The organism is Roseivirga sp. BDSF3-8, assembly GCF_041449215.1.
GTDB lineage: Bacteria > Bacteroidota > Bacteroidia > Cytophagales > Cyclobacteriaceae > JBGNFV01.
The window spans coordinates 3,436,015-4,358,760 of the sequence record NZ_JBGNFV010000001.1 but is presented as its reverse complement, the minus strand read 5'-3'; the positions used below and the strand labels follow the sequence as shown (position 1 = coordinate 4,358,760).

The 922,746-nt window shown below is 47.4% G+C and carries 685 protein-coding genes, 4 tRNA genes, 2 other RNA genes, 2 pseudogenes and 1 riboswitch (2 of these 694 cut by a window edge); of the genes and pseudogenes, 340 read left to right on the top strand and 353 right to left on the bottom strand.

The window, feature by feature from the left end; genetic code table 11:
* Positions 1-35 carry the final stretch of a 3-hydroxyacyl-CoA dehydrogenase family protein gene (locus AB9P05_RS17990; RefSeq protein WP_371910227.1) on the top strand. The gene continues 856 nt to the left of window position 1, outside the view, so only the last 35 of its 891 coding nucleotides appear in the window; its start codon lies beyond the left edge, outside the window; it ends in the stop codon at positions 33-35.
* Between the two features lie 196 nt (positions 36-231).
* Here AB9P05_RS17990 and AB9P05_RS17985 read toward each other — a convergent pair whose 3' ends face one another.
* The 4 genes from AB9P05_RS17985 to AB9P05_RS17970 form a co-directional block, all read right to left on the bottom strand.
* Complete coding sequence (locus AB9P05_RS17985) at positions 232-1,455, bottom strand: NAD(P)/FAD-dependent oxidoreductase (RefSeq protein ID WP_371910226.1); 1,224 nt, start codon at positions 1,453-1,455, stop codon at positions 232-234.
* Positions 1,456-1,523: 68 nt separating this feature from the next.
* Positions 1,524-2,126 carry a tetratricopeptide repeat protein gene (locus AB9P05_RS17980; RefSeq protein WP_371910225.1) on the bottom strand — a complete coding sequence of 201 codons (603 nt, stop codon included), beginning with the start codon at positions 2,124-2,126 and terminating at the stop codon, positions 1,524-1,526.
* Positions 2,127-2,295: 169 nt separating this feature from the next.
* A complete protein-coding gene (locus AB9P05_RS17975; protein WP_371910224.1) occupies positions 2,296-3,114 on the bottom strand; it encodes a DUF3108 domain-containing protein in 819 nt (272 codons plus the stop codon).
* Positions 3,115-3,238: 124 nt separating this feature from the next.
* Positions 3,239-4,051, bottom strand: coding sequence for a 2,3,4,5-tetrahydropyridine-2,6-dicarboxylate N-succinyltransferase (locus AB9P05_RS17970; protein WP_371910223.1), 813 nt, complete (start codon positions 4,049-4,051; stop codon positions 3,239-3,241).
* Positions 4,052-4,095: 44 nt separating this feature from the next.
* Between AB9P05_RS17970 and AB9P05_RS17965 the strand changes: the two genes are divergently transcribed.
* The 13 genes from AB9P05_RS17965 (at position 4,096) to AB9P05_RS17905 (ending at position 14,611) form a co-directional block, all read left to right on the top strand.
* Positions 4,096-5,211: a glycosyltransferase gene (locus tag AB9P05_RS17965; protein WP_371910222.1), complete on the top strand. Its 1,116-nt coding sequence runs from the start codon at positions 4,096-4,098 to the stop codon at positions 5,209-5,211.
* A 389-nt stretch (positions 5,212-5,600) separates the two neighbouring features.
* Complete coding sequence (locus AB9P05_RS17960) at positions 5,601-6,257, top strand: metal-dependent transcriptional regulator (RefSeq protein ID WP_371910221.1); 657 nt, start codon at positions 5,601-5,603, stop codon at positions 6,255-6,257.
* A 6-nt stretch (positions 6,258-6,263) separates the two neighbouring features.
* A complete protein-coding gene (locus AB9P05_RS17955; protein ID WP_371910220.1) occupies positions 6,264-7,190 on the top strand; it encodes a metal ABC transporter solute-binding protein, Zn/Mn family in 927 nt (308 codons plus the stop codon).
* Positions 7,190-7,978: a metal ABC transporter ATP-binding protein gene (locus AB9P05_RS17950; protein WP_371910219.1), complete on the top strand. Its 789-nt coding sequence runs from the start codon at positions 7,190-7,192 to the stop codon at positions 7,976-7,978. Before AB9P05_RS17955 ends, AB9P05_RS17950 begins: the two co-directional genes overlap by 1 nt.
* A gap of 2 nt (positions 7,979-7,980) precedes the next feature.
* On the top strand, positions 7,981-9,270 hold the full coding sequence (locus AB9P05_RS17945; RefSeq protein WP_371910218.1) for an iron chelate uptake ABC transporter family permease subunit: 1,290 nt from the start codon (positions 7,981-7,983) through the stop codon (positions 9,268-9,270).
* On the top strand, positions 9,267-10,184 hold the full coding sequence (locus AB9P05_RS17940) for a metal ABC transporter permease (protein WP_371910217.1): 918 nt from the start codon (positions 9,267-9,269) through the stop codon (positions 10,182-10,184). Before AB9P05_RS17945 ends, AB9P05_RS17940 begins: the two co-directional genes overlap by 4 nt.
* Before the next feature lie 93 nt (positions 10,185-10,277).
* Complete coding sequence (locus tag AB9P05_RS17935; protein ID WP_371910216.1) at positions 10,278-10,772, top strand: thioredoxin family protein; 495 nt, start codon at positions 10,278-10,280, stop codon at positions 10,770-10,772.
* A 57-nt stretch (positions 10,773-10,829) separates the two neighbouring features.
* Positions 10,830-12,212, top strand: coding sequence for a tRNA uridine-5-carboxymethylaminomethyl(34) synthesis GTPase MnmE (gene mnmE, locus AB9P05_RS17930; protein ID WP_371910215.1), 1,383 nt, complete (start codon positions 10,830-10,832; stop codon positions 12,210-12,212).
* A 43-nt stretch (positions 12,213-12,255) separates the two neighbouring features.
* Entirely contained in the window at positions 12,256-12,801 is a 546-nt protein-coding gene (locus tag AB9P05_RS17925; RefSeq protein ID WP_371910214.1) for a hypothetical protein, read from the top strand.
* Complete coding sequence (locus AB9P05_RS17920) at positions 12,792-13,190, top strand: hypothetical protein (RefSeq protein ID WP_371910213.1); 399 nt, start codon at positions 12,792-12,794, stop codon at positions 13,188-13,190. The genes AB9P05_RS17925 and AB9P05_RS17920 overlap by 10 nt, the downstream gene beginning before the upstream one ends.
* A gap of 75 nt (positions 13,191-13,265) precedes the next feature.
* Positions 13,266-13,955 (top strand): helix-turn-helix transcriptional regulator, encoded by a 690-nt coding sequence (locus tag AB9P05_RS17915; RefSeq protein ID WP_371910212.1) that lies wholly within the window; start codon positions 13,266-13,268, stop codon positions 13,953-13,955.
* A 79-nt stretch (positions 13,956-14,034) separates the two neighbouring features.
* Positions 14,035-14,427, top strand: a complete 393-nt coding sequence (locus AB9P05_RS17910) for a RidA family protein (RefSeq protein ID WP_371910211.1) — start codon at positions 14,035-14,037, stop codon at positions 14,425-14,427.
* 49 nt (positions 14,428-14,476) lie between these two features.
* Positions 14,477-14,611: a hypothetical protein gene (locus AB9P05_RS17905; protein WP_371910210.1), complete on the top strand. Its 135-nt coding sequence runs from the start codon at positions 14,477-14,479 to the stop codon at positions 14,609-14,611.
* A gap of 5 nt (positions 14,612-14,616) precedes the next feature.
* Here AB9P05_RS17905 and AB9P05_RS17900 read toward each other — a convergent pair whose 3' ends face one another.
* From AB9P05_RS17900 to AB9P05_RS17885, 4 genes are all read right to left on the bottom strand, one after another.
* Complete coding sequence (locus tag AB9P05_RS17900; protein WP_371910209.1) at positions 14,617-15,186, bottom strand: YceI family protein; 570 nt, start codon at positions 15,184-15,186, stop codon at positions 14,617-14,619.
* A gap of 26 nt (positions 15,187-15,212) precedes the next feature.
* Complete coding sequence (locus AB9P05_RS17895) at positions 15,213-15,731, bottom strand: VOC family protein (RefSeq protein ID WP_371910208.1); 519 nt, start codon at positions 15,729-15,731, stop codon at positions 15,213-15,215.
* Between the two features lie 116 nt (positions 15,732-15,847).
* Positions 15,848-16,402, bottom strand: coding sequence for a YceI family protein (locus tag AB9P05_RS17890; RefSeq protein ID WP_371910207.1), 555 nt, complete (start codon positions 16,400-16,402; stop codon positions 15,848-15,850).
* A gap of 145 nt (positions 16,403-16,547) precedes the next feature.
* Positions 16,548-17,126 carry a Crp/Fnr family transcriptional regulator gene (locus AB9P05_RS17885; protein WP_371910206.1) on the bottom strand — a complete coding sequence of 193 codons (579 nt, stop codon included), beginning with the start codon at positions 17,124-17,126 and terminating at the stop codon, positions 16,548-16,550.
* Positions 17,127-17,220: 94 nt separating this feature from the next.
* Here AB9P05_RS17885 and AB9P05_RS17880 point away from each other — a divergent pair, with 94 nt between their 5' ends.
* Positions 17,221-17,448 (top strand): hypothetical protein, encoded by a 228-nt coding sequence (locus tag AB9P05_RS17880; RefSeq protein WP_371910205.1) that lies wholly within the window; start codon positions 17,221-17,223, stop codon positions 17,446-17,448.
* Here AB9P05_RS17880 and AB9P05_RS17875 read toward each other — a convergent pair.
* The 5 genes from AB9P05_RS17875 to AB9P05_RS17855 form a co-directional block, all read right to left on the bottom strand.
* Positions 17,424-17,675 (bottom strand): hypothetical protein, encoded by a 252-nt coding sequence (locus tag AB9P05_RS17875; RefSeq protein ID WP_371910204.1) that lies wholly within the window; start codon positions 17,673-17,675, stop codon positions 17,424-17,426. The genes AB9P05_RS17880 and AB9P05_RS17875 overlap by 25 nt on opposite strands.
* A 105-nt stretch (positions 17,676-17,780) precedes the next feature.
* Positions 17,781-18,632: a hypothetical protein gene (locus AB9P05_RS17870; RefSeq protein WP_371910203.1), complete on the bottom strand. Its 852-nt coding sequence runs from the start codon at positions 18,630-18,632 to the stop codon at positions 17,781-17,783.
* Positions 18,633-18,644: 12 nt separating this feature from the next.
* Positions 18,645-19,466, bottom strand: coding sequence for a glycoside hydrolase family 25 protein (locus AB9P05_RS17865; protein WP_371910202.1), 822 nt, complete (start codon positions 19,464-19,466; stop codon positions 18,645-18,647).
* Between the two features lie 6 nt (positions 19,467-19,472).
* On the bottom strand, positions 19,473-19,862 hold the full coding sequence (locus tag AB9P05_RS17860) for a hypothetical protein (RefSeq protein ID WP_371910201.1): 390 nt from the start codon (positions 19,860-19,862) through the stop codon (positions 19,473-19,475).
* Positions 19,846-20,049 (bottom strand): hypothetical protein, encoded by a 204-nt coding sequence (locus AB9P05_RS17855; RefSeq protein ID WP_371910200.1) that lies wholly within the window; start codon positions 20,047-20,049, stop codon positions 19,846-19,848. The genes AB9P05_RS17860 and AB9P05_RS17855 overlap by 17 nt, the downstream gene beginning before the upstream one ends.
* Before the next feature lie 324 nt (positions 20,050-20,373).
* Here AB9P05_RS17855 and AB9P05_RS17850 point away from each other — a divergent pair, with 324 nt between their 5' ends.
* Complete coding sequence (locus AB9P05_RS17850) at positions 20,374-20,973, top strand: hypothetical protein (protein WP_371910199.1); 600 nt, start codon at positions 20,374-20,376, stop codon at positions 20,971-20,973.
* A gap of 777 nt (positions 20,974-21,750) precedes the next feature.
* On the opposite strand, the gene AB9P05_RS17845 is transcribed toward AB9P05_RS17850, so the two are convergent.
* Both AB9P05_RS17845 and AB9P05_RS17840 read right to left on the bottom strand, forming a co-directional pair.
* A complete protein-coding gene (locus AB9P05_RS17845) occupies positions 21,751-22,698 on the bottom strand; it encodes an IS3 family transposase (RefSeq protein ID WP_371910198.1) in 948 nt (315 codons plus the stop codon).
* Entirely contained in the window at positions 22,695-23,003 is a 309-nt protein-coding gene (locus AB9P05_RS17840; protein WP_371909474.1) for a transposase, read from the bottom strand. The genes AB9P05_RS17845 and AB9P05_RS17840 overlap by 4 nt, the downstream gene beginning before the upstream one ends.
* 623 nt (positions 23,004-23,626) lie before the next feature.
* On the opposite strand from AB9P05_RS17840, the gene gwsG reads away from it, so the two are divergent.
* From gwsG to AB9P05_RS17805, 7 genes are all read left to right on the top strand, one after another.
* A complete protein-coding gene (gene gwsG, locus AB9P05_RS17835; protein WP_371910197.1) occupies positions 23,627-24,640 on the top strand; it encodes a grasp-with-spasm system ATP-grasp peptide maturase in 1,014 nt (337 codons plus the stop codon).
* Between the two features lie 223 nt (positions 24,641-24,863).
* Positions 24,864-25,886: a grasp-with-spasm system SPASM domain peptide maturase gene (gene gwsS, locus AB9P05_RS17830; protein WP_371910196.1), complete on the top strand. Its 1,023-nt coding sequence runs from the start codon at positions 24,864-24,866 to the stop codon at positions 25,884-25,886.
* An 87-nt stretch (positions 25,887-25,973) separates the two neighbouring features.
* On the top strand, positions 25,974-26,510 hold the full coding sequence (locus tag AB9P05_RS17825; protein WP_371910195.1) for a DUF6624 domain-containing protein: 537 nt from the start codon (positions 25,974-25,976) through the stop codon (positions 26,508-26,510).
* Between the two features lie 478 nt (positions 26,511-26,988).
* On the top strand, positions 26,989-27,573 hold the full coding sequence (locus tag AB9P05_RS17820) for a Crp/Fnr family transcriptional regulator (RefSeq protein ID WP_371910194.1): 585 nt from the start codon (positions 26,989-26,991) through the stop codon (positions 27,571-27,573).
* 52 nt (positions 27,574-27,625) lie between these two features.
* A complete protein-coding gene (locus AB9P05_RS17815) occupies positions 27,626-28,837 on the top strand; it encodes an MFS transporter (RefSeq protein ID WP_371910193.1) in 1,212 nt (403 codons plus the stop codon).
* Between the two features lie 178 nt (positions 28,838-29,015).
* A complete protein-coding gene (locus AB9P05_RS17810) occupies positions 29,016-30,146 on the top strand; it encodes an MBL fold metallo-hydrolase (protein WP_371910192.1) in 1,131 nt (376 codons plus the stop codon).
* Positions 30,147-30,711: 565 nt separating this feature from the next.
* Positions 30,712-31,224 carry a GNAT family N-acetyltransferase gene (locus AB9P05_RS17805; RefSeq protein ID WP_371910191.1) on the top strand — a complete coding sequence of 171 codons (513 nt, stop codon included), beginning with the start codon at positions 30,712-30,714 and terminating at the stop codon, positions 31,222-31,224.
* Positions 31,225-31,257: 33 nt separating this feature from the next.
* Here the strand turns inward: AB9P05_RS17805 and AB9P05_RS17800 are convergent, their stop codons facing one another.
* From AB9P05_RS17800 to AB9P05_RS17785, 4 genes are all read right to left on the bottom strand, one after another.
* The gene (locus AB9P05_RS17800; RefSeq protein ID WP_371910190.1) at positions 31,258-31,467 is read right to left on the bottom strand and encodes a hypothetical protein; all 210 of its coding nucleotides are present in this window, start codon (positions 31,465-31,467) and stop codon (positions 31,258-31,260) included.
* Positions 31,468-32,180: 713 nt separating this feature from the next.
* A complete protein-coding gene (locus tag AB9P05_RS17795) occupies positions 32,181-32,834 on the bottom strand; it encodes a DUF2461 domain-containing protein (RefSeq protein WP_371910189.1) in 654 nt (217 codons plus the stop codon).
* Positions 32,835-33,035: 201 nt separating this feature from the next.
* Positions 33,036-33,647, bottom strand: a complete 612-nt coding sequence (locus tag AB9P05_RS17790; protein WP_371910188.1) for a hypothetical protein — start codon at positions 33,645-33,647, stop codon at positions 33,036-33,038.
* Between the two features lie 7 nt (positions 33,648-33,654).
* Positions 33,655-35,289, bottom strand: coding sequence for a hypothetical protein (locus AB9P05_RS17785; protein WP_371910187.1), 1,635 nt, complete (start codon positions 35,287-35,289; stop codon positions 33,655-33,657).
* Between the two features lie 430 nt (positions 35,290-35,719).
* On the opposite strand from AB9P05_RS17785, the gene AB9P05_RS17780 reads away from it, so the two are divergent.
* Entirely contained in the window at positions 35,720-37,861 is a 2,142-nt protein-coding gene (locus AB9P05_RS17780) for a glycoside hydrolase family 97 protein (protein ID WP_371910186.1), read from the top strand.
* A gap of 131 nt (positions 37,862-37,992) precedes the next feature.
* On the opposite strand, the gene AB9P05_RS17775 is transcribed toward AB9P05_RS17780, so the two are convergent.
* Together AB9P05_RS17775 and AB9P05_RS17770 are read right to left on the bottom strand one after the other, a co-directional pair.
* On the bottom strand, positions 37,993-38,178 hold the full coding sequence (locus tag AB9P05_RS17775) for a hypothetical protein (RefSeq protein WP_371910185.1): 186 nt from the start codon (positions 38,176-38,178) through the stop codon (positions 37,993-37,995).
* Between the two features lie 7 nt (positions 38,179-38,185).
* Positions 38,186-39,298, bottom strand: a complete 1,113-nt coding sequence (locus AB9P05_RS17770; protein WP_371910184.1) for a fatty acid desaturase — start codon at positions 39,296-39,298, stop codon at positions 38,186-38,188.
* Between the two features lie 426 nt (positions 39,299-39,724).
* Between AB9P05_RS17770 and AB9P05_RS17765 the strand changes: the two genes are divergently transcribed.
* Positions 39,725-40,987: an FAD/NAD(P)-binding oxidoreductase gene (locus AB9P05_RS17765; protein ID WP_371910183.1), complete on the top strand. Its 1,263-nt coding sequence runs from the start codon at positions 39,725-39,727 to the stop codon at positions 40,985-40,987.
* Between the two features lie 614 nt (positions 40,988-41,601).
* A complete protein-coding gene (locus AB9P05_RS17760; protein ID WP_371910182.1) occupies positions 41,602-42,525 on the top strand; it encodes an RtcB family protein in 924 nt (307 codons plus the stop codon).
* A gap of 63 nt (positions 42,526-42,588) precedes the next feature.
* Here the strand turns inward: AB9P05_RS17760 and AB9P05_RS17755 are convergent, their stop codons facing one another.
* A complete protein-coding gene (locus tag AB9P05_RS17755; RefSeq protein WP_371910181.1) occupies positions 42,589-43,053 on the bottom strand; it encodes an ankyrin repeat domain-containing protein in 465 nt (154 codons plus the stop codon).
* Between the two features lie 467 nt (positions 43,054-43,520).
* On the opposite strand from AB9P05_RS17755, the gene AB9P05_RS17750 reads away from it, so the two are divergent.
* From AB9P05_RS17750 to AB9P05_RS17720, 7 genes are all read left to right on the top strand, one after another.
* Positions 43,521-44,480, top strand: coding sequence for a bestrophin family protein (locus AB9P05_RS17750; RefSeq protein ID WP_371910180.1), 960 nt, complete (start codon positions 43,521-43,523; stop codon positions 44,478-44,480).
* A 66-nt stretch (positions 44,481-44,546) separates the two neighbouring features.
* Positions 44,547-45,512, top strand: a complete 966-nt coding sequence (locus AB9P05_RS17745) for an aldo/keto reductase (protein ID WP_371910179.1) — start codon at positions 44,547-44,549, stop codon at positions 45,510-45,512.
* Positions 45,509-46,354, top strand: a complete 846-nt coding sequence (locus AB9P05_RS17740) for an MBL fold metallo-hydrolase (protein ID WP_371910178.1) — start codon at positions 45,509-45,511, stop codon at positions 46,352-46,354. The genes AB9P05_RS17745 and AB9P05_RS17740 overlap by 4 nt, the downstream gene beginning before the upstream one ends.
* A 1,751-nt stretch (positions 46,355-48,105) precedes the next feature.
* Positions 48,106-49,566 (top strand): carbohydrate-binding protein, encoded by a 1,461-nt coding sequence (locus AB9P05_RS17735; RefSeq protein WP_371910177.1) that lies wholly within the window; start codon positions 48,106-48,108, stop codon positions 49,564-49,566.
* Positions 49,567-49,648: 82 nt separating this feature from the next.
* The gene (locus AB9P05_RS17730) at positions 49,649-51,961 is read left to right on the top strand and encodes a beta-1,3-glucanase family protein (RefSeq protein WP_371910176.1); all 2,313 of its coding nucleotides are present in this window, start codon (positions 49,649-49,651) and stop codon (positions 51,959-51,961) included.
* 484 nt (positions 51,962-52,445) lie between these two features.
* On the top strand, positions 52,446-52,829 hold the full coding sequence (locus tag AB9P05_RS17725; protein ID WP_371910175.1) for a GxxExxY protein: 384 nt from the start codon (positions 52,446-52,448) through the stop codon (positions 52,827-52,829).
* Between the two features lie 234 nt (positions 52,830-53,063).
* The gene (locus AB9P05_RS17720; RefSeq protein WP_371910174.1) at positions 53,064-54,383 is read left to right on the top strand and encodes a sorbosone dehydrogenase family protein; all 1,320 of its coding nucleotides are present in this window, start codon (positions 53,064-53,066) and stop codon (positions 54,381-54,383) included.
* A 105-nt stretch (positions 54,384-54,488) separates the two neighbouring features.
* Here the strand turns inward: AB9P05_RS17720 and AB9P05_RS17715 are convergent, their stop codons facing one another.
* Together AB9P05_RS17715 and AB9P05_RS17710 are read right to left on the bottom strand one after the other, a co-directional pair.
* Positions 54,489-54,854 carry a DUF779 domain-containing protein gene (locus tag AB9P05_RS17715; protein ID WP_371910173.1) on the bottom strand — a complete coding sequence of 122 codons (366 nt, stop codon included), beginning with the start codon at positions 54,852-54,854 and terminating at the stop codon, positions 54,489-54,491.
* Positions 54,855-54,965: 111 nt separating this feature from the next.
* Positions 54,966-56,489 (bottom strand): aldehyde dehydrogenase family protein, encoded by a 1,524-nt coding sequence (locus tag AB9P05_RS17710; protein ID WP_371910172.1) that lies wholly within the window; start codon positions 56,487-56,489, stop codon positions 54,966-54,968.
* Between the two features lie 219 nt (positions 56,490-56,708).
* Here AB9P05_RS17710 and AB9P05_RS17705 point away from each other — a divergent pair, with 219 nt between their 5' ends.
* The 4 genes from AB9P05_RS17705 (at position 56,709) to AB9P05_RS17690 (ending at position 63,139) form a co-directional block, all read left to right on the top strand.
* Positions 56,709-57,620, top strand: a complete 912-nt coding sequence (locus AB9P05_RS17705; protein ID WP_371910171.1) for a helix-turn-helix domain-containing protein — start codon at positions 56,709-56,711, stop codon at positions 57,618-57,620.
* Between the two features lie 213 nt (positions 57,621-57,833).
* Positions 57,834-58,718 (top strand): bile acid:sodium symporter family protein, encoded by an 885-nt coding sequence (locus AB9P05_RS17700; protein WP_371910170.1) that lies wholly within the window; start codon positions 57,834-57,836, stop codon positions 58,716-58,718.
* A gap of 256 nt (positions 58,719-58,974) precedes the next feature.
* Positions 58,975-61,638: a pyruvate dehydrogenase (acetyl-transferring), homodimeric type gene (gene aceE, locus AB9P05_RS17695; RefSeq protein ID WP_371910169.1), complete on the top strand. Its 2,664-nt coding sequence runs from the start codon at positions 58,975-58,977 to the stop codon at positions 61,636-61,638.
* 40 nt (positions 61,639-61,678) lie between these two features.
* A complete protein-coding gene (locus AB9P05_RS17690) occupies positions 61,679-63,139 on the top strand; it encodes a 2-oxo acid dehydrogenase subunit E2 (protein WP_371910168.1) in 1,461 nt (486 codons plus the stop codon).
* A gap of 62 nt (positions 63,140-63,201) precedes the next feature.
* On the opposite strand, the gene AB9P05_RS17685 is transcribed toward AB9P05_RS17690, so the two are convergent.
* Entirely contained in the window at positions 63,202-63,417 is a 216-nt protein-coding gene (locus AB9P05_RS17685; RefSeq protein ID WP_371910167.1) for a pinensin family lanthipeptide, read from the bottom strand.
* A 147-nt stretch (positions 63,418-63,564) separates the two neighbouring features.
* On the bottom strand, positions 63,565-63,708 hold the full coding sequence (locus tag AB9P05_RS17680; protein WP_371910166.1) for a hypothetical protein: 144 nt from the start codon (positions 63,706-63,708) through the stop codon (positions 63,565-63,567).
* A gap of 84 nt (positions 63,709-63,792) precedes the next feature.
* Between AB9P05_RS17680 and AB9P05_RS17675 the strand changes: the two genes are divergently transcribed.
* Entirely contained in the window at positions 63,793-65,013 is a 1,221-nt protein-coding gene (locus AB9P05_RS17675) for a permease (protein ID WP_371910165.1), read from the top strand.
* 8 nt (positions 65,014-65,021) lie between these two features.
* Here the strand turns inward: AB9P05_RS17675 and AB9P05_RS17670 are convergent, their stop codons facing one another.
* Positions 65,022-65,456, bottom strand: a complete 435-nt coding sequence (locus AB9P05_RS17670) for a globin (protein WP_371910164.1) — start codon at positions 65,454-65,456, stop codon at positions 65,022-65,024.
* Between the two features lie 307 nt (positions 65,457-65,763).
* Between AB9P05_RS17670 and AB9P05_RS17665 the strand changes: the two genes are divergently transcribed.
* Positions 65,764-66,978 carry a CNNM domain-containing protein gene (locus AB9P05_RS17665; protein WP_371910163.1) on the top strand — a complete coding sequence of 405 codons (1,215 nt, stop codon included), beginning with the start codon at positions 65,764-65,766 and terminating at the stop codon, positions 66,976-66,978.
* A gap of 124 nt (positions 66,979-67,102) precedes the next feature.
* On the opposite strand, the gene AB9P05_RS17660 is transcribed toward AB9P05_RS17665, so the two are convergent.
* The 3 genes from AB9P05_RS17660 to AB9P05_RS17650 all read right to left on the bottom strand — a co-directional run bounded on the left by AB9P05_RS17660 (position 67,103) and on the right by AB9P05_RS17650 (position 68,959).
* A complete protein-coding gene (locus AB9P05_RS17660) occupies positions 67,103-67,297 on the bottom strand; it encodes a neutral zinc metallopeptidase (protein WP_371910162.1) in 195 nt (64 codons plus the stop codon).
* A 209-nt stretch (positions 67,298-67,506) separates the two neighbouring features.
* Positions 67,507-68,016 carry a hypothetical protein gene (locus AB9P05_RS17655; protein ID WP_371910161.1) on the bottom strand — a complete coding sequence of 170 codons (510 nt, stop codon included), beginning with the start codon at positions 68,014-68,016 and terminating at the stop codon, positions 67,507-67,509.
* Positions 68,017-68,497: 481 nt separating this feature from the next.
* A complete protein-coding gene (locus AB9P05_RS17650; RefSeq protein WP_371910160.1) occupies positions 68,498-68,959 on the bottom strand; it encodes a 3-oxoacyl-ACP synthase in 462 nt (153 codons plus the stop codon).
* A 156-nt stretch (positions 68,960-69,115) separates the two neighbouring features.
* Here AB9P05_RS17650 and AB9P05_RS17645 point away from each other — a divergent pair, with 156 nt between their 5' ends.
* The 6 genes from AB9P05_RS17645 to AB9P05_RS17620 all read left to right on the top strand — a co-directional run bounded on the left by AB9P05_RS17645 (position 69,116) and on the right by AB9P05_RS17620 (position 72,553).
* Positions 69,116-70,201: a Gmad2 immunoglobulin-like domain-containing protein gene (locus AB9P05_RS17645; RefSeq protein WP_371910159.1), complete on the top strand. Its 1,086-nt coding sequence runs from the start codon at positions 69,116-69,118 to the stop codon at positions 70,199-70,201.
* 257 nt (positions 70,202-70,458) lie between these two features.
* On the top strand, positions 70,459-70,644 hold the full coding sequence (locus AB9P05_RS17640) for a hypothetical protein (RefSeq protein ID WP_371910158.1): 186 nt from the start codon (positions 70,459-70,461) through the stop codon (positions 70,642-70,644).
* 118 nt (positions 70,645-70,762) lie between these two features.
* Positions 70,763-70,927: a pinensin family lanthipeptide gene (locus AB9P05_RS17635; protein WP_371910157.1), complete on the top strand. Its 165-nt coding sequence runs from the start codon at positions 70,763-70,765 to the stop codon at positions 70,925-70,927.
* 90 nt (positions 70,928-71,017) lie between these two features.
* Positions 71,018-71,182, top strand: a complete 165-nt coding sequence (locus tag AB9P05_RS17630; RefSeq protein ID WP_371910156.1) for a pinensin family lanthipeptide — start codon at positions 71,018-71,020, stop codon at positions 71,180-71,182.
* Positions 71,183-71,245: 63 nt separating this feature from the next.
* Positions 71,246-71,410, top strand: a complete 165-nt coding sequence (locus tag AB9P05_RS17625; RefSeq protein WP_371910155.1) for a pinensin family lanthipeptide — start codon at positions 71,246-71,248, stop codon at positions 71,408-71,410.
* A 627-nt stretch (positions 71,411-72,037) separates the two neighbouring features.
* Complete coding sequence (locus AB9P05_RS17620; protein ID WP_371910154.1) at positions 72,038-72,553, top strand: YdeI/OmpD-associated family protein; 516 nt, start codon at positions 72,038-72,040, stop codon at positions 72,551-72,553.
* Positions 72,554-72,646: 93 nt separating this feature from the next.
* On the opposite strand, the gene AB9P05_RS17615 is transcribed toward AB9P05_RS17620, so the two are convergent.
* The 3 genes from AB9P05_RS17615 to AB9P05_RS17605 form a co-directional block, all read right to left on the bottom strand.
* The gene (locus tag AB9P05_RS17615) at positions 72,647-75,103 is read right to left on the bottom strand and encodes a zinc-dependent metalloprotease (RefSeq protein WP_371910153.1); all 2,457 of its coding nucleotides are present in this window, start codon (positions 75,101-75,103) and stop codon (positions 72,647-72,649) included.
* Positions 75,104-75,182: 79 nt separating this feature from the next.
* Positions 75,183-76,217 (bottom strand): hypothetical protein, encoded by a 1,035-nt coding sequence (locus AB9P05_RS17610; protein WP_371910152.1) that lies wholly within the window; start codon positions 76,215-76,217, stop codon positions 75,183-75,185.
* Positions 76,218-76,223: 6 nt separating this feature from the next.
* On the bottom strand, positions 76,224-77,462 hold the full coding sequence (locus tag AB9P05_RS17605; RefSeq protein WP_371910151.1) for an MBOAT family protein: 1,239 nt from the start codon (positions 77,460-77,462) through the stop codon (positions 76,224-76,226).
* A gap of 633 nt (positions 77,463-78,095) precedes the next feature.
* On the opposite strand from AB9P05_RS17605, the gene AB9P05_RS17600 reads away from it, so the two are divergent.
* The 8 genes from AB9P05_RS17600 (at position 78,096) to AB9P05_RS17565 (ending at position 85,057) form a co-directional block, all read left to right on the top strand.
* The gene (locus tag AB9P05_RS17600) at positions 78,096-78,380 is read left to right on the top strand and encodes a GNAT family N-acetyltransferase (protein WP_371910150.1); all 285 of its coding nucleotides are present in this window, start codon (positions 78,096-78,098) and stop codon (positions 78,378-78,380) included.
* Positions 78,381-78,429: 49 nt separating this feature from the next.
* Positions 78,430-79,968: an ATP-binding protein gene (locus AB9P05_RS17595; RefSeq protein ID WP_371910149.1), complete on the top strand. Its 1,539-nt coding sequence runs from the start codon at positions 78,430-78,432 to the stop codon at positions 79,966-79,968.
* A gap of 55 nt (positions 79,969-80,023) precedes the next feature.
* The gene (locus AB9P05_RS17590; protein ID WP_371910148.1) at positions 80,024-80,392 is read left to right on the top strand and encodes a PRC-barrel domain-containing protein; all 369 of its coding nucleotides are present in this window, start codon (positions 80,024-80,026) and stop codon (positions 80,390-80,392) included.
* 270 nt (positions 80,393-80,662) lie between these two features.
* Positions 80,663-81,289, top strand: coding sequence for a hypothetical protein (locus tag AB9P05_RS17585; RefSeq protein WP_371910147.1), 627 nt, complete (start codon positions 80,663-80,665; stop codon positions 81,287-81,289).
* Positions 81,290-81,411: 122 nt separating this feature from the next.
* A complete protein-coding gene (locus tag AB9P05_RS17580; protein WP_371910146.1) occupies positions 81,412-82,515 on the top strand; it encodes an alkane 1-monooxygenase in 1,104 nt (367 codons plus the stop codon).
* A gap of 137 nt (positions 82,516-82,652) precedes the next feature.
* Positions 82,653-83,939, top strand: a complete 1,287-nt coding sequence (locus tag AB9P05_RS17575; protein WP_371910145.1) for a citrate synthase — start codon at positions 82,653-82,655, stop codon at positions 83,937-83,939.
* Between the two features lie 71 nt (positions 83,940-84,010).
* On the top strand, positions 84,011-84,271 hold the full coding sequence (locus AB9P05_RS17570) for an acyl-CoA-binding protein (RefSeq protein ID WP_371910144.1): 261 nt from the start codon (positions 84,011-84,013) through the stop codon (positions 84,269-84,271).
* A gap of 87 nt (positions 84,272-84,358) precedes the next feature.
* Positions 84,359-85,057 carry a 16S rRNA (uracil(1498)-N(3))-methyltransferase gene (locus AB9P05_RS17565; protein ID WP_371910143.1) on the top strand — a complete coding sequence of 233 codons (699 nt, stop codon included), beginning with the start codon at positions 84,359-84,361 and terminating at the stop codon, positions 85,055-85,057.
* On the opposite strand, the gene AB9P05_RS17560 is transcribed toward AB9P05_RS17565, so the two are convergent.
* A complete protein-coding gene (locus tag AB9P05_RS17560; RefSeq protein WP_371910142.1) occupies positions 85,047-85,550 on the bottom strand; it encodes a hypothetical protein in 504 nt (167 codons plus the stop codon). The two genes, AB9P05_RS17565 and AB9P05_RS17560, sit on opposite strands and share 11 nt — an antisense overlap.
* 517 nt (positions 85,551-86,067) lie before the next feature.
* Between AB9P05_RS17560 and AB9P05_RS17555 the strand changes: the two genes are divergently transcribed.
* Positions 86,068-87,300 carry a nucleoside recognition domain-containing protein gene (locus tag AB9P05_RS17555; protein WP_371910141.1) on the top strand — a complete coding sequence of 411 codons (1,233 nt, stop codon included), beginning with the start codon at positions 86,068-86,070 and terminating at the stop codon, positions 87,298-87,300.
* 10 nt (positions 87,301-87,310) lie between these two features.
* On the opposite strand, the gene AB9P05_RS17550 is transcribed toward AB9P05_RS17555, so the two are convergent.
* On the bottom strand, positions 87,311-89,296 hold the full coding sequence (locus tag AB9P05_RS17550; RefSeq protein ID WP_371910140.1) for a tetratricopeptide repeat protein: 1,986 nt from the start codon (positions 89,294-89,296) through the stop codon (positions 87,311-87,313).
* Complete coding sequence (locus tag AB9P05_RS17545) at positions 89,296-90,666, bottom strand: sensor histidine kinase (RefSeq protein ID WP_371910139.1); 1,371 nt, start codon at positions 90,664-90,666, stop codon at positions 89,296-89,298. The genes AB9P05_RS17550 and AB9P05_RS17545 overlap by 1 nt, the downstream gene beginning before the upstream one ends.
* 271 nt (positions 90,667-90,937) lie before the next feature.
* On the opposite strand from AB9P05_RS17545, the gene AB9P05_RS17540 reads away from it, so the two are divergent.
* Entirely contained in the window at positions 90,938-91,390 is a 453-nt protein-coding gene (locus AB9P05_RS17540; RefSeq protein ID WP_371910138.1) for a hypothetical protein, read from the top strand.
* 140 nt (positions 91,391-91,530) lie between these two features.
* Here the strand turns inward: AB9P05_RS17540 and AB9P05_RS17535 are convergent, their stop codons facing one another.
* The 3 genes from AB9P05_RS17535 to AB9P05_RS17525 all read right to left on the bottom strand — a co-directional run bounded on the left by AB9P05_RS17535 (position 91,531) and on the right by AB9P05_RS17525 (position 96,083).
* The gene (locus AB9P05_RS17535) at positions 91,531-93,786 is read right to left on the bottom strand and encodes a Tex family protein (protein ID WP_371910137.1); all 2,256 of its coding nucleotides are present in this window, start codon (positions 93,784-93,786) and stop codon (positions 91,531-91,533) included.
* 105 nt (positions 93,787-93,891) lie between these two features.
* Complete coding sequence (locus AB9P05_RS17530; protein WP_371910136.1) at positions 93,892-94,932, bottom strand: ArsO family NAD(P)H-dependent flavin-containing monooxygenase; 1,041 nt, start codon at positions 94,930-94,932, stop codon at positions 93,892-93,894.
* Positions 94,929-96,083: a glycerate kinase gene (locus tag AB9P05_RS17525; RefSeq protein ID WP_371910135.1), complete on the bottom strand. Its 1,155-nt coding sequence runs from the start codon at positions 96,081-96,083 to the stop codon at positions 94,929-94,931. Before AB9P05_RS17525 ends, AB9P05_RS17530 begins: the two co-directional genes overlap by 4 nt.
* A gap of 449 nt (positions 96,084-96,532) precedes the next feature.
* Between AB9P05_RS17525 and AB9P05_RS17520 the strand changes: the two genes are divergently transcribed.
* A complete protein-coding gene (locus AB9P05_RS17520) occupies positions 96,533-97,636 on the top strand; it encodes a hypothetical protein (RefSeq protein WP_371910134.1) in 1,104 nt (367 codons plus the stop codon).
* A 104-nt stretch (positions 97,637-97,740) separates the two neighbouring features.
* Here the strand turns inward: AB9P05_RS17520 and AB9P05_RS17515 are convergent, their stop codons facing one another.
* Positions 97,741-99,903 carry a glutamine synthetase III gene (locus tag AB9P05_RS17515; protein ID WP_371910133.1) on the bottom strand — a complete coding sequence of 721 codons (2,163 nt, stop codon included), beginning with the start codon at positions 99,901-99,903 and terminating at the stop codon, positions 97,741-97,743.
* A 241-nt stretch (positions 99,904-100,144) separates the two neighbouring features.
* Between AB9P05_RS17515 and mtaB the strand changes: the two genes are divergently transcribed.
* Positions 100,145-101,491 (top strand): tRNA (N(6)-L-threonylcarbamoyladenosine(37)-C(2))-methylthiotransferase MtaB, encoded by a 1,347-nt coding sequence (mtaB, locus tag AB9P05_RS17510; RefSeq protein ID WP_371910132.1) that lies wholly within the window; start codon positions 100,145-100,147, stop codon positions 101,489-101,491.
* Here mtaB and AB9P05_RS17505 read toward each other — a convergent pair.
* Complete coding sequence (locus tag AB9P05_RS17505) at positions 101,481-102,260, bottom strand: T9SS C-terminal target domain-containing protein (RefSeq protein WP_371910131.1); 780 nt, start codon at positions 102,258-102,260, stop codon at positions 101,481-101,483. The two genes, mtaB and AB9P05_RS17505, sit on opposite strands and share 11 nt — an antisense overlap.
* Positions 102,261-102,326: 66 nt before the next feature.
* On the bottom strand, positions 102,327-103,562 hold the full coding sequence (locus AB9P05_RS17500) for an ABC transporter permease (protein ID WP_371910130.1): 1,236 nt from the start codon (positions 103,560-103,562) through the stop codon (positions 102,327-102,329).
* 111 nt (positions 103,563-103,673) lie between these two features.
* On the opposite strand from AB9P05_RS17500, the gene AB9P05_RS17495 reads away from it, so the two are divergent.
* Positions 103,674-104,936 (top strand): asparagine synthetase B, encoded by a 1,263-nt coding sequence (locus AB9P05_RS17495; protein ID WP_371910129.1) that lies wholly within the window; start codon positions 103,674-103,676, stop codon positions 104,934-104,936.
* Positions 104,937-104,976: 40 nt separating this feature from the next.
* On the opposite strand, the gene AB9P05_RS17490 is transcribed toward AB9P05_RS17495, so the two are convergent.
* From AB9P05_RS17490 to lpxK, 3 genes are read right to left on the bottom strand one after another with little or no spacing between them, the layout of a single operon-like run.
* Positions 104,977-105,594, bottom strand: coding sequence for a tRNA-(ms[2]io[6]A)-hydroxylase (locus AB9P05_RS17490; RefSeq protein ID WP_371910128.1), 618 nt, complete (start codon positions 105,592-105,594; stop codon positions 104,977-104,979).
* Positions 105,591-107,555, bottom strand: coding sequence for a putative porin (locus AB9P05_RS17485; RefSeq protein WP_371910127.1), 1,965 nt, complete (start codon positions 107,553-107,555; stop codon positions 105,591-105,593). Before AB9P05_RS17485 ends, AB9P05_RS17490 begins: the two co-directional genes overlap by 4 nt.
* Positions 107,556-107,577: 22 nt before the next feature.
* Positions 107,578-108,642 carry a tetraacyldisaccharide 4'-kinase gene (gene lpxK, locus AB9P05_RS17480; RefSeq protein ID WP_371910126.1) on the bottom strand — a complete coding sequence of 355 codons (1,065 nt, stop codon included), beginning with the start codon at positions 108,640-108,642 and terminating at the stop codon, positions 107,578-107,580.
* Positions 108,643-108,698: 56 nt separating this feature from the next.
* On the opposite strand from lpxK, the gene AB9P05_RS17475 reads away from it, so the two are divergent.
* Genes AB9P05_RS17475 through AB9P05_RS17465 form a run of 3 tightly spaced genes read left to right on the top strand, consistent with a single transcriptional unit; the run spans position 108,699 to position 112,081 of the window.
* Entirely contained in the window at positions 108,699-109,796 is a 1,098-nt protein-coding gene (locus tag AB9P05_RS17475; RefSeq protein WP_371910125.1) for a Nif3-like dinuclear metal center hexameric protein, read from the top strand.
* A 9-nt stretch (positions 109,797-109,805) separates the two neighbouring features.
* Positions 109,806-110,588, top strand: coding sequence for a zinc ribbon domain-containing protein (locus AB9P05_RS17470; RefSeq protein ID WP_371910124.1), 783 nt, complete (start codon positions 109,806-109,808; stop codon positions 110,586-110,588).
* Positions 110,585-112,081 (top strand): tol-pal system YbgF family protein, encoded by a 1,497-nt coding sequence (locus tag AB9P05_RS17465; RefSeq protein ID WP_371910123.1) that lies wholly within the window; start codon positions 110,585-110,587, stop codon positions 112,079-112,081. Before AB9P05_RS17470 ends, AB9P05_RS17465 begins: the two co-directional genes overlap by 4 nt.
* Positions 112,082-112,112: 31 nt before the next feature.
* Here AB9P05_RS17465 and AB9P05_RS17460 read toward each other — a convergent pair whose 3' ends face one another.
* The gene (locus AB9P05_RS17460; protein ID WP_371910122.1) at positions 112,113-112,502 is read right to left on the bottom strand and encodes an ArsC/Spx/MgsR family protein; all 390 of its coding nucleotides are present in this window, start codon (positions 112,500-112,502) and stop codon (positions 112,113-112,115) included.
* Between the two features lie 52 nt (positions 112,503-112,554).
* On the bottom strand, positions 112,555-113,190 hold the full coding sequence (locus AB9P05_RS17455; protein ID WP_371910121.1) for a histidine phosphatase family protein: 636 nt from the start codon (positions 113,188-113,190) through the stop codon (positions 112,555-112,557).
* 52 nt (positions 113,191-113,242) lie between these two features.
* Between AB9P05_RS17455 and AB9P05_RS17450 the strand changes: the two genes are divergently transcribed.
* The 3 genes from AB9P05_RS17450 to menD are packed head-to-tail and all read left to right on the top strand — an operon-like array spanning position 113,243 to position 116,733.
* Positions 113,243-113,662 (top strand): hotdog fold thioesterase, encoded by a 420-nt coding sequence (locus AB9P05_RS17450; protein ID WP_371910120.1) that lies wholly within the window; start codon positions 113,243-113,245, stop codon positions 113,660-113,662.
* A 1-nt stretch (position 113,663) separates the two neighbouring features.
* On the top strand, positions 113,664-114,923 hold the full coding sequence (locus tag AB9P05_RS17445; RefSeq protein WP_371910119.1) for a chorismate-binding protein: 1,260 nt from the start codon (positions 113,664-113,666) through the stop codon (positions 114,921-114,923).
* A gap of 52 nt (positions 114,924-114,975) precedes the next feature.
* Complete coding sequence (gene menD / locus AB9P05_RS17440; protein ID WP_371910118.1) at positions 114,976-116,733, top strand: 2-succinyl-5-enolpyruvyl-6-hydroxy-3-cyclohexene-1-carboxylic-acid synthase; 1,758 nt, start codon at positions 114,976-114,978, stop codon at positions 116,731-116,733.
* 10 nt (positions 116,734-116,743) lie between these two features.
* Here menD and AB9P05_RS17435 read toward each other — a convergent pair whose 3' ends face one another.
* The 4 genes from AB9P05_RS17435 to AB9P05_RS17420 form a co-directional block, all read right to left on the bottom strand.
* Entirely contained in the window at positions 116,744-118,543 is a 1,800-nt protein-coding gene (locus AB9P05_RS17435; protein ID WP_371910117.1) for a hypothetical protein, read from the bottom strand.
* Between the two features lie 66 nt (positions 118,544-118,609).
* Positions 118,610-120,016, bottom strand: coding sequence for a carboxypeptidase-like regulatory domain-containing protein (locus tag AB9P05_RS17430; RefSeq protein ID WP_371910116.1), 1,407 nt, complete (start codon positions 120,014-120,016; stop codon positions 118,610-118,612).
* Positions 120,017-120,031: 15 nt separating this feature from the next.
* Positions 120,032-121,030 (bottom strand): FecR family protein, encoded by a 999-nt coding sequence (locus tag AB9P05_RS17425; protein ID WP_371910115.1) that lies wholly within the window; start codon positions 121,028-121,030, stop codon positions 120,032-120,034.
* A 67-nt stretch (positions 121,031-121,097) separates the two neighbouring features.
* On the bottom strand, positions 121,098-121,667 hold the full coding sequence (locus AB9P05_RS17420) for an RNA polymerase sigma-70 factor (RefSeq protein WP_371910114.1): 570 nt from the start codon (positions 121,665-121,667) through the stop codon (positions 121,098-121,100).
* Positions 121,668-121,832: 165 nt separating this feature from the next.
* On the opposite strand from AB9P05_RS17420, the gene AB9P05_RS17415 reads away from it, so the two are divergent.
* The 4 genes from AB9P05_RS17415 to AB9P05_RS17400 all read left to right on the top strand — a co-directional run bounded on the left by AB9P05_RS17415 (position 121,833) and on the right by AB9P05_RS17400 (position 125,015).
* The gene (locus tag AB9P05_RS17415) at positions 121,833-122,954 is read left to right on the top strand and encodes an AMP-binding protein (RefSeq protein WP_371910113.1); all 1,122 of its coding nucleotides are present in this window, start codon (positions 121,833-121,835) and stop codon (positions 122,952-122,954) included.
* Positions 122,951-123,397 (top strand): DUF2141 domain-containing protein, encoded by a 447-nt coding sequence (locus tag AB9P05_RS17410; RefSeq protein WP_371910112.1) that lies wholly within the window; start codon positions 122,951-122,953, stop codon positions 123,395-123,397. The genes AB9P05_RS17415 and AB9P05_RS17410 overlap by 4 nt, the downstream gene beginning before the upstream one ends.
* 54 nt (positions 123,398-123,451) lie before the next feature.
* The gene (locus AB9P05_RS17405; protein ID WP_371910111.1) at positions 123,452-124,249 is read left to right on the top strand and encodes a hypothetical protein; all 798 of its coding nucleotides are present in this window, start codon (positions 123,452-123,454) and stop codon (positions 124,247-124,249) included.
* A gap of 85 nt (positions 124,250-124,334) precedes the next feature.
* Positions 124,335-125,015, top strand: a complete 681-nt coding sequence (locus tag AB9P05_RS17400) for an OmpA family protein (RefSeq protein ID WP_371910110.1) — start codon at positions 124,335-124,337, stop codon at positions 125,013-125,015.
* 154 nt (positions 125,016-125,169) lie between these two features.
* Here AB9P05_RS17400 and AB9P05_RS17395 read toward each other — a convergent pair whose 3' ends face one another.
* Positions 125,170-125,976: an XRE family transcriptional regulator gene (locus tag AB9P05_RS17395; RefSeq protein ID WP_371910109.1), complete on the bottom strand. Its 807-nt coding sequence runs from the start codon at positions 125,974-125,976 to the stop codon at positions 125,170-125,172.
* A 67-nt stretch (positions 125,977-126,043) separates the two neighbouring features.
* Positions 126,044-126,346, bottom strand: coding sequence for a hypothetical protein (locus AB9P05_RS17390; RefSeq protein ID WP_371910108.1), 303 nt, complete (start codon positions 126,344-126,346; stop codon positions 126,044-126,046).
* 139 nt (positions 126,347-126,485) lie between these two features.
* On the opposite strand from AB9P05_RS17390, the gene dinB reads away from it, so the two are divergent.
* The gene (gene dinB, locus AB9P05_RS17385) at positions 126,486-127,694 is read left to right on the top strand and encodes a DNA polymerase IV (RefSeq protein WP_371910107.1); all 1,209 of its coding nucleotides are present in this window, start codon (positions 126,486-126,488) and stop codon (positions 127,692-127,694) included.
* A gap of 175 nt (positions 127,695-127,869) precedes the next feature.
* On the top strand, positions 127,870-128,697 hold the full coding sequence (locus AB9P05_RS17380; RefSeq protein WP_371910106.1) for an XRE family transcriptional regulator: 828 nt from the start codon (positions 127,870-127,872) through the stop codon (positions 128,695-128,697).
* A gap of 56 nt (positions 128,698-128,753) precedes the next feature.
* Here AB9P05_RS17380 and AB9P05_RS17375 read toward each other — a convergent pair whose 3' ends face one another.
* Positions 128,754-129,479 carry a thioesterase II family protein gene (locus tag AB9P05_RS17375; protein ID WP_371910105.1) on the bottom strand — a complete coding sequence of 242 codons (726 nt, stop codon included), beginning with the start codon at positions 129,477-129,479 and terminating at the stop codon, positions 128,754-128,756.
* Positions 129,480-129,653: 174 nt separating this feature from the next.
* On the opposite strand from AB9P05_RS17375, the gene AB9P05_RS17370 reads away from it, so the two are divergent.
* From AB9P05_RS17370 to AB9P05_RS17340, 7 genes are all read left to right on the top strand, one after another.
* Positions 129,654-129,839 carry a hypothetical protein gene (locus AB9P05_RS17370; protein WP_371910104.1) on the top strand — a complete coding sequence of 62 codons (186 nt, stop codon included), beginning with the start codon at positions 129,654-129,656 and terminating at the stop codon, positions 129,837-129,839.
* Between the two features lie 185 nt (positions 129,840-130,024).
* On the top strand, positions 130,025-132,997 hold the full coding sequence (locus AB9P05_RS17365; RefSeq protein ID WP_371910103.1) for a DNA polymerase III subunit alpha: 2,973 nt from the start codon (positions 130,025-130,027) through the stop codon (positions 132,995-132,997).
* A 365-nt stretch (positions 132,998-133,362) separates the two neighbouring features.
* Positions 133,363-135,210 carry a Dyp-type peroxidase gene (locus tag AB9P05_RS17360; RefSeq protein WP_371910102.1) on the top strand — a complete coding sequence of 616 codons (1,848 nt, stop codon included), beginning with the start codon at positions 133,363-133,365 and terminating at the stop codon, positions 135,208-135,210.
* On the top strand, positions 135,204-136,214 hold the full coding sequence (locus AB9P05_RS17355; protein ID WP_371910101.1) for a hypothetical protein: 1,011 nt from the start codon (positions 135,204-135,206) through the stop codon (positions 136,212-136,214). The genes AB9P05_RS17360 and AB9P05_RS17355 overlap by 7 nt, the downstream gene beginning before the upstream one ends.
* 69 nt (positions 136,215-136,283) lie before the next feature.
* On the top strand, positions 136,284-140,849 hold the full coding sequence (locus AB9P05_RS17350; protein WP_371910100.1) for an AAA family ATPase: 4,566 nt from the start codon (positions 136,284-136,286) through the stop codon (positions 140,847-140,849).
* Between the two features lies 1 nt (position 140,850).
* The gene (locus AB9P05_RS17345; protein ID WP_371910099.1) at positions 140,851-141,729 is read left to right on the top strand and encodes a response regulator; all 879 of its coding nucleotides are present in this window, start codon (positions 140,851-140,853) and stop codon (positions 141,727-141,729) included.
* A 557-nt stretch (positions 141,730-142,286) separates the two neighbouring features.
* Positions 142,287-142,877, top strand: a complete 591-nt coding sequence (locus AB9P05_RS17340) for a hypothetical protein (RefSeq protein ID WP_371910098.1) — start codon at positions 142,287-142,289, stop codon at positions 142,875-142,877.
* Between the two features lie 26 nt (positions 142,878-142,903).
* Here AB9P05_RS17340 and AB9P05_RS17335 read toward each other — a convergent pair whose 3' ends face one another.
* From AB9P05_RS17335 to AB9P05_RS17275, 13 genes are all read right to left on the bottom strand, one after another.
* Positions 142,904-143,299, bottom strand: a complete 396-nt coding sequence (locus tag AB9P05_RS17335) for a hypothetical protein (RefSeq protein ID WP_371910097.1) — start codon at positions 143,297-143,299, stop codon at positions 142,904-142,906.
* 173 nt (positions 143,300-143,472) lie between these two features.
* Positions 143,473-143,898 (bottom strand): hypothetical protein, encoded by a 426-nt coding sequence (locus AB9P05_RS17330; RefSeq protein WP_371910096.1) that lies wholly within the window; start codon positions 143,896-143,898, stop codon positions 143,473-143,475.
* Positions 143,898-147,842 carry a DUF4157 domain-containing protein gene (locus AB9P05_RS17325; protein ID WP_371910095.1) on the bottom strand — a complete coding sequence of 1,315 codons (3,945 nt, stop codon included), beginning with the start codon at positions 147,840-147,842 and terminating at the stop codon, positions 143,898-143,900. The genes AB9P05_RS17330 and AB9P05_RS17325 overlap by 1 nt, the downstream gene beginning before the upstream one ends.
* A 178-nt stretch (positions 147,843-148,020) precedes the next feature.
* The gene (locus AB9P05_RS17320; RefSeq protein WP_371910094.1) at positions 148,021-149,787 is read right to left on the bottom strand and encodes a DUF4157 domain-containing protein; all 1,767 of its coding nucleotides are present in this window, start codon (positions 149,785-149,787) and stop codon (positions 148,021-148,023) included.
* A gap of 164 nt (positions 149,788-149,951) precedes the next feature.
* Complete coding sequence (locus tag AB9P05_RS17315) at positions 149,952-152,711, bottom strand: DUF4157 domain-containing protein (RefSeq protein ID WP_371910093.1); 2,760 nt, start codon at positions 152,709-152,711, stop codon at positions 149,952-149,954.
* 402 nt (positions 152,712-153,113) lie between these two features.
* Complete coding sequence (locus AB9P05_RS17310) at positions 153,114-153,644, bottom strand: CIA30 family protein (protein WP_371910092.1); 531 nt, start codon at positions 153,642-153,644, stop codon at positions 153,114-153,116.
* A gap of 1,974 nt (positions 153,645-155,618) precedes the next feature.
* Positions 155,619-155,975 (bottom strand): hypothetical protein, encoded by a 357-nt coding sequence (locus tag AB9P05_RS17305; RefSeq protein ID WP_371910091.1) that lies wholly within the window; start codon positions 155,973-155,975, stop codon positions 155,619-155,621.
* A gap of 1,489 nt (positions 155,976-157,464) precedes the next feature.
* Complete coding sequence (locus AB9P05_RS17300) at positions 157,465-157,944, bottom strand: hypothetical protein (RefSeq protein WP_371910090.1); 480 nt, start codon at positions 157,942-157,944, stop codon at positions 157,465-157,467.
* A 1,684-nt stretch (positions 157,945-159,628) separates the two neighbouring features.
* Complete coding sequence (locus AB9P05_RS17295) at positions 159,629-162,733, bottom strand: type I restriction endonuclease subunit R (protein ID WP_371910089.1); 3,105 nt, start codon at positions 162,731-162,733, stop codon at positions 159,629-159,631.
* Between the two features lie 6 nt (positions 162,734-162,739).
* Positions 162,740-165,880: a sacsin N-terminal ATP-binding-like domain-containing protein gene (locus AB9P05_RS17290; RefSeq protein WP_371910088.1), complete on the bottom strand. Its 3,141-nt coding sequence runs from the start codon at positions 165,878-165,880 to the stop codon at positions 162,740-162,742.
* 18 nt (positions 165,881-165,898) lie between these two features.
* Positions 165,899-166,093, bottom strand: coding sequence for a DUF262 domain-containing protein (locus AB9P05_RS17285; RefSeq protein ID WP_371910087.1), 195 nt, complete (start codon positions 166,091-166,093; stop codon positions 165,899-165,901).
* A gap of 29 nt (positions 166,094-166,122) precedes the next feature.
* Positions 166,123-167,439, bottom strand: a complete 1,317-nt coding sequence (locus AB9P05_RS17280) for a restriction endonuclease subunit S (protein WP_371910086.1) — start codon at positions 167,437-167,439, stop codon at positions 166,123-166,125.
* Positions 167,440-168,157: 718 nt separating this feature from the next.
* Positions 168,158-170,491, bottom strand: coding sequence for an N-6 DNA methylase (locus tag AB9P05_RS17275; protein ID WP_371910085.1), 2,334 nt, complete (start codon positions 170,489-170,491; stop codon positions 168,158-168,160).
* 494 nt (positions 170,492-170,985) lie between these two features.
* Between AB9P05_RS17275 and AB9P05_RS17270 the strand changes: the two genes are divergently transcribed.
* From AB9P05_RS17270 to AB9P05_RS17230, 9 genes are all read left to right on the top strand, one after another.
* A complete protein-coding gene (locus AB9P05_RS17270; RefSeq protein ID WP_371910084.1) occupies positions 170,986-172,413 on the top strand; it encodes a hypothetical protein in 1,428 nt (475 codons plus the stop codon).
* Positions 172,414-172,734: 321 nt separating this feature from the next.
* Positions 172,735-173,373: a helix-turn-helix transcriptional regulator gene (locus tag AB9P05_RS17265; protein WP_371910083.1), complete on the top strand. Its 639-nt coding sequence runs from the start codon at positions 172,735-172,737 to the stop codon at positions 173,371-173,373.
* Positions 173,374-174,414: 1,041 nt separating this feature from the next.
* Entirely contained in the window at positions 174,415-177,816 is a 3,402-nt protein-coding gene (locus tag AB9P05_RS17260; protein ID WP_371910082.1) for an ATP-binding protein, read from the top strand.
* Between the two features lie 782 nt (positions 177,817-178,598).
* Positions 178,599-178,871: a helix-turn-helix domain-containing protein gene (locus AB9P05_RS17255; protein ID WP_371910081.1), complete on the top strand. Its 273-nt coding sequence runs from the start codon at positions 178,599-178,601 to the stop codon at positions 178,869-178,871.
* A 95-nt stretch (positions 178,872-178,966) separates the two neighbouring features.
* The gene (locus AB9P05_RS17250) at positions 178,967-179,383 is read left to right on the top strand and encodes a hypothetical protein (protein ID WP_371910080.1); all 417 of its coding nucleotides are present in this window, start codon (positions 178,967-178,969) and stop codon (positions 179,381-179,383) included.
* Positions 179,384-179,988: 605 nt separating this feature from the next.
* Positions 179,989-181,722, top strand: coding sequence for a hypothetical protein (locus AB9P05_RS17245; protein WP_371910079.1), 1,734 nt, complete (start codon positions 179,989-179,991; stop codon positions 181,720-181,722).
* A 44-nt stretch (positions 181,723-181,766) separates the two neighbouring features.
* The gene (locus AB9P05_RS17240; RefSeq protein ID WP_371910078.1) at positions 181,767-185,270 is read left to right on the top strand and encodes a hypothetical protein; all 3,504 of its coding nucleotides are present in this window, start codon (positions 181,767-181,769) and stop codon (positions 185,268-185,270) included.
* 556 nt (positions 185,271-185,826) lie between these two features.
* On the top strand, positions 185,827-187,644 hold the full coding sequence (locus tag AB9P05_RS17235; protein ID WP_371910077.1) for a FlgD immunoglobulin-like domain containing protein: 1,818 nt from the start codon (positions 185,827-185,829) through the stop codon (positions 187,642-187,644).
* A 356-nt stretch (positions 187,645-188,000) separates the two neighbouring features.
* Positions 188,001-188,411 carry a UPF0158 family protein gene (locus tag AB9P05_RS17230; RefSeq protein ID WP_371910076.1) on the top strand — a complete coding sequence of 137 codons (411 nt, stop codon included), beginning with the start codon at positions 188,001-188,003 and terminating at the stop codon, positions 188,409-188,411.
* 111 nt (positions 188,412-188,522) lie between these two features.
* On the opposite strand, the gene AB9P05_RS17225 is transcribed toward AB9P05_RS17230, so the two are convergent.
* Positions 188,523-188,678 (bottom strand): pinensin family lanthipeptide, encoded by a 156-nt coding sequence (locus AB9P05_RS17225; RefSeq protein ID WP_371910075.1) that lies wholly within the window; start codon positions 188,676-188,678, stop codon positions 188,523-188,525.
* A gap of 737 nt (positions 188,679-189,415) precedes the next feature.
* Here AB9P05_RS17225 and AB9P05_RS17220 point away from each other — a divergent pair.
* Positions 189,416-191,176 (top strand): family 43 glycosylhydrolase, encoded by a 1,761-nt coding sequence (locus tag AB9P05_RS17220; RefSeq protein ID WP_371910074.1) that lies wholly within the window; start codon positions 189,416-189,418, stop codon positions 191,174-191,176.
* Between the two features lie 515 nt (positions 191,177-191,691).
* Here AB9P05_RS17220 and AB9P05_RS17215 read toward each other — a convergent pair.
* The 4 genes from AB9P05_RS17215 to AB9P05_RS17200 all read right to left on the bottom strand — a co-directional run bounded on the left by AB9P05_RS17215 (position 191,692) and on the right by AB9P05_RS17200 (position 196,038).
* Positions 191,692-192,912 (bottom strand): lanthionine synthetase LanC family protein, encoded by a 1,221-nt coding sequence (locus AB9P05_RS17215; protein WP_371910073.1) that lies wholly within the window; start codon positions 192,910-192,912, stop codon positions 191,692-191,694.
* A 3-nt stretch (positions 192,913-192,915) separates the two neighbouring features.
* Positions 192,916-193,905: a T3SS effector HopA1 family protein gene (locus tag AB9P05_RS17210; RefSeq protein WP_371910072.1), complete on the bottom strand. Its 990-nt coding sequence runs from the start codon at positions 193,903-193,905 to the stop codon at positions 192,916-192,918.
* Positions 193,902-194,969 (bottom strand): aminoglycoside phosphotransferase family protein, encoded by a 1,068-nt coding sequence (locus AB9P05_RS17205; protein WP_371910071.1) that lies wholly within the window; start codon positions 194,967-194,969, stop codon positions 193,902-193,904. The genes AB9P05_RS17210 and AB9P05_RS17205 overlap by 4 nt, the downstream gene beginning before the upstream one ends.
* A 130-nt stretch (positions 194,970-195,099) precedes the next feature.
* On the bottom strand, positions 195,100-196,038 hold the full coding sequence (locus AB9P05_RS17200; RefSeq protein WP_371910070.1) for a hypothetical protein: 939 nt from the start codon (positions 196,036-196,038) through the stop codon (positions 195,100-195,102).
* 499 nt (positions 196,039-196,537) lie between these two features.
* On the opposite strand from AB9P05_RS17200, the gene AB9P05_RS17195 reads away from it, so the two are divergent.
* From AB9P05_RS17195 to AB9P05_RS17170, 6 genes are all read left to right on the top strand, one after another.
* The gene (locus tag AB9P05_RS17195; protein WP_371910069.1) at positions 196,538-199,573 is read left to right on the top strand and encodes a fibronectin type III domain-containing protein; all 3,036 of its coding nucleotides are present in this window, start codon (positions 196,538-196,540) and stop codon (positions 199,571-199,573) included.
* 150 nt (positions 199,574-199,723) lie between these two features.
* Positions 199,724-199,912: a pinensin family lanthipeptide gene (locus AB9P05_RS17190; protein WP_371910068.1), complete on the top strand. Its 189-nt coding sequence runs from the start codon at positions 199,724-199,726 to the stop codon at positions 199,910-199,912.
* A gap of 138 nt (positions 199,913-200,050) precedes the next feature.
* Positions 200,051-201,904 carry a histidine kinase dimerization/phosphoacceptor domain -containing protein gene (locus AB9P05_RS17185; RefSeq protein ID WP_371910067.1) on the top strand — a complete coding sequence of 618 codons (1,854 nt, stop codon included), beginning with the start codon at positions 200,051-200,053 and terminating at the stop codon, positions 201,902-201,904.
* Positions 201,901-202,605, top strand: coding sequence for a LytR/AlgR family response regulator transcription factor (locus tag AB9P05_RS17180; RefSeq protein ID WP_371910066.1), 705 nt, complete (start codon positions 201,901-201,903; stop codon positions 202,603-202,605). Before AB9P05_RS17185 ends, AB9P05_RS17180 begins: the two co-directional genes overlap by 4 nt.
* 254 nt (positions 202,606-202,859) lie before the next feature.
* Entirely contained in the window at positions 202,860-203,087 is a 228-nt protein-coding gene (locus tag AB9P05_RS17175; RefSeq protein ID WP_371910065.1) for a pinensin family lanthipeptide, read from the top strand.
* 57 nt (positions 203,088-203,144) lie between these two features.
* The gene (locus tag AB9P05_RS17170) at positions 203,145-203,378 is read left to right on the top strand and encodes a pinensin family lanthipeptide (protein WP_371910064.1); all 234 of its coding nucleotides are present in this window, start codon (positions 203,145-203,147) and stop codon (positions 203,376-203,378) included.
* A gap of 93 nt (positions 203,379-203,471) precedes the next feature.
* Here AB9P05_RS17170 and AB9P05_RS17165 read toward each other — a convergent pair whose 3' ends face one another.
* From AB9P05_RS17165 to AB9P05_RS17140, 6 genes are all read right to left on the bottom strand, one after another.
* Positions 203,472-204,650, bottom strand: a complete 1,179-nt coding sequence (locus AB9P05_RS17165; RefSeq protein ID WP_371910063.1) for a hypothetical protein — start codon at positions 204,648-204,650, stop codon at positions 203,472-203,474.
* Between the two features lie 159 nt (positions 204,651-204,809).
* Positions 204,810-206,474 carry a tetratricopeptide repeat protein gene (locus AB9P05_RS17160; protein ID WP_371910062.1) on the bottom strand — a complete coding sequence of 555 codons (1,665 nt, stop codon included), beginning with the start codon at positions 206,472-206,474 and terminating at the stop codon, positions 204,810-204,812.
* Positions 206,471-208,279, bottom strand: a complete 1,809-nt coding sequence (locus AB9P05_RS17155) for a hypothetical protein (RefSeq protein ID WP_371910061.1) — start codon at positions 208,277-208,279, stop codon at positions 206,471-206,473. The genes AB9P05_RS17160 and AB9P05_RS17155 overlap by 4 nt, the downstream gene beginning before the upstream one ends.
* Positions 208,280-208,650: 371 nt before the next feature.
* Positions 208,651-209,193 carry a YfiT family bacillithiol transferase gene (locus AB9P05_RS17150; RefSeq protein WP_371910060.1) on the bottom strand — a complete coding sequence of 181 codons (543 nt, stop codon included), beginning with the start codon at positions 209,191-209,193 and terminating at the stop codon, positions 208,651-208,653.
* An 80-nt stretch (positions 209,194-209,273) separates the two neighbouring features.
* Positions 209,274-210,347 carry a serine hydrolase domain-containing protein gene (locus AB9P05_RS17145; protein WP_371910059.1) on the bottom strand — a complete coding sequence of 358 codons (1,074 nt, stop codon included), beginning with the start codon at positions 210,345-210,347 and terminating at the stop codon, positions 209,274-209,276.
* Positions 210,348-210,412: 65 nt separating this feature from the next.
* Positions 210,413-211,213 carry a helix-turn-helix transcriptional regulator gene (locus AB9P05_RS17140; protein WP_371910058.1) on the bottom strand — a complete coding sequence of 267 codons (801 nt, stop codon included), beginning with the start codon at positions 211,211-211,213 and terminating at the stop codon, positions 210,413-210,415.
* A gap of 239 nt (positions 211,214-211,452) precedes the next feature.
* Here AB9P05_RS17140 and AB9P05_RS17135 point away from each other — a divergent pair, with 239 nt between their 5' ends.
* Positions 211,453-212,553: a M12 family metallopeptidase gene (locus AB9P05_RS17135; protein WP_371910057.1), complete on the top strand. Its 1,101-nt coding sequence runs from the start codon at positions 211,453-211,455 to the stop codon at positions 212,551-212,553.
* A 13-nt stretch (positions 212,554-212,566) separates the two neighbouring features.
* Here the strand turns inward: AB9P05_RS17135 and AB9P05_RS17130 are convergent, their stop codons facing one another.
* Complete coding sequence (locus tag AB9P05_RS17130) at positions 212,567-213,331, bottom strand: DUF1835 domain-containing protein (RefSeq protein ID WP_371910056.1); 765 nt, start codon at positions 213,329-213,331, stop codon at positions 212,567-212,569.
* A gap of 89 nt (positions 213,332-213,420) precedes the next feature.
* On the opposite strand from AB9P05_RS17130, the gene AB9P05_RS17125 reads away from it, so the two are divergent.
* A complete protein-coding gene (locus AB9P05_RS17125) occupies positions 213,421-213,639 on the top strand; it encodes a pinensin family lanthipeptide (RefSeq protein ID WP_371910055.1) in 219 nt (72 codons plus the stop codon).
* 188 nt (positions 213,640-213,827) lie between these two features.
* On the opposite strand, the gene AB9P05_RS17120 is transcribed toward AB9P05_RS17125, so the two are convergent.
* From AB9P05_RS17120 to AB9P05_RS17085, 8 genes are all read right to left on the bottom strand, one after another.
* Positions 213,828-214,166 (bottom strand): HipA domain-containing protein, encoded by a 339-nt coding sequence (locus AB9P05_RS17120; protein WP_371910054.1) that lies wholly within the window; start codon positions 214,164-214,166, stop codon positions 213,828-213,830.
* Positions 214,167-214,188: 22 nt separating this feature from the next.
* A complete protein-coding gene (locus AB9P05_RS17115) occupies positions 214,189-214,698 on the bottom strand; it encodes a HipA domain-containing protein (RefSeq protein WP_371910053.1) in 510 nt (169 codons plus the stop codon).
* Between the two features lie 71 nt (positions 214,699-214,769).
* The gene (locus AB9P05_RS17110) at positions 214,770-215,090 is read right to left on the bottom strand and encodes a HipA N-terminal domain-containing protein (protein ID WP_371910052.1); all 321 of its coding nucleotides are present in this window, start codon (positions 215,088-215,090) and stop codon (positions 214,770-214,772) included.
* Positions 215,077-215,301, bottom strand: coding sequence for a helix-turn-helix transcriptional regulator (locus tag AB9P05_RS17105; protein ID WP_371910051.1), 225 nt, complete (start codon positions 215,299-215,301; stop codon positions 215,077-215,079). Before AB9P05_RS17105 ends, AB9P05_RS17110 begins: the two co-directional genes overlap by 14 nt.
* A gap of 101 nt (positions 215,302-215,402) precedes the next feature.
* Positions 215,403-224,474, bottom strand: a complete 9,072-nt coding sequence (locus tag AB9P05_RS17100; RefSeq protein ID WP_371910050.1) for a neuraminidase-like domain-containing protein — start codon at positions 224,472-224,474, stop codon at positions 215,403-215,405.
* 41 nt (positions 224,475-224,515) lie between these two features.
* The gene (locus tag AB9P05_RS17095) at positions 224,516-232,243 is read right to left on the bottom strand and encodes a SpvB/TcaC N-terminal domain-containing protein (protein ID WP_371910049.1); all 7,728 of its coding nucleotides are present in this window, start codon (positions 232,241-232,243) and stop codon (positions 224,516-224,518) included.
* Between the two features lie 270 nt (positions 232,244-232,513).
* The gene (locus tag AB9P05_RS17090) at positions 232,514-233,824 is read right to left on the bottom strand and encodes an erythromycin esterase family protein (protein ID WP_371910048.1); all 1,311 of its coding nucleotides are present in this window, start codon (positions 233,822-233,824) and stop codon (positions 232,514-232,516) included.
* A 634-nt stretch (positions 233,825-234,458) separates the two neighbouring features.
* Positions 234,459-235,517 (bottom strand): class I SAM-dependent methyltransferase, encoded by a 1,059-nt coding sequence (locus AB9P05_RS17085; RefSeq protein ID WP_371910047.1) that lies wholly within the window; start codon positions 235,515-235,517, stop codon positions 234,459-234,461.
* Between the two features lie 217 nt (positions 235,518-235,734).
* Here AB9P05_RS17085 and AB9P05_RS17080 point away from each other — a divergent pair, with 217 nt between their 5' ends.
* Entirely contained in the window at positions 235,735-237,129 is a 1,395-nt protein-coding gene (locus AB9P05_RS17080) for an NAD-dependent succinate-semialdehyde dehydrogenase (protein WP_371910046.1), read from the top strand.
* Positions 237,130-237,146: 17 nt separating this feature from the next.
* Here the strand turns inward: AB9P05_RS17080 and AB9P05_RS17075 are convergent, their stop codons facing one another.
* Positions 237,147-237,593, bottom strand: a complete 447-nt coding sequence (locus tag AB9P05_RS17075; protein ID WP_371910045.1) for a hypothetical protein — start codon at positions 237,591-237,593, stop codon at positions 237,147-237,149.
* Positions 237,594-237,783: 190 nt separating this feature from the next.
* On the opposite strand from AB9P05_RS17075, the gene AB9P05_RS17070 reads away from it, so the two are divergent.
* Entirely contained in the window at positions 237,784-238,551 is a 768-nt protein-coding gene (locus AB9P05_RS17070; protein WP_371910044.1) for an MBL fold metallo-hydrolase, read from the top strand.
* On the opposite strand, the gene AB9P05_RS17065 is transcribed toward AB9P05_RS17070, so the two are convergent.
* Positions 238,548-239,414, bottom strand: coding sequence for a helix-turn-helix domain-containing protein (locus AB9P05_RS17065; protein WP_371910043.1), 867 nt, complete (start codon positions 239,412-239,414; stop codon positions 238,548-238,550). The two genes, AB9P05_RS17070 and AB9P05_RS17065, sit on opposite strands and share 4 nt — an antisense overlap.
* 849 nt (positions 239,415-240,263) lie before the next feature.
* Here AB9P05_RS17065 and AB9P05_RS17060 point away from each other — a divergent pair.
* From AB9P05_RS17060 to AB9P05_RS17045, 4 genes are all read left to right on the top strand, one after another.
* Positions 240,264-240,950 carry an HAD family hydrolase gene (locus tag AB9P05_RS17060; RefSeq protein ID WP_371910042.1) on the top strand — a complete coding sequence of 229 codons (687 nt, stop codon included), beginning with the start codon at positions 240,264-240,266 and terminating at the stop codon, positions 240,948-240,950.
* 17 nt (positions 240,951-240,967) lie between these two features.
* Complete coding sequence (locus AB9P05_RS17055; RefSeq protein ID WP_371910041.1) at positions 240,968-241,651, top strand: DUF4159 domain-containing protein; 684 nt, start codon at positions 240,968-240,970, stop codon at positions 241,649-241,651.
* Between the two features lie 76 nt (positions 241,652-241,727).
* Positions 241,728-242,477: an acyl-CoA desaturase gene (locus tag AB9P05_RS17050; protein ID WP_371910040.1), complete on the top strand. Its 750-nt coding sequence runs from the start codon at positions 241,728-241,730 to the stop codon at positions 242,475-242,477.
* A 141-nt stretch (positions 242,478-242,618) separates the two neighbouring features.
* The gene (locus AB9P05_RS17045; RefSeq protein ID WP_371910039.1) at positions 242,619-242,939 is read left to right on the top strand and encodes a hypothetical protein; all 321 of its coding nucleotides are present in this window, start codon (positions 242,619-242,621) and stop codon (positions 242,937-242,939) included.
* Positions 242,940-243,013: 74 nt separating this feature from the next.
* Here AB9P05_RS17045 and AB9P05_RS17040 read toward each other — a convergent pair whose 3' ends face one another.
* Both AB9P05_RS17040 and AB9P05_RS17035 read right to left on the bottom strand, forming a co-directional pair.
* Positions 243,014-245,095, bottom strand: coding sequence for a M48 family metallopeptidase (locus AB9P05_RS17040; RefSeq protein WP_371910038.1), 2,082 nt, complete (start codon positions 245,093-245,095; stop codon positions 243,014-243,016).
* Positions 245,096-245,200: 105 nt separating this feature from the next.
* Positions 245,201-245,737 carry a hypothetical protein gene (locus AB9P05_RS17035; RefSeq protein ID WP_371910037.1) on the bottom strand — a complete coding sequence of 179 codons (537 nt, stop codon included), beginning with the start codon at positions 245,735-245,737 and terminating at the stop codon, positions 245,201-245,203.
* A gap of 176 nt (positions 245,738-245,913) precedes the next feature.
* Between AB9P05_RS17035 and smc the strand changes: the two genes are divergently transcribed.
* Positions 245,914-249,465 carry a chromosome segregation protein SMC gene (smc, locus tag AB9P05_RS17030; RefSeq protein ID WP_371910036.1) on the top strand — a complete coding sequence of 1,184 codons (3,552 nt, stop codon included), beginning with the start codon at positions 245,914-245,916 and terminating at the stop codon, positions 249,463-249,465.
* 10 nt (positions 249,466-249,475) lie between these two features.
* Here smc and AB9P05_RS17025 read toward each other — a convergent pair whose 3' ends face one another.
* Positions 249,476-249,982: a hypothetical protein gene (locus tag AB9P05_RS17025; RefSeq protein ID WP_371910035.1), complete on the bottom strand. Its 507-nt coding sequence runs from the start codon at positions 249,980-249,982 to the stop codon at positions 249,476-249,478.
* A 254-nt stretch (positions 249,983-250,236) separates the two neighbouring features.
* Here AB9P05_RS17025 and AB9P05_RS17020 point away from each other — a divergent pair, with 254 nt between their 5' ends.
* The 5 genes from AB9P05_RS17020 to AB9P05_RS17000 all read left to right on the top strand — a co-directional run bounded on the left by AB9P05_RS17020 (position 250,237) and on the right by AB9P05_RS17000 (position 257,241).
* Positions 250,237-251,049 carry a M48 family metalloprotease gene (locus AB9P05_RS17020; RefSeq protein ID WP_371910034.1) on the top strand — a complete coding sequence of 271 codons (813 nt, stop codon included), beginning with the start codon at positions 250,237-250,239 and terminating at the stop codon, positions 251,047-251,049.
* A 149-nt stretch (positions 251,050-251,198) separates the two neighbouring features.
* Entirely contained in the window at positions 251,199-251,543 is a 345-nt protein-coding gene (gldC, locus tag AB9P05_RS17015) for a gliding motility protein GldC (protein ID WP_371910033.1), read from the top strand.
* Positions 251,544-251,771: 228 nt separating this feature from the next.
* Entirely contained in the window at positions 251,772-254,690 is a 2,919-nt protein-coding gene (locus AB9P05_RS17010; RefSeq protein ID WP_371910032.1) for a TonB-dependent receptor, read from the top strand.
* 8 nt (positions 254,691-254,698) lie between these two features.
* Complete coding sequence (locus AB9P05_RS17005; protein WP_371910031.1) at positions 254,699-256,177, top strand: hypothetical protein; 1,479 nt, start codon at positions 254,699-254,701, stop codon at positions 256,175-256,177.
* 221 nt (positions 256,178-256,398) lie between these two features.
* On the top strand, positions 256,399-257,241 hold the full coding sequence (locus tag AB9P05_RS17000; RefSeq protein WP_371910030.1) for a LamG domain-containing protein: 843 nt from the start codon (positions 256,399-256,401) through the stop codon (positions 257,239-257,241).
* An 84-nt stretch (positions 257,242-257,325) separates the two neighbouring features.
* Here the strand turns inward: AB9P05_RS17000 and AB9P05_RS16995 are convergent, their stop codons facing one another.
* From AB9P05_RS16995 to AB9P05_RS16980, 4 genes are all read right to left on the bottom strand, one after another.
* Positions 257,326-258,060, bottom strand: coding sequence for an SDR family NAD(P)-dependent oxidoreductase (locus tag AB9P05_RS16995; RefSeq protein WP_371910029.1), 735 nt, complete (start codon positions 258,058-258,060; stop codon positions 257,326-257,328).
* Positions 258,050-259,036: a ring-cleaving dioxygenase gene (locus tag AB9P05_RS16990; protein WP_371910028.1), complete on the bottom strand. Its 987-nt coding sequence runs from the start codon at positions 259,034-259,036 to the stop codon at positions 258,050-258,052. The genes AB9P05_RS16995 and AB9P05_RS16990 overlap by 11 nt, the downstream gene beginning before the upstream one ends.
* Before the next feature lie 17 nt (positions 259,037-259,053).
* Positions 259,054-259,686: an alpha/beta hydrolase gene (locus AB9P05_RS16985; protein WP_371910027.1), complete on the bottom strand. Its 633-nt coding sequence runs from the start codon at positions 259,684-259,686 to the stop codon at positions 259,054-259,056.
* 148 nt (positions 259,687-259,834) lie between these two features.
* Positions 259,835-260,722, bottom strand: a complete 888-nt coding sequence (locus tag AB9P05_RS16980; RefSeq protein ID WP_371910026.1) for a cation diffusion facilitator family transporter — start codon at positions 260,720-260,722, stop codon at positions 259,835-259,837.
* Between the two features lie 200 nt (positions 260,723-260,922).
* Between AB9P05_RS16980 and AB9P05_RS16975 the strand changes: the two genes are divergently transcribed.
* The 3 genes from AB9P05_RS16975 to AB9P05_RS16965 all read left to right on the top strand — a co-directional run bounded on the left by AB9P05_RS16975 (position 260,923) and on the right by AB9P05_RS16965 (position 264,436).
* The gene (locus AB9P05_RS16975; RefSeq protein ID WP_371910025.1) at positions 260,923-262,779 is read left to right on the top strand and encodes a glycoside hydrolase family 13 protein; all 1,857 of its coding nucleotides are present in this window, start codon (positions 260,923-260,925) and stop codon (positions 262,777-262,779) included.
* A gap of 106 nt (positions 262,780-262,885) precedes the next feature.
* Positions 262,886-263,677 carry a tetratricopeptide repeat protein gene (locus tag AB9P05_RS16970; RefSeq protein WP_371910024.1) on the top strand — a complete coding sequence of 264 codons (792 nt, stop codon included), beginning with the start codon at positions 262,886-262,888 and terminating at the stop codon, positions 263,675-263,677.
* 180 nt (positions 263,678-263,857) lie between these two features.
* Positions 263,858-264,436, top strand: a complete 579-nt coding sequence (locus AB9P05_RS16965; protein ID WP_371910023.1) for a hypothetical protein — start codon at positions 263,858-263,860, stop codon at positions 264,434-264,436.
* A gap of 79 nt (positions 264,437-264,515) precedes the next feature.
* Here AB9P05_RS16965 and AB9P05_RS16960 read toward each other — a convergent pair whose 3' ends face one another.
* The 3 genes from AB9P05_RS16960 to AB9P05_RS16950 all read right to left on the bottom strand — a co-directional run bounded on the left by AB9P05_RS16960 (position 264,516) and on the right by AB9P05_RS16950 (position 266,490).
* Positions 264,516-265,103, bottom strand: a complete 588-nt coding sequence (locus AB9P05_RS16960) for a porin family protein (protein WP_371910022.1) — start codon at positions 265,101-265,103, stop codon at positions 264,516-264,518.
* A gap of 404 nt (positions 265,104-265,507) precedes the next feature.
* On the bottom strand, positions 265,508-265,666 hold the full coding sequence (locus AB9P05_RS16955; protein ID WP_371910021.1) for a hypothetical protein: 159 nt from the start codon (positions 265,664-265,666) through the stop codon (positions 265,508-265,510).
* A gap of 17 nt (positions 265,667-265,683) precedes the next feature.
* A complete protein-coding gene (locus AB9P05_RS16950; protein WP_371910020.1) occupies positions 265,684-266,490 on the bottom strand; it encodes a M57 family metalloprotease in 807 nt (268 codons plus the stop codon).
* 184 nt (positions 266,491-266,674) lie between these two features.
* Between AB9P05_RS16950 and AB9P05_RS16945 the strand changes: the two genes are divergently transcribed.
* Positions 266,675-267,298 carry a hypothetical protein gene (locus tag AB9P05_RS16945; RefSeq protein WP_371910019.1) on the top strand — a complete coding sequence of 208 codons (624 nt, stop codon included), beginning with the start codon at positions 266,675-266,677 and terminating at the stop codon, positions 267,296-267,298.
* A 62-nt stretch (positions 267,299-267,360) separates the two neighbouring features.
* Here AB9P05_RS16945 and AB9P05_RS16940 read toward each other — a convergent pair whose 3' ends face one another.
* Both AB9P05_RS16940 and AB9P05_RS16935 read right to left on the bottom strand, forming a co-directional pair.
* Positions 267,361-269,730: a carboxypeptidase-like regulatory domain-containing protein gene (locus AB9P05_RS16940; protein WP_371910018.1), complete on the bottom strand. Its 2,370-nt coding sequence runs from the start codon at positions 269,728-269,730 to the stop codon at positions 267,361-267,363.
* 135 nt (positions 269,731-269,865) lie between these two features.
* Positions 269,866-270,705 carry an SDR family oxidoreductase gene (locus AB9P05_RS16935; protein ID WP_371910017.1) on the bottom strand — a complete coding sequence of 280 codons (840 nt, stop codon included), beginning with the start codon at positions 270,703-270,705 and terminating at the stop codon, positions 269,866-269,868.
* 167 nt (positions 270,706-270,872) lie between these two features.
* Here AB9P05_RS16935 and AB9P05_RS16930 point away from each other — a divergent pair, with 167 nt between their 5' ends.
* Positions 270,873-271,640 (top strand): energy transducer TonB, encoded by a 768-nt coding sequence (locus AB9P05_RS16930; protein ID WP_371910016.1) that lies wholly within the window; start codon positions 270,873-270,875, stop codon positions 271,638-271,640.
* A 48-nt stretch (positions 271,641-271,688) separates the two neighbouring features.
* Here AB9P05_RS16930 and AB9P05_RS16925 read toward each other — a convergent pair whose 3' ends face one another.
* The 5 genes from AB9P05_RS16925 to AB9P05_RS16905 all read right to left on the bottom strand — a co-directional run bounded on the left by AB9P05_RS16925 (position 271,689) and on the right by AB9P05_RS16905 (position 275,608).
* Positions 271,689-273,113, bottom strand: coding sequence for a serine hydrolase (locus tag AB9P05_RS16925; RefSeq protein ID WP_371910015.1), 1,425 nt, complete (start codon positions 273,111-273,113; stop codon positions 271,689-271,691).
* Positions 273,114-273,289: 176 nt separating this feature from the next.
* Positions 273,290-273,625: a hypothetical protein gene (locus tag AB9P05_RS16920; protein WP_371910014.1), complete on the bottom strand. Its 336-nt coding sequence runs from the start codon at positions 273,623-273,625 to the stop codon at positions 273,290-273,292.
* Positions 273,603-275,243, bottom strand: coding sequence for a serine hydrolase domain-containing protein (locus AB9P05_RS16915; RefSeq protein ID WP_371910013.1), 1,641 nt, complete (start codon positions 275,241-275,243; stop codon positions 273,603-273,605). The genes AB9P05_RS16920 and AB9P05_RS16915 overlap by 23 nt, the downstream gene beginning before the upstream one ends.
* A gap of 183 nt (positions 275,244-275,426) precedes the next feature.
* Positions 275,427-275,498: transfer RNA gene (locus tag AB9P05_RS16910), tRNA-Glu, on the bottom strand.
* Positions 275,499-275,536: 38 nt separating this feature from the next.
* A tRNA-Glu gene (locus AB9P05_RS16905) sits at positions 275,537-275,608 on the bottom strand.
* 248 nt (positions 275,609-275,856) lie between these two features.
* Here AB9P05_RS16905 and gap point away from each other — a divergent pair.
* Complete coding sequence (gene gap, locus AB9P05_RS16900) at positions 275,857-276,849, top strand: type I glyceraldehyde-3-phosphate dehydrogenase (protein WP_371910012.1); 993 nt, start codon at positions 275,857-275,859, stop codon at positions 276,847-276,849.
* Positions 276,850-276,923: 74 nt separating this feature from the next.
* Here gap and AB9P05_RS16895 read toward each other — a convergent pair whose 3' ends face one another.
* The 8 genes from AB9P05_RS16895 to AB9P05_RS16860 all read right to left on the bottom strand — a co-directional run bounded on the left by AB9P05_RS16895 (position 276,924) and on the right by AB9P05_RS16860 (position 286,139).
* Positions 276,924-278,366, bottom strand: a complete 1,443-nt coding sequence (locus tag AB9P05_RS16895; protein ID WP_371910011.1) for a hypothetical protein — start codon at positions 278,364-278,366, stop codon at positions 276,924-276,926.
* 25 nt (positions 278,367-278,391) lie between these two features.
* A complete protein-coding gene (gene pncA, locus AB9P05_RS16890) occupies positions 278,392-279,009 on the bottom strand; it encodes a bifunctional nicotinamidase/pyrazinamidase (RefSeq protein WP_371910010.1) in 618 nt (205 codons plus the stop codon).
* A 1-nt stretch (position 279,010) separates the two neighbouring features.
* Complete coding sequence (locus tag AB9P05_RS16885; RefSeq protein ID WP_371910009.1) at positions 279,011-280,486, bottom strand: nicotinate phosphoribosyltransferase; 1,476 nt, start codon at positions 280,484-280,486, stop codon at positions 279,011-279,013.
* A gap of 64 nt (positions 280,487-280,550) precedes the next feature.
* Positions 280,551-281,294, bottom strand: a complete 744-nt coding sequence (locus AB9P05_RS16880) for a YebC/PmpR family DNA-binding transcriptional regulator (RefSeq protein ID WP_371910008.1) — start codon at positions 281,292-281,294, stop codon at positions 280,551-280,553.
* Positions 281,295-281,380: 86 nt separating this feature from the next.
* Entirely contained in the window at positions 281,381-282,250 is an 870-nt protein-coding gene (locus AB9P05_RS16875) for a DMT family transporter (RefSeq protein WP_371910007.1), read from the bottom strand.
* A gap of 232 nt (positions 282,251-282,482) precedes the next feature.
* Entirely contained in the window at positions 282,483-282,668 is a 186-nt protein-coding gene (locus AB9P05_RS16870) for a CsbD family protein (protein WP_371910006.1), read from the bottom strand.
* 187 nt (positions 282,669-282,855) lie between these two features.
* Positions 282,856-284,736, bottom strand: a complete 1,881-nt coding sequence (locus AB9P05_RS16865; RefSeq protein WP_371910005.1) for an ATP-binding protein — start codon at positions 284,734-284,736, stop codon at positions 282,856-282,858.
* Between the two features lie 41 nt (positions 284,737-284,777).
* Complete coding sequence (locus tag AB9P05_RS16860) at positions 284,778-286,139, bottom strand: sigma-54-dependent transcriptional regulator (protein ID WP_371910004.1); 1,362 nt, start codon at positions 286,137-286,139, stop codon at positions 284,778-284,780.
* A 148-nt stretch (positions 286,140-286,287) separates the two neighbouring features.
* Here AB9P05_RS16860 and AB9P05_RS16855 point away from each other — a divergent pair, with 148 nt between their 5' ends.
* A complete protein-coding gene (locus tag AB9P05_RS16855; protein ID WP_371910003.1) occupies positions 286,288-286,734 on the top strand; it encodes a peroxiredoxin in 447 nt (148 codons plus the stop codon).
* Here the strand turns inward: AB9P05_RS16855 and AB9P05_RS16850 are convergent.
* Entirely contained in the window at positions 286,731-287,384 is a 654-nt protein-coding gene (locus AB9P05_RS16850) for an ABC transporter ATP-binding protein (RefSeq protein ID WP_371910002.1), read from the bottom strand. The genes AB9P05_RS16855 and AB9P05_RS16850 overlap by 4 nt on opposite strands.
* Before the next feature lie 158 nt (positions 287,385-287,542).
* On the opposite strand from AB9P05_RS16850, the gene sucC reads away from it, so the two are divergent.
* The gene (gene sucC / locus AB9P05_RS16845) at positions 287,543-288,754 is read left to right on the top strand and encodes an ADP-forming succinate--CoA ligase subunit beta (protein ID WP_371910001.1); all 1,212 of its coding nucleotides are present in this window, start codon (positions 287,543-287,545) and stop codon (positions 288,752-288,754) included.
* A gap of 61 nt (positions 288,755-288,815) precedes the next feature.
* Here the strand turns inward: sucC and AB9P05_RS16840 are convergent, their stop codons facing one another.
* On the bottom strand, positions 288,816-288,977 hold the full coding sequence (locus AB9P05_RS16840) for a hypothetical protein (RefSeq protein ID WP_371910000.1): 162 nt from the start codon (positions 288,975-288,977) through the stop codon (positions 288,816-288,818).
* A 497-nt stretch (positions 288,978-289,474) separates the two neighbouring features.
* Here AB9P05_RS16840 and AB9P05_RS16835 point away from each other — a divergent pair, with 497 nt between their 5' ends.
* From AB9P05_RS16835 to AB9P05_RS16825, 3 genes are all read left to right on the top strand, one after another.
* Entirely contained in the window at positions 289,475-289,663 is a 189-nt protein-coding gene (locus tag AB9P05_RS16835) for a hypothetical protein (protein WP_371909999.1), read from the top strand.
* Complete coding sequence (locus AB9P05_RS16830) at positions 289,660-291,129, top strand: tetratricopeptide repeat protein (protein ID WP_371909998.1); 1,470 nt, start codon at positions 289,660-289,662, stop codon at positions 291,127-291,129. Before AB9P05_RS16835 ends, AB9P05_RS16830 begins: the two co-directional genes overlap by 4 nt.
* Positions 291,130-291,249: 120 nt before the next feature.
* Complete coding sequence (locus AB9P05_RS16825) at positions 291,250-292,092, top strand: hypothetical protein (RefSeq protein WP_371909997.1); 843 nt, start codon at positions 291,250-291,252, stop codon at positions 292,090-292,092.
* Between the two features lie 50 nt (positions 292,093-292,142).
* Here the strand turns inward: AB9P05_RS16825 and AB9P05_RS16820 are convergent, their stop codons facing one another.
* A complete protein-coding gene (locus AB9P05_RS16820) occupies positions 292,143-292,577 on the bottom strand; it encodes an organic hydroperoxide resistance protein (RefSeq protein WP_371909996.1) in 435 nt (144 codons plus the stop codon).
* Positions 292,578-292,723: 146 nt separating this feature from the next.
* On the opposite strand from AB9P05_RS16820, the gene AB9P05_RS16815 reads away from it, so the two are divergent.
* The 13 genes from AB9P05_RS16815 to AB9P05_RS16755 all read left to right on the top strand — a co-directional run bounded on the left by AB9P05_RS16815 (position 292,724) and on the right by AB9P05_RS16755 (position 311,402).
* Complete coding sequence (locus AB9P05_RS16815) at positions 292,724-293,935, top strand: S-adenosylmethionine:tRNA ribosyltransferase-isomerase (protein WP_371909995.1); 1,212 nt, start codon at positions 292,724-292,726, stop codon at positions 293,933-293,935.
* A gap of 46 nt (positions 293,936-293,981) precedes the next feature.
* A complete protein-coding gene (locus tag AB9P05_RS16810; RefSeq protein WP_371909994.1) occupies positions 293,982-294,953 on the top strand; it encodes a mechanosensitive ion channel family protein in 972 nt (323 codons plus the stop codon).
* Positions 294,954-295,452: 499 nt separating this feature from the next.
* The gene (serA, locus tag AB9P05_RS16805; protein ID WP_371909993.1) at positions 295,453-297,345 is read left to right on the top strand and encodes a phosphoglycerate dehydrogenase; all 1,893 of its coding nucleotides are present in this window, start codon (positions 295,453-295,455) and stop codon (positions 297,343-297,345) included.
* Between the two features lie 67 nt (positions 297,346-297,412).
* Entirely contained in the window at positions 297,413-298,828 is a 1,416-nt protein-coding gene (locus AB9P05_RS16800; protein ID WP_371909992.1) for a Glu/Leu/Phe/Val dehydrogenase, read from the top strand.
* A 62-nt stretch (positions 298,829-298,890) separates the two neighbouring features.
* Positions 298,891-299,445, top strand: coding sequence for an SPOR domain-containing protein (locus AB9P05_RS16795; protein ID WP_371909991.1), 555 nt, complete (start codon positions 298,891-298,893; stop codon positions 299,443-299,445).
* Between the two features lie 458 nt (positions 299,446-299,903).
* Positions 299,904-301,091 (top strand): MFS transporter, encoded by a 1,188-nt coding sequence (locus tag AB9P05_RS16790; protein WP_371909990.1) that lies wholly within the window; start codon positions 299,904-299,906, stop codon positions 301,089-301,091.
* Positions 301,088-302,170, top strand: coding sequence for an aminotransferase class V-fold PLP-dependent enzyme (locus AB9P05_RS16785; protein ID WP_371909989.1), 1,083 nt, complete (start codon positions 301,088-301,090; stop codon positions 302,168-302,170). Before AB9P05_RS16790 ends, AB9P05_RS16785 begins: the two co-directional genes overlap by 4 nt.
* Before the next feature lie 246 nt (positions 302,171-302,416).
* Positions 302,417-303,331, top strand: coding sequence for a universal stress protein (locus AB9P05_RS16780; RefSeq protein ID WP_371909988.1), 915 nt, complete (start codon positions 302,417-302,419; stop codon positions 303,329-303,331).
* Between the two features lie 57 nt (positions 303,332-303,388).
* Complete coding sequence (locus tag AB9P05_RS16775; RefSeq protein ID WP_371909987.1) at positions 303,389-304,801, top strand: MBL fold metallo-hydrolase RNA specificity domain-containing protein; 1,413 nt, start codon at positions 303,389-303,391, stop codon at positions 304,799-304,801.
* Positions 304,802-305,084: 283 nt separating this feature from the next.
* Positions 305,085-305,492, top strand: coding sequence for a TIGR03792 family protein (locus AB9P05_RS16770; RefSeq protein WP_371909986.1), 408 nt, complete (start codon positions 305,085-305,087; stop codon positions 305,490-305,492).
* Between the two features lie 183 nt (positions 305,493-305,675).
* On the top strand, positions 305,676-306,803 hold the full coding sequence (locus AB9P05_RS16765) for an efflux RND transporter periplasmic adaptor subunit (RefSeq protein ID WP_371909985.1): 1,128 nt from the start codon (positions 305,676-305,678) through the stop codon (positions 306,801-306,803).
* Positions 306,804-306,807: 4 nt separating this feature from the next.
* Positions 306,808-310,035, top strand: coding sequence for an efflux RND transporter permease subunit (locus AB9P05_RS16760; RefSeq protein WP_371909984.1), 3,228 nt, complete (start codon positions 306,808-306,810; stop codon positions 310,033-310,035).
* Between the two features lie 11 nt (positions 310,036-310,046).
* The gene (locus AB9P05_RS16755) at positions 310,047-311,402 is read left to right on the top strand and encodes a TolC family protein (RefSeq protein ID WP_371909983.1); all 1,356 of its coding nucleotides are present in this window, start codon (positions 310,047-310,049) and stop codon (positions 311,400-311,402) included.
* An 87-nt stretch (positions 311,403-311,489) separates the two neighbouring features.
* Here the strand turns inward: AB9P05_RS16755 and AB9P05_RS16750 are convergent, their stop codons facing one another.
* The 7 genes from AB9P05_RS16750 to AB9P05_RS16720 all read right to left on the bottom strand — a co-directional run bounded on the left by AB9P05_RS16750 (position 311,490) and on the right by AB9P05_RS16720 (position 319,905).
* Complete coding sequence (locus tag AB9P05_RS16750) at positions 311,490-311,684, bottom strand: hypothetical protein (protein ID WP_371909982.1); 195 nt, start codon at positions 311,682-311,684, stop codon at positions 311,490-311,492.
* Positions 311,685-311,739: 55 nt separating this feature from the next.
* Positions 311,740-312,024 (bottom strand): hypothetical protein, encoded by a 285-nt coding sequence (locus AB9P05_RS16745; protein WP_371909981.1) that lies wholly within the window; start codon positions 312,022-312,024, stop codon positions 311,740-311,742.
* A gap of 178 nt (positions 312,025-312,202) precedes the next feature.
* A complete protein-coding gene (locus AB9P05_RS16740) occupies positions 312,203-312,415 on the bottom strand; it encodes a hypothetical protein (RefSeq protein ID WP_371909980.1) in 213 nt (70 codons plus the stop codon).
* A gap of 600 nt (positions 312,416-313,015) precedes the next feature.
* Entirely contained in the window at positions 313,016-314,377 is a 1,362-nt protein-coding gene (locus tag AB9P05_RS16735) for a TolC family protein (protein WP_371909979.1), read from the bottom strand.
* A complete protein-coding gene (locus AB9P05_RS16730) occupies positions 314,367-317,507 on the bottom strand; it encodes an efflux RND transporter permease subunit (RefSeq protein ID WP_371909978.1) in 3,141 nt (1,046 codons plus the stop codon). The genes AB9P05_RS16735 and AB9P05_RS16730 overlap by 11 nt, the downstream gene beginning before the upstream one ends.
* A 4-nt stretch (positions 317,508-317,511) precedes the next feature.
* A complete protein-coding gene (locus tag AB9P05_RS16725) occupies positions 317,512-318,669 on the bottom strand; it encodes an efflux RND transporter periplasmic adaptor subunit (RefSeq protein WP_371909977.1) in 1,158 nt (385 codons plus the stop codon).
* A gap of 141 nt (positions 318,670-318,810) precedes the next feature.
* The gene (locus AB9P05_RS16720; protein WP_371909976.1) at positions 318,811-319,905 is read right to left on the bottom strand and encodes a Gfo/Idh/MocA family protein; all 1,095 of its coding nucleotides are present in this window, start codon (positions 319,903-319,905) and stop codon (positions 318,811-318,813) included.
* 203 nt (positions 319,906-320,108) lie between these two features.
* On the opposite strand from AB9P05_RS16720, the gene AB9P05_RS16715 reads away from it, so the two are divergent.
* The 10 genes from AB9P05_RS16715 (at position 320,109) to AB9P05_RS16670 (ending at position 329,546) form a co-directional block, all read left to right on the top strand.
* On the top strand, positions 320,109-320,621 hold the full coding sequence (locus AB9P05_RS16715; RefSeq protein ID WP_371909975.1) for a sensor histidine kinase: 513 nt from the start codon (positions 320,109-320,111) through the stop codon (positions 320,619-320,621).
* Positions 320,622-320,671: 50 nt separating this feature from the next.
* Entirely contained in the window at positions 320,672-320,902 is a 231-nt protein-coding gene (locus AB9P05_RS16710; protein WP_371911364.1) for an ATP-binding protein, read from the top strand.
* A 392-nt stretch (positions 320,903-321,294) separates the two neighbouring features.
* Positions 321,295-321,843: a hypothetical protein gene (locus AB9P05_RS16705; RefSeq protein ID WP_371909974.1), complete on the top strand. Its 549-nt coding sequence runs from the start codon at positions 321,295-321,297 to the stop codon at positions 321,841-321,843.
* 150 nt (positions 321,844-321,993) lie between these two features.
* Positions 321,994-322,203 carry a hypothetical protein gene (locus AB9P05_RS16700; protein ID WP_371909973.1) on the top strand — a complete coding sequence of 70 codons (210 nt, stop codon included), beginning with the start codon at positions 321,994-321,996 and terminating at the stop codon, positions 322,201-322,203.
* Positions 322,204-322,725: 522 nt separating this feature from the next.
* Positions 322,726-323,151, top strand: coding sequence for a hypothetical protein (locus tag AB9P05_RS16695; RefSeq protein WP_371909972.1), 426 nt, complete (start codon positions 322,726-322,728; stop codon positions 323,149-323,151).
* Positions 323,152-323,277: 126 nt separating this feature from the next.
* Positions 323,278-325,650 (top strand): multicopper oxidase domain-containing protein, encoded by a 2,373-nt coding sequence (locus AB9P05_RS16690; protein WP_371909971.1) that lies wholly within the window; start codon positions 323,278-323,280, stop codon positions 325,648-325,650.
* 28 nt (positions 325,651-325,678) lie between these two features.
* Positions 325,679-326,227 carry a DUF3347 domain-containing protein gene (locus tag AB9P05_RS16685; RefSeq protein WP_371909970.1) on the top strand — a complete coding sequence of 183 codons (549 nt, stop codon included), beginning with the start codon at positions 325,679-325,681 and terminating at the stop codon, positions 326,225-326,227.
* Positions 326,228-326,235: 8 nt separating this feature from the next.
* Positions 326,236-326,691, top strand: coding sequence for a DUF305 domain-containing protein (locus AB9P05_RS16680; RefSeq protein ID WP_371909969.1), 456 nt, complete (start codon positions 326,236-326,238; stop codon positions 326,689-326,691).
* A 422-nt stretch (positions 326,692-327,113) separates the two neighbouring features.
* Complete coding sequence (locus tag AB9P05_RS16675) at positions 327,114-328,022, top strand: ion channel (RefSeq protein WP_371909968.1); 909 nt, start codon at positions 327,114-327,116, stop codon at positions 328,020-328,022.
* A gap of 1,356 nt (positions 328,023-329,378) precedes the next feature.
* Positions 329,379-329,546 carry a hypothetical protein gene (locus tag AB9P05_RS16670; RefSeq protein WP_371909967.1) on the top strand — a complete coding sequence of 56 codons (168 nt, stop codon included), beginning with the start codon at positions 329,379-329,381 and terminating at the stop codon, positions 329,544-329,546.
* Positions 329,547-329,962: 416 nt separating this feature from the next.
* On the opposite strand, the gene AB9P05_RS16665 is transcribed toward AB9P05_RS16670, so the two are convergent.
* On the bottom strand, positions 329,963-330,118 hold the full coding sequence (locus AB9P05_RS16665) for a hypothetical protein (protein ID WP_371909966.1): 156 nt from the start codon (positions 330,116-330,118) through the stop codon (positions 329,963-329,965).
* Between the two features lie 342 nt (positions 330,119-330,460).
* On the opposite strand from AB9P05_RS16665, the gene AB9P05_RS16660 reads away from it, so the two are divergent.
* Both AB9P05_RS16660 and AB9P05_RS16655 read left to right on the top strand, forming a co-directional pair.
* Positions 330,461-330,799 (top strand): PadR family transcriptional regulator, encoded by a 339-nt coding sequence (locus AB9P05_RS16660; RefSeq protein WP_371909965.1) that lies wholly within the window; start codon positions 330,461-330,463, stop codon positions 330,797-330,799.
* A gap of 11 nt (positions 330,800-330,810) precedes the next feature.
* Positions 330,811-333,477, top strand: a complete 2,667-nt coding sequence (locus AB9P05_RS16655; RefSeq protein ID WP_371909964.1) for an ABC transporter permease — start codon at positions 330,811-330,813, stop codon at positions 333,475-333,477.
* Here AB9P05_RS16655 and AB9P05_RS16650 read toward each other — a convergent pair whose 3' ends face one another.
* Positions 333,478-333,882, bottom strand: a complete 405-nt coding sequence (locus AB9P05_RS16650; protein ID WP_371909963.1) for a hypothetical protein — start codon at positions 333,880-333,882, stop codon at positions 333,478-333,480.
* Between the two features lie 130 nt (positions 333,883-334,012).
* Between AB9P05_RS16650 and AB9P05_RS16645 the strand changes: the two genes are divergently transcribed.
* The 3 genes from AB9P05_RS16645 (at position 334,013) to glgX (ending at position 337,943) form a co-directional block, all read left to right on the top strand.
* Positions 334,013-335,014 carry an MBL fold metallo-hydrolase gene (locus tag AB9P05_RS16645; protein WP_371909962.1) on the top strand — a complete coding sequence of 334 codons (1,002 nt, stop codon included), beginning with the start codon at positions 334,013-334,015 and terminating at the stop codon, positions 335,012-335,014.
* Positions 335,015-335,082: 68 nt separating this feature from the next.
* Complete coding sequence (locus AB9P05_RS16640; RefSeq protein WP_371909961.1) at positions 335,083-335,721, top strand: NADPH-dependent F420 reductase; 639 nt, start codon at positions 335,083-335,085, stop codon at positions 335,719-335,721.
* A gap of 53 nt (positions 335,722-335,774) precedes the next feature.
* Entirely contained in the window at positions 335,775-337,943 is a 2,169-nt protein-coding gene (gene glgX / locus AB9P05_RS16635) for a glycogen debranching protein GlgX (protein WP_371909960.1), read from the top strand.
* A gap of 51 nt (positions 337,944-337,994) precedes the next feature.
* Here the strand turns inward: glgX and AB9P05_RS16630 are convergent, their stop codons facing one another.
* The 7 genes from AB9P05_RS16630 to AB9P05_RS16600 form a co-directional block, all read right to left on the bottom strand.
* A complete protein-coding gene (locus AB9P05_RS16630; RefSeq protein ID WP_371909959.1) occupies positions 337,995-339,371 on the bottom strand; it encodes a radical SAM protein in 1,377 nt (458 codons plus the stop codon).
* A 58-nt stretch (positions 339,372-339,429) separates the two neighbouring features.
* Positions 339,430-339,600 carry a hypothetical protein gene (locus AB9P05_RS16625; protein ID WP_371909958.1) on the bottom strand — a complete coding sequence of 57 codons (171 nt, stop codon included), beginning with the start codon at positions 339,598-339,600 and terminating at the stop codon, positions 339,430-339,432.
* A 642-nt stretch (positions 339,601-340,242) separates the two neighbouring features.
* Positions 340,243-342,552 (bottom strand): hypothetical protein, encoded by a 2,310-nt coding sequence (locus AB9P05_RS16620; RefSeq protein WP_371909957.1) that lies wholly within the window; start codon positions 342,550-342,552, stop codon positions 340,243-340,245.
* Positions 342,553-342,643: 91 nt separating this feature from the next.
* Entirely contained in the window at positions 342,644-344,095 is a 1,452-nt protein-coding gene (locus AB9P05_RS16615; RefSeq protein WP_371909956.1) for a hypothetical protein, read from the bottom strand.
* A 127-nt stretch (positions 344,096-344,222) separates the two neighbouring features.
* The gene (locus tag AB9P05_RS16610) at positions 344,223-347,069 is read right to left on the bottom strand and encodes a hypothetical protein (protein ID WP_371909955.1); all 2,847 of its coding nucleotides are present in this window, start codon (positions 347,067-347,069) and stop codon (positions 344,223-344,225) included.
* 6 nt (positions 347,070-347,075) lie between these two features.
* Positions 347,076-347,936 carry a hypothetical protein gene (locus tag AB9P05_RS16605; RefSeq protein ID WP_371909954.1) on the bottom strand — a complete coding sequence of 287 codons (861 nt, stop codon included), beginning with the start codon at positions 347,934-347,936 and terminating at the stop codon, positions 347,076-347,078.
* Positions 347,937-348,052: 116 nt separating this feature from the next.
* On the bottom strand, positions 348,053-348,802 hold the full coding sequence (locus AB9P05_RS16600) for a response regulator transcription factor (RefSeq protein ID WP_371909953.1): 750 nt from the start codon (positions 348,800-348,802) through the stop codon (positions 348,053-348,055).
* An 82-nt stretch (positions 348,803-348,884) separates the two neighbouring features.
* Between AB9P05_RS16600 and AB9P05_RS16595 the strand changes: the two genes are divergently transcribed.
* Positions 348,885-350,777, top strand: coding sequence for a tetratricopeptide repeat protein (locus tag AB9P05_RS16595; protein ID WP_371909952.1), 1,893 nt, complete (start codon positions 348,885-348,887; stop codon positions 350,775-350,777).
* A 61-nt stretch (positions 350,778-350,838) separates the two neighbouring features.
* Here the strand turns inward: AB9P05_RS16595 and AB9P05_RS16590 are convergent, their stop codons facing one another.
* On the bottom strand, positions 350,839-351,459 hold the full coding sequence (locus AB9P05_RS16590) for a carboxypeptidase-like regulatory domain-containing protein (protein WP_371909951.1): 621 nt from the start codon (positions 351,457-351,459) through the stop codon (positions 350,839-350,841).
* 304 nt (positions 351,460-351,763) lie between these two features.
* Entirely contained in the window at positions 351,764-352,132 is a 369-nt protein-coding gene (locus AB9P05_RS16585; RefSeq protein ID WP_371909950.1) for a DUF2809 domain-containing protein, read from the bottom strand.
* A 253-nt stretch (positions 352,133-352,385) separates the two neighbouring features.
* Between AB9P05_RS16585 and AB9P05_RS16580 the strand changes: the two genes are divergently transcribed.
* Positions 352,386-352,718 carry an arsenosugar biosynthesis-associated peroxidase-like protein gene (locus AB9P05_RS16580; RefSeq protein WP_371909949.1) on the top strand — a complete coding sequence of 111 codons (333 nt, stop codon included), beginning with the start codon at positions 352,386-352,388 and terminating at the stop codon, positions 352,716-352,718.
* Positions 352,719-353,750 carry an arsenosugar biosynthesis radical SAM (seleno)protein ArsS gene (arsS, locus tag AB9P05_RS16575; protein ID WP_371909948.1) on the top strand — a complete coding sequence of 344 codons (1,032 nt, stop codon included), beginning with the start codon at positions 352,719-352,721 and terminating at the stop codon, positions 353,748-353,750.
* Positions 353,751-353,755: 5 nt separating this feature from the next.
* On the opposite strand, the gene AB9P05_RS16570 is transcribed toward arsS, so the two are convergent.
* Complete coding sequence (locus tag AB9P05_RS16570) at positions 353,756-354,328, bottom strand: hypothetical protein (protein ID WP_371909947.1); 573 nt, start codon at positions 354,326-354,328, stop codon at positions 353,756-353,758.
* A 460-nt stretch (positions 354,329-354,788) separates the two neighbouring features.
* Here AB9P05_RS16570 and AB9P05_RS16565 point away from each other — a divergent pair, with 460 nt between their 5' ends.
* The 3 genes from AB9P05_RS16565 to AB9P05_RS16555 all read left to right on the top strand — a co-directional run bounded on the left by AB9P05_RS16565 (position 354,789) and on the right by AB9P05_RS16555 (position 368,259).
* Positions 354,789-358,577 carry a glycosyl hydrolase gene (locus tag AB9P05_RS16565; RefSeq protein ID WP_371909946.1) on the top strand — a complete coding sequence of 1,263 codons (3,789 nt, stop codon included), beginning with the start codon at positions 354,789-354,791 and terminating at the stop codon, positions 358,575-358,577.
* Positions 358,578-358,644: 67 nt separating this feature from the next.
* A complete protein-coding gene (locus AB9P05_RS16560) occupies positions 358,645-363,666 on the top strand; it encodes a glycosyl hydrolase (protein WP_371909945.1) in 5,022 nt (1,673 codons plus the stop codon).
* A 198-nt stretch (positions 363,667-363,864) separates the two neighbouring features.
* Positions 363,865-368,259 (top strand): discoidin domain-containing protein, encoded by a 4,395-nt coding sequence (locus AB9P05_RS16555; RefSeq protein ID WP_371909944.1) that lies wholly within the window; start codon positions 363,865-363,867, stop codon positions 368,257-368,259.
* Positions 368,260-368,686: 427 nt separating this feature from the next.
* On the opposite strand, the gene AB9P05_RS16550 is transcribed toward AB9P05_RS16555, so the two are convergent.
* Both AB9P05_RS16550 and AB9P05_RS16545 read right to left on the bottom strand, forming a co-directional pair.
* On the bottom strand, positions 368,687-369,502 hold the full coding sequence (locus AB9P05_RS16550) for a hypothetical protein (protein ID WP_371909943.1): 816 nt from the start codon (positions 369,500-369,502) through the stop codon (positions 368,687-368,689).
* A gap of 532 nt (positions 369,503-370,034) precedes the next feature.
* On the bottom strand, positions 370,035-370,637 hold the full coding sequence (locus AB9P05_RS16545) for a hypothetical protein (RefSeq protein ID WP_371909942.1): 603 nt from the start codon (positions 370,635-370,637) through the stop codon (positions 370,035-370,037).
* 176 nt (positions 370,638-370,813) lie between these two features.
* Here AB9P05_RS16545 and map point away from each other — a divergent pair, with 176 nt between their 5' ends.
* Together map and AB9P05_RS16535 are read left to right on the top strand one after the other, a co-directional pair.
* On the top strand, positions 370,814-371,578 hold the full coding sequence (gene map / locus AB9P05_RS16540; protein ID WP_371909941.1) for a type I methionyl aminopeptidase: 765 nt from the start codon (positions 370,814-370,816) through the stop codon (positions 371,576-371,578).
* Positions 371,579-371,894: 316 nt separating this feature from the next.
* Complete coding sequence (locus tag AB9P05_RS16535) at positions 371,895-374,894, top strand: two-component regulator propeller domain-containing protein (protein ID WP_371909940.1); 3,000 nt, start codon at positions 371,895-371,897, stop codon at positions 374,892-374,894.
* A 104-nt stretch (positions 374,895-374,998) separates the two neighbouring features.
* Here the strand turns inward: AB9P05_RS16535 and AB9P05_RS16530 are convergent, their stop codons facing one another.
* Together AB9P05_RS16530 and AB9P05_RS16525 are read right to left on the bottom strand one after the other, a co-directional pair.
* A complete protein-coding gene (locus tag AB9P05_RS16530) occupies positions 374,999-375,274 on the bottom strand; it encodes a Txe/YoeB family addiction module toxin (protein WP_371909939.1) in 276 nt (91 codons plus the stop codon).
* Complete coding sequence (locus tag AB9P05_RS16525) at positions 375,274-375,537, bottom strand: type II toxin-antitoxin system Phd/YefM family antitoxin (protein WP_371909938.1); 264 nt, start codon at positions 375,535-375,537, stop codon at positions 375,274-375,276. The genes AB9P05_RS16530 and AB9P05_RS16525 overlap by 1 nt, the downstream gene beginning before the upstream one ends.
* A gap of 118 nt (positions 375,538-375,655) precedes the next feature.
* Between AB9P05_RS16525 and AB9P05_RS16520 the strand changes: the two genes are divergently transcribed.
* Positions 375,656-377,017, top strand: a complete 1,362-nt coding sequence (locus AB9P05_RS16520; protein ID WP_371909937.1) for a M28 family peptidase — start codon at positions 375,656-375,658, stop codon at positions 377,015-377,017.
* 336 nt (positions 377,018-377,353) lie between these two features.
* On the opposite strand, the gene AB9P05_RS16515 is transcribed toward AB9P05_RS16520, so the two are convergent.
* Positions 377,354-377,686: a winged helix-turn-helix transcriptional regulator gene (locus tag AB9P05_RS16515; protein ID WP_371909936.1), complete on the bottom strand. Its 333-nt coding sequence runs from the start codon at positions 377,684-377,686 to the stop codon at positions 377,354-377,356.
* Positions 377,687-377,826: 140 nt separating this feature from the next.
* Here AB9P05_RS16515 and AB9P05_RS16510 point away from each other — a divergent pair, with 140 nt between their 5' ends.
* Both AB9P05_RS16510 and AB9P05_RS16505 read left to right on the top strand, forming a co-directional pair.
* Positions 377,827-378,201, top strand: coding sequence for a BlaI/MecI/CopY family transcriptional regulator (locus tag AB9P05_RS16510; protein WP_371909935.1), 375 nt, complete (start codon positions 377,827-377,829; stop codon positions 378,199-378,201).
* Positions 378,191-380,017 (top strand): M56 family metallopeptidase, encoded by a 1,827-nt coding sequence (locus AB9P05_RS16505; RefSeq protein ID WP_371909934.1) that lies wholly within the window; start codon positions 378,191-378,193, stop codon positions 380,015-380,017. The genes AB9P05_RS16510 and AB9P05_RS16505 overlap by 11 nt, the downstream gene beginning before the upstream one ends.
* A gap of 150 nt (positions 380,018-380,167) precedes the next feature.
* Here the strand turns inward: AB9P05_RS16505 and AB9P05_RS16500 are convergent, their stop codons facing one another.
* The gene (locus AB9P05_RS16500; RefSeq protein ID WP_371909933.1) at positions 380,168-380,374 is read right to left on the bottom strand and encodes a hypothetical protein; all 207 of its coding nucleotides are present in this window, start codon (positions 380,372-380,374) and stop codon (positions 380,168-380,170) included.
* A gap of 130 nt (positions 380,375-380,504) precedes the next feature.
* On the bottom strand, positions 380,505-382,271 hold the full coding sequence (locus tag AB9P05_RS16495; RefSeq protein WP_371909932.1) for an alpha-glucosidase: 1,767 nt from the start codon (positions 382,269-382,271) through the stop codon (positions 380,505-380,507).
* Between the two features lie 196 nt (positions 382,272-382,467).
* Between AB9P05_RS16495 and AB9P05_RS16490 the strand changes: the two genes are divergently transcribed.
* The 5 genes from AB9P05_RS16490 (at position 382,468) to AB9P05_RS16470 (ending at position 388,663) form a co-directional block, all read left to right on the top strand.
* Positions 382,468-383,808 (top strand): ATP-binding protein, encoded by a 1,341-nt coding sequence (locus AB9P05_RS16490; protein ID WP_371909931.1) that lies wholly within the window; start codon positions 382,468-382,470, stop codon positions 383,806-383,808.
* A gap of 15 nt (positions 383,809-383,823) precedes the next feature.
* On the top strand, positions 383,824-387,210 hold the full coding sequence (locus AB9P05_RS16485; protein ID WP_371909930.1) for a hypothetical protein: 3,387 nt from the start codon (positions 383,824-383,826) through the stop codon (positions 387,208-387,210).
* A 23-nt stretch (positions 387,211-387,233) separates the two neighbouring features.
* On the top strand, positions 387,234-387,911 hold the full coding sequence (locus AB9P05_RS16480) for a hypothetical protein (protein ID WP_371909929.1): 678 nt from the start codon (positions 387,234-387,236) through the stop codon (positions 387,909-387,911).
* Positions 387,912-387,962: 51 nt separating this feature from the next.
* Complete coding sequence (locus AB9P05_RS16475; protein ID WP_371909928.1) at positions 387,963-388,340, top strand: hypothetical protein; 378 nt, start codon at positions 387,963-387,965, stop codon at positions 388,338-388,340.
* A 137-nt stretch (positions 388,341-388,477) separates the two neighbouring features.
* Positions 388,478-388,663, top strand: coding sequence for a hypothetical protein (locus AB9P05_RS16470; RefSeq protein ID WP_371909927.1), 186 nt, complete (start codon positions 388,478-388,480; stop codon positions 388,661-388,663).
* Positions 388,664-388,933: 270 nt separating this feature from the next.
* On the opposite strand, the gene AB9P05_RS16465 is transcribed toward AB9P05_RS16470, so the two are convergent.
* From AB9P05_RS16465 to AB9P05_RS16440, 6 genes are all read right to left on the bottom strand, one after another.
* A complete protein-coding gene (locus AB9P05_RS16465; protein WP_371909926.1) occupies positions 388,934-389,131 on the bottom strand; it encodes a hypothetical protein in 198 nt (65 codons plus the stop codon).
* A 24-nt stretch (positions 389,132-389,155) separates the two neighbouring features.
* Positions 389,156-389,536 (bottom strand): hypothetical protein, encoded by a 381-nt coding sequence (locus AB9P05_RS16460; RefSeq protein WP_371909925.1) that lies wholly within the window; start codon positions 389,534-389,536, stop codon positions 389,156-389,158.
* Entirely contained in the window at positions 389,509-390,345 is an 837-nt protein-coding gene (locus AB9P05_RS16455; protein WP_371909924.1) for a serine hydrolase domain-containing protein, read from the bottom strand. Before AB9P05_RS16455 ends, AB9P05_RS16460 begins: the two co-directional genes overlap by 28 nt.
* A 170-nt stretch (positions 390,346-390,515) precedes the next feature.
* Positions 390,516-390,713, bottom strand: coding sequence for a CHAP domain-containing protein (locus AB9P05_RS16450; RefSeq protein WP_371909923.1), 198 nt, complete (start codon positions 390,711-390,713; stop codon positions 390,516-390,518).
* Between the two features lie 10 nt (positions 390,714-390,723).
* Positions 390,724-390,903, bottom strand: a complete 180-nt coding sequence (locus AB9P05_RS16445; RefSeq protein WP_371909922.1) for a hypothetical protein — start codon at positions 390,901-390,903, stop codon at positions 390,724-390,726.
* A gap of 152 nt (positions 390,904-391,055) precedes the next feature.
* Positions 391,056-391,916 (bottom strand): alpha/beta hydrolase, encoded by an 861-nt coding sequence (locus AB9P05_RS16440; protein ID WP_371909921.1) that lies wholly within the window; start codon positions 391,914-391,916, stop codon positions 391,056-391,058.
* A 583-nt stretch (positions 391,917-392,499) separates the two neighbouring features.
* On the opposite strand from AB9P05_RS16440, the gene AB9P05_RS16435 reads away from it, so the two are divergent.
* From AB9P05_RS16435 to AB9P05_RS16425, 3 genes are all read left to right on the top strand, one after another.
* The gene (locus AB9P05_RS16435) at positions 392,500-395,490 is read left to right on the top strand and encodes a SusC/RagA family TonB-linked outer membrane protein (RefSeq protein ID WP_371909920.1); all 2,991 of its coding nucleotides are present in this window, start codon (positions 392,500-392,502) and stop codon (positions 395,488-395,490) included.
* A 1-nt stretch (position 395,491) separates the two neighbouring features.
* Positions 395,492-396,886: a RagB/SusD family nutrient uptake outer membrane protein gene (locus AB9P05_RS16430; RefSeq protein ID WP_371909919.1), complete on the top strand. Its 1,395-nt coding sequence runs from the start codon at positions 395,492-395,494 to the stop codon at positions 396,884-396,886.
* A 278-nt stretch (positions 396,887-397,164) separates the two neighbouring features.
* On the top strand, positions 397,165-398,076 hold the full coding sequence (locus tag AB9P05_RS16425) for a DUF4412 domain-containing protein (RefSeq protein WP_371909918.1): 912 nt from the start codon (positions 397,165-397,167) through the stop codon (positions 398,074-398,076).
* A 77-nt stretch (positions 398,077-398,153) separates the two neighbouring features.
* On the opposite strand, the gene AB9P05_RS16420 is transcribed toward AB9P05_RS16425, so the two are convergent.
* Together AB9P05_RS16420 and AB9P05_RS16415 are read right to left on the bottom strand one after the other, a co-directional pair.
* Positions 398,154-400,403 (bottom strand): heavy metal translocating P-type ATPase, encoded by a 2,250-nt coding sequence (locus AB9P05_RS16420; RefSeq protein ID WP_371909917.1) that lies wholly within the window; start codon positions 400,401-400,403, stop codon positions 398,154-398,156.
* 93 nt (positions 400,404-400,496) lie between these two features.
* Entirely contained in the window at positions 400,497-401,069 is a 573-nt protein-coding gene (locus AB9P05_RS16415; protein WP_371909916.1) for a helix-turn-helix domain-containing protein, read from the bottom strand.
* A 120-nt stretch (positions 401,070-401,189) separates the two neighbouring features.
* Between AB9P05_RS16415 and AB9P05_RS16410 the strand changes: the two genes are divergently transcribed.
* The 3 genes from AB9P05_RS16410 to AB9P05_RS16400 all read left to right on the top strand — a co-directional run bounded on the left by AB9P05_RS16410 (position 401,190) and on the right by AB9P05_RS16400 (position 404,388).
* Positions 401,190-401,351 (top strand): pinensin family lanthipeptide, encoded by a 162-nt coding sequence (locus AB9P05_RS16410; protein WP_371909915.1) that lies wholly within the window; start codon positions 401,190-401,192, stop codon positions 401,349-401,351.
* Between the two features lie 158 nt (positions 401,352-401,509).
* Positions 401,510-402,847, top strand: coding sequence for a sugar porter family MFS transporter (locus tag AB9P05_RS16405; protein ID WP_371909914.1), 1,338 nt, complete (start codon positions 401,510-401,512; stop codon positions 402,845-402,847).
* Entirely contained in the window at positions 402,844-404,388 is a 1,545-nt protein-coding gene (locus tag AB9P05_RS16400) for a glycoside hydrolase family 32 protein (protein ID WP_371909913.1), read from the top strand. The genes AB9P05_RS16405 and AB9P05_RS16400 overlap by 4 nt, the downstream gene beginning before the upstream one ends.
* An 18-nt stretch (positions 404,389-404,406) precedes the next feature.
* On the opposite strand, the gene AB9P05_RS16395 is transcribed toward AB9P05_RS16400, so the two are convergent.
* Positions 404,407-405,267 (bottom strand): substrate-binding domain-containing protein, encoded by an 861-nt coding sequence (locus tag AB9P05_RS16395; protein WP_371909912.1) that lies wholly within the window; start codon positions 405,265-405,267, stop codon positions 404,407-404,409.
* Between the two features lie 370 nt (positions 405,268-405,637).
* Here AB9P05_RS16395 and AB9P05_RS16390 point away from each other — a divergent pair, with 370 nt between their 5' ends.
* Genes AB9P05_RS16390 through AB9P05_RS16380 form a run of 3 tightly spaced genes read left to right on the top strand, consistent with a single transcriptional unit; the run spans position 405,638 to position 409,424 of the window.
* Positions 405,638-406,717, top strand: coding sequence for an FIST signal transduction protein (locus tag AB9P05_RS16390; RefSeq protein ID WP_371909911.1), 1,080 nt, complete (start codon positions 405,638-405,640; stop codon positions 406,715-406,717).
* Position 406,718: 1 nt separating this feature from the next.
* The gene (locus AB9P05_RS16385; protein WP_371909910.1) at positions 406,719-408,698 is read left to right on the top strand and encodes a PAS domain S-box protein; all 1,980 of its coding nucleotides are present in this window, start codon (positions 406,719-406,721) and stop codon (positions 408,696-408,698) included.
* Entirely contained in the window at positions 408,699-409,424 is a 726-nt protein-coding gene (locus AB9P05_RS16380; protein WP_371909909.1) for a LytR/AlgR family response regulator transcription factor, read from the top strand.
* Between the two features lie 301 nt (positions 409,425-409,725).
* On the opposite strand, the gene AB9P05_RS16375 is transcribed toward AB9P05_RS16380, so the two are convergent.
* Positions 409,726-412,164 (bottom strand): DUF4114 domain-containing protein, encoded by a 2,439-nt coding sequence (locus tag AB9P05_RS16375; RefSeq protein ID WP_371909908.1) that lies wholly within the window; start codon positions 412,162-412,164, stop codon positions 409,726-409,728.
* A gap of 37 nt (positions 412,165-412,201) precedes the next feature.
* On the bottom strand, positions 412,202-414,268 hold the full coding sequence (locus tag AB9P05_RS16370; protein WP_371909907.1) for a tetratricopeptide repeat protein: 2,067 nt from the start codon (positions 414,266-414,268) through the stop codon (positions 412,202-412,204).
* 233 nt (positions 414,269-414,501) lie between these two features.
* Between AB9P05_RS16370 and AB9P05_RS16365 the strand changes: the two genes are divergently transcribed.
* Together AB9P05_RS16365 and AB9P05_RS16360 are read left to right on the top strand one after the other, a co-directional pair.
* Positions 414,502-414,777, top strand: a complete 276-nt coding sequence (locus AB9P05_RS16365) for an STAS domain-containing protein (RefSeq protein WP_371909906.1) — start codon at positions 414,502-414,504, stop codon at positions 414,775-414,777.
* Positions 414,758-416,017: a hypothetical protein gene (locus AB9P05_RS16360; protein WP_371909905.1), complete on the top strand. Its 1,260-nt coding sequence runs from the start codon at positions 414,758-414,760 to the stop codon at positions 416,015-416,017. Before AB9P05_RS16365 ends, AB9P05_RS16360 begins: the two co-directional genes overlap by 20 nt.
* Positions 416,018-416,033: 16 nt before the next feature.
* Here AB9P05_RS16360 and AB9P05_RS16355 read toward each other — a convergent pair whose 3' ends face one another.
* The 6 genes from AB9P05_RS16355 to AB9P05_RS16330 form a co-directional block, all read right to left on the bottom strand.
* The gene (locus AB9P05_RS16355) at positions 416,034-416,957 is read right to left on the bottom strand and encodes a hypothetical protein (RefSeq protein WP_371909904.1); all 924 of its coding nucleotides are present in this window, start codon (positions 416,955-416,957) and stop codon (positions 416,034-416,036) included.
* A 764-nt stretch (positions 416,958-417,721) separates the two neighbouring features.
* Positions 417,722-419,809 (bottom strand): TonB-dependent receptor plug domain-containing protein, encoded by a 2,088-nt coding sequence (locus tag AB9P05_RS16350; RefSeq protein WP_371909903.1) that lies wholly within the window; start codon positions 419,807-419,809, stop codon positions 417,722-417,724.
* Positions 419,810-420,486: 677 nt separating this feature from the next.
* A complete protein-coding gene (locus AB9P05_RS16345; protein WP_371909902.1) occupies positions 420,487-421,662 on the bottom strand; it encodes a glycosyltransferase in 1,176 nt (391 codons plus the stop codon).
* Positions 421,652-423,211: a cellulase family glycosylhydrolase gene (locus tag AB9P05_RS16340; RefSeq protein ID WP_371909901.1), complete on the bottom strand. Its 1,560-nt coding sequence runs from the start codon at positions 423,209-423,211 to the stop codon at positions 421,652-421,654. The genes AB9P05_RS16345 and AB9P05_RS16340 overlap by 11 nt, the downstream gene beginning before the upstream one ends.
* Positions 423,201-424,403, bottom strand: coding sequence for a hypothetical protein (locus tag AB9P05_RS16335; RefSeq protein WP_371909900.1), 1,203 nt, complete (start codon positions 424,401-424,403; stop codon positions 423,201-423,203). Before AB9P05_RS16335 ends, AB9P05_RS16340 begins: the two co-directional genes overlap by 11 nt.
* On the bottom strand, positions 424,400-427,507 hold the full coding sequence (locus tag AB9P05_RS16330; protein ID WP_371909899.1) for a hypothetical protein: 3,108 nt from the start codon (positions 427,505-427,507) through the stop codon (positions 424,400-424,402). Before AB9P05_RS16330 ends, AB9P05_RS16335 begins: the two co-directional genes overlap by 4 nt.
* 203 nt (positions 427,508-427,710) lie before the next feature.
* Here AB9P05_RS16330 and AB9P05_RS16325 point away from each other — a divergent pair, with 203 nt between their 5' ends.
* From AB9P05_RS16325 to AB9P05_RS16305, 5 genes are all read left to right on the top strand, one after another.
* Positions 427,711-428,526: a glycosyltransferase gene (locus AB9P05_RS16325; RefSeq protein ID WP_371909898.1), complete on the top strand. Its 816-nt coding sequence runs from the start codon at positions 427,711-427,713 to the stop codon at positions 428,524-428,526.
* Positions 428,523-428,744 (top strand): hypothetical protein, encoded by a 222-nt coding sequence (locus AB9P05_RS16320; RefSeq protein ID WP_371909897.1) that lies wholly within the window; start codon positions 428,523-428,525, stop codon positions 428,742-428,744. The genes AB9P05_RS16325 and AB9P05_RS16320 overlap by 4 nt, the downstream gene beginning before the upstream one ends.
* 11 nt (positions 428,745-428,755) lie before the next feature.
* Positions 428,756-429,115: a hypothetical protein gene (locus AB9P05_RS16315; RefSeq protein WP_371909896.1), complete on the top strand. Its 360-nt coding sequence runs from the start codon at positions 428,756-428,758 to the stop codon at positions 429,113-429,115.
* A gap of 2,016 nt (positions 429,116-431,131) precedes the next feature.
* Positions 431,132-431,368 (top strand): hypothetical protein, encoded by a 237-nt coding sequence (locus tag AB9P05_RS16310; RefSeq protein ID WP_371909895.1) that lies wholly within the window; start codon positions 431,132-431,134, stop codon positions 431,366-431,368.
* Between the two features lie 79 nt (positions 431,369-431,447).
* Positions 431,448-431,705, top strand: coding sequence for a hypothetical protein (locus AB9P05_RS16305; RefSeq protein ID WP_371909894.1), 258 nt, complete (start codon positions 431,448-431,450; stop codon positions 431,703-431,705).
* A 344-nt stretch (positions 431,706-432,049) separates the two neighbouring features.
* Here the strand turns inward: AB9P05_RS16305 and AB9P05_RS16300 are convergent, their stop codons facing one another.
* On the bottom strand, positions 432,050-433,408 hold the full coding sequence (locus AB9P05_RS16300) for a KamA family radical SAM protein (RefSeq protein WP_371909893.1): 1,359 nt from the start codon (positions 433,406-433,408) through the stop codon (positions 432,050-432,052).
* Positions 433,409-434,498: 1,090 nt separating this feature from the next.
* Between AB9P05_RS16300 and AB9P05_RS16295 the strand changes: the two genes are divergently transcribed.
* The 15 genes from AB9P05_RS16295 to AB9P05_RS16225 all read left to right on the top strand — a co-directional run bounded on the left by AB9P05_RS16295 (position 434,499) and on the right by AB9P05_RS16225 (position 488,174).
* Positions 434,499-436,805: a TonB-dependent receptor domain-containing protein gene (locus tag AB9P05_RS16295; protein WP_371909892.1), complete on the top strand. Its 2,307-nt coding sequence runs from the start codon at positions 434,499-434,501 to the stop codon at positions 436,803-436,805.
* A gap of 57 nt (positions 436,806-436,862) precedes the next feature.
* A complete protein-coding gene (locus AB9P05_RS16290; protein WP_371909891.1) occupies positions 436,863-443,123 on the top strand; it encodes an amino acid adenylation domain-containing protein in 6,261 nt (2,086 codons plus the stop codon).
* Between the two features lie 7 nt (positions 443,124-443,130).
* Positions 443,131-445,473 (top strand): penicillin acylase family protein, encoded by a 2,343-nt coding sequence (locus AB9P05_RS16285; RefSeq protein WP_371909890.1) that lies wholly within the window; start codon positions 443,131-443,133, stop codon positions 445,471-445,473.
* Between the two features lie 2 nt (positions 445,474-445,475).
* Complete coding sequence (locus AB9P05_RS16280) at positions 445,476-445,832, top strand: hypothetical protein (protein ID WP_371909889.1); 357 nt, start codon at positions 445,476-445,478, stop codon at positions 445,830-445,832.
* A gap of 24 nt (positions 445,833-445,856) precedes the next feature.
* Positions 445,857-446,828, top strand: coding sequence for a TauD/TfdA family dioxygenase (locus AB9P05_RS16275; RefSeq protein ID WP_371909888.1), 972 nt, complete (start codon positions 445,857-445,859; stop codon positions 446,826-446,828).
* A gap of 45 nt (positions 446,829-446,873) precedes the next feature.
* Positions 446,874-458,027 carry an amino acid adenylation domain-containing protein gene (locus AB9P05_RS16270; protein ID WP_371909887.1) on the top strand — a complete coding sequence of 3,718 codons (11,154 nt, stop codon included), beginning with the start codon at positions 446,874-446,876 and terminating at the stop codon, positions 458,025-458,027.
* 44 nt (positions 458,028-458,071) lie between these two features.
* On the top strand, positions 458,072-461,362 hold the full coding sequence (locus AB9P05_RS16265) for a condensation domain-containing protein (protein ID WP_371909886.1): 3,291 nt from the start codon (positions 458,072-458,074) through the stop codon (positions 461,360-461,362).
* 27 nt (positions 461,363-461,389) lie between these two features.
* Positions 461,390-468,973: an amino acid adenylation domain-containing protein gene (locus AB9P05_RS16260; protein WP_371909885.1), complete on the top strand. Its 7,584-nt coding sequence runs from the start codon at positions 461,390-461,392 to the stop codon at positions 468,971-468,973.
* A gap of 38 nt (positions 468,974-469,011) precedes the next feature.
* Entirely contained in the window at positions 469,012-470,055 is a 1,044-nt protein-coding gene (locus AB9P05_RS16255) for a TauD/TfdA family dioxygenase (protein WP_371909884.1), read from the top strand.
* Positions 470,056-470,094: 39 nt separating this feature from the next.
* Positions 470,095-474,552 carry an amino acid adenylation domain-containing protein gene (locus AB9P05_RS16250; RefSeq protein WP_371909883.1) on the top strand — a complete coding sequence of 1,486 codons (4,458 nt, stop codon included), beginning with the start codon at positions 470,095-470,097 and terminating at the stop codon, positions 474,550-474,552.
* 54 nt (positions 474,553-474,606) lie between these two features.
* A complete protein-coding gene (asnB, locus tag AB9P05_RS16245; RefSeq protein WP_371909882.1) occupies positions 474,607-476,523 on the top strand; it encodes an asparagine synthase (glutamine-hydrolyzing) in 1,917 nt (638 codons plus the stop codon).
* A 306-nt stretch (positions 476,524-476,829) separates the two neighbouring features.
* Entirely contained in the window at positions 476,830-484,389 is a 7,560-nt protein-coding gene (locus AB9P05_RS16240; protein ID WP_371909881.1) for an amino acid adenylation domain-containing protein, read from the top strand.
* Between the two features lie 42 nt (positions 484,390-484,431).
* On the top strand, positions 484,432-486,081 hold the full coding sequence (locus AB9P05_RS16235; protein ID WP_371909880.1) for a cyclic peptide export ABC transporter: 1,650 nt from the start codon (positions 484,432-484,434) through the stop codon (positions 486,079-486,081).
* 61 nt (positions 486,082-486,142) lie between these two features.
* Positions 486,143-487,324, top strand: a complete 1,182-nt coding sequence (locus tag AB9P05_RS16230) for a serine hydrolase domain-containing protein (RefSeq protein ID WP_371909879.1) — start codon at positions 486,143-486,145, stop codon at positions 487,322-487,324.
* Between the two features lie 673 nt (positions 487,325-487,997).
* Positions 487,998-488,174, top strand: a complete 177-nt coding sequence (locus tag AB9P05_RS16225) for a hypothetical protein (RefSeq protein WP_371909878.1) — start codon at positions 487,998-488,000, stop codon at positions 488,172-488,174.
* A 508-nt stretch (positions 488,175-488,682) separates the two neighbouring features.
* On the opposite strand, the gene AB9P05_RS16220 is transcribed toward AB9P05_RS16225, so the two are convergent.
* Positions 488,683-489,813: a DUF3103 family protein gene (locus AB9P05_RS16220; RefSeq protein ID WP_371909877.1), complete on the bottom strand. Its 1,131-nt coding sequence runs from the start codon at positions 489,811-489,813 to the stop codon at positions 488,683-488,685.
* Positions 489,814-490,187: 374 nt separating this feature from the next.
* Here AB9P05_RS16220 and AB9P05_RS16215 point away from each other — a divergent pair, with 374 nt between their 5' ends.
* The 3 genes from AB9P05_RS16215 (at position 490,188) to AB9P05_RS16205 (ending at position 491,940) form a co-directional block, all read left to right on the top strand.
* Positions 490,188-491,141 (top strand): YihY/virulence factor BrkB family protein, encoded by a 954-nt coding sequence (locus AB9P05_RS16215; RefSeq protein WP_371909876.1) that lies wholly within the window; start codon positions 490,188-490,190, stop codon positions 491,139-491,141.
* A gap of 251 nt (positions 491,142-491,392) precedes the next feature.
* Positions 491,393-491,641 (top strand): type II toxin-antitoxin system ParD family antitoxin, encoded by a 249-nt coding sequence (locus AB9P05_RS16210; protein ID WP_371909875.1) that lies wholly within the window; start codon positions 491,393-491,395, stop codon positions 491,639-491,641.
* A complete protein-coding gene (locus AB9P05_RS16205; protein WP_371909874.1) occupies positions 491,641-491,940 on the top strand; it encodes a type II toxin-antitoxin system RelE/ParE family toxin in 300 nt (99 codons plus the stop codon). Before AB9P05_RS16210 ends, AB9P05_RS16205 begins: the two co-directional genes overlap by 1 nt.
* Positions 491,941-491,960: 20 nt before the next feature.
* On the opposite strand, the gene arfB is transcribed toward AB9P05_RS16205, so the two are convergent.
* Positions 491,961-492,374: an alternative ribosome rescue aminoacyl-tRNA hydrolase ArfB gene (gene arfB, locus AB9P05_RS16200; protein WP_371909873.1), complete on the bottom strand. Its 414-nt coding sequence runs from the start codon at positions 492,372-492,374 to the stop codon at positions 491,961-491,963.
* A gap of 160 nt (positions 492,375-492,534) precedes the next feature.
* Between arfB and AB9P05_RS16195 the strand changes: the two genes are divergently transcribed.
* The 4 genes from AB9P05_RS16195 (at position 492,535) to AB9P05_RS16180 (ending at position 495,008) form a co-directional block, all read left to right on the top strand.
* The gene (locus tag AB9P05_RS16195) at positions 492,535-492,819 is read left to right on the top strand and encodes a hypothetical protein (protein ID WP_371909872.1); all 285 of its coding nucleotides are present in this window, start codon (positions 492,535-492,537) and stop codon (positions 492,817-492,819) included.
* A 902-nt stretch (positions 492,820-493,721) separates the two neighbouring features.
* Positions 493,722-494,288 (top strand): helix-turn-helix domain-containing protein, encoded by a 567-nt coding sequence (locus AB9P05_RS16190; protein ID WP_371909871.1) that lies wholly within the window; start codon positions 493,722-493,724, stop codon positions 494,286-494,288.
* Positions 494,289-494,426: 138 nt separating this feature from the next.
* The gene (locus AB9P05_RS16185) at positions 494,427-494,651 is read left to right on the top strand and encodes a general stress protein CsbD (protein ID WP_371909870.1); all 225 of its coding nucleotides are present in this window, start codon (positions 494,427-494,429) and stop codon (positions 494,649-494,651) included.
* Positions 494,652-494,783: 132 nt separating this feature from the next.
* Positions 494,784-495,008: a hypothetical protein gene (locus tag AB9P05_RS16180; protein WP_371909869.1), complete on the top strand. Its 225-nt coding sequence runs from the start codon at positions 494,784-494,786 to the stop codon at positions 495,006-495,008.
* Positions 495,009-496,170: 1,162 nt separating this feature from the next.
* Here AB9P05_RS16180 and AB9P05_RS16175 read toward each other — a convergent pair.
* On the bottom strand, positions 496,171-496,926 hold the full coding sequence (locus AB9P05_RS16175) for a hypothetical protein (RefSeq protein ID WP_371909868.1): 756 nt from the start codon (positions 496,924-496,926) through the stop codon (positions 496,171-496,173).
* Positions 496,927-498,291: 1,365 nt separating this feature from the next.
* Positions 498,292-499,455, bottom strand: a complete 1,164-nt coding sequence (locus tag AB9P05_RS16170; RefSeq protein ID WP_371909867.1) for a BamA/TamA family outer membrane protein — start codon at positions 499,453-499,455, stop codon at positions 498,292-498,294.
* A gap of 327 nt (positions 499,456-499,782) precedes the next feature.
* Here AB9P05_RS16170 and AB9P05_RS16165 point away from each other — a divergent pair, with 327 nt between their 5' ends.
* Complete coding sequence (locus AB9P05_RS16165) at positions 499,783-500,535, top strand: metallophosphoesterase (protein WP_371909866.1); 753 nt, start codon at positions 499,783-499,785, stop codon at positions 500,533-500,535.
* Here the strand turns inward: AB9P05_RS16165 and AB9P05_RS16160 are convergent.
* Positions 500,503-500,811 carry a hypothetical protein gene (locus AB9P05_RS16160; RefSeq protein ID WP_371909865.1) on the bottom strand — a complete coding sequence of 103 codons (309 nt, stop codon included), beginning with the start codon at positions 500,809-500,811 and terminating at the stop codon, positions 500,503-500,505. The genes AB9P05_RS16165 and AB9P05_RS16160 overlap by 33 nt on opposite strands.
* A 1,009-nt stretch (positions 500,812-501,820) precedes the next feature.
* Between AB9P05_RS16160 and AB9P05_RS16155 the strand changes: the two genes are divergently transcribed.
* Both AB9P05_RS16155 and AB9P05_RS16150 read left to right on the top strand, forming a co-directional pair.
* Entirely contained in the window at positions 501,821-501,985 is a 165-nt protein-coding gene (locus AB9P05_RS16155) for a hypothetical protein (protein WP_371909864.1), read from the top strand.
* A 788-nt stretch (positions 501,986-502,773) separates the two neighbouring features.
* Complete coding sequence (locus AB9P05_RS16150) at positions 502,774-502,917, top strand: hypothetical protein (protein WP_371909863.1); 144 nt, start codon at positions 502,774-502,776, stop codon at positions 502,915-502,917.
* 115 nt (positions 502,918-503,032) lie between these two features.
* On the opposite strand, the gene AB9P05_RS16145 is transcribed toward AB9P05_RS16150, so the two are convergent.
* From AB9P05_RS16145 to AB9P05_RS16120, 6 genes are all read right to left on the bottom strand, one after another.
* Complete coding sequence (locus tag AB9P05_RS16145; protein WP_371909862.1) at positions 503,033-503,692, bottom strand: phosphoadenylyl-sulfate reductase; 660 nt, start codon at positions 503,690-503,692, stop codon at positions 503,033-503,035.
* Positions 503,689-504,300: a bifunctional precorrin-2 dehydrogenase/sirohydrochlorin ferrochelatase gene (locus AB9P05_RS16140; RefSeq protein ID WP_371909861.1), complete on the bottom strand. Its 612-nt coding sequence runs from the start codon at positions 504,298-504,300 to the stop codon at positions 503,689-503,691. The genes AB9P05_RS16145 and AB9P05_RS16140 overlap by 4 nt, the downstream gene beginning before the upstream one ends.
* Entirely contained in the window at positions 504,293-505,069 is a 777-nt protein-coding gene (gene cobA, locus AB9P05_RS16135; protein ID WP_371909860.1) for a uroporphyrinogen-III C-methyltransferase, read from the bottom strand. The genes AB9P05_RS16140 and cobA overlap by 8 nt, the downstream gene beginning before the upstream one ends.
* A 2-nt stretch (positions 505,070-505,071) precedes the next feature.
* The gene (locus AB9P05_RS16130) at positions 505,072-507,219 is read right to left on the bottom strand and encodes a nitrite reductase (protein ID WP_371909859.1); all 2,148 of its coding nucleotides are present in this window, start codon (positions 507,217-507,219) and stop codon (positions 505,072-505,074) included.
* 196 nt (positions 507,220-507,415) lie between these two features.
* Positions 507,416-508,621, bottom strand: a complete 1,206-nt coding sequence (locus tag AB9P05_RS16125) for a PLP-dependent aspartate aminotransferase family protein (RefSeq protein ID WP_371909858.1) — start codon at positions 508,619-508,621, stop codon at positions 507,416-507,418.
* Between the two features lie 232 nt (positions 508,622-508,853).
* Positions 508,854-508,953: riboswitch (SAM riboswitch) on the bottom strand.
* Between the two features lie 173 nt (positions 508,954-509,126).
* Entirely contained in the window at positions 509,127-510,089 is a 963-nt protein-coding gene (locus AB9P05_RS16120; RefSeq protein WP_371909857.1) for a DNA/RNA non-specific endonuclease, read from the bottom strand.
* 411 nt (positions 510,090-510,500) lie between these two features.
* Between AB9P05_RS16120 and AB9P05_RS16115 the strand changes: the two genes are divergently transcribed.
* Positions 510,501-511,247, top strand: a complete 747-nt coding sequence (locus AB9P05_RS16115) for an SDR family oxidoreductase (RefSeq protein ID WP_371909856.1) — start codon at positions 510,501-510,503, stop codon at positions 511,245-511,247.
* A gap of 27 nt (positions 511,248-511,274) precedes the next feature.
* Positions 511,275-511,868: a TetR/AcrR family transcriptional regulator gene (locus tag AB9P05_RS16110; RefSeq protein ID WP_371909855.1), complete on the top strand. Its 594-nt coding sequence runs from the start codon at positions 511,275-511,277 to the stop codon at positions 511,866-511,868.
* Here the strand turns inward: AB9P05_RS16110 and AB9P05_RS16105 are convergent.
* From AB9P05_RS16105 to AB9P05_RS16015, 19 genes are all read right to left on the bottom strand, one after another.
* Entirely contained in the window at positions 511,865-513,223 is a 1,359-nt protein-coding gene (locus tag AB9P05_RS16105) for an MFS transporter (RefSeq protein WP_371909854.1), read from the bottom strand. The two genes, AB9P05_RS16110 and AB9P05_RS16105, sit on opposite strands and share 4 nt — an antisense overlap.
* Before the next feature lie 54 nt (positions 513,224-513,277).
* Positions 513,278-514,180, bottom strand: a complete 903-nt coding sequence (locus AB9P05_RS16100; protein ID WP_371909853.1) for a DUF4097 family beta strand repeat-containing protein — start codon at positions 514,178-514,180, stop codon at positions 513,278-513,280.
* 40 nt (positions 514,181-514,220) lie between these two features.
* Entirely contained in the window at positions 514,221-515,411 is a 1,191-nt protein-coding gene (locus AB9P05_RS16095) for a glycosyltransferase (protein ID WP_371909852.1), read from the bottom strand.
* Positions 515,412-515,446: 35 nt separating this feature from the next.
* On the bottom strand, positions 515,447-516,403 hold the full coding sequence (locus AB9P05_RS16090; protein ID WP_371909851.1) for a cytochrome-c peroxidase: 957 nt from the start codon (positions 516,401-516,403) through the stop codon (positions 515,447-515,449).
* A 68-nt stretch (positions 516,404-516,471) separates the two neighbouring features.
* Positions 516,472-518,346, bottom strand: coding sequence for a glycosyl hydrolase family 28-related protein (locus tag AB9P05_RS16085; protein ID WP_371909850.1), 1,875 nt, complete (start codon positions 518,344-518,346; stop codon positions 516,472-516,474).
* A 59-nt stretch (positions 518,347-518,405) separates the two neighbouring features.
* A complete protein-coding gene (locus tag AB9P05_RS16080) occupies positions 518,406-531,800 on the bottom strand; it encodes an amino acid adenylation domain-containing protein (protein WP_371909849.1) in 13,395 nt (4,464 codons plus the stop codon).
* A 29-nt stretch (positions 531,801-531,829) separates the two neighbouring features.
* A complete protein-coding gene (locus AB9P05_RS16075) occupies positions 531,830-536,377 on the bottom strand; it encodes an amino acid adenylation domain-containing protein (RefSeq protein WP_371909848.1) in 4,548 nt (1,515 codons plus the stop codon).
* 33 nt (positions 536,378-536,410) lie between these two features.
* A complete protein-coding gene (locus tag AB9P05_RS16070; protein WP_371909847.1) occupies positions 536,411-539,029 on the bottom strand; it encodes an amino acid adenylation domain-containing protein in 2,619 nt (872 codons plus the stop codon).
* A 5-nt stretch (positions 539,030-539,034) separates the two neighbouring features.
* On the bottom strand, positions 539,035-543,525 hold the full coding sequence (locus AB9P05_RS16065; RefSeq protein ID WP_371909846.1) for an amino acid adenylation domain-containing protein: 4,491 nt from the start codon (positions 543,523-543,525) through the stop codon (positions 539,035-539,037).
* A gap of 27 nt (positions 543,526-543,552) precedes the next feature.
* Positions 543,553-552,612 (bottom strand): amino acid adenylation domain-containing protein, encoded by a 9,060-nt coding sequence (locus AB9P05_RS16060; RefSeq protein ID WP_371909845.1) that lies wholly within the window; start codon positions 552,610-552,612, stop codon positions 543,553-543,555.
* A gap of 13 nt (positions 552,613-552,625) precedes the next feature.
* Complete coding sequence (locus AB9P05_RS16055; RefSeq protein WP_371909844.1) at positions 552,626-554,362, bottom strand: carbamoyltransferase N-terminal domain-containing protein; 1,737 nt, start codon at positions 554,360-554,362, stop codon at positions 552,626-552,628.
* A gap of 45 nt (positions 554,363-554,407) precedes the next feature.
* A complete protein-coding gene (locus AB9P05_RS16050) occupies positions 554,408-561,478 on the bottom strand; it encodes an amino acid adenylation domain-containing protein (protein ID WP_371909843.1) in 7,071 nt (2,356 codons plus the stop codon).
* Between the two features lie 42 nt (positions 561,479-561,520).
* Positions 561,521-573,304, bottom strand: a complete 11,784-nt coding sequence (locus tag AB9P05_RS16045; protein ID WP_371909842.1) for an amino acid adenylation domain-containing protein — start codon at positions 573,302-573,304, stop codon at positions 561,521-561,523.
* A 102-nt stretch (positions 573,305-573,406) separates the two neighbouring features.
* Positions 573,407-575,830: an ABC transporter permease gene (locus tag AB9P05_RS16040; protein ID WP_371909841.1), complete on the bottom strand. Its 2,424-nt coding sequence runs from the start codon at positions 575,828-575,830 to the stop codon at positions 573,407-573,409.
* A 95-nt stretch (positions 575,831-575,925) separates the two neighbouring features.
* On the bottom strand, positions 575,926-576,864 hold the full coding sequence (locus tag AB9P05_RS16035; RefSeq protein WP_371909840.1) for a tryptophan 2,3-dioxygenase family protein: 939 nt from the start codon (positions 576,862-576,864) through the stop codon (positions 575,926-575,928).
* A 10-nt stretch (positions 576,865-576,874) separates the two neighbouring features.
* Complete coding sequence (locus AB9P05_RS16030; protein ID WP_371909839.1) at positions 576,875-577,384, bottom strand: hypothetical protein; 510 nt, start codon at positions 577,382-577,384, stop codon at positions 576,875-576,877.
* A gap of 1,545 nt (positions 577,385-578,929) precedes the next feature.
* Positions 578,930-580,030, bottom strand: a complete 1,101-nt coding sequence (locus AB9P05_RS16025) for an AI-2E family transporter (protein ID WP_371909838.1) — start codon at positions 580,028-580,030, stop codon at positions 578,930-578,932.
* A 50-nt stretch (positions 580,031-580,080) separates the two neighbouring features.
* Entirely contained in the window at positions 580,081-581,073 is a 993-nt protein-coding gene (locus AB9P05_RS16020) for a tetratricopeptide repeat protein (protein WP_371909837.1), read from the bottom strand.
* A 41-nt stretch (positions 581,074-581,114) separates the two neighbouring features.
* On the bottom strand, positions 581,115-583,778 hold the full coding sequence (locus AB9P05_RS16015) for a putative LPS assembly protein LptD (RefSeq protein ID WP_371909836.1): 2,664 nt from the start codon (positions 583,776-583,778) through the stop codon (positions 581,115-581,117).
* Positions 583,779-583,902: 124 nt separating this feature from the next.
* On the opposite strand from AB9P05_RS16015, the gene AB9P05_RS16010 reads away from it, so the two are divergent.
* The 7 genes from AB9P05_RS16010 (at position 583,903) to AB9P05_RS15980 (ending at position 590,888) form a co-directional block, all read left to right on the top strand.
* Positions 583,903-584,640: an N-acetylmuramoyl-L-alanine amidase gene (locus AB9P05_RS16010; protein ID WP_371911363.1), complete on the top strand. Its 738-nt coding sequence runs from the start codon at positions 583,903-583,905 to the stop codon at positions 584,638-584,640.
* Between the two features lie 10 nt (positions 584,641-584,650).
* Positions 584,651-585,589 (top strand): MlaD family protein, encoded by a 939-nt coding sequence (locus AB9P05_RS16005; protein ID WP_371909835.1) that lies wholly within the window; start codon positions 584,651-584,653, stop codon positions 585,587-585,589.
* A 123-nt stretch (positions 585,590-585,712) separates the two neighbouring features.
* Entirely contained in the window at positions 585,713-587,341 is a 1,629-nt protein-coding gene (locus AB9P05_RS16000) for an acyl-CoA carboxylase subunit beta (protein WP_371909834.1), read from the top strand.
* A gap of 18 nt (positions 587,342-587,359) precedes the next feature.
* Positions 587,360-588,205 (top strand): transglutaminase-like domain-containing protein, encoded by an 846-nt coding sequence (locus AB9P05_RS15995; protein ID WP_371909833.1) that lies wholly within the window; start codon positions 587,360-587,362, stop codon positions 588,203-588,205.
* A gap of 76 nt (positions 588,206-588,281) precedes the next feature.
* Complete coding sequence (locus AB9P05_RS15990; RefSeq protein WP_371909832.1) at positions 588,282-588,827, top strand: hypothetical protein; 546 nt, start codon at positions 588,282-588,284, stop codon at positions 588,825-588,827.
* The gene (locus AB9P05_RS15985) at positions 588,824-589,591 is read left to right on the top strand and encodes an LVIVD repeat-containing protein (RefSeq protein WP_371909831.1); all 768 of its coding nucleotides are present in this window, start codon (positions 588,824-588,826) and stop codon (positions 589,589-589,591) included. Before AB9P05_RS15990 ends, AB9P05_RS15985 begins: the two co-directional genes overlap by 4 nt.
* Before the next feature lie 121 nt (positions 589,592-589,712).
* Complete coding sequence (locus AB9P05_RS15980) at positions 589,713-590,888, top strand: App1 family protein (RefSeq protein WP_371909830.1); 1,176 nt, start codon at positions 589,713-589,715, stop codon at positions 590,886-590,888.
* Here the strand turns inward: AB9P05_RS15980 and AB9P05_RS15975 are convergent.
* From AB9P05_RS15975 to AB9P05_RS15965, 3 genes and pseudogenes are all read right to left on the bottom strand, one after another.
* On the bottom strand, positions 590,885-591,052 hold the full coding sequence (locus tag AB9P05_RS15975; RefSeq protein ID WP_371909829.1) for a hypothetical protein: 168 nt from the start codon (positions 591,050-591,052) through the stop codon (positions 590,885-590,887). The two genes, AB9P05_RS15980 and AB9P05_RS15975, sit on opposite strands and share 4 nt — an antisense overlap.
* Positions 591,053-591,076: 24 nt before the next feature.
* Positions 591,077-591,304 (bottom strand): annotated as a pseudogene (locus tag AB9P05_RS15970) (HD domain-containing protein); the annotation flags it as partial.
* 205 nt (positions 591,305-591,509) lie between these two features.
* A complete protein-coding gene (locus AB9P05_RS15965) occupies positions 591,510-592,082 on the bottom strand; it encodes a DUF4142 domain-containing protein (RefSeq protein ID WP_371909828.1) in 573 nt (190 codons plus the stop codon).
* A gap of 168 nt (positions 592,083-592,250) precedes the next feature.
* Here AB9P05_RS15965 and AB9P05_RS15960 point away from each other — a divergent pair, with 168 nt between their 5' ends.
* The 4 genes from AB9P05_RS15960 to ctlX all read left to right on the top strand — a co-directional run bounded on the left by AB9P05_RS15960 (position 592,251) and on the right by ctlX (position 595,185).
* Complete coding sequence (locus AB9P05_RS15960; RefSeq protein WP_371909827.1) at positions 592,251-593,015, top strand: PAS domain-containing protein; 765 nt, start codon at positions 592,251-592,253, stop codon at positions 593,013-593,015.
* A gap of 104 nt (positions 593,016-593,119) precedes the next feature.
* Entirely contained in the window at positions 593,120-593,548 is a 429-nt protein-coding gene (locus tag AB9P05_RS15955; RefSeq protein WP_371909826.1) for a hypothetical protein, read from the top strand.
* Between the two features lie 96 nt (positions 593,549-593,644).
* Positions 593,645-594,241 (top strand): bifunctional phosphoribosyl-AMP cyclohydrolase/phosphoribosyl-ATP diphosphatase HisIE, encoded by a 597-nt coding sequence (gene hisIE, locus AB9P05_RS15950; RefSeq protein ID WP_371909825.1) that lies wholly within the window; start codon positions 593,645-593,647, stop codon positions 594,239-594,241.
* Positions 594,238-595,185: a citrulline utilization hydrolase CtlX gene (gene ctlX, locus AB9P05_RS15945; protein ID WP_371909824.1), complete on the top strand. Its 948-nt coding sequence runs from the start codon at positions 594,238-594,240 to the stop codon at positions 595,183-595,185. The genes hisIE and ctlX overlap by 4 nt, the downstream gene beginning before the upstream one ends.
* Positions 595,186-595,304: 119 nt before the next feature.
* On the opposite strand, the gene AB9P05_RS15940 is transcribed toward ctlX, so the two are convergent.
* From AB9P05_RS15940 to AB9P05_RS15930, 3 genes are all read right to left on the bottom strand, one after another.
* A complete protein-coding gene (locus tag AB9P05_RS15940) occupies positions 595,305-596,828 on the bottom strand; it encodes an IS1182 family transposase (protein WP_371911333.1) in 1,524 nt (507 codons plus the stop codon).
* Positions 596,829-596,953: 125 nt separating this feature from the next.
* Entirely contained in the window at positions 596,954-597,226 is a 273-nt protein-coding gene (locus tag AB9P05_RS15935) for a hypothetical protein (RefSeq protein ID WP_371909823.1), read from the bottom strand.
* Between the two features lie 81 nt (positions 597,227-597,307).
* A complete protein-coding gene (locus AB9P05_RS15930; RefSeq protein ID WP_371909822.1) occupies positions 597,308-597,991 on the bottom strand; it encodes a nitroreductase family protein in 684 nt (227 codons plus the stop codon).
* Between the two features lie 227 nt (positions 597,992-598,218).
* On the opposite strand from AB9P05_RS15930, the gene AB9P05_RS15925 reads away from it, so the two are divergent.
* Positions 598,219-598,845 (top strand): TetR family transcriptional regulator C-terminal domain-containing protein, encoded by a 627-nt coding sequence (locus AB9P05_RS15925; protein WP_371909821.1) that lies wholly within the window; start codon positions 598,219-598,221, stop codon positions 598,843-598,845.
* A gap of 29 nt (positions 598,846-598,874) precedes the next feature.
* Positions 598,875-600,200 carry an ABC1 kinase family protein gene (locus tag AB9P05_RS15920; RefSeq protein WP_371909820.1) on the top strand — a complete coding sequence of 442 codons (1,326 nt, stop codon included), beginning with the start codon at positions 598,875-598,877 and terminating at the stop codon, positions 600,198-600,200.
* A 120-nt stretch (positions 600,201-600,320) separates the two neighbouring features.
* On the opposite strand, the gene lysS is transcribed toward AB9P05_RS15920, so the two are convergent.
* The gene (gene lysS, locus AB9P05_RS15915) at positions 600,321-602,057 is read right to left on the bottom strand and encodes a lysine--tRNA ligase (protein ID WP_371909819.1); all 1,737 of its coding nucleotides are present in this window, start codon (positions 602,055-602,057) and stop codon (positions 600,321-600,323) included.
* A 413-nt stretch (positions 602,058-602,470) separates the two neighbouring features.
* Between lysS and AB9P05_RS15910 the strand changes: the two genes are divergently transcribed.
* From AB9P05_RS15910 to AB9P05_RS15895, 4 genes are all read left to right on the top strand, one after another.
* A complete protein-coding gene (locus AB9P05_RS15910; protein WP_371909818.1) occupies positions 602,471-605,149 on the top strand; it encodes a PKD domain-containing protein in 2,679 nt (892 codons plus the stop codon).
* Between the two features lie 12 nt (positions 605,150-605,161).
* Complete coding sequence (locus AB9P05_RS15905) at positions 605,162-606,217, top strand: PorP/SprF family type IX secretion system membrane protein (protein WP_371909817.1); 1,056 nt, start codon at positions 605,162-605,164, stop codon at positions 606,215-606,217.
* A 3-nt stretch (positions 606,218-606,220) separates the two neighbouring features.
* Complete coding sequence (locus AB9P05_RS15900; protein WP_371909816.1) at positions 606,221-608,257, top strand: OmpA family protein; 2,037 nt, start codon at positions 606,221-606,223, stop codon at positions 608,255-608,257.
* A 130-nt stretch (positions 608,258-608,387) separates the two neighbouring features.
* Complete coding sequence (locus AB9P05_RS15895) at positions 608,388-608,762, top strand: DUF423 domain-containing protein (RefSeq protein WP_371909815.1); 375 nt, start codon at positions 608,388-608,390, stop codon at positions 608,760-608,762.
* Positions 608,763-608,815: 53 nt separating this feature from the next.
* Here AB9P05_RS15895 and rseP read toward each other — a convergent pair whose 3' ends face one another.
* Genes rseP through AB9P05_RS15880 form a run of 3 tightly spaced genes read right to left on the bottom strand, consistent with a single transcriptional unit; the run spans position 608,816 to position 612,805 of the window.
* Positions 608,816-610,120 (bottom strand): RIP metalloprotease RseP, encoded by a 1,305-nt coding sequence (gene rseP, locus AB9P05_RS15890; RefSeq protein ID WP_371909814.1) that lies wholly within the window; start codon positions 610,118-610,120, stop codon positions 608,816-608,818.
* Positions 610,121-611,290, bottom strand: a complete 1,170-nt coding sequence (locus tag AB9P05_RS15885; RefSeq protein WP_371909813.1) for a 1-deoxy-D-xylulose-5-phosphate reductoisomerase — start codon at positions 611,288-611,290, stop codon at positions 610,121-610,123.
* A 6-nt stretch (positions 611,291-611,296) separates the two neighbouring features.
* Positions 611,297-612,805, bottom strand: a complete 1,509-nt coding sequence (locus tag AB9P05_RS15880; RefSeq protein WP_371909812.1) for a GH3 auxin-responsive promoter family protein — start codon at positions 612,803-612,805, stop codon at positions 611,297-611,299.
* Positions 612,806-612,983: 178 nt separating this feature from the next.
* Here AB9P05_RS15880 and AB9P05_RS15875 point away from each other — a divergent pair, with 178 nt between their 5' ends.
* A complete protein-coding gene (locus tag AB9P05_RS15875; RefSeq protein WP_371909811.1) occupies positions 612,984-614,441 on the top strand; it encodes a S1C family serine protease in 1,458 nt (485 codons plus the stop codon).
* A gap of 278 nt (positions 614,442-614,719) precedes the next feature.
* Here the strand turns inward: AB9P05_RS15875 and dnaA are convergent, their stop codons facing one another.
* Positions 614,720-616,156 carry a chromosomal replication initiator protein DnaA gene (gene dnaA / locus AB9P05_RS15870; protein ID WP_371909810.1) on the bottom strand — a complete coding sequence of 479 codons (1,437 nt, stop codon included), beginning with the start codon at positions 616,154-616,156 and terminating at the stop codon, positions 614,720-614,722.
* Positions 616,157-616,720: 564 nt separating this feature from the next.
* On the opposite strand from dnaA, the gene AB9P05_RS15865 reads away from it, so the two are divergent.
* On the top strand, positions 616,721-618,586 hold the full coding sequence (locus tag AB9P05_RS15865) for a methylmalonyl-CoA mutase family protein (RefSeq protein WP_371909809.1): 1,866 nt from the start codon (positions 616,721-616,723) through the stop codon (positions 618,584-618,586).
* Positions 618,587-618,589: 3 nt separating this feature from the next.
* Complete coding sequence (scpA, locus tag AB9P05_RS15860) at positions 618,590-620,740, top strand: methylmalonyl-CoA mutase (RefSeq protein WP_371909808.1); 2,151 nt, start codon at positions 618,590-618,592, stop codon at positions 620,738-620,740.
* 67 nt (positions 620,741-620,807) lie between these two features.
* On the opposite strand, the gene AB9P05_RS15855 is transcribed toward scpA, so the two are convergent.
* From AB9P05_RS15855 to AB9P05_RS15845, 3 genes are all read right to left on the bottom strand, one after another.
* A complete protein-coding gene (locus AB9P05_RS15855) occupies positions 620,808-622,001 on the bottom strand; it encodes a tetratricopeptide repeat protein (RefSeq protein WP_371909807.1) in 1,194 nt (397 codons plus the stop codon).
* 87 nt (positions 622,002-622,088) lie between these two features.
* Positions 622,089-622,274, bottom strand: coding sequence for a hypothetical protein (locus AB9P05_RS15850; RefSeq protein WP_371909806.1), 186 nt, complete (start codon positions 622,272-622,274; stop codon positions 622,089-622,091).
* Between the two features lie 538 nt (positions 622,275-622,812).
* Entirely contained in the window at positions 622,813-623,313 is a 501-nt protein-coding gene (locus AB9P05_RS15845; protein ID WP_371909805.1) for a D-glycero-alpha-D-manno-heptose-1,7-bisphosphate 7-phosphatase, read from the bottom strand.
* Positions 623,314-623,473: 160 nt separating this feature from the next.
* On the opposite strand from AB9P05_RS15845, the gene AB9P05_RS15840 reads away from it, so the two are divergent.
* Both AB9P05_RS15840 and AB9P05_RS15835 read left to right on the top strand, forming a co-directional pair.
* A complete protein-coding gene (locus AB9P05_RS15840; protein ID WP_371909804.1) occupies positions 623,474-623,860 on the top strand; it encodes a YbjN domain-containing protein in 387 nt (128 codons plus the stop codon).
* Between the two features lie 12 nt (positions 623,861-623,872).
* Positions 623,873-624,580 carry a PspA/IM30 family protein gene (locus AB9P05_RS15835; RefSeq protein ID WP_371909803.1) on the top strand — a complete coding sequence of 236 codons (708 nt, stop codon included), beginning with the start codon at positions 623,873-623,875 and terminating at the stop codon, positions 624,578-624,580.
* Between the two features lie 54 nt (positions 624,581-624,634).
* On the opposite strand, the gene AB9P05_RS15830 is transcribed toward AB9P05_RS15835, so the two are convergent.
* The 4 genes from AB9P05_RS15830 to AB9P05_RS15815 are packed head-to-tail and all read right to left on the bottom strand — an operon-like array spanning position 624,635 to position 628,366.
* Positions 624,635-626,191: a polyamine aminopropyltransferase gene (locus AB9P05_RS15830; protein WP_371909802.1), complete on the bottom strand. Its 1,557-nt coding sequence runs from the start codon at positions 626,189-626,191 to the stop codon at positions 624,635-624,637.
* Positions 626,192-626,225: 34 nt separating this feature from the next.
* Positions 626,226-627,071, bottom strand: a complete 846-nt coding sequence (locus AB9P05_RS15825) for a DUF350 domain-containing protein (RefSeq protein ID WP_371909801.1) — start codon at positions 627,069-627,071, stop codon at positions 626,226-626,228.
* Positions 627,072-627,092: 21 nt separating this feature from the next.
* Positions 627,093-627,821: a hypothetical protein gene (locus tag AB9P05_RS15820; protein ID WP_371909800.1), complete on the bottom strand. Its 729-nt coding sequence runs from the start codon at positions 627,819-627,821 to the stop codon at positions 627,093-627,095.
* A 2-nt stretch (positions 627,822-627,823) separates the two neighbouring features.
* Positions 627,824-628,366 carry a DUF4178 domain-containing protein gene (locus tag AB9P05_RS15815; RefSeq protein WP_371909799.1) on the bottom strand — a complete coding sequence of 181 codons (543 nt, stop codon included), beginning with the start codon at positions 628,364-628,366 and terminating at the stop codon, positions 627,824-627,826.
* A gap of 215 nt (positions 628,367-628,581) precedes the next feature.
* On the opposite strand from AB9P05_RS15815, the gene AB9P05_RS15810 reads away from it, so the two are divergent.
* From AB9P05_RS15810 to AB9P05_RS15800, 3 genes are read left to right on the top strand one after another with little or no spacing between them, the layout of a single operon-like run.
* Positions 628,582-629,337 (top strand): polyprenol monophosphomannose synthase, encoded by a 756-nt coding sequence (locus AB9P05_RS15810; RefSeq protein ID WP_371909798.1) that lies wholly within the window; start codon positions 628,582-628,584, stop codon positions 629,335-629,337.
* 20 nt (positions 629,338-629,357) lie between these two features.
* Complete coding sequence (locus tag AB9P05_RS15805) at positions 629,358-630,047, top strand: hypothetical protein (RefSeq protein ID WP_371909797.1); 690 nt, start codon at positions 629,358-629,360, stop codon at positions 630,045-630,047.
* Complete coding sequence (locus AB9P05_RS15800; RefSeq protein WP_371909796.1) at positions 630,034-630,738, top strand: DUF6048 family protein; 705 nt, start codon at positions 630,034-630,036, stop codon at positions 630,736-630,738. Before AB9P05_RS15805 ends, AB9P05_RS15800 begins: the two co-directional genes overlap by 14 nt.
* A 65-nt stretch (positions 630,739-630,803) precedes the next feature.
* On the opposite strand, the gene pyk is transcribed toward AB9P05_RS15800, so the two are convergent.
* Together pyk and AB9P05_RS15790 are read right to left on the bottom strand one after the other, a co-directional pair.
* Positions 630,804-632,252, bottom strand: coding sequence for a pyruvate kinase (pyk, locus tag AB9P05_RS15795; RefSeq protein WP_371909795.1), 1,449 nt, complete (start codon positions 632,250-632,252; stop codon positions 630,804-630,806).
* 1 nt (position 632,253) lies between these two features.
* Positions 632,254-632,682 carry an IPExxxVDY family protein gene (locus AB9P05_RS15790; RefSeq protein WP_371909794.1) on the bottom strand — a complete coding sequence of 143 codons (429 nt, stop codon included), beginning with the start codon at positions 632,680-632,682 and terminating at the stop codon, positions 632,254-632,256.
* A 144-nt stretch (positions 632,683-632,826) separates the two neighbouring features.
* On the opposite strand from AB9P05_RS15790, the gene AB9P05_RS15785 reads away from it, so the two are divergent.
* The 7 genes from AB9P05_RS15785 (at position 632,827) to AB9P05_RS15755 (ending at position 642,035) form a co-directional block, all read left to right on the top strand.
* A complete protein-coding gene (locus tag AB9P05_RS15785) occupies positions 632,827-633,063 on the top strand; it encodes an acyl carrier protein (RefSeq protein ID WP_371909793.1) in 237 nt (78 codons plus the stop codon).
* Between the two features lie 30 nt (positions 633,064-633,093).
* Positions 633,094-634,341 (top strand): beta-ketoacyl-ACP synthase II, encoded by a 1,248-nt coding sequence (gene fabF / locus AB9P05_RS15780; protein WP_371909792.1) that lies wholly within the window; start codon positions 633,094-633,096, stop codon positions 634,339-634,341.
* Positions 634,342-634,346: 5 nt separating this feature from the next.
* Positions 634,347-635,087 carry a ribonuclease III gene (gene rnc, locus AB9P05_RS15775; RefSeq protein WP_371909791.1) on the top strand — a complete coding sequence of 247 codons (741 nt, stop codon included), beginning with the start codon at positions 634,347-634,349 and terminating at the stop codon, positions 635,085-635,087.
* A gap of 15 nt (positions 635,088-635,102) precedes the next feature.
* Entirely contained in the window at positions 635,103-636,980 is a 1,878-nt protein-coding gene (gene nadE, locus AB9P05_RS15770; protein WP_371909790.1) for an NAD(+) synthase, read from the top strand.
* Between the two features lie 63 nt (positions 636,981-637,043).
* On the top strand, positions 637,044-638,159 hold the full coding sequence (locus AB9P05_RS15765) for a prolipoprotein diacylglyceryl transferase (protein WP_371909789.1): 1,116 nt from the start codon (positions 637,044-637,046) through the stop codon (positions 638,157-638,159).
* 150 nt (positions 638,160-638,309) lie between these two features.
* Positions 638,310-639,764 carry a BamA/TamA family outer membrane protein gene (locus tag AB9P05_RS15760; protein WP_371909788.1) on the top strand — a complete coding sequence of 485 codons (1,455 nt, stop codon included), beginning with the start codon at positions 638,310-638,312 and terminating at the stop codon, positions 639,762-639,764.
* 81 nt (positions 639,765-639,845) lie between these two features.
* Positions 639,846-642,035, top strand: coding sequence for a S46 family peptidase (locus tag AB9P05_RS15755; RefSeq protein ID WP_371909787.1), 2,190 nt, complete (start codon positions 639,846-639,848; stop codon positions 642,033-642,035).
* A 261-nt stretch (positions 642,036-642,296) separates the two neighbouring features.
* Here AB9P05_RS15755 and AB9P05_RS15750 read toward each other — a convergent pair whose 3' ends face one another.
* The 5 genes from AB9P05_RS15750 to AB9P05_RS15730 form a co-directional block, all read right to left on the bottom strand.
* Positions 642,297-642,878 carry a hypothetical protein gene (locus tag AB9P05_RS15750; protein WP_371909786.1) on the bottom strand — a complete coding sequence of 194 codons (582 nt, stop codon included), beginning with the start codon at positions 642,876-642,878 and terminating at the stop codon, positions 642,297-642,299.
* Between the two features lie 1,085 nt (positions 642,879-643,963).
* Positions 643,964-644,767, bottom strand: a complete 804-nt coding sequence (locus tag AB9P05_RS15745) for a hypothetical protein (protein WP_371909785.1) — start codon at positions 644,765-644,767, stop codon at positions 643,964-643,966.
* A gap of 420 nt (positions 644,768-645,187) precedes the next feature.
* The gene (locus tag AB9P05_RS15740) at positions 645,188-645,931 is read right to left on the bottom strand and encodes a DUF6602 domain-containing protein (RefSeq protein WP_371909784.1); all 744 of its coding nucleotides are present in this window, start codon (positions 645,929-645,931) and stop codon (positions 645,188-645,190) included.
* A gap of 469 nt (positions 645,932-646,400) precedes the next feature.
* Positions 646,401-646,592, bottom strand: coding sequence for a hypothetical protein (locus AB9P05_RS15735; protein WP_371909783.1), 192 nt, complete (start codon positions 646,590-646,592; stop codon positions 646,401-646,403).
* A 282-nt stretch (positions 646,593-646,874) separates the two neighbouring features.
* On the bottom strand, positions 646,875-647,366 hold the full coding sequence (locus AB9P05_RS15730; RefSeq protein WP_371909782.1) for a hypothetical protein: 492 nt from the start codon (positions 647,364-647,366) through the stop codon (positions 646,875-646,877).
* 317 nt (positions 647,367-647,683) lie between these two features.
* Between AB9P05_RS15730 and AB9P05_RS15725 the strand changes: the two genes are divergently transcribed.
* The 8 genes from AB9P05_RS15725 to AB9P05_RS15690 all read left to right on the top strand — a co-directional run bounded on the left by AB9P05_RS15725 (position 647,684) and on the right by AB9P05_RS15690 (position 655,802).
* Complete coding sequence (locus AB9P05_RS15725; RefSeq protein WP_371909781.1) at positions 647,684-647,860, top strand: hypothetical protein; 177 nt, start codon at positions 647,684-647,686, stop codon at positions 647,858-647,860.
* An 18-nt stretch (positions 647,861-647,878) separates the two neighbouring features.
* The gene (locus AB9P05_RS15720; protein ID WP_371909780.1) at positions 647,879-648,055 is read left to right on the top strand and encodes a hypothetical protein; all 177 of its coding nucleotides are present in this window, start codon (positions 647,879-647,881) and stop codon (positions 648,053-648,055) included.
* 124 nt (positions 648,056-648,179) lie between these two features.
* Complete coding sequence (locus tag AB9P05_RS15715; protein WP_371909779.1) at positions 648,180-649,274, top strand: tetratricopeptide repeat protein; 1,095 nt, start codon at positions 648,180-648,182, stop codon at positions 649,272-649,274.
* Between the two features lie 214 nt (positions 649,275-649,488).
* Entirely contained in the window at positions 649,489-649,821 is a 333-nt protein-coding gene (locus AB9P05_RS15710; protein ID WP_371909778.1) for a transposase, read from the top strand.
* Between the two features lie 41 nt (positions 649,822-649,862).
* Positions 649,863-650,729: a transposase gene (locus tag AB9P05_RS15705; RefSeq protein WP_371909777.1), complete on the top strand. Its 867-nt coding sequence runs from the start codon at positions 649,863-649,865 to the stop codon at positions 650,727-650,729.
* A 629-nt stretch (positions 650,730-651,358) separates the two neighbouring features.
* Entirely contained in the window at positions 651,359-651,892 is a 534-nt protein-coding gene (locus AB9P05_RS15700; RefSeq protein WP_371909776.1) for a hypothetical protein, read from the top strand.
* A gap of 124 nt (positions 651,893-652,016) precedes the next feature.
* Complete coding sequence (locus AB9P05_RS15695; protein WP_371909775.1) at positions 652,017-655,157, top strand: T9SS type A sorting domain-containing protein; 3,141 nt, start codon at positions 652,017-652,019, stop codon at positions 655,155-655,157.
* Between the two features lie 117 nt (positions 655,158-655,274).
* The gene (locus AB9P05_RS15690; RefSeq protein WP_371909774.1) at positions 655,275-655,802 is read left to right on the top strand and encodes a hypothetical protein; all 528 of its coding nucleotides are present in this window, start codon (positions 655,275-655,277) and stop codon (positions 655,800-655,802) included.
* An 86-nt stretch (positions 655,803-655,888) separates the two neighbouring features.
* Here the strand turns inward: AB9P05_RS15690 and AB9P05_RS15685 are convergent, their stop codons facing one another.
* Positions 655,889-656,323 (bottom strand): helix-turn-helix domain-containing protein, encoded by a 435-nt coding sequence (locus AB9P05_RS15685; RefSeq protein ID WP_371909773.1) that lies wholly within the window; start codon positions 656,321-656,323, stop codon positions 655,889-655,891.
* Between the two features lie 281 nt (positions 656,324-656,604).
* Between AB9P05_RS15685 and AB9P05_RS15680 the strand changes: the two genes are divergently transcribed.
* The 3 genes from AB9P05_RS15680 (at position 656,605) to AB9P05_RS15670 (ending at position 658,836) form a co-directional block, all read left to right on the top strand.
* Positions 656,605-657,456 (top strand): hypothetical protein, encoded by an 852-nt coding sequence (locus tag AB9P05_RS15680; protein WP_371909772.1) that lies wholly within the window; start codon positions 656,605-656,607, stop codon positions 657,454-657,456.
* 322 nt (positions 657,457-657,778) lie between these two features.
* Positions 657,779-658,675 (top strand): hypothetical protein, encoded by an 897-nt coding sequence (locus tag AB9P05_RS15675; protein WP_371909771.1) that lies wholly within the window; start codon positions 657,779-657,781, stop codon positions 658,673-658,675.
* Complete coding sequence (locus AB9P05_RS15670) at positions 658,672-658,836, top strand: hypothetical protein (protein WP_371909770.1); 165 nt, start codon at positions 658,672-658,674, stop codon at positions 658,834-658,836. The genes AB9P05_RS15675 and AB9P05_RS15670 overlap by 4 nt, the downstream gene beginning before the upstream one ends.
* Before the next feature lie 466 nt (positions 658,837-659,302).
* On the opposite strand, the gene hutI is transcribed toward AB9P05_RS15670, so the two are convergent.
* Positions 659,303-660,538, bottom strand: a complete 1,236-nt coding sequence (gene hutI / locus AB9P05_RS15665; protein ID WP_371909769.1) for an imidazolonepropionase — start codon at positions 660,536-660,538, stop codon at positions 659,303-659,305.
* 112 nt (positions 660,539-660,650) lie between these two features.
* Between hutI and AB9P05_RS15660 the strand changes: the two genes are divergently transcribed.
* The gene (locus AB9P05_RS15660; protein WP_371909768.1) at positions 660,651-661,148 is read left to right on the top strand and encodes a gamma carbonic anhydrase family protein; all 498 of its coding nucleotides are present in this window, start codon (positions 660,651-660,653) and stop codon (positions 661,146-661,148) included.
* A gap of 78 nt (positions 661,149-661,226) precedes the next feature.
* On the opposite strand, the gene AB9P05_RS15655 is transcribed toward AB9P05_RS15660, so the two are convergent.
* Positions 661,227-662,240, bottom strand: coding sequence for a hypothetical protein (locus tag AB9P05_RS15655; RefSeq protein ID WP_371909767.1), 1,014 nt, complete (start codon positions 662,238-662,240; stop codon positions 661,227-661,229).
* 244 nt (positions 662,241-662,484) lie between these two features.
* Here AB9P05_RS15655 and AB9P05_RS15650 point away from each other — a divergent pair, with 244 nt between their 5' ends.
* Positions 662,485-663,618, top strand: coding sequence for a DUF3667 domain-containing protein (locus AB9P05_RS15650; protein WP_371909766.1), 1,134 nt, complete (start codon positions 662,485-662,487; stop codon positions 663,616-663,618).
* Here AB9P05_RS15650 and AB9P05_RS15645 read toward each other — a convergent pair.
* Both AB9P05_RS15645 and AB9P05_RS15640 read right to left on the bottom strand, forming a co-directional pair.
* Positions 663,612-665,303 carry a mechanosensitive ion channel family protein gene (locus AB9P05_RS15645; RefSeq protein ID WP_371909765.1) on the bottom strand — a complete coding sequence of 564 codons (1,692 nt, stop codon included), beginning with the start codon at positions 665,301-665,303 and terminating at the stop codon, positions 663,612-663,614. The two genes, AB9P05_RS15650 and AB9P05_RS15645, sit on opposite strands and share 7 nt — an antisense overlap.
* 70 nt (positions 665,304-665,373) lie before the next feature.
* Entirely contained in the window at positions 665,374-668,115 is a 2,742-nt protein-coding gene (locus AB9P05_RS15640; protein ID WP_371909764.1) for a hypothetical protein, read from the bottom strand.
* A 193-nt stretch (positions 668,116-668,308) separates the two neighbouring features.
* Between AB9P05_RS15640 and AB9P05_RS15635 the strand changes: the two genes are divergently transcribed.
* Positions 668,309-669,175 (top strand): lysophospholipase, encoded by an 867-nt coding sequence (locus tag AB9P05_RS15635; RefSeq protein ID WP_371909763.1) that lies wholly within the window; start codon positions 668,309-668,311, stop codon positions 669,173-669,175.
* Positions 669,176-669,217: 42 nt separating this feature from the next.
* Positions 669,218-670,060: a 5'-nucleotidase, lipoprotein e(P4) family gene (locus AB9P05_RS15630; protein ID WP_371909762.1), complete on the top strand. Its 843-nt coding sequence runs from the start codon at positions 669,218-669,220 to the stop codon at positions 670,058-670,060.
* Between the two features lie 81 nt (positions 670,061-670,141).
* Here the strand turns inward: AB9P05_RS15630 and AB9P05_RS15625 are convergent, their stop codons facing one another.
* Positions 670,142-670,303, bottom strand: coding sequence for a pinensin family lanthipeptide (locus AB9P05_RS15625; RefSeq protein ID WP_371909761.1), 162 nt, complete (start codon positions 670,301-670,303; stop codon positions 670,142-670,144).
* Positions 670,304-670,401: 98 nt separating this feature from the next.
* Here AB9P05_RS15625 and AB9P05_RS15620 point away from each other — a divergent pair, with 98 nt between their 5' ends.
* From AB9P05_RS15620 to AB9P05_RS15610, 3 genes are all read left to right on the top strand, one after another.
* Positions 670,402-671,712 carry a deoxyribodipyrimidine photo-lyase gene (locus tag AB9P05_RS15620; protein ID WP_371909760.1) on the top strand — a complete coding sequence of 437 codons (1,311 nt, stop codon included), beginning with the start codon at positions 670,402-670,404 and terminating at the stop codon, positions 671,710-671,712.
* A gap of 76 nt (positions 671,713-671,788) precedes the next feature.
* Positions 671,789-672,634: a DUF2279 domain-containing protein gene (locus tag AB9P05_RS15615; protein WP_371909759.1), complete on the top strand. Its 846-nt coding sequence runs from the start codon at positions 671,789-671,791 to the stop codon at positions 672,632-672,634.
* Between the two features lie 72 nt (positions 672,635-672,706).
* On the top strand, positions 672,707-673,660 hold the full coding sequence (locus AB9P05_RS15610; RefSeq protein WP_371909758.1) for a DUF2027 domain-containing protein: 954 nt from the start codon (positions 672,707-672,709) through the stop codon (positions 673,658-673,660).
* A gap of 8 nt (positions 673,661-673,668) precedes the next feature.
* Here the strand turns inward: AB9P05_RS15610 and AB9P05_RS15605 are convergent, their stop codons facing one another.
* Both AB9P05_RS15605 and AB9P05_RS15600 read right to left on the bottom strand, forming a co-directional pair.
* Entirely contained in the window at positions 673,669-674,694 is a 1,026-nt protein-coding gene (locus AB9P05_RS15605; protein ID WP_371909757.1) for a hypothetical protein, read from the bottom strand.
* Positions 674,695-674,801: 107 nt separating this feature from the next.
* On the bottom strand, positions 674,802-676,559 hold the full coding sequence (locus tag AB9P05_RS15600; RefSeq protein WP_371909756.1) for a WYL domain-containing protein: 1,758 nt from the start codon (positions 676,557-676,559) through the stop codon (positions 674,802-674,804).
* Positions 676,560-676,658: 99 nt separating this feature from the next.
* On the opposite strand from AB9P05_RS15600, the gene AB9P05_RS15595 reads away from it, so the two are divergent.
* The 4 genes and pseudogenes from AB9P05_RS15595 (at position 676,659) to AB9P05_RS15580 (ending at position 682,434) form a co-directional block, all read left to right on the top strand.
* On the top strand, positions 676,659-678,176 hold the full coding sequence (locus AB9P05_RS15595) for a TROVE domain-containing protein (protein WP_371909755.1): 1,518 nt from the start codon (positions 676,659-676,661) through the stop codon (positions 678,174-678,176).
* 327 nt (positions 678,177-678,503) lie between these two features.
* Positions 678,504-679,258 (top strand): annotated as a pseudogene (locus AB9P05_RS15590) (DNA polymerase beta superfamily protein).
* Positions 679,255-680,307 (top strand): DNA polymerase beta superfamily protein, encoded by a 1,053-nt coding sequence (locus tag AB9P05_RS15585; protein WP_371909754.1) that lies wholly within the window; start codon positions 679,255-679,257, stop codon positions 680,305-680,307. The pseudogene AB9P05_RS15590 and the gene AB9P05_RS15585 overlap by 4 nt, the downstream one beginning before the upstream one ends.
* 1,260 nt (positions 680,308-681,567) lie before the next feature.
* A complete protein-coding gene (locus AB9P05_RS15580; protein WP_371909753.1) occupies positions 681,568-682,434 on the top strand; it encodes a hypothetical protein in 867 nt (288 codons plus the stop codon).
* 207 nt (positions 682,435-682,641) lie between these two features.
* On the opposite strand, the gene AB9P05_RS15575 is transcribed toward AB9P05_RS15580, so the two are convergent.
* A complete protein-coding gene (locus AB9P05_RS15575; RefSeq protein ID WP_371909752.1) occupies positions 682,642-683,307 on the bottom strand; it encodes a helix-turn-helix transcriptional regulator in 666 nt (221 codons plus the stop codon).
* Positions 683,308-683,598: 291 nt separating this feature from the next.
* On the opposite strand from AB9P05_RS15575, the gene AB9P05_RS15570 reads away from it, so the two are divergent.
* Entirely contained in the window at positions 683,599-684,525 is a 927-nt protein-coding gene (locus AB9P05_RS15570; RefSeq protein ID WP_371909751.1) for a GyrI-like domain-containing protein, read from the top strand.
* Between the two features lie 75 nt (positions 684,526-684,600).
* Here AB9P05_RS15570 and AB9P05_RS15565 read toward each other — a convergent pair whose 3' ends face one another.
* Positions 684,601-685,050 (bottom strand): cold shock domain-containing protein, encoded by a 450-nt coding sequence (locus tag AB9P05_RS15565; RefSeq protein ID WP_371909750.1) that lies wholly within the window; start codon positions 685,048-685,050, stop codon positions 684,601-684,603.
* 986 nt (positions 685,051-686,036) lie between these two features.
* On the opposite strand from AB9P05_RS15565, the gene AB9P05_RS15560 reads away from it, so the two are divergent.
* From AB9P05_RS15560 to AB9P05_RS15545, 4 genes are all read left to right on the top strand, one after another.
* Positions 686,037-686,771 (top strand): sterol desaturase family protein, encoded by a 735-nt coding sequence (locus AB9P05_RS15560; RefSeq protein WP_371909749.1) that lies wholly within the window; start codon positions 686,037-686,039, stop codon positions 686,769-686,771.
* 2 nt (positions 686,772-686,773) lie between these two features.
* Complete coding sequence (locus AB9P05_RS15555) at positions 686,774-688,645, top strand: 3-oxoacyl-[acyl-carrier-protein] synthase III C-terminal domain-containing protein (protein ID WP_371909748.1); 1,872 nt, start codon at positions 686,774-686,776, stop codon at positions 688,643-688,645.
* Between the two features lie 5 nt (positions 688,646-688,650).
* Positions 688,651-689,541, top strand: coding sequence for a hypothetical protein (locus AB9P05_RS15550; protein WP_371909747.1), 891 nt, complete (start codon positions 688,651-688,653; stop codon positions 689,539-689,541).
* A gap of 550 nt (positions 689,542-690,091) precedes the next feature.
* On the top strand, positions 690,092-690,283 hold the full coding sequence (locus AB9P05_RS15545; protein WP_371909746.1) for a hypothetical protein: 192 nt from the start codon (positions 690,092-690,094) through the stop codon (positions 690,281-690,283).
* A gap of 329 nt (positions 690,284-690,612) precedes the next feature.
* On the opposite strand, the gene AB9P05_RS15540 is transcribed toward AB9P05_RS15545, so the two are convergent.
* From AB9P05_RS15540 to AB9P05_RS15525, 4 genes are all read right to left on the bottom strand, one after another.
* Positions 690,613-692,508 carry a T9SS type A sorting domain-containing protein gene (locus AB9P05_RS15540; protein ID WP_371909745.1) on the bottom strand — a complete coding sequence of 632 codons (1,896 nt, stop codon included), beginning with the start codon at positions 692,506-692,508 and terminating at the stop codon, positions 690,613-690,615.
* A 368-nt stretch (positions 692,509-692,876) separates the two neighbouring features.
* Positions 692,877-693,434 (bottom strand): hypothetical protein, encoded by a 558-nt coding sequence (locus AB9P05_RS15535; protein ID WP_371909744.1) that lies wholly within the window; start codon positions 693,432-693,434, stop codon positions 692,877-692,879.
* Between the two features lie 378 nt (positions 693,435-693,812).
* Complete coding sequence (locus tag AB9P05_RS15530; RefSeq protein ID WP_371909743.1) at positions 693,813-694,508, bottom strand: hypothetical protein; 696 nt, start codon at positions 694,506-694,508, stop codon at positions 693,813-693,815.
* 4 nt (positions 694,509-694,512) lie between these two features.
* Complete coding sequence (locus tag AB9P05_RS15525) at positions 694,513-700,176, bottom strand: fibronectin type III domain-containing protein (protein ID WP_371909742.1); 5,664 nt, start codon at positions 700,174-700,176, stop codon at positions 694,513-694,515.
* A gap of 960 nt (positions 700,177-701,136) precedes the next feature.
* On the opposite strand from AB9P05_RS15525, the gene AB9P05_RS15520 reads away from it, so the two are divergent.
* Positions 701,137-702,192, top strand: coding sequence for an IS110 family transposase (locus tag AB9P05_RS15520; protein ID WP_371907963.1), 1,056 nt, complete (start codon positions 701,137-701,139; stop codon positions 702,190-702,192).
* Positions 702,193-702,412: 220 nt separating this feature from the next.
* Here AB9P05_RS15520 and AB9P05_RS15515 read toward each other — a convergent pair whose 3' ends face one another.
* The 7 genes from AB9P05_RS15515 to AB9P05_RS15485 form a co-directional block, all read right to left on the bottom strand.
* On the bottom strand, positions 702,413-702,829 hold the full coding sequence (locus tag AB9P05_RS15515) for a hypothetical protein (protein WP_371909741.1): 417 nt from the start codon (positions 702,827-702,829) through the stop codon (positions 702,413-702,415).
* 1 nt (position 702,830) lies between these two features.
* Positions 702,831-703,166 (bottom strand): RNA polymerase sigma factor, encoded by a 336-nt coding sequence (locus tag AB9P05_RS15510; protein ID WP_371911362.1) that lies wholly within the window; start codon positions 703,164-703,166, stop codon positions 702,831-702,833.
* 768 nt (positions 703,167-703,934) lie between these two features.
* Positions 703,935-704,966, bottom strand: a complete 1,032-nt coding sequence (gene selD, locus AB9P05_RS15505; RefSeq protein ID WP_371909740.1) for a selenide, water dikinase SelD — start codon at positions 704,964-704,966, stop codon at positions 703,935-703,937.
* Entirely contained in the window at positions 704,963-706,000 is a 1,038-nt protein-coding gene (gene mnmH, locus AB9P05_RS15500; RefSeq protein WP_371909739.1) for a tRNA 2-selenouridine(34) synthase MnmH, read from the bottom strand. The genes selD and mnmH overlap by 4 nt, the downstream gene beginning before the upstream one ends.
* A gap of 35 nt (positions 706,001-706,035) precedes the next feature.
* Positions 706,036-706,938: a phosphatase PAP2 family protein gene (locus tag AB9P05_RS15495; protein WP_371909738.1), complete on the bottom strand. Its 903-nt coding sequence runs from the start codon at positions 706,936-706,938 to the stop codon at positions 706,036-706,038.
* Between the two features lie 62 nt (positions 706,939-707,000).
* The gene (locus AB9P05_RS15490) at positions 707,001-707,525 is read right to left on the bottom strand and encodes a GNAT family N-acetyltransferase (protein WP_371909737.1); all 525 of its coding nucleotides are present in this window, start codon (positions 707,523-707,525) and stop codon (positions 707,001-707,003) included.
* Positions 707,506-708,129, bottom strand: a complete 624-nt coding sequence (locus AB9P05_RS15485) for a chromophore lyase CpcT/CpeT (protein ID WP_371909736.1) — start codon at positions 708,127-708,129, stop codon at positions 707,506-707,508. Before AB9P05_RS15485 ends, AB9P05_RS15490 begins: the two co-directional genes overlap by 20 nt.
* A 222-nt stretch (positions 708,130-708,351) precedes the next feature.
* Here AB9P05_RS15485 and AB9P05_RS15480 point away from each other — a divergent pair, with 222 nt between their 5' ends.
* The gene (locus AB9P05_RS15480; protein ID WP_371909735.1) at positions 708,352-710,286 is read left to right on the top strand and encodes an alpha/beta fold hydrolase; all 1,935 of its coding nucleotides are present in this window, start codon (positions 708,352-708,354) and stop codon (positions 710,284-710,286) included.
* Positions 710,287-710,364: 78 nt separating this feature from the next.
* On the opposite strand, the gene AB9P05_RS15475 is transcribed toward AB9P05_RS15480, so the two are convergent.
* Positions 710,365-711,231 (bottom strand): DUF4349 domain-containing protein, encoded by an 867-nt coding sequence (locus AB9P05_RS15475; protein WP_371909734.1) that lies wholly within the window; start codon positions 711,229-711,231, stop codon positions 710,365-710,367.
* A gap of 193 nt (positions 711,232-711,424) precedes the next feature.
* Between AB9P05_RS15475 and AB9P05_RS15470 the strand changes: the two genes are divergently transcribed.
* The 4 genes from AB9P05_RS15470 to AB9P05_RS15455 all read left to right on the top strand — a co-directional run bounded on the left by AB9P05_RS15470 (position 711,425) and on the right by AB9P05_RS15455 (position 715,687).
* On the top strand, positions 711,425-711,877 hold the full coding sequence (locus tag AB9P05_RS15470) for a DUF2007 domain-containing protein (RefSeq protein ID WP_371909733.1): 453 nt from the start codon (positions 711,425-711,427) through the stop codon (positions 711,875-711,877).
* Between the two features lie 96 nt (positions 711,878-711,973).
* Positions 711,974-712,783 (top strand): N-formylglutamate amidohydrolase, encoded by an 810-nt coding sequence (locus tag AB9P05_RS15465; protein WP_371909732.1) that lies wholly within the window; start codon positions 711,974-711,976, stop codon positions 712,781-712,783.
* The gene (locus AB9P05_RS15460; RefSeq protein WP_371909731.1) at positions 712,768-714,645 is read left to right on the top strand and encodes a flavohemoglobin expression-modulating QEGLA motif protein; all 1,878 of its coding nucleotides are present in this window, start codon (positions 712,768-712,770) and stop codon (positions 714,643-714,645) included. The genes AB9P05_RS15465 and AB9P05_RS15460 overlap by 16 nt, the downstream gene beginning before the upstream one ends.
* 1 nt (position 714,646) lies before the next feature.
* Positions 714,647-715,687 carry a glutathione synthetase gene (locus AB9P05_RS15455; RefSeq protein WP_371909730.1) on the top strand — a complete coding sequence of 347 codons (1,041 nt, stop codon included), beginning with the start codon at positions 714,647-714,649 and terminating at the stop codon, positions 715,685-715,687.
* A gap of 14 nt (positions 715,688-715,701) precedes the next feature.
* On the opposite strand, the gene AB9P05_RS15450 is transcribed toward AB9P05_RS15455, so the two are convergent.
* The 7 genes from AB9P05_RS15450 to xerD form a co-directional block, all read right to left on the bottom strand.
* Entirely contained in the window at positions 715,702-716,724 is a 1,023-nt protein-coding gene (locus tag AB9P05_RS15450) for a patatin-like phospholipase family protein (RefSeq protein ID WP_371909729.1), read from the bottom strand.
* A 79-nt stretch (positions 716,725-716,803) separates the two neighbouring features.
* Positions 716,804-717,790, bottom strand: coding sequence for a patatin-like phospholipase family protein (locus AB9P05_RS15445; RefSeq protein ID WP_371909728.1), 987 nt, complete (start codon positions 717,788-717,790; stop codon positions 716,804-716,806).
* 218 nt (positions 717,791-718,008) lie between these two features.
* Positions 718,009-718,653 carry a response regulator gene (locus tag AB9P05_RS15440; protein ID WP_371909727.1) on the bottom strand — a complete coding sequence of 215 codons (645 nt, stop codon included), beginning with the start codon at positions 718,651-718,653 and terminating at the stop codon, positions 718,009-718,011.
* Positions 718,650-720,503, bottom strand: a complete 1,854-nt coding sequence (locus AB9P05_RS15435) for a tetratricopeptide repeat protein (protein WP_371909726.1) — start codon at positions 720,501-720,503, stop codon at positions 718,650-718,652. Before AB9P05_RS15435 ends, AB9P05_RS15440 begins: the two co-directional genes overlap by 4 nt.
* A 273-nt stretch (positions 720,504-720,776) precedes the next feature.
* Positions 720,777-721,163, bottom strand: a complete 387-nt coding sequence (locus AB9P05_RS15430) for a hypothetical protein (protein WP_371909725.1) — start codon at positions 721,161-721,163, stop codon at positions 720,777-720,779.
* A gap of 46 nt (positions 721,164-721,209) precedes the next feature.
* Entirely contained in the window at positions 721,210-722,166 is a 957-nt protein-coding gene (locus AB9P05_RS15425; protein WP_371909724.1) for a S8 family serine peptidase, read from the bottom strand.
* A gap of 208 nt (positions 722,167-722,374) precedes the next feature.
* Positions 722,375-723,289 (bottom strand): site-specific tyrosine recombinase XerD, encoded by a 915-nt coding sequence (gene xerD, locus AB9P05_RS15420; protein WP_371909723.1) that lies wholly within the window; start codon positions 723,287-723,289, stop codon positions 722,375-722,377.
* A 39-nt stretch (positions 723,290-723,328) separates the two neighbouring features.
* On the opposite strand from xerD, the gene aroQ reads away from it, so the two are divergent.
* The 4 genes from aroQ (at position 723,329) to rnhA (ending at position 725,925) form a co-directional block, all read left to right on the top strand.
* Complete coding sequence (gene aroQ / locus AB9P05_RS15415) at positions 723,329-723,754, top strand: type II 3-dehydroquinate dehydratase (RefSeq protein ID WP_371909722.1); 426 nt, start codon at positions 723,329-723,331, stop codon at positions 723,752-723,754.
* Between the two features lie 10 nt (positions 723,755-723,764).
* Entirely contained in the window at positions 723,765-724,829 is a 1,065-nt protein-coding gene (locus tag AB9P05_RS15410) for an aminotransferase class V-fold PLP-dependent enzyme (protein ID WP_371909721.1), read from the top strand.
* A 68-nt stretch (positions 724,830-724,897) separates the two neighbouring features.
* Entirely contained in the window at positions 724,898-725,467 is a 570-nt protein-coding gene (locus AB9P05_RS15405; RefSeq protein ID WP_371909720.1) for a MarC family protein, read from the top strand.
* The gene (gene rnhA, locus AB9P05_RS15400; RefSeq protein WP_371909719.1) at positions 725,467-725,925 is read left to right on the top strand and encodes a ribonuclease HI; all 459 of its coding nucleotides are present in this window, start codon (positions 725,467-725,469) and stop codon (positions 725,923-725,925) included. The genes AB9P05_RS15405 and rnhA overlap by 1 nt, the downstream gene beginning before the upstream one ends.
* A 94-nt stretch (positions 725,926-726,019) precedes the next feature.
* On the opposite strand, the gene AB9P05_RS15395 is transcribed toward rnhA, so the two are convergent.
* From AB9P05_RS15395 to AB9P05_RS15370, 6 genes are all read right to left on the bottom strand, one after another.
* Positions 726,020-726,694: an alpha/beta fold hydrolase gene (locus AB9P05_RS15395; protein ID WP_371909718.1), complete on the bottom strand. Its 675-nt coding sequence runs from the start codon at positions 726,692-726,694 to the stop codon at positions 726,020-726,022.
* On the bottom strand, positions 726,695-727,303 hold the full coding sequence (locus AB9P05_RS15390) for an HAD family hydrolase (RefSeq protein ID WP_371909717.1): 609 nt from the start codon (positions 727,301-727,303) through the stop codon (positions 726,695-726,697).
* Entirely contained in the window at positions 727,300-728,040 is a 741-nt protein-coding gene (locus AB9P05_RS15385; RefSeq protein ID WP_371909716.1) for an SDR family oxidoreductase, read from the bottom strand. Before AB9P05_RS15385 ends, AB9P05_RS15390 begins: the two co-directional genes overlap by 4 nt.
* Complete coding sequence (locus tag AB9P05_RS15380; protein WP_371909715.1) at positions 728,037-729,377, bottom strand: FAD-binding protein; 1,341 nt, start codon at positions 729,375-729,377, stop codon at positions 728,037-728,039. Before AB9P05_RS15380 ends, AB9P05_RS15385 begins: the two co-directional genes overlap by 4 nt.
* A gap of 1 nt (position 729,378) precedes the next feature.
* On the bottom strand, positions 729,379-730,302 hold the full coding sequence (locus tag AB9P05_RS15375; protein ID WP_371909714.1) for a decaprenyl-phosphate phosphoribosyltransferase: 924 nt from the start codon (positions 730,300-730,302) through the stop codon (positions 729,379-729,381).
* Between the two features lie 225 nt (positions 730,303-730,527).
* On the bottom strand, positions 730,528-732,711 hold the full coding sequence (locus tag AB9P05_RS15370; protein ID WP_371909713.1) for a hypothetical protein: 2,184 nt from the start codon (positions 732,709-732,711) through the stop codon (positions 730,528-730,530).
* Between the two features lie 512 nt (positions 732,712-733,223).
* On the opposite strand from AB9P05_RS15370, the gene AB9P05_RS15365 reads away from it, so the two are divergent.
* Both AB9P05_RS15365 and AB9P05_RS15360 read left to right on the top strand, forming a co-directional pair.
* On the top strand, positions 733,224-734,507 hold the full coding sequence (locus tag AB9P05_RS15365; RefSeq protein WP_371909712.1) for a hypothetical protein: 1,284 nt from the start codon (positions 733,224-733,226) through the stop codon (positions 734,505-734,507).
* Between the two features lie 30 nt (positions 734,508-734,537).
* Complete coding sequence (locus tag AB9P05_RS15360) at positions 734,538-736,214, top strand: hypothetical protein (protein ID WP_371909711.1); 1,677 nt, start codon at positions 734,538-734,540, stop codon at positions 736,212-736,214.
* A gap of 48 nt (positions 736,215-736,262) precedes the next feature.
* Here AB9P05_RS15360 and AB9P05_RS15355 read toward each other — a convergent pair whose 3' ends face one another.
* Complete coding sequence (locus AB9P05_RS15355; protein WP_371909710.1) at positions 736,263-736,775, bottom strand: hypothetical protein; 513 nt, start codon at positions 736,773-736,775, stop codon at positions 736,263-736,265.
* 784 nt (positions 736,776-737,559) lie between these two features.
* Here AB9P05_RS15355 and AB9P05_RS15350 point away from each other — a divergent pair.
* On the top strand, positions 737,560-738,201 hold the full coding sequence (locus AB9P05_RS15350) for a HEAT repeat domain-containing protein (protein WP_371909709.1): 642 nt from the start codon (positions 737,560-737,562) through the stop codon (positions 738,199-738,201).
* Between the two features lies 1 nt (position 738,202).
* Here AB9P05_RS15350 and AB9P05_RS15345 read toward each other — a convergent pair whose 3' ends face one another.
* Complete coding sequence (locus tag AB9P05_RS15345) at positions 738,203-739,066, bottom strand: SDR family oxidoreductase (RefSeq protein WP_371909708.1); 864 nt, start codon at positions 739,064-739,066, stop codon at positions 738,203-738,205.
* Positions 739,067-739,216: 150 nt separating this feature from the next.
* On the opposite strand from AB9P05_RS15345, the gene AB9P05_RS15340 reads away from it, so the two are divergent.
* Positions 739,217-740,320 carry an AI-2E family transporter gene (locus tag AB9P05_RS15340; RefSeq protein ID WP_371909707.1) on the top strand — a complete coding sequence of 368 codons (1,104 nt, stop codon included), beginning with the start codon at positions 739,217-739,219 and terminating at the stop codon, positions 740,318-740,320.
* A gap of 15 nt (positions 740,321-740,335) precedes the next feature.
* On the opposite strand, the gene AB9P05_RS15335 is transcribed toward AB9P05_RS15340, so the two are convergent.
* Genes AB9P05_RS15335 through AB9P05_RS15305 form a run of 7 tightly spaced genes read right to left on the bottom strand, consistent with a single transcriptional unit; the run spans position 740,336 to position 747,365 of the window.
* On the bottom strand, positions 740,336-741,433 hold the full coding sequence (locus AB9P05_RS15335; RefSeq protein WP_371909706.1) for an endonuclease/exonuclease/phosphatase family protein: 1,098 nt from the start codon (positions 741,431-741,433) through the stop codon (positions 740,336-740,338).
* The gene (locus AB9P05_RS15330) at positions 741,433-742,176 is read right to left on the bottom strand and encodes a TolC family protein (protein ID WP_371909705.1); all 744 of its coding nucleotides are present in this window, start codon (positions 742,174-742,176) and stop codon (positions 741,433-741,435) included. The genes AB9P05_RS15335 and AB9P05_RS15330 overlap by 1 nt, the downstream gene beginning before the upstream one ends.
* 29 nt (positions 742,177-742,205) lie before the next feature.
* Positions 742,206-743,684 carry an O-antigen ligase family protein gene (locus AB9P05_RS15325; RefSeq protein WP_371909704.1) on the bottom strand — a complete coding sequence of 493 codons (1,479 nt, stop codon included), beginning with the start codon at positions 743,682-743,684 and terminating at the stop codon, positions 742,206-742,208.
* Between the two features lie 19 nt (positions 743,685-743,703).
* Positions 743,704-743,847 (bottom strand): hypothetical protein, encoded by a 144-nt coding sequence (locus AB9P05_RS15320; RefSeq protein ID WP_371909703.1) that lies wholly within the window; start codon positions 743,845-743,847, stop codon positions 743,704-743,706.
* A gap of 19 nt (positions 743,848-743,866) precedes the next feature.
* Positions 743,867-745,132 carry a glycosyltransferase gene (locus tag AB9P05_RS15315; RefSeq protein ID WP_371909702.1) on the bottom strand — a complete coding sequence of 422 codons (1,266 nt, stop codon included), beginning with the start codon at positions 745,130-745,132 and terminating at the stop codon, positions 743,867-743,869.
* 12 nt (positions 745,133-745,144) lie between these two features.
* The gene (locus tag AB9P05_RS15310) at positions 745,145-746,503 is read right to left on the bottom strand and encodes a flippase (protein WP_371909701.1); all 1,359 of its coding nucleotides are present in this window, start codon (positions 746,501-746,503) and stop codon (positions 745,145-745,147) included.
* 34 nt (positions 746,504-746,537) lie between these two features.
* On the bottom strand, positions 746,538-747,365 hold the full coding sequence (locus tag AB9P05_RS15305; protein ID WP_371909700.1) for a hypothetical protein: 828 nt from the start codon (positions 747,363-747,365) through the stop codon (positions 746,538-746,540).
* A 329-nt stretch (positions 747,366-747,694) separates the two neighbouring features.
* Between AB9P05_RS15305 and AB9P05_RS15300 the strand changes: the two genes are divergently transcribed.
* Both AB9P05_RS15300 and AB9P05_RS15295 read left to right on the top strand, forming a co-directional pair.
* Positions 747,695-748,249 carry a hypothetical protein gene (locus AB9P05_RS15300; RefSeq protein ID WP_371909699.1) on the top strand — a complete coding sequence of 185 codons (555 nt, stop codon included), beginning with the start codon at positions 747,695-747,697 and terminating at the stop codon, positions 748,247-748,249.
* A gap of 128 nt (positions 748,250-748,377) precedes the next feature.
* Positions 748,378-749,901 carry an IS1182 family transposase gene (locus AB9P05_RS15295; RefSeq protein WP_371911333.1) on the top strand — a complete coding sequence of 508 codons (1,524 nt, stop codon included), beginning with the start codon at positions 748,378-748,380 and terminating at the stop codon, positions 749,899-749,901.
* Between the two features lie 130 nt (positions 749,902-750,031).
* Here the strand turns inward: AB9P05_RS15295 and AB9P05_RS15290 are convergent, their stop codons facing one another.
* Both AB9P05_RS15290 and AB9P05_RS15285 read right to left on the bottom strand, forming a co-directional pair.
* Positions 750,032-752,275: an exopolysaccharide transport family protein gene (locus tag AB9P05_RS15290; RefSeq protein WP_371909698.1), complete on the bottom strand. Its 2,244-nt coding sequence runs from the start codon at positions 752,273-752,275 to the stop codon at positions 750,032-750,034.
* 185 nt (positions 752,276-752,460) lie between these two features.
* Positions 752,461-753,744 (bottom strand): hypothetical protein, encoded by a 1,284-nt coding sequence (locus AB9P05_RS15285; protein ID WP_371909697.1) that lies wholly within the window; start codon positions 753,742-753,744, stop codon positions 752,461-752,463.
* Between the two features lie 243 nt (positions 753,745-753,987).
* Between AB9P05_RS15285 and AB9P05_RS15280 the strand changes: the two genes are divergently transcribed.
* On the top strand, positions 753,988-755,169 hold the full coding sequence (locus tag AB9P05_RS15280) for a glycosyltransferase family 2 protein (RefSeq protein WP_371909696.1): 1,182 nt from the start codon (positions 753,988-753,990) through the stop codon (positions 755,167-755,169).
* A gap of 56 nt (positions 755,170-755,225) precedes the next feature.
* Here AB9P05_RS15280 and tnpA (AB9P05_RS15275) read toward each other — a convergent pair whose 3' ends face one another.
* The 3 genes from tnpA (AB9P05_RS15275) to AB9P05_RS15265 form a co-directional block, all read right to left on the bottom strand.
* A complete protein-coding gene (tnpA, locus tag AB9P05_RS15275) occupies positions 755,226-755,672 on the bottom strand; it encodes an IS200/IS605 family transposase (protein ID WP_371906921.1) in 447 nt (148 codons plus the stop codon).
* Between the two features lie 274 nt (positions 755,673-755,946).
* A complete protein-coding gene (locus AB9P05_RS15270) occupies positions 755,947-756,408 on the bottom strand; it encodes a hypothetical protein (RefSeq protein ID WP_371909695.1) in 462 nt (153 codons plus the stop codon).
* 99 nt (positions 756,409-756,507) lie between these two features.
* Positions 756,508-756,948: an Hsp20/alpha crystallin family protein gene (locus AB9P05_RS15265; protein ID WP_371909694.1), complete on the bottom strand. Its 441-nt coding sequence runs from the start codon at positions 756,946-756,948 to the stop codon at positions 756,508-756,510.
* A gap of 226 nt (positions 756,949-757,174) precedes the next feature.
* Between AB9P05_RS15265 and AB9P05_RS15260 the strand changes: the two genes are divergently transcribed.
* From AB9P05_RS15260 to AB9P05_RS15250, 3 genes are all read left to right on the top strand, one after another.
* Positions 757,175-757,633 carry a hypothetical protein gene (locus AB9P05_RS15260; RefSeq protein ID WP_371909693.1) on the top strand — a complete coding sequence of 153 codons (459 nt, stop codon included), beginning with the start codon at positions 757,175-757,177 and terminating at the stop codon, positions 757,631-757,633.
* A gap of 28 nt (positions 757,634-757,661) precedes the next feature.
* The gene (locus AB9P05_RS15255; protein WP_371909692.1) at positions 757,662-758,066 is read left to right on the top strand and encodes a DUF4332 domain-containing protein; all 405 of its coding nucleotides are present in this window, start codon (positions 757,662-757,664) and stop codon (positions 758,064-758,066) included.
* A gap of 68 nt (positions 758,067-758,134) precedes the next feature.
* Entirely contained in the window at positions 758,135-759,691 is a 1,557-nt protein-coding gene (locus tag AB9P05_RS15250; protein ID WP_371909691.1) for a helicase HerA-like domain-containing protein, read from the top strand.
* Positions 759,692-759,737: 46 nt separating this feature from the next.
* Here AB9P05_RS15250 and AB9P05_RS15245 read toward each other — a convergent pair.
* Positions 759,738-759,808, bottom strand: a tRNA-Cys gene (locus AB9P05_RS15245).
* Positions 759,809-759,955: 147 nt separating this feature from the next.
* Positions 759,956-761,956 carry a 30S ribosomal protein S1 gene (gene rpsA, locus AB9P05_RS15240; protein ID WP_371909690.1) on the bottom strand — a complete coding sequence of 667 codons (2,001 nt, stop codon included), beginning with the start codon at positions 761,954-761,956 and terminating at the stop codon, positions 759,956-759,958.
* Between the two features lie 285 nt (positions 761,957-762,241).
* Between rpsA and AB9P05_RS15235 the strand changes: the two genes are divergently transcribed.
* The gene (locus AB9P05_RS15235) at positions 762,242-763,087 is read left to right on the top strand and encodes a hypothetical protein (RefSeq protein WP_371909689.1); all 846 of its coding nucleotides are present in this window, start codon (positions 762,242-762,244) and stop codon (positions 763,085-763,087) included.
* 127 nt (positions 763,088-763,214) lie between these two features.
* Here AB9P05_RS15235 and AB9P05_RS15230 read toward each other — a convergent pair whose 3' ends face one another.
* From AB9P05_RS15230 to AB9P05_RS15195, 8 genes are all read right to left on the bottom strand, one after another.
* Entirely contained in the window at positions 763,215-763,373 is a 159-nt protein-coding gene (locus AB9P05_RS15230) for a transposase (RefSeq protein ID WP_371911361.1), read from the bottom strand.
* A gap of 92 nt (positions 763,374-763,465) precedes the next feature.
* Positions 763,466-764,785 (bottom strand): TolC family protein, encoded by a 1,320-nt coding sequence (locus tag AB9P05_RS15225; RefSeq protein ID WP_371909688.1) that lies wholly within the window; start codon positions 764,783-764,785, stop codon positions 763,466-763,468.
* 11 nt (positions 764,786-764,796) lie between these two features.
* The gene (locus AB9P05_RS15220) at positions 764,797-765,486 is read right to left on the bottom strand and encodes an ABC transporter ATP-binding protein (RefSeq protein ID WP_371909687.1); all 690 of its coding nucleotides are present in this window, start codon (positions 765,484-765,486) and stop codon (positions 764,797-764,799) included.
* Between the two features lie 216 nt (positions 765,487-765,702).
* Positions 765,703-768,111, bottom strand: coding sequence for an ABC transporter permease (locus tag AB9P05_RS15215; RefSeq protein WP_371909686.1), 2,409 nt, complete (start codon positions 768,109-768,111; stop codon positions 765,703-765,705).
* Between the two features lie 17 nt (positions 768,112-768,128).
* A complete protein-coding gene (locus AB9P05_RS15210; protein ID WP_371909685.1) occupies positions 768,129-770,480 on the bottom strand; it encodes an ABC transporter permease in 2,352 nt (783 codons plus the stop codon).
* A gap of 22 nt (positions 770,481-770,502) precedes the next feature.
* Positions 770,503-771,228, bottom strand: coding sequence for a toast rack family protein (locus AB9P05_RS15205; protein ID WP_371909684.1), 726 nt, complete (start codon positions 771,226-771,228; stop codon positions 770,503-770,505).
* A 293-nt stretch (positions 771,229-771,521) separates the two neighbouring features.
* Positions 771,522-773,006, bottom strand: coding sequence for a tetratricopeptide repeat protein (locus AB9P05_RS15200; protein ID WP_371909683.1), 1,485 nt, complete (start codon positions 773,004-773,006; stop codon positions 771,522-771,524).
* 27 nt (positions 773,007-773,033) lie between these two features.
* Positions 773,034-773,225: a hypothetical protein gene (locus tag AB9P05_RS15195; protein WP_371909682.1), complete on the bottom strand. Its 192-nt coding sequence runs from the start codon at positions 773,223-773,225 to the stop codon at positions 773,034-773,036.
* An 849-nt stretch (positions 773,226-774,074) separates the two neighbouring features.
* Between AB9P05_RS15195 and AB9P05_RS15190 the strand changes: the two genes are divergently transcribed.
* From AB9P05_RS15190 to pbpC, 4 genes are all read left to right on the top strand, one after another.
* The gene (locus AB9P05_RS15190; protein ID WP_371909681.1) at positions 774,075-779,666 is read left to right on the top strand and encodes an alpha-2-macroglobulin; all 5,592 of its coding nucleotides are present in this window, start codon (positions 774,075-774,077) and stop codon (positions 779,664-779,666) included.
* A 96-nt stretch (positions 779,667-779,762) separates the two neighbouring features.
* A complete protein-coding gene (locus AB9P05_RS15185; protein WP_371909680.1) occupies positions 779,763-780,371 on the top strand; it encodes a hypothetical protein in 609 nt (202 codons plus the stop codon).
* A gap of 33 nt (positions 780,372-780,404) precedes the next feature.
* Positions 780,405-781,979, top strand: a complete 1,575-nt coding sequence (locus AB9P05_RS15180; RefSeq protein WP_371909679.1) for a flotillin family protein — start codon at positions 780,405-780,407, stop codon at positions 781,977-781,979.
* Between the two features lie 136 nt (positions 781,980-782,115).
* Positions 782,116-784,464, top strand: coding sequence for a penicillin-binding protein 1C (gene pbpC, locus AB9P05_RS15175; protein WP_371909678.1), 2,349 nt, complete (start codon positions 782,116-782,118; stop codon positions 784,462-784,464).
* 44 nt (positions 784,465-784,508) lie between these two features.
* Here the strand turns inward: pbpC and AB9P05_RS15170 are convergent, their stop codons facing one another.
* From AB9P05_RS15170 to AB9P05_RS15160, 3 genes are all read right to left on the bottom strand, one after another.
* A complete protein-coding gene (locus AB9P05_RS15170; RefSeq protein WP_371909677.1) occupies positions 784,509-784,673 on the bottom strand; it encodes a pinensin family lanthipeptide in 165 nt (54 codons plus the stop codon).
* 61 nt (positions 784,674-784,734) lie between these two features.
* Positions 784,735-785,181, bottom strand: a complete 447-nt coding sequence (tnpA, locus tag AB9P05_RS15165) for an IS200/IS605 family transposase (RefSeq protein WP_371906921.1) — start codon at positions 785,179-785,181, stop codon at positions 784,735-784,737.
* A 153-nt stretch (positions 785,182-785,334) separates the two neighbouring features.
* On the bottom strand, positions 785,335-786,423 hold the full coding sequence (locus AB9P05_RS15160; RefSeq protein WP_371909676.1) for a hypothetical protein: 1,089 nt from the start codon (positions 786,421-786,423) through the stop codon (positions 785,335-785,337).
* Positions 786,424-786,836: 413 nt separating this feature from the next.
* On the opposite strand from AB9P05_RS15160, the gene AB9P05_RS15155 reads away from it, so the two are divergent.
* The 3 genes from AB9P05_RS15155 (at position 786,837) to AB9P05_RS15145 (ending at position 789,706) form a co-directional block, all read left to right on the top strand.
* Positions 786,837-787,772, top strand: coding sequence for a polysaccharide deacetylase family protein (locus AB9P05_RS15155; protein ID WP_371909675.1), 936 nt, complete (start codon positions 786,837-786,839; stop codon positions 787,770-787,772).
* Between the two features lie 345 nt (positions 787,773-788,117).
* An RNA gene (rnpB, locus tag AB9P05_RS15150) (RNase P RNA component class A) lies at positions 788,118-788,514 on the top strand.
* 31 nt (positions 788,515-788,545) lie between these two features.
* Positions 788,546-789,706 carry a sigma-54-dependent transcriptional regulator gene (locus AB9P05_RS15145; protein ID WP_371909674.1) on the top strand — a complete coding sequence of 387 codons (1,161 nt, stop codon included), beginning with the start codon at positions 788,546-788,548 and terminating at the stop codon, positions 789,704-789,706.
* Between the two features lie 283 nt (positions 789,707-789,989).
* Here the strand turns inward: AB9P05_RS15145 and AB9P05_RS15140 are convergent, their stop codons facing one another.
* Positions 789,990-790,118, bottom strand: coding sequence for a hypothetical protein (locus AB9P05_RS15140; RefSeq protein ID WP_371909673.1), 129 nt, complete (start codon positions 790,116-790,118; stop codon positions 789,990-789,992).
* Between the two features lie 109 nt (positions 790,119-790,227).
* A complete protein-coding gene (locus AB9P05_RS15135) occupies positions 790,228-791,232 on the bottom strand; it encodes an acyl transferase (protein WP_371909672.1) in 1,005 nt (334 codons plus the stop codon).
* Positions 791,233-791,324: 92 nt separating this feature from the next.
* Between AB9P05_RS15135 and AB9P05_RS15130 the strand changes: the two genes are divergently transcribed.
* Positions 791,325-791,996, top strand: a complete 672-nt coding sequence (locus tag AB9P05_RS15130; RefSeq protein ID WP_371909671.1) for a hypothetical protein — start codon at positions 791,325-791,327, stop codon at positions 791,994-791,996.
* Here the strand turns inward: AB9P05_RS15130 and AB9P05_RS15125 are convergent.
* The 16 genes from AB9P05_RS15125 to AB9P05_RS15050 all read right to left on the bottom strand — a co-directional run bounded on the left by AB9P05_RS15125 (position 791,993) and on the right by AB9P05_RS15050 (position 807,082).
* Positions 791,993-792,601, bottom strand: coding sequence for a TlpA family protein disulfide reductase (locus AB9P05_RS15125; protein ID WP_371909670.1), 609 nt, complete (start codon positions 792,599-792,601; stop codon positions 791,993-791,995). The genes AB9P05_RS15130 and AB9P05_RS15125 overlap by 4 nt on opposite strands.
* Before the next feature lie 137 nt (positions 792,602-792,738).
* Positions 792,739-794,688: a GAF domain-containing protein gene (locus tag AB9P05_RS15120; RefSeq protein WP_371909669.1), complete on the bottom strand. Its 1,950-nt coding sequence runs from the start codon at positions 794,686-794,688 to the stop codon at positions 792,739-792,741.
* 286 nt (positions 794,689-794,974) lie between these two features.
* Complete coding sequence (gene hemL, locus AB9P05_RS15115; RefSeq protein ID WP_371909668.1) at positions 794,975-796,273, bottom strand: glutamate-1-semialdehyde 2,1-aminomutase; 1,299 nt, start codon at positions 796,271-796,273, stop codon at positions 794,975-794,977.
* Between the two features lie 3 nt (positions 796,274-796,276).
* Positions 796,277-797,980: an ABC transporter substrate-binding protein gene (locus AB9P05_RS15110; protein ID WP_371909667.1), complete on the bottom strand. Its 1,704-nt coding sequence runs from the start codon at positions 797,978-797,980 to the stop codon at positions 796,277-796,279.
* A gap of 1 nt (position 797,981) precedes the next feature.
* The gene (gene guaA / locus AB9P05_RS15105) at positions 797,982-799,511 is read right to left on the bottom strand and encodes a glutamine-hydrolyzing GMP synthase (RefSeq protein ID WP_371909666.1); all 1,530 of its coding nucleotides are present in this window, start codon (positions 799,509-799,511) and stop codon (positions 797,982-797,984) included.
* Between the two features lie 80 nt (positions 799,512-799,591).
* Positions 799,592-800,719, bottom strand: a complete 1,128-nt coding sequence (gene hisB, locus AB9P05_RS15100) for a bifunctional histidinol-phosphatase/imidazoleglycerol-phosphate dehydratase HisB (protein ID WP_371909665.1) — start codon at positions 800,717-800,719, stop codon at positions 799,592-799,594.
* Positions 800,709-801,758: a histidinol-phosphate transaminase gene (gene hisC / locus AB9P05_RS15095; protein WP_371909664.1), complete on the bottom strand. Its 1,050-nt coding sequence runs from the start codon at positions 801,756-801,758 to the stop codon at positions 800,709-800,711. Before hisC ends, hisB begins: the two co-directional genes overlap by 11 nt.
* Entirely contained in the window at positions 801,745-803,043 is a 1,299-nt protein-coding gene (gene hisD / locus AB9P05_RS15090) for a histidinol dehydrogenase (protein WP_371909663.1), read from the bottom strand. Before hisD ends, hisC begins: the two co-directional genes overlap by 14 nt.
* Positions 803,040-803,891, bottom strand: coding sequence for an ATP phosphoribosyltransferase (hisG, locus tag AB9P05_RS15085; protein WP_371909662.1), 852 nt, complete (start codon positions 803,889-803,891; stop codon positions 803,040-803,042). Before hisG ends, hisD begins: the two co-directional genes overlap by 4 nt.
* A gap of 252 nt (positions 803,892-804,143) precedes the next feature.
* Positions 804,144-804,428, bottom strand: coding sequence for a hypothetical protein (locus AB9P05_RS15080; protein WP_371909661.1), 285 nt, complete (start codon positions 804,426-804,428; stop codon positions 804,144-804,146).
* A gap of 204 nt (positions 804,429-804,632) precedes the next feature.
* Positions 804,633-805,346, bottom strand: coding sequence for a cell division ATP-binding protein FtsE (locus AB9P05_RS15075; RefSeq protein WP_371909660.1), 714 nt, complete (start codon positions 805,344-805,346; stop codon positions 804,633-804,635).
* A complete protein-coding gene (locus tag AB9P05_RS15070; protein WP_371909659.1) occupies positions 805,347-805,559 on the bottom strand; it encodes a fructose-6-phosphate aldolase in 213 nt (70 codons plus the stop codon).
* 11 nt (positions 805,560-805,570) lie between these two features.
* A complete protein-coding gene (fsa, locus tag AB9P05_RS15065; RefSeq protein WP_371909658.1) occupies positions 805,571-806,227 on the bottom strand; it encodes a fructose-6-phosphate aldolase in 657 nt (218 codons plus the stop codon).
* 83 nt (positions 806,228-806,310) lie between these two features.
* Positions 806,311-806,411, bottom strand: an RNA gene (gene ffs / locus AB9P05_RS15060) — signal recognition particle sRNA small type.
* Positions 806,412-806,495: 84 nt separating this feature from the next.
* A complete protein-coding gene (locus tag AB9P05_RS15055; RefSeq protein ID WP_371909657.1) occupies positions 806,496-806,741 on the bottom strand; it encodes a hypothetical protein in 246 nt (81 codons plus the stop codon).
* Between the two features lie 110 nt (positions 806,742-806,851).
* Positions 806,852-807,082, bottom strand: a complete 231-nt coding sequence (locus tag AB9P05_RS15050) for a hypothetical protein (RefSeq protein WP_371909656.1) — start codon at positions 807,080-807,082, stop codon at positions 806,852-806,854.
* A gap of 205 nt (positions 807,083-807,287) precedes the next feature.
* Here AB9P05_RS15050 and AB9P05_RS15045 point away from each other — a divergent pair, with 205 nt between their 5' ends.
* Complete coding sequence (locus AB9P05_RS15045) at positions 807,288-809,369, top strand: M13 family metallopeptidase (RefSeq protein ID WP_371909655.1); 2,082 nt, start codon at positions 807,288-807,290, stop codon at positions 809,367-809,369.
* Between the two features lie 150 nt (positions 809,370-809,519).
* The gene (locus AB9P05_RS15040; protein ID WP_371909654.1) at positions 809,520-809,639 is read left to right on the top strand and encodes a 30S ribosomal protein THX; all 120 of its coding nucleotides are present in this window, start codon (positions 809,520-809,522) and stop codon (positions 809,637-809,639) included.
* A gap of 78 nt (positions 809,640-809,717) precedes the next feature.
* On the opposite strand, the gene AB9P05_RS15035 is transcribed toward AB9P05_RS15040, so the two are convergent.
* From AB9P05_RS15035 to AB9P05_RS15020, 4 genes are all read right to left on the bottom strand, one after another.
* Positions 809,718-810,599, bottom strand: a complete 882-nt coding sequence (locus AB9P05_RS15035; RefSeq protein ID WP_371909653.1) for a hypothetical protein — start codon at positions 810,597-810,599, stop codon at positions 809,718-809,720.
* A gap of 684 nt (positions 810,600-811,283) precedes the next feature.
* The gene (locus AB9P05_RS15030) at positions 811,284-813,701 is read right to left on the bottom strand and encodes an ABC transporter permease (RefSeq protein ID WP_371909652.1); all 2,418 of its coding nucleotides are present in this window, start codon (positions 813,699-813,701) and stop codon (positions 811,284-811,286) included.
* Between the two features lie 125 nt (positions 813,702-813,826).
* Positions 813,827-814,525 carry an ABC transporter ATP-binding protein gene (locus tag AB9P05_RS15025; protein WP_371909651.1) on the bottom strand — a complete coding sequence of 233 codons (699 nt, stop codon included), beginning with the start codon at positions 814,523-814,525 and terminating at the stop codon, positions 813,827-813,829.
* A gap of 24 nt (positions 814,526-814,549) precedes the next feature.
* Positions 814,550-815,800 carry an efflux RND transporter periplasmic adaptor subunit gene (locus AB9P05_RS15020; protein WP_371909650.1) on the bottom strand — a complete coding sequence of 417 codons (1,251 nt, stop codon included), beginning with the start codon at positions 815,798-815,800 and terminating at the stop codon, positions 814,550-814,552.
* Between the two features lie 360 nt (positions 815,801-816,160).
* Between AB9P05_RS15020 and AB9P05_RS15015 the strand changes: the two genes are divergently transcribed.
* The 13 genes from AB9P05_RS15015 (at position 816,161) to AB9P05_RS14955 (ending at position 834,273) form a co-directional block, all read left to right on the top strand.
* Positions 816,161-817,573 carry a sigma-54-dependent transcriptional regulator gene (locus tag AB9P05_RS15015; protein ID WP_371909649.1) on the top strand — a complete coding sequence of 471 codons (1,413 nt, stop codon included), beginning with the start codon at positions 816,161-816,163 and terminating at the stop codon, positions 817,571-817,573.
* Positions 817,563-818,903, top strand: coding sequence for a PAS domain-containing sensor histidine kinase (locus AB9P05_RS15010; RefSeq protein ID WP_371909648.1), 1,341 nt, complete (start codon positions 817,563-817,565; stop codon positions 818,901-818,903). The genes AB9P05_RS15015 and AB9P05_RS15010 overlap by 11 nt, the downstream gene beginning before the upstream one ends.
* A 41-nt stretch (positions 818,904-818,944) precedes the next feature.
* Positions 818,945-819,652: a hypothetical protein gene (locus tag AB9P05_RS15005; RefSeq protein WP_371909647.1), complete on the top strand. Its 708-nt coding sequence runs from the start codon at positions 818,945-818,947 to the stop codon at positions 819,650-819,652.
* Positions 819,653-819,773: 121 nt separating this feature from the next.
* Positions 819,774-821,597: a glycoside hydrolase family 15 protein gene (locus AB9P05_RS15000; RefSeq protein WP_371909646.1), complete on the top strand. Its 1,824-nt coding sequence runs from the start codon at positions 819,774-819,776 to the stop codon at positions 821,595-821,597.
* A 1-nt stretch (position 821,598) separates the two neighbouring features.
* Entirely contained in the window at positions 821,599-822,405 is an 807-nt protein-coding gene (locus AB9P05_RS14995; protein WP_371909645.1) for an SDR family oxidoreductase, read from the top strand.
* Between the two features lie 96 nt (positions 822,406-822,501).
* Positions 822,502-822,939 carry a hypothetical protein gene (locus AB9P05_RS14990; RefSeq protein ID WP_371909644.1) on the top strand — a complete coding sequence of 146 codons (438 nt, stop codon included), beginning with the start codon at positions 822,502-822,504 and terminating at the stop codon, positions 822,937-822,939.
* 996 nt (positions 822,940-823,935) lie between these two features.
* Positions 823,936-824,742, top strand: coding sequence for a hypothetical protein (locus tag AB9P05_RS14985; RefSeq protein ID WP_371909643.1), 807 nt, complete (start codon positions 823,936-823,938; stop codon positions 824,740-824,742).
* A gap of 95 nt (positions 824,743-824,837) precedes the next feature.
* Positions 824,838-829,187, top strand: a complete 4,350-nt coding sequence (locus AB9P05_RS14980; RefSeq protein ID WP_371909642.1) for a fibronectin type III domain-containing protein — start codon at positions 824,838-824,840, stop codon at positions 829,185-829,187.
* Positions 829,174-829,809, top strand: coding sequence for a hypothetical protein (locus tag AB9P05_RS14975; RefSeq protein ID WP_371909641.1), 636 nt, complete (start codon positions 829,174-829,176; stop codon positions 829,807-829,809). The genes AB9P05_RS14980 and AB9P05_RS14975 overlap by 14 nt, the downstream gene beginning before the upstream one ends.
* A 220-nt stretch (positions 829,810-830,029) precedes the next feature.
* Positions 830,030-831,031, top strand: a complete 1,002-nt coding sequence (locus AB9P05_RS14970) for a hypothetical protein (RefSeq protein ID WP_371909640.1) — start codon at positions 830,030-830,032, stop codon at positions 831,029-831,031.
* A gap of 3 nt (positions 831,032-831,034) precedes the next feature.
* On the top strand, positions 831,035-831,472 hold the full coding sequence (locus AB9P05_RS14965) for a hypothetical protein (protein ID WP_371909639.1): 438 nt from the start codon (positions 831,035-831,037) through the stop codon (positions 831,470-831,472).
* A 192-nt stretch (positions 831,473-831,664) separates the two neighbouring features.
* The gene (locus AB9P05_RS14960) at positions 831,665-831,904 is read left to right on the top strand and encodes a hypothetical protein (protein WP_371909638.1); all 240 of its coding nucleotides are present in this window, start codon (positions 831,665-831,667) and stop codon (positions 831,902-831,904) included.
* A 656-nt stretch (positions 831,905-832,560) separates the two neighbouring features.
* Positions 832,561-834,273, top strand: coding sequence for a hypothetical protein (locus AB9P05_RS14955; protein ID WP_371909637.1), 1,713 nt, complete (start codon positions 832,561-832,563; stop codon positions 834,271-834,273).
* A gap of 113 nt (positions 834,274-834,386) precedes the next feature.
* Here AB9P05_RS14955 and AB9P05_RS14950 read toward each other — a convergent pair whose 3' ends face one another.
* Positions 834,387-839,285 (bottom strand): S8 family serine peptidase, encoded by a 4,899-nt coding sequence (locus AB9P05_RS14950; protein WP_371909636.1) that lies wholly within the window; start codon positions 839,283-839,285, stop codon positions 834,387-834,389.
* A gap of 360 nt (positions 839,286-839,645) precedes the next feature.
* Between AB9P05_RS14950 and AB9P05_RS14945 the strand changes: the two genes are divergently transcribed.
* From AB9P05_RS14945 to AB9P05_RS14925, 5 genes are all read left to right on the top strand, one after another.
* Positions 839,646-840,986 carry an NAD(P)/FAD-dependent oxidoreductase gene (locus AB9P05_RS14945; protein WP_371909635.1) on the top strand — a complete coding sequence of 447 codons (1,341 nt, stop codon included), beginning with the start codon at positions 839,646-839,648 and terminating at the stop codon, positions 840,984-840,986.
* A gap of 10 nt (positions 840,987-840,996) precedes the next feature.
* Entirely contained in the window at positions 840,997-842,790 is a 1,794-nt protein-coding gene (locus AB9P05_RS14940) for a 4Fe-4S binding protein (RefSeq protein WP_371911360.1), read from the top strand.
* Positions 842,791-842,867: 77 nt separating this feature from the next.
* Positions 842,868-843,575 (top strand): glycosyltransferase family 2 protein, encoded by a 708-nt coding sequence (locus tag AB9P05_RS14935; protein ID WP_371909634.1) that lies wholly within the window; start codon positions 842,868-842,870, stop codon positions 843,573-843,575.
* On the top strand, positions 843,576-845,057 hold the full coding sequence (locus tag AB9P05_RS14930) for a cellulose synthase family protein (protein WP_371909633.1): 1,482 nt from the start codon (positions 843,576-843,578) through the stop codon (positions 845,055-845,057). It begins immediately after the preceding gene.
* Positions 845,044-846,396 carry a hypothetical protein gene (locus AB9P05_RS14925; RefSeq protein ID WP_371909632.1) on the top strand — a complete coding sequence of 451 codons (1,353 nt, stop codon included), beginning with the start codon at positions 845,044-845,046 and terminating at the stop codon, positions 846,394-846,396. Before AB9P05_RS14930 ends, AB9P05_RS14925 begins: the two co-directional genes overlap by 14 nt.
* Positions 846,397-846,407: 11 nt before the next feature.
* Here the strand turns inward: AB9P05_RS14925 and AB9P05_RS14920 are convergent, their stop codons facing one another.
* Positions 846,408-847,871, bottom strand: a complete 1,464-nt coding sequence (locus AB9P05_RS14920) for a sensor histidine kinase (RefSeq protein WP_371909631.1) — start codon at positions 847,869-847,871, stop codon at positions 846,408-846,410.
* 407 nt (positions 847,872-848,278) lie between these two features.
* Here AB9P05_RS14920 and AB9P05_RS14915 point away from each other — a divergent pair, with 407 nt between their 5' ends.
* Genes AB9P05_RS14915 through AB9P05_RS14905 form a run of 3 tightly spaced genes read left to right on the top strand, consistent with a single transcriptional unit; the run spans position 848,279 to position 850,198 of the window.
* Entirely contained in the window at positions 848,279-848,689 is a 411-nt protein-coding gene (locus AB9P05_RS14915; RefSeq protein ID WP_371909630.1) for a rhodanese-like domain-containing protein, read from the top strand.
* A complete protein-coding gene (locus AB9P05_RS14910; RefSeq protein WP_371909629.1) occupies positions 848,682-849,317 on the top strand; it encodes a TIGR04282 family arsenosugar biosynthesis glycosyltransferase in 636 nt (211 codons plus the stop codon). The genes AB9P05_RS14915 and AB9P05_RS14910 overlap by 8 nt, the downstream gene beginning before the upstream one ends.
* Complete coding sequence (locus tag AB9P05_RS14905) at positions 849,314-850,198, top strand: hypothetical protein (protein ID WP_371909628.1); 885 nt, start codon at positions 849,314-849,316, stop codon at positions 850,196-850,198. The genes AB9P05_RS14910 and AB9P05_RS14905 overlap by 4 nt, the downstream gene beginning before the upstream one ends.
* On the opposite strand, the gene AB9P05_RS14900 is transcribed toward AB9P05_RS14905, so the two are convergent.
* Positions 850,195-850,899: a Crp/Fnr family transcriptional regulator gene (locus AB9P05_RS14900; protein ID WP_371909627.1), complete on the bottom strand. Its 705-nt coding sequence runs from the start codon at positions 850,897-850,899 to the stop codon at positions 850,195-850,197. The genes AB9P05_RS14905 and AB9P05_RS14900 overlap by 4 nt on opposite strands.
* Positions 850,900-850,999: 100 nt before the next feature.
* Here AB9P05_RS14900 and AB9P05_RS14895 point away from each other — a divergent pair, with 100 nt between their 5' ends.
* From AB9P05_RS14895 to AB9P05_RS14875, 5 genes are all read left to right on the top strand, one after another.
* Entirely contained in the window at positions 851,000-851,836 is an 837-nt protein-coding gene (locus tag AB9P05_RS14895) for an MOSC domain-containing protein (RefSeq protein ID WP_371909626.1), read from the top strand.
* Entirely contained in the window at positions 851,833-852,333 is a 501-nt protein-coding gene (locus AB9P05_RS14890) for a nucleoside-triphosphatase (RefSeq protein ID WP_371909625.1), read from the top strand. Before AB9P05_RS14895 ends, AB9P05_RS14890 begins: the two co-directional genes overlap by 4 nt.
* 194 nt (positions 852,334-852,527) lie before the next feature.
* The gene (locus AB9P05_RS14885) at positions 852,528-853,076 is read left to right on the top strand and encodes a CopD family protein (RefSeq protein WP_371909624.1); all 549 of its coding nucleotides are present in this window, start codon (positions 852,528-852,530) and stop codon (positions 853,074-853,076) included.
* 56 nt (positions 853,077-853,132) lie between these two features.
* A complete protein-coding gene (locus AB9P05_RS14880; protein ID WP_371909623.1) occupies positions 853,133-853,813 on the top strand; it encodes an SCO family protein in 681 nt (226 codons plus the stop codon).
* A complete protein-coding gene (locus AB9P05_RS14875; protein WP_371909622.1) occupies positions 853,810-854,298 on the top strand; it encodes a cytochrome c in 489 nt (162 codons plus the stop codon). The genes AB9P05_RS14880 and AB9P05_RS14875 overlap by 4 nt, the downstream gene beginning before the upstream one ends.
* A gap of 46 nt (positions 854,299-854,344) precedes the next feature.
* Here AB9P05_RS14875 and hisF read toward each other — a convergent pair whose 3' ends face one another.
* The 6 genes from hisF to AB9P05_RS14845 form a co-directional block, all read right to left on the bottom strand.
* Entirely contained in the window at positions 854,345-855,103 is a 759-nt protein-coding gene (hisF, locus tag AB9P05_RS14870) for an imidazole glycerol phosphate synthase subunit HisF (protein ID WP_371909621.1), read from the bottom strand.
* Positions 855,104-855,105: 2 nt separating this feature from the next.
* Positions 855,106-855,831 carry a 1-(5-phosphoribosyl)-5-[(5-phosphoribosylamino)methylideneamino]imidazole-4-carboxamide isomerase gene (gene hisA / locus AB9P05_RS14865; RefSeq protein WP_371909620.1) on the bottom strand — a complete coding sequence of 242 codons (726 nt, stop codon included), beginning with the start codon at positions 855,829-855,831 and terminating at the stop codon, positions 855,106-855,108.
* Between the two features lie 5 nt (positions 855,832-855,836).
* Positions 855,837-856,418, bottom strand: a complete 582-nt coding sequence (gene hisH / locus AB9P05_RS14860) for an imidazole glycerol phosphate synthase subunit HisH (RefSeq protein ID WP_371909619.1) — start codon at positions 856,416-856,418, stop codon at positions 855,837-855,839.
* 110 nt (positions 856,419-856,528) lie between these two features.
* Positions 856,529-857,269 carry a phenylalanine 4-monooxygenase gene (locus AB9P05_RS14855; protein WP_371909618.1) on the bottom strand — a complete coding sequence of 247 codons (741 nt, stop codon included), beginning with the start codon at positions 857,267-857,269 and terminating at the stop codon, positions 856,529-856,531.
* A gap of 453 nt (positions 857,270-857,722) precedes the next feature.
* Positions 857,723-859,651, bottom strand: coding sequence for a rhomboid family intramembrane serine protease (locus AB9P05_RS14850; RefSeq protein WP_371909617.1), 1,929 nt, complete (start codon positions 859,649-859,651; stop codon positions 857,723-857,725).
* A 68-nt stretch (positions 859,652-859,719) separates the two neighbouring features.
* Positions 859,720-860,472 carry a toxin-antitoxin system YwqK family antitoxin gene (locus tag AB9P05_RS14845; RefSeq protein WP_371909616.1) on the bottom strand — a complete coding sequence of 251 codons (753 nt, stop codon included), beginning with the start codon at positions 860,470-860,472 and terminating at the stop codon, positions 859,720-859,722.
* 122 nt (positions 860,473-860,594) lie between these two features.
* On the opposite strand from AB9P05_RS14845, the gene AB9P05_RS14840 reads away from it, so the two are divergent.
* Both AB9P05_RS14840 and AB9P05_RS14835 read left to right on the top strand, forming a co-directional pair.
* A complete protein-coding gene (locus AB9P05_RS14840; protein ID WP_371909615.1) occupies positions 860,595-861,410 on the top strand; it encodes a hypothetical protein in 816 nt (271 codons plus the stop codon).
* Complete coding sequence (locus AB9P05_RS14835) at positions 861,407-863,428, top strand: helix-hairpin-helix domain-containing protein (protein ID WP_371909614.1); 2,022 nt, start codon at positions 861,407-861,409, stop codon at positions 863,426-863,428. The genes AB9P05_RS14840 and AB9P05_RS14835 overlap by 4 nt, the downstream gene beginning before the upstream one ends.
* A gap of 1 nt (position 863,429) precedes the next feature.
* On the opposite strand, the gene ispE is transcribed toward AB9P05_RS14835, so the two are convergent.
* Complete coding sequence (gene ispE, locus AB9P05_RS14830; protein ID WP_371909613.1) at positions 863,430-864,248, bottom strand: 4-(cytidine 5'-diphospho)-2-C-methyl-D-erythritol kinase; 819 nt, start codon at positions 864,246-864,248, stop codon at positions 863,430-863,432.
* Positions 864,249-864,357: 109 nt separating this feature from the next.
* Positions 864,358-865,170, bottom strand: coding sequence for an enoyl-ACP reductase (locus tag AB9P05_RS14825; RefSeq protein WP_371909612.1), 813 nt, complete (start codon positions 865,168-865,170; stop codon positions 864,358-864,360).
* A 162-nt stretch (positions 865,171-865,332) separates the two neighbouring features.
* On the opposite strand from AB9P05_RS14825, the gene AB9P05_RS14820 reads away from it, so the two are divergent.
* The gene (locus AB9P05_RS14820; RefSeq protein WP_371909611.1) at positions 865,333-866,247 is read left to right on the top strand and encodes a glutaminase; all 915 of its coding nucleotides are present in this window, start codon (positions 865,333-865,335) and stop codon (positions 866,245-866,247) included.
* Here the strand turns inward: AB9P05_RS14820 and AB9P05_RS14815 are convergent.
* The 10 genes from AB9P05_RS14815 to AB9P05_RS14770 all read right to left on the bottom strand — a co-directional run bounded on the left by AB9P05_RS14815 (position 866,244) and on the right by AB9P05_RS14770 (position 876,628).
* Positions 866,244-867,854, bottom strand: coding sequence for an FAD-binding oxidoreductase (locus tag AB9P05_RS14815; RefSeq protein WP_371909610.1), 1,611 nt, complete (start codon positions 867,852-867,854; stop codon positions 866,244-866,246). The two genes, AB9P05_RS14820 and AB9P05_RS14815, sit on opposite strands and share 4 nt — an antisense overlap.
* Positions 867,847-868,905, bottom strand: a complete 1,059-nt coding sequence (locus AB9P05_RS14810) for a GNAT family N-acetyltransferase (protein ID WP_371909609.1) — start codon at positions 868,903-868,905, stop codon at positions 867,847-867,849. The genes AB9P05_RS14815 and AB9P05_RS14810 overlap by 8 nt, the downstream gene beginning before the upstream one ends.
* Before the next feature lie 292 nt (positions 868,906-869,197).
* Entirely contained in the window at positions 869,198-870,853 is a 1,656-nt protein-coding gene (gene recN, locus AB9P05_RS14805; RefSeq protein WP_371909608.1) for a DNA repair protein RecN, read from the bottom strand.
* A 10-nt stretch (positions 870,854-870,863) separates the two neighbouring features.
* A complete protein-coding gene (locus AB9P05_RS14800) occupies positions 870,864-871,085 on the bottom strand; it encodes a hypothetical protein (RefSeq protein ID WP_371909607.1) in 222 nt (73 codons plus the stop codon).
* A gap of 39 nt (positions 871,086-871,124) precedes the next feature.
* Positions 871,125-872,027, bottom strand: coding sequence for a DUF4835 family protein (locus AB9P05_RS14795; protein ID WP_371909606.1), 903 nt, complete (start codon positions 872,025-872,027; stop codon positions 871,125-871,127).
* Positions 872,020-873,246, bottom strand: a complete 1,227-nt coding sequence (gene coaBC, locus AB9P05_RS14790) for a bifunctional phosphopantothenoylcysteine decarboxylase/phosphopantothenate--cysteine ligase CoaBC (protein WP_371909605.1) — start codon at positions 873,244-873,246, stop codon at positions 872,020-872,022. Before coaBC ends, AB9P05_RS14795 begins: the two co-directional genes overlap by 8 nt.
* A gap of 10 nt (positions 873,247-873,256) precedes the next feature.
* Entirely contained in the window at positions 873,257-873,574 is a 318-nt protein-coding gene (locus AB9P05_RS14785; protein ID WP_371909604.1) for a DNA-directed RNA polymerase subunit omega, read from the bottom strand.
* Between the two features lie 12 nt (positions 873,575-873,586).
* Positions 873,587-874,420, bottom strand: a complete 834-nt coding sequence (locus AB9P05_RS14780) for an outer membrane protein assembly factor BamD (protein WP_371909603.1) — start codon at positions 874,418-874,420, stop codon at positions 873,587-873,589.
* Between the two features lie 86 nt (positions 874,421-874,506).
* Positions 874,507-874,899 (bottom strand): T9SS type A sorting domain-containing protein, encoded by a 393-nt coding sequence (locus AB9P05_RS14775; protein WP_371909602.1) that lies wholly within the window; start codon positions 874,897-874,899, stop codon positions 874,507-874,509.
* Between the two features lie 94 nt (positions 874,900-874,993).
* Positions 874,994-876,628, bottom strand: a complete 1,635-nt coding sequence (locus AB9P05_RS14770) for an OstA-like protein (RefSeq protein WP_371909601.1) — start codon at positions 876,626-876,628, stop codon at positions 874,994-874,996.
* Between the two features lie 75 nt (positions 876,629-876,703).
* On the opposite strand from AB9P05_RS14770, the gene tilS reads away from it, so the two are divergent.
* The 8 genes from tilS (at position 876,704) to rsmG (ending at position 885,190) form a co-directional block, all read left to right on the top strand.
* A complete protein-coding gene (gene tilS, locus AB9P05_RS14765) occupies positions 876,704-878,050 on the top strand; it encodes a tRNA lysidine(34) synthetase TilS (RefSeq protein WP_371909600.1) in 1,347 nt (448 codons plus the stop codon).
* Positions 878,034-878,561, top strand: coding sequence for a Crp/Fnr family transcriptional regulator (locus AB9P05_RS14760; RefSeq protein ID WP_371909599.1), 528 nt, complete (start codon positions 878,034-878,036; stop codon positions 878,559-878,561). The genes tilS and AB9P05_RS14760 overlap by 17 nt, the downstream gene beginning before the upstream one ends.
* A gap of 228 nt (positions 878,562-878,789) precedes the next feature.
* Positions 878,790-879,305 carry a hypothetical protein gene (locus AB9P05_RS14755; protein WP_371909598.1) on the top strand — a complete coding sequence of 172 codons (516 nt, stop codon included), beginning with the start codon at positions 878,790-878,792 and terminating at the stop codon, positions 879,303-879,305.
* Between the two features lie 187 nt (positions 879,306-879,492).
* Positions 879,493-880,428, top strand: a complete 936-nt coding sequence (gene mdh / locus AB9P05_RS14750; RefSeq protein ID WP_371909597.1) for a malate dehydrogenase — start codon at positions 879,493-879,495, stop codon at positions 880,426-880,428.
* A 166-nt stretch (positions 880,429-880,594) separates the two neighbouring features.
* Positions 880,595-882,604 carry an amidohydrolase family protein gene (locus AB9P05_RS14745; protein WP_371909596.1) on the top strand — a complete coding sequence of 670 codons (2,010 nt, stop codon included), beginning with the start codon at positions 880,595-880,597 and terminating at the stop codon, positions 882,602-882,604.
* A 364-nt stretch (positions 882,605-882,968) separates the two neighbouring features.
* Positions 882,969-883,853 (top strand): sulfotransferase domain-containing protein, encoded by an 885-nt coding sequence (locus tag AB9P05_RS14740; RefSeq protein ID WP_371909595.1) that lies wholly within the window; start codon positions 882,969-882,971, stop codon positions 883,851-883,853.
* Positions 883,854-883,949: 96 nt separating this feature from the next.
* On the top strand, positions 883,950-884,477 hold the full coding sequence (locus AB9P05_RS14735) for a hypothetical protein (RefSeq protein WP_371909594.1): 528 nt from the start codon (positions 883,950-883,952) through the stop codon (positions 884,475-884,477).
* 65 nt (positions 884,478-884,542) lie between these two features.
* On the top strand, positions 884,543-885,190 hold the full coding sequence (gene rsmG, locus AB9P05_RS14730; protein ID WP_371909593.1) for a 16S rRNA (guanine(527)-N(7))-methyltransferase RsmG: 648 nt from the start codon (positions 884,543-884,545) through the stop codon (positions 885,188-885,190).
* Between the two features lie 61 nt (positions 885,191-885,251).
* On the opposite strand, the gene AB9P05_RS14725 is transcribed toward rsmG, so the two are convergent.
* Entirely contained in the window at positions 885,252-887,657 is a 2,406-nt protein-coding gene (locus AB9P05_RS14725; protein ID WP_371909592.1) for a thiamine pyrophosphate-dependent enzyme, read from the bottom strand.
* Between the two features lie 196 nt (positions 887,658-887,853).
* On the opposite strand from AB9P05_RS14725, the gene AB9P05_RS14720 reads away from it, so the two are divergent.
* On the top strand, positions 887,854-888,654 hold the full coding sequence (locus AB9P05_RS14720) for a DUF1573 domain-containing protein (protein ID WP_371909591.1): 801 nt from the start codon (positions 887,854-887,856) through the stop codon (positions 888,652-888,654).
* A gap of 34 nt (positions 888,655-888,688) precedes the next feature.
* Here AB9P05_RS14720 and AB9P05_RS14715 read toward each other — a convergent pair whose 3' ends face one another.
* Positions 888,689-889,510 (bottom strand): cyclopropane-fatty-acyl-phospholipid synthase family protein, encoded by an 822-nt coding sequence (locus AB9P05_RS14715; RefSeq protein ID WP_371909590.1) that lies wholly within the window; start codon positions 889,508-889,510, stop codon positions 888,689-888,691.
* Positions 889,511-889,712: 202 nt separating this feature from the next.
* Between AB9P05_RS14715 and ald the strand changes: the two genes are divergently transcribed.
* The gene (gene ald / locus AB9P05_RS14710) at positions 889,713-890,831 is read left to right on the top strand and encodes an alanine dehydrogenase (RefSeq protein ID WP_371909589.1); all 1,119 of its coding nucleotides are present in this window, start codon (positions 889,713-889,715) and stop codon (positions 890,829-890,831) included.
* 43 nt (positions 890,832-890,874) lie between these two features.
* On the opposite strand, the gene AB9P05_RS14705 is transcribed toward ald, so the two are convergent.
* On the bottom strand, positions 890,875-891,330 hold the full coding sequence (locus AB9P05_RS14705; RefSeq protein WP_371909588.1) for a type I restriction enzyme HsdR N-terminal domain-containing protein: 456 nt from the start codon (positions 891,328-891,330) through the stop codon (positions 890,875-890,877).
* A 25-nt stretch (positions 891,331-891,355) separates the two neighbouring features.
* Here AB9P05_RS14705 and AB9P05_RS14700 point away from each other — a divergent pair, with 25 nt between their 5' ends.
* Genes AB9P05_RS14700 through AB9P05_RS14690 form a run of 3 tightly spaced genes read left to right on the top strand, consistent with a single transcriptional unit; the run spans position 891,356 to position 895,600 of the window.
* Positions 891,356-892,129 carry an AMP nucleosidase gene (locus AB9P05_RS14700; protein ID WP_371909587.1) on the top strand — a complete coding sequence of 258 codons (774 nt, stop codon included), beginning with the start codon at positions 891,356-891,358 and terminating at the stop codon, positions 892,127-892,129.
* Between the two features lie 19 nt (positions 892,130-892,148).
* Entirely contained in the window at positions 892,149-893,807 is a 1,659-nt protein-coding gene (locus tag AB9P05_RS14695) for an amidohydrolase (RefSeq protein WP_371909586.1), read from the top strand.
* Between the two features lie 8 nt (positions 893,808-893,815).
* On the top strand, positions 893,816-895,600 hold the full coding sequence (locus AB9P05_RS14690) for an SLC13 family permease (protein ID WP_371909585.1): 1,785 nt from the start codon (positions 893,816-893,818) through the stop codon (positions 895,598-895,600).
* Here the strand turns inward: AB9P05_RS14690 and AB9P05_RS14685 are convergent.
* The 19 genes from AB9P05_RS14685 to AB9P05_RS14595 form a co-directional block, all read right to left on the bottom strand.
* Positions 895,562-896,896 (bottom strand): MFS transporter, encoded by a 1,335-nt coding sequence (locus tag AB9P05_RS14685; protein WP_371909584.1) that lies wholly within the window; start codon positions 896,894-896,896, stop codon positions 895,562-895,564. The genes AB9P05_RS14690 and AB9P05_RS14685 overlap by 39 nt on opposite strands.
* A gap of 274 nt (positions 896,897-897,170) precedes the next feature.
* Positions 897,171-897,308, bottom strand: a complete 138-nt coding sequence (locus AB9P05_RS14680; protein ID WP_371909583.1) for a hypothetical protein — start codon at positions 897,306-897,308, stop codon at positions 897,171-897,173.
* A gap of 182 nt (positions 897,309-897,490) precedes the next feature.
* The gene (locus AB9P05_RS14675) at positions 897,491-897,649 is read right to left on the bottom strand and encodes an ExbD/TolR family protein (RefSeq protein WP_371909582.1); all 159 of its coding nucleotides are present in this window, start codon (positions 897,647-897,649) and stop codon (positions 897,491-897,493) included.
* 12 nt (positions 897,650-897,661) lie between these two features.
* Entirely contained in the window at positions 897,662-898,006 is a 345-nt protein-coding gene (locus tag AB9P05_RS14670; RefSeq protein WP_371909581.1) for a biopolymer transporter ExbD, read from the bottom strand.
* Positions 897,982-898,215, bottom strand: coding sequence for an ExbD/TolR family protein (locus AB9P05_RS14665; RefSeq protein WP_371909580.1), 234 nt, complete (start codon positions 898,213-898,215; stop codon positions 897,982-897,984). Before AB9P05_RS14665 ends, AB9P05_RS14670 begins: the two co-directional genes overlap by 25 nt.
* 348 nt (positions 898,216-898,563) lie before the next feature.
* Positions 898,564-899,031, bottom strand: a complete 468-nt coding sequence (locus AB9P05_RS14660; protein WP_371909579.1) for an ExbD/TolR family protein — start codon at positions 899,029-899,031, stop codon at positions 898,564-898,566.
* Between the two features lie 5 nt (positions 899,032-899,036).
* Positions 899,037-899,594 carry an ExbD/TolR family protein gene (locus tag AB9P05_RS14655; protein ID WP_371909578.1) on the bottom strand — a complete coding sequence of 186 codons (558 nt, stop codon included), beginning with the start codon at positions 899,592-899,594 and terminating at the stop codon, positions 899,037-899,039.
* Complete coding sequence (locus AB9P05_RS14650; RefSeq protein WP_371909577.1) at positions 899,594-899,917, bottom strand: hypothetical protein; 324 nt, start codon at positions 899,915-899,917, stop codon at positions 899,594-899,596. The genes AB9P05_RS14655 and AB9P05_RS14650 overlap by 1 nt, the downstream gene beginning before the upstream one ends.
* 24 nt (positions 899,918-899,941) lie before the next feature.
* Positions 899,942-900,781 (bottom strand): MotA/TolQ/ExbB proton channel family protein, encoded by an 840-nt coding sequence (locus AB9P05_RS14645; protein WP_371909576.1) that lies wholly within the window; start codon positions 900,779-900,781, stop codon positions 899,942-899,944.
* A gap of 66 nt (positions 900,782-900,847) precedes the next feature.
* Positions 900,848-900,939 (bottom strand) — tRNA-Ser (locus AB9P05_RS14640).
* A gap of 87 nt (positions 900,940-901,026) precedes the next feature.
* Entirely contained in the window at positions 901,027-902,088 is a 1,062-nt protein-coding gene (locus tag AB9P05_RS14635) for an asparaginase (protein WP_371909575.1), read from the bottom strand.
* Positions 902,085-902,858 (bottom strand): TatD family hydrolase, encoded by a 774-nt coding sequence (locus AB9P05_RS14630; RefSeq protein WP_371909574.1) that lies wholly within the window; start codon positions 902,856-902,858, stop codon positions 902,085-902,087. The genes AB9P05_RS14635 and AB9P05_RS14630 overlap by 4 nt, the downstream gene beginning before the upstream one ends.
* A gap of 1 nt (position 902,859) precedes the next feature.
* A complete protein-coding gene (locus AB9P05_RS14625) occupies positions 902,860-903,963 on the bottom strand; it encodes a glycosyltransferase (RefSeq protein WP_371909573.1) in 1,104 nt (367 codons plus the stop codon).
* Entirely contained in the window at positions 903,960-904,595 is a 636-nt protein-coding gene (locus tag AB9P05_RS14620) for a polysaccharide deacetylase family protein (RefSeq protein ID WP_371909572.1), read from the bottom strand. Before AB9P05_RS14620 ends, AB9P05_RS14625 begins: the two co-directional genes overlap by 4 nt.
* Positions 904,596-904,598: 3 nt before the next feature.
* The gene (locus AB9P05_RS14615) at positions 904,599-905,819 is read right to left on the bottom strand and encodes a PP2C family protein-serine/threonine phosphatase (RefSeq protein WP_371909571.1); all 1,221 of its coding nucleotides are present in this window, start codon (positions 905,817-905,819) and stop codon (positions 904,599-904,601) included.
* 10 nt (positions 905,820-905,829) lie between these two features.
* Positions 905,830-907,077: an ABC transporter permease gene (locus AB9P05_RS14610; protein ID WP_371909570.1), complete on the bottom strand. Its 1,248-nt coding sequence runs from the start codon at positions 907,075-907,077 to the stop codon at positions 905,830-905,832.
* 6 nt (positions 907,078-907,083) lie between these two features.
* Positions 907,084-907,341, bottom strand: coding sequence for a hypothetical protein (locus tag AB9P05_RS14605; protein WP_371909569.1), 258 nt, complete (start codon positions 907,339-907,341; stop codon positions 907,084-907,086).
* Entirely contained in the window at positions 907,334-908,488 is a 1,155-nt protein-coding gene (locus tag AB9P05_RS14600; protein WP_371909568.1) for a glycosyltransferase, read from the bottom strand. The genes AB9P05_RS14605 and AB9P05_RS14600 overlap by 8 nt, the downstream gene beginning before the upstream one ends.
* Positions 908,479-909,462 (bottom strand): lysylphosphatidylglycerol synthase domain-containing protein, encoded by a 984-nt coding sequence (locus tag AB9P05_RS14595; protein ID WP_371909567.1) that lies wholly within the window; start codon positions 909,460-909,462, stop codon positions 908,479-908,481. The genes AB9P05_RS14600 and AB9P05_RS14595 overlap by 10 nt, the downstream gene beginning before the upstream one ends.
* A gap of 2 nt (positions 909,463-909,464) precedes the next feature.
* Between AB9P05_RS14595 and ruvC the strand changes: the two genes are divergently transcribed.
* Positions 909,465-910,049, top strand: coding sequence for a crossover junction endodeoxyribonuclease RuvC (gene ruvC / locus AB9P05_RS14590; protein WP_371909566.1), 585 nt, complete (start codon positions 909,465-909,467; stop codon positions 910,047-910,049).
* Positions 910,050-910,065: 16 nt separating this feature from the next.
* Here the strand turns inward: ruvC and AB9P05_RS14585 are convergent, their stop codons facing one another.
* From AB9P05_RS14585 to greA, 3 genes are all read right to left on the bottom strand, one after another.
* A complete protein-coding gene (locus tag AB9P05_RS14585) occupies positions 910,066-911,382 on the bottom strand; it encodes an OmpA family protein (protein WP_371909565.1) in 1,317 nt (438 codons plus the stop codon).
* Positions 911,383-911,669: 287 nt separating this feature from the next.
* Complete coding sequence (locus AB9P05_RS14580) at positions 911,670-912,065, bottom strand: HIT family protein (RefSeq protein ID WP_371909564.1); 396 nt, start codon at positions 912,063-912,065, stop codon at positions 911,670-911,672.
* 5 nt (positions 912,066-912,070) lie between these two features.
* A complete protein-coding gene (gene greA, locus AB9P05_RS14575; RefSeq protein WP_371909563.1) occupies positions 912,071-912,544 on the bottom strand; it encodes a transcription elongation factor GreA in 474 nt (157 codons plus the stop codon).
* Between the two features lie 374 nt (positions 912,545-912,918).
* Here greA and AB9P05_RS14570 point away from each other — a divergent pair, with 374 nt between their 5' ends.
* Positions 912,919-914,976: an ATP-binding protein gene (locus AB9P05_RS14570; protein ID WP_371909562.1), complete on the top strand. Its 2,058-nt coding sequence runs from the start codon at positions 912,919-912,921 to the stop codon at positions 914,974-914,976.
* On the opposite strand, the gene AB9P05_RS14565 is transcribed toward AB9P05_RS14570, so the two are convergent.
* The 3 genes from AB9P05_RS14565 to AB9P05_RS14555 form a co-directional block, all read right to left on the bottom strand.
* Complete coding sequence (locus tag AB9P05_RS14565; RefSeq protein WP_371909561.1) at positions 914,973-915,860, bottom strand: nucleoside phosphorylase; 888 nt, start codon at positions 915,858-915,860, stop codon at positions 914,973-914,975. The two genes, AB9P05_RS14570 and AB9P05_RS14565, sit on opposite strands and share 4 nt — an antisense overlap.
* 4 nt (positions 915,861-915,864) lie before the next feature.
* On the bottom strand, positions 915,865-916,827 hold the full coding sequence (locus AB9P05_RS14560; RefSeq protein ID WP_371909560.1) for a rhodanese-related sulfurtransferase: 963 nt from the start codon (positions 916,825-916,827) through the stop codon (positions 915,865-915,867).
* 105 nt (positions 916,828-916,932) lie between these two features.
* The gene (locus AB9P05_RS14555) at positions 916,933-917,568 is read right to left on the bottom strand and encodes an acetyltransferase (RefSeq protein ID WP_371909559.1); all 636 of its coding nucleotides are present in this window, start codon (positions 917,566-917,568) and stop codon (positions 916,933-916,935) included.
* A 197-nt stretch (positions 917,569-917,765) separates the two neighbouring features.
* Here AB9P05_RS14555 and AB9P05_RS14550 point away from each other — a divergent pair, with 197 nt between their 5' ends.
* Complete coding sequence (locus AB9P05_RS14550) at positions 917,766-918,677, top strand: DUF2167 domain-containing protein (protein ID WP_371909558.1); 912 nt, start codon at positions 917,766-917,768, stop codon at positions 918,675-918,677.
* Positions 918,678-918,731: 54 nt separating this feature from the next.
* Here the strand turns inward: AB9P05_RS14550 and AB9P05_RS14545 are convergent, their stop codons facing one another.
* The 4 genes from AB9P05_RS14545 to AB9P05_RS14530 all read right to left on the bottom strand — a co-directional run.
* Positions 918,732-920,006: a hypothetical protein gene (locus tag AB9P05_RS14545; RefSeq protein ID WP_371909557.1), complete on the bottom strand. Its 1,275-nt coding sequence runs from the start codon at positions 920,004-920,006 to the stop codon at positions 918,732-918,734.
* A 2-nt stretch (positions 920,007-920,008) separates the two neighbouring features.
* Positions 920,009-921,286, bottom strand: a complete 1,278-nt coding sequence (locus AB9P05_RS14540) for a DUF2851 family protein (RefSeq protein ID WP_371909556.1) — start codon at positions 921,284-921,286, stop codon at positions 920,009-920,011.
* A gap of 85 nt (positions 921,287-921,371) precedes the next feature.
* On the bottom strand, positions 921,372-922,190 hold the full coding sequence (gene pyrF / locus AB9P05_RS14535; protein ID WP_371909555.1) for an orotidine-5'-phosphate decarboxylase: 819 nt from the start codon (positions 922,188-922,190) through the stop codon (positions 921,372-921,374).
* 69 nt (positions 922,191-922,259) lie between these two features.
* Positions 922,260-922,746, bottom strand: partial view of an outer membrane lipoprotein carrier protein LolA gene (locus tag AB9P05_RS14530; RefSeq protein WP_371909554.1) — the 3' portion only. 152 nt of this gene lie beyond the right edge of the window; only the last 487 of its 639 coding nucleotides appear in the window; its start codon lies beyond the right edge, outside the window; it ends in the stop codon at positions 922,260-922,262.

Here is a 922,746-nt window from a genome sequence, read left to right as displayed (position 1 = left end):
AGGACCTGGTAGTAGCTAAGCAGTTCAAAAAATAACCTGCAGATAACTTACCATAAAGCCGGTAAATAATACCGGCTTTTTTTATGCCCTGAAAATGATGTAAGTAATCAACCAAATTATAAAAAAAACATCATTCCCCGGTAAAATCTAATTTATAAAGCACATCCTATTTTAACGATCGTTTGGTAATAATATAATAATCGCTCTAAAAAGATATTTAGGCACAAAACACTAAATGGATGTTGAAATAGCCTTTCCCGCTATAAATGCGGTGCTCCATGCCGCTTGAAAATTGAAGCCCCCGGTGACGCCGTCCACATCCAGTATTTCACCTGAAAAGTACATACCATTAATATGTTTACTTTCCATTGTTTTAGCATTAACAGATGTAAGCGCTACACCACCGGCTGTTACAAACTCTTCCTTGAAAGTTGTTTTACCAGCTACGGTATAGTGGCTTCTCACCAACTCTTCAACCAGCTTGTTCCGGTTCTTTTTGGGGAGCTCTGCCCAGGTACGATTCGGTTCTATTTCTGCGCGCTCACACAGCCGGGTCCACAGTCGTTGCGGCAAATCCATCAGGGGATATTTGTGGATCTTACGGGTACCATGGTCAGAAAGATAGGTATGGATAAGGGCTCTTACCGCCTCCTCCCCTGCGGAGGCATTCCATGAGACATGAATGTTGAAGGCATACTTTTTCTCAAAAAAGTCCCGGGCCGCCCAGGCGGAGGTCTTTAGTACGGCAGGCCCGCTAAAGCCCCAATGGGTAATGAGCAAGGGTCCGGTATATTCCCACTTACTTCCCTCTACTTTGACCCTGGCATCAGGAAGTGCTATTCCGGCAAGGTCATTCAGGCCTTCCCTGGGTACATTAAATGTAAAAAGACTGGGAACGGGAGGAATAATCTCATGCCCGAGGTTTTTCAGCCAGTCGTATGCAGATTCTTTTGAATGACCGCCGGCAGACACCAGTACCTTATTGGCCCTCATCATACCTTCAGACGTAGTCAGACTAAAACCTTCATCATCCGGAGCTATTTCAGTGACAACGCAGCGTGTCCTGATTTCCACTCCAAGGCGTGAAGCCTCGCGCATAAACAGGTCTATGATGGTCTGAGAAGAATCCGACACAGGAAATATGCGCCCGTCAGCTTCCGTTTTGAGCTCTACGCCACGTTCTTTGAACCACTGTACCGTATCGGAAGCAGAAAACCGACCGAAAAGCTTCTTCAGCATCCTGCCGCCGCGTGGGTAAAAGGTGGCCAACTTACCTGGCTGAAAGCAGTCGTGCGTAACATTGCACCTGCCCCCTCCACTGACTCTTACTTTTGAAAGGACCTTACCGGTCTTTTCAAAAATCATCACGCGCACACCCGGCCGATGAGCTGCAATAGTGAGCGCACCGAAAAAACCGGCGGCCCCTCCGCCGATAACGGCTACAACAGGCTGCAATAGCTAAAACTTAAATTACTGAAAAACAGAATATTACACACAATTATTTAGTGTATAGGATAAGGTCTCTACCCACAATAATTAGAGAGAGCACTTTGCGCCTCTTCAACTCCTAACTCGTTTGCTTTAAGGAAATCAGCACAGCCGCTGGACTGTTTTTTCAGATAAACATTAAGGGCCCCACGGTACAGGTAAGCTTCTCCCATGTTAGGGTCAAGCCTGATCGCCACATCGTACATTTTCAATGCAGGTGCTGTTTTGCCTGCCTTGTGAAATGCACGGCCAGTCTGAAAGGCTGCCTCTGAACTCTGATCTTTCGCCTTATAGGCTCTTTCGTAATAAAAGGCGCTCTCCCCATATTCTTTTTGCTCAAAAAAGTGCTTTCCAAGGCTCATCAGGGCATAAAAGTGATTCTCATCGTCTTCAAGAATGCGATTCCAGTCAGCTACAGCCTTCTCCCCCTGCCCGGTTTCAGCGTAAGCCACTCCCCGGTTATAGATGCTTTCCACATCATTAGGAGATGTTTCCAGGTGAGTAGTATAGGCTTCAATGGCCTTTTCATAATCCTTCTGGTTAAAGTACTTATCACCCGCCATCTGCTCTTCCGATTCACAGGCCCATGACATAAGGCTCAGTATGACTACCGGCAGGTATACTTTGAGGTATCTCATCAGTTCTATTTTTCAATTGCGCCCACAAAAATAAAGGTTTCCCTTGAGGCACAATAGTGCAATACAAATTTAAATGTGAAGAATGAGGCAATACATTACCTCTGCTTCTTAGTAAGAGTAAAAAACAGCAGGATATTCATAAAAGTTTGTGGAACAGGCAGAGAGATATCTAGTCTTCTACCAGGGCAAGAGGGGATGTAAGGTTTTGATGGTCTACGAGGTCAACTGTAACACTACCTACGAACATATCAGCTTTTACCTTCAGAGGAATTTTATTCTGATCGTCTGAAAACCAGGTAGCTATTGCATTTTCACCATCAAACAGCTTATTGTCGGGCATGATCGGTACCAGTTTGAAGGCCCTTACGCTACCTACTTTAGTCTTTACAACGTCTTTTCCCTGGTAAATGATGCGAAAATCATAAATCGTATCTTCAAAGAAGGCATCAACCTTTATAGTGTCCCCTATCTCGTAGCTATCAAAATCAATGGACCTTAAGTGCATGTAGCCGCCGATCATATCGAAGAGCTGCTTGCCCCTGGCATCGTAAATAGTGGGTTCTTTATACTCACCGGTCTTTTGATTGACCTCTTTAGCTTCCACTTTACCGGATTCGTGGTAAAAGCGTACAAGTTCATTCTTTCTGTACCTTCCCTCCTCAATATTCCGGTAGGAAATGTAGGGCTGATAGCTTTCTTTATCGATGTAGGCACCCCAATGATCATTTACCCGGGTCACCCAACCCACAGCCCCACTGGTCTTTCCGAAAATATCTACTTTATAACAACCTGCATCCTGTACGCGATAGGTCTTTTCACGTACCTTCATGGTAGCCTCACCTACAGTCAGGAAGCCAAAGCTTACCTTGTACTCCAGTTTCTCTCCTTTGTTTACAACAAACTGACTATCAACAACCTTTGAGTCATCACCTGAAGCAAAGATTGAAGCAGAAAAGAGGTAGAGAAATAATAAAATATTATTTAACATGCTGCCGGTTTCGATAAAATCAGAAGTACCGGAATAGTTACCGGTACAATCTTAAAGATACACAGCATGAAGTAAAAGTCTAGAGCAATGAGGCTAAGAATCTTACAGGACAGGCTGATAAAATTTAGACAGCGACGTCGTTTTCCCTGAGTGCCTCGTTCAGAGAGGTCTTTTTGTCCGTACTCTCCTTACGCTTGCCAATGATGAGGGCACAGGGTACCTGAAAGTCTCCGGCCGGAAACTTTTTAGTGTAGCTACCGGGAATCACAACAGATCGCTCGGGTACATATCCTTTATACTCCACAGGCTCATCACCGGTGACATCAATGATCTTGCTACTGGCTGTGATGGTGACATTCGCCCCTAAAACAGCCTCTTTTCCTACCCTTACACCTTCTACAAGGATACAACGGGACCCAATAAAAGCATTGTTTTCTATAATTACAGGAGCTGCCTGTACAGGCTCTAATACGCCCCCTATGCCTACTCCCCCGCTAAGATGCACATTGGACCCTATCTGAGCACAACTGCCGACGGTGGCCCAGGTATCTACCATGGTACCTTCGCCTACATAAGCGCCTATATTAACGTATGAGGGCATCATGATGACACCTTTGGAGAGAAATGATCCGTACCGGGCAATAGCATGGGGAACGACTCTCACGCCCAGCTTATCAAAGCCGGACTTTAACTTAATCTTATCATGAAATTCGAACGGGCCGGTCTCTATGACCTGCATTTTCTGAATAGGGAAATAAAGGATTACTGCCTTTTTTATCCATTCATTGACTATCCAGCCATCTCCGGAAGGCTCCGCAATGCGCTTAGTGCCTTTATCAAGCTCATCAATAATGGTTTTGATAGCTATCAGCGTCTCCTTCTCTTTCAAATACTCGCGATTTTCCCACGCTCTTTCTATGAGGTCCTTTAATTCCATGGCCGAATGGAAATATTTATTGATATTTCGGTAATAATTTATTTATGGCTCGGAAGAAAATACTGTTTACATCCCTTCTGAAACCGGTCACAGAGCCCAGAATGTATCTAAAACTGGCCCTATCGGTGGCCCAAACAAGTAAATATGCCATAAATATCATAGGCTTTAAGTCAAAAAATCTTCCCCCTTCTGCAGGCATTACCTTCATTCCTCTTTTCGATTTTAACAGACTGAGCTGGAGACGTTTTACAGCACCTATAAAATTTACTATTTATCTGCTTAAAGTAAATCCTGATCTGATCGTAGTTAGTAGCATTGATTTTCAGATAGTTACGATAACATACAAACTTTTATTTGGCTCAAAAATATGCTATGACGTTCAGGAAAACCATTCTCGTAATATACGCTATGGAAATAGCCTTCCTGCTGCTATTCGTCACCTGTCGGCCTGGCTGGTAAGACTAAAAGAGCGCATTTTTATTCCCTTTGCCGACCTGATAGTGGTAGCGGAAAAGTGCTATCCGGATCAAATGCCTTACCTGAAAAACAGGCCAATACTGGTACTGGAAAACAAGTACCGGGGAACCCTTGCAGAAGAATATTTTCCAATTAAGGAGATAAAAACACTTCATTTGGTATATACTGGCACACTACATCCTAGTCGTGGGATTAAAGAAGCCATATTGTTTACCGTCCGATTACAGAAACACAGGGCCTGCCGGCTTACCATTGCCGGATTTTCGGCCATAGAAGGCTTCAGAGAGCAGCTAGAGGACATGGTGGCTCCATTTCCGTTCATAGAGCTCATACAGGAGGCCTTTCCTCTGCCCTATGAAGAGATTGTGAGGCACATAGTGGCCGCAGATGTGGTCCTCCTGCCATTGAAACCTGATAAGAGCACGGAAAATAAGGTACCCACCAAACTGTATGAGGCACTCGCCCTCAAAAAACCCATCCTCTTACAACAAAATCCGCCTCTGGAAAGGATATGTAGCCGATATAATGCCGCTATCGCGATTGATTTTGCTACTGCTCCGGCTGAGAAGGTGTCTGAGGCCCTTAATACCACGGGTTTTTACACAAAAATGCCCGGTAAGGAAGTTCTCTGGGCTCCGGAAGGCGAAGCATTTACGACAGCAGTCTCTCAGTTGCTGAATTAAGCCTTTATATCATTTTCTACTTACTAATAATTTCATCAGGTAATTCGTAAAACCTGGCTTCAATACCCTCTATCCTGCATTTAGTCTAATAATAAGGCACACTTTACCCCTCAAAACCACTTCACAACAAACTTATTAAATATCTGATTTACAGCTATTTAACTTATTTAACAAGATAGTTATAGACAAAATCTATAACCTATATATTACAACCGAATATTGTTTGGGTATTAAATTTAGGCTAACCTAAACTTATTTTAAGTCACGCTAATTTACTATAATTTTTAGCAAACCAACCTGACAGTGTGTCAGCTTTTGGTTTTATCGAAACATATTTTTAGGTTTACCTGAACTTGCTCTATTTTCAGACGTAGAATTTTTAAAAAGGAATGCCCAGTCTAGCGGAAGAGAATTATCTCAAAGCGATTTACCATTTGTCCACCGAAGGAGAAGGAAAGGTGACGACGAACGCGATATCAGATCGGCTAAACACGAAGCCGGCATCCGTCAGTGACATGCTGCGAAAACTTTCTGCCAAGGAGCTCGTCTCCTATCGAAAGTACCAGGGAGTGAGTCTAACGGTGGCGGGAAGAAAAGTGGCACTTTTAGTGATCAGAAAACATCGACTTTGGGAGGTATTTCTGGTAGAGAAATTAAAATTCAATTGGGACGAGGTACACGAAGTAGCGGAACAGTTGGAGCACATTCAGTCACCTCTACTCATCCACCAGTTGGATGAGTTTCTGGGGTACCCGAAATATGATCCTCATGGAGATCCGATTCCGGATGAGAACGGAGAGTTTTCGGAAAAGGAACAGTCGCCGCTCAGTGACCTGGAGGTTGGAGAGACAGGCAAGATTGTGGCAGTCAAAGACAGCAGTGCCGCCTTTCTTCAATACCTGGATAAAGTAGGTGCTTACCTCGGGGCCCGGGTGAAAGTTAAGGACCGGGTGGAGTTCGACGGATCGATGGAAATAGAGCTCGACGGAAAGAAACAGATTTTTGTATCGAGGGAGGTTTCAGCAAACCTTCTCATCACGGAATAATTTTTTATGCAACTAAAATTTTTTAGCGGGCTGATACTTATAGCTATTCTGTTAACCGCCTGCGGGGATAATGAAAATCAGCAAGACGGTAAACCGGGTAAGCTGAAGGTGGTAACCACCACGGGTATGATCGCAGATGTGCTTCGCGAAGTAGCGGGAGATTCAGCCACCGTTACAGAAATCATGGGCCCCGGTGTAGATCCACATGTATATAAGGCGTCGCAGGGAGACCTGAAAAAACTGACCGGTGCAGACATGATATTTTATAATGGCCTGCACCTCGAAGGAAAAATGGGTGAAGTACTGGAAAAGCTGGCGAGACAAAAGCCGGTTTTTGCGGTGGCAGAAAGTGTGGACACTTCAAGATTGCTCCATGCGCCGGGGTATCAGGATGCATTTGATCCGCACATCTGGTTTGATGTTTCTCTCTGGCAGGCAGCTATGGAAAACGCAGTGAATTTTTTGGTGGGGCAGGATACGGCTAATGCGGAATACTACCGGAAAAACTGGGAGGCGTACCGCGCCCGGATGGAAGATGTACACGAAGAAACCCGCCGAAAGGTCAGGCAGATCCCTTCCAGCCAGCGGGTGCTGATCACAGCACATGATGCCTTCCACTATTTTGGCAACGCATATAATATAGAGGTACGCGGACTGCAGGGCATCAGCACCCTTAGTGAATACGGCGTGAGGGATGTACAAAACCTCGCAGAGTTTATTACTGAAAATAAAATCAAGGCAGTATTTGTAGAAACGTCCGTTTCTGAAAAAGCAATCAATGCCGTAGTGAAAGGGGCCAGAGAGAGAGGGCACATTGTCAAAATAGGTGGCAGCTTGTACTCGGATGCAATGGGCCCGGATGACACAGCGGCCGGAACTTACCTTGGGATGGTGCGCACAAATGTGAACACAATTGTAAACTCACTGAAATAATGATACGCCAGGTAGAAAATCCCATTCTGGAAGTGCACGATCTTACGGTGAGCTATCACCGCAAACCGGTACTGTGGGGAGTGGATGTCTCCTTGCCGGCCGGCTCGCTGGTAGGAATAGTGGGGCCTAACGGAGCGGGAAAAAGCACGCTCATCAAAGCCATAATGGGCCTCGTTCCTGCTAGTAGCGGATTTATCAAATTATTTGACCAGCCACTGGACGATGTCAGGCAAAAAATAAGTTACGTACCTCAGCGTGAATCCGTTGACTGGGACTTTCCTGCTTCGGCCATGGATGTGGTACTCATGGGCAGGTATGCTAAGATAGGCCTGATGCGAAGCCCGAGAAAAGCAGACAAGGAGATGGCCATGGAATGCTTGCGTAAAGTAGGCATGGAAAATTTTGCCAAAAGGCAGATCAGCCAGCTTTCCGGTGGACAGCAACAGCGGGTGTTTCTGGCACGGGCCTTAGCTCAGGAAGCAGACCTCTACTTCATGGACGAACCTTTTGCCGGGGTGGACGCAGCTACCGAAAAAGCGATTATAACTTTACTTAAGGAAATGTCGCGTGAAAACAAAACGGTAGTGGTGGTGCACCATGATCTGCAGTCGGTAAGCACTTACTTTGACTGGGTCATCTTACTGAACATGCGCCTGGTAGCTAGCGGGCCGGTAGATGAGGCCTTCACCCCTGCCCTGCTGGAAGAAACCTACGGTGGCAGACTTACATTGCTCACTGAGGTAAGTGAACTGATGAAGCAATCGCAGTTTCCGTCAAGGGACAAGTAGCCATGGAAACACTCATTGAATTCCTTTCATTCTCAGATCCTAATGTACGGTATGTAGCCATTGGCACCGTATTGTTAGGGGCTTCCTCTGCGCTGGTGGGTACCTTTACTTTCCTCAAGAAAAAAGCCCTGGTAGGTGATGCTGTAGCGCACGCCATTCTGCCGGGTATTTGCTTGAGTTTTATGCTGACCGGGGTCAAAAATCCGGTCTATCTCATCATCGGGGCATCCGCCACCGGCTGGCTTTCCCTTCTGCTTATAGACCTGATCGTGAGGCATAGCCGGATCAAAGAAGACGCTGCCATTGGGTTAATTTTAAGTGTATTTTTTGGTATAGGCATATTACTGCTTACCATCATTCAGCAATCCGGGGCGGCAGGGCAGTCCGGGCTGGATAGTTTTCTATTCGGCCAGGCGGCAGCGCTCGTAGGGCAGGATGTACTCGTGTTCGGCATTGTAGCAGGCCTTTTACTCTTAACCATACTGCTATTCTTCAAAGAACTGGAGCTGATCGCTTTCGACCCTCAGTTTGCGGCCAGCTCAGGGGTGCCTGTGCGGTTTATGGATTTCCTTCTTACTACGCTTACTGTACTGGCCGTTGTAGTTGGTATTCAAGCTGTTGGAGTGGTGCTTATGGCAGCCATGCTGATCACGCCGGCCGCTGCAGCCAAGTTCTGGACTGACAATATTAAAGTAATGGCATTGCTGGCGGCAATTTTCGGTGCCTTTAGCGGGCTGGCCGGGGCATATATAAGCTACACGGCCCCTTCCATGCCTACGGGTCCGTGGACAGTAATTGTGCTTAGTACCATCGCCTTAGTATCTTTTTTTCTATCCCCGGTCAAAGGGATACTGCCCAGGATGTTCCGCCAGCGCAGAAACAGGTTACAAATGCTGGAAGAGAATATTCTTAAGACTTTTTACCTGCTGGGCGAAGACGCTGAAGACTGGAAGGCCAGCCGTACCAGTGATGAGATTCGCGAAAGACGCCGCTACCCTAAAGGTACGCTTATCTATATACTGAAAAGGCTGGTGCGACACGGGTATTTGAGGCAAATAAAAAACAATTATGAATTGACAAACGTAGGTTTCAATAAGAGCCGCCGGGTGGTGCGCCTGCATCGTCTGTGGGAGCTTTACCTCACACAATACCTCAATATAGCGCCTGATCATGTGCATGAGGACGCGGAAACCATAGAACATGTGATTACGCCGGAGTTGGAAAAGCGCCTAATGGAAAAGCTGGATTTTCCTGAGAAAGACCCTCATAGCTCAAAAATACCATTATCATGAGTAGTGCAGACTGGCAAATTATGCTCACCGGCTCTTTCGTGGCAGTGTCCTGCGGCTTGCTGGGCTGCTACCTGATCCTGCGCCGTATGGCTATGGTGGGTGATGCTATTTCACATGCAGTGCTGCCGGGTATTGTTCTCGCCTTCCTGGTGAGCGGTTCACGCGATACGCTGGTCATGTTGATCGGTGCAGGGCTGATCGGGCTGCTGACCACTTTTTTAATCGAGTTTTTTCATAAAAAGGCCCGTCTGCAGACCGATGCATCTATAGGAGTAACATTTACCTGGTTTTTTGCCCTTGGCGTCATATTGATAAGTGTGTATGCCGGTCAGGTAGATCTGGACCAGGAGTGTGTGCTGTACGGAGAGATTGCCTATGTGCCTATTGATTTGTGGATCCTGGACGATGGCACCATCATAGGGCCCAGGGCACTTTTTATCACTGGCGGCCTTCTGCTGGTGGTTGTGGCAGGGATTTTGCTATTCTACAAGGAGCTGTATCTGACTACGTTCGATCCGGCTTTTGCCACAGCACTCGGTATCTCGGCTGCCCTATGGCACTATATACTTATGGGAGCCGTTTCACTTACCACTATTGCCTCCTTTGAGTCAGTAGGTGCTATACTGGTAGTGGCTTTCCTGATTGCACCGGCGGCCACGGCTTATTTGCTTACAGATAACTTCCGCACTATGCTGTGGATAGCTGCCGGAGTAGGAGTCGCCATTTCGGTTTCGGGCTATTACCTGGCGGTCTGGCTCAATGGCAGTATTGCAGGTGCCATGGCATCCGCTGCAGGCCTGCTCTTTATGCTGGCTTTCCTGTTCTCTCCCTCTCATGGAGTGGTGTTCAGGCAGCGCCGCATGAGAAAGGGTGCTGAAAAAGTAAGAAAAGAAAAGCTTACGTCCGGACGGTAACATGGATGTAGGTTTTTGACCGGATAGCCTCTGTGGCAATAGAATTTATTAAAGTATATTTACGTTATCGATAGGAAAGGAACGACTTTAAATATGAAGAATCTTAAAATATTCGTTATAGCGGCTTTTGCCCTTTTTGCCACTGCAGCCTCTTTTGCTACAGAAAGTGATGCCCCAAAAGAAGATGATAAGAAAATCGAGTGGCTCACACTGGAGGAAGCATACCGCAAAAACCAGGAAGAACCCAGAAAGATATTCATCGATGTATATACCAACTGGTGCGGCTGGTGTAAAAAAATGGATAAGGACACTTTTTCTGATGAGGAAGTGGCCGAATATGCTAATGATAACTACTACGCTGTAAAGCTCAACGCCGAGAGCGACCGCATAATGAACCTGGGTGATGTGGAACTGACTGAGCGTGAAATAGCCCGCCAGTTGCAGGTACGCTCCTACCCTACCATCGTGTTCATGCAGGAAGATTTCAAAAACTTCCAGCCCGTACCTGGCTATCGTACAGCAGATGACTTTAAGAATATGCTGGAGAAATTCAACGTACCAGCCGAAGAATCCGAAGAGCAGGAATAAGGTTTTTCCTCAAACAGCTATCTACACAAAAGCCTTAAAATCAGAAACTAAAGAGATTTGAAGCAGGAATTGCTGGTCGGCAACGACGACACTATAGTAGCCCTCGCTACCCCTCAGGGGTCGGGGGCTATTGCCGTTATAAGAGTATCGGGTAATGAGGCCATATCGCTGGTCAATGGTATTTTCAAGGGAAAAGACCTTGAAAAGCAGGACACCCATACGCTGCATTTCGGTACCATTCGCGACGGTGAAAAGATACTTGATGAAGTAGTCGTGTCGCTATTCGTAGCCCCGAAGTCATTCACGAAAGAGAATGTGGTAGAGATCAGTTGCCACGGTTCTAACTTTATCATCCGTGAGATACTCAAATTAATCATTCGCAGAGGCGCGCGCCATGCCCGCCCCGGTGAATTCACCAAACGGGCCTTTATGAACGGGGCTTTTGACCTGGCCCAGGCAGAGGCGATAGCAGATCTTATTGCTTCGGATAATGAGGCCGCGCACCGTGCCGCACTGGATCAGATGCGGGGTGGCTTTAGCGATGAGATAAGCCGCCTGAGAGAAAAACTGGTGCATTTTGCCAGCATGATCGAACTGGAGCTGGACTTTAGCGAGGAAGACGTGGAGTTTGCCAGCCGGGAAGACCTTGAAGAGCTCATACGCGAGTTGCTGAAAGTGATCAATCGCCTGATCGATAGCTTTGATGTAGGTAATGTGATCAAAAACGGGGTGCCCACCGTCATCGCGGGCAAGCCCAATGCGGGCAAAAGCACCCTGCTGAATGCCATGCTACAGGAGGAAAAAGCCATTGTGTCTGACATAGCGGGCACCACGCGGGACTTTATCGAGGATGAAATGATCATCCAGGGAGTGAGCTTTCGCTTCATTGATACCGCGGGGCTGCGTGAAACCACGGATAAGATCGAGAGTATAGGCGTGGAGCGGACGCGCCAGAAGATGCAGCAGGCCAGCCTGATCATCTATATGTTTGACCTGGAGCAAGACAGTATCACGGAGATCCGCCGGGACATTAATAAGCTTGAAAACCTGGGCATACCTTTCCTGAAAGTGGGTAACAAGCTGGATACCGCCCAGCCGGAACTGCGCGAGACACTGGAAAATGAGCCGGGCATGGTGTTCATTTCAGCCAAAACAGGTGAGAACATCGAGCAGCTACAGGAGAAACTACTGGAAACAGTGAACCTGGATAAGTTCAAAACAGGCAATACCATTGTCACGAACACCCGCCACTACGAGAGCCTGCTGGAAACCCGCAAAAGCCTGGAAGATGTGCTCGAGGGCCTCGACGGCGGCATCACCAATGACTTCCTTGCGCTGGACATACGCCAGAGTCTGCATCACCTTGGCAGCATCACGGGCGAAGTTTCTACTGACGAAATCCTTGGAAATATCTTTAGCAAGTTCTGTATCGGAAAGTGATTACTCACTACCAAACCAGGACTTGGGAAGCTTTGTATAGTCCATGAAAAAGCATACCGCACGAGCATCAATGGCGGTTATATTCCTTCTGCAGGTGGCTTTCCTCGGAGCCATCGTGATGGAGAAGACTAACCTGCCGGTAGTATTGTCAATGCTGGCCTTCATAGGCGTCTCAATAGTGATTGCCTGGCGCAATATTACCCGGCACACCCATGACCACCTGTGGCAGGACATCTGGCTGGTGGGCTACGTGGCATTTGGTGCCGTACTAACCTACTGGCTGAGTACGATAACCGGCACCGTGATTGCCGTAGGCGTAGTGGGCGTGGCGGCCTCTTTCCTACCCTCGTTAATTAAGAAGGCATGGGTTCGCTCAGCACCTTCTGCCATTTACTGTGGTGCCTTTGTAGGCATGACCAGCCCTGCCGTGTTACCCGGCTATACCTTTATTTTGCTTGCCGGAGCGGCGGCGGGCCTGCTTTTAGTGGCTTCAAAAAACATATTTAACGGCTATGGGGGCAAGTTGGGTACGATTGCCTTTGGGGGCGTATTCCTTGTTGTACTCCTTATCGAATGGCTATGGCACTAACGCTTGGCGTGATTATCACGGGTATTATCGGTAGTACGTCCACATTTTTTGTGAGTCATCACCTCAGACAAGGGCCCGTCAGGTCTTCTGCCGGGCTGTCCCTCCTTGTGGCGTTATTGTTTCACTACCTCCCCATGCCCGTCTCACAGGAGCTATCTGCTACCATCCCCTATGTATTCATAGGGGCCTCCTTTATAGGCATGGTTTCCGCCGAAGTGCTAAGCCATTTTATACTTATGGGCTTAGCTGGAGGCATATTTGGCTTCTTATACCTGCATGCCAGCCACTTTTTTACCGGGTTTGGTGGCGGGCTTGGTACAGCCGCCTGTATCGCACTTATGGTTTCTCTGGGCGGACTGGCCCTATGGGAGCGTATCAAAAAGCGCTAGCACATTACCTCTCATTGCGTTGGTTACGAGATCCTGTCTTCCGGCAAGATCAATTTGCTATCTTTATGATAGCATATGGATACGAATGATACCAAACGGATCTCAAGACTTACAGCTATTCTCACACAGTTACAGACTAAAAGGTTAGTAACCTCTACTGAACTTGCCTCTAAGTTTCAGGTTAGCATTCGTACAATTTACCGGGATATTCGTGCTTTAGAAAATGCTGGTATTCCCATACTTACCGAAGAGGGCAAAGGTTACTATTTGATGGATCATTACAGGCTAGCCCCTGTGATGTTCACAGAAAAAGAGGCCAATGCGCTGATTGTAGCGGAGCAACTTATCTTAAAAAATAAAGACGCATCACTTATTCAGGATTATTCTGATGCTATAGATAAAGTAAAGGCAGTCTTAAGATATGAAACGAAAGATAAAGCCAATTTGCTTTTAGCACGGACACGCTACGCTGAGAACATCAGCAGAGAAAGAACAAGCAATAATCTTTCTTCCCTTCAGTATGCATTGACAAATTTTCTTGCCGTTAACATTCAATATACCAACAATCAAAAGGAGGAAACGGAGCGTATCATCGAACCCTTTGCCATTTTAAGCACGGAGAACTGGCTGTTAGTGGGTTGGTGTCGGCTACGCAGGAGTTTTAGATATTTCCGTCTTGATAGAATTTCCAACCTTATGGTTCTTGATGAAAAGTTTGAACCTCATAACATGACACTTCAGGAGTTTTTTGAAAAATTTCACTGACCCATCGAGACCCCTGACATAGGGCTGTCACCACCCCATGTAATTTTGCTTCACATTTAAAAAACAAAGCAAATTCATTATGGAAAAAAGGACAATTGATCCATGGGCATGGGGAGAAAGCACAAATTCGGCCCAGGCGGTAGAAGTTAAACATGCAGAGGGCACCTTGTACTGCTCTGGTCAGGTAGCATTGGATGAAAATGGAATACCAAGTAGTGAAGACATGCGCTCACAACTGATTCAAACCATTACTAACTTAGAACATTTAATCGCTGAAGCCGGATACGACTGCAGAAACATTGTCAAACTCAATATCTATACCACCTCCACACAGGACTTTTTTACAACTTGCATGGATGTATACGTTCCATTTCTTAAAAAACATGGAATAAAGCAGGCTACTACTTTGCTTGAAGTAAAAGGACTTTTTGCCACGCTTACAGTTGAACTTGAAGCTACCGTAGTCAGATAACCATTGCAATAATAATATTCATTTCCCAGACTTAATCGTAGGCACCTGAATGGGAAAAACCCTTCTTTTGAAAAAGCACAATACAGTGGCCGGCACGCAGCGAAGCTACGACCGGCCACTAATAATCAGCTTTACCATCCATATTATGCCAGCAGCAAGTATTGCTATCGCCGGACGGGTATAGTAAGCTTATTGCTTAACAAACTGCAGGTGAGTGACAATATGCACCTCTTTGCCTATACCTGCCGCTGTCGGGTCATAGTCGATGCCATAGTCAAAGCGGTTAATGGTCGCTTCTGCTCTCATGCCCATTTTTTCGCCCTGGTCCGTAGTGGCTGTTCCTCCATAGTACAGGTCAGCAACCACCTCCTTAGTTACACCTTTTATGGTAAGGTTACCATATAGCTTATAGTGCTCAGGGTCATCTGTTTTCTCTATACGCGTACTCTCAAAGGACATAGTAGGGTGGGCATCAGCCTCAAAAAAGTCACCGCTACGCAAGTGGTTATCCCTTTGATCCACGCCTGTGTTGATGCTTTCCACCTGCACAGTAAAGTCAAACCGGGCATTCTCAAGGGTCTCCCCTTTTGTGGTGAGCTCTCCCGAGTACTCGGTAAATTTACCACTGACCATACTAATGCCGGAATGCTCAATAGTAAAGTTAATAGATGAATGATAGGGGTCTATTTTCCATTCTGTCTGAGCAAAAACGCTTACTGAACATGTCAGTAGTATAAAAAATATTAACAGTCTTTTCATATCGATTATATGCTGAATCAGGATGATTAGTTAAGTGTTGCGAGAAGTGACTGAACATCAAGGGGCCTCGTGTACATCTCCAGCTCGCCCTTATCGTTATATGGCCAGCTTTCCCTGGGCCTGTCCCAGTACAGCTCTATGCCATTATCATCAGGGTCCCTCAGGTAGATCGCTTCTGAAACGCCATGGTCTGAAGCGCCCCCGACAGGATAGCCCGCCTGCTGTATCCGGACGAGGGCGGCAGCAAGGTCTCTCCTCTCAGGGTACACGATAGCCGCGTGAAACAGCCCTACCCCTTCCCTGGAAGCCGGCGGAGCATCCTTGCTACGCCAGGTGTTCAGTCCGATATGATGGTGGTAGCCACCGGCAGAAAGAAAGGCGGCCTCGTCCCCGTACATCATAATTACCTCAAACCCCAGTATATCCCTGTAAAAGGTCAGCGCCTTTTCAAGGTCTGAAACCTTCAGGTGCACATGCCCTATGCGGGTTTGTGGTGGTACGGTATATTCCTGGTCACTTCTGTTTCCTTCTGCAGTTTCCATCATAATCAGATAAAGAGTAATTCATTAGCTCCACCGGGTATTCACCGGCAGGTATCCTTCTATATCTGAGCCCTGTTTTAATACACAAAAGAAATGCCTGCCGGTGTACCCGGAGCGCCTTATGACTGCTTCACTAACTGCACTTCAGCGTTGAGCTTTACCTCGTCGCCTACCATAACCCCACCCGTCTCCAGTGCGGCATTCCAGTTCAGGCCAAACTCCTTGCGGTTGATCTTTCCGCTGATAGAGAAGCCAGCTTTCTCGTTGCCATAAGGGTCTGTAACATATCCTCCAAACTCAGCGTCCAGCACCACCTCTTTACTTACCCCTTTGATGGTCAGGTTACCTTTCACCTTATAGGTTTCATCATCTACTTTTTGAACTGCATTTGATGTAAAGCTTAGTTCCGGATGATTTGCCACATCAAAAAAGTCTTCTGCTTTCAGGTGGTTATCCCTGTCCGCATTGTTAGTAGAGACAGATCCGGCATTGATTTTTACCTGTACCTCGGCTGCAGTCAGGTCGTCACCGTTTGAGGTCATTTCTACCTGAAAGTCTGTGAATTCACCTTTCACATTGCTGATCATGAGGTGCCTTACTTTAAAGGTCAGTTCGCTGTGTGCGGGGTCACTTACCCATTTTGTCTGTGTCTGAACCTGATTTAATGTGTCCATAATTAAGATTATCTAAGCGTTTGAATTTTTATTTCTGAATAACTGATACAAATATCCTCATATGGACAGGCCCACGCATTGACATAAATCAAGAAAGGCCCTTGATCCAGATCAAGAGCCTTGCACTTTACACGCTTGTAGCACGCTATTTTTTGGCTGCCTTAGCTCGCAGGCGGCTTAGTGTTTCCGGCGTTATGCCCAGGTAGGAAGCGATCATGTGCTGGGGTACACGCTGCATAATCTGGGGGTAGGTTTCTACAAACTGCTGGTACTTCTGCTCAGCCGTATAGCTAAGGGCGCTGACCACCCGCTTCTGAGCAAAAAATGCGCGCCTTTCTTTTATAAGCCCGATAAGGTCTTTAAAGGCCGGCACCTTCTTCTCTAGGGAGACCATCTCTTCCTGAGTAATAAGCAAAAGGTCACTATCCTCCAGCGCATCAATATTAAAGGCCGAGGGTGTTTGGTTGGCCAGGCTTTCGCGGTCACCTATCCACCAGTTTTCTATAGCAAACTGGGTAATGTGCTCATGGCCCTTCTCATCCACCATGTATTGGCGCAGTAGACCTTTTACCACAAAAGCAGTATGCCTTGCCACTTGCCCCTCCTGCAGCAGATACTGCCGTTTGCGTAGCTTCTGAGGGGCAAAGGCCTTCTTTATTTCCTCAAAATCCTCATCATCGATGCTGATTTTGGATGTGATATAAGTGTAGAGGTGATCGTACATGATATTACAGGCCCAAATTTATAAATCTTTACGCCTATTCATAGCCCCAATGCTGCTTCATGCCCTTCATTTATCACCTGCACGGTAGTAGGGAATGGGAAGCAGGCTACTTCCTTGCTACCGGCAGGTAAATCATGGTGGCAGAGGCAAAGGCAAAGAGGGCGACGGTTCTTTTATGTACTCGCAAAAAGCCCCTGTATTGTTTCGCTTTGAGGCAATCAATGCAGGGGAGCAGAGAACAGAAGGGGAACCAGGTCAGCCCGACCAGGTCAGCCCGACCGGGTCAGCCCGACCGGGTCAGCCCACCCGCGACTCAGAGTAGAGGTCGTAGGCAGCCACCAGGGCTTCGCGGCCTGTCGCTTCGGGGTACTTCTCGTAGCGGCTTATTTTGGCCCTCTCCTCTACATACATCGGCTTATACGCATTGTCATACGCGTCCCATATTACCAGCATATAGGCATAGCTCATCTTACTGTCCCGGCCCTCTTCCAGCCAGGTTTCAAATACATCTTCTTCCAATGAGCCGGGGAAGCCAGGTCCGTCAAACATAGTGTGTCTGTTAAGCCAATAATGCCCGCTAAGTTAAGTACTTATAGCGGGCAGCCAAACCTGGCTGCCAAATACTCTGCCAGCGCCACCCCATCCAGGCAGAACCTAAGAGGCCTTTTCCAGTACGCTGCCCCCCTCAAAGAGGTACTCTATGAACTTATAGGCAACATACAGGTAGCCCAGCGGCAGCAGAATATACATAAAAAGGATAGACGTAAAGGCATTCAGTACCAGCTCCAGCGCCTTACTGGCCGCAAACTTTATCGCCTTTTTAGTAAGCCGGTAGTCTTCCGCCAGGTGCACCACCCCCGACTCCGCCACCCCGGTCACCGTATCCTCCACCTTCTGCACCAGGGTCAGGTGGTCCTTGCCTTTTTCCTTGTCCTTAGCCAGTTGCTTCTCCTTACGGGCCTGTAGCTCCTTCTTCCGCATTTCCTCCTTCTGCACATAATCATTATGCACCAGCGTTATCTCCTGGTGCAGCCTATCCTGCGCATCCAGTTGCACCTCCGCGTCCAGGCTATTGATAAAATAAGTATAAATGTCCAGCCCCGGGTTGAGCAGAAAGCCAATCATCAGCACCTTATAAAACAGCGTCTGGTGCCTCTTCCAGAAGGAAGCCACCCAGGCAAGCACCAGCAGGACCAGCAGCCCCTTGGCATGCGCCAGCTTAGCCAGCAGCAGGTTTACCGCTATCGCAATATTCGCTACCGAAAGGTATTGAATCGCCTGCTGAAGCGTTTCTGCCGCCCCCTCAAATGTGCCCGAGACCAGCGGCAGTTTCACACTCGCACCAGACTCCGCCAGCAGGTAGAGGCTCTCCAGTAGCGCCAGGCTTTCCAGCGCATTGGCTGCGTCCTGCCCCAGCGTAGCCAGCGTACCGTCTACCAGCGGGTTAAACCAGGCAAACAGTAGCAGAGGGATGCACACCCATCGGAACACCTTAGGTTTCATCATGGCAGCGCCCGGTTAATTAAGCATGTAATGACGAAGCGAGCCTACCGTGCCGTTAAAGTGGTTCAGGTCCACCTTAGTACCCGCTTTCACACCGTTTACATATCCTGTCTGCGTATATTGCCAGAAGGCCCAGTTCTTCCACCCCTTAGGCAGGTACGGCGCATGCGCACTCTCCCACTCCGCCAGCCACAGCGGGCAGTGGCTGAAGTCCTCCGTGATGTTCTTATCCCAAAAGCTGCGGTCCGTGTATATGATCGGGTAGCGGCCTATTGCCTTCTCCACTATATCCACCCACAGTTTCACATCCCTTGTCAGCTGCTCCGGGTCCACCCCATGCGCAATCTCTATATCCAGCACCGGCACTATGTCCCCCTTCGTATGCTTTACAGTCGAGAGAAAGTGCTCCGCCTGCGCTTTCGCATCGCTGCCCGGCTGAAAGAAGTGATACGCCCCCCGGTGCATCCCATAGTTTTTAGACGTTACCCAGTTCTCTTCAAACTTAGGGTCCACATACGTATCCCCCTGCGTCGCCTTCACGAATACAAATTCCACATTCGCCTTTTTCAGGTCTATCCAGTTCACGTCCCCGTCCCAGTGAGACAGGTCGCAGCCTAGCGTCCTTTCTGCTTGCTGCAGCGATACCCCCGCACCCGCAGCAGGCTGGGGCTTGGGTTCAGGCATGGTATGAGCCTGTGCCGTCGTAGTAGCCGCCTCTTTTACAGGCTGGGCCGTACCCGGTGCCACAGCTCCGTCACTCAGCCACTGGTAGATGTTAAGGCTGGCGGACGCTATCAGTAGCAGCACCAGAACGAGGTAAGTATTAAAGGTCTTCATATCACGTTATACCACACCCTTCAGGGTATTTTTAAAGATAGAGTAGGCATTACTTTCTTCGGCCGCCTCACCTGGCAGGTGGTCCGTTTCCTCCGGCCGCATGCCTGCGTAGGCCAGCACCTTACGAATCTCGCCGGCCCCCAGCCCTTTTTGTTGCAGGCGGTGGTTCAATTCATCCACCACCCAGGCAGGCACAGCCCCGTCATCCGGTACCTGTGGTGCCTCAGTTACCGGCGCAGGCTTTTCCTGTATCCGGGCCACAAAGCCATGCCTCAGCATCTGCTCGCGTATCTCCTCGCGGGACTTCCCAAACCAGTGCGCCAGCATATACCGCAGCTCGTTAGGCGGCAGTATGTGCTTAAAGAGGCGCATGCATAGATCACTTAGCATATCCATAGCCTTTAATAGTATAATGGGAGAAAAGATAACCGGCACAGGTATCCGCCACAGCATAGTGCTTAATCAGCCTTTCCCTTACACAGGCAAGGTGTGACACTCCTTTGCTTATTAGAGGAAAGGCCCATAAGGCTCTCCATACCTCACCTAGAGGCACGGCCTGGTTTATTATTTCTTTTTCAGTCATCAGAAGCCGGTTACAGCCTGTAATTCTTCAGGAAAATGAGCACGTATCTGCACCCTATCGGGGCATCGCTATAACGCGTTCATCCTCAATGGCCAATGATACCTAAAATCACCTCGCTATAATACAAAGCCTTCAACCCGGCCTTGTGCTTTTTATAGGTATTTTTGTGATAAATGCAGGTGTATTGGTTAATACCGGCAGGTATATTCTTAGCGGCACACCACAGCCTGCCACCAGAAAAAGCAACCTTCCATAACCGGCAAATGGAAAAAAACTGATAGATTTATCCTTTAGCCATAGCCATTACCCAAGCCCGTTACACGCATGAAAGTCCTGCTGGCCCTCTCCTACCTGGTTTTCCTTACAGGGTTTGCCCTTAAGTTTTTTCATATACATTATAATGCCGTCATTATGCTTGTCGGCCTCGCCGGCATACTGCTGCTGAGCCTCGTTTCCCTGGCTATCAGGCGCAACAGGCTCTACCCGCTTCTTAACCTGACCACAGGGGCCTGGGCCGCCTTTTTGTTTGTGGTCATCAAGTTCCTGCCCGGCCAGTATATCCTATTGGCCGTCGCCATAGCGCTCACCCTCGTCGCCCTCTATATGGGTGTTAAGAAAAAGCAGTTTAATAAGCTCTGGCCCGTCGGCATCAGCATCGGGCTGGCCCTCGCCTTTTACACCATGCCTACCCATGAGCGCTACCAGGTACTCAATATCAACTGGAACCACGAACTGGCCACCGACTACATCACCTGGGATAAATACGCCTGGTTTCTCTACCTCAACGGCGAATACGATGAGGCACTGAATGCCGCCGTGCAGGCAGGACAGATCGTAAGCGAAACCAATGACATCCGGTGGGCGGAACTGATCAGGGAGCACGAGCAGCGCATACGCGACCGTAACTGGACCAGCTACAGATAAGGAGACTCAAAAGGTGTGGTCACCGCCCGGTCTGCTAACGCAGCGGCCGGTCGGGCTAAAATTTATCCGTTTTTCGACAGACTACTCCCCCCGGGGGCTCAAACAGGCCGTTCTATCCCTCACGCATACACCAATCCGTGGCTTATCACATTTTCCCGGATATTAGAAAAGCACAAAAAACAAGCCATCCGAATCTTATAAGTAAGGATAGACGAAGGAGAGATACCCCAAGAAATGGGCAAGCCGTCACGGTATTGTACAAATTTGCCTGGTGTAGGTGTGCAGGTGTTGAAGGGTTTTACAGGAACCTCTGCACTGACATCCCCCGATGTCAGCCCTGCCAGCCCGATCAGCCTTACTGCATCTACCACCTTCCCGGTTAAGGTACTGCTCCGCCTCCTCATTTGCAGGCGAAGGGGAATACTTGCGTGTTTTGAAATGCCTTTTGCAGCATTTCCTAATGGGCAGTTAGCTAATGCTTCTACTGTAGTATTGCTCCAACCCAGTGATGAAATAGTTGTAGGCAAGGTGTATTCAGCGCTTTTAATGCCTGAGCCTTAAGCTAGGCCAGTTACATAGGAACGTAGCCTGTATAGCACAAGAAACTCAGTCTGAGTTCATAGATAGTTATTAGATTAGCTTTAAGACCCCTGCTCAAACTACCAGGGTGGTTTGTTGTCCCTTTAACAGCATTATCAATGATACAGAGCAGAGTAAGTTTAATTGGACTCACCTATACTAAGAAATAAAAATTGTCCTAACCCCTTAAAAATAGGACTAAGATTCTACAAGTTGAGTTGTTAGTTTTAGCTTACCATCTGTTGTCTGTTCCAGTGGCAAGTTACGTAGTTTCTTGGCGCTGTTTGTTCTTTTAAGGAACTGACTGGGCGCTTGTTTTCCAAGGCTGCCATGTAGACGCTCGTGGTTGTAAAAGTTCATAAAGCGATTGAAGGTCTCCTTTGCTTCCTGCAGGTCCTCGAACTCATATTTTGAGCATACGGCGCTTTCTATGATGGAATGAAAGGACTCAATATAGCAGTTCTCCTGCGGTGTAGCTACATGCGTGAACTCATGCTCGATGGCCATTTCCTTTAGGTATTCCCGAAACAGCCCTGCCTCAAACTGACTACCGTTATCGGTTCGTAAGGTTGCTTTTTCAGGTAACTGGTAATGGTAAAGTATTTCTTTCATTAGTTCGATCACCTGGTGCTTGGTCACGCTCCAGGCCAACCTGTAGCCTAATACTCCCCGGGAGTATACATCCAATACGGTAATTAGCAGCGCATTACGATGCTGACCGTGAATATAGATATACTTGATATCGGTCTGCAGGCATTGAAAAGCTGCTTCCGGGCTAGGAAGAAGATCCTGAGCAATGCGTTTGCCACGTTTGTTGCGCCTAATGCGCTGACTGAGCAAGCGAGCCTGCTTCATGAGCCGATAAACTTTTTTCTCGTTGATAACGAGCCTTTCGGTGTTTTTCAACCAGGCCGCTACCTTCTCATAACCATAATCAATAAACTCCTGGCTTAAGAGCCATTCGATCCGCTCCAGCACATAGGCATTGCTGTAAAGAATACCATCATGGCTCAGGGTATGTTGGCTTACTTTACGCCCTCTCTTGCCTGTCTTAGATTGATAGTAATAAGAGCTTCTACTCAGGCCACATAAAGGCAGCACTTTATATGTAGCATAACCCAGGTTAATATACTTTTGAGCAATCATGAGCCTGTACGCTTTTTGGCAGTGCTTTTTTTTAAAAGCTCTTCTTTAATGCGCAGGGCCAGCTCTTTTTCAGCCAGCATCTCTTTTAACTGCTGGTTTTCCTTTTGCAAGCGCTTAAGCTCAGGGTCTACTTTATAATGCTTGCTGGCTAGGGCATCTATGCCACCAGTATCATACTTTTCCTTCCATTGATAGAAAGTATTGCTATAGATACCGTGCTTGCGGATGGTGGCTGTAATGCCTTCCTTTTCTGCTTCTAAAAGAATCTGAAGCTTCTGTTCAGCGGTCCAGTGTCTTCGTTTCATTTGAGATACAAGTTAGTAAAGTTAACTTGTAGAATTCATTGTCCAGTTATTTAGGGGGCTAAGAAGAAATTAGCAACCATATCGGTAACAAAGCAGGCGCATTACTTTTCTTCTAGGGCCGAGTCACCGTATATAAATATGCTGTTTATGGCAACTTTACTGTTTTTATATTCCAATTTAATTAAACTTAAGATTTTGTGTTGATTCCAAAAATAAAAAGACAAACTACACTAATAGAAATAAGCAATAAAAAATAAATCTTAATTATAGATATCTAAAAAATATCAAGGAAAAACAAGGCACTTAAAAAAGCATAGAGGCCTTAAACGCTAAAATATAAATCATTTTTTCCTTGAAAAGAATAAAACCAATGATTAATTTCTTGAAATTTATTTCACCTAACACAAACTTTAGAATATTATGAAAAAGTTCGAAAGCTTAAACATCAACAAGTTTCAATCTTACACTATCTCTGACTTGTCCAAATTGACTGGAGGAGATATTACTGGGATTTATTCTACCGGTGAACAAGCCAAATTAGATGCGGAGGACGTAACCAGAGTGCAATAGTCTACATCTAAATTTTAAAAGTATGACACGTTGAGAAATCAACGTGTCTATTTATGTCAATGTATATGGTATTGATATTTAGTTGTTCTGAAGGAGAATATTCAACCAATATAGTTATAGATTGGATATGGTCTAAAAACACACCATTCAAAAGATTAAATGGATCAGACTTTGATAATTCGCATTCATATCAAATTAGTATGAATGGTGAAGGGCTTATTTTGAAATTTGAAGATGAAGATGAAGATTCTGAGGTCAATCCAAATGAAATCAAATCAACGTGGTATAGACGTTGGGGGGGAATTGACTTCATCGACAAAGCTTATGGTTTAACAAATGACATTCATCTAAATCATCAGATAAGATCTACACTTTACAAGGACTTTTTCGCCATCAAAGAAGCTATAACTGACTCCTATGCATGTGACAGGTCTCTTAATAAAGAGAGTAACACCTCTCCAAATAAATTAAATCAATTAAGAATAGCCAGTAATTTAAATTTAAATATACCATCAACGATCGTTACATCTTCTAGAAAACACCTGTTACAATTCAGTGAAAAATTTGACTCTATAATTACGAAAAGCATACAAGACTTTGCGGGTCTTTCTGTAAACAGCATACCTTTTGCCTTATATACTTCCACATTTAGTATAGAGGATATAAAATCTATGCCCACAGAGTTCTTTCCTTCATTTTTCCAGGAGAAAATAGAAAAGGAGTTTGAAATAAGGTCATTTTATCTAGAAGGCAAGTTCTATTCAATGGCTATTTTCAGTCAGTCAGATCAGAAAACCACCACAGATTTTCGTAATTATAATTTTGATAAGCCCAATAGAAATATACCTTTCAAAATCCCAGCCGGGATAGAGGAAAAGTTACATTCATTGATGATGGCATTAGATTTAAACTGCGGTTCTATCGACCTCATTAAAGCTTCTGATGGAAGGTATGTTTTTTTAGAAGTTAACCCTATAGGACAGTTTGGAATGGTCTCAAACCCTTGCAATTATTATTTAGAGGAAATTGTAGCGGAATACCTTGTAGCTGGTAATAACATCAACTAACAATATTGAATCATGGAAAGTAAAGACATTTACAACCAATTACTTAATAAAATACCTCCTGATAGTGTGCAATTTATACCGTCTACATTTTACAAACTCGTCCCCTTAAATAAGTCAGGAGTAAAGCGAAAAGCTGTTCAGTCTTCCTTTTATAAGGATAATTCATACTACTGCATTTCTTATCATAAGCCCATTTCACAAATAATAAAAAGGAATTTAAAGAATGGATGATAGTAAGTCAGTTCTGCTCTTTAGTAATTGCATACCCGTAAAAGGTGCCAGCCGAAGTGCGATTTGTGATTTACAACGCAATTCATTTCAACTTATACCAAACACTCTATATGATATATTACACGATTATAGAGGAAAAAACACCAAAGAAATCAAGTCATTGTATGACAATGAATATGACAATGAAATTGATGAATATTTTAAATTTCTTATTGATAATGAACTAGCGTTTACAACCCTTGAACCTGAACTTTTCCCCTCCATAGACTTTAGTTGGAAGTCACCCTATAAAATTGAAAATTCAATAATAGACATAGATGAAAATTCCTGTCACCCCTTTGAAAAGATTTTTAAAGAATTAAACGATTTAGGTTGTAAGTCAGTACAATTGAGATATTTCACAATCAACATCACAGTTGATGATTTAATTGAAGATTTGAGGCCATCTCTCGATTCTAGAATAAAGCATATAGATATCATAATGCCTTATTCAAAAGGTTTTGACTATAACAAACTATTCGAAGCACACGAAAGAATTAACTTTCTTACAGTGTATTCTGCTCCTGAAAATAAAACAATTCAAAAATTCGATACTCCTATTTTCTATACTGTAGAAAAGATAAGCTCTTCTCAACATTGCGGTATTGTTTATCCTGCGAATTTTTCAATAAATATTGATCACTTTAAGGAGGCCTTGCATGGAAACTCATGTCTATTAGGTAAAATCTCCGTTGATATTGATGGATTTATACGAAACTGTCCATCAACCCCCTACAAATCTGGACATATTAACGAAATAAGCCTTCTAGATGCAGTGGTTGATGAATCCTTGAGAGAATTTTGGTTGATAAATAAGGATCAGATAGCTGTTTGTCAGGATTGTGAGTTCCGTTATATCTGTACTGATTGCAGAGCTTTCACTATTGATAATGAGAAGTACGCAAAACCTTCTAAGTGTAGTTATGACCCATACAATGCTGAATGGTCTAATCCTAGTGACAACCCGTTTAATTAACCTGGAAGAATGTTTTTCCCGATAACTCTATTTATCGTACAATTCTGTACTGTAATTTTCTCTCAAGAAATAAATTGTCAGGAAACTATGGTGAGTAAGATAGAGAGTGCCTACCTAAATGATCAGAATATTCAGAAGTTTTATATCGAAAATTTCAATATAATATCAAAAGCCAAATTAAATTATATTCGTGATAGTCTAACTCACGAAAATTGCTTTTTCGTTGAAGAAATATTTTATGACTGTGGCTTTCCTTATCTGAATAAAGTTTCCCAAAAACATTCTCATCAATTTTGGTTAGTAGTACAGCATTGTGATAATAATCCTGAATTTCAAATTTCTGTTTTGAATCGAATGGAAAAAGGCCTTTCAGGCAACAATGTCCTTAAAGAAGATTATGCCTATTTAACTGATAGGGTTAGAATTAATCAGGGGAAAAAGCAAGTATATGGTACTCAGCTAAAATTGATAGATAATTGTTATTACCCAAAACCTATTGAAGATAGCATAAACGTTAATTCCCGAAGGTTAAGTATGGGGTTAGATTCTCTAGTACATTATCTTAAGCAGGCAAGTAGCGTTTTAGATAGCTTGAATTCCAATATTTCCCAGAAATGTTATTAGACATAAATGCGGCCCTTTTTATTCTAATCCCTATTGAAACTACACAAAAATCGCCTTTAAAAAATTATTAAAGAGAACAATAATACCCTTCTTCCAAATTGCATATCGTAAGCAATACGTCAATTAAAGCAGTTCCTGATAGAATGATGTATTAGTAGGTAAGATTTGCCGGCACCCTAGAACCTTTAGGGGAAGCCTCCACTTCACCCACCTCAATTATCATGGGAGCTAGCAGTGAAGAAATCCGGTGCTTTGCGTGAGGGATAAAACGGCATATCTGCCCCATGTCCATCCCCTCCCCTTCCTATTCTCTGTAGCCTGTTACGCTCTTCGTATTTTTGCACTTTTTCTTTATGCACTGTATACCCACCCTATGGGTATGGTATGGGTATCCCGTGGGTATCCTCTGGGGTAATGTGGATAACCCTAAAGGGCTATTTTTTGTACTTTTGTGGGAAGACGCAAAAAGCCGCTCCTTATGACCATACCTGCTAATACGAAAAGCCTGCTTAGGCACCTGGGCACCATCCAGTCACTGTCGGAAACGGAAGAAGAGGCCATAGCGGCCCTGTGTGAGGTAGTAAAGGTAGGTAAAAATGAGGATTTGCAGCACATAGGGCAGACCTGCCGCACCATCTACTTTGTGCAGGAGGGCGCAGCGCGCATCTACTACTACAAGGAGGGCCGTGACGTGACCGAGTACTTTGCCTTTGCCCATGACATGATCATACGCGCAGAGAGCCTGTTTACCGGCCAGGCGAGCCAGAAGGCAATACAGGCGGTAACGGACACGGCTTTTGTGGCCATACCTGCGGGGCCCCTTTATGCCCTGTTCGATGTGCACCACAGCATAGAGCGGCTGTTTCGCAAGATGGTGGAGCGCTCCTATGTGGAGGCCCTGCACCGGCTGGAGGATCTGCAGTTTAGCACGGCAGAGGAGCGCTACCGCAGCCTGCTGGAAAAATCGCCGGAGGTGGTGCAAACCATCCCCCTCAAGCATGTCGCCTCCTACCTCGGCATAACGCAGGTAAGCCTGAGCCGGATACGTAGCAGCCTGGCCTGATTTTTTATCATATGTAAAAGGATGCGGCGTCCCCGCTTCCGTGCTTTGCCGTATGTTAAGGGAAAAGCAGGTAAGGCGGGGGCTGAAGGAGAACTGGCGGCAGTTTACCCTGCTGGTGGTGATCAATGCCTTTGTAGGGGCTATGGTGGGCCTGGAGCGTACCCTGTTGCCCCTCATAGCCGAAGCGGACTACGGGGTGGCCGCAGGCACGGCCGTGCTGTCCTTTATAGGCGTGTTTGGAGTGGCGAAGGCGCTCACGAACTACATGGCAGGGACATGGGCCAATGCCCTGGGCCGCAAGCGGCTCCTGGTGTGGGGCTGGCTCTTTGGCCTGCCAGTGCCCCTCCTACTGATCTATGCCCCCCACTGGCACTGGGTGGTGGCAGCCAATGTGCTGCTGGGCATAAACCAGGGGCTGGCGTGGTCCAGTACCGTAGTAATGAAAATAGACCTGGCCGGTGAAAAGGACCGCGGCCTGGCCATGGGGCTTAATGAGTCCGCAGGCTACCTGGCAGTGGGCGCAGTAGCCTTTCTGTCAGGATGGATAGCCTCCGAATACGGGCTGCGCCCCTACCCCTTTTACCTCGGCCTAGGCTTTGCCCTTACGGGGCTGCTGAGCAGTATCTTTTTCGTGAAAGACACCGCAGCGCATGTGAAGCAGGAAGCTGAGAGCACGGGCATGGCCAGGTTGAAGGAAGTATTTTGGGATACTACCTGGCGTAACAGAAATCTGGGCGCGGTAACGCAGGCGGGGCTCGTAAATAACCTCAATGATGGCATGGTATGGGGGCTCCTGCCCCTGCTGCTGACAGCCAAGGGATTTACCCTGGCAGAAACCGCCCAGGTCGTGGCCTTTTACCCCGCCGTGTGGGGGCTTGGACAGTTGGTAACCGGAAAGCTGGCAGACATATACCCTAAAAAGCGCCTGCTCTTCATGGGCATGCTGCTGCAGGGCCTTACCCTGCTGGCCATGGCCTTTGCGCAAAGCTACCTGGCATTTGTACTGCTGAGCACCCTGCTGGGCGCGGGCACTGCGGTGGTGTACCCTACCTTTCTGGCAGCCATAGCAGCACACAGCCACCCGGCCCAGCGCGCCAAAAGCATAGGTATCTTTCGGCTCTGGCGGGACCTGGGCTACGCCGCAGGGGCACTTATTACCGGTCTGGTAGCTACCTGGCTGGGCCTTAGCGCCTCTATGGGGGCAATAGCCGTACTCACCATGGCCTCGGGAGGCATAATATGGCTGCGAATGAAAAATGGCTGAAACAGGCAGATAGGCTAAAATGAAGACTAAGGCCTGCTGCAAACCTTAGCAGTGAGGATATTTTGGGGAAAGTTATCGGACATGTCTCAAATACGTATCGTAAGGGCAGATAAAACCGTATGCTAAAAAAGGCCCTGCCAAAGCGGGGCATTTAGTCTGATCATTTACTTATATCATCGTGAAGCGATTTCTACGGGTTCTGAAAAAAGCACTCCTTTGGATGCTGGCCCTCATACTTGTGCTCACTCTATTCATATTCCTATACATGCGCTTAGCAAAATTTGGTAAAAGCCCCGACGGTAACCGCCAGCAGCTTATCGAACAGTCCGACAACTACCGCGACGGACAGTTTCAAAACATACACCATACCCCCACCCTTACCGAAGGGCACTCTATGGGCGGCATATTGTACAAGCAACTATTTAAAGACCATCCCCGCCGCAAGCCCGAGGGCCCGATACCAAATGTAGGTACTGACCTGGAGAAGCTACCTGCCGGAGAGAATGTGCTGGTATGGTTCGGCCACTCATCCTACTATATGCAAATAGACGGCATGCGCTTTCTGGTAGACCCCGTCTTCAGCGGCAACGCCTCCCCCGTGCCCGGCTCTGTAAAGGCATTTGAAGGCGCAAATACCTATGGGGTGGATGACCTGCCGCCGATAGATTACCTCTTCATAAGCCACGACCACTATGACCACCTGGACTATGAGACCATCCTGAAGCTAAAAGACAAAGTAGGGGCCGTTATATGCGGCCTGGGTGTCGGATCGCACTTCGAGCATTGGGGCTACCCCGCAGATAAGCTGATTGAAAAGAACTGGCACGAAACCGTGGAGCTGGCAGAAGGCTTCAGGGTGCACACGGTGCCCTCAAGACACTTTTCAGGCAGGACCTTCAAGCGAAATAACACCTTGTGGCAGGCCTATGTACTGGAAACCCCTTCGCTAAAGATCTACATAGGCGGCGACAGTGGCTATGACACCCACTTTGCGGAGACAGGCGAGAAATTCGGCCCCGTGGACCTCGCCATACTGGAAAACGGACAATATAACGAAGCCTGGGAGGCCATACACATGCTGCCCCCTCAACTGCTGAAAGCGGCTACCGACCTGCAGGCAAAGCGGGTATTCCCCGTGCACAACGCCAAGTTTGTACTCGCTATGCACCCTTGGGACCAACCCATGAGGCACGTGACAGAACTGAATGAAGCCTACGGCTTTCCGCTGGTAACACCACGCATAGGCGAAGTGGTAGACCTCAACGACCCCGATCAGACCTTCGATCCCTGGTGGGAGGATGTGAAATAATGAGTGAATGCTACAATAATTGAATAATAGATTAATAGAATTATTGAATAAGGTGGCTGTCGTACTAGACCCTAGCTCGCCATCCACCCTGTAGAGGCGCGATTCATCGCCACTTGTGCCGTCTACCACCATACTGGCGAAACGTCATAATTGTACCAAAACCATTCCCCACCCCATAACATAGCCGTCAAGCTAAGGATGCAATGACCTGTAATTACCTAGCAGTACTGAAATTCCCCATCAGTCAGCTGACTGAAGGGGACCGGTTGGATAAATTTCGAAGAAATTTACCAACCAGGGGCGGGGTCGGGGGATGTCAGAGACTACTAATGAGTGAATAATGAATGCAAGAATGAGTGAATGCCACAATAATTGAATAATAGAGCTGTCGTAGTAGACCCTAGTTCGCCATCCCCCCTGTAGAGGCGCGATTCATCGCGACTTGTGCCGTCTGGCAGAAGGGCATTATAAGTGAGTTTCACTCGCTATTTGCAGGATGCCAGCTCTGGAATTCTCAACCTTATCATTAAATTTAATCATATAGAATCATATAAGGCTGTTAATAATGAGACAAGAAGCATATTTAATCACCCCTGGCAAGTCTGATGACCTACAGATAGTAGCCTATACTTCCGCATATCAATCCGCCTTCAAATCGCTGAATGAACGCTGGATAAACGAATACTTTGAGATGGAGGAAACTGACCAGCGGATGCTGGAAGAGCCGGAAAAGTATATACTGGATAAAGGCGGACACATACTGGTGGCATTAGAGAGAGATAAGCCCGTCGGGGTCTGTGCCCTCGTAGTAAAAAACGAAAAAGGGTACGACTATGAACTCGCGAAAATGGCCGTAGATCCATCCGCTCAGGGCAAAGGCATTGGCAAAATACTAGGCCAGGCAATAATAGAAAAAGCTAAGTCCCTGGGGGCTAAAAAGATTTTCCTCGTAAGCAATTCTAAGCTTGAACCTGCCATTTCCCTTTACAAAAAGTTAGGCTTCACAGAAATAGAGCATAAGGACGGACTCTATAAGCGCTGTAATGTGCAGATGGAGAAGGTCATTATTAATGAGTGAATGCCACAATAATCGAATAACAGATTCACACAATTATTCAATAATAGAGCTGTCGTAGTACCCTAGTTCGCCATCCCCCCTGTAGAGGCGCGATTCATCGCGACTTGTTCCGTCTGGCAGAAAACTGATTTTGAATAACAGATTCACAGAATTATTGAATAACAGGGCTGTCGTACTAGACCCTAGTTCGCCATCCCCCCCGTAGAGGCGCGATTCATCGCGACTTGTTCCGTCTACCACCATACTGGCGAAACGTCATAACAGCAACAAAACCGTTCCCCACTCCATGGCATGCCGTCAAGCTAAGGATGTAATGACCTGTAATTAGCTAGCAGTAAAGAAATTCCCCATCAGTCAGCTGACTGAAGGGGACCGGTTGGATAAATTTCGAAGAAATTTACCAACCAGGGGCGGGGTCGGGGGATGTCAGAGAGTACTAATGAGTGAATGTTGAATGCAAGAATGAGTGAATGCTACAATAATTGAATAACAGATTCACACAATTATTGAATAACGGGGCTGTCGTAGTAGACCCTAGTTCGCCATCCACCCCTGTAGAGGCGCGATTCATCGCGACTTGTTCCGTCTACCACCATGATGACGTAACGTCATAACAGCACCAAAACCAGGGGCGGGATCGCCATTTCGGTAAACTACTTAGGCTGAGCCAACCTTTTGCCAGAGGCACGCGCCAGGCCGCACCCACTCTAAAAAGTGCTCAACTGCTGACGTTAAGCCCATCCCAGTCCCATCGGGACGTCGTCTTTGTAGTCTAATTAAGCCAAAGTAACCCTGAGTGCCGTAGGCACGCAGCTTCATCTTCCGTGAAGTTAAATACCATCAGAGCGAATGCGGGAATGAGTGAATCAGAAGTAATAGAATAACAGATTTACCGAATAACCGAATGTCATAAATCACCATCCGTTATACATACCCCCACAATTCACCCGCCGCTATTAGACAGATAGGGCACGGTTAAAATATTGCCCGAAGGGCATCATCTCCTTGTAAATTTCAGTCACCTTATCAATGAACCCGTCAGCAGCTATCTCCTTTTGCGTAGTGCCGTACATAACGGCAAAGCTCTTCAGCCGCAGTAAGTCTATATGCTGATGCTCCTGGCTGTAGCCCTTAGGAGCTGTTTTCAGCTTATGTTTGCTGTCCAACTCGCCAAACATCTCTTTAAAAGACTTTTTATTGATGATCTTCTTCAGCTTCTCCCCATCATAATCTATCGCCGCCCTGATCTTATCCAGGTTTTCCTTCTTAGGCTTATACATGCCGCCCCCCACCAGGTTATTACGCAGACTCATTTGCAGGTAAAAGGTACTCGGGCCGCCCGATATATTCAGTTCCACCCCGAAGTAGTCTTTGTAGATAGGTTTATCAGGGTGGTACATAAGGTTATTATTGATACGGCTGATCGCCTTTCTGCCTTCCACAGGCATAAAAGCATCATCCGCAGCCGCAAGAGCCTCGTTCAACTCATTCGTCCATCGGATCACATAGTCCCGCGCAGCCTCATACTCATCACGGTGCCCGTCCATCCACTGCTTGTTATTATTAGCCTGCAGCTCACGCAGGAAGTCGAATACTTGGTAAAAACTCATACTACTTTTGGTTGGAAAAGATGATCAGGTGGTCCGGATTAGGCTAGTGTACAAACCTGGCAAACGTCAGGTTGTTTGGCAGGGCACGATCACTGGCCGGATGAGAATATAAGCTCCTTTCCCCTCCCATTATTTTACCTCAGACAAAACAATGCCCGGTGTTTCACACCAGGCATTTCAGGCATTTAAGAAGAATCTACGCTATTTTTTACGAAAGACCACTCCACCCCAAACCATGCCTGCTGCCGCCAAGGCCAGTCCTATCCAGAACGTAGAGGCAACGCCTCCCCCCACTTCCGCCATTTTAAACTCAAACTGGGTTTTGTTAAAGCTGTCTTTGTCTATTTCAATACCTTCTGCCCCATCGGGAAACGTGATGATCTGAGTCTGCTGTATAGGCACACCTCCACTGTTTTCAGTCGTTACCAGCATGTATTTGTTTTCCGACAGCTCCGTTATATCAGGGTTTTCATCCTCCGTTTCCAGTATCCAGCGTCCTTTTTTATCTACCTTACACACACCGTACGCCGTAAATGAAAAGGTAAACGACCGGTTCATATCATCTTTTTCCAGGTTGTAATCATCCATAAAGTAGCCGGGAAGTTGCCGTTCCATCGCTCTTTTAAGCATAGCCGGATTATTTCCGTAGGTTTGGTTCCATACCTGCCATTGGTTGGCATTCATATTCATAGAGACCACTACCCGGGCATCGCCGATAGAATCGATGCGCATTTCAATCTTTTGCTTCAGAATATCCTCGCCATATGAGGTAAAAGAAACAGCCAGGCATAGGATTATGAGAATATATTTCATGTCTGTTTTATTTAATACTGTTAAATACCCGGTTGATCATGCCGCTGTATTGGCTATATACCATGTCATTAGCTCCTACCGCCACAAACCTGTAGCCTCCCTGTATCGGAGCCATCTTTCCTTTCCAGGTAAACGTACCGTTTGTGCTATACGTCTTGCCGGCTATGTACCCTCCCTCGTCGCTGTACTGAAGCTCCATTCCCAAGTTGTAGAAGTATTGGTTGAGCACATTCATAGCAGAGCCGGGGTCGCTCGCAGGTATATCGAAAACTGACACATTTGCCATCATGTCGGGAGAGGCCACCTGGGCAGTCAGCACGGGCATTTGCGGAGAAGGGCGTGAGTACGTCTGCCAGCCAGACGGTATAGTAAAAGATAAAGGGCCGGGGTATCTGGCCGTACTACTACTGGTATCAGAAGGTCTGCGGCTACTGGTACTATTAGGCGTGGTATTAGATACAGTATACCGGTTAGCCTCCCGGGAGGTGGAAAAGTTCTTGGCAATATCGTCTACTTTCTTCCTCAAAAAATCGTTATCGGCCAGATCCATGCTTGTAACCCCCTGGCTATTTACACCATGAATATCCACAAGGTTGTACCGTGGGTCCCCCATTTGAGTCATTTTGATAAACTCATCCAGTTGCTTCATACCCGCCTTAAGAGCTTCCTGGCTATTAGCTATATTCCCTAAGCCTTCCCCCCCGATACCGGTAGCCTCTATCGCATAATACTGTCCGTTCATTCTAAAGCCCGGATAAGCATGACCGGGTATCATAAAAATGACCGGGTCAATTCCTGCTGCAGACATCACACTCGCATAAAGGGTGCTAAGCTCTATACACAGGCCCGTATTACCCGTAATTACCTCACGCGGGAGCCTCACATGCTGCACCATGGTCTGCACATCGTCCAGCGACTGGGGGATACCCTTTGTACTGGAGTATACCATATGAGACATAAGAGTGGCATCATATAGCCCCATCATAAACTTCACGGCCATTTCCGGGTTTTGGGATATGCCTGCCGCTTCTCCTTTCAATACTTTCTCCTGAATGATCTGGGTGTAATATTTTACTACAGGGTCACTTGGAGTAACAAAGCAGGCTACCAATTCATCATTGTCAAACATATCACTCCATCCCGCTACTTCGTCAGAAGGTATGCTGGTATAGGCAAAGTCATTTCGGCTCAGCATTTTGAATGAGAATGATTCTTCTATCAGATCATCGTCAGAGGCTCCTCTCCAGTCTATTTCTATTTCAGCCGTTTCAATAGACTCGGTGGTTTTTTCCGTTACATTCTTTTCGAATTTAGGGTAGCACGTAACCACGGCACTCTGCCCCGGCAGCATTTCACCCACTGTCTCCAGTTCAGTCCATTCTACCAGGCCAGGTATCCTGTACCTTATGACCACATCTTCAAGAGCGTTGCTCCGGTTATTCGTGATCTTCGATTTAAACAAATAGTATTTACCGCCAAGGGCTTCGGGGTTACCATATACTTTATGGGCAGCCGGCATTACGATCGGGGTTTTAACGATCTCCATATCGATCTTACCCGATTTTCCGGTTTCAAAAAAAGACAGACCCATGAGTAGCATGCCGGCAACAACTAGCAGAATAGGTGGGAATAGTTTCTTCATTGAAGCGTGTTTCTTGAGTGTTTTTTTACATAGGGAAAATACCCATTTTCACACACCTGAAAAAATTAAATAGCACTATTTTAATTAAATACTATATTTTTATATTATAAATTTTAAAAGAATCGGTTTAATAAATGATAAGACCGTTTTCGCAAAAACAATCTCTGAATCAGGCCCTATAATGGTTATGAGTGCTCGCATTTTAGCGTGAAAACATCAAATTATGCCTGAAACCAAAACCATTTCATTTTCTGATAAACGTTGGAAGGGATAAGGCGCATGGCCCCGCGAAACTGCTGCAGCCAAAGATAAGGACCGGCTTAAAGAATTTCGCCTATATTTGAAGTCTGTGACAAGAGGCCCTTCCCTTTAAGGGTAGATGTGTATGGAAGGGTCCACATTATCTCAATTGCTAATTATCGAATTACCAATGCGTAAACTTTTTTCATTTTTAATGACATTTCTTGCTTCGGCCGGCCTGTACGCACAGGAGTTAAGCTCTCCGGATGGCGACCTGACTATGCGTTTTAACCTACAGGATGGAGGAGTACCCTACTATTCACTTTCTTATAAAGGAAAAGAAGTCATCAAGCCCAGTAAGCTGGGCCTTATCACTAAAAACAAAGGCTCTCTTGCAGAAGGATTTACCCTCGAAAATACAGAGCAAAACACAGTAAATGAAACATGGAACCCCGTCTGGGGAGAGGAAGCCACCATATCTAATCATTACAACGAACTCGTAGTGACCCTCAGCCAGGATAAGCCTGCCAGGCGTACCATGAGCATCCGTTTTCGTCTCTTTGATGATGGCCTCGGCTTTCGCTATGAATTTCCCCGGCAGCGCGACCTGGCCTATTTCATCATTGCAGATGAAAAGACCGAGTTTGCTATGACCGGTGACCACACTGCCTTCTGGATTGCAGGTGATTATGACACCCAGGAGTATGACTACACTACCTCCAAACTGTCCGAGATCCGCGGCAAAATGGACGAGGCGGTAACTGAAAATGCCTCTCAGACCCCTTTTTCCCCTACCGGCGTGCAAACCGCCCTGCAGCTTAAAACTGCCGATGGCCTGTACATAAACCTGCACGAGGCAGCCCTGGTGGACTTCCCTGCCATGCACCTGAACCTGGATGATAAGACAATGGTATTTGAATCATGGCTTACACCGGATGCCAATGGCGACAAGGCATACATGCAGTCGCCCACAAGCACCCCATGGCGCACCATTATCGTCAGCGATGATGCCCGCGACATACTCGCCAGCAGGATCACCTATAACCTGAATGAACCTAACAAAATAGACGACACCTCATGGATACGACCCATAAAGTATGTAGGCGTATGGTGGGAAATGATCACCGGCAAGAGTTCATGGAACTATACAAGTAAATTACCCTCTGTACAGATAGGTGAAACCGACTTTAGCAAGGTAGAGCCGAATGGTCGACACGCTGCCAATACAGAGCATGTGAAGGAATACATTGATTTCGCCTCTGAGCATGGCTTCGATGCAGTGCTTGTGGAAGGCTGGAATATTGGCTGGGAAGATTGGTTCGGTAATTCAAAAGACTACGTCTTCGACTTTGTCACCCCCTACCCCGACTTTGATGTGGAAGAACTGCAGCAATATGCAGCCGACAACGGCGTGGAACTGATGATGCACCACGAGACATCCAGCTCGGTACGTAACTACGAGCGCCATATGGACAAAGCCTACCAGTTCATGAAAGACCATGGCTATAACTCTGTGAAAAGCGGGTATGTAGGAGACATACTGCCCCGCGGTGAATACCACTACAGCCAGTGGATGGTAAACCACTACCTCTACGCAGTAAAGAAAGCGGCAGAGTATGAGATCATGGTCAATGCGCACGAGGCAGTAAGACCTACCGGCGTAGCCCGCACCTGGCCTAACCTCATCGGTAATGAGTCCGCCCGCGGTACAGAGTACCAGGCCTTTGGCGGCAGCAAAGCCAATCACGTAGCTATCCTCCCCTTTACCCGCCTCATCGGTGGCCCTATGGACTACACACCAGGCATATTCGAGATGGACATCAGCAAGCTGAACCCTAATAATCAATCGCACGTCAATGCCACCCTCGCTAACCAGCTTGCGCTGTACCTGACCATGTACAGCCCGCTGCAGATGGCCGCTGACCTGCCTGAAAACTACATGCGCTTTCCCGATGCCTTCCAGTTCATAAAAGACGTAGCCATAGACTGGCAGGAGAGCCAGTACCTGGAGGCCGAGCCAGGGCAATACATCACCGTAGCCCGCAAAGCAAAAGACAGCGGCCAGTGGTTTATGGGAAGCGTGGGCGGATACGAAGCCCGTACCTCAACGGTGGACCTGGATTTTCTGGAAAAAGGCAGGAAGTACATCGCCACCATCTACGCCGATGCCAAAGATGCGCACTATAAAACAAACCCGCAGGCCTACACCATCAACAAATACGTAGTGACCAGCAAATCGAAGCTATCCCAATACGTAGCACCGGGCGGAGGGTACGCCATCAGCTTTAAAGAAGCCGAAAAAGGTGAAACAAAAGGGCTGAAGAAACTATGATGTATCGTTAGTGGAATGGTTAATTGTCCCTTAGCCATTCATGCTGAAAAAGCTGTTAAAGGCCACTTTCCCGTGATGGGAGGTGGCTTTTTCTATATCATACCCCTATCTCAGGATTATAGAAAGGTCGTTTAAAAGCGCTGCAGATCAGCCATAACCCTATCCAGGTCCGGCCGGCTTTTACGTAGCTTCATCGCCAGATTCGTAAGCATACCTTCCCTATCATCATTTTCAATAATAAAATCGTTTTCCGTAAGAACAGGAAAGTGGTACTTCATCATGACCTTTATCTCTCTCCAGCTTCTAATTATTTTCATATGGTATTTAGTTATTCATTGATAGTGAATTAGCCCGTGCATTCCCCAGCACCCGCAACATCCTGTAGTGCTGCTTCAGCGCAGCACCAAAACTCTGATAAGACTGGTAAGGAATGTCAAATTCCTCTGCCGTAGTCCTGACTATCTGTGAGATCTTTTCATAGTGCACATGGCAGATATTAGGAAACAGATGGTGCTCTATCTGGTAATTAAGCCCGCCGATGAGCCACGAAAACACCTTACTTCTCGGGCAATAGTTAGCCGTAGTCCTTACCTGGTGGGCCAGCCATTCCTCACTAATCGTATCATTATGATCGGGCATATTAAATTCAGTTTCCGGCATAACGTGAGCAGTCTGAAAAACCACACTTATGATAAGGCCCGTCATAAAATGCATGGTGAGAAAAGCACCGATCACCACAAGAGGAGATACAGGCAGCAAAATGATAGGTAATATGAGCGTGTAGAAAAAGTAAAGAGCTTTCCAGCCAATAACCTTGATCAACGTGTTTCTATAGGCATTTTTACCTTTCACAAAGCCCAGCTTTTTATACCTTGTTAACCTCACAAAGTCTTTGCTCGTGATCCAGGAAATAGTGGATAGTCCATAAAAGAACCAGGTATAAAGATGCTGGTATTTATGTATAGCATTCCAGCGGCTGTTTGGTGAAAACCTGAGAAACCACGGCGGGTTAATGTCATCATCATGCCCCTCAATATTCGTGTAGGTATGGTGCAATACATTATGCTGAATCTTCCATACCGTAGCATTAGCCCCTATCAGGTTCATAGTATAACCCAGCCACCTGTTTTTTTGAGAGCTTTTGGTATAGCTGCCATGAATCGCATCGTGCATCACATTCATCCCCACCCCGGCCATACCTATACCGCTTATCATATACAAAGCGAAGATAAGCCAGGCACTTTCTATAAGCCCCGTATATAAAATAAAAATAGGAACAAGGTATAAAGACATGATGAAGACAGTCTTCGTCACCATGTTAGCATTACCGTTCTTACTGATCAGGTTATCTGAAAAATAATGATTGACGCGATTACGGAGGGTCTTGGAAAATCCATCAGCGGCCGGTCGCTTAAACCGGATATTTGTTAAGGCCATAATAAAATAAATTCAAAGGTAAATGATCCGGAAATGGAATAAGGCTAAATAGCGAATTTAAATATTACAGCTCCAGAGATAAATACTCATAAAGCCCGGTCATCTATTACGCAAAACAGGGCTCGTATAAATAACCGGCACCAAAGCATTTAAGTTTGGTTAAAATCCTACAAATCGTATTTAATTCACACAAAGGGGCAGCCATGAGAAATAGCCTGAACATGGGAGTAAATAAAACAATAATTGACTGCCTGGCGAAAAGCCGGAACAGCTTTAAATAAGAGCCTCCCTGTCACATTTTTCCCTTTACCAATAGCGGTCCGGAGTACCCCTTATTCATTCCTCTTGGGCTAACGTAACATCTGTTACACTTTTTCTGCCTGAGGCCAGGTACCTTAGGTATGCAAACCTAACATGGACTCATAAATGAAATCACACTATCAAATACTCATCATAGGAGGAGGTACCGCCGGCATCATGACGGCAGCTACTATGCTCAACAAGGACAAATCCCTTGACATAGCCATCATTGAACCTTCGGACACGCACTACTATCAACCTGCCTGGACCCTCGTGGGGGCAGGTACCTACGATTACCAAAAGACGCGGCGCCCTATGGCAGAAGTCATGCCAAAAGGGGCTGACTGGATAAAGGACCACGCAGATTCTTTTGACCCTGAAAACAACTCGGTACATACCCATGCCAGTGGTAACCTTACCTATGATTACCTGGTCGTATGCCCCGGCCTGGTCATGGAGCCTTCGCTCATAGAGGGCCTGGCAGAGTCCCTTGGCAAAGGCGTGGTATGCAGTAACTACACCGACCCCCTGCACACCTATGAGGTACTTAAAAACTTCAGGGGAGGCAATGCCATCTTCACCCAGCCCACCACCCCTATCAAGTGTGGCGGGGCACCGCAGAAGATCGCCTACCTGGCAGCCGATTACTTCAGAAAACATAAGATTGACGCAAATGTCATCTTTGCCACCCCGGGCGCCGTCATATTTGGTGTGAAGGAGATTGCCGCCACCCTGCACCAGGTAATCAACCGCTACGGCATACACTTCAGGCCCTTCTATGCCCCTGTGAAAATTGACGGCGCCAACCGTATCGCCACCTTTAAGTATGTGAAACCGGGCGAAAATCAGTGCACCATCACAGAGAATAACGACCTCGGCGAAGTACTCTCCTCTGAAGGTGCCAATACCATCCGGGTGCCCTTCGATATGCTGCACCTCGCCCCGCCACAGGCAGCCCCCCGGTTCATTCGTGAGTCACCCCTCGTCAATGAAGCCGGATGGGTAGACGTAGACACACAAACCTTGCAGCATAAACGCTACCCCAACATCTTCAGCCTCGGAGATGTCGCTGCCCTCCCTACCGCCAAAACAGGCGCCGCCATTCGCAAGCAGATGCCCGTAGTGGTGGATAATATCATGCACCTTATCCAAGACAAAAAGATAGGCAGCAAACACTACAATGGCTATTCATCATGCCCCCTCGTAACAGGCTATCGTAAAATGGCCCTGGCAGAGTTCGACTACAATCAGAAGTTCACCCCCGATCCCAAGCTTAAGCAATTGCTCATATTCGACAGCAGTAAGGAACACTGGCGCCTATGGATGCTCAAAAAATACGGCCTCCCCTACCTCTATTGGAACAAGATGATGAAAGGAAAAGAAGTCTGAAAAGATAATTACAGAGTAATTGAATAATAGAGTAATTGAGTCACAGAATAATTGAATAACGACGGCTATTGTAGTAGCCTCTAGTCCCCCATCCACCCCGTAGAGGCGCGATTCATCGCGACTTGCAGCGCATAGCAGAAAGGTGGCTAATGAGTGAATTTTGAATAAGAGAATGGTGAATCATTGAATAACAGAATTAGTGAAGATTGGTGCTGTCCTAGTAGGCCATAGTTCGTCATCCACCCTGTAGAGGCGCCATTCATCGCGCCTTGCAGCGCATAGCAGAAAAGTGGCTAATGAGTGAATTTTGAATGAGAGAATGGTGAATCATTGAATAACAGAATTAGTGAAGATTGGTGCTGTCCTAGTAGGCCATAGTTCGTCATCCACCCTGTAGAGGCGCGATTCATCGCGACTTGCAGCGCATAGCAGAAAGATTATTATTTACTCCCTCACCCATATACCCCTAAAACCGAACATTATACATACCTTTGTGCATCCCAAAATCTATTAAATGCTGAAATCATGTAATCTACGTACCTGCATCATACAGTAATCCATACCCGCCACGCGGGTAACTGGCATTGTATTGTCTTTTCTAAACGTAGTATTATATGAAAATCCATAACTATTCAGCAGAACCCCTGCATAAATTATATAGCTGGATACCACCAGGCCTGAAAGCGGATGAGATCGTATTCTTTCCCGATGCGTGCTCCGGTAAGTCACCATTGCCTACAGGCACCGTCGTGAAGACCAGCCAGCCCGATTGGCGCAGGTTTGCCGTCTCAGACTGTGGTTGCGGCATGCTGCTGGCCAGATCCTCTGTTGCCCCTGAGGACTTTGACCCCAGGGCATGGGACGCTGTGTACCGGGACCTGAAAAGGAACAAAGGCAAGCTTGGCGACCTGGGCTCAGGCAATCATTTTCTCGATGCCATAAGGCCCTATGATGAAGACAGCCTGTATTTTCTCATACATACAGGGTCGCGCAATGAGTCGAAGCTTGTAGATCACCTCGTGGATCAAAGGGAAGCTTTTGACAGCACCTTTGCTTCAGTCTGTGAGTGGGCCTCTCAAAATCGTAAAGCTGTATTAAAAGTGGTCGAAAAGCACTTTGGCAAAACCGAACTGATGCTGGACAAGGACCACAATCACTTTGAAGTGATCGATGATGGCGTCATCATTCGAAAAGGCGCCTCCAGACTACAGCCCGGTGAAATGACAGTGGTCCCCTCTCATATGACAGGGGACATCGTCACCCTGCGCGGTAAGATCACAGTAGAAGATGTCTTTCACTCCATGTGCCACGGCACAGGACGCACCATGTCACGCTCAGAGGCCAAAGGGCTGGCCAGGAGCTATGATTACAGGCAAATGAGGGAACGAATCTATATCCCGGAGGAGATCAGCAATGACTCCATCAAGACAGACGCGCCCTACTGCTATCGCGACCTGGACCAGTGCCTGTCGCTGATAGATGAGCTGGTAGAGGTAGTGCAGCGGTTCAGCCCCATTGCCTACCTCGGCCAGATATAGACCAAAACAAACCCCCTCGCCATTAATCAGCCGAGGGGGTTACTATATATCACCTAGGAGTCATCAGCCCTCCAGGGCTGCTACAGCCTCCTCATTTTGTTGTTTTCTCGCGTGGTCTATAGGCTTCATCCCATTGTTATCTTCCACACCCTTTTCCGCACCTGCTTCCAGCAGCATTTTCACCACTTCGCCATTCGCATAGCCCGCAGCAAAGGTAAGAGCCGTAGCCATGGTATAATTTCGGGCATGCACATCAGCCCCGTTTTGGAGCAGCCATGCAATCATGTCCTTATTCCCTTTAAAAACCGACCCCATAAGAGGCGTATTGCCTGCCATATCCCGGCCATTGATATCAGCCCCATGAGAGATCAGAAACTCCGCTACCTCCTTCCGGCCGGTATACACCGCCATCACCAGAAGCGGAAAGCCCCGCTCATCTTTCTGATTAACAACTTCAGGATTTTTTTCATAGGCAGATCTGATATACTCCACATCACCGTTACGGCAGGCTTCGAATAATTCGGACATATTCAAAAAGTAAGATTAAGTTATCGCTATCATTTCCCATTCAGGGCGACCCATTCCGGGCAGGCAAAATATATCATTTTTGCCCGGGCAGTCATAATTCAGGGATGGAATTTTGAATAACTGACCCAGCACCCCACCTGCCCCCAACCACAGCACAGTCATCACCCTTAAGCCTGCATGCCCTTTCATGAAGGCAGCCCCCTCAGGTTAAGACACCATGAGAGACCATGTTAACTCCGCCACCTTATGCACCTGATAAGTAGAGTTTTCCGTAGAGGCATGTAAGTATCAGCCACCTACCAGCCATAGGGAATATCCAGGGGAGACGATAGAAAATGAGAACCTTCACCGCTAATCCTGTTATAGAAGAGAGTCCGGAGCCTGCAGGTGGCAAAACCTCTGTTAGGCCATAGGCTATCGTCAGGTTTCCCTTTATTTTTTTTAATCACTTACTACCTCTTTTTTGCATGATCGTAGCACGTAACCTCAGGTGGAGACATATCCTGCACTATACATGGAAGCCCATGCTTTACTTCCTCCTTCTTTCCCTGGGGGTTTTTGTACTTCATAAAGTGTACGGGCTGTTCTGGCTTACCATCCCCTTTAATGGCCTGGCCACACTTAGTACGGCCCTTGCCATCTACCTAGGTTTTAAAAACAACAACGCCTACGACCGATGGTGGGAAGCCCGTAAAATATGGGGGCTGCTGGTAAACTATAGCCGCGCATGGGGGCGTGAAGTGCTCACCCTGCCTATGACCGAAGTAGAGAGCGAAAAGAACGACCTCAATAAATGGAAAAGGCAAATGATCTGCCGTCACATAGCGTTTGTCCATGCCCTAAGAGTCTTCTTGCGCCAGAAGCACGCCTATAATGAAAATGGCGTGGAGGAGCTCATACGCGAGCCAAATGACTATAACGATACCATTTCATTTCTGTCTAAAGAAGAATTTGAGAACACCCTGGAAAGAAACAATCCGCCCAACCACATCAACCGGCTACAAGGTGAGAGCCTCCAGTACGCATATCGGCGCGGGTGGCTGTCCGACTTCCGCTACGTACAGATGAGTACAACCCTCACAGAGTTCAACAACCATCAGGGCATGAGCGAGCGGATAAAAAACACCCCCCTGCCACGTCCCTACAGCTTCTTCAGCCGCGTATTTGTGTACCTGCACGGCACACTCGTCCCTTTTGCCTTTGTGGAAGAACTCGGCTGGATAAATATCGTGATCGCCCTTGTAATAAACTTCGTATTCCTCGCCCTGGACCTCGTCGGAGAACGTACAGAAGACCCGTTTGAAAACAGGATAGACGACACCCCACTTACCGCTATCAGTGTCACCATAGAAGAGAACCTCAAAGAAATGATGGATGAAGAAGAGCTACCCCAAAAGCCTGCAGCCGTGAAGGGAGCGATATTTTAACTATGCATAGCCAGCAAAACCGATTTGGCAGATAATGCTGCCGGAACCAAACACTCATTTTTAATTATGAACAAAAGAAAATTAGGAAATACCAGTCTGCAGACCTCCCCCATCGTTTTTGGAGGCAATGTATTCGGCTGGACACTTGACCAGAAAGCCTCATTCCAAATGCTGGATGAGGTGACCGCCTCCGGGTTCGATACCATAGATACTGCAGATGTCTACTCCCGGTGGGTAGAAGGCAATCAGGGCGGAGAGTCCGAAACCCTTATTGGCAAATGGATGAAAGACCGCGGAAACAGGCAGGAGATCACCCTTATCACTAAAGTAGGCTCTGACATGGGACAAGGACAGAAAGACCTTTCGGAAAAACACATACTGAAGGCCGCCGATGACTCACTAAGGCGCTTACAGACCGACCATATAGATTTGTACCTCACCCACTGGGATGACGACCGCACACCTGTAGAGGAAACACTCGGCGCCTATCAGAAGCTGATAGAGGCAGGCAAAATCCGCTACATCGGTGCTTCAAACCTTTCATCCGGGCGGTTAAAAGCTTCCCTGGAGGCAAGCAAAAAGCATAACCTGCCACGTTACGAAGTATTCCAGCCGGAGTACAACCTCTATGACCGCCAGGGCTATGAGAAAGGCGTGGCAGACATATGCAAAAACGAAGGGCTCGCCGTCATCACCTACTTTTCCCTGGCCAGTGGATTCCTAACCGGTAAATACCGCAAAAAAGAAGACATGGAAAACAAAGCCCGTAGTGGCATGGTGAAAAAGTACCTCGATGACCGTGGCCTCAACATACTCAAGGCACTGGATGAAACCTCACAAAAGCACGGCGTGACTCAGGCGGGCGTAGCCCTCGCCTGGTTGATACAGTCCCCACTCGTGACCGCCCCTATTGCCAGTGCCACCAAAAGCAGCCATCTGGCCGCATTTACCCAAGCCACTGCCCTTACCCTCGACCAGGAAGACCTGGAAAAACTCAATGCAGCCTCTAAAGATAATAGCAGCGCTGCATGAGAATCTTAATCACCCTGGTACTTGTCAGTCTGGCCGGACTTATCTCCGGCCCGGCTTTTTCCCAGGCCCTGCAAAAGGAGGTAATCAAAGCCAAAGACAACCTGTACTTCACCGGAGACAGAACCTACTCCGCCTTCTACATCACAGATGAGGGAGTCATTGTGATAGACCCGCTGGACTCAGCCAATGCAGCCTTCACCATGCAGGCTATCCGTAGCCTCACCAAAAAGCCCGTCACCTATGTTTTCTACAGTCACAATCACTGGGACCACATCAGCGGAGCCCGGGTATTTAAAGACCAGGGCGCAAAGATCGTCAGCCATCAGAAGGCTGCAGACAATATAGCCCCCAACCCGGACGTACTCATGCCCGACAGCACCTGGCAGGGAGACTATGCGACATTCACCTACGGAGGGCACACCATCGAGCTATATTATTACGGCTACAACCACGGCAATGGCATGACAGTCTTCCGCTTTCCCCAACACAATGCCGTGTTCATCATCGACCTCGTCGTGCCCGACCGCGTGCTATACGCTTACCTGCCGGACGCCTCACCCCGAAACTGGGTACAGCACCTGCAAGAGATACAGAAGCTTGACTTCGATGAGGCCTACTTCTCACACCTACGGGCCATAGGCGACCGCAGCGACCTCACCCTCATGCAAAACTACTTCCGCGACCTCTACGCCGCCGTAGAGCAGGCCCTTAACGACGGCACCCCCTTCTTCGATATCCCCCAATCCGTAAAACTCCCCCAATACAGCCACCTTAAAAACTACGACACATGGCTCCACATGAACGTCTGGCGCATACTGATGGAGAAAAGCATAGGACAGTGATAGTTAATGAGTGAATTTTGAATGAGAGAATGAGTGAATTGTTGAGTAATTGAATAATAGATTAATAGAATTATTGAATAAAGGGGCTGGTATAGTAGCCTGTATTTCCTCACCCACCCTCGTAGAGGCGCCATTCATCCCGACTTGTAGCGGATAGTAAAATGACGGAGTCAAAATTAATCACCCCCATCAAATAAATCCCAAAAATCATGGTTTAGACAATAATCGTAATCAAGAAAACCCTAAAAATCGTACTACATAACCCGTAGAGGCGCGATTCATCCCGACTTGCCCCGGCCAAAAACCGAACTTAATCATGCCAATCAAGAAAATCCTATAAATCAGGGTTTAGACAAAAAAGGCAATCTACCCAACCCCGAAATCACACCCCAGAAAATCACGCCAATCAGGCAAATCCTATAAATCAGGGTTTAGACAATAATCGTAATCAAGAAAACCCTAAAAATCGCACTACATAACCCGTAGAGACGCGATTCATCCCGACTTGCGCCGACCAAAAACCGAACTTAATCATGCCAATCAAGAAAATCCTATAAATCATGGTTTAGACAATGAGCACAACCCTTTGAAATCGCCCTATTTTTGTACTTTTACAACACTGACCCACTCCATAATATGTCACTCTTGCCATAAATCTGCTTTATTGGCCTTATTAACCCTTCGCTTCTGATTCGCTCATCCTACGGTTCTGCTTCGCTTCTCCTTCGCTTATAGTCTTACTTGAGTCCATCCTACGTTCGCCCTGCCTTCGCCCCTGCCTCATTGCAAGTCTATAATTGTACTATTTATATAAACCCCACAGACCTAACGACCTTCACCATCTTGCATCTGCGCTGAAAGGAGCGATAATTTTACCCCTGGCAAAAGATGAAATCACGCCAATCAAGAAAACCCTATACCCGTAGAGCCGCGATTCATCCCGACTTGTAGCGGATAGTAAAATGACGGAGTCAAAATTAATCACGCCCATCAAATAAATCCCAAAAATCATGGTTTAGACAATAAAGGCAATCCTCCCAACTCCGAAATCACGCCACAGAAAATCACGCCAATCAAGTAAATCCTATAATAAATCAGGGTTTAGACAATAATCGTAATCAAGAAAACCCTAAAAATCGCACTACATAACCCGTAGAGCCGCGATTCATCCCGACTTGCCCCGGCCAAAAACCGAACTTAATCACGCCAATCAAGTAAATCCTATAAATCATGGTTTAGACAATCACGCCCTTCCCATCTCATTCCGCACAGTCTAACCAAACTAAACACACAAACAATTATTACCCTGACAATTATCCCATTGTACAATGGTAATTGTATTACCCCGGGAAGTAAACAGTGACAAAACCGCCTAAAAACACATTCAAAGCCTATTTTTCCTGATTTATCACAGGTTACATGTCATTAACTCATAGTTGACAAATAAATAGCGTATAGCTATAATGTGATTGTAATCGCCGGTGATTTTTTTAATCGATACATTTTAGCTGAGCACCTGAGTGTGCTTTTCCGGTACCTGATTCTCTATGGCTTCAACCGCTATGAAAGACACAGTACCTACCTATAGCTGACCTTCATGGTCAAGCTATGACTTTACCTGAATAACCCATGAAATTCTTGTGAGCAGTAATTGTGCTGCATGCAGGAGACCTGTAGCCATTGATCGATGGCTATGGCACGGCTACGTGCTATGCAGTCGTGCAATGTTTTAATGAATAAACAACTTGACTATGAAAAAACTTTACCCAGGCGGATCCACTGCCTTAGGGCGGACCTTCGCTCCATTATTTCTATTCATCGCTTTTCTAATTCTGCCTTTTTCCGATTCTGAAGCCCAAAACTGGCAACTGGTCTGGGAAGACAACTTCAGTGGCAGCATCAGCCCGGACTGGGTTTTTGAAACCGGTACCGGATCAAATGGCTGGGGCAATAACGAGCTCCAGTACTACCGCCGTGCAAACGCTTCCGTGGAGAACGGTAACCTCGTAATTACGGCCCGCCGCGAAAACTACGGTGGCAGGAACTACACCTCTGCACGTATGAAAACGCAGGGGCGTAAATCATGGCGCTACGGTCGCATAGAAGCGCGCATCGCCATGCCCTCATTTACCGGTGTGTGGCCCGCATTCTGGATGCTGGGCGACAACATCAGTTCCGTCGGCTGGCCGGCATGTGGCGAAATCGACATCATGGAGCACGTGAATACCGAGCAGGCCACACACGGCACCATTCATTGGCAGGATAATAATGGTAATTACGCCAGCTACGGCGGCTATACAGGTGCCAGCGTCACTAACTATCACACCTATGCCATCGAGTGGAATGCCAGCAGCATCAGGTGGTTCCTCGATGGGGTACAGTACCATGAGGTAAACATCGAGAACGGTGTGAACGGCACCAGCGAGTTTCATAACAAATTTTTTATTATCCTCAACATGGCTATCGGAGGCAACTGGCCTGGCTTTAGTGTCGATAATAATGCCTTCCCTGCAAAAATGTATGTGGACTATGTACGTGTATACCAGGGCGGTGGCAGCACAGGAGGCGGAGGTACCTTCGCTCAACTCATTGAGGCTGAGAACTTCGCCTTACAGTCCGGCCAGATGCAGACAGAAGCCTGCTCCGAGGGCGGGCAGAATGTAGGATGGCTCGCTAATGGCGGCTGGCTGGTCTATGACGTGAACCTGCCCTACTCCGGCACCTACAATGTACAGTATCGTGTAGCCAGCCCTAACAATGGCGGCGCAATCCAACTGGAAAGAGCAGGGGGGAGCACCGTCTACGGACAGGTAAGCGTACCTAACACCGGCGGCTGGCAGAACTGGACCACCGTATCACATACGGTAAACCTGAGTGCTGGACAGCAGCAACTGGCCATTTATATTCCTACGGCCGGCTATAACATCAACTGGCTTCGTATCAGCAGTCCAGGTGCACGTATAGGCGAGCCCGCAGACTTTACCGCACAAGGACTGCAGGAGCTTAGCGCTTACCCGAATCCGGCGCATAACGAGCTTAGTATTAAAGGACTGGCTCCTGGCACAGAATTCGTCATATTTGATATGATGGGCCGCAAAGCACAAAGTGGCATCACAGGTCAGGGACCCGTAGACGTGTCCGGCCTGCAGCCCGGCACCTATATGCTACAGGAGATGACCTCCGGCAGCAGCCTCCGATTCATCAAAAAGTAATCCCACTACCTAAGGCATACTACCTGTTGGAGGCACTATTGCCTCCAACAGGGACGCTTGCCATTTTTTAAATTTCCTATAAATGAAAACTAATCACAACCAAACCCTGGCAGGCATGCTAAGATGCCTGCTCCTGGGAGCACTGATGCTATTCACCCATTCGGTAATGGCACAGACCCTCCCCTATGAAATTACGAACAACTCAGAATATGCCGACAGCGAAGTATACGTGGCTATAGTAGGCATTACCGGCGGGCATGTATGGGTAGACCCCGTTACCGGGCAGGTAAACCCCATGAGCCAGTCGGATAATACCGTGCAGGGCCCCGTGTACGGCGGGAACTACGGGCCTGGTGAAAACGGCCTGTATGCCAATTGCTTCCGCAGACTAAGTGATATTCCTAACAATACCGTGAATATCCCTAAAATAGCAGGTTGCCGGATCATGATATCATTCCAGAGCCAGCTATTCCTCTACTTCTTCGGCTATGATGGCGACCCCCAGGGGTATGCAGCACCTAATCTGCAGAACGAAACCGACCCCAACCAGGGCATTAAGTTCGAACTCGTCGAACTGACGTACAATGACTTCGGGCTGTGGTGCAACACCTCGCGTGTAGACAGCTACCAGTATCCAATGGGACTGGAAGTATGGGGTACCGACTTCTACAAAAAAGTAGGTGAGCTTAAAACCCACCAGCAGATCCTGCAGGACTGGCAAAACCAGGCTCCTTCGGAATTTCAGAGCCTGTATGATCCCCAGGATGGCATGATTCATTTCCCAACCAAGACATCCGCCTTTCCTACTAACTTTCTGCAAGGCTACATAGATGCCATTTGGAACAAGTACAGCACAGATGAACTTGTATTTAACTCCGGCCAGGCAGGCGTATGGCGCGGCCGGGTGCAAGGCAGCCAGTTTGTATTCACCCGCGATGGTGACGGACAGGTAGCCATTATTCCCGGTAAGCCCACCACACTGGAAGCAATGGAAGGCAGTGGCGTGCTGGCAACCGGCGGCCAGTGGGACCTCGTAGTACAGGCACAGTTCGTAGCGGCCATCACTCGCCACGCCATTGACCTCAATGCCCCCTCCGGTACCTACCAGGACTTTGGAGACATAAGCCGCTACTACCAGACATGGCCCTACAACTGGTATGCAAAGTTTCTACACCAGAACAGCATAAGCTATGATGGCCTCACCTATGCCTTTGCATATGATGATGTGTTCGACCGATCGGCCACTATTCACACCCCAAACCCCAATAATATAAAAATTACAGTTGGTGGATTTGCCGGGCTTGGCTCTGGCGGAGGCGGCAACTACACCCAGTGGCAATGTCACAACTTTCCTAACTCCTACATCAGGCACGCTAGCAGCGGCCGGGCACGCATTAACAGTAACGTAAGCCCAGTAGCAGATAAAGAGTGGAATATGGTGCCCGGCCTCGCTGGTGCCGGAGTATCCTTTGAATCACGCAACCAACCCGGACGCTACCTGCGCCATCGTGGCGGGGAAATATGGCTGGATGCCAACAATGGCTCAGGCCTCTTTGCTGCCGATGCCACCTGGTACCCCCGTGCCGGCCTGGCCGATGGCAATAAAGTATCCTTTGAGTCCTACAACTTCCCCGGCCGCTACATACGCCACCGCGGAGGGCTGCTTTACAATGAGTCCGTAAGCGGCTCCGTAGGATTTGCCGACGCCACCTTTGCCCAAATAGGCGGCAGCCTGCCCGGCGGTGGGTTCTCTCAACAGATAGAAGCGGAAAACTTCGCCTTACAGTCCGGTCAGATGCAGACCGAAGCCTGCTCTGAAGGCGGTCAGAATGTAGGCTACCTCGTCAATGACGGATGGCTTGTATACGATGTTAACCTACCTGCCAGCGGCACTTATCGAGTGGAGTACCGCGTAGCAAGTCCTAACACCGGTGGCATCGTGCAACTGGAGCAGGCAGGAGGGAGCACCGTATTCGGTCAGGTAAACGTACCCAACACCGGTGGATGGCAGAACTGGACCACAGTATCCCACACCGTAAACCTGAATGCCGGCCAGCAGCAGCTTGCCATCAAAACCCCCGTGGCAGGCTATAATATAAACTGGCTCCGTATTAGCAGCACCGGAGGGGCCCGCACCGCTCCCACAGCATTAGGGGATGACCTCAACACCAACGAGCTAGTCATATTCCCTAATCCAGCCAGTCAGTACCTTAGTATCAAAAGCGCGCAGGAAGCCTCGGCATATGCCATATACGATATGCGAGGCACTGAGGTAAGAAGCGGCACACTGCATCCACAAACCACTACACAAGTAGACGTAAGTGGCCTCCACCCCGGCACCTACATGGTCCGCGAGCTGCAAAGTGGCAAGACACTCAAGTTTATCAAAAGATGATGTATTAACCCATATCAGACAGAGAAAAAGGCCGGATCTATCCGGCCTTTTTTTATCATATCAATGTGAAAATCAGAGAACCAAAGCCTCCGTCACCACCACCAAAAAAAAATCAAGCTAATCAAAGCAATCCTTCACAATCAAGGTTAAGACAGAAAGATAAGGCAAAAGCACTTCAGCCTCCGTCACCACCTCCAAAAAAATCAAGCTAATCCCAATAATCCTTTCTAATCATGGTTTAGACAATTTCATTAAATTCGCCCTCTTAAAAAAAAAGCATGAGGTAGAAGAACAAAGCCTCCATAACCAACCCCAAAAAAAAATCAAGCCAATCAAAAAATCCTTCACAATCAAGGTTAAGACAATTTCATTAAATTCGCCCTCTTAAAAAAAAAGCATGAGGCAGAAGAACCAAAGCCTCCATCACCACCTCAAAAAAAATCAAGCCAATCAAAAAATCCTTCACAATCAAGGTTAAGACAATATGAAACACCAGGAGCTCACTGGCAAGATTATAGGGGCCGCAATGGAAGTGCATAAGGTGATGGGTAATGGCTTTCAGGAAATAGTATACCAGCGTGCTTTGGCTATTGAGTTTGAGATGCAGGGCATTGGTTATGAGCGGGAAAAGGAATTGCCGCTACTTTATAAGGGGCGTGACGTAGGCACACGCAGAGTCGACTTCTTTGTAGAAGATTTGATAATGGTAGAGCTAAAAGCCGTCATCCGACTCGAGGATGTACATTTGGCCCAGGCCATGAATTATGTAGAAGCCTACCATATGGAAATAGGCCTGCTATTAAATTTCGGTGCCCGAAGCCTGCAGTTTAAACGGGTGCACAACAATAGCCTGAAAATCCATCCATAGGGCCAAGCCTCCGTCACCTCCCAAAAAAAATCAAGGCAATCAAAAAATCCTTCACAATCAAGGTCAAGACAGAAAGATGAGATAAAAGCACTTCAGCATCGTCACAACCACCAAAAAAATCAAGGCAATCCCAATAATCCTTCACAATCATGGTTTAGACAATTTCATAAACAGACACACACCATCCCGCGTTAAGAATCTTTCGATACATTTTTCACACCTTACTTTTTTCTTATGCGCGATCGTACAGAAAGACTTTTTACGTCGGGTAACCGCCCGTCTGCCCTATCTGCCATATTTATAGGATTGGGCCTTTTTGCGGGTAGCTGTAACTCCTCCACTTCTTCCACATCTGAGGCAAGCGCTGCAGAGTATGGATCCGATACGGTACAGACTGCTGTAGGATCACTGATATTACCCGCTCCCTACGCCACTGAGTCCGTCGAGAACCGGAGTGAACTCGTGGGGTGGCCCGATGGGGAGACGCCCGACGCCCCTCCCGGCTTTACCGTGACCCGCTTTGCCGATGACCTCCAGCATCCACGCTGGAGCTACGTAGCACCTAATAATGACATATTCGTATCAGAGTCAGATGATGATGGCGGAGCCAATCGCATTACCCTCCTTCGCGATACTGACGGCGACGGTCAGGTGGATATGCAGGAAACCTTCATAGACGGTCTCAACCAGCCCTTTGGCATGCTCGTGGTAGGGAACACCTTCTATGTAGCCAATACAGACGGACTATATAAATTCCCGTACGAAGAAGGCCAAACCTCTATTGACAAAGACCTCGGCGAAAAGATCGTATCCCTACCCGCCGGAGGCTACAATCACCACTGGACCCGCAATGTCATTACCAATGAAGCAAAAGACAAGCTATACATAGCCGTTGGCTCGGCCAGCAACGTAGGCGAATATGGCATGGAAGAGGAAGAACGCCGCGCTAACATCCTTGTGACCGACCTTGACGGTAACAACGAAATCATATACGCAAGTGGCTTGCGCAATCCCGTAGGGATAGACTGGAACCCCGCCAACGGTCAGCTATGGGCCGCAGTAAACGAACGCGATAAACTGGGGAACAACCTTGTTCCGGATTATATCACCAGCGTACAAAAAGGCGGTTTTTACGGATGGCCCTACTCCTACTATGGCCAGATAGTAGACCCCCGCAGGGCCGGAGAAGCTCCCGGGCTGGTAGAGCGTGCCATTATTCCTGATGTTTCTGTAGGTCCTCACACCGCCTCGCTCGGTCTTGTATTTTATGATGCTGAGCAATTTCCCGCACAGTACCGGAATGGTGCATTTGTAGGCCAGCACGGCTCATGGAACAGGGCAAACCTCAGCGGTTACAAAGTAGTTTTCGTCCCTTTTGAAAATGGAAAACCTACAGGCGAACCCCAGGACTTCCTCACAGGATTTATGGCCGATGAAAGCGACTCAGAGGTATATGGCCGTCCCGTCTGCGTAGCCATAACCCCACAGGGCGACCTCCTGGTAAATGACGACGACGGCAACGTCATCTGGAAAGTCAGCTACACAGGAGAATGATAATGGAGAATGGGTCTCAATGGTTAATCCCTGATTAGCGTTGATCTTTTCACTATCCGCAGTTATGCTTACTCGTTGCGACTTAGCGTCTTTGCGAGAGGCAACCTAATTGCTCCTGTCCGCCAGCAAGGCGTTTTCCTGTTCTGTGAAGAGCCGGCTTTTGGTGACGAAGCGGAGGCCGAGGGGAATCTCCACTGAGAAGCTGCTGCCGCGACCCTGGGTAATGTCTACAGTAAGCTGCGTATGCCTCCAGTACTCGTATTGGAATTTCGACATATAGAAAGGGCAGCCGGCGACGTGTCCGAGCAGTACATCATTATCATCGATCATAAAATCATCAGCCGGATAGCACATGGGAGAGGAGCCGTCGCAGCAGCCCCCGCTTTGATGAAATAACAGGTCTCCATGCTGCTTTTTCAACTTTTCCACTACCTCTTTGGCTTCGTCGGTTATTTGTACGCGTTGTACCATGATCGTTGGTTTATGTCAGGTTGGTAAAAAAAGACTAGCCGGATAGCTATTAAACTACCCGGCAGTCTGATTGTCAGTGTGAACGATTAAAGGAAAGCCCGGGGCTACTTACTAAAAGAAGCCCATAGGATTTTTGTCATACGAGATGAGCATGTTTTTCGTCTGCCGGTAATGGTCCAGCATCATTTTGTGGTTCTCACGACCAATACCAGATTTTTTATAGCCACCGAATGGAGCATGTGCGGGGTATAGGTGGTAGCAATTGACCCATACGCGGCCTGCCTGAATCTCACGGCTTACCTGGTAGGCCTGGTGTGAATCGCGGGTCCATACACCGGCGCCAAGTCCATATAGAGTATCATTCGCTATTTCGATAGCTTCTGCTTCATCCTTAAAGGTGGTCACGCACACTACAGGTCCGAATATCTCCTCCTGGAATACCCGCATTTTATTATTACCCTTCAGGATCGTAGGCTTAACGTAGTAGCCACTGCTCAGTCCGTCCACTGCGGCAGCGCCACCGCCTGCAAGTACCTCACAGCCTTCTTCTTTACCAATATTAATGTAATTGAGAATTTTCTCATACTGATCATTAGAAGCCTGGGCCCCCATCATGGTGTCGTCTTCCAAAGGGTGACCCATTTTGATGGCTTCAGTTCGGGCAATTACCTTTTCCATGAAGCGATCATAGATGCTTTCCTGCACCAGCATACGTGAGGGACAGGTACAAACCTCGCCCTGATTCAGTGCAAACATAACGGCACCCTCTACCGCTTTGTCCAGGTACTCATCATCGTGCATCATTACGCTTTCAAAGAAGACATTTGGTGATTTGCCGCCCAGCTCAAGCGTAACAGGTATGATGTTTTTAGAGGCATACTGCATGATAAGCTGGCCTGTGGTGGTCTCCCCCGTAAAGGCTACTTTGCATATGTCAGGGTGCGAGGCAAGTGGCTTGCCTGCCTCCACGCCAAACCCATTTACAATATTGAGTACGCCGGCAGGCAATACATCCTGTATCATCTCGGCCAGGAGCAGAATGCCTACTGGTGTCTGCTCAGCGGGCTTAAGTACGATACAGTTGCCTGCGGCCAGCGCCGGAGCTACTTTCCATGCCGCCATAAGGATGGGGAAGTTCCAGGGGATAATCTGGCCTACTACACCTAGCGGCTCCTTTACATTAATGCAAACAGTAGTGCTGTCAAGCTCGCTCATGCTTCCCTCTTCAGCCCTGATCACTCCGGCAAAATACCTGAAGTGATCTATGGCCAAAGGTATATCTGCCGCTTTGGTTTCACGAACAGCCTTACCATTATCCCAGGTTTCTATTTTGGCCAGTTGGTCGGCATTCTTCTCCATGATATCAGCTATTTTCAGCAATATATTGGAGCGATCTGTGGCCGATGTTCTGTTCCAGGTTTTGGCTGCCTTCCAGGCTGCTGTGACGGCTTTATCTATATCTTCTTTGGTAGAGCGGGGAATGCGGGTAAATGCAGCACCGTCTACAGGTGAGATATTGTCAAAATACTCACCGTTGGTGGGGGGCACCCATTCTCCGCCTATAAAGTTCTCGTATTGGTCCTTGAATTTTGGTTTTTGGATCGTCGATTTTTGGGTTTCAATGGCTGTATCCATGTAGTATGAAGGGTTTATGAGTTTAAAAAGAACTTTAGAACTGTTTCAATCAGATTCAATTTACCTATTGAAAACCCATTTGGCTTATACGATCGTATCATTCAAATGCGCGATCATATCAATATTTTGCTTATGAGAGGATTGGTTAATAAAACCATATAAATTAGTATATTAATTCAGGTGAATATTTTTTAGAACAGGCACTTACCCAAAATTTATATGTCAATTATCCTACCCGGTAAATTTGATAAGACCAGGTCTCTGCAGTCCCTGGTAGAAAACCGCACCAGCTTCACCGTAAACCAGGCAGAATTGCACATTTTTGAAACCAGCCGGGAGGTTCAGAATGTAAACCTGGAGTTTTCTGCCCCCGTAATAGCCAGTATGATCAAGGGCCGTAAGATCATGAATATCCGTGATTATGATCAGTTTGATTTTCTCCCCGGTGAGTCAGTCGTGATGCCCGCCTACGAAAATATGAATATCACCTTTCCGGATGCGACGGAGAACACGCCCACCCAGTGCACGGCCCTAACAATAGACCAGGGTAAGTTTTCGAATGTACTGGACAGGCTTAACGAATCCCGCCAATCGGAACGGCTACCTCTGCTCGATTATAACCTGAGCAATCTCCGCTTTACTAATTCAGAGGCTTTCCATCAGATAATTAACCGGCTGGTGTTCATCTTTATGGAGAATAATCCTGCCAAGGACTTTTTCGTGGATCTGCTGCTGCAGGAGCTTATCGTACGCCTGGTACAGGCCAGAAGCCTCCGCAGCCTGGATAACCCGCAGCACAAATCTGATACAGATGTGAGGCTTGCGAACGTGGTGGAGTTTATCAGAAATAATATTTCGCAGCAATTTGATGTGGATACTCTTAGTGAAAAAGCCTGTATGAGCAGTTCACACTTTTTTCGCTGCTTTAAAAACGAATTCGGCCTTAGCCCCCTGGAGTTTATTAATCAGGAAAAAATAGAAGCTGCTGCCCGTCTTATCAGAGAAAATCCTTCAGAGCAGTTAAAAGAAATTTACTATGACTGTGGTTTTAATAACTACTCCCACTTCAGTAAACTCTTCAAACGCTATAAGAAGCTAAGTCCGGCGGAATACCGCGATAGGTTTAATTGATAGTGGTTAATTATTAGTAAAAATGGTCAACACTAATCAGGAATTGACACTAATTAACAATTCACCATTAATAACTGACAATTTAAAAGCCCTATTCAGAGATTGACATCAATTGTCACTTTCCTACTGCCCATGTAAGTACTACACGCCATATTACCCGGTATTGGATATGAATAATTTCCTACTTTTAGGGGAAAAATTGATACAACCACTATGGAATCCAGCATTCTTACCGCCGTACTATTACCTCTGGCACTGGGCATCATCATGCTCGGTATGGGGCTCTCCCTTACGCCTGCCGATTTTAAGCGTATATTCCTGTATCCGAAGGCCGCTACCGCCGGCCTGTTGTGTCAGTTAGTCTTATTACCCCTCGTAGCCTACTTACTATGTAAAGCCTGGAATCTTGAGGCAGAACTCGCCGTAGGCATCATGATACTCGCCGCCTGTCCCGGTGGGGCCACCAGCAACCTTATTGCCCACCTCGCAAAAGGTGATACCGCCCTCTCTATTACACTCACGGCATTTTCATCATTATTAGCAGTTATCACTATTCCACTCATCGTTAATTTTGCCATAGTGGAGTTCATCCCCACCGGCCAGGAGCAGCAACTGGATGTACTTAAGACCGTGCTCAGTGTACTTATTATCACCCTAATTCCCGTAGCCATAGGCATGCTGATTAGGAGCAGGTCCGTACGCTTTGCCGGGCGAATGGAGAGACCGGTAAGAGTTATGTCCGCGATATTACTAGTAGCTATTATTTTCGCCGCCATACTGAAAGAAAGAGCCAATGTAATAGGCTTTTTTGTAGAAGCCGGCCCGGTCGCCCTCAGCCTCAATCTTGTCATGCTCGCCATCGGCTACTTCGGTTCTCGCATCCTCAGGCTCAATAGTCGCCAGAGCACCACTATCTCAATAGAAACAGGCATTCAAAACGGCACCCTCGGCATAGCCATTGCCGCCACCATCATTGGCAACTCCCAAATGGCCATTCCTCCCGCCATCTATAGCCTTATCATGTTCTTTACTGCCGGTGTCATTATCTTCCTGGGAAATAAGAAGAGTAAGGAAGAAAAACAGCTGGTTAAATCCTGAGAGTATTTACCCCAAAGGTTAGAATCAATAAGAGGCTGTCTCAAAAGGCAGCCTCTTTCTTTTTGTGGCAGCCCCTTTTACGTTCCCTTCCTTTTCTTAAAGAGGCCACCTGCCGGAATTATACTTTTTCCCAACTAATATTTAATCCATTAATAAGCAATCAGTTACATAAACAAATAGGAGACTGGCGTCTTGTATGATGGAAGGGGCTAAACCTGTAAGCCCCTAGCTATCTTATAAAGACCCGAACCCTCCAATGGCTGAAAAAAAAGAAACCGATACCAAAGCAATAGAGAATAAAGAATGGCTCGACTCACTAAAGTGGGTCATTGATCATGAGTCTGAAGAACGTGCCTCCGAACTGCTCGATCTGCTTCTGCAACACGCCCGTACCCGGGGCATAGCCCCTCCGGCCCTTCAGACGCCCTATATCAATACCATTGCTCCTGACCAGGAAGATGAGTACCCTGGCGACCTTGATCTGGAGGAAAAGATCACAGGCATGATCCGCTGGAATGCCATGGCCATGGTAATGAAAGCCAATCAAAAAGAAAAAGGCATCGGCGGACATATTTCCACCTATGCCTCGGCCGCCAACCTGTTCGAGGTAGGGTTTAATCACTTCTTCCGGGTAGATGAAGCGGGGCTTAGCGATATGGTCTATTTTCAGGGCCATGCCTCCCCCGGCGTCTATGCACGGGCTTATGTGGAAGGCCGCTTTGACGACCAGATGCTGGAAAACTTCCGCCGGGAACTACTGCCCGAAGGCGGACTCACCTCCTACCCGCACCCGCGGCTTATGCCGGAATTCTGGACCTACCCCACCGTATCTATGGGACTCGGGCCTATCATGGCTATTTACCAGGCGCGCTTCAACAAATACCTGTGCAAAAGAGGCTTAAAGGACCACGATGCTAAGAAGATATGGGCCTTCCTCGGTGATGGCGAAATGGACGAGCCGGAAGCCACAGGCGCCATCGCCCTGGCCGGACGTGAAAAGCTGGGCAACCTCATCTTTGTTGTAAACTGCAACCTGCAGCGCCTCGACGGACCCGTACGCGGCAACACTAAAGTGGTGCAGGAACTGGAAGGCCTATTTCGCGGAGCAGGCTGGAATGTAGTCAAAGTACTCTGGGCCAGTGAGTGGGACAAGCTATTTCAAAAAGACACATCCGGAAAGCTAATAAAGCACCTCACAGAAGTGCCCGACGGTCAGTTACAGAAATATGCCTACGAGGATGGAACCTACATACGCGAGCACCTCTTTGGGCAGGATCCGGAACTGCAAAAGCTTGCAGAAAACCTTACCGACGAAGACATTAAAGCCATGCGCCGCGGAGGTCACGATCCAATAAAAGTCTACCAGGCCTATAAGCAGGCCATGAAGTATACAGAAGGACCTACAGTAATACTAGCCCAGACCGTGAAGGGCTACGGCCAGGGCGAATCCGGCGAGGCAAGCAATGTCACCCACAAAACCAAAAAACTGAAAGACGATGCCCTCAAGCAATTCCGCGACCGCTTTCAGGTGCCCCTTGCCGACGAAGACCTTGACGACCTGCCTTTTGTAAGACCTGAAAAGGACAGTGCCGAGCATCAATACCTGATGAAAAAGCGGGAGGAAGCAGGCGGCGCATTTCCTGTACGGAAAGATAATAGCGAAAAGCTTCCGGAACCCGACAATTCAGTGTTCGAAGACTTACTGCAAGGCTCCGGAGACTCAGAGGCCAACACTACCGGGGCCATGGTACAAATAGTGACTAAGCTGCTAAAGCAAGAGGACTTTGCTGATCTCATCGTTCCTATCATTCCTGATGAGTCCCGCACCTTTGGTATGGAGTCCCTTTTCAGAAAAGTAGGCATCTACGCTCCCCATGGTCAACAGTATGAGCCAGTGGACAAAGACAGCCTGCTCTATTATAAAGAATCCGAAGAAGGCGCAATACTCGAAGAAGGCATTACCGAATCCGGCTGTATGAGCAGCTTCATCGCTGCCGGCACTGCCTACCTCACCCATGGCATCAATACCATCCCCTTCTATTTCTTCTACTCCATGTTTGGCTTCCAGCGTACCGGCGACCTTATTTGGGCCGCCGCCGATGCAGGTGCCAAAGGCTTCCTTATTGGAGGTATTTCCGGACGTACCAGTCTATCCGGTGAAGGACTGCAGCACCAGGATGGCAACAGCCACCTCTATGCCATGGCCTACCCCAATCTACATGCGTACGATCCGGCATTTGCTTTTGAATTGGCAGTCATCGTACGTGAAGGCATCAAAAAAATGTATATCCAAAAGCAAGACACCTTTTACTACCTCACCGTCACCAATGCCAATAGGCCTATGCCCGAGATGCCCGAAGGCGTGGAAGAAGGCATACTCAAAGGCCTCTACCGCTACCGTGCCACTTCCTCTGAAAATAAAAAGCGGCGGGCCCACCTGTTTGGCAGCGGGGCCATTATGCAGGAAGTACAAAAGGCCGCCCACGTGCTGGAAGAAGAATATGGCGTAGCCACAGATGTGTGGAGCATCACCAGCTACAAAGCCCTGTATGATGATGCTATCGATGCAGAACGGGAAAACAGACGGGTGATGGCCAGAGAAATGGAGCCAAACCACATTCAGAAGTGCCTGCAGGATGAAGAAGGCGTGTTTGTAGCCGCCTCAGACTATGTAAAAGCCCTCCCTGCCTCCGTGGCCCAGTGGTTTCCGAACCACCTCACCGTACTTGGTACAGATGGCTTCGGCAGAAGCGATACCGTAGCCGCACTGCGCGACTTCTTCGAAGTAGACCACCGCCATATCATATATGCCACCCTATATGCACTAACCCGAAACGGAGACATGGAACCGGAAGAACTGGTTAAGGCAGCGGACAACCTTGATATGGCTCCAGACAAACCTAACCCCCGCACAGCCTGATCCTGCTAAACTAATTGACTACCTCACAACCAAACCAAATATGCCTACAGAAGTAAAAGTACCTCAGATATCCGAAGGAGCAGATACCGCCACAGTCGCAGAAATACTGGTATCAGAAGGCGATACCATACAGGAAGAGGAATCCATCATAGTCGTGGAAACAGACAAGGCCTCCGTAGAAGTGCCCTCGACGCACAGCGGTAAGGTCACGGAGATTAAAATAAGCGAAGGTGACGAGCTGCAGGTGGGTGACGTCATCCTGCTGGTAGAAGAGGAAGGAGAAGAAGATGACGAGGAGAGTAAAAAGGACGAATCCGGTAAAGAAGCTGAAGAGGAGGAGCAGGAAAGTAAAGAGGCTAAGGAAGATGATAGCAAAGATGAAGAGGACGAAACTGACACTGACGATGATGAGGCTGAGGTAAAAGAAAGTGAGGAAGAGAGCGAAAAGACTGAAGAAGACGAAAAGCAAAAAGAAACCAAAGCTGAAAAAGACGACACGGAAGAAAAGAAGAAGGACAAATACCATGGGGACGGGCCCCGACAGGATGAAAACGAAAGCCGTAATGGAGAGGAAAAAGATAATGAGGTAAAAGAAGATGATAATGAAGACGATGGCATCCCTGCAGCGCCGGGCGTACGCCGGCAGGCACGGGAGCAGGGAGTAGACCTCACTACAGTGGAAGGCACCGGGCCCGAGGGTCGCATTACCTCAGAAGATGTGGAAAAAGCCGCCGGCAAAAAAGGCGGCGGTGGCGACAAAACTCCGACCTCATCATCCCTCCCTGACTTTAGTAAATGGGGGGACACCGAAAGAAAACCTCTTTCAGGCATACGCAAGGCTACCGCGCTGAATACCACCAGCGCATGGCAGACCATACCTCATGTAACCCAGTTTGACGAGGCAGATATTACCGATATAGAGGCCTACCGGCAGGAGCATAGTGAAAAAGCCGAGGAGGCGGGCGGTAAGCTGACCGTTACGGCCATACTTACCAAAATAGTAGCCAATGCCTTGAGAAAATTTCCTGAGTTTAACGCTAGCGTGGACATGGAAAACGAAGAAGTCGTTTATAAGAAGTACGTTCATATAGGCATCGCAGCGGATACTGAACAGGGGCTTTTAGTGCCAGTCGTGCGGCATGCAGACCGCAAGAATATGATTGAACTATCTGTAGAAATCACCAGGCTGGCAGAAAAGGCCCGGGATGGCAAGCTGGCTCCTGATGACATGCTCGGGGGTAACTTTACCATATCTAACCTGGGCGGTATAGGCGGCACTAACTTCACCCCCATCGTATATAGCCCCCAGGTAGCCATACTGGGCGTGGCCCGTGCAGAAATAAAGCCCGTTTATAACGGAGAGACCTTTGAGCCGAAACAGGTACTGCCACTGAGCCTGAGTTACGACCACCGCATTATCGACGGAGCAGCAGGTGCACGCTTTTTACGGTGGATTTGCCAGGCGTTGGAAGACCCATATGCGGCACTACTGGGTGCCTGAAAAGCAAAAAAAGCAGCCTGCTTGTGAGCAGGCTGCTTCAAAATTATTTCCGATATTCCTAATTAGTAAGGAGCGGTGCAGAATGCTCCGTATGTATCACACTGACCGTTAGAAACACACCAGCGGTTATAAGTCCAGTTACAGAACTCAGGCTCAACAGAGCAAATCTGGTTACCAGTACCATAATCGAAACCACCTACGGCTGTTTTAGTAGTTTCTTCAGTTTTAGTTACAAAGCTTTTTACTTCAAGAGACTCCAGGTTAAGTTTCTTTTTCATCTCAGTTTTTGGTTTTTCATAGTGCCTACTCTGTTAAGCTTTTCGGCTTCCGCTTATAAGCTGTCAAAATAAAAACAATTGATTTAAAATGTATATTTTTTAGAAAAAAATAAACCTGAATTAGACAAAAAATTGATATTCCGTTTCTTAGATAGAGTAAAAAGGACACAGGTTTAATTTTAGCTGACATACTTTTTCATCCATTTCTGGTTCATCTTTTACCTGTTTCTTCATATATATTTTGCTTCCAAGCGCCACCTTTCCCCCATTTGATTCAAGGTTCTTTGCCATGTTTTGCCGCAAACAATATGCCCGGCCAGCTATTATCTAGTTGACTTCATACATCATTTTTTCACTAACTATCCGACATCACCAGTGAATAGTTTTTTAGAAAGATGGGCCGAATCGGCCATGACCTCTGCAGGATTTTTCTGGATGGCCCTATGGGCTTTTATCCTTGGCTATGCTGTCAGCAGTCTTATCCAAATCTTTGTTACCCAAGAGCGTATGCAGCGTACTATGGGCGATGATAACCTTAAAAGCATATCGCTGGGTACTTTCTTTGGCTTTATCAGCAGTTCCTGCAGCTTCTCGGCACTAGCTACCACCAAGGCACTGTTTAAAAAAGGTGCAGGGTTTATTTCATCCATTGCATTTTTACTGGCCTCCACCAATCTGGTCATTGAGCTAGGTATCATCATCTCCATCTTCTTAAGCTGGCAATTCGTCGTAGGCGAGTATGTAGGGGCAATTATCCTTATCCTTTCCTCTTGGCTTCTGATTCGCCTTATTAACCCCAAAGACCTGATAAAAAAAGCACGTGAAAACCTGGGTGACTCAGACCATAGCTCTGAGGATGATAAAAGTCTAAGCCAGAAACTAAAGTCCTTCACCAGTTGGGCCAAGGTAGGCAAGCAATACGGTATGGAGTGGAAAATGGTGTGGAAAGACGTCACCATCGGCTTTACCATAGCCGGTATAGTCAAAGGCTTTGTCCCCGATTCATTTTTCCGCACCCTTTTTATCAATTCGGGTACAGACGTGGAGTCCTATTCTTTTCTCACCCTGCTCGAGCACACCGTGGTAGGACCTGTAGCTGCCTTTCTTACCTTTATCGGCTCCATGGGTAATATTCCCCTTGCCGCACTTCTGTTCAGCAAAGGAGTAAGCTTTGCGGGTGTTATGGCGTTTATATTTAGTGACCTCGTAGTATTTCCCGTATTACGTATCAATGCCAAATACTACGGTTGGAAAATGTCATTTTTCATTCTTTTCCTGCTCTTCAGTTCCCTCATAGGCGCCTCCCTCCTACTGCATTACGGCTTTAATTTGGCAGGCGCACTACCAGACCCTGGTACGATGAGCATTACAGAATCCGATCACTTTAAGATTGATTACACCTTCTGGTTAAACCTGGCCTTTTTAGCCATTAGCGGCATACTGATTTATATCGGATTCTTTAAGGGAAAAGACGTTAAGCACCACAAAGAAATGGCGCCTAAAAGCAAAACCCTCGAGCAAACCCTTAAGTACCTGGCATTCGTAGCCTATGCATGGCTGGCCGGTGGCTTATTAATAAAATTCCTTGTGCTCTGATAAGAACGCTAATATCCGCTTCGGATATGCTCTATCCCAAAGTCCATTACTTCAGACCAGGCCGCCTTTACCTCAGCATTATATTTACGATCATGCAGCGGCAATACCTCAAGCAAGGCCGCTTTCCAAAGGTCGTATGAATATGGAGGTATGGCCATCTGCTCGCGACTGTGGCTATACCTGATACGCTCTAGCCCGGATTTCCCTGCTATATTGCCCTGTGCATACATAAGCATCAGATTAATACCATGCCTCAGGAGCTTATACTGGCTTTCAAAATCAGTATCTTTAAATCGGTCTTTTATCAAGGGGCTTTTCGACAGGAATTTATCATAAAAACTTTCTAACATATTCCCGTTAGCCAGACACCTGCCATAGCTTTCCTGCGCAGTTTTTACTGCTTCCTCACTTACCCTGGCCATACGATCCTTCTGTTTTTCCATTCTTCACACGTTTTTTCAAATCCTGTGGCGAAACTATACCAGACAGTAACCGTAAAGTATGACTTATATCATTTTTAAGGTCATATAAGCCCCTAACAACGTTGAAGTCAGGTAATAAATACAGGAAAAATATCATGTTTTATCCCCTAAAGGCTGGTGACTTCACCCTCCTTATAAGAACAGACAGCTGAATCTTGTAATAACCCGCTAAAAAAGCCAGGGCAGAAAATACTACACTATGTTTGCTTTTTGGTGAAACATTTAGCTCACTTGCAGGCTTGCTTACTTTAAGGCACACTAATCGCATATGACCCTCTTAATATTATTCGCAGTACTGTCCATCGTTATTTCATTTTTATGCTCCGTATGGGAGGCCGTTCTGTTAAGCATCCCGCCCAGTTATGTACAGATTCAGCAAAGTCAGGGCAATACGACAGGTGATTTATTACGGCAGTTCAAGGACGATATCGACAGGCCATTGTCAGCCATTCTTTCACTGAATACCATTGCCCACACGGCAGGAGCCATCGGCGTAGGCTCAGTCGCCGAACAGGCACTGGGCTCAGGAGATATGGTTATCTTTGGCATTACCTTACCCGTATCTGCCGAGGGACTAATGGGCTTTGTAATGACCCTTGCCATTCTGATCCTGTCAGAAATTATCCCCAAAACAATAGGCGCCACCTATTGGAAAAACCTCGCCCCTTTCACCGTTAAGTCACTAAACATCATTACCACCCTGCTTTTTCCGCTCGTGTGGATGAGTCAGTTTATCACCAAAAAGCTGAAGAAAGACACACAGGGAAGTATCTTTAGCCGGGCAGACTTTACAGCTATGGCAGAATTAGGGGCAGAAACGGGCATTTTCAAGCCAAACGAAAGCCGGATACTGCATAACCTCCTGAAGTTCGAAAAGCTCACCGTACATGATATTATGACCCCACGCACAGTGGTACTTGCAGCACGTGAAAACCTTTCTATTAATGCCTTTTACGAAAAATTTGGCGATCGCCCGTTTTCACGTTATCCGGTGTATTTTGAAACCAGGGACAACATCGACGGATTCGTTTTAAAGGATGACGTCCTCAAGGCTATTATTAAAGGGGATGGTGATAAGCAGCTGAAAGATATCAAGCGCAACATTCTTATGGTACGGGAAGATCTGAAGCTGCACACATTTATAGACACCCTCCTAGCTGAGCGTGAGCAGGTTGCACTGGTGGTAGATGAGTTTGGCGGACTAGAGGGACTAGCCACTGTAGAGGATGCCGTAGAGACACTGCTGGGCATGGAAATAGTGGATGAAAGTGACACCACAGAAGACATGCAGCAACTGGCGCGGCAAAACTGGGAAAGGCGTGCCAAGAGAATGGGGCTTTCCCTGGAGAAAATGGAAAGCAACGTGAAACGGGCCGGTCAGGAACAAAATAAGGAAGATGAGACCAGCTCTTCCAGCCCTGCCAATGAAGATGACAAGCCCCAAAAAACCCCCGAGGGCTCTTCTAAAGCGTCGGAGAGCTAAACGCGTCACCTTCCTCTATATCCCCCCGTCTGAAACCCTCTTTTAAGCCAGCCCATGCGCTCAACAGACGTGCAGTGTGAATGACTCCGGTACCACTCTGCCGGAGGCTTCACATTGCAGCCTGTCATCCATCACCAATGGCATTAGCTGCATTCATGGCCTCCTCAATATCCCCTTTCTCCAGCACGTTTTTCATCTTCTCATTTTGATGAACCCATAGTCCGGCCATAAAGTCTGCCTGAAGTTCCAGCTTTACCGAAAGCCTGTTGGACGCCTCCTGGCTGATACGGCCCCGCTGCTGCTGGATCTGTCCTGACACCTCCAGTAAGAACCACCACCAGCTCGGGGCACATCATCTTCCTTTAGAGTCTCTCCTTCTGAGCAAAGAAGAAATAAATAAGCTGAATAAACTCTTATTCTGAGCCGGCTACATAACCTATTGGTACGCATGGCGCTGAAAAGGAAAGAAATAGCCAGGCCTAAAGGGATATTAGAGGAAAGAGATTAAGAAAAGCCTAAAAAAGGCCATTAAACAATAACAGCCTTTATTTGTGAGAGCATTTCGCATTTGCTTTGTACCCGCTCTTTCTCTTCTTCCAAAAACATCATATAGGTACTACAACACGTCTCCAGCATAGCCTCCCTCAATAAATGGAGAGCTTCGTCATAAGCACGGCTCATTTCACTCAGCCTGGCCCTGGCAGCCAGCAAACGGGCAATATCTGCACCTGGTAGCTTTTCCATATAGCAGATCAGCCGCCGGGCTTCTTTCGTTTTTTTCAGAATCAAAAGTAATTGAAGGTATTCGCCACAGGTTTCCAGTGAATCAGGGTCTGTAGCCAACGACAGACAGAAACACTCCTCAGCACCCTTATAATCCTTTAGTTCCTCTCTTTTCATTACCCCCATCAGCCTGTTTGCTGCCGCATGCTCAGGGTCATAGCTCAGCGCATACTCCAGGTTTTCCAGAGTCTCTTCAAGGTTAAAGGGATACTCATCCGCCGCTTTGACGTAGTATTTATCAGCCAGTGTATACATGGCAATTCAAATTAAGGTCATGCCCATAATGGGCATGAAATAAACATAAATGTATGTAGAATGGGATAATACCTGCTCTGGAAAGTGATTCCAGGTTACAGCAGGCTTACCGGAAAGCATTACCGGCAATAGTGCGGGACGATATGATGGTATAAAAATAGCATGCGTACCTCCTTTCAGATAAGGTACGGTAAAGTTACCATATTAATGCTTTTAATTAAAACCTCTTCAAAGAAAGTTTGCTCTGTCTGGCAGGCTAACTCGCCTAAACAGGAATTAATCCTGTACTGCTACTTGTACGACATTAATTCACTCACCTTTCAACAAAAAAACCCTCAATCACACTGTATTAAGAGTAAATTGAGGGATTAAGCCGTTTGCTATTAAAACCAGGGTATCCTGTCTTATTCCAATGCTAAATTTTCAGGCTCTCTTAGCTGGCCATTTGGTACCTGCCGGTAACGCCTTGCTAGCCGGCGTCTTAAGATATCCTTTCTATCCTGTAGTTGCGACCATTTAATTCCATTTGGTCACCTACTTTCTTTGAGGCCATAGCTTGCCCTATCGGGGATACCGGTGACACGACAAATACGGACTCTCCCCCTACCTTTATCTGTCCCAGACTAACTGCTATGTAAAAAATCCCCAAATTTGTCCGTATCACACTACCCAAAACCGCCTCTTCGCGCATTTTTTTAGCATTAATTGAGTCCAGCACAGACCGCATGTCCTGAACCGCATTTAGCTGACCTGTATATTTCTCACGCTCGATATGTGCCATGGCACGACCCGTTTCATATTTATCGCCGGCACTACTCTTATCCTCATTATTGGCAGCTTCCTGCGCCTCTTTGATGGCTTCTTTTAATCGCTGTATCCTTGTGTTCACCTCCTCCAGGCATACATTATGAATTTGCTCTTTAGTCAGGGCCACTGCTTCCATTTTTTTGATTTTTTAATTTACAGGTGATTCAAATACGCATTTGCTGTACAAAAGTTCCCTCCGGATGAGAATTTTTTTCTGGTACCTGAGTCCCTCCTGCTTACCCACTTTTTGGAAACATATCAAACAATTTTTCGAATCACCTTTTCAAATAATATGATCTATTACTATCGCAAAACCATTCTCAGCTTTACGCAACTAATAAGTTTGGCCATCTTGTCTACACTTATCTCCTGTGGAGAAAATTCCGGCAAAAAAGATGACACCCCTTCTACCAAAGATAGCCCTACTTCAGAGCAGCCGGTTGCTACAGACCCTACGGATAAAGTTGAACCTGAACCCTACCATAATGAGGCCTACGTCATATCTCTTGACCTACCTAACGGATGGACGGCTCTTGAAAATATCTCCGGCTCCCCTGTCCCCGTAATCAACATATATAAGAAAGACACTGGCGCAGAGCCCCCTATACATTTGCACGCCGGGCCGGAAGTATCTCACGTATCTTTTTATCCGGAGGGCTATGGCACAGAATTACCCCACTCGCAGCAGGAGCGGCTATTGGATAAGGCACTACCCTTTCCTTCACCCTTTGATGTAAATAAAGGACGTTCCATTCGTTTTCTCTTACAAAACGGTGAAGCCTGGGCATATCTGCTAAGGCCTCAAAGCCCTCCCTCCGGATGGACTGAAGAAGGGTTTATAATGATAAAGTATAGTCTGGAAAATTTTAAGACCACCTGCTATGAAGCCACTTCTGATGAGACAAAACCAATGGACACATGCGACCCTATGGGGGGAGATAGTGTGGTTTACTCCGGCAGCGTAGTCGAAGCCAGCCGCAGAGAAGTAGCAGCTGTTATGCAATCTCTCAGTCTTTCCGAAAGTGACAATTCCAGGCCACATATAGGAGATTTAATCAAAATAGACCAGCCTTTGCCCAATCTCGACGTACAGAGCCCAATAGAGATAAAAGGTGAGGCCAGGGGCCAGTGGTACAACGAGGGAAGCTTCATGGTCAGATTGGAGGACAAGGACGGAAACATCCTCGCTGACACCCTGGCTCGGGCTGAAGGTCAATGGATGACCAAAGAGTTTGTTCCCTTTTCAACCAGGATCAGCTTTGAATCTCCGGGAAATGAACGCGGCTACCTGGTATTTGAGCGGGCTAACCCTAGTGGTCTGAAAGAAAATGCACGCAGCTTCCGATTACCAGTCATCTTTTCTACACCCAAGGAATAAGTGATAGATAAAGAAAGAATATAATGTTTATACATATATTAATATCACCTAAATCTTATCCTTTACGCATGCCTTTATAAATCCATATACCCAGAGACATTAAATAAGGTAAAATTGTACATCTAAAAGTTATTAATAGCTTACCTAGAAAGGATTTGATTATTCAAATATGGAAGCCTTATTTATTCTGAAAAATAAAAATAAACCGAAACTAATAGCCGGAAAAAACCGTAAATTAACAGCAAACGATCACATATATGAAAAAGAACAAAATATCACTTCATTCACTACAGGTTAAAAGTTTTGTGACAGGCCTGCGCGCAAATGACTTTAAGGGCGGAGCCCCCGAAACCTGGTATTGCTCAGCAAGAAAGTGTGAGCCTTCGGTTAATATGCCTTGTATTTCTCAGGGCGCAGAAGTATGCAGTGACGATTCCTGCTAATCCTATCCTATTAGTTAAACAGCCAACCTAATACAATAATACAGGTCCTAGGATCAGATGCCTACCATCTATCTTTAGACCTGATTGAGATTATATCTATTTTAAAAACTGAACAATTATGAAAAAGAAAGTAAATCTCGATTCGCTACGTGTAAACAGTTTTGTAACTGATGTTCGTGCAAAAAACTTCAAAGGTGGAGCAGGCACTTATAAGACCTGTCCGTCAGTTTATATAGCATGTATATCTCAGGGCGCAGAAGTATGCAGTGACGACTCATGCTAATCACTTCTATGCTTTATCCAACCACTGAGGTACCTTAATTATACCTTATGATAGCGACGAGGCATTACGTTCACTTATAAACTGAACTTTATGAAAAAGAAAGTAAATCTTGATTCACTACGTGTGAACAGTTTCGTAACCGATATTCGTGGAACCAACTTTAAAGGAGGAGTCAATACACTTAAGACTTGCCCTTCTGTAGCATATCCTTGTATTTCACAAGGTGCAGAAGTATGCAGTGATGACTCATGCTAATGAAGATTACCAACCCCGGAAAATCCGGGTGGTTCATTTTTTCGAATAAAAATTATTTTTATTGTGAAGAAGAAAGCAACACTTAACGATCTAAGAGTACAAAGTTTCATTACAAATGTGAGCTCTCGGGCCCTCAGAGGTGGTGAAAAAACGAAAGGCTTTTGCCAATCGGTAGATAACATTTGCGCCTCTAATGGTGCCGATGAGTGTACCGTAGACGCTTGCTAAGTGTAAAAATATAGTCCGGTTAATTTTTACCGGACTTTTTTTATTTCTTTTCTAATAAAAATAGCGTATTATTTAATCGTCATTGGAGTCAGTAACGATCGCAGATACTATGCAACAATGACCTTATATTACTTGTAAGATCAACCGTCTATGAGACCCGAAAAAACAAAATTACAGGCCCTCCGCATTGACAGCTTCGTCACTACCAACGGTGAGCTTTCAAGGGGAATTTCCCAGGTAAACAGTGTCTGCACCTGGGATAGTTGCGTATTTTAAATATCCATTTATATATTACTAGACCTATGTAATCAAAATAAACTAAAGCTTGACGGCCTGAAAGTAAACAGCTTTGTAACAGGCAAAGACCAAATCACTGGTGGCCGTGCAGATGCATTTGACAGCCCTTCTCAGGGAGCAAAAGTATGCACTAGAGATAGCTGCCTGGCATTAGTTGACGCCTGATCAAAAAAATGATCTCAATCGGTAATATGATTACCGGAGAAATACCAAAGCCCATCTCAATGATGGGCTTTTTTTACTGCCTGTGCCTACCTCATGTATAAAAGCAATAGCTTGAAAAGGCTATTATATCCATATATTTCACCCTCAACTAATTATCCATAAGGTATGGCTTCCTTCACCTCCACCTTGACTTACTTCCACGACAACCCTGTATATGGCCATCATATTCCAGTCCCTCGTGACCATGCCGAACCCTTTACCAGCCTGAATGAAAAAAGAGTGTTATGCACCCTGCAGGGTAAAGTCACCATCCATGCTGCCCTTATGCATGACGGTAAAGGTGATTATTTTATCCTGGCAAACAAGACCCTGAGAAATAAGCTCGGCCTGAGTCTCGGGCAGGACGTAAAAGTGTCTCTTGAAACTGATAATAGCCCTTATGGTATGGAGGTTCCTGAAGAGCTAACCGAACTATTTAGCCAGGACGAGGAGGCAGACAATCTTTTCCACAGCCTTACCTCCGGTAAGCAAAGAAGCCTTATACACTGGGTTAGCTCAGTTAAAAATCCCGACCTCAGACTCAAACGAGGCCTTGTAATGACCCGCCATCTGAAATCCTCCCAGGGTAAGCTTGATTGGAAGAAGCTGAACCAGGAGTTAAAGGACGCCAACAACTTGTGATTACCTGACCGAAGTATTTATAAATAATAAAGGCAGACAGCTCTCACCTTATATAGTAAGACCTGCCTGCCCGCAATCAATTTTCCTCTGTGATTAATGGCAGCCCATCTCACCGGAGCCGATAGGTGAACCGTCTGGCGTGTCCAGTACTTCCTGCCCTTCCCATTCCTCAGGGTTTTCCAGGTACTGGTCTATTCGCATAAGGCTGTAGGCTACATGTGCCTGCTCATTACTCCCGCGACTTCTCTTTCGTGACAAGCTTTGCCTCAGATCAAGTATTCGTGCATGTGCAATCGCTTTAGCCTGAGGCATAGTAGCGGGATTCTTAGCCAGTGAGATCAGGTGATCCAGTACCAGGGAGCGTACAGCCAGTTGTATTTGCTGCTCATAACCTGAGCGGCTGCGTGCATTCCAAGTTTCGGCCATAAGAGCATCCAGTACATCATTAAGACCCGGCTGTGTGCCATCATAAGCATGGTGCTGAACTAAGCGGCCGGCCCTTTCCGGGTGAAACAACAGAGAAAGAGTCAGATCAGCAGCAGTCTCAGCTGCACTAAGAGCGTCAAACGTAAGACCGGTACGTGATCTAAAGGTCTCCCGGGTACGAGGGTAGCCAAATGGCCTGGGAGGCAACATCTTCAGTAAGGGATCCGGCATACGAAGTGCTTCAGGACTAATAGTGGCCAGCAATGCTTCCAAAGCGTCACGCTGTACCTTTCCTGGCACGGCTTTCACGGGCTGCTGAGCATCGCCCCTCACCGCGTAGGTGTAGTTTAACCCTCCTACTAGCTTCACTGCTGCCTCCACCTGGTAACGGTGAAAAAGATACATGGGCACCAGCACCTCCTCCAGGGTAGCAAGCGGCGCCCCTGTAGGAATATTCTTTTCCGACAACTGCTGCAAGGCCCTTTCTCTCACCTTCATCACACGATTCAGCTCCTCGGTGGCACTCTTTCCATTGTCCCAGAGGTGAGCCACCGGGTGAGCACCACCCTGGGGCCTGGCGTCTTGGTCAGTAATGAAAAGCAAGCTGTCTGCAATGGCCCCTTCCAGTACGGCAATCATTTCCTTGTCAGAGTCAAATGCTCCATATCCATAGGTAACGGCTACCTTATCCCACTCGCCAATACCTGTATCATAAGCATTGCTCAAGTCAATATTACCTTCCACATCAAGAGTAATCAGCGGGTGAGGGTAATCCATAACTGAGGCCCGGCCGTTGACCGAAGCAGCGTAGTTATGCGCCAGACCAATGGTATGCCCTACCTCATGAGCCGATAATTGCCTCAGACGAGCCAGAGCCATCTCAAGGGCCTCCTCCGGCACTTCGTCCCCTCTGTCATAGGCAGCTTTCAGCCCCTGGGCTATTAACAAGTCCTGACGCACACGAAGAGAACCAAGGCTTACATGCCCCTTTAATATTTCACCCGTTCGGGGATCCACAACCGAAGCGCCGTAAGACCAGCCCCTTGTAGACCTGTGAACCCACTGAATCACATTATACCGTACATCCAGAGGATCTACCGAATCAGGAAGTACCTTTACCTGAAAGGCATCCTGATAGCCGGCTGCCTCGAAAGCCTGGTTCCACCATGAAGCACCCTCTATCAGAGCAGATTTAACTGGCTCAGGCACACCCGGATCTAAAAAGTATACAATAGGCTCCACCGCCTCACTCATAGCGGCAGAAGGGTCTTTTTTCTCCAGCCGGTGACGGGCAATAAGCCGCTTCACCAGTGGCTTCTCTATTGGTGTCGCATAATCCTGATAACTCATATAGAAGAAGCCCGATCTGGGATCGAAACTTCTGGGCTCATAACCATCATCAGGAAGCATCACGAAACTATGATGCATACGTACGGTTACAGCGTCGGCGGAAGGCGTTACCGAACGTATGTATGCTCCCTCATCTTTACCAACGAAGGTCACGTTAGCTTCAAATTCACTATTCTCAGGGAAATTCTTTGTACGGGGCAGGTAGATCGCTGAACGGGACTCGTCCGGTTTATAGGTGCCCTGCTTGGAAGAGGATAAGCGGTTTCCCACCTGATGAGCATCTCTTAGCAGAAAAGCAGTCATATCAATCAGGGCCTTACCCTCATCAGTAGCTTCTGCTTTAAAGCCATATAGCACTGACTGGGCAAATGCCTCCTCCACAGATTTTTGCTCCATCAGGTTATCGCTGTCTGCCCTGTAGCCGTAGTTAGGCTGTACCAGCAACACCTTATTTCCGGATCGCTGAAACTTTACCACCCGGTTATCTCCGAGCTGACCACGATCCAGCCCCAGATCATTAGAGCCTACACCTGCGGCCAGTGCATTTACATAAAGAAACTCTTTATCCCACTTATCTACCTCAAGCCAGATTTTGCCTTCTTTCTCGTCCCAGTAATAAGTGAAGTATCCCTCATATTTTTGCATACCCTTAGTCTTAACAGATATGCTTTCCTCGGATTTTTCTGCAGATGTCTGTGAGGAAGAAGCCGGTGGTGGGCTACAGGCTGGTAGCATGGCCACCATGCAGGCAGCTGCAATAAGTAGTCGGTTCATACGTATGATTGCTTGCGCGATAAATTCTTTTGCTTGTCGCACAAAATAGCAAAATACCCCCAAGCCACCGAAGTTAGACCTACTTATCGCTTATCCTAACATATTTATCAGCCAACTGACGGGTAAATAAAATCGCCCCCTTTTCATTTAAATGCCCAAGATCCCAGCGAAGTTCTGAATTAAAATTGTAAGAAGAGGTTTCAGGCGAAATAAGCTCTATTCGGTTAGCCTCCGGTAAATTGAGCCAGGTGGCTATTAGTCGTTTATTTGCTTTAGTGTCAGCAATAAAAAATATCAGTCTTATTCCTTTGGCCTCGCTATTTCTGATCAGGGCATCAAGTTTATTTAAATGCACCTGGCTAATATATGGGTAGTCTTTCGTTACGTCGAATGCACTTATTAAATCCTTACGGCGATTTTCGAGATTTTCTGCCTGCTCTTTAAACCTTTCATGGCGGAGCTCCAGATCTCTCGCTTCTTCCGTTCCGGAAAAACGCCTGACTTCTTCATCTATTGGCAGGAAACCATCCTGTGCCTGACCAAGGTACTTATCTTCTACATCTACTCCACCCAGGCTATTTATGATTTCCATTACCTGGTTAGCATTGAAGAAGTTCTCAAAAAAGGTTACCGTATAATTCCAGATTTCATCCCACTCCCGCACATTAAAGAAATGCTGCAGGCTAAACCAATAATACGAAATGTCTATCCAATACTTATTACGGGTAGTATGCAATATCTGCTCAGGGATTTCGTCCACTTCCATGAGTTCCATAAAAACGGTCTCCACCCCAGTCGCATCCTCTTCAAGGAAATTTTCATACAAGTAATAAACCTGAGGGTTGAATGTGGCTTGAGCCCCCATATTGAAGGTGGAGGCGTTGAACCCAGAGTCCATAAGTATTTGATCAAGCAGACCGGCATCTACCTGACGATAGGTTCTGCTACTACCAAAAAACAGGGTATTATAGGACGCTTTATTTTCCTGATAATAACTTACCTTAGAGGCAAACCCCGTGTTTCCCCAGTAATAAGGCACCAATACCCGCAATGCGGTATTGATAATGATTATTACCAGCAAAAAAATAAGGCACCTATTCAAAAACTTCTTCATGCTCTATCAGAATTGGAAGTATATAAACTCCTGATTAGCCTGGAAACCATTCATAACAGCTAAAAAAAGAAGCACATACCCCGCCCAACGCACCCCGGTGGGCAGGGACACTTTTTCAATATCCAGTCCATGTTCTCTACCCCTATTCATCCACTCTACCAGTAGCAGAACACTTATGGCTATCAATGGCCCTGCCGGTAAGTATGCAGGCACCGAGAACAGACTCAGGGATAGCATGCCACCTAAAAAAGACATGGCATGAGTAACTGATTCCGCCCGGAAAAACACCCATGCTAAAACCGTAAGTCCAAATGTGCTTAAAATCCTTAGTGAATCACCAACGCCAGGAAACCAGTTACCTTCCGCAACTACTCCTAAATTGCTTCGATTCTTATTCAACAGCATAAGAGGAAGGAAATAGACCGCATTTAAAGCTCCCCAGATAATAAACGTCCAGTTTGCTCCATGCCAAAACCCACTCACAATAAAAATGATGAAAATATTTCTGATGGCTTTACCCTGGTTAACCCGGCTACCTCCCAATGGAATATAAAGATAGTCTCTGAACCAGGTACTAAGAGAAATATGCCACCTGCGCCAAAACTCCGCGATATCACGGCTGAAATATGGGTAAGCAAAGTTCTTCATCAGATCAAAGCCCATAAGACGCGAGAATCCTATGGCCATATCCGAGTACCCGCTAAAATCACCATATATCTGAAAGGCAAAAAAAACAGCTCCCAATAAAAGAGTACTCCCCCCGTACGTTTCGTGCTGGCCAAAAATTTCATTCACGAATACAGCACAACCATCAGCTACTACCACTTTTTTAAATAGCCCCCACAAAATACGTCGCATACCATCTTTTGCCAGATCATAGTTAAACTTTCTGGGGTGATAAAATTGGGGTAACAGATGGATAGCTCTCTCAATGGGCCCTGCCACCAACTGAGGAAAAAAGCTTACGAAAGCAAAGAAGGAAATGACATCTTTTGCAGGCTCAAGTTTATTACGATAGATATCGATGGTATAGCTTAATGTCTGAAATGTATAAAAGCTGATGCCTACAGGAAGGATTATATCTAGTAAGGGGATGTCCGGAGCCTGCCCGAAAAGAGTAAATGCATCCCTGAAACTTTCAGTAAAAAAATTCACATACTTGAAATACCCCAGTATACCCAGGTTGCTTACCAGACTTACGATAAGTAGAGCCTTTCTTTTCTTATCATGATCCGTACGATTCATCGTACGTCCCACCACGTAATCAATGCAACTACTAAGAAAAATCAAACCTAAAAATCGCCAGTCCCACCAGCCATAAAATATATAGCTGACAACTAGCAAAAATACGTTTTGAGCTTTAAGCGATTTTCTGAAAAATGCCCAATAGCTGATAAATACTATCGGGAAAAACAGAGCGAATTCCAGTGAATTAAAGAGCATCTGATTATGCTGGTCAAAGCCTGCAAAGATAGGAAATGATGCTATTTAGACTAAGGGTCACCTCCGGCATGTATTATTTTCGTAAAAACTCCATCATTTATCCTGCCTGGAAAATACTATCCCTTGGTTGCTATTTTTCTTCAATCAATGCCAGCATAGTCGGAATTCAATATTCCCTTTCACTTTTCTATAAATATCCCTGAATTCAGTGATATAAACGGCAGGTGAATACCCTATCTTGAAATCAAATTCAACGTATCAATCTAAATCCATTTACCAACATCAGGTTAACGTCGGAAAACCTTTCAAACAGATCCATTCAAAGCATATTTCACAACTGTAAGGCCTGCCAGGCAAAACTGGCAGGCCTTACTTTGTTAGGTTTTTACCTGACAATTTTACTTTATTGTATTCAGTTGAAGTAAATCAAACCATATGGCTCTAGAGGTTCAATTGGAGGAAACCGGACATAAAGGCAGGTTTTATATCCGTAAGCAGGAAAAAGATATAGCAGAAATGACCTACTCTGCAGCCGGTAAGGATAGAATAATAATTGACCACACGCAAGTAGACAAAGAGTACCGCGGACAAGACCTGGGAAAGCAAATGGTGTATAAGGCGGTAGAATACGCCAGGAACAGACAAATAAAGATTGTGCCCCTCTGCCCTTTTGCCAACGCAATTTTTAAAAAGAACGAAGAAATCAGAGATGTGCTTTAGCCCATTGGGTTTGCAATCTTCCTGATTATTTATTTCTACTGAACCATCCATGAAAGATACCTGGAGAAGGATAACGACTTCCGGCATACACGAGTCACAGGATACCGTTCTTAAAAGGAACATCGTCCTGACAAATAGCCTCGCCCTGATTCTATTAATGCTAAGTCTTGTCCTGGCCATGCTCATTCTGATCTACTTTGGGCCGGTGATCTCATGCGCCATGGCTGCCTCCTCTGTATTACTGTACTCCGGTGTCATCATGCTTAACCGAGCAGGCCATATCAATGCAGGAAGGATGTTACTGGCCATAGGTGTGCCGGTATGGACACTGTCTACCGCCCTGGTAAGTAAAAGCTTTGACCTGTTTATTGAAGAGTTCGAATTCTTCGACACCCGCCTCATCATCCTTAGCAGTACAGTGCTGCCCATGGTCATATTTGATATCCGCGAAAGAAAGAGGCTCTGGGCCGGTCTCTTTGCCTGTTTTGCCATACTGGTTTTGTATGATCCGATCCATAATATGTTTGGCGTAGGCTACTTTCAGGCAGGGCTATCCTCACTAAACTACCCCTTTATCAACATTATTGGCGTTTTGTGTTGGGCACTTATCACCGGCAGTATGTACACGCTAAAGTATCAGATATTAAAACATGAACAGGCGCTTGAGCACAATAATCATACCCTGCTTGCAAAAAACAATGAGCTAAGCAGCCTATACAACGAAATAGAAGCTCAAAACGAGGAAATACTTGCCCAGACAGAGGAGATTGTTGAGAAAAGAGACCAGATGCAACAGGCTCACACCATTATAATGATGCAGAAAGAGCAATTGCAAAAAGAGAATAAAAACCTACAGGAAGAACTTGTTGAAAATAACGTACAGTTAAAGCAAACTAATAAAGAGCTTCTGCGTCATGTACAGGAACTGGAACAGTTCAGTTACACCATATCTCATAACCTGCGTGGCCCTGTAGCCAGGTTGCTGGGACTTACTCACCTTTTTGAAAAGGAAAAGGTAGATAACGGCAATAAGGAGATCATCCTCCACATAGAGGACTCGGCTAAAAAGCTGGATCAAACACTGAAAGACCTCACTAAAATCCTTGAGCTACGTCGTGATCTACTGGAAAAACGGGAAAAAGTAGACCTGCACGATGAAATGGATCGTGTAAAGCATATGCTGGCCGAAAAGATAGAAGCGACGAATACAGAAATAAGAGAGGAAATAGAGATTGAGAAATTTTACTCTATCAGGGGATTTATCCAGAGTATTCTTTTCAATCTGATCAGCAATGCCATACGGTACCGTTCTACAGAACGAAAACCCCTGATAACAGTGTCAGCTACTACCCAAGAGGAGCATCTTGTTCTTATGGTCTCTGATAATGGACTGGGAATAGATATGGAAAAATACGGGGCTAAACTGTTCGATATGTATAAAACCTTCCATGAGCACGCCAAAGGCAGAGGGTTAGGACTATATCTCGTAAGAATGCAGATAGACCTTCTGGGTGGAAATCTAAAAGTAGAAAGCGAGCCAGGGGTGGGAACATCTTTTATCATCAATCTGCCACTCAAGGCATTTTAAATGCCAACTATCTCATCGCTGCCTGGTTCTATTGAAAGACAAAACATATATAGAAATGGCAGAACATATCACCCTATCGGGAACATCGATAATTGGCACACAGGTCAAAAATAAAGAAGGCGAGCCACTGGGAAGAATAATTGACCTGATGATAGACATGCAAAGTAGCATTGTCGCTTATTTTGTGCTGGCCTATAAAGAGCAAGAGGATAATCAAAAGCTTTTTGCCGTACCTGTAGAAGGTATTACACCTGATACGGCAAATAAGCAATTGATAATCAATATCAGCCGAAATACCCTGGAAGAAAATGATGGTTTTGATAAGGATAACTGGCCTCTTAAGAGCAATAGTATGTTCCTGACTGACATGCAGTCCCATTACGGATCGGGAAAAGGTCTTCCTTCCAGACCTGCACACGGGTAATAATACTTACCGGCTTTAAGCAGGTAGCAATCAATTTATTATTGGATAAAAAAAATACTCCTGATGTCAGTTTCAGGCTGGTTTACTTTGAAGTTTTATAGATATTCTTCTAATTTGCAGCCCTTTAAAAATTGAAAGGCTTTAGCTTTACTACTATTTTTTCAATTTTAAACATAAGAAAAGTACAATAAATACAGAAACTTGTATTTAGATGAACTCAAAGGCAAAATTTTTATTTTACAGGGAGGTGGGTACGAAAAAAATTAGATTATGAACGGCGTCAGATTATTTTCTCTATTTCTACTGTTTTCGTTTTTGGCATTCGGAGCAGTAGCACAGGATACTGAAACTCAAGAGGAAGCTCCTTCTAACACGCTTTCCGATCAGTTTCAGGAAATGAAAAGCTCATCTAATTCCTACCAGGACTATAAGGTAGTTAAGATCAGTAAACTAAATGAGTTTTTCAGAAATGTGCAGGATTCCCTCAGCCAGAATGATGATCTGTTGCTGGAGCTAAGGCAAACTATAGAAGACCAGGAAACCCGCATAAATGAACTGCAAGAGCAGCTTTCTAGCGAGCAAGAAATGGTTCAGGCAAGTGAATATGATACCAAACATATTAAAGTGGCTGGTATAGACCTTGAAAAAGGCACTTATATTACTACGAACCTTGTTATTATATTAGTACTTGTTATCATTCTTCTGTTCTTCTTTTACAAATTCAAAGAGAGCCGTAAGGTGGCTGTACAGAAGAAAACAGAGTATGGAACCCTGGAAGAGGAGTTCAATGACTTTAAGCAGAAGTCTCGTGAAAAAGAAATTAAGCTTAAGAGAGAACTTCAAACTGAGCTCAACCGAAATGAAGAGCTGAACCAGAAGCTGGCAAGTAAAAAATAGCCACGTCCTCGAAAGAAGTTTATCCAAGGAGAGCACCAGGCTCTCCTTTTTTTATGTCAAATTTTGCTGAGAATGATTTTTTGCCATTTTTCATTAAATTATAGGTGAATCTATCAGGCATAATGGTCTTTTTAAAGCGAATAGGATTCTTCTGTGCGTTTATCATTCCTGCAGTTACAGTGTCAGGATATCTGATCGGTGGCCTATTGAATTGGGCTACCGTAGTATTTGTATTTGCCCTCATCCCTATACTTGACCAGATAGTAGGCAAAGACCCTTATAACATTCCGGATACCGAAATAAGGACGGAAGGGCGTAAACGTTACTATCGGTTTATCCTCTTTACCTGGGTATATGTACAGTACGCACTTATCATTTGGGGAGCCTGGGTCGTTTTCTCAGGACAGTTAAGCAACTGGGCCGCCTATGCAGGCTTCACCATAAGTATCGGTCTCAGCACCGGAGGTGTAGGCATTACCGTAGCCCATGAACTTGGCCACAAGCACGGTAAGCTCGAAAAGCTTTATGCTAAACTACTCCTGATGTCTGTATGCTACATGCACTTTTATATAGAGCACAACAGGGGCCATCATGTACATGTAGCTACCCCGCAAGACGCAGCAACTGCCAGACATGGTGAACCACTTTATGCCTTTTGGCTTCGTTCGGTAACCGGATGCTACCGCCACGCCTGGAAACTTGAAAACCATCGTCTCAGAAAAAAAGGGCGCCATATTCTCCATATCCAAAATGAGATGATCTGGTTTACGCTTTTACCTATCCTGCTGTGCTTCCTTTTGACTACTGGCATAAGCTTGCTGGCAGGGCGATTCACCTGGGAGGTAATCCCCTACTTTTTTACACAGAGCCTGGTGGCTTTTACGTTGCTTGAGGCAGTCAATTATATAGAGCACTACGGTCTGGAAAGGCGCGAAACCGAAACGGGCCGGTTCGAAAGGGTTCAGAATATTCACTCCTGGAACGCCAACCATCTTATCAGTAATTTTTTCCTTTTTCAACTACAGCGCCACTCTGACCATCATGTGCATGCTACGCGTCCCTATCAGGTTCTGCAACACTTCGATGAGAGCCCGCAATTACCTACCGGATATGCTGGCATGATCGTGTTAGCCTTTTTTCCTCCGCTTTGGTTTAGTCTAATGAACAAACGGCTAAACACATGGAAAGAACAGCGGTTACAAAGAGGGAACGTATCCCGTGCATAAGCCTGCATAAGCTATTTTTTATGGCATGCAAGCGTTTGCATTAATCGGCATACCGATTTTTTATTTGGGTACCTTTTCCGTAAATTCGCTAGCGATTTACCTGAGCCCTGTAGTAACACATAAATCTTCAACTCAACATGTCAAACGTTGCAGAATTAAAAGTAGACGGTAAGAGTTACGAGCTACCAATTATCGAAGGTTCTGAAAAAGAGCGTGCCATCGATATCAGTAAGCTTCGTGCACAGTCCGGCCTGATCACAATTGACCCCGGATTTAAGAACACTGGTAGCACTACCAGTTCAATCACTTTTTTGGACGGTGAGCAGGGCATCCTGCGGTACCGCGGTTATAGCATCGAAGATTTGGCTGAAAAGTCTTCTTTCCTTGAGGTGGCTTATCTCCTTATATATGGAGTGCTTCCTAAAAAGGATGAGTTCGATACTTTTAAGCGTGATATCACCACGCACACCCTCGTACATGAGGATATCAAGAAAATACTTGATGGCTTTCCCAGCAACTCGCATCCTATGGGAACACTGTCATCGTTAGTATGCTCACTTACAGCTTTCTACCCTGAATCCTTGGATCCTAACCGTTCATGGGAAGCTACTAATATGAGCATTATCCGCATCTTGGCTAAGATGCCTACCTTCGCTGCATGGGCATACAAAAACGAGGTAGGTCATCCGGTGAATTACCCTGACAACAGCCTGGACTACTGCTCTAACTTCCTGAAGATGATGTTTGCTCTTCCTGCAGAGCAGTATGATGTGGACCCTGTGGTAGCCGATGCACTGGACAAGCTCCTAATCCTACACGCTGATCATGAGCAAAACTGTTCTGCCTCTACCGTACGCATTGTAGGTAGCTCTAAGGCAAGCCTGTATGCTTCTGTCTCTGCCGGTATTAATGCACTATGGGGCCCGCTCCACGGTGGCGCTAACCAGGCCGTGATTGAGATGCTTGAAAACATCAAAGCTGATGGCGGTGATGTGAAGAAGTACATCGACAAAGCAAAAGACAAGGACGATAGCTTCCGTCTGATGGGCTTTGGTCACAGGGTATACAAGAACTTTGATCCAAGGGCCAGAATTATCAAAAAAGCAGCAGATGATGTACTAAGTAAACTGGGCGTTCAGGATCCTGTACTTGACATTGCTAAGGGGCTGGAAGAAGCCGCACTGAATGATGATTACTTTGTAGAAAGAAAACTTTACCCTAACGTAGACTTCTACAGTGGTATTATCTACAGAGCCATGGGCATTCCTACTGAAATGTTCACAGTAATGTTTGCTCTTGGTCGCCTCCCCGGCTGGATTGCACAGTGGAAAGAAATGCGTGAGAACAATGAGCCTATCGGCCGTCCTCGCCAGATTTACGTTGGCAGCAATCAGCGGACCTATCCTTCTATAGACGAGAGATAAGAATACCGAAATATTAACAAAGCTGTTTCGGGCTCACCGAAACAGCTTTTTTTATTTTATCTGATCAAAACATGGAATTACAAGAGTCATTTGATAAGGCCGTTAGCCACTCTAGAGAGCTAGCCGAGCGACCTTCTAATGAAGAGCTGCTAAAGTTATATGCTTTATATAAGCAGGCCACCGAAGGTGATGTGACCGGAGACAGGCCTGGAGGTTTTGACTTCAAAGGTATCGCTAAATATGATGCATGGGCCATGTTAAAAGGCACACCTAAAGATGAAGCAAAAAAGGAATATATCCTTTTTGTAGAAAGTCTTCATCAGAAAAGCTAACGAACTAAGGTTTCCTTTTCACAGAAAAGGAATATATTTCTTCCGGCTATACGTACTATACTAACTATCAATCCACAACAATATTAAATGGATTTATATTTCCATACAGATCTGGAGCCGGATGTAACCAACCTTGAAGAAGAAGAAAGCAGACATCTCATTAAGGTTCTCCGGAAAAAGGAAGGAGATACATTCCGCCTTACCAATGGAAAGGGAATGATCTGCAAGGCCACTATCCTTACTGCTAACCCTAAGCGATGTGAGGTCGCCCTTTCTGAGCGCGAAACACAGCAGGCTCCTCCCCCTATGGCCCTGGCCATTGCTCCCACTAAAAACATGGACCGAATCGAATGGCTCACAGAAAAAGCCGTTGAAATAGGCGTGGAAGCTCTTTACTTTTTTGACAGTGAACATTCCGAAAGAAGGGTACTGAAGACTGACCGGCTGGAAAGAAAGGCGTTGAGTGCTATGAAGCAATCACTTACCGCATTTTTGCCTCGAATAGAGGGACTTATGTCTTATGAGGAAATGTTGGAAAAAGCAGCCTCATACAAAGGAAAATATATTGCCTGGATAGATGAGGACGTGCATGATCACTTATTTGATATTGCCGACTTTGAGCACTCTTGCATCGTACTCATAGGCCCGGAGGGAGATTTCACCCCGGAAGAAGTAGAAAAAGCAAAAGGAGCTGGTATTACCCCTGTAAGCCTGGGAAACAAAAGGCTGCGTACAGAAACCGCTGCTCTGGCAGCACTGCACACCTTGTCATTACTTAATCGTTAGTAATAAGAAACTGGATAATCCGGGCCGGACTCCGGCTCGTTTCTCCATCCTGCTGGAGGAGTTCCCATTCCATTTCATCACTGGTGAGGCGCCTTACCCGAACATACACATTTCCGCTATCCGTACCCACCAGAAGTCTGGGTTCTGCTACCGCAAACCCTTCATCTTCCTCCCTTTCAGAGGGTGTCCAATAGAAAGCAATCGTATCTGCCTGGCAGGTTAAAGTAGGGTCTGTCCTTAAATAAACAGTTAGCGAATCATTAGCCTCTATATTTGTAAAGAAATATCGATATCTGTAATAGCAACTGTCAGCTCCGCCGGGGGGCACCATCTCATTACCTGTATTTACTGACCCGATTTCCCAGGCCTTCAGGGTATCGGCAGTAATGAGCTGTACTACCTGGGGGCTCGTATAGCCGGCAAATTCTGTTTCTTCACTCAAGCAGGAAAAGAATACTATAATCAGGGGTATAAAGGGGAAGAGTTTCTTCATGAAAGCAAAAATGACAAAAGAAAAGGGATGGATCAATACGATCGCACCCCTTTCGTCCGTTAGGACTCGAAATTAGCGGATGTTAGTCGTTTTACTGTTTGTTCTATTCACCCCTTAATGACCTACTGGCAAGTACTTTCCGCTACCCGTACTTTCCATCGCAAAATCTCCCATTTGGAATGGCTTAAAAGGTTAATACAATTAAGTAAAGTAAAGTGAAAGTATGAAAAAAACTCATCTTACTGAGGCACAACTGGATGTAAGAGTTAGCCTTGGCAGCAGTTTTAATGAATCAGTTTAGATTATTTTGGTATTTATCACATTGTGATTATGTAAAATCATACCTGTCCACATAACGCTGGGGCTATTTTAGATGCTGTATTTCAATCAGTTACACATTACTATCAGATAAATCCATCCTCAAAGGGCCATGAATTAATGTATTTTTTTCATATTTATCATTTCCGACAGTCTACGCAGTAATAACATCAGCCACTAAAACCAAGTCTTCATCTGTATGGTGCTAAACTACCTCTGGATAGCCTTTTTCCTAATTGCTTTCGTTGTAGCACTAATTAAGCTCCTGGTGGTGGGAGACACAACTGTATTTCCATCTATCGTCAATGCTATCTTTGGAGCAGCCAGAAACGGCTTCGAGATATCCCTTTTTCTAACAGGCATACTGGCTTTTTGGATGGGAATTATGCGTATAGGTGAGAAAGGAGGAATCGTGAAGGTATTAAGTGTGGTGGTAGGCCCTCTCTTTCGCAGATTATTCCCTGCCATACCTCGTGATCACCCGGTCATGACCCCTATTGTAATGAACTTCAGTGCTAACCTGCTGGGACTTGACAATGCTGCCACTCCTATGGGTCTAAAGGCAATGGAAGGCCTTCAGGAACTCAACCCGAATAAGAAAAAAGCGTCGGATGCTCAAATCATGTTTTTAGTGCTTAATACTTCCGGCCTTACCCTTATTCCTATTAATATCATGGTCTATAGGGCAGAAGCAGGAGCGGCTGACCCTGCAGATATCTTCCTGCCAATACTCCTTGCCACAGCCTGTTCCACGCTGGTCGGGTTAATCGCCGTGGGGTTACGCCAGCGCCTGAACTTTTTCGATCCTGTAATTATAGGGTACCTGGTATCTATTGCGGCCGTATTGGGAGGAGGTATGTGGTACCTGCAAACGCTGGATCAGGATACCATGCAAGTGGTATCTGCCAATATTGCTCACGTGACGCTGTTCAGCATCATCATCGGGTTTATCTTATTAGGATGGAAAAAGCGGATCAATGTGTATGAATCCTTCGTAAGCGGTGCAAAAGAAGGCTTTCAGATAGCTGTAAAGATTATTCCCTACCTGGTAGCCATTCTTACGGCCATAGCGGCTTTCAGAGCATCCGGAACGTTAGAACTGATAAACCAATCCATAGCGAGCATGATAGCCGATTTCGGAGGGGACACACGCTTTATCCCCTCATTACCGGTTGCCTTTATGAAACCGCTCAGCGGCTCAGGCGCACGGGGCATGATGCTGGATATTATGGAAGCTGAAGGGGTCGATAGTTTTGCAGGACGGTTAGCAAGTGTAATGCAAGGCAGTACGGAAACCACATTTTATGTGCTGGCGTTGTATTTTGGGTCGGTAAACATTAAGAACAGCCGGTATGCCGTGACTTATGGCCTGCTTGCAGACTTTGCAGGTATCATCGCAAGCGTCGCTATTGCCTACTTCTTTTTTGGATAATAGCCAAAATTCAGGAGTTCACAGTAGCCATTTCGTGGTGCATAGCCTTTGGAAGGGAGACAGTGAAGACGGTACCTTTTCCTTCTTCGCTTTCGATCGAAATATCACCCCCATTCTTCACGGCAAATTCCCTGCAAAGAATAAGCCCCAGGCCGGTACCTTTTTCCTGCTGCGTTCCGGCAGTAGTAAATGAGGTTTCAAGTCTGAATAGCTTATTGATATTCTCCTCTGGAATACCTATTCCGTTATCCGACACCTGAACCATGTAATACCCATTTTTATCGAATATATTGACTTTGACCTTACCCCCGGTAGGGGTAAACTTAATCGCATTACTTACCAGGTTACGGATAATGAAAGTTATCATATTCCGGTCAGCAAACACGTTGCCTTTATCTATCACATTAAGCATCAGGCTAATCTTCTTATGATCAGCTTCCGGTTTCAATAATCTGACAGTTTCAGAGATAGGTTCGGCAATCTGAATGGTTGAAGGCTGGTAAGATACATTTCCCATTTGCGTCATGGACCATTGTAACAGGTTATCCAGGAGAATGGAGAGGTTACTTACGCTATGATCCAGCTTACTGGTCAGCGCCATAATCTCTTCGCGGCTAAGCTTATCTGCATGGTCAATAAGGATTCTGAAGAGTCCTGACAGGGAGCGTAAGGGACTCTTTAGGTCATGAGAGATAATGCTGAAGAATTTATCCTTAGTGCCATTGAGCTCCTTTAGCCGGGTTTTACTTTGTTTCAGCTTCTGATTGGTATCCTTCAGTTCCTTACTGCGCTGATCAATCAGTGTATTATTATCTTCCAGCTGATTCTTAGTCTTCAGCTTGATACGGAAACGGCTATAAAGAATGGCCATGATCACTAGTACCAGCAACGCAAGCCCTGTACCTATTGCGAGCTTGATGTTACGGTCACGAATAATGTTTTCGTCGATCTCCTGCTGAATTTCAAGGTATTCTATCTCCTTATCTTTCTGATCCAGCTCAAATCTGGTCTGCACCTGCGCCATTTCCTTCTGTACATCATCGTTTAGCAGACTGTCTTTAAGCGCCAGATAGGCCTTATAATACTCGAGGGCGACTTTTTGGTCACCGGTAATCTTATAATTTTCGGATAAAGCCTTATAAGTTGATTGCAGGATAGGCCGGATTTTCATTTTTCGGGCTACTTCCAGCCCTCTTTCATAGTTGGCCTGTGCCTGCTCGTACATACCTGCATCCTGATATACACGGCCCAGCTCCTGATAGTCCTCGGCCACCCCGCCCATATCATTGTTTTTATTATCTATCTCCAGTGCCTCATTAAGATACTTAATAGCTCTTTCGTATTCACCAAGTTCTTTGTATACGCGGCCAATATTATGTAATGGAACAGCGGCTTCCAGTTCCATTTCCAGATCACGGTAAACTTCAAGCGTTTTTATGTAGTACGCGAGGGCCGTGGAATAGTCTTCATCCTCAAAATACATTTCACCGTAGTTATTAAGGATAGTGGCTTCTCCGTACTGATCTCCGAGGCTACTGAATATCTCGTAGGCCTGGTCATAATACTCCAGTGCCTTTTCATTGTCTCCAATATCATGATATACCACTCCTAGCCCATTGAGTATATCAGCACGGGTGATAGTATCTTTATCATTCTTAAAAAACTCATAGGCACTTAGATACAGATCAAGAGCGAGCTGGTAGTTTCCAAGTTTACTTTCAATATAGCCTCCCTGCATCTTCAGATAAGCCAAATTGACGGTGTCATTATACTTTTTGGCCATCAACTCCGCCTCTCTTAGAATAGGCAGTGACTTGGCCGGAGAAACCTGACCTACTTCATAGATTTTATAGAAAAGCGAATCCAGTTGCTTAAAGTAGACTGAATCTCTTTCCAACTCCTGCCCGCTGACAGAGTAACCGGAAATCACCAGAAAAGAAAAAACGAAAGCGGTGATTACCCGGCCAATGGATGATATGTGTAAGCTTATGCTCATCAATTATCGTGAACCAAGGTTTTTTTATCGGGCTCCTTGATTGGAAACCTGAATTTGAAAAAAGTCGTATCGCCTTCCTGGTACACCTGGTAGAATGCTCTGTTTCGTTTAAGAAACCACCCTGACATGATTACGCCAAGGTTACTGCTCTTCTCATAAAAAGTTTTTTGTAGCTGCTCCTGCTCATGCGCCTCTTCCAATAGCGTCTGCACTTCTTGGTACCGTTGAAAGCTCTTTGCTTTAAACATAAGCTCCACCGTATGGTCATCTGCGACAGAACTAATATCTAAAACAGTGCCTGACTCGCTGTAGGTTATGGTCTGGGTAAATATGTTCTTAAGAATGAACGAAATAGTATTTTCATCTGCATAAACCAAAGTATCGTCAAGGTCAAATTTAAAGGATACCCCCTGATAGGTGGCCTGCATCCGCATTTGGTCAGCCACCTCATGAATGAGCTGGCTAAGAGAGAACTTTTCAGGTATCAGCCTGGTGGAGTCCATTTGTTCACGTGACCAAAAGAGCAGGTTTTCGATAAGGACAATCAGAAAATCCACATTACTATTGATCCTGAGAGCTTTATTGCTAAGCTCTTGCTCAGACATAGTGCCTGCGGCTTTCATCAGTTCATTGAGCTCTACTCTAAGATCACTGAAGGGATTCTTAAGATCTTTTGAGATGGTCCCGAAAAATTTAGCCTTTTGCTTATTGAGGTAACGAAACTGTTCTTCTGACTCCGTAAGCCTTCGGTTAAGAATTTCTAATTCTGCAAATTGTTCCTGAAGCAGGTCATTCTGGATACTTATCTTTTTGAGAGCATTCTGAGTAATACGATATCTGCTCAACAGGGCAATCAGCGAAACAATAATGAGGCAGGAAATTGCCGCCAGGCCAAAGAAAAAAAGATTGCGCTGAGTAAGTTTTTGGCCGTTTTTTTCCTTTTGTGCTTTTAGTATTTCGAGGTCTCTTGACTGTTTTTCAGACTCATAGCTATCATATATCCTGGAAATCTGCTTACGCCTGGTTTCCTGTGCTACTGAATCCCTTAAAACCGATACATTTTCAAGCTTCTCAAGGCTCTTTTCATACTGGCCAAGTCTGTCAAAAAGTCCTGCCTGAAGCTCTAGAATACGCATCATCCCTCTGTTATCTGACAAACTATCAGCGAGGGAATAAGCTACATCAAGGCTTTGTACTGCTTCGGCAGGTGAGTTTTTTGCCTGATCACTTGCCAGGTCCATCAGAATTATGACTTTCTCCCTCGCAGAGGCTTGAGCATAGTAAGAAGGCAGACCATCGATCGCAAGACTTTCAGTCAGAAAAAATACTGATATACAGACAGTTAAAAATATGTAGCGTGTTTTTGTCAAGACTACGATTTCGGTATCCGACACCTTTATATGCAACTCCGGATCATAAATATACCCAACCTAATGGAAATAATTTTTGCCTCACTTGTAACAATCTTAAATAAAATTCAGGTATATGATAGTTTTTTGAAAGAATTGAATTGGCTGGGGAAATTTAGCACATTAATTTTGAAGGGTTGAATAAGGTCTATTGTGTGATTTTGTGATGAATTGACTTGCTATTATCACATAGTCAAGGGTTTGTATTAGTAAAAAGATATATTTGCAGAGGATGACATTAGAAAAGAAGAAGGTGCTCGATAAGACTATCTACGACAACGCGAAAAATCACTTTTTAGGCAACTTTCCGGATTCACTTCCTATAGAACAGGCCTATCTCCATATCGGTATGTATCTGGGATGGATAATAGAAAAGGAACTCTACAGCGAGTTTTTTGAAGATGAGGCAGGAACGGAAATTTTCCGGTTTAAAAGACGCCAGATAGGCCCTACCATTCTAAGTGAGATCTGGGATGGATATCTGGGCTACGAGTTATTTAACCGCGAAGGCAATATGTTTACGTATTTTTACTACGCAGGCGGGGTATTCAAAAAGGATTATCAGAAGCTTTTGGCGGGTGACCTTCCGAGCTTATATCATGTAACTGATACCTGGGAGAATTACGAACTGATTAAGACCAAGATCAACGAAAGATACGAAGAGTGGAAAAAGCTCATTTCCTGACAGAGCTTTTCATAACTGAACTTTCTTCTTTTTACGTGCTATTATTTAGCATTTTTCTCACTCACGTAAGAAATTTAAGGGTTTAAGTAATATTTTAAAAAGACGGCCGCTACTCTTTGCAGTAGCGGCCGTCTTTTTATCTACCTTCCAAACTTATTTTTCAATGCCATAAGTTTAGACTGCAGATCACCCTGAGGCTCATCTTGTTGCTTACGGCCCCTGCTGCCTTTAGGCTTACTGTCTTTATTCCCGGTAGCAAAAGGATCTTTTTTTAAGGAAAGAGAGATACGCTTGCGCGCAGCGTCCACCTCCAGCACAGTCACTTCTACTTTCTGGTGCACAGCCACTACATCCGAAGGGTTGCTTACAAAGCGGTCAGCAAGGTGGCTGATGTGCACAAGGCCATCCTGGTGTACTCCAACATCAACAAAAGCACCAAAAGCGGTAATATTGGTAACTATGCCTGGTAACTTCATACCAACCTGCAAATCACTGATTTTCTCCACACCTTCCATGAAACTGAATGCCTCGAAGCTATCCCGAGGGTCACGGCCAGGCTTGTCAAGCTCCTGTAAAATATCAGTAAGCGTCGGAAGTCCCACAGTGTCTGAAACGTATTTTTTGAGATTTATCTGCTTGCGTAGCTCCTGCCGCTTGATCAGCTCGTCGACAGTGCAGTCAAGGTCAGCCGCCATTTGGCGAACGATCTCATAACTTTCCGGGTGAACCGCACTGGTGTCAAGGGGATTGTCCGAACCAAGCACACGAAGAAAGCCCGCAGATTGCTCAAAAGCCTTGTCTCCCATTCGTGGTACCTTCATCAGAGCCGACCGGTTTTTGAAAGGTCCGTTCTCGTTCCGGTAGGTAACAATATTACCAGCAAGCTGTGGGCCTAAGCCGGATACGTATGTTAGTAATTGCTTACTGGCTGTATTAACCTCCACTCCAACGGCATTCACGGCAGACATAACCACCTCGTCCAGAGCCTGTTTAAGTGAGTTTTGATCAACATCATGCTGATATTGACCAACCCCGATAGATTTAGGTTCTATTTTAACCAGTTCAGCTAGAGGGTCAGTCAATCGGCGACCAATAGAGACAGAACCACGCACAGTCACATCCTGGTCTGGAAACTCATCGCGGGCCACTTCTGAAGCAGAATACACAGAGGCACCAGCTTCGTTAACCATTACGACTAGGATATTTGCAGGCAGTCCCAGGCCCCTTACGAAGGATTCGGTTTCCCGGCTCGCCGTACCATTACCAATGGCAATAGCCTCTATGCCATGCTTCTCTACAAGATGCTTTATCATGGCCCCTGATTCGGTGGTTTTACGTTGAGGCTCATTAGGGAATATAGCTGTATGATCCAGCAGCTTACCCTGGCGATCCAGGCAAACAACCTTACACCCGGTTCTGAAGCCAGGGTCAATAGCCATTACAATCTTCTGGCCCAATGGAGGAGCTAACAGCAATTGTTTCAGGTTCTCTGCGAATACTTTAATCGCCTCTTCATCAGCCCGTTTTTTAGTAAAGAGCCTAACCTCTGTTTCCATTGAGGGCTTAAGTAAGCGTTTATAGCTATCTTTAATAGCTTTTTTAACCTCTTCCGATGCCTTATTACTACCTGTTACAAAATGATTTTCCAGTAGTGAAATAGCGGCTTCTTCCTCCGGCTGGCAGTCAAGCATAAGCATAAGCTCTTTCTCTCCCCTACGCATGGCAAGCACTCTATGCGAAGGCGCATCTTTTACTGATTCTTCCCACTCGAAGTAGTCTTTGTATTTCTGACCTTCGTTTTCTTTGCCAGTCATGACACGACTTACGAAACGCCCTTCTTCAATAAAGAGCTTACGCATTTTTTCGCGTACGTCGGCATTCTCATTTACCCACTCAGCAATGATATCACGTGCCCCCTGCAAAGCAGTTTCTGCATCAACTACTTCCTTTTCTTCGCTGACATAAGCAGCGGCCTCTTTCTCAGGGTTTGTACCGCTCTCCTGCTCAAACAGTAGGGTGGCAAGTGGCTCAAGGCCTTTTTCTCTGGCAATAGTTGCTTTCGTACGTCTTTTTGGCTTATAGGGCAGATAAATATCTTCAAGACGAGCCAGCGTTTCAGCTTCCTCCACCTGCTCCTTTAACTCAGGGGTAAGTTTTTCCTGCTCAGTCAGGCTCTTAAGTATTGCCTCCCTACGCTTATCCAAGTCACGTAATTGCTGAACTCTGTCACGGATGGCAATAATAGCCACTTCATCGAGGCTTCCCGTCATCTCCTTCCGGTACCGTGCTATAAAAGGCACGGTAGCCCCTTCATCCAGCAACCTGACTGTTGCTTCTACCTGCCGGGATTGTACATTCATTTCACCGGCAACTTTACTGATATGCTCGACGCTCATCTGATTAAATTTTTCTAAAAAAGGACGACAAAAATAGAAAGGCAGGACTAGTGTCAAAAATAATATTCACCTAATCGCATTTATCACTTAAGATTTTGAAGGATCTTATTGCCTGGATAGGTAAGCAACCACTTCTTTCACCGTTTTGCGGGCGCTTCTACCTACCCCAATTAAGGTAGCTGATGCAAACCCCGTCCAGTTTCCGTACCCCACAAACCACATGCCCGCCACTTTTGCTGACATATTACCTTTAAGTTCCGGTTTATCTCCCACAGATATGCCTACACCGGTAAGATGGCCTAGTGCAGGTTTAAATCCGGTACACCATATAATAGCATCTATAGCCTGCCTGGTTCCATCCTTCCAAACTACTGCATGGGGTTGAACCTCGGCAAGGCCTTCCCGAAAAGAGAGTCTTCCCTCGTCCCTTGCTTCCTTAACTGAAGGCACTACTACTATATCTCCGAGTGAAGCAGGCTTAAACTCCTCACCACGTTGCTTTGCTTTGTACATAAATGTAGCCTGGTTAAACAAGTACGCTCCATCTATATGGTCAGGGAGAAAAACGGGAACCCGCGTTGTAGCCCATGTGGCTTCTGCTACTTTACTAAGCTCTGACATTATCTGGGCACCGCTGTTTCCCTCTCCCACTATCAATACTTTTTTTCCTGTGAAGAGCTCCGGGTTCTTGTAGGCAGAAGAATGTATACTTATACCAGAAAAGGACTCCAGGCCGGGAATATCTGGTATGTTGGGCTTGCTCCAGGTACCTGTAGCGTTGATGATTGTTTTGGCAGTGAACTCACCCTTATTTGTGGTTATTTCAAAATCCTCCTCTTTTCTCCTGACATCATTTACCCGAACGGCCCTTTTAACAGGTAGATGATAGCGTGACTCGTACATTTGAAGGTAATTTATGACCTCGTCCCGGTGTGGGTAATCAGACCCTCCCGGAAACATAACTCCTGGCAAAGAGCTGGACTGAGCCTGTGAAAACAGGGTAAGACTATCCCAGGCATGCTGCCACGCGCCGCCTGGCTTTTCCTGAGCATCCAGGATCAGGTAGCTTAGTTTTTCCCTTCTCAGGTAATAACCGACTGCCAGACCACTCTGGCCGCCACCGATTACTATGACATCGTAGGTCATATCGTACTTTGGTCTAATAAAACAAGCAGATTTCCAGCCTGGCAGGCTGTTCTGCGTAGATCTTCTGTGGTTTGGCTAAGAGCCACTTCCAAAGAGGCAGGCCTCCTTCCGATAGGGAGTATTACGTCAAACCAGCGCGATAGTTCAGCATTTTCTTTTGAAGGTGCTGCCCCCGTCAGCGCAATGACAGGAAGGTTCTTTTCTTTCGCCATTCTGGCAACTTCATAAGGAGCTTTTCCTTCCAGCGTTTGTATATCAAGTTGTCCTTCAGCAGTTATCACGCAGGCGACATCGCCAAGTATATCCGCAAATTTCATCAACTCCAGCATCCGTCGCCCCCCTTTTGAAAGCGTGGCTCCTAATATCAAGCTACCGGCGGCTGCACCTCCTGCAGCACCTCCACCGGCTACCCCATCTATTCTGTTTCCGGTAAGTTGTTCTGCTATCTGTGCAAATTTGGTCAACCCCGCTTCCAGTTGTTCGACAGCCTTATGATCCGCACCTTTCTGCGGCCCAAACACCCGCGCAGCACCCTCAGGTCCTAATAAGGGGTTCTTTACATCGCAAAACACCTCCAGTCTCACCTGCTCCAGGATATTATTTTCAGGAGGCATTATTTTGTCCATCTGAATCAGGGATCCCCCACCCTCACTGATCTCATCACTATTTTTATTCAAAAATGAAAAACCAAGAGCCTTAAGCATACCAGTGCCTCCATCAACTGTGGCACTACCTCCCACACCGAGAATTATATGCCGTATACCCGCCTTAACTGCCTTAGCAATTAATTGCCCCGTGCCGTAAGAAGTTGTATGAAGTGGGGTCAATTCTTCCGCCTTCAACCTCCTCATACCCGAGGCTTCCGCCAGTTCCACTACTGCAGTCTTGTTACCATAGATATCCACAATACCATACCGGGCACTAATGGAACGCCCCAAAGGGTCTGATATATCGGAACAGGTGACAAAGTAACCGCTAAAGTAATCTACTAAAACTTCCATTGTATGGTCGCCACCATCAGCCACTGGCACACAGCGAATACCACCTTCCCAATGACTATCTATTAAACCTGCCTCTATCGCCTTAGAAGCTTGTATGGAGGATAGAGCATTTTTAAATGCATTAGGTGCGATAACGATATTGAGTGGCATATTTGTAAAAATGAAAATCAGAAATGCTAAGGCGAAACGTTACGTATAAATGGAAAATGCCGAATTAAAAACCTTTCCCTGGTAATAATTAAATAATTGAAATTATTGCCTTAAAAAACCATCTCCTGAATTGAATCAAACTTTTCCATCTACATATGGAAAAAGTCATAATAATAAGCGTAATTATTTAAATAGTTCAAAACTATCCTCGATGCATCTATTGAACTATTCTAACATGGGTTACTGAGCTTAATTTAATAAAAACCAGATGGTATCCTCATCAAATACCTGAGCTATGGGATGATATGGTTTTAAGGCTTCTTATAGTACATGTTTTCTTACACAGAGATTATTTTGTGCGATTACAGCTTATGGCCTACCTCTTTATTGATGAATATCTTCGAATCGAGCTAAACAAATATCCAGGAAATAAACGGGGGAGAATGAAGATGAATAGAAGAAGATTACCAGGAGCGTTCATTCACATGATATTGATGGTAAGCCTTGCGTCTTGTGAGATTACTGAAGAAGTGCTTCCTGATAAAGAGCCAGAGCCGGTATTACCGACCGTGAAGGACAAAGGTGAAAGAGGGTTATCAGTAGTCGGAAGTACGTTTACCCTGCCCGATGAGCAGGAGTTGGAAGAGTCTCTTCTTGCTGGTTCAAATGAGGGCCAGATTGTAATTGATTGGGAAAAGGTAGATAGTTCCGGAATTCTGTCATTTGAACAACTGGACCCGGTGATGGAAAAATGTGCAGAAGGGAACCTTCCTGTTACGCTTGTATATAATCCCATTAGCCGTAATAAAGTAAGCATACCGCATGACCTGGGGGGGAGAGACTGGAGTGATACAGAATTGCGGGAACGCTTTGCTGACCTCTTATATCAGGTATACTACCGGTATCCTACTGTAGATGTAAACAGGGTTATATTAGGCGAAGAGGTAGATATCCTATTGAAAGAAAATCAAATTGAATGGGCTTCCTACACCGACTTTTTTGCCTATTCACGTGAAATTATCAAATCCTACTATGGAAGTGCATTAGTCGTGGGAGCCTCCACCTCATTCTCAGGAATAAATTTACTGGAAACGAAAGATCTGGCACTCGCACTGCATGATGAAGCAGACATTGTTTCTATCAGCTATTTTCCAAGAAATCGTGACTACACGTTTAGAAGTGTGCTACACGTAACCCGTGACATGGAGTACCTCGCTGCTATTTCTGGCAGCAAAAAGGTATTTTTTCAGGAGTGTGGCTACCCAAGTGCGGTAAGCTGTAACAGCTCAGAGGAAATGCAACGACAATTTGTCGCGGAAGTATTCAGAGGCTGGGACCTTTACGATGATGCTATCCAGGGTATTCATTTTACCTGGCTTAAGGATAAAAGTAATACTGAGGCAGTTAAAATACTTGAAGAGAGTGGTATGTCGGAATCTATATACGTCAGCCGCTTTGTTGATTTTCTTAAATCATCCGGCCTGCAGGATAATCAATCAGAAAAACCTGCCATGCAGCAGCTTAAACTGGAAGCTGGAGCAAGAGGATGGTAGGCTTGCTGCTGGAGCAATTGTGTATTAAAGCTTTTGTTAATACTAAAAAAAACCCCGGCGGGAATTCCCACCGGGGTTTTTGTATGCCTTTTAATGATGATTCTTTATCTCAGGAAAAGCATCTCGCGGTATTTAACCAGCGGCCAATCTTCATCATCCACGATCAATTCCAGCTTGTCTACTGCATAACGGATGTCGTCAAAGTACTTCATTTTAACGTCATCACAGTATCCGATTGCCTTCTCGCGCAGATCCTCGATCTTATTAAGACGCTTTCGCTCTTCCAGCATATTGTCTACTCCTTTCTTAGCCTCATTGATGAACCGTGAAAGCTCTTCAATGGTGCGCTTTACACCAGAGTTGTCTACACCAATCTCTGCAAGGCCTTTTGCGTTAGTCAGTAGCTTGTTCTGGTAGGCTATCGCCGTAGGAATAATATGATTATTTACCAGATCACCCATTACGCGGGATTCAATCTGAATATTCATCACATAATTTTCCAGAAGAATTTCATGTCTCGCCTCGATCTCAACCTTAGTCAGAACGTCATTTCGCTCGTACATTTTAACTACCTCATCAGTGAGGTAAGCATCTAATGCACGAGGAGTGTCTTTAACATTGCTGAGGCCACGCTTTTCGGCTTCCTTAACCCACTCATCAGAGTAGCCGTCGCCTTCAAAACGTACAGACTTAGAGTCTTTAATGTAGCTGCGAAGTACATTGATAATAGCCAGGCGCTTTTCAGTACCTTTCTTAGTCTCCTTTTCTACATCTGAGGTAAATTTATTGAGCTGGTCAGCTACGATCAGGTTCAGTACCGACATAGGAACTCCTACGTTTGCCTGTCCCCCTACGGCCCGGAACTCAAACTTATTACCAGTAAAGGCAAATGGACTGGTACGGTTACGATCAGTATTATCCAGTATGATGGAAGGAATCTTATCGATACCTAACTTCATATAAAGGTTTTCACCTTTTTCCACCTGTACATTACCGTTCTTTTCAAGCTCATCGAGCACGGCGGTAAGCTGTGAACCGATAAATACTGAAATGATGGCAGGAGGAGCCTCATTAGCTCCGAGACGGTGGTCATTACCGGCAGAGGCAATAGATGCCCTGAGCAGATCTGCATTGTCGTACACTGCCTTGATTGTATTCACAAAGAAGGTAAGGAAGAGAAGGTTTTCTCTGGCACTTGTGCGTGGCTGAAACAGGTTAACCCCTGTATCTGTGATAAGTGACCAGTTATTATGCTTACCGGTTCCGTTAAGTCCTGCAAATGGCTTCTCGTGGAAAAGCACTGCCAGGTCATGTTTTGCTGCCACTCTGTCCATCACATCCATCATAAGCTGGTTGTGATCGTTGGCAACGTTAATTTCTTCAAAGATCGGCGCTACCTCAAACTGGCTCGGTGCTACCTCATTGTGACGGGTAGAAACCGGAATACCGAGTCTCAGACATTCGATCTCAAACTCACGCATGAAGTTATACACCCGGGTCGGGATAGAACCAAAGTAATGGTCATCCAACTGCTGGCCACGGGCCGGGCTATGACCGAAGAGAGTACGGTTAGACATAACCAGGTCAGGACGGGCCTTAAACAGAGCGCGGTCAATGACGAAGTACTCCTGTTCGCAGCCAAGGGAGGCCGTTACGCGACTCACATTCCGGTCGAACAGTTTACATACTTTTACAGATGCTTTGTCCACTGCTTCCATTGCTCTCAGTAGTGGCGACTTATTATCAAGAGCCTCACCTGTATAGCTAATAAAAATAGTGGGAATACAGAGCGTGCCTCCCATTATAAACATAGGGCTGCTGGGATCCCAGGCTGTATACCCTCTCGCCTCAAAGGTACTTCTGATTCCTCCGTTAGGGAAAGAAGATGCGTCAGGCTCCTGCTGGATCAGGGCTGATCCTTTAAATTCCTCGATACCTTTTTGGGGATTAAAGAAAGCATCGTGCTTTTCTGCCGTCCCGCCGGTCAGAGGCTGAAACCAGTGCGTGTAATGCGTAATGCCTTTGGACATTGCCCAGGACTTTGCCGCCACCGCAATGGCATCTGCCATTTCCTTATCTATTTTTTTACCCTTCCTGATATTCTCTTCTACTTTTTTAAATGTTTCAGGAGCCAGGGCAGTCTTCATCTTATCAAGACCAAAGGAAAGCTCGCCAAAATATTCGCTGATAGCAGCAGCAGGAGGAGTAGGAGTTTTAAATGTGCGGGTATTGAGTTCTTTTAGTGCGTTGAACCTAATATTTGCCATGAAAAATTAAAAAGAGTTGATTTACTACCCAAAAGTAATACAATTTACACTAAAATGATTGATCAGCCCCGTTTTTTAACCCCATTAATATAAAATTTGCAGTTTTAGCAAAAAAATAAGCCTCTTTAGAGAGTTTATCTAAACAATCCAATGACCTGGGGGTTAGAACTAGTTCGATCGCAAGCCTGTTGCTCCTTTCAGCTTCTCAATTCGAAAGAAAATACCTAATTTTGCAGGTCAAATGAGAAAGGTTGCATTTTATACACTCGGCTGTAAACTAAACTATTCAGAGACGTCCACGATTTCGAGAATGTTCGAAAGCAAGGGCTACCAGAAGGTGGAGTTTACCGACACTCCTGACATTTTCATCATCAACACATGTTCTGTAACAGAAAATGCAGATAAGAAATGTAAGAAGGTTGTAAAGGAAGCGCGTAAAATATCTCCCGATGCTTACATCACTATCATTGGGTGTTATGCACAGCTAAAGCCTAAGGAAATTGCCACCATTCCCGGAGTAGATGCTGTACTAGGAGCTGCTGAAAAATTCAGATTAGTAGAGTTACTTGACGGCTTTGTAAGAGAGCCTGAAACCAAGGTATTGGCATCTGAGGTGGAAAATGCGACAACTTTTCACACCGCCTTCTCCATGCACGACCGTACCCGTACCTTTCTCAAGGTACAGGACGGCTGTAACTATCATTGCACATTTTGCACCATTCCCCTGGCCAGGGGCAAGAGCCGGAGTGACAGTATAGAAAATATTGTAGCTGAAGCTAATAAGATAGCAGATACAGATGTAAGAGAGGTGGTTCTGACAGGAGTTAACATCGGGGACTTTGGTATTCAGGATGGCCGTAGAAAAGAGCGATTTGCAGAATTGGTAAAAGCCCTGGATCAGGTAGAGGGTATAGACCGGCTACGTATTTCCTCCATTGAGCCCAACCTCCTCACCAATGAAATCATTGAGTTCGTAAGCCAGAGCAAGCGGTTCGTTCCGCACTTTCACGTCCCACTTCAAAGCGGAAGCAACAAAATACTGCGCAAGATGAGGCGCCGGTATCTGAGGGAGCTATATGTGGACAGGGTAGATAAGATCAAACAACTCATGCCAGATTGCTGCATAGGTGTGGATGTGATCGTAGGCTTTCCCGGCGAAACTGAAGCAGACTTTCTGGAAACGTATGAATTCCTGAACAAGCTCGATATAAGCTACCTGCACGTATTCACGTACTCCGAACGTGTTAATACACCCGCTGCAGAAATGGACGAGGTGGTACCGGACAAAGAGAGACAGCGCCGAAGTAAAATGTTAAGAATACTCAGCGATAAGAAGCGCAGGCACTTCTATGAAAAGCAAGCTGGCAAAACCGCCACTGTACTCTTTGAAGACGATGTGGCAGATGGCATGATGCACGGATTTACCGAAAACTATGTGCGTGTTTCGGCTAAATACGATCCCGTCCTAATCAATGAACTGAAGACGGTAAAGCTAACTACTATTGATACTAAAGGCCACATGCTTGCTGATGAGTTTGTTCCTGAAGAGATAGAAACAATGCATGGTCGTGCCGTGGCTATTTCTTAAAAAACTTCTCCTGCCGGTTTTCAATATAAAGGTAATAAACCCCTGTTCTTAAATGCTGCAAGGGTATTTCTTTACCTTTTCCCTTAGCGAGGGGCGTACCGTTTACGCTCGTGACCTTATAATCGGTTGGCTTGCTTAGGACAATTTTTTCGGCTACTCTGAGGGGGTAGAAAGTGACGGGATCTTCATTGCTTTCAAAAGCCTGCTCCTCGCTGTAAAAAATGATGCCGTCATTCTGCAAATGCTTTATCCTGAACCTGTTATTTCCGGAAAAACAATCTATGCGGAGGGCATAAACCGCCGCCTCTCCTTTACCATCAATGGTATGACGAATCACCCATTCGTTATTCACCCACTGCTCTACAAAAAACTTACCCCCGGGCCTTTCACCCTTGGTTTGCCAGGTAATGTTGTGCTTGCCCAAATGAATGTCTGAAAAGGCGAACCTGCCTGGGCTGCGTACCACCTGGGGGTTGATTATCTTAGGCTCACAGCTATTTTTATGCTCTATCTTGATATTAACCTCTTCTCCTATCTGCAAAAAAGACAGATCGATCTCGAAAGCTGATGTATTAGGCTGCTCGATAAGTAATCGCCCGTTTACTATAACCCCACGGGTACAAAAAGTCCTGTTATCTTCTGAAAGAGGGTTTTGAATATAGATGTTTTTGCCCTGATATACCCCTTGCAGTGTCACCTGTCCGAGTACAGCCAGTGGAAGGTGAAGCGCGCAAAAAGTGAGAAAAAGGAGGAAGGTTCTTGCCTTCATAGGGCCAATGAGAAAAAAAATATTTGCTACAATATGAGTAATATGTACCCAATTTTCAAGCAAAACTTATTCGTAGCGCAGCGAGTCTATCGGATCAAGGCGAGCAGCACGTATTGCAGGTATAAGCCCGGAAAGAAGCCCTACCAATACACATAGTGTCAGGCCAACAAATATCCACACCCAGGGCATGACAAATGTGTCCAGCTTCAGAAGTATGGAGACGCCATTGCCAAACATGATACCGAATAATACGCCTAATGCCCCTCCTAAGAGGCAAATAACGATAGCCTCGACCAGAAACTGTCTCCTGATTCGCTTGGGGGTGGCTCCTACCGCCTTACGAAGACCTATCTCACGGGTGCGTTCGGTCACTGATACCATCATAATGTTCATAAGCGCAATGGAACACCCAAACAGGGTAACCAGCGAAACGACAAAGGCCGCCACGCGCATGATACCGATGGTCTCATTAAAATTCTTCAGTGCTTCCTCACTTCGTTCTACCACAAAATCGTTTTCCTGTCCGGGCTGCAGGTTTCTCAAACGCCTCATAATCCCGGTGGCTTCGGCAATGGCCGGATCCAGCTCATCAGGATTATTTACATTGACTGTGATCTCAAAAGCAGGCTCACGGTTACGGATCATTAGCACAGCGCTGGCAAGTGGCAGGAGCACCTGACGGTCTGCACCACCTCCCTGCATACCTCCCTCCTTTTCCAGTACGCCTACTACCTGAAAGCGATTTCCGGAAATACCAATCTCCTTATCAAGCGGATTTATATTTTCACCAAAAAGGGTGGTGGCCACACTTTTACCGATAAGGGCTACCTTACTACCCTGCTGGGCTTCATATGAAGAGATGTTCCTACCCAGAGATACTTCTATGCCTTCATTTACCAGGTAATTTTCATCAATGCCGGTAACACGAATGTTAGGGTTAGTTTTTTTACTGCCATACTTCACCTCAGCAATACCGGTAATGCTTGAAATTATGCTTACGGTGGCGGGATAATTAAAACGCTGTTTGAAAGAACGAGCCTGATTTAGTTTAATAGGCGTTTGCTCCTTTCGTTCTCTTCCGCCCTGTCTTCCCCCGCGATTATCTATCGTAACGGTAAAAGTATTAGTGCCGATACCGGAAAACCCTTCTGTCACTGAACTCTTGATTCCTTCTACAGCTGTTAGAATACCCACCAGAGCCGTTATGCCTATAGAAACAATAAGGGCCGTAAGCACACTTCTAAGCATGTTCGCTTTGATAGACCGCAGACTTTCTTTAATATCTTCCTTAATGTTAACCATAATGCATGTGTTCTGGGATGGAACGATCTTGCTGGATTTCGTATTCCAATATTAATAAATTGCATGAATAAATCGTTGCTTACTTATACTATCGGTCAAAGACTCCGTCGAATGAGGAAATTTTTAATTTGGATGCTTCTTGCTATAGCACTTCCTGCGCAGGCTATGGCCTCCTACATTCTCATCCCTATGGATGAGGCACAGAAGAACCACCTGAAGGCATACGGTATTGCATACTGGATACTGGATGGCGATGTGGAGGTAGACTGGCTACTTAATTACCGTGGTGGAAGTTTTATGGTAAAACACTACCAGCAGTTTGAAAATGAACTAATCATCAGAGGCGTTTCTTACGAGGTGATTTCTGATGCCGCTTCTAACCAGATCATAAAGGAAATAGCCAGTCCAAGCACCAACCAGGATGTAATGAGGCTTGAGAAAACGCCTAAAATAGCGGTGTACTCTCCCAAAAGTAAACAACCCTGGGACGATGCCGTCACACTGGTTCTTACTTATGCTGAAATCCCCTATGATGTCATCTTTGATGACGAGGTGATGAACGGCAAACTACCAGAATATGACTGGCTGCACCTGCACCATGAAGATTTTACAGGCCAGTATGGTAAATTTTACCGAAGCTTCGGGCACGAGGCCTGGTATATAGAGCAACAGCAGGAGTACGAAGCTATGGCGCGCAAACATGGCTTTGCCAAGGTATCGCACCTTAAACTGGCCGTGGTAAAAAAGATACGTGAATTTGTGACCGGCGGCGGCTTTCTTTTTGCAATGTGCTCAGCCACAGATACGTATGACATTGCTCTCTCGGCAGAAAACACAGACATATGTCACCAGGTGTATGACGGTGATCCCGCAGACCCGGCTATGCAAAGAAAGCTGGACTTCACGAATACCTTCGCCTTTGAGAATTTTGTAGTGGAGCGCAATCCATTTACCTATGAGTATGCAAACATTGATAATCAGGTAAATGAGCGTGGCCTGACGGAGGGGAATGACTATTTTACCCTGTTTGAATTTTCAGCCAAATGGGACCCAATACCCACCATGCTCACGCAAAATCACACGCGGCTGATCAATGGATTTATGGGTCAGACGACGGCTTATAAGAAAAAGCTCATCAAACCGGATGTGGTAATCATGGGAGAAACGAAATCCATCTCTGAGGCGAGGTATATCCATGGGGTATATGGAAAGGGCTTCTGGACTTTTTACGGAGGGCATGACCCCGAAGATTACCAGCACTTTGTAGGGGAAGAACCTACAGACCTGAACTTGCACCCGCAATCACCGGGCTACAGGCTTATATTGAATAATATTCTGTTTCCGGCAGCCAAGAAGAAAAAGCAAAAGACCTGAGTCTTTCGCCCGAAGAATTTCCAGTGTAACCCTGTCCGGATCAATGCATACGATCCTGGCGGGGTTTCATACTTTTCATGATTTCCGCCTCAGCACGAAGCAGTTCCTTCCACCGGTCCATCACCACCTCTTCCGGCTGGTACTCTTTGGCCAGATCGAGAAAATTATGATAGTGACCCGCTTCGGAAACCATGAGCTCGTAATAAAACTTCTGCAGCTCTTCATCCCCAATATTCTTCCAGAGAATTTTAAAGCGTTCACAGCTTCTCGCCTCTATCAGCGCATTTACCAGCAGCTTATCCATTAGCTGCAATTCACGGTCGCCTCCTTTTCGAATGAGCTTCATAAGCTGCACGACATATTCATCCGTACGAGGCCTTCCCAAACCATGCCCCCTTTTAGTAAGCTGCTCCACCACACGTTCAAAGTGGCTCCACTCCTCTGCCACCACAGGGGTGAGCATCTCTACCAGCCTGGCGCGTTCAGGGTACTGTACTATAAGTGAAATACAACTCGAGGCTGCCTTCTGCTCGCAGTACGCATGGTCTACCAGTATGTCAGCAATATTTTTCTCCGCTACGTTGGCCCACCTCGGATCAGTAGGTAACTCGAGCCCGAGGGTGCTTTTAGTAAAATCAGTCTCTATCACTCCTATCAATCGAAAAACTGCCAGTTAATACCTAAATCTATCTGCCTGCCCACCCCGGTATAGTTAGGTGTGGTAAAATACCCCTGGTAGGGGAAGCCCTCGTTCACCTGGGTAACCTTAATGAAGAGCATGGCCCGCTTGATCTTAAAGTTAAAGAAAAAGTCGGCGACAAGAGCCTGAGGCACCCTGAACTCATTTTGAAGATGGTATTGCTGCATGCCCGGCGCGTAAGCATCAGCCAGGTATGATGTCCTATAGTGTACATCCAAACCAATACGTGCCTCCATACGATCATTCAGGATATTGTCATGAAAATACAGCCGTGCATTTGCAAACCAGTCCGGTATCCGGAACACATCCGCCACCTCTCCCTCTTTAAACGTATGAATTACCTCTGCTTCTAAAAAGACATTACGGGCCAGCCCCACCTCCAACTCTATCTCAGGGGAGTACACCCTGGCCGTACCACTTTGTTGCTCAGACTGCTGTTCAGCGTTGAAGAATATTGGGTCAGTCACCTGGGTTATAGTAGCTCCGGGTCTGAGGGTGATTCTTTCGCCTATCCGGGCGATTATGTTACCCTCGAGCTGATCTGTGCTTTCGGTAGAAAAATCATTGTTCCATGAATAATGATTACCGAAAAAGCGCTCTTCAATGTAGGCAGGCTTTCGAAGCATTCGCCTGAGGCCAACCACGGCCCATGGGCTGTAGATGGTAGCCCCGGCACGGTAATTTCCCCCTTCAAGGTATTCGGCCTCTGCAGCAAGGTATGTTCGCTCATTGAGATCTGTTCTCAGCTTACCCCCTATATAGTGCTCAGTATCATAAGGATCGTCCTGCAGGTACTTGTAAATAAAATTGACGTCTCTGCGCTTATAATAGAAAGCATAGAAAAGAGCCTCTTCTACTTTCCCTTTTATCCCCACCTCATTTTTAAACTCCCTGAACTTGAACCGGTCGGTGGTAGTATCCGTACGGATAAATGTATTAGGGTAATAGGAAAAATCATCCTGTGACAAAGGGTCCCGGTAGCTGTTGAGCTGATTCTGACGGTCCAGCCTATGGTATACCTGCAGTATAGGCGTAAGCACGTACTGGTGATAGAGATGGTAATCCTGCCGGAGCTCTTCTGCATCGGCCCCGCTAAGTTCAATAGCTACGTTGTCTGTATCATAATAGTCTGTGATAACGCCAGTGGTGGGTGGCACTATGCCTCCCAGCTCTTCCACATCATGTTTCATACGGACAAAACTCGCCAGTAAGGCATATTTACCGTTCTCTGAGCGGTATGAAGTATTGAACCCGTACCGGTTCAGTACAGCATTACGGTCGTCACGCCTGGCGCTGGCGCCTACCTGCTTATCAGTGATAATGCGATACATATGCCCCGCAATGTTCCACCTCGGGTTAATATTTCGCGCATAAGCCAAGTCAACAAGGTTACGGTTATTACCCCCGAATACAAGGTGTAGCTTCGTATAGGGACTCTTGGTGTCGTAGTATCTTATCGAATCCGCTTCAAGGGAGTAAGGATTATATACATCAAATCCTGAAGTACGGCCGATGGTCGCAGGTAATACAGGAAAGATTGGGTTGAGGGCAGTGCCGTTAGCTCCCAGGTGCTGATATTTCTGCTCAAGCTTCTCTATCACCTCAAACCTGTGCAGGTTATTCAGCGTGGTATCTATGTAGTGCACCGTGCTATCGCCTCTGAAGAATTCATCCTCAGTGAAAAACCGCGTAGTCGTAGGACCATATGGGCTTTTTGGCTCTTTCTCTCCTCCCAAAATTCTTCCTGTACGCCTATTGGATGCAGTATCCTGCTCATTAAGCAGTTCAGGATTGTTACTATTAAACGGATCGTTCTGATTAAAGGGGTCATTGCTCCCCTCCTCCTGCTCTATCTGAGCTAGCAGCGGCTGAACGAAGCACAGTAAACAACACGTTATGATGATTCTCCTCAAAAACACGCCCAAAAATACATTTTTATTTTCAACGCCCTAGTTCCTTCGACACTGCATCAAAAACCATGCTGCGAAATACCTCTTCGTCTCGCAAAAACACGGGCCGGATCGGGATGTAACTTACCGGTAAACCGGATAAAGGATGCTTAGCCCCCAGGCTTCGTAATCTCGCAGCGTCTTTTTCTGTAGTCACCAGGCTGGTCTGTTCAGAGGTAGCGCCGTGAGCCATAAAGCGGGCCTTGATGCGCTCCAGGTCACTTTCAGAGTAGGCATGATGATCGGGAAAATCCATGTGGTCTGAAAGGGCATATGTTTTGGCCAGGTAGTTTATGAATGGCTCCGAACGGGCTATCCCTGAAAAGGCCACTACATTTTCGCCTCTGGCAGGGGATGTATGACCATACAGTGATATAGGTTGCCCATAACTAATAGTGGTAAAAAACACCGGTGTACCAGCCCTGGTATATTTTTCTATCTGTGCCTTTACCAGCTCCATTGCTTTTTCGTCTAATGAACCGGGGCATTTTGTAACGATGACGGCATGGGCCCTCCTGGCTCCGTACCTGCTTTCGCGTAGTCTACCTGCAGGCAGCACCATATCCTTATAAAAAGGGCGGTTGTAATCGCTAAGCAAAATATTGAAATGAGGCACCACGGCACGGTGCTGGAAGGCATCATCCAGCAGAATTACGTTTGTTTCCGGTCTTTCCAGTAAAATGGATGGAATGGCCAGAGCTCGCTCCTCCCCCACGGCTACAGTAACATTATCACCCGCTTTTTGGTAAAACTGATAGGGTTCGTCCCCCAGTGTAGTGGCATCATCCCCCTCGCCAGCCAGCCGGAAACCTTTCGTACGTCTGCCATATCCGCGGGAAAGAATGGCCACCTGATAGCTTTCACTAAGCATGGCCCCCAGGTATTCGATCATAGGACTCTTACCTGTACCGCCCACTGTGAGGTTTCCTACATTGATTACAGGAACAGTAAAGAGGGTAGAATGCCTTCTGCCCTGGTCGTAAAGGAAATTACGCACATCCGTAACTACTTTGTACAAGGCAGAAAATGGTGAAAGTACAATCCGAGATAGGCCCATTATTGCCGCGAGGTAATATTTATTAACTTGCCACGTCTGAAAATAAGGATGCAAATATGCCGAAAATAAAAGACATTACAGCCTACCTGGACCGCATAGCCCCCCCGGCTTACCAGGAAAACTATGATAATTCAGGCCTCATTGCAGGGGAGCCGCACAAGGAGATAACGGGTGTGCTGGTAACACTCGATGTTACCGAAGACGTGGTGGAGGAAGCCTCTAAACGCTCCTGCAACCTCATCGTGGCCCATCACCCTATTATTTTCAAAGGCCTTAAAAGGCTGACTGGCAGTAACTACGTAGAGCGTACGGTAATGATGGCGCTGCGCAATGACATCGCCATATATGCCATACATACCAACCTGGATAATGTACACACAGGGGTAAATCGTAAAATCTGCGAAATGATAGGCCTGGAGAAAACAAAAATCCTGGCTCCTAAAAAGAACCTGCTGAAAAAACTGGAGTTTTTTGTGCCGGAAGAGAATACAAAAGAGGTGCTCAATGCTCTGCACCGTGCCGGCGCCGGGGAGGTGGGTAACTATGATCACTGTAGCTTCCGTAGTAGCGGCACAGGTAGTTTCAGGCCAGGCGAAGGCACCAAACCTCATATTGGTGCGCAGGATGTGCAGGAAGAAGTGAAAGAGCATAAAGCAGAGGTTTTATTGCCTGCCCATAAGGAACATGCTGTGCTTCAGGCCCTTTTTGCTGCTCATCCTTATGAAGAAGTGGCCTATTACCTGTTTCTGCTGGAAAACGAAAATCAGGAGGTAGGCTCCGGCATGGTCGGAGAACTTCCGCAACCTATGCAGGCGATGGAATTTTTACGTCATCTGAAACGTAGTATGAACCTGAACATGATACGATATACAAAGCCTACTGGCCGTGAGATACGGCGAGTGGCTGTGTGCGGAGGAGCCGGCAGTTTTTTGCTTGGTCAGGCAAAACGCAGTCAGGCAGATGTATTTATCACCGCGGACTTTAAATATCATGAGTTTTTCGACGCCGAAGACAGTATCATGATTGCCGATATTGGCCATTATGAGAGTGAAGTCTATACAAAAGACCTTCTGGTGGAGATATTGAATAAAAAATTTGCTAATATTGCATCCTATTTGTCCGAAGTAGTGACAAACCCGATAGCTTACCTTTAAAATTAATTCATGGAAAGGACGGTAGCACAAAAGCTTGACGCACTAACCAAATTACAAGAAATAGATTCCCAACTTGACGAACTGAAAAAAGTACGTGGGGCACTTCCCGAGGAAGTTGGTGATCTGGAAGACGAAATTGCCGGTTACCAGACCAGAATTGATAAGTTCAATGAAGATCTGAAAGGCCTCGAGCAGGATATCTCCGAAAGTAAGCAGGCTATTAAAGATTCTGAAAAGCTTATAAAGCGTTACGAAGAGCAGCAGATGAACGTCCGGAACAACCGGGAGTACGATGCTATCTCTAAAGAGATCGAACTGCAAAAGCTTGAAATTCAGATACGCGAAAAGCGCATCAAGGAATCTCACCGCAAAATAGAGTTGAAGAAAGAGGAAATTGACGCCACCAATGCTATTGCCAGTGAGCGCCAGAAAGACCTCGACAGCAAGAAAAAGGAACTTGACAGCATTCTTAACGAAAGCCAGGAGGACGAAAGGGAACTTGAGGATGGCAGAAACGAAGCTGTTAAGGATATAGAAGAAAGACTCTACAAGTCTTACCAGCGTATTCGCACCAATGCCCGTAACGGGCTGGCTGTAGTACCTGTGAAAAGAGACGCTTGCGGAGGCTGCTTTAATATCGTGCCCCCTCAACGCCAGGCAGACATTCGCGACAGAAAGAAACTCATCGTATGTGAGCACTGTGGCCGTATTCTGGCTGACGTAGAAGATGAAATAGTGGTAGAAGAGCCACCTAAGAAGAAAAGAAAGACTACGAAAAAGAAGAGTTCTTGATCAAAGGTCTTTTACATACATTATTTAAAAAAGGGGAATACATCGTTCCCCTTTTTTTGTGTGTCTGGCTGATAGGTTCGCCTCCCCTGCTGGGAAGACAAAGCGAACAGGTGGTTTGGAATAACCTTTACAGCCTTGACCTCCAGCACCCTCTACCTGCAAATGCTCAACACCTTCCTGCTAATACCCTTCATGCCCTCACCACTTACGGGCTGGTGAAAACACTGCTCTATCAGGGCAAAGATGAACCCACGGCTATCGATAATTACCTGTCCTTTTGCGAAGTAGCCATAGAGTCTCTTGAAAGGTTACCGGCGTATGACCCCCGCCAATACCACTATACCGCCGAAGTGTATCTTTCACGGGCTCTGGTACATATTCGCAGCGGCAACACGCTGAAGGGCGGGTGGCAGGTCCGTAAAGCCGTACGTTTACTCTCTGACATATCAGAGGGCTATCCGGACTACTACGATCACCTACCCTTGTACGGGCTCCTTCAGGGCACCCTGGAAGCGGTCCCTGAAGAATACCAGTGGACACTGCCCACCCTCGGCATCACGGTAGAGGAAGAAAATGGCCGTGCCATTATTAAAAAGGGAATAAGTAAGGCAAGTGGTGTGCAAAAAACCAAAGGCCAGTATTTGCTGGCACTGGGAGACATGTATTTGTTTGAAAACCCTGCCTTGAGTACTCAACAGCTGGAAGAGTTAACTGAAAATAAGCCACAGCACCAGCTTGCCCACCATCTGCTTACTATGCTGTATCTGAAAGACTTTAAGGCTGAAAAGGCACTGTCACACCTCGCGTATTTAGACAAGGATTCTTTACTGCTCACCACCCTTCCATCCATTTCTTATATGAAGGGTGAGGCCCTGCTACGAAAAGGGGAATACCATACGGCTATCGAATCCTTTGGCTCATTTTTGAGATTGAACAAAGGTGATCACCTGGTGAAGGATGCCTACTTTAAACAAGGCATTGCCTGGTATATTCTGGGGAATAATGAAAAAATGAAAGCCGCATTTAAGCGCGCAGTAAAAGAAGGAGAAGCAGAAACAGGCACAGACAGGTATGCACTTAAAATATCCGGAGGGGAGGAGCCCCTACCGATCCCGGCGCTGTATGAAGCCAGGTTGAGAATGGACGGCGGCTACCTTAATGAAGCAGAGGCTGTTCTGAATCGGCTTAATCGGACGCAAAGAAACCAGCTATCACATGATGAGAGAGTGGAGTGGTTATACCGCACAGCGCGAGTAGCGCATCTGAACAGGGACACCACCTCAGCCATAACTTATTACTATCATACCATAGAGGCACAGAAAAAAGATCATTATTTTGCTCCGAATGCATGCCTGCAACTTGGCTATTTACTTAAAGAAAAAGACCCGGGTGCGTCCAGGTACTATCTGAAAAAAGCCATAGACTATCAAGGCCATCCCTACGAAGCCAGTATTGAGCAAAAAGCAAAGGCAGCCCTTAAAGAGCTGCCCTAGTGGTTATCTGTTAAACCTTAAGCGAATTCGCTCAGGTCTTAAAATCATTAGTTCCGCCGCTGGGGTCGAGGTCCAATACATTTGAGGGTGTAGCAATAAACTTCCCTTTACCTCCCTTAAAGACGATAGGCGTTTGTATAAGCTCTGGATTTTGCTTTAGTATTTTGAGCCATTCTTCCTCTGAGAAAGACGCCTTCTCATATTTTTCCCTATACAGATCAGAGTCTTTTTCGATCATATCATCTACTGTTGCATCCAGCATCTGCATGATTTCTTTCAATTGTCTTTCCGTAGGTGGGTTCTGCGTAACATCCCACTCATTAATATGCTCGCTCATGGTCTTAGCCATGGCCAGCGTATTTCGGCTCTTTTTACTAGCCGGATTATAAAACAGGGTTATTTCTCTATCGTTAAGCTCCATACAAATTATACAGGTTTTTCAAAGGTATAACCTGCTACCCCCCCTGTTTTGTTTAGGCTTTTACCTCCTCAGGAGTTACCAGGTGCCTGCGGTCGTTAAAATGCTCCAACTGAAACAAGCTGCCGGTATATACGAGTTTGTAAAGGCATAAATTATCATGCTCAAACATATCCATGTGGCACAGGTCATAATTAAGCATCAGGCAGAGAAAAACCCTCATGGCCCTACCATGCATGCAAATGAGAATTTTTTCCTCGTTCTCATTAGCAAGGATGTGCTCCAGGGCATCATTCAGCCGTTCACGCACCTGTGTAGGACTTTCCCCCCCTTCTATACAAGCCTCATAATCACCGTTACGCCAGCAATCGACAATGCGCAGGTACTCATCATGATCATCCGGTGTAAAGGGCTTTCCTTCCTTACTACCCCAATGAATTTCATTGAGTCCGGCAAGCTTTTCGTGGGGTAGTCCATCTTCCAGAAAGCCACTCACACTCTCCATGGTCCGTCTCAAGTAGGAAGTGTATACTTTATCGAAAGGAACACCACTGTAGGCTTGATAAAATCGCCGTGCCTGTTCTTTACCCGTATCGTTAAGGGGGGCATCAATCCCTGATCCCTGTACGATACCCTTGCGGTTGTATTCAGTTTGTCCGTGTCGGACAAGGTATATTTTTTTGCTTTTCAACTTTCTCCTAATTTTGCACGGCAATAAAATTATCATTTTTCAGCGACAAACCATGATCCCCGCAGACGTAACCACAGAAAAGCTCAATGCGATGAGCAAAAAAACGATGGTGGAACACCTGGGTATAGAGTTTTCCGAAGTAGGTAAGGACTACCTGAAAGCACGCATGCCTGTGGATAATCGTACGGTACAACCATTCAGGCTATTGCACGGGGGTGCCTCAGTGGCACTGGCAGAAACCCTGGGAAGTGTGGGAGCACATTGTCTGGTGAACCCTGAAACGCACAATTGCGTTGGATTGGAGATAAACGCTAACCATATACGTGCCGCACGGAATGGTTGGGTTATTGGTACGGCCCGTCCCCTTCACATAGGAAGAACCACCCAGGTATGGGAAATAAAAATAGAAGACGAAGAGGGTAAATTAGTATGCATAAGCCGTATCACAATGGCAATCCTGGAAAGGAAATAGCATGAATAAAGACAGGGAAAGCAAACCAGCTTTTGATATTGATCTGCCAGCAGGGTCAGATTTCGGCTCATATTTTGAAGCCAGTAAAAAGACGGAACTACCTGCAGCTTTGTGGCGGCTACCCGGCCAGTCCACCGTTCATTTCATCACTGATTTTAGCGGCGCAGCCTGTACGTTAAAGCCGGATCTGGATGAGATGAAAAAAGGGTTTGTGATGGCCCCGTTTGAACAGGAAGAAGGTGGCATATGCCGGCACATCCAGGCAAGTCTTTACCTGAATTCGGAAACCCCACATCCCGGCCTGGAACCCACCTTTCCCAATAACCGACAGGAGTCTGATAACTTTGAAGCATACAAGAATGCATTGACCCATTCAGGACATGCATCTTCTCCAACCAGTAAGGACTCCAAAGCGCTAGAACCCGACATTTTGCCGGAGGGTGAAAGCGAGCATCAGCGTTTTGTAAGGCTGGTGGAAGAAGGTGTGGAAGCCATCAAACGCGGGGAGATGCTGAAGGTGGTGCCTTCACGTATAAAAAGGACACCTCTGCCCGAAGATTTTGACGCCACAGAAACCTTCCACTGGTTGTGTGAAGCCTACCCTAATGCTTTCGTATCCTACGTATACCTGCCTGATGAGGGCAGTTTCCTGGGCGCCACCCCGGAGCTGCTATTAAGCACTGAAGGCAACACGTTCCGTACCGTGGCCCTGGCCGGTACGCAGCCTTACAATGATGATACACCGCTGTGTGACGTGCTGTGGAGCCAGAAGGAAATAGAGGAGCAAGCCCTCGTAAGCCGCTACATCATTAACTGCTTCAAGAAAATACGCCTGAGGGAATTTCAGGAAAAAGGACCGCGTACAAGCCGTGCAGGAAACCTCATCCATCTGAAAACAGAGTTTTTAGTAGATATGAACGCCACTAACTTCCCTCAGCTTGGTACGGTGATGCTGGAGCTGCTTCATCCAACCAGCGCGGTGTGTGGCATGCCCAAAGAGCAGGCCATGCAGTTTATCCAAAGCAAGGAACAACACTCACGCGGATACTTCAGTGGCTACCTGGGACCGGTGAACATGCCATCCGGATCTAACCTGTATGTAAACCTGCGCTGCATGAGACTGCTTAATGGTGAGGCAATACTGTATGCAGGAGCGGGGGTTACGGAAGACTCTCAGCCAGAAAAAGAATGGCAGGAAACTGAGCACAAAACCCGTACTTTACTGGATGTAATCCTAAAAGAAAAAGGGAAAAGCGAATAAGGGGCGGCAGAATAGCAACAAATTACTATTTTTAGCCCCATAGCTTTAGTCCATGATCATCCAATCTATAAACGACATAGCCGAGATATGCACCCGTCTTGGCGTAAAAGAGGCAGTTTTATCTCCCGGATCACGCAGTGCGCCCCTTACCCTGGCATTTGCCCGCCACCCCGGTATCAGCTGCCGGGTCATTGGCGATGAACGCTCTGCTGCCTTCGTAGCGCTGGGTATGGCCCAGACATCCAACCGCCCGGTTGCCATAGTATGCACCAGTGGTTCTGCTGCTTATAACTATGCGCCGGCTATAGCAGAAGCCTTTTTCAACCAAGTACCCCTATTAGTTTTTACTGCTGACCGCCCCCCTGAGTGGATAGATCAACTGGACGGCCAGACGATACGGCAAAACAACATTTACGGACAGCACATCAAAGCGTCCTTCACTTTTCCCGTAGATACTTCGCACGCTGATGCCACCTGGCATGCTCACAGACAAATAAGTGAAGCTGTAGGACAGGCTAATGCCTACCCTGCCGGGCCTGTACACGTGAACGTACCGGTACGGGAGCCCTTCTACCCAGGTGAGGGTGAGCACTATGGTTATGCCGAATCACTCCGGGTGACAGAGAGTCTGACGGGCACACCTATACTAAACGAGAGTCAAAAAGAAAAGCTGGCAGAGGAATGGGCAGGATATAGCCGCATCCTGGTAATAGCCGGCCAGCAGACCAAAGAGCCGGCCCTGGCAGCCACCCTTAGGGAAATGGCTGATAAAACAGGGGCGACTGTGATGGGAGATATCCTCAGCAATATTCACGGCCTGCCACAGGCTATACGCAGGCAAGACACTTTCCTGTCAGCACTGAGTGAAGAAGAGCTGGAACGGCTCAGACCTGATCTGCTGATAACAGTAGGGCGCTCAGTGATTGCCAAAAATCTGAAGCTGTTCTTGCGCAAATACCGGCCGGATGCTCACTGGCATATACAGCCCTCGGGGGTGGTGGCAGATACCTACCAGTCGCTAACCAAAGTCATCCACTCCGGGGAGGCTACAACCCTGGAATGGCTTGCCACCCTGGGAGCGGACAATGAGTTTACAGAAAGGAAAAGAGCCAATTACTCCCTCCTCTGGACCAGTCTGGAAAAGGCCGCCGAAAGAGGACTTCAAAAATGGGCAAAAGAAGACCGGGCCCTCGGGGAATTCGAAGCGGTATATGAGATAATAAAAACATTGCCTCAGAACACCCACCTGCACCTGGCCAACAGCATGCCGGTTCGTTATGCAAATATATGCGGGCTGGCTGCAGAACGTCATGATATCAGCGTATATGCCAATCGGGGCACGAGCGGAATAGACGGGTGCACGGGCACGGCTGTAGGCTGCGCCTTAGAAACAGAAGATCCTGTCGTATTGCTTACGGGGGATATGGCTTTTTTCTATGACCGCAACAGCCTGTGGCATGGCCACCTCCCGAAAAACCTCAGAATAGTTATCCTAAATAACCATGGAGGAGGTATTTTTCGTCTTATAAACGGCCCTTCATCCCAACCCGAACTGGAGACTTACTTTGAGACAGAACAACCACTGAAAGCAGAAAACACGGCGCGTGAATTGGGGCTGGACTATTATTTCTGCCGGGAAAAGAGTCGGTTATTTACCGCCCTTACGCTGTTTATGGAACCTTCTGATAAACCTGCGCTACTGGAGGTAGAAACAGAATCCGTCTACAATGCAGAAGTATTCAAAGTATATAAAGCTTTTATGAAAAAGCATCTGAACGAATCGGATAAACCTTCTTCACCCACTGCATAGGCAAGGCAGCTTATTCAATCCTGAGTAGCCGGTCTATGAACCAGCCATCCTCAGTGAAGCCGGTAATCCTCAGAAGTACCGGCTTTTCTTTCCACTGGGCAGGCAGGTTTAAATGCAAACTACCGGCGGTATCCGTACAGGCAGCGGCCTGCCACATGATATCGCTGCCTAGCAGATACCTCTGACAGGCGGTGTGTGGCTTAGTCCGCTGGAATTTACTTGCTGTCCATTGAGCCTTGCTTTTATGTACCAGAGTGAGGGTCCCAAAATGCAGGCTGGTGTGTGAGGGGTGGAGGCATTCATCATGCTCAACATGACTCAGGAACTGCCCCAGACGGTTCATAAATAACAATCTCCGGCTATCTTCCTTTGCGTTGAGAACATATTTCTGGTCAGGTAAGCTCAGGACCAGAGGCTCCTGCAGCCGGTAGGCCGGCAGCCTGATAAGGCCTTCACCGGAGGTGCGAAGAGACGATTGATGGTTGCCATCACCCAATACTATTTGCTTATCGCTCTGGGGACGCCCTTTTTTATCTGTGACTAGGAGGTCACACGTCTCAAAATCTTCAATACCAGTCAGGCTGCTGTTATCGGCCGATACAAGATCTTTCCAGAATGCGACCGGATTACCCATGCCTTCCTCCACATACAGCGACTCATAGGGCATCAGAGCTTCTTTAGCACTAGCGGTCAGGGAAAACCGTCCTTTCAACGCATTTCCTTCAGGAGTAGTAAGGGTTAGCAACCCTGAATCAGGGTCTGGTTTAAAGCCAATTACTTCATCAATATCACCTGAAAGGTTAATGTCTACTGCGGATAAAGGCGAACCTGTATCATCAAGTAAGGCCACGCGCAGCGGGGCATCAGAAAGTTCTTGCAATGGGATATCGAAAAGGCTCTGACGTGACCGGGGTACATCCTGGTGTATGAGCAGGCGGTTATTTTGGGCCGCTACCAGAAAGGTATTATCCGGAGGAGCCGGATGGCTGAAACGCACCGCCAGCCGGGCCACTGTATCGCCTCGCACCTCAAGTAAGCTAAGAGCAGCACCCCGGCTCCTTGTCAGGGGCAGCGAGTAAGCATATAACTCTCCTCTGTTACCGGTAAAGGATAGGGAAAAATTACTCTGGTAGGGACGGAGGATAAATTCACCTGTGCCTTTTTCATTTAACAATACCTCGGCAGCCTTTCTCCCCTTTTCATCATACACCACACCAGGCATACCTGCCTTAAGGCGTCCCGGATCAGGACAATATACCTCAATGGAAACCGGCAGCCCGGCTATTATATGACCGCCTTCTACCTCAAAATCAATTTGCGGGGGTGCTGTGGTGGTCACACCGATCTCAATCCGGCGGGTAGTTACCTGATCAGGCGACATACCCTGCTGGCGGGCCGTAAATGCTGAGAGGTAGTAACATCCATCTTTCAGGTCATTACCAAGAGTGAGATATCCTGAGGCCTGGCCGCCTTTCAGGTAAAATGCATCACCAGCCACTGCATGCCCATCTGCATCAAACAGGTAGGCATAAAGAGTGAGACTACGCTCAGTGGGGGCATTGTATTCCACATCTACCACATCAGCCGAAAAATACAGCGTATCGGCCCGGGAGAGCTTACTGTCAGGAAGGTTCAGATAAACCTTTTCGCGTGATCCCTGGTAGCGGATCAGCCTGTCGGCCAGCATGATGCTCAGGTCCTTTGCCGCCGGGCCGGACCGGGCGCCCCGGGGTGTGACGGACTCACCGGAAGTGGGTGAGCTAATCATGAGGCAAAGCGGTAGTAATATATGGTAGAGTACTGTAAGCATGTATTTTGGACAGTCATACACATGACAATCCAGGAAAGGATACCCCCACCGATAGCCAGGGGGAAATTATTTATCCGGCCTGTATTCTATAGGAATAAGTTCAGCCACGCGCTCCCAGGACCAGTATCCGTACACAGTTACTGCATCAGGATCATAGGTACCGTTACTATACAGCAGGGGGTTGTCAAGGTTATTAAGACGTAACCAACTGGTCTGATAGGTGGAAAAGTGCCTCTGGTGAGAGGCCCCGGAAGGATCGCCAACAGAAGCTTCGGCCCAGCTCATGTAGCGGGTATCCTGCACTTCATTGGTATAGATAATCTGGATGTACCCGGCATCCTTCAGACTTTTATAGTCGTTTAGAAATATCTCGCTGAGTTCGTTCCGGCTGCTTCTGCCGTCCGGTACGATGATTTTATAGGTCTTAAACCCTTCTTCCTTTAGTTGCCCCGTATTCATGCTGTAGAAGAAATGCCGCAGACTTCCATTATAAGCTTTACGCCGGTTTTTCTCCCATTTTCTCTGCTTCCACTTACTACGACTGGTGAGTTCGTCAAATTTAGGTTTGCCGGAATAGTAAATAAAGCCATCCCCCATCCGGAAATCTTCCAGCAGGTAACTGATTCGGTATCCCAGCGCCTGGTTTTCTATTTTAAGTAAATCCTGGGCAAAAGCCTCAAAGCTACCTGTCTCCTCGTCTACCTCAAACATCAGTACTTCCGGGTTCAGAATGCGGCATTTGCGGCTATTGTTTGTATGACCAAAAAACAGCTCGAGAAATTTGTCATAATGCGCCTGCCACACGTCTTCATCCATGCCCCTGATCACTACTTCATCCAGTTCGTAAATGAATGGATCAAGGCTTACAGGCAAGTAATTAGCCTCCCCCGGCAGCACCTTCATTTCGTGGTTAACGGCTTTGAATCCTATGGAACTGAACATCACTTCATACTTCCCAGGCTTAAGGCCGGGTATCTCAAAATACCCCTGTTCATTGGTATAAGTACCCCTCATGGTGCCGGCCAGGTTTACATGTATGTAAGACAATCCTTCGCCAGTCTCAGAGTCGGTAACTTTTCCACGTAACGAGAGAGTCACAGGCGGGGGCGGTAACCGCAGGGTATCCTTTTTAAGGATAATTTGGTCACTGACCACCTCATAGGAAACCGACTGGTCGGCCAGCACCTTTTCCAGGGCATCCTTTACAGTGGTCTTAGGGGATGAGATAGAAACGCGGTTCTCGACGGGAATAATGCCGGGGTTGTAGGAAAATTCGACCTCACCAGCCAGGCCTATCTGTCGCAGGGCTGAATCCACGCGTACGTTATTCAGCTCCACAGCCAGCGACTTATGGAGGGGACTCTCTTGTGCCAGAGATGGATTTACACTGGCTACCAGAACCACAAGCAGCAAAGTGGCGCCGATAATTGACAGGAGAGCAATGGCCAAAAAATTAAACAGCCTCCCGAACATATTTTTATTTTTCTGTTAGCAACCCTCGCCGGAGAGCAGATATCCCTTTGGGGTCTTTTCCACTGTTACATTCAGAGTGGAGCTGATGATCTGTAAGACTTCTTTAAGTGTCCTTTTATTAAATGTAGCGGAAAGTCGGCAGTTTTTCAACGCTTCCTCCGAAAGGTTCACATCCATATGATACGTTTCGGACAACTTTTCCACAACGGCACTAAGTTTTTCATCCTGAAAAGTAAAAGATTTTATTCTCCAAGCGATCAGTTCGTCTATATCCGTTCTGGATTTAGTAAGAGAGCCATCTTTTTCAGCAAGCTTACCCATATCACCAGGCTCCAGTTCAAGTCTCTCGTCACCAGCTTCTACCTCTACCCTGCCAGTAGCTACAACTACACTGGCTGCGCGGTCATCATAGGCATACACATCAAAGCTGGTACCTAAAACACGCACATCGAGCGACTCTGTATTAACAATAAACGGAAGTTGTTCATTCCTCACCACATCAAAAAAACCTTCCCCTTCCAGGGTAACACTGCGTGTCTTATCCCCGAAAGAGCGATCATAAAAAAGGGATGAACCTTCATTAAGCGTAACAAGCGTACCGTCAGGTAATTCCACCTCAATGATCTCAGAAGCTGCGGTGTTATAAGCAACCATACCTGTAGGGTAGCGATTGAACATGAAGTAGGCAATGGCCGAAATCATTACAAGTGCGATAACCGCTGCAGCCACGCGGGAAAGCCTTACAGGCATGGAAGCCATACGGCCTTTGGGGGCTACCGAACTAGCCAGGTCTGCATCCGAAAGGCGGGATGAAACCCGTTGCCACGCGGCATCCACATCGATTTGCCCGGCTTCGCTTACCTTCTCGCTATTCTTCCACACCCACCGGCTGTCTTGTACATAGCTGCGGAAAGATTCGTCACTTTCCATAAGGGACTCCACCTGCTTTATCTCCTCTTCACTGGCTTCTCCTGAAAGGTACCTACCTACCAGTTCCCATTGATTTTCTGACATCTGCTGCTTCATTTTCAGTTATGTGACAACGTATAGGGGACTCTCCCTAGCAGGAGGCTGATTTTTTTTACCATGTGCTGCAAAGTATTAATAAGGCCATGAGGTCTTTAAGCTCTACACGTAACAACCTTAGGGCTTTACCTATCTGATTTTCAACAGTTTTAATGCTCACCCCCAGGTGGTCTGCTATCTCTCTGTACTTAAGGCCTTCAAAGCGGCTCATCTTAAATATCTCCCTGCACTGCCTGGGCAGTTCGTCGATCGCCTTATAAACCCTGAGTTCAAAATCTGGTTCTACCATAGGGTCATGAAGGTGATGATTGCTTTCTTTGTACTCCCGCATTACATGCTGCTGGTACTTCTCTCTTACCTTCAGGTGCTTAAGGTAATTCAGGCAGGTGTTTTTAAGGCTGGTATAGAGGTAGGATTTCACAGAGGTATTAAACTCCATGGTTTCCCGTTTATCCCAAAGCCTTACGAAGAGATCCTGCACTAACTCTTCCCCCTTCTCCATGTCATTGGTGTATTTGCGGGCAAAGAGGCAAAGCTCGGTATAGTGCATACGGAAAAGTTCTTCAAACACTTTCCTGTCGCCAGCTTTTAACTTCTGAGTGATCTCTTTCGGGCTTAGGGACATTGAATTTTTCGCTCTTTCTTCTGCACAAATGCCATGAAAGTTATAACATGCATGGAAATAAAGAAAAAGGCAGGCTAAATATTTTCATATCAGAACCATGCCTAACAGATAATCAGTTCATTTAAATATAATAATCGTTTTTGACAGCGGAGAGTAGTTATTAGTATGGATAAATCATTTACAGGGGACCTTAACCAGGAATTTGAACTACAAATTGGGGAACGGTGGTACGATGCAGACGGGCTGGCTGAGCTCACCGGAAATGAATTCACAGAGCAGGAAAAACTGGCGCTGGACTTCTGCAGGAAGTGGATGATAGGTCAAGGTACCTTCACCGTGCAGACATCGGGCTCCACAGGCAATCCAAAGAAGATAAGCGTGAGCCGGGAACGCATGAAATATAGCGCAGCCATGACCCTGAGTGCCCTCAGGATAGAAGAAGGCAGTAGCGCACTGCTATGTATAAATGCCGCATACATTGGCGGCATAATGATGCTGGTACGGGCGATGGTGGGCGGCCTGAAACTGGCCGTAAGAACTCCCTCCTCCACCCCGCTTTCTGCTATGGAGGAGAATGTTACTTTTGCGGCTATTGTACCGATGCAACTGCAGGGAATACTAAACGGGCCGGAGGAAGATCGGGCCGTACTGGATAGAATGAAGGCGGTGATAGTGGGCGGCGCCCCCATGGATGAGAACCTGGAGAAGCAGACGGAAAATGTCACCGCACCTGTCTATGCTACCTTCGGCATGACGGAAACAGTATCGCACTTTGCACTGAGAAGGATTAATGGCCCGGGGGCAGCCCCCTATTTCACTGCCTTTGAAGAAATGGAACTCGCTACGGATGAGCGAGGCTGCCTGATGGTGAAGGGGCCGGTAACGGAAGAAAAGTGGGTGACCACGAATGACATAATAGACCTGCAGCCTCCGGGCCGTTTTCGCTGGATAGGCCGGGCTGATAATGTGATAAACTCCGGTGGAGTAAAGCTACACCCCGAGAAAATAGAACGGAAGCTAAATACGATTTGGGTGGAAATGGGGTTACAGGAGGCTTTTTTCACTATCGGTTTACCTGATGAGAGGCTGGGGGAAAAGCTGGCATTATTTATTGAAGGGAAGAAGCTTACGGCACAGATTTTGGACAAGCTGCGGAGTGAAATGCACCGGAGGCTTGATGCCTATGAGGTCCCGAGAAATATTAGTTTCGTGCCGGAATTCGCAAGAACAGAAACAGGAAAGGTTCGGCGAAAGGATACGGCTATGGCATTAACCGAATCAAGATGACATTTTTATCAATTATTCTTCTGTCCCTGTCTGCATTTATGACTACTAACATGGAGGCCAATCCACCTGAAAAAGGAAAAATAGACCTGATTGTAAGCAATCTGCGAAATGGTGACGGAAAAATCCGGGTAGTCGTGTTCAACTCAGAGGATGGATTTCCAGGCAAGCATGAAAAGGGCTATAAGGTCTTAAATATAGAGGCCACCTCGCCCGAAACGGTACTGGTGATCGACGATATACCCTACGGGGCCTATGCCATCGCTGTGCTACACGATGAAAATGATAACGGGAAAATGGATACCAATATGGTAGGCATGCCCAAGGAAGGCTATGGAGTGTCTAATAATGCCAGTGCATCCATGTTTGGCCCTCCCTCCTATGAGGATGCCGTTTTTCAATTAGACGCAACTACCAAGGCTTTGAGCATTAGCCTAGTGTATTAAAAGAGGTGTTGGCAAACTGCCTGAAAAGCGTAATTTTGCGGCAAAAAAGAATTTATGAGTTCAGTGCAGGAAGAGATCGTATTTTTTGAAGCCGTATATCATACAGGGTCTATCCCTCCTCCTTATAACTATGAGTACCGCATTCAGCTCTCTTTTGCCGGTAAAGGTGAGATAAAAACCAACTATGAACTGAACTACCGGTTTCGTGATGAACTGACGGAGCAGGAGATAACGGAAGAAGGCTTCACGGCTGACGATGATTTTGCGTGGAATGGCAAAATACCAGGCCTGTGGCGCAGGGAGGTACTTAATCTCCTTAGCAAAACCTCATGGCCGAAAGACCAGAAAACAGCCTCCCTTACCGAACCTTATATTCAGCTTTTTTACAAGACGAAAGACGGGGAAACCTTTAAGGCAGTACCTGCCGAAACGGAGCTATGGGACTATTTCCTTCAGGAACTGGTGCAGGGTGTCTACGAGCTGGCAGAGAAGGAACGCTACCTGGAGGTTCGCTACCTCGAGTTGGGCCCTGGAAAACAGAAGGAGGAAATACTCCTCCGGCCGATCTTTCATCTGCGTAAAGCACAGGTAGAAAAATACAAGGAAAATGCAGGAGGGAAGAAGGAAAATAAGAAATATGATATGTCTTGGGAAAACGTGAAGCCCGTGCTGCGCCAGGTGTATATTCCGGACTATGACTACGAAAAAGCCTCTCCTAAAACCCCCTCTAAGCCAGGTCAATACCTTCAGCCTGGTGATGGGTTTTGGTTTAAGCTGGGCCAGGGAGCTACTAACCCGGACCCGGAGCGGGACGCCATTAAGGACATGATAGAGACGCTCAAGAGCCTCTAAACATTTTGGCCGCCTTTTTGCTTAATGACAGGTAAACGCGCGATTGAAAGCGCTCGTGGTACTTTTAACTTAAATTATTTTGACCATGACTGTTAGGAAAAGAGTTCTTGCACTATCACTGTGCATGAGTATTATGATATTTCTGGGTAGCTGCTCTAACTGGAGCAAGACTGCCAAAGGTGGCGTATACGGCGCGGCCGGTGGAGCTGCCGCTGGTGCAGCCATTGGTAAAGCAGCAGGTAATACAGCAGCCGGTGCCATTCTGGGCGCTGCTATAGGTGGTGTAGCTGGTTCAGCCATCGGTGCTTACATGGACAAGCAAGCAGAAGAGCTGGAAGAGGACCTCGACGGTGCTACTGTGGAGCGTGTGGGTGAGGGTATTAAGATTACCTTCGATTCCGGTATTTTGTTCGACGTGGATAAATCAACCCTGACGCCGGAAGCTAAAGAGAATATCAGAGAGCTGGCCGAGACGCTTAAAAAGTATGAGGATACAAACATTCTCGTAGAGGGTCATACGGATGCTACGGGTAGCGATGACTACAATATGAGCCTGTCACAGCGCAGAGCAGAGTCTGTAGTAAACTATGCTACTTCACTGGGTGTAACTCCTGGTCGTTTCCAGATCAAAGGATACGGTGAAACTCAGCCAGTAGCGAGTAATGAATCCGCTGCCGGACGCCAGCAAAACCGCCGCGTAGAGGTAGCTATCTTTGCAAACGAAGAACTGAAAGAAGCTGCCCGTGACGGTGAGCTTGATGACTAATAAGTCGAAATAATCTGCCCTTAAAAATACAAAGGCCTCCCCTCCAAACGGACGAGAGGCTTTTTTTGTCGCATGCAATATGGCTTACCGGCAGAGCGGTACGGCCTTATCATGCCAACGCCTTTTATACAAAGGAAACGGTACTACCTCCACATTATTTCTTGAGGCGCATTACCTCCTGCTGGAGGTTCAGCACAATGTTGGTAAGCTTTTCTATACTCATGTCGGTTTCTTCCGGCTCAGGAAACTGAGAGGATATGAAGGCCCTGGCTTCCCAGAGTTCAATAACCTCGTCCAGGCCTACATCATAGGGATCATAGGAGCGGTTATCGCTCATGAGCCTGAGGGAAGAGTCCTCTTTGCCGCGGTCGTCACGCTGACGGTACACACGCTTGTACACGACGCCTTCACGCTGGGTAACGAGCACATAGGTTTTACCATCACGAATGGATGCCGGGCTCTCTACGTAACTACCTACTATGATGGTGCCTGGCATGAGCGGCAGCATACTGTCACCGCTTATCTCAAATGCGCGGTAGGTGGCTCCCCCAGGCAGGTTAGGAAGTCTGAAACGGGGTAGTTCTTCCAGGTACTCAGGATCAGCATAGCCATTGAGATAACCGGCGGCGGCTTTTTGCGGGACAAGCTCGATATTCTCCCGGTCCTCGCTATCGACAGTGATAGAGAGTACTCGGAAATTATCAGTGATACCGGTGCCTGTAGACGAGTGGGCTTTTAACTGATCTTCCGACATGCGGCTGACATCTTTTGTAAGGAGGGTATCTACAGAGACGTCAAACTGCCTTGCGATATTCAGCAGATTATTTAGCCTGGGGTCGGCCCTACCCTCTTCGTAAGCACCTAGCAACGAACGCTTTATACCAATTTTTTCAGCAAGCTGTTCCTGTGTGAGGCGCTCTTTCTTACGGAGCCATTTAATATTTTCGTTTACCAAACCCATAATTTAGTAGTAGCGTGTTGACATACACCAATTTGTTTAGCAATATTGCGTGTATTTTTGGCAAAAATCAACTGGTAAAGAGAATAAAATCGGTGTGCGGTGCAGATTTTCGCTGCAGATGGTAGAGATTATCATGATATAGCCGGTCTTTATCCTCTGCATCCCCCAGTTTTTGCTGTATCGCTTCCACTACTTCCTTGAGCGTAGCACCCGGCTCAGCCAGGTAATACCCATATGCCGCATTATATATAGGTGTCGCACCGCTTTTTCCGGTCTGCACTTCAAACCTCACCTGGCACCGTCCGGAAGAAAGCTTCTTAGGTTTTAGCTTAAGATTATAGCCGTCGGGCCTGTTCATTTCGCTTCTCATTTTGTCAATTTTTTTAGTATTACACCTTGGCTTGGCTACCATTTTTAGTATATTTGCTTATAAATTTAGTAAAAAGAACAACCAAAGGCAAATGCAGGGGTTTATTAGCATATAGAATTAGTAATGAGGGAGGAGAAGAATGATGAATGCAGAGGCTAACCGGTCGGTGATCCACATGGATTTGGATGCCTTTTTTGTATCAGTAGAATGCCTGAGAGATAATCGTCTGAAGCACAAGCCTCTTATTATAGGGGGTACGGGAGACCGGGGCGTGGTGGCTTCCTGCAGCTACGAGGCCCGGCACTTTGGTGTACATTCGGCCATGCCCGTAAAGATGGCTCTCCAGCTTTGCCCTGATGCCATCGTGATAAAGGGGGACATGGAAGCCTACAGCCGCTATTCTCACTTGATCACAGAGATCATCAGCGATAAGGCGCCTTTGTTTGAGAAATCGTCTATCGATGAGTTTTACCTGGACGTATCAGGCATGGACCGGTTCTTTGGCTGCTACAAATGGGGCACGGAGCTAAGGCAAACCATCATGAAAGAGAGCGGCCTTACCATCTCCATGGGGCTATCTGGCAATAAGATGGTCTCCAAGATCGCTACAGGTGAGTGCAAGCCAAACGGACAGCGGGAGATCGTACACGGTACGGAGGGGGACTTTCTGGCCCCGCTGCCGGTAAAAAAAATCCCGCTGATAGGTAAAAAAACAGCCCGGTTGCTGAATGAAATGGGCATAGTAAAAGTGGCAACGCTACGCGAAATGCCAGACGAGATGCTGCGGGCAGTATTTGGAAATATGGGACCTGTACTAAAAAAGAGGGCCCATGGTATAGACGACTCTCCGGTGGAGCCCTACAGCGAACGTAAGTCTATCTCTACTGAGCATACATTCAGTACGGATACCATAGACGTGCAAAAGCTGAAGGCCTCGCTTATCGGCATGGTGGAGAAGATAGGGTTTAAGATGCGGGAACAGAAAAAGCTGACCTCCTGTCTGACGGTAAAGCTTCGCTACAGCAATTTCGACACCGTCTCGAGGCAGCTTCGCATACCCTACACTTCTTCTGACGATCTGCTGATAGCTCATGCGCTGGAGCTATTTGATAAACTGTATAACCGCCGCATGCTAATACGGCTGCTGGGGGTAAGAGTAAGCAGCCTGGTACACGGGCAGCATCAGATACATCTGTTTGAAGAGACAGAAGAAAACATACGGTTGCACCAGGCACTGGACAGTATAAAGTACAGGTACGGCCCTGACGCAGTGTGCAGAGCCGTGACGGCGGAGGCGGGAAACCGCATGCGCTTTCAAACTCCGGTTTTTACCGGCGACGTGATTTAACGTACGTGCCAAAAAGAAAGAATGGAGCAGAAACTTTCATTTAAATCAAATGAAAATCCATATCTTGACTGTTTAAATCCGGCTATGCACGTAAATAAGCTGGAAAAAAACATATAATAAGCTAATAACCGGAAGCTAACCATCGATCTAAACGTATAATAAGCAACGGATTACAATGTCAGAGATCTTCAACAAGCTAAGGGCAATCAGGAAGATAATCGGTCTGAAACAAGTACAGATGGCCGAACAGACGGGTATAACGCAACGAGACGTAAGCCTGCTGGAAAATGGAAAGAAAACCTTTATCCCTATAAAGTACATTCGCTTTCTGAATGAGAAAGGAATAGACTTAAACTGGCTATTCGACGATAATGAGGAGGGCGACGGCTTTTACCTGGAACAGTATAAGTACCGGACCACTTCCGGTCAGTCACAGGCAATGGAAGACAAAATGTTTAAGCCGGATGCCGTACGCCCGGATAAAGACCACCAGGCCATACTGCTGGTAAATATGGATGCTATGAATGTGTATCCTAAACTGAGCGACCATGAAGATTTCCTGCATAAGCTCCCCCAGGTGAGCCTTCCGGAAGAAATCACGAGCATGGGCGAGCAGCGGATGTTCCAGGTGGAAGACGATAGCATGTCCGGCACACTGATGCCATTTGACTACGCCATGGGGCGCCGTTATGATACCTGGCCCCGGGCACTAAAGGAAGGTCATGTGCACATAGTAGTGACAGATGACGAAGTGCTTATACGACGCGTGCGGCTGCACCCGGACAAGCAGATACTCCTGCTTACGCCGGACAATGATAACTACCCTTCTAAAGAGGTCCCTTTCAAAGATGTGGCCGAAATGTGGCATCTCCGCATGAAGATAAGCCTGAATATAGCTTCTAATCCGGCCAGCCTGATGAAAACCATATTAGGTATGAAAACGCAGGTAGACGAGCTACGCACTGAGGTGATGGAGCTGAAGAAATCAGCGGATAAAACATAAACGGCCTGCCGGGAGGTTTTTCCCGACAGGCCGCTTTCTCTCTGAATATTATCTGTCTATAACTCCGGATGGCGTGCGCTCAGCTCATGCTGTAGCGTGTTAGCCATAAGCCTCATTACTTTTTCTTTATTCTCAAATATAAAGAAGTGATGTCCGGGAAACTGCTTTACTACAATAGGGGTAGATGTTTCTGCCTGCCAAGCCTTTACTTCAGTCAGCGTAGCTTCTTCATCATCGCCCGCCATAGCCAGTATCGGCACTCTCAGCATGGGCATATCCGGATGCTCATACGTTTCGGAGGCCTTGTAATCTGCCCGTAAAATAGGCTCGAAGTACGTCATCATCTCAGGGTCTTCCAGCACCTCACGCGGAGCGCCGTTCTCACGCTTCAGCATATTATAAAACTCCTTCTGGGGCAACTGGTACTTACTCCTGTTAGTAAGTTCTACTGAGGGTCCCCTGCGGCCACTTACTACCAGATACATGGGCAGCTTATATCCCCGCTCCTGCAGCCTCTGCACCACATGATAGGCAAGCATAGCGCCAAGGCTATGGCCATATATCACGTAAGGCATATCTATAGGTATTTCGATCTGGTCCAGCAGATCGTCCACCATATCTTCATAGTGGGTAAGGAGGGGTTCACGGATTCGCTTACCGTGACCGGGGAGTTCGAGGCCTTTAAACTCAAGGCCTCTGGGTGTTACATTTTTCCAGGCTGAAAAAGAATAGGCACTGCCTCCTGCAAAAGGAATACAGAAGACTGGTATTTTTTTCTTCATTGCATCTACATCATAAATCAAAAAAATGGTTGTCGCAGCAAAAAAATCTTCTATCGGCTGCCATACTATTAGGAACGGGTATAATAATCTTTCGTTTAGAAATGAAGGATTAAATCCAAATTTGTCAAAACCCAACAGGCTAGCAATTAATCAGTTAACATCAAAAAACTGATCATGAAAGATTTTATCCGCGTATTTATTCTGCTGGTGATCGTACTGGCATCTGTAGCCGTCCTTTATTACCTGGGTTTCGTACTGGGTTACTGGGGATGGGCCATTTTTGAGATTGTGCTATCAGTAGGGCTTATCTTGCTGGCCATCCGTCTCCTACCCAGTCACAGGCCTCCCCGGTCACGCTAAGATCCGCCACCTGTATATTTTATGTTTCCGGGCCTCTGCAGCGGATACCATATACGTCTGATTCATATGCTATCCCGGATTAGGAATAAATGCAAATTATATTAGTATTTACTATCTTTTTTAGTTGTTGGTCTCGCTTTGGCTAACTATGTTTGCATTGTCATCAGTTAGCAAATCAGACGCAAATGTACCTTAATTGTCATACGTACTTCAGCCTCAAATACGGTACGCTCTCACCGGAGCAGCTGTATATGGAAGCTAAGCGTCATGGCATTCGCAAACTGGTGGTGACTGACATACACAATACCTCGGCCTATATCGAATTGCTGCGGATCTGTGAGGAGAACAGGACGGAGTTTGACTTGCAGATTGCAGCCGGTATAGAGTTCCGCCGCAATGACGACATGTTGTATATCGTCGTTGCGCGGAACAACGGGGGATTTGAAGAAGCTAACCGCTACCTGAGCCATTATAACCTTACTGATAAGCCTTTACCAAGCCGCGCGCCTCTTTTCAACCACTGCTATGTGATATACCCAATGCAGCGGCATCCCGCGCCGGATGAGTTGTACGAAAACGAGTACATCGGCATCCGGCCGCGGGAGGTAAACAGGCTTACAGCCTCTCCCCTGCGCAGCTACGTACATAAACTGGTAGCGCTGCAGCCGGTGACCTTCCGGGACAAGGCAGGCTTTAACCTGCATCGCCTGCTGCGCGCCATAGACTGCAACCTGTTGCTGAGCAGGCTGCCAGAGAGCCGGCAGGCCTCGCAGGACGAGGTGATGCATCCGCAGGAGGAGCTAATGCAGTACTACTGGCAATACCCCCAGATCATAGCGCGTACGCAGGAGATGGTAGAGGAGTGCCGTCTGGACTTCACACTGGGAGAGAGCAAAAACAAAAAGGTCTTCGGAACCAGCAAGAAGGAGGACTATAACCGTCTGCGCCAGTTGGCGCTCGACGGTTTTACCAGGCGCTACGAACAGTACGACAGCTACGCCATGTCCCGTTTGCACCGCGAACTGGAGGTGATAAGTCAGCATAACTTTGAGGCGTACTTCCTTATCACACACGATATAGTCCAGTATGCAAAGCATCGCAACTTTGCCCATGTGGGACGGGGCAGCGGGGCAAACAGCCTGGTGGCTTACTGTATGGGCATTACGGATGTAGACCCGATAGAGCTGGACCTGTACTTCGAGCGCTTTCTGAACCCTTACCGTACCTCACCCCCGGACTTCGACATAGACTTTAGCTGGAAGGAACGGGACGAGGTCATCCATCACGTATTCGAGCGGCATGGCCAACAGCACACAGCCTTGCTGGCTACATACAATACCTTCCAGGACCGCTCGGTGCTGCGGGAATTAGGTAAGGTATTCGGCCTGCCTAAAAGTGAGATAGATAAGGTGGTGGCCTACCCGGAAGAGATGCACGACCGGGACGAGATCACACGCCTCATGTTTCGCTACGGCGAACGGCTGGTAGCCATGCCGGCCAATCTGTCCATACATGCGGGGGGTATCGTGATCACAGACGAACCCATATATGCCTACACAGCTACAGACCTGCCCCCAAAGGGGTTTCCGATCACGCACTTTGATATGCTGGCGGCAGAGGATATCGGCATACATAAGTATGACGTACTCAGCCAGCGGGGATTGGGCCACATCAAAGATACGGTGAATGTGGTGCAGGCGAATCGCCGGGAAGAGGTGGACATCACCCGCGTAAAGGAATTCAAGCAGGACGAAAAGATAAAAGAGCTATTGCGCAAGGGGCAGACTATGGGCTGTTTTTATGTGGAAAGCCCCGCTATGCGCATGCTGCTGGGTAAGCTGCAGTGTGAGGACTACCTCACACTGGTAGCGGCCAGCTCCATCATCCGGCCGGGCGTCGCCCGGTCGGGCATGATGAGGGAATATATACACCGCCACCACCACCCGGACGACTTTGAGTACATACATCCGAAGATGGAAGAACTCATGAAAGAGAGCCACGGGGTGATGGTATACCAGGAGGATGTGCTGAAAGTAGCGCACCACTTTGCCGGCCTGGACCTGGGCGAGGCCGATATACTGAGGCGGGGCATGAGTGGCAAGTTCAGAAGCCGTAAAGAATTTAAGCGGGTGGAGCAGGCTTTTTTTGATAATTGCCGCGAAAAAGGCCACCCGGAAGAGATTGCCAAAGAGGTATGGAGGCAGATAGAGAGCTTTTCAGGTTACTCTTTCTCCAAGGCCCACTCAGCCAGCTTTGCGGTGGAGAGCTACCAGAGCCTCTATCTCAAGGCTCACTACCCGCTGGAGTTTATGGTGGGCGTAATCAATAACTTCGGGGGCTTTTATAAAACGGAGTTTTATGTGCACGAGGCCCGCATGGCCGGAGCCACTATTGAGGCACCGTGTGTAAATACGAGCGACTACCTCACAGATATCTCAGGCCATACTATATGGCTGGGGTTCATTCACCTCAAAAATCTGGAGACGCGTATAGGCCAGTCTATCGGGGCGGAACGCCAGAAGAACGGCCCGTACCGTAACCTGGAGGATTTTGTGCGGCGCATACCTATAGGCCTCGAGCAGCTACTGGTACTGATACGTGTGAATGGTTTCCGCTTTACCGGCAAGCAGAAAAATGAATTGCTATGGGAGGCGCACCTCTTCTTTAACAAGCCACGGCAAAAGGCCCATGTACCCATGCTCTTCGATACCTCCGCAAGGAAGTGGCAGTTACCCTCACTGAATGCCCACCCCCTCATGAATGCCTTTGACGAAATAGAGCTGCTCGGCTTTACGCTCTGCGACCCTTTCCTGCTGCTGGAAGACCAGTATATGGGCGACACCACAGCCGAAAACCTGATGAAAAAGCTTAAGAAACGGGTGGAGCTGACCGGCTACCTCGTCACCACGAAAAACACCCGCACCAAGGACGGCAAGCTGATGCACTTCGGCACCTTTCTGGACCACGAGGGCAATGTCTTTGATACCACGCACTTTCCCAACAGTGTGGACAAGTACCCCTTCCGCGGTCGTGGCTTTTACCGCATACGCGGCCGCGTGGTAGAAGACTTTGGTTACCCCATGATAGAGGTAAGCTACATGGCCAAATTGCCCATGGTGCACAGAGAAAAAATACTGGAAGGCCAGCAGGAGGTATAGATAGAGATATATCAGGCTTTAAGCTATACTTAGCACTTTTTACCGGAAAAGTAGATTTATGACTTTCTGCATGAAAAAATTACGCAATTGTACGATGGCAGGAATTTACCGATTTACTCCACTGATATGAGGAGTCATATTACGACAAGTCTGACTTTACTCAGCCCATAACCCTAAAACAAATAAGATTAAGCATTTTATCAATAAACCTCTATTTGTCAGCCAAATACACTGCATTAGAACTAATTTGATTAAACCCACTAAGTAAAGTACTTCCTTACATAGCCTCAGCATCAGCCAATTGGCAGACAGGTAAATTTTCGCAAGATTGATAGCTGATTTTATTAATAAACTAATATGTGGCTATGATTAGCGGCGAAAACAAACACATAACCGAGACCAAAGAGATATACGAAAACCTGCAGGGAAACATACTGAAATTTCACGGCAGGCAGTATGGATACCACATCTTCCTGAAGTTTAGAGAATGGCGACAGCGTGAAGTCAAAAAGTGGATCAGGGAAGATATTGTACCCACTATAACCTCTACCGAAGACCAGATACAGGATGGTAAGAAGAGAAAGAAAGACAAAAAACATGATGGAGGCCTGTTTACCACCTTCGGACTGTCAGCACAAGGCTATTCCTACCTGCACCTCAGGTCTATACCCTCCGACATAGCCTATATGAAAGGAATGAAAGGCCGCAGGCACCTGCTGGGCGATCGTGATGAGGATCAGTCACTAGCCTATGCAGACACACTCCATGCCGTGCTGGTGCTGGCAGACGATTCGCTCAAAAAACTGAAGAAAGAGAAGCAGAAACTGGAAGAAAAACTGGCCGTCCTGGGTATAGGCGAGGTGGTAATAGCCGAACTGGGATCCGTACAAAAAAAGGACGGCCAGGTAGAAATGACCAACGGCTTTGGCTTCCGTGACGGTATTTCCTCCCCTTACTTTACTAAAAAAGATGAGAAAGCTTACCTGAAGGAGCAGCAGAAGGCCACAGGCCTGGAGGATCCGCTGGAAATATTCAATCCCGATACTTCGCTGGATGAGATACTGGTAAACGACGAACTTACGCGGGCCCCGCACACATTTGGCAGCTATTATGTATTCAGAAAATATGACCTGAACACCCTTGGGTTCAATAAGGACATACAGGAAATAGGTAAACAGATAAACCTGAAGGCCAACAAAAAAGAGAACGATCCTTATGGAATAGATCTCGCAGGCGCCTACATCTTCGGCCGCTTCAAAGACGGTACGCCGGTAGTAAAACGGGACACCCCAGAGGGCAATAAAGGGGCAAAGGACAACACCTTTGACTTCAGCGACGATGCCTACGGCTCAAAATGCCCCTTTCATGCTCACATAAGAAAAATGAACCCGCGCAAGAACCTGCCGGACAATGAGCCTTATTACCCAAAGGCAACGATAACGCGCCGGGGAATGAACCAGGAGACGGGAGGCACGATTACCGGACTGCTGTTCGGTTGTTTTCAGAGCAGTATCATAAACCAGTTTGAAAAGTTGCAGGCCGGATGGGCCAATATCTCATGGGAACCTGCAGGCCGGGCCGGTGTGGATCCCATCATAGGCAACAAACCGGAAGTATCGGACTATGAGTTCACCCCGGAGCTATATGCCGAGTCGGAAGTAGGCCTCCTGCCCTATCGCCAGAGGTACTCCTTCCCCTACAAACATGGGGTGCATAGCAACCTGCCTTTTGACCTTGACGAAGAAAATTACTTTACCCATAGCTTCGATGCGCACACCAAAATGGTGGGGGGCGAGTACTTTTTCTTTCCTTCCATTCCCGGACTGAAGGAACTGAAGGATGTAAACGCACCGGAAAACACCAATACCCCTATGCTGCAGCGCCTGCAATATGTAGTCACCAAGCTGTGGACATCGGATGAAGACCTGCAGAACTTCCGTGAAGACTACCGTGGCTGCCTGCAGGAATGGCTGGGATTGCATATGCATGCATCCGTACGCCTTGTATTATCTGAAACGAAGGTAAACACAAACGATGTTTATACCATAGAAGATGGCTACGTAATGGTATACCTGGATATATCCGGCAAACCTAACCACCTCAGTAACGAGCAGATCAGGCAACTTTCGCTGGACGAATTCAGGAAGTATAATGAGTTGAGCCTGGTAACAGCTTCCGTATTGTTTGACCCATACTTCCTGATGGGGTGGTAGATACACCTGAAGGTCATAATGGCGCAGACGTGCTTCCTGTACAGGTAGTAAATCTGCTAGAAGAAGAAGCCAGAGGGCGGTTACAGGCAATGCCTGCCGCCCTGGCCCCTTTTCTATCTGCCGTGCAGGTATACGAACTGCACCTGTCATCTCACCGGCCACGCATCGACCTTTCCGTGCTGATAGCAAACCGGCCCCGGGAGAGAGACGCGTTTCTCCGTTGGGTATGCACAACAGAGGGGCTTTATAGCAAGGGGGTGCATACCGCATTAGACAACCTTGCACACGCCTGGGTTAATCGCCCCCGTGACTTTGAGTACATGGAACACCTCTGGCTGGAATTTGACATCGCCGGGCACAATGACAATAATAAGTACCCCGTCCCCAGCCTCGTAGCCGGTTTCAGAAGAGGCATATCCCCGGAGGACTTATTTGGGTCAATAGAAAAACTGGCTGCCTGCCTGCCACTTGACCTAGCCAAAACAGCACCTGCCCTGAAGCGCCTTATTTCGGAATATAATGTCGCAGCTCTCGGGTGTACCTTCTCCTACATGCTTTCGCGCAATCCGGGAAACCAGTGCCGGCTACTTGCCGGGGCCGAAGGTGCAGAAACTGTTAAACGATTCACCAATGAGCTACCCGATACAGAGTTGTCAGGTAAATTTGCCTCATTGGCAAAGCGGCTGATAACCGCTTATACCGGGCCTGTACGGCTGGAGTTCAATCTTGGGGAGAAAGGCGTTGAGGCCGACAGAGCCATACACTGCTTCAGTCATCTGAGCCCCCACCGCGCCATTGATTTGCTACAAGAAGTGTATACTGCCGGGAGGCTTTGTCAGGATGAACGATATAGTGAGGCACTCAGCTTATTGCAGAACACAAAGGGAGTGGAAAAAGAAGGAGCTGTCGTTCATTTACTGGCTATTAAAGTACTGTATCATGCAGAAAATGAGCGATTAAGCAGCAAAGCTTATTTCAGACAAATAGCTAATCCATATCAATAGATTCTTATTTTTAGGACAAATTCTGAATCAGCCGGTATTTGTCACGGGCTCAGGCCCGAATAATTTATTATGAGATTTGAAAATACGCCTCCGTCTCCCCATTCCACTGAAAATCTATCTGAAAAAACCGAACAGGGAAGCCTGCTAGGCAGAGAACAGGCCGCCAGGCAGCTGCATGATGCTTACCTGGCTTCTCGCACCACCAGCAGCAGCCATCTGGTACTGATAGAAGGGGCCAGTGGCACGGGAAAAACCACCCTTGTGCACCACCTCCAAAGCGAATTACCGCAGGACGTTTTCTTTCTTGAGGGCAAATTTTACCAATACAGCCAGGGACAGCCCTTTCAGGCGATCGTACAGCTCATCGGCCAATTTGAGCACCGGATTGCAGCAAGAAAAGCCTCTGCCTTCCGGGAGATACGCACAAAATGGGCACAGGACTTAAAGCCCCACCTGCCCCTTTTGCAAGTATTGCTGCCTGATTCCCAATTGCTGAACTCCCTGTCGGAAAAAGAAAGATCCGACCGGCCTACTGTCAATGAGACGCAGATCAGAGAGGCCTTTCTGGCACTATTTCACAGCATGGCACGCTCGTGTGAAGCCCTCGTGATATTTGTAGATGACCTGCAGTGGGCAGACGAAAGCTCGCTTTCCGTACTGCAGACCTTATGGCTGGAACTCAACAAGGTGCCCGTACTATTTACCGGCTCTTTCCGCAATGAGGAAGCTGCCGGCCCGTATGCGGTACAGAACCTCAAGGAGCTTGTGAAAAAGCATGAAGACACCGGGCAGCACATCACTCTCGATGCTTTTTCTAAAGAAACGGTAACCGATTGGCTATTAAACCAATCAAACCATGGCATAAACAGAGCCGGTGAACTGGGAGACATTGTGTGGAGAAAAACACTGGGTAACCCATTTTACCTTAATCAATTTTACCAGCTATTAATGGACAACGAATTACTTTATAAGCATAAAGCCCCCTTGCCATGGGAGTGGAAGGATAAAGAAATAGAGGGGCAACCTGGTACGGAAAACCTTGTACCTGCACTGAAAAGAAGGCTTAACGCCCTTAACGAGACCACGCTCACCCTGTTGCAATGGGCTGCCTGCCTGGGCACTACCTTTGATGCCGCACTGCTTGCTAAGCTTACCGGATATAGGCTGAAAGAAGTGGACACAGCCCTGGAAAAGGCTACCCGCCAGGAATTTGTCCTGCCAAAAAATGCTTTTCAGGCTGCCCCTGAATACGGTATTGCCCATGACCAGATACAGCGTGCCCTATACGAATCCCTCACCGATGAGCAAAAAGGCCACTACCACCTGGCCATAGCCCGTCAGCTAATGGAGCAGAGTGAACAATCGCCATCGATAAATTACCTGGTAGCCAATCATCTGGGGCTGGCAGGCTTACCAGAAACAGACGAGGACAAGCTGGCTTTCCGCAGGTACCACTACAAAGCCGGAAAACAGGCCCTGGCCACCACAGCCTATGCACAGGCAGATGCTTACCTGCAGCGCTCCCTCGCCCACTTTGGCCCTGATGACTGGCAGCACGCCTATGAGGAAACCCTGGAATACCACCTCTGCGCGCTGGAAAGTGCCGGGTATAATAAAGACCTGCCTACCTGTTCAAAACTGTTTGAGCAACTGAAGAGCCAGCCTATAGGCGACTACGATGAGCTACGCCTGCTTCAGGTATACAGTCTGCTGCAGCTCTACTTTAAGGAATACGACAAGGGCTACGAGTATGCACGCCTGGCACTGGAAAAGGCCGGCATACCAGTGGCCACCACACCAGAGGCCAGGGGTGAAGGCATGCAGGCCCTGGTACAATCCCTGTCTGACCCCGGAACCATCGCCCGGTTCGAGAAACTGCACATCAGTGATGAAAAGGACGAGATTGTTAATACTCTCTTTAACCAACTGTGCGTATATGCCTATAATGTAAGTCCCCAGGACATTGCCTATTACACCTTTTTATGGGCACACACCAGCCTTGACAGAGGCATTTCAGCCCCCACCACAGATGCCTACTCGTTCGTAGCCATGGTGTATACCTCCATGCACAACTTCGGGGTGGCTTTTAAATACGGAGAGCTGACAGAAAAACTGGCAGAACGGTTTAATCACCCTGTATACAAGAACAGAGCCCTTTCTCTCGTGTATGCGCACTGCCTGGCCTGGAACCATTCCTACCAAGAAACCATGCAGGTGATGGAGGACAGCTACCCCGGTCTTGTCAAGTATGGTGAATGGATATGGGCCGCAGGTACGCTCTTCAATACCTTCCTGGTAGGACTCATGCATGGTGCAGACCTGCAGGAGACCTCAGACCTCTACAGGAGGTTTTTCATGGAATATCAAAAGCCAGAGGCCCAGCAGATATTCGGATTCTTACCTGACGAGGCCATTTCAGTAGTTAACGAATACCTCCTGGAAACAGGGGTAGTACCGGATAAAGCCGAAAAGGTCCTGGCTGAGGCAAAAGAGTCCAACCCGATGATCTCATCAGTAGCCCTGACGGTGTTGTCACGGCTGTATGTGCTGGCCGGAGATTACGAAAAGGCATTGGAAGTCTCGGAAGCTAACTACCAGGCCCTGGTAGAGTTCGGTGCCTGCGGCGGACAGTTGCATAATGTCAGTTTTCATTTTGACCAGGCAATAGCCCTGTGCCATAGCAAACTAACCAACAAAGAGCACTTTGACAAAGAGGAAAAGCTAAAGCTGAGCATGGAGAGGCTCGCCATGTATGCGGAAATTAATCCGGATAACTTTGCCGGATATCACCACCTCGCCGTCGCAATGCAGCATATGACCGCGGGCGATACCGGCCAGGCCTATGCCGGACTGATGCAGACAATAAAGCATGCTCAGCTCAACGGCCACACCTTACTGGCGGCCATGGCTTATGAGCAGGCCGGTACGCTGGCAGCATCAGACGGACTGCATCTGGCAAAGGGGCACTACATAGAGGCATATCATCACTATAAACAGTGCGGAGCCACCGGCAAGGCAGAAGAGGTACTGACCAGGAAACTGCAGGGCAGCCGTAACCAGATAGTGGCTGCCCATGAGGAAGGCAAAGAGGTAAGCCTGTCCCCTACCCAATCGATAGACCTCGACGTGAAAGCCCTAATGGACAGTTCGCTGGCCATTTCCAGGCAGGTGAAGCTGGACCTGCTGCTGCGCAGGCTTATGGAGATCATCAGCCAGAATACCGGTGCCGAAAGAGTGATCATCGCCCTGCAGAAAGACGACGATATGTACCTTGAAGGGGTGCATACGGCAAGCGACACGCGGGTGCTGGAAGAGATACCGCTGAATGACGGCCAACCTATTCCCGATGCCTACCGGCTCAGTGAGGAAGTGGTCCACGCCGTGGCCAACACCCAAAAAACCATTCTGTTGGGAGATGCCTGGCAAACGGCAGGGCCCTACAAAAATACCCGCTACATACAGGAGCAAAAGCCAAGGTCTATCCTGTGTATGCCGCTCATATATCAGGGAGACGTTATGGGCGTGCTGTACCTGGAAAACAACAGCCAGACCTACGCCTTCACCCGTGACCGTCTGGAGATACTGACCCTGCTGAGCGCCCAGATCACCACCTCCATCCGCAATGCCGGCATGTACAGTACCCTGGAGGCCAAAGTGGCCCTGCGTACACATGAGCTGCAGGTGACTAACCAGGAACTGGCCGCCCTCAATGAGTTTAAGGAAAAACTCACAGGCCTCATCGCGCATGACCTCAAGTCACCGCTAAGCAACATCATCGGGCTGTCCGAGCAGGACCCCAGCGGAGATACCCACCAGAAGATCAACCAGCTTAGCCGTTACATGGAGCAAATGATCCTCGATATACTGGAGACCCGCCGCCTGGAATCGCCGGAAATGAAACCCCAGGTGACAGAGCTCGCAATAGGCAAACTGAAGGAAAACGCCCTGGAGCAACTGGCCTGGATCATACGCGACCGCCACATAAAGCTGCAGGTTACCGGACATAAATCTCTGAAGGTGCTGGCAGATGAACGCCTGATGGTGCGGGTACTGGTAAACCTCATTAATAATGCCATCGTGCATAATCCGGAGGCCAAGCACATAAAGGTCACCTCTGAAAAAGCAGGAGATGACTTCCTGCGCATTTCTATTAAAGACAAAGGCAAGCCTATCCCTGCTGAGGTAATCGACAAGATCTTTGAGCCCTACCACTCGCAGGCCAAAGCCGGAGCGGGAAGGTTCCGCAGCACGGGGCTGGGGCTTACCTATTGTAAGCTGGCAGTGGAAAGCCATCAGGGTGAGATAGGAGCTACCTCAGACACTGAAGGCAATACCTTCTGGTTTACCCTGCCCCTGGTACCCGGCCAGCAGGCACAGGAGGACAGCGGTTTTGTATACGGCGAGGATACCAGCGAGCCAAGCCTCATGCCTGATGAGGCCATGGCGGTGCTGAAGCCGTATGCTGACAGGCTGAACGGCCTGCAGGTAAACCAGCTTACAGCTATACTAAAGGTGCTGCGCGAAGCAGGGGACCTCAAAAACCCAGCTGCTGCCCAGTGGATACGTGATGTGGAGGAAGCTACCTACGCCTGCGATGAGCCTCGGTACAGGGAGCTGCTAAAAATGATACCTTAATATGGAGCAGGGTAGTGTGATATTGCTGGTAGATGACCAGCCTGAAAACCTGCTGAACCTGGCCCGCTACCTGGAGGCGGGGCCCCAGGATTTTCAGCTTCTTACGGCCCGCAGTGGCCCCTCTGCACTGGAAGTGGCGCATATTACCAAGCCGGACATTATCATAACGGACTGGGACATGCCCGAATGGACAGGCCTGGAATTACTGAAAAGGATAAAGCAGGATGCTTACCTGAAAGACACCCCCGTGATCATGATTACGGGGGTATACACAGAGTCCGAAGACCTGAAACAGGCCATGGACTTCGGTGCAATGGACTACCTGCGCAAACCTATCAATAAAATAGAGCTGTGGGCACGTGTGAAGTCTGCCCTGACCATACAACATGCTATTCATACAATACAGTCCCAGAACCAGGAGATTCGCGACCAGCACCAGCAGCTCAGGCAGCAAAAAGACCGTGAGCTTAGCATAAAGGTTATGGAAGCCCAGCAGAAGAATGAGGCACTGCTGGAAATTAATACCGAGCTGAAAAAGATTGCGAATACAGCTACAGGGGTAGTGGCTATGAGTCTGAAGCGCGTGATAAAGCAGATAGAGCAAAATACACGGGACACCAGCCAGTGGGAAGAGTTCAAGCAGTACTTTGAAAAAAGCCACCCGAAATTTCTACAGACAATAGAAAAGCAGTTTCCGCAGCTATCGGCGCAGGACCTGCGCCTGTGCAGCTATATGAAGATACACATGACCACACATGAAATTGCTGACCTGCGGCATGTGACACCGGAAACCATACGCACGCAAAAGTACAGGATCAAAAAGAAGCTCGGACTATCAAAAGAGGTAGACCTTACAGAGTACCTCAATAGCTCGGTATAGGCACCTTATTTACAGCAGAAAACGTAAACAAAGAGGGCGGCAAATAATCATTTTGTCGCCCTCTTTTCATTTCAAAAGACAATTAATCATCTAAACACCAGCACTTTATCAAAATCACCCACCGCATAGCATCCATCTGGTCTACACTTTGTCTATGCGGCCGTATATACCGGGTCTATGCCCGGGCCTGTGTATAACCAGTGGTACCCCCTACTTTTACATTACAGAAACCGCTACACAACCTAACAACCAGTGTGAAACGCCTTATGGGTACGGGAGCCGGCAATTTGAATGGCTGATTCACCGTCTGCTCCTGACCATACGGCGCACTCAAAAATGAATAATTCCTTTTATAATATACATACTGACATTCTAATATTGATCAATGAAACTATCCTGCCGCTGGCAGGATATTTTTTTGCCTTCCGGTACCTGTCTATGCTTTGTCTATCCCCGTGTACACATCCGGTCTATTCATAATCGCACCGTACCACAAGGGGAAAAATTACCTTTGTAAAGAAGGTACAACCAGCGCAAACAAACAGAAAAGAACCTGCATGATAAACACTACTGCAACTACTCACACAGCGTACCTTATAGATAACCTGTTCGAGAGTAAGGACATGGCTCACTTTAGTCCGGAAACCCGACCCGTTTCTACCCCGGAGCGATTCCCCCTTCATGAGATGAACACCGTGCGGATATGCAACCAGACTGACTACGCCCTGGTACCGGCCGGTGCCTTTTTTCAAAGCGGAAAATTCTGGAAATCACCTCAGGAGGCGGGCCCTTCTCATGAGGTCGTCTTTACTACCTGTGTGCTTCAGGATGCCTACCTGAACGGTGCCGGGGGCGTGGCTCTATTTGCCTTGCAGTTACCTGACGAAAACGGGGGTAACAGACAACAGCCGGTTGGGATAGGCTTTTCAGAGGCTGCGGATAAGCGCAGACGGCAAGCCTCCGGCCGGTTTACCAACTGCCCTTACACGATCAATAAATACATTTCACGAAAAGACACCTGTGATGAATCACCAGTTTTTACTATAAGCCAAGGTGACAGCAAGTCCTGCATGATTCGGTTCAGGATAACCTGTGAGCCTAAGGCTAGTGAGGTGGTTATCACCCTCACGCAGGAGGTCACACGATAAGCAGCCATATCTGCCGGGCCACACCTTCAGCGGTTGGTCCGGTACCCGAATATGAGGTGCTTTACCTCAAAGTCATCATTATTTCCCCCGGTGCCCCCATCAGACGTTCGGGACTCTATTTTCAGGCGATTAGTGCCTTCGCCGAACTTCTGCGAGGTAGTCACCTCCACTATCAGGGTTTGCTGGCACCAGTGGTTACCCGGCGTTACATCCAGGTTTCCCACATAATTATCGTTAATATATACCCTGTTGTGTTCCCAGGTTACATTACGTACCATAAGGGTAATGTACCCCCAGCTATTATATGGCTCTTCTGTTAGCTGAAAGGTAAAGGTTCGCTGATCGGGGCGGGGAGAATCACCAAGCTCGTAGACATCGTTTTGTCCGGTGATGATCCAGAAGGTGGCTACTTTATCAGACATAATCTTTGTGGCATTTAGTTTACCTCAATTACGCCAAATAGGTATGTCCGCGCTATGGCTATTTGTAGTCAAATCCCTCATAACAAGCCTGCCTGCCTTATGGCTAAATACCCTGACCTAACTAAACAAAATGTCCACACAGACGCCCGTTTTGCATATGACAAAACACCTCCTTACCCTAATTCCGCTGCTACTGCCTCCAGAAAAGCCTGGCCCTCGAGCGAGGTCTTTTTATAAGCATCCAGCGCAGGTGCTGTATTGGTTTCCACCACCTTCAGGTCTTCACGGTCCAGTAAAAGTTCATCTGCGCGCGCCTTCACCAGGTTACTCTCTTCCCTAACCAGCAAAAGTGCTTGTATCAGGTCTTCCCTGAGGCCATCATTGTAATCACTTTGGTTAATCACTACCCGTGTCATCGTATGGTTACTATGCACATAGGCCACTTTATGCTTATGATGCAAAACCAGGTAATAGATGACCATGCAAAAAAGCCGGGTCCAGAATATACCTACCCCTACAAATTCAATTTCTATTTCCGCCAGGCCCTTATCCAGTTCCTGCTTACGTATAATATTTCCGTTAGTGGTATATAAATCCATTAATTAACACTTTCAAGGTCTTCTTCCAATAGCTCAACTTCCATAAACTCCTTTACCTTATCCCTAAGATCCTGCAGCTTTTTAAGTTTTCCGGACATGTCGCTTAATACCTCAGAGCGCTTCCCTTTATTCGTCAGGTCAGTCCCTTCATTTACCGCTCTGGCAAGCTCATAGTTTACATAACTTAGTGTATCAGCATAATCCTGAAGCGTCTGCTCATCCTCTATTCCAATAGTAAAACGTACCTCTTTTCCAGTATCTCCCAGATTAGACAGAGGGAAGCCAAAGCTCATACGCATAGTAACCGGCAACCCTAGTTGCCCCATAATTTTATTGATACCATTTTCTAAAACATCCATATTAAAATTATAGACATCCTCATCAGAATATGTTTTATTATTAAAAATCCTGGCTATAAAGTCATCATATCTTATAGACACATAGCAGGTGCCTTCATCCTGATTATCCGTAATAGTAAGGGCATCATCTTTAATACCCATTTTTTCAAAGTTACTTTTAATTTTCTGATGTAGCGACTTAGTACTTGCACGTACTGCCTTCAAATAGTCTACCTGCTCCTTGCTGGTATGTTTAAATAAGGCCTGGAAGTATTTCTGAATGGTGGGATCTACCGGATCCTTCTCCTGCGATTCCTTCATCGATTCATTGAATGCCTTCCAATCCTCCCCTTTGTTGTAGGCAAAGGCAAGGCCCCCGCTTTCCTTATCCATCCCTAACTGGGCAAATTTGGTGAGGCTTTGGACAAATACAAGGTTCAGGTTGCCTGAACTAATGTATTCATCGGCCGATTCTCTGATGGCCTTTATCTCCTCTTCAGTCGTATGGTTTAGTGTGATGTCTACCATTACCGTCAGCCTGATATTTTTATAGTCATCACGCTTCCGCAGTTCCCCGAACACATCATTAATTAGCTTCGGTACATCATTCTCCTTAATATCTTTTTTGGTGGCATCGTTCGGGTGAATGTCAATCATGATCAGGTCTACGCCCGTCGCTTTGGCTTCCAACCCTTTATAGTTTTCAGATTTTATATAATCCTCAATAGAAGAAGGGCTCTGCAGGGTCACCTTATTTTTAGATATGTCGCTGGTCGTACTCAGCTTCTGATGCACTTCAAAATAAATGTTATAAAAAGCCTGAATGGAGAGTCCGTCTTTAGTGTTAGCCTTAGCCTGTGCCAGTACAGCATTATAAGCCTGCGAAAAGGCCTTGAGTCCATAGTCAGCCAGGTGGCTCCCCTGAAAGTAATCGTCCTTATCCGAAAGGTCAGTTTTGTGCTGTGGCGCACCGAAATCATATTTCTCAGGAGAGGTGCCCTCAAGTTCCAGCTTCAAAATCACCGCTTCGTGCATTCCCTGGATATTACGCAGCACATCCTCCATTTTGTTGCGGCCTAGCACGGCCTCTTCCAGGTGCATTTGTAGCTGGCGAAGCACAAAGCCCGGAAGCGGGGTCTCATCGGCCAGTGTCCCCGTACCCTCGAGCAGCTTCACTACTGCATCAATTTCTATTTTCAGGTTAGTCACATCCTCTTTATAGGTATCTTTCAACCCTGTAAGCGCCTCCCGGGTCTTTTTAAGTTGTTCATCTACCTGCCCCAGGCTGGTATAAGTTTCAGGCTTAAAGCCTTTTAACCTTTCTTCAAGCTTATTTACACCTTCCTTACCTTTTTTAGAACCCTTATTTTTCTGCTGGGAGATAATTTCCTGTACAATCTCACTAAGCGGATGGTTTTGAAGCATTTTCCTGGAGGAATCAGTGGGGCTGGGCACATTTCCGGATTTATTGATGGCCGTTTTTACGGCCATTCCCATCGCTTTATCGTCTATTATAATGCCTGATTGGGTATACTTGTCATCTTTACTGGTGATACCTACCATACTGCCCGTGGTCACCACCATATTAGTCGTGCCTATAGCCTTTTTCAGTTTTTCCTTCAGTGCTTTAAATGATTCCTTTCCTTCCTCTACAGTAAAGTTTATGCCTTCATTTTGCTTAAAGGTTATGTAAGCCTGAAACTCTTTTTCTTTTACTATTTGCTTAAAGTTCTGCTTATCTTCCCCGGTAGGGGTGTATTTATGGGCATCCCCCTTAATACCCGCCTCGGCATTGTCTCTTATTTTTCCGGCAATTTTTGAAATTTTCCCTAACCCATGATCACCAGCCAGCCAGGTTCCGAACCCTTCCAGGTAGCTTTCGTACGTAACTCCGAGTACACTGGGCTTCTTATTGCCATTAAGATCATTTTCCACCTCCAGAAGCTCACTGCGGTCAAGGTAGGTGCTAAGTGCTCCATTGATTTCTTTTTCAATGGTTGCTTTGTCTTCTCTGTCTTTGAGCAATTCATTTTTTTCCAGTTCGAGAGCCACCAGTTTTTTCGCTACTGCTTTGAGATAGACCTGCTGTACAGTATTACCCAAGCTCACTACTACCTCATGCTTTTTATCATCCGTGAGTGCTTTTATCTTCTCAGTGACATCCACATAAGCCTGCGTATTTCCAGGATCTTCCCAGTATTTGGACATATCCTTTTCACTTGAATAGTAAAGGTAATTGGCACTTCGGTCAATCGTCGTTTTTAGTCCGGCCTCCACGCTCGTCAGATCGACCTTCTCATCCGACTCTACCCTTAATACTTCAAAGAACTGCTTTAGCACATCGCCCATATCCTCCGTACGCGTCAGAAACAATTTAGTATGGTCAAAGTGTTTCGGCAAGGTCCTTTCCAGTGCATTAGTAAAGCTGGTCGCAAATGATCTGAGGTAGTTACTGTCCTTCTGGTAATTCAGAGGAGTCGTCTGATAGTCCAGTCTCTCTATTTCATCCTCCCGGAACAGCGCATTGGTCATAAACGACTGAAGCAGGTACATGGAAATAGCATTTTTTACACGCTCCTTTTCTTCCCTAAGCTTATCGGGTTCTTCTTCTTTCTTAATCCCGTTTAACTCCTCCAGCCCCTCTATTCGCCCGTGTTCCTTTAGCGTTTCCTGGTAGGTTTCCATCCAGGCCCCAAACTGGTGGGTCTTCTGCGCTTCTTCCAGATCATACTTATTCGTTCTGTCCGGATCTTTATAATAGGTGTCCTCTTCGCTATCCTGCCAGTAGAGAGGGGTAAGTTGATTTCGTAATTGAAAGTCTGTTTTTTTAGGATCCTCACCGTGGTCCCTGAGCTTTTTTAGCTTTAACCAGGGGGCCTTGTCATCCATCATAAACCCGGCGTGCTTCGGGTCGTCCACAGGCTTTAGCTGTACGGCTTTTGGTTGTATCGCAGAAGGTTCATTTCCTATTGGGTTATCCGTATTGCCCTGTGCTGCAGTACTCATCGCCTTCGCCCCCATCGCGTCCGCTTCGTGTTCCAGACCCGCATCGTCATTTACAGGCGTCTGGCCTTTCAGTTGTTTGGTAGGCTGTACCCGGCCCTGCTTCTGCTGCACCACGTGCCAGGCCTCGTGCGGCAGGTGCTGCTCCTGGCCGGGCGCCATGTGTATGTCCGTCCCCTGCGCATAGGCATGCGCCTGTAGCTGCGCCGGCCGGGATGAGTTGTAGTGCACCTTTACATCATCCATGCTATAGCCCGAGAGGTGTTCGATGCCGCTTTTGAGCTGATCCGGCAGGCCCGTCTTATTCTCCTGCCGCTGCACAGGCCCATTTGGCGGGGGAGGCAGGGGCCCTTTAGGGCCAAAGGCATCCGCTATAGCCTGTAGCTGCGCCGTATTTTCAGTATCAGCCGTAGTCTGTACTTCGCTAAAGTGCAGCCCCTTCTTTTGCGTACCGGTACCAGCCGCCTTTCGCTGGGCAGGCATCCGCGCCCCCGGCTGACGAGTCCCGGACTGGAGAGTCTCGGACTGACGAGTCCCGGACTCTCCAGTCCGGGACTGATTTTGATGGCTGTGTGTGGTCGAACTGGTTGATTTCTCTTTCATGGGATAGATAGTGCGGGCACTGTCATAGTATGGTCAGTACATCCCCGGCCTTTTTAAATTAGCTCCTCTATATCATTTTTTTTAATGTGAAGTTCAGACAATCCCTGCATCTGGCCATTGGCTAACCCGCATTCCTCCGTAGGCCGGCGGCTTTTGTCCCCCTTCACCATTCACCGTCTTAAAAGTAGTGTAGCACATTCGGGCAATTATGTACGAAGTGTGCGTGCCCGGTATGGTAAATGTGCAGCACCGTCCCGTTCTGATTTCCTATGATTTCATTGGGCAGCTGGTTATTAATATGATAGTGTATAACCACCCCGGCATTTATTCCTAATACGTTTAATATCACCCCTACCGTCTGCGGAGAGGCTACCAGCATATTACCTATGCTTCCCAGCCGGATCCTTATTTCAAGTAGCTGAGGCAGGCTTACCGACACTCCGGCGCTTCCTGCGATGGCATTTATCAGGCAGTTATTGGCAAACAGGCGGCTCGTACCCTTTATCTCCTCCAGGTATTTTTTGGCCACCCGCTGCGACCTCATGCTCGTCTTTATCTCGGGCTCCTTAGATACACTGCTATCATCCATCTTCTCCTCCTCGTCTATATACTCATCTTCCGACTCGCCGGAGCTAAGCTCCTCCATGATAAAATCGTCATCCAGCAGGTCCAGCCTGTCTTCTACCATTTCATCATACATCCCTTTATCCTTAAACTTCTTGCGGGAGTGAGGGTCAATGTTTCTATCGGTATCAGCCAGGTCGCTCGTTTCCCCCTTACCCTTCAGGTGCTTCCTGGTTATTTTATCAGGGTTAGTCCACCCGTAGGTGGCATAAGGACTGAGGTTGATCAGCTCATGCATAAAGTCCAGCGGATCGCCTTCACTACTGTCCGTAAGGCTTTTGAGCAAGCCGTTAAATAAGCCGGCATAGGCCTTGTACGCTCTTAGCAGGCGAAGCGAAAATTCCGTTTTGCCATGAAACTGGTCACCACCCCCCATTTCGCTATTGACCGCATTACGCCACTGGTCAGGGGTCATTATTTGCTCCTTCATCACGTGGCGGATGTCTATCTTCCCTTCGCTTTCATTCAGTGCCTTCAGCAATGCGCTATGGCCTACGGTATGAGGCCCCTGGGGAATGCCCCTGCCACTCATCTTATTAGTTGATTTCGTGCTGGTGTACGTGTATAAAGTCGGCGGCCGCCCCCCGGATATAGGATCAGGTGGCTCTATAGATCGCTCATAGGCCATGGCATCTTCCAGCTTATCAAACTCAAGTGAGGGATCCAGATCGCTGTAATACTTTTTGTTCGAATTCTGATAGACCCTTTTCTGAACCACCTCTCCGCCCGTACCTTTTCTTTGCAGGGGTTTGGCCTCACTATTGCCGGCAGTGAGCGCCTTCGCCCCCATCACGTCCGCTTCGCGCTCCAGGCCCGTATCGTCATTTACAGGCGTTTGGCCTTTCAGTTGTTTGGTAGGCTGTACCCGGCCCTGCTTCTGCTGCACCACGTGCCAGGCCTCGTGCGGCAGGTGCTGCTCCTGCCCGGGGGCCATGTGTATGTCCGTACCCTGAGCGTACGCATGCGCCTGTAGCTGCGCCGGCCTGGACGAGTTGTAGTGCACCTTTACATCGTCCATGCTATAGCCCGAGAGGTGTTCGATACCGCTCTTGAGCTGATCCGGCAGGCCCGTCTTATTCTCCTGCCGTTGCACAGGCGCATCCGGCGGCAGAGGCAGGGGCCCTTTAGGGCCAAAGGTATCCGCTATAGCCTGTAGCTGCGCCGTATTATCAGTAGCTGCCGTGGTCTGTACCTCGCTAAAGTGCAGCCCCTTCTTTTGCGTACCAGAACCCTCTGCTTTTCGCTGGGCCGGCACGCGCGCTCCGGACTGGGACTGATTTTGACGGGTATTTGTGGGCGAGCTGGTTGCTTTTTCTTTCATGGGATAAATAGCGTGGGGGCCTCACGGTATAGTCAGGATAACCCCGGCCTTAAATTAGCTTCTTTATATCATTTTTTTCAGGAGAAATTATGGCAATACTTGCATCAGCCTCAACCGCCCTGCTATCAACATGACCGGCCCCGGCACACAGGAAAGCCACGATATTATATGACCGGCTCCAGTTTCGATACATGGAACTCCCCGTATTGGACAGAAGATTCTGACTCACTAAGGTAAAACCTCACTTTACAGGAATGAGTAGCCGCATCAAATGTCTGAAAAATGAACCCTTCCCTTTCCAGTGGTATAATCCTTACCTTCTGGTGGAGGCTATAACTCAGGCCACATATATAGGCATATATATCTTTGCCGTTACTTAGCTCACTCAGGTCCAGCCCACTATCCTCACTTATCATGTTAACATCCTCCTGCTTTAGCTTGTCCAGTATATACGCTTCAAAACCCGACACTTCATAGGCTTTAGGGTAAGCTTTTCTGATAATATGAAGGAACTTCATGATACCGAAAGCCCACTTCAGTTCGTCAAAATTAGCCGGTTTAGGGCCATCCTCCACCACAAATTTATCTATGGAATTTACATCCAATAGCCCTTCCAATGCCTCCCGGACCATAGTGCGCTGTTCTACCGTTATCTCACCACCGTAGTTTTCGTATTCATTCAGTACCTGGCTTTCATCTCGTCCTTGGAGTACATGTGCATCTTCAAAGTCCGTCAGTACCTTCCTGTGCCGCCCCTCTCCCCTGCCATCGGGTACACTACCGGTGAGTACTGTGGCTAAAGGCAGGTGGTTCATAAAATTCAGGTAGGCATAGATAAAGTTCTCTATGAAGGCCACCTTGCCAGTGGGATCCGCGGGCAGGTTTATACAGGTGGAAACATAGGTGTTGAGCAGATTAAAGGCCTCACTCAGGTAATGTGCATGTTTCTCATCCACCGTTTTCCGGAATGCCTCATACACCGGAGAGCGCATGGCCTCTGATGACATTTTGCCCAACTCCAGGGAGGCCCATAAAAGGCTTCTCCCTTTAAGCGAATTACGCACCGCGTCCAGATAAGCTATCCAGGCCGTGCTGTGCGCCCCCATACCCCGGCTGCCAAAGGGGCTTGGCGTACGGCCATTAAATTCTATGCCGCCCACATTACCCTGCTCGTCCAGCAGCAGCGTACTCATAAAGCCTGTTCCTCCCTTCACAAAGTCGGATAGCCCCATGGCCGATACGGCTGGCTCAGCCTCATTTTCCAACTCATTAGGTAAAGCCTCTTCGGGAAATGCATCTACCATACTATGCACCAGGGCAAAAGGGGTCCGGCCAGCCACCAAGTCAATCACATGATCGACCCTGTTCTGAGGTAGCGCATACTGCTGCGGTACATAAGCATTATTTTCAGCCGCATAAAGCCCAAGCTGATGCCTCAGGTTAGCCTCATCATTGATCCCGATATGCCGCGCCGTATAAGGGTAGGCTTTCTTGATAGTTTTCAGAAACGATCTCAGTGTCAGGGCCCATATTTCAGGCACCACATCGTTACGCTTTACCTGGTATGCACTGAATACGGCGGGGGTCTCCTGGGCAAACATGGCCCACACCTTTTCCCATAGCTTGCGTTTGGTATTATCCTCTCCCCGCGTAGCCACATCCCCCTGAGCCTTAACCACATCGTTGTAGTTTTCTTCAATCACCTTCAGGTTTTGTGTAAGGATGGTATGGTCCTGGGTATTCGGGGTAGCATTGGCAAGGTCAGCTCTTGTCAGGTCGCTATCATCCACCAGCGACAGCCCGTACTCAAAGGTATTCACATAACCATGGGCCTCTCCTTCACCGTGTCCGCGTGGGTCACCCTGCTGCAGGGTAGACGTGGGCATGTAGTTCACAAAGGTAAGGTAGGCATCCACATACTCCCGCATGCCGGTGATCACCGCCTGCTTATCCGTAATATTCGCTTCTATGGCAAAGGCCTCGAGCTCATCCTTTTTATTCCTCAGCCTTTCTTCCGCCGTGCCCAGTTTGTTCCTGTGGCTTTCTTCTAATAAAGTACTCAGATGCAGCAGCTCAGAGCCAAGGTGCTCATCCCCCAGGGCAATCAGATAGCGGCAGGCGTCGTCCAGGTGGTAGCCGACCACATGCCGCCGTACCGCATCAATGTGGGCGATCCAGGCCGTGCTGTGCGCCCCCATGGTATTGGAATAAGGTGAGGGCGTACGACCCGCTACTATCATATCCCACACCTTTACATTCAGCGTATTATCTTCTGTCCCCGCATCACCCAGTTCAAAACGCGACAGCACCCGCTGCACCACAGGCGTGGCTACAGCAACAGGTGCTAAAGGACTCCCCCCGGTCAGCTTAAACTGCATGGCTCTCGCCCCCATCACGTCTGCCTCGTGCTCCAGGCCCGCATCATCATTGACTGCCGTTTTTCCTTTGAGTTGTTTGGTGGGCTGTACGCGGCCCTGCTTCTGCTGCACCACGTGCCAGGCCTCGTGCGGCAAGTGCTGCTCCTGCCCGGGGGCCATGTGTATGTCCGTACCCTGAGCGTACGCATGCGCCTGTAGCTGCGCCGGCCTGGACGAGTTGTAGTGCACCTTTACATCGTCCATGCTATAGCCCGAGAGGTTTTCGATACCGCTCTTGAGCTGATCCGGCAGGCCCGTCTTATTCTCCTGCCGCTGCACCGGGGCATTCGGCGGGGGAGGCAAGGCCCCCTTAGGACCAAAGGCATCCGCTATAGCCTGTAGCTGCGCCGTATTCTCAGGCCCGGCAGTCGTTTTCACGTCAGTATGCGAGAGCCAGGCCCCCTTCTTAGACGAATCAGCCTTCCGGGACGCCCCTGTCAGGGCCGATCCTTTCCGGGCCCCCGGGCCATTCTGCTTATTGCCTTGCTTATCGCTATGAGCACTCATGGATTGAAATCTACATCAAACACCAAACCTACAACCTGGTAAATTTAAAATCTACCAATTTATACGTCTTTCAGCCGCTTTATTGTCTTGCACAGGCAAATGTTAGCAAAACCGTAAGGTAAAGTTGAGGAATAAATCATAAATGATTCATTCTTAATGGTTAATTCTCAGTGGTCAGCGGATAATTTTTTGTCAATTCCTGATTAGTGTGGACATTATCCGGCATCGGAGTAATGCTGCGCATCTCGCTTACAAAATACCGGAAAAGATGCGCGATGGCGAATTGAGCGTTTCAGGACTGATTTATTTTCCGGTTCTGCCGCACGCAGCCCAAACCCATCCCGGAATTCAAGGGGGCGGACGCTTGTCATATTTTTTAGAGGGGTCCGGCGTAGATTCTGTTTATTCTAATGTGATCTTATCGATAAGCAGTTTGAAGTCCTGCTCTTTCTTATTGCCTATCAGAAAGGTGACCTCTTCTATAGCATCATGGTTAAAGTCCGGTATGTCAAGTTTCTCACCATGAAAAGAGGGATACATATCGGCCATGCGCACTTTGACCTCTTCCCACTCGCCGGAGGTATCAAAGGTGCTGACGTAGTACGGCCTGTCATTCAGTTCGTGTTTCACCCTAAGCTGATATTTTTTACCATCACCCTTAAGCCTCACCACTATGTACTCACTGTCACTTACATCTATCTTATCAGTTTTGTACCGCACAGAAGAAAAGCCGCCGTTATTATCCAGTGACACATGCCCTTCAAATACGCCGTGCCCTTCCTCACTAATAGAAAAATGCCCCGACGAGCGCCCTCCCATCACCACATCGTCTTCTACCTCCCACTTGCCAGGGTCGGTATCCCTATCAAAATCGAAGATCGTTTTATCAGCCATTGTCGTAATCAGGATTATAATTGCCAGAAGGTATTTCATAGCCTACGCCTTTTTAGTTGGGTACCCCTTAAGAACCTGCCGGTGGGTGGATTGTTGAGGGGCGCATTTTTTAATTGAGAGTGGATAGTGGATAATGGATAATTGGCCTGCAGGGGTACATGATATGTATCCGGCTACCAAATGGCAGAAAATATATTGCACCAAAGGAAGTCCCTCATACGGGCCATAAAAGTCTGCAATGGGCATGAAAACCAGTTCCGAAGGCTGTAAATTCGACTACTGGTGGAGGGGCAGGCGCAGGCTATAGTTATGTGCAGCATGTTACCGCCGGAGGATGCAACCATGCAGGAAGGCAGCAACCGTCGGCCATAATATCAACATTCTGCAGATGGCGCTCTAGTGAGCGCTGCACAAGGGAGACCCTTGCGCTAGGTGGGGCCAGGTTACGCTGCGCTAAACCTGAAACAGGTTTGGGGTATTATATTTAAGTCCCGGCGGGACGACATCTCTGTAGTATATTTTAATATTACAACAATGCCAAGCCCCGGCCGGGGCGACATAAGGCTGTACGGCTGGCACAAATCCCTCTGCAAGGACGGCAAGAGCACAAACCCCATCGGGATCCATAAGGGGGAGCACAAGCTGATGCTTGCGCTAAGTGGGTGCTCTCAAATGTTACTTTATACCCTAATTGTTGCGGCGTTTTACGGGTAATTTTCTTGGCGTGAGTCTTCTTTTATAAAAAAAAGTCCAGTGTGATACCGGACTTTCAGTTTCTGATAACTTATAGGCAATAACAGCCGCTGTAGCCTCCATCTGAAAAGCAATACCTGTAGCTACAACCGGGAATGGACTCTCCTCCTTTTATTACAGACATTTCATCTTTTATGACGAAGCTCTTTACATTAAGAGTCTTTAAGGTCATTTTTTGGTCTTTCATTATGTTTTTATTTAGCCTATTAATTTATTTAAAATATTAATTCCAATATTAAACAATTTGTTTGTATGAAAAAAATTGTTTAACTAAAACTTTGATACCTGGAAAGCCTATACCCTTAAGGCCCTACAAGTAATTCACTATCTAAATTCTCCTTCCGATGTAATAGCAGGCAGATGGTAACTGTGTTTTTGGAAAGGCTCTTAAAAATAGACAGCTAATGGATGAGGTGTATGGGTTCTACAGACAGTTTCTGCAAAAAGGAGAGCATGAACTGGGGCTTTTACCGCACTCTTTACCATACTTATCGCATTGGATATCCTAGCCTCTTCCGTTTCACTGGCGGGTCTGCTTCAGATCTTTAGGGTTTCTTCTGAGAATCTCATTTAAAATGTTAATTTATTGTCTGCATTTCGGTTGTGCTACAAATCATTCCTTGCAATGACACCGCAAAACCCAACCACCATGCCAGGAAAAGTCTACCACCCGCTAATTACCTAATAACCAAAGGCAAAAAATTAGCAAAAATACTGACACGCCAATTTGGCAATACCTTCCAGTAGCATTGGCAGAAAATACACCAAGTTGTAATACTTACAGTGACATGTTGGCGGTGCCGTGTACCTGCCAGTCTGGAGGCTGGCACAAATGATCGTCACGAGAAATAGTCTCGCGACAGTGTTTGGAGGGGGCCACGCATATTAATTTCAGAACCTAAAAAAATATGCGTTTGATGTAATGCGGGGTTTTTGGGCAGATTTTTATCAATGGCATGCGAATAGCAGAAAAGCATTCTGCACTGCGGCCATTCCCCCTTACGGCCTGCGGATGATGGGGGTGTGTAGATATAACGATGCGATAGGGCTGGGCTCGCATTCGAGGCAGACCCGGCAAAGTAATTTTATGCAGTAAGATCATGTCGGGGGGATGTAACCATGCAGAAAGGCAATTGCGAGGTTATAGCAACAGTGCTGGATCATCAGCACCCTGCACTGTTGCGCTCTTTAGAGCGCCGGGAAGTCCAACTTCCCATAAATGGCAACCACGGGGTACAACCCCGCGGTAGTTTGCAGTTATCAAATATGAATGGATAAGGACATTTCTCCTGATATAACTAAATCAAAGCATGGTCTAATAGTTATGCCTCCATCTATTTCCAAATTCACAATATTCTCACCTCCTCTAAATACTGACACAATGGTATAAGGCAAAAGTTCAGGAAACTCAGTAACAGTTTCAGGGATTACAAGTAAATAACCTTGGAGATTTTTAGACTCTACAAAAAACTCATTCCTATATATAACTGGAACATATTCAAAATCATCCTCTTCATTCATTACTTCCTCATTATAATCTCTTAAAACCTCCTTCAATCTACCTGGAAGGTAATTGTCTATTATAAAGAAGAAATTTTTATCGGTGTTTTCAGACATAAAATTAAAAAATTTAAATTTTTATATAATTATTATTAAGACCGCCTTTCAAAAAGAGTAAAATCAGAATTTTTTTTATTTATATTTTTCTTGTCGTATTAATTTTACAGACCCAACCCTAACAAATTTTTTAATTTATTTTTTTTGAATTAAAAGCCCTGAAAAGGACTTTTTACAATCTTATTGGGGCCTCAATTCTTGAAGCCATTCGAATCAGAATACGGAAGGATCATATTATAGGTTTCATTAAATACTAATATTTCTATTATATAAATCACAACTGCCTTTATTTCAGTTAATTAATGTATTGGAGCTAACAGACAAAACTATACCCTACCTGTAGAGACGCGATTAATCGCGTCTCTAGTTGGCGAATGGCAGAAACCCTCGACTGTAACGATACATTAATACATTCCTACCAGTCACTAACAGAATGTACCGATTGTAAAGACGCTCTGATGTGCGTCTGGCTGGTGGATGGCAGTTGACCCGGATAAGAACCTGCAAACATTCGCCCACTTACAGACCGAAAGAATTTGTAGTCAGATGCCATCTATAGGCAAGCATAAAGGAGCCGCCAACCGTGGAGACGCCATGAATGGACGTCTCTACAATGACAGGTTTTGCAGCCACGCATATTATTTTCAGAAACAGAAGAAACATGCGTGATGGGGAATGCAGCGTTTCAGGGTAGGTTTTAGTCCTGTAGAGACGCGATTAATCGCGTCTGGCTGGCTAGTTGCAGAAAAGCATTCTACACAAAAGCCATTCCCCCTTACGGGCCACAAAAGTCTGCAATGGGCATGAAAGTCAGTTCCGAAGGGCTGGGCTCGCATTCGACTGGGCTCGCATTCGAGGCAGGCGTAGAAAGTAGCCATGGAATTGAAATGTCGATCCCGGGGGATGTTACCGGGCAGAAAGGCAGTTACGTGGTCATGGCCACAGTGCTGGATCACCAGCACCCTGCACTGTTGGAAAGTCGGACGCGACCCGGTCAGGCGCGACCCGGTCGGACGCGACCCGGTATCAACTTCCCAAAGATAATTACTACGGTCCATTCCGGACCAGGTCAACACCGAGGTAGTTGAAGCCCGCCCCTGGTTCAAAAAATGCTTTGGCTTTTTTGAACCGTCCCCTCCCAGAGGGTGGGGAATGGCTAACATTCTATTTTTAGCCACTTGCACTCTTATCAGGACGACTAAGGTCCGGCTGGCTAGTTGCAGAAAAGCATTCTGCACCAAAGCTATTCCCCCTTACGGCCTGTAATTGATAGGGGTGTGCAGAAAGGATGACGCGAAGGGCCGGGCGGCGATCCGCTGGCCGGCGATCCGCTGGGCCGGCATTCCGGGCAGGCGTAGAAAGTAGCCATGGAATTAATGTAGACCCCGGGGGATGTAACCGGGCACAAAGGCACTTGATAAGAAGATCCATCTAAAAAGAAAAAAGCATGGCCACAAGACCATGCTTTTAAAATCTTGAAAAACTAGTTTTACCTATATACAGTGTAGGCGATTACATTGCTTACGTTTGAGCGATTAGGGCTGCAAGGCCATGATAATATATTGCCTTCGATAAATGCGGCGGACCCACCTTCGGCAGCAATGATCTGGTCAACATGTAACTGGATATCATCTTCGTATTGGTCGAGGTTAATATCGTCATCACCATCTACATAATAGATGAAACTCTTATAGTAAGTGGCTGTACCACCTGTTGGTGGCCATGTACGTGAATAATTTGCACAAGTCTCGATGTAGTACACAACTGAAGGCCGTGCCTCACTGCACCCAATGTCAGAATTAAGATTGCACGATAGAGCAGCATTAGCAGTCGATCCCGGAGCAGGAATTCTTGCCAGATCCTCGGCTGTAGCTGTGCCATATTCTACAGTTCCAACCAGTTCCTCAAATGAATTTACAGAAACAGGTTCTACAACCTCATTTGCCTCGTCGTTACAGGCAGTAAACATACATGCACACAGTGCAAGAGAAAGCACTAAATTTAGCTTTTTCATTAGTTTGTGGTTTTAGTTTTTGTAATAGATTACTTTATAAATCTAGCTCATTTCAGGAATAATGAAGGCCTTATTAAACGCACAAACACAAGCTTATCATTAAAGTAATAATCATTTAACGCTTTGTTTTTACAACAGAAAAATACACACGTTAAAAACTCCTTATTAAACCTACTTATAGATATATTTTTCCAATATTATCACCCACATAAAAAATTAACTAAATTCAATTGACTACCTGAAGCAACCTATCAAGCCTAAGCAAAACTTCGCAAATGCTATGCAAGCACCACCCCAGCACCACATGGTTATACTAAATTATACTTTTTTACATTCTAATATTTTGAGAGGACATATTCCGTCAAATATCTTGCCGGTTTCACTCATAACCTCTTTAGGTAAAACCTTATGTTAACATAAATTAATGTACGATCATAAGACGGACGTGCATTACAGCCCGGAAAAATTATCAGGGTACATGCTCTACCTACTCGAAGTACTCCGAAGGATCCCAACGGGACAACTTCCCTTACATGGCAATCGCGGTCTCTTCAGGACCAGGTCAACACCGAGGTAGTTGGAGCCCACCCCTGGTTCAAAAAATGCTTTGGCTTTTTTGAACCGTCCCCTCCCAGAGGGTGGGGAATGGCTAACATTCTATTTTTTAGCCACTTGCACTCTTAACTAAACGGCTAAGGTCTGGCTGGCGAATAGCAGAAAAGAAATCTGCACTAAAGCCATTCCCCCTTACGGCCTATAGCCGTCAAGTTAAGCACACAAATTACTGTAAATCAATTAATAAGAAGTTAGTCCCCTTTTGGGACTGGGGACGCACACGTCGGGGAGGCGCAGAAATTTATTTTGGAATGGCAATGCTCACGCCGGGGTGGGTCTAAAGCTGGAGCAATAATCCATTATTTCAGCTTATACCTACAGTCTCTAACCCAGTCGCCTGCGTACTCGGTCTGAAAGACCCCAGCTCCGGAATCTTTATTTGAGTTCTAAATGGCCATTTGAGGCCGAGTCGGTCCCGACCCCGGCTCCCAGGAGGGTAATTTACATTGGATCAACTCTTAGCTTGACGGCTATGCCTTACGGCCTGCGGATGATAGGGGTGTGCAGAAAAGATGACGCGATAGGGCTGGGCTCGCATTCGACTGGGCTCGCATTCGACTGGGCTCGCATTCGACTGGGCTCGCATTCGACTGGGCTCGCATTCGACTGGGCTCGCATTCGAGGCAGACCCGGCAAAGTCATTTTATGCAGTAAGATGATGTCGGGGGATGTAACCCTGCAGAACGGGGAGAAAGGCAGTTGCGTAATTATGGAAACTGTGGTGGGTCAACAGCATTCTGCAGACGGCGCTCCAAAGAGCGCAGGGAAGTCGGACGCGACCCGGTCTGGCGCGACCCGGTCTGGCGCGACCCGGTCTGGCGCGACCCGGTACCAACTTCCCTTAAATGGCAACCACGGTCCATTCCGGACGAGGTCAACCCCGCGGTAGTATGGTATTTGTTCCGCCAGCTATCTGCACGCAAGTCGGAGACTCGTATTTATTAGTCGTCACGAGACAGATTACGCGACAGTTGTGGGTAAACCCGACCGTAGAGACGCGATTAATCGCGTCTCTACAAATGAATTACATTGGCGCCCTGCCCTGTGCTGGCGGGTCATTGTCGAGGCCACCTTTATTAATCATGACGCGCATCATGCTGCGGACAGCCTGGCGGAAGCCGGGGTCCTGGAAGTACAGGCGGTAAAACTCCATGTCGGTGCGCTTCTGGTCTTTTACACCGGTATCCATCATCTTATCGAAGGCAAGTTCTTTATTGTCCAGCACAGCATTATTCAGGAAATCCTCTTTAAACCTTGGGTTGGCTTCCATGGATTTCTGAAGCTCGACCAGGGTTACACGCTGCTTTTCCGGTGAGGCATTCCACTGACTAAAGTACCGCTCGTTAAACTCGCGGATGATCTCGTCCAGTTCGTCGAGTTCTTCTTCGCCCGAGTGGGCGCCGCGGGGGTTGGGGTTTTGCGGGTCTACTTCGGAGTCTGCGTCGTCCAGGGTGACCTGGTAGTTCAGGCGCGTGCGCTGCAGGCCGTAGGTGCTCAGGTCTACGCTTTCCAGCAGTTCGTGCAGCTCGGTGGCGGCCTTGTTTTTTACGTGCAGGTGGGGTATCAGAAACTTCAGGAACCAGAAGAGCTTTTCCCACACGAGCACCTCGAAGCTGAGGATGCTGGCCATTTGCCCATAGACTTTTACGAACTGCTTGGCCTTGATCTTAAAGTCTGCCTTTTCGTTGTCTGCCAGGTCCAGCTCCATGTTAAAGCGGTCGGCGGCGCGGCTTATGATGGGGCTGAGCTCTTCGCCCTCCACGCCGCTAAAGTACATTTCGTTAAACTGCTCTACTTCCTGCCACTCGTATACGCCGGGCTCGTCCAGGTAGTCCTTTAGCTCATGCAGTACGTTTACGTCCGTGGCCTGCGTAAGGGAGGTGGCGGTGTAGAAGGGGTCGAAGGCGGTCTGTATCTCTTCGGTGGTATTGAAGAAGTCGAGCACGAAGAGGTCTTCGGTGCGCTTGTTCAGGTGGTTGGCGGCGCGGTTCAGGCGGCTCAGAGCCTGCACGGCGAGTACGCCCTGCAGCCGCTTGTCTACGTACATGGTGCAGAGCTTCTTCTGGTCGAAGCCGGTGAGAAACTTGTTGGCCACCACCAGCAGGCGGTATTTGTCCGTATCGAACTCCTCCTTGATGTCTTTGCCGGGAAATCCGTTGATGCTGTCTTCGGTATACTCTATGCCGTCTACCGTCTTTTTACCCGAAAAAGCGATAAGGGCTTTGAAGGGGGCATTACGATCGGCGAGTATTTGCTTTATGGCGGCGTGGTAGCGGATGGCGGACTCGATGCTCTGGGTAATGACCATGCCCTTGCCCTGGCCTTTCAGCTTCTTGGCGCTGACCACGTGGGGGATAAAGTGCTCTATCATCACCTCCGCCTTGGTCTTTATGGTCTCTTTGTGGCTCTCTACGTAGGCCTTCAGCATCTTTTGCGCGCGCTGGGTGTCGTACTCGGGGTTGTCTTCTATAGACTTGGCTATTTCGTAGTAGCTCTTGTAGGTGGTGTAGTTGGCGAGTACGTCCAGGATAAAGCCCTCTTCTATGGCCTGCTTCATGCTGTAGAGGTGGAAGGGGCGGAAGCTGCCGTCCGGCTGTTGGGTGCCGAACTTCTCCAGGGTGGTGTTTTTGGGCGTGGCGGTAAAGGCGAAGTAGCTGGCGTTGCCGCGCATTTTGCGGCCCTGCATGCTGGCCACGATCAGGTCCTGCGGGTCCACCGCGTCCGGGTCGTCGCTGTCGCCGGGGACCGTGCCGGGCCGTACGCCCATGGCGGTATTCATTTTGTCGTGGCTCTGCCCGCTTTGCGAGCTGTGGGCCTCGTCTATGATCACGGCAAAGCGCTTGTCGCTCTGGTCCGCCAGCTTATCTACCACAAAGGGAAACTTCTGTATGGTGGTAATGATGATTCTTTTGCCCTTTTCCATGGCCTCGCGCAGGTCTTTGGAGCTTAGGGCGGGGGCCACTATGTCTTTTAGCTGGCTAAAGGCCTTGATGTCATCACGCAGCTGCTTGTCCAGTAGGCGCCGGTCGGTAACTACAATGACGGAATCGTAGAGGGGGTGGTGTATGCCGCGGCTGCCGGGAAGGTCTGCCCCGAGGGGGTAGGTTTCTATAAGCTGGTAGGCAAGCCAGGTAATAGAATAGGACTTGCCGGAGCCTGCAGAGTGCTGCACCAGGTAGGTTTTGCCTACGCCGTGCCGCTCTACATCGTTGATAAGGTCACGCACTACGTTGAGCTGGTGGTAGCGCGGAAAGAGCATGTCCCGCTTATCGAGCGTGGTAGTCATTTTGCCTTTAAGAATGACGAAGTGCTCTATGATGTTGCTGAGGCTGCGGGGCTGCAGCACTTCTTCCCAGAGGTAGGCGGTGCGGTGTCCTTCGGGGTTTACGGGGTTGCCTGCGCCGGTGCCGTTGCCTTTATTAAAGGGCAGGAAAACGGTGTCTTTGCCAACCAGTTTGGTGGCCATGTATACCTCTTCGGTATCGGCGGCAAAGTGTACCAGGCAGCGGCCAAACTGCAGCAGGGGCTGGCTGGCGTCGCGCTCGTAGCGGTACTGGTTGGTACCGTGTACTTTGGCGGTCTGGCCGGTCCAGTGGTTTTTAAGCTCTATGGTGGCTACGGGCAGGCCGTTTATACATACCACCATGTCTATTTCTTCGCGTGGGTTGGCGGTGGAGTAGCGCACCTGCCGGGTAATGCTGAACTCGTTGAGGCCGTAGCGGTCTTTTACGTCCTGGCTGCTGCTGGGCAGGGGCACCGCGTAGTGCATGATAAACTGCGCGCCCTCCATCTTAAGGCCGTTACGTAATATGTGTAAGACGCCGTGCTTTTTTATCAGCTTGTTCAGGTACTGCAGTATGCGCAGCTTGTAGTCAGGCTGGTTGCTTAGTTTGGCGAGTTCTTCTGGCTGCGAGGTTTGCAGAAAGTGCCAGAAGCGCCGCTCGTCTACGGCGTAGGTTTTGTTAAAGTCTTCCGGAAGGCCCATCCAGTAGCCATGCCCGCCGTACGGGGCCTCTGCCTCTTTGACAAAATGGGTGTTCCCCTCCTGCCGAAGCGTCTCTTGTGTAGTACCGGTAAGCCGCCGCTCAATCGCCGCCTCCAGGGCCTGTTCGTTGGTGTTACTGGGCATGTTTATTTAGCTTTTTTCTAAGCCTTCTTTAAGTTTATCAATAAAATCAGGCAATGAATAACCTTCATCAATTAATTTCTGGGGCACAGTTCCCCTAGAAATTTCTACCGAAAACTCCTTGTTGCTATCTTTAATTTCATATGCTTTTTCAAGAATGGAGCTTACTCGTTCTCCAATATTAGTGAGAACCCTAATTTTACCCATAATTTCGTTAAGGCTTTCTATCTTTAGCTTTTCTTCAATGGTTTTATCATTTCCACCCAAATTTATAGCACAAAGTGCATATCTGTCTTTTTCATCGTATGCTTGTCTTAGCTGATTTTTACTCATGCGTACAGAGTCGTTTGTACTCCATCGTGTTTTCACTTCTATAAAATAAAAATTCTTAGCATCTATCTTAATAATAATATCCTGACCATTCTGTACGCCATCTACTTCCACATCTGCGAGTCTCTCTGGACAAACATAATCGACCTGTAAATCAACTTCTAAACTTTCTTTTATTAATTTCTCGATATGCAACCCAATTTTTTGACTCATTCTTAGAGTATAGTCCTGTCTTTCCTTAATAAGGATTTCAGTTTCAGCTTTATTAATAAGGGTATCAATACCACCTTTCGCAATTAATTTACCTAAACCCTTTATCTGATCATGTCTTAAATTTAAGAAAGAAAATACATCATCTTTTATCCCTCCTTCAGTAATCTCAGAAAGCATAAATTCAGCCTTTTTACTATTAATTACAGGGAAAATATTTTCCAGCTCTTTATTACCGGAAAGCAACGAAATGATATTCTTTTTGTATTTCTTTTTAGAACTATCAGCTTCTATTTTTTCATCACTAAGCTCTGCTTCAATCTCACCTCCTATAGTACTACCCTTGTAGATTCTATCTTCACTATTTAGAAGTGTTACAAAGTCATCATGCAAAAGTTTACTTCTAATATTTGTGCCAACTACCTCTTCATAAAGATCCTTAATATCTTCAGAATCAGCATATCCTTTAAAAGTTGGGCATTCAACCTCTAACTCATCAAGTATACAGAAATCCCCTAATTGGTTTGGATAAACCTTAAGGTTTGCCACAGAATCACGAAGCGCCTTCTGTTCAAAAACTGTGATTAATATAAATAACAGTTGATCCTTGTAATTATTTAAAAATTCAGAATCCTCATCAGGTCGCTTACTTATATCAAGCAAAACATTTTTTATTAATCCTCTTAAGGGCACTTCATCAAACTCTATTTTATCATCGTCAGGGTTTGGCATAAATTGCTCACGGTGTTCTATATCATAAAAGTCGCAAATCAATGGCATAAGTCTACGCCGAGTGCCTTCTACCTGATCATTTGCATAGATACTACAAAAGCGTATGTAGCTATTCCTGATATTTTCAGGAAATATTTCACCAACATCATTATACTTACTGTTTAATAATTTCAGCTTTTCATAGTATGATTTTTTGTCGAAGGACTCAAAGTCAAAACCTAATACAAAATCCGGGTGAATAAATGATCTTGATTCTTCCTCTATAAGGCCATACGAAATATCTAATAACTCCCCGGGTAGTCTGGTTGCGTTTTTTAATTGCTCTTTATTATGAAAATTACCTTTTGTATTGGGAAGTAATTTATAGCTTGAAAATAACTCTATCCTTTTTTGCTCTTTAATATAACTATAAAATGCCTGAAGACCTGCCTTATCAAATGCATCAAGGTTTCCTATGCTAGCTATACGATCACATAAACCTTCAAAAGAAATAAAATCAACCTTATCATCCCAATTACATACGGTGGACGTCCATTCTTTACAAACAGATTTGACAGGTAGCCTATCTTTATAAAATTCACAAGCCAGTTTGTAAAGAGCATCAAAAGTTTCGTCATCTTCAGTAATAAGTTCCGAAGACAAAAAGACAGCCTGATTAGGACATATTCTGCCAGAGTCACAGTTAGTCTCAACAAGTGGAAGCGAAACCATTTTAGAAACCCATTGAGCCTTCAAGGTTTGGTAATACTTATCCGCAGGACTCTCATCGTCTCCAATTTCAAAATGGACCGGAGCAAAGTAAATTGGGTTGCATATTTCCGGACTGTACCTATCAAGGTATTGAAAGATTAACTGAGTAGCTTCTTCAATTACCTTTGTATTACTCTCCTCTTTTTCTTTCCTGGAAGGATTGTTAGATCGCACGTAGATACCATCACGCCTTTCTGCCGGGGCAAACCTTTTTGAATGGATTATAAAGTTAGATCCCCAATTTTGAGTACCGATTAAGGGAAAATGAATAAATAACCGGCTCAAATTATCTGAAGGTGGGGTAGCTTCCTGTAACGAGGATAAAGGAAGAGCTACAACAGTCTGTTCATCTTCAGACTTTAAAGTAAAAACACTTGTATTAGTATCAGAATCCATCTGGATTTTGGTATGCCATACCCCCTCAATATCTTCTGGAAGATTTTTAATGTATTGACGTTGGGCACCGGTATCATAAATAATTCTTACCTTTTTGAGTTTATTGTTAAATACTAACACATAAGGTATTACTTCTTCTAATGAACTTTGGGCTTTTGCTATATTTTCCTTTTCGTAATCAGATTCAGCTATATAGGTAAAGGAGGTTTGCTGACTTGGCTCTTGTTGCAGCGGCTCATCCCTAAGAATTTTATATACATTTTCTTCCTGCTCCTTAAGCTTAACTTTTAACTCATTCGAATCTGCCGCATTTCTATCTATTTCAAATTCTTTAACTTTAAAAAAGCCTTCATCTTCCAAAACAGTATCAATGATAACTTTCCGCCCAAAGCAATGGGTAGTTATGAATCCGGTTCCAAACTGCCCCACTTCATTTTCATCAACCGTTGATTTTGAGCTAACCTGTTTTATTAAGGAATTAAGTTGCTTTGGGGTAAATGGCTTTCCATTATGTGAGAATTTAAACAGTTGATTACTAAAGTCTATAATAACTTCACATTCAGTGCTTACATCACAGGCATTCTGTATCAGTTCCCATATAGCACGGTTTGCATGGCTCTCATCTAATGCCTCTAAACCTTGAATTATCTTATCTGCATTTTGCTTGGCATCCTGTTCTCTTGCCTGTTCCCTGGCTTTAGCTACTCTACTATTTTCTATTACCTCTTGCATTATTGTATTGTTAGAATGTTACTTGTTTCTACCAATGCGGTAGGCGCTTACTTTTTTGGTGCTGTGCTGCAGGATGTCGTCTATGAGTTGGGTCACGTGGTGCACCGTCCACTTGTAGGGCCTTTGGTAGTGGGGTATGCAGATGGCCTCTTTATCCAGCAGGTCTTTTACCTTAATGATGTCGGTTGTTACTTCCTTATGGTCTGTACACATATAGCCGGTTATTATTCATTTTTTGGACGCTACACCCTGATTTTGCCGGTAACCGCGGCATTGATGAGTGTGGCTTTATACTCTTTTAGTTTTTGGATTTGGGTTTCGTGTTGGGAGATGGCTTTGTCCGTTTTTGCTTTACTATCATCAAGAAACTTAACGATCTTCAATCTTTCTGACTTATCGGGAGAAATAGCAACATAGATATTTAAAACATCTTCATTACTTAAGTTTGCTTGTTTAGTACCGGAGGGTAATTGATACAATTGATTTAAATACATTTCACTATGCAATACTGAAAGAAGATATTCTGGAGATAAGTCATTTTTAGGGTTTAGCTTCCCTACCCTCTGGTTTAATAGAAAGACTTCTTCATTTTCAATTAAAATAGCAAAACCGTAATCTTTTTTACCCAAAGTCCCTGTTAGAGACATTAATATATCGCCCTTTCTTACTATCCAATCCGAATGTGTTTTCAAAAATGAATCATCTACAAAGGTAGGCTGCCTATCTAAGGCTAGCTCATTCATGTAGGTATTGGCGATTTTTATTATTTGTACACCAGACTCTTTAAATGAAGCCGAGTTAAATGCGAATCCGCCTTTCATATTTGCTAAATACTTCAACTTCTTCACCTCCCAATGCGCCGGAATCTCTCCTATCCAGTCGATGCCGCTGTGCTGCAGGGGGGCATCGGGGTTGAGGCCGCGGGTAACGGCGCGGTGGATGAGCACCTGCCTGCGCTCCTTCAGCAGGGCAATGAGCTGCTCCTTCTGCGCAATGGCCTGGTCTAGCTGCGCGACCTTCCGATCCAGAAAGTCGGCAATACGCTTTTGCTCTTCGAGGGGGGGGAGTTGAACTCTTAAATTACCAATAAACTCAGAATTGGCTCTTGGCATTTTTGATCCATATGTTGAAGAATTTACTATTGATATAAAGGAATGATTCCTCATTAAATAGTTTAAAAAACTATTATCTACATCAGATAAGGCTCTATAAACTAGAAACTCAGTAGAGCATATACCATTATTTTCAGTTAGTAATACCTTAGCCAAATATGGCCTGAGCTTCCCAAAAAGCACATCTCCTTCTTGAAACAAATTTGCTAGCCCTTCCACTTCCGATTCCGTCTCCACCAATTTGCCCGTCCAAGATTCGACATTCTCCATTCCTATATAATGAAGATCACAGTCTTTACTTAAAACCTTTTCTGATATATTATCAACTATAAACTTCATCCTCTTCACCCCCCAATGCTCCGGGATGTCTCCGAGCCATTCTACGCCGGAGTCCTGGTAGGCGGGGTAGCGGGGAGGCTGTTTTGGGGTGGTGGTGCCTATATCCATTTTTTGTATGTGCTTTTTTGGGTAGTGCATCCCCCGGGGTTTATGTTTGTGTGGCTGCAGTGCCGGGTACCAGGCAACCACCCCTGACGTAAAACACGCTGGAATGTTTTTACGTCTGTCCCCTCCTTGAAAAGGCGGGGAATTGTAGTGCTTTTGGTAATCTTCCGGTCACGTACTGTCCCCGGCAATATGCCGTGGGCGCCATGCAATGGGCCCCCATCGTCTGGCAGAGTGCTGCTATACCCGCCCCCTCCGTAACGTACACTGCTGCTATACCCGACAGTTACGGGTACGCTGGCTGATGAGGGGGGGTGCTTTAAGCTGGCCATGTGCAAGTAGACGGGGATCCCGGCATAAAGCCGGGAATGGCTCTTTAAGTTGGCATTTGCCCGGGGGTACTCTAAGCCAGCAGGGTACAGAACACCCTTGTTCCGGTCACCGATTGTCCCCGGCCCTGAGCCGGGGCCCCCATCGTCTGGCAGAGTGCTGCTATACCCGACAGTTGCGGGTACGCTGGCTGATGAGGGGGGGTGCTTTAAGCAACCAGGGTGCAGGACCCCTTCCGTCAGCCGAAGGTACTGCGGTGGTGAGGGTACTTTGCTACTTAGATTAATCATTCTATTATATGGTACTCCTGCACCGGCTGACACCCTCCCCAGGGAAGGATTTTTTTGGGAAGGAATTTTTGATATCTGTGCTATATCCATCATCTCAGCCATTAGTCCAGCGATAGGATATCTTTGATGAGGCCTTCGCTCTCCTGTTCGAGTTGGAGGATGTCTGCCGTTACTTCCTGGAGGCTGCGGAGGGGCTGGTGGCGGTAGAAGTACTTGTTGAAGCTGATTTCGTAGCCGATTTTGTGGGCGTCGCCTTTTATCCAGGCTTCGGGCACGTGGGGCAGCACTTCGCGCAGGAAGTAGGGGTATATCTCGTCTTTCAGGGGTACGTTTTCGGTGTCGCGCAGGTCGCTTTCGGTTTCGTACTCTGTGTACTCGCCCGCCTTGCCGGTGGGGTAATAGCCGTAGTGGGGCAGTTGCTCGGGGGTGCAGTCCAGTTGGGCCAGCAGCTTGTCCAGCTTTTCGCCTTTGAGCTTATGCCGCTTCTTTACCACCTTTTCGGCTTCGGGGTCGTACCAGCTTACGGCATCCAGTATCATTTTCTTTTCGCGGGCACCGAGTTTGGTCACCTCGTCCATCAGGTCGGCCAGCTTGTTGGCATCGGTAAAGAGGCCGGTGCCGAGCTTTTGCTGCATGAGGCGGGCATCCTCTACCAGTTGGCGGGGCTCCTGCCAGGTTTTGGGCAGCATCAGTTGCTTGCGCTGCTTGTTGTTCAGGTTCAGTTCCTGCTCTTCGCACCAGGCGAGCAGGGGCTGCTCCAGGCTGTCCAGGTCGGTATATACCTTTTCGCCCCAGGTGTCCCAGGCGTACTGCATGGGTTCGCGCAGGCGCTTATCGAAGTGCAGGGCCTCTATGCGCTCGTCGGTAAACTGCGCCTTCAGGCGTTTGGGCCGCTCTATGGTCACTTTGTAGTAGCCAAAGTCGGCATTGTCAAACACCTGGCTGGCTATGCCTTCTTCGCCCTGGCGCTCCACGGTGTCCATGCTGCGGTACACGTCCATGATCTCGCGGATGTGCTCGGGGGCAAACTCGCAGTTTTTGTTGCCGAGGTTTTTGCGCAGCTTGCGGTAGAGCTGGCTGGCGTCTATAAGCTGCACTTTGCCCTTGCGCGCGGCGGTTTTGTTATTGCTCAGCAGCCATATGTAGGTGGTGATGCCGGTATTGTAAAAGAGGTTATTGGGCATCTGGATGATGGCCTCGAGCCAGTCACTTTCTATAATGTAGCGGCGGATGTTGCTCTCCCCTCCCCCGGCATCGCCGGTAAAGAGGCTGCTGCCGTTGTGTACGCTGGCTATGCGCGAGCCGTAGGGGCTTATGTGGTGGGGCTTCATCTTGCTCACCATCTCCATAAGGAACAGGAGCTGGCCGTCGCTGCTGCGGGGGGTGGCGTCTTCCGTGTTTTCTTCCTGCCAGTAGTTTTTCAGGTTCACCTGAAAGCGCTGGTCTATCACGTCTTTGCCGTCTTTGATGTACTTCTGCTCGCTGCTCCAGCTTTTGCCGTAGGGCGGGTTGCTCAGCATAAAGTCGAAGTTTTTACCGGCAAATTCGTCTACGCTCAGGGTAGAGCCGTTGCGGATGTTTTCGGGGTTGTTGCCCTTGATCATCATATCGGACTTACATATGGCGTAGGTCTCGTCGTTGATCTCCTTGCCGTAGAGGTACACGGAGCCGGTGGCGCGGATCTGCCCTTCGGGGTCTTTTATAAAGTTTTGCGACTCGGTAAGCATGCCGCCGCTGCCGCAGGCGGGGTCGTATATGGTCATCACGGAGGGCAGGTTGTCCATAACGGGCTCAAATACCAGGTGGGTCATCAGGTCTATGACCTCACGGGGGGTAAAGTGCTCCCCGGCCTCCTCGTTGTTCTCTTCGTTAAACTTGCGGATGAGCTCCTCAAACACGTAGCCCATGCCCAGGTTGCTGAGGCCAGGCAGCCTGCGGCCGTCGGGGTCTTCCTTCTCATCCGGCGTCAGGTTTATGTAGGGGCTGTTAAACTTCTCCACCACGTCCAGCAGCACGTCTTTATTGGCCATGTGCCGCACTTGGGCGCGCAGGTGAAACTTGTCTATGATCTCCTTTACGTTATCGCTAAAGCCGTTGAGGTAGGTGGTAAAGTTGGCCTCGAGCAACTGCTGGTTGTTGGTAGCCGTAGTCTGCAGCCGCTTCAGGGTCCACTCGCTGGTATTGTAAAATACGTAGCCCGTATGGTCTTTCATGGTTTCGGTGGTGATGACGTCCATCATGTCATTCTCCCGGTGAAAGGCGACTTCCTCCAGCACCTCCTGCTTGGTAGGCTCCAGCAGGGCATCCAGCCTGCGCAGCACCACCATGGGCAGTATCACATCACGGTACTTACCGCGCACGTAAACGTCTCGCAGGCAGTCATCTGCAATAGACCAGATAAAAGAAACAAGTTTATTATGTACAGCGTGATCCATGTAAAGGCGTATTTTCCAACGTCAATAATAATGATTTTAATTGTTAATGGTGAATTGTCAATTGTTAATTGGGGGGGGCTAATTGTAATGGTTAATGGTGAATTAGTAGGGCCTGTAGGGGGATCCCGATGGGGCATTGATATGTGTCCGGCTGGCGACTGGCAGAATATTCTGACTGTAGAGACACGATTAATCGCGTCTCTACGGTGGCGGGTGGCAGAATTCCCGGACAAGTGAAATGCGATCCGGTTCTGGGTTGAAAATCCGACTACTGGCGGACCCGTTAGCTGTTGGCAGGGTGTACAATTGTCAATGGTAATGCATGGTGCAGCCATATCCATTTTTATCAATCCCTGAATGGCACCTACTCCCGGACCGACGCAGGAGGAGCCGGGATCTCTTTCGTATAGCAGATAGCCCCTGTCTATTGCCCCTGTCCTTTTCTTTTTGTACATTATGAGTACAATAAATTCTCATAATCAAATACTTACAATATGAAGTACTCACTATGGATATTGATAATAGTCCTTTTTGCGAGTTCGTGCAAACCATATAAGGCTACAGTAAGCCGAGAGACGGATAACAAATACAACGAATTACGGACAGTTACGCCTACCTGGGAATACCAAAAACCAGGTGGCCAGTGGGTTTTACCTTTAATTGCTACAGGAGGGGCAGCCTATTACGGCTATTTAAATGACATCACTATCGATGAAGAAACATATGTAGAATGGGAGAGTGCTGGCATACACGCACTCGGTGGATTACTTGCCGGCGCCCTGGTAAATGCTATCATCTTCCCGAAACCCAAGTTTGGACAACGAAAGCAGTTTGAAAGATCAGACACGGACAAATGGCTGGCAAGCTATAACAAGTCGCTAAACCGTCAATATGAATTGAAAGAAGCTACCCGCAATACGCTTGTCCTCGTCCCGACAGATGTATTGGTAAACCTAAGGAAAAACTACCGCACTCTATTACAGGATTTACAGAAAGATAATCCTAAAACCACCTACGAAGAACTACAGGACTGGAAACGCGAGCTAAATGGCCGGTATACGGTTCTGCCGCCCCAAGAGATTAACCAAGTCAGAAACGCCATCGAAAACAATGAAAAACGAATAGCCAGTGCCCAAATACTCAGGCAGGCGGAAGCGCTGAAAGACCTGCCGGATACGTATGAGTCTTTGGGGTATGTGACTTCCTTTAAAAAGGATTTTCACGCGATAGCTTTCGTATTAGATCAATCGCTTATAAGCAACACCGAATCAATAATTGATGAAAAAATTAATAGGATATTAAGAAACAGTATTCCTGATGAACTAACTAGAATAGAACAACTCCCTTATGAAGTGCACGAAATAAACTCATACTATAGAGAGTATAACAGCCAATACTTTGAAGTAGCCAGATATGATTTAGCTAAACAAGGTTATCAAAAATTAAAAGATAAAAAAACTCAGGCAGTATATTCAATAGCAAGTCAATTAATCAAGCAAATAAATAATACAGAAAGCCTCAAAAATCTATCAATCTTAGAAAACACCTACCTCACAACCACTAACCCATCTCCTAAAATAAGCGATATACAACAGCTTATTGATCTAAAGAGATCTGAGATATTAGAACGTCAAGAACCAACTACGTGGTGGGGTATTATAGAAAGTAATTTATTTTTTAAAACCACCTTTTGCCTTGTTAAAGCATACCTAACTTTTAACTCTTTTGTATTCATTTCCGCGCTTGAAGCATTTGGAGGGAAGAAAAACTTTACTGCTGAAGAATTCGCAAATGGTTTTATAAAATACCTTCAAGATAATCACATTTCTAATCAAGCCATAAATGATTTCATTAATGCAATTGGTGGTATTCAATGCCTATATAATGCCATGTTAGAGTTAAATTCTAGAAGTGGGTATTAAAAAATCAAGTTTAAATTCCGGCCCCAACTACCACAAGATTAACCTCGTACGGAATTGGCCGTAGTTGTCATTTCAGTCAAGTTATACTTAACAGATTTAAGCTGTTTATTAATTCCACGAAAACAAGTACAGCCATATCATCATTGTGACAGGCCTCTAACATTCGGCTGAGAAAAACGACCCCAGACAAAAGGGCGTAGTACCCCTAAGCAACAGCCCAGGCATATACTGATAATAACTTCTACGCATATAATTTGAAAAATCAGGGTGCTCATGCGACATTGCTTATATATTCTTTAACCGAACCTTTACCCAAAGAACATGAACGCAGTACACTACCCCAGCTTATTCAAATACGCACGCCAGAGTATGGGCCTGAACCAGAGGGAGATGGCTGAGCGCCTGCGGGTACACCAAAGCACAATAAGTAAGATAGAAAGCGGCAGGCACTGTCCGCACCGGGGTACCATGATGGGCCTGGCGCGCCTGACGGGCCTCTCCGTGCAGGTACTTAAGGAAAGGGCAGCAAGCCATACCCGACAGCAGGAATCAAACAGAACGGGCAGGGCCAATCGCCCGGCTATCAGGTACAAACCTACCGACCTGCAGGTGGCGCGTTTTCGCCAAAGTGAGCTATGTAACAAGCTGAAAACGACCCTGTACCTGAAAGAAAAAGCCCTGCAAAAGCTACAGGCTCAACGCTACATGCACGACCTGGCAGAGGAAAACGCACTGCAAACACTCAGGGAAGCTCAAGAAGTGACCGCGCACCTGCAACGTACGCAGGCCCCACCCGCCCTGCTGGCCACAGCCCTCAAAACAGGACAGGATGCCGCCAGCCACCTGGCACTACTCCGCAAAAAAGCGATACGAATACCTACAGGCTACAAAATATTGCTAATGGAGGCTGACATAAAACAGCTAAAAGCGCGAGTAGAGGTGTTAATGGTTAATGGTTAATGGTTAATGGTTAATGGTTAATGGTTAATGGTTAATGGTTAATGGTTAATGGTTAATGGTTAATGGTTAATGGTTAATGGGGAGGTTGCGACTGGCGAAATTGTTTTAAAAACACCCAAAAAAATTCCTCTCCTGCCAGGAGAGGTGGCCGCGGGTAGACAGAATGGACCTGATATAATGATCCGCAATGCAGGCTGACCAATAAACTACCACTCTTCCCCCGCGGACGGAGAGGTTGCCACCGCCTGGCACTAATGCAAATTCCTATGATGCTAATTGCCTTCCCGGGAGAGGATGCTGCGTGCCTACGGCACTTAGGGGTGCTTTGGCTTGATTAGACTACAAAGACTACGTCCCGATGGGACTGGAATAGATTTAATGTCAGCAGATGAGAGCTTTTTAGAGTGGGCACGGCCCACCACGTAGGCCGACTTATGCTCCAAGTCATCCAATAGCCTGTATTAGCTGCTCAGTTGTTAGCTCCTTGGGGGAGCGCGGCCTGCAAGACTGTTCAGTTGCAAACTAAACTTAAATTATAGGTCCAATCCACTCAGGAGGAGATACACTTGGCTAATCTGGAACCAGTTAAATTAAAGTAATTTGTGTGCTTAGCTTGACGGCTATGCGCTGTAGGGTGAGATGAAGGGGCTGTGCCACGATAAGAAAAATGCAATACCTTTGTGTGGTATATGCTGAGTAGGCCTGCCCCCCAGCGAGGATGGACTCAAGCTATACTCATAGCGAAGGAGTAGCGAAGCAGAACCGTCGTAGAAGCGAAGGAGGAGAGAGATGGATAGGGTGAAAGGCAGGTGTAAAATACCCTGGTAGCCAAATGCCCGATGTAGTAAAAGTACAAAAAATAAGGAAATGTAAAAGTGTCTGACTGGCGGGGGTAATGGCTAAGGGGGGAATTATGAGCTCGTAGAGACGCGATTATTCGCGTCTTGCTGACGGATGCCAGGTGGGCCGTGGTAGTGAGTCGATGAGAAATTTTTCCAAAAAATGATATATTGAAAAGGATATATACTGATAACAATAGGAATGGGAGAATACGCTCGAATAAAAGAAGAACTTGCGGGAAGAATTGACGATCACGAAAATGAAGAAATTAACATACCTAAAATACTAAGTGGGTTGGTGGATGACCTGGAGCAAAGGGCGCGAAACCACCTGAAGAGAATTACAAACGTACTTCCGGAATTTGATATTCACGATGAGCGACACAGCGAAAAGGTAATAGCCAATATAGCGGACTTGCTTACCGATAATAATATAAAGAAGCTATCTGCCTACGAGCTTTTTCACCTGCATATGTCCGCCTTCTTTCATGACTGTGCCATGGCCCCCTCTGACTGGGAGATCGAAACAATGAAATTGACCGAAGGGACGGAAGACTATAGGGTACATGAGAATTCTATTGCTAACGACCTGAAGGAGGCCTTTAAACGATCACAGGCCGTAAAGTTTATCAAGGATAATAAGGAGAAAATTTATGGTGCCTTTGATGGGGACGTAAAAAAATGGATGTTTTCTCCGGCTACGGAAAAGGATCTTATTGAATACCTCTCCGGGATGCTCATCGAATACCAGGAGTTCCGGAATGGCTTTGCCGAAGAACTACGCAGGGTAGAGAATGAAAAAGCTTTTGATAGCCTGAATAACTACATCAGAACCGATTATATCAGGGCCACGCACCACCTGCGTATAGAAGCCTACGTCCATAACCTGGAAGATAAATTTGCTGAGGCCTTCCCCCAGGAAACATGGGGGAAGCAACTCGCCAAACACCTGGCCGTTGTGTGCCGGTCACACGGTGAAGATATAGCGTATGTGCAGGACCTGAAGCAGGCTGTGCAGTACTATGGTACCGAACAGACGAACCTGCAGCTTATGGGCATGCTGCTCAGGTTGGGCGATATCATCCATTTTAGCTTTGACCGCGCACCGGTAGAGCTGCGCGCCTCCCGTAAGTTTAAATCCGGTTACAGCCAACTGCAGTGGGCCATTAAAGACAATGGGGTCAATTACTCTATCGAAAACGGTACGGTTACGTTCCGGGCCTATTGTGAAGAGCCCAAGCTGTATTTTAACCTGCACCAGTACCTGGACTGGGTAGAGCTTGAGATACAAAACTACTACAAGCTGGAAAGGCAGTGGAGTAACAAGTATAAAGCCTCCATACCTAACCTGGAGGAGAAGGTAGACCGGAGTAATATAAACCATGATGAAAATGAGTTTCTGCCGAAGCGGGGGCTGAGCTTTACGCTAAACCAGAAAAGGATTATAGAGCTGCTGATGGGAGTGGGCCTGTATAAAGATAAGTTTGCCTGCCTGCGTGAGCTATACCAGAACTCTCTGGATGCCTGCCGCTGCATGATTGCAGAGGCTAAAACGTTGGAGCTGGAAGCCAAAGGCACTATTGAATTCGGTCTGGAACATACTGATGACGGCACCTACCTGTATTGTCTGGATAATGGTATTGGCATGACCAAAGATATTATCGAAAACTATTTATTACGAATCGGTAACTCCTACTATAAGTCTCCGGACTTTTATAAAAAGCAAGCCAACTGGGACGGGGCCTTCACACCTACTTCTCAGTTTGGCATCGGCATTTTGTCCTGTTTTATGATAGGCGACAGAATAGAGATAACGACTAAAACCCGTACAGGAGAGCATATCTCCTGTGTGATAGATGGGCCTCATGAAAATTTTTATTACCGCAAAGCCAGGGAGGAAGACAAAGAGCTATTGAAGAGCTCAGGAACGATCATTAAAATAAGAATTGATACTAATAGTATAGACATCCATGACGAACAGCTAGAACACCCTGTTCTGATAAACCTATTCCCACCCGGTTATCATGTATTTAGTGATGAAGAGGTTGGAATATTCTCTGGTATTGAGAATAATATTCACCACATCGTTCAGAGTTTCATCAAAATCATTTCTCCCAACCTTATTGTTCAAACAAAAACCAAAAATGGCAATCAAATCAAGATAAATAGCAACCCAGGCCTCCCAACTAAAGATGAACTGGCATTTATACAAGAAAATAATATTGATATATCTGTCTTTTTAGAAAGGGTTCAGGGAATTAACAATCTAACACTTACTAATAATCCAAATATCGGTTACACAGCTTATACCAGAAAGATTAATCACGGATCAGTAGATTTTCATATGTGCATTGGGTTACCCCTACCAGGCACCGATGCACGGGAAGTTTTAAACTTCCAAAAATTATTTTATAGAAACTATAAACTCTGTGTAGACGGGGTTGATATCGATACAGGGGAGTATGTTGGTCATACTGATTACTACGAATTCCTTACTTCTATGGGAGTGATCAATTTCATTGGTGAAAATAAGCCTCCTATTAGTGTAGATAGGGCAACCATAACAAAATTACCAGATGAGTTTCATGATATTTTTAAAGAAATAAGTAATGAGGTAATTAAAATCATTATCGATATTTCATTAGATCACATAAGGAATAACGAGTTTACAGTTGATGAGGAGCACAATCTATGGAAAATTGTAGCAGAGAAACTTTTATTTGATAGGATGAACATGGTCTCTCATTTAGCCACTTCAGGTTTTGGTGATTATTATTGGCCCGCTTTGACAAATGAATTAGGTGAGAATTTAACTGTAAAAGAAATTGTAGCACGCGATGATTTACACATAAAAAATCACGCAAACAAGCCGTATGATTTTATTACTGGAAGTATAATACTCTATAAGGCCTTAAAATCACAAAGAATAGTAATAAGGGACTATAACAGCTTATCACTTTACTCTAGCAACAACGAACTACCTGATTTACCGGTAGAGGCTTTTAAATATGACTTCTATTACTCAATGTTTATCGCATGCGAACTTGATAAGCCTTACTCAGAATTTGATATAATTAGTAAACTCTATGGGTATGTTTCTCTAAGCTTGTTTGATTATGTAAGAGCAGACCATAAGGAGGGAGTAGTTAAATTAAGTGAAAGGCATATTGACAGCACCTTTTTATATGAGTTGAATGCTTCATCAATTCATCCTGATTATAACATTAACCGAAACTATGGATCGCCAGAGTTCTATACTTTTTCGCGTACACCTAATACAATTAATTTATCTAGAATTTTATCAAAGACTAACATAATGGTATTAGTTTTTGTGCCCGCAACCGAAATAGACAACCCCCATCTAACTCAACTTAATCATATAAAAATAAACGACCCTGTTTATTACGAAGGCATAATGACAGGCTGGAGCATACTTATAACAGGGATGAAAAAAGATAACCATGTCTTTCTCCCCGGCCTACGAACGCGCGCAGAGCTTGTAGCCGAGCTATCTGATGAGTTTTGGGAGGCGTACGCTAATGAAACGTTTACTTTTACGGATGGCACGCCAATGGTAAAGGGTATGGGGGCTAATCCGGAGTAGATAATAACAGTATGTCTGCAGGCCATATCTTACTGCTAGTTAGCCCCTCGGTGGGGCTGTTCAGTTACAAACTGAACGTATTTGTGGGTCCGAGATACGCTATCGCTAATCTCGAACCAGCAACAGTTTAGGTACGTGTCCGGCTGTTTGCACAAGGCAAGACTGTAGAGACGCATTGATACGCGTCTGGCCGGCTACTGGCAGGCTGATTTGGCTCAGGATTTTTATTTGATGTTAGGATAGCCAGGATTTATTAATGCTTTCGTGGAAAACCTAGCTTAATGCGGTATCCGGTCACCGGCTATCCCCGGTTTAGACGTAGAAAAATACCTTGGGCGCCATGCAATGGGCGCCATGCAGTGGTCCTTATCGGAAGAGAGTGAAGCAATTATTCATCATGCCCCTTTCAGAAGAAATGAAATCCTCGCGATAGTGAGGGCCAGCAGAGTGCAGCAAAAAAAGCCCCGGAGGGGGCAAAATCTCTGTAGAACAAAGATTGCGTACAAGGTTAAGCACAGAAGGCACGACACAATATAGGTAAACCCGGTATCTGGCAGAAGACTGGCTACCCGTCACGTGCGTTTACGGTCTGCATGCCTTTCCCATCTTTTTTCCCGGAAACTCAAAAAAACTTTCGTGCATAAAATGACTATAAGTTATTTTAATTCAACTTTTAACAAAAAAACCCGATTTTTTTCGGGTATTTTTTTAATATAATTAGTCAACCCTTGGGTTTTTCTGCTGTCTTTACCTCGAAAACCAATAGAAAAAGAGGTTACCAAATGACAAGAAAGAAAACCCCCTACGCAGTAACTTTCCGGTATGGAAGGAAGCTAATACCAAAAAACCAGCGTGAGATGGCGGCTCTTATGGGCTGCAACCAATCAACGATCAGCCGTATAGAACGCGGGCAGATTATACCACGCCAGGACTTACTGGCTAAACTCTCGGAGCTAACCGGCGAACCTGTAGATGTATTGGTGCAAAAAAGCGTCAGTGCGATAAGGGCCTATGCGCCCTCCTATACCTGCGGCCTTATAAGTCAGGTGGCTTAGTGCCTCATACCACATACATAAGACTTTGTCCTGTAGTGGCTGTGGGGACGTTAAATATGCACGGCCTGATACCTAACTAAATATATTATATTATTATGACCAATTTTCAAGAATTAGGACCGGAAGACACCTCCTATCTGCAAAACAAGTGGAATACGGAGATCACAGAACTCACCAATGACCGCTATGTGCTTATAGACCGGCTAAATAACCGGGTGACGCGACAGGAGCTGGACCTGCAGGAGCTGAATAAGCTAAAGGTGGACCTGGAGGATGCTAAACTGCTGGCGGAATTCCTGGTGCAAAGCGGTGCCAGCCAGTCTATGATAGACAAGCAGCAAGTGAGGATCACCGAACTGGAGCAGGAGATACAGACGAAGAAGACGACCAAAAGGGTGCTTACCAAGGCTGATATAGCCATTGAAGAACTGGAGATAGACGAGCTCGCTAACCGGGTTCAGCTTCGCCAGGACCGCCTGGGTCTGTTAGGCGCTCTTGAAAACGCCGCCTAAGCCTCCGCATAACCTGAACATGAGAAAAAAGCCGCCCCCCGGGGTGGCTTTTTTTGTTTATGCCCGTGGCCTTCGTCACGCCGCCCTGCCTCATTACACCAGCCCACCGCTACAAGGCGCCATAAATCGCGCCACTACAGATTCCCACTCCCCACCTTTTCCATTATTCTGTTACTCAATCATTCTATCATTCCCCTCATTCACCCATTCAAAATTAACTTCTCGCCATCCGCCACAAGATGCGATGAATCGCGCCTCTACAGGTCACATTTTCCACCATTCTATTATTCTATTACTCAATCATTATCGCATTCCCCCCATTAACCACCCCTCTACCGATTACCTACACTCTATTATTCTGTTACTCAATTATTCTGTTACTCTATTATTCACTCATCAACCCCTGTCACCCAATTGCCACCCACCATTTGCAGGCCTCTGCTTGTTTTTTGACTGTAAAATAGCCTGTTTTCCCACAGGAAAAGTAAAGGCGTGCGTCACCCTGTTCCCGGTCAGGTTTTCCTCACAGTGATGGCCAACCGCCAGGACCTTTTCCCTATTCATTGATCACCTGTTTATTAAAAGAAAAATTCAACCTGCTTATTATGAGTGCATCAAATTCCAACCTGTCTAATCCCAAGTACAGCTTCGATATGGTGGTGGCTGCCACCCAGGCCTCTGTGAATGCCACCATGGAAGAGTGGCTCAGCAGGCACCACGGCAAGCCCTATTCCCAGGCCTATGTGTACAACCCCACCCCCTCCCAGGGAGCTTCCAATGTAGCCCCTATAGGCTTTGATAAGCTGCAGGAGACCGTCGGCTTCGACCCTTTCGACATCCCCAACGGCACCGCCACTACCGATGAGCGTATACAGAAGCTTATGGAGCAGAAGTTTATGTTTGCCTTTCAGGTAGAAGTAGGCCTGCCCGACTTTCCCTTGTCCGACATCCCCCCCGTTATCAGCTTCAATAAAGAAGGGTCCTATGTCACCTACAACATGGTATGCGGCACCTTTAAGATCATTGCCCTGCAGGCCGGCCTCTACAACCAGTCTACCTGGCTGAACCTCGACCAGGACGAGGGCGATAAGCCGTGGGTATTCAGCTTTACGGTAGACCTGAACCTGGATAAGGACGACATCAACAGCCACTTTCATAACCTGCCCGTAAGCACCCAGCAGAAAATACAGAGCATGGGCAAAGACATGTTCAGCATCCGCCAGCTATACCTGGACCTGAACACCGCCGGGCTGGCCGACTCAGTCAAAATCACCAATCTGGAGACTACCTCCCAGGCCTACGTACAGCTCACCACCGTGTTTCTCAATGCCTACCTCGCCGAAATGCAGAAAGAAGGCGGCGTGATGCTGGGCTATACCGTGGTTGCCGACAGCCACAAGGACAAGTCCTCCCTTGTGCCTACCAACATGAACTTTGAGATCTGTTCCTATAAAGACCAGAAAAACAAAGCCACCGCCGACTACGAGGCCTACACGCTCAACTACCTGATCATGTCCGAAAACAAGGCCATGCCCGCGCCGGTACAGTTTCCGTGGAACTGGGTGGATAAGCAAAACACCGCACAGTATGCGGGCGTCATGGCCATAAACCGCAGCACCTTCATCAGCTACCTGCATGACCTGCTCTCCCCCACCCTCTCAGCCATATCCTACAAGGTAAAGCCCCACTATCATGTAAACTGCGTGAAAGGATCTATGAGTGCCAGCTTTGAGCAGGACACAGCTAAGCATGAGTACATGGTGGTGAGTGGCGGCAAAGACCATGTGCTTACCTACTCCTACAAAAACAGCAATACCTCCAGCGACTCCCAGTACTGCGGGGTCTTTGAGAACTGGGGCAACTTCGGGCTCACCTACCAGGCCACCTCAGATGTATACCTGCAGGGTACCCAGATTAAAGTACTCACCCTGGTAGACATGAAGATGCACGTAAATGTGGAAGGCGGCGTGAGCGAAGGCCACTGGGCCAAATTCCTGGCCACCACCATCTACACCGTAGGCGTGGATACAGACGGTAAGCTCTCCGTAAAGCGGCACATGAGCGAGACAGAGGACAAATCCTCATCAGTGAAGATAAACGGCTGGTCTAAGTTCATGTCTGCAGGCATCATAGAAAATGCCATCAACTCTACCAAAGACCAGGTAAAGAGCTGGATGAAAGGCGTCATACAGGATGACAGCAAGAAGATCGCCCGTATGCTGAACGGGGCAGGCAGCTGGGTATTTCCAGGTGGAAAGACCTTCTCCTATACCAATGCCCAGTTCTCTGACAACCAGGACCTCGTGTGCAATATCCTCTACAAACAGCCCGAAGTCTAAAGCCTGTTTCCTCTTAAAATCCTCTCACCCCATTACCTTATCCCATGGCTCATACACTTACCTACTCTACCGAACTTATGGACAACTACCTCAGTGCCGAGGTAGTGTCCCCCCAGCAGAAGTTCAACGCCCTGCAAACAGCAGACGGCCACGCCCTCCTCTTCTCCATCAGCACAGAAGGGCGGTTTTACGTATTTGCACAACTGCCCGGCCATGCCACCGGATGGGAGCGCTACGACCTGGCCAGCGGGCTGTTCGACCATTTTGAAAAGAAAAAGATCAAGGTGCAGGCAAAGACCTTCGCCGTGGCCGAAAACATCGCCACAGGAAAAATAGACCTCGCCCTGGCACTCACCCTTAACGGCAGCGACCACCTGTACCTCTCCCTCGGCAATGACAATACCACCGGAGCCATCGTACCCGGTAATGTGGAATGGAAGGAAATGAGCTACGATGACCCCGACCACAAAGGCATCACACTCGACATTACCTCCCTGTACATTTCTGAAAGAAGCCGGGAAGAATATATAGTGGCCGATATCTCCCGCTCTACCTTTAAGAAACCTTCCGGCTTTATAAACCGGTACCACATAGACCCGACCAGGAGCACAGGCAGGGGCTGGAACAATATGGTAGTGGGGGGCGACCTGGAGCCCGGCATCAATAGCGTGCTGGGCCGCATGCATTACGAGCGCGTGGACGGCACCTATAACCTGGGTAAGATAAACGGCAAAACAGAGCTGATCTACGCACCCCTGTACAACCCCTTTTCCAGAAGTGCACCTCCCACCATATCCACCTTTAAGGTACCGAAAGGTGCCACAGCGATAGACACCGCCTTTGTGGGCAAAAATACCGCCCTTTTCGTAGCCGGAGACAAGGCCCTCTACTACTACGCCGCGGATAAGCAGGAGAACGGGGCCAGCGGCAGCCTGGTGATGAGGAGCGACTTCTTTGTAGGGGTGACCAAGCTCTTTGCCTATGCCACCACCGATACCTTTATCGTATGGGGAATAAACCGCGCCAACCAGGTATTTTACACCACATGCGCCATAAGCCAGGTGTACGACAGCAGCGCTTGGAGTACCCCCCTGCCCCTCATCAGCGGTGTGGACCAGGTGTCACCCTATGTAAATAAGGCCGATAACGGCAACGTTTTCTTCGCTGCCGCCGGAGATGAGCTCTTTAAGATGGTGCAGTCCCCGGAGACCACCATCTGGAAGAAATCACACGTGCAACTGGACACTGAGCAGGCGAAAACCAGGAAGTTCAACTCATACACCACCCGCATACAGCTTGCCGATGAGCAGGGACAGATGCTGGCCGGCCAGGAGCTCTACCTGAGCACCACCACACGCACCCCCTTTTACATCAACCACCTGTACTATGTGCTGGACAAAACCCCCATACCCGTACAAACAGATGTGCAGGGCAGCGTGACACTCATAGAGATGGTGCACGATATCAACGGCGCAGAGATCATAGTATCCGAAAAGGGAGGCAAGCAACTTACCATTACCCCCTCTGAGAAGCCCTTCCAAAAAGCCGTGTCGCTGGACTCAAAGGACAAGCTTAAGGGCGCACAGGTAGAAAAGCCTGACGGTAGCAAAGAAGCCCTGGTCACAGACCACAGTAAGCTGGACCAACTGGCAGAGGCCAATCAGGCCCTCGCCAAAGCCCACAAACAGGTAACCGGTACCACTACCCAAAAGACCGAAACCAAAAACGACGAAAAAACCGGAAAAGCCGTCGCAATAGTAAGAGCAGGCGACCTGTTTGGCTTCCTGGACACCGGCGTGGGGCATACCCTGGCCGTGCAGCATGATCCTGCCACCTCGGTGTGGAAGGCGGTGGTCGCCATAGGAGACTGGGTCTATCACGCCGTGCTGGATACAGTCGATGCCATATATTCAGCCCTAAAGTGGGTGTACCATGCCATAGGCGTGGATAAGCTGTTGGAGTTTCTTAGCTTCTTCTTTGACTGGGACGACATAAAGCGTACCAAGAAGGTGTACAAAAACATGATCATGTGCTTTCTTAAGCACGAGATAGCCCATATAGGTACCTACCGCAAGGAATTTGACAGTAAGGTAAATGGCATGCTGGACAAACTGGACGGCTGGGCAGGCATCACCGATGACTTCCGCATCGGCAATGAAGACAAGGCAAGTCCCGCTGCCCACTCCAGTCCCCAGGGCCATGACAGTGCCCCCGGCAATATGCTCATGCACCACTATAATAATAATGGCCGCCATACTAAGGAGCTCGAAAAGACAGACTCAAACCCCGTAGAGGGCATATTCAAGGCCCTGATCACTGCCCTGGAAAATGAAGGCAAGGTATTTGAAGACACCCTCCTGCAGCTATACAAGCTTGCCCCCGAGGTGCCCGGTATGCCTATCCTGGACCTGGTAAAAAGAATAGTAGGCATAGTAGCAGGCGACCTCATCAAGAGCGCCCAGATACTCATAGATGCCTTCCTGGATATACTGGAAAATGTGGCCGACCTGCTGCTCAGGATCATGGATACCAAGATCCATATACCTGTGGTGAGCGACATACTCGAGCTTATTGGCATCAAAGACTTCTCGATCATGGATGTCTTCTGCTACATAGCCGCAGTGCCCGCCACCCTCGCCTATAAGGGCAGGTACAAAAAGGCACCCTTCCCCAATGATAAGTACACCAGGTTTCTTATCAATGCCCCGGACTATAACACCATACGTAAGGCATTTGCCAACTCCATACCCGGCAGCGGCATACAGGACATCACCTCCACCCACACCTCTTCCTCACTGGATGCCCTCTGGTCAGGCGGCCATATGGCCTCCCTGTCCTCAGCAGGCTTTACCTCTGTCAATACCTCCGCACGCACCATCGTAGGCATGGCCGACAGTAGCTCGGAATATGATGACGGCATCATCACCATGCCCGTCTCCATGGCATACTCCATCTACGTTACAGGGTACATGATCTCCGGCTTCTGCTCCTTCATTCTGGCCGCCGTCAGCAGTTTTGAGGCCATGGAGCCCGAACCGGATAATCCTTATTCCAAAGTAAATATGGTACTGAGCGGGCTGCTCGTCTCCGGCAGCGGCATTGCCGCGGTGCTTGTGCCCCGCTGCGACATAAAAAATGAGGCCATCAAATGGGTGCACCGTTCCCTGATCGTGTGCAAGGCCATGGTAAAAGGCGTCTTTAGCGGCCTGGGACAGACTACTGTTACCAAATTAAAGCTCACAAAGCTTCAGGTAGATGACCGCCGCGCCGTGGGAGCTGTGGTAGGCAGTGTCATCTCCATGCTCTCTATGACCTGCTCCATATGGCACTTTGTAGAGCTGTCATCTGCAGAAGAAAGTAATGACAAGACGGCCGCCATACTGGAGGAGACCACCAACCTGGTAGATGACGTCAAAAACCTGTGCTATGCCATAGCCGTCAACGACCCCGAGCCCACTACAAAAACAGTTGCCATAGGCGTAATGGCCACCGCCTGCGTGGTCAACTTCGGCCTCTACACCGCCGTCGCCTCCGTGGAAGGGATATGATGTAATGGATAATGGTGAGTGGTTAAGGGTTGTCAATCCCTGAATAGCACTACTCCCCGTCGCATGACGGGCGCCATGCAATGGGGCCCCGGCGTCTGGCAGAGGGCAGGACAAAGAGCACCGCCGTTTTAGTTCAACGCCTTCTGAACAAGTACGGCGCCCGTTGCACGGCGCCCGTTGCACGGCGCCCGTTGCATGGCGCCCCCCCCCCGTAGGGGTGCAGGCTTTGTAACTAGTTACACCAAAAACGATGGACCCCCTTTAGGGTATAGCCATCAGCCCCGGCCATATATTACCCCAAAGCTAAGGCGTTCACATATAATATATAACAATATAAATTACATTACATAAAGCATAATACAATACAGCTATACTAAGAAATAGCAAAGCCTCATTTCTCCTGTACGAAAATCTATACCCATTAAACTTCACCTGCTTAAGCGAGGTAATTTTTAAGCTTTTTACCAGAAAACATACATTAACCTTACATTAAGCACCAATAGCCAAAAATCCTGCTCACTATATTAAAAGACATTAATTCAATTTTTTAATACCTATGAGAAAGACTTTACTATTATTAATTGGGCTGATCTGCGCAGTTTTCACTGTACATGCCCAAAAAAAGGCAGATGCGCATGTATCCAGGTACATGTCACCGGGAGACCCCAACCTGAACCCTAACTGGAACTGGACAGTAAACGGATCAGGCCATACCATGTACTACTCCACCAGCGGACAAACGCCCACTGCGCTGACTAATGTACAACTCCCTTTTTATACACAGGGTCATACCCTGAACACCTATGAGAAAGACATGTACCCCGAAGACGGCTGGGTACTGGCTTACCGTGACTTCGGCACCCCTACCAGTGCACCCGCTATACCCTTCTTTGTGCTATATAATAAGTACCGTGGTATCTTCCGGGTAATGTGTTATAATGCACCCAACATCAGCGCGAACTATTTTCGTATGGAATTGTCTTTCTGGGACCCTTCCAAATCCGGCGCCTTATTTACCTTTAATGATGAAACCAAGGCGTTTAAAAATAATTATAATGCCTCTGTTATAGAATCCGCAATGGGCACCGTACCGGTATATCGCGGCTGGGCTTATGCCGACTTTACCATGTTCGGTTTTGATCCGGGGCTACACCCCGATGCACGCCTCCGTATGAAATTTTACCAGGTGGATGAGTCGCAGATAAACCTTGCTTCTACTTCTTTCACATTAAATGAAGTAGTCAATGAAGCCACTCCTACAGCCAGCAGGATCACAGGGGGCGATATCGTAGATGCCGTTAATAAAGGGCATAAGTATTATAAGTCTGTGAATAAGGCGAAGAAAGCCCTCCAGGATAAGATTGACAAGACATCCGGCACACCCTGGTGGAAAGGTCCCGCCACAGATCTGATCACAGGTGCAGTAGGTACCATCGCCCCTTATATCGGAGGACTGATGGGGCTCGTAACATCGTTTATCGGCGGCAAGAATGAACAGAAAGTACGGGAGCCTATGAAGTTTGAAGGGGCTATAGAACTACAGGGTACCATCAATAGCGTCACGCCCAGCTTCGATATTGATTTTGCACTAAGTCCAGGCACTCAGATGGCAGATGCCTACAGACCACTGAGAACCATCAAATGGGGCGTGTTTAACCTCAATAACATTCCTGTAGTGGATGAGCACACCATATATGAAGAATTCTACCACAGCTACTGGGGAGAATGCGAAACAGAAGAATCTACCACCCATGATCTGGACAAAAGTACATTCAACTACTCATTTAATACCCAGTCAGGCATGACACTAACCAGTGTAAAAGTAGCCTACACATATAGACGTAAAGCGCCCACTTCCTATTATAACATAGCCACTCAGGATGTGTCAGCTTTCTCATATTATTACAACGGATTTAGCTCACCCGGGCCTAACGGCATAGCAGTTGAGCTTACCCTTTCCATTAATTCACCCACCCGCTATAGTGATGATGAACTGGTGGTGTACAAGGTATACCCCTACTCATCCAACAGCACCTACCAGGTGATCGGCGATTGTAACCCCTATGGATACAGGCTAGGCACTGAACAGCCCGTGCTGGCCCCCGGTGAGTTTATGGTGAGCCCTAACCCTATCAAAGACAAGGGCGCCCAACTTACTTTCAGGATAGAAAAGGAAGGGCACTACACGCTCAATATCCTGGATGTACAGGGAAGAGAGATTGCTACGCTCGTGGATGACAACAGGAAAGGGGGGATACATACGGTAAGGTGGAACGGAAATGATGCCAGAGGGAAAATGCTGAGACCCGGCCTGTATCATTACCTGCTAAACGGACCGGACGGCTCCTTTTCAGGAAAAATCGTAAAGGACTAAATGCTATTCTCTTATCTACCGGCCGGTAACCGGCAGAGACGTTAAAGAGAAATAGACAACCAGATACTGACCGGCAGGGGGCTTACCTCCTACCGGTCTTTTTTTTGCTTACTCATAGTCATTTCATCATAAGCCTGTTTTTACTGCTACCTCCTGGCAGGTACCTGTCACTCATAATCATGGGCTTATGACGGATTTAATTTAATCCGCTGCTATATTAGCATAGGCATAAGGCATGGGTACAGCCCTTTCCGGGTATCGTCTCATCATTCCCTTACCTGCTTAGAATCACCTTCTATAATTTGTATCTGATTTTGATGGGTGATTGTATAATTAGGTCCCTACTAATGAAGCCAATGGAACTGACAAGAGAGCAAGCCTGTGACATAGGAGAAAACCTGGAAATGGGTATGGAATGCTATGTCCACAAAACCACTAAAGCCATAGAGATGCTACCGGATGAAAGAAACATATACTATGAGCCGGAAGAGTGGCAGGAGATAATAGACAAGGTGAAAAAGGAGGAGGAGAACTACACAAAGTTTAGCCCTATGAATTCAAATGACGCGTTTAAAGTCATGGAAGACTTTGCCTGTTCACTGCCTGAGGGCCGGGTCAGGTATGACCTTCTCGACATACTGTCAGATCGTAAACCCTTTGCTAATTTTAACAGCTACGTTCAGAGCGGACCGCTTCGCAATAAATGGTTTGCTTTTAAAAGGGGAGCATACATTGATTATGTGCTGGCAGAGGCAAAACGCCTTTAGTGGTCTGAATTAATCCAACATGAAATAGGATTGGAGCTCCGGCAAAGGGATCGCCTGCTAAGATAAAAAAAGAGACTGCCTTTTGGGACAGTCTCTTAGCAAATTTATGCCTTAGGCGACGGTGAAATCTTCTGTACAGCAGTGTGACCAGTACCCTTTAGTAAGTACTGTAGGTACTTCTGCATCTTTTGCACCACCCCTGATATTAGATTCTGTTACAAAGCTCTCAATGTTAAGAGACTCGAGGTTCATTTTAGTCTTTTTCATAATAAGTTATTTAAATATATACACGAAAATAAATTACATACTCAAACATAACGGGTCGTAGATGAGGTGAATATAAAATTTCTACCGGCTATCTCCGCGGTTTTTAGTGGGTATGCTCATAAAGTATGATATAAGGTTACATGTTTCGCTCACCGGTAATTAGTAAAGATACTCACCGGGCTGACGGCATAGCCAGTGGCCAAAAACAGATCCGCGTATCCTTTCCCGGCCCTGCGCTCTATCACTCGCGCATCTGCGTTCGAAAATTCCTGCTGAGATGCGCGATGGCGTTTGAAGGAATTCAAGGGACATTTCCTCCAACAAAAACGCAGCCTCAGCCTGCATTTACCCGGCGGGCCTGCCGGCCTCTGCCCTGGGCATGTGCATGCCATCAAATTAAGCTCCTGTTTTGCCTATTATAAATGAATTGTTTCCAAATCGAACCTGCCTCCAGCATGTCCGAATCACTTCGGTACTACCCCACGCATCTTATTTGAAAAATTCCTGAAAAGATGCGCGATGACGTTTGAAGGAATTCAAAGGGTATTTTATCCAACACAGAGAGCGGCACCAGGCTTCTTTCTATACCGCGGGCCGGTCGGCCACTCCCCTATGCATGAGGTGCCCGCCCCTTGCACCCTACCCTATTTGCAGCTATATTGACAACAACCAGCAGCACAAGTGAGGAATACGGGCCCCGCTTGTACTGCGCTGATTGTATTATCCATTTTTTGATTATGAAAGTGAATACCCCCTTTGCTAAGGCCCGTACCACCCTACACCTGGCAGCCACCGCTTTAAGCTGCCTTATCATCACCCTGGCTACCCACCGCGCTACGGCTCAGCAAGCCACTTATTGCAATCCCGTAGACCTGGACTATACCTACATGGTAGTCAACTCGCATAAAAATATCTCTTACCGCTCGGGGGCCGATCCGGCTGTAGTGGGCTTTCGCGGCGCGTACTACATGTTCGTGACGCGGTCCATGGGCTACTGGCACTCTAAGGACATGACAGAGTGGGAGTTTGTAGACCCCGAAAAGTGGTACTTTCAGGGGTCTAACGCTCCCGCCGCTTTTAACTATAAGGATTCGGTACTCTACGTAACCGGTGACCCCTCCGGCATCATGAGCCTGCTCTATACAGACAACCCTAAAAAAGGAGACTGGAAGGCCGTGCCCGCCATACTCTGGAACCTGCAGGATCCGGCCTTTTTCATAGATGATGACGGGCGCTCCTTTATCTTCTGGGGCTCGTCTAACGTGCACCCTATCCGCGGCTATGAGCTGGACACCAGGCAACGCTTTATCCCCAAGGGAGAAACCGTCGAGTTCTTTACGCTGGAAGAGGATAAGCACGGCTGGGAGCGCTTCGGGGAAAACCACAACCACCCTACCCTCGACGGCTATATGGAAGGCGCCTGGCTCACCAAACACAAAGGTACCTACTACATGCAGTATGCCGCCCCCGGCACGGAGTGGGACACATACGCCGATGGCGTCTATACCTCAGATGATCCGCTGGGCCCCTACACCTACGCACCTAATAATCCCATAAGCTACAAGCCGGGCGGATTCATCAATGGTGCAGGCCACGGCAGCACCGCAGAGGGGCCGGGCGGACAGTACTGGCACTTCGGCACCATGGCCATCTCCGTAAACTACAAGTTCGAAAGGCGCGTGGGGCAGTTTCCCGCCTTCTTTGATGCAGACGGCCTTATGCACGTAAATACAGCCTATGGAGACTACCCGCACTATGCACCGTCTGACCCTGACCGGCAGGGGGCCTTTACGGGCTGGATGCTGCTCTCTTACAATAAGCCCGTAACAGCTTCCTCCACACGGGGCGACTTTGCCCCACCGCACGTGAATGATGAGGACGTACAGTCCGTATGGGTACCGGAAGCGGACGACGAAGCTCCATGGGTGGAGATAGACCTGGGCGAAAAAAGCACCATACGCGCCGTGCAGGTAAACTATAACGACTACGAGTCGGACATCTACGGCCGGCAGGACAGCCTCTACCATCAGTATGTGATAGAGGCCTCCCTGGATGGACAAACCTGGCGCGCCCTGGTGGATAAAAGCGATAACTACGAGGACGTGCCCAATGACTATACGGAACTGTCACAGCCGGCAGAGGCGCGCATGATACGCTTTCGCAGCCTGCACGTGCCTACCCAAAACCTCGCCGTATCGGGCTTGCGCATCTTTGGCAAAGGCGCAGGCAAGACCCCCGCCATGGTGAAGGGCTTCGGGGCAGACCGTGACAGGGACCGGCGCAATGTCACCCTAAGCTGGAACAAGGTAAAAGGGGCACAAGGCTATAATGTACGCTGGGGCATCGCCGAAGATAAGCTGTATAATGCCTACCTGGTATATGATAAAAACGACCTGGAGCTACGCAGCCTCAATACCGACCAGGAGTATTACTTCACAGTAGAGGCATTTAATGAAAATGGTGTGGGCAAGGCTTCTAAGATGATACATACGGACTAAGGCGGGGCTAAGCAAATGGTGTAATTAGCACGATGTAACTGCTCAATAAAGTCTTCTGCCAGCTCCTCCGAAAGTCGGACCACCGAAAGTCGGACCTCCCGAATGCGGGCCAGCGAAAGTCGGACCCCGAAAGTCGGACCACCGAAAGTCGGACCACCGAATGCGGGCCCAGCGAAAGTCGGACCCCGAAAGTCGGACCACCTCTATATAATCACAGGAAGGGAATTGGGGCATAGCTTGACGGCTGTGTCTCCCTGAAGAGCCGTCCCACATTGTGGGAAATGAGAAAGCGTAAAAGCGTGGTCTCATAAGGGCAATAGCGGTCAGGTTGGTTCGTATGAGCTAAAAGGAGTTCAGTCCCATCGGGACGTTGCCTTTGTAGCTCGATAAACCGAAGCGACCATAAGTGCCGTAGGCACGCAGCCTTCACTCGCAGAAAGGCAAATAGCATCAGAGCCATTCTTAACCGGCCGGCTGTGTATTGTCATGCGCAAGTTAGTATGCTCTGCTGCCGGCTAGATCAATAAGCCCGGGAAAGTTGCCGGATCTGCTGTCCGTAATAACTGATACCCGATGCCCGCATTACCCAGCATAAAGCCTGCGGTCTCTTTGCCATTATTAAATCCGGAAAGCCAGGGGAGATCATTTTGTCTAACAATATGCACAATGCCGGTAGCTATTGACCGGGCATCCTGCAGCAGGCCATCATCCTCCAGTACCTCTGCAGCATACACCAGGAGTTCTGCATTACCTAACATGCCGTGGCATAAGCTGAAGTTGCCGTTTTTACTTTGTAACGTGTATTGTAAATGCTGTTTAGTGGATGATACTGCCGTATTTAGGTCATTGGAGTATTTATCCGTCTGAAGATTACGCGCCAGATGTACCCGTGTGAGGCCAATACCGGGGGCCCCATGGCACCAGGCCATCATACTGCCAGGCTTCCATTCCTCTTTCTTTTCCAGATACCGGTAGTCTATCCAGTTATTTTGCTCCTTGCTATAGGATCTGTTTTCATACGCAATAGCCTTTTCTGCCGCCTCTTTCCACTCCGGATTATCGTCATGTGCATACAGTTCGCTAAAGATAGCGCCAATACCGCTTACCCCGTGGGCCAGCCCTGTGAGGTCCTGTACCTGCTTTTCCACCGTGCGCCAGGATAGCAGGTTGTCCTGCTCATGACGTGTAGCCCGGGCAAGGAGTTTACCGCCTAGTTGCCTGCTATGAACAAGGAAACGCTCTTCGCCGGATATCTGGTACGCCAGCAGCAGCACCTTCAGTATGCCGGCCAGACCGCCAATTATGTCCGTTTCCGTGGTTTTCTCTGCATTGTCAGCATACCGGTCAGCCAGCTCCAGGCCCCGCGCTACCAATGCCTCATCATCCAGCAGCCTGCCACAATGCAGGTAAGCAAAGGGCACTCCATACACGCCCGTATGCAGGCCATACCTTCCCTGCCGGTCAAAGTCATCAGCCGAACCTGTTGCCTGCACAAGTGCTCCTCTGGCGGTGTGCCGGTAGATAGCATTTCCGGTCTGTTTATATAATGCAGCCAGAAATACGGAGATGCCACTGGTACCCGTATACCAGTCACCTTTTAGTGATATAAACTGCTCTGAGGCACCTTCGGCCTGCCTGGTCACCCATGTGCAGGCATCCTTATGCCAAAGGGCCGAGAGGCAAAGCTCGTCCCCTATCTGCCGGGCGGTATCAGTTAATATATTATTATGTTGCATTGGCTATAGGAAAGAATAATGAAATCCGGACCGGGGATTTCGATAAATGTGAGATGGGCTGTAACCACCACTGTTCAGATGATCGAGGAAGCAATCGTATAGCCCGGAGAAGCCGGCCTTCGCTGTCACCTGTTCATATAATGCCTGGGCCAGTATATGCATTCTGGTCATACCAAAGCTTTCATTCGTATCGGGGTTTTCAGCAAATGAAATACCTCTGGATAGCCGGTGGGTAAACATTGGTGACAGATCGCGTACAAATGGATCCAGCCCCGGCCGCAGACTCTCTATTATATAACTAACCACCTGAGCATGCTGTGACGCCACATAGAGCACGGCCGTATCACAGCGACCAAAGTCATGGCGCTGCCGGATACACTTAAAGTGAAAGGGTACGGCATGACTGTTGAAAACGGAAGAAAGCGCATGGACCAGCCGGGGCATCCCTTCAGGGACTATATTAAAATAAAACCTTACGGCACCCACCGGGTATTTCAGATAGGGCGTTTCGCTGAATACATGATAGAATATACTTTTATCATCAAAATACTCTGTCTGATTATATACATTAATACACTCATTAAAAGCATATGATGGCTTTTGATTGCCAGAGGTACCTGCTATTTCGTGAGAGTAAAAAAAGTTACTCTGATTACGCCGTTCGGCAAAAACACCGTTGTTTTCACCAAGGGATTGCGTCACAAACCAGTTATGGCTTACACCCGGCTTCCCGGTATTAGCAGCCCTGAGCTCTTCCAGGAGATCCGCCTGCATGTGCCCGTATGAATCAGTATGACCCAGGTGCGTATTTTTGCAATAATAGGCGAAGTATAAGGCATTGGCTAATTGCTGTAAGGCCTTTTTCTCATCATCTTCCGGTGAGTAGGGCGGCAGGTATTTTCCGTCCTTTCCATAGGGTATGAGCAATACATCATTTTCCAGCCGCAGCGATTGCGCTATTTTTTGAATATGTTCCTTTATATACTCACTCATGACATCAGAAGGTTCACCGTTTCTACCGGCTTATCCATTACATTAAAGCATAGCTGCAGGATACGTACCAGCTCCACATCTATTTTATCTCTGCCCTTGGTAGCCTCCAGGCAGGTCTGTATCATCCGCATGGCACCAAATCGGAACGCCAGGTAATAATTCGCAGATTTTTCTGTAGGAGAATATCCTTGAAAAGTTGAATAGGTGTGCCAGAAATCATCTATGATCCCCTGCATGGACTTAAGTTCCGCCAGGCTTTCCGGCGAGTCCTTCTGTGTATTTTTAAACGCCCACTTGGATATATAACTCTGAAAGAAGCCGCCAATATCCCAAAGGGGATCGCCATAGTCGGCCATCTCCCAGTCTATAAGCTTCATAGATTCACCTCCCTCATCCCACTTTACCAGAAAATTCACCCACTTAATATCACCGTGGATGAGCGTGTTAAACCTGTACTCGCTTTTCAGTTGATTGATATGCGATACAAAAACGCTTTGCGACTGGATAAGCCTGATAAGCTCCTTGCCTGCGGGGCTGTCGGCTGTATAGTTTTCCGGATCTACTTTAGCAATATGAAAAATCCACGGCTTTCTGTTTCTGAGATAATGACCAGCTACTTCCCTAGTTAAATAGTGGCGGCTGTCCTGGTGCAGATGAAATAGTATAGTGGCTATTTCCCCGCCTGTATTTTCAGGAAACTTCAGGTAGCGATTATAATATGTGTCCAGGTCCTTATAACCATCCAGGTACTCCAATACTAATACGCGGCTTGTCTGATCATAATGCTTGAAACCAGGTACAAAGTGACCTATATGCTTCAGTGCGTCTACCTGCCCAAACCACTTATATACATGTGATTCTACCTGTATAGACTCCACCTTTTCCACATCCTGCTGCCGTATTTGTTTTACGATCAGCGACTGATCTGTGCAACTGATCCGGTAGTTACGGTTCCTGCTGGGTATAAACGAACAGCTATAGTTACCTGCCACCACATCTTCCGGGGCTATCAGTTCATTTTTTATGAGGTAGAGGTGTACGTTTGATGTATTTAATATGATCATCGGATAAAAGCCCCGGCTGGTCCGGGGCTTTATAATGTTTAGTTTTTAGAAAAAATACCCGGCACACCCCCATGCCATGTTGCCGTTCATCGTTCTCTGCGACAGGCAAGCCGGTGTGCTTATGGTTGCCCTACCGTGGCATATTCATCGGGCAGAAGGAGGCAGAGCTTTTGCATACCCAGCCATTCGTACATCGACCTTCGGTCCAGCAGTTGCCGTCACGCGTGGTATCGCATATCCCGCCACCGTTGGTATACTGCATCTGCATACCCTGGCCCGGCGTATTCAGCGGACAGAAAGAGGCAGAGCTTTTGCATACCCAGCCGTCTGTACATTTGCCCTCTGTCCAGCAGTTGCCGTCACGCGTGGTATCGCATATCCCGCCGCCGTTGGTATACTGCATCTGCATGCCCTGGCCCGGCGTATTCAGCGGACAGAAAGAGGCAGAGCTTTTGCATACCCAGCCGTCTGTACATTTGCCCTCTGTCCAGCAGTTGCCGTCACGCGTGGTATCGCATATCCCGCCACCGTTGGTATATTGCATCTGCATACCCTGGCCCGGCGTATTCATCGGGCAGAAAGAGGCAGAGCTTTTGCATACCCAGCCGTCTGTACATTTACCCTCTGTCCAGCAGTTGCCGTCACGCGTGGTATCGCATATCCCGCCACCGTTGGTATATTGAGCCTGCATGCCGCCGCCTTTTTCCGCCGTGCTTTCTGCGCTGAAGCCTGCCACCATGTCGCCTTCAAAAAGCTTCGACTTAGCCCGGTCTTCACTGGCCGGATTGCCAAAGATGAACTCGGTGTCCTTTTTAACCCAAAGATAGCTTCCGCCCATAGGTGAAATACGCTCTGGTATAGGCGCGGTATGCAATATGCCCGAATTGGGAATATCCATGAACTTCTTCAGCGAAATATCCTCGTACAAACGAACGTGATCATTCTCAGACGATTCTCCAACAAATCCGGAAAGCAACTCAAAGGCTTCCGGCTGTCCGGGGTTCGCAATAATCTTCCCAATAAAGTCGTCCAGCTTCACGGATTGACGACCCGATTGACTTTTTGCCATAGTCTAATTTTTTTAATAAAGGATTTATAGGAATCCGGGTGCATGCATGATACACTCAGACTTTACCTAATGGTTTGGGAAGAGGAATTATAACCGGTAAGACCCCATTTTTTTATAGATTGCTTTCTTCCAGCAATAGTCTGCTTTGACTAACAAACTAAGCGTCAGGGCCAAAATAGGAGTAGCTGCCAAGTCAGCATGCAGGTAAGAGAAAGATTAATGAAGGGGGAATAACTCCGTAGCATCATATAAGCCGTAGTGCCGCCGCTCAAATAATGTGATAACCGATCACACCCCTATATCACCATCCGGATTTTCAATAAACCTGGTAACAATTTCTTAACACAAAAACCCGGTAGCTAACAAGTGTTTGCGAGTTTTGAGGGCTGAATTCATTCTATTCGCCCGTTATTATTAAAATAAGGGTAACATTGTTTCATGCAAAATAAAATTTGGTTTGGATATTTTCGCGGAAATTTTCGACCCAAATTTCAACTGGATGAAACTCAAATTCTACTCTATCTTATTGGCCATGCTGGTTGTGCTGCAGGCACAGGCCCAGACCACCCTTCTGAACGAAGGCTTTGGTAGCGGCCTGGGCGTGATGACGCCCTACAACGCCACCGGTGCACAGGTGTGGACTACCGCCAACTATGGCTCCCCTGCCCCCTGTGGCTATATGACTGGTTATAGTGGTACGCAGAATACCAACGAGGACTGGCTCATCTCTCCCCCTCTTGACTTCAGCGACATGGCAGAGGTTTCCCTGTCATTCATTGAGGCCATCAATTATGAATCTAATGTATCGGCTAATTGCCAGATACTTATCTCTACTACTTACAGCGGTTCCGGCGATCCTGCCAATGCCTCATGGAGCACGGTGAATATGCCCGCCCGCTCGGCTGGTAATAGCTGGAGCTTTGTGGCATCAGGCGATGCCGACCTGAGCAGCTATGCCGGCCAGACCGGTGTATACGTAGCCCTGCGCTACCTCTCTACCACCACCTCTGCCGGTACGTGGGAGATAGACAACCTGGCCGTAACGGGTACCAGCCTGACCGCTGCCGCCTCTCCTGCCATCAGCAGCATCTCACGTAGCCCCAGCGGTAATGTGACAGCAAGTGACAACGTGAGCATCTCTGCCACCATCACAGATGATGTATCGGTTTCCTCCGCTACCCTGCTATGGGGTACCAGCTCAAGCAACCTGAACAACAGCCTGAGCATGAGCAATGGCCCGCAGAGCAGCTACTCAGCTACTATCCCTGCCCAGCCTAACGGTACTACCGTATTCTACCAGGTATCTGCCACCGACGGTGACAGCAATACCACCACCTCTGCCATGCAGAGCTATGCGGTAAAAGCAGACGTATTCGACGTAGTAACGTACAACATCGAGTGGCTGGGTGCCCCCGGCAAGGCCGGCCTGAGCATGAGCCGTGACGAGCAGCTTACCGCTGCCGCCCAGGACATACTGGATGCCAGCGCGGACATTTATGCCCTGCAGGAAATCGTGATAGACGATGTAAACGGTGACGCCCTGGCTGACCTGCTTACCAAACTGAACAGCATGGACAACAGCGATAGCTGGGCCGGCGGATACAATCAGTATTTCTCTTACTGGTGGAATCCTGATTTTGCAAATTTCCCTGCACAGCGCCAGGCATTTGTATACCGTACCTCTACCGTTAGCAATGTAAGCTTTACTACCCTGCTTACGGATGTGGTACTTAGCGGTGACAGCCGTTTCGGTAGCGGCCGCCTGCCCTTTATGATGACGGCTACCGTAACCATTGACGGTTCATCGTCAGCCGTACGCCTGGTAGACCTGCACCTGAAGTGCTGCACCGGCGGAGCTACGCGCCGCCTGGAGTCTATGCAGACACTGGTAGCGGAACTGAATGCTACCTATAGCAATGACAACATGATCGTACTGGGTGACTTAAACGTAGCCGACAACGGTGGAGCTACCGGTGAGATTTCTACCTGGGGTGTGTATGACGACCTGGATAACGACACTGAGGCGGACTACTTCCACGCTGCCGGTGCCAAAACTGACCAGTCATTCTACGACATAGACCATATCCTGCTTTCTAATGAGCTGGCCGATGAGTTTGCTGCCGCTCCTGCAAACGTACAGAACAAGCAACTTCCTACGCGGGTATCTGATCACTTCCCCATCCTTACCTCTATGGTGCTCAATGGCGGAACGGTTACTCCTGACACGGAAGCTCCTGCAGTTCCTTCCGGCCTTTCGGCTGCTAACGTAACGGCAGGCGGCTTTACCCTGAGCTGGAATGCTTCTACGGATAATGTAGGCGTAACAGGGTATGATGTATACCAGAATGGCAGCCTGATAGGTTCTGCCGCTTCTACCTCATACAACGTAAGCGGCCTGAATGCTTCTACCACGTACCTGTACAAAGTAGCGGCTAAGGATGCTGCCGGTAACGTATCGGCGCAGAGTCCACAGCTAAGTGTAACTACGGCAAGCGCTCCTGTGGCAGACACACAAGCGCCTACCACACCTGCCGGCCTTACCGTATCTAACGTAACGTCTACTGACTTTACCCTTGGCTGGACGGCTTCTACGGATAATGTAGGCGTAACGGGATATGATGTGTTCCAGAACGGTGTGCTGATAGGCTCTACTGCAGCTACGTCATACAACGTAACGGGTCTGAGTGCTTCTACCACCTATCTGTACAAAGTGGCTGCCAAAGATGCGGCGGGCAACGTATCAGCCCAGAGCTCACAGGTAAGCGTAACTACCCAGGCGGCTCCTGCGGGTCCTTCAGTGATCATCTCTGAGTACATCGAAGGTTCTTCTTATAACAAAGCCATCGAGATCACTAACCTGGGTACGAGCAGCATTGACCTGGCCAACTACACGATCAAGCGCCAGGTGAACGGTGCCGGCGCATGGGACAACGGCCTTACCCTGAGCGGCACACTCGCTGCAGGTGGGGTATACGTCATCGTAAACAACCAGGCGAAGAAGCAAATGAAGCGCGTGGCTAACCTGACTACGTCAGATGCTACCATGAGCTTTAACGGTAACGACCCTGTAGGCCTGTTTGAAAACGGCGTGCTGATCGACATCGTAGGTACTTATAACGGTGGTTCAGGCAACTTTGCACAGGACGTAACGCTGGTACGTAATGGCAGCGTTACGGGTGGTAATGTTACTTATACCACCACAGAGTGGGCCGTATTTACCACAGATACATTTAACGATCTGGGTAAGCACACCTACAGCACAGCCCGCTTCTCTGCTCCCGAAGAGACCTTTAGTGCAGCGACTTTCAGCGCCTACCCTAACCCGGTAATGGCTTCTGAGGCTCTCACTGTGGTATCTGAGGTGGCTAGTGAGGTAACCATTACATTATATGATGTAAATGGCCGCGTACAGTTTGCCGTACCTGCCACGGGTAGCCGCACAGAGCTGTCTCTGAACGGACTGCGCCCCGGCGTTTACATGCTTTCTGTACAGGATGCTGACACGGTTAAAACCGAGCGTATCATAGTGAGATAACCTCACAGGCAAAACGCTGATCTATAGAAAAAGCCCCTGGCTGCTTATGCGGTCAGGGGCTTTTTTATTACTAAGTCGATACTTTTAGTATCTTTAAGTAAATGTGGGCACCGGCTCACATACCATATTTCATTAAAAACCATCAGATTTATGAAAGCCAAAAAACTAAAACTCAGTGACCTGGAGATCAGTAGCTTCGTGACTGCCATCGAAAAAGACGTGAAAGCGGGCGCGCAGGCGCTACAGCCGGGCCAGGAACTGGACCCCGTGGAAGAGTCGGGCTGGCATACCTGCAAAAGCCACCTGTATACAGAGTGCTGTACCTTCCCCGGTTGTTAATAATATAATCAGAGCCTGTCCCACCGGACAGGCTTTTTTGTTTGCCAATCAGGGTATAGGTGAGGTAATTGATTCATACCCAAGAGGGTTACTAAATGCAAATCAATCAATAAATGACAGGTATAACAGTGACTCCGAATGGCTGTCTTGCGCATTTTTTCCTATTCCTCCTTCCTTGGCCTGTGCCTGTTACTGGTCGGGGCAGGATACCGCGCAGAAGGCAGACAGCAGCCCCAAATAGATAGCCTGCTATACACGCTCGAGGCTACGGGTGGGGACTCTGTACGCCAGGTAATCTGTAGTGAACTGGCCTGGGAGTATTCTTACGTATCGGCAGATACCGGCCTGCTCTATGCCCGGCAGGCGCTGGCACTGGCAGAGGACCTGAAGGATACCGTAGCACTGGCCACAGCCTGGGGCATGATGGGCATAAACCTGGACATCATGGGCATACAGGATAAAGCCATAGAAGCGCACTTTAACTCGCTCACTCTCTGGAAGGTACTTAAAGACGAAACGCAACAGTCCATTGCGCTCAACAACATCGGCATCATATACTCGCAGCGGAAGGAATATCATAAAGCGATGCCCTACCTGATGGATGCCCTGGCCATAGACCGGCAAATGGGTGAAACGCTTAACGAGGCCGGTTCCCTGGTGAACATAGGCATCATATATCATAAAATGCACAAGCCTGATTCTGCCCTGATGTATTATAACGAAGGGCTGGCCCTGCAACTGGAGATAGAAGACAGCACGCACCTGTCTGTCACCTATGTATCTATAGGAAATATATACCTGGACTGGCAGCAGCTTGATACGGCGGAATCATACTTTCTCACCGCCATGACGCTGAATGGCGAACACATAAACCCGCAATACAATACCACTATCACGGGCAACCTGAGCCATATCTATATACTAAGAAAAAACTACACGAAAGCCCTTGAGTATGCCAGCAAGGCGCTGGACATGGCACGTAAGTCTAACACACTGCGTGACGAGATGGAGGCACTTTACTACCAGGTGGAAGCCTATGAGCACCTGGGCGAACCGGCGCAGGCATTGGCCGCACATAAACAATACGCATCAATAAGGGACTCGCTGAACAACCTGGAGACCAGCCGGCAGATACACGAGATAGAGAACAGGTATAAGGTAAATGAAAAGGAGCAGCAGATTGCGCTGTTGCATACCACCACCCAGCTACAGCAGGCGAGAATAAGCCAGCAGGCCCGGTCTACGCGCTACCTGGTGGTGCTGGCCCTGCTGGGAGCCGCGGGGGCCCTTACAGGGCTGGTGCTGTACCGCACCAAAAAGCAGCATGCCCAGACACTGGATGAGAAAAATAAGCTGATAAGCCGGGCACTGGGTGAAAAGGAGGTACTTATGAAGGAAATCCATCACCGGGTAAAAAACAACCTGCAGATCGTATCCAGCCTTCTCTTTTTACAATCTCAGCATGTGGAAAACGTGCAGGCACGCCACGCCATAAACGAGGGGCGCAACCGGGTGAAATCTATGGCGCTGCTGCACCAAAAGCTCTACCAGGGCAGTGACCTGAGGGCCGTTAATATCCTGGAGTATACCCACAACCTGGTGGCTAACCTGCAGGAATGCTACCCGGAGCCACTGGCTAATATAGCCATAGCCATACAGGTGCCGGACACAGAGCTTGATGTGGATGCCACGATACCTTTAGGCCTTATCATAAATGAACTGGTGACAAACGCAATCAAACACGGATTTGAAAAGGGACAGCCGGGCTGCATTGAGATACTTTTGCAAACCGAAGACGGGGAGTACCACCTGAGTGTCCGGGACAACGGCCGGGGCCTGCCGCCGGATTTCGACATGGATAAAGCAGGCAGCTTTGGTATGAGCCTGGTGCAGGCGCTGGCCAAAAAGCTAAATGCCTGCCGCACCATTACTGATAATGGAGGGGTATGTGTAACCCTTACTTTTCCCACCCCAATGAATGATACTATATGAGCCGCTACCGCATAGCCGTAATAGAGGATGAGCCCATCATTGCCAGTGAAATAGAGATGCACCTGCGCATGCTGGGCTACGACGTATCAGGCGTATACCACTCGGCCGGTGAGGCCAGCCTTGGACTGCAAAGCAGCCCGCCGGACCTGGCTCTTGCGGATGTACACTTGGGCAACGAAGAGACGGACGGCATAGACCTGATCGAAAGACTGAAGCCAGCTTACCCGGTGGTCTTTCTCACCTCCTACGGCGACGAACATACCATACAGCGTGCCCGGCAAACGAATCCGGCAGGCTATATCATCAAGCCTTTTGACGAGCGCGACCTGCGGTCGGCCGTCAGCATCGCCCTGCATAACGCAATCCGTAAAGCGGATGTAAACGATGGACCGGAGGATATTTTCGTGAAGGACAGGGACCAGCTTGTCAGGATTACCTGCCGGGATATATTATGGATTGAGGCCTGTGATAATTATACCTACATTAAAACCACCGGCCAGAAATACCTTATATGCTCCACGCTGAAAAAGGTGGGTGAAAAACTCCGGCAGCCCTGCTTTTGCCGGATACACCGCTCCTATATCATCAATATGGACGGCATAAGCAGCATAAGCGAATCTCATGTGGTCATTAATTCCTTTAAGCTACCTATCGGCAAAACGTACCGCGGGCCATTCATGCAAAAGCTGGCCCTGATCTAGCCATATTATGAGCTTAGTTGGCATAGCTAAGCGTAATTCCCCTCCCGGGGGAGAGGTCCGACTTTCGGGGACAGATTAGAAAACGTTCCAGCGTTTTCTAATCAGGGGAGGGCATGCATTGCAGAATGCTTATTTCTTTCCCTATGTAAACAGATGCCTTCACTAAGCGCTGGGTTACCTTCACTAAAAAAGGCTTTTTGCTATGGCGTAATAGCATGATATTCAAGTACATCATTAAAATTTACGCGACATATATGAAAAGAAAGTTAGAAACCCTTCGCATCACCAGTTTTGTGACTGACCTGAACCCTCATACGTCCAAAACAATAGCAGGAGGAGCCTCACTGGGCTGTAAAATGGAGGCCGAACCGTTGCCAGGCACCTGGCTATGCCCCAGCGTAAACAGGTGCCCATCGGTGAATGGCTATACCTGCCCTATAGATGACGGGCCAAAGCCTGAAGGGCCATTGCCTAAATTTTAAAGGCCACCGGGCCCCAAAAAGGGCCCGGCATACGTACCATACCAAACCCTCATTCAGATGAAAAAAAATACCAAATTAAAACTCGAAGACCTCCAGGTGGAAAGCTTTACCACTTCACTGGAGGAGAAAAAAGACGCGACCATTAAGGGTGGGCTGGAGCCTATCACCAGTGGCGTACTTCTTACCAGGGACGGTTGCCAAACGGGTAATCACACATGCCCAAGCCACCTGAATACGGAATGCTGTTCCTTTTACCGCTGCCTGAGCGGTAATTTCCTCTGTACGATCTAAACGGATAATTTTTTTAGACAAAAGGGCTGCTTTTATAAAAAAGCAGCCCTTTTTATTTATTGACCATTGTCACCGGGAGGAAAAGGGCTGTTTTCAGGCAAAGGAATGGCCGCCTCTGTATTTATTATAAAGAAACATGAGCTGCCAACCGGCCAGAATAAATACGACAGGTAGTACGGGGATGAGGAAGCGGCCACCCCAGTCCACAGAGGTAAGTGTGACACTGAGGGTATGAATAAGCAGGTAGGCAACGCCAAAAAGCCTGACAGAGATGCCCAGGCGTGAATTGGTAAGGGCACCTATAGCAAGCCCATAGGAAGGCACCAAATAGGCCAGGGCAAAGAGGTTATGAAAGGTGCTGTAGTAAGGCCGTGTGTGACTGAGAAAGAAGTACAGCTTTCTGATAAAAAGGGTAAACCAGAACGTGAAGTTGTGATAGATAAACAGTAACACCCTGGTAAGGGGCTCATACTCTTCCGGGGGAATAACCAGGTCATCGGGTACTTTTACATACAGCAGGCTGTTATCTGCATTGTACCCCATAAGATGGGCCAGGTACACGATCTCTCCCTGCTGATACTGCTCTACCAGAATAAAGGTGGAGAGCATTTTATTAGCGACGAACACCAGCCCCGCCGCCCCGCCTGCCAATAAGCCGATGCGCACGGGGGTGCCGGTTTTCTGCCAAACCCTGCCGAGGAGTACCACCACCAGTCCGCCGAAGAGGGCGATGCCCGTGGGCTTGGTAAACATGGTAAGCAGTACCACACAGGCAGTAAGCAGGCCATACGCTAAAGGCCTCTTCCCTTTCGTGAGGTAGCCGGATAATACGCACAGGGAGAGGATGACCATACTGGTGTAAAAGGACTCGCAAAGCAAGTGTGAATTCCAGCCGTTTAGATCCACATATCCAAGGCAAAGCAGTGCTACAAGCAGCCCGGTCATCAGGGAGCCGGTCCACCGGGCGATGGCCCTGTACAGCAGCATGAGGCTACCCCATGACAGCAGGTACTGGGCTATGATGATGGTGGCATGGGCGGTGCTGAAGGTAAGCAGCCTGATGAAAAAGATAAACAGCACGTAGCCGATGTAGAGTATGTAATGCTGCTGAATGTGGAACCCATCCTTCAGGCTATCGGCATATGTGAGGTACTTATAGGAGTCGTCGGATAGGGCCACACCATATTTGGCGTATGAGAAGGCCGACACCAACAGGTAGATGAGGGTAAGAAACAGGTAATGGTATATGGGAATCCGGCTAAGCTGTCTCACAGATACATTGTCATGGTGTGGCACCACTGCAAATATTCCGTATTTCCGGACAACTTACAATGGGAGGGCTTTAAAAGAAGTGTCCCCATAGTGCTTCACAAAAACTAAGGCCATCCATGCACATATGGATGGCCTTATTGTATAAGTATTATCTAAGTTCTATAACTGGAAGCCGAGCCCGAACTGCTGCAGGAACATCTCCTGGTCATAGCGGGCACCATACTTCAGCACCAGGGCATTACCAATTTTAAGCATCACGCCTGCCTCAGGAAAATAGCGAAACTCTGTGCGGTCACTATTTCTGAAGTATTCGGTTTCGCCATCGCTGCGGCTGCCATTATACCTTATAATGTAGGTATTGTACTCTTCATATACGGGGTAGTAGCCTGCTCCCCCGCCCATATAGGCATAGAGGGGATACACAAGCTTAAAGGTAACGCCTCCGCTCAGGGAAATATTTGCCAGTTTTTCCTCACCGGTAGCTTCCAGCACGTCATTTGGACTATCATGGTCGCCGGACTCATCCACTTTATATAATACATCGAGGCCGCTGAATATATCAGTGTTCATCTTGATAGTAATATAATGGCCGAGCTTATTCTTATTGAGCCTGCCAAAGGTAAGGCCGATGGGGCTTTCCTCATCGTAAGCATACAGCAGGTAGCCTGTACTGCGCTGCTTAAGCCTGCGGTCACACTTTTTGATCTTACGCTCACTGTAATCTGCATGCTCGCCGGAAGGGGCTACGGAGAGGTACGCTTTATAATTATGCCTGGCATTGCTCCAGTTATTGGCCTTTAGATTACGCTCGCCTTCCTCATAGTAGAGGGCGGACACGAGGTCGCGGATTTCCTGGTGGTCTGCATCATAAGGAAACCGCTCGATGTATTTATTATAATAGTCTATAAGCTTACTTTCATTGCGCTCCTCATAGTAGCCTTTGGCAATGGATTTATAGCTGCGCTTGATGAGGTTATTTATCTCGGTGATATGACGGCCCGAAGGGTACTGGTCGGCATACTTTTCCGAATCCGACACATATTTACTGTCCATCGCATTTTCGTAAGCCACTTCCTCCTTTGCATAGGCCAGTTTTCGCTGTATGGCACTATTTCCCGGCTTGTACTGGAGGGCTGTTTTATAGGCTGATACGGCCCGGTCGTAGTCTCCCCAGTCAGCATATTTATCTCCATCGGCCAGGCTCTTCTCAAACGCCTTTTTGTCCTTGATCATAGAGGTGCCGTCCAGCGTGGCGTAGAGCTTACGCGCTATTTTCTCTACGGTGGGGTCAGGGTAGTTAATCAGCTCTTCCAGTATCTCCATGGCACGCGGGTAGTTCTGTGTGTCCAGGTACAGGTCCACTGTCTGGAAGCCCACATCTGTGCGGATGGGAAAGAGCTGCCACGCCTGGTCATAAAAGGTGGCAGCGCGGGCGGTATTACCCGCATCGTGCTCGTAGCTGGCCTGCTCTATGTATTTGTTAAACTGCCGCTTGTCCCCAATGGTCACCAGTATGTTTTCGGCTATTTTCTTCTTCTCTTCATCGCACCAGATAAGGCCCTGGTTCACGAAGTCTTCGGCCATGTCCAGATCTCCTTCACTGTAGAGGGCCATAGCGGTGTACAGGTACCCTTCCGGCCGGGTGACATCAAGTATCATGGCGTCGGCACATATGAGCTTAACCATGGGAAAATCGCCCATGCTAAGGCTTTTGCGGGCGGCATCCATGTACTTATCGTAGTCTGTGGCCGACTGAGCGGCGGCTATATGCAGTGTGCCGCAGAAAAGGCAGCACAGTATCGTTATTTTGAATATGCTTTTCATTTGGCCTTATTTTTACGGACTTTTTCGAGAGCCTTTTCAAAGAATTCCTCCTGGTCTCTGCGGATCTTTCTCATGGATTCTACATTTTCCTTGATCACGCCTTCTAAGGAATAGGTATTTTCACCTGTCTGCTTATCGGTACCCAACACAAAGCAGGATTTTTTGCCAAGCATTTCCATTTCAACGCAACCTTTGATCGTGAGTCCTTCTTTTTCGTTCATAGGATCCTGCTCAAAGCGGGCCTTGAGATTAATGAGGCGAGCCAGCCCTATCTTGCTTTCAAAATGGGTCTGGGTACCGTCTTTGCCTGATTTGTAGGTGACATTGGGTATGCCGGCCGGCAGCTTGAGTATTTTATCATGAAACTCCTCCAAGCCTCCACCGCTACCCGGCAGGCCACCGAATAATTCTCTCACAATATCAATATCAGCCTCCGGCAGGTAAGAGATAGGGGTGTAAATGGCCCCGCATATGGCGTCTACCTTTCCGCACATATCCTCCATGCGGCTCAGTTCATCGCTCTTCTGTTTATTCCAGCTATCTATCTCAGCCTGACGCATCATCTTATTTTGCCTCATGAGGGCTGCATGGCTGCGTATCTGCTGATCGGTATTGGCCTTCATCTGATTCAGCACCTTTTCGCGGTTTTCAAATGCGGCCTTTAGCTGTTTCTCTACCGTGCCGCCTGCCTGGTCATACTGAGCGTCCAGTTGCTGCTCACGGGCATCCAGGCTATTGAGCTTTTGCTGCAGGTTATCCGCCTTTGTTTTAGCCTGGGTCACATAGTCTGTATGGGCCTTTTCCTTTGCCCGTGCAATGGATGCTAACCTGTTTTTCTCGGCCTCATACGCTTTTTTATCTTCTTCTGAAGGTAGTTCGGTGGTCTGCCACCTTCTTTCCAGGTTCTGCAGGTCATCAAGCGCGTCTTCATAAGCACTTTCGAGTCTGTCAGCCTCCATTCTGCTCTGGAAGTTGTGGTTGCTAAGGGCTGTGCGGGTGTTGTAGCGCTCGTCTTCTATCTGGTCGATATTATCATTATAGCGCTCCCTGAGGCGGTCATGGGTATCGGAAAAGGCCTCGAGGTATTCGGCATTGGCAGAGGCAAGCTTGTTATCTATCTCCCCCATGTTGTGATCCAGCACCTGGCGGTAGGCCTCTTCGCGCGTGGCTCCTTCCTGCCATTTCTTTTCCTTTTCCTCGTCCTCTTTTCTCACGGCATTGAGCCAGGCGTAGGCGGCATCCCCCATATCTCCGCGCTTACCTGGCAGGCCATTGGTGAGATTGAAGTTCTCCTGGCGAAGGCGGGCAATCTCATCACTGGCATCGGCTATCTTGTCACTATAGGTTTTATCCGTGTTCGTAATGTTATCACGGACCTTATCCAGCTCGCGCTTTTCGTAAGCCTCGTACTCGGCCATGGCTTTGGCATAGCCTACGTAGTACCAGTGATCCACCACACATATGGGAGGTGGCCCGCCGGCATTACAGGTGCCGGGGTTATACTCTTTATATCCTTTACGGGCTGTTTCGCGGCGGTTTTTCCAGGATTCGCTGTTCTCTATCTCCTCTTTTTTATCCTCCAGCCGCTGCCGTGCCTCCTTTAGCTTTTCTTCTTTTTGCTGGCGGAAGTGTCCCAGGTCCGCTTCAAGGACGGCTATCCTCTCGGTGTTTTTCTCGATGGTCTTTTCATCCTGGACAATCTCCTGCACAAGTCGTTGCATATCACTGAGCGCCTCACTCCGGCTTTGTCCCAAAGCGGTGACAGGCCCTATGAGCACACACAGTCCGATAAGAAAGTGCTTCATAACGTGGTGGTTTAGTTCTTTATAACGCCGGATAGGCCTGTGTACCACTTCAGGTGAGCAGCAAGGACAGTATGTTACCCGACAGAAATCAGGTAAAAGTACAAATTGTTAAGCCTTTTTTACCAAGATATAGATGAGTAATATTATATTTTTAATTCAAATATTTACAATAAACAGAGCGTCAGGAAGTTGCATAGTGTGAGGTAGGCCTCCTGTCATGGATGATCTGACAGGCTGAGGTGCATTATTACCTGGTTTACCTGGCGGCGAGGCTCTGATAGCCTGCCGCCCATGATGATGGGAGCCGGTAAGGTTCCGGCCCGGGGTAAAGTGAGATGGCTAGCCCGAGGAGGATTATTCAGTAAACTGGCTTAGTTGTATGCCCCTGCTGCCTTCAGGGCTTGTTTTATGTGCGCGAGGTGATGCCTCCCATGCCAGGCATATGTGCCGATGGTCTCGCGGAGGGTAAATTCACGGTTGTGCTCAGGGTGTACAAAGCGCCGCCCCAATTGATCAGAGGTAAGGCTTCTGAGAAGCAGCGCCCACCTGGCATGCAGGCCGCTAAGTATCATCAGGGAATGGCTGAGGTCATCCCCAAGCGAATCGGGAAGTTCGGCCCAGCGGTCTTCAAGATAGGGCCTTATGGCAGGCGTGTCTTCTGTAAGGGCAAGCTTAAATCGCATCAGGCTATTCATATGGCTGTCAGCACAGTGGTGAACGACCTGCTTTATGGTCCAGCCTCCGGGGCGGTAACGCCAGTTGACTTGGGGGTGGCCGAGGTCTTTGGTCAAGGCGGCTAATTCACCGGGAAAAGAAGCTATTTCATTGATCCAGCCTTCGAGCTGATCAGGGGTGATCCGGGCAGGTGCATTAAATTTTCCTACAGGATAACTGAGAGAAATATCTGTGTTCATATACCCAATATAGGAGGTATACCCATATTGCCCTATAGAAAAAGGGAGCAAATGTATGCTCCCTTATATGCCTTCAATTACTACTGCTCTATGGCAGGCAGAATGTAGTCGTTAATAATGGCATCGGTATAATCATGGGCCTGCCTGTTTCCGTAGTTGGTGGTAGTGATAACGACGGTCATATCCAGCTCAGGTATGGCGAGCACCTTTTGGCCACCATTACCTGCCATGGAGTAGGCTTTGTACTGTTCATTTTCACCGAAGCCTTTAAGCCAGAAAAGGTAGCCGTATTCCAGGCCGGGCCTCACCTGCACCTTGGGCGTGGTGGCTTTTTCGATCCACTCCTGAGGGATGACCTGCTGGCCATTCCAGCGGCCGCCATTGAGGCACATCTGGATCAACTTTAGCAAATCCCGGCTGCGGTACTCACTGCCGCCGGCTGTATTCAGTATGTCCTGCGGGGTGTGGTGTAGGGTATATTCTGTGATACCCAGGGGCCGGAAAAGCGCTTCTTTTGCCAGCTCTTGGGCAGACATGCCGGCAGCGGAGCTGATCGCTTCGGCCAGTGTAGCCGCTCCGGCGGTGCAGTAGCTGAATGACCGGCCATAGGGCAGCTCTTCGGGCTTTGGCCCAAAGGGGTATGACCGAATGGGCAGGTCGAGGAAGAAGCCGGTCCAGTCTTCTATGGGGTACATGCGCTCTTCATTACCCCTGGAGTAGGGGTTAGAGTCATCGCACTCAAGGGGGCTGCTCATAGTAAGCAGGTCCTCGAGGGTAATGCTGTCCTTGCGCGGGTCGGGGTTATCTACGGGCAGCTTATATGCGAGGTGGGTAAAGAGCAGGTCTTTTTCTGAGTCAAAGTAGCCGCGGTCTACGGCTACGCCGGTGAGTAAAGAGGCTATGGTTTTGGTGGCAGAGCGGGTATTATGCCGGCTATTTTCATCGGCTCCGTTATAATAGCGTTCCACTATGAGCTTTCCTTGTCTGGCTACTAACACGCTTGTAATCTCTCCGTATGTACCGGCTGCAATGGTGCTGTCGAGGCTGCTAAGCTGCGGGTGCTGCAGGTAGTAACTGTCTTTGACATGTATCTGGGCCGAGGCTGCTGTGGTGCAGAGCAGCAGGGCCAGGGTGAAAAAATGAGTTTTTGACATGATTATGGTTGTTGTTCAGCCTGCAAGGTATGGCAGCCCTTTCCGTAAAAATAGAACAGAATTAACTACAGGCATTTTCTTATCTGGCCGGGGGTACAGCCATAGTATTTCCTGAATACACGGGTGAAGTGGCTCTGATCTGCAAACCCACACATGTAGGCTATCTCGGTAAGGCTACACGCGGAATGCAAAAGATAACTGAGGGACTTTTGCACCTTCATAAGTCTGACATACTCCCCAAGGGTGCAGGCAAGGTATTTGGGTACAGCGCGACTGATATGCACGGGATGAACACCGAGCTGGCGTGACAGGGCGGCTAGGCTGAGGCTCTGGTCCGGATCATCGTGCAATAGTTCCTTAAGTCTGGCTATCCAGCCGGGGGCATGGGCTTCCCGACTATCCGTCTCTTGTATATTCTCACACAGGTTTATAAGCAGGAGCTGAAGGGAAACGGGCGACAAGGAATCATTGGCTTTAAACTCAAAATAGATGCTGCAGATGAGGCGGTGAAGCCTGGGGTGGTCCAGGGCGCGGCTTCCCTCCCACAGGGAAAGATCGGTAAGGTACCGGGCAGCCCACTCACGGTCGAACTCGAGGTGAAAGCCGCGTGCGGCGGCTGAATGTAGGCTGTTAAAATGCTGTTCCTGCCAGTTATGAAACAGGAAGGTGCCGCCGTGACAGTGGGTCTTCTGCTTTTGGTTAATGTCGTACAGTTGGCCGTCAAGCACATACATAAAGTAGGGGTTTTCATGATAGTGCCAGTCGGTTTGCCTGGCGAGGTAGTCATATTCACTCAGAATAAGACCATCCTGCTTTAGCTCTGTTCGGCGAGCGCCATAGTAGGTGCCCGGGGTGAGTATTTTCATGTATAGGTGTTTGCTTCTATGCAACTTACCGGTTTATCCCCGGCATGAAAAGACTATTACATAAACGGCGGCCCTCCATACCTTCCTGTGGCATAATATATCATCACCTGTGATATAAGAATGGGCTACAATTGACTGATAATCAAATAAAAAGTAAAAACTATTTCATATAAACAAATGCCTGCGGTGTGTGAGAAAGACGACAAAACCAGTATTAAATCTCTATAAACACAAAGGCGATGAAATACGAAGCACAAACAGATTATTCGGAAGTAGAAAAGAACAAGCAATACTGCCGCCTGCCGCCCCAGCCGGAACGGGACCTGCCTGATGACATACTCCCCAGACGGGCGGAGATTATCATTATCAATGGCAGGAAGTGGGTAAATGGCACGCAGATTCACTACTGCTTCTGGGACCACACGAAACATAATTGCCTGCGAAGCTGGACGGCGGCAAGTGAGGAGGAAAAGGATGTGGTAAGGGATAGCTTCCGGGAGTGGAAGGAGGTGGGTATCGGACTGGAGTTTATCGAAGTGGAGGACCCTTTTGAAGCAGAAGTAAGGATAGGCTTTCAACAGGATAACCGCTCCTGGTCCTATATAGGCACTACGGTGTTGCAGATACCGCAAAATGCCCGAACGATGAACTTTGGCTGGTCCCTTACGCGTGACTGGTATGGCAAGGAGACGGCGCTGCATGAAATAGGGCATACGCTGGGCTTTCCGCATGCGCATCAGAACCCGAACGCGGGCATCGTGTGGAATGAACAACGGGTGCTGGAGTACTTCCGGGGTTCGCCTAACTTCTGGGACGATGATACCATACACCATAATATCCTGCGAAAAGTGAGGCAAAGTGAGGTTAATAGATCGGAATGGGACAGTAACTCGATCATGCAATATAACTTTCAGGCGGACCTGATCGACTCCCCCCCACCCTATAATCAGGAAGGAATACGCCCTGAGGCAGGCCTTTCTGATACGGACAGGGAGTTTATACGGAAATTCTACCCTTCCCTGGCAGAAGAGGACTATGTGGAGCTCCGGCCTTTCCGCTCGGAGCATGCCACGCTACAGCCGGGGGATCAGATGGACTTTATCATTAAACCCGAACGGTCGAGAACGTACATCATGCAGACGTTTGGCCCGGTAGACACGCTTCTTGTGCTATTTGAGAAGCAGGGAAGTGAAAACCGCTACCTGGCGGGTGATGATGACGCGGGCTTTGAACGGAATGCACGAATTACCTTCAAGCTGCTGAAGGGGCGGGAGTATATACTGCGCCTGCGCTTCTACTACTCCAGCCAAAGTGGCGACACGGCAGTGATGCTATGGTGAATAACCAGCAAGGCTAACTGCTTGCGAGTAGCTTATCATACAGGGCTTTTACCTGCAGGTCGCCAAAGCCGTAGATGGCTTCTCTGCGGGTAAACTCTCTGAAAACGGGGCCAAACTCACGGGTCTGCAACTCATCCATGATCCGGAGAAGGCTACGCTCCGGCCGGCCAGGGCCTCCTTTTACAGGAAACCGGTCCAGGTGAGCTTCGACGGCAGACAAAATGAAGGGGTACTGAGACTGAAGGTTTGCGGCCTGAGCATGCAATTCTTTGGGCTTACCGGCTTTGTATAGCTCCCAGAGGGCTGCTATTTCGCCCGGGCTTTGGATAGGCTTACGTTGGTGAAAGGCATTCATCAGGGTCTTCTGGTCAAGCGCGGCGAAGCTGTACGGGGACTGTTCTCCCGGTCTTATCAAAAACAAGGGGTTGCTTTTGCCATAGTGCTGCAACAGCCATACACTAAACCAGAAATTGACCTGGCAAAACAGGTCGTCTTCAAACCAAAGATTGACTTCTGAACCGGCGGGTATAGTGCCTATTTTCTGTATCTCAAGAGCAGATTTATGGCGATAACCCCCGGCAGTGGTGTCTGGGTAATTATCGCTTATATGCAAGGCGCGGGTAGTAAAAAAGCCATCAGGATATTTGCCGCTCACACTACCCTCGACCAAGGCCTCGCGCAGAACAATTACCTCACCTGTAAGCTCATCAGGAAAGTGATCCTTTAAGGCATCTCCATTAAGGATATGGTGCTGAGGTGCAAGGCTGTTCGTTCCCATGGTCCGTTGTGATTATAATTTTTTTAAGAAAATTTAGCAAAACAGCCTAATTATCTTAAATTAACAAAAACCAAATTAATACTATCATTATGAAAAAAGGAAAACTAAACCTTGATCAACTGGAAGTAACCAGTTTTGTAACAGCTGTCGACGAAAACGTATGCATGAAAGCAGTAGGCGGATTACCCCCAGATAATGGTGGCGAAGAGGCTGCACCCCTGGATCCGGAGTGGATACTGGGAACTCGTGGAGGCTGTACACATTGGGAAAATCTGTGTAACGATACCCACGGCCCCGTTTGCGCCTGATATATAGCTTATATATAGAAAAAGACCGCTTCAGGGCGGTCTTTTTTGGTTTTAGCTTGTATTCCTAAGCCTGATCCTACAGGCGGCGAAGCCCTGCCAGGTAAATGTAGTAATCGATATGTTTATAGGTCTGACTCTGAAATCTTAGTTGTGATGTTTAATGAATACCCCCACATTTGCGGCTAAGCTTACAGGTTAATCTGCCGGAAGCGATTATCAAGTACGGCATGGTAATTCTCTTTCAAGTTTTCAGGTAAAAAACTAATATTTATAAAGTCATGCCATTCAGGTAATACTCGCTGAAACCTTTTAAAGATGTTCTCAATCACCTTTGTATTGAGGCCTGAAGATGACATCGCATTTTGAAAATCAGAGAGCTTAAGTTTCTTCTTCTTTCCATTAAGTGTCAACGCAAGCTCTTCATCATCTCCTTCCACAACCAAAGCTGAGGCAACCAGATCATATGCCGGGCTAAAAACGTACCCCTGCTCAGGATTTTTAAACAATGAAAAGTTTTTTAGATGCATATCGTTATTTCCAGTGAGAAAGCTACAAACTACCCTGCTCAAAAAAGGTAACTATATCAAAACCCGGATTACTAAAGTATTTAATAATTGCTTTGCCTATCTGCTCGTAAGAACCTTTGTATTTAGCTTCTGTGAGCCGTTCGGTAAGCTGGCACATATCTTCCATGTGTCTCTTTCCCTTCCCTTCCCGGTCTATTCTTTTAGTAAGGTAAGCTAGTTCACCAGACTTCAATCTTATGAGCGTATGCTTCATAGTTGCCAAACCGGCAATTTGTGCCGGGTGCATGGTCAGGTCTTCCAGCTCGGGCAGTTTGGGGTAGTAATCCGACTGGGGTTTTAAGATGTAGCCGCCCCTTACACCCATAATGGTAAGCTTTGAAGTGGCTGCTTTACCGGCGGGCTTATTCAGACCAAGTGAAAGCTTTGGTTGAACGCCAGTTACAGTACTGTGTGAGGCCACTACTTTTTCGGCCAGTTCAAGCATCTGGTCACTGGTATAGTCCAGCAAGGGAGGCTCAGAACTATTAAACATTTGCTTACTGCAAACTTGATGAAAATCAGCCTTATGCTCAATAAGTGGCTTATAGCAATACAGACAGCGGGTCATGCTTCGTAGGGTAGTATGCTTACGGCTCCTATGCAGTCCCGGCATGTTTGTAATAATAAGCCCATACGATCTCTGGCATCGAGCTTCCAGTTTTTTTCAGCAATATCAAGCAGCCAGCCTTCTGGTATAAGGCCATCGAAAAACGGGAACAGCACATTATTCGAATAAGACTCTGACTGCAGGGGCAGGGTCAAACTTATCGGCTCAGAATCGGGTGCATTCACGTATTCCTCGAGGTATTGAAAGGTATATCCGCTTTCATCCTCTATTAAGTTTCCTACGTGATCATCGTACATATAGACTTTAGCCCTGCGCATTCAGTATTCTTTCACGGTTTAGGGGCACCGGACCCAGCTCAGCACCAAACAGCATAAGTACCTGGTTTACCTTATCCATTTGCAGGGAAGGCTTGCCCATTTCCAGTTCTCTTAAAAACCTCAGACCAACCCCTGCCTTATCTGCCAGTGTCACCTGTGTCACGCCTAGTCGCTTTCTTTTTAATCGTACAAACTCTCCTACTGATACCATATGATTAGACCATTATAGCCGAACGGGTACGAAAATAGTCAGAACTACCACAATTATACCCGAACGGGTACGAAAATGACTTAAACACTCATATCATACTGTCAAAACTCATACTTCACCACCAGAATCAAATCCTGCAGATTCGCCTTGTCACCTTCAGCGAGGTTGAGCTTAAACTGCGTATCGAGGCTTATGGCATTGGTTTCATTGATGCATAACTCCCAGTCGCCACTATGCCCGAGGGTCAGATCGGCATCGTCTACCTGAATGGTGATATCGGAGTGGGCACCTGCTACTCTGGCTATTAGCACCACGTTGCTAATGCTGGTGCTCAGTGGCTGGGTAAAGTAGGGCAGCCTGTCTTTGGTGATGGTTGGCAGTGCCTCGCCTTCGGTCTTAAGCATGTGCCATTCATTTGGCATTTCATGACGCAGGCTGATGGCCTTGTGCATGCCGGTTTTGCTAAGCTCCTGGCTTATACTGTCCGCCGTTTCGGCCAGTGTAGAGGAGGCGAGATTACGTAGCGTACTACCTCCCTCACGGGCAGTGTATTTGACATGCAAAATTACGTCACGAATGGTCTGGTAGTCAAACTGCTGGATTTCGGGCAGCTCGAAGCGCCAGGTACCTACTGCTCCGGCCCCTTCGAAGGGCAGGAAGCGCTCATCACGGAAGTTCATCTCAAACAGGCCGCTGTCATTCTGCGCTCCGCTGGTGGCGATGCTCTGGATAGTACCGATGTTATAGAGGAAGCGGGGGTCGTTACCGGGGTCTTCCTGGTACTCTTCGAGCGGGCTGGCGGCTCCCTGTGCTTTGGCTGTGTTCTTACGCACTTTGTTAGCTACAAGCGACAGCTTACCGGCTACGGAGGTGTAGGGGCCTGCTATACAGGGTATGGAAATACTAACGGACTTAATACGGCGGAAGTAGTGACCGGGATGGTCCATATCATATAGAGCCTCGGGCACCTCAAAATCGCAGGAGCCGGTAGAACGCAGTTTGATGAGCGCCAGCGGATCGAGCATATCGAGTGAAATGTGCTTGGTAACTTCGTACTCGCGCTTATTACTGTCATAATAGCCGACCTCCATTCGCTTGAGGTCATGCAGCAACTGATCTGAGGCGAGCAGGCCTTTTTTGAGACTATCCCAATAGCCGAAGTCAATAAATGTATCGGTCGTGCCCAACTCATGCTGATAGCTCTTTTCGGCTTTCTTGGCCATGTCATAGGCCATCTTGTAGGCACGGTAATACACGCTTGTAATCTCTGAGATCATCCACTGGTACAAATCCTTATTGGTATACTTATCGCGCATGAAGGCCTCGGTCTGCTCGCTGTTCTCTATCTGGATGTCATGATTTTCGAGGTCTTTCTCGTTTCGCTGTTTGGTGATCTCTGCCACGACGATCTGCTGATCGAGGTGTTTTAGTTCTTTGTCTGCGGTGCGTTCCTGCAGCTTCCAGTCTTCCCAACGGCGGTCGTAGCCGCCGAGTATGCTGGCGCGGTTGGCCTCATAGTTGGCTGCACTGCTGAGAATATTGAGCACGCTGGCGGCGGCATTGGCTGCCTCGGCAAGGTTAGAGCCTCCGAATGTCGCATGGAAAGCAGGAGAACCACCGGCTCCATGACCACCGATGTTGAAATCAGGTATGAGCCCGAGTATGGCCCCGGTAGCCTGTACGATCTGGGAGGCCATCTGGAAGTCCTGTCCCTCGCTGAGCTTGTCCAGGTTCAGTTGCTCGTTGGCAATGATCCTCTCGATATTTGCATAATAGTCAAAGCGCTCCTGTGTGGTTTCTTTGGATTTATTGAGCACTTCTATCTGCTCTACCGACTCTTGTATCTGTAGCTTTTTAATGTCCCGCATATGTTTCAGTACCTTGCGTTCCAGACTGTTTTGCAGCAGGGACATCTCTTCGGCATCCTTCTTCTCCAGGGCCTGCAGCAGCGAGCTTCCCAGGCTGCGGACTTCCTGTACAAGCTCGGTGGCCTTCTGGGCCAGGGTCATGAAGCGATAATGTGGCAGCGGAGCATTCATACCGGCTATGACGGCGGAGATGTCCAGGCCTGCGGCGGCTGCTTTGACCAGGGCACCGGGGTCGATGGGAGGAGCAAAGAGGGCCAGGGTCCTTTCCACGCCGTCTATATTGCGGCAGTTGCGAATCTTCCATAGCCTGTCATCGATGGTATCCCAGTAACCGAGCATTTTATCATTGAGCGGTATACAGAAGTATAGGGAACTCAGGGTTTGGGGTACGGGGGGTAGCTCTGCGCCACCCTGGGGCAGTGTCGTTATGTCGGGAATCAGGTTTTCCAGTTCTACGAGGGCATTGCCGAAGGCATCGAGGTCGGCCTCTATCTGGTTGTAGGTCTGATAGGGGGGCCTGGCTACGGGTGGCACCACTCTGGGCTTATCTCCCAGGAGCTTATGGGCCAGCATGTAGTATTGGGTAGCCTGTACGATGGACTCCATTGTGTCCATGCGAAAGTGGTAATCGCCACAGTCGATCAGGGCCTGCAGGTAGTTCATCAGCAGGGTTTTCTGATAGGCCACGGGGCGGAAGCGGGCTACGGTATGGGGCCGGAAGGGCTTATCCCGCCACTCTTCTATGGCAAACTCCAGCTCGGCGATCTCGGGTGTACCGGGAGTGGCTACCTTGTATAGCAGGGTGTCGATCCGCTGGTATATGTAGTCGGCTGTGGTGTGCTGGTAAAAGGGCTTAGTGACCCAGAATTTATTAGGCACGCTACCTGCCAGTGTGCCGGTGGGGTTGAACATATAATGGTACCAGGTGAAGGCCTCGTCGAATTTCTGATCGTCGCGCAGGCGGTTGGCGATCATGAGAGGGGTGTGGTAAAACAACTCCCAGTTGTAGCCGCTGTAGCTGCCCTGGCTGGTAAAGTCGAAGTCTTCCACCGGATAGGGCTGCACGATCTGCGGAAATGGCTGATAATGTGCTCCAAAATCGAAGGGGATCTGCTGTAACTGAAACTCGCGTTTCATGATACCTTCCACACCGTCATTGTAAAGCACTTTGCGCAGATTACACATAAGCGGATAGTAGAGGTTACGCCAGTCTTCTCCTACGGATAGGGTTTTATAGATATTCAGTTCCTCCACGATATACAGATAGTCGGGGTCGTTCTGTAATTGCTCCATGGTGGCATTTACATCCTGGTTTTCCTGATAGATTTGGATGTATTTTTGGATTATGGCGCCTATCTTATCCAGCAGATCGCGTATATCGGAGAAGGTGCGCCTTACCGGCACGGGCTCGCCTTCGGCATTATCCTGCTCACCATACAGGCCGGGGATGGCTACGTAAGCATGGTTGCTGTCCTCAAAGAAATAGGGAAAAAGGGTGCCGAGTGGTACTTTAAAATACCTGTCGAGAATATCCAGTTTCCCCAGCGCATTCTTCAGAATCATCATGAATATCCAGGCGATCAGGTCAAACAGATTGAACTGAAAGGGGTGTGTAATCCTGAACTTGCCGGGGGTATTATTCAGCCTGTCGTGAAGCCCTAAGAATGAAAGCACATGGAAAATGACCAGGCTATCGGGTGACTCGAGATGCTGCCTTTCGAAATACCGCTGGGGTCTGAGGTGGGCATCGAGTATGTCGGGGAAAAAATCCGGATAGGAGACGTAGTAGTCATAGTCTGCGATAAGCTCGGGATAGCCTTTGCAGCCTGCTATATCGAACAGGCCGTCGAGCCGGTGATATTCATTGTTACCTTCCATATTGGTGTGGAAGACGGCGATACGATCGAAAAGGGGATTGTATATGAGATTATAGACATCATGATTAAGGTCTGCATCGCTTATGCTGTAGGGTCCGGTGATAGCATCCTGTGATACCTTCTTGGGTTTCCATTGTTTGTTGGCATACTGACTGATGGCAAGTTGTATCCTTAAGCGCTTTTCGGGCTTATTCTCATCCGCACCCTGTGTGGAACCATTGGCGTCCATCGGGGGTACGTCGATATTCTGGTTGGGATTGGGCTCTTCACTGAAGATGGGCCAGGCGAGGTGAAGCCGGCTGTTTCGCTTGAATGCTACGACCTGGTTGGCGGTGATTTCCAGGGGTACTTTTTCCCAGGGTGTCCAGTATCTTTCGCTTTCGAAGCGGCGATAATAGTATTGTGGCGGATCGCCACCTTTGGAGCGGGCAAATACGTGCATGGTGTATGCCTCCTTTTCGTAGTAGGAGGCCATTACCTCCAGGAAGGAAATTTCGTCCAGGGCTTCCACGTACCTGATCACGGCATCTTCGGCGGTAAACTCATTGAGCTCGTTTTGGAGAAGGGTGTTTTCCAGATCTGAGAAAAGGAAGGACTTATCGTCCAGCAGTTCCGGGGCTATCCAGTTTTCAGGGTAGAGGAATACTTTGCGGTTGGCTTCCCATACGCGGTACATCTTCATCCATTTCCACTGGTCCCAGCCGGGATCGGCTTCGGTGTCGGCGGCGGTATTCAGTTCCAGCCCCATGAGGCAGCGCTGGGCGAAGAGTTGTATGACACCGTGAGCCTGCACAATGCGGGAACTGGGCATACAGGCTTCCATCTCCACATCCACCAGGTAATGATCATACAGATCGGCGGTGGTGGTCATGTTTGCGTTTTCGGCCAGAATGTAGGCCACGAGGGCATCACGCTTCTGAGGGCGAATGGCATTCATGATCTCTTTGAGGGTCTCCAGCCAAAGATCGCCGGAGTAGCGGGTCTTCAAAGCGGCGCGAAGGGTAGCGGCATCCAGGGCTTCCAGTGTGGCTTTTGAGGCTTCCACGGCCTGGTCTACCGTTATATTCATCTTGCGGATGTAGCCCATGCATTTCTCGAGTCTATGCCAGGTGTCAGGGTCTTTGTAGTCATCCACACTCCAGGAGAAATGATTATGCAATGCCTCTACCTGCTCACGATCGTAAGCCGTGATCACGGCCACCTGGTCCAGCCATTCGGCTGTACCTATTCCATCTATCAGCTGATCGAGGGCACCGGTGAAAGTGTAGGGCCGCTCGGGGTCGGCAGGGTTTTCCAGGTCGGGGTAGTTCTTGCTTACGGCCGCCATGCCACTTAGGGCAAGCCATGCGTCATAGTCAGCATCTGACTGGCCGGTAGTGTAGGGTATATGATCGGGCTGCAGCCACTCCATAAGTACAGGACCGGCATTTTGTAGCCACCACTCCACATCTGCAGCAGGCAGATTAAGGGAGTCAACGAGGGGCAGCATTTTATGTAATAGGCGCAAAGCACTGTACTGATCACCGTAGGTAGCTTCGTCTATGGTGGGGTAGGTTTCGGGGTCGGTGGTATCTATCAGGCTGTCGTCTGTAAGCAGATCGTAGATGAGGGAGCCTCCGGGCTGGCCGAGTTCGGATGACAAAAGCGCGGCATTGACCAATTCGCGGTCCTGGCGATAGGCCTGGCTGAGGGTGGTGAGTAGGGCTTCTTCTTTTTCGACCAGGTAAAGGAAGGCCAGAAGAGGGTCGAGTATGCTATCGATAAAAGCGTATTTGGTGGCAGAGGCAGTGGGGTCTGTATTGTCCTCGCTGTCATCTATAGCCGAGCGGGCGGCCTTTACGGGATTGGTATCGAGGTAAAAGGAAAGGCCTTCGTCAATGATGGTTTCAGCTTCCGGGTTCGTACCCTGGTAGGTGCCCAGGGCCATGCTCACAATATTGGCTGCCGCCTCTTCAGTCACCTCCGGTACACGTAGCAGGGTCTGCTTAAGTAGTACGGAAAGCTCCTCTACGGACATTTCATTATGATAAGGGGGATTGCCAGCTATATAAGCTTGGGCATAGACCTCCTGCAATACTTCGAGTATTTCCTCTATTTTTTCATCGTTGATAATACGCTGGTCCAGGTCTTCGGCCTCATGCCGGAGCATAAACTTGACGTCGGAAGCTGACAGGGCGGAGTGCTTGGCTTTATCCAGGTAGTCCAGGAAAGCCAGGGTATCGGCAGGGCTGGCAAAGGGCTGCAGGCCGGTGAGCTCCCGGTAGATGAGGTAATCTTTGATACTGACCTTGCGTTTGGCACAGAGGCGTGCAGAGGCATACAGGTAGCTGAGGTTGGCCCAGCTCAGGCTTGTGTCGGCAAGGGTGTCGTACAGCCGGTCAAAGTCCTCTTCGCTTATCTGCAGGGCGAGTGACACGGATGTTTTCTGGTCGGCAATGTCGCCGCTATCGGTGATGTTTTCCGGCAGCAGGCTTTCGTCTATAGTGCCATTTACGGCTTTGTTTAAAAATACCTTTTGGTAAAGGGGGACATACTTTTCATTGGTGGTGAGGGTATGGGGAATCTCTCCGTAACAGCCGGCCAATTCTTCTATTTTCAGACCGGTCCTGTCCTTTATTTCCACCAGGCGGCCGAGTTTGATCAGGCAGGCTTCATTAAGGCTTCCATTCCCGAGGGTACTTTGGGTAAGGAGGGCATCGATAAGCGGGAAGCTCCATCCGGTCGCCTTGCGCAGGCGTAGTATCCGGTGGATCTTGTCCAGCCCTGCTGCGGTAAGGTTCTCAATGCGTTTCTGGGTAAGGTCACAGCTCTCGTCGAGGTGCCTGATGAAAAGGTCGCCTGGGTGAAAGGCCATTTCGAGCATTTCTTCAAGCTCTTTATAGGTAAGCCCGGTCTTATCGAGCATATTTTTCACCACCCGCATATCGGCGAGTACGGTCCCCTGGGTATTCCAGTAGCTGGCCTGGTTACCTGAGTCTATCGTGACGATGATATTTTTTTCCTGAGTAGTAAGGCCCAGCCGCTCGGTGGCGATGGCAATATCGGCCGGATTACCACTGCTTTGCAGGGCTTTCATGAGGTCGGCACGGCCTATGCCGAAGCGCTCGAAATAGGCGCTGGCCTCGGCATGATCCAGGTCGAAGGGCAGCCCGAAGGCATATACGGCTTTTTTGAGGACATCATAGGCGTCTGCGTTGACGTGGTACGGCGCAGCAGCCAGTTCAGCAGCGGTGCCGTAGGTTTGCCTCAGTTCCTTGATGTTCCAGTTGCCTCCGCCGGTACTATGTATCTTCAGCACAATCTGCTTATCACGCAGGGTGTAGTCTCCGTTTACATCCTGTGGAAATATCTGGGCCCTGTCTGTGACCTTGTAGCCTGCGGCGGTAAGTTCATTCAACAGGTTATTGCTGATACCGCCTTCGGCTATTGTGTCACCATAATCGAAGCCTTTATCAGGGCTTACCACTTCCTCGAGTATTTCACACACGAGGTCGATGTAGGGCACGGGTACGTTGGCATTGTCACAACTCAGATCGAGGTCACCCAGGTCGGGGCGTCTCTCAAAGAGGGCATCTTTGGCATTGTTAAAGGTGATGGGGGCTTCGAGGTCTTTTACCTTTCTCTTATCGAGAAACTGGAGCAACTCTACCATATAGGCGGCGGGGCTGTACACGGAGCGGCAATGCTCGCACTCGCACATATCGGTAAGCTGGAAGAGGGTTTTGAGGGTCGGGAAATCGCCTTCTACCGAAGCTAGTTTGTTCATGAGCTTTACATCGCTCAGGGCGGGCACTATGGCGGCCTCCCGCATGTCCCGCAGGTCGGCGGCCACCATAAGGGTGGCGGCGTGGGTGGCTTCTGCTTTGCGGAATATGGTTTCTGCCTGATCTTCACTAAGACCGGCTTCAGGCGCTATTTCATTGATGAAGCGTCCGCGTCCGGCGGCTACTATACCCTGGGCGGAATGGATTTTATGCTCATTAAGCTTTTTGGCCTGCTCGTAGCCTATGTTCAGACGGAGAAGCCGCTGGTGCTTTTTGAGCCTGCTCTTTAGCTTCTCGTCTTTCTCTTTGTTAAGTTTTTTCTCTTTAAAATAGGTATCGACAGAGGTCTCTTTCAGGTTGAATTTCTTCTGTTTATTTAGAAAAGCGGTAATCTCTTTATCGTCTTTACTGAGCTTGCTATCGGCCTGCATATGCTTCAGGTAGGCTTCGGCGGGGTATCTGGCCTCCAGATTTTTTGCCAGGGTACGGGCGTGGAGTTCTACGGCTTTTTTAGTAAGCTTTACCCTGCCTGCCTCTCTGCCACCGGTTTTGACCTTAGCGAGCAATCCTTTCCAGTCTTTGGCGGTGTAGCCCACCAGCTTACGGAGATCATCTGTTTTCTTTACTTCTGCGGCTTTTATCACCTCGTCGGTGATTTCTTTGTTATAGCCTAAAAGTGATCCGAGCTGCAGGCTTACTTCGGCGTTTTGCTGGTCGTCTTTGGTTTCGAATACTCGTTTATCTTTGAGCGAGGTAACGAAGGCCTGCATATCTCCGTGGCTACTGGTAAACAGGTCCTGTATCAGGTTAATCTTGTCGCCTGTCACGAGGCCGGCCAGGATATTGAGCACCTTACCGGGTTTTTCTTCCTGCTGGTAGCGGGTGGCTTCTTCCCGGTATTGAGAGAGTATTTCCTGGGTCTGGTTGTATTGCTTTACGGCTTGTGCCGGTATGATATTCCGGTCGGCTGCCTTTCGAAGATCATCGGTTGCACGCCTGGGGTCCAGCAGAGCCATATCATATACCAATACCTTCAGGTCATCATCCAGATTCACCCCGGTCCGCATCCGCAACAGGTCTGTTGCTCCCTGGTTTAGGAGGGTACCCATTCTGAATAAGCCATATGACACAGCCGTGGGCAGGTCAAACTGTGCCTGCAGGCGATGTGCCACCACCAGGTACTCGAGCCTGTCTGTTCTGATACCGGCCTCCCGGTTCAGAAATGATATATCCTGTACCTTATCACTCTCATCCAACCCTTCTACACCCACCTCACCACGCAGAGGCTTTATGTCATTGAGGTGCCGGGTGTACTCGTCATTGGCCCGCTGCACGCTTTGCTGCAGCCGTATATTAACGACCTCACGCTTCCGGGCGTTGAACCTGATTTCCCGCATGGGCGGTTCATACAGAAGTTTACCACCTTCGGCGGTATAAACTTTTACGGCCAGGTCGGGGTATTTCTTTTCAGCGGCAAGAAATTTAGCCGGAATGTAAGGGAGGTCATACAGGCCGTCACGGCCTGTGTAGGTCTCCCCTATCAGCTCCTCATTACGCATGTCGCGGTCATATACTCTGATAAGGAGGCCGTCCTGGGGTACATTAGCGATGTCGGTTACCCTGCCGGATACGTGGTGTTTGGTGGTTTGGTTTTCGGTTGGCATGGTTTATATGTGGTTTAGGATGGGTTAATTCGTTTGAAGATTTATTGCATATAGCAAACCTGGGCTTCATCATCATAGTAGCCATACTCGGGCTCACAGGTCAGGGGTTCTTCTGAATACATAGGTCCAGAAGAATATGACTGACTATTATCTTCAGAGTAAGACTGATCATCCTCAGAATAGTACTCTTGTGAAGTCGACTGATTTATTTCAGGCTGAGATGAATATTGCGGCTCTTGAACAGGGCTAACTGCTGAAGCAGACGGCACTGGTTCCGAATATGAGCTTTCGGCATTTAAAGCACCCGTTGCATGGATTCCAGTAGTTGCTACAGCATCCAATGCATAAATACTCATTTGATTTACGGCAACGCCAGATGCTTCAAATGCTCCTGTCGCCAAATTTACACTTCCTGCCTCAGCAGTATAATAAGCCCCTGAAGCCCTTTGCCAAGCTGTCATCGGACCAACAACCGCCGGTGCCCTGAATGCCCCGGTTGCATGGGGTGCCACCTCGACGGCGGTAGTAGCCTGAGAGGGCAATAGGCCAGTTCGTACAGTGGTCATTAAGGGACCTGCCTCTCCAAGTGAGGAAGTTCCGGCATAGACTGTAGAAGAGCCAGTCCCTAATGTCTGACTAGATCTGATGGCAGCTGCTGCTTCCTGGGTAGTTACATGAACCAGGCTTTCTCCTGCAGGTACTCTGCTAGCTGCTACCAATCCCGGCGCCCTGGTAGCTGCTCCTGCACCGAGGGTTCCGACGATACCAATACCTGCATCTGTCAAATTAGCAGCACGGGGGCTCATACCTGCTGACTGTAAAACAGTTGATGTAACTGAATCCACATGCTCTCCCTCTTCCCCAAATGCAGTTCTAAGCCCAGATTGAATTGTATCCACTCCATGTAAGGCTACAGCAGTTCCCCCGACTGCACCAGCTACGCCTACTCCAGTCCATCCTGTAGCCACACCAGCAGCAGCAAGGGTTCCCCCAGCACCTACTTCAATTACGCCTCCAACTGCTTTTACAACTCCAAAAAATCTATCCCACCCATCAAGGCCATAAGGATCTACCATCCTCACAGGGTTTCCAGTTACATAGCTATATTTATTGATGCCATCCTGAATACCAGCGGGATCAGGCTTAAGCCACCTTCCCAGCCAGGGCATGTAGTAGCGGGCATTGTGATAGCTGAGTCCAGTCTCCTGGTCACGCTCCATGCCGGTATAGCGGTAGCGCTTTGCAGCGGCTCTTATGGTATTGCTTACGGCCTGGTAGGCTGTGGTACCGTATGGATGATACTCTTCATAGGATATGACTTCTCCGGCATGGTCGAGCTCCAGGTGTACTGAATTTGACCGGTTGCCTAGTTGGTAGCGGACGGTTTCTTCATCGGTGCCGTCATCTATTCCGTTCCGGGTATCGATCATGGCGATGCGGCCCTGGTCATCACTTATGTGCAGGGTGGTGCGTTCAAGTCCGGCATTAGTACCGGTGACTTTTGTATATATCTCGATATCGCCTACGTACAGTCGCTCATCCTTTACGGCAGGAGGATTATTTCCCACGGCCTGGTTTTCGGTGATCTTACGCACCCTCTTACCTGAACTGTTGTACACATAATAGGTGGTTTCCGGCTCAGTCCCTGTACATATCTGCTGGCTTGCAGTTTGTTGCAGTTCATCGCGGAAGTTCCACTCCATGTCCTGCAAATGGGGCATGTCGGTAATAAAGCCATGTGTGGGGTGGTGGTCATAGGTGTAGATGTGTGCGCCTACCTGGGTTTGGGTAAGCCGGTTTGTGTTAGCTTCGTAGCTGTAGGTACGGGTCCAGCTACCCCCGGTGGCTATATGGCGCATCTGGAGTATATTGCCGACCACGTCATAGGTGTAGCGCTGCGTGTAGTTGCGCCACTGCATGTCATTGTTAGGGCTGTATCTTCTCAGAAAGGGCAGATCGTTCCAGTTATCACACTGGTTATGATTTACCTGGGCTACATGCTCTTTGCCCTGCGCTTCGGTAAGGCGGTATAGGGCATCGTAGGTGTACCGGCTACGTGGCTCAATGATCTGGTTAGAAAAGAACCGGGTGGGTATGGCCCGGTCTTCGGTTTCGGTGATGTTGCCGACTGCATCGTAGGTGTAGTGCAGTTCCTGCAATAGTTCGTTATTCAGGCGACGTGAAGTGAGGCTGAGTAAGCGGAAGGTCCCGCGGTCATAGGCATATGTGGTCTTTACATCATTGCCGTATATAATTGCTTTACGCTGGTCTTTTTCATTGTAATCGATATCCTTTATGTAGGGAATGGTATTCCCATGGCGGGTGACCTCTACTCTATTCAGTTTTCCGCGCTCATTATATAGGTTGGCTACCTCACTCCCATCGGGATTTACTTTACTCACGACTCTTTTTAGGGCATCGTAGCTCATGATCGTTTCATGTCCGGGACCGGCCTGCAATGCGCTATCCGGATCGGCTATGCTCCAGTCGGGTATGGCTTTATAATCTTCTGCAAAGCGTCTAAACTGCCGGGTCAGGTTACCTTTCTGGTCGTACTCTACAGATTCCACCTTTCCGGCTGTATCGTAATGGTGCCAGACCTTTCCCCGGAGGCTGAGCTGCCGGTCATTGGCCTGCCCTTCACCATACATGAACTTTTCGAATACGTGATCTAAAGGCACCGGCCCGTCCCCTCCGGTTACACGCTTTTCAGTTTCACGGTGGAGGGCATCATAGCTGATCGTGATAACGTGATCCCGCTGATCAAGACTCCGTAAAAGCTTGCCGAGTGCATTAGAGAAAAACCATCTCTCACCCGCATCCATGCTGTCGCTATACACTCTGCCGCCGAGCATATTGTGGCGGTAGGTCATCACGGGGTTGCTACGGGCATCGGTTAGGGATAGGGTATTCCCTTCAATATCAAGTGCTATAGTGGTTCGAATAAACTCATCACTGTTGTCCGGTCGCTTGTTATGCGCTTCGGTCATTACAGGTCGGCCGAGGGTATCGAAATACACTACCGGAGGCGTACTGTCGTGAGCAGCGGCTTTAACGGCTGTGGCTTCCTCTTTGGCGGGGTCTTTCCCATCGGCTGTAAGTTCGGCATCTATCAGGCGGTTGAAGCGTTCATTATACCACTCACTTTGCAGGACCATGTCGTTCTGGTCCCATATTTCTTTTTTCCACGCATCGAAGTGAATTTCCTGAAGAGTCTTGTCAGGGAAAAGGGTGCGAATATGCCGGCCAAGGCTGTCATAGTAGAGGATAAAAGTCTGGCCAGTCTCTACGAGTTCGGGGGCATCTTCGTAGGCAGGGCTTACGGAAAAGTAGGGCTGGTACTGCTTCACCATATTGCCCTTATTGTTTAATACGGTGCGGCCATTGCCGAGCCAGCGTATGTCAGGTGAGGTATCTACGTCTATTATGTTGTAGGTACCATCTTCATTTACGGTTGTCTGCCTGGCTTCACCGGGTTCGGCTTTTACCTTGGTCATGGCCACATTGCCCATGCCATCCGTATATTCATAAGCTATCTGCAAGGCACTCTCCTCTCCGGCTCCCAGGCCGGCATGGTGGGTTTCGCGCATGATGCCGCAGGTGACGGCAGGCTTATGATTATTGGTCCAGGCGTGGAGATGGTACACATACCGACTGGAGGCTTGCCCTAAAAAGTTTCGGGCCTCCGTATGGATGAGGGAAGCATCGGACTGCTGGAAGTAGCTTTGAATGTCAGCCTCTTCGTCATCCGTCCACTCGTTCAGGCCGGAGAGGGTGTCGGCTAGTTGCATCTCAGCGGTTCCGTCCCCGTCCAGGTCTTTACCCAGCAGGGCGGTTGCCTTTACAAGGCCCAGCTCATCTACTACCACGCCGGTGAGGGTGTCATTAGGATCGCGCATCACCACAGGTGCCAGAATACGGAAGTTGTAAGCATCGGCCTGTGTGGTGTTGCCCAGTGGGTCTGTCAGGCTTTGATTCAGGAAATAGTAGGTCTTGTAATAGGTGACATGTATCTCTGAGCCGGCGGGGTCACGATAGCCCACCGGTTGCCAGAAGCGGTTCTGCAGGTCGGTTAGCGTCTCTCCCGCCTCCAGGTAGATGGTACGTCCGGACGGTACCCACCAGTTACTATCACCGTCAAAATGCTCATAGTGTCCCTCCGTATCCGGGTAGTTGGCATCGGGGATAAAGCCGGCGGGAAACAGGTCTGCCAGCATATCCGGTGTGTAGGCGAGGGCATAGCTTTGGTGTGTAATGGCCCTGGGCTGCAGTTCGCCGGGATTTAACGGTCCGCTGAGGTCATCGGCCAGGTACAGGGTATGGCTGTGTTCTATTTTCCGGCGCTCGGGGGCATTGGAATGGGACTGCAAATAGGGTATTTCAGTAGTGGCGGCCCCTAACACATCGCTAAACTCGGCTAAGGTATAAAACGCATCACTTTTGGGCAGATTTCTAATCTCAAACACCTCATTTTCACAGGGCATACGCAGCCGGTAGCTGTCCTCAAAGGCATTATCGACCTCCCGTGTGGCATCGTTGGTATAGGTGTTTCGTGTGAGGGTGATATGGGTTCGTGCCTGCTCGTCTCTGACTATCTGGGGCAGGCTCATATCAGGTGAAAAGCGGGCATAGGCTACGGAGGCAGCCAGTAGCACGTTGCCGTAGCGGTCCGTCTCCAGGTTAAGGGTGTGGCTTAGGCGGGGGTCGGTGATATCCTGCTCATAGCTTACCTGAAAGGCTTCGCTTTCAAGCACCTGGAAGCAGGCGTATTTATTTCCACCACGGGGTTGCTGCAGTATGATGCGGCAGTTGTGGGCGCCTACAGTGTAGGGCCGCATTTGACGGCGCAGCTCGTCATCGGTCGGGTTTTCAGGGTTTTCTGCCTTGAGGTCAAATACCTCGGTCCGCAGTACCATTCCTTTGCAGGCTCTGGATGCCTCACGATGCTCTTCCGCTATCAGTTTATGCAGTGCGTTACCGTCCTGTATGTGTTCGGCCTGAGTCTTTAAGGCATCAGGAAGGGCGGGTTCCAGGATAGCTCCCAGTTCACCGGGAAAGGCCTCCTCATAGCGGGCATGCCAGTACTCGCTTTCAAAGTGGGTAAGCACCTTGTTTTTGCGCGTAAATGCCCCTGTGTGGTACCATGTACGGGTAAGTACGGGGGGCTGAAAGGTGTCTTGGGACTGCTCGAGGCTGCTGTCCTGGTTTTGGTCTTTCCAGGTGGTATAGTGCTCGGAGTCTACCTGCTCTACCATGCCGAAGCCTCTGAACTCGCGCTCGTGGTGGTCGTAAAAGCCGTGGTGGTAGGTGTAGCGGGTGCTGAATCGTACGTTGGTGATGGCGTCTTCTACGGTAGAGCGCTCGACTACCTGCACGGGAAAGGGTAGTTTGGTGATCCAGGGGGTGCCGGCGAGCTTGTCTTTGAGGTAGAAGTGGGTGCTGCTACGATACTGCAGGGTGGTGCTCAGCCCCATGTTATTACGATAGGTGGTGAGCAGGTGGGGTTTGCGGCTGCCCATAAGGTCTATGTAGCGCAGGGGCCGGGTGCGATCACCGGGCAGGCTGCTGCTCCAAACGAGGCAGGTGGTGCCGGTGCCGAGGAGGTCGGTAGCCTGCAGATTGACCATATCATCTATGGGGAAGAAGGGCTCTATGACTTGTGCGTCGGACAGGCTATTACCGCCCTGGTTGATGTAGGCTTTGAAATGGCCGTGGCCTTTATAGATAATGTCGGTGGCGCCGGTGCCACTTACATCGGCGAGGTGGATGTGGGTGGAGTGGAAGCGATCCGGCAGGTCGAAGGTGGGCACATTGCTCATGATGACTTTGGCGCCAAAACGCCCGTAGCCCAGGTTAGGCCAGTAGCTAACCTCACTATTACGTATGCGCACTATGTCGGTAAGGCCGTCACCGCTCATATCTGCCAGCAGGATCTTATTGTGCTCATCGGCAAATACCACGGCAGGGCCATGGGTTTCATCCAGTGCTTTAAGGGCACGTGCATGGGCTTTATGGCCTTCCTTACCTTTACTTTGATAATAGGTAATGACGCGCTCTTCGGTCATGACGAGGTCGGGCTTTCCATCTCCGGTTATGTCCAGCATGCGTACATTGGGGTCGCTGATGTCGACATTGGCTATATCTCTTAGGGGTTGGAATGTCCGCCACTTACCGTCAGTGCCCATGCTGTAGTAGCCCTGCACACCGCCGTTTTGGGTGACCATCTCCTTCAGGCCATCGGAATCCAGGTCGGCAATGGTAATGGTGGAGCCCAGGCCGGTAAAACCGGGCTTGGGAGCAACAGGTCTGGTACTGCCGAATGTGACCCGGCCATCATCATCGGTATCACCCAGGTTATCTTTGTAGTACCATCCGCTTCCCTGCTCGGTGAGCAGGCCGTTGATGCCTTCACCGTACAGATCTATCCACTGGTAGTTGCCGCCTATTCCCTCCGGCAGGTTTTCCACTTCGGTGTGGCTTATCTGCTGTATATGGGTGTTCCATTCCAGGTGCCGGTAGTTCATAGAGAGCGGTGGCATGGATTTTTTACTGTAGCTGCCGTCGCCCTTGCGCACGTAGCCGCTGGCGACTACCTCTGACAAATAGCTTACCTCTGCCTGGCCTGATCCGTTTATGGAAGAGGGTATATAATCAAAAGCCAATGAGCGAACGAGGTAGTCATTGCCGAAGGGGGTGCCGTCATGGTTGGTTTCATCAGGGAAGTGGTGAAACATAAGCACGCGGTGGCAGAGGCGGTAGGTGCGTATCTCGAAGCCGCTGCGGTAACTGCTGAAGGGGTCTTCACGCACCGGCCAGGATGTAGTTTCAGCGGGTGTGGGGGTATCTGCATCATGCTCGCCATAGTCCAGTACCAGTTCGTAATAGCAGGTATCGTCGGCGGGAAGGGGGGGATCGTAAGGCAAAGAATGGTCCGGGGTATAAGGCTGGGCGTTGCCATATCTTATGTGCTTGAGGTAGCGATTGGCAAATAACTGCAGACCGCTAAGGCGGTGTATTTCGGACAGGCTCCGGGGCACCTGGTTCAGATCTTCGGCTTTATACCTGTACTGCATCCAGTTTCCTTTATCGTCATAGCTGAACTCGGGCAGCCAGGTGAATACCTTTCTATCGTCTTCGGGATGTGCAATGCGGGCATCAGGGGACCTTCCGTAAATGACTACGACATTCTTAGCTGAGGTAGCGCGCCAGTAGGTGCCATGAGCCGGGTGCCGGATCAGCTCAATACGGGAATGATCGGAGGTGATGCGTGGCCGGTAACGGGTGATGGCATAGTCGCCTTCGGTACGCTGGTCGGGTACCCAGTTGCCGGGACCATCTTCTACGAGGTAGGGGACGAGGTCTTCGGTGGCGGCCATCATGAATATGTCTTCACCAGCATATCGCGGTATGCCTTTATCGGTCTTCCGGCTTATCTGCGGCAAACCAAGGGACCAGCCGAGTCCGAAGGGGCTGTTGCCCCCTCCGCTGCTGTAGCTGAGGCTCAGAGAGGGACCAAAACTGTGGCGACCGGGCGTAATGGGAAAAGGAATACTGAGTGAAGCGGTGCCATTGGCAGCATTTACCTCGAACTTCTCGTCAATACCTTTGATAGCCCCGCCGCCTTTGGGCAGCTCTATCTTAGGCACAGAAATCTGGTTGCTCTCTGACGGAGCTTCTTTGGTGAGTGTGCCAATGGCGGTATGCTCGCTTATGTCCGGTAGCTTCTTCCCCTCTTCCCCTCCCGGCGTGGCATTGGAGGTGGTTTTCATACGGTGGTTTGGTTGTGGTTAGGTTGACTATAAGTTACGGAATCTGCTGCTAAGGCTTCAGAATAATATCAACTGAATTATTCTGAGTCTCTGCATATTTTACCTACACTTATCTCAAAGCGGGAGGTCTTTCCTCACTGATAGTCACTCATTTATGAATGGAAGGGGGAATGGTAACCCTATTATTAAGGATATATCATTTAAAGAAGCGGCAGCCGTTGTTCTATGTAGGAAAATGCTTTTACCAGCCAAGTGTGTATCATGCTTAGGTCACACTCCCCAGGGGTATGTTTCGGGTATTTTGGTGCCATCGGGATGTAGGTGGAGGGGGTGCAGGGCACGGGACTGTTCTATATGGATGAAGGCATCGTAGCGGTCGGGAATTACGCTTGGTACGTAGTTGCCGTGGGATTCCTGCTGCGGATGGTAAACAACACCTATGGCGCGATGGGGTATGGGGGTATGAAATGCCTCTTGGCGTACGAGGTCTTCACTCAGAATAAGTGAATCGGACCCTACTGCGTGGTGCAGCATGGCTTCCCAACTTCCGGCACGGCCGGGAGGCATTGTCATGGCCTGCATTGGGTCGCCCCATCGGCGGGAGGCTGTTACGGTACCTTCATAGGAGCCAAATCCTACTGCAAATACGTGTTCGCGGCCATACCTCTGTCTTACTAATTGTCCCACATTCACGAGGCCCTCGGCCTCCATATCGGTGGCGCGGGCATCGCCTATATGGCTGTTATGCTCCCAGATAATGGCTTTGGCTTTTACGCCGTGGAAGTCCATCAGCCGGTCGAGTGTATCGGTCATGTGATGGTCGCGTACATTCCAGGAATCGGGCCCGAAACCGATCATGGCGCGGTAGTATTTTTCTGCATTATGGATAATATGGGCATTCTGCTCGGTGCTTAATACGGCTTCAGGGTCATGGTTGTAGCCGGGGACGCGCTGCCGAATGGTTTGAAGGAGTTCTACTACATCCTGCTGGCAGGGGGCAGGTACTTCCTGGCGTGCTGCCCAGGCATATTTTTGTCCGTCACTTTGTTTGTAGGGTTCAAAACAGCGGATGAGGGAACGTACTTCCTGGGCTGCCTGGCGGTCTTCTTTATCGAGGTAGCCTATCATGGCTTCCATAGACTCCCACAGGCTATATACATCGAGGCCGTAAAATCCGGCCCGCTGGTTGGCTGGTCTGCCGTGATTAAAGCGGGCGAGCCAATTTACCAAGGCTACGATCTCCCAGTTGGCCCACATCCAGGCGGGCCAGCGGTCAAACTGCCTGAGGATATCCTGGGGGGGTGGGGGTTCTGAGGTATAGCCTTTTACATACCGGTTTACGTTGTAGCAGTCGGGCCAGTCTCCTTCCACGCCTATAAAGCTAAAGTCTTTTTCTGTGATAAGATGCCGGGTGATAAGCGAACGCCAGTGGTAATATTCATGCGTGCCGTGGGAGGCCTCACCGAGCAGGACTATGCGGGCGTCGCCTATGGCATGGAAGAGGGGTGACAGGTCCTTTGCCTGATTGAGTGGACGGGCTTGTTGTTTTAAAGAAGCTATGTGTTTTTGATCTATAGGCATTAGTTATTTAACCTGAACCATGGGTGGTTGTTGTAAGGGTTAGGTCTATGGGCTTGACGGCTGCAGATGATATTATTCTCCATCAGGTGAAAAATAGGTTAGGGGGTAAAGGGGGTTTCAATTATAAATTTCTCGTAATCGCTCACTCAATTGACTATCCCATAACCTACCCTTCCCAAAGGTGCATAGCCGTCAAGATAGGCATTGCTCTGTTGCTAATTAAATTCGTGGGAGCTTAGGCGGGGTGCCTATGGCACTCTGGGTTGCTTTGCCTTTTAGGCTAGAAAGGCGACGTCCCGAGGGGACTGGTAGTAGAATTTGCCATAACTGCCTGCTTTGAACATGCTGCAATGCTCTCCGCCAGTCGGACCATCGAAAGTCGGGCCACCGAAAGTCGGACCATCGAAAGTCGGACCTCTCCTATTACCACAGGAGAGGAATTTAATGCTTTACTCGAGGGCCATGCATACCGAGGGGTGTTTTTGGATATTTTATTGCCATCAGGATGTATATGGATTAGTGGTAGGGGGCGGAGACATCACAAAGCCCTCTGCTCACTTACCTCTTACCAGGTGATGGCTCCGATATTCAAAGACTATCCCTGGCTGTATTGGAAGCTCCCCTGAATGACCGCTTATTTTTCCGGCTTACTCACGAACACAAAATTGTCATGATAACGGCCTATATAGCTGCCTGGATACAGATTTTCCAGCCGGATATGCATACGCTCGTCGGTTATCTCTCCCTGAAAGGGCCTGAAAAGCTTTCTGAGGAAGTTTTTGCGGGTATACACGTAGAAGAAGAAGCGATTTGCCTGCCCCAGCAGAATTCTTGCCACTAGGTGAATGACATTTTTTCGCCGTGAGTCATCCATCTCCACACCCATAAGCTGAAACCCGCTTTTTTGAAGCATTTCCCGCATGGTGCGATGGGAGAAATAGGTTAAATGCTGGGTAGGGTTTACATAGTTCCAGTTTTTACCAAATAGCTTATAGGTAATAGAATCTACGGACATGGTGAGGATGAAGACAAGGGTACGTGGGTGACATATTTTTTTAATGCTCTGTAGGATAGAAGCGGGACTCCCTACGTGCTCTATAATATCCCACATGACAATGACGTCGAATTGATCTTCCGAACTAAAGTCGTCGGCATTCATACACCGCAAACGTTCCTCATCCAGGCCAAATACTTCGCGGCCTTTTCGTATTCTATCCGGACTAAGGTCTATACCTCTGGCATCATAGCCCCTCTGCAGGGCATCATGGACAAACTTGCCATCGCCACAGCCGAGGTCTAATAGCCTGATACCTTTGGTCTTTTTACCCGTATAATGCTGAATAATATCGAACTTCCACTGATAAAGGCCTGGATTATAGGAGGTGCTTTTCTGACCGGATTGAAACACATCAGGTTGAGAGGAGTCGAATAAATATGGGAAATTCTTCCAGTTTCCGCCTATGATACGATCGGATGAATAAACCTTTTGAAGCTCTCCGGGTGAGAAGCGGGGGTTGGTATATATAAGGCCGCAATTTGAACAGGTGACGATACGTTGCTCACCTGTCATCTGCTCTCTGTCAGGTACATTACGGGCATACCGGTAGTATCGCATGTTACTTTCTACGACATTAATACGGTAAGTGATGGTAGATTGATCACTATCGCACAAATCACAAGGTACCTCTTCCATGACTGGTCAATTATCTTAATTCTACATTCGAATCTGCAATTTAACAGGTAAGCGTGCAGGTAAAAAGGTCTTTACTGATATCGTTACTTTTCTCAGGAATGGGAAGAAAGCATTAGCTAAGATTTTCAGTCCCGGCTCATTTTTAAAATCCAACAAAATAACAACCATCTGTCATCCAGTGGGTTAACTACATATTTGAACGACTAAAACTTTTAGAATGGCTGAAACGATAGAAATAGAGTCTATACAAACGATAAATCCGGCTACGGGCGAAGAGATCAAAGCTTACCCTAAAATGACGAATGAGCAGATGGATGATGCTATCCGTCGCTGTCATGAGGCTTACCTGGAGTGGCGCCTGAAATCTCCGGAAGAAAGAGCAAAGATAATAGGCGCTATAGGCGAAAAGCTGCAGGAGCGTAAGGAGGATTTGAAGGAACTGATGACCCGGGAGATGGGCAAGCTGCTTAAACAGGGTGAACAGGAACTCGAGCTTTGTTCGGCAATATGTAAATGGACGGCTGAAAATGGCCCTGACAATCTGAAAAGTGAGGAAAGGGAACTACCCAATGGTGGCAAAGGCATCATTACCCACTCGCCTATCGGGGTGATCTATGGGATTCAACCATGGAACTTCCCCTGCTATCAGGTGATTCGCTACGCTGTCGCTAATCTTATGGCAGGTAATGGCGTACTGCTAAAGCATGCAGAATCGGTTACGGGATCAGGCTTACTGCTGGAGCAACTATTTAGCGAAGCGGGGGTCCCCAAGCACTTATTCACTGTCTTAATTATAGACCATGACCAATCGGACAAGGTGATAGATCATGAGCTGGTACGTGGGGTAACGCTGACGGGCAGCCCGGATGCTGGCAGGATCATCGCTCAGAAAGCGGGTGAAAAGCTTAAAAAGACGGTGTTGGAATTAGGGTCTAATGATGCTTACCTGGTATTGGAGGATGCGGATGTGGACCGTGCGGTGAAATACTGCGTGCAGGGCCGTATCTATAATAACGGGGAGACGTGTGTGGCGGCTAAGCGATTTGTGGTGACGGATAAGGTTTATGACAAATTCCGCGATGCCTTTGTGAAACAAATGAAGGCTGTTACGTACGGAGACCCCACGGGAGATGATGCGCAAATAGGCCCTATGGCAAGGAAAGACCTCAGGGAAAAGCTGCATGAGCAGGTGGAAGAAAGTGTAAAGAACGGGGCCAAAATACTGTGCGGTGGTGAAGTACCGGACGGCCGGGGTTACTACTATCCGGCGACTGTGCTTGAGGATGTGAAACCTGGCCAACCGGCTTATGAAGATGAGCTTTTCGGACCGGTAGCTTCTCTGATCCGTGCCAAGGATGATGAGGATGCTATGCGCATAGCTAATGATAGCCGCTTCGGACTGGGGGGAGGAATCTTCTCAGAAAATAAGGAAAAGGCTGTTGAGCTGGCCACCCAGTATTTTGATACGGGTATGGTATTTATCAACGGCTTTGGCCTGGCACAACCGAACATGCCCTTCGGCGGAGTGAAAAACTCTGGCTACGGCCGTGAGCATGGCGGTTTCGGGCTTAAGGAATTTGTGAATGAGAAGGCGGTGATGGTGATGAACTAATCTCGCGATCACTAGTATTATATGCCATTCGTATACTGTACGGATGGCATTTTTTTATGCATAATCTTTTTTAGACAGAGGGTAGGGCGGGCGTGTATTTTTTGAAAAGGGAGTAATAGACAGTACATGCGCCTGCTATGGCTGCACCGGCGATCAAACAGGCGACTGACAGGGGTACTTATTCCTAAAATGGAGTCTATGTATTGTATTATATGGGAACGGCTGATTAAGAGGCAAAGGATAACTATTATGAGCAGGTTAAGTCCGTTAATTTTTCGAAAAAGGCTAATAAGGAGCACCAGCACACACCCGATGAGCATGCCTGTAAAAGGGGCGAGGGAGAGGGTGACCTGCAAGTGATAGACTTTATGCAAAAGGGTTTCACCAAGCCACTCATAGGATGTCCAGTCAAGGGCCTCTATATCACCATGAAAATTTTGAAACAGGGGTAAGAAACAGATCATAACGAGCAATCAGGCGCTTACCCCTAAGAGGATAGCTCCAATGAGGCTATTGATAATAAAAACAGGTTTAATCTTATCTCTCATATATTTTACCTCCACTGAGGTGATATCATGCTTTAAGGTATTGACCGAAATCAATGGATTGAGCTTTTTATATAGCGATCTTTGGCCCGCAAACAAGAAATTAAATATGCTACGTATTCACCACATCCGCAACGCGACAATGGCGATAGAGACTGAAAAAGAGGTAATACTCGTGGACCCGATGCTGGGGCCGGCGGGTTCTTTCCCTCCTTTTACTTTTATCAGACACAAGCCAAGGAAAAACCCTGTCGTACCATTTCCGGAGGATAGCCGGAAGGTATTGGATAAGGTGACTCATTGCCTGATAACGCACAGGCATATAGATCACCTGGATGGTGAGGGGGAGGCATTCCTGAAGAAGCGTGCTATCCCGGTGACGTGTAGTGTGAAGGATGAGGAGCTGTTCCGTAAAAAGGGGCTGAACGTGACACAAGCACTTGCCTACCGGAAGCCTGCGGCTTACCTGGGAGGTACAATAGAAGGAATACCGGCCCGGCACGGGTATGGTATAGTATATAAAATGATGGGAAATGTGATGGGTTTTTTGATAAGGTTACCCGGACAGCCGTCTATTTACGTTAGCTCGGATACGATCTACACGGATGAGGTAAAAAGGGTATTGGAGGAAGAAAGGCCTGATATAAGTGTGGTGGCGGCAGGCGGCGCACGGATGGATATACTACAGCCTCTGCTGATGAGAAAAGAGGATGTGATTCGTTTTGTGAGGGATGCGCCCGGTAAGGTGATCGCTAACCACCTGGAAGCGGTTAATCACTGCCCGGTAAGCCGGGAGGAACTTGGGGGAGACCTGAACAGGATGGGCCTGCATGGTAAAGCACTGATACCGGCGGATGGGGAAATAATGAGGTTTTAAGAAGCGGCATGTTCACCCACAAAGGCAGGGTCTGCCTTTGTAGGGGTAACTTTTTCAGAAGCTTTGAACAGGAGTATGATACCGGCTATCTCGGCTGGCACTAAAAGGAAAAGGCCGGGAATAGAAAGAAATACGGTAATAAAACAAAAGGCTACCAGTAATTCGAACCCTCCGGAGAGGTAGGCTACGGGTCCAAGGGGCCTGCTTAGCTTAAGCACACCAAAGGCGAAAACGAAGCCTACGGTACCAAGGGCTACAGAGGCGCCGGCCATAAAGAAGTCATACCCGAGGGGGTCGTATACGATAGATATGGCATCGTAGCCGAGCAAAAATATATTCAGAAAGATGAACATGAGGGCGCCGACTCGCAGCAGGGTATTATTATACAGCTTGCCTGCCACAAAAAAGCCGCGCATAAATACGACATAGGTGCCTAATACCAGTAGTTTGATGGTTATGTAGCCATACTCACCCAGAAACAGGGTGCCGTGGGTCATCCTGAAAAAATCGGCGGTACTTTCTACGAACCCGAACACAAAATAAATGACTCCAAAAACCCATGCGTAGTGCAACTGCCTTCCGAGGAAGCTTTTGGCTCTGTCGGGGTTTACTCCTGTCAGGAATACCTTTCGCCACCCTACGGGGGTCTCTTCTTGGGGCTCTTGATCATTAAAGTCTTCGAGGCCGGCGTTCATCGCGCCGAGTATTGTTTTTATTGTATAACTCCGGGGGGTAACTTCACCGGACTCGATGCGCTGAATGGTCCTGACACTGACATTGCATTTCTCTACTAATTCCTCCTGGGTAAGTCCCTGAGACTTTCGCAGGTCGGCTATTCTTCTTCCTAATTCAGGCTGTTTCATGGTGCATTAAAGTTAAGTAAATTTTCACATTATGAGGAAGCGTCTGTGCCTGGCCAGCCTGTGTGATAATACACTGGCTAATAGAAGGGCGGGCGGTTTGCGCTTGGAGAAATAAAGGTTGTGTATTGCGGGCTCCCCTCCAAAAAAAGAGGCTGTACTTCACCCGACATTTACCCGACATTGTACGAATGCGGGCAGTACGGGGGATTTTAAGTGTCGGGAAGGGGGATGGATGGCAATGAGAATTTTACGTTTATAATGGTAGGGGAAAGTGGTACGCACTGTTATTCCGAGCAAATACGCTTACCCTACTGAGGTCATGTTATGGGGAGGTGACGGGTGCGGCTGAGGTGTAAGCTGAGCCAAAAAAAATATTCCAGGCAAATCAATGGGGCAGCATGTGAGCCCCTTCTGTGTTTCCGGGTATATGTAAGGGATTAAGTATGCAGGGCCGCAGCACCCGGGCAAGCCCCCGGAGACATCTCTGCAAGCAGCCTTTCTTAAAATAGTCCTACCCAAGGATATAAGCTAAAGGGCCGTACCCTGACTATACTTAAGCTACAGGAAGCCTATACTCGTAACGGAGAAGCAACGGAGAAACCTCGGAGAAACGACGGAAGAATGATGCTCTACTGTGGAAGAACGGACGCGCTGAAGGGAAAGGCAAGATAACAGAAAAATACAACAAATATGTGTGAAGCGGGTTGCAATGGTGCCTTAGGATAGAAAAGGAGGTGGTGTGAGTGTTAAGGCTTGTGAGCTTTATGATAGGTAATGAATTTAAAGGCTTAGTTTCTCAAAAAAACGACTTATCGCTTACCCTTTTAGTGAGATTTTATTACTTGCAGCATGGATAAGATCGGTGTGATATTTGACATGGATGGTGTAATTGTGGACAACCACCTTTATCACCGTAAGAGTTGGCGAACTTTTGCAGAAAAGCACGGAAAGACAATATCTGACCAGGAGTACAATGAGAAGATGAATGGCCGGACGGTAGCTGAGGTGGTTAAGGTGGTGTTTGGCGAAGCTGTGCCTGCTGAAAAGGTCAAGCAATACTCTGATGAAAAAGAAGCGCTGTACCGTGAACTTTACGGCCCTCACCTGGAGCCGGTGCCTGGTATCGTGGCATTTCTGAAGCTACTGAGGGAGAAGGGCATACCTACGGCCGTGGCTACTTCAGCCCCTACGGATAATGTGGTGTTTACTCTCGATGGACTGGATCTGCGCCAGTACTTTGACAGCATTTTGGATGACAGGGCTGTAACTAAGGGCAAACCTCACCCTCAGATCTATGAAAAGTCTGTGGCAGCTCTGGGGCTTTCTCCTGAGCAGTGTGTGGTATTTGAAGATGCACTAGCGGGAATGGAGGCAGCAAGGGGTGCAGGGACTGCGGTAATTGCTTTGGCTACTACTCATCCGGCTGATGAACTAAGCCATGCGGATGAGGTAATCAGTGATTTTAAGGGAATAGGGGTAGATTTTGTAAAAAAAGTAATCGAAAACAACTCAAACAGAACCGGTAGCAGCCGCTGAACGTTATATTCGCTGACATGAAAAGCCAGAAAAACCAAATCCTCACTAAAACCTTGTTCCTGTGCATTTGCCTGGGCAGTCTGTTAGCTGCCGGTCATGCGATGGGTCAGGTGCGGATCGCCAAACTTAAGTATAATGGCGGGGGTGACTGGTATGCGAATAAGACGAGCCTGCCAAATCTCATTGCTTTTTGTAATGAAAACCTGAATACTTCCATCCACCCGGAAGAGGATGTGGTGGAAGTGGGCAGCGAGGAGCTGTTTCTCTACCCTTTTGTGCATATGACGGGCCATGGCAACGTGGTTTTCAGCAGCCAGGAAGCAGAGAATCTTCGTAACTATTTAGTAGCCGGCGGCTTTCTGCACATTGACGATAATTACGGCCTGGATAAATTTGTCCGGCTGGAAATGAAGAAGGTGTTTCCGGAACTGGAATTTGTGGAAATACCTTTTGACCACCCTATATATCATCAGAAATACAACTTTGACAATGGCCTGCCTAAAATTCATGAGCATGACGGAAAACCTGCACAGGGTTACGGGCTCATATATGAGGGGCGGCTGGTATGTTTCTATTCCGTAGAGAGTGATCTTGGCGATGGCTGGGAGGACCCTTCGGTTCATAACGACCCTGAAGATGTACGGCAAACAGCCCTTAGAATGGGGGCAAATTTGGTTGCTTATGCTTTTATTATTCAGTAAAAGGCATTTTCATTGGCGATTAGGGTTGAGAATTTAAGAAAAGAATTATTTTTACGGCTTAACAAATATTTTATCTGTGGTAATCATCATCTTTTTCCTTTTGCACTGGTACCTGTCTCTGTTTTGTCAGAGCTTCTTTCTGCATAGGTACGCAGCTCACAAAATGTTTACGATGACACGTAACTGGGAGCGCTTTTTCTACATGTTCACCTATGCCTGCCAGGGCAGCAGCTACCTGAGCCCCAGGGCTTATGCTATCCTGCACCGGATGCATCATGCCTACAGCGATACTGAAAAAGACCCACATAGTCCTCACCATGCCAAGAACCTCTTTGACATGATGTGGAAGACTAAAAACATTTACAATGCTTACCTTCATGAGAAGGACAAGGCTGAGCCTCGCTTCCTTAAGAATGTTCCTGACTGGAAGAAGATGGACCGCGTGGGCGGGTCTTATGTAAGCCGTATCCTGTGGGGTACCTTATATGTAGCTATCTACTTCTTCAGCATTACGGTCTTTGAACTACCTTACACACACTGGGCCATGTACTTCTTATTGCCTATCCACTTCCTGATGGGCCCTATTCATGGTGCTATTGTAAACTGGAGCGGGCATAAATACGGGTACTCTAACTTTGATAATAAGGATAAGAGCCGTAATAGCCTGATACTGGATATACTGATGCTAGGTGAACTGTTCCAGAACAACCACCATAAGCTTCCCAGTCGTCCTAATTTTGCTGTGAAATGGTTCGAATTTGACCCTACTTATCCTGTCGTTCGTATTCTTCACGTATTCCGGATAATACGGCTTCAGAAGGCATAAAGGAGCTATTAAGCTCTTAATCAGGGCCTTGCCCTACGGACTAACCCCGGGCTTCTCAAAACAATTTTGGGAGGTCCGGGGTTATTTGTTTGTAATAGGAGCCTAATTAACGATTTGATAATCAATCATTTAATGAGCGCAATGAGACTTATATATTCATATAAAAAGAAATTTTTGATGATGCTGCCTGCCATGGTATTTGCCTTTTGGGCAGTAGCCTGCAATGATGTGGAGGATAAAGCTGTGTATGAGCAGGACGGAGACTTGCACACTGAATATGAGACGATGAACGAGGAGCCGCACTATCAGAAAACGGAGTCAGAATATACTCCCTTTGATGATAGTAATACGGCAAAGGGTGGTGAGTCGGTCAACGAGGAACTGGTGGATGAAGACGGCAGTGAAATGGAGAGTTCTACAGGAACGGAGCCAACTGCTACGAGTGAAGAAGATGATAATTAAGAATAAACGCTCGAACTCTTTAAATTATTTAAAGTAAATGAGCCACAAGAGGCTGTCCTAAACACGGGGCAGCCTCAAGTTTTTTGAGGGGGTACTTTATTCATTAATTCTATCTGATAGTCGATTATGGCTCTCCTGGTTATGGTGAAGGCTTTGACATATGTATTTTTAAGCAATACTATCACGGAGACAAATATTTCTAAATTTTCGTTATAGATGATGCCATTTCCATAATACCTCATGGGCTTTTCCAGGTAATAATTTATAGCCTCTTTTTCAGCTTGTGACAGGAAACTGGTAAATGTTTCTTCCATAGAGAGGCTGGTGAGATGCTCTTTTAACCTGGGTTGAAGTTTTTCTACTTCGATAAATGCATTTTGCAGTTCCTTTTCGGTTTTAGCTTCCTGCACCATATCAACTGTTCTATCTAATCTCTCTTCAAGTTCTTTTTGATCGTGGTAATACTCCTTAAGCCTGAACAGTTTGTCATATATGATCGTGAGGTTTTCTTCCTGGTTATATTCTTTTTCTAAATGTAGAAATGCCCGGTAAACCTGCTGATCATTACTAGTGATCTCTGTTTCCAGATGCTTTGCCTTTTCACCTATAGCAGCGGCAAGCTTACCCGCATTTTTGTGGTGGTACTGCTCCCCATCATAAAAGAAGTATTTTACAGGGATGTCTCTTTTACTAATGTGGGTAAGGGTGTTTATATCCTCTGTCAGAGCAGTATATTTCATCCTTTTCTCCACCTTGTCCTTTGCAAATAATTGCTCAAAATCAGGATATAACTGTGTTGCAGGGGGGATATTAAGGTCAAACCTATGTGGCACATATCCGTCATAGTAGTAATTATACCGTTCATCGTAGTATCCACTATCAGAAATCAATTTTGCCAGTTCATCAGCAAACTCATGCTCCTCCCATATTACCTGTTCCGGAGTATCTGGTTCTATGCCTACTCCATACCGGTAGGTAAACATTTCCTCATAGTGCTCCAGGTTACGAAAGAGGGAGGGGGCTGTTTCTTCTATATTTATTTCGCTTACTATGTTGAGTTTCTCAGCCTGACTGATCCGCTTAAGGTCATCCGGGTGACTATCCCATGGATTCAAAATCACAAGGCTTTGGTGGCTTATACGCCTGATTTCATCCGGGTCTGGCTGGGGTAGTCCATTTACCAGGGGGTAACCGTTGAAGCGTGATAATACTTTTAATCCTATCTTTAAGTCTGTATAGATATTGCTCGATGCTACTTTTTCTCCAGCTTTTACGCTGTAAAGCTCAATGATCTTTTGGAGGGTATATTCAGCTAAACGGGACCTTAAATTTAAATTGATAAAAGGCCGGGAACCAGCAATATGAATACTTATTTCATCTGCCCTCAGCTCATTTTCCCTGGAAAGTGCGAGACAACTTTCAGCCATATACCCGTGAAGCTTTTTGAGCACCCACTCTATGCCTCTTGCCAGAAACCCGGTAGCCTGACTAAGCAAATTATTTACCCTGTCATCTTCACCGAGCTCTTCCAATCCCATATAGTAATCGGCGTTATCATAAAGTAACTTGTATGCCCCCTGTTCTATCAAATGTGTATATATCCCAATTTTGAGGTTAGCCTGTGAAAAATGACCAAATTCATGAGCCAATAAGGATTTAAGCTCCTGAACTGTACATGTATTTATTAATCCGACTCCTACAACAAGGCTTTTTTTTACAGGCAAAAACAAGTGCCAGAAGGATACAGGAAAGACTATAGCGGCATAGATATCAGGAGAGAGAAATACTTTATGTGGCATGGTGGTTTTAGCCTCATCAGATACTTCTCTTAATAAAGCAAATAGCTCAGGTTCATCACTTTCAGTAACCTCCGGCAGGTGACCTGTTTGCGGATAATGTTTTGCGAATACGAACCTGAGTGTAAATACAAGCACTGCGATACTGAATATGACTAATAGAATGGCCCCACAGATGGTGAATGCAGAGGGGTATGTGCTTACAGCCCAGATAGAAATTGCCACACAACCTGCTACAAGTGTAAATGCTGCTAATGAAAGGAGTACATACGCAATGAGAAAGAGACCTATGGACCACCGGGCTTTTGTGGTTAGTTTTTTGATATTGGCGGACCGGACAGCAGTGGTGTTTAAACTCATGTTTTTTTCTTTAAAGGCAGGCAGGCTTTTATTGCTCAAAAGATATAAAAAAATCCCTGCCGCTATATGCACCAGGGACTTATGTATATCAAAACAAGAAGGGGGTTAGTACTTTTTCCGGATGATTTCCCCCATGATGAAGGCTTTCCTGAACTCATGCTGGTCGTGCAGGGCATGCAGGATGTCTGCATGGCTGCCTACTTCATCATCATCATCATCCAGGTGGACTACCTCAAGGGAAGAGCGTGTGCGGTCGTCCAGTGACACCAGTTCATCAAGCTTTTGGGCCTTCTGATTACCCATCTCGTTGAGTGACGTATACCGGCTGCTTTTATTGGCTGGCTTTACGTGCTTGTCCTCTTCCGGTTTGCGGTGGTCAGGGTCTACATCAAACAGTTTACGCCTTTTTTGCCTATTCTGAGAGGTGTTCATGTGGTCTCTGTCATCCACTTCCTCTTCAACAGGGCGCTGCTGCCGCGGCTGTTCTTTCTTCTTCTCACCAAGTACCTCCCCTAGTATTTCTTCCAGATCAAAGCCTTTGGATCCTGTGTCGGTATCTTTCCGGGCTCCTTTGCCTACGACGGGCGGCTGTTTGGCTTCTTTTTTCTTCTTTATGGCCTTCATGATCCCGTAAATGATCATAAAGGCTATGTATATAAATATGCCGAAATTATCCATCGCCTCTAAATTAACATAATTTTTTTCCGGTTGGGTGGTAAGCTTGATTTTTCGGCGCTTGGGGCTCTGCAGAAGTCGGGTAAAATTGCTGAGATTTTATATTTTTGTAGATTGCTTAATTACCTAAATCCTGTGGCGGTATGGAGTTGACACGACTGGAGATCAAAGGCTTCAAAAGTTTCGGTGACCGCGTTGTCATTAATTTTGATCGCGGTATTACGGGTATAGTGGGCCCTAATGGCTGTGGCAAGTCCAATGTGGTGGATGCCATACGGTGGGTGCTGGGTGAGCAAAAGACGAGAATGCTGCGCTCGGATAAGATGGAGAATGTGATCTTTAACGGTACACGGAACCGTAAGGCGCAGCAGTTGGCAGAGGTGTCTCTAACATTTAATAATACGAAGAACATACTGCCTACGGAGTACACGACGGTAACCATTACGCGCCGCTATTACCGCACTGGTGAGAGCGAATACCTGCTCAATGGGGTGGTGTGCCGCCTGAAGGACATCACGAACCTTTTCATGGACACGGGTATTGCGACTAACAGCTACGCCATCATCGAGCTGAAAATGGTGGATGATATCCTGAATGATAAGGACAACAGCCGCCGGCAGCTATTTGAAGAAGCGGCAGGCATCAGCAAATTTAAGACGCGCAAAAAGGAAACGCTGAAAAAGCTGGCCGATACGGATGCTGACCTGGACCGGGTGGAGGATCTGCTGTATGAGATAGAAAAAAATATGCGGAGCCTGGAGCGACAGGCAAGACAGGCGAAGCGGTATTTTAAACTGAAGGAGGAGTATAAATCCTTTAGTGTAAGTCTGGCGCTGAAGAATATTGAACGCACCCGGGAAAAAACCCGGGATATTCAAAAAAAGCTGGAAGGGGAAAGTGACTTGAAGGTGAGCCTGAGACGCCAGGTGAGCGAAAAGGAGGCTGAAATAGAAAAGGTAAAGGCCAGCCTGCTGCAAAAGGAGAAGCTGCTAAGCGGCCGGCAGCGTACGCTGAATGACCATGTGGCGAAGATACGCCAGATGGAGAGTGATAAGAAGATCAAAAATGAGCGGCTGAGGTTTCTTTCGGATAAGGCGGACAACCTGCGTGACCAGATAGAGCAGGATAAGAAAAGTAATGAACGGGCTCACTTCAGTATACAATCTCTGAGCCAGGAGAAAGAGGTGGCTGAGAAGCAACTACGTGAGACGGAAAACCTGCTGGAGGAGTATACTGAGGCTTATGAGGATCAAAAAAGTGTAACGAGCCAACTACAGGAGGAACTTAATGACCTGGCCCAACGCCAGCGCAGCCGCCAGGACCAGGTGTATCAGCTAAAGAAGAGCCTGGAAATAAAGCAGATGCAGCTAAGCTCGCTAAAGCAGGAACTGGAGCGTACGGCCTCTGACACGAGTGAGCAGCGGGCGAGCCTTGATGACTTTGAGGACAAGGAACAGGAGCTGCGTGAGCAACTGGATCAGCGAAATAGTGTGATCGAGAAGCTAAAGGCGCAGGAGGAACACTTGCAGGAGCGCCTGGAAAGCACGGAAAAAACGCTGGAAATGATCCGTGAAGAGCGGACGCAGCTAAACCGTAAGCTTGATGCGCGGCAGAATGAATATAGCCTTACGAAATCGCTGGTAGAAAATCTGGAGGGTTTTCCGGAGGCTATCAAGTTTCTTAAAAAGAGCAGCAAATGGGCGAAGGATGCCCCTCTCCTATCGGACATCATCACGTGTGAGGATAAGTACCGGGTAACAATAGAAAACTACCTGGAGCCTTACATGAACTACTTTGTGGTGGAAACGGAGGCGCAGGCTTACCAGGCGGTAAACCTGCTGAGCGAAGCAAGCCGCGGAAGGGCTAACTTCTTCATGCTGGATCGTTTTGACACGTTTAAGCCACACGCTCCTAAACTTTTTAATAATGCGATCCCTGCCACTGAGATCGTGGAATATGATGGTAAGTACCGTCACCTGGTATCTTATATATTGGATAAGGTGTACCTGGTGCAGGGGGATCGTGATGAGTTTCCGGATGATCCTGATTGCCTGTTTATCAGTGAAAGTGGCCGTACGATCCGCAGGCCCTTCAGTATAAGCGGTGGCTCGGTAGGCCTCTTTGAAGGAAAGCGCATAGGGCGGGCCAAGAACCTGGAGAAACTGGAGAAGGAGATCAAATCGCTGGAAAAGAAGCTGAGCGACATCCAACGGGGACAGGAGGAGAAGCAAAAAGAGCTTAATAGCCTGCGGGAAAGTACGGTAAAAACGCAGATAGACGAACTGCAAAAGGAGATCAACCGTATCAGTGAGAACTATGTCTCTATCCGTACTAAAAAGGAGCAACTGGCTGAAATGCTGACCAGTGCGGCTACGCGCCGTGAGGATATGCAGGACAAAATTGAGGTGCTAGTCGATGAGGTGGCTGAGCTGGAACCTAAGGTACGTGAGGAGCAGGAAGCGAGCACGGGGATGGATGAACGGGTGAACACGCTGAACAGTGAGCTGGTGGTACAAAATGAGCTTCTTACCCAGAACAGCAGCCGCTACAACCAGCAGAACATCCTCTTCCATCAGCAGCAGAATAAGGTGAACAGTGTAGAGCAGGAGATCAGCTTTAAGCAGGCGGCATTTGAAAGCAGCCGGGAGCGCCTTGAGAAAAACCAGGGCGAACTGAAGCGTACGGAAGAGGAGGTAAAGATACTGCTGGACCGCAATGAGGAGGGTGACGACCAACTGGTGGAAATGTACCACGAGAAGGAGAGCATAGAGGCGGGTGTAAATGAGGCGGAAAAGGACTACTATGAAAGCCGGGGGCAGATAGATAAGGTAGAAAAGGACCTGAGGGGATTACGCGACCAACTACAGAATACGGACACGCTGGTGATGGAACTGCAGCAGCAGATGAATGAGGCTAAGCTGTCACTGGCGTCGGTGAAGGAAAGGCTGAGCGTAGAGTTCGAAATAGACCTGGATAACCTGCCGGAAGAAACAGAGGAGCAGAAGGAGGCTAAGGAGGGCATGGGTGAGGCTGATCTTAAGGAAAGGGTACAGGACATCAAGCAAAAGATAGAGAAAATAGGGCCGGTGAACCCTATGGCGATGGAAGCCTATGAGGAGATCAGCGAACGGCACACCTTTATCAGCCAGCAGAAAAAAGACCTGCACCAGGCTAAGGACAGTTTGCTGCAGACGATCGATGAGATAGACACGGTGGCTAAGGAGAACTTTCTGAAGTCTTTTGAAGCGATCAAGGCTAACTTTATCAAGGTATTCCGCAGTCTGTTTACTGAAGAGGACGAGTGCGACCTGAAGCTGACGGACCCGGATAGCCCGCTGGAAAGCAGCATAGAGATCATGGCTAAGCCTAAGGGCAAACGGCCGCTAACAATTAATCAGCTCAGCGGTGGGGAAAAGACGCTAACGGCTACCTCGCTGCTTTTTGCCATTTACCTGCTTAAGCCAGCACCGTTCTGTATATTCGATGAGGTGGACGCGCCGCTTGATGATGCGAATATTGACAAGTTCAACAAGATCATCAAGAAGTTTAGCGAGCAGTCTCAGTTCATCATAGTGACGCACAACAAGCGCACGATGGCCAGTACGGATGTGATCTATGGGGTGACTATGGTGGAGAGTGTGAGCCGGGTGGTGGCGGCAGACCTTCGTGAAATGGCAGACCTGCCTGAGGAATAAACCCTGCGGACTAAAGGGAGATAGGCCTGATAGTGGAATCGGCGTGTTCTGCCCGGCGCTTGCGCGTTAGTTCGGGCACCAGGAGCACCATAGTCAGTATAAGAAATTGAATAAAGCCTCTTCTTGCACTGTGAACGGCATCGCGGTAGGCGTTCATGGCGTGATTCAGGGGAAGGTAGGTATGAGCTGTTGTCCGGAGGGATAGTATGTTGCCATGGTAATCAACTACGTCTCGTAAGCCATCTTTTTCCACAGACATATACAAAACATCCCCACTTCTTACTTCACTGGTAAAGGCGGCGGAGTCAAAATAAGTGGCCAGGCTGCTTTTAATGTAGACGGTACCATTGTGCTCCATGAGGTCCAGCACCACATCGCCGCTGGGCAGGTTTTGTACTCCGTCAAACTTAGCGCTGATCTCTGTGAGGTTATCATTGTCAGGTCTTACCCGGAACGCAAAGTTTATAAATGCCAGGATGGCAATAGTGAAGGAGAGGAAGGCAACGGCCCTTCTCAAAAAGCGCAATTTGGATAAATCCATTAAGTGGTAAGCGGATGTTATTATTTGAAGATAGGCAAATTTACTACTATTGACAATGCCGCAGAACACACATTGAACGAATATCTTACCTCTGGCCCTGTTTTTGTACATACCTGACTAATTTTACCTGGAACAGCAGGAGGGTTTTCTAACAGAACAGGCCCATTCCTTGTTGAATTTAATAAAAAAGCCTCTGGTGAAGGGGGATAGCCAGACAACCAAAGAGTATTATGAAACGACTGAAACGTTTACCGGTACTGCTAATAGCGGTTCTGATGTGCTTTTTACAGGCATGTGATAAAAATAATAACCTGAGCCTTTTCAGTGTACAAAACGATGTGGAGCTGGGTCAGCAGGTTTCACAGGAAATAGCCAATAATCCACAGGAGTTTCCTGTATTGAGCGAGTCTCAATACCCTGAGGCATATACCTACCTGGAGGGGATACTGGATGAAATTCTGGCGAGTGATGAAGTGGCTTATAAAGAAGAGTTTGCATGGGAAATTAAGATCATCCAGGATGATGATGTGCTGAATGCCTTTGCTACGCCGGGCGGATATATTTATATATATACGGGACTGATAAAATACCTGGACTCAGAAGATGACCTGGCCGGGGTATTGGGCCATGAGATTGCTCATGCGGACCTGCGCCATACGTCAAGGCAACTACAGCGCCAGTATGGTATATCTATCCTGCTGAGTGTGGCCCTGGGTCAGGACCCTGGCACATTGGAGCAGATAGCTGCTCAGATAGCTGGCGGACTGGCTGGCCTGCGGTTTAGCAGGGAGTTTGAGGAAGAGGCGGACAGCCGCTCGGTAGACTACCTTGCCGATACGGACTACGCGTGTAATTCGGCTGCTTCGTTCTTTGAAAAATTATTAGCAGAAGAGCAAAATAGTGGTACACCTGAGTTTCTGAGCACGCACCCTTCACCGGATAACCGGGTGGCGGATATTAACGCAAAAGCTGAGGACATTAACTGTGATACGACTCCGCTGAACCCTTCCAGCTACGATAATTTCAAGAATATGCTTCCCTGATTCTTAGAGGAAAGAACTTATCAAAATGGCTGTCTGTGTAATACCAGGCAGCCATTTATATTTTACCCTTGCCTGAAGAGGACAAAAGGGGGTGAATCACTAATGTAAATTTTCGTAAGTTTGCGGCACTAACGAACGAATAGCCGAATATGAAACGATCCGAAATAAAATTCGAGGTTGAACTAGACGATAAACGGGTACCTGAAAAGATATTCTGGCAGGCTTCGGAAAGCGGCATTACTGAGCTGACCGAGACCAAGTCTGTGAGCATAAGTCTGTGGGATCATGCCGCCAAGAACACGATGCGGATAGATCTTTGGGCTAAGGACATGGAGGTACGTGATATGAAGCGGTTTTATATCGACTGCCTGGGCGGCCTGGCTCAAAGCATGTTAAATGCGACAGGGGACGAGCTTATGTCGCAACAGACGAATGAGCTGGTGGAGAAACTGGCGCTGCACGTAGAAAAAGAAATAAAGGCGGGTAAGATCTGATCGCTGATCCCGGTATGATATTATAAGATCCGGCTCCGGAAAGGGGCCGGATTTTTTTATTTAATAGTATACCATCAGTTTCCATTTAGTTTCCTATTTCCCTTTTTATTCAAAAAAGAACGCCTGCAGCCGGTAAATGAGATAAAAAATGTATTTTAGATGATCAAAAATGAAGAATATTTAAAACAACCTATTATTGTCTGACAATTTTACGTAAGCCCATTAAATATGAAGAGAACTACTTACAGCCGCCTATTGGCGATATGGGCCGTTTTCATGCTCATTACCTATCAGGGATTTGGCCAGGGACAAACTATCGTTTCCGGCCAGGTTTCCGATGCTGAGACCGGCGAACCGCTTATCGGTGTGAATATTATCGTGAAAGGCAAGGTGCTGGGAACGGTGACGGATATACAAGGCAACTACCGCCTGAAAGTTAACTCTGCCCCTCCCCTAACCCTCGTTTATTCCATTGTAGGCTTCGAACCACAGGAGCTTGTGATAACTGATGCCGTTTCTGAGGGCATCAATGTGCAGATGTCCGAACAGGTATTACTGGGACAGGAGGTGGTGGTGTCTGCCTCGCGTGTGGAGGAAAACATTTTGCAGTCTCCGGTTTCCATTGAAAAAATGGACATCCTGGAAATACGCAACACCGCCTCTGACGACTACTACAAAAGTATAGGTAACCTGAAGGGTGTGGATGTTACTACGAGTAGTATCAACTTTACGATTATCAACAGCCGTGGCTTTAACGGTACGGGTAATACGCGCTTTGTGCAGTTGATCGATGGAATGGACAGCCAGGCGCCGGCGCTTAACTTTCCGGTGGGTAATCTGAACGGCCCTACGGAACTGGATGTGGAGACACTGGAATACATTCCAGGTGCCTCTTCTGCCCTGTACGGTCCTAATGCATTTAATGGTATCCTGCTGGTAAACAGTAAGAACCCTTTCCAGTACCAGGGACTGAGTGCTATGGCCAAATTTGGTTTGAATCACTTTAACGGCAACTCGCTGGAGCCGGAAAATCCGCAACCGATGTACACAGCGGCTATCCGTTATGCCAAGGCCTTTAACAATAAGTTTGCTTTTAAGGTGAACCTGAGCTATTCACAGGCAGAAGACTGGTATGGCACAGACCTTTCCGATCGCTTTCCTGAGCGCGGACCGAGTGACTTCGGAGCCGCCGTGCCTCCCGGTGGTGAGGGACTGTACGCAGACTTACCGGATAATGTACTCTCTACTTACTATCAAAATCCCGGCGCTAACCTGGTGCACGGCTATGGCGACGATGCCGCTATTGCCATGCCGCTGGTAGGCTTTAATGCTGAAGACCAACTGCGGGCAGCAGGTTATGGTCCTTATATTGACGAGGGTGACATTCCTAATGTGGTCGTGGCACGTACCCCGTACCTGGAAGAAAGTGTGGTAGACTACGGTGCAGAAAACTTTAAGGCTAATGCAGCTCTACATTATCGCTTCAGTGACAGGCTTGAAGGTATTGCCAACTGGAACTACGGTTTCGGTACCACAGTATACACTGGTGCCCAGCGTTACTCCTTGTCTAACTTTAACATATCCCAATACAAACTGGAGCTTCGCAGTGATAACTTCTTTGTAAGGGGATATACCACGCAAGAGCGCTCAGGTGATAGCTATATTGCTGACTTCCTGGCATTACAGGTGAATAATTCCTGGCAAAGTAACCCTGACTGGTTCGGAACATACCTCGGGGGCTACCTCGGATACCTGGAGCAAAGTGGCATTGCTCCGGGAACCAGTACGGCGCAGCAGCGCCAGGCTGCACACTGGGCTGCCAGGCAGATTGCGGATCAGGGAAGATTATTACCCGGCACTGCCGGATTTGAAGAAGCGGCTGACCAAATCAGGGACGAAGTAATTCCCCAGGGAGCCAAGTTTGACGATGCGACTAACCTGTGGCATGGTGAAGCACAGTATGACTTTAAGAACATTACGGATGCCCTGGAACTGCAGGTAGGTGCCAGCTACAGGCTGTATGAGCTTAACTCTAACGGTACCATCTTTGCTGACTCGGCTGGAAATGACATCACCATACAGGAATATGGCGGATATATGCAAGCCGGTAAGCGAATGTTTGATGATAAGTTCAAACTGACCGGCTCAGTGAGGTATGATAAGAATGAAAACTTCGACGGACAGGTGAACCCGCGTATTTCGGGAGTCTACACCTTAGGTGAAGGCACACATAATATTCGTGCGTCTTACCAGACCGGTTTCCGTATCCCTACCACGCAGGGTCAGCACATCAACCTGAGTACGGGTGCATTCCGCCTGATTGGAGGTCTCCCCCAGTACTACGAAGCCTATGACATATTTAATAACGCCTACACAGCGCGATCAGTAAATACATATATCGCCGCAGTAGCCGATTCCGGCACTACAGCAGCTCTTGTTGATCCTGCGAATATCGCCCTGCTCGAGAGAGCGGAATTCGACCCGGTGAAGCCGGAACAAGTACGGGCCTATGAAATCGGCTATAAGGGCCTGTTTAACAACAATCTGCTGATCGACTTTGCTTACTACTATAATCGCTACGATGACTTTATTGCACAGGTGCAGGTTCGTAAAGCTTCCGGTGATGTGGCGGTGAACGCAATAAATGCGCAGTCGCTGCTGAGTGGGTCGGATCAGAATACATTCCAGACTTATACGAATGTGGACCAGTCCATATCGGCCCAGGGCGCAGTATTTGGCCTTACATACAGTCTCATGGACGGTTATAGCTTTGACGTAAACTATAACTGGAACAGGTTGAATGACGCTGATGCGCTGGTGGAGCAGGGCTTCCTTGCTGAGTTTAATACGCCCGAGCACAAATTCAACATTGGCTTCGGAAACCGTAAGGTAACAGACCGCTTCGGCTTTAAGGTGACCTACCGCTGGCAGGAGGAGTTCCTGTACGAATCTTCATTTGCACAGGGTATTGTACCTGCTGTAGGTACTTTCGACGCACAGCTTAGCTACAAGCTACCTGACATGAAGTCTATCGTGAAGATAGGTGGCTCAAACCTCCTAAATGAGCGCTATGTACTCAACTATGGTGGCCCTAATATCGGAGCCATTTACTATGTGTCTATCACCTTTGACGAATTAATGAACTGATACCCGCCATGAATAAACTTTATCGATATAGCCGGGTGGCATTCGCATTATTGTTTGCTGCCACGGCGTGTACATATGACTTTCCTGAAACAACGGAACCGGATTCGGGTGACTTATCCCTGGAAAAATACGTGGCTGTGGGCAACAGCATTACGGCTGGATTTATGGATGCGGCATTGTATAATCGCGGACAGGAAAATTCTTATCCTAATATTCTGGCTAACCAGTTTAGGCTGGTGGGCGGAGGGGAATTTACCCAACCGGATATTATGAGTGAAAACGGTTTTGCTCCGCAACTTAGCGATCCGGCAAATGGAGTGATACTTGGCAGACTAAAACTAAATTCTGCTCAGCAACCTGAGCCTTTAGAGGGGGAATTTCCTCTGGCCGAATACAACGGTGATGTAGCCGATTTAAATAACTTCGGTGTGCCTGGCATCATTACCGGGCAGCTTTTCGATCCCAGACTAGGCGATCCGGCTTTTATAGGCACACCTCTTTTCAATCCTTACTATGCACGAATAGCTTCATCACCCGGTTCCAGCACATTGCTGGACGATGCGGTGACCAGCTTGGAAAACGGCGGTACATTCTTTACCCTTTGGATAGGTAATAACGATGTACTGGGCTACGCACTTACGGGTGCGAGTAATGAGGCTCTCCTGACTGATGAACTGGTATTCGGACAGCAGATAGATCTGGCATTGGAAAGATTGACTAATGTACCAGGGGTAAGAGGTGTAGTGGCTAACATACCGGATGTTACCAGAACTCCCTACTTCACCACCATCGATTCAGCCTTTATCCCACTCGCGCAGGCTAATGTAGATGCCCTCCGGGCCGGATACGAGGATTTTAATAATGGGGTGGCAGCCTACAATGCACAAGTGAATGCTAATCCTGACCTGAGTGATGAGGAAAAAGAAGCACTGCGAAGACCTTCTCTTAGCTGGACCCCGGGATTGAATCCCCCGGTTATCATAGACGAGGATCTGCCAACAGTTATCCTGCCTACTCCCGACGGTAATATAGAGCTGCCGAAATACAGAATGCTAACAGGAAGTGACTATGTACTGCTAAGCCTGCCCCAGGACTCGGTGGCGAATGGCCTGGGTACGATGGTGCCTATGTCCGATCAGTTTATCCTAACTGAAACGGAAGCCGAAAATATTCGCAGCGTCATCGAAGGATTCAATGGTATAATCGAATCTTTGGTACCGGAAAATGACCAGCAGGTACGCCTTATTGACATGTATGATATTTTCAATAATTTCTACGAAAACGGCGCTAACCTGGGGGGCATTCCTCTTACAAATGAACTGGCCCCACCCTACGGAGGGTTCTCCCTGGACGGTGTTCATACTAATGGCAGAGGGTCGGCCTTCATAGCCAATCAGTTCATTCAAACGATAAATTCCGGCTTCGGTGCCAGCATTACATTGGTGAATCCGAACAACTACCCCGGCAACGATCTACCTGGTTTATAGAAACTTAAGTCTTTACATGTTTTATAGTAAAAGTAGCGGTACCTAAGGTGCCGCTACTTTTTTTTAGATTTTCATGAAACCTCCGCGCCTATATACAGTTGTATACCTAGTAAGCAGATAATTTATTACGTGCTAACGTATATTTTTTGAACATAATTACTATTTTTGGTAGTAATTAATCTGCAGATTTTTTAAATTTTTATCTAAATATTTCAGCCTAGATGAAAAAGGTACTTCTCCCATTTTTTTATACATTCATTTCTCTAGCCCTGATTACAGCTTGCTCTCAATCTGAAGAGATTGAACCTGGTGATGGTAACGGTGGCGGAAGTGGCAATCCGGGAAGTGGCTCCGGCGGAGGTAGCGGCATTATCGTATCCAATGGTCTTGTAGCTTATTTTCCTATGGATGGAAATGCTTCAGATATTTCCGGAAATATCAACAACGGCTCGGTAAGGGGCCAGCCCGAAAGCGTGAGTGGCTTGCGTGGTCAGGCTTATCGTTTTAACAGTATTCAGGAAGGCGATAACGGATGTGGCCTTCCGGGTGGTGACTATATCCGCCTGCCTGCCATGGGGCCTATCTGGGAAGATGGCTTCACCTTTACCGGCTGGGTACAGTTTGATGGCGAAAAAAGAAATTACGAGCGTATTTTTGACTTTGGTAACGGACGGGGTGAAGATGGCGGCATGCTGATTTCTCTCAGCCGTCTAGACTCAACTAACAACCTCGCACTTACTTCATGGCTTGATGAAGACCCTATCGTAAACCGTGATAAGGGTCGTGTAATAGCTAACGATGCGATCGTTAAAGGTGTGCCTATGTATGTGGCTGCCGTGATCACACCTGAAGGCACTATGCAAATATGGATTGATGGCCGTAAAGTAGCCGAAAAGATCGAAGGACAGCCTGTAGCTAATATTGCCCGTGAGAACATATTGCTTGGTCGTAGTAGCTACTGCCGCGAAGACCCTGACTTTAAGGGTTTGATGGACGAAGTAAGGATATATAACCGTGCTCTTGAACGCGATGAAATTCAGGAGCTGTATGAAGATCTGAATTAGTAAAAAGAAGACGCCATAGATTAAAGGTTGCTTACACGGTGTAGGCAACCTTTTTTTCTGTTGGAGTAATGGCAACTAGTCACTCTACGAGTGGCCTCGGATATCCTGGCGGTTATGAAGGAAGTGAACAGCCTCATCACGGTTATTGGTTTTGCCGTGATACATAGTGGCAAGGTACTCGCCTACCTGGCTGGCTGTTACCCAGTCAGGATGCGCATCGCGCTCGTTTACACGCGTTACGACAGGAGTCATCAGTACCAGTGAATATATACGCAGAGTGGAAGGATGTTTGTTTTCAGCCGCCATGACGCGGGCCATCATCTGCTGTGCCGAAGCCATAACGGAGACTGCGCCTGAATCCGGTACAGGATATTCTGACGCGCCACCATTTATCATTACGTACATTCCGCTCTTTCTCTCAGCCAGGATGGGGTAAACAGCCTTCATAAAAAGAAAGTGGGCACTCAGGTTATTTCTTAACACCTGTTGCCAGTCCATCCAACTGGTTTGATGTATAGGTGCTCCCTGCCACCACCCTCCGATGGACGCCACGGCAGCATCAATATCTGCGTGGTCTTTCCTGATCGTCTCACTAAACTCGGCAGCTACCTCAGGTTCATCGAACTCAGCCTGCTGGATCAGCAGGCGGCTTGTGGACACGCTCTGTTGCTCAAGGTGGGTTCTCAACCATTCGCCTTTCTTAGCATCCCGCACAGGCACAAGCACAGTGGCATCATGTCTGAGGAGCCGGCGCACGACTCCTTCGCCTACGGCTCCGGCACCGCCGGCTATCAGCCATTTGGTTCCTTCAAGCGTCATATGAATTCAGGTCAGGTAGTTTGAGTGGGCTGAGCTGCTTTTCTATTTCCGGCCTTTTTGGCTCTTCCCAATCGGGTAACTGCAGGCTTGTACCTAGTTTATCAGCAGGCTCATCTACCGTAAAGCCGGGACCATCGGTGGCGACTTCGAGTAAAATACCGGATGGCTCACGAAAATAGATGCTGGAGAAATATTTACGATCTTTCACATCTGTCACCTTCATTCCTTTCATTTCCAGTTTTTCATGCAGCCTTAATTGTGAGGCAATATCGTCGGTGCGGAAAGCCACATGATGAACAATACCTGCTCCGGGGGAGGGTCGCAGGTTGCCGGGGTGTTTGATGACGTCGATAAGGGAGCCAGGTTTAGCGCTTACCTTACCCTGATTTTCAGACATGGCGGGGGTTGTATATGCCTGCATTCGTATCCGGTTTCCTGACTCCCGTACCTGCCTGAATCCAAGTACTCTGCCAAGGGTGCTCAGGGAGTCGTCTGTTTTGGATAGGGTGAGTTCCATGGAATGAATGCCCCTGATACTATATTTATCCGGTACTCCATTACCCGCATATCCCTCTCGTACATCTTCCTCGCCAGCTACCAGGTCTACCCTGAGCCCGTCGGGATCCTGCAGACTGATTACTTCCTCATCCCAGCGGCTGAAGGGCTTCTGGAAAAAGACTTTGTTTTTTTCCAGGCGATCCATCCAGAAGTTAAGTGAAGCCCGTGGTATGCTAAGTGAAATGGTCGTTGCCTGCCCTGGTCCCCTTATGCCTCTGCGAATGCCGGGCCATGGGAAAAAAGTAACGATAGTACCTGGCTCAGCATTATGGTTTCCATAATAGAGATGGTATACGTGGGGGGCGTCAAAATTTACCGTTTTTTTGACCAATCGCATACCCAGTACGCCTGCATAAAAGTCCAGGTTTTTTTGGGGGTCAGAGGCCAAAATGGTCACATGGTGTAATCCTTTAATCACGTAATGGCTATTTGGTGTCAGTCCACGTATCCGCGGAATATAGATTCGGCAAAATGCAATTCCTCATCATTTACGGTATGCCCCATATCAGCATACAGTCGTTTATATACTTTGGCATTCAGGCTCTGCAATTGCTTTTCAGAATCATGTACCCGCTGTTCGGGAATGTGTGGATCAGGCACACTGCAACCCAAAAAAAAGGGTGTTTGTTCGAAGTCTCCCCCGTATCTTTTGTGGTCTACCCTTGGCCCAATGAGCCCGCCACTCAGGGCCACCACCCCCCCTACCTTGCGGGCATGGCGAGCGAGGTATTCCAGCAGCAGGCAGGCACCCTGGGAAAACCCCAGAAAGTAGATGCATTTCCTTTGAAAGCCGAGCCCATCCAGATCATCCATCATCTCGTCAAGGGCTGAGAGTCCCATATCCAGCTGTGGCTGGTTGCGGCTGAGGGGAGCGGTAAAGGGTTGCGGGTACCATGAATGTGCAATTGCCTGGGGAGCGACAAATGCCATTTCGTCCACTTGAAGAGATTCATGCATGCGAATAAACCGGGAAGCTGAATCCCCGCGTCCGTGCACCATAACACACACCTTCTTTGCCTCTTTAAGCGGAACGCCGGCAGTAGCTACGGGTTCATTGTGTATGATCATTGGGTTTAAAAAATTTAATCGAAACCAAAAAAAATTCCGTTTCCGGCAGGGTATTACTTTAATATAATAATATCCCGCGTAATACGCACATGATCTGAAGCTGTTTAAGTTCCTTTTAAAGGAAGTATTTACCTGCAAGCCAGTAAGTTTAGCAGTCCTGCAGGTGGCAGTCCTCTTCCGGGCTTTCCAACTCTAGTGTAGAGTGGTCTATCCCTTTATCCTTTATTAATTTTCGGGCGGTCTCTTTCAGGGTTATTCGCTCACCGGCTGACATTTCCTCCCTTACCACCATGTGGGCAGTAAGCACATGATACTCTCCGTCGAGGGACCATATATGCATGTCATGCACTTCTCTTACACCCTGCAGGCCCTCCAGTTCGTTCTGTACCATACCGATGTCCAGTCCGTGGGGTATGGCCTGTAAAATGATGCGAAGGCTTTTTCTGAGGTTTTTGTAGACGTTATATAAAAGCCAAAAGGAAATAAGGATAGAAAGAAGGGGGTCCAGCCAGGGCCAGTCTACAAACTTCATCACGATACTGGCAATGAGCACGGCTGCCCAGCCCAGAACGTCCTCCAGCAGGTGTAGGGAAAGCATTTCTTCATTGTGGGAATGCCCCTGCTGCAGCCGGTGTACGGCAAAGCCATTAACCAGGATACCAAAGACGGACAATATAATCATGCCGGTGGTCTCTGGCATTTGGGGATTAAGCAAACGCGGAATAGCCTCACTGAGGATGAAAACGGAACCTGCCACCAACACCAGGCCATTTACAATGGCTCCAAGTAGTGAAAACCGCCTGTAGCCATAGGAAAATTTACTGTCCCGGCCCTTAGTACTTACTTTTTGGAAATACCATGCAATGCCGAGTGACAGGGAGTCGCCAAGGTCATGCAGGGCATCGGACAGAATGGCCATGGAATTGGTATAGAATCCACCGATTATTTCAAGAATGGTAAATCCGATATTGAGAAAGAAAGCGATGCGAATATTTTTTATCGGCGCATCGTGATTATGGTGGTGATGGTGTCCCATGAGGCAATGTTAACAAAAAGTTCGTGCAACCATTTTGCAAATAGGGACAAGAGGGGGTTATATACACTTTCTGCGAAGCGGCTATATTTGAGGTATTAATAAAGGAATTGGAATGTTTGTGCCGAAAAGGTTATTATTCGAATCAATTCAGTTATTTATTTTGTGTACTTAAAGTCGGCCAGCTAAACACGACACTGCATATGAACCGACATACTTTCATTCTCTGCCTTCTTATCTCTGGAAGTACGATGCTAGCTGCTACCGGGGTATTGGCCCAGAAACCACCCCAACACCTGGAGCCACCCTACTGGTGGGCGGGCATGGAGCATGACAGCCTGCAGCTTATGGTGCATGCCCATAATGTGGCTGAGACTGTGCCTGCCGTGGACTACCCCGGTGTGACGCTGGTGAACACGGTGAAAAGTACTAACCCTAATTACATATGGCTGAATCTGCACCTGGCTGAAGATGTAGAGCCGGGAAGATTCGACATAACATTTAAAAAAGGCCGGAAAAAGGTATATCGCTATACCTATGAACTGAAAAAACGGGAACCAGGATCGGCCAAACGAATGGGGTATAGCACAAAGGATGTGATTTACCTGATCACGCCGGACCGCTTCGCAAATGGAAATGCGGACAATGATGAGAATAGCAACCTGGGAGATGAGCTCAATCGTGACATATCTCTGAAACGTCACGGGGGAGACATACAGGGGGTAATAGACCACCTGGACTACATAGATGAAATGGGTTTTACGGCTATTTGGTTGAATCCGATACTGGAAAACCGGCAGCCTGAATACAGCTATCATGGCTATAGCACGACGGACTTTTACGAGGTAGATCCCCGCTTTGGCACTAACGAACTATATGCCGGCCTGGCAAAGGAGGCCGCGGAAAGAGACATCCTTCTCATTAAGGACGTAATACTGAATCATATTGGCTCAGGACACTGGTGGATGAGTGACTTACCGGATACTAACTGGCTTAATTTTCAGGATAAATACAGGATAACCTCCCACACCCGCGAGGCACTGCAGGACCCTTACGGTTCTGAGTACGATGTCAGGATGCACAGCCAGGGGTGGTTTGTGCCCACCATGCCGGACATGAACCAACGTAATGCCCAATTGGCTACTTATCTTATTCAAAATAATATCTGGTGGACAGAGTTTGCCGGACTGGGGGGCATCCGGGTAGATACGTACTCTTACCCTGATAAAACTTTTCTGACGGAGTGGACACGCCGCATGATGCAGGAGTACCCAAACCTGAATATTGTGGGGGAGGAATGGTCACTGCAGCCTTCCATCGTTTCCTACTGGCAGAGGGACAAGCTGACTTATGACGGGTATATCTCCTACCTGCCGGGGTTGATGGACTTTCCTTTGCAGGTAGCCATGATTGAAGGCCTGCGGGAAGAGAATGGCCTGAGCAAACTATACCAGACGCTTGGCAAGGATAAGCTGTACCCCCACCCGGAGGACCTGGTGGTATTTGCAGATAATCATGACATGAGCAGGGTATTTACTCAACTGGATCATGATACGGCTATGTTTAAGCAGGCTATGGCTTACCTGCTCACGACAAGGGGTATTCCTCAGGTATATTACGGCACAGAAATACTGATGGGTAATCCTGACAGTGAGGACCATGGGGTGATCCGGAGTGACTTTCCTGGTGGCTGGCAAGGAGATAGGGTAAATGGCTTTACCGGGGAGAACCTGCCGGAATGGAGAGGGGAGATCCAGGAATTTATGGCTAAGCTGCTAAACTGGCGGAAAACGGCTACTGCGGTACACAGTGGAAAGATGCTGCACTTTGCGCCAGAACATGGTACGTATGTCTATTTCAGGTATAACGAAGAGCAAAAGGTGATGGTGATACTGAATAAGAATAGGAACAGTCACTCTCTTGATCTTAAGAGGTTTGAGGAACTATTAGGTGTAGGAGGCGAGGCCAGGGATGTAATTTCGGGCCGAAGCTATGACCTAAGTGGCGATTCTATTGACTTGCCCCCCCGTGAAGCATTAATTTTAGAATTAAAAAATTGAGCAAGTATGCTGATTTTTTGATTACGGCATCGTAAATTCTGACCGGGTTTTTATGAAAGAGCATTTCTGTTTTAAACAATAAGGGGGAAATAAGCTTTTTGGGAGAATGAGTGTGGCAAAAGTGAAGGCATTATTTTACTGTATATTGATTCTGGCCCCTATCGGTTTGGTACGGGCAGATAGTCTTCATATCGAGGAGGCGTTCAGGTATTTTGACCTCAGAGCTGAAAACTCCCGGGAATGTATAGCTGATGTCACTTACATTGACAAATCTATCTTTTACTTCGAAGCGGCTTTAAAGCAGGATCCTCACCTGCATCCTGACATTATCGCAGGCCTCCTTAAGGCTTATGAGTTTAAGGGGGCCCGCACGGAAGTCCCCTCAGAAGATAAAATAGCGGTATTTGAAAAAGGGATCAGTCTGGGCAAAAAAATGATGGTAACTCACCCTGATCATCCGGGCATAAAGTACTGGTACATGGCTAACCTTGGCCGGTGGGCGCAGGAGGTGGGCGTAATGAAGGCAGCGCGTACCAGCGTGGCCTCTGAGATCAAAGAGATTGCGGAATGGATGATGGAGCATGCGCCTCTGTACGATGAGGCAGGCCCCTACCGGGTGCTGGGCAGTATGCACATGGAGCTGCCACGGATACCCTTTATCATTAGCTGGCCCTCTGACAAAGAAGGACTCGCACTGCTTGAAAAGGCTTATGAAATGGCGCCTCAAAATTATGGCAATACCCTGCGATATGCCCGGGCCTTACTGAAGGAGGGCTATGATGAAAAGGCGATGGCCATACTCGAGCCGCTGGAAAAGGCTGAGCCCCGGAAAAAAACTTATATAGAAGACCTGCACAACCTGAAAGCAGCCCGGATACTGCTGGCAGAGCAAAAGTGATACCTGCTGCCCGATGAGATCCGCGGTTCATCTCACCTCCCATTTTCAATGGACCCTAACACTGTAAATGTCTTAAAAACCAGCGATTTACACCTCTATTCCTTCATTAATTCCACCTATCGGCATTTTTAAAATTCCATATTTAGACTATATTTAGGAAAAATATAACTCTGTTTAAACATGGAAAACAAGGTACAATCGGAAGGGCAGGAGATTCGTGTAGATGAGAATAAGCTGAACCGCTACATGGAAGGCCTGCGTCTGGAACAAAATTTTAGCGGCGCTATAATCGGAGGTGTTATTGGTGCTGTCATCGGTGCAGCCCTGTGGGCGGTCATTACCATAGTTACTGAATACCAGATTGGCTATATGGCCATTGGTGTTGGGTTTATCACCGGCCTGCTGGTAAGAAAAATGGGGAAAGGCCTGGACCAGGTATTCGGGGTAATCGGTGCCGCCTTTGCGCTATTCGGTTGCTTTATTGGCAACTACCTGTCCATTGCCGGATTGGGAGCAAAAATTGAAAATATCAGTTTTGTGGAGCTGGCTTTGAATGAGTCTGAGCTGATCATGCAGGTGATGGCGGAAGACTTCGGCGTATTCGATATTCTGTTCTACGGCCTGGCTCTCTATACAGGCTATAAATATGCATTCCGCGATATATCAGACGAAGAGGTTATGGAAGCGGCAGGCATACAAGCAGAACCTGCTACGGAAGAGGTATCCTCAGAAGAGGATAACCCCAAAACGCTTGCTTAAAAGAGGCCTTTGATAGGATAGCAAAAGACCAAACCAGGCTCTGCAGCCTGGTTTGGTCTTGTATGGGTAGTTGATAAGGTTAAAAAGCATAGGCTGCGGATAACTGCAGGCTACCGATGTGCGCATTGGGATCTAGGCCATCTACCTTTTCCAGCGAACCCGTCCATTCATACTCATACCCAACCTGCAGGTTCAGGCCGCTAGCCAGTTTGTAGCCCATGCCAAGGTTTATTCCAAACAATACCTCCTCCACATCGGGCAGATCACTTTTAACTTGTATGCCTTCGCTTTCGGCTATCATCTTACCATCAAGGTTTACACTCATTTGAGGCCCGATGAACAGGTTAAAACCGTCTGCCACATAAAATCGCATGAGCAGTGGAAGGTCGAGGTAGTTAAACCTGATCTTATTAGTGATCCCCTCTTGCATCGCTTTGTCTCTCTTAACCGAGTAGAGCAGTGTGGGTTCCAGATGAAAAGCATTGGATACCGGTACATCCAAAAACCCTCCGATAGAATAGCCTACTCCATTGTCTGTGTCCTGAAAATACTCCGATTCGATAGAAGAGTAATTGAGAGCGACTTTAATACCGGGCTTCACCTGTGCAGTGGCCTCATTTAAACATAGGATACATAGCGTGGCAGCAAGGATAAACACGTTTCTCATGCTTAGTGTAAATTATTGGTTATTAATCAGTTGATTACTTGCTGATATCAAAGGATGGGCCAAAGTCTACTGAGAATATTCAAACCTGTCTCAGCACTACAAAAAGCAATTATTATCAACTGAAATTCAATAACTTACCTCATTAAAAAGATTTCATTTCTTTACTCTTGCCCAGAATTAGGTCTCGCTAAATCCAGCCTGGCCACCTTCTGTAATTTGAGTACCCTTTATAAAAGGAACACCCTGGCCACTCAGGTGGCCAGGGTGTTTAATACTGTCAGGAGGATCAATAGCATATACTATTGGATCCGGCTATTGAAGAATCATTATGGCAATTTGTTAGAAAATCTATGAAGACCCTTCCTACAAATTCCTTGGTAAAAAAAGTCGTTGTAGCCGAAGGCTTATGCACAGTTCCAGGAACGACCACATAATACACAGGTTTCCTCACCCAGTGTTTTGGGTCCGTCGCCTACTTCTTTGTACATACCAGCTTTAATATGAACCGACTCGGTTCTGAAGCTTTTTACTTTAAGATCTTCGAGAGAAAGTTTCTTTTTCATATATGTATACGTTTAAATTAATACAGATACTGAAGGGCTGTCTTATCTGCACTGCTGAATTCACCGCTTTCATTTGCAGAGAAGCAGGCAAGCATCACACTGTTACGGTCAGCTCCTGTAGGGGTACCAGGGATGTGAATGGCACAGCCTCCTTCGTTTCCACCGCTGCCGCAGCTATAAGAACGATTGAAGTAGTCTGTATGGCGTAGCCCTACGCAGTGACCAATCTCGTGGGTCATGACGTGTTCTACTACATCCAGGCCATATACATCTGTACCGGAGTAGATGGTAACTGAACCGTAAGGCTTACCTCCATTGCTGGGGAACCCGGCAGACCCGCCTGCTGAGCTGCTGGTACGGTTACGTACGGTGATATCAGCCTTGCCACTGTACACGCGCTGGAAGACAAGGGAAATACCTAATTGGTTGAAGTTCTCAACGGCCATATCCAGAGCTGCATCCTGGGTAGAGGTAAGGCCACTACCGGTCACTGTAATCGTGCGGGGGGCACTAACTATATTACAGGTTCGGTACTGCTCGCCATTAGGCCCGGTAGTATTTACCTCGTCGGTAAGGCTGGCCAGCTCGGCGGGAGAAATGATAATATCTCCTTCTACTACATAATTGCCGTCCTGCATATACAGATCACCGGTGTAAAAGCAAAGCTCCTGGAGCTTATTTACTACTTCTGAGGGGATACGCTGATCGAGGGCTTCGGAGGATTGTCCGGGAGAAATGGCCTCATCTGAGGTACAGGAAAAGTTAAGGCTGAATACAGCCACTCCGGCTGCGGCCAGCATAAATCGTCTGGTTGACTTAAACATACTAATTAAGATAGTTTGGTAAATAATTCACAAAGATCACAATCTATTTTAAAAATCATGAATTACAAAATAAAGTACCACCTAAGGAAGTGAGAAAAGAAAGTAAGCTCTGGCATCATATTTGAGACCAATAGGCTTTGCTAAAAAAGCCTTAGCTTTAAGCTTCAAACAGTAAACGATACATATGAAAAGACTGATTATATCCTGTTTTCTGATCACGTTTGCCCTAACTGCTTATGCGGATGCAAAAGATGACATAAAAAGCGTATTCGAATCCTATAAAGAGGTGGTTTCATCAAAACAGGGTGATAAAATCCTTTCTATAGTAGATAAAAATACTAAGGATTATTATAGCGATCTGCTGACTATGGCACTTAGTGCAGACAAGCAAACCCTGACCCAGACAGCTCTTACTGACCAGATGACGGTGCTGTTTCTGAGACATTCCGTACCTGCCGAAAAACTAAGGTCGCTTACCGGACCTACGCTGCTTCAATATGCGGTGGATCAGGGCATGGTAGGTTCCAACCTGCAGCAAATCGGCCTTGGTGAGGTTCGCGTAAGCGGCGACATGGCTACGGCTCCCCTGGTAGTAGGTGGAAATGAGGTGCCTGCCATGCTCAAATTCGTGAAGGAAGAGGGTAAGTGGAAGGTGGATGTAACCTCTATGATGACCCTGGCGGAAAAAGGGCTGGAAATGACGATGCAGCAAAGTGGCAAGTCTAAAACGGAGTTTATCTCAGAGTTTATCAAACTGGCTACCCAACGGGCGTCAATAGATGACCTCTGGAAGCCGGTGGGCAGATAACCACACTCATCTAAGAATAATGAAGCCGCCACTCCCTTCTAACAGGTAGTGGCGGCTTTTACTTAAAAGTCTATAACAAAGCCTATAATAGGGAGCGGAGCCGAAGCATCCGTCTCTATCTCTACCAGTTCGCGGGGCTCGATTATTTCGCCCGTCTGCTCATTACGGTTGAGTCCAAAACTGGGCGGCTGAGGTGCCTGCTGGCCGAATGCATTTTGTAATTCGAAGTAGACGTCGAGCGAAAGATTGGTGAAGTTCCACTTCTTATCTATCCGGATATCTGCCTGGTTAAAACTGCTAAGCTCCACCTCCCCCAGGCGGGTATAATCCAGTATTACGGCGGGGTAGTTAGATAGTGTGGCTGATTGATTGACGGGGGCATAGGGCGTATTGCCAATGTACCTGTAGCGCAGGCTTGCCTCCCAGTTCTTCCCAAACTTGTAACCTCCGGTAAAGGTGGCCAGTTGGCCGCTGTTCCATACGCTGGGCAGGTATTCATCGTCAAAGGCCGTAAACTCACTGGTGAAGAAGGTGAGGGCCAGTATGCCATAGAAGCGCTTGCTCAGCTTTTGCTGGAAGAGCAATTCCACTCCATAGGTACGCCCCTCCCCTACGCTACGTACTTCTTCGTTACCCAGCACTTCAAAATCTGCTCCTTTATTTGCCAGGGACACACTGTCCAGCACAGACACCGGGTAATTGCTGTAACGCTTGAGAAAACCCTCTAAGGTAATGCGGGTACTGGGTCCAAGCAAATACTCAAGGCCAGCCACATAATGATCACTGCGGATGTACTCAGCCTCCTTATTAGTCAGTACGCCGGTATTATTTTTAAATCCAAGCACCGTGTAGGGTGGCAGCTTATAGTAGCGCCCTACAGAGGCGTTCAGTTTCCAGCGCTCCTCCGGGTCCAGGGCGTAGGATAGTGCCACCCTTGGTGATAAGTGCTTCAGAAGTTGATTTTCAGTAGTGGTAAAGGTGTTGGCGTCGGTTCGCAGACCAAAGCTAAAGTCCAGACGCTCATTCAAAAACGCACGGGAGGACTGGAAGAAGAACCCGTATTTATAAAAGTCGATATCGGAGTTGTAGGTGATGTTGTTTACGGCATTCAGGGTATTATTTTCATAAAGAGCCTGCTGCAGGGTGAGCCCGCCGGCCAGTGTCCAGTCCCCTGCGAAGTGTGTGTACTCATAGCGAAGTTTGCGTTCTGTCTCCCGGCTGTCATTGCGGAAGTAAAGACCGGTCTCGTCCTCATTATCTTCATATTGGCTGAAGTCATTATTGAGCACATTGGTACTGAGCACGGTGGTCATAAAGCCACTTTCGTTACGGAAGCGCTTTTTCCAGCTAATGCCCGCCGTGGTACTCCATTGATTAATCACCGGAACCTGGTCCAGGGTAGCCTGCTGCTCCGGGTCATAGTCATCAGGAGCCTGCACACTAAAGTCGTCAATAGACCCCACCCCTATCAGGTTGATCTCGTTATAATCGTCCAATTTGTGGGTAACTTTGTATTGATAGTCCCAGTAATCGGGCAGTATGGGTAGCTCAAGTAGTTGAAACAGAAGCTGCAGGTAGCTTCGTCTTACTGAGACGATATAGCTTGTATTACTGGCTTCCTTATCCTTTTTGAGAACTGGCCCTTCCAGCGTGAGCGCGGCCTCACTGGCACTTATTCTCACATTGCCCTGGAACTCGCGCCGGTTGCCCACCCGCTGATCGAACTGCAGTACGCCGGACAGAGGATTGTCATACCGGGAGTGAAAGGCAGAACTTGAGAGTGTTACGCCCTCAATAAAGGAGACATTGAGCAAGCCGACGGGCCCTCCGGCACTACCTTGAGTGCTGAAGTGATTGATATTGGGTATTTCCACTCCGTCCAGGTAGTATACATTCTCATTGGGGGCTCCGCCACGGATAATGACATCATTACGAAAGCCGCCGACGCTACCGGACACGCCCGGCAGGCTCTGGACTACTTTGGCTATATCATTATTGCCACCGGGATATGTAGCAATCTCTTCCGGAGAGAGGCTTTGGATAGAAAGAGGAGTCTCAGGACTGGTTTCAAACGGACTGGCCACTACCACTACGTCTTCCAGGGTTTCGGTAGCTTCCTCCAGCTCAAAATTAAGGGGAGTAGCTCCTGCTGATCTTACGACAATATTGTAGCGGGTACGTTGCTTATAGCCAACAAAACTGGCCGTGATGCTATAGGTACCGGGGGCTATGGCTGAGGCCTCGTAGTACCCCTCTGCATTGGCCACCCCACCCTTAGAACTACCATCTATCTGCACAGTGGCACCAGGCAGCGGCTCACCGGTACGCATGTCACGTACATACCCACTGAGTTTACCACTGCCCTGCCCTGCTGCCATAGTGGCTACCAGGGTAAAGCAGGTAATCAGTAAAAAGCTGTATAATCTCCCCATTTGTTATCTATTGACACGTAAACCTACGAATTATCAGATACGGGGATGCATAATTTACTTTCGAAATGTCACTAGCGGCTGTTACTCAGGGATAAAAAGTAGTCATTGAGGGGTGAACCGGGGATAAGCGCCTGATTACTTTAGTCCCAGTAGCCATGCGGCTACCTTTTCGGTAATTGATAAAGGTAATAGCCTTCGGATGGTCCACTTTTTAGTCTTATTGGCTACAAGGGCATAGCGCCGCCCGGGGTTCTTTTTGTGAAAAATACGGTAAATCTTTTCAGCTATAAAGCCGGGAGACCAGCCTTCTTTTCCACTACTGGCAGCCATCCTCGCGGCCTTTTGCAGAGAATTACTGTAAGGCGATCCTGCGTATTTTTCAGGGTGAATACCCTTCTCCCAAATGGGCGTATCAACAGAGCCCGGACCGATAAGCACCATTTTGATTCCGTACACCTTCAGCTCCTGTCGCCAACTGGCTGTGAGGGCCTCCAGGGCATGCTTACTGGCTGCATAGGCTCCTACAAAAGGATCGGCCAGTTTGCCGGAAACACTACTGATATTCAGGATACGGCCAGGAGATGATGAGCATTCAGGGCGCGTACCAAGCAGAGGCAGAAACGCACGTATTACCCTGACCACACCCATAACGTTTGTATTAAAGTGGCGCTGTACCTCCTCTAGCGGCTGTAGCTCCAGGGGGCCGCCGATGGCAATGCCGGCATTATTGATAAGCCCGCTGAGGCAACCACCTGCTAATCGCCTCTCTACTATATTAACAGCTTCATCTATAGCTTCTTCGTCCTGTACGTCGAACACTAAAGGTGTAAAGTACTCTGGAAAGGCCTGCCCTAAGTCAGCGGCATCTTCTGCTCTGCGTACGGAGCCAAATACGTGATAACTATTCTGACAAAATACTTCGGCCAGGGCTTTACCAATGCCAGTAGATACACCTGTGATTACGATGGTTTTCATATGCAGGAATTCACAACTAAGCTAAAAAGAGGCTAACTTTTACTTTAAAAATCTAAATCGGGGTATTTGTTTGATATGAAAACCGCTGGCTATCTGCCGGATACCTCTCTCTGAAGGGAGATTGAGTACTCCTCACACTATTTAGGGGTAGCTTTCGTTCAATAAATATGTCAATTCTGAAAGCAAATATTCCCAGCCCCTGCCATGAAGATTGGGACAAGATGAAGCCAGCTGCGCAGTCACGTTATTGCCAGGCCTGCCGGAAACATGTTAGGGACTTTAGCCAGATGGATCGACCCCAAACCCTGACATACCTGTTAACGAATAAGGGAGAGAAAACCTGCGGCCTCCTGAGGAAATCGCAAATGAACTTTACTGTAGAAGACCTCGAATCAGCCGTCAGCAGGATAGGCAAAACCTCCACAAATAAAAGCGTTGCCTTTTACCTGCTTACTTTGGGTAGCTTGCTTCTTGCGGGCTGCTCTGATATACAGATCGATCCCAGAGAGTCTTCTCAGGAAGACACCACCATGGGCCTGGAAGAGGAAACAGAGATGCCCCCTTTAGTCGGAGATATAATCCTGGATAGTGGTAATTATATTGAAACAGAGCCAAATGATGAGACCGGATGTTTTGTTACTCCTGAAAAAATGCCGGAATATCCCGGTGGGCCTGAGGCTATGATTAAATTTATGGAAGAGCATCTAAGGTATCCAATTGGATTGGCTATTGAAGGCAGGAGCTTTATTAGTTTTACTGTACAGACGGATGGCACCTTAACCGATATTAAGGTATTAAAAGGTTTTGGAGAAAATGTTGATGCTGGTGCTGTTGAGGTAATCCGGCAAATGCCCGCCTGGATACCTGGTGAAGAGGCAGGCAGGAAGGTGCCTGCCAGCATGGTAGTTCCCATACACTACAAACTGACAAAATAATAACGCCATCACTTCTACATCCTTTCATAAAAGGAATAATAGCTCAGATTACCCTCCTGCCCGTTCTTCACATACTATTATTCTTTGTCTGAGTATTTTACGGTCCGGATTAAGCTTTAGGGCTATCCGGTAAGCGTCTACCGCCTGCCTGTATTTACCCAGTTTCTCCAGGTTTTGGCCTTTTATTTCCATCACCTCGTAGTCATCTGGCAGCACACTCACCATTATGTCACTTAGCTGATTACTGACCTTGTACTGTCCTTTGCCAAAAAGGTAGCGTTCCAGCCAGTATACATGCAGCACATTATCCGGGTACTCAGCTTTCATGAGTGAGTCATATAGATAGACCAGGTTACCATCTTCCCTCTTCTCTATCTGGTCTGCCAGTTCATAGGCAATAGTCCTCACTGGCTTTTTGAGTTCGAAGTCAGGGTATATCAGCTTCAGGCCTACATCATCCATGAGGCTTCCGGAGTTAGATAGCACCACCACGCCGGTATTGGTAGCTTTATTATAAGCAATAAAAGAGGTATAACCTCCGGTACCCCCGTTATGCAGAAGGATTTCAGTTTCAGGACCGGGTTTTAGCACAAACCATCCGTCTTTGTAAAAAAGCTGGTCGGGTCCCAGGTTATCAATGCCTGTAGGGATGAGTTCGCTTATCGCCTCTTGAGAAAAGAGCGGATTATTTTCTTTTTGATAGTGTAGGTACCTCACAAGGTCCCCGGTACTGCTAAGCAGGGCACCGGCAAAGCGACTGGGGCCTGTAAAGTGCCAATGGCTATTCTTTATGCCCAAATTGGTGGGGGCTGCCAAGGGTAATGTGTCGACCTCCTCATGGTTAGTAAAGGTATGTGATAATCCTACCACAGTAAACAGCGAATCCATTAGGGTATCAAAGGTTTTCCCGCTGGATTGCTGAAGGATGGTACCCAATATAGCATAACCAAAATTTGAATAACTCCAGCGAGCAGAGGTATCTGGTTTCAGCGTATGCAACTCCTGCATAAGAAGGATATCAGAGTAACCGTTAAATGGATCTGACCAGTCTTCCGGGGAGAAACCGGCAGACAGCCGGGGAACTCCCGCCATATGATTACGAAGCTGTGCGGCAGTTACTTGTCCAAGCGCCGGATTAGCCTGAACTGCCTGGTGCAGCCAGTTGGTAATTGGCTGGTCAAGTGAGTTACCTAACAGACCATCTGCGAGCAGCGAGGTAAAGGTTTTCGTAAGGCTACCAATCTCATACAGCGTATTACGGTCGGGCCGGCTCCCACCCCATTCTGCCTGCATGTACCCGTAGTTGTAAAACTGGCTCTGGCCGGAAGGTAATAATATCCCTATAGAAATGGCCGGATTGATCTCCTCCCTTACCCGCCGGTTGATTTCTATCTCCACGGATTCGGACACTTGCCGCGCCATGGAAGTTACGGATACGCAGCAGACTAAATAAACAAGGAGTAGTCTCTTCATACAATTACTAAAGTTACCGGTATATTCACGGTCAGCAATCTACCCCCTAGCTGTACTACCTGAAAGAATCTGAACTGTTAGTATATGAATGCCCGTTTATCTTCATCCTTTACCTACCTCAAACACCCACGACGGTGCATTACCTGTGCCCCTTCGCAAGAGCATGTTTAGCTGCCCTACATGATGCTGCACATGGCGCATATTATACAGCAGGATCTCCAGTAATGAGAATCCATTGCTTCTTCTTCTAATTCTTCTTTGAAGCGTTCGCTAAGCCTATCTTCCGTGAGACTATCAATGAGTTGCCTGGCCTTTTGCCTACTGGCTTTTACATAAGTCAGTAATTCCTCTTTACTGTACAGCCTGTCAGGTATAAAATCGTCTATAGCACCTTCCGGAATATCTGCAGGCTCGGTATAGGAAAAGGGTAATAAAGGTTTGAAATCCCCGGGAGGCAGAGTCATATAGTCATTAAACCCTTCACAATGATCATTGCCTGGAAAAGCGGACATTCTGCACCCGCCCATTATTCACCAGCAACCCTTCTATCCCTCCCCTATCATTACGATCTACGGTGATTTCATAACTATTCATACGCAAATAGTCTTTGGTGAGCATTACGCCCTCACGGTCAATGTCGTTTTTATTTATCGAATAAATAGCCTCGTCAATATGCCTAATCAGGATTTCAGTGCCGGTTTCTTCATTTATATATCTGCCGTTGAGCGCTGAATAATATGACTGATCCGGGCTAAAATCAGGCAATCTTATCGCATGAATGGGCGCCTGTGATGACAGGTAGATCGTAAATTCTTTTTGCGCTTCCTTATTTACTGTAAAAGCAATTTTCAGATCAGGGTTGGTTTCATAGTAAAAGAGGTTGCCCTTTTCATTGATTAGCTTCACCGGCTCCGCCTGGTATAATTCTCTGTAGAGGACTCCCTCTTTTTCCACAATATGGATGATGGAGCCGGAAGAGGTTTTGTACCTTCCTGTGGCTTCACTGATATTTTTGAGGCGTTTGGTTTTAACCGGGCCAGCCGGATAGGTTGCTACAACATTCTTAAGGCCTAGTAAACGATCAGTGATAGATTCTGCCAGAAAATGGGTGGGTACGTTGCCATTATTGCTCATGACCACCACAGCCAGCTTCTCCTCCGGAAAGCGTAAGAAGGTGGCATTGTAGGCGCCGGTATTTCCGTCATGATACAGGCGCTTTATACTCCTGTACTCATCATGCATCACCCCATAACCGTAGCCCATACTAACCGGGAGCTTACCTTGACTCTCTTTTATGAGGGCGGTATCAAGCTTAATGTTGTCCTTCCTCTGCAGGGTGGCCTCCCAGCGCAATTGGTCCGGAAGGGTGGTAAACAATGCGCCATCTCCATGAATACTGGTAATTGAAGGATACTCTATCCAGCCGTCCCAGTTGCCGTATGGCCGCGCTCTATTAGGTACTACCTCCATATGGTTAGCTAAAAAATTCGTATGAGGCATGCCCATATCTCTGAATGTGGAACCGGCATAATTATGAAACGATGTGCCGGTGACCTTCTCTATCAGGGCTGCCAGCAGTATGTAGTTGGAGTTACTGTAGAGATATTGTGAGCCAGGTTTGAAGTTGAGCTCCCTTTGGTCTCTAAGCAAGGCCAGGGCATCCTCATTATCCACAAAAAGCTTCCACCAGGTTTTGCCCTGGAGTTCCCAGAGGTCATAGACGTCACGGATACCGCTGGTGTGGGTAAGGAGGTGGCTTATAGTTATGGGGTCCGGGTAGTCCGGGAAATACTCGATGAGATACTCGCGGAAGTCATCATCTCTGCTGATTACCTTTTCATTTACTAGCTGCAGCACCATCAGTGCGGTGTATTGCTTGGCATTGGAGGCAATGTTAAATCGGGTGAGGCTATCAACCGAAATATCGTGTTCCAGATTGGCCAGACCTGCATACCTTTCATAGACTATTTCGCCATTTTTAACTATCCCTACTGCAAAGCCAGGCCCCTCAGGTTCGATATACGGCATGAGCAAACTGTCAAGCGAGGTGGGTGTGGTCCGGGCATGCAGATGGTTGGCGGTAATCATAATACAGCCCAGCAGCCAAGTAGCAGTGGATAATCGAAGCATGACCAGAAATAGATATTTTTTTCTTAATCTACTTTCCTTTGTCGATTAATCAAAGTGCCTGCCTCCCGCCCCTATTATTCGTTTGGAGAGGCTGAAAAACTAGATGGCAATAGGAAAGATAAAAAGGGACGAAAATAAAGGGCAAAAAAAAACCGCTGCATTTTATGCAGCGGCTTGTCAGGGCAGCCCGTAGGGGAATCGAACCCCTGTTACCAGGATGAAAACCTGGCGTCCTAACCCCTAGACGAACGGGCCAAGTACCATTTGACGTTGTAGGATTTTTCAGTCTTTAGCAGCCCGTAGGGGAATCGAACCCCTGTTACCAGGATGAAAACCTGGCGTCCTAACCCCTAGACGAACGGGCCGTGTCAAACGGTGATGCAAATATAGGAGGCATGTTTTTAATTGCAAAACTCAGCCCAAAATTTTCTCAAACTTCTTGCTAAGTGCCTAAATGTAAAGCTGAAATTTCTGCTTTTGGAATACACTCAAAATTGCCTGAACGTTCTGACCTCTCATACGTTAGGCTTTATATGGCGGCTATCTGCTCCAATCTTGAAAAAGATTATTAATTTAGCGCCAAATTTTGATCCATCACTAAAACTTTTGATAGATGTCTAAGAAAAAGGTCGCAATTAATGGCTTCGGACGTATAGGAAGACTGACGTTCAAAGCGCTGCTCCAAAAAGACAACGTAGAGGTAGTAGGTATTAATGACCTGACCGATACCCACACACTTGCTCACCTTCTAAAGTATGACTCTGTTCACGGCAGATTCCAGGGTGAAGTGTCTGCTGAAGACAATGCCCTCATTGTAAACGGTCAGCGTATTGCTATTACAGCCGAGCGTGACCCCGCTAACCTCCCCTGGAAAGATAGCGGTGTGGACACCGTGCTTGAGTCTACCGGTATCTTCCGTGACAGAGCTGGTGCAGGCAAGCACCTGACCGCGGGAGCAAAAAAGGTAATTATTTCTGCCCCTGCCAAGGGTGATATCCCGACCATTGTACTTGGCGTAAACGAAGGCTCACTGAAAGGTGACGAGACCATCATTTCTAACGCCTCATGCACCACTAACTGCCTTGCACCAATGGTGAAGGTACTGGATGACAAGTTTGGTCTGGTAAAAGGATATATCACCACCGTGCACGCCTATACGGCAGACCAGCGCCTGCAGGACGCACCTCACAGTGACCTCCGCCGTGCCCGTGCTGCCGCGCAGTCTATCGTGCCCACTTCTACCGGTGCAGCGAAAGCAGTAGGCCTGGTACTTCCTCACCTGGCAGGTAAGCTTGACGGACTGGCTATGCGTGTACCCGTTGTGGATGGCTCTGTGACTGACCTTGTAGCTATCCTTAATAAAGAAGTGACTGCAGAAGAGGTGAACAATGCTATGAGAGAGGCTGCTAACAGCGACCTGAAAGGCATTCTTGAGTACTCTACCGATCCACTCGTGAGCGTGGACATTATCGGCAACCCTCACTCATGTATCTTCGACAGCGACATGACTGCTGCTAATGGTACCATGGTGAAGGTAATGGGCTGGTATGACAATGAGGCAGGATACTCTAACCGTACAGCGGACGTAATCTCACGTATCGGTTAATTCTTCCCATAGCTGTAAAAGTATAAAGGCCGGCAGATAATATCTGCCGGCCTTATTTTTTCGTTTGTTTTTACTCAGACAAAATGCTTCTGCAAAAATGCAAGGCCGTTTTTGTACATAATCTTGTCAGCGAGTACTCTGGCAGGCGCAGGTAGCGAAAGGCCAGCCTCAGAAGCCATCTCAGGAAGATGCTTTTCAATACCTTTTTTAAGGTCGGGGAATTTTGCAGACGTCCTGCAATAGTCGATTGGGTCTATCAACCCATCGAAGTCCGACCCTATGCATACCTGATCCCAAATCTGATCTCCTACCGATTGGCGACCGACTTTGACTATGTGTAGCAGGTTGTTGAGCAAATATCTCAGGTGCAGCCTGGCAATTTGCCTGGAGGTCATGTAGGTGTCATCTTCCTTTATCACCTTCCCCCCCGGCTTGCCTGTTGGAGCAAAACCAAGGCTATCCCACTCCTCCTGGCTGAATAGCTCGGGGCTGTCCTTACCTACTCCCATTATTCGCTGATCCAGCGACAGGCCTATAAGGCCGTTACTTTCGGCTATTTCAGTGATATCTTCGTCATAGAGGTTAATAGACCAGCTATTAAACTTAGTGCCCGACAAGGCAGGGTAAGGGTGATAAGTGGCAACCATACAATTCTTCTCACCATCCCAATGAGCCTCTTTCAGCGGGGGATTGGTACGCGAGCAGCCAGTTACCCCCATATGACTGGCCATGATAGGAATATGGGGAAATTCAGCTTTTCTCAGCGCATAGTATTCCATGCGGCTTACCGCACTCATATGCTTGATATCGATCAGGATGGGCTTCTGACCATTTTCACTACTCAGGGCCTTTCGGATAAATGCCTTACCCAGATCAGAGACACCCTTTCCGGCTGGATAGAAGGCCTCATCATTAATCAGTTTCATCCCAAAGGCCTGATTGCAATACCCGGAGCGCATGAGGTGAGTCAGTGTAATATAGAACAGTCTCCAGGGCTGTCCCGACTTGAACATTTCCAGCTTTGACAGCGTCTCCTCCGAGTCACCGGCATTATTTCCAAAGAAGTTATGCCCCCCTTCTACTGATAAAACGATATTAAGTGTATCAGAATCAGCAGACAGGTCATTTATTGAACTGAGAAAATTCAATTTCTTTCTTCCCCCGGGGTCCTTTACTTCCGAAGCCAGATGCCCCAGGCCCGAGGTCATCAGATTAAAATAAGGAAACGTACCATCCCCTATCCTATCCATAAAGTTGAAATCCACGAGGCGGGAAAACTTACCCAACAGCAACTTTATTGCCCAGTGAGCGGCAATAGGTTGCTCCAGTGCATAAAGCGGTACCACCGCAAGGCGCACATCTCCATCAAATAGCTGTTTATGCGAGGCCTGTGACCGTAATATCCTGAAATTAACCTTATACCTTATCTCATCCCAGCTACTCAGTCTGCGGGATGGTACCTCACTACTCAGAAAAGACTTAAAATCGGGATGGCAGTGCAGATCGAAATGAGGCATAGTGGCTGACGATATTTTTATTTTACTACTCTCTTAAGTCAGAGCTATTAACCATATGCACGCCTTGTGACTCCATCTCTGCAAGGGCTCTTTCGTGATCTCCCTCCCGGAGATTGACTGACCTGGTGGCGTCCTGAACGAGGCATGTGGTAAACTCCTCCTGCAGGCTATCCAGGGCGGTAAATTTCACGCACACATCACCTGCCAGTCCACAAATGTAAACGGTATCTACTTTCTGTTCCTTCAGATACCCCGACAGCCCTGTACTTTTGCGATGTCCATTGTCATAAAACCCACTATAACTATCTATTTCTGGGTCCATCCCTTTTCGGAAGATAGCACTGACCTGTCTTGTCTCCAGTCCGGGAGCCAAAGCCGCGCCTTCGGTTCCCTGCACACAGTGATCCGGCCACAGAACTTGTTCCAGACCATTCAGATTAATCTTATCACCTGCTTTTTTGCCTTTGTGATTAGAAGCAAAGCTTTTATGGTGCTCGGGGTGCCAGTCCTGGGTAGCTACGATAAGATCGAAGAACCCTTGTATGGAATTGATAACAGGGATGATGGCATCGCCCTCTGCCACTGCCAGATTGCCACCGGGAAGAAAATCATTCTGCACATCTACGATCAATAATGCATTCATGTCAGGATTCTTTTAAGTTTCTCATTTTCAGAATAAGATCCGTCTTCACTTTATAATAGTTGGCCTCCAGTCCTACCGGGTACCTGTGGGGGTTTATAAACCTTTTAACCCCGCTATGCAATTTACCTAACTGGGTTGCCACCCGGTTACGGATCTCCCCTGAGGAGGGAGAATCGTACATACATTGCCCGTTTCGGAAAATGGGAATCATAACCTCTTCTGTCTCATACTCCTGCAGACTCAGTTTCTTCCGTCTGGTAGGGTCCAGCGGATCTATGATAGACACCTTGGTAGTGTGCTCCCTGTCCGGGTCAAAAATAGCATCGGCGAAATACTGGCCGTCCTGCACAAACCTGAGTATTTGCTGGCGGCCGGGATTATTAATTTTTATCTGTTGCTCACTCAGCTTTATACGAGGCTCCCATATGCCATCCTTTTCCACGGCGCTTAGTTTGTACACCGCCCCGAGTGCCGGCTGGTCAAAGGCTGTAACCAGTTTGGTGCCTACCCCCCATATATCGATAGCTGCTCCTTGTATTTTAAGACTCTCGATAATGTGTTCGTCCAGGTCGTTACTGGCCACTATTTTCATGTAGCCCAGGCCTGCTTCGTCCAGCATACGCCTTGCCATGATGCTGAAATAGGCCAGGTCACCGGAATCAATTCTGATACCGAGGGCTCGCTGCCCCTTTTCCTCCATCTCCCTGGCTACTTCTATCGCATGGCGCACACCCTGCTCTGTATCATAGGTGTCTACCAGGAACACACAATTGTCCGGCATGCTCTCGGCATAACGACGAAAAGCCTCTTTCTCATCCTCAAACATCATCACCCAACTATGGGCATGGGTTCCGCTTACAGGGATATCAAATAGCTTTCCAGCCAGTATATTAGATGTAGAGTGACACCCACCGATGTAGGCAGCGCGACTTGCTGCAATAGCTCCGTCAATACCTTGTGCGCGGCGCAGTCCGAACTCCATAACAGGATCGCCCTTAGCTGCCTGACATATCCGTGCGCTCTTTGTAGCTATCAGGGATTGAAAGTTGAGGATATTAAGCAAGGCAGTCTCTAATAGCTGAGCTTGTACCACGGGCCCCTCCACCCTGAGCATAGGCTCATGGGGAAAAAGCACGGTACCCTCAGGCGCTGCGTCAATATCACAATTAAAACGGAGGTCATGCAAATAGGCCAGAAAGGGTTCGGAAAACATAGGCTTTCCGGAGGATGCCTTTATGGTTCTGAGGTAATCAATGTCGTCATCACTAAACCGGAAGGACTTGATAAAATCAATGATATAATCGAGTCCGCAGTTTATAGTATACCCACCGCTAAATGGATTTTGCCTGAAAAACAGGGTAAATACTGATCGCTGTTCCGCCAGGCCGGCTTTCCAGTAGCTGTGAGCCATCGTTACCTGGTACAGGTCCGTTAGCAGGGCCATACTACTGGTATACAGGTCGTGAGTTATCTTCACAAATACATGGGGTTAGAGGTGAGTTTTTCCCCTGGAATCACTTTAGGCCAGGGGAAGGGGCAGATCAGATCATCTCTATCTGCTCGTCGCTTATTTCTATGTTATGGTATACTTTCTGCACGTCATCATCATCTTCCAGCACCTCTATGAGCTTGTATACTTGCTTGAAGGACTCATCATCAAGTTCTACCGTGGTTTTTGGAATACGCTGAAGGTCGGCTGTTTCAGCTTCAATATTAAGTTCGTCGAGCTTGTGCTGCAGAGAGCCAAAGTCTTCCATGGCAGTGGTGACATTAACGTAATCATCAGAAAACTCCACCTCTTCCGCTCCGGCATCTATAAGCTCCAGGGTAAGGTCATCTTCTTCATCCCCTTCCGGCACCCTGAAGGTAAATACACCCTTCCGGTCAAATATAAACTCAAGTGAACCGTTGGTACCCAGGCTTCCTCCGTATTTGCTGTAGGCAGCTCTGACATTGGCTACGGTACGGTTTAAATTATCGGTCATGGTCTCCACAAATACAGCAATACCATTAGGACCATAGCCCTCATAGCTCACTTCCTGGTAGCTGTCACCTTCTGCACCCTCACCTTTTTTGATCGCCCGCTCAATATTGTCTTTGGGCATATTAGCTCCCTTGGCATTCTGAACAGCCAATCTTAACCTGGGGTTAGCATCGGGGTCGCCTCCTCCCTCGCGGGACGCTACAGTAATCTCCTTGATTAATTTTGTAAACAGCTTCCCTCTCTTTGCATCCTGGGCACCTTTTCTACGCTTGATATTGGCCCATTTACTATGTCCAGCCATATAACTATATGTTTTAAATCTTTGGGTCGAGACAAAAATATAAATTAAGGAATGAGCAAACCATCCACAAGGAGAAAAACAGGATATCAGCCTGCCTGTTTCGCCTTCTGATTAGATAACCTGTGCTTGTAAATGACATTGCCCACTACGCCGGCCAGTACAAGAGCCATACCGGCATAGGTGATGACATCAAACGTTTCATCAAAAAACACCCATCCATAGCCAAGGGCATAAATAATCCCTATGTATTTAAGGCTGGCTACTTTGGACACTTCTTCGGCCTGGTAGCTCATGGTCATTAGTACCTGGGCGAACTGTGTGAGCACCCCTATCCCAAGCAAAGTAAGCCATTCAATACCATGAGGCATGGTCCATTCTACAAAAAGGCAATACAGACCAGTAAGGGGCAGGGTAACAAGGGGAAAATAAAATACCACAACCAGAGGATGCTCTGACGTGCCCAGCTTACGGATAATGTTATAGGCTAGCCCTGCACAAAAAGAGGCTACGACACCGATACCCATGTAAAAGGGGCTAATGCGTGAATCGAAGCCCTGCACTACCAGAATACCGGCAAATGCGATGGCAAAAAACACCCATTGCCAACTCTTAACCGGTTCGCGCACCAAAAACACGCCAATGATGGCCGTAAATATCGGCGAGAGAAACTGAATGACTACTGCGCTTGCGAGGGGAATATTCTGTAGAGTAATAAAAAACAACACAAGCGCGACAGCACCTACGCTCCCCCGGGCGATAAGCCATTTTCGCTGTTTACCCAGCACCCGTACACGGGCTCTTTTTAACAAAACATAGCTGAGTAAGAGAGATATGAGCGACCGGAAAAACACAATTTCAACGGCAGGAATATTCGGCACGGCTTTCACCAATACATTCATGGTAGTGAATAGAAATGTGGCCGCGAGCATATACCTCACCCCAGGGGAAAGAATCATAAAAGAAACAGAAAAATTGAGCTACAAAAAAAGAGAGGAAAATTGAGGAATAAAAAAAAGGTGCCGGTTTTATCCGACACCCTGAACCTAAATAAACATGAAAAAATCTACAGTAATTGTTTTGACTGAAAAATCAAATAAATATAAAAATTAGTCTTCAGTTTAAAAAATATTCGCGCCTCAGTCTAAAAAAATAAAGGTTAAAAAATTGACGCGTAATAACTTAGAATAATTATATATCGTGAACTATCTTTTTAACTTCATCTTTGGTTTTACCCAATTTCTTCTGAAGCTTACCAAACAGTTCGTCTTCTTTTCCTTCATTATATACGAGATCATCATCAGTTAGTTGCCCGTATTCCTGCTTAAGTTTACCTTTTTTCTCGTTCCAGTTTCCTTCTATTCTTTGTTCGTTCATGACAGGCTGTTGTTTGATGTGTTCAACATATATAGTGCACAAGTTGTGCCACAAATACGGGAAAGCATGGAAACTTCTCAGAATAAGCCTGTAGTAACCTTAGAGAGGGGTTTATAAACTAAATAGGCTTTACGACTCTGGAGGTAATATTATCAAAATGATAAAATCATTTCATTTTGATAAGGTTTTATAGGGTAGCGAAGGAGTTTTCAGTCATTATTCCGGTAAAAGGAATTCTGAAAAAGAAACGACTCCCCTTACCAGGTGCACTCTCTACACCAATATTGCCCTCATGTACCTGGATAACTTCCTTGCTTATAGCCAGTCCAAGCCCCAGTCCACTACCCTTTTTCTCAATTTGAACAAACTTCTTAAATAGCTTTGCCTGGTTCTCCTCATTGATACCTGGTCCGTAATCTTTTACTGAGAACTCTATGTAATTCAGATCACGAAATACCTCAACTTCTATCTGACTATGAGGGTGTGAAAACCGGATGGCATTACTCAGAAAATTATGAAGCACCCAACTCACCTTTTCAGCATCTACGTGAAGGTCTGGCAGCTCCTCCTCAATATGTATGGTAAGGGTAAGGCTCTTTTCTTCCAATTCACTTTCCAGTGGCACTTTTGCATATTCAACAATCAGGGAGGGGCATATATTCTCCTTTTCCAAATCTATATGACCCGCCTCCACCTGTGAGAGGTCTAGTAACTCAGATACCATCTTGATGAGGCGCTTTACCTCTTTACGCATAGACTGGGCTATGTTTCGTTGCTCATCATTGAGGGAACCAAATCGTTGGTCCAGCAGCAGCATCATGCTCATATTCATTGCAGAAAGAGGCGTTTTGAGCTCGTGTGATACTGTAGCAATAAAGTTGTTCTTCGTTTCGTCAGAGTTCTTAAAGGAGGTGACGTCTTTGAGAGTTATGATGTAACCGATAAACTTGTTCTCATTATCCTTGTCACCATTGTACACGCGGGTAATATCCTTCGCATAAAACTCATACTCCCCATCTTTATTGATGATGCGGAGGAAGTTATCCTCAGAGCGACTCTGAGCGGCTCCACGATAGTGTTGCTCAAAGTGAATGAGTTCTTTGTACAGATGCTGGGCCACGGGGTTATCGTGCACCATAGAACTAAGGGTCCGGTTCCTCAGGTCATTTTCATCAGAACCCAACACATTACCGGCTACCTCGTTTATCAGGACAATTTTTTGCTCTTCATCCAGGATGATAAGTCCTTCATTCAAGCTTCGAATGATACTTTCTATCCTACCTTTCTGGGCGCGTATTTCTGACAGGTTACTAAACTCATAGGCTTCAAGCTTAACAGACATGTCATTATAAGCCCGCATAAGCTCTCCCAATTCATTATTAGGTGATTCGTATATGCGGTGGCCATATTCTCCGCTGGAGATGCGCCTGATCATGCTGGTGAGGTTTTCTACCGGCCGCATAATACGCTGAGGAATAAAATAGGCTGCCAGCCCGGAAATAATAATCACCAGGGCAATAATGAGCACCATATAGGTGCGGGCATTGTGATAGATCTCCTGAGAACGGCGGCTGTTTTTGCTGAGGGCGGAGTGGTTAAGGTTCACCACATCCCTGATATGAGCCCGAAGGTTTTCAGTATGATCCTGGATCATACCTACATACCGCACAGGCTCTCTGCTGACAGTATCAGGGTTCCACAAATAAGGCTTGAATTCCTCCCAGTCGTGACGGATTTTCAAAAGCACTTCTACCTCCTCAGAGGCCTCAAGTGAGTTTTCGAGAATAAACAGGTTACTTTGAAAGATGCGCTTTTCCCTGAAAAGGACTTCCTTGAACTTCTCTTTGTCGTAGCCCTCTTCTATCGCGTACTTTACAAAGATCTGCTCCATTTTAGACAACGACTGCAGCAACTCTTCTCCTGCCTTTACACTTCGATAGTGCACATTGAGGATGTCATCGGAAGCCTTTCCTAATTTTTGTAAATAATAACCGAAGACACCTGCCAGCAGGATAGACAGGGCTACTATGAAAAAGTAACCAATATGTATTTGGGTCTTTAGTTTCATCTACGATCGATGATCAGTTAAAAAAATAGTAGCAAGCTACTTTAATCGATACCGTATTCTTTAATCTTACGGTAGAGGGTTGCTAAGCCGATATCAAGCCTTTTGGCCGCCTCGCTTTTGTTCCCTTCCACCATGTCCAGCACTTTCAATATGTGCTGCCTTTCTATGGTTTTAAGTTCAACATTCATGCCATCGCCGCCACTTTCTCCATTGACATTTAGCTTATCCTTTATCTCCACAGGAAGCACATCATAAGTAAGCTCATCGCCATCGGCAAGTATGACCGCTCTTTCTATAACGTTTTTTAGCTCGCGAATATTCCCCGGCCAGTCATATGCACGCAATGCATGGATGAATTCACGGCTCATACCTGACAATTTTTTATTAAGCCTGTCGGCCTGATAGGTCAGAAAACTGAGGGCCAGCAGATTTATATCATCCCGTCTTTCTTTCAGGTTAGGCAACTTAATAGTAAAGGTACTTAATCTGTAGTAAAGGTCTTTTCGGAACTCATTATCAGTGGCATTATCCACCAGTTCCTTGTTAGTGGCCGCCACAATACGGACATCAATAGGAATAGGGGTTGTATCTCCCACACGATTGATGGTCCTGTTTTCCAATGCACGCAGCAGTTTGGCCTGCAAATCAGTATTCATTTCTCCGAGTTCATCCAGAAAAATGGTTCCCTGGTTGGCTACCTCGAAGTATCCCTTTTTATCGTTATTTGCCCCGGTAAATGATCCTTTTTTATGCCCAAACATCTCACTCTCCTGAAGATCCTTGGGTATGGCTGCACAGTTAATGGCAATGAAAGGTCCTTTGCGCCGTCGGCTGGCAAGGTGTATGGCCTCAGCCAGAAGCTCTTTTCCGGTACCCGTATCACCCAGAAGGAGAACCGTGGTATCCGTTACGGCCACCTTTTTAGCCAGTTCGATCATCTGGTTTACCGGCTGACTCTTACCAATTATCTTACTAAAGCTCGACTTGCTCTCCAGCCTGTGTTCCAGTTCACGAAGCTGCCGGTTCATCACCGACTTCTCTATGGCCTTGGCTGCTACGAGGGGGAGTTTTTCATCCCCATCACCCTTGGTCAGGTAGTCGAAGGCTCCAAGCTTCATAGCCCGGACACCGTCTTTTACATTTCCATAAGCAGTGAGTACGATAATCTCAGTGAGTGGATAGGTGGCTTTTACCTCTTTCGTAAAATCAATCCCGTTTCCGTCCGGCAATTTCACATCGGTAATGAGCAGAAAGGGATCCATATGTTTGATCAACTCCCTTGCTGCAGCCAGGTCACCAGCCGTTTCGACCTGAAAGCCTTCAAGGCTCAGTATTTTGGCTAGTAAACTACGTAAATGGGGTTCATCTTCTACGAGAAGAATTTTTTTTCCTTGAATATCCATATAGCGGCAATGCCTGAAAAAAGTACCGTTTCTTTTGCGGTTAAAAAGTAAGTCCCTATTTAGCGGGAGCTAATTCATCGTGCTAAATTAAAAATTTTAGTCGAAAAGCATATAATTCCGTGCCGGACACAATTGTTTAGAAGAGCTTATGCCCTTAAAGAAAAATGACGCTGCACCAGACTTTTCCCTGCCATCTACATCGGGAGGCACTTTTACGCTAAGTAAAGAACTAAATGAAAAGCCTGCGATCCTCTATTTTTATCCAAAAGATTTTACCCCCGGCTGCACCAAGGAGGCATGTAGCTTTCGTGATGAGTTCGCTGCCTTCCGTGACCTGGAGGTAAAGGTACTCGGCATCAGTCGTGACAATATCGAGACCCATCAACGATTCAGAAAAGAGCATAATTTACCCTTTCATCTGCTGTCTGACCGGTCTGGTGAAGTAGCCAAAAAGTATAAAGCGCTTATACCTGTAGTAAAGCTCCCACGCAGGGTCACCTATCTTATAGGGGCAGATAGGAAGATATTAGCCGTGTACGAAGATATGTTTGGCGCAGAAAACCATATTCGCCGGATGATCCGGGAAATAGATTAGTGATGGATGAGGCCGTCGCTCATTGTCAGCATACGGTCTGCCATATGAGCCAACTCTTCATTATGGGTAACAATGACGAAGGTCTGCCCGAATTCATCACGCAGCCGGAAGAAAAGCTTGTGCAATGCTTCAGCACTTTTACTATCCAGGTTACCACTGGGCTCATCTGCAAATATGATGGCCGGCCTGTTGATCAGGGAGCGGGCCACGGCCACGCGCTGCTGTTCACCCCCGCTCAGCTGGGAGGGCTTATGTTCGAGTCTTTCTGATAGTCCAAGAAAACCCAGAAGCTCCTTACCCCTTGCAACGACTTCCCTCTCTGGCCTCTTGCCTATGTAAGCTGGTATACACACATTCTCCAGCGCGGTAAACTCAGGGAGCAGGTTATGGAACTGAAAGATGAAACCGATCTTTTCGTTTCTGAACCTGGCAAGCTGCGTATGGTTCAGGCCCGATATCTCCTTGCCTTCATACTTGATAGATCCGCTGTCAGCCTGATCCAGCGTACCTAATATATGCAGCAGGGTACTCTTGCCGGCACCAGACGCCCCTACGATACTAGCCACCTCACCTTTATATATCTCTATATCGATCCCCTTCAGTACCTGCAGGTGATTGTATCGTTTACTGATATTTTCGGCTTTAAGCATACTAGCAAATATTAGGATAGCGCTTCAGCGCTGTTCAGGCGCCAAACATACAAAAATATTCTGTACCAGAGCATGAAAGACTTCCCCCCTCTACAGGCTCGGGGTTTGCTATAAAAGGCATAAACGTGTACATTCGTGCAAAAATTTTTTACCCGGAAATGAACATACACGAATATCAAGCGAAAGAGATACTGAAGTCCTACGGGGTTCGCATACAGGAAGGCATCGTAGCCGACAATGCAGCGAAAGCCGAAGAGGCGGCAAAGCAGCTACATGCGGAAACCGGTACGGACTGGTATGTCATAAAAGCACAGATACACGCCGGTGGCCGTGGTAAAGGCCAGGTGAAAGAGACCGGATCAAACGGTGTAGTCCTTGCCAAAAGCCTGGGCGAAGTAGCAGACAAGGCCAAAGCAATACTTGGTGGTACGCTTGTAACCAAGCAGACCGGCGAGGAAGGTAAAAAGGTAAATAAGGTGCTTATCGCACAGGATGTTTACTATCCTGGTGACAGCGAGCCTAAGGAATACTACATGGGTATCCTGCTCGACCGTGATAAGAGCCAGCCTGTGATCATGGCATCTACCGAAGGTGGTATGGACATTGAAGAGGTGGCAGAGAAATCTCCGGAGAAGATCGTTAAGGAGTGGATCGATCCTGCAGTCGGCCTTCAGGGTTTCCAGGCTCGTAAGATCGCCTTCGCACTTGGTCTGGAAGGCCAGGCCTTCAAAGAAATGGTGAAGTTCGTACAGGCACTGTATAAAGCCTATGAGGCAAGCGACTCATCTATGTTCGAAATAAACCCTGTGCTGAAGACAAGCGATAACAAAATACTGGCAGTAGATGCCAAAGTTGGTCTTGACGATAACGCCCTGTTCCGTCATAAAGACCTGGCCGAACTTCGTGACATCACAGAAGAAGACCCCCTCGAGGTAGAAGCCGGTAAGAGCGGTCTTAACTACGTGAAGCTTGACGGTAACGTAGGCTGTATGGTAAATGGTGCCGGACTGGCCATGGCCACTATGGACATTATCAAGCTTAGCGGTGGTGAGCCTGCTAACTTCCTGGACGTAGGCGGTGGAGCTAATGCCGAGACAGTAGAGGCAGGTTTCCGCATCATCCTGCAGGACCCTAATGTAAAGGCTATCCTCATCAACATATTCGGTGGTATCGTACGCTGCGACCGTGTGGCCAATGGTGTAGTGGAAGCTTACAAGAAGATCGGTAATATTGATATCCCTATCATCGTAAGGCTACAGGGTACTAACGCTGAGGAAGGCGCTAAGATCATAGAAGAGAGCGGACTGAAAGTAAAAAGTGCCATCCTGCTTAAGGACGCCGCTGCAAGAGTGAAAGAAGCGCTTAGCTAATAAGCCTCTTTCTCTGAAAATATAAAGGAGTTGCCAGCAGGCAGCTCCTTTTTTTTGTCCCTTAATTAGGCAGGTAACATCCTCCCGTATACGTGTCCTTGGGCTTACAAAGATGGTTATTTGTGTGGGCCAGTGTATTCCCTCCTTTTATCTTTTCGGGTCTTGACACATTCTTGATAAAGCTTTCTACCTCAAAGCTGTTTAGATTCAATTTCCTTTTCATAGTTGTTTTAGTTTGGTTAAAAATTGATTCTCTACGATCATTTCAAAAAAAATCGCAGTAAAAATTAATATTATTTTTTCAACAAGACCAACACATCCTTACATTATTAAAATATCTATTTTTTGAATTTTTAAGCTTATTTTCCATTATCCCTGTTATCATTTGTCTGAGGCATTATTTGGCAAGAACGACCAGAATAGTACCTGCGTAAAACTTTGTGGTTGAATTATTCATTTTTTAGATAAAAAGCTTATAATTGTACTTTCAACAGAGGAAATCACGGAATAAGTGCCTGTCACTCCGAGGATTTTCATAACAGCCAGACTATATATTCATGATCGAATGACCAGTACCATACCAGCTATATCCTATCCGGAGAATAATTTTCACTGTATTTATGGCTGCATTGGTACTTGATTAGGTAGTATAATCTACAGGTGTATGCGTGTATGTGAAATGAGAAAATTGAATAAAAAACACCATTAATTTATTATACTATGATTAAATCTTTAACTTTAGAAGAAAAGTGGGTACGTTTTTCATTAGAAAATGAGAAAACAGGAAGGCTGTTTGGAGGTACCGGAACAGGCGCAACCCCTCCCCCTGTCAGCGAACCACCATTAGGAGGCGAAGAAGAAGAAAATAACACAAGCGCTCTAGCGGTAAGTATTCTAGTTAATATATGAAAGCCAAATTTCTATCAGCTATTTGCCTGCTCTTAATAGGGGTAGGCTGTCAATCAGACATTGAAAAGGAGCTCACCGAAGCTCCTTTATCTCAAGAAAACATTCACAATATCCTTGATGAGGCCAGCACCCTTAAAGAAGTCAATCCGGCTTTAAGCCTGGAAAACGCCCAAAAAGGACTCACCTTAAGTAAATCCATCAACTACGCTAATGGCGAATTGAGAGCATACAGCATTCTTTCCGCCCTCTACATGTACCAGTTTAATGATCTGAACAAGTCTCACTACTACCTGGAGGAATATGGTAAAGTGATGAAGCAAAAAGAAAGTCAGATCGACCTTTCAAGATACTATTACAACAAGGGTGTCGCTTACTACAATGAAAAGAAATTCACCGAATCATACCGGTTCCTGATTAAAGCAAAAGCCCTCTACGAAGAGCTTGGTAATAATAAAGGACTTAGCAACACCTACTATACCCTGGGACTCATTCGCTCAGAAACCTTCCAGTACGACGAGGCTAAATCACACTTCGAAAAATCCAGGCAATTAGCTTCTGAAGCTAAATATGATCTTATCGAAATTGCGTCCCTTGAGCAATACGGCAACATCCTTCTTTGGGAAGGAAACTTCAGAAAAGCCAATGAGTATTTTAAAAAGAGTACCTCGCTAGCCCTGGAGGTAAATGATCTGGAAAACGTTGCTGACGGCCTTAACGTCACCGGATATTGCCTTATTCGCCTAGGGCATTATTCCGATGCCCAACATACACTCAGCGAAGCCCGCCGATATGCTGAGAAAGCCAATTCGGATATTGAGAAAGGCAACCTCAACCTGTATTTAAGCTACCTGGAAGGAACAAAAGGTAACCATGAGACCGGTCGCTCTTACCTCGATAATGCCGTAAAGATATTCCAAAGTCTTGATATGCAGGACAAACTGATGGAAGTATATGGTCAAATGGCCTGGCATAACACAAACTTGGGCGACCTTGAAGAAGCTAAAGCTTCTATCGAAAAAGGCCTGACATATATCCAGTCAGCAAGAAAGATAGATACCGACCAGTTTTTTGTATATGCCTATGAAGTGGCCAAAGCTACAGGCAGTCAGGCAGATACTTACCGTTACAAATATGAGCAGGCCAACCTGGAACTGGACCGTCGCAGAAAAAATGACATGGCGGGCATGATGAAGGTCCAGGCAGAGCATGAAGAAGCTATCGCGGCCAACAAGCTTGAGCTTGATAAGGCCGCCCTCGCACTGGAACAGGCCCAGGTAGAAAAGCTAAATCTTACACGCGGAATGGTAGTTGCCTTCATACTACTGCTGGTAGTAGCCGGTGCCTCTCTATCTATTGGCTTTATTAATAACTTCCGCGCGTCTAATGACCTCCGCAAACTGAGCAAGGACTTCCTTAACAACAGCAGTGAGATCCTACAGAAATACGGCGCATCTAACAGACGCTAGGTAAGTTTACAAAAAAAACTAACTTTCAAAGCCAGAGAGATCTGGCTTATTTTTTTGCTAAAAATCAGAGCCATATGCATTAAATGTATTTCAATGTAATTAATTTGGTAGGCCATTAGCATGTCAACAGACCTCATTATCCTTTCGATCTTTTCAGTGATACCCCTGGCATTTGCCCTTGTGGTATTAGCACCTGCCTACCTGAACTGGCAGAACAAACGAATACTTAAAGATATTGTAAAGCTCTGTGACAACCGGCTGGAGCAGGAGATGATCAGTATGTGGCTGGCGGATAACTATGAAGTTATTCCCTTTGACCGGCAAGCCTATCATGATGCGGCAAGGAAGATCGTGGCTGCCCTTTTGCACTCCGGCTATAAGAAGCCCCATAAGCGCATTAAGCGAACCATTGAGGAATTTAGCTGGCTTACGGAAACAGACACCTCGCCGATGATAGAGGATATCCAGACCATGCTTACCAGGCTAGACAGTGTAATGAACACGCTGGAGGAACTCCTGCAATACAAGACACTGGAGGAAAAAGGCATTTTCTATGCACTTAAAGAGGTGTTTCAGTATAACCTGGCAGACCCTGCGCTCAATGTCTCCATTAAGTGTGATGTGCCGGAAAAACGCTACGAAGCCGACTTTGAAAAGCAACTGGCAGAAGGGTGTATGCTCATGCTGATAGAAATGACCTACAACCGTACCGGTACAAATATCGTGATGGACCTGGAGTTTTGGGAAGACCGCGTGATCATCGATGTATTTGATGATGATGAAACCTATACGAATGTGGATCTGCTGTTGCAACCTCCTGCCTTGTGGCCCTTTAACTTTCTGTTTGTAAGGCTTATAATCAAAAAGTACCTGGGGGGAAAGTTTACCGGCCCGCTTAATTACCATGGCGGCCTGCACCTGCAAGCCACAGTAGAAACTCCGCGGCTACCCGTAGAGGCATGAAAAAGAGGATGCCTTTTGAGACATCCTCTTTAATTAAAGGGAGAGGTCGATTACTTTGTCGTTACTTCCACTTCTATATTTCCTCTGGTTGCCTTACTATAAGGACAAACCTGGTGTGCTTTTTCAGCAATGTCCTTAACTTTATCTTCATCCAGTCCTTTTATAGACAGACTGATCTTAACAGCCAGTTTAAAGCCACCATCTTCGGGGTCCTTCATAAGCGTAACATCCGCTGTTACTGAAATATCTTCAGGCTTGGCACCTGCATTCATTTTTTCGGCCACCAGCTTTACTGCGCTACCATAGCAACTGGAGTAACCTGCTGCAAACAACATTTCCGGATTGGTATAATCCCCTCCGGGTCCACCCAATTCCTTAGGCAGCCGGCTTTCCACATCTATAATTCCATCACTTGTTTTAATATGGCCATTGCGTCCCCCCACGGTGGTAGCAGAGGCTGTATAAGAAGGGTTATTTTCTGACATGGTCTGTGTATTATCTATTTGTTCAACTTGTCGTTAACCATAACAGGTGCCTCCCCAAAGTGTTGAAGCTAAAATGGAACAGCAATTAGAAATATGGCCTGCTACCACTATATTTGCACCGCTTTTCGTACAAATACATTTCCAGAATGCAGTATATTGACGATATAGAACTTATCGACTACCTCTTTGACCTACCCGATGAGCGAGTAGCCAAGCACCCGCTCGAGAAGCGTGATGAGAGTAAGCTGCTTACTTATGCAGGCGGCCAGATAACCCACCAGACCTTTAAGAATATTGGTAAACACATGCCCACCGACGCCACTCTATACTTTAATAATACCCGGGTGATTCCCGCCCGCATGTACTTTCAAAAAAGCGGAGGTGCCATTATTGAGGTCTTTTTACTTCAGCCCATAGCCCCGTCTCCAGTAATTGCCGAAGTAATGACATCACGCGGAGAGTGCACCTGGAAGTGCATGATAGGCCGCCTGAAGAGGTGGAAGCAAGGTCAAAGCCTGGAAGCTGATATTTCTACAGAAAAAGGTACCGCCCGGCTTACGGCTTATCTGGAAGACAGGGAAAGCCTGATCGTAAAATTCACCTGGAATAATCCCGGTATTGAGTTCGTAGACTTGGTGGAATCCGCCGGAAGTGTGCCCCTCCCACCCTACCTGAACCGCGAGCCGGTTGCCGAAGACAAGCAACGTTACCAAACAGTGTACTCCCGGGAAAACGGAGCTGTTGCTGCTCCCACCGCCGGGCTGCATTTTACAGACGAAGTTATTTCAGATCTGGAGCAGAGGGGAATAACCAAAAACTTTCTCACGCTACACGTAGGAGCGGGCACCTTCCAGCCTATTAAAAGCGAGAAAGTAACCGAACACCCTATGCATTCGGAACAGATTGTAATAAAAAGAGGTAACCTGGAGAGTTTGCTTAGCGGAAAGCCGGTAATTGCCGTAGGTACTACCAGTATGCGCACCCTGGAAAGCCTCTATTGGTATGGCGTGATGCTTCTGGAAGATGAAGACGCTCCCTTCAACGTTCCTAAGCTGGTAGCCTACCAGCGCGCTGCGGAATCCCTGCCAGGACTGGAAGAAGCTATGCAAGCCGTTTTGAATCGTATGGAGCGTGAAGAAACCGATCACCTGATCGGCCATACCGAAATATTCATTGTTCCCGGCTATACCTTCAGAGTATGCAGAGGACTGATCACCAACTTCCACCTGCCAGGCAGCACCCTTATTCTGCTGGTGGCCGCATTTATAGGTGAAGACTGGCGTAAGGTATATAAAGAAGCAATGGAAAACGGCTACCGGTTCCTTAGCTACGGAGATTCAAGCCTCCTTTTGCCTTGAGCATGGCAGAAAATACCATATTTTCATATCTTGCCTTCTGCTAATCATGGAGGATATACTAGAACAGTGGGACAACCTTTCCCTTACTCAGATATGGGAAAGGGTAAAAGACTTTTTCAGCTACACCCTGTTTAATCTTGGTGAGTCAGAGGTAAGCCTGCTTACCCTTATTTACTTTGTACTAGCCCTGGTAGCCCTCTTCACTATGGTGAGCAGGTTACAGCGCGTTCTTGTCTATAAGATCCTTACCAGGTACAGACTTGATATAGGGGTAAGAGAAAGTATCGGCACTATTTTCCGGTATATCACCCTTATACTCGGGTTCTTTATTATTATTTCCTCTATAGGCATTGACCTTAGTACGCTGAGCATTCTGGCAGGTGCACTCGGTGTAGGTATTGGTTTTGGTCTGCAGAACATTACCAACAACTTCATATCCGGCATTATCATACTCTTTGAGCGGCCTATTAAGATAGGTGACCGCATAGAGGTCGGCGATATTAATGGAGATGTGGTCAATATCAGTGCCCGTTCCACTACAGTGGTCACTAATGACAATATTTCAGTCATAGTGCCCAATTCACAGTTCATTGAAAAAGAGGTAATCAACTGGAGTCACAATGACCGTATGGTCCGCTTCCGTTTTCCCGTTGGTGTATCATACAGAGAGGACCCTGGCCATGTACGTGACCTGCTGCTGGAAGTAGTGGAAGAGAACGGTGGAGTCCTGAAAAATCCTATACCCGATGTGCTGTTTGATGGCTTCGGAGACAGCAGCCTTAATTTTCATCTGCGCGTATGGACCTCAGAATACATCAACCGCCCCCGTGTACTGCGTAGCGAGATCTATTATGCCATTTTCGAGAAGTTTCGCGAGCATGGCATCGAGATACCGTTCCCTCAGCGAGACCTGCACCTTCGCAGCGCAGACCCTGAAGCGGCCATCTCCTTTAATAACGGCAGCCCCAAGACCCCTAATAAGCCACTAATCGATCCGGGTGATTCAGGGAATCAATAAACAGGGGGTATCTCCTCCTATCGATAAGCCCTGGGGATCAACTCTCTGTTTTCCTTTTCCTCATACATTGCCCGGTGGCTGGCATCTTCGCCGTGTATATCCTTTTATAGTATGCCCCTGTGGCATCTTGCAGTTTTTGTATTTATCCTATAACCGCCCTTTGATCTATTCTATAGTAAACCTATAGTCATCCCATAGTCAACATATAGTGATCGTGTGGAAAAACTATAGCCAACCCTTTTGCACAATTCTGTGACACCCCCTCCATCCGTTACCGGCAACTATCTCTAGGCATAATACCGTACTTCAACCTCTTACTAAACAATAAGATGTAGCAATCTTTTGTATGAAAATGGTTTCCTCAATATATCGCCTGGTAAATTATACATAGCCTGTGGCATTGAGTAGTACCGATTATTTTGATATGTTAGCCATGACATAGAAGAATGAGCAAACGTAAACCCTGAAGAATATTCATCTTAGCTCATAACCAAATCGCATGGAAGCGAACAAATTTTTTATTATTGATTTTGACAGTACGTTTACCCAGGTTGAGGCACTGGACGTACTGGGTGAAATAAGCCTGGAAAACCATCCCCAAAAAGACGAGCGGCTACAAAAAATTAAAGACATAACCGACCAGGGAATGGACGGGGGTATGTCTTTTCGTGAATCACTGGAAAAGCGGCTGGAATTACTGGATGCTCACCGTGACGACCTCAAGCCACTGGTGGAACACCTTAGTAAAAAAGTCTCCTCCAGCTTTAAGCGAAACAGAGAGTTTTTTGAAAATAACGCCGATCGAATATTTATCCTCTCTAACGGGTTCAATGAATTTATCACCCCCATAGTGACCGAATATGGCATAAAAGCAGCTAATGTCTATGCCAATAAATTCATCTTTGACGAGAAAGGGAACATCATCGGATTTGATAAGGACATACTGCTAAGTAAAAATAATGGCAAGGTAGAACAGCTAAAGCGGCTGGAACTCGATGGCGATGTCTATGTAATTGGAGATGGATATACAGACTACGAAATTAAAGCCTCGGGGCTGGCCAACCGCTTTTATGCTTTTACAGAAAACGTAGAGCGCACCAAGGTAACCGAAAAAGCCGACCACATCACTCCCAGTCTTGATGAATTCTTATACGTGAATAAAATGAATACTGCTATATCTTACCCTAAGAACCGCATAAATGTCCTTCTGCTCGAAAATATTCATCCGCAGGCCCTTAAGATCATGCAGGAAGAAGGATATAATGTGGAGGTACATCCGGGTGCTATGGATGAGGAGGAACTTAGTGAGCGTATAAAGAATGTAACGATACTTGGTATACGCTCCAAGACCCACATCACCGAAAAGGTACTGGAGAATGCCAACAGGCTGATGGTCGTGGGAGCCTTCTGCATCGGTACTAATCAGATAGACCTGGAAGGTTGCCTGAAAAAAGGGGTCGCCGTATTTAATGCTCCCTACAGCAACACCCGCTCTGTGGTCGAGATGGCCATCGGACAGATCATAATGCTCATGAGACGCCTGCCGGACCGCTCTGCTCAAATGCATCAGGGCAAGTGGAATAAGTCTGCCAGTGGCAGCTTTGAGGTCAGAGGCAAGAATCTGGGCATAGTTGGGTATGGGAATATAGGTGCCCAGCTTTCCGTACTGGCAGAAAGCATGGGCATGAGCGTATACTATTATGATGCCGTAGAGAAACTAGCCTTGGGTAATGCCGTAAAATGCGATAGCATGGAGGAGCTGCTATCCCTTGCGGACATCGTAACCCTGCACGTAGACGGGCGTCCGGAAAACGAAAACCTGATAGGCAAACCTGAATTTGCCTCCATGAAAGACGGGGTTATTTTCCTGAACCTCTCACGGGGTCATGTGGTAGATATTGAGGCACTGAGCGACAGCATCAGCAGCGGTAAGGTAGGCGGAGCAGCCGTGGATGTATTCCCTTCTGAGCCCAAAACGAATAAGGAGCCATTTGAATCAGCCCTGAAAGGCCTGCCAAACCTGATGCTTTCTCCACACATCGGAGGCAGCACGCAGGAAGCACAGGAAAATATAGCAGGGTTTGTACCGGGCAAGATCTTAGATTATATCAATACCGGTGGTACCACCAACAGCGTTAATTTCCCTAACCTGCAGCTTCCTCGTCTGGAGAATGCACACCGTCTGATTCATATTCACCACAACATGCCCGGTATTCTCGCCAAAATCAACCAGGTGTTATTCAGTCACAACATTAACATTGTGGGCCAGTATCTGAAAACCAATGAGACCATCGGGTATGTGATCACTGATATTGATAAAGCCTATGACAAGGAGGTAATTAAGGATTTGAAAGCAATTGACCAAACAATACGGTTCAGAGTACTTTATTAATCTTTACACATTTTGGTGATTTGTCCGTTATTACTACCAAATCACTATAAATCAAAACATTAACCCAATGACTCCAGGTAGCGATTACAATATGTTCGAGGAGGTATCTGCCTATCTCGATAAAGCAGCTGGCTTCAGTGAACTGCCCGAAGGGCTTCTGGAACAGATAAAGCAGTGCAACAATATATTCCAGTTTAATTTCCCCATAAAAAGGGATGATGGTACGTACCTGGTTATTGAAGCTTACCGGGTACAGCACTCTCACCATAAACTCCCTACTAAAGGTGGTATAAGGTATAGTGACCTGGTCGCCAAGCACGAAGTAATGGGCCTTGCCTCACTTATGAGTTACAAGTGTGCCCTGGTAGATGTACCCTTCGGTGGAGCAAAGGGAGGCGTGAATATAAACACGAAAGACTTTAGCCTTCATGAACTGGAACGAATAACCAGGCGCTACACGGTCGAGCTGATCAAGAAAAACTTTATAGACCCGGCGCTCGACGTACCTGCCCCTGACATGGGCACCGGAGCCCGCGAAATGGCCTGGATAGCGGACACCTATCTTACATTTAACCCCAACAATATAAATGGTATTGGGTGTGTTACCGGTAAGCCGTTAAGCCTGTCCGGAATCCGCGGTCGCAAGGAGGCCACCGGCCGGGGCGTGTATATTGGCATCCGTGAACTGGCCGAGGATGCAGAAATGATGAAGAAAGTTGGCCTGAACGCAGGTCTTAAAGATAAAAAGATCATCGTCCAGGGTTTCGGTAATGTGGGCTTCCATTCAGCCTTATACCTGCACCAGGCCGGTGCTAAGATCATAGGTATCGCCGAGTACGAGGGCGGACTGTACAATGAAGAGGGCCTCGACCCCGGGCAGGTATTAAAGCACCGTACGGACACCGGCTCTATTCTGGATATGCCTGGTGCCAAATCGGTACCCAATTCAATTGAAATGCTGGAATACGAGTGTGATGTACTGGTACCGGCTGCGTTAGAGAACCAGATCACCTCACATAATGCTGCCAATATCAAAGCTAAGATAGTAGCTGAAGCAGCTAACGGGCCGGTAACAAAAGATGCAGAGCACATCCTTCTGGAGAAGAACATCATTATCATACCAGACATCTACCTCAATGCCGGCGGTGTAACCGTAAGTTACTTTGAGTGGCTCAAGAACCTATCCCGTGTGTCTTTCGGTAAAATCGAGAAGCGCTATGAAATGCTCAATAACCGGCGCATAGTCGAGGCTATCGAAAAAGCCAGCAACCATAACTTTACCACAGAAGACAAGCAGGGCCTGGAAGTAGGAGCTGACGAACAAGACCTTGTAAATAGCGGACTCGAGGAAACCATGGTACGTGCTTACAGAAATATACGCGACACCAGCCAGACCAAAAATACTGATCTGCGCACCGCTGCATTCATAGTGGCCCTTGAAAAAATAGCGGCCAGCTACATAAATCAGGGTATTTTCCCTTAATTACAGGGAAGACACCCACAGGGCCCTCATGCAGCCCCGGTATGCCTTACTAATAATACGCTATGATAGAGAATCCTGCCCATGCAGAACAATTATACGAGCTGGAAAGGCGCTTGAAAAAAAGCCGCAAACGTAATCGGTTTGTCTCGGGCTTACTTATGATTGTCCTGATCATAACCGCTTTGCTGGGCATTTACATCATCATGGGCGAAGTAGCGGAGCCACCTTTTGGCAAGTGGCCTGGCATACGTAAAGAGCGAAACCAGCTCAGGGAAGAAAAGGTCAGGCTCAAGGACAGGCTGGATAGTCTGAAATCAGTCAACCTGTTACTACTGGAACATAGCGACACCGCTACCGGCCTCTATTACCAGGTACAGATAGGGGCCTTTCGGGATTTTGACCTTTCAGGCTACAGGGAGCAACTACTGGGGCTGGGAATAGAGACTGTAGGTGATGTCAATAAATACACCCTGGGCAGGTTTTCCAGTTTTGAGCGAGCAAGGTCATTCAGAAGAGATATAATCCGGCTTGGCATAGACAGTGCCTTTATCATAGCCTATCTCAATGGGGAGCTGATAGATGTGCGCGAAGCCAGGCGCTATGAACAAAATCGCTAGAAAAAAAGAAAGCCCGCTGCAGAAAAGCAGCGGGCTTTTATAATACAATTCCCGAAAGGCCCGAGAGGTTTATTCAAAACCCCAAGAAGACAAGTTTTGAGCTGCCCAATAATCGCAACAATCCACTGTTAACTTCGGTCAGAGACCGAAGACCCTGCGAACAGGGTTGAGGCCTAGTTTTGAAAAAAGGCTTCACTCGGTATAAGTATAAATGTTAGGTTTGAAAAACAGTCACGGACCCAACGGGATACTTTAAATCAGCAAAGAGAATGCCGGCCACCCGGCATAAATGATAAACGGGCCGCTTGCCCGTCTCATGTGTCAAAGGTAAAACTTATTTCGATACCAGAAAATTCATTTGCCCCTCAAATAATCTTTCTTTCCCTCAACCACCTCTCTTCTACAAACAAAAGAACCACTGCCTGATTAACCTATAGGACTACTTTAAAAAACACTACGTGCAAGCTATTTCTACGTCAAATGTGAAAAAGTTGTGGTCCAGAAATTTCATTCTCCACTGCCTGGCCTATTTGCTTGTGGCAGTGGCATTTTATTTTCTGGTGCCGGTACTCCCCCTCTATGTAGTAGACCACCTCGGCGAAAGCAAGGATATGGTCGGCTATGCCGTTGGCCTGTACGCTTTTTCCGCCCTTCTGGTCCGCCCTTTTAGCGGGTATGCCTTCGATGCCCTTGGCAGACGACCGGTATATCTATGGGCCATCTCACTCTTCGTCCTTCTGCTCGCCTTTTACCCTTTTGCCACCTCCCTCATGCTTCTGCTGGCCCTTCGCGTGGCCCATGGCCTTAGCTGGGGGTTTCTTACCACCGGGGGAAGCACTATTGCCACAGATATAGTACCTGATAAACGCAGGGGCGAAGGCCTCGGGATTTTCGGCATGAGCATTACACTAAGTATGGCCCTGGCCCCTTTGCTTGCGCTTGAGGTACTGGATGGAGATCATTACGACCGCCTGTTTTATACAGCTTTCGGACTGGCACTATTGGGCATCGTCATGGTTATGCTCATGCGCTTTCCACCGCCGGCCAAGGCAAAGCGTAAGATCAGCTTCCGTACTATGTACGAGAAAAAAGTACTGCCCATTAGCTTTATGATGTTCATGGGAGCTATACCCTATTCCGCCATTCTTGGTTTTATCACGCTGTATGCCAAGCAGGTAGGAATGGAAAATGTAGGCATCTTCTTTTTGGTGTATGCAGCAGGAGTAGCCATATTCCGGCCCACTGCAGGCCGTATCATGGATAAGAAGGGACCGCGCTTACTGCTGATCTCATCCTTCACCCTCACTATTACCGGTCTCATACTTCTGTCCCTCTCTGAGAGCAGCACGCCTATGCTTGCATCAGGATTTGTGATCGGCCTTGGCAATGGCTTATTCATTCCTACCTTACAGACCATGATCATGAACATGGTTACTGTGGAACGCAGAGGAATGGCAAACAGCACCTTTTTAAGCGCAATAGACCTGGGCATCGGCTTAGGCGCCATACTTACCGGTTACCTGGCCGAAGAATTCGGGATACCAACCATGTTTATGATATGCGGGATTATGCTGCTTATTCCGCTTCTATATTTCATTACTTACGTTTACAAACATTACAAACTAAATCACATCAGCGGCCGATGAACATCAGAAGGACTTATTTGACCCCCGGGCCATCAGAACTATACTTTACCGTACAGGATCATATCCGGGCAGCCCTCCGTGATCAGATACCCAGTATTTCACATCGCAGTGCCACCTTTCAGTCAATCTTCCGGGAAACCCGCGAAACGCTGTCCGAACTACTGGACATACCCGACAACTTCCATATCTTCTTTACAGCCTCTGCCACCGAGATATGGGAACGTACCATACAAAACCTCGTCGAAGAAGAATCTTACCACCTCATCAATGGAGCTTTCTCCAGCCGCTTTTTTAAAATAGCTATGGAACTGGGACGTAACCCCCAAAAGATAATGGCTCCGGACGGCCAGGTAGTAGACCTGGAAAAGATCATGCTCAGTGAAACGTACGAACTCATTTCTATCACCCACAATGAGACCAGTACCGGAGCTATGCACACCATGAAGGATCTGGGCGTTCTTAGAAAGGCCTTTCCCGAGCAGCTTATAGCCGTAGACGCTGTTTCTTCCATACCCTGCGCGCCCTTTGATTTCAATGACTTTGACAGCCTCTATTTCAGTGTACAGAAAGCATTCGGCCTGCCTGCCGGGTTAGGTGTCTGGATAGTAAATGACCGGTGCATGGCCAAAGCCGAGTCGATGCTGATGCGTAAAAGGTCCGTAGGCTCGTACCACAGCCTCCCCAGCCTTTGGGCTAAGGCACTGAAAGACCAGACCCCTGAGACGCCGAATGTTCTCGGTATTTACCTGCTGGGCAAAGTGGCCCGTGATATGATCACGCGTGGAATAAAACAGATTCGTAATGAGACCGGCTATAAGTCGGCCGTAATCTATAATGCGGTGGAAGGCCACCCTACCGTAAGGCCTTTTGTGCAGAAAAAAGAAAACCGGAGTCAGACTGTAATTGTGCTGGAAGTAGACGGGGATGTAGAGGAATTACAGGGTCACCTGGCCAAGAATGGGCTTGTAGTAGGTACCGGATACGGGGATTATGCCGATAAACACATCCGGATTGCCAACTTTCCCGCTCACTCTAAGGAGCAGTTTGAAATGCTGGCGGACCTTCTGAAAGACTATTAATGAAAAAAGGAGGGGTGAACTTTAAAAAAAATCCATTTTCCCTTATGCCAGGAAACCCGAAATGGTAACAGGATAATCCACCTGGTTTCCAAACAATATTACGTCGCTCGATTTATACCAGTATTTACCCTTATATTGATCAGTTATAAGCCTGGCCGGTCCACGAAAAATCGGAGAAAATATACCGGGATGCTTGAGGGAATATACTAATTTTGAACCCCAAACAGCAGGGATTGTATCATGTACATGTTCAAAAACGTACTTGTAGGTCTGGATTTATCCGATCTGGACGAAACGCTTATGAATTTCGTAAGCTTCATTACCCAAAGTGATCGGGTAGAGGAAATTAACTTTGTCTACATTCTCAAAGAAGAAGAATTTCCAGAAGCACTCAAAAGCGAATTTCCTGACCTGAAGGAAAAGACCATCGATGAAAAGAAGCGGATCATTCAATCCGAGGTGGACAAGTACCTGCCCGATGTTAAGCAGAAAATTGACATTATTGTAAAGACCGGCAGCATCGGCAGGCAAATGCTCAATATCATTGATATTAAGGATATAGACCTTATTATACTGGGCAGAAGAGAAAAGAGTAAACAAAGTGGTATGCTTGCACAGCGTCTGGCCCGCCGTGCAGCATGTGCTCTCCTCATCATTCCGGAAGACACCAAGCCTTCCCTGGAGCGTATTCTTGTGCCTATCGACTTTTCAGAGTACAGTAAACTTGCCCTGGAAAAAGCCATTGATATCGCCAGTGTGCGTACCGAGAAGCCTCAGGTACTCTGCATGAACGTCTATAAAGTACCGGCAGGCTATCACTATACAGGCAAGTCCTTTAAGGAAGTAGCTGAGCGAATGAAGAAAAATGCCCGGATGGAGTTTAAAAAGTTCATTCATAAGATCGATAAAAAGGAGGTACCCCTTAAAGACCTCTACGATCTTGATGATAATAACGACTTCACTACCAACATCGTGGATGTAGCCAAAAATAAGAAGGCTGACCTGGTAGTCATCGGTGCGAAGGGCCGTACTGTATCCACCGCTTTTTTTCTCGGTAGCATAGCAGAGAAGCTCATACAGCTCGACTCTGATTTTCCGCTACTGGTTATGCGCTATAAAGGAAGAAACGCTGGTTTTCTGGAGTTTTTCAGAGAACTTTAACTATATTATTTAGCACCTCAGTGAGGTGCTTTTTTTTTACCTGCCACTTTTTATTGTATGAATGTAAGGCTCAAATTTTTTGGCGCCGCCAAGAGCGTCACCGGCTCAAAGTACCTGCTGGAAGTAGACGATACTCACTTGCTAATTGACTGCGGACTCTTTCAGGGTCTTAAGCCCCTCAGGGAACGAAACTGGCACCCGCTGCCATTGGAGCACGACAAGATCGATGCCGTACTGCTTACGCATGCTCACATAGACCATAGCGGCTACCTGCCCAGGTTGTTTAAAGACGGGTACCGCGGCCCTGTCCACTGCACTGAGCCCACTGCTGAACTGCTCAGGATCATGCTGACTGATTCCGGACGACTACAGGAAGAGGAAGCCGAGTTTGCCAGGAAAAAAGGATACTCCAAACATGAATACCCCCAACCCCTCTACACGGCAGAAGATGCTCAGCAGGTATTCCCTCATCTTACCACCAGCCCCATGGGTGAGTGGATAAGACTGGATGAGCGAATCAGCTTCCGGTTTCACTACGCCGGCCACATTCTGGGCGCCAGCATGGTAGAAGTACGCCTGCAGGGTAGCTACCAGGAAAAAACCATCCTCTTCAGCGGTGACCTGGGCAGGTATAACCACCCCACTCTCTTTAACCCTGCCAGTGTTCCCTCTGCTGATATACTACTCATAGAGTCTACCTACGGGGACCGGGATAACTTTAATGAGGACGTAAATGAGGACGTAGAGGAGCAGTTTGCCGAAGTGGTAAACGAAAGCCAGGACAATGGTGGGGTACTGCTCATACCGGCCTTTAGTGTTGGTCGTACCCAAACCATAATTTACTACCTCACCAAGCTTATAGATGCCGGACGCATACCAAACATTCCTGTTTACATAGACAGCCCCATGGCCATCAGCGTAACCGACCTGTACAGGAAGTTTATAAAATACCACCGCCTGGATAATAAAGAACTGGACGAACCCAGGGGGGTATTTGACCATCCTAACCTGCACTACTGCCGTGACCGGGAGCTATCCAAAAGCCTCAATAAGCTGGAAAAGAATGCCGTGATATTATCAGCCAGCGGCATGCTCACCGGCGGGCGTATCCTCCATCACCTCTACCACCGCCTGCCACGGGAGAACGACACCTTGCTCTTCAGCGGATTCCAGCCTGTGGGCACCCGGGGGCGTGATATTCAGGATGGTGAAATAGCCGTCAAAGTATTCGGACTGCCCGTGCCTATACGCTGTCATGTAAAAGATATAGACGGCCTCTCCGCACATGCAGACCGGCAGGAGCTACACCGCTGGCTTTCCGGTTTCGAAAGCAGCCCCAAGATGACCTACATCGTACATGGCGAAGAAGAAAGTGCCATGGCCCTTCAGAATTATATTTCGCAGGAACTGAAATGGCAGGCCACCGTACCTGACTACCTGGATACACACACGCTATTTGAGGGCATATAACCCTCAATTACCGCTAAAAAAGAGGTATCTAAACCCCGGAAATATTACGTTTTAGAACTTGATAATTTTAATTATTCAAAAAGGGCAATTATACATTTAATTACACAGTCGCCAGGAAAAACACAAATAAAGTAGGTAACTGCCTCACTTTTCAGGAATTGCAGAGGCAGGTTTTCTATGTTTAGTACATACCGCACGTTAATACTTGCAATTGCATCATATAAATGATTATATTTGGTAGGTAAGTTTACCTATTCAAACACTTAATTAATTCCTGTTCTTGATGAAAAGATTCTCACTTCTACTGATTGTTCTGATGGTCGTTGGCATATTCCATACGGGTGTATCCAAACTTAGACAGAAAGAGCGAAAGGCATCGGTAGCAGTGGAGTTCCTCACTTTCAGAGTAGACCCGTCTTCCCAGGAAGATTTCTTCCGGAAAGACAGTACTGAATGGACAGGTAAACTGGAAGACCAGCGTAGCTTCATCAAAAAAGAAATCTGGAAAGACCAGAACGATATCAGCCTGGTGCACATGGTTATCTACTGGCAGGCTCCTGTAGTAGCCGAGGACATGACCACTGATCCGGAGTTCATGGCCAGTGAACTGTTTGATGAGGAAATGACCAATGACTATCTTCTGATTGGTAGCCGGTACTACCTGACAGAAAAAAATATGCTATTGAACTAAGCCGGAGACATTGCCGGCGCCCTTATTTAAAGCCCCTGCCCTGTGCAGGGGCTTTTTTTAATGCCTCTCCCCTCCGCCTGTTAATTCATACATCCGCTGGCGTAAATAGCCTGTCAACTGCTAAACACGTTTCATAATTTCGCGTAGAAAAAAAAGCTACTTAATAAAGGAAAATTGGCATCGATGAATAAAAAGGTAATGCTAGCTGGATTGCTTGTCATTCTGATCCTGGCATCGGGATACGGACTCATGACCTATTTCAGCAACCAGAAAGAGCTTCCACCCCAACGCCCCAAACCGCCGGTTGTAAATCACGTGCGTGTACAGGAGGTCTCTTACAGCGATAAAAACTCCAGTGTAGAGGCATTTGGCCGTCTGGGATCCAGCCAGCCCGTAACAATTACCGCCGAGGTAAGCGGTAGACTTCTACCCGGATCCGTATCACTAAAAAGAGGGCAGTCCTTCAGAAAAGGGCAGCTTCTCGCGCGTATAGACGATACTGAAAACCGGCTGACCATACAGGCACGTAAGAGCACCTTTCTTAATATGATTGCCGGGATACTTCCGGACCTGCGTATTGACTTCACTGACAGCTATGAGGCCTGGCAGAGTTACTTTGATAAAATAGACATAGAGAAAACCCTGCCTGCAATCCCTGCAGTGGAAGACCCTAAGCTAAAGACCTTCCTCGCCACCCGTAATATTCTGAACGAATACTATAGCATACGCAGCCTGGAAGAGCGCCTTAGAAAATACTATATCTACGCGCCGTATGATGGTAATATCTCGGAGGTATTCCTGGAAACGGGCTCTGTAGTGAATGCCGGCGGTCAGATAGCCAGGATTTTCCGGACTGACAAGCTGGAGCTGGAAGTGCCTATCGAGATCCGTAACGAGAAGTTTGTAAAAACAGGCAGTGAGGTGGTGGTGACAGACCGTGAGGGTGAAACTGAATGGGAAGGTACTATCCTGCGCAAAGCGGAACGCGTGGACCCCAGCACCCAGTCGATAAATGTGTACATTAATGTAAAGCCCCGCCGGGAAGCCCCTTTGTATGACGGCATGTATATGAAGGCTGTGATAGATGGCGAGACGCTGGAAAATGTCATGGAAATCCCGCGCAAAAGCGTGTTCGACCGTAACCATGTATATGTGGTAAGCGACGGGGTATTGAAGAAGAAGCAGATACAGGTGGTGAAAAGCAATGATGAGACCTACCTGATAAGAGGCCTGGAACCAGGAGAAAAACTGGTGACCGAGGCCCCGGCCACGGCTGAAGAAGATATGAAAGTACAAATCCTGCAAGGATAAGCTTATGAAAAAATTAGTAGGCGAATTCATTAAATTCCCCCTGCTGGCTAACCTGATCATTCTGGTACTCCTGATGGGTGGTATCGGGGCCGGCCTTTTAATGAAAAAGTCTTTCTTCCCTGAGCGCTCCACTAATAATATTACCATTAATGTGGCTATGCCCGGAGCATCACCACGTGAGATGGAAGAAGGGGTAGCCACCAAGATCGAGCAGGCGGTAAAAGCCATTCCCGGTATAAAAGAGATCATCTCCACCAGCTCGGAGAACTCTGCCAACGTGAATATCACCACCTATGAAAATTACGACATAGATGAGATACTCACAGAGGTAAAAAATGCCGTGGACCAGATCAGCAGCTTTCCTGAAAATGCTGAAAAGCCCACCGTTTTTAAAAGAAAGAATACGGACCGGGGCGTCATCATGGTACTGCATGGTGATCTGGAAATGATGGAGCTGAAGGAGTATGCCCAACGTGTGGAAAAAGACCTCCTGAACTCCGGCCTCATCAGCCAGGTGGAAATATCGGGCTACCCTACCCTGGAGATCAGTGTGGAAGTACCGGAAGAGAACCTGAACAGGTATAACCTTACCTTTGAGGACATCATAACTGCCATACGCACCCAAAACAGGGATATATCGGCCGGTACCCTCAGAAACACGCAGGAGGAGGTACTTATCCGTTCCCGCGCCAAAGAGGTAGACCCTGACGAGATAGGCAATATTACGCTCCGCTCGAATGCTGAGGGCACAAACCTTCTGATAAAGGACATTGCAGACGTGAAACTGCAGTTTGCCGAGCAATCCTACAGCGTGTATTACAATGGGGAGCAGTCGGTAAATATTGAGGTAACGAAACTGCCTGAGGAGGACCTGGAGGCCATCAGTTCCTACGTAAATAATTATGCGGCTACGTTTAACGAAAAGCATAATGATGTAAACCTCACCATCACACTCGACTTTCTGAATACCCTCCACTCCCGTCTGAACCTGCTGGTGAAAAACGGGGTCATCGGGTTCTTCCTTATCATAGTCGTATTAGGTCTGTTTCTCAACCTCAGGCTGAGTATGTGGGTAGCCATGGGCATCCCCATCAGCTTCATGGGTATGGCGATAGCTGCCTATTTCGGTGGTGTGACCATTAATATGATCTCCCTGTTCGGAATGATCCTGGTGGTGGGTATCCTTGTGGATGATGGTATTGTGATCGCCGAAAACATCTACACCCATTTTGAAAAGGGCAAAAAGCCAATGAAGGCTGCTCTTGATGGCACGCTGGAGGTATTACCTGCGGTATTCACCTCTGTTCTTACCACTATTGTTGCCTTTACACCCCTGTTCTTTGTTACGGGTACATTCGAGTTTTTCGGAGACCTCGCCTTTGTGGTGGTTGCCAGCCTTTCCTTCTCACTAGTAGAGGCTTTCCTGGTACTGCCCGGTCACATCGGGTCTAAATCTGTGCTTAAGCAGCAGGAGAGAAAGACGCTCTTTACCCGAATTAAGAATGCCCTGGAAAACTCGATTAACTGGGTGCGTTCTCATGTGTATGGCAAGGTCCTGAAAAAAGCCCTGGATTATCGCTATGTAAGCTTTGCGCTAATCATTTTCTTTTTCCTTATCACCATAGGTATGTTTAAGGGAGGGATCATCCGGTATACCTTCTTCCCTCCTATCCAGTTTGACAGGATCGAGATCGGGGTGGCCTTTAAGCCTGGTACTGGCGAGGCCATTGTAGAGGACTACCTGGTACGGTTTGAGCAGGCAGTAAGGCAGGTAGAAGATACGCTTGCCGTATACCATCCTGATTTTAAATTTATTGAAAGCACTACGCGGGTAACCGGTGTGATGATGAATGGCGGTGAGAGCGGCAGCCATACCGGTAGCATAGGCGTCTCGCTGGAAGATATGGAGGGCTCTCCGATATCCACTTTCCAGATAGCGGGAATGATAAGGCAGTACATAGGGCCGGTACCGGAGGCTGAAAAGTTTGCCGTAGGTGGTATGAACCGGTGGGGTAAGCCGGTTTCTATCGGCCTGCTGGGCAATGACCTGGAGGAAATGGAAGGGGCCACGGAAATGCTGAAGGAGGAACTGGCTGGTATATCGATGCTTAAGGATATCTCGGACACGGACCCCCTGGGACGCAGAGAGGTGCTCATTCAGCCCAAAGAGGAGGCCTACTTCCTGGGCCTGGACCGCAATATTATCTCAAACCAGCTTCGCCAGGGATTTTTCGGTGGAGAAGCCCAGCGCCTGCAGAGAGGGATAGACGAGGTACGGGTATATGTTCGCTACCCTCGTGAGGACCGGATGAACATCGGCCAGTTGGAGAGCGCCAAGATCCGTAGCCAAAGCGGCGAAGCGTACCCGCTTACTCAGTTGGTGGACTACAGCATAGAGCGTGGCCCCAGCTCGATCCGGCACAGGGACGGCAGCCGTGAGATCACGATCGAAGCGGACCTGGAGGACCCTTACGCCGAGGTGCCCGCTATCCTGGAGAAGATCCGGACGGATATAGAACCTAAGGTACTGGCTTCCTACCCGGGTGTTCGCTTCAGTTATGAAGGGCAATCCAGAAACAGTGAGGAGTCACTGCAGCAGATGATCGTGTACCTTGGCCTGGCTCTTATCGTGATCATCATTATCCTTATTATCAGCTTCCGGAGTTTCATACAGGCCATATTGGTCATCCTTATGATCCCTCTGGGCTGGATCGGAGCCTGCTGGGGGCATGGCCTGGAGGGCACACCGGTTTCGTTACTTAGTGCCTGGGGTATGCTTGCGCTGGCTGGGGTGGTTATTAACGATGCGGTGGTGTTCATAGATAAGTATAACCGAAACCTGCTGGAGGGTGAGGATATACAGACGGCTATATTTAATGCCGGTCAGGCGCGTTTCAGAGCTATTTTGCTTACTACCATCACGACGGTGGCAGGTTTGTATCCGCTCATACTGGAGCAAAGCTTTCAGGCGCAATTCCTGATTCCCATGGCAGTATCGGTGGCGTACGGTATCTTATTCGGCACGATGTTCATCCTGATATTCCTGCCTGTACTGGTACTGGTATTCAATGACCTGCGATATGGCCTGGCCAGGACGTTCGGCCATAAAATCAGGAGGGAGAGGCTGGAGCCTTCCATCAAAAATCACCGAAGAGAGAAGTCCATCCGTATGGGCAACGCTAAAACGCTCGCCACTACATCTGTGAGCAGAGAGGATAATAAGGGACTTTAGCACGCATATTCATGAAGATATTTCATAAAGTATTACGCACCCTGCTAACGGGTGTACTGTTAGGTGCTGCCTGGTACCATCCGGCTGCGGCTCAGGAAGGAAACTCCCTGAGCCTGGCCGAAGCGTTATCACTGGGTCTGGAAAATAATTTCGATATCCGGATAGAGCGAAAACGGGTGGATATAGCTGAAAACAATAACTCATGGGGTGAGGCGGGCCGCTGGCCTACGATCAACCTGGTGGTGGATCAGCAAAACAGCCTGTCTGACGTGCCTAATGCAGCCCCTTTTCAGTTATCGGGCACGACTATTCGTAATTCGGTATCACCGGGGGTGAATGTAAGCTGGACGCTATTCAATGGCTTTGCGGTAAACATTAGCAAGCACCGCCTGGCACTACTGGAAGAGCAGAGCATGGGTAATGCGGCCCTGGTAGTGGAAAACACCATGAAGGCGATCATAGGACAGTACTACCAGGCGGTGCTGGAAAAGGAACGGCTGGAGGTATTCAGGCGTACACTGGACGTGAGCGGAGACCGCTACCGCTACGTACAGGAGCGGAAGCGCATCGGTAGTGCGGTGACTTTTGACTTGCTGCAGGAGCAGACGGCTTACCTGACGGATAGCTCAAACTATGTGCGGCAGGTACAGGCTTACGGTCAGGCGCTGCGTGACCTGAAGGTGTTGCTGGCGCTGCCGCTGGATCACCAAATACAGGTATCTGATAGCCTGGAGGTGATAGAGACGAACTTTGACTATGATGCGCTCTACGCACAGATGGCGGCTAACAATACGAACCTGCGGAATCAGTACCTGAACCAGCAGCTACTGAAGAAGTCGGTGATGCTGGCACAGGCACAGCAGTATCCGACTATCACCGCCACGGGGGGCTATAGCCATAACCGCTCGCGTTTAGACCTGAGTCAGGCGAATGTAGGGGAAGGTACGCCGCCGGTGATTAATAACCTTAGTAATCAGTTCTTTGTAAACTTCACGCTGAACTTTACGCTATATGACGGTGGCCGGGTGAAAAGGGACATTGCAAATGCCATGGTCGAGGAAAATATTGGCGATCTGCTGGTAGATGAGTTAATGCTGGAATTGTCGAATGATCTGAAAACGGCGGTGGAATTGTATGACGTACGCAAGAGCCTGCAGGCCATAAGCGCGCTGAATGCGGAAGCTTCGCAACTGAATGTACAGCTGGCGGAAGATAAATACAGCACGGGTATCATTAACAGTTTTGACTACCGTGACATCCAACTGGCTTTCCTGAATGCCTCCCTGGAAAATCTGCAGGCACGGTATGACCTGATCCAGTCAGAAACGGAAATACTGCGTCTTACGGGATCTTTACTCCAGGAGTAGTATCTGGCATCAGCTATTCCCCAAAAAATAAAAACCGGCTCATATGGCCGGTTTTTTTGTTTAACACTGTATTAGAATCAATACCCTTCAGGCGGCATGTGAGGTGGCCGTTTGTTTTTTACCGGTAGAGAAATACTTTTCTCTGACCCATTCTCTGAGGATAGAGGCGTCCTGGTCTCCCAGAAAGCGGTGGCTTTTGCGGTATTCTTTCCAGAAAAGTCTCTTATCAAAACATACCTTGGACAGTATGAGCTTGCAATACTCAAGCATGGATGTCTTCATGTATTCTGTGGTTTTTTGTTAGCAGTAAAATTCAGTGGAGTCTGAAGGGAACTGGCTAACAAAGAAAGGAGCAGAAAACAAGGTAACGCCTAATGGGCGGCGTACTTGTCGCTGAAGCAAGTGAGGGTGTGTGAAGTTGGGTAAGCCTAAAGGCGGGCTCAGCCAGCTTTTGCTGCTGCCTTATGCTTTCTTTAGCAGGCTTACGCTGGTAATAGTGACTGGCAACTGCCTCTACAGGGGTCTTGCTTTCGGCCTCTTCTACTTTAAAGGTGGCATCTGCATTGACCTGTAGGGCAATGGCAATAACCAGACATGCAGAAAATGAGCGTATAGCTTTCACAATGGATTTTTTAGCTTGAAACCATCAGGAATATTTACGGGTAAACGCAGGGGGTGGTTACAAAAAAAACCGGCCTGAAATAGGCCGGTTATAGGGGGTCTGTTGTAATTCTTAAAAGATTCTGCACACTGCAAATCTCATGGGATCGGATCCCTACAGATACCTCATGTATCTGTACTTAAGCCACGATATGACTCTCGGCAGAGGAGTCAGCCGTGTACCAAAGGTCTTTCTGATGCAAATAGTTTTGCTGCACCCATTCACGGAGCGCTTCAGCTTCGCTCTTTTCCAGTATGTTCAATGATTTCCGGTACTCTTTTTGGAAAAGGGCGCGGCTAAAACTAACCTTACTCAGAATCATTTTACTGTACTCCAGCATTTTCTGTCTCATTTTTGGAAGCTATTTATTTTATAAAACCTTGAAAAATTTCTGACACTAACGGTCAGTAACGAGTATTTAAAAAATGACCGGCCAAATAGCACGTCCAGGGCCTTTTGCCCACGCGTAAGGATTTACTAATCCACCGGCATACTCTGCCAAACGAAGCGGCTGTGTGCCTAAAAAAAGGCATTTACATTCCAGTAAAAGTGAAAGATCAGCCGGTCTGCATTCGGTGGAGAAAGTGCTTGTCAATTTTTAGTTCCACAAATGAACTAAAATCACCACCGTGGGTCTATGCAATCGTTTGAAATAGTCCTCCAATATAAGAAAAACTTTCACAATCTCTAAAAATACCTCATGATTTCCCGCAAATAAACCAGCAGGAAACCACAGCTTATTGCCGGGTTCCCTGCTTCGGGGACGTGCCGGGCCCACACGGGTAAAGTCTGTAAAACGAATAAACGTCTAATGCACTGACATTTGGTATTGTACATAGGGGGGCGCTTACCTGACCATAGGGTAACCGGGATAAACCACCGGGAAACTCTACCGAACTAATGAGGGAATATTCGTAAATGAAAAGTGTCCTAAGTACATATAAAACACGGGCTATTCTACGAGCAAGCCGGCATGGTAGTAAAGGCTGATTTCGGCCTGCCTGACGGCTATCTGCTGATCGGATACGTTTTTACGGGCACGGATCAGGTTTAGCTGGGCGTCGCGCAGGTCCAGGCCGTTGATCTCGCCGGTGGCGAAGGCTTCCTGGCTGCGGGTGTACTGCAAACGTGCCACTTCCAGATTATCCAGGCTGCTTTCCAGCAGGTCTACATTGGTGGTGTAGGCTACCCATGCATTGCGAATGTCTGCCTGCAGGGTGGCGCGGGCTTGTTCCAGCCGTATGTCGCTGCTGGCAAGGTTAACCTCAGCGTTCTGTACAAGGCGGTTACGGTTATCTCCGTCGTAGATGACAAAGGTGAGGTTGAGGGCGGTATTCCAGCCTTTGGTACGCTGCAGGGCGACAAAGCCGGCCTCGTTTTCGGTACGGTTGTATTGGTAGCCTCCGCTAAGGTCAAGTATGGGCCAGAAGCCTGCATTGGTTTCTTTTACCCTTAGTTCATTCACCTGGCGGTCTAGTTTGGCGAGCCTGAGGGAGGGGTTTCGCTGGTCTGCCTCGGACAGTATGGTCTGCAGCTCGAGGTTACGGGTGTAGGAAAAGGCTGTGTCAATACGGTAGGTGGTATCTACCGGCACACCAAGGAGGACATTAAAGTCGTTTTGCTGCTGCTTAAAGGCAAGTATGGATTGCTTCCATGTGATGCTGTCGTTTCTGAGGTCTACTTCGGCATTGAGTAGCTCAAGTTTGCTAACGCCACCAAACTCGTAGCGCCCCTTTACTCTGAGGTACCGCTCGGCGGAGATGGCTATGGCCTGCTCATTGATCTGCACACTGCGGTACTGCCCTGCCATGTCGAGGTATTGGGTGCTGACATCGAGAATGGTCTGCTGCATAGCCTGTGACTCCTGCAGGCGGGCTATGTCTGACTGGGCTATGAGGCGGTCGTAGATGTAGAAGCGGCCACCGCCGAAAATGGTGTAGTTGAGGGTAAGGGCGCCGCCATAGGATTCGGATACGGCTCCGCTGCGGTCTATGTTATCTGCCTCGGGGCTGGCGAATTCGATGCGGGTGTCCTGGTTGGAGTAATTATAGTTGCCGGAAGCCTGCAGGCTGGGTAAAAAACCGGCGTTGCCGATGGTGACATTATTCTCGGCTATTTCGAGGTCTCTTTCGGCGATGCGCAGGCTGTAGTTTTGCCTGAGGGCAATGGCTAAGGCCTCATCGAGTGTGACAAGGGGGGCTGAGTGCATGAGCACGGTATCGGGGCTCAGCCGGGGCAGCTCCTGGGCACGGGTAAAGTTGGCTGTGCTGATAAGACAGAGGAAAAACAGGAATGATCTGATACTAGCTTTCATAGGTTCGGGCTGCTTTTTTTCGTTTGATCACGCGCTCTACGGATTCGTATTCGGGCTTATCTCCTTCCCATAGCCAGGTAAGGTATACCTTGGCATGATTGCCGGCGGTAAGTGTGGCCGGCAGTAGTACGGAAAGGAAAAATGAACCGGCAATAAGCCCATAGCTGATGGTGATGGCCATGGGGATGAGGAACTGGGCCTGCACGCTTTGCTCAAGGACGAGGGGCAGCAGGCCGGCAGAGGTGGTGACGGTGGTGAGTAAGAGGGGCCTAAAGCGGTTCAGGGCGGTTTTTCGCAGGGACTCCTGGAAGGGGGTTCCTTCGGCGAGGTACTGGTTGAAGGTGTTGATGTATACCAGGCCGTCATTAATGAGCACTCCGGCGAGGGCAATGAACCCGAGGAAGCTGAGGAGGCTGATGGGGAGGCCATGGATGTAGTGCCCCCAGGCCGCGCCAATGAACCCAAAGGGCAGCACGAGCAGCAGGGCCAGGGTCTGGGTGTAGCTGCGGAAGGTAAAGATGAGTACGGTGATGAGGAGCACGAGAATAAAGGGGCCTACGCTGGATACCGAGTTCTGCAGGCGCCGGGTGCTTCTTTGCTGCCCTTCGTAGGAGACGTTAACGGTGGGGTATCGCTCGAGTATGCCGGGCATGACCTCGGTCTGTACCTGCTCCAGCAGTTGGGTACTGGAGACGTCCTGGCTGGCAAGCTCGCCCTCTACGGTAATTTCGCGCTTGCCGTCGCGGTGGTTAATGGTGATGAGCCCCTGCTGTGGCTCGAGGGTGGCTACCTGGCCTACGGGGACGCTGCTGCCCTGGGGGCTTCGGATACGCATGTTTTCGAGCTGGGAAACGTCCTGGCGGTTGTCGAGGGCATACCTTACCCATACCTTGACTTCGTCATCGCCTTTTTGCAGGCGCTGGGCTTCGTATCCGAAGAAGCCGGCGCGCACCTGGCTGATAAGGCCGGAGCCGGTGAAGCCGAGTCCCCTGCCGGTCTGGTTGAGGCTGAGGTTTACTTCGGGCCGGTCGGCCTGGTCGTTGCTGATAATGTCACGCACCTTACCGGTTTTACGCAGCTCTTCTTTGAACTCGGCGACGGCATTGCGGATGGTCTGATAGTCGGGGGCTGAGAAGGAGACATTGACGGGCTTGCCAAAAGCGGAACGGCTGTTGAAGCTCAGTTTTTCGACGCCGGGCACGGGACCGGTTTTACCTCGGAGGTCGCCGGCTACCTGGAAGCTGTTTCGCTCGCGCTCTTCGGATGAGACGAGGTAAAAAATGGCGGTACCGACGTTGCTGCCTGGGCCTACGCGTATTTCTCTTTTGGTGATGTACTGGCTGCCGTATTGGTCCTGGTAATCCTGGTTAAGAGCCATTGCTTTCTGTTCGATCATTTTCATAACGTCCTCGGTACGCTCATCGGGGGTGCCGGGGGGCATTTCGAGGTTAACGGTGACTTCGTTTCCTTCTACAAAAGGGAAAAAGGTGGTACGGATGACACCGGCCCCTACGGCGCCAAAGGTGATGACGAGGAGGGCGACGCCGGCGAGGTAGCCGAATACCTTGAAGCGGAGCACGAAATCGAGTATGGGGACGAATACTTTCTTACGGAAGACAAAGAGCTGATCTTCTATCTTTTGCTTTACCTTATTGGGTTTGGTCTTGCCCTTTAGGTCTTTGGTATGGGCGAGGTGGGCGGGGAGAAACAGGATGACTTCTATGAGGGAGAATATGAGTGACCAGATGACTACAAAGGCCACGTCGCTGAAAAACTCGCCCAGTTGTGCTTCTATAAAGAAGAAGAACCCAAAGGCTATGCATGTGGTGGTGATGGCGGAAAGAATGGAGGGGAACACTTCCATGGTGCCATCGACTACGGCGCGGAGGGGGCTTTTGCCTTGTTCAAAATGCTGGAAGATGTTCTCCCCTACCACGATTCCGTCATCTACGAGGATGCCTATGACGAGGATCATGCCGAAGAGGCTGAGGACGTTGATGGTGATGCCAAAGGCGTAGGCGACGACGATCATGCCGAAGAGGGAAATGGGGATGCCGAGGGCGACCCAGAAGGCGAGGCGAATGCGGAGGAAGAGACCAAGCAGCACGAAGACGATAACGGCACCAATGAGCCCGTTTTTCTGAAGGAGGGCGATGCGTTCGTTGAGCACGTCGGTGGCGTCATTGACCATGGCGGCTTTAACGGTCTGGTTGCGGCTGTTGAATTGCTCCACATATTCGGCTACGCTGTTGGCGGCCTGGATAATGCTTTCTTCATTAAGGGTATTGACGGTGATGAGCACGGCGGGCTCTCCGTTAAAGTAGGCGGTATTGGTGGACTCGGACCAGTCGTCGCGCACATCAGCGACGTCTTCGAGCTTTACGACGTTGCCATTGGGCTGGGTGCGCAGTACGATCTCGCGTAGCTGGTCGGCATAGTATAATTTCTGGTCGTAGCGGATGATGGTCTCTTCCTGTCCGCGGATGGTACCGCCGGTGGTACGGATGTTCTCACGGCCTACGGCCTGGGCTATGTCTGAGAAGGTAAGGTTGTAGGCGCGCAGGTCGCTTTCTCTGACGGCTATTTCTATTTCTTCATCGGTATAGCCGCTGATACTGATCTTGGAGATATTGGGAAAGTCGCGAAGCTCGTCTTCCACGAGTTCGGCTTTTTGCTTAAGGGCCTGGAGGGGTACTTCGCCGTAGAGGGCCATCTTGGCAGTAAAGTTGGTTACTTCCTGGACGTAGGTAACGAGGCGCTCCATGCCTTCGGGAAAGGTGCTGATCTGGTCTACGGCGTTCTTGACGTCCTGCAGGACGAGGTCGGCATTGGCACTCCACTCGAGTTCTACGGTGATGGTGGCGCTGTTTTCGCCGGACACGGAGGTGATTCGGTCTATGCCGGTGACGCCTTTGAGGTTATCTTCTATCTTGAGGGTGATTCCTTCCTCTACTTCTTTGGGGGAGGCCCCGGGGTAGACGGCTTCGATCATGATAAAGCGCTCGTCTACTTCGGGAAAGAAGGAGCTGTTCATCCTGAGGGCGCTGATGAGGCCAAGGGTGAGGATGAGGATAATGCCGAGGTTAACGAGCATTACGTTGCGAATAAAGAAGCGTATTACTTTTTTCATACTCTCAATCCTGAACTATGGAAACGGGTGTGCCTTCGAATGCTTTGGTCTGCTCGGTAAGGATAACGCGCTGGCCGCTGTCCAGCCCGGTAACGAGTACCTGGTCGAGTGAGCGGCCTTTTACGTCTACCTGCCTGAGGCGGGCGGTGCTGTCCTGCACGACGAATACGTAGGCATCATCTACGATGGCCTGCCTGGGTAGGCGAACGGCCTGCTGATAGGTGCGGCCGGCGTATGTGCCCTGGAGGTATACGCCGGTGCGTAGCCGGGGGCTTTCGAGCCTGAAAAACACGCTGACGAGCTGGGTCTCGGGGTCTACGGTTTCGTTTATTCTGATGAGGCGGCCCTGAAAGGTGAGGTCGCTGTTGGTGCGGTGAAAGGTGATGACTTGCCCGGGGCTGAGAAACTCTACATTGTCAAAATCAACGGATGCTTCCAGTTCATAGGTGCCGGTGCGGGATATTTCGCCGAGCTTCTGCCCGGGTGATGCGATGGTGCCGGGGTCTATGGTGGCCTGGGTAAGGGTGCCGCTAAAGGGTGCGCGGATGACGTACTTGGATAGCCGGCTCTCTAACTCCTGCACGGTGTAGAACTGGGAATAGATGTTACGGCCGGTGAGGAAGAGCCGCTGCTGGTCGTTTTGTACGGCGGGCAGTTCGCGGAGGGGTTGTGTGACATCAAAACTGAGGAGGTAGTTTTTCCATTCTTCATAGATGGCGGGGTAGTCTATGCGGAGATCGGGGACGGTCTGGGAGAGTAGCTGTACGAACTGGCTCTTGGCGGATTTGATGGATTGCCTGAGTTCGGAGGCATCCTGCCGGAGCATGACCTGGCCGGCGTTGAACTGTGTGCCGGCTTTAAAGGGTTTGGCTCCTTTGATGGTTCGGCCGGCATACTCTGCATATACATCTACTCGATCCTCGGGTACTACTCTGCCGGTGAGGGGTATTTGCCGGGTGATTTCGGAGGGGCTGACGGTGGTGGCTCTGACGGCAGTGCGGGCAACAGAATCGGAGGAGGCTTTACCTGATGATGAGGCGCCTGGTGGTGCTTTCTGACCTCCACCGGAGCTATTAAACAACCCGATGAGGGCCAGGGCGGCGGCTACGAGACCTATCCCGGCCAGTGAGACCCAAATTTTTCTTTTTTTGGACTTGTCCATGTTCGGTTAAGTGAATATTCAGTTCTAATGGCTAAGGGGTGCCATGATACAGCGTGTACTATTAACTATGGTGCGGCATTTGGTTCCCGGTCTCAACTATTTTCCATAGGTGAATCCGCATGACCGGTAGTCTGGGGGGCATCAATCAGCAGGAGGTATTCTGACGCGTTTTCCGGAAGCAGCGCTCTGGAAGATGGCGTCTACTGCAAGGAGATCGCGCAGGCCTTCTTCACCGGGCACCAAGACGGGGCGGTTTTGGAGGATGGCGAGCGCGTCATCGTCCATTTGGAGGGCTTGCTGGTCGGTGATACGTTCGTTGATAGTGGTGCCGTCGCTGGTGGTACCGCGTATGCCACTGTAGCTTTGGAAGGGCTGCAACCTGTACCAGCCCTGGGTACAGTTTATCTGGAGGCGATTGATATTTTCAGCAAAGGATGTCTTGCAGTCGGCCTTTATGCCGCCTGGGAACTCGAGGGTGAAGTAGGTGATTTCATCTACTTCACTGAACATATCAGGCCGGGTGACTTCATGCCGGGCGGTGACGGCGATGGGTTCAAGGCCTGTGCTGTAGCGGGCGGCATTGAGGGGGTATACGCCCATATCGTACATGGCGCCGCCGCCCATTTCTTTCTCGAGCCTCCAGGGGGTGCCTCCGCTAAAGCGAAAGCCTGCCTCAGTTTCTACTCCGGTAATGTCACCATAGGTTTTTTGGCGTCCGTAGCGGATGATGGTTTGGGTATCGGGCTCGTGCTGCATGCGGTAGCCGATGCAGAGCTTCACATTATTCTTTTTGCATGCGGCTATGATTTCGCGGCACTCTTTTGCATTGAGGGCCATAGGCTTTTCGCACCATACATGTTTACCGGCCTCGGCGGCTTTGATGGCGTATTCTTTATGCATGGAGTTGGGCAATACGATGTAGAGGACGTCTATATCGGGGTTATCGGCTACCTGGTGGATGTTACCGTAGTTGTATACGTTTTTATCGGGTATGCTGTAGCGCTGCTGCCAGAGGGGGACCTTATCGGGGCTACCGGTAACGATGCCGCGGAGCTGGCAGTGCCGGGTGAGGCGGAGGGCGGGGCCTAACTGGCCGGTGCTGTAATTGCCAAGCCCGACGAGGGCCACGCCGAGCTTTTGGGGCTGCCGGCCTAAGAGTATGCCGGGAAAGGGCAGTGCTGACAGGGCGGCGGCGGCACCGGCGGCTTTAATAAAGGAACGTCTTGAATAGCTCATAGGGAAAAAGTTGACCTATGAATAGAGAATATACTACGAGGCAAAAGGTTTGGGGAAAAGGATAAGTCGAGAGGGCTGAAGAAACCTCAGCTTATTGAAGACCAACCGGCAAAAGATCATGGCATACACCGAGTGGAATCAGGTTTTGATATTATACAGGTGAGTTCGGAGTTTCGTGCCTTCCGAGCCAATGTATTACGTCTTTGGAAAGAAATATGGCATCTGAGACTAAAGATGATAAATTTCAGGACATGATCCGTTTTAATGAGGCAATAGATGAGGCATGGATGCACTCTGTAAGTCATTATCACAATAAAATGGACAATAGTAAAAACTGGTTCCTGGGAATATTGGGTCATTATCTGCGCAATCCCCTTTCGGCCATAAAATCCGTTCAACAACTGCTTTCATTATCAAAAAATATTTCTGAAGAGGAAAGAATGTTGCTTCAACGCACGGATGCTAGTATTAAGCGGATAAGGGAACTGACTGAGAGCTTGCTTGAAGTGACTAAACTCCGATTAGGTACCGGGATTACCGTAGAAAAAAGATCCTCCGATCTGACGCTGCAATGCCAGCAAAAAATCCAGGAATTTCAATTAGCATACCCTAAAGCCGATTTGCGCTTTGAAGCACCGGGCCCCATACAAGTGCAGAGGGATTCTATCCGCATGGAGCAGGTTATATCCAATTTAGTGGCGTATGCTTTACGTTAGGGACGAACCGGCGGACCTGTTATTGTTAGTGTGGAGACCCGTGGTGTGGTATCACACTCTCTGTACACAATGAAGGAAATCCGATTCCAGAAGGTAGTAAAGAACTTATCTTCAATGGATTATTTAAAGATGCCGGAGAAAACGGGGATTGTAAAGAAAGTAGCTATGGTATTGGGTTATATGTGGTAATTGAAATAGTGAAGGCTGATAAAGATAAGGTTGTAGTGGCAAGTAGTGAACAGGATGGTACTGATTTTAGGATCATCCTACCGCGATATTGAAGCCATTTTCAAAGGCTGTTCCGAAACTATTTATGACCCGTGCAAAGCTGGCTAAATATTTGGTGAATACTACGGCATAAAAAATGGCGCTAGTATTCACTCATGCCAAACATGCACTGAAGTCATTAGCCATCCAGAAAAAAACAGATCCCTTACGAGAGCCGGTTTCTGAGGTGTGATTGCGACTATTTAATACTTCAATGCAACTCAATCGTGAACCTGCCCCTATTGTCTCATTTGTATTTCCGGATACTTTCTTCTTTCTGCACTCAGACTTTCAGACCGCAGAGCAGTGTATGTCCTGTTGCGGTGGTGGGGCAGTTTAAAGCTGTTAACAAAGGACATGTTACTCAGTTGTCTGATTTATAGCACTTTAAATTAAATATATGAAGGTGAAAATAGGAATTGTGTTGATGGTTTTATCTATGGCGTTACCAAATGCTTATGCTCAAATAGACTCAAGAACTGATATAAGATTTGGGGTAGCAAGGACCATTTTAGGTACTGGTGATATTAGCACTACAACCTTTGAGACAGAATTGAATTATAAGATAAACTCATTTTTCACTACTGCCATCAGTTTGAATTATGGAATTGGCGATGACCAAACGACTGGAACAGCCTCATATGCACAAGGAAACACGAATTTATTCATTTCACCTTTCGGGAACACCAGAGTTATTGATTTCAGAGTAGGCGGTGGTTTATCTTACTATGTAGTTTCCGATATTACCACTCAATCTACCAGCTGTGGCCCCAACGGCTGTTTTGTAGATGAATACAACTACGATAGGCGAAGAGAATTTGGTTTCAATATTATAACTGAGCTTGCTTATCAGTTAAATGAGAGTTATTTGATAGGGCTGAAGCTATATACTCAGCCGTACCTAAATGGCGACATAAATTCAGGATTGATGGTCAAATTTGGTGTAAAAATCTAAACAAAGGCTACAAACGTAACAGCCAATACCTCGCGTAAAGCCCTAACCGGCTGCTATGCCACCGTTATGGCCAACTTGAAAATAATACAAGCAGACATCAACTTTTTATTTGGTAAATGGACTAGCCTCTGACCTGAAAGCACTAGAATAATGACACACGCAAATAATCAAAATATGATTTGGGCTTTGGTTTTTAGTGTCTTGATTTTCTACGGAATCTTAATCTTAGTAAATATTCCTGCTCCATTCATTGGACTTAACTTTGATAATGATGAAACACCGAAACTTTGGTATGCACCTCCAGGATTTGTAATACCAGTTATTTGGTTTGTTCTATTTACCCTTCTTGGGATCGGATGATACAATCTTATTCAAACTGAATTGAATAACTATCAATGGTGGCTTTTTGGTCTTGCTTTTCTTTGTGCAACTTATGCATATTACACCTTAGGATTCGCAAAATTGACAAACGTTTCCGCCCTATGGTTCGGACTGATTGGGAATATTGTAGTGATATTTTGCTGCGTTTGTTGTCTACAAACTCTTTCCAATAAATAAGACAGCAGCTTTGCTGACTGTACCAGTTATTATTTGGACAGCATTTGCAAGTTTAATAGTCATTGGAGAAATGAAAATCAAGAAACTGTTATAAGGACAATTGATCAGAAATGAGTGTAGATCTGATTTAATAAAAAAACTCAAAACAACAGAAGCTCACAATCCCTCAATAACAAAAAAAACTGACCGCCTTACGAGAGTGGCTTTTAAATCTGTGATGGCTAGGGTACGTTTCTCGAACCGGTTTGAGGAGGATTTCAAAAATATAACACTCTTGTAGGTAATAGCTGCAAACAATTCTGTATGGATAGGGTATAGCAATTAGTGAGAAAAGCACTATCCATAGTATTGGCGGCTGTGATGCTGCTAATGAGCCAGGGAATGGCTTTGGGCACGCACTTTTGCGGGGGTAAGGCGGTGCTTCACCAGTTGATGGCGGGCATATCTGCGATGGACTGTGGCATGTCGGGCATGGACAGGGACTGCCTGGATACGGATATGGAAGGGCAGGCTTGCCTGATGGCAGAAGGTTGCTGCCGTGATTATTTTCTCTCTCTTGAGGTAAATGACGCCTTTAAGCCTGTCATACACGGGAGCTTCACCTTTGAACTGCCTGTGGCAGTAGTGGTTCAGGAGGAACCTGTCTATAACCTCTCTGTAGTGCTGCTTCGCCAGCCGACTGCCTATAGCTCGCCGCCGTCGCGGGGGCAACCACGTTTGCACATCCGGTACGAGACCTTTCTGATATAATACACTGAGCATTTTTCCGGGCGCCTACTCCAGGCACAGGGGTTTCCTGTTTGCGCAGCACTATCTCCGCTGCCAGGGGTTTCTCCTATTATACTTTTTTAGCTACCCTTTTCAGGAAAACAGCTCATGAAACACGCATTAATACTTTTTCTCTTCATTGTGCTGGCGGGTGCAAGCCAGCAGGCCTTTGCCCAGCAAGATACGATTGTACACCGCCTTACTTTACGCCAGGAGATGGTGGAAAAGGGTGGCAGGAAATCTATGGGCATGACGATAAACGGCAGCATCCCGGGACCTACGCTGGACTTTAAAGAGGGGGCGTATGCGGTGATCTACGTAACGAATGAAATGGATGTGGAAACCTCTGTGCACTGGCACGGGCTGTTGCTACCTAACTTCTATGATGGGGTGCCGTACCTGACGACTCCGCCTATTATGCCGGGGGAGACGTTTAAATATGAATATCCGCTGATACAGTCTGGCACGTATTGGTATCACTCGCACACGATGCTGCAGGAGCAAAGCGGGGTGTATGGCTCTATTGTGATACAACCTGAAAACGGCACGGAGCTGGCCTATGATAGGGAGCAGGTGGTGGTATTGTCTGACTGGACGCACCAGAAGCCAATGAATGTACTGCGAAACCTGAAACGGGGTAATGAGTGGTATAATATAAAGAAGGGAACGGCGACTCCTCTGAACCGGGTAATTGCGCGCGGGGCGCTTGGGGCGCAGTTTAACTTCTGGAAGCAGCGGATGGAGAGCGCGGACATAGCCGACATTTACTACCCGGCGTTCCTGGCGAATGGTGAAGAACGGGTGTCGTACGGGGAATATGAGCCTGGGGAAAAGGTACGGTTGCGGATCATAAACGGCTCTGCCTCCTCGCAGTTCTGGCTTACGTTTGGTGGCGGTGAGCCTACCATCGTGTCTGCGGATGGGCTGAATGTAGTGCCGGTGAGAAAGGACAAGGTGTTCATTGCTATTGCGGAGACGTATGATATTATCCTTACGATACCGGAAAGCGGCAGTATAGAGATGCGCGCTACGGCGCAGGATGGCTCGGGTTATTCCTCGACCATACTGGGGAGTGGCCCGCTGAAGGAGGCACCGGAAACGCCCAGGCCGGATAAGATAGGGATGATGATGCAGATGGCGAAAATGGACATGCGGATGGGTGCGCCGGCGATGAAGTTCAATCCCTCGGAGACGGACCCGCAGGAACTGATGGAGGAATGGGGGATGCAGATGGAAGAAGACTCAGAAAGCATGAAGCCGGGGCATGAGATGAAAGGGCACAGCGATGAGGGCCACAGCCACCACTCTATGGATCAGGAGGGGCAATCAGGCCACGAGGAAATGGATACGGGGAAGGAGGATAAGCGAATGAAGATGGAAGATCAGGAGAAGGGGATGTCCGGCATGGGGATGTCCGGCATGGATATGTCGGACGGAGGTATGGGGCATATGGATATGTTCTCGGAATATACTTACGACTACCTGAAGGCTACGGAGAGCACGGCGATGCCGGAAGACCGCGAGGTGAAGGAGATACTGCTGAACCTTACGGGCAATATGTGGCGCTATGTGTGGAGCATGAACGGGGTGCCGCTGTCAGAAGCTGACCAGATCAGGGTGGAGAGGGGTACGGTGGCGCGCATTACGCTGAATAACCTGACGATGATGCACCACCCGATGCACTTGCACGGCCACTTCTTCAGGGTGATAAATGAACATGGGGAGTACTCGCCCCTGAAGCATACGGTAAATGTGCCTCCGATGAATAAGGTGACGATAGAGTTTAATGCGACGGAGGACAGCGACTGGTTTTTTCACTGTCATGTGCTGTACCACATGATGGGTGGTATGGCGCGCATATTCAGCTATGGGGATGACCGTGACCCGCGGCTGAAGGATGCGCCACTGAAGGTACTGGTAAACGAGGGCAGGCAGTATTATACGTGGGGTACTGCAGAGGTGGGCTCTCATATGGCAGGCCTTAGCCTGGTCTCGAGTAATACCCGCAACCAGTTTAACCTCTCGGGTGAGTTTGGCTATAATGAGAACATGGAGGCGGAATTTACCTACGAACGCTACCTGTATGACTATCTGAGTGTGTTTGCGGGGGTAAACATGGAAAATGAGGGTGAGAATAGCCTGGATGAACTGGAAGCGGTGGCAATAGGCGGTATTCGCTTTTTTACTCCATACATGTTTAACCTGGACGTGCGCCTAGACCATAAACTGAGGCCGGAGGTAAGGCTTAGCCGGGAGCTGATGATCTTTCCGCGTACCACCATATTTGGAAATATAGAATACCAGGCGGACTTTGGCTGGGTCAATGACCTGGAGAATGAGGCAACGGGTGCTCCGATGAGCTATATGGATGAGCTGGTGTGGAGTGCAGGTATGGAGTATTTCCTATCAAGAAATTTCTCACTGATGGGCAGCTATGACAGTCGCTTTGGCGGGGGCGGTGGTCTGTCTATACGATTTTAAGTATTTAACATTTAGCTAAAACTATACGATGATGAAACATATTTTTTTAACACTGGCCACTTTGGCTCTGCTGAACTTTTCTGCCTGTGTGGAGGGGGAGCAAAAGCAGGAGGTGGAAGTGAAAACGCCTGAAGAGGTAAAGGAAGAGACGGAGGAGACGCCTGACCGCTTCGATGCTGAATTTAAGGATGGCATGGTGGGTAAGGTATTCCAGAACTACCTGGAGGTGCGGACCTCGCTGGTAAACTCTGACCTGGAGGATGCTAAAACAGCGGCCTCTAACCTGGCTCAGGCCTTTGAAGAGGAGCGTGCGGAAATGAAGGCGGCGGCGCTTGCTATGGCGGAAGCGGAGGGTCTGGATGACTTGAGGACGCACTTTTCTGAGTTTACGACGCTTGTGGAGCCTTTGCTGAAGGAGTCGGTAAGTAGTGGCACTATTTACAAGCAGTACTGCCCGATGGCATTTGATAATGAGGGGGCTTATTGGTTTTCTGATGCTGAGGAGATCCGCAACCCTTACTTCGGCGATGAAATGCTGACTTGCGGAAATGTGGAAGAAACTATCACTAAAAAATAAGATACGCTGTGAAGAATCATTATTTAAAGTTTGCCCTGATGATGCTGTCGTCATTTGTGTTTATGTACGCAGCGATGTTTTTTAATGTAGACCAGTTTGATCATATATACCTGAGCCATACGCGTACTTACATGGCGCTGTATATGGTAGGTCCTATGGCGCTGATTATGCTGGCTTTTATGGCGCCGATGTATAAAAATAAGGCTAAAAATGCGGTAATAGTGGTGCTGGCGGTGCTGGTGACCTCGCTCAGTTATTATTTTCTGAGGGACCAGACTACGGTGAAGGACATCCAGTATATGAAGGCGATGATACCGCACCACTCTTCTGCGATACTGGTAAGCCAGCAGGCTACGCTGGAGGACCCGGAAACGCGGGCCCTGGCGAAGGAGATAATCGAAGCGCAAAAGAGAGAGATTGCGGAGATGAAGAAGATCATTAACCGGCTGGAAAACGAGGACTAGTTTTCGTAAGTGCCTGTTTATCTCACACAATGGCGCAAAATCAGATGCAAAATACGGGAGAGGTTCTCCCCTTTCGTCTGCCAGGCCACCTTAGTAGTGAATTGACCTTTGAATTTCAACATTATACCCAGGAATCCTGGGGGTTAGGTATGTGCAGCCACCTTCCCCTTAGGGGAAGGAATTAAATGGTACCAAACTGACTGGGGTGCTAAATGTATTGTAAATAACATTCGTACCTCCTACCGCTCACCTTCGAGCTGGGTAGGCACGCAAAGGTGCTAAGGGTTTTACGGCGAAGTTGTGCCTGGTGACTGCCATTCAGGCTACATGCCACTTGGGGAGGCTTGCTAATCAGCCATGCCCACCTGAAGCGGGTATATCCTCTTACTGATTATATGGTGTTTAATAATGAATACTGACAAATGAATTACCTGTTCCTTATAATAGGCATACTGCTATTGATGATCGTCTTTACGGATTTCTTCCTTACGGTTATATCTGTAAGCGGGGCAGGTTTGGTTTCATCCAGGTTGTCGGGTTATGTATGTGATGTCTTTTTATGGGTAGGTGAAAAATCGGGCCAACGGGTGGTGCTTAAGTACGCGGGGGCGATTATTACGCTGACGCTGATCACGTGGTGGATACTGGGCCTTTGGCTGGGCTTTTACCTGCTGCTATTATCGGATCCGTACTCTGTGCTGGTGGCAACGTCGGAAGTACCTGGCAACAGTACGGACAAGATGTATTTTAGCGGTTATGTCCTTTCTACGATGGGCAACGGTGACTTTAAACCGGGTCTGCCCTCATGGCAAATAGTGATCGCCGTATTTTCGTTTACAGGGTTTATATTCTTTACTACGGCTATGACTTATCTGATATCGGTATCATCGGCGGTGATCCATAAAAGGTCAGGTGCTCTCTTTATAAATAATATCCTAAGGCTCCCTGCATCGAGGCAGTTGCAGCATGTGCTGGATAATGCTTCTGATATTGTGGATATGATCAATGTACACAATCAGCATCACCTGGCGTATCCGGTGATTCATTACTTTTTCAGTATGAAAGAAAAGTCATCGTTTATAGTAAATATATGGCGGCTGAACAGGCTGGTTACTTCTGCGGATAATGGAGCGGGGGCTTCCGAAAAGGCAGATTTGTTAATCGGGGCTATTGAGGACTATCTGGATACGATAAGCGGGGGGTATATAGCCAACTTAAGGGATAAGGATGGTGAAGGCCTGAATGATACTGAGATACGTGACAAACAACTAAAAAAGCTACTACGGAGTGGTGGCTGGGACCCGGATAGGGTAAGTGATTCGGCCAACTGAATATTATCCTTTGGCTGCAGTCAATTAAATATGATAGAAAAGGCATATGGTCATTCATATTAACGGCTGGTCATTATGAATGGTACTATCAATTCCCTACCCAAGGGCTACGTTGCAAAATTGAAAGAATGGCCGTTAGGTTAAGGTATGGGCTACCGAATGTCGGGCCTCCGGAATGCCGGATCACCGAGTGTCGGACCACCCTTATGAAAAAACTTTGGAACGTTTTTTCATCTGTCCCCTCCCTCAGGCATAGCCGTCAAGCTAAGAGTTGATCCAATGTAAATTACCCTCCTGTGAGCCGGGGTCGCGACCGACTCGGCCTCAAATGGCCATTTAGAACTCAAATAAAGATTCCGGAGCTGGGGTCTTTCAGACCGAGTACGCAGGCGACTGGGTTAGACTGTAGGTATAAGCTGAAATAATGGATTATTGCTCCAGCTTTAGACCCACCCCGGCGTGAGCTATTGCCATTCCAAAGTAAATTTCTGCGCCTGCCCGACGTGTGCGTCCCCAGTCCCAAAAGGGGACTCACTGCTTATTAATTGATTTACAGTAATTTGTGTGCTTAACTTGACGGCTATGCTCCCCCAGGGAGAGAATTATTTGTGCCTATCGCTGCAGAGTGCCATATTATTAAAAGTAAATTATATATAATCAGCAAAACAGAGGCTTAGCTTGACGGCTATGCCCCCAGGAGGGGAATTATTCGTACTTATCGATGCAGAGCACCACATTTTTATAAGCAATCATTCAAAATCAGTAAAATAGAGCCTTAGCTTGACGGCTATGCTCCCTGGGGAGGGGAATTTGTGCCTATTGCTAGAGGGTGCGCTGTTTTTAACAGCAAATCATTTTTCTTCACCAAAACAGGGGCTTAGAATGACGGCTATGCCCTCTATAGTGCAAACCAAACACCTCTCTTATAGTGCTTTGAGGAATAATATGGGACCTGCCTAGTAGGCTGCGTGCCTACGGCACTGTGGGTTGATCTGGCTTGATTGGGCTACAAAGGCAATGTCCCGATGGGACTGGTAGGGCCTTAGGGCAATTGGAGCTAGAACTATCGTGCGGCAGACCTGTATAAGAAAGCTCTTGTGATGAGCTGGAGATGAATTTTGGGTATCATTAAAAACCTGCCATTTAACGGAAAAATACCAAAAGCTATGAAATTAAGGTACATGGGCCTGAAATATACGCCAGGTATAGGCTACTTATAGGATAGGTACAGGATAGGCGAAGTAGTTACGGAGGAGAAACGGAGCAGAGACGAAGGAGCTCGGGTATGATTTGGTCTGAAGTGGTGGGAGAAGGCTACCTTGACCAGGTCGTAAATATAGGAAAAGTGCTATAAATATGAGTAGCGGTCAGGATGATTTTTATAGTAACTGGGGTAGCTTAAAGGGCATCCAGTATAAGAAGGTGATGATACCGCATTACTCTTCTGCGATACTGGTAAGCCAGCAGGCTACGTGCCTTGGCTGCTTCAAAGGCGACTTCCCGATGGGACTGGTAGGGTGTTAGGCCCTTATGGCGAAATGGACTGCGGAGGGGGTGGCTAAATTGGGGAAGGGAAATGCCGGTGGTTGCTGCAGGTGTCTACTCCTGCACTCTGCGAGTAGCTGGGGCCCATATGCATGGCGCCCATATGCATGGCGCCCCGTTATACGATGGGATTTGTGCTATAGATAAAAAGGCACTAAAAAAAGGGGCTGTCTCAAAAGTAGCAAGGCCTCTTTTTCTGCCAAACAATATTTTGAAAATCACCTCAAACACTCTGCATAGCGAAGTCGGACGCGACCCAGTCAGGCGCGACCCGGTCGGACGCGACGCGGTACAACCCCGCGGTAGTTACGAGGAATGCCAAATTATATTTTGAACAAAAAGAAAGAGGTTGCCTTTTGAGACAGCCTCTTCATCATTTTATATGGGATCAGCGCTTAGCAAAGGGCGAGACCGTTCCAGTCTACTTCGTCTGTATCGCATACGCAATATGACTTTCTTCTGGTATCAAGTCCGCCACCGGCTTTAACTGAGTCAGTGTCAACAGTAGTGAAGCTAGTGACTTCGAGTTCTTTTAAGCTTAGTTTTTTCATAATGGATAAAATTTAACTATAAATAATGTACCGCAGCTTCTTTCTCCTGGTCAAGGATCAAGTAGTAAAGCTACAGCAAAGCCCTAAAAAGCTATTTTTTTTCTGAAAAATCCATGAAACAACAGGTTTTATTTCATGAATTATTCATTTGACTTTCTCTCACTTTTGCTGATCGGAAAATATCCAAATAAATTCCTGTAAGCATACTATTCAGGGGCATGGGGGACTACTGCAGGCGTGACGGTCAGGTATGATGGCCCTCTGCTCTGTTATTCGTGATTTATCTGTGCCTTGACATTTACAGGGGACTTGCTTATTATTACCTAGACAAAGTAGAAAGTAATGACTAAAGGCAATTACCTGGGTGAGTTTGAAGAGTTAGTACTGCTGGCGGTGGGTATTTTATATGAAGAGGCATACGGGCTGGCGATAACGGATGAAATAGAAAAAAGAACGGGCCGGACGGTGACGATGAGCGCGGTGCATAAAACACTGATGCGCCTAGAGGATAAGGGTTTTCTGGCCTCGGAAATGGGAGGCGCTACGGAAACCCGCGGAGGACGCAAGAAGCGTCTGTTTAGCCTAACGGGGACGGGTAAGGAGGCGCTGAAGCATACGAAGGAAATGCGGGACAGCCTGTGGCAGGCGATACCTAAGCCTGTCTGGAACTTTAGTATCTGAATATGAACAACATGGAAAATAATGTTTCTCCCCCTACCCTGGCACGCAGGCTGTTTGAGTGGTACTGTAACCCGGCGATATGCGAAGAGCTGGCGGGTGATATGGAGGAGGCGTACCACCGCCGTATGGCGGAAGAGGGTAAGCTTAAAGCTGATCTGAGGTACTGGCTGAATGTGCTGATGTTCTTTCAGCCGCGCTTTATCCGCAGGGGAAGTGCGGGGCATGTGATGGATATGTACGGCAACTACCTGAAGGTGGCGCTGCGCAGCCTGACTAAGCAGAAGGGGTATGCGGCTATTAATGTGGCTAGTCTGCTGATCGGGTTTGCCTTTTGTATCATGATCTGGCTGTATGTACAGTATGAGCTATCGTTTGACGGGCACTTTGCGGAGGGGAGGAATATATACCGTGCCTGGGTGAAGGAGGACTATGGTGAGGGGGAGCAATTTTTTAATACGGTTACGCCTATCCCGCTGGGCCCTGACCTGGCGGCTACTTACCCTGAGGTGCGGGCTTTTACGCGATTTGATATGCGCAGTACGGTGGTAAAGCAGGGCAACCGCTTGCTGGAGGGAACTATGCACTTTGCGGACGAGGGCTTTTTTGATCTGTTTGATACGGAGGTGGTGTCAGGTGAGGCAAGTGTGGCTGACCTAGAGAGCATTGTGCTGACGGAGAGTGCAGCAAAAAAGCACTTTGGCTCTGAAGGGGCCCTGGGCCAGTATATGACGGTACAGTTGGGGAATCGCTTCGAGGAGTTTATTGTGCGGGGGGTGGTGGCGGACCAGCGGGCGACGCAAAGTGTTCAATATGATATGCTGGTGAACTATGAGCATTTTTTAGATGTGGTGGGGCCGGAATCGAGAACGAACTACTTTAATATTTTCAGTGAAACGTATGTGCTGCTGCAAGAGGGGGCATGGGCCGCAGATCTGGAGGGGCGGCTGCCGGCACTGGTCAAACGTGTGCTGGGTGAAGACTATCAGCCGGGCAGCTATGTGGTGGGCTTGCAGCCTCTGGAAGACATTCACCTGAATGCTGATATACCTGCCGGGATAGCGCCGGTTAGTGATGCGAAATACATTTATATCCTGTCTGCAGTGGCACTACTGATTTTGCTGGTGGCGTGTATTAATTTTGTGACGCTGGCGGTGGGCCGCTCACTTTCCCGGGTAAAGGAGGTAGGGGTACGCAAGTCTCTGGGGGCAATGAGGGGACAGATCATGTCGCAGTTTTGGGCGGAGGCTTTGCTGACGACATTTGTGGCACTGGTGGCGGGGATTGCTCTTGCGGCCATTTTGCTGCCGGTATTCAGTGAGCTGGCGGGGGTGAAGCTTTCGCTGGAGCTGTCGGTGGCGAACATCCTGTTTATCTTATTGTTGGGGGGTGGTACGGGCCTGCTGGCGGGCAGCTATCCAAGCCTCTTTCTGAGCCGGTTTCATCCGGCAGGGATATTTCACAGTGGCGGGGGTACGGGCCGTAACCGGGAGCTGATGCGGCGGCTCATGGTAGGGTTTCAGTTCGTTCTTTCGATTCTGCTGATTCTGGGCACGCTTACGATGCAACGCCAACTGGCTTACCTGCAGAACAAGCACCTGGGCTTTGAGCAGGAACAACTGATTACTGTGCCGCAGCATATGGAGAGTAAAGTTTTTAAGGACTTTGAAGGATATATTAATGAGGGGCTGCAACGCCGGAATCTGCTGGCGGAGGCCCTGGCTTCTGTGTCTGAGGTGGAGGTGGTGGGGATGTCCACACACACGTTTGGCCAGCAGGGCTGGACGAACATAGGCTGGCAGGATGAAAAGGGGGTATATGAGGAAATTACGATGAATGTGGTGGACAGCAGGTTTATCGATGCTTACGGGATAGATATAAAGGCGGGACGGGGCTTTGATGAGGACAACCGAGCGGGACTGAACTATGGGGTGGTGGTGAATGAGGCTTTTGTGAAGCACTTTGGCATAGAGGACCCGGCGGGCGCTGCCATGCCACGGCCCTTTGGAGACTATACGATACTGGGGGTGGCGAGGGACTTTCACTACCAGTCTCTGCACTCACCGGTAATGCCGGCGCTGCTGGTGGTAAGCCCAATGGGCCTGCTGAAGAACATCACTAATCTGGACTTTGCAACTAACCCGAACCCGAAAATAACGCTTAAGCTGAATACGGCAGACTTACCGGCTACTATGGACCGTATAGAAAAAATCTGGAAGGAGACGCTGAGGGACCAGCCATTTGACTACTCTTTCGTGGATATGACGCTGGCTTCTCAGTATAGTCAGGAGAAGAGGCTGAGCCGCATTATGTGGCTTACGACGTTGCTGGGGATAGCTATTTCCTGCATGGGTCTGTTTGGGCTGGTTACCCTGTCTCTGACTAAGCGCACAAAGGAGATAGGCATACGTAAGGTAATGGGGGCCTCCTCAGGCCAGGTGATGGGCATGGTGTACAGGGAATTTTTGTTACTGATCGCTCTCTCCTTCGGTATAGCGATGCCGCTGGCGTGGTTTGGAATGGAGCACTGGCTGCAGGAATTTGCGTACCGGATTGGCATGGATGCAGGGACTTACTTACTGGCGGGGGGTATAATCACTGCGGTAGCAAGTGTGACTATCTTTTACCACTCGTGGCAAGCAGCAAGAAATAATCCGGTATATGCGCTGCGGTCAGAATAATTAATTATTCTCTTCGAGGGCTTCTTTGGGTTTGATTCCGATGATGACATAGCTGGTTTCTGTATACCTGCCGGTGGTAGGGTCAAAAATCTTGAGGATTGGCCCATTATCGGTATCGGCCTGCTTCCGGCTCAGGGATAGTACGAACTCTGCTCCTTTGGGGACTCCTCCCTGTGCATCTACAATCATAAGGTTTGAAGGAACTACCAACAATCCCTCGTCTGCATCCAGGTCTTCTTTAGGTGCTCCAAGGTAATTGAGAAATAGCATTTCGGGTTCGCTATGCTCGTTTACGCTTACCAGCAACTCTACCTTGTCCTGCATAAGTTCACGCTCGGTTTTACAGGAGGTGAAGGCGATTAAAAAGAGAGAAAGAACGGAAAAGATGCGTACTGCTAGTGTCATAATTTGATTATGGTGTGTTGACTATAACAACGAAAAAGGGGTAGGATCGGTTAGATTTTAATCACATAACAGGGTCATGCGCTAAACAAATTTTGGGGTAAGCGGGTAGTTAAGGCAAATTTCTCCTTTAATGTCCACACACATTTCTAATCCGGATCTACTTACCATAAAAGATAACTGGCCAGGCACTCCGCTGGATGAAAAAGGCCGATTCGTGAACCATGAGCACCCTTTTGAGCCTAAATTTTCGGATCTTATCAAATGGGTGACGGGGCCAAAACCACAGAAAAAGGCAAAGAAAGAGGATGACTTCAGTCCTGAAACGGATGACAGCGGGGCCTTTCTGGAAGGGGATGAGGACTGTATTGTCTGGCTGGGACATGCTTCATTTTATATCCGGCTCTCGGGGATCACATTCCTGACGGACCCGGTATTTTATAATATCCCTTTTACCAGGAGAATTTCACATATACCTATCGCACCGGAAAAGCTGAGGGGGATTGACTACCTTTTGATCTCACATGACCACCGGGACCACTGCCAGAAACAGAGCCTGCAACTGCTGGCGAAGAACAATCCTAAAATGAAGGTAATGGCCGGGCTGGAAATGGAGATGGTGCTGGAGGAGTATACGGGGGGGCTACCGGTACAGACTGCGGGATGGTATCAGCAGTTCAGGATGGCTCATGAAGAGGTGGAGCTTTTTTTTCTGCCCTCCCGGCACTGGGGAAGGCGGCACCTGACGGATACGAATAAGCGGCTCTGGGGTGCTTTTGTATTCAGGCATAAGGGCAAGACGATCTATTTCAGTGGTGATACGGGTTACGGAAGCCACTTAAAGGAGGTGAAGGAACTCTTTGAGGAGGGTGTGGATGTGTGTATCATCGGTATCGGGGCCTTCAGGCCGGAGTGGTTTATGTCTCCTAATCATATAAGCCCATCGGATGCGGTAAAGGCTAGTAATGAAATGGGTGCGCGGTACTTTATCCCTATGCACTATGGCACGTTTGACCTTAGCAATGAGCCTTCGGGGGAGCCGATAGGTATTGCGAGACGGCTTGCGGATGAGGGGAGGCTAAAGGGGACTCTGTGTGAACCGGTGCTGGGAAGGCCGGTGGATAAAATATTTTAAACCAAAGCGTACCTTATTCACTTTCAACTGCATAGCGTAGATTATTTATAAATAAAACGTGTAGCACCATGAAAGTAGGCATAATAGGATCTGGCAATATAGGAGGCAACCTGGGGGTACACCTGGCTCAGGCGGGACATTCTGTATATTTTAGCTCAAGACACCCTGAGCAACTGACGAGCCTGGTGGAACAGGCGGGCAGCAATGCACAGGCGGGCACGCCTGAAGAGGCGGCAGATTACGGGGAGGTGGTGGTGCTCTCGATCCCTTATAAAGCAATAGAGGAAACGGCGGGTAGCCTGAAGGAGAAATTGAAGGGGAAAACGGTCATCGATACCTGCAACCCGTACCCTGAGCGGGACGGTGACATGGCTAAGAAGATCCGGGAAGATGAAACTATGCGTGAAACTGAATACACGGTACAGAAGCTGCCGAATTCGGACGTAGTAAAAGCCTTTAACACGATATACTTTGAGAACCTTAGGGACAAGGCTTTCAGAAGAGGTGAAGACCGGCTGGCTATCCCGCTGGCGGGCAATGATCCGGATGCCAGAAATGTGGTGGCGGGCATGATCTCGGACATCGGGTTTGCGCCTGTAGACCTGGGGGACATGGCTCACTCAGCCCCTATGGAGGTGGATAAGGAACTTTATAATAAGGTAATGAAGCCGGGAGAAATGCTGAACACAATAAAATACCTTGACTAATTGGCTGAGGTAAACAGGGTTCTGACAGAACCCTTTAATAGAAAAAACACTATATGACATTGGAAGGAACGATAGAACACTGGCCGGGTAAACCTTACCCGCTGGGGGCTACATATGACGGGGAGGGAATAAACTTTGCTCTCTTCAGCGAAAATGCTACGGCTATATGGCTATGCCTGTTCAATCATACAAACGACGAGAAGGAATATGTTTCGATAGAAATGACGGAGGTGACGGACCACGTATGGCATGTGTACATACCGGGTCTGTCGCCTGGGCAGCTCTATGGCTACCGGGTGGACGGCCCGTATGAGCCTGAGCAGGGACACCGTTTTAATAAACACAAACTGCTGCTGGACCCGTACGCTAAAGCAATAGATGGTCGGATAGACTGGTCTGATGCCATGTTCGGATATCCTGTGGGGGATGAGGATGAGGACCGTGACCTGAAGTTTGACACGCAGGACAGCTCGGAAGGCATGAATAAGAGCATCGTGATTGACTCTGCTTTTGACTGGGAAGGGGTGGAAAAGCCGCAAACGCCTTTGCACCAGTCGATCATTTATGAATTGCACGTAAAGGGATTTACGAAGCTGCGGGAGGATGTGGATGAGAGTATCCGTGGTACTTACAAGGGGCTGGCGCAGCCACAGGTGATAGAATACTTTAAAAACCTGGGGGTAACGGCCATCGAGCTAATGCCTATCCATCAGTTTGTGCATGACAAAACGCTGATGGATAAGGACCTGCGCAACTACTGGGGGTATAACACGATAGGTTTCTTTGCGCCTCACTCGGGCTATAGCTCAGCGGGAAAGCTGGGGGAGCAGGTGACGGAGTTTAAGGAACTGGTAAAGGCTTACCATAAGGCGGGTATAGAGGTGATACTGGATGTGGTGTATAACCACACGGCGGAGGGTAACCACTATGGCCCTACGCTATGCTTTAAGGGGATAGATAACCAGGCTTATTATCGCCTGGTGGAGGATGATAAGCGGTATTACATGGACTATACGGGCACGGGCAATAGCCTGAATATGCTGCATTCGCGCTCTCTGCAACTGGTGATGGACAGCCTGCGCTACTGGGTGACTGAGATGCAGGTGGATGGCTTCCGCTTTGACCTGGCCTCTACCCTGGCGCGCGGCCTGCATGAGGTGGGTAAGCTGTCTACTTTCCTGGATACGATACACCAGGACCCTATCGTGTCGCAGGTGAAGCTGATCGCAGAGCCATGGGACGTGGGCGAGGGGGGCTACCAGGTGGGTAAGTTTCCTGTGCTATGGGCTGAGTGGAACGGTAAGTACCGAGACACGGTACGCCGCTTCTGGAAGGGGGACGAAAGCCAGGTGGGTGAAATGGCAAACCGCCTGACGGGTAGCAGTGACCTGTACCAGACGGATGGCCGAAAGCCTACGGCGAGTATTAACTTTGTGACGGCACATGATGGCTTTACATTAAATGACCTGGTGAGCTATAATGAAAAGCATAATGCGGCTAACGGGGAGGATAATAATGACGGCGAATCACACAATATAAGCTGGAACTGCGGGGTGGAAGGTCCTACGGATGATAAAAAGATCATCGCGCTGCGTGAAAAGCAGAAACGCAACTTCCTCTCTACGCTGCTGCTGAGCCAGGGGGTGCCCATGATCAGTATGGGGGATGAGTATGGCCGTACGCAAAATGGTAATAATAATGTATACTGCCAGGACAATGAGCTTAGCTGGTTTAACTGGGACTGGACGGAACGTCAGCAGGCTCTCTTCGACTTTACGAAGGAGCTTATCAGCTTCCGTAAGAATGCTCCTGTGATGCGCCGCAGACGCTTCTTCCATGGCCGTAAGGTGCATGGTGTAGGGGTGCGTGATATCCGCTGGCTGGCGCCGGACGGGCACGATATGACGGATGAGGAATGGGACAATGGCTACGTACGCTGCCTGAGCATGCTGCTGAACGGGCATGCGATGGAGGAACGGGATGAAAAGGGGAACCTGATCACGGACCATACTTATATGATGATGCTGAACAGCTACTGGGAGCCGGTGACGTTCATATTCCCGCTTAAGCACCGTAAGTGGGAGTGGGAAATCATCGTATCAACAGATAATCCCAAGGCGATGCACGAAAACACGATGATCCGCGAAAATGTGGAGCTCCCCCCCCGCTCTTTCTTATTACTAAGGAAATGTGAAGCGGAGCCTGACTCCAGTGGGTACTAACCCACCAGCAGGCTAAGCATAAGGCCGCAGTGGATAACCGCTGCGGTTTTTTTATGCGGTTGCGGAGGCTTTTTTGATAGTTTCCTCCTGTATATCGATTGCCTTTTTTTCGTTTAAAGCTTCCTGAAGAATTTTAGACTCAATTGTATGTTTGAATCTACTTAGAATAATCTGATCTTTAGAAACACCTTGGCTTTCCCATACACAATAATCATTATCTATATTTTCTAAAGCCACCTGAGAACACCCTCCATTACATATCGGCTGAATCCTACAAGAATTACATGGGTTATTTTTAAATTTACTATTAAGGCGTTTATAATACTTATCATTCCAACTTATTGAGCCGTTTTCTTCTAAAATACCCTCGGTTCGATCTGAGGTAAAATCTCTAGCAGTACATTTATGAATTTCCCCATTATAGTTTATAGTAGCCTGATATTTTTTATCCGCATAACAAGATTGCCTAACTGTATCAACATTAGAAAATTGTGAGCTAGTGATAAACCCTCTTGTCCGAAAGGCAGTAATAATTGATTCTACTTTATCAATTTTAGGGTCGCCTTCCTGCCATACATTATGAAAAGAGAAAGTTAAATTGGTTCTGGTCTCGTAGTCCAAATCTTCAAAATCATCAATGACATTATTGATTGATTCAAGGGTTTCTTCAGTATAATTTATTCTTGCGTGCACATTCAAACCTGACGTTGTCAGGGCTTTGATGTTTTCGACTATTTTTTTATATGAACCCTTGTTATAATTGACATACCTGACTTTATTATGCTGTTCTAAACTACCATCCAATGTTATTTGTAATGTAGTTACATTATAGTCTTTTAACTTTTTTATTACTTTCTCTGAAATTAAATAGCCATTTGTAGTAAATGACATCGAAAAGGATACATCCGAATTTTTGAAAATTTCAGTGGCATAATCAGAAATAGGTACAATTGCCTGCTCAAAGTACAAAAGGGGCTCTCCACCAAACCACGACAGGTGAAAATTTTTCAGCCCTTTCTGATTCTTAAATACATGTGATATATGTCTTTTAATTTTTTCCTGGGTTTCATCATTTAGCTTTGAGCCTTTAATATGACTTTCGTAACAATACCAGCACTTAAAGTTGCAGTTCATAGTTGGATTAATAATTAGGGTGTAATTAGAATCATCCATGTCAATGGAATCTCTCAGAGCCCTAAAACTCAAATCCTCATCCTTTTCATCAGGAACAATGAAACCTTTGTCCGACAAGGTATTAAAAAAAGCAGGGTGTACCTGTTTTAGCTTATTTATTTCATTATCACGATTACCTGCCGTATATAACTCATATAAAAAAGGGTCTAATATAATAAAACCAAGGGTGAGGGAATTAAAGGCTACAAATTTACCCTTATATGGAACGAAAGAATTAAATTTACTGACTTTCATGATCATAAATTTTCAATAAAGCTCTATCTGTAATCAGATAGAGCTTTATTTATAACTGTTAGCAAATATTAAGCTTAATTACGAGACAGAAGTTACCCGCGGCATCAGCTTCTTCTATCACTCCAGATTCAACAGCTTGAAATCCACCATGGAGCATTCCCATTTGATCTTCTTTTACATCTACCATAGAAGACATCAATTGGTCAATAGATTTTTCTACCTTTTTCATAAAAAGAGATTGATTTGAAATAACACCTACTCATACGCTTTTCGGTATTCGCGACCTTATCAGAAGGTATGTCAAACTTATCCTCCTATGATCTCATTATATGAGACTGCAGTTATTTAGAATAAATCTAACCAATTTTTTTATACCCTATATTGAGGCTCACAGGCTCAGAATAGTAATAACTTTGCCTTTGAGAAGAATACTTAACTGGTCCTCCTAAATCCCTCAAGACATCGAGGTACCGAAACAACATACTTCTACTTAATCCTATCTTACCTGCGAATTGGTCAGGAGTTCCTGTCGCTCGCAAACGTATAAATTGGTCCATTCTTTCGAGCCTATTCAAATAGCTAGTTACACACATAGTCCTGATTTTTAGACCTTTATATTAAAAACAATAGATAAGTTTGGCAATATTTATCTGGAGTTTTTAGTAAAGAACAGAATAACTAAACAACCTAAACTAAATTTTACTTTTCAGCATTTAAGCAAAATAATCAGTACACCGTACTTAAAATGAGGTTTCGGAAATGAAGAAAAAAAACAGCTGGTGTATCTCTATACGAATAGTTAATAATATTAAACCAAAAAAAACCATCCGCCGGGTGGACGGATGGTTTTGACGAATTGTGTATGCCTAATTTAGCCAGAGACTTTCTCGCCGTAGGCGTAGGTATTATCTCCGCTGGTGAAGCTGCAGCCTTTCTCAAGGGTGAAGGCTTTTTTACCAGCCAGATTAATTAGAAGTCTTGCGATGAAGCGCTGGGTGAGCTCTCTCTGCACGGCCCAGTCGATAGATTTACGGCGGAAGTCATTTACCATAAGGACTTTGCTATAGTTGAGCTTCATGTCCCTGGCCAGTGGGGCGAGGGTGCCTGTTTTAAACCTGGTGAAGTCGGTACTGATGTTATTATCCCAGAGTTGATAGGCAAGGGCTTTGGTTTCCATGTCGCCATAGTTTACCCCCTGGTCTTCGAAGGTGCTTTCAAACTCGGCGAGTGAAGGATACTTCTGTTCCAGCATCCGGCCTATGTCTCGCTTTATGGAGTCTTTGGTGATGTTACCGGCGTGGGTATTAAAGTACTCTTTGAAGTAGGTAGTATAGGCTGCTCTTCGCTCTACCATGGTGCGGCGTCCGTCGTATTTAACGTATGGCAGGCACTCGCTTGCGGCGGCGGCCAGGGCATTGGTATCCAGGAAGATCAGGTCATTGACGATGCTTTCAAAGGTGCCGTAGGGGATATTGAGAAATACCTTGAAGTCCACAGGCTGCTTTTCCAGTTTACTCCACAGGTCGTTGTAGGCGGTTTCTACATCGTCTTCTTCCAGTATGCCAAAAGTATAGGCTATGTCGACCATATTCCGAAGTCGCAGCTTGCCCTCATTCTTCTTAAGGTCCTTTGTTTTCTCCTCATAGTTGAGGGTAAGGTTGTAGTCGAACTGGTCACAGGTGGCCTGGCCTGAGTCACTGACGAAGCCGGGCATTTTGGCATTAAACTGTATGTTGCCCATGTGCTGGAAGTTATTGCCCTCCATGGCACTGACGGCCCGTTCGTTGCTGTAGTCGGTCACGCGGAAGAGTACCTTATTTCCCTGGAGTACTTCTTCTGTTTCTAGTTCTTTGATCCTGTCATCGTCAAACTTTACCTTCCAGCCGGCAATGCTGAGGCCTATGCTAAAGCCGCGGCTAATGATAAGCTTGGTTACTTTCTTATACTCGGTAAGGGTAACTCCGCTCTGACTGCTTTCAAAGGCCTGGATGAGGGGGTCTACATTAAGAAAGCGCAGGCTTTCAAAATGCTTTTTCATGGCGGCGGCGGTAAGGGTGGCGCTGAATACGGTGTCCTGTGACTTGGTACGGCTGTAGGTAAGCTCGGCAGATAGCTCAAGCTTGGCTTTGAGTATATCAGATATGTCTTTTTTTACGGCATCCCGTTTGGTCTTATACTCTTCCAGGTACTTCTGCCCGTCTTCTTTGATTTTATCTACCTCAGCATCGAGGCCAAACAGCTCCATGGCCTGCTGCAAAAGGTCGGCATTGTTCTTTATCTCAGTAAGCAGCTTGCTTTGGGTGATCTTCTCATCTGCGAATTTCTGAAGGGAATCGAGAAGCTTATTTGAGTTTTCAATTACTTCTGCCTCGCCTTTGTCAAAGGCCTGTGAGATGACTTCATCTATAAGTTCAGGATTTTCTATCTGAGCTTCTGCGGCAAAGCCGGCCTTCAGCCCGGTGACGTTATTTTTGACTCTGCTGAGGTTGGCGACAAACTTATTATCCAGTTTTTGGATGGAAAGAATAAAGTTGTCGGTAATGTTTATGGAGGCAGTGGCACTTAGGTTAGCCCCCAGATTCAATTTTATGATATCGGATGTCTTCAGTATTTCCGAGATGTCCGTAAGGCTGGACGTTACAGCATCGGTCCAGTTGAATTCGGCTTTGAAGGAAAGACTACCGTTAAGTATCATACTTACGGCCTCACCGTCTTCAAGGGCGAGTACATCCTCTTTGCTGAGGATAATCCGGAAGCTTTTTATGTCTTCGGCAAAGGCTTCATGAAACTCCTGATCGGGCTTATGTATGCGATAACTATTGAAGGTAATGGCTTGAGAAATATTAGCCTGCAGGCCTACATTCGGCACTTTGAAGGCACCTGACAGCTTAAGTTTGCCATCGAGCGAATACCGTATATAATTGCCGCTACCGCCTTCAAGAGCGGTTTTCAGATCTAGTTTAGAGTCTTTGCTTTCGTGGTTTAGGTCGCTTACCTCATTATACAGATTGATGCTGATACCGGCACCACCATCTACTGCAATGGTAAAGTCGCCGAGGTTTTCTTTCTGATTCTTTTCGAAGGATTCACGCTTCAAAATCTCGACATCACTTATTTCAGATAGCTTTTTATTGTCATAAGGTGCGAGGTTCTTAATGCTTAGTTCTTTAAACAGGCTCATAATTATTTTATTGAGGTTTGGTACTGGCTAAAGTACCAATAAATAGTAAATGGATTTCAATTTTCACTATATACAATAGCGTTAACGCTATTCACTGACTCAGGCCTGTATATTCCCATACATCCCCCATTTTTTGAAATACCAGCTTTTCTTCGGGTAAAAAACCTACCCAACTCAGGGTACGGGTTTTATACCACCCGGTTTCTTCGCTCAATTCATATCTTATATTAAGATAGCGAATGGGCCTGGTATAGCGGACTCTGACAATATACTTACCTCCCTGCCCCTTCCTTATACTTACTACGGTAGGGTCAGGAGGTACTGTCTCAACTATACCGAAGGTAAAGTATAGTGCTGCGAAGGTGGTATCGGTTTGAAGGCTCATTTTCCCTCCACCCATAACAATGGGTTGAACGAACCCGAACTGGTTCCAGGGGGTGAGTTTATTGATGTCTTTCTCTATGACAGGTTCTATATTCTTTTTGAACTCTACTATGGTATAGCCATTCGTAAATCCGTAATAGTTTCGGTAGTAGGTGCTAATGCTATCGTAGGTAAGGGTGGCGTCAATTAGATACTGTATGCCGGCAAGGGTGTCATTGCGCCTGTTAGTTCTATGTTCTGCCTCTCTGACAAGGGCCTCTATTTGCTGCTTGCGCTTTGTGATACCTTTCTCGAGTTCTCTGTGGTCGGGCTTGTCAGCGGCGGGGCGCAGGATGAAGAAGTAGGTGGCAAGGCAGCTAGCAAGCAGAAATAAGGCCACAAAAAAGGCCACTTTCCATACAGGAAAGCGAGGGGGAGCGGCAGGAGGTGGTTTGGAAGTAACTGGAAGGTTTCGCATAGCTGGTTGTGATCGGGCTTTTTTTTCAGATTCTTTTTTTATGTAGTGTGTAAGCTTTTGAGTATTTCGGGTGTCGGATAAATAGACTTGTAAGGCGATGGCCATAAAGTCTATAGGAAACGGATCGGCTAAAATCATTTGGCTGGTATCCATATACCCTGACTCTTTGGTAAAACGCAGAGTGAATACACCCGGAGGACCTGCTTTATCGACTTGATCGCTTACGTAAAGCTTAATTTTCGGAAGCGAGGACAGTTCTCCGGATTCAGCCGCAGAAGGAGCCTGAAAAAGCAAGTACTGGTAGGTGTCCGAGATATAGCCTGTGAATGTAAGCTTGTCCTCTTCGCTCAATCTGGTTATATCCAGTATGGGCGGCCGGTCACCGAGAAATTCAAACAGGGAATCTGCTTTTATAAAGAAATCCTCAAGACGGGGGTAACCGGCATACTCTGCAAGTGCCTGGATATTCTCTTCCCTGGCGGACACCCTGTCATTATGGGCCTCCAGATTGTTCCGCGCCTGAGTAAACTTTTTATCCAGGTATTTTTCATCAAAAAGGGGCTTGGATGACCTTTTCATTCCGGCTACCTCAATGGCTAGTTTCCGAAGCCCGGAGTAGTCAGGCTTAAAGCCTTTCCGGGCGGCAGCAGACCATATTAAAAGCATGAGATTTGCCGCAGAATATTGTTCGTTTACAGCCATATAAGGATAAGTTTAAGCTGGCACACAACATTTCTTCATTGGTAAAGTCTGGCGATTCTTAGTCATAGGGTTGTTTATATTATCTCAGCTGAGCCTGTGTGGTCCCGCTGAGAGGAGCAGGAGGTTCTTAACCGCACTGACTCAAAAGCCACAAGAGGGTGAGCCCGATGGTACCCCAGATTATAATCTGTGTCAATACGGGTTTTTTCTCAGGCCGTGGGTCTACCATAATTTTGCGCAGGTAAAAAGCCACTTCTCTCAGGTTCTTATCTTCCCGCGTACGCCATTGGGTAAACAGGTAGCCGAGCAAATCTTTATCGGTGGCTTTACGGTAGGTAAAGTAGCGGTAAAGCATGCGCACCTGATCCTGCAGAGCAGCAGGCTCCTTTTTCATCAGTTTGGTGATAAACTTGTCCGTTTCTGTGTCTATCTGAGGCATTACATGAATATATTCCTCATGAGCGGGACTTTGGGTTCTCTGACTACTGGCGGGGTTGTAGCTTTGGTACTGGTTTACGCTTTCCGGGGGTTGTCCGTACAGGAGGTATTCGGCTACTTCCCGGCGCTCCTCGAGCTCAAATTTGTTTGACAATACGGCAAGCCCGAGTGCGGCCAGTTTCTGAATGTCCCGGTCGCCTCTTTCCAGCCAATGGTAAAGCATCTGCTCCACAAGTGTGAGAGGTCTGCGGGAAGGTTCTATCCAGGCACTAACATAATGGCCTTCTACTTCTACTGTGCAGTCTCCGCCGGTCATCAGGCTGCGTTCTTCCACATAACTTAGGTAAAGGGCTGACGTGAATACGCTGAGATCGGGATCTAATGGGGGAAAGAATGTGAGGATATACTTTCCAGACATACGCCAATCCTGGCTAAGGAGTGTGATGGCGGTGCTGAGGATTCGCTGGCGCAGCTCTTCTCTCCCCTCCTGCTGATATAGTTCGTGCAGGGTTTCGACTACATCATTGCGGCTAAATTTTTCGGGGTCTTGGTGATCATAATCGATCTTGGACCAGAAGGCCAGAATGGTGGCGAGCATCTTATCGCGAATGGTCATCTTATGCCGGCGGTTTTTCCGGCTGGCATCGTCTCTCACTGTGTCGAGCCAGTGCTCTACGGTCCTTACGAGGTCTTTGGGGTGGTCCTGGTAGGCAAGTTGAAGCCCACTGGCAATGGGCTCGTCGAGGTCGTCTATGCGCATGATATGCTCGGTAAGTACGCTGCGCAACTGAAAGATATGGTGGTGTATGAAGCGGGGCAGGGCTTCGCAAATGGCGGCATTTACCCTTGGGTAAGAATCCCGGGCCATGCGTATAAGTTGCTCTATTAATCTCTCACTTAGCTGGTTGGGCTTATCATATTCGGCTGCATAGCCGAGTACCTTTACGGTAGAGGCTCTGATGTATTCAATGGCCTTATCGTCATAGTTACGCTGGTTGAACTGCCCCAGCCGCTGGCTTCTGACGAGTTCGCCTACGAGGGACTTCACGTCAGCATCGTTCTGCCACCTGTCGAGGGTATCGAACAATAACTGGTCATGGCCAAGCTCTCTCCACCTGGCGAGGGCCTTGGAGGCTACGCGGGACATGCGCCTATCTGAGGTGGCGCTAAGCTCCATAAGGGGGCTTTCTACTGAGGGCAGGTGGACAAGACCGAGGTCGCTAAGGGTATGACTTACGGTTTGGCGCAGGACCATACGGCGGTCACGGGTGCCCAGCCGCTCAAAGTCAAATGTATGGGGCTTGGCAGACTGCATGACTAGCTCTATGAGCCGGGGGAGCATATCGAGTATGTGTCGGCGGTGGGTGCTCCAGGCAGCGCGTATGAGTTGGGTGCGCTGGCCGGTAAAGCGGCTGCGGAGCAGGCGCTTTTCTTCGTGTATCTCTTCAAACTCGAAAAAGAGCATGAGAAATTCAAGATCGCAATAGTCCAGGCACTTGAGGGTTGGGTCGCGGTACTCCCAGAAGCCGAGCACGGCCTCTTTCATAATGCCGAAAAACTGGTCGTCATACATGCCTTCCATCATAGAGGCAGCAAGGGTAATGAGCTGCTGTCTCATACTGAGGGTTTTAAACCACTTGGCTACCAGGGCATCGCTGCTATCTGTTACCTCTTTTACGAGTTCCGCGAGCCTGCTGGCATCCGGGGCCTTAGCGAGGCTGGCTAGCATGTGTACTAACAGATCTATCTCTTCGGGGCTGTCGTACTGTTGGCTAATTTCTGCCAGGCTCATGGACTCTGCCAGCTTATAGTCTGGGGTGAAAGCGGGGTTATCTTCTATCCAGGCTATGCCGGGGGCTTGCTTTGCCAGGGCGGTACAGAGGTAGGCTGTGAGCTGATCCTGCGAATAGATATGCTTATCGGGTACACTGAACCACAGGTCATCTACCAGCGAGGAGTGGATTTCCCAGCTTTCCGGGGGTACTTCAGTAGATATGATGATGTAGTGGCCTTTTTGCCGGGCAAGATGATGTACGCGCTGGGTGTCGTGCCCGAGCTGGCGCGGGTGCATCCTGGGCAGGAGAAAAATAACAGGCTCCTCCTGCCTGCTGATGGCCTGGAGAATATCATCGGTCTCATTGTTTTCCCTAAGTTCGAGTACAGGAAGGGGGTGTCCGGACTTTATGCGCCTGGCGAGGTGCCTTAGGTAACGTTCCTTGTCAAAAGCGGGGTTGTTGCCTATAAATAACAGGCGATGATGCCGTACGCTGTCTACCAGCGCTTCAGTAAATACAGGTTCAGGGTAGGGGCTTTCTTCTTTCAGAATAAGGCTGGCAAACTCAGCTTTGTAGCCATTGTAGACGGTATGATGATTAATATCCCGAAAGGCTACCTGACTGGCGTGCACTTCGGTTTCTCCGGCAATATAGTTTCCGTGAATGGTGGTAGACTCCTTGGGTGATCCGGCGTCTTCAAGGGCTTCGGTGTGATTTTGTGGCAGCAGGTCTTCATTTTGTTCAAGTAGCGCTGTATTCATAGCTGATCAGGTATTTTGGTTGTAATGATTGTTATTGGTGATGTGCACATCGGAGCTGGTAACGAACTGCTGGCCGGTGCCGTGATTGTCTTGCTGTATATTGACCCCGCCCTGAAAAACGGTACCGTGGACAGTGCCGGATAGGGTATTTCCGTTTGGGAAATCTTTTGGGTCTTTTGTTTCGGGAATATTTATAAGTCCTGGAGAACAAAGCAGAATGGTTACCATATGAAGGTCGGTAACTGAGGTAATAACCCTCTCTGCGGGCCAGTCTGGGGGTATAGGGGGCTTTTCATTAGTATGTATAAAAACAAACCATCTCTCCTTCAGCTCTTTGGATAACGAGCTAAAAGGGGCGGGTTCCGCAGCCGTGGTTATGATTACTCCTCCCTTTACACCCATAGCCATTTTACTATGGATAGCTTCTTCTTCGCCAGAATCAACAGAGTTCACTACAGGAACTGTCTTGTCAAGGATATTTATTACGGGCGATAGCTCTTTCTGGTAATGATCATATAGCTTCTTGGTGACTAAAAAAATGGGTGCCTGGGTGGAGGAATTATTACCCATCAGGGCACTATAGGAAAGGTACCTGCTTTGATAGTCTGCAAACTGACTATAGCCGGCAAAGCGGGCCAGGACGTTAATCCTCTCTTCAGAAAACTCGGGATCTGTTCCTTTGTCAGACCATATAAGCCTCTCTTTAAGGTATCTTCCCGTCCATTCTATATTGAGGTGTTTAAATCTTTCATCCTCTTCCAGCGCAATAGCTAAATCTTTCATTCCGTCGGATGAAAGAGACACATCGGCTTTTACTGCAGCTAGTCTGATGAGAAGACCTGCCTGACTGGTATTGTATTTCGGCATTTTACCGTCGGGTTGGTTATGCCGAATACTACTTCCAAGGTGAGATTATATTAAATTTACTATCCCAAACGGGGGGGAAAGTTTCCGTACGCAATTTCAGGCATTCCTAAAAAATATCAGGAGAGCAGCGTTTTGATGTTATCACGGTAGCTGGGTCCTATAGACAACCGGGTATTTCCTTTCACGATAAGTTCGTTACCCTCATAGCCTGTAATGAAATCAGCGTTAACCGCATGTGACTTATGAATTCTTACAAATTTTTCTCCGCCCTTTTTTTCTGATAATATGTCCAGCACTTTGTTAAGGGGACGGCTATAGATAATGCTCTCTCCCTCCACAAGCATGATGGTACAATAGGCTCGTTCTGAAATCAAATGGGTAATACCTGAGAGCTTTATGCGGTGATGTGCTTCTTTGCCGGTTTCACTTTTCAGAAAAAGAGAATCATTTAAACTTAGGTTCTCATTACGCTTTACCTTGTGAAAGGACTGGCTATTGTCCTGTTCGAAAACCTGCTCTATGGTGCGCTTCAATTGTAAAAATGTTATGGGCTTAGGTAACATAAAGCTACCGGGTACTGCTTTGCACCTTCTGAACACTTCATCTGACTCATTGGCCGTAAGGAAAATTACAGGCGCATTATGAATGGAGCGAATTTCTCTGACAGTGTCCACGCCATCAAGATTTCCTGCTAACTGAACATCCATCAGAATACCATCGGGCCACGTGCTACCGCATATTTCAATAGCTTTTTCTCCTGAATGACAAATGGTATTTTCGTACTCTAACTCTTTCAGATAGCTCTGGATTTCCTCTGCCAGGAAAGAATCGTCTTCAACAATAAGAATGTATCCCTTCTCACTCATATGCCGATCTTAAAATTTTATCAATAAAAAAGAATTTTATTCTAAATTGAAAGCTAATAGTAAAGGAAACAGTGTCTGATTGATGAGTGTAAAGCAGCTAATTGTACAGATAGGAATCGGGCTGGTATGTCTTACGATATGCTCGTGTGCAGAGGAGCCTCCCCCACCCTCACTGTATGATACCTATCATAAAAAGGGGGTAAATGCCTTCGTGGGCAAGACCTACGACTCTGCCATATATTACTGGGAAAAGGCGATGGAAGTAGCAGAGGCTAACGGAAACAAATTAAATGTAGCCGCCTCACAAAATAACATTGCCATCGGTCTGAACCATCAGGGTCAGCTAAAAAAAAGCCTCCTGAGTTATGAAAAAGCTCTGGCTACGCACAGGGAGCAAGGTATCGATACCCTTATAGCAGGCACGTTGGTTAACGTAGCTCAAGCTTATACACCATACGACAAAAGTCGTTCTGCAGAATTGCTATACGAAGCAGTGGGGATACTGGAAAGGCTTGAAAAAGAGAACCCAAAGCTGATAAATGCCTATAATACCCTGGGTAACGTAGAGCAAAACAGAGAGGCCTATGAAAATGCTATCGAACTTCATGAAAAGGCTCTTTCCCTGGCAAGGAAGGTTAATCCATCAAAAGTAGGCTATACGTATCATAATTTAGGGGCAGACTACCTGGAAATGGGCCAGTGGGAACCTGCTCTTGAGTACCTTTTTAAGTCCCTTGATTATAAAGATAGCCTTCGGTTAGCTGGTGAACCAAGTAACATCGAAATTACCTATTACGCCCTCGGACGGGCCTACCTGGCCGGCAATAAATATGATAAGGCCGAGCATTACTTTAACCTGGCCAGGGCTATCTATTCAGATGAAAACAATAAAGACCAGATAGCCTATGTGGACATCAGGCTGGCAGAATTGGAATTACAGCGAAACCGGTATGAGACTGCAGCCGGCCAAATCAATAAAGCCTCTGTTTATGCTCCGCGTGCAAGTGATCCTGAACTTCAGCGTGAATACCAGGAGGTAAGGTATCAGTTTTTTATGACTACCTCGCAGTATGAAAAAGCCGCCAATCTATTGAATGAAATATTAGCTATCAAAAAAAGGGTGCTGGATGAAAAAAGACAAGTACAATTGACGATGATGGAGGTTGAGTATGATGTGGACCAACTGGACCAAACCATACAAGGACAGGAGGTAATTATACGAAATAACAGAACCATAATCATACTTGCCATAGCTGCAGTTATACTGCTGGCCATTGTACTGGTGTTCATATATATCAACTATCGTCAGGCAGACCGCCGCAGGCTAATAGAAAAGAAGGCGAGGGAACAAGAGGCTAAGCAAAAAGAGGAAATACGGCAACTGCACGAAGAAATGTACCACAGGGTTAAAAATAACCTGTCTACTTTCTCATACATACTTAAACTGGAAGCAGAAAGGTACAGTACTGATGAAACCCGTGAAGCACTAAGAGACCAGAAAAACAGGTTGACAGCCATCAGCACTATTCATAGTAAGCTTTACCTGGCCCAGGACAGTGATAAAAAAATTGCGCTTAACCTAAAAACATATCTATTTGATCTGGCGAATGAGATACTATACAGCTTTAGATATAATAATAAAGTCGAGTTAATAACAGAGATGGACCGCCTGGACCTGGATATGGACAGGGCCCTGTTGCTCGGCCAGTTACTTAATGAGTCACTTACCAATGCTTTTAAATATGCGGTACCAGGTAACCCAGCCCCTCAAGTTACCATCCGTTTAGTTAAGACCCCTTCAGGAGAGTGGAAGCTGGAAGTAAAGGATAATGGTAAAGGGATAAAGGCAGAAACCCCGGATGCAAGTAATAGCCTGGGCATGAAAATTTTCAAGAACTTAACTAATCAGCTAAAGGCCAAGTGGTATATGCATACTACTAATGGGGTAGGCCATACATGGGTATTTATGCCCTAGATCATAAAAAAGGCATTCGCAGTAAAGCGAATGCCTTTTTTATGACTTCAGGTGCTACTCGTTATTGCTGAAGATTGACTGGAAGGTATTTATCCCCATCAATTACTATACTATCAAGTGTACAAGTGGAGTAGCCCGTAGCCGAAACTATTATATCATAAGCTCCCGAATTGGGTACATTCGTATAATAGTCTCCGTAAGCATCAGACTGTGTGTTAGCCACTATGTTGCCTGTGCTGTGCTCTTTAACGGTTACATCCGCATTGGCAATCTGAGTCTGGCTGCTACCACTGCCTGACGATACAGGCCCCTGAATTATGGGTTCGTTCTCATTCACATCGTTACCATCGGCAGTTTGAGAGACTATCTGGTTGCTCTTATCCACCTCGGGTAGTTCCACACCGAAGTCACATGAAGTAAGAAAAAAACCAATAGCGATAAGGGCAAAGAATTTATTTGAAATTGACATAAGAATCATCAATTGAGCCCCGACAGCCTCCGAAAAGGCACAGGTTTCCCATTCAGCCTGATGAGGGCTGCCGGAGCGGTGAAGAAAAATTTGATTATTGTGCCTGACCGGCAGGCCCACTCTGGGTCTGCTTCGCAGTGCGTGCAGGGAAGGCGTGCTGCCTTGGTGAGAGTCGCCGGGCTTTATCGTTCCCTTGGCCCGGGGGGCTGCCACCTTAGCAGTTGCCGCGGTCTCGATAGCCGTGTGTCACTTATCCGGTGTTGCTATCTCGCCGCCGATGATTCAAATATGAGGGATGAGGTCCGGAGAGGAGTCTCGGGAATTCCCGGGAAATACCGGGGGATCAAAAACCACTGTAAATCAGCTATTTAACCGCCATAAAAAATTTGAGATTTCTTTATGAAATATTCTGAGATGTGTGGGAAAAGGGTAATCGTATCAGGCTGATTTTTAGAATGTCACAAAAAAACGGCAGCCCCTCAGGGGACTGCCGTGATTCTTGATTTGTGATAAAGGGTTAGAGGCGGGCGTTACGGTCAAGCCAGTAGACGACAATGACCCCGAGGGTATAGGCGAGCATATCAATCCACTCGAAGGAGCTGCCGAGGACTATCCTGGCGAGCTTGTTATCCTGAAGGCTGAGGGCGCCCAGCAGGTTGAGGTACTGCAGCACTTCGACCAGGTAGGCAATGAGGAGGGTGGCAAGGGCCAGGTAAACTTTAGAGAAAGTGAGAAAGGTGCGGAAGAAATAGTAGACGAGCATGACCACGAGAAAATCGCCGACATAGGGCCGGATGATGGCATCGCGGACATACAGTGCAATAAGCACTTCTATTATAAAGAGGAAAAGGGTGAGCAGTGCGTAGCGGGGGCGAAAAGTGAACATCTGTCGGGTATTTAGGCTGGCAAATATAGCATGCCTGCCGGTACCCTGACCAATGGGATCAGTCTTCGGAGGTCTTTTTTAAAAAGAATTTGTCTCTGCCTACATCCAAAACGTTACCTGGCTTCGTAAGTTAAGTAAGGCAGATCCGGGTATTCAGATGGTAAGTAGCAGACAATTCCACCCGTTTCTGCCTTTATTTTTTACAGGTTGCCTGAAATTTCTTTTACCTTAGCCACCTATCAAATGACTGGAAATGGATACATACTATAATCCTGAGGATCTTAAAAAATTCGGAGACATTGGAGAATTCGGCAAGGAACTGGCCGATAAGTTTTTCGATTACTACGGTAATGTGTTTAAGGAAGGGGCGCTAACGGCCAGAGAGAAATCACTGATCGCCCTGGCGGTGGCTCATGCCATACAGTGCCCGTACTGCATAGATGCTTATACTACGGACACGATGGAAAAGGGCTGCGATGAAGAACAGATGATGGAGGCCGTGCATGTGGCCGGAGCCATCAGAGGTGGAGCCTCGCTGGTACATGGGGTACAAATGATGAACAAAGCGAAAAAATCACTGATGTAAATGAAGTCACTAAAGGCACAAGGACATCTTTATGCTGATACGGCTGCTCAGATTGAAAAGCTCAATGAGGGCAGTTTTACTAAATTTACCCGAAAACTGGAAGAATCCGGGCTGGAGAATATGCGCCCGACGGGCATAGACATTATGCAGATCAATGTGGGCAAAATGTGTAACCAGACGTGCAAACACTGCCATGTGGATGCCGGGCCGGACCGGGAGGAGATCATGACGCGGAAAACGATGGAACTGTGCCTGGACATTCTGAAAAAGTATGATATTCCTACAGTGGACCTGACGGGAGGGGCGCCGGAGATGAACCCGCACTTTCGCTGGTTTGTAGAGGAGGTGAGCAAGCTGGGCAAGCAGGTAATCGACCGCTGCAACCTGACGATCATCCGGGCTAATCCGAAATACCACGATCTACCGGACTTTTTTGCGGAGCATGGCGTGGAGGTAGTGTCGTCATTGCCTCACTACACTGCCCTGCGTACAGACCGGCAGCGTGGCGACGGGGTTTTCGGACGGTCGATAGAAGCGCTGCAGATGCTGAATGAGAAAGGCTACGGCATGGAGGGCAGCGGCCTCACGCTTAATCTGGTATATAACCCTACGGGGGCCATACTGCCGGGCCCGCAGGAGACGCTGGAAAATGAATTTAAAAAGCAGCTAAGACGCAAGTTCGGGCTTGAGTTCAACAACCTGTTTGTCATTACTAACCTGCCGATAAGCCGCTTCCTGGACTATCTGATCGTAAGCGGTAACTACGAGGATTACATGCAGAAGCTTGTGGATGCCTTTAACCCGGCAGCCGCACGCGGGGTGATGTGCCGGAATACGATAAGCATAGGCTGGGATGGCTATATCTATGACTGTGACTTTAACCAGATGCTGGAGTTGAAAGTGAGGCAGGGAGGCCGGCACCTTTCCGAGTTTGACTTTGAGAAGATGGTAAACCGGCCTATTGCTATGGACCAGCACTGCTATGGATGCACAGCCGGGGCGGGAAGTAGCTGTGGGGGCCAGACTACGTGATCATACTATTGCTTCAGCCGGAGCTTCAGGTATTGGTAGGCCCTTTCACCTACAAAAAATAAGCCCTGGCTAATAAGAACCCCTGCTACAAGGCCTGTAGCCGCTCCGATACCCAGGCTATAGCCCTCTGAAACCCAGTGAACCACGCGATTAAGCACATACAATATCACGGCACCTGAGGCCGCGCCTGCAAGGGTACATGAAAGTAACAGGAAGGTTTTAATACCTTGCCTGGAAGATTTTTGATACACGCCGACTACGGCGGAGGCGGATAGGATACCCAGAAATGCCAGGCCACTGATAACCAGAAATATAAATACACCTATTGCTAAGCCAACGCCTACCAGCACCAAGAGAAAGAGCACCATAATCAGGGCCATAATTCCCACTGCCGGGGTGCCTATATCATATTCGTCTATCTCTTCCTCCCCCCTATCCACAGACTCAGAACCGTTATCCTCAGCCATTACTACTGTATCTGCCATGGCCACCGTATCAGCCGCTATGGCTGGCGGCAGGATTAGCATACCCCCAATGATGAGTTGACCGATTGCCAGTTTCATGCTTTTCTTAGACATAGAATTTACCACAGACTCTGGTTGGTGTTTATTAGTAGCTGCCGGAGGCATTTACAATTATATGTAACCGGAGTGATTATATCATAAGGACGCTACCTAATCAAACGGTTTGTTCTCCGCATTATGACCATTGTTTGCTCCAATTATGGCACCCAGGCGTTATGCATCGTACCGCCGGGAGGATAAAAGGGCAACCAATCGATGACTTACACCTTCAGCGATTAATTTTTTCTCTAAAACGATTTAAATGGCTCTACAAGGCCCTTTGTTATACGTTTGTTATACGATTGCTGGATACTTGTTATATCCTGAAAATGGGTTTTTGCCTGTGTATAGGGGATATTGCTTCTATTGATTTTGTGTGCCACCGACTCAGTATTTCCTGTGGATTTCATCTGCTGAAATAGGTCATTCAACCGGCTCACCTATCGCATGTCATTGAACAACTAACCCCAAATCTATGAGAAAGCTTTATCTCATGGTAGTGCCTTTGGTGGCATTACTTTTTTCTTATCAATCCCATGCCCAGACGGCTGTGTCAGTAGGGCCGGGAAGCTACGCCTCCTACCCTCCTACTCATGAAATGGACGGTACTTTTACGGAGATCGCCACGAATGCGCAGATAGACGTGCAGGATGGCGAAACCCGCCCGATACCTACTAACGACTGGTGGACAAACCTTATCTATGATGAAAGCGACGAACTTGGTGGCCGCCTGTGGGCTATGCCACTCGTCGTCGACCCCAGTGAACAGGGGCTGAACATCTATCACCCTACTAAGTGGAATGCAGCTGGTAATGATCTTATGATGGACTTCCCTGTCGTACTAAAAGGCGCCGGTTTTGCTCCTGCCCGCACCATAGTTACCGACTGGTCGGACTGGTCCGTAGATGCGAAGGTATATGAAGACATAAACAACAAGTACTTCAACCTGAAGGCTGTACACGGCAGCCCCTTTGTGTGGACGGAGATCCAGGGTTTTACGCCCCAGGTGGAATGCTACCATGGCGCGAGCTACCTGGATGCCGGGGGTAACCCTATCTCATTTCCTTTTACCGGGGAGTATTTTGTGATTGAATACTGGGACACGTATTATGGCGTACACATGCCGGCGGGTTCGACCGTATCTCGCGGAGGCCTTACAGGCAATCTGCTAACCATCAACCTGGGATCCGGTGCTAACTACCTTGTCTTTTCTGGTTTGCCAAATGCCGCTGCTGCTGCTACCATGCACCCTTATGCGTATGTAAAGCCAACGAATACTACGGTGAGCTGGAATTATGACATCAACGGCGGTGAAATGAATGCGACCTGGACGGCGGCTACGGCTAATATCCGTGGTGCAGGAGAGACTGCGATGCTACAGGGCTTTTTGCCTCACCATTACCGTACAGCGCTTAGCTCTACTGCGAGCTATACGGGCATTACGTATAAGCAGGCGCGTGGCACTATGCAGGTGGCGGCAGGCACGAGCTTCTCTTTCAATTATTCGTTTAGCGGCATACTGCCTCACTACACGGCGCCGAAGGTTGAAAGCGGCGCCAACCCCTACCAGCCGGGTCGCATGACCACGCTGATCAGTGAATATACGGCTAACCTGCAGGCCCAGGCGGAGCCTTACGGTACGGACACGTACTGGGGGGGCAAGGACCTGGTAAGGATAGCTAAATATATGCTGATGGCTAAGGAGACTAATCACCCGGATTATAATACGCTGCTGAGCATACTGAAGGATGCTATTACCGACTGGTGTACGTATACGCCGGGGGAAACGGAACGCTACTATGCGTGGTACCCTCAGTGGAAGGCCCTGGTTGGGTTTAATGAAAGCTATTATTCAGGTGTATTTACGGATAACCACTTTCACTACGGATACCTGATACAGGCGGCGGCCCTGGCGGGGATGGCTGACCCTGCCTTTGTGGGCCAGTATGAGGGGATGTTAACTATGGTGGCTAAGCAGTACGCTAACTGGGACCGCTCAGATGCCAACTTCCCCTTTATGCGGACTTTTGATCCGTGGATGGGCCACTCTTATGCAGGCGGGGTGTCCTCTCCTAACGGAAATAACCAGGAGAGCACCTCTGAGGCGATGCAGTCGTGGCATGCAATGTTCTTCCTGGGCTCGGTACTGGGAAATGACCAGATGCGCGATGCGGGTGCCTTTGGCTACATGTATGAGTCGCGGGCCACGCTTGAGTACTGGTTTAACCAGTATGGGGATATATGGCCTTCCAACTATGACAGCCGCCACGATGTGGTAGGAATTATGTGGCCGGGCGGCTATGTTTACGGCACGTACTTTGGCACTGATCCGCAGTGGATTCACGGTATACAGATGCTGCCCATCAGTCCCGGATTCCATTATTTCAATGACCTCTTTACAGAAGCGGAAGCGGATACTTACTACCAGGGCCTGCTGGACGAAATGTACACTTATTACAATGCGAATGGTGATGCCGGCCGGACAGACGGTGGTGTGGTCACGGAGGCGGAAATAGGCCGTGACTGGGCCAATGTGCTCTTCGGTTTTAAGATGCTTTTCGACCCTGAATATGTGACCCAGAAGCTGGATCAGTACTGGGTATCGTCTGACCAGGAAGAGGAGGACGTGATACGGTCACCTTACACCGGTGGTATCAGTTACTACTATGCGCATGCGCTGCAGAACCTGGGTACGATTAATTTCGACTACCATATGTCTATGCCGATGAGTGCCACCTTTGTAAATGACAATAACGAGGTGACGCACGTGGTGTATAACCCCTCTCCTTCGGCACAGGTGTGCCAGGTGTACCTGAATGGCTCGCAGGTAACTTCCTTTACGGTACCGGGCCATACGCTGTACAATAGTTCGGCGCCTGTATCGGGCGGGGCACCGGTAGCTTCACTCTCTGCCACTCCGCTTACGGGACAATCTCCACTGGTGGTGAGCTTTGATGCCGGCGGATCTACGGACCCTGATGGTGATGTGCTGAGCTATAGCTGGAACTTCGGTGATGGCACCTCAGGCAGCGGGGCAGCGGTACAGCATACGTATGCCTCATCCGGCACGTATAATACCACGGTAACGGTATCTGATGGCACGTACAGCGATGTAGCCTCGGTACAGATAGTGGTTAGTCCGGGTAACAGCGGCAATGATAACCTGGCACTGAACAAACCGGCTACATCATCCTCCGTAGAGGGGGCCTATTTAACCTCGCAAGGCAATGATGGCAACGGAAATACCCGCTGGTCAAGCGAATACGGAGCTTCTGCCTGGATGAAGGTGGACCTGGAGGATACTTATGACATAAGCCGGGTGGTACTGGACTGGGAAAGGGCGAGTGCAGAGAGCTACCACGTGATGGTATCGGATGTGAACAGCACACCTGACCCTAATAGTGCCGACTGGACCATCATCTCTACCCAAACGGGCATGGCTGATGCGGCCCGTGAAGATGACCTGGGTGGACTGAGTGGCAGCGGCCGCTATATCGCCATTTATGGCTACAACAAGCTGCACGAATGGGGCTACTCGCTCTGGGAAGTAGAGGTATACGGCACCCAGGGCAATGAGCCGCCGGTGGTAACCTGTGGTACGGCTAACCTGGCGCTGAACCAGCCGGCGGTATCGTCTACATTCGAAGCGCCTTTTGAGGCCCCTAATGCCTTCGATGGTGATGCTGGCACGCGCTGGGGAAGCGGCTTTACGGACAATGAGTGGATCCGGGTGGACCTGGGGGGAACTTACGCCGTATGCGAAGTGGTGCTGAACTGGGAAGCGGCCTATGGCAATGCTTATGAGATCAGGCTTGGTGCCACCACTGACCTGGCGGCCTCACAGGTAATTGCGAGTGTATCGAATGGTGACGGCGGCATCGACAATGTTACCACTGACCAGACTGTGAGCGGACGCTACGTATGGATGCAGGGCATAAGCCGGGCACTGCCTTATGGCTATTCGCTATATGAAATGGAGGTATACGGTGCCTCTGTCAGCACCCGGATGAGCCCGGCCGATAATGATCTGACCGATGCGATGATGCTGTTCCCTAACCCTGTGCAGTCTGTACTCAACTTCCGCTCGAAAAGTCTGCAAACTGGCGACCGCATACGGATCTATACAGCTACCGGTAAGCAGGTGATGAAACTGAAGGCGGATACGGACCAAGGTGCCACATTTGATGTAAGCAGCTTACAGCCTGGTATTTACCTACTCAGGATTGAAGGTTCTACGGATACGTTCCGCTTTACCAAGCAATAAATTAACCTAGAGCCATCCGGTACATGCCGGATGGCTCTCTTATACATAACCCATTCTCCAAATCTGTATGACACAACATTTACCTATATCTCTCAGGTGGTTGCTCCTCTGTGCCGGGATGCTGACCCATATGACCTTAATGGCACAAAACCCGGTGTGGTCGGATGAGTTCGATGGCACACAAATAGACCGCTCTGTCTGGACCTATGGGACGGGTGGTGACGGGAACGGCAACGGTGAGTTGCAGTACTATACGGCAGCCAGTGAAAATGCCTATATAGAAAACGGTAACCTGGTCATAGAAGCCCGGAAAGAAGACTATGAAGGTAAGCAGTTTACCTCTGCCCGCCTGGAAACGATCGGGCGGTTCTCATTCAAATACGGCTCGCTGGAAGCCCGGATCAAACTGCCGGACATAGCGAACGGGCTGTGGCCTGCCTTCTGGATGATGGGCAGCGACTTCGGCCAGGTGGGCTGGCCTCACTGTGGGGAGACGGACATCCTGGAGGCGGGGGTTAAGTCGGCCATTGATAATGGCACGGCCAACCGTACGGCTATTGCGGCCACGCACTGGTGGCATGATGAGGGTACCTGGAGCGACTGGTTGCAGGCAGACCATGCTGAGGATACTACATTGGCAGTAAATTTTTACGAGGACTACCATACGTTCAGGCTTGACTGGACGCCTACGGAAATGGTTATTTCGGTAGATGGTGTGCCTCACTTTACGCAGGATATAACCGACCCTAACCTGTCGGAGTTTCACAACCCGAACTTCATTCTGCTGAACCTGGCGGTGGGCGGCTATAACTTTGTTGAAATTACTGACCCGGCGCAGATCACGGCGCCCTTTCCGGCCAAAATGTATGTAGACTATGTGCGCCTGTATGCCAATGAGCACACGGAAATGTACCAGGCGGAGGATTACGCAAGGAGGAACAACTTTGGGATATTCACAGAGACCACTTTGGTGGAGGAGAATCTGAATTTCGGTGACCCGAATAACAACATCTTCCTGTGGAATAATATGGTATCGGTAAACGATACGCCTGCCGAAGGGGGCGCAGTACTAAGCTATGAGGTAGCGCCCGGCAACTGGTGGGGCATGGGTATTCACTCGACCGACCAGAACATGAGGTACTACACTAACGGGTACCTTCACTTTAAGTGTAAGACTACGACCACGGGCAATATCACCATAGGCATAGCCAGCACGGCTGCTGCCGGAGGGTCGGTGGTACTGGCTGCCGGCGGAGAGGAATACGGCCTGGTACGTGACGGGCAGTGGCATGATGTGGCCATACCGCTGAACAAGTTTAACAATGTGGACTTCCAAACCATCAACCAGGTATTTACAGCGTCCGGCACGGCCCCTGCCGATACGTTCGATATTGCTTTCGATGACATTTACTGGTCTGAAAGTGTGCCTCTGCCGGCACCCGAATACGGTAACTTCGGGGTGTATACGGAGACTCCTGCTAATAAGGACGCGGGTGAGTTTGGCTTTGGGGTCAATGGTGACCTGTTTATCTGGGAAAATACGCTGGAAGTCCTGCCTACCACTGCTGCTGAGGGCAATAGCGCCCTGTCTTTCACCTCTACGGGTGCAGGATGGTTCGGCATGGGACTGACGGGTCGCAGCGCGTTTAACCTGTCTGCCTTCGACAATCCGAACGGCTACTTTCATTTTTCTATGAAAACGACGAGCACGGCGGATTTCCGTGTGGGCATGAAGAGCGGAACGGTCAATGACATCGGGCAGAAGTGGATCTGGTTCCGTAACGGGCAGGACCCGTATGGTTTTGTCCGCGATGGCCAGTGGCATGATATTACGATCCCTGTATCAGAACTGTCAGATGTGGTGGATATGATGCAGGTGCTGCAGCTCTTCCAGTTGCTGGGCACCACAGAGATCAGCGATATCGCTGTGGACAACATTTACTTTTCAGGTGGTGAGGCTGCAGTGGACCCCGGCGCGGGAGGCACACCGGTAAACCGCCCGCCATCGGCTATCATAACTGCATCAGCCACAGGTGGTCCCGCCCCACTGGTAGTGGACTTTGACGCCAGTAAGTCAACTGATGTGAATGGCGATGCCCTTACGTATAGCTGGGACTTCGGTGACGGCAGTACGGCGACCGGCGTGACGGCACAGCATACCTTTACGGCAAACGGTAACTATACGGTAAGGCTGACTGTAGCTGACAGTACCTCGTCTTCGGTGGCGGAGCAATACATCTTTGTCAATAATTCGTACGGTAGGGTCAAGAGTCAGAAACGCGGCCTTGGGTATGGCAGCCACTCGGAGGCTGACATGGCGGCAATATCTCAGGGTATCAGCTGGTGGTATAACTGGTTCCATCAGCCTGATGCGCAGATAGAGGATGTGTACCAGAACTATGGGGTGGAATTTGTACCCATGGCCTGGAACGGCGGATTTAATGAGCAGGCGATGAGAGACTGGCTTTCTGCTCATCCGGAAGCGGAATATGTACTGGGCTGGAACGAGCCAAACTTCCTGGAGCAGGCGAATATGACGCCTTCGGAAGCGGCGGCGGAATGGCCCCGCCTGGAAGCGATAGCGGATGAGTTCGGGCTGAAGATCGTGAGCCCGGCCATGAACTTCTGCGGTAGCTGTGTGACTGAAAACGGCACGACCTACACGGACCCTATCGAGTACCTGGACGACTTTTTTGCTGCGTGTACAGACTGTCGTGTGGATGCGATCTCTATCCATGCCTACATGGGGCATGTGAGTGCGGTAGAATGGTATGTAGGGCTATTTAAAAAATACGGTAAGCCTATCTGGATGACAGAGTTTGCCAACTGGGAAAATGACCCCACGCTGGAAGAGCAGAAGCGCTACCTGGTGCAGGCGGTGGATTATATGGAGAATGACCCGGATGTGGAGCGCTACGCCTGGTTTACGGGACGCCATACGGGCCCTCCCTACATTGCGCTGCTGGATCAGCAGTCGGGTGTGCTTACGGAACTGGGGCAGATGTATGTGAATATGCCTGTGCATGACCCTGCGTACTATCATGCGGTACCTGGCCTGGTAGAGGCCGAAAACTACACTACCATGAGCGGTACGCGGCCGGAGCCGACTGAGGACGAGAGCGGGTTCCTGAACATGAGCGAGATGGAAGCTGGTGACTGGCTGGAATATAATGTGAATGCGGCCACGGGTGGGACATTTGACATGGACTTCAGGGTAGCCAGTGATTCACTGGGCGGTACCCTTACCATCCTGGTAGACGGGGCACAGCAAGGTAGTGTGAGCTTTGGAGTTACCGGCGGCTGGCAGAGCTGGACAAATGTAAATACGACGATCAGCATACCGGCGGGTAATCATGTTATCAGGCTGGAGGCTGCTCAGGGTGTGATTAACCTAAATCATTTCAATGTGAGTACGGGTGGTGGAGAGAATGGCGCACCAGTAGCCAGCTTTACGGTGGACAATGCCAGCGGGCAGGCTCCGCACGCCGTAAGCTTCGATGCCTCAGGTTCCTCAGACCCGGACGCCGATGGCCTTAGCTATAGCTGGGACTTTGGTGACGGTGCTACGGGCACAGGGGCCACGGTAGCTCATACTTATAATGCGGCAGGCAGCTACACGGCGGTATTGACTGTATCGGACGGTTCACTTTCTGATACTGAGCAAACGGTCATTACGGTAACCTCAGCCACGGGGGGCAATGATAACCTGGCACTGAACAAAACAGCCTCGGCCTCATCTGTGGAAGGTCCTTACCTGGCAGGATCGGGTAACGACGGGGACGTCAATACCCGCTGGGCCAGTGCGTATGGCCCCACGGCGTGGATGATGGTGGACCTGGAGCAGGGCTACAGTATAGAGGAGGTAGTATTGAACTGGGAACGGGCCAGTGCAGAGAGCTACTATGTGATGGTGTCTGATGTGAACAGCACGCCGGACCCTAATAGTGCGGACTGGACCATTATCTCTACCCAAACGGGTATGGCTGATGCGGCGCGGGTAGATAACCTGAGGGGGCTGAGTGGCTCAGGCCGCTACATCGCTGTGTATGGCTTTAATAAGCTGCACCCCTGGGGTTATTCTCTTTGGGAGTTTGAAGTGTACGGTACTTCCGGTAGCACTCCGGCCAACCAGGCACCGGTAGCCAATGCAGGGCCCGATCAGACGCTCAGCTCCACAGCAACCTCTGCAACACTTGATGGCAGTGCCAGCAGTGACCCTGATGGCGGACCTTCAGCCCTGAGCTACACCTGGACGCAAACGGCAGGGCCTGCTGTAAGTATCGCCGCTCCTTCGGCTGCTTCCACGGCTATATCAGGGCTTTCGGCTGGCAACTCATATACTTTCCAACTGACGGTAAGTGACGGTGCTGCCAGCAGTGCTTCGAGTGTATCAGTAAGGGTGGATGCCGCGCCGGCCGGCTGCGGAACGACTAACCTGGCGCTGAACCAGCCCGCTGCTTCCTCTTCAACAGAAGCGCCCTTTGCTGCTGCCAATGCTACTGACGGTGACGGCGGTACGCGCTGGAGCAGTGGCTTCACGGATAATGAGTGGATCCGTGTGGACCTGGGAGCTACCTATAGCGTATGTGAGGTAGTACTGAACTGGGAAGCGGCCTACGGCTCGGCCTATGAGATCAGGCTTGGCAGCACAACGGCCCTTGCCTCTTCTGTGGTGATCGCCACGGTAACTAATGGTGACGGAGGCACGGACATGGTGGGCACAGACGCATCGGTAGCCGGACGGTATCTCTGGATGCAGGGGCTGAGCCGGGCGCTGCCATACGGCTATTCCTTATACGAAATGGAAGTTTATGGGGGTGTGGCTACAGGCACACGCATGGCACCTGCCCGGCAGCAGGTCAATGTGGCCATTTTCCCTAACCCTGCCATGGATGAGCTGACCGTATTCACCGAAACCTACCGCCAGGGTGACCGGGTGGAAGTACTTACCCTACTGGGTGAGCAGCTTATATCTGAGCGACTTACCGCCAGTAGGCAAACGCTGGATATACAGCATCTGCAACCTGGCATATACATTTTCCGCCTTACCGGATCAAAGGAAAAGACGATTCGATTCGTGAAAAGGTAGGAATGCAGGCCCGTCCGCTGCTCCCGGGCAGTGAGACGGGCTATTTTTTTACCCCCTCTCCCATACAATAAGACACCTGACTAAATATACTTTCCGAGCATAGGAAGGCAGCCCCTGCTTTGCCTTTTCAAAACACCAATTTCATGTACAAACATCTTTTTATCAACCAATTATGAGAAAACAAACCCATCCTAAACCATGACAAAAAAACGTATTCTATATCTTCTAACTCTGCTGGGGATCATGTGCGCCTGGCAGGTCCGGGGCCAGAACCTGGCACTGAATAAAGCCGTGACCGCCTCTACCAGTGAGGCGGGTATGGTACCGGCCAATGCAATAGACGGAGACGGCGGCACCCGCTGGGCTTCTGACTATCTTTCTCCCTCCTGGATCAAAATTGACCTGGGACAAGCTACCTCTATCAGTTCAGTAACGCTGAACTGGGAACGGGCCAGCGCTGAAAGTTATCATGTGATGGTATCGGACGTGAACAGCACGCCGGACCCTAACAGTGCGGACTGGACCGTTATCTCAACCCAAACGGGTATGGCTGATGCGGCGCGGGTAGATAACCTGACGGGGCTGAGTGGCTCGGGTCGCTACATTGCCATGTATGGCTATAATAAGCTGCACCCCTGGGGCTATTCTTTGTGGGAATTTGAGGTATATGGGCAGGCAGGGGCTTCCAACCAGGCGCCCGTGGCAAATGCGGGGGCGGATCAGACCCTGAGCGGGCAGACTTCGGCCACGCTGGATGGTACGGGAAGTTATGATCCTGATAATGGCCCCTCAGCCCTCACCTATCAGTGGTCGCAGACGGCAGGACCTTCTGCCAGTCTCTCCAGTGCCAACGTGGCCTCCCCAGTGGTATCAGGTTTGCAGGCAGGCAATACGTATACATTCAGCCTAGTGGTAAATGACGGGGCGGCTAACAGTGCGGCCGATGCGGTGAGCTTAGGGGTGAATGCAGCCGGTGGTGGCTGTAATACCTCTGCTAACCTGGCCCTGAACCAGCCGGCCCAGTCTTCCTCTGCAGAAGGGCCGTTTATCGCGGCTTCGGCTTTTGACGGGGACCCTGGCACACGCTGGGCCAGTGCGTTTAATGCTGATGAGTGGCTGATGGCCGACCTTGGCAGCAGCCAGACTATCTGCCAGGTAGACCTGAGCTGGGAAGCGGCCTATGCGACGGCGTATGAGATCCGCCTGGGCACTACTAATGACATTAATGCCGCTACGGTGATTGCCTCGGTAACGGACAGTGACGGGGGCATCGACCAGGTGACTACCAACTCTTCGGTAGCAGGGCGGTACATTTTCCTGAAAGGGGTCACCCGTGCGCTGCCGGCATATGGCTATTCCGTATGGGAAATGAGGGTTTACGGCGGTGAAAACAGTGGCAGCGGTGATACACAGGCTCCTTCGGATCCGGGTAACCTGGTGGCTGAGCCGGCAGTGTATGCTTCTAATCTAAGCTGGTCGGCTGCGACGGATAATGTGGGGGTGACGGGCTACCAGATATTCCGGTCGGGCAGCAGTAGCCCGCAAAATACGGTGGATGCCAGCATAACGGCCCTTACGGTAAGTAATCTTAGCCCGGAAACGCAGTATACGTTTATTGTAAAAGCGGTGGATGCTGCCGGTAATAGCTCTCCGGGTGCCTCCGTTACCTTTACCACGCAGTCTGCCGGTAATGGCGGAGGCGGTGGTATCATCGCTGTAGGAAACATTGCCCTATCTACTACGGCCTATACCTCCTCTGTCCGTGGCGACGGGGTAAACGTAGGTGGTTTTGCGGTGGATGGTAATATTACCTCCCGCTGGGAAAGTGGGTTTACGGATAACGAATGGATCTACCTGGACCTGGGCCAGAGGTATGAACTGGGCCGGGCGGTCCTGCACTGGGAGACGGCCAGTGGTAAGCACTACCAGATACAGGTGTCTGATGACGCGGTGAACTGGACGACGGTCTATGAATTCAACGAAGAAAACCTGCCGGAGGAGCCGCGTACGGATGACCTGCTGTTTAACGGTACGGGCCAGTATATCCGGATGAATGGCCTGGAGCGCAACACGGCCTGGAGCTACTCGCTGTTTGAGTTTGAAGTGTACTCACCGGGCAGTGGCCCAGGCGACCTGCCTGCGGTAAACCCGAACCCTAACCCTGATCCGGTACCTCCGGGTCCCTCTACTTTTAATGTGATATCACCGGCCAGCGGGGCGATGGTAACCACTACCCGTTTTCCAACGCTGAACTGGAATGCAGCAGGGGGAGCCACTACTTATGAGGTGTGGGTGAATATTACGCGTGAGGACTACGACTGGAGCCAGTGGGGCAGCCTGCTGGATCGCTTTACGAAAGTAGGCGAAACAAGCGGCACCAGTTTTACACTGCAAACACCCCTGAGTGACCGGTGGACGTACAAGTGGTACATCGTAGCGCAAACAGGCAGCGGGCCTGCCTACTCGGATGTGGGTCGGTTCAGCGTATACCTGCCGGAGGTGGAAACGATGGATGATGGCGTGGGGATCATAAACGGATGCCGTGATTTGAATAAAAATGGCAGCATAGAACCTTATGAGGACTGGCGCCAGCCGATAGCGGTTCGGGTAAATGACCTGATGTCTCGTATGACGGATGAGGAAAAGGCTTACCAGATGTTCTACAATGCTCAGTTGTTTCCCATATCGGGCTGGCACTTTGGCCCGGCCATGCCTTCGGACCTGTATAACTACCAGGTGACAACGGCACAGACAAGGCTGGGCATTCCCTTTGTGTCACTAGGTGATTGTATTCATGGGTATAAAACCTCTTACCCTACTCAGATCGGTATGGCGGCTTCGCGTAACCTGGATCTGACCTACCAATGTGGTAAGGTGCAGCAGATGGAGCAGACGGCAGTAGGCTTTCGGGGTACGCTGGCTCCCCTGGCGGAGGTAGGTACCAAGGCGCTGTATCCGCGGATACAGGAAGGCGGTGGGGAGGATGCTGAATTTGCAGCGGCACAGACCCGTGCCCTGGTGGCAGGATTGCAGGCCGGCCCGGAGCTGAACCCGAACTCGGTACTGGTCACTACCAAGCACTGGCCGGGAGAGGGCGCCGGGGGTGAGGCCGGTATTGTATTTGACGGTATCAGTATCAAATACCACATGAAACCGTGGTTTGCCAATATGGATGCCGGCGCCGGCAGCATTATGCCGGGTTATGCAGGCAGCAGCTTCCTGGATCCGGGCGGACCGGGTGCGGGTGACTCTAAGCCTATACTGGACTACCTGCGCGATACGGTTAACTTTCAGGGGATCATCTGTACGGACTGGCTACCTTCAGGAAACTGGGCGGCAGCGGCGCTTGCGGGTTCGGATGTGATGGGTGGTGCCGACCCCGGAGCGGTGGGCTTTACCATGAGTGGCTTCATCAGTGAGGTGGGCATGACCCGGATTGATGATGCGGTGCGCAAGGTGCTTGATGTAAAATTCCGCCTGGGTATATTCGAAGACCCTTATGGGGACCCGGTGAACGGACCGAATGCATTCCACACCCAGCAGAGCCTTGATATAGTGACGCAAGCTGCGAGGGAATCAATCACGATGATCAAAAATGATGGTACGGCTCCGCTGAACCTGCCCTCGGGTGCCAATCTGCTGGTAACAGGGTCACGCGCGGATGACGGGGAAAGCCATACGGTTTGGACGACTGCCTTTCACTGGGAATATGGAGCAAAGAACATCCTGGAGGCTATACAGGAAAAAGGTGCCAGCCGGGGTATTAATGTATACCAGGACAATGCACCGAACCCTACTGCGGCTGTAGTGGTGGTAGGTGAAGGTTCTTACACTCACGCCACGGCCTGGGAAAAGACCAAACCGTATGTGCATGACACTTACTTCAGAAATGAAGTGGAAGCTGACAGCACGCGACTGAATGAGGTGCGGGCTATGGGTATCCCCTACATTGTGGTGGTGATCTCCCCCCGTCCTTATGTACTTACTCAGTTGGTCAGTGACGCCAATGCGGTATTCCTGGCCTACCGCCCCGGAGACGGTGGCGGGCCTGCAGTGGCTGATGTGCTCTTCGGAGATTACGCGCCTAAGGGTAAACTGCCCTGGCAGCTACCGCGCTCTATGGACCAGATAGGCGGAGACCAGCTCAGCACGACCAATGAGCGCTGGGACATACCCTTCGACCTGGGTGCTACCTCTGCGGAGCGGCAGGAGATCCGGGCCAAGATAGCCGCGGGTGAACTACTGGAGCCTATTTATGGTGATCCGCTCTTCCAGTATGGCTTCGGCCTTACGTACGGCGGTGCCCCGGCCCGGGCGGCAACGGATAATCCGGGGATTGCCGACCTGGAAACTAATGTGGATAAGGTGAAGATGTTCCCTAACCCGGTGACGAACCGGCTGAATGTGGTAACAGAAACCGAAGGCCCGGTTGCCTACCGGGTAGTAAGCCCCTCCGGCAGAGTGGTGCGGGCTGGTGAGAGCCGCTTTGCCACCTTTACACTGGATACCCAAGGGCTGCGGGGCGGTGTGTATATCCTGCAAATGGAGGTGGCCGGTAAAAGGCCCGTCACCAAATTATTTATAAAAGAATAGACTTACCCGTCTGTTTAGTAAACCCCCGGCTCCATTATACTAAATGGTGCGGGGGTTTCTTTTTTGTACTGCCGTTGATTAAAATATAAATCAGCCTGACCCAACAATCGTTGGCACAAAAGATATGAGCATCCGCCTGTGCACGCACGCCTTATTGTGCAATCTGGCAGACCGTAGCGTACACCACTACTGTTAGTAGTAGCAGTAAACTTCTCTGCTAGTTTAGTCCAAAGGAGACCCTTGAACTAAGTGGGGGCTATGCTATCCAACCCCACACCCTTTAGTGCAAGCATTTCGCTTGTACCGCGCTCCCCTGAGCGCAAGATCCCTTGATCAAGCCCGTGAATGGTGCAATAAAAAAGCCGATCCTAATTAGAAAATCGACATTCATTAGAAGTGCGATACGTGTGTATGAAGGCTAAATTAATTAGCTATTCTCGATGGTGATAACAATTCTTCTACTGCATTTATTACCCATATCAGAGTCAATTTCAAGAGTGGACATTGATCTATCAATTCCAACTATATTATCTACTTTGAATTCAAAAAACTGCTGATCACCTTTTAATGATGCTACTGCTCCGCTAGTTCTAACCCCAAATGAATCTAAATTAAACCCTAAAGAACTATGTTGTGTGAAATGTCTATCGTAATTTCCTTTGTTGGTAGTGATATAATCATCAAGTCTTATGTTTTTACCTACCTGATTGCCTAGCCATTCAAAATTACTAACTATTTTTGATTTAAGCTCGGGAGACATTTGTGCAACTTCCTTATTACGGATCTTGCAATATTCTTGTAGTTCTATCGGGTCACCATCAAATCTCCATTTACTATTTCCTTTCATATCAGTATTCTTCTCCCAGAAGTAATTTAAATACCCATCATTAAAGCCTCCTGTAGTGTAGGGATCGAGCTTTACAATTATTTTTGATTCATACGCATTGGGTAATTTCTTTAAAAAGGTTTCAAATTTGTTAATCCACTCACCCAAATCATCCTCCAATTGTTTCACGCTCATAGCAAAAGTGATCATTATTGATCTGTAAGAGATTTGAATAGGATTAGCATCTACGGAATTTGGTATAGAGATATGAAATATATCCTTTGGAAGGAAAGGGTATACATCTTCATTCAAGCTAGGCAGATTATTTATCTCCTGCCTTAATAATTCAAGCTGCTCATCTAGTTTTGGTGATGAATTTACAGCAATGTGGCCAGATATTATGCTTTCGAATCCCATTTTCAATGTATAATGGCAAAAGATAATCCTTTATATAAAATGAGGAAAGTCTTACCATAGCATAAGTATAAGTTTGTACTGCACTCCTTATATCCCTTTGGTACAAAAAAAAAATAGCACTTAGTTCAAGCGCCGATCGCCGTTCTTTACCCTATTGCATGCTGTTTACCCTAACTTACTAAATTGTACTTTAAAGTGGTGGGGTAAAGATATGAGCATCGCGCTTGTACCTGGCGCGTCACGTTGCACGCCGCATACAATGAAATCCCTGAAATGTAATCTCGCGGAACGTGATATATACCTCCACAAATAGAAGTAAATACCACAAGCCTGCAATTTTAGTCCAATCCAGTCCGTACGAGCACGATCTATTGCATGGCGCCCTTAAACTAAGTAGGGCCAGTTGGTCCAAAGGGCTCCCATGAGACAAACTGGCCAAATTGATCCATCACAAGTTACGCCTATGGCTAAACTAGCGATAGTTTGGGAAGTAAAGCACAGCATATAAGATTTGAAATAGCGACACCTATATCTACTTCCGGCTTATCGACCAGCTTTCCAACAGGTAGTAATTCCAGATCCCTTTTCGGGTGCGCAGATGTAGCTCGAAGTCTTCGGGGTTCTCATCCTTATAGGCTTTTATGTCTTTGTAGCTTACTTCTATCTTCTCAAAGTGCCCATCCATATAGAAGTCGATAGAAGGATCATCTTTAGTCCAGAAGCGATCAATCTCATAAACATGCTCTTCTGCAGAGCTATGAATAGCCTGCTGATAGTTGGCGTATTCCCACCCTGCCCGGGCAAAGGTACCGATGCTAAAAAAAGAAAAGAGCAAGCCCTGTATAGTATAAAATACCAGGATGAAAGCGCGGATGCCTATGCCTTTATTCGTCACGAAACGGTATAGTAGGAACTGCCCACGGTAGACACCCAGGCCTATAGCTCCTGCTACAGTGTGTAGTATAAAAATATAGGTAGTATAGCGTGGGTCTGACCCAATGGTATCGGGGGAAATAAAGTAATGATAGATCACCGAGATGATCATCAGCCCGATGATGATACGGTAATGTAGCTTCTCCTTTTTCTGCTCCTTCCGGATATACGCTCGCTTCGAACGGGAATCTTTCGAAATCATATTATCGCCTGGCACATAACCTGTAATACAAAGGTAGTGAGGCCTCAGTTGATAAAAACCAGATTGTAAGGCTATTCCTTACCCGGATAAGCTATTTTGCAAGGGCATAAATCAATAGTGCCGGCAGACAGTTACATACAAGCGTGAAAATTTATAGCGAATAAAACAGAATAAACATGTCGATCAATAAGGAATCTGAGCTCACGGGAATGAAAGAGATAAGTGAGGTGGTAGGCACTACCCTCAGACGTATGAGGGAGTATGTGCAGGTGGGCATGACGACTAAAGAGCTGGACGAATACGGAGGGGAAATCCTGAAGAGCTACGGTGCCCGGTCTGCTCCTTATGAAACGTACGGATTTCCCGGCTATACCTGCATAAGCGTTAATAAAGAGGCTGCACACGGCGTACCTTCGGCTGGCAGGAAGCTGAAAGAGGGAGACCTGATAAACATAGACGTATCGGCGGAACTCAATGGTTTCTGGGCGGATAATGGTGGGTCCTTTGTGCTGGGCAGAGACATCCATAACCATCAGCCACTGGTAGATGCCTCCAAACACATCCTGCGCAAGGCTATAGAAAACATAAAAGGGGGTGTCAAAATATCCGACATTGGCTACCTGATAGAAACAGAGGCTAAAAAAGCGGGCTACAAGGTCATCAGAAACCTGTCCGGCCACGGGGTAGGCAGGAGCCTGCACGAAAAGCCGGAAAATATACTGAACTGCAGGGACAAGACTAACCTGGAAAGATTCAGAAAGAACACTACGGTGGCTATAGAAACCTTTATTTCTACCACCTCCACCATGGCTGTGGAGCTGAATGATGGCTGGACACTGGTAGGTAATAAGGGTGGATATGTAACCCAGCATGAACACACCATTCTTATAACGGATGATCGCCCGCTCATACTTACGGGCGCAAATGGTATTTGGAACTGACCTACAGCAGGGCCAAAATAGTCTTGACATTACCCTGACTTAGCGGCAGAAATAAATGTGGCTATCTATATGCCTGCCAGATTATACCCTTACCTGTTTATAACCTTTATTGACCGTAAGCCCAACTCTAGAGGTCTCAAGGCACGAAGTATGAACTGGCTGCCAGCTGCGACAGTATGCCCCGGCAGCGTTTCTTGAGGCTTTTTCTCGAAAAAACCTGCAAGCTGCGCCCATTCTGCTATTTTTTTAGTAAAATGTTTGTCCATTTATTGTTAGTACCATGAAATATTCGGATTAAAGTCTATTCAGTAAGGATATGAAAGTGCATCTATGGATTAGCCTCATTTTGATCCTATTGGTTCCAAATGCTTATTCGCAGTCCATTTCAGCCAGCTTCAGTAATATTTCTATTAAAGAAGGCCTGGTGGGGGATCACGTGCTTACTATCTACCAGGACAGTAAAGGATTTATCTGGGTAGGTACCTTTGCCGGACTACACCGGTTTGACGGATACTCCTTTCATATCTTTAACCGCAGTGCCCCTCCTTATCATACCCTGAACATGATCGCGGATAACACGGTGTATGCGATCATGGAAGACCAAAACCACATCTTCTGGATAGGTACGGACCGAGGCCTGAGCAGGTATGACCCCGTAAAGGATCAGTTTACGAATTACTATCCGGATAAGGAAAACCCTGCTGCCGGCCCGAGCCATGATAATATCCGACACATATATGAAGATGCTGAAGGCATGCTATGGCTGGCTACATATGGGGGGGGGCTTAACCGGTTTAACCCTGCTACGGAGACATTTTATCATTATAAAAATGATTCGACCCCGCTGCCGGGGCCCTTTCTCAATGACTTTTATGTAGATAAAAACGGGCGGTACTGGATAGGCACTGAAGACAATGGCCTGGTGCTTTTTAACCGGGAGCAGGAAACATTCACTTACTATCTTCACGATCCGAATGACCCTAACAGCCTGTCGAATAATGTGATCAATAAGATCATAGAAGATAAGTACGGTAAGCTATGGGTAGGTACATGGGGGGGCGGGGCTTGTCGCTTTGATCTGGAATCGGAGGCATTTACCTGTTATGAAGCGCAGCCTGGGGCTTCGGACCATTTGCAGAATGATGTGGTGCGATCACTGCTGGAGGACACACGCGGCAGGCTATGGATGGCTACCTTCGGCGGAGGGCTGAGTCTCTACAACCGGGAGGCGGATACCTTTACGAACTTTCAACCTGAAAAGAACAACGCTTCCAGCCTTGCTACCAATCTTCTCTGGGAGATATACGAAGACAGGGACGGCCTGATCTGGATAGGCACGTATGGAAGCGGGCTGGATATACTGGATCCGATGAATGAAAGCTTTGCCCACTATGGGGCAGGCGAAGGCCGGCGGGACTTATCCGGCACGCAGGTAAATGCACTGTGCGAAACCAGGGACGGCACTGTATGGATCGGCACGATAGACGGCGGTATAGACATATTGTCTGCAGACCGTAAGCGGGTCACCCGGTTTGAGAAAGACGCTCAACTTTCCAGTGCTACCATCCGGAGTATTTTTGAGGATAGTGAGGGTCGCCTCTGGATTGGTACGGACCTGGGCCTGTACTTTTATACCATAAAAAGCGACAGGCTAAAACGGTATTACCACGACCCAAACAACCCACAGAGCCTGGGTAAAAATGGGGTATATGCTATTATGCAGGACAGTGAAGGCAGCATATGGGCGGGCACCTGGGACACTGGTCTGAACCGGCTGGCCAGAAGCGAATACATGAAGGAGGATCCCGCTGAGGCCGAATTCAGACATTATACAGCTATACCCGGAGATAGCAATACGCTATCATCCAACCGCATTTGGGATATCTACGAAGACGGGAATGGCAATATATGGTGCGGCACAGAAAACGGTCTGGATAAGCTGGACCCTGAGACGGGTGCAGTGAAACATATGGCAGCGCTGAACGCGGGGTGTATTATAGAGGGGGAGGCAGGTATACTCTGGGTAGGTGCCTATGGTGAGGGGGTGGTCAGGTTTGACACAAAAAATAACAAGGTCACCAGCTATAACAATCTGCGTAATGTGGACATCAACCTGGTGCTGGACATGGTGCTGGATGATGAGGGGTTTCTGTGGATTTGCTCTATTGATGGGATGACGCGCTTTAACATGCGTACGGAAGAGTTTGTGAACCTGGACCTCTCTACCGAACTAAAGAAGAACGAATATGCCATTAATATTATCGAGAAGCTGAGTACAGGTGAGTATATCATTGGAGGAGATTATGGGCTGGATATATTTGACCCGGATAAGATCAGGATACAGGGGTCGGTCCCGGTGGTAGAACTAACTGACTTTCTGGTTTTTAATAAAAGCATCACCTCTAATGACGGAAAAAACCTGGAAGCTACGGTTCCTTACAGCGAGGAGGTAAACCTGAGCTACAGGGATAATCTAATGAGCATAGAATTTGCCAACCTGTACTACTCCTCTCAGGAGCAACAGTGGTATGCTTATAAGCTGGACGGCTTTGATGAGGAGTGGACGTATACACGCTCTGATAATCGTAAAGCCACTTATACGAACCTGGACCCGGGTAGCTATACGTTCAGGGTGAAGGGGGCCACGAGGGAGGGCACGTGGAGCAAAGAGCGTACCCTGCGGATCAATATCGCCCCGCCATTCTGGGACACGCTCCTGTTTAAAGCTGCTATGGCATTTATGGCTGTGCTTATCCTTGGCCTTATCTTCAGAAACCGGGTTCGCCATGAGCGTAAACGTATCTTATGGCAAACTAATGCGGACAAAATGCAGCATGAGCAGGAGATCATCCGCCTGCGAAATGAAAAGCTGGATGCTGAACTGGAACATAAGAAAAAGGAACTGGCGTCTTCCACCTTGCATAATATGCACCGAAATGAAGAGCTGAACCAGGTAAGCAGTGAGCTGAAAACGATACTGGGCAAGCTAAAGGGAAACCCTGAGGAGCGGCGCATCAAAAAGCTGGTGGAAACCATTGATTACACAATCAAGGATGCGGACAACTGGGAGCATTTTGAGAAGAATTTTAACCTGCTGCACGAGGACTTTCTGCAAAGGCTGATGGAGGCTTATCCGCGCCTTACGCATAAGGACCTGAAGATATGTGCCTTTATCCGGATGAATTTTGATAACAAGGAAATAGCCCGTATGCTGAATATCACCCCTAAAAGCCTGGGGGTAAGCCGGACGCGAATCCGCCGTAAGATCGATATTGATAAGAATATCTTTCTAAATGATTTTATAATGAGGTTCTGAACAGTCTGGTATGAGCAGAAAATGAATAACTCAGGAAGGCATAATGGGAAAGGCGGAACTACCGGCAGGCTCATTGCAAGGATCCCCTGCTGCTATCCATCTGATTAGTCATCATAGTGGAAGCGGCACTGGATAATGGTGCACTTCTGATCTACCCCTTTAGTACCTGACACTTTATAGACCAACCTGTGTTCGTGGCTTATCCTTCGTGACCAAAAGCCTTTCAACCCATGCTTTAAAGGCTCAGGCTTACCCACTCCTTTGAAGGGGTTTTGCCGGATAGCTTTAAGAAGTTCTTTTATTTTTTTGACCATGTCCTGGTCATAATCTACCCAGTATTCAAACTGCTTCCAGGCACTCAGGGTAAATTCTATATCCATTAATCTTCGTCATCAAGATTGTAGGACACAGTTTTACTCTTTTTGTACTCTTCTAAAGATTCCTGAAGGGCCATTCGATTAGCCGAAGTAGAAAGGAGGTATTCGGTTTCTTTGAGGGCGTTGTATTCTTTAATAGACATAATCACTACGGCATCCTCATCATCATTACTCCGGGGCACAATAATGGTATCCATGCTTTTGCTAACCAGGTCGAAGTAGTACTTCATTTGGGCTCTTAGAGAGGATATGGTGATTGCTTTCATTGTCTTTGAGTTTATACAAATGTACGATATATCGTACACTTATGAAAGCGTAAAGTTGTATCCTCCTAAAATTTTGTAAAACCTTTCGTAACTTCTGGCCGCAATTAAATCTGAGAGAATGACACTACGGATATTACTTACTATTCCATTACTATTGATGGCCCTGGCTGGTTTTGGCCAGCAGGCAGGCCCTGCGTATAGCATGATGCTGCAGGAGATAGCGGATGCCCCTCAGGCAGATCGTATTGAAAAAGACATTACTAAGCTGGTGAGTTTCGGCACACGCCATACGCTGTCTGACACAGTCTCTGAAACACGCGGCATAGGGGCAGCAAGGCGCTGGATAAAGAAGGAGTTTGAGCGTATCTCAGCAGAGTGTGGCAACTGTCTGGAGGTGATCTATGTGCAGGATACAGTAATGAACAGGAGCAGGGTGCCGGGCACGGCCAATATAGTGAATGTGATCGCGATACAGCGCGGTACGGCTGACCCTGACCGGGTGGTGATGATGAGCGGCGACATCGACTCGCGCATTTCGGATGTGATGAATGCGACGGACGACTCGCCGGGTGCCAATGACAATGCCTCCGGGGTGGCCGGAGCGATAGAGGCGGCCCGCGTGCTCTCGAAGTATAAGTTTCCGGGTACTATTGTATACGCTGCCCTCTCCGGCGAAGAGCAGGGACTGCTGGGTGGTGAGATACTGGCGAAGTGGTCGCAGGAACAGGGCTGGAAGATAAAAGCGGTGCTGAATAATGACATGATCGGTAACATAGAGGGCATTAACGGAGTAGTGAATAACTCCGTGGTCCGGGTATTTTCGGAAGGAACGCGTGCGGTAGAAACAGATCGCGAAGCCCGCATACGCCGCTTTACAGGTGGTGAGGTGGACAGCCCATCGCGTAACCTGGCGCGCTACATTGACCACATGTCTGACCTGTACTTTCCTAACCTGGATGTGATGATGATCTACCGCCTGGACCGCTTCGGTCGCGGTGGCCACCACCGTCCGTTTAATGACATAGGGGCAGCAGCGGTACGCCTTATGGAAACGTACGAGCACTACGACCGCCAGCACCAGGACCTGCGCACGGAAGACGGTATAAAATACGGTGACGTGCTGGAAAAGGTGGACTTTGACTATGCGGCTACGGTAACGGGCCTGAACGCGGTGACGCTGGCAGGACTGGCTTCTGCTCCGGCACCTCCTAAAAATGTGAGCATAGAGGGAGCGGTATCGGCCAGCACCACGCTGAAGTGGGAGCCTGCCGGGGATGAGAATATTACCGGCTACAAAGTATACTGGCGCCTGACCACCTCTCCGGTATGGCAGTACAGCCGTATGGTGGGTGATGTGGACAGCTATGAACTGGAAAACGTGATCATTGATAATTACTTCTTCGGGGTATCGACTGTGGGTGAAGATGGGGCTGAAAGCCCTGTGGTATTCCCTGGCCCGGCGGGTTCGTTCGGGGAGTAATATAAGAGGCCAGCTATACGCGGCCTGACATACTATGCACCACCTTTCTTTTCACAAGGAAGGTGGTGTTTTATTTTAAGCTTAATTTACCGACTTTAGCCTTCTCTTCTACTTTTTCCTCTACCCCGGAAAAGTGCTAAAAACAAGCCTTTTGAGTTATCCACATCACCCTATAGGAACACTATACTCATACTATAGGATCCCTATAGGATCAATAATAGCACCATAGAGGAATAGTACTATAAGCCACTTCTCACTTACTATGGTGCATAAGCGACATCTTACGCTACAGAAGGGCTGTCATTACCCTTGCATACTATTTGGTTTAATCCACCCTTATAGTGCGTCCGTTTCCAGGTGGCAGGTCTCAAGATCAAGGTGGGGCAGATTGACCTCGCACCACTGGCTGAGCTGATTGAGTATCGGCACAAGAGACCTTCCTTTTTCCGAGAGGCTGTATTCTACACGCGGCGGACTCTCATTGTACTTTTTACGTGTAATAATGCCATCCTCTTCCAGCTCGCGAAGCTGTTCGGTCAGAATCTTATTGGAGATAACAGGTATATAAATACCGAGGCGACCAAAGCGCATGGGGCCATAGCCTAGTACGTGATGATGATGGGCTTCCACCTCCCTCCTATTATGTACATCATGTGGGTAATGGAACACTTTATCTGAGCTCCTCAATGACGGCCCAAAACAAGTATCATCATCTTTTTTAACTGAAAATCAGAACTTTACTAACCAAAAAAAACCATATAACGTAAATTTACGTTGTGTAACTGAAAAATACGTTATACATTGTAGGTATGGAACAGCTCACCAAAAAGGAAGAGGAGGTCATGCAGATCCTCTGGGAGATGAAGAAGGGGTTTGTGCGAGACATTATTGCCGAGATGCCTTCCCCCAAGCCCCCGCACAGTACGGTGTCATCAGTGGTACGAATACTCGAAACCAAAGGCTTTGTGGCACACAAGGCCTACGGTAAAACCTATGAGTACTACCCGGTTATCAGTAAGGACGAATACCGTAAGTTTTACCTTAAAAACGTGGTACAGGACTACTTTTCGGATAGCTATAAGGAAGTGCTTTCTTTCTTTGCCCGTGAGGAGAACATTGGCAAAGAGGACCTGAAGGAACTCATGGATATGATAGACAAAAAAGCGGAACGTGATGATGACTAATGTACTCACCTATCTTCTTTATGTGGCTCTGAGTCTCACGGGTTTCTATGCAGTGTATTACCTCTTGCTTCGGCGCAGTACGCTTTTTGGATTCAACCGTACTTATCTAATTGGTAGTTTTATATTTTCATTTTTACTGCCTTTCATCAATGTGCCCTGGCTGGCTATTCAACCTGCTGAATCTCAGGCACCGGCTTTTGAGCTTCCTATACTGCCAAAAACAGAGTCCCTTACCCCAGAGGTGGCTGAACCTGCCCTTTGGGAAACCTTATTACAGATGGTACCGCAGATAAGCCTTTGGATTTACCTTACGGGTTTAGCCATACTGGTCATTCGGCTCGGCATTGGCCTTTGGCGAATGTATCGCCTGAAAATAAGCGCCCGGAGGGAAATTGTGGCGAATCATGCGGTATACAGGTCACCCCGGATACACTCACCCGCTTCCTTTATGCAAATCATATTTATACCTGAACATATCGAACCTGGGGCAATAGAAGCGGTGCTCCGCCATGAGCAGGCGCATGTACGCCAGCTACACACTATAGATGTGCTATTGGTAGAGATAGGCCTGGCGCTACAGTGGTTTAATCCTTTTGTCTGGGCCTACCGCAATAGTGTGCGTGAAGTGCACGAGTATCTGGCTGATGAGGCATCTATAAGCTTTAACCGCACACCTGAATCTGCTATGGCAAGAATACACTATCAGAAGGCCTTGCTGGCCTTTAGCTCGAAAGCGGCAAGTCGCCACCTGATACACACTTTTTCACAACCAACCTTGAAAAACAGAATCATTATGATGAATAAAAGAAGAAATAAACCATTAAGTGCCCTGAAAGCAGCGGTAGCCGTACCCATGGCACTGGCACTGCTGGTACTCTGGGCAGACCAGGCAGATGCACAGGTAAGCGAAAAGCCAACAACCGAGCTTACGGCCGCCAGCGATACCATTTATGTAGTGGATGGGAAGGTCTATTCATCAGTTGACCATATAGATCCGGATGATATTAAATCAATCAATGTGACAAATAGCATTGAGACTGTAACTGCATATGGTGGTTCTGCGGGACAAAAGGTAATAGAGATCATTCTGAAAGATGACAAGGAAGAGTACCTGACCGACGCTGAAAGAGAGGAAATGAAGGTGGTGGTTTCTCCTACGGAAGGTTCGCAAGAGGAGGTGGAAGAGATGTTTGAAGGCACGAAGATCGTTAAAACCGGCGACAACTACCCGCCCCCGCTTTATATCATTAATGGAGAAGAAGTGGAAAGCTTCCGTACTGTAAACCCGGATGACATTCTGACCATGGATGTGATGAAAGGCAAAGAGGCTACAGAAAAATACGGCGAAAAAGGCAAAAACGGGGTGGTGAAAATTGTGGTGCGCGAGCGTGTTAAGATCAAAAAGGAGCAAAAAAATGAATTGACCCCAAAATCCGATCAGGGTCAAAACCCAGACCCAGATCCTAATCCTGACGTTGACTCAGATGATATTGATTTCGACATAGACGAGGATGTAGATATGGACGAGGATGTTAATGTTGATGAGGACATCGATTCAGATGCGGATGAAGACGCTGACTTAGAAGGGGTGGTGAAAGTACGGAAAACTGACGTCGAATCCAGGGGATCTGAGGGGCAGCCGCTGTTTGTTATCAATGGCAAAATCTACGATTCCTCAGAAGACAAAACTGCTCTACCGCTTGAGCGGGATAAAATCACCGATATAACTGTGCTGAAAGGTGAGAAGGCATATGAAAAGTATGGTAAAAGAGGCGCCCTGAATGGCGTGGTAGAGATCACTACGCGGGAGAAATAATCTAATTGCTGCCACCAAATTAAAATCCCCTGCCGGTAATGGCAGGGGATTTTTTATTGATGTCGATGACGCTTTACCCTCTTATGTTTCGTTTTAAAAAAAGTAAACATTTAATTCACGCCAGCGACCATCAAGGTAATCGATAGACTATCACTGGGTTATAGTAGTACCGCAATTATGCACGCTCTCTTCACAGCCCACATCTTCTGTTCCACAATCGCCTTCACCGATTCCTTGGGATACTTCGTGAGTATACGGGTCAGTAGCTCTGCCGATGACTCCACCCCTTATCCCTTGAATTCCCGTAATAAAGCTACTGACCTGCAAGGACTTAATAGAAACCTTATTTCTTTTCATAGTTATATTGTTTAGAGTAAATGGATATTACAATTCTCTTTGTATGTAGGTCGATCATGTAACGTTACAATACACCCTGCATCATCTGTTCCGCAGATGTCGGCACCATTGGATGTCCCTTCATCAACCCTCAAATCTCCCATATCACCGCCTGATATGGCTCCAAAGTCACATTACTCCCTTCAAGCCGGGTATTTTCATAGTTATTGATGACCACATCGCCGGGCTGCTGGGCCAGGGGTAGGTCTACACTGACTTCCTCTTCAGAGAAGTTGAGCATCACCAGCATTTCTTTTCCATCCAGGGAACGGGTGTAGGCATATACCTGCTCATGATTAGGGAAAAGCAGTTCGTAGTCTCCATACACGAGCACTGGATTTTCCTGACGCAATTGCGCCATCCGGCGGAAGTAGTTGAGTACGCTGTTAGGGTCATCCTCCTGGGCCTCTACATTGATCTGCTCATAGTTGGGGTTAAGCATAAGCCAGGGTTCCCCGTCGGTGAAGCCGGCATGTTCGGTGTCATTCCATTGCATGGGGGTACGGCCATTGTCCCGGCTCATAAAACGCAGGTGGGCCATAAAATTGTCCATATTCTCTCCCCTTTCAAGGGCGCCTTCGTAGCTGTTACGGGCGGCAATATCCTGGAAATCTCCGATCTCCTGAAAAGCCTCATTATTTGTCATGCCCAGCTCATCGCCATAATAGTAGTAGGGCGTACCACGCATGCTAAGGATGAAGGTGGTGAGCATTTTGGATGAGGGGGCACGAAATTCCGGACTGTCGTTACCGTACTTGCTGACCATACGGGGCTGGTCATGATTAGCAAGGAAGATGGAATTCCATCCATTACCCGCGAGGACGCTGTCCCATTCGGAGTAGACTTTCTTAAACTCGGTGAGCTTGTACCCGTCCAGGCTGGAGCCGACGTCCATGCCCTCGAAGTGGTAGACCATATTAAGCTCATTACTATCGGGGTGCACAAGGTCTATGGCATCCTGGTAGGTGCTACCGGCACCTTCGGCTACGGTCATGACATCATATTCACTGAGTACATCGCGATTGAGTTCTTTCAGGTAGGGGTGGAGATTGGGCCCCATGCCATAATATTTGATGATATCCTTTTCATAGCCTTCGGGCAATTTGGGAAAGGTAGTGTCTTTACTTACATACTGAAAAGCATCCATACGGAAGCCGTCTATACCTTTGTCCAGCCAGAAGCGCATAATGTCTTTCACTTCCTCTCGCACTTTGGGATTTTCCCAGTTAAGGTCGGGCTGCTTCCGGGAGAAGTAGTGCAGATAGTAAGCATTGGTGGTAGAGTCGTACATCCAGGCATCGTTATTTACATCAAAGAAGCTAAAGCGCGGGTTGGGCTTCTCCTTCTCCGCAGGCCACCAGTGGTAATAGTCACGGTAGGGATTATCCCGGCTGCTACGTGACTGCTCAAACCACTCGTGTTCGTCACTACTGTGGTTTACAACCAGATCCATCACTAGCTTAATGTCGCGCTCGTGCATGCCTGCCAGCATTTCGTTAAAGTCTTCCATGGTCCCAAACTCGGGCATGATGGCCCGGTAGTCGCTGATATCATAGCCATTATCATCATTTGGCGAGGCGTAAATGGGGTTGAGCCATACGATGTCTACCCCGAGGCTTTTGATATAATCCAGCTTTTCTATAATACCGCGCAGGTCCCCCACCCCATCACCATTCGTATCTTTAAAACTTCGGGGATAAATCTGATATACAATGCCCTCTTTCCACCAGGTACGCTCTGTTTCTGTATCCTTAGCTGCAGTATTCTCTGCAATTTGGTCTTTAGACTCGCTTGCTTGCTGCTCGGTACAGGCAGCGAACATAAACAGACAAAGTAACAGGGTAAGTAAACGTGGCATATCTTCGGGTTTGGTTCCGGGCAAAATATACGAAGAAATAGGGTAAGCAAATATTGAGTTAAAATCCATGCATAACTTACCTGGACGGAAAAGTACCATGGCGTTTTATTAATTTGCTGGCTACTAAATCTTTCACTTGCATTTCTGTAATGTAAAATGACCATGCTTCCGATGCCGGAAGCGGCAAGACCAGTTTATGATAGAATTGGAAATAGAGTGGGCGAAAAAGCTGATCGCAAAGAGACTTGAGGAGACACAAACCTCACAGGCTACCCCACCGGCATTGGAGGAATTTTTACCGCAGCCATGGCCTGCACACACCCCTTTTGGTGATCTGCTAAAGGGATTCAGAGAAGAAACTGACTTTACTGATGCCGCATCACTAATTGCTGAACGGCTGGTCATCATTTTTGCCCTCTCTCCTTACCTGGCTCCTTCCCTGCATGAGCCTTTTACTAAGGCCTTACAAAGCGGCTATGGCCTGGATACTCTTGGTGGCATACAAAGTGAGAGCCAGTTTGGCTTCGTTCCTACATTGCAAACAGTCTTGTTTGTGGTGGCGGGTAACGATATAGGTACACGGACACGGTTGCTTACCAATGTACTTAATGAAACACACCCTCTGTGGTCTATGGGGGTGATTAATATCCTGACCTCCCGGACGCATAATCGTCTGCTGAGTGCTTTTAGGCTAAATGAGGAGTTCTATAACATACTGGTGTTGAATCAGCCTTACCGGCCTCAGTTTAGCAAAACCTTTCCGGCTCAGCTTGTACAGACGCGCGAGGATTGGGAGGACCTGGTGGTACCCAGTGACACGCGCTTTGCTCTGGAAGAGATCAATATCTGGCTGAAGGAGCGGGAACGGCTGGCGAAGGACGAGGTGGTAAGCAAAAAGACGAAAAAGGGATACAGGGCGCTATTCTTCGGGCCATCAGGAACGGGTAAGACGATGGCCGCCTGCCTGTTGGGAAAAGAGGCGGGACTACCGGTGTACCGCATAGACCTGTCTATGGTGGTGAGCAAGTACATAGGTGAGACGGAAAAGAACTTGTCCCTTATTTTTGATAAGGCTGAGAACAAAAAATGGATATTATTCTTTGATGAGGCGGACGCGTTATTCGGTAAAAGAACGCAGGTAAACTCATCCAATGACCGGTATGCGAACCAGGAGGTCTCCTACCTGCTGCAGCGCATTGAAGACTTTAACGGCCTGGTTATTCTCTCCAGTAACTTTAAGGAAAACATCGATAGCGCTTTCTCGCGCAGGTTTCAATCCATGATACAGTTCAGCATGCCGGACAGGTCTCTCCGCCTGGAGCTGTTCAAGCGTGCTTTTGAAAAGAAATACCAAATAGAGGACATGGAGATGATGAAACGGGTAGCCCAAAAGTACGAGCTGTCGGGTGCGGAAATAAATAATGTACTGCATTACTGTGCCATGATGTGTCTGCACGAAAATGTAAGTACTGTATCTGATGAGGTATTTACCAATGCGGTACTTAAAGAGCTGAGAAAAAAAGGAAAAGCCATCTAACGCTGTAGCAAAGCCATGTCAGGACCAGGGGATAAGGTAAAAGAAAATAAACAGAACCAACCGGAGAGGTCAGCCCACGCCCGGCGACGGCCTGCCAACGGGCGGATGATGGGCTTACAATCTTCCAGCCTTTCTTCCCAGGTAAATAACCTCACGCTGGGGGATAGGATCGGTGGCTTATTTGACAGAATTGAAGAATCGCCGCTGTTCACTGATTACTCGGAAATATCACAGGCGGAACAGGACCACCTCAAGAGCGAATTTGCTGTCTACCTGGATGCCAAACGAAAGCTGATCACTGACCCGGACCAGCGGGAGGACTTTGATAAAAAGGTGGAGAAGTTCCTGAAGCGCATGAATGGCCGGAAAGATGATCAGTGGGGTAGTAAACGGTACTTCCGGCTACTGGAGAAGTGGTTTCCGGACTACCAGGAGGTACTTACAGGTAAGGTAAATGCCATCAAAGGCAGCATAACCCAGCAAATTGGCGCCCTGAACAGCCAGCTTACGGAGGTTCTGACTAAAACGAAGGAGGCCATGCAACTGGCGGGTACGGATGCGGAGAAGGCCCGCACGCTGCTCAGCGAGACGTCCGACAAGCTGAATGATGCCCGCGAAAGGTCCGATGCCGCTGCCGAGACGCTGAAAGAATATGGCTCGGAGGAACAGCAGGCGGCTTTTCAGGCATCCTATAGCCAGTTGATCGCCAACTACGGTGCTCTGATAAGCTCGGTGGAAGGGAGCATCACAGGCATGGAAGCAGACGTGAGCCGGTACCAGGGCCTGATACCCCAACTGGATGCGCAGGTGAGTAAGCTAAATAACTTTAAGACAAGTGTGCAGGCTGAAAATGATGTGCAGGCGCTCATAAAGATCCAGCAGACGGAGTTTGGGGCTATCATCAGTGAGGTGCAATCCTTTATCCAAAGCATTGACCTGGCCCGTGGTACAGGGGCCGTTGATGGTGAGCAGTTGGCCGGGGAAACGGAAAAAGGAGGCAATGCCCTGGCTGAGCTTGACCAGCAGGTGGATACGATAAAGACTGAGGAGATAGCCCGCCGCGAGGAAGAGGCCAGGCGTAAGGCTGAAGAAGCACGCCGAAGGGCGGAGGAAGAAAGAAGACGCCGCGAAGCTGAAGCAGAGGCTGCCCGCCGGGAACAGCAGGCTGCGGGCCTGGAGCCATCCGGCAACAAAGAAGGTGGTCTGGAGGCCAAAGCGAAAAATAGTGCCGCCGGAAATGTGGCCTTGCTGATCTCGATGTGGAATACCCACGGCGACGGCGATAAACGCAAGCTTGCCTACATACTGGCTACGGTGGAGGGTGAATGTAACTTCAGATCCAAATCGGAAAAAAGGCAGATTTCCGCCAGGACAGCGGGGCAGAGGGAGTTGATCCGTCTGCAAAACCGGTACTGGGACAGCGGATTTTATGGAAGGGGTTTTGTACAGCTAACCTGGGAAAACAACTACAAGAAGGCTTCAGATTTTACAGGTGAAGACCTGGTGGCAACGCCTGACAAAGCGCTGGTGCCGGAAATAGCTGCCACGGTGACGATCAGAGGTATGGTAACCGGCATGTTTACCGGGAAAAAACTTAACGACTACTTTAATGATAATAAGACTGACTGGGTAAATGCCCGAAGAATAATCAACGGGACGGATAAAGCGGATGAGTTTGCCAATAAGGCAAAAGCCCACTACACCCGTCTGCAGTCTGCCGATGGGGGCGCCAGTTATTATGACACGCTACTGAACTTTGCCGATAAACAGACGGTGCTGAAAGCTGAGGGACTTTACGATGGCCGGATAGACGGTCAGACTGGCCCTAAATCCAGGAAGGCTATCGCGGACTTTAAAGCCAGGTATAATCTTAGCGGTGAAGCCGCATTTGATAACAAGATTCGTGAGCTACTGCACGGACCTCAACAGGAGGCTGCAGCAAAAGCAGAAGAAGCGGCGGAAACACCTGACTACAAGCAAAAAGTAGAAGCGCTGTATACCCGGTATGATGGGGGTAAGATAGACATGGTGGAGCTCGGTAAAGCACTGATCCCCTATGCCTCTAACGGGGGGGCTCCTCACATTCAGACCATCCTGGAAAAGCTTGGCAGTAATTCGGAGGATAACCTGGCCTATGCCATGGTCAGCAACTCGGATAATGCTACGCTGGGCCAGTATAACAAGGCACTATTGGACGACCTGGCGGATGCACTGTCTCCTGAAAACAACTACTTTAGCCTTGAAGCAAAGGAAAAACAGTACAACAGGATTACGGCAATAACTGATGCTGGCAGTGAACAGCAAACCGTAGCCCCGGAGGCCTCAAAGTCAGGTGCCGCGGTCACCAAACTTAGCGAAAGTAAGATATCTGCCAGTGTGGGTAAGGGCGGTACTAATAAGGCAAAGGATGTACAGCTCATCCAGTCCTTCCTGGTCACCTTTGGCTATCTGGCTGCGGGTAGTGGGGAAATCACTACGGTGAACGGTCTTGTCGCCTCAAATGCTGTGGTGAAAGATGACCAGCTTACGGAAACAATTGAAGCCATTAAGAGCTACCAGAAGTACGGAGCCACTACCACCTACAGCTCAGGAAATCAAAAGAGCGTAGCCCAGGGCGACGGGCTGGTGAGTAAAGGAGGCATTACTGATGTATCGGTACAGTCTATGACCAAAGTGCATAACAACTACTCGGGAGAGGAACCCCTGCATGAAGAAGTGACCCTGCTTACCGATTCGCAATGGGTAAGCCAGTTCCGTTATGGCTACAACTTCTACAGTGGCGATACGGAAAAAGAATACATTGACTATGTTACTGAGCTAACCGGCTACGATGATGCTAATGAGCTGCATAAAGCATCTAGTGAGATAATCCAACAGGTTTACGACAAATACGATGGAAAGGCTAAATGGTTTGATATGGATGATTCCAAAGAACAAGCTCTTTTCACTAAGGACAAAGATTATGATACAAAAGGTAATATGGTCTGTTGTTTTGATGCTGCTAAGAAAATGTTAGGATTTACCGGGGCCACCCCACAGGGAAAAGAAACCAAAATACAAACCTTCGTGGAAGAGAGCGGCAAGGACGGGAATTTTACCAAACAGGCTACTCTAGGCATACAATACATAGATGGCCAATTGCGTAAAGGGAAAGGAGTGTTTGTAGCTGTAGATAAAGGCAAAGAAGGTCCCGTACAGCGAAACGAAGGTACGTCAGATCACTTCATCATAATTGTAGGTAAAGCAAAAGACAGTAAAGGCTGGTACTACAAGTATTTTGATCCGGGGTCTTCTTTCAAAGAAAGAACAGGAATCAGTAAAAGCAATAAGCTACATATTGGCGATAATGAAGTTAAAAGCAGCACTTACAATCTATCCCAGATTCGTATTAATAATGAATAATATTTCATCAACCAATTCACCATATGAAATTACAACTTTATACCTCTGTAGTTCTTATTATGCTTTTAAGCCTCAATAGCTGTCAAAATGAGACAAAAAATTCAGAAGCTATTGTAGATTCCACTAAACATACAGCTCAAACCGAAACGGATTTAGAATCCTCAATAACTATTGAAGGTACTGAATCCCTCCCTATTATAGATGAATTTGCTGACACTTTACTTAAGGCTATTGACTACGAATTTTATTTAGTTGAAACTGAAAAAGGTTATGACTATGTGAAAGGAGATTTGAATAATGATGGAAAGGATGGTGATGTTGCGGTACTACTTACAAAAGAAGCCAATCCTCAGAATTACACCTCAGAAACAGAGGTTTTTCTTCTTCTTCTTAGGGAAGATAAAGCAGGTAATTTACAGCAGCTATCCTACTCTGGCGAACTTGGTGGAGAAAGTATTCAGTACAAAGATGATAAAAAACTAACTTGGAACGATGGAGTATTAACCTATATCCACCAATCCATGAGAAACCACATGGAGATTGACATTAAGGTGATTGATATTAAAACCAAAATAATTGATAAGGTATCCATCTGTTATTACAGTGACTCAGGGTGTGAAGACCTATATGTAGCCTCTGAATCGCAGGATACAATAGATTTACACTCCTTGAATATGGAACTTTTGGATAGCTTAAAATAATCAGCGCTTCATACAATAATTCCCGTAAGGAAGACTCAACCATACTATACTATGCAGGTAAACCTCAGTTTTACATTTGGATTAATTTCACTTCTTTTTTGTTTCTTTTTCAGCCCTGGTTGCACATCTTACCAAGATGAGGCAAAAGTCAAGGATACCGTGACACAGGAAATAACTCCTACCCTTACAAATGCTGATACAGTAGACATTTCATCTGAACCTATTTCCGAGTCCCGGGTAATAGAATGGAATGAGTTTGAGCAAGCCATAGTTGAAGGCACTGAACCAGGGTTTTACATTGTAGAAACTGATGAAGGATTTAATTACATCAAAACGGACTTTGACGGTGATGGTATTGATGATGCAATAGCTTTATTAACTTTTGAAGGGGGCCCGAAGACTATAATGATGATACCTTTACAGCCATAATATATCTTTTAGGAAATGAAGATGGCGAAATAAATCAAATAGAGTCTTCCGGAAATCTTGGAGGTGAAAGCATTCAATACAAAGATGATAAAAAACTGAAGTGGAACGATGGGATTCTCACCTATACTCATCAATCTATGAGAAACCATATGGAGGTAGAAGTTATTTTTGATGATTTAGACGCCCTTCTGAAAAAAATCAATATCTGCTATTACAGCGACTCCGGCTGCGAGGACCTGTACGTAGCCTCAGAGCAGCAGGACACAGTAGAGTTGAAAGAACTGAACATAGCGTTTCTAGATAGCCTGATCGAAGTGAGATAATAAAAGCTATATAAACTAACTACGTCCATGATGCGATGCAAGCAAGCTTTTTATCAAATGATAGATTGGAAATACCAGAGCGGCGGAAAAAAGAATATGGAATGCAATGATAAAAGTGCTTTCACTTACTAAGTCAGTGAAAAAATGCCTGATGTATAGCAAAGGGGATAAAATTAAACGCTGTTTTCAGGAATATAAGAGCCAAAGCCAGGCTTACACACACGCCGGGGCTGATAAGTAATGATAAATACCTGACCCTATTTTCGCTAATCATGTATTCAAGATGTCTTTAAACCGGTTGTGGGTGAGCACTTTAATAAGCCCTAGCAGAAGCACTATTTTTCCCATAATGACCCCAGCTGCTAAAGCGATGTTTGCTCCGGGCAGGTGGAGGATTTTCAGCATCCCTCCTATGATAACAAGCGATACGCTAATAAGTCCTCCAAATACAATATACTTAAGCTTCATGATCATTAAAAGTGGTTTATTTGACTACCTCTCCTGGTAAGGTATATAATTTTCCCACTCCCATGGAGTGTAGGTATCACCAATGGCAAGTTCGAGTAGTTCTTTAAAGATGCCTTCCCCATTGTCGCTATTTGTCAACATCATAATGCCTTTTCCTGCTTCGGGGAATAGTATGGTGTAATGCTGAAAACCATTACCGTGCCCTTCTTTAAAAGCACCCGGGCCGTGAGGCGTGTCTAGTAAGCCCCAGCCAAGCCCATAACTGAGGTTGATATCGTCATATTTATCAGTTTCCTCCAGGGAGCCTGGGCCAAATTGGATTTTGCTCCTGATCCTTACCTGCGGACTGAAAATTTCGTTGTAGGAAGCTTCTGAAATCAACTTCCCCTGTAAGACGGCCTCCATAAAAGGACATAGTCTGATGCTGTAGTCTCCAGGGTGCTGGGCGCGCGGGGTTCGTTGTCAATATCTTTACCATAGCCTTCGCCTTTCGTATTGTGCCCGCGGGCAAATTCGGCTTTCCAGCGGTCTTCCCATTGGTAAGCTGAATTCTCCATTCCCAAAGGTTCGAACACCTTTTCCTGAGCCAACTCTTCCAGCCCGCGGCCGGTCATCTTTTCTATCACCACCTGCAGGTACACCATGCCTTCGCCGGAATATAGGTAGCCACTACCCGGCTCCTGCTTTACGCGCAGTTTCTTGTCTTCTTCATAAAAGCGCCAGTTAGGAAAGCCACTGGTATGGGCCAGGGCCATACGGGCCGTGATCTTGTGGTACAGGCTATCATCTTTCAGGTCTCCATAGTGATCGTGCCAACGGGTCTGGGGCTCATACTCGTATATCTTTTTGGGCAAATAGCTTTGCAGTGGCGTATCCAGGTCAAGCACCTCCTCTTCTACCAGCTTCATCACCAATACGGCAAATACGGCCTTACTAAGAGAAGCTCCGTACATATTAGTATTCAGATTCAGTGGCCAGCCTTTGGCAAGATCACGGTACCCAAAGGTTTTTGTATATACTGCTTCATCATTATTAAATACGGCAAGGGCAAGGCCATGCACTTCACCCGCCTCAGTCAGGCTTTTTACTTTTTCCGTAAGTGCCTCCGGACTTATTGTGGAGCCATCCAGCCGCTCTATATCCTGCGCCAGGCATGTAAAGTGTAATAGTATGGCAGATAGAAAGGTGAAAAGGAAGGGGTAAGTATATCTCATTTTTATTTTATCAGGCTCGTCAGGCAGTCAATAGTACAGGTTACAATATATCATATATCCTCAAAAAGACACATGAAAGGTCTCCCGGTGGTCAATGCGCTGTTTTAGTGGTAGGCTCAGTATCAAGTATCAGCCAGCCAATACCTCAGACTCTCTTATATAATACCTGCCTACTTTAACTTCCAATGCAAGAAATACGCGTGACTTTCCTGCAGGCCACGGGTTTGCTGTATGATCTGTATACGATCTTCCATTACCTGTGATACTATAGCTACATGCCCGTAAGGATTGAACAGGGTAGGTCCCATCACCAGCAGATCATCTGGCTTGGGAAAGTATCTGCCCCATTCGTATACTGGCGCAGCCAACGCTCGGCATTTATACGTCCGCTTTTAGTGAGGGATTGAAAAAGTCCCTGGCATGTCCGTATGAGTCAGGCATTTTGTGATTGAGATGCAGATAATAGTACCGCTTCATAAACTCGCCACACTGATACTTTAGCCCAAGGTTATACCCATCGGGTGTCAGGTTGCGGCCTGACACTAGCCACGCCACCATTGTAATAAACCACCACCCTGTTCAGGCTATCTATAATTCACCATATCTGGCACCAAATACCTCCGTCTTGGTATATTGGCTTTCATACCAGATGAAGGCTGCGACAGACAGTCATAAGGCCATAAGCGTAAGTAATATCTTTACCTGCTTACTCACTCCGTCTCCTTAACTTTCGCCGGCTGTGGAAACAGGGAAAGTATGGCATTATAAGCAGCCAGGTGCAATACATTGCCATGGTCTGCTTCCGGATAGTAAGCATATGAAACCTCCGCCTGGTCCGGATAGCTGGCCTGCAGAAGGTTCTTTAGGTCCCTGGCGGCACCTTTCATAATATCCCCTTCCTCCCCTACGGCTATACATACTTTACGCTTTGGGCCTTCCACACCTGACAGCTTGTGTCCGGCTTTCAGCATTGACCCATCGTTCCACCATAGGCTGGGGCTTACTATAATATACTGATCAAACAATCCTGGCCGGGTAAGAAGCACTTCCGTGGCCATTAACCCTCCCATAGACTGACCTATCAGGGTGCTGAGAGTGTCTACAGCATAGCGCTCTTCTACCAGAGGTATTACCTCTTTTTCCATAAAATCCATAAAGGCTTCTGACCCACCGGAAGCAGGAAATTCATTTCGGAACTCGTCCGTTTCGGCAGGTGAGGTAAAGTCTCTGAAGCGTTCAGTATTGCCTATTCCCACAACTATGGTGGGTGGCATCATATTGATCCAGGGAAAAGTAGCAAACTGCACCAGTCCGGCTATATGGATAAAATCCTCTTCCGCAGACCCATCAAAGAGGTATAGCACATGATAGCGTACAGAATCAGGGGCGTAATCTGAGGGAAGATAGATATTCAGTACCCGGTCTTCATTAAGAACCTGGGAGGGCAGATGTAATGTCTCACCTATACTAAATGGCGTGCCGGTAATTACCGGCGTCTGTTGAGCCTGTGCTGAAGAAGACATCCATAAACTTATAACCAAAAAAATAAAGGGCAGGTGGAGTAGTTTCATATAAAATAGTAGTAGTAGATAGAACAGCCCTAAATTAACGCAATACTGAGGAAGATACCGAATGATTACTTTTTCTTGTGATCAGCAATGGACAGCCCACTATTCTGCCAATAGATAATAAGAGAATGCCTGATTATGCCCTACCGGCCTTCAGGCCGCCAATCAATTAGCTTCTAAGACGGAATAGGGTACTACCGCCTGTTTACCGTTGAATTATATGGCCCTTATACTGCTTCTTTCATTAAATGCAAAGGTCAGCTTATGCGGTCTGCCACTTTTTTTCACCGAAATAATAATCTTTTTCGGAAAAGTCATTTTCCGTTCACTCATAATTGACAGCGACACAATAAGCCCCTCATGCAGGTTCTTATCAAATATTTGGCGATAGCGCAAAAAATAGACCGTAATTTAATTTGGTACTATTTACATATAATTTTATTATATCCCAACAAAGTCTAATATCACTAACCTTCTGATAATAAATTTACTGAGACAAGAAAATTTTATCCGCTTTTTTCTTTCTGATGTAACGCTTAGATTAATATCGCGAAATTTCTCATTGACAAAACATGATATTAAGCTTATGAGGAAACACTACTTATTAGCTTTGCTTTGCCTCTTTATGTCAGGCACGGCATGGGCGCAGTTTGTGGTTACCGGACAGGTAATTTCAGACCTTGAAGGCGACCCTATACCGGGCGTGTCGGTCCTGGTGAATAATGGTACCACGGGTACCGTAACTGACATTAATGGTAATTACCGGGTCAATGTTCCCGGTAGTTCAGGAACACTTTCTTTCTCCTTTGTAGGTTTTATTACCGAACAGCGGGAAGTATCCTCCAGCCAAACCACCCTGGATGTGGTGATGACTGAGGACATCACTCAACTGGAGGAGATCGTGGTAACCGGTCTTGCCAGCTCTATTAAAAGGAGTAACCTGGCTAACTCGGTAGAGACTGTGAACGCTGAAGAGCTCACAGGTACCACTACCCAGCAAACTCTTGACAATGCCTTGTATGGCAAGGTAGCGGGGGTAAACATGAACTCTAACAGTGGCGCTCCCGGTGGAGGTGTCAGCCTGCAGTTCAGGGGTATCTCTACATTAGGAGCAGGTTCTTCTCAGCCACTCTATATAATAGATGGAGTGTACGTGAATAACTCAACCGTCCGTACGGGACGCTCTCAGTTGAGTGGAGCCTCTGATGGTGCATCGGCCTCTAACCAGGATGGGGGTGCGAACCGCATAGCGGACATTAACCCTGAGGACATCGAAAATATCGAAATCCTTAAGGGACCTTCCGCAGCGGCTATTTATGGTACGCGTGCCAATGCGGGTGTGATCATTATTACCACTAAAAAAGGTAAGGCAGGAAAGCCTCAGGTACGCCTGAGCCAGGATATCGGTATTGCCGAAGCTCAAAACCTGCAGGGACTCGAGGGATGGAACGAAGACAAGATCGAAACATACTTCGGTACGGACGAGAGAGGTCAGCTGGAACTTCAGCGCTATCGCGATGCAGTGAATGAAGGTCGTGTTATGGACCTGGAGGAGGAAATATACGGTGAGACCGCCCTCTTAAGCAAAACACAGCTAAGTGTATCCGGCGGAGGTGACAAAATGCAGTATTTTGTTTCCGGTAGCGTACAGGATGAAGAGGGTATTGTAAAAAACACCGGCTTCGAGCGCTACTCAGGAAGGGTGAACCTCACCTTTACTCCTACTGATCGTATTTCGGTAAAAGCTAATACGGGTTATAGCAGAAGTGACTCTGACCGCGGTTTTACGGGTAACCAGAATAACACCGGTGGGTCGCTCGGTTATACCATTGCTTACACACCATCTTACGCAGACCTGAAGCCTAATGACCTGGGTGTATATCCTAATAATCCCTACTTCAACGATAACCCTTTTGCAATTCGCGATCTGGCTGAAAATAACCAGACAGTAGACCGCTTTGTAGGAGCCGTAGGAGCTGACTTTGACCTTATCAGTAAGGACAACTCTTTCCTCCAATTGAAAATAAATGGCGGAGTGGATATGCTAAGCTCTAATTCACTGGTATATTTTCCTGAATTCCTTCAGAGTCAGCAAGCCACAGCAAATCCCGGTGACGTGATGCACGGCCGCCAGGAGGATCTGAACCTGAACTTCCAGGCTTTCCTCGTGTACAACTGGAACCTTAATACGGTCAACATGAGTACCCAGGGCGGTTTTGTACGCCTGGATCAGCAGTCCGACTTCCTGCTTATGAGAGGTCAGGGGCTGGTAGGTGGTCAGAAAAACCTTGCCTGGGCACAGGTAGTGAACACGCAGGAACAGTCTACCACTCGTATTACAGACTTCGGATATGTAGTGCAGCAGGATGCCAACTGGGAAGACAGAATAATTGGTACCGTTGGTGTTCGTTTTGATAAATCCACACTGAACCTTCAGCAGGATGAGTTCTACGTATTCCCACGTGCTTCAGTAGCTGTCAACCTTAATAACTTTGACTTCTACGAGTCTACCGTAATGAACAGACTCAAGATAAGAGCTGCATACGGACAAACGGGTGGCCTGCCCTCTTATCGTCAAACCTTCGTTTCACTTGTTCCTCAGGTGATCGGCGACGACCTTGGTGGTAAGGTACCTAACGGTGGGGTTTCACCCGACCTGGTACCCGAAACAGCTGCCGAACTGGAACTAGGCGTGGATGCGGCCTTCTTCGGAGACAGGATCACCCTGGAAGCTACCTACTACGAAAAGAATGTATATGATCTGATTCTGGATCTGCCTACTTCTGAAGCCACCGGTACGGTAGGTATTGCAACAAATGCTGCCGAACTACAGAACAAAGGCTGGGAAGTAACACTTGGCCTGACCCCAGTAAGGCAGGAGAATTTCATCTGGAGCTCTCAGGTACTATTCTGGAGAAACCGTTCGGAAATCACCGAGCTTAACATCCCTACATTTACTACGGGTGGCTTTGGTCCTTCACTCGGTTCTTATCTGATTGCAGAAGGGTTCTCACCTACCACCATTGTAGGAACACCAGCTACTACTGATGTAGAAGGCGGTTACACCGTATATGGAGACCGTCAGGCTGATTTTAACCTGAGTTTCCGTAATGACATCACAATTGCTAAAAACCTGGATCTGGGTATTCTTGTTCACTGGAAAAAAGGCGGACAGAATATCAACCTTTCAGGCTTGCTTTGGGATGATGGTGGTACCACTCCTTATTGGAGCGATGATGATAATGATAATGGTGTACCTGACGGTACCGATCGTCTGCTGGCCTGGGCTGCCGATGGAAACACAGGTGTATACATCCAGGATGCAGACTATGTAAAGCTGCGTGAACTGGGTCTGTATTATAGAATCCCGGAATCTATTGTAGAAAGCATCAGTGGCGGAGCTATCGAACGAATCAAAATCGGTGCCTCAGCTAACAACATTTTGCTCTGGACGCCTTATGAAAGCTATGACCCTGAGGTATCTAACTTCGGAAGTCAGCCTATCTCGTCAAACATCGAGGTAGCTCCTTACCCCAGCAGCAGACGCTTCTTCTTCCACCTAAATGTTGATTTTTAATATGAAGATAACGCATAAATATACTCGTTTCCTGGCTGCTGCCACCCTTAGTACGGGGTTGCTTTTCGGCTGCGAGATAGATGAGGTTACGGATTTCGATAATCCCTCGGTAGAGTCTGTAACAAACGATGCCTCCCCTGCAGAGCTGCAGGTGCTGGTTACGGGCCTCGGAGCCCGTCACAGGGAGTATTATGAAAACGTAAATCAATTGTTCGGCACATTTGGCCGTGAGGTTTATCCTTATTTCGGATCTGACCCCCGGTTTACCAATGAGTGGCTCGGGTTGAATATTACCACTACGTACCCTGACTTCTTTGCTTCAGGTGCATCCTATACCAGTCCCTACCAGGCTGTTTTGCAGGCAAACGTTCTCATAGAGGCGGCGACTAACTCCACTTCTATTGATGAGCAGCAGAGAGCCGGTTATACAGGAGTAGCTAAGACCATTAAGGCCTTTCAGCTTCTATGGCCACTGCTGCAGCAGTATGAAAATGGCATCAGGGTAGATGTGGAAGATAACCTGAACCCAGGCCCTATAGTAGACTATGGCGTGGCCCTGGATGAAATCCGTCAAATACTTGAGGACGGAGCCGATGACCTGGAGGCTGCAGGAGAATCATTTAATTTCGCACTTACCAGCGGATTTGGAAGCTTCAGTACTCCCGAAGGTATGCTTCAGGTGAACCGTGCTATAGCCGCACGAGCTGCCCTCTATGACGAGGACTTTGACGCTGCACTGCAGGCACTGGGCGAATCATTTATGAACCTTGCATCCACTGACTCTGCTGCGCTTTACAATGGGGTATACCATACGTGGGGAAATCCTCCGGACGATCCCAATCCGCTCTATTACCCTTACGACCGCGAAACGAGCACCATCCTCATCGTACATCCTGCTATGATCGATGATGCCGAACCCGGAGACCGCAGGATAAACAAATTTGCCGAGAGGGTACAGAATCCGGTAGTAAACTCTAACATCAAGGATGCTGTAAGCGGTGATCCAATCCCCGGATTGTATCAGGACAACCGCTATGAGAGCCCTGAGGAGCCAACGCCATGGTTCCGTAATGAAGAACTTCTACTCATATATGCAGAAGCTAATGTGAGAAGTTCTTCACCTGACTTCATAGAAGCTATCGGGGCGATCAACACCATACGGAATATATGGGGTTTGCCTGACTACTCTGGCGCTGCTACAGCAGATGCGCTTATAGACGAAATATTATTTAACCGTCGCTATAGCCTGTGGCAGGAAGGTGGTCACCGCTGGATAGACCTTCGCCGTCTGGGCAGACTTAATGCTACATACGTAGACCTTCGTGAAGGGGGTAACCTCTTCCAGCAGGTAGCCAGACGTACCAGTGAAACTAACTGGGATGCGGAAAACAACTAAGTAAAGCTTAATATAGCTTGACAGCACAAGAAAAGGCTGCCCGCATCTGCGGGCAGCCTTTTCTGTTTTTATCCCCTATGGCTTACCCCTCTGCCAACGGTGAATGGAAGGCCATGCAGAATCATTCAAAGATGAAAATAGTAGATTTACCAGATCAATAAGTGTTTAAACAACATATTAGGAAGTACCCCATCAATCTTACAGCTTTTATGGGTTACTCCCGTTCCGTATATTTATTAAGAGCAAATGACATCTTAAACACACCTTAAAAACCATATATGAAATTCACCTATACGATTCTTCTTACCAGCATTATTTGCCTGTGCTCCTACCAGTCCGAAGCACAATTCCTGAAAAAACTGGGAGAGAAAGTCTCTAAAAAAGTAGAGCAAACTGTAGAACGAAAAGCTGAGCAGAAAGCTGAAAAAAGCACCGAGAGTGCTATGGACAGTCTTTTTGCACCTTCCAATAAAGGGAATACGAAAAACGCGGAAGCAGATCAGAAAAGGGCAGAAGCGATGATGCAGGCAATAATGAATACTGAGCCTGTGGATGTGGCTGATAGGTATTCATTTCGGGTTATCGCCACCATGGAGATAGAGTCATACAGCAAGCGTAAAACGGAAACCCAGACCATGAAGCAGGGATACGGCACCGGAGCCCTGTACATTGAGATGGATAATTCACCAGATAACCCCATCATCACTGACCTTGAAAACGAGGCGATGATCATGCTGGACACTAAGAAAAATACCGCCCAGGTCATGTCCTTGTCCTGGATGAAAAAGATGGGAGCTTACGAAGACGAAGATGATTATCAGATGGAAGATGCTGATATATCTGTTGGCAAAACCGGCAATACAAAAACCATCGCGGGGTATAACTGTGAAGAATATATCATCACCACTGATGAGGGCAAAACACATGCCTGGTTTACCTCAGAAGTGAATTTTGACTATGATGATTACCTGAACGGGTTCACTAACATGTTTGGTAAGAAAAAGGAGACCAACCCCATGCTACAGCTCACGGGTATGTCAAGAGGGTACGTAATGGAGATGACCGCCTTTGACAAAAAGGGTGAAAAGACCACTAAAATGGTTGTAACTGATATTTCAGAAAATGAAAAAAACATCAGCATGAGTCAATTTGAAGTGCAGAGCCTGATGAGCGGAGCAGGAGGAAACTAGTCTTTCCCTAAATAAGAAAATACAGTCAGAGGCTCCTGTACGAATGCAGGAGCCTCTGACTTTTTAAGAGCATCCCCCTATAGCTTTTTTGACTTGAGGCGAAGGCTGTTTGCCACTACAGAAACAGAACTGAAGGCCATTGCTGCTCCGGCAATCATGGGATCCAGCAGAAACCCGTTCAGAGGATACAGCAGGCCGGCAGCAATAGGGATACCGATGGTATTGTAGATGAAAGCCCAAAAAAGGTTCTGCCGGATGCCTCTTACAGTAAGAGTAGATAATCTTAGTGCCTTTGGTATAGACTCGAGGTCACTGGTGATAAGCGTCATTTTAGCCACATCCATAGCTATATCTGAACCATGTCCCATAGCAATACTAAGATCAGCATGGGCCAGCGCTTCAGAGTCATTAATACCATCCCCCACCATAGCCACCACTTTTCCCTCTTGCTGCAATGATTTGATATAAGCGGATTTATCTGCAGGCCTTACCTCGCTTTTATACCGCTCTATACCTACCTCACGGGCCACAGCCGTAGCCGTATCCTCATTATCACCAGTAAGCATGTGCACCTCTATACCCTTTTCCTTAAGCCTGGTGATAGCCCTGGCTGAGCCGGGTTTGATTCTATCAGAAATGGCCAATACCGCCAGTAAGTGCCGGTTATCAGCAAAATAAATGACTGTTTTTGCCTCCTTTTGCCACCGGACCGCAGTCTCTGCTATGGTTCCATCTATATTAATACCCTTTTCAGCAAGTAAAGCCGGGCTACCCGCCACATATTCACCCCCTGCTGCTACCGCACTGACCCCCTTACCCGTCAGGCTGGTAAAGCCATCAAGTCCCGCAGGTGAGATTTTCTTTTCCCTGAGATAATCGGTTACCGCCCGTGCTAACGGATGCTCTGAGCGGGACTCCATAGCAAGTAATATACCCAATACTTCACTGTTCTCCTTTGCCCCTCCTGTAAGCTCTATACCGGTAACCTGAGGCTTACCCTCTGTGATCGTACCCGTTTTATCCAGTACGATAGTGTCTGTTTTATGTCCCAGTTCCAGGCTTTCCGCATCCTTTACAAGGATATTGTTCTCAGCACCTTTCCCTATGCCTACCATAATTGCAGTAGGAGTAGCCAGTCCCAGTGCACAGGGACAGGCAATAACCAGTACAGCTATAGAAGTAAGCAACGCATGAGTAAAGGCCTCCTCACCCCCAAGCCACATCCACATAATAAACGTGATAAGGGAAATTGCGAGTACCGTCGGCACGAATATACCCGCTATCTTATCCGCGAGCTTCTGCACAGGAGCTTTGCTTGACTGAGCCTCTTTCACACTCCGGATGATCTGCGCCAGCAGGGTCCCCCCTCCTACCTTATCTGCTCTGAAAGTAAAACTCGCCTTTTGATTGACCGTACCGGCATAGACTGCCCCCCCCTCTTCTTTGCTCACAGGCATGGGCTCCCCGGTAATCATGCTTTCATCCACAAAAGATTGTCCGCTAAGTACTGTACCATCCACAGGGATCTTTTCACCCGGCCGCACAAGGATCTCATACCCCTCTTCCACCTCAGAGACCGGCACCTCTTTTTCTTCTCCCCCTATAATAACGATGAGCGACTTAGGCTGCAGGCTCATAAGCTTTTTCAAGGCAGAAGAGGTGTTGGATTTGGCCCGTTCTTCCAGCAGTTTACCAAAAGAAATGAAAGTGATGATGACCGTAGCCGCCTCATAATACACATGAGGCTGTAAGCCCTTTTCCACCCAGAAGGAAGGGTAAAATGTATTAAACACACTGAATGCAAAAGCTATACCCGTACTAAGTGCCACCAGGGTATCCATATTGGCACGCCCGTGTCTGGCCTGCTTCCATGCATGGATAAAAAAGCTGCGACCAAAGTAAAACAGGACAGGTATAGTGAATACAAGCGATATATAAGGACCGGCCGTCCAGTCCATAAAAAACATACCAATGATAAAGACAGGAAAGGTCAGAATAGCCGACCAGATAGTGCGTTTTTTTAATGCCCGATAGTGAGCCTCCCTCGCTTCTTCCTGCTTAGCTTCAGCGTTACCCCCTTCCACGATCAGGTCATATCCTACACCTTGGACCGCCTTCCTGAGCGCCAAAGGAGTCAGTTGTGAACTGTAGCTTACAGCCACGGTACCGGAAGCGAAGTTCACGCTGGCCTCCGATACACCGGGTGTGTGCTGCAGTGTGGACTCCACACTGGCCGCACAAGCGGCACAACTCATCCCCGTAACCGGAAATGTACGCCTGATGTCCTTATCCTCCACGTTGCTTGTTAGCTGCTCTTCCTCAATCATACCATGTATCTTTACAGTATTACTACAACAAAGATGAGAAAATGATTAGGCTGAGGTATTATAGAATATTGACAGCGGCTTACAAGATTTTGCTTAAATGGAATCCAGCGGCTTACGTTCAGGACGAGTAAGCTTTTTAAAGTCAGATGGCGTCATGCCAGTCTCCTTTTTAAACTGAGAGGAAAGATAAGAGGTACTGCTATACTGCATGTCAGCCGCTATTTGCGATAAACTCATCTCGTTGTAACACAACAGCTCCTTTACACGCTCTATCTTCTGCCTCGTCACAAACTTCTCGATGGTCATACCCTCTACCGAAGAAAACAGACGGCTCATGTAGGCATAGTCATGATGAAGCCCTTCTTCCAGAAGAGTAGAAAAGTTAACCGTGCGTTCCTCTCTGCTGTGATGTATCTGGTGTACAATCAGGCTCTTTATCCGGGATACCAGGCGGGCATTGTTTTCCTCCAGCAACTCGAAGCCCTGAGTAGCAAGGTCAGTCCCCAGCTCTTCAACAGTACTCCCATCTATCTCCTCTGCCAGTTCCACGCGACCAAGCTCTACCCCGGTAAAGGGGATGTTATTATTCAGCAGGGTCTGCCTTACAGCCTCTATACAGCGCGGGCAAACCATGTTTTTGATAAAGAGAGTATTGTTATCTTTCATATGCTCTATTTTGCATACGCTGGAAGAATGCATGATGTTATTATCAAATCCATTTCTTACCCCCATATCAAGAGTGATTGAAAAATGGTATATTCAGAGACAGACCAAAAAATATTTGCTATGAAAAAGAAAATAAAGATCTCCAACCTGCAAGTGAAAAGTTTTGTAACTGACATCGGGGCTACAAACATCCATATCATTAAAGGAGGAGGCGATGACACTAAAGACTATGAGTGTAAGCGGCTAAGCTACCTGGCCTACACCTATTGCAGTTGTATTTGATTCGGCAAAATAATAATCGTGGCGCTCTCTACCGGGAGCGCCATTTTTATAAACTGTCATCCTGATATCCCGGCTCCTGCCTCATTAATTTCTTCCAAATTGCTATATTAAAATGAAGGGCTGCCTGAGAGTGGATGCCTCTACCCAAACCCTGTCAGATGAACAACAAAACCCTGCAATGGTCACTTAGTGTGGCCCTGGCCGGTTTTCTTTTCGGCTTTGATACAGTTGTAATTTCCGGTGCCAACCTCCCTATCAGGGAGCTGTGGGATACCACTCCTTTCTTTCACGGCACCTTTATCATGTCTATGGCCTTATGGGGCACCGTACTAGGGGCCTTAGGAGGTAGCTGGCCTACTGATAGGCTGGGAAGAAAAAAGACCCTTTTCTGGATAGGTGTTTTGTACTTTGTAAGTGCCCTAGGGTCGGCCCTCGCCACCGGCCCCTACGTATTCAGCTTTTTTCGCTTTATAGGAGGAGTAGGCGTCGGAGCATCATCTGTAGCGGCGCCCACCTACATAGCTGAAATCACCTCATCAAACAACCGGGGTAAGCTCGTTGCCCTTTACCAGTTCATGATCGTATTTGGTATTCTGATAGCCTATATCTCCAATTTCCTGCTCGAAGGTTTTGGCGGCATTAATGACTGGCGGTACATGCTCGGTGTAGAAGGTATACCCGCCTTCATTTATTGTCTTTTTGTACTCGGTGTGAGCAATAGCCCCCGATGGCTCTATCTGCACCGTCATGACCGCGAAGGGGCACTCAGAATACTCCGACAAATAGATCCGTCCACCGCAGAATCACGCCTGCAGGATATGCGGGAAGACCTCGAAAGGGACGCTGATGCCCCGGCATTTTTCTCCAATCGATTTACCAAACCTATAGTCCTGGCATTTTTACTGGCCTTTTTCAATCAGCTATCAGGGATCAATTTCATACTATACTACGCCCCCGAGCTGTTAGAACTGGCAGGGCTCGCCCCTAAAGACTCCCTCTTCAATGCCATATCCATAGGAGGTATCAATCTCGTCTTTACACTTTTAGGCTTAGCGCTGATAGACCGCATGGGACGAAAAGCACTTATGTATGTAGGTAGCATAGGCTATATTACAAGTCTGGCACTCACTGCTTTCGCATTTTATTACAGGCTTTCACCAGACCTGCTGCTGGCATTTATTTTACTATTCATTGCCAGCCACGCTATAGGTCAGGGCGCAGTCATATGGGTGTTTATTTCTGAAATATTTCCCAACAAGGTCCGGGCACGAGGACAGTCACTAGGGTGCGGTACTCATTGGGTATTTGCCGCCCTTATCACCCTGCTCACCCCTGTATTTATCGACCGACAGGAAGGTGTCTTCGGCCAGAATCCCTGGCCCGTCTTTGCTTTTTTTGCCTTTATGATGGTACTTCAACTACTGTATGTCCACTTTTTGATGCCGGAAACCAAGGGAAAAACACTCGAAGAACTTTCAAAAGAAATCCACGCATGAGACGCTACGTAACCTACCTCTTCACCCTTTTTGTCATAGGCTGTACCACACAAGGTGAAATGAATGTACCCGTAACGACTGAAACTGCCGCTTACCTTGAGCCTCACCGGCTCCAGTTTCACTTTTCTCCGCCCGAGATGTGGATGAATGACCCTAATGGCATGGTCTATCATCACGGAGAGTATCACCTGTTTTACCAATACTACCCGGACAGTACAGTGTGGGGCCCCATGCACTGGGGCCATGCCATAAGCAAGGACCTGGTTCACTGGGAACACCTACCCATAGCCCTCTATCCGGATAGTATGGGCTATATATTTTCCGGCAGCGCCGTAGTAGATCACCAGAATACATCCGGACTGGGCAATCCTGATGAGCCAGCCATAATAGCCATCTACACATATCATGATCCGGAAGGCCACCCTGCCAGCCGCAGGGACTTTCAGACCCAGGCCATTGCTTTCAGCACAGACAAGGGCCGTACCTGGACTAAATATAAAGGCAATCCGGTACTACCCAACCCCGGTATTCAGGACTACCGTGACCCCAAAGTGATCTGGCATCAGGAGACAGAAAGATGGATCATGGCCCTCGCCGTAAAAGATCACATTCGCTTTTACTCCTCACCGAACCTCACAGACTGGAAAGAAGAAAGCCGGTTTGGAGAAACTACCGGAGCACATGGAGGAGTGTGGGAGTGTCCGGACCTCTTTCCACTGGACGGCCGATGGGTACTGCTGGTAAGCCTGAATCCCGGAGGCCCTAACGGAGGCTCGGCCACACAGTATTTTGTAGGAGACTTTGACGGTAAAACGTTTACGGCCCAGGACAACAGCACGCGATGGCTGGACTACGGACGGGATAACTATGCGGGTGTAACCTGGGCAGGTATACCCGAACGCGACGGCAGGCGTATTTTCATGGGGTGGATGAGCAACTGGGACTACGGCCAAAAGGTACCCACCACCCCCTGGCGCAGTGCCATGACAGTGCCCCGGGTATTAAACATCCTCCCTACCCCTGCCGGAGATGTGGTCACCTCCGTCCCCGCAAGAGAGCTGGCACAGTTGCGGGGGGAACCAGTCCAGTTTATCATAACAAAAGATGGTGCAATAAAAACAGCATCCGGTGGAATCTATAACCTGGAGATGGAGATCAGCAATGGAGGGAATGAAATGGAAAGCTTTGAACTACACCTTACTAACGCAGAAAATGACACCCTACTAGTAGGGTATGATGCAGTTAATAAGCAATTGTATATAGATCGTGACAAGGCAGGAAAGACAGATTTTAGCGACAATTTTACCGGCAGGCAGACAGCACCATTTAATCCGGGCAGAAAAATGATCAGCCTCAGCCTGTTAGTCGACACAGGCTCCCTTGAGCTATTTGTTAACCAGGGGGAACTCGTGATGACAAGCCTGTTCTTTACTGATAATCCCCTCAGCCACGTTACCTTTCATAGCTCCGGACCGAAACTGATGGTGTATGGCAGATGGTTCAAATTATCCGCAATATGGGACAACTATGTGGGAATGTGAGTAAACCTGACCTCAACCTTATCTTACCCACACAAGGTCTCTGCCTTCCGCATCCCCTTCCACTATCCCTGCTTCTTTTAAAGTAAAAAGCACGCTTAGCAGCATTTTATTGCTCACCCAGCTATCAGTAGCCCACTCCGTTACATGAAACCAGTATTTGGCGTCCTTATGCGCTATCCCATATTCATCACTTATAAGCACTGGTGCATCCGGAGTTTGCATAAACTCTTCACAGCTCCTGTGAATCACCCTTAGCATTTTATCAAGCGCCTTAGGCTCCCTCGCTATAATAGATTCGGTAGCAGCGATCATAAAACAAGGCCATGGGGTGATAAACTCACCTACCCGCCTCAGCACCCCCTCATCCACATAAGGTTTTGTCGTAAACTTCTCCCAATAAAAAATATCTGTTTCACCTTCGTTCAGTGATTTGATCGCTCCATCTATATCATTAACGATCACGAACTGCTCTTCCTGCAACTGGCGGCCTTTCATGAGTGCGTCTACCGTAGGCATCAGGTGAGACCCAGACCCTGTACGGCTGATCGCAATCGTTTGGTCAAATATATCATCGTACTCTCTTACAGAACTCTTCACCCCCGTATGCACCCCCCATATCAAAGGAGATTTCACATAACCACTCACTATACGGCTCGAGTTTCCCCGCAGGATATCAGTAATGATCCCTTCAGTGAGTAATATACAAGCGTCACAGGTTTCATCTCTTAGTGCCTGGTTCATCTGACCCGTGCCACCAGGGCAATTAACCCATTCCAGGTCAATTCCTGCTTCTGAGAATCTCCCTTCTTTAACCGCCTTATGAATCGGGTAATTAAAATGCTCGGGCACACCTCCGAGCCTGATCTTAATCGAGGTCATATCAAAAAATTTACTCCCTGCTCATCATTCTGAAACCCAATGCCTCAGTATTTTCATCTTCTAAGGGCGCCAAAAATATAGAAATCAGACCATTAATTAAAATGCTAACATAGCAGGGCTGCCCCATACCGAACCGGTGCCCCTCACCGGCTTTCTATTTAGACCAAACGTATACCTCCCCCTTCCTGATAGGTCATTGTTAAGAGGCATTATTATTTCCCGGACCTGAATATGGCTGTTAAGGAAAAGGTTCCTTTTTCCAATGGACAGGGTCTTATGTCATTCGACCTTTTATATCTGCAGCTCGTCGATATTTTAGGACAGTCGTAGACGTATTGAAGTATCTTCAACTTTCCTTTAAACTACCAACATGCTAATAACCAACCCGGCAAAAGAAAGAATAATAGACAGTCTGTCCCCGGACTGCCTCAATGTGCTACTGGTGGCCGAAGAGTGCAACCTTAGCATAAATGACCTCATCGAAATAGCTAATGAGAAAGGCCTGGCAATAGCCGGAGGCCTGTTTCCCGCCGTTCTGTATGATACAGCCTACTACAAGGATGCCGTCATTATACGTCAGCTGCCGAATGCACTGGGTACCGCCCTGGCACAGGATATCAGCACCCATACCGAATTCCACCTCCCCGATAAACCCGAAGGTGCCAGGTCCGCCTTCGTATTTGTCGACGGACTCTCCTCCGGTATTCCCTCTGTTCTAAACGGCATCTACCAAAAGTATTGGGATACCTTGACCTTTACCGGAGGAGGTAGCGGATCTCTCACACTGGAACAAAAACCTTGTATATTCACCAATGAGGGCTTTTACCAGGATGCCGCACTTCTTATTTTCATTCAAAACAGCATAAGTCCGGGCGTAAAACATGGATGGAAAAAAATAGCAGGCCCATTCCAGGTAAACGCTTCTCAGGGTAATGTATTAGCTGAACTAAACTGGAAACCCGCGTTTGAAATATACCGGCAAGAGGTACAAAAGCATAGTACAGAATCATTTAGCGGGGACAATTTCTTTAACATAGCCAAAGGCTTCCCATTCGGAGTATACCGTGAAGGAATGGAAGATGTCGTGCGTGACCCGATTATGACCAAAAAGGACGGTAGCCTCGTTTGTGTGGGAGAAGTACCCAGATACTCTATGGTAAACCTGCTCATGGGTGAGCCCACCGTTTTAATAGAAAGTGCCAGGCAGGCAGCAGCAGAAGCCTGCGCAGACGTCGAGCCGGTGGATATATTTGTTACAGACTGCATAAGCAGAGTATTGTTTCTGGAAGATGGCTTTAAAGGTGAAATCGGAGCCATCAGAAAGGTTATTAAAGATAAAAACCCTGAGTTAAATTTGAAAGGAATTTTGTCATTAGGAGAAATTTCTTCCTTTGGGGATGGATATTTAGAATTTTTTAACAAAACTGTAGTCGTATCAGCTTTTCATTGAAATGAATGATGCCTACCAGCAAATGTCCCTGCTCTATGAGCTTAGTTTAAGTATTACCAAAAGCGACGACCCTGCCACCACGGCAGGTAACTTCATTCGTAAGTTACTAAGCCGGAAGAACCTGAACTACGGAGCGATATGGCTCTTGGAAAACCAGGAGGAAAAATACCTGACTTTCAGGCAACTGTATAGCATGCCTCACTTTGATCATGAATCGCGAATAAGGGCCGGTGTCTATAAAGAATATTTTGGCCATAACCGTTACGGTACAGGCACCTACTCCCTTTTCGAATCAAACGAGCGGCGTGGCTATTACGCCTATATAAAATTAGGTGAGCTGGGGCTTATAGAACTTTACAGCCGTAGCCATCCTGATAAGCTGAAACCGGAAGTGGTCTACCCTATGGCAGATGTAGCAGATCAACTCGCCTTGTCTATAAAAAGCAGCCTGAGATACCGCAGACTGCAGGAAGAAATAGCAGAAAGAGAGAAAGCAGAGCAGCTACTAAAGGCACAGGAAGAAAAATACCATCGTATTATAGAAAATATTCGCCTCGGCCTGATCGAGGTGGATAACGACAACATCATCCTGCATGCAAACCAGTCCTTCCTGGATCTCCTAGGCTGGTCACTACCCGAGATTCTAGGTAAAAATGCAAAGGAGCTGTTTCTGGATGATAAAGCACAAAAAAAGATGGAAAGACAGACCCAAAGACGGCTGGAGGGGAAGTCCGGATCTTACGAAATTGCACTTACCGATAAAAACGGAAACGAAAAGTGGGTCGTCATCAGCGGGGCCCCTAACTATAATAAAGAAGGCCAGCGCATAGGCTCCATAGGCATTCACCTGGATATTTCACACCAGAAGAGGCTGGCAGAGGAATTTGCTTTTAAGGAAGCCCAGTTAGAAAACTTCTTCGGTGAATCGCTCGATGCCTTAATCACTATTGACAAACACGGCAACATCCTCCAATGGAACCCGCAGGCCGAAAAGACCTTTGGTTTTGACAGAGAGGAAGTAATAGGAAAAGCCCTGCATGAAACCATTATCCCTCATAATTACAGGTCCGCGCATCAGAAAGGCATGAAAAACTTCTTTGATACAGGAGAAGGACCAGTGCTTAACAACCGTATCGAAATTACAGCACTCGATAAATCAGGGCGGGAATTCCCTATAGAACTTACCGTTTTCCATATCAAGCATGCCGAAGAACACTTTTTCACAGCCTTTTTGCGCGACATATCCGAACTGAAGGAGTCCAGAGAAAATATGGTGAAGGCCCTCGAAAAACAAAAAGAGCTCAATACACTCAAAAGCCAGTTTATAAGCATGACTAGCCATGAGCTCCGTACACCTCTCACCACTATTCGCACCGATGTCGAACTGGTAAATTACCAGCTTGAAAATATGCCTGAGCTCGACCGGAAGCGGCTCAGGAACAACCTATCACGCATAGATACGAGCGCCGACAGACTCCATCAACTCATTAATAACATCCTGCTCATTGGGCAGATGGATACACACAAAGTACCCTTTGCGCCGGTAGATACAGATATAGAAGAACTGCTAAAAAAGAAAATCCTCACACAACACCCCACCATCAAATACCAGGTAGAAGGCGACCCCTATAGACTCGATATAGATCACAAGCTGTTTACCCATATCATGGAAAATCTGGTCCAGAACGCCTATAAGTACTCTGCAGACCGGCAAGAGCCGGAGCTCACCCTTCAGTTTGGGGAGGCAGGCGTTAAACTAATGGTAAAGGACCATGGCATAGGCATTCCGGAGAGAGACCAGAAGCGCCTCTTCGAGACATTTTACCGTGCCTCCAATGTGGGTAACGTTCAAGGCTCCGGACTCGGTCTCGCTATAGTGAAAGAATTTGTAAAACTACACGGAGGATTTATTACCTTTAGTAGTAAAGAGAGCATTGGGACTATTTTCACTGTACATTTTCCAATTAAACCAGTTAAATAAATGAACGGATACAATATACTAATCATAGAAGACGACTCTAATATTGCAGCTTCACTCTCCGAAATGCTTGAAATACTGAACCATAATGTGGCAGGGGTGGCCGATAGTTATGAAGTCGCCATAAAGGAACTGGAAACTAAAGATATTCAACTTGCCCTTGTCGACATACAGCTAAGAGGAGATAAATCAGGAATAGAGGTAGCCGAACAATTAAAAAATAATTATAAAATACCCTTTATTTTCACCACCGCCTTTGCCGATAAGGAAACAATAGAAAAAGCCGCTGTACACAGCCCATACGGCTATATTGTGAAACCATACAGCATGAAGGAAATCAATGCAGGGATCGAGATCGCTGTCCAGAACCATGCAAATCTGAAAAACCTTAAGGCAGAGGATGAAGGAGTATTCAACCAATCCAGCCTGTTCATAAAAAGCAACTCCCGACTGGTACGTGTAGCCATGGATGATATACTCTATGTAGAGGCAAAAGGAGATTATGCCGTTTTTAAAACCGAGCAAAAAGGATACGTGGTACACACCACCTTTAAAAACGTAGAGGAGAAACTGGATCCCCAAAAGTTTGTGAAAGTGCACCGTTCCTACATAGTGAATATAGATAAGGTAGTAGACATAGAAGAAAACAACCTCCTCATAAAAGAGCAGGTCATTCCCATAAGCCGCGGACAAAAGCCTAACCTGCTTAAGCGGCTAAACACCATATAACCTTATCAAATAAAACTCAGCATATTAAGGTGGGAAAGGCAAAAGTGCCTTTCCCCTTTCTATTTTAAAACAATCCTTCACTTTACCCCCCCCCCGGAGTAACCATTCCCCACCAAATTCCTCTCATACTCCTGGCAGAGGACCCGCCTTCAGAGGCCGGTAATAAATGGCTTATGTTTCACCACAGGAAGTCCCCTGCACCTTGTTCCCAAACAAGATTGACCTGCCATTATCACCTTTCCAAAAACAAAAAAAGCCCATCCGCAGAGCAGACAGGCTTTAACAGCAGAGGCAGGGCAAGTCACCTTACCACAAGCCTTTTCAACCAAACATTCATCACTTCACTTACTCTTATCATATAGACTGCCGCTGGCAGCTCCAGATCCAGCGAGACCTCATCCTCCATATCTCTTCCGTATTCAAACTCTTTTACTACGTTACCCCCCATATCTAAGATAGTGATGGTCCCCTCTCCGGTACGCTCCCCAGGCAGTTGTATAGTGACCCTGTCAGCTGCAGGGTTAGGATATATCCCCGGCTCATCTGACCAAATACCATCCTCAAGCCCCCCTGCACGGGCAGGCTCACTACTGAAAGCGATCCCTGACACCTCCATTTCAACCTCTTCAGACTGCCCCTCACTATGCACGTGAGAAAACACCATACTCTGAAGAACCTTGGGCAACCCGTCAGAACCACCATCTGCCTGCTGAAAAGACGCCAGATCCAGTACCACCGTCACCCTGTTTGCAGAGGCTTCAACCGTCTTTACAAAACGACTCTGCCAGTCCTTCAGATCCGGCGACACCAGGCTCACCTGTACCGGATGAGAAGCACGAATATCAAAACGCAGACTTCGGTAATCTTCAATATTAACCACACTGTGCCCCGCCTTCAGATTACGGAACACATTGATCACATCCGTACTTCTACCCCTCAGTTCGAAGCCTCGCTCTATCATATACTCTCCCCCCATCGGCTCTGATGATACAGGGCGTATATCAAACGAATGGACAGTGCTCCACCCTGAGTTATAATCTACACCCCAGGCCCCATCCGCCAGGTACATATGGTCACTCGTTTGACCGCCATCAGTGCTAATCTCGAATCCTACGTCAAAGAGATACCCCAGGTCCACCTCTACAGTTTCCACAGCCTGGCCGGAAAGAGGAATGATATATGAAACCTGCTCCTCAGCACCCAGCTCCGTTCTTCTAAGCCTCGCACGGAAGTGTATACGATCCGCACCACTGCTGTTATTCATCGATAAGGTAAGTCTGCCACCCTCATAGCCCCCTTTTTGTACAAATACTGCCGGTAGCACATGCTGCCCTTGAGGCTGATGTAACCTTGCCTCTGCACCCGCTTTAGCGAGAATGTATCCCGCTATCCTGAATACCCGGCCTGGTGAGGAAGCCCAAATCTGAAAGTTATGATAATCCCCCGCCGGGTAGCGGTCCAGTTCCCACAGACTGTACACCTCATTAGCTCCTCCGTTTTGCCTGATCGAAAACCAGCAGGCGTACTCCCTATTACCATCCCCGTTCACGATATGGGCGTAAATCACCTTTACCCCGTTAAGAGAGGCATAGCGGATATCAGAGAGCACCCCGCCATTCAGCCTGTCGCAGATAGCCTTTGTGTGGTTATACACCTCTCCATCCGTTTCCAGCGCCAGTGCAGCGGATACCCTGCTTTCATCCGCATAGTAATCAATAGCGAATACATCAGTCGCATTCGTAAGCTGTACCAGGTCTTCGGGACTGGACATGTAGGCTACTTCATTATCATAAAGACCCTCTGCAGGCAGATAATCAGAAAGACGCGTATCACCCTCCATACGGTTGTTAAGCCCCTTGATGAATCTAGCCTGAACCTTCCGTTCATTCTTCTCGCTTTGCTCTTTTTTACGGGTAAAATTCCTTTTGGCAATAGCAGAAGCTAGCCCCCCGTTACTCTCCAGCCCCCCGTTATTTCCTGAAGATACCTCACTCTTGCTATCAGTTATCTGAGTCAGGTTACTTGTCACAATCGCTGTTTCAGTCGAAGCAGTGACATAAAAAAGAGCATCATTAAAGTCCTGGTCGCAACTCGCCAGATCTCTTCGAATATCTTCAAAACCTAACACAATAACATTCTCCTGCGCATCATGAAGCAAGACATTATGAAAACGGTCGCTCTCATTACTTTCCGGGTTGAAATCAGGATTTGAGAAAAGCACCCAGTTCCCATCCGTAACCCCCGTCTCCGCCCCTTTCCAGCCATCCGCAATAAGCACCCATCCTATCCCGGTATTAGCAGGGAATCTGCCGAGTTTCACCCTGTCGCCTACAAACAGTCCGCCTCCGCTACCTCCTTCCGACACATTCGGGAAGATAATCGTGATATCTTCCTGAGCGGGCGACGTTGTGTAAGGTGCAGACAGATCATACGTGTAGTAGCCCAATACATTTTTATAGCCTGCACCCTCTTTCACAAAAGTGACCCATATATCAGCTGTTTCCTGCAGCTTTATATCAGTATCATATCCTGAGGAAATGTAATGCGGATTGTATTCAGGTACGGGGTACGATTCCGGAAGCGAGGCACTTATATCAGCCAGCAATTTGTCGGAAATCTGATCTCGTCCGTCGAGATAATCAGGCACACCATTGGCATCAAAAGTGCCCATGTATTGGTATTGTGCATACCCTGCTATACTCAGCATACTGAAAATGAGGGTGTAGATAAATTTCTTCATAATCGATCGTGTTTTTTCAGAAAAGGCTTGTGTAGGTTTACAGTTTATCGAAGAAAAAGGGCTTGGGGCTGAGCCTGTAGGCCAGTCTTACGCCTATGTGGCTATAAGAAAATCCAGCCACCGATACAGCCGAAATGCTGCTGTGTCCCGCCGTCAACTCCGCCTCCAGGTTACCGAAAGTATGAGAAGCAGACGCTTTTATACGCCAGGTAGGTTGCTCAATACCATCACTGAACTGCAGGCCACCCGCCGCATCTACCTGTAGCTTAAACTTGTCACCACTATGCGTAAGACCTGCAAAAAGCTCCGGTTGATGATAGCTTTTAGGACTATAGTAGTTTTCGGGTTTGGTTTCAGCAAAAGACATGAACAGATAATTCAGCCCAGCCTTTACCAAAGGTTTTTTCGTCAGGTTTCGGTATACAGAAGTAAAGGCGAGAAAGCGTTTATTGCCATCCGTAAAGCGGCTGGTGTACGCTTCGCTATACCAGCCCAGGCGGGGTATTTTCCAGAACATAGCATTCTTTACCACCACGTGATGCGCCTTAAGATCCTGAGCCACCAGTGCCTGGTTAAAGTCTTGCACCTCCGAGTAGTAGCCCACCGTAAGGTTCTGTACCTTACTTAGCTGCCAGTGCAGCGAAATGTCAGCCAGGCTATGTCCGTAACCAGAATCGTGTTCATCTTCAGCAACGCTGCTATCCGGTTGCAGGACATAATAGCCGACCTTAGCTCTCAGTTGTATGCCCTTATCAAATTGTCTGCGCACCTCCCCAAAGACACCCTGCCCGTTTACACCGCCCCTGTTATTCTCAGACAAGTATTCATTATGCATATAATGCATTCGCACATGAGTAAGCCCGTTCAGGCTGAACTGCCCGCTTAGCCTGGCGCGGTGGTTATAACTGCCGTCACTCGACTGACCGTTTTCATACCACCCTTCTGCCTTAGGGCTGTGCACCTCATTGAGCTTTTCGATAAAAGCACCCGCATCTTTCTGGCCCGGATAGTACTGCAGCGTTTTAAATCCATAAGCATAAGCCTGCTGGTCCATACCCAGCGCATGGAGCGCATCCGCATTACCCAGGTTACCCGCAAAAGAAGCCGGGTCACCCTCCAGATAAGCCTCAAACAGCCCATTCGCCTTCTTAAAATCACCGAAGTAAGTCGCTACCTGTGCTTTAGTCACCAATATCTCATCCTCTTCAGGATATTGTCTGTAGAGAGAGTCCGCATATTCGCCCGCTTCAGACAGCTTGTTATTCCACAGTAGAGCCGTTACATAATGTAATTGAGCCTGCAGACAGCTCCCCGTATCCTCTGTGCATGCAGAGCCTTTAAGTTCCGTCGCCAGATCCAGAGCGGCAGCATCTTCCTCCAGGAGGTGCAGAGCCACCGAGCGACCTTTCAGTGCAGCCTCCTTATTTTCCAAAGAAGCATATGTCCTCTCAGCCTCCTCAAATTCTCCCGCGATAAGATGTACAGTAGCCTTTAGTTGCAAAGTCTGCTGGTCAGCCGGGTCAGCATGCAGATTTTCCTGGAGCAGCACAAGAGCACTGTCAGTCTCCTGCTTCTGTGCAGCCAACTGATCCGCAAATCCCAGGATGATGAATTTCTTAGAAATAGCCGCCTGTCCGTTACCCGGCGAAGCAGCCAGCGCCAGGTTTATGAAATGATAAGCCCTTGCATAATCCTGCAGCATAGAATGACTGTTCGCCATGCCCAGATAGCCCGCAAAAGCCCCCGGTTCTTTCTCCAGTATATGACCATAAGCAGCCAGTGCCTTTTTACCGTCTTTGTTCCATAAGTGTGCTTCCGCCTGGTTCAACAGTACTTCCATGTCCTCAGGATTTTCCTCAAGCAGACCCTCAAACAAGTCAAGTGCCTTTTCAGTATTGCCATTCAGGCCAGTAGCCCTCCCGTAGCATATCGTAGCCGTTTTATTTCCAGGGTGTTGGCTCAGGAACTTACCGAAGAATGCCTCGGCCTTTTTAAAGTCCCCCTTCTCCAGCATGGCAAAACCCTCATGCATATCCTGCGCTCCTGCAGTGTACAGGATCGCGCTCAGGCAGATAGTAAGTAGTGATGTACAAAGCTTTCTCATAGCTATATCCGGTTTTCTTCGTTCGGTATGATAAAAGTAGGATACAGCGTAAAGGAATTTTCAGGAATGCGGTGAATGGAAGTTTTTACAGGTCGAATGGAAAATCGCCTGTTGAAGTTAGCTTAAAGCCCCTTTTATACCATCCGGCCCGGATGTGCGGCATATAACCTATTATATATAATACAAGAGGGAAAAGCACCGTAATATCGACCATACATCAAACACCCACGAACATGAATCTTGAAATAAAAGCCATTACCCTCGACCGTCCCTCTGATATGGACTATCTGAACGAAGTGATTGTGAGCCGCTCCAGAGAGTCAAGCAGTATAACAATAGACCTTGAAGATGTAGACACCATAAACCTCGCCACCTTCAACTCACTGATCGTATTATATGTAAAACTACGGCGCATGGGTAAAAGCGTCCGCTTTACCAACTGCCACGCCCCCCGTGTAAAAGATCTGATCACCAAAACCCACTTCAGCCATGTATTCTATAGCAAATAAACGTAACATCGGCAGCCTTACAGCCACACTATTTAGCCCTGCAAGAGTGTTTATGCTCAGCTCCATGGTGGTAAACGGTGGCAACTACCTCTATAATATTATGCTGGGCAGGTGGCTGGGGCCAGGAGAGTTTGCAGTGGCAGGCCTGCTCATTACCCTGCTGCTCGTATTCTCCTTCCTGGGTATGACCTTCCAGATCACCACCACCAAGTTCAAAGCAGAGTTGCCCGAAACAGAAAGAAGTCCCTCCGTCCACTGGTTAAGCAAGATAGCCATATACAGCGGCATCCTCTGTGCTTCGCTGCTCATCCTGTTCTCTGTTCCCCTGAGCAAATTCTTTCACATGAACGGGATACTTTCACTATGCAGTTTTGCCCTTTGCCTTCCGCTCTACTTTTCCATGAGCGTGAGCCGCGGCAGCCTGCAGGCCTCAGAGCACTTCTATATGCTGTCAGGCTCCTACCTGGCAGAAATGGTCGCACGCATCCTAACCACCATTGTGTTAGTGCTTTCACTGAATATCACCGGCGTGAGCATATCCTTTTCCATACTACTGTCCGTATGTGCCGGGCTGCTCTTTACCCACCTCGGGCGCTTACCCAAACCTACTTTAGTATACACCCTATCACCGGCATTACGCAGGGGAATCCTTACCTTCTTCAGCGTTACAGCCGGGTATGAGGTAGTACAGATCATGATCAACTACGGAGATATGCTGCTCGTTAAACACTACTTTGACCAAACCATGGCCGGTCTGTATACCTCTATGGCACTGGTAGGCCGCATGATATACTTCATCACCTGGATGGTCGTGATGATTATGGTCCCTGGTATCCTTAACAAACGTAAGCGTGGCGAAGCTTTTTTAGGGACTTTCTACCAGTATGTAGCCTATATATCAGCCTTTTGTGTAGGCACTACGGCAGCAAGTTACCTCTTTCCGGAAGTAGCCGTCACGCTTTTGTTTGGAGAAGCCTACCTTCCCATTGCCCCTTACCTCTGGATGTACGCCCTCGCCACCAGCCTGTTTGCCCTGGCCAATATGTTTATATACCTCAGCCTTACCCTCGATAAATACCCTGCCGTTATGCTCGCCGCCGGTGTAGCGGTGGTACAGATGGCCCTTTATACAGAGTTTCACGATTCCTTCGGTCAGATACTGCTGGTCCAGATCATCTCCATGGCCGTGCTACTCAGTATACAGATGCTCTACTTTATCCGCATACGAAAGACCATATAATATTTTCGCGTTTAGGTTAGGTTAATGTGGGCCGTTCGCCGAAAGGCGGGCGGCTTTTATTTGTAAGAGTGTCAAAATACCTCCCCCCTACCCATACGACAAAATCCCCCTCATGCTTGCAGCACCAGTCTCGCTTTCGGGTACCGATGAAAAAACGCGTATGCGTACTTCTAATCAGTAACAGTCCAGTCTGCACCTCAGCTCCCTGTGCTTCATCATACATCTCCCCGGTAAACATATAACTCACTGCATACCCCTGCACTGTTGTCATCGGCTTTCCGGCACCACCGCAAGCCGTCAGCAGCAACACCGCCAGCATCAGAAAGCCATTCACCATCTTCCGAATAACCGGCGTCGGCCTGCTCCGCTCAAAACACCCTATCGCTTCTTCGCGCACCGTCACATTACCCGCATGGTCCTTTGCTTCCGCCCTCAGCGTAAGGCCCTCTCCTGCTGGCATACCTGTGAGTACCCGGTAACTGAAGTACCTGTTATTCATCACCTCCTCCGCCTCCCCAGTAGTCAATACCTCCCCCGCCGCGTTCAATACCCACACCCTCAGCTCCGCCACCCTGAAGTTATCCTCTGCATAGATACCCACCCTGTCACCCTTGCGACCTCTAAATCCCTTAAGGTCAAACCCATGTATCACCGGGGCCACCAGGTAATCCTTCAGCGCGATATTATAAGCAGAGTTAAAGCCGTCAGCCTGTTCCGCATACAAAGCACCTTTTACCCCATGCTTAGCCGCCGCTTTAGCGTAGCGGGAAGCCTCCCGGAATCGCTCCCTGTGCTGTTTCTGCTTTTCAGAAGCAGGCTTTAAAGACTTCCGTGGCTTTGCCGATAAGATCGTTTTGCCCGCCCGCTGCCGGTACACGACCTCGTCCATCACCATGCCGCTCGCACCTGATATCCAAGGGTTTCTTTCTATTACTGCCATAAGGTTCCGCTCTTTTTTAGTACTCGTAAAAGTAACCACCACCCCCCTTTTCATCACCTTCAGAGTAAGATCCCAACCAAGTATAAGCCCTACTTAACCCATAGCCTTTCTCCCATTAGTTGTATTATACCCATTTACCAGCCTTTACCTATCCCATACCTTTTCTATAGATATCCTGTACCTATTCCATAGGCTTTAGTCACCCACCCTTCATCTTCCATATTGGTATTATTCATAGAAAAATGGCATGAGATCCTACAATTCCTACCTCTCGCCGGCTATATGATGCCTTATGTAGGGTTTATAGAGTAAGTTCATAGTTTGATAAGGAAGGTTTCTTCAGGAATGGACTTGTAATGGATGGTTTTTATCCTTTCGCACTAATAAGGAAGAGGTTCTAAACAAGTAAACCATTCATAGACCCCATGCTTTTGAAAAACCACTCCCAGCAGGACGAAACCCCGGTAGCCACCACCCGCAAAACAGTCCCAGATGGACGAAACCAATTTGCTTAATAAAAAATTATTTAAGACCATACCCATCATATGATACGCACCCTACCATACACCCCAAAAAAAACAACCCCGCCCACTTACCAGCGGACAGGGTATGCACTAAACACCAACATGTAAAAAAAACAAAAATACCTTTTCAGGTGGGAGCCAATCCATTTTAGATATAGCAACAGTCCGAGCTATCGGATTTTTAGAAAAAAGACCACTCCCTATGGGCCGGAAGTGGTACTTTACAGAATTGGGTTAGGATTAGAAATTATAGCTCGCTCCGAACAATACAGACCTTCCAGTGCGGTCTGTGCCGTAAAACTCACGGCTCTCGCCTCCCAGCAGGTTCCTTCCGTTTATATATAGATTCAGCTTATCCACTACCTGATAGGAAACTTTGGCATTGATAAGGGCCTTGCCATCAATCTGGCCTACGCCTACGGCAGATTCGCCTTCCCGCTGCAAGTCGATCTCATTAAAGAGTGTATGCGCACTGAAGAAGTATGAGCTCAGGTTTACATTCCACTTTTGAGAAACGCGGTAGTTAGCATACAGTCCCCCATATACCGAAGGCGTGCTTTCCTGGTCCTCATCCACCGTGGTATAGATGTTATAAGGGTTAAATACCGGATCAGTATCCAGTGCATTAAAGCCTAGTGGTCTGTCTTTTACCTCCGTCTTCTGAATCGTAATAAAAGGCTTTAACTGAATCCTGCTCGTCGGCACGTAGTTTGCCGACAAAGTCATACCATATTGAATGGCTTTAAGAGGTAAGTTTTTGTAGCCCACTTCTACCGTAATAGGGTTTGTGGTCAGATCAAAGTCCGTCAGCAGGAACAGGCTCATATCTTCCAACTGTTGGCGGAACAAGTCCGCATCTATGGACAGGTTCGGCGTAAGCTGAGCCCTGAAGCCAAGTTCAGTCATAGTAACAGAAGTCAGGTCCAGTTCCTCACCCGAAGATGAAAGCGCAGTGGTAGCCCAGAAAAGGCTGTTAGAAGAACGTGATTGAGCAGCTCGGATCACGTATTTGTCTTTGATGGTGTAAGTTGTAGCCAATTGGTAAGAGAAATAAGGCTTATCCAGTGAATTAAACTTATCTATGCGCCCCGCAGCAATGACACGCCAGTTTTCAGCAGGCTTAAAGTCCCCCTGTAAAGAGCCCGCATAGTTGTTAATTTCAGAATTTAAAGAGTCATTCACCAGGTAGTCCACATGCTGAAAGTTTAAGCCGGGACGGAAGCTTATTTTTTCATTAATCTCCCATTCATATTCTAACACCGCATCATTAACCTTATATTCTACCAGAGTCGCACCCGGCTGGGCTTCCTTTACTAAATAGTAATCGCCGGAATTGTGCGAGAGCCTTGCGTTTAGCCCATAAAACCTTGCCGCCAGATTAGCATACTTCGTCGATCCTCCGTTGCCCGTTACCAACGTAGGCGCACTGGCACTCAGGTAAGCTTTTTGTCCGTCTGCATCCTGCAGGCCCGCAGAAAATTCAATCCCTGCATTTTCGTTAGCCTTATAATTTACAAAAGCATTCACACCAAACTTTTCCTGAGCCAGAGCAGGGTCAGGATAAAGCAGGTCTGCGTCTGCCAGTTCATCCAGATCTGAGGAGTATGCATCATCAGATATGATATAATACTCATCGTCAAACCGGTCCCGGTTTTGGTAATTGCCCGATAAGGTTATGGTCAGCTTATCACTAAAGCCATAGCCCAGCGCCAGATTACCTACTGACGTTTGGCCAGGAGCTATCTGGGCATTTGCAGAAGTATACAAACCTTTCTTTTCAGCATGACGGGTAATGATATTGATTACGCCTGTTACCGCATTAGGCCCAAACAATGGGGCCGCCGGTCCACGCACAATCTCGATCCGCTCCACATCGATCAGATCCACCGGCAGAAATTCCCAAAATGTCCCCCCCTGCTCATAATTGAATACCGGGCGGTTGTCAATCATTACCAGCGTTAACTTATTTTGCTGGTCTACCGTGTTAGTGTAACGGGCCGTATTTTCCAGGCCGCGCAGATGCACATCATAATTGCCGTTAGTCATTTCCCGGACAATGACACCCGGACATAGCCGCAAAGCCTCCGGAATCGATGTCACCCCCGATTGGGCAATCTCATCGCGGCTAATAGAGTAGCTCGAAACCGGCGCTTCAAAAAGAGATTCCGACTTTTTTGTCGCTGATACGATCTCCACGTTCATCAACTCCTCCAGCGACAATTCATAAAGGTCCATATCGCTATCCTGGGCAAAAGCAGATACACTACCGAGGGCTAAGGTCCCTATACCCAGAGCTTTCACAAGTGAACGGTAATAGTTAGTCATCATTGGTTACTGTTAATATTTAGGTTACGCTGCCCATTTTTGCAGAAGGATCGCACCAATCGATGCATCACACCTCCCAGGCCTGATAACACGAAAAAACTAAAATCAAATACCTAAGCTGGCTGAACTGATACCGCTCTTATTAGAAAATAAAGACTTTAAAATGTGATAAATGGCGGATCAACATCTCTGATCACCTCACACTCTCCATCTTCCAATAGAGTGATAAATACGATGGGCTGGCACATTCCGGCGGAAACCTGCTGATTGAAGACTTAAATGGTTGCAGGCCGTATTGAGAAAACTTCCAACGTATTTTTTACAAACGTAGTGAGAGTTGGCCGCGGTAAAAACCCCGATTCTTAAAGCAAACAACTTAAGTACTATTCTGATATATTTTTGAATAATATCCGCAAAAAAATAAGGATCCTAAATTTGTAATTAGGTGTAGCTTACGCGCTTCCATGCCGCCGCACCTCATAGGTTTGTCCAATCAAATGGGTAGTAAATGAGGTGAATTTTATTAAACTTTAGAATTTTTCAGTCATGAACCACTCCGGCATTTCTTCCGGTTCCCCTTCCATGCCTTTAGGCTCTGCAGGAAAGGAGCTTTAAATAACCCCGCCCACCTTGCGGCAAACGGGGTATGCACAAACCATCAACGAGCAATACCAAATATCCTAAGCCGCCAGTAGCCTCTCCATATGGATCAGGTACCAGTCGGCAATATCACCAAGGTAAAGTGATGTGGCAGCAGTAAAATTCTGCCGCTCTATTCTGCGGCGCAGCGTTTGATCAGTAAGTAATTCGATGATCGCATTTGCCAGGCTGCGCCGGTCGCCCGGCTGGAAGAAGGCACCGCCGTACCCCTCCTCCTTAACCAGGCGGCCCAGGTCGCCCAGGTCAGGCAGTACCGCAGCCTTACCATAGCTACCTGCCTGGTGCAGCACGCCACTGCTACCCGTAGTCGAAGTATAGGGAAATACCACCAGTGTCGATTCCTTAAAAATGACCGGCACCTGCTCCTCGGGTACATAACCGGTAAACGTAATAGCAGGCACGTGCGCATACTTTGCTTTCACACCATCCAGATACCCCCCTACATTCGGGTTATCAGTCCCGGCGATCACGAGCGCTACATCCAGCCCCGTGTCCTGCCTCACCAGCTCTATCGCTTCTATGAGCACTTCCACCTTTTTGTATGTGCCGAACTTACCGAAGGTCATCACCTTCATGGGGCCTCCCGGAGATACCGGCTCAGGCTTTTCGGGTAATTCAAATGACCCGTGCGGCAATAGAGCCACATTAGCCGCCCTGTACTTATTACGGAGCGTATCCACATAGCTCTCTATCGTCACACCCACCAGGTCTGCCTGCAGTATGCAACGGGTGAGCAGGTTGCCCGCCAGCGTAAAAAGGTTTTTCTTCAGCTTACTTTGCGTAATACCCGCCTCAGTAAGGTCTACCTCTTCCATAATATTATGCAGCAAAACAATAGTCCTGAACCCTGTTATTCTCAGCAGCAGAGGTAGCAGAAGCCCTAACCCCGCCGCCACCTTTTTATCACCGAAAAGTAAAAACTGAAGGTTGAGAACAACCATATCAGGCCTTAGCTCACCTATCTTCCTGAAAATGCTCAGCAAGTTACGGTAACTGTTAAAAGACCAGCATGGGTGAATCTCCACCTTATCATCAGGTGCTTGCTTTATATCATACCCCTCTTCCGTAAGTAAGTAAAGGCGGGTGATCTCCTCCTTCGCAGCAAAATGATTCGCCAGATGGTACCCGTACTCGTTAAGCGTAGTCTTACTCGGCGGGAACGGAGTTATGAGTGCTATACTGAGGTCAGTTTTCATCTTCATTATACTTTTTTACAACTTCGTATACTTTCTTCTTATTCATTTTTGTATCGATAAGCCCATAGCGCATCTGAGGCCTTCTGCGCCAGGGAGCATCACCGGCCACATCGCCCGGCACATTTTCAAAATCATACAGAGTCCAGATCGCATAGTGCAGATTATACTTTTTAGAGATAGCCAGTACCTGCTCCAGATAGTCCGCCTGCTCTGCTTCAGATTTACCAAAAGGGTACCACCAGGCATCGTAGCTGTGCATACCCGTCTCTTCCAGCAGTATAGGTATATTTAGCTCCGGCAGATTATTCATAAAGGCATCCAGCTCTTTTGGATCCCGGTAGAAGTGGAAAGAAAGAAAGTCCACCTGCTCAGTCAGCAGCATCGACGCCTCAGGCTGGCTCCACCCGATCGTAATTAGATGGTTAGGGTCATATGTCCGTATCCGCTGAGTAATAAAATCAAGCCAGTCCAGCACCTCCCCTTTACCGAAGCTTTCAAAATCCAGATCCGGTTCATTCTTGACATCCCAGGCCAGAAGGGCCGGATGGTCCCGCAGGGCAGTAACCACTGCCTGCGCGTGGCGGTCGCTAAGAGTCCATTCCTCTATTCTGTATCCCAGAAAAAAGTCAAACAGAGTCACTATTACCTTAAGCTCATACACCTGCGCCAGGTCCATTAGCCTTTTTAGCTTATCTATTTCCTCAGGTCTGATCTCCGCCTTGCCAAAGGCTTCATAGGGTATAAATATCCTGAGACTGTTAAAGCCTGCTTCTCTCACCTTCTTAAAGTCGGAAGCGAAATCTATACTATCGAAATTTTCCCACATCATTCTCCACGGATATTGTTTCGGATAGTAATTTAGACTTTTGAGATGCAGAGGCCGGCCGTTTACGATGAAGTGATTATTTTGGATGCTTACTGCACTTTTTTCCAGGTTTTCCGGATTAAAGCGTTTTTCCGGCAACCCACGTATCTTATGCCTTACACGCCAGAAGTTGTCCTCCAGCAGCAGCATCACCTCATATGTAGCCGTATCGTAATGACGATAATACCGCCCCCCGCTATATACCTTATTAAAGCTCACCACTTCATCGGACAGCGTAATAATGGTGCCGTCATCAGAATAGAACTTCAGCCTGAGATTGTGCTGAATGGTCGTGCCCCGGTGGCTGCTTTCCCCATTTTTATAAGACATAGCAGAGGCCTTTAGCTGCTGCCTTGCTTTGTCCGAATAGTAGTCCTTGAGGCCCATTTCATGTCCGTGGCCACTCGCCTGGTACTGGTAGTAATACCCCGCCAGGTAGTCTTTACTGACCTTTTGCAAAGTACCTTCCTCCATGGGGCGGCCTTCTGCCTCCTCTATCCCACTCCACGTATAGTCCGGCCGGTAAAAGTAATCCACCTCATCGGCACTCAGCAAAAGCATACCCGAAGGGTCAGCACCCGTACGGAAATAAGTGATCACCTGTGAAAACCCGTAGAACAGCACCGTGGAAAGTGCCAGGAAGCTGATTATGAGCAAGGCTGCGTAGTGTCGGTTATCTTTCATTTTTTGCTTGGGGATTAAAGGTTTCTATGACCGTGGCAATCTCTGCTTCTGCCCTCCAGGAGCTTATTTCCGCAGGTATCTGTATAGTGGCAAGGCCGTCTCTAAGTTCAGTATCCAGGCGTACAGTATCATCCTGGGTGAGCACCCGCACCTTCACAGGTGTCGCATCGGCCAGATAGTGGCCCGTAAAGCCTCTCACAGGCCCTATGGTAAGCCTTCGCGTAACCGGGGTATAGTGCAGCGGATAGCCTGTGAGCGACGCTTTAAAGTCCAGCGTAAGATCCTCGCTGCTGGTTGCATAGTAAGGCACCTCCGCCCGTATCTGCCAGGTAGTAGGGTAAGCAGGGGCAGGCATTTTTACTTCCGCGCGTCCCTCTGTTGCCCGCCCCACAGCCATAGTCCGGGCGCCCTCACTGTTGGTGATAAGGAAGTGAACAATAGTACCATTGCCCACCACATTACCATGGCGGTCCTGCAGCATATCCGTAGTGAGTGAAATAAGTTGTTTGTCATCCGCATACCCATGCTCCCGTTCCGCCATAATACGGAAATCCTCAGGGTCATTTGCGTAAAAATTCACCCGGAAGGTCGTGTGCGACACGGTATCCGCGCGTATAGTGATAGACCCATACCCCGCCTTAACCGGCGCCTTCATACGCATGTAACTATGCAGAACCCCCGTAGGCCGCTCACCACTTTGTACCTCTCCCTTAGCCATAAGGAGGTAATTCACCAAAGCACCGGGCGGGTACGGGTTATCCATGCTATCCAGCAGAGAGACCACCACCATAGTATGGTCCTCATGGTCAGTAATAAGGTGCTTAGGGCCGGCATAAGCCTCCAGGGCACCCCTATGGCTCGTATCCGGCAGTATGCGCAGGGTTCTGTGATGCAGAGATTGCCCCCTGCTCAGCAGTTGCACACTCAGTACACCAGCCTTACGACTTAATGATAGAGGCAGCATAAAAACAGCACGATTTTCCACAGGTACACTATGCAGTATCTGCAGACCAAAGGCATGCTCTATCATGAGCTGAAGGCTATCGCCCTGCGGCATATCCTCCAGGCAGTAGCTTAGGGGTATATACGATCCCGCTACAGCGGCCCCCGTACAGTCTGCCGGCGTGGCACGTGGACCAGCCAGCGCAGTGAGCCCCCCTATCATGAGCAATATCGTTAGTAGCGTTCTCAAAAAGGTGCGGGATTTCCGATAAAGTGGTTCATATTCAGCCGTATGGCCCGTGTACCGCCCCACGCGACAGGGATAAGGTCCGTAGGCTCTGCCCCTCTTGCAGCCTGATATTTGCGGATGATCTCCTCATTGGCAATCCCGTTTATCAGGATCTTTTCCGGACGGGTACTCACAAGAGTGATGACCTCTGCCGCTGAAGGGGCCGAAATAATAAAGGGTTGGTGCCGGCGGGGAAAGACACTCTTTTCCACCAGCACATGATCAGCCCAGAGTATATGCCCCAGGCTATCGTATTGTGAAACAATGATCTGGCTTATAGTAGCCGTCTTTGATCCGTAGTTGAACAGTAAACCCGAAAAGCCCCTGCTGTCCTGCACCAGATCGCGTATGACCATATCCTTATACAAGTCCTGGGTCGCCACTGACCCCAGTACTTCCAGGGCAAAGCTGACGGGAGGGGAACTAAACTCTGCCTCCAGAAAAAGATCCGGATCAAATATTTTACTGGTACTGTCATAGGCCTGCAACCAGCCCACACCTTCAAAATCCACCCGGAAGGCAGTCATCTCCTTAGGCAGTAGTTTATGCGTCATGTAGTACTTGTCATAATAGCTGGTAAGGGGGGCACCGGTACTATCCAGCAGCGTAGCCTTAATCGTTACATCTGCCGGGTAATCATCCAGGTTTTGCACAAGCCCTGCTACAGCGTAGCGCCCATCCTTCTTCACCAGGCTCGCCTGGTGCACCTGCAGCACCGGACGGTCCAGTACGTCTTTATGGAAGGTCTCCTCCGTCGTAACAGTACGCCGCCCCTGGTTATAGTAAGCGTTTTCCGGCTGGTCAAAATACTGGTTTACCGGTATGTTGTTTTTAAAAGGTTCAGGCACAATATACCACCTGCCTTTTTCCCTGATCACATGGTGCACCTCCGTACGCTCCTTTTCATTCAGGGGAGTAATCCACTGCAGGTGCACCTCTACCCTAGCCTTTCCACTGTCACTATCCAGCACGCTGGTATGAATATTATTCAGCTTGCCGTAGCTGTCTACCAGCCCGTCCGTCACAGAAGTCTGTAAGAGGAACTGGTCAAGGCTCAGGCCTGCACCAGGATACACATAGCTATGGGCCCGCTCGAATTCTTTAAAATCAAGCGCATCATAGTAAGACTGCACCACCTTTTCAGGAGTGTTCTGGGTAAGATTAACAAAGTAAAGATTCGTAACCAGCGCAGCAGCCATCAGCAGCACGAGTATGAGCCAGTATTTAGTTACATAATACAGCCAGGGACGGGCAGTATGGCGTGCTTTTTCAGGGTTCTGGTATACATCACGCAGGATGTCTTTCCTGCCCGAAACATGATGTATCCAGTGCAACTGAATATTGAAGAAAAAAGCCAGCACCAGAACCGACAGAGGCACAGTACCCCACATGATCTTCTGAAACTTGGGGATGTTCTTTTTAGGCAGGACAGAAGGCAGCGTGGATACATCAGACCTCTCCCATACCATTATCCCGTTGCTGAGCTGCTTCACCCTGTGCCAGCCCGTAAAGTACAGCATCGGGTCGTAAAACTTATCATTGCTGAAGATGTACTTCAGGTGAAAGGTCTCCGGAGTAGTAAGGAACTGATGCAACGTGCCTATGCCCTCTATCCCCCGGTACTTGGCATTTTCCAGCCGCTCTATGGCACGCGTAGTCAGCTCCGGCACCCGCCGGGCCGAGTGGTAGTTGCCATCAATGGTAAGGGCATTCGTATTAGCCGACAGCCACGCCATCTGGTCCCCGAACCCCAGTGTGAGAAAACGCCATTTGTAATGCTTGTCCGACTGCAAAAAGTTCAGGATTGGCTTTAGCTCCACCATATCCGGCTGCAATGGCCTGAAGAAGCTGAGGTTCATGGTAAACCCGCTGCTTATGAAAACCATGGCCACCATAAGTACCACCAGAAACTTATGCACAATAGCCGGGTGACAGTCAGTAATCATTTTCCCGATATTCCCCTCGAAAAACCGCCATAGAAATTCCCCGGTAAGGGGTATAGCCATGATAGTAGCCCAGAAAGTGAAGCGCTCCAGCGTCAGTATCGAAAAGGCGTTCTCCCCCAGCAGCAGTTTAGGTATAGGAGTAGTACCGCCAGTGCCCAACAGCACGAGCATGCTGAAGCTAAGCCCCAGAAACAAATTACGGCGGCTGAAGTAGCGGTAGAATAGAAAAGGCATGATGGCCAGCACAAAACCCCATGGAATGATAAAGAATACCAGCCCCGAGCTAAACACCTCTATAAAACTGTCCCGGCTACCGTGCGGAATAGGTACCTGGGCTATCGGGTCATTCTTCGAGTATATCCAGTATGGAAGTATCACCACCACAGCCACCACAATTGTTGAAAAGCCGAAGATTATAATACGTCTGAGGTATTTGATCGCATATTTTAAAAATAACAGCGGGCCTACCTTACGGTAGCTGCCCACCTCCGCATAAGCGCCATCCATTACGGCAGTCGCCATGAGAGGTAACACAAAGAAAACCATGCCGAATATAGGAGTCACGTGATGCGAGCAGACAGCCACACCAATGAGGCTGATAGCATTAAGAAAATACCTGAGCTTGCCATACCGCACATAAAGGTAGATCTCCGGCAGAGAATGCAACAGCCATCCAATACCCATCATCATCGGCAACTGCCCGAATACATGCAGCGCCTCTACCACTGAGGGCGCAAATACAGCAATAAGGGCAGCATAACCAGCCGCAGTCTCATTGCACGATATCAGTTTGGAAAAGCGATAAGCCCCCGTTACGTACAGGATCACTACTCCGAAAGCAAGAGTATACGCTCCGAACTTAAGCCCCCCCACCTTTGATAGCAACGCAATGAGCTGATGCACCAATGGTGGGTAACTTACTAGCTGAAAGCCCGTATACCAGCGGTTTTCCCATGGTTCAAACCACGAACCGGCATAGTGGTCAGCAAAGAAGATGTGTACATATATATCATACGTGTCTTCCAGCGTATTGAAAAAAGAAGCTCCATGAAATAACAGACCTGTGGCCACAGCCAGGGCCAGCATCATATACGTCTTATTGCCGGTAGTGCTTTTCATGCTGGTAAAGAAAGGACTACACTAATATATAATTATAAGCTTTTCGTCCGGTAGTACTGGAAGTACCACCACCTGCATATAACGAGTCCTTTTTCCATTCACCCCCTCCCACGATCCATTTAACTTACATATTCCGCAGATCAATTGAATTATACATCCGGTACCATGATTTGCTCGTCATTTGAAGAAAAACCAGAAGAAATATGAAACACGGAATCGTCATACCCTGCTACAATGAGTCATCCAGACTCCAACTGGATACCTACATCAGGTTTGCGGAGGCACACCCCGATACGACTCTCTGCTTCGTAAACGACGGTAGTGCTGACACTACCCGCTCCACACTGGCACATATCAAAAACCTCGTATCAGAAAATGTATACGTCTACCATGTGGAAGAAAACGCTGGTAAGGCCAATGCGGTAAGACAAGGCGCAAGCTTCCTTTACCGTGAGACCGATGTAGATACCATCGGATTCCTGGATGCTGATCTGAGTACAGGGTTTGACGAGTACGGCGAACTACTGCACGCCATTGAAGCTGATCATAGCCTCAATGTCGTATTCGGATCCCGCAACATGGGAGGCGGCATAGAAAGAAATCCCGCCCGTAAACTAATTAGTGACGGCGTAAAACTATGCATTCGCCTGATTACACGATTAAATATTGCAGATACCCAGTGTGGAGCTAAGGTTTTTCACCGTTCACTGATACCTCTTATCTATAACACGCCCTTCGTGTCCCGCTGGCTCTTTGATGTGGAAATACTGCTGAGACTGAAAAAGAAAATGGGCAAAGCGGCATTCCTTAAAATATTCCTCGAAAAGCCACTAAGCAAGTGGGTACACATGGACGGGTCCAAACTGGACATGAAAGAGTCATTAAAGATTCCCGCCAGCCTGCTGCGCATCTGGAAGCACTATGAACTAAACCAAATAAACATAAGCCTGCCCAAGGCTAAAGGCACTGATTATGCCGCAAATAAACCTATTTCTCAAACCTTAACTACAGAGCTATGAGCGTTTATTTACATCTCCCCTACTCTGAAACCAGAAAACTTCGCGGGTTCAAAAAAATAATCAGGCATATCCTTAAAAATGCCAGACGGGACCGTCCCGGGTATCTGCAGCATATCCTGAACCTGGGTTGTGAGAATGGCTTTTGCCATGCTGAAACCAGAGAACTTATCCGCGATTGTCAGCGCGAATTGATCATAGCCGTACCCGGAGCGGCATAAAAACTGGTCATATGAGAAGGTCACAAAATGTGAATATCTTTATTGAGATATCTCGAAAAGTATTCTCCATACTGGAAAAAGTAAGCCATGCTCCATCAGCCGATAAGTGTTTGCTTATAACAGAGTTTGAAAATAGTTGTGAAGCCATGTTGTCCACAGAACGGTATCCTGATGCATTACTGGCTACGCGCATTTTTGCCGAATCAGTCAAAGGCAATATCAGCGGTGAAAAACTGGCCATGCAGGGCTACTTACTTAGTAAACTCCTGAGCAACGAATCCAGGAAAGAGTGCTTTGGCGATGCCATCCCAGGATACGCAAATGAAAATTCTTACAAGATTATTGAGAGAATGAAACAAATGATATTTTAAAAAAAAGGAACCAAAGAGCCCGGGCGTAAGCTAGGAGGGAAAAAGATGTAAATAAACCTACCTATATCTTTCAGGCCCTGTTGGTCCTCTTCATTAGGTTAAATGCCACCCGCTTACGGTGGCATTTATCTTTACGCGCCAAACAGGACATGGTTACAAACATTTTTCCAATAAAAAAGTAAATCCAATTACTTTTTAAATTTAATTATACCAAAATAAGTTAATCAATATTTATTGATAGAAAGAGTAAACATCAATCTCGTAACTCCATGAGTAAATAGATTTATTTTCTATTTACTCACACAGGTATAACATAATTAATAATGCAGTCACATTATACATATAAACATTTTAAACAAATAAGCACAAGCTTCTGATCTCCAGATAAAAATATTTTTTACTTTTTTTTAATTCCTATCTGTTTTATACCCTATTCATGAAAAATTACATCAAACCAAATTTATTTCCATGTTACCTCACTTATTAATGATTAAGTACATGTTACAAGATTTATAGAGTAGGATCAATCCACTTTCGTTATAAAATTCCTTATCTGTTTTAAAAATACCTGCATGTATAGGCGCAAAATATAGCTTTACTAAGGCTTACCGATAAATGCCGTCTTTTCAAATACAAAAAGGAGTTTTTGATCGATAAGACCTGGCCATCATCCTTTCATAAAGATGAGAGGGAACCTCATTTCAGTCATTGCCCTATGTAGCGGCATATTTTTGATTTTCTTTGGGGAACCTCACTGCCTCTGGCAGGAAGCCTTCAGGTCCAGAGCAAAAAAAGCCGGCTTCTGCCAGTCGACACTCATCAGTCACAGGAATAATTGCAGAAGAATCAGTGGACCAATCAGATGCCTGTATCCAATGGGTGAGTGTCAACCAACATGAGGTATCCATCTACATTATAGAAAGAGCTGGGCCAGATTTTCATCAGCATAGGATGCACCTGCAATAAGTACCGGTGAGGTATACACCATGCTAGACTATGTACCTATGGATGGGTTTAATTATTATAGGATCAAAGAAATTAGCCTGCATGGTGATAGTGCTTATTCAGAAGCAGCCCGCTACTACAAAGAACCCTGGAGAGTAAAATACCCATTGAAGTATACCCTAACCCCATCTCCAAGGAGGGGCCGCAAACCCTGCAGCTAATAGGAGGAAAAGATTTTGACTCATATGAAGTCCTCAGCGTCCACGGAAACCTATTATATAAAGGCCATGTGAACCCCGTAACCATGACAATTGACATACCAGCAGGTACCCTGGTGGATTGTAAAAGTCTGTTATTCTTAGAAATAGCTTCCACTTCAAGCTCTAAAACCTTAAAGGTATTGCTAAAGTAGGCCCAAGGCTTATTGATATGTATCGGCTAGCCACTGTTGCAATCCGCCTCTGTTTCATAGAACAGGCATCCGTCCAGCTTATTTAAGAGCGCTTACCTCTAATGCAAGGATAAACAGAATCACAACGCCCCCATTCAAGATCAACCAACTTCTTTCTGTGCAGCATATAGCGGGATGAAAGAACCTTAAGACCATATAATGATGGTATGTCCATACCCTGTGAGAAACAGAACGGCATGCCTGAACTTCACGGCCGGCCATAAAGAAACTATGTAGTAGTGACAGTCCGGCTACCCGATAGACCACCGCAGAAGCCAAGCCAATCCCTACCGCCTGGAGTACCGCCCCACCAACCTGTCCGACCGGCCCTGGTCGGTGACTAGGTCGCCGTCGGCAAGGCCTTGAAGCATTTTGGGAAGACCGGCAACAGATGGCCGATACCACCACCGTATCCTGCTACATTCAAGCCGTCACCATCAAAGGACAAAAAGACCAGAGAAAGAAGTTATAGAAGGCACCATACGCAAGCCCATATAGTAAATTATGCACGCGTGAAAGTAATTCGTATGTATGTAAAGTTGAAACTCGGTTCAAAATTACACATGCTGCAACAATGACCTTATGTTGAACTGATTTCTGAAAATATTTATGTGGAGCTAATGGTAACACTACCGAACTACTTCAAAAATCTTGCACTAGTGGAGGCCATGAAAATGTTGCAGGGCTGGGTAAGCTCCATTGCAGTCGAGAATATTGATAATGCGGTATTCTATATAATACATTTGGACTCTGGCGTAAGCGGGATTGAAACATACAGGTTCCAGGCAAAGAATGAAATGGCGTCAAAAGATGACAACACAGCAATGGGTAGAAGCAGTGGGAAGGGACTATTATAACTTGGCGCTCACAAATGTGTCTATTGATACTGTCAACAGCTTCATCAGAAAAGCTCGGGAAAGATAGGATTGGTTTGAGGTGGCCTTTGGCGGATGGGACCACCTCGATCCCGAATACAGGATAAACGTGAAGGAAACAGGCCAGGTAGATCCGGCAGAGAGCCTACGGCAAGTCACAGTATCTACCCACTGGTTTCTCGCAGAAAAGGACAAGAACGTACCTTACGAACTTAGCGAACTCAGAATAAAACTTGCGCTGGAAGAGGCAGGAATCGAGGACTACGAGGTGGTTACTATAGAAGGCATTACTCGCAACAGAAAGAAGACGGTAGCCTAAGTTATGTATACGGCTACTGGAATAAAATGACAGAATGACTTACTGAACGGCAATTTATAGTCGGGGAGTAAGAAAGCAGTTTTTATTTAAGGGGCGAGAAGCTAAGGAAGAGTGAGAGTGAGTGAGTGAGTGAGTGAGAAAGAAGAACATATTTCAGCTTGAAATGGCCCGGTAACCCCTAGAACTGGACGGATACCGAAAGACTGCCCATCCAACATCATAACCAGAACAAAAAATAAAAGGCAAGCCCCAATTCATGAAGCTTGCCTTCTAAAGTTTTATAAAAAGGAGATATAGAAACAATTTGTTCTCTATACCTAAAGAATAGAACTCAGGGTTATCTGTTAATAGTTTGGCACCAGTTCCAGGGAGTTTTTAGTCATTGACTCCTGCTGCAATTCTTCATATTCTTTCTCGAACATAAATTTATCCTCTCCAAAAGCAGGAACAAGGTCATCCAGCCAAATTGCTTCAGGGTCATATTTAGCTACAAATGGTCTGTTTACCCAATCAGCATTTCTACCCTGAATAAAAGTTAAATAAAGAACTTTTTTTCCTGAAATAACTCCGGGACCAATAATATGGACTTTACCAGGCCCTGCAGACATAGATGGCCCGCGAACTGTTCTGGCTATACCGCTTACCTGGGAGTATGCTTTCTGGAAGATTTCCCATGCTCTGATTAAGGGCACTGCAAAATAATCCTGCGGCCCTGTATCACGGGCAAGGAACATATAATAAGGTATCATGCCTAACCTGACCTGCTCTTTCCACATAGTAGACCATGCCTCAGAAGAATCATTTATATTACGCATGATCGGAGACTGGGTTCTGATTTCCGCTCCCGTTTCCTTAATAGCCCTCACTGCATCAGCCACAGCTTCTGTCTTCAGTTCAACCGGGCTATTAAAGTGGGCCATAAAAGCAAGGTGCTTACCAGCTTCCTTTACATTTCTAAAAAGATCCAGAACTTCTTCTGCATCATTATCATGCGTAAAACGATAAGGCCAATAACCCAATGCTTTTGTACCTATCCTGATCGTCTGAAGGTTAGGCAAATCTGCTTCCAAAAGAGGCAGTATATAACTTCTAAGCCTGTCGGCTTTCATAATCATAGGGTCCCCTCCTGTAAATAACACGTCCGTAACTTCAGGATGGGCTTTCAGATACTTAATCATCAGCTCAGTCTCCTTCATGGCAAACTTCAGCTCATCTATTCCGACAAACTGAGGCCACCTGAAGCAGAACGTACAATAAGCATGACAAGTCTGCCCATGTTGGGGAAAAAACAAAATAGTCTGATCATATTTATGCTGAATGCCTGGTAGCTTCTGACCGTCAATCTCAGGAACATTCATTTGCTGCTGGCCTGCCGGATGAGGGTTCAGTTGGTACCTGATCTCATTAGCTATAGTTTTTATAGCTATCCTATCACCCCCTTGTAAAATAGCAGTCGCCATTTTATCAAAGTGCTCAGAGGATAGCATTTCTTTCTGAGGAAAAGTGAGGATATACAGTGGATCCTGCCTCACATTTTCCCAGTCAATCAGTTCATCAATTACATAATTATTGACTTTGAAAGGAAGGACATTCCCTACCACCTCTATGGCAAAGCGTTCTTCTTCCGATAAGAATGCTTCTACCTGGGGTATTTTCCTAAAGTTATTAACGCCAAAGACTTTATACTTGGGTGCTGGTTTCATATAACAGACTCCATATAAGTTCATTGGTCCCGCATGGCTTTTGAGCCAGCAAAACCATACTAAAGTATTTAAGTAAAGTTACGATTAGGTGCTACTTGTTAGTAGCTAATGGAAGGCTGAATATCAGAATGCGACAGCAAAGATGTGAATATTACTTTTAAATAAAAAAAATAACCGGGTAAAAATATTTTTTTTAACTACCCATTAATCATAAATTCTTAACATAAAAAGTTAAACTCAAAACAAAAGTTTGGCTATACATTTATCTACACTATTTAAATTTTGAATTTAAACAGCAAACATCTATATTTTATTAGGAACATGTGCTTTTCCAGAGAAAACAAATAATAATAAAATTATACTTTGAGGTTTTGCGCGGCTCTTGGAATTATAATTTCTGTGTATCTCAGCAAAATGGATAAATACCACCTCGCCCCAGTCAACGCCACTCAAAAAATCACCTGATGATAAAAGTACTTTTTAAACAAAAAAAAGCTCAAAAACGTACTTAAAAGTATTTTTACTAAATTTCTTGCTGATTTACTCCCTCTGAATTAATTTTGCATAGGATTATCTTTTCTGCATCAAAACAGAAAAATGCATTAAAAGAAATATTGAATGATCTAAGAAAAAATAGGACATATGCATTGATAAAAAATTTTCATGACTCGGTGGAACCTATAAAATCTTAATGCTGTTCATCTCAGTAATGCGTAAAAATCCAGCCAAGCGTTCCTTTTATAAGTAGGAATAAGGCTTGATACACAGGAAAAGAAAAAAACTAACTGACATGCTCATTGTGAATGAATTAATGGGCAAACGACTATTTCTACATTATGACCAAATTTGATTCCAGCTTATTCTCCTTAACTGCCTGTCCGGGTGGTAATTTCAAGTTCCTTTATAGGGAATCCCATAACTAGTTTTTCCTAATTATCGGCTTCAATATCTAATGCACCTTTTATAGTCATTATGGATTTATTCCATTTTGACTATTACATATTACTTCTATACCTTTTCGGTATTAGATAAGGTATTGTATTATATTACAGATAAGGTATGCCATGAATAACCGTAGCACACCTCACCCATGAATAAATTAAGAATTATCATGTTCAACATGTACCAGCTAGGGCGTATATATAGTGTCCTTATTATATATTTGGCCTTATTTGCTCCTGCAATAGCAATTGCCCAAGGCAATACTTCAAATATAAAGGGAAAAATTCATGAGGATGGTATTCCGGTAGAATATGCCCATATAGGGTTATTTCAATACGATAACGATAGCAATCCGGCAGCTCTGGCAATTTCAGATTCAGAAGGCAATTATTCTCTTTCTGTCGAACAAGAAGGAGAATTTGTACTTAAAGTAAGCTTTATAGGATATGAATCTTACCAGCAGTACATCACCCTTACATCAGGTGAAAACCTAGACCTTGACGTTGAACTTACCCCAGACTCTGAATTACTTGAAAGCATCGAGATTACCGGAGAAAAGGTAAACGTAACCTACCTTCTGGACAAAAAAATAGTAACCTTCAATAAAGAAATGATTGCCGGCACAACATCTGCGGCTGATGTACTGCGCAAAGTTCCTGAAGTGAACCTGGATGCAAAGGGAAATCTTAAAATTAGAGGTAAAAGTGGTATTACTATCCTGGTAGACGGAAAGCCAACCATGCTCTCCCCTGCAGACCTACTTAAAAATATTCCATCCAACACAATTTCCAGCGTCGAAATTATCACCTCTCCTTCTGCAAAATATGACCCGGATGGTTCTGCAGGTGTAATAAATATCATTACCCAGCAACAGCAGGATATGAGTGTTAGCGGTCGGGCAACTATCGGGCTGGGCCTTGTAGAAAAGTACGATGGGAGTTTAAAGCTTGATGTTTCCAAAGGCAAATGGAGCCATTTCCTTATGGCCGGAATGCGGCATGAAGATAACCCGGCAACTGAAAAAAGAAGATTTTTCCGGAATGGCGTATTTGAATATGAAACCATCGCAGAAGAGGATGAAATATCCGAATTCCAAATAGCTCAGGCAGGAACAGAATTCCAGATAAACAGTGCAAACTCTGTTTACCTTAGTCTACAGTACTCCAACCTGGATAAAAACACTCCTATTAGCCTTGAAATAAATGATACTGAACTGACCGCACCAAGCACAGGAAGCGGTTTGGTTGACTTTGGGATAAGAGAACAGAAAATTCAGACGGGCTATTTACATTCCGGAGAGAAAAGTTCTATCGGAGCAGATATTGTTTACTCCAATGGAAAAGCACGTGTAAACTCCGAAAGCAATACCTCTATAGAAGGGGCAGAAGCATACACGTCTGGCCAGAAAAACGAAATAGATTTTTACTTCTTTGATTATAACGTCGACTACAGCACCTCGCTGGGCGAAAACCTGAAGCTGGAGTTAGGCTATGCAGGCGAAGAAGTCCGCTTTGACAACCAGTACCAGGCCAATTTTAATGGCGGGCAATCTGAGCTATTCTACACCTATAAAGAGAGCATACAGGCAGGCTTTTCACTAGTTACCTTCAAAAAGGACAAGCTTACATTGCAAGGCGGATTGAGATTTGAAAACATACTGCAGGAAATATCTACCCTGCCTAATGATCCATATCAGAATTTATACCCGAGCTTCGGGCTTGAGTACAACATAAATGACGCAAGATCCCTATCATTCAATTATAGCCGAAGAATTTCAAGACCTGATCCGTTTCAGTTTTCTCCTTTTGAAAGACAGGCCAACAGTCGCGAGATTATTGCCGGAAACCCTAAGTTGAACCCAGCTTATACCAATAATGTTGAAATAAGTTATAACTGGTTTACAGAAAAAATGGGACTTCGGGCCACTGCATATTATGCCCTTACAAGCGACCTTATAAGCAAAGTACTTCTGCAGGAAGATGATTTATCCCGCATTACCTATGCCAACATTGATAAGTCACACAATTTCGGAATAGGCCTTTCTGCCGAAACCGACATTAGCAGTTGGTACAGCCTGGATGCCAGTACAGACCTCATAGGCTACCGTTTGAAGGATAATAAGTTTCAGGAATTGAACTATGACGGCGTTTATACCATTGTTAAGCTAAATCAGGTATTCAGTATAGCTGAAGGATTTAACTTACAGGTAAACGGTGTTTATACAAGTGGTTATTTTGAACCACTGCGGAAACTCCGTTCAGTTTACCAGGTAGGTGCCACAGTCGAAAAATCCCTATTCAATCAAAGAGCAGACCTATCATTCAGCGTAAACAGGTTCATATACACTGGTGAAAGAAGCACAAGGTTTTCAGGCCCTTATGAAGTCGTAGAAGAATACGTGCCACAGAATCCTGTTTTCAGAGCTTCATTCACATATCGTTTTTCCAAGAAGTAATACATCCAGGTTTAAATAGATCCTACCGCTTAACAATATTCAGCTATAGATATCAATATGCAAAAATATACGCCAACAGTATCGCAGAAACTAATTCTGATGGACCAGATGGTGTCTCCCAATTCTGCCAAGTATAACATTGGTGGGTATGCTATTTTGAATGGCGGTGTAAGTGTAACGATTTATAAGCAGGCAGTTAAAGACTTTATCTCTTCCCAGGAAGTATTTTCAACCCTATTCAGGGAGTCCGATGGCGAATTTGAGGCAATTATTAATAGTGATAGTTGCAATGCCTATGATATGGAAACCCTCGATTATTCCGAAAGAGAAAATGCCAGTAAAGATGCCCTTTCCTGGATGGAAAGAGAGTTTTCAAAACCCTTTGATATTAAATCCGGGCCTCTTTTTAAATTTTGCCTAATCCAGATAAGCGAAGAAACCAGCTACTGGTTTGCTAATGTGCATCATTTGATTGCAGACGGGTGGTCATTTATGCTACTGTTTAATGGTATAGCTGAGAACTATAGCCGTATAAAAAACGGAGTAGAGCCAAAAGAGGCTCCCCTGCCATATAGTGAATATGCTAGGGATGACAGAGAATATTATAATTCAGAATCCAGCCTAAAGGATAAGGAATACTGGCTGAATGAATTCAGTACTATATCCCCTCAGCTTTTCCGGCCTCTTTATAAAACCAGCAATGATGATGTAGCAGACGCGAGCACCCTATATCTGGATGTAGCACTATCTGAAAGACTGCAAAAATTTGCAGACTCTCATAAAGTATCACTATACCAGTTGGTGCTAAGCACACTGCTTGTCTATTTTGGCAAACGTTCAGGACATGATGATATCACTATCGGAATGCCTGTATTGAACCGTTCCCGCAAAGTCTACAGAAAAATCTCAGGAGTTTTTATGAACCTCCTGGCAGTTAAGTTTGATTTTGATGGCAAACAGTCATTTGATGAGTTGCTGACTGAAGTGAAAGGGAAAATGCGAGAGGTGCTTAGGCATCAGCGTTATCAGTATGGCAACCTTTTAAAAGAGATTGGCGGAAAGTCCGGCAGAAAACACTTGTATGATGTAAGGATAAGCTATGAAAGCTTTGAATTTACCTCAGATATGGAAGGCCTGAACACAGAGGCCTATGCCATGTCAAATATGTATGAAGAAGATCCATTGTCCTTATATATGAGAGAATATCATGGAAATGGGTTTGACATAAGGCTGGTATATAATAAATCATATTTTACAGGTGAAGAAATTGATGCAATAAAAGGGCACCTCCTTCACTTATTCACCAATCTTCCGGAAGTTTCTTCACAAAAGATTGAAGAAATCTCCGTAATACCTGAAAAGGAATTAGAAATACTATTGCAGAGTGGCCGTGGGGCTACTAAAGCCTGGCCTTCTGCACCCTTTTTTCAGCAATGGAAGAAGGTGATTTCACATCATGGCGAGCGGATTGCTGTCTCAGACAAGATGGGGTCAGTTACTTACCATGAACTAAATGATTATGCCTGTTCTTTATTAAAAAAGCTTTTAAATGAAGGAGTGAAACCAGGTGACCGCATAGGCATTATGCCTTCCAGAGACCGGGATTTACCTGCCTCCATGCTCGCCTGTTTATTAGGTGGCTTTACCTACGTGCCTCTTGATCCCGAATACCCTGTTTCACGGCTCACACATATGTGGGAGGATAGTGGGAGTAAAGTACTTTTAAAGTCTCCCTCGGTTTCTGTCCCGTTTACAGGTGATATTAAATTGGTGAACATTGTGTGCCAGGATGTCACTGACGAACTGCACATACCGGAGGTTGGTATTGAGATTCCTTCATACATTATATATACCTCCGGCTCCACAGGAAAACCAAAAGGCGTTTTAATCTCCACCAGTTCACTATTAGATTATGTCTGGACATTTTTAGATTATTTTGACCTTAGTGAATCCGATAAAATTGTACAGCAAAGTGCTATAAGCTTTGACACCTCTGTAGAAGAAATATTCCCTATACTCTTTAGTGGCGGGGAGCTTCATATATTAGAAGACAGACGGGACCTTGATGCCCTCGCTTCTTTAGTTGAAGAGAAAAACATCACTATACTAAGTACGAACCCCCAGGCGATAAACTACCTGTCTGAATCGCCTGCACGTTCTAGCTCTTTGCGAATTCTGATAAGTGGAGGAGATGTTCTAAAGCCTGAATACCTGACAGGATATTCTGATTCAATCAGAATATTCAATACATATGGCCCCACAGAAAGCACAGTATGTGCCAGTTACCAGGAAGTCTTTGCCGAACAAAGACACATCCCCATTGGAAAGGCAATTGCCAACAGGGAGCTTATTATTCTGGATAATAACGGGAATATAGTTCCCTTTAATACAGCAGGCGAATTACATATAGGAGGTAAAGGCCTCGCTATAGAATATGTAAACCTACCTGAGGTTACAACCGAAAAATTCATTAAACATCCTTGGAGAGCAGGCGAAAAACTATACCGCACCGGTGACATGGCTAAAATGTCAGATGACGGAACTGTAGAGTTTTTGGGTCGTATCGATGACCAATTGAGCCTCAGAGGATATCGCATAGAAGCTAAAGAAGTAGAGCTGGCAGTACGCCAAACCGGCCTTATTAAAGACGTAATTATAGATGTTAAAGAGTCTGCTGGTATGCCTGTACTAGGATGCTGGTATATCTCTACCACATCTGAAACACATTCTGCTGCTGATTGGCAGCAACTACTTGAAGCTAAGCTGCCTGCTTACATGATTCCGTCCGTATGGGTACATGTTCAGGAGTTTCCTCTATTGCCTAATGGCAAAGTGGATAAGAAGAGATTGGATATACCCGTTATCCAAACTGAAGAGCCTTCTGATAGTCAGAGCCCTCTCTCAGAACAGGAAACTAAGATTGCTGCTATCTGGAAAAGCATTTTAAATCAGGAAGTAACAAATAACAGCATTTCATTTTTCCAGATTGGAGGTCATAGCCTTACCGCTCTTCAACTATTAAACAAGCTCAAAGCCGCTTATGGATGTGAAATTGCATATAAGGATATATTTGAAAATCCTACTATTGCAAGTCAGGTTAAGTTAATAAAGAGAAGCAGGCCTGCCGAGAAAGTTCAAATTCAGGCCATACAGGATATGCCTGACTATCCCCTTACCCGGGCACAACAAAGACTTTGGGTGCTCAGTCAACTAGAAGAAGCATCAGATGCATATCATATTTCAGGAGCCTTGCGTCTGAAAGGTCAGCTCGATCAGGAAAAGATAAAACAGGCAATTACCGGTCTTCTAAAAAGGCATGAATCTTTACGAACAGTATTCTCTGAAAAAGAAGACGGAGAACCCAGGCAGGAGATTAAGCCCTTACACATTTTTGACGAAAAGGTGTTCAGTTCAGAGGCGGCCGGTAATGATGATGAATTAAAGACATTATTAAAAGCAGCTATCCAAACACCCTTTAGCCTAACAGAGGGCCCTCTTTTCAGGGTAGTGCTCATACGCAAGAGTACAGAGGAGTATTTACTTGTATATGTGCTTCATCATATAATAGGTGATGGCTGGTCAATGGAAATTCTTTTCAATGATTTTATACAGTTGTATAATCAGTTTGAAAACGATAGAGCCACCCTACTCCCTGCACCTAAAATTCAGTATAAGGATTATGTTGTATGGGACACCAACTCCGGACTGAACGAAGTAAGTGGGGAATACTGGAAAAACCGCTTTAGTAATGGCGTGCCTGTACTGGAATTACCGGTGCAACATCCCCGCCCTTCTGTTAAAGGCTATAAGGGTAAAGAAATAGTTGAAATAATTCCTGCGGAAAAAATAGACAGCTTGAAAAGCTATTGTGAGCATAATGATGCCACATTATTTATGGGATTGTTTGCCGCGCTAAACACTCTCCTTTCCAGGTACTCCAGGCAGAATGATATTGTTATTGGCACACCCGTAGCCAACAGAAAATTAGAAGAAACGCAGAACCTTGTTGGTCTGTTCTTAAACATATTACCGGTAAGAACAGAAATTCCTGTAGGAGCATGTTTCAATGAGCTCATAAAGATTCAGAAGAAAGAGGTCGTCTCCGCATTTGAACACGACTCTTACCCTATTGACCAGCTCATTTATGATATTGATTATAAAATAGATCCGAGCAGGTCACCGCTGTTTGATGTCATGATTGTTTTACATAATCAGGCAGAAATGGACCATACGGGTGGCAGCGCTTCTAACAGAACAATCAATGGTTTATCCATCGAAAACTTTACAGGTCTTCCCAAGGATACCAGCCAGTTTGATATAGTATTCTCATTTCTGCAGAAAGGAGATGCCATGTCGCTTAGTGTGGAATATAACACGGAGATTTTTGAAGAGTGGTTTATCAGACAAATTATAAGTCATTTTAATCAGCTCATCAACTCCCTGCTTCAATTCCCGGAGACCCCTGTAAAGGATCTTGATTATTTTACAGCATCTGAAAGAGAGGCATTCCAGGCAGGTGGCTTGGTTGAATGGCCTACTGATAATACCCACACGACGCTGGACTCCATGCTGTCATCTGCTTCAGAGTTCCCTGATAATGTTGCAGTTCAGGGAAGTGGAGCCTCACTGTCTTACAAAGACTTGGTGGACCTTTCAGAGAAATGTTGCGCATACCTGCAAAAAAACCATACAAAGCCAGGTGACACTATCGCGGTTAGTATTGCTGACAGATATTACCTGCCAGCCCTCGTTTATGGTATCTGGATGGCAGGAGGCGTGTATGTTCCTATTAATAAGGATTATCCTGAGTTACGGAGGAAGGTAATTACAGAAGACGCCGGATGTCACCTGACCATTGGTGATGAAGATCTTCATAGTATTAAAGCGTGTACATTAATAGCTAAAAACTCTCACCCTGGTCCTGAAGATGTAGCATATATTTTATATACCAGCGGAACAACAGGTAAACCTAAAGGAGTACCGGTTAGTCACGCAGCTCTATCAGACAAATTACAGGTTGAAGTTCGGCTTCTGAACCTGCAAGACCTAATTAATACCTGTCTAATTACAAATTACAGCTTTGACGTTAGTTTGCTGGAGCTTTTTCTGCCAGCATACACTGCAGGCACATTACTGGTACCTGAGTTATCTGACCTCTTACAACATGAGGAGCTGGTAGATAAGCTAATAACCTGTAATACTAATATTTTGCAAGGAACACCTACGTTTCTTGAAGCAATGTTCAGGTACCTCCCACAGCATTCTTTTGAAGGGCTGGGTGAATCTTTGAAAATCATATGCTCAGGCGGTGAGTCACTTACGCAAAGCCTGGTAGAACTTGTAAGAGAAAATCTTCCGGAAGTAAGGCTGAACAACCACTATGGCCCTACAGAAATCACAATTGATGCACTCGTGTATGAAAATGTGAGAGAGATGAGATATAACGCTATCGGAAAACCGATGCCTAATACTTCAGCATATCTCTTCGATCGCTTTGACATGCCAGTTCCGCATGGGGTACCGGGAGAATTATATATCGGCGGTTATAGCCTGGCCAGCGGTTATCTTAATAAACCTGAACAAACTAAACAACAGTTTATAAAGCACCCTTATAAGCCAGAAAGTAAGCTTTATAAAACTGGTGACCTGGCCTCTTCCCAACCCGATGGCACTTACATTTTTCACGGAAGAGCGGATGAGCAGGTGAAGATAAGGGGGATGCGGGTAGAGCTTGATGAAATCAGTCGACAGATTGAAAGTATAGAAGGGGTTAACCAGGCAGTAGTTATATGTCATAACAATAACGGTAATACTCTCCTGCTTGCATTTGTTACTTTAGGTAAGGATTCACATGTGTCGTCTGAAGATATCAGGAAATTCCTTTCAGAATCTCTACCTGACCATATGGTACCTAACCATATCAATCGGATAGATGCAATTCCTTTGAATGGTAATGGGAAAATTAACAAACCTATGCTAATAAATATGGTGGATTTATCGAATGATAAAAATCACCATATAGTTGAACCCGGCACTGAAACTGAAAATATTCTTGTAAATATCTGGGAGCAAATACTCGGTAAGTCTCCGCTGGGTACGGACAGTAACTTCTTTGACCATGGAGGAAATAGCATTCTACTGGTTCGGATGCGCGCCGAAATAAGAAAATTATTTGGTCTGAATATAGAGATAAAGACTCTTTTTCATTCACCTCTGATAAAAGAACTGGCACCCATTATTGACGACCTATTGTGGTTGCAAAGGCAACCGCATGATGAGGAAGATGAAGGAGAACTAATTGATGAAATTATAATCTAAAGGATCCATGAAAAAAATAGGCAAAACTATAGTGATCCTGTTGATTTTAGCGGGCTGGATATATTTCCTGACCAGCCCATATGAGGGACTTAACTCCCCTGCTGAAATCTCCAGCTATAACAACGGTTTATTAACTCTTGAACCTCTAAAAACAACAGATTCTGAAATTAGCGGCTTACCTTCAGAGGCTACTGTCAAGGTGGACAGCATAGGCATTCCGCATATATTTGCCAAGGATGAGAAATCATTGGGTTATGCACTTGGATATATGCACGCCCGTGACAGGTATTTTCAAATGGAAATGATTTCCCATATAGCTATGGGTAGACTAGCAGAAATCATAGGTGATCCAGGCCTTGGTTCAGATAGCGAATGGCGGGCGTTTCTCTTTGAGGAAAAAGCAAAAGAAACCTATTCTAACCTTGCTAGCACTAACCCTGAGCTGCATGCCTACCTGGGGGCATATGCAGATGGTATAAATGCTTATGTAGAACAGGAGAAATCATCTGAAAGAGACCCGCTGTACCTTTTGTGGGACTATGAACCTAATCAGTGGGAGCCTTCATACACATTCCTCATCCAGTGGTATCTAAGCGCTCAGCTTACGTATTATACTGATTACGTTGATAAGCAGGAATTACTAGATAAGGTGCCGGAAGATATCCGCAAAATACTATATCCGACAAAACCTGAAAACCAACGTTTTATCATTCCGGAAAGTGAAAAAGTATTAGCGTCTTCAGAGATAAAAGAAATGCCCGTAGCCGGGATATTCCGGAAAGGAAAAGCGAATACATATAATACTACTCCGTCCAATAAAAGCCTTGGTAGCAACAATTGGGCTATTGCCCCTCAAAAATCAGCCAAAAATCAGGCAATACTTTGTAATGATCCGCATCTGGCGCTGACAGCACCTGTAATTATGTATGAAGTACAACTATCTTCCCCAAAGCTTCAGGCATATGGATATACTATCCCGGGAAGTCCGATTGTTGTAAGTGGTCATAATAGTAACATAGCCTGGGGCATAACCAACGGAGGTTGGGATGTAACGGAATTATACGTACTGAAAACAGACTCTACCAAGCCTGGAACATACTTTTATGAAGGAGAATGGCTGAAAACGGAATCTAAAAAATATACACTGAACAGTAAAGGGCAACCTCCTTATGAGATTACGGTAGAGTATTCTAAACTAGGAAAAGTAGTCAAAGATAAAGACCTCACATATGCTGTGTACTGGCACCCGCAAAAGGGTACCCATGCAACCCAAACCTTTTGGGATATTATGCAGGCTTCTGACTGGAACCAATTCAAATCTGCATTGAAGGGTTATGACCACCCTTCACAAAACTTTGCCTATGCAGACAGAAAAGGGAATATAGGTATAATAAGTGCAGGAAAAATGCCTGTAAAGCCCGAAGGATATGCGGGAGGGTTGCTTGACGGCACCAAAAAAATGACAGGCGAATACCTGCCTTTTGATTCTTTGCCTATGGCCTATAACCCCGCCCAGAATTACATATTTTCTGCTAACCAGGAGCCTGAGCGGGATGGCGATTACTATTCATCTCAATGGTATGATGACCTTTACCGCCCCCGCCGTATAGATAACCTACTATCTGAAAAGAATGATTTCCAGGCAAAGGATATGACTGACCTTCAATCTGATGTCGTGGACCTTATGGTTGCTGACATACAGGGGATTGCTAAGAAGCACCTATCAGAAAATAAACTGTCCGATAATTGGAAGCAATTTATGGAATGGGATGGGACTTTAAGCCCTGAGGATGACATGCGCTTTATGTACAAGGCCTTGAGGCAAAGTATTAATGAAAGCCGCACAAAAATTGCTGAAAAGCTGGATGTGAAAATGGCCCCTACCCTGGATCAGTTTATCCACTTCTTATTGACTGAAGAAGAAATAAAACTGAACGGTGAAATAGTAAAAACAGATAAGCTATTCGGTGATATAGCAGAGCGTACTGATTCATTGATTATAAGCCAATCTGGTAATACCCCTACTGGAAACCCCTTCTCATTTGAAGTAGGCCACTTAACAAGTCTTCCCGGATTTTCTATACCTGTAAATGGTATGGGTGGAAGTGAGAATACGGTTAACGTTAACTATGGTGCCTTCTCAGTAATAAGAACTGTGGTAGCACTGGACAGTACCGGTATAGAGTCTTGGATGATTACTGCCGGTGGGCAAAGCGGAAGAGTAAATTCACCTCGATATTTGCAGCAACTACCTGACTGGGTTAGTAATCAACCCCACCTTACTCAATCTCCTGAGCAGCCTGAACAGGTAAACCAAGTAGCTCAAACCATTCACTTTAAAAAGAACTAGCGATGAAATGGATTAAAGCGTTCCTTTTACTATTAATAATATTAGTCGGGCTACTACTGGTTGACCCACTGGTACAGATTTCACTATTTATCCTGGTAGGATTTAGTCTGCCCTTCTGGTGGAAGGCCAATGTATTGCCGCTGGTACCTACCGTTCTGACACTGGCTTTAATTACTACTATTGTAATATCTGTCTTTTATGCAGGAAGCAGCAACCTGGACCTCTTATCCAGAAATACTACTATCAGTGAGACACTTATACTTTCTATAGCAGGGCTAATAAATATGCTGACAATAGCTATATGTCTGCTTATGCCTGCATTTCTTATTCGCCTATGGGCGAAACCAGCTAAGGTATAAACCTCATAAAAACACTAAAATATTATGAATATGATTCCTCAGCCCACAAAAGAAAACCTTCCTCATTCTCTCGATTTGGAAGAAATGGGTGTTAAAGACCTGAATACATTTCTTCAGTGGTATGAGGAAAATCAGGAAACCTTGCAAGATCTTTTAAATCAGTATGGCGGATTATTATTGAGAGATACCTACATCCGGCAAGATGATGACTTTGCTCAATTCTCTGAAATAGCATCCAAAGGCAGTCAGCTCAATTATGCATCAGGCAACTCGCCCAGGTCCAAAGTTTTAAAAGGTGTTTATACATCCACAGAGTTTCCTGCCGACCGTACTATCGCTATCCATAATGAATTGTCTTATACCTCTTCATGGCCGGCTAAAATTTATTTCTGCAGTATTTTACCTGCAGAGACTGGTGGCGAAACCCCTCTTGCCAATAGTAGAATGATCTATGAAAACCTGCCTGAATATATCAGGAATGAGTTTGAACAGAAAGGTGTAGCATACATCCGTAATCTTCATGGGGGCAACGGTGTAGGTGTCTCATGGATGGACACTTTTGAAACTACCGATCCGGCAGAAGCTGAAGATATGATGCGAAATGCAGGCATGGAATTTCGATGGACTGACGGAACGGACAACCTTTGGATTAGAGATGTGAAAGATGCAGTTATAACGCATCCGGTGCATGGTTGTAAAGTATGGTTCAATCAGGCCGACGAGTTTCATCCAAGCAGTAACGGCGTGGAAATGTACCAGGCCATGCTCACCTTATATGGCGGTGACACAAGCCAGTTTCCTTTGTATGCACAATTTGGAGATGGGACAGACATTCCACTTGAATACCTGGATACAATCAGGAAAGTAATAGATGACTGTATTGTGACTTTTCCGTGGCAGAAAGGTGACCTGCTATTACTGGATAACATTATGGTAGGGCACGGTCGAAGACCCTTTACCGGAAAAAGGCGCACACTAGTCGCAATGTCTAATTAATTATATCTAATCATCACAGATAAGCTAAGACCAGCAAATAACTTCATGAATATTCTTCAGCTAGTAAAAAAACTTAAGCAGGCCGGAATCTTTTTAAGTGTTCAGAGAGGTGATCTAAAGGTAAAAGCCGCTAAAGGTGTCCTTACACCAGAACTTGTACAGGAAATAAGACAACATAAAGCCGAATTGTTGTCTGCTCTTTCTGTTGATGAAGAAGTTACGTCTGTTCCCCTTGCTCCTGAAGCGGAAGATTACCCCTTAAGCATGGCCCAGGAGAGTATTTGGGCATTAAGTCAGGATGAAGTTGGGTCTAAGGCATATCATATGCCTGTGGTTTTGAAGCTGAAGAATGGTGTTGATAAAGAAGTACTTTCTCAGGCGCTTAAATACATAGTGGGCAGGCATGAAATCCTGCATACAGCCTTTCCTGAAAATGCTTCCGGTGAGCCAAGACAGAAGATAGAAGATGAAAATCTTCAATTGGAATTCAAGGATGCACGAAGCTATTCAGAAGAAGAATTACGTATGATGATTGAAACGGAAAGCATGAAGCCGTTTCAATTAAATGTTGCTCCTTTACTGAGAAGTACGTTGCTGCTGGTAAATGAAGAAGAGTATATTCTTCTTATAACATTACATCACATTATTGCAGACGGTATATCGCTTGATATATTTAAAGAAGAGCTATTAATATGCTACCAGGCATATTATGAAGGGAGCATTCCATCTTTACCAACATTAAGTCATCAGTATAAGGATTACGCAGTCTGGCAAAAAGGAAATACTACTACCTCTTCTTATAAGAAATCTGTAGAGTATTGGAAGCAAAAGCTAGCCGGTGAATTGCCTGTTGCTGATCTTAAATCAGATTTGAGAAGGCCACGGTTTAAAACATATAATGGTAATAAGGTCCATTATACCATAAATTCTTCTCTCTATTCGTCAATTAAAGCATTCGCTGCAGAGAATCAGAGTTCTCCCTTCCCGGTTCTGATAGCAGCTATAAAATCCCTGATGTATCGCTATACAGGTAAAGAGGATCTCATCCTGGGGACTGTAGTGGCTGGTCGTGAAAAAGAAGAGTGGCAGAACTTAATCGGCCTTTTCCTCAATACGCTTCCTCTTCGTAGTTCGGTAGATGGCAGCCAGACCTTCGAATCATTTGTTGCCTTGCAACAGAACACATTACAGGAAGCATTAAATTTCCAGGAGGTACCCTTTGCCAGTCTGGTGGAAATGCTTAGTCAAGTGCCGGACCATAGCCGATCTGCCATCTTTGATATAATGGTCATATTCAATGAATATGAGGCTAATACTAATGCCCTAAAGTCGCTACAGCTTGAACCATTTGAGAATGACCAAAGAACTACTGCTCAGTTTGACATAACATTCTCCTTCCATGCCCACTCACAGGGCCTGAACCTGACCATAGAGTACAATACTGACCTGTATGACGAGCCGTTTATCCAGCGATTCGCGCGACATCTGGATACTATGCTGTCAAGTGCAATGGAGGCTCCTATGGCCTCTCTGGATTCAATTGAATTTTTAACAGGTACAGAAATAAACCAACTACTTGGTGACTTTAACCACACAGAGCGTCCCTATGACCTGACGAAGACACCTGTAGACCTCATCAGTGAATCTGTAGCTCAAAATGCAGATAAGACTGCCATAATCAGTGACAACAGGAAGCTGACTTACAGAGAGCTTTGGGAAGAGGTTAAGACACTTTCTGCATTTTTAAAAGACAGGCATCAGGCTGGCAAAGGAAAGGTTATCGGAGTACAGGTTTCCCGCACAGAGCGCCTGCCCTTAACATTACTTTCCGTATGGTACAGTGGAGCTGCCTACCTTCCATTAGACTTGGCCTACCCGGAAGAGCGAACAAGATACATCCTGGAAAACAGCGGGTGTGATCTGGTCATCACAGATGAATGGCTTGAAAACTATGACCTTGAACAAAAAGGCAATCTCCAAACTGAGTTACCATGTGCAGGAATTGACGAATTAGCCTACGTCATTTATACCTCAGGCTCTACAGGAAAGCCAAAAGGAGTCATGATTTCGCATCGTAACGCTTCATCCTTTATTCAGTGGGCCAGAGAAGAGTTTGACCAGGCTTCTTATGACCTTGTCTATGCAGGTACTTCACATTGCTTTGATCTAAGCATTTTTGAATTCTTCTATACGTGGGCTGCAGGTAAAACTATCCGCATTATACAGTCTGGTATACATATTCAGGACTATATATATCATGACAGAAATGTTCTCATTAATACTGTACCCTCTGTAGTTCAGCATCTTCTGGGTGAGCCGGAATTCCCATGGAGCCATGTAAATGTTTTGAATATGGCTGGGGAGGCGGTACCTCCAAGGTTTAGAGAAGTATTGAATTACAACCAGATAGAGGTTAGAAACCTCTATGGCCCTTCAGAAACCACCACATATAGTACAAATTACCGGTTTACCGATAAGGATCAGGACATACCCGTAGGAAAGCCAATAGCAAATACAAGAGTATATATTCTTGATAATAACCATAAGCTGGTACCGGTTGGGGTAAATGGGGAAATATTCATTGCCGGTGCAGGCCTCACAATGGGGTACCGCAATAAACCGGAGCTTACTGAAGAACGATATCTGCCGGATCCATTCTGCCCGGGAGAGAAGATGTATATGACAGGTGACCTTGCCAGATGGGACAATAGGGGTCAGATACATTACGTAGGACGTAAGGACCATCAGGTAAAATTACGTGGTTTCAGAATTGAGCTGGGCGAAATCGAAAAAGCACTGGAGCTGCACGCTCAAGTGGAAAAAGCGATTGCAATGGTGATTCCTTCTGATAAGAAGGGGCCACAACTGATAGCTTGGATTAAAACGCCGGATGAAATTGATGTTAAAGAAATTAAGAGTTTCATCCAGCAGTTTTTACCTCCTTACATGACTCCAGACCACTTCCAGTTTATGGAGGAGTTTCCGCTTACACCAAATGGGAAAGTAAACAGGGCGGCACTGACGTGGAGTGAGGGAAATCAGGACGATCAACCTGAAGAACTTATCCTTCCTGGTAATGATCTTGAAAAGAAAATATTTGGTATCTGGAAGGAAGTACTGGGAGAGGCAGCTTCTTTCGGAATTACCGATAGCTTTTATGAGGCAGGTGGTAACAGCCTGCAGGCTGCACGTCTTCTCTCTCTGCTAAAACAACAAATAGGAGTAGGTGAAGGAATACGGTTTGTATTGGAAAACAATACGGTAGAAGCCCAGGCAAGGAAGCTATCACAAACAGATAATACTATTGAACTACCTATTCCTGTAGCTCCTGACCGGAATAGTTATCAGCTAACCGGGTTTCAGGAACGCATGTGGGTGCTGGCACAGGCAAGCGGAGGAAATGAGGCATACTTACTTTCCGGAGGCATCAGTATTTCCGGAAAGTTGGATGTACCGAAATTAGAAGAAGCATTTAAAGCAGTTCTTGACCGTCATCACCTCCTGCGGGCCAGGTTTGAAGAAAACGAATATGGTGAAGCAGAGTATAGCATTATTCCAACGGAAGAAACTTCCTTTACATTAGAAGTACTAAAAAAACCTGCGGATAAGGAGCGCGACCTTGCTGTAAAAGAAACGCTACATACAGCTATTGACCTTAATACAAGCTTACCCATAAGGGCTCTTCTTGTCCAGTATGGAGAAGACAGGTTTGAACTGATTTATACTATCCACCATATAGTTGCAGACGGGTGGTCATTAAAGATCCTGGAACGTGACCTTATAAGCTCTTATACAAGACTGGTCCCGTTTAATGACAAAGGGCTTGAGCCACTGGAAATTCAATATAAGGATTATGCAGCCTGGAAAGCAGAACAGGCTGACCATTCAACCCTTCAGTTTTGGAAAGAAAAACTGGCTGCCCCGATTCCTGAGCTTACACTTGCCGGTAGCAGACCACGCCCTTCAGAAAAATCTTTTAAGGGTTCTTCCAAACATTTAACTGTATCGGAAGAGATTACAAGTAGGCTTAAAGAATTATGCGTTCAAAATGGGACTACGCTATTCAGCGGCCTCATTGGTAGCCTTCAGATGCTGTTACAAAGGCTGAGTGGCCAGGAAGACATTCTAATAGGTACTGCTGTAGCAGGGCGTGAACACAGCGCCTTACAGGATCAGGTTGGACCATATCTGAATACCATCCCTTTACGTGGTAAAGTAAAAGATGGCCAGCCATTCGGTGAAGTGTTGACAAATGCAATGGAAACTGTCCATACTGCGCTTGAGTATCAGCACCTTCCATTCACAAGTATGCTTCATCTGACCAATGTGCCATACTCCCGTAACAGGTCTGCCCTATTTGACGTGATGGCCGTACTGCAAAACCAGACGCAGACAGATTTTGGGGCTGAGGGTATAGTGGAGTCCTCCGGGCTTACTTTTAAACAAGTCGACCTGGAAGAAGGAGAAACAAGCCAGATGGATCTTTCTTTCTTCTTTATTGAGAATGAAGGAAAATTAAAGATAAACCTAGTTTACGATATTTCGCTCTTCGATGAAATGGTTGTTGAGCAAATACTGGGTCGCTACCAGGATTTGCTACAGGGCATAGTAAATAACCCTAACGCCAGTGCAACTGATCTGATCACTCTTAGTGATAACGAGATATCATTTATCAATAATCAAAAGCAGTTGGCCGGACGTAAAACCAGGCCTAAAAAAGAGAAAAGCGGCTCTCCCCAAACTTCTCTTGAAATTAAAATATCAGAGCTTTGGAATAAGGTACTTGATACTAATACCGAATTTGACATTGAAGATAATTTCTTTGAGATGGGAGGAAATAGTCTGCATGCTGCAAGGCTTGTATCCCTCATTAAAAGAAACATAGGATTACGTCAGGGAGTACGTTTTATCTTTGACCAACCTACAATCAAATCTCAGGCTATACAGATAGAGGCAGAGGATGAAGCAGGTACAGAAGCGATAGAAAAAGCCCCGGAAAAGAAAAGATATCCACTGAGTGCCTTCCAGGAAAGGCTATGGATCATGCAAAGTCTGCAGGAAGAGGCTTCCCAAGCCTATCATGTTCCCGGCGGCATGCGTGTTTCCGGCGCATTAAGAGCCGACCTGCTGGAAAAAGCCTTCCGGCATTTAATAACAGAGCAGGAAATACTACGTACTACCTTCAATGAAAATGAATATGGAGAGCCATATCAGGAGGTTAAGAGTGCTGAGGTAGTACAGTTTACAATGGAGCTTCGTGAGGTCTCTGACGAACAAGCCATTGAACAGATCATTCAGGAGCATGCATCCGAACCCTTTGACCTGAAAAGCGGCCTGCCTATCAGAGCCCTTCTGCTTAAAATTTCAGCGGAAGAGCATATATTGCTTTACTGCCTTCACCATATAGTTTGTGACGGATGGTCACTGAAACTTATGGAAAAGGAGCTGATGGCTAACTACCTGAGGCTGGTTGAAAACAGAGGTCCTGAAGAAGGGGCTTCACTTGTACAATTTAATGATTACGTACATTGGAAATCTTCTCAGGATTTATCCCAGGCAAAAGCTTATTGGAAATATAAGCTTAATAGTCCTCTTCCAACATTCAGCCTTCCTGTAAAAACATCAAGGCCGGAAGAAAAAACATTTAAAGGAGCCAGTTCCCACACTATTATACCTGAGAAATGGGTAAATGGCTTAAATGAGTTATGCAGAAACAATGGAACAACTCTTTTTACAGGTCTTCTGACCTCTCTTAAGGCCGTACTTTCTCATTATAGCGGCCAGGAAGACATCATTATAGGAACGGCTGTAGCAGGGCGCGAACATCCTGACATTCAGGATACTATTGGCCCTTTCCTTAACACTCTTCCTATAAGGACCACTATATCACATAGGGAGGATTTTATACATGCTCTTCAAAATGTTAAGTTATCTGTAGTTGAAGCTTTTGATTTTCAGCAGGTTTCTTTTGCTGAAATGCTAACACTGACCAGACAGTCTTATGATGCTTCGCGCTCGCCGATTTTTGACATTATGGCTGTATATCAGAATCAGCAAAAGGCAGGTATTGGAGGGGATGTTAAAGCCTTTGCAGAATTACACGGCCTGGAAATTCAACCACTTCCTGAAGATATATCCCGGACAAGTCAGATGGATATGTCATTCTTCTTTGTAGATCAGGAATATGGCCTGGAGCTAATACTCGTATATAATACCGATGTATATAGTCAGGAAATTATCGACAGGCTCTTAAATATATACCTGAAACAACTGGAATTTTATATAACCCAGCCCGAAAGAAGTCTGGATTCATATGAATTTCTGAGTAAGGAAGAGCTGAAAATACGTGCCGAAAACCTTCAAAATTCTGTTACAGGTACAGTTAATGTAGAAAGCCAGCCTGCACCAGCCCGTGACTTCAAACTGTCAGAAGGTAGTCTGGAGGAAAAAATACACCAGCTATGGCAGCAAGTTATAGACGAAAAGCAGCAGTTTGGCCTGGAGGATAATTTCTTCCAGGTTGGAGGTAACAGCTTACATGCTGCACGTCTGTTAAGCCTGATTAAGAGACATATTGGGGTTAATCATAATGTGCGTTTTGTATTTGAATACAGCACTATTAAAAGCCAGGCTGATTATATAAACGGCACTTCCCAGGCAGCTACTGAAACTGGTATTCCAAAAACCCCTACTCAGTTTCACTATCCATTGAGTGCGTTTCAGGAGCGTGTATATGTGCTCTCTAACTCAAAAGATGGTGGTGAGGCCTACCATGTACCGGGCGGCTTAGAACTTAAGGGAGAGATAAATAAGGAAATGCTTGAGGCAGGATTTCTTCACCTTATAGAAAGGCATGAATTATTAAGATCTGTTTTTGAAGAAAACCAATATGGTGAACCTGTAAGGCGGGTATTAGGTACTGATGAGATCAGGTTCAAATTAGAAGAGTGTAAAGTGTCTACCGAGGAAGAGGTAGGCGATTACATCAGCAAGATTACAGTTGAGCCATTTGATTTAGCCTCTGGCCTTCCTATCAGAGTATTGATTGTAAAAGTATCTGAGCAGCATCACTATTTACTGTATTGTCTACATCATATAGTATCTGACGGCTGGTCCATTAAGGTGATGGAAAAAGAGCTGATGGAAACATACACGCTATTACGACAGGGTAAAAACCCGGCTGTTACTCCATTGCCTATACAGTTCCAGGATTACCTGGTCTGGAAAAACAGCCAGAACCAGGAAGAAGCTGCGGCGTATTGGGAAAATAAACTTGCCAGCCCCCTCCCTACCCTGGAAATTCCTGTGGACCATAGAAGGCCCAAAGAGAAGACCTTTAATGGAAAGACTAAACATCTTACTATACCTGCAGAAGCTTCTGATATGCTTGAAAATCTCTGCCTGGAAAATAACACAACGCTGTTTACAGGCATAGTCTCAAGTCTCAGAACCCTACTTTGGCGCTACTCAAATCAGAAAGATATTATTATTGGCACCGTAATAAGCGGCCGCACACATAGTGATACAGAAGATCAGATTGGTCCTTACCTTAATACTTTACCTCTTCGAAACCAAATAAATAGTGAAGCCACTTTTGTAGAAAACCTATCAGAGGAGCGTAAAGTGATTCTCGATGCATTTACCAACCAGGAGTATCCATTTGTCAAAATGCTTGATTTGCCTTGGGTGGAATATGATAGCAGTCGCTCTCCGCTATTTGATGTTATGGTCGTTTACCAAAACCAAGAGCAGGCAGGTATTGGAGGTAACGTCGATGGGTTCATTTCTGAAACCGGACTTGAAATAACGGGATTGGATGACAAGGGCATGCGTACCAGTCAAATGGACATGTCATTTATATTCGTTAAGCAGACGGAAGGGCTTACACTTTCTCTGGTATTTAATACTGACATATACCCGGAAAGCTTTATCGGGCGGTTACTGGACAACTATCTGGCGTTACTCCAGGGTTTAACTAAAGGGTCTGATAAACCTGTAAGTAAGTTAAAAATGGTCAGTGAGGAAGAGGCTCAAAAGCAGCTTAACTTCCTAAGTGGCTGCGTAACAGAATTCCCGATTGCTTCTGTAACAGAACTTTTCGAGGAACAGGTAAAGCACACACCAGACAGGATTGCCATTACTGATGAAAACAGGGAGATAACCTATTCCAGGTTTAACGATGAAGTAAATCAACTGGTAGGGTTTCTAAAGGAAAAAGGAGTTCGGCCGGGTGAAAGGGTGTGCATCCAAATGAAACGCAGTGCAGATATGATAATTAGTGCATTTGCTGTTTTGAAATGTGGTGCTGCATATGTACCGGTAGCTATTGATTATCCTGAAGAAAGAAAGCAGTTGATAATAGAAGATAGCGACTGCAAGCTTATTATTAATGAGACGTTGTATGGAAGCTTTCAGAATGTTCAGGGGAACTTTTCTGCAATAAATCCTGAATATTCAGTACCAGCAGATTCAACTGCTTATATAATATATACATCAGGATCTACTGGCCGTCCCAAGGGCGTTGTTGTAAGTCATCGTAATATCATCCCCCTTACCCGCAATACCAATTTCGTTAATGTTGGCGAGGAGGATGTTTTATTGCAGTGGTCAAGCTTTGCATTTGATGGGGCAGTATGGGATATTTTTGCCACCCTGTTAAACGGAGCAAAACTAGTAATGCTCAGGGAAGATGAGATAGCCTCTGTAAGTAGTATCAAGGCAAAAATTGAGGCTCATAACGTAACTCTGCTGTTCATTACTACTGCACTTTTTAATGTCATTGTCGATACAGATATCAGTACCTTCAAGTCATTACGAAAGCTTTTATTTGGCGGTGAATTAGTTAGTATGGACCATGTAAGCCGCGCTTATAACCACCTGGGTAGTGGAATCATCCAGCATATGTACGGACCTACTGAGACTACGGTTTATACCACTTCATATCCTGTCAATGAATTTAAACCGAATAGCCTTACGATACCTATTGGCAGCGCCCTGAGCAATAACACAGTTTACATTCTTGACGAAAACCTTCAACTGGTTCCTCAAGGAGTAATAGGTGAAATATGCATTGGTGGTGACGGACTGACATCAGGTTATTATAATGATATAGAGAAAACCGAGCAAAAGTTCATACCCCATCCATTTGAACCAGGTCAAAAAATATATAAATCAGGGGACTTGGGTCGCTGGCAGGAAAACGATGCTATATCCTTTATAGGTAGAGTTGACCATCAGGTGAAAATAAGAGGTCATCGTATCGAGTTAAGTGAAATTGAATATTTCCTGAGCCAGATACCGGAGATTAAAAGTCTGATTGTCGTAGTCAGAGAGGATGAAAATGGGGAAAAATTTCTGTGCGCCTACTTGGTTGCGGAGAACTTTGATGAGAACTCGGTAAGAAATTCTTTGAAACGGGTATTACCTGATTATATGGTGCCTGACACCTTCATGCTAATGGAGGAACTACCCATTAATAATAATGGTAAAATAGACAGGAAAAGACTGCCTGATCCTATACGTGCTGTTAAAAATATAGTATCTCCTTCCGGCAGTGCTGAGGAAGCTCTGCATAATATATGGCAATCCCTACTAGGCAACCGGCAAATAAGTGTAACCACCCCATTTGCCGAGATGGGAGGACATAGCCTGAAGGCTACACGACTAGCAGCGTCCATTAGAAAAGAATTTGGCGTAGAGATATCTCTAGGTAGCCTGTTGTATACATCTATAAGGGAACAAGCCTTATCGGTTAAGCAGGCAGATGCAGCCATACTTCCTGAGATTATATCCTATCCTTTACAGAATAATTATCCCCTTAGTCAGGAACAGAAAGGTGTGGTTCTGGCTGATATATTTCAGAATAAAGGAAGAGAGTTTTCTATGAGCGGTAGTCTTGTATTGAATGGAAACCTTCATATCGAAAACTTTAAGAAAGCTTACAGAACATTATTTAATCAACACGATTCACTGAAAACAACCTTCAAGGCTGATGAAAATGGAGAGATCAGGCAATGGATAAACAATGTATATTCAGATGAGCAAATATTTATATTAAAGGATATATCACAGGCTGAAGATTCTGCTGCTGCAATCAGGGAGGTATCAAATAAAATGTTTGAAAACCCTCTGGACCTGCAGGATGGGCCATTGATGCGCTTAGCCTTGATTAAATGTAATAGCAATAAACATGTAGTAATCTATTACATGCATCACGCCATTGCAGATGGATGGAGTTTACAGTTGATCCAGGAAAACTTGCTATTAAACTATGCTGAATATTCAAAAGGCACTCAAGAATTTCCGGAAAAAGGATTACAATACACCGATTATGCTATCTGGCAGGAAGAGCAACTAAGAAATGGCTACTTCACACCATTTGAAACCTATTGGCAAAACCAGTTTAATACTAAACCTGAATTTGCCAGGATAGTAGAAAACGATGAGCCCCGGGTTGAACAAGGTTCAGGCTGGTATCGCCATTCATTTGACGAAAAATTATTTGAATCCATTCAGGCTAAATCTCAAAAGGATAAGCTTAGTCTGTTTACGCTTAGTTACGCTGCTGTAAACCTTATGGTTTACACTTATTCAGGGCTGGGAGATTTGACAATTCCCAGTCCGTTTGCCGGCAGGTTTGATGATTCTTTGTATCGTGTCTTAGGCTGTTTTGCTGACCTGGTTTTATTGAGGGTAAAATTTGATGTAAATGGCACCATTGATAACGCCATAAAAAATGCAGGAAATACAGTTAGGGGCGCATATCAATATCAGGCCTACCCATTATCCTTAATGCATGAGTTTCTTCAGGACAGCTATAAATGTGATATAGCAAGCGAAAGCAGACTTTCTGTAAACTTCCTCAATCTGGATATAAACAATCCTGAGGAAGAGGATAAAATCCTTTCTGATACAGGCTTAACTACCAGCGCGTATCATGAGGGGGATTTCCATAGCAAATTTGACCTAAATTTTGTGTTTAGCGTTCAGGATGACACTCTTCAAACACGTATAGAATATAATAAAAGCCTCTATTCTTCAGAATTCATTGAAAATATGGCAGAACGACTCAATGATATCTTCCGCATGATGACAATGGAGCCGGAAACTACACTAGCAGATCTTAGAGACGTCTACAAGTCACAGGCTATCCAAAGCGTATTAGATGGCGCCATGATGGAGCTTGATGACGATTTTTAAGCTAAACCTCATTTAAAAGAGAAAAGACAGGACGAATATATCATATGAAAAAGATTATACATGCCCGTATAGAACAGAGCTGTAAAAACTTTGCAGATAATACCGCCATTGAAGACGGCTCAGGCTCCTATACCTACAGGCAATTACTTGAAACTGTCGAGAAACTGGCAAAGTATATTTTGGCCGAGAACAGTAGTAAAGGTGGTACCGTAATGGTATTGTTACCTCGAGGGTTTGCTATGGTAACAGCTCTTCTTGCTACGCTCAAATCAGGCAAAGTTTTCTTGCCAGTAAGTCAAAATCTTGGTGAATCTTCGTGGAAAAGGATATTTCAGGAGATCAAACCTGAAATGGTGATCTCGAATGCATCCGGCCTGGAATATTTGAATAAACTTATGGGCACTCACCAACAGTCTGTAGGACATTTGATCCTTGCACAGAATGGTGAAGAAAGCCCCTCTGTATATAAATGGGAAAAGGACGCATACATTGCCTCTGAAACCCCTGTCAATACTGAAGAGGTTCGTTTTCCTGTAATAGACCCCCAGGACTCAAGCTATCTATATTTTACATCGGGCTCCACCGGACAACCCAAAATTGTAGAAGGCAAACAAGTTAGCCTCAGCCACTTTATTGACTGGCAGGTAAATGAACTTGATTATAAGGAGAATGTAAAAGTGAGTCAGTTGGCTGCGCCAACTTTTGACGCTTCCCTAAAAGACATCTTACCAACACTGCTTGCAGGCGGCATCTTATGTATTCCTTCAGAAGATGTGATGGCAAACATCAACCATCTGTATAAATGGCTAAAAACCAATCAGATTCATACGTTTGCCACTGTACCTTCAATTTTCAGAGCGCTGATGCAGGAAATGGAGGCATCATCTGAAAATACCGGAAATGCCCTACCTGAAGTTCGTAAAGTTCTTTTAGCCGGTGAGGTATTATACAGAAAGGATATAAATCGTTGGCAGAAAATAGCAGGTCAATCATCAGAGATCATAAACCTGTATGGCACTACTGAAAGCACTATCCTTAAAACATTCCATAGGGTTAATAAAATAGATGAGACAAGGCTGGAAGAACCATTGAGTGTAGGTAAGCCTATTGGGAATACTATCACTATAATCCTTAATGAGGACTCAAAACTATGTGGTATAAACGAGCCTGGTGAAGTATATATTAAAACCCCTTTCCTTTCTAAGGGATATTACAACGACCCGGTTGCAACCTCTGAGATATTCGTTACAAACCCTCTTACCGGAAAGGAAAATGATATAGTTTATAAAACTGGTGATGAGGGCGTCTACCTGAATGATGGATCTGTCAAGCTAATCGGCAGAAAAGATAAACAAGTTAAGCTAAACGGAATACGCCTTAATTTATCAGGGATAGCTTCATCTCTTTTGCAAAATGAGAATGTAGCCGAAGTAGTATGTTTATTACGTCAGACAAAAGACGGTGATGACTATCTGGTTTGCTATTTTACGGGTAATGGAAATATCGATGAAGAATTACTTCACCGCTTTGCTGAAGAAAAACTCAACAAGCATGAAATACCCGGACATTTTGTAAAACTTAAATCATTCCCCCGCAGCCAACACGGGAAACTGGATAAAAGCGCTCTGCCTGATCCACTTGAAAGACATATATCCGGGGTTGAAGAACAGACAATTGACTCTTTAAGTGAGACAGAAAAGGAGTTAAAAGAAATATGGGAAGGATTCTTCAAAACCGACAATATCGGTCAGGAAGACAGTTTCCTTCAGATTGGCGGAAACAGCCTTAAAGCTTTACAAGTTGGAGCTTTGATTACCCAGAAGATGAAAGTAAACCTGGGCATTGCAGGCATCCAGCAACTGTTCAGAAAGCCTAAACTTAAAGATTTTGCCTCCTACCTGGATGAGCTAAAAGGCAATTCGCCCAAGAAAATAGCCGGTATCACCCGAATACCTGATGCAGAAAGTTATCCGGTATCCTACTCCCAGCAGCAAATCTATATGGCCTGTCAGTCAGCAGATGCTAACCGGGCTTATAATATGCCTAAAGCCTACCAAATCAAAGGACGGCTGAATCCTGATCTGTTCATGGAGTCTTTCAGGAAAATGACGGACAGATATGAAATACTTCGAACGTCATTTCATGAAGAAAATGAGGATATCCGACAGAGAGTTCACTCAGGTGAGGATACCAATTTTATACGCTTAATTGACCTTCGCGAGGAACCTGACCAGGCTTTGGCTATTTCGGAATATGTAGCTGAATGCACTTCACATGTATTTGACCTGGAAAAACCCGGCCAGTTACTGGTATATCTAATTCAATTATCTGAGGACGACTTTGTGATGGCAGTAAACATACATCACATTATCGGCGATAGCTGGTCTGCAAAACTCATGGCCTCTGAGTTATTTGATACATATGCAGGCCTGATCAGTAAAAGTGAAAATAAAGAACTTCCAAAGCTACCTTACCAGTTCAGAGATTATGCTGTTTGGGAGCGCCAGCAACTTCACACCGAAGCCGTAAAGCCATTAAAAAATTACTGGCTCGGCCACTTAGGCATGAGGCTTCCCAAACTGAACCTGCATACTGATCACTCCAGACCTGAAGTCAGGACCATGGAAGGCAAAAGGTTTGAGTTTGAGGTAAAACCGGAGCTTGCGTCTGTTATAAGCAAAGAAGCATCCCGTCTTGGTGTAAGCAATTTCACCTATATGATGAGTGCCCTTTACCTCCTTTTATTCAAGTACTCGGCAGATGAAGAGATAGTAATCGGCGTGCCGGTAGCTACCAGGAACCAGCCAGGCCTTGAAGACCAATTAGGAGTATTTGTTAACACAATTGCTGTTAAAAATAAGGTAAATAATGAGCTGACTTTGACAGATTTTATCAAAGCCGTTCATAACAACCTTCAGGAAGGTTACAAACATCAATTTTACCCTTTCCAGGAAGTGGTGAGCCATTATCACCAGCAGGTGGAAAGAAATCGTACTCCTATCTTCGATGTAGCTATGAATATGCTGAGCTCTGGCTCTGAGGATAGCATACCTTCTGCAGCAGGACTGGAGATTACCGACTGGGAGAGTAATCACAGTACCAGCAAGTTTGACATGACACTGTATGTGTATGATGACCTGGATTCCGGAGCTATACCTTTTATCGAATATAATGCAGCCCTGTTTGAAACACGCACTATAGAACGATTAACGGAAAGGTATCTGGGTATACTTTCAAAAATGGGTGAAACTCCTGACGATAGCTTAAAAGCTATACTCCAGGAAAAAGTGGCCGCCCCTGCTATAAAAGCAAGAAGAGTTAGAGTAAATCAATAAGCAGAGACAATCAGCATAATAACCGTTATGAGCAATATACTCGATCAAGCTCCTTTATCTTATATACAAGAGCGCCTGTGGTTTATTGATACATTTGAAAAAAACAACCTCTACCAGGGAGGTCCGGTGTATCATAACCTTCCGCTAGTAATTAAAATTCAGGGAAGTCTCTCCGTAGAGGCACTTCGTAAGTCTATAATTTTTCTTACGGAAAGGCACGAAATATTGCGTTGTACGGTGGGCCAGGAAGGTGACAATACTACCTTATCAGTGCATGAAAACCTGCCTGTTCCGGTACAGATACTTCCTCTTCCCCAAGTGGAAACAGAAGATGATATAACAGCCACTATAAGAGAACTTGTAAATGAGCCCTTTGAAATAGAAGAAGAGCCATTACACAGAGTAACTCTACTTACAGGGACAACTGACCACTTCGCAGTCTGGACTTTTCACCATATTATAGCTGATAAACATTCTCTTAATATATTTTATAAAGAGCTCGCTCATGTATATAAGGCTTTTGCGAAAGGTCAAACACCACTATTACAGGATCTTGACCTTCAATATATAGACTACTCTATCTGGCAAAAAGAACTACCTGCTGATGTTCTGGAAAGCCTTCTTTTGTACTGGAAACATAAATTAAAAGCTCCAATACAGGCACTTGAAATACCATGTGACAGAACAAGAGAGCATGTGCATATATACCGGGGTGCAACTTCAGCCTTTTCTTTAAATAAGGAGGCTGGTGTAAAGCTCAAAAGCTTATCTGAATCTTTAGGGATATCAGAAAAAGCCCTCTTTTACACGGCATATCAGGTTATGCTGTATCGGTACTCCGGTCTGGATGAGATAGTTACCGGAACATATGGCACTAATCACATTAGTCATTTACCAGACTCGGCTGGCCCTGCTGACAACCTACTGGTAATCAGAACCTTTATTGAAAACGGAGAAACTTTTGTCTCTCTTGCCAGAAAAACTGAAGCCTCACTAAATGAAGCTATTGATCATCAGGACATGCCTTTTGAGCAATTGAGCACATTACTCAATCCTGCAAAGGACATGAGTCGTACGGCATTCTTTGATATCTTATTCCATTATGAAGAAAAAGAGGAAGGTATAAATACAGGGGCTGCTACCTGGAATACCGTTGAGACAAATATGGGTCTGGGTAAGTATGACCATAACCTGCTTATTTGCAAAGAGAATGATCAATACGTCGGGTATCTTACCTATAATGAGCTTTATTATGAAAAAGGCAGTATTGAAAACTTCTGTCAAAACCTTTGTCACCTTTTAGAAGTGATATCCCAGGAGTCAGCTTCTCCTATTTCCTCTGTTCCTATTCTCTCTGAAGAGCAATCAAGCTCCATAATGAAGGGGATGGACTATGCTGATGTTAAGTTTCCGCGTGATGAAAATATCATTAGCCGTTTTGACAAAATTGTTAATGAATATCCTGAACGTACCGCAGTAAAATATGAAGGATCAGAGTATTCTTATAAGGAGCTTCAGCAATTTTCCAACCGCTTTGCAAATTTCTTAAGAGAAGAAAAGTTAGTAACGGAGGGCGACCTGGTTACGGTAACTTTGCCCCGCTCCTCAGAAATGCTTGGAGTATTACTGGGAATTCTAAAAGCAGGTGCATGCTATATCCCAGTGGATCCTACCTATCCACAGGAACGCATTCAGTTTATCCTGGAAGACTCTAACAGTAAAGTTGAAGTTACAGAATCGGTACTCAGTGAATTTATTGCGAAAGGCGATAAAATTTCCTCCCTGCCTACCGATGTAAATACAGATGGAGAATCATTAGCCTATATAATATACACATCCGGAACTACAGGTAAGCCCAAAGGGGTAAAGGTTTGCCACCGAAACGTTATCAGGCTACTCTTCAATGAAGCAAACCTCTTCGATTTTGACCAGAACGATGTATGGACTCTGTTTCATTCTTACTGCTTTGATTTTTCAGTATGGGAAATGTATGGAGCATTACTATATGGCGGTAAGGTAGTAGTTGTGCCAGCCATGACAGCTAAGGACACAGAAGGGTTTTACAAGCTGCTTAAAGAAGATAACGTTACTATTCTCAATCAAACTCCTTCAGCCTTTTACCGTCTGGCTGAAGTAGACCACCGGAGTAATGATAAACTTTCTGCCCTCCGGATGATAGTATATGGCGGAGAAGCACTGGCCCCTGTTAAGCTCAGGAACTGGTATGAAAAATACTCTGATACACAGCTAATAAACATGTATGGCATAACGGAAACCACCGTTCATGTTACATACAAACAAATCACGCTGCATGAAATAGAAAACAATATCAGCAGTATCGGCCGTCCTATTCCTACGCTGGGTTGTTTTGTACTGGATCAGAACCAGTGCATAGTTCCCCGTGGTGTAAGTGGAGAGCTATACGTATATGGTGAGGGCGTTGCGCAGGGCTACCTGAACAGACCGGACCTTACAAAAGAAAAATTTACAGAAGTGCCTTTATTGAAAGGGCAAAAAGTATACAGATCCGGTGACCTTGCCCGGATTCTGGCGAATGGAGAATTAGAATACCTGGGAAGAATAGATAGCCAGGTTAAGATCAGAGGTCACCGGATTGAACTAGGCGAACTAGAGTCTAACCTCCTGAAAAATAAGGGAGTAAAAGATGCCGTCGTCACTACCCGAAAAGATGATGCAGGCCAGGCGTATCTCGTAGCTTATTATACGACTGAAGACAATTTGTCTGCAAAAGACCTACGTATTTTTATACAGGAATTGATACCAGGCTATATGATCCCCTCCTACTTTGTTCCTGTTGATGAAATACCGCTGACCTCTAATGGTAAAGTTGACACCAAGAAACTTCCTGATCCCTCCGATATTGTACAGGATAATGCAACGGAATATGTTGCTCCTGAGACCTCTACTGAGGTGCAGCTTGCACAAATATGGATGGAAATCCTTGGCCTTTCCAGGGTCGGTAAAAAAGATAATTTCTTCGAAATAGGAGGACATAGCCTTAAGGCCACGCAACTTGTTTCCCGCATCAGGGAAAGACTGGGAGCTAGCCTTAAACTAAGTGATATTTTTGCCCACCCCGTACTGGCAGAGCTGGCAACGGTTATAAGTGGTGCAGATGAAAACCTCGAGACAATAATACCCCTGGCAGGAGAAAGAGAACACTATCCCCTATCTCCAGCTCAAAAGAGGCTTTGGGTACTACAGCAAATGGAAGAAGGCAGTACCACTTATAATATATACAATGCCTTCGTTATTTGCAGGGATGTAGATCCGGAAATAATGAAGCTGGCTCTTGAAAGCCTTATTAAAAGACATAGCAGCCTGCGAACTTCTTTTAATAAAGTCGACGAGGAAGTATTTCAGAAAGTGCATGAAGTTTATGATCTGGAGGAATGCTTCAGCTATCATGACTTCAGTAATCAGAATCTCTCTGAGGCGGATATCATCACGCGTGTCCGGCAGATGAATGATTCTAAATTCGACCTGAGCAATCTGCCACTATTTAAGATCAACCTTATACGCTGGAAAGATGATGCATATATCTTCAGTTATGTCATGCATCATATTATCAGTGACGGTTGGTCCATGAATATTTTCTTCAGTGAAATTACTAGATATTACCAGGCAGCCAGTCAAGGCACAAAAGCTGATATAGGCAGTCTGCCTTTCCAGTATACGGATTACGCGGTTTGGTTTGGAGAGCAGGTTAAATCAGGAAAATTAAAAGAACAAGGCGAGTACTGGAAGAGCCAGTTTGAAGAAGGATGGCTTCGCACAGACCTCGGGGTTCAGAAAGACAGGCCTGCGGTAAAAACCTATAATGGTTCTAAGGCTGACTTCCTTATTGATGCACAATTACTCAAAGGGTTAAAGGCAACCTGCCAACAAAATGGTGTGACCCTGTTTATGGGGTTACATTCAGTATTAAATGGCCTTATTAGTCAATACACACATCTTAATGATACTATCATAGGGGTTCCTGTGGCAGGACGTGACGGAACAGGGCTGGAAAAACAAATAGGGTTCTATGTGAATACCCTGGCTGTCCGAACCCGCTTTAACCCAAAGAACACCTTTATACAATTACTTAAGAACACTGCAGAGCAGGACAAAAAAGCATTTGAAAATCAGTTGTATCCTTTTGACCAACTGGTTGAGGAACTTAAACTGAAAAGAGACGTGAGCAGAAGTCCCTTGTTTGACATGATGCTCGTGTTACAGAATACTGGTGATCTGAACCTGGAAAACACATCCTCTTCGGACACGGACATTCTTGTAAGCCCACTAAATTTAGGGGTAGAAGGAAGTAAATTTGATCTGACCTGGTTCTTTGCCGAAACAGAAGAAGGCCTGTACTTACGAATGGAGTTTAACTCTGACCTATATGACACAGAAACGATTTACAAGCTGAAAGAACATTTCAGGTTGCTTCTCGAAAAGGCTACAACATACCCGGATTTCCCTCTTTCTGAATTAAAGGTACTTACGGCAAACGATGAGGAAAGCTTACAAGTCTATAGAAACAAGCTACATCAGCAACCATTAGAAATTGCCGGGCTTTACCATGAACAGGAAAATGGACGCCCTGCATACCAATCACCTGAAACACATGGTGAAATAATTTTAGCGTCTATATGGGAGCAATTATTAAACGTTCTCCAACCCGGACTCGGCGATGATTTCTTTGCGCTTGGGGGAGACTCTATTAAAGCAATACAACTGGTTTCATTACTGAAGAAACATGACTATAGCCTGACGGTTCCGTTGGTCATGCGATATTCAGGCCTCAGGGAAATGGCAAAGCAGCTAAGCAAAGGTCATACTCAAACCGAGGAAGAGAGAGTTATTGGTGAACTCCCTTTGAGTCCGGTTCAGCATTATTTCTTTGAAAAGGTAAGCAAGTATAATCATCATTATAACCAATCTGTAGTTCTGGTAGGCGAACGTTTTGACCAGGAAAAGATTAACCTTACTTTAAAAGCCTTATGTGACGCGCACGATATGCTCCGTGCAGTTTACAAAAATGATGAAGGCACGTGGAAGCAACTGGTACAAGATGAATCCAAGGTTAACTTTTTTGTTCACGATCTTCAAAACCACACTTTTGACGGATATAGCGAAGAAATAGACAAACTGGCCACGCAACACCAGTCTGATATTTCTCTAGTAGATGGGCCCTTGTTCAGTGCTGCATTATTCCGCTTAAAGGACCAGGACAGACTCTTACTATTTGCCCATCACCTTATTGTAGATGGTGTGTCATGGCGAATCATCATTGATGATTTCAAAGACATCTACCAGGCGCTTACTAATGGCACTAAAATGCCTGCTCTGAGCAGAACTCACAGTTATAAGCGTTGGTCAGAAACTTTAACAGAGATGCAACACAGCGATCGGGTGAGCAATAGTCTTGATCTGTGGAATATTGATAAAACCTCTATAACTAATCTTTCATTTAAGAAGGAAACAAAAAACAATCTTGAAGAAGATGTTTGTACCTGCCAGGGGGAAGTAGGCGAACGGCAGATCGCGGCCATCCAGCAAGCAGCTAACCAGTGGGTTGGAACTGACTTGCAGGATATTCTGATCGCAGCCCTAAATATGGCTATTCAGCAAAATGTAGGTAATGGCGAAGTCAGCCTCATGATGGAAAGCCATGGCCGTGATGCAATCAAACACCTGGACCTAAGCAGGACAGTAGGTTGGTTTACAGCAATATACCCTGTCTTACTTCCTGAGGTTAAGGATCAGGATCTCTTGCTTTATCTCATAGATATTAAGGAGAGACTGCGCAGGTTCCAACGTGCCGGTAGCAATTACGGTATTGCAAAATACCTTTCTGGTAGAAGCATGACGGAAGATCCGCAAATGTGCTTTAACTACCTGGGCCAGTTTGATTCCGGTGAAAAAGAACAAGGCAGCAGCATTACTCTAAGTACAGAGGCCCGTGGAAAAGAGCGTGCAGCCGAACAGGATAGGCTGTTTAGTATAGACTTTACTGCAGCCTTGGTGGATAAAAAACTCCAGTTCAGTATAAAGTATAATAAAAATCAATACTCAGCGGAGGTCATTAATGCTCTTGTCGAAGCATGGAAAACAAACCTCCTCGAATTTGGAGAAAATCTGACTAAGGTCGAAAAGACATTCCTTACTCCCAGTGACTTCAGGACTGTCGGCTTGTCAATGTCATCGCTGATTTCTTTCCAGCAAAAATATAAACTGGAAAATGTCTATGGACTTAGCCCGCTTCAGCAAAGCTTCTTTTTCCACCATATCCGTTTCCCTAAGACCAGTGCTTACTTCGAACAGATGAGATATCGCCTGAAAGGTGATATCTGCCCCGAGACTTTTCACAAAACCGTGAAGGCATTATCCGACCGCCATCCGGTAATGCGAAGCCTTTTCAGAGATGATCTTGCCTCACAACCCGTTCAGGCAGTCATATCTGATATAGCACCTGTGTACAACTTTGAAGTTATTAAGGATCTTTCGTCGTCAGACAAAGAATTCCGACTCGATAAGTTTGCAGAGGAAGACAGGGAAAAGGGTTTTAGGCTCACAGAAGAGTTGCCAATTCGGTTCCGGCTATTCCAGTTAGCACATGATGAGTTCGAATTTATTTTAAGCTATCATCATATTATTATGGATGGGTGGTGTATACCCATTATAATGAATGACTTTCAAAAGCTCTATACTGCATTCAGGTCAGAAGTGCAGCCATTGTTACCCGACCTGGAGCCATTTGAGAATTACATCAATTGGCTGGAAAACTACCCGCAGGAAAAAGGTGAAGAATATTGGAGAAAGCTTTTGCAAGGATACCAGTATAGCACCAGCATAGGTATAAGTAAAACTGAGCAAACATTCAATGAGTCCTCACGCGATCTGCAATACGAAGAAATAAGGCTTGAAGGAGAGCTTTTCCATAACCTTGAAGCCATGATCCGGAACAGCCGGACGACCTTAAATGAGGTAATTCAGGCGCTTTGGAGTATATATCTGGCCCAAACGAATGATCGCCATGACGTGGTGTTCGGAACAGTGGTATCCGGCCGCCCCTCAGACCTGGAAGGTGTGGAAGGAATGGTAGGCTTATTTATTAATACCATGCCTGTCAGAATCCGGTTTGAGGAAAATGAATCTGTATCTAACCTGATTGGAGCCCTCAGAAATCAGGCAATTGAAGGAATGCCTTACCATTATACCCAATTGGCAAATCTTCAAAGGCTACATCCTGACGGTAAATTATTTGACCATATCATGGTTTTCAGAAACTACCCTGTAGATAGTGAAGGTGAATCTCCGTGGGAACTAACAGGCATCAAGGCTTATGAGCCAAATAGTTTTGACTTTACAATCCATGTACTCCCTGAGCCGGATATGCTGAAAATACGGTTTGTTTACCACCCTGAAAAGTATAGTGTGAAAGATGTTAGCCGTATCAAACAAATTTTCTCTCAAATGATGGAAGCATTTGTGGACAACCCTCATCAGATGGTTGATGAACAACTACGCAAAGTTGAAGAGATACGGAAATCATTCCGCAAATCAGGAAGACAGAACAGACTCAGTATGTTAAAAACATCATAATTGGTTAACAGGAAGTCACTCGATTAAAATATTTAGCTATGAAACCAAGGAAAATAAGAAAAGGTCTCTCTAACCTTAAAACTAATACTGTAAACACTCAACAGAAACTGGTAGAAAAAACACCGGCTCTACCAGAAGGCGGCCCTATAATGGTCAAAGCACTGATGAGTGGCGTATCCCTGCAGGGGTGGATCAAAGAAAATGAATCAGAGGTCAATACACTGCTGAAAAAATACGGAGGGATCCTTTTCAGGGGCTTTGCAGTGGATACCCGCGAAAAGTTTAAAGCTGTAGTAGATAAACTTGAGCTTAACTCTTTGAATTATACCATGAGGTCATCACCACGCTATGAGGTTACCGATAAAGTGTATCATTCAACCACTCACCCGGCCGACCAGATGATCAACATGCATACTGAGTCTTCATATGCAATGACCTGGCCCATGAAAGCCATCTTCTGCTGTATAATCCCGGCAGATGAACAAGGAGAAACACCGGTTGCTGATACACGGCAGGTATTGAGCAAACTAAGTCCGCAGCTTAGAGAAAAATTCGGCAGGCTGGGAATAAAGTATGTACGAAATCTATCTTCAAAACTTGGCCTGTCCTGGCAGGAGGTATTTCAGACTGAAGACAAAGCTGCGGTAGAGGCAGAATGTAAGCGAAACAATATGAACTTCTCCTGGATAGGAGAAAACGAATTACGTATTGATTGGAAAAAGCAGGCCATTTACCAGCACCCCTACAGCAATGAGCTAGTGTGGTTTAATCATGGATTTTTCTTTAATCAATACACCTTAGAGGACCATTTCAGGGAAATGGTTGGAGAAGATGCCTTGCCGTTTAACACCTACTTTGGCGACGGCTCACCCATTTCAAAAGAGGAATTTAAGGAGCTTAAAGCAGCATGGGATGAAAGCATGATTGTTTTTCCCTGGGAAAAGGGAGACTTGCTTTACCTGGATAATATGTTGATGGCACATGGCAGGATGCCTTTTAAAGGAGATCGCCAGATTCTGGTTTCGTTGCTGGAACCAATGAGTGAAGAACAGTTCGCACCGGAAGCTGAAACTTTAGCCTGATTCCTTCCCAGATTGATACATTAATACCTGATTTCACCAATGGAAAGCTTAGAACAACCTAAACAATATACTCTTTCTCCTGTTCAACAACGTATTTGGAATATCTCCAAAAAATCAGCTAATCCCTATACTGTAGTATGCGCCAACGTTAGTGGTCAATTAACGCATAATCATATTGTTGAGGCAATGGAGCAACTGGGGCGTAAATACAACGTACTCCGATTCAAGCTTGTTAAGGCTGCAGCCTTTGAATACCCATTACAGCAGGAAGAAAATCAGGTTTCGTATTCACTGGAAGTCCTGGACCTTATCCGCGAGGATGAGCAGGAAAAAGCCATACATGAGAAAAAGTTATCATGGTGTGAAGCCTCACCTGAGGAGAGCAACAATGCCCTGGAACTTCTGTGGATTAAAACTACAGATACAGAATCTCAATTATGGATCAGGTCCCATCCCATATTGCTGGACCTGAAGAGCATGGATCTTTTGCTCCATGATTTTTTTGCAGCTTGTAACGGAAACCTATCTGGTGAAGAAGTATTGCCTTATGAAAATTATATTCAGTGGCAAGACGACCTCCTGCAGGATCCGGAAGCTGAAGGCCTTCATTTCTGGAAGAAATTCCAAAACAAGGACCTTAACAATCGCATCATTCCTTTTGAAGGTGAAGAAACAGGTACACCCTGCCTGAAAAAGCACAGGGTGTATTTGACTGCAGAAATTAAAGATGCCTTGGCTAAACTGGCAGCAAAGGAAGATCTGGAAATGTCCCAGCTTATGATTGGGTTATTTTCAAAATTCCTGTACGCTTATGATAATCAGGACTCTATCACACTTGGCATCAGCCGGTTTAACCGGATTTATGAAGAATTAGAGGGTGCCCTGGGCGCTATGACCAAAACCCTGCCTTTGACTCTCGAACCAGCTTTAGAAGATGAAGCCTTCTTTTCAAAACTCAGGGAAGAGGACGAAGCAATAATGGATTGGGATGATTTCTTCAGTTTTGAAAATGCCGGACAAAGCAGCGATGCATCTATTGCATATGGTATAATTACCATACCCGAGGCATGCTACACGCCGGTAAAGGGTGATATTACATACTCCGTCACTGACTTTTCTGAGGTTTCCGAGCCTTACAGGCTTAAAATGATTATTCAGGAGAAACCGGATGCTATTTGGACTGATCTCTATTATGCTGAAGGCAGGTTTAGCCCGGAGGTGATATCATGGATTGGTCAGCAATGGAAAAGCTATCTGAACAGAAAACTCTCTCTGGAGCAAAACAGCTCAATATTATCTTCTGATGTAGAGTGGAATGAAAAGGTAGAGGATGTTATTATTTTAGACCTGTTTTCGTACCAGGTAGCTGAAAATGGTGGAAAGAAAGCTGTAGTCTATAAAGACACTTGTTTAACTTATAATGCCCTTGACCAAAAAAGTAATGCCTTTGCCAGAGTGCTGCAAACCAAATATGGTATTGCCCCCGGTAAGCGCGTTGCATTACTTCTGGAAAGAAGTGAATGGCTTCCTGTAGCTATTTGGGGCGTACTCAAAGCCGGAGCAGCCTATATTCCTATAGATACCGCCTATCCATCTGAAAGAATAGAACAAATTCTTGAAAGTGGTTCATGCAGTGCAGTAATAACAACTAAGGATGTAGCCGCCACAGCAGGCCTTACACATGAAGAGCCCGTTTTGTATATAGGAGAGGAACTGATAGAGGGTGTTTCAGAGGAACGTGTTCCTACTAATATTTCCTCTAAAGACCTGGCTTATATCATATTTACTTCCGGCTCTACCGGAAGGCCTAAGGGAGTTATGATCAGCCACGGCAGCTTTTCCAATTATATCCAATGGGCGAATGCCTACTATACTCCAAATGGAGAAAGGGGCAACTGGGGGTTACTGACTTCCATTGCATTTGACTTAACCATAACCTGCCTGTTTGCTTCTCTAACCCGTGGTCAGCAACTAATTATTGCTGACAAAGAAAAGAGCATGGCTCAGATACTGCAGGAGTTTACAAGCCCGGGATCCGGCTTTGAGGTGGATATTCTTAAACTTACGCCTTCTCATATCACCATGTTGAAAAACCTGGGACAAACTACTACTTCGTTGAAAAAGGTAGTTCTGGGCGGTGAGGCACTTGAAAAGGAACATGTACAAACTCTTTTTTCATGGAATCCTGAAATAGAGATATACAATGAATACGGCCCTACTGAAACTACCGTAGGCTGCGTAGTTAAGAAATTGTCTCCGTCGGATGATCGTATTCTTATCGGTAAGGGAGTTGCCAATACTGATCTTTGCATTCTTGACCATAAACTTCAGCAAGTAGAAGAAGGAATGGCCGGCGAGCTTTATATAGGAGGAAAAGGACTCGCAGAAGGATACCTGGGCCAGGAAGAGTTAACTAAAAAAGTCTTTACCACACTCCATTCGGACCCTTCCGGCGCAAAATGGTATAAAAGTGGAGATTTAGTCCGCCTTACACTAGGTGGAGACCTGGAATACCTCGGCCGGGTAGATAAGCAAATTAAAATCAGAGGTTTCAGAATTGAACCGGCAGAAATCCAGGCTGCATTACAGCAATTTGAAGGGGTGAGCCAATCCTACATAAGTGTAATGGAACAGGACAATCAGAAACTGCTTGTTGCTTTTATTCTGACTGAAAACTCCATTAATGAAACAAATATCCAGGAAGGATTAAAGGCGAAATTACCCGCATATATGATACCTGGTATGCTGGTGCAGGTTGATAACTTCCCCATTACTACTAATGGCAAAACGGATGATAAGGCTCTGCTGCAAATAGCCCATCAGCAAAAAGCTAAAAGTGAACAGGCATATATAGCTCCCAGAACTCCGCTGGAACAGCAATTAGCGGACATCTGGAAGGAAATTTTACCACAGGATAAGGTAAGTATTACTGATGACTTCTTTAACTTGGGAGGCAATAGCCTTACCTTCTCCCAGCTCCTGTTGCGTATTCGCCAGAAAATGGAAATAAAAGTTTCATTTACAGACTTTTTCGAATACACTACCCTGGAAAAACAAGCTTCCTATCTTGCAGGTGCAGAGACTGGTGAGGCAGAAAAAGCAATAGGTAAAGCCCCAGAAAGTGAATATTATCCGCTTTCACCTTCTCAGTATGGTATATGGAAAGCGGCACAGGCAGAAGGAAGCAATATCGCATATAATATGCCCATCCTTTTCCAGGTAGAAGGTCAGATAGACCTTACAGCAATGGAAAGGGCTATTGAAAGGCTAATTACTATTCACGAAAGTCTTCGAACAGTATTTGTACCTGTTGCGGACGCAGGTGTCGGTCAGAAAGTACTTAGCGCCGGAACCTTTACTGATATTCTTGAAATAATTGACGTAGACAGTGAAAGCACGGAAGATTCTCTTTCCGGACTTTTCAGGGAGAAAATCCGTAAACCTTTTGATCTGGCTAACGGTCCCCTTATACGTTTTCAGCTTTTCAGAGTTAGTGATGCATCATATTATTTCCTTTTCAATATGCATCATATTATAGGTGATAACTGGACTATGAAACTCTTCTTTCATCAGTTCTTTAAAGCCTATTTGAGCTTTGAACAGGGTAATGAGCCGGAACTTTTACATCCTGAATTTCAATATAAGGATTATTCAGTCTGGCTTCAGGACAAACTGCAAAGCAGTGAAGGCCAAAAGATGGAAGACTACTGGCTTGCAAGCTTTGAGGAGGAACCAGAGCCCCTCAATATGCCTACAGACCATGTACGGCCTGAGACCCGGAAATATGAAGGTGTAACTATAAACACCGCCTTTGATGAAGAGGAAACCCGTATCCTGCGTGAATTCACAAAGAAACATGATGGTACCCTTTTCATGAGTCTTATGGTATTGCTTAATGCAGTGTATCATAAATATACCGGGCAGCAGGATCTCGTAATAGGCTCCCCTATTGCAGGCAGGGAACATGAGGGACTTGAAGAGCAGATTGGCCTTTTTGTAAATACCCTGGCATTAAGGAACAACTTTGAGCCGGACGTTCAAATAAATGACCTTTATAGTACTGTAAGAAAAAATACTCTTGCAGGCTATGCCAATCAGTTATACCCTTTTGACACCCTATTAAATAAGCTGGATTACCCTGCCCAGCCAGGCCGTTCTCCCTTATTTGATGTCATGATCGTACTGCAAAATGTACCCTACAAACCTTCTGAAGAGGCACCGGAAACTCTTTCTATAAGGGAGATGAAGTTTGACTGGGGCAGCAGTAAATATGACTTCTGCTATTTCTTCGTGGAAGATGAAGACAGAGTCAGAATACACCTGGAATATGACAGTGAGTTGTACAATAATGAGACCGTGCAGAAGCTTCTGGAAAACATAAAATATGTAGTAACCCAGCTACCATCTGCTAAATCCCTCACAGACATTGCACTCCAGACCGAGGCATCAGAAGCGGAGGAAGAGGATGAGTTCCTGTCCCAAATGATGAATATGTAAGGTGACTGACGGGATTAAAGTTGTAGTACAACCATCTATAATTAAGAAAAAACTATGTGCGGAATAGCAGGAATATATAATACTACTAAAACTCAACCGGTTCCACGGGTGCTTTTAGAAAGCATGGTAGAGGTGATACATCACCGCGGACCGGATGATACTTCAATACATACAGATCACCATGTTGGTTTTGGCTTTAAAAGACTGAGCATTGTTGACCTTTCAGGTGGACAACAACCTTTTTTCAGCCAGGACAAAAGCATAGTACTGGTATGTAACGGTGAAATTTTCAACCACCAGGAATTAAGAGCAGAGCTTAGTGCAAAAGGTTATTCCTTTACATCACAGTGCGATGTGGAAGTACTGATTCCTCTTTATCAGGAATATGGTATCGAACGAATGTTTGATAAGCTTGTAGGCCAGTTTGGTTTTGCCATTTATGATAAAAATAAAGAAGCACTGTTTCTGGCAAGGGACCATTTCGGGGTATGCCCTCTGTTCTATACCCACCAGCAGGACCATCTGATTTTTGGATCAGAAGTAAAAGCCCTTTTACAGGTGCCATTCGTGCCCAGAAGAGTAAACCTTATCGGTCTTGACCAGGTATTTTCTTTTCCGGGCGGCGTAAGTCCTCATACGCTGTTTCAGGGAATTAATAGCCTGAAGCCAGGCCATTATATTGTGCACCAGAACGAAAAAACTTCTGTTCACTGCTATTGGGATGCCAACTTCCCCATGGAAGGAGATTATGACTATGGGAAGAAGGAAAGCTATTATGCCGAAAAGCTGGAAGAAAAGCTATTAGCATCTGTAAACCACCGGCTAAATGCTGACGTACCAGTAGGGTTTTACCTTAGCGGTGGATTAGACTCCAGCCTGATAGGTAGTCTGATGCGGAAATTAAGGCCGGGGGCAGATTTCAAGTCTTTCTCCATTACATTTCCTCAGGGAGAAAACAGCCAGATAGACGAAAGTGTACACCAGAGGCGAATGGCATCATTTTTAAATAGTGATCACCATGAGTTTGCCTTTGACTGGAAGAATATTTCAAGTCGCTTAAGGGATATTGTATATCACGGTGAAACTGCTGTAAAAGAAAGCTACAATACCTGCTCACTGGCGCTTTCGGCAAATGTACGTAGCCAGGGCATCAAAGTAGTATTATCCGGAGAAGGAGCTGATGAGCTTTGCGGAGGGTATATCGGTTATAGACTGGATGCGCTCGGAAGCCGTAACCTGGGTGAGGATATGGATGACCTGGACATGATGCTGGAAGACCAGATGAGGGAACAGCTTTGGGGTGACAGCTCTTTCTTCTATGAAAAAAACCAGGTAGAGTTCCGTTCAGTAAAGCAAGGTTTGTATTCGGATGCAGTAAATGAATTATACTATGATTTTGACTGCTTAAATAAGCAACCTGTTGACCCGAACCAGCTTATCGGAAGGCACCCCTTTCATAAGCGTTCTTATCTCGACCTGAAGCTTAGGCTTGCTGACCATCTCATTTCCGACCATTGTGACAGAGTATGCTTTGCCAACTCTGTAGAGGGAAGATACCCTTTTCTGGACGTCAACCTCTTTGAGTTCATCAAGACCATTCCTCCTGAAATTCAGCTTAAAGGACTGGTAGAAAAGCACTTGCTCAAACAAGTGGCTACTAAATACCTTCCCGAGGAAATCATTAACAGGCAAAAGTTTGGTTTCGTAGCTCCGGGTAGCTGCCAGCTCCTGCAGAATAAGGATGAAATGACAATGGACTTGTTGAGCTATGACAGAATCAAGCGTCAGGGCTTTTTCAACCCTGATACCATTGAACGCCTTAAGAAGGTTTACAGCAAACCCGGTTTCAGGATCAATGTACCTTACGACAGCGACCTGCTGATAGTAGTCATAACATTCAATTTACTATTGGATGTATTTGAGATGGAAAGCTTTGATGCATCTACTGTTCCCTCCCCTATTATAGCATGAGCAGGAGCAGACTTCAAACCTTGGCTAATTCAGGAACCCTCTCTGCTCCACTATTCAAGTTGGAGTCAGAGAGTTCCAGACCTGACTGCACTATTTCACCTGAAAATAAGCAGGGAAGTTCATTTAGGAATTATGAAGTACAGACAATTGTTAATGTGCATGGTGTTCTGCTGAAGAGGCATTACGACCGGGACATCAACTTACATCGCTATTAGCAAACCCGTAAACCTAGAATCTGGAGATTTTACTTATACATCTGATGTATATCCTGCCAGCTATAACCCCGGCAGAACAACCTGAAAAGTAATGGAGAAACTAATTTATAAGCAATTCGAACTAACGGCCAGCCATCTACCTGACACAGTTGCACTGGCCTTCAGAGGCGAAGAAACCACCTACCAGCAACTAAACCATAAGGCTAACCAGATTGCACACTACCTAGGCAGGTATGACGCAAAGGACAAGGTAGTTATGGTGGCAATGCCCTCTTCTTCCACCCTCGTAACTTCTCTCCTGGGTACATTTAAGGCTGGAGGAATATATCTGCCGGTAGACCTGACATTTGCTGAAAGTCGGTTACAGTTTATATTTGAGGAATCTCCTGAAGCACTTATTCTGATCTCGGAATCGCAGACAGCGCAATGGGCTCAGCTTTCAGAAAACCTTTACCTGGCCCATCGGAATGTTCATGTCATAAGTGAAAAGGGCATATTCCCCATAGGAAAAGAAGAAAGCCTGTCAGAGTGGGAAACACTTAGCAACTCAAACCCTGAGATTGCTATTGATCCAGAATCGGACAGCTATATATTTTATACGTCAGGTTCCACAGGAAAGCCAAAGGCTATAGTAGGTATTCATAAGAGTCTCGCCCAGTTTATAGAATGGGAATCTACGGAATTTCAGGTTTCAGAAGGCACTAGAGTAAGTCAGCTTACGCAGTTCACCTTTGATGCTTCACTCAGGGACATCTTTTTGCCATTAGCCACCGGCGGTACTCTTTGTATTCCTTCCTTAGAAACCCGCTCAAATATCACCGAGCTAACCAAATGGATTGGTGATGAAAAGATAAACATTATACATACTGTTCCCTCCTTGTTTCAGCATATTACAAAGGCAATGGAACAGTCAGATCAAAAAGATCTATTACCAGAGCTAAAACATATTCTGCTGGCCGGGGAACCTCTATATGCCAAACATATCCAAAGATGGAATGAAGCCGGAGGCACGCATGTTGAAGTAGTTAACTTCTACGGAGCCACAGAAACCACGATGATTAAAACTTTTCATCGTATTAAAGAGGTACCAGCTACACCAGGGCAAATACTCCACGTAGGGCAACCCATAGAACAAGCGTTTACACTGGTACTGAACCAAGGCCGGCTATGCCGGATCGGAGAGATCGGAGAAGTATATATCAAGACTCCGAATATGACAAGGGGCTATTATAATAACCCTGACCTCACCAAAGAAGTATTTGTTCAAAACCCTCTTATTAAAGACAAAGAGGACATCATATATAAAACCGGTGACTTAGGAAGGTACTTGCCGGACCGTTCGCTTGAAATTCTTGGCAGAAGAGACAGGCAGGTAAAAATCAATGGTGTACGTATAGAACTCAATGAGATAGACCAGGCAGTACTTGCTATACCCGGAGTAGAGGAAACCTATGTAAATACTATTAAAGATGCAGATGGTAACCCTCAGATTATTTGCTATTACAAATCTCCGGAAGAGATAGAAGACATCCGGACAAACCTGGAGAAAAGCCTTAATGCTTACGTCCTCCCCTCTTATGTCATTCACCTGGAAGACTTTCCTCTGAATGCCAACGGGAAAATAGACAAAAAAGCTCTACCAACTCCTGAAGAGGTAATACTGGGAAAAGATTTTAAACTACCTAAAGAAGGTACCGAAACCCAAATTGCCAACATCTGGAAAAAGGAGCTTAAGCTACAGCAAATCGGCAGAGACCACACCTTCTACCAAGTAGGAGGTAACTCATTGAGGGCTATGAAAATAGCCGGAGATATCCAGCAGGAAATGGGGCTCGAGATTAAGCTTACAGATCTTTTTGTATATCCTACTATTGCCCGATTGGCAGAATTTCTGGATACAAAAGCGTCAAAGAAAGAAAAGACCACTCTACTACCAGCCCCTAAAATGGCTAGTTATCCCCTTAGCCACACCCAAAAAAGGCTTTGGATAATCAGTAAACTAAAGGAGGCTTCTTTAGCGTACCATATTCCTGTGGCCTATGAGATCAATGGAAAAGTCAATGTAGATGCCCTTGAGCAGGCATTGAGCCTTATCATAGCCAGACACGAAAGTTTACGCACAGTATTCAGAGAAGAAGGTGATGAACCACGTCAGGTAATTTTGCCTGCTGCTGATGTTTCTTTCAATCTTCTGCAGGAAGACGTAAGTGGTATGAAGGCCGACGAGATCCAAGAACGAATTGAGGCTTTCAGAGACACTCCCTTTGCCATGCACAAAGAGCCTCTGTTCAGAGCAGCACTATTTACCAAAGGTGAAGAATGCGCGACTCTTTGTCTGGTGATGCACCATATCATTTCAGATGGCTGGTCTGTTAGCATTCTGCTCAAGGATACTTTACATGCATACGAGGAGATAACAAGTGGATCTGTTCCTGCATTCAATGAACTGAAACTTCAGTATAAAGATTATGCTGTATGGCAGCAAAACAGAGCCAATGACCAGGACCTTAAAGAAGGAAGAGAATTCTGGCACAATAAGATGGATGGTGAGTTACCAGTTCTGGAACTTCCAACGGACTTTCCACGTCCTGCCATTAAAACCTTCAATGGTGCTCTGGCAGAACACCTTATAAGTTCTGAATCTTTAACGGCACTAAAAGAGCTCTGCAGCCAACAGGGAAATACACTTTTTCAAGGTATTTACTCAGTAGTATATACCCTACTCGCCCGCTATACCGGTCAGAAAGATGTGATAATTGGTACCCCGGTTGCCAACAGGACAGAGCCTGAGTTGCAGGAAACAATTGGTTTCTTTGCTAATACTGTTCCGCTACGCATGCAGTTTGATTTGCAGGGCAGTTTTAATCAGTTGCTAAGCCTCAGTAAAAACATGGCACAGGAGGCTTTCGATCAGGCTTCTTATCCATTTGACAAACTCATAGAGGAACTTAAGCTACAGCGGGAGTTAAGCCGTTCTCCTTTATTTGATGTAATGATGGTACTTCATCGTGAAAGTACTGAAGGCGGCAGCCAGCAAGTACTGACCGAGGCAAATGAAACTGCAGGATATAGCAAGTTCGACCTTACATTTTCCTTTAAGGAAACACCTGAAGGCCTGGTACTAAAGGTAGAGTACAATACTGACCTGTTCTCTCAGGAAAAAATTTCCAGAATATGCCATCACATAGGTAACTTAGCGCATCAACTGGTACATCATCCAGAAACTTCACTGGCAAAAATTGATTTCCTTACTGATAAGGAAAAAACAATGCTGAGGAAGATTTCCAATCTAGATACCCTGCCAGAACTACCGGAAACCTCCAGCATGGTGGAACAGATGCAGAAGCAGGTTAACAACAACCCACACAAGGTTGCGATATACTCTGCTAGTGATAATTCAACTATAACCTATCAGGAACTCGATGACCAGAGTAGTTATTTGGCAGCATACCTGCTGAATACAGGAAAAACTACTCCTAAGGGCGTTATAGGAATTTCGTCAAGGCGTCATCATAACGGATTTATTGCCATGTTTGCTGCACTTAAAGCCGGACTGACATACGTATTTCTTGAAGCAAACCTACCTGAAGAAAGAAGGCAATATATAATACAAAATGCAGGCATCGACACTTTGCTTGCGGAAGATATAACTGTTACTTCAGGATGGCCGGTCAAAGATGTATTTTCTATAAAAGAGGGTATTGAGAAAGGGCGGAATTCTGAATGTCCTGAAGTAGTATCTAATCCATTGGCCTATATAATTTATACCTCAGGGTCAACTGGTGAGCCTAAAGGTGTTATGATCACTCATCAGAGTGTAATCTCTATGATAGAAGGGATTCAGCGTATTGAACATATTAAGATCGAGCCTGAAGACCGAAGCGTAACCCTTTCTTCTTTCTCATTTGACATGGTAGTGCATGATGTATATGGCTACCTGTTTAATGGCGCATCTGTCATAATCCTGGATCAGGAAAAGGATATTGATATCCAAAGTATGGAAGAAGCGTATGCTCGCTATGAACCTACAAGGGCAGCAATTCCTACCGCCTTATTCAATGCCATGGTTGACTTTGATTTTAAAGGTTTTAACCAGTTAAGGCTCGTTCTTACCGGAGGTGAAGCAGCTTCAGTTTCTCACTTTAGTAAGTTTGCTGAAAAATATGATACCTATCTCTATAATGTTTACGGACCTACAGAAAACACAGTATACTCTACATTTTTGCGTTTTGATAAAGGCTTCGTAACAAGTAATATTCCAATCGGAAAACCAATTGATTGTATTTCAGCTACCATCAGAGATCAGAACGGACAACTAGCAGCCTTAGGTACTACCGGAGAGCTTTGGTTAGGAGGACACCAGCTTTCCTATGGATATAATAAAAATGAGGAGCTTTACACTCAGAAATTCATCAGGAGTGAGGAGTCAGACGGCATAGTTTATCGTACTGGAGATCTTTGCAGATGGACCGAGGATGGCAACATTCAATATATGGGCCGGGTAGACGATATGTTGAAAATACGTGGATTTCTCGTTGAAACTCAGGAGATTGTAAATACCTTACTGAATAATGACTCAGTTCATAAAGCTGTAGTACTCCCCAGAAAGGAAGAAAACGGCACCATACTGGTCGCCTATCTTGTAGGAAGTAATATAAATCAGGCTGCTATTCGCACCGATTTGCGTAAGCACCTGCCTTCATATATGCTTCCCAAGCATATTATCGAACTGGATTATATGCCGGCAAACAAAAACGGAAAAATTGACAGAAAGAAACTGCATGAACTTCCATTGCCTGAAAGCAGTACCGGTAAGAGCAATTCAGCAGATCTATCAGAAGCTGAATTGCTCATAGCCGAGCTATGGACAAAAATTCTGAAAAAAGAGTCCATCGGTGCTGATGATAATTTCTATGAACTAGGCGGTGATTCTATTAAGGCCATTCAATTCATTGCACATCTTAGGATCGAAGGGTATAAACTAACCATCAAACAGTTTATGCATGGCCCTACGGTAAGTGAAGTTGCAAATAATGCTACACCTATAAGCAGGAATAAGGAGCAGGCGCATACTATGGCAGACGCTATCGGCCAGGTACCCCTTTCCCCTGTAATAAGCCATTTCTTTGATACAGTTACGGAACCTTTCAGGAATCATTTTAACCAATCTGTTAAAATTTACCATCCGGAGGGATTTGATAAAGAGGCCATCACCAAAGTACTCCAGCTTTTAATAGCACATCACCCTGTGCTTAGGTCAAGGTTTACTAAGACCGGGAGCAACGAATGGCAGCATCATATTCTTGAAAAGGGCCCTGAAGTTGATATACCATTATATGATCTGCGGAACCAGAACAATAGCGAAGAGATTTTCATCCGTCAAGCCAATGTCATTCAGGCAGGAATGTCTATTGAAAAGGGTCAGCTACTTCGTGCCGGACTCTTCCGCGATGAAGACGGTGATACCTTACTAATTGCTATACACCATTTGGTGGTAGATGGTATCTCATGGAGAATAATCTTTGAGGATTTAGGTGTTTTATATCGACAGATTTTAGAATGTAAAACCCCTTCTTTACCTGAAGATGCTACCAGCTTCCGTCAGTATATCAAAGAACAGCAAAATTATATTGCTAGTGAAGACGGGAAGGTGGATATACGGGTTTGGGAATCTATGAGAACGGAAAGTCCGGCGAGGATAGAAGTTGAGTTTCCCCAGCAGCCTAATACAGTTTCCGAAACAGCTTCTGCCTCTTTTAGCATGACTGAAAAAGAAACCACCCAGTTACAGGAGGTAGCGGGAAGTATGTCCGGCTTGGAAATAAACCATGTGATGATGGCGGCCCTTGGGCTTACTTTAAATGAACAGTTCGGGACTGGCACCTACCCTGTAACATTGGAAGGTCATGGTCGTGAGGAGCTTACAGAAAATACTGATCTAAGTCGCACACTGGGATGGTTTACCAGTTTGTTCCCTGTAGCATTACCATCAGGTGACGGTGATAGTAGCATAGCCTACATAACACAGGTTAGAGACCTTTTGAGGCAGATACCTTTAAAAGGAGCTAGCTATGGAGTGGCAAGGTATCTGAGTAAGGAAGCAGACCATCTTCCAAAAATGGAATCTCAGGTCAGCTTTAATTTCCTTGGCCAGTTTGAAAGTGATATTGAGGCAGGAGAAGGAGGACAGATGGAAATCCATCTGGGTGAAAAAGGCGCAGAGGTGCATCCTCTTATGGAACGTTTTCATGAATTTGAACTATCCGGATTTATTTCAAACGGCCAGCTTCATTTCTCAATACGATTCGGTAAGAACAGGTGGAGTTCCCAAACAATACAGAACTTCGCAGACCTATACTCCAATACTCTTAAGAGCCTCCTTAATTCCTTAAATACGTTTAAGGCGAATGGCTATACAGAACTCTCATTTAATCAAAGTAATTTCTATAGTGGTAGGCAGATAGTTGGGAATCACTCGGAAATAGGCCCTACCCAGTTTAAAACTCTGGACAAGGAGGCCTTTATCAAGGCAGTAACCTGGTTACAGGAAAGGCATACAAGTTTACGAAGTCACATTGTACCGTTCAATGGCTCATCTTTCAGCTTATCAAGCCCTTATAAAGTACCTATTAACTGGATTGAAGCGGAGAGTAGTACTTTGGATGAGCTAACTAAAACTGAGATGGCCAGATTACGGGATGTGGTTGACACTGCTAACCCATGGGCTATCAGTGTTGTGCAGGCAGGAGCAGACAACAATTCTCTAATGATGGTCTTGTCTCACTTATTCTTTGATGGTTACTCTCAGGGCGTTTTGCAGAAAGAAATTGACATGCTTTATCAGGTAGCTCTAAAAAATGAGACTCCTGAACTTGCCTTGCCTGCATCTCAATACTCTGATTATGTAAAAGCCCAAAAGGATTATTTGGGAACCAGAAACGGCCTAGAAGATATAAGTTTTTGGAAATTACATTTGAAAGGCCAGCCTTTTAAAACCATAGATAAGTCAAATAAAAGTATCAGAGCTACTATCCTCTTAGACCAGGAAACGGCGAATGACCTTGACTTATACCTGGAAAAGAAGGGAGTAAGTCCTGCCGCCTTTTTCCTATCCATAATGAAAACGCTTATGGCAAAAGGTAAGGAAGATGGTGTAATTGCAGTGCCGGTCAGTATGCGGGGTGGAGAAATATATGATACTGTAGATAATGAAAACAGTATTGGATTCTATACAAACATTTTACTGCACCCTTTTAGTAAGATGGAATCAGATGATGATTTTATACAAAAAATAGACAATACGCAACAGCAGTTTGCGGACGAATTAAGGCATGTTTCTTATCCTTATGAACTCCTTATGAAACAGCTTGATGCACCTGAAAACTTCTATCCAATTGCAGGTATGAACTATCATAATTATCAATACCTCTCAGAAGCTCAGACAGGTGGGAATACGAACAATGTACAGATCATAAATTCTGAGGCACCTGCGCAAGCAAAATACTGGTTAGAAATTCACCGGTTTTCAAATGGTTTACGAATTAATGTGACCTTCCATCCGGAAATTGCCGGAACTGAGGAGGCTGAACAATGGCTACATAGGTTCTCAGATATGATCTGCTCCGTAACTGGTAAGACTTTAAGAGTCTGAATAACCTTCTAAAAATTTTAAAGAGCTTTCAATAGTATTCAAATGAATTTACTTAAAGGACATACTGGAAAATACATTCTATTCGTATTACTGGGCATTGTCGCAGCCGTGGCAAATACGGCTATCATTTATATCATTAATCAAATAATTACGGCATATGTAGATAATACCGAAACGGATACGGAAACGTACTTGTATTATTTTTCCGGAGCTGTCACCCTGTTTTTTATTAGCAGGTGGATGGTATCCTATGGCATGGTTGGATTTATGCAGGACATGCTATATAAAATCCGCCTTCATGTGGTAGAAATGGTACTTAAATCACCTTTTCATCCTCTTGTCAAAAATAAGGAGAGGGTATATACTGCACTTACACGAGATACCAATAATATAGTCAACGCCACTCTGAGTGTAGTAGACTTACTTACCAATTCCATACTGGTAGTAATGTGCCTGGTATATATGGGTATTTTAAGCTGGAAACTACTTCTCTGTTTCGGAGGCATGTTAATCCTCGCCTTGGGAATATACGCTATAAGTGAAAGGAAAGCAGTAACTCTTTTTAATCAGGCAATGTCCAATGATGACCGGTTTGTTAAAAGCCTGAATGAATTGCTTACCGGCTTTAAAGAAGTGATTATTGCCAGGAAAAAGGGCGCAGATATCCGTGATAGGCATATGAAACCCGCACTTGAAGAAGCAGTGGGGCTTAACAAAAAGGCCCTCGTTTTCCACCTTAATAATCGTATTATTGGCCAGATGGCTTTTTATATCTTTATAGGTGCACTGCTTCTTTTCATTGGTAATAATGTTGGTGCTGAACGCAGCCAGATCATCAGCTTTGTATTTGTTCTATTATATATCTGGAGCCCTATTGAAACTATTGTACTTATGGTACCCAGTCTTTCTCAGGCTAAAATAAGCCTTAACAGATTGGGTTCACTTAATGAGGCATTAAGCGATACTGACCGTGGGTATAGTGAGTCACCTAGACAGATTGACTTCAATTCTTTGGAGGTGGATAATGTGATCTACCAATATCAATCTGACACTGAGGATATTCCATTCCGCGTAGGACCAAATACCTTTGGACTGGAGAAAGGTGAAGTTGTTTTCATATTTGGCGGGAACGGAAGTGGTAAAACAACCTTTGTGAATCTGATGATAGGATTATTCACCTCCGACGAAGGCACTATGAAGGTAAATGGAGAAATTATTTCTCCAGATCAATTTGCAGACTACAGAGCCTTATTTGCACCTGTTTTCAGTGACTTCCACCTTTTCCAAGAAGCCTTTGGTATTGAAAACTTTGATAAAGAAAAAGCGGCAGAATACCTCCATATTTTTGAATTGGATGGTAAAGTTGAGATCAAGGAAAACGGGTTTAGTACTACAAACCTTTCCACAGGGCAGCGTAAAAGATTGGCGCTGATTTCAGCCATGCTGGAGAGAAAGCCGGTATTAATTCTCGATGAATTTGCCGCTGACCAGGATCCTTATTTCAGGAGAAAGTTTTATAACGAAATCCTCCCATACATGAAAGGGGAAGGATTTACAGTAGCAGCTATTACTCATGATGACAATTACTATCACCTGGCAGATAGGATTTATAAAATGAGTGAAGGGAAATTACAGAATGTAATAGTTCCGACTCCTTCAAATGCCGAAAGAACTATTGAAATTCTAAATTAAGCTACCTTTGACTCAGCCGGTTTATTTAAGCCGGCTGATTTCTTTTGATAATTAAAATAACATGAACTGTAATAATCCATTATTCAGTATTCATACAGCAATTTTTGTTACAATTGCTGCATGTTTTCTCCTCATTTTTTCCTCATGTAATAACTCAACTGCAATGGAAGAAACAGTGAAGTTTGAAGAAAAAGACATAGAACAACATATAAGTCCATTTGACCACCCTGATGAGCCTGGAATGTTGGTCAGAATTTACGATCATGGAAATATTGTCTTTGACAAAGCAATAGGACTGGCTGACCTGAGTTCCAAAAAACCGATGGATATGAATGCTACCTTCCCCATTGGATCAGTGAGTAAGGAATTTAACATGGTAAGTATCATGAAACTGATCGAGGATGGAAAGATTCATTTAAGTGATACCGTGGGGAAGTATGTTGATGATCTTCCATTCGGTAGCACCATAACCATTGAGCAGTTACTTGATCACACAAGCGGAATCAAGAATTATTTTGAAAAAGAAGGCCATATGCCTGCAAAGCTTGACAGCGCTTTCACTCCTCAGGAACTGGTTGAGTATTTTAAAGGTGACACCCTTGACTTTAAACCTGGTACGGCCTACAAATACGGTAATTCGGATTATGTGCTATTGGCCCTAATTATTGAAAAGCTGAAGAATGAAAGCTATCCTACTCATTTGGAAAAAGATTTTTTCTCCCCCCTGGGAATGAAAGATACGTATAGCAGTCTGGATCAGGATGCAAAAGAAAGCCAAATTTCCGGATACAATAAGGACGGGACTGACATTCAACCAGCTATGAATATACACCCTACCCAGACTTACGGTGTAGGTAGTATAATCAGTACTGTAGATGACATGTATACGTGGCACTCTAAGCTCTTAAATGGTAAAATATTATCAGACTCAGCATTTGCCTTGGCAGAGACTCCCGGTAAGATTGAAGGTGGTGACATAAACTCTGAATACAGAGGCTTTACTCTGATGACAGGTAACATAGGAGGCCGTCAGTTCTTCTGGAATGCCGGAGACATCGCTGGCATTCATACACGATATTTGTACTTTCCGAAAGAGGATATCTATATAACTGTCATTACAAATGTTACTGTTAGCGACCTGCATGACCATGGCGGGAATGTTATGTTTAAAATTGCAGGGGAGTTATTCAAGGAGGAGTCGGTTTTTGTAATTGGCAGAGAATATATCCTTTCGGAATTATAAAACACACCTTATCTATCCTTTCTTTATAGCACCTTATTAATATACAATCGTATAATGTAATACTTCCCAAAATTGGGACCATCAGTTTAGATGATAATTTTTAGTTACCTTTAACTGATAGTAATGAAAAGAAGTAGGAGAAAATCTTCGCCGGCCTTTAAGCAAAAGTGGCTATAGAAGCCCTAAAGAGCAACAGACCTTATCTGAGTTAACTCAGCGTTTTGAAGTTCACCCAAATCAAATCTCGGAGGGGAAACGTGAGTTTCAGGAAAATGCCGATAAGGCTTTTGGAGAGAAAAGCTAAAAAGAGGAGCCTCAGGTTAATGTGGATCAGCTCTATCAGCAGATCGGGCAATTACTGGGTGAGAATGACTTTCTAAAAAAAAGGCGGAGGGCCGTCCCCTTGAAGAGAACCGGCCTGTAAGGCAACAACTGGCTCTGGTTGAAGCAGCTCAGTATACGCAAATAGAGTGAGGTTTTAAATTATCACCCGTAGCAGCTTTTATTATAAGCCTGTAGGCAAGTCTATACAGATAGAGCAGGTGGAGTCTTAAGGAAGTTATACCATAAGGAGCTACCCTTCACCCCGGAAGCCATGGATATGGTACTGGACTTTATGAGGGTGAATAGCCCGGCCAAAGGCTATAAGCTTTGAGCCAAAACTGGCCGTACGATGCAGGACCGTATTGATATTGGGTGGTATGTGGGCATTCTTACAGTGGATGATCACACCTACTACTTCGCACTTAACATAGAAAAGTACAGGGCCGGTGAGTACTTCAGTGAACAACGGGAGCTTATTACCTTCAGGTTGTTAAAAGATATGAGTATTCTCCCTGACAATACTTGATATCAACAAGCCTGCTTAACTACCGTAGTACCTTATCAGAAAAGCTAGCCCTGAAGATAGTAAGAGCCTCTCTCTTTTTACTAATTAAACCTATCAAATCCTAGCCAGACTCGCCCTACCTCAAAAAGGGCTGCCTTCCGGTACTTCGATGAACGTACCGTAAGCACTGCAGAAGGATTCAGATTTGAATCCTGATATGATTAAATAAAATCTCGTAAGCCCTCATCCCCGCCCTAGGAAACAGATGAAATGGGCGCCATGCAATGGGCGCCACCGTCTGGCAGGGGACTGCTATACCCTCCCTGGTAGATAAATTGACTTTATTATAGTAGTCAAACAATCCCGCCATCCGTCACAGCCTGCTATTTTAGCCCCGGCCGCCCCTCAAATGTTGTTTGCCTTAAGACCGGCTATTCAGTACCCCTGACAGAGCCTTTGATTCCGCTTAAAGAAAAAAGGCTGTGAATCCATAATTCACAGCCCTTCTTATTTCCCCGGGGGGAGAGAATTAGTTAGCAGCAATTACATAAGGTACTAATGACACGCGCGCATTTGCTCCTGCGCCGTAGTAGTTCGTGTAGTACCGGTTTTTCTCTATCGTATAGAAAGAATCCACATAGTCATCATCATTCGTCCAGAAAGAGGAAGGCAACACTTCCACTATAGCGCTGGCTATTTTACCAAGCGCATTTACCCAGTACTGTCCGGAGAGGGTACCTGCTATATCAGCTATACCACTCACGATTATGCTCACCAGTTCCTGGTAGTTGTGACCACTATCCTTTTCAAACAACTGGATATTAGCTGCCTGGTACGCATAATCATCCCAGAAAAGCATGATTTGGTTAGGGTAGTAAGTAGTACCGTCCTTATCCAGATAATACATAGGAATTACCGCTACCTCGGCTTCATTACTGCTGTTACGGATACCGCTGGTTACCGCATACACCTCTGCAGAGCCCGATACCCATGGCTCCTGGTCATCATTCAGCCTGATGCTGGTAAGCTTGGTAGTTTCCAGACCGGAAGACTGCGCCATTTCATTCTTTTTGCGGTAGTCTGTGATACCCGGGCTTTGAAGGCCCTGGCGCTGCAGTTCCAGGTTCATAAGCTCCACCTCACGTTCAAAGGCCTGGTAACCATACGTTTCCACTACCAGTACAGGCACATCGGGCGTTTCCATAGCATCCAGGTATACCACCTTGTTATCCAGTGTATAAGCCTTTACCATTTCCCAATCCTTTTCGTCTCCTTGCGGTGGAAAAGCTATCAGCAAGTCATTAGCGTTATATTGTCCGGCAGGCTCATGCAGCCACATTTCAGGAATACGGATTTGCTCACCCGACACCTTTGTGTTTTCATTCAGCAGGTTGCGCAGGCGGCCGTTCACGTTATCATCCAGGCCCGACAGTTCAAACAGAGAGGTCATCTTCATACCCTCAGGGTGTTCCTTAAGGATATCCAGCAGGTTCAGGCGGGTATTTTCTTCATCCAGCAGGGCAGATACCTCTATCGCCATCGCCTCAGTAGCAGGCATAGCCCGTTCAGTTGATGGCTGGGGAGTAATAAGCTCCTCTTTCTGGCACCCGAAAGATAACAGCATTGAGCCGAGCGCTAATGCACAAAACACTTTTTTCATAGGGTTAATTTTTTAAAGATGATTAGTTAATTCTTCATAAGAATAAAAACGAAGCAACCACCGTTCAAGGAAAATGTACCAGGTTTTATAACATCAACAGTAACCCCATAACCGCCCCGACCGCAGTCCAGGCATCAGCAGTACAAATAGTTGCCCTTCGAAAAGCTACCCGTCTGCAGCACAGGCCGTAGAATATTCAGGTAAGAATAAATTGAAGAACCTCAGGGCCGTGTGCTTACGGCGTATTCCCAACAGCCCCAGCCACCATCATCTATAATCCTGCTACCCCACCTCAGCCTCATCTTACATCACCGTACCCAAATAACTATTCCTGCCTTAGTGTGTAGTACTATGTACACGGTATATTTCTAAGGATGTACGAAAAAGCAAAAGCCACCTGGAGGTTTACCAGGAAGATATTCACAGAATTCTTTGATGATCACCCACTCGATCATGCCGCTATTATTGCCTTTTATACCATCTTTTCGCTACCAGCTGTCCTAACCATTACCGTCCACATGGCCGGACTCGTATTCGGACAGGAACAGGTAAAAACCGAAATCCAAAGCAGGTTCAGTAGCATTATCGGTCAGGATAGCGCCCTACAGATACAACGTATTTTAGAGCAGGCCGGCCAGACAGGCGATAGCACCGTAGGCACTATAATGGGTATCGGGCTCATGGTCTTTAGTGCAACCACCGTTTTTGTTGCCCTGCAGGATGCCCTGAATGCTATGTGGGAAGTGGAAGCCCGGCCGGAAAAAGGATGGCTAAAAGTCATCATCAACCGCGTGCTCTCACTCGCTATGGTCGTAAGTATGGGCTTTTTACTACTCGTTTCCCTTACTGCCGATCTTTTTGTGAATTTGTTTAACGACTACCTGAAGGAGAATTTTGCCGGCATTTCTGCACAACTGATCTCATCAGGAGAGTTTATGGTGACCACCCTGCTTAGTACGCTCATCTTTGGGCTTATCTTCAAGGTGCTGCCCGATGCAAGAATACGCTGGAAAAACATCTGGATTGGCGCAGCCGTCACCGCTCTCCTGTTTAACCTGGGGAAGTTCCTGATTAGCCTCATCCTGGAGAATAATCCCCTGTCCGAAACCTACGGTACAGCCGGCGCCCTCGTCATGATCCTCATCTGGGTCTTCTACTCCTCCATTATCTTCCTGTTTGGGGCCGAGTTTACACAGGTGTATTCCCGGCACTACGACCAGGGCATCAGGCCTTCTGAGCACGCGGTAAAAGTAGAAACCAAAAAGGTGCAAATGGACCATGACGGCACCACAAAAGAGGTAAAAGGAAAGAAAGCCAAAAAATTTTAAGTTGAGGAGCAGTTGTTTGTGGCTGGCTTTTAGCCATTATCCACTACCATACCAGCCTTCATCATTTAGGTAAAACCGTCAGCTGCAAGTTTTAACCTAATCCACTCTGGACTAGCAGACCCCTTGCAAGGCGCCCATTGCATGGCGCCCATTGCATGGCGCACTTAAACTAAGTAGAGAAACCAATACCCCGGGCAGGCCGTTTTTAACTTATACCAAGAGTTGGTATCTTTATTAAAAATAGAAAGCAGATGGCTAAAAATACATCGATTTTACTGGGTGATTATTTTGATGACTTCATAAGCAAACAGATCAAAACCGGGAAGTATTCCTCTGCCAGTGAGGTAGTAAGGGCAGCCCTAAGAATGTTTGAATATGAGGAGTCTAAAAAGGCGGATCTCATCAATGAGCTCAAAAAGGGTGAAGAATCCGGATTTGTTGAAAACTTCGACCGTAAAAAGTTTATAGAAGGACTTCATCAGAGGCATTTAGCAAAATAATGGTCTACAAGATAAGTCGCGAAGCAAGCCGGGATATGGAAAATATCTGGACTTATACTTTTAAAAACTGGTCAACGGAGCAGGCTGACAGATATTTAAACCTGATAATGGATGAAATTGAGTATCTGGCTTATAACCCCCAAGCAGGAATTGATTACAGCCATATTAGAGAAGGCTATTTCCGCTCTCGTGTCAAATCACATTTTATATTCTACCGTATCAACGAACAAGAAGAGCCCATCGAAATCATCAGAGTTTTACACCAGCAAATGGATATTTCTTCGCGACTAAATGAATAAAATCTAATCCGGACCCCCCTCTACCAATCCCCCCTGCGGTTCGCCTTTTTCTCAGCCTGCTTCTGCTTACTCTTCAGGCGACGCTGTACCGAGGCTTTGGTTGGCTTAGTAGCCTTTCGCTTTTTAGGCTTTGTAAAGGCTTTGGCCAGGAGTGTGTAAAAGCGTTCCACGCACTGCTCCTTGTTTTTCAACTGACTGCGCGATTCCTGGCACACTACCTGCAACTCCCCTTCCTTATTGATACGGTTGCCCAGCTTTTTATAAATGCGGGCTTTCTCCGTTTCCGAAAGCAGGGCTGAATCCTCTATAGCGAAGCGTAGCTCCACCCGCGTCTCTACCTTATTCACATGCTGGCCTCCCGCCCCTCCGCTTCTGGACGTCTGGAAGCTACATTCCCGTTCTAAGCCTCTTTGCTTTAATTCTTCAACCTTCATACCCTGTACAAGGTATACCTAACACACCAAAAGCTCAAATAAAACTACAAGCCAGCCGCTCGTTTAGTCCACCCCCCGCCGCACAGCACACATACTATTTTATGATGAAAAAAGAATGCACCACTTAATCCAATCAATTCCGGAGAGCTAAGCCCATTGCATGGCATTTAAGCTTATAAAGCTAACGACCCTTAAGCACTTTCAACCCTTTCTTCCTTTTCCCATTCCGGATCGGGTGCTGCTTCAGAATAACAAGCAATTATTCCTTCTAAATTATTATATACTATTTGCTCAAGGGCAAACCAACCAGCGTAAATCCCTGGAGAAAAAAAGTCTTCACCTATTCTTATGGGAAGACATAGAAACCATCATGAGGATGGGTTCGGTTGGCTTTTCACTATTTGAATCAGATAAAAACCAAAATGTGCACCATCACCACCTGTAGTAGCAAAAGATAATGAGTTGAGGGGAATACCAAAATACCCGCAATGTGCCAGAGGACGAATTGGAATGAGGCCGCAATAGTCTACGTGTGTATAGTAGTCTTTACCCCACTTAGATTTTATTTTATCCTCAACCTCATAAAATCTTCAATAGCAATCATAGAACAAGGCAAAAAATTGCTCACAACCTACCCTGTCAAGGGTTCAGCGTCCAGTCAGGCATACACTAAATTAACCAAAATATTATACCCCTGGTAACCGCGAATCAGCATACTGCTTAAACATCTCTGTCTCCCCTTTTTTATTCTTTTAAGCTGGGCTCGCTTCGACTGGGCTCGCTTCGAGCACAGGCCATAGAATATTCAGGTAAGAACAAATGAAGACAGCGACCGACCGTGTGCCCCTATTGGCGTATGTCATAGCAGACACAGCCACCATCAAAAGCCTGCTATTTTAGAAAAGTCATTGAAAAGTACCCTGAAAGCCTAATTTGATTATGCCATGGTTACTTGGCCGGATAAATGAGCTGCTCGCCCCGTCCAGGACCATATGCTGCTGGAAAGTACCCCTGTTCCATAATCAGTATTAAAACTCGATCCTAAAACCAGCCTTTATAATGACTGGATGGGAAATCATCTAATTACGCAAAGCAAAATTAGATAAGAGTTTGTCAATATCGAGTTAACCATTCGTACACCCGGCTGACAGGTACCTTAACAATGCTACTGACCTACCTCTACCCACCATTCATCTTTAAAATTCTGCTTCACTCCATGTTCTGTCCGTGAAACTAGGTGGGCTGATGCAAAATAAATACCCGAATTCATCACAATAAGAATCTAAAAGTGTTCACCTCTACTACGGGCCTACGGCCTTCTGCAGCCCTTAAACTGAATAGGCTAGTATGAGCACGAAACTATTTATAAAATATATGGTCAGTTTGCGGTGCAAGATGATGGTAAAAGAGGAACTGTCAAAACTCGGACTGCATTATGTATATGTGGACTTGGGTACAGTAGAAATCCTGGAAGACATAACAGAAAAGCAAAAAGGAATAATAAAAAAAAACCTGATGCAGTCAGGACTGGAGATGCTGGATGACAAAAAGAGTATTCTGATCGAAAAAATAAAGAATATTATTATTGAAATGATACACCACTCTGATCACCTGCCAAAGGAAAACTACTCAGCATATATCAGCAATAAACTGGGCTATGATTACACCTACCTGGCCAATGCTTTTTCGGAAATGACAGGGACTACCATCCAGCACTTTATCATAATTAATAAAATAGAGAAGGTAAAAGAACTTCTTATTTACGATGAGCTGACCCTTTCCGAAATCTCCTACAAGCTTGGCTATAGCAGTGTGGCCCACCTGTCTAACCAGTTTAAGAAAATCACAGGCCTTACCGCTACATTTTATAAGCAGTTGAAAAATAAGCGTAAGAAAAACCTGGAAGATCTCTGAAACTGCCCGCTTGCAGCGCTACCATCTGGTAATGTGTGATTTATGTAACAAGTAGAAATAATAGTGTAATGCCTTCTTCAGAATATATGTTCACCTTTGATGTACTGCAATATTAATCTTGCAGGATAAATGTAAATTATGGATAATACTAAAACTGATAAAAAATCTGAAGAATTTAAAATGAATGGTAATTGGGACAAGCAATCCAATCAGTTAAAGGATAAGTACCCCCAACTGAATGATGAGGATCTTAAATATCATGAGGGCAAAGAAAATGAGCTTATTGATAGAATAAGTACAAAACTCAATAAAGACAGACCGGAGGTAGTGAATATTCTAAGAAAAGTTCAGCCTGCTAAATAAGTGACTGACTTAATTTAAGGTAAGGGAAGTAAACACCACCTTACCTTAACATTAGGTACTCCCGAGTATATGTACAGACATTCCTAGTGAATTATAGAGAGTTTTTATCACTTCAAAGAAGAAAGGAGTCTATTGAAAGAATTTGTTCAGAATAAATATAATGCAGGTGATACCGTATATGCTAAAGCCAACCCATCTGAAAAACTGGTAATCAGGCGTTATATAGACAAGGTATATTACTGTAAAGTAATGGCCCACCCGGAGCGTAAGGAACTCGTTTACTTTGAAAGAGAGATTATCGAAGACCTTCCCTTAGAAGCATTAAACAGAGAGGCCCGCGATAATCCTGACACATAATAAAGGCGGCCTTCACAATGAAATCCATTAAATAATACATTGGAAATCAGTAAGTAACGAAGCCCTTGATGAGTATATAATATGGACATAGCCAGAAGTTGATAAGCGCTAGAGTAAAGCTGAAGAGGATGTTCCCTTACTGATGCTGCTCTTATTTTACCGATGACAGAAAAGAAGGCAGTTTGAACAGACTCTCCATCAACCTTTAGGCTAATAGGGCTGGACTGGACTTGCTTTTTGCAAAGTCACAGACTTTTTAATCTGCCCTGTGGGCAATACCTCCTCCAATGGATTATAGTTTGCACTTAACTGATAGCCAATGAAAAAGCAGGTCCCGGAAACAGGATCTGCTTTTACTATTTAAGCTATCTGCCTTTTTGTCCCCTGAGTGCATAGCCCTCAAGCTAAGGCTCTATTTTACTGATTTTGAATGATGTGCTTATAAAAATGTGGTACGCTGCAGCGGTAGGCACGAATAATTCCCCTCCCAATAGGAGAGGCCCGACTTTCAGGGCATAGCCCTCAAGCTAAGCCCCTATTTTGCTGAATATGGATAAATTGCTTTTAAAAATATGGCACGCTGCAGCGATAGGCACAAATAATTCCCCGCCCCAGGGAGAGGTCCGACTTTCGTGGTCCGACTTTCGGTGGCCCGACTTTCGGTGGCCCGACTTTCGGTGGCCCGACTTTCGGTGGTCCGACTTTCGGTGGTACATGCAGCAAATGGTAAGAGAGTAATCATTTCAGTGTATTTCTACTTTTAACTTGACGGCTATGCCTTCAAGGCGGGGACGGCATAAAAAGGTGCCAATACCTTTTTATACCAGGGCGGTGCAGGCAGGATGCTTTATGAAAGCGCGCACTCTGCGACCACACCTTAACCCTCAAGCTAATAAAGGCACACCCTAAATACCCTCCTTCGAGCTTGGGTCTGGTCCGACTTTCGGCATACGAGGTCGGCTGGTAATGTTCATTAACTTTGAAATGATGCCTCCGGGGTGGGTTTGGCAGTAGCATGGACACAACGGAATGCTGTACCCACCCCGGCATCATTTCTATCCTTTCATCCTTTCGGATCAATTGCCCCTTACCGTTCAGATCCTATATTAATACTACCAGATCACCCTCCTGCAGGTTCGCTATATAGGCAGCCGCTCCCTGATTACCCACCCCTGTCCATCACCCGGTAAGGGTTCACAACCGGTTTAACCGTCCGCCCACCTTTTTCCTTCGTCCCCCTTGTTGCAGGTATTTTCCTGTCTTCCGCCTCCCTTAAATGCGGCGCTTCTCCAGCCTCCTTCTCAGGCTCAGTCATGACAGGCAGTTCAGCATCCACCAGCTTCTTCTCACCCCCAAGCCAGGCCTTCACCATCACCGTAGCATTACCCGGGCGGTCCCTCGCCGTAATACGTATATACGTAGGGGCATCCGTAGCCAGATTTGTTACCAGCTCATACTCATATAAGGCATTTTCCACCACTACACGGCCCTCGCCCCCCTCTATCCTATCTCCATTAGCATCCAATAGAGTAACCCTAAGCGAAGTAATAGCAAAGTCATCATAAGCATAAATACCTAACGTCTCCCCTGCCCTGCCATTAAAGTTTATCACCAACACATCCTCTATCACAGGTGCTTTGATATAATCCTTAAGAGCAACACTATATACACCCACCCCCGGCTTCACACCCACCCTGTATACCTCACTCAGCGCCGGGCACTCCTTTACCCTATTTCCATACACAGATGCTGCCCTGAACCGCTCCTTATATGCTATTTGCTTATCCGTCCGGGGCTTACAAGAACGCTTTGGCCGGCTCGAGACCACAGTTTTACCATTCAGTTGGCGATACACCACCGCACCACGCACCATACCACGCGCACCCTCTATCCATGGGTTATTTTCTATGATAGCCATATTATAAAGCAGGTCCTTTTCATGTTCATTCCACCAGCAAATATAAATCAGATAAGGCCACATTCAGCGTTCAGGTAAGACAATCATACTTATTGCCAATGGATTACAATTAATGAAATCATAAGTTAATTGCATTATAATACTACTAGTTCCTTAACATGTATATAGCGTCTGTGTAGGGTGAGTATAGGATTTCTATAACCAAGTGTGGATAACCCTCTTTTTCCGATTTTTATATTATTCCGGGAAGTGAAAAAAAATGAACGCCCACACAAACCACCCTGCCCGCACGTCAGCTTTCATCCAAATATAAAGAAATGCCTCAAGCCCCCTCATAGCCAACCGTTTCCACCTGCCCCACCTGTGCGCTCCCCTTACCCAACTGAGCACTAAAGCCTCCTACCGAAGCATAGCCGTCAAGCTATGCCCCTTATTTTGGTAATTAAGAATAAGTTGCTTTTAAAAATGTGGCACCCTGTAGCGACCGGCACAAACCAATTCCCTTCCGGTAGCTCAGCACCTTTTAATGTTTCCTGTTATTCTACCTGTAAATCTACCTTACTACTAGCTTCAATTTTCTGCCTTCGGCCTATGGTATCCGATTTCAAGAGGTAAAAGCTATATAAGAAGCTAATGTGAAAGATATATTTTCTAGGCTCTAGCTAAAGATGATAAGCAGACAGAAGAGGTTCTTTCACGGCTGGCACTCAGTAAATTGTATTCACCAGGCCCTTTTGTGTAGTGTTCGTTAGAACGAATTTATCTGAAATTTACCACCATCAGAGGTCTCACCTTCTGCATAAATTGCATAATTCAGAAAAATTGCCCCGGCCCCCCTCATCAGCCATAGCCGTCAAGCTAAGGCTTTATTTTGCTGATTATGGATAATTTGCTTTTTAAAATGTGGCACTCTGCGGCTATAGGTACAAATAATTCCCCTCCCAATAGGAGTGGCCCGGCATTCCGGAGGTCCGACTTTCGGGCGATCAAAAAAAGCGAAGGCGTGTTTATGGTCGTGGTGGTCCGACTCTCGGAGGTCCTTGCAGAATGCTTCTTCAAGCACTCATTTTTAGCAAATTCTAATACCAGCTACTTCTATATGCGGTCACGCCGAAATGCTGGCCCAATCCTGACCCATAAAGCACTACGTACTTTTTGAACCGTTCCCACCCAGAGGGCTAAGATCGGCTAATATGCTATTTTTAAACTCTTTACCTCCTTAGCTTCACGGCCCTCCTCATCAGAGCACAGTCCATGCAGTCCCATCGGGACCTAGCCTTTGTAGCTCCGGAAAGCCAACATAACACCAAGTCCCGTAGGCACGCTGCCCCCACTACTACCTGGCATACCACCTAAGCAACCAGATCAAAAAGCCTCCGCAATATTCAGGTAGTAGTTATTGGTACGATTACCAAAGCCCCAGTCTCCACGGATGTTAAGGTCCTCCCTTTCATCGATCAGCAGGCGCAGACCAAAGCCCACAGATCCCCGCAGGTTCGTAAACTTAAAGTCGCTGATATCTTCCGCCACGTCTCCCACTCCGGCAAAAACCACCGCCCCCAGGCGCTTCGTAAGCTGCGCCCTGTATTCCACTTGAGTGCTGATCAGGTTACGGTCCAGGTAACGCCCATTATAATAGCCCCGCATGATCTGGTCACTGCCCAGCGCCGCCAGCTCACTCAAAGGCGGCCCACCATACGTAAATTTAGTAACCACTTGAAAAGCCAGCACATCCGAGTGGTCCTTATAGAAGGAAAAGTCCCTCAATGACTTATAATACCGGAAGTCCAGGCGCGTCAACTGAAACTCGTGCGTACCCCCCAGCACCTCTCCGTAAAAGCCATGAGTTAGCTCCAGGTACCACCCCGTATGCGCATTCAGCAGGTTATCCCGGCTATCATACACAGCAGCCAGCTCAGCCCCTACCGACGTGCTGCCCGTTGCACCTGGGAAGTCATCGCTTAAGAGCAGGCCATCCGGTTCCGGCTCCACATTAGAAATCCGGTTATACCGTACACCAGCTCCTAAAAATAACGGCGGCTCAGCCACCCGCTTCAGCAGGATCGGCTCCACCAATATCTGCGTATAGTTATATTTCTCCTCATTACTTTCCGGCGTATTGCGCCCTATACCATAATAAAAGCGCGGAAATATCTGAAACTGCAGGTTACCCGTCAGCATCCACTGCTCCTGCGGGGAGAATATCTCAAACCCCGAGTAAAGGACAATCTGATTCTCCAGCGTATAGATCAGAGACACCGGCATATTAGAAGTACGCGTCTCGTCACCCGATCCCGGCATTTTAAACAGGTACTTGGCCCCCACCCCCAGGCCTACACTCGTCTCAGGGGAGTAGATCACCACCGGCGCAAGCACAATCTTAGAAGGGTAAAGCGTACTGTCCTGTGCAGCCTTTTTCTTATTAGGATGTATCGTAAAGAACTCAATTGTTTTCTCCAAAAACTGAGCAGACCCGGAGGTCGCCGTAAGAAAAATAAAGCTGGCTAGCAGTAAAAGTCTTTTTATCATTTCCTGAACTGATAAATTTATTGGGAGCCGTATATTTTCTCTTTTCTCCCTACAGAATGTAATAAGAGAATAGCCATCAATCTGTTTCGACACATACGACAAATACAGGATAAAAGGCATTTTAACTCTACTGGCGGAGCACTACAGCCTTTAAAAAATACCGTTAACCACCTCTGCCCTCAAAGGCATATTAAGAAAACATTGGCCCTAATCCCGCACCATGACCTGGCGTCCAGGAGGATAATACGCTTATCGATTTTCACTCATTGAGATAACCTTTACCTTTGACATACCCCAACACCCCTGTTAAAAAGAATATAAGAGCCTATGGAGTTTCAAATCTGTTCCGACCTGCACCTGGAGTTTAGTGAAAACAGGAAGTGGATAAAGAACCACCCCCTAACGCCACAGGCTGAGATACTGCTCATTGCCGGAGACACCTACTATCTGAACAGAACCCTCGCTAAGCTCGACCTCATAAAGCAGGTAGCACGAGACTTTAAACAAGTCTATATATTACCCGGCAACCATGAGTACTACGAAGGGTATGACCTCGCCACCGCATTAGAGCCAGTCAACATACCAGTTATGGATAATGTATCTTTACTCAACAATACCACCGTTACTATCGGAGGTGTAAACCTCATATTCTCAACTCTCTGGACAGTCATTGCAGAAAATAAAGAGATAATAGAAAGCGGTGTCGTAGACTTTCGCAGAATACGCTTCGGCGACCAAAAACTGACAGCAAGCCATGTAAACCAACTCCATAGCAAAGCGCTCGATTTTATAGCCACAGAGGCCGCAAAGCCTGGCAAAAAGATAGTCGTGTCCCACCACCTGCCCAGTGCACTCTGTACACATCAGGAATTTATAGGCAGCCCCCTCAATGACGCCTTTTGTGTAGACCTCACAGACTTCATCAGAAGCAACTCTATAGCCTACTGGGTTTACGGTCACAGCCATAGAAATATGCCTGACCTCATCATAAGCGACACCACCCTGGTAACAAACCAGTTAGGCTACGTAAGGATAGGTGAGCACCTTTCATTCAATACAGAGAGAGTCATCAGCATATAATTTAACCTGTGCAGAATTGATCGCCTGGCTGCACGCAAAAGTGGAAAGGCCCGTATGGAAATGCCTAAAGGCGGGGGCTTCCTTTCTTCCGTGCGGAAAAGAAAACAGCTCAATACCTATCCCACCAGAGGTAGCCAGCTGGGCTATCTCAAAGGTCTCCCAATCATCCCCAAACACATCGATGCACATTTGCCCCATGGCCGTGTCACGCTCTTTTTTGACCGTTGAAGGCTCCATAATGATATGCCAGCCCATCACCTCTGAGTAAAAGGACACAACCTTATTAATATCCGGTACAGTAATAAATACCAATGTGTGATAACCATTTTGCGCAAGTACTTTTTGGTTTCATATCTATCAACCGCTTACAATAAGACAGACATCCTACAAAGAGAGCCCCTCCCTCCCCATAGCCGTCAAGCTAAGGCTCTATTTTCCTAATTATGAATAATTTGCTTTTAAAAATATGGCACCCTGCAGCGTTAGGCACGAATAATTCACCTCCTATTAGGCAAGGGGACCGATTAGAAAACGCGAATGCGTATTTCTAATCAGGGAGGTCCGACTCTCGGAGGTCCGACTTTCGGTGGTCCGACTTTCGCTGGGCCCGCATCCGGGAGGTCCGACTTTCGGTGGTCCGACTTTCGGAGGTCCGACTCTCGCTGGGCCCGCATCCGGGAGGTCCGACTTTCGCTGGGCCCGCATCCGGGAGGTACTGGCAGAATGCTATTTAAAGCAGCCAGTTACGGATACTTCTAATGCTGTACCCGACCCCGGCCCAAAAAGTGCTATTGCCTTTTTGAAATAATAATGTGCTATTTTCAAGCCATTTACATCCTTAACTTGACAGCTATGCCTCCCTCCCGGGCGATTATCATTACTGAAAACCTAGCCAGCCTCAAAAAACCCGGATAGATCCATCATTGACTGTACTCAGGATTCAGCCCGAAAGTCAAGGCTCAATAGCAGAGATTTTTGTAGCAGGTTAAAAAAAGCGCGCTATAATCACTACTTCTTACTCAGGCAAAACCCCATGGGTGAATCTGACATAGAAAAAATCGATATGACTAATTTAATTAAACTTTAGAGCACCAAGACCACCCGGGTCATTGAAGGTTATAACTTAATCAATTTAAATTCCAATAGCCCTGTAACTAGCATTTAATAAAACTAAACCGTTGGTATGACAATCATTATATATGGCTTTTTAGCACTAATTTGAAGTAAAATTATGCTATATTCACATATGAGATTTTTGATTTTCAACCATTAAAAACCTATAGCTATGAAAACCAGCAAATTATCCCTTTCCGAACTATCTGTTAAAAGCTTTGTAATTGAAGGCCAGCAGACAAGCCGTATTTACGGTGGTCTCGAAGAATTCAAGGAGTTAGATCCTGACTCCACCCTTATTAACGGTCAGTGCTCAATTGAATGTAATAGGGGTTAAGCAAACCCCATTCTATACCTGTACCCCCATTTACGGTATAGCCATCAAGTTAAGGATGTAACTAACTTAAGCATAGCAAATTAGTAATTCCCCGCCCTTCCGGCGGGACGGTTTAAAAAGGCAACAGCACTTTTTGAGCCAGGATTGAATCCGGCATTCCGGCGGGGCTTGGCTAGTGTTGAAATCAGTACTAACTAACTCTGCTCAAAAGAAACATTCTGCCAGTACCTCAAAATTGGTCGGGCCAAGCTGGTCGGGCCACGTTACTATCAGTATGATTCAACCGAAGCAGGAAATGCCTTCGCGTTTTTATTTCCCCCGATAGTCGGGTCTCTCTCCTGCCACAGGAGCATAGCCCTCAAGCTAAGGCTCTATTTTGCTAATTTTGAATGATTTGCTTATAAAAATGTGGTGCTCTGCAGCGGTAGGCACGAATAATTCCCCTCCTCATAGGAGAGGTCCGACTTTCGGTGGCCCGACTTTCGGTGGCCCGACTTTCGGTGGTCCGACTTTCGGTGGTCCGACTTTCGCTGGGCCCGCATCCGGGAGGTCCTGGCAGAATGCTATTTAAAGCAGCCGGTTTCAGCCAATTCTAATGCCAGTCCCGCCCCTTATTCGCTAGTTAGCGAACCATCCCCGTCAGTCAGCTGACTGACCGGGAATTGCTCATGGGCTATTGTTAGCTATTTACATCCCTAGCTTGACGGCTATACCCTCTTACAGGGAAAAGTACTCCTCTTTTCAGGTGGAGTTTTAGTCACTATGTACCACCTTAATTTTTTTATTTCATGAAACGCAAAAAACTCAAACTATCAAACCTTAGCGTATTTAGCTTCATCACCAAACAAGAGAACCGCCTTACCGGTGGAAATGTACCCTGGACTCAGATGGCAGGCCAAAGCTGTGCGGGTTGCACTGACAATTGGACCTAAGAGATCCTTACCATTTATAAACAGAAAACCAAAAACAAACCATGCCCGGCATCGGCCGGGTGAGCGAATAAACAGGCCGGCTTGTAACGGCCTGTTTGTTTTATACGGCAGGCACTCAAATATGCAGGCCACACTCCGTCTTGGGTATATCGGACCACCTGCCGGAGCGCCCCTTACCTTTCTTAGTGCAATGGATACACCCCACAGAGCCATACCCTCTCGCTTCCAGCGGGTGAGCCGGCAGATCGTAAAGAAAACGGTAAGTGGAGATATCCTCCTCAGACAGATCAAGGACAGGGTGAAACTTAACGATGCCATCCTGCCACTCAAACACCTTACGGTCCTTACGGTGAGGGTTCTGGTACTGCAATAGTCCCGCAATCCAAATCTTATACTTGCTCTTGAGCATCTCCACAGGGTAGACCTTATTGATATAGCAGCACAGATCATGATTACGCTTATAAGTCTTATTCTTCCGGGTAAAGGTGTGCTTTACCGGATCAGCAGTAACATTTACGATATTCAACCCCAGTTTATCCGTAAGCTCATCCCGGTACTGCGCTGTTTCCCTGAAGAGATAGCCAGTATCTATGAAGTGCACAGGAAAACCGGGACGCACCTTGTTCAGCATATGTAAAAGCACCACCGAGGTCGTACCAAAAGAAGAGGTATAGAATACATCCTCCTCACCAAAATCATTAAACAGCCTCTCTATACGCTGCCCCGGTTCTAATGAGCCATACTGCTCATTTAATTTTTCAAGACTACCAATCATCTTTCGTAAGCTTTAGGTTGAGAACGGTTAGCAGTAAGGTCAGCAGTGAGTGCATTCAGCTTTTCTACCTTCTCCTGAAAGTCTCCCGTCATCATGTTACGCACCTCGTGCAGATTCTGCAGCAACGCATCAATGTCCTCAGGCAATGATTCTTCCAGTAGCTCGCGAAAGCGCTTGGCAAAGGTCGGAGACTTTCCATTCGTACTGATACCTATTTTAAGGTCGCCCTTTTTCACTGTAGACCCCAGGTAAAAATCACACAGATCAGGCGTATCCGCCACATTCGTAAGCAAATGACGCTCCCACGCCATTTCCCTTATCTCCTCACTCGTCTCCCGGCTGCCTGTAGCAAGGATCAGCAGATCCGCCCCTTCCAGGTCTTCAGGCACAAACGCCCGTTTATGTAATTCAATAGTCGGATGGCCCTTCCCTAGCTCATAAAGCTCATCACATATATCTATCGCCACCAGAGTGATACGTGCCTCCGGGTTATTTTTCAGCAGAGCCTGCACCTTTTCCAGCCCCACAGGCCCTCCCCCTACCACCAGCACCCTCAGGCGGTCGATCTTACAGAAGATAGGAAACAACGTATTACCCGGATTATGCATAACTGATACGTTTAATCGCATTTTTCAACTCAGTCGGCTGTGACGCCTCCTGCCAGATAGAGGCCGAGCCCACCGCCTTGCCCACAATCACCAGCGCCGGAGCCGCTATCCTGTTTTCATCACGCAGGCTCACCAGCTTACTCGCAAGCCCAGTGTAAACCCGGCCCTCAGCCAGGCTACCCCTGCTGATAATGGCCGCAGGCAAGTCCTCCTGCTGGTAGCGGGCATACAAGTCCGCTATCTCCTCCACCTTACGCAGCCCCATAAAGAATACAGCCGTCGCCGAAGACTGCGCCGCCAGTGACACATCCTTAGATAGTTCCCCGCTGCGGGTAGTCGCAGTCACCACCCAAAAGCTCTCATTGATGCCACGGCACGTCAGAGGTATGCCATAGTGGCCCGGCAGATTAATGCTTGATATACCTATCACCACATCCGTCTCAATGCCAAACGCCGCCGCGTAATCCATTTCCTCCTTGCCCCGGGCAAACACGAAAGGGTCACCCCCCTTCAGCCTTACCACATGCCTGCCCCGTGAGGCGTGGTCCACTATCAGGCGGTTTATATCATCCTGGCTCGCGCTATGAGCACCCGCCCGCTTACCCACAAAAATCTTCAGCGCGCGGGATTTCGTATAGGCAAGCATTTCAGGCTGTACCAGGGCGTCGTACAACACCACATCCGCATCGGCCAAGGCTTTAGCCCCCTTGATAGTCAGTAGTTCAGGGTCTCCCGGCCCCGCGCCTACCAGTGTTAGTCTTCCTTTCATATCTAGGCTTTATAATAGTGTTGTACAACTTCTTTGTCCTGTTCATTTTGCTGGCTTTGGCGGTAGTCCCGCACCTTTTTCAGAAAGTGCGAGGCACTGTCGATATACCTAGCCGCAAACGTTTCAGTAGGGGTCTGTGACCTGATCTGCAGCACGTGGCTCGCAAAGCCATCCGCCAGACCAAACTGAGCGCTATCAAAGTGCTCTTCAAAGTCACTGATGATCTTATCATGCGTGTTGCAGTGCACATCCCTGCTGAGTAACAGCGCTTTGGCGCCGATTACGAAGGCGCTGTACGCCTGGTAGACAGCATCCGGCAGGCGGTCGCGGCTCAATGCCTTCAGCGCAAGGTCATAACGCTCCTGTGCATCATTGATAATGGTCGCCACCATATCATAACTGATGCCCGCACACTCACCCGTACCTATTTCAGGGATAAAAGCCTCATTATGCCCCCAGTCGATATAGTCAGACGGCTGCAGGCTCGCCACATCCGCCAGCGGCTTCAGCAGAGAGTAGAAGTACTTCTTGCCCTGGCGGCTCACATAGTCATTAAAGTACTCCCCCTCATTTCCATTCGCCTCATAATCATCCAGTAGCGCACGCAGCGCATACGTGATCTTTTTCGTCGGCAGCTTCACTATTTTCTCCGCTATATACCCCTTCCCATCCGGAGCCACACCACCCCCAAGCACCACCTGCAGAGCTGGAATCACTTGGGCACCGTCCTTTATAGAGCTACCATGAAAGCCAATAGAAGCCGCCATATGCTGGCCGCAGGAGTTCATACAGCCACTGATCTTAATGTCAATATCCGTATTGCTGATAAGGTCCGGGTACTCCTCGCGGATCACCTTTTCCAGCTCCACCGCCACCCCCGTACTGTTCGTAACCCCCAGGTTACACGTGTCCGTGCCCGGGCAGGCAGTGATGTCCGGCAGCGCGCCAAAACCGTCATCACCCAGTCCCAGCGCCTTTAATTTCTCATAAAGAAACGGCAGGTTCTCCTCCCGTACGTACTTCAGCAGAATGCCCTGGTTGATGGTAAAGCGGATATCATCAGCCGCAACCCCAGTGCCCACCAGGGCCGCCAGCTCCCGCGCCACCCCAGAAGAGAGATTACCCAGCAACAGCTTGATCTGTACACCAAAGTAGCCCGCCTGCTTTTGGGCAAAAGTGTTAGTAGCCTTCCACCTTAAAAAGTCAGGGCGGCCGCCAACATCCCCATCCTCCGGTGTGGCCCTAAAGTCCCTGTGAGGAGGCACCTCCTCCTCCCCCTCAATAGCAATACCCTTATGCAGCAGGCCATTCCTTTCCTCCGCTACCAACTCCAGAAAACGCTCCAGCCCTAAGCCCTTACGCTCATCCAGCATAAACTTCATCCGCGCCTTCATACGCTTTTCACGCTCCCCGTAGCGATCGAATACACGAATGGCCGCTTCAAGGAAAGGTATCAGCTCATCAGCAGGCAGAAACTCATACGCCGTAGCCGCTACAAAAGGCTGGGCACCAAGGCCCCCTCCTACCACAACCTTGAACCCCCTGTTCCCCGATCCGTCCTCCTTCGGAATAAAGCCAAAATCATGGAAGTACGTATAAGCACTGTCCCTATCACTCGCGCTGAACGCCATCTTGATCTTACGGCCCATGTCCTGGCAAATAGCATTACGAAGAAAGTATTGAAATACAGCCTCTACGTAAGGAGCCACATTAAACGGCTCATCCGGATCTATACCCGCCCTGGGCGATCCTGTAATATTGCGTACCGTATTACCACAGGCTTCCCTGGTAGTCACACCCTTTTCCTCCAGTTTAGCCCACATCGCAGGGGTATCCTCCACATGCACATAATGGAGCTGGATGTTTTGCCGCGTCGTCAGGTGAAGGTTTCCATTCGTATACTCGTCGCTTATATCCGCCACGCGTATAAGCTGTTCCGCCGTTACCTTACCGTACGGGAATTTAATGCGAAACATCTGCACCCCCGTCTGCCGCTGCCCGTAAACACCACGGGTAAGACGAAAGGCCTTGAAACGTTCCTCGGGAATCTCGCCACGTTTAAAGCGGGCGATCTTTTCTTCGAGTTCTATAATATCTTCTCTGGCTTCGCGAGAGAGATCTTTTTCTAAGGATATGTTCTGAAGTGTCATGGTCTAATTCGGGATTAAGCATAAAAAAAGCCTCCGGGAAAGGTCCGCGGAGGCTGAGCAGGGTATAATGATTACATACTACAACCAGGCGGACCGGAGTCATTCATACAGCAGCAGATACAGCATAACATAGCCATTGTAGTACAGGTTACTACTGTAGATAAAGTAAAAGGGCGGTATGTGTTAGTTATCAATATCATGTGTGATTAGCGGCCAGGTGTACCTTAGAAGCACGCAGCGCATTTTCAATATCTTCCAGTATATCATTTACATTTTCCAGCCCCACACTGATGCGGATCAGACCTGGCAGAATATTCACCCGCTCCTGCTCCTCCTGGCTTAATTTGCTGTGAGTGGTGCTGGCCGGGTGCGTAGCCGTGGTACGCGTATCACCCAGGTTAGCCGTAAGAGAGATCATAGACAGATTATCCAAAAACTGCCTGGCACGGTCATACCCACCCTTTACATTGAAGGTAATGAGCCCACCCCCATAGCGCATCTGTTTTTTGGCAAGAGCCTGCTGCGGGTGGCTCGCTAGAAACGGATATTTCACAAACTCCAGCTCCTTATGCCCCTCCAGGTATTCCGCCAGGCGGTGAGCATTGTCACAGTGCTTTTCCATACGCACCGCCAGCGTCTCCAGGCTTTTGCTCAGCGTCCACCCGTTAAAGGGCGACAAAGCAGGCCCCGTATGGCGTGCAAAGAAGCGCACCTGCTGTATCAGGTCTTTTCTGCCCAGTACCGCACCCGCTATCGTGCGGCCCTGTCCGTCCAGAAACTTAGTCGCCGAGTGCGTAACCAGGTCAGCCCCAAAGCTGGCCGGGTTTTGCAGGTAAGGCGTTGCAAAGCAATTATCTACATTCAGGATCAGATCGTGTGCTTTCGCCAGCTTACCCAGCCACTCCAGGTCTACCAGGTCCAGCCCAGGGTTACTCGGCGTTTCCACAAAGATCATTTTCGTATTTTTCTGAATTAGCCCCTCCCACGAGTCAGGATCACTCAGATCAGCATACGTATGACTAATACCCCATTTAGGGAAAATACCCGTGAGTATCTGGTGAGTAGATCCGAAAAGGGACCGAGAAGCAAGGATATGGTCGCCGGATTGCAACAGCGCAGCCATACTGGAAAACATCGCTGCCATACCCGAGGCTGTGGCAATACCATCCTCCGTGCCCTCCAGCAGGCACAGCTTTTCGATAAATTCGGTATTGTTCGGATTAGAAAAGCGGGTGTAAATATTCCCTTCCACCTCATCATTGAACATGGCCCGGGCATGCTCGGCCCCGTCAAATACAAAACTGGAAGTCATGTATATCGGTGCAGAATGCTCACGGTGCGGGCTTCTTTCGGACTGAGTGCGTACAGCCTTTGTTTCAAAATGCTCGAAGGATTTTTTCATATGCTATGGTAAGCCTGAAAGCTCACGGCAATGCCGGGAATAAATGAAAAATGATAAAACAGGGGAATGCCGCTGGGGCGAATGCCGGTCAGTAGCCGGGTTATGCTAAAAAGCGTCTGGGATTAACAGTAACAGCAACAACAACAGGTACCGGCCAAGTGGGAAGTGGGCCGGAAAGTAGCAGATGGTATGATAGCCTGGTTGTTGATAATTCTGATAGTCATTGTTTGTCAATTTATATCTCCCAAAAAACACGGGCAGGATTTGGCACCTTGTAAATCCAGGTTGCCAGAGGGTCACAGAGCCTGTCTCTCACCTCTTCGCTATAAACCGACTATTTTCATAATCGATATCACAAATAAAACGGTGTACCCGGTACAATGCAATACGTGAGGGGGTAAATTTTTTTAAAAAGATGATAATTCCAGGCTTTACTCCCCCCTCGAAAAACAAAAAAACCCGGCCTGATAATCAGGCCGGGCTATTTTTTTAACCAAAGATAAATTTAGGAAGTAGGTCCGTTATCCACCTTGCTCTCTATAGCCGACTGGACGTAAGAGGGTAGTTGAGAGAAGAGATTATAGCCCCTTACCTGCTCAATGTAGTCAACCGTAGTACGGTAACTCGCCCAGTTGGTGCTTACATTCATGCTGTTAGGCATGTCCACCGCAATCACCCGAGTAGAAGTGGTCACACGGGACAGATCACTGGAGCCTTCCGGCAATACCAGTATCACCTTCCATACCCGGTTAGGTACAGTCACCTTATTGTTCGCAATTTTGCTTTTATAGCCATTACGGCCGGAACCACCCGTACCGTAGCTTCCCATTATCACATACAGCTCCTTGTTCTGATAGCGCACGAGGTCACGGCAGTAGTTTTCCAGGGAGGCCCATGCACGCTGATTCACATCAGGAGACTGGGGAATAACATTGGTCATGTAAAAGGTAGACTGGTTTTCTGACGAACTCAAGGTACGGTCAGCAGACGGGCAGTTATGACCCCGGTCGAAGCCCGAGTTCGTATAATCACCACTGCTCACACGGTACCAGCCCGAAGGCAGGGCATAGTCCTGGTAAAAGCCGCTGGAGCGTGAGGCGCTTCCGAGCCAGGCCTTGTTCAGGTGCCAGCTTACCCAGTTCGGCGTGCCCCGGTCACGGTGGTAAGACATGGTATACTCAGGCTTCGTAACACGATAGTTCCAATGGTAGTAGGAATTGCTACTGGCGCCGCTTGGGTTACCCATAGCCAGGTTATTGTCTTTGTAGACAGTCGCCATGTTTTGCATGCCCTCATATTTGAAGCTGGGGTCTTCGCCAAGAAAAGCCTCCTCTTCAGGTGTGTAGCGGTCATGGAAAGGAATTTCGTTGGCAGACTCAGTATCAGTACCCGGGCGGATCTCCTCACGCGAACAGGAAACGGCCAGGAATACAGTGGCCAGCAGACATAGCAGGTAGCTCTTTTTCATTGATAGATAGAATTAGAAATAATTTTTGGTCGATTTTAAAATGAATACGTACCAAAACTAGGTATTTTATACGTTGAAACACCTAATGTTAAGGCATAGTAATATTTCCTTAACAAAGTCTTGATTTCCAATCTCTTCAGCCCTGTCGTCACACCCCCTATCCACCCTAAAAGACTAATTTGAATAGACCAAGTCTGCCAAAATCAGCTGTTTAACAAGCTCCTGATGTTTAATTATTTACATAACCCAAGGCTAAATTCTCACATTGAAACTTCATCTAACCACCTCCAACAGGTTTACCTAAAATAAACTAACGCATTACTCAGGTTTATTTTGAAATAATTGTTCCAAAACAAGCAACCTGATTATGGAACGTTCGTTTCATTACTCAAAACCATTCATTAATTCATTATGATAAATTTAGAAAACAAGGTAGTCGTAATCACCGGTGGCAATAGTGGCATAGGGCTTGAGACCGCCAGGGTATTCCGGAAAAAAGGGGCCAGGGTGATTACTAACGCCAGAAACGCCCAAAGGCTCAAGGAAACCGAAGCTGAGTATGGGGAAATATTTGACAAGGTACTGGTAGCAGACCTCACTAAAACAGAGGAAACATCAAAGTTCTTTGATGAGGTAGGCAAAGCATATGGCCGTATCGATACGCTGTTTCTTAATGCAGGTGTAGCCTACCTTGCCCCCATAGACCAGATCACCGATGAGCTATATGATGCTCAGTTTAACCTGAATGTGAAGAGCCTCTTATTTTCCGTAAAGGCTGCACTCCCCTATCTGACTAAGGGCTCGTCCATTCTCATAAACACCTCTATAAACGGCCGCATAGCCATGCCTGGCAGCACCATCTATGCAGCCACAAAGGCAGCTGCGCGGTCAATCTCTCTGGTACTGGCGGGAGAACTTGTAGATAGAGGGATTCGGGTTAACGCCATTGCACCGGGACCTATAGAAACGCCCATATTCAGCAAGATGGGTATGCCTGAAGAGACACTCAAGGAAACCGCCGCTTCCATACAGGCACGGGTACCGGTAGGCCGGTTTGGCAAGCCTCATGAGGTAGCCTCACTGGCATTGGAACTTTCAACAAATGACTACATAACAGGACAGGAATTTGTCGTAGACGGAGGCATGTCGGCCCTTTAATGGGAAAATCTCTGTACATTTGGGCCTATGCCCAGACCTAAAGCATTCGATAGAGAGGATATTCTGGAAAAAGCCATGAGGCTCTTTTGGCAAAAGGGGTTTCATGGCACTTCTGTACAGGACCTGGTGGACCATCTGGGCATTAACCGGTCTACCATGTATGCCAGTTTCGGAGACAAAAACCAGCTGTTCCTGGACTCTCTGAAGTACTACCGCAGCCGGCAAAAGGAAGTGATGAAGGAAACCATCGGGAAAAAGGCCTCTTTCAGAAGCTTTCTCGACAGTTTTTTGAAAGACACCATAGAAGAAATACTGACCGATCCTGACCGCAAGGGCTGTTTTATCGTAAATGCTTCGGTAGACAGGGCGGCAGAAGACCCTCAGGCCTGCTCAGAACTGCAGCATAACCTGCGTGAATTCACAGACACCTTCAGCCACCTGATGAATGTGGCAAAGGAAGATAAGGAAATAGCCCCACATACAGATACGGAAAAGATGGCGCAGTTTCTTTATAACACCATATCAGGCATGCGGGTACTGGGCCGCACCAATCCGCCGCGCCACGTGCTGGAAAACATTCGGGAAGTGACGCTCCAAACCATTCTTAAGGGAGGTAATTAGGCTGCTTTGGCCGGGTATATGACCTCTTCCACTGCCTGAGATTGTGAGCTTTTTCCTTTGCGATCCAGGGCCACTGCCACCACCAGTAATACCAGCGATACGCAGCCGACAGATATATACACATCGTACGCTCCATAGCTGTTTTGAAGCATTTGCAGAGCCGCCGTCTTGCCTATCAGGTTAAATAACAGGGTGGAAAGCCCTATAAATCCGCGAAGGCGCGCAAGCATGTGCTTAGGACTAATCTGGATCAGGCGCACCTCTGACAGATTACCCACAAAATTAGACCCTATGCCCTCGGTGCCTTTAAACAGGCGCCCCCCCAGAAATGTCTTCAACTGACTACTTACCGGCAGATAAGAGGCTGCTCCGGCTCCTATGAAGGAGAGCGAAAGCAGCATAAGGCTGAAGGGCAGGGCACGTTCGGTAATTCGTCCGCTGAAGATAAAAAAGCCTGCCACCAGCTCGGCCACCGTCTGCACAGCCTGGTATTTGCCTATATCACCAAGCTCACCGCCCCAGCTTATCACCAGTTTGTACATAGCAATGCTGCCTGCTCCCCAGCACAGGTGAGCCGCTGCATAGACCAGGATAATAGAGACAAACGTACGGTTCTTAAGGGCAAAGCGCAGGCCGGCTCCCACGTCATTTCCTATTTGTTTCATGCGGGTCTTAAATGCCTCACCTGCTTTCTTCAGGTAGCTTTCTTCATCCTCCTGCCCTTTAATTTCGGCTTCGTCCCCCTCAGCTTTCTCTCCCTGTACCTCAAAGGGGATCATGCGAAAGGCAGCAATGGCGAGAAGAAAGGTAATGGCGTCCAGCCACAGAACATTATACCCCAGGGCAAGAGCACCGGCCACCCCGGCCAGTTGCCCACCTATGGTACTAAAGCGGCCGACGATACTCTGCAAACCCTGGGCCCTGGAAAGCTGCTGAGGCGGTACCAGCCCGGGGAAATACCTGCCGTAGGCTGCCCCGAATGCATTATCCAGAAACTGGCGGGCAATCTGCAAAGCAATGAACCAGTACAGGTTAGAGCTAAGTAAAAAGAGCAGGGTGATGGCAAAAAGCCCCCAGTTGGTTCTGATCATGACCTTGCGGCTGGGCTTACGCTCCACCACAGCCCCTATTAACAGCGGCAGGCCACTGAGTAGGGTAATGAGCCAGGGGATAGTCTGAAACTTATATAAACCCTGCTCGCCAACAAGCTTGACTAACAGGACGGCGAGAGCGGCTTCGGACAGCCTGTCTCCAAAATTGCTGATTCCCTGCCCCGCAAGGAAAATCATGAAATTCCGGTTCTTGAGTACGTTATTCTGTCCGTCTGCCTGGTGAGGGGCAGCGTTCTTTTTCATAGGTGGGGGAAAATGGTAGGAAATAGTACGGGTAAGAAGGCAGTAATACCGTTCTTATTCAGCAGAAGTAGTCAGGAGTCTCACAATTCCTTTAGGACCGGCATTAATCGTAACAGGCGTATTGCCTGCCCCGTACTTCTTCTTAAAGTTGCCCTTTGAAGGGTAAGAACTGCCTGTATTACCGGTCACATACACCGTTGAGGCCATTACATCAAGCGCCATACTCGCTTCTTCCGGAAACGCTATCTGTATGCTACCCCCTCCCGTATTTATCCGGACAAAGTCGCGCAGAGCACTCATATCGGCATTGATGTTTCCGCCATCCGTATCGAGGTCCAGAGTAGCATCCAGTCCGGCCAACCAGGCATTACCCCCCGAGGTTCGGAGTGTAATATCCCCTTCTGCCATCAATACATTAGTCTCTCCTCCATTGGTGTCGCCGTCCATAGTGCCTTTAAATCCGTTGAGAGCTATCTCACCACCGCTACTTTTGACCGTATGCTCTCCACCGGTGTAGTTCCTGAATTGCACATCTCCGCCGGAGGTATTGATGTCCGTATTGTAAGCCTCAGGCACATAAAGCTTTATAGAAACCTTCAGGCCGTCCTGGTACCCTCCGCTTACCTGGTTTACAGTGATAAGGAAGTCACCCCGGTCTTTACGGGCCTCCATTTGTATGTCATACTGCTTTATGCGGTCAGATACCTCTCCTGCGCTTAACTCCTTGTTCCAGTAAATGGATGAGCCGTACACTTCCGCGCGGATTCCTGGTTCATCGTGCTGTTCGATCAGGATACCGCCATTAGTCCCTTTAATATCTACCTGCAACTTAGTGATACCGGCTATTGCTGCCTGATCGAAGGTTTTCGTGTCCTGAAGTTTGCCGTCACCACCAGAGGCATACAACAGGGTGCAGGAAAAGCAGGTAAAAAGGATGAGTACGCTTAAAAATTTCATTTCAGGTCTGTTTAAAAAAATAAGGTTGGTCTGATGAATATTAAATGGACATGGTTTCGAGCATGGGCAAAACAAGGGAAGCCCCCTTCATTTCGTCTTCCTCTTTCACATACCGGTCGCTAAGCACAGCAATTGATTGCTGAAGGGTTTTGTCCTGCATCACCTCATTACAGAGGCTAACCAGCTCAGCCGAAGTAAGCCTGAGCAAATCTGCCCCCCGGCCTATCTCACAGCTTTCCACGCGTTGCACATTAATGGAAGTTTCTATGCTCCGAGGACAGATAACCATGGGTACCTCCGCTGCCAGGCACTCTTTGATCGTACCTATGCCTCCATGGAAAACAGCCAGAGAAGAGTAGCTTAGCACCTGCACCTGGTCTATCCACGGAGTGGCAGTCACATTGTCCGGGAGTTTTCCCAGCGGGGCTATGTCCATGTTAGAGTGCGCAAGGACCATATGCCAGTGAGACGGGGCTTCATGCCGCATCATCTGCAGCATACGGTGAAAAAAGTAGCGGGTCTTATCCTGGTGCATCGCTGACTGTGACCCCATAGAAGCAAAAATGATCACCTTCCCCTCCTCCTTTAACCGGGCCAGCTCTGGTACCTCTCCCTGAACCCGCTGGTTGAAGCCGGTAGTGATAAACTTCACATTATCGGGAAACACCTCATCCGGCAAGAGCAGGTCACGGGGAGCGGCTATCAGCTCCCGGAAGCCCTTAAGCGGCTCCAGCAGCGCCGAGGTGCTCTCCGCCGAGGGGTTACCTTGCTGTAGAAAGCTGAGGACACGCGCTGCCATACCCGCATGGAGCTTCATCACGATGCTCTGGGCAAAATAGGCCGGGTCCAGTGCCACATCCCTGATATGCGTAGTGAACAGCACCTGAGGGATACCATATTTCTGATTAATAAGCAAAGAATCGAGAGAGACAAAGTAGGTACACACCATAAGGTCCGGTGCCAGCTCGTCCATAACACTATCCAGGCAGCCCTCTATAATGCCTGCGTAGTGATATCCATTTGCTGCTTCGGCATCGTGGACAAACCCCTCCGGGAAGTACTCCTGCATGACCACCTGACAGTCAAAGCCCTGCCTGGTGATAAGAGGTACCATGTCGGGTATGGCCAGGTAGCAGACCTTATGCCCCTGCCTGATAAGATCATTGGCCAGTGTGAATGATGGAATGATGTGCCCCGGAAAATGATCAAATAGAAAAGCAATAGTAGCCATAAGCTTCAGTAGTAGTGTTATGTGAAAGACCTTTATTATTCATAGCGCTCATCGGTCAGAGTAAGCAGAAAGGCTTCAAGGTCCTTCAGTTGCTTCTTATCAAGATTAAGCTTGATCATATTCTCGTGCCGGTTCAGGCTGTTGCTTACCATGGCATCGGGATCGTTATAGTACTCCAGCACTTCCATAAGTGTAGCCATAGAGCCATCATGCATGTAGGGGGCTGTCACCGCAATATTACGTAGTGTCGGGGTCTCAAAACTACCCAGGTCCAGGCTGTCGCCCGTCACTTTAAAGCGGCCCACGTCGGTCTTATCGGCCCCGTTATACAATCCGATATTGAAGAAGTCATTATTACCAAAGTGCGGCTCTTTGTGACAGAATACGCACCCTGCATCGTATAGGAACAGTTCCATCCCCCGCAGGGCAGACTTGCTCATGGCTTTGTAGTCCCCTTCCATATACCGGTCATAGGGAGCAGTATAAGTGGTCAGATTCTTCTGGAATGAGGCCAGCGCATGCGCTAAGGTGGTAGAGGAAGGTTCCGTTTGATACACATGCTCGAAGGCCCGGGCAAAAAACGGATTTTCCTTCAGGCGGCTGACTGCCTCAGGTATGGCAAGGTCCATTTCCTCAGGGCTGGCAATGGGTATAAGCGCCTGCTCTTCCAGCGAACCCGCACGCCCGTCCCAGAAGAAAAACTTCCGGTAGTTGAGATACATGGCGGTAGGCGTGTTACGCTTGGTAAGCTGCCCTCCTACCCCTTCGCTAAGGGAGGCATTGTCAGCAAAAGCAAACTCAGGCTTGTGACAGGAAGCACAGCTTACCGTCCTGTCACCCGATAGTATAACATCATGAAACAGGGCTTCGCCCAGTTCAATTGGGTTCGCAGGCATGGGGCGATCGGTGCTCCCATCGCCGGAGAGAGTCAGGCTGCATAAGAAGAATGCGCCTGATGCCAGCAGCATCGTGATTCTGAGATGGGGTATCATTTAAGAAATGGTTAGTTGAATACTTGACAATAGGACCCTTCAGGAAGAAGGGCGTGCCATGGAGTAAATTACTTACGCTGGGCAAATAGCCAGGGCATAAATTCCTCCATATGCTGCAGCTCATCCCAGCAGAGGTGGCCTATTCCTTTGAACTCGGTGTATTTAGGCTTACCTCCTGAGGCTCTTAGCTCGGCTATACTCAGACGGGCAAAGGCAGAAGGCACCCACTCATCTATTTCACCATGAAAGGCCCATACGGCTGTTTTTCTGGCATTTCTAAGCTCCTTCTTTCTTTCCTTTTTATCCCATTCGTTGTACCGCTTGTAAGAAGCTATAGGTACAGCCGCAGCAAAACGTTTCGGGTAGTTGGCAATGATCTCCCAGGTAGACCAGCCACCGGTGGATATGCCTACCAGGTATTGCCTTTTTTTATCAATGCTATAGGTAGTATTTACCTCGTCAAGGGCCATAAATACCTCATCCACGTAATCAAAACTCACCTCTTCCACCGACTCAGTGAACGTCTGCATATGCCAGGGGCACTGAGGCACAAAAATGAAGCAGGGGTACTCCTCACGGGCTTCATCGGTAGTAAACTGCCATATAAAGTTTCTGAGCTGAAGCTTATTATCATCGCCATTCTCACCGCTGCCATGGAGGTAGACCACCATCGGATATTCCTTAGCTGGATCGTAGTTCAGGGGCTTGATCAGGCGATAGCGTACCGTATCTGTTTCAGTATAAAACTCATGCGGGGTGCTTATCTCAGGATTAGGGAAGAGCCTCAGGTAGTCGTTATACAGCGTAGAGCGACCATCACGCATTATGTAGCTCTCGTGTTCCTTATCATACAGCATAGTCCGGTTATCCGCCACCTCCACGTCACCTTTGTACACGATAGGCTCATTCTGGCTCAGTACCCTTACATAGTTATCCTTCACCATCACCTCCCCGGCCGGTGCACTGCCAGTGTTCTCCACCGAAGCACTTGCATTGTCATCCGCATCAGGGTTTTGGATCACCGTTATGCCGTTGTGGTCGCCGTAGTCGAAAGTGGCACGGGCGCCGTCAAAGTTCATCCCGTTATCAGCCAGGTAGCCAAACTGCCTGAAAGTGTCTTCTACCTTATCATTGAGCCGGTTATTGGCTACAATGGCGTACTTCTTTACCATAATATTGATATTGGACGCTTCATGCAGCGGCCATCTCTGCCATAGCTGACCGATATGTCTCATGTTGACACTGGGAATGCGCGGGTCAGGCATAGCCACATTCGTTTGATTGTTTCCATATATCACCACTTTATCATACAGCGATGTTGTACCTGTCTGGTAGTCCTGTGCCGAAGTATCCGCCATCACACCCCGGTTATGAAAGTCGATCATGCCACGGTTTATGTCGAGGTTTACCAGCCCTATCTTCTCAGCTCCTTCATCTGCAGTGATAAGCTTGAACGCCGTACTGTTCGGTATATCCACGAATACCACCGTGTCCATTTCCTGCCGGGACATGGTGGGCTTGTACTTAGGGAAATCAAACAGAGTGTTGAGCATGTAAATCACTCCTTTAGCCTCCGTTTCCGTGGCAGGTGATTCGCCCCGGAGTACCACACCCGTCGGTATACTCAGGTCTGAAGTAAAGTGGTACGTACCTGCGGGAAAGTACAGAACACCCCCGCCATCGGCAGAGATATCAAGCATGGCCTGTCTCATAATAGCAGAATCCACTACCGAACCTTCGCCCACCAGGCCTTCCACTTCATTGGCCACCACCACCTGCTGCCAGGAAATCTCATCAGTCCAGTGGTCCTGTAGGTCGTAGCGTGCCGCTACCGGGTTGTCGACAGGAGCTTGGGCAACCGCGAGGCTGCCCGCAGCGGGTAAGATCAAAACGGCAAGGGCTAACAGGCCGCATCTTAGAAATAGGGAATACAAACGTTTCATAAATAGGGTTGCTTTTCTATGGTATTGTGATTGAAGTAAAATGCCTGTCCGCAGCCTCTTCAGGCATCAGACAATAGCGTTATGACAGATCTATGCGTATCGGAAGCCATGTTTCCTAGCAGACTCAGGTATATACCGGAGATATCCTCTATCCGTGAAGGAGTGAATAGCTCTGGCCGGTAGTCTATGATCAGTTGCAGGCCGTCCGTGTATTGATGAAAAGTGAAATTGAGATCGAACGTAGGCGTGCCCTTATCACGGTGCACTGCCTCCTTTTTACTCTCCGGCAATGCCCCGTGGCGCGTAAAATCGATCAGGTGAATAAACAACGCACCCACCAGGTCGGTACTTACATCCAGGTCTTCCAATATGTATTCGAATGGATAGAGCCTGTTTTCCATAGCCTGCGCATTTTCCTCATTTACCTGCTTCAGAAAGTCATGCGTAGGCTGATGTGGATCTAATGTGGTTCGTAGCAGCAGAGTGTCCAGGAACCAGCCCAGTTGAAGATTAAGCTCCGGCCGGTTACGGATGGTCACCGGTGAACCCAGGCAGATATCCCTCTGACCGGAAAGGCGCCCAGCCAGCATGTACAGGCTGGCAGTAAGCAACGCAAACATGCTTATGCCAAGGCCATCTGCCAGCGCGGTAAGCTTATGGTAGGTATCGCCGTGCAAGAAAAGGGCAAAGGCACCACCATTTTCAAGAGGCTTTGCATTGAAAAGCGTCCGGTACATCGTTACCTGTAAAGGGACCGGCACCTGATGGAAGTAAGCATCCATGTCTCGTTGCAGGCGCTCCCTGTGCGAGGTCACCACAGCCTTTTCAAAGGAATAGGGCAGCTTGAGGGCTTCCGGTCTGGTTCGCATAAGGTCATGCCAGTAGGTCCTCATTGTATCTGCCCCTGGTCCGGCAAGCATGGCCTGCTGCCATACGGCATAGTCTTTTAGCTGAACAGGCAAAGAGGCGGGCAGTTCTGCCGCCCCCGTACTGAAGTAGGTGTAAAAGCTAAGCAGTTCACTGCGGAAGGTCTGCATAGACCATGCATCGGATATGATGTGGTCTATGACAAGGCACAGCCTGGTTTCATCCCCGGGCAGGTGATAAGCATACACCATCATCAGCGGTCCGGTCTTATGGTCAAACCTGCGAGCTATATGCCTGCCTATCTCCTGATGGCACACCTCTGCGGCATCCTCCCTTTCCCTGAGGTCATATTCGCACAGGAGCTCGGGCATTTCGGCGGCAGGAATGACGTGCTGCCATACCTTGCCCTCATCATCTGCGGAGAATCGCGTCCGCAGGCTCTCATGGCGCGAAATCATAGCTGCCAGGGCCTGTCGCAGGGCAGGCATATCAGCATGCTGCATGACTTCCTGCTCCATCATATTGAAGGCAAAGGCAGATTTCTTAAACCGGTGTTTCAGGTACAGGCCTGTCTGCCCGTGGGTCGCAGGATATTTGTCCTTCTCTTCGGCCAGAGGCATATCTGTCAGACACTCCACGTCCTTCTGTTTCAGATGCTCTGCCAGCCCGCTTGCCGTAGGGAATTGAAATATCGACCTGATGCTAAGGTCTTTATTTGTCTTTTCCGTGAGGCTATTGATCGCCTGCATGGCTTTTAAAGAGTGGCCACCCAGTGAGAAGAAGTCCTCGTCTGTACCTACGCTGTCCAGGCCCAGCACCGCCGCAAAAACCTCGGCCACCATGGCTTCCGTAGCATCCACAGGCAGTTGCCTTATCTCCCGTACGGGCCCGGCTACCTCCCGTGCCTGCAGGCTGGCGCGATCGACTTTTCCGTTAGGCGTAAGGGGCAGAGATTCCAGCGCCTCCAGGCGTGAGGGGATCATATAGGCAGGCAGCTTCTGACGCAGGATGTCCATAACTTCCTCTGCTTTGGACGTACCGGTGAAGTAGCCAGCCAGCAGAGGATCAGCAACAGTACCTTGTACCACCACGATCGCCTCATCCACTCCGGGGCACTGGCTTATCGCCTCTTCAGTTTCGCCCGGCTCTATCCGATAGCCACGAATCTTCACCTGGTGGTCTATTCGCCCCAGGTAGGCGATCTCCCCGTTGGGCAGGTACTTACACAAGTCCCCGGTGCGATATAATTTGCCCCTACCGAAGGGGTTATCTATGAATCTTTCCGCAGTCATGTCCGGCCGGTTCACATACCCCTGCCCCACTCCCCTGCCGCTTATGGCCAGCTCCCCGGGTACCCCTACCGGTTGCAGATGGCCGTTTCGCATGATATAGGCCCCCGCCCCGCTGATCGGTTTACCGATAGTGATATCGGCATCCGCTTCTATTTCCTTGATCGTACAGCCTACGGTAGTTTCTGTAGGCCCGTATTCATTAAATACGCGCATGGCCGGGTTAAGCTTTTTCAGTATCGCCACATGGCAGGCACGCAGGGCCTCCCCACCGATAATAGCTGTACCAATGCCCGTACGCTCAAGGCCCAGCATGTCAATCATCTGCACATGCGAAGGGGTAAGCTTGATGGCGGTAAGGCCGGATTCCGGTAGTAGAATAGCTTTCAGGCTTTCAGCCACGTCTGCCTGATCGTAAAGCCGGATAAAATCACCCCGCAAAAGGGGTGAAAAGATGCTAGTATACGTCAGGTCAAAAGCGATGCTGGTAAATACGGGGAAGTGGTGGCCTCCCTGGTCATTAAAGTAGTATCCGTCCGCCCAGTTTATGTAGAAGCTGAAATTGGCCCGGGTAATGGCCACCCCTTTAGGCCGGCCGGTGGAGCCGGAGGTATAAAGGACATATGCCAGTGATTCAGGGCGGGTACTTATGAACACATCCGGCGAGTAGCTTTCCAGCTCGCCCCAGATCGCATCCAGTGCAAGAGCGGTCCCCTCGAAGGCATCCGGTCCGGCCCCGGAATCCGTAAGCAATACAGCCGCCCCGGCATCCTGCAGCTTATAGGCGATGCTCTCGGCCGGGTGTTCGGGATCCAGCGGCAGGAAGGCAGCCCCGGCGCGTAAAATTCCTAAGAGTACTACGGGCAGTTTATCAGTGCGTCTGAGGCATAAGGCCACCGTTTCTCCATTACCCTTCAGCCCTGTTTCCATAAGGTAATTGGCCAGCCTGCCACTCATTTTCACAAGCTGGTCATACGTCATCCGGTGACCCTCGTATAGCACGGCGGGTGCTTCCAGTGTAAGGCTTGCCTGGCGAAGCACCCTCGTGACAAAATCCTCTTCGGATACGGCCGCTGCCTCTTTATCCGTTACCGGCAGACTGTCAACCTGCGCCGCAGAGAGCATAGCGGTCTCATCAAGTGAGCAATCTTCACCACTCAGCATCCAGTCTAGCAGCCGGAGCAGGTGACCCATCATATCCTGTACAAAGGGCTTGCTGAACAAGGCCTTATTATACTGTATGGTAAGCTCTAAACCGGTATCGGTCTCAAAAAAGCTTACCGTGATATCGAACTTGGCCTCATTGTTTACAGGAGCCATCTGATAGGACTTCACAAGGGCCTTTTGAGTGGGTAGGTGGCCGCCTGTCGCTTCCTTATCACTAATGATCTGGTTAATGACCATTACATCAAAGAGAGGATGACGGTTGGCTGGTGAAGGCAGTTGAATGTCTTCCACTAGCTTATCAAAAGGATAGGCCTGGTGGGTGAAGGCCTCCATCATGCGCTTATGGGTCTTATGAACCAGATCGCTTGCCTTATCCCCGCCATCAAAAACCGTACGCAGGGCAATAGTATCCATAAAGAACCCGATCTGTCCGGCCAGGTCCGGGTGACTCCTACCCGTAGCCGGCAGGCCTAATACAATATCATTCTGCCCGGTGTAGCGATACAGCAGGGCATTGACCACTGCAAGCTGAAGGCTATGAACACTGGCCCCTTCGTTGCGGGCAAAGGCCAGCATCTTATGGGCGTAGCCCTTATCCAGCGTATGGTGGATAGTCTCACCGGCGTAGGTCCGGCTAGCCGGTCTCTCATAGGTAAGAGGCATATCCAGTACGGGAATAGGCGTACAGAAGCGCTCATGCCAGTAGGCACGGTGTGTCGCCAGGCCAGAACCGCTCAGTTGATGCTGCTGCCAGGCGGCAAAGTCTTTGTACTGAATGGCCAGTGCCTCCGGAGCCGGGCCTTCACCACGCTGATGTAGTAAAATAGTCTGCAACTCCCGGGTGAAAATCTCCAGCGACCAGCCATCTCCGATGATATGGTGAAGGGTAAGGCAAAGACCTGTGTTCTGATCATCCACACGTACCAGGGCCATCCGCAGAAGTAAGCCGGCAGAAAGGTCAAACGGCTTCATGTTCTGTTCACGTAGCTTTTGCTCCATCAGGTCAAGCGCCTCTTCCTCTCCTGCAGCCTGCACGATGTCTATAGCAAGGGTGATGTCCTCAAAAGGAATGATCTGCTGGCGGGGCTCACCATTCTTTTCAATAAATACAGTACGGAAGCTTTCATGCCGTTGCACAATGGTACGCAGGGCTAAAGCTATCTCACCGTCTGTAAAGTCCCCTTCTACCCGGTAGGTAAAGGACATATTATAAGCCGTGAGCTCAGGGTTCATATGCTGCAGTATCCACACCCGCTTCTGGCTGTGCGACAGCACATAATCCTCCGATTCAGGAACAGGCTCAATGGGCGTATACAACTTACCTATGTTTTCCTCCTTCAGCCTTTCCGCCATAGTCAGCGCCGTGGGGTACTCAAAAAGGTCAGTTAGCGTCAGGTCTATTCCGTATTCCTTGTATATGCGGCTGGTAAAGGTGAGTCCTTTCAGTGAGTGCCCCCCTGCGTTAAAGAAATCATCATCAGGTCCGATGGCATGATTGGCGAGAATCTCCCTGAACAGGTCAAGCACCCTGCTGAGCACAGGGTCACTGACAGGCAGCGAATGTGATGAGTCCGCTATGCCAGAGCCTGAGGGAATCATCTCCAGCAATTTGCTTCTATCCACCTTGCCATTCCTGTTCAGGGGCAGCGCTTCCAAGCGTTCCATGCAGCCGGGTACCATATAGGCAGGCAGTTTTTTCAGTAATTCGCCTTTGAGCGTCTCCACCTCGACAGTTCCTGAATAGAAAGCGGCCAGGGTTATTTCGCTGGTTTTGCGGTTAGGCAATACCAGCGCCTGGTCTACTCCTTCGCATGCTTCTATAAGGGTCTCTATTTCACCGGGTTCTATCCGGTATCCACGAATTTTCAACTGGTCATCCATCCGGCCACAGAAAGCCACAATGCCACCCGGCAACCACTTGCCGCGGTCGCCGGAGGCATAGAGGCAGCCCTCTCCAAAAGGATTGGGAATAAAGCGTTCTTCAGTCTGCCGGGCGTCATTCATGTAGCCAAGGGCCAGACCGTCTCCCCCGAGGTATAGCTGGCCTTCTATCCCCTCTCCCACAGGTTGTAGGTGAGAGTCAAGAATGTAGGCAGAGGTCCCTCTGATCGGTTTACCCAGGGGTATGCCCTCAGGATCAATTTCTTCTATCGTATGGCACAGGGAGAAGGTCGTATTTTCCGTAGGGCCATAGCCATTAATGAGCAGCAGGTCCGGGCACGCTTCCCGCAGCTTGCCAAGGTGATTGGGTGATAGCTTATCACCTCCGGCCAGTAAGTATTCCAGCGACGCAAACACACCGGGGTCTTCATCAATGACCTGGTTCAGCCATGAAGAGGTCATCCACATGTGGGTGATGCGCTTCTGCTCGATAATTTCGGCCAATCGTCTGGGGTTCAACAAGTCTTCTTTCGCCACCATTACGATAGTTCCGCCATTCAGCAGCGGACCGAAGAACTCGAAGGTGACCCCGTCAAAAGCGAGCGAGCTGGTAGGCAGCGAGCGCGTAAACGATCCCAGGGGGACAAAATTGGTACCGTGTACCAGCCGGGCAATGCCCCGGTGAGGGACCATTACGCCTTTCGGTTTACCGGTAGATCCGGAAGTATACATGATGTACGCCAGGTCATCGGGCCCATTCGTCACCGGGGTAAAGCCTTTGGATGAGTAATGGAAAAGCTCCTCACTGCTAATAGCAGGCGGACATGAGTCAGGGAGGGAGCCGGCAAGGTCCTTATCGTAAATAACGGCAGCCGCCTCAGCGTCCGATATGATCTGTCCGATACGCTCTACCGGACTGGCATCGTCCACAGGTACATAAGCGGCACCTGCTTTCAGTATACCAAGAATAATAGCCGGCACCTGCAGACTACGATTAACCAGCAGGGCCACATGGGCACCGGGTTTGACGTTATGAGCATTCACCAGGCAGGCAGCTACCCGGTTGGCTCGCTCATTCAGCGAGCTGTAATTCAGGGAGACGTCACCCAGCTCTACCGCCACATGATCAGGGTAGGCCTTCAGTACTTTTTCAAACAGGCCGGTCACGGTTTCTTTGGCTGCAGGGGCCACACTGCCGCGAGCCCATGCCATTAGCCTGTTTTTCTCCCCCTCATCCATATAAGACAGGGATGAGACGGGTGCTCCCGGCTTATCGGCAATGCTTTTGAGAATTTTTTTGAAGTGACCGAGCAGGCGGCTGATAAATGCCTCGTCAAACAGGGAGGCATCATAGTCCATTCCTATCAGCAGATCCCCGTTATCATCAGTGCGCGCATGCCACCAGAGATCCGCCCGGGCTGATTCGAACCCGGCAGGCAGCGTATGCAGGGTGATTCCTGCCCTGCTATCATTGCCATCTGTGTAACCTTCATGCCATGAATACCCCACATCAAACAAGGGATGGCGGGTACGGTCTATTTCTACGTCCAGGTCCTTCACCAGAAGGTCAAAGGGGTACTCCTGGTGATCGGAAGCCGTCATGAATGCCTGGTGCTCTTTTTTAAGTACGTCGATAAAGCCCAGGGAAGGGTCTATCTGACTGCGCAGGGCCAGGGTATTGACAAAAAAGCCTATCTGATTGTGCAAAGGCTTTTGGGTACGCCCTGCTACCGGAGAGCCAACCACGATATCCGTCTGATGAGTATAGTGGTAGAGAAGACTCTTGATTGCGGTGAGAACCAGGGAGTAGGCCGAAGCTTCTGCTCCCCGGGTATTTTTTATAGCCTCTTCGTACACGGCGCTTTCTATACGCAGCCCTGTGGAGGCTGCTTTTCGCTCACCATTTGCCTGCCTGTGGTGCACCAGGGGCAGATTAAGTGACGGTAGTTCACCGGAGAAGAGGTTGTTCCAAAACTCCTTTTGTATCTGATAGCTGCCTTCCGCCAGACGGCTCTGTTCCCATACCGCAAAATCACGGTATTGTACCTCCATTTTAGGAAGCGAATCCGGAGCATGGGTCAATTGACTTTCGTAAAGCGCCAGAAACTCTCTCTGCAGTACCCCCAGCGACCAGCCATCACAGATGATATGATGGATTACGAGCAGTACCGTATGCTCTGCCACACCGGAGGGCCAGCAATGAAGGCGAAACAGGGGACCCTTGTCCAGCCTGAAGGGGTCTGCAATAAGGCTTTTCACCTCTTCCTCGAAAGCTTCACTGCTGCAGTCAATCAATTCACCGATGTGCACAGGCACAGTAGCCTCAGCAGGCGGCAGTACGATTTGCCTCGCCTCGCCTTTTACTGAGCGGAAGAGGGTCCTGAGGCTTTCGTGGCGTTTTACCAGTTCTTTCCAAGCTCCTTTGAAGGCCGTGATATCCAGCGCACCTTCTATCCTGAACAGGAAGGGCATGTGATAGGAGGTGTCCCCGGCGTGCGTCTGCTGATACATCCAGAGCCGCTGCTGCGAGTGGCTCAGGGGGTAATCGGTCTGGTCCTCTACAGGACATACTTGCTTATGATCTGCCACAAGCTGAGTGTCCAGCCATTGCGCCAGGCTGTACACATCCGTCATTTCAAATACGTGACGTAGCCGGGCTTCCACTCCCAGCCTCTCCTTTACCTCAGCCACAAGCTGCATGGCCCTGAGGCTGTGACCTCCCTTATCAAAAAAGTCATCGTGGATACCTACCTCCTGCCTGTTAAGCACCTGCCGGAAGATGTCCAGCAGGACTTTTTCAGTCACCCCATTCCCCTCTTCCAGCGTGGTCACGGCAAGGCTCAGGGGCCTTTCGGCCAGCACCTTCCGGTCTGCCTTTCCGTTGCGGGTCAGGGGTATGGTCTCTACTTGCTCCAGGTGAGCAGGCATCATGTAGGAGGGTAGCCGGCTATGCAGGCTCTTACGTAGGTCTTCTGCCGGAAAGGCTCCTGTATAGTAAGCGGCCAGGAATAGTTCACCCTGGTCGGTGTGTCGCCTCACCACCACTGCCTGTTCTATCTCCGGCAGTGCCTCGATGGCATTTTCAATTTCTCCTGTTTCTAGCCGGAATCCTCTGATCTTTACCTGGTCGTCTTTTCTTCCCAGAAATGCCAGGGTGCCGTCCTCTCTCCAACGGCCAATGTCACCGCTCTTATAGTAGACGGTGCCGGCAGCCTGATCGGTAATGAATTTCTCAGCCGTGAGTTCGGGATTATTCAGATACCCGGTAGCCAGACCGGTACCGCTAAAGCATATCTCCCCTGGTACGCCGGCCGGTACAGGCTGCATATGATGGTCCAGCAGGTGAACGGAGGTACCCCGCACAGGCCGGCCGATAGGTATGGCAGTTTCGCCATCGCTTTCTTCTATGCTATGGCACAGGGAGAAAGTAGTATTCTCTGTGGGTCCGTAGCCATTAATGATATTCAGGTCCGGGTACTGGTTTCTGAGTCTGGCTATGTGTGAGGGACTAAGTTTATCCCCTCCGGCCAGGAGGTGCTGCAGGTTTTGGAACAGCGTGATATCCGTATCCAATACCTGGTTGAACCAGGCAGAGGTCATCCACATGGTCGTGATACCCTTGGAGGTAATCATTTCCTTTAGTGAGCCGGTATCTACCAGGTCTTCCTTGTCGCTCAGGTGAACGGAGCCACCGTTAAGCAGCATGCCCCATATTTCAAATGTAGCCGCATCAAATGCCATCGAGCCGGTCTGCAGCAGGCGGTCCCCGGCTGATAACATCACGTAACCGGGATCTTCTACCAATCTCACAATAGCACGGTGAGGTACCATGACGCCCTTAGGCATACCTGTGGAGCCACTGGTATACATGATGTAGGCGAGCTGGTCCCCGTGCCCGGTCAGTTTGAGTGGATCCGGCGAGTCCGTCAGGCTGTCCAGTTGCAGATCCAGGGCGAACAGGGGACCCTGAAAGTTACCCATGGCCACATCCAGGTGATCCATATCGGTCATGAACATAGCCGGGCTGGCATCCTCTGTCATAGCCTGCAGGCGGGCTTCGGGCTGGTCTGTTTCGAAAGGCACATAGGCTGCCTGTGCTTTCAGTATGGCCAGCATAGCCACTACCGATAGTGAGGACCTGCCGGAAAGGAGTGCCACCCGGTCGCCGGGCCGGATGGCACACTCCTCTCTCATATGCCTGGCGAGCTGGTTAGACAGCTCCTCGAGCCGGGCATAAGAAAGTGTCTGTACACTGTCTGAAACAGCCGGAAGATCGGCAAACCAGGGCAGGTTTTTATTCCAGATATCTATAACCGTAAGGTCAGCGTCATGGCCGGAAAGGCCCTCTCCCAGCCTGCGTAATTCTTCTGTTTCTCCGGATGTGAAATATGAAAGACTGGCAATGGGTGCGGAAGGCTGCCGCATGGCCTCTCTGAGTAAGGCCACCAGGTGAGCCAGCAGCCCTTCGGCCATACGATCGCTAATCCGGTCTTTTTCATACTCAAGGCCAAGACTAAGCGAACCTCTGTTATAAAATCCGTGCCACCATACCGGGGCCTTCGCCACCTGTATGTCCCCATCAAAGGGTGAAATGCCCAGACTACCCTGTTCTACAACAGGCTTTTCAGTATAAGTATCATGCCAGGAAACCCCTACTTCATAGAGCTGGCCTGATCCCCGGGTACCGGCTGAACTGACCTTTTCCACCAGGAGATCATAAGGATAAACCTGGTGTTCCAGCCCTCCCATCATGACCTCTTTTGCCTCATCTATCAGCTTATCAAACCCTTCTGCTTCACTGAATCGGGTGCGGAAAGGGATGGTATTGATAAATACCCCGATAAGGTCCTCCAGGTCGGGGTGCTGGCGACCTGCTACCGGCGAGCCTATCACGATATCCGTGCGGCCGGTGTAGCGATAAAGAAGGGCATTAAGAGCCGAGAACACCACGGTAAAGGGACTTATCTCCCTGGCCGCGGCGCAGGCTTCTATCTCACTCACCAGTGACTCATCCAGGGCTATTTCGGTGGTACCTGTTTCCTTAGGAGCATCTGTGTTATTGTCGGAAAAAAGATCCAGCGAAGGAATCTCTTCACTAAACACACGCTGCCAGTAGGCAAGGTGAGCTTCTGCCCGGTCGTCTTCCAGGTTGCTGTTCTGCCAGTGGGCGAAGTCCTTGTACTGAATAGGTAGCCCGGGAAGCAGGGGGCTTTCATCCTGAATAAGGGCGTGATATACCTTAAGCCAGTCCCTTTGTAATATCTCCATAGACCACCCGTCACACACAATGTGGTGAAGGGTAAGCAGTAAGATGTGGGTATCCTCAGCAGTCTGCCACAGGCTGATGCGGAAAGGCAGTTCCCCGGTAAGATCGAATGGCTTCGATGCCTGTGTACGATTTGCCTCTCTCACCAGGGCCTCTGGATCTGAGCTGTACTGCACATCTTCTAAAGGGATGGCTGTAATAACATGTGAGACGGGAATTACTTTTTGCACAGGCCCTTCCTTGACCTCAGGAAAAATCGTCCGTAGTACTTCGTGCCTTTCCACTATAGTTTGCCAGGCGCTTCGGAAAGCGTCCAGGTCAAGAGCCCCCTCCAGCCGGTAGGCATAGGGCATGTTGTAAGCGACGTCCGCAGGGTTTGCCTGCTGTAGTAACCAAAGGCGCTTTTGGCTGTGAGACAGCGCATAGTGAGCCGCTTCCGGCAGAGGCTGCAGGTGGCTATACACCGTATCAGTCCCTTTTGCAGCCAGCAATTCTGATAGCCCGATGACGGTAGGGTTAGCAAAGAAATCCTTCAGGTTTACTTCCACGCCCGTTTCCTTAAGCACATGGCTGATGACCCGCATGGCCTTTAGCGAGTGCCCGCCCCGGGTAAAGAAGTTGTCAGTAATGCCTATATCGTCTCTTTCCAGCAGCTTACGGAATATACCCAGCAGCATGACCTCCATATCTGATCGGGGCTCTACCAAGCCTGACTTTTCGGTGATTTCAATACGCGAAAGCAGCTTTCTATCCACCTTGCCATTCGGGTTCAGGGGCAGGGAGGTCAGTATCTCAAATACAGAAGGCACCATATAATCCGGCAGGGAAGCAGACAAGGTGACCTGTATGGTATCTTCACCCGGTGCCTCGCTGCCTGCTGTGTAAAAGGCCGCCAGGTAGCCGCTACCATCTGCATGGTGACGGAGTACTACGGCCGCTTCGGCAATAGAATCTATCCGGAGCAGGGCACGCTCTACTTCTCCCAGTTCCACACGGTTACCACGCACCTTTACCTGGTTATCCACCCGGCCAAGGTATTCGATAGTTCCGTCTGGCAGCCAGCGGGCCAGGTCGCCAGTGGCGTATACCCTTTCGGTTTCACCAATAGCCAGCGGCATGTGCCTGAACTTCTCTTCTGTTCGTTCCACTTCATTCAGGTAGCCATTAGCCAGGTGATGGCCGGTAATGAACAGCTCGCCGGGCAGCATGGCGGGCTGCTGCCGGCCACTTGCATCCAGGATGTAAATGCGGGTGTTTTGTACCGGCTTTCCGATGGGAGCCTTTACCGGCAGGGGGCCTGTTCCGGCACACATGGTATGCGTAGTAACTACATGAGATTCCGTAGGGCCATAGTGATTATGTAACTGTACCTCAGGATTTTTCTTTAGAAAATCTGCCAGTGCAGGCGAGATCATTAATTGCTCTCCTGCGGTAATGATGTGCCGTAGTGCATGACGCTGAAAGAGGTGTTCCTTATCAGCAAAAATGTTAGTCAGCACTGAGCAGGGAAGCGAAAGGGTGGCAATATCATGGTCAGCTACATACTTAGCGATGGCAGGAAAATCAAGCTTGAGTGCCTGGGGCAATACATGCAACTCTCCACCGTAACCGAGTACGTAGGCCACATCCTGCAGGGCCACATCAAACCCAAAGCTAACATACTGGAGGTAGCTGAGGCCGGTATCAATACCGCTCTGTGCCCGTTGCCACTCCATGAGGTTGATCAGGGTTTTGTGCGTTTGCTCCACCCCCTTGGGCACGCCGGTAGAGCCTGAGGTATAGATAAGATAAGCGGGGTCTTCCGGCAATATTACGGGCATGCTCACTGCCGGATAAGTTTCTTCAAGCGCTTCCCAGGCCATGCGTGGGCAGGCAGAGCCATTCAGCAGTCCGGCTACTTCCTCTTCGGTCAATATCAGAGCAGGTTGGGCCATGTCCACAATGGTCCGGAGACGCTCCTGCGGCAGGGCGGTATCAAGCGGCAGATACACCCCTCCCGCTTTCAGTATGGCCATCATAGCAATCACCGAGCGGTGGCTGCGGGAAAGCAATACGCCTACAGGGCGCTTGTGTACATCCCTGGAAGCCAGGCAGGCGGCCAGCCTGTCCACCTCAGCACCAAGCCGGTCATAGGTTAAGACCGTCTCCCCAAACACCAGCGCCCTTGCAGCCGGTGTTTGTTCTACCTGATGGGTAAATAATTCGGCTACATGCGCGTGCACCAGAGCTGTTTCCTCTTCGGGACTACGCTCGGCAAACTCAGCCACATCAATCTCATCGGCAAGGACTATGGCCGAAAGCTGTACGGCAGGGTCTGCCACAATCTGGGCCAGCAGATTGATGAAATGCCGGTGAATCTGATTTGCCACGGCCTCATGCATAGGCGAATGCTGCCAGGAAAAGGAAAGCTCCAGCGTACCTTCTGCCAGGGCAGTAGTAAACTGCCAGCCTGCATACGAAGGCATCACAGCATGAACCCCTTCATGCCGGCAGGTGAATGTAAAAGCCCCGGAGGTGACAGGATCAAGCGAATCAGCCTCCGTCAGCAAAGTCTCAAAATCGTAATCGCCACTACCCATGGCTTCTTTAATCTCCTGCCGGGTAGCGATCAGCAAATCCCTGGCCGTTCCCTGCTCTTGCAGCTCGATCTGGTAAAAGAGCGGTGCCTCTCCCGGCGTACTCAGTGCCGGAGGACTGGCCAAAAGCCCTTTATCTTCGGGAAAGTAACGGGCCACAAGCAGCCGCGTAGCAGCCATACACAGGGCCGATATGGCCAGGGGGTTTCCCTTGGCCATTTGGGTTACAGCCTGGCTTACTGATACGGGTAGCTTACCGGTACAGGCACCATCTGTTGGCATATCTGCCCCGGTTACCTCCTGTAGGTCAAGGGCAGTAAGGGGTGATACTGTGCGGCGTGCGGCGCTTATTTTCTCTATCCAGTACTGATACAGAAACCGCTTGCGAAGAATATTTTCCTTGCTCATAAAGTCAATACAGCTTGCTTGTGGGAGAGTTAATCGAAGTCAAAGTCAAGGTCGATGGCATTGGCCGAAGCCACCACTTCTCTTTCTTCTTCCAGATCGATTCTGATGCTGTTAAGGGGTTGGTTTTTATCAAAAAGTATCTGGTCTATTATCAGATCCAGACGCGCCAGCATGGCGTAAATAAAAGATTCTTTATAGAGATCTTCGCTGAACTCGACACCCAGGGTCAGGCCTTCTTCATTTTCCCTGAAGGCAAAAATAAGGTCGTAGCGGCTCATGGGTACATCCAGCTTATAAGGCTTCAGTTCCACGCCTTTGAGACGGGAAGATTTCTGCCTGTTCTCATCCTGGTGCACCACCATGATATCAAACAATGGGGCATGGCCCTCAGGGGTCTGGTAGCGCAGGTCATCCAGCACCTGCTCAAAGGGGTACTTCTGATGCTTGAAGGCCTCCACCACCGTTTGCCTGACCTGCTGCAGCATGTCGGCAAATGTGGCCTCACTACCCACCCGGGTACGCAGAGCGAGGGTGTTGGTAAACATCCCCACCTGGTGCTCAAAGTCTTCGTGACCACGGGCATTTATCACCGTGCCCACCACATGGTCGGTACGGCCGGTCATGCGGGTTATCAGCGTTTTTATTAATGCGGTCAGCAGCACAAATTTGCTTACACCAGCATCCTCCGCCAGCGTTTTCAGGCCTTTGTATACCTCCTGGTCGAAGGGGTGCGCAATGGTCTGCCCTGTGTAAGACTTCACCCGTGGCCTCTCCTTATCACCCGCTACTACAGTGAGGGGTGGGTTCTCCAGTTTTTGCAGCCAGTAAGCCCGGTGCGGGGCAGCATTTTCTTCCAAAAGCTGCCTGCGTTGCCAGTCGGCAAACTCTTTATAGTGAACCGTAAGCCGTACAAGGCCGGGTGCTACGTTGCTTACAGCCGCATTATAGTACTGGCTAAAGTCTCTGAAGAGCAGACCGGCCGACCAGCCATCACTGGCGATATGGTGTATGGTAAACAGAAGTACGTGCCTGCCGGGCGCCATGTGCACGAGTGTAGTACGTAGCAGGGGTCCGCTGGACAGGTCGAAAGGGGCTGAGAAATTCTCGGCTGCCAGGTCTTCCAGTATTTCTTCTGCCTGGTCATTGTCACTCAGGTCAACCACATGGAGCCTCCACCCGGTGGAGGCAGCATCGGGCAGTATCTTCTGCACAGGCTCGCCCTGCACTTCTACAAACACAGTCCGCAGTATTTCATGCCTGTTGATTACCGCCGCCAGCGAGCTCTCCAGCTTGTCTGTTTCCACGTCACCCACCAGCTCATACGCTGCCGGTACATTATAGGCACCGCCGGTCTCGCTGCGCTGGCCCAGTAACCAGAGGCGTAGCTGGGCAAAGCTGAGCGGGTAGTGATCCCGGGCGGGCAGAGGGGCTATTGCCTGATAGGTGGTATGCTCCTGTCCGTCCAGGTAGGCTGACAGGCCGGCAATGGTGGGGTGGGCAAACAGGTCGGCCAGGCTGATGCGCCGGTCAAATACCTTGTATATGCGACTGATGATCTGAATACCTTTCAGGCTGTGGCCTCCCACATGAAAGAAATGGTCATCTATGCCGAGCATCTCTTTCTCCAGTATGGTCTCCCATATCTCAGCCATTTTACTTTCCGTTTCTGTCTCCGGTGCCCGGTAGGCTTCGGTATCGTGAAAGAGGGCGGGGTCTATTTCGGGTAGTTTTTTCTTATCTGTCTTATTATTAGACGTAAGGGGCAGCTCATCCATTTGCATGGCATAGGCAGGAAGCATAAAGTGAGGCAGGTGTGCGCCCAGGTACTCACGTATACCGAGCAGGGACAGACTTTCGCGTGCTGTGTAGTAGGCGATGAGTGCCTTCTCACCTTTCTCATTTTCCTGAACCTTTACGGCCACTGAGATAATGCCATCCTGCTTCATAAGCAGGTTCTCTATTTCGGCCAGTTCCACACGTATGCCGTTTATCTGTACCTGTTCATCTATTCTGCCCAGGTATTCCAATTCCCCCTGGCCGTTCCATCGGCCAAGGTCACCGGTGCGGTACAGGCACCCTTCGCCAAAGGGGCTGGGAATAAACTTCTCTGCCGTAAGTTCCGGGTGATTCAGGTACCCCTCGGCCAGGCCGATGCCTCCTACGCAAATTTCCCCGGTCATTCCCTTGGGCACCAGCTTATCACCCTTACCCAGCAGGTAGATGGTCGTATTGGCAAAAGGCTTGCCTATCGGTATAGCCTTCACATGGCGGTAAGCCTCTGCTTTATCTGCATGCACCTCCCCAAAGGAGGCCCCCACGCAAGTCTCAGTAGGGCCATAGCCATTCAGCACCCGCTTGCTACGGGCATAGTACAAACTATCCTCCAGGGTAGCTGCCTCACCGGTACTGATGATCACACGCAGGCCGGGAAGCGGGCTTCTCTCCAGCAGGCGGATGATGGCAGGTGGCATGATACACACGCTTACCTTCCGGCTATCGATCAGGTCGATTAGGGCTGGTACATTTTTGCGAATATCGTGCGGGGCCATCTCCAGGGTGGCTCCGCTCATAAGGGCCATAAATACCTCCATAAGGCTGGCATCGAAACTGTGAGAGGCTAGCTGAAGCACAGTATCATCCTCACTGACAGGGAGGTAGGCAATATGATCCATGGCCCGGTCAATGATACTTTCCTGCTTTATCTGTACGCCCTTGGGAGTACCCGTGGTGCCGGAGGTATAAATGATGTAGGCGATGTCATGCGGAGAGATTACTACTTCACTGAGTGCCGCGTCTTTTACCTCCTCTATGTCATCCAACATCAGCATATCAGCGTAGCCGGTCAGCTCAAGTGCATCGGCCAGCATCATCATTTCAGTAAGGATGAGCCTGGCCCCCGCATCAGTGATCATATGGATCACCCGCTCCTTCGGCAGGTAGGTATCTACAGGCAGGTAAATGGCTCCTGTCTTGATAATGGCCGAAAGGGCAATGATGGACAACTGAGAGGGGTAAGCCATCACGGCTACTACCTCACCTGCCTGCACGCCCTTAGCCTGCATGTGGCGGGCCAGCAGGGTGGCCTTTTGGTCAAGTTCTCCGTAGCTTAATGTCTCTTCTCCGCAGCGTACCGCCGGTTTGTCAGACTGCCGGGCTGTAACTTCCTGCAGCACCTGGCTAAGCGTACGGCCTTTGCCATAGTCTGCTTCCGGTCCTGTTCCCAGTTTTAGTAGCTCAGATTTCTGCTCCTCCGAAAGAGCGGTGAGAGAGGCCAGGGTGAAAGATTCACCGGTAGCTATGCGTCGCAGTACCTGGTGGTAGTGGGCAATGAAATCTTCCAGCGAATGGCGGTGAAAGACATTACGATTAAAGTCAAACCGGAACAGTATACGGTCAGCAGGCAGAATATTGACATTAAAGTCATAATTGGTTTCTGCATAGCCATCTACCTGGCGAATGGTAAAGGGTGCATCGCCGCTTTTTTCCTCACTGGATTTGTCCAGAGGAGCATTTTCAAACACGAATATGTGATTTACCAGGTCATGACCGGGTATAGAGTTTGCCTGAATGTCCGCCAGGGCAATATGGTGGTAAGGCTCTGCCTTAAGGGCACGCGTATGATGAGCTGCCACAAGGTCCCAGAAGTTCTGCCCCGAATCAAAAGACAGCCTCACGGGAATGGTATTGATAAAAAGCCCGGCGATAGACTCTGCTCCGTGCAGGCCGGCAGGTCTGCCTGAAACGACCGTACCGAAAACCACGTCTTCAGATTCGTTGTACTCTGCCAATAGCAGTCCCCATGCGGCTTGCAGTATGGTATTGAGCGTGGTACGGCGCTCTCTGGCCAGATGCTTCAGCGAATCGCTGAGGTCTTTTCCCAGCTCCAGGTAGATATCTTCATTATCATAGGCCACCCCTTCAGTGGTAAGCACATGTTTGCCGGGCAGGCTGGCGATGGTATTGTACCCTTCGAGGTATTTTTTCCAGTAAGCAGTTCCTTCCTTTTTATTCGTACCCTCCAGGTATTTCAGGTATTTACTGAACTGGGGAGCCGGTGGCAGGGCCTCTTCAGTACCCTGATAATAGGCATAATAGCAGTGAAAAAACTCCTGATGGAGGATGCCGCAGCTCCAGCCATCGAGTATGATGTGGTGATAGGTCCATACCATGCGCCAGGTGTCCTTATCCAGACGAATAAGGTTCAGGCGCATGAGGGGCTCTTTCTCCAGATCAAATGCCTGCTCATACTGCCCGGACTTTACCTGCTTCAGTATCTCCTCCTGCTTAGCGGCGTTTTCGTTGCCGGACAGGTCCATAGTGTCAAAGGGACAGGTACGCTCTTTCCATACCACCTGGGTCAGGTTGTTGAGTCCCTCGTTCAGAAAGGAGGTTCTCAGTATATCATGCCTTTCCACAATCGTATCAAAAGCCCGGCGTACCAACTCCGAATCTACGGCCCCTTTTAGCTCATAATCTATCTGGGTAATGTACGTATTGGATTCGCTGGACTTGAGGTAATGGTAAAACATGCCCTCCTGGAGGGGGGTAAGTGGGTAGGTGTTTTCGATCTGGTGCATAAAATGAGAGTGCATTAAAAAATAGTGGTGAAATCAACGCCCGAACATGGCTTTAACGGTCTCCATATCCTCGTGGTCCTGTTCGATCCGGTGACCCGACAAGGATTCGTCTTTCTCTGCAGTGCTTTTGGTGGCAAGGGCAGCCAGCTCGCGCAGCCTGCCGTGATTAAACATGTCTTTCACATCAAGGAGAAACCCTTTTTTGTACATTTCGGCAGAAATCTGAACCGCCTTGATGGAGTCTCCGCCCATATCAAAGAAGTTACTGTTCAGCCCGATATTCTCCGCTTGTAATACCTGCTGAAAGGCTTCGGCCAGGGCTATTTCATTCTCGGACTGTGGTGGTTCGAATACGGCGGCAACAGATGTACCGGCAAAGGGATCGGGAAGCTTTTTCTTATCCACTTTACCGGAAGCCCCTGCGGGCAGGCTATCGGTCTGCAGTATATGAGCGGGCACCATGTAAGCGGGCAGGGTGAGGGCATTTTTCAGCCCATCCGTATCAAGCGGGGTAGTTCCCACCACCCAGGCACAAAGCACCAGCTTGTCTGTAGCATCTTTGCGTGCAGCAGCCACAGCGTGTGCCACGCCATCCAGCGCCATCAGGGCTTTTTCCACCTCGTATAATTCTACCAGGTAGCCGCGTATTTTGACCTGCTCATCTATCCGGCCTTCCAGGTACAGGTTACCGTCAGCCATCAGGCGCGCCCTGTCCCCGGTAAGGTAAAGGCGCTCTCCCCTACCCAAAGGATGGGGAATAAACTTGCGGCTGGTAAGCTCCGGCATGTTGCGGTACCCGCGGGCCAGTTGAGGCCCCGCCAGGGCCAGCTGACCATCTGCACCCGTTGCTGTCAGGCGCAATTTATCATCTACCACGTAAGCCTGTACATTCGTCACCGGCCTGCCTATTGAGACGGGCTGTCCGCTGTGCAGTTCAGACCAGGTACTGGCTACGGCATTCTCCGTGGGGCCATATTCATTTATCAGCTTCACTTGGGGCAGCTTACGGTAGTGCTTTTCCACCAGTTCATTCCGGGTAGGCTCTCCGGCCAGGGTCACCGCCTTCAGGCCCTCCATGGCTCCCTCCCATGCATCCAGCAAGGCGGTGTAGTATGAGGGTATGGTGATGAAATGGGTAATGCCGGCTTCTGTCAGGAAGACTTTCATCGCCTCGGGCCGTTCCCTTTTGTCCTCTTCCGGCACCGCAAGGCAGCCACCTGCTATCAGGGCGGTGAAGCTGTCGGTAAGGCTGCCGTCAAACGCATAAGAGAACATCTGAAGGCAGGTGGTATCCTCTCCCATCCGGTAAGCCTCTTTTCTCCATAATAACGTGTTGCAAATGGCTGCGTGAGATACTTCCACCCCTTTGGGCTTACCGGTACTCCCGCTGGTGTAAATGGTGTAGGCCACATCTGCCGGGCGGGCATGGCTGTCAAATGCGTAATCCTGCCTGTCTTCGAGCATATCGGCCTGAATGTCATAGGCAAATAGCCCGGTCTCTATCCCGCTCAGCCGGTCCAGGTAATCGGACTGGCTTATGCACATAGCCGGCTTTGCCTCGGTCATGATCTGGTGTATCCGTTCTGCAGGATAGCCGGGGTCAAGGGGCAGATAGGAGGCGCCTGTTTTCCAGACGGCGAGTATGCTGGTGACGGTCCAGTCCCGCCGGTCCATAAGCAAGGCCACCTCCTTGTCGGGCCCTATATCATATACTGCCACCAGCTCTGCTGCCAGGCGGTGGGCCAGGCGGTCTAGCTGACGGTAAGTCAGTGTGGTACTGCCATAGCGCAGAGCGGGCGCCTCAGGCGTGCGGCTTACCTGCCCGGCAAACAGGCCGGGCATGGTGAGGATGTTCACACTTTCTGCATAGTTCTTTTCTTCGGTCAGCAGTCCTTGTTCAAGGCTAGCGTACTCCTCTTCCAGCAGTACGGGAGCGTTTTCCAAAAGAGCCTGTTTATTATTCATAAAGCCCCACACCTGTTCCAGTCTCTTATGAAAAATAGCTATCTCCTCGTACCCCAGACAGGCCTCTTCAAAGCGATACTGTATGTTGAGGCGGCCATCCTGCAGTAGTATCCGGATATGGAGCGGGTAGGCATCATCTTCCGGCAACTCATAGTGGTGGACAATATTAGAGCTTAGCAGCAGGCCGGTGGGGAAAACAGGGCTCCCGCCCGGTGCTTCCAGTACCTCCACAGGGTAATTCTGGTAGGGTACACCAGCCTTTATCTGCTGCTGAATACTCACCAGGTGGTCTTTTACCAGCAGAGGGGTACCCTCCTTCTCTTCTTTTACTTCAAGCAATAAGGGGGTGTACAGGGTTCTGCGTACCTCTGCCTCCTCGCTTACCCCATACAGCGGTGCGTGGGCAATAAGATGCTCTCCCGCCAGGCCTATGCGCTGCAGCAGGCAGGAGATGGCCGCCACGCCACTGACCCAAACCACAGGACCACGCTGGCCGGTAAGTTCATTAATGGCCTGGCTGGCCTGGTCAGATACCGCGTGCTCCACAGTCTGAAAAGTACCCCGGGGAGTATCGTTTACAGGCAAAAAATTGATACCCTCCCGGTAATCGGCCCGCTTGCTCTTCCAAAAAAGTAAAAACTCTCTGAATGCATGGCCTGTCAGTTCAAGACGATCAGTGCTTTTCATTCTGCTTAAAAATTAAAATCCAATGATGAGTCGGAAGAGCGGCTGGTAACAACTTCCGGTGAAGGGTTAATAATGGGTGACGCAGGGTCACTGGTAAGCTCCTGTAGCAGGCTATGGTACATATCCTGCAACCCGGAGACGGTGTCTGCGCTAAATAGTTCCGTGTCGTATTCAAGGCTCAGATCCAGGCCATCTTCTTTTTCGATAAATCGAAAGGCCAGGCTGTGCTTGCTATGATTTTTCTGCCATGGCCATTCTGTAAGCGATAGGCCGTTGAGTCTGCCGGAGGTCTGGCTTACAGACTTCAGGTCGATTAATTCCACCAGCACATCAAAAAATGCCCCCTGGTTTCGCTGGTTTCCGGCTTCAAGCTCCTCTACCAGTTTATCAAAGGGATAATCCTGGTGGCGGTAGGCACTGGTGGCAGTACCGGCCGCTTTATTCAAAAGGGTGAGGAAGGTTTCATCCTCATGTACTTGCGTTCTCAGCACCAACGTATTTAGGTAAAACCCAATCTGGTCCTGCAACTCGGGCAGGTCTCTGCCATTGATGGTGGTACCCACAGCGATATCTGCCTGCCCGCTTAACCTGAAAAGCAAGGCCTTCACGCTTGCCAGCAACACAATAAACCGGCTCATCTTTCGCTCCACGGCCAAGCCGGTAAGGGAGTCGGCCATCGATTTGGGCAGTGTACGCTGATAACTGTCACCCAGTCCTTTCCTTACTTCGGGGCGGGGGTAGTCCAGGGGTAATTGCAGGCGGCTTATGCCGTTCAGTGTTTTATGCCAGTAGTTTCTGTCTTTGTCAGAGAGCCCGTTCTGCTGTTGCCATACGGCAAAATCTTTCTGCTGCACAGGTAGCTGTACCGGCTCCGGAGCTTTTCCTTCGGCAAGTGCATTGTAGTCTCTGAATAGCTCACGGGTCATCACCTTAACTGACCAGGCATCGCATACAATGTGATGGGTCGCAAATATGACTACGTGCCGATTAGCCGCATGCTTGAGCACGGTAACTCTGAGCAGGTTGCCCTCACGAAGGTCAAAGGGCTTTTCCTGCATTTGACGCACTTCCCGGTCAGTAAGCCCGGCTGCTTCAGGGTGGGCGCTGATATCTTTCACCAGCCACTCCGGTTCGGCATCCGGTCGTACGCACTGGCGGGGTTCGCCTGCTATGGTGATGAAGCGCGTGCGCAAACTCTCATGCCGCTGAAGCAGAGCCTCAAAGGCCTGCCGGAGGGCATTGATATCAAACCGGCCTTCCAGGGTATAGGCCGTAACTACATTGTAAGAAACCGGGTTTGCCGAAAACTGACAGGCCAGCCATATCCGGTATTGGGACGAGGTCAGCGGGTAATCATCACATTGCGGGGCTGGCGTTATCACAGGGGTGGCATCCCTTTCGATGGTGTCATGATGACGGGCCAGTTCTTCCAGCACTGGAAAGAGGAAAATGTCCTCGAGATTTAACCGTATACCAGTCTCTTTATACACCCTGGAGATAAACACAGTCGCCTTGAGGCTATGGCCGCCAAGCTCGAAAAAGTCAGCACTGGCTGATACGTTGTCTGCCCCGAGAATATCCTGCCACAATCCGGCAAACAGCCTTTCGGTTTCTGTCTGGCAGAGCTTCCCTTCAGATGACTTTTCCTGGGGCAAATGTTGCAGTATGGCCTTCTTATCCACCTTGCCATTGGGAGTAAGAGGTAGTTCGGGCAAATAAATAAACCGCGAAGGCACCATGTAGGCAGGCAGTACGGTAACCAAATGTTTTCTCAGGTCATGACTGTCCTGAGGCAAGCCGCTGTAGCAGGCCATCAGCAGGGTATCACTCCCTGATTGATGAGGGATAATGGCTACATCCTTTATACCTTGTATGCTTTGCAGTGCATGCGCTATTTCGCTCATTTCCACACGGATGCCCCGTACCTGTACCTGATCGTCAATGCGGCCGAGGTATTCCAGCTCTCCTGCTTCATTCCACCGGCCAAGGTCGCCGGTGTGGTAGAGTTGCTCATACGTTTCTTCCTGTGTGAAGGGGTTTCCGGTGAACTTCTGCCCGGTTAGGTCCGGGCGATTCAGGTACCCTGAGCTTAGCCCGATACCACTGATTACGATTTCCCCCGGATGACCCTCCGGCGCCAGGCTTCCCTCTTTATCCAGGATGTAAATGCGGGTATTAGCAAATGGCCGGCCGATAGGTATGCTGCGCGATTGAGCAGATGCATGTGCCGGGTTTGGCTTAACTTCATAAAACGCGCCGCCAACGCAGGTCTCGGTGGGGCCATAGCCATTTACAAACTTCTTATGCCTGGCATAATAAAGGCTCTCTTCAAGTGCGGCAGCCTCACCGGTGCTGATGATAGTAGTTACACTTTTCAGCGGATCGCGCTCCAGGGCCCGCAATATGGCAGGCGGCAGTATGACATGGCTCACCTGATGGATTGAAATAAAGTTTGTGAGCAGGTGCAGGTTTGCCTTAACCTCACTCCCTGCCACTACCGAGGTGCCGCCACTGCACAGGGGCATGAGTATTTCCACCAGTGAAGCATCGAAACTAAGTGAGGCAAACTGCAACACCTTGCTGTCGTGCAATACCGGCAGGTAAGCATTATGGTACCCGATACGGTCGGCAATACTTTCATGCCGGATCGGCACCCCTTTGGGCATGCCGGTGGTGCCTGAGGTGTAAATGATGTAGGCCGTATCATACAGCGCAGTAGGTGCTGGCAGGGGCTGATCCGGTGTACCGTATTCCATTGGCAGGCTCAGGGTCTTACAGGTGAAACCGGCCTGATTTTCCTCTGGGCCTGTCAAAATTAACTTAATGCCTGCATCGTCAATAATGTAGGCCACACGCTCAGTGGGCAGGGACATATCCAGGGGCACGTACACCGCACCAGCCTTCCAAATGGCTAGCAGGCAGGTGGCTACCCGGACACCGCGATCTATATGAACCCCTACCCGGTCGCCATGGCTTATTCCACGGGCTATAAGCTCTGATGCCAGAAGGTCACTCTCGCTATTCAGTCCGGCGTAGGTAAGCGTGCCGCTCGCATCGGTAATGGCTGCCTTCGTTGTATTTCTCCTGGCCTGTCCGGTGAACGTGTCCAGTACAGTGCACTCCGGTAAGGCAAAGGCGGGAGGTGCGCCAAGGGCCAACACCCGGGCTTCCTCCTCTGCATCCGTCAGCCGGATACCCGCCGGGGTTACGCCCTCTGCCAACTGTTGCGCAATATGCAGCAGGTGCTTACCGGCCAGGGTCACCATGTCTTTTTCAAATACACCGCTTTTAAAATCCAGGCTAAGCCGGATCTGCTCACCCATGCGGATATTAACATTCAGGTCAAAGTTGGTGCGGCCGTAAAAGCTGTAATTTTCAAACTGCAGGCCGTCTTCCACCGGACGGGACTGGTTTTGGATGGGAAAGTTGTCAAACGCCAGTACATGGTCAAACAAAGGCTCCTGGCTGGGCTGTTTTCCACTGATTTCATTTAAAGGAAGGTATTCTACCTCCTGTCTTTGGATAAATTCCTGCTTCAGACGGCTCAGAATATCCTGTAGAGAGGCCTCCACACTGATCCTTACAGGCACCACATTGATGTAATTACCTACCGCTCTGTCCATTCCCTGCAGGGCGGTAGGCCTTCCGCTTACTACCAGACCAAAGAGGGCGGTAGAGGTCCCATTATATTTTGCCACTAATACGGCCCAGATTGCCTGTAGTAAAAGGCCCGTGGTGACATGATGTTCTTTTGCCACTTGCTCCAACTGAGCCGTAAGCGCTGCGGAAAAAGTTACCGGGAGCTTAATGTACTCCTCAGCCTTCCGGCTGGTGGTATGCTTCACAGGCAGTACCGGGGTCAACTGATAGCCGGAGAGGTAATCGCTCCACCACTGACGGGCTTTGGGATGGTCCCTGGTACGTAGTAGCCACAGGATGTACTGGCGAAATGGCACGGCGGCAGGAAGTGAAGCCTCCCTGCCTGCCTTCAGGTTTTGGTAGGTAAACCAGAATTCCTCAGACAGCACAGCCGTACTCCAGCCATCAAGGATAATGTGGTGATAGTTCCAGAAGAACTCATAGGTAGTTTCGCCTACCTTGTACAGGGATACCTGCAGCAGCATGTCCCTGCCCAGGTCATACCCCCGGGACAGCTGTTCTTCACTTTTTCTGTTCAGGTAGCTTACCTGGCTGTCCGCAGTCATATGGCTTATGTCCTCATAGTGAAAGACGGCCTCACGCTTTTTCAGCACTACCTGCAGGTTACGGTCAGTTTTCTTGCTGTTAAATACGGTTCTGAGCACATCATGACGGCCCACTACCACGGCCAGGGACTGCCGTACCAGAGCAGCATCAAGGTCACCATGCACCCGGTAGCGGATCTGGCGAAAGTAATCTCCTGCCCCTCCGCCGGTGGTGTGGTGTACATACATGCCTTCCTGGGCGGGGGCCAGTTCGTATATGTCCTGAATATTATCGCGTGATAATTCCTTCACAGCAAATTGGGTTATGATGAATCAGAATTAGTCGAAAAGTGAGTCGAGATCGTCTTCGCTCAGGTTCTCATAAGTAAAATGGCCGGCATCCTCTTCCGGGGCGCTGTGCCCTGGCTGGTTTACCGGTTCCAGTAATGTGGCAAGTTCTGCCACCGGCCTCATGTGCAATACTTCCATCAGGAGCAGGTTATAGCCCGCCTCATACAGTAGCCCTACCAGGCGCAGTGCTTTAATGGAATCTATTCCCATATCAAAGAGGTAGTCGGAAAGGCTTACCTCGCATGAAAACACTGTTTCCAGGGTAGATACCAGTACTTTTTCTTCAGGCGTACGGGGCTTTTCGCATACCTTTCTTGCCAGCACCTCACCTTGCAGGCTATGCAGTGCCTCCCGGTCTGCTTTACCATTTACAGAAATGGGGATGTACGGTACCCGGATGAATCTGCCCGGTACGGCATAGCGTGGCAGTGTAGTCAGCAGGGCCTGCCGCATCTCATCATGCGTCAGTTGTTCATCTCCCACCAGCCAGGCGGCCAGCAAGGGGTTGCCTTCACTATCTTCGATAAGGGAGGCGGCTGCCTGCCTTACGTGGGGATGCTGCTCCATCGCCGATTCTATTTCACTGATTTCCAGCCTGTAGCCATTCATCTTTACCTGGGTATCTATTCTCCCGAGGTATTCGAGCTGCCCGTCAGGCAGCCAGCGGCACAGGTCGCCGGTTTTGTAGAGAGTTTGGCCGGGGCTTTCCGGATCAGGGATGATCGCCTTCGCTGTCAGGCCAGGCTGGTGCAGGTACCCGCTACATACGCCGGGACCGCCTACATATAGCTCTCCGGTAGCAGCAATGGGTTGCCTTACTCCTTTTTCATTCACAATACGGACCGTGACCCCGGGGGCAGGTTTGCCGATTGTGATCCTGCCGGGCGTAACTTCTGCATAGGTACACCCAACCGTGGTTTCTGTAGGGCCATATTCATTATACACTGCCATGGCCAGGTTAAGCGTCTTCAGCGTTTGCATATGCCCTTCTGTAAGCGGCTCCCCACCGGCAATGCATACCGCCACTTCGGTAGCCGTAAGCTCCAGGTGGCGGAGCATAGCAATGTGCGAGGGAGTTAGTTTGACAGCCCGAACACCGGAGCCAGGCATAAACACTTCTTTCAACACACTTGCCGTATCATCGGAAGCAAAAACCCTGATGCTGTCTCCCCGCAGCAGGGTGGTGAATAGACTGGTGACCGTAAGGTCAAAACCGAGTGAGGTGCAAAACGCGAAGGGCGCGGCCTGCCCAGAGGCAAAATAGGTGGCATTGGCCCACTGCACATAATGACTCAGGTTCGCGTGGGTGATACAGACACCTTTGGGGGTGCCTGTACTGCCACTGGTGTAGATAACATAAGCCAGAGAGGCCGGGTCAGGGGGATAAGACGAGGCGGGTTCAACTTCTTCAGCACGCACCAGCAGCTCATTAAGTACCACCCTCCCTTTATCATCTGCAGGCTCCTCCCTGTCGCTTACTAATAGAGCGGCCCCGGCATCGGTAAGAATGCCCTGTACCCTGGCAGACGGCAGGCCTTTATCCAGGGGCAGGTACGCCGCGCCTATTCGGTGAAGGGCAAGCAGCAGGGCGGGTACATATACGGAGCGAGGCAGGTTCAGCGCTACAATATCTCCCTCTCCTACACCATAATATTCCCTGAGCACCCTGGCAAGCCTCCCGGAAAGCGTATCCAGTTCCTTGTATGTGAGACGTATGCCATCACCTGTCACAGCCTCTCTGTCACCATAAAGCGATACACTTTGCTCAAACAGGGTAAGCCATGGTGTAGTCTCTTCCTGCCAGGCAGCACCACTTTCCCAATTACTCAACATCAGGCTTTCAGCAGGAGACACTAAACTTATACCTGCCACAGGCTCATTGGGGCCTTTTGCCAGTGCCGTCAATAATATTCGGAAGGCTTCGCCTAATCGCTCAATAGTTTTTCTGTAAAAAAGGTCTGTGCTGTACTCTATGTGCAGGTAGGCCTCTTCAGTATCTTCGCCAAAGAAAAAGGTCATGTCAAACTTACTGGCGGCATTTGGCTGATGCACCGGGGTAAACCGGGTGCCGTGCAGCATTTTTTCTTCCTGTCCTCCTTCGCCTTCATGCAGTACCAGCATCACATCAAACAGCGGATTACGGCTGCTATCGGTGCCTGCCTGCAGGTCTTCTACCAGCTTGTCAAAGGGATAATGATGGTGCTCCAGGGCCTGCAGTACTTCCGGTTGCAGGCGGGTAATCATCCGGGTAAAGCTTTCCCCCTCAGTACCCGAAGTAAGTAATGGCAGGCTATTGACAAAAAAGCCTATCTGATCCTCAAGCTCACTGTAGGCGCGGTTAGCCACCGGGGTACCTATAATCATTCTTTCCTGGCCGGTGTATCGGTTAAGGAAAGTATGAGTAGCCGCCAGTAAGCCGGTAAATAAGCTTGCCCCGGCAGACTTGCAGGTATCTTTTAACTCAGCGAATAGCGCTTTTGGCAGGGAAACCCTCACATTGTCACCGGCAAAACTGCGCTTCTGAGGGCGCGGCTTATCCAGAGGCAGCTCCAGCACGGATAATTCACCTTGCAGGCGCTCCATCCAGTAAGATTTACCGGGCTGCCCGGTTTGCTGATTCTGAGACTCACTGAGCCAGGTGGTATAATCCTGAAACTGTAAGGCAAGTGCAGGCAGTACAGAAGCCTGTTCACCCTCCTGCCTGGCCTTATAGGCAGTAAAAATATCTCTCTGAAGTATTTCCAGTGACCACTCATCTGAAATAATATGGTGCATGGCCCCGGCTACAAACGTTTCTCCGGTGGTCGCATACCATAGACCCACCCTGAAAAGGGGAGCCTGGGATATATCAAAAGGCAGTCCGCAGTATGCTTCCATTTCCTTCCGGCAGGTAGCGGCATCGGCAGCCTGGTGATAATCCACCATGTCATCTGACTGGTTTACCGGCATGATATACATTAAAGGCGCCTCGGTGGGGCCGGTAAAACAGGCTCGCAGGCTGTCATGTCTTTGGATCACATCAGCGACGGCCAACTCGAAGACATTCCTGTTTATTTCACCCTCTACCTGGTAGGTAAAAGGTATAATGTAGGCTTCGCCGCCACCTTTCATTTTTTCCAGCAACCATAATCTGCGTTGGCCGGGGGAGAGCGGGTAGCCGTCCCTGGTCCCTGCAGCAGGGATGACCACTTCTTCTTTCACACCAGAATCTCCGATTTTGCCCGCCAGCATGGCTACGGTTGGGTTCTCAAACAGGGTGCGAATAGTTATTTCATCGCCAAAGGTCTTTTTGATCCGGGCCACGATTTTGAGCCCTTTCAATGACTGGCCTCCGTTATCAAAAAAGTTATGCCGTGTACCTATCTGGTCAGTGTCCAGTACCTCACGGAAAATAGCCAGCAGCTTCTCCTCCTTTTCATTAGCAGGCAGCACCATTTCGCGCAGGGTCACTTCCGCCACCATGGTTTTCAGCGCCTTACGATTGAGCTTGCCGTTGGGGGTGACGGGAAACTCCTCCAGTCTGCGAATAAGGGACGGCACCATGTATGAGGGCAAAAATGCCGATATATGGGTACGAAGTGATTCAGATGAGGCATCACCAAGGTAAAAACCTGCCAGAAAAGCTTCTTTTTCATTGGTGACAAGCACTACTGCAGCCTGCTCCACTGCCGGGTGGGTCACCATGGTATTCTCTATCTCTTCGGTCTCAATACGGTAGCCGCTAAACTTGATCTGATCGTCGATACGTCCCAGTATTTCCACCTCGCCGTCGGGCCTGTAAAAACCTATATCTCCCGTCCGGTAGATGCGCTGGCCGGTAACCGGATGGTCTACAAATACGGCAGCGGTCTTGTCCGCACGGTTTAGATAGCCGCGGGCTACGCCGGTACCGGTGAGGCCTATCTCTCCTCTGACCCCGGCAGGTACACTGGCCAGTTTATGATCCAGGATAAGCACTCCGTAATTGTCCAGCGGCCTGCCTATGGAAGGTACATCAGCTTCGGTTTCCACCTTTTTGGTCATGGCAAAGATGGTAGCCTCCGTAGGGCCATAGTTATTCCATAGCTCTGCACACTTGTCCTGCAAAGCCATACCGATCCACTGGGGAAGTTTCTCCCCTACTGACCATATTCTGAGGTGGGGCAGCCCCTGCCAGCCGGAGTCCATAAGCACCTGGGCCAGACTGGGGGTGCACTGCATGATATCAGGATCCACCTCCCGGATCAGTTCCAGCAACTTCTCAGGCGTCTTGATCCGGTAGTCGGATACCAGGTGGTTTTCACATCCCAGCATCAGGGGCAGAAACAGCTCCACCACGGATACATCAAATGCATAATTCGTTACCGACAGCCAGCGGTCGCTGCCTGTGGCACCTGGCGTGCGTGCCATATTTTCCAGCAGATTAAGCACGGCCCCGTGTAGTACTTCCACCCCTTTGGGCTTGCCGGTGCTGCCGGAAGTATACAGAACGTAGGCGCGGTCCTGGCCGGTAGCCACCTGGGGCAGGCTTTGCGCCGGCAAGGTGGCCAGTTCCTCCCGGAACACCACATGACGTGGTCTCCTTATGGCATCCAGTATCTCACCGGTGCCTTTTTCTGTAATGAGTACCCGCACGCGACCATCTTCCAGCATGTAGTTAAGCCGCTCAGCAGGAAGTGAAGGGTCCAGTGGCTGATAGCTGGCCCCGGCGTACATAACGCCGAGCAGCATAGGCACCATGTATTGGCTGCGGCGGGCAAGCACGCCTACCAGTTCTTCACGACCCACACCCAGTTCGGTACGAAGGTACCCGGCTATGCGTGTGGCGAGTTCGTCTACTTCTGCATAAGTGAGGCACTCACCTTCAAAGCGCAGGGCGACCCTGTCAGGGTATGCCGCCACTGATTCTTTAATACGGTCCAGTATGGTGCCTTCAAAAACGGCAGGGTGTATGTCTCCGCCATTTTCTCTGCAAATTTCTTTTTCCTGCCGCGTCAGGATATCAATGTCATCCAGTATCAGGTCCGGCTGATTGCCTGCAACCGTGAGAATACTTTTAAAGTGCTGCAGGAAATTATGCATGCGCCACTCGTCAAACAGGCAGGTATTGTACTCCAGCCCCAGTCTGAGGCGGCCATCGGCCTCCTGTTTCACGAATACGGTGAAATCATATTTGCTGATAGCGGGCTGGTTATTCCACTCAACCAGCTCCAGGCCCTGCATGCCGTCAGCCTCGCGGGCATCAGCGCCGGTGTCCAGTACATCCAGCAGCACATCAAAGAGGGGGCTGCGTCCGGGGTCTCTTCTGCCGCCGAATTTTTCTGCCAGCAGATCGAACGGATACTGCTGGTGGGAAAGCATACCGGCAGTGGCTTTTCCAGCCTCCTCCAGCATGTGGGTAAGACTCATGTCTCCGGCAGGCTGCATACGCAGGGGCAGCATATTCATAAACATCCCTACCGTTCCGGCAAAGTCCTGCTGCTCGCGGCCTGCCACGGTGGTACCTATGATGAAGTCGCTCTGACCGGTGTGCCGGTATAGTAAGGCCGAAAGGGCCGCCAATACCATACTGAACAGGGAAAGCCCCTTATCACGGGCTGTCTCCCGCAGGGATACAACGGCTTCGGCAGGAAGGTAGTCCCAAAGCGTATGGCCATCAAAAACCTGCACAGAGGGGCGGCTGCGGTCGGTAGGAAAATCCAGTACGGGAAGTTCACCGGATAATTTTTGGCCCCAGTAAGCCTCCATGTCATTGCTATGGGTAAGCAGATGATCCTGCCACCTGATAAAGTCCTGATACTGCCGCAGTACGGGAGCAAGAGCTGGCTGCTGCCCGGAGCGTGCCGCATTGTAAAGAGCTGCCACCTCTCCCATAAGTACCTGTACCGACCATTCATCGCTGATAATATGATGGATGATGAGGCTAAGGTAGTACCTGTTCTCTTCCATCCGTATCAAAACCACACGCATAAGCGGCGCCTGATCAAGGGAAAAGGGCCGGGCGATCTCCTGTCGGGCAATCTCTATGGCAAGCCCTTCGGCCTGTTCTTTCCCCCTGAGATCGTGGGGCTGTATTGATAAGCTAACCTCCCCTGCGGGCTTTATCTCCTGCATGGCTTCTTCACCCTCACCAAAGAACAGGGTGCGCAGGCTCTCATGCCTTTCTATAAGCAGGTTAAATGCCCCGGCCAGCGCTTCGGTGTCAAGAGGTCCTTTCAGTTCAAATGAGAAGGCATTATTATAGGCAACCGAACCCTCGGGGTCCTGGCTCACTACCCACATTCTCTTTTGCGCGTGTGAGAGCGAAAACACGTGCTGCGCCTCTGTCTGCACAGGTGCGGAGGTCCTTTCTGCCACACCGGCAGGCACCTCAGACGCAACCGCTCCCTTACCCAGTCGCTCCTCAATGACTGCCGTAAGCCCCTCTACAGTGGGGTCAAGAAAAAAGTCTTCAAAATTGAGACTCAGCGCAAAAGACTCATTCAGTAACTGCAATACTTTGCTGGCAAGAAGGGAATGCCCGCCGAGTTCAAAGAAATTATCACGCGGCACGATCTGCTCCACCTTCAGTACCTGCTTCCAGCACATAATCACGCGGTGGGCTACGCCGACATTTTCATCAATAAAATCACTTATTTCCCGAAGCGTGGGGAAATCAAACATGTCCTCGAAATCCAGCCGGATACCGAATTTGTCATTAAGGCTGTTAATCACCCGCGTGGCCGCCAGTGAGTCGCCACCAAGGGCAAAAAAGTCATCGTCCGGGTGGAAGCTATCCGCTTCAAGCTCCTTTTTCCATAAGGCAGCTACCTGCTTTTGTGTAGCTGTAACCTCCTCACCGGCTACCAGCGGAAGGGCTTCCTTCTGGCTCACAGGAGCATGTCCCAGTGCCTTATGCAGCTCCAGGGGTTCTTCTCTGATCCAGATCCGGCGCAAATCGAAACAGTAAGCAGGCAGCACAATGCGGCGTGCCTCCGTCTCAGTAAATAAGCTGTCCCACTCAGGCTGATAACCAAAAGCGTAAAGCGAGCTAAGCATGGCTCCGAATGCTTCAAAACCAGCACCATTTAATTCAAAAAGATGGAAATCAATGCCGCTGTGCGGATGTTGACGGAGAATTTCAGCCACTTCTCCATTCAGTCCCAGCTCGATGTAGGGTGTAGGCTCTTCGCCACTTTCTCTTTTCAGTAAGGCTTCTACACGATCGCTCAACGAAACCCCATTATGGTAGCCATTCAGGCTAAGGGTATCCCGTAGTGCTTCTGCCAGACTTTTTTTACCGGCGAGTACCTCAGTCACAACGCGGCCGGCTCCTATTCCTATAAGTTTTTTAGAGGCAAGGCCCAGCGCTTCCATCGTACGGTAGAGCGCATACTGCCATACGAAAGCAGAAGGTTTGGCCTCAGTGGCGGCAAAACCGGCGGCAGCACATTCCTCATATGCAGCCTGGAAGGCAGGGTGCAGTTCTTTCATAAACCGAACGAAACCGGCCGGCACCGTACTGTTCCCGCTAAAGACCATCACAGGGCCTGGCTTCTCACGGAATGGAATGACCTCCTCAGGTTCAGCATCCTGCAATGCCTGGCATAGCTCGGATATACTACTGGCGGCGAGTACCTTTCTGTAGCGGTAATGCCCCCGGCCCAGTGACATGGTATAGGCTACATCCTCGAGGCTGGCCTCGGGGTGGCTATCCAGCCAGGCAGATAGTACCCTGCCGTTTGCCTTAAAGCTGGCGGGAGAGGCAGCAGAGAGGGGGAAGTAAAGCAGTCGATGTACACTTTCGTTTCTGGGGGCTTGCCCGGGGGCCTCCTCCAGCACCACATGTACGTTGGTACCGCTTATGCCCATGGAGCTTACGCCAGCCAGCCTTTTATGGCCTTGCGGCACCTCCCAGGCTTCAGTTTTCTGCTGCACATAGACAGCGGCCTTCTCAAAATCGATGACCGGGCTAAGGTTTGCCGCATTCAGGCTGGGAAACAACTGCCGGTGTGAGAGGCTCAACACTGCTTTGACCAGGCCGGCTATTCCCGCTGCGGAACGGCCATGACCTATGTTGGACTTAATAGACGAAACAGGACACAGCCGGGGCTCATTGGTATAATGCGCGAAGGCTGCATTGAGCCCGCCTATCTCGATATTATCACCCAACTGGGTAGCTGATCCATGGGCCTCTATAAAGCCTAACCGGCTGGGGTGAATACCGGCGCGCTCCCAGGCCGTGATAATTGCCTCGGCCTGGGCCTGGCTGTCGGGTGCTACCATGCTGGCCGAGCGGGCCGCGTTATTATTGACGGCTGAGCCTTTGATGACGGCATGAATGATGTCACCATTTTCTTCAGCTTCCTGCAGGCGGCGGAGCATAACGCAGGTAACCACCTCACCATAGGCCATGCCATTGGCCTCGGCAGAAAAGGGCTTGCTGTGACCGTCAGGACTGGCTACGTCAAACTCGTACCCTCCTTTGAAGGGCATAAGCTCGATATTGATACCGCACACAAGCGCATAGTCTATATGACCAAGAGCCAGCTCACTGCAAGCCTGGTGTAGCGCTACCAGTGACGAAGAGCAGGAGGTGTCGGTAAGGCATACCATGCCATGCAGACGAAACGTACGGTTGATACGGGCAGCCAGAAACTCCTTGGTATTACCTGTAAGCAGCGTGGGGTCGTAGTCAGTGGCGTGTTTATAGTAATCATGCACTACGTCACCTACGAATACCCCGGTACGGCTGCCCTGCAAAGTAGCAGGATTTATGGCCGCATTGTCCAGTGTTTCCTGCACAACTTCCAGAATCAGGCGCTGGCCGGGGTCCATGGTCTGCGCCTCACCCGGTGAAATATCAAAAAATGCCGGATCAAAGAGGTCGATATCCTCCATATAACCCCGCTGCCAGTACTCACCCTCCGGCGGGAGCGTAGTTTTCCTGATACGCTCCGGAGAGAGTGGCTTCAGGCTGTATACGCTGTTTTTCAGGTTATCATGTAGCTCATCGAGGTTACGCGCATCCGGAAACCGGCCGGCCATCCCGATGATTGCCATCTCCCTGTTGTTTCTTTCGTTTCTCATAGAAAAAATGGCCTTAGACTAGGGCTGTTTGGCGTGCTTCTCCGGTTTCAGAGTTTGCCAGAGCTTCGGTATGGGTATAGAGGGTGTCCTGACACCACACGTAGTGTACCTGATTTTCGGCTCCCCATGCAGTGGCGGAGGCTACGTCAGGAAAAAAGCCGGTCCCGTTATAGTTGGCACTGGTATTACATAACATGGGGATACCGCTTATCTCGTAGTACGCTTTGAGCAAGCTGGTAACCACTTCGTTATAGGCTTCACTCATAGTTTGAAGTCTTGCAGAACCGTCCAGATGGATCACGGCAGGTATTTTCTCTTCCCATCCTGGCCTTACCATGTGGTCGAAAAGCATATATGGGTCTGAGGTACCGGGATCAAATATGGCTTCTGCCTGATCTTCCAGGCAGATCGGCGATACAGGCCGGTAAGCCTCTCGGCGCTTGGCCCGGTTCAGTTCTTCCTTCATCCATGAGGTAACAGGGGCAGCCAGTATGCTGCGGTTGCCTAAGGCACGGGGTCCCAGCTCTGCCCGGCCATTCAGAAATACCACGGGCAGATTGGTGGTATGCAGCAGCTCGGCCAGTTGCCGGGGGCTGCAGGGTTTTGCCTCCCATCCGGTGGCCGCGGTACCAGCTTGTATGGCTGGTCCACTATACACTGACCACTGCAGGGCCGCATGACCGGTATGGTTCAGCATGGCGGCACAGGCTGCGCCCAGGGCACTACCGGAATCATTGGGGAAGGGAGGTACGTACACATCACTGAAATATCCCGTATTTCGGATGGCACTGTTCCATTTGATATTGAGAGCACAGCCCCCGGCCATGCACAGGTTTTTCGAAGGCTTTGGCTTCCGCTGTACTTTCTTGAGCAGCTTTTCTATCAGCAGTTGCTCCATGTAATCATGAAAGGTGGCCAGAATGTCTTCATCTGTGTAGCCTTTGCCCTGTACTTTGCGGCTAAACTCGTTTGCAAAAAGATTGGCAAAGCCCATAGGCTTATCATAATGCTCGCGGTAGATCTCATCAAACAGAGGGAAAAGCTCTTTGCGGCATTTGCCTTTGGCAATGTAGGCCATGACCTTACCGGCGGTGGACAGGTTGTCTTTAGCAAAGCCTCCGGCAACCTTGAAGGGGCCAAAGTGCTGTGAAAATATGGTGTAGATATTACCAATGAGAAGAAAAAGCGGCCCCAGGTTCTCTACCTTTTTTGTGTCTGCATCGAAATAGTATAAACGGGGGTACATGCCTCCGTCCCAGATAAGTATGTAGCTACTCTCGCCTTTATCAGCAAAAGGGCTGGTAGCATAGGCGCTCATTACATGGCCTGTTACGTGCAGGTAGCTACTGTAATCATATTCCTTCCCGTTTACAGGCAGCCCCTTGTACTGCCATTCTTCCATAATGTCATGGGCCGGGGTGCGCTCCTGGTACTGTGCGATGTTTATCTGCCCGGGCATGCCGTCATGATCTACTGACAGCTTGTTGCTTTCACTCCCAACTTCCAGACGCGGTTGCAGCGCCAGCGCTTCCTCATCATAGCCGCCCCAGCCATCGATAGCCCACACATCCACATCAGAAGGGGCATAGCCATGCTCCTGCAGTATATCGGCTATGGCATTGGTGTCTTCTATACCGGAGTAGCGGGGGTTATTATTCCGCTTTTCCATTTCCACACAAAAAATGAGCTTGTTGTCCTCGATAAGGGCCACGGCACCGTCGTGGGTAAGCTTGAGTCCGCAAATTTTCATAGTAAACAGGAGTTGAATGTGTCGCCAAAAAATGAGGCGGATTGATTAAAAGTCGAGTAGTTCGAAGTCTTCAGGAGGTTCACTGCCGGTATTGACCGGTTCCAGGCGTGACTGCATGAGTCCGGCCAGTTTTTTGAGTGTAGGGTGGCTGAACACCTCGTGTATCTCCAGCGGTATGCCGTAGGTGGCCTTCAGCCCGGCCACTGCGCTTACCACCTTCATGGAGTTGAGTCCGGCCCGGAAGAGGTTGTCATCCGTGCCTATGGCCTCACGGCGAAGTAATTCACCGAAGTATGCGTGCAAACCTTTTTCAAGGTCCGATCTGTGTTCTTTTATCTCAGTTGCGGCAGAGGTATCCGAAGCTCCGCCCAGGGGCACACCCGTCATATGGACCAGGGCTTTTTTATCTACCTTGGCATTGTGCGTATAGGGGAAGCGCTCTGCCTTTATCACCCGTGCGGGTAGCATATAGGCAGGTAGCTTCTCTGCCATATTATCCAACAGGGTATTTAGTTCGGGAGCTGAGGGTGCTATGATGTAGGCCACCAGTTCCTTTTCATGACCGGCATCCTCCTGCAATACGACCGCGGCCTGCTCTATTCCAGGCTGTGCCTGCAGTACCTGCTCAATCTCACCCAGCTCTATACGGAAGCCACGCAGCTTTACCTGCTGGTCCAGCCGGCCGATGAACTGTAGCTGGCCATCGGCAGACCACCGGCCCAGGTCACCGGTACGGTAAAGGTTACCCTCACCAAAGGGGTTGGGCGGAAATTTTTCTACCGTTAGTTCTTCCCGGTTCAGATAGCCATTCGTTACCCCTGCTCCGGCAATGCATATCTCACCGGTCATGCCTGTGGCCACAGGTTGCAGATTTTGATCCAGTACATACACTTGCGTATGGTTCATGGGTTGTCCCAGCCAGGGGAGGTCTGCCTCACCTGTTACGGGCTGCACCATAGACCAGATGGTGGTTTCAGTAGGGCCATATATATTGTACAATGGGCTACCGAAGGCGAGGATTCGCTTACCAAGCTCCAACGGTAGCTTCTCTCCACCGCTCCACAGGCGCATGCCCGGCTGCCCCTGCCAGCCACTGTCCAGCAGTATCTGCCACATGCTCGGTGTGGCCTGCATGGCTTGCGGGGCTACTTGCTGTATCAGTCCGGCCAGGCGGGTGGGATCCTGCAGATCCATTTGACCGGCTACGTGTACGGTCCCTCCCTGAAGTAGGGGCAGGAATAACTCAGCTACGGAAATGTCAAAGGCATAAGTGGTAACAGCCAGCAGGGTTTGCGCCGGTCCGAAACCCGGACATACCGCCATGCTCTGAAGCAGGTTGCAAACAGCAGCCCGGGGCACATCCACACCTTTGGGTCGACCGGTAGAGCCGGACGTGTACATCGCATACATTCTATCCGCTGTGATATTAGTGACCGGCCATTCACCTTCGGTAGCTGCCTCCTGCATGATTACCTCAAGCCCTTCTGCCAGGCCGGACTGCTCTAGCCAGGAGCTCATCTCCTGCTGGGCAACCAGTAGCTTTGTGCCGCTGTCTTCCAGCATGTAGCGTAAGCGGTCTGCAGGCATATTACTATCAAGGGGAAGGTAGGCCGCTCCGGATTTTATTATGCCCAGCAGTGCTGCAGGCATCCGTGCATTGCGGTCAGCCAGTACGGCTACCAGGTCGCCTGGCTTTACGTTGTATTCGTTAACTAAAATGGCTGCCAGCCCATCCGCCAGGTGATGAAGTTGCTCATAGCTCAGGCTTTCCTCACCTGACCAAACGGCCGCCCGGTCCGGGTGTGACATACGGGAGGCATGCAGCAGACTCAGAATATCTTCCTGCCCGTTCTTCCATTCACTGGCCGACCATCCGCGTGGCACAAGGCGCTGTTCTTCTGCCTCCGTGAGGTAGCTCACAGTAGTTATTTCATCATAGGGTTTATTGATGAGATTCACCATCAGTACCTGCCAGTGCTCCAGCATGCGCTCCACCCGCTCAGCACTATACAAGGCGGTATCATACGTTACTGTTACTAAAAAGGTCTCCCCATCCCTTCTGAGGTCGAAGCTGATATCTGTTTTGCTTGCTTCGAGTGTTACGGGGAACTCCTGCACCTGCAGACCACGGAACATCCCGCGGCTGGCTTCAGTCCAGTCATAATCCTGTATATTCAGCATGACATCGAACAGGGGTGAACGACTCATATTACGGCCCACATCCAGCTCTTCTACCAGCCTGTCAAAAGGATATTCGTCATGCTTAAAAGCGTGGAGTACATTTTTCTTAACCACCTGGACCAGCTTGGTAAAGCTGAGTCCGGCCGGGGCGTCCGTACGTACGGCTACGGTATTCAGGTACATACCTATTTGGTTCTCCAGCTCCTTGTGCTTACGTCCGGCGACTGGTACACCAATGGCAAAATCCCACTGCCCGGTATAGCGGGCTACCAATGCATGCAGCCCGGCCAGCAGCACCATAAAGCGGGTAACTCCATTAGAGTCTGCAAACAGTGATAACCGGCGGGTAAAGACCTCGTCAAACCTGCCACATACCTCATCTCCCTGGTTAGCTCTTCTTTCCGGACGGGGGAAGTCCGCCGGTAGCTCAGGCACGCTTAACCCAGCTAGGTTTTCGAGCCAGAAAGTACGATGCTGTTGCATCGCCTCGGTATTTAGCCTTTCCTGCTGCCAGGTGGCAAAATCCCGGTAATGGATGCGGAGTGGCTCAAGAGCAGGCTTCTGACCTGTGGCATAGGCTTCATATAGATGCGAAAGGTCTTTTACCAGCACATCCAGCGACCAGCCATCGCTGATAACATGGTGCATAACAAGCGTCATCAGATACTTTTCTTCTTCCAGCCGGCACAGTGTGGCCCGGATCAAGGGTGAGTTGCTCAGGTCAAAGGGTTTGTGAAAGGCCTCATGCACGTAGCTGGCTAGCATCTCTTCGGTATTATCGCTCCCTCTTTTGTCTTCTTCTTTTATGGAAAAAGAAACGGCCTCCGCTATCACCTGCACCAGGGTGTGACCTTCCATTCTAAAACTGGTTCGCAGCACCTCGTGCCGCTGAATGAGCGCCTCAAAAGACTGCTCCAAAGCCTTTGTATCCAGTTTACCCTTTATGAAAAATGCCAAAGGGATATTGTAACTGGCCGAAGCCCCTTCTAATTGACTGAGGAACCAGGTGCGCTGCTGGGCACTTGAGGCCGGGTAAAAGGTCTGCGGAGAAGTCCGGGTTATCTCAGGGGTCTTTTTCCCTGGTGCTGAAACTGTCACCTCTTCTGCTGCCTGGTCACCATCGATAAATGCCGCCATGGTAGCTATGGTGCAGTACTCGAAGAGATCATCCAGCTCTATTTTTTTATCAAACAGTAGCTGCAGGCGATTTGCCACCCGGGCACCGTTTAGCGAGTGTCCCCCTACAGAGAAAAAATCGTCTGATTTGCTGAAATCAGTAGTCCCTAACACCTCTGCCCATACACCAAGTATAGCCGATTCAGTAGTTGTCCAGCCTGCTTTGGCCGTTATGACGGGGGCGGATGTTATTGAGGACTCCTGCCCTTCTTTTTTATCAAAAATGAAGAAAGGATTGTCCCCGAAAGCTTCAATATCCTGATGGGAAACGAGCACCTGCCTCCGGCCTGAAGCAATGGCAAGTTCCAGTGCTCTGAGGCCTTTATTAATAGCTAAGGCTCCGTTGTCCATATCATCCTGAGACTGCCAGCCGGGCCAGTTAATGCTTATGAACTGACAACCTTTTGCCTCAGCGGTCTGCATGGCAGCATCCTGCCATGTATTGGCGGCTGCATAAGCTGCGCTAAGCTTTTGAGGCACTATCGCATTCATGGAACTGTAGCAAATAAACAGACGGGGGCCCGTGGCCATAAGCTGCTCCAGTAACCACGCAGTGCCGGTCTGCTTGGGTTCCAGCATATCCTCTGTATGCTGGTCTGCCCCCTCTCCCATCCATGCTACACCTGCGGCGTGAATGATGCCGGAAAAGGGCCTGGCGGATGCAGCTATGAGTGCAGCTACTTCGTTCCAGTCAGTTTGGCGACCCAGGTTAAAGCCCAGATAGCTTACTGTAGCGCCGGCAGCTTCCAGTTCTATGATCCGGTCAATACGATCTTTTATCTCCCTAACCTCCTGATGGTCAGACCACTTGTTGCGATGAGGCAGTAAAGTCCTGCCTATAATGATCAGTTCCCTGCCAGGCCGGGCCAGGTAGCGGGCCGTTTGAAAGCCTATGCCGCTGAGTCCGCCGGTAATAAGGAAAAGCTCATCAGTCGTGCTTCCGGCCAGTGGGAGTTTATTATAGTTACCCCTTTTCAGACGATTGATAACAGGGAAACAGATCTTTCCCCGGCGCCACGCAGCAAGGGCAGGTTCACGGCCTTTTGTGTGGCGGGTAATAGCTTCGACTTCATCCGTACTTATGTCGGATGAGGGTTCGTCGATTAATCTCAGGTCATAAGCCGGATAATCCGACATAAGCCCCTTCCAGTACCCAGCAATGGCAGCCTGATCAGGGTCTGGCAGTTCATCACCTGCTGCCATGGCACCCGTAGTGTGCAGGACTACAGGGGTGGCCTTATCCAGCCCCCCTTCGATAAGTGCTTTTACGCAGGAGCCGGTGTCATGCAGCCGACCGGCGAGGTCACCGGCACCCGGTACCATGATCCGGATAACTCCGGGAGCCTGCTGCAGCCCCTTCATTAGCTGCGACTTATTTTCATTGTTCGTTTTACCTGACTGCAGGCTTATCATATGGGTACCAGGAACTTCTGCATAAGCCTGCCCTTTGCGTTGCCCATCCCAGGTAAGCAGCAGGCTCCTTTCGGGTAAGGTCTCAACTGCTGATTTTTCACCTTCCTGATAACTAAGCTCGTACAGATACCGGGACACTTCTTCAGTGAGTGGGTCTGCTTTTTCAAACGGCCAGCAGCGCACTCTGTCAAAAGCATACGTCGGGGCATCCGTCACACGGTGGTTTCTGCCTGAATAATAATTTTTCCAGCTAATTGAAAGTCCCGCTTCATACAGACCGGCCATTGTTTCTTCCGGGCCACAGTGTCCCATACCGTATTTTACTACCGGTGAACCCGTCTCGCCTATCGTCATGTGCTCTACCAGATGAGCGAGGGCGCCACTGCTTCCCATATCCAGGAACAGGGGCTGTTTACTTTCGCAGAGCTTGGTGATTGCCGCCTGTACCTTCTTTTCATCGGCCGGACTCACATTGGTGGCCGGGTTATCAAGAATGGTAAAGGCTTCGGTGGCAGACTTTTCTCCTGAAAGGACAGTTCTTACCACTCTGCCCGCCCCTGCTGCTATGATAACCGGTGCCTTGCCACACGTACTTTCCCAAAGGCGTGACAGCCCCAGCAGCAGGGCAAACTCTACCTGAAGGCGGTTCCAGCTTTCCGGTTTACTCATAGCCTCCAGGCTGGAAATCACGCCGGCAGCTACTGTATACTTCTTCAGGGCATTGATTTGCTGCCTGATCTCCTCCACTTCGGCCTGCTGCCCGGATAGTAACCAGACGATGTCGCTATTACCCGGCTGTTTTTCTCCAGGCTGGCATATACGGTCGGTAGTCAGGGCTCCTGCCTGCTGAAGCAGGCTCCTGCGGTCCGGGGCATATAGTGCTACCCGGTAGTTATAGTCCCCCCGGCCACGGTTGAGCGTATACAACATATTTTCGAAGGCCTCGGGGCTGGTTTCCTCTTCCAGCCTCTCAAAGACTGAGCGGGAGTAGGCCATAAGCGAAGCAGCAGAACGTGCGGAAAGCTTCAGCATGTACGGACCACCGGCAGCGGATGCAGGCTCAGACTGAGGCGGAGCTTCACTGACTACCAGGTGGGCATTGGTACCGCTGAGGCCAAATGCGCTAATGCCCGCATGAAGGGGGTGGCGGCCTTCCCAGGGGCCAGTTTCCGTACACACCTGTACGGCTGCATTATCAAAATCTATGAGTGGATTCGCAGTCTTAAAATGCAGGCTTGGAAAGAGGGTTTTATGCTTCAGTCCCAATATCACTTTGCAGAGACCGGCCATACCGGCAGCCAGGTCTAGGTGCCCGATGTTGGACTTTACGGAGCCAATGCGGCAAAACCTTTTCCGGCCGGTATAGGTGGAAAAAGCATCGTTGATTCCTTGTATTTCGATAGGGTCACCCAGCTTGGTGCCTGTTCCGTGGGCTTCTATGTAGCTTATCTGCTCAGGGTCTACTCCGGCGCGTTCCCAGGCCTTCCGTATCACCTCTGTCTGTGCTACCGGGCTGGGGGCTGTGAGGCCGTTAGACCTGCCACCATCCTGATTGGTAGCTCCCCCGGCCAATACGGCATGAATGCGGTTCCCATCGGCCAGGGCCTTATCCAGCCGTTTGAGGTATAGGAAGCTCCCTCCCTCTCCAAAGCCGGTACCGTCTGCATTTTCGTCAAAGGTCTTTGACCGGCCGTCGCCAGCTCCTATGCCCATAGTCGTACCCAGGCCTTTTCCCCCTTCGGGAAATTGATGCACCAGGTTTACGGCACCCACCAGCGCCTCATCAGCATCTCCTAACCGTATGCGTCCCATTGCTTCATATACAGCTACCAGCGCTGAGGAGCAGGCAGTGTCTATCATAAGTGCCGGGCCGGTAAGATCCAGTAAGTGGGCTATGCGCCCCGCCAGCATGGAGGTGAGGTTGCCTGTAACAGCAGCAGGGTCATCTGAGGTCCCGATCACCTGATTGTAGTACTCGCTGTAGCTGTTGGCAGCCGCATAGATGGCGATGGCCGACCCTGCCTTTTCATCTACCGGATACCCGGCATCCTCTATAGCCTCACAGGCCAGCTCCAGTGCCAGCCGCTGCATGGGGTCCATGGCTACCGCATCATGCCGGGAAAGGCCGAAGAACCCATGATCAAACCCATCGACTTCATCGATAAAGCCGGCAGGCTGGTAGGCTTTTCCGGATTCAAGCCGGGCGTCTGCCAGGCGGCTGACCGAAACGGAACGGACACAGTCCTTTCCTTCGCGTAAGTTGCGAAAGAATGCCTTCAGATCAGCAGCCATCGGGAAGCGGCCACTCATGCCTATGACGGCAATGCTGTTTTTGTCCTTTTCCATTTTTCTTAAGCTTTTAGGGCTGGGGGTTTCTGTCATTTCAGATCAGACATCAATAAATTCTGTATCCGCACTGGACACTTCCCCGCCGGGGTATAGAAAGCCATGCAGGTCTTCCAGCGTATTGTATTTGAATAGATCCGCTACCTGCAGCCGGTCAGGCAGCGTGACATACAGCGTTTTATACAAGGTCACCAGCTTGAGAGAGGTACCCCCCAGATCAAAGAAATTATCCTTCATACCTACCTGATCGCATTCCAGCACCTCCTGCCACATGCGGGCGAGCCACTTTTCGGTGTCCTTTTCAGGAGCCACAAAATGAACGGTCCGGTTTCCGGCCACTTCCTGCCAGTCTATGGCAAGCAGCGCCCTGCGATCCACCTTGTTGTTGGCAGTCAGGGGCATAGTATCCAAAAAGACGTAATGAGCGGGCACAAGGTGGGCTGGCACTCTTTCTTGCAGATAGCTTTTCAGTACGTCGGCAGAGGTGTCTTTTGCTGCATCCACGTAGGCCACCAGGGCCTTGTCTGCCTCTCCGTTTCCTACAGCCAGTACAGCAGCAGAGCTAACCTGCCCATGCTGGTTGAGATGATGTTCAATCTCGCCCGGCTCTATGCGGTGTCCGCGTATTTTCACCTGGTGGTCTATGCGGCCTGCGTAGCTGATGCTACCATCAGACAGCAGGTAGCCCAGGTCACCGGATCGATACAACCGGCCGAATACCTCATGTTGCACAAACCGGCTGGCCGTAAGGGAGACCCGGTTATGGTAGCCCATTGCCACGCCTGTACCTGCTACATACAACTCGCCGGCCACACCCTCAGGAACCAGGTTTGCCTGCCTGTCCAGGATATACACCTGGTAACCGGGAAGCGGTTTACCTACGGGGCTGCCCCCTTTATCAATATCTTCCTGAAAAATTCGCTTGTAGGTGACATGTACTGTGGTCTCGGTAATACCGAACATATTCACCAAAGCCACACTGTCCGCCGGATAGCGGGCGGTCCACGGCTTTAGCCTGCTTACTTCCAGGCGGTCTCCCCCGAATATGACCAGACGCAGGTGGTCAGCCAGGGTATGATCACCCATGGCTTCTTCCAGGCTGGCCAATTGTAAAAAGGCAGGCGGTGTCTGGTTGAGCACCGTAATTTGGTACTTATGCAGCAGCCCAAGGAATGCCTGCAGGTCGCGTACCTCTTCTGCCCGGGGTACTACCAACCGGCCACCAAACAGCAGCGCACCGTACATCTCCCATACACTAAAGTCAAAGGAAAATGAGTGAGCCACTATCCAGGTATCCTTTTCAGAGAAACCGAACAGGTCCCGTGTATTCTCAAAAAGACTACATGCATTCTGATGGGCCACCATGCACCCCTTGGAGTTACCGGTGGAGCCAGAGGTGTAGATGATATAAGCAAGATCTTCCGGCTGGTTCCGTATCTCCAAATCGTGGGCTTCTTGCTGTTGCCAGAGAGACTCGTTCCAGGTTACTACCTGCACCTCGGCAGCAGGAAGCTGATCATGAAAATCTTTCGTGGTGATAATGGCGGTCAGGCCGGCATCATCTATAATGTACTGCCTGCGCTCTGCTGGGTAGGCCATGTCTACGGGTACATAGGCAGCACCCGCTTTAAGAGTAGCCAGTATGGCAACTATCATTCGCTGGTCGCGCTCCAGAAATATACCCACACGCTCCCCTCTGCCCACTTTACAGCGAGAGATTAGGTGGCGGGCAAGCCGGTTGGCTTCGGCATTCAGTTCGGTATAGGTTAGAAGCTTATCTCCCGATATGACTGCGGCACTGTCTCCACAGTCGATCACCTTCTGTTGGAATATTGCCTGAAGGCACTTTGTGGACATGGTGGCCTGATTCATGGCAGAGTCCCTCTCCATCAAGCGGATTTTCTCCGCCTCTGGCAGGTAATCCAGTTGGCTTATGGTCTGCTCAGGGTGCGCTATGGCTGCCTGCAGTATTCCTAGCAGGTGAGTGGCCATACGGCTTATTCGCTCTTCCCTGAAAAGCTGACGGCTATACTCTATGTGAAGGGAAATAACTCCCTGCCGAAACGTGAACTGGAAGTTCAGATCAAACTTTGCGTCGCAGGCAGGATCGTGTATCTCACTGATTGTTAACTCCTCTCCCAGCTTACCCTTTCCCGCTTCATCTGCTTCATGAAACGTAAAGGCTACATCAAATAATGGCGTGCGGCTGGCATCTCTGCCCGCATTGAGCTCCTTTACCAGCCTATCGAAGGGATACATCTGGTGTAGAAAAGCCTGTGTATTTTTATCATGAACCTTGCGCAGCAGACCGTCAAACGTAAGATCCTCGTCAAAGGCCATACGTACAGCAAGCGTATTGGCATAGTAGCCTACCTGATTTTCCAGTCCTAAGGCTCCTTCCCTTCCTGCCACAGGTGTACCCAGCACGATATCAATATCCTCACTGGTTTGGGCAGTGTACCGGTAGAGCAGCACATACATAGCCGTAGCCAGCACATTATGCATGGTGGTATTAGCAGAAGCAGCCAGGCTCATCAATGACCTGGTCAGGCGGCGGTTCAGGATAGCCTCCACCTCAGCGCCTTCCGTACTTCGTACAGGCAGGCGGGGTGAGTCTGTCACCAGGTTTAAAACAGGTATAGCTCCTTTGAACTGATTCAGCCACCAGGTACGTGCTTCTTCCAGCTTTCCTGCCTCAAGCTGCTGGTTAAACCATCCGGCAAAATCACGATACTGGAAAGTAAGTGGCTCAAAGCCTGCATGCCCGCCACTGGAGTAGCGTTTTCTCACCTCATCCATCATAATACGTACCGACCAGCCATCAGAGGCGATATGGTGCGTGGCAAAAAGAAGCAGGTGACAGTTATGCCCCAGCCGCAGGAGCGAGGCCCTTACCAGCGGGCCGTTTTCCAGGTCAAATGGAGCATGCAGTACACGTTGCTTTTCATCTTTGATCCGCTCTTCCGCATCTGCCCGGCCGGCCATATCCTTCGTTTCCAGCACAAATCCATGTGCATCTATTGGCAGTATTACCTGCCTGGGCTCCTTATCCAGCACCTTAATGATGGTGCGGAGGCTTTCGTGGCGTCTGATAAGGCCTTCAAGGGAGTCCTCAAGAGCTTCCGTATCCACAGGGCCTGACAGCTCGTAGGTAGCTGTTTCATTATAAGCAGAAGCATTGCCTTCCATCTCCTGCAGTACCCACAGCCTGCGCTGTCCATCGGATAGTGCGTAGCTTATCTGTCCGGGTAAGACCGGGATAGTCTCCAATCCTTCGGCGGGCATTTCCCGGCTCATCCGGCCTGCCAGTTCGCGGATACTCAGGTCGTCGAACAGCCAACGGATATCCAGTGAGTGACCGGTAGCTTTTCGTACCGCTGAAACCAGCCGGACCGCCTTAAGGGAGGTGCCTCCTGCGGAAAAGAAGGGATGGGTAACGCCTATATTTTTCACTGCCAGTACCTGCTGCCATACGGTAAGCAGGGTGGCTTCCATCTCATTTTTCGGAGCTACCGGGGTAATCATGCTGACCAGGTCACGCTCGGCTCCGGCCATGGCAGAAAGTATCCGGCTGGCGGTATTGAGTTTCAGTGGCTGATAAAGCTTTTTGTAAGGGCTATCCACGGGCACCATATCATAGGTCCAGTCATGCATAGTATTACCAGGTACTTCGGCAGCCTCATTTTTACCCACAGTTACCTGAGTGATAGCGACATCTTGTACTGGCTCTTCCTGTCTGGTCAGAGGCTGATCATAATGCAATACGAGGTAAGCAGGGCACTCCGGCAGAAGGTTTGTCTGTGCCACATGTTCGATGTAGGCCTCTTCATCAGTTACCGAGTCCCACTCAAGACTGGAAAGAAAGGCAAGGGCGGGCGCATTTCTGCCGGTCTGTCTGCTTTGGAGGGTAACGGACTGAAACCCGTTTTCATGGGCAAAGTGCTTTATACCACTCATCAGGGCTGTCTCTACGCCCCTGCCCAAGACACGGCAGCTTAGTAAAAGGCTTTCTACCTGCAGTATATCCCCATTGCCCACTGCCAGCACTACGCCAGTGAGGCCATACGCGCCATACATATCTTTCACTTCCACGGCCCAGCCATAGTGTCCGGCCTCACGCAGCCATACGCTCAGCTCGGTCTGGTCTTTCCGGCGTGGAAATATATTAAACTGATTGGTTCGCTGAAGAAGCTGTGCCATACGGGGCATGTCACCGCTTGCGCAGCTTCGGAAACTCACCTCCAACCCCAATTCCGCCAGGTATTGCACATGATTCGTCGTATGAGCCAGCGAGTCATTTCTTTGCCTTTCAGCACGGTACATTGCCGTGCGCTGCTTGTCTTCGTCCGTTACCCAAGCCTTATCCAGTGCCCAAAGCAGACGCGGCATGGCGTTCATGGCATGCTCCTCACGGGGCCACTGCACTGTCATAACAGAGGGTAGTGCCATACTGACCTCACGGCATTCCGGGGCACTGTCATCAATGAATAGAAAGCTATCCGTACCAACGTTGATTTCCCGGGCCAGGCTCTCAAGGTTTCCCGATTTGGTCTGCCAATTGATCCTGTAGCTAAGGATGTGCTCCCGTCTCAATAGCATGTCCGGATGGTTATCAAACACCTCCCACACATCCTTTTCGTTATTTTTACTTATCAGCGCCAGCAGGAAGCCCTGTTCATATTTTTCTATCAGAAAACGCTGCAAGGCGGCATGCCCACCAGTAATGGTAAGGCCTTCCACACCATCTTCCCCGACTATACCTTGCCATAAGGTATTGTCGCAGTCTACAGCAATCACTTTTGCCGAACCGGCACGTGCTGCCCTTATCAGACGAAATGATTCCGTACCCAGTGCCGCAAAAAATGCATCGGTATACGGAATGTGACCTATATGATCCTGTACCGCATCATATGCTTCTTTAATACTGTAGAGCCCATTCAGTTGTGAACCATCTATGAAATGGACATGGCAATTGGCATGCAGTACCTCCCGGTAAGCCTGACGAAGCTCAGCAAGGCGGTCTGCCACACGTACGGGCATTGTCCCCGGCCGGTGAGGCAGTAACATGATATTCAGATGGCCAGGATAGTTACTGACTAGTGTGGTAAATCGCTCAAATGTTCTTTCGAGAGTCTGCAGGGCCTGATCTTCTGCATGGGCTGGCACGTCCCTGATCCAGTCCTCGGGCCTGAAGAGAATAAGATTTACGCTGTCCTGTAAAAAGAACTCCTCATCTATCAGTACCCGAAACACCTGATTGTAGGGAGCAAACAGCACCTCAGCAGGTAATGCAAAATATCCGGCCCAATAATTTACCGCATCCTCAAGAGGGTCCGGCGTGAAGGTGGCCGCCACCCTAAGCTTACTTTTTCTCTCTTTCTGTGCATAGATAGCGTCGCCAGCCACCTCCCGCAGTTTGGGCAGGACTTCGCCTACAGAATCTACCTGAGTTTTGAGAAGGCCCTGGGCATACCTGAATGCGTTCATTACCCCGGCCGCTACCTGGTCATCCAGCCTTTCGGTGTCATATTCCAGCACACAGGTAAACCGGTCACCGTCAGGTATTATATCCATCTTAAAGTCAAGCTGCGCACCTTCTTCCGGCAGGTCAGGGGCATCATCTTTTGTTAAGGTGTTGCGGCCAAATGAATCCTGCTGATTATGGAAAACCAGCATAGTATCAAACAGGGGATTCCTTCCTGCTTCCGGAGCTTGCGGAGCCTCTTCTGCTATCAGGTCAAAGGGTAATTTACCGTGGCTATAGACCTCCGAAAGCCATTTGGCGGTATCAGTAAGCAAGTTTTTCAGTGAGCCATTTTCACTGAGCCTGGTGGTAACAGGCAGGAAATTGATAAACAGCCCTGTGGCCCTGTCCATACCGTTGAAATGTCTTCCGGAAGTAAGGGTCCCAATCGTTAGTGATTCTGCCTGGCAAATAGCATGCAGGCTCAGGGCGTACAGCCCAAAGAACAGGTCGCTGACAGAAATAGTAAGCTCGGCAGCGGTCTCTTTTATCTGCTCTGCCAAACCGGCACCCACAGTATCAGTAATTCGCTTTCCTTTGAAATTTCTTTTACCCTTAAATCCTTTTTTGAAAGGAAAAACCATCGGTTTCCAGGCGGCAAGGGTATTGCTCCACCATGTTTTGTGCTGCCTTGCCTCTTCACTTTTCAGCCATGCGGCTTCCATGAGGGCAACCTTTCCTGCCACTCGAGAAGGTTGTAGCTGTAATGTCTCACCCGAAGCCATGGCCATGTAGGCCGCCTCCAGGTCTTCCCGTAATACTTCCAGTGACCAGCCATCCGTAATGATATGGTGAAAGGTGATCAGTATGGCCTTTTTACCTTCCGGCAGAAGGCAAACCGTAAAACGATACAGTGGTCCGTTCTCAAGGTCAAAGGAGCGATTATGCTGCATGGCAAGCTTCAGCAGTCCCGCTTCACTATCTTTTTCTGCCCTCAGGTCTGCCACTTCAGGCTGTTCAGCCTCATTGGTAGGGGCGTAATACTGTACCGGCTCTCCGTCTTTAGTAGCTATGCGCGTGTTGAGTATTTTATGATGCTTCACCACTTCCTGCCAGGCGCGGGAGAGGGTATCTACATCGGTCGACTCTGCCAGAAACCTGGCAATACGAATATGATAAGCACTGATATCCGAATAGGCCTGCTCCATCGTCCAAAGGCGCCTTTGGGCATAGGTCAAAGGGTAGGAATCGCTGGTTTCTACAGGCAGTTCGGTAGCCATGCTTTCACTGGTCTCATCCAGCATTCGGGCCAGACCACACACCGTAGGGTCCTGGTAAAACTGTCGGATGGTCAACTCTTTACCAGTCATTTCAGCCAACCTGTTGAGCACGCGCATGGCCTTGAGCGAATGCCCGCCCAGTCCGAAGAAATGATCAGTAGTACTGAAGCTGCTTTTACCCAGCGAGGTGGCAAAGGCATCATATACAATTTTTTCAGTAGTGGTTTCGGGGAGATTACCTCCACTGGAGTCTGCTGGTATGAGTACCGCCTGTTCTCTCAGGCTCTTTTTGTCAAGTTTACCATTTGGTGTCAGGGGAAGAGCATCCTTCCTTTGCAAAAGAGCTGGAACCATATGTACCGGAAGCAGGGCCATCAACTTTGTCCGCAGTTCTTCGCCGGACAGCGTGCCGGTATAAAACGCCGCTAACATGGCGTTTCCCTCTGGTCTGGCTACCACCACGCAGGCTTGCTGTATACCCTCCTGCTCTGCAATGATAGCCTCTACCTCTCCGGGCTCTATCCGGTAGCCCTGTATTTTGACCTGATCGTCCCTTCTTCCCAGAAAAACCAGTTCACCCTCTTGCGTCCACATACCCGTATCACCTGTACGATAAAGCCTGGATTCAGGCTCAGCCCTATCAGGGACAAATGCCTTCTCGGTAGCAAGGGGATCAAGGTAGCCCAAAGCTACCCCTGCTCCGCCAATGACGATCTCTCCTACCATGCCGGCCGACAGCGAATTCATATGCTCATCCACCACATATACCCTGACATTAGGGACGGGACACCCAATGAAAAACGTTGATTGTGAAGGCAATACCCGGCTGTAGGTAGCACATACAGTCGTTTCTGTAGGTCCGTAGGTATTCCAGACCTCATAGCGGCCACTCAGCAGGCTTATATGGCGGGGTTCAAGAACATCTCCTCCGCTAATAATCAGGCGCAGAGCAGGAAAAACACCCTCTGAGCTGTTTAGCTCATCCAATACAGCCGGCGTAGTACTTAGTACACTTGCCTTGCACCTTGTCATCACCTCGGCCAGAGCGTCTATATCCCTGCCCCCGCGGGGAGCTACAGCCAGACAGGCACCGCTTATCAGGGCGGGTAATATTTCTTCAAATGAGGTATCGAAACTGATGGCTGCCTGCTGCACCACCACATCACTACCCGATAGCTGAAAATGATGAGCAAATGCACGGGCATAATTAAGAATGGCCCGGTGAGGAACCAATACGCCCTTAGGCTTACCCGTGCTGCCGGATGTAAACAGCATATACGCAGGGTCTGCACCAGACAGGCTGTAGGGGGCCACCTCCTTATTGGCTGCCATGAGGTCATCAATCAGCCAGGTCTTCACCTTATCAGAAGGCAGCATATGATCGGATTTATCCAGTAGCAATAGCTCTGCACCGCTATGTTGCAGGATAAACCTGATACGCTCGGCAGGATACTCCGGGTCTACCGGAATATACACGGCACCAGCCCACCATATGGCTAGCATGGTTAAGGCTATCTTCTCTGAACGACCCGCCATCACGGCTACCCTGGCACCCGGCATCACACCTGCTTTTTGCACCAGGCCGCCTGCCAGCTTTCGTACTTTATCCTCCAGTTGGCCGTATGATAGTCTGCGCTCTTCACAAATGATCGCAGTAGCCTCATAGGTGCTCTCCACCTGCTCATTAAAAAGAGTAAGTAGTGAGCCTTTTTCTGAAAAATGTACTGGATTCCTGCTGAAGCCAGCTATCCTTTTACCTGCATCTTCACCCATAAGGCTTAGCTGGTGCAGTGGCTTATCAGGCTGGTGCATGACACCTTCGGCCAGGCCTGCCATCGACTCAGCCACTTCACGCATTTGCCAGAGTGGGTACTTCCCTGCATTATAGCGCAGTGTCCAGTAAAGCTGTCCTTCGCGCTCTATGGCTTCAATATGCAGGTCGGTAAGTACGTGGTTATTATCTACCTGTAAATTTGTAGCTCTTATCCCTGCTTCCTCCAGTCCCTCCAGCCGTGTGCGGGCCTCGCTGTCCTGTAATATGAAGAGGACATTGAACAATTCACTTTTTATCCGGCCTTCAGCCTTAAGATCCTGTACTAACTCCTCAAAAGCCACCTGCTGGTGGGAGAAGGCATCACTCAGCAACCTGCTAATATAGCTGGACTGTGCCTCAAAGGAATGAACCATGGACGTAGTGGCGGGTACTGGCAACGTGCGTAGAAAGTACCCGACTACCTGCTCACTATCAGCATGTAATCTGCCCGCGGTATCCGTACCCAGTACCCAGGATTTTTGCGCACTGAAGCGGCTTAGGTGCAGGTGCACAAGGGCATAAAGAGCACTAAACAGGGTGATTTGCTCTCTTTGGGCGAAGTCCTTTAAGGCTGTGGTAAGGACCGGAGTGAAAGCAATATTCAGGATTCCTGCTTCACCAGGTTGCTGAGTGTTTTGCTCCACAGGTACTACTGGCAGGTCCCAGCTTTCTACTTCTTCACTCAATACCGACTTCCAGTAAAGCGTATCCTTTGTGCTAGCTTCCTGCTCCTGTTGCCAGGAGACAAATTCTTTAAACTGCCATGCCGCCTTTACTGAAAGGGGGCTTTCCTTTTCTTCGACATAAGCAAGATAAAGGGCTTCCAGCTCGCGTATTAATATTGCAGCAGACCATCCGTCTGAAATGATATGATGCCATACCATAGTCATTACCGCAGACTGATCGGCTAATGAGCTATAATGCACCTTGAAAAGTGGGCCCTCCTGTAGGGAAAAGGGAGCATTGGCAAATTTTTCAGCCTTTTCCCTAGCGCTCTCGAGGGTGTCGGCAACAGATTCCCGGAATACATCGCCCGGTGCCTCTTTCACAAATTGTCTTACCTCACCATTGACTATACTGAATGATGTTCGCAGGCTTTCATGCCGCTGAGTAAGGTCGTATATAGCCCTGCGAATCACGGCAACATCAGGCTTTCCCTGCAGGTGATAAGATGTCGTAATATGATAGGCCGTGGACTCTCCGTCAAGCTGGTGCAGCATGTACATCCTGGTCTGCCCTGAGGAGGCCGGGTAATGTTCCGCCTCCTTCAGCTTTTGGATCTTGCCGGGTGCTGCTAAGCCTTCGCGGGTCTGCAATAGGGCCGTTAGTTGCTCTACATTTGGATTATCAATAATATCCTGTAGAGATACATGCAGGCCCATTTTGGCAGAAATGGTGTTAGCAAACTGCATGGCTCTCAGACTGCTCAGTCCATGTGCAAATAAGTTACTCTTTGCACTGAGGGTGTCGCCGCCCGGAAACAGGTCACGCCAGAGGGTCAGAAGCCCTTCCTGAACAGACAGACCACTTACCTCAGCAGTCATTGATACTATAGCCCTCTGTAGTTCAGAGACTTCCTCGGCGTAGATACCATCGGCATATTCACCAATCATCTGGAAACGACGTATCTTGCCACTGGTGGTTTTAGGAATGCGTCGCACCGGTATCACTACCGATACCTCCAGCGCTGCCTCTTCCTGAATTAGGGCCGTCATTTGTTTAGCCAGAGGGGCCAGATTTGCCGTCTTACCTTTATGTAGCACAAAAAGACCAAGACCCTCACCATCCTCATTCTGAATACCACAAGCAATGACCTTACCCGGCTCGGCCCCCTCTGCTTTGCAGGCAATTTTTTCTATATCCGCAGGGTAATAGTTCTGTCCGTTAATGATGATCATCTCCTTTTCCCGGCCGGTGATCACCAATCGCCCATTATGTATAAAGCCCAGGTCGCCGGTATACTTCCATCCGTCCCCGGCACACAGTTTAGCGGTCTCCTCAGGCCGGTTATAGTAACCTTCCGTTACATTCTCCCCACAAATCAGCACCCGTCCGTTGTATCCCTCAGGCAGGGTGTGGTTACCCTCTCCGGTAATTTTAACAGAGGTCCGGGGTATTGCGTAGCCTACGGCCACAAGCCCTGTATCATGCTGACTGCTGCCATCCGTAATTTTAACCTCCTGCCCTATGCCCAGCGTACGGCGATCAGCCATTACCTCCTGCATCTCCTCACCCGGGGTGCCCAGGCATACAGCCACAGAAGCTTCTGCCAGGCCATAGCCGGGATACATGACATTCTCACCAAACCCAAAGCTTCGTAACCTCTCCGTAAAGCGATGACATAGCTCTGCTGATATGGGCTCCGCTCCATTGTATAGCAGTCTCAGGCAGGACAGGTCCCAGTCAGGCTGCTGTCCGTCAAAAGCATTAAGGAAATACTGAAGGCCGAAATTGGGAGAGTAGATAAGTGAAGCACGGTGCTCATTCACCTTTTCAAGCCATAGAACAGGCCTGCGAACGAACAGGGGGGTGGGCATAAGGTACTGTGAAATGCCTGCTACTACCCCGGTCAGGTGAAAGCAGATCAATCCCATGTCATGAGTAAGCGGCATCCAGCTCAGCATTCGGTCTGCCGGATTGATCTCAGATCTTTCGGCGATGCTCAGTGTATTAGCCAGCAGGTTGGCATGTGTTAACATCACACCCTTGGGGCTACCGGTAGATCCGCTGGAAAACTGCAGATAAGCCAGCGTACCGCCGTGGATAGGTGCCGGTTCACCCGCTGGCACCCCGGCGAATTCCGCTGCCTCCAGGGTCAGCCCACGACTAGCCAGAAGGCCAGCCATCTCCTGGTCAGTATCTTGTGCATACTGGCTTAATCGAGCCAGTTGCGCCTCGTCACCTATGATCCAGGGGGCATTCAGGTTATGTATTACCTGCCTTACCTTTTCCTTTTGGTGCGGCTGTATGCCCAGCGACAGAGGCACCGCCAGAATACCGCCAAAGAGACAGGCCCAGTATACTTTCAAAAACTGAAGGTTACTCTCCGTCTGTATGATCAGTTCATCACCCGGGGTTAGCCCGTGACTATTCAGGTATCCAAGCATAGTAAGGGCCTCTTCATACAAGGAAGCATATGAGACAAATAGCTCATTATCCGCTCCTTCTATAAAGTAAATGCCCTCATCAGCTTTCGCACTCAGGAGTAGTGCCTCGCATAACGTATGACAACCATACGCATCCTGCTCAGACAGGTGTTTGCTTTTCATAAAAAATAGGTAGCGCAGGACAGGTAAGAACCGGATTCAGGTTCCCCGCCCTGACTTTAAAAAAACAGGCTAGTAAAAAGCCCGTCAGTAAGCAGGTAAGGCTTACTCGTATTTAAGGTATTTGACGGGATTTGCAGAAGACGTTTTCAGGGTCTGGAAACTGATAGTTAGCAAAACAACCACCAGTACAACGATCGTGGGCATAAAAAATAATAGCCAACCAATCTGTATGCGGAATGCATAATCATCCAGCCAGTTACTGATGCCGTAATAGGCTATTGGCCAGGCTATCAGGCTGGAAATGATTACCATTATAAGATAGTCCTTCGTGATAAGCTGAATGATATTGCTGCGTGAAGCTCCAATAACTTTCCTTACACAAATCTCCTTGGTACGCTGAGCCACCATAAATGATGAAAGTCCGTAGAGGCCCGTACAGGCGATTATAATAGCGAGCAACGTAAAGAAGCCGAAAAGCTGACCAAACTGCCGGTCGGCACGATACTGCGTTTTGAAAAAATCATCCAGGAAGAAGTAGTCAAAGGCGTTGCTTGGAAAAATCTGCTCGTAAGTACTGCGAACATCAGCTACCAATTCATTCATATCAGCCTGATCGTCCAGCTTGAGCGAATAAAAGATATTGCTGCTGTTGTTCAGGTAAAAAATGATCGGTACGAAATCTTTCTTAAGATATTGCTGGTGGTAATTCTTAGCTACTCCTATAATTTCCTGTTCGCCATAGGCGCTAATCCGCGTACCCACAGCATCCTGAGGGTTTTCATATCCTAACTGCCTGGCAGCCGCCTCATTTACTACCACTGCATGGTAGTCAGTGCCATAATCTCTCGAGAAATTACGACCAGCCACCATGTTGACTTTGAAGGCCTCGATAAAATCATAATCCACCCACACCAGGCTGTAGGTACTTACCTCATCCACTGGAGCATCCACCGGCCGGATCATACCCCCTACTGTATAGGTTTCTGAGCCCGGCACCGCTCCCGTAGCTGAGAAGGCCCGCACCCCCGGCAAGTCGATCACCTCCGTTTTCAGGGTTTCTATTTTCCTTTGATACTCCTCGCTGTCAGGCACGTAGGCCGGCGCTTTTATCACCAGGGTTTTATCTATTTCTATACCCAGGTCCTTATTAGCCATATACCGGATCTGGCTATATACGGCAATCACACCTACCAACATCATTACAGATATGGTAAATTGGAAGACCATGAGAGCTTTTCTGAACGAAAACCTGCCCGTACTGAACCTGGCTTTACCTTTAAGGGCCACCACCGGGTTAAACCGGGATAATACCAGGCTGGGGTAGAAGCCGGAACTGACAGTACCCAATAGCCAGAGCAAAAATACCGCACCCCAGAACCAGGGCTGAACCCACGTCTCACCCACAGGAGGAAGAGCTATATCTATCAAATCTCCGGCCTGAGTCATGATGAAAAAAGTAAGTAGCAAGGCAACTACTATAGCAAAAAAGTTGATCATACCTGCTTCTATCAGGTACTGAAAAAATAATTGTGACTTATGGGCGCCGATAGCTTTACGTATACCGATTTCCTTTACACGGCGCATGGCACGGGCAGTAGCCAGGTTCACATAATTTATCCAGGCTATCACCAATATGAAAAAACCAATGATAAGCAGGTAATTCACCAGGTCACCGTTGCCGTTTATCGAGGCTTCATTTTCCAGGTCAGAATAAAGGTGGATGCTCTCTACTGGTTGTAGTCTTACCCTTTCCTCCGTATTAGTCTCAGCTAGCTTACTCCCCTTATACTTCATAAAAAGGCTGCTGAATTCATTTTCCAGCTGCATCGGGCGCGCGTCCCCGTTTATGCTCACATAGGTATAAGCTGTTGAATTTTCCCAGCTATCTTCAGGCTCCACAGGCAACCCTTTGGTTGTATTGTATGAGAGCATCAACTCCGGTCTGATGTGAGAGTTCTGAGGAAAATCATCATACAGCCCTGTAACTACCAGTTCTTCACTGACCGCCCCCACCCTTAGCGTGAGACTCTTTCCTACAGGGCTTTCATCTCCGAAATATTTCTTTGCCGTTGAACGTGACAGCACCACAGATCCCACATCCTGCAAAGCTCTGGTCTCACGTCCATCGGTTAGCTTAAAGCCAAATACCTCAAATACACTGGGGTCAGCCGCATATAACTGAGCTTCTATAAACCGGATATTGTCCTTTTGAATCACGGCAGTAACAGGGCGTAACCTTACCGTATTTTCCACTGTGCTGAATTCAGACTTGAGGGCAGGTCCCAAACCAGGGTAAGTTGTCGCCCGCTCTACTTCAAGCTGTCCGCTCTGATAGCCTTCCAGCGCCACTCTGTATACATTTCGGCTATTTTCAAAGTGCTGGTCATAGCTCATTTCGTACACACCGTACTGTATAATTAGCAGAAACCCGGCAAAGCTTACAGCCAGCCCCAGCAAGTTGATAAATAGCGATGTGGTGTCTTTAGTGAGCCCTCTAAAAATACTCTTGAAGTAGTTTTTAAGCATTTTAAAAAAAATTTGGTTGACAGGCTGTAGATAATATACGAATTAAATAAATCTTGTAAAGATTGTTTCCTATAAAATTGGATTGCAGCACCATATCAGGCGGCCCCTTTCCCCCAGTTATCCAACTCCTCTGTGGAGTGTAAATCCGGGAAAAATATAATCCTTTGCCGTTTTGGCGGCAGGTACTCCTTCCAGTTTGTGCCTCCGGTGCCTTTCACTCCGCCGCCAAGGTGAGTGGCTGCTGCCCGATAGTGCATCAAAGGCCAGTCTACATTAGCCAGCTTATCCATTTGCCGCAGCGCATTCTTTATTTGTTCACTACAGGCTCCTCCCCGGTAGTACTTCAGGTAAAGGGCATAAAGGTTAGTTGTTGCCTTTTCTTCCGCCAGTCGAATCAGTTCCCTGTCGTATTGTATTTCAAAGTCCTTCAGAGACTGATCTTTATTACCTGTCAAACGGCTCTTGGCTCCGTTTTTCCAGTAAATGCGTTGGTATAATTCCTCTGAAGCCATACCCTCTTTAAGGCCATCGCTGCCATGCCCGCATAAGCATCTCAGCGAGGTGGCATTAAGCTCAATCATGCGGTACTGGGCAGACTGAAATCCGCTGGCCGGTGTGAGACTCGTACGAAACTGCAAAAATTGTCTGGCATCCAGCCCCTCAGTCATCACCTCCATTGAGGTTACTAACTGTCTGAAGTACCGGCATATCCTTTCGCATTTTTCCAGAAAAAATGCTTCATCCACCGGCCGGTCCTCCCGGGTAATCTGCTCCATTTCCCAAAGTATCATTCGGAAATACAGCTCAGCTACCTGGTGATAAAGGATAAAAACCATCTCGTCCGGAAAAGACGTTTTAGGGTTCTGCGTACTCAGGAGAGTGTTAAGCCGGAGGTAGTCCCAGTAGTTTTGGTAAGAAGACCTGTAAAGACCCTCCAGGTGACACGAAACACTCTGTTCACTACTGTCGAACTTAGTTAATAGTTGTTCCAGATAATGCCTGCCATTTTGATCCAGCTTGTTCAGCACATCCATTTCAAAAAATCTAGAATGAAAAATCAAGATCTGCGCCGGCCTGCTCTACTTCCGTAGCGCTATGCCGGTGATCACTAAAAATAAAAAGTCCGCTAACCTCTTCGTAAAGAGCCCCCAGCTCCTGCCAGGATATTACGGGCTTCATCAGGCCATCCTCCTCCCACCTGTCAGGAGTTATGGAGATAGCTATTGGATTCAGGCCGGAGGCCTGCTTAAGGCGGCACAGTAGGTCAGGATATACATCCTCTACTACTAATAGAAATATGACCAGGGCAAATTTCTCAGCCATTTTCATATTAGCCTGGTGGTCAGCCACCAGTTCATCGTCTCCCTTTCCTGTTTTAAGGTTTCGGTTATACACCTCTTTTATAAAAGGAATATTGAGATAATCTATGAATGAAAAAGTAAACCTGTCATTTGTCAGGTGTTGCCAGCTCTGGAACAACTCCTGCACCCTTGCATTGACAGGCAGCAAAGCCTTTATTTCCTGTCTAATACGATGGTCGAGCTCACGGCTCAAAGTAGATGTGGTTAAACATCTGAGGTAGCAGAATTGCCCAGCCAATCAAAAGGTTCCACGGGCTTTAGCCACAGGTTCATGAGTGGCTAGCCACTTCATGCATAATTCCTTTGAGTTATACTCTTTAAAAGCATGCTTGGACTCGGGCGTTACAATGCCCATACTGGTATTTCCAGAGGGCAAAGGAATGAGCCAAACCTAGTAACCACGACCAAGCAAATGATTTGTAGAAAAGTACTGGCCGCGAAACGGCAACCTCGTATGCTAGTCAGTATCACACAAAGGAATAAAGGCATCAAATCCAGGCGTTCTTTCCCCCTGAACCATACGCTGCTATATCTCTGTGCAGGTAATCGTAGCCCCGGTTTATTCTGCAGGTAACACTTCCTATCCATAGCATCTACTACCCAGCGAGCAGTGGCGGGTCGGGATTTTCCGCTGGTCCTGCATTTATAGACTACGGCATGCAATCCATCATTTGCTTCCGATAAAATATCCTTTACAAGTACACCGGTTGTTATATTAATGCCGATGGGAAGGTTCTCGGTCATTTTCCAGCACCCGCGGTCCATTTGAAACGAATCTCATCCCGGAAATTCACTCAGGCCAACTTCCGGCCTATTAATAAAGGCATCCTTATCAGTACCTGAAAAGTAGCGCAGGCCTAATTTCTTGAAATGCTCGTTTTGAGAAAGTATAGTGCCGATATCTCCACCGTGGATTCACCTACTTTAGTCGTAGCCTCGGGTAAGGGAAAGTGAGCTTTCTAACACCAAAAGATCTATTTCCGGAAAGTTCAGGGTAAGCTGACGGGCTAGCGTCAGACCTGCAAGGCCACCTCAATTATGTCATCATAAGAATGACACTGATTGACAGAACAGAAAAATCCCATTAATGGTGTGTCTAGACATACCAAATCCAGTCAGCTCATATAGAGCCTACAAAATACAACATAGCCGGGTATAAAAACAGGGAAATAAAATTGCAGTCAGATGATGAGTATAGGTCAAATAGCCTCAGAGCATAGAGAACTATGGGTCAAGTAGTTAAACAAAGATTAACTGCAATTCTTAATAAAAGAAAGTGGTAGTAGAATTAAAAGCTATAGTCTGGCTGAGTAAAAAAATAATTAACACTTTTGGATGAGACAGGGCTTCGCCAATGCACAGTCCCATTTTTTAGTGATAAAATGAGTACTTTTTGCTTAAAATAAACACGGGAACACTCCCTTAGTGGTCTAGTAATTTTAGTCATTTATTAAACTCCGCGCAAGTAATCGCATAGAATATTTTTAGGGTCTATTGTAGCATTTGGGTATGGCTTACAAAAAGGTAAATATAATTTCTCGAAAAAATACATACAATAAGCACATGAATTATTACTCATAATTACTCTATTTCACATCCAATAAAGAGTTATTCTAATAAATTGGCCTACATTTAATTCCATATGAAATAGTAATTCGGGGGTTTATTCACCAGAAATAGATAAGCCACCATGAACATTTCAAGATAAGTCAATCGAAAATTGAAAAAGTGAACCTAATTATTCTTCCAGGCTTACCCCATTCTCTTCCTTCGCTTTTTCTTTGCTTTCTTCCAGCCCGCCAAGAAATGTAGCGTAAGGGTATAGGGTATCAGACTCTTCCAGGATAATTTTTACTACGCCAATTAATGGGATAAAAAGCACCATGCCACTGATTCCCCAAAGCATCCCCCCCACAATCACAGACAGCAACACGGCAAAAGCATTGATTTTGGTAGAGTTACCCACCAGCCACGGACGGAAAATATTTTCCTGCGCAAGGTTAGCCAGGTATATAAGGCCCAGCACCAACCCTGGAATTAGGAGGGAGTCCTTCGTAAGTAAGGCAAACCCTACAATGACCACATTGGCGATGATTTGTCCGATGTAGGGAATCAAACTCATAATGGCCAGAAAAAGCGCAAAGAATAGCGCATACTGAATACCCAGAATGAGCAGGATCAAATAATCCATCGCGAAAGTAAGTACAGTGAGCCAGAGAAGCCCTTGCAGATACTGTCGAATCACATGCTGTGCCTTATACATAAGGTCCTTCATGGACTCCTGCCCGTGTTTCTGGTACCGTCTTTCGATAAAAACGGTAGGTAGCTTACGGAAATAGAGGATAAAGTAGATCAGGATGGGCTGAATACCTATGTATAACAACGTGTCACCCATAGTAGTAAGCTTATTGATAAAGTCCAGTATTACAGCTTCCCCCCTCTCTATCATCATACCTTGCAGGTCCACCTGCTGACCGAGCCCCTTAAAGTTACTTTCTACAAATAGCCTGGCATTGTCCAGTGTAGCCTCGAGCTTGCCAAATATTGAAGGTAAGTTTTTGGAGATCTGCACCACCTCAAAGCCAAGGAAAAACAGAATAAACCCAACTATGATAATGAAAACAGTAAGAGAAATAATTATCGCCAGAGGCCGGGGAAGGCTACGCCTTTCTAAAAAGTTAGAAAGAGGCAGTAGTAAAAATGAAAATAATAAGGCATATATAAGCGGTATTAGTATTTCTCTGCCCAGATATAGCAAAGCAATAATAAAAGCGATGAGAAATGCACGATAGCAGGCTACCGCGAGTCTGTCTTTTAGGCTAGATTGATTTTGATCCATAGATATGATGCGCGTCTATGTAAAATCAAAAATAAACCGGATTGTTTTTACTATTCGCAATACATAGAGACGGCACGGGCACCGGCCTCCTCACCTGCGGAGGCACTCCGCCTGAAATAATCACAGGCACGTTCCCTTTCATTTTCAGCCAGATAGGCACGGCCCATAAATACATTGATCAATGGTATCTCCTCTTCCATGTCATCTGCCTTTTTTAAAAGCTCAATAGCCCGCTGGCTATTACCCGACAGCAGATAGTAGAGCCCCAGGTTCCGGTAGCCCCAGGCATTCGAATTATCCAGCCGCAGGCTTTCCTGCACGTCTTCAAGTCCCTCTTCCAGGTCACCCTTAAGCAGCAGGATGTAGCCGCGGTTATTTAGAAAATATGGGTTGAAGGGCTCTTTTCGCAGAGCCTGCTTTACAGACGCCAGGGCCGCCGTGGTATCACCCTGCTCTATCTGTATCAGAGACAATGTATTATGTCCGAGGGCCACTTCTTCATTCAGAGCAAGGCCTTTTTTCACATCAGCTTCAGCCTCTTCCAGGTTACCCAGGTAATAGTTTACCGTACCACGGTTCACCCATGCGTCTGCATTTTCAGGGTCAAGTACCACTACCGTATCCAGCCTGGCCAGCGCACTTTCATAGCGCTTTAGCATCGCCTCAGCCGACGCCATAATGAAATACAATTGCGCATTACTTTCTTCCCGCTGGATCAGCCACTCGAGGTCGCTCAGCACTGCATAGTAATTACCCAGCTCCATATTGGCATTCACACGGCTAATGTATGCCTCTGTCATAGATGGATTTAGCTGTAGCGCCCGGTTATGATCATTCAGAGCCTCCTGGTACTTCTTAAGCTCAAAGTATGCCACCCCGCGGTTATTATAAGCCGCCGCGAAAGTATCCAGCTTTTCCACTGCCTGGGAATAATAATACACTGCAGTGGCATACTCCCCCTTATTCAGCGCTCCTTTTCCCTTTTGAAAAAAGCTTTCCGCCTGCCGTACGTCAGGGTCACCACAGGATACCAGCAGTGCCATAAGGCATAGTAGGGTTAGTGAAATTGCTTTCATAGAATTAATTACTGATCCCAGAAACTTCTGTTCCTGTTAAGTTTCAGGTCCTGTAGTATCGAAGATTTAATATTGACAGTGAGGGAATAAGACTGAAAACGACCAAATGGCGTCCAGTTAAAACGCATCTGCCAGCAGTTCAGGTCCCGGTTAATCGCCAGATTGGTTAGCGTAAATTCTTTTCGCTTAAAGTCATAACCAGAGTTGAACGTCATCTTCCACTTATCGGTGATATTCAGACTACCATTGAAAGTGACCGAAGAAATAATATCGCTTTCCTGGAAGCCTATCTTGGCATACGACAGCGAATACTGCAGCCGCAGGTTCCAGGGGATAGAAAAGTCCACATATTCCGCTCTCAATGCCGAGGTAGGCATATTAGGGTTCTCCCGCTCTATGTCGTCAAGCTCCTGTTCATTTTCCCGTGCCTTGGGGTTCAGGCTCGTGCCCAGCGCCAGGTTCACCCGGCTAAACTGCCCGAAACCGCGTCCGTAGTTCCATGAATAGCGATCCAGGCGGGTTTGCTGTACCACCCGGTCACCGGAGCGATTAATATAGGCAGAATCTAGGCGGTACACATACGGGTCCAGGGTTCCCGTCAGGTTTATATCCAGCTTATTGTTAAATATCCGGGTGCGTGCCGTCAGGTTTATGGTAGAAAGTTTAAACTGCTCAGCGGCAAAGTTGTATGAGGCACTCATACCCAGGTTATCTATCAGTGTAATCTTGGTCGGCTTCCCTGTAGTATCATTCTTAGCCAGCAGCTTACCCTCAATATTATTACTAACAGAAAAAGACAGACTATTACTTACTCCCCGGCCAGGTGTGCCATAAACAAATCCATTGTAACGGCTAAGCAGGTCCGTGGTCCCCATAGAGTCCACCACCACCTCCTGGTAGAACCCATACCGGGGGTCTGAAAAATCAGGCCGGTAGCTATAAGATAGGCTGGGTATCATGATATGCCTCACAGCTTGGAGGCGCTTATTTTTCAGGTAAAATGTCCCGTACACCCTGGTATTCAGGCTGGCACCGGTGCTAAAGCTATAAGCCCGGCTAAACTGGTTCAGCGTATCTATGACTATCGTTCCGCGCTCCGCCGTGTAATCACTATAATCCAGTTGTCGCAGGTACCAGATCTCTTCATAGTTAAAATTAGGGTTTACCGTAAAATACTTGAAGAGTTGCAGAGAAGTGCTTACCGGAATGGTATGCCTGAAGCCATTCCGTGCATTTTCAAGAAGTTCAGGCAAAGTGGCGAAATTAAAAGGAGCGATACTGTCCCTTCCTTCCGCATTTGTAAGGCCCGGAAGTTCATTAGTAATGCGGTTTGTCGCATTCATCGTATACGCGATATTCAGCTTCTCCAGCCAGCTTATGTCACCCGCTACCCCCTTAAAAGGATAAAGACGGTTCATATTAACCGCCAGTTCCGGTAGTTGCAGGTTTACCTCACCGGTAGCAATATTCTGATCATGCCGCGCACTCACCGACATATTGAAGGGGGTACCTACAAATGACTTACTGTATTGTACACTTGAGTTAAAGGTCTGCCGGATATTCTGGCTTAGGTCCCGCGTAGGGTTATTATTGTTAAAGCTTGAAGTACCCGCATTTACCGAAGCCGAAAAACGGCTGGTTCCGCGGCTTTGTGGCTGGTGGCTCCATCGTATCCAGAAGTCCTTCTGTATTACCGAGTCCTCCTCATTCTGCCCCACCCGCTGTTTATTGTACTGCAGGTTTAAGTTACCGTTGTACTTATAGCGCTTACGATAAGTGCTTCGCACATTCAGACCCTGGGAACCTTTAGAGTATATCTCCCCGGTAAGGGCCAGATCTACGTAGTCACTGATTGCGAAGTAGTAGCCCCCATTTCTCAGGAAAAAACCCCGGCGTCGTTCCTCCCCGTAGGTAGGCACCACTATGCCCGAGGCCCGCTTATCCGGCATAGGAAACATGCCAAAAGGAAAAAGTAAGGGAGTAGGTACATCACCTATGTACATAATAAAGGGGCCTGTCACCACCTTATCATTCGGTATCAGTTTAATGCGTTTACTGCGGATATAAGTAGAGGCATCCGGATCGTCACAGGGGCAAAATTTACCTCCCTGTATATAAAGATTATCTTCTTCGTCCTTTTTTACCGATTCGCCAAAAAGATAGCCCTCATCCTGCTCCTTTGCCACCCCCGAAATAAAGGCTTTTCGGGTTTTGAAGTTATATTTCATCTGCCTGGCCTCAAACACCTCTTCGCCTTCCTTAAAAATAGGCAGACCCACCATCGTGCCCGTACTGTCTTCCCGGCCCTCGGCAGTTACAGAATTAGTGAGATAATCAATAACAATCTGGTCAGCCTGTAGCTCTATAGTACCATAGGTGATCTTAGCATCACCATAGAGGTAAACTTTTTGGCCCAGCAGATCCATATTTGTTGAATCTTTGGCAGAATACTTGATAGTAGTTCGTATATCACCCTCTGGCTGGCTTGTGGCTGTATCCTGCGATACATTACCTATATCAACTACGTCGGATTGTGTAATAACCACAGAATCAGGCTCGTTCTCGTTTATAGGCTCAGAGGAGATTTTTCTTTCTCCTTCGGTCTGAGCCAAAACGGACAGCCCGGAAAACATGAACACTATGAAGCTTATGAGACTTCTGGATTTACGCACCCGCTTTTTCGGTTTTACGGAAAAATTTTCAATTTTGCGTGGTAAAGTTATTGTTTTAAGACCTAACAAGCGAAAGGTGGCGAAGAATATTATTTCCATCTCATGCATTTCCCTCTTTTTGGTGATGTGTTCCTTTAGCTCTCTGGACTTGAGACAGTATAAGCTCCGGAAGGTGGTAATCGACGCAGGACACGGAGGTAAGGACCCTGGTAAGCTGGGGAAAATATCTAAAGAAAAGGATGTAGCTCTCTCCATTGCGTTAAAAGTAGGCGGATATATTGAAAAATATCTTGATGATGTAGAAGTCATCTATACCAGAAAAGACGACCGCTTTGTGGAACTTATAGACCGCGCAGGAATTGCTAACAAAAATGATGCAGATCTTTTCATCTCCATCCATGCAAATGCGCATAGTACCTCAAGTCCCTATGGTAGTGAAACCTATGTAATGGGTACTCACGTATCACAGGCAAACCTGGATGTGGCAAAAAGGGAGAACTCTGTTATATTGCTGGAGGATAATTACGAAGAAAAATACGAGGGATTTGATCCCAACTCACCCGATTCTCACATTCTTTTCAGCCTCTATCAGAGTGCATACCTTGAAAGTAGCCTGATGATGGCGAGAAATGTGGAATCCCAGTTTAAAAATCGTGTGGGAAGAAAAAGCCGCGGAGTAAAACAAGCTGGCTTTATTGTGCTTTATAAAACATCCATGCCTAGCGTTTTGATCGAGCTCGGATTTATGAGCAACGATGAAGAGGAGAAATACCTGAACAGCGAAAAAGGACAAACGTATCTGGCATCCGGAATTTTCAGAGCCTTCCGTGATTATAAGGAAGAGATCGAATCGATGAACTAAATTCATTATAGTGAAACTGACCAAAGAGGCTAAAGTAGGACTGCTGGCGGTAATCGCCTGTACAGTGCTTTATGTAGGATTTAAATTTCTGCAGGGGATCGATTTTTTTAGTAGCCAGAATACATTTTATGTCGTCTACGATGACATTGATGGTCTTACACCTTCAAACCCTGTACTGCTGTCAGGTATGCCAGTGGGCCGTGTGACCACTATCTCTATCTTGCAGGAAGACAGCAACCGAGTGCTGGTGGAGTTTGATGTAGACGGCGAGATTTTGCTCGGTGATAATGCCGAAGTAGCACTCCACAACAGTGACCTGCTCGGCAGTAAGGCACTGCTGCTGCACGTTGGCAGCCTTAACTCCCTGGCCGAGGACGGTGATACCCTCACCTCCCTGGTGGAAAAAGGCCTGCCGGAGATGATCCGCGAAAAAGCGACCCCTGTTATCGAAAATATTGACAGCACGCTGTATAAAATCAACCTCATTGTAAGTGAGCTGGCCGATAACCGCTCCAGTATGGGGAGTGCCATCAGTGAAATGGATTCTGTAGCTAAGGAGCTTAAGTATACCCTGCGTGAAAATCGCCGCAGTTTACGCCAGGTGAGCAATGACATGAGCGAAATCACTGCTGCACTTACCGATGAAGAAACAGGCATTAGACCATTGCTGACTAGCGTAAATGGTATTGCCGACAGTGTACAGAACCTGCAAATGAAGGAACTGTCTGAAAAGACTCAGCAGACCATCGACAACCTGAACAAAATCCTTGTTCAACTTGAAAACCAGGAAGGCACAATGGGTCGCCTGCTCCACGATGACTCACTTTACACCAACCTGAACAGTACCGCCGAGGACCTCGACAAATTACTGATTGACCTGCGTCAAAACCCCGGCCGTTACGTACATTTTTCTATCTTTGGGCGTAAGAACGACAAGCGCGACGAATAGGTAAAGAAGATTAATTCACTTCTTTAAAATAATAAGCCTGTACAGTCGTCATCCGGTATCGTTCGGGTCGGCAATGTGCAGGCTTGTTTTTTGATGCGCACTCAATCATAAACCCTTTTCCTGATGAATATTGAATTCAACCGCAACGAAGACGAAATGAAACAAGCCGTCTTCCGGCTGAAGTCCCACCTGAAAAAGGTATACCTGGGCGGTGGTGAAAAAAAGATCGAATCTCAGCACAAAAAAGGTAAGCTCACAGCTCGTGAACGTATTGATTACCTGACAGACGAAGGCAGCGAGTTCCTGGAAATCGGAGCGCTGGCCGGTGAAGGTATGTACAAAGAATACGGAGGTGCCCCCGGCGGCGGCGTAGTTACCGGAATTGGCTACATAAAGGGTCGCCAGTGTGTGATCGTGGCCAATGATGCTACCGTGAAGGCTGGTGCATGGTTTCCCATCACAGCTAAAAAGAACCTGCGCGCCCAGGAAGTAGCCATGGAAAACAGGCTGCCTATTGTCTATTTAGTAGACAGTGCCGGTGTGTTTCTTCCCATGCAGGATGAGATATTCCCCGATAAAGAACATTTTGGCCGCCAGTTCCGCAACAACGCAAAGATGTCCAGCATGGGTATCGTGCAGATAGCCGCCATCATGGGTAGCTGTGTGGCCGGCGGTGCCTACCTTCCCATCATGTCGGATGAAGCCATGATCGTGGACAAAACCGGATCTATATTCCTTGCCGGTTCATACCTCGTAAAGGCCGCTGTGGGTGAGGATATCGACAATGAAACCCTGGGAGGAGCCACCACCCACTGTGAGATATCTGGCGTTACGGATAACAAATTTGAGAATGACCAGGAAGCCCTCGATGCCATCCGTAACATCTTCGATAAAATAGGCTCTTACGATAAGGCCGGCTTTGACCGGGCAGAACCTGCCGCTCCCAAAGAGAGCCAGGAAGAACTTTACGGCATTATGCCCGCCGACAGGGTTAAGCCGTACGATATGCACGACCTGATTGCAAGGCTGGTAGACAACTCTGAATTTGAGCCCTACAAGGACTTGTACGGTCAGACCATTATTTGCGGTACCGCCCGCATTGATGGGTGGGCCGTGGGCATTGTGGCTAACCAGCGCAAGGTGGTGAAGAGCAAAAAGGGCGAAATGCAAATGGGTGGCGTAATCTACTCTGACTCTGCAGATAAGGCTGCGCGCTTTATAATGAACTGTAACCAGCGCAAAATCCCTCTCGTATTCCTTCAGGACGTGAGCGGATTCATGGTAGGTAGCCGTGCCGAGCATGGTGGCATTATCAAAGACGGAGCAAAAATGGTAAATGCCATGGCCAATTCGGTTGTGCCCAAGTTTACTATTATCGTGGGTAACAGCTACGGAGCCGGTAATTATGCCATGTGTGGTAAAGCATATGATCCACGCCTGATTTATGCATGGCCCACCGCGCAGCTTGCAGTTATGAGTGGTGCCAGTGCTGCCAAAACCTTATTACAGATAAAAGTAGCCACGGCAAAAGCCAAAGGGCAGGAAATTAGCAAGGAAGACGAGGAAGCAATGCTCAAAGAGATCTCTGATCGGTATAACGAGCAGCTTAGCCCTTACTATGCCGCCGCCAGACTCTGGGTGGATGGTATAATAGACCCGCTGGAAACCCGTAAGGTGATCAGCATGGGTATTGAGGCAGCAGATCACGCTCCTATTGAAAAACCCTTTAATGTAGGGGTGATCCAAACCTGATATTTGATAAAATAACACATGGAAGAGCGGGAATTGAAGGCCCTGGTGTCGTTGCTCGATGAGCAGGACAGCGATATCCTTGGCCAGGTGGAAAATAAAATTATTTCATTAGGAGAAGAGGTCATTCCTTTTTTGGAGGGCCAGTGGGAGAACTCAATGGACCCGCTCGTCCAGAAACGTATAGAAGACCTTATCCATCACCTTCAGTTTGAAGGACTGATGAATAAGCTTGCAAAATGGAAAGAGGGTGAGCAGGACCTGCTGGAAGGCATGTACCTGCTTGCCACCTACCAGTACCCGGACTTGGAGCTCGATAAGCTCCGTAAGGATCTGGAACAAATCTATTACGAAGCCTGGCTTGAATTTAAAGGCGACGCTCACCCCTTCGACCAGGTCAAAAAGCTGAACAGCGTACTTTTTAACAAACTCCGTTTCAGCGCCAATACGAAAAACTTTCATGCCCCTGGCAATAGCATGCTCAATATTGTGCTGGAAAGCCGCCGTGGCAACCCTATAAGCCTGTGCGTACTGTATATGCTCGTAGGCCGCAAACTTAAGATGCCCCTCTATGGGGTCAACCTACCCAACCTTTTTATACTCACATACAAATCCGAAGAAGTCCAATTCTACATTAATGCCTTTAACAAAGGCCTCATATTCAGCCGTGCAGATATTGATAATTACCTGAATCACCTGAATCAGGTACCCGATGATATATTCTACCAACCTTGTACCTCGCTGGATATAGTGCTCAGGGTTTTACGAAACCTGGTGGTTAGCTTTGAAAACCTTGGCGACCATCATAAGGCCGATGAGGTTAAACAATTGCTGCGTGTCGCGTCTGATGGGCGGGAAGGATTCTGATATTATTTAGAATCATTCCAACCTATCCGAGAGAGGCTGTGTCTTAATCATCACAAATACTAAACCTCTTTCAAGAATGAACAGAATCCTCACCAGGGGTTTTATAGCAATGTTGGCCATGTATTCCGGCCTCCTGCTTATGGGTTGTTTTTACATCGAAGACGACGATACCCCACCCTTTATTGATGTAGGCGAACCTTACCATAATTATGATCCCATCTACATGGATCGTGACGAGTTTGAAGGCGCAGTCGGCAGCGAAGCCCCGCGTCAGCTTAGCGCCCTGGGTAAGATTTGGCGATACAACAACCTCCTTCTGGTAGGGGAACGCTATCAGGGAATACATGTCATCGACAATACCAATCCGGCATCTCCTGTCATCATAGCATTTATAAGTATCCCCGGCAATGTAGATATGGCCTTAAAGGGCAATCGCCTTTTTGTGGATAGCGGCCCTGACCTCCTTTCCCTGGATATCTCGGATGTAAACAACATACGTGTAGTAGAAAGGGTACCCAACGTATACATCGAAGTAGGCATGACCGACCCTGACGGATTCTACTACTCATTTACAAATCAGGATAACCAGGTACTTGTAGGCTTTAAAAGAATAGACGAATGAGAAAGGGTCTTTTACTTCTGATGATTACCGGCACCTGCCTGTTTAGTGCCTGTGAGAGCGATTCAAGCGAGAGTATTGCCCCCGGTAGCCCTACAATGGACTCCGGCGGGGTAAATCGCGGAGGCTCTATGGCCCGCTTTTCACTTGCAGGAGATGAGCTGTACGTGCTCACCCCGAATAAGCTTACCTACTTTGATATAAGTAATCCTGAAAATATCTCCTACACCGGTAGCCAGTCCCTGGAGTTTGGTGCAGAGACACTCTTCCCCTATCGCGGGCATCTCTTCATTGGCACTACTACCGGCATGCTTATCTATGATATCTCGGATCCAAAGGCCCCTTCATTTATCAACAGATACGAGCATGTCCGCTCCTGTGATCCGGTAGTGGTCCAGGATACCATCGCTTATGTCACCTTACGCAACGGCACAGCCTGCTGGGGGGTAAATGAGCTGCATATTCTTAATATTTCTGATATGCAGGACATAAAGCAGATTGGCTCTTACCAGATGGATAACCCTCACGGGCTGGGTGTCGACGGCAACCAACTCTTTTTATGCGATGGGTTTTCTGGCATGAAGGTATTCGATGTGGCCGATCCCTATAATATCAGGCAGACGCATCAATACAATCTCGGCCACACGTATGATGTTATCCCCCACCGGGGCCTCGCCATAGTAGTAGGTAATGAGCACCTCACTCAATATGAGTATACCCCTGATGGAAACATAGAGGAGCTGAGCAGCCTGCCAATATTCCGCTAGGGCGGTACAGGATTTTTGGGTAGATGCACGAACCCGTCGGGGGAAAAACCTCCGGCGGGTTCATCTTATCGGGCTGTGGATAACAATTTACCCCCGCCATCTATTTCTAAATAAAAACACTGTGCATAATACCCGCAAAATACTGCGTCTGATGAGCCGGTCGGCAAACTGGCTCCAAAACCAGAAATTTTATCTGAAGAAGAAAACAGGCCTGCTCCGGCCTCCTCGAATTCTACCATTTCGTGGCTTCGGAAACCTGAATGAAATGCACATTCGCGGGCGCGTGGTGGAAGATAAAGGACTGAGTAAGCCAGACCAATCCGATGGTGTATGGGCTAATATGAAAGCCATGTATAAGCGATACACCAGTAATGAGATTCCTTATTGCACCCTCAAAGTCAACTTTTTTGATCAGGAAAAAATCGTAAACGCTAATGAAGAAGGCTATTTCCGGGCCGATTTTACATGGAAAGGCCTGCCTGAGCATCAAAATGAGTGGTTTCAGGTACAAATATCACTTGAGGATGATGAGTACAAGAAATTTGGGGATATAAAAGCAGCAGGCGAAGCCATGGTGCCTCTGAGCGGTAGCCAGTACGGTGTGATATCAGATGTGGATGACACCATATTGGTAAGTAAAGCCACTACACTTTACCGCAAGTTAAGGCTAATGCTCATGAAAAATGCACATACCCGGCTACCTTTTGAGGGCGTATCGGCTTTCTACAGGGCATTGCAGCGGGGAGATTGCCAAACATGTTATAACCCAATCATTTTCGTTTCTTCCAGCTCATGGAAGCTTTATGATTTATTAGTAGACTTTTGCCGGGTTAAAGGCATCCCAAAAGCCCCTTTCATGCTGCGCCAGTCCAGACTTGATGAATTTAAGTTCATCAGTGATATTCACAAGAACCATAAGATGATCCAGATACAGCGGATCATGGAAACGTTCTCAGACCTGCAGTTTGTATTGATAGGCGATAGTGGACAGAAGGATGCTGAAATATATAAATGCGTAGTGGAAGACTACCCCGGGCGTGTAAAACAGATCTACATAAGGGACGTAGTCGGCCCTAAAAGGCATGAATATATTAAGGGAATAAGTACCGAGCTAAAGGAAAAGCACGGTGTAGACATGTGCCTGGTAAAGAATACCGTAGAGGCTGCCGAAGATGCGGCTGCCAAAGGCCTTATTTCCAGGGAAGACCTTCCTGCCATCAGAGGAGAGAAGGAGATGGAAGAAGGGCAGCCTTCAGACCTGCAGAAGATCATGAGCAGCGAGGAGACCGTAGCCTAGAGCCTCGTTACTTCAGGGTGCTGTTGCAGCACACTGATTATAAAATTGATGTGATCATCAGGTTCAACCTCCAGTTTTTCCATTCCAGCCTGTACTTCATCACGTTCCACAGAGGCGGCGAAGCTTTTTTGCTTCAGCTTTTTCTTAACCGACTTAGAAGTCATCCCCTCCAGCCCATTAGGCCTTACCTATGCGCAGGCAATAATAAAGCCCGTGATTTCATCACAGGCAAGTAATCCTTTATCCAGAAGAGATTCATAGGGTACCCCCCACTTCGTGTAGTGGGCGGATATGGCATGGGCAATTTTTTCCTCCCCCTTTTCACGCAATAGTCCCACTACCTTATCAGGGTGCTGTTCCGGGTATTTATCGTAATCGGCATCATGTAGCAAGCCGGCTACCGCCCACTCTTCAGTATCTTCACCAAGCTTCTAAGCATAGGCCCTCATTACTGATGATACTGTATAGGCATGCCTAAGCAAGGCCTCGGACACAGTCATTTCTTTTAAAATAGATTCGGCTTCCTCAAATGTCATAGCTTTGATATAATAGAGCGGATAAAATAGTAAAATGTACTTACTATTTTATCCGCTCAGGGTCTCAACTAATATAGTTATCTCCTTAATTTGTCAGGAGCTCATCCTCCATGCTATCAGCCTTATTTTCGTAATCTTTCATCATTTTAAGCTGCCTTGCCGTCCAGGCACGTACATCATCGTCATATCCTTCCGTAGCAATTCGTTCTGCTTGCCTTCTTTTTTTCTGTAGTTGTGACTCTATTGTGGTCAGAAATGCTTCATCAAAATTATCCTCGTCCGTATCGAGCAAGTCCTCCAACTCATTCCGGTGGGCTGAACTCATTTCTTCCGGCAGCACAATGTCTTTATCATCAGCCACCTTATCAAGGTCTTTAAGGTAGAATTCCATCTTTTCAGATATCTCCTTACCAAACTCAGCCACCTTACGGGCATAAGCTCTGTTTGAGGCAGTGTCACCTGCAGCTTTAAGCATAAGGCCGAAGCTTTGCATTTCTACCAGGAACTCCGCATCATCAAGCAATTCCCTGTTATCCGAAAATCGGTTTTGGTTTTTATCCATGGCGTCATCGTATGACCTGCCGCCACCCAGCACAGAACATCCCATGATAAAAAGGCCCAAAGCAGCTATCAATATATGTGTAGTATTTCGTATCATTTTTTTCAATTGATGTTAACTATTCTACTAAACAGGTAAGGTTTTGAACTGTTTGGAGGCCTAATAATGGTAAGTGTCTATTTTTTTGCATATTATCAGAAAACAGAGAGCAATTATCTATCTTTGCTTTCTTAATTAGATTTTTTCACCTGATACAAAGCCGTCAGTATGTCAGCTTTAACAAAAGAGATTTTTTCAGGACCCGGTCAGAGACAATTGCTGGAGCAATTGCCCCAGGTTACTTACCTTCTGGATATGGAAACCGGCGAATGCCTTTTTGTAAATGACCGTTTCTTCGAGCTCCTGGGATACGAAAACAGAGGACAAAGCCAGCCTGCTTCTCTTTTCAACGAGCTTCTGCTTCCTGCGGATAAGGAACTATTCCCATTTACGCGTGAAGACAGAAACACAATTAACGATGGCGGCTTCGTACCTGTAGAGTATCGGTTTTACCATCGTGACCGCAAGGTCATTACCATGGCCGGCAGAAACACCCGCTTTACGTTTCCCGAGTCAGGCACCACCTGCGTGCTCGGCAACATTATGGACATCACTGAGCAAAAGCAGAAAGAGCTGTCTCTCAGGACTAACCATGAAGCCTATGAATATGCTGTTCAGCACTCGGAAATAGCCATCAGTGTGTTGGATAAAAAAGGGCATTTTGTCCACGTGAACCCTAAGTTCAGTGAGATTTACGGATACCGCTATAAGGAGATCATAGGAGAGCATTTTACTGTTCTTGCTCCCAATGAAGACCGTAAAAGCCTTTGGAATGAGATTTTTGATGAGATCCTGGATTCTGAGGGCGTATATGATGGTGAATGGGTAATGGCTACCAAAACCGGGGAAATGCTCACGGTAACCTCACGTAATTATCACCTTGATAATAATGAAGGCCGCAGGCAGGTGATTCAGTTTCTCAGGATTATTTGATCCTGTAAAGCCCGCTCCATTCTTACATTCAGCGAATGTCCGTATAAAAGATTCGGCAATACCCCTGGCTCATGCATATGTTGTAGCTGAAATACATTGAATCCATGAAAAGAAAACTGTTTATATATGCAATCCTGATGATGGCGATGGGATTGCATGGCTGTAACTCTGCTGACCAGCGTGAGCAACTGCTTAGTGAAGTAAATGAGGTGCACGACGAGGCCATGGAAAAAATGGGCACCCTGGTAAAGCTGCAAAAACAACTCACACAAGTAGCTGACAGCCTGCGTAGTGACTCTCTCAATGACAATTCTGCACGGGTGGATCAGGTAGAAGTCATAATTGCAGAACTAAGGGCTGCCGATGAGAATATGATGGACTGGATGCACCATCATAGTGAAACACTCTCCACTCCAATGAGTGAAGAGGAAGAGATGACTTTTCTGCAAAATGAAAAAGAAACGATGCAGGAAGTAAAAGCACAAATGGAAGCTGCCATAGCTAAAGCCGAGCAGCAACTTGAAGATATATAAGTAGCCTCTTCTTACCTTCTACCTGCTTTGCCTCATCCTTTTTTTTGGCATACGTCGGGCATTCTGCTAATTTAGCCCTCCACAATTGCACTACACATGACTATTGATTTCAGTAAAGGGGATGGCCTTGTGCCAGCCGTGGTTCAGGACGCTACCACACTTAAGGTGCTCATGCTTGGCTATATGAATAAAGAAGCACTGGCTGCCACCCGCGACAGCGGTAAAGTGACTTTCTTCAGCCGTTCCAAGAAGAGGTTATGGACAAAAGGAGAAACCTCTGGCAACTTCCTGGCTGTAAAGGACATAAAAGTAGACTGTGACAACGACACCCTACTGATAATGGCAAACCCGGCCGGCCCGGTATGCCATACCGGATCAGATACATGCTTTAACGAGGCTAATCAGGGTAAAGCCCCCTTTCTGGATTACCTGGCTGGTATTATCGCCTCCCGCAGGCATGACAGCCCGGAAGAGTCCTACACCAGCCAGCTATTTCAAAAAGGAATTAATAAGATCGCTCAAAAGGTAGGGGAAGAAGCCGTGGAAATCGTTATTGAAGCCAAAGACAATAACGACGACCTGTTTAAAGGGGAAGCAGCCGATCTCCTCTTTCATTTTCTTGTATTGCTGGAGGCTAAACAAATTACGCTGGATGAAGTCATAGCTGTATTACAGGAACGGCATCAAAAATGAATACTACCCCTGCTCAGCTCCCTCACGCCCTCGTCATGATCAGGCCCCGGAGCTTCGGCTCCAACCCGCAAACGATAGGCTCTAATACATACCAGCAAACCGATGAGGGTCTCGCCGAGGAGGAAATGAACGAGCAGGCAAGAAAAGAATATGACGACATGGTAGCCGCTTTAAAAAAAGCGGATATCACCGTGCTCTCATTCGATGACCGGACAGACCCCGTTTGCCCGGATGCTATTTTCCCGAATAATTGGTTTAGTACCCACCCTGATGGTACATTAGCCCTGTACCCTATGATGGCAAAAAACCGACGGACAGAACGGCGGCAGGACATCGTAGATTACCTGGAAGCACATTACGAATTAAAGCAGGTAGTCAATTTTGCTCCGTTTGAAAAGGGGAGCCGGTTTCTCGAGGGCACCGGCAGTATGGTATTTGACCACACCCATGGTATAGCCTACGCCTGTCGTTCTCCACGAACTCAACAAGAGGTGTTTTATAAAGCCTGTGAGACGCTTGGCTATAAAGGCATACTATTCGAAGCCCGTGACGAAGGTGGCAGGCTAATCTATCATACAAATGTCATGATGTGGATAGGCAGTAATATAGCCGCCCTGTGCCTGGAAGCCATTCCGGAGAAGCAAAGAAATGAAGTACTTACCAGCCTGGAAGCAAGTGGTCGTGAAATTCTTTTACTTACCCAAAAGCAGGTTAATAGCTTCGCCGGCAATATGCTGGAGGTATCAGACCCTGAGGGTAGCCCGCATGTGGTCATGTCTGCCGCTGCCTGGGCCAGCCTGGACAGCAAACAGCAAGAGCTAATAAAATCACAGGCTCACCCCCTGCCCCTTTCACTGGATCATATAGAAAAATACAGTGGAGGCAGTGCCCGCTGTATGATGGCTGGCATACACCTGCCCTTGAAACCGGGGGCAACTCCCTGAAAACATAAAAAGAGGCTGTCTCAAAAGTGTTGAGGCAGCCTTTACTTTTTTCTTTCCAGGCTCATCTGCTGTAAATGCTATTGATGATCTGTTTTCTTTTGGCGAAGAAAACAGGCTCTCTATGAAGCCTTTTTGAGCAGGTTATGTGCAATAGCCAGTAGTCCGGCTTCTATTTCGACTTTCTCTGTTCCCCGCATCATAAATCTGCGGAAGCCCCGGTTGTGTTTGATGGCTGCGAACACAGTTTCTACATCTGCCGGTCGCTGCTTGCGATGAGCTATTCCCTGGTCACTCATAAGCATATCCCGCACTTTTTGCTTGTGAGTTCTAAGGTTATGATTGATCTCAACTATCCGGTTGCCTTTTGCTTTAAAACAACCGCTCCTTAATGGACACTCCAGGCAGTTTCTGGCCTGATATTGTGCATAAGTTTGTTCATAACCCGACTTAGTTTTTGTTTTTCGCTTTCCTATATGATCCATTGGCTGGCCTGCCGGGCAATAGATCTTATCCTGCTCTTCGTTGTAATGCAGGTTCTGAGATTTAGATATGTCTTGCTTCCATTTTCTGGTTTGCTCCTTATGGAAGTAATTATACTTTACATAGGCCTTCTCTACTTTATCTTTCAGATAGTCATAGTTCTCTTCGCTACCATATCCTGCATCAGCGCATATAGTGTCAGGCAGGGTGTTATATAACTGCTGATAGTTCTTAAGATGGGGTTGTAACGTTAGGGTGTCGGTAGGATTTTGATGGATCGTGTAGTTTACCAAGTATTGATTGGAGGTGCTGATCTGAAGGTTATAGCCCGGCTTGAGCTGTCCATTTCGCATATGGTCTTCCTTCATCATCATAAAGGTTGCATCGTGGTCAGTCTTTGAATAGCTGTTTCGTTGTCCCAGTATAGCTTGCTTCTGCTGGTATTCAGCCAGCTTCCCAGGCCAGTTTTTTCGTGCATAGGTAAGCTTCTGCCTCTTCCCTTTTGCTATCTTCTTGCCCGTGAGTGCCTGGTCAATCCTATCAATAGTATCACTAACCTTTCGAGCATCGATTTTGCTAAAATCAGGCTTTTCCTGATATAACTCGTCTTCTGCCACCCGCTGGGTATAGTCCCACAACTCTTCAAGCTGTTGGCTTATCTTTTCGGTATTGGTCTTAATAGACCTGCCCCACACAAACGTGTAGCGATTAGCCTGGGCTTCTATCTTGGTGCCGTCGGTGTAAACTGTCTTTAAGTCCAGTAGGCCCTCATCAACTAAGAACATTACAATCTGAGCAAAGATCACCTTCAGGCTATCTTTCAACCGATCGCATCGAAAACGGGCAATAGTGTTATGGTCAGGCTTGTTCATACCTGCCAACCACATGAAGTGAACGTTTTGACCAATAGCTGCCTCCAACTTGCGGGTAGAGTAGATATTACTCATATACCCGTAAATCAATATTTTAAGCAGCATCCTTGGATGATATACTGATGTACCGCCAGGCTTATAACCAGTCAATAGAGGGGCAATATCAAGACGATCGACCACTTCGTTGACCACCCGAACTGGATGGTCTGCCTCTATTAACTCCTCCAGGCTCGGAGGTAAAAGCATAATTTGCTTGGGGTTGTAGTCTTTAAAAACTATCTTTTCGCTTATTGACACAACTCAAGATATCACATCTTGGAAAGCGGGGGTAGTAATGCCCTCGCTTTTTTTATGGCCAACTCCAAAAAAAAGAGGCTGCCTTTTGAGACAGCCTCCACCTATCCGGAATCTCCGGATTAGTTATCCCTATTTACAAGCTTGAAGAAGTTCTCTTTATCACCTTCTTCATAGATCATTGCCAGTTCGTTTTCTTCAAAAATGTGGAAGAACTCACTCCAGCCTATTACCTCCAGGTCGCTATCTCCTTTACTGTACCCTTCGATAGCCAGTCGGACAAGCCCCTCCCCCATATCAGAGTCAGTTTGCTTTACCTTTACCGGCTTGGCATCATGTTCTTCAGCCCATTTCTTTATTTCGTTATGATCGGTCGTCTTTTTGGTTTCAGCCATGTATAAGAATATTTTCAGGTTAAAAAATTTAGGGTAATACCCTGATAGTCAAACCCGACTGACGCTTCTTTGTTTCCTGAATCAGTATACAGACGATATTTCCTCCAGTGTTTTACGTGCTATGGCCGGCACCTTAGCACCCTCCGCAGGATAGCCTACGGGGATAAGGAGAAACGGCCTTTCATTCTCCGGCCTGTTCAGTATTTTAGTCAGAAAGTTCATAGGGCTTGGCGTATGCGTTAACGAAACCAGACCTGCATGATGAATAGCGGCCAATAACATTCCCGCCGCCAGTCCTACCGATTCATTCACATAGTAATTATTTACTTTCTCCCCACCTTCACCTGGTTCATAAGCCTTTTTGCACACAATTATGAGCCAGGGGGCATGCTCCAGAAAAGGCTTATGCCAATCGGTTCCAAACTTCTCCAGGTCTTTGAGCCAGCGATCACTCATGCGTCCGTGGTAGTTTTCATACTCCTCCTTTTCGGCGGCATCCCTTATCTGCTTTTTCACCCCCGGGTCCTGCACCAGGCAAAAAGTCCAGGGCTGCTTATTGGCCCCGCTTGGAGCAGTAGATGCCGCCATCACGATGTTTTCCATCACCTCCCTCGGGACCGGCTTATCAGAAAAATCTCTTACCGTGCGGCGCTTATTGAGCCACTCATAAAATGACCTGCTGCGCTGTATCATTTCATCCGCAGAATACGTATCCTTTTCATAAGGAATGTAATTATTTTCAGAAGAAGAGTGTGTGTCGGACATGGCAAAAAGCTTTTGGTGTGACAGCATGAAATTTAAAGACTATAAGCTGCTTCTGAAAGAGACTGCACCCTAAAACCCTGAATTGACAGGCTGGCGATAAAAAACATTTTGTTTAATGATTTTTTATATAAATTAAACAACCTTTCATCCATCAACTGTGTTAAATCATCATGGCAGAAGATACAAAACCAAAGCAAACTCAGCGTAAAACACGAAAAAGACCGCAAATGACAGCTGACAATATAAAAGAAGCCTACATGGCCTACGTATTGGAGCATGGTTACGAGCCACCCTCAGTATTTGTGTTTGCTAAGGACCTCGGTTTAAAAGAGTCTGAGTTCTATAACTTTTACAACTCATTCACCGCCATAAAGAAAGATATCTGGCTTGGCTTCTTTTCAAACACAATGGAGAGACTGCACAGCGAAGAGGTATTCATGGAGTATAGTGTGCGCGAGAAGTTACTGGCCTTCTACTATACCTGGATAGAAGTGCTTAAGGAAAACAGAAGTTATGTGCTCCAGACCGTAAATGAAGTAAAGCGGCCTGAGCTCACTCCTTCATACCTCAAGCCATTCCGTGAGCACTTTGTCCATTTTGCCAATGAATTACTTAACGAAGGAAAAGAAACGGAAGAAGTTGTAGACAGGCCATTGATAGGTAACCGATACGATGACGGACTCTGGTTGCAGTTGCTTTTTGTGCTCAACTTCTGGGTCAAAGATGATAGTCAGGGATTTGAAAAAACGGATGCAGCTATAGAAAAAGCTGTCAATTTGTCCTTTGACCTAATGGGCAAATCACCCGTGGACAGCCTTGTGGATTTTGCCAAATTTATTTTTCAAAACCGGTAGAATCATTTCTGCCTAATTGAACGTACAGGATGAAAGAACAATCCAGAATACCGACCGGAAAGGTTCAGCGGGCCGCCAGGTTTGTGCGAACCGGAGCCAAAGTAGGCGGTAACTATTTAAAATATTATACTAAGAAGGCGTTTAACCCTGAACACGGTCGTGAAGAATTGGATTCTGATAATGCTGAAGACATCTACGACTCACTGAGTGAACTCAAAGGTAGCGCCCTAAAGGTAGCTCAGATGATGGCCATGGATAAAAACCTGCTGCCTGGTGCATATCAGCAGCGCTTTCAAATGGCTCAGTACAGTGCACCACCCCTTTCTTATCCACTAGTGGTTAAGACATTTCAAAAATACTTCGGCGACTCCCCTACCAAATTATTTGATACGTTTACCAAAAACGCGGTAAATGCTGCCTCTATGGGCCAGGTACATCAGGCCACCATGGATGGTAAAACGCTAGCCGTAAAAATTCAGTATCCGGGGGTGGGTGACAGTGTTAAGTCTGACCTAAAACTGGTAAGACCTTTTGCGTTAAGGTTGCTTAACATAAATGAAAAGGAACTTGACCGGTATATGGAGGAAGTAGAAGAGAAACTACTGGAAGAAACTGATTATGAGCTTGAACTTCGTCGTTCTATAGAGATCAGCGAAGCTTGCGGGCACATAGAAAGCCTCTTTTTCCCCAAATATTACCAGGACCTGAGCAGTGAGCGAGTGATTACCATGGACTGGCTGGAAGGTATGCACCTAAAAGAATTCTTACAAACTAACCCAAGTCAGGAGGTAAGAAACAGCATCGGCCAGGCACTTTGGGACTTCTATCATCATCAGATTCACAACTTGCGTAAGGTACATGCTGACCCTCACCCGGGCAATTTCCTGATGCGTGAGGATGGTACCCTGGGAATAATTGACTTCGGCTGTATCAAAGTAATCCCTGAATTCTTCTATGACCGCTATTTTGCCCTCATTAGTAAGGACATGCTGAGCGAAGGAGGAACCGATGATATCAATAAAATATTTGAAGAGCTGGAATTTCTTGTTCCCGAAGACACCCCGGAAGATAGGAAAATCTTTACTTCTATATTTAAAGAGATGATAGGCCTGCTAGGAAAGCCATTCCATTCGGATACATTTGACTTTAGCGACGATGCTTATTTTAAGCAGATCTTCGAGTTAGGTGAGCGCATCAGCAATATGCAAGAAGTTCGTAAGAACAAAAATGCCAGAGGATCACGCCACGGATTGTATATTAACCGCACCTACTTTGGCTTGTATAATATACTTAATGATCTGAAGGCAAACATTACCACTACCAAACCGGAGTGGTTAGAAGCGACACCTGCCTAAAAAAGTAGTTGAAGCAGGAAGATATTTATCCCTGATTTGCGAGATATTTTAGGGTATTAAGGTCAAAAAAAGCCGCACCCTTTACGGTGCGGCTTACTTATTTCTATTTTACTCCGGTCTTTATTCTTCAGAAAGCCAGCCCTCTACTTCCTCCAGGCTGGGATTTTTCACTTCCTTCAGTTTCATCTTTTTACGCATACCGCATACATCATTGTGAAGTTTTGAAGCTGCGCTGTTTTTAAGCTGCTCTATAGTAAGAATACCTAATTTCTGAAGGATAGGAATCAGCTCTTCGCGTACTCCCTGATCCAGGTAATCCTGCTCACTGGCATATTGTACCTTTTTTTCCGGCTTCATTTGTGGGAAAAAGAGCACATCCTGGATAGAATTGGAATTGGTCATGATCATAGACAGGCGATCGATGCCGATACCAAGTCCCGCAGTTGGGGGCATGCCGTATTCGAGCGACCGCAGAAAGTCCTCATCCAGCACCATGGCTTCATCATCACCACGCTTACCAAGTTCCAGTTGCTCTTCAAAACGTTTTCTCTGGTCAATAGGATCATTAAGTTCAGAGAATGCATTACAGATCTCTTTGCCATTACAAATCGCCTCAAAACGCTCCACAAGCCCTTCTTTATCCCGGTGGCGTTTTGCCAGCGGTGACATCTCCACAGGGTAATCTGTGATGAATGTAGGCTGTATCAGGTTACCCTCACACTTCTCCCCGAAGATTTCATCTATGAGCTTACCTTTCCCCATGCTTTCATCCACTTCCACATTTAGCTCTCCTGCTGTTTTACGCAGCTCAGCCTCATCCATTTCGGAGATGTCCACACCCGTAAAGTGTTCGATCGCTTCAAACATAGTATAGCGCTTCCATGGTCTCTGGAAGTTGATCGTGTGCTCTCCTACTTGTACCTGGGTTGTACCGTGCAGGTCCATGGCCACCTTTTCCACCATTTCTTCCACAAGATCCATCATCCAGTTGTAGTCTTTATAAGCTACATAAAGCTCTACCTGGGTAAATTCAGGATTGTGAAAGCGTGACATCCCCTCATTACGGAAGTCCTTCGCAAACTCAAAAACCCCGTCAAAGCCGCCTACAATCAGACGCTTCAGGTACAGTTCATTTGCTATACGCAGATACAAGGTCATATCCAGCGTATTATGATGGGTTTTAAACGGCCGGGCTGCTGCACCACCATAAAGTGGCTGAAGAATAGGGGTTTCTACCTCCAGATAACCATGTTCCGTAAGGAAGTGGCGGATACTGTTTACCAGCCTCGTACGCTTTATAAAAGTTTCCTTAACCTCGGGGTTAACAATTAGATCCACATACCGCTGGCGATAGCGCTGCTCAGGATCTGTAAAAGCATCATACGTTTTCTTATTACCAGCTTCATCTGTAGCCTCCTTTACGATAGGGAGAGGTTTAAGGCTTTTGCTTAGCACCTTAAAATCAGTTACATAAATAGACAGCTCGCCGGTTTGGGTAGTAAACACGTAGCCCTTAATACCTACGATATCTCCTATGTCCACGAGTTTTTTGAAGACCGTATTGTAAAGTGTCTTATCCTCATCAGGGCAAATATCATCCCGTCTCACATAAATCTGAATACGGCCTGAAGCATCCTGTATTTCAGCAAATGAGGCGCTCCCCATTATCCGGCGACTCATCAGACGACCTGCGATAGAGATGTCCTTATAGTCTGTCTTTCGTCTTTCGTAGTTTTCGTGGATATCACTGGTGGTCACATTCACTTCGAATGTCTCCGACGGATAAGGGTTATGACCGGCTTTTACCAGATCTTCCCTTTTTTCTCTCCGTAAAATTTCCTGCTCACTGAGTTGCATGTCTAACCTATCGTTTTTCGGCCGTAAAACTACTTATAAAAAATGTATTGATGAAACCTGACCACCGGACCTTGGTTTTCACGATGCCGAAAGTTAACCACTGACAGGAGGGGCATAAATTTTTCTCGTGTAATATTTTACCATAATCGTAATTTTATACACCCCCTCTATTTTTCACTATTTACAAAACACACATATCATTATTCACTATAAAGCAGCATTTTACAACATTTTACGATATGTTTTATATCATTTTTCTACTATTTTAAATGACTGAATTAATTTATGTACACATATTTCCCTGAAAAAATTACGTAATAAACTTCCTTTAGAGGTTACTTTTTTCTCTATCTTCGTATCAATTATAGGAATTAAGTACTACGACATTTTGTGATTTTAACATGAGATTGATCATGAAGAAAGCATTACTACTTTTTTGTGTGGCGATTTGCTTCATCTCTGCAGAAGCTTTGGCTCAGGCCTCTAAACCCTACAGGGACTGCTTTGGCGAAGAGGTTATTTACGCCAGACAGGGCCTTAACCAAACCGGAGGGCCTGTAGACCCGCTCAGGAGTGATCCGGACCTGGCACTGGGAGAGCCTTACCAGGATATCAATGGCAATTACTCCGACGCATTCGACTCATTTTTTTCATTAGGATTCGGTGGTGAAATAATCATCAGAACCTCCCCCATAGCTAATGAGGCTGGTTCTGACATTTATATAAATGAAGCCACTTTCCAAAGGAGCTGCGATGTACACCCTGAAAACATTCGGGTATATGCCAGCCAGGATAACATTAACTACATTTACCTGGGACAGGGATGCCAGGATTCAGAGTTTGACCTCACCGGGGTGGACGGCACACTTGCCTGGGCGCAATACTGGCGCATAGTGGATGTAAGCATCCCTGAAGAGTTTCCTGTAGAAAAGAATATTGATGGCTATGACATAGACGGACTAGTTTGTTTAAGCGCAGCTCCGGAGGCTGCCACCTATGCTATTCAGCCATTCGTTACCTGTGTCACAGATAACGGAAACGGAACTTTTACTGCTACGTTTGGCTACGAAAGTCCTAATAGCGTAGAGGTAAGCATTCCTGTAGGTGTTGACAATAGCCTATCCCCTGTCGGGCTCGTGGCTAGCTTACCGGAAACCTTCCAGCCTGGCCGACAGGATGGCGCTTTTACGGTAGATTTCCCAAGTGGGACAACAGCCACATGGACCGTGGGCGGACGCTCAGCGGTAGCTACTAGCACCTCAGCGGGCTGTTCTGCAAATGCCGCCACCGCATCTATTAGTGGTGAGTCTATACTTTGCCCTGGCAGCGGTGATGAGGGAACATTGACTGTAAACCTTACCGGCACGGCTCCCTGGGACCTGGTAATTGAGCGTGAAAGTGAAGGCACTATCACCCCCATAACCGTGGAGGATATAGCCACTTCCCCTTATACATTCACCACCACAGAGACTGGTGTATACACGCTGGTATCAGTAAGCAATACGAATGGCGAAGGTACCGTTAGCGGATTTGCTACTGTATCTCAGTACAATGAAGCCTCTGCCATGCTTACCGGCGGACAGGCAATTTACTGTGGAGCAGCCTCAGACTTTGAAGTGGTATTCAGCGGTACGCCTCCCTTTAGCTTTACCTATACAGACGGCAGCACAAATACCACCGTAAATAATATTGCGCAACAGATTTACAGCTTCTCAGTGACTGACCCCGGCACCTACTCGCTGGTTTCCATGCAGGATGCAAATTGCTCAGGTACAGTAAGTGGCGAAGCGAATGTACAGGTACTTACTCCCGAAGCTACTATTTCAGGCAGTCAGACCATCTTCTGTGATGAAAGCGCAACTATTAGCATTTCATTTACTGGTGTAAAGCCTTATAACTTTACCTATTCGGACGGAACAGATAATACTTCCATCAGCGGATTTGAGGAAGATATCTACACCTTTGACGTGACAGAAGGCGGCACTTATTCACTGGTAAGTTTTGATGCTGCAGGTTGCCAGGGTGATGTGTCAGGCACTGCAGAGATTAACACTACCAGCCCCTCCGCATCGATTTCTGCCAGCCAGGACCTTTGCGGTGGGGCACTGGGTAGCTTCACGGTATCTTTCGCCGGTCGGGCTCCCTACAGTTTTACTTACTCTGATGGTAACAGCCAAAGCACTATAAATAACATCAATGCATCTGATTTCAAGGTTGAAGGCCTGTCTGAAGGCACCTATACCCTGGTCAGCATGACTGATATCGGATGTCCCGGCACAGTATCCGGCAGTGTAACCCTGGAAGAGGTGCAGCCAGAAGTAACAATCACAGCACCGGAAACCATCTGTGAGGGTGAAACCATCACTCTTACAGCAGAAGCTAATCTGGCGGTCACTAATTATACCTGGGTTACCACAGGAGCCGGCTCACTATCTGCTGCCACGGGCAAGTCGGTAACTTACACTCCTGCCAGTAACGAAATCGGAACGGTTACTTTTGATGTAGAGGCCACCACCGATTGTGGTACGGCCATCAGCCAGGTAGCTTTGACAATCAATGAAACGCCTGACGCCACCTTTACCGCTTCAGGTGAAACAGTGCTTACAGATGAAGAAGTGGTATTCACTCCTGAGGAAGAGGACGCAGACAGCTACCAGTTCGATTATGGGGATGGTGGGTCAGGCAGCTCCAACACCCACACCTACACAGAGGCAGGTGTATATCAGGTGATGCTGATCGTTACAAAAGGTGATTGCCAGGTAAGTTCTACTATCGTTATCACGGTAGAGCCGTCCGAAGGTATACTATACGTACCTAACGCCTTTTCCCCCTCGGCTTCTGACATGGAGAACCAGGTGATAAAGGTATACGGTTCAGGCATCTCATCATCTGACTTTGCTTTTGAAATCTATAATCGCTGGGGTGACCTGCTTTGGCGTACGACAAGCTTCAGCGAAGCCAACAATACCGGTTGGGATGGCGTGGTGAGTGGTAGGTTACAGCCAAATGGCGTCTATACCTACGTGCTTCGCGGGCGCATGGACAGCGGTGAATCATTTGAGAAAACAGGTACCATCACTCTGGTACAATAAGCAGGAAACATCATGAAAAGATATACGATCAAAGGGTGGCTGTTGCTGATAGCCACTCTAATACCATACCTGTGTATCAATCACCATAGCCAGGCACAGGACGCTGTTTTTAGTCAGTACTACAATGCTTCACTATATCTGAATCCGGCCCTCGCTGGCTTTGACAGAAATACGAGCGTTCAGATGAATTACCGCTCACAGTGGAACCAGCTGAACTTTCCTTACACTACATCTCAAGTGTCGCTTATCATGCCCTACTATGCGGACAAGCACGCCAAGCCTTACGGCCATATCGGGGGTGTGGGCCTTTCAGTTTATAATGACCAGGCGGGTAATGGCAATAATTTCAGCACATTTGGTGCAAATTTATCCTTTGCCTACAATTTGCCCCTTGATACCAAACAGGAAAATCAGGTAAGCTTCGGCCTGCAGGCAGGTGTGATCAATAAATCGCTCGATACGGACGACCTTCAGTGGGGCAGCCAGTACGACCCATTTATTGGCTTTGGGGGTGGTAATGCCCCGGAAGTACTTACAGGGTATGAAAACAGAACTTTTCTGGACCTGGGGGCCGGCCTATTCTACAGTTATAGCCCGGAAGATGAAATGAAGGCCATCAGAGGCGTGAATTTCGGGGTTGGAGTTAACCACCTTAACCAGCCTAATGAGTCAGTTATTGCCGGCGAGGAACGCCAGCTACCTGTGCTGTCAAAAGTTCACGGCTCGGTAATTTTCGGATTGGGTGAACGCACAAATCTTTCAGCAAATGTACTGATAGCCAACCAGAATCGTGAGAGCCAGATTAACACGGGGGCTTACGTATCCTATAAGCTCATTACCGATGGGCAGCCCTCCATTGGATACCTCACTACCCGCTTCGGGGTTTGGCATCGACTGGAAGATTCCTTTATCTTTCTGACCGAATTCGAGACCCGCCAGCTCAAGGTCGGATTAAGCTACGATTGGAATAGCAGCTCTCTCCGGTATAATGAGCGCGGAATAGGCACATACGAAATCCACCTTGCTTTACGCTTCGGAAGCATTGCAGCTCCAAAAACAAGATATTGATCCATGAAAAAACTCTTTCGTTCGCTAACTATATTCATCGGAATGCTCTGTATGGCAACGGCTGGTTTCGCCCAAACCATCCAATGGGCCAGCGAAGTGATCGATGTTTCCTCAGAGTTTAAGCCCCCTGTTCACTTTCAGAAACTCAAAAGTAATGAGTATGCTGCCGAACAGATACTTGGTAAACCTAATGTATTGCCGGGGGGTGGTGACAATCCTAATGCCTGGGCACCGTCCGGTACTAAGGGCGCAGAATTCATCACAGTAGGTTTTGAAGAGCCGATGCGCATCCGGCAGGTAGCTATAGCAGAGTCTTATAACCCCTCTACTACATCGGCCATTTACCTGATCGATACTCAAGGACAGGAACACCTTCTTCGGGAATTCACACCAGAGCTTGTGCCTTTAAAAAGCCGTATCCTGGATGTATTCTTCGACCAGACAGAGTACGAGGTCAAGGCCGTGAAAGTCTTTTTTGACGGCTGGGCCGTGCCAGGCTATTTTGCCATAGACGCTATTGGTATATCGGACTCCGTCGACCCGATAAAGGCTACGATAAAGATGGCTGATAATATCAATGAAGACCTGGAAGCCGTAAAGCTTGGCCCTGAGATAAACTCACCGTTTAAAGAACTGAAACCTCTGCTGACCGAAGACGGTACACGGCTATACTTCAGCCGTAAAAATCACCCTGAAAACATAGGTGGCTCTGCTGATGACGAGGATATTTGGTTTAGCCGTAAAAACGAGGAAACCGGTGAGTGGATGCCTGCTGAAAATGCCGGTTCTCCACTGAATAATGAAGGACCAAACTTCATCAGTAGCATCACGCCTGACGGTAACACCATGATCTTCACCTTAGGCAATGCCTATTTGAAGAATGACCGTATGACAGCCGGGGTAAGCTACTCAGTGAAAACAGATAGTGGCTGGAGCGCTCCGCAGAGGCTTGCTATTAAGAACGAGGAAAACTTCGCTTCTACTGCCAATTACTTCATGTCCAGCGATCGCAATGTGTTGCTAATGTCTGTGCAGCGCGAGGATGGCCAGGGTAACAAAGACCTTTATGCCAGTTTTAAAGAGAGTGATGGCACCTATAGCGAGCCTAAGAACCTTGGCACCAGAGTGAATTCTGCCGCAAATGAAATCAGCCCTTACCTGGCCAAAGACGGACGTACGCTATATTTCTCCAGTAACGGCTTCAGCGGCTTTGGCGGACAGGACATTTATGTAACCAGACGCCTGGACGAAACATGGGAAAAATGGACAGAACCTGAAAACCTGGGTCCCGATATAAACTCGGAGGACGATGACCTTTTCTTTTTCCTTACCAATGAAAACAAAGGGTATTTTGTACGCGGTGCGGAGAGTGATGCCGACATCTATTACTTTGATCTGCCTCTCTACTTTGAGCCCAAGCCTATTCTTGCATTAACAGGTAAGGTACTGGACAAAAAGACTAACCTGCCTGTGGCAGGAGCCAGGGTACGTGTAGAGCGCCTGCCTGATGGTCAGAAAACCGGCGAAACAGTGTCGGGGCCGGAAGGTGATTATGAGATCCAGCTCCCTCCGGGTCAGAAGTACGGCTACTATGCAGAAGCAGAAGAATACTACCCCATCAGTGAGAACATAGACCTTACAGAAGCCACGAGCAGCACGGCTCTGCGTCAGGACCTGTACCTGGTGCCTGTGGAACCGGAAGTTCCTATAAGGCTGAGTAATATATTCTTCGATTTTAATAAGGCTGAACTGAAAGAGGAGTCTTTCCCTGAGCTTAATCGCCTGGTTACTTTAATGAAGGACAATCCCTCTATCAACATCCGCATAGAAGGGCACACAGATGCCATAGGTACAGAAGAGTACAATGAGCGACTGAGTCTTCGCCGGGCCAATGCCATCTTCCGGTACCTAACAGAAAATAATATCTCCTATCAGAGACTGGAAACTAAAGGCTACGGTGAAAGCAGACCCATAGCCACAAACGAGACAGATGCCGGCCGGGCAGAAAACCGGCGTGTAGAGTTTGTTATAAAAAAATAACAAACCACGGCTATCAAAGGTAGTAATGCCAATCTTAATTCCTGAACGAGAAGGGCGGTCCATTTTGGTCCGTCTTTCTTTTTTTATAGACAGCCTTTGTTGTGTAGATTTACGCAAAAACCCGGATACTATGTATAAAACATTTATAGCCGCAGCGGCCCTCTCCGGCGCTCTTGCGGTAGCAATTGGTGCATTTGGCGCACACGCCCTGGCACCCAAACTTGAGGCGGCAGGCCGCATGGACACCTTTGAAACAGCTGTCAAATACCAGTTCTATCATACGCTAGCATTGTTATTTATCGGCCTGATAGCCACTAAAACACCTCCCTCAGCACTACTATGGTCCGGATGGCTCATGATTGCCGGCATCATAATTTTTAGTGGATCTTTGTACATTCTTTGCCTCTCCGGTCAGCGCTGGCTGGGGGCTATTACACCAATTGGCGGCACAGCCTTTATCGCTGCCTGGGTGTTGCTCCTTGTGCATGCCCTGAAGCAGTCATAAAAAAAGCCCCGCTTTCCACAGGAGAGCGGGGCTTTTTGCTGAAATAACTTCTATCAGATAACTGATATGATGTCATTACCAAGTATGAAAGCCATAAGTGCCAACAACAGCACCATACCTACCTTCTGGGCATTCTCCAAAAACTTATCTGATGGTTTGCGTCCACTGATAATCTCGTAGCTCAGGAAGGCAACATGCCCTCCGTCCAAAGCAGGTATCGGTAGCAGGTTCATAAATGCCAGTACCATACTGATAAGGCCAACCAGCCCCCAGAATCGTGACCATATCCAGTCCTCGCCGAAAGACTGTGCAATTTTAATCGGGCCACTCATGCTTTTGCGTGGATCTATATCACCGGCAAACATTTTACCGAAAGCTTTTACCTGAAGGCCGATTTGGCTAAAGGCTAATTTTGTACCAATGGGAATTGACTCTCCTAAAGAAAAGTTGCGCGTACTCTGAAGTCCTTCACTTACCGGATAAAAGCCCAGGGTACCTGTTTCACTTACCTCCGACTGAAGAGTAATCACCTCATCATCCCTTTCTACCTTCAAACTGACTTCCTGCCCTGCATTATTTTGCAGAGCTGCCTGCAATTCGTCAAACAGCGCTACCTTTTCTCCATTAATCGCAATGATCTTATCATCTGGTTTCAATCCGGCTTCATCGGCAAATGAGCCACCTTCCACCCTGCCGATACGGAATGGCCACCGGTAGGTGATGAAACTTTTAGACTCAGAAAGCTGATCGAGAAAATCTGAAGGCACACCAATCTTGAGAGTATCATCACCCCGGACTACCGTATACTTCAGTTGCTCTTCAAAGAATATCTGCATATTGACCAGGTCGCTGAAGTTTTCATAGTCAGCCCCGTTAACAGCGATGATCTTGTCACCTGTCTCAAAGCCAAGTTGCTGCCCCAGGTCTTCTGCCTGAATACCGTACTTGTATATTTCCTCTTTGGGTACATCGGTTTCACCGTAATAATAGGTAATCCCGATAAAAACGAGCACACCCAGAATCACATTCATGATGATACCACCCAGCATAACGATAAGGCGCTGCCAGGCAGGCTTTGCCCGGAACTCGTAAGGCTCAGGTTCTTTACTCAGAGATTCAGTATCGAGTGATTCGTCTATCATCCCTGTGATTTTCACAAAACCACCCAGTGGAATGGCTCCCAGGGAATACTCTGTTTCACCCTTTTTAAATCCGAAGAGTTTGGGAGGGAAGCCTATGTAAAACTTTTCCACACGCATCCCGAATGCTTTAGCGGCAATCATATGGCCGAACTCGTGCAATCCGATAAGGATCACGAGTGCCAGCACCAATTGCGCTACCATTATTACTGTACCCATTTAATTAATTAGTTCTTTAGCTAAAATTCTGGTTTCTTTATCTGTCTCCACGTAATCTTCCAGACCAGGTTTTTCTATGTGGGATATTTTGGACAAGCAGGCACCTACTATGTCCGGCATATCCAGAAAACCTATTCTGTCCCGTAAAAATTCCTCTACGGCTATCTCGTTGGCCGCGTTTAGTACACATGGCTTATTACCACCCTGCTTCAACGCATCAAAAGCCAGACCAAGATTTTTGAATGTTTCCATGTCAGGCTTCTCAAATGTCAGGCTGGGATAGTCCGTAAAATCAAACCGGGGAAAATCAGTGGTATATCGCTCAGGATATGTCAGCGCAAACTGAATAGGCAGTTTCATATCCGGAAGTCCCATTTGGGCTTTTATACTACCATCAGTGAATTGCACCATCGAATGAATAATGGACTGCGGGTGCACCACCACATCAATCTGGGAGGTATCAAGGCCAAACAGCCATTTTGCTTCGATCACCTCAAGGCCTTTATTCATCAGGCTTGCTGAGTCAATCGTTATCTTCGCCCCCATATCCCAGTTCGGGTGCTTAAGGGCCTGCTCCTTTTTAACTGTTTGTAAAAATTCAGTATTTCTTCCCCTGAATGGCCCGCCGCTGGCAGTAAGGATAATCTTTTCGATAGGGTTATGAAACTCTCCTACGATGCATTGAAAAATAGCACTGTGCTCAGAATCAACAGGGTATATGTTCACCCCCTTTTCTTTGGCGCGCTCGGTTACCAGCTCACCAGCCACTACCAGTGTTTCCTTATTAGCAAGGGCTATATGTTTACCTGCATCAATGGCCCTGAGGGTGGGAATAAGGCCGGCATAGCCTACAAGTGCCGTAAGTACAATATCTATACTATCCATCTCCACCACACCGGCCAGAGCCTTGGTGCCGGCATACACCTGGATGTCCTGAGGGTCCAGTGCAGCAAATACTTTGTCGTAAAGGGACTCATTACCAATTACCACCGCCCGGGGTTTGAACTGTAGGGCCTGGCTTATCAGCAGGTCGGCATTGTTCTGAGCAGTAAGTACGATCACCTCAAAGCGGTCAGGGTGATTGGCGATAACTTCCAGCGCCTGGGTTCCGATACTTCCGGTAGATCCAAGGATAGCTACACCGCGACCGGCTTCATGTTGTTCCTTCATGTAAACTCAATTCGTTTCCAGCCTGTATGACTGTAAATTGTCTGCGATCTTTCGGTCATTAGACAATCTGGGCACTTTATTCTGGCCGCCAAGCTTTCCCTGTGACCGCATATAGCCTATAAAGGCTCCTTTTTGCAGCGAAATCACCCGGAGGCTGCGCAGGATATTACCTGAGATCAGGTCATCATAATATGAGTTCAATTCCTGCAATCGCGAATTTAATGTTTTTTCGAATGCTTCCCTATTTTCCGGCTCTTTTGCAAACTCCACATACCACTCATGAAGCGGAAGTCCTTCAGCAGGAGTCACCTGCGGTGCTACCGTAAACTCGACTACTTCAACGCCAGGATGTTGCTCCATAGCGTATTGCATCGCTTTTTCTACCTCCTCCCCTATTACATGCTCTCCAAAGGCAGAAATAAAGTGCTTGATCCGGCCCGTTACTACCAGCCGGTAGGGGTCTTTTGAGACAAACTTTATAGTATCACCAATATTGTAGCTCCACAGCCCGGCATTCGTATTAAGTATAATCACATAGTTTTTACCCAGCTCTACCTCATCAATACGTAGTCTCCGGGGATTATCGTCAAAAAACTCCTCTGCCGGAATAAACTCATAAAATATGCCATGATTAAGAAGCAATAGCAAGCCTGGCTCAGTCTGGGTATCCTGGTAAGCAATAAAACCCTCGCTCGCAGGGTAGGTTTCTATACTATCCACCATACCTCCAATACTTTCATAAAGCTTAGCCCGGTATGGCTCAAAATTCACCCCGCCATATACAAACAGACCAAAGTTGGGAAAGACCTCTTTTATCTTCTTCCCCCCCGTTCGCTCTCTGATGCGGTCAAAATACATCTGCACCCAGGGAGGAATACCTGAAATAAGGCTCATGTCCTTATCCAGCGTCTCATCAATGATTTTTTCAAGCTTCTCTTCCCAGTCCTCCATGCAGTTGGTTTCATAACTGGGCAGCTGGTTTGTGCGCAGATACCCGGGCACATGATGATTGACTATGCCGGACAAGCGCCCAACTGGGATTCCGTTCTTCTCGGTAAGCTCAGGGCTTCCGCTGAGAAATATCAGTTTGCCCTCCAGAAAATGACCATTACCCGTTTCATGCACATAACTAAGCAGGGCATTACGCGCACTGTTGATATGATTAGGGATGGACTCTTTAGTAATAGGAATGTACTTGACTCCTGATGTGGTTCCACTGGTTTTTGACAGGTACCTGGGCTTTCCGGGCCAGAGAACACTCTCCTCTCCGCCCACCATACGATCAACGTAAGGCCTTAACCCCTCATAATCCCGAATGGGTACGCGCTCTTTAAAATCTCCGTAGTGACGCACCGACCCAAAGCCGTGGTCACTGCCAAAGGCTGTTTCAGAACCTTTTTCGATTAACTCTCTAAAAACCTTCTCCTGGGTTTCAGCAGGTTGTGAAGACCACTTTTTCTGATCGCGCACAACGTATGCAGCCAGTGGCTTGCTTAAAAAAGAACGTATTCCCATGTGTACAAATGTATAGAAAATGTCAAAACGACATGACGAAATGCATTATGTCATTTCCAAATCGCGTTTCCGGCCTTAGGGAGGTTAAAATATGTTAAAACCGACATAAGCGCATGTTTTTTGCGTTGATAAATGCGATACTTAAATCAGATTTAGAAACCCCCAACCTAATTCGTTTATGAAACAACTGATCCGTACCGTTTTTGTCGCCTTTCTGGCAGGAATTGGCGGCTCATACACCTATGATTACCTTACTGAAGAACAGGATGTGTCATTGGCAACTACCTACCCGGTAGCTCATTCAGAAACTGATCAGCCGGCTTACCAGGCAAGCCAATACTGTCCGGCCTCTATTAGCCCAGAGCTACGCAATGTCCCGGATGACTTTGTCGAAGCCTCCCGCAACAGCACCCCAAGTGTGGTATATATCAAAACTATCACACAAAATGACTATGGGAGAAATAGCTGGCTTGAATATTTCTTCGGAGGTGGCGGTGGCTCTCAGATCAACAGTGGCTCAGGCGTGATCTATACCTCTGACGGGTACATTATCACGAATAACCATGTGGTGGAAGGGGCCGATCAGCTTGAAGTTATCCATGATAAAAAAACATATGAAGCTCGCATCGTTGGCCGCGATCCATCTTCTGACCTTGCGGTAATAAAGGTCGAAGCCTCAGGGCTTCCCGCAATTAAGGTTGGTCGAAGCCGTGACATTCAAACGGGTGAATGGGTGCTGGCGGTGGGTAATCCATTTAACCTTACCTCTACCGTTACCGCTGGTATCGTATCCGCAAAAGGCCGCCAGATTAACATCCTGAGAAATACCAGCTTCCCACTGGAAAGCTTCATACAAACAGATGCGGCCATCAACCCGGGTAACAGCGGCGGAGCCTTGGTCAACCGTACCGGTGAGTTAGTCGGAATTAATACAGCCATAATCTCAAAGACCGGCTCCTATGCAGGGTATGGATTCGCCGTTCCCTCTGACGTAGCAAAAAAGATTGCAGACGACATTATCAACTACGGCACTGTACAAAAGGCATTTATTGGTGCTGAGGTAGTGGGAGTAGACGAAGAGATCGCGAGGCAACTGGATGTACGTGAGCCGGAGGGGGTAGTTATTAGCTACCTGGAAGAAGGAGGAGCAGCAGAGAAAGCCGGCCTTCAGCGCGGGGATATTATTCTTGATCTGGGGGGAGTAAAAACCGGCAGTCACGGCAACTATTCAGAGGCACTAAGCTACTACTCTCCAGGTGATAAAGTACCTGTGACGTATAAGAGAAAAGGTAAATTAAGCAGCACTTCACTTTTACTAACGAATCGTGACGGCAGCACAAGTCTGGTACGTAAAGAGTTTTACACCTCAGATAAGCTTGGTGCTGAACTTGAGTCACTAAGTAATGCCGAAAAGCGAAAAAGAAATATCGAGAATGGTGTACGCATCAGCCAAATCCGCACCGGCCTTATTCGCCAGATGGGTTTTGAAGAGGGCTTTGTGGTAACCGCGGTAAATCGCAAGCCGGTAGATTCTCCGGAGGATTTGGAAAGCATGCTGTTAGGTATTCGCGGCAGAGTGATTGTAGAAGGTGTAAACACCCGTGGAGTCAGGGGGTATTACAGCTTTGTGTTTTAAAATAAAGAAAGGGCTGTCTCAAAAGTAGTAAGGACTTTTTTGATACCAAACAATATTTGGAGAATTGCTTCAAACACTCTACATAGCGAAGTCGGACGCGACCCGGTACAAACTTCGCGACAATGGTAACCACGGGACCGAACGCGGCCCGGTATAATCCCGCGGTAGTTTACCAAATTCAAAATTATATTTTGAATAAAAAGAAAGAGGCTGCCTTTTGAGACAGCCTCTTCTTTATTTTCCTAACCTTACGACCATTAGGCCGTAGAGGGGCAGGTTCAGACAGTAACTCTGACCCGTAATTTCTTCTTAAGTGACTCCACGGCATTTTTCATTTTGCTATCGATGGTCACCATGTCGTTTACACTCTGTACGGCATGAATAACCGTACTATGGTCACGCCCACCAAAGTGGAAACCTATTGACTTAAGGCTATGATTGGTGTATTCTTTGCAGAAGTACATCGCCACCTGCCTGGCAATAACGATCTCTTTTTTACGTGTCTTGGCCTTCATATCATCCAGGCTGATGTTGAAAAACTCAGAGACCGTCTTTTGAATAAAGTCCACTCCCACTTCTGTCTCTATATCCGAAACAATATGCTTCAGGCACTGCTTTGCCAGCTCCAGATCTATCTCCCGTCTGTTAAGAGAAGCATGGGCAATAAGGCTGATTATCACCCCTTCCAGTTCACGAATATTAGTATCCACGCTATAAGCGAGGTACTCGATCACATCATCAGGAATATCGATACCATCAGCCTGCATTTTCTTTTGGATAATGGCAATTCGCGTTTCCAGATCAGGCTGCTGAAGGTCAGCTGTAAGGCCCCACTTAAAGCGACTTAATAACCGCTCCTGCAGACCACGCAGGTCTCGCGGAGGGCAATCGCTAGTCATTATTATCTGCTTGCCAGACTGGTGAAGGTGGTTAAAGATATGGAAGAATATCTCTTGGGTCTTCTCCTTATTCGCCAGAAACTGAACATCATCCAGGATAAGCACATCCATTTCCAGGAAGAAGTTTGAGAAATCCTGAACCCGGTTATTCCTTAACGCTTCTATAAATTGATTCGTGAACTTTTCGGAAGAGACATAATAAATACGTCTGTCGGGCAGGTCTCGCTTAATCTCGTTACCGATTGCCTGAACCAAGTGAGTTTTTCCAAGTCCGACACCTCCGTAAACCATAAGTGGGTTAAACGAGGTTACACCGGGCTTTTGCGCTACAGCGTATCCGGCTGACCTCCCTAATCGGTTACAGTCTCCCTCTACAAAGGTGTCAAAAGTATAATTAGGATTGAGCTGAGGATCATGCGGCTTAGCGGGCGCTGATGCCTCCTGCTGTGGTGTGCTAAAATTACTGCCGTTTTGCCTATAGTTACTGGCAGCAGTACCATTTTGCTTACTGGTATTTTTCTCGGGATAATTAACCGTATAGGGCTGGCTGGTAGCCGAGCCCTGGTCCACGATAACCGAATATTCGAGGCGACCCTCTTTACCCAGTACCTGGTCAATTGCTCCGCGTAGCAAATGGACATAATGCTCCTCCAGCCACTCATAAAAGAACTGACTCGGTACTTGAATTGTAAGTACCTGATCTACCAGTTTAAGCGGAACTATTGGCATAAACCAAGTCCTGAAGCTTTGCTCACTGGTACTAGCCTTTATGTAGCGGAGACAATTATTCCATACTGAATGACAGTCAAGTTGCATCGGCCAGAAAGAAATGGATTAGTGTTTTTTTAGACCCTTAATATGTAAGGGGAAAACAAAATTGTTAAAAATTTTAAAGATAAAAAAACCTCATTGCGCTTGACTTTATCGAATGTGGCTAATACCAGAATATGCGAATTTATGCTTTAAAAATTATTCGTTTTTTGATACACCAAAGCCAAAAAATACAAGTTAAAAATGCAATGCAATTAATCTTACCTATCAGAGCTTTACAGTCGCTGGGTGAAATAGGCGACAAAAATAGTATTTCATTTGATTTAAACCTAGATTTTCAGGGAATGAAACAAAAATCAGCATTCTGCTATTATTTGGGAAGAGAAATATCACTTGTTCAGAATAGCTGCGATGGGTAAGGATTAAATTAAAAGTGTTCGCAAGAAAAAATTCATCTTTTGTATATACTTCCGAAACACTGTTAGTATCTCGTATTTCGGGTCGTTATTGCCTGTAAGGTTTTCTTTGCGGATAGACCAAAAACCGTAACTTTGACTCGATATTCATTCTTTTGAATTTGGTATTGACAAATGACTTTAGCGCTTTTTCATGTCGGAATCGGATAAAAACCTGCAACTCAAAGAGTACTTCAAGGAAATCACCCCTGAAGAATGGCGTACCAAAGCAGAGAAAGACCTGAAAGGGGCCTCGCTGGATAAACTTACCAGTATCTGCTATGAGGGAATCCCTATAAAGCCTCTCTACACATCCGCCCCCGAGGGCGCTGCCGATCGCTACGGCAGACATACTCCTTATGAAGGGCCTGAACCTGAGGCCCGGCACTGGACCAATTATGAGCTAATACCACTTGCCTCAGAAAAGGAGGCCAATCACATGGCTCTAAAGGCGCTGGAGAATGGCGCTGACGGAATCATTTTTGACCTGCAAAAAGATGCAGACCTCAACTTTGATGACCTCATGCGCGACATTATGCCTCAGTACTGTCACGTATCCTTTACCGGTGGGCCAACTACGCTCGTTTGCATAAAAAACTACCTTAAATACATTGTAAGCCAGGACTTACCTGCAGAAGAGGTAAGAGGGTTTCTGAAGTATGATCCCTTCTACCCGCTACTCACACAGAATAACCTTAATGAGAAGTCCTTTGCCCTACTGAAGAACATCATGGATACCAGCAGTACCATGCCGGGATTCAGAGGGTTGACTGTTTCCGGTTCTGTTTTTCATGAATCTGGAGCTGATACGGTGGTTGAAACGGCCATGATGATAAGTGCCGTTACAGAATTGATTGACCGGCTATCGGAATCTGATTTCAGCCCGGAAATACTCTTTCATAACCTGGTTCTGTCAGTCCGGTGCGGTCGCGAGTTTTTCCTGGAAATAGCCAAACTACGGGCCCTTCGCTTTCTGGTAACTAAACTGGCTCACGCTTACGGATTAACCTCTTTTACCGGTGATGACATTTATCTACACGTCAACACGGCCAGGTTTGATAAAACACTATTTGACCCTCATACAAACATGCTTCGTAATACCACCGAAGCCATGTCCGCCATCATAGGAGGGTGCAATTCGCTGCATGTTATTCCCTACGATGAAATTTTCCGGCCTGTCAGTTCTTTCAGCACCAGAATCAGCAGGAATGTTTCCCTTATACTCAAAGAAGAAAGCTACCTGAATAAGGTGGTGGACCCTGCAGCGGGCTCATATTATATAGAGAGCCTGACAGACGATATTGCCAATAATGCCTGGAAAATATTTCTTGAAATGGAGGAGCTGGGTGGCTTTGTGAAAGCTTACCACAGTGGCTATATACAAGATCAGGTAGAAAAAGGCGCTAACGCCCGAAAAGTTAAGACTGCCTCCCGCCGGGATGTCTTTGTTGGGGTCAACCAATATGCCAATGCAAGTGAGATCCTGGATCCCGATGCCCTCAAGCTAAAAAAGTATACTCCGGGCGAAGAAGGGCCGGTACTTACTCCCTATCGTGGAGCCTGGCCGTTTGAGCAATTAAGGCTTAAAACGGAGAAGTTTGTTAAGCGCATGGGACGCGAACACCGTCCGAATATTGAGCCTATTCTATTATCTAATACAGCTATGGCCAAAGCCCGGGCCTCTTTTGCCACTGGCTTTTTTGCCAGTGCCGGCTTCGGCTCACTGGATGAAATGATAGTGGATAATGTAAAAGAGAATGCAAAGAAAGCCGGTCAGCAGCGGGCTGACATCATTGTTTTCTGTGGCTCTGATGAGGATTACAGACATAATGCGCGCCAAGCGGCCGAAAAGTTCAGGTCTGGGTGCAAGGGAAAACTACTTATACTTGCCGGACCACCAGAAGCGCTCGAAGAGGGATATGCAGGGCTTTTCGATTACCTGATACACCGTAAAAGCAATGCCATAGAAATCCTGGAGCAAATACAGGAGAAAGTGCTTTCCAAATCAAAAAACAACTAGACGATGAGACCTGATTTCAAAAATTTCAAATGGGAAGGGGTTTCAGCTAAAAAACCTGAACATAAAAATGTTATAGCAGACTGGAAAACCGCCGAAGGAATAGAGGTACCCCCGATAATAACGCCTGATCACCTGAGTCCTGCCGAGCATATTGGATTTCAATCAGGACTTCCTCCCTACCTGCGGGGCCCTTACAGCACTATGTATGTTACGAGGCCATGGACCATCCGCCAATATGCAGGGTTTTCGACCGCAGAAGAATCAAATGCCTTTTATAGAAGAAACCTGGCCGCCGGTCAGAAAGGTCTTTCGGTGGCGTTTGACCTGGCTACTCACCGCGGGTATGATTCAGATCATGCACGGGTGGTAGGCGACGTGGGAAAGGCGGGCGTAGCTGTGGATTCGGTGCTTGACATGAAGATCCTGTTCGATCGCATCCCACTTGATAAAATGTCAGTATCTATGACGATGAACGGTGCGGTCATTCCGGTGATGGCCTTCTATATTGTGGCAGCGGAGGAGCAGGGTGTAAAACCTGAGCAGCTGAGTGGCACCATTCAGAACGATATTTTCAAAGAGTTTATGGTGCGTAACACCTATATATACCCTCCGGCTCCGAGTGTACGTATCATTGCTGATATTTTTGCCTATACATCCCGGCACATGCCAAAATTTAACAGTATCAGCATTAGCGGATACCATATGCAGGAAGCTGGTGCCACAGCAGACATTGAGCTGGCATATACACTGGCGGATGGCCTGGAGTATTTACGTACGGGTATAAAGGCGGGCCTTAAAGTAGATGAATTTGCTCCCAGGCTTTCCTTTTTCTGGGCGGTAGGCATGAATCACTTCATGGAAATAGCCAAAATGCGGGCCGCCAGAATTCTTTGGGCCAGACTGGTAAAACCTTTTAATCCGGAAAACCCTAAAAGCATGGCCCTGCGTGCTCACAGCCAGACATCAGGCTGGAGCCTGACCGAGCAGGATCCTTTCAATAACGTTACCCGTACTTGTGTGGAGGCCCTCGCGGCAGCGATGGGGAATACCCAGTCACTTCACACTAATGCGTTGGATGAAGCCATAGCGCTTCCTACTGATTTCTCAGCAAGGATAGCCCGAAATACTCAACTTTACCTGCAGGAAGAAACAGGCATTACACGTACAGTTGACCCCTGGGGAGGGTCATACTATGTTGAGTTTCTCACGGACCAGATAATGCGTAAGGCCTGGGATCTGATACAGGAAGTAGAGGAAATGGGCGGCATGGCTAAAGCTATAGAAAGCGGGCTGCCTAAAATGCGTATCGAAGAGGCTGCCGCCAGAAAGCAGGCGCGTATAGACAGTACAAAAGACGTCATTGTTGGTGTAAACCGCTACCAGACTGAAGAAGAAACAAGTATCGACCTTCTTGAAGTGGATAATACTGCGGTAAGGAAGTCACAAATAGAACGCCTCAATAAAATGAAGGCTGACCGGAACAATGAGAAGGTTCAGGAATCACTTGAGGCTATCACCACCTGTGCGCGTACCGGAGAAGGAAATCTGCTTGAATTAGCCATAGAAGCAGCCCGTAATCGTGCCAGCCTGGGAGAGATTTCTGAAGCTATGGAAAAAGAGTTTGGCCGCCACAAGGCGGTTATAAAATCCATATCAGGTGTGTACTCCCGCGAAGCTGAAGAAGAAGACACTTTTAAAGAAGCACGGGAACTTGCCGACAGATTTTCCAGGGAAGAAGGTCGCCGCCCCAGGATTATGGTTGCTAAAATGGGACAGGACGGACATGACAGGGGTGCAAAAGTGATTGCCACAAGTTTTGCTGATCTGGGCTTTGACGTTGACATAGGGCCACTTTTTCAAACCCCTGAAGAGGTGGCAAGACAGGCAGCTGAAAATGATGTGCATATTGTAGGGGCATCCAGTTTGGCAGGAGGGCATAAAACACTGGTGCCTCAGCTTATCGAAGCTCTCCGGGAGCTTGGCCGCGATGACATCATGGTTGTAGCAGGGGGTGTAATCCCTTCGCGCGATTACCAGGAATTGAAAGATAAAGGTGTGGCAGAAGTATTTGGCCCTGGTACAATCATTTCAAAAGCTGCTATCCGAGTACTCAACCGACTTATGGAAGATGAGCCTGTAAGCAGCGAGGAGTAGGCTTTATTCAGGTTTTGAAAAACAAAAGCCCCACTGAATGAGTCAGTGGGCTTTTGTTATCTGGTAGTTATTGCAGTTCCGAAAGCTTGTTAGACAGCGTAAGCCTTTCTCCTAAAGACTCATAGGCATTTGATAGTTCATTTGCATACTTCTCCGTTTCGTCCGAGGACATTAAGAGGGATAGCTGTTGTTGATGGTCAAAAGCTTCTCTGTGTTTCTGCTGGGCTGTTTCGGCAGTAATTGCCGTTTCCAACATGGTTATCTTATCATCATATTCAATATTACCCATTAGAAGCAAGCCCTTTTCAGCATAAGTTTCTGCCTCAGCATATTCCTTATTGGATAACTTGAATACTGAGAGATCCCGATATGCCTGGGAGAGATAGAATGATGAGGCGGTAGGCATAATTGTCTCAAGGGCCAGCTCGTAATAGTGATCTGCACTATCTTTCATTCCTGTTTTTGAATACATATAAGCCAGATTATGATACAGCCTGCCCTCAGTTCTGTAATCTTCCAGTTCCTGGGATATCTCTACCCCTTTATCAAAGTACTTTTTTGCCTTGTCATACTCCTGGAGAAGGATAAGGGCGTAACTCATAGAATTGTAAAGTCCTCCAAGCCCTGTTTTCTCCTCATCCATACCTTCAGCTAACTCAATAGCGCGATCCAGGTATTCTTTACTTTTACTGTAATTACCTGCATCAAGATAATTCCTTGCTCTGGTCCTTACCATTTTGAGTTTAAAGCTTTGCTCAGAAATATAGTCATAAAGCTTGAAGGCTTCCGCAAAGTGACTCTCTGCCAGATCATACATTTTCAGACGCCGAAACATGAGTCCTGTGGTATAGTGTACCGTAACGAGCCTTTCGTGGGCTTTCAGTTCCAGGAAAACGTCGTGAGCATCTGCAAAATACTGTATCGCCTCAGCGTATTTATCGTCCTGGTAAAGTTTTACCGCCGAACGATACATTAAAATACCATTCTCTTCCTTACGGCTTAATTCAGAGACCAACTCCTGATAAAGCGCGAAATGGTGGTCGGCTTTTTTTTTATCTTTAAAATGAAGCGTATATAGGCCTGCAAGAAGTCCATGAGCATCGGAAAGGCCTTTAGAGTAGCCAATAGATTCGGCTTTTTTCAGGGCTTCTTCTCCATAATTCAAAGCCCGGATGGGATCGGTAGACTCATGCTTCTTAGCTTGTTGCAGAAGCTGGTCAACCTCTTCTGTCTTTGAAGGAACTGTCGCCAGTTCCTTCAAACCAGAAGATTGGTTTTGGCATCCATTAAGGGTGCCGGTTAATAAGGTAAATAAAATTATAGCTGTATGTAAATACCGCATTTAAGCTTATCCATTTTTATAGGCGCCATCGATGCCGGCGTAATCTGCGGTTGGATACATCCATGGGGGAGTTTCCTCACCCTCACCAGATCCGCCATCACCACTTCCTCCGTGGAGAGTGCCCATTGCTTTGTGCGAAATTACATAATTTTTTAGCTGGTTGCCGAGAAAATAAATGGTGCTTTTGTTCATGTAACAGAATTTTAAGGTTAGCGATTTTTCATTGCTGAATAATCCCTCTTTTCGTTCAACACATACTGACAATCACCATTTAAATACCATCCGCTAAGAGCCTCATGCTCCGATGAATGCTATTTAGTTTTTACGATTCCTGATCAATTGGAACATCCTAATAAATAACACTTAGTGTCTTATACTAAGAAATAATAATCCTAATTAAAGAATAAGCAGGGAACAATTCAACAATAAAGAAAACTTTATCTAACAAAAATTAAAAAATAGCCCTCAGGATTAAAAAAAAGGCAAAAATGAAAAATTTAATATGATACAATTTTTTAATTGGTACCAATTGAACAAAAAGTATCTATCAACCCTGACAAACTTTCAATTGTTTGAATGAAAAACCAGAAAAACCCCATGTAAGGTTCCCAGCTCATTTACAGATATCTTATTATCAATGACTTAACCACCGGTTTTTTCAATGGTCTTTCAAGTTAATTTTTTGAAAAAATCTTACCAGAGAATCATCATCAACCACGACGGTTCTCTTTCAAACCAGGGGTACGAGGTCTGGTAATGACGAAATGTGCAGATCGGCCTTGACATTCTCTGCCACTGAGACAGTTTGAATATCCAGCTTTTTAGCCGGGATGAGGTCACGCTCCTTATCTCCCACCATATATGAAAGGCCAGCATCTATTTTGTATCGGGCGATGGCACGTTCAAACATTAAAGTACCCGGTTTACGACTAAGAGACTCGCTGATTACAGGATGCCACGGCGCGTAATAAAGGTGGTCAATACAAAAGCTACATGTCTTCTGAAGCAGCTCATGACATGCTAAAACATCACTCTTTTGATAAAGGCCTTTGGCGATACCGGCCTGGTTAGTAATCACAACCAGGTGAAAGCCCTTTTTCTTTAAAGCAATAAGCGCCTCAGGGACGCCATCAATAATGTCAAAATCTTCGGGCCTGAAGGTATATTCTCCTCTTTCACGATTGAGAACGCCATCCCTGTCAAGAAATATTGCTTTATTTGTGTAATTCATGCTCTAATATGCACGCTGCCTGCCTCTGTTACAAATCGTGGACAGCCTGGTAATGCCGGCTTCATCAGTCTGCCATTGCAAGAAATTTGATGAGCGGTGAATCCTTTTTTGCTGAAATAAGTAAATTTAATAGTATCTAATTAAAGAATATAAGGTAAACATGAGCCACTTTGAAAAAGTAAAGGGATATCTAATTGACCTTGAATACGAAATCACCTCGGAAAACCTGGAAGAGCAGTTGCTTGTAGTGGAAGACGAGAATCGGGGAATTAAAAACATGATCATTGATATTGAAGAGCCTATCGTCGTTGTAGAGCAGGCACTCCTGAAAGTCAATGGAAATGACCCGGAGGTGTTCCGTAAATTATTAAGAAAAAACAGGGATATCGTTCACGGAGCGTTTTGCCTGGATGAAGATGGCCGACTTATCTTCCGTGATACGCTTCAGGTAGACTCCCTGGATTGTAATGAACTGGAGAGCAGCATAAACTCTCTGAGCATGTTGCTTGCCGAGTACTACGAAGAATTGATTGACTTTTCTAAATAAACTTAAATAACCATGATCTCAGCATTTAAAAGATTATTCAAAGTTGGTGAAGCAGAAGTTCACGGCGCTATAGATAAACTTGAAGACCCGATCCGGATGACGGAACAGGGTATCCGGGATCTGAAAAAGGACCTGGATGAAAGTCTGAAAGGACTGGCAGAAATAAAAACGCTGGTTATTCGCTCCCGCCGGGAAATGGAAGCAGCTCAAAACAAGTCTGCTGATTATGAGAAAAAAGCCATGGCTTTACTAAAAAAGGCTCAGGCCGGTGAAATGGATAGTGCAGAGGCTGACAGGCTTGCTACAGAGGCCCTTCGTCAAAAGGACCAGGCTGACAATCATGCAGCCACGCTCAAGCAGGAGCTTGTTACACATGAAAAAGCCAGTGCGACCATGCAGCAGAACGTTCAGAAACTTAAGAGCCAGATCAACACCTGGGAGAATGAACTGAGAACGCTGAAGGCGCGCCATAAGGTAAGTAAGGCTACTGAGCGGATCAATAAGCAAATGGCTCAGATTGATAGCACCGGAACTGTTTCCATGCTTGAAAAAATGAAAGATAAGGTAAACGAGCAGGAGGCACGCGCGGATTCATATGCAGAAATTGCTAACGAAAACCGTAGCCTGGATAGCGAAATAGATGATGCTTTGAATACTTCGAGCAGTTCTGATAGCGATGCGCTTGCTGCTTTAAAAGCTAAAATGAATCAGCAGGGCTAATCAGCTCAAGCAACGATTAAAACCATATAAGGGACCTTCGGGTCCCTTTTTTCATTAATAAATATCCCAGTTACCCTTTAGGTAATACTGGTACAATACAGGATTAAGCAGGGTGTTTACTTCTACCCCGGAAGTATCAACCAGAGGCTTACCAAAAGAAATGGTGAGTGTGGCTGCATCACGAGTAAGCCAGCGTGTGGGAATCGAATCCACATACAACTCCGGCAGCCGTCTCTTCATCTCACTACGAGGCAGAACAGGACTACCTGCTACCCAGCCCCACTCTCCCAGAGTGAGTACCTGGTTATGCATCGGCAGGGTGTTAAACCCAGAGGCCCGCATGGTTTTTTCTATACAATAAAACGCCTTGGTGGCATAGTAAGGACTTGTGGCTTGGGTAATCACCATTCCTCCCGGCCGAAGACGGTCTCTGATCATTGAATAAAATTCCCGGCTATACAATCTGCCGAGGTCAACTGTCTTAGGGTCGGGCAGATCAATAATGACCACGTCATATCGATCATGATTTTCTTCCAACCAGGTAAACCCATCCTCATTTACGATCCGAATACGACTATCGTGAAGGGCGCTATCATTCAGGGCTACAAATACCGGATGCTCGAGCCCGATACGTGTCATGGACGGGTCCAGATCTACCAGGGTGACAGATTCGATATCATTTTCATACTTAAGAATCTCCCTTACGGCACATCCGTCCCCCCCTCCCATTACCAAAATATCCTTCCGTTCTTCGGCCAGTTGCATGACAGGGTGTACCAGGGGCTCATGATAGAGGTACTCGTCAATAGTGGCTAGTTGCTGATTCCCATTTATGAATAACCAATAGTCTTCCTGCCAGCGTGTTACAACTATCTTCTGGTAGCGGGTCTGTTCTTCATAGACTACCTTATCTTTATACCTGGCCTGTTCACCGAATGTGATGATGGGGTCTACAGCCAGCATGCCGGCCGTGAGGATCAGAAAAATCACTACTGCCCCGATTGAGAGGGCCCTGTGGTCTTTCTTTTCGATGTTCTTACCGATTCTGATAAAAAGTGCTACAGCTACGAGGAAATTAAGTCCTCCCAGCACAAAGGGAGTGTAGGTTATGCCAAGGTATGGGAGGCCTACGAAGGCAAAAAAGACCCCGCCTATCAGGCTTCCGTAATAGTCCTTTTCCATCACGGCACTGATATTGATGTGAAGCTCCTCGAACTCGCTGTTGAGACGTGTCACCAAAGGAATTTCCAGGCCGATCAGTATCCCAATACCAGTGCTGAGAAAGTAGATAAAAAACCCTTCATAATTAGTGTAGGCGGCCAGTACATAGACAGTTACCGCCGAGAAAGAAGTGAGCAGGGACAGGGCAAATTCTGTGAGGATAAACTTCTGCAATAACCTACCCTTAACATATTTACTGATGCGACTGCCAAGCCCCATGCTAAATAGCATTACGCTCAGCACCATCGTCCACTGCAGGACAGAATCCCCCAGAAAGTAGGTGGCCAGGGTGGCGAGTATATATTCTGCCACAATACCGGACAAACCGGTGGCCAGTAAGGCGATCTTTAATAGCTGTGACTGGCGGCTTCCGGAAGCTCCCTTATTCATAACCCTACATTACATTCTACACCAGGTCCGTCACCTACAGGCAGTAGGTGATCAGCACACTGCCTCCCACATAGGCAAAGCCTTCCAGTAAACCTACACCGAGGTTAGGCTTATCCTGGTTTACCAATTCATCAGTCATACTGCGTCCGGGAAGTAATATACGGTCAGTCGCGAACCGAACAATGGGTAGAAATACCAGCCCTATGCCTGTTTCTATTCCAATATTGTAGGCCATGTCCTCCCATCCGGTAAAATCATATTGAGCACCATGTCTCACCAGGTTACCTATGGAAATGATCGCTCCTGCGTATCCTATTCCTACTGCTACATTATCTTTCTCGATCTGCTTATGTATGCTATAGGGAACTATGAGGTTATATACCAGTGAGGTCAGCAACAGGATTAGCTGCCCTGCCACCCAAATGATGATGGCCGTCAGCCAGCTTCCACCCTCACCCACTACGGCCCCGTATACAATAAGGCCTGTAGCTATGTAGTTGGCCGCTTCCACTGCTCCTGTACCCGCATTCCTGTCTTTAATAAGCTCCTTATTGATCTCAAAATGACGAAGCAGGACCTTGTCATTAAAAATGGCGGCAAGGTTCAGAAGTAAGATTGCCAGTAATCCGTACAGCCCTATGTTGATAAGGTCTGTCACCAAGCCTTGTGAAGGGCCTACTATGGCACTGCCTATGGCAAGTAGCAAGCCTGTGTAGTACCCGGTAAGTGCCAGCGCAAAAGCAGCATTGTCGGCCTCTACCAGCTCATGCTTCATATTAATCTTTGGGTGAAACAGCTGGAAGACGACCTTACCGATAAAGAAAAGTAAAAACGCTGCGGCAAGGTATACCAGGCTGGTAAGTATGGTATCTATGGTCATGATCGGTGGTTTTTCTATAGATTATTTACCAAATCCCCCTCCACGGCTTCTGAAACCGGAACCGGTCCGGCCGGAAGACCTGCTGGTACGACTTGTACTGCGTCTAAATCCGTCTTTGGATTGTCTTCTGGCGAAGAAATTTGGTCTCGACTGGCGGGTGTAACTGCTATTGGTTCCATACTTATAAGAACCGCCGCTACTGGGCCCGTAGTAGGGTCTTGAGCCACGGTAATTACCATACCAGTCTGAATACTCCCTGCGATAAACTGGCCGGGTGCCCATATTTAACAGGCTGCTAAGCAGGGCATATTTGCCATAAAATGACCAGAAGGTTTCCCCGCGGGGGGTGGTCTGCCACTGCCCGTACCGGCTGTTGCCTACATAATTATGATAACCGGGAGGGGCCACATTCTTAGATAGCTTGCCGTTATTCATAGCAGCCAGCTCCATTCCCAGGTTGTTTTCATTGGCCCAGAAGTAATCTTCAGGCACCTCCATCCAATCAGTATATGTCTCCTGTGGTACTGAATCCACGGTTTCGATGAGGCGATACCGGTGCTTATAGGATTTAAAAAAGTTACCATCCACATCCATGTCATGCAGGATTATGGAGTAATCTTTATCCGTACCCATCTGTTGGATGAGGGTATCCAGCGGGTTCTTCTTAAATTCCTTCCCTCCGCAAGAGGGTAGCCATACCAAAATCGCCATCAGTAAAGCTATATAGCCTTTCTGAATATTCAGGTTCATTTTTATTCGTTTGGTAAAATATTGGAAAACTCGTACTCGTCGGCATAGGTGCCGTATGATGCCTCAAATTCTTCTTCGCCCCACCGCTCAATGTTAACGAAGGTTTCTTCGTCATCATCTTCGTATGTGTAGCTGGCCAGCTCAGACCATCCTTCGCGGCTTACATCACGAAAATAACCCAGGCTTTCTTCTATGCGGTGGTAGGTTTTTCCTTCGAGCGTGACAGATTCGGGAGGCAGATCATCATCAGCAAAATGTGCTCTGATATCTTCTTCAAACCGGCGGATACCAACCTTGCGCGAAAGGGATAGTTCCAGTTCGTCATCATCTTCAATATGGAGGTAAAGGCTTTCTGTACCGCTGTCAAGCTTATACTCTTTGGTGAAAAAACCTCCGCCCCAGTCGTATTCATACTCTGCGGTTACCTGCCAGGTTTTGAGGTCGTAATCCACCACAAAGCCCTTTTTCAGGTCTGTGATACGCAGATCGGAGGGGTCATATTCCGGCTCCTGCTTTTTTTTACCAAAAAAACGACTAAAAATCATAGGTGATACGTTTTGTCTTTTTACCCTTATTGCCGGTAAAACACTGGCAGGCACTTTCAGAAATTTATCCAAAATGGCCACCATATGTTATTTCTCCAAGAAAAACTTATACCAGCGGTCGCAAAATAAAAAAGTCATTACCTATCTCCCATTATTAAATAGAGAAAAGGCCGATAATTTATAATTTTACCTTTTCCTGAAATTAGAATTGAGTTGTGAGCGATAAGCTGGTAATCATACCGACGTATAATGAGAAAGAGAATATCCACCTGATAGTGCATGCGGTCATGCACCTGCCGGGTGATTTTCACCTGCTCATAATAGATGACAGCTCTCCTGACAAGACGGGTGAGATTGTGAAAGAGCTGCAAGCAGACTATCCCGGGAGACTCCATCTTGAAATACGCAAGGGGAAGCTGGGCCTGGGTACTGCCTATCTTCACGGATTTCGCTATGCACTGGATAAAGGGTACCTGTATATCTTTGAAATGGATGCGGATTTTTCGCATAACCCTGAAGACCTGCAAAAGCTGCTGGCGGTGTGTAAGGAGGAAGATTACGATCTGGCTATCGGGTCAAGGTATGTCATTGGCGTAAATGTGGTGAACTGGCCCATGGGAAGAGTCCTGATGTCCTATTTTGCCAGTAAGTACGTGCAGTTTATTACCGGCATGCCTATAAATGACGCTACGGCTGGTTTTAAATGCTACCGGCGCGAGGTGCTGGAAACGATAATGCAAAACCGTGTTCGCTTTATCGGCTATGCTTTCCAGATCGAGATGAAGTTTCTTGCCTGGAAATATGGCTACCGGATAAAGGAAATCCCTATCATTTTCACTGACCGTACGAGGGGCACCAGTAAGATGTCGAAAGGCATCTTTAAAGAAGCGGCCCTGGGTGTGGTGCAAATGAAAGTGGACAGTTTTTTCAGGAAATACATTAAGCACGCGTACGATAAACTGGAGGGATAAAGCCTCAAGAAGAAAATTATATGTATAGAAAGCGGATAGGTCTGAGATTTGATGCAGGGAAAAAACTGGTGTTCGGACTGATAGCGGGGTTGTTAGCAATCGCGTGGCTAACAGGATGTGATGAATGCGAAGACTGTTCCTTTTCTGAAAACGAACCATACATTACCCTTAGCTTCCTTGACAGCACCCGCTATTATGTGCTTACAGAGGATCTGATGTATCTGAGAGATACACTGGCCACCCTGGATTCCCTGGAGACTATTGCCCGGGACAGTGTGGAGTCCGGCAACCAATCATATGAGCCAGAACTTACCAGGCTGGAAAACCTGTCAGACAGTTTTGGTTCTCTTGAATCCATTGCTTCTACTGAACGCAGCCAGGTAGCCGCGGGCAGCTTTTTTCCTGAGCAGATTATTCCTGTAGGAGGAAATGCTTATCCGGATCCTCCTACGGATTCTGTTACCTCACTTACGCTACCCTTACCCATGGATGCGTCCGGTGTGGCAGAGTACCGTATTCAGATAGACGGTCGAACGGATACGCTGGTGCTTTCCTTCAGGACCTTTGTCATAGAGAAAAATAATGAATACCTGGTTCAGGCGATAGACCCGGAGGTTTTGGAGACAAGCTTTCCGGGTGGTTCTTCTATTACCTGCTACAACCTCGATAGCTGCATCACCGACAATGCCATCGTCTATGTTTACTATTAATATAAAAAAGACTCTGTTTGCGTTTACTCTGCTAGGTTGCATGCTATGTATGGCCCCGTATGTGCATGCGCAGAATGATTCTATCCCAGCCGAAGAAGAGGAAACCGAACTTAGCACGGGCAAAGTGCCCTTTCTTCGTTCACTTAGCATATATGCCGATCTGGGTAAACCGGCTGCTTCATGGCTGGACACGGAGAGTAAGCTGGAGGGTGGAATTCAGGTTTCGCTGGGGAATGGCATTGTTGCTGAAGCTGCCTATGGGCAGGCGGAGTTGCGTCCTGAACAGGTCGTGGAAAATGGCAGCTACTACGCCGATGGCAGCTACCTGAGGTTTGGCGCCGGGTATCAGTGGATTATAAAAGAGACTAACCTAATTCAGTTGATGGCTAATTACGGCATGAGTACTTTTGATGATGGCGGATCGGTGTTGATAGTTAGTGAAGTATGGGATGACTATACTGCCTCCTACAGCCGAAATGATCTATCTGCTACATGGGCAGAGATTGCCATGCTAACTGAAACGCAGGTAATAAGGTCTGTCTACGCCGGAATGGCACTCCGCCTGAGGTACCTCATCGATACGGATGACTTTGAAGGATTTCCGGTAAGGGCTATTCCAGGGTATGGATTTGCCTTTAATACCACCACTCCTGCACTCAATATTTATATCAGATTCAGGCTACCGGAATAGCCAGGCATTAAAAAAGCCGGATCCTCTCTAAGGAATCCGGCTAGTAAGATAATTACAGTTCTTTTTTACTTAGACACTACATTTATCTTAAGCATATTCGTACGGCCTTCATAATGCAGAGGCATAGCAGCAGTAGTGATGTATACGTCTTTCGACTCGAGTAACCCCTTGCTGCAAAGTATCTCTTCTACATGCTTCAGGGTTTCGTCTACAGCCTCTTTACCAGAATATTTATAGCATCTTACGCCCCACACGAGGTTAAGCCTTGTGAGCAGACGATCATCATCTGTGAACATATAGATCCGTGCCTTCGGGCGGTGCATGCTCAGTCGCATAGCAGTATATCCACTCTTAGTCAGGCCTAAAATCGCCTTCGCATCTGTCTCATCGGAAAGTTTACAGGCGGTAACCACCAGGCTATCATGCAGGAATAATATGGAGTCGCTTTCAGTATTATCGAACTTGTTGAATATCACATCAGCCGATTCAGGCGAGTTCTCAATACTGGATATTGTGCGGCACATGCTCTTTACGGTTTCCACAGGAAAGCTACCCGCAGCCGTTTCCGCTGACAGCATTACCGCATCTGCTCCGTCCATTACCGCATTGGCCACATCACTAGTCTCAGCACGAGTAGGACGCGGATTTTCTATCATGCTCTCCATCATCTGAGTAGCGACAATGACAGGACGCCCCTTCATTTTAGCCTTTGACACGATCATTTTCTGGGCCATGGGTACATCCTCGTAGACAATTTCCACTCCCAGGTCACCACGGGCTACCATCAGACCATCTGTAGCATCGATGATTTCATCAATATTATTAAGTGCTTCAGGCTTTTCAATCTTTGCAATGACGTTTATAGTCTTACCTTTTTCATATATTTTCTGCTTGAGTACCTGTATGTCTTCGGCTTTTCTCACAAAAGAAAGAGCCACCCAATCAACATCCATACTCAGGCCAAATTCCAGGTCCTTTTCGTCCTTTTCCGTTAGTGAAGGAGCAGAGACCCGCGTTTTGGGCAGGTTGATGCCTTTCCTGGATTTGACAGGGCCACCAAAAATAACTTTGGTCTTAATTTCCCTTCCGTCGATTTCAAGAACTTCAAGTTCGATCTTACCATCGTCGATCAGTATATTATCGCCGGGCTGCACATCATCAGGCAGGGCCTGGTAGTTAGTACTGATCCGTTGAGAGTTTCCGGTGACAGGCTCTGTAGTGATGAGCAGCTCCTGCCCTGTCTCTATATGAACTTCGCCACCCTCGACTTCGCGTGTGCGAATTTTAGGTCCCTGCAGGTCCTGCAAAATGCAGACTGAGGTTCCCATCTCAGCATTGAGCTCTCTGATTAGTGTAATCACCGCACGGTGATCATCATGGCTGCCATGAGAGAAATTGAGCCTGAAAACATCAGCTCCTGCCAGGATAAGTTCTTTGAGTTTTTCTTTGGTATTGCAGGCAGGCCCTACGGTTGCCACAATTTTGGTTCGGTTCTGAAGGTTGGATGTTGCCATATCAGAATATGAGATTCTCTTTATTTTTTAATGTATCGATCCTTAACTGAGTCAGAAACTGAACAATATCCAGTTCCTTGAGTTTCTGCATTATTATCGGAACAGGAAAGTTTTCAGCCGGATCTTCCATCATAATGAAATAATCTAATTCTGGTAATTCCGGCAAAAGATAGGCCACGGCAGGCCTGCTTTCTTCCTCCGCTTTGTTTTTAAGCAGCCGTAATGTACAATGTTCCTTTTCAAAAAGGAAGTTGGATATTACAACGTGCTGGTTTCCAACAAAATCAATGTGCAGGTCTTCGTCCTTAATAAGGTGTGTTCCCAAGGTTTTATTGATATGCCAGGCCAGTTTATAATCTCTGGCGGGTGATGCAATCCCTAACAGCACAAAGTTATACTCGTAGGAAACTAACAGTTTATTTTTGCGCATCGATTTAAAGTTAAGCGTAAAAAAAGCCTTATAAAGGGCTTTAGAAGGCATATTGCGAATTAATTAAGAAGGAAAAAAATAGTTTGACATTATTCCTTTTAATGCATTTCTTTGCACTGTGTTTTAACTAAAAAAACTACAAAAATGTCTGAAATAGCACAAAAAGTAAAGGGAATTATAATTGATAAGCTGGGTGTGGAAGAGTCTGAGGTTACCCCTGAGGCTAGCTTCACTAACGACCTGGGCGCAGACTCCCTGGATACTGTAGAGCTTATCATGGAATTCGAAAAAGAATTCAACATCTCTATTCCCGACGACCAGGCAGAAAACATTTCTACCGTAGGTCAGGCTATCTCTTACCTTGAAGAGCACGCCAAGTAAGATAGCATATTTTTCCTCGATAATTCTTTTATGAATTTAAGAAGAGTTGTAGTTACCGGGCTGGGGGCACTTACCCCTATTGGAAATAACGTCGAAGAGTACTGGAACGGTCTTTCTAATGGTGTAAGTGGCGCCGCCCCTATTACGCGTTTTGACGCCGAGAAATTCAGGACAAGATTTGCCTGTGAGGTAAAAGACTTTGATCCTAATAATTACTTCGACCGTAAAGAGGCGCGGAAATTAGATCCCTATGCACAATATGGATTGGTTGCAGTAGAAGAGGCTATGAAAGATTCAGGCCTTGATGCTGAAAAGATCAATCTGGATCGTGCAGGCGTGATCTGGGGATCCGGTATTGGTGGGTTGCAGACCTTTCAGGATGAAGTTGTCGCATTCGCCAACGGGGATGGCACACCCCGATTCAACCCTTTCTTTATACCTAAAATGATCGTCGATATTATCGCCGGTCATATTTCGATCAAGTACGGCTTCCGTGGTCCTAATTATACGACCGTTTCAGCCTGTGCTTCATCTACCAATGCTCTCAACGATGCTTTTACATATATCCGTCTGGGCAAAGCTGATATTATGATCAGCGGTGGCTCCGAAGCAGCCGTTACCGCGGCTGGAATTGGCGGGTTTAATGCTATGAAGGCGCTGTCAGAGAGAAATGACTCTCCCGAAACCGCTTCACGGCCTTTTGATAAGGATCGTGATGGATTCGTACTTGGAGAAGGTGCCGGTGCACTGATCCTTGAAGAGTACGAGCATGCCAAAGCCCGCGGTGCTACCATATATGCAGAAATATTGGGTGGTGGAATGTCAGCGGATGCCTACCATATTACGGCTCCACATCCTGATGGTATTGGAGTAAGACAGGTAATGCGCAATACCCTGGAGGATGCTGGTATAGAAGCCAACAAAATTGACTACGTCAATGTACATGGCACTTCTACTCCCCTTGGAGACCCTGCAGAAGTAAAAGCTATCCAGGAAGTATTCGGGGACCATGCCTACAATGTGAACATCAGTTCTACCAAATCAATGACAGGCCACTTGCTTGGCGCTGCCGGTGCCATAGAAGGTATCGCCTGTATATTGGCCATAAAGCATCAAATAATACCTCCTACCATCAATCATTTTACTGATGATGAGGTACTGGACCCCAAACTTAATCTGACCTTTAACGAAGCACAGCAGAGAGAAGTAAATGTCGCTCTGAGCAATACGTTTGGGTTTGGAGGCCATAATTTTTCTCTACTCTTTGCTAAAGTCTAAGCTTGGTGTACCTGCTGCTGCGGAGACTATTCAATCTTGGAAAGACCTATACAGATAAGGAGAAAGGGCTAATAAATGCTATCAGCAATATTGTTGGTAGCAAGCCCGTCAATATCACTCTGTATAAACTTTCTTTGAAGCATACCTCCATAGCGCGTGAGACTACAGGTGGTGTAAAAGAAAGTAATGAACGCCTGGAATACCTGGGTGACGCTGTGCTCGGCGCTGTAATTGCGGAGTACCTGTTCATGAAATTTCCCTTTAAGGATGAAGGTTTTCTCACTGACATCCGTTCAAGAATAGTAAACAGGGAATCACTTAACCAGCTGGCAAAGAAAATCGGCCTGAGCCAATTGGTGGAGTATGACACCCGCCGTAAAACACCGCTTTCTCATAAATCCCTATACGGAGACACGCTGGAAGCATTTGTCGGTGCTATCTACCTCGACCGGGGCTATCAGTTCTGCAGGCGCTTTATCATACAAAAGCTAATCGTGCCTCATTACGACCTGGAGGAGATTATTGCTACTAATCCCAACTTCAAAAGTGTCATCATTGAATGGTCACAAAAAGAAAATCGCGACGTGCGGTTTGAGATCATTAATATTACCGACAAAAACCAGTACAAAGAATTTACTGCCCAGCTTTTCGTAGATGGCGATCCGGTAAGCAAGGGGCATGGCTTCAGTAAGAAAAAGGCTGAGCAGGATGCTGCCAAACGCGCCTGTGAAGCGCTTAACATCTGATATACCCTCACTATTATGGCTATAACCCGTATAGCAGGCGCAGCCCTAAACCAGACCCCTCTGGACTGGCAGGGAAACCTTCGGCATATTAAACAGGCCATTAAAATGGCTAAAGAAGCTGAAGTGAAGCTGTTATGCCTACCTGAACTTTGTATTACAGGCTATGGCTGCGAAGACTTATTCCTAAGCAAATGGCTCCCTGAGAAAGTCCTCTCCTTCCTTCCTGAGATAGCCTCATGGTGTAAGGACATAGATGTGGTGGTAGGGCTGCCAATAGCTTTTGGAGATTACTTGTATAACTGTGCCTGCATGATTAGTGACGGGGCCATTCAGGGGTTTTATGCCAAACAGTTCATGGCACTGGATGGCGTACACTATGAGCCGCGCTGGTTCAGGCCCTGGCCATCAGGAAAAAAGGAAACGATAGAAATTAATGGTGAGACATACCCTTTGGGTGATGTCACCTTTCAGCTACGCGAATGGCATGTAGGGTTTGAAATTTGTGAAGACGCCTGGCACGAAAACGAGCGACCTGCCTGCCGGCTATTGGGCACAGATGTAAACCTTATACTGAACCCCAGTGCCAGCCACTTTGCTCTTTCCAAGTCTGCCTTCCGGGAGTCACTCGTATCGAATAGCAGCCGAAAGTTTGGCTGTACCTATCTATATGCCAACCTCCTGGGGAATGAGTCCGGCCGGATGATCTTTGACGGCGAAATTCTGATCTCTCAAAAGGGAAGCATTCTTGCGCGTAACGAGAGGTTGTCATTCAAGGAGGTGAACCTTGTATATGCTGATGTGGACACTGAGCAAAAGCTGCCTTCCCAGAGCCCATTTCAATACGATACTCATGATGAAGTGGAGGAGTTTACCCTGGCAACCACGCTGGCCCTGTATGACTACTGCCGCAAAAGCCGCAGCAAGGGGTTTATCCTTTCACTGAGCGGCGGAGCAGACTCTTCGGCCTGTGCGGTGCTGGTGGCTGAAACCGTGAAACGCGGACTTTCTGAGGTGGGCCGGGCGGCTTTTCTTGAAAAGACCGGTATGACGCAGCTTCATGATGAAATGCAGGGACTGTCTGAGGCAGCCGCAGGACGTTTGGTCATGAAACACTGGCTCACGACGGCCTACCAGGGCACGGTAAACTCCAGTGAAGACACTTACCTGTCTGCCAAAGAGCTGGCAGATAACCTTGGAGCAACCTTTTACCACTGGAAGATAGACGAAGAGGTGGCCAGCTACACGGCTAAAATTGAAAAGTCTATTGGCCGTAAGCTTACATGGGAACAGGATGACATAACCTTGCAAAATATACAGGCCCGGGCACGTTCACCTATCATCTGGATGCTGGCAAACCTGAACAATGCACTACTGCTCACTACGTCTAACCGCAGCGAAGGTGATGTAGGCTATGCCACTATGGATGGCGATACCAGTGGCAGTATTGGCCCGATTGCGGGCATTGATAAATATTTTCTGCTACAATGGCTCAGGTACGCTCAAAAAGAGCTTGGCTATACCGGCTTACAACGGGTTAACAGCCTTACGCCTTCCGCAGAGCTGCGTCCTCCCGGAGAGACTCAAACCGATGAGAAAGACCTAATGCCCTACGCTATGCTTGTGGCAATAGAGCGGCTGGCCATTCGTGATCACCTCTCGCCTGTTCAGGTTTATCATGCACTGCGGGAGAACCATCCGGAGCTTTCACCAAAAGTACTGAAAGACTATATTACCAAATTCTTCCGTTTGTGGTCACGCAACCAATGGAAGCGCGAACGGCTTGCGCCGTCTTTCCACCTGGATGATTTTAATGTGGATCCCCGGACCTGGGCGCGTTTCCCTATTCTTTCCGGAGGGTTTTCGGAAGAACTGAAGGCTTTGGATAATGCCTAATTAACTCTCAATTACTTCCGGCTAGGCGCAAATTCCCCTATATTTACCAGCAAATCTGTTACTATGCACCAATTAGCTTTCATAGTCTGGGATCCAATACCAGAGCTTCCCTATATCGCAGAATGGTTAAACTGGCCTGTGCGCTGGTACGGACTTATGTTCGTGCTTGGCTTCCTGGTTAGTCAGCAGATCATGTTCTATTTTTTTAATAAGGACGGACGCCCGGTAAAAGACGTGGAGACGCTTACTGTTTACATGATTTTTGCCACCATCATCGGGGCGAGGCTTGGTCATATGTTTTTCTATGATTTTGACCGGGTGCTGGAGGAGCCTCTCAGTATCTTCTATATTCATCAGGGTGGACTAGCTTCTCATGGCGGGGCTATTGGTATTCTTTTCGCTCTTTGGCTGTATGCCCGGAGCCGGAAAGACCAGAGTTACTTCTGGATTCTGGACAGGATCGTGATCGTGGTAGCCTTAGTAGGAGCGCTTATCCGTTTTGGTAATTTTGTTAACTCCGAAATACTGGGAAAGCCCACGGGTACCGACTCCGGGGTAGTATTTGCCCATGTGGCTGAGCAGACAGTTTACGGCATAGACCCTAACCAGGAGGCCTTTGAAACTGTAGAAGCCCGCAAAGCCACCAGCGAGGAGGCCGCCGGCCTTGATGGTCAGGTGGTGATGCTGGACATCGTATTTTTACCTCAGCTAAAGGACCGGAACTCCATCGAGCGAATCCTGCAAAACAATATAAAGGCAGCCCTTACCTATCCTGGCGTAGAAGAGCAGGTATACCTGCCTGATGGCAAGATCAACTACACCCTTGCTTCTGAGGGAGGTCAGTTTAAGGCGAGTATTCCTATGATGGGGGTGCCACGCCACCCGGCCCAGCTTTATGAGTCGTTCTACTGTATTCTGATATTCCTGTTCCTCTTCTGGCTCTGGAAGACTAAGCGCCACCGGCTACCGGAGGGTCATATCTTCGCTCTCTTCCTCATTATCTTATTTTCCCTTCGCTTTGTGGATGAGTTCTTCAAAGAAAACCAGGAGGCTTTTGAAGATAGCCTTGCCCTGAATATGGGACAAATACTGAGTATTCCTCTTGTGCTGGCCGGGATAGCGATACTGATTTTCATTCATCGAAAAAAAGACAATAAGCCGAGAGAGGTAGAGGCTTAAGCAATAATTTATCCGGGTTTTTACATGCAAAACCCGGATTTTTTTTGAGTAGCGGACGGATTTTAAGATATTGTAAGGTATTTGTGTACAAAAAATTGTCATAACTGTACGCATAACGTTAGATGATATCAACCGGCTCTTCTTCTCAAAATGGTAAAAGCTAGTTTTCTGGTAATTTTACTTCTCTCTTTGTTTTCCGGTGTGGCGCTCGCCCAAACGAACGAGTCCGCTCCGGAGGATATCCCCCTGCCCTCTCTCCCGGATACCCTTTCTTCACAACGTCCGGTAAAGATCGATCACATCTTTATTCTGGGAAACCGCCGCACACGTCCCTCCATTATTCTGCGTGAAGTAGATGTAACCGAGGGGGAAGTATACCGGCGGGACGCCCTGGTGGAAATTCTGGAAGCAGACCGAAATAAGATTTTCAATACCAGCCTATTTACCACCGTAAGGGTATCTATTGTAGACGTAGGCCCTTATAAAGTAGACATTATCATAAGCCTGCAGGAACGCTGGTATACATTCCCGGTCCCTATCTTCTCACTGGCAGACCGTAATTTTAATGACTGGTGGGTCAACCAGGAAGGTGACCTGAGCCGTGTGGAGTATGGCCTTAAGTTCTACCAGTACAACATGCGCGGCCGCAATGAACGGCTGAAACTACAGGCGCAATTTGGTTTTACTCAAAAATTCGAACTGGGGTATAGAATGCCCTACATAGACCGGGCACAGAAAAACGGCCTGAACCTGCGCCTTAGTTACCTTGAAAACAACAGCGTAGCTTATCAGACCCTTGAGCACAAGCTGGTCTTCCTGGACCTGGAAAGGCCAATAAAAGAACAGTGGAACGCTGCCATAGAATGGCGGCACAGAAACTCATTTTACACCTCGCATAATGTAGAGCTGGCCTACAGGCAGCGTACCATTGCAGATACGCTGGCCATGGTGAACCCGGGCTACTTCCTGGAGGGCCAGACCCGTCAGCGCTATTTCTACCTTGAGTACCGCTTTACTCATGACAAGCGTGATATCCGGGCTTATCCGCTTCATGGCTACCTGCTCAACCTGTCAGCCTCCCGCTATGGCCTGGGCATGTGGGATGATATAGACCTGACCAGGCTTAATGCTGATTATGTTAAATTCTGGGAGCTGGATAAGAATCTTTTTTTTAGTAATGATGTGGGGGTTCAGGTCTCACTGCCGGAAAGGCAACCCTATAATAACTTTGCAGGCCTGGGCTACAGCCAATCCCTGGTACGGGGCTATGAGCTTTACGTGATACCCGGCCAGCACTATTTCCTGAACCGGAGCACACTGAGGCTAAGGCTTTTTGAAGGAGAGAAAAGCCTTGGGAAGCTTATGCCGCTTAAGCAGTTCAGGAATATACCTATTGCTATCTACTTAAAAACCTACCTGGATCAGGGCTATGTGGTGAGTGATAACTTTTTTCCGGGAAATGAGCAGTTTTCCAATACCTGGCTGGGTGGTACGGGTATAGGGCTTGACATCGTCACTTTCTATGACGGTGTGATCCGGCTGGAATACTCTCTGAATAATGCCGGCGAGGCAGGCTTTTTCCTGCACATGAATGCAGACTTCTGATTTATAGCCACTTATAATAGCCTCGTATGAATTATGGCATAATTTTGGTAGTTTCGAGCCTGCAATAATTGACATCAATCCATGATCAAAAGACTATTTGTATTTCTCTCAGCCACTTTTATAGCTATCAGTGGTTTTGCTAATGAGGGTATGTACCTTCCTATTCATTTCAAGCAACTGCTGCAGGAAGGTGAACTACAAGGCCTGGAACTCACGGCCGACGATATCTACAACATTAATAACTCCAGCCTTAAGGATGCGATAGTTTCCATGGGACGTGGTTTCTGTACCGGTGAGATTATTTCTTCCCAGGGGCTGCTATTGACTAACCACCACTGTGCTTACGGAGATATCCAGTCTCACAGCAGCGTGGAGCACGATTATCTGGCGGATGGCTTCTGGGCTATGAATAAAGAACAGGAGTTACCTAACGAAGGCTTGTACGTACGTTTTCTGAAGCGTATTACCAATGTAACTGATGATGTGCTTAACGGCATAGACCCTGCGACCAGCGGTGAGGAGCGAATGAACCTCGTTGCTCAGCGTCAGTCTCAGATTATCGAAAAAGCCGAAAGCAAAAGTGACTACACGGCTGAGGTAAAAACTTTCTATGAAGGTAATGAATACTACCTCTTTGAATACGAGGTGTATAATGATGTGCGCCTGGTAGGTGCTCCTCCTGAAAGCATCGGTAAGTTTGGTGGTGATACAGACAACTGGATGTGGCCACGCCAAACGGGTGATTTCTCTCTGTACCGTGTGTACATGAGCCCTGACGGAAAGCCTGCTGATTATTCACCTGAAAATGTACCCCTCAGACCAAAGTATCACCTGCCTGTGTCCATGGATGGAGTAGAAGAAGGTGACTTTGCTATGATCATGGGATATCCTGGCTCTACAGATCGCTACCTGACCAGCTACGGTGTGCGCATGGCGCTTGAGCAAACCAACCCTACCCGGGTAGCTATCAGGGATATCAAACTAAAGAAGATGAAAGAGGACATGAGCGTGAACCAGGACACACGCATTAAGTATGCCTCTAAATACGCCCGTGTCAGTAACTACTGGAAGTACTTCCAGGGACAGAGCCTTGGCCTGGAAAGACTGAACGTAGTGGACAAAAAGGAAAAGATCGAAAAGGACTTTGCAGCCTGGGCTAAAACGAATAACCCTGAGCTATACGGCAATGTGCTTACTATGCTGGAAGATGGCTACGAGGAGTACCGCGACCACAATATCTCATACATCTACATGTCTGAAGCGGTACGCGGCTCTGAGATACTATCAATGGCCTATAACTTTAAAAGCCTGGCCACTGCGCTGGAGCTGAATAGCAAAGAGGATATTACGGCGGCTACCCAAGCCCTTGAAGAGGAAGCCAAAAGCTTCTTTAAGGACTACAATGCCCCTACGGACCGTAAGGTAACCAAAGCGGTAATGAAAATGTACTTCGAAAATGTGGACAAGGCTAACCACCCGGAAGTATTTGAAAAAGTAGCCAAAAAATACAATGGTAACGTGGAGAAATGGGTAGATGACATGTTCGAGAATTCCATGTTTGATGACCAGGAAAAAGTCATGAGCTTCCTGAAGTCACCCTCTCACAAGGCCATTAAAAATGACCCTGCTTACGTAGCAGTAACGTCATTTTATGACAACTACAATGAGCATGTGAAGCCAGGGCTGAATGAGGCGAATGCCAAGCTTGACCCTGCAAAGCGCCTGTTTATCCGCGGACTGCGTGAAATGAACAGCGATAAGACGTACTATCCTGATGCGAACAGCACCATGCGTATAACCTATGGCTATGTAGGTGGGTATGAGCCCCGTGACGGCGTCTACTATACACCTACCACTACGCTGGACGGTGTAATGGAGAAGATGGATAATGCTGACCCTGAGTTTGTGGTGCCTGACCGCCTTGTAGAATTATATGAGGACAGAGATTATGGTCGCTATGCTAATGAGGACGGCGAGCTGGTAGTCGGGTTTATATCCGGCAATGACATCACCGGGGGTAACTCGGGCAGCCCGGTTATCAATGGCAAAGGTCAGTTGATCGGTGTGGCGTTCGATGGCAACTGGGAGGCTATGAGCGGTGATATTGCTTTTGAGCCTGAGTTGCAGCGTACGATCAGTGTGGATATTCGTTACGTGCTGTTCATCATAGACAAGTTTGCCAATGCCGGCCACCTTGTGGATGAAATGACACTGGTACATAACGAGAAGCAATCTGCAGGCGAGAAAGAAGCCGCTATGGAAGGCAAGTAATTAATTCCTGAATACTAATATCCGAAAAGAGGCTGTCTCCAAAGTATGGAGGCAGCCTTTTCTTTTACCGCTGCATTCTTCTTAAGAAGGCATAACTTTGTTGGAAAAACCCTTTGCCAATCAGTTATATGTTGTCTTACCGACCATTGTAGTGATAGTCATTCTGGATAATCTGATCAGGAAATGTATGCGTAGTAATTACTAAAGAATGGAGTTTATGAAAATATAAAAAGCACCGCCTGGGCGATGCTTTCCGGGAGCTTAAGCAATAAATAAGGGGATGCTATCTGCCTGGTATAGTTTTCGGGTTACATTACCGGCGTAGTCGGTAACCTGCACCAAAACTTCGGCTGTGGCAGGGATTCCAGCAGTTTGTAGTTCGTACATATACTCTACGCTGAAGTCCTGCTGTAAGGCCTCGCCGGTTTCCAGCGATGTACCATTGTCGAGAATGGATACGTTAACACTTACTACCTGATGATCGTCAAAGGCCTCTATGCCTAAGAGATCGCCTGGCTTGAGCCCGTTATACACCATCCACTTGATGCTGGGGATTTTGGGCTTGCTTAAAATATCCATGGCGATGGCCTGTTTTACGCTTCTGCTCTTTTTGGCAGCATAAACCTCATATACGGCTACTCTTGCCGGGTCATTGGCGATGATGTCTTCCGCAATTCTGTAGGCCTGCACCATACGGTTACCCGTTTTTCTTTGATGCTCGGTTTTGTCATATTTGCGTGGGCGTTTGGCCATGATAACCCTGCCGTCTTTAAGGGTGCGAAAAACAACGTTTCCGTTCAGTCCGCTAAAGCCTTCGATGAGTCCATTGAGCTCTACATTCATAATCTTGATTGTTTAAAAGTTTATACTTTGTTTCTATTATTTTATTCGTTAAAATTTGGTATTTAGTTACATTATTGAAATATAATTGTGTTTAATAAATTTTTATCAGAATATAAATCTGTAAAAATGCAATATGTTTTTGACTGTAAACCAGCACTTTAGTATGCATGCAGAGGGTTTAAGTTTTTACATCATCTTGAAATAATGCATGTAATAAATTAGGTTTTTTAGCACAGAATAATCTTACTGTTATTTGCGTTATTACTATTAAGTGGCGATTTACTAAATAAGGTCATTCAATGTATTGAAGTAAGTTGCTATCTTAAAAGCGTAATGTTCTTTTGCTATCTGACCGGAAAATCTTGCTGAATTACCAGAATGTATCACTAAAACGACCTTACCAGCACACCCCTCCTTCTCTCCGGCAATATTAAAATAATACAATTTCATATTTCTGATCTTAAGCGGCTCTTGGGGCTTTCATGAGGCTACCATGAGTCTATCGTGAGTCTACCATGAGGCTATAATGAGCGCAACAAGATTTCAAAAAGTGCATTTAGGCGCTCTAATCGGCATTTAGGCAAAATTTAAACTGGGAATACAGGGTGAGATGGATAGTTTCTAAATATTAGAATAGTACAATTTAATTGATAAGTGACAGAGTAATAGAATAATCGAGTTTTGAGTGGTGAGTTTTTAGTTATGAGTTGGATAGGGAGATGGGGTGCTGGCCGGGTGGTTAGTGCCTTTTTTAATGAGTGAATTTTGAATGAGAGAAGGAGTGAATTGATGGGTGATAGAATTATTGAGTAATAGAGTAATTGAATAATAGAATAATAGAGTTTTGAGTGGTGAGTTTTGAATTGGATAGGGAGATGGGGTGCTGGCCGGGTGGTTAGTGCTTTTTTAATGAGTGAATTAGAATAATAAAGTTACAGAGTAACAGAATTTTGAGTGGTGAGTTTTGAGTTGTGGTGTGTTCGGTAGAGACGCGATTCTTTCGACTTGGGGCGAAGGGTAGAGTAGTGAATTTTGAAGTATCGAATAAAAGGGTAGTTGAGTTACTGAATTGATGCGTAACGGAGTTACCCAGGGGTGAGTGTGATAGATGCGACGTGGCGTTTTGGCAGGATGATATTGGCCTGACGCTTGGTATCTCTGAGGAATATAAACCTGCCGGACTGGCCTATGTAGCGGTACCCGCCGGAGGATTCATACAAGCCCTGGTCTGTGGTGATGAGGCTTATGCGTTCTGTGCCGATGAGCATCTGGCGAGCCCTAAACCTGGCGGAAAGCAGGACGGAGGCAGCTGCGTAGGTGACCATGAAGAGGGTAATGGCAAGAAGCCTGACTTTGATATCTTTGATCCTGACCATGCGGCGAGCCTTCTCATATACGATGAATATCCAGGCGATGAACATGGCCATAAAAGTACCATACCCTATCCCGGTGAAAAAGCCAGACCAGTGTAGTACGATAACAAGCACGAAGGCTACCTGGTAAATAAGCAAAAGAAAGCTGATAACATACAATAACGCATACCGGAGAAGGCCAGGCAGGTCGGCAATAGAGCTATAGGCATTATAGCGGTTGGATAGACGCTGATATATGACCTTGCCATGATTGGCTAACCAAAACAGTGAGGGCCTGCGCCGGGTATCGTACATATTACCGGCGCGCAGCAGGGTGCCGGTGAGTAGTAGGGTAATGACGAGGACAACGACGAATATAGCTGGCAGGGCTGGTATAAAGGGAAATAGTATATCTGTAGCGGAGAGGTAACCGGCAATATTGATATCGAAGAAAGCGAAATAGGCAAAGTAATGGATATAGCCGAGAAATAGCAGGCCTGCATACAGGGCAGGCAATATGTATTTGAGCTTATGCATACTAAATGAAACTGCTTGGTAGCTTACAGGTAATGCGCCGGAAGGCGGCGCAGGAGGCGCTAACCTCCAGGCTAAAATAATGCAGGATAAAATGAGAAGCTATTTCAGAAGTAGCTGAAGTAATTTAATAGTTGATTTAGTATGAAAAGGCAGAAATATTGAAAGGAATAGCGGTACACGCAGGAGGCTCTTTTTAATGAGTGAATTGTGAATGAGAGAATGGGTGAATATTAAAGTAATAGAGTTAAAGAATTGATGAGTAACGGAGATATTGAAAGTTTTGAGTTATGAGTGGGGTCGGGAGATAAGGTGCTGGCCGGAGGGGTGGTGCCTTTTTAAATGAGTGAATTGTGAATGAAAGAATGGGTGAATAATAGAATTGATAAGAAACATATGGAGATAGGTGGAAAATTGGACCTTTTAAATGAGTGAATTAAATTTGTATTTTTCTATGTCTTTAAATTTTTTTTCATTATCGATTATGTACATTCCGAACCGAGCAGGCCCGGGGGTTAGGGTGTTAATTATGCCACTTATAAGCCAGGCCAACTCAAAGCCGTCTTTAAGACCTTCTACAAATCGCCATTTAAATCCCACTAATTGCGCTCCTTTAAATTCGGGTGAAAAATACCAATAACCCTGCCCTAAAACGCAAATAATTTTGATTACAGGATCAGTATTAAACTTCGGATCAATTTTTTTATACCGGTCAAGCTCTGACTCACGTTTGAGGTTACTTTTACGAGCAAAATATACCGTTAGCAAATCCTTTCCATTATCCTTTCCAATTTGCCGAAGCCTTTTAAAGTTATCATAAGTGGACCTGACTCCTTTTTTTGTGGAGGTAGTCTTAACTTCAATGGCATACCCGCAACTTTCCACAGGATAAAGGCCACTTGTGGCATACAGCATTGCAGGGGGAATAATGGTCTTATTGTAGATAATAATATCAGTATCTGCCGATTCTGCCCCCTTATTATCAATTATCTTTCCTTTGCCAATATCCCAGCCGTGCGGCAGAAACTTAGAAATGATCTCGCATAGGCCAAACTCCAGGGTAGCTCCCCTGGTAGGCATATGGGAGATATTCTCTGCCGCATCAGATTTCGCCAAACAAGCAGCAATCTCTAGCTTCATTAACTCCTGATACGTCTTGTGCGCCATATGCTTTGAATCAATTAATCTTTCAAAAGTACAGAATAGAATAGTGAAAAGCCGGGATGCGAAGGGGTAAACATTGCAACCATAGCTTTCCGGATTATATAATACCAGGCGGAAAATGCGGGGCAGGTGACATAAATGTAGGGTGAAAGATATTGATATAGAGGGAGTCACATACAGGTATGATATGGGAATATAAGGTAATTGCCTAATAGGTTGGTACCAGTGCGAGGCACATGACTTCTGGTGGAGGTATAGGCCATACTAAAAGGCTACGAAAGCAAAATAGTAATGCGTAGCCCTGTACATTACGGGAGATGGCTATACGGAAGAGGTGCTTTTAAAGCACTTAGTTTGTAGCCTGCCTACTAAGGATGGGGATATTGGGGGAATGAAAAGATGCAATAAAAAAAAGCCCCAGAAGGGGCTTTCGCAAATATATATCACTCTGAACCAGTAGCAGGATTTAAGCTTAAATTTGGAGGGTGCGGGGCTTACTGATATGATCTAAGAACATATAGCCTAGTACTACACAACCAGTAATAAAACCGAGTTTCACCACTCCTTTCGCAATTTCCATAGCTGCTTGATTAGTAGCCGTTAGCTGGAAATAGGGGGTTTTAATCTCTATTGACTCGCGGGTCAATGATTGTAAATTTTTCATATTTTATTAGATTAAATTTAATGGCCCAAAAGTAACTCAGGGTAACGTGATTAACTTGGCATATGTAGGGGGCTTGGTACTGCGGTATTGTTTTATTCAAAAAATACGTGAGCTATATTCTATTTTTGAATAAGGCAATGGATCAAGCCGTTTTAGGGCGGGGTATAAGGCTATTGTTAAAGGTAAGGTTTGCTGGTATAATGGCTTTAAGCTAAGGAAAGATGGAGGGGGTAATGGGTAAGGTACCTGCCTGCTTGTAGCGGATAATTAAGCAGGGGCGACTTACTTACGGGATTTGTTCTTTAAGGTCTCCAGGTGGTTAAAAACTGCGGCTTTAGCCATTTCAAGCGTTTTAAACTCTATCTTACCTCCTTTGTCGTTGAAGTATACTTTGTATGCACCTTCTTTAACAGCAAATATAACTATTTTATACTCCTTAAGCTTTAAGTAGGGGTTTCCACTTTTGCTTATTTTCCACGGCTTAGCTATCCACATTTGACGCCTGCGGGCTATGTTTTTAAGCTCTCTTTCCTTTTGTTTGGGGTTTTTATAATCTTCGGTCAGCTTTTCTGCACACACGCAGCCTACCCTAAATTCATCATCTACTGAAGGGTGAGAGAGGAGGTGTACATACCGGATTTTTTCGTTGCCGCACATCATACAGGTTTCGTATTCGGTATCTTCTACCGGCTGGCCTTCCTCCCTAATGTCTATTACCCCCTCCAGTGCCCAGCCCTTTCTGGGGATGCCTGCCCGGGTCCAATAATTACTCATTTTGTCACACAGCTAACTGAACGCATATATCATGCAATATACTAAAGGGCAACCTAACGGGCTGTACGGGATAGTGTGATAAAAGGAGCTAAATGTGGGACAAGTAATATAAAACAGGATGAAAGACACTGATATAGAGGGGATAATATACAGATAGGATAGTGGGATATGAGATAATTGCATACCTTACCGGATGGGAAAGATGCGGCCGGATGGCCGGGCTGATTCCAAATCTGCTTATATTGCATATGGGGTTTGGTACCCGTGGGGGTGAAAAACCACGCTAAGGGCGAGTATACACAAAACCAATAGAAGCCATGAAAGCAACACTAGAGCAATACGCAGTATGCGCCCGGCATATAACCGGAGGCGTGAAGAAGGATGAAAATATCTTGAAACAAGTGGTGTATAGTACTGCTACTACGGATGGTGGTGGTGGTGGTGTTGAACCACCCATTAGAACAGGAGAAGAGGAAGAGGAAACAAATAACTAAACTTGAAAAAACCAGCTTATGAAAGCAGCACTAGAGCAATATGCCATATGCGCCCGGCACATTACCGGAGGCGTGAAGAAAAATGAAAATATTTTGAACCGGTTCGGGTATAGCAGCTTAACTACAAACGGTGGAGTAACAAGTCCGGATCCTCCTATTAGGACAGGAAAGGAAGAAGAGGAGGCAAATAACTAAATCTTATCCTGCTGCCGAACGGCTCACGCAGTGAAACTGCGCAGGTTCAGGGCCCGAAGTAAAGCTTCGCGGAAGTGAGAGCCAAAACAAACCAGAAAAAAACAACTTAGCTATCTGTGTGACTATGAAAAAGAACCTACGCTATGTGCTAGTGGCCCTGCTGGGGCTATGTACCATGGCCTGTAACCAGGCCGAAGAAATGGAAGCGGAATATGCACATGCCTACTTTGAGGCAGGCAAAGAGGCCCTTGCAGTCAAGAATGTATCTTCTGCAATTACTAATCTAGAAGTAGCCAACAAGTTTAGCGGGCAAGGCAAGTTTAAAGAAGATGTACAATTCAATCTGGCCTACGCCTATTTTTATGCAGGATCATATAAAAAAGCTTTAATCTATCTAGATTCTGTTCCTGATTCTTATGATGTTTTTTGGTTAAAAGCCTTATGCTACAAATACAGCAATGATCAAGAAAAAGCAATTCGTAGCCTTGAGCAGGCTATTAAGCTATCAAATAATAGTAAACAAATTTTAGATTTAAAAAACTGGATAGGGCTTTGCTATTTAGAGTTAGAAAAATATTCGCATGCAGAAAGAGCATTTAAAGAAATCCTTAATGAAGGTGAAGCACAAGAGACTCGATTTTGGGCGTTGGTCAATTTAGGGTACTTGTATTTACAAACCCGAGAATACTCTTATGCTATTAATACTCTCACCCTTGCCAAAGAAATGAAAAGCACTCCTTTAGTAGGAGTAAATCTAGCAGAAGCTTATTTTAAAAATGGTCAAATTGCCAAAGCCCGGTTTCTTACAAATGAGGTTTTAGCCCATCCTGATTTGACATTATGGGTCAGTGACATGGCCCAGGTACTTAAACTTGAACTACAGGGAGCAGATGGTAGCTACTTCAGAGCAAAATTAGATGTTCCTAATAAGAACGCCGAGATAACACCTGTAAATGCCGAAAACAGTGTTAGGGTGGCGGAAGTAGAGGTAAGTTCGATACGCGAGCGCTATGCAGCGGAGCGGGAGCAGCGCTACCTGATAGCCCTGGCGGCCCTGCTGCTGGTAGTGGCTATGGCTACGGGCCTATACCTGTACCGCTGGTGGAAGTATGGCAAGGCACTGAATGAGTTTAGGCTGGATGTGCAGGAGCATATACTGGACCTGGAGGCCGAGGGGCTGCTGGATGAGGAAGAGGCTAATGAGAGAATGCGTGAATAATTGAATTACAGAGTAATAGAGTTACAGAATAATTGAATAAGGTGCTGGCCGGAGGGTTAGTGCCTTTTTTAATGAGTGAATTTTGAGTGAGAGAATGGGTGAAGTAATAGAATGATTGAGTAATAGAGTTATTGAGTGTTGAGTTTTTAGTTGATCCCTCATGAAATACGTTGACAGAAAATGTGTGGATAACTTTCATTAAATTTAGAATAAGATGAGATCAAGAGTATTTAGTGAAAGCTTCAAAAGAGATAAAGTACGGATGTACGAGACGGGTAAAATGAGCGTATCTCAACTGTCGAAGACCTACCAAGTTAGCGAAACATCTATTTATAAGTGGATTGATCGTTTTCGGTCTACTCCGGCAAGTGAACGGATTGTAGTAGAGACCGAGAGTGACTATTTGCAGGTTGTGGAGCTTCAGGAGCGGATGGTAAAGATGGAACGTCTTATAGGAAATCAGCAGATGATGATTGACTATCAGCAGTCCGTAATCGCTGCAGCAAAGCAGCATTATGGAGAGGATATTGAAAAAAAGTTTGGTTGAGTGTGGTCGGTCACCTAGCAAGTTTGGAAAGGGCGTATAGCATGGAAAGCTTCCACGCTTTGATGGGAGGCAGCCGTCAAGGGGTACATGCAGCAAAAGTGCGGTTCCTTCAAAAGTCCCGGCGAGAAGCTCAGGTGTTAGAATTGGTCAGGAACTGGCGTATGCATCACCCAGGTATGGGAAGTAGAACGATGTATTATTCCCTCAAAGCCGCTGGAATGGATCTCCCTATAGGAGTCTCTGCTTTCGAACAGTTATTGAGCAGAAACGGTCTAACGATTGGAAGGTCTAAGCGGTTTATTCCTAAAACCAGTGATGGTAAAGGGGCTAAGAAATTCCCTAACCTTACTAATAACTTGGTGCTTGACAATGTTGGCCAGCTCATTGTCGGGGATATTACCTTCTTTTGGCTGGTAGACAGGTGGAGCTACCTTTTTATCTTGAAAGAGGTTTACTCACAGCGACTTTTGAGCTTATACCCAAGTGATAATATGAAAAAAGAGACCGCACTTAGAGCGCTGGAGCAAGCAGTAGCTCTTAATAGGCATATCAATTGGGAAGGATGCATCCATCACTCAGATAACGGCTCACAGTACGACTCAGCCCTTTATCTATCTGCCTTATCAAAGCTGAAGATGAAGGTCAGTCGAGCCAAAAGCTGTAGGGAAAACGGCTCTGGCGAACAGATTAACCATATCATCAAAAATATGTATCTAAAAGCCATGCAGCCTCAAAACATCAATCAATTAAAGAGCTATTGCAAAAGGGTCGTTCACCTGATGAATAATGAACGAGCTGTTGAGCAACTAGGCTATATGACCGTAATCCAATTTGAAGAAAAGCTCAGTAAAATGGCTCCTGAGATAAGAATTAAAAAGACGCTGCATAATTTTGAAAACAGCACATAGGTTTTATTAGGCATGAAGGCCTTTAGAATATGAATTAACCAGGAACAGATCCTGCTCCTGGTTCACTACACATTCCGGCAGCCAGCTACCTTATTCCTGAAGAGTTGCTCCTCAGCAGAGCTCTTTTCCGCTTAGGTAACCAAAACAATGATAAAGTATTTTTACATGTTTAACCTGAAAAGTTATCCACAACAAGTTTGGTAGTTTGGTCGAAGCTGTCAACCATATTTATGAGGCTTCAAGTTATGAGTTGTGAGTCGTGGTGTGTACTGTAGAGGCGCGATTAACGAGTAACAGAATTATTGAATGATAGAGTAATAGAATTGTGAGTTTTGAGTGGTGAGTTGGATAGGGAGACGGGGTGCTTGCCGGAGGGTTAGTGCCTTTTTTAATGAGTGAATTTTGAATGAGAGAATGAGTGAAGTAATAGAATGATTGAGTAATAGAGTTATTGAGTGTTGAGTGGTTAGTTTTTAGTTATGAGTTGTGGCGTATAGCAGAGGGTTGGGAATTGAAATATTAGCATTATGAATAATAGCGGAAAAGGCTGGCAGTGGCAGAAGGTGGCTGGGGTGGGTTGTCCTGTTATTGGAAAAAAATGAGTAAATTTACCTCAGAACCAATAAGCTATGATAAAGAAGACCAGCCTGTACCTCCTTATCTGCCTGGCAGGCAGTATGCTAAGCAGTTGTTTCCTGTTCGGAGGCAATGACGATGACCCGAAGCCCGAGCCTATCCCCCCCATAGAGCAACTGCCCCCCCTCACCACCGAAGGCAAAGGCACCTTTGGCTGCCTCGTAAACGGAGAGCCTTTTGTGAGTTATTATCCGGATGCTCTGGCGGATTATAGTACCAATGATTTGATTGAAGTATCTGCCGATTTTCGAAATATTCAAGCAAGTATTGGTATAGGTATCCGTCCATACGAAAGGGAAGAAATGAAATTTGATACCTCACGCGCTACCATGCAATTCAATATAAGAAATGATAGTATGGTCTGTGACTACCGGGCCTGGGATAATATCGAAGGGTGGATAGAAGTTATTGAATTTGACCCTTTCGATGAATTTATTTCAGGTACATTCGAATACAGTGCCGTCAATGAAGAATGTGATACGGTCAGGGTAACCGATGGCCGGTTTGATCTGCCTCTGGTCTGGTAATTCTGCATGGAATTACCCTTTTCAACATCTTTTGCAAAATCCCTATACCCAGACGTGAGAAATACTTATGCTACATAAGTACGTCTAAGCCTGCATTTCTTTAATTTTTATAAATACTATTCCTATGAAAAACGTAACGCGTAGCCTGCTGGCTATGGTGGCCGGACTGTGCTTTAGCCTCAGCGCCCTGGCCCAGGCAGAAGATGACGTGCATGACCGCATGCGCCACATCTTTGCGCAGGTAGACCCGGCCTATGTGCCCAGCAACCTGCTCTATGACTATGGCTATAACCTCGCCGATGTCGCCCCTTACCAGGGCCAGCCCGGCACTACCGCCGCCACCGACTACCTCGGCTGGCAGGCGCTCTATGCCTCGCTGTACAGCATGCAGTTCAGCACCTACACCCTGCAAGAGCCCGCTGTGGTGCACCAGCGCATCATGCAGAGTGCGGTAGCCGTGACTGAAACCCTGGGCGATAACGGCGTGAGCAGCCCGGTCACCATGCCCGTGATGGACTATGCCTACCAGCGCTTCCGCACCGATGCCCTGCCGGGAGGCTATGTGGAGATTGTCAATGAGCAGGTAGTGCATAAGCAGGGCAATCCGTTTACCACCGCCCACGCCGTGGCCATGGTGCCCCGCCGCAACCAACTCCGCGGCCCCTCCCAGACCTTTGTGTTTGTGGACAGCCTCTACTTTACTAACACCGGCACGCCCCTGCCTGCCCTCAGCGTAGACCTGGGCGACGGCAGCGGCTACCGGACGGTAAGCTGGAACAGCCCCGTGGCTGCCTGGTACGGCACCGACGGCCGCAAGGACATCCGCCTGCGCATGAGCCATGCCGACGGCACCCTGCGCGAGGCCTATACCCAGGTGCAGATAAGCGGGGTACCCGCCCTGGCCAAGAGCGCCCCCGCCACCCGATACGCCGGCAACCCCCGCGATGTGGAGGTCTTCAGCTTCCTGGAGCCCGAGGCCGTCGTCACGCGCGTATACGCCAATAATGACGGCGTGCTGCGCAAGCCCTTCATTGTCGTAGAGGGCTTCGACCCCTGGCACCTGATATACCCCGATGACCCTACGCAGAATTACGATGTAAATGATTTTTTGGAAGACAGAAATAATGGGGGTCTAAATCGAATAATAGATATTGATTATCCTAATCAGCGCCTCTCCGACTTTCTCGAGGAGAACGGCTACGACATTGTGTTTGTAGACTGGGTGGACGGCAGCGACATCTACAGCCCCAATATGAACATATTGCTGCAGGTGATACAGGCCGTGAATGACGACAAAGCCGCTGCCGGCAGCACCGAGCCCAACGTGATGCTGGGCCTGAGCATGGGCGGCATACAGGGCGCTAATGCCTTGCTCCTCGCCGAAGAGCAGGACTATGACCACCAGATAAGCCTCTTCATCAATAATGACGTGCCCTACCAGGGCGCCAACGTGCCCGTCGCCTTTCAACTGGGCCTGAAGCACGTGGCCGGCCTTAAGCTCAAGGTAGGGCCGGTATTCGGCCTGCTGGGCAAAAAGCTGCTGGTACGCGAAATGGTGCCCGCCATACAAACGGGCATGGACGTGCTGAACTCCTACGGCGCCAACTCCCTGCTGCGCTACCAGGCCCGTAACGAAGGCAACACCGTGGCGCTGGATGCTGATCCCATTGACCTGAGGGGGCTTGAGTTTACCCGGCAGTATCCCTTTGTAGATCCCGCCCGCACACGCATGGTCGCCCTGGCTAACGGGCATGAGTGCGGCGACCGCCAGGCCTTTGCCGCCGGTACCTCCCTTTTTCAGCTCAGCGGCACCTACAGCCTGCCCTACCTGTGGAACCTGCTCGGCACGGCCCTGACGCCCCTCACCAGCCGCCCGGGGCTGTTTGTACTGGGGCCGGTGACCACCCAAAACGACCTGAAATGGGACATCAAGCTGAATGCCCTGCCCGATGACGGCCCTGCGCGCATATACCGCAATAAGGTATGGATGGAGAAAAAGATCCTCTGGACCATACCCGTGAGCCAGGCGCTAACGGACGTGAACATCGACAGCCAGGCCGGCATGCTGCCGCTGGACAATGCCCCCGGAGGCACCATGGGCATGAGCGCCGTGGATGAGGAAGTACCCGAAGAGGTGCTGGAGCTGCTGCCCGTCACCGAGTTCAGCTTTGTGCCCACCGTCAGCGCCCTGGACGTGCAGGAGCCGGACGGCAGCCTGCCCTCGCAGGAGGCGCTCTACCTGCGCTACAGCGGTACGGCGGCCATGCCCACCGGCCTGCAAACCCCCATGGTGAACTACATTACCGAGAACGTCACCAACCAGCCCCACCTGCTGCTCTCGCAGACAAAAGGCCAGTGGCTGGCTGGTGAGCTGGAAGGCCTGAGCCTGGGCCAGCCCTGCGCGGGCCGCTGCGGCTGGCGGCCGGAGGTAAGCCTGCCCGGCACCGTGTGCAGCGGCGATGAGGTCACCCTGTCCGTCAATAACCCCTTCGGCTTTCCCCTCACCTGGATCGCCGATGAGCGCCTGGAGGTCATCGCCGAAAGCGGCAATACCCTTACCGTACGCACACCCGAAGGCATGACGGGTACAAGCTATGGCATACGGGTAAGCCTGGATGCAGGAGACTGCGGTACCTACCGTACCCCTACGGCTTACCTGAGCGTAGGCGACCTGGACCAGCAGGCCCTGAGCGGCGAGCTGCAGGGCAGTAGCACCCTGTCCCTGGGCTCCGAGACCACCTTTTACGTCTCTGCCGTGAGCAATGTCGAGAGCTACGAGTGGCTGGTGCCCGAAGGCTGGCAGGTACAAAACCTCGGCTGGAAGGCCAATATCACCCCCACCACCACCGGCACCGCCCGGGTGATGGTGAAGCTGCGCAATGGCTGCAACTTCGCTACCGACTACATCGATGTATGCGTCAGTGGCAATGGCTATAGCTGCGGAGGTTTGTCTGAGCCCTGCGGTACGGTCACAGACCCCTGCGAGAGTCCGGACAAGCCCACCGAGCGCAGCGTGCTGCCGGAGTTTTATCCTAACCCCGCAGGGAATGTGATTACCGTACGCTTCCCGCAGGAGGCAGGTCAGCAGCCCGGCCGTAACCTCTACCGCGTGCGGATACGCGATAACCGCATGCAGACCGTACGGCAGCAGCAGGACCACGCTCCCGCCTATACCCTGGACGTGAGCGACCTGCCTGCAGGCCTGTACACCATCGAGCTATGGTGGAAGGGTGGCTCTGTGACCGAGCAGCTTATTATAGACTAACATCAATCAGATAAAAGGAGGTGGCCCCGGGCACAGCCTGCAGGGGGTCGCCTCCTTCTCTTGTCCTACCTATTGGAAAAATACCCGTATATTTATTACGATTAAACTAAACTTGTTATGTACCGATTGACCAGCATATTCTTCATTGTTGCCTTGCTTATACTCCCCGGCTGCTTCCTGTTCGGGGGCAATGACGATGACCCGAAGCCCGCGCCCATCCCCCCCATAGAGCAACTGCCCCCGCTTACCACCGAAGGCAAAGGCACCTTTGGCTGCCTCATAAATGGGGAGGCCTTTGTCAGTTATTATCCTAATACTTTGGCAGATTATTCGACGGATGATTTGATAGATATGGTTGCTGATTTTCGGGACTTGGAAGCTAGTATAAGTGTTGCTATTACCCCTTTTAATAGAGAAGAAGAAATTTACTATTTTCCTTCTTCAGACATGCAATTTAGCATTGGTAGCGGCGAGGATGTCTGCGACTACCGCGCCTGGGACAATATCGAGGGCTGGGTAGAAGTAAGCGATTTCAATCCATTCGATGAGTACGTGTCGGGCACCTTTGAATACACCGCCGTGAACGAGATGTGCGATACGCTGCGGGTAACCGATGGCCGGTTTGACTTGCCCTTAGTATGGTGATGAAGTAATTGATTAATAGAACTGTTGAGTAACAGAGTAAGAGAGTTTTGAGTGGTTAGTTTTTAGTTAGGAGTGGGTAGGTTGAATTACAGGTCGGTGGGGTTGTGGGAGTCTTTGGGCAGGGTGGAGATGTTGCTCTTAATGGCCCTGATCATGCTACGATAGGAAGCAAGCTCGGCTATAAGCTGTTTGTTATCCAATAACAGGCCAAGGGCGTATTCGGTAAGCTCGCTACGAGACATATTATTAAGCTCTTCGCGGTCCTTGTCCATAAGGGTGGCGCTGAGCTTTTTTTGTATCTGGGCCTCGTGGCGCAGATCTGTTTCTCGCAGCTCGCGTACTGTAACGCCAAATAGGTCTGCCATGATACGGAGCTTCTCAGGCGGAACGTCCCGCCTGCCTGTCTCATACATAGCCAGGGTAGAGCGGCTTATGTCGAGGCGGTCGGCCAGGTGCTGCTGCCTGAGCCCGAAGCGCTTGCGCAGGGCTATTATGTTTTGAGTAAGCTGCTGAGTATCCATAGGTGAGTCAAATATACCTTTTCTAGTTAAAAACCACACAAATGGTGGCGACCTTAGCTAGTAATGTCACAAAGATCACTTAATAACCTTTTTAGTGAAAATATTTAGTGACTATTTGTATTTGTCTCAATTATAAGCTACAATTACGCAGAATTGGATAAGGTGTGACAAAAAGAAGCAATTGTCACCCAGCCGGTGTACAACCGGCAGTCTTCATCTATTTGACAAATGATACAGAACAGCGGCGGGTGCCGCTGCTTTTTTACAGCCTACCTACAGCTATGGCCATACAACCTCCAATATATGATATGCTAAGCCGCAAAGGCGATGTGCAGACGATAGCGGCCATAACGGGCTATACGCCGCGCTATGTACGTCGCGTGCTTCGGCAAAAAAGCGAAAACCTAATAGTGTATAACCTGGCCAGGGATCTGGTAAACCTGAAGAAGCAACTGAAGGCTAAGTACCACCATGTGGCCCTAAATAGCGGAGATGCACACCGACCGGATATAGAGGAGCGTACGCTACAGCTTATACTGGAACCTGCACGCGATGGTCTGGCGGCGCTGCAGCGGGACTTTAAAGCACTCACTACAAATGAAGTACATAACCGGATAGGCGAACTGCGTCATGAACTGATGGAAACCGGCGAATGGATGGGCCACCAGCGGCTATTGCTATCGCCACTGGTACGGGAAGTGAGCCTCTGGCATGCGGTATCATATGCACTGCTATTTGGACCTGACCAGGATTGGGTGCCGGAGGTGGGTATACTTGCATCTGATAACATGCCCAAAATCCGGACAGACGTGGTGCTGTTTAAGCTATTGGTAAGGACGGCGGTGGTGGCGGTGGGCTACCTGACTAAGCAGGGGCTGGTGACGATAGACTATAATACAAACCGAAACCTACTCCTGATATCGGGCAGCCCCTGCCCTGCCTCTACCAGTGATCTGGAAAAATATAATGCCCTCCAGCCGGATTGGGGTAGTAGCATATTGGGAGTAGGTAGTGCCACGGCCATGTGCCAGTATGTGGCGCATACGCTGGGTGGAGAGGTAAGATGGCAAAAAATGGACGAGGACACAGTGGAGTTTGTCATTATGTTACCCAAAGAGGAACCTAATAAATAATACGACTATGACTGGTTGAATCAGAGGCCCGCGGGCGCATGCCGCGGGCCTCATCTTATTAAGTATAATGTAAAAAGAGATACAAATGAAGGACAAAATGTTTCTACATATACATTTATTTAAAAATATGGCTTATAAAAGTGACATTTAATTTTTGTTACAAAATATGTTTATAACTTTGAAATGAACCATAACCCGAGACATATGACCCTGATATGCGCTTACGCCACAGAATTGAACGAATTATATACGGGATGGACTGGGAGATGGTGCTGCACATAGTGGTCAGTATCGCTGACTTATTGATAAACCACTTTTCTATATGAAAGAAACCAAAAGGCTAACTGAGCAACTGATGCCTTATGGTGATATACACCATATAGCACGTATAACGGGATATAATGTAAGCTACGTACGAAAGGTGCTTAATGAGACCCGCCAAAACACACTCATACATGAGGTGGCGTGGGATATCATCACAATGCGGAAGAAGCTGGTGGATAAATACCAGGTACTAGGTGATGCCAGGGGGGTGACGGAAAGGCTGGAGCAGGTAAGAAGGGCGGAAAGCACACTGCTGCTGATGGGTACGAGACCGGTACGTAAGCTGATGCACAATGCGCTGAAAAGGCTACAAATACTGCAGGATACAGGCAGTACGGAAGAAACTGACCGCATAATAAAGGAGGTGTCGCTATATGATGCTCATATAATGGAGCTGCTGGAGTGGCTGAATGGACAAAGGCTATATATAGATGCTCTACTGGTGCCGGTAGACCTGAGCTTGATAGTGAGGGAGGGCGCAGCAGCAGCGAGCCTGCAGGCAGATGAGCATACAATAGAGGTAAAAAACAGTATGCTACCGGTGGGTGTGAAGGCGGACTCTTACCTAATAAACCTGCTGGTAAGATCGGTACTGCAGCAGATGCTGCGCATGATAGGCCCTATGGGGCGCATGGTGCTGAGTACGAAAAATAATAAAGAAGGGAGAGGCATAGTGATAACGGGGGGGCCATGTCTGGTCCCTGCAGCCAGTGTGCAGGGGCTCAATAACCCGGCAGGAATGCTCAATAAAAGAGCTCATGCAGATATATTGGAGCAGGTGGCAGTGGCGGGCCACTTTATAATGGGCCAGCAACAGGGTCAGATACTATGGAGTGTGGATGAGGAGAATGTATTAAAAGTGGATATACAATTTAACGATAAACCAGAAAAATGAATCACCAGCAAACGAAATGTAATGAGAAGGCTCTGACGGAAGAGCAAACTGACTGTATGATGCAGGCAGCCAAAGTAATAGAAGAAGTAGGGGCCCGGCAATGCAGCATGGAAGCTGGCTATCACAGGCTAAAGGCAATTTTTGGAAGTGGGAGTTTCTAAATGCACATTCCATGTATACCAGCTATCCATTATTTGCCTTGCCAGGGCCCCATACGCTTTCGGACCATTGTGTTATGAATATGTCAGTAAGAGGCTCGTCTGCCTATGTATTTTATATATAATGGCAGCCGTAGCAGAAAGGTAACCGGAGCCGTCCTTCCGGTGTTTTAGTTTTTTCTTTTTCATAAGTTAAAGGAGGGGGTGGTTCCCCTCCTTTTTTTATGGATGAATGATTGAGTAGTTGAGTTTCAGAATTGATGAGTTACAGAGTTTTTGAAAGCTTTGAGTTGGGGCTTCATATAGAGACTGAATGGATTACTATACTAGCCCTGATCATGCTATGAGAGGAATGGAGTCCGGCTATACCGTTTGTAATCGGGTAACAGGCTGAGGACGTACCGGATAAGCTTGCTACGTGTCATTCGTAAAGTGCTGGGCTGGAAAACCCTACCAGACTTTAAATTCCTTAGACGACCTTCCCGTTTATTACCGTATGCTCTACCAGGTTGGTACCAAAGGAGTAAGGCAGGTAAGCCAGGCTGGATACCGGTTTTGTAATGACGACACTCCCCGCTTTGCCGGGGGTAATGGTGCCATGGGTACTTTCTATTTCCATAGCAGCCGCGGCATTGACTGTAGCGGCATTTAATGCCTCCTGAGGAGTCATGCGCATCTTGACACAGGCCAGAGACATCATAAGCTGCATATTGCCACTGGGGGCGCTACCGGGGTTGTAATCTGAAGCGAGAGCCAGGGTAAGTCCGGCATTGAGCATATCCCGTGCCGGGGGGTATGGGGTATTGATGAAAAAGGCCGCGCCAGGTAGCAGGGTGGCTATGGTATCAGACCCTTTGAGGGCATTGATTTCCTGCTCTCCCATTTCCTCGAGGTGGTCGACACTGAGGGCGCCTGTTTCCACCCCAGTCTGGACGCCTCCGGAGCGGTGTAGCTGGTTCGCATGAATCTTGGGTTTCATGCCCAGTTCCTTCCCTTTTTGCACGACGGCCTTTGTCTCTTCGGGGGTAAAGAAGCCCTTCTCACAAAATACATCTACATAATCTGCCAGCCCTTCTTTTGCGACAGCGGGTAGCATATCATTCAGGATGAGATCGATGTAGCCTTGCCTGTCTTCCTTGTACTCGGCAGGTATCGCATGAGCCCCCAGAAAGGTGCTTTTTACAGGCATATCCAGCGCATCCTTAAGCCGCCTGATGACCTTTAGCATTTTTAGTTCGCTTTCTGTGGTGAGGCCGTAGCCGCTTTTCACTTCTATGGCTACGGTACCCTGGGCGGTTACTTCTTTAACGCGCTGCATGGCAGAGTGGAACAGGTCGTCTTCGCTGGTCTCACGAAGCCTGCCTGCCGAATTGAGGATACCGCCTCCTTTTTTCGCAATTTCTTCATAAGAAAGGCCGCGGATACGGTCTACGAACTCCTGCTCACGGGGTGCGGCAAATACGATATGGGTATGGCTATCGACAAAACCGGGAAAGACCAGCCTGCCGGTAGCATCAATTACTTCGCCTTCGAAGGAAGGGCAGTTACTCATTTCGCCCCAGTCCTCTATTTTCCCCTGCCGGATAAGCAGCCAGGCGTTATCTACGGAAGGCACATCGGCCATCTGTGAGCCGGAGAGCCGGGCGGGCGGCGTCTGACGGTAGGTTTGCAGTAGCTGACTAATATTCTTGATAAGAAGGTCCATGTTGAAATGACATTTTGATGCGACGGATAGGTCAAAAGTATGAAGAGATGACTAAAAAACTTGCGCGTGCGACATTAAATACGATATTTCGCCAGACAGGAAACTATAGCTCATGAAAAAAGCAGATAACGTATACATAGCTCCGAATGCCACGGTAATAGGAGATGTGAAGCTGGAGGAGTCCTCTTCCGTGTGGTTTGGTGCGGTACTAAGAGGGGACAGTGACAGCATTCATATAGGTAAAGGGAGTAACATTCAGGACCTGGCGGTGGTGCATGTAGACCCTGGGGTACCTGTGCATGTAGGCGAAGGGGTAACTGTAGGCCACGCGGCCATTATTCACGGAGCGACTATCGGGGACTTTACGCTGGTGGGTATGCGGGCGACGGTAATGAATAACGCAAAAGTAGGCAAATACTGCATCATAGGGGCGCATGCCTTAGTGACAGAGGGCATGGAGATACCTGACTACTCGGTGGTGATGGGGACACCGGGTAAGGTAGTAAAACAGCTACCGGAAAAGACAACGGAGCGCCTGCACCGAAGTGCTGAGCACTACCAGGAAAGGGGCCGGGAATACCTGGCTGGAAAGTATAAGAATGAGGTCTGAAAACAGCTCTGACCTGAAAACACAAGGGCTGCCCGCTCACGCAGACAGCCCTCTATTTTATTCTACACCCTGAAATCTTTATTTACCGAATGCCTCTACGGAGTAGTCGAGACTGGTACTGTAAACGGGGAAGCTGATCTTAAACAGTGCGTAAAAGCCTTTGGTATTAAGGCCGGGACGCATACCTAATTCGGCGCCGTATGCCCAACCGAATGTCCGGTTGAACTTACCTTCCATACCTAAACGAAAGCCAAGCATATTAGTCTTGACCTCATCGGCAGGATACAGCTGATCGTTATAAAAAATGTCTTCCACCTCTATCCAAGGTGCAATAAGTATATCAAGGTAGGCGGTGAACATGAGGTCGTCTACCATATCGTTGTAGTTACGGTCCGGCTTTACGGCAAAGTTGCGGATGTTAGCCAGTGAACCACCTACATAAAGTCCTTTCACATCGATATTTCCATAAATAGAAGCATCAGGATTGATGGGCTCGCCACTTACGCTGGTGAGGCCGATCTCCTGTGACTCTGTTACGCGGTTCATATCGAAAGCAGAATTATAGAATAATCCGCCCAACCTGGCACCGTACACTTTGCGCACGGTCATGGGGATTTCTTCCGTGTTTTTGGGTACCATAGAGGCCCACTTCCTGCCCTTGTATCTTTTGGAATACAGGAACATCTTACTGGTGCCGTCTACTTCCTTATCCACTATGTGGTAGGTGGCACCAAACTCATACAGATTGAATACCTGGGGGGTATTAAGGTTATCTGCATTTTTTAGAGCGGCATCTCTGTAAAAGTCAAAGCTGCTGTGGTAGCTCTTACGGCCATGCGCTCTGAAGTCGAACTTATCGTCCCAGTAATATTGAGCCTCCAGTCCGAAACCCAGCGTAACGTTAGTGGCAAACAGCTCACCATACAGGGGCTGAAACATGATGAAGAGCTTATTGATCTCATAAGGTTCATCATACAACTCCTCATAGGTGACGGTTGTATTCTGCTGGCGCCGCAACTGGGCATCTGCCGGAAGGCAGGTCATGGCCAGAAGCACTCCCAATAAGCCGGTAACCAGTAATTTTTTATTCATAAACCTGTATCATTGCGTTAGTCTGAGGTCGATATGTTGGTTCATTATCAATGACTTCGCTAAAAATACATATTAAGGCATGCGGTGTAAAACGGCCTTAATAAAGTAGATGAATGCCCGCATAGAAAAACTGCATGATTTCTTTTTTATATTTATCATTTAGAAGAAAATCTTACAGAGAAAAGTGAACCCCGGGGAAGCGTCAGTGTTGGCCATGGCTCTTCTTCACCTACCCCCTACTAACATGAAAAGACGCCGGAAAACGTCTCATTGCCTGAATTGTGGGCTGGATCTAGATCGAAGCACAAACTTTTGCCCGCGCTGCGGCCAGGAAAACACAGATAATAACGTCAGTTTCAGCACACTGGCGCGTGATTTTATAAGTAACTACTTTTCACTGGATGGCCGCTTTGGCCGCTCGGTCCTGCCCTTTTTGTTCAATCCGGGTAAACTCACGCGTGAGTTTATCAGCGGAAGACGCAAAACGTATATGCACCCGGTGCGCCTGTACCTCGTCTTAAGCCTCATATTTTTCACTGTAGTGGCCTTTTATGCGCAGAGCCAGGTAGATGGGGACTTCAAAGCGCTTGACGCAAACTACGCCGAGCCGGCAGAAGGAGAGCTTAGTTACTCTGTGGATGGCGAGGACGGAACCAAAAAGAGACGCTTACAACTTAAAGACAAAAACGACAGCCTGCTCATGGCTGAAGAGCTGGTGCTGCCTGCCAATGTAGAGAACCAACTGGCCCGCCTGGACTCTCTCATGTACAGGGATACGGTAGCAAGTATCGACTCAGTGGCGGATAGCACCAAACGGAAATCGCGGACCTTTGTGCTGAACGGACAGGAAACAGGCCTGGACGTAATCCTGGAACTGATGAACAATAAAAACCTGACGGAAGCGGAAATACTGGATTCGGCGGGCGCAAAACAGGGAACCACAGAGTACTGGCTGGGCAAGCAGGCAATCCGGCTGAACCGTGCGGAGGGCAAACAGGTATTGGCTGCCATCATGAAAAACCTGCCGATCATGATGTTTATCCTTATGCCGGTGTTCGCACTGATGCTAAAGGTGCTGTATATGCGGCGGGACAACCTGTACATTCATCACCTGGTGCACGCTATACATATACACTCCTTTCTGTACCTGGCGCTTCTGCTAATAGTGGTGGTGATATGGACAAGCTTTCTGAAGCAACTTCTGGTGCCCTTATTGATCATTGCCCTGCTGGCTTACCTGTTTATGTCCTTCTACAAAGTGTACCGCCAGGGAATACTGAAGACATTCTTTAAGCTGGGCTTTCTGGCCTTTGCGTATACCACCCTGCTGAGTTTTGCCTTGTTAATGGAAACGCTCATCTCACTGGCTCTTTACTGATCTCTGCCGACCTGGCTCTCCCTCGCTTTGAGGTACTCTTCCAGCCGGGTGCGAAGCTGCTCCCCGGTTTCTGTATACTCGGGGGTGAGGCTTTTCTGTCCCGGCAGGTTTTCTATGTGCAGTGTTTGCGTAGGGAAGGCGAAGCGTACCCCGAGGGTTTCGGCAAGCTTTACTATCTCCATCAGTATCTGGTGCCGGCAAATGAGCTCTTCGGACCAGGTGGGTACCGCAAAGAATATGTAGAACATGATCTCCAGGGAAGTAGCGCCGAGTTCATTAAAGTGAATCTCAAAGAAGTCCTTACGGGTATCGGGGTGGTCGATGACTACTTTTTTGAGGCCATCTATAAATGCCTGCAGCACCTCCGGAGGCGTATCGTAAGTGATGTTCAGGCGGGTGTAGAAGCGGCGGTAAACGCGCAGCCCATGGTTATCTATGGTCATGTCGGCGAGCTTTCCGTTCGGCACTGAAGTGACACTGTTGCGGAAGGTGCGGATACGTGTGGAGCGGAATCCTACCTCCTCTACCGTGCCGTCTATCTCGCCACCACTGGTGATCCAGTCGCCTATCTGAAAGGGCTTATCCACAAATATCATGAGGGAGCCAAAGAAGTTCTTGATGGTTTCCTGGGCAGCCAGGGCGAAGGCCAGACCACCGATGGAAATACCGGCTATGAGGGCGGTGACATCAAAATTCAGGTTTTGCAGAATAAACAGCCCGCCGATGATAATGACGAAGGCTTTTAACGCCTTACGCACCAGGGGAACGAGCTGGTCGTCCAGGGTACTTTCTGTTCGGTCGGCTACTTTTTCCAGGTAGGCCCCGAATACGTCTACCAGGTGGTAGAAGACGAGGGTGCCAAATAAAGGAAGGGCGGCCCCAAGCACGAGTATAACGTACTGACCGGCTATGGGTGGCAGAAGTAGGAGCGGGATAAAGAGCCGTAGAAGCAGAAATATTACGAGAAAGCTGAGGGGCTTGGCTACTGGTAATATGTACTTACTGGCGATGCGCTTATAGCCGAACCTGTGCATGAGCCCCACTATGACGCGTTCAAAGAAGAGTGTGAGGAGCTTATGTATGATGAAGCTGAGCAGCACGAGGATGAGGATACCTATGTGCTGCCACAGGTGAAGCCCCATAATCCGCTTGTGCCCAAGCCTGGGTAGCAGGCTGAGCAGGGCAGCGGTACCAAAGGGGTAAACTTCTTCGTGAATCTTATCTATGCGCCTGGCGGTAAACTCAGAAAAGAGCCACAGGTTGTCATAGCGCTGCAGGTAGATATCGGGGAACTTATCGGTAAGGTAGTAGCGGTTCTGGTTGCTGAGGGTGTCGCGGTAATCGGGGCTCTTAGGTATGGTTTCGGTGTCGATATAGGTACCTGAGCCGTCAAGGATATGCTTTAACTTAACGGCAAGTGCTATGGCCTCTTTTTCGGTTCTGTTGACTGAATCTGCCTGAATAAAAACTTCTGCTGCCACTTCGGGGTGGTAGGCGTCTTCCTGGAGGTTATCAAGGTGTGTCTTAATGGTATGATACGGGGTCTGGAGCCTGGCTTCCGGCTTATTTTCCTCGTCGCCGGATTGCCTGAAGGCCAGTGCCTGCAGGGGCACTATCAGGGTCATAAAGACGATAAGGGCTCTGGTGAGTACGCCGGATGTAGCGCGGGGTAACAGGGTTATCATGTCGGTATCAGGCCAATTTTTTCACAAAGATAAGATTCCCTCCGGAAATTGGGAACCGTGGCCAGGCGTATCACCTGGCCTCAAAGGAATACATCCGGAAGGTATCTTCGTAAGTAGCGTAAACGTCGTAGCGTTGTTCTGCCTCATGGTACATGATGGAGACCATGTGGCTACTCTCAAGAGGTTGATAATTAATAAGATTGCCTTGCCTGTCGTACAGGTAGGTAAACTCCTGCTCTGTATCGGTGATGGCAAACAATTCATTTCCGCTACCGAAGTAGTAGTACTGCACTTTCAGGTCCGGGCTGGTTACGTAGTCTTTCTCAAAGATCATCCCTCCTTCACGGTCCAGAATACTGAGCCGGTTACCATCCTGCCTCGCAATAATGAAGGTTCGGCCGGTAGCATCGGGCACCAGATGGAACCTGGTGGCCGGGGAAGGCTTATATAACTGGGAGCGCTTTGTGATCTCTCCTTTGAGGTTGAACCTGATGCGGGCGCCTTCTCTGGTGATGGCTGTCATGTAGGTAGATGCCACGGAAGCACCGATCTCAATGAACACCGGAGTCTCTATTTTGCCCTGGAGGTCGAGCGGAAAGCCGGGAAAGTTCTCCCCTCTCCTGTTCATGATATGCACCACACCATCCTGACGAATGGCGTACATTACGTCCTTACCCCTTACCCTGAGGTGGTTAGGCGGCTGACTGAGTCTGTTACCTGTTTCGCGTGGCCCCCAGCCTTCGAGTATATTCCCTTCTTTGTCAAACAGGTAAATATCTCCATCAGCTGCGCCAATCATGAAGCGGTAGCGCTTGCTACGGTCGTAATCCACTACTGAGGCATGGGCAATCTGCACACTCTCAGGCATCTGTACGGGATACCGGCCGGTTCTATTGCCGCTCCTGTCGATTATGTGTAAAGCGGAGTCGGTGGCAAAAAAGTATTGAAAACGGCCATTATTAAAGTAGTCGATGGCTTCAGCGGGTGTCTTCATGGCCATGCCCAGGGAGTCGGTCCACTGCAGGTTGCCATCTGCCCCGATGAGGTGGAGGGCAAAGCTGCTATCCTGTACCAGCACTTCGCGGCCGTTGGTCATATGACTGCGCACTACGTGGGGACTGGTCACCAGCCGTGCACCTGCTGTGGCTTCCTGGCTTAGCTCGTACCGGGCTATGCGTTCACGGGCAGGTATGTCTTTTCTATGATCGATAAGGACGGTGGTGTAGTACTTGCCGTCCAGGTGTCTGAACTGAACAGCCATATTATCCACAAGCCGCCAGATATTGAGGTCCTTATTGAGGGTTTTGACCCACTCCGGCCTTAGCCGTGACTGCAGAAGGGACCAGGCGCGGGGGGTGTTTACCATAACGGTGAGGTTAGCCTCGCGCATAGACTTTTCCAGAAAGCGGGTCTGCCGGATGCTTTGCCCCCAGGTGTTTTCGGTCTCCATGTCTGTGAGCAGGTTTTTCAATACCTGAATGTGGTTGCCAAAAACAATGTAGTTATCAATGGTGGTATAAAAGCATTGATCAAATCCTTCAAATACATCGCCTAGTAGTAGCCTGGGGAATCCCGATACTTCCAGTTGGCGGATGGTCCGTTCCCCGTAAGGTTCTGCATAGAGTGAGTCTTCGCTCTTATGCACTTTTTCAGCCAGATTATTGAGGGCATTATACATCCCTCCCATATCCCGGGCAGACAGGTAGGCGATACGGTCGGGGTTATCTTTATCCACAGACTCCAGCACGGCCAGAGCGGCCTCACTTCCGGCATACCCCATGAGTTGCTCTACATCAGCTTCATTCACCTCGTTGCTTTTCAGCTCTTTGCGCCGGCCTTTGGTATATAGCTCTTTAAGGTTGGTCCTCCAGGTACCTGCATCGTCTATGCCCAGGTGATAAAGCAGGGCGGTACGGTCACTGATAAACCGGCTCATGCCTATCTCATGGGCTTTTTGATTTTGGAAAAGGTCCAGGTAGGCATTACGGCCACTCTCTGTCACACTAAACCCATCCATGAGCAAGTATCCGTCGCGGGTCCGGATATCGAGCAAAGCACCGTCGCCCAGGCCGGTAAGTATGCTTAGCTGGGAATGGGTGGAGGGGGCGGCCACTGTCTTGAACAGGGGGGAAAGGGCGTCAAGGTCTACAAAAAGGTTGCCCAGGTCATCATCAGAGCCGGAAAGCTGTCGCAGGGCCGGGTTTCGCACCTGAAAGTTGTCCTGCCCTTCGTTTTTAATGGTGCGAATGACATCTTCCACCAGGAAAGGGGTAAAACTGCATGCGAAATACCTGTCTTCATAAAAATAGGTGAAGGTACGCCCGGTGGCCGGGTCTACTACCTCTTTTATAGTAATGCCTTCATAGGTGCGCTCTCTTTTTTTATAAGAATCGCTTTCCATATAAGGCTTCATCATATCTTTTAGCCCTCCGTATTCCTTGAGGTTATCAAGGTGGAATAGATACAGGAAGCCAAACTTATCCTTACCGGTCACATGAGCGCTGATGAGGAATGGCTTACCGGTAGTAAGTCTGTCCAGCCGGCCATCGCCTCCGGCCAGGCTATCCAGCATAGCCAGGTCCTGCTCCACATCGGCAAAGGCTGAGGTGCCTTTCAGTAACTGCCACAAGGTGCTGTTGGAGAATTCGTTCCAGTCTTGTACCACACGCGGGCTTTCGTATACCATCACGGCGGACGCAGGCACTATATTCCACACATTGGGCGGTTCACGGTCTACGTAGTTAGTGTAATAGTGATACCCTCCGGCTCCTATGATGATCAGCAGAAGCAGGGCAAGCAAAAATTTCTTCAAAACAGCAGGTGTTTAAATCAAATCGTCTTCACGAAAATCAGGGCAATATATGAAGCTTTGCCCCTACCTCAAAAAAGCCGGGAGCCTGCACAGAATTAATCATTCATGAGCGATACAGACGGCTGAGAAACGGGGTATTTTCATATAGTTTCCAAAATTACTACATTGTCCCACAATTATTGCAGTCCACATTATGTCCGAACCAGAAACTATCAGCCTGTCGGGTCCTGACGGCACGCCTCTCTATGTGCGGCGCTGGGACCCAGTAGGACCTGTCAAAGCGGTCCTTTGTATTGTTCACGGACTAGGAGACCATAGCGGGCGCTATACCGAACTGGCAGCCTATCTTAACGAATCCGGCATATCCGTATTTGCCATAGACCTGCATGGCCATGGCAACTCGGGTGGCAAACGGGGCCATATAGATAGCTACCAGGCTCTGCTGGAAGACGTGGAGGTACTATTGAAGGAGGCCCGCCTGGCTTACCTTGATGCCCCTCTGTTTCTCTATGGCCATAGCTTTGGCGGAGGTATCGTCGCAAACTTTCTTCAGCAACATCCCTCAAAAGAGCTTACGGGAGCCATCATAAGCAGCCCCTGGTTCAGGCTGGCTTTCGAGCCTCCGGCATGGAAGCTTAAGCTGGCGCAATTCACACAGCAGTTTATCCCATCGCTCACGCTGAGTAATGAACTGGAATCCCAGTGGATATCCAAGGAAGAGGAGGAAATGCAGCGCTATGAGGATGATCCGCTTGTACATAACCGGATAAGTGCGCGGCTCTTTTCTCTGGCCTTTAAAAACGGCCTGCAGGTACTGAAGTCTGAAAGCAGGATCAATATACCCATGCTGGTAGTGCATGGTAAGGAGGACCAGATCACGGACTATCATGCCACTGCGGAGTTTGTGAAAAAATACCCTGATATGGTGAAGTTTATCCTTATCGAAAATGGCCGCCATGAACTGCACCATGATACGGAAAAGGCCCGTGTGATGAATGAGATAGGCAGCTTCCTGCACAACGAGGTAGCGATGCGGGAGGCCTCGGGCGTATCGGGTTAGATAAAATTGATAGCTTTGCAGAAAATGTGAACGCTATTATCTATGACGTATAAGACTTTAGCCCCGGCACTGCTCCTGGGATGCCTGTGGACGGCATCATGTCAAAATCAGCAAGACGCTCCTGCAGATAGTGTGGAGCAACCGGCCCCTTCTGCTTTCAGCACAGATAATATTCGTGAAAACTCCTCGCTGGCGGTACTGTATCATCAGAATGCTGCGGAATACCGGGCACTGGCTTATCAGGCCTTTAACCTGGGGCGTATGCGCCTGGATGAAATGAAGCGCGAGGGTACGGACCTGAGGGGGAAAGCTATTGTGCTGGACGTGGATGAAACACTTCTGGACAACAGCCCCTACAACGCACGCCTGATTGCGGATAATGAAAAGTATACACCAGCCACTTGGAGCGAGTGGACTGCTGAAGCGAAGGCGGACAGCATACCGGGCGCGGTATCATTTCTTACTTATGCCGATGCCGAGGGCATGGAAATTTACTATGTTTCTAACCGAAGTGTGGACGACCTGGAGCCAACCATGCGTAATATGGAAGCCCTGGGCTTTCCGCAGGTAGACTCAACGCATTATTTCCTGAAGGAAGACACGTCTGATAAGGAAGAGAGACGCAAAGCGGTCCGTGAAAAAAGTGAGATCGTACTCTTCTTCGGGGATAACCTGGGGGATTACATGAGTATCTTTGATAAGCAGCCTACGGATAAGCGCTATGCTGATGCGGACAGCCTGCAGGCTGATTTTGGCCGGAAGTTTATATTACTCCCTAATGCCATGTATGGCACCTGGGAGGGAGCCATTTACGATTATGACCGTAAGCTGACGGACGAGGAGGAGTTTGATGTACGGATGAGGACGCTGCGCCCTGACCGGTGAAAATAAAAGAGAGAAAATCATTATTAACAACGCCCGTGGCAGCTTTGCCACGGGCGTTGTTGTTTTTTACGCTGCAGAAAATCAGCCGCATTGCAGGGCTGTCTCACACGCATCAAGTGCGGAGCAATTGCGTATATCAGAGTTGGCCCGTAAGGCTCCTCCACGCGCCCGGACGCTTACCTTTCCGGGCATGTCGGTTACAAAGCTTTTGAGTTTCAGGTTTTCGATCTTTAACTTTTTCATAGTTTAGTAATTATTGAAAATGATACTCATAAGTTAATTTTTTAACTGAAAAACCATACTTGGTTTAAACATTCCTGTAAGGATATTTTTATTCAATCATGTCAGATAAATCTCTTAATGTATTTTGGTTTCGCCGGGACCTGAGGCTACAGGATAATGCCGGTCTTTACTATGCGCTACAGGAAAATAAGCCGGTATTGCCGGTATTTATTTTTGATAAGCACATACTGGATGAGCTGGAGGATGAGGATGATGCACGGGTTACTTTCCTGCATGACAGGCTCACCGAAATGCACGATAAGCTGAAAGAAAAAGGGGGTGGCCTGCGGGTGTATTATGGCAAACCGGCAGAGGTATGGAAGGAGCTTACGCAGACTTATGATGTGGCGGCAGTGTACACGAACAGGGATTATGAGCCCTATGCCAAAGAGAGGGATGGTGCGGTACAAAAGCTACTGGCGGACAAGGGCATTGAGTTCAATACATTCAAGGACCAGGTGATATTTGAGAAGGAGGAGGTTTTAACGGGCAATAATGAGCCTTATAAGGTCTTTACTCCCTATATGCGTACCTGGATGAAGAAGCTGGAGCAAACGGAGGTGGAGCCTTTTCCATCTGCTCTTCGCTATAAAAACTGGTATGGGCCTGTGGAGGAAAGTATCCCTACGCTTGAGGAACTAGGCTTTACGCGCTCATCAATGGACATTCCTCCGGCTGATGCGGATGAAGGTATCATAAAAACGTATGATAAAACCCGCGATTACCCGGGTAACAAGGACAGTACGAGCCGCCTGGGAATCCATCTGCGGCATGGGACAATAGGTATCCGGACACTGGTGAAAAAGGCACTGGAGCTTAATGACACGTACCTGAATGAGCTGATCTGGCGGGAGTTTTACCAGATGATCCTGTATAACTTTCCAGAAGTGACGGACAATGCCTTCAAGGCTAAATATGACCGGATAGAGTGGCGGAATAATGAGGAGGAGTTTGAGAAATGGCGGGAAGGTAAAACGGGCTATCCGCTGGTGGATGCGGGCATGCGGCAACTGGCAGAAACGGGCTACATGCATAACCGGGTGCGTATGGTTACGGCAAGCTTTCTGACCAAGCACCTGTTGATAGACTGGCGCTGGGGGGAGGCCTGGTTTGCGCGTAAATTGCTGGATTTCGAACTGGCCTCTAATAACGGGGGCTGGCAATGGGCAGCAGGCTCGGGGGTAGACGCACAGCCTTACTTCCGGATATTTAACCCTACCTCTCAACTGGATAAATTTGATAAAGACCGCAGGTATGTGCGCCGCTATGTACCGGAATACGGCACGGATGACTACCCGGACCCGATAGTGGACCATAAGGCTGCACGCGAGCGGTGCATAGAAGTGTATAGCCGGGCAGTGAAGGATTGAGGGGATTCATTGTTTTCCTGCGGTACCGGGCTATTTTTGCGGGATGGTCCGCTGCCTGTTAATCATTATCACCTTTTTGGCCTCTGCCCTACCCTCCCGGTCGCAGCCGGTGGCTGAGACGGATACCCTACGCCGTGGAAGCGAAGCAATGCTGCTGGCTGCGGGAGTGGGGTACACAGCGACAATGGGCTACCTGTCTGCCTCATGGTATGATGGGGAAACGACTTCTTTTCATTTCTTCAATGATAATCCGCAGTGGAAGCAGATGGATAAGGCGGGGCATTTTTATGCGGGCTACGTCTTTTCTCATGGCTTATACCAGATATGGCCTTCGCGTGCCGGTGACAAAACGGCCCTGTACGCCAGCCTTACGGGCTTTCTGATACTGGTACCCATAGAGGTGCTGGATGGCTTTTCGCCGGACTATGGGGCTTCAGTTGGGGATCTGCTGGCGGACGCAGGGGGGGCGCTATTCTTTTACGGACAGCAAAGGGGCTGGGGGGAGCAGCGGATGGTGCCGAAGTTTAGTTTTACCCGCAGCGGGCTGGCCCCGCTACGGCCGGGGGTGCTGGGTGAGGGCCCTGGGGAGGAATGGCTGAAGGACTATAACGGGCAGACGTACTGGGTTTCGTTTGACATAGCGAAGCTGGCAGGGGACAGTGGCTGGCCGGGCTGGCTTACGGTGGATGCTGGCTATGGTGCGGGGGGCATGGTGTATGCAAGGGATAGGGAAAACAGGGCGGCTGGCTATGAAAGCTACCGGCAATATTATTTGTCACCCGGCATTAATTTCCGCTACTGGAAGGGGGATAGTAAGGTGCTTAACACGTTACTATACCTGGCAGACCTGATCAAAATACCGGCTCCTGCGCTGGAGCTTAACAGTGTGGAAGGGGCTAAATTTCATTTTCTGTTCTTTTGAGCCGTATTAAATATCCTTCCGGAGGGTATTGTGGCTTTATTTTCCTTTTTTTGACTGAAAACAATCCTGCATATGAATATCGGAGATCGCGTAAGAATGATGAAAGGCAGCGAGGAGGGCATAGTAGTGCGCTTTCTGCCTAATGCACTGGTAGAAGTAGAGATCGAGGACGGCTTTCAGATTCCTGTGCTTAAGAGGGAGCTGGTGGTGATCTCTTCACAGGAGGATGAGTACTTTGGGTCGATAAAGCCTAAAAAAGAACCGGAAACGGCTAAAGCTGCACCGAAGGTTCGTGCGGAGAGCGGGCTATACCTTGCTTTTCCGGAGGTGAATGATAAGGTGGTAGCGGCTTACCTGATCAATAACACGGATTACGACATCGCGATTAGTCTGTCGGAAGAAAAAGACGGAAACATCAGCGGCCTGCGTTGTGCGATACTGTCGGGCAGGGGCCAGCTTAAGTTTTCGGAGTACGAGCTTTCGCGCTTCGATAAGTGGCCTATTTTTCTCATACAGGCCATATTTCACCAGACAGGAAACTTTACGCCGAAGGACCCGATGTTCAAGCGCGTCCGCTTTAAGGCAAATACGTTCTTCAAAAGTAAGCGGCCGTCACCGGTGATTGAAAAGGAGGCTTACCTGATCCAACTGGATGCGGAGATAAAGCCGGTGGACGCAGGCAAGCTGAAAGACAGCCTGTTTACAGGCAGCTCCTCAGAGCCTGCCCGTTCTGAACCGCTGCGGGTACCGGAAAAGGTGGACCTGCATATAGAGGCTCTTACGAATGACAAGGACAATATGAGCAACCGCCAGATGCTTGAACTGCAGTTGAGCACCTTTGAGGATATGCTGGACAAGGCTATCGTGGCGGGTAAGGACGAAATTACCTTTATACACGGCCTGGGCAACGGCACTCTCAAAAACGCCATCCAGAAGAAGCTTTCCACGCTGAAAAACATCAAGTATTTCGAAGACACCATGAAAGACAAGTTCGGGTATGGTGCCACGCGTGTACAGATAAAATAACCGGCTGGCTAAGAGGCAGAATCCGGTGAGACGGTCGCATCCGGGGTGCCGGGGGGCACTACGGAACTGATAGTAGAAGGGGGCATATCCGGCGGTATGGTGTTCGGATTTCCCTCCTCATCCTTTGACTTAGGCTTCAGGGCGGAGCGCAGGCTCATGACCTTGTTGAGAATATCAAACCAGAAGGGTGCCCCAAGGGATATGGCAAAGGCCGTGAGAATCCACCCGAGAAAGGCTGAAAACGGATGCTTACCTATGTAGGTTAACTGTTCATCACCATAGCCGAAATTGAACATGTTATTTACAGGCGAAATTTCTCTGGCATAGAAACTGACCAGTGAGTCTCTGGCTGCCTCGTACCTGATATCCGAGGCTGTATTTCCTGCTGCCCCGTCGGGATTTTCGGCAAGAAAGTCTGACGCCATCCCCACAATATCCGTACGGAGGTCGGCATTTTCCGAAAGGGCCCGGTACGCCCTTATGGAGTCCACATTAAAGGCAATGGCTACCACGATGCTGACGACGAGGGTCACGCGGCGAATCTTACGCACATACCAGCCTTTGGCACGGTCCATCACCTCTTCAAACCAGGCCTCCAGCTTGACGGCAAAGCGATTGGCGTCGTAGTTCACCTCTTCAGCAAATGACTTCAGCAGTTTCATTACTGAGGACTGATCAAATATTTTGGCGCTGACAATGTCCTTCAAATTAGCCTTTAGGATACTACCCGTCCCTTTATTTTCGTTGGCTTTTTCCTCAGCCATCAGGTCCATTATGACCTTGGCAAACACCCCGGGGCTGATATATGAAGGACGCTTTTTCCTGTTCTTGCTTAGAGATTTGATGAGGTGATGGTTATAGAACTTCTCCACCATTTCACTATTCAACATGTTGAGTATCGCCTTGTAGAGGTTCTCTCCACGAAGCTTTAACAGGGCATTGATATACTCGTTCAGCAGGGTGACGAGCATACTGAATAGGAGGTAGATGAATATAAGCCCTATGGCAATCTCAAGTATATCCAGATTGAACATGGCGGTGGTGATTTAGCTTTCGATCCCGGTATGGTAATTTATCTAAATTATCGGATGTAAAATAGCAGGTATTCTATTTCCCCGCCTCCCTTAAATCCGTGATAATATTACCTGCTGCTTTCCGGCATGTGCCATTGATGGCGATAGGCCCATTCGGCACCATCGGGCAGTTCGCAGGTGGCAAACTCCAGGTGAATCACCCGGCGTGGCGACTTTTCTGCATTCTTTTTACTTGCATGAACAACCAGGGGGCGCATGATATGTACCCCGCCTTTGGCTACTTCTATCCATATGGCATCGTCCAGGTTGCGCAGTTGGGCTATTTCATCATCATTCAGTACATGATAGTGGCTTTTGGGTATGACTCTGAGCGCTCCGTTGGCCTTTTTAGTATCATCGAGGTGAATACGAAGGGCCAGCATATTTTTTAATACTTCGGGTGGAGGGCATACGCTGTGAAAGCCGGACTTTTTTGTCCATCCGTAAAATTGATCCGAGGCCACTTTTTCCTTTACCGCTATGGGGACGTCCTGGTGCCAGGTCACATACCAGTCATTGTTTTCAGCTTTATTAAAGTAGGTCGCTTTTACAAGGAAGCACCTCCCTCCCATCACTTCATGGAGTACCTTGATAAGGTTGGTGTTAAAAACCACCTCTTTGAGCTTAGGTATTTCCTGTAGCAGATTTCGCAGGGCATGTACCTCATCAAGGTTTTTGCCCATGGCCTCAATGGCACGCCCTATCATGGAGCGCATGCGTCTTACTTCCTTCTGGCTGTACACACTATCGAGCACGGTGTAGCCCAGCCTGTTGATTCGCTTATTACTCATGCCCAGCTCCTTCAGGCTCATTTCACTCTCATACTGGGCGGTGGCGTCCTGCAGTTTCTGTTGTATTCTTCTGCGTAGCCTCTCAGGCTGCAACACTTTCATGTAATCTCCAAAGCCAAGTATCTCGCGCTCCAGCTCAAAATTATGCTGTACCAGCAGACGAATGATCACCCCATCGGGCCCTGACTCTACCAGCTCCTGGGAGTGGTGTATGGGTTTGGTGAGCACATAGGGGGCATTCTCTTTATCTATGAAGAGCAGCACCTCTTCGGGAGAGCGCCCCTCCTGCACGGTCACGCCCAGTACATTACGGTAGTAATGGCTGAGGTCGGTATCTCCGTTTTCCAAATAGGGTTTATCCGGAGCGACTTCCAGCCCCTCAATCCTGTCCAGGGCCAGGGTGAGGATGGGGCTTTTCTGCTTCCTTTTACCCAGTACAAACCAGCGGTTGCGGTACTCCTTGAGCAGGTAGGGGTGAAAATGAAAGCTTTGTGGTTCTCTGGCTTTAAAGGACTGATAGGTAAGGTACATTACCTGCTTTTTGAGAATGGCCTGATACAGGGTATCCAGGTGCTCCAGCCCCTTCAGGTTTTCATTCTTTTCCAGGTCTATGACGGAGGGCAGGCTGGTCTTAGCCGTGTGTATCCTGTCTTCAAGGCGCTGCACCATGCCGGTAAGCTCACGAAAATGGGCAAATCCCTTGAACTGGCGTAATATGTCTACCACCTCAGTCAGCCTGTCCAGGTCCTGATCAGTAAGGGGGTTATTTGTGATGCTGTACTCCGGGTCCGCATAGGTATAATATTTCTTCTCTGATACTTCTATGGGAGCATTATAACCGAGCTTATCGCTACGCATCATCTGTATATCCATCTGCACGGTGCGACGGCTCACGCCCTTATCTATTCCCTCGTACTCGTACAAAGCATCTGAGCAGGCTTCAATCAGGTCATCTAAGGTCCACTTTCTGAACCGGTTACGCAGACAAGTATCAATGGTACGGTAGCGTATGAGGGCATTTCTATTGACAGGCATGACAAATTTTTCTCAAAAAATATCTGATTTATTTCAACTACGCAAAAAGACTGCGCAGTACCCTGCCACCTTTGTATCATACTCAAACGGAAAAACGTCATGCGATTTAACAAACTGACCAGCCGGATAAAAAAGATACTTAACCATGAAGGTGCGCCGGCGTGGAAAATGGATCCTCAGATGGAACTGTACACGGCAGTGGTGACAAGCTCGCTGTCTCATACTTTTTATGAAGGTGACGAGCAGCGTGTACTCCGGGTCAGGGAGCTAATCGCAGCAAATGATCCGGAATTTGTGGCCAAGCTGGCTGTGTATGCACGTACGGAAATGCACCTGCGCAGTATGCCGCTGGTGCTGGTGGCCGAGCTGGCGATGATACACCGGGGGGACAACCTGGTGAGCCGGACTGTGGAAAAGGTGGTGCAACGGGCAGACGAGATTACGGAGCTACTGGCGTACTACCAGATGGCAAACGGCCGCGAAGGGGTAAAAAAGCTAAACCGCCTGTCGAAGCAGGTGCAAAAGGGGCTGGCCCGGGCCTTTATGAAATTCAGTGAGTATCAACTGGCCAAGTATGATCGTGCGACGGAAGTACGCCTGCGTGATGCGCTCTTCCTGGTGCACCCTAAGGCGGCTACCGCCGGGCAGCAGGAGGTTCTGGATAAGCTGGCGGCTGATGAACTGGCCACACCTTATACCTGGGAGACGGAACTCTCGGCGCTGGGGTCTGAGGTATATATCTCTGAAGAGGATAAAAAGCTTGCCTTTACGGACAAGTGGGAGGAGCTGATTGCTAATGATGCGCTGGGCTATATGGCTATGATGCGTAATCTGAGGAATATGCTTAACGCCAATATCTCAGGAGAATATGTGGATGTGGTGTGTACTCGCCTGGCGGACCCTGATAGGGTAAGCCGCGCACGGCAGTTACCTTTCCGCTACCTGGCCGCTTACAAGGAGGTACGTGACCACCCTTCGGGTTATACGGGGATGGTGCTGCAGGCACTGGAAAGGGCGGTGGTGCAAAGCATAGGTTTTATGGAGGGCTTCGGGCCAGATACGCGGGTGGCCATTGCTTCGGACGTGTCCGGCAGTATGTATATGCCGGTGTCGCGCCGGTCGAAGGTGATGCTGTATGACGTGGGCCTTATGATGAGCATGATGCTTAAGGCTAAGTGCCAGTATGTGGTCTCGGGGGTATTCGGTACGAACTATAAAGCGGTGACATTACCTGCGGAGCCTATACTGGGTAATACGGTTGAAATGACGCGGATAGCTAATACAGTGGGCTATGCGACTAACGGCCACCTGGCACTAACTGACCTGACGAAAAACCGGCATGTGGTGGATAAGGTGATGGTGTTTACTGACTGCCAACTGTGGGACAGTACGGGTAATAAGGGTAGCCTTAACCGGGCATGGATTCATTATAAGCGTATGAACCCGGCTGCGAAGCTGTATGTGTTTGACCTGGCTGGCTATGGACAATCACCGGTACGTCTGCCACAGAAGGATGTATACCTGATAGCCGGGTGGTCTGATAAGGTGTTTGAGGTGCTGGACCATTTAGAAAATGGTGGCGAAACGCTTGATATGATTGAGGGTGTGACGCTTTAATAAAATCCGGCCGGTGCCGTAGGTAAGGGATACTTCGACTTTAAATCGCTATTACCCTTACCGCATGTAGCCCGGCTGGTAGGTTACTAGCGGTGCCGTAGCGGCGTGTTACTTCATAGGGAAGCCATATATACATGCCGTAGCCGTAGCCCGCTATATTTTAATGATCAGAGAAAAAGCAGTGCCGTACCGGAGAGATACTTCAGTCCCGACTGTAGTGCGGGTGTAAGTCCCGCTGGCCTGGTGCCATGGTGTAATTATAGCACGCAGTGTAAAGGCTCTCCGGGCTTGTTGCCTGCTTTTTCTCTTTTTAAATAAAGATCTGATATGAACTCACTGATCCTGAATAAGCTCAATGAAATAGAAGAACAGGCGGGTGTAAGCATACTGTATGCCTGTGAGACGGGTTCAAGAGGCTGGGGCTTTCCCTCTGCTGACAGCGACTATGACGTACGGTTTTTCTATGTGCTGCCCTGTGAGGACTACCTGAAACTGGATTCGCCTAAAGACTCCCTGAACCTACTGTGTGGCGATCTGGACCTGGTGGGTTGGGAGCTGCGAAAATCCCTGCAGTTGCTTCGCAAATCTAATGGGTCGGTTTTGAGAAGCTGCAATCTCCTGTGATCTATAAGCAGAAAGGGGATTTTAGGGAACTGCTTTGGGAGCTGGCTCCAGGGTATTTTAATCCCCGTGCAGGCATAAATCACTACCTGGGGCTGTGTCGCCGTTTTGCAGGGTCTTGCCACCCTTCACATTCTGTAAATCTCAAATCATTTTTTTATTATGCCCGGTGTACTTTGGCGGCACGGTACATTATGCGGCATCAATCCATTCCTCCTATGGAAATGGGTAAGCTTCTTTACCTGCTGGAGGATGATCATGCACAGGCTGAGCTTGAGTGGCTTATGTTGGTGAAGGCTTCTGAGAAGGAAGCATTTTCTACTGTGATCGACAGTAAGCTGCACCATGTAATAGCCTCGATGTACAGGGAGTGTGAAAGGGAGGCAAACAACATACCTGCCCAAGCAGGACCAACAGAACCGCTGAACAGGGTACTTGAGCATATGATACGAGGACGATGACGATAGATGAGATAAAGGAGCGGGGACTGCTGCTGATGGAATGCATCAGCGGCAGCCGTGCTTATGGATTAGACAGGCCGCAGTCGGATACGGACATCCGGGGGGTATTTTATATGCCCCGGGAGGGGTTCTATGGCCTGGAGTATATACCCCAGGTGGCGAATGAGTCTAACGATGTAGTGTATTATGAGATAGGCCGCTTCACGGAGTTATTGCTGAAAAGTAACCCTACGGCGCTGGAGTTATTAGCGACTCCGGAGGGGTGTGTGCTTTATCGTGATGAGCGTATGGATGATTTTCATGTGGAGAATTTTCTGTCAAAACAGTGCGAGAACACCTTTGCCGGCTATGCCATGTCGCAAATAAGGAAGGCGCGGGGGCTGAATAAGAAGGTGCTGAACCCGGTAGACAGCAAACGAAAGCCTGTGACGGAATTTTGCTACATTATCTCCGGGGGCCATGCAATACCGCTACCAGAGTGGCTCAGTGATCATGACCTAAGCCAGCAACAGGCCGGGCTGGCAGCTATGGATCATATGATAAATATGTATGCGCTTTACATAAACAGGGAGGGTGCCTATAAGGGGATAATCAGAAATGAAGAGGCTACGGATGTGGCATTGAGCATGATAGAAAAAGGGGAAAAGCCTGCGGCCCATATGTTTTTTAACCAGCCTGCCTTTTCTGCACACTGCAGGGAGTATAAGGCTTACTGGGAATGGGTGAAGAAACGAAATGAGGCCCGGTATAAAAATACGCTGACGCATGGTAAGAACTACGATGCGAAAAATATGATGCATACGTTCCGGCTTTTAAAAATGGCCGGGGAGATAGCCAGGGAGGGTGTTTTGAGGGTAAAGAGGCCTGACAGGGACTTTTTACTGGATATAAAGTCAGGCCGCTATGAATATGACACGCTTATGGACATGGCAGAAAAAGAACTGCATGATATAAAAAAGGGCTTCGAGGATTCACGGCTACCTAATAACCTGGATCAGAAGGAGGTTTCTCACCTATTGGCCAACTGCAGAGCCGCTCTTTACGGATAGGGCCGGCGTGGGCTTTGGGTTATGGGCTGAAGGCTTGAAAATACCCTGGCGACAAACCTCACCGGAACAGGCTGGTGGGCTGCGTGCCTACGGCACTCGGGGTTTTCTTTGGTTCCATTGGCTACAAAACCCCGATGGAGCTACAAAGGCGGGGTCCCGATGGGACAATTCCACGGTTTTAGTGTAGAGATGATAGGTTAAGTTTTAGCAATTCCCAACAGGGTCCCTCACCGATGGGGGCCCCGTCATACGACGGGGACTGGAGGGGGGCTCTATTGCTACATTCTGCAGGGTTTTGGAAGCTGGGTTGTCGGACATCCGATGGCGGGCCCAGCGATAGCCGGAGCTCCGGAATGCCGGACCTCCCGTATGCGGGCCACCGAAAGTCGGACCATCCCGAAATAAAACACGCCTTCGCGTTTTTATTTCCCCCCTCCTGGACTCAGGAGGGGAATTTTGGTGCTTAGCTTGGGCTGTGCGCCTGTTAGGCCAGGGTTGGACCGACATACCGGCGGGGACAGAATTAGAAGTTGCCGTATCTGACTGCATGGAGATACATTCTGCAAGGACCTCCGAAAGTCGGCCCAGCGAAAGTCGGACCTCTCCTGGACTCAGGAGGGGAGCTTGGTGCTTAGCTTGTGGACTATGCGCCTGTTAGGCTAGTGGGGATAGGAGCTACCTCCGGGCAAAGAGCCAGACGACGCCTCGCGGAGTGCAACTCCGCGGTAGCTAAGGAGGAATTTTACCGCCTAGCTTGTGGGCTATGCTTGCAGACGGGCGGCTGACGAGCATTTTTGGGTTTTGTGACCCTTCCCTGATTTCTTGCCAGACGGAACAAGGCGCGATGAATCGCGCCTCTACAGGAAGGGGTGGTTTCAATGATTTAGTGGTTTCTTTACTCGATGGCGCAGGCGCCTGGGTTGTGATGGCTGAATTGCCTTTTAATCGGGAAGGTACATGGGGTGATCATATAGGATGGTTGGGGTGGGAGTTGAGGTAGCTTGTTTTCTGTTTCATGAAATAGTTATATATACATCTCCACATAGGTTATGCTCTTATGCTTATAGGATACCCACGGGATACCCACAGGATGGGCAGAGGGTAAGAAAGGGTGCGGTATTGAATATATGCTATTTACAGGTGCCTCTCTTGAATTTATATTCTTGTAACAAAAGTGGATATGCTTACCTGAAAAGTGGGGGGAATGCATGAAGGGTTAATTTTGACAGCAATAAACATGAAATAAAAGCTGAGGAAAGAATGGCTGTCATAGAGAATAATCCATGGATAGAAGGGGCGCGAGGTATGGTGCGGGGCGCGATTGTGTACCGGCAGCGGGCGGGCAGGACGATTGTGTCTGCCCGGCCGGCCACATCATCGAGGCCTCTGAGTGAGAAGCAAAAGGCGCATCACAGGCGATTCAGGGAGGCGACGGCGTATAGCAAGCGGGTGAAGGAGGATGATGGGCTGTTTGCGAAGTATGCGGCGGCAGCGGAGGGCTTTATTTCGTGGCAGAACGTGGCGGTGAGGGACTATATGTATGCGCCGGTGGTGGAAAAGGTGGTAGCAGAGGGGTTTACGGGGAAGGCGGGTGAGGTGCTGGAGGTGTATGGGTCTGATGATTTTGGCATTTGTTCTTTGCAGGTGACGGTGATGGATGGCAGGGGTGCTGTCTTGGAAAGTGGTGAGTGCATTGAGCTGATAGCGAATGAGGTGTATGCTTATAACCTGGAAAGGGATGTGGATTTGGTGAATGGGGTATCGGTACGGGTGGAAGCGGCAGATGCAGCAGGAAATGTGACGGTATATGAGGAGGAACTAGTGGCAGGGGGTGATGGGGTTGGATCGAATTTACCGGCTAATGGTGGGGCCTCTGTGGATAGGGACAGAGGGGTGGATGGGTTGCGTGCCTATGGGCTACAAAGGCGAGGTTCCGATGGGACCGTTATGGTGTTAGGGGCAGGCGATGAGGGGTTAAAAATACCCTGGCGACAGACCTCACCGGAACAGAGGCTGGTTGGCTGCGTGCCTACGGCACTTAGGATTTTCATCGGTTCTATTGGCTACAAAGGCATCGTCCCGATGGGACTGGTGGGGCTCTTATGCTACATTCTGCATGGGTTTTGAAAGACGGATTGTTGGACCATAGGTAGTAGGCCTAGCGATAGTAGGACCCCGATAGTCGGACCTCCCGTATGCGGGCCACCCCGAAATAAAACACGCCTTCGCGTTTTTATTCCCCCCCTCCTGGACTCAGGAGGGGAATTTTGGTGCTTAGCTTGTGGGTGGTGCTTGCAGATGGGGGCCCCGTCATACGACGGGGACTGGTGCTATTTAACGGTTGACAACCGGTATTACTTCCCCATTATCCAATCTAAGTACCTCTATTCTCGCTTTTAGCTGCCTCACTTCTGCCTCCATAAGCAGTAGTTTGTAGGCTGGGGGTATTCGGATGGCTTTTTTTCGAAGAAGGGCCAGGTGGCTGGCGGCCTCGTGTTGTGTTTTACGGGCTGTAGCCAGCAGGGCGGGGGGAGCATTATTCTGTTGGAGGTGACTGGTAATCTCCTGTGCTTCACTGAGTATTTGCAGGGCATTAGTCTCTGCCAGATCATGCATATAGCGCTGGGCCTGTAGCCTTTGCAGGGCTTTTTCTTTCAGGTAGAGGTTGGTCTTCAGCTTGTTACGCAGCTCGCTTTGGCGAAACCGGGCGACCTGCAGGTCTGCGGGTTTAAACCTGATGGCGGGGCGGTTGGCCGGGGTGGTTGTGTTTGATTCCTGCTGCCGGGTATGGTGTGCTGCCCTTTGGGTGAGCAGGTGCATGGAGAGGCCGGTCAGGCGCGCAAGGCCCATCATGGTACCTCTGTGGGGGCAATGCCTGCCGCTTTCTATCTTACTTATGGTGCTTTGGTGTACGCGAAGGCGCTCGGCCATCTCCCTCTGGTTCAGGCCCATGCTCTGTCGGGCGTATTTGAAAAGGATGGGGTAGTGTACTGCTTTCATGTTGTGTCTTTAGGTTCAATTAAAGAATGTGAAGGCAATGTCGCATGAGTAAGTCCTTTTCTCCAAACTTTATGCGTGCTTTATGATGGCGCCTGTCTCAATGACCTAAGCCATTGACAGATGCAACCATCACTAAGAGAATAAAAGCATTCTTTTGAATAAAAAGCCCGGCATTGGCCGGCCTTTTTCTATTGTACCTGACCGGTATAAGGGATTAAAACAGGAGGTGATTTTAAAGAAAATTAACCTGAAAATCATTACATTACACTACTCACCAAACCTTATAATACTATGCCTGAAATACATGTAGCGCGGTCGGTTCTTATCAATGCTCCGGCTGAAAAGGTATACCCAGCGGTAGCAGACTTAACTCATATGCAGGCGTGGTCTCCCTGGCTTATTATGGAGCCTGAGGCGCGGGTAGAGGTGAAACGCGATGGGCTATTTTATGAATGGGAAGGCAAGCGTGTAGGCAGCGGCAACATGGAAGTGACGGATAGCCGTGAAAATAAGTGGGTGAATTATGATCTGACCTTTCTTAAGCCCTGGAAATCGACGGCTAAGGTACGCTTTGAGCTAAAAGAAAAAGGGGAAAACAGCACGGAAGCGACCTGGTATATGGATAGCAGCCTGCCGTTCTTCATGTTCTGGATGAAAAAACAGATGGAGGCTTATATAGGGATGGATTATACGCGGGGCCTGAATATGCTGAAGGAATATGTAGAGGATGGGGAGGTACACTCAAAATTACTCTTTGGGGACCGTACGGTGTACCCGGGCTGTGAGTATGTAGGCATACACCGGGAGTGCCCGCTGGATAAAATGGGGACCAGTATGGAGGAGGATTTCACTAAACTGGGAGAGTATCTGAAAGACCGGCCTGAAATGGCAGCAGGCAATAGCTTTAGCATTTACCATAATTTTGATATGGTTAATGAAAAAGCGGCTTATACAGCGGCTATTCCTGTGGCTCATATACCTTCTGACTTACCGGATGGTATGACAAGCGGCAGTGTGCCTGAAACAGAGATCATGACGGTTACGCATGTAGGGCCTTACCAGCATCTGGGAAATGCGTGGAGCACGCTGTACTCAATGGAGCGCAACAAGGAATTTAAGCAAAATAAAAAGACGGACCCTTTTGAGGTATATCGTAATACGCCGGGTGAGGCAGCTGATGAGGAGCTTATCACGGAAGTGAATTTTCCTGTGAAGTAAAAAAAATACCCCTTTGTACCGGTGGGACCGGTACCAAAGGGGTTTAAATATTTTATAGCCTTGAGGAGTAGAGAATTACTTCTTTTCCAGCGTTACCTTCCGTGCGTTGGGGCCTTTGTGGGTCATTTCTACCTCAAAGTTTACACGGTCATTTTCCATTACCTGGTCTTCCAGGTCACTAATGTGCACAAAGATACTCTCCTGAGTTTCCATGTCACGAATAAAGCCATAGCCTTTAGATTCGTTGAAGAAAGTAACCTTACCTCTACGTACTGTATCAAGAGGTTCGATATCTTCCTGCTTAGGTACACTTACCTGGATATCTTCTTTCTTCACCTTCTTCTTAAAGGTAGGGTCCGGTGGTGTATCTGAGATATTGCCAAACTCATCAACGTAGGCCATCATCTCATCCAGGTTATTTCCGTCAGCGGCATTTTCTCTCCGCTCAGCCTTTTTGGCGGCTTTTTCTTCCTTCTTCTTTGCTTTCTTTTTCTGCTTCTCTTTTTTACTCCAGGTATCTGCCATAAATGTTTTTATAAGTGATAAACCAGGCCCTGATTTTCAAGACCCTTAATTTTGGTGTCCGGCCCTAACCGAAAAAGAATCCTGTTCCGACCAAAACCGAAAGGATTCAAAAAATTAAAACCGGAAAGATAATTCCAATGGTATAAAAAACTTTGGAGGGATTAGCCTGAGGAACTTTAAACCTAATTGGAAGTAACAAAGATACAATTTTTTTTGGGTTTTCGTTTCATTTCTCGGCATTTATGAGAAATTAGAAGGTTTGTTCAATTCCTCCGGACCTTGAGGGTATGAGCTCTCTGCCGTTGTGCCTCTTCCCCCCTCCCCTAGCTGTCAAGCTAAGGAATAAACGGGTAAATAATAACACATTAGGGTTACCTATGGGTTCGCCAGAGTCTTGAATATTTCTACAAAGGTTGTCGCCCAGGATGGGACTTAGGCTTTTCTTCTGGTGTGGTACCATTGTGGTTCAAAAGGAATCACCTTACAAACCATTTCTTCCTACAAGGATGCTACTTATTATGGTCGGTTAATAGTGGCTTTATCAGGCGATGAGGGCTGACTTCTTTACAGAAAGGAATAGGTATGGCACCAACATGGCTAGCGGCTGGCTGCTTACTGCACCCACCCTGGCGTTAATTTCAGTGCTCCAAAATCACATTTATGCGCCTGCCTGCCTTGTGCGACGCCAGCTTGAATGCAAGACCCAGGAAGGCTATGACCCCAAGGGCATAGCCGTCAAGTTAACCACCAATTCCCCTGCAGAATGTATCTCTATGCAGCCAGTTATGACAAATTCTAACGTCGGCCCCGCCCTTTGGGCGGGGAATTGCTGTACTACTAGCTAATTACAGGTCTTTACATCCTTAGCTTGACGGCTATGGACCTGCTATCTGGTAAGCATGTAAGTAATAATGGATATCTGCCCGCGTTATTATGCCTGTCTCATGTACATTGCTTCAGGCTTTTTAGAATAGGCTATAGACCGGATGCTCACACAGCTTACGCAGGATATAATATATCAGTATAACTGGTACCAGGTATGGGGCCTGACTATTGCCTGGTTTTTGTTCCTGTACTTTCCTTTAGGGTACTTTTTCCTTCGTACATGCCGGCGCCTGCACAGGAAAGGGGTGCTGACTAAAATCAGCAATCGCCCACCTTTTCCCGGTCAGATAACATATGAATTAAAGCACAGCTTTTTATCTATCGTTATTTTCGGGATCACAGCCCTGCCGCTGGTGTGGCTCCTGCGCCACGGAGCTATTCAGGTACTCCCTGATAGTCCTGCCAATGTGCTATATAGTGTGGTGGTACTTACGCTATGGAATGAGGTGCACTTTTTTATGATACACCGGCTGATGCACACGGGATGGTTTATGCGGCATATTCATCATGTGCATCACAGGAGCCATACTCCCACGCCGTGGAGTGTTTTCAGTTTTCATCCGCTGGAGGCTTTCCTGTTAAGCACGCTCCCGCTTACTATTGCGCCCTGGCTTCCGCTGGCTCCACTGGGCATACTGCTGTTTCCGCTGGTGAGCATAATACTGAATTTTGCCGGCCACTCGAACTACTGCTTTGGAAATGGAAAGACAGGCGCATGGCTGGGGTTTTCCTCCCGGCACGCGGGTCATCATACGGGTACAAGCCGGTCGTATGGCTTTGCCTTGCTTCTGCCTGACCTGATATGGAATAAACTATTTAACCATAAGAACCACTAAACATGAAAAACGCCGCCTACATAACGGCCATAGGGGCTTACCTGCCCAATGGCCCGATCGGCAACGAGGAAATGGAGGATTACCTGGGGCTGATCGCCGGAAAGAAAAGCCGTGTAAAGGACAAAATACTTAAGCAGAACGGCATACGCACCCGGCACTATGCTTTGAATAAAACCCAGGAGAGCACGCATACTAATGCGGAAATGGCTGCCCTGGCTTGCCGGGAGGCAATGGATAAGGCAGGCGTAAGGCCTGCAGAAGTGGACTTACTGGCTACGGGCACCACACAGGGTGACTTGCCGGTGCCGGGCTTTGCGAGTATGGTACACGCGGAGCTGCCTCTGAATTCATGCGAGGTGGCGAGCTTTCAGAGTGTGTGTGCGAGTGGGATGATGGCTCTTAAGCATGCTTGCCTGCAGGTAAAAGGGGGCGAGAAACACACGGCGCTGAGCGTAGGAAGTGAGTTTGCGAGCCGCTTGTTTAAGCACTCACGTTTTGAGGCACAGGGCCTGACGTCGGTGCCTTTTGATACGGAGTTTCTGCGGTGGATGCTGTCTGACGGGGCGGGGGCGTTTGTGATACAGGACAGGCCTGCCAGGCAGGGGCTTTCGCTGCGGGTGGACTGGATAGACCTGGCTTCGCACGCTCATGCGTACCCGGCCTGTATGTACACGGGTATGAGGGATAACCGAAACGGCAGCGCGACGTGGCTGGACTATCCCGATTACGAATCGGCTTCGCAGCAGGGGGCACTGAACCTGAAGCAGGATATCCGGCTGCTGGACAAGGTGGTGCAGCAGGGCGTGAGCCATTATTTCAATCTGATGGAAAAGGGCATGATCGTAGCGGATGAGGTGGACTGGCTGTGCTGTCACTACTCATCGGAGTTTTTTAAAAAACCGATCCAGGACCTGATGAGTAAAGGCGGCGGGGCAATCCCTGAACACAAATGGTTCAGCAACCTGCAGACGAAGGGCAATACGGGGGCGGCTTCGATATACATTATGCTGGAGGAACTGCTGTATTCAGGTAAGCTGAAGGAGGGGGACAGGATACTTTGTATGGTACCGGAGAGTGGCCGGTTTATCACCTCTTTTATGCAGCTACGTGTGATGGGTACTGACAGAAAGAGAAAGGCATACGCGCCAAGGCCTGTGGAAAGTCCTGAACTGGTACTGAAGCCGTCTGAGATAAATGAAAAGCTGGTGCGGGATCTGGCAAGGGTGTGGATAGACTTTGAAACGAACCTGCTGCAGGTGCCGGTGATCCGGATGATGCATGAGGGTAATATGACGCCGGAGTGGTATAAGCTACTGCTGCATGATCTGCGGCAGCAGGTGATCGATGGCTCCCAGTGGATAAGCCGGGCGGCGTCACATATCGATATCGACCTTTTTGACCTGAGGTCGGCGTTTATCCGTCATACGGCTACGGAGCATAAGGATTACCAACTGCTGGAAAAGAACTTTATGGCGCTGGGCCAGGAGGCTGATGCTATCCGGACGGGCAGGAAAAATATTGGCAGTGAGGCGCTTTCTGCTTATATGTTTCAGCGGGCAAGCCGGCCTAATCCTGTAGACCTGCTGGGTGCTATGTTCATTATAGAGGGAATAGGTAAGCGGCTGGCGGGAAACTGGGGCCGCATGATGCAGGAGCAACTGGAGCTGACTGATGAACAGGTGTCTTTCTTTACGTATCACGGGGTGGCGGATGAGAACCACTTTCACCATCTGGAACAGGCGATAAATACGCTGTGGGAGATGCCGGGTATGAATGAGGAACGTGCTCAGGCGCTGGCGGGAGAGATAGTAAAAACGGCCCGCACGGTGGCACGCCTGTACCGGATGCAATTAGAGGAACTAGGAAATTACTGATGAACATGGAAAAGCTTTTTGATCAACAAACGCATGATGAGCGGGACCCTAATCCGTGGCTGGCCATGTACCTGGACAGCAGCATACCGCTAAATGATGAGACTAAGCGGGCGCTGATGCGGGACAATGACTCGATGTCACGGAGGTACCTGCAGCCATTTATCAGGGTATGGTCGGCGATAGCGATGTTTTTTATACACGTTTTCAAATTTGTGCTGCCGGGGGTGCCAAACAGCTCGAAGGCACTGCACCGCATACTGGCCTGGGGGCTTAGACGTTTTGTGAGTGCTGATGCGAACCTGCTTATCTTCAGGCACTTTCATGTTGGGAGTGAGATCATGCAGTTTATCTCAAAAAATATAGAGGGGGTAGAGGTAGGTACCAGCCCTCTGAAACCTGCAGACTTCGAGGCGGTAAAGGAGGATCTGTTTCTGCAACATGACCTGAACCTGTACAACTTTGTGATCAGACTGAACAGTGCGCTAAATGAAAAAAACCTGGGTATAAAGGGGCGCAGGCCTCTTAACCTGGATATGATCACGCCGGGCAGATTTAACCACATTGAGTTTCCGAAGAAGTGGACGAATGTGCTGGACCTTCGCTCGGCGATAGAGTTGTTCACTCCTTTCTATCAGTTTTTTCTGACAAAGAATGACTTTATTCGCGCGTCAAATTCGCTGCAACTGGATGAGACGATTGCGATATACACATCGCAAATTTTGAATAGCCCGGCACACCTGGGCCTGGTGAATAATAAGCACCCTATGGTGCCGGTAAGCACTTACTCAGCAGCTTATCGCCTGGTACTGCATGGCCTGGCGGCAGAAACGCTGCATAAGGTGCTGGTGAAGTTAAAGGAGAAGGAATTTGAGGATGGTATTCTGGTGAATCAGTAGGTAGTATTCACCTGGGCGGGGCTCTGCAGCCAGCACAACTCTGTATGAAAGGGGTGGTGAAGCACCTCAGTATATAATATAGGAAAGCCTGCTTTTAGTTAGCACAATATTATAAGCAGAAAAAATAATATTAATCAAGGTGGGCAGGTCTCTTCTTCCATAAAATACTTCCTGATACAGGGCCGTGGTATCCAAGCTCAGCCCCTAAATAACCACCAATTGCGGACCTCCGAAAGTCGGGCCTCCGAAAGTCGGACCACCGAAAGTCGGACCTCCGAAAGTCGGGCCTCCGAAAGTCGGGCCTCCTGATGAAAAATACACATTCGTGTTTTATAACTGGTCCTCTTACTAATGAGGAGGGGAATTTTAGTGCTTAGCTTGGCGGCTATGCTCCGGGAAGGGGGATTAGATACCTACTATGTGAACGTATTAATAATATATCATCAAAGTATAGTACCAGCCTCACATGATTAGTGAAATGTGGCGTTTCACTATCGGTTTAAATTTCGTATCTTAATAGGGAATAATACTAAACTCTTTTTAATCAACTATGAAAAAAGAAAAACTGAGTATCGTCTCTCTCAAGGTGGAGAGCTTTATCACGAACACCAGCAAGGTACGTGGCGGGGCTGAGCTTCCCGGAGACCCTAATGAAACCACGGATGTATTCGGAACATGCGGCTATTTCACTACGGAGCCTAAAACATGCCAGGATACGGTAAACTGGTGCTGGACGCCCTGATCCATTTCTAAATTTGATTGATTATGAAAAAAGAAAAACTAAACATTGTTAATCTGAAAATTCAGAGCTTCGTGACTGAGGCCAGGACCTCTGACATACGGGGCGGTGCGGATAATACTGCTTTCCCGTGTGGGGTATATTATAAAACGGAGCCTAAAACGTGCGTTGAGTCCGTAAATTGGTGCTGGACGCCGTAATACCTGTTTACTTCTAATGACAAGAGGCTGCTCCCCCGGAGCAGCTTTTTTTATTATGTCGGGTAAGCAAACAAAAGCCCGTAGCATATGCCACAGGCTTTAACAGGAAAGAGTTTATTAATAGTAGTGTTTTTAGCGTACAATCAGCTTTTTAGACTGGGACTTGTCTTCACCTTCAATATGGTAAATGTACATACCGGTCTCCAGGTCTGAAATGTCCATAGACACGTCATTCACCCCTTTGGTCACTTGTGTGCTGAAGCTTCTGACGGTACGTCCCTGCATATCGGTCAGGTTAAGCACGGCCTTACCGTCTTCTGCAGCCAGCATGGTGAAGGTAACCTTGCCCTGATCCACAGGGTTAGGATAGGCACCTACAAGGCTGGTACCTGTAAGCTCCCTGGGAGGGGCCGTGGTGGTGATAATCTCTTCACGGCTACCGCTGGGGGCATATACTTCAAATTCGGGCAGGCGCACATAGTTATCTCCCACAAAGTTCGGGTCATGCACCAGGAACTGTACATACTGCGCATTGATATTCACATTGTGAGAAGTGGTACCCTGCTGGCCGCTGTTGTAGTAGTTATATACGGCATCCTGCCAGGCACTTCCATTCCAGAAGCGCAGCGAATAGCGCTCGGTGTTCATAGAGGTCCACTCGCCACCGGTAGAGGCGTGCTTCATAGTGAACTTTTTGATGTTATAGCTGCGGCCCAGGTTAAGCACTATTGAGCTACTGGTAGGGTATGAGCCGTCTGTGGTCCACTTAGTGTTGGTAAGCCCGTCGAATGCCTTCCATCCGCTGTAGGTGCTGCTGTACTGGCTGGTCTGAGACCATAATGAGGCACTGGTAGCCACATTGGTAAGGGAGCCTGAACCTCCATTAGGAAGGCCAGCCGCCTTGCCTGACAGATAGTTTTTGATGGCGTAGAAGTCGGTATCATTATGGTTCTCACGGTCTACACCACGGCATGCATCACCGTAAGGTACAGCGTAGGTATAGGGAGCATAAGACCATGACAGTGCACCATCAGCTCCAAAGCTAAAGAACTTATCTATGGCTGACTGCATGGCAGGGCCACGGTTGGATTTACCGTCCTGAAGGGTAACGCCTCCGTAAGACCAGTATTTGCCTCTGAATATGGGCATACCATAGCAATCGGTCGCATTCTGGTCTTTAAGACCACCCGTAAAGCCCACTTCTTCTATAATAAAGGGCTTGCCTACATTATAGCGGAGGTAGTTCAGCTCATTATCATGTGCGCCATTACCAAAGTCTTCATCATAGTAATGAAGGGTGGCGAAGTCGAAGGGGCTGCTCTGCCCATTATAAGAAACATAGACTTCGTAAGCAGTGGTGCTGTTGAATGATCCGTTCCAGGTGGCATGGCTGGTATTAATGAAGCCTGTGGTCACCATCTGTGATGAGTTGCTCTGGATCCAGCTACCTACATTATAGGCAAAATTAAGCATATACGCTTTATTGGTGTTTTCACTGGCAATCTCGTTACCAAGCTCCCAGGCAAAGATACGGCTATCGGTGCTGTACTGCTGCACTACATGCTGTACGTAGGGCAGGTAATTGTACTGATAGGCGTAATCATACCATGAGGCATTTTTAAGAAGACCACTAATGAAATAGTTCTGATCACCAGGAACATAGTGATTACTGGACTGGTAAAAGTCGGTAAACACTACGATAAACCTCAGATCAGTACTCACCTGACTGGCAAGATTGAGAAGGTTACCAAGCTTGGAGGCAGCACCAAACTTATCGGTATCATTTCGCGAGATGTAAATCCTGATGACCTTATTACCGGCATTATGTGCATCGGTAAGGTAGGTGGTAATGGCACTATTACTTTGGTAGGCAAGCTCACGCATGTTAGTACCAATAAACTGATATGAGCCTCCGTTTAGAACAAATCCACTCCCACTGCGGGTCACGGTTTGAGCGTGTGAAACATAGCTGGTTAGTAACAACAAACCAACCATAAATAGCCGGGTTAGCTGGTATAAACTTTTCATAAATAATAAGTAGATTGAATAAGTGTGAGATTTTCTCTTTCCCGACTACAAATTTCAATCAAAAAAAACATTAACACACCCCCATGATTGTTATAACATATAATGTAAGTATATGATTAATACTTATTGAAATTGACCTATTGGAAGTTATAGCCTTATTTAACAATATTTACGACCAACAACCTGTATTTTAATCAAATTACACTGGACTGGCGTCAGGTTAATTTTATGTTAAAATTGAAAGTTTATGAAATAATTAAGCCCAATAAAAGATAGATACAATTATCTGAATTGAGGGTTTACCCCCAATTCATTACTTATTTTTATCCAGATTTATACAATTGATAGGTCAGGAAATTACACTAGAATCAGGGAGTGATTTCTCGCTGAAGCTTTTGGATCAGCAGGAAAATAGCGGTCCCGGCCCGGTCATCTTTTAAGGGAGACAGGTTTAGGTATCTTTGCCGGACATCATTGAGAAGGTGAAGCGAAGGTACATTTTGATCAGGGTGTAGGAAAAGAAAAGCAGTGGCGGTTTTGAGTGAAGTGCTTTTAACCCGGAAAGTATGGGGTGAGTAGCGGCCGGGGTGAATGTGAATATACGCTCCCCAATGATGGCCCCGCCGCAGTACCCAGTGAGAGCCGTCACTCAATGTAAGACTCTGGTACCCCCTACCCTGCCCTATCCATTCGTCATACTTAAGAGGAGCAAGACAGTCCTGCACTTCCAGGCAGGCAAGTACCTCTTCCCGAAGGACACCCTCGGTTAGTGGACCTTCGTACATATCCATCAGATTATCACCGGTAAGCTTAAGGCCCTGGAAAAACTGCTGCGGGGAGATGTGTACTTCCCCATTAAGCACCGCTATGTAATGCTGCCAGTAATGTTTCCAGCGATTGAAAATTATCGGTGACTGGTCGGCCATTGCATTAAATAAAACGATTGATAGATTATACCAAAGGGAAAGATAGGGGGTTAGTGGTTTATCGAAGTATAACAACAAAAGAAGGCATCAGGGTATTGGCTGTCGAATTGTTCAAACCGGCTGCCTAATTCAACTAAGACTAACAAACTGGTGGTCTAATAGATGGGGAGTGTTACCAATTGCTATACAGGTTTCTGCGAGCCTGCCACTTGAATGATTCATAATCGAAATCCTTATACATTATTTCCTCTTTAAGTTAGTTGCTTTACTATTAATGGAACACCTTGAAAGACAGACTTAAATAGTCTTTTTTCATATGGATGCTTTATAGCTAAGACAAAAATTCGATCTATTATGAATCATGCCTCATTAAAAAAGTTAAACCTTTCTATCAGACTTTATTTGGTGTTTGTTAAAATACTCATCAAACTTGATGAATTCATCATACATTTCGGTATAAGGACTTTCCCTTTGCCTATTTTTTTGCTCTAAAAAGTCTCTATATTTTTCGTATAGACTATGATAATCACTTGAATTACTCTCTTTCATTATTATCAACTTCCTTAACATCATTGAGTTATTATTACTTACTAAAAGCTTTACATGGTCCGGAGTTTCATTTGTATTTAACCAATACAAAATATTTTCAATAGAATTGAAATTGTTAAAGAATGGCTGCACTTCGCTATTGTAAAATCCCTCTATAATTTCCGAAAACAACTTTATTTGATTTTTGTCAGATAGATAAAAAGCATCCGTTAGAGTTACTCCATTAGCTTCTGCTGCAAATTCTTTTGGTATAGTTCCCTCCCATTTTTTGTGTATCGTGTAATCAAGATTACCTGTTATCCGTTCAATAATCGATTCAATAAAATTGAACCTTTTTAATGCAAAAACTCCTTGTATTTTTATCACGTCATATTCTGACCAAAAGAAGTTGATGGAATGTACCTCATTATTAGAGTGTTTCTCAAAATAAATACTTGTTTCCACTTGCCTCAATTCATAACCCAAAGCTAGAAGCCAATTAAAACTTTTTGTCAAAGATTTGATAAAGGTATTTCTATTCATCATAAAACTATTTTAGTGAAACAACATCACTGATAACACTTCCATTCCCGTCACTGTACACCTTAATAAAATCGGTGATTATTAAATTGTCAGAATTCATGATAGTAAAACCATTAACATTTTGCTTTGAAACACTTCTAACCTCAAAAGTATTCGAGTTAGACTGTACTTTTGCGAGTGCGTTTCCTTGAGGAGTAGTAAGGTTAGTTGCTAAACTCAATTTTGTTTCTAACACGACCACGTGGTTCTTATCAAGAACTATTTGACCAAAATCATCTGCTTTCTTTTTCACCAAGACGATATCAGCTACAAAGTGTTCTGATCCTAACCCTGTTTTTATTTGAACCTGAGTAAATATTTCATACTGACTTATATCCAGATTAGGATACTTATTTAACAATTTTGTCCTTAAAGAACTGATATTACTTTCCACAAACCTCTCAAATGCTTTTCCCTTAGCCGTAATCTCTTTAAAGAATTCCCTCTTACTCCATTTCTGCCAACTAGCATCACCTGTCTTACTAACCTCCCAGGCATATAAAGGATCCTCTTTTAGCTGCTTCCATATATTAGTTACATCGTTTGGATTATCTTTGAATAGTGCCTTTAACTCCTCTGCCCATTTTGGATTTAGTAAGTCATCATTTAACTGTTTTAACAAGTCATCACTGTAACCAGATATATTACCTAAGAACTTAGTATTCGTCCTTAGATTAGCATCCACCCCGACAGCCTTCCACGCCTCAACCACCCCCGGATCAGTATTCGCAAGATTGAAAAATTTCTCAGAAAATGCCGGGTTACTGGCCAGGTCGTCTTCAAGCTTCAGGTAGACAGCTTCGTCCCATCGGCTTACGGTGCTTAGTGCCTCCTCATGGAGCTGGCTCAGGAAGGGTAACTCACCGGGTAACCTTCTGCCACTGAGCGCTGCCTTGAGGGCGGCGGCCAGCTCTCTTTCTTCAAGACTCTGCAGCTCTGCGAAGGCTTCACGGCTGATCACGCCTTCGTCTGCATACTTCTGGCCCAGCTTGAGCAGGGCTCTCCTGCCCAGTTGTTCCCCGCCTTCTTCGAGTCCGTTTTTGGTGATGAGAACCACCAGGGCGGATACCGAGGCCTTGGCAATGACCACGCCCTCGGGACCAATGACCAGTACACCGACGGAGTAGCCGCCTGCCTGGACTACATCACCTCTGAACAGGGAATAGCCGAGCCCTACTCCATCAGCGATAAAGTCAAGTCCGAAACATCCCAGCGCTACTGAAGCTCCGTCTATGGAGTTATAGACGGTTTGGTCGTACTGCTTCAGTATATAGTCAGTCTTGTCGGTGAAGGCCCAGGCATCTTCCCAGTCTATAGTACTGAGGTCTTCATCGCTATAGGCCAGCCTCTCCCGCAGGTCATTGAACGCATCGCTGTAGATATAGGCCAGACCGAAGGTGTGAGCTAGCTCAAGCCCCTCTATATTAGGGTGCTCAAAGGGCTGATCGAGGTGCTGTTCCCTTATTTTCAGGTCAAAATAGGCTGACTGGTAGGGAGTAAGGGTATTACGTTGGGACTGGGCCCGGATAAAGGCAAGCCTGGCTTCTGCATGGGTGACCTTCAGTACCCGCAATCGTCTTTCTGTGGCAAGGGCCGCTTCCCGCTTACGGCTGGCTGGTAGCTGCGGGTTGGTTAGAAAGCGGTTCAGGTCATCTTCAGCTTTCTTAAGTTCGGCTTTCTGCTCTTCTAATAACTGCGCCAGGTGGTCTACGGAGCTCTGGTAGTAGAGGCGGATGGTTTTGTTGAAGGCCTGCCCGGAGACATCGTCTTTCCGTATCTCAATGCATTCTACTGTATTGGAGGCATTGTAGATGGCCTTGTACAGGAGCATCTTCTTGGCGGTGTGGCGGAATACATCGACGACAAAGTCTTCCACCGGGCTGATGATGCCGGCCTGGAAGCTGGCCACCCGTTGGGTGTTTTTGTATTGCCCTTTCTTCAGCTGGCTGTGGTCAATCCGGATATTGTCGCCGTAGGCGAGGCCGGGCATGAAGAAGTACTCGCCCAGGTCGTTGCCGATACCACTACACCGGACATAGGGGACGGTGATCAGTATGTCATCGGCGGTGAGGGAGGCTTCCTCAAAGACGGTCCGGGCTACCTGGTCCCACGAGGCCTGGCTCAAAGACAGGGTATTTACCTCAACCGGGGCGACATAGAACTTACGGCCTTCATTAAATGCTTCGTAGGTGAGGAGCTTATCGGCGAGGATGTGTCCCAGGAAGGCCTCATCTTTTGCATGGGTGGGCTTTTGCGCATTGACACTGGCTAAAAGGGCATGGATGATTTCGCTGGTGTGGTGGATAGCGCCGGTTACGGGTTTCCCTAAATCGCGGGCTTTGTCTACGTAGTGGCTGGTATGGTCATCGAAGGCAAAGGTTTGCGCTTCAGAGGGGGTGACTTCGTTGCAGGCGCAGTCCCGGGTAAAGGGAATGGTTTCTACAAGGCTGCCGGCCTGGTCCAGCACGTCTATGGCACGGCCTTCTTTATTGATCCTTACTCTGACGGCTTTATCGGAGCTTTCCGGCAGGGTGAGGTTTTCGGCTTTTATAGTACTCAGGCCTGTGGAGGTGATTTTCAGGCCAAAACCATAGGTGGTGTTCTTTTCTTCGGTTGAGGTGTAGACGTGGGTGTAGTCGTATGCTTCCGGCCTTAGGGAAAACACGGTGCCTCTGGTAGCTTGGGGTTCATCAGCGCTATAAGGGAAGAAGCCTGATACCTGCAGGCTGCCCCGGGTATCGAGGATGCGGCCGTCGGGCAGGTAGAAATGGGTATACCGGCTGTTGAGTGTCCGGATGGCTTCTTCGTCTCCCAGGCAGATGCCTCCCGGTCCTTCACCAAAGGCAGAAACCTCCTCATCCCCTGTGAGCAGGCCCCATACGGGCCGGGGGTTGTGGATGAGGTCCCACTGGTGCTTGTGCAGCTGGGTGCCGAAAAAGGTGTAGTCCATCAGATTGTCTGTGGCCCACTCCTCCAGGGCGGGAGTCTCCACGAAGGTGTGCGGGAGGCGGAAAGCGCCGTGGCCGAGCTCGTGGGCGATGGTCTTGTCGAAGTGGTCGGGGTTACCGATACGGGAGGTGAAGATAAAGCCGAACTGGCGCTTGTAGGGCATAAAGCCGGCCCTGGCGTTGTCCGTTCCGTCTTCGTCTATGGCGCTTTTGGGGGTGTGGACCAGGAAGAGGTAGTAGGTGCCGTCTTCTGTCTTATGCGCCTGCTCATAGCTCCTGATGAGCTTTCTCATCTCAGGGGTGTAGTTGGAGAGCATGCCGGTACTCCCATCGTCCAAAGCGCCATCGCCGTCAGTGTCGTAGTCGGCGGTAAAGGCATCATCATAGATGACGGTCGAGTTGACTACGGCGGGGCCGTAGGTGGCTTTCAGGGCCTTGAGGATGTCTTTCCCACCACCGGGCTTCATGTAGCCTGCGCCGTTGACGGGCACTACCTTCAGGGTGAGTTGCTGGGGAGCGTAGCTGACGGTGTTGAGCTGGCCGCTGAGGCTCTCAGTGCTGTCTTCAGCATTGGTGCGTATGGCCTGCAGGTAGCTTTCTTCCTTGTCTCCCTGGCCGGTGAGCAGGATGGTGTACAGGTCGTCACCGGTCTTTTCAAGCACCGGTACGGGCTGGCCAGATTGGGTAATCAGCTTCAGGCCGGTGGTATCGCCTTTAAGGGTGACTCTGTCGGTCTGCCCGGTGGCTAAGGCTTTCCAGGCGATAGGGTATTCGCTGTTTTCATCCTCGCTCAGGGGAAGGCTTTCATAGTGCTCCGTGTAGGCGTCATGCAGTTGGGTATCAAAGCCGTAGTGCTGGTGCTCGTAGGCAGTGAAGTAGACGGGTTGGCTGATGCGGTCGCCAGTGGCGAGTACAGGCGTGTCTGCCTCCGGCTCGAGGATGGGGCCTATGCGGCCTTCTTCATCGATGACGATGGTGCGGCCCTGGCTGTCAGTTACGGCTACACTCTGGCCGGGGGGCTGCTGGATCTCAATGGTCTCACCGCTGGCCAGGGTGACAACGTAGGTGCGTGAGTCGGTGGTCGCTTCGTTATTGCCTTCGGCCGGTTCTTTCAGGGTAACGGTTTCAAGGTAGCCGGAGACGGTGATGGTGGTATCGGCCAGTTGCTGCCGGTCTTCCCAGAAATCTTCTATGCCTTCCCGCCACTCATCAAGGGGCTTGCTGAGGGCATGGACGAGCCCGTCGGTCATCCGGTAGTCGGTGTTGATGGCAATGCGGTCGAACTGTACGGGAAGGGTAAGGCCCATCCAGGGGACGTAAATGGTACCTCTTCCACTGAAGACCCCGTCGCCACCGCGGACCTCCTGCAGGCGCATGGTGAACTTGCCCACGGCGATCTGGTCACCGACCAGGGCATTGGGCAGGGGTTCCCGGTTGGTGATCTCAGGCAGGGGGCCTTCATCATCATAGCAGGCTTGCTCAGGCGGGGCCTGGGTGGTAAAGGCGGTGACCTGGCTCCACTGGGAAGCGATACCGTTGCGCACCACGCCGGCCTTTACTTCGTAGGGGGTGTCGGGGGCGAGCTCCCGGGCGATGTAGACAGTGTCGGTGATATCAACGCTGCGCCAGGGCCAGTCGGGCTGGTGGGTGGGGCGATACTGCAGCCGGTAGGTGCTGGCCTGGCTACGGCGGTTGTCTCTGTGGTAGCCGGCAAAGGAGAACCTGGCGTGTACGTGGCTGAGGGCCTCGGCAGTAAGGCCGCTTAGGGGAGGCAGATCGGCCACGGGGGTACCGGGCACAAAGGCGCAGACCCGGCTGTAGCCCTGGTTTTTGAAGGTTTCCTCCGATCGAGCGTCAAGTCGAGATAGAGACGGGTCGTCCAGCTGCGCCCGCACGCGCCAAGCGTAGGTGAGGCCTTCCTGCAGGGGCGGTAGCTCGAGGCCGTAGGTGAGGCTGGTCTGGGGGGTGACGGTCTGGTAGAGGGGTGGCAGGCTGCGCATGGCCTCTTCGGGCGGCAGGCCGCCGCGCACTTCTACCAGGGTGAATTCGTAGGCGATGCCACTAAGGCCGCTGCCCCGGTGCATGGGGGTCCACTGGAAAAGCAAAGGCTGGCCGGGCGGCCAGGTAACCTGGCTGTGGCAGGCGGGCAGATTGAGCAGGGGCGGATCGGCCAGGACGAGCCAGGCGGTGGCGGTAGCGGGAGCAGAAAGGGGGACGTCGGGCCTTCTGAAGTCGTAGGCCTGCACGGTGAAGCGGTAGAAGCCTTCGGGGAGCTGGCCGCCGCTCTGGGCAAATTGCCCGCGGTCGTAGCCGCTGAAGTCTAATGCGTCGGGTGAGAGACCACCAGCGAGCTCGGGGGCGGAGAGCAGGCGGGGCATGCCGCCCTGCAGGGTGATGACGTTGCCCTGGTAGCCCTGGCGGGTGCTGAGCCGTATGCCGGGGCCTTCTATGGTCCAGCGGAGGTGTACGGGGTAGCTGGGTTCTGTCATGTCACGCAGCAGAATCTGCACCTGCAGGCTGCCGGGCTGGCTGTAGTGGCTCAGGTAGACGCTGTGGGGCGGAAAGATTTGCAGGCTGGCCTGCACGGCAGACTGGGCAGAAGCCTGTCCGAATACGCCCAACAGGCAAAGCATACATACCCATACCTTCACCCATAGCCGTAGAAACGGCCTCTCTTTCATCATAGCTCCCATGGTACTGTCACCGGATATTTTTGCACAATAAAAACAGTACGCAAGTTAGGAGACAGCGGTGCACTAATGCACGACAATATGAGCGGATTACTTACCTGGCTGGGGAGAAGATGTAAGAATTAACCTAAGAGGCTGGAAAGCATCTATCACTTATAATGATCATAAGATTACCTCCTTTCCAATTACAAAATAACATGATGTACATATACTTTTATAACGACAGGTTAGGTGTTGCCCTGGACAGGACTGGGGTCATGGGCCGGACTCACTTAAACCTCACCATGATTTAGGAGCGACATCTGTTTATTGCTAAAGTTCAAAAAGGTATCTATGAAAGGCGGGCCTGGAAGGGACGAGGGGTAAGCGAAGGATAGCCCTGCAATAGATGGATTAAAGACGGTTAAGAAACGGTTTAGCTACGGTCGGGAGAATGGGATAAATCGGCACAGGGGAAAAGAGAGGTGTGCGCTAACGAGGTATAGCAATAGTACAATTATAGGGGCTGAATTGAAAGCATCAAGCTGAATATTTTGGGGTGTGAATTGACCGTGAGAACATTTTTACCTGGGGTATTTTTTCCCTCTGGAAATTGATAATAAGTAAACGATTAGTGCAAGGGGCCATATTGAAGAAAGGCTTTATTCCTTATTTAGGTTCTGTTGCATGGTTTTAATGCTTTCGAGCATAGGCTTAATTTCATTGCGTGCAGCTTTTATTTTAGGTGCTGTATTGAATAAGGGTTTGTATTTTGTGTTAAACATGAAGTATTGACCTGGTGTACGAGGCGTAAGGCAGCTAGATAAGCTATATGCTATATCGTAAAAAAGGACCGGCCCGTACACATTGTTTCTTTAGAGTCTGAACAGTACTTAATGCCGTGAAAAACGAGCAAGGATAAGACTAAAAGGATAGACGAAGAAGAATTAGTCAATACGATTAACCTCTTTTTCTATGACTATCATCAAACAATGTGTCGGTATCGACATCTCCCAGACAACCTTTGCAGTATGCATCTGCTTTTTAGAAGATACTCATGATCATCACTTCAGTGAGACAAGGCATTTCAAGAATGACAAAAGTGGCTTTAATCAACTGCTCCGCTGGGTGCGGAAGCAATGCAAAAGCTCAGTAGAAACAGTGTATTTGATGGAGGCTACAGGGGTTTATTACGAAAACCTTGCCTATCATTTGCATAAGCTAAAGCAGACAGTGCATGTAGTGCTTCCTAATACCTCTAAGCATTACTTTTCAAGCCTCAACATAAAGACTAAAACCGATGCTTTGGATGCAAAGATTCTTAGCCGTTTTGGTGTGGAAAGGAAACATAAGATCTGGGCTCCGCCTTCACCAGTATTGCTGGAACTAAGGAACCTGACTCGTTATTATGTACAGCTCCAGGAAACAAAGACAGCACTCAACAATATCAAACACAGTAAGGAGGCCGCTTATGAGGTACAGTCTATCATATTGAAGAGCAACCGTAGCCTGATCAAGACTATAGATAAGCAAATACAGGTGTGTAAAACGAGTATTGAAAAACTTATCGCCAATGAGCCTCAGCTTAACGCAAAAGTTAGAAAGGTTTTGACTATCAAAGGGGTAGGCCTCATCACAGTTGCAACCATTATTGCCGAAACCCTGGGTTTTGAGCATTTTAAAAGCATCAGGCAAGTGGTAAGCTATGCAGGGTATGATGTGGTAGAAAGGCAGTCAGGGAGCTCTATCAAGGGTAAGACTAGAATATCTAAAAAGGGCAACCGCTATATCAGAAATGCGCTCTACTTCCCTGCTATGGTTAGCTGTAGATTCAACCCAAGCCTAAAATCTACTTACCTGAGAATCATTCAGAAAAAACCATCCAAAATGATTGGCCAGGTAGCCATACAAAGAAAGCTCTTGGCTTTGATCTACACACTTTGGAAGAATGACTCTGAATACATTGAAGGGTACAAAAAAGAAGTAGCTTCAGCCATAAAGACCGAAGCTACACTGGATAGTTCTAACTAGAGAACTTCCTTCAGACTTAAAAATACTTTTTTCCAATTAAACTTGGAATCTATAACAGTACCTTTTTTATTAAGGTATATGGTAAATGCATAAAATAAGGATAAGCCTATTAAGATGACAATTTTGAAGTTAGCCGTAAGTGGCAATAGGGCTTCGGCAACGTCATTGGTCCATTGATAATCAGATGGTTTTCCCAGGCCCACTATGAAAAGAAAATTCATCAGAAATGGTCTAATAAATGGGGAGTGTTACCGTATGTGGCCGAATCGAGCAAATCAGCTTGTTTTTTCATTGATTGCTCATGATAGTCAAGTTGCTCAGAAATAGGTAGTGAGGCTTTAGTAGGAGTGGCTTTAATGCGGGACTTATTAAATTTGATTATAATCAGTACAAACCACATGATGGCCAAAGCGCAAGCCAGCTTAGTAAAAGGAAATGGTATCTCATATAACAGGTATCCAAAAAGGCCAATCCCAACAACTGAAGCAGAGATTTCTCTTATATCTCTATTTCGAATCTTCCTTTGTATGTTATGTACTTTGGCTTCGAACTCTTCCTCTAATCGCTTAGTATCAATAGATATTTGTGCTGTATTAGAGGATTTATTCCATAAGTGTTTTAATTCCCGATCTAACATTTTAGCTAATTTTTGATGTTATACACCCAAGTAATTTTGCTCTGATCCTTTTCATTTTAACTGCTATATGGTTTTCTGATAAGCCGGTGGTTACTGCAATATCTTTATACGGTAAATCATCCAGGTAAAGGACTATAAGTGATGCATCAACTTCATTTAATGTAGAAATACATTCTTTTAAATACTTTAGCCTTTCTTGTTCCTGAGGATCAATACCGCTTTGGGTTAGGGTAAAATGAATGGAATCAAACCGTTCTGTTTTATCGTTTTGTTTATCCAATTTCATTTTTGAGCGCAGGCAGACGTTAATGGCAATTTTATATACCCACGTATCTATTGATGATTTTGACTTGAAACTGTCAATAGATTTCCATATTTGAAAAACAACTCCTGAAAGAGATCCTGGGGTTCTATTGGGTTAACCGCATAAACTTTGCAGATTCTATATATCTTATGTTTGTTATTCTCAATAGTTTCCTCAAAAAACAGGCTTTCTTTGGGTTTCTTCATTTTACTAAGGCGTATTATTCACACCGGCTTTGTAGGGTGAAAAGAATTTAGGTTTTATCCTTTTCGTTATTATTCAGGCTTTTCTTTGATGTGGCAATAAGCAAAAATTCAATAAAGAACCCGCCGATGAGTATCAGGCTTATCTCTTTATATGATTCTCCCAGTATCTGGTAGCAAGTGATTAAAATTATCGCCTATATAATGCTGCTGATTACCTGAACTCTGGTTAATATCTGATTAGCCTTTTTACTATTCTCCATTTTTTCAAAAATTAAATACTCACTTTTTAGTGTTTCTATATTGTTAGTGACAGGCTTGAGAAAATATGACAAAAAAATCACCTTTTTTTATTCCCACCTTATTCAACACACTAATTACAGTAAGTGAAGGCTTGGATAATGGGAAAGTGCTATGCTTTATGAGGGGCAGAAGGAAGAGGACGCTATATAAGTTTACAGACTGGTTATAAACAGCCAAGGGGATATGATCAGGGCGGTGGCATAAGTTTCACCGGCGGTCTTAGGCCTTCTCTTACTATTGGTGAGGTCATAAAGAAATGCTAAGGCCGGCTGGTGGCCGGCCTTCTTCTCATAGGCTATTGTATGGTTACGAGTTTGTCTTCTCTGGTGACGAGGTGCCCTATGGGGGTAAGGTGAAAACCTTCGTTGCCCATAAACTCGAGGAAGTTGTTTTTGCAAGATGCATCTACTGCCACGAGGAGGCCTCCGCTGGTTTGAGGGTCGCAGAAGAGGTGGCGCTGCCTTTCGGTGATATCGCCGATATGATGGCCGTAGCTGTCCCAGTTGCGGGTGGTGCCCCCGGGTATGGCGCGCTGCTGCAGGTAGTGGTCAAGGTTGGGCATAAGGGGAACGCTGGCTGCCTGGAGGTGTGCGCTAAGGCTGCTTGCCTGGCACATTTCGGTCAGGTGACCGAGGAGGCCGAAGCCTGTAACGTCGGTGAGGGCTTTTACATAGTCTTTGGTGCCTAACTTAGCACCGATGTCATTGAGGGTGGTCATGCTCTTGCGTGCGCGGTCGAGGTCATCTGGCTGTGCGATCCCTTTTTTCTGAGCGGTGGAAATGATGCCGACGCCGAGGGGCTTGGTGAGGAAGAGGAGGTTTCCTGCCTCGGCTCCTCCGTTTTTCTTAAGGTGTTCTATTTTAACGGTACCTGTGACGGAGAGGCCGAATATGGGCTCGGGGGCATCAATGCTATGACCACCTGCAAGGGGTATGCCTGCTTGGGCACATGCCTGCCGGGCGCCATTGAGTACTTCTCCGGCTACCTCCGGGGGTAGTTTGTCTACAGGCCAGCCAAGAATGGCTATGGCCATGATGGGGGTGCCGCCCATGGCGTAGACGTCGCTGATGGCATTGACGGAAGCGATGCGGCCGAAGTCGGCAGGGTCATCGACAATGGGCATGAAGAAGTCGGTGGTGCTGATGATGGCGCGGCCGTCCTGAATATCATATACGGCGGCATCGTCGCGGGTATCATTACCGACGAGGAGCTGAGGGAAATGCTGGGTGCCGCTATGTCCGGCGAGCATTTTATCGAGTACGGCGGGGGCGATCTTGCAGCCGCAACCTGCTCCGTGGCTGTATTGGGTAAGTTTGATCTGATTCATAAGCTATCTTCGAGGGTCTTGTAAGTATGCCATGCCTCACATATGGCACGGGCGTTTTGGGCCGGGTCGGCGGTGTCTACAGGTACACGCAGTACTTCTTCTCTGCGGGCGATGCCTTCGTTATATGTTTTATCATAGTATAGCAGCAGGTTTTCAGCTACGGACTGCAGGTCTCCCCCCTCCAGATCGGCAAGTGCCTTTTTGTAGCGTGTACCGCCGAGCTTTTTGCTTACGCGGCTACAGGCCTGGGCGAGGGCTTGTTTATCGTATTGCCCGTACTCTTCTACGAGGCGCTGTACGCGAAGGGGGGCTGGCACTTCGGGGACGACACAGGGGGCTGCTTTCATCTGCTCCCACAGGGGGTAGGGCAGCCTGACCTGGCCTATGCTAAAGGACTCATCTTCTATCCATACGGTTCTGGCGGGATCCAGGGACTCCCAGACGCGGTGCATATTGGCATGGAATTGCTCTACGGTGGGTTGCTGGTGCTGATCGAGGTTACCAAAGGCACTGCCTTTATGATTGGCAAGGCCTTCGAGGTCAATAACTTGCTCGCCGGAGCGTCTGAGTTCTTTAAGGATATCTGTTTTGCCGGTGCCGGTACCGCCACTGACTATGACGAGGGGCATTGGCTGCTCATAGGCTTGGAGGACATGGTTGCGGTAGGCTTTGTAGCCTCCCTGCAGGGTATGGCAGGTAAAGCCTGCTTTTTCGAGCAGCCAGGCGACACTTTCGCTACGCATGCCACCGCGCCAGCAGTGTATGAGAAGGTTCCTGCCGGGGGCCACCTGCAGGGCGGAGCGGACAAGCTGGCTCATGCGGGGACCAATGAGGTCGAGCCCCAGAAGTACGGCCTCATCTTTGCCTTTTTGCTTGTAGCAGGTACCTACCCTGGCTCTTTCCTCATCTGAAAAAAGGGGAAGGGACCGGGCGCGGGGTATGTGTCCGGCGGCATACTCGGCGGGGGAGCGTACGTCTATCAGGGGCAGGGTTTCGACCTTTTCTAAGAATAAATGAACGGGTAGGGACCTCATGCGGTGAATAACGTAAAGCGCAGCGGGAAAAGCAATCAGAACCGGCCTGTAAGGCTCAGTCCTCCAAAAGAAGGGCCGAGTGACCAGCGTATGGCGGGGGGTTCGTGTCTTACGGGTTCATCATCACGCAGGCTGAATTGTTTTTCTTTGCCTTTTTCCACGTAGCGAATGGAGGCTTCGGCACAGGCTATGGTGAGGATGGAGCCGAGAAAGAGGTCTGAGGGGAAGTGGGCACTGCTGTACATACGGCTGAGGCCTACGGCGCCGGCGAGGCCATACATGGCGATCTTGGCAGGGAGGTAGTCTATGCGCCGCCCGAGTACGTATGCTGAGCTGAGAATCATGATGATGTGGCCAGAGGGCAGGCTGTGGTAACCTGGGCGGTTATCGAAGGGTTTATACTCCCAGGCACCGACGCCGGTGCTGGGCCGGGCGCGGCCAATGGCGGTCTTGGCGGCAGTTTGTACCAGGCCGGCGGTGGTGAGGGTAACGGTGATAATCACACCTGTATCACGTATCCACTCATTGTTCGCCACGAGCCCTATACTGTAGAGGCCGGCAGTGAACAAGTAAGTGGGTCCGGGCTTACCAAAGGGAAAAAGGAAGGTTTCGGTCTCGTCCAGCGTTTGGGTCTGGTTATCCTGGAAGAACTCATGAACGGGCTCATCTATGGTAGCGGCCATAAGGGCGGCTGTGCCTACGGTACCTCCAAAGCGTGCCCAGTCATTACCCTGCCACTTAAAGGGACGGGAATAGACATAGATGACTCCCCCGCCGATGCGCTTCATGTCGTAAAGGAATCGCTCATGAAACTTAAGATTTTGTTCGTTGCGGAGTGTATCCGCAATGTCGATGGTATCGCTTTTTTCTACCTGGGCATAAAGGGGAATGCTGAAAAAGGAAAAAGCTAACAAAAAAACGGTAAGGATTCTCTTCATAAAAATGCTCTGTGACGAACATTTTTAACGGGAAAGGGGGGGCATTGTTACGTCTGTCCTTATTATGTGTGTTTTGGGCTGAGGGATTTCTCTAGGATGATGCGGTAGTCGTCCATGCGTGGATAGGGCTCTACGGACAGGATATTGAAACCACGAAGGATTGAGAAACAGAGCATGCCTTTGTGGCGGTTCCAGGTTTTAAGGCGCAGGGTATTGTACCCTGCTTGTATGGCCCACTCCTCCTGCCTGTCGGCGAGCATAGCGGCCACGCCCATGCGGCGGTATCGATGGTGTACGCCTCCCATCCAGCTATAGAATACCCCGGGTTGAAGTTCGTACCCGACCTTAAAGCCAGCGAGGGAACCTTCATTATTTCTGGCCTCATTCCGGATATGGTCGCGCCACTCAGCGAGGAGAATAAGGTGGGGGGTATGGCTTAATCTGAGGTTGTACTCTTCCCGGGGGTAGCTACCGTTAAATTCGGGGATGTGGGGAATAAGGCTGAATACTTCCTCTACGGTACCTTCACGTACGTATATACCGTCAGCTTCCGGGGATGTGGCGCTGCTACTGTCTGACAAAGACATAGGCTCCTTTTTCAGCACCCCAGACTTGCTGGTTAGTATGGTTATATCCTCTATCCCAGCTATGCAGGGAATCGCTTGATATACGCACCATGCTGGTGGCGTAGCTGGCACCCCGCAGGCTACTGCCACAGGCACCGGGCTGGGTTTCACCCATAAAGCCATTACCGGAAGGCTCTATCCACACTTCGCACCCCTTACGCAGCAGGAGCTGACGGGGACTAAGTTGTTCGAAGGCGCCAGGCTTTTTGTATGCACCAATATAGTTTTGGGGCTCGGGCAGTTCGTAGACTAGGCTAACGAGTTGGTTGGCGGAGTCCCGCATAACCTGGTACACGCGCTGGCGATAGGGCTGGCCCAGCGATCCGGCAGCGGCCTGCTCCACGTATAGCCAGTGGCCATCGCGGCGCATGGGCCATATTCTTTCGCTGTGCAGATGTATCTCGAAGTAGCTGCTATCGGCTGCGGCCTGGGCGCCACTGTGAAAGTGGCCTGTAAGGTGGGCGGCGAGCCTGTCCAGCTCCGGGTCTTCCTGCTCTACCTGTAGGGCAAGTGACATAAGGGCGGCTGCAAAACAGCAGATGAATAATATAAGCTTCTTCTTCATACCAGTCGTACGGCGTTAGCTCACAAAGCTACGGCATTAATCATTTTCAAAATAGCTTAAAAAAGAATGGAAAGTACACAGGTAGGCCCTAAGGGTGTGGGGCCTGTTCCGTTCATACTGTAAAGACCGGGGTATTTCAGGTAATATGCGCACTAAGCATGGGCTATATTGGAAATGGACGGGGCTTGCGCTATATTTCTCACAAACCGAATTCAAATCCTCATGAAAAACTTATTTCTGTACGGCGCGCTGCTTTCACTGGCTGCAACGGGCTGTAATACCTCACTGGAAAGCAGCGCCTCTGGTGAAAGACCTGCGGAAGCGACTGTGGCGCAGTATAGTATAGAGCAGTTTCTGGCAAACGAAGATGTGAACGGGGGCTACCTCTCTCCGGACAACAGTAAGGTGCTGGTAACAAGCAACCGGAGCGGTATATATAACCTGTATGAGATACCGGTGAGCGGAGGCGAGTGGACGGCTCTGAGCCAGTCTGACAGTTCTAACCTGGAGGCACAGGGGTACTTCCCTAATGATGAGCGGGTACTGTTTGCCATGGATAATAACGGTGACGAAAGGTACCACCTTTATGTAAGGGAAGAGGACGGCGCGGTACGGGACCTTACACCCTATGAAGGGGCCCGGGCGCTGATGTATGGCTTTTCGCATGATGGGGAGTCTGTTTATTTTGCCTCTAACCAACGTGATAACCGGTATATGGACTTGTATCGTATGGATACGGATACGGAGACGTATACGCCTGAGCTGATATACGAAAATACTGAAGGCTATGACATCAATGAAGTATCGAACAGCGGAAGGTATATCGCATTGGGGAAAGCGATAAATACGAATGACAGTGACCTGTACCTGTATGATGTGGAAAAAGATGAGATGAGGCAGGTGAACAAGGCAAGGTCGGCAAATAGTGCGCAGGATTTCAGTGTAAATGACGATACGCTATTTTATACAACGGATGAGGGCTCGGAGTACCGCTACCTGATGGCGTATGACATAGCGACTGACTCGACGGATAAAATATACCAGGCGGAGTGGGATGTATGGTCAGGCTACTTTTCACATGATGGCAAGTACCGGATCACGGTGGTAAATGAGGATGCGGCAAGCACGGTGGAGGTGATAGAGACTAAAACGAGTGACGTGGTGGACTTTCCTACGTATGAGAATGGTGATATCACGGGGGTGCGTATGTCGCGGGATGAGGGGATGATGACCTACTATGTAGGCGGCTCAGGCACGCCATCGGATCTGTATGTATTTAATCTGGCGACTGAAGAGGCGACGAAACTTACGGATGTGCTTAATGACGAAATAGACCGTGAGGACCTGGTTTCTGCGGAGGTGGTGCGCTATGAGTCATTTGACGGAACGACTATACCGGCGATATACTACAAGCCTAAGCAGGCCTCGCCAGACCAGCCGGTGCCGGCACTGGTATGGGTGCACGGCGGACCGGGCGGACAGAGCCGCCAGAACTACAGCGGCCTGATGCAATACCTTGTGAACCATGGGTACGCAGTGCTGGCGGTGAATAACCGTGGCAGTAGCGGCTATGGAAAAACCTTTTACCGGATGGATGATCAGAACCACGGGGAAAAGGACCTGCAGGATGTGGTGGAAGGAAAAAACTGGCTGGCAAAGCAGCCTGACATCATGGGTGACCGCATTGGTATCATCGGGGGCTCATACGGCGGCTACATGGTGATGGCGGCAATGGCTTATGAGCCGGAAGTATTTGATGTAGGGGTAAACCTGTATGGGGTAACTAACTGGCTGAGAACCCTGCGGAGCATACCGCCATGGTGGGAAAGCTTTAAAACGGCGCTGTATGAAGAGATGGGTGACCCTGACACGGCGGATTCGGTAAGGTTAAAGGCGATCTCTCCGCTGTATCATCCGGATGATATTTCGAAACCGCTGATGGTGCTGCAGGGCTCTCAGGACCCTCGTGTGCTTAAAGTGGAATCTGACGAGATAGTGGAGGCAGTACGTGCAAAAGGGGTACCTGTGGAGTATGTGCTGTTTGAGGATGAAGGACATGGATTTCGCAAAAAGGAGAACCAGCTGGAGGCCTATAGTAAAATACTGACTTTCCTGGATGCTTACCTGGCAGGCAGTGAAAGGGCCTCTGTGGAATAGGCCAGAGAGGTAATTCCCCAAAAAAAGAGAGACCGCAACCTTAAGGGATGCGGTCTCTCTTTTTTTAAAGCAAGTCCCTCATTGGCCGGTGGTTCCTGTGCTGTGTGCTCGTCTGAGCTTTCTGCGTCTTTTGACCCAGCGAGCCAAAAAGATGCCGATGCCTATAAGCAGCAGAATGGGCCACAGGGTAACGGTGGCTACCATGATATCCTCCAGCAGTTCCCAGCCGGTCTTAAAGCCATCGGTAAGGCGCGAACCAAATGCTGCGGTGGCTATGGGGGGTTCATCTACAGGCTTATGGAGTTGTATGGTGAGGGTGCTGTAGGCTACCTGGTTGCTCAGGAGGCGAAGCTGGCCTTCCATTGACTCTATTTCGGCACGTTCGGCAGCAATGGAGCGCTCTATTTTCAGCATGTCTTCCACCTTCTCTGCCTTCTTCAATAGCTGGCGGTAGCGTTCTTCAAGCTCTTTTTTAGTTTTGAGGCGCTCGGAAAGGTCCACGTACCGTGCGGTGACATCCACTACTTTTATATCACGTTCATCAAAGTGGGACACTCCTTCGGAAACGGCGGTAAGTAGCTTGTCAAAATTGTTATTGGGCACACGCAGTACAAGGGTATAGCGGATGCGATTGTACATGCGCTCTTCATTGTCCTGAGCGATAAAGCCATCGAGCTTTTCAAGTGAGCGTACTATCCGTTGCCTGGTTTCGCGGGGATCATCGGTCTCCCAGGCGAGCCTGCCGGTACGTACCATTTTCTTATCCGGCTGGTTTTCTGCCTTTGTGTCTGTTTCTACCTCTTCTTCCTGCTGAGTGGCGAGCTTCTCTGACTCGGAGGTAAGCACGGCCTCATAGGATGCCCCATCGGTTGTACTAAGGCTCTCAGGGGCTTCCTTACAGCTTATGAGACACAGAAAAATGAAAATAATTATACTATTTTTCATGGTTCCTTCGGTTGGTTTCCACAAGTAACGACTCGCTTCTAAGAGATATTTCATATTGAAACTACCAAAATATCTTATCATTCTCTTACCGTTTGACGGGTTACCTGTTAGTAATGGTAAAAAAAGTACCGCTGAAATGCTCATTTGTAGGCATTTTACCAGCGGTTTACTATTTTAAGTGACTAATAGACAGATGGGTAGACTAGTTACTATACATACCTGCGAGGCATATCCTGAGGCGTTTATGCTTCGCTCCCGACTGGAGGCGAACGGAATCCCGTGTTTTGTAGCTGATGAGCATATGCATACGCTCTATGGCATGGTGGGTAATTTTATTGGTGGCATAAGGCTGCAGGTGCGTGGCGAGGATGTGATGCTGGCCAAAACACTGCTGAATGAATTACCTGCCTGGGAAGAGGATCCGGGTGATGCAGAACCTGTACTACATTCTATAACGTCCGGCAAAGCAAATGCTGAAGTGGCGGAAATACTCTGTCCGGCGTGTGCTTCTGACAACTGTCGCCGGGAGAATGGCCTCGGACTCCCTGAGTCGTTCAGTGTATTTCTTCAGGGCTTTCCTTTTCTGCGGCCCAGGTATCGCTACCGTTGCTTCGGATGTTCGCACCAGTGGGAGGATAAACCCTGAGCTTTCCTTTACCTCAACCTTATTTATAAAACCATGTGATGCTTTGCAGGTTATTCTTGAAATGGCATTCGATGCCTTGAAAAATAAAGAATGACTATGAGTTCACAGGTTTTTGAACTGGATTACGCATCATATCCTCTTATAACATTTGCTATACATGACGGCCATGATATACGGCCTGAGCTGGCAGAAAAATATAACTTATCAGATAAAGAACGACTGCGGGAAGAGGACCCTTTTACCCGGGCGTTTACGGAGGTAAGTCCTAACCGTATGGTGGGCAGCCGGAGTCGCTTTGAGGTGGACCTGAACCGGCCGCCATCGAAGGCGGTATACCTGAAGCCTGAAGATGCCTGGGGCCTGGAGGTGTGGAAAAAGAAGCCTACAAAGAAGGAGATCGAGCGATCAATGAAAATCTATAAGGCTTTCTATGATCACGTACACACACTTATCACCACTACGATAGAGCAGTTTGGCTTTGCGCTGATATACGATATACATTCTTACAACTATAAGCGTGAAGGGCCGAGAAAGGAGGCTGACCCGGATGAGAACCCCGAAATAAACCTGGGTACTGAGTTTAATGACCTGGCGATATGGGAGCCGGTGGTGGGTTCTATGGCCGCATCGATTCGCAAGGCGGACTATTTTGGCCGCTCGCTGGATGTAAGGGAAAATGTAAAATTCGGGGGTGGCTACTTCCCTGAGTGGATATACGAACACTTCGGCAGCCGATGCCTTTGCATTTCTATTGAGTTTAAAAAGATCTTTATGAGCGAGTGGAAGGGTAAGGCACACCGGGAGAAGGTGGAAAGGCTGAAGGAGATCCTGGCCGGTACGGTAGAGCCTACCCTAAAAGCGGCCCGCATAGTGGCGAAGCAACAGGAGGGATGGGTGAAAAAATAGGCGACGTCCGTCCTGCAAAGTTTACCTGGGCAGAAATACAGGAAAAAATACATACAGATAAAAGCGTCCATACGGCCTTGCCGGATGGGGGCTTTTTATCTTTTGACCATCGCTTTCCCTTTCTGTGCCTTTATCGCTTTGCAAAAGGTGACCGTGACGAGAGCATGGTACGCCTGATACGGGGCCAGGCTAACTACCTGCTGGTGCCCCAGGAAGACATGGAGCTGCCGGATGTGTATCGCAACCTGATCGGGAGCATATCGGAGGTGAGAAAAGAAGCGTTTGATGCTTTTCTGCTGGTGGAGGTGTGGTCTCAAAAAACGGTGGATGATGCGGAGCCTTCCTTTCATCTTTTTGCTCCACGCAGCATGGCACAATCTACCCGCCAGATTCTTGAAGATGGCCTGAAGGAGCTGTCTATGTCTGTGCCAGGCTCAGTAGTGGTAACGGAAAGGGGGGACATACGGCACCCGGCTGGTAAGGGTCCCGCATTTTCCATTGATGAATATAAGGAGAATAGTGTGCTGGCGCTGGGTATTCAAATGCCACTGTTTTTCGGAACGGTGGATACCATCCGGTATCCTATCCCCTTCCGCTCTTTTAAGAGTCACTTCACACGGTTAGTTAAGAAAGCCATTTTTGAATTTATCAGGGTGCAGACGACTATTTCATTTGCCCACTTTGGTGTGCTGGGTACGAGCCTGCTGGAGGAGCGGGTAAGGGAGGTGGATGCCCAACTGGCGGAGATCAATAATACGTATGACTTTCTGCTGGCGGTAACGCCGGTCAACACCGCTGAGGAGTGGGAAAGATTTAAGCAAAATAACTGCTCTGAACCTCCAGTATTTCGCTACCGCCTGCTGCCGGCAGATCCGGAAAAGATGAAGCGTGACCTGTATGATATCAGCATTGACCGCATAGATGACCCTACGCTGGCTTTTCTGCTGCATGACAAACGGGCGGAAATGGACAAGGAAATAAGCATGCTGGAGGAGCGAAATACGCAGCAGTTTTTGTACAACAGCTTTCGCCTGTATGGCAAGCCGGATGCTGAGCTGGTAAACCTAGCGAAAGCGATACTGGATGAACTACGAACCGGCGATGAGGAAGAGGAACCGGACCGGGTGAGCCCGGAGGCGTTCAGGAGACAGGGCGAAAGGTATATACAGGCTCTTCGAAACCAGGATGGGGCCTTTGGCTGTGACATCAGAATACGTAAAGACCTGGATGGTATTATGGTGAGCCGCGGGTGTCTGATGATATCGGATACCTTCTACAGCCCGGCCCACCGGGTGGCTCCTCTGCTGGAACATGAGATAGGCACGCACTCTGTCACTTACTATAACGGTAAGAAGCAGCCTCTGGAGTTGTTTTATGTAGGCCTGGCAGGGTATGATGAGTGGCAGGAGGGCCTGGCGGTATTTTCTGAATATATGGCCGGTGGTCTTACCCGTGCGAGGCTGCGGCTGCTGGCCGCACGGGTGATAGCGGCAAACCACCTGGCGGAGGGGGCGGACTTCATAGAAAACTACGGTATGCTCCAGGCTGAACACGGCTTTGGCGAACGAACGGCGTTTAATATCACTACGCGCATACACCGGGGCGGCGGACTTACTAAAGATGCCATCTACCTGAGGGGGTTCCAAAAGCTGCTCCACTACATGCAGCACCATGATGAAATGGAGCACCTATATGTGGGCAAACTGGCGGAGAAGCATATACCTTACATTGAAGAACTTTTATACAGGAGTATCCTGAAAAAACCTGAGGTGCTACCACTTTTTCTGCATCAAAATAAACTCAAGGAGAAGCTGGCGGAAATCAGATCATATCAATCAATCACTGAATTAGCTACACATTAATATGAGGATCGCATTTGTCGTAAATGACGTAGCCACTGAAAAGGAGAATTACACGACTCCGCAATTGGCTTTCTCCGTATTGAAGCGGGAACACGACGTATACCTGCTTGGGGTGGGTGACCTGGCTTACTATTCGGAGGGCTGCATGGGGGGCCGGGCGAAAAAGGTGCCGGCTAAGAAGTTTAAGTCCACAAAATCGATGATGGAGGGGGTAAGGGAGGCAGAGTACACGAAGATACTGGACTCTGACCTTGATGTGATCTTTCTGAGAAACAACCCTTCGGACGATATGATCGAGAGGCCGTGGGCAACTAATGCCGCGCTGATATTCGGGCAGATCGCCATTAAAAACGGCTGTATCGTAGTAAATGATCCTCGGAGCCTGGGTAATGCCATGAATAAGATGTACTTCCAGCATTTTCCTGAGAAGATCAGGCCTAAAACCATCATCACCCGAAACCGTAAGGAGATCATGGACTTTTACCTGAGTCAGAAAAAGAAAATTGTACTGAAACCGCTCCAGGGGTCTGGGGGTACGAATGTATTCCTGGTAGACTCGAAGAGTGAAAAGAACATGAACCAGATGATCGATGCGATCAACCGTGATGGCTTTATCATTGCACAGGAGTACCTGCCGGACGCGAGCGAGGGGGACATCCGGCTCTTTGTACTGAATGGCCATGCGCTGTGTGTGGATGGTAAATATGCTGCCATGCGCCGGAGGAACAGTTCGGGGGATGTGCGCAGCAACATCCATGCAGGGGGCCAACCGGAGCGTGTAAAGGTGGATGATAATATACTGGACCTGGTAAAGGTGGTACGGCCTAAGTTGCTACAAGACGGGATGTTTCTGGTAGGCCTGGATATAGTGGGTGATAAGCTGATGGAGATCAACGTATTCAGCCCGGGGGGGCTCAACATCTTATCTGAAATGGAAGGGGCTAATTTTTCAGAAGAAGTTATACGTAAGCTGGAGGATAAGGCGTACTATAACTCTATCTATGATCGCTCCCTGGATAATAAACTGGCCTCTATGCTCTAAGGGGATTCCCGGCCTCAGAGTGTGAGGCTGGGGGTACTCAGGTTGGTATTGCCGTTGGAATCATCATTGATATTAAAGTTATGGAAGGCTGCTTTGGCGGCTTCATATCCATGGTTCCAGCGCTTTTTATTCATTTCCGGACCAAAATCGAGGGCATCGCCCAGTTCTATTACGGGTGATATTAGTACGGGTTTAAAGTACTTAAGGGGTCGTCCACTGAGGGATGTGAGGGTTACATTCTGGCTGCCGGCCTGCTTGACAAGGTGGTTTATGCGCAGAAACTCCTGAAGGTCATTCAGGAATACTTCATTAAGGGCTATGTCCACAAGACTGCGCTTGGCGATATTGAAAATATTATCGGCCGCTTTTTCATTTGGGATGAGGGGCTTCTCCTTTTTAAAGGAAAAGGGGGCGTAGTTTATGATGAAAATAACATCGGGTCTGCCGCCGGCATTTTCGTCTACGAGTACATCTTTGAGGGGGCTATTATTTCTGAGACCACCATCTACTGCCTGAAAGACGTCTCCTTTCTTGCTTTTGAGCGTACGGATAGGCTCCCAGAAAACGGGCATGAGGGATGAGGCCAGCACACCGTCCTGCAGGGTTTTATCGTCTGCAAAATCATCCTGGCTATAGCTGTAGTACTTGCCGTCTACCAGTGAGACGGCTCCTATGAGTGTGCGGTGAACAAAATCATTTTTCTTAATGTGGGTGCGCACCAGCTTATCCAGGGGCTCATAGCTGAGTATGCCTTTTTTCCCTCTTAATATCCTCCAAACGGCAGGCAATACTTTTACCTGGCCGGTGTAGACCTGATCATTATCCAGATTACGCCATACGTCGAGCAGGGTCTTATACTTATCCTGTCCCAGCATGGTGGCATTGAGGCAGCCTACGGAAACACCGCTATAAACGAGGGGCTCTAGTTCGCCTTTGTATTTTTCCAGAATAACTTCGTGAATAAACTGGAGGGCACCTACCTGGAAAGCTCCCTTGGCTCCCCCGCCGCTCATGACGATCGCGTATTTTTTATTCATAGATTTGGTTGTTGTACACCTCTATAAATTTTCAATCGCGCTACTTTGTTAGTTTACACGACAAAATATCAGAGTACAGCTAATCCGGAGCGGTGGTATCTGCACTTATGAGCCCGGGATCAAACTGCATAAAAGCATCCCTGGCAGCCATCCATCCGGCATTCCACCGGCGCACCATGGTTTCTTTCCGGTAATCATTGGTATCTCCCAGGGCAGTAGATGGTGAGACGATTACGTTATTGACAAATCGCATGGGCTTCAGGCTGCTATTTAATTCGGTAACGGCCATGGAGCCGTTTCTGAGCAGGTGATTTATGCGTACAAACTCTTTTACATCACGGGCAAATAATATATCCGGTGCTGCCTCACCGTAGAGGGAAAAGGCCAGTGAAATAGCGTCATCCTTTTCGGGCCTCCTCAGCAAGCCTTTAAAGGTATTTTCCCTTTCATATGGATTAAATGCGGTGGTGGATAAAATGAAAATGATATCGGGATCATAAGCCAGTACCTCTCCTATAGGCCTGGCATGCATGGCGCTGCCATCCACTACAGCCCTGAGGGGTCCCTGTCTGCTGTTGAGTGACTTAACAGGATCCATATACCCGGGTGTCCGCATAGAAGCAGTAGCGGCGTGCTGCAGATCATTTGTTGTACTAAAGTCCGTGTTACTGAGGGTGAAGTAGCGACCGTCGCGCAGGGAAGCCAGGTGCATGAGTACGGTAATCTTAAGGTCTTCAAGTCTGACGTATTTTCGCACCAGCTTATCCAGTATACCTGCGCCATACAGGCCTCCGGCCCCTCTGAGCACTTTCCACGCTGTCTGCCACCTAGCGGGTGTCCTGCGCTCCACTCCCAGGCTTTTCCATGTGCTAAGCAACTCAGGGTATTTGTGCATGGCTAACATGAGCGCCGTATAGGTACTGGTGGAGGAGCCTGAAAACAGGGAGTATTCTAATTGCGGAAAGCGAAAATTCACATGCAGATGGATGTATTCCAGTGCGCCTACATGAAACGCGCCTCTTGCCCCTCCCCCGCTCATCACGATGGCAACTTTTAACTTTTCCATTAACTAACATTCTGTCTACGGAGGAAAACAGAAGGGAATGATATAGCCAGGTTTGAAAGGTCTCGGTTACATTCTGTGTAGTTTTCTCCTTATGATTTTAGAATGAAATTATGGAACAGGATTACATTTAAAAACACGGATAACCGCGAAAAAATAATCACTGTTTTCGGGGACGCGAAATGTAGCAGAATATGTATGAATGAAAGGCGGGTGTTTTTTCAAAACCTCCCTACTTCGTGTATGCCATTTTCCAATGCATACTTTACCAGCCCTACGGTATTGCGCACGTTTAGCTTGCTTAAGAGGTTCTTACGGTGAGTCTCTACCGTATGGGTGCTAATGTACAGCCGCTCGGCTATTTCGGGGGTGGTACATTCCTCCACTATCAGGCGTAATACGTCCTTTTCGCGCTGGGTAAGCTCAAAGGTACGCTGCCGGGTGTGGCCTACGAGGCTTTCCATTACCGTCCGGCTTATGTCGGGTGTAAAAAAGGTTTCGCCACCGGCTATGCTCCTTATCGCATTCATAAGGGTGGATTGCTCGGTATTCTTAAGTACGTAGCCCGAAGCACCGCTTTTAAGCAGGTTACGTATAAACTCGGGCTTTTTGTACATGGTGAGCACCAGTATTTTTATATCAGGATGATGCTCTTTGAGGTACCGGGTAGTTTGTATGCCATCGCCATTTGGCATATTTATATCCATGATGATGAGGTCTGCTTTCTCAGCTTTTTTTACCAGGCGGAGTACGTCATCGCCCGAGTAGGCCTCACCTATCAGATGGATATCGGGCTGTGAGTGAAGCATGAGTTTGAGACCGTCTACAACCAGACGGTGATCGTCAGCAATTATTATATTGATCATGGTGTGGGTATTTCTGCAGTGATAGATGCCCCTCTGCCGGGCTGTGCGTCTACATGTAAGTGGCCGTTTAGCGACCTTACTCTATCGGCCACGTTTTGAAGCCCGACGCCATCGCCGGTACCTGCTCCGGGCGTAAACCCTACGCCATCGTCCTCCACCAGCAGTATGATCTCATCATCCAGCTTATTTACCTGAATGGTGATCATGGTGGCTTCGGCATGCTTCATTATGTTGCTCACTAACTCCTGTACTATCCGGTACAGGTTTAGCTCGAGGGTATTTTCAATCCTGTCATGCAGGTTTATGATCTGCAGGTGCACACGGTATTGCTGGCTGCTTTCAAGGGTTTCTTTGAGGTCTTCGAGGGCAGCACTAAGTCCGAACTTGGTGAGGACACCGGAGAGCATATTGTGTGATATTTCTCTTACTTCGTTTACAGCCCGGTCGAGCAGTTCACCCATTTTATCCCGCTGCCCATTGCACTCGCTACCATTTCCAGCCATGGCCATATGATCATAGGCATTCATGTGCAGTTTTACAGCGGATAGGGTGTTTCCAAGCCTGTCGTGCAGGTCGGTGGCTATCCGGTAGCGTTCCTTTTCCTGACCATCCAGCATGGCGTGAAGACGCTTTTGCTCATGCTCATGCAGCATTTTGCTTATTTCGTTATGGTGTAGCTTTGTTTGTTTTTCCGCCAGCTGCTTCAGCGCCCTCTGCCGCTGGCTGTAGAACACAATGATCAATACGGTCAGGATAAGTACGATGGAAAGAAAGGTGTATAGGGTGTTTTTCTCCTTTAGGCTTTGGACCAGGGCGGCTTCCTTGGTAGCCAGCTCCTGCTCCTTCAGGTCGTTCTGATACCTGGCCTCCATCTCCTCTATCTTTTCCCTTACTCTATTTTGTGTATCTGCCTCCTTAAGGCTGTCGTAAATGTTAAAGCTTCGTTCTGCCTGTAAGGTGTTGCCTTTTCGTAGGTAGGCACGTATAGACCACTCTTCCAAGCTCTGATAGGTTTTCATATCACCATATTGCAGGGCTATCTCTTTACTTTCACCAAGTATATTCAAAGCCTCCTCCGGCTGGTCCAGATTAAGGTATACGACGCCTATATTAATCCCCACCCTTGGCAGGTTATGATAATCTTCCATATTACTAAAGCCCTCCCTTGCTTCCAGGTAATAGGTAAGCGCTGTCTCCGGATTCCCCCTGCTTTCCTCAATCATCCCAAAGTTCTGCTTTATGCCTGGCAGGTAAAGGGTAGCTCCGAGCTCTTCAAATCCATCGTAGGCTATTTGAAGGTAGTAGGCAGCAGAATCAAGATTATAGTCTTCATACCCTTCTGTATAGTATAAGGTACCCAGAGAGTTAGCAACGTAGTTCACTCTTAACTGATCCCCGGTTTGTTTATATAATCTCAATGCCTTTTGCAGGTATTTCATGGCCTTATCGGGCTGGCCACTATCTGCATAATAGTTACCGAGGTTGGTATAATTATTAGCCAGTCCGGCCAGCTCCCCCATACTTTGGTTAATAGTCGCTGCTAAAAGGTAGTCATCTACTGCCTCCAAGAATTTGCTGGCATTTTTATAGGCCACGCCCCGGCTATTGAGCGCCTCTGCCACCCCCAGGGAATCATTTGCTTCTTTGAACAGGGAAATAGCTTCCTCAAAGGCCGCCATGGCTTCTTCAAGTCGACCTTCTTTTGCCAGCTTTTTGGCCTCCTGACGGAAATATTCACCATCTGTTTCGCCTTCTGAAATGCGGTATAGGCTGTCTACAATATAAGGCGCAGTAAAGCCTCTTAAACTGAAAAGCAAAAGGTTGAGGAAAAGAAATATCCTTAGTTTCATCTTGTATAGGCTTGGGATATTTCAATTTAAAGATATGATGGATTTATTCCAAACTAAGTAACTATGTTACACTTGATAATATCTAATATAATTTAACTACGAAGAAAAAAAGCCCCTTATTTCACCAAAAACAGCCAATTATAACCTCATTTATTTTCAGGTAATTGTAATCCATGGCAAAAATTACCCGCCATTTTCCGGAAGCAGTTGTCGCGGACAGAAGAGGTTAGGTGATTTTGGTAAAAAAAGGAGCTCCAAAAGTGTTATTCAGGATCAGGTGTCTGCATCTATGTAGTAAGAGGTGCTATTGCCTTCCCCTCCCCCGCCGTCTCCGGCCAGTACAGACAATTTTACCTTCCGCTCATTAATGATACTTGGTACCACAAAGTCTCTCGCGCCCAGCAGTAAATTTCCGGGATTAATGGATAATTGCTCTCCCACATCCACCCCTGCCGGCGGATTTCCGGCTGTAAACCCGATGATCTCGTAGAAACGGGTGTCTCCTTCTATTTTATACTCTTCACTACCAAACTGCCTCCAGTGGTATACATAGGCAGGGTCGACACTGACCCTGTACCTAAGCTTGATGTTCACATTAACATTGGTTGTGGGAAGATTAGTGGAAAACAGGTGAACATAGGGTTTGAATTGATCATTCATAAGTTAGTATGTTTTATAATGGATAGATTAATCTGTAATTGTACGGTCAGAGGCTTTTCAGGTGGCTGATGAGCTTTTTAACAGAAATACAGCCATGACCAGACTCTATGCTGAATGCGTTACTATATGTGCAGCCAGCCATGATTGCCTCAACCTGGCTGGGAGAGGGATAAAGATTTTTAGCATGATATACCTGTAGAAGGAGTGCAACGAGCCCGCTGAAATAGCTGCAGGCAAATGAAGAGCCTGTATCGTTAGTGTACTGCTGCCCCGGCGCCAGCCCGCAGAGGTTACTGCCAGGGGCCGTAAAATCCAGAAACTGCCCTTTTGCCTTTCGCGCAGCGTATGTGCCCCGGTCATGCCCTGCTATAGCGAGGGTCTCCTGTAGTGCAGCCGGATAATCCACATTATCTACTCCGTTATACTCATAGTTACCTGCCTGGGCCACCAGCACAATCCCTCTGCGAAAAGCCTCCCTGATCAGATTCAGGATACGCCGGTCTGCAGGCAGGTGCCTGATACTCATATTTATGATATCAACCCCTTCTTCAAAAGCGCAAACCAGGCTTTTTTCCAGTGCATAAGGGACTATCCTCTGGCTGGAATCCATTACCCGGTAACAGTACATGGCAGCCCCGGGAGCCACCCCATGCAGTCTGCCTGGCTTACCGCACCCATCTGCCCCGATCACACCGGCCACCATGGTGCCATGCTTGTGTGAAACTGTCTTATCAGGATATTTCACCCAATTATCGGTAATGAGATCAAAGGATTTGTGTTGATTTTGCCGGAAAGATGAGTGCTCCAGGTCTACAGCACCATCTAGGATGGCGATCTTTACTCCGCTTCCGTCCATCCTGGTTTTCACTCCGTTTACTTTTATTTCTTCCTTATGCAAGTCAAGCAGTTCCTGCTCTACTCCCCAGTGGGGCCTCTCTGAAATTTTACTCCCGCCGCTATCGTTGGACGAATTATACCTCTGCGCGAGTTGTTCCTGCTTCATACCTTCACCTCGTTAATTTGATATGTGGTAAAAGTGTCTGAAAAATAAAGGAGTTGAAACACGAATTCCGGTTATATTCCTACTACCTGAATTCAGGGAGCGATAAGGATCCCGTAAGGCAAAAAGGCTACCTCACGTAAAGGAAGGCTGGAATATGAGAGGCCTTACATGACCTTAGGTGGGTATAGCTGTCCCGTCAAATGCAGGGTCACTTTCCACGGGGATGAAATTCCATGATAGTCTGCCGCAGAAAATCACGGTCAAGATGGGTGTAGATTTCGGTGGTGGTAATAGACTCATGGCCTAACATGTCCTGTACCGCTCTCAGGTCTGCCCCCCCCTCTATCAGATGGGTGGCAAAGCTATGCCTGAATGTATGCGGACTGATATTTTTGGCTATTCCTGCTCTGGCTACCAGCTCCTTCAGCGCCATAAATACATAATTTCGGGTGAGCATGGCACCGCGGCGATTGAGAAACAGTATATGTTCATGACCTTTTTTCGGGGCAAAATGTACCCTGACGTGCTCGCGGTACATCTGTATGTACTTGAGGGCACTACTGCCGATAGGCACAAGCCTTTCCTTATTGCCCTTGCCCAATACTCTCAAAAACCCCGGTCCTCCCTCGCCGGCATACACATGGTTGAGGTGCAAAGAAACAAGCTCACTTACCCGCAATCCTGAACTATAGAGTGTTTCCAGCATAGCCCGGTTACGCACGCCATGGTCAGTACTCATATCTATACTTTCCAGAATGGCATCTATCTCATGAACTTCCAGGGTGTCGGGCAGCTTACGGCCCAGGCGGGGGGCTTCCAGTAATTCGGAAGGATCAGTAGGGAGGTAATCCTCAAAAACAAGAAAGCGATAAAATTGTCTGATACCACTAATAATGCGCGCCTGAGAGTAGGCGGAGAGGCCTTTTTTGGCCAGATACTGGATAAAACTCCTCAGCCATGGCAGGGTAGCCTCAAGGGGGCTGGCTGGTCCATTGGAGATTTGAGCAAACTGTTTTAGTTTTACCACATCCCGCTCATAAGCATCGATGGAGTTGGCCGCCAGCGACCGCTCGAGACGGAGGTGATTCCTGAATTGCTTTAGGTAATTATCCCACTTATCCATTTGTATCCTTCTGGCCGGAAAGATAATGTATTTTTAGCTATGAAGATCGCTATTGTAAACGGACCTAATCTGAACCTGCTGGGTAAGCGGCAGCCTGAAATATACGGGCACCAGTCATTTGAAGCTTTCTTTGATGCACTTGTTAAAGAATATGAGGGAAATGAACTGACGTATTTTCAAAGCAATAGCGAAGGTGCACTGGTAGACCACCTGCACAGTAAGGGGTTTGGAGAGGCAGACGGAATCATTCTGAACGCCGGAGCCTATACCCACACATCTGTGGCACTGGCCGATGCGGTGGCAGGCATAGAAACACCGGTGCTGGAGGTGCATATCTCCAACATATATGCCCGCGAGGCGTTTCGTCATCACAGCTACCTGGCACCGGTGTGTGCAGGTACTATTGCCGGCCTGGGATTAAAAGGCTACAGGCTGGCCTTAGAGTATTTCATCGATAAAAAGTAATGGTCACGCAATGACAACCACCTTTAACCCGGGGCCATCCAAAGTATACCCGGAAATACCTGCCTATGTGCAGGATGCATACGATCAGGGAATTCTTAGTATTAACCACCGCAGTGAGGGCTTTATGACACTGTGCCGCGAAGCGGTGGAACTCCTTAAAGACAGGTTATCTATCCCGGATAGCTACAGGATCGTTTTCACCTCCAGTGCCACCGAGTGCTGGGAGGTGATCGCCCAATCCCTTACCCGCACCATGAGCTATCACTTCTACAACGGCTCCTTCGGTGAGAAGTGGTTCACTTTTGCCAAAAATATCCGGCCTAAGGCTAAAGCCACTACCTTTGATCTGACCAAGATGCCGGATTTTGAATCTATAAAACTGCCAAAGGCTACGGAGATACTGTGCTTTACGCATAACGAAACTTCCAACGGCACGCGTATACCGCAGATGGCTCTGGAAAGTATACACCGGAAGTACCCGCAAGCCCTTATCGCCATTGATGCCACCAGCTCACTGGGTGGCATAGCCCTTGACTTTAGCCGTATAGACATTGCCTACGGTTCTGTACAAAAGTGCCTGGGACTACCGGCAGGCCTGGGCCTTATGATCCTGAGTCCGCGGGCCGTAGAACGCGCCCGCCAGCTAAACGAGGGGGGGCACTATAACAGCCTGCTACGCATGCTGGAAAACATGGACAAGTACCAGACCCATTACACCCCTAATGTGCTGGGTATATACCTGCTCAAGCGCAGTATGGAAAAGCGCTATGGCATAGGCCCAATCCATAAGCGGCTGGAGGAGCAGTATAAGGACTTGAGCGAGGTGATTACCAACTCATCTGTACTGGACTGGATGGTGCCGGACGAGTACCTTCGCTCACGCACGGTGCTTGCCGTAAAGGCCCCTGCAGATCGTATAGCGGAGATACACCGCACGGCCAATGAAGCAGGTATACAGCTTGGCAAAGGGTATGGTCCGCACAAGGAGACCAGTTTCCGAATAGCCAACTTTCCGGCCATTGACAGTGAAGATGTAGAAAAGCTTAAGGCATTTTTACTAAATAATTATTCCTGATCTCACCCATTGTCTAATTTACCTCTTTTCATACCTTTGCGGGCTTATTTTACAAAAGGAGGTAAGACATGTTGAATTTCAGAGAAATAATAAGCGTATCGCTTATTCTCTTTTCCGTGATCGATATTCTAGGCTCAATTCCTATTGTCATCGATCTGAGAAAAAAAGCGGGTCACATTCAATCCGAAAAGGCAACCCTGGTGGCAGGCATCATTATGATCGCCTTCCTGTACCTGGGAGAATCCATACTTAAGCTTTTCGGTATAGATGTGGAGTCGTTCGCTATTGCCGGCGCATTGATCATGTTCATTCTGGGCATGGAGATGGTACTCGGTCTGCAGTTTTTCCGGGCTGATACGGAAGAGGCTGGCAGCGCATCCATCGTGCCGCTGGCGTTCCCGCTCATTGCCGGGGCTGGTACTATGACTACCCTGGTGTCGCTGAAAGCAGCCTACGAGGGGCCTAACATTCTGGTGGGCATTCTTTTGAACCTCGTTTTTGTTTACGTAGTATTGAAAACAAGCCGCTGGCTGGAAAGAAAAATAGGTAATGCAGGCTTTAATGTGCTTAGAAAGGTATTCGGGATCATCCTGCTTGCCATAGCCATTAAGCTGTTTAAAACGAATATTCTCGCCTGATGCAGATCACGATGTACACAGACGGGTCCTCATTGGGAAACCCCGGGCCGGGAGGCTACGGGGTAGTACTGATGGCCGGCCCGCACCGTAAGGAAATTTCCGAAGGCTTTCGCAAAACCACTAATAACCGCATGGAACTGCTGGCGGTGATTGTGGGCCTGGAAGCACTGAAAAAGCCCGGACAGGAGGTGACTGTGTACTCGGATAGTAAGTATGTGGTGGATGCGGTAACGAAAGGCTGGCTCTGGGGATGGAAGAAGAAGAACTTTAAAGGCAAGAAGAACCCGGACCTGTGGAAACGGTTTATAGATATCTATAACCAGCACGATGTGAAGCTGAAGTGGGTGAAAGGCCATGCAGGTATACCGGAAAACGAGCGCTGCGATGAGCTGGCGGTATCCAGTGCCGAAGGTGGAAACTTACTGGTAGACGAAGGATACGAATCTGCTGAAGGATAGTAAAAAGGCCCTGTGCGGGCCTTTTTTATTATATTTCAGAAAGCATTAGATACTAAAACTACCAAGAAAAAGATCCACCTCCATTTAATTATACCTACCTGGTACTTAAAAACTCTTCCAGACTTGTACGGACCTTTTTGTGGTGACTTACCACCATAAAGTGCCCTGCCCCCTCAATGCACTCATCGATATCTGCCCGCCTGCCGACGGGAAAAAACTTATCTCTACAGCCGTGTAAGATCAGTTTCGGCAGATCATCAGGCAAATCCACACCCTCCCACTTCATGATAAGGGGTAGCGACCAGGCCACCAGATCAAAGTCAGTCGCCTCATAGATCCTCTGCAGCGTCCTGCGATGAGTCTTTTCCCTGGCTGTGAAGAAGTAATTTCGTGTGAAAGGGATGTCAGTCTTCCACGCAAGCCGCAAGCCTCTGCTGCCTCCCAGCTTCATCGCCACACGGTAAACCCGTGGTATCTGCCGGTAGGATTGTATGGAGCTGATAAGGATTAATGCCGCAGGCTTTTTAGCCAAGGCTATTTGCTGGGCAAGTATGCCACCGAAACTGATTCCCAGTAGGATGAAGTGATCGTGAGTAATCCTCTCAGCCAGCTTATCCGCATAGCTACAGATGTCATCTCCCGCTTGTGGTGTGAAATAAGGAAGCACGATCTTATCACCCGGAAAGTGATAGTGCTGAAATACCCGCTCATCCACTCCCAATCCGCCAATACAATATACCGGCAGTAGAGTAGTTTTCAGCGGTTGCATTTAGCCTGCCTGTTTATTGCGAAAAGGGCGATAATGTGCAGTTTTTGCCATGGCCAGCATTTCACGGTCACCCTTGCTGTCACCATAGGCATAAATATGATCGTATTTGGCCAGATCTATTTCCTCACGAATACGGCTTTCCTTTTCCGGCCCATAGCAGTTCCGGCCTTCCAGTTTGCCGGTCACCCGGCCCTCTTTTAGTTCTACCCGTGTGGCAATCAGGTCTATGTCCATCTCTTCAGCCCAGCAACTGAGCCAGTTTTCCGCAGAAGCAGACACGAGAACAACCTTATGGCCTTGCTCCTGGTGCTGTTTGATTTGCTCGATTGCCGCGGGACGTACCATGTGCGGGATCACATTACGCGCAAATTTCTCACAGCGATCGTTAAATTTCTCCTGTCGCCATGTTTTGAAGAAATGGGCCAGTACAATCTCCTTGGCTCGCCAGTTCGGAATAAGCTTTGCTTTGTAGGCCACCAGTACGGGACTGAGCACCGCCATACCTGCAAGGAAACGGGGCCAGCCTACAACATAGCGGATCATCCGCATAAAGGAATCACCTCGCGTAACGGTACCATCGAAATCAAATAAGGCGAGGCTCTTACTCACAGCTTAAGCTTTTTGAACATACTCTCCGGTATACTCTTGATAGCATACATGAGCGGGCGCCATACAGATTTGGTGTAAACGATGTTCTTCTCCTTTTTATAGGCGCTGTAAACCGTCTTGGCTACTTCCTCAGGCTGAGCCGTGAGCGGCTTAGGGGTATCCATGCCCTCGATCATCTTTGTATTCACAAAGCCGGGCTTCACCGTCACTACATGTACATTCTTTTTGGCCATGCGATTACGAAGGCCTGACAGGTAGGCACTGAAGGCCGCTTTGGCACTACCGTAAAAGTAATTGCTCTGCCGGCCTCTTTCGCCCGCCACGGATGAAATACCAATAAGGCATCCACTGCCCTTTTTTTCATAGGCCTCTGCCAGACGATCCATCACAGAAGCGGCCCCCGTGTAGTTAGTGCCGATGATCTGCATCGCCTCGTTCCAGTCCTGCTGGGCCTTTTCCTGGTCTCCCAGGTATCCGAAAACACACACTGAAACCTCCGGAAGTCCTCCCTGTACCAGTTGATCCACAAAAGGCTGGTGTGACGCAAAGTCGAGGGCATCAAAGGCCAAAGACTCTACCCCCACGTCGGGAAAGCGGATGGCCATATCCTTCTGAAGAGGCTCCAGCTTCGTGAGGCTGCGGGCCGCCAATATGAGGCTGTACCCTTCGGATGCGAACTTTTTGGCAATGGCAACTGCCATGTCGGACGTAGCGCCCAGTATCAGTACTTTACTCATGTGGTTATTCCGAGTCGTTTCGCTTGAATGCTATTATATGTATTCTGCGGATTATATTTTTTTACCAGCCGGATAAACTCCTCAGCCCGCGGATACCCCTGCAGAAAGGCTTCCTTACTCATACGTGCATCTTTGGAAAGGTAAAGACGCCCTCCCAGGTCATGCACCACCTTATCCAGTTCGTCCAAAAAGGGAAAAAGACCATCGCGTACGGGAAAATCCAGTGCAAGGGTGTAGCCCTCCATAGGAAAGGAGATGAGGTTATCTTGTTTACCAAATAACTTCAGTACGGCCAGAAATGAGCCAAGCCCCTTCGCATTGATACGGTTAAGGATGTCTTCCAGCCCCTTGCGGCTGGTTTCCATAGGCAGTACAAACTGGTACTGCACAAACCCTTTACGGCCATACATCTTATTCCACTCCAGTATGGCATCCAGTGGATAGAAGAACCCATTATAATCTACCGTGCCTTCCTGCAGCTTTTTCGTGTTCTTAAGGTAGTACAGGAAATTAAATGAACGGATGGAAAGGGGATTTAGCGCCATACCCGGCAGGTAGACCGGCATGGTTAGCAACCGCTTATCATGCACCTTGAGCGGATCACGTTTTTGGGAAGCGCTCAACTCCTCCAATTCGGCATGCTCGCCTACCATCAGGATGCTTCTGCCCAGGTCTTTTCCTGTTTGAAAGCAGTCTATCCATGATACGGAGTAGGTATAATCTTTATATTCCTGGAACAGGTCAAAGGCCTCATCCAGGTTACGTGCCTTTATCTGCTTCTGGTATATGTAGCTGCTGCGTACAGGCTTAAGTTTAAAGTGCACACGCGTGATCAGACCGGTAAGTCCCATCCCTCCACGGGTGGCTTCGAAAAGCTCCTGCTGAAAAGACGGACCACATGTAATGAGCTCTCCGGTACCGGTAAGTACATCCATCTCCAGCACGTGATCTGCAAAGCAGCCTTCGGCATGGTGATTCTTACCATGTACATCTGAGGCTATGGCACCCCCCACCGTTATGAACTTAGTGCCGGGCGTAACCGGCACAAACCAACCTGATGGCACCACTACTTCCAGCACCTGGTCCAGGGTAATCCCGGACTGGCATTCAAGTATGCCTTGCTCCCTGTCAAACTCCAGCAACTTATCATATCGCAGAGTGCTCAGTATGTGCTCTTCCAGCGAAGCATCGCCATAGCAGCGGCCATTACCACGCGGTATCACCGGGACCTTTGTACCGGAGAGGTAGGCTTCGGCTTCGCTTACCTCTGAAAAGGTCTTTACCTCAGCCTCCATTTTAGGGTAATTGCCCCAGTTCGAAACTTCCTGTAATGACATATCAGAACAATTTATTGGCGTAGATAAGTACCATGAAGGCGAGGATCCACAATAACAGGGTAATCCGGATAAAAGCATCCTTGTACAATACTTTTGTAGGGGAACCGCTGTTTTGTTCCACCAGGGTTATCTGCAGGTAACGCATCATCCCGGCGATAACGAACACACTGGTGTAAAAAAGGTAAGGTGATTCAAAACGCTGGATGACCTCATCGCTAAGACAGTACATCAGGTAGGCCACTACGATCACGGCCGCCAGCATGGTGAGGCAGTTATTCACGTAAACAAGGTTGTATTTCTCGCTCGCTTTACGCAGTACTTTCCCTTCCTGCTCTGCCAGTACCAGGTCGTCGCGGCGCTTAGCCAGCCCAAGAAATACGGCCAGCAGAAAAACCATGATAATAAGCCACTGGCTGATAGGCACCTCGGCCAGTATACCGCCCGAAACGGTACGCAGCAAAAACCCCAGGGCAATGATAAAAATATCAAGTATGCTGATATTCTTAAGGCCCATGGAATAGGCAATATTCATTACAAAATAAACCCCAAGGAAAGCCAGAAAATAAGGGGAAAGGATGAGGCCTATAGCCAGACCAGTTACTAATAAGATGCTCATATAGCTAAGCCCCGCCCTGGGCGAGACAGCCCCGGATGCCAGGGGTCTTTTACTCTTGACCGGATGCTGCCGGTCACTCTCTATATCACGGTAGTCATTCATGATATAAACGGCACTGGCAATGAAACTAAATGCAAAAAATCCTGCTATGAGCTGGAGAAGTCCCTCCGCTCTGAACAAGGTACCGGCAAAAAATGCAGGAATGAACAAAAAGGTATTTTTAACCCAATGTTTCACCCTGATGAGCCGGAGTAAGGTAGCTGTTTGCGACATCAACGATCCCTTTTCAGCCTCAACGGTATTTAACATATCACAATTATATGGAATATTACGCGGAATTTTTAGCCACGTAATCATATTCCGTGCCCATCCGCAAGGCAGTTAAACATTACTTTAAAACGTATTTTTATAACAAAAATCAGAAAAAGTAACCTGTCAGACTGATTTTATTGTCCGTTTTAAAGAGAAAAAAATAAAAGGTGAACGGTGCGACCGCTCACCTTATCAGTATCCACGAAATTTCTGCGAATAATATTACCTCACGATCATTCGCTGATTAAAGTTGCCTGCAGGAGTGTTCGTTTGCAGCATATAGATACCTGGTTTGAGTGTACCGGGCTGCCACTCAGTAAATTCGCGCAACCGCGCAACCGAAAGAGTTTTATAAAAAATCTGTGTGCCCCTGCTATCGTGTAAGGTCATGATCACTTCCTCATCATTCCTGAGTCCGGTAACATCGGCCCGCAATATTTCACCCGAATTCAATGGGTTGGGGAAAAAGCTAACCGCAGGCTGTAAACCACTCATATCCACTCTTGCCAGCTTAGAGTAAGTAGTGGTGCCGTCATGGTCCTCTTGCTTAAGACGATAGTATACAATACCCTGACCCGGACTACGATCGGTGAACGCATACCGGCGAATACCTTCATAATCTCCCCGGCCTGACTCTGTATAGATTGACGCCCACTCAGTCGCATTGTCCGAACGCTGCACCTCAAAGAATGCATGGTTTTCTTCTTTGGCCGTGGCCCAGTTGAGTTCCACATGCTGCCGTGTGGCGTTAGCATTAAAGTACATAAGCGAAACGGGCAGTGGCTCTTCTGTGGTAGTGACTAATAACTGAGGCGCATAAGCACTGAACTGCGATGCATCTATTGCCCGGATCCTGTAGCGATAAGTCTCATTGGTAGAAAGTCCACCGTCCACATAGTTATTCTGTCCTATAGAGGTGGTGGAGACTGTTGTGAATCCCTGTGAAGAACAACCTGACCGCTGTATTTCAAACCTGTTGGTTTCATTGCCTGCGGTAGACCAGGAAATCTCTATCTGGGTACCCGAACTAAGTGGTGTAGCAGTAAAATCAGGCGGCGTAGGCAAAGTCATATTCGGCTCGTTTACCACATGAATTCTGTACTGCAACCAGGTATCGCGGGGGATTACATTATTCCTATTGGCAAAGGTGGCGGCATAAATATAGTGTGTCCCCAAGGTAAGCTCAGGTAAGTTTGGCACCCGGCTTTGCTTCATAGTCCTGGGATTGAAATACTGTTCGTAAAAGCGATTATAATCCCAACCGTAGCGAACATTATTCGCTGTGGCCTCTCCGTTAATGTCGAGTCTTACCGAGGAGAGATCGTAATCATCCAGATTGACCACCGCGTCCTGCTCCAGGGTTTGCAGGATATTGGAAGGGTTACCTACTGTAACCAGGCGCAGAGCAGATACCTCGGAAGGATAGCTGCCGGCAGCCACCACTTGCAGATTGAAATCGTCGAAGCTGGTAGCTCCATCATTATCGGTAGCCGTCAGGCGAAAAGTGTAAAACCCTTCTTCCAGGTTATCGAGCAGCAGGGTCTCTGAATTAGCATTGCATATATCTATCTCAGGGCTGCTGCTGAGCTCGCTGGTCCACTGCAGCGAGGAAATCGTACCATCGGCATCATAGGCACGTCCCAGCAAGGTAAACGTGCCATCACGCTCCTCTATACTCATATCAGCCCCTACAGCGGTCACAAAGGGGGCAATATTAGCAGGGTTATTCCTCTCCATCGCCAACATGTAACTATAGATATCGTACCCGTTGGTCTCTTCGTAGGTTTGTTGCCAGCCATAGTGATCGTACATGTCAAACTCTGTATAACGGGCAGGTATCGCCGGAGCAGGGCTGCAGGCATTTATGGCGTCAATTACTACTTTGGTACCGTATCTCACGCCATCACGCGAATCATTATATAGCACCAGGCCGTCTTCATTACCATGAAAGCCCCATATGGGTACATCTTTATAGCTGCACACATTGCCCAGGGGAGCGTTTGCACTAAAAGGAAAAGCCGCGGCAAATTCATTTGGATAAGCCTCCAGCATATCATATACTGCCTTACCTCCTACGCTGATTCCGGTGATATACACCTTATCATTATCAATATTGAGGCTGGCTTTCACATCATCAATTACTGACCTGATACGACTGAGCTGCCATTCCTGATCATTCACATCTGGCACTGAGGTATCTCTGGGTAGTTTTGGTGCCACTACAATAAGCTTTCTTGAATTATCCCACCTTCCTGATTCTATCACCTTTGGAGGGCCATAGAAAGCAGCATAGTAAGGCTCTTCACTACCATCATTAAAAGCACTCCTAATTGCCTGCCCCCCATGAAGGTATATTAATAACCCATAGGGTTCTGAACCATTGTAGGCAGGGGGGGAATATCGCAAATACCTTGTTCCATCAGGTGCGGTTAGCGAAAAACCCTCATTAGGATTATTCCCATCCCAAAACGAAGGGTTCTGACAATAACCTGAAAGGCTTATCAGAAATGAAATCGATAAAAAAAGTATGGCCTTTCTCAACATTTTAAAAATTATTGTAGTTGTACTATCAATAGGATTTGATTATATTTTATAAAGAAAAAGCAACAACATTTAACCATTTTTTAGTACATGGCACAACATACATCTTTACTTTTTCATACTCATGGGTTACTTATTGCAAAAAATTCAATAAATTATTGAAAAACAATATTTTATACATTAATAAACAGAAAGTAGACCAGCTATCAGAGGGATTAGAGCCTTATTTTAAGTAAAAACCCTAACCAAAGCTTACATATAATTACTAAATATCGCCGGAAATGTTGCATCTATTTAACTATCCGGTGGGCTTATTGGGTTTTGAAACCATTTGAGTGAAAACGGATTGTTGGGAAGAGAAATGTGATCAGGAATTAATGAGTAGGAAGACCTTTTTTGCCATATTGCTGGCAGCCACTATCGTATTTGTGCTGGCGAACACGCTTACCGGAGGTTACATGTTTGACATGGAGCTTATGGGAGCACAGATCATGACCGAGCCGCACCTTCTTGATGAGTACAACATTACAGATCTGGCACCATTCAAGTATCGGATTTTATTTGCATGGATCGTTCAGGGCACATATGAATTGCTGGGCGGTAATAGCAACACTCTCTTCTTCGGTACATTTATCGCATGGAGTTACTTCTTTTTTATTACAGCCTGCCTAAGCTTTTACTGGCTCATGCACACCCTCAGGTTTTCGCGTAAGCTAAGTCTTATAGGCATTTCGCTGTTTCTTATTTGCCCGGCAGTAGCTATGGGCTATACCCCGCCTGTACATACCCGTGAAGATTTCCTGGCTTATACCCTACTCTGTCTGGGGCTCGTATTTTTGATAAAGAACCGCACCCTGCCCTTTATGCTTACCTGTGTAGTAGCTATAATGTGCCGGGAAACCCTCCTCATACTACCCTTTGTAATGCTTTTCTTTACCCGCAGCCACTCCGTATTCAAGCGGATGCTCATGGCAATCATTCCTTTTGCGGCATGGGTAGGCTTTCGTATTCTTCTCGGCTATGAACGCTACGATATGACGGAGGGCCTCATGTACAATATTGAAAACTACCTGCAGATACCGGCCTTCTTTTTCATCACGTTTCATGCCATGTGGGTATTGTTTCTTTTCAGCATGGTATCGCGCAAGTCGCTTACCCCCTCTACAGAAGGCCGAAGGATCATACTTTCTTCAGGTCCCTGGGCAGTAGGACTGATATTTTTCACCACCTTTGTAGGTGGCATTTTCAATGAGATCAGGCTATTACAGCTTGCCTTTCCCTGGATAGTGGTAACAAACCTGGTTTACCTGGAGCGCTACAAATCATATATCGGCAACCAGATTACTCAGCCTCTCTATAAAGGTGTAGTGGCCATACTGGCCCTGCTCACAGGAAGCCTGGGCTATTTTATCCTGGATAGATACGGACATATGCTAAGCTATACGCGCTATGCCGTTCCCGTAGAGTTGTGGCTCATAGCAGGGCTGTTTACCTTCTTCCTGTTCACTGCCTGGGTTCCTCTTGCCCTGAGCATTATCTCAGAAGAAAGGAAAAAATCAAAGGGAGCTAAAGTCCTGAATAATAAGCCTTCTGCAAATAATACAGACAAGGCGGCGGACTTCTTTACCGGCCAAAGTGCAAAAAAAGAGTATATTCACTAAACCAAATAGACACCTCAAGCGCATCTTTTCATGTGGTTAGACAAATCTGTCTCCGGCAGAACAGCTTTTATACTGGAAGCCGGAATGATTGTACTGTTTTCACTGGTACCCCTATTTTTCAATTTCCCATATCGGATTAATATTTTCCTGTCTTTTGAAGGTGCCTACAGGCTCTATTCAGGGCAGGTACCCTATCAGGACTTCGGATTGCCTATGGGCTATGCATACTGGCTGGTACCGGCTGCATTCTTTAAGCTTTTCGGGCCCAGTATGTATACGCTGGTCATCGCGCAGAGCTTCCTGAATATCGTAACCGGGTTTAGCTTTCGCAGCCTCATGCGAAGTTTAGGCGTACCTCATCCACAGCTCTTACTGGCCCTGCTTATTTTCTGCCTTTCCTATTTATTTATCAATTTCTGGCCCTGGTATAATAACTCCGTTTTCATCTACCAGCTCATAGGGTTGGCCTTTATGTGCTACGGCCTGCTGCGCGCCACGGGCTGGGCCAGGGCTGCCGCCCTGATTGCGGGCGGTGCCTTTACGTTTTTGTCATTATTTACCAAACAGGACGGCGGCGGACTCGCTACCGTGCTGGCTGGCACCCTACTACTATACCATGCCTTGGTTTTTAGAAACTGGAAAAGTCTGCTGTGGTTTGGAGCAGGTTTTGCCGGATTAGCGCTCCTCATGATCGTCCCTTTCCTGGACGATGGTTTCTTATACTGGTTCAACTACGGCCAGGAGCCACACTATTCACGCATCAACGCCATGGATTTTCTCACTGCCATTTTCATGGAGTCACAGTGGATCAAATTTTACCTCATGGCCATTCTCCTATTCTCCATTTTCCGGCTCAGGGAGCAGGTGGCTCTGTTCAAAAATAAAGTATGGATTACTTTTACCCTTGTTACCCTCGGCATATTAGTACAGGCCCTACTGGTGCAGGTTACAAGCTACATTCCTCATAATGTGAATATTTACTTTCACAGTTTTGCTGCCGCATATCTGTTGAGTATGCTGCTGAAAGCAGAATGGATAGATCGCCGCTATGCCGTGGCAGCGGGCGCCCTACTGGTGGTCTTCTGGTGGTCTGCAGATTACTGGTTGTATGCCCAGCGGGTAATAAATAAAATCATGCCTCAGCAGGAAGAAACAAGTGAAAAGGTCGTATCACGCAACACCTGGATGACATCAGCTGAAGACACAGTAAAGCGTGATCGTTCTGCCTGGAAGCTATCCGAATACGAAGCCTTTAAGGGCGTATACATGCCCGAAGAAACCATAGAAGGAATAGCCTATCTATTAAACTTACCCGTGGTAAAGGAAAAGGGGAGCGACCTCCGGATCCTGAATATGAGCGAGCTGACCCCCCTGGCGGCGGTTATAGGCTACGAACCTGAAAGAGGTAAGCCCATGTGGTACCACAAAAACGTGGCTATCTTTCAGCCACAAATAGATGAGTACTGCCAGGAAATACAAGAGGGCAAATACGATGTAGTCTTGTTTGAGTACATCCCCTACCTCAATAACTTTAACCCTGATGAAATACGGGAATGCCTGCAGGAAAACTACGAACTTAAAAATGAGTTTCTGGCACCCAGAACCATCCAGAACACCTACATAGAGTTATATATGCCACCCTCCGGCAAGGCTCCGGAAACTTCTTCTCAAAGGATGGACGGATCTCCGGCGGAACTCACACCCTGAAACCCACGAAAGATGGCATCAGGGTATACTCTTAAATAACGGAAGGCCTCAGGCGGAAACTTTAAGCTCTTCAGAGGATACGGCCGATAACCATACGAGCCAGTTTTCACCTTCCATGCAATAATGCACGTGGTATGTCTTACCCATGGCCGGACTAAAGTAACAGTCTTCGGACTGGCCTTCCTGACGAAGGACCATTTCGTCCAGCAGACGGTTTGTAGCTTCTGCACCAAACAGGTCGCCCAGCGACCCTATGCCGGCCGTGGTGATGGTGTTCCATCCTTTACCGGCTCCCAGCATAATCTGACCATCCGCTTCGGTAACAAATACCGGTTCGGAGCGAACTTCGGGCATACGCGCGATAAGGTCCCGCTCACGATGGCGATAGGCACTTAGGGCCTTGGTAAGAGAAAGAGCAAGCAGGGGTACGAGGTAGGGCTCCCATGCCCCAAAAATGTCATGCCCCTGCAGGGAGTTAATTGCCGCACCAATAAGGGCCGACAAAAAATACAGTTTTACTTCTTTGAATTCGTTGAATAAAAACTCTGTAATAAACTTCATAAGGTATTATTTGCCCGGGCGCAGGCGAAGAATCCATCTTTAGCAAACCGGCCTATTAGCCAGTACTACCTAAAGTGCCCTTTACACTGATCACCATTCCAACCATTAATCTTCATACGGAAGTACTTACTCCTGACAGAGCCATTCTTGTGGAAGAACTTAACCACTTCGAAATACGCCGGAATGGCAGAAATATGCATTGGAGAACCACTTATCTACCGCATACTTCTTATTTTCTTAAGCACAAATGTAAGAAGATACTGTACGTTTACCTCCTTTTAGCTCAATCTTTTCGTCAAACCTCCTGTATAGACCAGGCCGATGGTATGTCTGCAGGCATTAAATTATTCCTTTTCAAACCCACCCGGACACCACCATACAGTTTGCATGAATGCCCCGGGGGCCTATTTTGCATTCTGCGAAAAACACCACCGGCAAAAGATTTCTATGCAGTTTATCGGCACCACATTAAGCCACCTGCGCAATTAACACCCTCCCAACCCGCCAGGCGCACTAATAATTCATTTTTCCTGCGTAAAATACATATCCTGCTCACGAGCGGCAGAAGGCATAAGCGTAATATTTAAAAACAGGAAAGCACATTTACTAACTTATTTTCCGGCCAGGCCGGTACCTTGCACCCTCAGGCCACCTCACCTGCCTCGCAGCTCTCATGAAATTAGCTCCATTCACGCCTCATAACTACTTTTATTAAAGGATTCAACAGCTATAGTGAAGAATGATGATACATGAGGCAAAAGGGACAAATCCAAAGCCAATGAAGGTGGTGAGATATTTAAAAAAGGCGAGCCCCGTCCAGGCAGAACGCGCCATAGAAAAATTAAGCCTGGCTGGCGACCGGGCTCTTCCGGTAATGAAGTTACTGCTGGAAGAGGGCAACTGGCATCTGCGGTTACAGGCCGTAAAGTGTCTGTCCGGAATGAAGGGAGAGGAAAGTATGGAGCTACTGAAAACAGCCCTGCGAGACCCTATAGAGAAGGTAAGTGAGCAGGCTTGTGAAGCTCTTGCTAAGCGCAACCTAAATGAACCTGACCGGCAATATGTGGAGCAGACGCACCGTCAACTGGCACACGGCAAATCTGCGCACGAAGAAAAAGCACGTAAACTGGCCGATTCCATAAAGCAGAAAAAGGAAAGTGTGAACACACGGTTTAAAAGAGGACTGGAAAAACACTCTGACCTGGCTGTACACCATATAGGGTACTATCAGCGGCGCAAAGCTATCCGTTTTGGCATGATCGAGACAGGCACGCTCGCTATCATTGCCGGAGCTTTACTTCTACTACTGAGTTTTGCAGGCAGCTTTTCCAAGCTCCCGTACGCTGAACTTTTCTTTCAGGCTATGAGCACCGTTTGCCTGGGTAGTGGCAGCTACCAACTGGTGAAAGCCCGGCTTATAAGGTGAATCAGGCAAACTGCCGCCAGTTTTCCTCAGTAAAGCGGCTAAGGTCGGTAGCCCGGTTGCCGGTCACATTTCTGATGTGGCCGCTAACCCGGCTGCCATGACCTTCCTCATACTTTTTCGATAGCTCCAGCATATCTTCTACCAACCAGTCCGGCATGCCTGAATTCCGCATATTGCTGCGCGCATCCTCCGGGGCTATGGGTACGTAGCGTACCTCCTTGTTAATGGCTGTGCTTATTGCTCTTGCCACATCTCGCATACCAACCGCCGTAGGGCCCGTAAGTTCATACTCCTGGTTTTCCTGACTTTCACCAGCTAAAATACGCGCAGCTACCATAGCCACATCCCTGGCATCTACCGCGCTGTATTTACCCTGAGCAAATGGTGCATAAATTCGGCCCAAATTCCTTATACTATCAGCATATGCGAAAAAATTCTGCATAAATCCATTAGCGTGTAAAAAAGTATAGCCAATCCCTGAGTCACGTATTGCTTTTTCTATTTCATAATGCCAGCGGCCAATATTCAGCGAGCTGTCCGGGGAGGCATCAATAGTGGAAACCTTCACAATGTGTTTTACTTTATTAGAGATAGCAGCCTCTATCACCGTTCTTTGATGGTCCACCTGTTGTGGTCCAGCAGGTGAATTCAGAAAAAGCTTACCTATTCCCTGCATAGCCTCATCAACAGAGTCTTTATCGTCAAAGTCACCAAGAATTACTTCATAGCCTCTGCCTTTTAATGTGGCCGCCTTTTTTGGATTCCTGGCGAATACGGTAAAAGGCGTATCCTGCTCCTTTAGGTACTTAAGAAGGTGATAGCCGATGGTACCTGTCCCACCGGTCACAAGAATTCGATCGCTCATAGCCTCAGTATATTAAGTCGTTTGAAAAAGACAGCTCCCCGGTCGCAGGGCTGGAATACCGGACCGGCTAAAACCATTCGCCGCCAAAAAGTTTATTGTAGGTAGTATTTACTTAAAATACGATTTTTTTGAGAATCTTACTACTTCTCTATGCATAACAATAAGTTAGTACGTATTGTACTTGTGCTGGCACTGGTTTTCGGCGTAGTCGCCGGACTCATTTTTGCTGCTTCCTTTTTAAAGCCTCTCGCCCTGGCTCTGTTAATTGCGCTCTTACTGGTACCCGTTGCCAGACGCCTCGAGAAAGCTGGTATGAATCGCTTTCTATCCTGCCTGGTATCCGATTTGATCTTTGTAGCATTCATCGCAGGACTCGTTTTTCTGCTATCACACCAGGTTCAGAATATAGCCAGTGATTGGGATCGTATTCAGCAGAGAGGCAAAGAGCAGATAGAAAAGGTACAAACGATGGTGGTAAAACAAGTGGGAGTGAGTGAGAAAGAACAGGAAGAAGCTATTGAAAAAGCTGTACGCAACTTTCTTAGCGGCCCGCAAAGCCGCCTCACCGGTATGTTGAAAAACACCATTGGTTCTTTTGGTGATCTTGTACTTGTCGCAATTTATATACTGCTTTTCCTCTACTACCGGCATCACTTTGCCGGATTTATTCACCGGCTGGTACCTGAGGGGCAGCACGATAATGCTACAGACGCCCTGGAAGAAATAAAGAGCACAGCCGCAAATTACCTGGGAGGCCGTCTGATCCTCATTTTTTTCCTTGCTATCATTTACGGCATCGGCTTCTTTGCCTTCAGTGTCCCCTATGCTTTCTTTTATGCGGTATTTGCTGCGTTACTTTCCCTTATTCCATACTTAGGAAATGCGATTGGTGTAGCGTTTCCGATGGCAAATACGCTTCTGGCTGAAGATCCTGGCAACTCATTTTTCGGCGTGCTTATCGTATTTGCTATTGCGCAGTTTATTGAAAGCTACCTGCTGGAGCCCCTTATCGTCGGTAAAAAGGTGCACATCAACCCTTTCTTCACCATATTAATTGTAGTATTAGGAGGTGCCATATGGGGCGTGGTAGGCATGATGGTCGCCATACCTTACTTGGGGATGCTCTATGTGGCCATGAATCACACCTCCGACCTGAAGCCCTATGCATTTCTTATCGGGGGTGAATCTGAATCAGACACCACTACAGGTATAGAAAAGACCTTTTCAAAACTGAAGAATAAGCTATCCGGGTAGAGGATAAAGAAATGGTCAATCGTCCCGGCTCAGCCGGTAAGAGGCGCGAATGGGGTAATGATCAGCAAGCTTAATATCCTTCATCGTTTCAAAGGTGGTAGCCACTAATCTATCATCATAAAACTGGTGATCTATCCTGAGCAGGAACGGGGAAAAGGGCAGATAAGTAACTCCAAATCCTCTTCCTGCCTCCTCAAAAGCATTATCATAGAAGGCATTCAGCTTACGATAGGTGTAGCTGTAAGGCGTTTCGTTAAAGTCGCCACAGATCAGGACCGGATAGGGGCTATAAGCCAGGAAGTCCAATAATACATCGAGCTCCTCCGTACGGGCTTTTTGACGTACCCGCAGGTTGGCAATTATCTCCTCCCCTGTTTGATCCTTTTTGGCAGTAAAAGGCCCTGCTTCTGTGGTATTAATGGCCGGAAAGTGCACATTCACTACCCGTACGGTATCTTCACCCCTCACTACATCTACCCAGGCTGCCCGGTGGCGAAGCCGCGGACTAAGTTCAAACTCACCGCTTCCTGTTACAGGCAGCCGGCTGAATATAGCCACGCCAGCTATAACCTCGGTGCTATCCTCACCGGCAGGGAAGTACATTGTATACCCCTCACTCCTCATCCGGCTGGCGAATGATTGGCCCCTTCCATGAGGCCACTGAACAAATTTTTGCAGGCAAATGACGTCCGCATCGTTTATTAATAGTTCCGTCGCTACGGACTCTGCTACATCTGCCTTAGGGGCGGGGGCACCCGTATCATCCTTTTTGCCCTGAAAGTATCCTGTATTGTAATTCAACACAGTAAGCAGAGCCCCTTCATCAACCCCTTCAGCAGAGGCATGCAGGCTAATAGTGCTACGGATATGCCCATAGCCTATGGCCAGGAGTGAAAGGGGGATCAGGATCCATACAACCCGGCGAAAAAGCCAGTATATCGCCAATAGAACCTGAATTAAAAGCAATAGGGGAATAAACAGAGCCAAAATACCAGCAGGCCAGAACAGGTCCGGTGGTACATACGTACTGAAGAATACTGCCAGAGTTACCGGCAGCATAATAAAGCCGAAGACTTTGAGCGTCCGCGACAGTATGATACGCTTACGGGCCATCAGCGAACTTCTTCCAGACGAACACCGATCATTTCTTCAAGATTGATCTTAGTGATCATAAAGGTGTTCTCTGAATTTAGTTTTTTGATTCGCTGCTCATTATATGACCTCAGGGCACCGTTAAACTCTTCCAGAGTCAGTTCCCCGTTTCTGAATTGTTGCTCAGCCAGTGTATATGCCGAACGCACATCTTCCAGGGCCTCGGTTTCCAGTTTATATATCTCCTGGGCCGTAATATACTCCTGGTAGCGCCTCAGCGTCTCCGCACGGATAGCAATTTTAGCCTCATTCAGCCTTTCCTTTTCTACCAGAAGCTGTTGTCTGGACTTACGGCGCTGGGCAGGCAGGTTTACCAGCATACCCAGTGAGAGCGTGGCATTAAAGTTATACCTCGGAAAGAATGCCGCCCGGGCGTTTTCCACATCGCTCCCACTTGTAGCCTCTTCCAGGGTAAATTCGTTCAGGTTACCCTGCACGGTAAAATTGTCCAGAATAGCCCAGCGTGCCATGGTCAGGTCCTCTTCTGCCATAGCAATGTTATGTCTGATAATGGCATTTGAAGGTAAATTGGCCCAGGCCAGTTGTACTAGCTTTTCCTGGTACTCTATATCCCTGGCACCTTCAGGCAAAATGATCTTATTATAATCAACAGTCTGAGCAAAGGCACTGCCCACTGCCATGAGCATAAAAATAAAGGCCGTTACAACTCGGCCGGGAAATGAAAAAAAGTTCATATGGTTCATAGTCAAAATGTTCTCTGGTGGTATTTTGCTCATTCTTCTACTTCATGGGCCACGCTTTGCTCCCCTTGCTCCCTCTCCTCCTTATCAAACTGAGCCATGCGAACGATAATGGCATAATAGGCAAACAATATAAGGCCTCCCGGCTTCTGAAACATGGCCGTTTGGGCATAATTACCTACCGCCATGGCAAAAAAAGCAGCCAGGTAGGCCGCCAGCAGGTACCGGGTAATAGGGTTTTCTGAACGGTAATACGCTCTGATACCGATTATAAGCGAGGTAATAAAAAGAGCCATAGTAAGAAGCAAGCCGATAGGCCCCTTCTCCAGGGCTGTTTCAAGGTAGCCGTTATCCGGCGGAAAACCGGCAAGTTGATGCCCCGGCTGGTACATTTCACCAGCCGGTCCGGTCGTAGTTACTCCACCCCCTATCGGGTGACTCCAGATATATGGTTGTATAAAAGCCCTGTTACGCTCACGCACTAGCATACTCGGGTCATCCTCCGGAAAAAACGTACTCCTGAATCGCTGGGCGTTGCCCCCGTAAAAGGGACCAAAAAGTAAGATAAGAAATGCTGCTGCAGATACGGAAACCAATATGATCGTTCGCTTCTGGTTTATTGTCATCAAGGCATATAAAGACAGGCCTGCGGGGATCATAGCTATCGCGGTACGCGTACCGGAGAAGTTCATGGAAAAGAACATGATGACGCCGCTAAACATAAGCACGGCCCTCTGCCATGACTTAAAGGGCCCCAGTGCCATGATGATACAAACTATCCCAGAGTAGGTCATAAACATACCAAAGGCACTTACATCACTCAGGAAGGACCATTTACGGAATCGCCCCCAGATGTAGACCAGGTTAAACCGCTCTTCATCCGCCTTCAGCCATTCCATTTCCCAGTCGGACAGGCCAACAAACTCCTGCCAGAACCCATACAAGGCCACTAACAAGGCTAACCCAAGCCATATTTTAGTAAATGTAAATATGTATTTCTTACTGGAGAACACATGCATGACCACCACATATAGCATGGCGTTCACCAGCGTACCCCGGGCAGAAAATAGCCAGCCTCCGATACCGGCAGCGAAAGGATTAGCCACCTGGATAACCCAATAGGCCAGCCATACCGCATACACGTAAGCATGAGGGTTCTTTAAAGACTCCCAATTTTTTTTACTGTTCTTACCAGGAACCAGAATGACTCCCAGGAAGGCACAGGCAATGATAAGGTCTAGTATAGTACCTGTAGGAAGAGTGCCTGGAAGTATTCGCTTCAGATGGAACATAAAGAAGGCAAATACCACAGCCAGGACAAAACCAAAGCGGACGTTAGCCACTGAGCCAATCACGAAAGGCAGGCCTACCAGTACACCCAATGCCAGAAACCCGGCAATGGCACCTACCTTTACAATCAATACGGAGAATAACAGGGAACCTAGTAACAGCCCGATCACCATAAGGGGCGTTACCAGTTTTTCACTGTATAATTTTCTCTCTATCTGCATATAAGCCTTTCTGCCTGAATTAGAATGCGACAGTCTTAAGGAAGATCACCAGAAATACGAATAGGACGAAGCCTATGACTACTTTTTCTAAAAGTGGATCCAGCGGACTTTTTACACGCTTTCTCTTCTTTTCTTCTTCAATATCGTCGAAATCATCGTACATAGACAAAGGTAAAGAAATTTTACTGTAGCGATTCAGTACGCTCAGCTACCAGCTGCCAGAACTGTTTCACCCGCTTTTCCCAGGTGTTACTGTCTGCCACAGCCATTCTCTTCTTAATTTCCTCATTTGTACTGCCCTCAGCAGCTTCACCTGCCAGCCTCACAAATTCGTCTTCCGAGTCTGCCAGCCTGATTACTTCCTCAAAATCCTGGATATCCTCAGAAAACCGTGTACTGATCACAGCCCGACCGGCCGCGAGGTACTCATTGATCTTTAACGGATAAATGCTCCGGGTCAATGTATTGCATTTAAATGGGATCATCACTGCGTCCATATATTTGAGATACCCCGGAAGCTCTTCCAGTTTCTTAGATCCTGTGAAAATGATGTTATCCATCTCATCCAGCCGTTGCTCCTTAATCTCTTTCGAGTTTCGCGGACCTACCAGTACAATCACTTTATCTTTATGTTGTTCCGCCACTTTTCTTATGAGCGGATAGTTAGGACGCGTATCCAGGTTACCCGTGTAGCCTATAACTTTCTTTCCCTCAAGTCCTTTCATCTCCTCAGGCCGAGGAAGATCATTCTCCACTGCTTTTCTGAAAATATGTGAATAGGCAGCATTAGGTAAATATACCACCTTATCGGAGGCTTTTTTCTTCAGCCTGCATAGTTCACGACTGGTGGTGATGGTCAGATCAGCGCGGGCTACCAGGTAGTCTTCCCTCTCCGGTCCGTGCCGGTCCAGGTACTCGCTGTGAGCCACATCGTCCATGCAATGATACACGTCAAAGTCCGGCTGCCAGCTATCGGGGAAATATTTGCCAAATAGCGGATGATATGAATTGAAGTACATAAAGCGCTCCACATTATGGTCGCGGAGTATTCGCTCGATGGTTTTATAGACTATCTTGTCATTTATCTTGCTCAGAGACTCATAAAGCCCGCCGGGATTCATCCAGTTAATAGGATACACAAGCTTAGGAGTAACCACCGTAAGGTCACCTTCCACCCCTTCCGGCTTGTAGTAGATATTTTTACCCTTTAGCAAGGCCTCCTTTCTTCGCTTTACGGTAGGTTGCTTACGCTCAGAAAGATAATCCTTTATGGTATATGGATTATCAATCAGAAAAACACGGTGTGTCTTGGCAAACTCCCTGGCTATAGAATATGAATTAGAGGCGTATGGCCCGTCGAAGCGGGGTAATGCCAGCATGATGATATCATAGCCTTCAAGCGGAATAGTTGATGTCCGGGCCTGTTCCTGTGAAACTGCCTGTTCCATAAGCGTTAGGGTCTAACTGTTACGCGGGATCAGGCGGGCTTTGATAAAGCCTGTACCCGTCCGTATTCCCACAAAGTAGAAATTAAACATTTCGCTAACGATTCTCCCCAATTTCACTCCTAATTTACGATTCAGGTAGATCTGATTGAGAATAAACGCAACGATAAAAGAGCTCAGTGTACCATAAGCGGCCCCTATTACGCCATAACTCTTGATAAAAAAGTAATTAAAAATGGCGTTCAGCACTGCATTAAGTAGCACAAAATAAAAATTAACCTTCGGCATGTTCATACCGTCAAGCACCGTACCGAATTGTCTGGCAAAGGGTACAAAAAAGGAGTAAAAGATCGTAACCTGAAGTATTGGCACAGTATTCAGGTACTCACGCCCGGCCAGAATAAGAATGACCGGCTCAGCCAGCAGAAAAATAATTGCTGACAGCGGCAAAATAATAGCCAGTATCAAGGCTACGGATTTCTCATAAAGTCGCTTGGCGGCACCCGGGCCCTCCTCCTCGATACGCTTAGCTACCTGGGGAAAGACAATGCTTGACACAGAGACGGTGGGCACCTCCACCAGGTTAGCCACACGCAGGGCCGGACTGTATATAGCCACTGCTGCAGGAGAGATCATACGTCCCAGCATCCACTGGTCCATATTGCTCGTGAGCATAGAGCTTATATTTGTCCCAAAGGTATACTTGCCGTAATGAAACAGTTCAGTAAACCAGGTATGCTTATATGATGTACTGAACCATGTATAGCGACGGGTATAAACATAGCCTACTATTGCCCCGAAAAGCACAGTGATTACCTGTACCCATGCCAGACTAACCAACGTCACTTCCCAATCCAGCAGAAAGGCCAGCAGTATGTAAAAGAATAACCCACCCCTACGAACAAAATGAGACCAAAAAGTGCCCATAAAGCTCAGGTTTGCCTGCTGAACAAATTCAAAGTGGCAAAAGGGCAACAGAAAGAACAAGCCAGGTATCGCTATGTAGAGAATATCATCGAGGCCGGGAGCGCTCCAGAATTCCGGCAAAAACTGGCTGACCCCCAGGATGAATAAAGTTTGCAGGAGCACGATGCCCAGATGGAGAAGCAGCGAAGCACTCAGAATGTGCTTTGTATCACTTTCATCCTGCGCGGCGGCAAGAAACTTCACCATACTGTTTCTCACGAAGCCATTACGGATCATCTCCATTATGGTGATGATGCTAATATATAGCATCCAGGTTCCATAGTCCTGCTTGTTCAGCAGACGCACAAGGATCATGAACCCGCCTATACCAAACAAAAGAATAGACCCACGCTGCATAAGCGTAAGCAGGCCAGACTTCAGCCAATATGATTTAAAAGGTAGTCCCATTAGCTATCTTCCCCTCACCAACCCTGTCAGGAGCTTACTGCCCGGCACTAACGGGTGCGTAATCTGCCGGTTCGAGGTATTTTTCGAACTGCGTACCGCGCAGGCTCTGCCTGAGCTCATCGGCATTTTCTATAAAGCCGTCCAGTTCTTTAGTAGTGATCTTCATCAGGTTAGTTTCAGGTTCGCTATAGCGTATGCCCAGAAAGCTGCAAAGTCGCTTAACCGTATCTGCATGGCGCGTATTATCTTCCAGGTCACGCTCATATACCACCTCTTCATGCGGCAGCCCTTTAAGCACACTACGCTCAAACTTTTCGTCACGAATGCTATCTTCCATCAAACGGAAAAGTTCGCTGATTTCTACCCGCATTTTTTCACGCTTAATCTCTCCGCTACCCTTTTCATGATGCCACTGCATACGAAACCGTGCATAAAGGATAGATAATGCATACCTGAGGATATTGTCACGACGTAAGTAGATGATATGAAAGCCCTCATTGTGCAGCTTTGACATAAACCCATGCTTATCTTTGATATTGGTATGGGTAAACATGACCTGATAGCTAAGCAGCTTAAACCCATAGATAGGGTGTGACTCTCTGCGGGCCATACGCTGCAGGTGTCCGATGGGGTTCTTCATTTTCCGGTTAAGGATCTCCCCGTCACAGAACACATCCGGGTTACTGTTGAGCAGGCTTACCAAAAGGGTACTTCCGGATCTTCCCTTACCAAAAATGACAAACTTCTTTTCAGGCTTTTTAACAGAGGAAAGTTTGTCGCGAAAAAAATGATAACTTTCAAGCAGGTAGCCGAAGTAGTTCTGGCTGAAAGACTCCCGAAGGTTAAATAGTAAGCGCTTCATACTTGCAAAAAATTTGAATGCAAATTACAAAAAATAGAACGAATCTTTTATTCGTTTTCAAAAATATAAAAAATATATAACGCAATTTACATGAAAAAATATATCCTAAACAACTCCCCAACCTTCAACAAAGTTATTAGCCCTTTAAAAATTCATACCATATCGTAAACAATTCAATACAAAACGTACAATTTCTTAGAAGAGTCGTAACTGGAAATTAAGCCGATAACTTACCAAAAACTGTTTTTTTTACACTATTCACCCAAAACCTACATCATTCTGCGTTAGTTAACCGCACTAAAGCAGGTACTACATATTATAGATAATATATGAAAGCTATTCGTTTTTTACTCATACTGGCCATACTCGGAGCTTTAGGATACGCGGCCTATCGTATTTTGTTGCCGGAAGTAATAACCAACGCCATTAATTCTGAAGAAATCCCCTCCTACATCCCGGAAAGCACAAGAGAAGAACTACAGGAAGTGCGTAAAACGATAGACGACCAAGTGAAGAAGTTGCCTGAAAAGATGGAGGAGATGGACCTGAGCTATGAGGATCTGATGCTTGTAGTAGAAGAAATGAACGAAAAAGACATTCTTGCCACATATGAAAGCCTCCGGAAGTCCCCCCCATCCACCACTGACGAGGCATACGATGTGATCGTAAATAACCTGCAACTGGAATCGGTAGACATGGAACGGTTCAGAACATACTTCAATGAATCCGTAACAGTTGACAAAATCAATGATGTGGTCATAAAAGCTGAGAAAAGTAAGCTATTCTCACAAATGAGTCTGCCAGTGCTTAAATCAACAATCAAACAATTACTTATGCAGCGCGAAGACGAAATCAAATCACGCCTGGAAGAGTCAAACAAATAGCAAGGAGTATAAAACAAAAAAAAGAGGCTGTCTCAAAAGGCAGCCTCTTTTTTTTTGGAGTTGGCCATAAAAAAAGCGAGGGCATTACTACCCCCGCTTTCCAAGATGTGATATCTTGAGTTGTGTCAATAAGCGAAAAGATAGTTTTTAAAGACTACAACCCCAAGCAAATTATGCTTTTACCTCCGAGCCTGGAGGAGTTAATAGAGGCAGACCATCCAGTTCGGGTGGTCAACGAAGTGGTCGATCGTCTTGATATTGCCCCTCTATTGACTGGTTATAAGCCTGGCGGTACATCAGTATATCATCCAAGGATGCTGCTTAAAATATTGATTTACGGGTATATGAGTAATATCTACTCTACCCGCAAGTTGGAGGCAGCTATTGGTCAAAACGTTCACTTCATGTGGTTGGCAGGTATGAACAAGCCTGACCATAACACTATTGCCCGTTTTCGATGCGATCGGTTGAAAGATAGCCTGAAGGTGATCTTTGCTCAGATTGTAATGTTCTTAGTTGATGAGGGCCTACTGGACTTAAAGACAGTTTACACCGACGGCACCAAGATAGAAGCCCAGGCTAATCGCTACACGTTTGTGTGGGGCAGGTCTATTAAGACCAATACCGAAAAGATAAGCCAACAGCTTGAAGAGTTGTGGGACTATACCCAGCGGGTGGCAGAAGACGAGTTATATCAGGAAAAGCCTGATTTTAGCAAAATCGATGCTCGAAAGGTTAGTGATACTATTGATAGGATTGACCAGGCACTCACGGGCAAGAAGATAGCAAAAGGGAAGAGGCAGAAGCTTACCTATGCACGAAAAAACTGGCCTGGGAAGCTGGCTGAATACCAGCAGAAGCAAGCTATACTGGGACAACGAAACAGCTATTCAAAGACTGACCACGATGCAACCTTTATGATGATGAAGGAAGACCATATGCGAAATGGACAGCTCAAGCCGGGCTATAACCTTCAGATCAGCACCTCCAATCAATACTTGGTAAACTACACGATCCATCAAAATCCTACCGACACCCTAACGTTACAACCCCATCTTAAGAACTATCAGCAGTTATATAACACCCTGCCTGACACTATATGCGCTGATGCAGGATATGGTAGCGAAGAGAACTATGACTATCTGAAAGATAAAGTAGAGAAGGCCTATGTAAAGTATAATTACTTCCATAAGGAGCAAACCAGAAAATGGAAGCAAGACATATCTAAATCTCAGAACCTGCATTACAACGAAGAGCAGGATAAGATCTATTGCCCGGCAGGCCAGCCAATGGATCATATAGGAAAGCGAAAAACAAAAACTAAGTCGGGTTATGAACAAACTTATGCACAATATCAGGCCAGAAACTGCCTGGAGTGTCCATTAAGGAGCGGTTGTTTTAAAGCAAAAGGCAACCGGATAGTTGAGATCAATCATAACCTTAGAACTCACAAGCAAAAAGTGCGGGATATGCTTATGAGTGACCAGGGAATAGCTCATCGCAAGCAGCGACCGGCAGATGTAGAAACTGTGTTCGCAGCCATCAAACACAACCGGGGCTTCCGCAGATTTATGATGCGGGGAACAGAGAAAGTCGAAATAGAAGCCGGACTACTGGCTATTGCACATAACCTGCTCAAAAAGGCTTCATAGAGAGCCTGTTTTCTTCGCCAAAAGAAAACAGATCATCAATAGCATTTACAGCAGATGAGCCTGGAAAGAAAAAAGTAAAGGCTGCCTCAACACTTTTGAGACAGCCTCCTTTTTTATGTATTCCATATACCTAAATCTTTAGAAACTTAGGGTCCACCATATTCAGCACACTGGGAAGCAACTTCTCATCAAGGCTCCTGAGGTAGGCGATGGAATCCTTATCCACCGACTTGATAGTGGTATCCGCAGAGAAGACCGGTAAAACCCGGTCACTATACCCCACCAGCTCCTTCGTGTCAGAGAACTCATTAAGGCTGGCCCCTTCCATAAAAATGTAGTCATAGTTGAGGCACAGGCTTATGATCATACTTTTAAAATCTCTTCCACTGAATATTTCACTTGGAGACTCAGACCCTGGCGTACTACCTATGATGTCAATATTACGGTATACTGTTGGAGAAATAATTTTTCTCGTAAAATCCTCCTCTTCCTCCTCCTGAAAAGTCTCCTCCGGCTCGCTGGCACTACTTCTCGCACCAATAAGCAGACGACCACCTTTTACTTTACCTTCTTTCAAATACTTGTTGAAAAGAGGCTTAGCCAAAAGCCACTGGGTCAGAGTGTTATCCTTAAAGTTGGTATCTATGATCAACACCTTCTTTTTAATAAGGCTAAGAGAATAAGCAAGGCTTAACAATACAAAAGACTTACCCTGGTTAGGCTTGGTACTAGTGATCAGAAATACCTGCTGGCCTGAAGACTCCAGTTCAAAACGCAGCTTCCTCACCAGGTCCTTATACATTTGGAAGTCCTTATCCGTTGGGTCGCTGAATATCCTCTCAAGATCCAGCACATCAGAGTGCTTAAGGTCATTCAGGTACCCCCCCAGCTTCAGCTTCGTCATACGGCTAAATTGCGCAGGCCGTTTTATCCGCATATCTATCAACTCCCTGCCTAAGATCACAAAAGCACAAAGGGCAAGGCTCACCACTATGCTCAGTGCAGTGAATAGCAGCGCCTTACTGGGGACAGGATAATAATTAGGCTCGCCTTCCTTTTCTATACGAATAGGTACGGTCTGGTTTACTGCCAGGCTTTGAGCTTCACTTAATCGCTCCTGGGCCGACAGGTACTCATCGACAGCTAGGTCATATGCCTTTTCCAATTCATTGATCTTAGCACCACTTTGAGCCTGCATAGAAGCGCTGCCCCTCAAGCTGTTCAACTGACTATTGATAGTACCCAGATTGGACCTGGCAATCGCAAGATCCGTTTCCAGCTCATACTTACGTTCCTTCATCTCAGCCAGGCTCATTCCGGTACCTCCACCTGCAGAGCCCTGGTTTAGCTGCAGCCTGTCCAGTTGTGAACGAAGCGTATTGAGGCTATCCAATAGGGCATCATCTGAGGACCCTGTACGAATATACTGTTCGTTCAAGAGTTTAATGCGCCTTCTCAGGTCGAGAATTCGACTGTTATTATTACTCCCGCCATCATTACCGCCATAAGAGTTGATACGGTTATTAATGCTGCGAAGGCTTAGCTGCAGGCCCTGTACCTTTTCCTGTAAGTCCAGACGCTGGCCTTCCAGGCTAATGATACGCTCCCGGTTTACAGGATCATCCACATCGTAGTTAACCAGGTCATTCTCTTCTTTAAATGTACGGAGGGCTGTCTGTGCTTCGTCTACCAGCTTTTTCTTTTCCAAAACCAGAGTATTGTAGTAATCCAGTGATTGCCCCTGATTATCCTTCTTCTTGAACTGGTTATAACGGATGAACTCTTCCGAGAGAGTATTTACCACATAAGCGGAGAGCTCTGGGTTTTCACTCGTATAGATTACGTCCAGGTAGTCCGTATTAGGTACACGGTTTACCTTAAGATCACTTTCTATTATCCAATGGTTATACCGGAAGGCCCTAAGCAAATCAATGAGTTCGCGTTCAGCATCATCGTTGTTACTTAGCAGGTTAAAGTTTTCCACCTTATCCCTAAGTATTTCCACCGCTTCCTGCTTTTCCTTCTCCGTCAGCGGTATCACCTTACCCTCTTCATTACGGGGCACTCTAAAAGGATACTCTTCAGTAAGGTCATTAATAGCAAGCTTATAAGATACCATGCTGACTACCTGAGCACTTTTAATGCGCTCCAGCAGGTTATTAAATTCAATGTTAGCCTTCTGTGGGTTATACCAATGGTCTTCAGTATTGACCGAGTTATTAATGGTAATGCCGGTGGAAAGCCTTGCCACAGACCGGAACCTCTCTTCTGCCTGTTCAGTCAGAAAATAGGTAATAGCTCCGGCTATTAGGGGTATGGTGATCAGGATCCACAGTTTTCTGAGAAGCACCCTGAATAAATACACAAAATCCATTTCCTCCGGTATTAAAAGATTATTGAAAAATAGCCCGGTGACATGAACACATTACCGGGAAGTTCTAATTTAAACAACGTAATCGGCAAATTTACCATATTTCCGATCAAAGAATTATATTATTTCAACAAAAAATCGAATTAAATTCACTTTCATGCCCATTAAGCGAAAATCTTAATTTCCAGCTATTTCAGAAAGGCAAATTCTATGGATTTTACCCCATTGCTGATCTCACTTTCTTTCCCTTCACCCTGGCGTTTTACAGCAATCCGCTCCGGCACCAGTCCACTGCTGATAAAGTACTCCCGCATAGCTTCTGCTTCTTCCTGGTCTCTTTCATTCGCATAGATAATCACGCCTACTTCAGGGTGGCTCTCCAGCTCATTAGCAACAAACCAGATCAGTTCGCGGCTCCCCGCCGTTATAGCGCGCTTATTTCGGTCATATTCCAGATAACTTGGAATAGACATCCCAAAAATACCCTCCAACTCATCGTCAGACAGTTCACTGTCTACTCCTACGGCAAAACTTTCGCCACCGGATGTTACAGCACCGCTACTCGCCAACTGCTCATACGTACCGTTCTGTAGTTTTGTCTTATATATATCTGACAACTCACCTCCACGGTTACTAGAAAAATAGAGCGTACCATCAGTTGACAGACCCGGGTAGGCATCGAAATACTCACTATTCACTGTACGTCCCAGATTTACCGGCTGTGACCATACATTCCAGGTGCCATAAAGCCGTTCGGACACATACAGATCAGAATCACCATAGCCCCCTGGTCTGGCGCTGGCAAAAAACAACCTTTTACCATCTTCACTTAAGAATGGAGATATGTCAAAACGGTTCGAGTTTATTGTAGAACCCATGTGTAGGGGTTCCGACCACTCCCCGTTTTCATTCTTAAGGCTAACATACAAATCCTCCTCCCCCTGAGATTCAGGACCATCCATACTGATAACAAGAATCTTTCCATCAGGGTGCATGTAATAACCATGAAAGGTCTGACTCTCAGTTCCGGGAATTTCCATGTCCACCGGAATACTCCATCTGGATAAAATACCGATAGACTCAGCTACGCCACTTCGATTTTTGGCACGGCCACCGTAGTTATTAATCAAAAACAGCTTACGCTCATCCCGGCTAATGCCTACTATGGCGTTATTATAGTTATTATTAATACGAGTCAGATTATTCGTTGCGGTCATCCATCGCCCTGCATCCTGTCTGCTCATGTAAATATCAGCTCCGGACTGCCTTCCTCCCATATTTCTGGGATCATAAAACCGGCTAAAATACAGGGTTTTTCCGTCAGCGCTGGGGAGAGCCATAACCTCCTCATACTGTGAATTGATATTTTTATCAAGACGCTCAGGCTCACTAAATCTCACCCCTTGCCCATATACCTTCACAGGAGCAAGTGAGGTAATGATAAGAATATATAAACAAAAAATCTTTCGCATATTGATCTGACAGAAAATGCCGATATTACCTGCGTCGTAAATAAAAAAATTGTGCCGCAGCACTTTGTTTACAAAACTGCCATTTTTCGACGAATAAACGTCCGGTTGCGCTAATAATTATCTTTTTGGTAACAATATCCAGGCAGAATTCTTTACCAATCTTAGCCATTAATCACAAACGTAGTATTTTGTTTAAAATTTTTCTTTTAATTTTACTAAAAAATTTTCATATCCCAAGGATAGATGACAGTAATAGAATTAATTTTTTGGCTCGCACTATTCATAGTTTTTTACGCTTATGTGGGCTACGGTATCTTCCTTTATATAATCATCCGCCTGAGACGGTTATTTGGTAAAAACCCGGCTCTGCCTGCTATGCCCGAGGACCCTCATCTACCAGAGGTCACCCTAATGGTCGCAGCCTATAACGAGGAAGATTTCATTGATGAAAAGATCAGGAACAGCCTGAATCTCGACTACCCTTCCAACAAGCTCAAATTCATTTTCGTCACGGATGGCTCTACCGATAGCACCACAGAGCGAATCAGAGCTTATAATGAGATCACACTCTTACACGAAGATTCACGCAGGGGCAAGATTGCCGCTGTGGAACGAGCAATGGCATACGTTGAAACACCTTTGGTAATTTACACAGATGCTAATACAATGCTCAACCCTCAGGCTGCCAAGAATATTGTAAGGCATTATGAAAACCCTAAAGTGGGCGCCGTAGCCGGAGAGAAAAGAGTAACCTCCGGCAATTCCGACTCAGCCAGTGGCGCAGGAGAAGGTTTCTACTGGAAATATGAGTCAGCCCTTAAGCGCTGGGACAGTGAGCTATATTCTGTGGTAGGGGCAGCTGGTGAGTTATTTTCGATACGCACTGAATTATATGAGGAGGTGCCGAAAGACACCGTTATTGAGGACTTTTTCATGACACTGCGCATAGCAAAGAAAGGGTACAAGGTAGTATACGAGCCGGAAGCATACGCGGTAGAGGGGCCTTCTGCTAATGTGAAAGAAGAACTTAAGAGAAAAGTAAGAATTGCCGCGGGGGGTATTCAGGCAATCGTTAGGCTCGCCCCCCTTCTTAACCTGTTTAAATACGGCACCCTTAGCTGGCAATATGTATCTCACAGGGTCCTTCGCTGGACTATTGCACCTTTATGCCTCGCTATTCTGATGGCTGCAAATATTGTACTGGCAGTATCTCCCGGAGGCATATATAAGATACTACTGGTGCTACAATTTGGCTTTTACATAGCAGCCCTCATTGGTTATTTATTAGAACAAAGACAACTTAAGTTTAAGGCCTTTTTCATACCCTACTATTTCTTCATCATGAACTATGCTGTTTACGCTGGTTTCTGGCGCTATATGAAAGGAAGCCAGTCCGTGGTATGGGAAAGGGCTAAAAGGAAATAAATTACCCCCACCAAAGGAGGGGGTTTTCAATGGTTATTACCCCCAAAGGGGGATAGTCAGTTATCGAATAGCGGGATATCTATATCCCCATCCTCTTTCTTATCTTCCTTCTCCTGATACTTAACATACCGCTTTATCTTTTCTTCATCTATGCCTACCGTACTTACAAAATAGCCTCGTGACCAAAAATGATTGCCCCAATAGGGTTTTCTGCGAAGACTCTTGAAGTTCTTAAACATCATGATCGCTGTCTTACCCTTGAGAATACCCATGAAGTCTGATACACTAAGTTTCGGAGGTATACTACATACCAAATGAACGTGATCTGGCTGAATGTTCAACTCTTCTACCTTGACCTCCTTCCATTCACATATCGTCTTTATCTTATTCTCCAACGTATCTGCAACAATATCACGAAGTATACGGTGGCGGTACTTCGGGGTCCATACTACATGATAGACACAATAGTAAAAGCTATGCGATAGCTTACGATACTTGCTCATTCCACAATATACCCCTACTGGCATAGCCCTCAAACATGACCACCGTCTAAGACGGTGGTTTTAATTCGATTAATAAAAAAAGGCGAGTCTATCTCGCCTTTTGGGTTGGTTCAATTTACCTAACTCTTCGAGGCAGACTACGCCTCCTCAAAGAACTAATTGACACTGAAACCACCGAATTACCGGTAGAGATCAAATCTCTTAAGGTATGTATCAATATACATAAAAGACACAGAATTCGCAACACATACAGCTTATTTACAGCCACTTATACTTATTTTTTCCTAACCTTTCCGTTTACCCCCTGAATAATCCTGGCCTCATTTTTAAGAGCATTAAACGCAGACCGGTAATCACCGAATATTTTAATAGGATGCGCAATTAGTAGGTCCGACTTCCTCCCCATGCACATGATACAGACATCGGCCATCTCATCCTTAGGCCTCACCATAAAGGAATGCCTGATCGAAGACTGATTCAGGAGCGGAATAAACTCATTTTTAAACCATAACTGGTCACTCGGGTGAATAACACGAATATGACTGTAGTCGTGCAGGACATACAATATATTATGCTTTAGAATAGCCTCCAAAAGCTTTCTGAGAGCATGACGGTAGCTTTCTCCCGCTAAAAAGCCCCGCCAACGAAAATGTAGGGAGGCCTGCAGGTCCGGAATAACTTCAACAGTAAAATCTGCCTGACCGGGATTATGGGAAATACTGTATAGGTCACTCATAGCGATAGTTGAAAGATCAATCTACTTATTTTCCATAAAAAAGTAAAGCCCCTGACTTACAGGGGCTTCTAAAATTAAATTCCGGACTTATATAGCATGTTAAGCATCAAGCTTTCTAATAGGTATGCTTCTCCAGGTTTTCCTCTTTTCGTTTTTGTAAGTAAGCTTTATATGGAGTGTATCTCCTTCATGTACAGCCTGGATATCACCGGTATCAATATTTTGATCTAAAGGAATTACCCGAAAAAAGTACGGCACCTTAGCCTCCTTTGTGAAAAACTCACCGTTTTCCTCACCTTCTCTATTAAATGAAAGCGTAGCCGCAATAATTAATGCTCCGTCCTCAATATTCACCTTCATATTTTCAGCAGACACAGAGGGAGCCTTAACTTCGATATGCTTGTACTCATCGTATTCCGTCACCTGAAATTTCACACCTACACGACCACCGCCTATAGTGTTCGAGAAATCAGTGAAATCGGCAATCTGACTAAGTATATCTTTATTTGAAAGTATGTTCATATTCGCTTCTCTATTCATATCGAACATATAAAAGCAAAGTACATACCAAAAATTTCAATGATCTGATTTACAGCTAAATATATATAACAAACTGCCATTTAGACACCCTAAGCCCCATAGGGGCTGCCACTTAGTCAGTGCACTTACCTTCCATTAGGATGTAATAATTACGTAAGGTTAATGATGTGTTTTGATTTTTTTTATAAATTAATTAGCGCGTAACAACCATTAAACCTACCAAGTCATGCTGGATCAAATCTTAACCCAGGTAAAAGAATCTATTGGAGACAAACTAAGTGAACAGGGGCTAAACCAAAGTCAGCGGGACAAAGCAGTGGAGCTTGCCGGCAAATCCGTACAGGAAGTTGTAAAAGTTGAAGCAAGCGGGGGTAACCTTGACGGCCTCTTAAGCTTGTTCGGAGGTAAATCGGATATGGCTAATAACCCTATCGTAAAGAAAATAGGCAATTTGTTAGCTAACAAACTCGTCTCATATCTAAACCTTCCTGACAGCATGGCCGCTACCATAAGCAAGACAGTCGTTCCCACTCTCATCAATACCATTAGCGCCAAATTTCAGCAGTCTGACAAGTCAGGGGCTGATGGCCTTATGGAAATCTTTAAAGGAATGGGCTCAGAGGCTATCTTCTCTGCCTTAAAAGGCAATGCCGGCAATATGCTCGGTGGCTTATTCGGAAAGTAATCTAGTTATCAATCTTATAATAATCTTTATGGCTTCAATAAGTAGTATAGAGGGCATCGGACCCGCCCTGACTGAAAAGCTGAATGCGGCCGGTATAAAAACTACGGAAGGTCTTCTCAAGGCCGGAGGTACTAAGCCCGGAAGAAAAAAACTAGCCGAAGAAACCGGTATTGAGGAGAAGAGAATCCTCAAGTTTGTTAACATGGCAGATTTATTCAGAATAAAAGGCGTAGGCGAGGAGATATCCGAATTGCTGGAGGCTGCCGGGGTAGACACAGTGAAAGAACTGCGTAACCGGGTAGCAGCCAATCTTCACAAAAAAATGGCAGAGGTTAATGAGCAAAAGAAACTAGTTCGCCAAATACCTTCAGAATCACAGGTGCAAGGCTTTGTAAACCATGCAAAGGAGCTTGAACCAATGGTGAGTCACTAAAAACAGCCCTCTATAAAGCAACAGAGGAGGCAAAGGCCTCCTTTTTTTATACACCACATTAAGGCCTCATGTCTCAGGAAACTTTCAAACAGGAAATATCTTCCGGCTATGCACACAAGGGAGAAACCATTGTATTAGGCGCGGCCCTTTACGATAGCCAGCCATTGGAAGACACGCAAATTCACCTTGCTCTAAAAACAATGAACCGTCATGGACTAATTGCCGGTGCTACCGGAACCGGAAAGACCAAAACCCTTCAAGTCATTGCAGAACAGCTTAGTCGTGCCGGTGTCCCCTCTTTGCTAATGGACCTTAAGGGGGACCTGAGCGGGCTGGCCAAGGCTGCTGAACCCAACCCAAAACTGGAGGGACGGAATAGTAAGCTCGGCCTAACCTTTACCCCCACCGCCTACCCGGTAGAGTTCCTCTCTCTTTCAGAAGAACCAGGTATCCGGCTCAGAGCTACAGTTTCAGAGTTTGGCCCCATACTATTCAGTAAAATACTGGACCTGAATGATACACAGTCCGGAGTCATGGCCCTACTATTTAAATACTGTGATGATAATCAGTGGCCTTTAATTGATCTCGACGATGTAAAGGAAGTTTTGAAATACATAACACATAATGGCAATGAAGATTTCAAAAAAGAATATGGCCGTATAGCCGCATCCACTGCATCTGCCATTCTAAGAAAAATTATAGAACTGGAGCAGCAAAAGGCAGATCGGTTCTTCGGTGAGCCTTCATTTGATCCGGAAGACCTGTGCCGGAAAAACCCGGAAGGCATGGGCGTTATCAATGTACTGCGGCTGACAGACCTGCAGGACAGGCCCAAGCTCTTCTCTACCTTTATGCTTAGCCTGTTTGCCGAAGTGTACAGTACCTTTCCTGAGGAGGGCGACCTTGATAAACCAAAGCTATGTCTTTTCATTGATGAAGCTCATTTGGTCTTTTCCGAAAGCAGTAAAGCACTATTGCAGCAACTTCAGTCCATCATCAAGCTTATCAGATCCAAGGGAGTAGGTATATTCTTCTGTACACAAAGCCCCGATGACATCCCCGACGAAGTACTGGGACAGTTAGGCCTTAAGGTACAACATGCCCTCAGGGCCTTTACAGCAAAAGACCGTAAATCCATAAAAAAATCAGCAGAGAACTTTCCCCTTTCCGATCATTATGACACCGCTACCCTCCTTACAAGCATGGGCATTGGAGAGGCACTGGTAACAGCCCTCGACGAAAAAGGCAGACCTTCTCCCCTGGCCGCAACCATGCTTCGCGCCCCGGCAAGCCGTATGGATGCCCTTTCTCCGGGTGAAGTGAAGGAAATAGAAGGGCAAAGCAAGCTGCTTGTAAAATATGAAAAAGACATTGACAGAGAAAGCGCTCACGAAATCCTGAAAAAGAAGCTGGAAGTTGCTGCGGCTGAGGCACACAAGGAAAAAATGGATCAGCAATGGCAGGATGCCCGACAGCCCCATAACGGAGGAAAAAGAAGTAGCCGGTCAGAATCTAATTGGATGGAAAGCCTGAGCAAAAATACAATGGTAAGGCAACTAGGCAGAACCGTTATGCGGGAACTCGCCAGGGGACTACTGGGCGTACTCGGGGTAAAAAAACGATAACAAAGCGTAGAAATGAAAAAAGCCCGGTAAAAACCGGGCTTTTCAGAGGTCGCGAGCGGATTCGAACCGCTGTACGAGCTTTTGCAGAGCTCTGCCTAGCCACTCGGCCACACGACCCTTTTTCTGTAGGGGATTGCAAATGTATGTATTTATGCCCTTCCCATCAAATCCTGCAGGATAATTTTTCAGAATAATTTTCAACTCAGTGCAGAAAACAAAAAGGCGCCTCAGGCGCCTTTTTGCAAATATCAGTCTATCAGAAGATTACTTTTTATCCTCTGAATCGTCTTCTGTTTTGTCCTCAGCCTTCTCTACGTTTTCCTTTGCAGTTTCAACGTCCTGAGTAGTAGAGGCTTCTTCAGTTTTAGCTTCCGCTTCTATCTGGTCCTTGTCCATGTCACGAGCTTCTGACTTCACCTTTTCGGTTTTGTCAGCCTCGGGAGTAGTACCGGATTCCTGAGCTTCAGGCTTGCTGCTTCCGCCGCCCTGCATTTGCTCTTTAAGCTGAGCAAGAGCAGTAAGGTCACCAAGTGTAGACTTCTCGCCTTCGGCTGCCTTGTCTCCACCTTTGCCTTTTTTCTTGCTGCCACCGGAAGCTTTCTTCTTCGCAGAAGGCTTCACTACTTCATCCTCGTTGTATACAGCCGAGTGAGACAGTACAATACGACGATCGTCTTTAGAGAACTCAATTACACGGAAATCAAGAGTCTCGCCAGCTTCGATGTTGCCACCGTCCTCTTTGCTGAGAGTTTTAGCAGGAGCGAATCCTTCAATACCATAAGGAAGCTCAAGCGTAGCCCCTTTATCATTGCGTCCAAGAACAGTAGCCTTGTGTACTGAACCAACAGGGAATACTGACTCGAATGTGTCCCAAGGGTTCTCCTCAAGCTGCTTGTGACCAAGGGCCAGACGACGATTATCAACGTCAAGCTCAAGTACCTGTACTTCCAGCTCTTCACCTACTTTAGTGAATTCACTAGGGTGCTTGATCTTCTTAGTCCAGCTTAGGTCTGATACGTGTACCAGGCCGTCGATACCTTCTTCAAGCTCGATGAACAGGCCGAAGTTAGTAAGATTACGTACAATACCTGTGTGGCGTGTACCAACAGCATATTTAGTAAGCACGTCCTCTTTAGTCCAGGGATCTTCAGTAAGCTGCTTGATACCCAGAGACATCTTACGATCATCGCGATCCAGAGTAAGAACAACAGCCTCCAGCTCGTCTCCGATGCTGATGAAATCCTGAGGATTTCTGAGGTGCTGAGACCAGCTCATTTCGCTTACGTGAATAAGTCCTTCCACGCCTGGCATGATCTCGAGGAATGCACCGTAATCGGCAACGTTCACGATACGTCCTTTCACTTTGGAACCAACTTGCATCTCTTCACCAAGTGAATCCCAAGGATGAGGAGTAAGCTGCTTCATGCCCAGAGAGATACGCTTCTTGTCGTCATCAAAGTCAAGCACAACAATGTTGACTTTCTGATCGAGGTTAAGCACTTCTTCGGGATGATTGATACGTCCCCATGAAATATCTGTAATGTGAAGCAGACCGTCCACGCCACCAAGGTCGATGAACACACCGAAGTTCGTCATGTTCTTGATAACGCCCTCCAGTACCTGGCCTCTTTCCAGGTTGTTGAGGATTTCGGCTTTCTGCTTTTCGAGGTCTTTCTCGATTAGGACTTTGTGAGATACTACTACGTTGTCGTTGGCGTAGTTGATCTTCACAACTTTCACTTCCATCTTCTTGCCCACATACTGATCGAAGTCGCGTATAGGCTTTACGTCGATCTGTGAACCAGGAAGGAATGCTTCCACACCGTAAATGTCAACGATAAGACCACCTTTAGTACGGCGTTTAACAGTACCTTCGATAACCTCGTCGTTTTCCAGAGCGCTAGTGATTTTCTCCCATGCCTTAACGATCTTAGCCTTGCGGCGAGATAGCACAAGCTGTCCGAGAGAGTTTTCCTGCTCTTCTACATAAACTTCTACAGTGTCACCGATCTTAAGATCAGGTGTGTCACGGAATTCGGAGGCAGAAACCAAACCGTCGGATTTGAACCCGATGTTAAGAATTACATCGCGGCTGTTAATCCCTACAACGGTACCCTCCACCACTTCGTTTTCATTAACCTGAGTGAGGGTGTCGTCATACATTTCCGCCATTTTCTGACGATCTTCCTTGGAATAGCCCTCGCCGAAACCTTTCGATTCGAGATCATCCCAATTGAATTCTTGCTCTTGCTGAGAATTAGCCATAAGAAATAATAAAGCCCTTTTGTACACCGCCGGTTTCCAGGGCATTAAACCGGGGATTTGATTTAAAATAAATATATACCCCCTGAAAAAAAGACATTTTCCAAGAGGAGCGCAAAAATAGCAAATTTAAAGCTTAATTGAAATTCCGGCAGTGAAAAGATAGGATACTGCGGAGCCAGGTGACTGCCTAACGACATAAAGGTCATTAGCTGTAACTTAACTAACAGAATACAGATAATAACGTTCATATTTACACGCATCTTTTAACACCACTATTATTCATATATGAGTACTCTACGGCACATACTCCTATTGTATATCCTATGCCTGACAATGGCATGTGAAAGAAGTTCTTCTGAAAACCAGGCACCCTCGCACACTACCCCTGAAGAGGCCGTATCACCAGACACATCCAAATCCAACAAAGCCGCTTTTGCGAATGCTATAGGCACAGCGCATGGACTAGAGAGATGGAAGAATAAAAAAGCCATTAAAGCAGATATTCGTGTCGTATTTAGTGGGAATGAGCGTCTGAATGGTAGTATGGTGGCTGAGACGAGTGTAGGCCGGGTCCGCATAGAACTGGAGGATGGCACCCGCCTGGTATGGGATGGTCAAAAAGCATGGGTCAGCCCCGATACATCCTCCTTCAGCGGTGCACGCTTTCACCTTCGCACCTGGCCCTATTTCCTCGCCGCACCCATGAAATTCCGCGACCCCGGCACATTATGGCAGGAAATGGAGGAAGAAGAATTAATGGGGCAGGAATATAATCGTCATAAACTCACCTTTAAGAAGGGTATCGGTGACTCTCCCGACGACTGGTATGTGATTTATAAAGACCCTGAAAGCGATAAACTTAAGGCTATGGCATATGTGGTCACCTATGCAACACCTTTGGAGAAAGCTAATGAAGAGCCACACATTATAGTATACGACAATTACGAAGAAGTGGAAGGGACGATGCTATCAACTGAATGGACTTTTTACAACTGGTCTGAAGAGAAAGGGCTTCATGGGGACTCCATTGGCTATGTAATTCTCGAGAATCTGGCATTTACAGACCCCGCAGACAGCCTGTTTAGTAAACCAGACAATGCCAAAGAAGACCCTATGCCTTCAGGTAGCTGATCCTTACCTCAAATAAACCACCCAAAAAGGGGATAGTGAGTTATTAATACCGGTACCATACCCCCTTCTTCAAATAGCCGCGACACCCCAAATGATTGTCCCAATAGGGCTTTCATCGTAAACTCTTTTAATTCTTACACACCATAATAGCTGTCTTGCCCTTCAATATCCCCTTGAAATCTGATATACTTACCTTCAATGTGAGACTGCAAACCAAACAGCGGTGGTCCGGCTGTATATTCAACTCCTCAACTTTCACCTCTTTATACTCACATAGGGTGCGTATACAGTCTCTTTGATCCGGTCATCAAAACAAAAATCCCCGTCCGGCAAGGCCGGCGGGGATTTTTCGTACGTGGTTTAGTGGTTCAAGTGATATTAGTTTGCAAGATTTCCCGTTTGGTAATCAAGTACAATTTCCTGAAAGCGCAACGTAATTTCAGCCTGGGCAAGATTAGCTTTCGCCTCTGCAAGCGCCCGGTTTGCTTCTGTAAATTCCACATAAGTCGCCGTTCCAAGCTTATAACGTTCCTGCTGCGCATCAAAAGCTAACTGAGTAGCAATTACACGCTGCTCGCTAAGATTAAAGGTAGCGAGAGCCTCAGCATAGTCCAGATATGTCTGCTGTAGATCCGTAAACACCTGTCTTTTCTGAAGCTGATAGTCTATCATCGTATTTTCCTGCTGAACCCTGGCCCTCGCAACATCAGTACGTGCCCTCCATCCGTTAAAAACAGGAATCGATAAGCTCAGATATGCCTGGTTCTGAAGGTTGTTTTCTTTAAGCTGATCTTCCCAGCCAATAGGAGAAGCGTCCGTATAAGACGTCTGGGCTGCCCAGCCAAGGAAAAGGCTAGGGTACAGGCTACCTTTTGCGATCTTAGCCTGATACCTCGCTCCTTCCTCTAATAGAGCAAGGTTTTTCAGGTCACTCCTGTTAGCCAGGGCCATTTCGTACAATTCGTCTATGGTGGTATTCTCATACAGAGTAATATTGACCGGCATTTCCGGATTAACCACGTCAAACTCCACAGAGGGATTCAGCATAAGGAGCTGCCCCAATATGGCCTTGTCATTCTCCAGTTGAGCTTCTCCGCGCACTACCTCAACCTGCACACGTCCAACCTCTGCTTCCTGGTTATATTGATCCACTATTGGTCTCGCGCCCGCTTCTACCAGTCCCTTTATCCTCTCCGCCTGGTTCTTTTGAGCCTCCAGGTTTTCTTTGGCAATCACAAGAAGCTGCTTATCAAGTAATACCTGCATATACTGAATAGACACATTGTATATCACATCCTGCGCCGTCCATTCTACCAGTTCATCCTGTGCTCGTCTTAGAGTATTACCTCTGTGAATAGAATTTAACTGGCGCATTCCGTTAAACAGAGTAGCCTCTGCTCCTACTCTGGCACCGGCATTCCACACCGTTTGGTTTACCAGCAAGTCTATCTCCTGGATAAACTGGTTACCATTAAAACGGCTCCCACTCACACTTCCGTTTACGTCAGGAATCAGATCCAGGTAGGCCTGTCGTTGTTCAGCGCGGCTCAGTATCAAATTATTTCTTTCCCTCTTAAGTGTGAGGTTCTGGTTCATAGCCATATCAATGGCCTCATCATAAGACAAAATCTTCTCCTGCGCTGTGGTAGTAAATGCAGTGAAAAGAATAATGGCTAGGGTAAAATAGATTGATTTCATGATAATTTGTTTCAGGCTCGAATTTCTTTTGACTCTTGGTTTTCTGTCAGCATCCCATCTACCAACTCGATCGTACGGTTACCGAAGGAGGCATTATGCTCGGAGTGAGTCACCTGTATGATGGTCATTCCCTGTTTATTCAGGTCACGAAACAGCTCCATGACCATGTTCCCTTGCTCAGAATGCAGATTACCCGTTGGTTCATCAGCCAGAAGTAGCTTGGGCTGTCCGATAATGGCACGGGCCACACCAACCACCTGTTGTTGTCCCCCGCTTAACTGTTCCGGGAAAAGATCCTTTTTGGCAACGATATTAAAACGATCCAGCATATCAGCCACCATGCTTTTCCGTTCCTTACTTTTCACTCCCTTGTAGATCAGAGGTGTCTCAATGTTTTCATACACCGTAAGCTCATCAATCAGATGGTATGCCTGAAATACAAAGCCGATATGATGCTTATGAATATCACTGCGCTTTCTTTCTTTCAGACGGCTCACCTCATCATTGATAAAGTAATATTCGCCGGCAGAGGGCTGATCGAGTAAACCTATTATATTCAGCAAGGTGGACTTACCTGCCCCACTTGGTCCCATGATCGTCATAAAATCACCCTGATCGATATCCAAATTGATATCTTTCAGAATGAATGTCCGCTGAAACCGGGATTCCACATACTTGTCAAGTTTCCGTAACCTGATCATAATTGGTTTTTGTTTCCAACCCTTAGCCAATAAATATGCCAAAGCATAAATATGGACTAAAATCAACTCAGGGAGGGTTTTGAGGTTAGTTGCCGTTCACCAGCGCGCAAAGAGTGTCCGATATCAGACACCTGTTTCAGATCCTTGGGATACGTTCAATTTGGAATGCAAAAAGGGTACCGGCAGAGAGACCGGTACCCGGTATACCACGAAATATCATTCGCTTTTCAGAGAATTCACCGGATTTGACCTGGCAGCTTTAAAGGACTGAAAGCTTACCGTAGTGAAGGCGATGAGGAAAGCCATTAAACCAGCCAATACAAATACCCACCAGCCAATATCTATCCGGTATGCGAAGCCCATGAGCCATTGGCCCATAACATAATAGACCACCGGAATAGAAATAGCGAAAGCTATAGCTACCAGAATCGCAAAGTCTTTACTCAGTAGTAAAACCAATTGTGAAACACTGGCACCTAATACCTTGCGGATCCCCACCTCACGGGTTCTTCTCTCAGCGGTGAATGCTGCAAGCCCAAAAAGGCCTATGCTGGCAATTACCACTGCCAGAATACTAAAGATCGTAAAGATGGTTCCCATACGTTCTTCCGCATCAAAGAGGCGTGCATATTCATCATCCACGAAGCGGTAAGAAAAAGGCTCGTCACCAGCATACTCCCCCCAAAGCCTGCGCAGCTCTGCCAGATGCGGGGCCGGATCGCCGGCAGGTATCCTTACCGCCAGAAAACTGCCTGCTTCATTTAACCTGAGTAATAAGGGAGTAGCAGGCTGCTTTAGCGTCTCAAAGTTAAAGTCCTCTACTACTGCGATAACCTTCATCGGTGTAGGAGATTCACCCTCAAATGAGATAATATGTTCGCTCAGAGGATCACTAAGGCCAAACTCCTTCACTGCCGCCTGGTTTAAGATAATCGCAGCCGTATCAGTAGCAAAATCCCTGCTGAAATTGCGCCCTTCTACCAGCCGCATGTCCATCGTCTCAAGATAATCATAATCCACACTGTACACGGCTACAATATGGTCTTCCATTACCCCTTCCTTCCTGAAAATAGATTTATTCCGGATCTCAGGCAGCGCATTATTTGAATAAGTAGCCTCTGAAAAATGGGTAGAACCAGTTATTGCCTCTTTAAAGGCCACCCTGTTACCCTCCAGTCTATGCACCTGCGAGAGAATGATCAGATTTTCCTTATCAAAACCAATGTCCCTGCCTCTTGTATATTCTACCTGTCTGTATATGAGCAATGTACTTACAATGAGAAAAATGGAAACAAAAAACTGGAAAACGACCAGTCCATTCCGTATCCCCCTGGACCGCATACCGGTAGTAATCTGTCCCTTGAGCACAGCCGCCGGATTAAAATGGGATAAATAAAATGCCGGATAGCTCCCCGCAAAAACCCCCACCAAAATCACCAGCAAAGCAATCCCTACGATAACCTCCGGCTGCATCAACATGCTAACCTCTAATTGCTTACCTGATATTTCATTAAACATGCCCAGGCACAAAGAAGTAATTATAAGTGCTATAAACGTGGCTATGATGGTGATAATGACTGATTCCGCGATGAACTGTATGATCAAATGACTACGAAAAGCACCGAGAGTTTTTCTGAGACCAACCTCCTTTGCCCTACCTGCTGAGCGGGCTGTAGCCATATTCATGAAGTTAATACACGCTATCGCGATAATGAAAAGCGCTACTGCAGAAAAAATATAGAGATATGACCTGTTGCCACCTACTTCCGGATTATCACTGATAAAGTCATCTAAATGAATAGCCGCCAGTGCCTGCGGGTGATAGCCGTATTTATTCCCCGACTTCTTAAACTCCTCCATTGTAGTATTAAATGCCTGTTCTACCAGAGGGCCCAGATGTCTTTCAGTCATTTGACCAAGTTTTTCATCCAGTACAGCCGGGTCCGTACCCTTCTCTACCAGCAGGTATGTATACAACCCATTACTAAACCAGTTCCCTTCCTCTTCGTGAATGGAGGCAGGCATAGAATAAAGCAGATCAAAATTGATATGACTGTTAGATGGTGGGTTTTCCACCAGTCCTGTAATCTTATAAGATGTATTAAAATCCCCTACTACAAGCGTTTTACCCAGTACATCATAGCTATCGAAGTACTTTTGTGCCAGGCGTTCGCTGATCACCGCCGTTTGAGGCTCTGTCAGGCACGTGTTGGCATCCCCTTTTAAAAGGTGAAAATCAAATACACTAAAAAAAGAAGAGTCCACCATCATCACATTATCCTTCTCAGTATAGACCTTGTCACCGAACCGGACCATTTCCTCCCCCACAGTCCTTATTCGAACAAAGGATTTTACCTCCGGCAACTCATTCGTAGCCGTAGGCCCTACTGGTGGTGAGCTCACTGCCACGTCCAGCTCCTGGCCAGCCATCTTCCCATTCAGCCATATACGGTAAATTTGTTCGTGCTTACTATGAAAGGTGTCGTAGCTCAACTCCTGATATACAAATAGCAGGATAATAAGCCCGCTGGCGAGCCCTATGCTCAAGCCCATAATATTCAATAGGGAATAGAATGCCGTCTTCCGCAGGTTGCGGAAGGCGACCGTAATAAAGTTTTTCAGCATGTTAGTAGTTTTAGGTTCTATTCATTCCGCAGCGTATCGGCAGGATTTACCGATGCTGCTTTATACGAATGGTAACTGACAGTAAGGGCTGCTACTATAAAAGCTGCCACTCCCGCCAGGACAAAAATGAGCCAGTTAAGCTCAACATGGTATGCGTAGTTTTCCAGCCACCCGGACAACAGGCTGTAAGTGAGCGGCACCGCTACTATAAAGGCTATGATAACTAACAGGGCAAAATGACTCCCTATCAGGTAAACCAATTGCCCGACTTCCGCTCCGAGTACCTTCCTGATACCAATCTCTTTCCTTCGCTGTTCTGCCGTGTAGCTGGCTAATGCAAAAAGCCCCAGCCCGCTAATGAAGATAGCCATGAAGGCGAAGTAATTCACCAGCGTACCTATAAGAGTCTCACTCTTGTAAGTCTTCTCAAAGTTCTCGTCCAGGAAATAATAGTCAAATGGATAGGCCGGCTCAAATTTCTTCTGAAGATCACCCAATTCTGCCAGAGTCTTCTCCATACGGTCACCGGATATTTTGGCAACCACTGTAGAAGGCATATCCGGAAAATAGGTAAGCACAAGAGGCTCAATTGGTCTATGAAGACTATTGCTATGGAAATCATTTACGATACCAATAACCGTTCTATCCTCCCCCCAGAAAGAAATCACCTCCCCTACCGGATCCTCAAGCTTCATCCGGTTTACAGCCTCTTCATTCAGAATAATCGCTGTTGTATCCGTAAGGCGATCATCAAAAGAGCGACCATACTTCATTGTCATCCCGAAAGTTTCCACTGCACCCGGGGTTATTGCCAGATGATCGAACAGAATATTCGATTCAGGATCTTTGCCAGGCCAATCTACCCCCTGTGTACTATTACCCACATTAGTAGGTAAGTGCATCGTCATCGCAAGATTGGCAACCCCATCAATCGTTAACGCCTCTTCTCTAAAGGTAGAGAACCTGTTTTTTACCTCATCCGGGGCCATAAAGTAAATCACGTTTTCACGATCCAGGCCAATATTCTTTGTCTTAATATACTGCACCTGCTGCCTGATCACGAATGTACCCGCGATAAGAGCTATTGATAGAGCAAACTGAAATACAACCAGCCCCTTTCTGAAAAAAGCAGCCCCTTTACCCGTACGAAAACTGCCTTTTATAACACTGATCATATTGAAACGACTCAGAAAAAAGGCAGGATAGGCACCCGCAAAAAAGGATGTACCCGAAACCAGAAGTATAAGCGCCAGATAAAAACGGAAATCCGTCAGAGGCAGCCCTATCTCCTTACCCGTAAGCTCATTGAACGACGGTAATAGAAAATATACCCCTGCCAAGGCAAGAAAAGTCGCTATTAGTACGATCAGAAACGACTCGCCCAAAAACTGTCCCATCAGCATTCCCCGTGTCGATCCTACTACCTTTCTCACCCCCACTTCACGAGCCCGGCGTGCCGATCTGGCTGTCGAGAGATTCATGAAATTGATACAGGCAATAAGGATAATGATCAGTCCGATGATAGTAAATAGTTGCACGTATTCTATTCGGCCACCGCCACGTATGGTCTCGGTGAACTTATCGTGCAAGTACATATCTTCAACGCTCTGAAGGAACACCTCTACCACCGAGCCCTCATTGTGCTCCTTAATGATCATGCGGATCTTTTCATTGATCTGCGCAAGCTGCCCGGCCTGGTGGGTAAGTACGAAGGTTCGTATACCGTTATTCCCCAGGTCAAGCAACCAATCATTGCCAGACAGATATACATCAAAAGGCAGGATAAACTGGAAAGTAAGAGAGCTATTGGCGGGAGGCGTTTCCACCACCGCCGTCACCTTATATTCATCCGTCTCATTTACCCGGATGGTTTTCCCTAATACCGACCCCTCGTCGGGAAACATCTTATCTGCCAGCTCTTTGGTAATCACCATTCCATGACGCCCCGCCAAAGCCGATTCTGCTGAGCCCTCCACCACAGGAAAACTAAACAGAGTCAGAAAATCAGGATCAGCATAGAACCCGTTATCCCAAAAGCCTACCTCACCCACAGATAGCAGTTCCTCACTATTCCAGGTAATTCTGGTTGCATTCTTTACCTCGGGAATTTCTTCTTCCAATAATTCAGCTAACCCTCCGGGAGTAGACTGAAAGGTAAAAAACTGATCAGGATAAATCTGATCTTCCATTACCCGGTACAACCGGTCACCCTTCTCATGGAAATTATCAAAACTTACTTCATCTGCCACCCAAAGAAATATCAACATACTGGTGGCAAGCCCAATAGCTAGCCCCGCTATATTGATAGCCGCGTACCCTTTGTATTTTAAAAGGTTACGGTAAGCAACTTTGAAGTAATTTTTCAGCATCGGTGTAAGGTACTGCGGAGGGTTAGCGGGTAATGATTTCCAGAGAGCCTATACCGGCATTCACTTTTATATCAAGCTCAGGCCCGTTTCCATTTTGGTAATATTTTCGCCCCCTTCTTTCAAGTGAGGGCGCCTCTACATTACCCAGGCCACCATTTACCTTTAGTTCAATGTCAGCATCTTCCGGAAGAATCAACGTAAGATGCCCGATACCACCGGATACATCAATGCGGCAATCATTCTTCCACTTACCGGTAAGATCCAGCTGGATATCACCTACCCCTGCTTCAATCTTAAGGCGTTCAGGAGATGAGTTTCTCAAGTCGATATTATTTTCACCTGCACCCATCGTAATATCCACATTTCGCAGGTTAAAATCCGAGAGGTCGAGTGTACTCTCACCCGCACCCAGCATGATATCCACATCCTGAGGGATACGCCTGTTCAGTTTAATATCCCATTCATCGTGCATATCATTATCACCAAAGTGAATATCTACATCCTTTTCATGCCGGATTTGAATAACCCCTCTATCCCCCTCTTCATTATAGTCGATAAAGAGATTGTCCTTTTTATCAACTTGAAAACGGCTGTCCAGAACGTAATCATCAGTGCCATTCACAGTTAATACTCCCGCACCCATTTCAATATTCGTCTTTAATGTCTGAATATCATCCGATAATGATATAGTGCGTGTAAATACATCAAGGTCGCCCGGCTTATTGTCATTATCCCAATCCCGTTCCACCCGGATATCACATCCAGTTATACAGCATATAACCGCTAAAGCACCTAGAGAATAAAATAATCTTTTTTGCATACTCATTCAGGAATGTTTTCCTGGTATCAAACGAATGTTATGCCAAACCCTAAATCTTGGTTTAAAGCCAGCATAGTGCAAATTCCCCTATCACAAATGTTCAAATCCGGACACTCCTGTTCACAAACAGGACAGCATTTTTCCACTGGCCTTTTTAAATAAAAAAGAAGCTACCCACAGTTGAATAGCTTCTCAAATATGCAAATTTTGTTTATTAAATTCTAACCCTTCATGCCCGCCAGTGCTTTAAGTTTCTTCACTTCTGTACGGTGCCGGAAAACAGCAATCGTTAGTAGTGTGAGCAGGATCACCCCCAAAGTACCAAACAACCACGTAGTACGTAAGTCCTTTTCTTGCTTGATAGCAGCCTGCTGTATCTGATTTTCCGCATTAAGCCTGCTTATCTCCCGGTTCTTTTTCTGCAGCTCATACTGATGCTGCATGGTGATAAGCTCATTATTTCTGTTTTCTTCAAGAAGAGCCATCTGCAGTGAAGTAAACTTTTCCTGATAGTACAGAGCCCGCTTAATGTTACTCTTTTCTTTATACAAAGAGGCAAGCTGACCATAGGTGGCTACAAGGCTTTGCCGGTCTCCCCTATCAGATTCTATTTCCTCGCACTTTTTATAAAGAGCAATGGCCTCATCCAGCTTCTTACGCTCCTGCATGATGTTAGCCATATTAGCATAGATATCAGAAATAGCTGCCTGATCGTCCATACTGGATCTGACTTCAAGAGCCCGGTTATAATAGACCATAGCCTCATCCGGCCGGTTATCATATCTTAGAAGAATGCCAATATTCTCATAAATAGAAGCGGTAAGGGCAGCCTCTTTATCTGATTCACTATTGTCCTGCAGTTGCTTTAGAGCAAGATGGTAATAGCTGGCAGCCTCTCTGTACCTGGCGGCCTCTTTAAGGGCTACCCCCTTATTGTTGTAGGCCGAAGCTAGCTTATAAGGATTATCCATACCCCTGCAGGTAGCAATAAGTTTATCATAATAGCTAATGCTAATATCTATACTGCCTGCACGTTTATGTAAGAGGGCAAGGGCCTTAAATACAGAAGCCTTACCTGCCATATCGCCCGCAGCCTCCCGTATTCGAAGGCATTTGACATAATAAGTCTGAGCGTTGCGTTCATTCCCCAGTTTGGAAAAGAGCAGGCCGATATTATAATACATATTTGCCGACTCCTTCTTGTGATTAAGAGACTCGAATATCTCTGTTGCCTTCAGGTAATAATTCAAGGCCTGTTCGAAGTCACCCTCACGGTAGAATACCACTCCCGAGTTACGATAAGCTACAGCGAGACCCATTTCATCAGCCATATCTTTCATGACCTCATGGTAGCGCTGAAGGCTCAGAAGCCCCGGTCCTGTAGGGTATCCGTCCGACATGTAAAGCTGGGTGAGAGCCAATAAAGCATCAGCTTCAGCCTTCAGGTCCTCCTGCTCACGCGCGAATTCGATCTTTTGCTTCAGACGACTTACCTCCGGACTTTCGTGCGTGGATTCAGACGGATTAGACTCCGTCCCACCTTTATCACTTTGATCCCTGAGGTATTCTATATTGCCGGACATTATATAGTCATCCATTCTATTACCAGACTGAATGACAGTAACCACGTCCTCCTCAGAAGCTATAGCAGGAGACGCCAAAAACAGACCTAAACCTAGCAACCATATCTTTTTGCTGGTTGTCATAAAGTATATGTTGGTAGAAAGGTCTTATTAACCTCTGCGGGTTTGTCTGCTGTTTATAGAGTAATCGATAGGAATTTCATTTGAGAGACCAGGGGCGTCCTCTTTTTCCTCACTGTCTCTGTCCACCTGTCCGGTACCACCTGTGATATAGAGGCTCTCTGCATCGCTCAGTGTATAATCTGCAGAAAGAGAGGAAAATGAAATAGAATTGAGTTTCATATAGCTGATACTTTTTTAAAGAGTAATGTTTCCAAAGTTAATACAAAATTAGATTTGTCAAAACTCGACACATCCATCCTAATTCGATTCCATTATGGCAACTAGTACTGTTTCACCATGGTTTTTACCAAAAACCTCCCACCCCACACCTACCTAACTCCCTAAATGTAACTGACCATTAAAGCTTTATTTAGCAAGAGCCTCAGAAATCATATAATAATGAATAAGTACTATCTTATTAGATAATAGCTTCGTAACGAATGTGGAAAACAAAGACCTGCTAAAAGCAAGGATCGCACCACCCCTAGAATAACCGGTAACATAGTTATATCCAACTGTGTATAGTGATACCCGATTATTATCTATAAAAAGGAAGCCCCCTAAACCTTCCTTTTTCTCTTACAATCCACTCTACCCCTATAGGCCCCGTATAAGCATTAATACAATCTCCCCCAATTTTAACACACCCATTTTTTTTGTACTTTTGCCACATTCAAGCATTAAGCCAACCTACCCTGCCGCCAACTTATTCACTCCATTAATGCCCTTTCTCCTTCGCTATTTCCTCGCTTCTGCTTCGCTACTCCTTCGCTTTGAGTATATGTTGAGGATAACTCGGCTATAAGTCAGATATATCCCTCACATTGTAGAGTGCATCTTTGTAGTATTCCAATAATACCTCACCTACCCCACCCTTCAAATACTTTTTATCAAAGCAATTATTCTTACAGGAGTGTAAGATATAGGGCCATCTTAAGTACAATTCCACCAACCCTACACCGTTTTTTTATGTAAATTGCTATCGGAAAATAGCACCAAGCATTCCTTTCCTTTCTGAACCTTATATTCATGACCGAAGAAACACACAACCCTCTTTCCATTAGGTGGTTAGGCTACCTGTTATTGGTACTTCCATTCATTTTTAACATTGGTTGTTCCTGCTCAGATAATGAGGCAATCGGTGATCAGACAGATAATCAGCCTCCCGCTTACAATGCCTACATATCAGCCTATACCTCCGGTATGGTAAGTAGCCGCTCAGGCGTTCAGGTAAGATTTACCAAGCCCATTGCTGATTCAAGTATGATCGGGCAGCCATTTCCTCAAAAAGCCATTGATTTTTCCCCTGAAATAGACGGGCAGTTAGTCGCACGCGATCTCTACACCCTCGATTTTCAGCCAAACAACCCATTACCCAATGGGCAAAAGTATGAAGCAGAAGTAGCAGTAGATGAGCTTTTCGAAGACGCAGAAGATGACGAAGAAGAATTCTTATTCTCTTTTCAGGTAATGCCTCAAAGCATCAATCTTACCGTAACAGGTATAGAACCATACGAACCAAAAAACCTGAGTAAACAAAAATTACTCGGCGTGCTGTCTACTGCAGACGTAGCAGATAATGAGGAGGTGGAAAAAGCATTAGCAGCCTTCCAAAACGGTGAAAGGCTGGCCATAGAGTGGGACCATACCAGTGATAACGCCCACGACTTTATTGTTCAGGATGTAATTCGGGCTGAAGAGGCCGGCAAAGTCACACTGAAGTATAATGGCCAGACTATTGGTACAGATGAAAACGGGCAAAAAGAAGTAGAAATACCCTCCCTTAAAGACTTTAAATTGCTAAACACCAACCTGGTTCAGCAACCCACCCAGTATATCTCTCTTCGCTTTAGTGATCCCCTCAAAGAAGACCAGGATCTCCGTGGGCTCGTAACCATCCAGGGCGCCGGAGCCCCAAGGATAAGTACCGCCGGCAACGAAATTCGCGTCTACCCTTCATCAAGACTTACAGGTACCAAGACCATTACAGCCAGCAAAGGCATTCAGAATATTCTCGGTTACAAACTCGGACAGAATCGTGAGGTAGATATCACCTTTGAGCAGGAAAAGCCAGGGGTAAGACTCGTGGATGACGGTACAATAATTCCCTCCACCGAAGGCACCAAATTTCATTTTGAAGCAGTTAGCCTGAATGCCGTTGAGATCAGCATCATAAAGATCTATGAAAATAACATCCCCCAGTTTCTCCAGGTAAATAGCCTGCAGGGCAACAACCAGTTAAGAAGAGTAGGGCAACCCATACATAAGAAGGTAGTTCTGCTAAATAACAAAGGAGTGGCCGACCTCTCTAAGTGGAACCTGTTTACAGTAGACCTCTCAGAAATGTTTAGCGCAGAGCCTGGTGCCCTCTACCAGATTACCCTGGGCATGCGTAAAGAGTTTTCAGCGTTTTACTGCGAGGGACAAACCAGTGACACCAAAACACTTACCGAAAACACTCAACTCGAGGAATGGGACTCACCGGCTGAAACTACCTACTGGGATGATTATTATTACTACCCCGATGGCTACTCCTGGCAGGAAAGAGACAACCCCTGCCATGTTTCCTATTATACAGCCAATAAACACGTTAGCACAAACCTGCTGGCCAGTAATCTCGGTATCACGGCAAAACGGGGAGAAGGTGGCAAGAAAGTAAATGTAGCCATTGCTGACCTCAGAACCACCGACCCTATCCCTAACGTCGGGCTTACCGTTCTCGACTACCAATTGCAGAAAATAGGTCAGGCCCGGACAGATGCTAACGGACTTGCCGTCATAAAGGTCTCTCGTACCCCTTTTGTGCTGGTGGCTGATAATAACGGTGAAAAGGGCTACCTGAAAATGGATGATGGCTCCTCACTCTCACTCAGCAACTTCGAAGTACGGGGCAGCGCCGTAAGAGAAGGACTAAAAGGATTTATCTATGGGGAAAGAGGTGTATGGAGACCTGGAGACTCGCTGCATATATCATTTATGCTACAGGACGAAGCTGGTACGCTGCCTAAAGAACACCCCGTGGTATTTGAACTTCATAACCCAAAAGGCCAGACCGTCTCACGCCTGGTAAAAAACAATGCCCCCGATAACCTCTTCGTATTTAATACCACCACACCTCCAGATGCCCCCACAGGCAACTATCAGGCAAAGATCCAGGTTGGAGGGGCAACATTCAGTGAAAGGATCAGGATCGAGACAGTAAAGCCCAATCGACTAAAAGTAAAAGTAAATTGGGATAAGGAAGAAATTTCTCAAACAGACATACCCGTCAGAGGGACTTTGCAGGCCAACTGGCTTACAGGCCCAGCCGCAAGAAACATGAAAGGGGAGATGGAGGTTGTATACCGCCCTGTCAATACAACCTTTAGCGGGTATTCAAATTACACCTTCGATGACCCCGCCCGGCAGTACGAAGCTGAACCCGAACAATTCTGGGAAGGCACTACAGATGAGGATGGTAAGACACAGGTTACCCTCGATGAAACCCCCGAAAACCCGCCCGGCAAGATGATGGCCCGGTTTAGCGGCAAAGTCTACGAGCCCGGAGGAGACTTTAGTATTTTCAGAGACGAAATCCCCTATTCCCCTTACTTTTCATATGTGGGACTCAAAGCACCCGAAGGAGACTTCAGAGGCATGCTACTTACAGACACCTCACATGTGATCGATATAGTAGCACTCAATGAAAGTGGTAAGCCAATAACCCGTAACGTAGACATAAAATTATACAAGCTTAACTGGCGCTGGTGGTGGGATAATACCGAATCAAGCATAGGAAGCTATATCTCCAACCAGTCAAATTCATTAATTGAGACCGCTTCCGTACGGCTCACCGATGGTAAAGGCCGATGGAGATTCCGTATTGACTATCCCGAGTGGGGGCGCTATCTCGTAAGAGTTTGTGATCCCATCTCAGGGCACTGCACCGGCAAGACCATTTACCTCGACTGGCCCGGCTGGGCAGGCAGACAAAAGCGGGAATATCCCGACGGAGCGGCTATTCTTTCCTTTTCTACAGATAAAGAAACCTATCAGGTCGGAGAGCGTGTACGGCTCAATATCCCCGGTAGTGCCGATGGACGTGCCCTCGTATCTATAGAGAATGGCACCTCAGTCCTGAAGCAATACTGGGTGGAAACCAAAGCAGGAGAAAATATCACCTACTTTGAGGTAGAAGAGGGCATGGCACCAAACGTCTATGCACATGTAAGCCTCATTCAGCCCCATAGCCAGACAGCCAATGACCTTCCTATAAGAATGTATGGCGTAGTACCCGTAAACGTAGAAAACCCGGATACTAAATTATTCCCTCAACTGGAGACAGCTGCTACCTTTGAACCGGAAAAAGATGTCACGGTAACCGTAAGTGAGAAAAACGGGAGGCCCATGACCTATACGCTGGCCGTGGTAGATGAAGGGTTATTAGACCTCACCAACTTTCCCACACCCGTACCCCATGACTACTTCTATGCAAAAGAGGCTCTGGGAGTAAAAACATGGGATGTCTATGATCAGGTAGTCGACGCCATGGGTGGCAGAACCGGACGCCTGCTGGCAATAGGGGGTGACGGTGAGCTCAACAAACAAGGGAATAAAAAAGCCCAGCGCTTCAAGCCCGTTTCTAAGTTCTTTGGCCCCTTTACTATCGGATCCGGTGATGAAGAAAGCCATACCTTCCGCATGCCTAACTACATAGGATCTGTACGCGTAATGGTGGTGGCACGTCAGGGAGATGCTTACGGGCAAGCCGAAAAAGCTGTCCCTGTAAAAAAAGACCTCATGATACTCGGCACACTCCCCCGAGTAGTAGGCCCCGGAGAGGAAGTCAGTTTACCTGTCACAATTTTTGCTTCTGATAAGATAGGTGACAACGTGTCTCTTAAGGTTAAAACAGGAAGCCTCCTTACCGTTACCGGTGGTGGAAGTAAAAACGTCGCCATGTCAGGGCAAGAAGAAAAAACTGTAAACTTCAGGCTAAGGGCTCCTGATCAGACAGGCATCGCCAAAGTACAGGTAGAAGCTTCTGGAGGAGGTAAAAGCGCCACCTGGGAGATAGAACTGGATGTACGCAATCCTAATCCCATGACCACCCGGGTAAAAGAAATTTACCTCGAACCCGGAGCGTCATGGCAGGAGACTGTAGAGGCAATAGGTATTGATGGCTCTAATAGTGCCACCCTTGAAGTTTCCTCCATCCCGGCTATTAATATGCAGAAAAGGCTTCAGTACCTGATCAGGTACCCCTATGGCTGCCTCGAGCAGACCGTATCTAAAGCGTATGCCCTCCTGTTTATACCCAAGATCACCGAAGTCACCCGGGAAGAAGAAAGCAAAGCCAAAGAGATCATTAAACAGAGCATCAGTCGCCTACCTGGATTCCAGATGGGAGATGGTAGCTTTGAATACTGGCCCGGATCTGGCAACAGAAACGACTGGGTCACCAGCTACGTGGGGCATTTTATGATCGAAGCCAGGAATAACGGCCACTTTGTGCCAGACTACCTGCTGCAGAAATGGGCTGATTATCAATACAAGGCCGCTTCATCCTATAATGGAGGAAGCCAGTACGATAATTACGGTCGCAGTGACTTTATACAAGCCTACCGCCTATATACCCTTGCATTACATAATACCCCCCACCTGGGCGCCATGAACAGATTGCGCGAACAGGCATCCCTGAATGATATGAGCCGGTGGATGCTCGCTGCCGCTTATGCCGCAGCAGGCCAGCCCGAAGCAGGCAGTCGCCTTGTAGCCAACACCAATAAACAAGTAGCAGACTATCGCGAAATGAGCTTTACATTTGGTTCTGCCACCAGAGATGAGGCCATCATTCTGGAAACCCTTATGAGACTCAATGACAAAGAAGAGGCCTTCATTGTACTTAAGCGAATAGCCGAAAAAATGGGTAATGGTAATTACTGGATGAGCACACAGGAAACCGCTTTCTCACTCGCTGCCATAGCCAGGTTCCTGGGAGACAGAAAGCCATCCCCTATCTCATTCACCTATTCACATAAAGGCAGTAATGCAGATGTTTCCGCTGATAACCATCTCATAACCCGTGACCTCGGCAGCAGCAATCCCGCTGGCCCGGTATCCGTTCGCAATACCGGAAACGGTGGCATATTCGTAAGGCTTCTAATGCAAGGCAAGCCTGCCAGAGGCATGGAAATCGAAAGCAGTAATGGCGTAAGGCTTAGTATGCACTACCAGGACGCAAACGGCGCCATCATGGACCCTGCTGCAATTCGGCAGGGAGAAAACTTCACAGCCGTAGTCACCGTGTCAAACCCCGGTACCAGAGGCTACCTCCGGGAAATGGCCCTCACCCAAATTTTCCCCAGTGGCTGGGAGATTAGGAATATCCGCCTGGAAGGACTCGAAGATGTATATGAACAGGGCGAGTTTGATTATCAGGATGTTCGCGATGACAGAGTGAATACCTTTTTCGACCTCGCTCCCGGAAAAAATAAGACATTCAGAGTATTGCTCAATGCCACCTACGAAGGAGAGTATTACTTGCCCGCCATCAATTGCGAAGCCATGTATGACAAAAGTATATCGGCGACTATACCGGGTAAAGAAGTTAAAGTAGTCGATGTTACAGGCAATCCATAAGTCAGCCGCTTATCAGATGTAAGCACCGAATCTACTATTTTGGCTTTTATATGTGGTATTACGCGATATATTTAACACGAAGTTAAGGCTAAAGGGATGTTCAGCAATTTTTCAGGATGGTGGGAAACGCTCGAGACTTTCGAGCGAATATATTGGATACTGGCAGTGCCGTTTACGGTACTGTTCCTGTTCCAACTGATCATAATATTTGTCGGTGGCGATGTGGACATCGATGATGGTACAGACGGCATTGATGGTGATCACGATTTCGGTGAAGGAGGGTTTCATCTACTTACCATTAAAAACCTCATCGGCTTCTTCACCATCTTCAGCTGGACCGGACTGGCCTGTATTGATGCCGGCCTGGCCAACGTTCTCACAGTAGTTATATCCGTTATATGCGGTCTGCTTATGATGGTCATTATGGCCAGTATCTTCTACTTCATGTCCAAGCTGACTGCCGATAAAACCATGAACCTGGAAACCTCACTGTACCAAACCGGTGAAGTATACCTGCGCGTACCCGCCCTCAGAGGCGGAGTAGGAAAAGTGCATATTACCGTGCAAGGCACCCTTCGTGAGTTAGATGCTGTCACTGACGACGAAGACGACCTTAGTACCGGGACAGTCATTACCGTAACCGACGTGATCAATGGCAACCTCCTCATAGTCACCAAAAGCTCCGCTTACTCTCAACTCATATAGTCTTTTCAAAAACCTAAATAAACAGTAATAATTATGGAGAATATCTTAATAGTCATTACAGGATCAGTCGTCTTCCTGTTCATTCTGCTGATGGCCTTGGCAAGAAGGTATAAACGGTGTCCTTCCGACAGGATACTCGTCGTCTATGGTAAGGTAGGTGGAAGCACTTCTGCCAAGTGTATTCATGGTGGCGCTGCGTTTATCATGCCAATCATCCAAGACTATGAATTTCTTGACCTGACCCCCCAGTCTATAGAAGTTAACCTTACCAATGCGCTCAGTAAGCAGAATATCCGCGTAGACGTACCCTCGCGTTTTACAGTCGGTATCTCTACCGAGCCCGGTATCATGAACAATGCTGCCGAGCGCCTCCTTGGCCTTAGCCAAACCGATGTTCACGATCTTGCCAAAGATATAATATTCGGTCAGTTACGCCTGGTCGTGGCTACCATGGACATCGAGGAAATTAATAATAACCGCGATAAGTTCCTCGACAATGTGGCGAAAAACGTAGAGGCAGAACTCAAAAAAATCGGTCTGAAGCTCATAAACGTTAACGTGACAGACATCAAAGATGAGTCCGGTTACATTGAAGCCCTGGGTAAAGAAGCTGCCGCCAAAGCCGTAAACGACGCTCGTAAAAGCGTGGCAGAGAAGGAAAGAGACGGTAGCATTGGCGAGGCACAGGCGAAGAAAGACGAACGTATACAAGTGGCCGATGCCAACTCCATAGCCGTAATCGGTGAGGCAGAAGCAGACCGGAATCAGCGCATCCAACTAGCCGATGCTGATGCTAAATCACGCATAGGTGAAGCCGAAGCCAAACAACGTGAACGCGTCGCTACTTCCGACGCAAATGCCCTGGCTGTAAAAGGTGAAAACCTGGCCAAGATCGACATCGCAAACTCGGACTCTGAAAGAAGGGAAAGAGAAGCAGAAGCCCTCAGAAAAGCCGTAACTGCAGAAAAGGTAGCTACCGCTAAAGCAAAAGAAGACTCTTACGAAGCCGAAAGACTGGCTGAGGATGCTCGTGCAGCACGGGAGAAAGCCAGCCGCCATGCAGACATCATTATACCTGCTGAAATAGATAAGAGCAAAAAGGAAATCGACGCAGAGGCGGAAGCCGAAAGGATCAGACGCCATGCCCGTGGTGAGGCAGATGCTATTTACTATAAAATGGAAGCCGAAGCCCGTGGTCTCCTTGAGATCATGAGTAAGCAGGCAGAAGGTTTCGAAAGAATAGTGAAAGCAGCCGGTGACAACAGCCGTGATGCCGTACTCCTCATGATTGCAGACAAGCTGCCTGAGCTGGTTAAGACACAAGTTGAAGCCATCAAGAACATCAAGATCGACAAGGTTACTGTTTGGGACAGTGGCAATGGAGGACAGAATGGTGCCTCAAATACCGCCAACTTTATGTCCGGCATGTTAAAAACCCTTCCCCCCATGGAAGAAATGTTTAAAATGGCCGGTCTGGGACTTCCTGACATGTTGCAGGGACAAAAACCCGAAAAAGAAGAGCATACAGTAACCCCTCCCCTAAAAGGTGAAACTGTAAATGGCAAAAAAGAGGATGCTGGCGGACAGCACCCCGAACCTGCTAACTAACGAACCATATTTGAACTGAATGAAAGGCTTGCCAATCGGCAGGCCTTTTTTATTTTCCTATGTGCCTAATAGGCAAAATTCATACTTTCATTCGTTATCTCATTAGCATAAATTTGCCTGACATACAACACCTTCCGTGCTTAAGAACCGTAAAAAAACCTTTCTGATCATCTTTACCCTGCTGACACTATTAGCAGTATGGTGGTTCAGCCTGCCAGGAAGGCTTTTCGGCGTGTCATATAGTACCCTGATCGAAGCACATGACGGCACCCTATTAGGCGCTACAATTGCAGATGATGGCCAATGGCGCTTTCCTCCCGGTGACTCTCTTCCCACCAAATTTCGCGAAGCCATCGTCTGTTTCGAAGACCGGCGCTTTTATCGACACCCTGGCGTTGACGTACTGGCTATCGCACGTGCCATGCAGCAGAATATCAGTGAAAGGCGAATTATAAGCGGAGGCTCCACTATAACCATGCAGGTAGTACGGCTAAGCCAGCGGGAGAATCGTACCCTATGGCAGAAACTGAAGGAAACCTGGATCGCTACCCGCCTTGAGGTCCGCTATAATAAAGAAGAGATACTGAAATTGTACGCCGCCCATGCCCCATTCGGGGGTAATGTAGTGGGGCTGGAAGCTGCTGCATGGCGCTACTTCGGGCGCAGTCCCCACCACCTCAGCTGGGCTGAGGCAGCTTCCCTTGCCGTACTCCCTAATAGTCCCTCCCTCGTCTTTCCAGGAAAGAACGAATCTATCTTTAAACATAAACGGGACAGGCTGCTTCATGACCTTTATCAGCAAGGCACATTCGATTCGCTAACCTACTCCTTAGCCATAAAAGAGCCCCTCCCAGGCACCCCCAGGCCACTCCCCTCTCTGGCCCCCCACCTACTCACAAGAGCTTTACAGGAAGGCCGGAAAGGCACGCGCGTCACTACCTCCCTCGATCCTGCCCTCCAATACCACGCCTCCTCCATACTAAACAGGTACCATCAGCAATACAAGCGGGCCAATATCTACAATGGTGCGGTAGTAGTACTCGATGTAAATTCCGGCAAAACCCTGGCATATGTGGGTAATACGCCTGTAAAAGGGAACGAATACGGCGGCCATGTAGACATTATTACCTCCCCGCGAAGTACAGGCAGCCTGCTCAAACCCATACTTTTCGGGGCTATGCTCGATGAAGGCCTCCTGCTCCCGGGAACCCTCGTTGCTGATATCCCCACCGTTATCAGAGGATTTACCCCACAAAATTTTAACAAAGAATACAGCGGAGCCGTACCCGCCGATGAGGCTATCGCCAGGTCACTAAACATACCCGCCGTACGTATGCTACGCGAATATGGAGTGGAAAAGCTGCATAGCCGCCTCCAGGAGGCAGGCCTCAGTACCCTCCGGCATGGGCCAGATCATTACGGGCTTGCCCTTATCCTCGGAGGAGCCGAAGGAACACTCTGGGATATGAGTGGCATGTATGCCAGCATGGCCCGCAGTCTAAATAGCTACTTTACCCTTCCCGAACCTAACCGTTACCGTCCTGCAGACTTTCGCCCTCCCACCTACCTGCTTCAGGAAGGCCGGGAGCAAAACAAGGTAGCTCAAAACGGGCTTTTTTCTGCCGGCTCCATCTGGCTTACCTTTCAGGCAATGAAAGAAGTGGAAAGACCAGAGTCAGAAGCAGGCTGGGAGTATTACAGTGGTTCCCGACCCCTGGCCTGGAAAACGGGCACCAGCTACGGTCACCGTGATGCATGGGCTATTGGCGTCAATAGCCGGTACGTAGTGGGTGTATGGATAGGAAATGCCGATGGCGAAGGCAGGCCAGGGCTCACCGGTGGCACCATGGCAGCTCCTGTCATGTTCGATGTGGCAGACCTGCTCCCTGCTTCTAATGACTTCACCCAGCCACAGAGCGACCTCTTTGAGGCTTCAGTCTGTCGGAATAGTGGCCACCGAAGTAGCCGTTACTGCGAAACCACAGACACCATACTGATTACCCGCAGGGGACTGAACACCCTCCCCTGCCCATACCACAAGCAGATATTTACTACAGAAAATGACCGTTATCAGGCCTTCGCCGATTGCTATACCGCAGGTAATGTAGTGCCAAAGAACTGGTTTGTTCTACCCGCCGCCCAGGAGTGGTATTACAAACGCCGCCATACCGAGTATCGCTCCCTCCCCCCTATGGCACCCGGCTGCATATCATTGGTAGAAAACAGTAACATGGAGCTCATCTACCCTAAAATGGATGCCAGCCTTATTATCCCCGTAGAATTGGATGGCAGTAAAGGCGCTACCGTATTTGAAGTGGCCCACCGCATGAACCAGAGCACCGTGTATTGGCATTTGGATGGAGAATATGCCGGCAAAACCGAAGAAATACACCAGATGAGCCTGTCACCCGGTTTAGGAAAGCATCAACTGCTACTTACAGACGAAAAAGGCGACCGGTTAGAGGTCGCCTTTGAGGTACAGTAAGGGTTACCAACAGGGCTCAGTATAAGCTCCATTGTCCGATACATTCACCAAGCAATAATCAGAGCAGTTACAAAACGTACCATTGGCCGTACAAGGATCATCCGCACCGGAGCACATATGTGAATCCCTCCTTTTAATTTAAAGGCATTTAGATCTTCGCCAGTTATGAAACTCTGCACGCTGAGATCTTGTAGGCTTAACTTTTTCATAATAAATTACCCCCACCAAAGGAGGGGGTTTTCAATGGTTATTACCCCCAAAGGGGGATAGTCAGTTATCGAATAGCGGGATATCTATATCCCCATCCTCTTTCTTATCTTCCTTCTCCTGATACTTAACATACCGCTTTATCTTTTCTTCATCTATGCCTACCGTACTTACAAAATAGCCTCGTGACCAAAAATGATTGCCCCAATAGGGTTTTCTGCGAAGACTCTTGAAGTTCTTAAACATCATGATCGCTGTCTTACCCTTGAGAATACCCATGAAGTCTGATACACTAAGTTTCGGAGGTATACTACATACCAAATGAACGTGATCTGGCTGAATGTTCAACTCTTCTACCTTGACCTCCTTCCATTCACATATCGTCTTTATCTTATTCTCCAACGTATCTGCAACAATATCACGAAGTATACGGTGGCGGTACTTCGGGGTCCATACTACATGATAGACACAATAGTAAAAGCTATGCGATAGCTTACGATACTTGCTCATTCCACAATATACCCCTACTGGCATAGCCCTCAAACATGACCACCGTCTAAGACGGTGGTTTTAATTCGATTAATAAATAATTTGATTGAGAAAATTTAAAGGGTTTGTTATAAGATAGCTATCTGATTAAAACACGAAGACCATTTTAATCGATTAAAACCCCTGATAAAGCCACACACCCCGGTCAGTTCCAAAGAAAATACCATCTCTTAAGAAGTTAGTTCGAACCTCAAGGTCCAGCGTAGCAAGCGGTGCATATTCGTCTTCATTATTAACTACCTTGGTCCATGTCTGACCAAAATCTTCACTGCGGTAAAAGAAAAGACTACCTGCCTTTGTGCCAAACTCACTGCCCGAAGCATATACCAGACTCTCTGACACACCGGGAGCACGGTCAAGTGCGAGAAAATAAGTTCCTTCTGCCGGCTCCGCCGTAATGGTAAAGCTATCCGCTCCGTCCGTTGAGCGTACCAGCAGGCCTTCTAATCCAACCACTACCGTCTCCGAATCACCCGGTTTGATCTCTATATCATAAACTGCATTGTCGCCGTCGTTAGGCACCGATTTAAAATCCCACGTTTCGCCGTAGTCGGTAGATTTGTATAGATAGGGATTAAATATACCACCTTCTCCACCAGCCCATACAATATTCGGGTTTTGCTCATCTATTCGGATCAGATCACTCTGATAGCCGAAAGAGCCCCACTCTCCAAGGACAGGCCTCCATGATTCTCCTCCGTTTTCGCTTTTAGCCACCACAAAATCTCCACGGCCAAACAGTGTATCAGGTGCAGTGATCAGGGCATCCAGCGCCGTGCATACATTTTGGCCGCTTCTCCCCCCAAAGTTATTTTGGTAAGGTTCCCAGGTCTCACCTCCATCCAGCGTTCGGTAAATAGACACAGGATCTTTAGGTATAGGAGGCCTCACAGAAGCAATTAGATATTCCGGGCTGAATACAATAAAATCCAATACCTCAAAACGTTGTAAACCTATTGGAGTCCACACCGTATCCTTGCTCACTACATTTTTACGGTACATTCCTTCGTCCGTACCCGCAAAAATCAGGTTCTTAAAAATATCAAGCTGCTCCACACTTTTATCTGTTAAGCCCAGCCTGTCCCATTGCCCCTCCGGGCTCGGTAAATCTGGGTCAGGACCAGGGGGCTCAAGGTCTGTAGGAGAACATAACCGAAAAGTAAACAATGAAACAATTAGAAGGGTAAATGAAAAAATCTTCATAGGACAATAGAATTAATAAAAGTTATTTTATTGAATTTCAATTGGTTATATACATTACAGCGATAAATAATTATTGTTCCATCATAGATGCCCTTTTTAGGATTTGAAGGAGTATCAGATGAATTCAATAGTAAGGATCAAGAAAAAAATTTATCTGGAGAGAGATTCTGTTGATGAGTCAGGTAACTATGGCAATGAACCTTTCTTGGACTCAGGAAAGGCTTGAATAATTTAGTAGAGCCTGTCAGGTATGCATCTGCTATTTCGGGGCTTCTTGCCACAAGTGAGAAAGTTGTATGAAACACCTGCCTGAAAAATCCTGGAATCCGCTCTGCGGCAAATGCCTGTACAAAAACAACCTGTGAACCTCTCCTGATATTAGTAAATTCAACCTAAAACAGATTTAAACTGATATGTTAAAGCACTCTTTTCTTGTTTTGCTTTTTATTCTTACCTCTAAGGCCGCTTTCTCACAGAAAAAAGTAGCTATCACACTCGATGACCTTCCCGTGGCAGGGGGAAACTATTCATTGGAAGAAACAAAAGAAATTAACCGGAAAATTGTATCTCACCTGGAAGAGTTGAACGCCCCAACTACCGGATTTGTTAATGAAAAAGGCCTCAACAGGAAAGGTGAACTGGATGAACGTATAGACATACTGCGTATGTGGGCTGAAAGCGACATCCTTGAGTTGGGAAATCATACCTTCAGCCACCCGTTCTTTCACAGCACTGGCTTGGAAGACTACAAGGCAGAAGTCATGAAAGGAGAAGTACTCACCCGCCCCCTCCTGGAGGAATATGGCAAAGAAATGAGCTACTTCCGCTTTCCTTTTAATGATACAGGAGCTGACACCGTAAAAAAGGAAGCCTTTGAAAAGTACCTTACCCAAATGGGCTACACCATCGCTCCTGTAACCGTGCAGAGCTCAGACTACATCTACAATGCCCTGTACGTGAAAGCCAAAGAAGCCGGTGATAAGGGAAAAATGAAGAAGATAGCTGATGGATACCTAGCCCTGACCGATACACTTTTCGCATTTTTTGAAAAGGTCTCCGAAGAAACAGTAGGCAGGCCGATTGCCCACGTGTTCCTCGCCCATGTGAACCAATTGCATGCTGACATACTACCTCAACTCATCACCCTCATTCGAGATAGGGGCTACGAAATTGTCCCATTGCAAGAAGCCATGCAGGATCCTGTCTATCAGAAAAAAGACCCCTATGTGAAGCACTGGGGTATCTCCTGGCTTCATCGCTGGAACACAGAAGATCGCATGAAATACCTGGGAACAGAGCCTGAGGTACAATCCGAGTTTTATACCGAATATGAGACACTGACCAAGTAATTGTTTTTGACCGACAAAGCCATTGTCTATCGTAAACATTCAGGTCGGAATACTTCTAATCCATGCATTAATCACCGGTTAGGCATAGTATTAGCTCTTTTGAAGAACATAGCGAAACCACCCGCTGGGGGGTAGCTAAAGTCATGTCTTATCACCTTACATATAAACTATTATCGCTATTGAGCTAATATAAACACAGTGTAAAAATCACAAACGCTCATTGCTTTTAGGCTTCAAAGTAAAAAGGAAATTCAGATAGCTTATACCATGATCATGTCTCATTTCATAATAGCCTGTCCTTTTCACAAAAATTTAAGGCAGAATGGCTACTTTTGCACATAAGACAGTGCGGGCTGTCCCATCGCTTCCGCCATACAGGCGGATGAGGAAAGTCCGGGCAACACAGGACACCGTGCTTCCTAACGGGAAGGCATTTGCCCTCCGGCGGATGACGGAAAGTGCAACAGAAAAGATACCGCCCGCCTGCTGGCGGGTAAGGGTGAAATGGAGAGGTAAGAGCTCCCCGCCCCGGTGGTGACATCGGGGGCATGGTAAACCCCACGGGTTGCAAGGCCAAATAAGCTATTGTGCCACCATTCGGCTTCGGCCGGTGGCAGAGGGCGGTCCGTCCGAGATAGCGGGTAGGCTGCTAGAGCCATGTGGTGACGCATGGCCCAGATAAATGATGGGAGTCCGCTCCAAGGAGCGGAAACAGAACCCGGCTTACAGGTCCGCACCGTCTTATTTTCCTTTCAATTTTCTATATTGCCACCATGGCAGAAATCCTCATTATAGATGATGAGAAAAGTATCCGCTCTACACTGCGGGAAATTCTCGAATACGAAAAATTTAAGGTGGATGAGGCGGCCGATGGCGAAGAAGGTCTGGCCAAACTGAAAAAGAAGGACTACGACGTAGCTCTGTGCGACATACGTATGCCTAAAATGGACGGTCTGGAAGTTCTTGACCATGCCCTGAAGTTGGGTAAAGAGACGCAGTTCATCATGATATCCGCCCATGGTACCATCGAGACAGCCGTAGAGGCTACCAAAAAAGGAGCCTATGACTTCCTGGAGAAACCACCGGATCTGAACCGCTTGCTGGTAACCGTGCGAAATGCCATGGATAAATCGGAATTAGTTACAGAAACCAAGCGCCTGAAACGCCGGATCAACCGCGCCTATGACATCGTAGGCGAGTCAGAATCCATAGCTGACGTTAAAGAAACCATAGAAAAGGTAGCTCCCACCGAGGCCCGCGTCCTCATAACCGGCCCTAACGGAACCGGTAAAGAACTAGTAGCCAGGTGGCTTCATGAAAAAAGCCAGCGTGCAGGTGCTCCAATGGTAGAGGTGAACTGCGCTGCCATACCTTCAGAACTGATAGAAAGCGAGCTTTTTGGTCATGAAAAAGGTGCTTTTACCTCAGCAGTAAAGCAGCGTATTGGTAAGTTCGAGCAGGCTAATGGTGGTACGCTTTTCCTGGACGAAATCGGCGACATGAGCCTTTCTGCTCAGGCGAAGGTTCTTCGCGCCCTGCAGGAAAACAAGATAACCCGCGTGGGTGGAGATAAGGAAATAAAGGTAGATGTGCGGGTAGTTGCTGCTACCAACAAAGACCTGAGGGCCGCTATTTCGGACAATGAATTCCGTGAAGACCTCTATCACCGCCTTAGCGTGATTCTCATACAGGTTCCTCCCCTGCGTGATCGTAAGGACGACATACCCTTACTCGTAGAAAGGTTCCTTGATGACCTTGCCAACGAGTACGGCACCAAAAAGAAGGAAATTTCTGACGATGCAATTAAACAACTTCAGGAATATGACTGGACGGGGAATATTCGGGAACTGCGGAATGTCATTGAGCGCCTCATGATCATGTGCGGCGATGAGATACAGGCTGATGATGTAAAGCGGTATACTGATTTTGCCTGAAGCATCAGCTACGAGTATTTGAAAGCCCCTCACGGGGCTTTTTTAATGCAGTTCCGGAGCTGGACCCCATAAGCCACTTGGTTCACCTCCCACTGCCCGGGTCGGGTATATTACCGGCACCTTACCAAGTATTTATAATAAAAAAGAGGCTGTCTGCATAAAGCAAACAACCTCTTTAATATTTTTCGCCCGTGCAATTCTGAATAGAGAAGCCGGGAAATTTTTAGCAAAAGCACATATTTATCGATAAAAATGCGCTTTTATCCTTCAATCTCACACAGCCTCACACTTTCTCAGTCTCGATAATTTCTTTTTTCTGTACATCATCTTTGGTATAGGTAGGACAAGTGCGCTGTGAACATGCACTTAAACCAAAGATGAACAGACCTACAAGTAAGATACTAGCTTTCATAATAGTATAATTTTAACCAATAGCACGAACGTTGATGTTTCTATTAAACTAATATCTGGCTTTTAGTACAAAAAACCAAATTTATCAAAAAATATTACATCAATATAACTTACCGGATAAGCAATAAATTACAACCTCTTACGTCCGTGTTATCCATTCTCCCTAAAATTTCGACCCCTCCCTGCGGATGATATCGGCCTACATCCTGCGTCTCTATGAATGCACAGGAATCAATATTCGCCAGGTCAACAATATTAACCCCCCCGCTTCGCAGACGATTGTCAATATGAAAGGGATCATTAATGTCCCTGATTAACAGTTTCATCCACGGAGGCGTTCCGAACCGGCCCTGTTCTTTGGCATATGCCTGAGAAAGCAATTCGGTCATACCATACTCGGAATGAATATGCGGTTGATCAAAAGCATCTGCCAACTGGGTATGCACTTCATGCCTGACCATTTCCTTACGTCTGCCCTTCATCCCCCCGGTTTCCATAATGATAACGTCCGTAAGGGGCTTTTTGTATGTTTCTGCCAGATCCAGCAAGGCAAAAGTAACCCCAATGAGCAGTACCCTGCGGCCACCGCGCTTCTCAGGATCGGTCTCAAAACTATCCAGGGTGTGCCTGAGCCTGTCCAGATCGTCCAGGTAAAAACCTGAGTAAGGGGAGTTGCTGCAATTCATGAAATGCCGCACCATGTAGACCAGTGAACTGCTGTCACGCTCAAGGTAGCCGGGAAGCAGAGCAAGAATATGAAAGTCCTGGAGAGAACCGTACGTACGCTCAAAAATGGCCTCAGCCACCATATGATAAAACTCCAGGTCCCTGATCAGGTGGCGGCTCGGCACAGCCCCAGTGGTCCTGCTGCTCTCAAAAACCTTCTCAGCCTCCCATTGGCCGCTTTTAATAGTGTGTTCCTTAAAGAAGGAAATAGGCATAAATGGAATTTGTTCCACCTTTTCTATCCCATTAAGTGGCCTGCCTAGTGCCTTCAGATAGGCTTTATATACCGGATTATGCTCAGACTGGTACCGGAATACCTCCATAGCAACTGACTCAAAGTTGCGTTCCTGCATTCGGAGCAGGTTATTGCGAATATTATCTATTCCCATCGTGGGAGTTTTTTACTTTTCAGTTGTCAAACATACAGGTTAGACGGATTATTTCGTTAAATTTCTGGTTGTTATTGGGAATAAGGCATTCTATGAAAAATAGTTATTTAGTACTTGTCATCCTCTTTTCCTTAGCTGTCGGCTGCTACCCTCCTCCGGAGTATCCCGACGCACCCGATATATCATTTAATGATATCACTTTTTACGATAATGCAAGCGGTACGGACAGTCTGGTACTTTCCATCAATTTTCGGGATGGTGACGGAGACCTGGGGCTGAGGCCCACTGAAACTGATGCCCCTTATAATCCTTACGAGTTTGTCTACGACCAAGACGGAGACTTTATCGATAAGGGAAGCAGCCCGGACTTGCCTGAGGATAACTGTTCCAATTATGCTACCATAGAGGTAGACTCAACCATACGAACTGTCCTTGTAGACCCTAACCCGGATTTTTATAATATTGAAGTTGACTTTTTCGTACTGCAAGACGGGGAGTATGAGTTCTTCGATCTTGTCCGTTTTCGCCCTGGCGAGTGTGGCCTTTCATTCTATGGCCGCTTCCCTTTGTTGCAGGACGATGAAGACCTCGGTTCCGGTCCTATAGAAGGAGTATTGAATTACCGCATGAAATCCAGTGGATTTATTGGCTACTTCTCTCCTTCCGATACACTCCGCCTACAGGTAAGAATACGTGATCGGGCCCTGAACGAGAGTAATCAGATCATGACACCTCCCTTTACACTCAACAGTATTCGGAATTAATCCTGCTCTGCCAGTTCGGTTAAAAACTGCCGGAATTCGTCTGTATCGAAATCGGCCATACCCTCCTGCCTCAGTCTGATATACCCATCTTTATCTATAACGATGGTAGTAGGAATGGCCCCGGTCCGGTAACTGGCAGGTATTTGATTCACAGAAGGAAAGGGCCTATACACTGGTAAATCTTCATAATCCTTACGCTTAAGAAAGGCTTTCATCTTTTGTTCATCGTTATCCGTATTCACCAGCATAAAGGCGATTTTATCGGAAGCCATGTCTTGCTGTAGCTTATCTATACCGGGTATTTCAGCCACACATGGCGGACACCAGGTAGCCCAGAAATTCAGGAATACCACCTTACCCTCAAATTCAGTCAGGGTAATCTGCTGCCCCTCTGTGTTGGTCAGTGTTAGACTTTGATCAGCCCGGTGCTTTGGCTCGGCTGCCTCTTCTCCATACATATCCGGACTTACCAGTCCTGTCATAAGCAAAAGTCTCTGAGCCCCTCCTATCACCTCTACATGATAGCCTGTAAGATAAAGTGTACCCGGTATTAGTACCCACAATGCAATTTCTATCCAGCGCTTATTTTTCTGCCAAAAACTCATGGTACAAAGGTAAGAAGATTATCTGGCTGATGATGTAACCCTGGTGACACTAGCGTAAAGGATCTATCCCTATCACACGCCAATAAAAAAGGCCACCCCGGTGAACGGAACAGCCTTTTACTATTCTTTATATTAAATCAGACCTGTTGCAGTTTGGCCTCCAACTCTTTTTGCTTCTCAATGCTGCTAATGATTCCTCCCCAGCGAATGACTCCATCGCCCTGGCTTTCCGGACTACTGGAAGCATTGACCCAAATATATTCACCATTCCCCTTCCTGATACGGCCATCCCAGGAGAAAAAGCCCATCTTGCCGGCTGATTCCTGTAACTTTTCCTGGAAGGAAACGACATCTTCAGGGTGTACGGCCAGCACGGAACGAAAGTCAGGGGCATTGATCAATTGGTCAGGGTCAATACCCAATAGCTGCGTGCTTGCCTTGCTTGCGTAGGTAAAACTTCCTTTACCAGTGGCTGTATCCAGAGCAAACTGGTAGATGACTCCTGGAACATTATCCGTAAGCTGCTTGAAGAGCTCTTCATTTTTGGCCAAATCACGCTGTTTTCTAGCCATCTCTTCCTGCGTAGCCTGCAACTCCTCCATATTCTGCCTCATTTCTTCTTCCTGAGCCTGCATTTGCTCGGTCAGCTCCTGACTTTCGTCCAGCAATTGCTTCGTCTGCTCATTCACCTTTGAAGATGAAAGCGAAGAGGCGATATTTTCACTGATCTTTTCCACAAATTCGACTTTATATGAGTCGATATGGGTCAAAGAAGCAATCTCCACCACTCCATAAATCTCATCATTGACCTTCAGAGGGACAATGAGAATACTTCTGGGACGACTACCTCCCAGCCCACTCGTGATATTTGCGTATGAATCAGGAACCTCGGTTATGTAAATAGTATCCTGCTCCAGAGCTGCCTGCCCCGCAAGGCCCTCTCCCATTGCAATCTGTTTCTTCAGAAACTTCTTACGATCGTAGGCATAACAGGCCTGCATCTCCAGGGACTTGTCTCCGTCGGTGTCCTCTAAGGTAAATAAAGCTCCCTGGTTTGCATCGATATATTTAACTAGCTGACTAATTATCTCATAGCTCAGATCCTTAAGGTTTCCATGATCATTACGCAATATCTCTCCAAACCGGGCCATACCTTCATTGGACCAGTATCTGATCTTATCCTGCTCAGCCACACGCTTCAGGTTTTCGCGCATGTCCAGAAGGGCATAGCCAAGCTTATCTTTTTCACCAGCCACTTTAAATTCACTACTGAAGTCTCCTTCCCCTATCTCGCGGGCAAATGCTGCCGAACTGTTAAGGCTGCTGACCAGTTTATTGATGGCAATTCCCAGTTTACCTACCTCATCGTGCCGCTTGATGGCTACCTGCAGATTGAGGTCACCATCTGCTAGATGTTCCGTGGTGGAGCGGATCGCTGACAATGGTCTGATGAGGAGGTTTCGAACAAGAAAAAATCCGGCGCCTAATCCTGCAATATTAAGTAAGGTGAGAACGAAGATGATAGTATGGATACGTGTTTGCGTATTGATATAAGCATCTATGTTTTGCGAACAGAGCTCCTGCACTTCCTTGAAAACCACTTCATTTTGTGCATATATCTTATCCAGCACTTCCTCAGCTTTGGCAGAAGAGGCACCTCCTGCATTTGCTTCGGCAAGTATAGATTTCAGGTTTTCTTTGTAGGGGGCCCAGCGGCTTGTAAATACTTCCAACTGAGCGTACACGCTTTCATCAACAGGCTCCAGTTCTACCTCAGCCGACCTGATCTCAACGGTACCTCCGAATTTTAACAGATCAATATATTGATCTACCTCTGTAATATGATTTCTGAGAGGAGTAGTATAAGCCTCATGGCCTTCTACGATCGCCGCCGCACGAAATGCAGCTTCATTTACGAGGTTAAGGTTTCTTCTTGAAATCTCAAGCTTGGCCCCTTCACTTCTTAGTTTAGTATTCGCCAGAGTGATCAGGCAAAAATTAACCACCACTAAGGCTGCAAGGCCTCCAAATACCAAGGCTACTTTGGCCCTTAGGGATATGCCTCTCTTTTTATTGCTCTGCTCCATATCTCATCATCTGCTTTTTTTAAACAACGCTTACCACACATAGTCGGAAGAAATGGAACAACAAAACTACTAAGTGCCAGATTATCAGAAGATGCAAAAAAACAGGAAACCCTACGGAAAAATGGCAGATGAGAAAAAAGTAACCCTTAGACATGCTAATCCGGCCAACAGAACTATTCAGGCTATGAATATTGAATCATTAGGGACGACCAGGATTATGCACAAAAAAAAGGGAGCCTGGTTTAAGCTCCCTTTTAAATAAATTATCCTAATATAAATACAATTCTTACAACCCTTCTACTTCCTTCAGGCTTTCATAGTTAGCCCGTACGATCTTCTCTATTTCAATGTCATCCAGCGCGTCTGACACAAAGAGAGCTTCAAACTGGCTGGGGGCAAGGTAGATGCCTCTATTGAGCATTGCTCTAAAGTATTTGCCAAATTTAGCTGTATCGCAGGTTTTAGCTGTCTCAAAATTGTGAACCTCCTGGTCCGTAAAGAATAAACAGAACATTGACCCAATATGGGTAGTGGTATAATTTAGTCCCAGCTTTTGCAGGTTCTCACGAATACCTTTAACTATCCGGCCGGTCTTTCGCTCCAGCCTTTCATACAGGTCGGAATCTCCGTTGAGTTGATTAAGCATGGCCAAACCTGCAGACATAGCTATAGGGTTACCTGACAGGGTACCTGCCTGGTAGACAGGGCCCATCGGAGAAACAAACTCCATGATCTCTTTCCGGCCACCATAAGCACCTACGGGCATTCCACCACCTATGATCTTACCCAGGGTAGTCATGTCTGGCTCAACACCAAGCAGTTCTTGTGCTCCACCGGGGGCAAGACGGAAGCCAGTCATCACCTCATCAAAAATGAGAACGATGCCTTCATCTGTACAGAGCTGGCGGAGGCCTTCAAGAAAGCCTTCTTTTGGAAGTACGCACCCCATATTGCCAGCTACTGGCTCCAGTATTATGGCTGCGACATTGTCTTTATTGGCCTTAACCAGCTCTTTTACCGCCTCCAAGTCATTAAATGGTGCGGTGAGCGTATCCAAGGCGGTACCTTTAGTGACGCCGGGGCTATCTGGTACTCCCATTGTAGCTGCACCGCTTCCGGCAGCAATCAGGAAGCTATCGCCATGCCCATGATAACACCCGCTAAACTTAAGGATTTTTTCACGGCCGGTATAACCCCTGGCAAGTCTGGCGGCAGACATTGTTGCCTCTGTGCCACTATTAACCATTCGCACCTTATCTATTGAAGGCACCATACTGGTTATTAGCCGGGCAATATCCACCTCACGTTCCGTGGGTGCACCAAAGGAAAGAGAGTTTCCTATTGCTTCCTGTACAGCACTTTGAATATGAGGGTTTGCGTGCCCGAGGATCATAGGTCCCCAGCTATTTATTAATTCAACATACCGGTTACCATCAGCATCCTCCACGTATGCCCCTTTGGCAGACTTTATAAAGAGGGGGTTACCGCCCACTGCTTTAAAGGCCCTGACCGGAGAGTTTACCCCACCGGGAATGTACTCCTGAGCATCCTGGAAAAGTTGTTGGCTTTGGTCTGTTTTGAGCATAAATCAGTTATTTACAATTTTCAGTTCTGCCTCCTCGAACCTGATTATAGGTACGATCTGGTTATCATTAAATTCTTTGTAGCTTACTCCTGACATGAGGCGTCCTTCCTGCCGGTCAGTTTCTTCAAAACCGGTCTGGAAATAAACACCATACTTATTAAGCATCTGACCTGTGGTCATCATGGACTCGTATCCCAGATAGGCAAAGCGATTTGGCAATGAGCTTGTTTTATCGATATACTTTTGCTTAAAGGTTTCAGTTACTCCGGCAGAGTATAATGTGTAATCAGGGTCGACAAAGTAAAGTCCAAGGCTTTCCGCCTGTTCGAAGTTAATAAAAGACAAATCCAGCCACTCACCGGGCACTACTGCCGGAATGCCTTGACTGAGCCTTTCCAATGCGGATATGGCGCTGGCGGCAGTAAGAGTAGATGACCCTGATATGAATACATGGCCTATTGCTTCGGTATTACGGTCCTTGCCTGCGTAGTCCTTTAAAATACCGAAGGTACCTCTTTCATCGCCTTCGGATATCTTAATGAATCTGAGTACTGTAAAGCCATTATCAGTGATTTCTTTTGCGTACGTAGCCGCCCTGACGGAGTCACGTTCGTTATCTTCATAGAAAACGAGAGCGCGTTTATTTTCAAATTGTGCTCCTGCAAACTCTGCTGCCTTCCTGCCCTGCGTTTCCTGGCTTGGCAGAAAAAGGAAGCTGTAGGGGTTATCGCTGACTATATCACTATTTGTACTGAGTGGGTTCAGCATATTAATGCGATTCCGGTAGCTGAAGTCAGATACTACTTTGAAGGGATCTGGAAATAAGGGGCCAACGATGAGATCCATAGTCGCCATTTCAGGCATTGCCATTAATTTTGCTGTAGCGAGGCTGTCGCGCCGTGTATCATAAGCAAACAGGCGGATGTCAATACCTTCTTCCTTCAGTTCCTCCACAGCTACTTCCATGCCCGTATACAGGTCAAGTACAAACTGGTTACGGACGCGGCTGCTGTTTTCTTCGAGCTGATCCATGAAAAAGGGTAATACCGCCGCTACGCGATAGTAGGGCTTTTTTACCCTGCGTATTTCCCTCGTCACTGAAAATTCTTCCTCATTCAGGTCGAACTCATTCACCAGAAAATCCAGCAGGGCTTTATCCTGATTCATTACGGATTTAGCTGATATCTTTTCGGCCAGTACGACAGCAACTTCCCGGTCATAGGTATATTCACTCAGCAATGCCTTGAGCTCATCAGTATCATTTAACTGACGTAGAAAGTGAAGCTTCATGTTTACCGTTTCCTTCTGCAGGTCACGGGACTTTATGTCTTTGGTTATGCCTACTGCCTTCCGGTAGTCATTCTGCTCAAAGTTTACCAGTGATAGCCAGTACCTAACCTCATCAGTCTTACTCCAGCGAGGACTTCTCTGGCGAATTTGCATAAGCATATTCTCAGCCAGATCCAGTTGTCCGTCATTGTAAGCAGACAGGGCATAGTAGAATGAGGCATACTCGTGGTAAATATTATCCGGTTCGTTGGTTGTTACAGGCCGCAGGGCTTCCATAGCCAAACCGTATCGCCCTTCCTTATACAGTGCTTTGCCGTTTAGAAATTTATTGCGGTAGTCCTGTGCATTTACAGGGCTTAGCACTGTACCGGCGGTAAGGGTTATAACTAGTATTAGTATTGAAAAGGCTTTATTCATATTATTCCCATTCTATCGTAGCTGGTGGTTTGGAGCTGATGTCATATACAACTCTGTTAACGCCCTTAACCCGGTTTATGATATCACTTGAGATATCAGCGAGAAATTCATAGGGCAGGTGACAGAAGTCAGCAGTCATGCCATCTACGCTGGTAACTGCCCGGAGACTCACTACATTTTCGTACGTGCGTTCATCCCCCATAACTCCTACAGACTGTACAGGTAAGAGTATAGCCCCTGCCTGCCAAACGTCATCATACAAGTCGTTATTTTTCAGGCCACTGATAAATATGTGATCTACTTCCTGCAGGATTCGTACTTTTTGTGGTGTGATGTCACCTAATATCCGTATTGCTAGCCCCGGACCAGGGAAGGGGTGCCTTCCGAGTATGGTCTGTTCCAGCCCCATGGTTTTACCCACTCTTCTAACCTCATCTTTGAAAAGGCTGTTCAACGGTTCCACGACTTTCAGATTCATCCGCTCAGGCAGGCCACCTACATTATGATGGCTTTTGATGGTGGCGGAAGGGCCTTTAACAGATACAGACTCAATTACATCAGGGTAGATGGTCCCCTGTGCAAGCCACTTTACATTTTGGATAGCGTGAGCTTCCTGGTCAAACACATCGATGAAGACTTTACCAATAGCCTTACGTTTTTCCTCAGGGTCAGTAATACCTTCCAGTGCATCGTAAAACTGCTGGCTGGCATCTACCCCTTTTACATTAAGGCCCATGTGCTTGTAGCTTTCCAGCACATCTTCAAATTCATTTTTACGCAGCAGGCCGTTGTCTACGAAGATACAATGCAGGTTTTTACCTATGGCCTTATGTATAAGCATGGCAGCTACAGAACTGTCCACCCCACCGGATAGGCCAAGTACTACCTTATCATCGCCCAGCTTATCCTGAAGCATCGATACGGTATCTTCAACAAAGGTATCAGGCGTCCAGTCCTGGTGACATCCGCATATGTGAACTACGAAGTTTCTCAGTACAGTTTTGCCCTCAAGTGAGTGAGTCACTTCAGGGTGGAACTGAATTCCGTAGGTTTCCTCATCCTCTATCTTATAGGCAGCTACCTCCACACTGGGGGTACTGGCTATTACCTTAAATTTTTCAGGAAGTGTCTTGATAGTGTCTCCGTGGCTCATCCAGACCTGACTATTCAGGTTTATCTCTTTGAGCAACTGGTAGTGGGTATCTACTTTTTCCAGCTTGGCCCGGCCATACTCACGTATTTCTGATGGCAATACATGGCCTCCATTACGATGAGCCATTAGCTGGGCCCCGTAGCAGATACCAAGCAATGGCAATTTCCCCCGGATTCCTGACAGGTTTAGTTCGGGCGACCCTTCGTCGCGCACAGAACAAGGGCTACCGGAAAGGATGACCCCCTTTACGGACTCATCTATCTCCGGAATGTTATTATATGGGTGGATTTCGCAGTAAACGTTCAGCTCCCTAACCCGCCTTGCGATAAGCTGGGTATATTGAGAACCAAAATCAAGGATGAGGATCTGTTCGTTCATGGCGCAAAAATAACACCTTGACTAAAGTTTCCCCCATCCTTGAGGTAAAATGTTGCCTGCTTAAGGTAGTATTCTGGTAATTAAAGGGTGCCTTTGGTACTAGGCAGGTTATCTATCTCCCGGAGATTACGGCTCACAGCCATTTTTATAGCCCTTGCAAGGCCTTTAAAGATCGCTTCTATCTTGTGGTGTTCATTTTCCCCTTCCACTTTGATATTAAGATTGCAGCGTGCCGCATCGGAAAAGCTTTTGAAGAAATGGTGAAACATTTCAGTAGGCATATCCCCGATCTTCTCTCTTTTAAAGCCTGCATCCCACACAAGCCATGGTCTCCCTCCAAAGTCAATGGCTACGCGGGCAAGGGCTTCATCCATAGGCAATACGAAACCGTAACGGGCCATTCCTCTTTTGTCAGAAAGGGAATCTGCAAAAGCCTGCCCAAGGGCCAGGGCAGTGTCTTCTATCGTATGGTGCTCATCAATATGCAGATCACCTTTAACCTCTACCTCCAGGTCTATCATGCCGTGCTTGCCTATCTGCTCCAGCATATGATCAAAAAAGCCTAACCCTGTATGGATACGGGTCTTCCCGGTACCATCCAGATTGAGTTCTACCTTAATATCGGTTTCACTGGTCGTGCGACGAACGGAAGCTTTTCTTTCAGGCAACCTGAGAAATTCAAAAATACGGTCCCAGTCTTCGGTAACCAAACTGGCATGGCTCTCCGTTTCTTCCGAAGCAATCAGAATGCCCTTACACCCAAGATTATCAGCTAGCTGAATATCTGTGTGCCGATCTCCGATTACATAGCTACGGGCCATATCATACTTATCGCTATCGATGTACTCTGTAAGCAAGGCAGTGCCTGGCTTGCGCGTTGGAGCATTTTCATGCTCAAATGTCCGGTCTATGTGAATAGCAGAAAAATGTACGCCTTCACCCTCGAGGGTCTTTAGCATTTTATATTGAGCCGGCCAGAAGGTATCTTCGGGAAAGCTATCTGTTCCCAGGCCATCCTGGTTTGTCACCATCACAAGTTCAAAGTCAGTCTGCTCGGCCAGTTTTCTGAGATTAGAAATGGCTTTAGGCAAAAATTCCAGCTTTTCCAGTGAGTCTACCTGGTAGTCAGTGGGCGGTTCTTTAATAATGGTCCCGTCCCTGTCTATAAATAACACCCTTTTCGGGCGGGTTTGTTTTTCATTGCTCATAGCTTAGCAGTTCGCTTAGAAGTTTTTGATTTTCTTCTGCCGTACCGACAGTAATGCGAAGACAGTTTTCACAGAGTTGAACTTTACTACGGTCCCGGACAATAACGCCTTTGGTTACAAGGTTATCGTAGATTTCTTTGGCACTTCCCTTCATTTCAGCCAGTATGAAATTGGCATTAGATGGATAGGTCCGTTTGACCAGGGTACTTTTCTTCAAAGCTCTGTCCAGTTGGTCACGTTCCATTCTGAGGGTCTCTACCAAGGAGTCTTTCTGGTCTGCTTTTTCCATCGCCTCCAGCGCCACCTTTTGAGTAAGGGCATTTACATTATAGGGGGGCTTTATATGATCAAGCACCCTAATAATTTCCTCCGAAGCATATGCTACTCCTAACCTCAGCCCAGCCAAGGCCCAAGCCTTGCTGAAAGTTTGTAACACGACAAGATTAGGGTATGCCTTCAGGTCATTAATAAAGCTTTCACTAAGACTGAAATCAATGTAGGCCTCATCCACTATTACAAGACCGGGAAAGCTTTGCAACAGAGAATATACGCGTTCCTTGTCCTGGTCATTTCCGGTAGGGTTATTCGGTGAGCAGATAAAAAGCAGCTTACTATTCTCATCGACTGATGCCATTATCTTATCTACATCAGGCTGAAAGTCTGGCGTAAGCAGTGCCTCCCTTATCTCCACATCATTAATGGCAGCGGATACAGCATACATGCCATATGTGGGTGGCTGAATGATTACATTATCAACTCCCGGCCGGCAAAAAGCCCTGAAAAGCAAGTCGATCGCTTCATCACTGCCATTACCCAGAAAAATATGCTGTGGCTCAATGCCTTTTAACCTGGCCAACCGATCTTTAAGCTGCTTCTGATGAGGATCAGGGTAGCGGTTTACCCCATCTCCACCCAGCACATCATAGGGGTTTTCATTCGCATCAAGAAATACAGAAGCATTTCCACTAAACTCATCGCGAGCGCTTGAATAGGGCTTCAGGCTTGCGAGATGGGGGCGTAATAACTTATTGATTTCCATTATTAGCCAAATAGTTAAGTCTGATGGAAACCGCCTGCTTGTGTGCATGAAGCTCTTCTGCATGGGCCATGGTTTCTATGGCCGGCCCTATGTTCTTTAATCCGGCAGGGCTGATTTCCTGAAAGGTAATTTTCCTTACAAAGCTATCTACACTTACGCCACTATACGCTTTGGCATAGCCGTTAGTGGGCAGGGTGTGGTTAGTACCGGAAGCGTAGTCTCCTGCGGACTCGGGAGTATAATTACCAAGAAAAACAGACCCGGCATTAATGATCTTCTCACCGGCTTCTACTGCATTCTCCATCGCCAGAATAAGGTGCTCAGGACCATAATCATTGATAAGATCAATAGCTTGCTGATCATCTTCCACTAATATCGCCAGGCTATTCTCCAGGGCCTTAGAGGCTATTTCTTTACGCGGCAATTCTTGTAGCTGTCTGTCTACTTCTTTACTAACTCCCTCCAGTACCGCCTTATCTGTACTTACTAATATCACCTGGCTATCCACACCATGCTCTGCCTGCGACAATAGGTCTGCCGCTACAAAGGCAGGGGGGCACTGGGCATCCGCTATTACGGCTACTTCGCTAGGGCCTGCGGGCATGTCTATAGCTATGCCATAGCGTGTAACGAATTGCTTGGCCGCGGTTACATATTGATTTCCCGGCCCGAATATCTTATGCACCCTGGGAACACTCTCTGTGCCGAAGGTCATGGCTGCCACGGCCTGGGCCCCGCCGGCTTTTACTATCCGTGTTACTCCCACCTGGTTTGCTGCATAAAGTATGGCAGGGTGTACATTGCCACTGCGATCAGGCGGGGTGGCCAGTACAATCTCGCGACAGCCTGCTATGCGTGCAGGAATACCGAGCATGAGTACGGTACTAAACAATGGGGCTGTACCGCCTGGCACATACAAGCCTACCTTTTCAATAGGCACAGATTTTCTGCGACATATCACACCAGGCATCGTTTCCACCACAAGCTCATCATCCGCCTGCTTCTGGTGAAAAGCAGTGATATTTTTCACTGCCAGATCAATGGCCTTCCGTAAGTTATCATCTATACGCTCTGCAGCCGCGTTTAATTCTTCTTCTGTTACCAGAAGGCTGCTGAGTTTTACATGGTCATATTCTTCTGCAAGCTTGTACAGGGCCTTATCACCTTTTCGCTCTACTTTGCGGATGATAGGCTTTACAATCTTTTTGATGGTCTTATGGTCCTGTACGGGTCTGGCCAGCAGACTTTCCCATGTGTCACGGGGTGGATTTTCTACGATCTTCATATGATCATATTTTCAATGGGTACTACCAGTATACCCTGTGCTCCATTATTTTTCAACTCTTCTACGACTTCCCAATAATCATCCTCTGCCATAACTGAGTGCACACTACTCCACCCTTCCATATGCAATGGCAGAACGGTGGGACTCTTCATACCGGGCAGCAGGCTTATGATCTTGTCGAGCTGTTCGTTAGGCGCGTTCAGCAGAATATACTTATTACTGCCGCCTGTTTGTACGGCATTCATCCTGAATAACAGCTTTTCAAGTAAGGCTGTCTGCTTAGCATCAAGGTTTTTATTACTGATGAGTACGGCTTCGGACCGCATGACGGTTTCTACCTCTTTGAGACCGTTAGACAGCAGGGTACTACCAGTACTAACAATATCACACACAGCTTCCGCCAGCCCTATACTTGGAGCTATTTCTACAGAACCGCTAATCTCGTGAAGTTCAGCCGTAAGCCCTTTTTCATCCAGCCACTTTTGCAGCACTACAGGGTAAGATGTGGCAATACTTTTATTTCTCAGGTCCTCAGGACCGTTGTACTCATTTCCTTTTGGTATAGCTACTGAAAGCCGACACTTGCTAAAACCAAGCTTTTTGCGAAGGATTACATCCTTCTTTTTTTCGATCATTACATTTTCACCAACTACACCAAGGTGGGCCACACCATCAGCTACATAGCCGGGAATATCGTCGTCGCGAAGGAACAGAAACTCGAGAGGAAAATTAGTGGCAGTTGATTTGAGCCGGCCAGTGCCACGGCTGAAGCGTATACCACATTCACGGAAAAGACTAATGGTATCGTCACTCAGCCTGCCGGATTTTTGAATAGCAACTTTGATCATGCTAATAATAAGTAATATAGAAGGTTTTCTAATGAAAATCAGGGAATAAAGATGGCTACATGAGCCAGGAGGGGGCAATATAGTGTTAGGTATTCCTCTTACGAGGAATGATGGAAATGATGCACAGCCTGGCTAGCCGGAGCAAAAGCCAGAGAAGAAAGGGCAATATGGTTTAACTGCGACATCATGTCGGGAGACAAATATAATAGCTGGTTCTAAAAAAGAAAGGAATAGCAACTTTAATATTGAGGTCTACACACTCAAACGTCTTTTGCGGGCTGGCTCAAGGTAAGACATAATCTCGCGTAGTTGCCTATCTATCAGCATCCTGATATCATCGAAGTTGGAGGCACAACTTTTCTTAAAAGCCGAGACATTTTTTTCAATTTCCCGCTTCTTTATATCTATAAGATTTTGAATACGATACCGCTCGGTAGCATCGATATTATGACTGGTCAGCTTCCACTCATCAATGAGCCGGTATACTCTTTCTAATTTAAGAATGATGTTTTCTGAAGAATTATGTGCTACATGCATCGTCAAGAAGGTTCTAAAAAATGTAGACCTGAAAAAAATAAAACAGGCCAGGAAAAAAATCTAAATGGCGGCAGCTTCTCACGAAATCATTGCAGCGGATCTTAAGCTAGCCATTTAAAACCATTATTATAGTATTAGTAATGTTAAAAACAGATAATTTGTTTCATCAAACTGTATTTTCTGACGAAAAACCTTAAAAGTTCATCAGAAGTAAGCGGTAGACAACTCGAAAGACTCTTTAGCAGAATCCAGTAACTTACCTTTTTCACACTTGAGCATGCGGGCAGGGTACTGTTTAATGAAATTATAATTATGGGTTGCCATGAGAACGGAAGTCCCTTGCTTATTGATATCAAGGAATAGCCTGAATATGCCGTCTGATACCTCCGGATCGAGATTACCAGTAGGCTCATCTGCTACAAGCATAACCGGTTCGTTTATAAGGGCCCTGGCGATAACCACCCGCTGTTGCTCGCCACCTGAAAGCTGATGTGGCATTTTACTACCCACAGAACCCAGTCCGACTTGCATGAGCACCTCGGCTAATCGCTTTTTCATTTTTTTTCGCTCCTTCCATCCGGTGGCCCGCATGACGAAGAATAGGTTTTCTGCCACAGTCCGGTCAGGAAACAATTGGAAATCCTGAAAAACGATACCGAGTTTACGGCGAAGAAAAGGCACTTTAGATCGCCGGATATTGCGAATATCATATCCTGCCACCATTACGTCTCCCAGGCGGAGAGGGAGATCTGCATATAGGGTCTTGAGCAGTGAACTCTTCCCGCTACCGGTCCGACCGATAAGGTATACAAATTCACCTTTCTCTATTTGGAAGGTTATATCATTGAGCACTGTCTGGTGCTCCTGAAATATACAGGCATTGGAAACAGATACGACGTGATCGGATGAAAAGCTCATTTAGATATCGAGTTTTTGCAATTTACCAAAGGGCAACTTCTCAATCAACGCTGCCAACTCCTGTTCCTTTCCTTCGAGCCCATATTTTTCCAGGTTCTTAAGGGGGCGGTCAGCACGGAAATAAGCGACGAGGACAAAATCCTCGTCGCGTAATTGTATATAATCAGGGATTTTGGCTTTACCCTTAACCTTAATAATGTGTAGTCCGTCCAAAGGAAGCGCTATTAGCTATTGTTCTTCTTGTGGTCAGCGAGAAATTTCTCCAGGCCACTATCGGTAAGGGGGTGCCTTAGCAATCCGGTAATAACACTAAGCGGGCAGGTAGCTACATCCACACCCATTTCAGCACACTGAATAAGGTGCATGGTGTGGCGTACAGATGCGGCAAGCACCTCGGTCTGGTAATCATACTGATCGTAGATATTTACTATCTGCTCAATAAGTCCGAGTCCGTCAGTAGCAATATCATCCAGGCGACCGATGAAGGGGGATACGTAGTTAGCTCCGGCCTTGGCAGCTAGTATGGCTTGGCCTGCGGAGAAAATAAGGGTACAGTTGGTTCTGATACCATTGCTGGAGAAATACTTAAGGGCTTTAACTCCATCACGTATCATAGGTACTTTAACCACAATCTTGTCATCAATCTTGGCAAGGGACTCTCCCTCTTTTACAATACCGTCAAAGTCAGTAGCAATTACCTCTGCACTAACATTATCATCTACGATATCGCAAATGGCCTTATAGTGGTTTCGTACATTGTCTTCACCCTTGATCCCTTCCTTTGCCATAAGGCTAGGATTGGTGGTTACGCCATCTAGGACGCCAAGGTCATGGGCTTCTTTGATCTCGTCTAGGTTAGCTGTATCAATAAAAAATTTCATAAAAGCAGAGATTATAGATATGCTACAAATCTAATGATAAAAAAAAGAAATGCCGGGAAAGAGGAAAAGAATGGAGGGATAAAAAAAATGGCAAATCAGGTGTCGCGCCGCTACGACTGCCTACCCTTGCTTCCTTCCGGACCTGGGGGAGTTCGGCAGGAGCTGGCCGCACCGATTTGCCGATGCAAAAGTAAGAAGAATATTTTCTTAGTCAAACCACCGGCGAGGAATGTCATAAAAAAAACAGCCATGGTCACCTAGATTTTAGTTAAGCCCCCTTCCCTATTCCCTTTAAATAAAGATTAAATTCCAAGGGGCTTCCTGGTTCAAACCCGTCTTCTGCCAGGTCGTCAAATATCTCTTCATCAAAGTGCCTCTTGGTTTTCTCAACAGTTCCATCAGGAAAAATAAGGAGCTCCATGCCCTTATATTCATTCGGATCCACCTGCACTAATATGGTAACTTCTTCCAATTCCTTTTTAAAATACTGGTGTACGATATTACTGTTTTTCATGCTATTTGCTTTGCGGCTGGTATAGACCTGCCATTTACCATCTTAACAGGACAAAAAAATAAGTCCGCGAAGGACTTATTGTTAAAATCATTATTCAAACGATAAAGGGTCTAGTTCCAATCATCGGAACCTAGTTCGTCATCATTGTCCCAGTCTTCAGAAAAGTCGTCATCTTCTTCTGATTCCCAGTCCTCATCGTCAAGGTCATCATCCATGTCGTAGACTTCTCTACGAACATCTACATCAAAATCAAAGTCCGAATCATCGGTAACATCCTGATCATCGAACTCGTCGAACTCGAAAACTCCGTCTTCCAGTTCGTCCCTGTACTTGGATTTCATCTTGGGGTCAAATATAATCGCTGATCTACTTATGACCTAGAGGCCAACGCCATAGAGGTCTACTAATTGGGTAACAAAATACCAGGAAAATTATTCCGGAGCTTCAGTTTTTTTTGCCGTTTGTATAAAACCTTTTTTAAGGCCGGGAGGCAAATGCTACCTTACACAATTTAACGATATTCCATATTTAAGGATAGGTATTACGATGAAAAAATTTTGGTTGAAATCCTGCATGTACGTTGCCCTGCCTGGCATGCTGGCTATAGGGTCGGCCTGTGCAGACAATGACGATGCGGGAGAGAACTCTGCTGCAACAGAGCCTGAACAGGAACCGAGGGGAATAACGGTGTCTAACATGGATACTACGGCAAACCCCGGAGAAGACTTTTACCAGTATGCAAATGGTACCTGGATGGCAAATAATGAGATTCCGGCAGACCAGAACTCATGGGGTAGCTTCTACGAATTACGGGACCGCAACCAGGAGATATTACTGGAGGTATTGGAAAAAGCCCAATCTGATGAATCTCTGGCTGCTGATAGTGACGAACGTAAGGCGGGCCTATTTTACCAGGTGGGTATGGATAGTGCCAAAGCAGAAGAATTAGGAGCTAAGCCGTTGCAGCCTATACTGGATAAGATCAGCGCGGTAAGCAATAAGCAGGAGCTTATGGACATGGTGGCATGGATGCATATTCATGGCCTGGGGGGCATGTTTGGTGAATATGTGTACCAAGACATGAAAAATTCGGACAAAATGGCTCTCTATCTTTCCCAGGGTGGATTGGGCCTGCCTGACAGGGATTATTACCTAAGCGAAGGCACCGATAAGCAACAAAACAGAGCAGACTATGAACAGCATATAGCTAATATGCTGACAATGGCGGGATATGATGAAGGCAAAGCGGCTTCTGCAGCAGCAGAGATCCTTAAGCTGGAGACTAAAATGGCTGATGCCAGCATGCCTCGCGTAGAAATGCGTAACCCTGACAACGTATATAATAAAATGGCCATCGGTGAACTGGCCGGTATGACACCTAACCTGAATATTCAGCAGGTACTGAATGGTATGGGTGTACAGGATGTGGATAGTTTAATTGTAAGACAGCCGGACTTTTTCAAAAAGCTGGACGGCCTGGTGGGCAGTGTAAGCCTGGACACCTGGAAGGACTACCTTACCTGGCATGTAACGAGCGATATGGCTCCTTATATGAATAATGCTTTCGTAGCAGAAAACTTTGATTTCTACACAAGGAAGCTAAGTGGATCTGATGAGATGAAGCCACGCTGGAAGCGTGTGATGAGCACCACTAATGGCGCACTTGGTGAAGCTCTGGGTAAGTTGTACGTAGCTGAAGCTTTCCCTCCGGAAGCGAAGAAAAATGCAGCCGAAATGGTGGAGAACCTTAAAGAGGCCTTCCGTCAGCGCCTTGATAACCTGGAGTGGATGTCTGAGGAAACAAAAGAACAAGCCAGAACGAAGCTTGAGTCTTTCGTAGTGAAAATAGGGTACCCTGATGAGTGGGAGGACTATAGCACGCTGGAAGTAACAGAGGAGTCTTATGCACAAAATGTACTCAACGCCAGTGCCTTTGCGCATGAGCAAAATGTTCAGAAGCTAGGTAAGCCAGTGGACGAAAAAGAATGGGGAATGCCTCCACAGACAGTTAATGCTTACTACAATCCGGTAATGAACGAGATTGTATTCCCTGCGGCTATTCTGCAGCCTCCCTTTTACGATTACAGAGCTGATGCGGCAGTGAACTACGGCGGTATTGGCGCCGTTATCGGCCATGAAATCACACATGGTTTTGATGATCAGGGACGCCGCTACGATGCGGAGGGTAACCTGCGGGACTGGTGGACTGAAGAAGATGCTGAGCGCTTTAGTAAGCTAACTGACAGGTTAGTACAACAGTATGGCGAATACATTGTAAATGATAGCCTGAATGTGAACGGAGAGCTTACCCTGGGTGAGAATATTGCAGACCTAGGCGGCCTGGCAATGGCCTATGACGCTCTGCAAAACCACCTGAAAGAGCATGGCAATCCTGGAGAAATAGATGGTTACACGCCTGAACAGCGCTTTTTCCTTGCCTGGGGACAGATATGGCGTATCAAGGACCGTCCTGAAACGGCCAAGCAGAAAATACTTATAGATCCTCATGCGCCTGGTCGCTACAGGGTAATGGGACCGGTATCGAACATGCCTAACTTCTACTCTGCATTTGACCTTGATGAGGAGAATATTACAGATGGTGACACGACTATGGTGAGCATCTGGTAAGACTACTCATCTTACAATTGATCTGAAGCCGTCTGTAATTTTTACAGGCGGCTTCTTTTTTTATCAGAAAGAGGTAAACCTCTGGCCTAACATCTTTAGAAGATAAGCGTTATCTTAACTGAAAACCAATTATTAACCAAAAATACCGATATGGGAAGAGGTGATAAAAAAACGAAAAAAGGTAAGATCAGTATGGGTTCATATGGTGTACGCCGACCCAGGAAAGCCAACAAGAAAAGCTCTGGCAACCAAGAGGAAAAAACTGATTGATTTGCGGCCGCTATTCAGCGGCCTTTTTACATAATGTCCCGAAGGATAAATCTGATTGAAAGAATCAATCTTTCCTCACTAGACGCTAAGGTAGTGTCTGGACTCTTCCGCCACTGGCAGAGATATCTGAAGCATGGTACCCTTGGAATATGAGGGGTTATAAATAATCTCACCATTGATTAGCTGCAGATGATTTTTAACCGCGCTATGGGTAGCCAGGGCAATAGCTGAACGGGTATCCGGGTCTGAATTATGGGTATCTCTCCGGGTCTGAAAAGTTAGCTCTAAATGGTGCTGCATAGCATCTATGAAGATTGTGACCTCATTTACACCTGGCTCCTTGGTACCTGACATTATGAGCATGATACAGGTGTCGAAGAGCATCATTTCGAGGTAGGGGCTAAACCTCCTTTTTTCATCGTTTCCTGCTATAGTAACGGTACTCTGCAAATCGGGGTATTGGGCACTGATTAACTCTGTCACCCCTGCTACGAGGCCACTTTGATAAAGAGAGGGATGGCTCTGACAATGATCTAAGAGGTTAGCATACACGCTGCTCTTTCTGAATTCTCTTAAGGACTCCTCAACCATAGCTCCAATGATTATGCCTTTTCCGGAGTTAGGCTTTTCCAATAGCATGCGGTCGGCCCGGTCAATGGCATTATGTATAGCGGGTATGCGGCCGGGTTTTTCCTTCCACCTCTTTTTATGGCTCAATACATCTTTACAAAACTTCTCGATGTTTTTATGAAGGGTGGCTCCTGCATCAGGACGTCTCTCGTACTTAAGCATGATCTCAGTTTCTGCAGTAAGTTTCTGCAAATACATTAGCTGTATTTCTGTTTTGATATCCTGAAGATCGAGGGACGACTGCCTGTGGGAATAGATCACCGCATATAACAGTACCACGAGGAGGCACATGGTTAACAGGATCAATATCGCCAAAGGGTAAAATTCCATTGTATGTCTAACTAATAGCTGGTACTTTATTTAACACTAAAATAACATAAAGGAATCGCATTTGTGTTAGTCCCAAAGCAAGGCAAATGTTACAACAACAGAATTTCGCTTCAAATTTTTAGGCCTTTAAGGCACAATCAATTTCCATAATTCAACAAAAACCAAGTATGGGTCGACAAGAGGGGGGTATTGTATGTTATAAAATAATTAAAGTTTCCTCCAGGGCTAATATTTCACTGTAGGTACAATGTTACGGATTAAGGGTATGCTGAAGTTGGCAGATTTAAAAACCACCCTTTCCTGGCGACTAGATTATTTACTGGTATTCAACGATTTACCCCATCCCTTACATGGGTTTACTCCTCAGACACCACAAATATCCTCCTCATTGGTCTATCTATTGGCAAAATTAAATGGAAGTAATGGTTACCGTAATTGAAGCTTGTGCTTGGCGATAAAGGCAGGTGCTTATCTTTAGAGATGACAGGAACCCGGCCACCTGGTTATATATTTTGGCGAAAGATAGCAGGCGAAAGTGTGGGTAACTTATATAGGGAATGAACAGGGGCTTGCCCTATGGCGAGTTACTGACGCTGATCAACTTTTTTACTTTCCCGGAGATGTAGGCTGCCTTGGGCGACCACCCCCTTTTTTATCTGGTTAAGGTCATTGGTTATGCCTGGCTTACTCGTCTTTAAGCGTATTTACCGGATCTAAAAGGGCTGCTTTTACAGACTGATAACCAACTGTAGCCCACGCTAGTAATAATGATAGTAGCCCACCTGCCAGTATTATCCATATGCTTACCTGAATCCGATAGGGGAAATCTACCAGCCAATTATCCATAAGATACCAGGCAAGAGGAGCGGCCAGCACAAAACCCGCTAAAGCGAGGAAAGTAAATTCGCGGGTAAGCAATAGCACCAAATCCCTGAGACTAGCTCCGAGCACTTTACGTACGCCGATCTCTTTGCTCCTGCGCTCGGTTACATAGGCAGAAAGGCCTAATAGCCCTAAGGAGGTAACCAATATGGCAAGTAATGAGAAAAAGCCTATGGTTTTACCAAAAGTAGTTTCCTCCTGGTAAATGCGTGCCATTCTTTGATCTACTAACTCAGCCTCAAATAACCGGTCAGGAAAGTAGTTATACCAAAGGCTTTCTACTGTCTGCATCCCCTCACTCAGGGCCCCATCACGAAAGCGGACGTACACATGGCCCATCTGGTTCAATTGACGCGTCTCTGCAAAGGAAGGCTCAATGGTGATGACAACGGGGCCAGTAGACATTCGCAGGTTTTTAGCGTGGAAATCATTGACCACACCTATCACTTCTCCCTTTTTCTCAAATAACACCTTGCCATATTCACCGTAACTAATCCGTACGTCGGACTGGAGTGGGTCACGGTCATTTATTAGGCCGCTGGCGGTTTCATTTATTAAAAAGGCCTGTTTTCCATCAGTGGCAATATCCTCTGAGAAACCACGCCCGCTAAGCACTTTGAAACCCATAACTTCGGGGAAATCAAAATCCACATAGAGTACGCCTGGATCACTAACTCCTTGTCCGTTTATTTCCGTAGGAATGTTACTTACCTGGTATGCTCCAGGCATCCAATTGGAAGCGGTTACGCCCTCAACACTGGTTTGGCTCAGCAGTTCGTTCTTGAAGCTTTCATATTTTTCTGATACCCTGGCTTCTCCGCGGGTGGAGATTTGTAATATCTGGTCGGTAGAGTAGCCCAGTGTTTTCTCCTGCATAAAACTAACCTGGCGATAAACTACGATAGTACCTATGATCAGGGCAATGGAAATACCAAACTGCAGCACTACGAGCATTCTGCGCAGGCCAATACCTCCGGCCTGGCGGTGCATGAGGCCTTTGAATACTACAACGGGCTTAAACCTGCTGAGGAAAAAAGCGGGATAGCTACCACTCAGAATGCCTACAACGATTAGTATCGCGAGCAGACTGAGGTACATCCAGCTCCCTCCGTAGTCAATATCGATTATCTGACCGGACAGGCTCCTGAAGAAGGGGAGTAGCAATTCTGCAATAAGCAAACCCAGCAGAAGACTTATAAATGTGATGAGGACGGATTCGGTAAGGAACTGGGCGATCAGCTGGCCTTTACGTGCTCCTATCACTTTCCTGACCCCTACTTCCCGTGCCCTGCGCAAGGCGCGGGCCGTGCTGAGGTTCATAAAATTAAAGCAGGCTATTACCAGAATAAGTAAGGCGACTACGCTGAAGGTAGTGACAAACCTTATGGTACCTTCTCCCTCATTGCCGGCACCATATAGTCTTATATCTGTAAATGGCTGCAATCTTGGTCGTAACTCCTCGGCGACATCGCCTTCACGGTATTGGCTGGCAAAGGACACCATTTTGTCATTCAGTTCCTGAGCATTTGCTTCAGGATTTAGCTTTACGGTGGTGAATGTATTTGGCCACCACCAGCTCGTATACTCTTTTATCCCATTGCTTTTTTCGAAAAAGGAAATGGGGGCCACCAGGTCCAGGTCTATGGAACTATTGGGAGGGTAATCCTCCATGATTCCGGTAACCTGCAGGTCGTGCCGGTTTTCATACCGCAGTATTTTACCTAAGGGCTCATCATCGCCAAAATATCTTCTGGCAGCAGATTGGGTAATAACTATGGCGTTCGGATCTGAAAACACCGTGTTTTTATCTCCTTTAACGATGTTGATCCCATAAAATGAGAAGAAGTTTTCATCTGCAAAGCCAAAGGCATCCTCTACGAATATGAGTGGCTCTGAGGTATCGTTTATATAGGTAAAGGTGCTACCACCGGTAGAAATTATCCTGTTATAGGCTTCCACCTCCGGCATATCTTTTTTAAGGTAGGGGGCGGCAATGGCTGCAATCTGGGTGCTGTAATCACCGTCAAACCACCGCTGATTCAGCTTATATATCCGGTCAACATCCGGATGCATATTATCGAAGCTCAATTCAAACCTGATACTGTGCATTAGCAAAATACAGCAGGCAATGCCAATGGCTAATCCGAGCACGTTGATAATAGCAAACACTTTTTGTTTCATCAACGTCCGGTAGGCGATCTTCAGGTTATTGAGTATCATGAAAGGTCATGGCTATGAAGAAAGAGATCCCGAGGAAGGAAAAAAATAGCTGGCTGAAAGAAGGGGGCTGGTTGAAAAGTATAAAATGGGAGTGCCTTATAAGGCACTCCCCAGGTTATGGAAGGCTAGACGTGGAAAGACTCCTTGATGTTTTCTGTAACCACTTTTCCATCAAATAGATTAATGGTACGGTGGGCATAGTTAGCATCATATGGAGAGTGGGTCACCATCACAATTGTCGTTCCCTGTTGATTCAGATCGGCCAGAAGTTTCATTACCTCCTCGCCGTTCTTAGAATCGAGATTACCTGTAGGCTCATCCGCCAATATCACCTTAGGGTTAGCAACGATCGCTCTGGCAATAGCTACACGCTGCTGCTGACCACCACTAAGCTGCTGGGGAAAGTGTGTACGCCGGTGCATGATATTCATGCGCTCCAGGACTTCATCCACTTTACGCTTACGCTCTGCGCTGTCAACTTTAAGGTACAGGAGTGGAAGCTCCACGTTTTCAAAGACAGTAAGTTCGTCTATCAGGTTGAAGCTCTGGAATACAAATCCGATGGAACCTTTACGCAGTTTTGCGCGCTGGCGCTCATTGTATTTTGCTACTTCCTGGTCAACAAACCAGTATTCACCTGTAGATGGGCTATCGAGCAAGCCGATAATATTCAGGAGGGTTGATTTACCACATCCTGAAGGTCCCATTATGGCTACAAACTCACCTTCCTTGATGTCGATATTCACGTCATTCAGGGCCGTGGTTTCGATCTCCTCGGTGGTATAAACCTTTCTGAGGTTAACGGTTTTAAGAATACTTGTCATTTCTATAAGTAAGGTTATTCAGGGTCAATCTAATACGATTACTTCATTGTCACCAAAGTTATCATAGCTACTGGTAATCACACGATCGCCAGGCTGAAGGCCTTCGGAAACTTCATAGTACTGTGAGTTTTTACGGTTAAGGCGGATATTACGCTTTACAGCTTTATCATCACCTTCTTCCAGAACATATACCCAGTTACCGCCGGTATTTTGATAGAATCCACCCACAGGCAGCAAGGTGGCGGTAGTAAGATCGCTAAGTTGCAGTCTTACCCGGAGGGTCTGTCCTCTTTTGATGTTCTCAGGCTGTTCTCCTACAAAGTGCATGTCTACTTCAAACACCCCATTGGTAACGGTAGGGAAGATTTTCTCTATTGTAAGTTCATAGGTATCTCCGCTGAAGTCGAAGGTACCTTTCTGTCCCTCTTTGATACGGGGAAGATATAATTCATCAATAGGTACTCTTACTTTAAAGCTATCGACTATATCTACCTGGCCTAAACTCTGGCCTCTATCGATAGATTCACCTATCTCAAGGTCCGGAGTGGTAAGCTGTCCGGTAATGGGGGCTCTGACGACAAGATTGTCCAGAATACGGCCTACCGCATCCAGGCTCATGAGCATCCGGTCTTCAGAATTCTGAAGCTGGGCACGCTGTCTTACAATATTAATGCTATCAGTTTTATAGGCCTTTACAGTAAGCTCGCGACGGTTGAGCTGGTACATGTATGGTTCCTTCACTTCCTCAAATTCGCGTTTGGATACGAGCTTTTTCTCATACAGCTCTTTAAATCGCTCATATTGAGGTTCCAATAATTTAATCTGGTAATCGATCTCGGCAAGATCCTGCTTCAAACGAAGGGTATTCTGATCCAGGTTCAGGCGAATGTTACGCTGGTTATTAAGCTGTTCGTACAGCATGGTCTCGCGGTTCATCACATCCAGTTGCAGGTTACTGTTCGTCAGGATCATGATGGTATCGCCTTTGTCCACCATATCACCACTTTCGCGCACTAACTGCTTAACGACACCTCCTTCAATGGCATCCATATATATAGAGCGTATAGGCTGCACTGTTCCTGAACGGGGGATATACTCCTGGAATTCTCCTTCCTTAACCGTAGAGATGGTGATTTTCTCACGTTCGGTTTTAACTTTTGAGCGATTATCCGCAAACAGAAAACCATACAAGGCGAAGAGCACAGCTCCTACTATCACCCCTGCGAGTATGATCTTCTTAGTTGTCCACCGTTTTTTCTTAATTACTCGATCCATTTCAGTTTATAAAGCTTATCTGGTTTCGTACACGGTAAGCCAACAAGTGTGCCAAACATGAAAAGCGTACTATTTAGCAGTCTGAGGGCCTTTTTTATAATTGGCCGAAATCCAGGTGTCCGCTAGCGAACGCGCTTGTTCGTCTGCGACCAAACCTAACTTCACACTCGGCAGGAAAAGCATAAATATAAGGTATAATTCACGGGAATAATTACCTTTAAAGGCCGCAGGCAGGCCTTAGGACATATTTTTACCTTCAGCGAGTGCTCCGGGCCATTATTTAACCCATTGCGGTATAGTATTTGAAAAATGGAAAAATGCCGTGGTGGAGCCACCCCAGACATTTGATACATCAATTATATGAGCCAATCTGTCAAAAGCAGTAAAATACCCGGAAAAATACTGGTAGTGGATGACAACCAGGACGTGCTTAGTGCTGCCCGGCTGTTCCTTAAGAGACACTTCACGAGTATTGACATAGAAAAGAACCCTGAAGCCATACCTACGCTCATGAATAATGAGCAATACGACGTGATCCTGCTGGACATGAATTTTACGAAGGACGTGAGCAGCGGGCATGAGGGGTTTTACTGGCTGGATAAGATACTTGCCATTGACCCCTCGGCAGTAGTCGTTCTGATTACAGCTTACGGAGATGTGCAAACTGCGGTAAGGGCTATAAAAGAAGGGGCGTCTGACTTTGTGCTTAAGCCATGGGAGAATGAAAAGCTACTTGCCACGATGATGTCTGCCATGAGGCTTCGCCAGTCTCGTACAGAGGTGGCTGACCTGAAGGACAAGCAAAAGCAGATAAATGAGGACAATGACTTTAAATATGTAGACATATTGGGCAAAAGCGGCCCGATGCAGAAGGTGTTTGAAACGATAGACCGTGTGGCAGGTACGGACGCAAATGTGCTTATACTTGGCGAAAATGGAACGGGAAAGGAACTGGTAGCAAGGGCTATCCATCGTAAGAGTAAGCGTCACGACGGGGTATTTATCAGTGTGGACCTGGGGGCAATCACGGAATCACTGTTTGAAAGTGAACTCTTTGGTCACACCAAAGGGGCCTTTACCGATGCGAAAGAAGAACGCGCAGGCCGGTTTGAAGTAGCGTCAGGGGGCACTCTGTTCCTGGATGAGATTGGTAACCTGAGCCTTCCGCTGCAGGCAAAATTACTTTCTGCCATTCAGAGTCGCCAGGTAACGCGGGTAGGGTCAAATAAAACCCGTGATGTGGATATCCGGCTGATCTGTGCTACGAATATGAATCTGTATGATATGGTGGGGCAAAACAGTTTTCGCCAGGATTTACTATACCGGGTGAATACCATTGAAATTATACTACCTCCACTACGTGAGCGTGGCGAGGACCTTGAGCTACTTGCAGACCATTACCTGAAACATTATGCGCATAAGTACAGCAAGGAGGTGCACTCTGTGAGCGCCGCAGCCCTGAAGCGTATGCAGAAGTACAACTGGCCTGGTAATGTAAGGGAACTGCAGCATGCTGTGGAGAGGGCTGTAATTATGAGCCAAAGTAATGTATTGCAGCCGGAGGACTTTTTCTTTAATGCGAGACCCGGGGAACAAAGCGGGGGGCAGGGTGAAGAAAATATCCAGCTGGAGCAATACCACCTTGAGGAAGTGGAGAAGATCCTGATCCGGAAAGTGATGAAAAAATATAATGGTAATATAACGCAAGCTGCTACTGAGCTGGGACTTACGAGGTCTTCACTTTACCGCAGATTGGAGAAGTATGGTCTTTAAGGAATTCAGAACCGGAGTATTATGGAGGGTGCTACTCATCGCCTTAAGTATATTCGTTGGTTTTTTGCTGTATTTTGACAAAAAGTATGTAAGTACCGGCGTAACAGGGGTGGTAATTGGCATACAGATATACAATCTGTTTCTTTTTGTAGAGAATACAAACCGCAAGCTTACCCGCTTTCTGGAGTCGGTACGTTATTCTGACTTTGTATCCGGCTTTAATGCAGACAATAAACTTGGCGATAGCTTCCGTCAACTGAATCAGGCATTTAATGAAGTGTTAGATGCTTTCCGTGAGCAGCGCTCTATCAGTGAAGAGAATGAACTGTACCTGCACACGATCGTACAGCATGTAACGGTAGGTCTGCTGGCCCTCGATTCTGATGGAAATGTGGAACTGATAAATCCAGTGGCTAAACGGCTGCTGGACCTTCCCCAGTTAAAACATATAAATGAGCTCCATCATAAACACCCTGTACTGCACTTGCTACTGGTAGGCCTGAAGTTGGGCCAGCGTGCGATGCACCGGATAGGACCTAATGTAGACCTGGCGATAAGTGTGACGGAACTAAGGCTGCATGGCAAACACCTGCGCCTGTATTCGCTACAGAATATACGCTCTGAACTACAGCAAAATGAGATACAGGCCTGGCAAAATCTAACGAAGGTCCTGCGCCATGAGATCATGAACAGCATTACGCCTATTGCCTCTCTGGTGGGTACGCTGAATGATATTCTGAAGGAGGATCTTCATGATGAAAATGGTGAGGTAAATGACGAAGCGCTGGAGGATATACAGGAGGGCTTGCAAACAATAGGAAATCGTAGTAAAGGACTGGTTCGCTTTGTTGATGCGTATCGGGACTTTACGAATATACCTGAGCCTGAGTTTACACGTTTTGAGATGAGGGACCTGCTGGATCATGTGGCCCACTTGATGCGGACTGAATTCAGAGATACGGGTATATCTATGGACTACCACCCTCCTACTGAGTCTATCCTTCTGATGGCAGATCAGCAGCTTATTGAAATGATATTAATAAACCTGATCAAAAACGGACGAGAGGCATTAACGGGAAGGGAGAATGGCCGGGTAGAACTTAGTGGAGGTATGGGTGTTGATCAGCGCCCGGTAATACAGGTAAGCGACAATGGGCCTGGTATCATTCCGGAAGCAAGAGAACGAATATTTATTCCATTTTATACAACCAAAAAAACCGGATCGGGTATCGGCCTCAGCCTTAGCAGACAAATAATGCAATTGCATAATGGAGATCTGTCTGTGGAGTCTGAACCAGAAGTCAGAACTATTTTCACTCTTCGATTTTAATTTTTGTTATGCTTAGGATTTCATATTTGGCGACAGTGATAATGGCTATGGTATCAATAGCCTGCTCTCCGCACGTGCCGGTTCGACAAAGCAGCCCGCAGCCTGTCTACCCTATTTACCAGGAAAAGACCATAACGTCTAATCTTTTCAGTGACTCTGCCGCCCAGCTTAGTGAAGCGGATGTGGCTACTTTACTGGATGGGGAGATCGATTACGCAAGTGATATCCGTATCGCTGTTTTCTATTACGCTATCCGGTCACGCAACTTTGGTAAATGGGGGTATAATTATGCTTCTTCCAGTGCTCCTGAATTGCAGGAGGATTATATTTCACGCATACGAAAAGAGATGACTGCCACCGGGCAGGTGAGTCGTGTATCTCTCATACCCTCGCTTCTGATTAGTTCGGATGCCAATATTACCCAGCTTCGGGAGGCGGCCGCCCGCATGCAGTGTGATATGGTGTTTATCATTAAAGCAGAAAGCGACATTTACCGGGATAGTAAACTGTTTAAAAAAGATGAAATAAAGGCCTATGCTACTTGTGAGGCTCTCCTGATGGATACGCGCACCACAGTGGTGCCTTTTTCAGACATCATTTCAACTGAGGCTGTATTTACGCGGGCAGAGGATGACTCTGACCTGGCTGAAACACAGAAAAAAGCGGAACAGGCGGCGATCAGTGAGGCCATTGAAAAAGCGGCGAGGGCATCGGCGGTATTTATCAACGAGGTAAAACAGGCAGATTAGAACGTCATTCAGGCAGTCTTATCTGTACTTCGGGCGGGTAATTGCGCTGCTTTCCCTTAATCCTTACGGTAATTTTGTCTGTGTAATCTAAACCGACTGATGCTATGCATGTTAATGATGCATGAGCGACAAAATTGCTGGCCGTGACGGCTATGATGGGAGGTATCCTCCTATACAGGATCATGGACTGATCGGTAACTTGCATACCATAGCGCTGGTATCAATAAGAGGCACGATAAACTTCATGCCCTTTACGAGAATAGACAGCCCAACCATTTTCACTTCCCTGCTTGATGCAGATAAAGGCGGAAGCTTTAGCATTGATTGCCTTCATGATAATGTGACTCACAAGCAGATGTATCTGCCTGACACGGCCATACTCATGACGAGATTTCTGGCGGCAGATGGCGTGGCGGAGCTCATTGATTTCATGCCGGTTAAAAAAACAGAAGAGCGATGTAGCCTCATCCGGCGACTACGCATCGTGAGGGGGCAACTGACATTCCGTATTTCCTGTAGCCCTTCTTTTGGTTATGCACGGCACGGCTGTGAAATAGAAAAAGAAACATCTGCAGGTGCATATCTATTTAAGGATCCGACGGGGGAGCAAAATAATATACGCCTTTTTTGCGACCTGGACATGGAAGTAGCAAAAAAGGGGACAGAAACAACGATCACCCTAAAGGAGCAGGAAACGGTAGATCTGATAATGGAGGTGGCAGACCACCAGCAGGATCACCTGGATCCGGAGAGTAAGATGCAATCTACGATAAGCTATTGGAAGGAGTGGTCCTCAAAAAGTAACTATCAGGGACGATGGAAAGAGGAGGTCAACCGCTCTGCAATGACACTGAAGCTACTCACGAATTACCAGTTCGGGTCTGTGGTAGCAGCCGGCACCTTTGGCCTTCCTGAATCACCGGGTGGTACGCGTAACTGGGACTACCGGTTTACCTGGTTAAGGGACGCTGCATTTACGATGTATGCCTTTCTGCGACTTGGTTATATGAATGAGGCAGAAGGTTTCATGAACTGGATACGGAAGCGACTGGAGGACACGGAGCTACAGATAATGTACGGCATAGATGGCACCAAGGAGCTGGAGGAGGTAGAGCTAGACCACCTGGAGGGCTACCGTGGGGCTAAACCGGTACGTATAGGTAATGGTGCCTATCAACAGACTCAGATGGACATTTACGGAGAGTTTATTGATACGATATATCTGTATAATAAACATGGAGGCTCTATTAGCTACCAGTTCTGGAAGAAGGTGGAGAAGCAGGTGAACTTTCTCTGTGAAAACTGGAAGAAAAAGGACCACGGCATATGGGAGGTTCGCTCTCAGAAGCAGGAGTTTTTACACTCGCGCGTCATGTGCTGGGTAGCTCTGGACCGGGCTCTCCGGATTGCGGAGGACAGATCGTTTCCCAGTGAAACGTCCCGATGGAAGAAGGTAAGGGACGAAATCTATCGTGATATTTATGAAAATTTCTGGGATGAGGAAAAGGGGGCATATGTGCAATATAAGGGTGCCAAGGTCTTAGACGCTTCGGCGCTGCTATTGCCTCTGGTACGCTATATGAGCTCAAGTGAGCCACGCTGGGTAAGCACTTTCGAGCAGATAAAGAAGGAGCTTGTTACTGAGCCTCTTGTGTATCGCTATAAGGTGGAAGGAGAAGAGACTGACGGACTGGAAGGTGATGAGGGTACATTTTCGATCTGTTCCTTCTGGTATGTAGAGTGCCTGGCACGTATGGGCAACCTGGATGAATCTATCCTGAGCTTTGAAAAAATGCTTGGGTATGCCAACCACCTGGGGCTCTTCAGCGAACAATTGGGCCTGGATGGAAGCCAGCTAGGTAATTTTCCCCAAGCCTTTACTCACTTATCCCTAATAAGTGCTGCTTACCAGATAGATAAGCAGCATCATAAACTGAAAGACTGACATGAGTATTGAAAAAAAACTTAACGGACAGACGGCAATCGTAACGGGTTCCAGTTCAGGTATTGGCCGTTCTGTAGCCTGGCATTTGTCACAAGCGGGGGCTAATGTATGTATAAACTATCACAGCAGTGAGGAGGAGGCCCTGGAGCTAAAGGGTAATATTGAGAAGCAGGGTGGAAATGCGATAGTGGTACAGGCGGACGTGGGCGATGAAAAGGACGTTGACAAGCTGTTTAACAAAACAATTGAGGCTTTTGGGGGCCTGGATATCCTGGTATGTAATGCGGGTATCCAGAAGGATGATGCCTTCCTGGATATGTCGCTGGACGACTGGCAGCTGGTAATGTCCACTAACCTGACGGGTTCTTTTTTGTGTGCGCAGCGTGCGGCAAGGATCTTTAAAGAACAGGGAGACCGGGGCTTATCCTGCAGCAAAGGTAAGCTACTGTTCATGAGCAGTGTACATGAAAAAATACCCTGGGCAGGCCATGTAAATTATGCCACGGCTAAGGGTGGCATGAAAATGCTGATGCAGAGCCTGGCTCAGGAACTGGGCAGTATGGGTATACGGGTAAACAGCCTGGGACCGGGGGCGATCAAGACGCCCATCAATGAGGACGCCTGGAAAGATGATGAAAAGCTGAATAAAATGCTTGAATTAATTCCCTACGGCCGCATAGGGGAAACAAAGGATATTGGTAAAGCAGCGGTATGGCTCCTATCGGATGATGCAGACTATGTACATGGTACTACTCTGTTTGTAGATGGGGGCATGACTACCTACCCTGGCTTTATCGGTAATGGGTAATTATCAATAACCTTTATATAATTATTTGTCCTTGCTGCCTTTGGGTGGCATGATTTTTCGTAGGTTAGTATTATGTTCAATTAACCAAACAGCACTATGTACAAGATACCGGCTTTTTTATTAATCGTAACTTTATTTTTTAGTTGTGAATCCGGCGATATGAATAGCAGCTCAGAATTTCCCGACCTGGCTGGTAAGTGGGTCCTTTCAGATATAGAACCAGCTAATCCGGTGATGGAGTCTGCGGACTTATCCGACATGGACTTTAAAGAGTATTATGAATTTACTGAAGAAGGAAAGTTTAAGAAGTATCGTACTGACGGACTTTCTGCGGAAGGCACAGTAGGTATAAAGGAAACTGCAGAGGGGACTTATTATGTCCTTACTTTTAATGGGAATCCTGATCGCGAACTGATAAGCACATGCCAGGGGGAGAATGAAACGCTGAAAATAGAAGGTAACGAACTGGTAAATGATGGAAGAATGTGTGACAGGGCCCGATATTCATATACCATGGTAGAAAGTGAGGATTAAGCTGTTCATATAACTTATCATGCATTGTGCCTTTGATCCGGGGGGCCCGGGTTGAAGGCACAGTCATATACTATCGGTTATACAGCCATAGATTGGGGTTTGTATAATTGTACCTCTTATCATTATTCCAGCCGCTTTTAATCTCTCCTGTGTGGTACCTCTCACTAAGGGGTTATAACAGAAAAGCTATTTATCAGAAAAATACAACTACCATAAGGTTTTTGCTTCACAGACCTGAAAAGCAGGCTATGTATAGAAAGCCTATAGGATAGGTACAGGATAGGCGAAGTAGTTACGGAGGAGAAACGGAGCAGAGACGAAGGAGCTCGGGTATTATTCGGCCTGAACCGGTTGAAGCACCCCACTCTGAAATGGCCACCAATATAGGAAAAGTACTATAAACTACAGGGGAATCAGGATACTTTACTTTTATCTATACGTGTGTGGTAATAATGGCGTGCCATTAGGAATAGGTGTGGCTTTTCGCAGTATGGAATGAGGGTATGTTAAGGGGGTTCGTACATTAAACTATTTCAGGCAAGTGCCCGAAGTTTTACAACGCAGTTTTTTTGACAATCATATACGCTTGGGATGGTAGTTATGATTGCTGTGTCCGGAAGGGGAACATTTCCCAGATACCACTGTGGTATATTGCCTGCTGCTAATGTTTTTTACGGAGGTTGCTTTTTGAAATCATCCCTTTAAAAAGCCTGGTGGCCATGGTACGATGCTCAAACCATCGAATTTCGGACCACCGAAAGTCGGACCACCGAAAGTCGGGCCACCGAAAGTCGGGCCACCGAAAGTCGGACCATTTTGAGGGGGAGGTTAAGGTATTAGCCGATTTTCAAAGCAGACTTTCCAAGCTCTCAGGTTAATTCTCTCACCTCCTGACCCAGCAGGTAAGTAATCCGCTTATATTGTCGTGCATTAGTGTAGGGTTGTCTCCTATTTGCGTACTGTTTTTATTGTGCAAAAATATCGGGTGACAGTACCATGGGGACTAAGATAAAAGGGAGGCCGTTTCTACGGCTATGGGTGTGCATGCTCTGCCTGTTGGGCGTGTTTGGACAGGCTTCTGCCCAGTCTGGCGTGCAGGCCAGCCTGCAAATCTTTCCGCCCAACAGCGTCTACCTGAGCCACTACAGCCAGCCCGGCAGCCTGCAGGTGCAGCTCCTGCTGCGCGACCTCAGCGAGCCCAGCTACCCGGTGCAGCTCCGCTGGACCATCGAAGGCCCCGGCATACGGCTCAGCACGCGACAGGGCTACCAGGGCAACGTCATCACCCTGCAGGGCGGCATGCCCCGCCTGCTCTCCGCCCCCGAGCTGGCTGGTGGCTTCTCTGCCGAGGCCCTCGACTTCAGCGGCTACGACCGCAGTCGCTTCCTCCAAAGTGGCGGCCAGCTCCCGGAAGGCTTCTACCGCTTCACGGTACAGGCCTACGACTTCAGAAGGCCGGATGTACCTCTTTCTGCTCCCGCTACCGCCACCGCCTGGTTCGTCCTGGCCGATCCGCCCCTGCTCAACCTGCCCGCCTGCCACAGCCAGGTCACCTGGCAGCCTGGCCAGCCTTTGCTCTTCCAGTGGACCCCCATGCACCGGGGTAGCGGCCTTAGCGGCATCGCCTACGAATTCACCCTGGTAGAAGTGCGCGGTGGCCTGCCACCCGAAGAGGCGATGCGCAGCCTGCCTCCTCTCTACCAGACCGTCACCCGCCAGACCAGCCTCCCCTACGGCCTCGAGCTACCGCCCCTGCAGGAAGGCCTGGCCTCACTTACGCCTGGCGGGTTAGGGCACAGCTAAATGACCGAAGCGGTCCTCAGCTTACCGGTTCCCCCGAAGAGACCTTCAAAAACCAGGGTTACAGCCGGGTCTGCGCCTTCGTACCCGGCACCCCCGTGGCCGACCTGCCTCCCCTAAGCGGCCTCAGCGCCGAGGCCCTCAGCCACGTCCACGCCAAATTCTCCTTTGCCGGCTACCATAGAGACAACCGCCGCCAGGCCACCACCTACCGGCTGCAGTACCGCCCCACCCACCAGCCCGACTGGCCCTGGCGCAGCGTCGATATCACCGACACGGTCTTCATCGCCCGGGAGCTGGCTCCCGGTACCCCCTACGAAGTAAAGGCCGGCGTGGTGCGCAACGGCATCGCCTCCCAGTGGAGCCAGGTCACCCCCTTTACCACCCAGGCCCCGCCTGAGCAGGCCTGCTATGACGATGAAGGCCCCCTGCCCGAAATCACCAACCGGGAGCCCCTGCCCAATGCCCTGGTGGGTGACCAGATCGCCGTGGGCAAGTTCACCATGCGCCTGCAGGAAGTCCGCGGTGGCGACGGGGTGTTCAGCGGAAGAGGCACCATCTACGTCCCCTGGATGGGCCTTACCCTTCCTGTACAGTTCGACCGCATCGCCATCAATACCGACTACCGGATGACCGACGGGCTCGTCCATGCCCTCAGCAAGCCCCTCGATGAGTGGCGGGAAGGCATAGAAGAATTTTGGGAAGACCGGCAGCAACTGGCCGATACCACCATCACCGTCTCCGGCTACCTTGAAGCCGTCACCCTGAAAGAACCGGCCGAAGGCAATAACGAAGCGACCACCGACTCACGCACCTACGTGGTCACCCTCGCCAGCGGGGAGACCCTCGAGATCCAGCAGCCCCCCGGCCAGAGTGTGGCCGTTACCGACAGCCAGGGCCGCACCATCGTGATCGATGAGGAAGGCCGCATAGGCCCCATCCTCGAGCCGGAGGCAGACACGCCTGTACTCGCCACTGGCGACCGCATCAGCCAGCCCGTCTACTTCACTGCCTACGAGCACCAGCACTACGGCTTCGATACCCAATTGCATGAGGCCTACGCTGAGCACTATGAAAGCCTGCCACTGAGTGAGGATGAAAACAGCGAATACCCCATCGCCTGGAAAGCCTTAGCCACCGGCCAGACCGACAGAGTCACCCTGAAAGGCGATACCACCGACCTGAAGCTCTACACAGAAACAGGCCAGCCCGTACCCATCCTCGAAAAGACCGATGATGAGCACTACACCCTGCTACTCACCGGCCAGGGCGATAAAGAAGAAGGCTACCTGCAGGCCATACGCACCAATGCTGAAGACAGCACTGAGAGCCTCAGTGGGAAACTCAATACGGTAAGCTACGCCCCCGAGCACTTCACCCTGAAGGTAGTGCCCGTCAACGGGGCCGGCTACATGAAGCCCGACCGTGGGACAGACATCTTAAAAGCCCTGAAAGCCACCTATGGCCCCGCCGTAGTCAACTGGACCGTCACTTACGAGAAAGCCTTTACCGCCGACTACGACACCGATGGAGACGGCGCCCTGGACGACGGGAATACCGGCATGCTCTCCAACTACACCCCTGAGATGAGAAAGCTCATCAGGCGCTATGAGCAGGCGCATAAGACAGCAGAAGGCACCTACTACCTCTTCCTGGTCCACACCCCCAAAAGCGCCATAGACGAAGACGGAACGCACAACGCCAGGGCCGGCTTTATGCCCTACAAGCGCCAGTTCGGCTTCATCTTCACCTCCCGCATCGGTAACCCCGACCACTTCGACAAGACCATCGCCCACGAGCTCGGCCACGGCGCCTTCCGGCTCCCGCACACCTTCGTGGAGGCTCCCGCCCTGGAGGAGTGGGCCACCAAAAACCTGATGGACTACACCTTTTTCGGTACCGAGCTGCACAAACACCAGTGGGACCTCATCCACAACCCCCGACCCGTATGGGGGCTGCTCACCGGGGATGAGGAGGTGGCGATGAGTGACTACGCCCGTATCAACGCCCTGCTTGACTTTATCAGAGAGAATAAAGGAAACGCCACCCCTTATAAAAAGCTTGATTTTTATACCGGTCACTCGTGGAGCGATGTCGTACAACTTGCCGACTACGAGGGAGAACAGCTCCGCCTGTACGTCGAGCTGTCCGATAATGGCGTGCTTGACCTGGCCTATCCGGATGACATTTACCTCAAAACAGGTCTTTCCGTTGACCCCGAACGCCATACCCACACCGGCTTTTACCTCGACATACCCTACGCAGATAAAGAAGGCACCGCCATTCGCCTGTGGGCTTACACTTTTGAAGATTTTGAAAAGCTACTTCACAGGATAGGGTTTCACATTCCCTCTATCGCTCATCCATATTATCTGGACATCTACAAGCAAGCGATAGCCAATGCGGATGGCGACTGTGACAAGCTTGATGTCATCTACGAAACCATTCCCCCTTTCGTCGCCTCCGAATTACCGGATGAAAGCCTGTATCAGGCATTAATCTCTTTATCAGGCTGTATAATGGACGACGGCCTCTATGTAAACGGCACCAATGAAGAGATAGCCGTCATAAACATTCTTAAGGCCTATAGTGACAAGCAGGCGTTATACCAGACCCTGCATGACCACCCCGGCCTGGTCCATGATCTTTATGCCGGCCTGGATGGCGAAGACCTCAGCACCTTCGTCAACATCCTTTGGGAGTTGTCCAATCGCTTTGGCCCTGGGCAGACTGAGCACTTTATCCGCTTAGGTGAAGTGCCTGCGGAGGTTTATGAAGTAAACCCTGCCCACAGAGGCCTCGCCTATGTACTGGTAGAAGGCAGCCGGTTTAACAGCCGGAACCACCTGGGCCTGTACGCCTGCCTGGGCAGGCGTAACTTCGGCACCAGCGTCCAATGCTCGAAAGAGCAGCCCGGCATCGCCGATGTAAACCCCCTCGATCTGGTGAAGCTGCATACCGGCAGCCAGGAAGAAGTACTACTGGTCCCCGCCCTCTTCGTCTACTACCATGGCACCCAAAGCAACCGGGAGCACCTGATGGAAGTAATCAGCACCGGGTCTAACCTGTTAGGACTTGGCGCTGCTTCTAAAATACTGCTAACGCGTGGGGCTCCGGCCCTTTTACGTATGCTCGCCGTCATAGAGATAGGAAAGCTGGCCCTGGACGAAGCGATGGAGCGGTCCGATGTCCGGCAAGCCATTCGAGATGAAGGAGGCGATTGGTTTGTGGATAATTACTACTGGATCAGTATCACCGTAGACCTGACCGTTTTCAGTGCGGATGTGCTGACTGATTTAGTGACGAATGGCCGTAAGGCCAGCAAGGCCCTGCGCGCGCAGGGAGAGACCGAAGCTGCGGACAAGCTGGATGACATCATCGAACAGGCTGAAGAGGCGAAGAGAGTGAGGGGGGAATCCATGATTCCTGAGTCCCTTTTTGCCGGCTATCCGCACCTGAACGGCATTCGTAGCCAGGAGCTGATAGCCAAAATCCAAGGTCTGAACCTCGATGGCACGACCTTGTCCAAACTGGACGAAACCCTTTCAGATGCCAGCCTTTTGGCTAAATTTGAAGCCGAACCGGGGTTGGCTGAGGCGTGGGCAATTGTTAAAAATACTGGCTTTGATGATCTAGCAAGAAATACCGATGTTTTAGAGGAGGTAACTAAACTTGGTGCTAAAACTTTAGATGGAAATCCACTCGATATAGCCAAACTTTTTGATAATGGCTTGGGAAAGACCTTAAATAAGGCTTTAGTTGTAGATAAAACCAAGATACTTTCCAGAATCAATGAATGGGATGCCAGTAAAGTTGATGATTTAGCTAGACGATTAGGAAAGGACAATTATCCAAATCTAGCTGATGATTTGGCTGATCCTGATTTCTTTAAGCTTTATGACGATATAATTAATGATCCAGAAAATGCTCTGGATATAGCGAAAAAGGCAGGTGACGGAAATTTAATAACTACAGCCAAGAGTGCTTTTTTCAATGATATAACAAAGCTAGGAAAGGACTTTGAGGGTGTTGTGGCTCCTGCTCTTAGCCCCGGAGGGACATGGAGAAACAAGCTAAGTGATGTTGTTAAAAATAAATTTGGAATTGATGATTTGGGCTCATACGAAATGTATAAACAGGTACAATTCACTTATAATAAATCAACTGGAGACTATTTTGTATCAGATCAGGTTTTTGTGAAATATGGTTTTGATGCTGATGGTGATAAATTCATTGAGAATATCATAGTAATAGAAAGTAAACTCTCAGATGGGACAAAACTAACAGGTAATCAATCGGCCGCAAGAAATGTGTCAGAATACACTGTTAGAAGTAGACAATTTGTTGAGTTGAGTCAAGGTTTAGAAGTGAAGTCAAATAATTGGTTAAGAGCTTATGGAGATGGCTCCGGAAAAAATATTGTAGATATCACAGATGAGTTTAAATAAAGAAATGGAAAATATCATTCAAGATGTTTTTGGAAATGATTTTAATGTAAGGGTTTATAGTGATGCTTGCTATATAGAATTTTTACATAATGGGAATCCCGCCTCTATAGCTATAGGGATAATTACATATCCAGGGTCGATTGAGTTACACGAAAAATGTGCTATTTATAAAAGGTTTAATGAGGTTGAATCAATTTTACAACCAATATTAGACAAGTATAAAATCAATATCGGATTTTGGAAATCGACCATTTATAAGCCATTTGAGATTGGTCATCAAGAGTTTAATAGAACCGATTTTGAAGCTGTAAGAAATGTATTTGAAAAGATAAAATTAGAGAGTTTGACTCATAAAGCTAATTTTTTGGATCAATACAAAGAACTACACCAAGTTTACGAATCATCGGAAAAGATGGAAGTTAAAGAGATGGTGGGGTTTATTAGTCAACCACTTCCATTACGTAGAATGGTTATTAAAAAGCTCTGTGGGGATAGTGGTTTTGAAAGTTTTTGCAATCAATATATAGAATCATCTGAGAAGAAGGCAAAAGCAAAGCCCTCACAATTTAAAGGCTATGATAAAGCTGCTAAAGATCTATTTAATACATTGATAATCACATAATGCTTTGAATCTTCCTTTTAGCGATAAAAGCATCAATAACAGAGAAGATATTTTGTGAGACTGTTTCATAAAGTGTGTCAATAGGTAGTAAAGTAACTAACTTAAAGACACGATGAAGGATAAAAAAGAAGAGTTCGATAACGAGTGATTCAACCAACAGGCTTGCGAGAAGCTGCGAGGCAGTGACGATCTGTATGAGTTTGTCACCAGTTGGGAAGATATGTTTAGCCTGTATTTCCAGGTTGAAAATCAGATCAATGACTACCTTACCACACTCACCTCTCAGACACCTGTTGCCTATTATGAGCAGGGACGCTTGGTAATCCCAGTAGCCACCATAGCCCTCGAAGGCGTAACTCTGCTATCCAAATCAGCCAGGGTTAAAGCCATCCTGCGGTATATGGATGAGTTAAAAGCTCAGGGCAGGAGCAAATGGGCAACATTTACAGATAAATTAGACTTTCAGTTACTCAAAAAGCAACTTGCCAATAGAGGATTTGATCAGGCTACACTTGCCAGGCTGGAGAGAGACATCGAAGGAACAAATTTACTCCGTCATTTTAAGGACAATCCGGAACTGGCTGATGCCTGGAGGGTGCTGGACGATGCTAACTCTCCTCTTAAAACTAGCATTGATGAATTAACTAAAGTCACTAATAATATTGATGATGTTAGAGACTTAGGTTATACTCTTTGGAAGAAAGTAGACGGTTTAGGTTTAGGTGATGCCTTTACGCATGTTAAAACAAGGAAGGAGGCACCAAGAAGAAAAGGAATAGTTGGTTGTCACGATAAAACAGCCTTTTTTGATCAAAATATCATTAGAAGTGTAGATGCGTCTGGGAATCCAAGTTACGTACCACAAATAGGCAAAACAGCTGATGAAGTTGAAGAGATAGTGATCACAAGAAAAGTGCCTCATTCACAGGTTCCAGGTGTTGAAGTTGTGGAATACAAAATACCATCATTAAGTAATTCGAATCCACCTTTAACTACAGGTCAAATAAAGCCACCTAGTAACGGAGGAGTTAAAACGATATATGATCCTAAAATCTGGACAGATAGTAATTTGCAAAAAGCTGTGGATGAAGCGATCTTAGATTATGCAAAGAAAAATGGTGATTTTCTGGAAGGACAAGCTTTGATTGGAAAAACATCAGATGGATATGATATTGAGTTTTTCTATAGAAATGGAAACATTGAGACTTTTTATTTTAGATAAAAAATGAAATACCAAATTTTACAAGAAAGGTATAATCAAGCTAGTCATAACATTAGAATTATTTTCAAACCCGAAAATGAGGTTCTTAATGCTTTTTTTTCGACACTTAGAATTAATAAAACACCAAGTCTATTAGATAAAATTTCGAATTCAGAAAATTATTATCAGGAACTTATGTCTTTAAGGTTCTATAAAAACTTGGATTGGGAAGAATTAGAAGAGCTGTTAGAGATAGGAGGCATCAAAGAGGGTGAAGTTGCGATTTATCATGAAGTTTACGGAGAAATCACTTTAAACGAGTCAATATTTAAGCAATTAGTTTTAGACTATTCTCAAGAGCTATTAGAAGTATATAGAAATGATTCTTCTCTCCCCGATTCATGGGACATTCAAATGACTAATGGTATAATCAAATTAAAAAACAAGTCGAGTCAATCATAATTGCAGGTGTGAACATATTGTAATATATATTGTCACTCCTCCTTGCTCTGTATCCCTTGAGACTGTTAAGGAGGTTTTAACCAAGAGTTTTCCAGATTGGGGCGAACATGGAGCCCCGCAGTCTATCACCTCTAACATAAAAGTGAAAAAAATGACCAATTTCAAAACTGGTGAAATTATAAACTTTGAATAATGGCTATTAAACGCAAAAGAATATTGAAATCACTATATCAAAGAATCTCACACGATCCATTGTCATATAATCCCAACTGGAAATGGGATTGGCTTCCCTTAGACGTTCGAGAAAATTTTGATTTAATTAGGCCTAAACTTCAGGAATGGGAAAAAGACGGATATATCGAATTGGTCAAAGGAAAAGAAATAGCTATGATAATTAAGGGTGTACCTCCTGCAAACTCATTAAATGACTGAAATAGAAGCCTGGTTAAATGACCGGGCTTTTTTTATGAAGTGGGGTTCCTGACAGACTGAATCCTTGTTTTAGCGATAAAACGTCAAGGACGTCGATCTGTCTCATACTTTTGGCTTGGCCTACATCTATACAGATGCTTTTAATGACCTAAGGAAAAGCGTTTACTCTTCTCAGGAAGATCTGAGTCTTAACTGGGAGAGTGAGTGGGCTTTTACAGGTAAATATGACTACGGTAACACTCCCCATTTATTAGACCACCAGTTGGTTAGTTTTAGTTGAATTAGGTTTTGTTAAATGAAAGCTTCCGTATATACCTGAGAGAGCAGAAGTAAGGTAACACTCACCAGCTATCAGTCAAAGTTTTTCGGCCTGAGAATCCGTGAGCAGTACCTTGAGGATAAGAACATCAAGGGGGTGGACCTGCCCCGTACTTTTGGCTTGGCCTATATCTATGTAAGCCTGTAGCTATAAAACATACGGCTGCGCTTACTAAAAGAAAAGGAATAAAAACAGCCTGATCTTCAGACAATTGAAATAAAACGATAGTAAACCTCTACTTACCCCGCTGAACTAAGGCATGGGTGTCACGTTATTTTTTTTCCAACAAAATCCGATAAAATGCATTATATTAATTCAGAACCTAAATATATAATGCATGAAAAGACAAATTCCTGCCTCTAAACGCTGTGCCTTTCTCACTGGTATCGTCACCTCGCTATTAGTTCTATTGCCACTTCATAACCTTTTTGCCCAGGAAAAGAAGAGTGATACTGATGAGGAAGAGCGGTTGGCAAGTATTGCGATAACCTTGCCTGAAAACTACCTACTACCTGACAAAGACAGGCGTGCCGTGAAGCATTACGCCAAATTAGTAGATGAGCAAAACGATCATACGAGGGATATTCTCTCCTACCTTCCGATACTTGATCCTCCAAAAGCGTTTTATAAGTATCAGAGATATGTACTAGCCAGGCTTGAGGACGGGTATAAAGAGGCCGACTTGCCTGTCAAGTTGAGTTCTATACTGTTTGGTAAAGCATTAAGTGACAGCTTGATAATAGAAGTGATCCCTGTCCGGGAAAGGGCTGGCCCGGACCCGGAGCAACTTCATAAAATAGCGGGGAAATACGATATGCATTTGGTATTAGCTATCCCAACTCTTGAGTTATATAAAAAAGACGGGGTCAGGTATGCTAAAGCAAATATACTTCTATATGATAGCGAGAGTAAGGAGATTGTATTTGATGCGATCTTACAAACGGTTCCTAACAGAATAGCAGAAAACGAAATCTGCAAGGATAATGATTATGGATGCCGCCTGTCTGCTCTGGCCTTATTGATCTATCAATCTTTAGTTCCGATTATAGTGGAACAGAGTCCGGAACTTAAAAAAATAGCAGATCTGCATGACTCGAGGACAGCAGCGCTGATAACGGAATATGAGCTGGGGAGGTCTGATGAAACCATTGTTAAGGTTCTGAAAGAACGTATAGACAGCATCGGTACTGGCGAACACGTAGTTGGCCATACCTTGCTAAATCGTGACAAGGATAAGTTCATTGCCTTTGTTATGGCTGACGGAAGCAAAGAATATGATACCGGCCTGGTGCTGTATGATTCTTATACTGTGACGGGCATGCAGCATGAGAATAAGTGGTACATAGATCATCATGAAAGATTTCAGGTACCAGTAGAAGATGCTGAAACCCGCTCCCAGGCTACCTTTCTGATGTGGGCCGAAGGGATGGAAACGTACCTGTTTGAAAAAAATACGGCCTGGTTTAGCGACAGTTTATGGTCAGAAGGGCCATTTAAGCAGCTACCGGATATTAGCAAGGATATTCTTATTCCTGCCTCTGTGGAAGAAAAAAAGGCGGTATTTGTTTATAAAAACCTAACCGGAGAGTACAGACTGGTGGTGAGCGAAATCATAAAGCAAAGAGAAAGGGCCTTTGACCTGTTGCGTAATGGGATGAAGGAAACCCTGGTTCCCGAATTGATGAAACAGGCGGCTGCCACTATGGAAAATAAGCCCAGTCATATATATACGGACAAGGTGTATCCTATCTTCTCTCCATCGGGTGAATATGTGCTAATTCCTATGCTGGCAGAGTACGGGAATAAAAAGCGACAGACCTTCTACCTGGTATATCAGATCGAACAGGAAAGACTATATCTCTGGGAGGGGAACCATTTGGACACTGCCTTTACTGAAGACCCCCGGAAATTCAAAAAATTCACTATCTCACAGCTTGAATCACTAAGTACAGAAAGTGCTCCTTCGGTTGATTCAGATGCTTATTGGTCTGAAAATATAACCCTACAAGATGGAAGCGGCTATATGTATCTGCGAGAGGTGAAGGAGTAACTATTTTCACTGTTCCTCTTCCTGGTATTTACATGATTTTCGATTCGCGATCAGACCAAAAAAAAGAGGGGCCTGATGGCCCCTCTTTTTTCAAAGGTTTAACAGTTTGGCGTTTATTTCTTAATCACCTTGATCTGCTCCACTATGTCATTCTCCTGGCCAAGGCGCAGCAGATACATACCGGCAGGAAGTTTTTCCGCACCTACGGAGTAGGTAGATTGTCCGGTGATAAGGTCTAGTTCACTTTCCATAACAAGTGTGCCTCTCATATCGTACATTTTAACAGGAAGCTTACGGTCCTGATCAGATACAATACTGATACTTAGCTCATTATTGAAAGGGTTGGGATAAATCTCACTGATAGAGAAACCTTCTTCGTTAGGTGCCACGTTAGGCAATTCTTCGAGAGCCTGAACACCGGCACGCATGGCCTCTCCGCCACCAGGCAGACAGTATACACCATCTACGTCATATCCATCGGCATTGCCACTGCGAATACGTCCGTTAGGGTCGGTAGTATCTACGATCTTGATATACTGCGCCCACTCAAGTCCGCCACTGGCAAGGTCCACATCACCATCGTGACATACTTCACCAAGCAGGACATAGGCATCATTCACATCACCCTTAGCATACACATTGGCTGTTTCAGGGTAGTTATCGCAGGTATTACCAAAGAAGGTACTCTCCACTACGCGGAGGTCATTGCCCTCTAGATCGAATACTGCATAGTCCAGTTTCAGTTCAATAGAACCACCGTAACCAAGCGATACGAAATTATAGGCGTTATTCTCCTGGGGCATTCCCAGTGCCATGTGAGGGTTTGTACGACGGGGGGCGATGGCTCCGCCGTTCTTCTTGTTAGCCTGTCCGTAGCTTACTACTTCTGTAGCGACACAAGAGCGCAGGTCGGCCATTTCGGTAGACTCAGTAGTACCGTTGAGGCACATGAGGGCATCCAGGTCATAACCGTATCCACTAGGAACAGCGGCTTTATCTGTGATGCTGATGAACTTCACGTACTGAGCCCAGCCTAATTCACCGAGGTCTACGCTGCCGTCCTGGCATACGGTACCCAGGTAGAGGTAAGACTGACCGTCCTGTGAGGCAAATACCTGGACAGTCTCGGGGAAGTCTTCACAATTGCCATCGGCTCCGAACTTGGAGGTTTCATATACCATGATGTCGTCGCCTTCGCCGTTAGCAATTTTCTCGTTGAATCTCACTATCAGCTCTCCACCGAATCCAAGGGACACAAAGTTGTCGTCCATCAGACCTAATGCTGCGGAGGGGTCAGTATACTGATCAGGTATAGGCTTGCGTGCTGCGGAACCCTGACGGAAGTAAACTACTTCGGCAGGAGAACAGGGGGCTTCGATGGTAACCGATTTGACCACTTCGTCAAACTTGCTATCACAGTTGCCAAATACGCGCAGTGTAATCTCATACGTACCGGGAGCATCGAAACTTACTGAAGTTACTGGCTGTACGTCAGACTCCAGGTTACCACCTGGTGCGCTCCATTCGTATACAAGTGTATTTTCACTACTTGTAGCGTCAAGTTGAATAGACTCACCTACGAAGGCTGTCATATCACTCAGGGTGAATGAAGCAACGGGTACCTCATTAGCATCTTCCACACCACCTACGGCAATAGCCAGGTCAGCAGGAAGGCCGATACCCCCATAGGTTAGCCATCCGCCCTGATATACAAAACCACTTGCTGCGCCTGAAGAACTGCCAATGGCACCCAGGTTTACAGCAACTTCGTTCATATTATCGTACTGCAGGCGGTATCCTACGTATAGTTCTCCATTTGCAGGAACGGTTACAGACTCGTCCAGAAGGATAGTATACTCATCATTACCGCCTTCTATATCAGTATTGGCAATAAGGGTAGCGACGGGCACATACTGAATATGCAGCAATTCGCCAGGGGTACCATCTTGGCCTACACTCCACACTGTCACACCCATTTCGCTTTCAGCGCCGGCATCCAGGTCCAGGCTGAGGAATGAATAAAGTACGCTGTTTACGGCTGCGCCGGGCTCCAGAGAGAAGCGACGGGCATAATCGGAAACGTTGAGGGCATTGTGACCGGAAACGCTACCTCCTGCAGTGAACGTAAAGTTACTGAAAGGGGTGGCAAACGGCTTACCAGCCTGGAAGCAGTCGTCACCAGGAGCAAATACAGTGATGTAGTCATCTTTGATCTCCACTGCGGTCTGTCCATCTGCTGCCTGTGAGCGCAGACGTACGTTGAATGTTCCTACCTTATTAAAGGTAACAGCAGGGTTTGTCTCTGTAGATCTCAGGGGATCACCTCCCTCAAAGTACCAGTCATAATTGGTAGCATTCTGAGAAAGGTTGGTGAACTGAACGGTAGTGCCGAGCGGAACGGTGATAGCATCTGCCTCAAAATCAGCAATAAGCTCACCTTCACAATCGCCTACACGAACGAAGCCTTCCTCAGACACTCTGAGACCGACGGGGATGGTCACACCATCTTTCTCCACATCTACCATATTAGTAGCTCTGAGTGTAGGCATGTATTCACCGGCTGCAGGGTATACTACTGTAAAGGTTTCTCCTGTACCTGATTCAGGGTTTCCGCCAGGGGTTTCCCACTGAAGCATATCGGCCTGAGTATAGGAAGACGCATCGAGCATAAGCTCATCTGTCGTACACAGCTCGTCTGCTGACTGGGTGAAATCACCGGAAGGCAACAGGGCAGGGTCTGCCACTACAGGGAACATAAGCATGGTAAAGTCGAAGTTACCTCCACCCGCGTCGTTATAAGAGCGCCAGTTGTCCTGGAAGAACAGGTAGGTACGCAGACCATTTGAGAGATAATGGTGAACAGTCACCACATCACCGGTACCGTAGTTTATTTCCAGTCCAATGTAGAAGTTACCGTCATCCGGAATATCCACAGGATTATCAAATACAAAATCATGATAAGCAGGCACTGTGCTACTGCCGCTGCCTTCTATATCATTGAGGTTGTAGGCTTGCTTATAAAGCACATCACCGGGCTCTTCCTCACTGTTGAAGTCCCAAACCACTACGCTAAGTGTAGAATTAGGGCCGCCAGCTATGGCACGCAAGAATGAGAAACGGGCGCCTGTGATAACGCGGTCGTCGGGGTAGCTGAAGCGGTTGGCAAACATAGGAATGTTATTGCCACTGTGTCCGCTGATAGTAGTAGCCCCTATGGCTTCTTCAAATGGGTAGTCCAGGATGTCGGCAGGAAGTACAGACTGTACATTTACCGCACCTTCCATGGTGTAGCTGTTGGTTCCGCCCTCATCGGTTACGGTAAGGGTTACATCGTACATACCCGGAGCCGAATAGGTCACCTGAGGGTTTTCTGCAGATGAAGTAGAAGGTGATCCACCAGGGAACGACCAGCTATAACTCACATTAGCCGTAGTGGATGATTCATTGATCATCTGAACGGGCTCGTTTATAAAGGTCTCCTCCTGGAAATTTTTCACTACAAACCCGGCTACCGGCTCCAGGGCTGTTCCTCCTGCTGCTACTACGGCAGCATAGGCATCTATTCTTCCTGCTCCCAGTTGCTCCTCGAAGCCAGGGTTTTTCAGGTCGACATTATCAGCCGTATTTTCCAGCAGCGCTTCAACTTCTGCAGGAGTTAGGGAGGGGTTTTGAGCCAGAACAAGGGCCGTAAGGCTGGCTACATGAGGGCTTGAGAAAGAAGTACCGCTACTGTACTGGTAGGTACCGTTAGGGTCATCAAGATTAGGCGCTGTACTTAATACACTGCTACCGGGAGCTGCAATGTCCACCCAGTCACCAAAGTTTGACGATCCGCTACGCAGATCATTAGAAGTGGTGTTAGCTACAGCAATCACATTGTCATAGGCCGCAGGATATTGGACCACATCGGCACCATCATTACCAGCCGCGGCAATGAAGACCATTCCCTGGGAAGTACCATAATTAATCAGGTCCTGGTAGGCCTGGGAGAATGATGAACCTCCGAATGACATATTCACCACCTGGGCACCGGCTGCTACTGCATACTGTACGGCACCGAAGGTGTTATTAAGTGAACGAACATTAGTGGTTTCGTTGATGGTCGCTTTTACCGCCATGATCTCTACCTGGTTGTAGGAGGTAGTCGCCTTACCAATACCGTTACCAGTTACTGCGCCAACAATACCTGCTACAAAGGTTCCGTGGAAGAAGAATCCGGGGCGCGCCTGGTTTCCCTGTCCGGGGGTAGGAGTAATGGGAGGGTTGGGATCGTTATCATTATCAGCCGCATCCCATCCGCGCCAGTCATCCACATATCCGTTACCATCATCGTCGATACCGTTAGAGGCCTTATCATTGCCCTCAGCGTCCATCCCTGTTTCACCGGGGTTGATCCAGATGTTATCGGCCAGGTCTTCGTGAGAAGTAAGCACGGCATCATCCACCACAGCTACTACTATACGACCGCTGCCGGTAAAGGCATCAAAAGCGCGGAAAGAATGCGTACCTGGAAGGCTGTACTGAAGTCCTACAAGAGGATCATTCGGCACTTCCATACTGTAATAGATAGGCGCACGCTCGGCGTATACTACACCGGGTACATTTTGCAGCTCTGACACCAAGTCAGAGGCAGTACTCATTTTCTGATCCACTGCAATGGTATAGATACCCGCCACATCGGCAGACTCTGCACCAGGCAGTGCTCTTTGAAAAGATAGTACGGCAGGATTAGCCAGTGTTGAAGCCACCCTGTTAGCCATACTGGATTTACCCATTACGGCATTTTTTTCAGCTCTGTTAGAGAACTCTCCAACAGCCACTCTATCCAGGTTTTCGAATTTCACGAAAAGCCTGTCCTCAGCATATTGAGGCAGCCCCTGAATTGGTTGCTCGTTTTCACCCCTTTCCACCAGGTTTTCCTCACTAGGCTGGAAGTAGACCTTTTGGGCCTGAACTCCATGTAAGATTGAGGTGGAAATGAAGAGAAAAATGAAAAGATAAAGTTTCCTCATTCGCTTTCAGTTATAAAATTAGTCAAGGATTGTAAGACAAATGCTAATACTAGCGGGAATAAAATTAACGTAGTTATCGGTATTCTAAAACAATTTCATACCATTTTTTATATTTTTTGTAAAATAATAAGGGGAATTACCCTTTAAAATGTCCTCTACAATTCCGTAAGCCCCAGACAATTGAAAATAAAAATATTAATATAAGCAGCCATAAAATACACACGTACTTTTTGCAAATCCAAAATTATATTTTCAAAGCAGTTAATTAACTGTCTCAGGCCTCCAAATTGTCACCCGCAGGACAAAATCCAGAAGTCAAGAACCAGGTAGTTTTCCTATATTGAGAGCCTACTTTACAGCATGGAAAATATTGTTATCATCGGCAACGGAATCAGTGGTATAACCTGTGCCCGGCATATTAGAAAGCATAGTCGCCACAGGATTACGGTGATCTCCTCCGAGACCAAATACTTTTACAGCCGTACGGCCCTCATGTATATTTATATGGGCCACATGACGTATGAGCATACTAAGCCGTACGAGGATGATTTTTGGGAAGACAACCGCATCACACTGGTACAGGCACATGTCAGGGATGTGGACACGGATGCCCGCCTGCTGGAAACCGAAGAGGGAGACCATATCTCTTTTGACAAGCTTGTGATTGCCACAGGCTCTGCACCGAGGCTGGGGGGCTGGCGGGGTGAAGGACTCAAAGGTGTACAGGGTCTGTACGGCATGCCTGACCTGGAAAAGATGGAAAAGTACACGAAAGGAATAGAGCGGGCAGTCATAGTAGGCGGAGGACTGATAGGTGTGGAGATGGCTGAAATGCTCCTCACCAGGAATATCGGGGTGACCATGCTGGTAAGGGAAAAAGCCTACTGGGCAGGTGTACTACCTCCTGAAGAAGCCGAAATGGTATCCCGCCATTTGGTGAAACATCATGTGGACCTGAGACTTGAAACGGAGTTAGGGGAAATCCTGGCTGATGCTGAGGAGCGGGTGGAAGCCGTAGTCACTACGGCTGGGGACAAAATACCGTGCCGGTTTGCAGGGCTTACAATCGGTGTGCAGCCAAACATCCGGTTTCTGCAAAACAGTGGCATAGAAACGGACCGCGGGGTGCTGGTGAATGAATACTTTGAAACCAACATACCCGGCATCTATTCCATAGGTGATTGTGTGCAATACCGTACTCCACCAGATGGCAGGAAAGCAGTGGAGCAGATCTGGTATACGGGACGCATGCACGGAGAAACGCTTGCCATGACGCTGAGCGGCAGCAAGACTGCTTACAGGCCGGGTATATTTTTTAACTCCGCTAAGTTCTTCGCGATCGAGTACCAGGTATATGGAGACCCCAAGGCCAGCCTGGCGGCAGGGCATAAATCGGTCTATTGGGAACACGCTGGGGGAGAAAAGTCTATTCGGATTACTTACCACCCGGAAACGGGACAGGTGAGCTCCTTTAACCTGATGGGTATACGCTACCGCCATGCAGTCTGTGACCGCTGGATAAGGACAGGCACTCCTGTTTATACCGTATTAAAGCACCTTGAAGAGGCTAATTTTGACCCTGAGTTTCATGGGAACTATGAGCAGGAGGTAAGGAAGGTCTACAATAAGGCTCCCTATAAAGGGGAGGTAGTGCCCGTAAAACGCAAAAGCAAAAACCTGGTAGCCAGACTATTCGGATGACAGATATATGATGAAGGCAATTGAAAACACCGGACTTATTCTTTACCTGGCTGCCTTTGGGCTGTTTGCAGGACTGTTTTTCGCAGGGGACTACAGGCTTACTGATGAACTGGTAAGGGAGGCGATAAGGGATGAAAAGCAACAAACCCGATTCATAGAGAACGCTTCCTTTATGATGGAGCAAATCTATGAAGATAAATTCGGCTTCATCTCTGACCTGAATAAAGCATTTGCCTCGGCCAATACTCGTATCAGCGAAGACTTTGCGATCAAGCAGGGAGAGGTTGAAACCATCATAGCCGCCGCCTCACGGGAGGGTCCGCTTACCTTTTCGCTAAGTGAGGCTCAAAAGGGTCTGGAGGGTGATGAACATACGCTGGCCTTTAAGCAGAAGATCCTCTCAGACTATGGGGGCTGGCTGGATGGCAGGTCGTACAGCACGCCTGACGGTCTTCGCAGCAACCTGCAGGAGACAGTAGATAACATCAATCGAGACATCGTAAAGCAGCGGGGATTTAACCGGTACACGAAAAAGCGACTGGTGCTGACCCTTACGCGCAGGGCTACGGTGGGGCTGGTTACGGAACATACTACCTTACTATTCATTCTGACATTCGTAGTTGCCTCTATGGGGGGGCTGCTGTATAATTTGCCGAAGCTGCAAACCACTGAACCGGGTATTCAAAACGATGGCATTTTCTTCAGTAAAATGAAAAACCGGGGTTGGCTTGGTATTGCTACAGGCACGTTCCTTATTCTCTTTTATGTACTCCTCTATTTCTACCCGGAGTATATGACTAACTGGATTATCCTGGCTGATCCGCTTAGTAACTTGCTTAATGGCGGCGAAGCTTCTGAGTTTTTCCTTTATGGGTTCATCTATACTCTGTGCATACTTGTCATGGGGGTGCGAATGCTAATCAGGTACAGGCATAGCCGATACCATATCATCCGTACGCTATCGGTGATGTTCTTTCAGACAGCTTTTGCGTTTCTCATACCGGAGGTGCTTGTACGTCTGAACTACCCTTACTATGACTTTAAGAATATCTGGCCACTGGACTATGATTTCTTCTTCAGCTCCAGCCTTAACCAACTAATAGAGGGTGGTACGCTGGGCATGTTCATGCTGGTATGGGGTATTATCCTGATTATTATCGCTGTACCGCTGTTTGTGTTCTTTTTCGGCAAAAGGTGGTACTGCTCATGGGTTTGCGGCTGTGGCGGCCTTGCGGAGACCCTTGGGGATCCCTACCGGCAGCTTAGTGACAAATCTTTAGTTGCGTGGAAAATAGAACGGTGGACTGTACATGGCGTTCTCGTACTGGCAGTGGTCATGACAGCAGGTGTGCTATACACCTTTTTTACGGGAGCCTCGACGCTGTTGGGCATTAGTACCTACACGATCAGCGAGTGGTATGGCTTTGCGATAGGGGCCATGTTTGCCGGCGTGGTGGGGACGGGTTTTTACCCCTTTATGGGCAACCGGGTGTGGTGTCGTTTCGGATGTCCACTTGCTGCCTACCTGGGTATTGTGCAGCGTTTCAGAAGCCGGTTCCGCATTACTACTAACGGAGGGCAATGTATCTCATGCGGCAACTGCAGCACTTACTGCGAAATGGGTATAGATGTACGCTGGTACGCTCAGCGCGGCCAGAATATCATCCGGTCGAGTTGTGTAGGGTGTGGCGTATGTGCCAGCGTTTGCCCGCGGGGTGTGCTTAAGCTGGAAAATGACGACCATAGCAACCGTTTCGACTCTCCTATTCTTATAGGCAATGACTCTGTACGCATATCTGAGTAACCAAACCAATTGTCTGTATCCTTACTCTTGGCATTGCTTCCAAAAGGTTATATTTGCCTGCAAATAATGACTGTGCTTTGCTGAAAGTGGTAAGTGGCCGGCCCGATGTGGTAGTAATCATTCCGGCTTTTAACGAGGAGAATTCTGTAGGGAAGGTGGTGCGTGATATTCCTGCCGGACTGGTACGGGAGGTAGTAGTGGTAAACAATGCCTCTACGGATCAGACCAGAAGATCAGCCACAGAAGCAGGGGCGACGGTAATAGACCAGCCTCAGAAGGGATACGGAATTGCCTGCCTTACCGGCATGGCCTATGTGGAAAAGATGGGCAGGAAGCCGGATATAATTGTGTTCGTAGATGCTGATTACAGTGACCATCCTGAAGAGATGCCGGCCCTTATAGCGCCGATTTCACAAGGTAATGCTGACATGGTGATTGGCTCACGGGCTTTAGGGCAGCGCGAGAAAGGGTCTATGACACCTCAGCAGGTATTTGGAAACTGGCTGGCAACCAGCCTGCTACGTTGGCTATATGGCACCAGATTTAGTGACCTGGGTCCGTTCCGGGCCATTCGCTACAGCTCTCTGCTAAGGCTGGGGATGGCTGACAAAAACTATGGATGGACGGTAGAAATGCAGCTTAAGGCGGCCAGGAAGAACCTTCGATGCACGGAAATACCTGTCACCTACCGAAAACGTATAGGAAAATCGAAGGTATCCGGCACGGTAAAAGGAACGGTCATGGCAGGCTATAAAATACTTTATACCATTGCTAAATATCTGTAAATGGAATATATCGTTGTTACGGGATATTTACTGGCGCTTACTTATATATGTGCCTTCAGCCTGGGCCAGCTACACCTGACCTATCTGTACCTGAAGGGCAAAAAAATACCGACTCATCCCCCACTTCTGCCTGAGGAATGGCCAGTAGTAACGGTACAGCTACCTGTTTACAATGAGAAATATGTAGTGGAAAGGCTAATCGATTGCGTGGCTTCATTTGATTACCCTACAGACAAGCTGGAGATTCAGGTGCTGGATGACAGTACAGATGAAACTACTGAACTAATTGCTGAACGGATAAAATACTGGCAGGCCAGAGGGGTGGAGATTCACCTTGTACGTCGCCCGGACCGTAAGGGCTTTAAAGCCGGAGCCCTGCAATATGGCCTGGAAAGGGCAAAAGGGCAGTTTATCGCGATATTTGACGCGGATTTTCTACCGCAAAAAGGCTTTTTGAAAAGCACTATCCCGTATTTTAATAATGAAAATACAGGGGTAGTTCAGACAAGGTGGGGGCATATCAATGAGACGTTCAGCTTGTTTACGCGTCTGCAGGCCTTCGGGCTGAACGCGCATTTTTCTATAGAACAAAGCGGACGCAGCCAGGCGGGTAGTTTTATTAACTTTAACGGCACGGCCGGTGTGTGGCGCAAGCACTGTATTGTAGATGCGGGGGGCTGGAGCGATGACACGCTCACTGAAGACCTTGACCTGAGTTATCGCGCTCAGTTCAGAGGGTGGCACTTCGAATACCTTGAAAAGGTGGTATCTCCTGCAGAACTGCCTGTACTTATGTCGAGCATAAAAAGCCAGCAGTACAGGTGGAATAAAGGGGCAGCGGAGACTGCCCGGAAGAACATTAAGAAGCTATGGCGATCCTCATTGCCTCTGACCAACAAACTGCATGCTTTTTTCCATCTGTTTAATAGCTCGATCTTTCTGGCAGTCCTGCTTTCAGCGCTATTCAGCATCCCCATGCTATTTGTCAAGGCGGGTAACCCTACGCTGAATTTTCTTTTTGATCTGGGTACGGTATTTCTGGCGGGATTCTTTGCCATCGGTTTCTTTTATTGGGTGGCGGTAAAAAACACCCTGGCGCCCGGCTTTTCAGGAGGCTGGCAATCGATGGGCTATTACGTGCGCTACTTTCCTTTATTCCTTACTGTGAGTATGGGGCTTAGCCTGCACAATACTATTGCGGTACTCGAAGGATTGGCGGGTATACGCACTCCTTTTATCAGAACACCTAAGTTTAATGTTTCTAATAAAAAGGACTCCCTCAGAAAAAATATCTATGTCAAAAATAACCTCACTATGAGCACTGTAACTGAGGGTTTACTTGGTTTATACTTCCTCTTTGGCGTAGCTGCCGGTTTTTATCTCAAGGATTATGGCCTGCTTTTGTTTCACCTGATGCTCTCCGGGGGATTCATGACTGTATTCTACCAAAGCATACGAAAAGTAAATTATGCAGCAGGGTAGGCATAATCGCCTCATCGATGCCCTGCTGGCATTCCTGTCGCTGACGGGCTACCTGCTTCTTGGCTATTTTACAGAGCGCCATCAGACTACGCAACTCCTTCTCTCCTATTTCACCTTGTATATTGCTTACATCATTCTTTGCTACCGTACGCGGTATGACCGCTCGTATACCTGGCAGATGTTGCTGGCTCTGGCTTCGCGGCTATGTCTCATAGTCGCAGTCCCTTCACTGTCTGATGATGTCTATCGTTTTATCTGGGACGGGGAGCTACTGGCTGCCGGCTTTGACCCGTTTGCTGAGACCCCACAGGCTTATGCTGAACAGGGCCTTTTAGATAACAATGATAAGCTCGCCCGGCTCTATCCATTGCTCAACTCCCCCGCCTATTTTACAATTTATCCTCCGCTCTGCCAGCTAATCTTTTACCTTTCGTCCATACTAAGTCCTACCAGTATTTTTGGCAGTATAATCGTTATACGCCTGTTTATTTTACTTGCAGAAGGCATTACTCTTTATTTTCTTCCCCGCCTCTTAAAAAAACATGGCCTGGCTGAGCGTATTTCACTGGTGTATGCGCTAAATCCTCTGGTGATATTAGAGCTTACGGGTAACCTACACTTCGAAGCATGGGCGGTAGCCGGATTAATAGCATGCCTTTATTTCTGGAAAATAAAGAAGAATATTCCTGCCAGTTTTGCGGTGGCAGCAGCTATACTGGCCAAACTTCTGCCTCTTATCACACTACCTCTCTTTCTGCGCAGGGCTTCTTTTATCCGGCTGGCGCTTTTCTTTGGTTCTATCGGCATGATCATACTTCTGGTGCTTATCCCTTACCTGGACAGCGATTTATTAAGGGGCATGCAGGAAAGCACCAGTTTATATTTTAATCGGTTTGAATTCAACGCCAGCCTGTATTATGTAATCCGTACAATAGGCTACTGGTACAAAGGGTACAATATTATCGGGGTAGCCGGAACAGCGCTGGCCCTGGTGGCCGGGGTGGGGATATTAATCTATACCCTGGTAGAGAACCGGCTTAAAACCAGCCTGCCTCTGGCTATGATGTGGGTATATGCACTGTATTACCTTTTTGCCACTACGCTGCACCCCTGGTATGTGATCATGCTGATTCCTCTTTGCCTTTTCGGCAGGTGGCGGTTTCCTGTACTTTGGACGGGCATGGTATTCCTGACCTATTCAGGATATACTGCCACGGGCTTTAAAGAAAACCTGTGGCTTACCGCCCTTGAGTATATTGTAGTCTTTGGGTGGCTGCTCTATGAGGGGGTCTGGGACAGGATGAGGGGCGACTGGAGACTATGGGAAAAGTGGATTTAGAAAGATCGGCTTCAGGGGTTTAATACGGGCTGTGAATTATTGGCCTTTTTAAACTCGACAAAAAAGGTGGCTCCCTGTTCTTTTTTAGACTGCACCCATACTTTGCCATCCATGGCATCTACGTATTTTTTTACAATAGACAGCCCCAGGCCCGTACTGCCTTCGCTATCGGTGGGTTTGGCTGTAAGACGCTGAAACTTACCGAATAACTTCTTTTTGTCCTGATCCGTAAACCCGGGACCCTGGTCCTGAACACCAATAACTACGGTATCATCCGACTCGCGTACAAATACACGCACGTGCTTATTAGTAGGGCTAAACTTAATCGCATTGGATATCAGGTTCTCTAATATCTGTTGGGTAAATCCGCGATCCACCACACAGTTATAACTGCCTGGTGGGGTCTCGCATTCGATACTGATATTTTTACGCATGGCCATATTGCGGAAGTCATCCGTAACATTCCGGGCCAGGCCGCTGATTTCAGTCTCCTCCAGGTGAAGATTACTTACACTAGCCTCTATCGCCTTTGTTTCCAGTATCTTATTGATCATACCGCTCAAACGCTTCGAACTGGACTCGATCTTATCAAGGCACTTAGCCTGGTTAGGGAGCAAATTCTCTCCCCCTTCCAGCCTGATCAGGTTCACTAGTCCCATAATCTGGTTCAGGGGGCTCTTCAGATCATGGGCTACGATTCCTATCAGGTAGTCCTTTTCTTTATTGGTCTCATCCAGCTCATGGTTCTTTCGCTCCAGTTCCGAGTTTTTGCGCTCGATCGAACGCTTTTGCATCTCGATTTCCTCCTTTTGCTTAGCTATCTCCTCATTCTGCAGTTCCAGCTTTTTATTCGCAAACTGTTTTTGGTTGGTAATCCTGAATAATACAATTACCAGTCCCATAATGAAGAGGAGGCTGCTAAGCAAAAAGTAATTCGTGAATTCTTCTCCGGATATAGTATTTCCCGGCTGGCCATCGGAAATTGGGAAGCCGTTCACCATATTGTAATCCATATCCTCAGGCCGGGATATTTCTGGCTGTGCCGGTGGTAGCGATTGGTTTTTCTGTGTAGCACCAGCCCCTTCCGTAATGGGTGATATAGTCCCCCCTCTGCTACTCTCCACATAGGATTGCAAAAATTGATAGGCCCTGGGGTAATTTTTTTGTTCCTCGTAACTTTTAGCCAGCAGCAAGTAAGCTTTTAGCAGACCGGGTTTATTCTGCAGACTATCCGCAATAGCTGCACTTTCCATAAGGTAGGGAACTGCTTTGCGGGGTTGTTCCGGTAGATAAGTGGAGGCGAGGTTTTGGAGAAGGTCTACACGCGCGTTAATCTTCTCTTTTTCAGGAAGCACCTGCAATAGACTGTCTACAATAGAGTATGAAGACCCTATGCTCACCAATGGGATCATCAGCAGCCAGAAACAACAGGTAAATACCCTAGTGGACTTTATGATAGTGGTTCTCCTAAACATACTTAATTGCTGGCCGACCTTATAAAGATATATAAATAAAATTAAACATTAATAAGACGATAGTGCATTAAACTTATTGTATTTACATTTAGCATACTGATAATGACGACCTTAATAGCCTTTATTTAAAGAATTAATTTATTAGAAAATTTTTCCTTTCCCAGCACTTAATTTAAAGTCCTTAATTGCAGGCTAATACCTAAAATATTGATTTTGTCCACGTATTCCAACTATAACTACAGTATAAAAACAAGGTTTTTGACTTTTATTAATACATATTGAATTTGAACTTTTCCAATAACCTAACCCATATAAAGCTCCCAGGTTTAGTTTTATACTGGATATATTTACTAATCACCTTATTGAGTGCCTGTTCGGACCCGGAGCCATATGCCATTATGACGCATATGATGGCCAGCGAAACGGTTCCTCTTATGAAGGGGGATAAACTAGACTCTTTGTATGACTCCGACGCCTCATTGAAAATTTTTGATACGCGAACCAGGGAGGAATTTGAAATCAGTCGCTTACCAGGAGCGGTATGGATTGGTGATGGAGATACCATTCCTCCTCATAACCCGGATGACTCTGTACCCGTTGTGGTTTACTGTAGTATCGGATATCGAAGCGGGCTGGCGGGTGAACGGTTGCTTGACTCAGGATATAGTGAGGTATATAATCTTGAAGGCGGAATCTTTCATTGGGTCAATGCCGGCAAAAAACTGATGAACAGCCATGGGGCGCCCACGGATACGATACATGGATACAGCCCTTTGTGGGGCTCATGGATAAACCAGGGGGTGGTAGTATATGAGTAATAAGGCACTTATCGTTTTTATTAAAAATATCGTAAACAATAATGTTAAAACCAGACTTGCCGCAACGGCAGGGCATCCGGCAGCACAAAAGGTGTACCGTATACTGCTTGATCGTACGCGCGAGGCCACAAGGGAGACGGGTGCAGATGTAACAGTGTATTACACCCACGAGGTATTGCCAGAGGATGAATGGTCTGCAGAAGGCTGCAAACAAGCGCTGCAGTCACCGGGTGACCTGGGCACCCGAATGAAGGCAGCTTTTACGGACCAGTTCGATCAGGGGTATGAAAAAGTAGCCATTATTGGCAGTGACTGTCCGGAGCTGGACAGCTCCACGATCCGCAAAGCCTATGAAATGCTGGATAAATATGATGTGGTGCTGGGCCCTAGTGAGGACGGAGGGTATTACCTGCTGGCGATGAAAAGCCTGCATGAGTGGCTTTTTCAAAATAAGGAATGGAGTACAGAAAGTGTACTGCAGGATACGCTGGAAGACCTGAGAACTACAGGCAGAACTGTGGGGTTATTGCAGACTATGAATGATATAGACACGGAAGAAGACTTGAAAAGTAGTGCCCTGGCCTGGGTGCTGAATGCAGCAGCCGGGAAAAATAGTGAGCGGACATGATAAGATATTTGATAATACTACTGGCTGGATTATGGTTGATGAGTGGTTGCTCAGATGATATGGGCAATCCGCTGGCAGTCGTGCAGGAAGAGTCGCTCTCAGTAACAGATAAAAACTGGGCTGACTCGAGTCTTTGGGACGACGGTAAGGCTGAGGTGGCTATCTATGCAGCAGAGAGGCCCATTTATAACAAGAAGCGTGAGTTTGACTATGTATATATCCTGGTAAAAGAGACATTTAATGCAAAATATAATACCAAAACGGAGAGCTATGAGAGAGAGGATCTGTTTGAAGTGATGAAGGTAAATAAGTTTGCGAGGATTGAGACTGACAAATACCCCTATCACTTTCTCACAAGTATTTTCACTAAGAGAAAAATGCCCGGCAACCTGCACAAAATGACCCATAGCTCGCAGGAATGGTGTGGCAATACGTATAAAGAATTCAGGAAGGAAAAAAGCTCCTACGTATATAATTACAGTAGCTACTGGGATGGCCAGGGAAATGGCAATCTACTGCTACCTGGTAATGTATGGTTTGAAGACCAGCTCAGTTACACGCTCAGAGCTCTGGATTTCAAAGACGGTATGACGTTCGAGAAGCAAATAGTACCCTCACAGGTAAGTAATAAGGCTGGTGAACCCAAGGTAAAAAAAGCCACTATCAGAATCACACGGTCAAAAGAGGGGGATATCAATGGTGCGGCACGCTACATACAGGAGGCAGGTATCTGGCGGGTGGAAGTGGAGATGGGCAGAAGTGAAACGCTGGTGTATTGGTTTGAGGACATTTACCCCAATATACTTATCAAGAAAACCACGTGGGACGGCCGCAACTTATTACTGAAATCTATAGACCGACAGGCGTACTGGGAGCACTAGGCATGAACATGCCCTGCCAGGTGCCTGAGCTTTTCTAGATCGCGGTACAAAATCCTTCTTCGGTCGAACGTTATTAGATTTTTATCTCTTAAGTCATTCATTGTTGTCGTTACCGTTTGCCGGGAAGTACCGGTAAGGGAAGCGATGTCTTTGTGGGTGTAATGATTTCGTACCACTACCTCAAAGCCAGCTTTTTGCCCCTTTTCTTCGGCAAGATCCAGCAGAAACTCCACGATACGGGTACGGGCATCTTTAAATATCAGGTTTTCGATTCGTCTCTCCAGCTTTTTAAGCCTGAAGCCAATTAGCTTGAAAATCTTCATATTCAGTGGCTTATGCTCAGCCATCAGCTCGTGCATGTCCTCTATGGTCATTGGACACACCGCTGTGTCCTCGTCCATCGCGAGGGCATAATCGGACCGGCTCTCTTCGCCCGCCAGCGCCATTTCCCCAAATATTTCCCCCTTGCCCAGGATAGCCTTGGTAAGTTCTTTACCGGCCGGGGTATGGCCGCCTATTTTCACTCTCCCTTTCGCTATAAGGTAAATATACCGGCTAGGCTGATCAGAAAAATAAACGTAGTCTCCCTTTCTGTAATGAGTGAACGTGTGGCGCTCGGCCAGGCCAGCTACCCGGTGAGGACAAAGCAGCTCATACATGTCCACACTTTCAAAATACCAAAGCTTGCTTTGGGCACTCATAGTATAAGGAGATTATTTTGGAAAAGATGCATTTAAAACCATACCCATTTTACGATATCCGGTACATTTTAGTTTAATTGGACCGGCAACTATCTACTTTATGGACAACTCAACTCCATTTATCACTGACCTTTACATTTATCCTGTAAAATCGCTTGGGGGCATACGTCTAAAAAAGAGCGAGGTCACGCCCCGTGGCCTGGCGTATGACCGGCGATGGATGCTGGTAGACCGCTCAGGGCTGTTTATGTCACAGAGAAAAACACCTCGGATGGCTTTGATCAAGCTGAGGCAGACGGAGGAAGGCTTTGAGGCATACCTTGACTCCGGAGAGCTGGCGCCTTTTAAGATCCCCTACCTTCCAGAAACTAACGAATTGGTGCCGGTGAAAGTACAGGTATGGGATGACGAAGTCCAGGCCCGGAGAGTAGGCAAGGAGGCTGATGAGTGGTTTACTCAGGTGCTAGGCCTGCGCTGTAGCCTCGTGTATATGCCGGATTCCTCTAACCGACTTGTGGAAACTGCCTACGCAAAAAGTGGTGAGCAGGTTAGTTTTGCCGATGGGTACCCCTACCTGATCATAGGTCAGGCCTCTCTGGATGACCTCAATAGCCGGATGGAAGAGGCATTACCTATGGACCGCTTCAGGCCGAATATTGTGTTTGGCGGTACGGAACCATTTGCGGAAGACAGGTGGAAACATTTCAAGATCAACGGCATTTTGTTTCATGCCGCCAAGCCCTGTGCACGATGTGTGCTGACTACGGTAAACCAAAAAACGGCTGAAAAAGGCCCTGAGCCGCTTACGACGCTGGCTACCTATCGCCGCAAAGACAACAAGATACTCTTTGGTCAAAACCTGCTACACCGGGGGGACGGGGAACTGAAGGTGGGGGACACGATCACAGTCAGTGAGTACAAGGAGGCAGAGCTATGAAAGTACTTATGCTCACCGGTCCGAAGGGGGCAGGCAAAACGACGCTCCTGCTTGAGTGGCTACAGGACAATGAGGCTGGCGGGATACTAAGCCCGGTGGAGGACGGAAAACGGGCATTTGTATCAATCAGCAGCGGCCTGGCATGGCCTATGGAGGCAGGGCCGGAGGAAAAGGGAACAGTGAACGTAGGCCGCTATGCCTTTTCACAAGCGGCGTTCGACCAGGCCGTGGCGACACTGCTCTTTGACCTGCGGGCTGGAAACTACCCCATCATCATTGATGAAGTGGGACCGCTGGAGCTACGCGGAGAGGGTCTGCACAAGGTATTAATGAAAATAACCGGATCAGATAAAGTCCCGTCCCTGATTTTGGTGGTGAGGGAAGGACTTACCGAAGAAGTCAAAAAAGCCTATTTTGAAGGCGCTGATGGGGTGGATGTGGCTTCCATAGAAAAATTTAAAGAAAAAGCCCGTTCTTTAAAACGGGCTTTTCAGTAGTCCTCTTCATTTCAGCAATTAAATATCTTATTCAGGCTGTAAGCGTGATATTGCTGTTTTACGGGCAAAATATAGGTCAATCCTTTTTTATCTCAAAGTAACTGTTGCAACATCTTTTAGATAATTACTTATGACCTGTGGCAAAGACTGGTATTTTAGCCCTTGCTCCTTATTTTTGCCTCAAATTGCCGCGTATGGATTTTCGTTACCTTCTGGCTCTCCACATCATCTTTATCGTTACCTGGTTTGCCGGCTTGTTTTATATAGTCCGGCTGTTTGTGTACCAGACTGAGGCATATGATAAGCCGGAGGAGGCGCGCAAGGTATTGCTGCCACAATATAAGCTCATGAGCAAAAGACTGTGGTATGGCATCACCTGGCCATCAGCTATACTAACCCTGGTATTCGGCCTTAGCATTGTGTACACTAAGTACCTCACTTACGGCATTACTATACCCGCCTGGCTATGGGTAAAATTCAGTCTGGTCTTTCTGCTTTATGCTTACCACTTTGCCTGCCACTACCTTTTTAACCGGCTTATGCAGGACCGTCCGGCTATGTCTGCACAAAAATTACGGGGTTGGAACGAGGTGGCTACCATATTTCTTATTTCCATTGTATTTCTCGTGAAGCTGCAAAGCTCATTGAGTATGCTTTGGGGTATTATCGGACTACTAGTGTTTACGGCTGTGCTGATGGCAGCCATTAAATTATACAAGCGATCACGTGAGGGAAAAGGGTGAACTTTCCTACGGTGCCATACGTCCTTTTACTGATAAACAGAATCGAAGAAGCCTTTATGAGAACGACATTTTTGCTGCTACTAACCGCCACTACTGCGACGATGACAGGGTGCGGTAAAGGAAAGATGGATCAAGGGGATGCCGCCTTACCTATCTATAGTCCGATGAGTGTAGAACAGCGGGAGGTAGAGGGACAGGTAGTGAGGGATACGGTATATGATACCATAGACGATTTCGCTTTTGTAAACCAGGATAGCATGGTGGTGACTAATGCTACGGTAGACGGGAAGATCTATGTGGCAGACTTCTTTTTTACCAGCTGTACCACTATCTGCCCTAAAATGAAGCAGCAGATGGTACGGGTATATGACCGCTATAAGGGTAACGAAGAAGTAGCCTTGCTAAGCTTTAGCATAGACCCTGAATATGACACGGTAAACCTGCTGAACAACTACGCGGAAGCTCTGGGAGTGTCTTCTGACACGTGGCACTTTCTGACGGGCGAAAAGGAAAAAATTTATGAGATAGGCCAGGGCAGCTTCCGTGTAACAGCAAAGGAGGATCCGACAGCCCGGGACGGTTTTTTGCACAGCGGAGCCTTTACGCTGGTAGATAAAGAAGGACGCGTCCGGGGCTATTATGATGGTACGGTACCGGAGGAGGTAGATAAGCTGATAGACGATATGGCGCTTCTGCTGAAAGAATATCGACCTGCCCGGAAAGACAGTAACTCATGATAAAATCAGTACTATTCTTTCTGATCGCCATAGCTGTCTTAATAATGACTTCCTGCGGCGACAATAGGGAATCTGGCCAGGTGGAAAACCTGAATGGAGCTGAAGACCCGGCAGAGCAACGGCGAACGACCATTCGTATGCGCCAGTATAAGATCCAGGGCAAGACACTCTATAATACGGAGTGTGCCCAGTGTCACCAGGAAGACGGAAGTGGCTTTGCTCAATTATACCCTCCGCTGAAAGACTCTGATTACCTGCAAGAGAGCCCTGGGCGCACTATTTGTCTGATAAAAAATGGCCTATCGGGAGAAATAACAGTGAATGGGAAAACATACAGCCAGGCAATGCCGGCGCACGATCTCCTTACAGACCTGGAAATAGCTGAAATAATGACCTACCTGTATACGGAATGGGGCACTCCCGACCAGCAAAGGTTATACCCTGTAAAAGAGGTGACGTCCGTGCTGCAAAACTGCAGCGAGTAATTTAGCGCAATAAGTACGACTAGGTGAAATTCTACCTACGCGCTGACTAGTGCAGCCTCATAGGTATTTCCTGACCGGCCAGATGCCTTTTCAGGTCCATGATGTCTATTTCACGAAAGTGAAAAATGCTTGCCGCCAGGGCCGCATCTGCCTTACCGGCGGTGAATACATCGCTGAAGTGCTCCATGGTACCGGCTCCACCCGAGGCGATAACGGGAATAGTTAGCATGCCGGAGATTGCCGCCGTAAGTTCATTCGCAAAACCAGCTTTGGTACCATCATGGTCCATACTGGTGAGGAGGATCTCCCCTGCCCCGCGTTGTTCCACTTCTTTGGCCCAAGCTATAGTTTCCTTTTCAGTAGGCGTGCGCCCGCCATGGGTGTGCACCACATGTTTATCATCTACATAGCGGGAATCTATGGCAACTACAATGCACTGGCTGCCAAACTCTCTGGCAAGCTCATCTATAAGTTCCGGTTTGCGAACAGCGGCTGAGTTTACTGATACTTTGTCTGCACCGGCACTTAGCATAGCAGAAACATCCTCTACAGAGGAGATTCCTCCACCGACGGTAAAGGGTATATTGACATTGGCAGCGACACGGCGAACCAGGTCAACGAGGGTCTTACGCTTTTCTACCGTAGCCGTGATGTCCAGAAATACCAACTCATCGGCCATGTTCTCTGCATAGAGCTTTCCGAGCTCCACAGGGTCGCCGGCATCGCGCAGGCTCACAAAGTTTACACCTTTAACGGTACGGCCATCTTTTACATCCAGGCAGGGAATAATACGCTTTGTAAGCATGGTTATGATTTGATAATTCTTTGCTCTAACTCCTTAAGGCTTATACGCCCTTCATAAATGGCCTTGCCTATGATCACTCCGAACACGCCTACATCTTCCAGTGCATCCAGATCCTGTGAGCCACTTACCCCGCCACTGGCTATCAGTTTATATTCTGGCTCGCGTTCAAGCATTTCTTTATAAAGATCGGTGGCAGGCCCTTGCAGCAAACCGTCCTTACTTACGTCTGTACAGATAGTATAGCAGGCTCCCGCCTCCCGGTAATCAGCCAGAAAATCGAAGAGGTCGAGCGTGGTCTCTTCCTGCCAGCCGCTCACGGCAATATTACGGCCTTTTACATCCGCACCAAGTATAATTTTTTCGGGCCCATGACTTTGCAGCCACCCCTTGAATACGGCCGGATCTTTTACGGCAATACTGCCGCCGGTCACCTGCTTTGCACCACTTTCAAAAGCGATCCTGAGGTCTTCATCGGTTTTTACTCCCCCACCAAAGTCAATGTGGAGGCCGGTTTTAGTGGCTAGCTTTTCCAGTACTTTATGGTTGACTATATGCCTTGCTTTAGCTCCATCCAGATCTACCAGATGCAGCCGGCGAAGGCCGGCATCCTCAAATTCCTGGGCTACTTCCAGCGGGTCTTCATTGTAAACCTTCTTCTGGTCATAATCACCCTGGGTAAGGCGCACACACTTACCGTCAATAATATCTATAGCAGGTATGATCTCCATATTTGTCAAAGGGATAAGAAGTTTTCGAGCATAATGGCCCCGTCTTTACCGCTTTTTTCGGGGTGGGCCTGTATTGCATAGTAATTATCTTTTTGCAGGGCGGCACTAAAGGGGAGTATGTAATTGCTTTCTGCCACCGTATCAGGGCCTGTCTCGCAGTAGTAGCTGTGCACGTAGTACACAAAAGGGTCTTCGGGCAACCTCTCAAAAAGGGGGCCTTTAAGATTATCCAGGCGGTTCCAGCCCATATGCGGTACCTTTTCCCTGGGAGGGAATTTCTTAACCGCCAGATCGAATATGCCAAGGCAATCGGTGTTACCTTCTTCACTATGACGGCACATAAGCTGCTGGCCTATGCATATGCCAAGAACAGGCTGGGTCATTTCCAGCAGCAACTTATCCAGTTCACGTTCCCGCAGGTAGCGCATGGCATTGCTGGCTTCTCCCTGGCCGGGAAAAATCACCTTATCTGCTTTAAGCAGGGTTTCGCGGTCATCTGTCAGTACCGGATCCACTCCCAGCCTTTGCAAGGCATAGATCACAGACTGCACATTGCCCGCATTATATTTAAGTATTGCGACGTTCATATTCCAAAAAAAAGTGACGCCCGTCTGCATAAGCAGCGACGGACGTCACGAAATTAGAAAATTTCAACCGAAAGCAAGGATAGAAAATTGGGTTAAATCCGCTCAGCAGATTACCTGGCTACTTCGGCTGGCACTTCATTGACCATTTCTTCCAGAAGGCGCTCTATTTCAGGCATGCTCTGGTATAATTCCTCGTATGAGTCAATGATAAAGTATTTTTCCTGGAAAACATCTTTTCTGTAAGGGGTACGCAGGATCTGCTCCACGTTGTAAGTCAGATGTTCCGGCTCGCTGGACAGACTGTATTTGGTCTCGCCACCGGAGCTAAGGATACCGGCACCGTAAATCCGCAGTTCGCCGTTTTCACGGATGAGGCCAAACTCTACAGTGAACCAGTAGATTCGGCTCAAAAGCTGGATCGCCCAGTCATTACCAACATATTTCTGCCCCAGTTTACTTAGAGACTGCAGGAAGTCTACAAAGGGCTGGTTAGTCAGTAAGGGGATATGACCGAAAACATCATGAAACATATCGGGCTCCTGCAGGTACTCTAGCTGCTCCATTTTACGCAACCAGGTAGTAGCAGGGAATTTACGGTCTGCCATCAGGTTAAAGAACAGCTCGTCCTCCACGATTCCTGGCACTGCATACACTTCCCAGCCGGTCATCTCCTTCAGAATCTTATTTGTATGTTCGAAGTTAGGGATACGATCCGCTGTAAAGTGGATTTTATCCAGGCCAGCCATAAATTCTGAAGTGGCTGCCTTGGGCAGGTTCACTATCTGTCTATCGAAAAGGATCTTCCAAACCTCAAAATCTTCGGCAGTGTAATTTTCGTACTGTTGTCTCATGACTCTCTTTGCATTTGGGGCATAAAAAAAGCCCGAATCCTTTCGGAATCGGGCTTTGTATGTTTAATAAATTAGTTCTCGGCTAACTGCACATACTACTACCATTCATCCGAAGAGAAGTCCGGCTGTGATAATAGTAGCAATAATATGTGGTGCAGATATTCATCGTGACAGCAAAGTACGAAAGGGATATTTACGATCAAAACATTTTTTTAACTATTGATAACGCAAGCCATGACCTGCTAGCACTGCTTATACCGCCATTCTCTTTTTTTAACTAAGATGGTTTACAATTAAAAACTGCCTCTGAATGAAGAAACAAGCATCTCGCATATTTCAATGCATTAAGAATTTTTTATGCGCGGGTAATGAAGCTGTACCTAAATTCCTAATTGACAGCGAAGAAGTGGCTGAATGACAAAATCACCGGTATCCGACTGAACTACAGCACACTTAAAAGTACACGGGAACTTCCTCTTCCGACATTTGGGGCTGGTAGCCGTGCTTTAGGGCCGGGGACCAGGCAGGACCCTGACGAATAAGGCGAATAGCCTCCATATCTAATGGCAAACCGGCAGACTTAATCACGCGGAAGTTACTTAACTCCCCGTATTTATTCACATCAAAGCGTATGATGGCCGGTCCATCGGTGGTATCAGTCTTCATCTGGTTATTCTCCTCCAGATACTCATCGTAAGCCAGGAGACCACCCTCCGGCATAGCCAGCCATTGACCGGCATCATAGGTATGTCTCATACCCTCATCGTCAATAGCTACTCCGCGGATTAACTCACCATCCTCATAAACTTCACGATAGTGCGGCCTTCCATCAGGGAAGAAGCCATTGGCCTGCCCATTTTGCTTTCCTTCAACAATTGGAGTCTTTGATTGCACATTACCATTCTCATGATAGCGTATATCCATACCTGCCCCTTCTTTCACTACTTCTTCCCCCTGTAGATTATACCCCCTGGTAATGATAGCACTTTGGGGCCCGAACTCATACAAATAAGCCAGTTGACCATTGGGATGAAAATCCTCCCACCAGCCTACTATATCATCATTCGCATACTGTCCGGCTTCGAGGTAGGTGCTATCTTCGGAATAGGTAAGAAAAACTCCGTGACGTTTATTATCCTTATAAGTCCCTTTCATTTGAATGGCTCCGGAGATATAATAGTCAGCCACATAGCCCTGCCAGCGCCCCAGACTGTCTTTGGTGCCTCTGCGGAAATAATAAGCAACAGCCATGTGATCGTCTGATATCGGACGCCAATCAGCATCATAATAGACTTCCACAGGCGTTAGTGATCCGGCAGAATCTGCTGGCTCTTCCGGCTGTTCATCTTTGGAGAGCGTGGCCAAAGGGTCAGGAAAGTACTCCAGGGCAGGGACCCTGCGCATACTATCTGATGTAATCCAAACACTGTCACGATAGCGATAGGTCTTTTGCTCGATCTCCATCACTGCGTAATCCAGCATCCTTTTGCGGAGAGACCAATAGCGATATAAAATAGCTGTATCGGAATGAATATAACCGGGTTTTGGTCTTGTGGCGCTCAAACTATCCAGTACCCTGGCGGGCATGGGGGCTACGTTTCTTATTGCTTCATACATCTCCTCTGCAGAGGTGTATTGGGCGTTTACCGTAGCAATAATCTTATTATCCACCTCACTCATGTACCTGAAAAAATGAAGGTAATGGACGGGGAAACGGGACAAACCGGTATATAGTAGTATAGGAATCACAATGGTGGCAAGGAAAATACTCGTGCTGAACCCAATATCACCTGTGCGATGGAAGAAACCTGCCCCTGCGGGTCTCTTTCTGGCGAGATAATAGAGGAAAACCCCGGTAATGAATCCCCCGGCATGGGCAAATATCCCTACTGGCAAAAAGATGGAAAATATTAGTGACACGACTAATACACCTATCGTAATGGCAACTTCACCTATAAGGAATCCTTGCGCAGCACTATTGATGCGACTGGTCTGGTGAAACCCAAACAGTCCAAAAATGGCTCCGCTGGCGCCGAGGCCCATGGTCATGGGGCTTGTATATAAAAATATGATAGCAGCCGTAAAACCACTAATGAAATAGACCAGAGCCAGAACTAAACCTCCCTGCCGACGCTCTATAAACTGACCTATTGTATAAAGGCTTATCATATTAAAAAACAGATGAAATACTCCATCATGTAGAAACATATGACTCAGCAGAGAAAAGGGTTGATCACCCAGGGTATAAGGAGCAAATAAGGCACCCGAGCCTAACACAGGGATCGGGTCAATATCCCCAAATTGACGCACCAGAAAAATAGAAACGATCAGATTGGTCCCAACCAGCAGAATGGTAAGCGGGGTAAACCGGGAGTTTTTCATGTATAATAGAACCTGATTGGCAATTTACGGAATCAGGGAAGTCGCAAAAGGCAGATGTAGTAAAAAAACTAGTTCTCCTGCATTTTTGGAGGGGAAGTTTCCTTTCGCTTGCCTCTTCTGTTTACGTCATACCAGGGAGCTATGGGTTCGCCTGCTCTGAAGGTTCCAGTCATATACAGCCGGCCTTTTTTATCGTAATACTGCCATTCGCCCTCGCGTTTGCCTGCTTTATACTGTCCCTTCTCGGCCAGTTGCCCATCAGGGTAGTAAAAAGTCCACTCACCGGCCTCTACCCCTCCGGCATAGTAGCCCCTCTGCACTACTTTGCCCGTTTCGTTGTAAAAAGTCCACTCACCTTCAGGCAAGCCATTCACATAGCTTCCCTCTCGTTTCAGCGTTTCGTCCTCATAATAAAACCGCCACATTCCCGAATAGGCATCCTGCTCATAGCTTCCCTCCTTTTCCTTATTCCCGCCAGGGTAGTAGTAGACCGCCTTACCTTCTAACATCTCCAGCCTGTACATTTCCTCAGCGATGAGGTCACCTGAAAAGCCATAGTACTGCTGTATACCGTGCAGAGAATCATCCCGGTAATGTAAACGGGCGCTGGGTGTGCCATCCGGATAATAATACACCCACAATCCTTCTTTAAGGCTGTCCAGAAGGCTTCCTTCTGCTCTCAGGCTGCTGTCCGGGTAGTAAAGCCGTACGTCCAGTGACTGAGCACAGAGAGGATAATAAGTCAGCCAACTAAGCAAAAAGGTCAGGCATACAAGGGCAGTAAGGTGAGAGATTTTTTGCAATGCCACACAGGTTTTCATGTATCTAATTTACCGGAGATTAAAGCCGTAAGAAATAATTCTCAGATTAATAATAAAAATTATTATCAAAATGTATTTTTACTGCCTGATTTTAACCACCTATTCAATTATTGCATTTGACCATGCACAACTATCGCTATGTCTGGCTATTGCTCACCATGCTTAGCCTGCCCTCCCTTGCCCTGGGCCAAAACCCCGCCCTGGACCGTGGCCCTGTTACTTCGGCCACGGCCCATACCACCACACTCACAGGAACGGATGCCATCATGGCTAATCCTGCGGGGCTTTCAGAGGCTGATGAGACTACCGCCCGGTTTACGGCCATTACCCGGTTTGGTGAGGCCGCATTTACTACCATGGGTGCTACGGCATTAATCGATTTCCGTCAGGCAAACCTGGAGATAGGTGCATCGCATTTCGGCGATGACGTATTTGGTATAGATCGAATTTCAATAGCAACAGGTCATAAATTAGGGATTGCTTCGCTGGGGGTACGCCTGCATGCTTTCACGTATCGTACTGAAGCTACCGGAAGTCGGACCATTCCTGTCTTTGAGGCAGGAGGTATTGCTGACCTATCCGAAAAGCTTTCGGTGGGCGCATGGATATTGAACCCCGGCCAGGCCCGGATTAGCGAGGCAGAGTATTTCCCCACGTTGATGAGCATGGGTATCACCTACAGGCTGGCAGGGTCACTGAGTCTCCTGGCTGAGGTAGAGAAAGACATTGACAGGTCTGCTGTAATTAAAGCAGGTTTGAATTATGTACTCAACGAATATGTGAGCACCATGATAGGTGTTCGGACTGAGGGGCACAGAATGAGCGCAGGACTGGCTTTTCACAAGCACAGCTTCTCTTTTCACTATGCCGGTATGTGGGCCGGGCTTCCCGGTTTCAGTCACCAGATTGCCTTGGATTACGCAATTGGTAAGCCATGAGGGTACTGTTCATGCTGCTAATAATGTTGCTTTCCTTAGCTGCGGCAGCACAGGAAAGCCCCATGGATACCTATTTCCAATCACTGGATGCCAGCCCGGTTGAGGAAGAAGCCATTTTTGAAACAGAACTGGCAGAAAACTGGTCCGGGATGCAGGTGGATATTAACCGTGCCGGATTGGATGACCTGCTGACTATACCCGGACTTAGTGAAAGCCAGGCCAGGGCCATCATTTATCACCGGGAGGTATTTGGGCCATTTTTATCACTTGAGGAGCTTCAAGTGATAGAAGAAATTGATCTGGCTGCCATTAAGCCCCTTCTACCCTTCCTGATGGTGAGAAAAACCCATCTGCTATATGACCCGAGGCCATTTAAGCAACGATTGAAAAGTGTGGAGAAGCGCTTTCTTATGAGAACAAGCTGGCGCCAGGAACGGGCAATAGGGTACACTGAAGAGGATGGGTATCTGGGTAATGGCCCCTCGGTTTATGCCAGATTACTACTACGACAGCCGCAGGACTTTAGTATTGGACTGGCGATAGAACAGGATGCCGGTGAACCGTATGGTATGAACGCTACACCTGCGCACCCTGGTGTGGATCAGGTCTCTGCTCACTTTATGATAGAAAACAGGGATAACATACAAAAACTGGTATTAGGCGACTTCCGGTATAACTCGGGGGCAGGCCTTGTTTTCGGTGGTGGGTTCCCTGGGGGAAAATGGCCGGCCGACCAGGGAAGGATACGGCCTGCCGCAGAGACGCTTATGCCCCATACCAGTGGACGTGAGGGACTGTATTTCAGAGGAGCAGGAATTAGTATAGGAAACAAAACCTGGCAAATGACCTCATTTGCTTCGGCCCGTTCTTTTGATGCAATGGTCATCCGGGACAGTACCGGAGTGTATGTTTCATCATTTACCGTACCTGGCTATCACCGGACATCAAATGAAATAGACCGTCGTGGCACGCTACCCATCTATACCGGGGGCATGTCTGTACAATACAATCCGGTAGATTACCCTTTTCGTATAGGCGTTACGCTAGCAGGTACTATACTTGGTCACGAACTTCGACCAAAGGAAAAGGTATATGACCCAACCCCATTTACCGGAGACCGCTGGGCACACTCAAGCATTTGGTACATGGGGCATCATAAAAAGCTATACTATTTCGGGGAAGTGGCAAAGGGCTATCCGGCGGGATTTGCAGCCTTATCCGGAGCGCTCTTTTCTTTTTCCAAAACAGAAGACCTTGCAGTAGTCGCCAGGCACTATACGAACGATTTTCAGAGCTTCTACGGACGCAGCTTTGGCGAAAGCAGTACGCTCAGCAATGAGTCCGGCATTTATACAGCCTTTCGTTTCTCACCGGCTCGCCGGATATCCGTACTTATCGGGGCAGACCATTTTGTGTTTCCTGATATTCGCTATAGAAGTTATACCCCTTCCCGGGGGCACGAATATGCCCTGTTGATTAGCCGGGAGAGCCGACACCTGCAGTACAGCCTAAGTTTCAGAGATAAAACCAAGCCACGCAATAACGCAGATACTGAATCGATAGAATATATCCCGGTAGACTTCCGGAAGCAGCAGGTAGCCCTGCGCCTGTCTTACGCACCTCGTAATAGTTTAATTACCTGGCAATCAAGAATATACTGGAACCGGACGTTACCTGAAAATTCATATGGATTCGGGGTATCGCAAGACCTCAGTGCTAACCGGGGTAAATGGTCTCTGTCCGGAAGGGTAGCACTATTTGATACGGATACCTTTGATAACCGTCTCTACCTGTACGAAAAAGATGTGTGGGGTGCTTTCAGCATTCCTATGTACTATGGCCGGGGTATGCGTACCTTCTTCATGATTAGGTACAAGGCTACCCGGCAGCTAAGCCTTTGGGCCAGAATGGGCCGGTTCCGGTATCGAGACAGGGAAATGATAAGTTCCGGTCTCAATAGTATTGAAGATGATAAAACGACGGACATCAGGTTACAACTTACCTACAGATGGTGGTAGGTTATAACTGTCCCTGCCAGACCGTATAGCTGTCTGAAAACTGTGCCCGGATATCTGTCTGCTCAGAAAAAAGGCCGTATACGGCAGACCCACTACCCGTCATGCTACTATATACAGCGCCATGCTCATACATTTTATCACGAATAGCCTCTATCTCAGGGTATTTGGGAAAAACACTGGTTTCGAACTGGTTAACTACTTTATCCTTCCATGAAGCAACAGGAGTCTGTAGCATGGCTTCCAGATCGCCCTCGGGTTCTCCAGGCGCAACACCGGAGTAAGCCTCCCTGGTACCAATATGGATACCGGGGTGAACGATTACCATATACCAGCTACTCAAATCCAGATCAATAGGAGAAAGTACCTCTCCCCTTCCCCTGGCCATCATCGGACGGTTGTAAAGAAAGAAAGGGCAATCGCTACCAAGATCCTGGGCATACAACTCTATGATGTCATCTGAGAGGTAAAGATCATACAACTCGTTCAGGCAGCTAAGCGCAAAGGCTGCGTCGGCAGAACCACCGCCTAAGCCGGCCCCCATGGGTAGTGCCTTGTGCAGGTATATCTGTGAAGCGGGTAGTTGAAAATCCTTGTGCAAGGCTTTAAATGCCCTCATAATCAGATTTTGGCCTTCCTGCCCCGGAACCTCGAGGCCGGTGATGGTGAGGGACGTCTTTTTACCCGGAGGGGCTGGTACTATTTCGAGAGCCTCCCGCCAGGGAACCGGAAGAAAACAGGTTTCAATCTCGTGAAATCCGTCCTTTCTGCGCTTAATAATATTCAGGCCCAGGTTTACCTTGGCATTAGGGAAAATGATCATGCGTTATATACTCCGGTACAAAAATAGAAAAGAAGGATTCAACTCAACAAAAATGCCGGAACATCTGAAAGAAGTTCCGGCATTTCTCTCCGCTGGATCGACCCACCCTTTATTTATTGCTAAGCACGTCGACAAGCTCTTCGGTGATACCACTGGCAGAAAAACCGCCGTCGTGCATCAGGTTTTGCATAGTTACGTAGCGGGTAAAATCACTGAACATCATCACGATATAATCCGCACATGCTTCTGCCGGAGCATTGCCCAGCGGTGACATCTTATCTGCATAGTCGAAAAATACATCAAAGCCACCCACGCCTGTACCGGCAGTAGTCATTGTAGGTGACTGGCTTATGGTATTTACACGAACCTTATTGGCCTTTGCCATGCGGTAGCCGTAGCTGCGCGCAATGCTTTCCAGCATCGCTTTAGCCTGGGCCATGTCGGAATAATCAGGAAAAGTACGCTGCGCAGCAATGTATGAAAGGGCCATAATACTACCCCATTCGTTCATAGCTTCCTTCTTTTCTGCCGTTTGAAGTACTCTGTGGAAGGACATAGCCGATACATCCAGCGTTTTCAAAAACCAGTCGTAGTTCAGGTTTCCGTAGGTACGGCCCTTACGTACATTAGGGCTCATGCCTATGCTATGCAGCACAAAGTCCAGCTTGCCGTACTTTTCGAGTGCTTTGTCAAAAAGGTTTTCCAGGTCTTCCATGGAAGTAGCATCAGCAGGAATGATCTCACTGCCTGTTTTTTCGGCCAGCTTATTGATCTCTCCCATTCGCATTGCTACAGGGGCGTTCGTAAGAATAAACTCCGCCCCTTCTTCATGAGCTTTCTCAGCCGTTTTCCAGGCAATACTACGCTCGTCAAGCGCACCGAAAATAATGCCCTTCTTTCCTTTTAATACATTATGAGCCATTGGACTGTCAGTTTTGGTTGGGGCGAAAATACGAAAAAGGCCTTTATATGAAAAAATATATGATCTGCTATCCGCCAGGCCAACAACCGCAAAAATCTATGGTTCTTACTACTGGCTTACTTACCTTCGGCCCGCTAATCGCCATCACGCAATGGATCGACTATGGATTACAACAAAATACTGAAAGAAATAGAAGAAGAGCTGCAGCCCTCAAAAGGCATTGGCGCCAACGCCACCTACATTCCTGAACTGGCTAAGGTAGACCCGGATGTATTCGGACTATACCTGGACCCAATTCATGGAAACGAGTATGGCGTAGGAGACTTTGATAAACGCTTCTCTATCCAAAGTATAGTTAAGGTCCCTGCGGTAGCCATGGCTTTTCGCATGATAGGTGACCGCGTGTGGGACCGGGTAGGCGTGGAACCTTCCGGTGACCCTTTTAACTCATTGGTACAAATAGAAAATGAGAACGGCATCCCACGGAACCCACTGATCAATGCAGGGGCTCTGGTGGTGGCGGATATTCTTTATAGCCTGCTGGATAATCCAAAGCAGGATTTCCTCCGGTTTATGCGCCGCCTGGCCAATAATGAAACAATTCAGTACAACCAAGACGTGGTAGCGTCTGAAAAAGCCCATGGTTACCGTAACAGGGCTACTATTAACCTGATCAAATCGTATGGCAATATCGAGAATGACGAGCAGGAAGTGCTGGATTTTTATTACCACCAATGCTCTATTGAGATGTCCTGTCAGCAACTTGCCTATACGTTTATGCCCCTGGCAAACGGAGGATTTCTTCAGCATTCTAAAGACAGAATACTCACCGGCAGCCAGGCAAAGCGTATCAATGCACTCATGCAAACCTGTGGCTTTTATGATGAGGCAGGAGAATTTACCTTTAAGGTAGGCCTCCCCGGGAAAAGCGGCGTTGGCGGGGGTATCATTGCCGTCTGTCCCGGAGAGTTTACCGTAGGTGTGTGGAGCCCCAGGCTGAACACCAAAGGTAACTCTGTAATGGGAATGAAAGCGTTAGAGCTACTCACCACCAAAACAGGCTTTTCTATTTTCTAATTCAGGCTGTACTTACCCGGAGCAATTACGCCCGCAGGGTCAAGCACCTTTTTTATATCCTTCAGCGTCTGCCAGTATGGGTCCTGTTCATTCACCACCTTATCCATCTGTCCAACGTTGACCCGGTAAGGGTAATATCCTCGCTCCATCAGTCTGTCCAGAAGCGCATCAGCACATCCCTTTGCGCGATCCGCCTCCTCCCTCCTGCTTCGGTCAAATGACAAATTGATCACACAGCCGAATGATCGGCTCGTAATGGTATTAAGCGTGATGTAGGGGGTAAAGCCAAATGCTCCAAAAACTTCTGCCGTAAGTTCAGCCACAGCCTTACCATGAGCCCCTGTGAGCGGAGCAGTAGGCAGGATAAACTTCAGGCCGGCCCGGCTATCATCCGGCTGCATGCCCACACCTGGCTGAGGCGCTCCTATGGCCCAGTACACCCCCTGTATAGCCACATTGGATGGTATACCCAAGGGCAGACCCAGCAAAGGCTCCAGGGCTTGCAGTAAATACCTTTTCTTTCTTGCCGCAGAAAGAAAGGATAGCCTGCTGAGCCATTTCTTCTGCTTTTCAATTGCACGCTCATCCAACACCGTCACCCGGCCATAGCCACGCATCTTTTCTTTTATGGACTTTACAGCAGCTTTTACATGGGCTTTGGTTCCATCCAGTGTGGCCAGAGCCGTCCAGGCAGACCTCATTTCACTTTCGAAAAGCAATTCCGCCTCATTTCTTAAATCTTCCTGTGGAATTTGCGCCTTTTTGGCCAGGACGCGCTCCAGAAGCGGCATCACCGTCACTTTGGTACGCTCACGATTACCCACATGCACCACACTGGTAAGCACTTCCTGCTTTCTAAGGGTGGCAATATTATCAAGGAAGTCTTCCAGTTTTGTCTCATCAAGAAGCGTGCACAGTACCGCAGTCTGCTTCTCCTTTTTAGGAAAAAGCCTGATGGCTGCAGAAGTCACTACCCCTAACCCGGATTGTGTAAATAGCCCCTGCATATCCGGCCCAATACCATAAGGATATAAGTAAGCTGTAGAGGCCTCTCCATAATGACCAAAGCCTGTGCGAAGTACCTCTCCATTGCCCGTCACCACTTCCAGGCCCAACACATCCTCAGTCCTCACGGAGCGGTAACCCACTCCCCTGTCGAGGGCATTACCTATGATACTGGCCTCCACACCCGAACCTGTCACATTAAATGTGAGAGACAGATCATGCTCCTGCAGGTAGTTATATAGCTGCGCCTGGGTAACTCCCGGCTCCAAAACTGCATATTGTTGCTCCGCATCTATCTCCACTATTCGGTTTAATCTGCCCATATCCAGGATAAAGCAGCCATCTGCCACCGGCAAACGACTCCCCAGCCCCCAGTTGAGTCCTTTGCTCAGGGGGTATAGCGGCACCCCATATTCTGCAGCTGTCTTAACTATTGTCTGGACCTCTGCCCTGTCACCAGGCTTTACCACTCCGGCTATAGACTTATCTATAGCTGTCACATTCTTTTGGTAATCTGCTACCTCACGCTCTTCCAGCACCACATACTCTTCACCAATCAGTTCCTTGAACCGGTCGGCGACATCAAAAACAGTATCAAGCAAATACATAAGCTTTCTTCTCCTCTGCTTGCAAGTTTATTTCTTTGGCAGGCATACCCCAAGAGCGCATTTCAGGAACAGATAGCTCTCTGAGTCGTAATGTCATAGGAATAGCCGGCAGCCCGCCGAAGTTATCATAATCCATTACACGCTCCTCCAGCACTTTCATACCCATTTTCTGATAATAAGTCAGATAGCGTGGGTTAGCACTACCATAAAAATCATAGAACCCTTCAGAGGCTGCGCAGGCCAGCAACGCTTTTATCATGAGCCGCCCAGTAATCCCGTTACGGTGCTCGCGCTTTAACACCAGGCGACTGATTTCACCGATGTTTCGATCGCGATAAGGGTCTAGTGAAAACAGGTCTTCGCAAGGTAGTTTTACAGGACTACCTAGGCTACAGGGGATCATACGGACCGTGCCGGCGGGCACTCCATCCACTACGGCTAAAATGTGGACAGAAAGAGGGTCATATGCATCGTAATCGTAATGAAAGTGATTAGCAGGTAATGTACCGAACTCCTTGTGCCATACTTCATACCGCAGTCTGAAGCAAGCCGTTAGTTCCTCCTGAGTAGTAGCGCGTATGACTTGAAGTGACTTATGGAATTTTTCCTCAAATCCTGGCAACAGCTTATGCCATCCATGATGCTCATCTACAGAAGCCTTAGTCAGCAATTCATTAACCAAAGGAACGAGGTAGCTGTCTGTTTCATGGTTAGGAGCTATTAAGAAGCCGTTTGCATTTGCACATAAAGATGGCATCAGAGGCTCGATGTCATCCCTCTCGTCAACGAATAAAAAGTGTGATTTTGGAAATATATTTTTTACCTGTCTGGTAAGCTCAGCACCATATGGCTCTTCTGCTAACGTAATCAGCAGGTCTAACCTGCTAATATGCTTCCGGCTATGCAGAAATGCAAGGGCCTTCTCCGGCCGGCAAAATGCCATTACAAAATATTTCTTACCAAATTCCTCATTAAGATGCGAAAAAAGCGTGGTTTTAATCTCATGCTCTGGCAACACCAGCAACATGTAAGGTTTTAGTCTCACGAATAGTCATTTTTCAGTTCTGACAACACCTGACATACCTTATGTCCGGAAAATAAAAGCCAAACGCAGACCACAGACGGCCTGTTGATCACAACTGGTAGGTTAGGTTGATCGCTGAAAAAAAATTGACCTTCCGTATCAGGGAAGACTGGCAACTAGTTGACATTTAGGGTATTGGATGGAGACAATAACCCCGTTAACGGATGCAAATATAAAGAGATAAAAAGTGGTTCAACAATAATTATTAAATTAAATTATTGTTATTACACAATTTTACTTACCTGTGAAATATTTAGTTGTTTATTAACTCTTTTGCACTAGTGTATGCTGCCTGGCTCGGCTTATCGCCACCGATCATTCGGGCGATCTCTTCCACGCGATCCTCATCCGATAGCCTGCGGATACGGCTAATCGTTCTGGACTGACTATTATCCTTGTACACGTGATAGTGAGCATCTCCTTTGGCGGCAATCTGAGGCAGGTGACTAATGCTGACCACCTGGTGTCCTCTGGCCATTGATTTCATCATGCGAACCATCTTGAGAGCAATCTCACCACTAATTCCCGTATCTATCTCATCAAAAATGATAGTAGGAAGAGCTGTTTTGTCTGCGATGATGTATTTGATACAGAACATAAGTCTTGAAAACTCGCCTCCAGATGCCACTTTATCCAGGTCCTCCGGATTTACTCCTTTATTAGCAGAAAAGCGGAAATGTATTTCATCTATGCCACTGGGACCAGGAGCCACCTCCTTTGATTCCACATGCAGGCGGGCATCAGGCATACCCAGGTCTTTTAGCAGTACACCTACTTCTTTACTAATCGGTGTAAATGACTTATTTCGGGCATTACTTAGTTTTAAAGCTCTTTCATTCAAAGACTTTGAGGCCGCATCGAGAACGCTCTTTGCTCTTGACAGTTCATTATCCAGGTCTGCGTGCCTGCTCGCTTCATCATCAAGCGTATTCCTTATTTCGATCAGTTCAGCGGGAGAGGCTACCCGGTGCTTTTGCTGTAGTTTGAATAGCAGGTCAAGGCGCTCCTGTACCTGTTGCGTTCGCTCCGGATCGTACACAACCTGATCCTCCTGCGAAGAGGCTTCCCCCCCTATGTCTTCAAGCTCAATAATCGCGCTATTAAGGCGGTCAGCTAACTCTTTGTACTCATCTGAATAACGGGCAATCTTGTTTAGGGATGATAGTATGTTATGTAGCGGATCAGTTACTGCTTCATCTCCTTTGCCCAAAACCCCGGCAGCTGAAAACAACACCTGCTTAATCTCTTCAGCATGCTCCAGTTTTCGCAGTTCTTCTTCCAGCATCTCTGTTTCATCTGCCTCCGTCAGGTTGGCCTCAAGAAGCTCATTCAACAGAAATTGTTTGTAATCCGCCTCTTCCCTGATCTTTTCTGCCTCTTCACGCAAGGTTTCATATGCAGTCAATGCTTTCTTATGTGTTTGCCAGGCCTCAGAATAAGCTTTTCTTTCGTCAGATGTATTCGCATAAGCATCCACTACCCTCAGCTGAAAGGTATGAGAACCCAGCCTGAGGGTGTCATGCTGGCTATGAATATCCATCAGGTAGCTACCTATCCTTCTGAGTACCGAAAGGGTCACGGGGGTATCATTCACAAAGGCCCGGGACTTTCCGGCAGGGGATATTTCCCTGCGAATAAGAGCCTCAGTTTCATAATCGAGATCTTCCTCTTCAAAAACAGGTTTGAGCTGATAGCTTCCTATAGCAAAACTGCCTTCGATGACGCATTTCTTATCCTCATCGAATAACACTTTGGTATCTGCCCGCTGACCGAGCAACAGCCCAATTGCACCAAGCATAATGGACTTTCCTGCACCGGTCTCGCCGGTTACAATATTAAGACCGGAAGCGGGTTCCATTTCCAGTTCACTGATAAGGGCGTAGTTTTTTATTAGGAGGTGCTTAAGCATGTCCGGATAATCAGGCGGAGTGTTCTACAATTATTTCCTCAATGTCGGATAGTGGGATGGTGCGTTTCTTTCCGAGCATATCCTTCACAACCAGTGAAGAGTCCTGCCGGCTCAGAGGCGTTACCTGCAAGGCCCGCCCATTACGCAATACCAAGGTAGATAACTGCCCTGCAAGGCCTTCTATAGCCCCGGGTAGTTCTTTGGATGTTATTCGCTGTTGTCTTTTCGCCATACTAACTATCCGAAAAGACGCGAAATTACAAAATGGCGATTAATTTTGCAGTATCTGTTCGTAGTCAGAAGAATTGGTAGGATCTATTCGGCTTAGAATATTAAAGGCCTGACGGCGAACTCCAATATCGCCCTGACCGAATAGGTTAACTATCTCGTCTCTTTTTGAGTCAAGAAAGCTGATAACCAGTATATTATTGGGACTCGTACGATTAGCTTTCTGTAGCTCTTCCAGCATTTTCAAAGCTGACTTCCTCGCCTCTTCAGGGTCTTGAGTTAGAAGATCCATGCCTTGGCGGTGGTACATATACATCCCCCGGCGAAAATCCTCAAACTGCTGATTCATAAGCCCTTCTGCCAACCAATAGCGATTACGGCGATCAGAACTCTGAAATGGCTTCCAGCCTGGCTCATTTGCTCCCTGGGCATTCGTCACCAGATTCTGGGCAATTTGAAAATAAGGCGTTCCCCCCAGTTCTGAAAAAGTATCATAGTCCATACCTATAATGACATAGGCATAAAATGCCAGCATGCTCGTCAGGTTACTGATAAAGCTGTTACGGTTGAAGTCCATCGGCTGGGATTCATTATAACGAAACGCCCAGTCCCGGTCTGCAAAATTGAATAGCAGGCTATTATAATCACTACCATAAACAGGACGTGCAGACTGAACCTGTACTGTCGCGATGAATGACCCTATTTCAGGCATGTCCTGCAGGTTTATAATCATATTGCAGTCTATGCGCTCCTCACTGCCAAACTCATCTTCAGTCCAGCGACGCTGATTCATAAACTGAGCTATGGCCCGTTCCATATCATCGAAGATGCGCCGATCACTTGTCTGTATCTGCGATGAATTTACCACCACATTACAATTGAGCTCCTGGGCCTTAAGCAGGCCTGAAGAAATAAGAAATATGCCGAGCAATAACAGTCTACACATGAGTTTGTCTGATAATAGCTGATACGATATCACGGGCCACTTCATCTTTTGATTTCAGTTCAAAAGCCATCCGCTCACCATTTCTGAATATAAATTTAACCCGGTTTGTGTCATGTCCAAATCCGGCACCCTTTTCATTCAGAGAATTCAGAACGATCATATCCAGGTTTTTATTTTCCAGCTTTCGGCCGGCGTTTTGTTCTTCGTCGTGTGTTTCCAGGGCAAATCCTACGGTAAACTGGCCTGCCTTCTTCAGTGCACCCAATTCGGCTGCTATGTCCGGGTTTTTAACCATTTCCACACTTATGTCCTCCACCCCGGGTTCTTTCTTTATTTTCTGGCCCTTCGGATTTTTGGGTCTGAAGTCAGAAACGGCTGCAGAAAATACGGCAATATCTGTCTCAGAAAAAACATTCAGGCTTTCCCTGTGCATCTCCATGGCTGAAGTGACCTTAATACCTCTCACTCCTGGGGGAATATCCAGCGCGGTAGGACCGCTGATAAGCGTTACATTGGCTCCAGCCGCACAGAGTGCCCGAGCTATAGCGTACCCCATCTTTCCTGTGCTGTGATTGCCTACAAATCTTACCGGATCGATTGCCTCATAAGTAGGGCCTGCTGTTACCATAACGTTTTTACCAGCCAGCCCTCCGACATTACTGTCCAGATCGTTTTCAAAAAACCTGGACAGTTCTTCCACAAGCTCTTCAGGTTCAGCCATTCGACCCTGGCCTGATAATCCGCTGGCTAGCTCGCCTTCACGTGCTTCAACTATCCTGTTACCATATTCTTCCAGTTTTCGAAGGTTGTCTCTGGTAGAGGGGTGAGCATACATATCTAGGTCCATAGCAGGAGCAAACCAGACCGGACACCGGGCAGACAGGTATATGGCTGTAAGCAGGTCACTGCATATACCATTGGCGCACTTGGATAGGGTATGGGCACTTGCCGGGGCCACCAGCATTAGATCAGCCCATAACCCAAGTTCCACATGATTGTTCCATTCCCCTTTATCACCATATGTGAAACTTGATAGGACAGGGTTTTTCGAGAGGGTGGCAAGTGTGAGGGGGGGTATAAAATCAGAAGCAGAGGCCGTGATAATTACACGCACCTCTGCTTCTGATTTTACTAGTAAACGGATAAGAAAGGCGGATTTGTAGGCAGCGATGCTACCGCTTACCCCCAATAATACTTTCTTACCCTTTAATGATGTCACAAATAATATTTTATTCTTCGATATCCTCTTCAGGCTTACGGAACATTACCTTATCTTCCATAAACTCATCTATAGCCAAAAGGGTAGGCTTAGGCATACGCTCATAGAATTTGGATATCTCAATCTGCTCACGGTTTTCGAATATCTCTTCGAGATTATCTACCGTAGAAGCAAATTCGGCAAGTTTACTGTTCAATTCTTCCTTAAGGCCTGTAGAAATCTGACGAGCTCTTTTAGAAAGTATCACCACAGTTTCGTAAATATTGCCGGTAGGCTCTACGAGTTTGTCTGTATTTCTGGTGGTGATAGAGGGATTAATGTTTGCCATATGTATTTATGATCAACTGTTTTCTGCTGTCTCCGTAGGAGTATTTACGGATTCCAGCCCCTTGAGGGTTGCTTTATAAATATTTTCCGCCTCTTTCAAATACTCGCTTTCCGGATAAGTATCCAGAAATTCCTGATAGTAATCTACCGTTTGGCGAAAACGTTCTTCTTTTTTTGACTCAATACTACGGGCCGCAAGTTCATAAGATGATTCAATCTTCAGAAACTGTGCCCTTTCGTTGAGTGGAGAATCAGGATAATCATTGCTGAAATTATCAAAAGCAATAATAGCCGACTTCCACACTCTCAGCTGGTGATACAGCCGTGCATTATCAAATGCCTTAAGCTCCAGTTTGCGTTGCAGCTTATCAATGATTGCCGTAGCCTCTTCCCTGTTTTCAGAGCCGGGATACCGGTTGATGAATAACTGGATAGCCTGAATAGCCTCATAAGTACTGGACTGATCCAGGTTGTATTCCGGTGACTGGCTATACAGCGAATAAGCATAGCGATAAAGAGCCTCCTCGGCATATTCGCTACGGCCATAGGTATCGTAAAATGTCTTAAAATAATGTGCGCTAAGGATATATTGTTTCCTGTAATAGTGAGAATATGCATACAGGAATTGGGCTTTCTCCTCATATTCAGTACCCCTTAATAAGGGTAGCACCTCTTCCAGCAGCACATTGGCCCGGTAGTAATCCTCCTCCTCGTAGTATTCAAGAGCAGCCTTATACTTCTTCTCCCAGTCGTCACTCTTCCGAATGTCGTTAAACTCGCTACAAGCAACTGAAATAATCAGAAGAATAGCCCAGGATAGACCTTTACAAAAACCTTCTAAACGCATAAGGGTGCAAAAGTAACGTATTGAACGCAGATTATCAATGTTATTCGGCTTCATAACGCCGATATTGAAGGAATATGATACGAGGCCTATTTTTTTACGACCAGCTTCTTGGTAATAACGTTTTGGTCGTTCACGTTGAGGGTGTAGAAATAGATGCCGGGGATGAATTTTTCAGTGGAGACAAGGAGGCTGGATTTTCCGGCATCAAGAGAATGTTCTGCCATTCGAACGCCCAGTACGTTATGAAAGAGAATTTTCACCCGGGTACCGGGGTCTGATATAGTGTATTTCAGTTCAATGAACCTTTCGGCTGGATTAGGATAAATATCTCCTATCTTAATTCCTTCTGCTTCAAAAAGATCATTATCTGTCAGCCCCAGATTAATATTTGGGTCACGCTCCGCTGACTCTGTCTGATATGGCGTAAAGCCTGAACAAAGCGCGATAAAGCCGACTAATATGAAAAACTTTTTAAGCAAAGAGGCAACTTTTTAATAAATATAGTAAGAAATCAGTGCTTTTTCACCCTGAATCGAGCAGCAATTATTACTTGTCTTTTCTAACTGCAAATATCTAATCATTGTTAGACACTTCTACCTCTTTTTCAGATAGTTCCGCATTAGAAGCACCTGCTTCAGGCCCCTCTTCTTCATAGAATTCCATGCCTGGCAGGGTCTGTTCCTCTTCTTCTTCCGCTATATCAGACCGTAAAAGCACATCCTGCAAAGTGGGCCTTTTCTCTATTCGCCATACAAACCCGGGAAGGGTACGCTGTGCAGCGGCGATCTCATGGGGAGGAAAGAAACTGGCATCCGGCTCCACATAAAAATTAATCTTACTTAATTGATTGTCTTCAAAGAAGAGACGCATATTACTGCAGATAATCTTATTCATACCGGTCATTATGCTATCATTCTCCAGGGCAAAATAGATGCTTTCCCCGTTGCCTTCCACGTCTACTATTTTAATGGCATTGTCTCTGAATCGCGCTACCATGTTCCTTCCTTTCACCTGGTTGTAGTTACCAAGGGTATCTTCAGACACAACAAAAGAGTTTTGCTTGACAAACATGTTCTCTATGCCCCCATCCCGCAGAGTAATCCAGATACTGTCACCTTCTATCTGGTTTTTATCACTCCAGAGAATAGGATCTTCAAAGAACCGTATAAGGCTATCTGCCACATAATAAGCCAGTGAATCCGCCCTGCCCTGCAGGTTGGTCTTCCAGATTCTGACGTCCGGATAAGCCAGTACACGTTTTTCTGCTTCTACTTTACTATCTATGGCCACTAATGTGTCTGCAGACAGGTATACCGTATCCTGTCCCAGTATCTTTTTCATTACAGCACGGCCATATATTTTGGTGAGCCCCTGATCTTTCCAATAGCGTCCTTCGTCGCCGGTAATGATCACATCCTGCTCCTTAGAAACCAGTTGCACATCGGTATTGGCCCTGTAAAAATTGCGTAGCTCATCGGAAAAAAGCCGTAAGCCGGATAGCACATAACTCTCTGATTCCACTTTGCCTTCCCGGAGTGTGCTTTGCTTACCGGAAGTCCGGTATAGCAGCCCGTTTTCAGCATTTACAGTACCGTCAGGGCCCAATATCCTGGTAGCTCCACGGAAGTCTGCTACCTTGGTTTCTGTATAGTAGACCAGTGTATCTGAATACAAGGTGTATTCATCATTTTTAAGCACCACCTCATCTTTAAACTGCATAAAGTCCTCTGCAGAAAAGAAGGTGCCTATCCGGCTGGTAAGTTCATTACGAGGATCAACAATACGACCTCCTCCTATATAGTCAGCTACTTTACTATTAAGGTTATAGTTAAGGATGTCTGTATAGAGTGTGATACTGTCCTTTTTGTAGACGACATCATCCAGCAGTGTGGACTTTTTCTCTTTGCCTCTATAAGTTAGTTTACGGCCGGTGATTGTTACCGAATCTCCATCCAGGATACGTACATCACCAAATGCTTCGACTACCTCACGACTTCGATAATAGAGAGCAGAGTCGCAATAAATACGCGTCCCCTCCTGCACAAAGACCACATTGCCTATCCACTTTTCATATCGCTCTCCATCCTTATTTTTACCTCCAACAAGGCGATCTCCCTTGATATTACCCTGCTTCTGGGCCACGGATTGCCCTGCTACCAGGCACATTAATAAGGTGATTATAAGGTATATGTATCTGTTTATAGTCATTTACTTAGCCCTTGGGAAAGTGATAATGGCAAAACTTCCTTTTTAATTCCGCCCAAAATTACGGAAAATTACCGCATGCTTGAACGTTTCAGGGATTATATCAAAAACCGGGCCCTAATTTCACCGGATTCTAAGGTATTGCTTGCCGTTAGCGGCGGAGTAGATAGTATGGTCATGGCAGACCTGTTCATAAAGGCAGGCTATAACTGTGCTATTGCACATTGTCAGTTTAATCTACGGGGAAAGGAATCCGAAGAAGACGAGGCTTTTGTCAGGTCCTATGCGCAATTACAGAATATACCGGCACACCTTATGTCCTTCGATACTAAAGGTGCCGCTGAAGAAAGAGGAATAAGTATCCAGATGGCCGCCCGTAAACTGCGGTATGAGTGGTTTACCTCACTGTTGGATAAACACGGTTTTGAGGCAGTAGCCACAGCCCATCACCTTGGTGACGTGGCCGAAACCATGCTTATAAATCTGACCAGGGGAACGGGAATTAGTGGCCTTCATGGAATAAGGTCACGGCAGAATCGCATCATCCGGCCTATGTTATTTGCCTCCCGTGAAGACATTGCAGGCTACGCTATTTCTGAAAATATAGCATGGCGGGAGGACAGCAGTAATCAAGACACCAAATACCGCCGAAATGAGATACGACAAAGTGTATTGCCGGTATTAAAAAAACAAAACCCGAATCTTGAGCAGCGTATGGCGGTGACCAGTGAAAAGCTGGCCGGGGCAGAAGCAATAGTCAAGGTTTTTGTGAACTCGTTTTATGAACAACACTGCTTTACCAGTACGGAGGGACTAATCCGGATTCCACTTGAGGCATTGCTGGCCACTCCAGCTCCTGCATTACTTCTTCATGAATTACTTAAAAAGTACGGATATGCCTACGAGCAAATGAGGGATGTGCTAGGCGATGGTGTCGGGGAATCAGGGCGCTTCGTGGCTGCAAAAGGCTACAGGCTATATCGTGATCGGGAGGACCTGATTCTGCAGAAGGAACCTGATGGCACTGCACTTACCGGTGAACTGAGTGAAGAAGAAGGGACTCAGCATGCGGCAGGATACGACTGGGAGATAAGCCTTCACCCAGCCGAATATTTTGAAATAAGCACAGATAGCCAGGTCGCCGCATTGGATAGAGATAAGCTTATTTTTCCCTTGAAAATACGTACCTGGAAGCAGGGAGACCGCTTTTTCCCACTGGGAATGAAGCGACAAAAAAAGCTCAGCGACTTTATGATCGATGAGAAAATTCCGCTATACTTGAAGGAAAAGGTAAGAGTCGTATGCAGCGGTGATGACATCGTTTGGGTCGCAGGTTACCGAATAGACCACAGATACCGCTTAACCAAAGACACTAAAGAGGTTTACCGCATCGGCATTCTTGAAGACTATGATAAATCCATTTAAGCGAACATATTCAGAAAAGGAGCACCGGATCTTCCGGTTTCTTGGCCGTATTCCTCTCTTCGAAAAGCTTACCAGTAAAGAAAAGAGCTATTTCATTCCCTACCTTCATTTAAGAGAATATAAACAAAATGAGGTGGTTTTTTTCAGAAAAGACCCCAGCCACGCCTTATATATCGTTAAAGAGGGTCAGGTCTCTTTGCAACTCGATATTGAAGATAAATTCGAAGAATTAGTAAGACTGCGAAGCGGACGCTCTTTCGGAGATAATACCCTTCTGGAAGGCACTCACAGGATTTACTCAGCTATTTGTACAGTGGATAAGACAGAGATTTATGTTTTACCCCAGGTAAATATCCTGGATATTTTCAATGAGCACCCCCGTGTACAGGCTAAAATGATGTCCAGCCTGTCAGAGCAGTATAATATTTACCAGGATACGCTTTTCAAAGCCTACCGTTCTTCATTTGGCTTTTTTGACCTTGGGCAGATTTATATTCAAAAAAAGAAATAAAGCGTTCTGCCTTACACACTAATCATTTATTGACGTGCAAGCCAAGGCTCTCCCCATCCTGTTTACATTTTCCAGAGCCCTCTTTTAAAGAGACAGCATTAACGGATAAGAGAATCTGCCTTAAAATGATTTTGTGGCGCGCATTTTGCTTTGGAAAGAGTAAATTGAGTCTTAATGTCATTCTTGAGCTACATATTCCGACTAGGGTTATCTACCATCACGCTTATAATGGTCTTTCAACCTGCACAGGCACAGGAATCCTCTGAGCTCAGGCCATGGGATGAGGGACCTCTTTCGTGGAAAGAGTTTCGCGGCAAACCGGAGGCGCATGACCACCTTCACGGAGCTGTTACCTATGCTGGTATTGCCCTGGAGATTGAAAACATCGACTTCTGGGGCAATATCACCTTCAGGGCCTTTGCTGTTTTTGATCGGTCACAGAGCTGGACCCGGGAGAAAAAAGACCTGAAGCTACTGGCCCATGAGCAATTGCATTTTGATATTGCTGAAATATATGCCCGCAGGCTGGAAAAACGTCTCAATGACCTTAAGCTAAAACGCAAAGATGCTGATACAGCTCGCCGCCTGAAAGACAAATACAATCTTCAGCAACTTGAGATTCAGGCACTCTATGACAAGGAAACGGTGCATGGTATCAGTGAGTCTGTTCAGGCGAGGTGGCATGATCTCGTAACGGAAGGTTTGCAAAAACTTGACCCTTCCTATCAACTGACAGCCAATTAAGCCACCAACTCCTTCTTCTGCCCCTAAACCGGGTTAAAAATGGCCCGGAAACGTTTGTTATCCTTTCTTTTCACACCTTCCTGTCTTAATTTAGCGGCGCGTAAAACATGACCGGACATAAACCGGTTGACCCTTTGGTATATACGCCATATTTTTTTGAATTACTTAACTCATACCCTCACATACTATGAAAGTTACCGTAGTAGGAGCTGGCAATGTTGGTGCTACCTGTGCCGACGTTCTGGCTTACCGCGAAATTGCAAACGAAATTGTTCTTGTCGACATTAAGGAAGGCGTTGCCGAGGGAAAAGCCCTTGACATCTGGCAAAAAGCCCCTATCAACCTGTATGACTCAAGAACTGTCGGATCTACTAATGATTATGCAAAAACAGCAGGTTCCGATGTAGTGGTTATCACTTCAGGGCTTCCCCGTAAGCCTGGTATGTCTCGTGACGACCTTATCGAAACTAATGCCGGTATTGTTAAGTCCGTTACTGAAAACATCATCAAGCACTCTCCAGATGCCATCATTATTGTGGTATCTAACCCGCTTGACGTTATGACTTACCAGGCTCACCTTACTAGTGGCAAGTCTCGTAACAAGGTTATGGGAATGGCTGGTATCCTGGACACAGGCCGCTACCGTGCCTTCCTTGCAGAAGAATTAAATGTATCACCAAAGGATATCCAGGCTGTGCTGATGGGCGGTCATGGCGACACCATGGTTCCTCTGCCCCGATATACTACAGTAGGAGGCATCCCAGTAACAGAAATGATCGCTAAAGACAAGCTGGACGCGATTATCCAGCGTACAAAGACCGGTGGTGGTGAGCTTGTAAAGCTTATGGGCACCAGTGCATGGTATGCTCCCGGTTCTGCCGCAGCTCAGATGGTAGAGGCTATCGTGCGCGATCAGAAAAGGGTATTCCCTGTGTGCATTAAGCTGGAAGGCGAGTATGGCATCGAGGGCACTTACCTTGGGGTACCTGTCATTCTTGGTAAGAATGGCATCGAGAAAGTAATTGAGCTCGACCTTAACGATGAGGAAAAAGCTGATCTAGAGACCAGCCGTACCCACGTAAAAGAAGTAATGGATGTACTGGACAAGCTGAATAGCAAATAAGGCCTGTCCGTTCAATTGATATAAGAGGGGGTTCCTGTGAGGGACCCCCTTATTTTTTGGTCTTCAGGCCATCTCTTCATTTTGGTTTGAGCGGTAAGAATAATCCCTTTAAAATACTTTAACTTACCTATGTCGCTCTATCGAACTACTGCTAAACTTAATCATAATGAAAAAGGTCATACTCACTACTCTGGGGGTCGTCTGCTATATGGTCATTGCCTGCCCGGATGCAGGGGCCGTTCACTTAAAAGCTGATACCACTGCTTTCAATATTTATTTTGGTGACAGACAGGCTGGTAAGCAACTAACCGTCAATTACCCTGAAAACACTTACACCACTACCTACGAGTTTAATGACAGGGGCCGTGGTCCGTATCTGGAAGAACAAATAATTTTAAACGAACAGGGAATACCACGCTCCTTCATTGCCGTCGGACACGACTACATGAAAGATACCGTATCAGAAACATTTACACTGTATGGCCAGCGTGCCCAGTGGAAAAGTGAGGCTGAAGCAGGTAGCCTGACCCTGGAAGGAGAAACAGCACTCTATAGCCCGGGGCAAAGCTCCTTTGTGCCCATGGAAATACTCGTGAAATATCTGCTGCGAGATGAGGGTAACAGCGTAAGGCTGTTACCTGGGGGCGAGGCCAGGATACTAGATGTGCAACCACATACCTTTGGCGACACCCTAACCCTGAAGCTTGTATCACTGTCCGGCTTTTCCTTTGCTCCATACCAATTATGGGTAGACCAGGATAATAATATGGTTGCTTACCTTTATACTACCTGGTTCGCTCTTATCAGGGAAGGCTACCATACCCTTCGTTCCGACATGCTGGACCTTCAAACAACCAAAGAGGACATTTACTACGAAGAGCTAGCTACCCGGCTAACCGAACTGCCTGACAACGGGTTTGCCATCACAAATGTGAAACTGTATGACCCCGTATCAATGAGCATACAGGAAAACATGACTGTAGCCGTAGAAAATAACCGTATTTCTATGGTTGCCCCTACTTCTGGAGCCACCTTGCCAAAAGACCTGAAAATCATAGACGGTAGTGGGAAAACCCTGCTCCCGGGACTCTTCGACATGCACACACATATAAGTAAGTCAGACGGTATTTTACACCTTGCAGCTGGCGTTACTTCCGTTCGTGATATGGGGAATACCCTGCAGCTTCCTGAGCTGAGCAAGCAATTCAACGAAAATGAGCTCTTGGGGCCCCGGCTGGTAGTTATGGCAGGATTTATCGATAAAGAAGGTCCTTATACGGGTCCTACCGGCAAATCAATTGCCAGCCTTGAGGAAGGACTCGAAGCTATTGAGTATTATCATAACAACGGCTATAAACAGATAAAGCTATATAGCTCCATAGAACCTGAATGGGTAAAACCCCTGGCTGAAAAGGCCCACTCACTGGACATGAGGCTTAGTGGCCATATTCCTTCTTTTATGACTGCGGAAGAGGCTGTGAGAGATGGATATGATGAGATCCAACACGCTAATATGGTCTTGCTGAATTTTATGCCGGACACCATTGATACCCGTACCCCACTTAGATTCACGCATGTGGGAGCACATGGCCATGAGGTGGAAACAGAAAGCAAAACATTTGCAGAGTTCACTGACCTGCTCAAAGAAAATAGTGTAGCACTCGATCCTACAGTCTCAGTATTTGAAGGCATGTTCAAAGGCCGGAAAGGCCGGGCCAACCCGGCATTTGCTATGATTGTAGACAGGCTCCCGGTACAAACCCGCAGAAGTTACTATCAGAGCGGTCTACCTATACCGGAAGAAGAGCGTGAATACTTCTCAGAGTCATTTCAGCGAATGCTGGATATAGTGAAAACCCTGCATGACAATGGCGTCACCATTATTCCAGGAACAGATGCCATGGCGGGGTTTGCCCTTCACAGGGAGCTGGAAAACTATGTAAAAGCCGGATTGAGCCCACGAGAAGTTCTCAGAACAGCTACCCTCACCTCTGCAGAAGTAACAGGAATGGATGACTCCCTGGGTTCATTAGAAACGGGTAAGCTTGCAGATATGATATTAGTGGACGGTAACCCTGCAGAGGATATCAGTAAGATAAGAAATGTAGTACTCACAATTAAAGACGGTAGGTTATATGACCCGAAAAAGCTCTATGAAGCTATTGGGGTAGAGTAGCTTAGATGAAGGAATACAAAATTCAGTTTTTTTCTTCCAATCATGGGTTACTTTCCCCGAGCTGAGTAATAAACCAACTGACAGATCATCATAACCGTTTAGAGAAGACTCGTGGTCAAAGTGAACGGGAGTGGTTCTGGCGCACACCCTGAACCTCTATTTTTTCCCGGGAGTTACACCCGGCCGGTAAAGCACCGGATGCCGTCTTGAAGTGTGTAATCGAATTAGTCATCGGCAACATTGATACTCGGCAGCATGTAAAGCAGCAGTTCGCATACCCGCGGACTGCTTTTTTTATGCCCTCCGCTATTTCACATGATTTCTTTATTATTACTATCTTTTCAGGCCTGAAAAAGAAAAAGCTATGTCAACCCAAAAATTTTCTTTCAAAGACAAGAAAGATCTGCTCAAGCTACGATTATATGATAAAGTACAAAGGTGGTTACTACCCACTGTAGGAAGGAAACAGTCAGAAGAGGCTATCAAATCATATGAGTTCCGTGACGATGATATTATTATCGCCACGTATATGAAGTCCGGCACCACCTTGCTACAGATGCTACTTTATCAGTTATTAACTGATGGCCGGATGGATTTCACCCATATTTATCAAAAAAGCCCCTTCATTGAGGAAACTATGGTGAGAGGAGGTCGTCTGGATAAATACCCCTCTCCAAGAATCCTGAAAACACACTTCTATTACGATTTCTTTCCTCCTGAAATGAAGGGCAGGTTCATCGTATGTGTTCGGAATGGCATGGATGTGGCTGTTTCCAAATATCATCATTATTTGAACTATAATGTTCCTGATCTCACCTGGCAAGATTTTTATAACAAATATTGGCTCGACAAAAACGAGTCTTACTTCCCTCATGTGCAGGGTTGGCTTGAAAATGAGCACAACTTCGACATTTACTACCTCTATTACGAAGACCTCATAAGTAATAAGCGCTCTGCGATAGAAGGCATTGCAAGGTTTCTGAATATCTCACCCACTGAGGAGACCATTCAGCGCGTCATAGACCGGACAGACTTTTCATTTATGAAAGAGCACCAGGACAAATTTGGCGAACCATTACCGGGACAGTACCTGGAAGAGTATTATAGTATGGGATTCGGAAGGAAGTACTTTTCCTCTGAACAACAGAGCATGTTCAGTCAACTTTATAAGCAACACCTTAGCCGGTTTGGATTAAGGCACGGATTAGTTATTTCCCCTAATAACCCCACTCCTGCTGCTTCAAGGTAGACATTACAAAAACACAGAAAGCTTCTATGGCATTAGCTTTAGGGTGATTGGCACGCTTATTGAACTATTCTGAGCGTAACCAATTACCAAAGAATTATGAAACGATTTATAGCAATTACCGCTTTTGCCCTCTTTATAATAAGTGGTCAGCAAGCGCTGGCTCAGGGTAAAGGATATGGCAGACCTGATTGGGTCAGGGAAATGCAGAAGAATAAAGTGGCCGCTAAATCAGACAGAAAAGGTCATAAGAAATATAAAACCCAGAATCGAAAGGAAGAAAGGCAGGAATGGGAAGAATACGAAGAGGAAATTCGTAAAGAACGGGAAGATCTGAAAAAAGAGCGTGAAAGACTGCAGAAAGAAAGGGAGAAGTTGAGAAAAGAGCGTGAGGAGTATGAAAAAGAACGTGAGGAGCGTGCCGAGAAAGATGAGGGGCCCTCACGCAGAGAAAGGGGCAGCAAGCGTGGTGAAACTAATGGTGTGGACAATACGGAGAAAAAACCGAGAGAACGCCGTACCCGAACTGAACGCAGCCGAGCTACAGAGGAGAACGGTGGCTACCTGACGGAGGTCTTAAAAGGCATACCTGAAGCTTTTTCAATGCCGATGCAGAAGGAAGGCTGATATAAATAACCGGACAATATTTTAGAGGCCTTTTCCAAGCCAAGATGCCTGAGTATCTTTGCCGCATGGAAAAGGCCTCACTTATTTATAAATACTTCCCAAACCTGACCGAAAAGCAAAAAGCTCAGTTTGAAGCGCTGGATGATCTTTACCGGGAGTGGAACACTAAAATTAACCTTATATCCCGAAAGGATATTGACCATCTGTATGGGAAGCATGTACTTCACTCGTTAGCCATAGCGAAAATTGTACAGTTTCAGCCAGGCACCCTTATCCTAGATGTAGGTACAGGCGGAGGCTTTCCGGGTATCCCTCTTGCCATTCTCTTTCCGGAGGTAGAGTTTCACCTGGTGGATAGTATAGGAAAAAAGATTACGGTGGTGGAAGCCGTGATAGAGGACCTGAAATTAGTAAATGCCCGTGCTGAAAAGATCCGGGCTGAACAGATAGATGGGATAGGTGCCTACGAGTTTGTGGTAAGCAGGGCTGTAACTCGTCTAAAGCCGCTTTATAGCTGGGTTAAGCCCCTTATATCGACGGTTTCACACCACGACCTTCCAAATGGAGTTATTTCGCTCAAAGGGGGTGACCTTACGGATGAATTGCACGAGGCAAACCTATCCACAAGGGTATGGGACATTCCGGATATCTTTCCGGAAGAGTACTTTGATACCAAAAAGATTGTGTATGCCCGACGAGGAAAAAAGGGCTGATAGCATAAAAAAAGCCGCTTTCGGAAATTCCGGGAGCGGCTTTTCTATCTTATTTTTTTACTTAGTAGATATCAGGGTACTTTTCCGGAGCAACTTCGCTCATTAACTCGTACACCGTATCAAAAACGGTCTCAGTGTTGGGCTTACTGAAGTAGTCACCATCAGAAGAGTAAGCAGGTCGGTGAGCCTGGGCACAGATTGTTACCGGCTGGCTATCCAGATAGAAATAACCGTCCTGCTCTTCCAGCACTTTTTGCATCATGTAGGCACTTGCGCCGCCTGGCACATCCTCATCTGCAAAAATGACCCGATTCGTTTTCTTTAAAGACTCTACAATGCTGTGATGTCTGTCAAATGGCAGCAAGGTTTGCACGTCGATAATTTCACAGCTTATGCCTATTTCATCCAGTTGCTCAGCAGCATCGGCTACTACCCTGCACATGGAGCCATAAGTAACTATCGTAACATCCGTACCTTCACGCAGTACCTCAGGCACACCAAGGGGAACAGTAAATTCACCAATATTTGTCGGAATGCTTTCTTTAAGGCGGTAGCCATTAAGACACTCAATGATCAGGGCAGGATCATCAGACCTGAGCATTGTGTTATAAAAACCAGCCGCCTGGGTCATATTGCGAGGCACCAAAACGTAGATTCCTCTCAGGCTGTGCAGGATCATGCCTATAGGAGAGCCTGAATGCCACACACCTTCCAGCCTGTGTCCGCGTGTACGGATAATCAGAGGGGCTTTTTGTCCACCAGCCGTCCGGTATTGCAAACAAGCCAGGTCATCTGACAATATTTGTATAGCATAAAGCAGATAGTCCAGGTATTGTATTTCTGCAATGGGACGAAGACCACGCAGGGCGGTACCTATCCCCTGTCCTATTATAGTACACTCACGTATCCCTGTGTCTGTAACTCTAATTTCACCGTGCTTATCCTGTAAGCCTGCGAAGGCCTGGTTCACATCTCCGATTTTACCCACATCCTCACCAAAGGCAAATACCCTCGGATCATTGGTCAGAGCCGCATCAAAGCAGGCCTGCAATACCTCACGGCCGTCCACAGGCTTCGCTTCATCGTCAAACTGTGGCTCGACTATCTCTACCTTAAGAGCAGAATCTTCTGACTCAGAATATAAATGAGAACTGAACCGTTTTTCATTAGCCTCCATGGCATCTGCCAGCCACTGCTGAAGGTCCCTGCGGCTTTGCAGGTCTTCACTTCTGACAACGCGAAGGGCCTGCTTTACTGTACGGACCACATCTACCCTTATCGGGTTCATGGTTTCTTTCAGCTCTTTTATAAGGCTATTGAGAGTATCGCTGTCGGCACTTTCTCCCGCCAGCTTTTCCATTAAACCTACGGCCTCATTCAGCTCTCCTTTAATGTCGCCGGTAAAAGCTTTCCAGGCAGCATTTTTTGCATCACGGGCAGCCTTCTGAGTTTCTTTCTCTATCTCGTCAAGCTCGGCCTCAGTAGCCAGCTCCTGCTCCAGTATCCAGTAACGCATCTGGCGGAGACAATCATACTCAGCTTCCCACTCCAGGCGTTCTTTACTTTTATATCTTTCATGTGACCCTGAGGTAGAGTGCCCCTGGGGCTGGGTCATTTCTTTTACATGAATAAGCACCGGGACATGCTCATCACGGCAGTATGCTTCTGCCTTGCTGTAGGCCTCCATAAGACCGGGATAGTCCCAGCCCCGAACGGTGATAATTTCGAATCCGGCTTCATCATCCGTACGCTGAAATCCTTTGAGTACCTCACTGATAGAGCCCTTTGTGGTATGGTATTCCTTAGGGACGGAAATTCCATATTCATCATCCCATATAGAGACGAGCATAGGTACCTGAAGCACACCAGCCGCGTTAATAGCTTCATAAAACATACCCTCAGAGGTACTGGCATTACCAATGGTGCCGAAGGCTATCTCGTTACCATTTATACTGAATTGCTCATATTCTTTCAGAGCGGGATTTTCACGGTATAGCTTGCTGGCATAAGCAAGACCTACCAGACGGGGCATTTGCGAAGCGGTAGGAGAAATATCCGAGCTACTGTTAGGCTGATTGGTTTGCGACTGCCATTCACCATTATCGTCCAGAAAGCGCGTACCAAAGTGTCCGTTCATGAGGCGACCACCGGATGCAGGCTCTGCCTCCAGGTCTGTATGGGCATAGAGCTGGGCAAAATACTGTTGTACGGTAGACTGGCCGATGGCAAACATAAACGTTTGATCACGATAGTAGCCAGATCTCCAGTCACCCGGCTTAAAGGCTCTCGCCATAGCTAATTGGGCTACCTCTTTACCATCTCCGAAAATACCGAACTTGGCTTTGCCCATGAACACCTCCTTACGGCCAAGTAAACTGGCATGCCGGCTAAGCCAACCAAGGCGGTAATCTGAAATTATCTGCTCACGGTCGAGATCGATGTCTGTAGCAATGTCCTGTACCTTCACGATAAATGCTTTAGAATAGAACCAAAATAGGATAAAAAATGGCGGTCGGAATACCCGCAGCAAACCAAATTTACATAAAATGATAAAGCGGTCAAATCCCCGCAAACGATTGCTGCTATATTAAGAAATCGAAAACTAGTGTGCTTGTTTACTGTGGGGATATTATATTTGCATTAGAACCTTTTGCAAAAAAGCTATGAAATTCGAAAGCCTTTTACATAAAATTATCTTCGCTTCAGTTTTTTTTCTGTTTTTAGCCGGAACAGCCTTTGCTCAGGCCGAACTTACGTTTGAGGAGAGTACCCATGATTTTGGCAAAATCCAGGAGGGATCTATTGCCACGCATGAGTTCCGCTTTGTAAACACCGGGGATCAACCATTGATTATCAGCAATGTACGCGCAAGTTGCGGATGTACTACTCCTTTTTACACCAAAGAACCTATACTGCCAGGTAAAGAGGGAGTCATTACCGCCAGCTACAATAGCAAAAACAGACCCGGTGTATTCCATAAGAGCATTTCGGTTAACACTAATGCAGCCACCCCCTCTTCAGTGCTGTACATAAAAGGTGAGGCCGTTAAAGAAACCGACCCTACTAAGCTGTACTCAACTGAAGAACTTGCTGCATCTCCGGTAATCTCGCTACCTGAAAAAGTCATTTCAGCAGGAAAGCTGGAAGTGAGCCAGGCGGTGCCCCTGCGTGTAACCATAGAAAACAAAGGCAAAAGCAAGCTTGTGATCTCCAGTGTATACAGTGATTGCCGTTGTGTGGCCTTTCGCCCCGGTGATGATATGATCATCGCTCCTGGTGAAAGCAAAAAGGTAGAACTGAGGCTTCAGCCGCCAGCGGTTGGTAACATTGATAATGAAGTAAGGGTATATTCTAATGACCTTCGCCAGCCGGAAGCTACTTTCAGGCTAAAGGGTGAGGTCGTGAAAAGCCTCATGAATAACAACATGCTGAAAGAGGGCAGTAACAACCCCTTCGAATTCTGAAAAGCTGACTGAAAGCCTCTTAATAATCGGCAAATTAACCGGCCGCTGCCAGGCGTTTATTTTTAACCATCTCCGCAGCGGCTGTACTATTTTGCTTCGTAAAAATAACCAGCTCCTTCGTTACCAGATACTTAAAAGGCCCCACACTAAAGTTCACCCCACTGAGTCCCGGGAGCTTGTTTAGCTTACAGTGGCTATGACGCAATTGCTCCTTAAAGCCGGCCCTTGAAGTCAAGGCAAGAAGCTTATTATAGGTAAGGTGATTGAGTTCAAGATATTCATTTTTAAGGTCATGTCTGCCCACCAGTGTCCTGTTATGCTTTTCTATTAACTTCATCAGGTATTTTTTAGGCAGGTATTGACTCCATGGTATTTTTACCCAGGGAGAAAGATGAGCAGCCCAGGGACTTTCCCACGGCGGGAAACTCACGAACAGTATACCATCATCAGCAAGACATCCCTTGAGTTTTTCCAGAATAGCCATTAGCACCGGAAAGGCAATATGTTCAGCCACATCATTCATAAAGATAACATCAAATTTACCCTCCGGAGGCTCCTCAAGAATATTCTGCAGGTGAAAGGACAGTCTTTTATCATGCGGACCATGTTTTGCCTGAAGCGCAGTAGCAATCTCTATGTGGTTCTTATCGATGTCATAGCCTTCAATATGGCAGTCAAACTGCTGGGCAATCCATATGGTCATCCCCCCCATACCACAACCAAAATCTAACACCCGCAGACCATCAAGGGATAGATACTGCTGTATCAACTTTTTATCTAGCCAAAGGTGAGAGTCATCGCTTAGGAGGTTTCGCTCAGCGTAATCGAAGCCTTCCGTGAACTGTGCTTCCTGCATATTGTAATCATTTACTAGTGGTTCTGCTTTATTAAAATAATACAATCTGACTGAAAAAGAAATATTTTCCACCTATTTGCTTACCTCTTTAAACAAACGTTAGCTTGGCCTGATTAAGGAGCAGAAGCTTATTACACAATGTTTATTTATTACCATGTCATTGCCTATATTTGCGGCCAGGCTCAAAAATTGAATTTTAAAGATGATTATTGGGGTACCTAAAGAAATTAAGAATAACGAGAACAGGGTCGCACTGACTCCTGCCGGATGCGCAGAACTCGTTAAAGCCGGCCATACGGTTTATCTTCAGCAGACTGCCGGAGAAGGCAGTGGTTTTATGGACGATGAGTACACGGCCGCTGGTGGCCAGCTCCTTCCTACGATAGAGGCAGTTTATGATACCGCCGAGATGATCATGAAAGTGAAAGAGCCTATCGAAGAGGAGTATAGTCTTGTAAAAAAAGACCAACTGGTATTCACTTACTTCCACTTTGCCTCTTCAGAACCACTTACCAATGCTATGGTAAAAAGTGGCGCTGTATGCCTGGCCTACGAAACCGTCGAAAAGGCTGACCGGAGTCTTCCCCTACTTATCCCAATGTCTGAAGTGGCTGGCCGCATGTCTATCCAGCAGGGAGCCAAATATTTAGAAAAACCTCTGCGTGGCCGTGGAATCCTACTTGGAGGAGTTCCGGGTGTACGCCCTGCTAAAGTGCTTATACTTGGCGGTGGAGTAGTAGGTACACAGGCAGCTAAGATGGCGGCAGGCCTTGGGGCAGATGTCACCATCATGGATGTGAACCTGCAGCGTCTGCGCTATCTGGCAGATATTATGCCTGCTAATGTGAATACCTATATGTCTAACGAATACAACATTCGTGACATACTACCTTCAATAGACCTTGTGGTGGGGGCCGTACTAATCCCTGGTGCAAAAGCGCCTCATCTGGTGACCCGTGACATGCTACCTCTTATGCGCCCCGGCACGGTACTAGTAGACGTTGCTGTGGATCAAGGAGGTTGTATAGAAACCTGCGAACCTACCACGCATGCTAACCCTACTTATATAATCGACGAGATAGTACACTATTGTGTAGCTAATATGCCTGGCGCGGTACCTTACACCTCTACTCTAGCGCTCACCAATGCTACCTTTCCCTATGCTTTACAATTGGCTAATAGGGGCTGGGCAGAAGCGGCACGCCGCAATGATGAGATTAAAAAAGGCCTCAATGTCATTAATGGTGATATTGTTTATGAAGGTGTTGCTGATGCATTCGGCAGAAAATTCGTCCCGGTAGAAAAATACATCGGGGATTAATGTTCCTTTAAAAAAAAGCGGGCCGGGCCCGCTTTTTTTATTATTATGTCACCGGTTCACTGTATTCCGGTATCGCGTCGATAAAATCGTACGTGCCTTTATCGTGGTCAATCTCACAGCAAAAATGAGACAGTCCATTAGTAACTATCAAATAGGGCGCCCCCAGCACCTTATTATAAGCGGCTGCCTGCTCGAAGGTCTTTCGGGACACTTTTACTTCGGGAGCCTTGCATTCTACAAGCATTAGCGGTGAAACGCTGCGATCATAGACCACTATATCGGACCGTCTCTGCATTTGATTATACTTTATGCCAGCCTCTGCTCGTATCAAACCCTGGGGATAGTTTAAATAATTGGTCAGATAGGCGATAAAATGTTGCCTGACCCACTCTTCTGGAGTGAGAACCAAATATTTTTTTCGTATAGGGTCAAAAATTACTAATTTTCCTGCCTGCCTTTCGACACGGCATGCGTAAGGAGGTAGATTAAGCTTCACCATGTCGTAAATTAGATAAACTCATTGCATGAAAACAAAAAAGGAGATCGTAGATAACTGGCTACCACGGTATACAGGCACCCCATTGGAGGAATTCGGTGAATATATTTTGCTCACAAACTTCCAGAATTATGTGCAAATGTTTGCTGAGCGATTTGGTGTTGAGGTTCGTGGCAAGGAAAAACCGATGCAAACGGCTACCGCCGAAAATATTACTATCATAAACTTCGGCATGGGTAGCGCCATGGCTGCCACCGTTATGGACTTATTATCTGCAGTAGCCCCTAAGGCGGCCCTGTTTTTAGGCAAATGCGGAGGTTTAAAAAAGAAAACCCAGCTCGGAGACCTCATTTTACCTATTGCTGCTATACGCGGTGACGGTACCAGTAATGATTACATGCCTCCTGAGATACCTGCCCTTCCTTCATTCAGGTTACAGCGTGCTGTCAGTTCCTCTATCGTTAATCATGAGTCAGACTACTGGACAGGCACAGTATATACTACCAATCGCCGGGTATGGGAGCACGATAAGGCCTTCAAAAAATATCTCAGAAAAATCCGGGCTATGGGCATCGATATGGAAACTGCCACAATATTTACGGTAGGATTTATGAACGAAATACCCCATGGGGCCTTGCTGTTGGTTTCAGATAATCCAATGATTCCTGAGGGTGTAAAAACTGAGCAGAGCGACGCTAAAGTGACGTCAAAATTCGTCGAGAATCACTTGGCCATTGGCATTGATGCCCTTCAGGACCTGAGAGACTCAGGTGAAAGCGTAAAGCATCTCCGTTTCGAATAATCTCAACCACCATATAGTTATGAAAAAAACCTTACTGCTGGCTATCGGCCTGCTGATACTGGGAAGCTGCACCCAGAATACCTCAGAAACTGCATCAGGTGAACAGGCTGATCTGATTGTACATAACGCACGTGTTTATACTGTAGATAGCAGTTTTACTGTGGCTCAGGCCTTTGCAGTAAAGGACGGCAAATTTGTAAAAATTGGCAGTGACGAGGAGATAAAAGGAGCCTACGCTGCCAAACAAACCCTGGACGCCGGAGGCAAGCCTGTTTACCCTGGTTTTCATGACGCGCACAGCCACTTTTTCGGATATGGCCTTTTTCTTCAGGATGTAAACCTGGTAGGCAGCAGGTCCTTAGAAGAAATAATGGATCGTATAGCAGCCCACCGTGAGAAATACCCCAATCAGGAATGGATTGTAGGCCGTGGCTGGGATCAAAACCTGTGGGAAGACAAAAGCTTTCCTGAAAACAGCGAGCTGAACAGGGCCTACCCCGATGTACCGGTTTTCTTAACCCGGATTGATGGGCATGCGGCTTTGGTAAATGAGAAAGCGCTGACCCTTGCTCAGGTGGAGGCCTCTACCCCGGTGGAAGGCGGTAAGATATTGCTTACCGGTGAAGGGATACCGAGTGGGGTATTGATAGATAACGGAGTAGACCTGGTACAGAATGTAATCCCTACCCCTACCCGGGAAATAGCTACTAAAGGGCTAAAGCTTGCTCAAAAAAACTGCTTTGAGGTAGGCCTTACAAGCATATGTGATGCCGGCCTGGCAAAAGGCCAGATTGACCTTGTAGACTCATTGCAGAAATCAAACGACCTCCAAATCAGGATGTACGCCATGGCTAACCCAAATGAGGAAAACCTAAGCCATTTCCTGAATAGTGGTCCTTATAAAACAGAGAGGCTAACGGTAACCGGCTTTAAGGTGTATGCTGACGGAGCACTGGGTTCCCGTGGCGCATGCTTGCTTAAAGCATATGCAGACGACCCGGAAAATTACGGCCTCATGGTTACTACCAAAGAACAAATGGAGGAGCTGGCTGCGAGAATTCATGCAGGAGGCTTCCAGATGAATACACACGCGATAGGTGATTCAGCAAACAGGGTGGTTCTTAACATATATGCGGAAAATCTGGGAGGCAAAAACGATCGCCGCTGGCGAGTGGAACACGCCCAGGTGGTGAACCCTGCCGATATTGCTTCTTTTGGCCAGTACAGTATTATACCATCAGTACAACCTACACACGCCACTTCGGATATGGATTGGGCAGATGAGCGACTTGGAGAGGAGCGTATAGCCCATGCATATGCTTACAAAGATTTACTGGCCCAGAACGGACATATTCCTCTAGGTAGCGACTTTCCGGTAGAACAGATTAACCCGCTTTACGGTTTTCATGCGGCAGTGGCCAGAAAAGCAGCAGACGGACACCCCGATGGAGGCTTTCAGATGAAAAACTCCCTGTCACGCGAGGAAGCGCTCAGGGGCATGACTATCTGGGCAGCTTACGCCAATTTTGAAGATGAGCAAAAGGGCTCAATCGAAAATGGAAAGGTTGCCGATTTTGTGATTTTAGAGGAGGACCTGATGGAAGCTCCTGAATCATCTCTGCGTGACATTAAAGTAACTGCCACCTACGTGGATGGCCGCGAGGTTTACAAAAAGTAATTTTTTAAATGCCTGAAGCATTTCAGCCTTATTTTGCATTGGTGGTCGTAGTGGCCACCTTTGTTGTAATGTACACCGATAAATTTCGCCCTGGAGTGGTGCTTTTTTCGGCTGTGATGGTTTTTATGGTGACAGGCATTTTGACGCCAGACATTGTCCTGTCTGGCTTTAGTAATGAGAGCATTGCCAGTATTTTACTACTGATACTTATCACTGCGGGTCTTCGGAAAAGCTTTAATATCGAAAGCATTTTCAACTCGATATATCATGGAGTATCATCCTACCGCGGATTTCTGTTAAGAATGATGCTCAAGGTGGCTGCCTTGTCATCTGTGGTGAATAACACACCTGTAGTGGCTCTCATGACTCCTTATGTATTCGGGTGGGGTAAAAAGAATAATATTGCACCAAGCAAACTGCTGATTCCACTAAGCTTTGCCACCATATTCGGTGGCATGATCACCCTGATAGGCACCTCCACTACCCTGGTGCTGGATGGGTTTATAGAAGAAGAGATTGGAGGTCATATAAACCTCCTTCACTTGTCTTTTATCGGTGCAGCAGTCACAATAACAGGAATACTGTTCCTGACCCTGGCGGGTAACAGGCTCTTGCCTGACCGCTCGGATGTGATCGATGAATTCAAAGAAAATGTCAGGGAGTATCTGGTGGAAACGATGCTATCCGATTCATCTGCCATGATTGGCAAGACTGTGATTGAAGCCGGACTAAGGAATCTTAAAGGGGTCTTTCTGGTAGAAATTGTCCGTGGAGAAGACATTATCTATCCGGTGGAACCCTCTGAGGTCATCGAGGCGAATGACATATTGATTTTTGCCGGTCAGACGGAGGACATTGTAGACCTGGTCAATAACAATTCCGGTCTGAGGCTTCCGCCTCAAACCTTTATCCGACAGGAAAAAATAGAAGTCGTGGAAGCGGTAACCACACCTAATTCTCCCCTAATAGGAAAGCGGGTGAAGGACAGCGACTTTCGAAACCGTTTTGATGCAGCAATCATTGCTATCCACCGGAACGGTGAAAAGCTCAGAGGTAAGATCGGTGAAATAAAAATATCCCCCGGTGACCTTTTGTTGATCTTTGCGGGTACAGACTTTTTCAATCGAACTGAATATTTCAGAGAGATTTATGTAGTCTCTAAATTACGGGAGATAGTAAAGCCACGAAGTTTAAAGCGAAACATTATGCTTGGCTTGTTAATTCTGGCCATTATACTGCTAATGGCTGGGGTCTTTAACCTGTTTACGTCTCTTATGATCATCTTCTTCCTCATGGCAAGTTTTCGCATGATCTCACTGCAGGATGTTCAAAGAGAACTAGACATGAACCTTATCGCTATTCTGGTTTTCTCCCTGGCCATGGGTAAGGCTATCCTCGTTACGGGAGCAGGTGACTTGGTGGCTGAAAACTTTCTTTCGATCTTTCAGCCTATGGGGCTTATCGGAGTCGTCACCGGCCTGGTGATCCTTACTACCATACTCACCAGCTTTATTACTAATGTAGGGGCCGTTTCTATCATTTTTCCACTAGCATATTCCCTCAGTCAGCAATTAGGTATTCCAGGTATGCCCCTATATCTGGCCCTGGCCTTCTCGGCCTCAGCAGCTTTTCTAACCCCTATTGGCTATCAGACAAACCTCATCATCTATGGACCAGGTGGGTATAATTTTAAAGACTTTCTGAAGGTGGGCTTCCCGGTAACTGTAGTTTACCTGTGTACCGTTATGGCTGTATTAATAATCCTCTACGGCGATCTCTTCTTCGGCATTTAACGTCACACGATTACGTTCCCTGGGGATTTTAACCATAAGCAGCACCCCAAAACCCACAACAAAGAACAGACCTAAGGCAAGTGAACTAAGACGCATACTCTGGGTAAGTTGCTCAACCAGAGCATAGGCAAAGGTCCCCAGTACTGTACTCATTTTCTCGGTTACATCGTAGAAACTAAAGTAGCTGGTATGATCTATAGATTTGTAGGGAATTAATTTGGCGTAAGTGGCCCGGCTCAGTGACTGAATACCTCCCATGACAAGCCCCACCACAAAAGCGAGAAGATAGAACTGCACCTCATTTGTGATATAATAGGCGCTGAGACATATTCCGATCCATATACCCACCATGGTGAGAAGGCTGAAGCGATTGCCCCTGACCTTACTAATGAAGGCAAAAAAGTAAGATCCTGCTATTGCTACGATCTGAATTATAAGAATGGTGAGAATAAGTGACGTGCTTGGTAGTTCGAGTTCCTTCTCCCCAAAAGTGGCAGCCAGGTACATGGTTGTTTGCACCCCGGCAGAGTAAAAGAAAAAGGCAATCAGGTATTTTTTTAGCCTGGGCAGGGAAGAAAGGCTTTTCCAGACCATTCTAAGCTCCTGATACCCTTTCTTTATCACATGCTTATCTGGCCGCCTCTTGTAAACATTTTCCGGTAGCCTGCTAAATGGAATCTGTGCAAAACCTATCCACCAGATACCTACCATAAGAAAGGATACCTTCGCAGGCATGCTGCCTGGTTCGAGACCAAAAGCTCCGGGCCAGGTAAGCATCACGATATTCACAATCATGAGAATAACGCTACCTACATAACCGTAGCTAAACCCTCGTGCACTTACCAGGTCATACCGGTTAGGTGATACAATTTCAGGAAGGAATGCATTATAGAAAACCAGCGCACCGCCGTAACCCACACTCGCCAGCACGGAAGCAATAATTCCAAACTCTACATTTTTGCCCTCGAAGAAAAAGAGAGAAATACAGGAAAGAGAACCAAGAATGGTAAAAAACTTCATGAAGGCCTTTTTACGGCCGCTGTAGTCAGCTATGCCTGACAGCAAGGGGGACAAACAGGCAATGAGCAGAAAGGAAAAAGAGATGCTATAGGAATAGAGAACCGTATTCTCAACTTCGATCCCAAAAAACCGTATGCGATCGCCATCGAAGGCTGCCCTGGTTACTTCGTTGTAATACACCGGGAAAATGGTGCTCGTAATTACCAGGCTATAAACGGAATTTGCCCAGTCATACATACACCAGGCATTTACCGTTCTTTTGTCATTTAACTTCATATATCCGGCCGTTTGACCTAAGCCAGGCTAAACATACTGATTAGAAGGGGCTATTTCAAATCAGGAAATACAAAAGAGGCTGTCTTAAAAGACCGCCTCTTTCTTTTTATTCAAATTATAATTTTGCATTTGGAAAACTACCGCGGGGTTGCACCCCACTGTTGCCATTTCTGCGAAGTTATACTTCGCTATGCAGAATGTTTTAAGTAATTCACGACATATTAATTGGCACCTAAAGAGACCTTGCTGCTTTTGAGACAGCCCCTTCTAGGCTTCATTTAGGTAAATTACTGCCCTCGTCCAACCCCTGCGAAGCAGCATATTGAATTTTTCTACTGTCAGCCTTTCTTAGCTTACCCTGCACATCCATAACAATACCCATTGCAGCATTTTTATCTACCTGCAGGGACATGAGGAATTTAGTCTGATCAGCCTGACTTAACTTCCTCTTTTCTTCAAGGGCAAAATTAAGGATTCCTTCAGCCTCAATGAGAACATCATTGACCTGTATCCGTGGTTCAGAGCCATAGAGCCTTATATCTTTAGGGTTACCAATGTAGATATGACTTACCAGTGATTTGCGCTCAATTTTATTCAGTTACCTGACAAGTGGTGTATCATTTTTACCAATAACTCATCTTCTTTCATAACAGTAGTAACCATAAAAAAGAAGAGAAGCATGAATATAATGTCAGGCAAAGCACTGGTGGGAATTTCTTTTCCTGACTTTTTGTCCTTTTTGGATATTTTCATAGTGAGGATTATTTAGTATGAGTAATCGGTAGGTTCCGCTAGTGAAATGCCCATAGGAATACCCATTAGCGCCTTTTCACGCAGTCTTTTTTCATTTGGGTTACTGCTATTCAGCTTACGAAACTCTCCAGCCGTCATGCCAATTCGCTCACCATATATCTCATAGTAAGCTCCCTGCACCTCATCCAGAACGGCAATGTGTAGCTGGTAATTTGATCCACGATCTGTCTTAATGCTAACAATAGCCTTTCGGGGGCTATCACTTAATGAAGCTACTTTTCCATAGTTAAGTACATGAGCTTTCACTCTATCCCTTAACACAGAAAGGTCGGTCAATGGCTCTCCTTCAACCTGCATATTATTTTCTGCGAGTTAATAAGAATATTGAATACGTTTCGCTCGTGTACTTCAGTCGTTACCTCTTTAGCAGGAGGTAGCATAAAGGTGAGTCCTTTATCTGTTTTGATCTGGATGGTAACAAGGAAAAAGATGAGAAGTAAGAAGGCAATATCGGCCATAGACCCTGCATTGACTTCATTGATTAACCGATGGGTTGCTTTTGCCATATGTATTGGATTTTGGTGACACACAACGGACATAGCGGGTGAACCAGCAAAACACAACACACAAATTAATCAGGCAATCACTGCTTAAATAGTAACGTTAAGCTGATTGAAAAATTATTTACTGAAGTAAATGGAGAGTCTAAGCAGGGCGGGTGAAACCGGAAGAAAGGAAGGAATAACTGAGAAGAGGCAGATGGGTATCATGGTATACGATTAAATAAGCAGGCGAAGGCTTACATACCTTGTAGTATCTAAAGATAGATTGGCATTAAAGGGGATACAGTCAATGAAAGGGCATAAAAAAACCCTCCGCTGTAAGGAGGGTTTTATATTCGTTTCGAGAAGTTTCTACAGTGCGTCTGGTACTTCCAGTGAAGAAGAGTACATAAGCTTACGAGCGTTTGCTTCGCGAAGCTCACCCTGAACATCAAGTACGAGGCCCATTTTGGCATCTCTATCGACGCTCATAGACATGGTAATCTGATCACGTTCAGCTTCAGCAAGCTTATCTTTTTCCCTGGCTACATAGTTGGTAATACCGCTAGGCTCGATAAGAACATCATTCACCTGAATTCTAGGCTCCGTGCCGTAGATCTCAGTTTTCTTAGGCTTTCCTATATAGATGTAGCTTACAAGTGACTTCCTTTCGATCTTATTCAACTGCTCGGCAAGAGGCACAGAATTTTCAACAAGAAGTTCATCTTCTCTCATGACAGTTGTCACCATAAAGAAGAAGAGCAACATGAAAATAATGTCCGGAAGTGCCGAGGTAGGGATTTCCTGACTGGAAGAAGTTTTCTTTTTAAACTTCGACATATCTACTAGTTATTGTAGTTCGTAGGTTCTGCAAGTGAAATACCCATTGGAATTCCTTCACGACCTTGGTCACGAAGAGCTTTTTCACGGGGATTCTTGGAACTCAATTTCCTGAACTCATCAGCAGTAAGTCCTACTCGCTCGCCATATATTTCATAATAGGCTCCCTGTATCTCATCCAGCGTAGCAATGTACTTTTCGTAGCTAGTACCACGGTCAGTTTTTAGAGATACGATAGCTTTAGTAGGGCTTTCACTCAGGTCAGGGTTGCGGCCGTTATTCATAACGTGCTCTTTCACCCTGGGCTTGAGCTTAGACATATCCAAAAGAGGCTCCCCTTCTACAAGCAACCTATCTGAAGAGTTAATCAGGACCTTGAAGATGTTTCTTTCCTTCTGCTTTACTACTTCCTGATCTTCATTCTTAGGAGGCAGCATGAAGGTAAGACCTTTATCTGTTTTGATCTGGGTGGTAACGAGGAAGAATATCAGCAGGAGGAAGGCAATGTCTGCCATTGATCCTGCATTCACCTCATTAGTCATCCTGTTTTTAGATCTTGCCATTATCTGACGAGTTTAAGCAATTCAGTAATCACGATACTGACGACGGCAATTCCAAAAAGTATATACATCAGAATGAGAGCTCCGCCAACAGTCTTTACAGTTTCAGCGTCAAATCCTCTTGCTCTAATTAGTCCTGTCACTTCATCACCAGCTAACGCGTAGCTCACGAAGAACAGAACGACCAGGGCTAGGATTCCAACGCCTGACTTTACCAGACCTGCGGGATTAGAGAAGGAGCTTACCAATGGGGCAAGAATTGCCAGGATCACTCCAACGATAATCAGTCCGTAGGTGGTATATAGTGCGATGTTAATCCAATCCATACCTATAACGTTTTGCAGGTGAGATTATTTTGAAAGATTATGACGTACGAGCAGGTCAACCAGTGCGATAGAAGCATCTTCCATGCGGTTAACAAGCGAGTCTATCTTAGATACACAGTAGTTGTAGAATACCTGCAGAATAACGGCTACGATAAGACCGGCAACCGTAGTAAGGAGGGCAGTTTTAATACCACTTGCAACAAGGCCGGGAGAGATATCACCCGCTTCCTGGATAGAGTCGAATGCTTCAATCATACCGATTACGGTACCCATGAACCCAAGCATCGGGGCAAGAGAGATAAAGAGTGAGATCCATACAAGACCTCTTTCAAGGCGGCCCATTTCAACAGAACCGTAAGCGATGATAGACTTTTCTACCATTTCGATTCCTTCAGGGTAACGCATCAGACCTTGGGTAAAGATAGAAGCAACAGGGCCTCTTGTACCACGGGTAACTTCTTTTGCAGCTTCCACACCACCGCTGTTAAGCGCGTCTTCTACTTTAATGAGAAGTTTTTTGGTGTTGGTAGTAGCAAGGTTCAGAGTAATAATTCTTTCGATGGCGATAGCCAGACCAAGGATCAAACAGATAAGTACGATACCCATGAAGCGGGGATCACCTTCAATGAATTTTTCCTTTACGATCTGGTGGAATGACTCAGGGGTTTCAGCCTCGAGTGGTTCCTCTTCAATAATTTCTTCTTCAACAGGCTCTTCCATGGCAGCATCATCGGCCATCGCAGAGCTGTCATTTTCAGCCATCTCAGTGGTGTCAGTTGCAGTAGCAGCCTCATCCTGAGCGTATGTCGCGTTACTGAAGGAAATTACCCCAATAACCATCAACAGAGCAAATAACTTCTTCATAATTTGAATGCAAGTCTTCGTTTTGATTAAACAGTCGGAGAACTAGTGATAAGTAACCTTTAATAGTGGCGGAGAGGGAGGGATTCGAACCCTCGGTACCCCGGTGGGGGCACACTCACTTTCCAGGCGAGCACCTTCGACCACTCGGTCACCTCTCCCTTTAAATTTTACTATACCAGCGGCACAAATAAATCAATAAAATCTTCTTTATGCAAGTTTTGAAATACTTTTAAAAGTATCGAAAACTATGACATTTCGCCACAAATTGGCTTTACGAGCCTTTCTTTTACTTTGCCTGGATCGGATTCTGTCCCCAGCAGTACCATCATTTTAGTAATAGCGGCTTCTGTGGTCAGGTCACTACCGCTCAACACGCCTAACCTTGGAAGCATACGGCTGGTTTCGTACCGCCCCTGAAGCACTCTGCCTCCTGTGCATTGGGAAACGTTTAGGACGATGATCCCTTTACTAATGGCTTCCTCCAGGCACTCCAAAAACCATTTTTCTGTCGTTGCATTACCAGATCCGTAAGTTTCCATGACCACTCCTTTAAGACCCGATATATTAAGGATGCTCTCTACCACGGTGCGACTCATGCCTGGAAACAGCTTAAGAATAGCCACATTACTATCCAGCTTATGGTTGAATTTTAGCTTTTGTCCGTCAGTTCTCTCAATAATGGACGCTAAGTTGTAATCTATAACCACACCTGCCTCAGCCAGAGGAGGATAATTCTCAGATTCAAAGGCATCGAAGTGTATGCTTTCAGCCTTTTTAGCACGATTTCCCCGTAGTAGATGATTATTGAAATAAATGCATACCTCTGGTACTACCGGTTTGCCTTCCAGACGAGTGGTGGCAATCTCCAGGGCGGTGATCAGATTTTCCCGTGCATCAGACCTGGTAGCACCTATAGGTAGCTGAGCACCGGTGAATATAACAGGCTTACTCAGTCCCTCTAATATGAAGCTTAGGGCGGATGCGGAGTAGGCCATTGTATCCGTACCATGAAGGACTACAAAACCATCATACTGATTGTAGTTTTCATAAATTATGTAGCCGATATCGACCCAGTGGTTGAGGTTGACGTCAGAGGAATCAATAGGCTCGGGAAATGAAATGACTGTTATCCTAGTATTCAAACTCTTGAGAACGGGTATCTTCTCAATAATATTTTTGAAGTTAAAGGATATGAGGGAGCCGGAATCATCCGTGATCATACCGATGGTGCCTCCTGTGTAAATTATCAGCACATTAGCATCGGCTGTCGGGCTGCCAGCATTGATATTTACTATACGGTAGTTCATGAAATTTCTTTGAAAAACTTCAGTGCATTTTGTGTTGTGATCTCCGCCAGTTTCTCAGGATTCATTTCCGTCAGATCTGCCACTCTGCGGACTACAAGTTCTACATAGGAGACCTCATTACGTTTTCCCCGATGTGGGACAGGAGCGAGGTATGGACAATCGGTTTCGAGTACCAGATGTTTTGGGTTGATGTGTGGAAGTACTTTGTCCAGCCCTCCGTTTTTGAAAGTAGAGACTCCGCCTATTCCTAACAGAAAGCCCATTTCGATAGCTTCTTCTGCCTCTTGCAGGCTACCGCTAAAGCAGTGAAAAATGCCGGTGAGCCCCTCCCAGTGATGTTTTTTAATTACCTGCAGGGTTTGATGAAAGGATTCGCGCGTATGGAGTACAATGGGCAGGTTATGTTTTTTTGCCTGGTCTATCTGAACCCCCAGGGCTATTTCCTGAATATTCTGGGTGCTTTTATCCCAATAGAGGTCTATCCCTATCTCTCCTACCGCGGCAAACTTACGTTTATCCAGCCACTCTTCTACCTGGTATAACTCTCTCTCGAAATCCTTTTGTACGGAGCAGGGATGTAATCCCATCATGGGTATACAATACCCGGGGTTTAGCTCTTCCACCTCGAGCATAGAAGTGACAGAGGCAGCATCGATATTAGGCATGAAGATTTTCTCGACACCAGCTTCCTTGGCCCGCTGAAGCATCTGATCTCTGTCCTGGTTAAATTTTTCTGAATAAACGTGGGCATGAGTGTCTATTAGCTTCATATCAATATGTTCGGTTTTTCCAGCGTATTTTTATGGGGAGGAAATAGAAAAAAATCAGGACCAAAGATAAGGTGGCTGAATAAAATTCGAAGGTGAGAAGGGATATAATGTTGGATTTTCTTTCCACCCTTGATAAAAAGCGCCTGATAAATTCGGCTTGAAGCACGGTTTTACTACAGGCTACAAATATGCCTTCTATGGGGTTTGCAATTAATAAAGTGACAAGAGCCGGGTAGTATGCCGCCTGAATTACCAATAGAATACGGAGAAACCAGTGAATCTTACCGGCCCCTACCATCCATCTTTTACGCTGGTGAAGTAATGTGCTTATGCGCGATACTGGAAGGGTTTCGGCCGTTACAGCGGGAAGAACTAGCTGCTCAACAGCATAGCCTTTCTTTTTCACTGCCCGGAACATTTCAAAATCTTCTACTATACTGGGTGGTAGTCGTTCAAATCCTCCTACCTCTCTGTAGACCTTTACCGGCATGGCCATATTATTGCCCATTCCTGTCACTGGTTCAAATGTATCACTTACCACCTTAAGCATCGCCTGAGCTAATGCCCAATCTGTACATTGAAGCGCCCCGCAAAGACTTGTCTCCTGTACGAGGGTAGTGCCAACGGTCATTCCGGTCTGATCCTGAAAGTATGGCAGCATTGCTTTAATCCAACCGGAAGGCACTGCGGTGTCTGCATCAGTAAAAAAGAAATAGTCTGCGCTGGCCTCTCTGCCTAAATGGGCCAATACATTTGCCTTACCATATGAATTGCCTATCCTTTCTGTCACGAATACCTTCCTAATCTGCGGATGCTTCTGGGCGTACTTCCTGAGTATGAGCGCAGTATTATCTGTAGAATTATCATCACCAACCCAAATTCGGAGTTTATCCCTGGGGTAATCAAGGTTTAATAAGGCATCAAGGCAACGCGGCAGAGTATCTTCTTCATTTCTGGCAGCTACCAGCACAGCTACCACCGGAAGCGATTCAACAGTACTTTTGCCTGAGCTTGAGGCTCTACGTCTGATCCCGGCCAGTAAGAGAAGGTTAAGTAGTAGTGTGGCGCAAACAATAAGTATACCGATGATACCAGCCAGGCTCATAGGGTCTTAAATAGATAACCCTGGGCTGCAAAATGGTCTAAAAATGCGGGAAGGACATACTTGAGGTTTCTCTCTGCCTTGTAGCTGTCATGAAACAGTACAATAGAGCCAGGCTCTGCAGCCTTCTTAGTAGCCTCCAGGCATTTGCGCGGCGATATAGTGTGGTCGTAATCGGCACTAAGTACGTCCCACATGATGATTCGATGGCTATTATTAATTTCTGATATCTGCTTACGACTAATTTTACCGTATGGAGGACGGAAAAGGGGTTGTTGACAATTTTGGTCAAGTCGCAGTACCTTATCACACTCCTTTATTTCGCGGAGATAGGTCTCTGTGGGTACGCTCCACCCATTGACATGATGAAAGGTATGATTAGCAACTCTATGCCCCTGACTTTGAATAAGTTCAAACTCTTCAGGATGTTTTCGAATATTATCTCCCACACAAAAAAATGTGGCACCTGCATTATAATTAGCCAATATGTCTGCTACCCAGGGGGTAACACTGGGTATTGGACCGTCATCAAAGGTAAGGTACAGGCAGGGCTTGTCCTGATGGCTGGCTTTTCCGGTCCAGGTGAGGGATGAATAAAAAGCTTTAAGTAACCAGGGGGTTTTATGTATAACCATGCCTTAGCCCAGGTTTACGCGACAGGAAAGCAAAGTAATGTCATCATCATAATCCCTTTCCCCTTTAAAAGAATCCAGTTCACCAAGCAATGCCAGATGTAAGCTGTTGAGATCGGAGAATATTGTATTCTGCAACAGTGTGTGAAGGCGTTCTTGTCCAAATTGCTCTTGCTCTTCATTGAACGTTTCGGTAAAACCGTCAGTATAGGAGAACAATAAAAACTCACTGATGTCTTCTACCTTGCCCACATTCAGAAAGGGTAAGGGCTCGATCATTCCCAGAATGGTACTACCGGTTCGCAATTCTTCCGGGTCATGCCCTCGTCTGATCAGGAAAGGAGGATTATGGCCGGCATTGACATAGCTCAGCTCCCTTTTTTTCTTATCATAAATACAGGCAAAGAAGGTAATAAAGTTTTCACCATTGGCACTTTGCATTACCTGGTAGTTCAGCTCACCAATAATTTCATACAGATTAATGGTTTTACGGGCAAGGGTACGCAGGCTGGCCTGAAAATTACTCATCAGTATAGCCGCAGGAACTCCTTTTCCTGAAACGTCTGCAATACAAAGCAGGAATTTATTCTTATCCAGAAGAATATAATCGTAATAATCTCCCCCTACGTTATGGTGAGGAAGATAGCTGGCTTCCACTTGTACATCATTTACCTTTGGCAGCTCTTTGGGAAATAATAGCTGTTGCACATGCTTAGCAATTTCCATTTCCTTGCGGAATGCCTCCTGGCGCAATTGCCTTCTGGCAAGTTTCTTATTTTCAATAGCCACAAGAATGATGTTACTCAAGACTTCTATAAAGTTGGTATCAACTTCTGTGGCTCCCTGCCCCTCTACCCCACTTATTAATACAAATGCAAGGGTCTGGTTTTTATGCGCTACCGGTATGATGACCTCAAACTCGCGAAAAGGAGACCTTTTAGAGAGAAAATCAATCCTGGTGATATCCTTGAGGTCGAAAAATGACTCTTCCAGAGCTATATTTTCAAACTCAAGCTTAGTACCGAAGTCAGTCTTAAGGCTCCACTCGTCATCATAGACAAATAGGGCCATCTTACTAATATTCAGATTGGCTCTGAGTATAAAGCTGTATATCTTATAGAGTGATGCCTCCGGAAGGTTGCTGTTAATGGCCTCGGTAACCTCAAGCAGGGCATTGAGCTCAAGCTCTTTGAGTTCGTATTTATCTTTAAGCGTTAACGTGTCCATTCCTACAGCTTTATTTTAGCATAGTTTTAGGATCATAGGCATCGCGCAATCCATTACCAAGCAGGTTAAAGGCCAAAACCATAAAACATATGGCAGCCCCCGGCAGCACTACCAGTGGCCAGCTATTAGGCGACCCAATAGCGTGATAGCCTTCATAGATCATGATACCCCAGGATGGTGTGGGGGGCTGTACACTGAGTCCAAGAAAGCTAAGGCCTGCCTCAAGTAGAATGGCCGCTGCAAAGTTAGCGGTAGCAATCACAATCAACGGCCCGAGAATATTAGGTAGTATATGCTTATAAATAATGCGTAAGCTCTTAATCCCATACGCTCTGGCGGCTTCTACATAAAGTTTTTCCTTTACAGAAAGGATCTGGCCTCTGACCACTCTGGCTACATCCACCCACATGGTAAGACCTACGGCTATGAAAGCGACCCAGACACCCCGGCTTTGCAAGGCAAGGCTAATGGCAATAACGAGCATGATCCCGGGAATAGACCAGATCACGCTCATAAACCAGAGAATAATATTATCAACCATACCACCAAAGAAGCCGGCCAGTGACCCCATAAGTACTCCCAGAAACATCGAGATGATAACTGAAACAAACCCGATGGCCATGGATATACGGGCTCCGAAAAGCAGGCGGCTAAACATGTCACGCCCTGCCTTGTCAGTACCCAGGATGAAGGTTCTGTTTTCGATATTCTCCTCTTCGAACGTTTCCAGTAATTCCTGTCTGGTGGTGGTTTGAACCTCTCCCTGGAGATCAAGATAGCGGATGTTATCTCCTTTTACTATAAATTTTTCACCCTCGGGGCTTAATTTGTCTGACTGGCCAACGAATACAGGCTTAACCACATTTACCAGACTATATTCTGTCTCCTTATTAGGGGAGCTTACGGTCTTAGCATAGACGGTTACCCCCTCTACCCGGTACTCATTGATAGGCACGAGGATATACGGGCTTTCTTGTCCGAAAAAGGCTTTGTGAAAAATATTCTCGTCCGGGATTTCCATATTCTTGTGCACCTTAAGCAGTAGAGCGGACTCCCCTGGAAGCAGTTTCTGTATCTGAACCGCTCCATCATTTGCATTAGGTGTACTATCGGGCATAACTAAATAACCCAGCAGGGCTACCAAAGTAGCTACTATAATTATGGTAAGGCCGAACATAGCGGGTTTGTTCCGCTTAAGGCGCTTCCTTACGTAGTAGTTAGGCGAATGGTGTTCTATTTGCAAATTACTATTGGCCATTCTGTGTTACCTTCCATTGTGAGCCAGCAGGCCTTCTTTACTGGCAAGGTATAAATATTTTGTTGCTTCGGATGATGATAGGCTCAGCTTATCCGCACTAAGTTCATCGGTGGCATTCTCGTAGACTTTTACCCACTGTTTATTGATGAGTTGCTGCAATATCTGAATCAGCTTTTCACGTGAAAGTCCCAGGGTATCCTCGAGATAAGTGAAAGACTGTAAAAAGTATAGCTCATCGAGTACATCAAACTCCTCTTCAGTCATTAGTATGTTTACTATAGGTTCTTCCTTTCCATCTGAAACCGCCTGCATTGGCAGCTATACCAAAAAATATCACATAAAACGGATATAATAGCTGGAGGACGATAAGTACAGGAAAGGAAACCTTCTTTCCACCCAAAATCCTAATCGGCTGTAAAAATAAAAACTCGATAGCGGTTTTTAGTATAAATGTGGATAAAATAAGCCAAATAAACGTAAAATGAGTGAAGGCTAAGGCTATTACGGATAACCAGCCCAGGTAAAACAGAAACACAAAAAGAGGAAGGAAAATTGAGAAAATGTCCCCGTGAAGCCTCCATTTGCCCGCCCACCGTCTTCGCTGATGAAATAAAGCGATGAGATTTTTGCAGGGAGCGGTACTCACCACCACCTCTTGACTCTTTGCAAACACCACGCTTTCAGGCGATTGACTATGTATTTTTCTGAGTAAAAATTCATCGTCCCCGGAAACTATATGCTCATTTCCGGTATATCCGTCTACTTCCTTATAAACTTCCAGTGAAAAAGAAAGGTTGGCACCGTTAGCCATACCGGCTTTACCGATGGCGAGGCTGACTGCTCCGGTACCGATTAATGCGGCCAGTTCTAATCCCTGGGCTTTTTGAAGAAAACTGTCCTCTGCGGTATAGTAAACCGGACCAGCAACCATTTTACATCTTTCCCGGGAAAGCAACTGGTTATGAATAGATAACCAACTATTACCTACCCGGCAATCTGCATCAGTTGTAACAATATGAGTACCTCTGGCCCTGGAGATACCATAAGCCAGGGCGTTCTTTTTTGGAGAGGAAATATTAAACGGGCTATCTGATACTGACAAGATTCTTACGTTCTTGTCTGATTGGGAAATGTACTGTACCACCAGATCAAATGTATCATCTTCTGAATAATCATCCACTACAATTACCTCATAGTGGCTGTCAGGATAGTCTTGTAAGGCAAGATCGTTTAGTAATGAAATAATGCCTTCAGCCTCATTTCTTGCGGGTATGATCACCGTTAAGTCCAAATGGCGTTCTGCAGGAGACGGAACTACCTCCGGCAAGGTGCGCCATCTGAATGATGCATACAAAATCAGGAACGTATACAATAAAAACAGAGGAAGCCAGATAATCAGAATTAGCGGCATGCAGGCATACGAATAAGACTGGCTGCGCCTATAATACCTGGCACAAAAAGGTTTAAAAACCAAACACTTAGGCCGGAGGCTACAATTATGGCTGGGTCAGCCCCGAATAATGGAAAAAAAGCCAGGGCGGCCACCTCTCTGATACCCAGGTCTGCCACAATATTTATGGCCGGAGCCCAGGATTTAATTAAATAGACCCAGGTGATACCAGCTATCTGAAGGTGCAATGATAATTGAAGCCCGAGCAGGTTTAGTAGCAGAAGAAACTGCAGTGAAAAGCAAATGTAGCGTGCGGCACTAAAAGCAAGCGCTACCACCCAGTCTGATTTATCGAACTGATGAGCTGTCTTTAGAAACAGTCCGGCTTTACTCCGGCCGAATATTCTGATAAATCGGGGGAGGGAGCTCATGATCAGAGCTAAACTAAGTAGGGTTATGGCTACACCTGCGACAGCAATAGATACTACAGGAAAATGCGGGAAATAGTAATTTATGAATAATGCTAAGCCATATGCCCCTGCAAAGCATGTAATTGCCATCTGGGTTACATGACCGATCCATAGCCCCCCTACCAGCCGGAATCTATGCCTATGTTTAACTGCCGAAATTCGCCCAGCATAGTCCCCCAGAAAGTGAGGTAGTACGGCATTAAGGCTCAAGCCGGAAAGGACACCTCTGAAGGCCTCAAAAAATGACAATGGCGTAACGCGCCTGGCAAGATAATGCCACTTACCGGCCTCTGCCGACCAGTTAATCACCATAAGGATTACGCATATCGCCCATACATACCACGAGGATACCAGTGACATGCCCGCCCACACCTCATGAACTTTTCCTAAACTGGATCCGTAAGAGGAAAACTGCCACCAGATCAGACCAGCTACAGCCAGAGCCATAACCACACTGCCCACCACCTTATACCAGGTGGGGAAACTGCTTTTTTTGTCTGCTGCAAGTAGCTGAGTATATTGCATAGATGTTTACTCAAAAACCATCTGCCAGGGAGTCATCGGGCTCAAAAGAGAAAATCATACTTGGCCTGGATCCGGGCACTACGGTGATGGGCTATGGCATCATAATCGTTAAGGGTAACCGCATGTCTTTGTTACAGTTTGGTGTAATCCACCTTAGCAAATATAGTCAGCATGAGCTAAAACTAAAGAAGATCTTTGACAGGGTGGCAAGCCTACTTGATGAGCACTGCCCGGATGAGGTAGCTCTGGAGGCGCCATTCTATGGCAAAAACGTACAGTCAATGCTAAAACTTGGACGAGCCCAAGGGGTGGCTATGGCTGCAGCCCTTTCCCGTGAAATACCTATTACCGAATATGCGCCAAAAAAGGTAAAGCAATCGGTAACAGGCAATGGTAATGCCAGTAAAGAGCAGGTAGCTGAAATGCTTAAAAAGCTACTGGGCTTCACTGAACAGCCAAAGCTTCTGGATGCTACGGATGCTCTGGCGGTTGCGGTTTGTCATAACTTTCAGAATGGCCGCGGAAACAGCCCCTCTAAAAGCTGGAAAGCCTTCCTGAAAGATAATCCAGGAAGGCATTTTCAGTAATCACATCTCCCTAAGTTTAATCCTTAAGCACCTCTACCTCTACTCTGATATTTTTCTTGGCGGAGGAAGAGTTTTTATCAAATATCATCTGTTTGCCACCCCAGCCTTTTACCTGGATACGGCTTTCATCCACTCCATTGTCTACTAGAAAGCGCTTGATAGTTTCTGCTCTTTCCTTGCTTAGTTGCTTGGCACTGCCCCAGCCTTCTTCCACAGAGTTGTCCATGGTAAAGTAGTCGCGGCTACCTTCGCCCAATCTGATGATCTTTCCTGCACTATTACCATTCGTATGACCATGCAGCTTGATCTCATAGTCTTCGTTTTCCTTCATCATTTCCAGAAGGGCATTTACTTCATATTTGCTTTCCGGACGAAGGATGGCTGCATCATTCTGGAAGAAGACCTTATACATAATGACCTTATCATCTTTCTTAAGCCTTTCCAGAGGGAAGTTAACATAGATTACACCTCCATCAACCTGAACAAATTCTTCATTATCATCAGACACAGGTTCATCGAGATTCAGCGTATGGATCATCCTTCTGTACCCGAATGGCTGGGCCACCAGTTGAAGGCTTCTCGCCCCATTTTCAGGGTCTTTCACCACCTTTACTTCATGAGCGGGCAATGTCCCTATGGCTTTTGCCCGTACATTATCGATCAGTTCTACTTCGGTGGATATATCGACCTGGTCATTCAAACGGTTAACGTCTGTATATATTTTATAAATACCCTCTACGTCCTCTTCTACAACAAGGTGATTTTCTGAGTCAAGGTTCGCCGCTGACATATTACCAAGAGAAGCAGGCAGGTCTTTATTAGCCGCTGAATCATCTGTCATAGCAGTCTCTTCAGGCTCTTCTCTCTTCTCTTCCGGTTCATTTTTTTCAGAACGAGCCTCTTCAGTCCACTGGTCATCGGCAGGGTCGGGCTGGTTGTCACCCATGTAACCAATCATATGGGGGTTGAACACCCAGGTTTCTTCAAAGCCATTTTTTTCTCTTAGCTGTAGTACTTCCTGTCTGGCCTTTTCAAAGTCCTGCTCTTGGGACACGTATACATAGTAGTATTGCTTGGGAGGGAAGAAAAAGTAATCAGGTTTAAACCCTTGATTTTCTACAGCACTCATAAACCTGCCGGCATTATCAGAAAACTCAAATACTCCGATAACCACATAGTTTACTTCCTTGTAGTCTGTTTTTCCAGGTACCGGGGTATAGGCTCCTTTCCCTCCTGACTGAGAAGTAGCAGTAGCCTGTGTACCCAAAAGTAATAAGACAATAGCTGGAAAAAGATAGGATACCCTCCGGAGATGTTTAGTGTATCTTTTCATTTCACCATATTTTAAGTTTGTTGATAATTCGATACAAATAATAGTCTATTGGCCAAATCTGGCCGATTTCAGAATCAAAAGAAGAAAAACTTAAATAAGAATCCTAATTTGAAAAATAAGTTAAAAGACTGAAAAGCAAATGAATATCCCAGCATAGTGAAATTAATACTCTAAAAGGAAGCAGATAAAAGAGAAAATTACACGGTAAAAAAAAGCCTGGCTCACAAGGGAACCAGGCTTTTCGGGATAATTACCCTTATTCCGGTAACTTATTTATAGGTGATTATCTACCGGACTTGAGTAGATATAGCATCCGCCACAGCCTTGAGCTCCTCTGAGGAAGGGGAAAGTTTAGGGCGGCTAAAGTTGATGTCATCCATGCTATTCAGCGGCACGAGGTGAACATGGGTATGAGGCACTTCCACTCCAATGACAGCAATACCTATGCGAAGGCAGGGAACAGCCTTTTCAAGCCCTTTTGCTACTTTTTTACAAAATACCATAAGGCCTCCCAGCGACTCATCGTCATGATCGAATATATAATCGACCTCCTTTTTGGGTACTACCAGAGTATGTCCCTTTGCGAGTGGATTGATATCGAGAAAGGCGATAAAGTTCTCATCCTCAGCCACAATATGACCAGGAATTTCTCGATTGATAATTTTAGTAAAGATAGAAGGCATATAGATTAGATGCTGATTTCAAGAATTTCAAACTCCATCTTTCCTGCCGGGGCTTCCACTACAGCCTTTTCTCCTACTTTCTTGCCCAGAATTCCCTTTCCAATGGGTGATTTAACTGATATCTTGTTCTGCTTGAGGTTAGCCTCCTCCTCAGAAACAAGCTGGTAAGTCATGGTTGCGCCATTCTTTATGTTTTTGATCTTAACTTTTGAAAGAATGGACACCTTGGAGGTGTCAACGTCTCCCTCCCGAATGACGCGGGCATTGCCGACAATAGTTTCTAATTTGGAAATCTTTAATTCGAGCAGACCCTGAGCATCCTTCGCTGCATCGTATTCGGCATTCTCACTAAGGTCACCTTTGTCACGCGCCTCAGCGATCTGGCGGGCGATATCGGTTCTACCTTTGGTTTTCAGATGATTAAGCTCATCTTTAAGTCTCTGAAGCCCCTCTTCTGTATAATATGAAACCTGTGCCATACTCTACTTTTATTCTTATCTGTAAAAGAAATTCAACAATAAAACAACGGTTCCCGATGGAAACCGTCTCATCACTAACTAATAAAACCTGGAATCAGGACCCCATCTGCTTTTAAAATAAAATAACCGGGTATTTCCGGCATAAAAAAGAATCGATGGCGATCCCAAATTTGTGGTGTAAGGTCCAAAAATACGGAATTTCAAATTGGCAAACAATGGCAGCCAGTTTATCCATACTATTCACTTCTACCCAAAATAAATACGAATGTAAGATTGGGTGGCATTGTGCACCACTCCCCGTACAATTAAATCTACAATTTTAGGTTAAAGACTCCGAAAACAGAATAGGTAACTAAACACCTGATAATTCGATCATGTTCCGCAGAATAACGTTGTTTCTTCTTTTGTTAGGATGCTTATCATCAGGCTCACAGGCCGGCAGTAAATCGCCTGCAGACAGCCTGGAGGTGCAACTTATTCTGGCAGAAGACAGTAAACGACCCGCATTACTGCTCGAAATAGCAAAGGCATACCTGGAAGAGGACCCCGCCATGGCATTGAAAAAGGCAGGTGAGGCACTTCAGAAATCCAGAAAACTTAAAGACAGAGGTATGGAAGCGGAAGCTCTCCGCCAAATGTCGGATATAAACCGCACCGTCCTCTCTGATCATGAACGGGCTTTGCAATATGCCCTGGATGCTCTTAAAATAGAAGAAGAGCTGATACGCCCTCACATGCAGGCGCGTACACTTATATGTATAGCTGAGACGTACCTGGGAGTGGGCAGTTATTATAAATCCCTGGAAAGTTTGCTTAAAGCAAACCTCCTGGCAGAAGCCAATGACCTGGGTGGAGAACAGGCCCGTATTGCTTTACTTAAAGGACAGATATTTCTGGAAATAGATAACCGGCCGAAAGCGCTAAGTGCGTATAGACTTGCGCTGGAAACTGCCCGGCAGGAAGGTGAGCTTCTCCTGGAAGGTGAGGCACTGTTTGGATTAGGCCGGGTTAATATAAAGGAGAGACAATACGGTGTAGCCCTTACATTTTTAAGGCAGGCCCAGCATGCCTTCGCTACGCGAAACCGTACAGACCGTGAAGCCGAAGTACTTCTGACTCTTGGCCGACATGCGAATGAACTAAAAACTCTGCAAAGCAGTGAGGCGCTGCTGACGGAGTCTAATAAGCTGTTTGCCAAAAATGAGAACGTCCGCGGACAGGCCAAAACTTATAACCTCATAGGCCTCCTGGCTCTGAAGCAGGACAGCCATCGCCTGGCATTGGACTACCTGCACAAGGGGCTGGATTATGCAGAAAAAAGTAATGATAAAAACGTAATCCGTGAGTCTTTCGAAGCACTCTATGAGACATACGCTTCACTGGGCAACTATAAAAAAGCCCTGCAGTATAAAGACCTTCTCATCGCTATTAGTGAGTTTATTTATAGTGAGGAAAGCGATCGCAAAATGGCGGAAATGCAAAGCCGCTATGAGATAAAGCGTAAGGAGGATGAAATAGAAATGCTCCGCAAAGACACTGAAATAGGTCACCTGGAAATAGACAGGCAGAAAACGCAAAAAAACTTCCTCGTGCTGATCTCCCTGACTATGCTGTTGGTGGTAGCTTTGTCTTTATTCCTTTACCTCAGTAAAAAACGGACTAATAAAATTCTGAAAGCGAGGAACAAGGAAATAGAAACGAAAAACGACCAGCTTGAGCAGCTTAATGCGACAAAGGATAAGTTTTTCAGCATTATAAGCCACGATCTTAAAGGGCCACTCAATAGCCTTTCTTCTTTCTCAAGCCTGCTGATAAACCATACAGACAGCCTGACCAAGGAGGAGATTCAGATGCTGGCGACAGACCTGGATAAATCCGTGGAAAACCTATACAGCCTTCTTGAAAACCTGCTGGAATGGGCCCGCACACAAACGGACAATATCGATGTAAAGCCAGAAAAAATGGATATTACTGCAATACTACACGATAATGTTCAACTACTGTGTAACCAGGCATCCAATAAGAATATCCGGGTCAAAGTGGAAGCAAAAGAGGGAATACAGGTCTTTGCAGATAGAAATACCACAAATACAATAATCCGGAATCTGCTCAGTAATGCGATCAAATTTACCCACCAGGGCGGCCAGATAAAGCTAAGCGCTGTTCACAAGAATAATGAGGTAGCCATCACTGTATCAGATAATGGTGTAGGCATGACCGAAGAGGCCGTCAAAAAGATTTTCCGTATAGATCAGAAGCATACGACAAATGGTACTGCCAATGAAAAGGGGACAGGCCTGGGGCTGATGCTGGTAAAGGAGTTTATAGAGAAAAACGGCGGCAAGTTGCACATAAAAAGCAAAGAAGGGGCGGGCTCTTCCATCCGGTTTACCCTCCCCTATGTTTCTTCGCAGGAACTGGTGGTTGTTTAAGCCTGTCTGCTTATTATACCCAATACCTTTTTTATCATTTCCTCAACCACCTTACCGGGATCAGTAGAGAAGCTGTTCTCTGACCTGTTAGCTATGATGGCATTACAGCTCAGGCACTCGTGGCCAAACATCTGGCCAAGCGCATAGTAGCCGGCCGTTTCCATTTCAAAGTTAGAAATACGTATTCCCTGATGCCTGAAGTCACGGTACTGATCAATCAGGTCATTACGGAAAGGCAATAACCTGATAGCTCGCCCTTGAGGGGCATAGAATCCGGGGGCCGTAAGGGTGATCCCCTCCTCTCCTACTTCCTGAAAACGGGCAAGAAGGTTTTCTGACGCCTGTACCACATAAGGGAGGAAGCCGAGTCCGATGGTCTCCTGTAGTGATGTTGCCAAGGCAGTCTCCATGGGTTCCTGTTCCAGCTCATAAAAGTTCATCAGCGTATCCAGTCCCACAGAATACCGGCTTAGAATGCAGGAGCCGTTTTCCACTTCCGGTTGTAAGCCTCCTGAAGTACCAAGTCTGATGATTTCGAGTTTGGTAATATCCTCTTTGATGGTTCTCTTCTCCAGGTCGATATTCACGAGCGCATCCAGCTCGGTCATCAGTATTTCGACATTATCGGTACCCATACCTGTACTTATGACCGATAGACGTTTATTACCCAATCTGCCTGTGTGGGTCTTGAATTCCCTGCGTTGGATTTTGTGATCGATCGAATCAAAATGCTGGCTGACCTTTTCCACACGGTCAGGGTCGCCCACTGTCAGAATGATATCCCCCACATGTTCTCTCTTGAGGTTCAGGTGGTAGACACTTCCGTCATCATTCAGGATGAGTTCAGATTCCGGAATAGGCTGTGTTAGGTTTTGGTTAAGCATATATCTAGGTTGTGATGTCATCGTGGCGGCGCTTCAGGCCTTTTGCGGGATTATACCCATTCATTCCTTTCTGGTAGTAGCCGGAGCCGTCATATTCGCGTTTATCAGGAATGGCCATGCACTCCGGAGAGCAGGCTCCCTCCAGTTCCCACCCGCACTCTTCGCAAATAGCAACGTGTTTATTGCATACCGGATTGGCACAGTTTACCATACGGTCACTTTTGGTACCACAAACAAAGCACTGGGATATTACAGTAGGATTTACTGAATTCACATCTACCGTAAGCCGGTTATCAAACACATAACATTTCCCTTCAAAATCCTCACCGCCCGCCTCAATGCCATATTTTATGATGCCTCCATGCAACTGATACACGTCTTTAAAGCCTTGTTCAAGCAAGTATGCACTGGCCTTTTCACACTTGATGCCCCCGGTGCAATAGGTTAGCACTTTTTTATCTTTATACTGCTCCAGCTCCTTAACCTTATCAGGAAAGTCTCTGAAGTTTTCAATATTAAGGGTCAGAGCGTTTTTAAAGCGACCTACGTTGTGCTCGTAGTTACTGCGTACGTCCAGTACCACTACATCCTGCTGGTCCTTGAGCTTTTTAAACTCCTCGGGGCTCAAATGGGTACCAGTCTTTTCATAAGGTTTCAGATGACCGAGACCGGAATGAACGATTTCCGGCTTTACCCGCACATGCAATTTTGCAAAGGCGTGCCTATCATGTGCTTCGACCTTAAAATCTGTGTGAGCAAAACGCGGGTCACTCTTTACATCCTTCATGTACTGCTCGCACGCCTCACGGGTGCCGCTTACTGTACCGTTGAGGCCCTCTGAGGCCACTATTATTCTGCCTCGAAGTTCATTCTCCAGGCAATACAGGTGGTGCTCTTCTCTGAAGGCTTCCGGGTCTTCAATAGGAGCATAGCAATAATAAAGAAGTATCAGATAATTTTTTTCCATAACGTAATCCTTGTTTCAGGCAAGGTGTCCGGGAATAAATCAGAATTATATAATGAAAGGAAACACACAGTGAAGCCTTAAATGTTCCATATGAAAGTTAGGGGCCTATTCTACGGGCTTGGCCGGATTACCAAATACAGTTTGCTTCGCCTTTACATCAGCTATTACTACAGAACCTGCACCAATCCGTGCGCCTTTACCGACTTTTACACCAGGAATGATGGTAGCTCCTGAGCCTATAAACACTTCGTCACCAATCTCTACTCCGCTACCTACCACGGCACCGGCACCCACTTGGACAAAGTCACCAACACTTGCCTCAAAGTCAATCGTAGAATGACTGTGCAATATACAGTGATTTCCCACTTTAGAGAAAGCCCCGACGGTAATACCTGCATTTATAAAATTACCATGACCTATGGAAGCACTCGGAGCAATGGCTGTAGCCTGATGTACTGCATTTACAGCTTGCTTTTTCCGCCGCTTATTTACCATCTCCGTGAGGCTTTTTCGCACCGCATTATCATCAGTAGCTACGAACGCCTCACATTTCTTTCCGATCAGCTTCAGGTAGCCGTCATCGTCTGTTCTGCCCAGTATGGCAACATCATCGATCTCTTTACCATGCAATGACTCATCATCATCAAGAAAGCAATAGATGAGCACACCATTGCTTTTAAAGATTTCCATTGCTGGCTTGGCTATACCTTTTGCGCCTATAATGATTACGGGGTTATCCATATTGTCAGAACTTGTGAAAAACAGACTGCAAATTTAGCCTTTTTCCTTCTTTGTAAAAAATCAGGGTGCGGGATCAAAAAAGAAAGAGGACATCAATAATAGCCAAATTCGCCCTATGTAGTATAGTTCCTCATTTTATACCCCCCGATTGGGCAGACAGACCTATCTTTACTTGCTCATCTACTTATACTCCCGACATGAAAAAAATCTACTTACTAATTGTAGCGCTTCTTGCCTTTAGTACTCCTTCAAATGCTTACCAGGTAGAAGAAACGGATACTACAGCATTGACAGCAGAAGATAGTGTTCTGCTCATGAGCTATATAGCTGCAGACACCAGCTTCACTTACCAGCGTGGCGAAGTGGAACTGGGCGATGGCCTGGCTGTAATAAATGTACCGGAAGGATTTAAATTTCTGGATAAGGCACAAAGCCGCCAGGTACTCGAAGAGCTTTGGGGTAACCCTGAAGATCCGAGTACAATGGGACTTCTATTCCCGGAAGAAGGGTCACCTATGCTTTCAATGACTTACGCCATAGAAATATCTTATGCAGAGGAAGGCTTTATTGATGATGAAGACGCCGAGGGTATTAATTATGATGACCTGCTGGAAGAGATGCAGGAAAGTGCAGTGGAAGAAAGCAAGCAACGCCGCGAGCTGGGTTACCAGGGATATGAATTAGTCGGGTGGGCTAGTCCTCCGTATTATGACGTAGAAAACAAGAAACTGCACTGGGCAAAAGAGCTGAGATTTGATGAAGAGGAGTCCACTACCTTGAATTATAACATCCGTATTCTGGGGCGCCAAGGCTATCTGTTGCTTAATGGAATTGGTGAAATGGAATATCTGGAAGAAATGGATAGTAACCTGGAGCCTATTCTGGCCAGTGTAAACTTTAACGAGGGTAGCCGCTACCAGGACTATGATCCGGAATATGATAAAGTAGCCGCCTATGGAGTAGGAGGACTTATCGCAGGCAAGGTTTTGTCTAAGGTGGGATTCTTTGCTGTACTGGCCAAGTTCTGGAAAGTAATCGCTATCGGTGGAGCGGCTGTTATAGCAGGAGTAAAGAAATTTTTCTTTGGGAAAGGCGGCGATACTGCCTGATTTCATTGCGAATAAATAACAAGCGGGCTGCTTGCCATTGGGCAGGTAGCCCGCTTATTTTTTACCACCCGGATAGGTCTGGTAAAATGGGGCCAGCGCCAAGAGCAGTAAAAAAGGTAAAAATGAAGCCTTGTACCGCATAAGTGAACCAAAATTTGGCATGCCATAGGCCAGAAAGACGGCCAGAGACAGGCAATACACCAATCCGGCAATTACTGCCATGGAACAGGGCCGGAATTTCTGCCGGATAAAAAATACAAACCCAAGCAGGCACACGATCAGTAACAGACCATTTTCCAAAGCTACTCCCCAGCTTAGGATTGAGCCCGTTCCATCGCCGGGCAGAGGCCTGAAGAGGCCGGTAATAAAGGCCTGAGGAGCATACCGGATAAAAGAAAGCGGAGTAGCTTTCAGCTCTTCCATGTAAGCTACATTTTCCGGGACAGATGAAGCAGCTACCTGATGATGCGTACGCGCCACCAATGACAAAAAATGCTCTGAAGATAGAGCAATGTGCATATTACGGCCTATCAACACCCCACTAATCAAAATACTTATCCAAAGTATAAACTGCAGATTTACCCTTCCCGAAAAGTATTCCCGCCTGCGGGATAGCTCACCTATCAAAGCTGTCGCGAAAAGTAGTGGGACAAATACTATGGCATAATAGTATTTGATATACCATAAAACTATGCACAACATGAGGGCTGCAGCCACTCGAATAATTGGCGCAGCCGGCTTTTTCTTTAAAAGGAAAGGAAATAATAAAGCAGTTGCAGTAAAGATAATTGGTACAGCGAGGGCCTCTTTCTGAATGCCAGAAGACCAGAATACGGCCGAAGGATAAAACAGCAGAGAAAAAGCGATGGCGGGAGTAAGGGCTGGAAAATACCTGTTAATGACAACAAACAAGTACCAGGCCGCGGCAAAGCTACATGCTGACAACCAAACGGCCGTGAGCCATGCGCTACCAGCTGTAATCACGTAAAAAAAAGATAGGATTTTAGCAAAGAGCAGGGCACGCGGCTGATTTTTCAACAAAAGCTCCGGGCTATCGCCTGACCCCTGGCTGTCAATCAGGTAGGTGAAATAGGATACTGCCTTGTTTTCCATTAGGTCAGCGATAGACTGGGCATCATGCCAGTAAGCAGCCAGGTCAGAAGCTTTAAATACTTCTGTATGGATATAAAAGGAAAGCAGCGTAAGACTGAGCTTTACAACTAAAGCTCCGCAAAATAAAGCCCCCCTCCCACTACGGACTACAGATATACGGCGGTAAGCTCCATAAAACAGTATGACTAAAATTAGTATATGAAGGGATATGGCCAATTTTAACTTTTCATGATTTCTGCTCCTATCTGGCAAGATAAGCATTTCTTTCCTGAGCAGAATTCATTATGCAACTCGATCATTGCTTGTGAGTCATAGGCATTCTGGGCAGGGGCTCCCACCTCTTTCCAGGTATTTAATATACGGTTACTTTCAGCCGGTATAACTTGTAACCATTCCACTGCCTTGTCAATCAGTGCTTGCTCATCTTTTTCAAAACCTACTGCTGCCATCAGGGGTACTGCTACATTGATAAGCAAATTTTCCATCGCAAGCTTTCCCATGGTATTCTGCCTGCTTTTCTTTTTTTTACCAAAATTATAATGGCTTAGCCAGTAATCGGAAGGGGCAATTCTCAGCTTTTCCATAAGTTCCCGGGGCCCTTTAGCATCCAACACCATAGAGAATAGGTTTCGCTCGGCAGTAATAAGCATGGCAAATTGGGCCAGCCTGAGAGTAGGAAAGTTAGCCGGCCTGGCACCGGCAAACTTCCAGATATGGCCTGGTAATATTTTTTCCTGTAATCCGAAAGTGGCCGAGAGCATGGTAAACTCCCTGGTTAGATGGGCCGAATAGGTATCTGAGGGCTCATTTTCCAGTAGTCCGGCTATGCCGAAAATCATGGCCTCAATCTGCCGTACATCATTACTTTTACGGGCCAGTATCTTTAAAGGCAGGCTCTGCGTCAATGCCAGAAAACTCTGGTTGTTAAGCTTAAAGCCAAAGTGCATGCCAAGCCACTGATAAGCTGTTTCCTCCCAGTCGCCATTGTTTGCACGCAGCATTTGACGAATAGCCAAGGACTTACGTTCAAGTCTTTGCGTGAGAGCCCTGTCCATCATAATGAATTTGGTAAGAGCCCTTACCTCCTGCCACTGTGACTGACAAAGTACCGTGCCACGTTCTTTCATAAGGCCGTCAAACCTGGAAATCAGTAACGGATCTATGCGGTCTTTCAGTTCAAGCACAGGAATCTGAGAACCATCCTGCCGGTATACCTCCCGGTCATTTTCCCAGACTACATGCAGGATAACATTATTATAGGCGGGATCATGCTGGTGCTTATGGGTATTCCAGTCGCTGGCTTTGATATGTATCTCTACATGCCCCACCCAGTGAACCTCAGCCATTACCATGCGGGCCTGACTAAAATCGGGGCCTGATGCACGATTATATATTCCGGGCCGATCTATGTGCAATGGCTCACCCTGAGTAGTAGCCAGAGCGGAATGATCAAACTGGCGGTATTGCCAGACAAAATGGAGGAAAGATTCTTGCATTTCTAACTGGTTAGAAATGCAAAAATAATAAACCCTGCTTTTTCAGGGCGCAATAAATACAAAAAATAGATAGAATTATTCTACTTTAAAGATATTTATCCAGATAATCAGCCATTTGTCGCTGTAGATGACGGGCGGCATCGCCGGCGGCCACCGCGAAGTCTGAACCGCGGGACGCGTAGATAATTCCGCGACTGCTATTGACTAATAACCCGCAGTATTTATTCATGCCGTATTTAGCGACATCTTCCAAACTACCTCCCTGTGCTCCTACTCCTGGCACTAGCAGAAAGTGATCCGGTACAATCTGCCGTATTTCCTGAAGCTTCCCTGCCTGCGTGGCACCCACTACATACATCAGGTTATTTGTGTTTCCCCACTGAGTACTGGTCCTGAGCACCTGCTTATAAAGTTCATCCGAGGATTGCTGTGAGAGGATGTGTTGGAAATCACTACTCCCTTTATTAGAGGTTAAAGCCAAAAGGATCACCCACTTTCCTTCAAAATCAAGAAAAGGCGTTACAGAATCCTCACCCATGTAGGGGGCTACTGTAACAGAGTCGAAAGCATACGTTTCAAAAAACGTACGGGCGTAAAGCCTGCTGGTGTTGCCTATATCACCCCGCTTAGCATCGGCTATGGTAAAAATACCCTCGGGAATTATCTCCAGGGTTTTGCGAAGGCTCTCCCACCCCCTGGGGCCCATAGCTTCATAAAAGGCAAGGTTGGGTTTATATGCCACGCAATATTGGGCAGTAGCCTCTATAATCGCCTTATTAAATTCAAATACAGGGTCTTCAGTGTCCATAAGGTGTGGAGGCATTTTATCCGGATCAGGATCGAGCCCCACACATAGAAATGAGCTTTTTGCCTTAATCGCCTGAAAGAGTTCCTGTTGGTTCATACGGATAAATTTTGCCAAAAATAAAAAAAGGCCGCAAAACGGCCTTTCCAAATATATCTTTAAATCTGTTTATCTCAGATCAATAACTTCTACATCGCTGTAATCATCTTCATTAAAGACAAAATATGAGTCCTGCAGGTTAGCTTTAGGGTTAAAGTTTCTAATATCGTAATGAATCACATTACCAGCTTTGTCAAATATTTTCCATCCTTTCAGCGTATTATTGCTCTTATTGATCAGTAAACGCACCTTATAGTACTGGCTATTCTTATCATTAGGGACCAGGTCTACAACATTTACATCACCGGCACTTTCCTGGTCCAGATAGATGTATTTGAATCCGTCCTTGTATGCAGTATAGATCTTGCTAGGTGACATATCTCCATCCTCAGGATCATAGTAGTCAATGTTTACTTCATTAACATCTTCCAGGTAGGTCCACATGGTCTCACCATTATTGATAATTTCCTGCCCCTCCATTTTCAGGCGGTACATATTATCTTTTACAGCTATTTTTCCTGCAAACTCCTCATTCAAACCCTCTGCTTCGTTGGTA

Coding starts and splice junctions, on each gene's coding strand:
- AB9P05_RS17980 (WP_371910225.1), bottom strand. CDS start 2,126: ATGAGATACCTCAAAGTATACCTGCCGGTAGTCATACTGAGCCTTATG.
- AB9P05_RS17975 (WP_371910224.1), bottom strand. CDS start 3,114: ATGTTAAATAATATTTTATTATTTCTCTACCTCTTTTCTGCTTCAATC.
- AB9P05_RS17970 (WP_371910223.1), bottom strand. CDS start 4,051: ATGGAATTAAAGGACCTCATAGAAAGAGCGTGGGAAAATCGCGAGTAT.
- AB9P05_RS17965 (WP_371910222.1), top strand. CDS start 4,096: ATGGCTCGGAAGAAAATACTGTTTACATCCCTTCTGAAACCGGTCACA.
- AB9P05_RS17960 (WP_371910221.1), top strand. CDS start 5,601: ATGCCCAGTCTAGCGGAAGAGAATTATCTCAAAGCGATTTACCATTTG.
- AB9P05_RS17955 (WP_371910220.1), top strand. CDS start 6,264: ATGCAACTAAAATTTTTTAGCGGGCTGATACTTATAGCTATTCTGTTA.
- AB9P05_RS17950 (WP_371910219.1), top strand. CDS start 7,190: ATGATACGCCAGGTAGAAAATCCCATTCTGGAAGTGCACGATCTTACG.
- AB9P05_RS17945 (WP_371910218.1), top strand. CDS start 7,981: ATGGAAACACTCATTGAATTCCTTTCATTCTCAGATCCTAATGTACGG.
- AB9P05_RS17940 (WP_371910217.1), top strand. CDS start 9,267: ATGAGTAGTGCAGACTGGCAAATTATGCTCACCGGCTCTTTCGTGGCA.
- AB9P05_RS17935 (WP_371910216.1), top strand. CDS start 10,278: ATGAAGAATCTTAAAATATTCGTTATAGCGGCTTTTGCCCTTTTTGCC.
- AB9P05_RS17925 (WP_371910214.1), top strand. CDS start 12,256: ATGAAAAAGCATACCGCACGAGCATCAATGGCGGTTATATTCCTTCTG.
- AB9P05_RS17920 (WP_371910213.1), top strand. CDS start 12,792: ATGGCACTAACGCTTGGCGTGATTATCACGGGTATTATCGGTAGTACG.
- AB9P05_RS17915 (WP_371910212.1), top strand. CDS start 13,266: ATGGATACGAATGATACCAAACGGATCTCAAGACTTACAGCTATTCTC.
- AB9P05_RS17910 (WP_371910211.1), top strand. CDS start 14,035: ATGGAAAAAAGGACAATTGATCCATGGGCATGGGGAGAAAGCACAAAT.
- AB9P05_RS17905 (WP_371910210.1), top strand. CDS start 14,477: ATGGGAAAAACCCTTCTTTTGAAAAAGCACAATACAGTGGCCGGCACG.
- AB9P05_RS17900 (WP_371910209.1), bottom strand. CDS start 15,186: ATGAAAAGACTGTTAATATTTTTTATACTACTGACATGTTCAGTAAGC.
- AB9P05_RS17895 (WP_371910208.1), bottom strand. CDS start 15,731: ATGATGGAAACTGCAGAAGGAAACAGAAGTGACCAGGAATATACCGTA.
- AB9P05_RS17890 (WP_371910207.1), bottom strand. CDS start 16,402: ATGGACACATTAAATCAGGTTCAGACACAGACAAAATGGGTAAGTGAC.
- AB9P05_RS17885 (WP_371910206.1), bottom strand. CDS start 17,126: ATGTACGATCACCTCTACACTTATATCACATCCAAAATCAGCATCGAT.
- AB9P05_RS17880 (WP_371910205.1), top strand. CDS start 17,221: ATGGGAAGCAGGCTACTTCCTTGCTACCGGCAGGTAAATCATGGTGGC.
- AB9P05_RS17875 (WP_371910204.1), bottom strand. CDS start 17,675: ATGTTTGACGGACCTGGCTTCCCCGGCTCATTGGAAGAAGATGTATTT.
- AB9P05_RS17870 (WP_371910203.1), bottom strand. CDS start 18,632: ATGATGAAACCTAAGGTGTTCCGATGGGTGTGCATCCCTCTGCTACTG.
- AB9P05_RS17865 (WP_371910202.1), bottom strand. CDS start 19,466: ATGAAGACCTTTAATACTTACCTCGTTCTGGTGCTGCTACTGATAGCG.
- AB9P05_RS17860 (WP_371910201.1), bottom strand. CDS start 19,862: ATGGATATGCTAAGTGATCTATGCATGCGCCTCTTTAAGCACATACTG.
- AB9P05_RS17855 (WP_371910200.1), bottom strand. CDS start 20,049: ATGACTGAAAAAGAAATAATAAACCAGGCCGTGCCTCTAGGTGAGGTA.
- AB9P05_RS17850 (WP_371910199.1), top strand. CDS start 20,374: ATGAAAGTCCTGCTGGCCCTCTCCTACCTGGTTTTCCTTACAGGGTTT.
- AB9P05_RS17845 (WP_371910198.1), bottom strand. CDS start 22,698: ATGATTGCTCAAAAGTATATTAACCTGGGTTATGCTACATATAAAGTG.
- AB9P05_RS17840 (WP_371909474.1), bottom strand. CDS start 23,003: ATGAAACGAAGACACTGGACCGCTGAACAGAAGCTTCAGATTCTTTTA.
- gwsG (WP_371910197.1), top strand. CDS start 23,627: ATGTCAATGTATATGGTATTGATATTTAGTTGTTCTGAAGGAGAATAT.
- gwsS (WP_371910196.1), top strand. CDS start 24,864: ATGGATGATAGTAAGTCAGTTCTGCTCTTTAGTAATTGCATACCCGTA.
- AB9P05_RS17825 (WP_371910195.1), top strand. CDS start 25,974: ATGGTGAGTAAGATAGAGAGTGCCTACCTAAATGATCAGAATATTCAG.
- AB9P05_RS17820 (WP_371910194.1), top strand. CDS start 26,989: ATGACCATACCTGCTAATACGAAAAGCCTGCTTAGGCACCTGGGCACC.
- AB9P05_RS17815 (WP_371910193.1), top strand. CDS start 27,626: ATGTTAAGGGAAAAGCAGGTAAGGCGGGGGCTGAAGGAGAACTGGCGG.
- AB9P05_RS17805 (WP_371910191.1), top strand. CDS start 30,712: ATGAGACAAGAAGCATATTTAATCACCCCTGGCAAGTCTGATGACCTA.
- AB9P05_RS17800 (WP_371910190.1), bottom strand. CDS start 31,467: ATGGTGGTAGACGGAACAAGTCGCGATGAATCGCGCCTCTACGGGGGG.
- AB9P05_RS17795 (WP_371910189.1), bottom strand. CDS start 32,834: ATGAGTTTTTACCAAGTATTCGACTTCCTGCGTGAGCTGCAGGCTAAT.
- AB9P05_RS17790 (WP_371910188.1), bottom strand. CDS start 33,647: ATGAAATATATTCTCATAATCCTATGCCTGGCTGTTTCTTTTACCTCA.
- AB9P05_RS17785 (WP_371910187.1), bottom strand. CDS start 35,289: ATGAAGAAACTATTCCCACCTATTCTGCTAGTTGTTGCCGGCATGCTA.
- AB9P05_RS17780 (WP_371910186.1), top strand. CDS start 35,720: ATGCGTAAACTTTTTTCATTTTTAATGACATTTCTTGCTTCGGCCGGC.
- AB9P05_RS17775 (WP_371910185.1), bottom strand. CDS start 38,178: ATGAAAATAATTAGAAGCTGGAGAGAGATAAAGGTCATGATGAAGTAC.
- AB9P05_RS17770 (WP_371910184.1), bottom strand. CDS start 39,298: ATGGCCTTAACAAATATCCGGTTTAAGCGACCGGCCGCTGATGGATTT.
- AB9P05_RS17765 (WP_371910183.1), top strand. CDS start 39,725: ATGAAATCACACTATCAAATACTCATCATAGGAGGAGGTACCGCCGGC.
- AB9P05_RS17760 (WP_371910182.1), top strand. CDS start 41,602: ATGAAAATCCATAACTATTCAGCAGAACCCCTGCATAAATTATATAGC.
- AB9P05_RS17755 (WP_371910181.1), bottom strand. CDS start 43,053: ATGTCCGAATTATTCGAAGCCTGCCGTAACGGTGATGTGGAGTATATC.
- AB9P05_RS17750 (WP_371910180.1), top strand. CDS start 43,521: ATGATCGTAGCACGTAACCTCAGGTGGAGACATATCCTGCACTATACA.
- AB9P05_RS17745 (WP_371910179.1), top strand. CDS start 44,547: ATGAACAAAAGAAAATTAGGAAATACCAGTCTGCAGACCTCCCCCATC.
- AB9P05_RS17740 (WP_371910178.1), top strand. CDS start 45,509: ATGAGAATCTTAATCACCCTGGTACTTGTCAGTCTGGCCGGACTTATC.
- AB9P05_RS17735 (WP_371910177.1), top strand. CDS start 48,106: ATGAAAAAACTTTACCCAGGCGGATCCACTGCCTTAGGGCGGACCTTC.
- AB9P05_RS17730 (WP_371910176.1), top strand. CDS start 49,649: ATGAAAACTAATCACAACCAAACCCTGGCAGGCATGCTAAGATGCCTG.
- AB9P05_RS17725 (WP_371910175.1), top strand. CDS start 52,446: ATGAAACACCAGGAGCTCACTGGCAAGATTATAGGGGCCGCAATGGAA.
- AB9P05_RS17720 (WP_371910174.1), top strand. CDS start 53,064: ATGCGCGATCGTACAGAAAGACTTTTTACGTCGGGTAACCGCCCGTCT.
- AB9P05_RS17715 (WP_371910173.1), bottom strand. CDS start 54,854: ATGGTACAACGCGTACAAATAACCGACGAAGCCAAAGAGGTAGTGGAA.
- AB9P05_RS17710 (WP_371910172.1), bottom strand. CDS start 56,489: ATGGATACAGCCATTGAAACCCAAAAATCGACGATCCAAAAACCAAAA.
- AB9P05_RS17705 (WP_371910171.1), top strand. CDS start 56,709: ATGTCAATTATCCTACCCGGTAAATTTGATAAGACCAGGTCTCTGCAG.
- AB9P05_RS17700 (WP_371910170.1), top strand. CDS start 57,834: ATGGAATCCAGCATTCTTACCGCCGTACTATTACCTCTGGCACTGGGC.
- aceE (WP_371910169.1), top strand. CDS start 58,975: ATGGCTGAAAAAAAAGAAACCGATACCAAAGCAATAGAGAATAAAGAA.
- AB9P05_RS17690 (WP_371910168.1), top strand. CDS start 61,679: ATGCCTACAGAAGTAAAAGTACCTCAGATATCCGAAGGAGCAGATACC.
- AB9P05_RS17685 (WP_371910167.1), bottom strand. CDS start 63,417: ATGAAAAAGAAACTTAACCTGGAGTCTCTTGAAGTAAAAAGCTTTGTA.
- AB9P05_RS17680 (WP_371910166.1), bottom strand. CDS start 63,708: ATGGCAAAGAACCTTGAATCAAATGGGGGAAAGGTGGCGCTTGGAAGC.
- AB9P05_RS17670 (WP_371910164.1), bottom strand. CDS start 65,456: ATGGAAAAACAGAAGGATCGTATGGCCAGGGTAAGTGAGGAAGCAGTA.
- AB9P05_RS17665 (WP_371910163.1), top strand. CDS start 65,764: ATGACCCTCTTAATATTATTCGCAGTACTGTCCATCGTTATTTCATTT.
- AB9P05_RS17655 (WP_371910161.1), bottom strand. CDS start 68,016: ATGTATACACTGGCTGATAAATACTACGTCAAAGCGGCGGATGAGTAT.
- AB9P05_RS17650 (WP_371910160.1), bottom strand. CDS start 68,959: ATGGAAGCAGTGGCCCTGACTAAAGAGCAAATTCATAATGTATGCCTG.
- AB9P05_RS17645 (WP_371910159.1), top strand. CDS start 69,116: ATGATCTATTACTATCGCAAAACCATTCTCAGCTTTACGCAACTAATA.
- AB9P05_RS17640 (WP_371910158.1), top strand. CDS start 70,459: ATGAAAAAGAACAAAATATCACTTCATTCACTACAGGTTAAAAGTTTT.
- AB9P05_RS17635 (WP_371910157.1), top strand. CDS start 70,763: ATGAAAAAGAAAGTAAATCTCGATTCGCTACGTGTAAACAGTTTTGTA.
- AB9P05_RS17630 (WP_371910156.1), top strand. CDS start 71,018: ATGAAAAAGAAAGTAAATCTTGATTCACTACGTGTGAACAGTTTCGTA.
- AB9P05_RS17620 (WP_371910154.1), top strand. CDS start 72,038: ATGGCTTCCTTCACCTCCACCTTGACTTACTTCCACGACAACCCTGTA.
- AB9P05_RS17615 (WP_371910153.1), bottom strand. CDS start 75,103: ATGAACCGACTACTTATTGCAGCTGCCTGCATGGTGGCCATGCTACCA.
- AB9P05_RS17610 (WP_371910152.1), bottom strand. CDS start 76,217: ATGAAGAAGTTTTTGAATAGGTGCCTTATTTTTTTGCTGGTAATAATC.
- AB9P05_RS17605 (WP_371910151.1), bottom strand. CDS start 77,462: ATGAATCGTACGGATCATGATAAGAAAAGAAAGGCTCTACTTATCGTA.
- AB9P05_RS17600 (WP_371910150.1), top strand. CDS start 78,096: ATGGCTCTAGAGGTTCAATTGGAGGAAACCGGACATAAAGGCAGGTTT.
- AB9P05_RS17595 (WP_371910149.1), top strand. CDS start 78,430: ATGAAAGATACCTGGAGAAGGATAACGACTTCCGGCATACACGAGTCA.
- AB9P05_RS17590 (WP_371910148.1), top strand. CDS start 80,024: ATGGCAGAACATATCACCCTATCGGGAACATCGATAATTGGCACACAG.
- AB9P05_RS17585 (WP_371910147.1), top strand. CDS start 80,663: ATGAACGGCGTCAGATTATTTTCTCTATTTCTACTGTTTTCGTTTTTG.
- AB9P05_RS17580 (WP_371910146.1), top strand. CDS start 81,412: ATGGTCTTTTTAAAGCGAATAGGATTCTTCTGTGCGTTTATCATTCCT.
- AB9P05_RS17575 (WP_371910145.1), top strand. CDS start 82,653: ATGTCAAACGTTGCAGAATTAAAAGTAGACGGTAAGAGTTACGAGCTA.
- AB9P05_RS17570 (WP_371910144.1), top strand. CDS start 84,011: ATGGAATTACAAGAGTCATTTGATAAGGCCGTTAGCCACTCTAGAGAG.
- AB9P05_RS17565 (WP_371910143.1), top strand. CDS start 84,359: ATGGATTTATATTTCCATACAGATCTGGAGCCGGATGTAACCAACCTT.
- AB9P05_RS17560 (WP_371910142.1), bottom strand. CDS start 85,550: ATGAAGAAACTCTTCCCCTTTATACCCCTGATTATAGTATTCTTTTCC.
- AB9P05_RS17555 (WP_371910141.1), top strand. CDS start 86,068: ATGGTGCTAAACTACCTCTGGATAGCCTTTTTCCTAATTGCTTTCGTT.
- AB9P05_RS17550 (WP_371910140.1), bottom strand. CDS start 89,296: ATGAGCATAAGCTTACACATATCATCCATTGGCCGGGTAATCACCGCT.
- AB9P05_RS17540 (WP_371910138.1), top strand. CDS start 90,938: ATGACATTAGAAAAGAAGAAGGTGCTCGATAAGACTATCTACGACAAC.
- AB9P05_RS17535 (WP_371910137.1), bottom strand. CDS start 93,786: ATGAGCGTCGAGCATATCAGTAAAGTTGCCGGTGAAATGAATGTACAA.
- AB9P05_RS17530 (WP_371910136.1), bottom strand. CDS start 94,932: ATGACCTACGATGTCATAGTAATCGGTGGCGGCCAGAGTGGTCTGGCA.
- AB9P05_RS17525 (WP_371910135.1), bottom strand. CDS start 96,083: ATGCCACTCAATATCGTTATCGCACCTAATGCATTTAAAAATGCTCTA.
- AB9P05_RS17520 (WP_371910134.1), top strand. CDS start 96,533: ATGAATAGAAGAAGATTACCAGGAGCGTTCATTCACATGATATTGATG.
- AB9P05_RS17515 (WP_371910133.1), bottom strand. CDS start 99,903: ATGGCAAATATTAGGTTCAACGCACTAAAAGAACTCAATACCCGCACA.
- mtaB (WP_371910132.1), top strand. CDS start 100,145: ATGAGAAAGGTTGCATTTTATACACTCGGCTGTAAACTAAACTATTCA.
- AB9P05_RS17505 (WP_371910131.1), bottom strand. CDS start 102,260: ATGAAGGCAAGAACCTTCCTCCTTTTTCTCACTTTTTGCGCGCTTCAC.
- AB9P05_RS17500 (WP_371910130.1), bottom strand. CDS start 103,562: ATGGTTAACATTAAGGAAGATATTAAAGAAAGTCTGCGGTCTATCAAA.
- AB9P05_RS17495 (WP_371910129.1), top strand. CDS start 103,674: ATGAGGAAATTTTTAATTTGGATGCTTCTTGCTATAGCACTTCCTGCG.
- lpxK (WP_371910126.1), bottom strand. CDS start 108,642: ATGGGCCTATCTCGGATTGTACTTTCACCATTTTCTGCCTTGTACAAA.
- AB9P05_RS17475 (WP_371910125.1), top strand. CDS start 108,699: ATGCCGAAAATAAAAGACATTACAGCCTACCTGGACCGCATAGCCCCC.
- AB9P05_RS17470 (WP_371910124.1), top strand. CDS start 109,806: ATGGAAAGGACGGTAGCACAAAAGCTTGACGCACTAACCAAATTACAA.
- AB9P05_RS17460 (WP_371910122.1), bottom strand. CDS start 112,502: ATGGAGCTTAACGATAGAGAAATAACCCTGTTTTATAATCCGGCTAGT.
- AB9P05_RS17450 (WP_371910120.1), top strand. CDS start 113,243: ATGATCCCCGCAGACGTAACCACAGAAAAGCTCAATGCGATGAGCAAA.
- AB9P05_RS17445 (WP_371910119.1), top strand. CDS start 113,664: ATGAATAAAGACAGGGAAAGCAAACCAGCTTTTGATATTGATCTGCCA.
- menD (WP_371910118.1), top strand. CDS start 114,976: ATGATCATCCAATCTATAAACGACATAGCCGAGATATGCACCCGTCTT.
- AB9P05_RS17435 (WP_371910117.1), bottom strand. CDS start 118,543: ATGCTTACAGTACTCTACCATATATTACTACCGCTTTGCCTCATGATT.
- AB9P05_RS17430 (WP_371910116.1), bottom strand. CDS start 120,016: ATGTTCGGGAGGCTGTTTAATTTTTTGGCCATTGCTCTCCTGTCAATT.
- AB9P05_RS17425 (WP_371910115.1), bottom strand. CDS start 121,030: ATGTCAGAAAATCAATGGGAACTGGTAGGTAGGTACCTTTCAGGAGAA.
- AB9P05_RS17420 (WP_371910114.1), bottom strand. CDS start 121,667: ATGTCCCTAAGCCCGAAAGAGATCACTCAGAAGTTAAAAGCTGGCGAC.
- AB9P05_RS17415 (WP_371910113.1), top strand. CDS start 121,833: ATGGATAAATCATTTACAGGGGACCTTAACCAGGAATTTGAACTACAA.
- AB9P05_RS17410 (WP_371910112.1), top strand. CDS start 122,951: ATGACATTTTTATCAATTATTCTTCTGTCCCTGTCTGCATTTATGACT.
- AB9P05_RS17405 (WP_371910111.1), top strand. CDS start 123,452: ATGAGTTCAGTGCAGGAAGAGATCGTATTTTTTGAAGCCGTATATCAT.
- AB9P05_RS17400 (WP_371910110.1), top strand. CDS start 124,335: ATGACTGTTAGGAAAAGAGTTCTTGCACTATCACTGTGCATGAGTATT.
- AB9P05_RS17395 (WP_371910109.1), bottom strand. CDS start 125,976: ATGGGTTTGGTAAACGAAAATATTAAATGGCTCCGTAAGAAAGAGCGC.
- AB9P05_RS17390 (WP_371910108.1), bottom strand. CDS start 126,346: ATGAGAAGCGAAATGAACAGGCCCGACGGCTATAATCTTAAGCTAAAA.
- dinB (WP_371910107.1), top strand. CDS start 126,486: ATGATGAATGCAGAGGCTAACCGGTCGGTGATCCACATGGATTTGGAT.
- AB9P05_RS17380 (WP_371910106.1), top strand. CDS start 127,870: ATGTCAGAGATCTTCAACAAGCTAAGGGCAATCAGGAAGATAATCGGT.
- AB9P05_RS17375 (WP_371910105.1), bottom strand. CDS start 129,479: ATGAAGAAAAAAATACCAGTCTTCTGTATTCCTTTTGCAGGAGGCAGT.
- AB9P05_RS17370 (WP_371910104.1), top strand. CDS start 129,654: ATGAAAGATTTTATCCGCGTATTTATTCTGCTGGTGATCGTACTGGCA.
- AB9P05_RS17365 (WP_371910103.1), top strand. CDS start 130,025: ATGTACCTTAATTGTCATACGTACTTCAGCCTCAAATACGGTACGCTC.
- AB9P05_RS17360 (WP_371910102.1), top strand. CDS start 133,363: ATGATTAGCGGCGAAAACAAACACATAACCGAGACCAAAGAGATATAC.
- AB9P05_RS17350 (WP_371910100.1), top strand. CDS start 136,284: ATGAGATTTGAAAATACGCCTCCGTCTCCCCATTCCACTGAAAATCTA.
- AB9P05_RS17345 (WP_371910099.1), top strand. CDS start 140,851: ATGGAGCAGGGTAGTGTGATATTGCTGGTAGATGACCAGCCTGAAAAC.
- AB9P05_RS17340 (WP_371910098.1), top strand. CDS start 142,287: ATGATAAACACTACTGCAACTACTCACACAGCGTACCTTATAGATAAC.
- AB9P05_RS17335 (WP_371910097.1), bottom strand. CDS start 143,299: ATGTCTGATAAAGTAGCCACCTTCTGGATCATCACCGGACAAAACGAT.
- AB9P05_RS17330 (WP_371910096.1), bottom strand. CDS start 143,898: ATGGATTTATATACCACTAACGGAAATATTATACGTAAGCAGGAACTG.
- AB9P05_RS17325 (WP_371910095.1), bottom strand. CDS start 147,842: ATGAAAGAGAAATCAACCAGTTCGACCACACACAGCCATCAAAATCAG.
- AB9P05_RS17320 (WP_371910094.1), bottom strand. CDS start 149,787: ATGAAAGAAAAAGCAACCAGCTCGCCCACAAATACCCGTCAAAATCAG.
- AB9P05_RS17315 (WP_371910093.1), bottom strand. CDS start 152,711: ATGAGTGCTCATAGCGATAAGCAAGGCAATAAGCAGAATGGCCCGGGG.
- AB9P05_RS17310 (WP_371910092.1), bottom strand. CDS start 153,644: ATGAAATACCTTCTGGCAATTATAATCCTGATTACGACAATGGCTGAT.
- AB9P05_RS17305 (WP_371910091.1), bottom strand. CDS start 155,975: ATGTCTGAAAACACCGATAAAAATTTCTTCTTTATAATAGACAATTAC.
- AB9P05_RS17300 (WP_371910090.1), bottom strand. CDS start 157,944: ATGTTTACTGCCTGTAACGACGAGGCAAATGAGGTTGTAGAACCTGTT.
- AB9P05_RS17295 (WP_371910089.1), bottom strand. CDS start 162,733: ATGCCCAGTAACACCAACGAACAGGCCCTGGAGGCGGCGATTGAGCGG.
- AB9P05_RS17290 (WP_371910088.1), bottom strand. CDS start 165,880: ATGCAAGAGGTAATAGAAAATAGTAGAGTAGCTAAAGCCAGGGAACAG.
- AB9P05_RS17285 (WP_371910087.1), bottom strand. CDS start 166,093: ATGTGTACAGACCATAAGGAAGTAACAACCGACATCATTAAGGTAAAA.
- AB9P05_RS17280 (WP_371910086.1), bottom strand. CDS start 167,439: ATGGATATAGGCACCACCACCCCAAAACAGCCTCCCCGCTACCCCGCC.
- AB9P05_RS17275 (WP_371910085.1), bottom strand. CDS start 170,491: ATGGATCACGCTGTACATAATAAACTTGTTTCTTTTATCTGGTCTATT.
- AB9P05_RS17270 (WP_371910084.1), top strand. CDS start 170,986: ATGAAGTACTCACTATGGATATTGATAATAGTCCTTTTTGCGAGTTCG.
- AB9P05_RS17265 (WP_371910083.1), top strand. CDS start 172,735: ATGAACGCAGTACACTACCCCAGCTTATTCAAATACGCACGCCAGAGT.
- AB9P05_RS17260 (WP_371910082.1), top strand. CDS start 174,415: ATGGGAGAATACGCTCGAATAAAAGAAGAACTTGCGGGAAGAATTGAC.
- AB9P05_RS17255 (WP_371910081.1), top strand. CDS start 178,599: ATGACAAGAAAGAAAACCCCCTACGCAGTAACTTTCCGGTATGGAAGG.
- AB9P05_RS17250 (WP_371910080.1), top strand. CDS start 178,967: ATGACCAATTTTCAAGAATTAGGACCGGAAGACACCTCCTATCTGCAA.
- AB9P05_RS17245 (WP_371910079.1), top strand. CDS start 179,989: ATGAGTGCATCAAATTCCAACCTGTCTAATCCCAAGTACAGCTTCGAT.
- AB9P05_RS17240 (WP_371910078.1), top strand. CDS start 181,767: ATGGCTCATACACTTACCTACTCTACCGAACTTATGGACAACTACCTC.
- AB9P05_RS17235 (WP_371910077.1), top strand. CDS start 185,827: ATGAGAAAGACTTTACTATTATTAATTGGGCTGATCTGCGCAGTTTTC.
- AB9P05_RS17230 (WP_371910076.1), top strand. CDS start 188,001: ATGGAACTGACAAGAGAGCAAGCCTGTGACATAGGAGAAAACCTGGAA.
- AB9P05_RS17225 (WP_371910075.1), bottom strand. CDS start 188,678: ATGAAAAAGACTAAAATGAACCTCGAGTCTCTTAACATTGAGAGCTTT.
- AB9P05_RS17220 (WP_371910074.1), top strand. CDS start 189,416: ATGAAAGTGAATACCCCCTTTGCTAAGGCCCGTACCACCCTACACCTG.
- AB9P05_RS17215 (WP_371910073.1), bottom strand. CDS start 192,912: ATGCAACATAATAATATATTAACTGATACCGCCCGGCAGATAGGGGAC.
- AB9P05_RS17210 (WP_371910072.1), bottom strand. CDS start 193,905: ATGAGTGAGTATATAAAGGAACATATTCAAAAAATAGCGCAATCGCTG.
- AB9P05_RS17205 (WP_371910071.1), bottom strand. CDS start 194,969: ATGATCATATTAAATACATCAAACGTACACCTCTACCTCATAAAAAAT.
- AB9P05_RS17200 (WP_371910070.1), bottom strand. CDS start 196,038: ATGGCAAAAAGTCAATCGGGTCGTCAATCCGTGAAGCTGGACGACTTT.
- AB9P05_RS17195 (WP_371910069.1), top strand. CDS start 196,538: ATGAAACTCAAATTCTACTCTATCTTATTGGCCATGCTGGTTGTGCTG.
- AB9P05_RS17190 (WP_371910068.1), top strand. CDS start 199,724: ATGAAAGCCAAAAAACTAAAACTCAGTGACCTGGAGATCAGTAGCTTC.
- AB9P05_RS17185 (WP_371910067.1), top strand. CDS start 200,051: ATGGCTGTCTTGCGCATTTTTTCCTATTCCTCCTTCCTTGGCCTGTGC.
- AB9P05_RS17180 (WP_371910066.1), top strand. CDS start 201,901: ATGAGCCGCTACCGCATAGCCGTAATAGAGGATGAGCCCATCATTGCC.
- AB9P05_RS17175 (WP_371910065.1), top strand. CDS start 202,860: ATGAAAAGAAAGTTAGAAACCCTTCGCATCACCAGTTTTGTGACTGAC.
- AB9P05_RS17170 (WP_371910064.1), top strand. CDS start 203,145: ATGAAAAAAAATACCAAATTAAAACTCGAAGACCTCCAGGTGGAAAGC.
- AB9P05_RS17160 (WP_371910062.1), bottom strand. CDS start 206,474: ATGAAAAGCATATTCAAAATAACGATACTGTGCTGCCTTTTCTGCGGC.
- AB9P05_RS17155 (WP_371910061.1), bottom strand. CDS start 208,279: ATGAAGCACTTTCTTATCGGACTGTGTGTGCTCATAGGGCCTGTCACC.
- AB9P05_RS17150 (WP_371910060.1), bottom strand. CDS start 209,193: ATGAACACAGATATTTCTCTCAGTTATCCTGTAGGAAAATTTAATGCA.
- AB9P05_RS17145 (WP_371910059.1), bottom strand. CDS start 210,347: ATGTCAAAAACTCATTTTTTCACCCTGGCCCTGCTGCTCTGCACCACA.
- AB9P05_RS17140 (WP_371910058.1), bottom strand. CDS start 211,213: ATGAAAATACTCACCCCGGGCACCTACTATGGCGCTCGCCGAACAGAG.
- AB9P05_RS17135 (WP_371910057.1), top strand. CDS start 211,453: ATGAAATACGAAGCACAAACAGATTATTCGGAAGTAGAAAAGAACAAG.
- AB9P05_RS17130 (WP_371910056.1), bottom strand. CDS start 213,331: ATGGGAACGAACAGCCTTGCACCTCAGCACCATATCCTTAATGGAGAT.
- AB9P05_RS17125 (WP_371910055.1), top strand. CDS start 213,421: ATGAAAAAAGGAAAACTAAACCTTGATCAACTGGAAGTAACCAGTTTT.
- AB9P05_RS17120 (WP_371910054.1), bottom strand. CDS start 214,166: ATGCATCTAAAAAACTTTTCATTGTTTAAAAATCCTGAGCAGGGGTAC.
- AB9P05_RS17115 (WP_371910053.1), bottom strand. CDS start 214,698: ATGTTTAATAGTTCTGAGCCTCCCTTGCTGGACTATACCAGTGACCAG.
- AB9P05_RS17110 (WP_371910052.1), bottom strand. CDS start 215,090: ATGCGCAGGGCTAAAGTCTATATGTACGATGATCACGTAGGAAACTTA.
- AB9P05_RS17105 (WP_371910051.1), bottom strand. CDS start 215,301: ATGGTATCAGTAGGAGAGTTTGTACGATTAAAAAGAAAGCGACTAGGC.
- AB9P05_RS17100 (WP_371910050.1), bottom strand. CDS start 224,474: ATGCCAACCGAAAACCAAACCACCAAACACCACGTATCCGGCAGGGTA.
- AB9P05_RS17095 (WP_371910049.1), bottom strand. CDS start 232,243: ATGAAAACCACCTCCAATGCCACGCCGGGAGGGGAAGAGGGGAAGAAG.
- AB9P05_RS17090 (WP_371910048.1), bottom strand. CDS start 233,824: ATGCCTATAGATCAAAAACACATAGCTTCTTTAAAACAACAAGCCCGT.
- AB9P05_RS17085 (WP_371910047.1), bottom strand. CDS start 235,517: ATGGAAGAGGTACCTTGTGATTTGTGCGATAGTGATCAATCTACCATC.
- AB9P05_RS17080 (WP_371910046.1), top strand. CDS start 235,735: ATGGCTGAAACGATAGAAATAGAGTCTATACAAACGATAAATCCGGCT.
- AB9P05_RS17075 (WP_371910045.1), bottom strand. CDS start 237,593: ATGATCTGTTTCTTACCCCTGTTTCAAAATTTTCATGGTGATATAGAG.
- AB9P05_RS17070 (WP_371910044.1), top strand. CDS start 237,784: ATGCTACGTATTCACCACATCCGCAACGCGACAATGGCGATAGAGACT.
- AB9P05_RS17065 (WP_371910043.1), bottom strand. CDS start 239,414: ATGAAACAGCCTGAATTAGGAAGAAGAATAGCCGACCTGCGAAAGTCT.
- AB9P05_RS17060 (WP_371910042.1), top strand. CDS start 240,264: ATGGATAAGATCGGTGTGATATTTGACATGGATGGTGTAATTGTGGAC.
- AB9P05_RS17055 (WP_371910041.1), top strand. CDS start 240,968: ATGAAAAGCCAGAAAAACCAAATCCTCACTAAAACCTTGTTCCTGTGC.
- AB9P05_RS17045 (WP_371910039.1), top strand. CDS start 242,619: ATGAGACTTATATATTCATATAAAAAGAAATTTTTGATGATGCTGCCT.
- AB9P05_RS17040 (WP_371910038.1), bottom strand. CDS start 245,095: ATGAGTTTAAACACCACTGCTGTCCGGTCCGCCAATATCAAAAAACTA.
- AB9P05_RS17035 (WP_371910037.1), bottom strand. CDS start 245,737: ATGATCATTTACGGGATCATGAAGGCCATAAAGAAGAAAAAAGAAGCC.
- smc (WP_371910036.1), top strand. CDS start 245,914: ATGGAGTTGACACGACTGGAGATCAAAGGCTTCAAAAGTTTCGGTGAC.
- AB9P05_RS17020 (WP_371910034.1), top strand. CDS start 250,237: ATGAAACGACTGAAACGTTTACCGGTACTGCTAATAGCGGTTCTGATG.
- gldC (WP_371910033.1), top strand. CDS start 251,199: ATGAAACGATCCGAAATAAAATTCGAGGTTGAACTAGACGATAAACGG.
- AB9P05_RS17010 (WP_371910032.1), top strand. CDS start 251,772: ATGAAGAGAACTACTTACAGCCGCCTATTGGCGATATGGGCCGTTTTC.
- AB9P05_RS17005 (WP_371910031.1), top strand. CDS start 254,699: ATGAATAAACTTTATCGATATAGCCGGGTGGCATTCGCATTATTGTTT.
- AB9P05_RS17000 (WP_371910030.1), top strand. CDS start 256,399: ATGAAAAAGGTACTTCTCCCATTTTTTTATACATTCATTTCTCTAGCC.
- AB9P05_RS16995 (WP_371910029.1), bottom strand. CDS start 258,060: ATGACGCTTGAAGGAACCAAATGGCTGATAGCCGGCGGTGCCGGAGCC.
- AB9P05_RS16985 (WP_371910027.1), bottom strand. CDS start 259,686: ATGATCATACACAATGAACCCGTAGCTACTGCCGGCGTTCCGCTTAAA.
- AB9P05_RS16980 (WP_371910026.1), bottom strand. CDS start 260,722: ATGGGACACCATCACCACCATAATCACGATGCGCCGATAAAAAATATT.
- AB9P05_RS16975 (WP_371910025.1), top strand. CDS start 260,923: ATGAACCGACATACTTTCATTCTCTGCCTTCTTATCTCTGGAAGTACG.
- AB9P05_RS16970 (WP_371910024.1), top strand. CDS start 262,886: ATGAGTGTGGCAAAAGTGAAGGCATTATTTTACTGTATATTGATTCTG.
- AB9P05_RS16965 (WP_371910023.1), top strand. CDS start 263,858: ATGGAAAACAAGGTACAATCGGAAGGGCAGGAGATTCGTGTAGATGAG.
- AB9P05_RS16960 (WP_371910022.1), bottom strand. CDS start 265,103: ATGAGAAACGTGTTTATCCTTGCTGCCACGCTATGTATCCTATGTTTA.
- AB9P05_RS16955 (WP_371910021.1), bottom strand. CDS start 265,666: ATGAAAAAGAAACTTTCTCTCGAAGATCTTAAAGTAAAAAGCTTCAGA.
- AB9P05_RS16950 (WP_371910020.1), bottom strand. CDS start 266,490: ATGTTTAAGTCAACCAGACGATTTATGCTGGCCGCAGCCGGAGTGGCT.
- AB9P05_RS16945 (WP_371910019.1), top strand. CDS start 266,675: ATGAAAAGACTGATTATATCCTGTTTTCTGATCACGTTTGCCCTAACT.
- AB9P05_RS16940 (WP_371910018.1), bottom strand. CDS start 269,730: ATGGGGAGATTATACAGCTTTTTACTGATTACCTGCTTTACCCTGGTA.
- AB9P05_RS16935 (WP_371910017.1), bottom strand. CDS start 270,705: ATGAAAACCATCGTAATCACAGGTGTATCTACTGGCATTGGTAAAGCC.
- AB9P05_RS16930 (WP_371910016.1), top strand. CDS start 270,873: ATGTCAATTCTGAAAGCAAATATTCCCAGCCCCTGCCATGAAGATTGG.
- AB9P05_RS16925 (WP_371910015.1), bottom strand. CDS start 273,113: ATGAAGAGACTACTCCTTGTTTATTTAGTCTGCTGCGTATCCGTAACT.
- AB9P05_RS16920 (WP_371910014.1), bottom strand. CDS start 273,625: ATGTCCGCTTTTCCAGGCAATGATCATTGTGAAGGGTTTAATGACTAT.
- AB9P05_RS16915 (WP_371910013.1), bottom strand. CDS start 275,243: ATGCTTCGATTATCCACTGCTACTTGGCTGCTGGGCTGTATTATGATT.
- gap (WP_371910012.1), top strand. CDS start 275,857: ATGTCTAAGAAAAAGGTCGCAATTAATGGCTTCGGACGTATAGGAAGA.
- AB9P05_RS16895 (WP_371910011.1), bottom strand. CDS start 278,366: ATGCCTCATTTCGATCTGCACTGCCATCCCGATTTTAAGTCTTTTCTG.
- pncA (WP_371910010.1), bottom strand. CDS start 279,009: ATGAATGCATTATTGATCGTAGATGTGCAGAATGATTTTCTTCCCGGT.
- AB9P05_RS16880 (WP_371910008.1), bottom strand. CDS start 281,294: ATGGCTGGACATAGTAAATGGGCCAATATCAAGCGTAGAAAAGGTGCC.
- AB9P05_RS16875 (WP_371910007.1), bottom strand. CDS start 282,250: ATGATTCTTTCCCCTGGGGTGAGGTATATGCTCGCGGCCACATTTCTA.
- AB9P05_RS16870 (WP_371910006.1), bottom strand. CDS start 282,668: ATGAACGAACAAAGAATAGAAGGAAACTGGAACGAGAAAAAAGGTAAA.
- AB9P05_RS16865 (WP_371910005.1), bottom strand. CDS start 284,736: ATGAAACTAAAGACCCAAATACATATTGGTTACTTTTTCATAGTAGCC.
- AB9P05_RS16860 (WP_371910004.1), bottom strand. CDS start 286,139: ATGGATATTCAAGGAAAAAAAATTCTTCTCGTAGAAGATGAACCCCAT.
- AB9P05_RS16855 (WP_371910003.1), top strand. CDS start 286,288: ATGCCCTTAAAGAAAAATGACGCTGCACCAGACTTTTCCCTGCCATCT.
- AB9P05_RS16850 (WP_371910002.1), bottom strand. CDS start 287,384: ATGCTTAAAGCCGAAAATATCAGTAAACGATACAATCACCTGCAGGTA.
- sucC (WP_371910001.1), top strand. CDS start 287,543: ATGAACATACACGAATATCAAGCGAAAGAGATACTGAAGTCCTACGGG.
- AB9P05_RS16840 (WP_371910000.1), bottom strand. CDS start 288,977: ATGAAAAGGAAATTGAATCTAAACAGCTTTGAGGTAGAAAGCTTTATC.
- AB9P05_RS16835 (WP_371909999.1), top strand. CDS start 289,475: ATGATTAAATCTTTAACTTTAGAAGAAAAGTGGGTACGTTTTTCATTA.
- AB9P05_RS16830 (WP_371909998.1), top strand. CDS start 289,660: ATGAAAGCCAAATTTCTATCAGCTATTTGCCTGCTCTTAATAGGGGTA.
- AB9P05_RS16825 (WP_371909997.1), top strand. CDS start 291,250: ATGTCAACAGACCTCATTATCCTTTCGATCTTTTCAGTGATACCCCTG.
- AB9P05_RS16820 (WP_371909996.1), bottom strand. CDS start 292,577: ATGTCAGAAAATAACCCTTCTTATACAGCCTCTGCTACCACCGTGGGG.
- AB9P05_RS16815 (WP_371909995.1), top strand. CDS start 292,724: ATGCAGTATATTGACGATATAGAACTTATCGACTACCTCTTTGACCTA.
- AB9P05_RS16810 (WP_371909994.1), top strand. CDS start 293,982: ATGGAGGATATACTAGAACAGTGGGACAACCTTTCCCTTACTCAGATA.
- serA (WP_371909993.1), top strand. CDS start 295,453: ATGGAAGCGAACAAATTTTTTATTATTGATTTTGACAGTACGTTTACC.
- AB9P05_RS16800 (WP_371909992.1), top strand. CDS start 297,413: ATGACTCCAGGTAGCGATTACAATATGTTCGAGGAGGTATCTGCCTAT.
- AB9P05_RS16795 (WP_371909991.1), top strand. CDS start 298,891: ATGATAGAGAATCCTGCCCATGCAGAACAATTATACGAGCTGGAAAGG.
- AB9P05_RS16785 (WP_371909989.1), top strand. CDS start 301,088: ATGAACATCAGAAGGACTTATTTGACCCCCGGGCCATCAGAACTATAC.
- AB9P05_RS16780 (WP_371909988.1), top strand. CDS start 302,417: ATGTTCAAAAACGTACTTGTAGGTCTGGATTTATCCGATCTGGACGAA.
- AB9P05_RS16775 (WP_371909987.1), top strand. CDS start 303,389: ATGAATGTAAGGCTCAAATTTTTTGGCGCCGCCAAGAGCGTCACCGGC.
- AB9P05_RS16770 (WP_371909986.1), top strand. CDS start 305,085: ATGAAAAGATTCTCACTTCTACTGATTGTTCTGATGGTCGTTGGCATA.
- AB9P05_RS16765 (WP_371909985.1), top strand. CDS start 305,676: ATGAATAAAAAGGTAATGCTAGCTGGATTGCTTGTCATTCTGATCCTG.
- AB9P05_RS16760 (WP_371909984.1), top strand. CDS start 306,808: ATGAAAAAATTAGTAGGCGAATTCATTAAATTCCCCCTGCTGGCTAAC.
- AB9P05_RS16755 (WP_371909983.1), top strand. CDS start 310,047: ATGAAGATATTTCATAAAGTATTACGCACCCTGCTAACGGGTGTACTG.
- AB9P05_RS16750 (WP_371909982.1), bottom strand. CDS start 311,684: ATGAAGACATCCATGCTTGAGTATTGCAAGCTCATACTGTCCAAGGTA.
- AB9P05_RS16740 (WP_371909980.1), bottom strand. CDS start 312,415: ATGAGACAGAAAATGCTGGAGTACAGTAAAATGATTCTGAGTAAGGTT.
- AB9P05_RS16735 (WP_371909979.1), bottom strand. CDS start 314,377: ATGAAAGCTAGTATCAGATCATTCCTGTTTTTCCTCTGTCTTATCAGC.
- AB9P05_RS16730 (WP_371909978.1), bottom strand. CDS start 317,507: ATGAAAAAAGTAATACGCTTCTTTATTCGCAACGTAATGCTCGTTAAC.
- AB9P05_RS16725 (WP_371909977.1), bottom strand. CDS start 318,669: ATGGACAAGTCCAAAAAAAGAAAAATTTGGGTCTCACTGGCCGGGATA.
- AB9P05_RS16720 (WP_371909976.1), bottom strand. CDS start 319,905: ATGAGCTATTCAAGACGTTCCTTTATTAAAGCCGCCGGTGCCGCCGCC.
- AB9P05_RS16700 (WP_371909973.1), top strand. CDS start 321,994: ATGACACACGCAAATAATCAAAATATGATTTGGGCTTTGGTTTTTAGT.
- AB9P05_RS16690 (WP_371909971.1), top strand. CDS start 323,278: ATGAAACACGCATTAATACTTTTTCTCTTCATTGTGCTGGCGGGTGCA.
- AB9P05_RS16685 (WP_371909970.1), top strand. CDS start 325,679: ATGATGAAACATATTTTTTTAACACTGGCCACTTTGGCTCTGCTGAAC.
- AB9P05_RS16675 (WP_371909968.1), top strand. CDS start 327,114: ATGAATTACCTGTTCCTTATAATAGGCATACTGCTATTGATGATCGTC.
- AB9P05_RS16670 (WP_371909967.1), top strand. CDS start 329,379: ATGAGTAGCGGTCAGGATGATTTTTATAGTAACTGGGGTAGCTTAAAG.
- AB9P05_RS16665 (WP_371909966.1), bottom strand. CDS start 330,118: ATGAAAAAACTAAGCTTAAAAGAACTCGAAGTCACTAGCTTCACTACT.
- AB9P05_RS16660 (WP_371909965.1), top strand. CDS start 330,461: ATGACTAAAGGCAATTACCTGGGTGAGTTTGAAGAGTTAGTACTGCTG.
- AB9P05_RS16655 (WP_371909964.1), top strand. CDS start 330,811: ATGGAAAATAATGTTTCTCCCCCTACCCTGGCACGCAGGCTGTTTGAG.
- AB9P05_RS16650 (WP_371909963.1), bottom strand. CDS start 333,882: ATGACACTAGCAGTACGCATCTTTTCCGTTCTTTCTCTCTTTTTAATC.
- AB9P05_RS16645 (WP_371909962.1), top strand. CDS start 334,013: ATGTCCACACACATTTCTAATCCGGATCTACTTACCATAAAAGATAAC.
- AB9P05_RS16640 (WP_371909961.1), top strand. CDS start 335,083: ATGAAAGTAGGCATAATAGGATCTGGCAATATAGGAGGCAACCTGGGG.
- glgX (WP_371909960.1), top strand. CDS start 335,775: ATGACATTGGAAGGAACGATAGAACACTGGCCGGGTAAACCTTACCCG.
- AB9P05_RS16630 (WP_371909959.1), bottom strand. CDS start 339,371: ATGAAAGTCAGTAAATTTAATTCTTTCGTTCCATATAAGGGTAAATTT.
- AB9P05_RS16625 (WP_371909958.1), bottom strand. CDS start 339,600: ATGAAAAAGGTAGAAAAATCTATTGACCAATTGATGTCTTCTATGGTA.
- AB9P05_RS16620 (WP_371909957.1), bottom strand. CDS start 342,552: ATGAGCCTGTTTAAAGAACTAAGCATTAAGAACCTCGCACCTTATGAC.
- AB9P05_RS16615 (WP_371909956.1), bottom strand. CDS start 344,095: ATGGCTGTAAACGAACAATATTCTGCGGCAAATCTCATGCTTTTAATA.
- AB9P05_RS16610 (WP_371909955.1), bottom strand. CDS start 347,069: ATGAATACAGCGCTACTTGAACAAAATGAAGACCTGCTGCCACAAAAT.
- AB9P05_RS16605 (WP_371909954.1), bottom strand. CDS start 347,936: ATGCCGAAATACAATACCAGTCAGGCAGGTCTTCTCATCAGACTAGCT.
- AB9P05_RS16600 (WP_371909953.1), bottom strand. CDS start 348,802: ATGAGTGAGAAGGGATACATTCTTATTGTTGAAGACGATTCTTTCCTG.
- AB9P05_RS16595 (WP_371909952.1), top strand. CDS start 348,885: ATGAGTGTAAAGCAGCTAATTGTACAGATAGGAATCGGGCTGGTATGT.
- AB9P05_RS16585 (WP_371909950.1), bottom strand. CDS start 352,132: ATGTTCACTTTTCGCCCCCGCTACGCACTGCTCACCCTTTTCCTCTTT.
- AB9P05_RS16580 (WP_371909949.1), top strand. CDS start 352,386: ATGGATACATACTATAATCCTGAGGATCTTAAAAAATTCGGAGACATT.
- arsS (WP_371909948.1), top strand. CDS start 352,719: ATGAAGTCACTAAAGGCACAAGGACATCTTTATGCTGATACGGCTGCT.
- AB9P05_RS16570 (WP_371909947.1), bottom strand. CDS start 354,328: ATGTCTAAGAAAAGCATGAAACTGGCAATCGGTCAACTCATCATTGGG.
- AB9P05_RS16565 (WP_371909946.1), top strand. CDS start 354,789: ATGAGAAAGCTTTATCTCATGGTAGTGCCTTTGGTGGCATTACTTTTT.
- AB9P05_RS16560 (WP_371909945.1), top strand. CDS start 358,645: ATGACACAACATTTACCTATATCTCTCAGGTGGTTGCTCCTCTGTGCC.
- AB9P05_RS16555 (WP_371909944.1), top strand. CDS start 363,865: ATGACAAAAAAACGTATTCTATATCTTCTAACTCTGCTGGGGATCATG.
- AB9P05_RS16550 (WP_371909943.1), bottom strand. CDS start 369,502: ATGGGATTCGAAAGCATAATATCTGGCCACATTGCTGTAAATTCATCA.
- AB9P05_RS16545 (WP_371909942.1), bottom strand. CDS start 370,637: ATGATTTCGAAAGATTCCCGTTCGAAGCGAGCGTATATCCGGAAGGAG.
- map (WP_371909941.1), top strand. CDS start 370,814: ATGTCGATCAATAAGGAATCTGAGCTCACGGGAATGAAAGAGATAAGT.
- AB9P05_RS16535 (WP_371909940.1), top strand. CDS start 371,895: ATGAAAGTGCATCTATGGATTAGCCTCATTTTGATCCTATTGGTTCCA.
- AB9P05_RS16530 (WP_371909939.1), bottom strand. CDS start 375,274: ATGGATATAGAATTTACCCTGAGTGCCTGGAAGCAGTTTGAATACTGG.
- AB9P05_RS16525 (WP_371909938.1), bottom strand. CDS start 375,537: ATGAAAGCAATCACCATATCCTCTCTAAGAGCCCAAATGAAGTACTAC.
- AB9P05_RS16520 (WP_371909937.1), top strand. CDS start 375,656: ATGACACTACGGATATTACTTACTATTCCATTACTATTGATGGCCCTG.
- AB9P05_RS16510 (WP_371909935.1), top strand. CDS start 377,827: ATGGAACAGCTCACCAAAAAGGAAGAGGAGGTCATGCAGATCCTCTGG.
- AB9P05_RS16505 (WP_371909934.1), top strand. CDS start 378,191: ATGATGACTAATGTACTCACCTATCTTCTTTATGTGGCTCTGAGTCTC.
- AB9P05_RS16500 (WP_371909933.1), bottom strand. CDS start 380,374: ATGAAAAGAAATAAGGTTTCTATTAAGTCCTTGCAGGTCAGTAGCTTT.
- AB9P05_RS16495 (WP_371909932.1), bottom strand. CDS start 382,271: ATGCCACGTTTACTTACCCTGTTACTTTGTCTGTTTATGTTCGCTGCC.
- AB9P05_RS16490 (WP_371909931.1), top strand. CDS start 382,468: ATGATAGAATTGGAAATAGAGTGGGCGAAAAAGCTGATCGCAAAGAGA.
- AB9P05_RS16485 (WP_371909930.1), top strand. CDS start 383,824: ATGTCAGGACCAGGGGATAAGGTAAAAGAAAATAAACAGAACCAACCG.
- AB9P05_RS16480 (WP_371909929.1), top strand. CDS start 387,234: ATGAAATTACAACTTTATACCTCTGTAGTTCTTATTATGCTTTTAAGC.
- AB9P05_RS16475 (WP_371909928.1), top strand. CDS start 387,963: ATGCAGGTAAACCTCAGTTTTACATTTGGATTAATTTCACTTCTTTTT.
- AB9P05_RS16470 (WP_371909927.1), top strand. CDS start 388,478: ATGAGAAACCATATGGAGGTAGAAGTTATTTTTGATGATTTAGACGCC.
- AB9P05_RS16465 (WP_371909926.1), bottom strand. CDS start 389,131: ATGAAGCTTAAGTATATTGTATTTGGAGGACTTATTAGCGTATCGCTT.
- AB9P05_RS16460 (WP_371909925.1), bottom strand. CDS start 389,536: ATGGAGGCCGTCTTACAGGGGAAGTTGATTTCAGAAGCTTCCTACAAC.
- AB9P05_RS16455 (WP_371909924.1), bottom strand. CDS start 390,345: ATGAGATATACTTACCCCTTCCTTTTCACCTTTCTATCTGCCATACTA.
- AB9P05_RS16445 (WP_371909922.1), bottom strand. CDS start 390,903: ATGGTGGCGTGGCTAGTGTCAGGCCGCAACCTGACACCCGATGGGTAT.
- AB9P05_RS16440 (WP_371909921.1), bottom strand. CDS start 391,916: ATGAAACTACTCCACCTGCCCTTTATTTTTTTGGTTATAAGTTTATGG.
- AB9P05_RS16435 (WP_371909920.1), top strand. CDS start 392,500: ATGAGGAAACACTACTTATTAGCTTTGCTTTGCCTCTTTATGTCAGGC.
- AB9P05_RS16430 (WP_371909919.1), top strand. CDS start 395,492: ATGAAGATAACGCATAAATATACTCGTTTCCTGGCTGCTGCCACCCTT.
- AB9P05_RS16425 (WP_371909918.1), top strand. CDS start 397,165: ATGAAATTCACCTATACGATTCTTCTTACCAGCATTATTTGCCTGTGC.
- AB9P05_RS16420 (WP_371909917.1), bottom strand. CDS start 400,403: ATGATTGAGGAAGAGCAGCTAACAAGCAACGTGGAGGATAAGGACATC.
- AB9P05_RS16415 (WP_371909916.1), bottom strand. CDS start 401,069: ATGAAAGATAACAATACTCTCTTTATCAAAAACATGGTTTGCCCGCGC.
- AB9P05_RS16410 (WP_371909915.1), top strand. CDS start 401,190: ATGAAAAAGAAAATAAAGATCTCCAACCTGCAAGTGAAAAGTTTTGTA.
- AB9P05_RS16405 (WP_371909914.1), top strand. CDS start 401,510: ATGAACAACAAAACCCTGCAATGGTCACTTAGTGTGGCCCTGGCCGGT.
- AB9P05_RS16400 (WP_371909913.1), top strand. CDS start 402,844: ATGAGACGCTACGTAACCTACCTCTTCACCCTTTTTGTCATAGGCTGT.
- AB9P05_RS16395 (WP_371909912.1), bottom strand. CDS start 405,267: ATGACCTCGATTAAGATCAGGCTCGGAGGTGTGCCCGAGCATTTTAAT.
- AB9P05_RS16390 (WP_371909911.1), top strand. CDS start 405,638: ATGCTAATAACCAACCCGGCAAAAGAAAGAATAATAGACAGTCTGTCC.
- AB9P05_RS16385 (WP_371909910.1), top strand. CDS start 406,719: ATGAATGATGCCTACCAGCAAATGTCCCTGCTCTATGAGCTTAGTTTA.
- AB9P05_RS16380 (WP_371909909.1), top strand. CDS start 408,699: ATGAACGGATACAATATACTAATCATAGAAGACGACTCTAATATTGCA.
- AB9P05_RS16375 (WP_371909908.1), bottom strand. CDS start 412,164: ATGAAGAAATTTATCTACACCCTCATTTTCAGTATGCTGAGTATAGCA.
- AB9P05_RS16370 (WP_371909907.1), bottom strand. CDS start 414,268: ATGAGAAAGCTTTGTACATCACTACTTACTATCTGCCTGAGCGCGATC.
- AB9P05_RS16365 (WP_371909906.1), top strand. CDS start 414,502: ATGAATCTTGAAATAAAAGCCATTACCCTCGACCGTCCCTCTGATATG.
- AB9P05_RS16360 (WP_371909905.1), top strand. CDS start 414,758: ATGTATTCTATAGCAAATAAACGTAACATCGGCAGCCTTACAGCCACA.
- AB9P05_RS16355 (WP_371909904.1), bottom strand. CDS start 416,957: ATGGCAGTAATAGAAAGAAACCCTTGGATATCAGGTGCGAGCGGCATG.
- AB9P05_RS16350 (WP_371909903.1), bottom strand. CDS start 419,809: ATGATGACTAACTATTACCGTTCACTTGTGAAAGCTCTGGGTATAGGG.
- AB9P05_RS16345 (WP_371909902.1), bottom strand. CDS start 421,662: ATGAAAACTGACCTCAGTATAGCACTCATAACTCCGTTCCCGCCGAGT.
- AB9P05_RS16340 (WP_371909901.1), bottom strand. CDS start 423,211: ATGAAAGATAACCGACACTACGCAGCCTTGCTCATAATCAGCTTCCTG.
- AB9P05_RS16330 (WP_371909899.1), bottom strand. CDS start 427,507: ATGAAAAGCACTACCGGCAATAAGACGTATATGATGCTGGCCCTGGCT.
- AB9P05_RS16325 (WP_371909898.1), top strand. CDS start 427,711: ATGAAACACGGAATCGTCATACCCTGCTACAATGAGTCATCCAGACTC.
- AB9P05_RS16320 (WP_371909897.1), top strand. CDS start 428,523: ATGAGCGTTTATTTACATCTCCCCTACTCTGAAACCAGAAAACTTCGC.
- AB9P05_RS16315 (WP_371909896.1), top strand. CDS start 428,756: ATGAGAAGGTCACAAAATGTGAATATCTTTATTGAGATATCTCGAAAA.
- AB9P05_RS16310 (WP_371909895.1), top strand. CDS start 431,132: ATGGTAACACTACCGAACTACTTCAAAAATCTTGCACTAGTGGAGGCC.
- AB9P05_RS16300 (WP_371909893.1), bottom strand. CDS start 433,408: ATGAAACCAGCACCCAAGTATAAAGTCTTTGGCGTTAATAACTTTAGG.
- AB9P05_RS16295 (WP_371909892.1), top strand. CDS start 434,499: ATGAATAAATTAAGAATTATCATGTTCAACATGTACCAGCTAGGGCGT.
- AB9P05_RS16290 (WP_371909891.1), top strand. CDS start 436,863: ATGCAAAAATATACGCCAACAGTATCGCAGAAACTAATTCTGATGGAC.
- AB9P05_RS16285 (WP_371909890.1), top strand. CDS start 443,131: ATGAAAAAAATAGGCAAAACTATAGTGATCCTGTTGATTTTAGCGGGC.
- AB9P05_RS16280 (WP_371909889.1), top strand. CDS start 445,476: ATGAAATGGATTAAAGCGTTCCTTTTACTATTAATAATATTAGTCGGG.
- AB9P05_RS16275 (WP_371909888.1), top strand. CDS start 445,857: ATGAATATGATTCCTCAGCCCACAAAAGAAAACCTTCCTCATTCTCTC.
- AB9P05_RS16270 (WP_371909887.1), top strand. CDS start 446,874: ATGAATATTCTTCAGCTAGTAAAAAAACTTAAGCAGGCCGGAATCTTT.
- AB9P05_RS16265 (WP_371909886.1), top strand. CDS start 458,072: ATGAAAAAGATTATACATGCCCGTATAGAACAGAGCTGTAAAAACTTT.
- AB9P05_RS16260 (WP_371909885.1), top strand. CDS start 461,390: ATGAGCAATATACTCGATCAAGCTCCTTTATCTTATATACAAGAGCGC.
- AB9P05_RS16255 (WP_371909884.1), top strand. CDS start 469,012: ATGAAACCAAGGAAAATAAGAAAAGGTCTCTCTAACCTTAAAACTAAT.
- AB9P05_RS16250 (WP_371909883.1), top strand. CDS start 470,095: ATGGAAAGCTTAGAACAACCTAAACAATATACTCTTTCTCCTGTTCAA.
- asnB (WP_371909882.1), top strand. CDS start 474,607: ATGTGCGGAATAGCAGGAATATATAATACTACTAAAACTCAACCGGTT.
- AB9P05_RS16240 (WP_371909881.1), top strand. CDS start 476,830: ATGGAGAAACTAATTTATAAGCAATTCGAACTAACGGCCAGCCATCTA.
- AB9P05_RS16235 (WP_371909880.1), top strand. CDS start 484,432: ATGAATTTACTTAAAGGACATACTGGAAAATACATTCTATTCGTATTA.
- AB9P05_RS16230 (WP_371909879.1), top strand. CDS start 486,143: ATGAACTGTAATAATCCATTATTCAGTATTCATACAGCAATTTTTGTT.
- AB9P05_RS16225 (WP_371909878.1), top strand. CDS start 487,998: ATGCAGGACCGTATTGATATTGGGTGGTATGTGGGCATTCTTACAGTG.
- AB9P05_RS16220 (WP_371909877.1), bottom strand. CDS start 489,813: ATGAAAAAAGTGTTTTGTGCATTAGCGCTCGGCTCAATGCTGTTATCT.
- AB9P05_RS16215 (WP_371909876.1), top strand. CDS start 490,188: ATGTACGAAAAAGCAAAAGCCACCTGGAGGTTTACCAGGAAGATATTC.
- AB9P05_RS16210 (WP_371909875.1), top strand. CDS start 491,393: ATGGCTAAAAATACATCGATTTTACTGGGTGATTATTTTGATGACTTC.
- AB9P05_RS16205 (WP_371909874.1), top strand. CDS start 491,641: ATGGTCTACAAGATAAGTCGCGAAGCAAGCCGGGATATGGAAAATATC.
- arfB (WP_371909873.1), bottom strand. CDS start 492,374: ATGAAGGTTGAAGAATTAAAGCAAAGAGGCTTAGAACGGGAATGTAGC.
- AB9P05_RS16195 (WP_371909872.1), top strand. CDS start 492,535: ATGGCATTTAAGCTTATAAAGCTAACGACCCTTAAGCACTTTCAACCC.
- AB9P05_RS16190 (WP_371909871.1), top strand. CDS start 493,722: ATGAGCACGAAACTATTTATAAAATATATGGTCAGTTTGCGGTGCAAG.
- AB9P05_RS16185 (WP_371909870.1), top strand. CDS start 494,427: ATGGATAATACTAAAACTGATAAAAAATCTGAAGAATTTAAAATGAAT.
- AB9P05_RS16175 (WP_371909868.1), bottom strand. CDS start 496,926: ATGGCTATCATAGAAAATAACCCATGGATAGAGGGTGCGCGTGGTATG.
- AB9P05_RS16170 (WP_371909867.1), bottom strand. CDS start 499,455: ATGATAAAAAGACTTTTACTGCTAGCCAGCTTTATTTTTCTTACGGCG.
- AB9P05_RS16165 (WP_371909866.1), top strand. CDS start 499,783: ATGGAGTTTCAAATCTGTTCCGACCTGCACCTGGAGTTTAGTGAAAAC.
- AB9P05_RS16155 (WP_371909864.1), top strand. CDS start 501,821: ATGAAAACCAGCAAATTATCCCTTTCCGAACTATCTGTTAAAAGCTTT.
- AB9P05_RS16150 (WP_371909863.1), top strand. CDS start 502,774: ATGAAACGCAAAAAACTCAAACTATCAAACCTTAGCGTATTTAGCTTC.
- AB9P05_RS16145 (WP_371909862.1), bottom strand. CDS start 503,692: ATGATTGGTAGTCTTGAAAAATTAAATGAGCAGTATGGCTCATTAGAA.
- AB9P05_RS16140 (WP_371909861.1), bottom strand. CDS start 504,300: ATGCATAATCCGGGTAATACGTTGTTTCCTATCTTCTGTAAGATCGAC.
- cobA (WP_371909860.1), bottom strand. CDS start 505,069: ATGAAAGGAAGACTAACACTGGTAGGCGCGGGGCCGGGAGACCCTGAA.
- AB9P05_RS16130 (WP_371909859.1), bottom strand. CDS start 507,219: ATGACACTTCAGAACATATCCTTAGAAAAAGATCTCTCTCGCGAAGCC.
- AB9P05_RS16125 (WP_371909858.1), bottom strand. CDS start 508,621: ATGAAAAAATCCTTCGAGCATTTTGAAACAAAGGCTGTACGCACTCAG.
- AB9P05_RS16120 (WP_371909857.1), bottom strand. CDS start 510,089: ATGAAAAAGAGCTACCTGCTATGTCTGCTGGCCACTGTATTCCTGGCC.
- AB9P05_RS16115 (WP_371909856.1), top strand. CDS start 510,501: ATGATAAATTTAGAAAACAAGGTAGTCGTAATCACCGGTGGCAATAGT.
- AB9P05_RS16110 (WP_371909855.1), top strand. CDS start 511,275: ATGCCCAGACCTAAAGCATTCGATAGAGAGGATATTCTGGAAAAAGCC.
- AB9P05_RS16105 (WP_371909854.1), bottom strand. CDS start 513,223: ATGAAAAAGAACGCTGCCCCTCACCAGGCAGACGGACAGAATAACGTA.
- AB9P05_RS16100 (WP_371909853.1), bottom strand. CDS start 514,180: ATGAAATTTTTAAGCGTACTCATCCTTTTTACCTGCTTTTCCTGCACC.
- AB9P05_RS16095 (WP_371909852.1), bottom strand. CDS start 515,411: ATGGCTACTATTGCTTTTCTATTTGATCATTTTCCGGGGCACATCATT.
- AB9P05_RS16090 (WP_371909851.1), bottom strand. CDS start 516,403: ATGATACCCCATCTCAGAATCACGATGCTGCTGGCATCAGGCGCATTC.
- AB9P05_RS16085 (WP_371909850.1), bottom strand. CDS start 518,346: ATGAAACGTTTGTATTCCCTATTTCTAAGATGCGGCCTGTTAGCCCTT.
- AB9P05_RS16080 (WP_371909849.1), bottom strand. CDS start 531,800: ATGAGCAAGGAAAATATTCTTCGCAAGCGGTTTCTGTATCAGTACTGG.
- AB9P05_RS16075 (WP_371909848.1), bottom strand. CDS start 536,377: ATGCACCAGATCGAAAACACCTACCCACTTACCCCCCTCCAGGAGGGC.
- AB9P05_RS16070 (WP_371909847.1), bottom strand. CDS start 539,029: ATGAAAAGCACTGATCGTCTTGAACTGACAGGCCATGCATTCAGAGAG.
- AB9P05_RS16060 (WP_371909845.1), bottom strand. CDS start 552,612: ATGAGAAACGAAAGAAACAACAGGGAGATGGCAATCATCGGGATGGCC.
- AB9P05_RS16055 (WP_371909844.1), bottom strand. CDS start 554,362: ATGAAAATTTGCGGACTCAAGCTTACCCACGACGGTGCCGTGGCCCTT.
- AB9P05_RS16050 (WP_371909843.1), bottom strand. CDS start 561,478: ATGGAAAAGGACAAAAACAGCATTGCCGTCATAGGCATGAGTGGCCGC.
- AB9P05_RS16045 (WP_371909842.1), bottom strand. CDS start 573,304: ATGAAAAGCAAACACCTGTCTGAGCAGGATGCGTATGGTTGTCATACG.
- AB9P05_RS16040 (WP_371909841.1), bottom strand. CDS start 575,830: ATGCTTAAAAACTACTTCAAGAGTATTTTTAGAGGGCTCACTAAAGAC.
- AB9P05_RS16035 (WP_371909840.1), bottom strand. CDS start 576,864: ATGGATGTGCTGAACAAGCTGGATCAAAATGGCAGGCATTATCTGGAA.
- AB9P05_RS16025 (WP_371909838.1), bottom strand. CDS start 580,030: ATGGATCAAAATCAATCTAGCCTAAAAGACAGACTCGCGGTAGCCTGC.
- AB9P05_RS16020 (WP_371909837.1), bottom strand. CDS start 581,073: ATGGCACTGCTGGTATCCTGTGGTGACCCTGACGTACGGCAGGCGGAA.
- AB9P05_RS16010 (WP_371911363.1), top strand. CDS start 583,903: ATGTGTTCCTTTAGCTCTCTGGACTTGAGACAGTATAAGCTCCGGAAG.
- AB9P05_RS16000 (WP_371909834.1), top strand. CDS start 585,713: ATGAATATTGAATTCAACCGCAACGAAGACGAAATGAAACAAGCCGTC.
- AB9P05_RS15995 (WP_371909833.1), top strand. CDS start 587,360: ATGGAAGAGCGGGAATTGAAGGCCCTGGTGTCGTTGCTCGATGAGCAG.
- AB9P05_RS15990 (WP_371909832.1), top strand. CDS start 588,282: ATGAACAGAATCCTCACCAGGGGTTTTATAGCAATGTTGGCCATGTAT.
- AB9P05_RS15985 (WP_371909831.1), top strand. CDS start 588,824: ATGAGAAAGGGTCTTTTACTTCTGATGATTACCGGCACCTGCCTGTTT.
- AB9P05_RS15975 (WP_371909829.1), bottom strand. CDS start 591,052: ATGACTTCTAAGTCGGTTAAGAAAAAGCTGAAGCAAAAAAGCTTCGCC.
- AB9P05_RS15965 (WP_371909828.1), bottom strand. CDS start 592,082: ATGATACGAAATACTACACATATATTGATAGCTGCTTTGGGCCTTTTT.
- AB9P05_RS15960 (WP_371909827.1), top strand. CDS start 592,251: ATGTCAGCTTTAACAAAAGAGATTTTTTCAGGACCCGGTCAGAGACAA.
- AB9P05_RS15955 (WP_371909826.1), top strand. CDS start 593,120: ATGAAAAGAAAACTGTTTATATATGCAATCCTGATGATGGCGATGGGA.
- hisIE (WP_371909825.1), top strand. CDS start 593,645: ATGACTATTGATTTCAGTAAAGGGGATGGCCTTGTGCCAGCCGTGGTT.
- ctlX (WP_371909824.1), top strand. CDS start 594,238: ATGAATACTACCCCTGCTCAGCTCCCTCACGCCCTCGTCATGATCAGG.
- AB9P05_RS15935 (WP_371909823.1), bottom strand. CDS start 597,226: ATGGCTGAAACCAAAAAGACGACCGATCATAACGAAATAAAGAAATGG.
- AB9P05_RS15930 (WP_371909822.1), bottom strand. CDS start 597,991: ATGTCCGACACACACTCTTCTTCTGAAAATAATTACATTCCTTATGAA.
- AB9P05_RS15925 (WP_371909821.1), top strand. CDS start 598,219: ATGACAGCTGACAATATAAAAGAAGCCTACATGGCCTACGTATTGGAG.
- AB9P05_RS15920 (WP_371909820.1), top strand. CDS start 598,875: ATGAAAGAACAATCCAGAATACCGACCGGAAAGGTTCAGCGGGCCGCC.
- lysS (WP_371909819.1), bottom strand. CDS start 602,057: ATGCAACTCAGTGAGCAGGAAATTTTACGGAGAGAAAAAAGGGAAGAT.
- AB9P05_RS15910 (WP_371909818.1), top strand. CDS start 602,471: ATGAAGAAAGCATTACTACTTTTTTGTGTGGCGATTTGCTTCATCTCT.
- AB9P05_RS15905 (WP_371909817.1), top strand. CDS start 605,162: ATGAAAAGATATACGATCAAAGGGTGGCTGTTGCTGATAGCCACTCTA.
- AB9P05_RS15900 (WP_371909816.1), top strand. CDS start 606,221: ATGAAAAAACTCTTTCGTTCGCTAACTATATTCATCGGAATGCTCTGT.
- AB9P05_RS15895 (WP_371909815.1), top strand. CDS start 608,388: ATGTATAAAACATTTATAGCCGCAGCGGCCCTCTCCGGCGCTCTTGCG.
- rseP (WP_371909814.1), bottom strand. CDS start 610,120: ATGGGTACAGTAATAATGGTAGCGCAATTGGTGCTGGCACTCGTGATC.
- AB9P05_RS15885 (WP_371909813.1), bottom strand. CDS start 611,290: ATGAAGGAACAACATGAAGCCGGTCGCGGTGTAGCTATCCTTGGATCT.
- AB9P05_RS15880 (WP_371909812.1), bottom strand. CDS start 612,805: ATGGGAATACGTTCTTTTTTAAGCAAGCCACTGGCTGCATACGTTGTG.
- AB9P05_RS15875 (WP_371909811.1), top strand. CDS start 612,984: ATGAAACAACTGATCCGTACCGTTTTTGTCGCCTTTCTGGCAGGAATT.
- dnaA (WP_371909810.1), bottom strand. CDS start 616,156: ATGCAACTTGACTGTCATTCAGTATGGAATAATTGTCTCCGCTACATA.
- AB9P05_RS15865 (WP_371909809.1), top strand. CDS start 616,721: ATGTCGGAATCGGATAAAAACCTGCAACTCAAAGAGTACTTCAAGGAA.
- scpA (WP_371909808.1), top strand. CDS start 618,590: ATGAGACCTGATTTCAAAAATTTCAAATGGGAAGGGGTTTCAGCTAAA.
- AB9P05_RS15850 (WP_371909806.1), bottom strand. CDS start 622,274: ATGAACAAAAGCACCATTTATTTTCTCGGCAACCAGCTAAAAAATTAT.
- AB9P05_RS15845 (WP_371909805.1), bottom strand. CDS start 623,313: ATGAATTACACAAATAAAGCAATATTTCTTGACAGGGATGGCGTTCTC.
- AB9P05_RS15840 (WP_371909804.1), top strand. CDS start 623,474: ATGAGCCACTTTGAAAAAGTAAAGGGATATCTAATTGACCTTGAATAC.
- AB9P05_RS15835 (WP_371909803.1), top strand. CDS start 623,873: ATGATCTCAGCATTTAAAAGATTATTCAAAGTTGGTGAAGCAGAAGTT.
- AB9P05_RS15830 (WP_371909802.1), bottom strand. CDS start 626,191: ATGAATAAGGGAGCTTCCGGAAGCCGCCAGTCACAGCTATTAAAGATC.
- AB9P05_RS15825 (WP_371909801.1), bottom strand. CDS start 627,071: ATGACCATAGATACCATACTTACCAGCCTGGTATACCTTGCCGCAGCG.
- AB9P05_RS15820 (WP_371909800.1), bottom strand. CDS start 627,821: ATGAACCTGAATATTCAGAAAGGCTATATAGCTTTACTGATGGCGATT.
- AB9P05_RS15815 (WP_371909799.1), bottom strand. CDS start 628,366: ATGATTTTTAGTCGTTTTTTTGGTAAAAAAAAGCAGGAGCCGGAATAT.
- AB9P05_RS15805 (WP_371909797.1), top strand. CDS start 629,358: ATGTATAGAAAGCGGATAGGTCTGAGATTTGATGCAGGGAAAAAACTG.
- AB9P05_RS15800 (WP_371909796.1), top strand. CDS start 630,034: ATGTTTACTATTAATATAAAAAAGACTCTGTTTGCGTTTACTCTGCTA.
- pyk (WP_371909795.1), bottom strand. CDS start 632,252: ATGGCAACATCCAACCTTCAGAACCGAACCAAAATTGTGGCAACCGTA.
- AB9P05_RS15790 (WP_371909794.1), bottom strand. CDS start 632,682: ATGCGCAAAAATAAACTGTTAGTTTCCTACGAGTATAACTTTGTGCTG.
- AB9P05_RS15785 (WP_371909793.1), top strand. CDS start 632,827: ATGTCTGAAATAGCACAAAAAGTAAAGGGAATTATAATTGATAAGCTG.
- fabF (WP_371909792.1), top strand. CDS start 633,094: ATGAATTTAAGAAGAGTTGTAGTTACCGGGCTGGGGGCACTTACCCCT.
- nadE (WP_371909790.1), top strand. CDS start 635,103: ATGGCTATAACCCGTATAGCAGGCGCAGCCCTAAACCAGACCCCTCTG.
- AB9P05_RS15765 (WP_371909789.1), top strand. CDS start 637,044: ATGCACCAATTAGCTTTCATAGTCTGGGATCCAATACCAGAGCTTCCC.
- AB9P05_RS15760 (WP_371909788.1), top strand. CDS start 638,310: ATGGTAAAAGCTAGTTTTCTGGTAATTTTACTTCTCTCTTTGTTTTCC.
- AB9P05_RS15755 (WP_371909787.1), top strand. CDS start 639,846: ATGATCAAAAGACTATTTGTATTTCTCTCAGCCACTTTTATAGCTATC.
- AB9P05_RS15750 (WP_371909786.1), bottom strand. CDS start 642,878: ATGAATGTAGAGCTCAATGGACTCATCGAAGGCTTTAGCGGACTGAAC.
- AB9P05_RS15745 (WP_371909785.1), bottom strand. CDS start 644,767: ATGCATAAGCTCAAATACATATTGCCTGCCCTGTATGCAGGCCTGCTA.
- AB9P05_RS15740 (WP_371909784.1), bottom strand. CDS start 645,931: ATGGCGCACAAGACGTATCAGGAGTTAATGAAGCTAGAGATTGCTGCT.
- AB9P05_RS15735 (WP_371909783.1), bottom strand. CDS start 646,592: ATGAAAAATTTACAATCATTGACCCGCGAGTCAATAGAGATTAAAACC.
- AB9P05_RS15730 (WP_371909782.1), bottom strand. CDS start 647,366: ATGAGTAATTATTGGACCCGGGCAGGCATCCCCAGAAAGGGCTGGGCA.
- AB9P05_RS15725 (WP_371909781.1), top strand. CDS start 647,684: ATGAAAGCAACACTAGAGCAATACGCAGTATGCGCCCGGCATATAACC.
- AB9P05_RS15720 (WP_371909780.1), top strand. CDS start 647,879: ATGAAAGCAGCACTAGAGCAATATGCCATATGCGCCCGGCACATTACC.
- AB9P05_RS15715 (WP_371909779.1), top strand. CDS start 648,180: ATGAAAAAGAACCTACGCTATGTGCTAGTGGCCCTGCTGGGGCTATGT.
- AB9P05_RS15710 (WP_371909778.1), top strand. CDS start 649,489: ATGAGATCAAGAGTATTTAGTGAAAGCTTCAAAAGAGATAAAGTACGG.
- AB9P05_RS15705 (WP_371909777.1), top strand. CDS start 649,863: ATGGAAAGCTTCCACGCTTTGATGGGAGGCAGCCGTCAAGGGGTACAT.
- AB9P05_RS15700 (WP_371909776.1), top strand. CDS start 651,359: ATGATAAAGAAGACCAGCCTGTACCTCCTTATCTGCCTGGCAGGCAGT.
- AB9P05_RS15695 (WP_371909775.1), top strand. CDS start 652,017: ATGAAAAACGTAACGCGTAGCCTGCTGGCTATGGTGGCCGGACTGTGC.
- AB9P05_RS15690 (WP_371909774.1), top strand. CDS start 655,275: ATGTACCGATTGACCAGCATATTCTTCATTGTTGCCTTGCTTATACTC.
- AB9P05_RS15685 (WP_371909773.1), bottom strand. CDS start 656,323: ATGGATACTCAGCAGCTTACTCAAAACATAATAGCCCTGCGCAAGCGC.
- AB9P05_RS15680 (WP_371909772.1), top strand. CDS start 656,605: ATGGCCATACAACCTCCAATATATGATATGCTAAGCCGCAAAGGCGAT.
- AB9P05_RS15675 (WP_371909771.1), top strand. CDS start 657,779: ATGAAAGAAACCAAAAGGCTAACTGAGCAACTGATGCCTTATGGTGAT.
- AB9P05_RS15670 (WP_371909770.1), top strand. CDS start 658,672: ATGAATCACCAGCAAACGAAATGTAATGAGAAGGCTCTGACGGAAGAG.
- hutI (WP_371909769.1), bottom strand. CDS start 660,538: ATGGACCTTCTTATCAAGAATATTAGTCAGCTACTGCAAACCTACCGT.
- AB9P05_RS15660 (WP_371909768.1), top strand. CDS start 660,651: ATGAAAAAAGCAGATAACGTATACATAGCTCCGAATGCCACGGTAATA.
- AB9P05_RS15655 (WP_371909767.1), bottom strand. CDS start 662,240: ATGAATAAAAAATTACTGGTTACCGGCTTATTGGGAGTGCTTCTGGCC.
- AB9P05_RS15650 (WP_371909766.1), top strand. CDS start 662,485: ATGAAAAGACGCCGGAAAACGTCTCATTGCCTGAATTGTGGGCTGGAT.
- AB9P05_RS15645 (WP_371909765.1), bottom strand. CDS start 665,303: ATGATAACCCTGTTACCCCGCGCTACATCCGGCGTACTCACCAGAGCC.
- AB9P05_RS15635 (WP_371909763.1), top strand. CDS start 668,309: ATGTCCGAACCAGAAACTATCAGCCTGTCGGGTCCTGACGGCACGCCT.
- AB9P05_RS15630 (WP_371909762.1), top strand. CDS start 669,218: ATGACGTATAAGACTTTAGCCCCGGCACTGCTCCTGGGATGCCTGTGG.
- AB9P05_RS15625 (WP_371909761.1), bottom strand. CDS start 670,303: ATGAAAAAGTTAAAGATCGAAAACCTGAAACTCAAAAGCTTTGTAACC.
- AB9P05_RS15620 (WP_371909760.1), top strand. CDS start 670,402: ATGTCAGATAAATCTCTTAATGTATTTTGGTTTCGCCGGGACCTGAGG.
- AB9P05_RS15610 (WP_371909758.1), top strand. CDS start 672,707: ATGAATATCGGAGATCGCGTAAGAATGATGAAAGGCAGCGAGGAGGGC.
- AB9P05_RS15605 (WP_371909757.1), bottom strand. CDS start 674,694: ATGTTCAATCTGGATATACTTGAGATTGCCATAGGGCTTATATTCATC.
- AB9P05_RS15600 (WP_371909756.1), bottom strand. CDS start 676,559: ATGCCTGTCAATAGAAATGCCCTCATACGCTACCGTACCATTGATACT.
- AB9P05_RS15595 (WP_371909755.1), top strand. CDS start 676,659: ATGCGATTTAACAAACTGACCAGCCGGATAAAAAAGATACTTAACCAT.
- AB9P05_RS15585 (WP_371909754.1), top strand. CDS start 679,255: ATGACGATAGATGAGATAAAGGAGCGGGGACTGCTGCTGATGGAATGC.
- AB9P05_RS15580 (WP_371909753.1), top strand. CDS start 681,568: ATGGCTGTCATAGAGAATAATCCATGGATAGAAGGGGCGCGAGGTATG.
- AB9P05_RS15575 (WP_371909752.1), bottom strand. CDS start 683,307: ATGAAAGCAGTACACTACCCCATCCTTTTCAAATACGCCCGACAGAGC.
- AB9P05_RS15570 (WP_371909751.1), top strand. CDS start 683,599: ATGCCTGAAATACATGTAGCGCGGTCGGTTCTTATCAATGCTCCGGCT.
- AB9P05_RS15565 (WP_371909750.1), bottom strand. CDS start 685,050: ATGGCAGATACCTGGAGTAAAAAAGAGAAGCAGAAAAAGAAAGCAAAG.
- AB9P05_RS15560 (WP_371909749.1), top strand. CDS start 686,037: ATGCTCACACAGCTTACGCAGGATATAATATATCAGTATAACTGGTAC.
- AB9P05_RS15555 (WP_371909748.1), top strand. CDS start 686,774: ATGAAAAACGCCGCCTACATAACGGCCATAGGGGCTTACCTGCCCAAT.
- AB9P05_RS15550 (WP_371909747.1), top strand. CDS start 688,651: ATGGAAAAGCTTTTTGATCAACAAACGCATGATGAGCGGGACCCTAAT.
- AB9P05_RS15545 (WP_371909746.1), top strand. CDS start 690,092: ATGAAAAAAGAAAAACTGAGTATCGTCTCTCTCAAGGTGGAGAGCTTT.
- AB9P05_RS15540 (WP_371909745.1), bottom strand. CDS start 692,508: ATGAAAAGTTTATACCAGCTAACCCGGCTATTTATGGTTGGTTTGTTG.
- AB9P05_RS15535 (WP_371909744.1), bottom strand. CDS start 693,434: ATGGCCGACCAGTCACCGATAATTTTCAATCGCTGGAAACATTACTGG.
- AB9P05_RS15530 (WP_371909743.1), bottom strand. CDS start 694,508: ATGATGAATAGAAATACCTTTATCAAATCTTTGACAAAAAGTTTTAAT.
- AB9P05_RS15525 (WP_371909742.1), bottom strand. CDS start 700,176: ATGATGAAAGAGAGGCCGTTTCTACGGCTATGGGTGAAGGTATGGGTA.
- AB9P05_RS15520 (WP_371907963.1), top strand. CDS start 701,137: ATGACTATCATCAAACAATGTGTCGGTATCGACATCTCCCAGACAACC.
- AB9P05_RS15515 (WP_371909741.1), bottom strand. CDS start 702,829: ATGTTAGATCGGGAATTAAAACACTTATGGAATAAATCCTCTAATACA.
- selD (WP_371909740.1), bottom strand. CDS start 704,966: ATGAATCAGATCAAACTTACCCAATACAGCCACGGAGCAGGTTGCGGC.
- mnmH (WP_371909739.1), bottom strand. CDS start 706,000: ATGAGGTCCCTACCCGTTCATTTATTCTTAGAAAAGGTCGAAACCCTG.
- AB9P05_RS15495 (WP_371909738.1), bottom strand. CDS start 706,938: ATGAAGAGAATCCTTACCGTTTTTTTGTTAGCTTTTTCCTTTTTCAGC.
- AB9P05_RS15490 (WP_371909737.1), bottom strand. CDS start 707,525: ATGTCTTTGTCAGACAGTAGCAGCGCCACATCCCCGGAAGCTGACGGT.
- AB9P05_RS15485 (WP_371909736.1), bottom strand. CDS start 708,129: ATGAAGAAGAAGCTTATATTATTCATCTGCTGTTTTGCAGCCGCCCTT.
- AB9P05_RS15480 (WP_371909735.1), top strand. CDS start 708,352: ATGAAAAACTTATTTCTGTACGGCGCGCTGCTTTCACTGGCTGCAACG.
- AB9P05_RS15475 (WP_371909734.1), bottom strand. CDS start 711,231: ATGAAAAATAGTATAATTATTTTCATTTTTCTGTGTCTCATAAGCTGT.
- AB9P05_RS15470 (WP_371909733.1), top strand. CDS start 711,425: ATGGGTAGACTAGTTACTATACATACCTGCGAGGCATATCCTGAGGCG.
- AB9P05_RS15465 (WP_371909732.1), top strand. CDS start 711,974: ATGAGTTCACAGGTTTTTGAACTGGATTACGCATCATATCCTCTTATA.
- AB9P05_RS15460 (WP_371909731.1), top strand. CDS start 712,768: ATGGGTGAAAAAATAGGCGACGTCCGTCCTGCAAAGTTTACCTGGGCA.
- AB9P05_RS15455 (WP_371909730.1), top strand. CDS start 714,647: ATGAGGATCGCATTTGTCGTAAATGACGTAGCCACTGAAAAGGAGAAT.
- AB9P05_RS15450 (WP_371909729.1), bottom strand. CDS start 716,724: ATGAATAAAAAATACGCGATCGTCATGAGCGGCGGGGGAGCCAAGGGA.
- AB9P05_RS15445 (WP_371909728.1), bottom strand. CDS start 717,790: ATGGAAAAGTTAAAAGTTGCCATCGTGATGAGCGGGGGAGGGGCAAGA.
- AB9P05_RS15440 (WP_371909727.1), bottom strand. CDS start 718,653: ATGATCAATATAATAATTGCTGACGATCACCGTCTGGTTGTAGACGGT.
- AB9P05_RS15435 (WP_371909726.1), bottom strand. CDS start 720,503: ATGAAACTAAGGATATTTCTTTTCCTCAACCTTTTGCTTTTCAGTTTA.
- AB9P05_RS15430 (WP_371909725.1), bottom strand. CDS start 721,163: ATGAATGATCAATTCAAACCCTATGTTCACCTGTTTTCCACTAATCTT.
- AB9P05_RS15425 (WP_371909724.1), bottom strand. CDS start 722,166: ATGAAGCAGGAACAACTCGCGCAGAGGTATAATTCGTCCAACGATAGC.
- xerD (WP_371909723.1), bottom strand. CDS start 723,289: ATGGATAAGTGGGATAATTACCTAAAGCAATTCAGGAATCACCTCCGT.
- aroQ (WP_371909722.1), top strand. CDS start 723,329: ATGAAGATCGCTATTGTAAACGGACCTAATCTGAACCTGCTGGGTAAG.
- AB9P05_RS15410 (WP_371909721.1), top strand. CDS start 723,765: ATGACAACCACCTTTAACCCGGGGCCATCCAAAGTATACCCGGAAATA.
- AB9P05_RS15405 (WP_371909720.1), top strand. CDS start 724,898: ATGTTGAATTTCAGAGAAATAATAAGCGTATCGCTTATTCTCTTTTCC.
- rnhA (WP_371909719.1), top strand. CDS start 725,467: ATGCAGATCACGATGTACACAGACGGGTCCTCATTGGGAAACCCCGGG.
- AB9P05_RS15395 (WP_371909718.1), bottom strand. CDS start 726,694: ATGCAACCGCTGAAAACTACTCTACTGCCGGTATATTGTATTGGCGGA.
- AB9P05_RS15385 (WP_371909716.1), bottom strand. CDS start 728,040: ATGAGTAAAGTACTGATACTGGGCGCTACGTCCGACATGGCAGTTGCC.
- AB9P05_RS15380 (WP_371909715.1), bottom strand. CDS start 729,377: ATGTCATTACAGGAAGTTTCGAACTGGGGCAATTACCCTAAAATGGAG.
- AB9P05_RS15375 (WP_371909714.1), bottom strand. CDS start 730,302: ATGTTAAATACCGTTGAGGCTGAAAAGGGATCGTTGATGTCGCAAACA.
- AB9P05_RS15365 (WP_371909712.1), top strand. CDS start 733,224: ATGAGTAGGAAGACCTTTTTTGCCATATTGCTGGCAGCCACTATCGTA.
- AB9P05_RS15360 (WP_371909711.1), top strand. CDS start 734,538: ATGTGGTTAGACAAATCTGTCTCCGGCAGAACAGCTTTTATACTGGAA.
- AB9P05_RS15355 (WP_371909710.1), bottom strand. CDS start 736,775: ATGAAGTTTATTACAGAGTTTTTATTCAACGAATTCAAAGAAGTAAAA.
- AB9P05_RS15345 (WP_371909708.1), bottom strand. CDS start 739,066: ATGAGCGATCGAATTCTTGTGACCGGTGGGACAGGTACCATCGGCTAT.
- AB9P05_RS15340 (WP_371909707.1), top strand. CDS start 739,217: ATGCATAACAATAAGTTAGTACGTATTGTACTTGTGCTGGCACTGGTT.
- AB9P05_RS15335 (WP_371909706.1), bottom strand. CDS start 741,433: ATGGCCCGTAAGCGTATCATACTGTCGCGGACGCTCAAAGTCTTCGGC.
- AB9P05_RS15330 (WP_371909705.1), bottom strand. CDS start 742,176: ATGAACCATATGAACTTTTTTTCATTTCCCGGCCGAGTTGTAACGGCC.
- AB9P05_RS15325 (WP_371909704.1), bottom strand. CDS start 743,684: ATGCAGATAGAGAGAAAATTATACAGTGAAAAACTGGTAACGCCCCTT.
- AB9P05_RS15320 (WP_371909703.1), bottom strand. CDS start 743,847: ATGTACGATGATTTCGACGATATTGAAGAAGAAAAGAAGAGAAAGCGT.
- AB9P05_RS15315 (WP_371909702.1), bottom strand. CDS start 745,132: ATGGAACAGGCAGTTTCACAGGAACAGGCCCGGACATCAACTATTCCG.
- AB9P05_RS15310 (WP_371909701.1), bottom strand. CDS start 746,503: ATGGGACTACCTTTTAAATCATATTGGCTGAAGTCTGGCCTGCTTACG.
- AB9P05_RS15305 (WP_371909700.1), bottom strand. CDS start 747,365: ATGAAGCGCTTACTATTTAACCTTCGGGAGTCTTTCAGCCAGAACTAC.
- AB9P05_RS15300 (WP_371909699.1), top strand. CDS start 747,695: ATGAAAGCTATTCGTTTTTTACTCATACTGGCCATACTCGGAGCTTTA.
- AB9P05_RS15290 (WP_371909698.1), bottom strand. CDS start 752,275: ATGGATTTTGTGTATTTATTCAGGGTGCTTCTCAGAAAACTGTGGATC.
- AB9P05_RS15285 (WP_371909697.1), bottom strand. CDS start 753,744: ATGCGAAAGATTTTTTGTTTATATATTCTTATCATTACCTCACTTGCT.
- AB9P05_RS15280 (WP_371909696.1), top strand. CDS start 753,988: ATGACAGTAATAGAATTAATTTTTTGGCTCGCACTATTCATAGTTTTT.
- tnpA (WP_371906921.1), bottom strand. CDS start 755,672: ATGAGCAAGTATCGTAAGCTATCGCATAGCTTTTACTATTGTGTCTAT.
- AB9P05_RS15270 (WP_371909695.1), bottom strand. CDS start 756,408: ATGAGTGACCTATACAGTATTTCCCATAATCCCGGTCAGGCAGATTTT.
- AB9P05_RS15265 (WP_371909694.1), bottom strand. CDS start 756,948: ATGAATAGAGAAGCGAATATGAACATACTTTCAAATAAAGATATACTT.
- AB9P05_RS15260 (WP_371909693.1), top strand. CDS start 757,175: ATGCTGGATCAAATCTTAACCCAGGTAAAAGAATCTATTGGAGACAAA.
- AB9P05_RS15255 (WP_371909692.1), top strand. CDS start 757,662: ATGGCTTCAATAAGTAGTATAGAGGGCATCGGACCCGCCCTGACTGAA.
- AB9P05_RS15250 (WP_371909691.1), top strand. CDS start 758,135: ATGTCTCAGGAAACTTTCAAACAGGAAATATCTTCCGGCTATGCACAC.
- rpsA (WP_371909690.1), bottom strand. CDS start 761,956: ATGGCTAATTCTCAGCAAGAGCAAGAATTCAATTGGGATGATCTCGAA.
- AB9P05_RS15235 (WP_371909689.1), top strand. CDS start 762,242: ATGAGTACTCTACGGCACATACTCCTATTGTATATCCTATGCCTGACA.
- AB9P05_RS15225 (WP_371909688.1), bottom strand. CDS start 764,785: ATGAAATCAATCTATTTTACCCTAGCCATTATTCTTTTCACTGCATTT.
- AB9P05_RS15220 (WP_371909687.1), bottom strand. CDS start 765,486: ATGATCAGGTTACGGAAACTTGACAAGTATGTGGAATCCCGGTTTCAG.
- AB9P05_RS15215 (WP_371909686.1), bottom strand. CDS start 768,111: ATGCTGAAAAACTTTATTACGGTCGCCTTCCGCAACCTGCGGAAGACG.
- AB9P05_RS15210 (WP_371909685.1), bottom strand. CDS start 770,480: ATGCTGAAAAATTACTTCAAAGTTGCTTACCGTAACCTTTTAAAATAC.
- AB9P05_RS15200 (WP_371909683.1), bottom strand. CDS start 773,006: ATGACAACCAGCAAAAAGATATGGTTGCTAGGTTTAGGTCTGTTTTTG.
- AB9P05_RS15195 (WP_371909682.1), bottom strand. CDS start 773,225: ATGAAACTCAATTCTATTTCATTTTCCTCTCTTTCTGCAGATTATACA.
- AB9P05_RS15190 (WP_371909681.1), top strand. CDS start 774,075: ATGACCGAAGAAACACACAACCCTCTTTCCATTAGGTGGTTAGGCTAC.
- AB9P05_RS15185 (WP_371909680.1), top strand. CDS start 779,763: ATGTTCAGCAATTTTTCAGGATGGTGGGAAACGCTCGAGACTTTCGAG.
- AB9P05_RS15180 (WP_371909679.1), top strand. CDS start 780,405: ATGGAGAATATCTTAATAGTCATTACAGGATCAGTCGTCTTCCTGTTC.
- AB9P05_RS15170 (WP_371909677.1), bottom strand. CDS start 784,673: ATGAAAAAGTTAAGCCTACAAGATCTCAGCGTGCAGAGTTTCATAACT.
- tnpA (WP_371906921.1), bottom strand. CDS start 785,181: ATGAGCAAGTATCGTAAGCTATCGCATAGCTTTTACTATTGTGTCTAT.
- AB9P05_RS15160 (WP_371909676.1), bottom strand. CDS start 786,423: ATGAAGATTTTTTCATTTACCCTTCTAATTGTTTCATTGTTTACTTTT.
- AB9P05_RS15155 (WP_371909675.1), top strand. CDS start 786,837: ATGTTAAAGCACTCTTTTCTTGTTTTGCTTTTTATTCTTACCTCTAAG.
- AB9P05_RS15145 (WP_371909674.1), top strand. CDS start 788,546: ATGGCAGAAATCCTCATTATAGATGATGAGAAAAGTATCCGCTCTACA.
- AB9P05_RS15140 (WP_371909673.1), bottom strand. CDS start 790,118: ATGAAAGCTAGTATCTTACTTGTAGGTCTGTTCATCTTTGGTTTAAGT.
- AB9P05_RS15135 (WP_371909672.1), bottom strand. CDS start 791,232: ATGGGAATAGATAATATTCGCAATAACCTGCTCCGAATGCAGGAACGC.
- AB9P05_RS15130 (WP_371909671.1), top strand. CDS start 791,325: ATGAAAAATAGTTATTTAGTACTTGTCATCCTCTTTTCCTTAGCTGTC.
- AB9P05_RS15125 (WP_371909670.1), bottom strand. CDS start 792,601: ATGAGTTTTTGGCAGAAAAATAAGCGCTGGATAGAAATTGCATTGTGG.
- AB9P05_RS15120 (WP_371909669.1), bottom strand. CDS start 794,688: ATGGAGCAGAGCAATAAAAAGAGAGGCATATCCCTAAGGGCCAAAGTA.
- hemL (WP_371909668.1), bottom strand. CDS start 796,273: ATGCTCAAAACAGACCAAAGCCAACAACTTTTCCAGGATGCTCAGGAG.
- AB9P05_RS15110 (WP_371909667.1), bottom strand. CDS start 797,980: ATGAATAAAGCCTTTTCAATACTAATACTAGTTATAACCCTTACCGCC.
- guaA (WP_371909666.1), bottom strand. CDS start 799,511: ATGAACGAACAGATCCTCATCCTTGATTTTGGTTCTCAATATACCCAG.
- hisB (WP_371909665.1), bottom strand. CDS start 800,719: ATGAGCAATGAAAAACAAACCCGCCCGAAAAGGGTGTTATTTATAGAC.
- hisC (WP_371909664.1), bottom strand. CDS start 801,758: ATGGAAATCAATAAGTTATTACGCCCCCATCTCGCAAGCCTGAAGCCC.
- hisD (WP_371909663.1), bottom strand. CDS start 803,043: ATGAAGATCGTAGAAAATCCACCCCGTGACACATGGGAAAGTCTGCTG.
- hisG (WP_371909662.1), bottom strand. CDS start 803,891: ATGATCAAAGTTGCTATTCAAAAATCCGGCAGGCTGAGTGACGATACC.
- AB9P05_RS15080 (WP_371909661.1), bottom strand. CDS start 804,428: ATGCATGTAGCACATAATTCTTCAGAAAACATCATTCTTAAATTAGAA.
- AB9P05_RS15075 (WP_371909660.1), bottom strand. CDS start 805,346: ATGAGCTTTTCATCCGATCACGTCGTATCTGTTTCCAATGCCTGTATA.
- fsa (WP_371909658.1), bottom strand. CDS start 806,227: ATGAAATTTTTTATTGATACAGCTAACCTAGACGAGATCAAAGAAGCC.
- AB9P05_RS15055 (WP_371909657.1), bottom strand. CDS start 806,741: ATGAAAAACAGTAATATCGTACACCAGTATTTTAAAAAGGAATTGGAA.
- AB9P05_RS15050 (WP_371909656.1), bottom strand. CDS start 807,082: ATGAAATCCAAGTACAGGGACGAACTGGAAGACGGAGTTTTCGAGTTC.
- AB9P05_RS15045 (WP_371909655.1), top strand. CDS start 807,288: ATGAAAAAATTTTGGTTGAAATCCTGCATGTACGTTGCCCTGCCTGGC.
- AB9P05_RS15040 (WP_371909654.1), top strand. CDS start 809,520: ATGGGAAGAGGTGATAAAAAAACGAAAAAAGGTAAGATCAGTATGGGT.
- AB9P05_RS15035 (WP_371909653.1), bottom strand. CDS start 810,599: ATGGAATTTTACCCTTTGGCGATATTGATCCTGTTAACCATGTGCCTC.
- AB9P05_RS15030 (WP_371909652.1), bottom strand. CDS start 813,701: ATGATACTCAATAACCTGAAGATCGCCTACCGGACGTTGATGAAACAA.
- AB9P05_RS15025 (WP_371909651.1), bottom strand. CDS start 814,525: ATGACAAGTATTCTTAAAACCGTTAACCTCAGAAAGGTTTATACCACC.
- AB9P05_RS15020 (WP_371909650.1), bottom strand. CDS start 815,800: ATGGATCGAGTAATTAAGAAAAAACGGTGGACAACTAAGAAGATCATA.
- AB9P05_RS15015 (WP_371909649.1), top strand. CDS start 816,161: ATGAGCCAATCTGTCAAAAGCAGTAAAATACCCGGAAAAATACTGGTA.
- AB9P05_RS15010 (WP_371909648.1), top strand. CDS start 817,563: ATGGTCTTTAAGGAATTCAGAACCGGAGTATTATGGAGGGTGCTACTC.
- AB9P05_RS15005 (WP_371909647.1), top strand. CDS start 818,945: ATGGCTATGGTATCAATAGCCTGCTCTCCGCACGTGCCGGTTCGACAA.
- AB9P05_RS15000 (WP_371909646.1), top strand. CDS start 819,774: ATGAGCGACAAAATTGCTGGCCGTGACGGCTATGATGGGAGGTATCCT.
- AB9P05_RS14995 (WP_371909645.1), top strand. CDS start 821,599: ATGAGTATTGAAAAAAAACTTAACGGACAGACGGCAATCGTAACGGGT.
- AB9P05_RS14990 (WP_371909644.1), top strand. CDS start 822,502: ATGTACAAGATACCGGCTTTTTTATTAATCGTAACTTTATTTTTTAGT.
- AB9P05_RS14985 (WP_371909643.1), top strand. CDS start 823,936: ATGGGGACTAAGATAAAAGGGAGGCCGTTTCTACGGCTATGGGTGTGC.
- AB9P05_RS14975 (WP_371909641.1), top strand. CDS start 829,174: ATGAGTTTAAATAAAGAAATGGAAAATATCATTCAAGATGTTTTTGGA.
- AB9P05_RS14970 (WP_371909640.1), top strand. CDS start 830,030: ATGTTTAGCCTGTATTTCCAGGTTGAAAATCAGATCAATGACTACCTT.
- AB9P05_RS14965 (WP_371909639.1), top strand. CDS start 831,035: ATGAAATACCAAATTTTACAAGAAAGGTATAATCAAGCTAGTCATAAC.
- AB9P05_RS14960 (WP_371909638.1), top strand. CDS start 831,665: ATGGCTATTAAACGCAAAAGAATATTGAAATCACTATATCAAAGAATC.
- AB9P05_RS14955 (WP_371909637.1), top strand. CDS start 832,561: ATGAAAAGACAAATTCCTGCCTCTAAACGCTGTGCCTTTCTCACTGGT.
- AB9P05_RS14950 (WP_371909636.1), bottom strand. CDS start 839,285: ATGAGGAAACTTTATCTTTTCATTTTTCTCTTCATTTCCACCTCAATC.
- AB9P05_RS14945 (WP_371909635.1), top strand. CDS start 839,646: ATGGAAAATATTGTTATCATCGGCAACGGAATCAGTGGTATAACCTGT.
- AB9P05_RS14940 (WP_371911360.1), top strand. CDS start 840,997: ATGAAGGCAATTGAAAACACCGGACTTATTCTTTACCTGGCTGCCTTT.
- AB9P05_RS14930 (WP_371909633.1), top strand. CDS start 843,576: ATGGAATATATCGTTGTTACGGGATATTTACTGGCGCTTACTTATATA.
- AB9P05_RS14925 (WP_371909632.1), top strand. CDS start 845,044: ATGCAGCAGGGTAGGCATAATCGCCTCATCGATGCCCTGCTGGCATTC.
- AB9P05_RS14920 (WP_371909631.1), bottom strand. CDS start 847,871: ATGTTTAGGAGAACCACTATCATAAAGTCCACTAGGGTATTTACCTGT.
- AB9P05_RS14915 (WP_371909630.1), top strand. CDS start 848,279: ATGATGGCCAGCGAAACGGTTCCTCTTATGAAGGGGGATAAACTAGAC.
- AB9P05_RS14910 (WP_371909629.1), top strand. CDS start 848,682: ATGAGTAATAAGGCACTTATCGTTTTTATTAAAAATATCGTAAACAAT.
- AB9P05_RS14905 (WP_371909628.1), top strand. CDS start 849,314: ATGATAAGATATTTGATAATACTACTGGCTGGATTATGGTTGATGAGT.
- AB9P05_RS14900 (WP_371909627.1), bottom strand. CDS start 850,899: ATGAGTGCCCAAAGCAAGCTTTGGTATTTTGAAAGTGTGGACATGTAT.
- AB9P05_RS14895 (WP_371909626.1), top strand. CDS start 851,000: ATGGACAACTCAACTCCATTTATCACTGACCTTTACATTTATCCTGTA.
- AB9P05_RS14890 (WP_371909625.1), top strand. CDS start 851,833: ATGAAAGTACTTATGCTCACCGGTCCGAAGGGGGCAGGCAAAACGACG.
- AB9P05_RS14885 (WP_371909624.1), top strand. CDS start 852,528: ATGGATTTTCGTTACCTTCTGGCTCTCCACATCATCTTTATCGTTACC.
- AB9P05_RS14880 (WP_371909623.1), top strand. CDS start 853,133: ATGAGAACGACATTTTTGCTGCTACTAACCGCCACTACTGCGACGATG.
- AB9P05_RS14875 (WP_371909622.1), top strand. CDS start 853,810: ATGATAAAATCAGTACTATTCTTTCTGATCGCCATAGCTGTCTTAATA.
- hisF (WP_371909621.1), bottom strand. CDS start 855,103: ATGCTTACAAAGCGTATTATTCCCTGCCTGGATGTAAAAGATGGCCGT.
- hisA (WP_371909620.1), bottom strand. CDS start 855,831: ATGGAGATCATACCTGCTATAGATATTATTGACGGTAAGTGTGTGCGC.
- hisH (WP_371909619.1), bottom strand. CDS start 856,418: ATGAACGTCGCAATACTTAAATATAATGCGGGCAATGTGCAGTCTGTG.
- AB9P05_RS14855 (WP_371909618.1), bottom strand. CDS start 857,269: ATGAGACAACAGTACGAAAATTACACTGCCGAAGATTTTGAGGTTTGG.
- AB9P05_RS14850 (WP_371909617.1), bottom strand. CDS start 859,651: ATGAAAAACTCCCGGTTTACCCCGCTTACCATTCTGCTGGTTGGGACC.
- AB9P05_RS14845 (WP_371909616.1), bottom strand. CDS start 860,472: ATGAAAACCTGTGTGGCATTGCAAAAAATCTCTCACCTTACTGCCCTT.
- AB9P05_RS14840 (WP_371909615.1), top strand. CDS start 860,595: ATGCACAACTATCGCTATGTCTGGCTATTGCTCACCATGCTTAGCCTG.
- AB9P05_RS14835 (WP_371909614.1), top strand. CDS start 861,407: ATGAGGGTACTGTTCATGCTGCTAATAATGTTGCTTTCCTTAGCTGCG.
- ispE (WP_371909613.1), bottom strand. CDS start 864,248: ATGATCATTTTCCCTAATGCCAAGGTAAACCTGGGCCTGAATATTATT.
- AB9P05_RS14825 (WP_371909612.1), bottom strand. CDS start 865,170: ATGGCTCATAATGTATTAAAAGGAAAGAAGGGCATTATTTTCGGTGCG.
- AB9P05_RS14820 (WP_371909611.1), top strand. CDS start 865,333: ATGGATTACAACAAAATACTGAAAGAAATAGAAGAAGAGCTGCAGCCC.
- recN (WP_371909608.1), bottom strand. CDS start 870,853: ATGCTTAAGCACCTCCTAATAAAAAACTACGCCCTTATCAGTGAACTG.
- AB9P05_RS14800 (WP_371909607.1), bottom strand. CDS start 871,085: ATGGCGAAAAGACAACAGCGAATAACATCCAAAGAACTACCCGGGGCT.
- AB9P05_RS14795 (WP_371909606.1), bottom strand. CDS start 872,027: ATGTGTAGACTGTTATTGCTCGGCATATTTCTTATTTCTTCAGGCCTG.
- AB9P05_RS14785 (WP_371909604.1), bottom strand. CDS start 873,574: ATGGCAAACATTAATCCCTCTATCACCACCAGAAATACAGACAAACTC.
- AB9P05_RS14780 (WP_371909603.1), bottom strand. CDS start 874,420: ATGCGTTTAGAAGGTTTTTGTAAAGGTCTATCCTGGGCTATTCTTCTG.
- AB9P05_RS14770 (WP_371909601.1), bottom strand. CDS start 876,628: ATGACTATAAACAGATACATATACCTTATAATCACCTTATTAATGTGC.
- tilS (WP_371909600.1), top strand. CDS start 876,704: ATGCTTGAACGTTTCAGGGATTATATCAAAAACCGGGCCCTAATTTCA.
- AB9P05_RS14760 (WP_371909599.1), top strand. CDS start 878,034: ATGATAAATCCATTTAAGCGAACATATTCAGAAAAGGAGCACCGGATC.
- AB9P05_RS14755 (WP_371909598.1), top strand. CDS start 878,790: ATGGTCTTTCAACCTGCACAGGCACAGGAATCCTCTGAGCTCAGGCCA.
- mdh (WP_371909597.1), top strand. CDS start 879,493: ATGAAAGTTACCGTAGTAGGAGCTGGCAATGTTGGTGCTACCTGTGCC.
- AB9P05_RS14745 (WP_371909596.1), top strand. CDS start 880,595: ATGAAAAAGGTCATACTCACTACTCTGGGGGTCGTCTGCTATATGGTC.
- AB9P05_RS14740 (WP_371909595.1), top strand. CDS start 882,969: ATGTCAACCCAAAAATTTTCTTTCAAAGACAAGAAAGATCTGCTCAAG.
- AB9P05_RS14735 (WP_371909594.1), top strand. CDS start 883,950: ATGAAACGATTTATAGCAATTACCGCTTTTGCCCTCTTTATAATAAGT.
- rsmG (WP_371909593.1), top strand. CDS start 884,543: ATGGAAAAGGCCTCACTTATTTATAAATACTTCCCAAACCTGACCGAA.
- AB9P05_RS14720 (WP_371909591.1), top strand. CDS start 887,854: ATGAAATTCGAAAGCCTTTTACATAAAATTATCTTCGCTTCAGTTTTT.
- AB9P05_RS14715 (WP_371909590.1), bottom strand. CDS start 889,510: ATGCAGGAAGCACAGTTCACGGAAGGCTTCGATTACGCTGAGCGAAAC.
- ald (WP_371909589.1), top strand. CDS start 889,713: ATGATTATTGGGGTACCTAAAGAAATTAAGAATAACGAGAACAGGGTC.
- AB9P05_RS14705 (WP_371909588.1), bottom strand. CDS start 891,330: ATGGTGAAGCTTAATCTACCTCCTTACGCATGCCGTGTCGAAAGGCAG.
- AB9P05_RS14700 (WP_371909587.1), top strand. CDS start 891,356: ATGAAAACAAAAAAGGAGATCGTAGATAACTGGCTACCACGGTATACA.
- AB9P05_RS14695 (WP_371909586.1), top strand. CDS start 892,149: ATGAAAAAAACCTTACTGCTGGCTATCGGCCTGCTGATACTGGGAAGC.
- AB9P05_RS14690 (WP_371909585.1), top strand. CDS start 893,816: ATGCCTGAAGCATTTCAGCCTTATTTTGCATTGGTGGTCGTAGTGGCC.
- AB9P05_RS14685 (WP_371909584.1), bottom strand. CDS start 896,896: ATGAAGTTAAATGACAAAAGAACGGTAAATGCCTGGTGTATGTATGAC.
- AB9P05_RS14680 (WP_371909583.1), bottom strand. CDS start 897,308: ATGTCCCTGCAGGTAGATAAAAATGCTGCAATGGGTATTGTTATGGAT.
- AB9P05_RS14675 (WP_371909582.1), bottom strand. CDS start 897,649: ATGAAAATATCCAAAAAGGACAAAAAGTCAGGAAAAGAAATTCCCACC.
- AB9P05_RS14670 (WP_371909581.1), bottom strand. CDS start 898,006: ATGCAGGTTGAAGGAGAGCCATTGACCGACCTTTCTGTGTTAAGGGAT.
- AB9P05_RS14665 (WP_371909580.1), bottom strand. CDS start 898,215: ATGGCAAAAGCAACCCATCGGTTAATCAATGAAGTCAATGCAGGGTCT.
- AB9P05_RS14660 (WP_371909579.1), bottom strand. CDS start 899,031: ATGTCGAAGTTTAAAAAGAAAACTTCTTCCAGTCAGGAAATCCCTACC.
- AB9P05_RS14655 (WP_371909578.1), bottom strand. CDS start 899,594: ATGGCAAGATCTAAAAACAGGATGACTAATGAGGTGAATGCAGGATCA.
- AB9P05_RS14650 (WP_371909577.1), bottom strand. CDS start 899,917: ATGGATTGGATTAACATCGCACTATATACCACCTACGGACTGATTATC.
- AB9P05_RS14645 (WP_371909576.1), bottom strand. CDS start 900,781: ATGAAGAAGTTATTTGCTCTGTTGATGGTTATTGGGGTAATTTCCTTC.
- AB9P05_RS14635 (WP_371909575.1), bottom strand. CDS start 902,088: ATGAACTACCGTATAGTAAATATCAATGCTGGCAGCCCGACAGCCGAT.
- AB9P05_RS14630 (WP_371909574.1), bottom strand. CDS start 902,858: ATGAAGCTAATAGACACTCATGCCCACGTTTATTCAGAAAAATTTAAC.
- AB9P05_RS14625 (WP_371909573.1), bottom strand. CDS start 903,963: ATGAGCCTGGCTGGTATCATCGGTATACTTATTGTTTGCGCCACACTA.
- AB9P05_RS14620 (WP_371909572.1), bottom strand. CDS start 904,595: ATGGTTATACATAAAACCCCCTGGTTACTTAAAGCTTTTTATTCATCC.
- AB9P05_RS14615 (WP_371909571.1), bottom strand. CDS start 905,819: ATGGACACGTTAACGCTTAAAGATAAATACGAACTCAAAGAGCTTGAG.
- AB9P05_RS14610 (WP_371909570.1), bottom strand. CDS start 907,077: ATGGCCAATAGTAATTTGCAAATAGAACACCATTCGCCTAACTACTAC.
- AB9P05_RS14605 (WP_371909569.1), bottom strand. CDS start 907,341: ATGACTGAAGAGGAGTTTGATGTACTCGATGAGCTATACTTTTTACAG.
- AB9P05_RS14600 (WP_371909568.1), bottom strand. CDS start 908,488: ATGCCGCTAATTCTGATTATCTGGCTTCCTCTGTTTTTATTGTATACG.
- AB9P05_RS14595 (WP_371909567.1), bottom strand. CDS start 909,462: ATGCAATATACTCAGCTACTTGCAGCAGACAAAAAAAGCAGTTTCCCC.
- ruvC (WP_371909566.1), top strand. CDS start 909,465: ATGTTTACTCAAAAACCATCTGCCAGGGAGTCATCGGGCTCAAAAGAG.
- AB9P05_RS14585 (WP_371909565.1), bottom strand. CDS start 911,382: ATGAAAAGATACACTAAACATCTCCGGAGGGTATCCTATCTTTTTCCA.
- AB9P05_RS14580 (WP_371909564.1), bottom strand. CDS start 912,065: ATGCCTTCTATCTTTACTAAAATTATCAATCGAGAAATTCCTGGTCAT.
- greA (WP_371909563.1), bottom strand. CDS start 912,544: ATGGCACAGGTTTCATATTATACAGAAGAGGGGCTTCAGAGACTTAAA.
- AB9P05_RS14570 (WP_371909562.1), top strand. CDS start 912,919: ATGTTCCGCAGAATAACGTTGTTTCTTCTTTTGTTAGGATGCTTATCA.
- AB9P05_RS14565 (WP_371909561.1), bottom strand. CDS start 915,860: ATGCTTAACCAAAACCTAACACAGCCTATTCCGGAATCTGAACTCATC.
- AB9P05_RS14560 (WP_371909560.1), bottom strand. CDS start 916,827: ATGGAAAAAAATTATCTGATACTTCTTTATTATTGCTATGCTCCTATT.
- AB9P05_RS14555 (WP_371909559.1), bottom strand. CDS start 917,568: ATGGATAACCCCGTAATCATTATAGGCGCAAAAGGTATAGCCAAGCCA.
- AB9P05_RS14550 (WP_371909558.1), top strand. CDS start 917,766: ATGAAAAAAATCTACTTACTAATTGTAGCGCTTCTTGCCTTTAGTACT.
- AB9P05_RS14540 (WP_371909556.1), bottom strand. CDS start 921,286: ATGCAAGAATCTTTCCTCCATTTTGTCTGGCAATACCGCCAGTTTGAT.
- pyrF (WP_371909555.1), bottom strand. CDS start 922,190: ATGAACCAACAGGAACTCTTTCAGGCGATTAAGGCAAAAAGCTCATTT.